At 45.3% G+C, this 922746-nt stretch carries 719 protein-coding genes, 3 tRNA genes, 1 other RNA gene, 2 pseudogenes and 2 riboswitches (2 of these 727 only partly in view); of the genes and pseudogenes, 341 read left to right on the plus strand and 384 right to left on the minus strand.

The annotated features are described in order from the left end of the window. A protein-coding gene (locus tag NIASO_RS13320; protein ID WP_008586584.1) for a phosphocholine-specific phospholipase C crosses the window boundary here: on the plus strand, window positions 1-506 show its 3' end. Its footprint begins 2038 nt before the window's first position; 506 of the gene's 2544 nt are visible here — the last part of the coding sequence; its start codon lies beyond the left edge, outside the window; its stop codon occupies window positions 504-506. Window positions 507-573: 67 nt separating this feature from the next. Here the strand turns inward: NIASO_RS13320 and NIASO_RS13325 are convergent, their stop codons facing one another. The 7 genes from NIASO_RS13325 to NIASO_RS13355 form a co-directional block, all read right to left on the minus strand. After that, window positions 574-1152, minus strand: a complete 579-nt coding sequence (locus NIASO_RS13325) for a Crp/Fnr family transcriptional regulator (RefSeq protein WP_008586586.1) — start codon at window positions 1150-1152, stop codon at window positions 574-576. 369 nt (window positions 1153-1521) lie between these two features. Continuing rightward, window positions 1522-3867 (minus strand): GAF domain-containing protein, encoded by a 2346-nt coding sequence (locus NIASO_RS13330; protein ID WP_008586587.1) that lies wholly within the window; start codon window positions 3865-3867, stop codon window positions 1522-1524. A gap of 4 nt (window positions 3868-3871) precedes the next feature. Further along, window positions 3872-7474 (minus strand): metallophosphoesterase, encoded by a 3603-nt coding sequence (locus tag NIASO_RS13335; RefSeq protein ID WP_008586588.1) that lies wholly within the window; start codon window positions 7472-7474, stop codon window positions 3872-3874. A 1-nt stretch (window position 7475) separates the two neighbouring features. Beyond that, window positions 7476-8342, minus strand: a complete 867-nt coding sequence (locus NIASO_RS13340; RefSeq protein WP_008586590.1) for an SdiA-regulated domain-containing protein — start codon at window positions 8340-8342, stop codon at window positions 7476-7478. Beyond that, window positions 8332-10365, minus strand: coding sequence for a polyphosphate kinase 1 (gene ppk1, locus NIASO_RS13345; RefSeq protein WP_008586592.1), 2034 nt, complete (start codon window positions 10363-10365; stop codon window positions 8332-8334). Before ppk1 ends, NIASO_RS13340 begins: the two co-directional genes overlap by 11 nt. A gap of 11 nt (window positions 10366-10376) precedes the next feature. Continuing rightward, window positions 10377-11585 carry a Pycsar system effector family protein gene (locus NIASO_RS13350; RefSeq protein ID WP_008586594.1) on the minus strand — a complete coding sequence of 403 codons (1209 nt, stop codon included), beginning with the start codon at window positions 11583-11585 and terminating at the stop codon, window positions 10377-10379. Window positions 11586-12174: 589 nt separating this feature from the next. Next, entirely contained in the window at window positions 12175-14154 is a 1980-nt protein-coding gene (locus NIASO_RS13355) for an alpha-ketoacid dehydrogenase subunit alpha/beta (protein WP_008586595.1), read from the minus strand. A 108-nt stretch (window positions 14155-14262) separates the two neighbouring features. On the opposite strand from NIASO_RS13355, the gene NIASO_RS13360 reads away from it, so the two are divergent. Then, on the plus strand, window positions 14263-15324 hold the full coding sequence (locus NIASO_RS13360; RefSeq protein WP_008586597.1) for a DUF4421 family protein: 1062 nt from the start codon (window positions 14263-14265) through the stop codon (window positions 15322-15324). A 247-nt stretch (window positions 15325-15571) separates the two neighbouring features. Here NIASO_RS13360 and NIASO_RS13365 read toward each other — a convergent pair whose 3' ends face one another. Then, the gene (locus NIASO_RS13365; RefSeq protein WP_008586599.1) at window positions 15572-15934 is read right to left on the minus strand and encodes an arsenate reductase family protein; all 363 of its coding nucleotides are present in this window, start codon (window positions 15932-15934) and stop codon (window positions 15572-15574) included. 233 nt (window positions 15935-16167) lie between these two features. Here NIASO_RS13365 and NIASO_RS13370 point away from each other — a divergent pair, with 233 nt between their 5' ends. Together NIASO_RS13370 and NIASO_RS13375 are read left to right on the plus strand one after the other, a co-directional pair. Continuing rightward, complete coding sequence (locus tag NIASO_RS13370) at window positions 16168-16764, plus strand: NifU family protein (protein ID WP_008586600.1); 597 nt, start codon at window positions 16168-16170, stop codon at window positions 16762-16764. A 166-nt stretch (window positions 16765-16930) separates the two neighbouring features. Then, a complete protein-coding gene (locus NIASO_RS13375) occupies window positions 16931-17464 on the plus strand; it encodes an AAA family ATPase (RefSeq protein WP_008586602.1) in 534 nt (177 codons plus the stop codon). 377 nt (window positions 17465-17841) lie between these two features. Here NIASO_RS13375 and pdxA read toward each other — a convergent pair whose 3' ends face one another. The 4 genes from pdxA to NIASO_RS13395 all read right to left on the minus strand — a co-directional run bounded on the left by pdxA (window position 17842) and on the right by NIASO_RS13395 (window position 21837). Beyond that, window positions 17842-18927, minus strand: a complete 1086-nt coding sequence (pdxA, locus tag NIASO_RS13380; RefSeq protein WP_008586605.1) for a 4-hydroxythreonine-4-phosphate dehydrogenase PdxA — start codon at window positions 18925-18927, stop codon at window positions 17842-17844. A gap of 99 nt (window positions 18928-19026) precedes the next feature. After that, complete coding sequence (locus NIASO_RS13385; RefSeq protein WP_008586606.1) at window positions 19027-20412, minus strand: hypothetical protein; 1386 nt, start codon at window positions 20410-20412, stop codon at window positions 19027-19029. Next, window positions 20405-21181 (minus strand): hypothetical protein, encoded by a 777-nt coding sequence (locus NIASO_RS13390; protein WP_025298969.1) that lies wholly within the window; start codon window positions 21179-21181, stop codon window positions 20405-20407. The genes NIASO_RS13385 and NIASO_RS13390 overlap by 8 nt, the downstream gene beginning before the upstream one ends. A gap of 101 nt (window positions 21182-21282) precedes the next feature. After that, on the minus strand, window positions 21283-21837 hold the full coding sequence (locus NIASO_RS13395) for a hypothetical protein (RefSeq protein WP_008586609.1): 555 nt from the start codon (window positions 21835-21837) through the stop codon (window positions 21283-21285). 134 nt (window positions 21838-21971) lie between these two features. Here NIASO_RS13395 and NIASO_RS13400 point away from each other — a divergent pair, with 134 nt between their 5' ends. Next, entirely contained in the window at window positions 21972-24746 is a 2775-nt protein-coding gene (locus NIASO_RS13400; RefSeq protein WP_157547237.1) for a hypothetical protein, read from the plus strand. An 11-nt stretch (window positions 24747-24757) separates the two neighbouring features. Here the strand turns inward: NIASO_RS13400 and carB are convergent, their stop codons facing one another. After that, a complete protein-coding gene (gene carB, locus NIASO_RS13405) occupies window positions 24758-27616 on the minus strand; it encodes a carbamoyl-phosphate synthase large subunit (protein WP_008586614.1) in 2859 nt (952 codons plus the stop codon). 130 nt (window positions 27617-27746) lie between these two features. After that, window positions 27747-28898 carry a LacI family DNA-binding transcriptional regulator gene (locus NIASO_RS13410; protein WP_008586616.1) on the minus strand — a complete coding sequence of 384 codons (1152 nt, stop codon included), beginning with the start codon at window positions 28896-28898 and terminating at the stop codon, window positions 27747-27749. 461 nt (window positions 28899-29359) lie between these two features. Here NIASO_RS13410 and NIASO_RS13415 point away from each other — a divergent pair, with 461 nt between their 5' ends. From NIASO_RS13415 to NIASO_RS13445, 7 genes are all read left to right on the plus strand, one after another. Further along, window positions 29360-32407 (plus strand): SusC/RagA family TonB-linked outer membrane protein, encoded by a 3048-nt coding sequence (locus tag NIASO_RS13415; protein ID WP_008586618.1) that lies wholly within the window; start codon window positions 29360-29362, stop codon window positions 32405-32407. A 21-nt stretch (window positions 32408-32428) separates the two neighbouring features. Next, window positions 32429-33958: a RagB/SusD family nutrient uptake outer membrane protein gene (locus NIASO_RS13420; RefSeq protein WP_008586619.1), complete on the plus strand. Its 1530-nt coding sequence runs from the start codon at window positions 32429-32431 to the stop codon at window positions 33956-33958. 136 nt (window positions 33959-34094) lie between these two features. Further along, complete coding sequence (locus NIASO_RS13425) at window positions 34095-35381, plus strand: golvesin C-terminal-like domain-containing protein (RefSeq protein ID WP_084568283.1); 1287 nt, start codon at window positions 34095-34097, stop codon at window positions 35379-35381. A 6-nt stretch (window positions 35382-35387) separates the two neighbouring features. Next, window positions 35388-36200, plus strand: a complete 813-nt coding sequence (locus NIASO_RS13430) for a sialate O-acetylesterase (protein ID WP_008586622.1) — start codon at window positions 35388-35390, stop codon at window positions 36198-36200. Between the two features lie 32 nt (window positions 36201-36232). Then, window positions 36233-38509, plus strand: coding sequence for an FAD-dependent oxidoreductase (locus NIASO_RS13435; protein ID WP_008586624.1), 2277 nt, complete (start codon window positions 36233-36235; stop codon window positions 38507-38509). A 23-nt stretch (window positions 38510-38532) separates the two neighbouring features. Further along, window positions 38533-41097, plus strand: coding sequence for a glycoside hydrolase family protein (locus tag NIASO_RS13440; protein ID WP_025298972.1), 2565 nt, complete (start codon window positions 38533-38535; stop codon window positions 41095-41097). Between the two features lie 27 nt (window positions 41098-41124). Then, the gene (locus tag NIASO_RS13445; RefSeq protein ID WP_008586628.1) at window positions 41125-42780 is read left to right on the plus strand and encodes a sodium:solute symporter family protein; all 1656 of its coding nucleotides are present in this window, start codon (window positions 41125-41127) and stop codon (window positions 42778-42780) included. Between the two features lie 63 nt (window positions 42781-42843). Here NIASO_RS13445 and NIASO_RS13450 read toward each other — a convergent pair whose 3' ends face one another. Together NIASO_RS13450 and NIASO_RS13455 are read right to left on the minus strand one after the other, a co-directional pair. Continuing rightward, window positions 42844-44439: a S8 family serine peptidase gene (locus tag NIASO_RS13450; RefSeq protein ID WP_008586630.1), complete on the minus strand. Its 1596-nt coding sequence runs from the start codon at window positions 44437-44439 to the stop codon at window positions 42844-42846. Between the two features lie 32 nt (window positions 44440-44471). Further along, window positions 44472-45446, minus strand: coding sequence for a c-type cytochrome (locus tag NIASO_RS13455; protein ID WP_008586632.1), 975 nt, complete (start codon window positions 45444-45446; stop codon window positions 44472-44474). A gap of 213 nt (window positions 45447-45659) precedes the next feature. On the opposite strand from NIASO_RS13455, the gene NIASO_RS13460 reads away from it, so the two are divergent. Both NIASO_RS13460 and bcp read left to right on the plus strand, forming a co-directional pair. After that, a complete protein-coding gene (locus tag NIASO_RS13460; protein WP_008586636.1) occupies window positions 45660-47519 on the plus strand; it encodes a M23 family metallopeptidase in 1860 nt (619 codons plus the stop codon). Between the two features lie 13 nt (window positions 47520-47532). Continuing rightward, complete coding sequence (gene bcp / locus NIASO_RS13465; protein WP_008586637.1) at window positions 47533-48000, plus strand: thioredoxin-dependent thiol peroxidase; 468 nt, start codon at window positions 47533-47535, stop codon at window positions 47998-48000. On the opposite strand, the gene NIASO_RS13470 is transcribed toward bcp, so the two are convergent. After that, on the minus strand, window positions 47997-48590 hold the full coding sequence (locus NIASO_RS13470; RefSeq protein ID WP_008586639.1) for a Uma2 family endonuclease: 594 nt from the start codon (window positions 48588-48590) through the stop codon (window positions 47997-47999). The two genes, bcp and NIASO_RS13470, sit on opposite strands and share 4 nt — an antisense overlap. A gap of 174 nt (window positions 48591-48764) precedes the next feature. Between NIASO_RS13470 and NIASO_RS13475 the strand changes: the two genes are divergently transcribed. Further along, window positions 48765-49109, plus strand: a complete 345-nt coding sequence (locus NIASO_RS13475) for a DUF4157 domain-containing protein (protein WP_008586641.1) — start codon at window positions 48765-48767, stop codon at window positions 49107-49109. Window positions 49110-49240: 131 nt separating this feature from the next. Here NIASO_RS13475 and NIASO_RS13480 read toward each other — a convergent pair whose 3' ends face one another. After that, complete coding sequence (locus NIASO_RS13480; protein WP_008586643.1) at window positions 49241-49996, minus strand: biotin--[acetyl-CoA-carboxylase] ligase; 756 nt, start codon at window positions 49994-49996, stop codon at window positions 49241-49243. A gap of 95 nt (window positions 49997-50091) precedes the next feature. Between NIASO_RS13480 and rsfS the strand changes: the two genes are divergently transcribed. The 4 genes from rsfS to NIASO_RS13500 all read left to right on the plus strand — a co-directional run bounded on the left by rsfS (window position 50092) and on the right by NIASO_RS13500 (window position 53722). Beyond that, window positions 50092-50496 (plus strand): ribosome silencing factor, encoded by a 405-nt coding sequence (gene rsfS / locus NIASO_RS13485; protein ID WP_008586646.1) that lies wholly within the window; start codon window positions 50092-50094, stop codon window positions 50494-50496. Between the two features lie 76 nt (window positions 50497-50572). Continuing rightward, a complete protein-coding gene (gene ftsH / locus NIASO_RS13490) occupies window positions 50573-52642 on the plus strand; it encodes an ATP-dependent zinc metalloprotease FtsH (protein WP_008586647.1) in 2070 nt (689 codons plus the stop codon). A 7-nt stretch (window positions 52643-52649) separates the two neighbouring features. Then, the gene (locus NIASO_RS13495) at window positions 52650-53282 is read left to right on the plus strand and encodes a LutC/YkgG family protein (protein ID WP_008586649.1); all 633 of its coding nucleotides are present in this window, start codon (window positions 52650-52652) and stop codon (window positions 53280-53282) included. Window positions 53283-53290: 8 nt separating this feature from the next. Further along, window positions 53291-53722: a gamma-glutamylcyclotransferase family protein gene (locus NIASO_RS13500; RefSeq protein WP_008586651.1), complete on the plus strand. Its 432-nt coding sequence runs from the start codon at window positions 53291-53293 to the stop codon at window positions 53720-53722. A gap of 190 nt (window positions 53723-53912) precedes the next feature. On the opposite strand, the gene NIASO_RS13505 is transcribed toward NIASO_RS13500, so the two are convergent. Next, window positions 53913-54338, minus strand: a complete 426-nt coding sequence (locus NIASO_RS13505; protein ID WP_008586652.1) for a hypothetical protein — start codon at window positions 54336-54338, stop codon at window positions 53913-53915. 148 nt (window positions 54339-54486) lie between these two features. On the opposite strand from NIASO_RS13505, the gene NIASO_RS13510 reads away from it, so the two are divergent. Continuing rightward, window positions 54487-54939 carry a hypothetical protein gene (locus tag NIASO_RS13510; RefSeq protein WP_008586654.1) on the plus strand — a complete coding sequence of 151 codons (453 nt, stop codon included), beginning with the start codon at window positions 54487-54489 and terminating at the stop codon, window positions 54937-54939. A 104-nt stretch (window positions 54940-55043) separates the two neighbouring features. Here NIASO_RS13510 and NIASO_RS13515 read toward each other — a convergent pair whose 3' ends face one another. After that, window positions 55044-55652, minus strand: a complete 609-nt coding sequence (locus NIASO_RS13515; RefSeq protein ID WP_008586655.1) for an adenylate kinase — start codon at window positions 55650-55652, stop codon at window positions 55044-55046. A 249-nt stretch (window positions 55653-55901) separates the two neighbouring features. On the opposite strand from NIASO_RS13515, the gene msrB reads away from it, so the two are divergent. From msrB to NIASO_RS13545, 6 genes are all read left to right on the plus strand, one after another. Further along, window positions 55902-56363, plus strand: coding sequence for a peptide-methionine (R)-S-oxide reductase MsrB (gene msrB / locus NIASO_RS13520; protein ID WP_316929395.1), 462 nt, complete (start codon window positions 55902-55904; stop codon window positions 56361-56363). 238 nt (window positions 56364-56601) lie between these two features. Further along, window positions 56602-57951, plus strand: a complete 1350-nt coding sequence (locus tag NIASO_RS13525; protein ID WP_008586659.1) for a TolC family protein — start codon at window positions 56602-56604, stop codon at window positions 57949-57951. A 25-nt stretch (window positions 57952-57976) separates the two neighbouring features. Continuing rightward, the gene (locus tag NIASO_RS13530; protein ID WP_008586661.1) at window positions 57977-59266 is read left to right on the plus strand and encodes an efflux RND transporter periplasmic adaptor subunit; all 1290 of its coding nucleotides are present in this window, start codon (window positions 57977-57979) and stop codon (window positions 59264-59266) included. 36 nt (window positions 59267-59302) lie between these two features. Beyond that, window positions 59303-60049 (plus strand): ABC transporter ATP-binding protein, encoded by a 747-nt coding sequence (locus NIASO_RS13535; RefSeq protein ID WP_008586663.1) that lies wholly within the window; start codon window positions 59303-59305, stop codon window positions 60047-60049. A gap of 12 nt (window positions 60050-60061) precedes the next feature. Then, window positions 60062-61282: an ABC transporter permease gene (locus tag NIASO_RS13540; RefSeq protein WP_008586664.1), complete on the plus strand. Its 1221-nt coding sequence runs from the start codon at window positions 60062-60064 to the stop codon at window positions 61280-61282. A gap of 98 nt (window positions 61283-61380) precedes the next feature. After that, a complete protein-coding gene (locus NIASO_RS13545) occupies window positions 61381-62397 on the plus strand; it encodes an SRPBCC family protein (RefSeq protein WP_245605184.1) in 1017 nt (338 codons plus the stop codon). Window positions 62398-62500: 103 nt separating this feature from the next. On the opposite strand, the gene NIASO_RS13550 is transcribed toward NIASO_RS13545, so the two are convergent. Both NIASO_RS13550 and NIASO_RS13555 read right to left on the minus strand, forming a co-directional pair. Beyond that, complete coding sequence (locus NIASO_RS13550; RefSeq protein WP_008586668.1) at window positions 62501-63478, minus strand: GlxA family transcriptional regulator; 978 nt, start codon at window positions 63476-63478, stop codon at window positions 62501-62503. A gap of 200 nt (window positions 63479-63678) precedes the next feature. Beyond that, complete coding sequence (locus tag NIASO_RS13555) at window positions 63679-64134, minus strand: hypothetical protein (protein ID WP_008586669.1); 456 nt, start codon at window positions 64132-64134, stop codon at window positions 63679-63681. Window positions 64135-64354: 220 nt separating this feature from the next. Between NIASO_RS13555 and ruvB the strand changes: the two genes are divergently transcribed. After that, window positions 64355-65392, plus strand: coding sequence for a Holliday junction branch migration DNA helicase RuvB (ruvB, locus tag NIASO_RS13560; protein WP_008586671.1), 1038 nt, complete (start codon window positions 64355-64357; stop codon window positions 65390-65392). 198 nt (window positions 65393-65590) lie between these two features. Here ruvB and kbl read toward each other — a convergent pair whose 3' ends face one another. Further along, window positions 65591-66778 carry a glycine C-acetyltransferase gene (gene kbl, locus NIASO_RS13565; protein ID WP_008586673.1) on the minus strand — a complete coding sequence of 396 codons (1188 nt, stop codon included), beginning with the start codon at window positions 66776-66778 and terminating at the stop codon, window positions 65591-65593. 187 nt (window positions 66779-66965) lie between these two features. Between kbl and NIASO_RS13570 the strand changes: the two genes are divergently transcribed. From NIASO_RS13570 to NIASO_RS13585, 4 genes are read left to right on the plus strand one after another with little or no spacing between them, the layout of a single operon-like run. Further along, window positions 66966-67676 (plus strand): hypothetical protein, encoded by a 711-nt coding sequence (locus NIASO_RS13570; RefSeq protein WP_008586675.1) that lies wholly within the window; start codon window positions 66966-66968, stop codon window positions 67674-67676. Window positions 67677-67678: 2 nt separating this feature from the next. Continuing rightward, window positions 67679-70441: a TonB-dependent receptor gene (locus NIASO_RS13575; RefSeq protein ID WP_008586677.1), complete on the plus strand. Its 2763-nt coding sequence runs from the start codon at window positions 67679-67681 to the stop codon at window positions 70439-70441. Window position 70442: 1 nt separating this feature from the next. Beyond that, window positions 70443-71600, plus strand: coding sequence for a DUF4249 domain-containing protein (locus tag NIASO_RS13580; RefSeq protein WP_008586679.1), 1158 nt, complete (start codon window positions 70443-70445; stop codon window positions 71598-71600). A 13-nt stretch (window positions 71601-71613) separates the two neighbouring features. Then, window positions 71614-74010: a hypothetical protein gene (locus tag NIASO_RS13585; RefSeq protein ID WP_008586681.1), complete on the plus strand. Its 2397-nt coding sequence runs from the start codon at window positions 71614-71616 to the stop codon at window positions 74008-74010. 302 nt (window positions 74011-74312) lie between these two features. Here the strand turns inward: NIASO_RS13585 and NIASO_RS13590 are convergent, their stop codons facing one another. Beyond that, entirely contained in the window at window positions 74313-75842 is a 1530-nt protein-coding gene (locus NIASO_RS13590; RefSeq protein WP_008586682.1) for a helicase HerA-like domain-containing protein, read from the minus strand. 131 nt (window positions 75843-75973) lie between these two features. Between NIASO_RS13590 and NIASO_RS13595 the strand changes: the two genes are divergently transcribed. The 3 genes from NIASO_RS13595 (at window position 75974) to NIASO_RS13605 (ending at window position 79270) form a co-directional block, all read left to right on the plus strand. Further along, window positions 75974-76672 carry a response regulator transcription factor gene (locus NIASO_RS13595; protein ID WP_008586685.1) on the plus strand — a complete coding sequence of 233 codons (699 nt, stop codon included), beginning with the start codon at window positions 75974-75976 and terminating at the stop codon, window positions 76670-76672. Window positions 76673-76764: 92 nt separating this feature from the next. Further along, window positions 76765-77679 carry a hypothetical protein gene (locus NIASO_RS13600; protein ID WP_008586686.1) on the plus strand — a complete coding sequence of 305 codons (915 nt, stop codon included), beginning with the start codon at window positions 76765-76767 and terminating at the stop codon, window positions 77677-77679. Window positions 77680-77731: 52 nt separating this feature from the next. Then, window positions 77732-79270: a S10 family peptidase gene (locus NIASO_RS13605; protein ID WP_008586688.1), complete on the plus strand. Its 1539-nt coding sequence runs from the start codon at window positions 77732-77734 to the stop codon at window positions 79268-79270. 232 nt (window positions 79271-79502) lie between these two features. Here NIASO_RS13605 and NIASO_RS13610 read toward each other — a convergent pair whose 3' ends face one another. The 7 genes from NIASO_RS13610 to NIASO_RS13645 all read right to left on the minus strand — a co-directional run bounded on the left by NIASO_RS13610 (window position 79503) and on the right by NIASO_RS13645 (window position 89260). After that, on the minus strand, window positions 79503-80030 hold the full coding sequence (locus NIASO_RS13610; protein WP_008586690.1) for a YceI family protein: 528 nt from the start codon (window positions 80028-80030) through the stop codon (window positions 79503-79505). 616 nt (window positions 80031-80646) lie between these two features. Beyond that, window positions 80647-81822 carry a TlpA disulfide reductase family protein gene (locus tag NIASO_RS13620; RefSeq protein WP_008586692.1) on the minus strand — a complete coding sequence of 392 codons (1176 nt, stop codon included), beginning with the start codon at window positions 81820-81822 and terminating at the stop codon, window positions 80647-80649. A gap of 73 nt (window positions 81823-81895) precedes the next feature. Continuing rightward, window positions 81896-83341 carry an Asp-tRNA(Asn)/Glu-tRNA(Gln) amidotransferase subunit GatB gene (gene gatB, locus NIASO_RS13625; RefSeq protein WP_008586694.1) on the minus strand — a complete coding sequence of 482 codons (1446 nt, stop codon included), beginning with the start codon at window positions 83339-83341 and terminating at the stop codon, window positions 81896-81898. Between the two features lie 220 nt (window positions 83342-83561). Next, complete coding sequence (locus NIASO_RS13630) at window positions 83562-84572, minus strand: PDZ domain-containing protein (protein WP_008586695.1); 1011 nt, start codon at window positions 84570-84572, stop codon at window positions 83562-83564. Window positions 84573-84682: 110 nt separating this feature from the next. Then, a complete protein-coding gene (locus NIASO_RS13635) occupies window positions 84683-85561 on the minus strand; it encodes an ion transporter (RefSeq protein ID WP_008586698.1) in 879 nt (292 codons plus the stop codon). 24 nt (window positions 85562-85585) lie between these two features. Then, window positions 85586-88210 carry an alanine--tRNA ligase gene (gene alaS, locus NIASO_RS13640; protein ID WP_008586700.1) on the minus strand — a complete coding sequence of 875 codons (2625 nt, stop codon included), beginning with the start codon at window positions 88208-88210 and terminating at the stop codon, window positions 85586-85588. A 147-nt stretch (window positions 88211-88357) separates the two neighbouring features. Beyond that, window positions 88358-89260, minus strand: a complete 903-nt coding sequence (locus NIASO_RS13645) for a hypothetical protein (RefSeq protein ID WP_008586702.1) — start codon at window positions 89258-89260, stop codon at window positions 88358-88360. Between the two features lie 115 nt (window positions 89261-89375). Here NIASO_RS13645 and NIASO_RS13650 point away from each other — a divergent pair, with 115 nt between their 5' ends. From NIASO_RS13650 to polA, 5 genes are all read left to right on the plus strand, one after another. Beyond that, window positions 89376-89837, plus strand: coding sequence for a methylglyoxal synthase (locus tag NIASO_RS13650; RefSeq protein WP_008586703.1), 462 nt, complete (start codon window positions 89376-89378; stop codon window positions 89835-89837). Between the two features lie 64 nt (window positions 89838-89901). After that, on the plus strand, window positions 89902-90327 hold the full coding sequence (locus tag NIASO_RS13655) for a four helix bundle protein (RefSeq protein WP_008586705.1): 426 nt from the start codon (window positions 89902-89904) through the stop codon (window positions 90325-90327). Window positions 90328-90335: 8 nt separating this feature from the next. Then, window positions 90336-92375 carry an excinuclease ABC subunit UvrB gene (gene uvrB, locus NIASO_RS13660; protein ID WP_008586707.1) on the plus strand — a complete coding sequence of 680 codons (2040 nt, stop codon included), beginning with the start codon at window positions 90336-90338 and terminating at the stop codon, window positions 92373-92375. Between the two features lie 164 nt (window positions 92376-92539). Then, window positions 92540-93223, plus strand: coding sequence for a carbohydrate-binding family 9-like protein (locus NIASO_RS13665; protein ID WP_008586708.1), 684 nt, complete (start codon window positions 92540-92542; stop codon window positions 93221-93223). A gap of 203 nt (window positions 93224-93426) precedes the next feature. Continuing rightward, window positions 93427-96270: a DNA polymerase I gene (gene polA / locus NIASO_RS13670; protein ID WP_008586710.1), complete on the plus strand. Its 2844-nt coding sequence runs from the start codon at window positions 93427-93429 to the stop codon at window positions 96268-96270. Window positions 96271-96527: 257 nt separating this feature from the next. Here the strand turns inward: polA and NIASO_RS13675 are convergent, their stop codons facing one another. From NIASO_RS13675 to NIASO_RS13690, 4 genes are read right to left on the minus strand one after another with little or no spacing between them, the layout of a single operon-like run. Then, window positions 96528-97160, minus strand: coding sequence for a response regulator transcription factor (locus tag NIASO_RS13675; protein ID WP_008586712.1), 633 nt, complete (start codon window positions 97158-97160; stop codon window positions 96528-96530). Then, window positions 97150-97962 (minus strand): sensor histidine kinase, encoded by an 813-nt coding sequence (locus tag NIASO_RS13680; RefSeq protein WP_008586714.1) that lies wholly within the window; start codon window positions 97960-97962, stop codon window positions 97150-97152. The genes NIASO_RS13675 and NIASO_RS13680 overlap by 11 nt, the downstream gene beginning before the upstream one ends. Beyond that, complete coding sequence (locus NIASO_RS13685; RefSeq protein ID WP_008586716.1) at window positions 97944-98588, minus strand: hypothetical protein; 645 nt, start codon at window positions 98586-98588, stop codon at window positions 97944-97946. The genes NIASO_RS13680 and NIASO_RS13685 overlap by 19 nt, the downstream gene beginning before the upstream one ends. Before the next feature lie 9 nt (window positions 98589-98597). Continuing rightward, window positions 98598-99320 carry a hypothetical protein gene (locus NIASO_RS13690; protein WP_008586718.1) on the minus strand — a complete coding sequence of 241 codons (723 nt, stop codon included), beginning with the start codon at window positions 99318-99320 and terminating at the stop codon, window positions 98598-98600. 931 nt (window positions 99321-100251) lie between these two features. On the opposite strand from NIASO_RS13690, the gene NIASO_RS20440 reads away from it, so the two are divergent. Then, window positions 100252-100902 carry a MerR family transcriptional regulator gene (locus NIASO_RS20440; protein ID WP_008586719.1) on the plus strand — a complete coding sequence of 217 codons (651 nt, stop codon included), beginning with the start codon at window positions 100252-100254 and terminating at the stop codon, window positions 100900-100902. Window positions 100903-100989: 87 nt separating this feature from the next. Beyond that, window positions 100990-101511 (plus strand): TlpA family protein disulfide reductase, encoded by a 522-nt coding sequence (locus NIASO_RS13705; RefSeq protein WP_008586721.1) that lies wholly within the window; start codon window positions 100990-100992, stop codon window positions 101509-101511. Window positions 101512-101680: 169 nt separating this feature from the next. Here NIASO_RS13705 and NIASO_RS13710 read toward each other — a convergent pair whose 3' ends face one another. The 5 genes from NIASO_RS13710 to NIASO_RS13730 all read right to left on the minus strand — a co-directional run bounded on the left by NIASO_RS13710 (window position 101681) and on the right by NIASO_RS13730 (window position 109139). Beyond that, window positions 101681-102784 (minus strand): mechanosensitive ion channel family protein, encoded by a 1104-nt coding sequence (locus NIASO_RS13710; protein ID WP_008586723.1) that lies wholly within the window; start codon window positions 102782-102784, stop codon window positions 101681-101683. 105 nt (window positions 102785-102889) lie between these two features. Continuing rightward, a complete protein-coding gene (locus NIASO_RS13715; RefSeq protein WP_008586725.1) occupies window positions 102890-103669 on the minus strand; it encodes a UDP-2,3-diacylglucosamine diphosphatase in 780 nt (259 codons plus the stop codon). Window positions 103670-104284: 615 nt separating this feature from the next. After that, the gene (locus tag NIASO_RS13720) at window positions 104285-106981 is read right to left on the minus strand and encodes a TonB-dependent receptor (protein WP_245605185.1); all 2697 of its coding nucleotides are present in this window, start codon (window positions 106979-106981) and stop codon (window positions 104285-104287) included. 309 nt (window positions 106982-107290) lie between these two features. After that, on the minus strand, window positions 107291-108274 hold the full coding sequence (locus NIASO_RS13725) for a glycosyltransferase family protein (protein WP_008586729.1): 984 nt from the start codon (window positions 108272-108274) through the stop codon (window positions 107291-107293). Beyond that, on the minus strand, window positions 108240-109139 hold the full coding sequence (locus NIASO_RS13730) for a UDP-2,3-diacylglucosamine diphosphatase (RefSeq protein WP_245605186.1): 900 nt from the start codon (window positions 109137-109139) through the stop codon (window positions 108240-108242). Before NIASO_RS13730 ends, NIASO_RS13725 begins: the two co-directional genes overlap by 35 nt. Window positions 109140-109467: 328 nt before the next feature. On the opposite strand from NIASO_RS13730, the gene NIASO_RS13735 reads away from it, so the two are divergent. Beyond that, on the plus strand, window positions 109468-110163 hold the full coding sequence (locus NIASO_RS13735) for a YjjG family noncanonical pyrimidine nucleotidase (RefSeq protein ID WP_008586732.1): 696 nt from the start codon (window positions 109468-109470) through the stop codon (window positions 110161-110163). Between the two features lie 252 nt (window positions 110164-110415). On the opposite strand, the gene NIASO_RS13740 is transcribed toward NIASO_RS13735, so the two are convergent. Further along, the gene (locus NIASO_RS13740; protein ID WP_025298980.1) at window positions 110416-111255 is read right to left on the minus strand and encodes a metallophosphoesterase; all 840 of its coding nucleotides are present in this window, start codon (window positions 111253-111255) and stop codon (window positions 110416-110418) included. A 148-nt stretch (window positions 111256-111403) separates the two neighbouring features. Here NIASO_RS13740 and NIASO_RS13745 point away from each other — a divergent pair, with 148 nt between their 5' ends. The 4 genes from NIASO_RS13745 to NIASO_RS13765 all read left to right on the plus strand — a co-directional run bounded on the left by NIASO_RS13745 (window position 111404) and on the right by NIASO_RS13765 (window position 115222). Further along, window positions 111404-112105 carry a hypothetical protein gene (locus NIASO_RS13745; protein WP_008586736.1) on the plus strand — a complete coding sequence of 234 codons (702 nt, stop codon included), beginning with the start codon at window positions 111404-111406 and terminating at the stop codon, window positions 112103-112105. Between the two features lie 32 nt (window positions 112106-112137). Continuing rightward, window positions 112138-112500, plus strand: coding sequence for a hypothetical protein (locus tag NIASO_RS13750; RefSeq protein ID WP_008586737.1), 363 nt, complete (start codon window positions 112138-112140; stop codon window positions 112498-112500). A 1094-nt stretch (window positions 112501-113594) separates the two neighbouring features. Beyond that, a complete protein-coding gene (locus tag NIASO_RS13760; RefSeq protein WP_008586739.1) occupies window positions 113595-114509 on the plus strand; it encodes a pseudouridine synthase in 915 nt (304 codons plus the stop codon). Then, the gene (locus NIASO_RS13765; RefSeq protein ID WP_008586741.1) at window positions 114506-115222 is read left to right on the plus strand and encodes an RluA family pseudouridine synthase; all 717 of its coding nucleotides are present in this window, start codon (window positions 114506-114508) and stop codon (window positions 115220-115222) included. Before NIASO_RS13760 ends, NIASO_RS13765 begins: the two co-directional genes overlap by 4 nt. 202 nt (window positions 115223-115424) lie before the next feature. On the opposite strand, the gene NIASO_RS13770 is transcribed toward NIASO_RS13765, so the two are convergent. Next, window positions 115425-116315 carry a glycosyltransferase family 2 protein gene (locus tag NIASO_RS13770; protein WP_211139857.1) on the minus strand — a complete coding sequence of 297 codons (891 nt, stop codon included), beginning with the start codon at window positions 116313-116315 and terminating at the stop codon, window positions 115425-115427. A gap of 154 nt (window positions 116316-116469) precedes the next feature. On the opposite strand from NIASO_RS13770, the gene NIASO_RS13775 reads away from it, so the two are divergent. Together NIASO_RS13775 and NIASO_RS13780 are read left to right on the plus strand one after the other, a co-directional pair. Next, the gene (locus tag NIASO_RS13775; RefSeq protein ID WP_008586746.1) at window positions 116470-117264 is read left to right on the plus strand and encodes a glycosyltransferase family 2 protein; all 795 of its coding nucleotides are present in this window, start codon (window positions 116470-116472) and stop codon (window positions 117262-117264) included. Between the two features lie 8 nt (window positions 117265-117272). Continuing rightward, entirely contained in the window at window positions 117273-118079 is an 807-nt protein-coding gene (locus NIASO_RS13780) for a glycosyltransferase family 2 protein (RefSeq protein WP_008586748.1), read from the plus strand. An 80-nt stretch (window positions 118080-118159) separates the two neighbouring features. Here NIASO_RS13780 and NIASO_RS19730 read toward each other — a convergent pair whose 3' ends face one another. Further along, entirely contained in the window at window positions 118160-119095 is a 936-nt protein-coding gene (locus NIASO_RS19730; protein WP_008586749.1) for a glycosyltransferase, read from the minus strand. A gap of 14 nt (window positions 119096-119109) precedes the next feature. Further along, window positions 119110-120027, minus strand: a complete 918-nt coding sequence (meaB, locus tag NIASO_RS13790) for a methylmalonyl Co-A mutase-associated GTPase MeaB (RefSeq protein ID WP_245605187.1) — start codon at window positions 120025-120027, stop codon at window positions 119110-119112. Window positions 120028-120065: 38 nt separating this feature from the next. On the opposite strand from meaB, the gene NIASO_RS13795 reads away from it, so the two are divergent. From NIASO_RS13795 to NIASO_RS13825, 7 genes are all read left to right on the plus strand, one after another. Further along, window positions 120066-120704: an LON peptidase substrate-binding domain-containing protein gene (locus NIASO_RS13795; RefSeq protein WP_008586753.1), complete on the plus strand. Its 639-nt coding sequence runs from the start codon at window positions 120066-120068 to the stop codon at window positions 120702-120704. A gap of 187 nt (window positions 120705-120891) precedes the next feature. Then, window positions 120892-121620 (plus strand): type III pantothenate kinase, encoded by a 729-nt coding sequence (locus tag NIASO_RS13800; RefSeq protein ID WP_008586756.1) that lies wholly within the window; start codon window positions 120892-120894, stop codon window positions 121618-121620. After that, window positions 121592-122992, plus strand: coding sequence for a hypothetical protein (locus NIASO_RS13805; RefSeq protein ID WP_008586758.1), 1401 nt, complete (start codon window positions 121592-121594; stop codon window positions 122990-122992). The genes NIASO_RS13800 and NIASO_RS13805 overlap by 29 nt, the downstream gene beginning before the upstream one ends. Before the next feature lie 95 nt (window positions 122993-123087). After that, a complete protein-coding gene (lptC, locus tag NIASO_RS13810; RefSeq protein WP_052356537.1) occupies window positions 123088-123702 on the plus strand; it encodes an LPS export ABC transporter periplasmic protein LptC in 615 nt (204 codons plus the stop codon). Between the two features lie 169 nt (window positions 123703-123871). Continuing rightward, window positions 123872-124696 (plus strand): SDR family oxidoreductase, encoded by an 825-nt coding sequence (locus NIASO_RS13815; protein WP_008586761.1) that lies wholly within the window; start codon window positions 123872-123874, stop codon window positions 124694-124696. Between the two features lie 151 nt (window positions 124697-124847). Further along, window positions 124848-125333 carry a GNAT family N-acetyltransferase gene (locus NIASO_RS13820; protein ID WP_044046326.1) on the plus strand — a complete coding sequence of 162 codons (486 nt, stop codon included), beginning with the start codon at window positions 124848-124850 and terminating at the stop codon, window positions 125331-125333. A 61-nt stretch (window positions 125334-125394) separates the two neighbouring features. Further along, window positions 125395-125682: a hypothetical protein gene (locus NIASO_RS13825; RefSeq protein WP_008586765.1), complete on the plus strand. Its 288-nt coding sequence runs from the start codon at window positions 125395-125397 to the stop codon at window positions 125680-125682. A gap of 178 nt (window positions 125683-125860) precedes the next feature. Here the strand turns inward: NIASO_RS13825 and lptB are convergent, their stop codons facing one another. Beyond that, window positions 125861-126658 carry an LPS export ABC transporter ATP-binding protein gene (lptB, locus tag NIASO_RS13830; protein ID WP_008586767.1) on the minus strand — a complete coding sequence of 266 codons (798 nt, stop codon included), beginning with the start codon at window positions 126656-126658 and terminating at the stop codon, window positions 125861-125863. Between the two features lie 135 nt (window positions 126659-126793). Between lptB and metF the strand changes: the two genes are divergently transcribed. The 6 genes from metF to cysS all read left to right on the plus strand — a co-directional run bounded on the left by metF (window position 126794) and on the right by cysS (window position 133902). After that, entirely contained in the window at window positions 126794-127747 is a 954-nt protein-coding gene (metF, locus tag NIASO_RS13835) for a methylenetetrahydrofolate reductase [NAD(P)H] (protein WP_008586769.1), read from the plus strand. A 75-nt stretch (window positions 127748-127822) separates the two neighbouring features. Next, window positions 127823-129283, plus strand: coding sequence for a 23S rRNA (uracil(1939)-C(5))-methyltransferase RlmD (rlmD, locus tag NIASO_RS13840; RefSeq protein ID WP_025298985.1), 1461 nt, complete (start codon window positions 127823-127825; stop codon window positions 129281-129283). A gap of 13 nt (window positions 129284-129296) precedes the next feature. Further along, window positions 129297-129965 (plus strand): rhomboid family intramembrane serine protease, encoded by a 669-nt coding sequence (locus NIASO_RS13845; protein WP_008586774.1) that lies wholly within the window; start codon window positions 129297-129299, stop codon window positions 129963-129965. Between the two features lie 51 nt (window positions 129966-130016). After that, window positions 130017-130955: a rhomboid family intramembrane serine protease gene (locus tag NIASO_RS13850; protein ID WP_008586776.1), complete on the plus strand. Its 939-nt coding sequence runs from the start codon at window positions 130017-130019 to the stop codon at window positions 130953-130955. Between the two features lie 84 nt (window positions 130956-131039). After that, window positions 131040-132161, plus strand: coding sequence for an endonuclease/exonuclease/phosphatase family protein (locus tag NIASO_RS13855; RefSeq protein ID WP_008586778.1), 1122 nt, complete (start codon window positions 131040-131042; stop codon window positions 132159-132161). A gap of 238 nt (window positions 132162-132399) precedes the next feature. Beyond that, window positions 132400-133902, plus strand: coding sequence for a cysteine--tRNA ligase (gene cysS / locus NIASO_RS13860; protein ID WP_008586780.1), 1503 nt, complete (start codon window positions 132400-132402; stop codon window positions 133900-133902). Between the two features lie 125 nt (window positions 133903-134027). On the opposite strand, the gene NIASO_RS13865 is transcribed toward cysS, so the two are convergent. After that, entirely contained in the window at window positions 134028-135785 is a 1758-nt protein-coding gene (locus tag NIASO_RS13865; RefSeq protein WP_008586782.1) for a sulfatase-like hydrolase/transferase, read from the minus strand. Window positions 135786-136118: 333 nt separating this feature from the next. Here NIASO_RS13865 and NIASO_RS13870 point away from each other — a divergent pair, with 333 nt between their 5' ends. The 4 genes from NIASO_RS13870 to NIASO_RS13885 all read left to right on the plus strand — a co-directional run bounded on the left by NIASO_RS13870 (window position 136119) and on the right by NIASO_RS13885 (window position 139514). Continuing rightward, window positions 136119-137402 carry an ABC transporter permease gene (locus NIASO_RS13870; RefSeq protein ID WP_008586784.1) on the plus strand — a complete coding sequence of 428 codons (1284 nt, stop codon included), beginning with the start codon at window positions 136119-136121 and terminating at the stop codon, window positions 137400-137402. A gap of 229 nt (window positions 137403-137631) precedes the next feature. Then, complete coding sequence (locus NIASO_RS13875; protein WP_008586786.1) at window positions 137632-138153, plus strand: DUF2975 domain-containing protein; 522 nt, start codon at window positions 137632-137634, stop codon at window positions 138151-138153. A gap of 2 nt (window positions 138154-138155) precedes the next feature. Continuing rightward, window positions 138156-138365 carry a helix-turn-helix domain-containing protein gene (locus NIASO_RS13880; protein ID WP_008586788.1) on the plus strand — a complete coding sequence of 70 codons (210 nt, stop codon included), beginning with the start codon at window positions 138156-138158 and terminating at the stop codon, window positions 138363-138365. A gap of 159 nt (window positions 138366-138524) precedes the next feature. Then, window positions 138525-139514: an SDR family NAD(P)-dependent oxidoreductase gene (locus tag NIASO_RS13885; RefSeq protein WP_262491848.1), complete on the plus strand. Its 990-nt coding sequence runs from the start codon at window positions 138525-138527 to the stop codon at window positions 139512-139514. Here the strand turns inward: NIASO_RS13885 and NIASO_RS13890 are convergent, their stop codons facing one another. Beyond that, window positions 139515-141440: a TonB-dependent receptor plug domain-containing protein gene (locus tag NIASO_RS13890; protein WP_008586791.1), complete on the minus strand. Its 1926-nt coding sequence runs from the start codon at window positions 141438-141440 to the stop codon at window positions 139515-139517. Window positions 141441-141525: 85 nt separating this feature from the next. On the opposite strand from NIASO_RS13890, the gene NIASO_RS13895 reads away from it, so the two are divergent. After that, on the plus strand, window positions 141526-143004 hold the full coding sequence (locus NIASO_RS13895) for an aminotransferase-like domain-containing protein (RefSeq protein WP_008586793.1): 1479 nt from the start codon (window positions 141526-141528) through the stop codon (window positions 143002-143004). Between the two features lie 16 nt (window positions 143005-143020). Here NIASO_RS13895 and NIASO_RS13900 read toward each other — a convergent pair whose 3' ends face one another. From NIASO_RS13900 to NIASO_RS13925, 6 genes are all read right to left on the minus strand, one after another. Then, window positions 143021-143332, minus strand: a complete 312-nt coding sequence (locus tag NIASO_RS13900; protein ID WP_008586794.1) for a hypothetical protein — start codon at window positions 143330-143332, stop codon at window positions 143021-143023. Window positions 143333-143606: 274 nt separating this feature from the next. Next, entirely contained in the window at window positions 143607-145028 is a 1422-nt protein-coding gene (locus NIASO_RS13905; protein ID WP_008586796.1) for a Gfo/Idh/MocA family protein, read from the minus strand. 133 nt (window positions 145029-145161) lie between these two features. Beyond that, window positions 145162-145554 (minus strand): MGMT family protein, encoded by a 393-nt coding sequence (locus NIASO_RS13910; RefSeq protein WP_008586799.1) that lies wholly within the window; start codon window positions 145552-145554, stop codon window positions 145162-145164. After that, the gene (locus NIASO_RS13915; RefSeq protein WP_008586801.1) at window positions 145526-145717 is read right to left on the minus strand and encodes a DUF5522 domain-containing protein; all 192 of its coding nucleotides are present in this window, start codon (window positions 145715-145717) and stop codon (window positions 145526-145528) included. The genes NIASO_RS13910 and NIASO_RS13915 overlap by 29 nt, the downstream gene beginning before the upstream one ends. Then, entirely contained in the window at window positions 145704-146408 is a 705-nt protein-coding gene (trmB, locus tag NIASO_RS13920) for a tRNA (guanosine(46)-N7)-methyltransferase TrmB (RefSeq protein ID WP_008586802.1), read from the minus strand. The genes NIASO_RS13915 and trmB overlap by 14 nt, the downstream gene beginning before the upstream one ends. Continuing rightward, the gene (locus tag NIASO_RS13925; RefSeq protein WP_008586804.1) at window positions 146408-147346 is read right to left on the minus strand and encodes a DUF3078 domain-containing protein; all 939 of its coding nucleotides are present in this window, start codon (window positions 147344-147346) and stop codon (window positions 146408-146410) included. Before NIASO_RS13925 ends, trmB begins: the two co-directional genes overlap by 1 nt. A gap of 139 nt (window positions 147347-147485) precedes the next feature. Between NIASO_RS13925 and NIASO_RS13930 the strand changes: the two genes are divergently transcribed. Continuing rightward, a complete protein-coding gene (locus NIASO_RS13930; protein ID WP_008586805.1) occupies window positions 147486-148619 on the plus strand; it encodes an arginase family protein in 1134 nt (377 codons plus the stop codon). Between the two features lie 255 nt (window positions 148620-148874). Next, entirely contained in the window at window positions 148875-149924 is a 1050-nt protein-coding gene (locus NIASO_RS13935) for a Gfo/Idh/MocA family oxidoreductase (protein ID WP_008586806.1), read from the plus strand. On the opposite strand, the gene NIASO_RS13940 is transcribed toward NIASO_RS13935, so the two are convergent. From NIASO_RS13940 to NIASO_RS13975, 8 genes are all read right to left on the minus strand, one after another. Then, window positions 149921-151498, minus strand: coding sequence for a hypothetical protein (locus NIASO_RS13940; protein WP_008586807.1), 1578 nt, complete (start codon window positions 151496-151498; stop codon window positions 149921-149923). The two genes, NIASO_RS13935 and NIASO_RS13940, sit on opposite strands and share 4 nt — an antisense overlap. A gap of 1439 nt (window positions 151499-152937) precedes the next feature. Further along, window positions 152938-153678, minus strand: coding sequence for a glycosyl hydrolase family 28 protein (locus tag NIASO_RS13945; protein ID WP_008586808.1), 741 nt, complete (start codon window positions 153676-153678; stop codon window positions 152938-152940). 28 nt (window positions 153679-153706) lie between these two features. After that, window positions 153707-155188, minus strand: a complete 1482-nt coding sequence (locus tag NIASO_RS13950) for a glycoside hydrolase family 28 protein (protein WP_008586809.1) — start codon at window positions 155186-155188, stop codon at window positions 153707-153709. A 191-nt stretch (window positions 155189-155379) separates the two neighbouring features. Beyond that, complete coding sequence (locus NIASO_RS13955) at window positions 155380-158226, minus strand: glycosyl hydrolase (protein WP_008586811.1); 2847 nt, start codon at window positions 158224-158226, stop codon at window positions 155380-155382. Then, on the minus strand, window positions 158216-159070 hold the full coding sequence (locus NIASO_RS13960) for a sugar phosphate isomerase/epimerase family protein (RefSeq protein WP_008586812.1): 855 nt from the start codon (window positions 159068-159070) through the stop codon (window positions 158216-158218). The genes NIASO_RS13955 and NIASO_RS13960 overlap by 11 nt, the downstream gene beginning before the upstream one ends. Before the next feature lie 5 nt (window positions 159071-159075). Next, the gene (locus tag NIASO_RS13965; RefSeq protein WP_008586813.1) at window positions 159076-159891 is read right to left on the minus strand and encodes a phytanoyl-CoA dioxygenase family protein; all 816 of its coding nucleotides are present in this window, start codon (window positions 159889-159891) and stop codon (window positions 159076-159078) included. A gap of 22 nt (window positions 159892-159913) precedes the next feature. After that, complete coding sequence (locus NIASO_RS13970; RefSeq protein ID WP_008586814.1) at window positions 159914-161479, minus strand: RagB/SusD family nutrient uptake outer membrane protein; 1566 nt, start codon at window positions 161477-161479, stop codon at window positions 159914-159916. Between the two features lie 21 nt (window positions 161480-161500). After that, on the minus strand, window positions 161501-164611 hold the full coding sequence (locus NIASO_RS13975) for a SusC/RagA family TonB-linked outer membrane protein (protein WP_044046328.1): 3111 nt from the start codon (window positions 164609-164611) through the stop codon (window positions 161501-161503). Window positions 164612-165182: 571 nt separating this feature from the next. Here NIASO_RS13975 and NIASO_RS13980 point away from each other — a divergent pair. Further along, a complete protein-coding gene (locus NIASO_RS13980) occupies window positions 165183-166082 on the plus strand; it encodes a helix-turn-helix domain-containing protein (protein ID WP_008586816.1) in 900 nt (299 codons plus the stop codon). Here NIASO_RS13980 and NIASO_RS13985 read toward each other — a convergent pair. The 4 genes from NIASO_RS13985 to gcvT form a co-directional block, all read right to left on the minus strand. Beyond that, window positions 166076-166351 (minus strand): hypothetical protein, encoded by a 276-nt coding sequence (locus NIASO_RS13985; RefSeq protein WP_025298988.1) that lies wholly within the window; start codon window positions 166349-166351, stop codon window positions 166076-166078. The two genes, NIASO_RS13980 and NIASO_RS13985, sit on opposite strands and share 7 nt — an antisense overlap. Before the next feature lie 457 nt (window positions 166352-166808). Continuing rightward, window positions 166809-170570 (minus strand): DEAD/DEAH box helicase, encoded by a 3762-nt coding sequence (locus tag NIASO_RS13990; RefSeq protein WP_008586819.1) that lies wholly within the window; start codon window positions 170568-170570, stop codon window positions 166809-166811. Between the two features lie 327 nt (window positions 170571-170897). Continuing rightward, entirely contained in the window at window positions 170898-171623 is a 726-nt protein-coding gene (locus NIASO_RS13995) for a 2-phosphosulfolactate phosphatase (RefSeq protein ID WP_008586820.1), read from the minus strand. 32 nt (window positions 171624-171655) lie between these two features. After that, a complete protein-coding gene (gene gcvT, locus NIASO_RS14000; RefSeq protein WP_008586821.1) occupies window positions 171656-172741 on the minus strand; it encodes a glycine cleavage system aminomethyltransferase GcvT in 1086 nt (361 codons plus the stop codon). A gap of 288 nt (window positions 172742-173029) precedes the next feature. Here gcvT and NIASO_RS14005 point away from each other — a divergent pair, with 288 nt between their 5' ends. The 4 genes from NIASO_RS14005 (at window position 173030) to NIASO_RS14020 (ending at window position 180496) form a co-directional block, all read left to right on the plus strand. Continuing rightward, on the plus strand, window positions 173030-174274 hold the full coding sequence (locus NIASO_RS14005; RefSeq protein ID WP_025298989.1) for a serine hydrolase: 1245 nt from the start codon (window positions 173030-173032) through the stop codon (window positions 174272-174274). Window positions 174275-174444: 170 nt separating this feature from the next. Beyond that, window positions 174445-175110, plus strand: a complete 666-nt coding sequence (locus tag NIASO_RS14010; RefSeq protein WP_008586823.1) for a sterol desaturase family protein — start codon at window positions 174445-174447, stop codon at window positions 175108-175110. A 228-nt stretch (window positions 175111-175338) separates the two neighbouring features. Continuing rightward, on the plus strand, window positions 175339-178617 hold the full coding sequence (locus tag NIASO_RS14015; protein ID WP_008586824.1) for a SusC/RagA family TonB-linked outer membrane protein: 3279 nt from the start codon (window positions 175339-175341) through the stop codon (window positions 178615-178617). A 13-nt stretch (window positions 178618-178630) separates the two neighbouring features. Continuing rightward, on the plus strand, window positions 178631-180496 hold the full coding sequence (locus NIASO_RS14020; protein ID WP_008586825.1) for a RagB/SusD family nutrient uptake outer membrane protein: 1866 nt from the start codon (window positions 178631-178633) through the stop codon (window positions 180494-180496). Window positions 180497-181233: 737 nt separating this feature from the next. Here NIASO_RS14020 and NIASO_RS14025 read toward each other — a convergent pair. The 8 genes from NIASO_RS14025 to NIASO_RS14060 all read right to left on the minus strand — a co-directional run bounded on the left by NIASO_RS14025 (window position 181234) and on the right by NIASO_RS14060 (window position 198116). Next, entirely contained in the window at window positions 181234-182547 is a 1314-nt protein-coding gene (locus tag NIASO_RS14025; RefSeq protein ID WP_008586826.1) for a vanadium-dependent haloperoxidase, read from the minus strand. Next, window positions 182547-185873: a VCBS repeat-containing protein gene (locus NIASO_RS14030; RefSeq protein WP_008586827.1), complete on the minus strand. Its 3327-nt coding sequence runs from the start codon at window positions 185871-185873 to the stop codon at window positions 182547-182549. The genes NIASO_RS14025 and NIASO_RS14030 overlap by 1 nt, the downstream gene beginning before the upstream one ends. Before the next feature lie 88 nt (window positions 185874-185961). Further along, a complete protein-coding gene (locus tag NIASO_RS14035) occupies window positions 185962-187860 on the minus strand; it encodes a RagB/SusD family nutrient uptake outer membrane protein (RefSeq protein ID WP_008586828.1) in 1899 nt (632 codons plus the stop codon). 10 nt (window positions 187861-187870) lie between these two features. After that, on the minus strand, window positions 187871-191467 hold the full coding sequence (locus tag NIASO_RS14040; RefSeq protein WP_008586829.1) for a SusC/RagA family TonB-linked outer membrane protein: 3597 nt from the start codon (window positions 191465-191467) through the stop codon (window positions 187871-187873). Window positions 191468-191595: 128 nt separating this feature from the next. Next, entirely contained in the window at window positions 191596-192642 is a 1047-nt protein-coding gene (locus NIASO_RS14045; RefSeq protein ID WP_008586831.1) for a FecR family protein, read from the minus strand. Window positions 192643-192704: 62 nt separating this feature from the next. Beyond that, window positions 192705-193340 (minus strand): RNA polymerase sigma factor, encoded by a 636-nt coding sequence (locus NIASO_RS14050; protein WP_008586832.1) that lies wholly within the window; start codon window positions 193338-193340, stop codon window positions 192705-192707. A 600-nt stretch (window positions 193341-193940) separates the two neighbouring features. Next, window positions 193941-195296 (minus strand): hypothetical protein, encoded by a 1356-nt coding sequence (locus NIASO_RS19735; RefSeq protein ID WP_008586834.1) that lies wholly within the window; start codon window positions 195294-195296, stop codon window positions 193941-193943. Window positions 195297-195344: 48 nt separating this feature from the next. Continuing rightward, a complete protein-coding gene (locus NIASO_RS14060) occupies window positions 195345-198116 on the minus strand; it encodes a TonB-dependent receptor (RefSeq protein WP_008586837.1) in 2772 nt (923 codons plus the stop codon). Between the two features lie 253 nt (window positions 198117-198369). Between NIASO_RS14060 and NIASO_RS14065 the strand changes: the two genes are divergently transcribed. The 3 genes from NIASO_RS14065 to galE all read left to right on the plus strand — a co-directional run bounded on the left by NIASO_RS14065 (window position 198370) and on the right by galE (window position 201455). Continuing rightward, entirely contained in the window at window positions 198370-199017 is a 648-nt protein-coding gene (locus tag NIASO_RS14065; protein WP_008586840.1) for a DUF47 domain-containing protein, read from the plus strand. A gap of 113 nt (window positions 199018-199130) precedes the next feature. Then, window positions 199131-200159, plus strand: coding sequence for an inorganic phosphate transporter (locus tag NIASO_RS14070; RefSeq protein WP_008586842.1), 1029 nt, complete (start codon window positions 199131-199133; stop codon window positions 200157-200159). 267 nt (window positions 200160-200426) lie between these two features. Then, window positions 200427-201455 (plus strand): UDP-glucose 4-epimerase GalE, encoded by a 1029-nt coding sequence (gene galE / locus NIASO_RS14075; RefSeq protein WP_008586844.1) that lies wholly within the window; start codon window positions 200427-200429, stop codon window positions 201453-201455. A gap of 399 nt (window positions 201456-201854) precedes the next feature. Here the strand turns inward: galE and NIASO_RS14080 are convergent, their stop codons facing one another. The 6 genes from NIASO_RS14080 to NIASO_RS14110 all read right to left on the minus strand — a co-directional run bounded on the left by NIASO_RS14080 (window position 201855) and on the right by NIASO_RS14110 (window position 209422). Then, window positions 201855-202946 carry a mandelate racemase/muconate lactonizing enzyme family protein gene (locus NIASO_RS14080; protein WP_008586846.1) on the minus strand — a complete coding sequence of 364 codons (1092 nt, stop codon included), beginning with the start codon at window positions 202944-202946 and terminating at the stop codon, window positions 201855-201857. Between the two features lie 31 nt (window positions 202947-202977). Then, window positions 202978-203418: a hypothetical protein gene (locus tag NIASO_RS14085; RefSeq protein ID WP_008586848.1), complete on the minus strand. Its 441-nt coding sequence runs from the start codon at window positions 203416-203418 to the stop codon at window positions 202978-202980. Between the two features lie 139 nt (window positions 203419-203557). Further along, on the minus strand, window positions 203558-204214 hold the full coding sequence (locus NIASO_RS14090) for a response regulator (RefSeq protein ID WP_052356540.1): 657 nt from the start codon (window positions 204212-204214) through the stop codon (window positions 203558-203560). Between the two features lie 14 nt (window positions 204215-204228). After that, window positions 204229-207174 (minus strand): ligand-binding sensor domain-containing protein, encoded by a 2946-nt coding sequence (locus NIASO_RS14095; RefSeq protein ID WP_008586854.1) that lies wholly within the window; start codon window positions 207172-207174, stop codon window positions 204229-204231. Window positions 207175-207557: 383 nt separating this feature from the next. Continuing rightward, window positions 207558-208175 (minus strand): ORF6N domain-containing protein, encoded by a 618-nt coding sequence (locus NIASO_RS14100; protein ID WP_008586856.1) that lies wholly within the window; start codon window positions 208173-208175, stop codon window positions 207558-207560. Between the two features lie 275 nt (window positions 208176-208450). Further along, window positions 208451-209422 (minus strand): 2-hydroxyacid dehydrogenase, encoded by a 972-nt coding sequence (locus tag NIASO_RS14110; RefSeq protein ID WP_008586858.1) that lies wholly within the window; start codon window positions 209420-209422, stop codon window positions 208451-208453. A gap of 213 nt (window positions 209423-209635) precedes the next feature. On the opposite strand from NIASO_RS14110, the gene NIASO_RS14115 reads away from it, so the two are divergent. Both NIASO_RS14115 and NIASO_RS14120 read left to right on the plus strand, forming a co-directional pair. Continuing rightward, window positions 209636-209968 carry a PadR family transcriptional regulator gene (locus NIASO_RS14115; RefSeq protein WP_008586860.1) on the plus strand — a complete coding sequence of 111 codons (333 nt, stop codon included), beginning with the start codon at window positions 209636-209638 and terminating at the stop codon, window positions 209966-209968. A gap of 16 nt (window positions 209969-209984) precedes the next feature. After that, window positions 209985-212159: a PspC domain-containing protein gene (locus NIASO_RS14120; protein ID WP_008586862.1), complete on the plus strand. Its 2175-nt coding sequence runs from the start codon at window positions 209985-209987 to the stop codon at window positions 212157-212159. Between the two features lie 13 nt (window positions 212160-212172). Here NIASO_RS14120 and NIASO_RS14125 read toward each other — a convergent pair whose 3' ends face one another. Further along, a complete protein-coding gene (locus NIASO_RS14125) occupies window positions 212173-212601 on the minus strand; it encodes a hypothetical protein (RefSeq protein ID WP_008586864.1) in 429 nt (142 codons plus the stop codon). Further along, window positions 212598-213134, minus strand: a complete 537-nt coding sequence (locus NIASO_RS14130; RefSeq protein WP_008586866.1) for an RNA polymerase sigma factor — start codon at window positions 213132-213134, stop codon at window positions 212598-212600. The genes NIASO_RS14125 and NIASO_RS14130 overlap by 4 nt, the downstream gene beginning before the upstream one ends. 179 nt (window positions 213135-213313) lie before the next feature. On the opposite strand from NIASO_RS14130, the gene NIASO_RS14135 reads away from it, so the two are divergent. From NIASO_RS14135 to NIASO_RS14160, 6 genes are all read left to right on the plus strand, one after another. Continuing rightward, window positions 213314-213649, plus strand: a complete 336-nt coding sequence (locus tag NIASO_RS14135; RefSeq protein WP_008586867.1) for a hypothetical protein — start codon at window positions 213314-213316, stop codon at window positions 213647-213649. 251 nt (window positions 213650-213900) lie between these two features. Beyond that, window positions 213901-216330 (plus strand): outer membrane beta-barrel protein, encoded by a 2430-nt coding sequence (locus tag NIASO_RS14140; protein WP_052356542.1) that lies wholly within the window; start codon window positions 213901-213903, stop codon window positions 216328-216330. 10 nt (window positions 216331-216340) lie between these two features. After that, the gene (locus tag NIASO_RS14145; RefSeq protein ID WP_008586872.1) at window positions 216341-216829 is read left to right on the plus strand and encodes a nuclear transport factor 2 family protein; all 489 of its coding nucleotides are present in this window, start codon (window positions 216341-216343) and stop codon (window positions 216827-216829) included. Between the two features lie 75 nt (window positions 216830-216904). Further along, entirely contained in the window at window positions 216905-218230 is a 1326-nt protein-coding gene (locus NIASO_RS14150) for a Gfo/Idh/MocA family protein (RefSeq protein WP_008586874.1), read from the plus strand. Window positions 218231-218504: 274 nt separating this feature from the next. After that, window positions 218505-218981 (plus strand): hypothetical protein, encoded by a 477-nt coding sequence (locus NIASO_RS14155; protein WP_008586876.1) that lies wholly within the window; start codon window positions 218505-218507, stop codon window positions 218979-218981. A gap of 2 nt (window positions 218982-218983) precedes the next feature. Beyond that, window positions 218984-219700: a hypothetical protein gene (locus tag NIASO_RS14160; RefSeq protein WP_008586878.1), complete on the plus strand. Its 717-nt coding sequence runs from the start codon at window positions 218984-218986 to the stop codon at window positions 219698-219700. Window positions 219701-219705: 5 nt separating this feature from the next. Here the strand turns inward: NIASO_RS14160 and NIASO_RS14165 are convergent, their stop codons facing one another. The 3 genes from NIASO_RS14165 to NIASO_RS19740 are packed head-to-tail and all read right to left on the minus strand — an operon-like array spanning window position 219706 to window position 223279. Then, entirely contained in the window at window positions 219706-220812 is a 1107-nt protein-coding gene (locus NIASO_RS14165; protein WP_008586880.1) for a TlpA disulfide reductase family protein, read from the minus strand. An 8-nt stretch (window positions 220813-220820) separates the two neighbouring features. Continuing rightward, a complete protein-coding gene (locus NIASO_RS14170) occupies window positions 220821-221576 on the minus strand; it encodes a LytR/AlgR family response regulator transcription factor (RefSeq protein WP_008586882.1) in 756 nt (251 codons plus the stop codon). Continuing rightward, entirely contained in the window at window positions 221573-223279 is a 1707-nt protein-coding gene (locus tag NIASO_RS19740) for a sensor histidine kinase (protein WP_025298994.1), read from the minus strand. Before NIASO_RS19740 ends, NIASO_RS14170 begins: the two co-directional genes overlap by 4 nt. A gap of 420 nt (window positions 223280-223699) precedes the next feature. On the opposite strand from NIASO_RS19740, the gene lysS reads away from it, so the two are divergent. Both lysS and NIASO_RS14190 read left to right on the plus strand, forming a co-directional pair. Beyond that, complete coding sequence (gene lysS, locus NIASO_RS14185; RefSeq protein ID WP_025298996.1) at window positions 223700-225223, plus strand: lysine--tRNA ligase; 1524 nt, start codon at window positions 223700-223702, stop codon at window positions 225221-225223. Window positions 225224-225287: 64 nt separating this feature from the next. Next, window positions 225288-226382 carry an aminotransferase class V-fold PLP-dependent enzyme gene (locus NIASO_RS14190; RefSeq protein WP_008586888.1) on the plus strand — a complete coding sequence of 365 codons (1095 nt, stop codon included), beginning with the start codon at window positions 225288-225290 and terminating at the stop codon, window positions 226380-226382. 24 nt (window positions 226383-226406) lie between these two features. Here NIASO_RS14190 and NIASO_RS14195 read toward each other — a convergent pair whose 3' ends face one another. The 9 genes from NIASO_RS14195 to NIASO_RS14235 form a co-directional block, all read right to left on the minus strand. Continuing rightward, on the minus strand, window positions 226407-227114 hold the full coding sequence (locus NIASO_RS14195) for an MIP/aquaporin family protein (RefSeq protein ID WP_008586890.1): 708 nt from the start codon (window positions 227112-227114) through the stop codon (window positions 226407-226409). Window positions 227115-227226: 112 nt separating this feature from the next. Beyond that, on the minus strand, window positions 227227-228723 hold the full coding sequence (gene glpK, locus NIASO_RS14200) for a glycerol kinase GlpK (protein ID WP_008586892.1): 1497 nt from the start codon (window positions 228721-228723) through the stop codon (window positions 227227-227229). Between the two features lie 139 nt (window positions 228724-228862). After that, window positions 228863-230566, minus strand: a complete 1704-nt coding sequence (locus NIASO_RS14205) for a calcineurin-like phosphoesterase C-terminal domain-containing protein (protein WP_008586893.1) — start codon at window positions 230564-230566, stop codon at window positions 228863-228865. 13 nt (window positions 230567-230579) lie between these two features. Beyond that, complete coding sequence (locus tag NIASO_RS14210; protein ID WP_008586894.1) at window positions 230580-231491, minus strand: glycerophosphodiester phosphodiesterase family protein; 912 nt, start codon at window positions 231489-231491, stop codon at window positions 230580-230582. A gap of 281 nt (window positions 231492-231772) precedes the next feature. Next, window positions 231773-232465: a GDSL-type esterase/lipase family protein gene (locus NIASO_RS14215; RefSeq protein ID WP_008586896.1), complete on the minus strand. Its 693-nt coding sequence runs from the start codon at window positions 232463-232465 to the stop codon at window positions 231773-231775. A 7-nt stretch (window positions 232466-232472) separates the two neighbouring features. Beyond that, the gene (locus tag NIASO_RS14220) at window positions 232473-234107 is read right to left on the minus strand and encodes a DUF5689 domain-containing protein (RefSeq protein ID WP_008586897.1); all 1635 of its coding nucleotides are present in this window, start codon (window positions 234105-234107) and stop codon (window positions 232473-232475) included. A gap of 35 nt (window positions 234108-234142) precedes the next feature. Beyond that, window positions 234143-235714, minus strand: coding sequence for a SusD/RagB family nutrient-binding outer membrane lipoprotein (locus NIASO_RS14225; RefSeq protein ID WP_008586898.1), 1572 nt, complete (start codon window positions 235712-235714; stop codon window positions 234143-234145). A 107-nt stretch (window positions 235715-235821) separates the two neighbouring features. After that, the gene (locus NIASO_RS14230; protein ID WP_008586902.1) at window positions 235822-239097 is read right to left on the minus strand and encodes a SusC/RagA family TonB-linked outer membrane protein; all 3276 of its coding nucleotides are present in this window, start codon (window positions 239095-239097) and stop codon (window positions 235822-235824) included. 251 nt (window positions 239098-239348) lie between these two features. Continuing rightward, window positions 239349-240923: a glycerol-3-phosphate dehydrogenase/oxidase gene (locus NIASO_RS14235; protein WP_008586905.1), complete on the minus strand. Its 1575-nt coding sequence runs from the start codon at window positions 240921-240923 to the stop codon at window positions 239349-239351. A gap of 172 nt (window positions 240924-241095) precedes the next feature. On the opposite strand from NIASO_RS14235, the gene NIASO_RS14240 reads away from it, so the two are divergent. Then, window positions 241096-241866: a DeoR/GlpR family DNA-binding transcription regulator gene (locus NIASO_RS14240; protein WP_008586907.1), complete on the plus strand. Its 771-nt coding sequence runs from the start codon at window positions 241096-241098 to the stop codon at window positions 241864-241866. 17 nt (window positions 241867-241883) lie between these two features. Here NIASO_RS14240 and NIASO_RS14245 read toward each other — a convergent pair whose 3' ends face one another. Both NIASO_RS14245 and NIASO_RS14250 read right to left on the minus strand, forming a co-directional pair. Then, window positions 241884-242786, minus strand: a complete 903-nt coding sequence (locus NIASO_RS14245) for a DUF6528 family protein (protein WP_008586908.1) — start codon at window positions 242784-242786, stop codon at window positions 241884-241886. Between the two features lie 44 nt (window positions 242787-242830). Further along, entirely contained in the window at window positions 242831-245113 is a 2283-nt protein-coding gene (locus NIASO_RS14250; RefSeq protein ID WP_008586910.1) for a GH92 family glycosyl hydrolase, read from the minus strand. A 179-nt stretch (window positions 245114-245292) separates the two neighbouring features. On the opposite strand from NIASO_RS14250, the gene NIASO_RS14255 reads away from it, so the two are divergent. Further along, a complete protein-coding gene (locus tag NIASO_RS14255) occupies window positions 245293-246840 on the plus strand; it encodes a GH3 auxin-responsive promoter family protein (RefSeq protein ID WP_025298998.1) in 1548 nt (515 codons plus the stop codon). Between the two features lie 257 nt (window positions 246841-247097). Here the strand turns inward: NIASO_RS14255 and NIASO_RS14260 are convergent, their stop codons facing one another. The 6 genes from NIASO_RS14260 to NIASO_RS14285 all read right to left on the minus strand — a co-directional run bounded on the left by NIASO_RS14260 (window position 247098) and on the right by NIASO_RS14285 (window position 252180). After that, on the minus strand, window positions 247098-247421 hold the full coding sequence (locus NIASO_RS14260; protein ID WP_008586914.1) for an MmcQ/YjbR family DNA-binding protein: 324 nt from the start codon (window positions 247419-247421) through the stop codon (window positions 247098-247100). 187 nt (window positions 247422-247608) lie between these two features. Then, on the minus strand, window positions 247609-248793 hold the full coding sequence (locus NIASO_RS14265) for an MFS transporter (protein WP_008586917.1): 1185 nt from the start codon (window positions 248791-248793) through the stop codon (window positions 247609-247611). A gap of 9 nt (window positions 248794-248802) precedes the next feature. Next, the gene (locus NIASO_RS14270; RefSeq protein WP_008586918.1) at window positions 248803-249201 is read right to left on the minus strand and encodes a RidA family protein; all 399 of its coding nucleotides are present in this window, start codon (window positions 249199-249201) and stop codon (window positions 248803-248805) included. A 151-nt stretch (window positions 249202-249352) separates the two neighbouring features. Then, window positions 249353-250075, minus strand: coding sequence for a 3'-5' exonuclease (locus NIASO_RS14275; protein WP_008586920.1), 723 nt, complete (start codon window positions 250073-250075; stop codon window positions 249353-249355). A 52-nt stretch (window positions 250076-250127) separates the two neighbouring features. Continuing rightward, window positions 250128-251207 (minus strand): mannose-1-phosphate guanylyltransferase, encoded by a 1080-nt coding sequence (locus NIASO_RS14280; protein WP_025298999.1) that lies wholly within the window; start codon window positions 251205-251207, stop codon window positions 250128-250130. A gap of 10 nt (window positions 251208-251217) precedes the next feature. Next, a complete protein-coding gene (locus NIASO_RS14285; protein WP_008586925.1) occupies window positions 251218-252180 on the minus strand; it encodes a KpsF/GutQ family sugar-phosphate isomerase in 963 nt (320 codons plus the stop codon). Between the two features lie 203 nt (window positions 252181-252383). On the opposite strand from NIASO_RS14285, the gene recQ reads away from it, so the two are divergent. Both recQ and NIASO_RS14295 read left to right on the plus strand, forming a co-directional pair. Next, on the plus strand, window positions 252384-254639 hold the full coding sequence (recQ, locus tag NIASO_RS14290; protein WP_008586927.1) for a DNA helicase RecQ: 2256 nt from the start codon (window positions 252384-252386) through the stop codon (window positions 254637-254639). Window positions 254640-254711: 72 nt separating this feature from the next. Beyond that, window positions 254712-254784 (plus strand) — tRNA-Phe (locus tag NIASO_RS14295). Window positions 254785-255368: 584 nt separating this feature from the next. On the opposite strand, the gene NIASO_RS14310 is transcribed toward NIASO_RS14295, so the two are convergent. The 4 genes from NIASO_RS14310 to ybeY all read right to left on the minus strand — a co-directional run bounded on the left by NIASO_RS14310 (window position 255369) and on the right by ybeY (window position 260348). Continuing rightward, window positions 255369-256493: a glycoside hydrolase family 88/105 protein gene (locus tag NIASO_RS14310; RefSeq protein WP_245605188.1), complete on the minus strand. Its 1125-nt coding sequence runs from the start codon at window positions 256491-256493 to the stop codon at window positions 255369-255371. Between the two features lie 112 nt (window positions 256494-256605). Beyond that, complete coding sequence (locus NIASO_RS14315; protein ID WP_008586932.1) at window positions 256606-257337, minus strand: DUF2490 domain-containing protein; 732 nt, start codon at window positions 257335-257337, stop codon at window positions 256606-256608. A gap of 80 nt (window positions 257338-257417) precedes the next feature. After that, window positions 257418-259286, minus strand: coding sequence for a tRNA uridine-5-carboxymethylaminomethyl(34) synthesis enzyme MnmG (gene mnmG, locus NIASO_RS14320; protein ID WP_008586933.1), 1869 nt, complete (start codon window positions 259284-259286; stop codon window positions 257418-257420). Between the two features lie 621 nt (window positions 259287-259907). After that, entirely contained in the window at window positions 259908-260348 is a 441-nt protein-coding gene (ybeY, locus tag NIASO_RS14325) for an rRNA maturation RNase YbeY (RefSeq protein ID WP_008586936.1), read from the minus strand. Window positions 260349-260398: 50 nt separating this feature from the next. Between ybeY and NIASO_RS14330 the strand changes: the two genes are divergently transcribed. Both NIASO_RS14330 and nadD read left to right on the plus strand, forming a co-directional pair. Beyond that, the gene (locus tag NIASO_RS14330) at window positions 260399-260641 is read left to right on the plus strand and encodes a FeoA family protein (protein WP_008586938.1); all 243 of its coding nucleotides are present in this window, start codon (window positions 260399-260401) and stop codon (window positions 260639-260641) included. A 4-nt stretch (window positions 260642-260645) separates the two neighbouring features. Further along, window positions 260646-261218, plus strand: coding sequence for a nicotinate (nicotinamide) nucleotide adenylyltransferase (gene nadD / locus NIASO_RS14335; RefSeq protein WP_008586940.1), 573 nt, complete (start codon window positions 260646-260648; stop codon window positions 261216-261218). Here the strand turns inward: nadD and NIASO_RS14340 are convergent. From NIASO_RS14340 to nadA, 3 genes are all read right to left on the minus strand, one after another. Next, window positions 261206-262405, minus strand: coding sequence for a chromate transporter (locus NIASO_RS14340; protein WP_245605189.1), 1200 nt, complete (start codon window positions 262403-262405; stop codon window positions 261206-261208). The genes nadD and NIASO_RS14340 overlap by 13 nt on opposite strands. A gap of 259 nt (window positions 262406-262664) precedes the next feature. Beyond that, complete coding sequence (fabG, locus tag NIASO_RS14345; protein WP_008586944.1) at window positions 262665-263420, minus strand: 3-oxoacyl-[acyl-carrier-protein] reductase; 756 nt, start codon at window positions 263418-263420, stop codon at window positions 262665-262667. A 50-nt stretch (window positions 263421-263470) separates the two neighbouring features. Further along, window positions 263471-264481, minus strand: a complete 1011-nt coding sequence (gene nadA / locus NIASO_RS14350) for a quinolinate synthase NadA (protein ID WP_008586945.1) — start codon at window positions 264479-264481, stop codon at window positions 263471-263473. A 572-nt stretch (window positions 264482-265053) separates the two neighbouring features. Here nadA and NIASO_RS14355 point away from each other — a divergent pair. Further along, window positions 265054-265374: a hypothetical protein gene (locus tag NIASO_RS14355; RefSeq protein WP_008586947.1), complete on the plus strand. Its 321-nt coding sequence runs from the start codon at window positions 265054-265056 to the stop codon at window positions 265372-265374. Between the two features lie 15 nt (window positions 265375-265389). On the opposite strand, the gene NIASO_RS14360 is transcribed toward NIASO_RS14355, so the two are convergent. From NIASO_RS14360 to NIASO_RS14370, 3 genes are all read right to left on the minus strand, one after another. Further along, window positions 265390-266094 (minus strand): NUDIX hydrolase, encoded by a 705-nt coding sequence (locus tag NIASO_RS14360; protein ID WP_008586948.1) that lies wholly within the window; start codon window positions 266092-266094, stop codon window positions 265390-265392. Window positions 266095-266262: 168 nt separating this feature from the next. Beyond that, on the minus strand, window positions 266263-267975 hold the full coding sequence (gene rho / locus NIASO_RS14365) for a transcription termination factor Rho (RefSeq protein ID WP_008586950.1): 1713 nt from the start codon (window positions 267973-267975) through the stop codon (window positions 266263-266265). Between the two features lie 168 nt (window positions 267976-268143). Continuing rightward, the gene (locus NIASO_RS14370; protein ID WP_044046706.1) at window positions 268144-269127 is read right to left on the minus strand and encodes a CapA family protein; all 984 of its coding nucleotides are present in this window, start codon (window positions 269125-269127) and stop codon (window positions 268144-268146) included. 174 nt (window positions 269128-269301) lie between these two features. Here NIASO_RS14370 and asnS point away from each other — a divergent pair, with 174 nt between their 5' ends. Then, window positions 269302-270741 carry an asparagine--tRNA ligase gene (gene asnS, locus NIASO_RS14375; RefSeq protein WP_008586954.1) on the plus strand — a complete coding sequence of 480 codons (1440 nt, stop codon included), beginning with the start codon at window positions 269302-269304 and terminating at the stop codon, window positions 270739-270741. Window positions 270742-270923: 182 nt separating this feature from the next. Here asnS and NIASO_RS14380 read toward each other — a convergent pair whose 3' ends face one another. Together NIASO_RS14380 and NIASO_RS14385 are read right to left on the minus strand one after the other, a co-directional pair. Then, entirely contained in the window at window positions 270924-272147 is a 1224-nt protein-coding gene (locus NIASO_RS14380; protein ID WP_008586957.1) for a glycoside hydrolase family 10 protein, read from the minus strand. A gap of 44 nt (window positions 272148-272191) precedes the next feature. After that, window positions 272192-272641: a MarR family winged helix-turn-helix transcriptional regulator gene (locus NIASO_RS14385; RefSeq protein ID WP_008586959.1), complete on the minus strand. Its 450-nt coding sequence runs from the start codon at window positions 272639-272641 to the stop codon at window positions 272192-272194. A gap of 129 nt (window positions 272642-272770) precedes the next feature. Here NIASO_RS14385 and NIASO_RS14390 point away from each other — a divergent pair, with 129 nt between their 5' ends. The 3 genes from NIASO_RS14390 (at window position 272771) to NIASO_RS14400 (ending at window position 275389) form a co-directional block, all read left to right on the plus strand. Further along, window positions 272771-273664 (plus strand): aldo/keto reductase, encoded by an 894-nt coding sequence (locus NIASO_RS14390; protein ID WP_008586962.1) that lies wholly within the window; start codon window positions 272771-272773, stop codon window positions 273662-273664. 89 nt (window positions 273665-273753) lie between these two features. Then, window positions 273754-273830 (plus strand) — tRNA-Asn (locus NIASO_RS14395). Window positions 273831-274051: 221 nt separating this feature from the next. Further along, the gene (locus NIASO_RS14400; RefSeq protein ID WP_025299002.1) at window positions 274052-275389 is read left to right on the plus strand and encodes a site-specific integrase; all 1338 of its coding nucleotides are present in this window, start codon (window positions 274052-274054) and stop codon (window positions 275387-275389) included. 23 nt (window positions 275390-275412) lie between these two features. Here NIASO_RS14400 and NIASO_RS20520 read toward each other — a convergent pair. Next, a pseudogene (locus NIASO_RS20520) lies at window positions 275413-275547 on the minus strand (hypothetical protein); the annotation flags it as partial. A gap of 479 nt (window positions 275548-276026) precedes the next feature. Between NIASO_RS20520 and NIASO_RS14405 the strand changes: the two are divergent. After that, window positions 276027-277466, plus strand: coding sequence for an RtcB family protein (locus NIASO_RS14405; protein ID WP_008586967.1), 1440 nt, complete (start codon window positions 276027-276029; stop codon window positions 277464-277466). A gap of 279 nt (window positions 277467-277745) precedes the next feature. Here the strand turns inward: NIASO_RS14405 and NIASO_RS14410 are convergent, their stop codons facing one another. Then, a complete protein-coding gene (locus NIASO_RS14410; RefSeq protein ID WP_008586969.1) occupies window positions 277746-278042 on the minus strand; it encodes a PDDEXK nuclease domain-containing protein in 297 nt (98 codons plus the stop codon). A gap of 415 nt (window positions 278043-278457) precedes the next feature. On the opposite strand from NIASO_RS14410, the gene NIASO_RS14415 reads away from it, so the two are divergent. From NIASO_RS14415 to NIASO_RS14500, 19 genes are all read left to right on the plus strand, one after another. Beyond that, window positions 278458-279426: a 3-hydroxyacyl-CoA dehydrogenase family protein gene (locus tag NIASO_RS14415; RefSeq protein WP_008586971.1), complete on the plus strand. Its 969-nt coding sequence runs from the start codon at window positions 278458-278460 to the stop codon at window positions 279424-279426. Between the two features lie 3 nt (window positions 279427-279429). Then, a complete protein-coding gene (locus tag NIASO_RS14420; RefSeq protein ID WP_008586973.1) occupies window positions 279430-280512 on the plus strand; it encodes a dipeptidase in 1083 nt (360 codons plus the stop codon). Between the two features lie 250 nt (window positions 280513-280762). Then, window positions 280763-283069 carry a glycoside hydrolase family 3 N-terminal domain-containing protein gene (locus tag NIASO_RS14425; RefSeq protein ID WP_008586976.1) on the plus strand — a complete coding sequence of 769 codons (2307 nt, stop codon included), beginning with the start codon at window positions 280763-280765 and terminating at the stop codon, window positions 283067-283069. Window positions 283070-283228: 159 nt separating this feature from the next. Further along, a complete protein-coding gene (locus NIASO_RS14430) occupies window positions 283229-284650 on the plus strand; it encodes a hypothetical protein (RefSeq protein ID WP_025299003.1) in 1422 nt (473 codons plus the stop codon). 248 nt (window positions 284651-284898) lie between these two features. Beyond that, window positions 284899-286257, plus strand: a complete 1359-nt coding sequence (locus NIASO_RS14435) for a hypothetical protein (protein WP_008586979.1) — start codon at window positions 284899-284901, stop codon at window positions 286255-286257. 158 nt (window positions 286258-286415) lie between these two features. Beyond that, window positions 286416-289682, plus strand: a complete 3267-nt coding sequence (locus NIASO_RS14440) for a SusC/RagA family TonB-linked outer membrane protein (protein ID WP_008586981.1) — start codon at window positions 286416-286418, stop codon at window positions 289680-289682. A gap of 19 nt (window positions 289683-289701) precedes the next feature. Beyond that, complete coding sequence (locus NIASO_RS14445; protein ID WP_008586983.1) at window positions 289702-291513, plus strand: RagB/SusD family nutrient uptake outer membrane protein; 1812 nt, start codon at window positions 289702-289704, stop codon at window positions 291511-291513. 17 nt (window positions 291514-291530) lie between these two features. Next, window positions 291531-291929, plus strand: a complete 399-nt coding sequence (locus tag NIASO_RS14450) for an InlB B-repeat-containing protein (protein ID WP_008586985.1) — start codon at window positions 291531-291533, stop codon at window positions 291927-291929. Between the two features lie 24 nt (window positions 291930-291953). Then, window positions 291954-294119, plus strand: a complete 2166-nt coding sequence (locus tag NIASO_RS14455) for a type 1 glutamine amidotransferase family protein (protein ID WP_008586986.1) — start codon at window positions 291954-291956, stop codon at window positions 294117-294119. A gap of 83 nt (window positions 294120-294202) precedes the next feature. Further along, window positions 294203-296917: an alpha-L-rhamnosidase gene (locus tag NIASO_RS14460; protein WP_008586988.1), complete on the plus strand. Its 2715-nt coding sequence runs from the start codon at window positions 294203-294205 to the stop codon at window positions 296915-296917. Between the two features lie 187 nt (window positions 296918-297104). After that, entirely contained in the window at window positions 297105-298649 is a 1545-nt protein-coding gene (locus NIASO_RS14465) for a sulfatase family protein (RefSeq protein WP_044046712.1), read from the plus strand. Further along, a complete protein-coding gene (locus NIASO_RS14470; RefSeq protein ID WP_008586992.1) occupies window positions 298646-300829 on the plus strand; it encodes a type 1 glutamine amidotransferase family protein in 2184 nt (727 codons plus the stop codon). The genes NIASO_RS14465 and NIASO_RS14470 overlap by 4 nt, the downstream gene beginning before the upstream one ends. A gap of 194 nt (window positions 300830-301023) precedes the next feature. Next, window positions 301024-301410 (plus strand): RidA family protein, encoded by a 387-nt coding sequence (locus NIASO_RS14475; RefSeq protein WP_008586993.1) that lies wholly within the window; start codon window positions 301024-301026, stop codon window positions 301408-301410. A gap of 63 nt (window positions 301411-301473) precedes the next feature. Then, a complete protein-coding gene (locus NIASO_RS14480) occupies window positions 301474-302457 on the plus strand; it encodes a 3-hydroxyacyl-CoA dehydrogenase family protein (protein ID WP_008586995.1) in 984 nt (327 codons plus the stop codon). A 39-nt stretch (window positions 302458-302496) separates the two neighbouring features. Beyond that, the gene (locus NIASO_RS14485) at window positions 302497-303807 is read left to right on the plus strand and encodes an aspartate aminotransferase family protein (RefSeq protein WP_008586997.1); all 1311 of its coding nucleotides are present in this window, start codon (window positions 302497-302499) and stop codon (window positions 303805-303807) included. 32 nt (window positions 303808-303839) lie between these two features. After that, window positions 303840-304250, plus strand: a complete 411-nt coding sequence (locus NIASO_RS20445; RefSeq protein ID WP_008586999.1) for a twin-arginine translocation signal domain-containing protein — start codon at window positions 303840-303842, stop codon at window positions 304248-304250. After that, window positions 304229-304891 (plus strand): hypothetical protein, encoded by a 663-nt coding sequence (locus NIASO_RS14490; protein WP_211139859.1) that lies wholly within the window; start codon window positions 304229-304231, stop codon window positions 304889-304891. Before NIASO_RS20445 ends, NIASO_RS14490 begins: the two co-directional genes overlap by 22 nt. A gap of 73 nt (window positions 304892-304964) precedes the next feature. Beyond that, window positions 304965-306329, plus strand: coding sequence for an APC family permease (locus NIASO_RS14495; RefSeq protein WP_008587003.1), 1365 nt, complete (start codon window positions 304965-304967; stop codon window positions 306327-306329). 18 nt (window positions 306330-306347) lie between these two features. Beyond that, window positions 306348-307811, plus strand: a complete 1464-nt coding sequence (locus NIASO_RS14500; RefSeq protein WP_008587005.1) for a neutral/alkaline non-lysosomal ceramidase N-terminal domain-containing protein — start codon at window positions 306348-306350, stop codon at window positions 307809-307811. A gap of 32 nt (window positions 307812-307843) precedes the next feature. Here the strand turns inward: NIASO_RS14500 and NIASO_RS14505 are convergent, their stop codons facing one another. From NIASO_RS14505 to NIASO_RS14520, 3 genes are all read right to left on the minus strand, one after another. Beyond that, window positions 307844-308713, minus strand: a complete 870-nt coding sequence (locus NIASO_RS14505) for an AraC family transcriptional regulator (RefSeq protein WP_008587006.1) — start codon at window positions 308711-308713, stop codon at window positions 307844-307846. Window positions 308714-309988: 1275 nt separating this feature from the next. Beyond that, a complete protein-coding gene (gene hepC, locus NIASO_RS14515) occupies window positions 309989-311968 on the minus strand; it encodes a heparin-sulfate lyase HepC (RefSeq protein ID WP_008587010.1) in 1980 nt (659 codons plus the stop codon). A 123-nt stretch (window positions 311969-312091) separates the two neighbouring features. Beyond that, window positions 312092-313300, minus strand: a complete 1209-nt coding sequence (locus NIASO_RS14520) for a glycoside hydrolase family 88 protein (protein WP_008587014.1) — start codon at window positions 313298-313300, stop codon at window positions 312092-312094. 615 nt (window positions 313301-313915) lie between these two features. Between NIASO_RS14520 and NIASO_RS14525 the strand changes: the two genes are divergently transcribed. The 10 genes from NIASO_RS14525 to NIASO_RS14570 all read left to right on the plus strand — a co-directional run bounded on the left by NIASO_RS14525 (window position 313916) and on the right by NIASO_RS14570 (window position 333724). Beyond that, window positions 313916-317089, plus strand: a complete 3174-nt coding sequence (locus tag NIASO_RS14525; protein WP_008587016.1) for a SusC/RagA family TonB-linked outer membrane protein — start codon at window positions 313916-313918, stop codon at window positions 317087-317089. A 21-nt stretch (window positions 317090-317110) separates the two neighbouring features. Next, window positions 317111-318988: a RagB/SusD family nutrient uptake outer membrane protein gene (locus NIASO_RS14530; protein ID WP_008587018.1), complete on the plus strand. Its 1878-nt coding sequence runs from the start codon at window positions 317111-317113 to the stop codon at window positions 318986-318988. A gap of 187 nt (window positions 318989-319175) precedes the next feature. Beyond that, window positions 319176-320684: a sulfatase-like hydrolase/transferase gene (locus tag NIASO_RS14535; RefSeq protein WP_008587020.1), complete on the plus strand. Its 1509-nt coding sequence runs from the start codon at window positions 319176-319178 to the stop codon at window positions 320682-320684. Window positions 320685-320769: 85 nt separating this feature from the next. After that, a complete protein-coding gene (locus NIASO_RS14540) occupies window positions 320770-321732 on the plus strand; it encodes an ROK family protein (RefSeq protein ID WP_008587022.1) in 963 nt (320 codons plus the stop codon). Between the two features lie 18 nt (window positions 321733-321750). After that, on the plus strand, window positions 321751-323013 hold the full coding sequence (locus NIASO_RS14545) for an MFS transporter (RefSeq protein WP_008587024.1): 1263 nt from the start codon (window positions 321751-321753) through the stop codon (window positions 323011-323013). 9 nt (window positions 323014-323022) lie between these two features. Next, complete coding sequence (locus NIASO_RS14550; RefSeq protein ID WP_008587026.1) at window positions 323023-324177, plus strand: heparin lyase I family protein; 1155 nt, start codon at window positions 323023-323025, stop codon at window positions 324175-324177. A gap of 187 nt (window positions 324178-324364) precedes the next feature. Beyond that, window positions 324365-325918, plus strand: a complete 1554-nt coding sequence (locus tag NIASO_RS14555) for a sulfatase family protein (protein ID WP_245605190.1) — start codon at window positions 324365-324367, stop codon at window positions 325916-325918. Window position 325919: 1 nt separating this feature from the next. Next, window positions 325920-329108 carry a chondroitinase family polysaccharide lyase gene (locus NIASO_RS14560; protein ID WP_008587030.1) on the plus strand — a complete coding sequence of 1063 codons (3189 nt, stop codon included), beginning with the start codon at window positions 325920-325922 and terminating at the stop codon, window positions 329106-329108. 160 nt (window positions 329109-329268) lie between these two features. Beyond that, a complete protein-coding gene (locus NIASO_RS14565; RefSeq protein ID WP_008587032.1) occupies window positions 329269-330642 on the plus strand; it encodes a sulfatase family protein in 1374 nt (457 codons plus the stop codon). A gap of 406 nt (window positions 330643-331048) precedes the next feature. Continuing rightward, window positions 331049-333724 carry a DUF4962 domain-containing protein gene (locus NIASO_RS14570; protein ID WP_008587036.1) on the plus strand — a complete coding sequence of 892 codons (2676 nt, stop codon included), beginning with the start codon at window positions 331049-331051 and terminating at the stop codon, window positions 333722-333724. Window positions 333725-333972: 248 nt separating this feature from the next. Here the strand turns inward: NIASO_RS14570 and NIASO_RS14575 are convergent, their stop codons facing one another. Both NIASO_RS14575 and NIASO_RS14580 read right to left on the minus strand, forming a co-directional pair. Then, the gene (locus NIASO_RS14575) at window positions 333973-334920 is read right to left on the minus strand and encodes an ROK family protein (RefSeq protein ID WP_008587038.1); all 948 of its coding nucleotides are present in this window, start codon (window positions 334918-334920) and stop codon (window positions 333973-333975) included. Between the two features lie 124 nt (window positions 334921-335044). Then, window positions 335045-339100 carry a hybrid sensor histidine kinase/response regulator transcription factor gene (locus NIASO_RS14580; protein WP_008587040.1) on the minus strand — a complete coding sequence of 1352 codons (4056 nt, stop codon included), beginning with the start codon at window positions 339098-339100 and terminating at the stop codon, window positions 335045-335047. Window positions 339101-339270: 170 nt separating this feature from the next. Between NIASO_RS14580 and NIASO_RS14585 the strand changes: the two genes are divergently transcribed. From NIASO_RS14585 to NIASO_RS14610, 6 genes are all read left to right on the plus strand, one after another. Next, entirely contained in the window at window positions 339271-340143 is an 873-nt protein-coding gene (locus NIASO_RS14585) for an AraC family transcriptional regulator (RefSeq protein ID WP_008587041.1), read from the plus strand. A 452-nt stretch (window positions 340144-340595) separates the two neighbouring features. Continuing rightward, window positions 340596-343619 carry a SusC/RagA family TonB-linked outer membrane protein gene (locus NIASO_RS14590; RefSeq protein WP_008587043.1) on the plus strand — a complete coding sequence of 1008 codons (3024 nt, stop codon included), beginning with the start codon at window positions 340596-340598 and terminating at the stop codon, window positions 343617-343619. Between the two features lie 52 nt (window positions 343620-343671). Then, entirely contained in the window at window positions 343672-345309 is a 1638-nt protein-coding gene (locus NIASO_RS14595) for a RagB/SusD family nutrient uptake outer membrane protein (RefSeq protein WP_008587045.1), read from the plus strand. 210 nt (window positions 345310-345519) lie between these two features. Next, window positions 345520-347349 carry an aryl-sulfate sulfotransferase gene (locus NIASO_RS14600; RefSeq protein ID WP_052356548.1) on the plus strand — a complete coding sequence of 610 codons (1830 nt, stop codon included), beginning with the start codon at window positions 345520-345522 and terminating at the stop codon, window positions 347347-347349. A gap of 89 nt (window positions 347350-347438) precedes the next feature. Next, entirely contained in the window at window positions 347439-348626 is a 1188-nt protein-coding gene (locus NIASO_RS14605; protein WP_008587049.1) for a glycoside hydrolase family 130 protein, read from the plus strand. A 16-nt stretch (window positions 348627-348642) separates the two neighbouring features. Next, window positions 348643-350088, plus strand: a complete 1446-nt coding sequence (locus NIASO_RS14610) for an MFS transporter (protein WP_008587050.1) — start codon at window positions 348643-348645, stop codon at window positions 350086-350088. A gap of 58 nt (window positions 350089-350146) precedes the next feature. Here the strand turns inward: NIASO_RS14610 and NIASO_RS14615 are convergent, their stop codons facing one another. From NIASO_RS14615 to NIASO_RS14675, 13 genes are all read right to left on the minus strand, one after another. Beyond that, complete coding sequence (locus NIASO_RS14615) at window positions 350147-351391, minus strand: endonuclease/exonuclease/phosphatase family protein (protein ID WP_008587052.1); 1245 nt, start codon at window positions 351389-351391, stop codon at window positions 350147-350149. Between the two features lie 289 nt (window positions 351392-351680). Beyond that, window positions 351681-352781 carry a metallophosphoesterase gene (locus tag NIASO_RS14620; RefSeq protein ID WP_008587054.1) on the minus strand — a complete coding sequence of 367 codons (1101 nt, stop codon included), beginning with the start codon at window positions 352779-352781 and terminating at the stop codon, window positions 351681-351683. Window positions 352782-352792: 11 nt separating this feature from the next. Continuing rightward, on the minus strand, window positions 352793-353014 hold the full coding sequence (locus NIASO_RS14625) for a hypothetical protein (RefSeq protein ID WP_008587056.1): 222 nt from the start codon (window positions 353012-353014) through the stop codon (window positions 352793-352795). Between the two features lie 222 nt (window positions 353015-353236). Continuing rightward, window positions 353237-354766, minus strand: coding sequence for a glycerophosphodiester phosphodiesterase family protein (locus NIASO_RS14630; protein ID WP_008587057.1), 1530 nt, complete (start codon window positions 354764-354766; stop codon window positions 353237-353239). Between the two features lie 35 nt (window positions 354767-354801). Then, window positions 354802-356076, minus strand: a complete 1275-nt coding sequence (locus NIASO_RS14635) for a serine hydrolase domain-containing protein (protein ID WP_008587059.1) — start codon at window positions 356074-356076, stop codon at window positions 354802-354804. A gap of 67 nt (window positions 356077-356143) precedes the next feature. Next, window positions 356144-357199 carry an NAD(P)-dependent alcohol dehydrogenase gene (locus NIASO_RS14640; RefSeq protein WP_008587061.1) on the minus strand — a complete coding sequence of 352 codons (1056 nt, stop codon included), beginning with the start codon at window positions 357197-357199 and terminating at the stop codon, window positions 356144-356146. Between the two features lie 51 nt (window positions 357200-357250). Then, window positions 357251-357664: a putative quinol monooxygenase gene (locus NIASO_RS14645; RefSeq protein WP_008587063.1), complete on the minus strand. Its 414-nt coding sequence runs from the start codon at window positions 357662-357664 to the stop codon at window positions 357251-357253. Between the two features lie 28 nt (window positions 357665-357692). Beyond that, entirely contained in the window at window positions 357693-358733 is a 1041-nt protein-coding gene (locus NIASO_RS14650) for a (R)-mandelonitrile lyase (protein WP_008587065.1), read from the minus strand. An 11-nt stretch (window positions 358734-358744) separates the two neighbouring features. Continuing rightward, the gene (locus NIASO_RS14655) at window positions 358745-359725 is read right to left on the minus strand and encodes an aldo/keto reductase (RefSeq protein ID WP_008587066.1); all 981 of its coding nucleotides are present in this window, start codon (window positions 359723-359725) and stop codon (window positions 358745-358747) included. Between the two features lie 252 nt (window positions 359726-359977). Then, a complete protein-coding gene (locus NIASO_RS14660; RefSeq protein ID WP_008587067.1) occupies window positions 359978-361384 on the minus strand; it encodes a c-type cytochrome domain-containing protein in 1407 nt (468 codons plus the stop codon). A 6-nt stretch (window positions 361385-361390) separates the two neighbouring features. Next, complete coding sequence (locus NIASO_RS14665; RefSeq protein WP_008587069.1) at window positions 361391-362326, minus strand: sugar phosphate isomerase/epimerase family protein; 936 nt, start codon at window positions 362324-362326, stop codon at window positions 361391-361393. A gap of 97 nt (window positions 362327-362423) precedes the next feature. Continuing rightward, window positions 362424-363929: a DUF1501 domain-containing protein gene (locus NIASO_RS14670; protein ID WP_008587071.1), complete on the minus strand. Its 1506-nt coding sequence runs from the start codon at window positions 363927-363929 to the stop codon at window positions 362424-362426. 108 nt (window positions 363930-364037) lie between these two features. Further along, entirely contained in the window at window positions 364038-366779 is a 2742-nt protein-coding gene (locus NIASO_RS14675) for a DUF1553 domain-containing protein (RefSeq protein ID WP_025299008.1), read from the minus strand. 621 nt (window positions 366780-367400) lie between these two features. Here NIASO_RS14675 and NIASO_RS14680 point away from each other — a divergent pair. Continuing rightward, entirely contained in the window at window positions 367401-370535 is a 3135-nt protein-coding gene (locus NIASO_RS14680; protein ID WP_008587074.1) for a SusC/RagA family TonB-linked outer membrane protein, read from the plus strand. Between the two features lie 23 nt (window positions 370536-370558). Further along, entirely contained in the window at window positions 370559-372133 is a 1575-nt protein-coding gene (locus tag NIASO_RS14685) for a SusD/RagB family nutrient-binding outer membrane lipoprotein (protein ID WP_008587076.1), read from the plus strand. 60 nt (window positions 372134-372193) lie between these two features. Here NIASO_RS14685 and NIASO_RS14690 read toward each other — a convergent pair whose 3' ends face one another. The 16 genes from NIASO_RS14690 to NIASO_RS14770 form a co-directional block, all read right to left on the minus strand. After that, window positions 372194-373642, minus strand: coding sequence for a glycoside hydrolase family 30 protein (locus NIASO_RS14690; protein ID WP_008587078.1), 1449 nt, complete (start codon window positions 373640-373642; stop codon window positions 372194-372196). A gap of 112 nt (window positions 373643-373754) precedes the next feature. Beyond that, window positions 373755-376040 (minus strand): beta-glucosidase BglX, encoded by a 2286-nt coding sequence (gene bglX, locus NIASO_RS14695; protein ID WP_008587080.1) that lies wholly within the window; start codon window positions 376038-376040, stop codon window positions 373755-373757. A gap of 14 nt (window positions 376041-376054) precedes the next feature. Next, window positions 376055-376567 (minus strand): GNAT family N-acetyltransferase, encoded by a 513-nt coding sequence (locus NIASO_RS14700; RefSeq protein WP_025299009.1) that lies wholly within the window; start codon window positions 376565-376567, stop codon window positions 376055-376057. Beyond that, window positions 376564-377220: a GDSL-type esterase/lipase family protein gene (locus tag NIASO_RS14705; protein ID WP_008587084.1), complete on the minus strand. Its 657-nt coding sequence runs from the start codon at window positions 377218-377220 to the stop codon at window positions 376564-376566. The genes NIASO_RS14700 and NIASO_RS14705 overlap by 4 nt, the downstream gene beginning before the upstream one ends. A gap of 126 nt (window positions 377221-377346) precedes the next feature. Further along, window positions 377347-379095 carry a family 43 glycosylhydrolase gene (locus tag NIASO_RS14710; RefSeq protein WP_025299010.1) on the minus strand — a complete coding sequence of 583 codons (1749 nt, stop codon included), beginning with the start codon at window positions 379093-379095 and terminating at the stop codon, window positions 377347-377349. 116 nt (window positions 379096-379211) lie between these two features. Further along, window positions 379212-380927, minus strand: coding sequence for a GMC oxidoreductase (locus NIASO_RS14715; protein ID WP_008587088.1), 1716 nt, complete (start codon window positions 380925-380927; stop codon window positions 379212-379214). Window positions 380928-380977: 50 nt separating this feature from the next. Beyond that, a complete protein-coding gene (locus NIASO_RS14720; RefSeq protein WP_008587090.1) occupies window positions 380978-381718 on the minus strand; it encodes a 6-phosphogluconolactonase in 741 nt (246 codons plus the stop codon). Window positions 381719-381720: 2 nt separating this feature from the next. Then, a complete protein-coding gene (locus NIASO_RS14725) occupies window positions 381721-382902 on the minus strand; it encodes a Gfo/Idh/MocA family protein (RefSeq protein ID WP_008587092.1) in 1182 nt (393 codons plus the stop codon). Window positions 382903-383113: 211 nt separating this feature from the next. After that, window positions 383114-384463 (minus strand): glucoamylase family protein, encoded by a 1350-nt coding sequence (locus NIASO_RS14735; protein WP_008587096.1) that lies wholly within the window; start codon window positions 384461-384463, stop codon window positions 383114-383116. A gap of 224 nt (window positions 384464-384687) precedes the next feature. After that, a complete protein-coding gene (locus NIASO_RS14740; protein WP_008587098.1) occupies window positions 384688-386367 on the minus strand; it encodes a glucoamylase family protein in 1680 nt (559 codons plus the stop codon). Next, complete coding sequence (locus NIASO_RS14745; RefSeq protein ID WP_008587100.1) at window positions 386368-387717, minus strand: multiheme c-type cytochrome; 1350 nt, start codon at window positions 387715-387717, stop codon at window positions 386368-386370. 68 nt (window positions 387718-387785) lie between these two features. Next, entirely contained in the window at window positions 387786-388547 is a 762-nt protein-coding gene (locus tag NIASO_RS14750; protein ID WP_025299012.1) for a LamG domain-containing protein, read from the minus strand. 93 nt (window positions 388548-388640) lie between these two features. Further along, complete coding sequence (locus tag NIASO_RS14755) at window positions 388641-390212, minus strand: RagB/SusD family nutrient uptake outer membrane protein (protein ID WP_008587104.1); 1572 nt, start codon at window positions 390210-390212, stop codon at window positions 388641-388643. 109 nt (window positions 390213-390321) lie between these two features. Next, the gene (locus NIASO_RS14760) at window positions 390322-393741 is read right to left on the minus strand and encodes a TonB-dependent receptor (protein ID WP_008587106.1); all 3420 of its coding nucleotides are present in this window, start codon (window positions 393739-393741) and stop codon (window positions 390322-390324) included. 129 nt (window positions 393742-393870) lie between these two features. Next, window positions 393871-394950 carry a FecR family protein gene (locus tag NIASO_RS14765; RefSeq protein WP_008587108.1) on the minus strand — a complete coding sequence of 360 codons (1080 nt, stop codon included), beginning with the start codon at window positions 394948-394950 and terminating at the stop codon, window positions 393871-393873. Window positions 394951-395025: 75 nt separating this feature from the next. Beyond that, window positions 395026-395595, minus strand: coding sequence for an RNA polymerase sigma factor (locus tag NIASO_RS14770; RefSeq protein WP_008587110.1), 570 nt, complete (start codon window positions 395593-395595; stop codon window positions 395026-395028). Between the two features lie 390 nt (window positions 395596-395985). Here NIASO_RS14770 and rpoN point away from each other — a divergent pair, with 390 nt between their 5' ends. Next, a complete protein-coding gene (gene rpoN / locus NIASO_RS14775) occupies window positions 395986-397404 on the plus strand; it encodes an RNA polymerase factor sigma-54 (RefSeq protein ID WP_008587112.1) in 1419 nt (472 codons plus the stop codon). A 107-nt stretch (window positions 397405-397511) separates the two neighbouring features. Here the strand turns inward: rpoN and NIASO_RS14780 are convergent, their stop codons facing one another. The 3 genes from NIASO_RS14780 to NIASO_RS14790 form a co-directional block, all read right to left on the minus strand. Continuing rightward, the gene (locus NIASO_RS14780) at window positions 397512-397889 is read right to left on the minus strand and encodes a retropepsin-like aspartic protease (RefSeq protein WP_008587114.1); all 378 of its coding nucleotides are present in this window, start codon (window positions 397887-397889) and stop codon (window positions 397512-397514) included. A 166-nt stretch (window positions 397890-398055) separates the two neighbouring features. After that, window positions 398056-398763, minus strand: coding sequence for a hypothetical protein (locus NIASO_RS14785; protein WP_008587116.1), 708 nt, complete (start codon window positions 398761-398763; stop codon window positions 398056-398058). Between the two features lie 36 nt (window positions 398764-398799). Further along, window positions 398800-399156, minus strand: a complete 357-nt coding sequence (locus NIASO_RS14790; protein ID WP_008587117.1) for a DUF3127 domain-containing protein — start codon at window positions 399154-399156, stop codon at window positions 398800-398802. A gap of 115 nt (window positions 399157-399271) precedes the next feature. On the opposite strand from NIASO_RS14790, the gene NIASO_RS14795 reads away from it, so the two are divergent. The 6 genes from NIASO_RS14795 (at window position 399272) to NIASO_RS14820 (ending at window position 405123) form a co-directional block, all read left to right on the plus strand. After that, window positions 399272-399973, plus strand: a complete 702-nt coding sequence (locus NIASO_RS14795; RefSeq protein ID WP_008587119.1) for a hypothetical protein — start codon at window positions 399272-399274, stop codon at window positions 399971-399973. A gap of 189 nt (window positions 399974-400162) precedes the next feature. Beyond that, a complete protein-coding gene (locus NIASO_RS14800; protein ID WP_052356550.1) occupies window positions 400163-400867 on the plus strand; it encodes a GDSL-type esterase/lipase family protein in 705 nt (234 codons plus the stop codon). Between the two features lie 137 nt (window positions 400868-401004). Then, on the plus strand, window positions 401005-402006 hold the full coding sequence (gene recA / locus NIASO_RS14805) for a recombinase RecA (RefSeq protein ID WP_025299016.1): 1002 nt from the start codon (window positions 401005-401007) through the stop codon (window positions 402004-402006). Between the two features lie 234 nt (window positions 402007-402240). After that, window positions 402241-403947 (plus strand): sensor histidine kinase, encoded by a 1707-nt coding sequence (locus NIASO_RS19745; protein WP_008587125.1) that lies wholly within the window; start codon window positions 402241-402243, stop codon window positions 403945-403947. After that, window positions 403944-404690, plus strand: coding sequence for a LytR/AlgR family response regulator transcription factor (locus tag NIASO_RS14815; RefSeq protein WP_008587126.1), 747 nt, complete (start codon window positions 403944-403946; stop codon window positions 404688-404690). Before NIASO_RS19745 ends, NIASO_RS14815 begins: the two co-directional genes overlap by 4 nt. A gap of 97 nt (window positions 404691-404787) precedes the next feature. Continuing rightward, a complete protein-coding gene (locus NIASO_RS14820) occupies window positions 404788-405123 on the plus strand; it encodes a DUF6686 family protein (protein WP_008587129.1) in 336 nt (111 codons plus the stop codon). A 31-nt stretch (window positions 405124-405154) separates the two neighbouring features. Here NIASO_RS14820 and NIASO_RS14825 read toward each other — a convergent pair whose 3' ends face one another. From NIASO_RS14825 to NIASO_RS14830, 3 genes are all read right to left on the minus strand, one after another. Further along, window positions 405155-406324 carry a TlpA disulfide reductase family protein gene (locus NIASO_RS14825; RefSeq protein ID WP_008587130.1) on the minus strand — a complete coding sequence of 390 codons (1170 nt, stop codon included), beginning with the start codon at window positions 406322-406324 and terminating at the stop codon, window positions 405155-405157. A 32-nt stretch (window positions 406325-406356) separates the two neighbouring features. Then, window positions 406357-406491 (minus strand): hypothetical protein, encoded by a 135-nt coding sequence (locus tag NIASO_RS20560; protein ID WP_262491845.1) that lies wholly within the window; start codon window positions 406489-406491, stop codon window positions 406357-406359. An 83-nt stretch (window positions 406492-406574) separates the two neighbouring features. Next, a complete protein-coding gene (locus NIASO_RS14830; protein ID WP_008587132.1) occupies window positions 406575-407948 on the minus strand; it encodes a M60 family metallopeptidase in 1374 nt (457 codons plus the stop codon). A 643-nt stretch (window positions 407949-408591) separates the two neighbouring features. Here NIASO_RS14830 and NIASO_RS14835 point away from each other — a divergent pair. From NIASO_RS14835 to NIASO_RS14885, 11 genes are all read left to right on the plus strand, one after another. Next, entirely contained in the window at window positions 408592-411723 is a 3132-nt protein-coding gene (locus tag NIASO_RS14835) for a SusC/RagA family TonB-linked outer membrane protein (RefSeq protein ID WP_008587133.1), read from the plus strand. Window positions 411724-411733: 10 nt separating this feature from the next. After that, a complete protein-coding gene (locus NIASO_RS14840; protein ID WP_008587135.1) occupies window positions 411734-413692 on the plus strand; it encodes a RagB/SusD family nutrient uptake outer membrane protein in 1959 nt (652 codons plus the stop codon). Between the two features lie 36 nt (window positions 413693-413728). After that, the gene (locus NIASO_RS14845; RefSeq protein ID WP_008587137.1) at window positions 413729-414994 is read left to right on the plus strand and encodes a DUF4959 domain-containing protein; all 1266 of its coding nucleotides are present in this window, start codon (window positions 413729-413731) and stop codon (window positions 414992-414994) included. 22 nt (window positions 414995-415016) lie between these two features. Next, window positions 415017-416696: a DUF4998 domain-containing protein gene (locus NIASO_RS14850; protein WP_008587139.1), complete on the plus strand. Its 1680-nt coding sequence runs from the start codon at window positions 415017-415019 to the stop codon at window positions 416694-416696. 191 nt (window positions 416697-416887) lie between these two features. Continuing rightward, window positions 416888-418120, plus strand: a complete 1233-nt coding sequence (locus tag NIASO_RS14855) for a trans-sulfuration enzyme family protein (RefSeq protein ID WP_008587141.1) — start codon at window positions 416888-416890, stop codon at window positions 418118-418120. A gap of 387 nt (window positions 418121-418507) precedes the next feature. Beyond that, window positions 418508-427120, plus strand: coding sequence for a glycoside hydrolase family 94 protein (locus NIASO_RS14860; protein ID WP_008587143.1), 8613 nt, complete (start codon window positions 418508-418510; stop codon window positions 427118-427120). A 468-nt stretch (window positions 427121-427588) separates the two neighbouring features. After that, complete coding sequence (locus tag NIASO_RS14865; RefSeq protein WP_008587144.1) at window positions 427589-429796, plus strand: alpha-galactosidase; 2208 nt, start codon at window positions 427589-427591, stop codon at window positions 429794-429796. A gap of 679 nt (window positions 429797-430475) precedes the next feature. Further along, window positions 430476-432182 (plus strand): glycoside hydrolase family 35 protein, encoded by a 1707-nt coding sequence (locus NIASO_RS14870; RefSeq protein ID WP_008587147.1) that lies wholly within the window; start codon window positions 430476-430478, stop codon window positions 432180-432182. A 427-nt stretch (window positions 432183-432609) separates the two neighbouring features. Then, the gene (locus NIASO_RS14875; RefSeq protein ID WP_008587149.1) at window positions 432610-433647 is read left to right on the plus strand and encodes a nucleoid-associated protein; all 1038 of its coding nucleotides are present in this window, start codon (window positions 432610-432612) and stop codon (window positions 433645-433647) included. 179 nt (window positions 433648-433826) lie between these two features. Further along, entirely contained in the window at window positions 433827-434846 is a 1020-nt protein-coding gene (locus NIASO_RS14880; protein ID WP_008587151.1) for an aldo/keto reductase, read from the plus strand. Window positions 434847-434897: 51 nt separating this feature from the next. Then, window positions 434898-435911, plus strand: a complete 1014-nt coding sequence (locus tag NIASO_RS14885; RefSeq protein WP_008587153.1) for a zinc-binding alcohol dehydrogenase family protein — start codon at window positions 434898-434900, stop codon at window positions 435909-435911. 210 nt (window positions 435912-436121) lie between these two features. Here the strand turns inward: NIASO_RS14885 and NIASO_RS14890 are convergent, their stop codons facing one another. The 4 genes from NIASO_RS14890 to NIASO_RS14905 all read right to left on the minus strand — a co-directional run bounded on the left by NIASO_RS14890 (window position 436122) and on the right by NIASO_RS14905 (window position 444087). Continuing rightward, window positions 436122-437369 (minus strand): peroxiredoxin family protein, encoded by a 1248-nt coding sequence (locus tag NIASO_RS14890; protein WP_008587155.1) that lies wholly within the window; start codon window positions 437367-437369, stop codon window positions 436122-436124. A gap of 202 nt (window positions 437370-437571) precedes the next feature. Continuing rightward, window positions 437572-439014 (minus strand): SusD/RagB family nutrient-binding outer membrane lipoprotein, encoded by a 1443-nt coding sequence (locus NIASO_RS14895; protein ID WP_008587157.1) that lies wholly within the window; start codon window positions 439012-439014, stop codon window positions 437572-437574. A gap of 11 nt (window positions 439015-439025) precedes the next feature. Then, window positions 439026-442199, minus strand: coding sequence for a SusC/RagA family TonB-linked outer membrane protein (locus tag NIASO_RS14900; RefSeq protein WP_008587159.1), 3174 nt, complete (start codon window positions 442197-442199; stop codon window positions 439026-439028). A gap of 307 nt (window positions 442200-442506) precedes the next feature. After that, window positions 442507-442610: riboswitch (SAM riboswitch) on the minus strand. Window positions 442611-442806: 196 nt separating this feature from the next. After that, window positions 442807-444087, minus strand: coding sequence for a DUF3472 domain-containing protein (locus tag NIASO_RS14905; RefSeq protein WP_008587161.1), 1281 nt, complete (start codon window positions 444085-444087; stop codon window positions 442807-442809). Between the two features lie 175 nt (window positions 444088-444262). On the opposite strand from NIASO_RS14905, the gene NIASO_RS14910 reads away from it, so the two are divergent. Then, window positions 444263-446401 carry a peptidylprolyl isomerase gene (locus tag NIASO_RS14910; RefSeq protein WP_008587163.1) on the plus strand — a complete coding sequence of 713 codons (2139 nt, stop codon included), beginning with the start codon at window positions 444263-444265 and terminating at the stop codon, window positions 446399-446401. A 219-nt stretch (window positions 446402-446620) separates the two neighbouring features. Next, complete coding sequence (locus NIASO_RS14915) at window positions 446621-447127, plus strand: DUF2480 family protein (RefSeq protein ID WP_008587165.1); 507 nt, start codon at window positions 446621-446623, stop codon at window positions 447125-447127. Between the two features lie 15 nt (window positions 447128-447142). Here NIASO_RS14915 and corA read toward each other — a convergent pair whose 3' ends face one another. From corA to NIASO_RS14945, 6 genes are read right to left on the minus strand one after another with little or no spacing between them, the layout of a single operon-like run. Further along, window positions 447143-448252: a magnesium/cobalt transporter CorA gene (gene corA / locus NIASO_RS14920; protein ID WP_008587167.1), complete on the minus strand. Its 1110-nt coding sequence runs from the start codon at window positions 448250-448252 to the stop codon at window positions 447143-447145. Window positions 448253-448255: 3 nt separating this feature from the next. Further along, window positions 448256-448984, minus strand: a complete 729-nt coding sequence (gene kdsB / locus NIASO_RS14925) for a 3-deoxy-manno-octulosonate cytidylyltransferase (RefSeq protein WP_008587171.1) — start codon at window positions 448982-448984, stop codon at window positions 448256-448258. Between the two features lie 19 nt (window positions 448985-449003). Next, entirely contained in the window at window positions 449004-449303 is a 300-nt protein-coding gene (locus tag NIASO_RS14930; RefSeq protein ID WP_008587172.1) for a type II toxin-antitoxin system RelE/ParE family toxin, read from the minus strand. Further along, on the minus strand, window positions 449304-449534 hold the full coding sequence (locus NIASO_RS14935; RefSeq protein WP_008587174.1) for a hypothetical protein: 231 nt from the start codon (window positions 449532-449534) through the stop codon (window positions 449304-449306). Between the two features lie 44 nt (window positions 449535-449578). Continuing rightward, complete coding sequence (locus NIASO_RS14940; RefSeq protein WP_008587176.1) at window positions 449579-450421, minus strand: sterol desaturase family protein; 843 nt, start codon at window positions 450419-450421, stop codon at window positions 449579-449581. Continuing rightward, entirely contained in the window at window positions 450418-450837 is a 420-nt protein-coding gene (locus NIASO_RS14945; protein WP_008587178.1) for a putative signal transducing protein, read from the minus strand. Before NIASO_RS14945 ends, NIASO_RS14940 begins: the two co-directional genes overlap by 4 nt. A gap of 69 nt (window positions 450838-450906) precedes the next feature. Continuing rightward, window positions 450907-451099: riboswitch (cobalamin riboswitch) on the plus strand. A 168-nt stretch (window positions 451100-451267) separates the two neighbouring features. Between NIASO_RS14945 and metE the strand changes: the two genes are divergently transcribed. Next, the gene (gene metE / locus NIASO_RS14950) at window positions 451268-453595 is read left to right on the plus strand and encodes a 5-methyltetrahydropteroyltriglutamate--homocysteine S-methyltransferase (RefSeq protein WP_008587180.1); all 2328 of its coding nucleotides are present in this window, start codon (window positions 451268-451270) and stop codon (window positions 453593-453595) included. A gap of 2 nt (window positions 453596-453597) precedes the next feature. Next, window positions 453598-453843 (plus strand): cysteine-rich CWC family protein, encoded by a 246-nt coding sequence (locus tag NIASO_RS14955; RefSeq protein ID WP_025299024.1) that lies wholly within the window; start codon window positions 453598-453600, stop codon window positions 453841-453843. Between the two features lie 105 nt (window positions 453844-453948). Here the strand turns inward: NIASO_RS14955 and NIASO_RS14960 are convergent, their stop codons facing one another. From NIASO_RS14960 to dnaN, 3 genes are all read right to left on the minus strand, one after another. After that, window positions 453949-454524, minus strand: a complete 576-nt coding sequence (locus tag NIASO_RS14960) for a TPM domain-containing protein (protein WP_008587183.1) — start codon at window positions 454522-454524, stop codon at window positions 453949-453951. A 155-nt stretch (window positions 454525-454679) separates the two neighbouring features. Further along, entirely contained in the window at window positions 454680-455810 is a 1131-nt protein-coding gene (locus tag NIASO_RS14965; RefSeq protein WP_008587185.1) for a hypothetical protein, read from the minus strand. Between the two features lie 137 nt (window positions 455811-455947). Next, complete coding sequence (gene dnaN, locus NIASO_RS14970) at window positions 455948-457063, minus strand: DNA polymerase III subunit beta (protein ID WP_008587187.1); 1116 nt, start codon at window positions 457061-457063, stop codon at window positions 455948-455950. A 205-nt stretch (window positions 457064-457268) separates the two neighbouring features. Here dnaN and NIASO_RS14975 point away from each other — a divergent pair, with 205 nt between their 5' ends. From NIASO_RS14975 to NIASO_RS19750, 8 genes are all read left to right on the plus strand, one after another. After that, the gene (locus tag NIASO_RS14975) at window positions 457269-458600 is read left to right on the plus strand and encodes a type III secretion system chaperone family protein (protein ID WP_008587189.1); all 1332 of its coding nucleotides are present in this window, start codon (window positions 457269-457271) and stop codon (window positions 458598-458600) included. 21 nt (window positions 458601-458621) lie between these two features. After that, window positions 458622-459722: a trypsin-like peptidase domain-containing protein gene (locus NIASO_RS14980; RefSeq protein ID WP_008587191.1), complete on the plus strand. Its 1101-nt coding sequence runs from the start codon at window positions 458622-458624 to the stop codon at window positions 459720-459722. Window positions 459723-460187: 465 nt separating this feature from the next. Then, on the plus strand, window positions 460188-460397 hold the full coding sequence (locus NIASO_RS14985; protein ID WP_008587192.1) for a hypothetical protein: 210 nt from the start codon (window positions 460188-460190) through the stop codon (window positions 460395-460397). A 102-nt stretch (window positions 460398-460499) separates the two neighbouring features. Beyond that, window positions 460500-460976, plus strand: a complete 477-nt coding sequence (locus tag NIASO_RS14990) for a regulatory protein RecX (RefSeq protein WP_008587194.1) — start codon at window positions 460500-460502, stop codon at window positions 460974-460976. 5 nt (window positions 460977-460981) lie between these two features. Continuing rightward, the gene (locus NIASO_RS14995) at window positions 460982-461980 is read left to right on the plus strand and encodes a sterol desaturase family protein (protein ID WP_008587196.1); all 999 of its coding nucleotides are present in this window, start codon (window positions 460982-460984) and stop codon (window positions 461978-461980) included. 19 nt (window positions 461981-461999) lie between these two features. Further along, entirely contained in the window at window positions 462000-462794 is a 795-nt protein-coding gene (locus NIASO_RS15000; protein WP_008587197.1) for a nitrilase family protein, read from the plus strand. Between the two features lie 327 nt (window positions 462795-463121). Next, on the plus strand, window positions 463122-463454 hold the full coding sequence (locus tag NIASO_RS15005) for a PadR family transcriptional regulator (protein ID WP_044046730.1): 333 nt from the start codon (window positions 463122-463124) through the stop codon (window positions 463452-463454). Between the two features lies 1 nt (window position 463455). After that, window positions 463456-464151, plus strand: a complete 696-nt coding sequence (locus NIASO_RS19750) for a hypothetical protein (RefSeq protein ID WP_008587202.1) — start codon at window positions 463456-463458, stop codon at window positions 464149-464151. A 27-nt stretch (window positions 464152-464178) separates the two neighbouring features. Here the strand turns inward: NIASO_RS19750 and NIASO_RS15015 are convergent, their stop codons facing one another. From NIASO_RS15015 to NIASO_RS15070, 12 genes and pseudogenes are all read right to left on the minus strand, one after another. After that, window positions 464179-465654 carry an arylsulfatase gene (locus tag NIASO_RS15015; RefSeq protein WP_008587204.1) on the minus strand — a complete coding sequence of 492 codons (1476 nt, stop codon included), beginning with the start codon at window positions 465652-465654 and terminating at the stop codon, window positions 464179-464181. Continuing rightward, the gene (locus NIASO_RS15020; RefSeq protein ID WP_008587206.1) at window positions 465651-467177 is read right to left on the minus strand and encodes a sulfatase-like hydrolase/transferase; all 1527 of its coding nucleotides are present in this window, start codon (window positions 467175-467177) and stop codon (window positions 465651-465653) included. Before NIASO_RS15020 ends, NIASO_RS15015 begins: the two co-directional genes overlap by 4 nt. A gap of 10 nt (window positions 467178-467187) precedes the next feature. Beyond that, window positions 467188-468846: a RagB/SusD family nutrient uptake outer membrane protein gene (locus NIASO_RS15025; RefSeq protein WP_008587208.1), complete on the minus strand. Its 1659-nt coding sequence runs from the start codon at window positions 468844-468846 to the stop codon at window positions 467188-467190. 34 nt (window positions 468847-468880) lie between these two features. Then, window positions 468881-471978, minus strand: a pseudogene (locus NIASO_RS15030) (SusC/RagA family TonB-linked outer membrane protein). A gap of 92 nt (window positions 471979-472070) precedes the next feature. Then, on the minus strand, window positions 472071-473108 hold the full coding sequence (locus tag NIASO_RS15035) for a FecR family protein (RefSeq protein ID WP_008587213.1): 1038 nt from the start codon (window positions 473106-473108) through the stop codon (window positions 472071-472073). 49 nt (window positions 473109-473157) lie between these two features. After that, window positions 473158-473670 carry an RNA polymerase sigma factor gene (locus NIASO_RS15040; RefSeq protein ID WP_008587215.1) on the minus strand — a complete coding sequence of 171 codons (513 nt, stop codon included), beginning with the start codon at window positions 473668-473670 and terminating at the stop codon, window positions 473158-473160. 127 nt (window positions 473671-473797) lie between these two features. Then, window positions 473798-475306, minus strand: a complete 1509-nt coding sequence (locus tag NIASO_RS15045; protein ID WP_008587217.1) for a S41 family peptidase — start codon at window positions 475304-475306, stop codon at window positions 473798-473800. 12 nt (window positions 475307-475318) lie between these two features. Then, window positions 475319-476353: a thiamine-phosphate kinase gene (gene thiL, locus NIASO_RS15050; RefSeq protein ID WP_025299026.1), complete on the minus strand. Its 1035-nt coding sequence runs from the start codon at window positions 476351-476353 to the stop codon at window positions 475319-475321. 73 nt (window positions 476354-476426) lie between these two features. After that, complete coding sequence (locus tag NIASO_RS15055; protein ID WP_008587220.1) at window positions 476427-477197, minus strand: inositol monophosphatase family protein; 771 nt, start codon at window positions 477195-477197, stop codon at window positions 476427-476429. A gap of 354 nt (window positions 477198-477551) precedes the next feature. Beyond that, window positions 477552-478532, minus strand: coding sequence for a hypothetical protein (locus tag NIASO_RS15060; RefSeq protein ID WP_008587221.1), 981 nt, complete (start codon window positions 478530-478532; stop codon window positions 477552-477554). 145 nt (window positions 478533-478677) lie between these two features. Then, window positions 478678-479166: a hypothetical protein gene (locus tag NIASO_RS15065; RefSeq protein WP_008587224.1), complete on the minus strand. Its 489-nt coding sequence runs from the start codon at window positions 479164-479166 to the stop codon at window positions 478678-478680. Then, a complete protein-coding gene (locus tag NIASO_RS15070) occupies window positions 479163-480242 on the minus strand; it encodes a helix-turn-helix transcriptional regulator (protein ID WP_025299027.1) in 1080 nt (359 codons plus the stop codon). The genes NIASO_RS15065 and NIASO_RS15070 overlap by 4 nt, the downstream gene beginning before the upstream one ends. Window positions 480243-480503: 261 nt before the next feature. Here NIASO_RS15070 and NIASO_RS15075 point away from each other — a divergent pair, with 261 nt between their 5' ends. Genes NIASO_RS15075 through mtgA form a run of 3 tightly spaced genes read left to right on the plus strand, consistent with a single transcriptional unit; the run spans window position 480504 to window position 483420 of the window. Beyond that, window positions 480504-482033 (plus strand): GH3 family domain-containing protein, encoded by a 1530-nt coding sequence (locus NIASO_RS15075; RefSeq protein ID WP_008587230.1) that lies wholly within the window; start codon window positions 480504-480506, stop codon window positions 482031-482033. Between the two features lie 41 nt (window positions 482034-482074). After that, entirely contained in the window at window positions 482075-482695 is a 621-nt protein-coding gene (locus tag NIASO_RS15080; protein ID WP_025299028.1) for a LysE family translocator, read from the plus strand. Window positions 482696-482724: 29 nt separating this feature from the next. After that, window positions 482725-483420: a monofunctional biosynthetic peptidoglycan transglycosylase gene (gene mtgA, locus NIASO_RS15085; protein ID WP_008587234.1), complete on the plus strand. Its 696-nt coding sequence runs from the start codon at window positions 482725-482727 to the stop codon at window positions 483418-483420. Window positions 483421-483439: 19 nt separating this feature from the next. Here mtgA and NIASO_RS15090 read toward each other — a convergent pair whose 3' ends face one another. The 9 genes from NIASO_RS15090 to NIASO_RS15135 form a co-directional block, all read right to left on the minus strand. After that, complete coding sequence (locus tag NIASO_RS15090; RefSeq protein ID WP_008587236.1) at window positions 483440-483811, minus strand: hypothetical protein; 372 nt, start codon at window positions 483809-483811, stop codon at window positions 483440-483442. Window positions 483812-483899: 88 nt separating this feature from the next. Then, on the minus strand, window positions 483900-484613 hold the full coding sequence (locus NIASO_RS15095) for a LytR/AlgR family response regulator transcription factor (RefSeq protein WP_008587238.1): 714 nt from the start codon (window positions 484611-484613) through the stop codon (window positions 483900-483902). Between the two features lie 317 nt (window positions 484614-484930). Next, the gene (gene atpA / locus NIASO_RS15105; RefSeq protein WP_008587243.1) at window positions 484931-486511 is read right to left on the minus strand and encodes a F0F1 ATP synthase subunit alpha; all 1581 of its coding nucleotides are present in this window, start codon (window positions 486509-486511) and stop codon (window positions 484931-484933) included. Between the two features lie 197 nt (window positions 486512-486708). Next, window positions 486709-486939, minus strand: coding sequence for a 4a-hydroxytetrahydrobiopterin dehydratase (locus tag NIASO_RS15110; protein ID WP_008587245.1), 231 nt, complete (start codon window positions 486937-486939; stop codon window positions 486709-486711). Window positions 486940-486949: 10 nt separating this feature from the next. After that, window positions 486950-487393 carry an IPExxxVDY family protein gene (locus NIASO_RS15115; protein WP_008587247.1) on the minus strand — a complete coding sequence of 148 codons (444 nt, stop codon included), beginning with the start codon at window positions 487391-487393 and terminating at the stop codon, window positions 486950-486952. Between the two features lie 36 nt (window positions 487394-487429). Next, window positions 487430-487801 carry a MauE/DoxX family redox-associated membrane protein gene (locus tag NIASO_RS15120; RefSeq protein ID WP_008587248.1) on the minus strand — a complete coding sequence of 124 codons (372 nt, stop codon included), beginning with the start codon at window positions 487799-487801 and terminating at the stop codon, window positions 487430-487432. A 244-nt stretch (window positions 487802-488045) separates the two neighbouring features. After that, window positions 488046-488810: a sugar phosphate isomerase/epimerase family protein gene (locus tag NIASO_RS15125; protein ID WP_008587250.1), complete on the minus strand. Its 765-nt coding sequence runs from the start codon at window positions 488808-488810 to the stop codon at window positions 488046-488048. 180 nt (window positions 488811-488990) lie between these two features. Beyond that, window positions 488991-490268, minus strand: coding sequence for a Gfo/Idh/MocA family protein (locus NIASO_RS15130; protein ID WP_008587251.1), 1278 nt, complete (start codon window positions 490266-490268; stop codon window positions 488991-488993). A 130-nt stretch (window positions 490269-490398) separates the two neighbouring features. Next, window positions 490399-491745: a Gfo/Idh/MocA family protein gene (locus NIASO_RS15135; RefSeq protein WP_008587253.1), complete on the minus strand. Its 1347-nt coding sequence runs from the start codon at window positions 491743-491745 to the stop codon at window positions 490399-490401. A gap of 451 nt (window positions 491746-492196) precedes the next feature. Here NIASO_RS15135 and NIASO_RS15140 point away from each other — a divergent pair, with 451 nt between their 5' ends. After that, complete coding sequence (locus NIASO_RS15140) at window positions 492197-494701, plus strand: glycoside hydrolase family 9 protein (protein ID WP_008587255.1); 2505 nt, start codon at window positions 492197-492199, stop codon at window positions 494699-494701. A 79-nt stretch (window positions 494702-494780) separates the two neighbouring features. Continuing rightward, window positions 494781-495548, plus strand: coding sequence for a hypothetical protein (locus tag NIASO_RS15145; protein WP_008587257.1), 768 nt, complete (start codon window positions 494781-494783; stop codon window positions 495546-495548). Here the strand turns inward: NIASO_RS15145 and NIASO_RS15150 are convergent. Further along, window positions 495543-496316, minus strand: coding sequence for a DeoR/GlpR family DNA-binding transcription regulator (locus NIASO_RS15150; protein WP_008587258.1), 774 nt, complete (start codon window positions 496314-496316; stop codon window positions 495543-495545). The two genes, NIASO_RS15145 and NIASO_RS15150, sit on opposite strands and share 6 nt — an antisense overlap. Window positions 496317-496489: 173 nt before the next feature. Between NIASO_RS15150 and NIASO_RS15155 the strand changes: the two genes are divergently transcribed. The 3 genes from NIASO_RS15155 to NIASO_RS15165 are packed head-to-tail and all read left to right on the plus strand — an operon-like array spanning window position 496490 to window position 499361. Further along, window positions 496490-497458, plus strand: a complete 969-nt coding sequence (locus tag NIASO_RS15155) for an ROK family protein (protein WP_008587260.1) — start codon at window positions 496490-496492, stop codon at window positions 497456-497458. Next, window positions 497448-498596: an MFS transporter gene (locus NIASO_RS15160; RefSeq protein ID WP_008587261.1), complete on the plus strand. Its 1149-nt coding sequence runs from the start codon at window positions 497448-497450 to the stop codon at window positions 498594-498596. Before NIASO_RS15155 ends, NIASO_RS15160 begins: the two co-directional genes overlap by 11 nt. Window positions 498597-498599: 3 nt before the next feature. Then, on the plus strand, window positions 498600-499361 hold the full coding sequence (locus tag NIASO_RS15165; RefSeq protein WP_008587263.1) for a sugar isomerase domain-containing protein: 762 nt from the start codon (window positions 498600-498602) through the stop codon (window positions 499359-499361). Window positions 499362-499372: 11 nt separating this feature from the next. Here the strand turns inward: NIASO_RS15165 and NIASO_RS15170 are convergent, their stop codons facing one another. The 4 genes from NIASO_RS15170 to NIASO_RS15185 form a co-directional block, all read right to left on the minus strand. Continuing rightward, the gene (locus NIASO_RS15170; RefSeq protein ID WP_025299032.1) at window positions 499373-500452 is read right to left on the minus strand and encodes a dipeptidase; all 1080 of its coding nucleotides are present in this window, start codon (window positions 500450-500452) and stop codon (window positions 499373-499375) included. Then, on the minus strand, window positions 500452-501558 hold the full coding sequence (locus NIASO_RS15175; protein ID WP_008587266.1) for a D-TA family PLP-dependent enzyme: 1107 nt from the start codon (window positions 501556-501558) through the stop codon (window positions 500452-500454). Before NIASO_RS15175 ends, NIASO_RS15170 begins: the two co-directional genes overlap by 1 nt. A 136-nt stretch (window positions 501559-501694) precedes the next feature. Then, window positions 501695-502165 (minus strand): RidA family protein, encoded by a 471-nt coding sequence (locus tag NIASO_RS15180; RefSeq protein WP_008587267.1) that lies wholly within the window; start codon window positions 502163-502165, stop codon window positions 501695-501697. Window positions 502166-502167: 2 nt separating this feature from the next. Further along, window positions 502168-503478 carry a gluconate:H+ symporter gene (locus NIASO_RS15185; protein WP_008587269.1) on the minus strand — a complete coding sequence of 437 codons (1311 nt, stop codon included), beginning with the start codon at window positions 503476-503478 and terminating at the stop codon, window positions 502168-502170. 265 nt (window positions 503479-503743) lie between these two features. Between NIASO_RS15185 and NIASO_RS19760 the strand changes: the two genes are divergently transcribed. Then, window positions 503744-504904 carry a TlpA family protein disulfide reductase gene (locus NIASO_RS19760; RefSeq protein WP_008587270.1) on the plus strand — a complete coding sequence of 387 codons (1161 nt, stop codon included), beginning with the start codon at window positions 503744-503746 and terminating at the stop codon, window positions 504902-504904. A gap of 11 nt (window positions 504905-504915) precedes the next feature. On the opposite strand, the gene NIASO_RS15195 is transcribed toward NIASO_RS19760, so the two are convergent. The 4 genes from NIASO_RS15195 to nirB all read right to left on the minus strand — a co-directional run bounded on the left by NIASO_RS15195 (window position 504916) and on the right by nirB (window position 509130). Then, window positions 504916-505773 carry a formate/nitrite transporter family protein gene (locus tag NIASO_RS15195; RefSeq protein WP_008587272.1) on the minus strand — a complete coding sequence of 286 codons (858 nt, stop codon included), beginning with the start codon at window positions 505771-505773 and terminating at the stop codon, window positions 504916-504918. 83 nt (window positions 505774-505856) lie between these two features. Next, window positions 505857-506255: a hypothetical protein gene (locus tag NIASO_RS15200; RefSeq protein ID WP_008587274.1), complete on the minus strand. Its 399-nt coding sequence runs from the start codon at window positions 506253-506255 to the stop codon at window positions 505857-505859. Further along, window positions 506236-506619 (minus strand): nitrite reductase small subunit NirD, encoded by a 384-nt coding sequence (gene nirD, locus NIASO_RS15205; RefSeq protein WP_008587276.1) that lies wholly within the window; start codon window positions 506617-506619, stop codon window positions 506236-506238. The genes NIASO_RS15200 and nirD overlap by 20 nt, the downstream gene beginning before the upstream one ends. 24 nt (window positions 506620-506643) lie before the next feature. Then, the gene (nirB, locus tag NIASO_RS15210) at window positions 506644-509130 is read right to left on the minus strand and encodes a nitrite reductase large subunit NirB (RefSeq protein ID WP_008587278.1); all 2487 of its coding nucleotides are present in this window, start codon (window positions 509128-509130) and stop codon (window positions 506644-506646) included. A 194-nt stretch (window positions 509131-509324) separates the two neighbouring features. On the opposite strand from nirB, the gene cobA (NIASO_RS15215) reads away from it, so the two are divergent. Together cobA (NIASO_RS15215) and NIASO_RS15220 are read left to right on the plus strand one after the other, a co-directional pair. Further along, complete coding sequence (gene cobA / locus NIASO_RS15215; RefSeq protein WP_008587280.1) at window positions 509325-510095, plus strand: uroporphyrinogen-III C-methyltransferase; 771 nt, start codon at window positions 509325-509327, stop codon at window positions 510093-510095. Between the two features lie 62 nt (window positions 510096-510157). Then, complete coding sequence (locus tag NIASO_RS15220; RefSeq protein ID WP_008587282.1) at window positions 510158-510661, plus strand: RICIN domain-containing protein; 504 nt, start codon at window positions 510158-510160, stop codon at window positions 510659-510661. A 43-nt stretch (window positions 510662-510704) separates the two neighbouring features. On the opposite strand, the gene moaCB is transcribed toward NIASO_RS15220, so the two are convergent. The 10 genes from moaCB to fdhD all read right to left on the minus strand — a co-directional run bounded on the left by moaCB (window position 510705) and on the right by fdhD (window position 520340). After that, window positions 510705-511619: a bifunctional molybdenum cofactor biosynthesis protein MoaC/MoaB gene (gene moaCB, locus NIASO_RS15225; protein ID WP_008587284.1), complete on the minus strand. Its 915-nt coding sequence runs from the start codon at window positions 511617-511619 to the stop codon at window positions 510705-510707. Window positions 511620-511623: 4 nt separating this feature from the next. Continuing rightward, window positions 511624-512067, minus strand: coding sequence for a molybdenum cofactor biosynthesis protein MoaE (locus NIASO_RS15230; RefSeq protein WP_008587285.1), 444 nt, complete (start codon window positions 512065-512067; stop codon window positions 511624-511626). Beyond that, window positions 512064-513182 carry a HesA/MoeB/ThiF family protein gene (locus NIASO_RS15235; RefSeq protein ID WP_008587287.1) on the minus strand — a complete coding sequence of 373 codons (1119 nt, stop codon included), beginning with the start codon at window positions 513180-513182 and terminating at the stop codon, window positions 512064-512066. Before NIASO_RS15235 ends, NIASO_RS15230 begins: the two co-directional genes overlap by 4 nt. A 3-nt stretch (window positions 513183-513185) precedes the next feature. Next, entirely contained in the window at window positions 513186-513416 is a 231-nt protein-coding gene (locus NIASO_RS15240) for a MoaD/ThiS family protein (protein WP_008587289.1), read from the minus strand. A 3-nt stretch (window positions 513417-513419) separates the two neighbouring features. After that, a complete protein-coding gene (locus NIASO_RS15245) occupies window positions 513420-513830 on the minus strand; it encodes a hypothetical protein (protein ID WP_008587291.1) in 411 nt (136 codons plus the stop codon). 109 nt (window positions 513831-513939) lie between these two features. Further along, complete coding sequence (locus tag NIASO_RS15250; protein ID WP_008587293.1) at window positions 513940-514668, minus strand: sulfite exporter TauE/SafE family protein; 729 nt, start codon at window positions 514666-514668, stop codon at window positions 513940-513942. Window positions 514669-514763: 95 nt separating this feature from the next. Continuing rightward, window positions 514764-515945 (minus strand): molybdopterin molybdotransferase MoeA, encoded by a 1182-nt coding sequence (locus NIASO_RS15255; RefSeq protein WP_008587295.1) that lies wholly within the window; start codon window positions 515943-515945, stop codon window positions 514764-514766. 9 nt (window positions 515946-515954) lie between these two features. Continuing rightward, the gene (moaA, locus tag NIASO_RS15260) at window positions 515955-516932 is read right to left on the minus strand and encodes a GTP 3',8-cyclase MoaA (RefSeq protein ID WP_008587297.1); all 978 of its coding nucleotides are present in this window, start codon (window positions 516930-516932) and stop codon (window positions 515955-515957) included. Between the two features lie 55 nt (window positions 516933-516987). Next, complete coding sequence (locus NIASO_RS15265) at window positions 516988-519336, minus strand: FdhF/YdeP family oxidoreductase (RefSeq protein WP_008587299.1); 2349 nt, start codon at window positions 519334-519336, stop codon at window positions 516988-516990. Window positions 519337-519455: 119 nt separating this feature from the next. Beyond that, window positions 519456-520340, minus strand: coding sequence for a formate dehydrogenase accessory sulfurtransferase FdhD (gene fdhD / locus NIASO_RS15270; RefSeq protein ID WP_008587301.1), 885 nt, complete (start codon window positions 520338-520340; stop codon window positions 519456-519458). Between the two features lie 82 nt (window positions 520341-520422). On the opposite strand from fdhD, the gene mobA reads away from it, so the two are divergent. Next, window positions 520423-521010, plus strand: a complete 588-nt coding sequence (mobA, locus tag NIASO_RS19765; protein ID WP_008587303.1) for a molybdenum cofactor guanylyltransferase — start codon at window positions 520423-520425, stop codon at window positions 521008-521010. Here the strand turns inward: mobA and NIASO_RS15280 are convergent. The 4 genes from NIASO_RS15280 to NIASO_RS15295 all read right to left on the minus strand — a co-directional run bounded on the left by NIASO_RS15280 (window position 520990) and on the right by NIASO_RS15295 (window position 529810). Beyond that, a complete protein-coding gene (locus tag NIASO_RS15280) occupies window positions 520990-522480 on the minus strand; it encodes a rubredoxin (protein ID WP_008587304.1) in 1491 nt (496 codons plus the stop codon). The two genes, mobA and NIASO_RS15280, sit on opposite strands and share 21 nt — an antisense overlap. Continuing rightward, window positions 522477-526028, minus strand: coding sequence for a nitrate reductase (locus NIASO_RS15285; RefSeq protein ID WP_008587306.1), 3552 nt, complete (start codon window positions 526026-526028; stop codon window positions 522477-522479). The genes NIASO_RS15280 and NIASO_RS15285 overlap by 4 nt, the downstream gene beginning before the upstream one ends. A gap of 11 nt (window positions 526029-526039) precedes the next feature. Beyond that, the gene (locus NIASO_RS15290) at window positions 526040-527284 is read right to left on the minus strand and encodes a NarK family nitrate/nitrite MFS transporter (RefSeq protein ID WP_008587308.1); all 1245 of its coding nucleotides are present in this window, start codon (window positions 527282-527284) and stop codon (window positions 526040-526042) included. Window positions 527285-527950: 666 nt separating this feature from the next. Then, a complete protein-coding gene (locus NIASO_RS15295) occupies window positions 527951-529810 on the minus strand; it encodes a chloride channel protein (protein WP_008587312.1) in 1860 nt (619 codons plus the stop codon). A gap of 127 nt (window positions 529811-529937) precedes the next feature. On the opposite strand from NIASO_RS15295, the gene NIASO_RS15300 reads away from it, so the two are divergent. Then, the gene (locus NIASO_RS15300; protein WP_025299035.1) at window positions 529938-530633 is read left to right on the plus strand and encodes a Crp/Fnr family transcriptional regulator; all 696 of its coding nucleotides are present in this window, start codon (window positions 529938-529940) and stop codon (window positions 530631-530633) included. A gap of 144 nt (window positions 530634-530777) precedes the next feature. Continuing rightward, entirely contained in the window at window positions 530778-531221 is a 444-nt protein-coding gene (locus NIASO_RS15305; protein WP_008587315.1) for a hypothetical protein, read from the plus strand. Here the strand turns inward: NIASO_RS15305 and NIASO_RS15310 are convergent. Next, complete coding sequence (locus tag NIASO_RS15310) at window positions 531214-532263, minus strand: beta-ketoacyl synthase chain length factor (RefSeq protein WP_008587317.1); 1050 nt, start codon at window positions 532261-532263, stop codon at window positions 531214-531216. The genes NIASO_RS15305 and NIASO_RS15310 overlap by 8 nt on opposite strands. A gap of 87 nt (window positions 532264-532350) precedes the next feature. On the opposite strand from NIASO_RS15310, the gene NIASO_RS15315 reads away from it, so the two are divergent. Both NIASO_RS15315 and NIASO_RS15320 read left to right on the plus strand, forming a co-directional pair. Further along, window positions 532351-533049: an SDR family oxidoreductase gene (locus tag NIASO_RS15315; protein ID WP_008587318.1), complete on the plus strand. Its 699-nt coding sequence runs from the start codon at window positions 532351-532353 to the stop codon at window positions 533047-533049. A gap of 33 nt (window positions 533050-533082) precedes the next feature. Beyond that, window positions 533083-534498, plus strand: coding sequence for a BatD family protein (locus NIASO_RS15320; RefSeq protein WP_025299037.1), 1416 nt, complete (start codon window positions 533083-533085; stop codon window positions 534496-534498). 190 nt (window positions 534499-534688) lie between these two features. Here the strand turns inward: NIASO_RS15320 and NIASO_RS15325 are convergent, their stop codons facing one another. Further along, on the minus strand, window positions 534689-535375 hold the full coding sequence (locus NIASO_RS15325) for a zinc metallopeptidase (protein ID WP_008587322.1): 687 nt from the start codon (window positions 535373-535375) through the stop codon (window positions 534689-534691). Between the two features lie 388 nt (window positions 535376-535763). Here NIASO_RS15325 and radA point away from each other — a divergent pair, with 388 nt between their 5' ends. From radA to NIASO_RS15345, 4 genes are all read left to right on the plus strand, one after another. Further along, entirely contained in the window at window positions 535764-537149 is a 1386-nt protein-coding gene (radA, locus tag NIASO_RS15330; protein WP_008587323.1) for a DNA repair protein RadA, read from the plus strand. Window positions 537150-537291: 142 nt separating this feature from the next. Next, a complete protein-coding gene (locus NIASO_RS15335; RefSeq protein WP_008587325.1) occupies window positions 537292-537993 on the plus strand; it encodes a ComF family protein in 702 nt (233 codons plus the stop codon). Between the two features lie 123 nt (window positions 537994-538116). Further along, window positions 538117-538635, plus strand: a complete 519-nt coding sequence (locus NIASO_RS15340; RefSeq protein ID WP_008587333.1) for a glutathione peroxidase — start codon at window positions 538117-538119, stop codon at window positions 538633-538635. Between the two features lie 85 nt (window positions 538636-538720). Beyond that, on the plus strand, window positions 538721-540349 hold the full coding sequence (locus NIASO_RS15345) for an amidohydrolase (protein ID WP_008587335.1): 1629 nt from the start codon (window positions 538721-538723) through the stop codon (window positions 540347-540349). 210 nt (window positions 540350-540559) lie between these two features. Here NIASO_RS15345 and gnd read toward each other — a convergent pair whose 3' ends face one another. Both gnd and NIASO_RS15355 read right to left on the minus strand, forming a co-directional pair. Further along, the gene (gnd, locus tag NIASO_RS15350) at window positions 540560-542014 is read right to left on the minus strand and encodes a decarboxylating NADP(+)-dependent phosphogluconate dehydrogenase (protein ID WP_008587337.1); all 1455 of its coding nucleotides are present in this window, start codon (window positions 542012-542014) and stop codon (window positions 540560-540562) included. Window positions 542015-542140: 126 nt separating this feature from the next. After that, the gene (locus tag NIASO_RS15355; protein ID WP_008587339.1) at window positions 542141-543190 is read right to left on the minus strand and encodes an endonuclease/exonuclease/phosphatase family protein; all 1050 of its coding nucleotides are present in this window, start codon (window positions 543188-543190) and stop codon (window positions 542141-542143) included. Between the two features lie 166 nt (window positions 543191-543356). Between NIASO_RS15355 and NIASO_RS15360 the strand changes: the two genes are divergently transcribed. After that, complete coding sequence (locus NIASO_RS15360) at window positions 543357-545945, plus strand: TonB-dependent receptor (protein ID WP_008587341.1); 2589 nt, start codon at window positions 543357-543359, stop codon at window positions 545943-545945. A 27-nt stretch (window positions 545946-545972) separates the two neighbouring features. Next, window positions 545973-546815, plus strand: a complete 843-nt coding sequence (locus NIASO_RS15365; RefSeq protein ID WP_008587343.1) for a DUF5689 domain-containing protein — start codon at window positions 545973-545975, stop codon at window positions 546813-546815. Between the two features lie 205 nt (window positions 546816-547020). On the opposite strand, the gene NIASO_RS15370 is transcribed toward NIASO_RS15365, so the two are convergent. Continuing rightward, on the minus strand, window positions 547021-547605 hold the full coding sequence (locus NIASO_RS15370; RefSeq protein ID WP_008587345.1) for a PhnA domain-containing protein: 585 nt from the start codon (window positions 547603-547605) through the stop codon (window positions 547021-547023). Window positions 547606-547689: 84 nt separating this feature from the next. Between NIASO_RS15370 and NIASO_RS15375 the strand changes: the two genes are divergently transcribed. From NIASO_RS15375 to NIASO_RS15400, 6 genes are all read left to right on the plus strand, one after another. Continuing rightward, window positions 547690-548583: a DMT family transporter gene (locus NIASO_RS15375; protein ID WP_008587347.1), complete on the plus strand. Its 894-nt coding sequence runs from the start codon at window positions 547690-547692 to the stop codon at window positions 548581-548583. Between the two features lie 182 nt (window positions 548584-548765). Further along, entirely contained in the window at window positions 548766-549623 is an 858-nt protein-coding gene (locus NIASO_RS15380; protein ID WP_008587348.1) for a COG1470 family protein, read from the plus strand. Window positions 549624-549628: 5 nt separating this feature from the next. Continuing rightward, window positions 549629-550648, plus strand: coding sequence for an ABC transporter ATP-binding protein (locus tag NIASO_RS15385; protein WP_025299039.1), 1020 nt, complete (start codon window positions 549629-549631; stop codon window positions 550646-550648). Continuing rightward, window positions 550590-551606, plus strand: coding sequence for an ABC transporter permease (locus tag NIASO_RS15390; protein ID WP_008587352.1), 1017 nt, complete (start codon window positions 550590-550592; stop codon window positions 551604-551606). The genes NIASO_RS15385 and NIASO_RS15390 overlap by 59 nt, the downstream gene beginning before the upstream one ends. Window positions 551607-551998: 392 nt before the next feature. Beyond that, on the plus strand, window positions 551999-553741 hold the full coding sequence (locus NIASO_RS15395; RefSeq protein ID WP_008587354.1) for an ABC transporter ATP-binding protein: 1743 nt from the start codon (window positions 551999-552001) through the stop codon (window positions 553739-553741). A 3-nt stretch (window positions 553742-553744) separates the two neighbouring features. After that, on the plus strand, window positions 553745-555517 hold the full coding sequence (locus NIASO_RS15400; protein ID WP_008587356.1) for an ABC transporter ATP-binding protein: 1773 nt from the start codon (window positions 553745-553747) through the stop codon (window positions 555515-555517). A gap of 162 nt (window positions 555518-555679) precedes the next feature. Here the strand turns inward: NIASO_RS15400 and NIASO_RS15405 are convergent, their stop codons facing one another. From NIASO_RS15405 to NIASO_RS15425, 5 genes are all read right to left on the minus strand, one after another. Further along, window positions 555680-556015: a hypothetical protein gene (locus NIASO_RS15405; RefSeq protein WP_008587358.1), complete on the minus strand. Its 336-nt coding sequence runs from the start codon at window positions 556013-556015 to the stop codon at window positions 555680-555682. Continuing rightward, a complete protein-coding gene (locus NIASO_RS15410; protein WP_008587360.1) occupies window positions 556012-556413 on the minus strand; it encodes a hypothetical protein in 402 nt (133 codons plus the stop codon). Before NIASO_RS15410 ends, NIASO_RS15405 begins: the two co-directional genes overlap by 4 nt. Window positions 556414-556425: 12 nt before the next feature. Next, on the minus strand, window positions 556426-556935 hold the full coding sequence (locus NIASO_RS19770) for a hypothetical protein (protein WP_008587361.1): 510 nt from the start codon (window positions 556933-556935) through the stop codon (window positions 556426-556428). 44 nt (window positions 556936-556979) lie between these two features. Further along, window positions 556980-557966 (minus strand): maleylpyruvate isomerase N-terminal domain-containing protein, encoded by a 987-nt coding sequence (locus NIASO_RS15420; RefSeq protein WP_008587363.1) that lies wholly within the window; start codon window positions 557964-557966, stop codon window positions 556980-556982. A gap of 99 nt (window positions 557967-558065) precedes the next feature. After that, window positions 558066-559478, minus strand: coding sequence for an MBL fold metallo-hydrolase (locus NIASO_RS15425; protein ID WP_008587366.1), 1413 nt, complete (start codon window positions 559476-559478; stop codon window positions 558066-558068). 162 nt (window positions 559479-559640) lie between these two features. Between NIASO_RS15425 and NIASO_RS15430 the strand changes: the two genes are divergently transcribed. The 3 genes from NIASO_RS15430 to NIASO_RS15440 all read left to right on the plus strand — a co-directional run bounded on the left by NIASO_RS15430 (window position 559641) and on the right by NIASO_RS15440 (window position 563736). Continuing rightward, window positions 559641-560849, plus strand: a complete 1209-nt coding sequence (locus tag NIASO_RS15430) for a DNA polymerase III subunit (RefSeq protein WP_025299042.1) — start codon at window positions 559641-559643, stop codon at window positions 560847-560849. A 222-nt stretch (window positions 560850-561071) separates the two neighbouring features. Further along, window positions 561072-562421 carry a PSP1 domain-containing protein gene (locus NIASO_RS15435; RefSeq protein ID WP_025299043.1) on the plus strand — a complete coding sequence of 450 codons (1350 nt, stop codon included), beginning with the start codon at window positions 561072-561074 and terminating at the stop codon, window positions 562419-562421. Window positions 562422-562461: 40 nt separating this feature from the next. Next, window positions 562462-563736 (plus strand): M16 family metallopeptidase, encoded by a 1275-nt coding sequence (locus NIASO_RS15440; protein WP_008587374.1) that lies wholly within the window; start codon window positions 562462-562464, stop codon window positions 563734-563736. A gap of 83 nt (window positions 563737-563819) precedes the next feature. On the opposite strand, the gene NIASO_RS15445 is transcribed toward NIASO_RS15440, so the two are convergent. Then, window positions 563820-565046 carry a TCR/Tet family MFS transporter gene (locus tag NIASO_RS15445; RefSeq protein WP_008587376.1) on the minus strand — a complete coding sequence of 409 codons (1227 nt, stop codon included), beginning with the start codon at window positions 565044-565046 and terminating at the stop codon, window positions 563820-563822. 373 nt (window positions 565047-565419) lie between these two features. Between NIASO_RS15445 and NIASO_RS15450 the strand changes: the two genes are divergently transcribed. From NIASO_RS15450 to NIASO_RS15470, 5 genes are all read left to right on the plus strand, one after another. Next, a complete protein-coding gene (locus NIASO_RS15450) occupies window positions 565420-566646 on the plus strand; it encodes an ROK family protein (protein WP_008587378.1) in 1227 nt (408 codons plus the stop codon). Window positions 566647-566683: 37 nt separating this feature from the next. Then, window positions 566684-570016: a SusC/RagA family TonB-linked outer membrane protein gene (locus NIASO_RS15455; protein ID WP_008587380.1), complete on the plus strand. Its 3333-nt coding sequence runs from the start codon at window positions 566684-566686 to the stop codon at window positions 570014-570016. Between the two features lie 19 nt (window positions 570017-570035). Next, on the plus strand, window positions 570036-571604 hold the full coding sequence (locus NIASO_RS15460) for a SusD/RagB family nutrient-binding outer membrane lipoprotein (protein ID WP_008587381.1): 1569 nt from the start codon (window positions 570036-570038) through the stop codon (window positions 571602-571604). A gap of 153 nt (window positions 571605-571757) precedes the next feature. Then, entirely contained in the window at window positions 571758-574355 is a 2598-nt protein-coding gene (locus NIASO_RS15465) for a glycoside hydrolase family 3 protein (protein WP_211139866.1), read from the plus strand. A gap of 32 nt (window positions 574356-574387) precedes the next feature. Then, on the plus strand, window positions 574388-575977 hold the full coding sequence (locus NIASO_RS15470) for a glycoside hydrolase family 16 protein (RefSeq protein WP_008587384.1): 1590 nt from the start codon (window positions 574388-574390) through the stop codon (window positions 575975-575977). 244 nt (window positions 575978-576221) lie between these two features. Here the strand turns inward: NIASO_RS15470 and NIASO_RS15475 are convergent, their stop codons facing one another. The 6 genes from NIASO_RS15475 to mqnC all read right to left on the minus strand — a co-directional run bounded on the left by NIASO_RS15475 (window position 576222) and on the right by mqnC (window position 583423). Then, the gene (locus NIASO_RS15475) at window positions 576222-577112 is read right to left on the minus strand and encodes an alkaline phosphatase (protein WP_245605191.1); all 891 of its coding nucleotides are present in this window, start codon (window positions 577110-577112) and stop codon (window positions 576222-576224) included. A 1-nt stretch (window position 577113) separates the two neighbouring features. Further along, window positions 577114-577608 carry an asparaginase domain-containing protein gene (locus tag NIASO_RS15480; RefSeq protein WP_008587388.1) on the minus strand — a complete coding sequence of 165 codons (495 nt, stop codon included), beginning with the start codon at window positions 577606-577608 and terminating at the stop codon, window positions 577114-577116. 276 nt (window positions 577609-577884) lie between these two features. Continuing rightward, window positions 577885-579492 (minus strand): Na+/H+ antiporter, encoded by a 1608-nt coding sequence (locus tag NIASO_RS15485; protein ID WP_008587389.1) that lies wholly within the window; start codon window positions 579490-579492, stop codon window positions 577885-577887. 328 nt (window positions 579493-579820) lie between these two features. After that, window positions 579821-580573 (minus strand): DUF5995 family protein, encoded by a 753-nt coding sequence (locus tag NIASO_RS15490; RefSeq protein ID WP_008587391.1) that lies wholly within the window; start codon window positions 580571-580573, stop codon window positions 579821-579823. A gap of 345 nt (window positions 580574-580918) precedes the next feature. Further along, a complete protein-coding gene (locus tag NIASO_RS15495; protein ID WP_008587393.1) occupies window positions 580919-582214 on the minus strand; it encodes an NAD(P)/FAD-dependent oxidoreductase in 1296 nt (431 codons plus the stop codon). A gap of 84 nt (window positions 582215-582298) precedes the next feature. Then, a complete protein-coding gene (gene mqnC / locus NIASO_RS15500) occupies window positions 582299-583423 on the minus strand; it encodes a cyclic dehypoxanthinyl futalosine synthase (protein ID WP_008587394.1) in 1125 nt (374 codons plus the stop codon). A gap of 327 nt (window positions 583424-583750) precedes the next feature. Here mqnC and NIASO_RS15505 point away from each other — a divergent pair, with 327 nt between their 5' ends. From NIASO_RS15505 to ygiD, 5 genes are all read left to right on the plus strand, one after another. Beyond that, window positions 583751-584116: a HesB/IscA family protein gene (locus NIASO_RS15505; RefSeq protein WP_008587396.1), complete on the plus strand. Its 366-nt coding sequence runs from the start codon at window positions 583751-583753 to the stop codon at window positions 584114-584116. Window positions 584117-584149: 33 nt separating this feature from the next. Further along, window positions 584150-585124 carry a TerC/Alx family metal homeostasis membrane protein gene (locus tag NIASO_RS15510; protein ID WP_008587398.1) on the plus strand — a complete coding sequence of 325 codons (975 nt, stop codon included), beginning with the start codon at window positions 584150-584152 and terminating at the stop codon, window positions 585122-585124. 1 nt (window position 585125) lies between these two features. After that, window positions 585126-587603, plus strand: a complete 2478-nt coding sequence (locus NIASO_RS15515; protein WP_025299046.1) for a bifunctional UDP-N-acetylmuramoyl-tripeptide:D-alanyl-D-alanine ligase/alanine racemase — start codon at window positions 585126-585128, stop codon at window positions 587601-587603. A gap of 154 nt (window positions 587604-587757) precedes the next feature. Further along, window positions 587758-588234, plus strand: a complete 477-nt coding sequence (locus NIASO_RS15520) for a GNAT family N-acetyltransferase (protein ID WP_008587404.1) — start codon at window positions 587758-587760, stop codon at window positions 588232-588234. Window positions 588235-588319: 85 nt separating this feature from the next. Next, window positions 588320-589153, plus strand: coding sequence for a 4,5-DOPA-extradiol-dioxygenase (gene ygiD, locus NIASO_RS15525; RefSeq protein WP_008587406.1), 834 nt, complete (start codon window positions 588320-588322; stop codon window positions 589151-589153). Window positions 589154-589175: 22 nt separating this feature from the next. Here the strand turns inward: ygiD and NIASO_RS15530 are convergent, their stop codons facing one another. The 4 genes from NIASO_RS15530 to NIASO_RS15545 all read right to left on the minus strand — a co-directional run bounded on the left by NIASO_RS15530 (window position 589176) and on the right by NIASO_RS15545 (window position 593607). Continuing rightward, on the minus strand, window positions 589176-589685 hold the full coding sequence (locus NIASO_RS15530; RefSeq protein WP_008587407.1) for a DUF1003 domain-containing protein: 510 nt from the start codon (window positions 589683-589685) through the stop codon (window positions 589176-589178). A gap of 444 nt (window positions 589686-590129) precedes the next feature. Next, a complete protein-coding gene (locus NIASO_RS15535) occupies window positions 590130-591245 on the minus strand; it encodes a glycoside hydrolase family 130 protein (protein ID WP_008587409.1) in 1116 nt (371 codons plus the stop codon). A 2-nt stretch (window positions 591246-591247) separates the two neighbouring features. Further along, window positions 591248-591991: a LytR/AlgR family response regulator transcription factor gene (locus NIASO_RS15540; protein WP_008587411.1), complete on the minus strand. Its 744-nt coding sequence runs from the start codon at window positions 591989-591991 to the stop codon at window positions 591248-591250. Next, on the minus strand, window positions 591991-593607 hold the full coding sequence (locus NIASO_RS15545; RefSeq protein ID WP_025299047.1) for a sensor histidine kinase: 1617 nt from the start codon (window positions 593605-593607) through the stop codon (window positions 591991-591993). Before NIASO_RS15545 ends, NIASO_RS15540 begins: the two co-directional genes overlap by 1 nt. A 479-nt stretch (window positions 593608-594086) precedes the next feature. Between NIASO_RS15545 and NIASO_RS15550 the strand changes: the two genes are divergently transcribed. After that, window positions 594087-594782 (plus strand): lipoprotein signal peptidase, encoded by a 696-nt coding sequence (locus NIASO_RS15550; protein ID WP_008587413.1) that lies wholly within the window; start codon window positions 594087-594089, stop codon window positions 594780-594782. A gap of 191 nt (window positions 594783-594973) precedes the next feature. Here the strand turns inward: NIASO_RS15550 and feoB are convergent, their stop codons facing one another. Continuing rightward, the gene (gene feoB / locus NIASO_RS15555; protein WP_008587414.1) at window positions 594974-597091 is read right to left on the minus strand and encodes a ferrous iron transport protein B; all 2118 of its coding nucleotides are present in this window, start codon (window positions 597089-597091) and stop codon (window positions 594974-594976) included. 212 nt (window positions 597092-597303) lie between these two features. Further along, window positions 597304-599562, minus strand: coding sequence for an FUSC family protein (locus tag NIASO_RS15560; RefSeq protein ID WP_008587415.1), 2259 nt, complete (start codon window positions 599560-599562; stop codon window positions 597304-597306). A gap of 316 nt (window positions 599563-599878) precedes the next feature. On the opposite strand from NIASO_RS15560, the gene NIASO_RS15565 reads away from it, so the two are divergent. Both NIASO_RS15565 and NIASO_RS15570 read left to right on the plus strand, forming a co-directional pair. After that, window positions 599879-601354 carry a sensor histidine kinase gene (locus NIASO_RS15565; protein WP_008587416.1) on the plus strand — a complete coding sequence of 492 codons (1476 nt, stop codon included), beginning with the start codon at window positions 599879-599881 and terminating at the stop codon, window positions 601352-601354. 39 nt (window positions 601355-601393) lie between these two features. Continuing rightward, entirely contained in the window at window positions 601394-602059 is a 666-nt protein-coding gene (locus NIASO_RS15570; RefSeq protein WP_008587417.1) for a LytR/AlgR family response regulator transcription factor, read from the plus strand. 112 nt (window positions 602060-602171) lie between these two features. Here NIASO_RS15570 and NIASO_RS15575 read toward each other — a convergent pair whose 3' ends face one another. The 3 genes from NIASO_RS15575 to NIASO_RS15585 all read right to left on the minus strand — a co-directional run bounded on the left by NIASO_RS15575 (window position 602172) and on the right by NIASO_RS15585 (window position 605798). Then, window positions 602172-603410 carry a M16 family metallopeptidase gene (locus NIASO_RS15575; RefSeq protein WP_008587418.1) on the minus strand — a complete coding sequence of 413 codons (1239 nt, stop codon included), beginning with the start codon at window positions 603408-603410 and terminating at the stop codon, window positions 602172-602174. 137 nt (window positions 603411-603547) lie between these two features. Next, window positions 603548-604867 (minus strand): OmpA family protein, encoded by a 1320-nt coding sequence (locus NIASO_RS15580; RefSeq protein WP_008587419.1) that lies wholly within the window; start codon window positions 604865-604867, stop codon window positions 603548-603550. Window positions 604868-605039: 172 nt separating this feature from the next. Further along, on the minus strand, window positions 605040-605798 hold the full coding sequence (locus NIASO_RS15585; protein ID WP_008587420.1) for a DUF3667 domain-containing protein: 759 nt from the start codon (window positions 605796-605798) through the stop codon (window positions 605040-605042). A gap of 156 nt (window positions 605799-605954) precedes the next feature. Here NIASO_RS15585 and NIASO_RS15590 point away from each other — a divergent pair, with 156 nt between their 5' ends. Beyond that, window positions 605955-606728, plus strand: a complete 774-nt coding sequence (locus NIASO_RS15590; RefSeq protein ID WP_008587421.1) for a 3-keto-disaccharide hydrolase — start codon at window positions 605955-605957, stop codon at window positions 606726-606728. A 190-nt stretch (window positions 606729-606918) separates the two neighbouring features. On the opposite strand, the gene leuS is transcribed toward NIASO_RS15590, so the two are convergent. Next, complete coding sequence (leuS, locus tag NIASO_RS15595; RefSeq protein WP_008587422.1) at window positions 606919-609732, minus strand: leucine--tRNA ligase; 2814 nt, start codon at window positions 609730-609732, stop codon at window positions 606919-606921. A gap of 203 nt (window positions 609733-609935) precedes the next feature. Between leuS and NIASO_RS15600 the strand changes: the two genes are divergently transcribed. The 3 genes from NIASO_RS15600 to hemL all read left to right on the plus strand — a co-directional run bounded on the left by NIASO_RS15600 (window position 609936) and on the right by hemL (window position 612489). Continuing rightward, on the plus strand, window positions 609936-610205 hold the full coding sequence (locus tag NIASO_RS15600) for a DUF3098 domain-containing protein (RefSeq protein ID WP_008587423.1): 270 nt from the start codon (window positions 609936-609938) through the stop codon (window positions 610203-610205). Between the two features lie 65 nt (window positions 610206-610270). Then, the gene (locus NIASO_RS15605) at window positions 610271-611068 is read left to right on the plus strand and encodes an undecaprenyl-diphosphate phosphatase (RefSeq protein WP_025299049.1); all 798 of its coding nucleotides are present in this window, start codon (window positions 610271-610273) and stop codon (window positions 611066-611068) included. 131 nt (window positions 611069-611199) lie between these two features. Next, window positions 611200-612489, plus strand: a complete 1290-nt coding sequence (gene hemL, locus NIASO_RS15610) for a glutamate-1-semialdehyde 2,1-aminomutase (protein WP_008587425.1) — start codon at window positions 611200-611202, stop codon at window positions 612487-612489. A 9-nt stretch (window positions 612490-612498) separates the two neighbouring features. Here the strand turns inward: hemL and NIASO_RS15615 are convergent, their stop codons facing one another. Together NIASO_RS15615 and NIASO_RS15620 are read right to left on the minus strand one after the other, a co-directional pair. After that, window positions 612499-612915 (minus strand): type II toxin-antitoxin system VapC family toxin, encoded by a 417-nt coding sequence (locus tag NIASO_RS15615; protein WP_008587426.1) that lies wholly within the window; start codon window positions 612913-612915, stop codon window positions 612499-612501. Next, a complete protein-coding gene (locus NIASO_RS15620) occupies window positions 612912-613154 on the minus strand; it encodes a DUF6364 family protein (RefSeq protein ID WP_008587427.1) in 243 nt (80 codons plus the stop codon). The genes NIASO_RS15615 and NIASO_RS15620 overlap by 4 nt, the downstream gene beginning before the upstream one ends. A 130-nt stretch (window positions 613155-613284) precedes the next feature. Between NIASO_RS15620 and ileS the strand changes: the two genes are divergently transcribed. From ileS to NIASO_RS15635, 3 genes are all read left to right on the plus strand, one after another. Continuing rightward, window positions 613285-616644 (plus strand): isoleucine--tRNA ligase, encoded by a 3360-nt coding sequence (gene ileS / locus NIASO_RS15625; RefSeq protein ID WP_008587428.1) that lies wholly within the window; start codon window positions 613285-613287, stop codon window positions 616642-616644. Between the two features lie 5 nt (window positions 616645-616649). Continuing rightward, complete coding sequence (locus tag NIASO_RS20450; protein ID WP_008587430.1) at window positions 616650-617528, plus strand: TraR/DksA family transcriptional regulator; 879 nt, start codon at window positions 616650-616652, stop codon at window positions 617526-617528. Window positions 617529-617733: 205 nt separating this feature from the next. Next, a complete protein-coding gene (locus NIASO_RS15635; RefSeq protein WP_008587433.1) occupies window positions 617734-618213 on the plus strand; it encodes a YcxB family protein in 480 nt (159 codons plus the stop codon). Between the two features lie 38 nt (window positions 618214-618251). On the opposite strand, the gene NIASO_RS15640 is transcribed toward NIASO_RS15635, so the two are convergent. Beyond that, the gene (locus tag NIASO_RS15640; protein ID WP_008587435.1) at window positions 618252-618680 is read right to left on the minus strand and encodes a GNAT family N-acetyltransferase; all 429 of its coding nucleotides are present in this window, start codon (window positions 618678-618680) and stop codon (window positions 618252-618254) included. A gap of 164 nt (window positions 618681-618844) precedes the next feature. Between NIASO_RS15640 and NIASO_RS15645 the strand changes: the two genes are divergently transcribed. From NIASO_RS15645 to NIASO_RS15670, 6 genes are all read left to right on the plus strand, one after another. Then, window positions 618845-619081, plus strand: a complete 237-nt coding sequence (locus tag NIASO_RS15645) for an acyl carrier protein (RefSeq protein WP_008587437.1) — start codon at window positions 618845-618847, stop codon at window positions 619079-619081. Window positions 619082-619201: 120 nt separating this feature from the next. Then, window positions 619202-620452, plus strand: a complete 1251-nt coding sequence (fabF, locus tag NIASO_RS15650; protein WP_008587439.1) for a beta-ketoacyl-ACP synthase II — start codon at window positions 619202-619204, stop codon at window positions 620450-620452. Window positions 620453-620458: 6 nt separating this feature from the next. Next, window positions 620459-621199 carry a ribonuclease III gene (gene rnc, locus NIASO_RS15655; RefSeq protein ID WP_008587440.1) on the plus strand — a complete coding sequence of 247 codons (741 nt, stop codon included), beginning with the start codon at window positions 620459-620461 and terminating at the stop codon, window positions 621197-621199. Between the two features lie 12 nt (window positions 621200-621211). Continuing rightward, complete coding sequence (locus tag NIASO_RS15660; RefSeq protein ID WP_008587441.1) at window positions 621212-621712, plus strand: LIC11966 family surface protein; 501 nt, start codon at window positions 621212-621214, stop codon at window positions 621710-621712. A gap of 61 nt (window positions 621713-621773) precedes the next feature. Next, a complete protein-coding gene (locus NIASO_RS15665; RefSeq protein ID WP_008587442.1) occupies window positions 621774-622952 on the plus strand; it encodes a cysteine desulfurase family protein in 1179 nt (392 codons plus the stop codon). Between the two features lie 47 nt (window positions 622953-622999). Beyond that, window positions 623000-624199 carry an aspartyl protease family protein gene (locus tag NIASO_RS15670; protein ID WP_008587448.1) on the plus strand — a complete coding sequence of 400 codons (1200 nt, stop codon included), beginning with the start codon at window positions 623000-623002 and terminating at the stop codon, window positions 624197-624199. A gap of 19 nt (window positions 624200-624218) precedes the next feature. Here NIASO_RS15670 and NIASO_RS15675 read toward each other — a convergent pair whose 3' ends face one another. The 4 genes from NIASO_RS15675 to NIASO_RS20365 all read right to left on the minus strand — a co-directional run bounded on the left by NIASO_RS15675 (window position 624219) and on the right by NIASO_RS20365 (window position 628930). Beyond that, window positions 624219-626930 carry an alpha-L-rhamnosidase gene (locus NIASO_RS15675; protein ID WP_008587450.1) on the minus strand — a complete coding sequence of 904 codons (2712 nt, stop codon included), beginning with the start codon at window positions 626928-626930 and terminating at the stop codon, window positions 624219-624221. A 95-nt stretch (window positions 626931-627025) separates the two neighbouring features. Next, window positions 627026-628039: a GTPase ObgE gene (gene obgE / locus NIASO_RS15680; RefSeq protein WP_245605193.1), complete on the minus strand. Its 1014-nt coding sequence runs from the start codon at window positions 628037-628039 to the stop codon at window positions 627026-627028. Window positions 628040-628201: 162 nt separating this feature from the next. Then, window positions 628202-628645, minus strand: coding sequence for an SET domain-containing protein (locus NIASO_RS15685; RefSeq protein WP_008587454.1), 444 nt, complete (start codon window positions 628643-628645; stop codon window positions 628202-628204). Between the two features lie 96 nt (window positions 628646-628741). Then, window positions 628742-628930, minus strand: a complete 189-nt coding sequence (locus NIASO_RS20365; protein WP_025299051.1) for a hypothetical protein — start codon at window positions 628928-628930, stop codon at window positions 628742-628744. Between NIASO_RS20365 and pnuC (NIASO_RS15695) the strand changes: the two genes are divergently transcribed. Next, window positions 628924-629526 (plus strand): nicotinamide riboside transporter PnuC, encoded by a 603-nt coding sequence (pnuC, locus tag NIASO_RS15695; RefSeq protein WP_008587456.1) that lies wholly within the window; start codon window positions 628924-628926, stop codon window positions 629524-629526. The two genes, NIASO_RS20365 and pnuC (NIASO_RS15695), sit on opposite strands and share 7 nt — an antisense overlap. Continuing rightward, a complete protein-coding gene (locus NIASO_RS15700; RefSeq protein ID WP_008587458.1) occupies window positions 629519-630592 on the plus strand; it encodes an acyl-CoA dehydrogenase family protein in 1074 nt (357 codons plus the stop codon). Before pnuC (NIASO_RS15695) ends, NIASO_RS15700 begins: the two co-directional genes overlap by 8 nt. 62 nt (window positions 630593-630654) lie before the next feature. Here NIASO_RS15700 and NIASO_RS15705 read toward each other — a convergent pair whose 3' ends face one another. Beyond that, complete coding sequence (locus NIASO_RS15705) at window positions 630655-630849, minus strand: hypothetical protein (protein ID WP_008587459.1); 195 nt, start codon at window positions 630847-630849, stop codon at window positions 630655-630657. Window positions 630850-630905: 56 nt separating this feature from the next. Next, window positions 630906-631406 (minus strand): DinB family protein, encoded by a 501-nt coding sequence (locus NIASO_RS15710; RefSeq protein ID WP_008587461.1) that lies wholly within the window; start codon window positions 631404-631406, stop codon window positions 630906-630908. Between the two features lie 170 nt (window positions 631407-631576). On the opposite strand from NIASO_RS15710, the gene NIASO_RS15715 reads away from it, so the two are divergent. The 4 genes from NIASO_RS15715 to NIASO_RS15730 all read left to right on the plus strand — a co-directional run bounded on the left by NIASO_RS15715 (window position 631577) and on the right by NIASO_RS15730 (window position 634112). After that, window positions 631577-632137: a thioredoxin family protein gene (locus NIASO_RS15715; RefSeq protein ID WP_211139868.1), complete on the plus strand. Its 561-nt coding sequence runs from the start codon at window positions 631577-631579 to the stop codon at window positions 632135-632137. Between the two features lie 163 nt (window positions 632138-632300). Further along, entirely contained in the window at window positions 632301-632894 is a 594-nt protein-coding gene (locus NIASO_RS15720) for an acyl carrier protein phosphodiesterase (RefSeq protein ID WP_008587465.1), read from the plus strand. Window positions 632895-632897: 3 nt separating this feature from the next. After that, a complete protein-coding gene (locus tag NIASO_RS15725) occupies window positions 632898-633458 on the plus strand; it encodes a DUF2911 domain-containing protein (RefSeq protein ID WP_008587467.1) in 561 nt (186 codons plus the stop codon). A 9-nt stretch (window positions 633459-633467) separates the two neighbouring features. Next, the gene (locus NIASO_RS15730; protein ID WP_008587469.1) at window positions 633468-634112 is read left to right on the plus strand and encodes a DUF2911 domain-containing protein; all 645 of its coding nucleotides are present in this window, start codon (window positions 633468-633470) and stop codon (window positions 634110-634112) included. A gap of 67 nt (window positions 634113-634179) precedes the next feature. Here NIASO_RS15730 and NIASO_RS15735 read toward each other — a convergent pair whose 3' ends face one another. Both NIASO_RS15735 and NIASO_RS15745 read right to left on the minus strand, forming a co-directional pair. After that, entirely contained in the window at window positions 634180-634638 is a 459-nt protein-coding gene (locus NIASO_RS15735; protein ID WP_008587471.1) for a hypothetical protein, read from the minus strand. Between the two features lie 1052 nt (window positions 634639-635690). Next, a complete protein-coding gene (locus NIASO_RS15745; RefSeq protein WP_008587472.1) occupies window positions 635691-636149 on the minus strand; it encodes a hypothetical protein in 459 nt (152 codons plus the stop codon). 396 nt (window positions 636150-636545) lie between these two features. Here NIASO_RS15745 and NIASO_RS15750 point away from each other — a divergent pair, with 396 nt between their 5' ends. Beyond that, window positions 636546-637685, plus strand: coding sequence for a cystathionine gamma-synthase (locus tag NIASO_RS15750; RefSeq protein ID WP_008587475.1), 1140 nt, complete (start codon window positions 636546-636548; stop codon window positions 637683-637685). Here the strand turns inward: NIASO_RS15750 and NIASO_RS15755 are convergent. Further along, on the minus strand, window positions 637682-639280 hold the full coding sequence (locus NIASO_RS15755) for a MutS-related protein (RefSeq protein WP_008587478.1): 1599 nt from the start codon (window positions 639278-639280) through the stop codon (window positions 637682-637684). The two genes, NIASO_RS15750 and NIASO_RS15755, sit on opposite strands and share 4 nt — an antisense overlap. Window positions 639281-639381: 101 nt before the next feature. Between NIASO_RS15755 and NIASO_RS15760 the strand changes: the two genes are divergently transcribed. From NIASO_RS15760 to NIASO_RS15770, 3 genes are all read left to right on the plus strand, one after another. Next, complete coding sequence (locus NIASO_RS15760) at window positions 639382-640656, plus strand: Fic family protein (protein ID WP_008587480.1); 1275 nt, start codon at window positions 639382-639384, stop codon at window positions 640654-640656. Beyond that, a complete protein-coding gene (locus tag NIASO_RS15765) occupies window positions 640634-641431 on the plus strand; it encodes a TIGR02757 family protein (protein WP_008587481.1) in 798 nt (265 codons plus the stop codon). The genes NIASO_RS15760 and NIASO_RS15765 overlap by 23 nt, the downstream gene beginning before the upstream one ends. A gap of 130 nt (window positions 641432-641561) precedes the next feature. Next, window positions 641562-642251: an SIMPL domain-containing protein gene (locus tag NIASO_RS15770; RefSeq protein WP_008587483.1), complete on the plus strand. Its 690-nt coding sequence runs from the start codon at window positions 641562-641564 to the stop codon at window positions 642249-642251. Window positions 642252-642469: 218 nt separating this feature from the next. Here NIASO_RS15770 and fumC read toward each other — a convergent pair whose 3' ends face one another. Next, entirely contained in the window at window positions 642470-643867 is a 1398-nt protein-coding gene (gene fumC / locus NIASO_RS15775) for a class II fumarate hydratase (protein ID WP_008587485.1), read from the minus strand. A 152-nt stretch (window positions 643868-644019) separates the two neighbouring features. Here fumC and NIASO_RS15780 point away from each other — a divergent pair, with 152 nt between their 5' ends. Beyond that, a complete protein-coding gene (locus NIASO_RS15780) occupies window positions 644020-645021 on the plus strand; it encodes a WG repeat-containing protein (RefSeq protein ID WP_008587487.1) in 1002 nt (333 codons plus the stop codon). A gap of 3 nt (window positions 645022-645024) precedes the next feature. On the opposite strand, the gene NIASO_RS15785 is transcribed toward NIASO_RS15780, so the two are convergent. Further along, window positions 645025-645804: an enoyl-CoA hydratase/isomerase family protein gene (locus NIASO_RS15785; RefSeq protein ID WP_008587488.1), complete on the minus strand. Its 780-nt coding sequence runs from the start codon at window positions 645802-645804 to the stop codon at window positions 645025-645027. A 299-nt stretch (window positions 645805-646103) separates the two neighbouring features. On the opposite strand from NIASO_RS15785, the gene NIASO_RS15790 reads away from it, so the two are divergent. Both NIASO_RS15790 and NIASO_RS15795 read left to right on the plus strand, forming a co-directional pair. Next, on the plus strand, window positions 646104-647585 hold the full coding sequence (locus NIASO_RS15790) for a DUF1800 domain-containing protein (RefSeq protein ID WP_008587491.1): 1482 nt from the start codon (window positions 646104-646106) through the stop codon (window positions 647583-647585). 10 nt (window positions 647586-647595) lie between these two features. Then, window positions 647596-648849 (plus strand): DUF1501 domain-containing protein, encoded by a 1254-nt coding sequence (locus NIASO_RS15795; RefSeq protein WP_008587493.1) that lies wholly within the window; start codon window positions 647596-647598, stop codon window positions 648847-648849. Between the two features lie 71 nt (window positions 648850-648920). Here the strand turns inward: NIASO_RS15795 and NIASO_RS15800 are convergent, their stop codons facing one another. From NIASO_RS15800 to mutY, 6 genes are all read right to left on the minus strand, one after another. Next, window positions 648921-649148, minus strand: a complete 228-nt coding sequence (locus NIASO_RS15800) for a YtxH domain-containing protein (RefSeq protein WP_008587495.1) — start codon at window positions 649146-649148, stop codon at window positions 648921-648923. Between the two features lie 167 nt (window positions 649149-649315). Further along, entirely contained in the window at window positions 649316-650065 is a 750-nt protein-coding gene (locus NIASO_RS15805) for an ABC transporter ATP-binding protein (protein WP_008587496.1), read from the minus strand. An 11-nt stretch (window positions 650066-650076) separates the two neighbouring features. Further along, window positions 650077-650673 carry a DUF3109 family protein gene (locus NIASO_RS15810; RefSeq protein ID WP_008587498.1) on the minus strand — a complete coding sequence of 199 codons (597 nt, stop codon included), beginning with the start codon at window positions 650671-650673 and terminating at the stop codon, window positions 650077-650079. Window positions 650674-650846: 173 nt separating this feature from the next. Then, window positions 650847-652196 carry a gliding motility-associated protein GldE gene (gene gldE / locus NIASO_RS15815; protein WP_008587500.1) on the minus strand — a complete coding sequence of 450 codons (1350 nt, stop codon included), beginning with the start codon at window positions 652194-652196 and terminating at the stop codon, window positions 650847-650849. Between the two features lie 52 nt (window positions 652197-652248). Next, complete coding sequence (locus NIASO_RS15820; protein ID WP_008587502.1) at window positions 652249-652644, minus strand: single-stranded DNA-binding protein; 396 nt, start codon at window positions 652642-652644, stop codon at window positions 652249-652251. A gap of 83 nt (window positions 652645-652727) precedes the next feature. Further along, a complete protein-coding gene (mutY, locus tag NIASO_RS15825) occupies window positions 652728-653777 on the minus strand; it encodes an A/G-specific adenine glycosylase (protein ID WP_008587504.1) in 1050 nt (349 codons plus the stop codon). 157 nt (window positions 653778-653934) lie between these two features. Between mutY and NIASO_RS15830 the strand changes: the two genes are divergently transcribed. From NIASO_RS15830 to NIASO_RS15840, 3 genes are all read left to right on the plus strand, one after another. After that, window positions 653935-654258, plus strand: a complete 324-nt coding sequence (locus tag NIASO_RS15830) for an HU family DNA-binding protein (protein ID WP_008587505.1) — start codon at window positions 653935-653937, stop codon at window positions 654256-654258. A gap of 66 nt (window positions 654259-654324) precedes the next feature. Further along, window positions 654325-655188, plus strand: a complete 864-nt coding sequence (locus tag NIASO_RS15835) for a tetratricopeptide repeat protein (RefSeq protein WP_025299055.1) — start codon at window positions 654325-654327, stop codon at window positions 655186-655188. 341 nt (window positions 655189-655529) lie between these two features. Continuing rightward, on the plus strand, window positions 655530-657083 hold the full coding sequence (locus tag NIASO_RS15840; protein WP_008587509.1) for an Rne/Rng family ribonuclease: 1554 nt from the start codon (window positions 655530-655532) through the stop codon (window positions 657081-657083). A 120-nt stretch (window positions 657084-657203) separates the two neighbouring features. Here the strand turns inward: NIASO_RS15840 and NIASO_RS15845 are convergent, their stop codons facing one another. Then, a complete protein-coding gene (locus NIASO_RS15845; protein ID WP_008587511.1) occupies window positions 657204-657446 on the minus strand; it encodes a hypothetical protein in 243 nt (80 codons plus the stop codon). A 102-nt stretch (window positions 657447-657548) separates the two neighbouring features. On the opposite strand from NIASO_RS15845, the gene NIASO_RS15850 reads away from it, so the two are divergent. Further along, window positions 657549-658649: a glycosyltransferase gene (locus NIASO_RS15850; protein ID WP_008587512.1), complete on the plus strand. Its 1101-nt coding sequence runs from the start codon at window positions 657549-657551 to the stop codon at window positions 658647-658649. A gap of 203 nt (window positions 658650-658852) precedes the next feature. On the opposite strand, the gene NIASO_RS15855 is transcribed toward NIASO_RS15850, so the two are convergent. The 3 genes from NIASO_RS15855 to pheS are packed head-to-tail and all read right to left on the minus strand — an operon-like array spanning window position 658853 to window position 661401. After that, window positions 658853-660049 carry a beta-ketoacyl-[acyl-carrier-protein] synthase family protein gene (locus NIASO_RS15855; protein WP_008587514.1) on the minus strand — a complete coding sequence of 399 codons (1197 nt, stop codon included), beginning with the start codon at window positions 660047-660049 and terminating at the stop codon, window positions 658853-658855. 8 nt (window positions 660050-660057) lie between these two features. After that, the gene (locus NIASO_RS15860) at window positions 660058-660321 is read right to left on the minus strand and encodes a phosphopantetheine-binding protein (protein ID WP_008587516.1); all 264 of its coding nucleotides are present in this window, start codon (window positions 660319-660321) and stop codon (window positions 660058-660060) included. A gap of 33 nt (window positions 660322-660354) precedes the next feature. Beyond that, window positions 660355-661401, minus strand: coding sequence for a phenylalanine--tRNA ligase subunit alpha (gene pheS / locus NIASO_RS15865; protein ID WP_008587517.1), 1047 nt, complete (start codon window positions 661399-661401; stop codon window positions 660355-660357). A gap of 139 nt (window positions 661402-661540) precedes the next feature. On the opposite strand from pheS, the gene NIASO_RS15870 reads away from it, so the two are divergent. Next, the gene (locus tag NIASO_RS15870) at window positions 661541-662182 is read left to right on the plus strand and encodes an ORF6N domain-containing protein (RefSeq protein WP_008587519.1); all 642 of its coding nucleotides are present in this window, start codon (window positions 661541-661543) and stop codon (window positions 662180-662182) included. 399 nt (window positions 662183-662581) lie between these two features. Next, window positions 662582-663049 (plus strand): Lrp/AsnC ligand binding domain-containing protein, encoded by a 468-nt coding sequence (locus NIASO_RS15875; protein WP_008587520.1) that lies wholly within the window; start codon window positions 662582-662584, stop codon window positions 663047-663049. A 59-nt stretch (window positions 663050-663108) separates the two neighbouring features. On the opposite strand, the gene NIASO_RS15880 is transcribed toward NIASO_RS15875, so the two are convergent. From NIASO_RS15880 to NIASO_RS15890, 3 genes are all read right to left on the minus strand, one after another. After that, window positions 663109-664194 (minus strand): ABC transporter permease, encoded by a 1086-nt coding sequence (locus NIASO_RS15880; protein ID WP_008587522.1) that lies wholly within the window; start codon window positions 664192-664194, stop codon window positions 663109-663111. A gap of 17 nt (window positions 664195-664211) precedes the next feature. Next, window positions 664212-665354, minus strand: coding sequence for a glycosyltransferase (locus NIASO_RS15885; RefSeq protein WP_025299056.1), 1143 nt, complete (start codon window positions 665352-665354; stop codon window positions 664212-664214). A 121-nt stretch (window positions 665355-665475) separates the two neighbouring features. Further along, window positions 665476-666294 (minus strand): alpha/beta fold hydrolase, encoded by an 819-nt coding sequence (locus tag NIASO_RS15890; protein WP_008587528.1) that lies wholly within the window; start codon window positions 666292-666294, stop codon window positions 665476-665478. An 81-nt stretch (window positions 666295-666375) separates the two neighbouring features. Here NIASO_RS15890 and NIASO_RS15895 point away from each other — a divergent pair, with 81 nt between their 5' ends. From NIASO_RS15895 to NIASO_RS15945, 11 genes are all read left to right on the plus strand, one after another. Beyond that, window positions 666376-666816, plus strand: a complete 441-nt coding sequence (locus NIASO_RS15895; RefSeq protein WP_025299057.1) for a MarR family winged helix-turn-helix transcriptional regulator — start codon at window positions 666376-666378, stop codon at window positions 666814-666816. Window positions 666817-666991: 175 nt separating this feature from the next. Beyond that, a complete protein-coding gene (locus NIASO_RS15900) occupies window positions 666992-668785 on the plus strand; it encodes an acyl-CoA dehydrogenase family protein (RefSeq protein WP_008587532.1) in 1794 nt (597 codons plus the stop codon). Between the two features lie 206 nt (window positions 668786-668991). After that, window positions 668992-671004, plus strand: coding sequence for a DUF3857 domain-containing protein (locus NIASO_RS15905; protein ID WP_008587534.1), 2013 nt, complete (start codon window positions 668992-668994; stop codon window positions 671002-671004). A gap of 32 nt (window positions 671005-671036) precedes the next feature. Further along, window positions 671037-672956: a DUF3857 domain-containing transglutaminase family protein gene (locus NIASO_RS15910; protein ID WP_025299058.1), complete on the plus strand. Its 1920-nt coding sequence runs from the start codon at window positions 671037-671039 to the stop codon at window positions 672954-672956. Window positions 672957-673180: 224 nt separating this feature from the next. Further along, on the plus strand, window positions 673181-674212 hold the full coding sequence (locus NIASO_RS15915; RefSeq protein WP_044046750.1) for a LacI family DNA-binding transcriptional regulator: 1032 nt from the start codon (window positions 673181-673183) through the stop codon (window positions 674210-674212). Between the two features lie 42 nt (window positions 674213-674254). Then, the gene (uxuA, locus tag NIASO_RS15920; protein ID WP_008587543.1) at window positions 674255-675433 is read left to right on the plus strand and encodes a mannonate dehydratase; all 1179 of its coding nucleotides are present in this window, start codon (window positions 674255-674257) and stop codon (window positions 675431-675433) included. A 45-nt stretch (window positions 675434-675478) separates the two neighbouring features. Further along, window positions 675479-676156 carry a response regulator transcription factor gene (locus NIASO_RS15925; RefSeq protein ID WP_008587545.1) on the plus strand — a complete coding sequence of 226 codons (678 nt, stop codon included), beginning with the start codon at window positions 675479-675481 and terminating at the stop codon, window positions 676154-676156. Continuing rightward, window positions 676156-677520, plus strand: a complete 1365-nt coding sequence (locus tag NIASO_RS15930; protein ID WP_008587547.1) for a sensor histidine kinase — start codon at window positions 676156-676158, stop codon at window positions 677518-677520. Before NIASO_RS15925 ends, NIASO_RS15930 begins: the two co-directional genes overlap by 1 nt. 173 nt (window positions 677521-677693) lie before the next feature. Beyond that, complete coding sequence (locus NIASO_RS15935) at window positions 677694-678935, plus strand: TolC family protein (protein WP_008587549.1); 1242 nt, start codon at window positions 677694-677696, stop codon at window positions 678933-678935. After that, complete coding sequence (locus NIASO_RS15940) at window positions 678935-680026, plus strand: efflux RND transporter periplasmic adaptor subunit (protein ID WP_025299059.1); 1092 nt, start codon at window positions 678935-678937, stop codon at window positions 680024-680026. Before NIASO_RS15935 ends, NIASO_RS15940 begins: the two co-directional genes overlap by 1 nt. Before the next feature lie 54 nt (window positions 680027-680080). Next, complete coding sequence (locus NIASO_RS15945; protein WP_008587553.1) at window positions 680081-683179, plus strand: efflux RND transporter permease subunit; 3099 nt, start codon at window positions 680081-680083, stop codon at window positions 683177-683179. 286 nt (window positions 683180-683465) lie between these two features. On the opposite strand, the gene NIASO_RS15950 is transcribed toward NIASO_RS15945, so the two are convergent. Both NIASO_RS15950 and NIASO_RS15955 read right to left on the minus strand, forming a co-directional pair. After that, on the minus strand, window positions 683466-684074 hold the full coding sequence (locus NIASO_RS15950) for an L-threonylcarbamoyladenylate synthase (protein WP_008587554.1): 609 nt from the start codon (window positions 684072-684074) through the stop codon (window positions 683466-683468). Window positions 684075-684169: 95 nt separating this feature from the next. Next, complete coding sequence (locus NIASO_RS15955; protein WP_008587555.1) at window positions 684170-685195, minus strand: 2-oxoacid:ferredoxin oxidoreductase subunit beta; 1026 nt, start codon at window positions 685193-685195, stop codon at window positions 684170-684172. Window positions 685196-685349: 154 nt separating this feature from the next. Here NIASO_RS15955 and NIASO_RS15960 point away from each other — a divergent pair, with 154 nt between their 5' ends. The 3 genes from NIASO_RS15960 (at window position 685350) to NIASO_RS15970 (ending at window position 687715) form a co-directional block, all read left to right on the plus strand. After that, complete coding sequence (locus NIASO_RS15960) at window positions 685350-685736, plus strand: c-type cytochrome (RefSeq protein WP_008587556.1); 387 nt, start codon at window positions 685350-685352, stop codon at window positions 685734-685736. 149 nt (window positions 685737-685885) lie between these two features. Continuing rightward, window positions 685886-686596 (plus strand): 3-keto-disaccharide hydrolase, encoded by a 711-nt coding sequence (locus NIASO_RS15965; RefSeq protein WP_008587558.1) that lies wholly within the window; start codon window positions 685886-685888, stop codon window positions 686594-686596. A 333-nt stretch (window positions 686597-686929) separates the two neighbouring features. Beyond that, window positions 686930-687715, plus strand: coding sequence for a hypothetical protein (locus NIASO_RS15970; protein WP_044046337.1), 786 nt, complete (start codon window positions 686930-686932; stop codon window positions 687713-687715). 6 nt (window positions 687716-687721) lie between these two features. Here the strand turns inward: NIASO_RS15970 and NIASO_RS15975 are convergent, their stop codons facing one another. From NIASO_RS15975 to NIASO_RS15990, 4 genes are all read right to left on the minus strand, one after another. After that, window positions 687722-688075 (minus strand): cupin domain-containing protein, encoded by a 354-nt coding sequence (locus NIASO_RS15975; RefSeq protein ID WP_008587561.1) that lies wholly within the window; start codon window positions 688073-688075, stop codon window positions 687722-687724. A 9-nt stretch (window positions 688076-688084) separates the two neighbouring features. After that, window positions 688085-688504, minus strand: coding sequence for a hypothetical protein (locus NIASO_RS15980; protein WP_008587563.1), 420 nt, complete (start codon window positions 688502-688504; stop codon window positions 688085-688087). Window positions 688505-688599: 95 nt separating this feature from the next. Then, window positions 688600-689388 (minus strand): AraC family transcriptional regulator, encoded by a 789-nt coding sequence (locus NIASO_RS15985; protein WP_008587565.1) that lies wholly within the window; start codon window positions 689386-689388, stop codon window positions 688600-688602. Window positions 689389-689547: 159 nt separating this feature from the next. Continuing rightward, entirely contained in the window at window positions 689548-690177 is a 630-nt protein-coding gene (locus NIASO_RS15990; protein WP_245605194.1) for a metal-dependent transcriptional regulator, read from the minus strand. 114 nt (window positions 690178-690291) lie between these two features. Between NIASO_RS15990 and NIASO_RS15995 the strand changes: the two genes are divergently transcribed. Further along, the gene (locus tag NIASO_RS15995; protein WP_008587568.1) at window positions 690292-692748 is read left to right on the plus strand and encodes a TonB-dependent receptor; all 2457 of its coding nucleotides are present in this window, start codon (window positions 690292-690294) and stop codon (window positions 692746-692748) included. Here the strand turns inward: NIASO_RS15995 and mfd are convergent. Further along, window positions 692745-696131 (minus strand): transcription-repair coupling factor, encoded by a 3387-nt coding sequence (gene mfd, locus NIASO_RS16000; protein WP_008587570.1) that lies wholly within the window; start codon window positions 696129-696131, stop codon window positions 692745-692747. The genes NIASO_RS15995 and mfd overlap by 4 nt on opposite strands. 78 nt (window positions 696132-696209) lie before the next feature. Between mfd and NIASO_RS16005 the strand changes: the two genes are divergently transcribed. From NIASO_RS16005 to NIASO_RS20665, 6 genes are all read left to right on the plus strand, one after another. Next, on the plus strand, window positions 696210-697535 hold the full coding sequence (locus NIASO_RS16005) for a GntP family permease (RefSeq protein WP_008587572.1): 1326 nt from the start codon (window positions 696210-696212) through the stop codon (window positions 697533-697535). Further along, the gene (locus NIASO_RS16010) at window positions 697536-698672 is read left to right on the plus strand and encodes a glycerate kinase (RefSeq protein WP_008587574.1); all 1137 of its coding nucleotides are present in this window, start codon (window positions 697536-697538) and stop codon (window positions 698670-698672) included. It begins immediately after the preceding gene. 193 nt (window positions 698673-698865) lie between these two features. Beyond that, window positions 698866-699579, plus strand: coding sequence for a ferredoxin--NADP reductase (locus NIASO_RS16015; protein WP_008587575.1), 714 nt, complete (start codon window positions 698866-698868; stop codon window positions 699577-699579). A 79-nt stretch (window positions 699580-699658) separates the two neighbouring features. Next, window positions 699659-699730, plus strand: a tRNA-Arg gene (locus NIASO_RS16020). A gap of 98 nt (window positions 699731-699828) precedes the next feature. Beyond that, window positions 699829-702144 (plus strand): M60 family metallopeptidase, encoded by a 2316-nt coding sequence (locus tag NIASO_RS16025; protein ID WP_008587577.1) that lies wholly within the window; start codon window positions 699829-699831, stop codon window positions 702142-702144. A gap of 187 nt (window positions 702145-702331) precedes the next feature. Further along, the gene (locus NIASO_RS20665) at window positions 702332-702442 is read left to right on the plus strand and encodes a GIY-YIG nuclease family protein (protein WP_157547251.1); all 111 of its coding nucleotides are present in this window, start codon (window positions 702332-702334) and stop codon (window positions 702440-702442) included. 68 nt (window positions 702443-702510) lie between these two features. Here the strand turns inward: NIASO_RS20665 and NIASO_RS16035 are convergent, their stop codons facing one another. Continuing rightward, window positions 702511-703512, minus strand: coding sequence for an AraC family transcriptional regulator (locus NIASO_RS16035; protein ID WP_008587580.1), 1002 nt, complete (start codon window positions 703510-703512; stop codon window positions 702511-702513). Window positions 703513-703597: 85 nt separating this feature from the next. On the opposite strand from NIASO_RS16035, the gene NIASO_RS16040 reads away from it, so the two are divergent. Beyond that, the gene (locus NIASO_RS16040; RefSeq protein ID WP_025299062.1) at window positions 703598-704248 is read left to right on the plus strand and encodes a hypothetical protein; all 651 of its coding nucleotides are present in this window, start codon (window positions 703598-703600) and stop codon (window positions 704246-704248) included. 189 nt (window positions 704249-704437) lie between these two features. Here the strand turns inward: NIASO_RS16040 and NIASO_RS16045 are convergent, their stop codons facing one another. Both NIASO_RS16045 and NIASO_RS16050 read right to left on the minus strand, forming a co-directional pair. After that, the gene (locus NIASO_RS16045; protein WP_008587585.1) at window positions 704438-705358 is read right to left on the minus strand and encodes an alpha/beta hydrolase; all 921 of its coding nucleotides are present in this window, start codon (window positions 705356-705358) and stop codon (window positions 704438-704440) included. Window positions 705359-705456: 98 nt separating this feature from the next. Beyond that, complete coding sequence (locus NIASO_RS16050) at window positions 705457-706155, minus strand: FadR/GntR family transcriptional regulator (RefSeq protein WP_008587587.1); 699 nt, start codon at window positions 706153-706155, stop codon at window positions 705457-705459. Window positions 706156-706406: 251 nt separating this feature from the next. On the opposite strand from NIASO_RS16050, the gene NIASO_RS16055 reads away from it, so the two are divergent. Genes NIASO_RS16055 through NIASO_RS16095 form a run of 9 tightly spaced genes read left to right on the plus strand, consistent with a single transcriptional unit; the run spans window position 706407 to window position 719451 of the window. Continuing rightward, window positions 706407-707672 carry a sialidase family protein gene (locus NIASO_RS16055; RefSeq protein ID WP_008587589.1) on the plus strand — a complete coding sequence of 422 codons (1266 nt, stop codon included), beginning with the start codon at window positions 706407-706409 and terminating at the stop codon, window positions 707670-707672. A gap of 30 nt (window positions 707673-707702) precedes the next feature. After that, window positions 707703-710930 (plus strand): SusC/RagA family TonB-linked outer membrane protein, encoded by a 3228-nt coding sequence (locus NIASO_RS16060; RefSeq protein ID WP_168128494.1) that lies wholly within the window; start codon window positions 707703-707705, stop codon window positions 710928-710930. A gap of 40 nt (window positions 710931-710970) precedes the next feature. Further along, on the plus strand, window positions 710971-712407 hold the full coding sequence (locus tag NIASO_RS16065) for a RagB/SusD family nutrient uptake outer membrane protein (protein ID WP_008587594.1): 1437 nt from the start codon (window positions 710971-710973) through the stop codon (window positions 712405-712407). Between the two features lie 11 nt (window positions 712408-712418). Next, window positions 712419-713537 carry a sialidase family protein gene (locus NIASO_RS16070; RefSeq protein ID WP_008587597.1) on the plus strand — a complete coding sequence of 373 codons (1119 nt, stop codon included), beginning with the start codon at window positions 712419-712421 and terminating at the stop codon, window positions 713535-713537. Window positions 713538-713544: 7 nt separating this feature from the next. After that, window positions 713545-715053, plus strand: coding sequence for a PKD domain-containing protein (locus tag NIASO_RS16075; protein WP_008587598.1), 1509 nt, complete (start codon window positions 713545-713547; stop codon window positions 715051-715053). A gap of 12 nt (window positions 715054-715065) precedes the next feature. Then, window positions 715066-716238, plus strand: a complete 1173-nt coding sequence (locus tag NIASO_RS16080; protein ID WP_008587600.1) for a sialidase family protein — start codon at window positions 715066-715068, stop codon at window positions 716236-716238. Window positions 716239-716243: 5 nt separating this feature from the next. Continuing rightward, window positions 716244-717164 (plus strand): dihydrodipicolinate synthase family protein, encoded by a 921-nt coding sequence (locus tag NIASO_RS16085; RefSeq protein WP_008587602.1) that lies wholly within the window; start codon window positions 716244-716246, stop codon window positions 717162-717164. After that, window positions 717154-718200 (plus strand): hypothetical protein, encoded by a 1047-nt coding sequence (locus tag NIASO_RS16090; RefSeq protein ID WP_025299064.1) that lies wholly within the window; start codon window positions 717154-717156, stop codon window positions 718198-718200. Before NIASO_RS16085 ends, NIASO_RS16090 begins: the two co-directional genes overlap by 11 nt. Window positions 718201-718212: 12 nt before the next feature. Then, complete coding sequence (locus NIASO_RS16095) at window positions 718213-719451, plus strand: MFS transporter (RefSeq protein ID WP_008587606.1); 1239 nt, start codon at window positions 718213-718215, stop codon at window positions 719449-719451. Between the two features lie 30 nt (window positions 719452-719481). Here the strand turns inward: NIASO_RS16095 and NIASO_RS16100 are convergent, their stop codons facing one another. Continuing rightward, window positions 719482-720222: a class I SAM-dependent methyltransferase gene (locus NIASO_RS16100; protein WP_008587608.1), complete on the minus strand. Its 741-nt coding sequence runs from the start codon at window positions 720220-720222 to the stop codon at window positions 719482-719484. A 206-nt stretch (window positions 720223-720428) separates the two neighbouring features. On the opposite strand from NIASO_RS16100, the gene NIASO_RS16105 reads away from it, so the two are divergent. Continuing rightward, window positions 720429-722564, plus strand: coding sequence for a DUF5916 domain-containing protein (locus NIASO_RS16105; protein WP_245605195.1), 2136 nt, complete (start codon window positions 720429-720431; stop codon window positions 722562-722564). 7 nt (window positions 722565-722571) lie between these two features. Here the strand turns inward: NIASO_RS16105 and NIASO_RS16110 are convergent, their stop codons facing one another. After that, window positions 722572-723099, minus strand: a complete 528-nt coding sequence (locus NIASO_RS16110) for a GNAT family N-acetyltransferase (protein WP_008587612.1) — start codon at window positions 723097-723099, stop codon at window positions 722572-722574. Between the two features lie 156 nt (window positions 723100-723255). On the opposite strand from NIASO_RS16110, the gene NIASO_RS16115 reads away from it, so the two are divergent. Beyond that, entirely contained in the window at window positions 723256-723534 is a 279-nt protein-coding gene (locus NIASO_RS16115; RefSeq protein WP_008587614.1) for a hypothetical protein, read from the plus strand. A gap of 75 nt (window positions 723535-723609) precedes the next feature. On the opposite strand, the gene NIASO_RS16120 is transcribed toward NIASO_RS16115, so the two are convergent. Continuing rightward, window positions 723610-724566 (minus strand): Fic family protein, encoded by a 957-nt coding sequence (locus tag NIASO_RS16120; RefSeq protein WP_008587616.1) that lies wholly within the window; start codon window positions 724564-724566, stop codon window positions 723610-723612. A 318-nt stretch (window positions 724567-724884) separates the two neighbouring features. Here NIASO_RS16120 and katG point away from each other — a divergent pair, with 318 nt between their 5' ends. Continuing rightward, window positions 724885-727164: a catalase/peroxidase HPI gene (katG, locus tag NIASO_RS16125; protein ID WP_008587618.1), complete on the plus strand. Its 2280-nt coding sequence runs from the start codon at window positions 724885-724887 to the stop codon at window positions 727162-727164. 1156 nt (window positions 727165-728320) lie between these two features. Here katG and NIASO_RS16130 read toward each other — a convergent pair. Then, window positions 728321-728896, minus strand: coding sequence for a hypothetical protein (locus NIASO_RS16130; RefSeq protein ID WP_008587620.1), 576 nt, complete (start codon window positions 728894-728896; stop codon window positions 728321-728323). Window positions 728897-729077: 181 nt separating this feature from the next. Further along, on the minus strand, window positions 729078-729689 hold the full coding sequence (locus NIASO_RS16135) for a hypothetical protein (RefSeq protein ID WP_008587622.1): 612 nt from the start codon (window positions 729687-729689) through the stop codon (window positions 729078-729080). Between the two features lie 624 nt (window positions 729690-730313). On the opposite strand from NIASO_RS16135, the gene NIASO_RS16140 reads away from it, so the two are divergent. Beyond that, on the plus strand, window positions 730314-730535 hold the full coding sequence (locus NIASO_RS16140; RefSeq protein WP_008587624.1) for a helix-turn-helix domain-containing protein: 222 nt from the start codon (window positions 730314-730316) through the stop codon (window positions 730533-730535). 74 nt (window positions 730536-730609) lie between these two features. Then, window positions 730610-731632, plus strand: a complete 1023-nt coding sequence (locus NIASO_RS19775) for a DUF4365 domain-containing protein (protein WP_008587625.1) — start codon at window positions 730610-730612, stop codon at window positions 731630-731632. 75 nt (window positions 731633-731707) lie between these two features. On the opposite strand, the gene NIASO_RS16150 is transcribed toward NIASO_RS19775, so the two are convergent. The 3 genes from NIASO_RS16150 to NIASO_RS16160 are packed head-to-tail and all read right to left on the minus strand — an operon-like array spanning window position 731708 to window position 734131. Next, window positions 731708-732085, minus strand: a complete 378-nt coding sequence (locus tag NIASO_RS16150) for an ASCH domain-containing protein (protein WP_008587627.1) — start codon at window positions 732083-732085, stop codon at window positions 731708-731710. A gap of 4 nt (window positions 732086-732089) precedes the next feature. After that, entirely contained in the window at window positions 732090-733610 is a 1521-nt protein-coding gene (locus NIASO_RS16155) for a PIN domain-containing protein (protein WP_008587628.1), read from the minus strand. Continuing rightward, the gene (locus NIASO_RS16160) at window positions 733607-734131 is read right to left on the minus strand and encodes an ATP-binding protein (protein WP_008587630.1); all 525 of its coding nucleotides are present in this window, start codon (window positions 734129-734131) and stop codon (window positions 733607-733609) included. The genes NIASO_RS16155 and NIASO_RS16160 overlap by 4 nt, the downstream gene beginning before the upstream one ends. 360 nt (window positions 734132-734491) lie before the next feature. On the opposite strand from NIASO_RS16160, the gene NIASO_RS16165 reads away from it, so the two are divergent. The 4 genes from NIASO_RS16165 (at window position 734492) to dinD (ending at window position 738838) form a co-directional block, all read left to right on the plus strand. Next, complete coding sequence (locus NIASO_RS16165; protein WP_008587632.1) at window positions 734492-734821, plus strand: nucleotide pyrophosphohydrolase; 330 nt, start codon at window positions 734492-734494, stop codon at window positions 734819-734821. 24 nt (window positions 734822-734845) lie between these two features. Beyond that, window positions 734846-736789: a DUF2075 domain-containing protein gene (locus NIASO_RS16170; RefSeq protein ID WP_008587633.1), complete on the plus strand. Its 1944-nt coding sequence runs from the start codon at window positions 734846-734848 to the stop codon at window positions 736787-736789. Between the two features lie 47 nt (window positions 736790-736836). Next, the gene (locus NIASO_RS16175; RefSeq protein WP_008587636.1) at window positions 736837-737550 is read left to right on the plus strand and encodes a hypothetical protein; all 714 of its coding nucleotides are present in this window, start codon (window positions 736837-736839) and stop codon (window positions 737548-737550) included. A gap of 433 nt (window positions 737551-737983) precedes the next feature. Then, window positions 737984-738838 (plus strand): DNA damage-inducible protein D, encoded by an 855-nt coding sequence (dinD, locus tag NIASO_RS16180; protein WP_008587638.1) that lies wholly within the window; start codon window positions 737984-737986, stop codon window positions 738836-738838. A gap of 341 nt (window positions 738839-739179) precedes the next feature. Here the strand turns inward: dinD and NIASO_RS16190 are convergent, their stop codons facing one another. Further along, complete coding sequence (locus NIASO_RS16190) at window positions 739180-739893, minus strand: helix-turn-helix domain-containing protein (protein WP_008587643.1); 714 nt, start codon at window positions 739891-739893, stop codon at window positions 739180-739182. A gap of 101 nt (window positions 739894-739994) precedes the next feature. Between NIASO_RS16190 and NIASO_RS16195 the strand changes: the two genes are divergently transcribed. Next, the gene (locus NIASO_RS16195) at window positions 739995-741020 is read left to right on the plus strand and encodes a DNA-methyltransferase (protein WP_008587645.1); all 1026 of its coding nucleotides are present in this window, start codon (window positions 739995-739997) and stop codon (window positions 741018-741020) included. 28 nt (window positions 741021-741048) lie between these two features. Here NIASO_RS16195 and NIASO_RS16200 read toward each other — a convergent pair whose 3' ends face one another. Continuing rightward, the gene (locus NIASO_RS16200; RefSeq protein ID WP_008587646.1) at window positions 741049-741609 is read right to left on the minus strand and encodes a hypothetical protein; all 561 of its coding nucleotides are present in this window, start codon (window positions 741607-741609) and stop codon (window positions 741049-741051) included. 512 nt (window positions 741610-742121) lie between these two features. On the opposite strand from NIASO_RS16200, the gene NIASO_RS16205 reads away from it, so the two are divergent. Continuing rightward, window positions 742122-742646, plus strand: coding sequence for a BRO family protein (locus NIASO_RS16205; RefSeq protein ID WP_008587648.1), 525 nt, complete (start codon window positions 742122-742124; stop codon window positions 742644-742646). 88 nt (window positions 742647-742734) lie between these two features. After that, window positions 742735-742860 carry a hypothetical protein gene (locus tag NIASO_RS20565; RefSeq protein ID WP_008587650.1) on the plus strand — a complete coding sequence of 42 codons (126 nt, stop codon included), beginning with the start codon at window positions 742735-742737 and terminating at the stop codon, window positions 742858-742860. A 203-nt stretch (window positions 742861-743063) separates the two neighbouring features. On the opposite strand, the gene NIASO_RS16210 is transcribed toward NIASO_RS20565, so the two are convergent. The 4 genes from NIASO_RS16210 to NIASO_RS16225 all read right to left on the minus strand — a co-directional run bounded on the left by NIASO_RS16210 (window position 743064) and on the right by NIASO_RS16225 (window position 746528). Next, window positions 743064-744743 carry a Kelch repeat-containing protein gene (locus NIASO_RS16210; RefSeq protein WP_168128495.1) on the minus strand — a complete coding sequence of 560 codons (1680 nt, stop codon included), beginning with the start codon at window positions 744741-744743 and terminating at the stop codon, window positions 743064-743066. A 75-nt stretch (window positions 744744-744818) separates the two neighbouring features. Beyond that, the gene (locus NIASO_RS16215; RefSeq protein WP_008587655.1) at window positions 744819-745430 is read right to left on the minus strand and encodes a class I SAM-dependent methyltransferase; all 612 of its coding nucleotides are present in this window, start codon (window positions 745428-745430) and stop codon (window positions 744819-744821) included. A 99-nt stretch (window positions 745431-745529) separates the two neighbouring features. Continuing rightward, the gene (locus tag NIASO_RS16220) at window positions 745530-746036 is read right to left on the minus strand and encodes a hypothetical protein (protein ID WP_008587657.1); all 507 of its coding nucleotides are present in this window, start codon (window positions 746034-746036) and stop codon (window positions 745530-745532) included. 30 nt (window positions 746037-746066) lie between these two features. Beyond that, window positions 746067-746528, minus strand: a complete 462-nt coding sequence (locus NIASO_RS16225; RefSeq protein ID WP_008587659.1) for a MarR family winged helix-turn-helix transcriptional regulator — start codon at window positions 746526-746528, stop codon at window positions 746067-746069. A 530-nt stretch (window positions 746529-747058) separates the two neighbouring features. On the opposite strand from NIASO_RS16225, the gene NIASO_RS16230 reads away from it, so the two are divergent. Further along, window positions 747059-747253, plus strand: coding sequence for a hypothetical protein (locus NIASO_RS16230; RefSeq protein WP_025299069.1), 195 nt, complete (start codon window positions 747059-747061; stop codon window positions 747251-747253). 286 nt (window positions 747254-747539) lie between these two features. Here the strand turns inward: NIASO_RS16230 and NIASO_RS16235 are convergent, their stop codons facing one another. The 8 genes from NIASO_RS16235 to NIASO_RS16270 all read right to left on the minus strand — a co-directional run bounded on the left by NIASO_RS16235 (window position 747540) and on the right by NIASO_RS16270 (window position 755646). Then, window positions 747540-748913 carry a DNA/RNA non-specific endonuclease gene (locus tag NIASO_RS16235; RefSeq protein WP_008587662.1) on the minus strand — a complete coding sequence of 458 codons (1374 nt, stop codon included), beginning with the start codon at window positions 748911-748913 and terminating at the stop codon, window positions 747540-747542. Between the two features lie 15 nt (window positions 748914-748928). Then, a complete protein-coding gene (locus NIASO_RS16240) occupies window positions 748929-749330 on the minus strand; it encodes a nuclease A inhibitor family protein (RefSeq protein WP_008587664.1) in 402 nt (133 codons plus the stop codon). Window positions 749331-749646: 316 nt separating this feature from the next. Beyond that, the gene (locus NIASO_RS16245; RefSeq protein ID WP_008587666.1) at window positions 749647-750813 is read right to left on the minus strand and encodes an RCC1 domain-containing protein; all 1167 of its coding nucleotides are present in this window, start codon (window positions 750811-750813) and stop codon (window positions 749647-749649) included. Window positions 750814-750945: 132 nt separating this feature from the next. Next, window positions 750946-751494: a hypothetical protein gene (locus NIASO_RS16250; RefSeq protein WP_008587668.1), complete on the minus strand. Its 549-nt coding sequence runs from the start codon at window positions 751492-751494 to the stop codon at window positions 750946-750948. 106 nt (window positions 751495-751600) lie between these two features. Then, window positions 751601-752203 carry a hypothetical protein gene (locus NIASO_RS16255; protein ID WP_008587670.1) on the minus strand — a complete coding sequence of 201 codons (603 nt, stop codon included), beginning with the start codon at window positions 752201-752203 and terminating at the stop codon, window positions 751601-751603. A 78-nt stretch (window positions 752204-752281) separates the two neighbouring features. Next, a complete protein-coding gene (locus tag NIASO_RS20455; protein ID WP_008587672.1) occupies window positions 752282-753133 on the minus strand; it encodes an SRPBCC family protein in 852 nt (283 codons plus the stop codon). A gap of 98 nt (window positions 753134-753231) precedes the next feature. Beyond that, entirely contained in the window at window positions 753232-753714 is a 483-nt protein-coding gene (locus NIASO_RS16265; RefSeq protein WP_025299070.1) for a DUF1905 domain-containing protein, read from the minus strand. Between the two features lie 54 nt (window positions 753715-753768). Continuing rightward, window positions 753769-755646 (minus strand): sensor histidine kinase, encoded by a 1878-nt coding sequence (locus NIASO_RS16270; RefSeq protein ID WP_157547253.1) that lies wholly within the window; start codon window positions 755644-755646, stop codon window positions 753769-753771. Between the two features lie 285 nt (window positions 755647-755931). Here NIASO_RS16270 and NIASO_RS16275 point away from each other — a divergent pair, with 285 nt between their 5' ends. Next, entirely contained in the window at window positions 755932-756498 is a 567-nt protein-coding gene (locus NIASO_RS16275; RefSeq protein ID WP_008587678.1) for an ORF6N domain-containing protein, read from the plus strand. A gap of 27 nt (window positions 756499-756525) precedes the next feature. Here the strand turns inward: NIASO_RS16275 and NIASO_RS16280 are convergent, their stop codons facing one another. The 3 genes from NIASO_RS16280 to NIASO_RS16290 form a co-directional block, all read right to left on the minus strand. After that, complete coding sequence (locus tag NIASO_RS16280) at window positions 756526-757452, minus strand: sugar phosphate isomerase/epimerase family protein (protein ID WP_008587680.1); 927 nt, start codon at window positions 757450-757452, stop codon at window positions 756526-756528. A gap of 153 nt (window positions 757453-757605) precedes the next feature. Then, window positions 757606-758100, minus strand: a complete 495-nt coding sequence (locus NIASO_RS16285) for a GNAT family N-acetyltransferase (protein ID WP_008587682.1) — start codon at window positions 758098-758100, stop codon at window positions 757606-757608. Between the two features lie 18 nt (window positions 758101-758118). Next, on the minus strand, window positions 758119-759489 hold the full coding sequence (locus NIASO_RS16290; protein ID WP_008587684.1) for a M20/M25/M40 family metallo-hydrolase: 1371 nt from the start codon (window positions 759487-759489) through the stop codon (window positions 758119-758121). A 105-nt stretch (window positions 759490-759594) separates the two neighbouring features. On the opposite strand from NIASO_RS16290, the gene bshA reads away from it, so the two are divergent. Beyond that, window positions 759595-760722 carry an N-acetyl-alpha-D-glucosaminyl L-malate synthase BshA gene (gene bshA / locus NIASO_RS16295; RefSeq protein WP_008587685.1) on the plus strand — a complete coding sequence of 376 codons (1128 nt, stop codon included), beginning with the start codon at window positions 759595-759597 and terminating at the stop codon, window positions 760720-760722. A gap of 471 nt (window positions 760723-761193) precedes the next feature. Here the strand turns inward: bshA and argH are convergent, their stop codons facing one another. The 9 genes from argH to tsaB form a co-directional block, all read right to left on the minus strand. Further along, complete coding sequence (gene argH, locus NIASO_RS16300) at window positions 761194-762537, minus strand: argininosuccinate lyase (protein ID WP_008587689.1); 1344 nt, start codon at window positions 762535-762537, stop codon at window positions 761194-761196. 68 nt (window positions 762538-762605) lie between these two features. Then, window positions 762606-763670, minus strand: a complete 1065-nt coding sequence (locus NIASO_RS16305; RefSeq protein WP_008587691.1) for a M20 family metallo-hydrolase — start codon at window positions 763668-763670, stop codon at window positions 762606-762608. A 16-nt stretch (window positions 763671-763686) separates the two neighbouring features. After that, window positions 763687-764511: an acetylglutamate kinase gene (gene argB, locus NIASO_RS16310; protein ID WP_008587694.1), complete on the minus strand. Its 825-nt coding sequence runs from the start codon at window positions 764509-764511 to the stop codon at window positions 763687-763689. A gap of 2 nt (window positions 764512-764513) precedes the next feature. Beyond that, window positions 764514-765656, minus strand: a complete 1143-nt coding sequence (locus NIASO_RS16315; protein ID WP_008587696.1) for a PDDEXK nuclease domain-containing protein — start codon at window positions 765654-765656, stop codon at window positions 764514-764516. Window positions 765657-765714: 58 nt separating this feature from the next. Further along, window positions 765715-766704 carry a Rossmann-fold NAD(P)-binding domain-containing protein gene (locus NIASO_RS16320; protein WP_008587698.1) on the minus strand — a complete coding sequence of 330 codons (990 nt, stop codon included), beginning with the start codon at window positions 766702-766704 and terminating at the stop codon, window positions 765715-765717. A 38-nt stretch (window positions 766705-766742) separates the two neighbouring features. After that, a complete protein-coding gene (locus NIASO_RS16325; protein ID WP_008587700.1) occupies window positions 766743-767891 on the minus strand; it encodes an aspartate aminotransferase family protein in 1149 nt (382 codons plus the stop codon). A 242-nt stretch (window positions 767892-768133) separates the two neighbouring features. Further along, on the minus strand, window positions 768134-768778 hold the full coding sequence (locus NIASO_RS16330) for a rhodanese-like domain-containing protein (protein WP_008587702.1): 645 nt from the start codon (window positions 768776-768778) through the stop codon (window positions 768134-768136). 92 nt (window positions 768779-768870) lie between these two features. Beyond that, on the minus strand, window positions 768871-769242 hold the full coding sequence (locus NIASO_RS16335; RefSeq protein WP_157547255.1) for an ArsR/SmtB family transcription factor: 372 nt from the start codon (window positions 769240-769242) through the stop codon (window positions 768871-768873). A gap of 70 nt (window positions 769243-769312) precedes the next feature. Continuing rightward, a complete protein-coding gene (tsaB, locus tag NIASO_RS16340) occupies window positions 769313-769975 on the minus strand; it encodes a tRNA (adenosine(37)-N6)-threonylcarbamoyltransferase complex dimerization subunit type 1 TsaB (RefSeq protein WP_008587705.1) in 663 nt (220 codons plus the stop codon). A 76-nt stretch (window positions 769976-770051) separates the two neighbouring features. On the opposite strand from tsaB, the gene NIASO_RS16345 reads away from it, so the two are divergent. The 6 genes from NIASO_RS16345 (at window position 770052) to gltX (ending at window position 779295) form a co-directional block, all read left to right on the plus strand. Beyond that, window positions 770052-770432 (plus strand): RidA family protein, encoded by a 381-nt coding sequence (locus NIASO_RS16345; RefSeq protein WP_008587707.1) that lies wholly within the window; start codon window positions 770052-770054, stop codon window positions 770430-770432. A gap of 165 nt (window positions 770433-770597) precedes the next feature. After that, window positions 770598-772442, plus strand: a complete 1845-nt coding sequence (locus tag NIASO_RS16350; protein WP_025299072.1) for a 2-oxoacid:acceptor oxidoreductase subunit alpha — start codon at window positions 770598-770600, stop codon at window positions 772440-772442. An 84-nt stretch (window positions 772443-772526) separates the two neighbouring features. Then, window positions 772527-773984: a patatin-like phospholipase family protein gene (locus NIASO_RS16355; RefSeq protein WP_008587710.1), complete on the plus strand. Its 1458-nt coding sequence runs from the start codon at window positions 772527-772529 to the stop codon at window positions 773982-773984. 79 nt (window positions 773985-774063) lie between these two features. Then, on the plus strand, window positions 774064-774693 hold the full coding sequence (locus tag NIASO_RS16360) for an endonuclease III domain-containing protein (RefSeq protein ID WP_008587712.1): 630 nt from the start codon (window positions 774064-774066) through the stop codon (window positions 774691-774693). Between the two features lie 102 nt (window positions 774694-774795). After that, window positions 774796-777675 carry a prolyl oligopeptidase family serine peptidase gene (locus tag NIASO_RS16365; RefSeq protein ID WP_008587714.1) on the plus strand — a complete coding sequence of 960 codons (2880 nt, stop codon included), beginning with the start codon at window positions 774796-774798 and terminating at the stop codon, window positions 777673-777675. Between the two features lie 93 nt (window positions 777676-777768). Further along, window positions 777769-779295 carry a glutamate--tRNA ligase gene (gltX, locus tag NIASO_RS16370; protein WP_008587715.1) on the plus strand — a complete coding sequence of 509 codons (1527 nt, stop codon included), beginning with the start codon at window positions 777769-777771 and terminating at the stop codon, window positions 779293-779295. Between the two features lie 289 nt (window positions 779296-779584). Here gltX and NIASO_RS16375 read toward each other — a convergent pair whose 3' ends face one another. Continuing rightward, window positions 779585-781399: an ABC transporter ATP-binding protein gene (locus NIASO_RS16375; RefSeq protein WP_008587718.1), complete on the minus strand. Its 1815-nt coding sequence runs from the start codon at window positions 781397-781399 to the stop codon at window positions 779585-779587. Between the two features lie 57 nt (window positions 781400-781456). Between NIASO_RS16375 and rbfA the strand changes: the two genes are divergently transcribed. Beyond that, complete coding sequence (gene rbfA, locus NIASO_RS16380) at window positions 781457-781837, plus strand: 30S ribosome-binding factor RbfA (protein ID WP_008587720.1); 381 nt, start codon at window positions 781457-781459, stop codon at window positions 781835-781837. A gap of 90 nt (window positions 781838-781927) precedes the next feature. Then, window positions 781928-783151: an FtsX-like permease family protein gene (locus NIASO_RS16385; RefSeq protein WP_008587722.1), complete on the plus strand. Its 1224-nt coding sequence runs from the start codon at window positions 781928-781930 to the stop codon at window positions 783149-783151. A 39-nt stretch (window positions 783152-783190) separates the two neighbouring features. Here the strand turns inward: NIASO_RS16385 and NIASO_RS16390 are convergent, their stop codons facing one another. Then, on the minus strand, window positions 783191-784027 hold the full coding sequence (locus NIASO_RS16390; RefSeq protein ID WP_008587724.1) for a transketolase: 837 nt from the start codon (window positions 784025-784027) through the stop codon (window positions 783191-783193). 165 nt (window positions 784028-784192) lie between these two features. Here NIASO_RS16390 and NIASO_RS16395 point away from each other — a divergent pair, with 165 nt between their 5' ends. From NIASO_RS16395 to NIASO_RS16415, 5 genes are all read left to right on the plus strand, one after another. Beyond that, the gene (locus NIASO_RS16395) at window positions 784193-785350 is read left to right on the plus strand and encodes a glycosyltransferase family 4 protein (RefSeq protein ID WP_008587725.1); all 1158 of its coding nucleotides are present in this window, start codon (window positions 784193-784195) and stop codon (window positions 785348-785350) included. Between the two features lie 84 nt (window positions 785351-785434). Then, on the plus strand, window positions 785435-785998 hold the full coding sequence (gene frr, locus NIASO_RS16400; RefSeq protein ID WP_008587727.1) for a ribosome recycling factor: 564 nt from the start codon (window positions 785435-785437) through the stop codon (window positions 785996-785998). Window positions 785999-786093: 95 nt separating this feature from the next. Continuing rightward, window positions 786094-786510: a large conductance mechanosensitive channel protein MscL gene (gene mscL / locus NIASO_RS16405; RefSeq protein ID WP_316929396.1), complete on the plus strand. Its 417-nt coding sequence runs from the start codon at window positions 786094-786096 to the stop codon at window positions 786508-786510. 106 nt (window positions 786511-786616) lie between these two features. Beyond that, complete coding sequence (locus NIASO_RS16410; protein ID WP_008587731.1) at window positions 786617-787405, plus strand: segregation and condensation protein A; 789 nt, start codon at window positions 786617-786619, stop codon at window positions 787403-787405. An 18-nt stretch (window positions 787406-787423) separates the two neighbouring features. After that, window positions 787424-787840 (plus strand): OsmC family peroxiredoxin, encoded by a 417-nt coding sequence (locus NIASO_RS16415; protein ID WP_008587732.1) that lies wholly within the window; start codon window positions 787424-787426, stop codon window positions 787838-787840. Window positions 787841-787866: 26 nt separating this feature from the next. On the opposite strand, the gene NIASO_RS16420 is transcribed toward NIASO_RS16415, so the two are convergent. From NIASO_RS16420 to NIASO_RS16430, 4 genes are read right to left on the minus strand one after another with little or no spacing between them, the layout of a single operon-like run. Next, a complete protein-coding gene (locus NIASO_RS16420) occupies window positions 787867-788928 on the minus strand; it encodes a patatin-like phospholipase family protein (protein ID WP_008587735.1) in 1062 nt (353 codons plus the stop codon). A gap of 3 nt (window positions 788929-788931) precedes the next feature. Beyond that, window positions 788932-789465, minus strand: coding sequence for a hypothetical protein (locus tag NIASO_RS16425; protein ID WP_008587737.1), 534 nt, complete (start codon window positions 789463-789465; stop codon window positions 788932-788934). A gap of 19 nt (window positions 789466-789484) precedes the next feature. Beyond that, complete coding sequence (locus NIASO_RS20240) at window positions 789485-789643, minus strand: hypothetical protein (RefSeq protein WP_008587739.1); 159 nt, start codon at window positions 789641-789643, stop codon at window positions 789485-789487. A 29-nt stretch (window positions 789644-789672) separates the two neighbouring features. Beyond that, complete coding sequence (locus NIASO_RS16430; protein WP_008587741.1) at window positions 789673-791814, minus strand: helix-turn-helix domain-containing protein; 2142 nt, start codon at window positions 791812-791814, stop codon at window positions 789673-789675. Between the two features lie 67 nt (window positions 791815-791881). Here NIASO_RS16430 and NIASO_RS16435 point away from each other — a divergent pair, with 67 nt between their 5' ends. Then, window positions 791882-792961, plus strand: coding sequence for an AI-2E family transporter (locus tag NIASO_RS16435; protein WP_008587743.1), 1080 nt, complete (start codon window positions 791882-791884; stop codon window positions 792959-792961). A 91-nt stretch (window positions 792962-793052) separates the two neighbouring features. Here the strand turns inward: NIASO_RS16435 and NIASO_RS16440 are convergent, their stop codons facing one another. From NIASO_RS16440 to NIASO_RS16460, 5 genes are all read right to left on the minus strand, one after another. Beyond that, window positions 793053-794246 (minus strand): FtsX-like permease family protein, encoded by a 1194-nt coding sequence (locus NIASO_RS16440; protein ID WP_008587745.1) that lies wholly within the window; start codon window positions 794244-794246, stop codon window positions 793053-793055. Window positions 794247-794255: 9 nt separating this feature from the next. Continuing rightward, window positions 794256-794897, minus strand: a complete 642-nt coding sequence (locus NIASO_RS16445; RefSeq protein WP_008587747.1) for an ATP-binding cassette domain-containing protein — start codon at window positions 794895-794897, stop codon at window positions 794256-794258. A gap of 16 nt (window positions 794898-794913) precedes the next feature. Then, entirely contained in the window at window positions 794914-796620 is a 1707-nt protein-coding gene (locus NIASO_RS16450; protein WP_025299073.1) for a DUF4836 family protein, read from the minus strand. 38 nt (window positions 796621-796658) lie between these two features. Next, a complete protein-coding gene (hisS, locus tag NIASO_RS16455; protein WP_008587750.1) occupies window positions 796659-798074 on the minus strand; it encodes a histidine--tRNA ligase in 1416 nt (471 codons plus the stop codon). 87 nt (window positions 798075-798161) lie between these two features. Next, window positions 798162-798617: a low molecular weight protein-tyrosine-phosphatase gene (locus NIASO_RS16460; RefSeq protein WP_025299074.1), complete on the minus strand. Its 456-nt coding sequence runs from the start codon at window positions 798615-798617 to the stop codon at window positions 798162-798164. A gap of 100 nt (window positions 798618-798717) precedes the next feature. Between NIASO_RS16460 and rlmN the strand changes: the two genes are divergently transcribed. Then, window positions 798718-799764, plus strand: coding sequence for a 23S rRNA (adenine(2503)-C(2))-methyltransferase RlmN (gene rlmN / locus NIASO_RS16465; protein ID WP_008587754.1), 1047 nt, complete (start codon window positions 798718-798720; stop codon window positions 799762-799764). 7 nt (window positions 799765-799771) lie between these two features. On the opposite strand, the gene NIASO_RS16470 is transcribed toward rlmN, so the two are convergent. Next, window positions 799772-800605: an aminotransferase class IV gene (locus tag NIASO_RS16470; RefSeq protein WP_008587756.1), complete on the minus strand. Its 834-nt coding sequence runs from the start codon at window positions 800603-800605 to the stop codon at window positions 799772-799774. A 184-nt stretch (window positions 800606-800789) separates the two neighbouring features. Between NIASO_RS16470 and NIASO_RS16475 the strand changes: the two genes are divergently transcribed. Then, on the plus strand, window positions 800790-801137 hold the full coding sequence (locus NIASO_RS16475; protein ID WP_008587758.1) for a phage holin family protein: 348 nt from the start codon (window positions 800790-800792) through the stop codon (window positions 801135-801137). 95 nt (window positions 801138-801232) lie between these two features. Here NIASO_RS16475 and NIASO_RS16480 read toward each other — a convergent pair whose 3' ends face one another. After that, window positions 801233-801649, minus strand: coding sequence for a Fur family transcriptional regulator (locus NIASO_RS16480; RefSeq protein WP_008587759.1), 417 nt, complete (start codon window positions 801647-801649; stop codon window positions 801233-801235). 6 nt (window positions 801650-801655) lie between these two features. Continuing rightward, a complete protein-coding gene (locus NIASO_RS16485; RefSeq protein WP_025299075.1) occupies window positions 801656-802276 on the minus strand; it encodes an SCO family protein in 621 nt (206 codons plus the stop codon). Window positions 802277-802394: 118 nt separating this feature from the next. Between NIASO_RS16485 and NIASO_RS16490 the strand changes: the two genes are divergently transcribed. Further along, window positions 802395-802796 carry a MerC domain-containing protein gene (locus tag NIASO_RS16490; protein ID WP_008587763.1) on the plus strand — a complete coding sequence of 134 codons (402 nt, stop codon included), beginning with the start codon at window positions 802395-802397 and terminating at the stop codon, window positions 802794-802796. Window positions 802797-802974: 178 nt separating this feature from the next. Further along, window positions 802975-803397: a YybH family protein gene (locus tag NIASO_RS16495; protein ID WP_008587766.1), complete on the plus strand. Its 423-nt coding sequence runs from the start codon at window positions 802975-802977 to the stop codon at window positions 803395-803397. 120 nt (window positions 803398-803517) lie between these two features. Here the strand turns inward: NIASO_RS16495 and NIASO_RS16500 are convergent, their stop codons facing one another. Continuing rightward, window positions 803518-803760: a DUF4834 domain-containing protein gene (locus NIASO_RS16500; protein ID WP_025299076.1), complete on the minus strand. Its 243-nt coding sequence runs from the start codon at window positions 803758-803760 to the stop codon at window positions 803518-803520. Window positions 803761-803933: 173 nt separating this feature from the next. Here NIASO_RS16500 and NIASO_RS16505 point away from each other — a divergent pair, with 173 nt between their 5' ends. The 9 genes from NIASO_RS16505 to NIASO_RS16545 all read left to right on the plus strand — a co-directional run bounded on the left by NIASO_RS16505 (window position 803934) and on the right by NIASO_RS16545 (window position 815446). Further along, window positions 803934-804404: a ribosome maturation factor gene (locus tag NIASO_RS16505; RefSeq protein ID WP_008587771.1), complete on the plus strand. Its 471-nt coding sequence runs from the start codon at window positions 803934-803936 to the stop codon at window positions 804402-804404. 47 nt (window positions 804405-804451) lie between these two features. After that, window positions 804452-805699 carry a transcription termination factor NusA gene (gene nusA, locus NIASO_RS16510; RefSeq protein ID WP_008587772.1) on the plus strand — a complete coding sequence of 416 codons (1248 nt, stop codon included), beginning with the start codon at window positions 804452-804454 and terminating at the stop codon, window positions 805697-805699. A gap of 70 nt (window positions 805700-805769) precedes the next feature. Further along, window positions 805770-808670: a translation initiation factor IF-2 gene (infB, locus tag NIASO_RS16515; RefSeq protein WP_008587774.1), complete on the plus strand. Its 2901-nt coding sequence runs from the start codon at window positions 805770-805772 to the stop codon at window positions 808668-808670. 263 nt (window positions 808671-808933) lie between these two features. Further along, entirely contained in the window at window positions 808934-810316 is a 1383-nt protein-coding gene (locus tag NIASO_RS16520; RefSeq protein WP_008587776.1) for a peptidylprolyl isomerase, read from the plus strand. 228 nt (window positions 810317-810544) lie between these two features. Continuing rightward, the gene (gmk, locus tag NIASO_RS16525) at window positions 810545-811168 is read left to right on the plus strand and encodes a guanylate kinase (RefSeq protein ID WP_008587778.1); all 624 of its coding nucleotides are present in this window, start codon (window positions 810545-810547) and stop codon (window positions 811166-811168) included. Window positions 811169-811213: 45 nt separating this feature from the next. Next, window positions 811214-812461: a hemolysin family protein gene (locus NIASO_RS16530; protein ID WP_008587779.1), complete on the plus strand. Its 1248-nt coding sequence runs from the start codon at window positions 811214-811216 to the stop codon at window positions 812459-812461. Between the two features lie 62 nt (window positions 812462-812523). Further along, window positions 812524-813378: a twin-arginine translocase subunit TatC gene (gene tatC / locus NIASO_RS16535; RefSeq protein WP_008587781.1), complete on the plus strand. Its 855-nt coding sequence runs from the start codon at window positions 812524-812526 to the stop codon at window positions 813376-813378. A 15-nt stretch (window positions 813379-813393) separates the two neighbouring features. Beyond that, entirely contained in the window at window positions 813394-813846 is a 453-nt protein-coding gene (gene rpiB / locus NIASO_RS16540; protein WP_008587783.1) for a ribose 5-phosphate isomerase B, read from the plus strand. 61 nt (window positions 813847-813907) lie between these two features. Then, window positions 813908-815446, plus strand: a complete 1539-nt coding sequence (locus tag NIASO_RS16545; protein ID WP_008587785.1) for a M28 family peptidase — start codon at window positions 813908-813910, stop codon at window positions 815444-815446. A gap of 56 nt (window positions 815447-815502) precedes the next feature. Here the strand turns inward: NIASO_RS16545 and NIASO_RS16550 are convergent, their stop codons facing one another. Continuing rightward, the gene (locus tag NIASO_RS16550; protein WP_008587787.1) at window positions 815503-816477 is read right to left on the minus strand and encodes a deoxyhypusine synthase family protein; all 975 of its coding nucleotides are present in this window, start codon (window positions 816475-816477) and stop codon (window positions 815503-815505) included. 65 nt (window positions 816478-816542) lie between these two features. On the opposite strand from NIASO_RS16550, the gene NIASO_RS16555 reads away from it, so the two are divergent. From NIASO_RS16555 to mutL, 4 genes are all read left to right on the plus strand, one after another. Further along, window positions 816543-817913, plus strand: a complete 1371-nt coding sequence (locus NIASO_RS16555; RefSeq protein ID WP_008587788.1) for an alpha/beta hydrolase family protein — start codon at window positions 816543-816545, stop codon at window positions 817911-817913. A gap of 51 nt (window positions 817914-817964) precedes the next feature. Continuing rightward, on the plus strand, window positions 817965-818267 hold the full coding sequence (locus tag NIASO_RS20570) for a Uma2 family endonuclease (protein WP_084568292.1): 303 nt from the start codon (window positions 817965-817967) through the stop codon (window positions 818265-818267). Then, entirely contained in the window at window positions 818246-818494 is a 249-nt protein-coding gene (locus tag NIASO_RS20575; protein ID WP_008587791.1) for a Uma2 family endonuclease, read from the plus strand. Before NIASO_RS20570 ends, NIASO_RS20575 begins: the two co-directional genes overlap by 22 nt. A gap of 68 nt (window positions 818495-818562) precedes the next feature. After that, a complete protein-coding gene (gene mutL, locus NIASO_RS16565) occupies window positions 818563-820428 on the plus strand; it encodes a DNA mismatch repair endonuclease MutL (RefSeq protein ID WP_008587793.1) in 1866 nt (621 codons plus the stop codon). A gap of 95 nt (window positions 820429-820523) precedes the next feature. Here the strand turns inward: mutL and NIASO_RS16570 are convergent, their stop codons facing one another. Further along, window positions 820524-822044: an OmpP1/FadL family transporter gene (locus NIASO_RS16570; RefSeq protein WP_008587796.1), complete on the minus strand. Its 1521-nt coding sequence runs from the start codon at window positions 822042-822044 to the stop codon at window positions 820524-820526. Window positions 822045-822062: 18 nt separating this feature from the next. Continuing rightward, on the minus strand, window positions 822063-823118 hold the full coding sequence (locus NIASO_RS16575) for a hypothetical protein (RefSeq protein WP_008587798.1): 1056 nt from the start codon (window positions 823116-823118) through the stop codon (window positions 822063-822065). A gap of 212 nt (window positions 823119-823330) precedes the next feature. Between NIASO_RS16575 and proS the strand changes: the two genes are divergently transcribed. After that, complete coding sequence (proS, locus tag NIASO_RS16580; protein WP_008587800.1) at window positions 823331-824806, plus strand: proline--tRNA ligase; 1476 nt, start codon at window positions 823331-823333, stop codon at window positions 824804-824806. Between the two features lie 49 nt (window positions 824807-824855). Here proS and NIASO_RS16585 read toward each other — a convergent pair whose 3' ends face one another. The 5 genes from NIASO_RS16585 to lpxA all read right to left on the minus strand — a co-directional run bounded on the left by NIASO_RS16585 (window position 824856) and on the right by lpxA (window position 830136). After that, on the minus strand, window positions 824856-825263 hold the full coding sequence (locus tag NIASO_RS16585) for a cobalamin B12-binding domain-containing protein (RefSeq protein WP_008587802.1): 408 nt from the start codon (window positions 825261-825263) through the stop codon (window positions 824856-824858). An 84-nt stretch (window positions 825264-825347) separates the two neighbouring features. Continuing rightward, on the minus strand, window positions 825348-826226 hold the full coding sequence (locus NIASO_RS19790; protein WP_008587804.1) for a MopE-related protein: 879 nt from the start codon (window positions 826224-826226) through the stop codon (window positions 825348-825350). Window positions 826227-826514: 288 nt separating this feature from the next. After that, complete coding sequence (locus tag NIASO_RS16595; RefSeq protein ID WP_008587807.1) at window positions 826515-828140, minus strand: tetratricopeptide repeat protein; 1626 nt, start codon at window positions 828138-828140, stop codon at window positions 826515-826517. A 594-nt stretch (window positions 828141-828734) separates the two neighbouring features. Then, window positions 828735-829355, minus strand: coding sequence for an ABC transporter ATP-binding protein (locus NIASO_RS16605; RefSeq protein WP_245605197.1), 621 nt, complete (start codon window positions 829353-829355; stop codon window positions 828735-828737). Continuing rightward, window positions 829330-830136, minus strand: coding sequence for an acyl-ACP--UDP-N-acetylglucosamine O-acyltransferase (gene lpxA, locus NIASO_RS16610; RefSeq protein WP_008587811.1), 807 nt, complete (start codon window positions 830134-830136; stop codon window positions 829330-829332). Before lpxA ends, NIASO_RS16605 begins: the two co-directional genes overlap by 26 nt. 196 nt (window positions 830137-830332) lie before the next feature. Here lpxA and NIASO_RS16615 point away from each other — a divergent pair, with 196 nt between their 5' ends. Continuing rightward, window positions 830333-831229 carry a helix-turn-helix domain-containing protein gene (locus tag NIASO_RS16615; RefSeq protein ID WP_245605198.1) on the plus strand — a complete coding sequence of 299 codons (897 nt, stop codon included), beginning with the start codon at window positions 830333-830335 and terminating at the stop codon, window positions 831227-831229. A gap of 51 nt (window positions 831230-831280) precedes the next feature. On the opposite strand, the gene NIASO_RS16620 is transcribed toward NIASO_RS16615, so the two are convergent. Further along, entirely contained in the window at window positions 831281-832573 is a 1293-nt protein-coding gene (locus NIASO_RS16620) for a sugar MFS transporter (RefSeq protein WP_008587814.1), read from the minus strand. A gap of 140 nt (window positions 832574-832713) precedes the next feature. Continuing rightward, window positions 832714-833289, minus strand: a complete 576-nt coding sequence (locus NIASO_RS16625) for a DUF6580 family putative transport protein (RefSeq protein ID WP_008587816.1) — start codon at window positions 833287-833289, stop codon at window positions 832714-832716. Between the two features lie 136 nt (window positions 833290-833425). Here NIASO_RS16625 and NIASO_RS16630 point away from each other — a divergent pair, with 136 nt between their 5' ends. Continuing rightward, entirely contained in the window at window positions 833426-834532 is a 1107-nt protein-coding gene (locus NIASO_RS16630) for a DUF3667 domain-containing protein (protein WP_168128496.1), read from the plus strand. A 17-nt stretch (window positions 834533-834549) separates the two neighbouring features. Beyond that, window positions 834550-835587 carry a DUF3667 domain-containing protein gene (locus tag NIASO_RS19795; protein WP_008587820.1) on the plus strand — a complete coding sequence of 346 codons (1038 nt, stop codon included), beginning with the start codon at window positions 834550-834552 and terminating at the stop codon, window positions 835585-835587. An 11-nt stretch (window positions 835588-835598) separates the two neighbouring features. On the opposite strand, the gene NIASO_RS16640 is transcribed toward NIASO_RS19795, so the two are convergent. From NIASO_RS16640 to NIASO_RS16690, 11 genes are all read right to left on the minus strand, one after another. After that, window positions 835599-837269: a C45 family autoproteolytic acyltransferase/hydolase gene (locus NIASO_RS16640; RefSeq protein ID WP_008587822.1), complete on the minus strand. Its 1671-nt coding sequence runs from the start codon at window positions 837267-837269 to the stop codon at window positions 835599-835601. Further along, on the minus strand, window positions 837262-838764 hold the full coding sequence (locus NIASO_RS16645; protein WP_008587824.1) for a phytoene desaturase family protein: 1503 nt from the start codon (window positions 838762-838764) through the stop codon (window positions 837262-837264). The genes NIASO_RS16640 and NIASO_RS16645 overlap by 8 nt, the downstream gene beginning before the upstream one ends. A 56-nt stretch (window positions 838765-838820) precedes the next feature. Then, the gene (locus tag NIASO_RS16650; protein WP_008587826.1) at window positions 838821-840008 is read right to left on the minus strand and encodes an ATP-binding protein; all 1188 of its coding nucleotides are present in this window, start codon (window positions 840006-840008) and stop codon (window positions 838821-838823) included. A gap of 90 nt (window positions 840009-840098) precedes the next feature. Then, on the minus strand, window positions 840099-843947 hold the full coding sequence (locus NIASO_RS16655; protein ID WP_008587828.1) for a 1-acyl-sn-glycerol-3-phosphate acyltransferase: 3849 nt from the start codon (window positions 843945-843947) through the stop codon (window positions 840099-840101). Window positions 843948-843953: 6 nt separating this feature from the next. After that, window positions 843954-845180, minus strand: a complete 1227-nt coding sequence (locus tag NIASO_RS16660) for a DUF2062 domain-containing protein (RefSeq protein ID WP_008587830.1) — start codon at window positions 845178-845180, stop codon at window positions 843954-843956. Window positions 845181-845263: 83 nt separating this feature from the next. Then, the gene (locus NIASO_RS16665; protein WP_008587832.1) at window positions 845264-845776 is read right to left on the minus strand and encodes a hypothetical protein; all 513 of its coding nucleotides are present in this window, start codon (window positions 845774-845776) and stop codon (window positions 845264-845266) included. A 62-nt stretch (window positions 845777-845838) separates the two neighbouring features. After that, window positions 845839-848766, minus strand: a complete 2928-nt coding sequence (locus NIASO_RS16670) for a glycoside hydrolase family 3 N-terminal domain-containing protein (protein WP_008587834.1) — start codon at window positions 848764-848766, stop codon at window positions 845839-845841. A gap of 281 nt (window positions 848767-849047) precedes the next feature. Beyond that, window positions 849048-849755, minus strand: a complete 708-nt coding sequence (locus NIASO_RS16675) for a response regulator transcription factor (RefSeq protein WP_008587837.1) — start codon at window positions 849753-849755, stop codon at window positions 849048-849050. 18 nt (window positions 849756-849773) lie between these two features. After that, window positions 849774-850769, minus strand: coding sequence for a sensor histidine kinase (locus tag NIASO_RS16680; protein ID WP_008587840.1), 996 nt, complete (start codon window positions 850767-850769; stop codon window positions 849774-849776). Then, window positions 850769-851233, minus strand: coding sequence for a gliding motility lipoprotein GldH (locus NIASO_RS16685; RefSeq protein WP_008587842.1), 465 nt, complete (start codon window positions 851231-851233; stop codon window positions 850769-850771). Before NIASO_RS16685 ends, NIASO_RS16680 begins: the two co-directional genes overlap by 1 nt. Before the next feature lie 38 nt (window positions 851234-851271). Beyond that, window positions 851272-852147 carry a YicC/YloC family endoribonuclease gene (locus NIASO_RS16690; protein WP_008587844.1) on the minus strand — a complete coding sequence of 292 codons (876 nt, stop codon included), beginning with the start codon at window positions 852145-852147 and terminating at the stop codon, window positions 851272-851274. Window positions 852148-852688: 541 nt separating this feature from the next. Between NIASO_RS16690 and NIASO_RS16695 the strand changes: the two genes are divergently transcribed. The 4 genes from NIASO_RS16695 to NIASO_RS16710 all read left to right on the plus strand — a co-directional run bounded on the left by NIASO_RS16695 (window position 852689) and on the right by NIASO_RS16710 (window position 857860). Further along, the gene (locus tag NIASO_RS16695) at window positions 852689-853648 is read left to right on the plus strand and encodes a UDP-3-O-(3-hydroxymyristoyl)glucosamine N-acyltransferase (RefSeq protein ID WP_008587845.1); all 960 of its coding nucleotides are present in this window, start codon (window positions 852689-852691) and stop codon (window positions 853646-853648) included. Between the two features lie 167 nt (window positions 853649-853815). Beyond that, window positions 853816-856167 (plus strand): ATP-dependent helicase, encoded by a 2352-nt coding sequence (locus tag NIASO_RS16700; RefSeq protein ID WP_025299080.1) that lies wholly within the window; start codon window positions 853816-853818, stop codon window positions 856165-856167. Between the two features lie 207 nt (window positions 856168-856374). Beyond that, entirely contained in the window at window positions 856375-857004 is a 630-nt protein-coding gene (locus NIASO_RS16705; protein ID WP_008587849.1) for a hypothetical protein, read from the plus strand. Window positions 857005-857065: 61 nt separating this feature from the next. Further along, a complete protein-coding gene (locus tag NIASO_RS16710; protein WP_008587851.1) occupies window positions 857066-857860 on the plus strand; it encodes a glycoside hydrolase family 25 protein in 795 nt (264 codons plus the stop codon). 3 nt (window positions 857861-857863) lie between these two features. On the opposite strand, the gene NIASO_RS16715 is transcribed toward NIASO_RS16710, so the two are convergent. From NIASO_RS16715 to NIASO_RS16730, 4 genes are all read right to left on the minus strand, one after another. Beyond that, complete coding sequence (locus tag NIASO_RS16715; protein WP_008587853.1) at window positions 857864-858202, minus strand: hypothetical protein; 339 nt, start codon at window positions 858200-858202, stop codon at window positions 857864-857866. A 77-nt stretch (window positions 858203-858279) separates the two neighbouring features. After that, window positions 858280-858594, minus strand: a complete 315-nt coding sequence (locus tag NIASO_RS16720) for a c-type cytochrome (protein WP_008587855.1) — start codon at window positions 858592-858594, stop codon at window positions 858280-858282. Between the two features lie 160 nt (window positions 858595-858754). After that, the gene (gene pnuC, locus NIASO_RS16725; RefSeq protein ID WP_008587857.1) at window positions 858755-859384 is read right to left on the minus strand and encodes a nicotinamide riboside transporter PnuC; all 630 of its coding nucleotides are present in this window, start codon (window positions 859382-859384) and stop codon (window positions 858755-858757) included. A gap of 171 nt (window positions 859385-859555) precedes the next feature. Continuing rightward, window positions 859556-860140, minus strand: coding sequence for a TetR/AcrR family transcriptional regulator (locus tag NIASO_RS16730; protein ID WP_008587858.1), 585 nt, complete (start codon window positions 860138-860140; stop codon window positions 859556-859558). A 95-nt stretch (window positions 860141-860235) separates the two neighbouring features. Between NIASO_RS16730 and NIASO_RS16735 the strand changes: the two genes are divergently transcribed. From NIASO_RS16735 to NIASO_RS16770, 7 genes are all read left to right on the plus strand, one after another. Further along, entirely contained in the window at window positions 860236-861162 is a 927-nt protein-coding gene (locus NIASO_RS16735) for a PfkB family carbohydrate kinase (RefSeq protein WP_025299082.1), read from the plus strand. Between the two features lie 231 nt (window positions 861163-861393). Further along, on the plus strand, window positions 861394-862401 hold the full coding sequence (locus tag NIASO_RS16740) for an aspartate-semialdehyde dehydrogenase (protein ID WP_008587862.1): 1008 nt from the start codon (window positions 861394-861396) through the stop codon (window positions 862399-862401). A gap of 122 nt (window positions 862402-862523) precedes the next feature. Then, on the plus strand, window positions 862524-863270 hold the full coding sequence (locus tag NIASO_RS16745; protein ID WP_008587864.1) for an isoprenyl transferase: 747 nt from the start codon (window positions 862524-862526) through the stop codon (window positions 863268-863270). Between the two features lie 176 nt (window positions 863271-863446). Next, window positions 863447-866179 (plus strand): BamA/OMP85 family outer membrane protein, encoded by a 2733-nt coding sequence (locus tag NIASO_RS16750; protein ID WP_008587866.1) that lies wholly within the window; start codon window positions 863447-863449, stop codon window positions 866177-866179. Between the two features lie 41 nt (window positions 866180-866220). Next, window positions 866221-866733, plus strand: a complete 513-nt coding sequence (locus NIASO_RS16755) for an OmpH family outer membrane protein (RefSeq protein ID WP_008587868.1) — start codon at window positions 866221-866223, stop codon at window positions 866731-866733. Window positions 866734-866829: 96 nt separating this feature from the next. Next, window positions 866830-867423: an OmpH family outer membrane protein gene (locus NIASO_RS19800; protein WP_008587870.1), complete on the plus strand. Its 594-nt coding sequence runs from the start codon at window positions 866830-866832 to the stop codon at window positions 867421-867423. Window positions 867424-868078: 655 nt separating this feature from the next. Next, window positions 868079-869206, plus strand: coding sequence for an acyltransferase family protein (locus NIASO_RS16770; RefSeq protein ID WP_008587875.1), 1128 nt, complete (start codon window positions 868079-868081; stop codon window positions 869204-869206). A gap of 557 nt (window positions 869207-869763) precedes the next feature. On the opposite strand, the gene NIASO_RS16775 is transcribed toward NIASO_RS16770, so the two are convergent. Next, window positions 869764-872145 (minus strand): efflux RND transporter permease subunit, encoded by a 2382-nt coding sequence (locus NIASO_RS16775; protein WP_008587877.1) that lies wholly within the window; start codon window positions 872143-872145, stop codon window positions 869764-869766. Window positions 872146-872545: 400 nt separating this feature from the next. Between NIASO_RS16775 and recO the strand changes: the two genes are divergently transcribed. Next, on the plus strand, window positions 872546-873301 hold the full coding sequence (gene recO / locus NIASO_RS16780) for a DNA repair protein RecO (RefSeq protein WP_008587878.1): 756 nt from the start codon (window positions 872546-872548) through the stop codon (window positions 873299-873301). A 156-nt stretch (window positions 873302-873457) separates the two neighbouring features. On the opposite strand, the gene NIASO_RS16785 is transcribed toward recO, so the two are convergent. Further along, window positions 873458-874603, minus strand: coding sequence for an amidohydrolase family protein (locus tag NIASO_RS16785; RefSeq protein WP_008587880.1), 1146 nt, complete (start codon window positions 874601-874603; stop codon window positions 873458-873460). A 252-nt stretch (window positions 874604-874855) separates the two neighbouring features. On the opposite strand from NIASO_RS16785, the gene prfA reads away from it, so the two are divergent. Further along, complete coding sequence (gene prfA / locus NIASO_RS16790; RefSeq protein WP_008587882.1) at window positions 874856-875920, plus strand: peptide chain release factor 1; 1065 nt, start codon at window positions 874856-874858, stop codon at window positions 875918-875920. Window positions 875921-876284: 364 nt separating this feature from the next. Here the strand turns inward: prfA and NIASO_RS16795 are convergent, their stop codons facing one another. From NIASO_RS16795 to NIASO_RS16870, 16 genes are all read right to left on the minus strand, one after another. After that, window positions 876285-879236 (minus strand): outer membrane beta-barrel protein, encoded by a 2952-nt coding sequence (locus NIASO_RS16795; protein WP_008587884.1) that lies wholly within the window; start codon window positions 879234-879236, stop codon window positions 876285-876287. Beyond that, complete coding sequence (locus NIASO_RS16800) at window positions 879233-880480, minus strand: 6-bladed beta-propeller (protein ID WP_008587886.1); 1248 nt, start codon at window positions 880478-880480, stop codon at window positions 879233-879235. The genes NIASO_RS16795 and NIASO_RS16800 overlap by 4 nt, the downstream gene beginning before the upstream one ends. A gap of 313 nt (window positions 880481-880793) precedes the next feature. Beyond that, complete coding sequence (locus NIASO_RS16805) at window positions 880794-883763, minus strand: TonB-dependent receptor (RefSeq protein ID WP_008587890.1); 2970 nt, start codon at window positions 883761-883763, stop codon at window positions 880794-880796. Between the two features lie 343 nt (window positions 883764-884106). Further along, window positions 884107-886509 (minus strand): hypothetical protein, encoded by a 2403-nt coding sequence (locus NIASO_RS16810; RefSeq protein ID WP_008587893.1) that lies wholly within the window; start codon window positions 886507-886509, stop codon window positions 884107-884109. Window positions 886510-886729: 220 nt separating this feature from the next. Continuing rightward, window positions 886730-888301, minus strand: a complete 1572-nt coding sequence (locus NIASO_RS16815; RefSeq protein WP_008587895.1) for a TSUP family transporter — start codon at window positions 888299-888301, stop codon at window positions 886730-886732. Window positions 888302-888381: 80 nt separating this feature from the next. Continuing rightward, complete coding sequence (locus tag NIASO_RS16820; RefSeq protein WP_008587896.1) at window positions 888382-889227, minus strand: serine O-acetyltransferase; 846 nt, start codon at window positions 889225-889227, stop codon at window positions 888382-888384. Between the two features lie 38 nt (window positions 889228-889265). Beyond that, window positions 889266-890936 carry an NADPH-dependent assimilatory sulfite reductase hemoprotein subunit gene (locus tag NIASO_RS16825; protein WP_008587898.1) on the minus strand — a complete coding sequence of 557 codons (1671 nt, stop codon included), beginning with the start codon at window positions 890934-890936 and terminating at the stop codon, window positions 889266-889268. Between the two features lie 82 nt (window positions 890937-891018). Then, window positions 891019-892713: a diflavin oxidoreductase gene (locus tag NIASO_RS16830; protein WP_008587900.1), complete on the minus strand. Its 1695-nt coding sequence runs from the start codon at window positions 892711-892713 to the stop codon at window positions 891019-891021. Continuing rightward, window positions 892703-893578: a uroporphyrinogen-III C-methyltransferase gene (cobA, locus tag NIASO_RS16835; RefSeq protein ID WP_008587902.1), complete on the minus strand. Its 876-nt coding sequence runs from the start codon at window positions 893576-893578 to the stop codon at window positions 892703-892705. The genes NIASO_RS16830 and cobA (NIASO_RS16835) overlap by 11 nt, the downstream gene beginning before the upstream one ends. 93 nt (window positions 893579-893671) lie before the next feature. After that, entirely contained in the window at window positions 893672-894913 is a 1242-nt protein-coding gene (locus NIASO_RS16840) for a sulfate adenylyltransferase subunit 1 (protein ID WP_008587904.1), read from the minus strand. Window positions 894914-894949: 36 nt separating this feature from the next. Then, the gene (cysD, locus tag NIASO_RS16845; protein WP_008587906.1) at window positions 894950-895858 is read right to left on the minus strand and encodes a sulfate adenylyltransferase subunit CysD; all 909 of its coding nucleotides are present in this window, start codon (window positions 895856-895858) and stop codon (window positions 894950-894952) included. Between the two features lie 88 nt (window positions 895859-895946). Then, on the minus strand, window positions 895947-896651 hold the full coding sequence (locus NIASO_RS16850) for a phosphoadenylyl-sulfate reductase (RefSeq protein ID WP_008587907.1): 705 nt from the start codon (window positions 896649-896651) through the stop codon (window positions 895947-895949). A gap of 65 nt (window positions 896652-896716) precedes the next feature. Then, window positions 896717-897352 (minus strand): peroxiredoxin, encoded by a 636-nt coding sequence (locus NIASO_RS16855; protein WP_008587909.1) that lies wholly within the window; start codon window positions 897350-897352, stop codon window positions 896717-896719. A 232-nt stretch (window positions 897353-897584) separates the two neighbouring features. After that, window positions 897585-897992 (minus strand): RrF2 family transcriptional regulator, encoded by a 408-nt coding sequence (locus tag NIASO_RS16860; RefSeq protein WP_008587911.1) that lies wholly within the window; start codon window positions 897990-897992, stop codon window positions 897585-897587. A 102-nt stretch (window positions 897993-898094) separates the two neighbouring features. Continuing rightward, window positions 898095-899087: a cation diffusion facilitator family transporter gene (locus NIASO_RS16865; RefSeq protein WP_008587913.1), complete on the minus strand. Its 993-nt coding sequence runs from the start codon at window positions 899085-899087 to the stop codon at window positions 898095-898097. Between the two features lie 27 nt (window positions 899088-899114). Then, complete coding sequence (locus NIASO_RS16870) at window positions 899115-900872, minus strand: LptF/LptG family permease (RefSeq protein WP_008587915.1); 1758 nt, start codon at window positions 900870-900872, stop codon at window positions 899115-899117. A gap of 132 nt (window positions 900873-901004) precedes the next feature. Between NIASO_RS16870 and NIASO_RS16875 the strand changes: the two genes are divergently transcribed. Continuing rightward, window positions 901005-901634, plus strand: coding sequence for a hypothetical protein (locus NIASO_RS16875; protein WP_008587916.1), 630 nt, complete (start codon window positions 901005-901007; stop codon window positions 901632-901634). 19 nt (window positions 901635-901653) lie between these two features. Here the strand turns inward: NIASO_RS16875 and NIASO_RS16880 are convergent, their stop codons facing one another. Together NIASO_RS16880 and mnmE are read right to left on the minus strand one after the other, a co-directional pair. Next, window positions 901654-902031, minus strand: a complete 378-nt coding sequence (locus NIASO_RS16880) for an START-like domain-containing protein (RefSeq protein WP_008587918.1) — start codon at window positions 902029-902031, stop codon at window positions 901654-901656. Between the two features lie 201 nt (window positions 902032-902232). Beyond that, the gene (mnmE, locus tag NIASO_RS16885; protein WP_008587921.1) at window positions 902233-903606 is read right to left on the minus strand and encodes a tRNA uridine-5-carboxymethylaminomethyl(34) synthesis GTPase MnmE; all 1374 of its coding nucleotides are present in this window, start codon (window positions 903604-903606) and stop codon (window positions 902233-902235) included. A gap of 217 nt (window positions 903607-903823) precedes the next feature. Between mnmE and NIASO_RS16890 the strand changes: the two genes are divergently transcribed. Next, a complete protein-coding gene (locus tag NIASO_RS16890) occupies window positions 903824-904609 on the plus strand; it encodes an NIPSNAP family protein (RefSeq protein WP_008587923.1) in 786 nt (261 codons plus the stop codon). Window positions 904610-904714: 105 nt separating this feature from the next. Further along, the gene (gene truB, locus NIASO_RS16895; protein WP_025299087.1) at window positions 904715-905416 is read left to right on the plus strand and encodes a tRNA pseudouridine(55) synthase TruB; all 702 of its coding nucleotides are present in this window, start codon (window positions 904715-904717) and stop codon (window positions 905414-905416) included. 23 nt (window positions 905417-905439) lie between these two features. Here truB and tamL read toward each other — a convergent pair whose 3' ends face one another. Then, on the minus strand, window positions 905440-907704 hold the full coding sequence (tamL, locus tag NIASO_RS16900) for a translocation and assembly module lipoprotein TamL (RefSeq protein WP_245605199.1): 2265 nt from the start codon (window positions 907702-907704) through the stop codon (window positions 905440-905442). 119 nt (window positions 907705-907823) lie between these two features. On the opposite strand from tamL, the gene NIASO_RS16905 reads away from it, so the two are divergent. Continuing rightward, window positions 907824-908558 carry a TrmH family RNA methyltransferase gene (locus NIASO_RS16905; RefSeq protein WP_008587930.1) on the plus strand — a complete coding sequence of 245 codons (735 nt, stop codon included), beginning with the start codon at window positions 907824-907826 and terminating at the stop codon, window positions 908556-908558. On the opposite strand, the gene NIASO_RS16910 is transcribed toward NIASO_RS16905, so the two are convergent. From NIASO_RS16910 to dinB, 4 genes are all read right to left on the minus strand, one after another. Further along, the gene (locus NIASO_RS16910) at window positions 908546-909781 is read right to left on the minus strand and encodes an ABC transporter permease (protein WP_008587933.1); all 1236 of its coding nucleotides are present in this window, start codon (window positions 909779-909781) and stop codon (window positions 908546-908548) included. The two genes, NIASO_RS16905 and NIASO_RS16910, sit on opposite strands and share 13 nt — an antisense overlap. A 469-nt stretch (window positions 909782-910250) precedes the next feature. Further along, complete coding sequence (gene fsa / locus NIASO_RS16915; RefSeq protein WP_008587936.1) at window positions 910251-910904, minus strand: fructose-6-phosphate aldolase; 654 nt, start codon at window positions 910902-910904, stop codon at window positions 910251-910253. Window positions 910905-911279: 375 nt separating this feature from the next. Then, window positions 911280-911379, minus strand: an RNA gene (gene ffs, locus NIASO_RS19975) — signal recognition particle sRNA small type. Between the two features lie 422 nt (window positions 911380-911801). Continuing rightward, window positions 911802-912980, minus strand: coding sequence for a DNA polymerase IV (gene dinB / locus NIASO_RS16920; protein ID WP_008587938.1), 1179 nt, complete (start codon window positions 912978-912980; stop codon window positions 911802-911804). Window positions 912981-913209: 229 nt separating this feature from the next. Here dinB and NIASO_RS16925 point away from each other — a divergent pair, with 229 nt between their 5' ends. Further along, complete coding sequence (locus tag NIASO_RS16925; RefSeq protein ID WP_008587941.1) at window positions 913210-914109, plus strand: DUF4382 domain-containing protein; 900 nt, start codon at window positions 913210-913212, stop codon at window positions 914107-914109. Window positions 914110-914260: 151 nt separating this feature from the next. On the opposite strand, the gene NIASO_RS16930 is transcribed toward NIASO_RS16925, so the two are convergent. Next, entirely contained in the window at window positions 914261-914785 is a 525-nt protein-coding gene (locus NIASO_RS16930; protein ID WP_008587943.1) for a ribosome maturation factor RimM, read from the minus strand. Window positions 914786-914892: 107 nt separating this feature from the next. Beyond that, window positions 914893-915366 (minus strand): 30S ribosomal protein S16, encoded by a 474-nt coding sequence (gene rpsP / locus NIASO_RS20590; RefSeq protein ID WP_008587944.1) that lies wholly within the window; start codon window positions 915364-915366, stop codon window positions 914893-914895. Between the two features lie 444 nt (window positions 915367-915810). Here rpsP and ffh point away from each other — a divergent pair, with 444 nt between their 5' ends. Beyond that, the gene (gene ffh, locus NIASO_RS16940) at window positions 915811-917151 is read left to right on the plus strand and encodes a signal recognition particle protein (RefSeq protein ID WP_008587946.1); all 1341 of its coding nucleotides are present in this window, start codon (window positions 915811-915813) and stop codon (window positions 917149-917151) included. A 156-nt stretch (window positions 917152-917307) separates the two neighbouring features. On the opposite strand, the gene NIASO_RS16945 is transcribed toward ffh, so the two are convergent. From NIASO_RS16945 to NIASO_RS16975, 7 genes are all read right to left on the minus strand, one after another. Beyond that, a complete protein-coding gene (locus NIASO_RS16945) occupies window positions 917308-917622 on the minus strand; it encodes a GNAT family N-acetyltransferase (protein ID WP_008587948.1) in 315 nt (104 codons plus the stop codon). Window positions 917623-917631: 9 nt separating this feature from the next. Further along, window positions 917632-918606, minus strand: a complete 975-nt coding sequence (locus tag NIASO_RS16950; protein ID WP_008587950.1) for a quinone oxidoreductase family protein — start codon at window positions 918604-918606, stop codon at window positions 917632-917634. Then, window positions 918603-919505, minus strand: coding sequence for a pirin family protein (locus NIASO_RS16955; protein WP_025299088.1), 903 nt, complete (start codon window positions 919503-919505; stop codon window positions 918603-918605). The genes NIASO_RS16950 and NIASO_RS16955 overlap by 4 nt, the downstream gene beginning before the upstream one ends. Before the next feature lie 302 nt (window positions 919506-919807). Continuing rightward, window positions 919808-920671, minus strand: coding sequence for a pirin family protein (locus tag NIASO_RS16960; protein WP_008587954.1), 864 nt, complete (start codon window positions 920669-920671; stop codon window positions 919808-919810). A 134-nt stretch (window positions 920672-920805) separates the two neighbouring features. Beyond that, on the minus strand, window positions 920806-921174 hold the full coding sequence (locus NIASO_RS16965; RefSeq protein WP_008587956.1) for a hypothetical protein: 369 nt from the start codon (window positions 921172-921174) through the stop codon (window positions 920806-920808). A 201-nt stretch (window positions 921175-921375) separates the two neighbouring features. Further along, window positions 921376-922413, minus strand: a complete 1038-nt coding sequence (locus NIASO_RS16970) for a patatin-like phospholipase family protein (RefSeq protein ID WP_008587959.1) — start codon at window positions 922411-922413, stop codon at window positions 921376-921378. A gap of 301 nt (window positions 922414-922714) precedes the next feature. After that, window positions 922715-922746, minus strand: the 3' end of a protein-coding gene (locus NIASO_RS16975; protein ID WP_008587962.1) for an aldehyde dehydrogenase. Its footprint extends 1342 nt past the window's final position; the window shows 32 of its 1374 coding nt (coding positions 1343-1374); its start codon lies off the right edge, out of view; it ends in the stop codon at window positions 922715-922717.

Consider the following 922746-nt stretch of genomic DNA (forward strand, 5'->3'; position numbering starts at 1 on the left):
TATATGCTTACCTGCCCTATGCGGATATCAACGGTCAGAAAATTATTAACCGCAACTGGTCGCTTTCCGTGGCTGCTGGTGAAAAGCTGGAATATAAGATCCCGTTAAATGGATTTGAAGGAACCGCTTATCACCTGGCGCTGTTTGGCCCCAACGGGTTTTACCGGGAGTTGAAAGGGCATTCAGGGGAAGAGCTTATTACGGTAACTTTCGGGTACCGGAACAGCCCCGATAAAAAATTTGGACAAGCACAGGTAACGATTCACAATCATTCAGCAAAGCAGCAACAGGTAACCATAAAAGATAACAGTTACGGGCAACAAGGCATTCAAAAAAGCATTGGCCCAAACGCCGCTGTTACGCTTATTCTTTCACTGGAAAAAAGTTATGGATGGTATGATTGCTCCGTCTTCTTACAATCTGATCAACGCTTTGAACGAAAATTTGCAGGGAGAGTAGAAAACGGAAAGGAATCTTTTAGTGATCCTCTGTTATCGGGGCGGTAATCAATAGCCGGGAAGATGAGAAGCTATGCTCTATTTTACCGCCTTCCCGTCCCTCCCGGCTATTATCCTATTTCTTTACCGGCTGCTTCAGCATCTTGCTTAAAAACTCCGGTGTAATACCAATATAAGAAGCCACGTATTTTTGAGGAAGACAGGTAATTAACGAAGGGTATTGACTGCAGAAATTATTATAGCGTTCTTTGGCGCTAAGACTTAGTGCATCAATAACGCGGTGTTGCTGGGCCGCCAGCGATCGCTCCGAAAGTATCCGGAAAAAGCGGTCAAGCATTGGAACGGTATCATACAATTTCTCCAGGTCCTTCATTGCAATTAGCACTACTTCGCTTTCATCAACTGCATCAATATTTAACGAGGCTGGTGTTTGATCCAGCGAACTGCGCATATCGCCGATCCACCATCCCGGCGGGGCAAACTGCAAAATATGCTCAAAGCCATTCTCATCTATTGAATAGCTCCTCAGGCACCCCTCCGCAACAAATACAAGCGAGCGTTGCACTTCTCCCTCCTGGAGGAAAAAATCTTTTTTCTTGATGGTTTTGTACTTGCATACCGCGAGGATATTGTCTACCGCAGCAGCATCCAGGGCAACCAGCTTTTCAATATTCCGGATCAATGCATTGCTCATAGCGCTAAAGATACATTAAAAGCAACTATCCGGCCGCAGCTACCACTCCATGGGTGCATAACATTTTTGCTTAGGGTGGTCAGTTTCTGTGCTCCGCAGGAGCATCCGTGTCTATAGCATTTATATCATTTTTAACCGGGACTCCTGCAGAGTCCCGTGTTCATTTGAATACCAGGCATAAGAGCGCGTTGGTCCTGACAACTTTTTTACGCGGCTTCTATGGAGCCATGTCCCCTAAAACCACCTTTTTCTATAAACACGCAGCACCTCCGGCGCTAATGGCCCGGCAGGCGGGCATCCCGGTAAAACGAAAGGCTGCACTCCCCACGAATAAAGCGTTAGTTACTTCACGAGAAGGATCAATAAAAGTTATACTACCACTCCCACCCGTATAGCCCTTAACCCGGAAACCCCTTGCAGCTCCTCCAGTTCCAAAAATTCAAGATCATTATCCAGAAGTCCTTCATTCTGCAGGTAACTGATATAGCCTTTATATTCATCGGCTTCGTTCCGGTTAAAATATACCAGCGCAATTTTCCCGGGCTGTGTTAAGCGTTCCATGGTATTTTTTATATGCACTTTATCAATGCGTTTCTTTACGATCTGGTAACGGATATTGTAGCTGCCTTCCACATCAAATTTTCTTTCATCCGGCCGGAACGCAATATCAATGGGTACCGATCGTATAAAGATCAGTTGCGTGGTTTCCAGGGCATGCTCCATGGCGGGGCAAAGAGACCCGATTATGCGGGCAATCTCCGCCATAACCCGCAATTGCCAAAGCCTGATATTCTTTAAATACAACGGATCAAAAGCCCGTTGCGGTGCAATAGATTGCCCGATATAAATATCATACTCCAGGCCGTCGGTACGAAACTTTTCGAAGTAAGCAGGATATAATTTTTGAAGCTCTGCATTAAACTCTTCCAATTGCTGACTGATCACCGTATTAATCGCTTTCATGGAGCTTTCCAGCGCACGTCGGTTCTTAAATGCGTCGCCAGCCGCTTCGTTAATAGTGGCAAAATAATGCTCAACAGATTCTTTTAACTCCGGGTGGCTGACCACTACGTGTTTCAACAGCGGTTCTGCCTCCTGTTCCAGGAACTCGCTCAGCAATACCGAATCATAATCGCTAAAATAGTCGTCAATGGTGCCCAACCATTTTTTGCATTTGAAGATCATTTCATCGATCAGCAAAATACCGGTTTTATCTTTTGCCCGGGCTAATAAGCCCAGCATCAGTTCCAACTGATAACGGAGGTCCAATACCAATGCCTTGTTGCGTTCGATGGTAGAGTTCCGGATGTCTACCGCCCCGTATAACGGGTATACGTGTGAAAATCTGATTTTTTCAATGATCGGTTTTTTGGGTGCGTGATGGTTATCTCTTAAATAATGCCAGGCCACCTCTTTAAACTTCCATTGTACTGCCGGTTGCAAAGCGGTAAATTTATCCATAATGACGCTGTCAACAGCAGTATTGAATTCGTCTACGGTATTTTGAAGCAATTGCGCCACAATCGGCAATATGGGTCGCAGCTTCACCAGCCGGTTCTGCGTTAGCTGGTCCTTTTCCAGGCTGTATACCTCCAGTGCGCCCGCCACTTTATTGCTGTGATAAACGGGCAGCAGCGCGTACGACTGAATACCGGCCGCCTGCAGGTATCCCTCTATCACCTTATATTTTCCCGAAAACTCGTTCTCGCCAAAGATCACTGTCTTAGGATGATTCAGATAGCTTTCTGCAAAGCTGAGCAGGGTTTGCTCCTGGCCCTTTTCATTTTTTGCATCCCATAATACAGTAGTACCGCTATCTTCTCCGGAAAAAACCAACCGGTCGTTCACCCGCAAATTAGGCAGCAGGCCAAATTCAATTTTCGAAGACCCTAAAAGCGATTTCAGCGACTCAATGATCTGGTCATTATACCCGGCATCGGTATGCCCGTTCCGGTTCAGGGTAAGGCTTTTAATATTTTCAACCGATTGTTCTTCGGTTACATCTTCAATGGTAATAATTCCAAACCCCCTGAAAGCAAACAGGTTCAAGGGCAATTCCTGCAGCCCTTTTTCCCAGTCGAAATCTTCGTTGCGGATCTCGTTGGCCCAGGCCGCCATTTTAAGCTCCGGCAGCGGTCCTTTAACCTCCACTTCCACAAAACGGGTATCAATATTGATCCGGAAATACTTGGCAAGCCCTTCTTCCTGAAAATTTACAGAATGGGTAAGCTCCAGACTTGGTGAATAAGGCTGATCAAATACTTTGGAAAAAATGATGGTATAAATGAATTGCAGGCGTTGCTGTATCATTTCGGCCGTAGGCATTGCTGCTTCTTTACACTCATCCATGGCGCCCGCGCTCTTTCTTATAAGATCATAAAAAGCTTCCGTACCAAAAAAGATGACCGGGTCTATCGGAACACAGAGCCCCCACAAATTAACGCCTTCATCATCAAGGGGTGGCTGCAAAAGATTATATAGCAGTTCCAGTTCTTCCTGGAAATATTTTATTTCATCAAGCGGGATGCTTTCTTTTAAATGTTTGTTGGATAAAAACTTATTCAACACATATTCAAAAAAGCCTTTTTTTACCGACCCTGTTGCAGCGATCCGCTGTTCCAGGTAATTCAAAAAACGATTAAAGGAAAGCTGTACATCCAGGCCTCCTATTCTTTTACCCGTCTTCGCTGCAAGGTCAAATAATTCGTACTGCATTTTATTAAAATCTAAATCCTAAAGAAACATAAGGAAGCCATCCTTCCTTTGAATACCCGGCCAGCACCTGTACCACAAAGAGCTGGGCCGGCGAAAAATAAACACCCCCTCCCACACCGGTATGGATCGTGTTACTGTTATATCCTTTTGCCCATACCTTTCCGGCATCAAAAAAGCCAGCGAGGCCTAACTGCCCCGGTAATATATAGCTGGCGATATCCAATAATTTAACTCGCACCCTGAAATTGTTGTAAAGTAACTGTTCCCCCGCAAACCGGTACTGGCGGAACCCTAATAAATTATCCTGTCCGCCCAAAAACAACGATTGATAAAAAGGAGCATTGCCAAAAGTGGCGCCCCCGCCCAACCGGTCCGAAATAACAAAAACGCCCCGGGGGTCCAGCTTTTTATAAACCGACATTTCTGTAGTGGCCTGCGCAAAATTTCGGGAGTATGCATTCAATCCTTTAAAACCCTGGATGGTTATATTAAAATAGCCCCCGGAGCTGGGCAGCAACCGGTTATTACGCGCGTCTTTTGTGTAGGCAAGATGAACGCCTGTATAATATTTCGTATTACTGATGGTACTACTGTCATAGGAACGAACAAAAGACGGGGTCGTTATTAAGCGGCCGGCATTATCATCCTGATCCAATGAGTACATTTGAAAAAGTGGCGCTATACTAAAGGAAGCGCCGCCGTCTTTTCTCCACCGCAACTGGGGCATTACCTCTAATAAGGTAAACCTGCTGCGATAATAACGGATCCCCTTGTTTTTATCATACTCCGTATTGTTGCCCAGGCCAAAAAAGTTCTGGGTATTATCGGGTGCGTAAAGCTGTGCATTGACCACCATATCGGCCTTGCCCAGTGCATGCAGCCATTCGCTTTTGATTCCGAAATGATAGGCTCCTGTAGAAAAGGCATGCCTGAAAGATAATTCCTGCAGATTGCCATAGGGCGTTTTTCTGAAACTCTGATTGATAAAACGAACGCTGAGACCCAGCATCAGTCCATCATCCCGGTTAATAGCAACGTTGGGCAGGTACTGTGTTCTGTTATACAAATTCGTGGGTAGATAAGAGGTGTTGGCGCTGTCGCTACGCAAATGCGCCCAAACCTTTCCACTATCGCCATTTATCGTTACCCCCTTATTCTTGCCATAAATACGGATATGTTTTTTGCTGTTTTCCACCAGGTAATCCTTCGAATCTTTCTGGCCCACAATACGCAGCTTTATGGGCGTGGTATTCCGGATCACCACGCTATCATCCCCATCGTGAATAAACAGCCGCAGTTCCTTTGTAACTGCAGGGTCAAATACCCGGTGGAATAATTCCTGATCTGTTTTGCCTGATTTACTGATCTTATGAATCGAAACCAGCAGGCCTCCTTTAGCAGTATCTGTGATCTGTACCCATTCATTTTTATCGGATGTCTGAATATCTACAATACGGTTAAAGAACCGGTAATAAGTTGCCATCGCACCGGGAAGATGATCCCTGCGTTCTTTAAATTGTTTTAATAACTGATCATGCCGTATCCGGTAAGATGATTCGGGTAAACGTTGTAATGCGTCTTCCAGCACCGAATCGGTGATGTTCCCGATAAATGCATTGGTCAATTGCATCCACTGCTCATAGTCATATTGATTAAAGAAATTGGCATTGATCTTACTGCCCGCCGTGAAGTATTCGTTTATCTTTTTGATCGTTCCGCCGAAATCATGCAGCCGCGGCATCAGCGATCTGCTGGAAGCAATTGCCGGGAATACTCCATCCACAACGTGCAATACCTGGTCACGGTCTCTCGGTACGGGTTCATAACGTTTATTATCCTTCTTATCTTTTTTATAGGCCCATCGCCATTGATCTTCATGACGATCCCAGTCTCCGATCAATAGATCCAGCAACCGGGCTTTAAAGTAAACGGCTGTATCAACGGTGTTATCATTATCCTGCTTGAGGGTCTTATACATTTTAGGCGTATTGTCCGATTTGCCCAAGGGTTCCCGTTCCTCCAATAAACAAATACGATCGATAAAATCGCCACTATAAATGCCCAGATTTTTATCGGGTGCTACTACCCCTATCACCGGGTTGGTATGGGGTACGCCCGCCGCATTCGCCAGGGGCGGCACAATTAATGCTGAGTACGGATGCTGGGCGCTGAGCGCATCCATGATCACATCTTTTGCAAAAGTTTCCCTTACCTGCTCGGGCAACAGGAATTCCATATTCTTGACTACATTCCGGAGCACCCATTCTTTTCCCGCAGCATCAACCAGGCGCAATGATTTTGTTTGTAATCCGCCGCCTTGTTGCGTTGGCGTTAATCCCCTGTGCAATTGCGATAATTTCAGCACAGGTAATTTCGTATCCGCCGCCCATTCCTTCCGGTAATTTTCTCCAAACCATTTCCGGTGTGCTTTACTCACTTTATCCAGTTCGGGGGCTGCTTTTACCACCACGCTGTCTTGCTGTAATAACGGAGAATTGTTGAGGGCAGCCTCCAGTTTCGTTTGAGCCACAAAAGGGATCTTATCCGTATAGGCCTGCGCTATTTTATCATTATCCAGGTAATAATAGGTAAGCCTTAAACTATAGTCCGTTAGCTGGTCAACCATTACAAATCCGCTGCGGGGCGAGGCAAACCGGCTTCCCTTGCCTTTTTTAACATAGGCATTCTTTGCACCGGCGCCGCTCACAATTTGTATTTGCTGGTTTTGAATGAACTGTAACCCGTGTTCATGCCCCGCTATATGGATCACATTCTGATTACGGGCAAACACACTGTCCACTTCCGCGATCATTTCTTTGTAGGCCGGGTGCATCTGGTCTTCAGGGTTCGGTAATGCTGTTCGTAAAAACGGGTATAGAGAACCGATAACCGGCAAAGGGATGTACAGGTTTTTATTAAGATTGGTTAAAGGGAACAAATGATCTTTGAGCTGGAAATATCCCCCATGTGCGCCATAGCTCTGAAACGGATGATGGGCGGCCAGCAAAATTGTTTTATGCTGATTCTTGTTGGCCAGGGAAGCCAGCGCTTCCATAAATTCATCTTTCGTGGTGCAATTGCAGGAATCGTTTTCTTTATTATGCGGAAACAGCCACCACTCACTGTCAAAAGCAATAATCACCAGCCGGTCATTTACCGGGATCTCCACCGGCCCCGGGCATCCGCCTGAAGGCACAAAATGTAACAATGGATTATTCTGATGATTGATAAATGCAGCCTGCTCCCGGATTTTTGCCAGCCCGTTTTTGCCCATCCGGTCCCAGTCATGATTACCCGGTATAAAATAAACCGGCGCCCCTTTGGCGATCATAGGGGTGTATTGGGCTTCAATGATCTGTTCTGTTTCAGTACGGTTGCTTTGCCCCGGCAAGCTCATTCCCCTGGGATAAATATTGTCGCCCAGGAAAAGTACCCGGGTTTTTGATGGAAGGATCTTACCGGCCGCTGCAGTCAGCACTTCTTTTTGATGCAAATTGATCTCTCCCGCATCCCCGATAAGCAATACTCTTTGTACAATGGAATCCTGTGCCTGCAGCGTTGCAGCCATCCATAGTATGCTGAGTAATAATCCAACTTTTTTAACCATCTTATTTTTTTGGGTTGTAGGCAAACTTCATCACAACGCCCGCATCATTTTCTCCCGCTTCGGAGCTGATATACAGGTTTCCGCTGCTGTCAAAAGAAATGCCTTCCGGCTGTTCAAAAATTGAACTCCTTAATTCATGCACCTGTTTTACGTTCCAATTCCTATCGGCTACCACCAGCAATTTGTTTACCGAGGAAAGGATATACCACTCATCCGTAAGCGGGTTTATGGCAATAGCGCTCGGTTTAAAAACAATATATTTTTTTGACGGGATATAATACCCCAACTGGGTGGCATCAAAACTAAGGTGCTTCCCGGGTCGAAGCGAATCGGCCGTCAGATCAAAAATATAAATGGAAACGGCTGAATTTTTACGATCGGCACGGCAGGACTTGCACATTACGTACAATTGGTTATTTTTTTCATTAGCGAACAGGGATTCGTATTCCCCCTCCGGCAAAAGGCCCTTCCATTCCTGTACCCCCGCCGCTTTGGGGTGGTTCACCTCCGCCATGGGAACAGTAAAAAGGACGCCGTCGCTTCTTAAAACGATCGCCGTATTTTTATAAATGGCAATATCTTCATAATCTCCTTTTTTCCCAAACTTCGTTGTGCCCACCTGATCCATAGCTGCATCCAATGTAAAAGAATAAATATACCCGTCTTCATCCTCTATTGCGTACAACCTGTCCTTATTGCCTGCATAAAAGGCATTGCCGGAAATTTCACTCAGTGTTTTTGGCATCCGGAATATCTCCGGGTGTTGCAGATCATAACCACCGGGGCTTGTATAATTTTCTTTCTGGCTGTTAATACAGGACACCTGAAAGAAAAGGATCATGCCTACCAGAAAATATTTAATCTTCATCTTGCAGTATATTTTTTATATATGAATAAATGGCCTGCTGCGACCGGAGGACAGGCACCTGTTGCGGTATCGCAACGGTTTCCAGCCGGCTGTTGATTGCTACCGCAGCCACATTATCCTCCCACTGCAAATTTACTATCGATATAAGCTCTTCTTTCAACTGTTCATCGTTTACCGGTACGCAAACTTCAATCCGGCTGTAGATATTCCGGTTCATCCAGTCCGAAGAGCCTATAAATACCAGCGGGTTACCGTTATTATGGAAAATAAAAACGCGCCCATGCTCCAGGTAGCGGTCAACGATTCTCTTTACCCTGATATTTTCGCTCATCCCCTTTACGCCGGGTACTACCCGGCAGATGCTTCTAACCATAAGCTCTACGGTAACCCCGGCATTGCTTGCAGCATACAGTTGATTTATTAACGTTTCTTCTTCGATGTTGTTCAGTTTAATACGTATACCAGCCGGGCCTCCTTTTCTCTTATTGGCAATCTCCTTTTCCATCAGCTCCATAAAACGATCCCGCAGATTAAATTGCGCCACCAGAAGGTGTTGGAACAACTCTTTTTCATCTGCCCGCGGCTTTCTTCTTTTTGCCAGGAAAATAAATAAAAGCTCCAATTCCCGTAATAGCAGGTGACCCGCCGTCGCCAAAATGTGATCGGTGTAAACGCGGGCAGTGTTTTCATTAAAATTCCCGGTCGAAAATAAGCCATAATACTGTAGACGACCGTGCTCCCTCCTTTTTACCAACGCTACCTTGGCATGCACTTTTAACCCCGGGATACTGTAAATAATAGCAACCCCGGCATTCTTCATTACTTTGCCCCATTTAATATTATTGGCCTCATCAAACCGGGCTTTCAGCTCAATAAAGGCGGTTACTTTTTTCCCATTTTTTGCAGCAGTTATCAGCGCCCGGGCAATTTTTGAGTCGCTGGCCACGCGGTACATCGTGGTATAAATTTCTTCGGTGTCGGCATCTATTGCCGCTTCATTGAAAAAACGCAGCACCGCATCATAGGACATATAAGGTGTATGTACCAGCCGGTCCTTTTGCCGCATGTATTCGAAAATCCCATCCTGCCCCATATCCAGGTTAACGGGCAATTGGGGTAAATACTTTAAATCGGGCCGGTTTGCCGGAAAGGAAAAAAAATCCTTTAGATTATGATACCTTCCTCCCGCTGTAATTACCGCTCCTTCTATTTTGCAGGCAATGATCAGTTGTTTCAATATAGCCACTGGCAGGTCGGGCGCATAAAGCAACCGCGTTGCCAGCCCGGCATCTCTTTCCGCGATCCGTGCTTCAATTTTTTCTGCAAGATCTTCCACATACTCCTCCTTCAGGTTAAGATCCGCGTCCCGCGTTAGTTTTATGCTATAGGCACCCTGTACCTGGCATCCTTTAAAGATCACGGGCAGGCAGCTCCTGATAATGTCATCGATAAAAACAACATACTGCTGACCGTTCACAAGAGCCGTAAAAAAACGGGGCATCTGATGCGATGGTATGGCTACAATAGCCAATTCCTCAACCGTTTCTTTTTTCAGGGGCACCACAAAATACAGATGATTGTTCTCCAGGAACAACGGTTCTGTTGTGCGCAGCCAGGTTACCTGCAAACAGGCAGCAAGCACACTGTAAAAATAATTGGTTGCCTGCCCACGCAAAACCTCCGGCAGCGGTTCGTTATACACCAAATAAAGGTGCTGCTGCTTCAAAGCAGGAATAATTTCATTAGTCAGCAGGTTCCCAAAAAATTCCTGCTGCAGGTTTACTGTTTGCCGGATGTTCCTGATCAACGTTTCATCCGTTGATACCTCTTCCTTTATAGCGCTGAGCGCAAGGGCCACCGGAACACGCACGCGATAAAATTCATCGAGGTTCGAGGAAAAAATAGCCAGGAACTGCACCCGTTCCAGCAAAGGCAACTCCGGTTTAGCCGCCTCCGCTAGCACCGTTCCGTTAAAGCTCAGCCAGCTAAGATCCCGGGAAAAAAATTTCGGAGCTTCGCTCATGGATCAAACAATTATTGCACCGTATAAATTGCTATAATAAATGCCAGTACCGCCACCACGATCCCAACCATAAAAATATTGTAGGCCAGCCGCAACAACTTATATTTCCGGCCTAATACCACGCCTTGTGCGTAAACATCTTTTATTAGGGTGCCATACAAAAAATCCCGGTCACCCATTACTTTCCACATACCCTTTGCATAGTCATCCAGGTTCATTTTATAAAAATTACCAAAAAACAACAGGTTCACTTTTTGGGCGTCCACCTCACTTTGTGTAAAAACACCGGCAGGAATAGTGGGCCTGGTTGCCAGGATGCTGATCACCATGGTAGCCACAGAAGCAGCAAGGATCAGGATCGTAGGGTAAATAAGGTGGGTGTTATTGTCCAGCTTTCTTATCAGCACGCTCAGGATCACTGAAAGAATAATGGAGTTAACCGTAATCAGGATATGGGCTTTGTTGTCCGCCATATCACTCAACCGCTGGTTATTGGTGGAGGTGATCCGGAACAATGTTTCTATTCCCCTGCTGGTTTCTTTACTACCACCCTTCTTATCATTAACAACCGCTTCCGGCGTTGCCGTTTGCGGTATGGGGCTGGCGGGGATATCGTTCTTTTTTTCTTCCTGCTTCTGTAGCAGCTTATCCAGGTGCTGCTGTTGCTGATCCTTCAGCAGCATACGGCAATAATCTGTATAATATTGATGGCCCTGCAGTAATTGAATGGTTTTATTTCTCCAATCAGTTTTCGAAATCGCCGCCCCCTTTGTCGCTTCTGCCTCTTTGCGCATCAGTTTATTGCGCTCCGCAAAATCAGCGGTTCCCAAATGAAATAAATCAGCATCACAAACAATCTGCTCCAAAAGGGTCTGAGCGTTTTGTGGCATTTTCGTAGCCCGTATGCAGTCCTGTACTTTGGTGATCGTATCGGCGTCTACCTGCTGCTGTTGCAGGTACGCACCTGCAAGCCGGGCGCCTTCTTTTTCATGATCGGTACAGCCGGTTGTATAATATCCCAGGTCATGAAACCAGGCGGCTGTTACAACAGTAAAAAAATCTTTCTCCTTTAACCCGTAATGTTCGCCAATCTGTTTTGCGGCCCGTACCACTTGTTGGGTATGTTCCTGGTTATGATACAACAGCTCCGGTTTATAATGCTCTTTCATGAACAACTGAACATATTGTTCAATGTTGCTGAGTAGTTGGCGTTCGTCCATCTCTTTGATTATTATAAGATTCCTTTCAAAGTTAGGCAAATGCCTGAAAACAAGAGGGATTACAACATCTTGTACCAGGGCGGGCGCATAAATTCGCTAAGCCACTAATGCCCGCCCGTACCGAATGGCACATTCGGGCGGGGGCAGGCACGAATAAAATGATTAACCTATTCGTAAAACAATGAACACAAAATAGCGCCGGCGGCGTATGGCATTTGTGTTTCTTGTCTTTGAATAACGCACAACAGCTAATTGATTCGTGTATTCTGTACAACATAACCGTTCAAACTAATTTTTTTGGCCCGCAGATTACGCATCCCGATAAATCGGGAGCTATCGGTGTGGCGCGGATTACACTTCATTTTTCTGCGAAAGTCTGCTTCCGATAAATCGGAATGCGGGAGGTCTTTGGTCGCTGATCTGTGGGAATCATTTTCGTTGTATCCTTATATCATACGGCAACGCAGGACGATCGAATTTGTGGCAATCTTTTAAATTTATGGTCCGCGCTGCATCTTGTACGGAGATCAAATATCCCGTAAAAAGCCGCAAACAAACCTGCAACCTGTATCAGCATTTCCCGTTTCCGCTAGTACGACATCAGTTCCTGTATACAGGCATCGAGCCGCTTTCCGGCCATAAAATTTTTCTCCAGTTCCCTGTTAAAGGGGATAGGCGTATCCAGAGAAGCACAGCGCAGTACCGGGGCGTCCAGGCAATTAAAACAATGCTCCCCGATCCATGCCGCGATCTCCGCACCCACCCCGCCCGTAAGCGTATCTTCATGCAATACCAATACTTTCCCTGTTTTCATTACAGAAGCATTGATGGATTCATAATCCAGCGGCAATAGGGTGCGCAGGTCCAGGATATCCAGCGAAATTTCAGGATGGGCCGCTGCATAATCTTCAGCCCAGATCACACCCATTCCATATGTGATCACCGAAATATCATCACCGGAAACAACTTTTCGCGCTTTGCCAATCTCCACTTCATATGGTTCCAGGGGCACCTGCCCGCTAACACTACGGTACAGCGCCTTGTGCTCAAAAAACAAAACCGGGTTCGGATCAGTAATGGCTGCGATCAATAAACCTTTCGCATCGGCAGGCGTGGAAGGGTACACCACTTTAAGCCCCGGGGTATGCACAAACCAGGCCTCATTACTCTGGCTGTGAAAAGGTCCCGCTCCTACGCCGCCGCCAGTGGGCATGCGTATAACCACATCGGCATTTTGCCCCCAGCGGTAATGAATTTTTGCCAGATTATTTACAACTTGGTTAAACCCCATCGAAACAAAATCGGCAAACTGCATTTCCACCACGGCTTTCTGCCCTTCCAGGCTCAACCCCAATGCAGCACCCACAATCGCGCTTTCACAAATAGGCGTATTGCGAATACGCTCCCTACCAAAAACAGCCGCGAAACCTTCCGTTACTTTAAAGGCGCCGCCATATTCAGCAATGTCCTGACCCATAACTACCAGGTTGGCATGCGTTTCCATGCTTTGATACAGGCCCTCCTTAATAGCTTCTATAAAGCGCTTTTCTACTGAGGCCAGCCCATCGGCCACAACCGGTAGCCCGGAAGATTTTCGCGCTGCATACACGGCTTCCTGTTCAGCGGCCGTATCAATGATAAGCGTGCTGCCCGCGGTTGCCTGCTCCAGCTCCTTATCAATAAACTGCTTTATATTTTCATTGATCGTCTTTATTTCTTCTGCATCCATTACCTGCTCCTGCAACAAAAATTGTTCATAAAGCAGTAGGGGATCCTGCTGTTGCCACAACTCAAAAAGCTCCGGGGGTACATATTTTGTGCCGCTGGCCTCTTCATGTCCCCGCATCCGGAAGGTGGTACATTCCACCAGGTAGGGCTTTTGATTACGGATGCAATATTCCCGCACACCTTTAATAGTATCATATACCGCCAGCAGGTTGTTCCCGTCTATGGTTATGCCCTCCATACCGTACCCTTTTGCTTTGTCGGCAAGTGCTATACAACGATACTGTTCCCTGACCGGCGTGCTTAAGGCATAGCCATTATTTTCCACTAAAAAAATTACCGGCAGGTCCCAGACTGCCGCTACATTTAATGCTTCGTGAAAATCGCCCTCACTGGTGCCGCCTTCCCCGCTAAAAACCAGGACCGCTTTTTCTTCCCGTTTTAATTTATGCGCCAGGCCCACTCCATCTGCCACGGCTAATTGCGGACCCAGGTGCGAGATCATACCACAGATATGATGGGCACTACTGCCGAAATGAAAACTTCGTTCCCGGCCACTTGAATAGCCTTCCTGCATACCCTGCCATTGCATAAACAGCTTGTGTAAAGGCATATTACGTGTGGTGAATACGCCCAGGTTCCGGTGCAGCGGCAGCACCCATTCACCGGGCTGCATGGCTAGTGTTGCCCCCACGGCAATCGCCTCCTGACCCATACCACTGAACCATTTACTTATTTTACCCTGCCGCAGCAGGATAAGCATTTTTTCCTCTATCAGACGGGGATACAGTAATTGCCGGTACCATTCTTTTAATTGTTCGTTACCCAGTTCTTTTCTGTCCATTGTCATACTATAAAACTAATAAAGAATTTTTCGCAGCCTCATAAAATATTAATTTTAATTTTTTATTTGATGGCGCCACTCCATTAATGCTATCAAAAACACGTGTTAATGAAGCTATTTTTATTTTTACTATCTTTTCTACTGTTCTTTCTTCCGTCGTCCGCACAGGACGGCCTGTCAAAAAATGACACCAATTATTATTACCGCTATCCGCATAAACTGGTCATAGGGCCACTTCTTTCAAAAAAGAACACCGTATTTGCCATCGACCCTAAAAACCAGGCGGGACCACTGAGGTATTCTACCAATACCCCTACCAAACTGGGCATTTCCGTGGGCTACGACTGGCTTTCGGTGAGCGCTTCCGTGGGATTGGGAACATTGGATCCCGATTATAAAAAAGAAAAAGGCAAAACAAAATCGATCAACTTTCAATGGGCGGTGAACGGTCAGTCGGTGCTGGCTGATCTTCACTTCCAGATAAACAAAGGGCTTTATTTGCGCGACCAGCCGGACCCCTCCTTTGGCAGTGGCCCTTATTATGTACGGCCGGATATTCAAACACAGATCTTTGGCGTTACCCTGCGGAAAATATTAAACAGCCGCAGGTTTTCCATAAAACCACCATTCGTTTATGATACCTGGCAACAACGGTCTGCCGGTTCTTTTATGGTGGGAGGAGAATTTATTTATGGCAGCGCCCGTGGCGACAGCGCTTTTGTGCCTGCCGGCGTTTCCGGCAATTTCCCGGATGCCGGCATTAATAAACTGCATTATATAATGTTTGGGCCTACCCTCGCTTATGCCCATAGCTTTGTTTTAAAAAATCATTTTTTTGTAACACTGGTGGCCTCAGCCAACGGGGATGCCGCTCAAACTACAGAACAAACTACCAGCAGCGATAAAAAAACCCGGTGGTATTTTACCCCCAACCTAAGTATGCGCGGAGCTTTGGGCTACAACACATCTAACTGGGAGCTGGCTGCCTCTGTAATTTCCAACCGGTTCTTTATCGGTGCCAATGAAAAAGATATCCATTACCAGCAGTACAGCGATCAGTTCCGGTTGGCCTATATCCGCCGCATTCATGCAGGCAAAACGATCCCCACGGTGATGAACTGGGGAAGAAAAATTATTGAGACGATGGGATTTGGATTTTTGATAGACTAGGGCTGTTTTCTGGTTTGAGGTTTAATGTTTGATGTTGGACGGATGTCGAATGGCAGACGGCAAACGAAAGCTCCCTTTGAAAAGCAAGCAATTACGTCACACCGGATCATTTCCACATTCTCACATTTCCATATTACCACATTAGTCAGACGTGAAATGCCGGCTATCGATTTGAAACGCACGTAATTACTTCAGTCCTCATTTACACATTTTCAAATTCTCAAATTGCCACATTGATTAAATACCCTTAATCAATAAAAAATTGCTGCTGTAACGCATCGATCGTTTTCTTTTCACTACCGATAAAAATGGCATCGCTCATGAGCACCACCGGCCGCTTCAAAAACGTGTATTCTTTCAGGATATATGCCTTGTAATCCGCCTCGGTCAGTTGTTTGTCTTTTAATCCCAGCTCCTTGTAAAGGAGCGCCCGTTTGCTGAATAGCGCTTCATAGGAACCTGCCTTTTTTTTCATAGCCGCTAACTGGCTGGCTGTTACCGGTTGCGTTTTTATATCCTGCAGTTCAAACCCTGTTGCCGCACTAATGCCGGTTTCTTTCATTATTTTCTTACAGGTATCGCAGGTGCTGAGATAATATATTTTTTTCATTTATAAAATTTCTTATTTGAACCGATTGGCGGCCGCCTTCAAAAGACGCTGGGAAGCCGGAAGGTACTGTTTTTCAAGCACCTTTGATTACAGTGGTGCCGCTTTTCCGGCCAGGTACCGTATTTGAAACAGCCTCCTGCTGCGTCCATTTTCCATTTATTGTTCCTTATTTTATATTCCTACAACCAATGCCGTCAAATATTGTTAATTTTGTACTTTAATATAGTAATAGCATGATAAAAACAGGGAACCCCGTGATCAGTATTTATACAGAAATGACACCTAACCCGGAAACAATGAAGTTTGTGGCCAATAAACTGCTTTATCCGGGTAAAAGTATCGATTTCCCGGATGTGGAAGCGGCTAAACCATCGCCCCTGGCGACGGAATTATTTGGCTTTCCTTTTATTAAGGCTGTTTTTATTGCCAGCAACTTTGTTACCCTTACCAAAACGGCAGATGCAGAATGGCAGGATGTAACGCCTTCCATCCGCCAGTTTTTAAAAGATTACCTGGAGGAGGGAAAAATTGTGATCAATGAAGACGAAGTGGTAACGGTTAAAAAGGAAAGTAGTAATGAAGTGGCCGCAGATGACGACGACGTAGTAAAACGCATCAAAGAATTATTAGAAAACTATGTAAAACCGGCGGTTGAGATGGATGGCGGCGCTATCCAGTTCCGCAGTTATAATGACGGAGTAGTAAACCTGATGATGCAGGGCAGTTGCAGCGGATGCCCGTCTTCCATGATCACGTTGAAAGCAGGCATAGAAGGAATGATGAAACGCATGATCCCCGAGGTTAAGGAAGTGGTTGCGGAAGCAGAATAATTTAAGTGTTAGTGTAAACAAATCAGCGTCATCAATTTTATGATGACGTTTTTTTTTGGATTGCTTAACCCCGTCTGTGCCGTTGGGGCGGGCACATGGGGCCACAATGATAAAAAGAAACATACAAACACATAATCCATCTGTGGAAAGCCGCAATTTATAGTTGATGTTAAAGAAAGTTGTAATAATAGGACCCGAAAGCACCGGGAAAAGCAGCTTGTGCGCAGCGCTGGCCCAACATTATAAAACGCTGTGGTGCCCGGAATATGCCCGGGAATATCTTTTAACAAACGGCGCCCGCTATACTTATGCCGATCTGCAGGTAATAGCAAAGGGACAATTGACCCTTGAGGACCGGTATGTGGAAGAAGCTGCAGCAAAAGCGCACCCGCTGGTATTCATTGATACTGATATGTATGTAATGAAGGTTTGGAGCGAGTTTGTCTTTAGCAAATGTGACCCCTTCGTTCTAAATGCTATTGCCACCCGCCAATATGATTTATACCTGTTATGCGACACTGATCTTCCCTGGGCGAAGGATGAATTACGGGAGTATCCCGACCCTGAAACAAGAGACCGCCTCTTTACTATTTATAAAGCTGAGCTTGCTGCACAACAAACGCCCTGGACCATCATTAGCGGAACCGAAAACAGAAGGACGCAGGCAGCGATAACTACAATTGACTCCTTTTTTAAATGATCCCCAGCCGCAACGCCTATTCACTTTCAAAATGCAATTGATTTAAAACAAGTTTTAAAGCGGCAGTAACACCCGTTTTCCCGGCTGTTGAGCGCCCTGAAAAACAGGAAAAAGCAACAGGAGGGCCTTTCCAATTTTCTTTTATCTTTTTTTTCTACGGGTCCACCCGAAAATAAAGGGAGTTCATCGAATAACCCTTTAAACGACTGTCAAAGCTTCCTACTTTTACGTCGGTTTAGAGGGCTTAAGAGTGGGCTACCGGATCTTTCTAGGTCATAGTACGCCCCTCTTATTTTTTTAGAAACACATTCCGTATTATATATGAAGAAGGCCGGTCAACAATTGTTGACCGGCCTTTATCTTTTTAAGGGATATTATTATTCCTCTATTTTTTCATCCGCCAGCCGGGATACCACATCGGGTGCAATTTTCCGCATAGGGTTCGAACGCTGGTCGGCATATTCGCTACGTTGATTGATCACATCTGCACAGAAAAAAATGGATTGAATAAAGGATCCTGCGTCTGCCCGGTCTTTTCCAGCAATATCAAAAGCCACACCATGATCGGGGGAGGTGCGCACCAGTTCCAGCCCTGCGGTAAAATTCACGCCCTCACCCACGGCCAGCGATTTAAAAGGTATCAGGCCCTGATCATGGTACATTGCCAGCACTGCGTCAAATTTTTCATATTGTCCGCGTGCAAAAAATGCGTCGGCGCTATAGGGACCGAAAGCCAGGATACCGTTGTTTTTGGCTTGTTTAATGGCGGGAGCAATAATCGTTTGCTCCTCATTGCCCACCAGTCCTTCATCGCCCGCATGCGGGTTTAGCCCCAGCACGGCAATGCGCGGTTTACTGATCCCGAAATCCTTTTGCAGGCTGCTGTTTATAATATTCAGTTTGCTTAAGATAGCTTCCGCGGTAATATGCTGCGCAATGGCACTTACGGATATATGCTCGGTTACCAATGCCACGCGCATATTATCGGCACAAAGCATCATCACTACATCCGGCGCCCCAAAACTATCTTTTAAAAAGGGGGTGTGCCCTGTATAGGAAAAGCTTTCACTCTGCACATTCGACTTATGCAAGGGCGCTGTTACCAGACCGTCAATCTTTTTTTCTTTAAACGCTTCAATCGCCGCCTGTAAGGAAGCCACGGCATAACGGCCGCCGGTTTCATTCAGTACGCCGGGGGTGATGTTCACCTCCTCATCCCAGCAATTAAAGATGGTAACCTGTTTGGGGTTGATCTTATCAAACTCACGGGTATGGTAAAAACTGAAACTACTTTCGGTTACGGTTTTACGATAAAAATTGACCACTTTATTACTGGCAAAAATTACCGGCGTGCAAAAATCGAGCAGTCGCTGGTCGGAAAATGCTTTAATGATCAGCTCAATGCCAATGCCATTCAGGTCGCCGCTGGTAATACCAATAACGGGTTTAGGTTTATTCGTCATAAAATATTGAACTACTTTAAGCGGTGAATTTACGATAAAATATCGGGACGCATCCGCCGAAGGCCTAACAAACCGGTCGGCAGACAGGGTTATACCTTCTTACAGCGCCACAAAGCTATAAGTAATACCTGCGGTGTAGGTGCCCGCTGGTTTACCCAGTATCTGCGCGGTTTTGTCGGAAGTGATGCTGTACTTAAGCGCCACCTGCCGGTCAATAACAGGGGCTGCGGCCGAAATAATTTTCTGGGAGGCAGTGGAAAGCGTAACGGCCGTTACAGTGGGATCCCCCGTGTCTGAAGCGAGCGAAATGCAGCTAACAGGAATTGAATTGCTGCCATTAACAAGATCTGAAGAAGCTTTTACATACACATCATAGGGAGTCGTTTTACTAATGGTAAGGGCATTCACTAAACTTGCAGATACGCCATTGGTATAATCCGTCACATTATTAAAAGACAAGGTTAAATCGCTACTGGCCTGAAGCGCTCCTAAATCGCTTACATTTATAACTAATGCAGCATTTTGCTGCACCGAACCAGCCAGCGGCGTTGTTCCGGCATCAAAAGCCTCATAATTAAGTGTAGTGGTGTAACTGCCTTTTTGAATAAATGCAGCTTTCAGGGTGGCGGGTGTTATACTATAAGTAACCGTGTTTGTTTGATTATTGCCTGTAGGAACCGCGTATCCTCCCGCCGGCGAAAGGTTTTGATAACTTGTACTCAACGCAATGGCAGCGCCCGTAACCGGAGCGGATATGTTAGCCGAAACATTTCCGGTGGCGGTATTGGGATCAGAAGCCCCTGAATAACCATTGGTATAGGCAAAATTTACAGCAGCCGTTTTTACATGCAGTCCTAAAGGAACAGTATAGCTAAAGGGAAGGGTATGGGAACCGCTTAGCGGTGTGGTACGGAAATATTTGAGGTCATTCACGGTAAGTGTTAAATCACTTGGCGGTGTGGAGAGTACAATAAAAGGATTTACAATCACTTTTAAGGTTGCCGGAAATGTGCTGGTACCCAAACATAGACTTCCGCCGGGGCTTGTAAAAGTAAGGCCGGTGGTGTAGGTGCCTGCTTTCCATGCATAACTGGTCATTTCCGTTTGAGGAATACGGTAACGGATCGCTACGGCCCCGCCTCCGCCCAGCGAAACCACAGCGGAGTAGAGTGGTTGATCCGTTAATGACAGGGGTTGTTCGGTAGCCGCCCCGCCAAGGTTTACGTTTGGGCCGATAGCCGTAACAAGCAGCTTTATCTTTGATAATATTGGCGGCGAAGGCAGGGGTGAAAAATCTGTATTTGCCCGGGCCTTAATATATGCACCTATACTTAACAGGCACCCGTTTGAGGTAAAAGAGTTATCGCTGGTAGCTATTTCGCCGGCAATAGTGCTGCTGGTGATATTCAGCGTTGGATTTTGCGCGCTTGCAATAAATGACGGCAAACAGCAGCACAACAGGAAATAATAATGCACCCTACTCATATACAATTTCTTTTTGTGCCACTTTTAAATCTGTTCCGTCACCATAATCTAAGATAGCCACGGCCTGGTATTTCCCTTTAACCTCACGTGCCGGAATAGTTATGTAAATTACCTCCGTAGCGCCCGGCAGCATTGATATAGCCCTGGCGGGAATTTTAATACTATTGCCAGAGGTTTTATGCGTCAGCTCACAACGTAGCATGGCATCCGTAGGCACTTCGCCCCTGTTCCGGATGGTAAGGGCCAGCCGCCTCGTTGAATCGCTGTTTGCTCCTTTATCCTCAAAAGCAATAAATTCAAGGTCTTTCCGGTTAAGGCCGGGTACGGTATTATAAAGATGGATGCCCACTTCCACTTTTATATACATGGCTATTTTTTTGCCGGATTTGTCGGTGCCCGTTACGGGTTTCCGTTCGTTTACCTGTGTTAAAAAAAGCATGCTGTTGGTTACGCCCCGGGAACTGTCGGGCACCAGTATCGAAACAGCTACTTCCTTTGTTTCATGAGGCCGTAACATAAGCTGTACCGGATCAACGCGTATCCAGTTTGCATTGGAGGCGGGCAGGCTTCCTGCCGGAAAATAAACTTTATTTCCCAGGCTGTCCCGATACCAATCCCTGACCGTTGCGCTTAGCACAAGCATCTGGCTATCCGTATTGGAGACCCGGATCCGCTCGGTAATGGCCTGCCCTGCGGCAGCATTAAAAAAAATACGGGACGGCGTAACCGCTACGCCCTGTGCATGGGTTTTAACAGAACACACGACCATCTGCAAGCAAGCGGCTATTAAAACAAAACCGGAACAATCAAGCTTGTTCCGGTTTTTATTTATTTTTCTTTTTATTACTGAACAAATCACATCGTTTCTTTTTATGGATTGGAGATGGAATAGGTAAGCACTGCGGTGTAGGTATCCGGCGTTTTCCCCAAAATTTCTGTAGCCACTTTTGCCTGGGGGATGGAATACGTGACATCTGCAGGCGCCGCAAGGGCAGAACTGCCCTGTATCAGGGGCGCCGCTGTTGTGGAAAGTGCAGCAATAGTGCGCAGTGTATTGCCGGGCAGGTTGTTATTGTTGGTAGTGCTGGGTGCCGTAACGGTTACCGCTGAAACATTGACCACATCGGTGTTTGCCCCCGTTCCTGCCATGGTTGCCGTGTTAGCAGCAAGACTTACGGTATACGGCAGAATGCTGGTAATTGCCAGGTGGCTTGTCATGGCGGTCGTTGCCCCATTGGTCTGGTAGTCTGCCAACGTTGCAAACGTAAGTGTTACGTCCGCCTGCTGTACCGTAATACTAAGAAGGGGCGTAATCACTACATGAAGATTAGTGGTACCGGTCGTCTGAGCATGAGCAATAGTGCAGGTGCTTCCCAAAAATAAAGCAAAGGCAGCGGTGCGCGGCAGGAGTTTTTTAATTGTCATTTTTGTTAGGCTTTTAAAAATGAATTTACTAATAAAGTATTATAAAAAAAATATATTTCTTTTAGTTTGCAAAAATTTTTTTGCTCCTTTTTTTTAGTACTTTACATGTAATAACCTTCTATAATTTCTTGTTGTTGCCTGTTGTATATTTTTTATATTCCTATTGCTTAACCATCAGAAAATCCTTATTTGTATTTTCCCTGGTATTGTTATCGGCCTTTTCTTACAGCCAGGAGCAGAAGGTCACTTTTCATTTTTTAAAGGATACCGTTATTACAAATTACGGTGAAACCTTTTCCAACAGGTTATTAATTGCCAATAACACACCAGATGCGCTCTTTTTAATAGCGGCATCTGCCGATTCCCTCGCATTGATCTCGTTGCCGGATACGCTTTCTCTCCGGGCCGGCGAAAAGAAAGAACTGTTTGTAAAATACCTGGCAACGCCTTCGCTATTCAGGTTAACGGGAAATAAGATCTCCATAAAATACCGCATCGCCGGGAGAACCGGGTTGACGCAGGCTGCTTTTTTTATACATACGCAGACCGAACAGCCTCTTTTACTTTCCGCAGTAAACAATATGAACTATTTAAGCGCACAAAATAATGAGGGCAGTGTACAGGTAAGATGCAGCAACAATGGATATACATCACTATCCTTTAAGCTGCTGTTAAAGTCGTATCCTGATGGTCTGGAGATAACAAACAATAACAGAGTCGTTCATTTGCAACCCGGCGATCAGGAACTGCTTTTGTTTAATTTTCGTAATATACGTGCCCAAAATCTTACACCCGATTTTAATTTGTCAGTGCAGGCAATTGATGCATTATCAGGTAAAGCGCTTACCATAACATATACGAGAGTGTTGCTTTTGACCAGTGAAAAAAGACTACCGGTTGTAAATACCAATGCTGCTTCTTTAATAAATAATACAGCGCAACTAAGCTACCAGAGCGCCAGCAATGGCTTTAGCTATTATCAACTGACAGCCGGCGGAGCGGTTTACCCGTCCGATAACGGAATGTTCCGTTATCATCTGAACCTGAATTATTATAACACACCCTTTTCGGGTATTGAACTATATGATTCATGGGTGGCATATAAAAACAAGCATTTTGGTATACAGGCAGGTAATATCTCGGAAAATCTCGATTATTCATTGTTCGGCAAAGGCCTGAAGGCCTCTGTTTCCCTGGATTCCAGCAATACGATAAGCGGCTATTATGTTAAAAATGAGTACCTGCTTTTTTCAAATATAAATCAGCAGCGGGAGGGCGCCGCTGTTTGGGCCGGCACTTATGCCTATTCCGGTGAAAACAACAACAGCCGGTTTGTTTATCTAAATGCGAAAGATCCCTTAACAGGCATACAAACAAATCTTATGAACGCAAATTCGGAATTGCGTTTCAGGGCAGGGCAGGTGTTAGCATTGGAGGCAGGTTATAGCCACGAAGTGCTTTCTGATGATAACAGCCTTACAAAAAAAGGATATGCAGGAGGCATCCGGTATCAGCAAACAGCGGGCAAATGGAGTTTTATATCTGATAATTATTACAGCTCTCCCTATTACGGTGGTTTGAGGCGGGGTGCTTTATTATTGCAGGAGCATATTGATTACCGGCTGAAACCTCATCAGCATGTTTTCCTGCATTATGAAGTAATTAATAATACGCCCAGCTATTTGAGCAAATACTACCCGGCTTTTCTTGATTCTAAAACTTCAAAATACCAGGCGGGTTTTGCAACGGGTGCCGGTCACTGGATGATCACGCTGCACCCCTATTTTTATACGCAGGCGCTGCACCAGAATATTGCCGCTACGGCGCTAGCCCTGCAATCCGCTTCCTCGCATGCGGCGGCGGCTGTTTCTTATAGCGCCATGAAGCATTCTTTTTTACTTACCGCTGACTATGGGCGCGTGGCCAGTAACAATCCCTATCTGCTCAACGGCAATTATTCCGTTTGGCAAGGGATGATCAGTTATAATAACCGCTTTGCGGGAGTTAATGCTTTTTTTCAAAATAATCCCTTTTACCTGATGCAGGAACCCCTGCCCTGGCAGCAGGGAAAATTCAGGCAATACGCGCTTTCACCTTATATACATTTTGCGCTGCTGGACAGAAAACTGGAAGGCGAGCTGTCTGACAACCTCAGCTACTACAGCTATGCGCAGGGTTGGTCCAACAGCGTTCAGGGGAAATTGGGCTTCCGGTTTAAACATACCTGGCAGGTAACTGCACAAGCCCTGTATAGCACGTATACGCAATTTCCCGATTATAATTTTTTGCAGACACAGGTAAGTCTGATAAAATCCTTTAAACAGCAAACCGCGCCGGGTTATAAGCGTCTTTCGATTATATTTTTTGGTGATAAAAATGCAAACGGCATCTGGGACGCTGATGAATTACCGGTGGGAAATGTAATTGCTTCTTTAAATGAATCCTTGGCAGAGAGCAATCGGAAAGGGAAAATAGCCTTTGCCAATCTGAAACCTGCCCTTTATAAACTGCGCCTGCAAAACGGGAACGGATGGTGGCTTTTGGAGCCCTGGGAGGTAATGCTGACGCATAACCACACTTTTAAAATTGCCCTGGTAAAATCGGCAACCCTGTCCGGAAAAATTATCGCTGAAAAAAACAGCTATTTACAAACCCTTCCTTCTCTGGAAGGTATTACCATTATTGCAATGGACCGTCAGGGCAATAAGTTTACAACCCTTACTGATGCAGAAGGACATTTTTCATTTAATCTGCCCGTAAAGCTTTTTATTTTTTCTGTAGAAACGCAAGATGCCAACCTGCGTGTTTCTAATCAACAACAGCTTATAAATATAAAAGAGCAGGAAAATCCACTGGTTATTTTTAACCTGGCCGATCATTCCCGGAAGATAGATATAAAGCAGTTTTAAAAAGCGACGACCTACTTACTCAGGTACATGCTTCTATCCTTATACAAAGCCCTGAAATAAGGGTCCCGCAGGTCTTTGATAAAACGGATGGCTTCACCCGTGCTCTTCATTTCAGGCCCCAGTTCTTTGTTCACGCCCGGGAATTTGTTAAAGCTGAACACCGGCTCTTTAATAGCATAGCCTTTCAGCTTTTTCTCAAATTTGAAATCGGTGAGCTTATTGGCCCCGATCATTACTTTGGTAGCAACGTTCAGGTAGGGGATCTGGTAGGCCTTTGCAATGAACGGCGTGGTACGCGAAGCACGCGGATTGGCTTCAATCACATATACCGTACCATCCTTTATTGCAAACTGGATATTGATCAGTCCCTGTATATTCAATGCCCTGGCGATCTTTTCAGAATAGTGCTCCATGGTGGTTACTTCCATAGGCGAAAGGTTAAATGCCGGCAATACGGCATTACTATCACCACTATGGATGCCCGCAGGTTCAATATGCTCCATCACTCCCATCACATGAAAATTTGTTCCGTCATAAATGGCATCCACCTCGGCTTCCTGGCACCGGTCAAGGAAATGATCGATCAGGATCTTATTACCGGGAATATGTTTTAATAAACTGATTACGGCGCGTTCCAGCTCATCATCATTAATTACGATCCGCATCCGCTGCCCGCCCAATACATAAGAAGGGCGCACCAGCACTGGGTATCCCACGCGGTTGGCAATGGCAACGGCTTCATCCACGTTCCAGGCCGATCCATATTCAGGATAAGGGATGCCTAATTCTTTCAGCATATCGCTGAAACGGCCGCGGTCTTCCGCTATATCCATGTTATCAAATGAAGTGCCCATGATCTTTACACCCATAGCGGTGATCTTTTCCGCCAGCTTTAAAGCCGTTTGGCCGCCCAACTGTACAATTACCCCTTCTGGTTTTTCATATTCGATCAGTTCGCGTACATGCTCCCAATACACGGGCTCGAAGTAAAGTTTATCGGCCATATCAAAATCCGTGCTCACCGTTTCGGGGTTGCAATTCATCATGATGGCTTCATACCCGGCTTCTTTGATGGCCAGCAATCCATGCACACAGCAATAGTCAAACTCAATACCCTGGCCGATCCGGTTGGGACCACTGCCCAGCACGATAATTTTCTTCCGGTCGGTAACCTTCGATTCATTATGTACCAGCCCGTCGGTAGTAACGGCTGCATTCACCGGTGCATCAAAAGTGGAGTAGAAATAAGGGGTTTTCGCTTCAAATTCGGCACTGCAGGTATCCACCATCTTATAAACCCGGCTGATTCCCAATTCTTTTCTTTTGCTGTACACAGCGTCTTCTGTATTCCCATGCCCCATGATCTCGGCAATCTGTGCATCACTAAAACCATTCACTTTTGCATCCCGCAATAATTCCGCAGGAAGGGTTTCCAGTGTATAGGCTGCTATTTGTTTTTCGATGGTGCAAAGTTTCTGGATCTCCGACAGGAACCAGCGATCGATGCCATTGGTGGCTTTTGAGATGGTACCCACGGAAATGCCCGCCATCAGTGCATCCTTAATACGGAAAATGCGGTCCCATTTGGGTGTTTTAATATATTCCAGCAATTCTTCTCCGCGCATCAGGCTTTTGCCATAATAGCCCAGCCCGATGGCGTTGTTTTCCAGGCTCTGGCAGGCTTTCTGGATCGCTTCGTTAAACGTGCGGCCAATAGCCATCACCTCGCCCACACTTTTCATTTGAAGCCCCAGGGTGTCGTTCGCTCCTTTAAATTTATCAAAATTCCAGCGGGGGATCTTTACAATAACATAATCCAACGCCGGTTCAAAATAGGCTGATGTGGTTTTGGTGATCTGATTTTCCAGCTCATCCAGGTTGTAGCCAATCGCCAATTTAGCGGCTATTTTAGCAATAGGATACCCCGTTGCCTTGGATGCCAGGGCGGAAGAACGGCTCACCCGGGGGTTGATCTCGATGGCGATAATTTCTTCTGTTGCCGGGTTCATTGCAAACTGCACGTTACATCCTCCGGAGAAATTGCCCAGGTCACGCATCATCCGTATGGCGGTATTCCGCATCAACTGCATACCGGTATCGCTCAGCGTCATCGCCGGCGCCACCGTTATAGAATCGCCCGTATGCACGCCCATGGGGTCAAAGTTTTCCACGGTACAGATGATACATACGTTATCGGCAGCATCACGCAGCAGCTCCAACTCAAACTCCTTCCAGCCCAACACAGCCTGCTCCACCAGCACTTCGTGTATCGGCGAAGCCTGCAATCCGCGGTTCAGGGCTTCATCCAACTCGTCTTTATCATGCACAAAACCACCACCGGTTCCGCCCAGTGTAAAAGAAGGACGTATTACCAGCGGGAAGCCTATTTCCTGTGCATATTCCTTCCCTTCCAGGAAGGAATTGGCTGTTTTGGCCGTAGCCACCTGTATGCCCAGTTGGATCATCCACTGGCGGAACAATTCGCGGTCTTCGGCTTTGTCAATTGCCTTAATATCCACCCCGATCAGGCGTACATTATATTGCTTCCAAATCCCCAGTTCTTCCGCCTCCTTACAAAGATTGAGCGCTGTTTGTCCGCCCATGGTAGGCAATACCGCGTCAATATCGTTTTCCTGCAGGATCTGCTCAATACTTTCCGTGGTCAGGGGCAGCAGGTATACCCGGTCGGCCATCATAGGGTCCGTCATAATGGTGGCCGGGTTCGAATTGATCAATATTACCTTTATACCCTCCTCCCGTAAACTACGGGCCGCCTGGGTACCGGAATAATCAAATTCACAAGCCTGGCCAATGATAATGGGACCAGAACCAATAATTAATACAGATTTGATGGAAGTATCTTTTGGCATCCTTTTGTTTTCTTTTAAAAAAAATAAATTGCGCAAAGGTAGCCTTTTAAAAGAGAAATTTCCCGATTAATTTGGGTGAATTTTGAGCGTTGGGATAAAGTTTTTTTGAACGAACGATTGTAAAAAAATATTACCGCACAGAAGAGCCCCTGATCACCAGCTTTGGTTTTAGTGATTTTACGATGGGTTGGGCTTTCCCCTCTGTTTGAATACTCCGGAGCAACAATTCCATTGCTTCCCGGCCAATAACGCTTACGGGTTGCTGTATGGTTGTAAGACCGGGATCAATAATTTCAGCCATGGGATCATCACTAAAACCCACCACACCCAGCTCCCGGGGAACAGGAATCTTCTTTTGTCTGGCCACCATAATTAATTGAATAGCAACCGGATCGTTCACGCAAAAAACAGCATCGGGGCGGTTCCGCCTTTTTGAGAGCAGCGTTTCTGCAGCATTGATCGCTCCTTTTTTCGACAGGTCGCAATGAATAACCTGATCCTTCCCCGACGGCAGGCCATATTTCTTCAAAGCCGCCCGGTAGCCATTCAGCCGGTTATAGGTCAACTGCAGCGAGAGGGGCCCGCCAATATGCGCTATATTTTTATACCCGCTTTTTATAAGGTGCTCCACCGCCAGAAATGATCCTTTATAATCGTCCACATATACCTTTGAAGAATCTATTTCCTCGCACACCCGGTTAAAAAACACCACGGGAATGCCGTGTTTTTCAAATGTCCTGAAATGCTCAAAATTCTTTGTCTGGCACGACATGGAAATCAGCACCCCGTCCACCCGGTTGGACAATAACACATGAGCATTGGCTTTTTCAATCTTATACGACTCCTGCGACTGACAAATAATTACATTGTAACCCGCTTTGGTGGCCACTTCCTGTGCGGCCATAATAATGGTAGGAAAAAAATAGGTAAGGAACTCCGGCACAATAATGCCGATATTGTTTGATTTGCTTTTTACAAGGCTCTGCGCCAGCAGGTTGGGCTGGTAATCCAGCTTGCGCGCCATATCCAATACATCATTTCTCGTTTGTTCATTAATGTCGCTGTGCTCATGTAAGGCACGCGATACGGTTGATTTAGATATGCAGAGCGCCTTTGCAATATCAACAATGGTGGTCATGTGCGGACGGGCCGGTGTTACGGTTGCCTCCTCTTTTAAAATAAAATAGAGCTTGCAATCCTTGCAATAATAACGTTGCTTACCCCGAACGATGCCGGACCGGGTAATTGCATGCACTTCTCCGCAATGAATACAACGAACCACAACTGTTTTTTTTATTAAGCCTCGCTAAAATAATGAGTTTTTTTGGATTCATTAGGCAAAGAAGTCCTGTTGTGACGGACCAATCGAAAATTTTTTAAACCATTAAAAGTTAAGCACCGTTAAGTCTTAACGGTTTTTAATCTCAATGGTTAATGATAAAAAAGCAATTTCAAGGGCTGTTTAACGCAGAACGCTCCAGGCGTAATGCATAACGGATCTCCGATTGACCATTCACGATTGCCCATTCACTGTCGCTTAGAAACGTCCCTTCCTGAAACCCAATCTACTTTTACATTTCCCATTCAATATCTCCTATGCTACATTTTATTCCCCGGCCAGCTACCGGTATCGTTTGCGGAATCGTTCCCGATAGTTCTCGTTGCTCCATAAGGACCACTTTGAAAGAAACTTTTCTAACATTGTTCCAACGATTTATTTGTAATTAACAAGCAGCCATCACAATGAAAAAAAATTGTTCCATCAAAGCATTTTTGCTAAAAGTATTTTGCAGCGCCGTCGTAATCATTGCCGGGCTGTTTTTGCAAACCGCAACGGCGCAATCCACCCTGCGGGAGGTTAAGGGCCGCGTTACCGATGAAACCGGCAGCCCGGTCCGCGGGGCTTCGGTTATCATTTCCGGCGCTTCCAAAGGAACACAAACAGACCCTAACGGACAGTTTACTCTAACGGCGGTTGCTGCCAATGCAAGCCTGGTGGTTTCCCATAAGGGTTTTATATCCGATTCTGTTATGGTAAAAAATAACAAGCCGCTGGTATTGGTATTGCGGCAGGATATCCAGAACCTGAATGATGTAGTAGTAGTCGGATATGGTACCCAGCGAAAAATAGCTTCAACCGGCTCCATCGCATCTGTAAAGGCGGCAGACATTACCCAAACCCCTGTTGTGAATGTTGCCCAGGGGCTGGCGGCACGGGTATCCGGGGTGCAGATCACGCAGAACAATGCTGCCCCCGGGGGAAATATCAGCGTCCGCATCCGGGGAACCAACTCCATCAACGGATCATCTGAACCGCTGTATATTGTCGATGGCATCCAGATCTCCAATGGCGGTGGTGTTACGGATGTAAGCCCCTTATCCACGATCAACCCGAATGATATTGAATCGGTGGAAATTTTAAAAGACGCTTCTGCGGCGGCCATTTACGGCGCCCGGGGGGCCAACGGTGTGGTGCTGATCACCACCAAGCGGGGGAAGAAAGGCGCTACACGCATTCAGTTCGACACGTATTATGGCAGCCAGCGCATCACCAAAAAATTAAAAATGATGAATGCTGCACAATTTGCGCAGCTCGAAAACGATATTTACAATACCGCTATTTATCCTGATCCGCAATCGCTGGGACAAGGAACCGATTGGCAGGATATTATTTATCGCAAAGCTCCTATTCAAAACTACCAGGTTTCGGTAAGCGGCGGTTCAGAAAAAACAAACTTTTCGTTATCGGGGAACTATTTCGACCAGGATGGCATCATCATCGGTTCCTCCTTTAAACGTTATTCCCTGAGGGCTACTATTGATCATACGATCAATGAACATTTCAAAACCGGTACCAGTATCCTCACCAGTTATACGATCAACAATAATATTCCCACGGGTATTAATTCCATCGACGGGCCGCTGGTAAAAAGTGGTATTGTGGGAGCAACCCTCGGTGCGCCGCCCACGCTGGTCCCGTACCGGGAAGACGGCAGCGAATGGCCTTTCTCCGACCAGTTTAACAGCCGCTACCGGGAAATATCGAACCCGGTAGGGTTGACGCAAATTTTGGATCAGAACACTATTAAACGCACGCTGGCCAACGTGTACCTGGAAGCTAAGGCAAATAAAGACCTCAGCTACCGGGGTACTTTTAATGCAGACATCGGGGGCACGCTCAACGATTATTATTCTCCGCTTTCCATTGTAGGGCAGGCAGAACGGAATGTAAATTCCGGAAGCGCGGCCAAAGGAAATTCCAACAGTCTGAACTGGCTGCATGAAAGCATTCTTACCTATAACAAAACATTTGGCGATCATTCGCTGAAGTTTACGGGCGTATATGCGCTGCAACATATTAACAATAACTCCAACTCCATTTCTGCAAGTGGCTTCCCCAATGATGCCACTACAGACGAGTCCGTTGGTTTAGCCACCAACCGTACCGTAAGCAGCTACCGGTCTAAGGAAGTGCTGAACTCCTGGATGGGGCGGATCAACTATGGTTATGCCAACAAATATTTTGTTGATGTTACCGCGCGGTATGACGGCGCCTCCAAATTTGGCGAAAATCATAAATGGGGCTTCTTCCCCGCCGTTGCCGGCGCCTGGCGTATTATTGAAGAACCGTTCCTTAAAAACAGTACCTGGCTGAGCGATCTTAAACTGAGAGCCAGTTACGGGTTAACGGGTAATGCCGCGGCCATTTCTCCCTACCAGTCGCTGGCGCTCATCGGTGGTGGCAGCAATTACATATTTGATCATGTGTATACCATTGGTTTAAGCCCCACCGGCATACCCAACCCTGATCTGCGCTGGGAAAAATCCACACAAACCAATGTGGGGATCGATGTGGGGATTTTAAACAACCGGATCAACCTTGTGGCGGACTATTATGATAAAACCACAAAAGATCTGTTATTTGTGAAGTCACTGCCGCTTTCTTCCGGCTATACTGCTGTAACCGGCAACTTTGCCAGCATACAGAACCGTGGCATTGAGTTTTCTGTGAATGCAAAAATTCTTACCGGTGCTTTCCGGTGGAACGCCAATGCCAATTTTACCCGCAACCGGAACAAGTTGTTAGCCCTTGCAGACGGGGTTCAGGAATATGTATTAAACCCTTATAGCGTGTTGCAGGTAGGTCAGCCATTGGGCATCTTTAAAACCTATGTCTTTAACGGTATTTATCAAACCGGCGAAACCGTATTGCCCGGAAGTGGCAGCAGGATCGGAGGCGTGAAAGTGGCTGATTTGAACAACGACGGCCAGATTACCGGGGCCGATCAGAAAATCACGGGTAATGCAAATCCGAAATTTATTTTTGGTTTTTCTTCCGACCTCAGTTATAAGAATTTTGATCTCTCCTTTTTCCTTTCCGGTGTTCAGGGCAATAAAATATTCAACCTGAGCCGGTACACTTTTGAAAACCCGCTGGGTGGGCGAAACGTGGTGGAAGGAGCCGTGAACCGGTGGTCGCCCACTAACCCCAATAATGAGTATGCCAGCGGATACCAGGGTGGTCGTTTGCCCGTTTCCGACCGGTTTGTTGAAGAGGGTTCTTACCTGCGTTTAAAGAACATTACGCTGGGCTATCGCCTGCCGCCTATTAAAGGGATCAGCAGTGTACGCGTTTATGTAAGTGGAAACAACCTGCTTACCCTTACAAAATACAGCGGCTATGATCCGGAAGTAAATTCCTTCGGAGGCTCCAATACGCTGATCGGGATCGATAACCTGGTGTACCCCATGTCCCGTTCCTTCCTGGCAGGTTTACAGGTCACCTTTTAAACAGCGCCTAAAAAATTATTCATGATTTCAATTGCCCATACAATGAAAAATAAAAAACAATATAGATTCCTTTCGTATGTCAGCGGATGTCTTTGCATTCTGGTACTGGCAGCCTCCTGCTCCAAGCAATTAAAGGAACAACCCTATTCTTCCATTTTTACAGATAACTTTTATAAAACGGCAGCCGATGCCGAGGCCGCATTGGTAGCCGTGTATGGCCCTCTGCCAGACATGTACAGCACCGCAGCAACCTGTGCTTCTGATTTTAGCGCCGATCAGATGTATCCCCGGCCGGTGGTGGGAAGAGACACGTATACCCTTTTTAGTTACGATGCCAACTATACCACACAAAAGAGCTTCAGCCGGCAGTTTGAATCGCCGGAGCAGATCTGGCAGTCCTGCTACGCAGGAATTGAAAAAGCCAACGGAGTCATCAGCAAAGTGCCTAATACCAATATGGACACCGCCCGGAGAGCGGTGATCATTGCAGAGGCTTTTTATATGCGCGCGTTTTATTTATGGACACTGACAAAAAATTTCGGAGACGTAGTGATCAAAACCACGCCCAGCGCTAATATTGCCGATGCAATGGTAGGAACCTCCCCTCGCGCCGATGTGTATAAACAGATTTTTGCGGATCTGGATGTAGCGGTACAGGCACTCCCGTCTTATTCCGGGAGCATCCGGAAAGGCAGCCCTTCAAAAGAAGTGGCCCTGGCCTTATATGCAAAAGCTGCGTTGTATAATGAAAACTGGTCGCTGGCCCTGGACAAAGCCAAAAGCGTGATCAACTCCGGCAAGTATGGTCTTATGGATAACGTACTGGATGTGTTTAATGTGGACAAAGAAGATGTTGCCCGCAAAGAGAACATGTGGGCGTTGGAATGTGAGCGCACTTCTCCTGGGTTCTCTACCCAGGTGATTGGTCTCTTTGGCCCCAAAAACAGCGACGGGCCGCAATACGCTCCCACCACTTACGGATCGGCATTTATGTACCAGTCCTTTTTTGATTCTTTTGATCCGGCCGACCAGCGCCGGCAACTTATGGATACCTTTTATATCAATAAACAGGGAAAGGTGGTGCACCAGAAAGATATCACCCCGATAACCCAGCACGGAGTACTGATTAAAAAATATAGGGATCCGAATGCCACCGGACAGAACGGGGCCATCAATATCCAGATCTTCCGGCTGGCCGACGTATACCTGATCGCCGCAGAAGCCGCCGCCCGTCAAAATGGGGTAACCACGGAAGCGTTGGATTATGTGAATACGGTGCGTCACCGGGCAGGGCTTGCAGACCTGGACGCAAGCCTCAACAAAGATCAGCTTATTGCTGCCATACTCCAGGAACGCAGTTGGGAGCTTTTCGGCGAAGGCGACCGCTGGTATGACTTAACCCGTACCAATACTTTTTTACAGGTGGTTCCCAAATGTGTTAACGACGTGTATCCGGTGCGGACGCCGCAGGCAAGAAACCGGTATTTCCCCATTCCGCTGGATGAGGTAAATGCGAACTCAAAACTGGAACAAAACCCGGATTGGAAATGATAAAATAGTTGCAGTTTTATAATCGCAACGGGCGTACAGAACCGCGTTATGCTTAACTTGTTTCAGGATCCGTTAAAACGGCAACAGTATAGTTCATTCCGTTTTAAAAAAGCCTGAGCTACTGATCAAAAATCAAATGATGAAAAGAAAAAAATTCATACAGCAAATAGGCAAAGGGCTTGCCTTATCAACCCTGCCGATGGCTTATACTAATGTAGCGGCGTCTGCCGCTGTTACTCCGAAAAAACCAGAAGAAAAGGTACCAGATGGCATCTACCGCCCTGAAGGGTATCATCTTGTTTGGGAAGATGATTTCAAGAGTAACAAATTGGATGAATCGGAGTGGTTTTACCGCAGAGACATAAAGATGAACAGCGCCCAACGACCCGAAAATGTTAGCGTAGCGGATGGCCGGCTGCTATTGGCCATGAAGCAGGAAGATTTTTTAGGCATGCGTTATACCGGTGCCGGTATTGTATCAAAAAGAAGATGGCAGCATGGCTATTATGAGGTAAAAGCAAAGCTTACCAATGCCAAAGGCTGGCATCACTCTTTTTGGGCGCAGGAAGGAACGGGGTTTTTAACCTTCAGTTCGGACCGGTCTATGGAAATAGATATTTTTGAGATGGAATCAACCAAAGCTTCCAACCATAACCTGTGGATCTATCCGGATGGATGGTCCTCCCGCCAAAAGAAATGGCACTCCGTTCCCAATAAAGACCTGGGTTTTGATGCCGCAGATGACTATCATATATATGGCTATGAATATACAACGGAAGGAATAAAATTTTTTGTTGATGGGAAAATCACCCATACCATTGAGGCTCCGGAAGAGGATCATAAACACTATTCCTTAAATCTTTGGCTTACCGTTATTGCCACTCAAACCAATGTTGAAACAAAACTGCCGGTATATGATTATATTGAATATATCCGCTGTTATGCTAAAGACCCCGATGCACCATTACCCCCCAAATGGGAACCGGCCTATGAAAAAGGAACAACCATTTACATAGACAATTCTGACGCCTGGGGATTTAATATGGGCGATTACTGGGAAATAGCCGCAGAAGGCAACTTTTATGGCCACAACTATTATAAATACAAGCGTAAGGAAACCTATAATCCTTTGCGGGATTGGGCGCTGTTCAGGCCCTTTATAAGTGAAGCGGGCAATTACGATATTTATTTAAGATGGGTGGCTGGTGCAGACAGATGCAGTAAGGTTCCCCTGGAGATCTGGTACGACGGCGGGTTGAAAAATGATACCACAAAATCCATTAACCAGCAGGAACATAACGGCGAATGGGTGAAGATCGGCAACTATCCCTTCCGGCAGGGCTGGAATAATCTGATCAAATTGATCGTCCGCAATACCGGATATGTGATCGCAGATGCTGCAAAATTTGTAAAAACCTCCTGAACGGATATGAAAAAATTGAGCCTTGTTATATTATCCGTGCTCGTATTATCCGCTGCGGCCAGCGCGCAAAAAGCACTGTTCCTGGTGGCAGGGCAAAGCAATGGTGTGGGGCAGGGCGATGCGTCTTTGTCTGTAAAAAACACCACGGCGCCTTTATATGAATATGTATTTACAGGCAACACCTTTTGTTTGTTGGCAGACCCCGTAGGGCAGGAAGAACTCCATTTACAACAGGCACATACCGGCAGCGCCTGGCCCTCGTTTGCTGCAGCCTATCATAAACTTACAAAAGATACGGTCATCATTATTGCGGCGGCAAGAGGGGGCAGTTCCTGCAATTATAAAGCAGAACTGCCCAGCATGGGCACCTGGGACACTGTTGGTACATTACCATTGTTTGACAGCGCCCTCTTAAAAACAAAAGCAGCAATAAGGCTCGCCAAATGCCCGCTAAATGGAATCATTTGGAGCCAGGGCGAACGCGATGCCAATGCCATAAATGCCGGGCGGTTGACCCCGGAAGAATATGCCCAAACCTTACAATTGCTGATCGGCCGGTTCAGAAAGGCCCTGGGTGCCGTGCCGTTTTACATTATCCAAACAGGCTATTATCGCAATCATCCTAAAAAGGGATTTGATGCAGTGCGGAGGGCACAGGTGCAGCTCTGCAACACCAAGCAACAGGTTTATATGGTTTATGATCAGACAGGAACTTTTGAGCAAAAAGGCTGGATGAAAGATGACATCCACTACAATCAAACAGCATTGAACCACATCGGAGTCATTGCTGCACAAAAAATTGCAGCACAAAAAAAGTAAACGGATTAAAAAAAGATAAAGAATAAAGCAAAATGATAAAATCAGAAAGCAGTGACAAGCGGCGCTTTCCGCTGGTGCCCATTAATGCAGACCTGGTCATAACCGGAGGCGGGTTGTCTGGTATTTGCTGCGCCATCACTGCTGCCCGGCAGGGATTGAAAGTAGCATTGGTACAGGATCGCAGCGTGTTAGGCGGTAACGCCAGCAGCGAAGTGCGCCTGTGGGTGCTGGGCGCCACTTCCCATATGGGCAACAATAACCGCTGGGCCAGGGAAGGCGGCCTGGTAGATGAAATACTGGTAGAAAATACCTATCGCAATCCCGAAGGAAATCCGATCATCTTCGACAGCATCCTGCTGGATAAGGTAAAACAAGAGCCCAATATTGAGCTGCTGTTAAATACAGTGGTGTATGACCTTGATAAAAAGGAGGAGCTTATCACCGCAGTAAAAGCGTATTGCAGTCAGAACCAAACCGAATATTATTTAAAAGCCCCTTTATTCTGCGATGCCTCCGGCGATGGTGTTTTGGGATTCTTAGCCGGGGCCGCCTTTCGAATGGGAGCCGAAAGTAAACAGGAATTTAATGAACCCTTTGCACCAACGGAGGAATACGGTGAGCTCCTGGGCCATTCGCTCTATTTCTATTCAAAAGACACGGGCCGCCCCGTAAAATTTATCCCGCCGGCCTTTGCCCTGGAAGATATTAAAACTATTCCACGCTTCAGAAGCTTTAACGCCAAAGAATATGGCTGCAAGTTGTGGTGGATCGAATATGGAGGCCGGATGGATACCGTGCACGACACCGAGAAAATAAAATGGGAACTATGGAAGGTGGTGTATGGCGTATGGAATTATATTAAAAATTCCGGTAATTTTCCTGAATCCGAAACCTTAACGTTGGAATGGGTGGGCATGATCCCCGGAAAACGGGAAAGCCGCCGCTTTGAGGGCGACTATATTTTAAAGCAGCAGGACATAGTAGAGCAGCGCCACCATGCGGACGCCATCGCCTTTGGCGGATGGAGCATTGACCTGCACCCGGCCGATGGTATTTATTCCAGCGCTCCCGGCTGCGATCAATGGCATAGTAAGGGCATCTATCCTATTCCCTATCGTTGCATCTATTCAAAGAATATCAAAAACCTGTTCCTGGCGGGCCGGATCATCAGCAGCTCGCACGTGGCTTTTGCTTCTTCAAGGGTGATGGCTACCAGCGCTTATGTGGCACAGGCCGTAGCCATTGCAGCCAGGCTTTGCAAAGAACACCAATGCCTTCCGGCAGACATTATCAATAATGGTAAAATAACATTATTACAGCAAGAGCTGATCCATACCGGCCAGTATATTCCGGGCATTCACCTGCCGGATCCCGGGAATATAACAACCCTGGCCACTATAACAGCCAGTAGCGAACTGCAATTACAGGAGTTGCCGGCCGATGGTCAGTTCCTCGACCTGGATCCTGCTATTGCCCAGATGCTGCCTTTCGGCGGTGGAAAGATCCCAGATATATCCCTGCTGGTGTATAGCGAAACGGATACGGTGCTCCATGCTGAATTAAGAATTTGCTCCCGAACCGGCAGTTATACTCCTGACACCACACTGGCGGCTTTTCATTATACACTCCGGCCCGGAGCAAACCAGGTATCCGTTCGCCCTGATATCGTTCTTGATGGGGAGCAATATATTTTCCTGGTGCTGCATAAAAATCCGGCTGTAAAAGTTGCGCGTTCTTCACAGCGCATTACGGGTATTCTTTCCATCTTCAATACGATTAACCCCGCTGTTTCCAATTATGGCCGGCAGGAGCCCCCTGAAAATATCGGCATGGATCCGTTTGAGTTCTGGTGCCCGCAGCGCCGCCCGGCAGGCCATAACCTGGCGCTCACCCTAAGTGAACCTGTTAATGGCTTTACCGCAACCAGTATAAAGAATGGCATTGCCCGGCCTACCACGCAACCCAACGCCTGGGTCGCCGATTTTAAGGATGCACAACCCTCAATCACTTTACAATGGAAGCAACCGGTAACCATCAAAAAAATAGCCCTTTCTTTTGACACCGATTTTGATCATCCCATGGAATCAGTTCTCATGACCCATCCTGAAACTGTGATGCCCTTTTGCGTGCGTGATTATGTCATTTATAATGACCAGGGCGAAAAGATTTATGAAAAAAAGGGCAATTATCAAACGCGTAATACCATTTATTTTGAGGAAGGAGCACACACCACCCAGATAAAAATAGCGCCACAACATCCGTCATCGACCACACCTGCAGCCCTTTTTGAAGTGTTGTGCTTTGAATGATTTATAAACTAATTCCAGATAGTATGAAGTGTCTTTTTATTGTTGTTCTTTCGCTGTTTGCAGCATCCCTCCCGGCGCAGGAAAAAGTGCAGTTGGCTAATGAGCAACTGCAAATTGAATGGACCGCATCACCCGGAGGGTGGAAAATAAGCCGCATGGCTTTTAAAAAAGCCGATCAATGGGTGCCGCTGTTACAACCTGAAGGAAATTATACCTTGTTGTACGCTGCAGAAAAACCGGGCCGTACCACCCCCACCAGCTTTACAACAGTGGCCGGTACGCCCTGGCCGGATACACTTTTTCGTTATTTGAAAAACAGGTGGGCCGATGCTGCAACACCGGTAGCGCTCAATACAGCGGGAACGGCTTTTTCCTTCTACCCTCAAAAAGCCAGGCAGGTAAATAACCATACGGTTCAGTTTGTTTATGATGCCCCAATGGCAACCGTTACTACCCTCGTTTCCCTGGACAATAGTTATAAAGGCGATCTTATTATTCAACAACAGTTACAAACAAAAAAAGCAGGATACTTTTCTTTGGCAAGTCCGACCTTATTTTCTATCCCTGAAAAAGATATGCAATGGGCTACGGTACCGGGCTATTTCCAGGGGCGCTCTTTCGAAAAAAATATCGCGCAGGGATATGCCTACGGCCAGGGAGTGCCCGAAGTGCCGGCGTTATACCGGGAACGGGGTGCTGGTACCCTAACCGCTATTATTACGATCAACAATAATATTTCTGTTGCGGCAACGCCGGATCCGCAACTGGGACGCGACCCCTGGCGTTATGATCATAAAACCAACAACGATTGGGATGTAGCGGTTTCCCATAAAAACAGGAACAGCGCGTTGTTTCCTACAGTGTATTACCCGGTCCTGGGGGAACCCTTATCGCTGTTAAAAAGCGACACATTGATACAATACGGTCTCCGGATCAGTTTTATAAACGGCCCATGGGATAAAATGCTGGCGCATGTGGTTAACGATATCAATCATTTTAAGGAGCAACTGGCCCTGCGCACCAATACACAATCACTTAGCAAAAGAGTGGAACGTATGTACCGGTACCTCACCAACCCCAAAACCTCGCTGGTCAATTTCACTAATTACAAGGGTCTGGAAATTGCAGGCCAATCCTACAAGGGTGGTGTTATAGGCTCCCAGGGCGATGCCATTAAAAATTCAGACTACGGCGCCATGTGGATGCTGGCCAACGCAACCAACGACCCGCTGCTAAAAGACAGTCTGCTGCCGTATGCGCTGAATTTTAAACTGGCCCAACAGCAAACCGATACCGGCTTTTTCAAAGGAGCGGCCATCGGTCAGTATTACCTTACCAAAAGAAAAAAATTTGTGGAGGAGTGGGGCGATTTTGTGGAGCCCATCAGTCTTACTTATTATGTAATGCTCGACATCGGGAACATCCTGTTATTTGAACCGGCAAACAAAGAGCTGCAACGCCGCCTGCGGTTGGGCGCCGATCTGTTAGTGCAATGGCAAAAACCTGATGGCAGTTGGGACGTAGCCTACGACCGGGTTACGAAGAAACCCCTGTTTACCGATTTAAAAGACCTGCGGCCTACCTTTTACGGATTATTGGTAGCCGCGCGCATTTTGAAAGATGAAAAATATTTGGCTGCCGCAAAAAAAGGCGCCAACTGGTTTATTAAAAATGCGGTTGATAAAGGAGCGTTTATTGGGGTATGCGGCGACACGCGCTACGCACCGGATTTTGCTACGGGGCAGTCTGCACAGGCGCTCTTAGATCTTTTTGAGCTGACCCATGACCAAAAATACAGGGATGCAGCTATCACAACAGCAAAAATATATTGCTCTTCCATTATGACACACCCGCAGGCCTCCGAAAAGACCAAGCTGGTTAAAGGCATTGCCATAAAGGATTGGCAAATTGAACAGTCCGGACTTAGCTTTGAGCACGGAGGCATCCTGGGCTCATCAAACGATCATGGCCCCATTTTGCTTTGCAGCCACGCTGGCCTGTTTGTACGCATGTTTCAGCTTACCGGCGACAGCCTGTTCATTGAAATGGCACGCGCAGCCGCTATTGGAAGAGATGCTTTTTTAGATGAACCAACCAGCGTGGCTTCTTATTACTGGGATGTGATGAGCCAGGGGGCGGGCCCGTATCCGCATCACGCCTGGTGGCAGATCGGCTGGATCACCGACTACCTGCTGGCGGAAACACAGTTCAGAACAAAAGATGCGGTATGGTTTCCAAGAGGATTTGTTACACCCAAGGTGGGTCCGCACCAATCCGTTGGATTTCAACCCGGATCTATTTACGGAACCAATGCTGATCTGATCCTTCGCAATGGATTAGTGGAATGCGATAATCCGGATATAGAATACATTACCGCTCAAAGCAAAGACAAAAAAAAGGTGTTCCTTATTTTACTCAATGATATTAATAAACCCGTCACTGGAAATATCCGGATCCAATGGAATAAACTGGACGGTCGCCGGCGGAGTTCGGTAACGATGTTGCCCGGAACAGCAACGACCCAGGCAGGTGAAACGCAATCCCAGCAACTGGAACCCTATGGCGTAAAAGTTCTCGCCTTTCAATAAAATAAATCGCCCCATCAATACTATACAATGCAGCAACTCGATTTTTTTGTAATGGCAATTTTTGCACTGCTGATCCTTGGCATAGGAATGCTGTTTACACGCATGAGCGGTAAAAATTCCTCCGCATTCTTTGAAGCCGGTGGATCAACGCCCTGGTGGATCAATAGTATTTCACTGTTCATCAGTTATTTTTCAGCCGGCACATTTGTGGTGTGGGGCTCTATTGCTTACAAAAGCGGGTTTGTGGCTAATGGCATTCAGCTAACCATGGTCTTTGGAGGCTTGCTGGTGGCCTGGCTCATCGCTGCCAAATGGAAACGGACCCGGGCGGTTACCGCCGCGGAATATATCAATAACCGGTTGGGTATAAGAACTCAGAAATTTTATACGTTCCTGATCATGTTGCACGGACTGTTTACCACGGCGTCTGTTCTGTATCCGGTGGGGAAAATGGTAAGCGTGGCCACTCCCCTTTCACTAAACACCTGCATCTTTATTATCGGGGCCATTATTATTCTTTACACATCGGCAGGTGGATTGTGGGCGGTATTAGTAACCGACGTCGTGCAGTTTGTGATCCTGACGGCGGCCGTGCTCATTGTGATTCCAATGGCCTTTAAAGAGGTGGGGGGCGTGCAGGCATTTCTTCATGAAACACCTCCCGGTTTTTTCAATTTTTTTAACAGCGAATATTCTTTCGGATTCTTCCTTGCCTTCCTTGCATACCAAACGGTGTATATCGGTGGTAATTGGGCCTATGTGCAGCGCTACACCTCCGTTGCCGATGAAAAAAAATCAAAGAAAGTGGCCTACCTGTTTTCAGCGCTTTACTTTATAAGCCCTTTTGTTTGGATGCTGCCGCCGATGATCTATCGCGTCATCAACCCAAACTTAACAGGGTTGCAACCAGAGGGAGCTTATATGATGATCTGCCAGCAGGTATTGCCCGCAGGGTTGATAGGCCTGGTATTGTCCGGCATGATCTCGGCCAGCGCCAGCAAAGCCAATACCACCATTAATATGATGGCGATTGTATTTGCGCATGATGTTTACAAGAAAACGATCAATCCCGGCGCTTCCGAAAAAGCGTTGATCAGGGCCGCACGTTTTTTCACGGTACTCTTCGGGTTGATCACTATCGGCATCGCCATGATGGTGCCCATGATCGGCGGTATCGTGGAAATGGTGTTAAGCACCGCCTCCATTGCGGGCGGCGCGTTGTTTGCTCCGATCATATGGACGCTGTATTCAAAAAGGCAGACTTCGGTTTCTGTGATTACGGCTTCATTGATGGGCTTGGTGATCAGCCTTGCCTTGAAACTATGGGGCCAGGAGTTGATCGGGCATAAATTGAACCGGGTATGGGAAACCGCTCTGGGGGTGGGTATCCCCGTGCTGGTACTGTTTTGTTTTGAAATTTATTATTGGCTGAAGGGGCAAAGTGCAATTCAGGAAATGCCTGCTACCGCTTCGCGGGAATGGGCGTCCACTGATAAAGAAACAACCGCCACCCAGCAAAATTATTTCGGGATAAAAGTGATCGCGGCCTCGGTAGCAATTGTAGGCACCGGCGTAACGGCGCTGGGGATCGTTGCCCGGGAAGGAACGGTTGCAATAATTGTTGGGATCCTGGTCCTTGCAACCTCACTGCCCATTTTCAGGGCAGCACGGGTTAGAAATTAATTAAGCTTACAAAAAAGATCAACCCAGCGGGGCAACAGGTTGGTAGAAAAATATCAGGTACGATTACCTTATATATTCCATTGCTGCTTTTACGGCGCCGGCCGCATTTACTATCTTGCCGGAATTACATAGTTCGGAGAGCGATACCTTTCCCTCCGTGCCAGGCTTAACAACCGGTTCTGTAACGGCGGCGCCGGATCGTTTGATGATATCCACTATTTCAGCAGCTTTCAGTGACGGAAAATAAGAGCGCAGCAGGGCTGCAATACCCGCCACCACAGGGCTTGCGAGGCTGGTGCCGCTGGCCAGTTGTGTTCCGTTGCCGGCAATAGCGCAGTTAATATCCACGCCGGGGGCAAAAACATCGACTGTTTTTTTACCATAATTGCTAAAGGCTGCAACAATGCCGCCTACACTGGCATCGCCGCTGGCGCCGACCTGTATTATATTCGGTAGCGGTGTGCCTTCGATCGTATGTGAGCTTGGATAATTGTCGTCTGTATCATTATCCGTTGCATCATTACCGGCTGCATGCACCAATACCACATCTTTTGAAAGCGCATATTGAATAGCCTCATCCACCCATTTTTTATCCGGGGAAACAGATTTCCCGAAACTCATATTGATCACTTTTGCTCCGTGGTCCACAGCATACCGGATAGACACCGCCACATCCTTATCATATTCATCCTTTCCCAGGATCCCTCTTATCATCATGATACGCGCATTATCGGCAATGCCATCGATCCCGATACCATTATTACGCACCGCCCCAATAACACTGCTTACACTGGTGCCATGATAGCCGCTAAAGCCGGTAAGATTATTGTTCCCGTATTTTACTTTGGTAATATCATACCCGTTGTCTTTCAGCAGTTCGTCCCGGTAGGGTTTAGGAGCGGTGGTCAGCTTTATTAAATTATCTTCCTGCTCTTTTTTAAAATCACCAAATCCTTTTAAAAGTTCTATATTATTAACCTGCCTGCCCGCAAAGATCTCTTTCCACATACTGACCAATTGCTGGGCAGCCGGTGTTGCGTGAAAGGTATCGAGGTCCTTTGCCGTAAACACTTCTTTGTGCAGCATTTCTCTCAGAATGGTGTCCGACCGGTTGGCGATATCCCAGTTGGTTCTCAGGTTATCAATTATTTTTGAGGCGTTGTCATAGGAATGGGTCAGCTTCTGATGGGCACGCTTCCATTCCCGGTACTGCCATTGCTGCTCTTTCGGGATCTGGGCGCTGTCTTTTCCTTCAAATTGTTTTTTAAACCGGTGATAGGTTCTCCAATCATCGCTGATACTTACCGACAGATTTTCTCCGTTGGGCGCGCCCAGGTAATTCCAGCCATAATAATCATCAACCAGCCCGTCGCCGTCATCATCTTTTTTATTATTGGGAATTTCGCGGGGATTATGCCACAGCACCGGTTTCAGATCCGGCTGCAAGGTATCAATGCCACTGTCGATCACCGCTACGATCACCGGTTCACTTTTTCGTCCTTTTAACAATTCATAGGCCTGGTTCAGACTGATGCCATGATACCCGTCTTTTGCAAAATCAAGATAATGCCAGTTCTTTATCCTGGGTTTTACCGGCTGTGCTGATACCGTGCCGTAATTAAACAACAATATAGTTATAGCAATAAGAGTAATTCGCATATATGAAAATAACTTTTATTGCTGAAGAAGTGCTACCCTTTTTTGTGGTTGGGGGTATAAATAACCACTTTATTATCGGAAGGTTTTACGGTTCTTAAATAGGCAAAAATCGCCTTCAGATCGTTCTCTGTCATCCCCGCATACATGCTCCAGGGCATAATGGTATTAAACTGATCTTTTCCTACGGCGGGCAAACTATCGGGGTGGCTGTAGGACTTAAACCGGCTGACAAACATACTTTCCGTCCATGCACCAATGCCATTTTTTATATCCGGTGTTATATTCGCTGTATGTAATATGCCACCGGGCAGCACCATTTCCCGCCCTCCATTAAATGCTTTCTCCGGGATAATTTGCCCGTTTTTAACCGGTGTATGACATTCGATACAGGCAGCCAGCGTAACCAGGTAGGCTCCATATTGCACCTTATTGGCAGAGTCGGGTCGCTTCTCCGGAACCGCTTTTTGCGGAATAGTATTTAAAATAAAATTCATGGGGAAATCAATCTCCCGGTGCGGCGGATCGTTTTGTTTAGGTGTCAGGGTCCGGAGATAAGCGATAATACTCAGCACATCATCAGGATCCATTTTTCCATAATTTAAGTACGGCATTACCGGAAACAACGCTTCTCCCTCCCGGTTTACACCTGTTGTAATGGTTCGGTAAATTTCACCGTCGGTCCAGTTAGAAAGATGGGCAGGCGTAATATTCCTGGAATAAAATTTTCCGGGGAACCCTACTTCACGTCCAAAATATTCACCTCCAGCTCCCAGGGTTTCTGCCAGCGGCGGCGCAGAAAAGATATTCCAATCCCTTTTTGAATGGCAGTCCATACAAACCGCAACGTGATTGGCCAGGTACCGGCCTCTTTCAACGTGGTCCGGCGTGGGCGCTGCATGTATATCCGGCGTCTTTCCCACGGCGGGCAGCACAAACTTCAGATAGCCCAAGCCACAAACAACAAAAAGAAGAATGCCAACGACCAGTAGTTTCAGAAAACGTTTCATAGACAGAAGTTTTATACGTTTCCTATAAAAATACGCACCTCATGACTGTAAAAGGTGCATATCGCTCAAAATAGCGATGCCTGTCTTTATTGTTTTATTATATTTTTCTTGTATATCTTTTATTGTTTTTTGGTCAGTGGGAACTTCCGTTAAATTTCTCATCCACCCTTTGTGTAATTTTCCGGATGAAAAATTTAGTGTACGTTTGGCAAAATGGCAAAGCATTTATTACTATCCGTGCTCCTGTTAATGGGCGCTGTTTCGTATGCCCAGTTATACCATCAACCTGAATATCCAAAAGATTATTTTCGATGGCCCACCCTACTACAGCCCGATATTGTGGCCAATATGGGCGAGTTGCGGCCGAACCACTGGCATATGGGTTTGGATGTGCGCACCAATCAAAAAGAAAATCAGCGGGTAGTGGCCGCTGCAGATGGTTATATCGCCTTTGTAGGTATTGAATCGTTGAGCTGGGGCCGCTGGATCATTATCAATCACCCCAACGGTCTCTCTACTTTATATGGGCACCTGAATAATTTCCGGCCGGACCTGGAAGCCTATGTAAAAAACTACCAATACCAGCAGGAATCATGGGAAACGCATTTAACCATTCCCGCCGGGAAATTCCCGGTAAAAAAAGGAGATTTTATTTCTTTTAGTGGCAGTACCGGCGGCTCGCAAGGGCCGCACGTGCATTGGGAGATCATTGATACCAAATCCGCAAGGCGGCTTAACCCCGATCTTTTTGGTATGCCCATTACGGATCATTCGGCTCCTACGATAACAAAAGTTGTTCTGTACGACCGGAATAACAGCACTTACGATCAGCATCCTTCGGTTTTTCCCGTGGCCCGGTCGGCCGATGCCACGTATACCATTCCGGGAGGCATCCTCAACACGGCGCTCAATAACCTGGGTTTTGCCATCCAGGCATATGATACCTGGGGACGCGCCGGCAGCAGGATCGGCATTTACAGCGCCCGCCTGTTTTTAGACGACCGCGAGATCAGCAGTTTTTATATTGATAGTATTTCTTACAGCGATACCCGTTACCTGAACGCACAGATCGACTATAAAATGAAAACGACCGGGGGCGGATGGGTGCAGCATGTTTCCAGGCTTCAGGGAGACAGGGGTTCTGTTTATTATGACTTGGGCCGGGGACGCAACACCATAAAGTTAACAGACCATGAGGAACACCAGGTGCGTATCGTCGTAAGCGATACCAGGGGTAACGCCACTACCCTGGCATTCAGGATAAAGAACAGCGGAACCCCACCGCCGGAAAAAACGTATGAATGGCTGCCAAACCGGTTGAACCGTATTTTTAAAGACGACTTTGAGGCTTACCTGCCCATGTTTGTCCTATACGACAAAATGAACTCTGGCTATGCAAAGCTTTCTTCCTCCGGAGGAAGTAGCGTTTCAGCAAAATATAAACTGGGAGAGCCTTTTATCCCCGTGCATAGCGATTTTGAAATACGGATCAGGCCGGATAAACCAATCGCCCCGGAGGATAAGGACCGGGTAGTTATCAAAAGAACAGGAGGAAATACATCTTCAGTGAAGAAAGCGGTCTGGAACGGCCCGTGGATGACCGCTCTCTTCAGGGATTTTGGAACCTTTGAAGCCTTTGTTGACCATACACCGCCAGCCATCAATAGTATTGGCAGCGGCGACCCTGTACATTTAAGCCGGTCTTCCAGGATCGCATTCACCCCAACGGACAATTACGGTATTGCCGGTTTTCGCGCAACAATTGACGACCAATGGATCCGTTTCACAAATGATAAAGGAAGAAGGTATCTTTATTACTTTGATGAAAAAGTGCCGCCCGGGGATCATACGCTTAAAGTTACGGTTACAGATATTGCAGGCAATACAACAGTAAAAAGCTGGAACTTTACCACAACCAATACAGCCAGGGAAACAAAACCGGCATCAAAAGCTCATCATGTAACAGGAACGCAAAAGAAACATACCCAAACGGCGTCTAAACTGAAAACAAAACATACTGCAGCAAAAAAAACCTCAAAATCAGGGCATGCGGTCAGTAAAAGAAAAAAGTAAAACTCTGTAAACCATGGCAACACATTTAAAAGAAGGGGATAAAGCGCCCCAGTTTACCGGTCTGGATCAGGACGGGAATAAAATTGCGCTGAAAGATTTTAAAGGACAAACAGTGGTCCTGTATTTTTATCCTGAGGATGATACCCCTACCTGCACCATCCAGGCCTGTAATTTGCGTGACAATTACGCACTTCTGAAAAAGGAAGGGTTAAAGATTATTGGCATCAGCCCGGATGCGGTGGCCAAGCATAAAAAATTTGAGCAAAAATTTTCACTTCCCTTTCCTTTAATTGCCGACCCGCAACATACGATCATTGATAAATACGGCGTTTGGGGCGAAAAACAGATGTTCGGTAACAAATACATGGGGCTGCACCGTACCACTTTTGTTATTGACGACAAGGGTATCATTCAGAAAATTTTCCTGAAGCCCAAAAGCGCCAAGCACGCAGAGGAAATCATAAAAAGTTTGAAACGCTAAAGTTTGGTGCCCTCGTAAATATCTTTCAAATCAATTGAAGCGGCAATTGCAGCAATGTGCAAACGATCTGCGATCGATTTATATTCCTCCAGCTCCCAATGGCCGGAGGTGTTGATACGGAACACTTCTATGTTGATCGCCTCCGAATCAATTAGCAGGTATTCTTTCAGAGAAGGAATATCCCTGTATAATTTAAATTTACCGCCCCGGTCGTAATTGCGGGTGGATGGCGATAAAATTTCAATTAATACGGTGGGTTGAATTGCGGTATCGGCATCTTCAGGAGAAGGAACAATATCGCTACAAAAAATCGAAATATCAGGATAAGTGAACAAGGTGTTTTCCGGAATATGAACGCGCATATCACTACCAAGAGGTTTGCAAGACTTCCCTTTAAGACGGATATACAACTCGCCTATCATATTTGAGAAAATAACATTATGCCGTGCACTGGCTCCAGACATGGCAAAGATCTCCCCCTGGTAATATTCATGCTTTTGGAGGGAGGCCTTTTCCATTTCGAGGTATTCCGCAATAGTATAAAATGCCTTTTCGTATGCCGGCGCCGGTTCGTTGACTATGTTTTCCATAACTGCAATTTACAACTTTTCTGAATGACCTGTTTCTGGTGTATTTTTGACCGGACTATAGCCCAGGCATCAGCTTTTATGGCTGTGAGGTTTAACTTTTCCATCGTGAAAAAACCTCACAGGTCTTTGTTCCATAGCTAGAAATTGAATACCCTGATTTTAAAGAAGACCTTCATGAATTATTTCCGAATAAAAGAGAACTCCTTTCCTGCCCGGCTGGCGGCGGGGAAATTGAAGTCGAAGGCCGTAGCAATGGTCATTGACCACACCATTCATTTGTACGGAGCAACCCGGGCGGAATTCCTGGAGGATGAACGCTGGTTGCGGCATGAACTGAAGCATATTGAACAATATGAACGATATGGGTTATGGGGGTTTCTTTTCAGGTATATTTTGCAAACAATGCGTTATGGCTATTATGATTGCCCGATTGAGCGGGAGGCACGGGCCGCGGAAAAGGATCCACTCATTTGCGCCCGGTTTGAAATGTTTCAAGATAGTGCTGATTCAACAGTTTAGTCTTGTCTTAAAGGTTTGGGCTTTTGCCGCCATTCACTAAAATATTAGATCGGTAAGTCATCCGGCCGCACTTAATAAAACCCTCAATGGTTTCATAGCAACATCCAATGATTTTGCCCATCGAACTAGCCTTAAAACACCCAGACCAGCTCCCCAAACTCATATTCCTCCCTGGGCGCTCCCCCCAACACAAGTTTTCCATCCCGGGTGACCCCTTTTACCACAGCGTTAAACCGGCACTCGCCCTGATCAAAAGTTACCTGCCGGTTTTTCATAAATAAATGCTCATTATAGTTTTCAAGGTTTTCCCCTGCATTTTTATCAGGGTCTGCAAGGAATTTGTTAATCTTATCAATCAGTTTTGTGGCCAATACTTCGGCCAGTTCCCGGCAATTATAGGTTTTCCCCGTAACCTGTTTCAGGGAAACCGCCCGGTTCAGTTCCGCCGGAAAAGCCTCCTGGTTAATGTTTATGCCGACGCCAATCACGGCCCATTTCCATTTTTGTCCGCTCAGGATGTTCTCTATCAGCATACCGACTGCCTTTCTGTCCTGGAAATAAATATCATTAGGCCATTTTATATACCAGTCTCCGGGGGCATTTTCAGCCAGGAACGCCCGGGTAGTCAGTGCAACAAGGGCGCTCAAATCAAATAAATGGTTCAGATTTAATGCTTCCGGCTCAATAATCAGGCTCAGATTGATATTCTGATCCCGGGGGGCAGTCCATTTTTTCCCCCGCTGTCCCTTGCCAGCCACCTGTTCATGCGCAAAAATTCCCATGCCATGATATGCCAAACCTTCACGTATACAACCAAGGGCATAGTTATTGGTGCTATCTACTTGTAAAAGTTCAATTATAGCAGGAATTTGGCGATGCTGAGTCAATATTTGCTATTTTTGAGCAAAGTAAAATAAAGTTTCCGGAACCTGCGTTTGTTAAAGAGCGTCGTTCCTTTTAATTAAAATATAAAATACGCTGTTTGGAACCATTAGCATCGCTAACAAAACGTAAAATTTCAGGTACAGCCCGGCTTACAAGAAATTCAAAGATTTTCAAGACTATTATTTCCGCCATCCACGAAAAAAAAGGTGAAAATATTGTTTCGCTTGATCTCCGACAGATCCCTGAGGCCGTTTCTGATTTTTTTGTTATTTGTGAGGCCTCCAGCGCTCCCCAGATAAAAGCCATTGCCGACAATATAGAGTACCTTGTAAAAACAGAAACAGGCGAAAATGTGTACCAACGCGAAGGAGCCCAAACATTACAATGGGTATTAATGGATTATGTGAATATTGTAGTGCATATACTTTTACCAGAACAACGCAAATTTTACAATCTTGAGGAACTATGGAGCGATGCAGCGTCCAAAAACCATCAGGAATAATTATTTATATAAAATATATCATCCATAACATAAACCTTTAAGCAGCTTTTGCCTTATAGTATCATAACACAGCAACATGCCTCAGAATAATTATAACAAACAAGAAAAACAGCGGAACAACCCGTTTGCGCCGAAAACTCCTGGCGCCGGGGGTGGGAACGAGCCCAAAAAAGTAAAATTTGGGAGCTATTGGGCATTCATTATCATCCTGGCCATCATGCTGGTGCTCCAGTTCATGAATCCATTCGGGGCCACTACCGCATCTACCACTTTTACCGATTTTAAAAAGATGGTTACGAGCGGTGATGTGCAGAAATGCGTAATAATAAATAACCGGAATATTGTACGTGTATGGCTCAATAAGGATAGTCTTCAGAAGTATCCTGATCTGGCTAAAGTTGCGGCGCCAAAATCGAGCCTGGTGGCTTCTAATGATCCGCAATTATATTTCAAAATTACCAGCGGCGATAACTTCCAGGAGCAGATGTTGGATTTTTATAAAACGCACCCCGATGTAAAACCCGTGTCGACTGATGTGGACGAGGACAGCGATTTTCTCGGCCGTTCGTTAAGCATCGTTTTGCCCATCCTGTTATTCTTCGGCGCCTGGTTATTATTGATGCGTAAAATGAGTGGAGGCGCCGGCGGCGGTGCCGGTCCTGGCGGCATCTTTAATATTGGTAAATCAAAAGCTACTTTATTTGATAAAGGAACGCGGGTAAATATCACTTTTGCAGACGTGGCAGGATTGGATGAAGCAAAAGTGGAAGTGATGGAAATTGTGGATTTCCTGCGTAATCCCAAAAAATACACGGCCCTTGGTGGTAAAATACCAAAAGGAGCCTTGCTGGTAGGCCCTCCGGGAACCGGTAAAACCCTGCTGGCAAAAGCGATGGCAGGTGAAGCCCAGGTACCGTTTTTCAGCCTGAGCGGATCCGACTTTGTGGAAATGTTTGTGGGAGTGGGTGCCAGCCGCGTACGGGATCTGTTTAAACAAGCCCGTGAAAAAGCGCCCTGTGTCATTTTTATTGATGAAATTGATGCTATTGGTCGCGCCCGTGGTAAAAACGCCATGATGAGCAATGACGAACGCGAAAGCACCTTGAACCAGATGCTGGTGGAAATGGACGGTTTTGGGACCGATAGCGGCATTATCGTATTAGCTGCCACCAACCGGCCGGATGTGCTGGACACGGCGCTGCTGCGTCCGGGTCGTTTCGACCGGCAGATCTCGATCGACCAACCCGACCTGGCGGGTCGCGAAGCCATTTTCAGAGTACACCTGAAAGAGATAAAAACAAGCCAGGAGCTTAGCGTACGTAAACTGGCGGAACTGACACCGGGTTTTGCCGGGGCCGATATTGCCAACGTTTGTAATGAAGCAGCCCTGATCGCCGCAAGGCGGAATAAAGCCGGTGTGGAAATGGACGATTTCCAGGACGCTATCGACCGGGTGATCGGTGGCCTGGAAAAGAAAAATAAAATTATTCAGCCCGATGAAAAGCGGGTGATTGCGTACCACGAAGCCGGCCATGCCGTTGCAGGCTGGTTCCTGCAGCACGCACATCCTTTGTTAAAGGTTACCATCATTCCGCGGGGCACTGCAGCTTTGGGCTTTGCACAATACCTCCCCAGGGAAAAATACCTGACACTATCTGAAGAATTGGAAGATGATATGTGCATGACCCTGGGCGGACGGGCCAGCGAGGAGATCTTTTTTGGAAAAATATCAACCGGCGCCCTGAGCGATCTGCAGCAGGTAACCCGTACGGCTTATGCGATGGTAAGTGTTTACGGGATGAACGAAAAGATCGGGAACATATCCTTTTATGACCCCCATTCGGATGCCCAATTTCAAAAACCCTACAGTGAGGAAACCGGTAAAATTATCGACCAGGAGGTAAAAGCATTATCGGATGCAGCCTACAAACGGGTAAAAGCATTATTATTAGAAAAGAAAAAAGAAGTAGAGCTCATTGCCGAAGCCTTGCTGAAAAAAGAAGTGCTGTTTCAAAGCGATGTGGAGCATATGATCGGCAAACGGCCCTTTGACGAAAAAAAACAGGCGCCAGAGGACGAAACAGGACTGATTATCGGACCTAACAATGTGAATCAGCCGGATGTAATGGATGGCGTAAATGGTTAAATAATACATGGGGGCAAAAGAAACCGTATTAAAAAAGATCCGGGAGGCGCTTAGCCAGCCGACTCCCATTCCTTTTCCGAAAAGCGAAGGCCAGTCGCTGGTGTACCAGCCCCTGCACCAGGAACTGGAGGTCGAGTTCGCGGAACGGTTTACCACGCTGCAGGGCAAGTTTGCTTTTTGTCTGAGCAATAAAGAATTCACCAGCCAGTTTAATGCGTTACTTTTTAAAACAGGATGGGAAAAAATTTACTGCCTGGAGCCGGAATTAATGGCGCTGCTGGGCAACAATCTTACTATCAGTAACCAGCCTGGTGAGTTTGCCGGCTGCGATGTAGCCATCACCGGCTGCGAATACCTGGTGGCCCGTACCGGTAGTATTGTGATGAGCGCTGCGCAGCTCAGTGGCCGCAAAACCAGTGTGTATGCGCCTGTTCACGTATGTGTGGCCTATACCAGCCAACTGGTTTTTGATGTGAAGGATGCATTGGAAGGAATGAAAGAACGCTATGAAAACCAATTGCCTTCGCTGATCACTTTTGCTACCGGGCCCAGCCGCACAGCAGATATTGAAAAAACGCTGGTAGTTGGCGTGCACGGCCCTAAAGAAGTTTATGTATTTTTAATTGATGATTCGGAATAACCGGAAGAATGGAAAGCAAGTATCTTTTTGTTTATGGTTCCCTGCTAAGCGGTTTTAAGAACCCTGCATATGAGTATATCGCAAGGTATTTTGAATTTGTTGGACCTGCAACCGCCCCCGGCACACTATACGATTTAGGCGATTATCCTGCCGCCACACCCGATGACGCCACCCATCAAATTGTTGGTGAGCTATATAAGATTCGCAACGAACATCAATTGTCTTTTGCTATAGCCCAACTGGATGATTACGAAGGGGTGAATCCTGAACAGGGAGAAACACCGAATTATAAGCGTGCATTATCCAATATTAGTTATGACCATAACGATGTATCGGCGTGGGTGTATTGGTTCAATCATAATATTTCCGACAAACCCATTGTTGCCTCCGGCGATGTATTGGAATACCTGAAGGCGAAAACGGAAAATAACCAATACTAAATATTGATTGGGAAGGGTTTTGCTACGAGATTTCTCACCCGTCGTTTTAACAAGCAATCCTTCAACTACAACGCGTCCTCTCGACGAGGAGGCCCACGGCCGACGAGGAGAGATCTCCTGCTTAAAGACCGCACTGCAATTGGGTTTGCTGCTATAAGGACGAGGTCCCTCGCTCCGTTCGGGACGACGTTTACCTGGTTTCCTTATACACCGATACCACATTATCTTTTTCAAAAGAAGCTTCTCCCCCTTTTATTTTCCAGGTGATTTTGCCATTCGTGTACACAGTAGCGCCATCTTTTTTTTCGCCCTTCATAAGCTGGATGCTTTCTCCGCCTTTATTCAATACTACTATACCCATATCGCCTGAATCGTGGTAAACGGCCGTAACCACGTCTCCTTTTTCATTGGTATATTTTTTTTCATTCTTATCCACAGGCGCTGCAACACCGGCCGCAGTATCTGTTTTTACAACACTGCTTTCTGCCGGGGTAGTTGCCGGAGCGGCCGCGGCTGTGGGATTTGCCGGCATCGAATCAGATGATTCCGGTTGCGCAGGTGCATTGCTGTTACATGCCGCAATAACGATCATACCGAACAACATCATTTTTTTCATTCGCATATTTTTATATTTCATAATTGCTGGATTGCAAAAATCATTCCCTGCTTTGCTTCCCCTTTAATTTAGATGCGTTTGCCCTGAAAGTAAAAATGAGAAAGGTTTCGCCCCGCTTCCTGTACCTTTGGCCGCAAAATCGTTGTTTATGAAATCGTTGTTATTTTCATTAACCCTTGCCTTTTTTTTGGTTGCCTGCGGCGAGAATCAGTCAAAAGCAAAAGAGCAGCCGCAAAGCAAGGCCGACAGCCTGTTGCAGGACGTCATTGATGCGCATGATATTGCCATGCCCCAAACCAAAAAAATGGAGCGGTTGATGAAAGAATCCAAGACCGCAATCGATTCTATAGATAAATTACCTGCCGCAGCTCAAAAACAAAACGCCCCGCTAAAAGCCTTACTGGATGCAGCACATAAGGATCTTGCGCAGGCGGATAATGCTATGAACGAATGGATGAACGGCTTCAAATATGATTCGCTCAAAGATAATGAAGCAGCCCGTGTGCAATACCTGCAGAATGAGAAAACAAAAATAAATGCTGTTAAAGACCTTGTTTTAAACAGCCTCAGCAAGGCCGATAGCCTATTACCGAAAAAATAAAACCGGGAAACCAGCAATGCGGAAAGGTATTATTGCTTAATGACCGCTGTTTTACCGCCTCATTGCCTTCCCGGCCAGGTATTATTATTCGTACCCGCTTGTTTTTAATCAAACGCTTCTTCTTCCTCGCGTTGCCGCTCAAGCACTTTATCAATCTGGGCGCTCAGCGCGTTGGAAATATCTTCTACCGATCCCTCTCCGGGAACTGTTTTAAACCGGTGCAGCGCTTTGTAGTGGTCTGCAACAGCAGTTGTTTCCTGTTGATACACCGCAAAACGTTTACGGATCACGTCTTCACTGGTATCATCCGAGCGGCCGGAGGTTTTGCCTCTTTCCAGTAATCGTTTTACCAGCTCATCCTCAGAAACATCCAATGCCAACACACTGTGTATCGCGGTCTTTTTTAAGTGCAACAGTTTATCCAGCGCCTTAGCCTGGTTGGCAGTGCGCGGGAATCCATCGAACAAAAACCCCTTCGCCTCCCGGTGCTGCTCCAGTGAATTATCAATCATACCAATAACCACTTCATCGGGCACCAACTGACCTTTATCCATGAAGTTTTTCGCCTCAATACCCAGCGGTGTTTTTTCTGCGATCTCCGAGCGCAAAAGATTTCCGGTAGACAAATGAATCAAACCATATTTTTCTACCAAACGATCTGATTGTGTACCTTTTCCGCTGCCGGGAGGTCCGAATAATATTAAATTAAACATTTAAGCTTTTCTTTTAAAGTGATGTCAACAAATATAGCAAAGCTTGGTGAAAATACGGCGATTCTACCCGTTTATTAAAAACTGTTCAAACTACAGCCGCAGCAACTACAACTTTTATGATCGTATCTTTGTTAATATGGTCATTGAATGATGAAATACCTTACAACAATACTATTAACAATCAGTGTTTTATTTCAGCATTGTGGTTATTCTCAATCACAACCTGATAACAAATCGGGCTTATCAACAATGAAAAAAGAAAACAATCCTGTTTATTCGAATACAGACAGCTCAAAAGTAAATCTATCGGAAGAAGAATGGAAAAAAGTGCTTCCGGCCGAAGTATATTATATTGCCCGCCAGAAGGGAACGGAACGTCCCTGGAGCAGCAAATACGAAACTTCTAAAGAAATAGGAACTTATTATTGCGCCGCCTGCGGTAACCCGCTGTTTAAAAGCGATACCAAATTTGAAAGTGGTTGCGGCTGGCCCAGTTTTTATGAGCCCATCAGCAAAACCAGCGTGATTTACCTGGAAGACAAAAGCCACGGAATGGAGCGCACTGAAGTGGAATGCGGACGCTGCCATGCGCATTTGGGGCATGTATTTAATGACGGACCACCGCCAACGGGGCTGCGCTATTGCATCAACGGCGTAATTCTTGATTTTAAAAAAGCACAGCAGGCAGCGGAGCAGTATAAGAAGAAATAGGCGGCCATTCTGCATTGCTGTGCCTCTATGGCTTTACTTACTTATGTGACCAGTTTTGCTGTTTTTTTGCTACTGAAGCACAGAACCATTGAGGTCATCTGCAGTTTATTATAACATTTTATTTAAAGGATTCTTTGCTTTTTAAAGCAAGAAAACATCTGTATCGACGTCAATTTATAGAACCCGCTTCTATTCTGGAACGGATCTTTTCAAAGACCTGTAGACGAAAACGACCGATATGGCCCGGATAATAATAACAGCAGTATTTCTTTATTTGTGCTACATGCCGTCAAAAGGGTTTGCCCAGGCAGATACTTCGCTGGCCGCATTGCCCCAAACCTGGACGCTGCAGCAATGCATTGACTACGCGAAGCGCAACAACATAGAGATCAATAGTTTACGGCTTAACGAAAAAACAGACCAGCAAAATATCCTGTTAGCAAAAGCCGCAAAATATCCGAATTTACTGGGCAGCACTTCCCAAAGCTTTACCAATAGTAAAAACGCTAACCCGGTGGTGGGCGGGTTTCAGACCCAGTCGAGCTTTGCGAGCAACTATTCGTTAAATTCTTCCGTTACGATCTATAATGGCGGCGCCATCAACAATACTATAAAACAAACTGAAACACAGCTTAAGGCAGATGCATTTAATACGTCTGCCATGGAAAACAGTATAATATTGCAACTGACTCAAGCCTACCTGGCTATCCTGCTGGCCAAGGAAAACAGCATTTACCTGCAGGACCTGCTCAATACCTCGCAGGCGCAATTGAAGCAGGGCACGATCCGTTATAATGCCGGCAGTATTTCCAAATTAGAACTGGTCGGCTTTCAATCGCAGGTAGCTACGGATCAGTATAACCTTACCACAACAGAAAATAGTATCCGGCAAAACACGCTTACATTAAAACAATTGCTGCAATTGCCCTCCGGATATAACATGCAGATCATACAGCCAGACACTGTAGCCACAGCCCCCAAACTCGTAGATGCGCTGGATGTGGCACAGCAGCAGGCGCATGATACCCGGCCCGAAATTAAAAGCAGCCAGTTGGGGATTGATATGGCCCAATATAGCCTGGAAAAAGCCAAAGCAGGCAAAAGACCCACCATCACCGGGACCGGGGCTTTGTCTACAGGGTATTCCGATAACCAGTCTTCCGCCTATATCCGGCAGTTGGATAACAACTTTTATCAACGTATTGGGATAGGGCTGTCCATTCCCATTTTTAATAATCGTATGGCACGCACCAATATCGAAAATGCAAAAATCGCGATCGATGCGGCAAAGCTGAATCTTAAAAAAACAGAAACCACCTTATCGCAGGAAGTAGAGCAGGCCTATATAAATGTATTGAATGCCCAGGCTCAATACGAAGCGGCAGTAACCCAGCTCAATACGAACCGGGAAACCTACCAGATATCAGGCGAACAGTTGCGCCTGGGCGCGATCACTTCGGTCGATTATCTATTGCAAAAAAATCTGTACATACAGGCATTACAACAATATATACAGGCAAAATACAATGCTATCATTGGCGTAAAAGTGTACGATTTTTATAAGGGCGCGCCGGTAACTATTGAATAACCAAACATATTAAAAGAAACAGCGGATGAAACGGAACAAAAGAATTTTTGGCATAGTACTGGCGCTGGTGTTGATCGCCGCCGCAATTGCGTACTTCAGGTTCAGAAAAGATGAAAATACGCTGGTGCTTACTACAGAGAAACCGCATTATGGCCCTATTGCAACCAGCGTAATGGCTACGGGAACGGTTCAGCCTGTCGATACGGTCATCATTGGTTCACAGGTGTCGGGAACGATAAAAAAAATATTTACCGATTTCAACGGAGTGGTAAAAAAGGGGCAGATCCTTGCGCAAATAGACCCCTCGCTGTTTAACGCCCAGGTGCAGCAGCAAAACGCCAACCTGCAACAGGCGCGCAGCAATCTTACCTATCAGCAAGCCAATTTTAACCGTCAGTCGGAACTATTCAAGGCCGGAGCCATTAGCAAGGCCGAGCTTGAAACCGCGGAGAATAGTTTTAAAACCGCGCGGGACCAGGTCAACGGCGCTACCGCACAATTATCAGCGGCCCAAAAGAACCTGTCGTTTACCAATATTTATTCCCCCATCGATGGCACGGTGCTTTCAAGGGCCGTGAGCGAAGGCCAAACGGTGGCCTCCAGCTTCAATACACCTACCTTATTCAGTATTGCCAAGGATCTGAAAAAAATGCAGGTACGTGCCGCTGTTGATGAGGCTGACATTGGTAATGTACGGACCGGGGAGCGCGTAACCTTTACTGTAGATGCTTTTCCCAATGATGTATTTAAAGGAACGGTACAGGAGATCCGGCTGCAGCCAACCGTTTCCTCAAATGTGGTAACATATACTACCATCATAGAGGCTTCTAACGATGACCTGAAGCTAAAACCGGGAATGACGGCCAACATTAATATTTATACGGAAGAACTGGATAATGTGTTGCTGATACCGGCGGCGGCATTAAAATATGCGCCGGATGAAGCTACGGCAAAACAGTTTAAAATGACGCCTGCCGCCAATCAGGGAAATGCTAAATCAAGAAATAATCCACAAGCGGCCAATAAACCCCGTACGGACAGCTCCGGCAATGCGATAAAACATGCTTCTGTGTGGTTAAAACGGGGCGATTCGCTTATTTCCAAAAGAATAGAAACAGGTCTTACCGATGATATTAATGTACAAATACTAAAGGGACTTACCGCCAAGGATGAGCTCATTACGGCACAACAGGTGCAAAGCAGTTCGGATGCGACTGCTTCCGGCGACAGAAGTCCGTTTATGCCGCAAAGAAGAAGAAGCAGTAATACAAAAAGCAGCAGCAATAAAGCCGGAGGCGGAGGCGGGCCGCGGTAATAAACAAAAGCCGGACCGCGAGCAAATAATCAAAAAATGAATAAGAAAATTTTAGATATTACCGAGCTGAAGCGCAACTTCCGGATGGGCGCGGAGGTAGTGCACGCCCTTAAAGGGATTTCCTTTGATGTAAAAGAAGGCGAATTTTTAACCATTATGGGGAGCAGCGGTTCGGGAAAAACCACTTTACTCAACATTCTGGGTTGCCTGGATAAACCAACCGAAGGCACTTATATGCTGGATGGCGTTGCTATTAAAAGCCTTTCGCGGGATGCGCTGGCGCAGTTGCGCAATCATAAGATCGGGTTCGTATTCCAGGCCTATAACCTGTTGCCCAGAACATCTGCTGTTGAAAATGTGGAACTCCCGTTACTATATAATTCCAGTATTTCGGCAAAAGAACGGCGGGAACGTGCCATACATGCATTGGAAGCCGTGAAACTGGCCGATCGCCTGGATCACACGCCCAATCAGCTTTCCGGAGGACAGCAACAGCGGGTGGCCATTGCGCGCGCATTGGTCAATCATCCGGTAATGATCCTGGCAGATGAAGCCACCGGCAACCTGGATTCAAAAACCTCCTATGAAATCATGGCCTTAATGCAGGACTTAAATACAGAGGGCAAGACCATTGTGTTTGTTACCCACGAGCCGGATATTGCAGCGTTCAGCAGCCGGACCATTATGCTGCGCGATGGCCGCATAACAAAGGACTATTTTAATGAAAATAAAAAATCGGCAAAAGAGATGCTGGCAGCAATGCCTACCACAGATGATTATTAAACGGGCCGCAGTATGAGTTTGATTAACCTTTTCAGGATCGCGTTACGGGCATTGCAGCGCAACAAGCTACGGGCCTTTCTTACCATGCTCGGCATTATCATCGGTGTGGCATCCGTGATCGCAATGGTGGCCATAGGGCAGGGGTCAAAAAAAAGCATCCAGGACCAACTGTCCAGCATGGGATCCAACATGATCACGATCCGGCCCAATAGTAATGTGACAGCGGGCGCACGGCTCGATTTTTCAAGCGTGCAGACCCTGAAAGAACAGGATATTATCGCTATAAAAAAGCAGGCGCAATATATAAGCGGCGTTTCCCCTGCTGTAACGCAGAGAGGACAAGTGATTAGTGGTAACCTAAACTGGAAGACTACGGTGCAGGGTGTTAGTCCGGATTTTCTAAGTATCCGCAACTGGCCGCTGAGCAGCGGCATTTCATTTACCGATGCAGATGTAAAGACCGCCGATAAAGTTTGCCTCCTGGGCCAGACCGTTGTGGCCAACCTGTTCCCCAGCGGGGAAAATCCCATCGGCAAGGTGATCCGTTTTAATACCATCCCGTTTAAAGTAATTGGCGTACTTGCTCAAAAGGGGGAAAATGCTTTTGGCCAGGACCAGGATGATATTGTATTAGCCCCCTATTCAACCGTTCAAAAAAGAATAACGGCTTCCATTTATTTCCAGAACATTTATTGCTCCGCCACTGACCAGGCCAATACGGACAAAGCAGTAGACGAGCTCTCATCCATCCTGCGCACCTCTCATCGTTTACGACCCGCCGATGAGGATGATTTTACCATCCGGACGCAGGCCGAACTGATCAATACCTTTAGTTCCACCAGCGAGCTTTTAACCGTTCTCCTGGGCGCTATTGCCGGCATTTCGCTGATCGTGGGCGGCATCGGCATCATGAATATTATGTATGTTTCCGTTACGGAACGTACCAAGGAAATTGGTCTGCGGATGTCGCTGGGCGCCCGGGGGAAAGATATCCTGATGCAATTCCTGGTGGAAGCCATTCTTATCAGTATTACCGGCGGTCTTATAGGTATCGCCCTGGGCATCACTTCCAGTCAGTTGATCACTGTATTTCTCAAATGGCCCACGTTAGTATCGCAATCTTCCGTTACTCTGTCTTTTTTGGTATGCGCCGTTACCGGGATATTCTTTGGTTACTACCCCGCGCAAAAAGCATCAAGGCTGGATCCGATCGAGGCCTTGCGGTATGAATAACGTAAAGCTCCCGCAGATTTTCGCGAATCTTTTTCGCTGATCCGTGCGGGTTTTTAGTCAGCTTCATCACGTCTGCGGGCAATTTAAAACAGCTATTTTTGCACGCAAAAACTGGTATGAAACTGATCCGCTGGATATTCCTCTTTTTGATTTGTGTGGGCGCCACATTATTTGCTTTTTCTTTTTTGGCACCGGATCATCAACAGGTGGTGCGCGCTGTTGTCATCAATGCGCCGCAGGAAAAAGTATACCGGCAAATGCTGCTCCTGCAAAATTTCAACAACTGGTCCATCTGGGGCAACGCCGATTCATCGATCCGGTATACATCTAACAATATTCCCGACGGGCAGATCGGCACTACGATTACGTGGCAGGGAAATGCACTATTGTCGGGTAAAGGCATGTTGCAACTAACGGGATTGAAAGAAAACAAAGAGATCGATCATCATATTACTTTTCTTGAACCTCAAAAGATGGAGGCCGATTCAAAATTTGAACTGGCGGATCAAAACGGCGCTACCCGGGTAACCTGGACCTTTACCATACCCTCGAAAAAACCCTGGAACATCTATAATTTATTTTATAGCCTTGATAAAGAGAAAGGCCGCGAATTTGAAAAAGGATTGCTGGCATTGAAAATGATCATAGAAAAAGGATCGGTAATCAATTTGCCCGGGATCAGCGTCATCAGTTTCCCGCTGACCAATTACATAGCCGTAAGGCAGCCGGTTGCAGCAACCGATTTGTTTAATTTCTTTTCCACCCACTTTCGCTACCTGCAGCAAAGCAGCTTACAGGATAGCGCCACCGTAAAAAAAACAACCGCTTTATTCTATAAAAAGGAAGAGAAAGGAAGCCAAAGCGATGTAGCCGCAGCCCTTGAAATTCCCGCAGGTACGAACCCTCGGGTGCAGGCGCCTGCAACGCTTATCAGCCTGCCGGCCTCAAAAGGAATAGCCGTACGTATTCCGGGGAATTATTCAACGGATAAAACAATGGCCTACCGGGCCCTTGATGATTATATCGCAGCAAAGCAGTTAAAGGTAACACCGCCGGTAATAGAGGAATATACAGCGGCAGACAGTTCGGTACGGATTATTTACCTGGTGGATTAAAGTTCTCTGCAGATAAGCGCGGGAGAAACTATCCGCAAAAAAGAAATAGTTCTGTGAAAATCCGTAGAGACAAAATTTTGCAACACATTCATTCGAACGCTTGTCAGTTCAACACCACAGCATTGTATTTATTCCGGTAGGCTGTGGGTGATAATCCCGTTATTTTTTTAAATACTTCTCTGAAGGCCTTATCATCGGCGTAGCCCACATCCAGCATCACTTCAAAAACGGTTTTTTGTCCTTTTTCCAGTTCTTTTTTTGCCGCTTCAATTTTTACCCGTTGAAGGTAGGCCACGGGCGTATCCCCGGTAGCGCGGATAAAACGCCTGTCGAAGTTACGCCGGCTGATGGCCAGTGTTTTAGCCAGTTGTTCAAACGAGATCTTTGCATCAATATGCTCCTCAATATAGACCTGCGCTTCGCCGATCAACGCGTCATCATGCCCTTTCTGCAGATCAAAAATGGTAAAAGGCGATTGCGAATGCCGTTCGATATCGATCTGATAAAATTTGGAACAGTAAACAGCCGTAGTCCTGTCGAACAATTTTTCTACCAGGTACAGGATCAGGTTTAAAAAAGAATAAGCGCCGCCGTTGGTATAGAGCCCTTTTTCGGCGGTAATAATTTTTTCTCCCGCCACTTCCACTTCAGGAAACAGTTGTTTAAAATCTTTTATGGCATTCCAATGTATGGAACAGCGTTTGCCGTTCAGCAGCCCTGTAGCCGCCAGCAAAAAACCACCCGCACACATGCTGGCCACTTCTGCTCCATTTTCATATTGCACCCGGATCCATTCAATAAGCTGCTGATTGTTTTTGATAGCATTTTCATGATCAGACAGCGGGGCGGGGATTAAAACAAGATCGGTATTATTAATAGTGTCAATCGATATGGGGTGAATAGACAGGTATTCGCTGTGTGATCGCTGTTCGGATACAAAGCCCGCAATACGGACCTCAATAGCCGCATCATTCCCGGAGCGCATCCAATATTCGTTGGCCTGGTTTAAAATATCAAAGGCGCCCCCAATCGTATTCATATTTACCCGGCATTCGGGTACCACAATAGTTACCTGTTTCATCTGATATGTTTTTTGGCCCGGTAGGTAAGCCCGCAAATCATCAGTAATACAAAACAACAAATTCCCGCTTTTCCGGCTTCTCCGATGCTCTTTGGTTTCTTACCCGAATGAAATCAAACACAAAGATAGGGCCGGAGTGTCCAAATCGGCCCAAAGGGGAGATTATTTAACCATTTTGTCTTTCCTGCCACCGGCGCGCATCAGATCTTTATCCGGAGCAGGTAATTATTATTAATTATTGCTGTTGTAAATGCATATCCCTGTACGCTAAATTTATTAAGTTTCATCCCTGCGGAACCGGTGATTGTAGAGGTATAGGACAGGGGTATTTCTATGGTTTTTCTTATGCGCAGCACAATTTTATTCCGGTCAATAACAGGGAAAACAAGAATGTTAGCCAATGAATCATTAACAGAAGTAATGGAAACATTAAAATTAACCGGCTGATCCAGGGCGTCCCTGAACTCAATATCCCTGGTGGTTATATTATTTTCGGTAATATAGTTGCCTCCGGTATTTTTATCGATGAGTTGCACATAAAAATTGGGAAGCACAGATGAAGCCAGGTTATCAGGATCCGGGCCCTTGTCCTGCAAAGATTTGCTGCACTGGCTGAATAAAAAGATCGATAACATTCCGCATAAGATCAGTCGCATAACTATACCATTTCTGGGTACAGACGTGTAAAACATAAAAAACGAAACAGTTTTATGCCGGGGTCAACTCAAAGTATTTGGGCAGGTAAGGCGCTCAGGCGGTTAGTTAGCAGCAATTGGGCAATGAAACTTCCCGCCTTACTCACAAATTATCTAAACAGGCATTCTCTTTCGTATAAGCTTTTCGTCCACCATTTAATTATAATATCTTTGAAAAAGAATGAGTAATCCCAATTTAAATAAGGAAAAACAAGGCCTGACCACACAGGACAGTGAATTTGAGAACTCCATCCGGCCGGGTCATATTAAAGATTTCGCCGGACAAGGGCAATTAATTGAAAACCTGGTCATTTTTATCCGTGCTGCGAAAATGCGGGGCGAAGCGCTGGACCATGTTCTTTTTCATGGTCCTCCGGGATTGGGGAAAACCACCTTATCGCGTATTGTGGCCAATGAACTGGGCGTAAATATAAAAGAGACCAGTGGGCCCGTTATTGAAAAACCGGGAGACCTTGCCGGCTTACTGACATCACTGGAGCCCAATGACGTATTATTTATCGACGAAATTCACCGGCTCAGCACCGTGGTGGAAGAATATTTATATGCGGCAATGGAAGATTACCGGCTGGATATTCTGCTGGACAGCGGTCCTAACGCAAGAAGCATCCAGCTTTCACTGAATCCCTTCACCCTGATCGGCGCTACCACAAGGAGCGGTTTATTAACGGCGCCATTATTATCCAGGTTTGCCATCAAGTCGCGACTGGAATATTACAATGCTGAAACACTTCAAAAAATTGTATTACGTGCTGCCGGGATACTGGATGTAAAAATTGCCGCCAACGCCGCTATGGAGATAGCCCGCAGAAGCCGTGCCACCCCGCGTATTGCCAATGGCCTGCTGCGGCGGGTGCGCGATTTTGCACAGGTGCTGAACGACGGCATCATTGATATTGGCATTACCCAACATGCATTGAAGGCATTGAATGTTGATGAATATGGCCTCGATGAAATGGATAACCGCATCCTGCTGGCCATCATTGAAAAATTCAAAGGCGGCCCCGTAGGGCTTACCACCATTGCCACCGCTGTGGGCGAAGAGCCCGGCACCCTTGAAGAAGTGTACGAGCCTTTTTTAATACAGGAAGGCTTTTTACAAAGAACTCCGCGCGGCCGCGAAGTGACCCATAAAGCGTATGAACATCTCGGGAAAAAACCGGGGAACCGCGGAACAACGAACCTGGAGCTGGACCTTTAAATGAGAAAGGAGGAAGTGAATAATGAATAGGCAAAAGTGAATAGAGCGCACGGCGCCGTCTGAGGGAGGAGCTATTCTTTTCTAACCTGTGAAAATCTGCGGCATCTGTGAGCCACCCGCGTATGTGCGAGAAATTTAACCGCGAGCCAATAAAAAGCAGCCTCAATGGTTTACCTGTTTCCCTCCAACTGCTTCCTTTTATTTTAAAACGCCCAGCTCTTTGCCCACTTTAGTAAAGGCAGCAATGGCTTTGTCCAGGTGCTCCTGTTCGTGGCCGGCGCTGAGCTGTACCCGGATGCGGGCCTGCCCTTTAGGCACTACAGGAAAGAAAAACCCGATCACATAAATGCCCTCATCAAGCAGCTTCGCCGCAAAGTCTGCTGCCAGCACCGCATCATACAACATGATCGGCACAATAGGATGGTCGCCGGGTTTAATATCGAAACCTGCCGCCGTCATTTTTTCACGGAAATATTTTGTGTTGTATTCCAGTTTATCTCTTAACTGTGTAGAAGCAGAAAGCATATCCAGCACGGCAATAGAGCCCCCAACAATTGAAGGAGCCAGCGTATTACTGAATAAATAGGGTCGGGATTTCTGTCGCAGCATTTCAATCACTTCTTTTTTCCCGGAAGTGAATCCGCCGGAAGCACCGCCCAGCGCCTTTCCCAGCGTACCGGTAATGATATCGATCTTACCCATCACGCCCCTGTATTCGTGGGTGCCGCGACCTGTTTTACCCAGGAAGCCCGAAGAATGACATTCATCGATCATGATCACCGCATCGTATTTTTCCGCCAACTCCACGATCTTATCCAATTGGGCGATCGTTCCGTCCATACTAAAAGAACCGTCCGTAACAATAATGCGGCTGCGGGCACCGGCGGCCTCTTTCAGCTTTGCTTCCAGATCCGCCATATTATTATGCTCGTACCGGTAGCGTTGCGCTTTACATAAGCGAACGCCATCGATGATACTGGCATGGTTCAGCGCATCAGAAATGATAGCGTCCTGTTCATTAAAAAGCGGTTCAAAAACGCCGCCGTTTGCATCAAATGCCGCTGCATACAGGATGGTATCTTCCGTTCCCAGGAATTCAGACAGTTTTTGCTCCAGTTCCTTATGAATATCCTGCGTTCCGCAAATGAAACGTACACTGCTCATGCCATAACCCCGGGAATCGATAGTGGCGTGAGCGGCTTTAATTACATCAGGGTGAGAAGAAAGACCAAGGTAATTGTTGGCACAGAAATTTATCACGGTCTTGCCATTCACAGTAATAGCAGCGCCCTGCGGACTTTCAATAATGCGTTCTGTTTTATAAAGACCAGAGGTTTTGATCTCCTCAAGTTCGCCGCCGATGCGTTTCGCAAAATGTTCGTTCATATGTGAGTGTTTAAAAAGTATGTAGTTACAAACAACCCGGCAAAGGTGTTAAAAAAAGCCATACAATGGTGGCTTTTCTGATATTTGTTCAATCGGTTGTACACAATAAAGCATTGATTTTGCAAAACTTTGACAGGTCAGTTTTTTTTTCTAGTTTTATAGGACACGATTGCCTTTTGTAAAACATATGAAAAAAAAACAACTTGCTTTTCTTTTAACACTATTGATCGCTTCCGGGGTAGCTGCTCAAAGCAGGAAAGCTGTCTTTTTGTTAGATACCAGCTATTTGCCGCCTGTTTATTACGAGAGCTTTAAATCAGATCTTCCTATATACAACGGCCGCTTATTCGAATCGTATCCGCCTTCTATGATCGGCACCCCATTCCTGGATGATTCCAAATGGCATAACGGCGCTGTATGTTTCGATAGCGTATGGTACAAAAACCTTAACCTGAGATATGACGCAAATGCTGAAACGTTGATTATTGAGGATAAACAAATGCTGCCGGTGATTATATCCAATCAAAAAGTAGCTGCTTTTTACCTGGAAAACAGAAAGTTTGTAAAGCTGGGAACCGATATAGATAAGGCGCTGGTGAACGGATTTTACGAGATCTTAAACGAAGCAAAGCTGCCGGTTTTAATTCTAAGAAAAAAATACATCAGGGAAACGATTAATCAGCAAGAATCAAAAGTTGACCGGGAATTTATTTGGATCAGTAAATTTTATATCTATAAAGACCAGCGCTTTCTACAGGTGCATTCGCAAAAAGATCTGTATACGATCCTGGGAGTGAGAAGAGCTGTTGTTGCAAGAGCGCTCCGGAAAGCACATATCAAATTCAAAACGAATGCCGAAGAAGCAATTCTGGCGGCTGCTCAGCTATATAACCCCTAATAATGCTTATTAATAAAAGGACGCCAATCATTATCTTTTTTATCTGCGCCGCTACCGGTTTGAGCGCCCAGGAGGGAGTACCTGTAAAAAGCGATAGTATACATCTTTCAGACTTTTTTTTGCTGCTTGAAAAAAAGAGCCATCACCGGTTTTATTATAATGCCCAACAGACGGATTCGATTTTAATAAAACGGCCTCCCGAAAGTGGGTCGTTGCCGGCGACGCTTTCCAGCGCATTGGATGGCACCGAGTTGTCATATGCGATCGATGAAAAAGAAAAAAAAGTTTATATAACCCGGGGCTTAAAAATGCAACTGGCTTTACCTCCGGGTATCTACCAGCCTGAAAAGGCTTTAACCGTCCAGCAAAAAAACACTCCGAAGATCAGTGAATACGGTATCGATAACAAAAAAAGAACGGCGCCCACCTCCCAGGAAAAACTATATGAGATCGGCAACAGAAATATTGCCAGGGCTCAGCAAACCGTGCTGGTGGGCACTATAAAAAGCGCCCGCACCGGGGAACCCTTCCCCAATATTGCAGTATTGGTCGATAATGAATATTCCACTACTACAGATCCCTACGGCAACTATTCCTTAAGTATTCCGTCGGGCAAGCATACCTTGAATATAACAGGCTTTGGGATCAGGGAAACGAATTTAAACCTGATGGTGTATAATGACGGACGGATGGATGTAAGTGTTCAGGATCAGATCCCCACATTAAAGGAGATCATTGTTTCCACCGCAAAAACACGAAACATCCGGAATGTACAAATGGGTTTATCCCGTCTTACGATTGCGCAGATAAAGAAGATTCCGACCGTTTTCGGGGAGGCCGATATCTTGCGGGCCATCACCACCCTGCCGGGAGTGAAGACGGTGGGCGAAGCCAGTACCGGTTTTAATGTGCGCGGCGGTTCCGCCGATCAGAACCTCATTTTATTTAATGACGCCACCATCTATAACCCGTCTCACTTTTTTGGAATGTTCTCCGCTTTCAACCCCGAAATCGTAAAAGATGTGGAATTATATAAAAGTTCCATCCCTGCAAAATATGGGGGCAGACTGGCATCCGTACTGGATATTAACAGCCGGGAAGGCAATAAGAAACAGCTCACCGGTTCTGCAGGTATCGGGCCGGTCACCAGCCGCCTGGAACTGGAAGGCCCTATTGTAAAAGACCGGACCTCTTTTATTTTTGGAGGTCGTGCTACTTACGCCAACTGGCTGATCAATGTTTTACCTAAAGAATATGATAAGAGCAAAGCCAATTTCCAGGACTTTAACCTCGGACTGAGCCACCGCATCGATTCTAATAACACGCTTTACCTGAACGCTTATTACAGTAACGACCGGTTTCAGCTCAACAGTGATACCATTTACGGATATAGCAACCGGAATGCTTCCTTTAAGTGGAAAAGAAACTTTTCCCGCAGGCTACAGGCCGAGCTGATCGGTGGGTATGATTATTATAAATATGATATCAACAGCGGGGTGAATACCGTAAATGCTTTTGATCTGTTTTTCGATATACGGCAATTGTACGGGAAACTGAATTTTTCCTATTTCATCAATCAAAAACACGCCGTTGACTTTGGGGTCAGCTCCTTGTCCTACCGGCTGCGCCCGGGTGTATTTAACCCGCTTACCAGTAGTTCGCTCGTACGCCCCGATACCATAAATACAGAGCATGCACTCGAAAATGCCGCGTATGTTACCCATCGTTTTAACGCCACAAATAAACTTTCCTTCAGCACCGGGATCCGGTATTCGTTTTATTCCTACATGGGGCCGCAAACGGTAAGTTATTATGCCGCCAGCCAGCCAAGAACAGACGATACCCGCACGGAAACTGTCGCCTACGGTAAAGGCAAGTTTATTAAAAACTACCAGGGTCCCGAAATACGTTTTTCCACACGGTATGCTTTTACACCAACCTTCTCCATAAAAGCTTCCTATAATTCGCTGCGACAATACATCCACCTCTTATCTAATACCACGGTTATTTCCCCAACGGATATCTGGAAGCTGAGTGATCCTAATATTCAGCCGCAGATCGGAGACCAGGTTTCTTTGGGATTTTATAAAAATCTAAGATCAAATACCATCGAAACATCCGTAGAAGTATATTACAAGAATATAAAAAACTACCTGGATTATAAGCCGGGAGCCTCATTGGTCATGAATCATCATATCGAAACAGATGTGATCAATACAAAAGGCAAGGCTTATGGAGTGGAATTGCTCATAAAAAAACCCGTGGGAAAACTGAACGGATGGATCGGCTATACTTACTCCAGGATCCTGCTGAAATCTACAGATCTCAGTTTGGGCTCCATGATCAATAACGGGCAGTTCTATTCTGCAAACTACGATAAACCCCATGATGTAATTGTGGTGGGGAATTTTGAGATCAACCACCGGTTCAGTTTATCCCTCAACTCCACCTACAGCACCGGCCGCCCCATTACTTACCCTGTAGGAGAATATGTGTATGCCGGTTCCGCGCGCGTGTTATACTCAGACAGGAACCAATACCGCATTCCGGATTACTACCGGACCGATTTTTCCATGAATATTGATGGCAATCATAAAGTGCATCAAAAAACACATAACTCATGGACCATCGGGGTTTATAATCTGTTTGGCAGAAGAAACCCTTACTCAGTTTATTTTATTTCTGAAAATGGAGTGGTTAACGGCTATAAGTTATCCATATTCGGAAGTGCGATACCTTTTATTAACTATAATATTCGTTTTTAAAATGAGGCTGCGCTATTATTGTTATTGTTTTATACTCTTTGTTTCAGTCCTTTCCTGTAAGGACCGTTACATTCCAGATATACAATCGACCGGAACGGGATACCTTGTTGTGGAAGGGGTGCTGAACGCCGGGAATGCACCTACAACATTAACCGTTTCCCGGACAAAAAAAATTGTTGCAGGCAACCAGCCGGCGTATGAAAGCGGCGCAACCATTACGGTAGAAGGCTCGGATAATTCGGTGAAGCCGCTAACTATGACCAGTGCCGGGATTTATCAAAACAACAATCTGAATCTTTCTGCCAGCAACAAATACCGGGTTCGGATTAAGACGGGTGATGGCAAGGAATATTTGTCTGACTTTGTAGCGGTAAAAACCACGCCGCCGATAGACAGCATCGGCTGGAAACAAAACGACGATGGAGTGCAGCTCTATGTAAACACTCATGACCCGGCCAACAACACCATTTACTACCGCTGGGACTGGGATGAAACCTGGGAGATCCATAGCTATTACCCATCCTCTTTAATTTATGATCCAAAATCACCCCAGGCAGATGCCTTTGGTGTCCGGCCTCGTGAATTTCCGAAAGAAGATGTGAGCGTTTGTTGGCGATATGGAAAGTCGACTACCCTGCTGTTTGCCAGTTCTGCGAAATTGACGGCCGATGTGATCCATGAGTTCCCAATAAACGAGATTCCAGCGGGAGATGACCGGCTTTCTGTTAATTACAGTATTCTTTTGCGGCAATATGCGATGGATAAGGCGGCCTACGAGTTTTATGATCTGATGAAAAAAAATACCGAATCGATCGGCAGTATTTTTGACCCGATGCCCTCAGAGCTGCGCGGAAACATCCATTGTATTACGAATCCGGCCGAAACAGTGATCGGGTATATTGCGGCAGCCACCATTACTCAAAAACGCGTGTTTATTGCTGCCCCTCCCGGATGGAACTTCCGGCAAGGCTGTTTACAGGAATTCGTTGTCAAAAACCCGGATAGTACGAAAACCTATTTCGCCGGTGGCGCCCTGATTCCGATAAGTGAAGAAAAGCGGGTCGAACCCCCTGCAGACGGATATAGTGCTTCATCAGGAATATGTGTGGACTGTACAACAAGAGGAGGAAGCACGCAAAAACCATCTTACTGGCCTTAATAACCCGGAGAAAATGAATAAAAATTATCTTATTGGTTCTTGTATACGATTGCTGCTGCTTATTGTTTTTCTAAATACAACTATCGTTTCTTTTGGCCAGACAGAGCTACCTTTAACCGCTGTACAGGAGCAATATGCAAACAATAAAGAAGCTACATTTGTTCATACAGATAAGGAAGCCTACCTGGCCGGAGAGATCGTCTGGTACAAAATATACCTGCTTAATACAATTGGGTACACAACAGCAAATTACAATACCATTGTTTATATCGAATTGGTTAACGACAAAGGAGCCGCAGTGCTGCAATCAAAAGTAGAGCTAAAAAAAGGATTGGGAAGCGGCAGCCTCTACCTCCCTGTGACGATTAATACCGGCGCCTATACACTTATAAGTTATACCAGCCAGATGAAGAACGGAGACCCTAAACTGTTTTTCAGAAAGCGGGTCGTTATTACCAACGCTTTAAGCGCTAATGGTTCGGTACTGGCAGCATCCAATAACAACGCTATTGTAAATTTCTTTCCCGAAGGGGGCGATCTGATAGAAGGATTAATAACAAAAGTGGGCGTACAGGTATTGGACCCCGGCGCCACAAAAGGAATACAGGCTATCGGGTATATTCTTGAAAACGAAACCGACACTGTTGCACGATTCGAAACCGCTAAATTCGGATTGGGGCAGTTTACCTATACCCCTCATTCGGGTAAAAGATATACTGCCGTAGTTACTGTTGGAAATAAGGCCCCCGTTAAAACCGGCCTGCCCACTCAAAAGCTAAACGGCCATACCATAAGCGTAACGGATGCAGGAAAGGATGCCTATAAGATAATTGTATCTGCACAAAGAGCGGCTCCGCAAAAAATGTACCTGGTGGCGCATTCGGATCAAACAAATAAGATGGCTGTTGAATTTGATATGGATGCAGATAACAGCTTTGCGTATAATGTAGACAAATCCCGGCTGGGCACGGGGATCATTTATTTTACCTTATTTAACCAGCACTGGCAGCCGGTTAGCGAACGGTTGGTTTTTATTCCGCAGGAACTGCCCGTTACCGGGGTTAAGATCAGTACAGAAAAAAATATTTTTGCAGGCAGGGAAAATGCGCCAATCGAATTGGAGCCTCTGCAGGCTTCAGGCAACAGTGGTGTGATCAATGCTTCATTGTCGGTTTATGCAACAGATACTAACGGGTCTTCAGCCGGGACGATCCATGATTATTTGCTACTGACCCGTCATCTGGCTGGCAAAATAGAAGCCCCGGAATTTTATTTCACACCCGAGGCGCAACAGGGGAATTATATCGACAACCTTATGCTGGTAAATGGCTGGAGGCGATTTAATACTGCAACCACTACCGGTAAAAAGCCCGTTGCGCTTCCCGAATATAACGGGCATATTATTACAGCCCGTATAACCAACACCTGGACCAACAAACCGGAAGCTGATGCAGCCTGCTTTCTGACGGTACCTTCTGTTCCTTTTGGACTTTTTAACGGAACAAGCGATGCGGCCGGTATGGTACGATTTAATATAACCCGGTACTATGGCCCGGGTGATATATTTATAAAACCGTTCCCGACGGGAAATAATGCGGACACCTACCGGATAGATATTATTTCGCCTTTTGCGGATAGCACCAGCAAAATATTTTATCAGCCCGGCTTCTATTTGAACCCGGCTGATAGTGTTGAGCTGTTAAAAAGAAGCATCGCCATGCAGGCACAGAATATCTACAACCAGGATAAGTTAAACAGGTTTCTGATCCCTTCATATAAAGACACGCTTCCCTTCTATGATAAACCGGAGATCACTTATCTGTTGGATAATTACAAACGGTTTTCGACAATGGAGGAAGTGCTCAGGGAATACGTTACCCCAATAAATGTAGTGGTGCGCGATAAGAAATTAAAGATGACTTTCTATGATGAAAAAAACCAAACGGTGTACCGGTACGCGGCTTTAGTGCTGCTGGATGGCGTTCCGCTGGCCGACTACAATAGTATTTTTAACTACGATCCGTTTAAAGTAAAACAACTGGACGTGATACCAAGAAGATTCGTGATCGGCTCCGCCGTTTATTCGGGAATTGCGAGTTTTCAAACCTATGATTCGAAGTTTAACGGATTTGAATTAGATCCTTCCGCCATTCCCATCGACTACGAGGGGCTGGAATTAAAACGGGAATTCTTTAGCCCGGAATATGCAACTAACAAAGGGGACCTGCGCATTCCGGACTATCGTACCACTTTGCTCTGGAACCCCGATATACGCTTTGCAGGAAATAAAAAACAGCAAATAAGTTGCTTCACTTCTGATTACACCGGCACTTATAAAATAGTATTGCAGGGGATTACCGAAGACGGGAAACCGGTTTATGGAGAAAGTACATTCAAAGTGGATAAATAGGTAATGATTCGTCGTTTTGAATCAATACACCTATGATATAATATTCTTTCGTCACCCTGAGCGAAATGTAATGGAGCCGAAGGGTCTAGCGAATGTCGGGGCGGCCGAAAGTCGGGAGAAGTGATCGTAGTAATCTCGTTCTTTAATGATACGATTTCTTTTCATCCTCACCATCCGACTGGTCGTCCGGACGGGCTGCGTCGGGCTCATCGAAATGACGCTGCCTTAATGCGTCATTGTCTCATTGTTTTGGCAGCACAAATAAATAACTCGAAATGACGACACATTGTGATTTGTCTTTTTTAAAACCAGCTTGATTTTTTTCTTCCGCCCAGGCCAATCGCGCCCAAAAGGGAACGCACAATGGTATTTCCGGCCGTGCGCGCCATACTTTTTACAATTGGGTTATCCAAAATACTTTTCTCTTGAGAGGCGGTGGCACGCCCTGGCTGCGGTGCTTCCTGCGCTTTTTCGGCGGCATCGCTGAGTTTTTTCGTTAAGATCTCATAGGCGCTTTCATTATCGATGACTTCGTTATAATGAACCGCAATTTTAGATTTTGCTACAATCGCGTCGATCTCCGCATCAGTCAGGATATCCATCCGGCTTTGCGGCGCCCGCAGCATACAATGTACCAGGGGCGTAGGAATACCCTTTTCATTCAGCATCGTTATCAGCGCTTCGCCGATCCCCACCTGGGTGAGCAGCTCATCTGTTTGGTAAAAAGGACTGATGGGATAGTTGTCTGCCGTTTCCTTAATAGCCTTGCGATCCGCTGCCGTAAAGGCTCTTAAAGCGTGCTGTATCTTCAAACCCAACTGGGCTAATATGGAAGCCGGTACATCCATTGGGTTCTGCGTACAGAAAAACACGCCCACCCCTTTGGAACGGATCAATTTTACAATAGTTTCCAGTTGATTCAGCAAAGCACTGCTGGCCTCATTAAAAATAAGATGGGCCTCGTCAATAAACAATACCAGCTTTGGTTTGTCGAGGTCGCCCGCTTCGGGCAGCGATGCGTATAATTCTGCCAGCAGTTGCAGCATGAACGTTGAAAATAATTTGGGCCGGTCCTGCAAGTCCGTAACCCGCACGATGGAAACCATACCCCGGCCGTCATCGCTGATACGCATCAGGTCTTCCACATCGAAGCTCCGTTCGCCAAAAAAGAGGTCGGCTCCCTGTTGTTGCAGCTCAATTACTTTACGTAGAATGGTTCCGGTAGAAGTAGTTGAAATTTTCCCATATGTTTTTTCTAATTCGGCTTTGCCCTCATCACTGACATACTGTAGTATTTTTATAAAATCTTTCAGGTCCAGTAAGGGCAGTTTGTTATCATCACAATATTTAAAGATCATCGCCACAAACCCGCCCTGGGTATCATTCAGGTCAAGAATTTTTGAGAGCAATACCGGGCCAAACTCACTCACCGTGGCGCGCAGTCGCGTTCCTTTTTCTTTGCTTATGGTAAGAAACTCTACCGGGTAGGCCCCAGGCTTAAAATCGATGCCCAGCAATTGGCTGCGTTCTTTTATTTTATCGTTTTCGGTCCCGGCGGCACCAATACCGCTCATATCCCCTTTAATATCCATCAATACTACCGGAATACTGGCGTCGCTCAAACCTTCCGCCAGCACCTGCAGGGTTTTGGTTTTGCCGGTACCGGTAGCGCCGGCAATCAGCCCGTGGCGGTTCAATGTTTTAAAAGGGATAAGGATATCGGCATCTGCAACCACTTTGCCGTCCAGCATTGCGCGCCCTATTTTATAGCTTTCTCCTTTAAAGCTATACCCATCCTGCACTGCTTTAAGGAAGTCATTTGTATCTGCCATTTTGGAAAATTTTAACTAAGATAAGGCTTAAGAAAAATAATACCATACTTTAACAAAATATTCATTTCCATTTGTCAATGGAATAAAAAGCATTAACTTTATTTGCCATCTAATAACTTAAATACCGCAACATGGAAACAAAAAAACCAAGAATATTATTGTGCGAAGATGATCCGAACCTTGGCAATGTGCTGAAGAATTACCTGGAGCTGAACGATTATGATGTTACCCTTGAGCGGGACGGCCGTTTGGGGCTGGCGGCTTTTCAGCGCGAAAAATTTGATCTGTGCCTGCTGGATGTTATGATGCCGCATATGGATGGATTTACCCTGGCTGAAGAAGTGCGTAACGTGGATCCGGATATTCCCCTGTTCTTCCTGAGCGCTAAAACCATGAAGGAAGATATTATCCAGGGCTATAAACTGGGTGCCGATGATTATATCACCAAGCCTTTTGATAGCGAAGTATTGCTTTTGAAAATTAAAGCGATCCTGAAACGCAATGAAGAGCTGAATAAAGAAACAGAGAATAAAGAATACAACCTGTCCAGCTACCATTTTAATCCCAAGCTGCGGCAACTGATCCACAGTGGTAATACGCAAACCCTTTCGCCAAAAGAAAATGAATTGCTGAAAATGCTGGCGGAGCATCTGAACGACTTACTCCCCCGGGAGCAGGCATTAAAGAAAATTTGGGGCAGCGATACTTATTTTAACGGCCGGAGTATGGACGTGTATATTGCCAAATTGCGCAAGTATCTGAAAGATGACGAAAAGATCGAGATCGTGAACATTCATGGTAACGGTTTCCGGCTGGTGGTGCAGGATTAATCATATTCGGACATAAAACAAAGAGCCCGCTCCTTTTTACACGAGCGGGTTCTTTGTTTTGCAGAACAGTAATCATTAAAATAAACAGCTTTATGAGAATACGTTCACTATTCATCGCTTTTTTGCTGGCAGCCGCTACCAACGGTATCGCCCAAACCAATACGCCCCTGGCTCAATACCCTTCCCCCATGAAGGAAACGGTACGCAGACATGAGCGTATTTCTGATGTACCCAAAGGTGCAGTATTAATGGTAGACGGCATTTTATCCAAACCCGTATTGGTGTACCTGCCCAATAAACTAAAGCGCACCGGCAAAGCCGATTTACTGATCCATTTTCATGGAAGCAATAGCCTGGTTGCTTATGCTGCCGAAAAATACAAAGGCACTCTTATTACAGCCACCGTAAACCTGGGTTCCGGATCGGGGGTGTATTCCGCAGCCTTTCTACAAGATTCCATTTTTAAAAAACTGGAAACAGCCGTATGGCAGCAGGCGGAGCAGCAATTGCATAAACCGCTCCAAAGAGGGCGGCTCATCTTAAGCGGCTTCAGCGCCGGCTATGGCGCCATCCGCAGCATTATTTCTTTCCCGGAATATTACAAAGAGGTGAACGGGGTATTACTCCTGGACGGATTGCATACCAGCTATATCCCCGAGCGAAAAGTGTTGGCCGATGGCGGCTTAATAGATTCCACAAACCTTACAATCTTTCTAAACTTTGCCAAACAGGCCGCAGACCTGTCTACCGGCAAGCGGTTTTTATTTACGCATTCTGAAATTTTTCCGGGAACATTTGCCAGCACTACGGAAACCGCGACCTATTTATTGGATCAGCTTCAGCTAAAAGCTACTCCTGTTTTAAAATGGGGGCCCGGCGGCATGCAGCAACTCAGCGAAGCCCAAAAAGGGCACCTGAAAATATTGGGATTTGCCGGCAATTCTGCCCCGGACCATATCGATCATTTCCAGGGGCTCTATTATTTTCTGAACCGTTTATATAAATAATAGCCGCACTTTCCCAAAAAGCATTAGGTTTGAATCACTATAAAACCAATATATGATCAGGACTTTACTTTGCGGTTGCGTTGCTTTTTTCTCTGTTACAACTATTCACGCGCAACCTGCCAAACCCAAAACAGAACCGGCCAAACAGGAAAAACCTGCCGAGGAAAAAAAGAATGGCTCCGCCGACCTGAACTTTAACCCCGATGCGGCAGTGACTACGAACCATACCGTTACCATCAGAGGGCAAAAGGTGGCGTATAAAGCCATTGCTGGTACCTTGCCTGTTTGGGATGAGGAGGGTAAAACGATCGCAGGGCTATTTTATACCTACTATGAACGTACCGATGTAAATAAGGCCAATCGCCCGCTGGTCATTTCTTTTAACGGCGGACCGGGCACGGCCTCTGTGTGGATGCACATCGGCTACACGGGGCCGGTATTGCTGAATATTGATGATGAAGGATACCCTGTTCAGCCCTATGGCTACAAAGAAAATCCGAATTCCATACTGGATGTGGCAGATATTGTATATGTAGACCCGGTGAATACCGGTTATTCAAGGATCGTCGGAAAAGATGTTCCTAAAACCAAATTTTTTGGAGTGAATGCCGATATTAAATACCTGGCAGATTGGATCAATACGTTTGTTTCCCGCTATAACCGCTGGGGCTCGCCCAAATACCTGATCGGCGAAAGCTACGGAACCACGCGTGTTTCCGGGCTTGCAATGGAATTGCAACAATCCCATTGGATGTACCTGAACGGCGTCGTGCTGGTGTCGCCCACTACATTGGGCATCGACCGCGGAAGCGCTACGGGAGCGGCTTTGCGGTTACCGTATTTTGCGGCTACTGCCTGGTACCATAAAAAACTGGCTGCCGAATACCAGCAAAAAGACCTGGAGGCATTCCTCCCGGAAGTGGAACAGTTTACCATGAACCAACTGCTGCCTGCTATCAACAAAGGCGGATTGTTGGATGATGCCGCTAAAAGGACCATTGCCAAACAAATGGCGGCCTACTCTGGTTTGCCGGAGCAACTTATTCTGCAAAACAACCTGGATGTATCAACAAATTTGTTCTGGAAGGAACTGCTGCGCAGTGATGGGTATACCATCGGCCGGCTGGATTCCCGTTACAAAGGCATTGATAAACGGGAGGCGGGTGAGCGGCCCGATTTTAATGCGGAGCTTACGTCCTGGCTGCATGCCTTTACTCCACCGATCAATATGTATCTGCGGAATGAATTGAATTATAAAACCGACTATCCCTATTATATGTTCGGCTCCGTTTGGCCCTGGGATAATTCGAATGATCAAACCGGGGAAAACCTGAGGAGCGCGCTGGCCATCAATCCCTACCTCCATTTGCTGGTACAATCGGGTTATTATGATGGGGCCTGCGATTATTTTAATGCGAAATATACGCTGTGGCAAATGGACCCATCCGGCCGGCTGAAAGACCGCATCAAATGGGCCGGATACCGTAGCGGGCATATGATGTACCTAAGAAAGGATGATCTGAAATCAAGCACGGATCAACTCAGGGAGTTTATTAAAAGTGCGATTCCTGCCAAAGCAGCGAAGTATTGAAATGCAGAATGAGAAAGGGATTCTCTATAACTTAGAAATTTTCATTCCTAAAAAGCAATCGACTTTTACATTTTGCGTTCCTTATTCCTTATTCCACATTCCCGAAGGATACGAAACATAAAAAGGCAACCGTCAAAAAAAAGTAGAAGCAGAACGTCCCCAACAAACCCGAAGGACGTCCACTTCTACATTTAATATTCAAAATTCTTTATTCTACATTCCCCTCCGGGGCTTAGGCTTGCTTAACCAGTTCGGCGCTGATATGCAGTTTTATATCATCACCTACTACAATGCCGCCGGCTTCGGTAACCGCGCTCCAGTTTAATCCAAAATCTTTACGGTTTATTTTACCATTGATTTCAAAACCGGCAACCGTTTGTCCGTAAGCATTTGGTCCGATACCGCCCAGTTCAACATTCAGGGTAACCGGCTTGCTTACGCCACGAATAGTAAGGTTTCCTGTCATATCAAACTCATCTCCGCCTTTAGGAGTAATGCTGGTAGATTCAAATGTCAGTTTAGGGTGATTAGTCGCATCAAAAAAATCCGCACTTTTCAGGTGCTCGTCGCGCTGTGCAGGTCCGGTTGAAATGCTGTTGATATCTGCACTGAAAGATGCTTTTGCATCGCTGAAATCGTCTTTGTCTGCTGTTACAGTCCCTTCAAACTCGGTAAACTTTCCTGATACGTTTGAGATTACCAGGTGCCTTACTTTAAACCCTATTTCCGAATGCATCGGATCAATTGTCCATGTTGCCATAGTTTTTATTTTTTTGTGATTTGAAGACACAAAGTTAATAGCCCGTTGCGGTCAACAAAATAATCTATGTTAAGATTGCAGGTTAAGGTTTTGTAAAGGTTTCGGTTGATAGGGGGGAGTTGTTAAAATATATTTTGGGCCGGTAAAGCGTGAAGGCGATAAGTTATATACGGATTCCGCCGATGTCCATGCGCGTCAAGCTAAGCACGACATTCAATCTGCCAGAACGGCAACTACACCAGTATTTGAGCCATTTCCGCTCTGTTAGGAGCGTTGTGTTTATAACAATCGCAATGGTATTTGTTTGGGCTCCATAGGACGCCCCATGTTTACGCGGTCCCGCTGAGGCGGGAGAGCCGATACGTTGCGTAGAGGATCATGAATACTATAAACACGCGGCGCTTACAGTGCCTGAATCGTGTTCCTTATCTTGACGCGCATGGCCGATGGCGGGCGGTTTGTGAAATTTTTCAGTGATTCTGTGCTTCTGTGGCAAAAAATGCAGTGGCTTTTAATCGATCCCGGTTCATTATCTATGCATTGCCCCCATAAAAAAGCTGCGTTTTACGGAATGCACTCCACAAAACGCACATTTTTAAATTTCGATAGAACAGGATCAGGGTAAAAGGCTGGCCAGCTTGCTCTGAAGATCGGGGCCACGCAACCCTTCCGCAATCACTTTCCCTTGAGGGTCTATTAAAACATTAAAGGGGATGCCGCCGATCCCGTAAAGTGGCACCACAGCAGATTCCCATTGCTTCAGGTCACTCACATGCGGCCAGGTCAGCTTATCATTCTGGATGGCGTTCTTCCATTCATAAGCGTCTTTATCCAACGAAACGCCAAACACCGTAAATCCTTTATTCTTAAACTGATTAAAGGCCGCCACTACATTGGGGTTTTCCGCCCGGCAGGGACGGCACCAACTGGCCCAGAAATCAACCAGCACATATTTACCTCTGAAGGAGCTTAAAGAGATCGGTTTCCCGGTGGGGTCCGGCAGCGTAAAATCAGGCGCCTGTTTGCCTACCAGCGACTTCTTTTTCTCGGCCTCGCGCGCCTGCTGCAAATTTAATTTTAACCCCGCCACAGCAACGTGATTGGGAAATTTTTGGGTAACCGCGTCGATCAAAGCAAATACCTGGTCGTCGTCCAATGGCTTCAATCCCAGTTCCGGGTTATTGGCAGTAGATTGATAAAATCCCAATTGGAAAATGGACAAAGCCGGGTTGGAAGCTTTTTTGATCTCCTCCAGAGCATAGGATCGAAGATCAGCGCCCTTTTGCTCCCTGCCCTGCTTCACTTTTACGATAACACTGTCAGCTATTTTAGGCAGGTGACTGAGGCTGTCGATTGTATGCGTGGCATTGATAACCGGTACTAATTTGTTTTGGAAGGTAAGGATAAAATCCTTCATCAACTGACTGGCCGCTGAGTTCTTCACTTCATATTCCTGCGGCAGGGAAGGATTCAATTTGCTCATGGTTATGTTTACCGTTACTTCCGGCGCGTCGTTAATAACGGATGCCACCGGAAAATCCAACTGACCCAGGCGCAGGTTGTAAATACCTTCCTCTCTTGCGTCTGTTTTTAAAGAGAATTTTCCATTCTCGATCTGCGCCGAATCTACAATTACCGGCTGCATCGACCCCACAGGCACTTCCTCCAGGTACATTTTTTTCTCGGGACTGTTGACAACGGTTCCGTCTACAGTAAAACTTTTCTTGTGCGCTTCCTTACATCCGGCCGCTACAGCTGCAGCGGTTATTACGATCCAAAATAAATGCTTCATTTTATAAAATTATGCAGACCTGTGAGGTTTTGAACTTGTCCGCCGCGGCGGAAACCTTCCAGGTCTTACGTCTTTATTGTAACTTTTTCAACAATAGTTCGTTCGTTTTTTTGGGGTCTGCTTTACCCTTCGTCTGCTTCATCACCTCGCCCACAAAAAGCGCCAGCAAGCCTTTTTTCCCCTTTTTGTATTCAGCTACTTTGCCAGATAGTTTTTCCAAAACGGCATCAATCACCGGTTCCAGATCGGCGGCATTGGATTGCTGGATGAGGTTATTTTTTTCCGCCAGGACGATGGGTGTTTCACCGGGTTCCTGCAGCAATAAATGGAACAGCTTTGTAGACGCAATAGAAAAACTCACTTTTCCGGAATCCACCGTGTCGATCAATGCCGCAATCTGTGCCGGCTTCAGTGGGAATGCCGCGATAGCAGCGCTGTTTTCATTCAGCCAGGTTTTTACAGGCCCCAACATCCAGTTGGCAGCGGCTTTATAATTGGTGGTTTGCTGCACCAACGCCTCAAAATAATCGGCCGTTTCTTTTTCTTCGGTGAGCACCTGTGCGTCATATTCGGGCAACTGGTATTCCGCGGTATATTTTTGAATACGGGCCGCCGGTAAGGCAGGAATAGATTCCCTGACCGCCGCAATAAATTCGTCTTTTAAATCAAATGGCGGCAGGTCCGGATCAGGGAAGTACCTATAGTCTTCTGCATCTTCCTTATCGCGAATCGCAAAAGTAGTACCGTTACCCGCGTCAAAACTGCGCGTTTGCTGGCGGATGGTTTCGCCTTTTTCCAGCAACTGCATCAGCCGGTTGGCTTCAAAATCAATCGCACGTTTCACGTTGCGTATGGAGTTAAGGTTTTTTACTTCCACCTTGGTCCCCAGTTTTTCCACGCCTTTCAGGCGAACGGAAATATTCGCATCGCAGCGCATGCTGCCTTCTTCCATGTTTCCATCGCACACCTCCAGGTAGCGGACCAGCTTGCGCAATTCAGACACATAGGCAAAAGCTTCTTCGCTGCTGCTGAGGTCGGGTTCCGTTACAATTTCCACCAACGGGGTGCCGGCGCGATTATAGTCCACCGCCGTGTTCCATTCATCCACATCATGCAGACTTTTTCCCGCATCTTCTTCCATATGGATCCGGTTCAGCCGTACATTTTTTTCACCAGTGCTTACTTTAATGGGTACAAATCCATTTTTGCAAATAGGTGTGGTATGCTGGGAGATCTGGTAACCCTTGGGCAGGTCCGGATAAAAATAGTTTTTCCGGGCAAAATAGTTTTTTTGTTCTATGTCGCAATTGCAGGCCAGGCCCAGTTTTACGGCATATTCAATTACTTTTTCATTCATTTTGGGCAAACTCCCAGGGTGCGCCAGTGTTATGGGGCTCACATGCGTATTGGGCGCCGCGCCAAAAGCGATACTGTCGCCACAAAAAAGTTTGCTTTGTGTACGCAACTGGGCGTGTACCTCCAACCCAATTACCACTTCATATTTCTCACTTAAATCCATAAAAACCTTTTATCATACCCGCTTGTAGCGCTACATAGCCCAAATAGCCCTTTACAGTGGCATCATCTGGTTTGCGAAGATACGCAAGCAGGCATAATAAAACCGCCCTGATATCAATCAGAGCGGCCTTAACCCTAAATCACGAAAACTTAAAAACTATCAATACATATTGGTATATGTTCTATTAATAACGATCCGCATTTAAAAAAGTTGCCGGTTGCTACAGATCAGCCGTTTTTATTCTGGAAGAACGGCTTAAGGCAATCGTCTGATTTTTTCCATTTCTATTGATTTTAAACTCAATAGAGGATTTACGATCCTCCCGGAGCGCCCTGCCGGCATTTTCAGTGGTAGTTACCGGGTGCCCGTTAATTTCCTTAATAACATCCCCGCTTCTTAACCCGGCTTTATCGGCGTCAGAGCCCTTTTCAACATCCAGGATCTTTACCCCGTTTTCTTTGCCCAGGTCCTGGATGCGAATGCCGATTTTTGGACTGTTATCCGCGGTTTCAAAATCAGGACTGCCGTAAAACCGGAAACTCCGGTTTCCATTCTGGCCCTGGTTGGGCAACTGGCGGAATAACTCATTCAGGTCCATTGGGGGCATGGAATAGGAATTGCCATTGCCCTGGTCAAAATACATATTGTTTTGCGGCGCTTTCCATTTTGTAAGTATGGCGCTGGTTGTAAACGATTTACCGTCGCGGGTATACGTTATGGAAATTTTATCTCCCGGGTTTTTATCCTTCACTGCAGCAGAAAGCTCATCCGGTGCTTTAATGGTATTGCCATCTATTTTGGTGATAATATCTCCTTCTTTTAATCCTGCTTTGGCCGCAGCGCTTGCTTCAGATACATTTACAACGGCGACACCATCCTCTGTTTTGCGGGTAACCACCCCCAACATCGCTTTATTTGGCGCCGGCATTTGTTGCCAGTTGTCCCCAAAATTATTATTAAAGGAGCGGCCCCGGTTCCATTGCCCTTCGTCATTGTACATATCCAGGTCCTTGATCTTCTTACGTTTTACAGAAATATCAGCACTGGCATCGTCACCCGCCGGTTTACCGTTTACTGTAATTTTATCGCCGTCGACAACAATATTCATTTTGCCATCGGCCGCTCCTTTTTTGGTTATAATGATCTGTTCCGCTTCTTTGTTTTGATGATTGTTTTGCGCAAAACCTATACCGGGCAGCAATAGCGCAAAAAGGAAATAATAAGATTTCATTCGTGTATTGTATTTTAAATTGTTTTAAGAGATGTTGTCCTTCCGGAAATACGTTTTATTTCGTATTTCAAAGTTAGCTTATTTGATAAATACGAAACATTTCGGAAATGTTAAAATGATTGATCCAGTTTTTGCCCGCAGGCGCTGCAAAATGCGGCTTCTTTCCCATATACCGCAGCAAAACAATGGGGGCAGTGTTTTTTCCGGCTTTTTTTCTCCTCCTGTATTACCGCGGCAGACATAATACCGGTAGGTACCGCAATAATGGCGTAACCCAGGATCATAATAAAAGATGCAATGATTTTACCTACTGCGGTAGCCGGGGCTACATCGCCATAACCCACTGTAGTAATCGTTACGACCGCCCAATAAATACTTTGGGGAATGGTGTTAAAACCGGGGTTATGCTGAAACTCCACTACATACATCAGGGAGCCTAAAAAAATAGCCAGCAGCAATACGAAAAAGAGGAATACGATGATCTTTCGAAAACTTTTCACCAGCGCAAACATCAAAACACGGCTTTCATCCAGGAACCGGACCATTTTAAAAATGCGGAAGATCCGTAGCAGGCGGAAGCTGCGCACGATCATAAAGACATGCCATTGGGGATAGAAAAACTCCATATAGGAGGGCAAAATGGCCAGCAGGTCTATCATTCCGTAAAAGCTGGCAGCATATCTTTTTGCGGAACGCACACAATAGAGCCGCAACAGGTATTCTATCGAAAACAGAACAAGGAAGATAATATCCAGCGTTTTAAAAACAGCAGCATATTTAAGGGAAACGGAAGGAACGCTTTCCAGCATCAACAATGTAATATTGGAAACAATGAGGATAAACAACCCTATATCAAATATTTTTCCGGCAGTAGTAGAGGCCTGGAAAATGGTAATATAAAGCCACTCCCTGAAGGTTCCTTTTTCAAGAGGTTTGTTCTGATCCTGTACTACGTCGGTTTTATCTGGGATGAGCCGGAATAAAGACATGTCCCAAATATAGCGATTATCCTATCAGAGCAGCTTTTTGACCGCTTCAATTACCTGCTTCAGGTTACCCGCTTCCTGGCCGCCGGCAGTAGCCAATGTTTTTTGTCCGCCCCCGCCGCCTTTGATCAACGGCGCCACCTGCTGTTTAATAATCTGGCCGGCATCCAGTCCTTTTGCCGCAACTACCGTATCAGCGATAGTCACCGCTACTGCCGCTTTCCCACCTATATTCGCACCAAGAACGATCACAAAATCGCGCAAGTGATTTTTCAGATCGGCACATAATTTTTTTAGTGCATCCGGATTGCTTACTTCAACTATACCTCCGATGAAATTCACCTGGTTAATGGTCTCGTCTTTTTGCAACAGCTCATTGCGGATGCCCACCAGTTCCTTTGCTTCCAATCGCTCCACTTTTTTCTCCAGGGTGGTTTTGTCGCTGATCAGTTTTTCAATTGCTTTTAAAGGATTAGCGCTCTTCAGCAATTCTCCCACCTGTTTGTATTCGTTAACGCGTTCGCTGAGATAACGGAACGCCGCCGGGCCGGTAAGCGCTTCAATACGACGCACCCCGGCAGCTACTGCGGCTTCCGAAGTAATGAGAAACATTCCGATCATTCCCGTTTGCGGCACATGCGTACCTCCGCAAAGCTCAACGGAAAACTTAGGATCGATGGTAACCACGCGTACCGTATCACCGTATTTTTCACCAAACAGCGCCATAGCGCCCAGTTTCAACGCTTCTTCTTTAGGCATTTCCTTAATAACCACCGGGATATTCTCACGAATCTTCTGGTTGACGATCATCTCTACCTTCCGGAGCTCCTCATCGGTTATCTTTGCAAAATGCGACACATCAAAACGTAATAGTTCCGGGCTCACCAACGATCCCTTCTGGTTTACATGCGGCCCCAGCACCTGCTTCAGCGCGGCATGCAGTAAATGCGTAGCGGTATGATTGTAGGTAGTGTTTAATCTTTTTTCAAAATCCACCACAGCGCTATACCCCCCGTCAATGGGTTCGGGAAGCTGATCCACCAGGTGAATGATCAGATCGTTCTCTTTTTTGGTGTCAAGGACCTTTATATTTTTTTCACCTGACTGTGTTGTGGTGAGGGTGCCTGTATCGCCCACCTGGCCGCCGCTTTCAGCGTAGAAAGGCGTGGTTTCCAGTACCAGTTGGTATTGCTCTTTTCCTTTTGCTTTTACTTTCCGGTATTTGATGATCTGTGTAGGAACATTCAGATCCTCATACCCCACAAATTTCGAAGGTTGCTCGGCATGCACCGGTTGCCAGTCCTCCGTATCAATAGCAGTGGCGGCACGGCTGCGGTTTTTCTGTTGCTGCATTTCAGCCTCAAAACCGGCTTCATCAACCGAAGTGTTGTTTTCTGAAGCGATCAAACGGGTCAGATCGATCGGGAAGCCATAAGTATCGTATAGTTCAAACGCGTCTTTGCCCGCAATCTGATTTCCTGATGATGCTTTTAAGATATCATCAATACGCTTCAGCCCTTTTTCCAATGTTCTTAAAAAGGAGTCTTCTTCTTCCCGTATCACCTTCACCACAAACTCCTGCTGCTGTTTTAATTCAGAAAATACGGTTGCAAACTGTTCTGCAATAACCGGCACCAACTGATGGAGCAAAGGGTGTTTATAGTCCAGGTAAGAATAATAGTAACGCACCGCGCGGCGCAAAATACGGCGGATCACATAGCCCGCACCGGTATTGGAAGGCAATTGCCCGTCGGCTATCGTAAAGGCAATAGCCCGGATATGATCGGCCAGTACTCTAAAAGCAATAGCTTCCTTGCTATCGCTGAAATCGTATTTTTTACCGGTGATCTTTTCAATTGCACTGATGGTCCCTGTAAACACATCTGTATCATAATTGGAGGTCTTGTTTTGCAACACGCGCACCAGGCGTTCAAACCCCATGCCCGTATCTACGTGTTTGGCGGGCAGGGGCTGCAGGCTGCCGTCCTTCAGGCGGTTGAACTGCATAAATACATTGTTCCAGATCTCGATCACCTGCGGATGATCGGCATTGACCAGGGTCTTGCCCTCCACCTGCGCCCGTTCTGCATCCGGCCGGCAATCCACATGTATCTCTGAACAAGGGCCACAGGGGCCTGTATCGCCCATCTCCCAGAAGTTATCCTTCTTTTTTCCTTTAATGATCCGGTCTTCACTGATCCACTTTTTCCATTCATTCGCCGCTTCCTCATCAAAAGGCAATCCCTCTTTTTCATCGCCCTCAAAAACCGAAACATACAGCCGGTCTTTGGGGATCTTTAATACCTCGGTCAATAACTCCCAGCTCCAGGCAATGGCTTCTTTTTTAAAATAGTCGCCAAAACTCCAGTTCCCCAGCATTTCAAACATGGTATGGTGGTAGGTATCCACCCCTACTTCCTCCAGGTCGTTATGCTTGCCGCTGACGCGCAGGCATTTTTGGGTATCTGCCACACGCGGGTACGGACTTTGTTTATTGCCCAGGAAATAATCCTTAAACTGGTTCATCCCCGCGTTGGTAAACATCAGCGTGGGGTCATTTTTTACCACAATGGGGGCAGAAGGCACAATTTCATGTCCTTTGCTTTTAAAAAAATCCAAAAAAGCCTGTCGTATCTCGGTACTGGTCATCATATAAATAATAGTCCGTAATAAAGTTTACGGGCTGCAAATTTAGTTGTTTGGCGGGGTTTTTTAACCAGCGGTGGCACTACTATTAAGCTTTGCTTGCTACGCTCAGTTCAACTCCTGTAATTCTTATGGGCGGAAGGCTGCAGCCGCTTATTGCCGATGGCTTCCTTCAAATGGATAAAAGGACAGCCCCAACGACAGCAGGAACCTGCGGGAGCGCAAACGCCGGTCGCTATCAGAAAACACAGTACTGCTGTTGTTTTCGGATACCGCCGTCAGCGGGTTCGTGGAAAAATGAGCCCCTACCTCAAATTTAAGCCAGGGCAAACCGGGCGTCCCTCCCTGAAAAAGCATACCCGGCTCAAAAAGCAGTCGCCCCCTGCCCATGGTATTATAATTGAGTTGTTCCTGTTCTGCAGCCGTATAATTGGTATTAAAGCTATTAGCCGTCAGCAACGAAAAACGCGGCGCCAAAGAAAGACGGGCATTTTCCGAAAAAAAGAAATTCACCGACGGCGTCAGTTGATATTTAACAAAATTAAAATCGAAGTAACGGCGGCGCTCGTTTGGCGTTCCAATATCCGCAGAGGTTGAATGACCAAAGCCCGCGCTCAGCACCCCATTAAAAAAGACCTTGCGGGAAGCTCCCATGGCCGTATAATACCCGGCGCCTATATCAAACATTGAACGTTTATAGTTGATCTGACTGCCGCTATTGCTGGTAATATCATCGCTGTTAAAAATATCTTTCTCCGACCGGTACATGCCGCCGGCCTGGATCAGAAAATGATCCGTAACTGCGTAGGCGATCTGCCCGTCAAACCCCAGATTTTTATTGGCCTCATCCTTGGTAGCCGTATCCAGGCGCACACTGGTCAAAAGATTATTGGGGTTAGCCACAAAGGCGCCCCCCACTTTCAGATCACCCTTCTGGCGAAAAAAAGCCGCGTTATACATTGAAGGATTGCTGATATAACGGGGATTTGTACCGCCGCAGGCAGCAAGCCCCAGGCAAACAACAGCGGCTATAAAGTAGTTACTATGCACTTTCATAAGATCTGGGTTTAGGACGTAAAGATAAGGCTTAACTCTACGCCGGGTGGGCGATTTATTAAAATACAGGAAACAGTGAATGCTTATCTTTATACGCATTAAAAGTAAGAGCAGCATGGAGCGGACATTAGCACCCCATAAAAGAATTGCCCTGGTGGCGCATGATCATAAAAAAGAGGAATTATTGCAATGGGCCATTGCCAACCGGCAAAAACTGTTACAACACCGGCTGTACGCCACCGGAACCACCGGAACGATCCTCGAAAAAACATTGGGCCAATCCATTCACAAATTACTCAGCGGACCGCTGGGCGGCGATCAGCAGATCGGCGTCATGATCGCGGAAGAAAAGCTGGATATCCTCATTTTTTTCTGGGACCCGATGGAGGCTCAGCCCCATGATCCCGATGTAAAGGCCCTGTTACGCCTGTCGGCCACTTATAACCTTCCCGTAGCCTGCAATGCCGCAACGGCGGACTTTCTTTTTACTTCTCCCTTTATGACCAGTGAATACCATGCGGTACAAACGGACTATTCAACCTATTTAAAACGAAAATTGCCGGAAACGAACTTGTAATTTTGAGTTTCTGGTTTGTCGTTTATTGTTTTTGGTTTGTTGTTTATCGTTAATTGTTAATCCTATGAGCACCATTTTAAAATTTGAAGAATTAGATATTTGGCAACAGGCAAGGAAATTGTCTCTTGAAATTTTTAAAACAACATCAGTAATGCCTTTCGCTTCTGATTTTCGGTTCAGAGATCAGGTCAGGGCCGCCGCCGGATCAGCAATGGATAATATCGCAGAAGGGTTTGAACGTTCATCAAGACTCGAATTTGTAAACTTCCCGGGATTTTCCAAAGGCTCCTGCGGTGAGGTAAAATCGCAACTATACCGAGCCCTGGACCAGAACTATATTTCAAAAGAATTGTTTAATCATCTGTGCGAACGATACACAAAATTGTGTTCCGGAATAGCCGCATTTATTATCTACCTTAACAAAGCGGAAGCCCGCGGACTCAGATTTAAAGATCGGAATCAACAACAAACAATAAATAAAAAACTATAAATTTCTTCATGTCTTTTAAGTTACATACGCCCTTTCCCCCCGCCGGTGATCAGCCAGAAGCGATCCGGCAACTGACCGAAGGTATTTTGGCCGGCGAAAAATACCAGACTTTACTCGGCGTTACCGGCAGCGGGAAAACCTATACCATGGCCAATGTGATCCAGAATGTGCAGCGGCCTACACTTATCATTACGCACAATAAAACGCTGGTGGCCCAGCTCTATGGCGAGTTCCGGCAGTTCTTCCCGGAAAACGCCGTGGAATATTTTGTTTCTTACTACGACTATTACCAGCCCGAGGCCTACATGCCGGTGAGCGACACGTATATCGAAAAGGACCTCGCCATCAACGAAGAGCTGGATAAGCTGCGGCTGCGGGCCACTACCAGCCTGCTTTCCGGACGCCGGGATATTATTGTAGTGGCCTCGGTAAGCTGTATCTATGGTATGGGAAACCCCACGGATTATGAAAATGGGATCATTCGTATTGATAAGGGCCAGACCCTTTCCCGCCAGGGGTTTCTGCATGCATTAGTAAATTCATTATATACCCGCACCACCATTGAATTCAACCGCGGTACTTTCCGGGTAAAAGGCGATACGGTAGATATCAACCTGCCTTATCTGGATTTTGGCTACCGCGTTACTTTTTTTGGCGATGAGATCGAGCAGATCGAAAGCATTGACGTAGCTACGGGAAAACGCATCGGCAAAATGGAAAACGCGGCTATCTTCCCCGCCAATTTATATGTAGCGCCTAAAGACATGATCAACCAGGTACTTTTTGAGATCCAGGATGAAATGCAGGCCCAGGTGGGCTATTTCCAACAACAGGGGCGGTTGATTGAAGGACAGCGGATCAAAGAACGGGTGGAATACGATGTGGAAATGATCAAAGAACTGGGCTATTGCAATGGCATCGAGAATTATTCCCGCTTTTTTGACCGCCGCAACCCCGGGACCCGGCCTTTCTGCCTGCTGGACTATTTTCCTAAAGACTATATTACCATCATTGATGAAAGTCACCAGACCATGCCGCAGGTAAGTGGCATGTATGGCGGCGACCGCAGCCGCAAATTAATATTGGTGGATTATGGGTTCCGCCTGCCCTCAGCGCTGGATAACCGGCCCCTCAATTTTCACGAATTTGAGAACCTGCAAAACCAGTTGATCTTTGTTTCGGCTACGCCGGATAAATATGAGCTGGAAAAAACCGGCGGCGTGATCGTGGAGCAGGTCGTGCGCCCCACCGGGCTGCTGGATCCGCCCATCGAGATCCGCCCCAGCATCAACCAGATCGATGATCTTTTGGATGAAATTGACAAAACGGTAAAAAAAGGCGATCGCGTTTTGGTAACGACTCTGACGAAGCGCATGGCCGAAGAAATGGACAAATACCTGCATCGGATCAACATTAAATCGAAATATATTCACAGTGAAGTAGATACACTGGAACGTGTGGAAATATTGCGTCAACTGCGCCTGGGTGAGATCGATGTACTGGTGGGCGTGAACCTGCTGCGGGAAGGACTCGATCTGCCCGAAGTAAGTCTGGTCGCTATCCTGGATGCTGATAAGGAAGGCTTCCTGCGGAATGAAAAATCATTAACCCAAACCGCAGGTCGCGCTGCAAGGAATGTAGATGGAAAAGTGATCTTTTACGCCGATACCATGACCGGTAGTATGCAGCGCACTATTGACGAAACCGATCGCCGCCGGGAAAAACAGATTGCCTATAACCTGGAACATAATATTACCCCACGTACCGTTAAAAAATCCAAAGAACAGGTATTCCAGCAAACCTCTGTTCTGGATATTAGGGGCTTTGATGAAAAAGATAAAAATGCGATCAGCTTCGACCAGGATATGATCACGGTGGCGGCTGAAGACCCGGCCGTCTATAAAACCATTCCCCAAATGGAAAAAGCGGTTACAAAAATTAAAAAAGAAATGGAGAAAGCGGCAAAAGACCTGGATTTTATGGAGGCCGCCCGCCTGCGGGATGAAATGTTCAGGCTACAGAAAGAACTGGAGGAAATGAAACGATAAGATATACCGCCGCGTCAGCTATTTTTATTGAAAAGTCAAAAAATCCTGTGTCAACCGGTGTTTTCTGTGAGAAAAAAGGTCCGTTTATTATAGTTTTTTAATCTCAAAATAATCCGTTCCACTAATTTTACAGCCGGAGTGTCTTTGCTCCTTTTTTAAATTGTATGAAGCAAGAAGTTATGACACAAACACTGATCGACGCAAAGGATTTACACATAAGGAGACTGGATCACTTCCCCGGCGATGCGAAGCAGGTACCACACCTGCTTGATCAGGCAAAACTGCCCTTTCAGGCAGTTGATGTCGTAAACTGGCCTGATTACCCCTATTGCCCGCAAGTGGCCTTTCGCATTGCCTACACCGATAAGGCCATCCTGATCCATTATAAGGTAACAGAAAGCGATGTTCGTGCGGTTGCAACAAAAGACAATGGTCGCGTATGGGAAGACGCCTGTGTTGAGTTTTTTATCGCCCCGGAGGGCGATAGCAATTATTACAATTTTGAATTTAACTGCATCGGGCGGCTTTTGCTTCACGGGGGTGCGCCCGGCAGCCGGAATATGGCCTCCGATTCCATATTAAGCCTGGTGGAACGCTGGACATCATTAGGAACTAATGCGATCGATGAACAACCCGGCGCCATCAATTGGGAGTTGACCGCCATTATTCCTTATGAAGCGTTCTTTCTACATAATATTCATTCTATGAAGGGAAAACAAGCCCGCGGCAATTTCTATAAATGCGGCGATCATTTAAAAACGCCTCATTTTCTTTCCTGGAGTCCCATTCACCTGGAAAAGCCTATGTTTCATTGTCCCGAATATTTCGGGGTGCTGCAGTTTGATTAAAAGAATAGTTTTAACATACCTGTTATATTTTTTGCAATAAATACACGACAAGCATCTGATTGCTGATACTACAGTCAAAATAAAATTTGCAACGGTTGCCGGTATCTTGGAAAAATGCCACAACGCAGCAGAAAAAGTTAAACAACTCCGCGCAGATTTGTTCATTCTGTAAGAAATAATAAATCAATCCCTACCTTAGCAACATGGATAAACGACTCTTCCTTTTAGATGCGTATGCATTGGTTTTTCGCGCTTATTACGCCCTGATCCGCAGTCCGCGCATCACCAGTAAAAACAAAAACACCAATGCCCAGTTTGGGTTTACCAACACCCTGGTAGAGCTCATTACCAAACAAAAACCTACGCACATGGCAGTTTGTTTTGATACGCATGAGCTGACTGAGCGGCATATGGACTACGCCGATTACAAAGCCAACCGGCAGGAGACTCCGGAAGACATTTTAATTGCCGTACCCGATATAAAACGGATCATCAAAGGATTTAACGTGCCCGTTATCGAAGCGCCGGGGTTTGAAGCGGATGATATCATCGGTACGCTGAGTAAAAAAGCAGCCGCCGAGGGGTATGAAGTATTTATGGTAACATCGGATAAAGATTATGGTCAGTTGGTATCCGACAAAATAAAAATTTATAAACCCGGCTACCAGGGTGGAGATGTGGACATCCTTGGTCCGGAGGAAGTATGCGCCAAATGGAATATCAAAAATGTATCCCAGGTAATTGATGTTTTAGGATTGATGGGCGATGCGGTGGATAACATTCCGGGTATTGCAGGCGTGGGAGAAAAAACCGCCGCCAAACTCTTAGCTGAATATGATACCCTGGAAAATGTAGTGGCTAATGCCGGTAATATAAAAGGTGCATTAGGCAAAAAAGTGCAGGAAGGAAAGGAAATGGCCCTGCTCTCAAAAAAGCTGGCCACCATTATCACCGATGTGCCGGTGGATTTTCATGAAGAAGCTTTCCTGTTAAAAGATTGGAATAAGGACGAGCTGAAAGAAGTTTTTGGCGAACTTGAGTTCCGGACACTGGGAAAACGCCTTCTCGGAGAGGATAATGCCGCTGCGGCAACCGCTGTTGCTCCCGCCACAAAAACGACCGCCGGCAAAGGCGTTCAGATCGATCTGTTTGGAAATATAATCGGGGGAACAGAAGAGGTCGTCACCGTGGAAGAAACCCTTGTCGTTGAAATAGCCTCTTCTATGAAAACAATTGCTGATACAAAACCCGACTATAAGGCCGTCGAGGGCGAAACAGCCGCCGCAGCGCTGGTGAAACAACTGCTGCCTGTGACAGAAATTTGTTTTGACACCGAAACAACCCATATTGATGCCAACCTGGCCGAATTGGTAGGCATGAGCTTCTCCACCAAAGCCGGGGAAGGTTATTATGTTCCCTGCCCTGCAGACCAGGAGGCAACAAAAAAGTTGCTGGATGTATTCCGGCCGTTATTTGATGATGAAAAAAAAGTATGGATCGGGCAGAATCTGAAATACGACCTACTGGTATTGAAATGGTATGGAATCGTTCCTAAAGGAGCGCTATTTGATACCATGCTGGCACATTACGTTATTGACCCGGACGGCAAACGAAGCATGGACCAGCTCAGCGCCCGGTACCTGGGGTATGAGCCGATACCCATTGAGGAGCTGATCGGAAAAAAAGGTAAGCAGCAAGGTAATATGCGCGATGTGGCACTGGAAAAAATAAAAGATTATGCTGCGGAAGATGCCGATATCACTTACCAGCTAAAAAAGGTATTTGAACCACTTTTGAAAACCAGGCAGGTAGAAAAAGTATTCAGCGAAGTAGAGAATCCCTTGGTGCCGGTACTGACGGATATGGAATTTGAAGGCGTGCGCATCGATGAAACCTTCCTTAAAAATTATTCCAAAGAACTGGAGAAAGATGCTATCGAAGCTGAAAAAAAAGTATTTGAATTAGCGGGCGTCCGGTTTAACCTGGCATCACCTAAACAACTGGGGGAAGTGCTCTTCGATAAATTAAAACTGGACACCTCAGCGCGCAAAACCAAAACAGGGCAATACCAAACGGGAGAAGATGTATTATTGAAACTGGCGGCCAAAGGGCACCAGATCGCTGATCAGATCATCACCTTCCGGGAGCTTACCAAATTGAAGTCGACCTATGTGGATGCGTTGCCGCAACTGATCAATCCCAAAACAGGCCGGGTACATACCACTTATGGTCAGGCTGTTGCCGTAACAGGACGGCTGGCAAGTAATAATCCCAACCTGCAGAATATTCCCGTTCGCACGGAACGGGGGAAAGAAATCAGGAAAGCCTTTATTCCGCGTGATGCGAATCATATCTTGTTATCTGCAGACTATTCTCAGATTGAACTGCGTATTGTAGCTGGCATTAGCGGAGACACTAATATGGTCAATGCGTTTAAGAACGGAACGGATATCCATACCGCCACTGCTTCCAAGGTATTTAATGTGGCCATGGAGGAAGTAACCCGGGAAATGCGTTATAAATCGAAAAGCGTCAACTTCGGGATCATTTACGGGCAAGGTGCTTTTGGCCTGGCAGACAACCTGGGTATCTCCCGTACAGAAGCCAAGGGAATTATCGACAGCTATAAAAAGGAATTTTCAGGCATCCAGAAATATATGGATGATACCATCAACTTTGCCCGGGAGCATGGTTATGTGCAAACCCTGATGGGGCGTAAGCGCTGGCTGAAAGATATTAATTCAAACAATTTTACTGTAAGAGGTTTTGCTGAGCGAAATGCGATCAACTCGCCCATACAGGGAACGGCAGCCGATATGATCAAACTGGCGATGCAAAAAGTGCATGCCGCTATGAAAAAAGAAAAGATGAAAAGCCGCATGATACTGCAGGTGCATGATGAACTGATCTTTGACGCATTAAAAGAGGAGGTAAATGAACTGAAGCCTTTGATCCTTGAAAATATGGAAGCCGCGTTGCCCCTGCCTTTTGAAGTGCCGGTAATAGCAGAATGCGGCGAAGGCGAGAATTGGCTGGAAGCGCATTGATCTGGAATTTGAAAATTTGAGTCCCGATAGCTATCGGGAGTGAAAATGAGGGAATGTGAAAGAGATTTACTGTGATTTAGAAATTTTCATTCCTGAAAAGCAATCGTTAATCTTGCCCGTCATCCCGACATCTGCGAAGCTGAGGAGGGATCTCGTGCTTATGGAAATGAACGAGATTTCTCCTCACCCTCCTGCGTCGGGCTCATCGAAATGACGGTTAAAATTTACGATTCCTTATTCTTCATTTTACATTTCCCTCAAATCCATCCTTTCTTAATAGCTGTCAATACCAGCCCCACCCGGTTCCGGACCTCCAGTTTTTCCATAATATTGGTGGCATAACTTTCTACCGTGCGCGTGCTTAAAAAAACCGAAGCTGCTATTTCTTTATAGGTTGCTTCCGTGCATAGCCAGGGAATCAGTTCTTTTTCCTTTGTGCTTAATTCCTGCTGGGTTACCTCCTTGCGGATATAATCATTCGACAGCGCCTTGCTTACTTTGGCGTTATAAAAAATGCCGTCTTTAACAACAGTATTCAGTGCATATGCCAGGTCCTTTTGCTGGATGCTTTTTAATAAGTAACCTTTCGCACCGGAGCGGATCATTTTTATGATCTTTTCATCATCATCCTGCATACTCAACGCCAGGGTAATTACTTCCGGTTTGTTTTCGGTTAGCCATTGGGCAACGGCATATCCATCCATCACGGGCATTTGCACGTCCAGTATCACCAGGTCCGGGATATTTTTCGGCTGTTTAAACCGTTCGATCAATTCCGCCCCACCGCTGCAAACATACAATACGTCAAAATTCGGAATGGACCCGATCATTGTTGCCAACGCCTGCGCAATCAGTACATGATCGTCAACAATAACAATACTATGCCTCATGTTCCCCTATTTTATTTAAAGGTAAATCAATATGCAATTGGGTACCGTTATTGTTTTCCCAGCGATAACCGGCCCCAATGTTGTTAATCCTTCTTTCAATAGATTGCAATCCGCTGCCGGAACCGATACGGTACTCCCGTGCTTTCTCCCAGTTAATACCCTGCCCATTATCTGCGCAAACAATTTTCAGATCTTTGTCGGATAACACAACGTCAATAGTCAGTTGCGAACCGCCACTGTGTTTTAAACTGTTCTGGATAAATTCCTGGCAAATACGCACGAGCGACAGGTTAATGCGCTCATCTAAAAAGTCGAAGCTGGCATTGGCCGGGTAAGTAAAAATTGTTTTGCAAAGACCACTTTCGTTAATTCTTGTCAGTTCTTTATCAACATAATTGACAAAACTAAAGCTGGAAAAATCCTGCGTGGTCAGCATTTTGCTGATGCTCCGCAATTCATTCAGTGATTCCTGGATCAGGTCGTTCTGTGCGCCGATCCTGCTTTTGATCTCTTCAATATCATTTAACTGCCGGGTATTTTCCATCTGCAGGTAGGTCAGCGTCAGCTTCTGCCCCACAGTATCGTGCAGTTCGCTGCCGATGTTCTGCATCAGTTTTTGCTGTACTTCCTGCCGGGTTTCCAGCAGTTCCTGTTTATGCAAAATGGCATTAGCTTCCCGCTCCCGCTTGTACAAAATATTACGGCGGCGGATGCTGATAATAACGAAATAAACAGCCATCACCAGCAGCAACACGGTCAGGATCACCGAAAGAAAAAAAACATTTATTTCTTTTTCGCCCATAGGAATGCAAAGGTTATTATGCCGTATAAAAAATAATTAAACCCAAAGAAAAGATAATAGTACACCCAGAATATTTCCCGGTGTGTTTCATATAAATACATACGCATAGCGTGAAAAGGAAGCGTTCCTAAATAAAATAATAAGAGCCCGATAGAAATATACAAAAAGGGGTCGCGCGTCACTTCTTCAATTTTTTCACTGTTCATCAGTTCGAATAAATAATGCAAGCTACAGGCAGAAACGAATATTGCCCCAAGGGTATAATTAAAGGTATTAACCTCCGTTAAATTGCCTGTAAGTAGCTGAAGCATAAATACAAATAGCAAAATTCCGCCAAAACCGGTAATGGCAATCCGCCAGTAAGCAAACCGCGTCGTTTTATAATAACACAATAGCAAACTGGAAAACTGGAAAGGGAACATCATGCTGAACCAGGTTTTGTTATAACGCACCATATAATGCGGATCTGCATAATACCGGATCAGGATGCCCACGGTTTCTGAAAGAACCACCACACCCAGGAAATAGATGATCGCCCGTCCCTCTTTTCCCAGCTTATTTAATGCGCAGAGTCCGGTTATAAAGCTGACCCATTCTAAAACAAGAAGTATTTTGGCGAGCGCCACGCTGTTTTTTTAATTATTAGGAGGAGGGCAGATTGTTCCGTCATTCAATCCAACACCGTCTGCATCGGCTGCTGATGGTGCAGCAGCACTGAGTACCATCATTTTCGCGTTGCCCTTGCGCGGCGCGGGGCTTAAAAGGCTATGCCCCTCAAAGCCTCCCTGGGCAAGCTTTCCCGACGGGAGAAAATCGTGATAATAACCAGAAGCGTCCTTATAAGCCGGAACTAAAATAAGCGTATGCCGGCCATCTTTACTGTTGTAAATTGGTGGGTATTCCAGGCCGGGGTAAGCAGCATAATACATCTTTATACCCAAATCGGAAGTGCCTACTAATTTACCATCCGGTTTTTTTATTTTGCCATCCTTGACCAGGGCGTCCATCGTGTACACCAATTTCTTAATACTGTCTAAAGAAAAGCTGATCAACCGCGAATCCCAGAACGTTTTGAGGCTGTCTACCGGCTTGCCGTTGTTCCGGGTGTTTATAAGAATATCGTTGTTCAGCCCGTCTGTTATATACCGGTACTGGCTGATGGCAAAAGTGTCCACCATTGCCCTGGCCCTGGCATAATTCAGGTATTTCAGATTAAGCGTATCAGGATTAATGCTGCCTTCTGATACATAAAAGTGCGTATCGTTCAGTTCTTCCCGCAGTTTTTTATTTTCCAGGAACAAATAAATCAGCCCTGCAAGCAGTATCAGGATCAGCAATACGGAAGAGGATCGTTTCATAAGAAATCTTTTATTCGTTAAGTTTTGTGTTGACAGGTATAAAGCTAAATTATCAGACTAAAGATAGGAAAAATTATTCTGTATCAATAAAATACGAATCTGTAATTACATAACAATCAACTTATTAATTATCAATGGTTCTTTTGAGAGGGTAATAGCATCTACCGTAAAAATACGGTACCCGTCTGTGGAAAATACTCCCTGAAATTAGGTACTTCCCCCGTTGATTTCCAAAGGTAAATAATAGCATTTTTGTACCAGTTGCGGAAGGGACGGTACCGGACGAAAAAAGTAACGCAACACGTATCATTAAACAGGCTATGAGAAAAAAGAATATATCAAAATGGTTATTATATCCTTACGCAAAAGTGTCCGGATATTACAATATACTAATTGGCAACACTTTTTCCAGGCTCCGCGCAGAACGGGAGTCCGGCCAATCACCCGCCGAAGCAAGGGCCGAAACATTGCCTTTTCTTTATTGCTGGTACAGGAATCAGGATTTGAATCAATCCAAAAAGCCGGTTAAGATGCGGCCGCAAATACACAATTGATCCCGGAGCATGCTGAAACGCTATTTTATCTGACCTACGGCGAACGCATAGCGCAAGAATAAAGCAACTACCCTGACTGTAGTGGGAGCACCCTAAACTAACGGCCAACCGGGTCGTCCCCTTAAAAGGGATGACCTTTTTGGTCGTTCATCTTGGTTTTACCTGTATTAAGAGTTAAATTGCAGCAAGACGGAGCGATTGTGATAGTTTAACCGCGGGGATGGAAAGGCGCGAAGATTTATAGGGCATGAGTTTTCATTGCCTTGGCGTCATTGAGGTTAAATGATCAGATATCCTCTTTTTGATGATGCCTTAACATTTCATCAGGTATTTTTTTTATACTTTCATCTTTTCGTAAATACCAGATTATACCACCCATGACAAAAACAGCACAACCGCAAGGGGCCTTTTCATTTCTGGAGGAAGTGGAAAAGGTGGAACCATTGCCCCGGCCCAAGAAGAATACGTTGACTCCTCCCAGTCAGATAGTGCTTGAAGAAGAAGTAAGTGCTCCGGAAACGGCCGTACATAAAAACACGGAGGCAGAGAAGGCCGTTGTTGCAGCAGCCCCGGTTGTTGTTATTCCCGAAGAGCCTGTTGCTCCCCGGCCGGAAGAAGCTACAGAACGCCGCCCCCCGGGTACAAGAGGTCGCCGGTCCGTAAAAGAGAACAGTATTGCGGCAGATGCGGTTGAAATGCCGGCAGAAGAAGAGTTGTTTAAAAAACATTATTACAGCATGGGCGAGGTAACGGCGTTATTTAAAGAAAGCCATTCCCTGATCCGCTATTGGGAGTCTGAGTTTGATATATTAAAACCCAAGAAAAACGGCAAGGGTGACCGCTTTTTTCGTCCGCAGGATGTCAAGAACCTGTTTTTGATCTATGACCTGCTGCGCAGGAGAAAATTTACGATCGAAGGCGCAAAAGAATATCTTAAAAACAATAAAAAGGCCGATGAACGCTTTGCGGCCGTGCAATCCCTGCAACGGCTGAAAGGCTTTTTGCTGGAATTGAAAGCAGGAATATAACGGGTAACTATTTGAGGTCTGATCCCGATAGCTATCGGGACTGATGTTTCACGTTTGAGCCTGCGACCTGTAACTTTTTTAAAGAACATGAGAAAATTCATATTGATCGCGGTGTTATCAACCCTTTCCCTTGCAAACTATGCGCAGGATTTTGTAACCACTACGGATGAGCATAATGGCGTAACCGGCAAAATGCTGCTGGGGCATATATCCGACAGTTTATTGAAGGAGGATTCATCCTTTAAATGGTTTACGGAAACACAGCATATTTATGAACCACAAAAAGCGGTGGTGAAAAAACTGGCAGATAAAAGGGGAAAAATACATTTTACTGTTTTTATGGGTACCTGGTGCCCCGACTCCCGCTATGTAATTCCACGCTTTTATAAGATCATCGAAGCATCCGGCATCAATAAGAATAAAATAACCCTTACCGCTGTTGACCGCTCCAAGATGGATAAAAATAACGAGGCGGCCCGTTTAAAAGTCACCCATGTTCCAACTATCATTGTTTACGACCAAACAAAAGAACTGGGCCGGGTAGTGGAATATGGTGAAACCGGCCGGTTTGATGAAGAACTGGCGGCAATTGCGGAAAAAGCGAAGTAGAACAGAGGAATAAGAAATGAAAAATGCAGAAGTGAGTACGGTTAAAGCCGACAAGTTTACTCGCATAAACGAATCTCTCTTTTTCATTTTACATTCTTTATTCGGTATTTTACATTTATACTGAGCAAGACGTAAAAGGGAACTGGCTGGCTATAAAAACTTTACTAATTCATTCCTTGCGAAGTATAGAAGCATCCTGCACAATCTTAATATCATTCACACTTTGCGCGGTATCAATATGCAATTGCTCCATTAGGGAAAGAATTGCGAGGGTGCTGCGCTCGCGTATGGCATTAAAGCTTGCAACATCTGCCCCCGTGAAAAAAATACAGGTTATCACGATGGCATTTGCCGTAACGTTGGTTACAAATACGGTGGGCGACTGAATATCGTTTGTGGCCAGAATTTCCCGGACGCCCTTTAAAAGCGTTTCGACGGTTGCAGCAGGTGTGGACGCCGAAACTTCCAGTTGCAGATCAGCACGACGCTGGATCCGGTTAGACTGGTTATCCAAAATACTATCCACCATTTGCTTATTGGGCACCGTGATGTACGATTTAGCATCCGAGCGGATACGGGTGCTGCGCAGCCCTATTTTTTCAACAGTGCCTGAAACATTATTTATTTTTACAGCATCGCCCATGGCAAAGGGCTTGTCAAAAAAGATGATGAAAGAGGCGATGAGATTTTCCATACTCTCCTTCAATGCCAACGCTACCGCGGCTCCTACAATACTTAACCCTGTCAGTAAGTCCCTTATTGGATATTTAAAGGTATACTTCAGAATAAAAAGACCGCCAATAATGCCAATAATAACCTTGATAAAATCCTTAAAAAAGAAAAACAACTGATGGTTGCCCCGCTCAGACATCATCAGATAACGGTTCTGAATCGCAAGCATAATAAAATCTGTGCTTTTGATGATCAACCGGAAAAAAGAAAAAATAACCAAAAAAGAACCGGTCATTTGTAGCAATTCCCGGGAAGTGAGGTGGTAAATATTAAAATCAAGTTCACCGGGGAGTCTTAATTTATCAAGTGCCCCCACTGTAATTAAAACGGCAAGGAACAGGCCCAGCGGTTTGGCAACCAGGGACAGGAAGGTTTGCAGATCAATGTTCTTATAACGTATTTTAAGCAGGGCAAAAATGACTTTGGCAACATAATGGGCGATATACTTTTTAAACAGAACCACAATAAGGATGGTGCTGCCCACTGCCAGATACGTGCGGAGCGTATTATTAAAATAGACCTGATTTAAAACCTCGTTCATAAAAACAAAAATAGAAAATACCGGCCAAGTTTCAGATTACAAGTTTGCGGGATGCCTGCCTAAACGTCGGCAAACGTGAACCGTCGGACCCAATAGCTATCGGGATCAAACATTCCGAATTATTTTTTCATCGCGGTTTAAATAGGAAAGGAGTTGCACATCCTTTCCGTCAAAAACGGCATAGGTAAAAAAGGTGATCCAGTCGCCCAGGTTAATGTAGCGGCTGGACGCCGTAAGCCGGAAGTCGATAGGCAGATGCCGGTGCCCGAAAATAAAGAAATCAAAATGTTCCTGCTGCAATTGCTCCCGGCTGAAAGTGATCAGCCATTCTTTATCTGCACCCAGGAAGGTCTCTTCCGTAGTGCCGGTTTTTGCACGGCTTTTGCGGCTCATATAATTAGCTACCCCCATGCCTACAACCGGCGGCAGTATACCAAACAGCCATTGGCAAACGGGGTTACGGAATATTTTTTTCAGTCGTTTATAGCCATGATCGCCGGGGCCCAAGCCATCGCCATGACCAATGAGGAAGCGTTTCCCATTCCACTCAAATGTTTTAGGTTCAAAATAAACCGGCATATTCAGCTCCTGCTGCAGGTAATCTTTCATCCACATATCATGGTTGCCTACAAAAAAGTAGAGTTGGATGCCCTTGTCCGATAGTTCCGCCAGCTTGCCCAGTATGCGCACAAATCCTTTGGGAACCACATGTCGGTATTCGTACCAGAAATCAAACAGGTCGCCTACAATAAATATTGCTTCGGCTTTGTCTTTGATCTCATCGAGAAATTGTACCAGCAGCCGTTCGCGCTTCAGGCTTTCTTCATGAGTGGGAACGCCTAAATGAAAGTCGGAAAGAAAATAAATATTTTTACCTGCCTGCAAGAATATTCGAATTTGGGCAAAGGTAGAAGAAATCAACTATTGAACCGCAAAGGCGCGGAGGTCCCAGGAGCGCAATATTTTTTCTTCGCCACTGAAGGCACTGCGGCTCTCAGCAAACGAAATAAACCATTGAGGAGTTAAGGTTCATTAAGTTTTGCTCAATGGCCTTAATTTCTAAATGGTTAAAATCGGCGGCGATAAAATAATGGTGAGCGGCTGCAAATCCCGCACAGCGAGGTATCTGTTCAGTCCTGCACCTGCGTTGATCCCTATGGCCCTCGCATGCGCGTCAAGCTAAACACGACATTCAAGCTGCCAGAACTGCAACTACACCAGTATTTGAGCCATTTCCGCTCCGTTGGGAGCGTTGTGTTTATAGCAATCGCAATGGTATTTGTTCAGGCTCCATAGGACGCCCCGTATTCACGCGGCACCTGACGGAGCCGATGCGTTGCGTAGAGGATCATGAATACTATAAACACGCGGCGTTTATAGCGCCTGAATCGTATCGCTTATCTTGACGCATATGCGATAGCCAGCGGGAGTGCGACGCAAGGAAGTCTCATAGTATTGCTGCAGTCGGGTGCATTAAATCGCCACAGGCCATACAACCCATTAAAACAATGACCAGCCGCCGCCCACTTTTTTCTTGGCGCCCGCGGGGCGCAGGTTGTAGGTGAACGTGGCCAGAAAATATTGCCCCAGTATATTACTGTAAACCGTACGCACTGTATTTTGATTGGGGATAATATTCGTATTTCTTGTTTTATTAAGAATATCATTTGCATACAACCGCAATACAGCACGTTCATCTTTGAAGAAAGTAAAATTCACGCCTGCATTCCACATAAACATTCTCCGGTACTCCGGGTTGGCGAAGGCGTTATTATTTAAATAGCGGCCTTCCGTTTCAAAAATGACGTGCTTCACATACCGGATGATCAGTTCCGTTCCCGCCGTCTGGCTAAAGCTACTCTGAGGGGTAAACAGGGGATTGCTATTTTTTACGTTCATATAAGAAAAGGAATAGGCCGGGTTTATTTCCAGCTTATCATTCCAGTTAAAGCCCAGGTTGCTCCATACATTACTGTTCAGGCGCTTTTGTATACTGGGGGCGTCATTGTAAAAGAATTTGTTCTCACGGTATTCCGTCCAGGTGCCTACATTCCAGGAAAAAGTAAAGCTTTGTTTGTTTTTAAAATCCTGGTTTAGTCCGAAGTTGGCTGCCACCCGTTTGCTGCCGTTGGCATTTACCGGTTGTATGGTTTGCAAACCGCTTTTATCAACGGTAATACTTTGTACCACGTCGTTATCGGCGATGTAAGCTTCACCCCAGCTCCATACGTTCAAATGATTTTTGGGATTGTAGGTATTTAAATTGGCGTATACCCGGTTCATTACTGCAGGTAAGAGGTTGGTATTACCGAGATTAATGATATAGGGATTGGTATTATTCAATACCGGGATCATATAACTATAATCGGGCAATAGCATATCGCGCGTAAAATTGACGGTCAGTTTTTTATAGGTGATCTCCAATTGCGGCAATATATTATTCAGTTTCTGAACAACAGGATCATTCATCGTGGAGAGCCGGTTATCAAACTGCTGGTACTGGTAGCGGACACCGGGTGTAATGCTCAATTGCTTTTGTTTAAATTCCAGTCCCGTACTCAAAAAATACCGGTTACTGTTACGGGAAAAGCCGCTGCTGAGGCTGTTATTTTTAAGATCATAACGGGCACCGTTCTTATCAAAGGTGGCGATATCATTTTCCAGGTGCTCGTATTCATAGCGGGTGCCTGCGCGAATAAAAAACTTTTTACTTATGGGCTCCCGGTAGTTGGCTCCTGCATAGGCATACCAGGTAGGAATACGCTCTTCTCTTAACTGGTTGGTCAGGCTATCCAACTGATTGGGATATTGGTAGTGGATCTGCGCATCCGTATAGGTATCGGTTGTTTTCCGGTTCCAGATCAACCCCTGTGTCAGTGAAAACCGGCGCCCGGACTTGGTTTTAGACTGCCGCGTCATAGAAAAGTTCTCTCTTAAAATATCATTCCCGGTTTTACCGTTGATGCCCACGTTACCATTATTCAGGTCGCCCAGGAAATTATTGACGCCGCTTTGCAGGTTATTACTATTATTATCTTCCCCTGCTTTAATATAATTCGCGGTGGCGGTGATCGTGGTTACCGTATCCGGTTTCAGGTTCATCCCTATGCCAAAGGTGTGCGTAGTGCCCTTCACTATCGCATTGTATAATGATGCGTTGGTTACCACTGTATCGCCATTAAAGATCTTTGTAGAAGTATTGGTCTGCAGATCAGTACGCACCCGGCCGAGATAATATTGCGCAAAAAAGGACTTCTTTTTATTGGGCGAATGGTTCAGGTTAAACCCAAGCCCATTGCTGGTGGTGACGCCGCCCAGGCGCGACATACCGCCGAAGTTGATGCCGTTGATGGAAATATTAGATCCGAAATTACTGTTATTGCTGCTGTTATTCCCGCCGCCGCTCACGTCCCTGTTGCGTTGCAGGCCACCGGTTTGCATCAGGTCCGACCAACCAAAACCCGGACGGTTTAAATTATTACTGTAGCCCAAAAGGCTTACCTGTAGTGTATCGCGGAATAAATTGGCAATAGCGCCCGCTTCAAAACGTCCCCCGTTCTCCCCGCCGCCACCGCCGCCATAGGCTTTGCCGAATACACCTTTCTTAACGCCCTTTTTAAAGGTGAGGTTGATCACTTTCCCCACATTATTCAGGTTATCATCACCATTCTCCAATAGTTCGTCCTTATCATCCGTTACCTGTACCTTATCAATTACATTAGAGGGCAAATTCCGGGAGGCCATTTTCGGATCGCTGCCAAAAAAGTTTTTACCGTCCACCAGTATGCGGTTCACTCGTTTTCCGTTCACCATAATATTGCCGTCTTTATCTACCTGCACACCGGGTAGTTTTTTCAGCAGATCTTCCACCAATGCATTGGGAAGCGTCTTAAACGCATTCGCATTAAACTCTACCGTGTCCTTCTTTATAACCATCGGCGGGCGCTCCGCCACCACCAGCACTTCGTCCAGGTCTTTAACGCCCGGTTCCAATGGAATGGTTCCTAAATTAAGATCAGCAGCGCCTTTTGTTAACGAGAATTCCTTACGATATACGCCATACCCCGTAAAAGAAACCAGCAGCCGGTAAGGCAGGTCTTCCGCAAGCCCCGGAATGCGAAACGATCCGTCTTCTGCACTTAAACGGTAGGTAACAACGGAGGTATCTGCGGCTTTAAAAACCGTAACGGTAGCCATATACAGCGGTTTTTGCGTTGCGGAATCGATTAGTTTACCTTTCACGGAACCTTGTGCCCGCAGGTCCGCAGCCGCGCAAAAAGCCATCGCAAAAAGAAAAATTAATTGTAGTTTCTTCAAAGTAGCCGTGTAAAAGTTATGCATACCCTTTACACGCAGGAGAATAAAAAATGTTACAGGGTTTTACGATTTTTTTCGTAAAAACTTTTAGGAGGCGGTAGCTCCCGGCAGATTTGGATCTTTTTAACTCTTGAAACAGGATAAAAGGCAGTTCTCATAACCGCACGCAAACTACTATTCGCTTTTGACTTACACCCCTGCAAACAACCGCTCCATGCTTTGAGGAATGGTTTTACTGTAGTCCATTCTTACCGGCCGGTATTCATTCTGCCATTTTTCAAAAATCGGTACAAAATCGTTATCAATACGGGGAAGCGTTAACACACCCAGTTCTTTCAGCGCCGCAGCATTGCAACATTGTTCATATTGTCCGCGGATGGGTATGGCGATGATCTTTTTACCCAGGTGCAGCGCCTCGGCCGGTGTTTCAAACCCGCCTCCGGTAATTAGCTCGGTACAGTTGATCATGCTTTTATTGAACAGTTTTTTATCAACCGGGATAAATTTTATATTTCCCGTTTCATGTATGGCAGCCGATTGCCGGCTGAAAATCTCGAAGCGGTATTCTTTAAATTTTGAAAAAATTTCGGTAAGCTCTTTTTCGCAATAGGAGGGCAGGTAAACCGTAATGTATCCTTTGTCCCTGGGCTCCGCTTCAAGGATCTCTTTTTTGATTACGGGCGTCAGGATAAAATCATCATAAGATCTGAAATGCAGCCCAAGATAGCGGGTGCTTTTGGAGAAATGCCGCAGCATCCATTCACCAGACTTGCTGATCGTTTCCGGCCGGGGAACCTTATCACTTTGAAAGCTCGCCTGGTGGCCAAAATTTACCGAAGCCAGGCCCCGTTGTTTGCACGCAGCAGAAGTAATATAATCGTAATCATTGATAATAAAATCATAGTCTTCCAGCGGCAGTTCTTTAATCTCCTTTCGCAACGAAAGCGGGTTCACCCGCCGCGCGATCTGCCAGTAATCCAGCCCCCCGTTACAGGTGTAGTACAGGCTCAGTCCCTTACTGCGATATTTTACAGGAGCATCCAGTTTAAGGTTACTATTGCCTCCGCTTAAAAAAATATCAACGGTTCCATATTCTTTTAAATAAGGCAGCAGCTCCATTGCCCGGCTGATATGACCATTACCGGTTGCCTGAACGGCGTAAAAGATCTTCATTGTTTGTAGTTGAAAGTGCATGTAAATAAAAAGCGATCTCATTGGTGAGCACCGTAGCGTTAGGACGTTCTTTTACCGCGCGCTCGGTTTTCATTTCCTGTTCATTATAGGTGTACAGGCTCCATTCGTTTTCATAATATTCCAGCGCCGTCATATGTTCTACCCAATCACCGGAATTCAGGTAATGCACGGTTCCCTCCGGCAGCACTACTTCTTTTTTTTGGGGTTCATGAATATGACCGCAGATCACCGTATCAAATTTTTTCTCGATAGCCAATGCCGCTATTTTTGTTTCAAAGGCATCTATATTAATAATGCGTTTATTAAACTGCTCCATTATTTTTTTTGAGAGTGATAAACGTTCTTTTCCAAAAAACTTCGAAACAGTGTTCATTTTTTTATTAAACCACAACAGCATTGCATAGCCGTTGCTGCCCAGTTTCCCCCAGAATTTTGCCTGCCCGGTAGTGGTATGATCAAATACATCGCCGTGAAAGATCCATACTTTTTTTCCGTTGACCTCAATCACCACTTTATCTGTCAGCAGGAAACCGCCCAGCTCCAGGTCGGAGTAGCGGCGCATGCAATCATCATGATTGCCGGTAATATAAATAACGCGGGTTCCCGAGGAAAGCTTGCTGAATATTTCTTTGATGGCGGATATATGATCCGGCGGGAAATACCTTTTACTGAATTGCCACCCGTCAATAATATCACCGTTTAGGATCAGGACCCTGGGGTCAATGCTTTTGAGATAAGCCGTAAACTCCCTGGCCCTGCTGGCATAGGTACCTAAATGCAGATCAGAAACAACAGCTATTTCAACACGGCGTTGGGGCATCACAAATTGTTTCTCAAAATTCACGAACAGATGTAATCCTTATATTACCGGAATGTTATAATTATATTACGGATGCAGGGGAATGAGAAATAAAAAATAAGGAAGGGCTGTGAATGGTGAATGGGCAAAAGTGAATAAGGCCTAGCGGCGCTGTTCGAAGACGAGATGTTCTTATTATAATCTGCAGCATCTGTGAGTCCCCCTCGCGTCCTTACCCCTCTGCGTCTTTGCGAGAAATATAACCACCATGAGTCTGTGAAAATCTGTGGCATCTGTGAGCCACCTCCGCGTCCTTGCGTCTTCGTAGTTAACCCTAAATCTGTGCCATTTCGTTTTTCCGTATTTTGCAGCAATGAAGTACAAGCATCTCTTTTTTGATCTGGACCATACCTTGTGGGATTTTGATACCAACGCCAAACAAACCTTACAGGACCTCTATGAAACCCTGGCCTTAGAAAAAAAAGGCGTGCATGATTTTGAACAGTTTTACCGGCGTTACCTGGAGCACAATGCAAAACTGTGGGCCCGTTACCGGAATGGTTTTATAAAACAGGCAGAACTAAGGGTAAAACGGATGCAATTGGCTTTGCTGGATTTTAAGATCGGGGATGCTCCCCTGGCCCAGCAAATGAGCCAGCGCTTCCTTGAATTGTTACCCACCCGTAATGCCCTGTTTCCCTATGCAGCAGAGATCCTCGAATACCTTACCGGGAAAAATTACCAACTACACCTGATCACCAATGGTTTTGAGGAAATACAGCACCATAAGATCAACAACTCAGGCATTCATCATTATTTTGATAAGGTCGTTACTTCGGAAGGCTCTAATAGTTTAAAACCTAATAAAGCGATTTTTGATTATGCATTGGATGCCGCCGGCGCAAAAAAAGAGGAAAGCATCATGCTCGGCGACGACCTGGAAGCAGATATTATGGGCGCCGCAAATGCAGGACTGGACCAGGTTTACATCAATCACATAAACAAAACTCCCGATTTTAAGCCTACCTATACCGTTTATTCATTGAAGGAGCTGGAAGCTATTTTTTAAACAGGCATTTTTGATTTTCATGGCTCAGCGGCAGTGCTACTATGTTTCTACGTTGTTCCGATAGCTATGGGAACACTCGTCAGGGTGCTGTCCACCGTTCGGCTAAATCAATAAAAGAATTAATACTGCTATTGTTCAATACCACGAATAAATATTGTTTCAAAACTTATATTTGGCCGGGGAGACGGTAAGACGAAAAGTCAAAGACAATATCTTCCCGCATTTCCGACTTCCCGGCATTGAGCGGCAACCTCAGCCTTTCTGCAGCTCATAAATCGTGATCTCCGGCCGCACATTAAACCGCACCTGCCAGGTAAAACCCAGGGCCCGGTTAATATATAAAGTTCTGCCATCAGCAAAATCAAACTTTCCTGCTGTATAGCGCGGGTTATCCACGGGCAAAAGAGGCGGTGGCAAAAACGGGGGCTTGCACTGGCCGCCATGGGTATGCCCGCTGATCACCCAACCATCATATCCGTGCCATACATCCAGGTCCATTACATCCGGGTTATGGCATAAAACCACATGCGCGCTGTTTTTATTCCGGAAAGGCATCACTTTCTCCGGGTGAAAGTTGGTCCCCCATTTATCATCGATGCCAATAAAATTCAACCCGCTGATCTCCTGCTGTGCATTGCGCAAAACCGGGATCCCTGCTTTTTTAAGGATCGCTTCAATAGTAAAAGCAACCTGATCATTCGACCAGTGTTTTCCGTAATCATGATTTCCAAAGATGGCTATGGTTCCCAGCCTGCCTCTGGGTGCATAAGGGATTAATGTGCTTAACTGTTTATATTGCCGGTCATCGGTATAGGTAATAAAATCACCGGTATAGGCAACAAAATCCGGTTGGTAAGAAGCCGCTTTCACAAACGAATCACGGATATAACTATCCCTTGAAGTGGCGCCGATATGAATATCGCTCAGCTGCATCAATGTTTTCCCCACCAGCGCGTCCGGCAGGTTCTTTATTGGCATGGGAACGCGGGTAAATTCCAGCCAGAAAGGTTCCACTTGCCAACTATACAATCCTGTCAATATACCCGCTCCCCCCAGTATCCCCGCCGTTTTAAAAAATTTTTTCCGGTTCATCAGGTGCAAAAGTAGCCCGCACTGCAATTTTAATCGCAAAACAGAATATTAAACTTTTGTTTTAATGCCCCGTCAAAAGGGTGTTGATAAAATTTTAACAGGCCGAAAGAAGGATTTTCCACAAAACCCCATCTAAAGTAATAACCGTATGACGCAAATTCAGATAAAATATCTCTTAGTGGGCCTCGTGTGCTGTATTGCACTGCAGGTGCCGGCACAGCAGATCCCGTCCAGACCTAACGATGGAGTGCGGCGGGACAATACCAAAACCGACCAGCTAAAAGGCTACCAGCAATTACATCTGAGTTCGGTTCAGCAGCAAAAACTACGGGCCCTTCAAAAGGAAGGTCGTCTGCAGGCAACCGCAATCCGCACCGATCCGCAACTGACCGCTGACGAAAAAAAAGAAAAACTGAAACAGGTTTTTAAAGAGCAAAGCACAAAAAGAAATGCCATGCTTACCCCGGAGCAACAAAAAACCTGGGAAGAACTGGGTCTGGAGAAACAACAGCGCCGGTCCAATGAAACAGTAAAAGTCGACCAAAGAGCCCCGCAAGCGGATAAGGATCATGATATAAATGGCCTGCCTCAAAAAAGCGCATTGCCGCGAAACAACCTGAATCTTAGCCAGCGTCAACGTCAAAAGATGACGGATCTGAACACCCGCCTGAAGGAAAAAGCGGCATCGGTAAAAAGCGATACCACGCTTTCAGATGAGCAGAAGAAAATCCGGTTAACCGCTATGCAGAAAGAAATCCGGCAACAACGAAAGGAACTTTTAACGCCCGAACAATGGCAGCAATGGAAAGCACTAAATAATCAGCAAAAACGTTCCGTAATCAATTTTTAATAAACAGATCCTTTAACTTAAAAAAACAAAAAATGAAGAAATCGTATTTAATCGCCGCAACCATAGGCCTTTTCAGCCTTTCAACCAGCTTTGCCCAGGACAGCGCTAAAGCAAAAAAAGGAATGGAAAACCGCCGGGAGGCCATGTACAGTGATTTGAACCTGACACAGGATCAAAAGGACAAACTGAAAACACTGGATGAAGATGGTTTTAAACAAATGAAGGCCCTGCGTGATGACCAATCACTGTCCGACGATCAGAAAAAATCAAAAATAATGGAGATGCGTAAAGCACAAAAAGAGGCGCGTGATAAGATCCTGACCAAAGAGCAATCCGAAAAACTGGATGCAAAAATGAAAGAAATGCGCGCCAAAAGGGGTGGAGCAGGATCATAACCCTGTCTTATTAGTTAGTTTACCAGATAGATTAGAAGGCCATCCTTAATAGTTAGGATGGCCTTTCTTTTGATACAGATTGTCTAAATTTATTCAACGCAGGCCAGAAAATAGTTCGATATAGGTCTCCCGCTGATCTCGCGGATAGCTATCCCGTTGTGTGAATACAATTATTGCTTTTTATGTTTTTCTACTTTTTTCCCGATCAATCGGGACCAAAAAGTAGAGCAAAAAGGGCATGGTCAAACGAATGCCCCCGGCCGTTTGACCAGCCTCGCACACGAAAACTCAAATGGAAAAGCAGCCTCAAAGCATAAACGAAGAGAGTAGTTGGAGACACTATTCTCCGATTGTCGTATAGTACTTACTGCGTTTATTTTTTTACGGGGGATTATTTTTTAAAAAACGTTCTTTCGTTGCGTAAAAAAGAGGCGCTTAATTGCCCTCTGATTTGCGCGATTTCGATTTCGTTCAGAAATAACAATTGTAATGAGTTTCCCGATGAAATCGAAATAGTTAAGACACCCGAAGTCTTTATTAGAACGTTGTCCGCAAAACAGCAAAAGAAAAAATCAAGCGGAATGGCGATTTTGACGCCGTAAAGGGACTCTGAAAGCATAGAGATGGCAGGCGGGCGTCATAATCAGGCCTGAAGCGCAGATTTTTGCGTTCCTGCCGGGCAAAATAAAGGCTGACTCAAAATAAAATGTTTTAGGCTGGATTTGCCTTTTTGCGGGCGAGATTTTTTGCTCCACTTTTTTATCGACTGAAAAAAGTGGAAAAGAAACAATTAGATAGATTCCTATTCGTCGGTTTCGATGATTGTGTTACAAAGAATGTCGATCTAAATATCTTACCCCGGATTATTCCGTTTATAGACAATGCAACAGACGCCCACACGACAGGAGCTGTCGGCACGTAGACTGCCGCAGAACAGGAACTGAGCTCATCTGCACTTCGTCAAAAGCGAAGCGCCGCGGGAAAGCGGTAAAAAGAGGTTGCAGTGCTATAATGAAAAAGAATTTGGATTATTATAGATTTACAGGCGGTATTGAACGATATTTGTGCCCTTACTGTTGTAAAAATAGCATAACATGAAAAAAATTGACCCGCGGTTTGAAAAATTTGCGAACAAAAAAAGCAATGCCGCAATAAAAGAAGCGTTCAAACAGGAAAAAAGAAAATATAAAAAAGAACGCGCCGCATTCTTTGAACAAAAAAAAGCGGCCGCAAAAACAGTTGCTGCTGCCCCTGTAATAGAACGTAAGACCACCCCTTCTGCGCCACTGATGCCACTGAACAAATACCTGGCCCACAGCGGTGTTTGCTCCAGGAGAGATGCCGCAATCTTGATTAAAGACGGAAAAGTAAAAGTAAATGCCTTGGTGGTAATAGAACCGGGATATAAAGTACAGCCGGGGGATAGCATCACCGCAAACGGAAAGAAAGTCAGCCCCGAAAAAAACCTGGTGTATATCCTGTTAAACAAACCCAAAGATTATATCACCACCACTGATGACCCCCAGAAAAGAAAAACAGTGCTGGATCTTATAAAAACGGCTACCACGGAGCGGGTATACCCCGTGGGACGGTTAGACCGGAATACTTCCGGGGTACTGCTGATCACTAATGACGGAGATCTGGCGCAGAAACTGACCCACCCCAGTAACGAGGTGAGAAAAATCTACGCCGCCACACTGGATAAGCCATTGGATAAAAAAAGCTTTGATCAAATACTGAAAGGCGTGGTGCTGGAGGATGGCCCTGCACCAGTGGACGTGCTGGCCTATGCAGATATGGACGATAAAACCCAGATAGGGATAGAGTTGCACAGCGGCCGCAACCGCATTGTACGCCGCATTTTTGAGGCGGTTGGTTATGAAGTAAAACACCTGGACCGGGTGATGTTTGGCGGGTTGACAAAAAAGAATGTGGAGCGCGGCAAATTCCGCTTCCTCACAGAAAAAGAAGTCCGTAACCTTAAGTTTTTCGGCAAAGGAAAAAAATGAAACTAAAAGAGCTCATCGTTTTTGAAACCGGAGAACTGGTTGCGCTGAATAAGCCTTCGGGCCTGCTTTCCATACCCGACAGGGAGGGAAAAGAGCCCTCGTTAAAAGACCTGCTGCAGGTGCAATATGACGACATTTTTACGGTACACCGCCTGGACCGGGAAACAAGCGGTCTTATTATTTTTGCGAAAACGGCCGCCGCGCACAAACACTTCAGCCAGCAATTTGAGGCACGTAAAACAATAAAAGTCTATACCGGGCTGGTGTTAGGCTCCGTAACAGTACCCGAAGGCCATATAGACGCCCCGATAGCCGAAAACATGGTAAAACGCGGTACCATGATCATTCATCGCCGGGGCAAACAAGCGCTGACGGATTTTAAAGTATTAAAAGATTATGGCCTTTACACCTGGATGCAGTTCAATATCCACACCGGGCGCACACATCAGATACGGGTACATACAAAGGAGATAGGTCATCCGCTGGTGGGTGATACCCTTTACGGAGATGGCAAACCCGTTTTTATTTCGTCTTTTAAAAGCAAATTCAACCTGTCAAAAAATGAGCTCGAAGAACGCCCGATTCTGAACCGGTTGGCGCTGCACGCGGCTCAATTGAAAATAGCCGGCCCCGACGGAAATGTAATTGCCCTGGAGGCGCCATTGCACAAGGATTTAAGAGCCACCTTGCAGCAGTTGGATAAAAGACGATAGCCGTAGCTTATTTAACGCGGATTCGACAAACAAGCAACTTAATATTAATCTTTAACCACATAGATTCAAAGGGCTGCAGGAAGTTTAGATAGTGTAGATTGAAGCTTCGCTTCAATCTTTTGTGCCCCTATAATATTTTGAGAATAAATGGTTTACCCTATATGCCTATGTGGTTTTATTTCTTGCTTTTATCGAACTGGCGTCATTTAAACACTGCCACCAGCGCTTTAAAAAGAGATTTCAATTTTAATAAAACAGAAAGACGGGGCGTTGTTGCCGGCCCCGAATACACGGCGCCTCTTCTCAGAAAATAACTGGAGAAAGTGCCCGCCGTAAGGCCCCATTTACGGATAAACTGGTAATACCCTTTATTTTTTTTTATCCGCTTAACAGACAGGGATCCGAAATGATAAACCCTGCTGGCTGCTATGCCCCTGAAATAACGGATCCCTGTGTTCCATAACTTCATAGAAAAGTCGGGGTCCGAATACATACCCGGAGAAAACTCGGTACTATAACCTCCCACCAGGTCCCATATGTTTTTGTGCACGACATTCGGAGGCCAGGTGGCGCCCATCCAATCGCTCATGGGCAGCGTATTAAACTCGTTTAAAAGCGCTTCTTTTTGAAAATGTTCCAGGTCGGCGCCATAATCTTTTGCGATACTGCAACGGCTTTGCGGGCGCCGTTCAATAGCCGTTGCTGAAATAAAAAAATAATCGTGCCCCACTTCCTGCACCGCCTTCCAAAGGTGCTGATCCCACTGCGGGCACACATACATATCATCATTGATATATAAAATATAATCCGTATAGGCCAGCCGGGCAGCGGCGTTCAGGGCATAACAAACACCAATATTTTCTTTGCTGTGCGTATAATCGATGCCGGGCTGCTCTTTTACCCAATCAAGCGTGCCATCCGCCCCGTCATTTACATGCACAATAATTTGATGCTCAAAATCCGAATGAGATAAAATGCTTGCGATACAGGCTTTTAAATAATCAAGATTATTCCAGGAGGGCAACAGGATGGAGAACTTTTGATGCAGTTTCTTGGTACGTAAGCAATAAGATATGTCCAACAAGTTATTCAATTGGTTTAAATCCGGTTTTAATATTGCCTCGCACTCCTACCATCAGACGTTTTTTCCCATAAAATCTTGCAATAATTTTTTAAATATTCCGCAAAGTTGACCTATCTTGTACAATAATTAAACCAAAATCAGGCGCCGCCGTACCTGTTTCATTATGACTGATCCTCATAATATCTCGCTTGTCGTATCCACTTATAACTGGCCACAGGCCCTGGAATTGGTATTGCTGGGAGTAGCCGCGCAAAAAAAACTGCCGGCCGAAGTATTAATTGCCGACGACGGATCCGGAGCAGCAACAAAAGAATTGATCCGTTCTTTTCAGCATAAATTTCCCGTACCGCTACAGCATATCTGGCAGCCGGATGAGGGTTTTCAACTGGCACGCATCCGCAATAAAGCCATTGCAGCCGCTCAGGCGGATTATATTGTTCAGATCGATGGCGATTCCATCCCGGAAAAGCATTTCATCATGGACCATGCGCGGGTAGCCGAAACCGGTTGTTTTGTGCGGGGCACCCGCGGGCTGCTGACGCCAGGGGCCAGCCAACGTGCTATAGCTCAAAAAAAAATCGCCTTTCATTTTTATTCCTCCGGCGTAAAACATCGCAATAATGTCCTGCGGTCGCCCCTGCTGTTGCCACTGGGCATTAAAAAAGAAACAAACTCCTTCCGGGTTAAAGGCAGCAATATGGGGTTTTGGAGAAAGGATTTTATCCGTGTAAACGGCTACAATAACGCCATGGAAGGCTGGGGGCACGAGGATGAGGAACTGGCCGCGCGCTTTATAAATGCCGGTCTCCGGAAAAAGAAAGTAAAACTGGCCGCCGTTCAGTATCATTTACACCACAAAACGGCGTCGCAGGAACAGGAACCCCTCCATTGCTTGGTATTGGAAAACGTACGTACTCAACTGATTATAGCCTGCACCAATGGCATGGCACAACTTTAACGAAGCATATGAACCCATCAAAAAAACTGACAGTTTCCCTGGTTATTGCCACGTATAACTGGCCGCAGGCGCTGGAATGCAGCCTCAAAAGTGTTTTACGCCAAAGCAGACTGCCGGATGAAGTGATCATCGCAGATGACGGATCTACCCCGCAAACGGCCGCACTTATCGAAACCTACCGGGCGCTGTTTCCCGTACCGCTGCTCCATATCTGGCAGCCGGATGAGGGGTTCCAACTGGCGCGCATCCGCAACAAGGCCATTGCTGCAGCGCAATCTGACTATATTGTTCAGATCGACGGAGACCTGGTACTGCACCGGAACTTTATCAGCGATCACTGCGCCTTCAGCGAGCCAGGATTTTTCGCAACCGGCGGCCGGGTGTTACTGGGCAAATCGTTCTCGGAAAAAGTGCTGGCCCAGCCGCAAAAAAACATTTCTTTTTTTAATAAAGGCATCAAAAACCGGAAGAACAGCATCCGCTACCGGCCCCTGACCCGCCTGTTTAAGAACTACCGCGCCAGTGACGTTTTTTACCTGCGCGGATGTAATATGGCTTTTTGGAGAAAAGACCTGCTCAATATTAATGGCTATAACGAGGCCTTTACCGGCTGGGGCAGGGAAGACAATGAAATTGTAGTGCGACTGTTGAACAGCGGGGTGCAGAAACATGCATTAAAGCACGGCGCCATTGCCTACCACATTTATCATCCCGAAAAAGAGCGCGGCTCCTTAAGCCGCAATGAAGAACTCTTGAGTGCGGCGGTCAGCGGCAGCAGCAAATTTGCGCTTTTGGGGCTGAATCAATACTTGTGAATCTTACAGGTTTCGCAGAATACACAGAATTCAATGCCCTTCTGTAATAATCCCTGGCATCTATGGGCTATTAAATTTATTCATCTTTTTGCCAACCGGTAGGCATGCTTGATTCTGGACAGCAGGCCGCCCATTTTTTTCTTCTTCCAAAGCAGTATTTTTTGATGCCGGGCGATAAATAAAAAAAGCCGCCGGCTAAACGGCTTCGTAAGCGCCCCATGCCACAGTCCGTATAATTGCTGCATAAATTTTTGATGAGCGCCCGGCAATTGCTGAAAAACATTCAAATGCAGGTCGACAAGGCATTTAAAGGAATGATTCTGCTGTCCGGGCCTGAATTCAAAGCCACCATTTACCGTTGTATTAGCTGCATGCACCCGTTGCAGCACCATTGTTTGCGGCCAATAGCTTACACCCCCCGAACAGGCGGCTACTGCAGCGCCATACCAATCATACACCAGTCCTTCCGGCACCGGAAAAACCCTTGCAACCAACTCCCTTCGCATCAAGAGTGCGTGTCCGCTTACAGTATTAAAAATAGCGATCTTCCTCAGGTCCGTTCCCTCAAAACGCCGGTAGCTCCGGTTCCCCTTCCGGTTCCAGTCCTTTTCCCCTTCATTAAAAAACCGCACCGAATTGCAATAGATCAGCGGACTTCCCGGCGGCCAGTTGGCCAACAGCGTCGCAATCTTGTCCGGATGCCAGACATCGTCCTGATCCGCAAATCCCACAATTGCGCCGGTAGCCCTGCTTACGGCGCTGTTGAAATTTTTTGCAAACCCCAGGTTTTCAGCGTTTTTTTCCAATCGGATGCGTGGATCTTTTTCTGAGAACCGGCTCAGTATCAACATAGTATCATCAGTAGAAGCATCATCGCAAATAATGATCTCCAGGTTTTGGTACCGCTGGTTGCAAATAGAATTCAACTGTTCGGCAATATATTTTTCACCATTGTATGTGCACAGCACAATACTTACAAGCAACGACTGGTGGGCTTCAGTTTCCCCAGGGAACATTGGTACGGCTGGTTTTATAAGTCCTGAATAAATTTATACAAATTGAACGACGGTTCCTCGCTTTGAACTGCAAGGGCAGCCGCAAGCTGCGTTTTATCAATATCAGCCATGCGCTTTTTCTGGATCAACTGCCAGGCTTTTTCCGTCAGCAGCCAGGTTTTCCTGTCTCTTATTTGGTTACCCGCTGCTGCTTTCTCAATAGCTGTATAAAGCGCTTCTACTCCCTTCATCGTATGGGCTACGGTGGCGATAACCGGGATAGATGCATGCCCCATCGAAAAAGCCGGTGCCAGCAACTGCCGCAGGTTTTTTGCAAACAGATCCGCGCCCGGGCGGTCGCTTTTATTCACCACAAAAATATCGGCCACTTCCATTAAGCCGGCCTTCATGGTTTGTATTTCATCCCCGGCTTCCGGTACCAAAACCACCACCGTTACATCAGCAAGGCCGGCAATATCCACTTCGCTCTGCCCAACGCCTACCGTTTCCACAATGATCAAGTCGAACGGTGCGGCCTTCAGCAGATCCGTTATTTCCATAATTTTAGGATGCAGGCCGCCCAATGCGCCGCGGCTGGCGAGTGACCGGATAAAAACCCGGTCATCCAGATACCATTGGCTAAGCCGGATGCGGTCGCCCAGCAAGGCCCCCAAATGAAAAGGAGAAGAAGGGTCCACGCAGATAACAGCAACTTTTTTTCCGGCACGCACCGCCAAACCGATCAATGCATCCGTAAGGGTGCTTTTCCCTGCCCCGGGCGGGCCGGTAATACCAATGACCGGTTGCTGTTGCCCCTGTAAACCGGCCAGGAATGCGTCATACCCTGCTACCTCATTCTCTACCAGGCTGATAGCTCTTGCTATCGCTTTTGTAGCGCCTTCGGCCAAACCTTTTGACAGCGACTCCCACATCATATCTGCTAAAATAGTCAAGAATTGACAGGACGGCCTAATATTTTTTACCTTTGGACATGACCAATTTCATCCCCATATTCCCCTTATCTATCGTTGTTTTCCCCCAGGAACAGGTAAACCTGCATATTTTTGAGCCGCGCTATAAACAACTGATCATAGAATCTGTGGCGCAACAAAAGCCTTTTGGCATCCCCGTTGTAATGGACAACAAACTGCAGGATTTTGGTTCTTTGGTATTTGTAGAGGAAATTGTTCAAACCTATGAAAATGGAGAAATGGACATCAAAACAAGGGGCAGCGAGCTCTTCCGGATATTGGAAGTTATAAAAGATATTCCGGAAAAATTATACTCAGGAGCCATTGTCAGCTACCCCGAAAATAACCTCCAGGGTAACGCCCGGATAATGGAGCAACTGATGGCACAGCTACGCCGGTTACACCGCTACCTGCAGGTAATAAAGGATTTTAAAAAGACAGACAATGCCCTCACTACCTATGATATTGCCCACCATTCGGGCCTCACCATTTATGAAGAATATGAATTGCTCCAATTAACGCATGAGCGGCAGCGGCAGGAATATTTAAAGCGTCATTTTGAAAAAATAATCCCTGTTTTTGAAAAAATGGAGGAATTAAAGGCAAAAATTCAATCAAATGGCCATTTCAAGAACCTTAGTGGCTTTGATATTAAATAAACTTGTTTTATTCCCGGTACCGGATAATTTTGTGTGTCGCTTTTTCCCTGAGCCGGCACTTGCAGGTGGCGTTTAAGGGCGGATAACATTAATGTGTTCTTATGTTTCCTTTGCCGCTATCATAATTCTATGTATCTATGTGGTTAAATTTAAAATATCTGAACAAACTTTAATTTATTTTCATACTATGTCATCCACTCTTTGCTTTGATTTTGGCAATACACGCAAAAAAGTAGCCGTTTTTGAGGGGGATACCATTGTGAAAACATTAGTGTTGCAGGATGATACCTGTGAAACCATCCGGTCGCTGATAGCAGCGTACCGGCCAAAAAGATCTATTCTTTCTTCGGTGATCAATCACAATCCTGAAATAGAAACCATTTTAAAAGATACCACCCGGTTTCACCTGCTGAATCATTTATCGAAACTGCCCATCACTACACCTGTTGGCAAACCGGAAACTATTGGGGCAGACCGGCTGGCGATCGCTGCCGGGGGAGTTCATTTTTACCCCGGGAAAAATCTTTTATTAATCGGGTTAGGAACCTGCATTACCACAAATTTTGTAAATAAGTATAAAGAACTGGTGGGGGGCTCCATTTCACCAGGGCTGGAAATGCGGCTAAAATCCTTGCAATATTATACTGCAAAGCTGCCGCTGATCATGCCCAAGACCGATCTGCCCCTGATCGGTTACGATACGGAGACCAATATTTTATCAGGTGTGATCCTTGGAATGGCCTACGAACTGGACGGATTTATAACGGCTTATGCCGAAAAATTCGACAACTTTAACGTGGTATTAACCGGTGGTGATTTACAACATTTGGCATCACACATGAAAAGCAGGATATTTGCCGACCCTGAATTACTTTTTAAAGGCCTATATGCTATTAGTGAAGTCAATAACGCTTAGAAAATTGAACGCAACCACCTGTAAATGTCTTGCAGTAGCAATTTGTTGTACAGGTTTTAACCTCCTGGCTTCTGCCCAGGACAACTCTCCTTACTCAAGATACGCGCTGGGGGATGAAATATCCTCATCCAGTGCCACCAACAGGGGCATGGGGGGCGTTTCTGCTGCTTATAACAGCCCGTCAACCGTAAACTACTCCAATCCGGCCTCTTATTCTTTTTTTCAATCTATAACGGAGGTTGGTACAAAAAAGCAGATCCAGGGACGGGTCGTTCTGGATATCGGATTAGAAGGCCAGGGCCGGACCATGACCGATAATTTAAAACAGGCCCGGTTTACTTCAACTAATATTTTATTCAACAGGGTTTCGGTAGGAGTGCCCCTGCGGCGCAATTGGGGACTTGCCTTTGGATTAAGGCCGCTGAACCGCATCAGCTATGATATCGAGCAAAAAGAGAATCTTAACAGCGAAGGCTCCGGCCAGCGGATCGACTCCGCAACCACCAACCACCAGGGATACGGCGGTTTGTACCTGGCTTCAATAGGAACCGGTGTAAAATTCAAGGTAGGAAAAGATCAATACATCTCCCTTGGGGTAAACGGGGGATATATGTTCGGTTCCCAGAATTATACCACTACAAGAAGCTTGTATAACGACTCTACCTATTATGCAACCGGTACCTGGGATACCCGGACGGGACTAGGGAGGGTATATGCGGATGCCGGTATCCAGTATATGGGCAAAATAGGTAAGAAGCTATACCTGGGGCTCGGCGCTTATGGCAACTGGAAACAAACGATCAATACTTCTTCGGACATTAACACCAGCTCCGTAAATTATAGTTCCACTGCGCCGGATACTTCATACTCTCAAAAAAGTGTAAAAGGAAGCATAGTATACCCCACTAATACCACAGTAGGGTTTGTTTTACAAAAACCGCAGTCGGCAACCGAGTCCGGCTGGTTATTCGGGGCAGATTTTACCAGCTCCAAATGGCAGCAATTCAGGGTAAATGGTGTTCCCGACTCTGCAGTGGCCAATAACTGGAAACTGAAAGTGGGTGCGGAGTTCAGCCCCATCGGTAAAAAGAATTATTTTAGTCATGCCTCTTACCGCATCGGTTTCTATACCGGCCCGGATTATATCACTTATAATGGCAATCAGTTGCCTACTTATGGCGTTTCAGCCGGAATAGGATTGCCGCTGGCCAACTATAATCAAATGGCCCAGGGACAGTTTTCAATGATCAACCTGGCCTTTGAGTATTTCAAACGCGGCAACAGTAAAAACCCCTTGCAGGAAAATGTGTACCGGGTTACTGTTGGGTTCTCTCTTACAGACCTCTGGTTCGGAAAGCGGAGAAGTATGTAAGAAGGAGGCACCTGCCTGCTTATGCTTATTTGCTGTTAACTTCGCACCACGAAGAGAATAAAACGCTGAAATCATTTTTTACATATTTAGCTGTATTGGCTGCTCTGGTATCCGTTTTTTCCTGTGAAAATTCGCAGGAAGAAATTAATGCTTTGAGCAGAAAAGCCTTAATGACGGATAAGGCAATTAAAGTAGTGGGCTATCTTTCCCAGGGAGGCAAGGTAAAAGCAAAACTAACGGCGCCAGTGATGCTCAGGGTTCAGGCAGATACGGTATATACAGAATTCCCCCAAACCCTGCACGTAGACTTTTATAACGATAGTGCCAAAGTGGACAGCAAGCTGGACAGCAAGTATGGCAAATACATGGAATCGATCAGCAAGATCTACCTGCGGGACAGTGTGCGGATTGTTTCAGCAAAAGGCGATACCCTGTATTGCCAGGACCTGTGGTGGGATCAAAACAAACAGCTTTTTTATACCGATAAACCTGCAAAATACAATTCAGCCAACGAGCATTTGCAAGGCGACCAGGGGCTCGAAGCCACGCAGGATCTTAAAAACGTCACGTTCAAAAACGGGCATGGACAGGGGATGTTCAGGGAAGGAGGAGCGCCGGGGCCTGCCGACAGTACGGCGCAAAAAGGTGTTCCTCTTCCGGCGGATACTTCCGGTCGTAAAGGAGCACCGGTCAAAGCCCCCGTTCAATAAAAAATCAGTGAGAAACTTATGGCAATTTCCGCCATCTGTGGAAGTGGAATCTTGTAGTTAAAAAAGCAAGTATCCTGGTCCTAAAGGTCGCCTTTGTCCCACAAACTATAATGAGACCTGAGGGACTGGTGATAAATAAAATATTCGCTTCAATTTTGTAACTTCCCTTATGATCTTCAAAAACAAAACCGCCGTTATTTCCGGCGCTACGCGGGGTATTGGAAAAGCCATTGCTTTGAAACTGGCTTCCGAAGGAGCCAATATTGTTATCGCCGCAAAATCGGTCACAGAAAACGAAAAACTAGGGGGCACTATTTATTCCGCAGCAAAAGAAGTGGAAGTTGCGGGCGGCCAAGCGCTGCCGATCGCCTGTGATGTAAGAGAGGAAGAACAGGTCCGGCATGTAATGGAGGAGGCAAAAAAAGCATTTGGCGGCATCGATATAGTGATCAATAATGCATCCGCCATTTCCTTAACCGATACGGCTTCCACCCCTTTAAAACGGTATAACCTGATGCAGGAAATCAATGTGCGGGGCAGTTTCCTGATGGTGCAGGCGGCCTTGCCTTACTTAAAAGAATCGGCCGCTGCGCATATTCTTACACTATCGCCCCCCATCAACCTCAATCCCAAATGGCTAGGGCCGCATATCGCCTATACCTTGTCCAAATACAATATGAGCCTGCTGACCCTGGGCTGGGCGGCTGAATTTAAAAATATACCCATCGCCGCCAATGCCTTATGGCCCCGAACCACCATCGACACGGCCGCCGTTCGCAACCTGTTGGGCGGAGCGGCCCTTGCCAATATGAGCCGCACCCCGGAAATTGTGGCCGACGCCGCTTTTTATATCCTGCAAAAACCACCGCAAACCTGCACCGGTAATTGTTTTATTGATGAAGAAGTGCTAAAGTCTGAGGGTATTACCGATTTTAGCCGGTATGCGGTTGTTCCAGGCGGAAAATTATACAACGATCTGTTTTTGGACGAATAACGAGTTTTTACAGCTTTTCTGTTAAAAACCGCAGAAAACGATGTTCCCGCATGGTCTTTGTGTCTTTTTCGCCCGGAGCGTTACTTGTTAAAAGTAAAGGGCATTTTAGTGACCTGAAAACAGACAATAAGTGCTGATAGACGATACGATAATGACAAACAATAAATTCGACATAAAACTCAGACCAACGGAAATTGTTGATCTGGACACTTTGTTTCAATTTCAAACTGACAAAGAAGGGGGATACATGGCTGCATTTATGCCTAAAGACCCGACAGACAAAAAGGCTTACATAGAAAAATATACAAAATTGCTGGGCGACCCAACGGTAAACAATCAAACAATCATCCTTGACAATAAGATTGTGGGAAGTATTGCCAAGTTTATTATACAAGGCGACACAGAAATTACCTATTGGATTGACAGAAATTTTTGGGGAAAAGGTATTGCAACACAGGCGCTCAAAACTTTTCTTACTATTGAAACGGTAAGACCAATTTGGGGGCGGGTAGCATTTGATAATTTTGGCTCACAGAAAGTGTTAGAAAAATGTGGTTTTGACAAAATAGGCACCGACAAAGGATTTGCCAATGCCCGACAAGAGGAAACAGAAGAATTTATTTATCAACTGACTTAACACAAACGGAACGGTTCGCCGGACCTGCAGAAAATTTGAAAAAGTTTTAAAAAACAATACTATGGATAAAAGAGAAAAGCTGGATGGTATGGACAAAATTTTAAGAGAACTGGATGATCTTAAAAACAGTGAAACTTCGGTGCTGAAAAAAATAGCGCAGATCGAAGCGGAAAATATAAACCTGGGGGTGGGGCTCCTCGACCAGACGCTTCCGGATGTGCATGAAAATATAGATAAAGCTATCGCAGAGATCGATCAGATTATTGGCAAGTTCACCGAACATCGCAATAAATTTTCGAAAGATAATAAACTGGAAGAACCTGCAGAGGAAGCATCCGGGGAATCATAAGCTATCCAATAAAGAGGTCCGCGGCGGAATTACCTCAAAAACCGGGAATTAATGATTGGCCGGAATCCGGAAAGTCGGGGAAGGTTTTGTTTTTCTATCGCTCGCCTAAGAGTTGCCGTCTCATCCGCCCCGCCGGCCTAAAAAGTTCTTTAGTCTCCCCGCGATTTCCGCAGGAGTTTTAATTTTCTGATTGTAGTTCCTGTTCCCCCTCAGAGTGCTGTTGCGCCTCTTCGTGCAGATAATCCTTTCGTTTCAATTCGAAATTGCGTCCCAGGTATAGCCGGCGCACCTGCTCATTTGCCGCCAGTTCCTCTGCGGTTCCTCTTTCGAAGATCTTTCCGTCGATCAGCAGGTAAGCGCGGTCACAGATCGAAAGCGTCTCGTTTACGTTATGGTCGGTGATCAGGATGCCGATATTTTTATATTTCAACCGGGCTACGATACTCTGAATGTCTTCCACTGCAATAGGGTCGATGCCGGCAAAAGGCTCATCCAGTAAAATAAATTTAGGGTCCACCGCCAGCGCCCGGGCAATCTCCGTTCTGCGTCGCTCACCACCGCTCAATACATCCCCGTTGCTTTTACGCACATGTCCCAGGCGGAACTCCCGCAGCAGCAATTCCAGTTTTTCCTTTTGCTCCCCTTTCGAAAGTTTGGTCATTTCGAGCACCGCTGCGATATTATCCTCCACGCTCAGTTTCCGGAAAACAGAGGCCTCCTGCGGCAGGTAACCGATGCCCATTTGTGCCCGCTTGTACATCGGCAGCTTGGTAATATCCTCATCATTTAAAAATACATTTCCTTCATCGGGCTTTATCAGGCCTACTACCTGGTAGAAAGAAGTGGTCTTCCCCGCTCCGTTAGGACCCAGCAACCCCACAATTTCCCCCTGGTTCACTTCAAACGAAACATGATTCACCACGGTACGCTCGCCATACCGTTTTACCAGGTCCTTTGTATGTATCTTTAAAAGCATGTTGCGCAAAAGTAAGAAAGCTTCCACATTATTCAGTTCCGGGTTTCGTTAAATATCAAAGCAGTGCGAACCTGAAACCCGGAACCTGTAACCAGAAACAAGATTAGTGCGCTCTTTCCGTTAGTTTTGCAGCCTATGAAGGTTATAGACCATATAAAGAATGCAAAGGATACCCTGGTTTCATTTGAGATCCTGCCCCCGCTGAAGGGTAAAGGAATTGAAGCCCTGTATGATCACCTGGACCCGTTGATGGGGTTTAAGCCGGCGTTTATAAACGTTACCTATCATCGCAGCGAGCATATTTTTAAAAGGAACCCTGACGGAAGTTTTAAAAAGGTAGAAGTGCGCAAACGTCCCGGCACGGAAAGTATCTGCGCCGCCATTATGAATAAATACAATGTGGATACTGTTCCGCATCTGATTTGCGGGGGATTCAGCATTAATGAAACAGAAGATGCCCTTATCAATTTAAATTACCTGGGCATCGACAATGTGCTGGTATTGCGCGGGGATGCAGCTAAGAGTGAAACAGCCTTTATTCCCCAGCCGGACGGTCATAAATATGCCAACGAGTTATTAAAACAGGTAGTAGGCCTGAACAATGGCATTTACCTGGAAGAAGATCTGAAAAGCAGCCGGAAAACGGACTTCTGTATTGGCGTGGCCGGATACCCCGAAAAACATTTTGAAGCGCCCAATATGGAAACCGACTTAAATTATCTGAAAGAAAAAGTAGCCGCCGGCGCTGATTATATTGTAACGCAGATGTTTTTTGACAATGCCAAATATTATGCGTTCGTAGCGGCCTGCCGGAACGCGGGGATCACCGTTCCGATCATCCCGGGGTTAAAGCCGGTTTACAGCATAAAACAACTGAATATACTCCCCAAAACCTTTCATATCGACCTGCCAACAGATCTTTCAAAGGAAATGATGAAATGTAAAACCAACGAAGATGTTGAAAAAGTAGGCGAGGAGTGGTTGTTAATGCAATCAAAAGACCTGAAGAAAAATGGTGTTCCGGTATTGCATTATTATACACTGGGACGGCCGCAGATCGTGGCCAACGTGGTAAAGGAAGTATTTTAAGATTTCTGGTTTGACGTTTAATGTTTGATGTTGGACCAACATCAAACATCAAACATCAAACATCAAACATTGGTAATGGCTCGTAAGAAGAAGCAAAATATTATTCTTGAAAATATCCTGATTGAGGATTATGCGGCGGAAGGGAAATCGATTGCCCGCGTGGATGGAAAAGTGGTTTTTGTGGAACAGGTAGTGCCCGGCGATGTGGTGGACGTGCGGCTGGGAAAAAATAAAAAGGACTGGGCAGAAGGAGTTCCCATCGCTTTTAAAGCCTATTCGAAAGAACGGTTGACGCCCTTTTGTTCTCATTTTGGTGTTTGCGGCGGCTGCCAGTGGCAAATGCTGCCTTACCAAAAACAACTGCAATACAAACATCAGCAGGTAAAAGATAACCTGCAACGTATCGGGAAAATAGCCTTGCCGGAAATTCCGCCAATCCTGGGCGCCGCGGCTGATAAAGGGTATCGCAACAAGATCGAATATACTTTTGGTACGGAATTATTCCTGCCGAAAGAGCAATTCAACCAGTTAAAAGAGCAGGGAGTTAATCCCTATGAATTCGGCCGGCAGCCGGTTGCGGGTTTTCATGCAAAGGGATTCTGGGATAAGATCGTGGACCTACAGACCTGCTACCTGCAACAGGAACCAACCAATGCCATCCGCCTGGCGATAAAAGATTTTGCTAAAGTGCACGATTACAGTTTTTACGATCTGCGCCAGCATACCGGTTTTTTGAGGACCCTGCAGCTCCGCCTTTGTGAAACAGGCGAACTTATGGTGAATGTAGTGTTGGGCGAAGACGACGAAGAAAAAAGACTGGGCTTATTGGAGCACCTGCTGAAACAATTCCCGCAGATCACTACGCTTTTATACACCATCAATACCAAAAGAAACGACAGTCTGCACGACCTGGACCCCATCGCTTACAAAGGAAAAGGCTACGTGGTGGAAAAGCTGGAGGACTACTCTTTTAAAATAGGGCCCAAATCATTCTTCCAAACCAATACCCGCCAGGCGGAGCAATTGTACCGGGTAACCCGGGATTTTGCCGAACTTTCGGGCAGTGAAACACTGTATGACCTGTATTGCGGTACGGGAAGCATCGGTATTTTCTGCAGTAAACAGGCGGGTACCATCATCGGCGTGGAAATGATTGACGCAGCTATTGAAGATGCAAAAGAAAATGCGGCACTTAACAGCCTGGAGAAAACGCATTTTTACGCCGGCGATGTAATTGACATTTGTAATGATGCTTTTTTTGAACAACATGGCCGCCCGGACGTTATAGTAACCGACCCGCCGCGGGCCGGGATGCACGAAAAGCTGGTACGCAAGATCAATGAAATGGCCGCGCCAACGGTGGTTTATGTAAGCTGTAACCCTGCAACACAGGCCAGGGACCTGGCTTTGCTGGATGAGAAATACCAGGTTACAAAAGTGCAGCCCGTGGATATGTTCCCCCACACGCTGCATATAGAGAACGTGGTGCAGCTAAAACTCCGGGAGGAGGCCATTAAAACCCAACCGACGGTTTAACTTAATTTCATTTATGAGTCAATACTATACAAGACCCGAAAAATTTCCCCCCGCTATAAAATACCTTATATCCATTAATGTGGTTATATGGCTGGCGCAGTTATATTTTGACCACCGGTTCCCGCCGGTGCTAACCACCGGTGAGCCCATCGGCTATCTTACGGCCAAACTGGCCCTATGGCCCATTGGTGACGGGTTTAAGCCCCTGCAGTTGATCACCCATATGTTTGCCCACGCCGCAGAAGGATCTCAAATGTATTTTCATATATTATTCAATATGTTCACTTTATGGATGTTTGGCCGTATCCTGGAAAACGTATGGGGCACCAAAAGATTCCTGATTTTTTATTTTATATGCGGTATTGGCGCCGCCATCCTTCATTTAGCCGTACAATATTATTCCGGCCAGGGCAGTATTGCTGTTGGGGCATCGGGAGCCGTAATGGGCGTTCTGGTAGCTTTTGCCATGCTTTTTCCGAATACCGAATTATACATCATGTTCATCCCCATTCCCATTAAGGCAAAATGGGCGATCCTGGGCTTAATTGCCATCGATTTATTTGGCGGTGTTTACCAGGCCTCTGGAGACGGTATTGCACACTACGCCCATCTGGGAGGGGCCATTACGGGTTTTATCCTTTTAAAACTGTGGAATAAAATAAACCGAAAGACCTTGTATTAAAATTTATTAAGAATCAACTTTTGACCCTTTAATTTTGTTGGTAATTTAGTTATGGGCATTTCTGACAGAAATTATGATAGCCGGTTGTCGTTCGGTACGCGTGTAAATCCACTGGTCATTTTGATTGCCATCAGCATGATCTTCTTTGTTGTGCTGGCGTTTTTTAAAGCGCTGATCTATCTCAAATTTCCCGAAGGCGGGGATGTAATGGGTTATTTCAATGAGCATATTCTGAACTATACAGCGCTTGCTCCAAACGCCGGAACCGCCATTGTAAAACCCTGGACGTTTTTAACATACGCATTCGCGCAGGTAAATGTATGGGAACTGATCGCCAATATGCTTTGGCTTTGGTGCTTTGGATTCATCTTTATTGACATCACCGGAAATAAAAAACTGGTGCCGCTGTTTTTATATGCTGCTTTTTTTTCCGGCATGGCTTATGTGCTGGTGTCAAAAGCAATGCATCCCGAAACACATACGCTCCCTTACTATTACGGTTGTGGTGCCTGTATACTGGCGATTGCCGTTGCGGCAACAACCATCTCGCCCAATTACAAGTTGTTTCCCATGTTAAACGGGGGTATTTCTCTCTGGATCATTACACTCATTTATGGCGTTATTGATATAGCCACCACTCCTGCAGGAGCGCCTGCGCTTTATTTTTCGCAGATCACAGCGGCACTCACGGGCTTCCTGTTCATTTTTTTGTTGCGAAAAGGATACGATGGCAGCGAGTGGATGAATCGCCTTTACGATTGGTTTTTCAATTTATTTAACCCTGAAAAAACCCTTTCTCCCAAAAAAATAAAAGACACGTACTTTTATAAAACAACCGGCGAGCCTTTTACCAAAACAGCAAAATTCACACAGCAACGACTGGATATTATTTTGGATAAGATGAATCAAAAAGGCGGTTACGAGAAGCTTACGCAGGAAGAAAAGGAGTTTTTACAACGCGCCAGCCGGGAAGACCTCAAAGGCAGCTAAACCTTTTAACGATCCGTATTTTCCCTATAACTTAACCTAAGTTTGTTCAGACTTAGCTATCTTTCATCCTGAAAGGGTTTTGCCATGGGCATTTTTGCAAAAGTCAGCAATAAGGTTTTACTCATCATCAATATTTTGGTGGTGTTTTTTTTCCTGTTGGCTTGTGTGGCGGCGTATATTAATCCAAGCGATTGGCCAATCCTCTATATTTTTAATCTTGGTTTCCCGTTTTTATTATTATTTGTTCTCTTTTTCCTGGGGTGGTGGCTTTTTGTTAAAAGAAGGTGGGCACTTATTTCAGGGATGGCCATCCTCATTGGCGGGGGCGCCATTACTAATTTTTTCGCCTTCCATCTAGAAAAAACATTCCGGCAGGAAAAAAAAGCCGGTCACATTCGCATTGCTACCTGGAATGTTGCCCGGTTTGTAGAGATGGTCATTAATAATAATAAAGGCAGCCAAACGCGCTACAAGATGCTGGACCAGATCCGGTCGGTTAACGCGGATATTTTATGCTTCCAGGAATTCAGTTCTTCTATAAACCCCGATTGGTATAATAATATCGTGGCAATAAGTAAGGGCCTGGGGTATCCCTATTACTATTATTCGCACGACTGGGAGGGGGACCGGCTTTTTAACGGCAGCATCATTTTCAGCCGGTTTCCCATTGCAGATACGGGCATCGTCCGCTACCCGCGGCCAACACTTCCGGAGGCCCTGCTATTTGTCGACATCAAAAAAAACAAACAACACTTCCGGATCTATACCACCCATTTGCAGTCTAACCAGTTTCGTAAAGAAGATATTTCAAAAATAGAGGCACTGAAAAAAGCGAAAGGCAATATTATCGGCAATGCTTTTTATATTTTTACCAAGCTGCGTACGGCCATACAGCACCGGAGCATCCAGGCGGATATGATCAGCGATATTTTAAAAAACAGCCCCAGCCCTACCATCTTCTGCGGCGATTTAAACGACGTTCCCAATTCATACACGTATCATACAATTCGCGGGAGCATGCAGGACGCCTACCTGAACAAGGGGTTTGGCATTGGGCGTACGTATAATTCCCTTTCGCCTACCTTGCGGATCGATTATGTCTTTGCTGATCATAATTTTGCTATCGACCAGATCAGGCGCGTCACTACCAATTATTCGGATCACTATATGGTGGTTTGCGATTTAAAATTACAGCCGGAAGATTGACTTGTCCGGTATTTGAGTCTTAACTGAGGGCGTCTGATCTCTGATGTCTGATATAAGCAATGAGAAAAGATCTCTCTATTGATTAATAATTTTCATTGCTGAAACCCAATCTACTTTTACATTTCTTATTCAATATTCCTTATTCTACATTCCCCGGGATTCCAAGTTTAAGGAAACGACATTGATAGATCAATATCCATTATTTTTGCAGCCTGAGTTTAATTTAGTTCTGTAGTATATGAGTGTTTTAAAAATATATAATTCCTATTCCAGACAAAAAGAAGTGTTTGAACCGATTACCCCGGGGTATGTAGGAATGTATGTTTGCGGGCCTACCGTAAGCGGAGAAAGCCACCTGGGCCATGCCCGCCCCTATGTTACGTTTGATGTGGTATTCCGGTACCTGCAGCACCTGGGCTATAAAGTACGGTACGTACGCAATATTACCGATGCCGGACATTTTGAAGAAGAAGGGCGCGAGGCGGAGGATAAAATTTCCAGCAAAGCGGTATTGGAAAAACTGGAACCCATGGAACTGGTACAAAAATATACCAACCTGTTTCACTGGGCCATGAACCTGTTTAATACGATTCCTCCTTCTATAGAGCCTACCGCCACGGGGCATATTGTGGAGCAGATCGAAATGATCAAACAGATCATAGCAGCCGGCTATGCCTATGAATCCAATGGTTCTGTTTATTTTGATGTAAACAAATATGCCGCAAGCCACGACTATGGAAAGTTGAGCGGACGGAAAATAGAAGAGTTACTGGAATCGACAAGAGACCTCGAAGGCCAGGAGGAAAAAAAGGACGGCGCAGATTTTGCGTTGTGGAAGGCCGCGCCGCCCAAACATATCATGCGCTGGCAAAGCCCCTGGGGCGAAGGGTTCCCGGGCTGGCATATCGAATGCTCTGCCATGGCCACCAAATATTTAGGCGCCCGTTTTGACATTCATGGCGGCGGAATGGATCTGCAGTTCCCGCATCATGAAAGCGAGATCGCACAAAGCACCATTTGCAATCATACCGCACCGGTAAACTACTGGATGCACAATAATATGATCACCATCAACGGCCGCAAGATGGGCAAGAGCTACAATAATGTTATTAAATTAACCGAATTGTTCAGCGGTGATCATCCTTTGTTAAGCCAGGCTTACCATCCAATGGTGGTGCGCTTTTTCATCTTACAAAGCCACTACCGCAGTACGCTTGATTTTAGTAATGAAGCGCTGCAGGCATCTGAAAAAGGGTTAAAACGCCTTTGGGAAGCGTATGAGAACCTGGCAAAGCTGGATGAAAGAAGCGATGCGTTCACAGACACTGCCGCGGACCCTGAACTGGATGCCCGCGTGCAAAAGCTGCTGGCGGGGATGGATGAATTTATGAGCGATGATTTCAATACGGCGAAAGTTCTCGCCAACCTGTTTGAACTGGCGCCCGTTATCAACAGCCTTAAGGATAAGCTCATTCCACAGAACAGCCTTTCAAAAGCAACCTTTGAAGCACTGCAGACACAACTGCATTTGTATATTGAAGACATCCTCGGGCTGCAATCGATCCACGAAGCCGATAATGAAAAGCTAAAGGATGTGATGCAGCTATTGATCGAGATCCGCAGGGAAGCGCGCAGCCGAAAGGATTTTGTTACCTCAGACAAGATACGCAACCAACTGGCAAGGATTGGTATCTTATTAAAAGACGAAAAAGACGGGAATATTAGCTGGAGCGTTGAGTAAGTTACACGGGCCCGGTATTTTTTGAAGCAGGTATTGACCGCCCGGACCATTTTTTGAAACGCCAACCTATTTCTAGCTTCACGACTTAGAAAAGCACCAAACAGAAAAGAATAACTCCGGTAAGTTTACTTATCGTAGTTATAGGAATTGTTATTTACAATTCGCTTCTTTCTGATATATTGAGGAGAAATAAAACTTGCTGTTGTATCATACAATGTGCTTTTAACACCAGTGAAATCCTGAATAAAATGGAAAAAATTGTCATTCATGGCTGGTGTGTTTTGATTCGCAATTAACCTGTTTTCAAGGCCTTTATTTTTATGCAGATAATTTTCAGAGACATAGACCATAAAAGGAATTTCAACCATTTCAGGTTCAAATTTTTCCAGATTATGCCCGGTGGCAAGAATTTCGCTGTGATCTGAAAAGTAGATCACGGCATCAGCGCCGTGTTCCTTTGCGATCTCCATAATTCTGGACACCACCCAATCGTTATACAATACAGAGTTCAGGTATAAACTAACATCATCCTTCTCCCTTTCCTTGAAAAAATTAAATTTGGGCGGATAACGATCGTCATAGTTCCAATGGTTGCCCATCAAATGCACGAAATAAACCTCTTTTCCGGTTGAATCTGCAGCTATATATTTTTCAAACGGGGCCAACAAGGTTTCATCATATTTTGTCCCTATCGGGCTTTTCCCATTTTCGGTGCTATCCTCCAACCCGCTAAAATAAATTTGACTGGCAGTTGTCGATATCACCGTGATGGGGGTAGAGGACTCTCCCAATTGAACCTGATTAGAGATCCAGTGCGTTTTGTATCCCGCGCTATTAAAATAATCCACAATAGTAAGCGCGTTTTCAAATGGTATGGGATTTCTCTGGCTGACATTCGTTAAGACCTTCTTTAGGGAAGGCACCGTACTCACCTCCGGAGAAACAACATTTTCAAACTTAAATAACCGGTAAGATGATGTTGAATCCTGCAATAGCGCTGATAAATTAGGCGTTGTAGGCTTTGCATAACCGTACAATCCCATATAATTCCGGTTAAGGGATTCCCCAACAATGACCACAATTTTTTTAGCAGCAGTAGAATCGGGATGCACCGCAAATTTATATTCCTGTAACCGCTGGGAACGCTCCTTGATCATCTGGGTTAACTTTTTAGTCTGGGAGACATTAGAGATATAACCAAACGTTAAAGCTCCGATGGGGCCGGAAAGACTAAGTGTAAAAAATGAAATAAAAAACAGTGCCCATACGGATAGAGGCAGTTTGGAAAGCGCATTTTTTTTATTAAGACGAAAGAGAAAAACAACGGTAATAATAAAAATGAAAACAGCTATTGTGTGCCAATAATTTAACCGGGATGCCATATACTCCCCCGCTTCATTCCGGTTCGATATAAATAATGTTGCAATCAGGTCCTTTGTAATAAAACTTTTCTCTGAAATAAAGAAAAAAATAGGTGCTACATTGATAATACTGATAATAAAAGCGCCAATAAATAAAACTTTCCCAATTGCTGGAGCCGATCTTAAAATTAAAAGCCCCGAAATAAGGAAGCAAACAGACGCATACAGAAAAAGCGCATACGGCCAGTCTTGCTTTACCAACACCCAACCTCCTAAAAACATCAAAAGCATTAACCCGATAAACAAATTTTGCTTTGCGTTAAATGTTTTCAGGTAAATTTTTGCTCGAAACGAAAAAAATACGGTTGCCAAACAACTGGCCAGGTATAGCATATATAAAAACAGGCTGGCAGGAAAATGCCATATATAGTTGTTATAATTTATATACGTTGTGCCTATTCCAAAGATCAGAGAAAGAAGTAATAAAGTTACTAATAAAGGGTTTTTTTTAGATTGATTCATAAGCAATTATCAAAAATATTCGTTAGCTTGACTGCGGCGTCAAATAATTAATTTAATATAAAAATAATGTAAAAAGTATTGCATTTAAGATTTTTTACATTAAGTCAACAAGCCGCGAATATAGGTTATAATTACTATATGTATGAATCCGGATACTGCATAAATTACGCCGGCGCTTTTATCTTATCACCAAATTTGGGTAAAAGGTTACATTTGCTGCCTATTGAGCGTTACAGGCAAAAAAGAAATATTTGCCGATAGTGCCGAATAATTTGTCGTTTATCGTTTGTTGTTTTGGTTTCACCCATAAACAATAAACCTCAAACCATAAACATGTATCGACTTTGGGCAAGTATAAAAAAAGATGGCCGCATTTTAATAAGAGATAAAGTGGGCCTGGCCCTTATGTTCGGGATGCCCATTGTGCTGGCGATCATTATTGCCTCAGTACAAAACAGCACTTATGAACTGGTCAATAACAAAAAGATCCCGCTGCTGCTTTTAAACAAGGATACCGGGGAGGCTTCCAGGCAATTAATAACGTCGCTTGAAAAAGGAGGCATGTTTACGTTGAAAAAGCTACCCTTCAACGCTTCAGCAGTTCAACTGAAAAAACAAATGGAAAGCAAGGAGGCGTTGCTGGGCATGATTATTCCACCGCAATATACGCACGACGTGCTGGCCAAGGCAGAGCGTGTTTCGGGCGAAGCCCTGAAATCCATTGCCATAGCAGACAGCAGTGTCAACAATGCTAAAATAACCGTTAGCCCCCTGTTGCTCTACTATCATCCGGTTTTACAAAAATCATTCCGTCAGGGTGTGGACGGTGCGTTGAACAGCGTGTTGCAGATCGTGCAAAGCAAATACATTGTTCGTTCGTTATACAGCAGTATCAATAATGAGCCCACCATCCCGCAAACGCTGGAACAACAGATCCTCACCAATGAAACACCGGTAAACCAACTGCCGGTTTCAAAAGACAACACGCTTCCCGTGCCCAATGCCACCCAGCATAACATACCGGCATGGACCCTGTTTGCCATGTTCTTTATTGTGATCTCTTTAGGAAGCAGCCTGGTGCGCGAAAAAACCAGCGGCAGTTTTTTGCGGTTGAAAACCATGCCTACCTCAATGGGCCTTTCCATCATTTCCAAACAGCTTACCTATCTGCTGATAACCCTGCTGCAGGCTGCCGTAATTTTTAGCCTGGGGCGCTGGCTGTTCCCGGTTATTGGCCTGCCAGCCTTAAATATCCCTTCAGATAAATTCGGGCTGTTGCTCGTCACTTTTCTTTGCGGCTGGTGCGCCACCAGCTTTGCCATTTGTATTGGCACTTTTGCCAACACGCAGGAGCAAAGCAATGGTATTGGCGCGATCAGCATCGTATTATTTGCTGCCATTGGCGGATTACTGGTTCCCGCTTTTGCTATGCCCGCTTCCTTCCAGGGTATCATGCATATATCACCACTTTATTGGTGCCTGGAAGCTTTTTATGGTTTATTCCTTGAAGGCGGAACGATCGGCGATATTTTCAAAAGCCTGGTTCCCATATTAATCATCATCGCATTCCTGCAACTGGCCGGCTGGGCGGGCATGAAACGGAAAGGATTGATCTGATTTTTATGACGTACCCTACGGGCCTGCATCTTTTGCGCCGCACTGCCTGCCAGGGCCTCGCAAAAGGATGTCGCTGCAACGGCGAAGCCCTCAGCGAGGCAAAAAACAATAAAAACGATTGGAGCTAATTCCTTACGCGATTTAAAAAATAAAATTTTAAAATAAAACGATAAATATTTTTTGTTTTATTTTAAATTTATACTAGTTTTGTCTTCTAAAGGAACAAATCATGAAACAACGTTTTAAAGTGCACGAAAGCTCCGTTATTGCTTTTATAATCTTAATACTTTCGGTTTTGGTGAACCTGGTTACGGTGATCATTAATGCGCGTTCTTCGGACATGCCGGTTATAGAAAGCTACCGGCAAATAATACTGCCCCTAAATATTCTCGACTTTGTCAAGGCAGCCATTATCTTTTGGATGGCCTGGCTGCTCTTCCGGATTTTGAAAAATGTTTCGAATGGCATTAAATGGAGCGACCGCTATTTCCGGTCTATTAAACGGATTGGCTGGTTAAGCGTATTGATCGTAGTCCTGGATGCGATTACTACCACCGGGCGCAACCTGTATATTTACCGGAACACACCCCTTACAGATGAGCTTACCAGCGGAAAATTTGCTATTGATGTACTGGCGCAGACCCTGTTTGCATCGCCCATTGCCTGGTTTTTAATATTGTGCGTTTTTTTGCTGGCGGACCTGCTGCGTTATGCAGGTGAATTGAAAACCGATAGTGAATCAATTATCTAACTATGTCTATTATCATCAACCTGGACGTAATGCTGGCGAAGCGAAAAATGTCGCTTACCGAATTATCACAAAAAGTGGGCATCACCATTGTAAACCTGTCTATCTTAAAAACAGGTAAAGCAAAAGGCGTGCGTTTTGATACGCTGGATGCCATTTGCAGCGCGCTGGACTGTAAGCCGGGAGATATTATTGACCGGGAATCCAATACCTGATCCACGCTACGCGAAAATGATACCCGCTATAAAAAGAAGCAGCTACCTTCAACAAAAGAACAGCGCCTGCCATTTTAATATCAATGTAGTTGTAAAAGCAAAGAATATTTTATTTTCGTCAATCATAAATCATAAATCATAGATCATAAATCAAACATTCTGGTTACTGGTGGTACCGGTTTTCTGGGCGCCTATATTTTGAAAGAACTGGTGCAGCAGGGTGCAGCCGTGCGGGCTGTTAAACGCAGCACCTCAAAAATGCCTGCGTTTATAGATCCGGATATCCTGAACCAGGTAGAATGGGTGGAAGGCGATATCCTGGATATCATGGCGCTGGAAGCCGCCCTACAGGGTATTGACACCGTTATTCATGCTGCAGCTATTGTCTCCTTTTCAAAAAAGGGCCGGAATAACATGTACCATGTAAATATTGAAGGCACTGCCAATGTAGTGAATGCCGCGCTGCAAACAGGGGTGCGGCGCCTGGTTTACATCAGCTCGGTAGCTGCTTTGGGAAGAAAAAAGAACAGCAGCACCGTTGACGAAACCGCGAAATGGGAAGACAGCAAAAACAATACGCATTATGCCATCAGCAAATTCAGGGCAGAGCTGGAAGCCTGGCGCGGATTTGCGGAAGGATTAGAGGGCGTGGTGCTGAACCCCGCTACCATACTGGGTTACGGCAACTGGAGCGACGGCAGTTGCGCTATATTTAAAAATGCTTACAGGGAATTTGGCTGGTACACCAATGGCATCAATGGCTTCGCCGATGTGGAAGATGTTGCCAAAGCCGCTGTACTGCTTGCAGCATCGGATCTTACCGAAGAACGCTTTATCGTTTGTAATGATAACTGGCGTTTTAGAAAACTGCTGGATACCATGGCCGATGCTTTTGGCAAAAAAAGACCCGGCAAAGAGGCCACACCCTTTTTATCATCTATCGCCTGGCGGATAGAAGGACTTAAATCGCGCTTCAGCGGCCATAAACCTTTAATAACCAAAGAAAGCGCAAAAGTCGCCAACAGTGCTACCTCGTTCGACGGATCAAAACTGGTAAAGACATTGCCCGGTTTTCAATACCGGCCGTTGGAAGAAACGATCCGGAAGGCCTGCGATCAATATGGTAAGGAGGATAGTAAGGACAAATGATTATTTGTCCTTACTCCAACGAAAACTCAGTCCCCCCTGCACCCATCTCCCCGGCATTGGCGCACCCAGCAGGTCGCTATAGGTCCGGTTAAAAATATTATCCACCTGTACAAAAGCCGCAAGCGTTTTCCCGATAATCCGGTAAGTAGCTCTTCCATTTAATAAAAAATAATCTTTCGTAATGACGGCATCAATCGCAGATGCCTGCTGTGGGTTCCGCACTTTATAAATGCCGGTAAAACTTATTGAAACCGGTCCTGCTTCATAGACCGCCGCGGCATTCGCCAGAAACCGGGCATGGGATAAAATGTAAAACGAAGGGTTCGTTTCGCTGCTGCTGCTGTACATCCATACAAAACCACCGTTAAACAACAGGGAATGCCCCTCAGCGAAGGCCTGCGTATAAGTAAGGTCTGTTTCCCAGCCGGTGGTATTCACTTCTGCCACATTTTTTGCAAATGCGTAAACACTTCCTGCCTGCAGGTTATCTTTCCGCGGCATATCAGCATAAGGCGTCGTTACCCAGTCGATCAGCTTCGAATGAAAGCGTTGAAAAAAGGAGGTGGAAACTTTCAGCTTCGATTGATAAAACCAATCCATCCCCGCTTCATAGGTCCAGGACTTTTCTGCAACCAACCCGGGATTTCCAATGCTGCCGCTCGTTACCAGGGTCTTGTTATAATTATTATAGAGTTCGGTAAAGTCTGCATTCCGGATCGTTTTACCACCGCTGGCACGAAACTGAAGGTTTTTAATTTTATACGAGGTCGTCAGTTGCGGTACCCACTCCGGAGCCAATGCGCCATAGAACTCTGCCCGCAATGAGGGGTTCAGCATAAAATGTTCGCCAAATTTTTGAACAAGGGAAACAAATGGCGCCGCCGTATTTATGGTATGATTCCCCCTGTCATTGGAGCGAATATCCCTGTTTTGCGTATTAAACCCTGCTATAAGCTGCGTATGTTCGGTAAAATGCTGCTGCAAGGTTGCCTGTGCCTGAAACAGATGCGATTTATTGTCGTTAGGAATGGCAGAAGAATTGTACGCGTATTGATCTTCGAGGCTTTTATATCCTGCATCCAGACTCACCTGCGTATTGCCTTTTTGATACTGCAGCCGCGCCTGGTTCCACCAGGAGCTTATTTTTTCTGAGGCGGTATCTGATGCATAAGTGGTGTAAAAATTCTGTGCAGCAAAATCCCGCTTGTCATAGGCGGTCCTTAACGACAGGCTCCAGTATGGGTTTAAGTGGATCGCGGCCCCCACCGATGCCGCAGTGTTATGAAAATAGCCCCTGGCGCCCCGCTGCAATACCCCTGATGAGTTATTGGAGATGAAGCCGGCATCTATAGTTACGCGGTCATTTTGATAATAGCCGCCCGCGTTCGCATTGAGCAAACCATACTCACCCGCAGCCACCTGCCCGGCTACCTGCATATGCTCCGGCTGCATTTTATTGCTGAACGCTTTTGTGATCACATTGATAACGCCGCCCACCGCATCCGAGCCATAAACCGCCGAGGAGGCGCCTTTTAATATTTCTATCCGTTCTATTTCCGCGGGGCTGATGGGAATATAGCCGGTAAAATGCCCGGTATTGGGATCATTCATCCGTAACCCGTCCAGTATCACCAATACCTGCTGAAAAGTGCCCCCGCGTATCGAAATATCGGCCTGTGATCCCTGCGGGCCGCGCATTTGGGCTTCCACACCAGGAATGTATTTCAACAGCTCGTCTAATGAATGAACGGGTAATTTCGCGATCGTTTCGCCTTTTATAATCGTAATATTTCTCCCGGTTTCTGAACTTCTTTTTTCAATAAGCGAAGAAGTCACCGTTACAGGATCCAATAAGGTATCCTGTGCCGCCAGTTTCGTAAAAACGGTGCTTAACATTATAATTCCGATCAAATACAGCTTTCTCATATTCGTTTTTCTTTGATGATCCTCGTAAAATTTTCGGCAAAACTATTACCTTTCCGGACGACTAAAGTAGTCCGGTTTTTATATTATGAGTAGTCCGGTTGTATTTCCCTGGCAAACCCTGATCCCCGTCGACCGGGACAGCGCTACGGCAGTTTATCTGCAGATCACGCACCAGGTCATCAATGCCATCCAGCGGGGCTATCTCCCCGGCGGCGCCCGGCTGCCGGGTACCCGCATGATGAGCACCTTGCTGGGCGTGCACCGCAAAACTATTATTGCCGCATATGAGGAACTGGATGCCCAGGGCTGGATCTATTCCCTGCCTAATAAAGGCACTTTTGTAAAATCAGAGGGCAGGGAAAACAAAAAGAAAAAACTCGGTACGTTCCCGCTAAACCAGTATCCTTCAAAAACGGGTTTTCATTTTACAAAAAGCAACTTATTGGATATATCGGTAGCGCCTGGCGACCAACCCTATCTTTTCACAGATGGTGCGCCTGATTTCCGGCTGTCACCAACAGACCAGCTCGCGCGTTACTACACGGCGGCACTACGCAGGAAGATCAACCGCCGGCATCTGGGGTATGGCTCCAGCGGCACAGATACCTTTTATAAAATTCAGCTTTCTAATTATCTGAATCAATCGCGGGGGCTCCACATCGCCCCAAAAAATATCCTGGCTACCCGGGGGATGGAAATGAGCATGTATGTGGCCGCCAGCACTTTGCTTTCGAAAGAAGACGTGGTGTTAGTAGGTGCATTGAGCTACTATAAGGCGAATATGATCTTTCAGCAGGCGGGAGCACAAATAAAAGCTGTCCCGGTTGATAAGGAAGGGGTTGACGTGGAGGTTATTGAACGCCTCTGCAAAAAACAAAAAGTGCGTATGTTGTACCTTACCCCTCATCATCATTATCCCACAACCGTTACCCTCAGCGCCCGGCGCAGGATCGAACTGCTGAACCTTGCCGCCACTTATGGGTTCATCATCCTGGAAGACGATTATGAATACGATTTTCATTATCAGACAAGTCCCATCCTTCCGCTGGCCAGTGCCGATGAAAAGGGGATGGTCGTGTACCTGGGATCCTTTGGAAAAACGCTGGCGCCCGGCTTCCGAACGGGTTTCCTGGTTGCCCCGGAAAACCTGATCGCTGAAATGCAAAAAATACAGGCCATTATTGACCAACAGGGCGATTCTATAACGGAGCAGGTTTTAGGAGAATTGATTACCGAAGGAGAGATACACCGGCATTTGAAAAAGACGCAAAAGATCTACCAGCAACGAAGGGATCATTTTTGTGAAACACTAAAGAGCCAGCTCGGCAATATAGTTTCTTTTACATTGCCGCCGGGGGGATTAGCTGTGTGGACGGAATGGGATCCGACCCTGAATTTATTAAGAGTAAGTAAAGCCTGCTCAGAGCAAGGAGTTCAGCTTCCTTCATTTTTGTTGTACCAAACACAACAATTAACAGCTGCGCGATTAGGTTTTGGAAACTTTACAACGGCAGAAGCAACGGTGGTGTTAAAGCTATTGAAAACGGCGGCGCAACAGGCATAAGCCACGATTCAGAATATCATGGGGCCGCTACTGCATTCAGCTTTCCTTCCATACGATCTGTATATCCCACACTGCCCAGCCGGAACCGAAGCGAGGTTTTTGTAATCTTTTCCATCTTTACTTCCTGCCGGCACATGAACCCTAAACGGTCATAATAAACGGTGCTGAGCGAAAGGGGTTTTACCGCTCGAAAAGAGCTATCGGATGCAGTGAATTTAAACACGCCACTTCCGATACCCCCTTTTTTACTATTGGTGGGAACGGCACCCTGCTGTGCCATTGATTGCAGGTAACAACAACTCAAAAGAAGAAAAAGGATCGTTTTCATCTGCGCAGCTTTCAATTATTGCATAAGTAAAATTACTACTCTTATCGACAAAAAAGCTGTTTTCTTTATTCAACGTCAATCATCTTATTATCGTCATTTCGACTAGAGGATTTGTATGCACAAAATCCATGAGGCAATGACACATAGTCGAGTGTCGTCACGAACCCGAGTCAGGAGGGAGAGAAATCTCGTTCTCTAATGATGAGATTTCTCCTCGCCCTTCTGCGTTTGGCTCATCGAAATGGCGATGGGCCCGCCGGGATATATTCCTTCTTTATATCTTATAATAATCTTCCCAGCCCTTACGCGGCGGAATACCGGTTAAGAACGCATCCGCAAATGCATCATTTTTTATGCGGTGGGTAGCGCGATCAAAAACAATTTTGCGTCCCAGTCGCTGCGCCATCACACCCAAACAAAATACCTGGCTGAGCGGACCGGCAATCTCAAACGGAGAGCGGGTTTTTTCCTTGCCCTGGCAGCTCAATAAGAAATTAGCGAAGTGGTTGGACGGGCTTTTGGGCACTACCGGTAATTTCTTTTCCATTTCCTTTGCTTTTTCTTCAGGGATAATGGAAAGGGTACTGGCGTGTGAGCCTCCTTTAAACGTAAGCGTTTTACTATAAATTTCTTTTCCCGGGTTCAGTTTTACTGCCTGGATCTGTTTGCCGCCTACCGTAGGAATGGTTGAATCTAATTTGGAAGCACCAAAGCCTTCCGGTAGCTTGGGAATATTATCCAGTCCGTCATACCAGGTAACCACTACCGGTGGCATTTTTCCACGGGCAGGGAATTTAAATTCAATGGTGCTGGCCATGGGATAAAAATAATCGTTATGTCCGTCCAGCCGGGTGGGGTTCACTTCCTCTGGTAAGCCCAGGTCCAGGAACTGGTGGGCCGTATCCAAAATATGCGCTCCCCAATCGCCCAGGGCGCCCATGCCGAAGTCGTACCAGCAGCGCCACTGTCCGTAATGGAAGTCTTTATTAAAGTCATGATACATTTGCGAAGAGAGCCAGGTATCCCAATCCAGCGTTTCGGGAATAGGTTCCGCTGCGGGGAATTTTTTAATATTAGTATCCCAGCCAAACCAGCGGCGCGGGCTGTTCATATGCGCCGTTATTTTTGTAACATCTTTAATAATGCCGGCTTCCACCCAGGCCTTAAACTGAAAATAGTTCCCTTCAGAATGCCCCTGGTTGCCCATTTGCGTAACTATTTTGGGATATTTTTTTGCAGCTTTGATCATCAGCTCCACTTCATTAAACGTACGCGCCATAGGCTTTTCGCAATACACATGCTTGCCCAATGCCATTGAATGTACGGTAATCGGGAAATGCGCAAAATCAGGTACAGCAATCGTTACGGCATCGATATCTTTTGCCATTTTATCGTACATCTTCCTGAAATCCTGGAATTGTGGTGCGTTCGGAAATTTTGCGATGGTGGCCTGGGTATGCTTGGCACCCATGTCCACATCGCATAAAGCCACCACGTTGGCCAGTTGTGTTTTGGCAAAATCACCAATGATCTCGCCGCCCCGGTTACCGATGCCAATATGGGCCAGGTTTACTTTGCCGTTGGCACCGATGATGCGGTTATAACTGGATGCGCTCACTTTTGTGAACATACCGCTTAGAGCAACGCCACTGGTGGCCAGTGCCGAATTGCGGATAAAGGTTCTTCTTGTTGTCATAATTGAAAAATCGTTAAAATTTATGGCGCATGGCGGGGTAGATGTTCCGCAGCGTAGATAGCGAATTTATGCAATTTAGTTTTTGAGCATTCAGAAGATAGCGAAATCGTTTTAGTTGCGATGGCAGTTCCCCTTAAAACAATTCTTCCAGCGGATTCCAGAACTTTGTTTTGAAATCCATCACTTTATCGTTTTTTACTTTGACTCCTTCCCTCTCCAGTAATTCCTGCATATACGTGATCGTTTTAAAAGCATGTTTACCCGAAAGCAGTCCCATGCTGTTGACCACGCGATGGGCAGGTATTTTAGGCTTCACACGCCCGGCATTGCTCATGGCCCAGCCCACGATCCGTGCTGATTTTCCTGAGCCAATGGCTTTTGCAATAGCGCCATACGAAGTAACGCGGCCCCGGGGTATCTGGCGGGCAATAGCATAAATGAGGTCAAAGATCGTGTCATCGGTTTTGCCCGATGGGCGTACCGGCTTCAGCTTTTCGTCATTCCTGCTTTTTTTTGTTGCGCTCATTTAATAACTGTGTTTTCTTTGGCTCGGGAACATTTTCATAATTATACGGGCAATGCAAACAACCATTGCTACAACAGTACCCCCGCTTTAAATGATACCGGGCCGTAAGTACTACCAGGCCTGCTTCATTTATATAATAATCTTCTCCCTCAATCAAGCTCATAACGGATGGCTTCTTTTAGCTCACGGTCTTTTTCTTCCGGCGCCAGCATCGCCGGTAACTGAAAGGAGATATAATGGATGCGGTTACTTTCCGCAATATCCAGACTTTCGTAATAAGTTTTTATTTTCAATTCCGCTGCCAGATCGGTTTCTTTGTAGAGGTCATCCGTTGCGCGGAGCACTGTACAGCCATACATCGCTGCTACCTCTTTTGTAAAGCGGAACAAAGCAGGGCTATCCGTTTTTAAATGAATGATCCCGCCGGGTTTTAATACCTGTTGATAGATCCTGAGGAACCGGGGATGCGTTAATCTTTTTTTCGCCTTAGAAAAGCGCAATTGTGGGTCGGGGAAGGTGATCCACAGTTCCTCTGCTTCGCCTGGTGCAAAATACTGGTGGAGTTGTTCAATCTGCACGCGCAGAAAAGAAACATTGGTCAGCCCTTCTTTTGATGCTTTTTTCGCGCCGGCCCAAAGCCGGTTCCCTTTTATATCTACCCCTATAAAATTTTTGCGTGGGTGCAGGCGCCCCAGGCCCAGGGCGTATTCACCTTTACCACAGGCCAGTTCCAACACAATCGGGTGCCCGTTTTTAAAATGACTATTCCAGTTGCCCGGCATTCCCTCCGGAAACTGCAACACATTGGTAAAGGTGTTCAGTTCGGCAAAACGTATTAATTTTTTCTGCGCCATTATCGGTTACTAAAACTATAGGATAATCCAATTCCCAGCATGGATCGTATCTGTGCCCGCGGGGCATCGCTGTGAGGGCCGAACAATCGTACATCATCATCATAAATAAGATCCAGGGCGTAGGTGAGCGCAAAGCCTTTTCCCAATTTAATTGCCAGGAGGTTGGTCCAGTACACATCAATATTCTGTGGGTTGTGCAGGTAATTGGAGTAAAAATCTGCCCGGCTCTTAAAAGAGATGGTTTTACTGAACTCTTTAAAAAATCGAACTGTAGCAAATGCGCCGAATTCTGTTTTATAATGACTGCCGGAATCCACACCATACGCGCCTTTAGCCGCTAAAGAATCGTCCATTACAATGGTTCCTCTTACAGTAACAGGGGAAAGAAATATTGAAAAGCTTTTATCCGGCTTATAGGTAAGCCCCGGGCTAATGAGCCCATATGCAGGGGAAAAGAACTTTGATGTCAGCGTTCTTGAGGAATCCGTATAATCATATCCATTCAGCATCTGCGAACGAAAGTTTGCCAGTACACCCACATCCCATTTTTTGCTGATATCATATGCATATTTGGTAACCAGGTCAATACGGTCATCATTTTTACGTGTTCCCTGCGATGTAGTATTTATGTATCCCAGGTTAAGATCAAGCGTATTGTCCCAGTGACGCCTTCCATCCTCATAAAAGGCATAAGTGCTCAATAAGGAGTTTAATGCCAATGAAAACTTATCACCGCCCGCAGCCCAGTTACTTAAAGACCCCTGCGCTATATTAAAATTGAAAACACCGCCTGTTTTCCAGGTTTTGGAAAGGGTGTCATTGGGGTCTTTTTTAAAAGTATACGTGGCATCCGTTTGAAGTTTTTTTACTGTTGTATCCTGAGCCTGACCCGCCAAACCGGCTGCCAATAATAGCCCTGCAAAAAGAAAGCGCTTCATAAAGATTGGTTTTTTTCAGGGGCAAAAATAAGTGTATGTTTTTAAAGGAGCATAAGAATCGGCACTTCTTTGACTAACTGCAATAAAAACTTTATAAAGGGCCTTATAAATCTTTCCCTGATTATGTTATCTTGCGCGTATGTCAGATCATTTGAATATTGAAGCGTTTTTATCTCCGGTAAATCTTATAGCGATTGCGGGTGATACTATTTATCAATCGAACCAGGTAGGCAGCAGTATCGCCATTTATGATGTTGAGTTTCCCGATCTGGAACTAACCGAATTGGTTTTGGTAGGCTGCGGAGAACAGCGGGGCAATGGTGTACTGGGAGCCCCCGGGGCTGCTCCGGATTGTATCCGCAGGCAGTTTTATTCTTTATTCTTCTGGCATGAAGGAATAAAAATTGCAGACATCGGTGATGTAAAACAAGGCGCTTCCTATACAGATACTATCGCCGCCTTAAGAACCGTAATCGCAGCGTTGATTGATGAAGGGAAAATGGTAATAGTCCTGGGCGGATCCCATGATCTTACTATGGCACAATACGGCGCCTGCGCCTTGCAAAAGAAAGTAATGGATATTTCCGTAGTAGATGCGATCATCGATCTGGATATGGAATCACCTTTCCCGAATGATCATTTCCTTATGGAGATGCTTACAGGAGAACCGAATTATATCCGCCACTACAATCATATCGGCTTTCAAAGTTACCTGGTGCACCCGGGGATGTTGCAAACCCTCGATAAATTGAAATTCGATTTTCACCGCGTAGGGCACGTCAAAGAAGATATTGAACAGATGGAGCCATCCATAAGGGGGAGTCAGCTACTTTCATTTGACGTTAACGCCATTGCAAACGCTTATGCGCCTGCGAACCTCCTTACCCCTAACGGCCTTAATGGAGAGGAGGCCTGTATCCTGATGCAATATGCGGGAATGAGCACGGCAATGCAAACAATTGGCATTTTCGGATACGATGCAAAAAACGACCGGGATGAGTTAACCGCCAAACAGATCGGTCATATGCTCTGGTACGCAATTGACGGCGTTCACCGGAAGAAAAAAGAAGCCGCTCTTGAAGAACGGGAATCGTTTAATGAATACGAGGTGATCTTTTCGGAAACAGCCACCCGTTTTCTCCAGAGTAAAAAAACAGGCCGCTGGTGGATGGAGCTTTCCAATAAACACTTTGTTCCCTGCAGCTACAACGATTATCAACTGGCCGCCAATGGTGAAATTCCCGAAAGATGGTTCCGGGAACACCAGCGGTAACTATACTTCACGAGAGATAAATTAATGCGTTTTTATAGCTAATCAATTCACTTATATCCCTTGTTTAGCATAAATGTAAGATATCGAATACAGAATGTAAAATGAAAAAAAGGATGCGTTTATGAAAGAGAACCGGTCGATTTTACCGGACTCAATTCTGCATTTTTCATTTTCCTGACGTTTATTAAAGAATATTTTTTTCCTTGCCCAATATATAACGAATTAGGTACTTTTACTTTTCTTTAAACTACGATCATGAGTCAACCCATTATCACCGGTATTGCCTCTTTTGGCATGAGTGGAAAATTGTTTCACGCCCCCTTTATTGATGCGAGCCCTCATTATGAGTTAAGAGCCATCGTGGAGCGGCATAAAGAAGAATCCCGGGAACGCTACCCCAACGCAAAGCTGTACCGTTCTTTCGACGAGCTGATAGCGGACCCGGAAATAGAACTGGTGATCGTTAATACCCCGGTGCAAACTCATTTTGAATATTCAAAAAAAGCGCTGGAAGCGGGAAAAAATATTGTGGTGGAAAAGCCCTTTATGGTCAATGCCGGGCAAGCAGCACAAATAGACGCCCTGGCAAACGAAAAAAACCTGTTCCTGAGCGTATACCAGAACCGCCGGTATGATGGCGATTACAAGGCGATAAAGGATGTGGTGTCAGAAAATATGCTGGGCGAACTGAAGGAGGTAGAACTTCGCTATGACCGGTACCGGCCCGGCCACAGCGGTAAGGCACATAAAGAAGGCGACCAGCCGGGCGCCGGCAACTTGCACGACCTGGGTGCCCATCTTATTGACCAGGCGCTGCAGTTATTTGGTTTTCCCGAAGCTGTTTTTGCCGACATTTTAACCATGCGGACGGAACTGATCGCCAATGATTATTTTGAAGTACTCCTTTTTTATCCCAGGCCCTTCAGGGTACGAATTAAAGGAACCGTTTTTGCTAAGGAATCGCCCTATCCGTTTGTGCTCCAGGGCGAGAATGGCACTTTTTTACAGCAGCGGTCGGACCTGCAGGAATCTAAACTGCTGGAAGGCGTGAAACCCTCTATCGAACCATGGATTTCTACGCCGGAAGGATTTGACGGGGTACTCCACACCACCATCAACGGCCTGGACGTGCAGCAACAAACACGCTCTGAAATGGGGAACTATATGAACTATTATGAAGATGTTTATCGTGCGCTGCGCAACCACGGGCCTAACCCTGTGCCGGCTTCGGATGCAGTTTTAACCATGCGCGTGATCGATGCGGCACTGCAAAGCAGTAAGGAAAGAAGAGTGGTGACGCTTTAATGATCCACCTCCACCGGAACCACATTTTTGCTATGCTTGCTTTGCCGGAACTTTTCTTCTATAATGGTGCGCATTGATTTGCCTTCCACCTTGCTTTCCAGCCAGGAAATTATATCCAGGTACGCAAACGACCGGGTCTCAAACCGGTTCCCTTCCAGGTGTTTTACTTTATGCAGGAATTTTGCGAACTCCGGCTTTAACTCATTCCTTGAATAATGAAACGAGCCCCGGAAGAAACGAAAGATCTCCTGCTCAATAACCGTAAGATTTTTCATTTTTGACATATAGCGGAATACAGACCGCGTCAGCGAATCCATCAGCTCGAGGTTGCCCAACTCATAATGCGCCAGCAAATGCACCAGCCGGGCATAACATTGCAGATCGGTCCTTAAATCTGATGAATCATTAATGATCTTCTGCAGATAGTCAATACTGGTGCTGTAATCGCCCGAAAGGAAGTACAGCATCGCTATTTTATAATTAATCACCATTACCCGGTGCCGGTCCAGGAATAAGGCATATTCCGACAACTTATCCTCGATATAAGGCACTTCCCGCAGGCCCGCTGCGGTTTGCCCGGTTATGGTAAAATAATTGATCTTGGCGCTGGCAATATACACAAAGGACTGTACCCGAAAATTCTCATTACTTTGTACCCGCTTGGTATGACTAAAGTCCTCGAACTGATGCAGATCGATCGTAAATTTCTCGTAATTCCTCAAGTCAAAATGGGCGTTCAATAAATTATGATATCCCCGGATAAAATGCCCGGTTTCCGCCCGCTGCATGGTGGGCTTTTCATAAAACAGGTCTACCCATTTCTGCACATACCGGTAATACAATAAAAAGTCCTGCCGGATAAAAGCGTACCAGGTATAACTCTGATAATAATACAGGCGTTCATAAAACCCTCCCTGCTGCGCCGACCCGGAGGGAAGATTTTGCCGGAAAAACTTTTTCACTTTATCCTCTTCCGCCTCGTTCCGCGCATGCCCGTTGGCTATAAAAAAGCCGTACATCTGCAGGGAAAGGTTAGAGAGGCGGGTGATCATATTCAGCTTGGTATTGGCTTCGTTCGATTCTTCGGCCAGTTCATCCATGCGGCTCACAAAACTATTGGTAACGTTCAGCGCCTCAATACGTTTCTCCAGCGATAGCAATTGTGGTAAAAAGAAAAATTTCTGGTTCAGCTTGGCCGTTTCCTTTGCCTTATCAATAACCCGCAGACTTTGGTAAAATAATCCTTTTTTATAGAGAATATGAGCGGTATCGAATAATTCATTTAATTGAAGATCAAGACTTTCGCTGCTTTTCAGCAAGCGCAGCCCTGCCAAAATTTCCCGGTACAGGTGCGATTTAAGGTTAGATAGCTGTGGTTTGGTTACGTCTTTCAGCTTTTTCAGCAACGCCTTTTCATCGTATTGCGGCATTTTGTCCAGCGCATCAAAAAGCTTGATCACTTTAAGATCTTCGTTTCCGGAGCTACGGGTAATATACAGCTTAAAATGCCGTTTCTCAGACTTTTCTAATGATTTGATCAATTGAAATAATATATCTCCGGGCTTGCTTGGCATAATGCGCAAATTTAACGGCAATCATTACATAAACAATAATATCGAGCAAAAATAGCCTTGGACATCGGAAGCATAACAACGCAAACCACAGTACTGTAAAGGGTTTTAGCGTTTTTATAACGCTTTAGCCATACGAGCCGGGTCCAATTGTTGGTTTGGAAGCCCCTCATCAAAAGGACTATCTTTGTGTAACAAATGAGGGGTTGAATAAGTGAGACAAAAGCTGTAAGCAGCAAAAGCAGATTTTTACTTTTTTTCATATGGCAAGCAATCGTTAGAGGTCAGTCCGTTTCTACGGAAGGACCTTTTTTCTTTAGCATTATTTTAACGATTGAAGAAGAATCTTTTTAATTGATTCATCGTCCTATTACCAGAACTGTTTTATTAAATAAGTATAAAACAGTACAATAAAGAGTTTTACATTTTTTTCATATGGCAAGCAATTGTTAGAGGTCGGTCTGTTTCTACAGAAAGACCCTTTTTTTTAACTGTGTAATTTTCGCCAGAGAATAAATTGGTTACCGATCATCCAGTACGCTAAATAAAAAAAGCAACCATCAGAGGCAATCAAAGTTAGAGGTCATTATAAATAACTTTCGTTATTTATGATCAATAGCAACTTAATACGGTTAATAAAAAGTTAATTGATTTCGAGCAACTAAAATAGCGGTATTTTTTAACAGCAAGTTATTTTATTTGAAGATTTTTTTAACTTTTTGATTTTCTCCAGTAATTATTGATTTAATTATACAATTTTCAAAAAAATAAATGCCTTGGATATAATTATTCTTTGGCCGTGTATTGCAGACACAGCCTGCATTTCACTCTTTTTTTGATGAATTGAAAGTGATAGGATCCGCAATAGTTTGTGTTTGCAGGCGGTTCCAGGGGTGTTAACTTTGTGTAACAATTGAGGGGAGAGTTGGAAAGTGAGACAAAAGCTGTAGGCAGCAAAAATTGTAGTTTTTTAAGTTTTTTCATATGGCAAGCAATCGTTAGAGGTCAGTCCGTTTCTACGGAAGGACCTTTTTTGTATTGATTATCAACAAATAAAAAAAGCGAACTCCAGGAGAAATTCGCTGATTCATTTAAGGCAAGGTCACTCGCAGAGGTCATTAAAATGCGTTGATCATGGGTAATTTAACACTAATATAGGATATATATTATTAAAATGTTAAACGGGGCGATAATATTTTTGTTTTTAAAATTTTCACCCGTTTTTATTAGTTTTTATTCAATGCTGAAAGTTAAGCAATCCAGATTCGCGTGTTAATTGTACCCGATTATTAGCTTTTTTGATTGTTAACTTAACTGTAACATTAGCAATGTTTTAAAGTGGCACGAATTCTGTTTACTTTGTATCAGAAGTTATTTATTAACTTTTTTCATATGGCAAGCAATCGTTAGAGGTCAGTCTGTTTCTACAGAAGGACCTTTTTTTATTCCCGGATACTTTTCCCCCGGGGGTCAATTGTCCGGTCTACCCGGATATTAGTACTTTGTAACGCTTCCAATAACGGGCGTTGCAACACATCAATATAGGAATCCTTTATTGCTATTTTTTCCGATTTAAGAATCAGAATGCCCCCGGCGCCCCTGGCCTGCTTACTCGTTATATTTATATTTTCAACGCTCACATCCCTGCAATGATCAAAAAGCTGGGCTTTCCCGCATCCGTTCCAGAGGTTTACCGAATCAATCTTTATGTTGGCACAATTGGTAAATGCCATTAATGCGGCGTTTGCAAGGTCCTTTTGCCCCGCATATCCCTTTTTTTGAAGCATAGCAATATTTTCGAGCAGGGCAGGACCGTTTCCGTCAATTACCCCTTTTCCTGAGATCCCGATATTCTTCTGGCCGTCTGCGCTGATCAGGGCTTTTATTTTTGCAGTATCATTATAGTCATAAATGGAGGAGGCGCCTACCAGCACTGCCCCTTCCTCAAGCTTAAGGATCACATTTGATTTAAGCAGTATACTTCCGGTTACATAACGGCCTACATAGAATACCAGCCGGCCGCCCCCGTTTTCATGAATAAAATCAATTGCCTTTTGTATAGACCGGGTATTATTGGTTACACCGTCTGACAGGATCCCAAACAGGGAGGCTTTGTAATCTTTTGCCCCTGCCAGCAAAGGAAAAGCAATTATTAAAAGCAGTATTACTTTCAGCTTTTTCATTTTAAAACTTTTTAATAAACAAATGAACTTATCGCGTGCGGGTGGTACGGTGCAGGAAAATTTCTTTTTTATTTCCGGAACCGGGCTCTGTTATATTGATCTTATTAAGGGTTGCTCCTTTTACATCATCGAATACTATTGCCGGGCGATAATCTTTCTCCTTTGCGCGCAGGCGGATATTATCGAACCGGATCCCTTCCGCATGGCGTACATAAAATCCCCAGGCCGGCAACTCTTTGAACTGCGAGAATTCGGGGTAGGCCGTTGGCATTTCAGGAATACTGTCCAGATCCGCCTCACTTAAGCCCCGTTTTGCATAACTGGGATTACCGCCGCCGGGGTATACGATCTCAATATTCTGCAGGGTTACGTCCCGGATCTTATATTGTGGCAGCCCAACAATACTTGCCGGAGAAATATTACGGGGCAGGTCTTCCACCGGTCCTTCGTAACTGTAACCCGCATCGGGCTTGGTTAGGGGCACTTCGGCATAAACGTTTTTGATCAATATGTTTTTCATTACAGGATGCTTCCCATTGCTCCACCGGTCGCCGATACGCAGGTAAATAACATTTCCGGTATTAATCGACCGCACACCATCTACCACAATATTTTCGATAAGAGCGCCATCCACAGCAGCGAACGTAATGGCGGAGCGATACGTATCTACTATTTTAAGATTGGTTACTTTAAAATTGCGAAAGCCCCCACGGGAAACCGTTCCAAACTTGAGGCCGTTGGCGCTGGACCGGCCGGTACAATTGTCTACTACCACATTCTGACAGATCTTTGTGGCATCATGCGACTTAAAACAGATCACATCATCGGCTGCATCAAAATAGGAATTCTTAATAACAACGGAATCACAATCCACCACGTCGATGCCGTCGTTGTTCCAGTAATTTTTACTGTCCACTTTAATGCCGTCCACATATAAATTTTTACACTGGTCATAGGTCTGGTTCCAACTGGCGGGATTTTTCAACGTTATATTTGTGATCCGCACATTACTGCATTCCCTGAAATAAATATTTTGCGGGCGATTCGTTTCGTTGGGGCGGTCATATTTGAGCGGATCGTTTACAATCCCCTTCTGGATAAGCGCCACCATATTATTTGCTGTACGGAAGCCCCGGCCGTCAATCATCCCTTCGCCGGTAATACCAATGTTCTGTTGCTTTATGGCAAAGATCATGGCCGTCCATCCCACATAAGTATTCTTCTCATAATCCAGGGGATTAACGGAGCCGAATAAAACCGCGCCCTTTTCCAGATGCAGGGTAACGTTTGATTTCAAAAAAATGGTTCCCGTAAGGTAGCGGCCTTCCTTAAAGACCAGCCGGCCTCCGCCGTTTTGGGTGATGTAGTCTATGGCATGCTGAATGATCGCACTGTTTAACGTAACGCCATCCGCTTTTGCGCCAAAATCCATGATATTATAATCTTTCGCCTGCGCAATCATTATTTGGGTGATCGCAACAATTGCCAGGATAATTTTTTTAAACTGCATATTTTCTTTTTTTAAACAACACAACCTCAAATGATGTTGATCTCAGTTTTCCCGCTGATTTCAGGCAGATCTAATACACCGCTGATCACCGCAGATTGATCTTCTGCGCAAAAAAATCTGCGATGATCCGCGGGAAACGCAAAAGAACCTGAAGGTCTAAACAACTTCATTTATTATTTATCGAACCTATATTAAAAATAAGTGACCGGGCCTATTAACCCCATGGACCGCATGGGTTGTGGTTTTCTTTTACCATTGGTCCAGTATTGCGCAACGGGGTTATCTTTTAATGATTTCATATAATTGCCCATGGTGGTGGTTACGGCAATTTCAATGGAATTTTCTCCTGCTTTTATAAAGGGTTTTACCTCGTACAGGTAGCGGCCAAACCAACGCGCGTCCAGTTTTTTACCATTAATAGTGAGCTGCGCGATACCCAGTACTTCCCCCAGATCTATATAGTTTGTCCCCGCCTGCCCTTTTACGAAGGAATTGCGGTAAATGACCGTACCGGCAAAGCTTTCATGATCCGGTAAATCCTTCAGATCTTTTAGCGCGGGTAAAACGGCTTCTTTTACAGAGCCATCAATATGCCGGAACTCGGCCTTCCAGGGCGTGCTGATTATGGAAGATTGATCATTAACCGCCGGCACTTCCACATACACGGGCGCTTTTTTCCTTTTGGTTTTTTCAAAAACGAAAATGCGCATGTCTGCAGGATACAATGTCAGACTTATTTTCCGGTCGTTTTCCAGTTGATACAATTGCCCGGTAACGGCATCCCAGTAATGCCCGAATGTATTCTGGTACTGATCTGCCCCCGGGTTGATGGTAACGGCAGTACTGTTGCTGATACTGGAATTAAAGATCAGCAGCATATCCACCGTTTCATTCGTATAACGTACCTGTTGTATAAACCGGTTTCCTTTTTCTATGGTTACATAAGCCGGAATATGATATTTGGCCTGCACTTGTTTATACCATTCGGGGTAGTTCTCCTGCGGAGCCTTTTCGAAAATAAACCGATCGCTGAAGGTTTTCAGTTCTTCCATTATTTTACGAACCAGACCGGTTTGTTCTATAGCATTCGACTTGCCAACCGATCGATCCGGAACATTTTGCACACAAACAACCCTGCCGCCCGACTGTACAAACTGCAATAATTTATTAGCCGTTACCGGTTGCAGGCTTTCTACCTGTACCAGGAAAAGGGTATGGTATTTTCTGGGGCCGTAGTGGAGGAATCCATTTTCCACAGTTGCCTGATTGATGATATTGTCTGAAATATAATCGCAGCCATTGCCATTCTGATGTATTGCTTCCCAGATCAAAGATAAATTAGTGGGGTAAGTCAACGAGGGAAAAGGCTCATTACCTGCTCCAAATTTTGCCCACGCATCATACAGGGGCGGCAGGATGGCGATATCTGCGAAAAAATCGGCGTGCTGCAACAGCGCGGAGATACGGGCTTTGTAATCATTGATCAGTTTAAAAAACGGCCAGTAGGTATTGCGCTCGTTCATAAAATTCCCGTACCGGATCCAGCCGGGAAAGGGTGCATTCTTAGGCGAATAGTTAAACCCGTGATAAACGGAATGCGTAATCCCCGTTATTAAACTTTGGTCTGACGCCAGTTTAAGTGTTTCCAGCGAGGCGTTAAAAACCATGTCGGTATTGGTACATTCTTCGCAACTGATCACCCGTTTGCCCGCCAGATGCGCTCCGGAGGAAACAAATTTGTTTACCATGGAATAGCCCCGCCCGATCCGGTAATCCGTTTCGGGCATTTCCTCACCCACGCCATACTTGATCCAGGTTTCCCCTTCAGGAATATCCATTCCCATTGATCCTTCCAATGGGTGATAGCCTCTGCCATAGGCCTGCGCGCGGGATAATAGCCCATTTTTTTTACACAATTCCTCGAAAGAATCCACAAACCGTTCTTTGAGCAGTTCTATTTTGGTACGGTCAAAATCGCAGCGCACCCGCTCAATAGTATCCTGAAACTCCGGGGAAAACTGCACCCCGTAATTATAATCATAAACATTACCCATTCCCCCGGTTTTGAAGAGAATGAGGGGCAGGTAGGGCATCAGGTCGTACCCTCTTCTTTTTTGAAACTCAGCAGCCATATCGGGGGTCCAGTTGGCGCCTTCCAGCTCCAGGCTGTCTACAAAAAGCGCCCGCACCCTGCCTTTCAGCGGGCCGATCCGGCGCTGGATGGTATCCGTCATATGATTAAGGTATTTTTCAACGGCTGCTTTGTTATAGTGGTTTAATACCGGACCATTGGCGCCCGGCGCCCCGTTGATCACCTCTAAAAAGGCGTTTGTTTTCAGCAAAGCATATATCGCATAATTTCCCCGCGGTACTTTCGTTTTGATAAATCCGGAGGGGATCTGATCCGACAGGTCCACTATTTCATCCAGTGACTTCATCGGGTCGGGTAGCATAAAAACCTTTTGAATTTCCAGCTCGCGGCGCGGGTAAGGACTGGTGGTGGCAGGATCTGCTTCCTTTATAAAATCAAGCAGCGGCGCCTCAAAATCCATCAACCCTATTACCTTTTTTACTCCGATGGTCATCACCGAAGCCCGCTCATCCCCGGTAAGGTATTCTGCACCAAAGGGCCAGCCAGACCCCACGATGAGGTCGCAGGTGAGGTCCAGTTTTTTTGCTTGCGTCAGTGTAAAATCCAGCGCGTCGATCCAGCCGTCGCTCAGCCAGGTTAGCGAAGGAATATTCATGTCATCTGTTCGCTGGGGGAATTTTATGGGATTGATCTCCACACCGCCAATACCGGCTTCTTTTAGCAGTTGCAGTTCCCGCAGCAGTTCCGGTTGCTCCACTTTATCACCATTCCACCACCAGCGTACGAAGGGACGGTACACCGGTTTGGGTGTTTTAAATAACTCGTACAATGAATCGTGGGCAACTGTTTGCACCCTGTTATTGTCCAGTGCCCAGGCGATGTTGTTGTACAGTATTCCCCCCAGGGTTAGTAAAGAGCCCCGTTCCAGAAAAGTTCTACGCTTCATATCCCGCTTTCGTTTTGTTATATCGTTCGTTCAAAAAATTTTTCATCCACAGGTTTAACCGCCATTGCTCCTCCCGGAGGTCTGTCGTTCTATTGGCCGGCACCATATAGGGCGGCGGTCCAAATTCAGGGGTGATGGTGATTTGCTTTCTGCCCTGACCGCGGCAATAGTCCACCCATTCATCCCAGATCTTCAAATGCGCTGTTAATGCCGCAGCATATTCCGGCAACGCCGGGTCAAATACCTGTGGCCCTTCGGTATGCCCTACCCGGGCATGTAAATGGAAGGTTTGTTTGATTGCTGCCTGCACCGCTTCCTGCTGATCTTCCAGGTAACTTTCCGAAACACAGAACCAATGCGACACATCCAGTGTTAGCGCCAATTCCGGCGTTTGCAGCAGCAACGGGTACACTGTATGTGCGGCATACGACCATTTATTGCGGTGCGTTTCCTGGCAGATCTTAATGCCCGTTTCCTGCGCTACTTTTTCGCATACGTCCAGACAGGCCACTATTTGTTCGTTGGTAAAAAACTCTCTTCCCCCCTGCACGCTGATAAAAAGGGGGCGTTTCCCGGCACTGCTTATTGTTGCCAATCTTCGAAGATCCTTTTCCAGGTCTTTCAAATACGAGTTGACATTGCGATAGGGCTGCGCCACCTGCATTACGATAGAGAAATCCAGGTCGAATTTTTCCAACAGGCCCAACACGTCTTCCGCATCGAATGGTTCGCCAAAAGGGAACCATTCGATGCCCGCATAACCGGCATCTTTTACTTCTTTCAGGAATAGGGTCCATGCTACCTGTTCCGAGCCCCAGCGCGGACAAAGAAATTTTATTTCCAAGGAATTTATTTATGATAGATCAATGGATTTTGTTCCTCATTATTCAGCAGGTCGCCAACGGCCAGCGTTTTAAGATAGTCTTCCGGCAGAATATTGGGCTCCCCGTTAAAAATATTTCCGTCCGGCATGTAGGCACAGGTCATTGCCCTGCGATGGCCGCTGGTCATATTGGCGCCGGCGCCATGAATAGTCAACCCGTTATGAAAGGAGCAACTGCCGGCTTTCATTTTTGCCGCAACAGAATTTACTTTTTTAAACTGCGGATATACCTCAAAAATCCCATCCATATTTTTACCGATCCCCTTGTTTTCAAAAGTAGTTTCTTTAAACGAGCCGGGGATAAAATAAAGACAGCCATTCTCCAGCGTTGCATCATCTAATGCCACCCAGATGGATAGGGCTCTACGATCCGAAAAAGACCAGAAGGGCGTGTCCAGGTGCCAGGAAGTGGGATTGGCCCAGGGTTTTTTAAACAGGGCCTGGTCATGCCAGATCCGTATTCCGTCTGCCCCTGAAAGTTCGGCCAGCATTTTCCCAATGCGTTCATCACACATTATCTTTTTGACCCGTTCATTTGTTTGCCACAAGTTCAACAGTTGATCAAAAACCTTGGAGAAATATTCTGCATCTTCGTTAATCCCGTCGTCCATTCCAACTTTTATGTTCTGCCCGGGGATCTTGATCCCGTTCCGTTCGGCGATGGCGTCTGTAACTGCTTCCCGCCATTCCTGCAATTCTGTAGGCGATAAAAAATCATCAACTACTAAAAAACCGTTTTCCCGGTAATAGCCGATCTGTTCCTGTGTTAATTCGCTCTTCATTGTTTATTGTGTTTAGAGGGCATTAATACCCCGGATTTTGTGTTAATTGGCTATTGAGATTTCGCTCGTTTTGTGGAATCGGGTATAACAATTTGTTTTGCGTTACCGTAAAGGACTGTGGCAGCATATAGGGATATTTTTGTTTTGCTGTAATCCCATAGGCTGTCATTACAGTAACTGCCTGACCGGTACGGATCAAATCCTGCCATCTTTTATTTTCAAACGCCAGCTCCCTTCTTCTTTCCAAAGCAATGGCATTGCGCAATTGAGCCTGATCCGTTGTTGTAATGTTGTGCGCGGCATCGCCAAAAGCACGCGTTCTTACCTGGTTGATATAAGGCAGCGCATCACCCGAAGCCCCGGTTTCGTTTAGGCAATCGGCCAGCATTAGCAACACGTCTCCGTAGCGATATAAGGGCCAGTTTTGATCTGTATTCTGATTGGTATTCGGGTAGGGCGGGAAATAATATTTCTTACAAAAATATTTTGCTGTAACCCCTGCAGGTGCGGTGTAATTTACCGCGCTTACCACTTTTGTGGGAACAAAATCCTGGTTGCTGTTGATGGTTCCTTCTACCACGCCCACGGAAGCCGCAAACCGGGTATCACCGGGTTCAAATGCGGCTATCAGGTTGTCTGTAGGCACATCCCATCCGCCATAGGCGTTTACGTTAAAGTTTACGCCCAACAAAACGGTTGTAGCCGGCATGTTTGGAATAAAACGATAAATAAAGGCGCTGGATTGACCTGTGGTACCGGATTGATACTGCACGTCGAATATGAGCTCCCTGTTTTTACTGGCTAGTTTATTTGCGGGATCAAAAATGGAGCTAAAATTGGTCAGAAGCGTGTAGCCCATTTTCGTAACACTCTGCAGCAACGGCAGCGCACTGGTATAATCTTTACGCTGCATATAAACCGCCGCCAGTTCTGTTGACACAACGCCTTTATTCATCCTGCCGGTTTGCGCATCCGCAAAAGTAGGCGCCGGTAACAGGTTTACAGCATCCTTCAGGTCGCTGATCACCTGTGTATATACATCGGCAGCAGGAGTTCTTGGAAGAAATGCCTGGTCGTAAGCAGCCGTTTCATGCAAATGGAGCGGCACATCCCCGAAATTACGAACCAGGTCAAAATAATAATGTCCTCTTAAGGCTTTGGCCTCGCCTGTGATCAGGTTTTTCAGAGAATCTGACATAGTCGTGTTCTTTTCCAAATGATCCAGCACCGCATTCACACGGTTGATACCCGTATAGGCGGCCTGGTAGCGCACCAGGGTTACGCCGTTGGTGGCATCGTCCAGGAAGGTGGAAATATTCTCGCGGGCGGCATTTCCCCGGTCTTTGGCGTAATAATCGTAGGTGGCATTATCCGAGCGCATTTCATCCATCCAGAATGCGTTGTTAGCGATATCCCGTAACGAGGTATAAGCTCCCACTACTGCCTGCTGATAATCTGCATCTGTTTTGTAAAAGATGCCTTCATTCAAATTGCCTTCGGGATACAGGGTCAGAAAATCTTTCTTACAGGAAGACAGCAGTATTATTATTGCCAGGCAAGTGGCAGTTGTATATTTAAATCTTTTCATGATCTTTTTTAATTGTGCGTTTTAAAAACTAAAATTGGCCCCGATCATAAACGTACGGGGGATAGGGAAGGTGCTCAGGTCCTGTCCGTAAGTTCCCGTAATATTATCCTTGGTAGAATTTGCCTCCGGGTTCATCCCTGAATAATGGGTGAAAACAAAGGCCTGCTGCACGCTGGCATAGATGCGGGCCGACCGTACATATTTCAATATATTTTGGCGGAACGTGTACCCCAGCGCAATATTTTTTATTGTAAAAAAGTTACCGTTTTCCACCCAGGTCGAATTTGCCAGGCGGTAGAGCTCGGTGGTTCCGCTGCGGGTGCTGGGCACCAGGCCGTTGCCCGGGTTGGCTTCGGAACGCCACCGGTTCATCATATCCTTTGCAACATTCATTACTCCATCCAGATTGGTCCAGTCTGCCCGGTTGGCATTCAGGATCTGGTTGCCTCCCTGGCCATAACCCACAATGTTCAGGTCAAAATTCTTATAGCGAAAGGTATTAGTGATCCCATAATTATATTTGGGGTTGGGATCGCCGATGAGGGTACGGTCGTTGGCATCCACCACCCCGTTTCCGTCCACATCCTTCATGCGGGCAGATCCCGGTGCGGAGGTAACATATTTAGGCTGGCTATTATATTCCGCCTGCGTTTTATAGATCCCGTCAAACACATATCCGTAAAACTGACCGATCGGGCCGTGCAGCACTGTGCGGTTGTAGCCCGCATAGGTGGTGTTGTTACCAATAAACTTTATATTATTCGATGGCAACTCCAGTAACTCATTCTTCATTAGGGAAATATTGAAATCTGTTGTCCACTCAAAAGCACCTACCAGGTTACGGGAGCTGATCGAAAATTCATGACCCCACATTCTTAACTTACCTACGTTCATCTGCACGTTGCTAAATCCTGACTCATAGGGAAGACTGAGCTGGTAAAGCATCCCGGAGGTGATCTTGCTATAATAATCGTAGGAAAAAACGATCCGGTTCTTCAGGAAATTGATGTCGGCACCGGCATCCACCTGTGCAGAGCTTTCCCAGGTAACATTCGGATTACCTAAACTTGGGCTCAATACAAACCCGGGGGTAAGGGTTCCGCCAAAAACATAGTTAGACCCCGTAACGTTGGTGACCATCGTGTAATTCCCAATGTTAAAATTACCGGTTTTACCATAGCTGGCTCTTAATTTTAAGAAAGACACCACATCATTTTTCTTAAAAAACCCTTCATCGCTAATGATCCACCCTGCAGAAACGGAGGGGAAGTCTGCATATTTTACAGACGGCCCAAAACGGGAAGAGCCATCCCTTCTAAAAGTCGCCGTCAGCAGGTATTTACCTTTGAAATCATAATTCAACCGGCCAAAAGCAGACGCCATAGACCAGGCGTCTTTATTGGTAGACCCGCTGGTAACTGCGGCCCCGGAGATCCAGTATATCTGATCGTTGGCAAAATTGGAGCCGTTGATGTTCCGGTATTCCCGGTTCCACTTCTGAGCACTGTAGCCGGCTAAAACATCCAAATGATGATCGTTAACCTGCAAATTGTAGTTAAGCGTATTTTCATTCAGCCAGGATACATAATTATAGGAGGCGTGTGCCCCGGTGGAGCTGGATGTTGGCCGGGGCAAGGTTGACGCGCCTAATCCAATACCATACATCGTTCCCTGATAGTTATCCTGCTGGTAAGTGCCCAGATCCCCGTTAATGGTGGACTTGATATGGAGATTTTTTAAAAGAGCGATATCAAGATAGGCATTACCCAACAAGCGAAGCGATTTAAAACGCGCATCTGCCAGCAGCAATTGCTGTACCGGGTTGTTAAGGTTCAGCATACCAAAAGAGCTTACGTTGCTGTTGAATGTTCCGTCGGCATTATAAATGGGCTTTAAGGGCGATGCGGCCGTAGCGTTTGCTATGATCTGACGATTGCCATCGGTATAGCTCCGTGTATTTTCCTCCACCTGGTAGGAGGGCGCCAGGTTCAGGCCGATCTTGAACCGGTCGCCGGGACGATATTCCGTATTGGACCGGAAAGAAAACCGTTTCAGGTTGGTATTCAACAGTACGCCGTCCTGGTCAAAAAAAGACAGGGTAGAAGATGAAGAAAGTTTCTCGGTCCCAGAAGATAAATTGAGCGAATAATTCTGCATAGGAGCCGTACGCAACAGCGCGTCATACCAGTTGGTGCCCTTGCCATACTGATCGGGGTTGGCATAGTCGTTAGGAATGCCTTTTGTATAGCCTTCGTATGCTATTTTATCCTCGTAAACGCCTTTCATGTAAGTGGCAAATTCATGGGCATCCATCATATTGGGCCGGCCCTGCTGTGGTACGGTTTGCCAGCCCTGGTAGGTATTAAAGGTAACGCTGGTGCGGCCCGCCTTTGCCTGTTTGGTGGTAATTAAGATAACGCCATTCCCTGCGCGGGAACCGTAAAGCGCCGCTGCTGCTGCATCTTTTAAAACAGTAAAGGTTTCAATATCGTCCGGATTGATCAGGCTCATATCTCCATTTTTGGTGTCGGCGCCTGATAAGATCTGTCCGTCAACCACCACTAATGGCTGGTACCCGCCGCTTAGCGAAGCCGCTCCCCGGATACGCATGTCGATACCCTGGCCCGGGCGCCCGTTGGCCATATTAATTTGTACGCCGGAAACGCGCCCCTGGAGCTTTTGTCCAAATTCTGCCGCCGGAATATCCTGTGCCTTGGCAGCATTAAGCGTACTCACGGCACTGGTAATGTCTTTGGCTTGCCGGGTACCATAACTTACCACTACTACTTCGTTCAAATTATTATTTCCTTCCGTTAGCAAGAGGTTAACCGGGTCGGTTGCTGTTACCGTTACCTCCTGTGTGCCATAGCCCACGCGCGATACGATTAATACCGCCGGCAGCCGCGTTTTCAACTGAAAACTTCCCTTGCGGTCTGTTGTGGTGGCCGCCAACCGGCCTTTTACATTTACAGAGGTACCCGATAATTCATCGGATGTACGGCTCAGGGTAATGGTTCCGGAAATTGTTTGTTCGCCTTGCTGGGCATGCGCCAGTCCTCCAACAAACAGGAGTAATAATAGCAGGCATCGTTTAAAAAACGATACTGTTTTTGGTAATGTGTACAACATCATAAGTGCTCTTTTAAAATAGACAATAAAGGTGATCTCCGGCAAACGACGGAGTATTAATTTACATTTTCTGATTTATCAAAAACAAGTCCCCGGGGTACAGGCTTTCGTACCCGGCCATTTAAATACCTGGCTAACCCATCTTATAGAACACAGATTCCCCACAAACGCCCGCTACGACGGTTCGTATACTTTTTTTCATATCATAAACAAAATGTGCCTGTTACCACACAAAATGGTATGAACTTATAAAAACAACACTTAACCGGGCTTTCGGGCCAATCGTTCACACGCCCCACAACCGTTTATCGAATATACTATACCAACTACCCAAACCACATACACAATCGAGTTTTTAATTTATACTTTTTGATATTTTCCATATTTTTGAAGAGAGAAGATTATTTGTTTTTGAGAAGCTTTAAAACGGCATAAATACACGGATCCCGCCGGCAGGTCAGTTATAACATCTGACGCAGTTATACTTTCTGAGTCCGGCCAGGTGAAGTACTTCGGCAACTATTTCGTAAGTCAGTGGCGTTTGTATTAACAACCAAAAAATATTCAGTTAAAAATGTTGAACTTTCACAAATACCTGGCAAAAACATCTGTAGAGGATAGCTGGGGGCTTTATGTAACCACTGTAGGCTATTCAAAGATCCGGGAACACCAGCCTTACCCGGTGAGTAAAGATCACCCGAACACCCACCGTTTTACCTGGAACAAAGGGCGCATCCTTAATGATTATTATATCGTTTTTATATCGAAGGGGAGCGGCGTATTTGAGACCGCCCACCAGGAGGCCTCCACGGTTAATGAAGGAAGCTGTTTTTTATTGTTTCCCGGCACCTGGCACCGTTATAAACCTTTGTCAAAAATAGGGTGGGAAGAATACTGGATCGGGTTCAACGGCTTTTATCCGCAGCACCTGATGGAATCGGATTTTTTTAATAAAAAAAACCCGGTCATTCATGTGGGGCTGAACGAAAGCCTCCTGATGGCCTTTCATGACCTGATCGGCACCATTAAAACCGCGGCACCCGGGTATCACCAGCTAATTGCCGGATTCGCCCTGCAAATAATATCGCAGGTTTATACGGCCTCTGTTTATAAAAAGGAAAATATCAATGATGCGCTGCAGTATATTTCTAAAGCCAAATTTTTATTACAGGAAGCATTAGAAAGCGATGTGTCTATGACGGCGATAGCCAAACAGCTTATGGTGAGCTATTCCAAATTCAGAAAAGACTTTAAGCAGGTAACCGGGATGTCGCCCAACCAGTACCACTTGGAATTGAGGCTGGGAAAGGCATCGGAATTACTGCGCGCCTCCAACCTTCCCGTGATTGAAGTGGCTGACCAAACAGGGTTTGAGACCCTTTTCTATTTTTCCAGGATTTTTAAAAAGAAATTCAACGTATCTCCCAGGGAATACCGGCAGTTGCATCGAACCACGCAGCACGCGGCTTATTGATCCAATTTCCAGTAACGGCCAAACACCCCTACATATTTTTCTTTTCGTGCGGGCGCCACCAGCCGGCCGTTTTCGGTTACCGGGTTTTGCGCATCTACATAAACAGCGGTTACCGTCGCATACAGGAACTTATCCTGGTAATCGACCACCGGCGGCAGTTGATGGGCAGACTGAATAAATGTCATAAAGCGCTCCTTTTGGGGTTTGGTAAAGTAAGCGATGAGAACGAGGCCTATGATAAAAAGCAATATGGATCTTCTGAATTTCATTGTTTGTTTTATTTACGGCCGGGGCGGAAAAACGGGAAGCTTTTATTTTCCCGGCTTACCGCCTTCCCGGCGAAAAAGATATTTTATGACATTCTTATTTTTACATATGCCATATAAGATGTATGACAAATGCACTTTTGATAAAGAAACGCTCAACTCAGACGGGGTATTTTGGTTCCGGGGGAGCCCAGTGTTTCTAGCATCGTTGTGCAAAGACACATCGGCTCTCCCGCCTCAGCGGGACCGCGTAAACACGGGGCACCTATGGGGCCCAATCTCCCCTCGCACATTCTCTACAAACACGCCGCTCCTGCCGGAGCTGAAAAGATATTTTCTACCATCCTTATTTTTACACATACCCTAATACGCTTAGATTAATTGCAGAATGGCGTATAGTTTCGGAAGACGCGAAACGATAAACGAGCGTTATTTACGTTTATCGTTTCACCTTTCACGATTAACTAAATAGATATTCCACATCTTCCCTGGTTAATGATTTTACAAATCCCGATTCATCAGAAATAAGGTCTTTTGCCAATGCTTTTTTCTTATCCTGTAATTTAAGGATCTTGTCTTCAATGGTATCCTTACAAATCATACGATAAGCAAAAATATTTTTTGTTTGCCCGATCCGGTGCGTACGGTCGATCGCCTGTTGTTCCACTGCCGGGTTCCACCAGGGATCTACGATGTAAACATAATCTGCCGCGGTAAGGTTGAGCCCCACCCCGCCGGCTTTTAACGAGATCAGGAATACCCGTACTTCTTCATTTTTCTGAAAGCTTTGAATCGCTTTTTCACGATCCGGCGCAGAAGTGCTTCCGTCAAAATATTCGTATTTAATGCCCAGTTCATCCATTTTTTGCCGGATAAGCCCCAGCATTCCCAAAAACTGGGAGAAGATCAGGGCTTTATGATCGCCCATATTTTCTGAGATCTCCCGTACCAGCTCATCTATTTTTATCGAATGATTTTCGAACGATTCTTCTTCATTCAGGATGGCGGGAGAATCACAGATCTGGCGCAGTTTCATCAGCCCCTGCAAAATGGTCATTTGCGACCGGCCGATGCCCTGTGCTTCAATATTGCCGAGGATCTTATCGCGGTAATCGTTCCTATAAGCGTCGTATATGGAGCGTTGCTCGGCTTCCATTTCGCACCAAAGGATCATTTCCTGTTTTTCCGGGAGGTCCTTCGCCACCTGCTCTTTTGTGCGCCTTAAAATAAACGGGTACAGTAATTTTCTCAGATGTTCTTTTCGATCGGCTTCGCCCAGTTTATCGATGGGGATGGCAAATTCCTGCCGGAAGAATTCAATACTACCCAGCATGCCGGGGTTCAGGAAATTCATTTGCGCGTAAATATCAAAGGTATTGTTCTGCAGGGGCGTACCGCTCATACAGATACGGTGTTTTGCATTAATGAGGTAGGCCGCCTTTGTAACCTTGCTGGCAGGATTTTTAATAGCCTGACTTTCATCCAGCACTGCATAATCGAAGGGAATACCCACAAATAATTTTATATCGCTCCGCAGGGTTCCGTAGGTGGTAATAATTACATCCTGTTTAACTATATCTTCGGTATTCCGGGTACGGGTGGGGCCGTGGTGGATCCGGTAGGATAAGGAAGGCGTGAATTTTTTTATTTCATTCTCCCAGTTATAGATCAACGTGGTGGGGCAAATTACCAGGATCTTTGCATCCGGGTGCTCCTGCTTATAATGCTCCAGATAAGAAAGGGCCTGTACGGTTTTACCCAAACCCATATCATCCGCCAGGATGCCGCCCCAGTTCACATTGCGTAAGTAATTGATCCACTGAAAGCCGGCCATCTGGTAAGGGCGCAACACGGTTTGCAGGTGCTCCGGCGGGTCGATCTCATGAATTTTTTCAAAGTCCCTCAAGCGGTTATATTTTTCTTCCAGCTCAAACACCAGCTCTTCTTCATTTTTTAATTCAAAGAGCTCATCCACCACGCTTTTATGGTATTTGGAAAGCTTCAGGTTTTGATTGGCGCCTTCGCCCACGCGGAATAACAGGGAGTATTTCTTTAGCCACTCTTCCGGCAAAACGCCCAGGGTGCCGTCATTCAACTGCACATACATTTGTTTGTTGGCCAGCGCCCGTTTTACCTCGGCAATAGATACCTGCTGATCGCCAAATAAAATATCCACTTTGGCATCAAACCAGTCTGTATTACTCGAGATAAATATTTTGGTTTGCGGTTTGGCGGTATTAAAACGAAAGTTACGCAGGGCGTCATATCCAAACACCGGCACCTGCATTTCCTTCATGGCATCCACGAATAAAAAGAACCAGTTGTCTTTTAATATTTCTGTGCCTTTTAATGACAGCGTGCCATTTTCTTCATTCATTATCAAATTGGAATGAAGGTTTTTTAACCGTGCAACAAAGGCTTGTTCTTTTTCTTTATTGCGATGAATGGCCATGATCTTATCTCCTTCCGGGATCAGAAAAACTTCTTTCCCCAAAAGGTCCGTTTCATAGCCCTTATAAGAAAACTGTGGTTTAAACACAAGGTGCTCCCCTTTTTCTATCAGCAGCAGCCGGGCCTCGGGGACAATATTTTTCATCACATGCAGCATGGAGGCGTCAAAATCCACCTTGTGCTCTTTTGCCAGGGGCAGAATAAACTCGTGTAAGGTTGCCGCCCATTCAGACGCCGGTATGATCATTTTACCACCGGGTAAAAATTTTTCAATCAGGCTGATCGTTTCTGAATTATTAAATAAAAACAGTTGGTGGTTATACAGGAACACCAGCGGCGAGGGGCTCTCATTCTGCTCTACCCCGTGCACCATGCCTCTTAAGCGCACCAAACAATCGCAGCTAAAGGCATCTGCACCTTCGCGGTCCACATAAAACTCCGTAACCGCCGGTTCAGGAAAAATATCTATCTGTTCTATATTAGCCGTAACAAATTCCTTTCCTTTCGGGAGCATAAACGCGAGCGCATCCGTTCCAGCGTCGGCGATCAGCCTGCGCAGGCGGGGCAACATGTATTCATTAACGAGCTGCACGATTTCTTTGCCGGGCATCGCGTCCGGCAATTCTTCTTCCCAGGAGGTATTGAACGGTGTATTGCGACTGATATATTTGTTGATTTCTATATCCTGCAGGCGGCGCACGGCATTCAGCAGGTTAATGTCATTTTCATTATATTCGCTGGTATCAATAAAATGGGTAATATCCAGCGCGGCAGTGTTCCCCGCAAAACCCGTTCCGGCTTCGTTCAGTTCCCCCGAAACTACGTGCACCTGGAAAAACGGGTAGGCCGATTTGTTAAAGTCGAACACCAGCCCCAGTTTGCGGTCGGGGGGCGTTTCTGCCACGGCAACATCATCTTTCTCAACCAACTGTTGTTGTTTTGCCTGTACTGCGGCCGGCTTGTCGGTCAGCACTGTCGTATTGATCCTTTTGATCTTTGGATCCAATACCCGCAAAAAAGGTTTTCCGTCTTTGAAAACAAATTCAAATTTTCCTTTAAGGTTATCACTTAAAGAGTATCCATACGCTTCCAGGAGTTTGTTCTTTTCAACATCCCGGTTACGGATGGTATCAAAATAATCGGCGCCATGTTGTTTTATTAACTGAAGGAACACGATCACTTTGGGCAAACAAAGCGGATGATCGGTATCCTCGTACTCGCAACTGGTATCAAAATTCCGCTCATCATTCTTTTTGATCGCCACTTTATAATCCGTTTCGTTTAACGATACAATGGCCCGTACCGTTTCATCCTGTGCGTAGAGGATCTTTGCTTTCTTTTTTTGCAGGAATTTTTCTGCTTCGTTAAACGTCTCCGGAGCACACAGATAGCGAATAGACCTTACGTCCAGGCTGCGGATCTTTACCACTGTATGGCGCTGATCGTAGTACACTTCTTCATCATCCAACTGTCCCTTGTCGATCAGCTCCTGCAGTTGGAACAAAGACGCTACTTCATGTTTGCAAACTTCGCCCAGGTTGTAGGGACAATTACATTTTAAGGAAATGTTCCTGGGATCATTGAATTTTTGAATATGTACTTTGTAAAAAGTGCTGTAGGTATCATCTTTTACCCTGAAGAAGATGCTACCGGTTAGCTTGTCGTATTCTATCAGTTCAACAAAACCCAGCGCAAATGTTTTCTTTCCCCTGCGAATGACTTCATCCGTTCCAAATGTGTAAACGTGTTTTAATAAATGTGGTAATGCCAATCTATTGAATTATGCTTAGTTAAAAATTATTTTTTGGGGTGACCAAAAAGCCGGAAACTAATAATTAGCCGGGAAGCCTGTAAAAACGGGAAGTTTTGTTTTTTTTCGATCTTTTAAAACTTTCCGTCTTACCGCATTACCGGCATAAAACATTTTTTAGTCAGCCACTTTTCATAATCAAAACAAAGGCCCTGTTTGAGGGTTTGATTACAAAAAAGACAATCGGCAAAAATAAATGAATCTTATCGGCTTTTCCTAGTATTTGGGCAAGATTTTAAGAAAATTTAGTGCGCGTATTACACAGAAAAAAATTGTACCTTTGGGGGTTTATCCCGCTACCAGATGTCCGTCTTTATATAGCGGCAACACATCTGCACTATCTTCTTCCAGGCAAAAAGCAATATCATCAATATACCCGAACCGGTTTACCAGGCGATGATAATGCGTCAGGTTTTTTGCAAAGCTCAATAAATCAGCCTTATTATGGGTATACATATATTCCGCCATAAACGAACTGTCGCAATGAATGGAGAAATGGTCTTTAATGCGATTGATAACGGCGCCCGCAAAAAGCGTGTCCTCAAGGTTAAATTTATCTTTCCATCCGGCACAGGCCAGAACCGTATTTTTCTTTTGCTGCAACAGGTAATTACATACAGAAGACAGGTTCGGAAACGATCCGGTCACAATATCATCCGCCCCCAGCTCCAAAGCCATGTGCAGCAACCGGGTGCCATTGGTTGTGGTAAGTACCAGGACTTTATCTTCAATAAATTCCCGTTTATATTCCATGGGAGAGTTGCCGTGGCTAAGCCCTTCCGCCAATTTACCGTCGCGTTCGCCGGCAGCGATCCCTCCAACCTCTTTACTGATCTTAATGGCTTCGGAAACGGAATCAACCGGGATCACAGATCCGGCGCCGTTATGCAAGGCTGCCGCTATGGTTGAAGTAGCGCGGAACACATCAATAATAACCACTACGGTATCCTGCAGATCATATAAATGGATCAGCGCCGGGGATAACGATGTATACAGTGTGGGTTTATCGTTCATTAAAAACAGGTCTTTACAATCAAAAACAGCGCTCAGGCAAAGGGTAGTTTCACCACTTTTGCTTTCAGTAATTTATCACGCACCTTAATAAAGAGCGCCGTATCAAAAATGGCAAACTCCTTTTTTACATAACCCAGCCCGATCGCTTTACCCAGCGATGGTGCTTGTGTGCCAGATGTTACGGTTCCGATATTATTTCCACCGGCATCACAGATCTCGTATCCATGACGCGGAATGCCTTTATCTGTTAATTCAAAGCCGACCAGTTTGCGTTCCACGCCCGCTTCTTTTTGTTTTTTAAGCCGTTCACTGGCCGTAAAATCTTTGGTGAATTTTGTGATCCAACCCAGGCCTGCTTCCAGCGGGGTGGTGGTGTCATCCAGATCATTACCATAGAGGCAATAGCCCATTTCAAGGCGCAAGGTATCGCGGGCTGCCAGGCCTATTGGTTTTAGTCCCTTCGGGCCGCCTTCGGCAAACAGTGCCTCCCATATTTTGTCAGCAGCGCCATCACTGTTTTCAAAATAGATCTCAATACCACCGGCTCCGGTATAACCCGTGGCGCTTATTAAAACGTTTTTTACACCGGCAAACGTACCCTTTTCGAAAGTATAGTACTTTAAATTGAGGATGTCCACATCCGTTAAGGGCTGCAAGAGGGCCGTGGCATTGGGTCCCTGAATCGCCAGAAGGCAGGTTTTATCTGAGATATTATGCAGCTCTGCGCTGTTGCTGTTATGACTGGTGAGCCAGTTCCAGTCTTTGTCGATATTTGCCGCATTAACAACAATCATATAAACCGCATTCTCTTCAATACAATAAACGATCAGGTCGTCGATTATACCGCCCTGGTCATTGGTAAAACAACTGTATTGCGCCTGGTTCTTTTTTAATTTGGCTGCATCATTACTGGTCACCCGCTGGATCAGTTCCAGCGCCTGCGGGCCCTTTACAATAAATTCGCCCATATGGCTTACGTCAAACACTCCTGCATTTTTCCTCACGGTTTGATGTTCTTCATTTATTCCCGAATAACTGATCGGCATATTATACCCTGCAAATTCAGCCATTTTGGCTCCCAGGTTGATGTGTTTTTGCGTAAACGGAGTTTCCTTCATATAAAACTAATATTGGCACAAATGTAAGTGGATTCGGGGAAGGGAAAATAAGATTTTTGTTTCCCGCAGAAGGCACAGAATAACACAGGTTCTTTCTGGAAGCCATAGTTTTTTAAGGTTGGGCATTAAAAACAAACCCTGTGTTAGTTTGGTTTCCTGGTGAGACACGGGAGACTGGGGCGATGCGCGGCAGAATTGTACTATTGCTGTCACACAAGTCCCCTGGTCGCGGGCTTCCCGGCTGAATATTCCTTTTGAAACAATTTCACGATGTTGTATCTTTTCCGAATGAAACGTACTTGTTGTTTGATCCTTTTATTCCTTTGTTCGATGGCTACTACTGCTCAAATCAAAAATGACGGCTTCTTTGAACAATTATTGCGGAAAAATGCTTCGCCCTTGCTGACGGATGTTTTAAACAAACCGGATACCTTTCAATACCAGCTTATTTATACGGAAATAAAAAGAAATAAAAACCAGGAACCGCAGTTTATCGATCATTACCTTAATGTGGACCGAAACCGTTACTTCAATCCGGCGTCCACCGTAAAAATGCCCGTGGCCTTTGCCGCGCTGGAAAAGATCAACCAGCTTAACGGTAAGATCACGGTGCAGGATGTAATGCTTACGGACAGTTCCTACAGCGGCCAAACAGCCGTTACCACCGATTCTACAGCGGAAAATAACCTGCCTTCTATTGCCCACTATATAAAAAAAATATTCCTGGTCAGCGATAATGAGGCCTACAACCGGTTATATGAATTTGACGGACAGCAATACTTAAACGAGTCTCTTTGGAAAAAAGGATACAACGATATCCGCATCACCCGCCGGTTTACACCTATGACCGAAGAAGAGAACCGGCATACCAATGCCATTCGTTTTTTTAACAAGGGGCAATTAATTTACACACAGCCCCCGGCTTACAGCACTATCCGTTTCCGGTTCCCCAAAAACAAGATCCTTGTTGGCAAAGGCCATTGGGACAAAAACGACAGTCTCATCAACACGCCGATGGATTTTACCACGCACAACAATCTTCCATTGGAGGATGGCTATCATTTGTTGCGCTCCGTATTATTTCCTTCATCGGTTCCAGCCAGCCAGCGGTTCCAGCTTAAGAAAGAAGACTATGAATTGCTGTACACGTATCTATCTGAACTTCCTTATGAAAGCCGTTTCCCGAAATATGATACCACCGAATTTTTTGACAGTTATACCAAGTTTTTCTTTTTCCGCGCGGGCAAAGAAAAAATACTTTCTTATATAAGAGTATTCAATAAAGCCGGCTGGAGCTATGGGTTTTTAACGGATTATTGTTATGTGGTGGATTTTAAAAATAATGTTGAGTTTATGCTGAGCGGCACCATTTATGTAAACAGTGACGGCATATTGAATGATAACAAATACGAATATGAAACCATCGGCTACCCCTTTTTTAAAGAAGTAGGAAATATCATCTATCGCCATGAATTGAATAAAAAACGGACTGTGACGCCTGATTTAAGCAACTGGCGCAAGACATACAACTGATCGTTTTGATTTAACTCTTATAAACACTAACGCGCCAAAAGCAACAGGGCCGCTTCTTCCAGGAATACCCGTACTATAACTTACGCACACCCTGCAACAATATATCGCAATTATTGGTTATTTGACAGAGGTCATACCATCATCAATTTATTTTAGTGTAATTTTGCGCCATGAAATTCGAGAAGATTCATAATAAAGGACAGGCCAGGCTTTTTAAGAACGACTACCTGGAGATGCTGACAAAAACACATCCGTTGGTTATTTGGGGTATGTATATTCCTGTTATTGCCTATATGTTATATTATAGCAATGACACTAATAATTATAGCTGGAGCGCTGTTTTTTTATTCTTTTTTATTGGGATTTTTTCCTGGAGCTTTTTTGAATACCTGGCGCACCGGTTTATTTTTCATTGGGTAAGCGATAACCCCGCAGCGCAAAAGATCTCTTATGTAATGCATGGCAACCACCATCACTACCCAAGAGACCGCCAGCGTTTATTTATGCCACCGGTGCCCAGTCTGATTATAGCATCCGCCTTATTGGGCGTTTTTTATCTTTTTATGGGCTCCCGCGCTTTAATGTTTTTCCCCGGGTTTATGCTGGGCTATTTAATGTATGGAACCATGCACTACGCCATTCATGCCTGGAACCCGCCCTTTAAATGGATGAAAGGCCTGTGGCGCAATCACCACCTGCATCATTACAAAGACGAGCATAAAGGCTTTGGTGTAAGCAGTACTATCTGGGATCATGTGTTTGGTACGATGTTCGATCTTAAAAAAGAGAAAGAGGACAAAGAAAAAGTGCAGGCACTGATGTTTGATAAAAAATAGTTTCCAAATTCTTTTACAACTTTTGAAAATCTGTCTGTTATACTGACAGATTTTTTTTATTAAATCAATCCATACTACTGTTCCTCTTTTTGTTTTTGTATTTCTTACATTTATTTTGTTAGTAACGGGTGAATTAAAAATTAAAAGATTTATATTTGACCCGATAGGTTGACTTGTCCCTGAATTGCTTTGCCGTCAACTACTTTTTATTACTAAACCAGAAATCTTATGCTTCAATGCAGTAACCTGCGTGTGCCTACTCTGCACGCGCCTTTCAAATCCACAAACGGGCTCTGGGTAACAAAATGGATGCTTACTCTTTGTTTGTTTTTCTTTGCATCCCTGGGTTATGCAAACCCTTTAATTACAAAACATCCACCGGATAAAACCGTTTCCGGAAAAGTTACAGATGAAAAAGGAGCGCCTGTTGACGGTGCAACCGTCTTGCTCAAAGGCACTTCTGTTGGGGTTACCACTAACGCAGAAGGTGTTTTTACTATTAAAGTGCCCAACGCCGGTGGCATCCTGGTTGTTTCTCATGTGGGCTTTGTTGACCAGGAAGTAGCTATAGGCAATAAAAGTAATCTCAACATAACCCTCATAAGCAGTAAGTCGGAGCAACTGACAGACGTAGTAGTTGTGGGTTATGGTAAACAGAAAAAAGTAACCGTTACGGGTGCTGTAGCACAGGTGAAAGGGACTGAATTGGAAAAATCACCGGCCGTGAACCTGTCCAACTCGCTGGCGGGCCGTTTGCCGGGTGTAACCGCCATGCAGCGAAACGGAGAGCCGGGGGGTGATGGCTCCACGTTACGCATTAGGGGAACCAATACACTGGGAAACAGTTCTCCCCTGGTGGTTATTGATGGGGTGCCCGACCGCGCGGGTGGACTGGAGCGCCTTAATCCCGCTGAAGTAGAAACCATGTCGGTGCTAAAAGATGCATCGGCTGCCATCTACGGAGCACGCGCGGCCAACGGTGTTATCCTGATCACCACCAAACAGGGAAAGGCAGGAAAACCGATGCTCAGCTACGATTTTAGCAGGGGCTGGCAGCAACCTACCACCATTCCAAAAATGAGCAATTCCGCACAGTATGCCGAGCTGATGAATGAACAGAAACTATTCTCTGATGTACCCTACGCAGAATGGGGCGACGCCTGGAAGGCATTTAAAACAACCGGATCCTATACAAAAAAAGCTGGCGGAGTTGTAAACTCCTATTATACGCCAGACGACCTGAAAAAATTTGCAGATGGCTCCAGCCCGTTGACACACCCCAATACCGACTGGTACCATACCGTATTCAAAAAATGGGCTGCCCAGCAAAATCATACCCTGCAGGTTAGCGGTGGCTCGGAAAATGTGAAATACCTGGCATCCCTGGGCTATTTAAAGCAGGATGCATATTACAAAAACTCTGCAACCGGGTACCAGCAATATGATATGCGGATGAACCTCGAAGCCAAGGTAAACAAATATATCACTACTACTTTTGGCATCAGCCTCCGGGAGGAATATCGTCATTACCCAACAGAAAGTGCCAGTACTATTTTCAGGATGCTGCTACGTGGTAAACCTACTGAAATAGCCCAATGGCCCAACGGACTCCCGGGGATGGATATCGAGAATGGTCAAAACCCCGTTGCCATTACCACAGGAGTTACCGGGTACGATCGTAATAAGAGAGACTATATTCAATCCAACGGCCAGATAGATATTACCAATCCCTGGGTAAAGGGGTTAAAACTGACCCTGCAGGGGGCCGTGGATAAATACATCCGCCGCGACAAACGGTTTGCCACTCCCTGGTACTTGTATAACTGGGATAAAAAAACCTATGAAGCCGATGGCGTCACCCCCAAACTCACCAAAACGTTGCGGTCCACTTTTACCGACCCAAATCTAAGACAGGCGGATGAGGCTGAATTACGTGTAAATATGGTGGGCATGCTGAGCTATGACCGCGTTATCAAGGACGCGCATACCATTGGCATTATGGCCGGTATACAAAGGGAAACAAGAGACGGGGATAATTTCTTCGCTTACCGGCGCTATTTTATTTCTGATGCCCTGGACATCCTGGATGCCGGGGGCACTGTTTCGCAAAACCTTGGCGGCAGCGCTTTTAACCGGGCTACACTGAGCTATTTCGGACGAGCCACTTATAACTACCGGGAGAAATATTTAGCCGAATTTGTATGGCGTTATGATGGCTCTTATTTCTTCCCTGTAAACCGGCAATTTGGATTCTTCCCCGGTATAATGGCGGGCTGGAATATTTCCAAGGAGAAATTCATGGAAAATGCACGATTTGTTAATAATCTGAAACTCCGCGCTTCCTACGGCCAGATGGGTAACGACCAGGTGGAATTTAACGGGGTTATTCCTGAATACGGCTTTTTGTCCCTGTACCAGTATGGAACCCGGATACAGAACGGTCAGGTGGTTAAATCATTACAGGAAAGCATCGTACCCAACCCCAATTTTACCTGGGAAGTGGCCGATAACGCCAACCTGGGCCTGGACGGAACCCTATTGAATAATAAGATCAATTTCACCCTTGAAGTATTTAGAAACCAGCGGAAGCAGATCCTTATTCAACGGTTAGGCTCCACTCCGCTTAGCTCTGGTATTTCCGGGAAACTGCCACCTGTAAATGCAGGACAACTGGAAAACAAGGGTTTTGAATTTAGCGTGGGTTATAATGGCCGGGTAAATGAGTTTACTTACCAGGTGAGCCTGAACGGTGCTTACACGAAGAATAAAGTGGTTTTCTGGGATGAAAACCCGGGCGTACCAGTTTACCAGCGCGCCACCGGGCACCCCTTTGGAACCAGCGGCTATTCTTTCCTGGCGTATGAGTATGACGGGGTATTTAAAGATGCCGCAGACATAGCCGCCACTACCAGCAAGATCAGCTATGATGCCGTTGAAAAAAACCTGCGCCCCGGTGATATGAAGTTCAAGGATGTGAATGGCGATGGTAAAATTGACGCATTGGACCAGGTAAGGCTGGATAAAACCAGGGATCCGATCTACACCACCGGTTTCAGCCTTAATATGGCCTATAAATCCTTCGATCTGTCTATCCTTTTCCAGGGGGCCTTCGGTGGCTTGCAATTACTGAACTTCAACGAAACAGGTGAATTTGGTAACTGGTTAGATTACAGTTATAACCATCGCTGGTCGGCCGATAACCCCAGCAGTGTAGACCCCAGGCTGGTGAGCCGTACCAATACCTATTATACATCCGGGTACCGCCAAAACACCTACTGGTTAAGAAGCAATAATTACCTGCGGTTTAAAAACTTTGAATTGGGTTACAACCTGGATCCAAATATTGGAAAGCAAATCGGCATTAAACAGTTCCGGGTATACCTGGGCGGGCAGAACCTGGTTACCTGGCAAAAGTTGAAACTATGGGATCCGGAAGGAACTGCAGAGAACGGATATATTTATCCTCAATCCAGAATCTTAAGCGTAGGAGCCAGAGTAACTTTCTAAAAATTATACAGCAATGAAAAAGACAAACTATATAAATATCCTGTTCCTTTTGGCAGCAAGCCTTGTGTTTACTGCCTGTAATAAAGGATTCCTGGATACCAAGCCTCAGAGTAAATTTCCCTCGGACGTAACCTGGTCGGACCCTGCTCTTGCCCAGGCTTTTATAAACGGGTTATATGCCGGATTATATGAAGGCGGATTCTCGGAAGAAATGCTGTCCAGTTTTACGGATGAATCCATTTTTACCCACGCCGGCAGGGGCATCAATACAGCAATGGAGGGCAACTTAAACCCGTCCAACACAGGGCTGATACTTGCGGCTACCGACTGGGGGAATATGTATAATATTATCCGCATGACCAACCTGGCTTTGGAAGGCCTGGCTACCGCCACTTTTGATAATCCTTCTTTAAAACAAAAGCTGGAAGGAGAGGCCCGGCTACTCCGCGCCTATTATTACCATCAGTTGCTGCGTTTTTATGGCGGGGTGCCGCTGATCACAAAATCCTATAAACTGGGGGATGATTTTAAAATGGCCCGCAATACCTATGCAGAAGTGAGTGATTTTATAGTAAAGCAGGCCGATACAGCTTATACACTACTAAAAGATAAACAGATGCAACGCGGTGATGTTTCTGCGCTCATGGCGCTGGCGCTCAAATCACGGCAGTTGCTTTATGATGCCAGCGACCTGCATGATATACCCACTGCCAAGACAAAGTCAACAGTATTATCCGGGTTTGCCAAACCGGAGCTACTGGGTTTCGTAAGCGGCGACCGAATGGCCCGCTGGACAGCCGCCCGGGACGCTGCAAAAAAGGTGCTGGATGAAGCCGGTTCCGGTTACAAGACGAATCTTACCGCCCCGGCCTCCTTTGATGATGCGAAAAAGAATTACCTGTCCATCGCCATGGGCGGCGCCAGTAAGCACCCCGACGCCGATCCGTCTGTTACCACCACTAAAGAGTCGATCTTTGAACGGACCTTTAGTCCGGACCTGAACGAAGGCGCGCAACAGCATGGCTTGCGACAGGGGCCTAACGGCTATAATAACTGGGCGGGAAATACGCCGATAGAAGAGCTGGTGGATGACTATGGTATGATGGACGGAACGCAATTTGACTGGAACAACCCGGCTGAAAAAGCAGACCCCTATGTAAACCGCGAGCCCCGGTTTTATATTTGCTTTTTGTATGATGGCGCTCCCTGGAAGCCACGGGGCAGGCCTGAAGATCCGGCCAACCAGATACAAACAGGGTCTTACACTATAAACGGAACCATTCTTCCCGGTTTGGACACCCGCCAGGGGCCGATCGAAAACTGGAACGGCAGCTTTACCGGCTATTATTTCCGCAAGTTTATTGACCCCGACCCCAACCTGCGGGATAACTCCGGACGCCAGTATGTTCCCTGGCCTTTCTTCCGGTATACCGAAGCCATGTTTAACTATATTGAAGCCTGTATTGAACTGGGCCAGGATGATGAAGCAAGAACCTGGCTGAACAAGATCCGGTACCGGGCGGGGATGCCGGCGGTTACAGAATCCGGCGATGCGCTACGTCAACGCTACCGTCGTGAAAAAAGAGTGGAGATGGTTTTCGAAGAGCAGCGTTACTTTGATGCAAGAAGATGGATGATTCCCGCTCAGACAATTGGCAGAAAAGCGGTTTATATACAGGTAACCGGCGTTTTAAAACCGGGAGCTACCGCGCCTTCCCCCTACCGGAAGGATAAGACTTTGTTCGATTATACCTATACTCCCGTTGAAACCAACAGCCTGGAAAACCGGACCTGGCTGGACAAAATGTATTTTCGTCCGATCCGTTTGGACGAGCAACAAAAAAACAGCCTGCTGGAGCAAAACCCGGGATATCAATAGTAAGACGATATAAGCCGGCATAACCGGAGCACATAAAGGTTATCTCAAAACCCGTGGCCGCAACAGATGCCGCCGCCTTTTGAGATAACCTTTTTTTATACATTTTTAAATCAACGCTGCAATAATACTAATTAGAAAAGGCTTCGTCAAGCTGTTAATGACAAGTGCTGCAAGTTGCTGGAAATGAATTTATATAAGGAGCGTCATCCGATAGTTATCGGATCCGACCGAAGTTTTGCCCGTAAAGCAAAACGAGCGGAGGAATCCGGAGACCTCTCGGTTCTGTCCCGAAAACATTCGCATATGCGTCAAGGTAGGTAAGAAGATCAACCAGCCCCAATGGGGGCTGCCGGTAGGTAGAAAAAATGTCATCTACGATTATTACGCCCCAGCCGGGGCGTTTAGTGATTAACGAAATTTAGATTCTTCATGCAAAAAATATTAGGTCCTGGTTATCAATGTCTCCATCACCTGGCGGCCCTAACAGGCCGCAATGCTACGTTTAACCTACCATCTACCGGCCAGCGGCCCCGATGGGGCCTTAACGCATATGCGAAAACATTCGGGACCCCACTGCCAATGACATATGTTGTTTTTAAGTTATGAAAACCAATCATTAATGTTGCCGTCGTTTCGACGAACTCCGATGAAGGTCGGGAGAAGTGATCGGAGAAATCTTGTTCTTTAATGATGGGATTTACCTTCGCCCTCCTTCGTTTTTCAGGCTCATTATACTTTTATTTTGTTTTTGAACCCGCGCTGATCTTTTCTAACACCCGGGCTCCCACTTTCAGCCCCTGCTCCCGCCCGTTGTTGATGGCGTCCATAAAATGAATGCCACCAAAAAACCTTGAAAGGCCGGCTTCAATTGCTGCATTCTGAAAAGAAGCAAATTTTCGGGGAGGCAGTCCATAAGAAACTTCTACACTATCGGTAAACGGGAAATTATCGCCAAAATAGTGTGTTAAAATTGTTGCCGAAGTAGCCGATGCTACTGAATGGCCACTCGTATATTCCGGAAAGGGCGGCGTTTGCAACAACGGTTCCCAGGTGGGGTCTATATACTTTCGTATAGCGGTTTCGGGTCGAATACGGTTGCTTCTGAATTTTTCATCCCAACAACTGATAAACGCGTCCATTAACCCTACTGACATTGTTGTGTAAATAAACATCGTTTGCTCAAAGCTTTTTTTCGTAGTGGCGCAGACTATGCCGGTAATGCCCAGCCAATGTGCTCCCGGGGATATCTTCTTTACCCCTGCCATCAGATGCCCGTTATCCTGCACGGCAAAAGGATTACAATCCCAAAAGGCAGCGATTGTCTTTTTTGATGAGTCTAACATTTCCTTATAGTTCCCCATCATAAGCGTATAGAAGCCTGACTCTTTACTTTTTGAAAAGGCCACCGGGGGAGCCGGCTTAAACTGCGCTGCCGAATCTAACGTAAACGGGCGTACCTTATTAAAGTAAGGCTCTACCGCTTGCATAAATGCCGGGGGAGTGGGGTACCAGTTCCCTTCATTCCCAAGGGGGGTATATTTGGGCAGGGCGCTTAATTTATTATAGCCGTCTGCTTTGGCATACGCAAGGATCCTGTCGCTGATATAAGTCGCATACCGGTGGGACTGATCAATTACCTGCGCATCTAATCCTGCATTTTTGCAGGAATCAAGAAACTGCTGCTCGTATTTTTTTAAAAGATAGCCTGAAGGCTGCATGCTGCCTGCTGTTTCCAACATCGCCAGTAAGGCGCTTAACTTTACATTATATCCTGTAAGGGTTTTATTCTTTTTAATGACCGGATATCCGTTTAGCACATGCCGCATGGTTTGGAGCGAATCATTATTGGCTGCCAGCACTTCATAACCGGCCAAACAGGCGTAGGAGTAAAACCTTGCCGCCAGCGGCGGGCTCGTAATATCGTGCACCATCACCTCAGTCATCCGGGTTATAACCTGACTGATATCGATGTTATCAAAATCCCTTGGTTGTTTTTGGGGTAACCCGCAGCTATAAAATAAAAGAAGCCCCAATAAAATTTTCCTTGTCATTATTTTGCTTTTGCCCTGTACGCCTCAATGGCTCCCTGGTTGATCCCAAAAAATAAAATATTGTTTATCTCCAGTACGCTCCGGATATCCCCTTTTAGATGGAAGCCGGACTGCGGCTGTGGCAGATAACTGAAGTTGCCTTTACCATCGTTCCGGAGCAACACACCATAATTCGCATCGCTTTTCCCAAACCGTAGTCTTGCATGATTGCTGTTTCCACAAAGCAGCAGGTCTTCATTACCATCTTTATCAAAATCCAGTGGCGTAATGGTAAATACCGGCGCAAACTGGGCCTGAACAGGCAATGCTGTTTTGCGAAATTTATTATCCGCCCCCATCAGGAACAAAGAGGTTTCCAAACAATTTGCTTTTAGCCGTTTTGCGTCTTTTAATTCTTCCGGGGTGAAAATATCTTTGATCGTTGCACCTGCATAACTTTTATAATCAGGGAAACGGGTGCGCATGCTGCTCATCTGGTCAAATAGTTCATCGCGCGTTACATAAGGATAAGTCTTGCCCTGGATATAAAAGCACAGAATGGGGTCGATCGATCCGTTATTATCAAAATCTTTATAATAAAGTTCCGCAGGCTCCTTATCGCTTACCTTGCATTGCATATTGGTTCCCTGGTTTCCTATGATAATATCGGGCTTCCCGTCTTTGTTTACATCTGTTACCTGTATTTTGTTCCACCATCCGCTCAAAGGCTGATCAAAATATTGAGCCGTTTGATCTTCCAGCTTTCCGTTATGGTTGATCAAAACGGTAACCGGCATCCATTCGCCCACTACGATCAGGTCATTTTTCTTATCTCCGTTCAAATCTACCCAGGCGGCATCCGTAACCATGCCGGCCTTTTGAAGGGAGGGCGCCAGGGATGCGATCCGATCCGTAAAATGCCCCTTGCCGTCGTTGATCAACAGGTAACTTACCGGTGTTTGCGGGTATTGCCCGGGCAGCACCCGGCCCCCAACAAACAGATCCAAAAAGCCATCTCCATTAACATCGGCAGCCCGAACACAACTTTTACTTTCGCGCATAGCGGGCAGCGCTTCCTTATCTTTTTTGAAATGCCCTTTGCCGTCGTTTATATAGATCCGGTCCTGCAACAGAGGGTCATCCGGTGCATAATTATGGTACCCGCCACTTGCTATGTACAGATCTAAAAAGCCATCTCCATTCAGGTCTGCGAATAAGGCATCCCCATCTTCATATAAAGAATCTGCTTTAATATCAGGGCTTTGCTGTGGTATAAAGCTGCCGTTTTTCTGCTGCAGGTACAGCACACCGGGGTGCCCGCTTCCACCACCCACATAAATATCTTCCAGGCCATCTTTATTAATATCTGCTTTTGCCATGCAGGGGCCCTGGAAGGAGAGGGGATTGATCAGCAGGGGTTGTCTTTTAAAATCGTTAATGGCGTTCTTTGCGTTATTGTATAATATCGGCGATTTGATTTCCTGGAAAGCCGGCTTTACGGGAGCAGATGGGCGGTACACTAAATTGGCATTTTTTTCATCCAGGGTGAGCTGCTGGTTGGCTTTAACATTGGGAATAACCTGCATGCCGCCGCGCTGCCAGATCACTTTTAAAGAATCGATCACCGAATCGCCCCCCAACCCAAAATGCAGCATAGCCGATACAGTAGACTGATACCCTCTCGCAGGCATTTGTTCCAGATATTGTTGCTTATTTTTCTGATAGAGGTACAATTTGGCGCCAATGCCCTCGGTATTGCCTTTATCGCCTTTTAGTTTTATGGTCAGGTAGTTATTATGCGCTTGTTGCGAGCGCTCATTTCTGTAAATAAATGCGGGTTGATTAATATTATTCACAATTACATCCAGGTCGCCGTCGTTATCCAGGTCTGCATAAACTGCCCCGTTACTATTGGAAGGCTGCGTAATGCCCCATTGTTTACTAACATCGGAGAAGGTCAGGTTGCCGTTATTCTTAAAAAAATAACTGCTTACATTAGACGCCGGTATTTTCTTCACCAGTTCCAATACTTCCTCCCGTTTTAAACGCCCTTTACTTTGTATATAGTCATTCATGTATTTTATAAAATCCATATTGGTAAAATCGCGTGTATAACCGTTGGTCACAAAAAGATCTTTCCAGCCGTCGTTATCATAATCGGCAAAAAGCGGCGCCCAGCTCCAGTCCGTATTGGATATATGGGCCAGTTGCCCGATCTCACTGAAAGTGCCATCGCCGTTATTTAAATGGAGCATATTGCGCATATACTGATAGTAAAATCCATTGCGTACATTCAGATCAAATTTCTCATAATTATCAGGAGCAAATAACAGTTTTTGCCGCTTATTATCTTCCGGCAACATATCCAGTGTAAAAATATCCGTCAGGCCATCATTATTAACATCCGATATATTATCACCCATAGAAAACTGGGAAATATGGCCCAGGGCCGATGCCAATTGGTTCGTAAAGGTTCCGTTCTTATTATTCAGGTACAGGTAATCGGGCACACCATAGTCATTCGAAATATAAATATCCGGCCATCCGTCCTGGTTGATATCGGCGATCGCAGCACCAAGACCATAGCTGAGCGCAGAATGACTGATGCCGGACTGCGCCGTGATGTCAACAAAATGATTATTGTCGTTGCGGAACAATTTGGGGGCGGCATTGGGGTCCGGTTTGGAAAGCACCGCGGCCGTACTTGCTTCGTCCAGCACCGGTAAATTATCGGGGTTATGATTCAGCAGCAGCATGTCCAGGTCTCCATCGCGGTCAACATCAAAAAAATACGCTTGCGTACTATAGGAAGAATCTGCTAAACCATATTGGGCGGCCTGTTCGCTGAAATGCGGCGTTCCCTGCTGATCGTTCCCTTCGTTAATAAACAACTGATTGATGCGGTGCTCCCCCCGCACTTTGCCGGAGTAACATAAATAGATATCGGGCTTACCATCCCCGTTTACATCGGCAATCGTTACACCTGTTTTCCAGGGTCCCGGTCGCCCTGCAACGCCGGCACTGCCGGTAACGTCGGCAAACTGCATATTGCCTTTGTTCAGGTATAATTTGCAGTCAACCATATTGCCCGAAAAATAAAGATCTTCCAGTCCATCGCCATTCAGATCGCCCACGGCCACCCCGCCACCATTATAGACATACTCATACATCAGCACATTAATATTGGGCCCCTCGGTAAGCGTGTTACTGAAGGAAACATGCGTGCTATCGCCCGGCAATAATGTAAATAAGTGTGCGGAGTTATCTTTTTTAGCAGTTTCTTTTTGATGACAGCCACAAACCAGTATGGCGGCAATTATACCAAAATATAATCTGAGCAATTTCAAAGTAAATCAATTTGAGGATCCGGAAAAACAGATATGCTAATACACCGGGATGTATTAGCATATCAAAAATTATTCGCAATGAAGTTAATTAATATCCCGGATTCTGAATGAGTTTTTGATTCTTATTTACCTCATCCAGCGCCAGGGGTCTGAAATACATTTTATCCAGCCAGGTACGGTTTTCTAACCCGTTATCATTATAAGGAACATACGTGTAGGAGTAAACGTTCTCATCATGCTTATAGGGCGAAAGCGCCGTTTGTCCCGGCCTTAGTTTACCGGTTACATTAATAAACAGCAACTTTCTTCCAAGAGTTGCCGGAGCGATCATCCAGCGCCGGGCATCATGATAGCGATGCTCTTCAAATGCCAGCTCCACCCTTCGTTCATTCCGGTATTCCTGCCGCAGGGCATCACCGGTAAGCGTTATCGCAGGCATGCCGGCCCGGAAGCGGATTTTATTGAGCCAGTTCTGCGCTTCGGGGTATTGCCCCAATTCAATACAGGCTTCCGCATAATTGAACACCAATTCTGTATAACGAATGAAAGGGAAGGGGATAAACTGCCTGGTATTATTATCGACAATATTGGGATCGGGGTCAATAAACTTGCGCATATTATAGCCCGACCAGGAGGCGTTCCAGTTCTCAATGGCGCTTTGGCGGGTATCCAGGCCGCCGGTAAGTACCCCGGGGGCTGTTTCGTAATACCCGGTCTGGATCTGGTTGGCCGGGTCCTGGGTTACGCCGATCTTATCCCGCGGCTTCCATGGGGCACCATCGTATAAAATGGAAGCATAAAAACGGGGGTCCCGGTTGGCATAAGGATGCGCGGCCTCCACCGGGTTAGTCCAGTCAAATTTGGTTCCGTCCATCATTTCATAATCATCTACCAGTTGTTGTACGGGAATATTGCCGGACCAGTTATGGTAGCCGTTGGGGCCATTATCCAACCCTACCGAAGTTCCATCGGTGCCAGGTCCGCCGGAGTAGGCCGCCGGTGCGAACTGGCGTACAAAAATAAGCTCATTGCCTGCTGCAGCATCTACTCCCGGGGCTTTGCTTCCCCCGCCCATGGCTACCGAAATATAGTTTTGGGTGGCCACGGCCGGTGCTGCCGGAGCGCCCAGGTTGAGCATATATCCTGAATTTCCGGCGGCATTCGCCGCATTGATGGCTGCCATAGCGGCATCCTTAGCCGCCTGCCAGCGGGCGTTACGATCACCGCTTACATAGCCCAGTAGTTCGGGATTAGAATAGGCCGAGAGCACCGACGATTTTGCTTTTGCGGTGGGTACATCGTGCAGATCACTGGCTGCATACAAAAGCACACGCGATTTTAATGCCAGTGCCGCAACAGGAGTAGCCCGGCCGCTTACCAGCTTTTTACCGGTTAATAACCCAACGGCGGTATCACAGTCGGCCGATATAAATTTTACACAATCGGCATAGGAGCTCCGCGCAATACTATAATCCTGGTTTAATCCATAACTGTGCGCAACCAGGGGAACGCCTCCGTAGTAGCGTAGCAGTTGCTGATAGTAGTAGGCCCTTAGAAAATGCGCTTCCCCCTGCAGCCGGTTATTTAAAACCGTATCCGGAAATGTTGCCGTTTTCAGATTTTCCAGGGATACATTACAGGCTCTTATGTACTGGTACATCAGGCCCCAGTTATACGTATCGTCTACCCAACCCAGATTGCTGGGGCTTAGGGTACCCTCATTTACTATATTGATGTTCCGGCCGGGGTGCACAAATACTGCTTCATCCGTTAAGGAAGCTAATTCCTGCTCATACCAACCGCCATTTCCCAGGCCATTGTAGGCATTGGTAACAAAGGCCTCCGATAGCGCGCCATCCGTCCATGCCTGGGCTGATGAGATAGAGGTTTCAGGCGTTGTGTTCAAAAAATTCTTACTGCAGGAGTTTAATAACATAGCAGACCCGAGCATGCCTATCGCCATATATTTATATGCTATCTTTTTCATTTATTGCTATTTAAAAAGTGACTTTAATACCGGCATTAATAACTCTTGCCTGCGGATAATATTGACCATTTCCTGTGCCCGCTTCCGGATCAAATATGTGGAGCTTATCCCAGGTAAATAAATTAAGCGCGCTTACATAAACACGCAGGTTACTCATTCCGGCATGTTTGCTGAGGCTTGCGGGCATATTATACCCAAGCTCCAGGTTCTTCAGGCGCATATAATTCATACTCCTTAAATAATAGGTATTACTTCCATAACCTGCCTTCAATTCATCGATATAACCTGTGCTGGCTCCCGAGGTATAGGGTGTGTTATCCCTATTGGCAATACGTGGATCCACGCTGCTGGGGTTATCGATAGTCCATTGATGGTCATACGTATATTGCAAATAGTTACCAATATCTCCCGATTCTGTTAAACTCATATACTGTTTGGCTCCTGTGGCGCCCTGTAAAAGAATAGTAAGATCAAAGGCCTTATATTGAAGATTGATATTGATGCCACCGGTAAAAGTGGGCTCATTGGTATAATCCTGCCTTACCCGGTCATTGGCGTCAATCTTTCCATCATGATTCACATCCTTGAATTTCATATCCCCCGGCCGGATGGTGGGGTAAACATTTGAATAATCCAGCTTCGTCTTCGTCTGATCGATATCGTTCTGGTCTTTAAATACGCCATCATATTCATAAACTAAATACGAACCATTTGCATTGGAGCTAAACGGATGCCCGGTTGACCATTGCCATTGCGGTGCGCCTTTATTTTCGTCGAAGGACAATACTTCATTTTTAGCATAGCCGCCGTTCACACTTACGGAATACCGGAAATCGTTCAGATCTCCATGGTACCCGAGGGTAAATTCATATCCTTTATTTCGAACGGTACCGAAATTAACGGGGGGCAACAGCGGAACAATACCCGAACTTAAAGGAGTGGATCCCTGTTGTTGCCAAAGGATGTTAGTCCGTTTATTATAAAAATAATCGAACTCAAAATTGATCCTGCCGTTTAACAACTGGCCTTCCAGTCCTACGTTGGAGTTATTGGCCACTTCCCAGGTGAAATTGTTGTTGGCCACCACCGTTTCATACAGGGTTTTAAAAGCTGAATTATTGATGGAATAGCCTCCAAAAGAATAGTTAGATAAGTATTGATATTCTTTAAACTGACCCTTGTAATATACCTGGTCATTTCCCAACTGCCCCCAGGAAGCTCTTAATTTCAGGTAATTCACAAAGGGAACACTGTTCTTGAAGAAGTTCTCGTCTGAAATGACCCAGCCGCCCATTACGCCCGGGAAAAAACCGCTGCGGTGCGCCGGAGGAAACAGGTAGGAATAATCATTCCGCCACAAGAATTCAAATAAATATTTTTCCTTGTAGTTGTAAGCGGCCCGGCCGAAATAGCTTAGGCGCGCCCGGTTATAGCCCGCCCCGCCTACGGTTTGCCTGGGAGGAGATCCGGCAAAGAACTGATCCAGCCCCGAGGAAATGAAGTTCGTGCTATAGCCGTTAAAATCACCTTCCTTATTGGTCTCCTTTGTTACCGCCGCCAATAAGGCTATGGTATGTGGGCCAATGACGCGATCATAATTTAAGAACCCGGAGGTCAGGATGTTCATGGTCTGCGCGTTCATCTGGGACAACTGCGGGTTCGTAAACGTGGAGCGCAACTGCTTTGTCAGCAAGGGCGTTTTTCCGTCTGCCTCGTATGTTTTATGATCCCAGAAATAAAGGTACCAGGGAGTCCTCCAGTTTTTGACATTTTGATTCTCATAATCAACAGTGGCGATTCCTGTTAACTTTAACCCTTCTACCCCGGGTATTTTAAACACCACCCTTCCGTTTGTCTGGAAATAATCTCTTATATCCTTGTTATACCCGGTTTGATTAGTGGTGATCACAACAGGGTTCTCTCCGTTTTCAATATCCGGACCAGGGAGCCCGTTGGGCCACAATTCCGGCTCCGTTGGCCGGCCCCGCATCAGCATCCTGAAAATGGAACCGGCTGATTCGGTGGGGAAGTTCCGGTCCTCCCTTCTCGCATTCAGATCAATACCGGCGCTCAGGTACTTATTGATGTTTCCATCCAGGTTGATCCGCATATAATACTGTTTATAATTGGTAGCAGAATTCTTATAATAGGCATCCTGGTAATTATAGCCGCCGGAGGCCAAAAACTTAAAGTTATCAGAACCGCCCCTGAGCTGTATATAGTGCTGGTATTGTGGTTGCCAGGTTTTAAGCGCTCCTTTAAACCAATCGGTATTCGGGTGGCCCCAGGGATCGCTTCCATCTTTATATTTCTGTATGTCCGACGGCTGGAAGGGCGCATTTACCGTATTACCACCCTGGGTGGTATATTTCCCGGTTGTTTTAAAGGCATTCCAGGCTGCCGTCCATTCTGCCGAAGGAATATTATCATAAATGGTGGTCTCATTATTCATTTCGGCGTATTCCACCGCATCTGCCATTTTAGGGATCACGGTGGGCTGCGCCAGGCCATAATTAAAGTTGTAGGACAACACCGGCTTGCCTGATCTCCCGCGTTTGGTAGTGATCAGGATCACCCCGTTGGCCGCCCGTACCCCATAGATAGCGGAAGAGGCGTCTTTTAAAACAGACATTGTTTCGATATCGGCCGGGTTTATTTTATCAAGCCCACCCCCGATATCGGGCACGCCATCCACCACAATCAGGGCACTTGTGTTGCCCAGCGTATTGGTACCGCGGATACGGATATTAGCCCCATCATAACCAGGCTCTCCACTGGTTTGCATAGTGCTAATGCCCGGTAACCGACCTGCGAGAGAATTAGACAAGCTGGCGGCCGGTGACTTTTCCAGCTCGGCGCCTTTTACCTGTGCTACGGCACCTGTAACGGTTACCTTCTTTTGTGTGCCATAACCCACTACCACCACTTCATCCAGCTTATTTTCCAAACCAGTAAGCGTTACATCCAGTTTCGCGTCCCTGCCTACGGTCACTTCTTTGCTGTTATAACCAACACGCGAAAACACCAGCACATCCCCGGGCTTTGTGTCGATAGTGAAAATACCGCCGGCTGTGGTTACCGTACCCACCCTGGTGCCTTTTATGGAAACAGAAACCCCGTCAAGCGGATCGCCTTTTTCATCCCGTACCACACCGCTTATTGGAGGTAGTTGTTTTTCTTCCTTGATAGCAACGGCCTGTTTTCCGGGTTTCCCGATAACCACGATCGCATTACCCCGGACATCGTATTCCAGACTGGTTTGTGCAAACAGGTCCTTTAGCACATCCGCCAGGATCCTTTTACCTCCGGGCAAAAGCAGCGATGTGTAGGCGCTTACCTGGTTGTCTATATAGGCAAAACGAAAGTCTGTTTGCCGCTCGATCTGGCTAAATACCGTTTTAAGCGATGCACGCTCCTGTTTTACGTTTACGAAAGTGGAATGCACATCCTGGGCCCTGGAACTTCTTGCATAAAGCACATTCAATGAAAACAGCACTAACACTGCTGCTACAAAACTTAATTTCATCAGATAACCAATTTCCCTGTAAATGTTGTGATCTTTGGGGCGCGGGCAGAAAATACCCCGGTAAAAGGCACATTTTTTCATACCTTTAGTTTGATTTAAATGTTAACGAATAGTGGTTTTAAATCAGGGCTGCACTAACTCGCACTTAGTACAGCCCATTTTTTTTCATCATTAATTACTGGTTTATACTATTTATTATTTCACATGTATTAATTACAACCTGCTCCATCCACCCATACCGTGCTTTCCCCGTCTTTGTACCATTTTGAATGAGTCATCAAACACAGAATATCCAAACATTCGCTCAGCGATTTATCCGTAAAATCTGCGGTAAACCGGCAGGTGGCTAATGGCCTGCTCTTTAATTTTACACTTACACCAAACTGGTTGCCGATAGCCGTAGCCACGGTTTCCCATGTATCATTATTGAAGGTAAAGGTTTGTTTGGTCCAGGCCGGAACCGCATCCGCGGCAACATAAGCGGTATTTGCCTGATTGCTGACCGGCAGTAACTCATTAATAGTCAGTTGATTGCCAGGCAATAAAACCCCCATGGATTTATGAGAAGCCGATTCGTCTACCCGTACTTTTCCACGGGCAACCGCTACCTGCAATCCGTTAGCCATCATTTTTACGTTAAATGCCGTTCCCAGCACCCTGATATTGTATTTGCCGGTATTTACAATAAAGGGATGTTTTTCGTCATGAGCCACGTCAAAATAGGCTTCTCCGGTGAGCGTTACGCTCCGCAGGGAGCCTTTTCCAAAGGATGAGGCGTCATACTGCAACTTACTGTCTTTCCGTAATGTAATTACCGAACCATCGGGAAGTGAAACAACCTGTACTGCAGCTTTTGAACCCTCAGCACTACGAGCGGCCAAAACTGCTTTGGGGTGAAGCGGTTGCGGCCGGATGAACATTTTAATAGCGGAGAAGTAGCCTGCAGCAATCATGATCCCCGTAAGCGCTGCAGCAGCAGGCCACAGGTACCGGCTACGTTGCGACTTATGTACCGTGTGCTTTTTTTCTTCTAAAATTCTTTCATGGAGCCGCCGGTACACCCGATCCCATTGCTCTTTGCTCCCAACCGGGAAACTTTTTCCATTATCCCAGGCGTCCTGCAGCCCAATAGCCAACTGCTCTTCATCAGTAAGTTCGGATAAAAGCGCCCAAAACTCTTCCATTTCCTGGGGAGAACAGGACCCGGCAATATATCTTTTAAAAAGATGGTCTAACCGTTTGGGATTAGTGGACATAGCAATCTCATTAATTTAAATACGCTGTATTTATTAATGACGACAAAACGGTAAGGGTAGGACTATTGCAAAAAAATTTCTTGTATCATCAGCAAAAAAACGCCCCCAAGTATGAAAACAATCCAGCAGGTTTCAATGCTGTTACCATTAAAAACCCGCTCCAGATGCCTGAGGGTTTGGGTAATAGTATTTTTTACAGTATTGCGTGAAATCTTCAGCTTTTGGGCGATCTCAACATGAGAGAGCCCTTCCAAACGGCTTAGGATCAGAATTTCCTTTCGTTGCGGCGATAGCTCATTTAACAATTGCGTAATGAGCTCTTTTTGCTCCAGATGTTTTGCAATGCTTGTCTGAGCCTGCTCGCTTTGAGATGCGTTGGTAATATGATCCGTGATTAATTGTTGCAGGCGGGCGTTGCGGGCGGCAGCTTTTAAAAAATCCAATGCCTTGTGTTTCGAAATAACAAAGAGAAAGGCAGCCGGCTCTTTAACCTCCGCTAACAGTTCTTTTTTTTGCCAGATCTTAAGAAACACATCCAGGGTAAGTTCTTCTGCCACTTCCTGCAATTTTACAAAGGACAGTAAGTAGCCATATACTTTGGCTTTATACAGATCAAAAAATCGGCCAAGAGCAATTTCATCTCCCCTGGAAATAGAAAGCAATAGACCTTCATCATCAATCATATCATAAATATACATATTTTATTTCCCGCCAAAGCAGTCGCTATATATTTTAAATTGCCTCAAAAGGAGTGGATATCAGGCTGCCAATGACAGATGCTTTAACGTTATGAAAACCAATCATTATTGTTGTCGTCGTTTCGACGGAACGAACCCCGACAAAAATCGGGGCGAGTGAACGGAGAAATCTCGTTCTTTAAATAATAAGATTTCTCTTCATCCGCCCTGGGCGGACTCATCGACGATACCTGACTGTGTCATCGCCTCATTGTTTTGCCCGCCTGAATGATTGCAGATGGGGCAGGCAACGCAATAGATAACGCAGGATGACAGTGTTTTTTTGTCTAATTGATATACCCTCAGTAAGCTTATATATGAAAATTCATTTGCAACAACTGCCGTACTCGATAATTATAAACTAAAAAGCACCCCCAAAACCGGGGGCGCCTTTTAGTTTCAGAAAAATATAATTATTCTACAGTACCTGCATTGTCGTAAGCCATAGCCTGGGGTTGCAAGAAGCCCAGCCTGCTAACAAATCAGGTATTCCAAGTGCACCGCTGTAAGAAACTTTACAAAATCGATGGGATTACCGGTTGAATGAGACTTTAAAATTTATTACAAACCCGGCGCCTTGGTAGCAAAGTCATAACTTGTCCATGCAAAAGCGGTTTTGTCAGCGCCTGTGTTAGCTGTATTGTTGAACACCAATTTTGTGAAATCGGCAAATGTATACGCTGGGTAAGTTCCGGTAGCATTGTAGTTTGCGCCTGGAACAGGGCTGCCGGCAGATGTTGTTACACCGGTTGCCCCGATAAAGTTAGGACCGGTGTAATTCATGTCTATTTTAACATCTTTAGCAATAGCCGGCCCTGTGCCATCGTTAAATTTGATCAAACCGTTTGTTGGATTAGCCGCTGTGGCAGCCCAAAGAACTTTTGCATTGTTGATCGTAATTTTACAACCTGTACGGTAGGTGAACCCTGCGCGAAGTGCATAAGCAGGATTACCTGAAGTACCCGCGTCATTACCATTTGCGTTATAAACGCCTACTGAAAGATTGGTGAAAGTAGGATTTGACAAGTTGTCTGTAATTGCAGGAGTAGAAGCCAGGTCAGAGAACCCGCCGTCGCCTTCCATCATACCGGAACCGTTGGTAATGTCTGTAAAGCCCGCTTCACGAACTTCGATTACGTTTTTAGCAGTACCCTTCCAGCCAAGACACCAGTCGAAAGTATCGTCAGCAGAGTTAACCACCAAAATGTTTTCAACGTTTACGGTACCGCCAAAAAATTCAATATTATCATCAGAACCATCGTGTAACCAAAGGTTTTTCAGGATAGTACCTGTGCCCTGTGCGTACAATGAAAGGTTGTTACCTTCTTTTGTTGCGTTAATACGTGCGCCGGCATAACCGATTTCTACATATTCCAAATCACCTGAACCATCAGCATCATCCTTACCGCCATAAAGTGCATCACCAATCTCAGTTGTTTGTGTGTAAGAACCATCTCTTGTGCCAGTAGCCGCGTTAACAAGTGTAGCTTTACCACACAAGAAAACACCCATCCAGTCGCCCGGTTTTTTGTTTGCAGAAATGAAACGGATTGGTTTATCTGCTGTACCTACGGCTTTCAGTTTTCCACCTTGCATTACCTCTACAGATATGCTTGTAGCAGCAGCTCCGCCAGAAGCAGTTGCCGTAAATGTGGTACCCGGGCTAACCGTTAATGTAGAACCGTCTACTACAATCAAACGACCGGTAAGTTTATAGTTACCGGCAGGCAACGTAAAATTTCCGTTTACTTTTCCCTGCAGGTTATTGGCGTCAAAGTCGGGATCTGTCATTGAAGAGATAAATCCGTCTTTTGTTCCGTTACCATCACTGGGAGGAGGGGTAGTAGTACTGCTGTCGTTCTTGACACAAGAAGCGAACACTGCTGCAACCGCAGCTAACATGAGTATTTTTTTCATTTTGTTGCTTTTTTTGTTTTATTTGAATGTTTAAGTTGCGTTAGAAATTTACAATTGCCAGTTAACCCCCAAAACCAGGGTTACGCCTTTTTTATAACTGCTTATCAGTATGTCCTTCGTTTCGCCCGTTACGTTGGATGTGGCTCTTTGGGTTAGTTTAAATTCCGAATTCAAGATGTTTCGCGCACCAAAATTTATTGCCAGTTTGGATTTTTTCAACCCGAAACTGTTGATAAAATCGAGTGTTGGGACTGCTTTTTCCAAAACGTTTTCACGCCCGGTGGTTCCCACAGAATATACTTTATCGTACGCATAGTTCAACACCAAAGTCGATAAAAATGATGTCTTATCGCTGCTGGTGTTGTAGCTCAAATCAGCGTTGACGAGCAACGGGGAAGCACCCTGCATTTTTCCTTTGTGATTGGTAAATGTAGCCGATACAAGACCTGTTGTTACGTCGGTTTGGTCTTCCAGGCTGTATAAATAAGAAGCATTCAAGCCGAAAGAGAAATCGCTGCTGCGTTTTTCATTTTCAATAATGTATAAGGTTTTTCTTACTTCCAGTTCTGCACCTGCAACATCAGCATACTGCGTATTTACGTAAGAATAGTCAAGCCCCGGCGTATTCATAATCATTCTCACAATCGGGTCCTGAATATGTTTATAGAACCCGCCTACGGAAATAATTTCTTTTCCGGACCAATAATAATCGTATTTCAAATCGGCATTGTAAACCGTTGAAGGTTTTAAATACGGGTTTCCGCGTTCGTTAAAGTTTACATCGCTGTACAGGAAGTTTGCCATTTCCTTAAACTGTGGCATGGTGTAGGTTTCGCTTGCTGCAAAACGCAAGACGTTTTTATCATTGAAGTTGTATTTAAGACTTAAACTTGGTAACAGGTAATTTTTGTCGATAAGCGATGGTGGTGTCGTAAGGTCTGTTACGGTGCTCGTAATATTGGTATTCCAGGTAATGGTTTGTTTCACATTTTCGCTTCGTAAACCAACCTGCAAGGTAAATTTCCCGCTTAGCGGGTAAAGCCACTGGGCATAGCCTGACCCAATTTTGCGATGCCCGATATAATACATCGGATTTAAATTGGCATTGTTCCACAAGGTTATAAGGTTGAAAGCACCCGAGTTAAGGCCTTGCTGATTTAATACGGCATCGGGGTTGCCCGGATCCACTGCCAATCCGCTTTGTTGATAATCAAACTCTGTAAAATTGAACGTACGGTCTGTTTTTCTATACGCTCCGCCCAAAGTCAAAACCGATGGCAAATTTGCTTCCGGGTTAAAAGTATAATCTATTGCGGCTTTCCCGGCAAAATCATTCTCGTTGAGTGTAGAAAAAAAGCGGTTATTATCTCCCGGAGAATTGGCACTTAGAATGTAGCTTCCGGCTCCCGTCATGGCATAAGCATTGGTTTTTCTGTCCGGCTCTGTTCCACGCATTGTACTATAAACGGCACCAACGTTTGCACTGACTTTATCGCTGAATTTATAATCTGCCAACAATTGGTTGGAGAACAAATTATTATTATTGTTTTGCTGGCGGACAATGCGCGATTGTTGTGCATCTTCCGAACCAAGATTATCATTAATATCTTTATTGTAACCCAAATAATTCCCCACAAACTGAGTATTATTATGGATAAAGAGCGCGTTCCATGAAAGGCTTCCTTTAGTGTATTTGAATTTTACGTTTCCGAGCAAAGACTGCGTGGTTTTATAATCAGAGCGGTCCATATTCATACTTTGCTGGTAATCGCCCGTATTTGTCGCCTGTCCTATAAAGCCTTTTCTGTAGTAATAATCGCTCACGCTGTTTGCAACAGCAAATAATGAAAGGGTATTATTGCCATTCCCTACCTTCAATCTCCGGCCGCCAGCGATGTTAAAGTTTGTATTTATGGGGGGCGAAACACTGTTGGTTTTGAAACCGGAATGAAACGTGTATTGGGTCAAATCCGTAATCGGAACATTTCTACCGTTTTTAAGAAAGCCAAAATAACTGTACGCGCCGTTCGCAATCGAAAACTTGTCTGCCGAAATAGCATTGGTGTTAAGGCCTGCACCTACAGAAATGCTCAAAAGTTTAGCTTTTTCTAATTCTTTAGAAGAAATATCAATATTCGCCCCGGAATTATCACCGTAAAGGTTGGCTCCGAAAGTTTTGTTTACATTAATGTTTTTAATGATGTTGGATTGAAAAAACTCCAAAGAAATGTTTTTGTACAGTGGGTCTTCCGCGGGAAGTGGCAATCCATTAAGAAATGTAGAGTTGTACCGGTCGCCAAGCCCGCGTACAAATACGTTTTTCACGCCTTCCTGTTTAGCAATTCCTGCTGTTTTTGTAACGGCAATTGCGGCATCGGAAACGCCTTTTTTCGCCATTTCCTGCGAACCGATGGCTTGTTTCATTTCCAAAGATCTTTTCTGCTCGGTAAGAAGCGCAGCCTCGGATTCTTTGGTTGATTTTCCCTGTACAACTACGCCTTCCAACTGTACCGCTTTATTTTCCAAAGCCACCAGTAATTCTTTAAAACGGCCGCCTTCAGCTTCAATGTTACTTACCGTTTTAGTTGCATAGCCCACGGCAGAAATTTCAAGTTCATATGCTTTTTCGACACTTACAGCCAGGGTGAAATCTCCTTCGGTATTAGTGCGGGTGCCGGTATTGGCTCCTGTAATCTTTACGGTAGCCCCCACAATCGGTTGCCCGGCATCATTTACCACTTTTCCCGAAATCTTATTTTGTGCCGCCAAACAATTACCAACCAGCATTAATAATCCAATAAGCAGATACCTGAATTGCATACGTGAGATTTGCTGCAAAAGTCAATCCGCCGGATTACCCCATTGTTACGTAGCCGTTACTAAATTGTTTCTGTAATTTTATTTCTATGTTAACAGCCTGTTTTTTGTGGACATACAGTGGAAAACCGGTGTATTGGGTAAACAAAAAATCAAATCAAACCCTGTTTTCTATATTAAGGAATTATTAATTCCTTTAATTTTATGGGTACGCTCCCCTCAAGCCAATAATTTTGCCACCAATTAAATTTCAACCATGGGATTAAATTCATTTATTAAACTGTTCACACCCAAAAACACTGTTTTTTTTGAGCTGTTTGAAAAAATTTCAAACAATGTGGCCCTGATGGGGACTCTTATTAAAAAATTTGCTTCGGAACCTGATCCGGACAAAAGAAATGCCTATGTACAGCAGATCATTGACCTGGAGCACGATAATGACGAACTGACGCACAATGTGTTTACAGAACTGGGGCGCAACTTCATTACGCCTTTCGACCGGGAAGACATCCACTTTCTTGCCACCTCGCTTGATGATATTGCCGATTATATTTATTCCGCCGTTAAAAAGATCAAGCTCTACCGCGTGAATCCCAATGAAACGGGCATTTTAAAAATGGTGGAACTGATAGAAGCTGCTACAGAACAGGTAAGAATAGTGGTAATGGAGCTGCGGGATATGAAAAAGATACGGGATATTACGGAAGGCCTGATCAAAATAAACAGTATAGAGAACCAGGCAGATGATGTATTTGACCTGAGCATTGAAAAACTATTTGATACGGAATCGGACGCAAAAGAAGTGATCAAAAAAAGGGACATTTTCCAGGTGATGGAAACAGTAACGGATAAGTGTGAGGACGCCGGTAACGTCATTGAATCCATTATTATCAAATACGCGTAATCTGTTCATCGGCTGTAGTTCCTGGTTCATAGCCCGCAATGAAAACGAACATCTGCAAAAAACTATGATCCATGAGCTAAGAACCATGAACCATTAACTATTAACCATAATTTATGTTCTCCTTACTTATAGTTATTGTTGCATTGGCGCTGATCTTTGATTATATCAACGGATTTCATGATGCCGCCAATTCTATTGCAACAATTGTTTCCACCAAAGTACTAACGCCCTTTCAGGCCGTATTATGGGCCGCATTCTGGAACTTTGTTGCTTTTTTTGTTTTTAAAGACCATAAAGTTGCCGATACCATCGCTAAAACAGTAAAACCGGAATTTCTTGATTTTGACCTGGTCGTAATACTGGCAGCAGTGATCGCCGCCATCCTGTGGAACCTGTTTACCTGGTGGTTTGGTATTCCGTCGAGCTCCTCCCACACGTTGATCGGAGGTTTAATAGGCGCCGCCATCGCCAAAGCTCATACTTTTAATGTTATTGTGATGGCCAATTTTATAAAAACAGTGGTCTTCATCTTTCTTTCTCCGCTGATCGGCATGCTGCTGGCGTTCCTGATCACCCTTGGCATTTACTGGATCTGCAGAAATAAAAATCCCTACAGCACCGACAAATGGTTTAAACGGCTGCAGCTAGTGTCCTCCGCAGCCTTTAGCCTGGGCCATGGTGGTAACGACGCGCAAAAAGTAATGGGACTTATTTCTGTAGTGATTCTTTATCATGGTGTGCAAACAGGAACTATGAGCGCAGATGTTGATCCGAAAAGCATCCTGATGTCACATGCCTGGATCCCCATCGCCTGCTATAGCGCTATTGCCCTGGGCACCATGAGCGGGGGCTGGAAGATCGTAAAAACCATGGGAACAAAGATCACCAAAGTAACCCCGCTGGAAGGCGTGGCCGCAGAAACGGCAGCAGCCTCTACCCTTATCCTTACCGAAGGCATGGGTATCCCCGTAAGTACCACCCATACCGTAACCGGAGCCATTATAGGGGTGGGCGCCACCAAACGCCTGTCTGCCGTACGCTGGGGCGTTACCATCAACCTGTTAATAGCCTGGATCCTGACCATTCCGGTTAGTGCCGTGGTTGCAGGGATCGTTTATTATGTGATCAAATTATTTATGTAACAACCGGTACACCAACTACATTTTTAAAAAAAGTAGCTGTCTCAAAAGGGCAGCCATTTTTTTGTTTACGCACCTGCTATAAATAAAAAAGAGCCCGAAGCAAATTAATGCCGGGAAGGCGGAAATACGGGAAGATATTGTTTTTTAAAATAATTTTGATGCCGGTTTATTATTCCCGCCTCACCGGCTTCCCGGCCAGTTATCACTTTTGAAACAATCCTTTTTTGTAGCGTTTTTTTCCGCAACTTTGTTCCACAATATTTTAATATGAGTAAGATTTTAGTAACCGGGGGTAGTGGGTATATAGGATCACATACCATTGTTGATTTAATTGAAAACGGATACGATGTAATATCTGTTGATAATAACAGCCGTTCCCAGCCTTTTATTTTAGACCGGGTCGAAAACATCACGGGTAAAAAGATAAAAAATTACAAAGTGGATCTTTGCGATTTTGATGATACCCATGCTATTTTTATGGAAAACCCGGACATTACCGGGATCATTCATTTTGCCGCTTACAAAGCGGTGGGCGAATCAGTAGAAATGCCCTTGGTATACTACGAGAATAATCTGAACTCTTTACTAAATGTTTTAAAGTGCGCCCGCGATTTTAGTACGCCGTATTTTGTTTTCTCGTCCTCTTGCACGGTTTACGGCAACCCCGATAAAATTCCGGTAGTGGAGACAACTCCTACCAAACCGGCAGAATCTCCTTATGGCGCCACTAAACAAATGGGTGAGCAGATCCTGACCGATTTTGCAAAAGTGTTTGACACCAATGTGATCGCATTGCGTTATTTTAACCCGGTAGGTGCGCACCCCTCTATCGAAATTGGGGAAGTGCCCATTGGCCGCCCGCAAAACCTGGTGCCGGCCATTACGCAAACCGCTATTGGCAAATTACCCAAAATGACGGTTTTTGGCGACGATTATGATACCCGCGACGGCTCCTGTGTACGGGATTTTATTCACGTAAGTGATATTGCCCATGCGCATACCCTGGCCATCAAATACCTGGAAGAGGTAAAGAATAAGTCCAATTACGAGATCTTCAACCTGGGCACCGGCAATGGCGTTACCGTTTTAGAGGCGATACGATCATTTGAAAAAGTAAGCGGGGTAAAACTGAATTATGAAATCGGCCCGCGCCGCCCGGGGGATGTTATTGCCATTTACGCCAATAATGACCATGCGGTTAATACACTTGGATGGGAAATCAAATATGGCCTGGACGCTATGATGGAGACGGCCTGGAAATGGGAGCAGCAACTGTCAAAGGAAAAACAGGCGTAATTGTTAGGGCACAAAATTTTTGTTCAACTGAGCGAGGCTACAAGCCTCGCTCTTTTATTACCCGAAAAAAAGCAATTTATCGATTGGCATTGTCAGATTTTTTCAATGGTTTTAGCAGCGAAAAAGCCACAAAAGCTCTGAAACACTGAAAGAATATGTGAGACCACAAATTAAAGTAATGAAAACCAATCATTATTTTTCCCCGTCATTTCGAGCCCGACGCCAGGAGGGGAGAAATCCCGTCCTTTAATGATAAGATTTACCTTCGGTGATAAAAGTTCCCTTCATCCGCCTTTGGCGAATTCATTGAAATGACGCCCCCTTAATGTGTCATTGCTTCAATGATTTGGCGCCGTAAATCCTAATTCAGGGTGACAGTTTTTTTAATATCCAATTGGATTATTTTAAGAAATGTGCCTTTGGCACCGCTCCAATTCCAGGTTCGTCCGGCACTTCAATAACCCCATTCGCCTTATAAACGATGCCTCCTTCAACCGGATCTTCGCTAAACATTAGCGCGGTATCAAAGTCAAAATATACGATATTCGGACTGCACAAGGCCAGGTGTGCAAAGGCCGTCATGGCCAGCCGCGATTCCAGGAAGGCCCCGATCTGTATTTCCATACCGGCGTCTTCGGCCATACGGATCATCTGCAACGCATTGTAAATACCACCGCTTTTGCCCAACTTGATGTTGATGCGATCGCAGGCCTTCAGCCCGATCAATCGTTTTACATCATGCTGATCACAACAGCTTTCGTCTGCCATCAACCTAACAGGGCTTTCTGCTTTAATTTCAGGTAGCTCCATAAAGTTCCACCGGGCGATGGGCTCTTCGCAATGTTGTATCTTAAACGGTGCCAGCGCTTTCAATGTTGCAATGGCTTCTTCTGTATCCCAGCCCTGGTTGGCATCCACCCGCAACGGAATATCATACCCCACCGCTTCACGTATGGCCTGTATGCGTTTTACATCTTCCGCACCGCCTTTGCCAATTTTCACTTTAATAACAGGAAATCCCTGCCCTTTTATTTTTGCCGCATCCGCCGCCATTTTGGACGGCGCTCCCACACTTACAGTATAATCGGTCACTATTTGTTTGTTCTTATTCCCTCCTAAAAAAGCGTATAAAGGCAGTCCTGCGTGTTTTGCGGCGATATCATACAAGGCCATATCAAAAGCGCTTTTAATACTTTTGTTGCCATAGATAACCCCATCCATATCTGCAATACGGCCCGGTATATCCAGCGGATCTTTCCCCCTCAATACCTGCTCAAAATAGCGGCTCACAACAAGTCCTGTATCTGCCGATTCGCCGTTGATAGTCATAAACGGGCTGCATTCGCCCCAACCGGTAATGCCGGCATTAGTTTCGATCTTTACCAGCACGCTTTCCGCGTTATAAAGCGGTCCCAGGGAAATAATGAACGGCTCCTTTAGGGGAATAAATAATTTATAACAAGTAATGTTTGTGATCGTCAATTGTTGCATCTGCTAAAAATACAACAGTTAGTGGAAAGCCTCACATCCCGCAGTTATATTGTTTGGAAGAAAGTACAACGCCGTTTATATCAGTAAGCACTACGAATAAATGCTTTTTATCGCGTAAGGAGAACGTGTAGATAAAAGCGTCCTTCCTCGATAATTCTGTAACGCCGTATATCTCGCAGCCTTTGTATTCCTTCTTTATTTGTTGCATGATAAAAACCGGGAGGTTTTGTTCTTTATAATACCTGATGGTTTGAACGAGGTTACCTCCATTATCAAAACGCGCCCGCATTAATATATTATCTTCCTGAAAAGAAACGTCGCTAAAATCCTTACCTGCTGACCATACTACATTATGTGCATTTTTGAACAGCGCGTTAAAAGATTTTAAAGACAAGTCGTTAACCAAAGGGTTGCCCGCAGCGGCGCAATACCCAACGCTGCTGAGCAGTAGCAGCAGTAGAATCCGTTTCATGATGCTTGTTTTTTTATTGTGTATACAAATTCACAAAGCTCATTCCTCATTATAAAGGTATCGCGCAGGGGAAAAAAAGTCAATCCCCCCATAAGCGTGATTTTGTACGATCCTCTATGAAGGACAGGGAAAGACAACCTCAGATATACCGGTCTTTCCGGGCCACTTTTATGGCCTCATCACGGGAGTTGACATTTAATTTGTGATAGATATTTTTGATGTGCGATTTTACTGTTTCCAGATCAATAAATAATTCGGTTGCAATTTTTGAACGGCTTTTTCCATCTGCAACACATTCAAGGATTTCCGTTTCCCTTTTGGTTAAAGGGGTATTTATATTTTTTTGAAAATGCCTCATTACCAGCATGGCTATATTGGCGCTCATAACACCCCCGCCTTTTACCACCTCTTTAATATGCTCTTTTATTTTATTAAAAGAAGTGTTTTTAGTAAGATATCCTGAAGCGCCGTTTTTTAATGCCGTAAAAACCAGTTCCGCTGATTCATATACGGTAAGCATAATAATTTGTGTTTGTGGCAGTCTTTTTTTGATTTCGGGTAACGCATCCACGCCTTTGATCCCCGGCAGTTGAATATCGAGTAAAATAACATCCGGCCGGTTTGCCTCCAGGCCGCTTAGCGCTTCTTCAACCGATCCATAGTCTCCGGACGTAAAAAAAAATTCGTCGGCTTCTAAAAGCCTCACGTATCCCTTCCGGATGATTTCATCATCTTCTATGATACATACATTAATGATCTGCGGGGCTCCGGTACTATATGGGTTATCGGTATTCATTGTAATTGCTATTATTAATTTGGCAGTATATTAAAAATTAAAGAACAGGAGGTCCCCTGGTGCTTTACGGAAGTAATGGTAATATGCCCGCCGATTTTATCGGCCCTGCGTTTGATATTGCTTAGCCCGTTACCGGTAAGCAACTCTTTGTCAAACCCCACACCATCGTCTGTAAAATAAACGCCCACAGCGCCCGGGCTTTCTTTGCGGCAGACTATAACTACTTTTGTTGCCTGCGCATGCCGCATGCTGTTACTCAGCAGCTCCTTAAAGATCATGATGATATTGCGGTTGTGGCCGGGGGGGATTTTTATTCCCGGCTCCATACCGGCAAGACCTGTAAACTCAAACTGAACCTCCGTATCGCTAAATAGTTCCACGCCGGTTTGCCGGATCGTAGTCAGTACATCATTCAGGTTATCGCTTTCCCTGGACAAAGACCAGATAATTTCTTTTGTACCGGTATAAAGTCCCAGGGCATTTAATTTTATCTGGCTGATGATTTTATTTTTGTCTTCATCTTGTGGATCTGTTTTATGTTGCAGTACATCCGCCAGCAAGGATATCCTGGTTAATTTATTCCCCAGCTCATCATGAAAATCCGCAGCCGTTTGCTCTCTTATTTTTTGTTGCTCCTGTTCTTTAATTTTACGGATCTCTTTATGCCTCTTACGTTTCTCATTTGCATATAGCAACTGGATGCCTCCGCCAACCAATATTAACGCTACCACTATCAGCCCTTTGAACCAGGTGGTTTTATAATAGGGCGTAATAATGGTAAAGGGATACGCAACCGTATTTGCAGAGGCTATGCCCTCCCTGGTAAAAGCTTTCACTTTAAAAATATACTGACCTGGCGGAAGGTTTTTATAGTTTAATGTTGTTTCGGAGCGAAACGATGAAAAGCCGGCGTCAAAACCATCCAACCGATAGGAATATAAAAATGCGGACGGATCGCGCAGGCAAATCCCCTTAAAACTGAAGGAAATGCTGTTATTGTCAAATGCGATTTCCGGGTTCAACGGCAAATGCTCCCATGCCGAAAAAGTACCCGAACCAGCCGCTTTGAAGCCCGGATAATCCACGCCCTCAAGAACCACAACCGGCCTCCTTATATTATCCTTTTTTTCAGGTAACGGATTGTATATAAAAGCTCCTTTTGTAGTACCGATCCAAACATTCTGTTCCCCATCTTCAAGTATCGCATTCAGATTTGTTTCTGAGGGCTCATAGCCATCGCTAATATTGAATTGCTTTACATCGAAGCTTTTTAAATTATCATTCAACCGCACCCATTGCATTCCGGAACTGGTTCCCACCCACAGCTTCCCGCCGGAATCCTTCATTAGTGTAAAAACGTTATTATCCTTCAACCCGTTATCCCGGCTACAGGGCAACACTTTGTTTGCAACCGGATCCCAAAAAAAGAGACCATCTCCGAAACTGCCGATCACAATGTAGTTACCGGTACGCTCAAAACAGGAAATCGTTATATCGTCATCTATACCCTGGATATACAATTTTTTAAAATCATGTTTCCGCCGGGAATAACGATACATTCCGTTATCTCCCGCCAATAGTATTGCATCATCATCTAGTTCAATAGAATTAACAAGCCCCGTGGTGCCTTCAAATTTTGTAGCGGTTACCCCATCGATCCAATAGCCCCCCATTGTTGTATGCACCAGTACCCGGTTGCCATAAGGCTTGATGGTATAAATTCCCGGACGGTATTTTTTTTCGAGCGGTATCTCTGCCACCCGCCCTGCGTTTATCTGTAACAGCCGGTTATCCGTTGTTCCGATATAGATCGTTCCCCGGCCGTCAGAGCCCATACAATTAATTCCGTAGCTGCTATGCCGCGCGTAATCGATACGGTGAAATGTTTTTGTTTGGCGATCGTATTGCTGCAATCCGCCTTCTCTTGTGCCCAGCAGGATGCTCCCCTCTTTTGTTTTTGAAAACCCCATTACAATATTGCCTGCCAGCCCTGTATTTTTATCATACTTCACAAACGGGCCTTCGCAGTATTTAAACAACCCGTCGCCATCAGAACCTATCCAGAAATTGTTATCAGCATCCTTATAAATAGTATGAATCATATTATCCGACAGGCCGTTGCGCGCATTGATCTCTTTTTTAAATGAAAGGTCGCCCCCATCCAGAACAATAATACCTTTTGACGATGCCACCCAAAGATTATTACCATCATCAACACAGGCATTCAGAAAAAAACCTGAGGTTTCCTTTCTTTGAATAAGTACTCCATCCTTAATTTTTAAAAGTGCCCGTTGGTTGGTTATGGCGTAAAAAGCGTCTTTTCCCTCTGTTAACTGCCGGATAAATTCATGCCTCCGGAGACCCGCCATATCCGGCTCTTTCGTCCACTGTTCATTCAGCAAAGTGTAAAAACCGGCTCCATTTATATACACCCACAAGCGGTTCTTACTGTCGCAGTATACACAGGTAGGGGTTTTGTTTTTTTCAGGAGTATTGAGCCGGATAACCTTATCCCCCTTTACAATAAATATTCCCTGCCAGGCACTATATGCATAAATATTTCCCGACGCATCTTCCGCAATGGCATCAAAACTTACAAACGGGTTCTCTTCCGGCGTTTGCAGGTTTTGGAACCGGTATCCATCATATTTAGAAAGTCCTTTTGTTGTCCCGATCCATATGTCTCCCTTGCGTGAGCTATACAGCGCCGTGATGCTATTCGAATTAATGCCGTCCTTTTTTGAAAAGCTTGTAAAATGCACTCCATCAAAACGGTTCAGACCCGCCGCCGTTCCTATCCATAAATAGTTCCGGATGTCCTGTGCAATGCTGGTTACCTGGGATTGGCTCAGCCCATTATTAACATTGAAGTTCTCAAGTGGCAACTGTTGTGCCTGCGCCGTTTGCAACGCAAAGCAAATCAGGACAATCCGGCTAATCCTTGCAGACAGTTGTATCATTTTTATACGTTCTCTATAAAATTAAAATACAAAAACGACTCTGTAATTTATTTTTACGTATGCCAATAAAAACGGGCAGGCAGTAAAAACCACCTGCGTTGCAGACAAAAAAATCTACATGAGAAAAATTATTTTTTGTGGCGATTGTTTCTTCAACATTTGAATAAACGCAGCCAGTTACACCACAAAGTTACCGTTGCTGCAGGAAATAAGCATCCCCCATAAAGGGGGATTTATAGCTGTCGGCCGTCATTGAAAAACAATGATGGATCAATAATTATACTGGTTACTGTATCATCACAGGTTCCGGGAACGGGCCTTTCCGTTTTGTGGCAGGCAAAAAGCAACAAGGCCCTACGGCAAGGATTGTTGTTCTCATAAAATTAAATGGTTTTAAAAGGAGAAACGGAAAAAGGGGAGGGACGCAACAAGAAGAGTATACACTCAGGACTCAGCGGCATCTGTTTTAAAGCCGATCGGGTTGCGGGCCGGGGCCTTAACTTTTCTTCCATTATTTCTTTGATTAACTCAAAAATAGTTTCGATTTCGCCGTCGTGCATTTTTACATCATGTCCAATATTGATAATCTTTTTATCCAGTTGCTCTAATTTTAGTAATATATCCTGATTGGCAAGCAGTGCTTCACGCAGCCGGACAAAAATATCAACGATTTTTATGCTTACCTCTATGGCCTTGCTGCTTTTTAAAACATTCGCCAGCATCAATACCCCATGTTCGGTAAACGCATTGGGCATCGACCCGCCCAATACTTGCTTAGATGGTATCGCATTTTGCGACACCATTAAATCCGCCTCGGCATCAGTAAGTTTAAACATAAAATTTTCGGGAAAACGAGCAGCATTGCGTTTTACCTGTTCATTCAATCTTCTTGTTTCCACGCCATACATTGCAGCCAGATCTCTGTCCAGCATTACTTTTTGTCCTCTTAGCGTATAAATCTTATTAATTACACTTTCGTCATTGATTATCAGTGCTTTCATAGTATAAAGGTTTGCTTTGTTAAAGAAACTCCTGTTTTTCAAACGGTTCTATGTCAGGCAATCGCTCCCGCTAATTTAACTTATTTATTTCCTGAAAACAAAAACGACCAACCCCCTCCATAAGACCGTCGCGGCCCCAAAATCATCATTTAGTGCCTGTATATGCATCCCGGGACGGAATCCTGCCGCCATTATGACCGGAACCCCGAACTGAGCGTAGCAACCCAGATGCCACCTATGCTGCAGCCGGTTCAAAAAATATCCGGCATCCAACCCTATTTTTTATACACTTCCGGGTTTACGATCGTGGGCAGCGGCGCGCCGGTTAAGCCGGCGATCACGTTGCGGGCAGACAAGAGGGCCATTTGATCACGCGTTTCCTCGGTGGCAGAACCAATATGCGGTAATACACACACATTAGGCATCCTTAATAATGGGTTCTCCGGCGCCATGGGTTCAGGGTTGGTTACGTCCAGGCCGGCCCCCCAGATCGTTTTCTGATCCAGCGCTTCTTTCAGATCGGCCTCATCATGCAAACCGCCCCGCCCGGTATTTATGAAAATGGCGCGGGGTTTCATTTTTGAAAAAGCGTTTTTGTTGAATATATTTTTTGTCTGGGGCGAGAGATTGGCATGCGCCGAAAGTACATCACTGTTGGCCAGCAGCTCTTCAAAAGAAACATAGCCGGCTCCTAATTCTTTCTCTGCCGTTTCATTCCGGTTCCGGTTGTGATAGATGATCTTCATATCAAAAGCCGCCTTACACTTTTTGGCCATTTCAAAGCCAATGCTGCCCAAACCGAAAACACCTAATGTTTTGCCATACAATTCTATACCTAAATCGGCAATTGGTTCAAATTCCTGCCATTTCCCGTCTAATATTTTATGATAATTATAAAATGCTTTGCGCGATACCGCCAGCATCAGCAGGAAGGCGGTATCTGCTGTGGCACGACTCAAAACACCCGGCGTATTGCCCACCGGGATGCCCAGGCGGGTTGCGGCGGCAATGTCTACATTATCATACCCAACTGAAAAAAGAGAAACCACTTTCAGGTGCTTGCAGGCCTCCAGGAAATGGGCGTTTGCCTTTACAAAGCCGGCGCTTAGCAGGGCATCATACTGCTGCAATTCGGTAATTAACACCTCCTGAGCGAGCGTTTTGGCAGAAATGGTTACCGCAATACCGGCATCTTTCATTAACTGGATACCTGTTTCGGGGATGGGCCGTGTTACGAATACTTTCATGATTTATGATTGTGAATAGTTCATAGCTCATGGTTCATAGCACCGCATCAACCATGAACTATACGCCATGAACTATGAACGAGCCTCGGCGAAGCTACCGCTATTCGCCGACATTTTTCTTCGCTTCACCGAGAAACAAACGCCAAACAAGGTACTATGTATTGCCCAATACTATAGCTATCGGGTATCTTTGACCTACAATCGACCGAAATAATGAATATTGATAATACACAAAGCCAGATGCGGAAAGGGATTTTAGAGTTCTGCATTCTTTCCGTGATCAAAAGAGGGGAGGCTTACCCCAGCGATATCCTGGAGGAAATGCGCGCCGCGGGTTTACAGATCCTGGAGGGTACACTTTATCCCCTGCTTACCCGGCTGAAAAATGCGGAAATGCTTACGTATCGCTGGGAAGAAAGCAGCAGCGGGCCACCCCGGAAATATTTTTCCCTTACCGAAAAAGGAGAGCAGTTCTATAAAGAACTGGAGCAAACCTGGAACGAACTTTCTGTAGCCGTAAATACCCTAAGCAATAAAACCCTGTAACAACAAAACATAAGAAATGAAACAGATCATAAACATACAATTGGGAGGACGCAGCATTGCTATTGAAGATACCGCAGCGGCAAAAGTAAAGCAGTACCTGGACAGCCTGCGCGCGCATTTTGCCAAAGAGCAGGGAAAGGATGAGATCATTGCCGATATTGAAAGCCGTTTTTCGGAGCTGATGTTTGAAAAACTGCGCAAAGGCGCGCCGCATATCACCGAAGCCGATACAGATGAAATGATCACCATGATGGGCCGCCCCGAAGACCTGGAAGAAGGCGCCGCAACAGCCGGGAAAAATCAGGAGCCGGATAACAGCTATGCCAATAGCTCCTACGGCAGCCGGAAACTGTACCGTGATGAAAATAACAAAAAACTTGGCGGGGTTTGCAGTGGTATTGCGCACTGGCTCAATATTGATCCCTCCATTGTACGGGTGCTGTTTGCCATCATTGCCCTGGGCGGTTTTGGTACCGGGGTATTTATTTATATCCTGTTGTGGATCTTCCTTCCCTCCCGGAACCTGGAAGGCTATAAAGGCAAACGCCTGTTCCGCAACCCCGATGAAAAACAATTGGGCGGGGTTTGCAGCGGTATTGCGGCTTACTTTGGCAAGGAAACCCGCATCATCCGTCTGATCTTTGCCGCTCCGCTGATCCTGAGCATCCTGAACGGTATTTTAAGACATGGCGATTCCTGGTTCTTCCCCAATTTTATGTTTGGCTCCCTCACCGGAACCTTTATTGCCACCTACATTATTTTATGGATCGTGCTGCCGGAGGCGATCAGCCCTTACGAAAAAATGGAAATGCACGGCCAGCCGGTGGATCTGAACAGTATCCGCAATAACGTTCAAAACTCCATGGGCGATGTAAAAGAGCGTGTAAAGGACTGGAGCAAAGAAGTAGCCGATTCCGCTTCCAAACTGGGACAATCAGGAAAAGCATATGGACAGAATTTTGGCCGTGAATTTGGAACCGCCGCCGGAAGGGGCGCCCGCGGCCTGGGCTACGGCATTGCTATGGGTATAAAAATTATTTTCCTGATCGTTTTTGGCACTATAATCTTCTCCTTGTTTGTTGCACTGCTTGCCCTGGTATTTAGCGGGTATGCCTTTGCTCCGTTTAATAATTTCCTTTGGACCAGCGACAATCAGCAGTTCCTTGCCTGGGGCACGCTGCTGCTTTTTATAGGCGCTCCCATCGTTGGCGGAGTAGTATGGCTGGTACGCACGATTTTAAATGTAACCACCCCCGGCAAGTACCTCAACTACCTGTTTGGCGGCTTGTGGGCCTGCGGCTGGGTGTTTTTGGTTTTGACGGTTTCAAGCATTTCGAAGGATTTTAAACGTTCCCAAACTGTTGAAACCCCGGCAGTCATAAGCCAACCCGGTAAGGGGAAATTGCTCATAACCGTATCTCAGCCGGAGTTGGAATATAAGGGCGATTTTAGCTGGATGCGTAACCGCGATAACCGTATTAATGGTTTTAGCATGACAAAGGACACCTTAAAAATCTCGGACATCAATCTGCAGTTTGAAAAAAGCGACGATTCTTTGTATCATGTGTCAATCAGTAAACAGGCCCTCGGCAGCACAGATGAAGAAGCGCTGGCCCGCACCAATAAAATACAATATACCGTATCCTCTCAGGACAGTGTGCTTGACCTGCCAAGCGGCTATGCTATCGACAAAAGCGCCAAATACCGCCTGCAGCACGTGACTGTTGTTATTTCAGTGCCCGTTGGCAGGAAAATACAGATCGATGAAAGTGTCTTTCAAAAACTGAATCCGATGGATATTAATATTGAGGCCGATGGCAACCGTATTCGCCGGGTGCACCGTGAGCGGTTCCGTTACGAATATGAATCAGGCATAGAATATACGATGGATGCCGACGGTGACCTGGAAAGTGATAATGGTACGGTGATCAGCCAAAAGAACAATTCAAAAAATGACAGCACCTATAAATGGACCGACGATTCAAAGAAAACAGACACCGCTTCCCATAACACCAGCGGCTACCGGTATAACAATTCAGCAAAAGATACCGTTGCTACACAAAACAATACCTATCGTTATTCTGATGAAAAAGCAAAGCCGGCGGCTACATCAAAAGACGTGATCCACAAAGAGATCCTGCAAAAGGAAAAAGAACTGGAAGAACTGAAGAAAAAAGTGGACGGGCAATAATGTCAAAAGCCGGTTAGGGCGCATGCCGCCTTTTTATGAGCGTTCCGTCCAGGTATTGAATAATGAAAAAGCAACCTAACGCAAATAACAGTGGTCCCTTTAACGCTACCAGCAATGCAATCGCCTCTGTGGCTGCCTTGTTCCCAAAAACAAGCGCAACACCATAAATTATGGCTATGGCCAATACGATTGCGGCGGGCAGCAAAAGATTCCAGATAAACCGCCGCCTATATTCATTCCTGGTTTTTATTTTCCGGATAACATTAAAGGAGAAAGAATAGGAAGGCCCGGTTGCGGTTGTTTTTTCCTTCAGCGCCTTAAACAACATATCATACGCCTGCAGCTCATTGAGCATTGATGGATCGTTGCTTTCCGGAACAGACCCGTGCATGCCGGCATCCAGCCATTCCTGTATTTTACTGTCGAGGTCTTTTTCTTTCATTTTAGGTAACTTTTAAGTTTCTCCTTTAAAATTTTACGCGCCCGGAAAAGATAGTTCTTAACAGTGCCTTCGGGCATCCCGGTTATCTGCCGGATTTCTTCGTAGGACATTTCATTAAAATGATACAAGGTTACCACACTTCTATAGGCAACCGGCATTCCTTCAATCAACTTATGCACGTACCCGAGAATATCTTTCTGCTCTGATAATCTTTCCGGAGTTTCGGTTGTAAAATAAACCTCCTCTGTTATTTCAGAACGCCCCTGTTTTTTATGATCCCGTATATAGTTCAATGCTGTGTGGTAGGCTATACGGGCGACCCATGTTGATAATTTAGATTGAAAAGAAAACTTTTCCAGATTATTGTATACTTTAATAAACACTTCCTGTGCAATATCCTCAGTGTCCGTTTTATTATCCACCAGCCTGTTCACTATATAAAAAACAAGCTGTTCATATTCTTTTACCAGCAGTTCAAATGCCCGCAAATCGCCCTTAAGCGCCAATGAAACCATGTTTCTTTCATTAAACATATCAACTGCTGTAATTACTGAACAAAAGTAAAAGCCTATAATACGGGCACATTTATCCCGGCCGGAACAAGACACAGCAATCGTCTGAAATGTTGCAAAAAAAATTTCTTTTATTTCCGCAACATTCAGCACTTCTTTTGTGACTATTGATTATCCGGGTTTAAATAAAAAATAAAATTATGAAAGATATTCTCGCGTTTTTTATGATCGTTGCCGTTGTTGCCATCCTTGCGGGTGTTGGTATTGAATTTATGAACTATTTATTAAAAAGACGTCTTATAAGATCCGGGCAACTGGATGAAAACTATCTGCGCTTGTTGACCCGGAAAAACAATCTTTTATCTTCATTAAAATGGGGCATCTTACTATTCTTTGGAGGTACCGGTCTTATTATTATTGGCACGCTTGCTTTTGACTGGGAACAGTCACCCATTCCCTGGGGCATAGAAACCGTTTTTATTTCAGCCGGATTTTTGATTTATTATTTTATAGTATCTCACAAGCAGAAGGACTGATGTTGTTTGGTTGCTATTGACCTGCAGCCTTATTTTCCCCGCACTCCTGCGTTTAGCGCTAAAAAGAAAAGTAATACTTTGTTGTTGCCGGGGAATTGTATTGCCCGGACAGTAGCCAGGTCTTTACTTATAATACTCCTCAATTTTTCAACCTGCAAAAGTATTCCCTGGCCCGTAAATAAAGGTCGTTTACCGCTTTGGGATTGTCTTTAGCCGTACGAACCCATAAGTTCGTTTAAATGATCCTTGTTATGATAACAAAGAAATTTTCACTTCTTTTCATACTATACTGTTTTGGCACCACGGCTCTTTTCGCACAAACAAACGATTCTATCTTAATCAAGGGGCAGATCACTGATTCATTGCAACAACCCGTTGCCTGGGCCACCGTAACGCTTACGAAAGGAGATACTATCATTTTTACGATTCCCGCTAATGCAACCGGCGTTTTTTCATTTGCTGCAAAAGAAAAAGCGGGTACATTGCTAACCATTACGAGCACCGCTTGTTTGCCATTCTCTACAACCATTCCCTGGGCACGGGCTGAATCGGGCACCCTCAATATGGGCCGGATAATGTTGCAGCAAAAAGGAACGGCTTTGCAAAATGTAACGGTTACCGCAACGAAACCTTTAATAAAAAAAGAAATTGACAAACTGGTTTACAACACGGAGATGGATCCGGAAAGCAAGTTCAGCAGCGTACTGGATATTATGAAAAAAGTTCCTTATCTGTCGGTTGACGGCCAGGAAAACCTCACGTTAAAAGGCAACAGCAGTTACCGGATCTTAATCAATGGAAAACCCTCGGGCATTGTTGATCAGGATCCGAAGAACTTTTTAAAGACCCTGCCCGCTTCCACTATTCAAAGTATTGAAGTATATACGACGCCCCCGGCCAAATATGACGCAGAAGGATTGGGCGGGGTCATTAATATTGTTACTACCAAAAAAATAGGAGAAGGGTATAAGGGAACAGTTAACATCAGTGAAGGGTTTCCTTCCGGTGGTCCTTCCGGTGGTTTTTCTTTTACAGCCACACATAAAAAGCTGGGAGTTGAATTATACGGCGGCGGCAACTTTGCTGAAAATGCCCTGGTAACAAATACTACCAGCCGAACGACCAGTGGCGATGTGCCCACCAACCTCAATGTTACAGGAAGCAACAAGGGCCATAATAACGGCCGCTACCTGGGTACCCAATTCAGCTATGAGTCCGATTCGCTCCAATTATTCACCGCGCAGTTTAATCTAAACGGGTTCAACGGAAGAAATAACAGCTACCGCAGTTCCATATTGGATCAGGGCGAAGCAATACTGCAACAGTTTATCCTGGCAGGCAATTCCAGATTCAATAATAACGGCCTTGATGCCGGCCTCAACTACCAATTGGGATTCCGGAATGATAAATCCAGGTTGCTCACTATTTCCTACCGGTATATGCAGTACAAAACCAACAGCGCCGCCAGCAATAGTTTTCTGGAGGCGATCCATTATCCCGTTCCCGACTATAGCCAGTACAACAATACAACAACAACGGAACATACCGGCCAGGTGGATTATGTCCAGAATATAAAAAAAATAAAAATGGAAGCCGGAATAAAAGCTATTTTCCGGGACAATAGAAGTGCCTTTAACACCCTGAAATATGATTCTCTTTCCGATCAGTTTTTAAATGATCCCGCACAACGGGACGCCTTTGTGAATCATCAGGCTGTTCTTTCTGCGTACAACACCTATTCCTTTACATTAAAAAACTGGGGGTTTAAAGCCGGCGCAAGGCTGGAGGAAACCATTAATAATATTGATTTTGAGGCTACGCAAACAAAAGTGGCCCACAACTACTTTAACCTGGTTCCGTCCCTCGCCATTAATAAAAATTATACGAACGGAACCTATATCAGTTTCGGTTATAATCAACGGCTGAAACGCCCGGGTATTAATCGCCTGAACCCATTTGTAAATATGTCGGATCCTAATTTTATAAGCTACGGGAATCCCGATCTAAAACCCTCCCTGATCCATAGTTTTGACCTGGGCTACGGCAGCAATAAAAAACAAGCCATAAACATCGGCCTTAACTATGCCTTTTCCAACAACCTGGATCTGAAAACCTCCCGTTATGATTCCGCCTCAAAAATCACTTATACTACCTATGACAATTCAGGTAAAATTGCAGCCCTGATGCTCAATGCCAACTTTAATCTGGCCCTTACCAAAGCGCTGCGAACCGTTATTAACGGCAACATAGGCAATTTCTGGATCCAAAGCGCCGTTGATGAGCGGCTCGCAAAAACACAACAACTACTGTACAGCGCAACCCTCTCCAATAGTTATACCTTTAAAAATGACTGGATCGTCAGCGCCTCTTTGTACCTATATGGAAAAAACCTGGCGCCCGCACAGATACAGGGAACCGTCAATGGATATATAGCCTCCGGCTTTAGTATGAGTAAAAGCCTGCTAAAGAAAAAACTATCCTTCTCTGCATATATCAATAACCCCTTTACAAAATTCAGAAACAGTCGCACGGAAATCGTGTCATATGATTTCATTGAAATAAACAGCAACCAGCAGTATTTTAGAAAAGCGGGGTTCAGTATTAATTACCGGTTTGGAAAATTGAAAAAGGATATTCTAAAAAATAAACGGGGTATCAACAATAATGATATCTCCAATTAAAACAATAAAAATGAAAAAGATAATCATTGCCGGGTTTGCATTATTACTTTACGCTTCCGGAAAAGCCCAGGTAAGCGACACCACCTCGCTTTTCAAAACCATGAAACACCTGGATAGCCTGTTATTTGAAACAGGTTTTAATAAATGCCAGGTAAGTGTCTACGACAATATCGTTAGCGATGACCTGGAGTTTTATCATGATGTGGGCGGCATCACTTCCGGCAAAGCCGCCTTTAAAGCATCCATACAAAATAACATCTGTAATAATTCCGATCAACCCAAACGAAGGCTGGTTAAGGGTTCTATGCAAGTGTACCCGCTTTATAAGAATCAACAACTATATGGTGCGATACAGGAAGGCCGTCATGTTTTTTTTATATTATCCAATGGACAATACAAAAAATCGGGCACCGCTAAATTCACGGAACTATGGTTACTGGAAAATAACAGATGGAAATTAAAACGGGTATTGAGTTTTGATCATAAAGCGGCGCAATAAATGATGCAGGTTCAAAAATGATTGCGAGCCGGTTTTGTAGTAAATTTGATCATCTTTTTACTACAAACGGTTGCCATGAACTCAAGAAGAAAATTCATTACCAATGCCTCATTGCTGACATTCGGCGGATGGGCCTTACAGTCCTTTAATACAAAAAACTTTTCACGCGGTAATATCGCTGCCGCGGACCAGATCAATATCGGCGCCATCGGCATTAACGGCATGGGTTGGTCAGATACATTATCTATGCTCAAAAATGCAGGAGTAAACCTGGTGGCGCTTTGCGATGTGGACAAAAACGTATTGAACAAACGCATGGCGGAGCTTTCAAAAAAGAATATCGATACGGCTAAAATAAAAACCTATGGCGACTATCGCGCCTTGCTGGATCGCAAGGATATTGATGCGGTGATCATTGGCACACCGGACCACTGGCACGCCCTCATCATGATCCACGCCCTGCAGGCCGGAAAAGACGTGTATGTTGAAAAGCCCGTGGGTAATTCTATTCAGGAATGCAGGACCATGGTGGCTGCGCAGGAAAAATACAATAAAGTGGTGCAGGCAGGCCAATGGCAGCGCAGCCAGCAGCATTTTCGCGATGCGATCGATTTTGTGCATTCCGGTCAGTTGGGCAACATCAGGACGGTAAAGGTTTGTTGCTACCAGGGCTGGATGAAGCCCGGGCCCAAAGTGGCAGACAGTGCGCCACCTGCCGGTGTGGATTACAAACAATGGCTGGGGCCCGCCAAAACCCGGCCCTTCAACAGCAGCCGGTTCCATTTTAATTTTCGCTGGTTCTGGGACTATGCCGGCGGGTTAATGACCGACTGGGGCGTGCACCTGATCGATTATGCCATTTTTGGTATGAACGCCCCCGTCCCCAAAACCGTTTCTGCTTTAGGTGGTGATTTTGCTTACCCCGATCTGTACCAGGAAACACCGGACACCCTTACTGCACTTTATGAATTCGACAATTTTAACCTGGTTTGGGATCATGCCATGGGCATCGATAACGGCAATTTTGGAAGAGACCACAGCATCGCCTTTATAGGCAATAATGGCACCCTGGAACTGGACCGCGGCGGCTGGGAGGTGATCGAAGAAAAGCGCAGCGACAAAAAAGTAAGCGTCGCCCGCAAAAGCCCTACCGACAACGGGCTGGATAAACACACAGAAAATTTTATTAAAGTAGTGCGCTCGCGCAAACTAAACGATCTGAACTGCTCCATACAAACCGGCGCCCATATCGCCACCGTTTGCCAGATGGGCAATATTGCCTTCCGCAGCGGCCAGAAAGTGGTTTGGGATAAAAACAAAAAGCAGTTTACCAACAACGGGTTGAACGCAAAATACATGATGGCTTCCTATAATAACGGGTATCAGCTACCGAAGATTTAGCTTATGGGCACTTTTATTTTTGCCAGATCAATTTAATCCTGCTGCTTCGATAAACTTTTCCCGGCTCAAGTCGCTCATAACGGTGATGCTATTGGGGTGTACGGTTCCTTTCTGATCTATTACAACATAGGTTGGATAACCGCCCTCTGCATTTAACTTCTTCCGGAGCGCCGCTTCCAACTCCTGGTTAATGAAGATATGCGTGCCGAAAGGTTTGTCTTATTTTGATTTCTGCAAGCTTTCCGATATCTTAGAGTTCCGGACACTAAGATAAATGAAAATACCTTCTAAACTATTTCTTCTGATTTTTTTGTTGTACTGTCAAAAGGACGCGGCAGCACGAATACACATCCGCTACAGCAGTTATCAGGAATTAAAACCGGCGGCGGACCTGCCCAATACAACAACTTATCTTATTACAAAAGAGCCGGGCTGGAAAGAAGATCACTATCTGGACCTGGCTACACTTACTGTCGAATACGGATTTAATAAAATAATTCCTATCTGGGTAAAAGAGCCGCCCCGTCTGGTGGGTTATGATAAGCTAACGGGGAAGTATTATGAATTGAGTCCGGAAGAGCTTCATATAATATTAAAAGAAAATAGCCTGGATGCAAAACAACTGCTCCGGATTAGTTTTTATAAACGGCATGGCGGCAAAGTTTTTGCAGGGATCCTGGTAGTGCTCATCATTTACGGACTTATGCCCACACGCACCCGTAAAAAAATAATTACACCACAAAAAATATAACTATGCCTATCTACGTTTACATCCTCTCCGGCTTTATTATTATCTATGCACTGGTTTTTCTTTTATATAAAAATAGGATGCGAAAAACAGCCGACACCTTCAACAACCTGGACCTGAACAGTGAGGCCCGCAATGCGGCCACCTATCAAATGGACTATCTTGAGGGAGGCTATGCCTTTATCAAAGAGCAGCTCAAAACAACTCCTGTTGACGCTTTTACATCTGCCCGGGCACAACATACCCCTACAGACGAGGCAAAGGATATGGCAAAAAACTTGGTGAAGGGCGCCGCCACAATGGGAACCGTGCGTTTCAGAACCGTTCATACGCCGAAGTATCTGGTACTAAGCGGCGACAGCCTCCATTTGCTGGATACAGATAAAAATGGCGATATATCCGCACACCTCATTTTTGACCGGCAGCGGTTAACAAATTCCACATTGCAGGAAACCACCAAACCGGGCGGGTCTTCTTTTATGCAGCAAAAATTTGGCAACTACTCCCTGCGCACGTACAAGCTTTCATTAAATACAGATGATCAGCCCATCGTGCTGGACCTGTATTCTTCCTTTTTAAATATAGGCCCGCAAAACCAGGGCTCGGTTGCCCTCCGGGTGCAGGATATGGTACCGCAATTCGTTGTGGGCGGGAATTTTTTAAATAAGCTGGGCAATAAATACCCGAATTTGAAGGTAACTACGGACCTGCCGAATATTTAAGCATCTTACCACCCCTGCTTCTTTATTTCCTGTTCTATGGTTCCCGCTGTTACCCATATCTGACCATCATCATCATGGCTCAGCACGTTATAATTTCCATCCAGCAAAAACCGGAAGGGAATAAAGGATACCGCATATTTTTTTGCCAGGGGGCTTTCCCAATTTTTTAAATCAGAGACGTTGATCCAATGGCTAATTTTATCTTCTTTGATCGCCTCCAGCCATTTTTCGCGGTCGTTGTCAAGCGAAACACTTACTATTTCTAAACCTCGGTCTGCATATTTTTTATACAGCTCTATTAGACGCGGATGCGTGATTCTGCATGGGCCGCAATCACTTGCCCAAAAGTCAATCAAGATCAGTTTTTTATTTTTAACATCAGAGAGCCGGAAGTCTTTCCCATCAGCGGTTTTCATTGAAAACTTTTCAAAGCCTCCTTCTTTAGCAATAATACTGTTTCGCTGCAATCCTTTTAAAAGTCGTTGTATTTCTTCGGTTGCCTGTTGGGCAGACGAAAGTTTTGCTATCAGAGCCTTTGTTCCCTCATCCCCGGTATAGTATTTTGAAGTGCGAATAATATTCGGCAATACTTTGGATTCCGGGTATTTTTTTATAATGCTGTCAACATAGTGGAATGCCAGCGCTTTTTGCTTTTCCCTAATAGCCACTTTCTGCTCTTCGGTTATTATTCGGGGTTCAGGAATTTTTTCATCTTCAGGGTCATACGTGCCAAAACCCCTATAGGCTGCATTTCCATAATCGTTATAGATCATTGCATCCAATGGTCCTATTAGTTTTGATGTGCGCATTAAAACGGATTGAATGTCCTTCATTTTTATTTCCTTACACTCCAGTGTATATACTCCGCTTTCCAGCCAGATGCTGCTGGCGCCCGAGCTATCGGTCATTATTAATGCAATACCCGGTTCCTTTATATTGCCACTTACTTCAAAGCTGCCATCAGGTTTTATAAGGGCATCGGGAAGGCCGGAAATCTTAACTTTCCTACAATTGCTTAGCAGCTTTGTTTTGCCATGAATAGTAACGTGCTGCTGGGCAAAAGCGCCGGCGCAAAAAACAGAGAGGGTAATTATTGATAACAACGTCTTCATTTTATTTTTTATTTCAGATATATTAAAACATTTGCAACATATTCTTTTTTGCTTTTTGAAACAGGGATCTCATCACCATTTTCAAAGACCAGATAACCGCCATCACCTCTTGCCCAACTTTTGATATACGCTTTGTTCACCAGATGGGATTGGTGACAACGCAGAAATCCAAAGTCTGCCAATAATTCTTCGTATTCATAAATAGGTCTGGAAACCATAATCTTTTCTCCGCCTGAAAGATAAAAGGTAGTGTATGCGTTAGACGATTCACAACGGATGATCTCACGCGGATATACAAACCGTGTTTCTTTTAAAGCGGGCAGTGCAAGTTTATGAGCCGTTCTTTCATCCCGGTTTCTGATAAGAGCCAGCAGGTTGTCAAGCTCCTTGTTATGTTTCTTTGTTTTTATTCTTTCTGTGGCTTTTTCAACTGCCAATTGCAACTCTTTAATATTAATGGGCTTTAATAAATAATCAACTGCTGAAAATTTTATGGCTTGTATGCCATACTGGTCAAAAGCTGTGATCAGTATGATCTCAAAATTATTTTCACCGAGTGCTTCCAGCATCTGAAATCCACTTTTACCCGGCATTTGAATATCCAGGAACACCAGGTCGGGGTTCACTGATGTTATCAGTGAGGCGCCATTATCGGCATTCATTGCAGTACCGGCAATCACTACCTCAGTACAATACTTTTTTAATAGTCCATCAAGGTTGTCGATATTATTTACTTCGTCATCTATAATTACGGCACGTGTCATAATAGCCAGTTGTTAAATATGAAAGTGACAATTGTTCCCTGTTCTATATTTTTAATATTCCATCCAATTTGACGATCCTTTAGTGTTTTGTTCAACAGCCTTATCCGCTCCTCCGTAAGTTTTAACCCGTATCCGTTTCTGGCCCTTGGGTTAAACCCTGATCCATTGTCTGCAATACAAACGACAAGATTATCTTCGTTTATTTTGTAATCAATTGTCAATAGTCCCTTGTCATAATAATTGGAAATACCGTGTTTAACCGCATTTTCAATCACAGGTTGCAACAGCAACGCCGGCACTTCTATTTCGGTTTTATTGATCGCTTTCTCCAATGCTATTTCAAACCTAAAGCCGAAACGGAGTTGTTCCAGTTTCAAATAATTTTCAATCAACTCCAGGTCTTTTGAAAGGCTGACAAATTCTTTTTCGCTTTGGCTTAAAGAATTGCGTAGCAGCAAACTAAAGTCATTCAAATAACGGTAGGCGCCTTCAATGTCGTTTTTAGTAATTAGCCCCTGTATAGAACTCAGCGCGTTAAAGACAAAATGTGGGTTAAATTGCGATTTGATGGATTTGATCTCTGCCTGCGTCAGTTGCCTTTTTGCTTCTTCTTTTTTAAATTTTGCTTTCTGCCGGCGGTTTATTAGCAAAAGATAAGCCGATGTAAATGCCAGAGAAGACAATATCCCCGCAATCATTTTAAACCATAGGGTCTGGTACCAATACGGTTGCACGTAGAAAGTATACACCGTTACATTCTGCCGCTGTATACTAAAACGCACCTTCAACTGATGACTTCCGGGCGGAATGTTTTTAAGCCATATAAAATTAAGGTCAAAGTCATTGGGCTTCCAGCCGGTGCTGTCTTTGCCGGATAGCAGGTTGTATTCTAAAATTTCTTTAGATTTAACAATATCATCGAGATAAAAAATAAGGTTGTTTTCCCCTGGTTTAAACTTCTTTGGCAGTTTTTCTATGCTGTCTTTAGAGGGTAACCAATCTTCGTAGTTTTCGAATAATTGAGGCGGCTTCCATTGCTTTTTAAAGGTCTCCAAAAAACCGGACATTTGATCTGTAGTGAAAACGTTCACAATAGAAGGAGTACGACTAAGCCACAAGGCCGATTGCCTGGCCTGTATTAATGCTGGCTTATTTTTCCTGCGCACTTCAAAAACAAGCCGGTTGCCGGCGGTGGATTTAAACTGTCCAAGATAGGCGCCAACGGTATCAGCAGCCGTTCTGTTTATTTGTTGAGTATAATTATAAAAAATCCATTTATAAAAAAGTGTGGGAGTATGCCACGGTACTACAACCTCTGTTTGATTCCTGAGAACTCTGAACTCATATTCCGTTGCATTTTCTTTATTAATGCCTTCTACTATAACAATGATTCCTGTTGAATCAAAAACAGGAATGGCATATTGCCCTGCATAAGTATAGGTCATCATCATGGAGTGATCTATCGTATCATTCGGATACTTCTTAAGTTCAGGAATTTTCCGGAGCACCGTTTTATTGCTTACTGCAAGGTTATTGGAATACAGTGTTATCATCATTAGATAAGGATCTCTGGAGTGAGCAGATAGATTCTTTCTCTCATTATAAACATCGGACGATTGCATTGAGTACATTGTCATCGAAAAATATTTCCGGATGGAGTCGCCATGGGTATCGCCCGTAAGCACCGGGTTGATCTTGTCCATTATAAACGGTTGCCCGAAACAATTGATTGTCAACAATAAAATTCCTAGAATGTAGATTACCGGTTTCATTTACATAACAAATCAACATAAATAATATTTCCAAATAATTGCAGTTTTGAAAACATCCTGTTTGGCTTTGAATTCGGCAATAATATGTTTCTCTGCCGCAATGACTTTGCTGTTATAGCCCTTAACTGTCTTTCCTTTTTCAATGGGCACGCAGTTGGATATAGTTTTCAGAGCTCGATTGTTGCTGTTTTGCAATTATGTGCATTTTAACTGATGCTAATTTACAGGCAATTGCATCGAAAATTATTTTTCGCCGAGAATTTAATCCGCCCCGCCAAGTTCTGGCAAAATCAGGAATTCGTAAATCTTAAATACCAGCTATCTTTGCACCTCATTTTCAACAATAGATTCATGAGCACACAATCTTTTTCCGAGCAGGAAAAAATAAGAAGAGAGAAATTACAGAAATTGAGAGCCGCAGGGATTGACCCATACCCGGCGCCATTATTCCCGGTGAGCCACTACTCCGCGGATATAAAGGCCCAATTTACAGAAGAAACAAAGGAAAACTTTGCCCGGGTATCCCTCGCGGGACGTATTATGAGCATTAACGACAAGGGAAAAGTGTTCTTCATAAAAATACAGGATAAACAGGGGCTGATCCAGCTATATGTAAAAAGGGATGAACTGTACCCCGGCGAGGATAAAAGCGCCTGGGATGTTTTGGTGAAACACGGACTGGACCTTGGTGATTTTATCGGGGTTACGGGCTATGTATTCATAACAAAAACAGGGGAGACCTCCCTCCACACCCAAACACTCACCCTGCTGTCAAAATCATTAAAACCCCTTCCCGTGGTTAAGCGCGATGAAGAGGGGAACGTTTTTGACGAGGTGACAGATCCCGAATTCAAATACCGCCAGCGTTATGTGGACCTGGTGATCAATGCATCAGTGAAGGAGACGTTTGTCAAGCGGACTAAAATGATCAATTCTATCCGTGAATTTCTAAATGCGCAGGGCGCCTTAGAGGTAGATACGCCCGTTTTGCAGTCGATCCCAGGCGGCGCGGCCGCCCGCCCCTTCGTTACGCACCACAACGCACTGGACGTTCCCTTTTATTTACGTATTGCTAACGAGCTTTATTTAAAAAGATTGATCGTGGGTGGTTTTGACTGGGTATATGAGTTTAGCCGCAATTTCCGTAACGAAGGGATGGACCGCACCCACAACCCCGAGTTCACCGTATTGGAATTTTATGTGGCCTACAAGGACTATTTCTGGATGATGGAAACCACCGAACAATTACTGGAAAAAGCAGCAATCGATGTAAACGGTACTACAGAGGCTGCTGTAGGCGATAAAAATATTTCCTTTAAAGCGCCCTATGCACGCGTGTCTATTTATGATGCGATAAAAGAGCATACCGGTTTCGACGTAAGCGGTCTTTCAGAAGAAGGGTTGCGCGATGTGTGTGCCAAACTGGGCATCCATACAGATAAAACCATGGGCAAAGGAAAGCTCATTGACGAGATCTTTGGCGAAAAATGTGAAGCCCATTATATACAACCCACTTTTATTATTGACTATCCCATTGAAATGAGTCCGCTTACAAAGAAGCACCGCGAAAAAGAAGGCCTGGTGGAGCGCTTTGAGCTGATGGTAAACGGAAAGGAAATAGCCAATTCCTACTCCGAATTAAATGATCCCGTTGAACAACGCTCCCGCTTCGAAGAGCAGGCAAAACTGATGGAACGAGGGGATGAGGAAGCGATGTATATCGATTATGACTTCCTCCGTGCGCTGGAATATGGTATGCCACCAACTTCAGGTATCGGCTTTGGTATCGACCGTTTGGTAATGCTGCTTACCGGTCAGCCTTCCATACAGGACGTATTATTCTTTCCGCAAATGCGGCCGGAGAAGATGGATTAAAAACATGGGTAAGACCTGTAAGGTTTTTTAAACCTTACAGGTCTTACATTTCTAAAACACACTAATGTCCACACCAACCACCCCTGTTTATTTAAACACCGCCGCCTGCGGCCTGATCCCGGGGGCCGTACAGGAAAGCGGAATGGATCTTTATAAACGCTTTACCACCAACAGCTCCCTGGCAGCCGAGCACTGGCGCGATGTACAGCGTTTTGAAATAAAGGAAACGATTGCCCGGTTCATGGGCACAACAAAAGAAAACATCGCGCTGATCCCGAATTTTTCTCATGGCATTAATGCAATTGTTCAGGCGTTAAATGGGAACGAAAAAGTACTGCTCTACAGAAAGGATTTCCCCTCCGTTTACATTCCTTTTGTCATCAACAATTTCAATATTGTATGGATAGATGATGAGGACGGTTTCCTGATCTCAATGGAAAAAATAGAAACCCTCATCCGGGAGCAAAAAATAAACCTGGTGGCAATCAGTCATGTGCAATGGCAGAGCGGCTTTAAACTGGATATTAAAACCCTTTGCAGCATTTGCCGGCAAAATAATGTTTATACAATTATTGACGCCACCCAAAGCCTGGGGGCCGTCAATATCCACCTTCCGGAAATAAACCCGGATGTATTGATCGCCAGCAACTATAAATGGATGAATGCCGGTTTTGGAAGCGGCATCTTATATATGAACGCAGCATTTGCACAACGGTACCCGGCAAAAATTTCGGGAATGCAAAGCAATACGTTTCGTTTTAACAAGGAGCATTTTGATTTTGACGGCGGCATTGAAAACTATGAACCCGGCAGCATCAATATGTTTGGCTTTTGTCTGGTTAACACTGCAATCGAAGAAAAAAACAAAACAGGCATTGCGGTTATTGACGCGCAGAACACCGCTCTTACAAAAACACTTTTGGAAAAGCTTTCAATACTGCCTGTGCAACTCATCGGTCCCGCCACAATGGACAATCGTTGTTCTATCCTGGTGCTGAAAGAGGAGCGGGGACTGCACCAGCATTTAGCAAACAATACTATTATAACCACGGGTAGGAACGGATTGGTGCGCATCAGCATGCACTACCATAATACGGTTGCAGATATAGAAACCCTGGTGACCTGTATACAGGATTGGGCGCAGGCGACAAACCTGTGAGGTTCTTGCAAACCTCACAGGTCTCTAATTCAGGCACTGAAATACTATCGCGGCCAGCACCGCACCGATAATTGGCCCCACAATGGGCACCCAGGCATAGCCCCAATCGCTGGGCCCCTTTTTTCCAATAGGCAAAATAGCATGCATCAGCCGGGGACCAAAATCCCTCACCGGATTGATGGCATAACCCGTAGGGCCACCGAGGCTTAAGCCAATGCCCAGCACAATAAACGCTACAGGTAATGCATCCAGGGCCCCCAGGCTATTTGCCGGCGCAATAATAAACAGTACCGTCAGGATCAGGATAAAGGTTCCGATCAATTCCGTAAGCATATTATTCAAAGGGCTGCGGATCGCCGGTGCCGTGCTAAAAGTAGCCAGTTTCAGGCCCGTATCATCGGTAGCTAAGTAATGTTGCCGGTAGGCCAGCCAAACACCTGCCTGGCCCAGCATCGCGCCCAGCAGTTGCCCACCAAGGTATTGCGGAATTGTATTGCTGTTAATTTTCCCTAACCAGGCCAGCGCCACAGTTACGGCGGGGTTCAGATGGGCGCCGCTTGCTTTTGAGGAAACAAACACGCCTACAAAAACAGCCATCGCCCAGCCAAAAGTGATCACGATCCAGCCGCTGCTGTTTCCCTTGGTCTTATTTAAGACCACGTTCGCTACCACCCCATTCCCCAGGATAATGAGCAAAAAGGTTCCAACCAATTCTCCGGTAAAAATATTCATATAAAATTCGTTTATCGTTTGAAGTTTTTTGTTTGAGGTTAGCCTCCGTGTATTCTATACCTTATCGTTTTCGTTTTGAAGTCTGTTATTTTGACGTTTTCAACTTCAAACATCAGACTTCTTCCGTCCAGGCCTGGGCTGCTTTTACCGCACGCTTCCAGCCTCTTGTTAATTGTTCGCGCACCTCCTCCGTCATATACGGTTCAAATGCCTGGTCTACCTGCCAGTACCGTTCCACTTCTTTTATGTCATTCCAGAAACCTATTGCCAGGCCGCTAAGATATGCAGCGCCTAAAGCCGTGGTTTCCGTGATCTTCGGCCGCACCACTTTTGTATCCAGCAAATTCGCCTGGAACTGCATCAGGTAATTGTTCACCGTAGCGCCGCCATCCACCCGTACTTCTTTGATTGAAATACCGGAATCCGCTTCCATCGCCTTCAATACGTCCATGGTCTGGTAGGCGATGCTCTCTACCGCCGCCCGCGCAATATGCCCGTCGGAGCTGCCCCTGGTAAGACCGGTGATCATTCCCCGCGCATGCTGGTTCCAATAAGGCGCCCCCAGCCCGGTAAAAGCGGGCACCATGTACACGCCGCCATTATCGGGCTCCGTTGCCGTTAGCGCTTCTATATCCCCCGATTTTTGAATCAGCTTCAATCCATCGCGTAGCCACTGCACCACCGCTCCTGCAATAAATACACTGCCTTCCAGCGCGTAGCTCACTTCATCATTTATCTTCCAGGCGATGGTCGTTAACAAATTATTTTCAGACGGCACCGGCTTGGCTCCTGTATTCATCAGCATAAAACACCCCGTACCATACGTATTTTTCACCATTCCGGACTGAGTGCACATTTGACCGAATAACGCTGCCTGCTGATCTCCGGCAATACCGCTCACCGGAATTTTTGCTCCTGTTAAAACCATATCCGTATGACCGTACACCTCGCTGCTGGAACGCACTTCGGGCATCATGCTTAACGGGATGCCAAATAATTCCAGCAATTCCTTATCCCACTCCAGTGTATGAATATTGTAGGCCATGGTGCGCGATGCATTGCTGACGTCGGTTGCATGCACCTGGCCGTTGGTCAGTTTCCATAACAACCAGGAATCAACCGTTCCAAAACACAATTCGCCTTTTTCGGCCCGCTCCCTTGCCCCTTCTACGTTTTCAAGGATCCACCGGATCTTTGTTGCCGAAAAATAGGCATCGGTCACCAACCCTGTTTTTGCTTTTATGGGTGCCGAATGTCCTTCCTGCTTCAACGCATCACAATAGTCGGAGGTACGTCGATCCTGCCATACGATGGCATTATAAACGGGTTGTGACGTAGCGCGATCCCATACAACCGTTGTTTCCCGTTGATTGGTAATGCCAATGCAGGCAATGTCGGCAGCGCTTAGCCCCGCCTTCACAATGGCTTCGGCAGCCACCCCTAACTGGGTCGACCATATTTCATTGGCGTCGTGCTCCACCCAACCGGGCTTCGGAAAGATCTGTGTAAACTCTTTTTGCGCTACGGCAACAATTGTTCCGGACTTATCGAAAACAATAGCGCGGGAACTGGTGGTACCTGCATCGAAAGAGAGAATGTACTTTGGCATAGTCAACCGTTTATTTGAATTTTAAAATTAAATCCTATCGTTTCCTGTTTATAAACAGGAAGAAAGAGTGCATCAATATAAAACAAAATATTTCATTCTACGCAATTGCAATCCTTCGCCGGGGCAAAAATTGTGCCCGTCATTTCATTGATACGGTTAAAGCCTTGGGCCGTGTCATCGTTTCCGTATAAACATTCCCAAACCGGTCTGTTACCTTTATCAATACCGGCGAAGTGGGGCTTACGGCCGCAGCTTTAAACAGGTGCGCCGATGTTGTGGTACAAAAATCGCTTGTGGGCGTTGCCCCGGCGTTCAGCCGCAGCGCCTCGTAAGAAATAATATGCAGCGGATCTTTCACCTTTACACGTGTAACAGCCAGCGGCATTGTTCCGTTTTCGAACAATTCCACTTTCCAGCGTTTATCGTACCCCCAAACGTTCACCAAAATTTCGTTACCGGTATTTTTTACAGCATACGCGTCTACATAATCCGCCAAAAGTGCATCGGTGGTTTTGGGTGCATAGTTAGCAGCCGTAATATGAACCAGGTTCATATCATAAGCCCTGAACTGGTACTGCTCCTCATACCCGATTGCTTTATATAACCACTGATACCCGGTGTTATTAAATTTCCAGATGGCATAACCTCCCGGGGCGCCGTCTTTACAGATCTGATTGCCGGCATAACCGCTTTTGCCGGTCCACCACCAGGTAGCGCAAACAGCGCCGGAGTTATGCTCCATCAGCGTTGGTGAATTTTCATAAGCATAACAGATATGGGTATGCCCGGTTAATACATTTACATTGCTGAACCCGGAGAAACAGTCGATCAATGCTGATGCGTTGGTCAAATTCAGCGCTGCGGTTTCCGAAGCTGACGGGTTACCGTTTAAATGGATGTGCATGGCCAGAACAACAGGGGCCGACTTATCAGAAAGGGTTGCCAGGTCCTTTTTTAACCACGCCAACTGGTCTGCGACGATGGTTTCATTGTAGGACCGGTCGCCCAAAGTGCCCTGAGCGCCTCCTTTATTTACATACTCAATATTATCTAAAACAACATAATGTACTTTTCCAAGGTTGAACGAATAATAGGTGGGGCCCAGTGAAGCTCTGAAAGCGGCTTCTGCGGGCCAATCGGCGGCCACATAGGGGTCATTATCATGATTGCCCATGGTATGGAAGACCGGTATATTTATGTTTTTCATTACAGACAGGTATTCAGCAAAGCTGTATTTGTTCGCATACCAGTAAGCATCCCAGGTCATGTCGCCCAGTGTAAGTCCGTACACTTTGTACCCTTGCTGCCGGTAGCGATCGATGGTTGCCTTTGCATCCGGCAAAAAGCCGTTTTGAAACTGGGCAATATCATCGTTCCGGTTGGCCAGGTGCAGATCGCCAATTGCCAGCACTACATGCTTATCATTGTCTGTTTTTGTTACTGTAAAGTTTATTGTTTCCACCACGGATGCATCGGCTCCAAATGCCTGGTAAAAAACCGGGAGTATGGTATTGCCAGCGCTCACCTCATAGCCGCCGGGTACGGAAATAAAAACAAATTTTTTTGTTTTTGCGGAAGGAAGATAATAACTGCCGTCTTTGCCAGTAGTAGTAACCGCCACCCCATCTGATACCACCACACCCGGCACGCCCGCACCGGCACAGGTAACCCGCCCTTTAACCGTCATGCCGGCTACATCAGGCAGGGCGCCGCTTTCATTGCCGGAAGTTTCCGTTCCCGGTCCGGCAGCACTCCCTTTACTACACCCCCCGGCAGCCAACCCTGCACCGGCCATTGCGCCGGAAACAAGAAAGGCCCTCCTTGAAATCGTTCTGCTTTTCATACGGGGGATGACATTATTTCAACTGGTAAAACAAATCGGGATAATCGGTAATAATGCCATCCACACCCATATCGGCTAGCTTTTTAATTGTGGGCAAATCATTCACCGTCCAGGGTACTATTTTGATGTTGCGCTGATGACACTCTTTTACCAGCTCTGGTGTTACAATGGCATAATGCGGACTATAATATGCCGGCGTATAACCCAGGGCCTCCAATTGTTCAGCCAACGGGCGCTTTTCTTTATCATCCACTAAATAAGAAGTTTGCACCTGTGGGTATTTTTGATGCATTATTTTTAATGCCCGCACATCAAAACACTGGATAATAAGCCGTTTGCCAATATTAAACGGCAGGAGGGTTTGCATAGCCAGGTCTGTGAATTCCGCCACGGGCGGGCTGGTAACGCCATCACCTTTGGGGCTGGATTTAATTTCAATATTATATTGAATGGCGATGTCTTTCTTTTTAGCATAGGCCTCTGTGGTGGTGAGCAGCTCTTTTAACAGCGGCTTTACTGCGGCCATTTTTTTCTGGCGGGGCTCTGCCGGATAGAACTTTTTGCCTACATCATATTTTTTAATCGAATCGTAGGTCATGGTGTACAGGATCCGCTTTTTTGACTCCGCAGGGGTGAGGGTATCGCCCTCCGGTGTGGTGGTAAACCCGTAATTAAATGTAGCGTCGTGCGATACGATAACCTGTTTGTCCTTTGTTACCTGCATATCCATCTCCAGGGTGGTAACCCCCATATCTATGGCGTTCAGCATGGCAGGGATCGTATTTTCCGGCATCAGTCCGCGGCCACCGCGGTGCGCTTCCATATCCAGGTTTTTATAGGTTGGCGGAAGCTGGATTTTCTTTTGCCCGTACCCGGCCATTGTTACGGCCAGCAGAAGCGCGACGCTAAAAATTGTTTTTTTCATTTGGTACTATTCATTATTTATGACATTGAAAGAAAGATCTGTTCGTCTGAGATCCCAATAAAAGAATTTAAGTTCTTTGAAACGACAAGTTATTATTCGTCGCCTCGTGTTATTTATTTGCGTTACGAAAACAATGTGTTCATAACATAATATTCTTTCGTCACCCTGACCGGCGTTCGGACGGGGGTCTCTCACTTCCCGGGCAGTCCGGCATCACAGGGATGCCTCGGCTCTCCCGATAAATCGGGATTGCGCCCGGCATGACGAATGTATAATTGCATTTATAAATACTTTCCGTCTTTTAAAATTTTTGACCACAGTTTATATCCGTTAATATTCAGATGCAGGCCGTCATAAGTAAGATCTTTGTTCAGCTTACCGTCCTTTAGAAAATGCGGGTGCAGATCGATGACGGTTATCGCCTCATCCTTGCCCAGTTTCTTAAGCCCTTCATTTACGGCGGCTATATGTTCATCTTTCCCGTAATGACCTTTTTTGGGCGGAATATCTGCGTTCACAGGAAGCACGGTCTGAAAATAGATTTTTGTAGCCGGGCTTTCCTTTTTGATCTGGCGGATGATGCGTTTATAGTTATTTAAGATCACTGCATCCGGAACATTGCGGGAGATATCATTAGTGCCGATCAGAATAAAGACCTTTTGCGGCTTGCCTTCCGTAACCTCGTGCAGGCGCTCCAGCACACCAAAAGTGATGTCGCCGCTGATGCCCCGGTTCTTGCATTCGGGGTTTTGAAATAACTCTTCCCAGTCGATACCGGCAGTAATACTGTTACCCAAAAAGATAATATCTTTTGACGAATTGGGAAAGGCATTAAACTGGTCCACCCGCAATTTATAACTGCCCGGGCGGTAAGTGCTGTCCCAGGCAGGGGATTGGGCGTTGCTTCCGACGGCGCTAAACACACAGGCCAGGATAAGGCCTGTGTGTAAGGTTTTTTTTAATTTAAGTTTCATTGATTATTTATTCTACTATTCTTGTAATAAGCGAATCATTGGGACCGCCACGGCCCGGTTCTATATCGGCAATGGTAGCCGCAGTGTGGGTATCGTCTGTTGCCTGAAATAATTCTATTGGTGTCTGCTTCCTTGCGCTGGTCCACCGATGCAAGGTAATATTATAAACCCCTCCCATCATATTGAACAACCCGGCATCAGTAGCCGCAACCGGGTGCGCCGCATTTATCGCATAGGGCATATTAGTGGTATTACCTGGTGAGCGATAATACAGATAGGGCAGAATCACCGGCTTGTAGGTGCTTTGATCAATACCCACTGAGAACATAGAATACCAGTCGTTATTACAGATCCGGTAACCCAGTATCGGGTTTTTGGAAGGATCGTAAATAGAAGTGGTTCCGCCGGAAGCTACAAATAACACGTCTTCCGGAACTGATTTCTCGTTAACTGTGGTCCCTTTAAACAAGGCGACACCGCAGGTGTTCCCGCTATTCGGAAAGGGGCCGCTGGTTGAAAAGGCACTTGCGCGGAACAAGCCGCCATCACCCTTATTGGTAGCGCTGGTTGAATAGGTCTTTTGATACCAATTCGTTCCTGCCGGGAAAGAAACCGTACCCGCATTGCCATTGATTTTTTTGCCCTGGAAACCGAAGTAAAAGAATTGCCCTTTTAATACAGAGCCAGATGTAATGTTCCACTTAATAGTCCGCTGTCCTCCGGTGGCCCAACCGTTATCCAGCGCAGGGGTAGACGCGCCAGGGTTGGCACAGAAAACAATGCTGTAGGGTGTTACAGCGAAGTTGATGTCTTTGGTGGCGATCATCTGCACGTATTCGTTACCACCATCGCCGCCCTTGGGATCGCCCATGAATCCGGAAATAAGGAGGTCCTGTTCAGAAGATCCCATATTCACTATGTCATCTGCATCTCTTGTTCTTAATTGTATCGATCCCTTTTCCGTAGCAAAAGGTATTCCTACATAAGCCGCTAAACTGAATGGGGCATTATTAGCATAACTTACGCTGGGATCGGTATAAAGTGTCAGATCGGCAAAACCATCATTAATTGTTTTAACGCCGCCGATTCCCTCCCCGGCCGGTAATGTGGGATTGAAGCTGGATTTATTAACGATACACAGGGAACTTTCGTAATTGTTAGGATTCGCCAGCAGCTCTGCTGTGGTTATCGCATTTGTGTTGACTTGTCCTTTTCCCTTGGATTCAATTTTAGCGTCTGTTACACCAACAATAGTTAAAATGCCGTTCTTTCTGGTTAAAGTAGCGCCGTCAATATTGATCATTAACGAATCCCCCGGGTGGTAATTAGCGGCAGTGGCGCCCAGGTCTATGGCAATGCCCCGTAACATATTAAGGCGGCGGCTGTCCTGCACTACCAGCAATCCATCCGGGATATTTTTTTCAGTGTGATCCGATATTACCACCGCAGCCAGCCGGGCGCCGCCATACAGCAGGTCCTTAGTAAGCGTTACATCCTGGCCGTTGTACAGCAAGCGTACATCCAGGGCGGAAATTACATCGTAGGGCACTCCGCCCGGATAATTTTCGTAGGTATTTTTGGTGCAACTGTTGATTGCTGCAGCTATGCTTAACACCAAAAGGAGATTGAATATATGTTTCATCAGTAACTTTTTTATAGATTCTTTAATACTAGCCCTTAAGGCTTCTGCCACCATACGTTGGTATTGATCTGATCCGGACCCTGGGCGGCAACAGCCGTTTTATAATTGGTGGGATTGGCAGATTGTACATAAACAGGATACACCAAACGGGCTGGCATTACACCGCCATTTTGCAAGCCGGGCAATTCAGATAAATGCAGGTTTGGATAGCCTGTACGCCGGTATTCAAACCATTGCTGCAGATCCGTCAGGAACAGCGCGTAGTATTTTTGCCCATGTATCAACTCCATTTTCCGGTCAAAAGAGAGGTCATTGCTCCAAACAACACTACCGGCAGCCAGGTTATCAAGATGATCCGCAAATTCGGAAGAAGTGATGTCCTCCGGAAAATTGGGAACCCAGTAGTTAATAGCGGAAGCAATACCCTGATAAAAATAATCTCTGGGGTTGCCGCCGATCCAACCTTTTAATGCTGCTTCGGCCAGTATAAACTGTACTTCTGCATATTGCATTATGATCCCTGTCCAGGGGTTCTGCTGTAATGACCATACGCCGCCGGTGCTTTTATCGTCATAACTTTGAAAATAACAACCCTTGGGATCGGCATGGCCGGGAATGTACCCGCTTGATACCCCGCGCCAACCGCCGCCGCTGGCCTGTGCAATACCCAGGCGGCCAATGCTTCCCGACCCATACGGTTTGGCAGAAGTAATTCTTGGGTCGGTCCAGGTAATCAAACTATCCAAAAAATAGCTGCAGATTGCCGGTGTCCTGAAATCCTGCACCCGCACGTTATACACATAGGGCGAAGTATAAGGGTCCGTACTGCTGGTTTGCCCGGTCCAAAGCACCCTGGCACAATCGGCGTTGGAGGTCATGATGGGGTAAGTTGCAGGATCCTGAACAATTTGTTTTATCTTATCCTGGCATTGCTGCGCCACCTCGGCCTTTCCTGATATGCGGAGCAGCAATCTTAAGTACAAAGAGTTTCCGAATTTTCTCCATTTTGAAAGATCTCCGTTATAAACCGGGTCACTTGTTACAACAATGGCCTGGTTTTTAGCCAGCAACTCATTTGCCTCTTCCAGTTTTTTAAACAGGCTTTGATAAATGTCCTTCTGCCGGTCAAAAACGGGTTGCACATTTCCTTCCTTGCCCTGAAGCGCTTCCGTGTAGGGAATATCGCCATAAGTGTCCGTTAAATTCGCAAATACCCACGCTTCACAGATCCGGGCAATACCCTGGTAAGAAGTATTAATGCTATCACCGCTGCTTGACAGGCTGTCCACACTTCTGAAGTTGGTGAGCTGCACATACCAGGCATTCCATAAATAATCGGACTGGCTGGCCCTGAAAGCATAGCGGAATACTGTATTTTCCCCGTCGCTGATGCTAACCGTAACCTGCATCAGTTCATTTGTAAAGCTCCGGTTCCTTGTCATGCCCGGCCAAAGAGCATTTACCAGCGCAGGCGCCAGTATCTGGCTGGAGGAAGTGTGCAGGATATTAATGGGATCTATATTTAGCTTTTCGAATCCTTTTTTGCAGGAGTACATTGCTGACACCAACAACAATAATAAGGAGCCGATAAAAAATTGTTTTTTCATGTGTATTTTTTATTGATTTTGGTCACATGGAATTTTGTATAAAAATTTTCATCGCCTTGCGCATGAATTTGCTCGAAAATTTTTATAGTCATTTCATATTAAAAGAATTAAAGTCCGATAGATAAATTAAAACCAACACTGCGTGTAGACGGAAACTGGCCTACCTCAAACCCTCTTACGATATCTGATCCGCTGAGGGTACCAAATTCAGGATCAAAAATTGGCCAGGGCGACCAGATGAACAGATCACGCCCGTAAATACCAAGGGTGGCTGTTTTTAGTCCGACCTTCTTCAACAGTTTTGCGTTGAAAGAATAATAGAGCGTGGCTTCCCGGAATTTAATAAAATCGGTACTGAACGTACTTCCTTCTGCGTTAAGGGATCCCATACTGTTTTGATAGTACTGATCCACGTCATAGGCCACCACATCATTTTTGCGATAACCGGTAACCTCGCCTTTATCATTCAGCACTTCCAACACGCCATTGCCAATAATGCCATTATAACGACCCGGCAATGTGACAGCCAATTTACCCTGTTCCACCATTTTATAGTGGGTCAGCGAATAGGCTACAGCGCCGGCCTGTGCATCAAACAATAGTTTTAAACTAAATTGCTTATACCGGAAATTGTTACCCAGGCTCACTTTATACTTGGGTGTTGTATTGCCTAAATAAATAATATTGCTGGTGATTTTAGGGAACCCGGTAACGGGATCAAAGATGACCTGCCCATTCGGGCTGCGCTGGTAGCCCAAGCCATATAGATCACCCATACTTCCACCAATAGTAGCAACGATCTGGCCACTGGCGATCTGCCCGGCCCGGAGCAAAACGGTGCTGTCCGGCATAGACATGATCTTGTTTTTATTGAACGAATAGGTGGCAAACACTTCCCAGTTAAATCCATTTTTGTTTACAATGGGCTTTCCGTTTAATGACAATTCAATACCATTATTATTAACTCTGCCTGCGTTAATAATGGCATAATCATAACCGGAAGACCGGTCCAGGGTTCTTGTCAGGATCTGGTTCTGGGTGTTTCCCCAATAAAGCGCCAGGTCAAATCCCAAGCGGTTTTTGAACAATTGCACTTCCGCTCCCAATTCAAAGGTTGTGGTTTTCAGCGGCTTCAGGTTGTCGTTTGGCAATGTCCTCGGATTGGATACCGCGCTGTCCGGATACAGGCCGTTATTAACAGCAAGCGGATAGGTATACGCCGTTCTGTAAGGTGTGGTAGCGCCGCTTCCTACCTGCGCTATAGAAGCTCTTAGTTTGGCATAACTGATAGCCGTCGGCAATTTTGTAACATCAGATAGGACAAAACTGGTATTTAACGAGGGATAAAAGAAACCCACATTATCAGTCCGGTTCGGGGTGGCCAGTACACTGTTCCAGTCCTGCCTACCGGTAACCTCTGCAAACAGATAGTTCTTATAGCTAAAATTAATAAGGCCGTAAATACTATTGATCTGATAACGGCTGGTATCAGGATAAAAGGTCAGTCCATATAGGTTGTTATTCAGGTCGTAAATACCCGGATACGGAGAAGGGTGCAATGAGTCCAGTTTGGGGAATTTTAAACCGTCGGCCCGTTTATCTGTTTTGTCGTATTCATTTTTCAACTGGCTTCCTCCCAACGACACGCCGAACTTAACATTGTCAGACAGGCTCTTATTGTACCGGGCAAGAAAATCATAACTCACTTCCCGGGTATGAATATTTTGTTTTCTAATAGAACCATATGGCAAACGGGAGCCCGCGTCATAAGGGCGATCCTGCTCACGCTTATCATAGGACCAGTCCAGGTTTCCGCGCACCATCAGGCTCAGCTCCTTTGAAAACTGATAGTTTAACTGCACGTTGCCCGTTACATTTTGCCTTCTTGTTTTATTTATAAATTCGTTTACAATAGCAAACGGGTTTTCCGGAAAAGAAGAGTACGGGTAACGGATTCTTTTGTACATACTGTCTGAACTATAAGAGCTTCCCGGGGTACCCATCCAGTAGTTCCGCAACCAGTTATAATCTGCATTGGGCTGCCAGAATATATACCAGTACATAAGCGACTGGTTACCATAACCCGCTCCCGGGAGATTGTCGCTGCTCCTGAAGCCATAGTTCATTTTAGTTGACAACTTCAGCTTTTTGGTAATATCGGTATTCGTTGTAATACTTGCAGAATTGCGCTTGAACCCGGTATTAGGAACAATCCACTTGTTATCCTGGATCGAGCCGGTAATGCGAAAAGCGGTTGACAACAATTTGCCACTCACACTCAAATTGTTAGTAAGGTTTTTTCCTACATCCCAGAAATCATCAATATTCTTGTACGCCACCCAGGGGGTTGCTACGGTATCCCTCGTTTGGGTAACGGGGTTATACTGGTAAAATAACTGTCCGTCAAACTTAGGTCCATAAGCTGAGCTGGAGGAACTGTTTGCAGACCGGCCAAAGTCATAATCCAGTTGTCCATCCAACCCAAGTCCATATTCATACTGCCGGTCAACGGTCCTGTTCAGGGATTCCATCGATCCGTTTGAAGTAAACTGGATCCGAAACTGCCCGTTCTTTTTTGCCGCTGCTGATTTTGTGGTAATGACGATAGCCCCGTTAGCGCCCCGCTGCCCATATAAGGCGGCCGCAGCCGGGCCTTTCAATACGGTTACGCTTTCAATATCATTTGGGTTAAGGTCATTTACAGCGCTTCCGTAGTCAGCCGGCAGGTTATCACTGCCTGTTGCGTATACATTATCCGATCCATTTGCAGAGCGCCTGCCGCTACTGCTACTAATTACCACTCCATCAACAATGATCAGGGCCTCATTATCACCGGTAAGGTTATTCTCACCACGCAGAATAATTTTATTAGATCCCGCCGGGCCGGAGCCGGAGCGTATCAGGCTTAAGCCGGCAACCTTCCCCGAAAGAGCATCCGTCCAGTTAGTGGATACAGCCTCTGTCAGTTGGGTACTGTCAATTTTTGTAACAGCATACCCTAAAGCTCGATCCTGCTTTTTAATCCCCAGCGCGGTGGTTACCACCACTTCATCTTCCTGCTTGCTATTACTTTCCAAAAGTACGTTTATGGAAGCTTGCCCACTGTATTTCCGGTCTGTGGCTTTATATCCCACGGCAGAAAAAGTCAGCACCTCACCAGTTGTTGTAGCAATAGAGTAGTGCCCCTCCGCATTGGTAGTGGTACCCCTGGAAGTTCCTTTGATTAATACCGTCGCATTAGCAATCGGTTCGGTTGTTTCTTTGGAAGTAACCATCCCGCTTACCGTTCTCCGCTGCGCCATTCCTATAAAGGGTAACAGCAGCAGCAGCAGCACTGCCAGCAGGAAGTTGCTTTTTTTGTTCCGGATTCTATTTTTTCTCATTTTGATTGTTTTCTACTTATATAATGGTCATTTATTCAAAAGGATGCCGCCCGGCTTTGCTATAAAGCTGGTATCCGCTATTGAATTTGTTATTTGTTGATTTTCCCGCGAAACAGGCTGCCGCAAAGAGGTCGCAAATATATTGCGCAGCCCTTAAGCGTAACCCGGCGAACCGTTTTGTTAACCAAAACATAATCTATCCCGCATTTTGCATTTTGAGAATCAGGTTTCATATAGCTTTTCGTTGTTTGTTAGTTTAATAAATATTGCTGCGCCAGCTCCCTGAATTGTACAGTTTCATTCTGAATCCAATCGTCATCTCTGTTTAACGCAGCAGCCATGATTGTTGCTACCTCCTGGCAGATCCTGATACTTTCCCTTGCATCTAAAAAAAGTGCCCGGGTGCGCCGTGCTAGAAAATCCTCCACCGTACGGGCCATTTCATGCTGCACAGCCCATACTACCTGTGCTTTATCGATCCTAAGCTTGTCGCTGATGCGTTGTTCCTCGCTTGCTGTCTTCGCGCCTTCCGCATCACTTCCATAGAAATAGTAGGGGTCTTCCCAATTCATCCCTTCTTTATATCCATGAATTTTCAAATGCGGGGTTCTTGTTTTGGTAAGCGGCCAGTTTAATTTTTTTTCAATAGCATCCACCATATCTTCCCCCATCTTTCTATAGGTGGTCCATTTACCCCCGATAATGGTAAACAGGTTCGTGGGGCTGATAATAATTTTATGGCTGCGCGATATTTCTTTTGTTTTCTGGGCGCCTTCTTTTGGAGCCGCCAGAGGACGTAAGCCCACAAATACGCTTTGCACGTCTTTCCTGCAAGGCTTTTTTACAAGATAATTTCCCACCGTATTTAAAATGAAGGTAATTTCCTTCTCAAGCGGCCTGGGCTCCATAGAAGGAACGCCCACCGGAGTGTCTGTTGTACCCACCACCACTTCATTATGCCAGGGAACAGCAAACAGCACCCGCCCGTCGTTCGTTTTGGGAATCATCAGCGCCTCGGCAGAAGAAAAAAAGGTTTTGTTTAAAACAAGGTGTATCCCCTGACTTGCCACCACGCTTTTGGGGGCCGCCGGGTCTTCCATTTTTAAAATAGCGTCAACAAATACGCCGGTGGCATTTACCACTGCCTTTGTTTTTATTTTATACGAAACGCCTTGTTCCATATCTTCGGCTTCCACAACGGTGTGCCCCTTCGCATCGGGTTTTTCAAGCCCCAATACTTTCATATAGTTTATTGCCACACCCCCTTCCTCAATAATTGTTTGCGCCAGGTTTATCGCAAGCCTCGAATCGTCAAACTGTCCGTCGTGGTATAAAACACCGCCGGTAAGTTTTTCCTGATTTATTCCCGGCAATGCTTCCAGCGCTTTTTTACGGGAGATAAAATAAGAGCGCCCCAGCGACAGCCGGCCGGCGATCCAATCATATAATTTTAATCCAATGGTATATTTTAGCCGGTCTGTAAAAGAATAAACCGGGATAATAAAGGTTTGATTTTTTACCAGGTGCGGAGCGTTCTGCAGTAAGAGCCCCCGCTCAATGCTCGCCTCCCTTACCAACCCTACATTGCCCTGTGCCAGGTAACGAACGCCGCCGTGTACCAACTTGGTGCTGCGACTTGAAGTTCCTTTTGCAAAATCCGACTGTTCCAGCAATAATGTTTTATACCCCCGGGTAACCGCCTCCAGGGCTGTTCCCAATCCCGTAGCCCCACCACCAATAACAACTACATCCCACAGCACATCCTTTGCTGTGGCTGCTTTTAGCAACGAAATCCGCTCCGTTTTCATTTTTATCCCCTGGTTCACGCTGAGTTTTTTTAACGACAAGTATTGGTTGACTCAAATCAAAAAGCAACAATTCGAAAGCAATTATAATTAAAAATACCAAAAAAACGAAACACTTGACAAATATTTCTTAAGAAATTTAAATTTTTTTTGCTTTCCGTTTTTGTGTCGATAATGTCTACTTTTGCCAGATATGAGCACATTAGTTGAGCGTCACCAACATATACTGGAGGTGTTAAAGGAAAAGGGAACCGTCCTGGTAGGGGATCTTTGCCAGGATTTGAACGTTTCTTCTGTAACCATTCGAAAGGATTTGCAATTTCTGGAGGACAAAAACAAATTATTTCGGACACACGGAGGAGCTACTTTGACCAACCCCTATATTGGCGATCGACCTGTGATTGAAAAAGTTGCCATACAATCGGCCGAAAAAGAAAAAATTGGTCAATACGCGGCTGGTTTAATAGAATATAATGATAGTATATTGATTGCTTCGGGCACTACTGTATTTTATCTTGCGAAAAATATACAACCGAAAGGAAACGTAACTGTTTTAACCAGCGCACTAAATGTGGCCATTGAGATCGCCCATCACCCGGGCATAGAAGTGATTCAGTTGGGAGGCATTATGAGAAAAACATCCTCTTCAGTGACCGGTCTGTATGCCGAGAAAATACTCGAAGATTTTTCCTGCAGCAAACTGTTTTTAGGGGTGGATGGCATCGACCTGGAATTTGGGCTTACCACCACAAGCATGCAGGAGGCACAACTGAATAAAAAAATGATCATGGCTGCGCGCAAAACTATTGTACTGGCCGATTCCAGCAAATTTGGCAAGCGCGGCCTTGGAAAAATCTGTACGCTGGAGGATATTGAACAGATTATTACAGATAGCAATATATCTCAACATACCGTAGAGCAACTGGAGGCAAGAGGGGTTGAGGTAACGGTACTCCCCCTTTAAACGGATGGCTTTTTTTCTTATCGCGCCTCCGGTGCAATACGCACTTTATATAACCGCACGTCCGGCAGGTTAAGCACTTTTTCAGGGTTTTTAGCATAAATATGAAAAGTCCACCAGCTCTCTTCGGCCTTCGTATAAACAAGCATCCCTGTTTTTTTATCCAGGTTTACAGACTTTACGTTCGGAACTTTTTCCAGTGGTTTAAAAACGGTATAGCTGCCGGCGGCGATATCAAAGATCCATACATCATTGTGGGCAGAAACCAAAAGGTGGTTCCCATCAATCAGCGAAAGATCATGCCCACCTACATCCGGAAGCACCCAGGTCTGCGTTTTTACTAACCGGGGATGCGTCCGGTCCGCCGCATCCAATTTGTAGGCCCTTAGTTCATTAAACCCCAAGACAAATAATTGCTGTTTCTGATTATTCCACACGGCGCCGTGACCCGAATAAAGAGTGTCTTTAAATAAGACTTTTTCCGGCTGATCGTAGCGGTATAACTCCAGGCTGTTACCCTGAGGGTGGGTCGAGTTTGCCACTGCCAGGTAGCCGCCCGGTAAAACAGCGGCGGAGTGGGCCATCGGCGTATGCGCATAAAACTCCACTTGCTTTGTAGCAATATCTACCAGGATGGTGGCCCCCCCGGAAGAAGTAAGCAGCAATTTCCGGTTGTCCAGTACCGGCTTACAGTCGTCCAGCGGATGCAATAGTTTACGATACTCCGCCGGCAGCTCCGTTGCTTCTTTATTATCCCAGGACCATAGGATAACCGGGCGCCCATTTTCTGAACGCGTCGGGTCAAGGACCAGGGCTTTATCATCTCCGCAGGTAACCCAGGAACCCGGTGGAATCTGTTTTAACTCCTGGGCAAACAGGATTCCCTGATAAAAAAGCGCCGTTAACAACAAAATTCGTTTCATGTTTCGTTTTATTTTCCCCGCAGGGATTTTGATCAAATTTATTATCAGTGTTTAGATGACATCACAAATTCTAAAACACCGCCACCCAGTATGGTGCTGTGTTTTAGAGTAGTACCCTTAAACTCTTTTCCATTTAGCAATACCCTGGATACATATACATTTTTATCCCCCTGATTTTTTACATCAATGGTGAAGGTTTTCCCATTCTCCAATTGTAATATTGCTTTTTTTATCGCGGGGCTTCCCAACTGATAATCATCCGATCCGGGGGCAAAGGGATAAAAGCCCAACGTGCTGAAGATATACCAGGCGCTCATTTGCCCGCAATCATCATTACCGCCCAAACCGTCCACATCGGGTTTATATTGCTTTTTTAAGATCATGCGCACGCGCTCCTGTGTTTTCCAGGGCTGGTGAGCAAAATTGTACAGGTACGCTACATGATGGGAGGGTTCGTTACCATGCACATAATTGCCAATGATCCCGTCACGGGTAATGTCTTCTGTTTCCTCAAAAAATTTATCCGGCAAATGCATGGTAAATAAAGAATCGAGATGCGGTATAAATTTTTTTTCGCCGCCCATTGCAGCAATCATCCCTTCCGGATCCTGGGGTACAAACAAACTGTAGTTCCAGGCATTCCCTTCAATAAATCCCTGCCCGTTGGTGGACAGTACATCAAACTCTTTCCGGAAACTGCCGTTGCTTAACCGCGGGCGCATATAACCAATAGAAGCATCATAAACATTTTTCCAGTTTTGAGAACGTTTCAAAAAGGTGTTGTATACATCCATCCGGCCCAGTTTTTTTGCTGCCTGCGCAATGCTCCAGTCGTCAAAAGCATATTCCATCGTGGTTGATACGGAATTAGGCCGAATGTCATCCGGCACATAGCCCCGCTTTATATACTCGCCCAACCCATCATAGTAGGAAACATTTGCGGTTTGTATACAGGCGTCCAATGCCTTATTGGCGTCGAAAGTGTTCGTTCCTTTTACAATAGCATCGGCAATAACCGCTACACTATGATAACCGCTCATGCACCAGTTCTCATTGGCATAATGACTCCATACCGGCAGCATCTTATGCACACTTTGCTCCTGGTGCGCCAGCATGCTTTTGATCATATCATTGTTCCGTTTGGTCTGGATCAGGTTAAAAAGCGGATGCAGCGCCCGGTAGGTATCCCACAAAGAAAAAGTGGTATAGTTCGTAAACCCATCGGCTTTATGCACATTCTGGTCAAGCCCTTTATATTGGTTATTGTTATCCATATACACCGTCGGACTCAGAAATGCATGGTACATTGCTGTATAAAAGTTGGCCTTAGCATCTTTGTTCAACGTTTCTACTTTTATTTTGCTGAGCTCTTCATTCCATTTTTGTTCTCCCTGTTTTCTTATTGTGGCAAAATCATTACCCGGCGTTTCGATGCGCAGGTTTTCAATGGCATTCGCCGTGCTTACGGGCGACAATGCAAACTTGATCAGCAGTTTTTCATTTTCGCTTGTTTTAAAATCAAAATGAGCGCGGATCTGTTCGCCCGCCATTTCCGGAAAATTGTTCGACTGGTCGAATCGTTTGTAAAATCCTTTATAAGGGTAGGTCTTAAAATTGGCAAATCCATAGGAAGCGATCGGTTTTGAAAAGGTCATGGCAAAATATACAATCCGCGTACGCGCCCACCCGTTGGTTTGCCGGAAACCCGTAACCAGCGTATCATTTTCTACGCGAACAAAAGTCCATACATTTTTATCATCATAATTATAGATGCCGTGCATGAGGTCCAGGATAATATGCGCCTCGTCTGACTTTGGAAAAGTGTATTGATGCACGCCCACGCGGGTGGTAGTGGTCAGCTCGGCCATGATATTATCGTCCTCCAGCTTCACTTTATAATAATCCGGTGTGGCTACTTCGCTGGAATGGCTGTAACGGCTGCGGTAACCGGTTTCAGGTTGGGCTGCCGTTCCCGGATTTAGCTGCAATTTGCCGGTGGTGGGCATAATTAAAAAATCGCCCAGGTCCGAATGACCCGTTCCGCTAAAGTGGGTATGACTAAACCCAACAATTGTAGGATCGTCGTATTGATATCCTGCGCAATACTTATAAACATCTGCATTGTATTTCCCGTTTACGGAGTAGGGGAGTGTATCTGTATCCGGACTTAGTTGAACCGCACCAAACGGAACCGTTGCCCCCGGGTAGGTATGCCCCATTTTTTTTGTGCCGATCAGGGGATTTACGTATTGGGTATAGTTATCCTGTGCTACGGCGCATTGGGTAAGCAGCAGCGCAATAAGGCCGACAAACAATTGCTTTTTCATGTTGGTAAAATTAAGCGCAAACAACGTTCTTCAGATAACACTTTGTGCTTATTTCTTGTGTTTTTTGATTTTTTTGATGGTGCAGCGGAAGCGGCCCGGGCTCATAAAAGAGTACTCCAAATACGCTCCAATAAAACTCCCCCGTTTTTATTCCTTTGTGCTTATATTGCAGATTGCAAATGCCATTATTAAGTCCGGCAATATCATCATTAGCACGCATGCGTCAATGGCGCATTGATGGCTGGCGCGGCCACCCGTTAGATACACAGCGGGAGGTGCTGCAAAACCTGGCTACCTCCGCCCAGTACACAGAGTTCGGAAGAAAATACGGATTCAATCGTCTTTATAATATCCGCGATTTTAAGAAAGCAGTTCCTGTCCACGAGTACAACGATCTGAAACCCTATATAGAGCGTTGCATGAACGGGGAGCAGAACCTGCTTTGGAATTCGCCCATTGCCTGGTTCGCAAAAAGCAGCGGCACCAGTGGCGATAAAAGTAAATTTATCCCGATAAGTGAAGAAAGCCTGGAGGATTGTCATTACAAAGCGGCAAAAGATGTGCTGACGATGTACTACCAGTATAACCCGGATAGTACAATGCTTACCGGCAAAGGATTAGTACTTGGCGGAAGTCATAATATTAATGCAGTAAATGAAGAAGCACAGTTTGGTGATCTGAGTGCGGTGCTTTTACAGAATAGCCCGTTTTGGGGGCATTGGCTACGGACGCCGGAATTGAGCATTGCTTTAATGGATGACTGGGAAACGAAACTGGAAAAAATTGCCGCACAAACGATCGGTGAAAATGTAACTTCTGTAAGCGGGGTGCCCACCTGGACGTTGGTGCTGTTTAAACGGGTCCTTGAAATTACCGGGAAACAATCCATTGCTGAGGTTTGGCCGGGACTGGAATTATATATGCACGGCGGCGTTTCTTTCACTCCTTATAAAGAACAGTTTGAACAACTGATTGGGAAGAAGATCAATTACCTGGAAACCTACAATGCCAGCGAAGGCTTTTTTGGTGCACAGGAAATTCCCGGAGACGACGGCCTCCTGCTGTTTACAGATCATGGCATTTTTATGGAATTTATGCCGGTGAGCGAATACGGGTCGGCCGACCCCCAAACGATTGGCCTGCGGGATGTGGAACTGGGCACCAATTACGCCCCGGTCATCAGCACCAACGGCGGACTGTGGCGGTATTTGCTGGGCGATACCATTCAGTTTGTTTCAAAAGATCCGTTTAAAATAATTGTTTCCGGGAGGATCCGGCATTTCATCAATGCTTTTGGCGAAGAGGTAATCATCGACAATACAGATAAGGCAATACGCATGGCCGGCATGAAAACCGGCGCTGTGGTAAACGATTATACGGCTGCGCCGATCTATTTTTCCAACGAGGGAAATGGCGGGCACGAATGGCTGATCGAATTTGAAAAAGAACCGGAAGATCTTGCCGCTTTCACCGAAGCATTGGACCAATCATTACAATCAATCAACAGCGATTACGAAGCCAAGCGGCATAAGGATATTGCATTGCGGCTACCCGTTGTGCATGCACTGTCTAAAGGCTTTTTTATTGAATGGCTGCATCACAAAGGCAAGCTGGGCGGGCAACACAAGGTTCCGCGCCTTAGCAATGACCGAAAATTGCTTGAAGATATTCTGGCATTTTACAACGAGCAGCATCAGAGCCGGAGTGTTGTGTCAACTACAAATTAACGGCTTTATTTTTCCGCGCAGTAAACACATAAACTGATCAGTAGGCCGCCAATGCACGAATAGAACACAAATGCGCCTGCGGCGCATTTGTGTCTGTTTTCTTTGGAGACGACACAACAGCGAATTCATTCGTGCCTGCCCGTCCGGTTCAGGCGGGTATTGGTGGCGGTTTTTAAATTTGTGCGTTCGCCCTTATCTTTTCCCACATCCCGATTTATCGTAGAAAAATAAGATCGATCTGCGCCGTCTGAAGGTTATTAATGGATCTTCGCTACCAGCTTATAAGAATCGCTGATCCATTCTCTTAATAACTTATTAGACACCGTGCCGTCGACAATAATCGTATTCCAGTGTTTCTTATTCATATGGTAACCGGGTTGAACGGCGGTGTAGGTTTCCCTTAATTCGAGCGCTTTATCGGGATCGCACTTTACATTGAACTGCAGCGGATCTCCGCCCAGTCCCATGAGCAGGAAGATCTTTCCGCTCACTTTAAAGACAAGTGTTTCCGGACCAAAAGGAAAACTTTCTTCCACGCCTTTCTGTTGTAAACAGTACTCTCTGATATCTTCAATATTCATTTTCGCTTGAATTAATGTGTAAAGGTCTTCTTTTTTTTAAGATAAGATTTTTATTAGCCCCTCCAGGATTAATCTTTCGCTGGCAGGAATGAAACCCGGCGGGCATTCAGACGAGGGGCTGCGGTATACTATTGCTTATTTATCGGTAGCTTTTAAATGAAATCCTTGCGCCCTTCCGCCTTCGCCGTTAAGAATATTTCTCGCGTCTTTTATCCGTGCCTGCTAACAATAACCCGATGCTGCCAAAAACAAAAAAGCTGATGACCAATGGAGCAACGCTATGCTTCATCAACTGGTTAATAAAAGCCCCCAGGGATGCTCCTACAAAAAAGAAAATCGTTCCGGACACAGAGGCAGCCATGCCGGCCATCTGACCCATGGGCTCCAGAGCAAGCGCACTGCTATTAGGTTCTATAGCCAGGTTGATCGCCATTAATAGCCCCAGTACAACAAAAAAAGAAAGCATATCAGGCCGCCCTTCTTCAATAATAGTTACCACCAATAGGATGCCGGCCAGAAGGGCATATACCCGCAACAATAATAATATCGCACCTTTTGCCCCATACCGGACAGAAAGACGTGAATTAAATAAAGAACATAGCGCCATTGTTAAACCAATGGCCGCAAAGATCCACGGAAAGAGCCGCGGTCGCCCATAAATTACACCCACCATATGCTCGGAGCTGGAAACATAAGAACTTAGTGCAGCAAAAAGTAAGGTAGAAATAGTGGTATACCGGAGAAAGGTTTTGTTACTTATTATTTTTTTAAGCGTGCCGCCAATGGATGCCCAGTTCAGCACACTGCGTTCGTTTTCCGGAAGTGATTCCTTCAACCGCAACGACCACAGGAATACGATTCCTGCAAACAGGGGAGGCGTAAGGAAGACAGTCCGCCAGGATGCTACAGCAAGCAGAGCCATTCCAAGGAATGGTGCGAAAATCGGGGTGAAAAGAAAAATGGCAAAAATGAATGACATCGTCCGGGCCATCTGATCGCCCTTAAAACGATCGCGGACCCCCGCGATGGTGGTAGTAAATACCGCTGAGGCACCCATGCCCGCTACAAAGCGCGCGGCGCACATCCCTTCCAGGCTATGGGCATAGGTTGCAACAATGCCCCCGATGATGTATAAGGGAAACCCCGCTCTTAAAACAGGCAGGCGCCCGAAGCGGTCTGAAAGTATTCCGAAAATTAGCTGGACCACCTGACCCATAAAAAAGAAAACAATAATATTGGAGGTTGCCGTTGAGCCGGGGCTAAGGCCCCAGTATTGCCTCAGTTCACCCAATGCCGGTAACATGATGTCGATACCCAGCGCGGTCAGCATCATGGTACAGGCAGATAAGGCAATATATTCTGCACGTTTCATTCAGCGGTATCAGGTATTTTCAACAACCGGTAAAATAGCAGTCGCTTCTATTTCTATTAAATATTCCACATCAATAAGACGGCTTACTTCTATCATGGAGGTACAGGGTCTTATGTCTTTAAACCAGGCTCCATGCGCCTTCCCGTATTCCTGCCAGCGGCTGATATCGGTAACAAACATTCTTGTGCGTATAACATCTTTCATTGTGGCTTCTGCAGCTATCAACACTTTTTCTATCTTTTCCAGGATATAATACGTTTGTGCATAGGCATCCCCCGGGCCTACAATATTATTCTTTTCATCCGTTGCAACCGTGCCGCTTACCTCAATCAAATTGCCCACTTTAACCGCACGGCTGTATCCTACAATATCTTCCCAAACGGCTCCCGATGAAAAATTTTGTCGCATCGCTATTACTTTTCCTCCAATTTAAAGAGTTTAAAAATTGTATTCTAGGATTAAAGTTCCCGCATTCCGACAATTGCCCGGAGCAAACTATCGCAGATGAGGGAAAAAATCTCTGCGAGATCCGCGGGAAAATAATTTTTTAGCCAGCACTTTATTTGTACTCAATATTCTTTTCTTCAATCAATACCTCCCCGCTCATCCGCAGGAAGATCTGGGCCACGGTTACCACATCTTTCTGACAATAGGTAACAATACGTTCGATGTTTTTTTCATTGTAATAAACGCTCGCTACCATGCTTCCATCAATATCATCCTTAGGCGTAGGCACATCCAATGCATGAGCTAACAAGTTTAAAGAAGTATAACTTTTAAAATCGCCAAACTTCCAAAGCTCCATAGTGTCCAGGTGGTTTACTTCCCAGGGTTTTTTCCCCGCAGTATTGAGGATAACCGGCAGGGGAAGCCCATTGATGAGCATCCGCCGGCATAAATAAGGAAAATCAAATTCCTTCCCGTTATGCGCGCAAAGATAGCGTTGCTCATTGGCAGTGAATTTCTGCAACATCTCCGAAAAGCCGGTCAGGAGTTGCTTTTCATCATCTCCATAAAAAGATTTCAAAACCATTTTCCGGTTATTGGTTGCCCCCTGTACCACCCCGCAACTGATGCAGATGATCTTTCCAAATTCTGCGTAGATGCCGGCCCGTTCATATACTCCCTCCGGCGTTTCTTCATCGCGGTTCCGGATCAACGCGCCGGCCTTTCGTTCCCACAAATGTTTCCAGGCCTCCGGCACATCGCTGAACGCGGGGTATTGCGGCACCGTCTCAATATCTAAAAAAAGCAGGCTGTTTATTGCATATTGTGTTAGCATATGATATAACGTTTTAAGTCTGTTTAAATATCATCATTCAAAAACAATCGCGTTAAAGGTATTTTTCATCTTTGTTTCTTTTCACATCTGCCACATAATCTTTTATTTCCTGCTCCTTATCTTTCCTGCAAATTAAAAGAACATCTTTGGTGTCCACCACAATAAAGTCTTCCAGGCCCTGTAACAGCACCAATTTATCATTGGGTACATGCACCACGCTGTTGTGGGTGTCATAAACCATCACCTCGTTACCCACTACGGCATTGTCAAAATAATCCTTATTCATGTTATCATACACACTGTTCCAGGTGCCCAGATCGCTCCAGGTAAAGGAAGCAGGGATCACATAAACATTCGGCGCTTTTTCCATAATGCCAAAATCGATGGAAATACTCGGACATTGCGAATAGATCTCTTCTATTATTTTTTTTTCCTCCGGCGTATTAAATTTTTCAATTTCTGCAGCAAAAACCTCGTGCACTTCCGGAAGAAATTTTTCAAATGCAGCCAGAACGTTTTTTACCTTCCAGGTAAAAATGCCGGAGTTCCAAAGAAAATCTCCGCTTTTTACAAACACCTTCGCCAGCTCCAGGTTGGGCTTTTCTGTAAAGGTTTTTACTTTATAAATACCCGGCGCCGCCTCCATCGTATCATGCTGAATATAGCCATAGCCCGTATTAGGGGTTCTGGGTTTAATGCCCAGGGTCACCAGTGCGTTTACCGATTCAACAAACTGTAACGCATTCTCTGCCGTTTCCCCAAAAGCATCGTCTTCTAAAATAAGATTATCGGAAGGTGCCGCGATCATAATAGCATCGGGATCTTTTTTAAAGATCTTGAACGCGATATAAGCAATGCAGGGTGCTGTATTCTTTCTAAACGGCTCGGCAACTATATTTTCCTGTGGAAGATCCGGTAATTGCTCCGCAACGATATCTGTATACTCATCCGAAGTAACTACAAAAATATTCTCGGCGGGAACAATTTTATTATACCGGTGAAAAGTAGACTGGATAAGGGTTTTACCCGTGTTGAGGATATCTAAAAACTGTTTGGGATAATTGGTTCTGCTTTTAGGCCAGAACCGGCTTCCGATGCCTCCGGCCATTATTGCAACATATCGGTTACTCATTTTCTTTAATTTAAATCAGTCCTTCTTTTAACAAATCATGTATATGTATAATGCCCTGGTATTCTGCTCCGGCAACTACCGCCAACTGCGTTATGGCATTTCTGCGCATCAGGTCCAGCGCAGAAACAGCGAGCTCTGCCGGATCAATCGTTTTAGGGTGTTTCGTCATAATATCGCGCGCCACGGTTTGTTCAATATCGGTATTCTTTTCCAGCATCCGCCGGAGGTCTCCATCCGTTATAATACCCGCCAGTTGGCCTTTTTCATCTACAACCGCCGTTACCCCCAGTCTTCTTTTTGTAATCTCCACAATCACTTCTTTCAACGATTGCGTTTCAAGAACCATGGGCTTTTCGTTTGCTGTAAAAACATCCGCAACTGTCAGGTATAGTTTTTTACCTAGTGTTCCTCCAGGGTGAAACTTTGCAAAATCGTCGTCTTTAAACCCTTTCAGCTCCATCAGGCATACCGCCAGCGCATCGCCCATAACCATTTGCACCGTTGTGCTGGAAGTAGGCGCCAGGTTATTCGGACAAGCCTCCTGGCTAACACTGGTATTTAAAATAAAATCGGCCTGCTGTGCCAGGTAGGAATCCTTATTGCCAACAATCGCAATGATCTTGTTCCCAAAGTTTTTTATCAGCGGTACCAGGGCTTTTATTTCCGGGCTATAACCGCTTTTACTTAAAATTACAACAATATCCTTTTCCTGTACCATGCCCAGGTCGCCATGCAATGCATCAGCAGCATGCATAAAAATAGAAGGGGTTCCCGTTGAGTTAAATGTAGCAACAATCTTTTGCGCCACCAATGCGCTTTTGCCAATACCGCTGAAAACCACGCGGCCATTACAATTGTGAATCAACTGTACTGATTGCTCAAAAGCTTCGTCCAGCAATAAGCCCACGTCGTTCAGCGCATTGGCCTCCAGAAGAAAGGTACGTCGGGCCCGTTGTAAAATATTGTCACTCATCTAAATAACATCCTCGGTTATGAAAACGCAAAAATATCGTTTATTATGTATAAAAAACTTTAACCAATATTATTTTAAAACGCGAAAAAGCTTGAGTAAATTCGCCGTCCTTAAAAAATTTTAATAATTTTTTTATTAGGGAAATCCGGTGTAACTTTTAAGGATATTTTTTAATCGATTTAAAAATCACATTTATATATAAAATGGCAGTGAAAAGTGAAAAGAAAGCAAAAGAACCAGCAACTAAACGTGTAAAAAAAACAACCTCAAAATTAGATCTGCACGGACAGTTGCTAAAACACTTTGGCTTTCAAAAATTTAAAGGAAACCAGGAAGCCATTATTGAATCGTTGTTATCCGGTAAAGATACCTTTGTTATTATGCCCACTGGCGGCGGCAAAAGCCTTTGTTATCAGTTACCTGCAGTAATTATGGAGGGTGTGGCAATAATTGTTTCACCATTGATCGCGTTAATGAAAAACCAGGTGGACCTGGTACGGGGATACAACAGTAACGATGAAATTGCGCATTTCTTAAACTCGACCTTAAATAAGAAAGAAATAAAAGAGGTCCATGACGACCTGTTAACCGGTAAAACGAAATTATTATATGTAGCGCCGGAAACACTTACCAAACAGGAAAACCTTACTTTTTTCAGCGATCTGAAGATCTCCTTTTTCGCCGTGGATGAAGCACATTGTATTTCCGAATGGGGGCACGATTTCCGGCCGGAATACCGCCGCCTGCGGGAAATGATGAACCAGATCAACCCCGAAGCTGCCGTAATTGCGTTAACCGCAACCGCCACACCAAAGGTCCAAAGCGATATTGTAAAAAACCTGGCGCTGAAAGATGCCAATATTTTTATTTCCTCCTTTAACCGCGATAATCTTTATTATGAGATCGTACCAAAAGTGAGCAAGAAGCAAACCAACGAAAGCATGGTGCGGTTCATAAAAGGAATGAAAAACAAAAGTGGTATCATTTATACGCTAAACCGGAAAACTACGGAAGAGCTGGCCGACATCCTGATGGCCAACGGCATTAAAGCGGTGGCCTACCATGCCGGGCTGGACAGCAAGTTGCGTGCAGAGCGGCAGGACCAGTTTTTGAATGAAGACGTTCAGGTTATCGTTGCCACGATCGCTTTTGGAATGGGGATCGACAAGCCGGATATCCGCTTTGTAATCCACTATAATATCTCTAAATCCATCGAGAATTATTACCAGGAAACAGGGCGCGCGGGGCGCGATGGATTGGAAGGAAAATGTTTGTTGTATTATTCACATAAAGACGTAAGCAAGCTGGAACACCTGATGCGCGATAAGCCACTGAGCGAGCGGGAGGTAGGAGCACAGTTGATTAACGAAACGGTGGCCTTCGCTGAAAGTGGTGTGTGCCGCCGCAAAGTGATCCTTAGTTATTTTGGCGAGCAATATACGGTAGAAAACTGCGGGCTTTGCGATAATTGCCGCCATCCCAAAGAGCGCATGGAAGCCAAGGCGGAAGCAGTGTTGGTGCTAAAAACTATTATGGAACTGGATGAGCGCTTTGCTGCTGATTATACAGTAAATATCCTCATCGGTAAGTTAACGCCACAGGTAAAAATGTTTCGTCACGAGGGGCTTACCAATTTTGGGGCGGGGAAAGGGCAGGATTCGTTGTTTTGGAATTCGCTGATACGGCAGCTATTGCTGGAAGGGTTGCTCAAAAAAGATATTGAGGAATACGGCGTGTTGAAATTGACTCCGGCGGGTACCGCATTCCTTAAAAAACCAAAGGCATTTCCCGTTGTGCTCAATAATAAATTTGAAGAGGCATGGGATGATGATGAGGCCGCGGGCGATGAAGGTAATTCTGTGGCAACGGATGAACGGCTATTTGAAATGCTAAAGGAATTGCGTCAGAAAGAAGCGAAGAAAAAAAGCCTGCCGCCCTTCGTTATTTTCCTTGAAAACTCGCTGCTGGATATGGCAACGCTTTACCCCACCACAACCGCAGAACTGGAAAAGTGCCAGGGAGTGAGCAAGGGCAAAGCCATTCGTTACGGAAAACCTTTTGTGGAGCTGATTTCCCGGTATGTAGAGGATAATAATATTGAGAAGCCGGATGATTTTGTGATGAAGAGTGTTGTAAATAAAAGTGGAAACAAGGTTTATATCATTCAGCAAACCGATAAGAAAATTCCGCTGGAAACCATCGCGAAAAATAAAAGCTGGCAGATGAACGAACTGTTGGAGGAAATGGAAACCATTGCTGCCAGCGGCACCAAACTAAACCTGGGCTACGCAATAGATGAAATGCTGGATGAAGAAGAACAGGATGAGATCATCGAATATTTTAAAGGCTGCGAAACCTCTTCCCTGCAACTGGCCCAGGAAGAACTGGCCGACTATGATTTTAACTGGGAGCAGTTAAAGATCATGCGGATCAAGTTTTTGAGTGAATTTGGGATGTAAGTCAAAAATAAATGTGCAGTTTTTGTGTAAAACCCCTATTTTTGCACTCCCTTAGGAGCAAAATCCTGAAAAGGTGCGGTAGCTCAGTCGGTAGAGCAAAGGACTGAAAATCCTTGTGTCGCCGGTTCGATCCCGGCCCACACCACAAGAATCCCGGAGTAATTCCGGGATTTTTTGTTTTATGCACTTTGTTGGTGTTGCGCATGGCCCCGCAGCGATGGCGGCCACCAACAAAAACATCCCGTTGGTGTTTTACCTTTTCAACGGCTCCCACTCAACACCAACGGCAGCTAAAAATATTCTATCGACTCCCTTATTACACGTTGATGTTTTACCCTTTCAACGGCCTTCGCTCAACACAAACTATATATGCTATAAAAACGGCAAAAATAAACGTAATTTGCCAAATTATTGCTGATTTTTCTTTTACAGACAATGTATGAACTCTGTTCCTGCAAGAAAAAAGGACCTAGCCCCCTACACACCCTTACTAGATGCATTATCCGTTGGGCTGCATCTGCAGGTTGCACATAGCCCTGCATTCCATCAACATTAACCGGTTCGGCATTAACTTCCAGCCTTTATTGGTGTTATGTATTGCCCGTAACGATGGCGACCAACAACAAAACCAGGATGCCGTTGGTTTTTTCCCTTTCTCCGGCCTTCATTCAACACAACCAATAGATTAAATTAAAATGGCAGAGATAGATGTAATTTGCCAAAATTTGGCTATTTTTTCCTTTCCAGATAATGTATCAATTCTGTTCCCGCAAGCAAAAAGGCCCCCACGCCATACACATCTGTACTGGATGCATCCACCTGTTGCGGGGCGGCCCCTACAGGCTGTACATAACCCAGCATTCCATCAGCATTAACCGATTCGGTCATTACCTTCCAGGCCTTTTGCGCAGCCGGCCAATATTCGCCTCCCAGTAAATTATGATTTAATCCCCAGATCAGCGCATAGCAAAAAAAGCCGGTGCCGCTCATCTCTTTTATCGGGTAACTAGCGGGGTCCAGTAAAGAAGCGTGCCAGCTTCCGTCGGGCTGCTGTAGCGAAATGATCTTCGTCATCATGTCCTTGTATAGTCGTTCAAACCGGGGACGGTCCGGATAATCCGCAGGCATATTTTCCAGCACACGAACCAACCCGGCAACTACCCAGCCATTGCCCCGCGACCAGAATACTTTTTCTCCATTTTTTTCTTTCTTTTTAAAATAACTGGCATCGCGGAAAAACAAATGCGTTGAGCTGTCGTAAAGAAAATCCGTTGTTTTCCACCAAAGTTTGGAAGCCGTTGCCAGGTATTGAGGATTATGGGCTGCGGTTGATAAATAGGCCAGAGAGGGAGGTCCCATAAACAGCGCATCGCACCAGGCCCATTCCCGCAACTGGATACTGTTTTTCCAGTCCAGCGGTTCATCATGCGGTTGGGCTACGATACTGTCTGCCAGTTTAATAAAGGGCGCAATCATTTTGGGATCTTTATACTTCATAGAAAGCTGGGCATAGGTTTGACCAACGCAATAATCATCTGCAAAAAAACGGCGGCGACCGGTATTCCAGTTCAGGTCATTGCCTATCTGAGCCAGGAAGTTGAGATATTTTTTGCCGCCCTTCAAGGTCCCAACACTGTAAAGCCCTGTATAACAGGCTCCGTTTGTCCAGTCTGATTTCTGATACCGGAAACCCCTTGTTTTCCAGGTGTTCAGTTGCCAATCTGCCACGCGGTGCATAATAGATAAAACGCTTTTCCGTTTCAACGGCTGTGCAGCGTTTTGTGCCCCTGCATCTGCCAGTAGGGCTGTGATCATCAATAGTGTAAGTAATCGTTTTAATCCGTTCTTCATCATTTTATTTATTTATTGAACAATCGTTTTTTGAAAATCTGTTATAGTGCTGCTTGTAAATTTAGTGACTGAAACACAACCTTGCGTTTAATCTTATTGGCTGAATAAAAAATCTCTAATCTGCAACCGGCACAAAAATACGCTTGTCTTTTGCGGACCATCGGTCTATAACAAAGTTCACCGCCAGTTGGACAAAATGCAGACTCCGGTTTCCGCCGGGGGAAAGCTCCCGTTGCCACAGGTAGCCGGTTGTCATACCAACATTCCGGTTAAACTGGTAACCCGCGCCTGCATAAACCCGGTTCCGTTTAAATGCATTTGCATTAGGACCAAAAAAAACCTCATCAAAAGCATTTACAAAAAAGGTTTGGGCCACAACCCTTTTTTTATTAATGGGCAACGTAGTGCTAAGACGGTACCGGTAGCGTTGGTCCGTAACTTTTTCGCCTGTTTTTGGATAATGAAAAAAACGTTCTTCAGCTCTGAGCCGGTGATCCAGGTCGATCCTTGAAATATAATGACTGAACGTATATTGCAGCCATAACCGGAGCTCTTCCTGGGTAAGACTTTTTTCTTTGTAGGTAGCATAACGCCCCATTCCGGCAAACGCCTGGTTGTTGTCGTTAATATTATAACCGGCGCCTCCTTTCACTTCATAATAATCGATAGTCCGGAATTTTTCAATAGATCGGGCCTGCAGCTCGGCATAAGCCATCCATTTTGGAGAAAACTTATACGTTCCGGATGTGGTCATAAATCCGGAAAGATGTTCGGGGGTTTGGTTTTGAGCAATACCGCGGGTAATACATACAAGAGCAATCGTGACTAATAAAATTCTCGAGAACATAATTGATTTTTATCTCCTGGCTGATAACTATAGGAGAAGAAAAAGGATCTGTTTTATTTATATGATCGGGTTGTCTTTTTCTAGCGTCCCATATATACCATTAGTATCTGGATGTCGCTGGGTTTGATCCCGGAAATCCGGCTTGCTTGTCCGAGCGTTTGCGGACGGATGCGATTCAGCTTTTCCCGGGCTTCATTTCCTAATGAACTCAACTTTGAATAATCAAACGCTTGGGGGATGGCAAGATTTTCCATATCGCTCATCCGGTTCACTAACTCTTTTTCTTTTTCGATATACGTTTCGTATTTAGCAAGAATAGACGCTTGTTCTAATTCTTCCCTGGTATAATTCTTTACCTGTTCTTTTAGAGCCGGAATGGCATCTACCAAATGACTTAATTCTATATCCGGGCGCAATAATATCTTTTCTGCTTTTTGTTTTTCCTGGATCTGTGATGAATTATGTTTTAAAAGGAAGCCGTTGATCTCTTCGGGTTTCAAGGAGGCCTCTTTTAAAATTGTCCTTATATTGGCAATATTTTCTGTTTTTTGCCTTATTTTATTCATTCTTTCTTCAGAGGCCAAGCCTAATTTATAACCGATAGGAGTTAGCCGGGCATCTGCGTTGTCCTGGCGAAGCAGGGTACGGTATTCCGCACGTGACGTAAACATGCGATAGGGCTCTTCGGTTCCTTTGTTGATAAGATCGTCAATAAGCACCCCGATATAAGCATCACTTCTTTTCAATGTAAACGGCGCAGCGTCATTCCCATTTAAATGCGCATTTATTCCCGCCACTATTCCCTGGCAGGCCGCTTCCTCATAACCTGTTGTTCCGTTAATTTGACCGGCGAAAAATAAATTACGTATTAATTTTGTTTCTAATGTGTTTTTTAGTTGTGTTGGGGGAAAATAATCATACTCGATAGCATACCCCGGGCGGAACAGTCGTGCATTTTCAAATCCAGGCACCATCCGCAATGCGGCATACTGCACATCTTCCGGAAGTGATGTTGAAAAACCATTAACGTAAATCTCGACCGTATTCCATCCCTCAGGCTCAACAAACAACTGGTGGCGTTCCTTATCCGCAAACCTGTTGATCTTATCTTCAATGCTGGGGCAATACCGGGGACCTACCCCGTCAATCCTTCCTGCATACATAGGGCTGCGATCAAAACCGGTCTTCAGCATATCATGTACTTTCTGATCGGTATAAGTAATCCAGCAACACCGTTGTTCGCTTGCTTTTATTTTTGGAGTATCTGTAAAAGAGAAACCAACAATCTCCTCATCTCCATCCTGAACCTCCATTTTTGTATAATCCAGGCTCCTGCCGTCTACCCTTGGGGGCGTTCCTGTTTTTAGACGGTCACTCTCAAACCCCAGGCTGACCAATTGTTCCGTAATACCACTTGCCGCTTTTTCCGCCACCCGTCCGCCACCAAATTGTTTTTCCCCTATATGAATGATCCCATTCAGGAACGTGCCATTCGTCAGCACCACTGCTTTAGACCGGATCTCATGCCCAAGCCCTGTTACTACGCCTTTAACGAAGCCATCTTTTACCAAAAGCCCCTTTACCATATCCTGGTAAAAGTCCAGGTTAGGCGTTTGTTCCAGCATTTCTCTCCATTTTGCGGCAAATAACATACGATCGCTCTGCGCTCTTGGGCTCCACATCGCCGGTCCCTTCGACCGGTTCAGCATCCGGAACTGGATCATAGAAAGATCTGTAACAATCCCGGAATATCCCCCAAGAGCATCTATTTCCCGCACAATTTGCCCTTTGGCAATGCCACCCATAGCAGGATTGCAGCTCATTTGAGCAATAGTTTGCATATTCATGGTCACCAACAGGGTTTTAGAGCCTATATTAGCGGCAGCGGCAGCCGCCTCACATCCGGCATGACCGGCACCGACAACAATTACATCATAATCTGGAAACATTTTGCAAAATTACGCCTTTCCTTTTTCATACCATGGCTTATAAACAAGGTATAGGACTGTCATTGCTGAATAACGGAACTATGGCAAATCATTAAGCCCTTTATGCGCTGTGATAGGGGCTGAGGCATCTCTATTCTTATTAGGTTCTTATATCTAAAGGTTATTCTTTGTTCCACGTGGAACATTTAAGCTTAGATACTACATAAAACAAAGCAACTAACCCTTTACGGACGATTTAACAGCATTTACTGGTCTGTTTCACGTGAAACAAGTAAACATAAAACACAGATAATACTATACTTAAAAATTTGAAAGCACTGCCAGAACAATGGGTACCAAACCAAACTCTTCTGATGAACTGCCCTAAGCCTACAAATATATTGGTCATAAAAAGGCCTGAATTACAGAAGAACCGGGAACTTACAAGGTTTTTTGCTAATTACTAGATCCGGATGCCTTGAACTGAAGTCCTTTGACCGCCATTCCGTTTTGAATAGCCCTAAACCACACCCTTTGAAAATGAATCAGGCAAACAGCACAAAATAGGCGAATAACGCCTTTGTTCCTGGGAGATAAACGCAGCCTTTGTTTTATGGAACAACATTGTTCCACGTGGAACAACTATTTATCGAAGTAATTCTTTAGTGCGGCATCCTCCATTTGGCGCATAAGTGTCTGTTCCTGCACAGATTTATCGTTAAATCCAAGCAAATGGAGCACCCCATGAAAAATAACCCGGTGTAATTCCCGTTGAACAGTGCTTTTATTTATAATTGAATTGCTTTTTACCGTATCCACACTTATAAATAACTCGGCAGCCATAGAATCGGTAACCCTTTCCCGTAAATCAAACGTAATAATATCAGTATAATAATCATGATTCAGATACTGTCTATTTACTTCCAGTATTTCCTCGTCACTACAGAAAGTAACGTTTAAAACATTCAGGTGTTGACCATGTTGCTGCACCAGGCCTGAAATAAAGGCTTTCAACCGCTTTCTGTCCGACAGGGATACAGATTTCTTAAACAGAAAGGTAATAACTGAACTAGATGTACTCATAATTTCAAAATTCGTAAATAAAAGACACTCAACAATGCTAGTTTTGTAGAATGAAACAAGGAAAAGACTTACTTCTGTCGGAATTGAGACCAGGACAGCGGGCTATAATACAGAAGTTTACAACAGAAGAAATATTTCTTAAGCTGATGGAGATGGGATGCTTACCGGGGGAGGAGATTGAAGTAATTAAAATAGCTCCTTTGAATGATCCGATATCCATTTCGGTAGCGGGTTATACATTAAGCTTACGACTTGATGAAGCGAAACATATCGTTGTAGATACCTTAAATTAACCGGATGAAAATAGGATTGTTCTTTGGTTCCTTTAATCCAATACATCATGGGCATCTGATCATTGCCAGCCATATCCTGAACCAGGGTTTTGCAGAAAAAATATGGTTTGTGGTATCACCACATAACCCGCTGAAAGAATCCGCCTCTCTTTTAAATGAGAATCAACGCCTACACCTGGTCCGGGTGGCTACAGAGGCCGACATCCGTATGGCGGTGTCTGATATCGAGTTTTCATTGCCAAGACCTTCCTATACTTCTGTAACACTGGCGCATCTGTCTGAAAAATATCCCCAACATGAATTCTCATTAATACTGGGTGGAGATAGTTTCCAAAACATTGAGAAATGGAAGAATTATAAATATATATTAAATAATTATAATATATATTTATATAACAGGCCTGGTTTTATAGTAGACAGAGCAGAAAACACCCGGCTTACGGTGTTGGATGCTCCTTTGCTGGAACTATCCGCGACTATGATAAGGGATCTTATCAAGCAAAAGAAATCCATACATTATTTATTACCGGAGAATGTGATTGAAGAAATAGAAAAATCCGGTTACTATAGAAAATAACCGAGTGCCACGCAAGCCAAAACCAAAATAGGAGCGGGAAGTCTGGTAAAAATAAGTACCCCGGCGGTACCAGCAACCACCAGCAGATTCGCAAAATTGATATACCCGAAGCTGAATAACGAAATATCTTTCAGAATGTAAAAGGTAGAGCCGATCATGATTCCCATTACGGCCGCATTAATTCCCTCCAGCGACCGGTAAATGGCAGAATATTTCTTAAGCATATTCCATATAGGAAAGAAAAACAACACCAATAAAGCGCTGGGCATAAAAATAGCGATCATACCAATAATAACTCCACATACCTGCCAACCGCTTCCCATATCCTTTAAGGCCAACCCACCCGTGTAAGAAGCAATGGAAAATACCGGGCCTGGTGTAGCGCGCACCATCCCAATACCCGTCAGCATTTCGTTCTTTGCTATATGAATCGCTTTAGGATTATTCTTTTTTATTTCATCCGGCCGTACACTGTATTGCTCGTACATAATAGGCATTAACACATTACCTCCACCAAAAACAATACTTCCCATCCTGTAAGTATTTTCAAATAAATTAACCGGCTTCCGATATTGCCAGTCGTCTTTGCGCGCCATTTCACTGAAAATACCGGCCAGAATAAAAATGATGCCGAACAACCAAAAATTCCACCACCGGATCTTTCCCGGCTTTATCTCTACCTGCGGAATTCTTTTCTTACTCAGGTTCGTAACAAAGCCACCTAAAACAATTAACAAGGGTACAATAAAGGGCCTTCCAAAAAATAAAAAAGTAATTAACCCCGTAACCACAGCAATAATAAATGTGATCTTATTATTAACAGAATACCGAAAAGCAGAAACGCAGGCATAAATTAAAAAGCCGGCCGCCATCGGCACAATAAACTTAAAGATCTTAAGTGTTCCGTCATCAGTATCCAGGAAATTAACCAGGAACGATAAAGCTCCCATGATACTGCAGGCGGGTAAGATCCATACCAGCAATGTCATCACCGCCAATAAAACACCGCCGCGCTTAAAACCAATAAGGGTAAGGGTTTGAGTAGAAGAAGCACCTGGCAGCAATTGACAAAACGCATTATACTCCATCAATTCCTGTTCCGTAACATAGGGCGTTTGCTTTACAAAAGTCTTCATCATCATGGCAAGATGCGCCTGCGGCCCACCAAACGCGGTGATGCTATGCAAAAAAACTAATTTTAAAAAATGCAGATGTCTTAGAAACATTACAACTTAAATAATCTTTTGACGACATGTAGCTGTAAACCTTGTTGCATGCGCTGTGCAATCAAGATAAACAATTTATCTAACATTACTGTACAAAAATTGCCGGAGTATAAATGCCGCAACTGGACAGACAATAGAAAATTATTTTTATGCGCATAAAAAATCCCGGAACATTTATACCGGGATTTTTATTCAGAATGCTATTTTGTAAAACATGCTGTCAAATATTCAAACCTCCGCAGACACTGATCGTTTGGCCGGTAATATAAGATCCCATATCAGAAGCAAGAAATAAAGCCGCATTAGCGATATCTTCTCCCTTTGCAAATTTTCCCAAAGGAATATCCTGTAAATATTTGGAGGCACTATCACCTTCTTGCAGATAGCTGGTCATATCTGTTTCAACAAACCCGGGTGCAATACTGTTACAACGAATATTTCTGCTTCCTAATTCTTTTGCCACACTTTTAGTGAACCCAATAATACCCGCTTTACTGGCTGCATAACTTGCCTGTCCCGCATTGCCCATTATCCCGATAACCGAGCTCATATTTATAATGCTACCGTTCCTGGCTTTCATCATCGGCTTTATCACCTGCTTGGTCATGTAAAAAACGCTATTCAGGTTTACCTGTAATACTGATTCCCATTGCTCGGGCGTCATACGCAATAACAAATTATCTTTTGAAATACCTGCGTTATTTACACAAATATCAACCCTGCCAAACTCTTTTAAAACATCCGCTACGAAAGTTTCACATGCAGCAAAGTCACCTGCATTTGCTTTCCAGGCCTTGATTTTTATTCCTTTGTCGGACCATCGTTTCACAATTGCGTCTGCCCTTTCAGCACTGCTATCGCTAACGTATGAAAAAGCAATGCTGGCGCCTTGTTCGGCAAACTTGTCTACAATAGCTTCTCCAATTCCTCTGGCAGCACCGGTAACAATCGCTATTTTATTTTCTAATAATTTCATAAAACAAAAGGTAGGTTTAGTTTGCTCTTTAAGTTTGGTAATTATAATTGTTATAGCCCCGCGGCTGCGCTGATTTCCAGCATTCGGTCAATGGGCTTTTTTGCTGCCAGCCGTAATTGCTCATCCATAATGATATCAGGCATTCCATATTTCATGCACAAATATACTTTTTCCAGCGTATTACGTTTCATATGCGGACAATCATTACAGGCGCAGCTATTATCTGGGGGAGCCGGGATGAACTTTTTATGCGGGCTGGCTTTTTCCATCTGGTGCAAAATGCCGGTCTCTGTTGCCACAATATATTCCGTTGCCGTGTCTTCTTTTGTGAACTTCAACAGGCCGGTAGTAGACCCGATATAATCTGCCATACGCAATAAAGGCTCTTCGCATTCAGGATGTGCTATCAATTTGGCATTGGGATGTTGGTGCTTCAGTTTAGTAATTTTTTCCAGGCTAAATATCTCATGTACCATACAGGCACCATTCCATAACAACATATTCCTTCCTGTGACTTTATTGATATAAGCCCCAAGGTTTTTATCAGGTGCAAAAATAATTTTCTGCTCTTTAGGAAAACTTTCTACAATTATGCGGGCATTGCTGCTGGTAACGATCACATCACTCAACGCCTTTATCCCGGCGCTGCAGTTAATGTAACTTACCACAACGTGATCCGGGTGCTGTTCTTTAAATTTCTGAAACAGCGCTGGCGGGCAGCTATCACTCAACGAACATCCCGCTTTAAAGTCGGGGATCACCACTTTTTTTGACGGGTTCAGGATCTTTGCCGTTTCCGCCATAAAATGCACCCCGGCAAACACGATCATATCCGCATTGGTTTTTTGTGCTTCCTGCGCCAGCCCAAGGCTATCGCCGATATAATCTGCAATATCCTGGATATCCGCCTCCTGGTAATAGTGCGCCAGGATCACCGCATTTTTTTCTCTTTTCAATTTTTCAATCTCCGCAAAAAGATCGAGTTCCGGATCCAGTTCCAGATCCAAAAAACCATTCTGATCCAATTCCTCTTTCGCCATATCCAAAATTGTTGAGCTCATGATTGAAAATTTTACAAGTGCAATGATACGATCAAACTGAAATAGAAAATCAAAACTTTTTTTAAAGCTCTTTTTTTCTTTAATAATATTTATATTAATTATTTATTTAAAATAAGCTATTATTATTAGGGCTGTGAATTAGTGGATAACTCAGTTATGCAGGTTATTGGATAAAATAGATTTTTCAGTTACACACATCAATACACCTTTTATTAACATAGTGAAGTTACGAATCTTATACATTAAGCCTGCTTATTCACAAAAATGTGAATTGTGGATTGTTTATAAAAATAAAAGAGATAATAAATTTACACTATGTTAATATTAACAGTATAAAATAGCAACTGTTAACCAAAGTCTGGGATAGAAAGAAAGAAAACAATTATTTGAGCCATTAATACATTTCACATGCACGTTCCACAGTGGGTTATGAACATGTTTATTACGATATCCACAGTACTTTGGGGACAAAAACCTTCAAAACGGGGCTGCTAGAATTTTTGTTAAAAGACGCCCAACAACACGGACGGCTATGAAAAAAGATTAAATTTAATATTCTAAAATCTATAGCTATGGTAAGTAATAAACACATCGCCACCTTTATTTTGGGCGCCCTGGCGGGATTGGCCGCAGGAAAATATGCAAGTATGAGTGATGAAGAAAAAGAAAAGATGATGAGCAATTTAAAGGAGAAGGCGAACAACCTGAAAGAAGAAGCTACCAAATCTGCTAACCAGGCAAAAGATTATTTTACAGAGCTGGCTTCTAAAGGTGCTGATACTTTAAAAGAGCATTTTCCGGGTGCCGAAAAATGGATGCATGATATTTTTGGGAACAAGCCAACAGATGGAACCGCCGCAACCGATGCCACCCAGGAAGCTCCGAAATCCTGAGGATATAAAAAAAATCTATAAAAGGCTATTGGGGTTTGGTACCAGCTTCAAAAACTTGTGTGAGTTTTGCTGGTAATGTTTCCGGTCCAACTTGTAAAAGAAGGCGCCTTTTTTTGACCCGGCTTTGTCTTTGTCTTTTTGCTTTTGCAACAGCCCTGTTGAAAGCATTTTTCTGCTAAAGTTGCCTTTATCGAAACTGGTGCCATACACATCTTCAAATAAGCTTTGCAGAAGCGGCAGGGTGAATTTATCCGGTAGCAATTCGAATAGTATTGCGTGGGAAGTGGCTTTATATTGCAACCTTTTCTGTGCTATTTTTACCATCTCTGTATGGTCAAAGATCAGATCCGGGTAGTCTTTTATTGAGAACCATTCTGCATGGTATTCGCTGCTGGGCTCTTTATATTTTTTTATATCTATCAAAGAAAAATAAGCAATAGAAATAGTGCGCTCCCGGGTATCCCGGTTTGGTGCGCTAAAAGTATAAAATTGCTCCTGGTAAATATTTTTTAATCCGGTCAGCGATTCCAGGATGCGTGCTGCGGCTTCATCAGCACTTTCGTCTTTTGCAATAAATCCTCCCATCAGGCTCCACCGGCCAACCATAGGAGTAAAGGCACGCTTAATTAATAATATTTTCAGGTTCTGACCATCGTAACCAAAAACAATACAATCCACAGCTACAGTGAACCGTGATTGGTTAATATACTTAGCCGCCATAAAGGAAGATGCTTTTTATTTTTCAAATGGACAATTTATATTGCTTATGGCAAAAGTAGGCGTTCTGGTATGAATTAAAGCAGCCCGGCGATCTTTTTATACCGGGCACAAAAAAATAGTGCGGGACCTTCCGACCTCGCACTGTTATTGTGTTAAAGTGAATTGATTTTACGAATTCATGCTTGCTAAAAACTCCTCATTACTTTTTGTTCCTTTCATGCGTTTCAACAATTCCTGCATGGCTTCTTCGGTTTTCATATCCGCCAGGTACACGCGCAGCAGGTTCATCCGTTGCAACACATCTCTATCCAGCAGCAGGTCGTCGCGCCTGGTAGAAGATGCTGTTAAATCAATAGCCGGGTAAACTCTTTTATTTGATAAACGCCGGTCTAATTGCAATTCCATATTACCGGTTCCCTTAAATTCTTCGAAGATCACTTCATCCATTTTGCTACCGGTATCGATCAACGCCGTAGCCAGAATAGTTAAGGAACCACCGTTCTCGATTTTACGGGCGGCGCCAAAAAACTGTTTGGGCTTTTGCATGGCGTTGGCTTCCACCCCACCACTCAACACTTTACCTGAAGCCGGAGAGACGGTGTTGTGCGCACGGGCCAAACGGGTGATGGAATCCAAAAGGATCACCACATCATGCCCGCATTCCACCAGACGTTTTGCTTTTTGCAAGGCCACAGTGGATACCTTAACGTGCTTTTCGGCCGGCTCATCAAAAGTAGAAGCTATTACTTCTGCTTTTACGCTGCGTTCCATATCGGTCACTTCCTCCGGACGCTCATCAACTAATACCACCATCAGGTAACATTCCGGATGATTTTCCGCAATGGCGTTGGCCACGGCTTTTAACAACATAGTTTTACCTGTTTTTGGCTGGGCTACGATTAAACCACGCTGCCCTTTACCAATAGGGGTAAACAGATCAATAATTCTTGTTGAAAGGTCGGAGGGGCGGGTGAACAGGTTCAGTTTTTCATAAGGGAAGAGCGGGGTGAGGTAGTCGAATGGAACACGATCCCTTACTTCATCCGGCTTTTTGCCGTTGATGGTATCTACTTTTAAAAGAGCGAAATATTTTTCGCCTTCTTTGGGAGGACGCACGGCGCCATGAATGGTATCACCTGTTTTTAAACCAAATAATTTGATCTGAGAGGGTGAAACATACACATCATCAGGACTTGAAAGATAGTTATAATCAGAAGATCTCAGGAAACCATAGCCGTCCGGCATCATTTCCAAAACACCTTCACTTAAAATAACACCATCAAACTCTACATTAAAGGAAGGGGTTTGGTCTTTCCTGGAAGCGTATACCCTGTTTTCAACCGGGAGTTCTATTTCCTCAACCGGTGCAACCGGTGCATCATATTTTTCTGTAGCTTTTAATGCTTGCAAAATGAAAGCTTCTGTTGCGGCATCATTTTTAAATACAGTGTCAGTATCCGCCTCGTCTTCATCCGGGGTTTCAGCCTTTTTAACTTTTGCAACTTTTTCTTCTGCTTTGACGGGAGCTTCAGTGGCTGCCTCTTCTTTAGAATCCTTTTTCTTTTTAGCCGGGGCTTTCTTGGCTGGTGCAGCTTTTGCCGTTTTTTTAGCTGCGGCTTTCGCGGTAGCTTCTTCTTCGTCTTTGCCTTCTTCTTCAACAAAAGCTTCCTCTGTACCAATAGATGTGGTAGCTTTCACGATTCTTTTTCTTTTAGGTCGCTCGGTGCTGGCAGCTTTAGAATCAGTAACGGCCTGGCTATCAAGAATTTTATAGATCAGGTCCTGTTTGTTTAACTTTTTGGCGTTAGAAATTTTCAACTGTTCGGCAATATCCAACAGTTCAGGAACGAGCATATCGTTCAATTGTAAAATATCATACATAAAAAATGTGTGGGATTAATCAAAAGATTAAATCTTAAAAGTGATAATTTTTGAATGAAACTTAGTTTTTTTCGGATTGATAAATGGTAATTGACACTACCACCCAGCAGAGATGATCATATGTTATAGGGTCATTTCTATATCAAAAATAGTGTGTTTTCCATAAAATCAAAAATTTTTAATAATTATGTCTCCTTTTTGGGTAATTGTTAACGGACTTTCAGGAAAATCTTTTTTGCTAAGCTCCCGTATTCGGGCAATTACTTTTTTTTCCGGGTCCAGTTGCGGGGTACGGTCGTCAGCCGGCAATTGCCGGGTAGCAATAATGCGGCCATTTACAAAATTTCCTTCCCGGTTGACCCTTATTTTTAAAATAGGCGCCCAACCCATCGGTCCTTTTAAACTGATTGCGCCATAAGTAGCATAATTACCCAGACTATAGGCGATGAATTTCCTTTTGTACAGCTCTACACCCCTGGTTACATGCGGGCCGCTGCCCAAAACGAGGTCTGCGCCTGCATCAATGCAGCTCCGGGCAAAACTATATACATTCCCCCGGTTTTCGCCGCGGAAAACTTCAGTATTGCGGGTAACATGCTCCGTAGTATCCCCTTCGGCGCCGCCGTGAAAAAAAACCATCAGGATATCTGTGCTGTCCCTTATTTTTTTTATCTGTTTGAGCACCGCACCGGGTTGCGCAATCTGCAGATGCCGCCAACCAAATCCCACCCCAATGATCCCATAGCGGATATTGTTTTTAGAAATGATTTTATAGGAATGGCGGGGCCTGATGCCTGCGTAGGCAATGCCGGCTTTGTCCAGAAGTTGCATGGTTTGCGCCAGGGCGGCCGTGCCAAAATCGCCTGAGTGATTATTGGCAAGACTTAGAAAATCGAATCCCGCATTTTTAAAATAATTTTCCGTTCCGGGCGGCATGCGAAAAACATAACAGTTCCCCAGGATAGAGCATTTTTTGTCTGGAAGAGAGGAATCCGTGAGTACTCCCTCCATATTTCCGACGAGAAAATGACTATTTTTTAGTGAATCTGCCAATTCTAGTAATATATTATGCTTTGGCATTCTTGATCTGTCTGGATAATCAGACCCTAGCATCAGGTCTCCAACAGCGGTGATCGTAATAGTTGTATCCACAGCAGCGGACGCCTTTTTTTCCGATGGTTCAGTGGGGACCGGTTTCGGGCTTTTACAGCCCATAAGAATAAGGCCGGCCCCGAAGATAAAAAGCAGTTGCATAATAAAGTAAAGGTATAAAGAATACGAGGATCAAAAATGCAATTAATATCTTTGTTGCCTAAGTGTATAATAATGTTTAATAAAAGAATTAAAGTAAAAGAGCTTTTACAGCAAGCGCCGGAGGGGCAACAGGTAACAGTAATGGGTTGGGTACGGACTTTTAGAAATAACCAGTTCATTGCGTTAAACGACGGCTCCACCAACACTAACCTGCAGGTGGTGGCTGAACTGGGAAAATTTGAGGAGGGCTTGCTGAAGCGCATTACAACTTCCGCGTCGCTTAAAATAACGGGCACGGTAGTGCCTTCTGTGGGTAAAGGACAAAAACTGGAAATAAAAGCAACTACTATTGAAATATTGGGGGATTCTGATGCGGAAGCCTACCCGTTGCAACCCAAAAAACATTCCCTGGAATTTTTGAGGGAAAAAGCACATCTGCGGTTTCGGACCAATACGTTCGGTTCCGTTTTCCGTATACGGCATGCGCTGGCCTTTGCCGTGCATAAATTTTTTAATGAGAAAGGATTCGTTTATTTACATACCCCGATCATTACCGCTAGCGATGCCGAGGGCGCGGGTGAAATGTTCCGTGTAACCACGCTGCCTTTTGAAAATACGCCCCGTAATGAAGACGGGTCTGTAAATTTTAAAGAAGATTTTTTTGGAAAATCGACCAACTTAACTGTTAGTGGTCAATTAGAGGGAGAATTGGGCGCGACAGCCTTTGGCGAAATCTATACCTTTGGGCCTACATTTCGTGCGGAAAACAGCAATACGGCAAGGCACCTGGCCGAATTCTGGATGATTGAACCTGAGATGGCGTTCTGTGATCTGGAAGACAATGCCAATCTTGCGGAGGAGTTTATTAAATATATCGTCCGTTATGTACTGGAAAACAACCGGGAGGATGTTGAATTTCTGGCCCAGCGCTTGGCAGAGGAGGAAAAACAACTGCCGCAGGATAAGCGCAGTGAAATGGGACTGATCGAAAAACTGGAATTTGTACTGAACAACGATTTCCAGCGCCTGAGCTATACAGAGGCGATCGATATTTTAAAAGAAAGCAATTATAATAAAAAGAAAAAATTCCAGTATCCCGTTACCGGTTGGGGTATGGACCTGCAGAGTGAGCATGAGCGTTATCTGGTGGAAAAGCATTTTAAAAAGCCGGTGATCCTGATGAACTATCCCGCTTCAATAAAAGCATTTTACATGCGGTTGAATGAAGACGGCAAAACGGTGGCGGCCATGGATATATTAGCTCCGGGCATTGGAGAGATAGTAGGTGGTTCCCAGCGGGAAGAGCGCCTGGAGGTATTGTTGGAAAAAATGAAAGCCATGCATATTCCCGAGGAAGAGTTGAGTTGGTACCTGGATACCCGCCGTTTTGGAACGGTGCCACATGCAGGGTTTGGACTGGGTTTTGAGCGGATGATCCAGTTTGTGACGGGCATGGGTAATATCCGGGACGTGATCGCGTTTCCGCGGACACCGAAGAGTGCAGAGTTTTAGGGCAAACAATAAACTATTAATTAAAATGGCAACTTATAAAAAGAGTTGCCATTTTTTATTTAATTTCAAAAAGAAAATCTTTTAAACTTTCCCGATGAAGGGCGGCTAAAATGTGTTTTTCAGCCGGGAAAGCGGCAAAAAGGGAAGCTTTTAAAACAATACCTTCCCGTATTTCCTGCTGTTTATTTTCCTGGTTTCTCCGGCAGCCAGGGCATGGGCGGAATTTTTGCGGGCATGCGATAATAGTTGTTTCTTAAAGAATCATTCCATCCCGCCGGGTTTTTATCAAAGCTCCGGCTGTTAAAGTAAACGCTGCCTTCGATTTTGGGATTGCTTCTTAAAATTTTTATCTGGTCCGGTATCTGAGAGGGTTTCCGCCAGTTGGCGTTGCTATTCTCATAATAACGATAGATGCCATGGCCAATGTATACATGCCGGCCATAACTATGCCTTGCCCACCAATCTACCAGGGTTTCGTAAGGGATCAGTTTATCTCCAATTTCACGATACAACTGTGGGGTTACATAATCGATCCATCCCTTGCGCAGCCATAATAAAATATCGGCATAAAGGTCGTCATAGTTGGTCATCCCCGCTTTTGAATTGCTGCCTTCAGGATCCTGCGAGGCGTTTCTCCATACAGCAAAGGGGCTGATGCCGAATTTGCACCAGGGCTTTATGGTTTTAATAGCGATGTCCAGGTTCCGGATCATAGAATCCACATTGGCCCTTCTCCAATCGGCCTTGCTCAAACGTGTGCCGGACATTTTATAGGCATAATCATCCGGGAACGGTTTTGACCCGATCGGGTAAGGATAAAAATAATCATCCATGTGAATACCGTCCACATCATAGCGGCGAACAATATCTTTTACGATTTCGATAACAAATTGCTGTACCTGTTTATTGGCGGGGTTAAAATAGCGGGTAGTTCCGTAGGTTACAAACCAGTCGGGCTTTTTGCGGATCATGTTGTCCGGTGCAATGGACGAAGATCCTATTCTAAACTCCGCGCGATAGGGATTCAGCCAGGCATGAAACTCCATTCCCCTTTTATGCGCTTCCGTAATCATAAAGGCAAGCGGATCGTAAAAAGGAACGGGCGCCCTGCCCTGTACGCCGGTAAGCCATTCGCTCCAGGGCTCATAAGGAGATGGGTAAAAAGCATCACCGCTGGGGCGCACCTGAACGATGACGGCATTCATGCCGTTTCGCTTGTGCATATCCAGTTGGCGGATAAACTCTGCTTTCTGCTGTTCGACGGTGGCGTTTTTTGGAGGCCAGTCGATTCCCAGAACGGTGGCAATCCAGACACCGCGAAATTCATATTCCGGATTCTGTGCTGTTACGCGGGTACATAGCGCGAAAGCTATCATGCAGACAAGGGCAATACGGATCTGTTTCATAGCTTACAAATGTAATTGAACCGGTGGGTAATAAAAAACCGTTATCACTTATGCAGTTTGTCCAGCATGGCGCTGATCAGCTCAGCTTCTTCGGGGCTTACGGCGCTAAAGAATTCAGCTATATGATCTTCTGTATTGTCGAGCAGTTCTAATTTTTCCAGTCCTTTGTCCGTGATCGCTACATCCACCAGGCGGTTATCAGTATTATTTATATTTTTTGTAACAAGTTCTTTCAGCACCAGGCGATCTACGATGCGGCTGGTATCGCTCATTTTATCCATCATGCGTTCGCGGATCTGCAGGGTGGAAAGAGGGTTGGGCAGGCATCCTCTTAATATGCGTAAAATATTATACTGCTGAATGGTAAGATTTTCTCTTTTGAATCCGGTCTTTAAAAAAGATTGGAGATTCCCGCTTGTGTAGATCAAATTGAGCGCAAGTTTTTGGTAGCTGTTTTTAAAAGTACGTTGGTTTAATTTTTCCTGAATAGACATAACCACGGTTTAGTTTCTTATCTTTTCAAAACAAAGCTATTTTGAAAATAATTTGAATATGAAATTTAATAAAAAAATGTCATTTCCGGTGCATAAGATTATAATGAAGGATGTTAAATTATTTTAGTAATGGAGTATAAGATTTTAGGGGCGGCAGGCTGGAAGGTTTCAGCATTGAGTTTTGGCTGCATGTCGCTTGATGACAGCACTGCCACAGAAGCCGCAACCCTTATTGGCCGGGCGGTTGATGCAGGGATCAATTTTTTTGATACGGCCGATCTTTATGAGAAAGGGGTGAATGAAGAGAAAGTAGGCAAGGCGCTGAAAGCAGTTCGGGACAAGGTTTTTATCGCCACCAAGGCAGGCAACCAATGGCGGGCGGATGGCTCCGGATGGGACTGGAACCCGCGACCCGCCTATATTCTGGACTGTGTGGAAAAGAGCCTGCAGCGGTTGCAGACAGATTATATTGACCTGTACCAACTGCACGGCGGAACAATGGAAGATCCTATTGACGACATTATTGATCTGTTTGAACGGCTAAAGCAACAGGGAAAAATCCGGGAGTATGGGATCAGCAGCATCCGCCCCACCGTGATCCGGGAATATGTGCAGCGGTCTGCTATTGTAAGCGTAATGACGCAGTACAGCCTGCTGGACCGGCGGCCAGAGGAAAGCACGCTCCCTTTGCTGAAAGCCAATAATAAAGCCGTTTTGGTCCGCGGGGCATTTGCCCAGGGATTATTGATCAACAAGCCGGCAAAGGAATACCTGGGGCGCAGCGCCGGTGAGGTGGATCGTATTCAGCAGTTGCAGCAAGAACTTAGCGCAAAAGGATACACGCCCCAGCAGTTGGCGCTAAATTTCGTATTGCAAAATCCTGCGGTAACAACGGTGGTTGCGGGAATAAGAACCGACCAGCAACTTTCCGAGCTGTTGGAAGCTGCCCAACCGGTGGCTGAAGCCGATATGGAGCAATTATCGGCAGCCATAGCCCCCAATTTCTACAAAGAGCACCGGTAATAAAAAAATAGCAGGGCAAATTAGGCTGTGTATAAAAAATATCCTTATTTTTGCAGCCCTCAATCGCGCTATGCAATTAGGGAAAACATTCCTCCTTAGCTCAGTTGGTTAGAGCATCTGACTGTTAATCAGAGGGTCGCTGGTTCAAGTCCAGCAGGGGGAGCCAAAGACGAACCCAAAAGACGTCAACGAACGCTGAAACCCGCTACTATAGCGGGTTTCGTCATTTTGGCACCTTGTGTCATTTCCGCTGAAATCCGCTTATTTCCGTTGGTTTATTTGCCATTTTCTTTGCCGTTTTGTTTGCCATTTGCACGGGTTTTGATACTCCCTATCTGGAAAAATGCTGGAATAACCCCAGCGATTGTGAACCAAAGAGAGGACATCATGGCAGTATCTATCGGCATCTTAATAAACTATCGGAACCGGAAAAATAAGAAAGGGCTTTACCCTATTCATATCCGTGTTACAATTGATAATAATCCCCAGTATTACCTGGTGGATCTTCCCGTAAAGGTCAGCATGGAAGACTGGACGGGCCATGATCTTTTCTGGGTGGCCGAAACCAACCCCTATAACCTTGAAATTAATGAAGCCATTAATCAAATGCGTACCAAGATCATTGATTTACACCGGAGTTTGTATTCCCAGAAAAGAAAGCTCTCTTTTTACCATATTGACAAAGTCCTCGGGTTTAAAGGAAACCGGGAAGTTTTCAACGATTACTTCAAAAACTATATGAGAAAACCGCCTCCAACAGTAGTTCTTACCGATGTTACCTGGGAGAAATACGATGCTTTTATTAAGCACCTGGATAAATTCAACCCTGCCCTGCGCTTTGATGAGATCGATTGGGAAATGGTCGCCCGCATCCGTAATTACCTTGCCCAACAGCGCGGAAGAAAAGGCGACTTACTCGCTCCTGCTACCATCAAATCTTATTTTGACAAGTTTAAAGTGGTGCTGGAATATGCGGCAAAACGGGACGGAATGCTGGATATTAAACAGGTAGAATCTTTCTTTGAAGATGTAAAAATATCGGTACCCGATAAAGAAGAAGGGCTGCACCTGGAGATCACCGAGATCAAGTCCTTCAAAAAAGTGGTAACGGATAAACAATATCCGGCGCAAAAGCGAGATCAGCGGTTATTCCTTTTTCAAATCTACACCGGCTATTATTATAACGACCTGAAGGTATTGAAGCGGAAGCACGTACGGAAAGATTTTGAGCATGGTTATTATATTATTGGGGAACGAGATAAAAACGGCAACGCCACTATTATCCCATTATGGAAATTTCCGGATGGTGTTGCTACATTGGAAGAATTTATGGATCCCAATACGGAAAGTGAGTACTGGTTCCGCCGGAATATTTTTGTAGACCCGCAGGTGTATAACCGGAATGTAAAGGTGATCGCCAAGGCGGCGGGAATTAACAGAGAGATCTCCAATAAAATTGCGCGCCATACCCAGAAGACATTTTCTTTTTCCGGCATATTCAGAATGCCGTTGCGTATGATATCTTTAATCCAAAGTAATAGTTCCTCTATACCGGCTTCAACTTTTTGCGTACGGGCCTTTTGCCTTTTTTCCTGCGCAGCTTCATCTACTGGCGTACCTTTACTTTCCGCTTTCTGTTCTTCACGGTCCGCCCGTTTGCTGATCCATTCCTGCACCCAGGCAGGCATTGGGCTCCGGGTAAAAATTCCGGGCTGGCCCGCATAAAGTAAAAGCAGCCCCAGGCCATGTTTGCAGGGAAACTTACGGCTGGGGCAACTGCATTTAAAAGCAATATTGCCAAGGGCTACCTGTGTTTGATAAGGCTTGCTGCCACTGCCTTTGCATTCGCCCCATAATGCTGTATCACTAACACCTATGGTCACCCATTTACTTCCTTCAGCAAGTCCCTTCCCTGCTTTTTGGGAGGATTCATCCGGGGCCAGCGCCAATACCTGCTCCTTCGTAAATTGCAATGCTGTTTAATTTTGTTGGATGAAAATTAGGTATTTTTCCCAGTAAAATGAAACGAGGAGGATAAAACAATTATTGTAAATGATAACGGGTTACCTTTCTCATCAGTTGGTATTAACGTCCGCTATGCGTGTACTATAAATACCATATTGAACTTTTTAAGGGTTGCCCTGCAGCAACTACTTTCCCATTTTTAATAAAAAAAATAACTGTGCAAAAACACTGCACAGATCACTTGCAATTTTACATTAGCATCGCGTAAGGGATAGACGCGGAAAGCCCGAAGGGCGCCGGAGTGAAGCGGAGACGCAGCGAGGACTTGCAGCAAATAGCCCGACCCGAGGCCGCGGGCATTGTGCAGTAGCGGCGAGGGGGCGTCAAAAAATATTTTATGAGTAAATTAAATTTAACAGGTAAGGAATTAAGAGCCATCGGTTATCCGGAAGGGCCTGTCATATCTGTTGCGATGAATATTATGCGCAAAGCATACAAGTATGAAAGCAAAGCGGATGCCTTAAATAGGTTGAAGCAAATTCTTGAAACGCCGGAGAATTTTGTTACGGATGAAGTTTTGGGAAACATTGCACAACAGCTTTTGCCAAAGCCGCGGGATATTGAAGGTGCGGAAATATCACTGAACCAAACCGGCATTTCCTTTAATGTATTCGGGCAGGAACATATTGAAGAAGGCGCTATGCACCAAATGTACCAGGCGGCAAAATTGCCTGTTGCTGTGGCAGGCGCTTTAATGCCCGATGCGCACAGTGGTTACGGGTTGCCTATCGGTGGCGTGCTGGCAACCGATAATGCGGTGATTCCTTATGGCGTGGGTGTGGATATTGGCTGCCGCATGTGTCTGAGCATTTTTGATCTGAACCCGAAAGACTTGTTGGATCGCGAAGCATTTTTTGCAAGGGAATTGGGAGAAGCTACTTTATTTGGAAGCGGCGCCCAGTTTGATAACGCAGCTAACGATGAAGTAATGGACAATCCTTTGTTTTACGAAATGCCATTGCTGAAAAATCTTCATGGACGTGCATGGAAGCAGTTGGGGACGTCGGGCTCCGGCAATCACTTCGCGGAATTTGGCGTGGTAAACATTACAGAGAAAGATGAAGTAGCCGGAGTTGAAGCGGGTACTTATATCGGCTTTCTAACGCATTCCGGTTCCCGTGCCTTGGGTGCGCATATCGCCAATCATTACACCAGGCTAGCCATTAGTAAACGCCGCTTGCCGCAAGAAGCCAAAAACCTTGCCTGGCTGGGCTTGGACGAGCAAGAAGGGATGGAATACTGGCTGGCGATGAACCTGGCCGGGGATTATGCATCTGCCTGTCACCATGTGATCCATAATAAAATTGCGAAGCAATTAGGCCGCGAACCGGTTAAGATTGTCGAGAATCATCACAATTTTGCATGGAAGGAAATACTGGATGGTAAAGAAGTGATTGTACATCGTAAAGGCGCTACCCCTGCCGGAAAAGAGGTACTGGGCATTATACCGGGCAGCATGACAGCAGACGGCTTTATTGTAAAAGGCAAAGGTGAAGTAGCTGCCGTTAACTCAGCTTCCCATGGAGCAGGCCGTAGAATGAGCCGTAGTCGCGCAATTCAGTCTGTTACTGATAAAGAGTTCAGGGATGAACTAAAAAAGTTCGGAGTGAAACTGCTGGGTGGCGGACTGGACGAATCGCCTTTTGCTTATAAAGATATCCACACGGTGATGCAATCGCAAAAAGCATTGGTGGACATTATCGGTACGTTTACTCCAAAAATTGTGAAGATGGATGGTGCCAGCCACCGGAGCTGGAAGAAAAAGAATGTAGAGTAGTAAAGATATATCTTATGCTAGAGTTGTTGTTTCTATACCATGAACGACAAAACGTATAAAAGAACGCATAGTTTAATTTCTGAGGTTGATTAATTGACAACAACTGTTAGTGTCATTTCCATTTCTTCCAGCTTACTTTCTGCAATCACCATTGTAAGCACTATCAGCGTATTGTCCGCGATCCGGCGGCAACCGATGGATAGCATTGTGTCAAAAGTGTAAAATTTAACTTTTCTGGATTATCGAGAAAAACCCGGTAATTTCCTTTTCGTGAACTATTCAAATATCGTTAAGTTTTTTATTTAAATCCTGCTCCAGTTCTTCAATAGTTGGCAGGCTGCTTTTAAGATTGTCTGGAATATTTTCCAATAGCTGGAATTCTCTTACACCCATTGGCTTGTTAATATTACGCAAGGCAAATTCCGCCGCAATATTATTTTTTTCACAGCATAATAGTATACCGATAGTGGGATTATCATCTGCCTGCTTTATAATACCGTGCACAGCAGAAAGATAAAAATTGAGTTTACCGGCATATTCAGGAATAAATTTTGTATTCTTTAGCTCAATAACCACGTAGCATTTAAGGCGGGTATGGCAAAATAACAGGTCAATATGATAATCAGTTTTCTCAACGGGTTCCAGGTATCAGGTTCGTCAATTCATTGATCAATCTATTTAGGTCTTATTTATAAGCCATTAACTGTTTTCAAGTTGATTTTCATTACCAGTATTGATCACCGGCTTGATTGCAAAGAGGTTGAAGGATATGTTGGAATAAGAAGCTGCAATGCTAAACGACGTGCTTAATAGCGGTCGGCCATAACCATGAACAGTATCATAATGCGGACCTTTATCCGGATCCGGTTGAAAAATAATATTAGAAATACAAATAAAAAAGGTATTGGTCCGGATACATAAAAATTAGTTTTGAATTTATATATGCTGATGCGGGAGCATTGGATTTTAACAAAAAAACTAAGTGGTTATTATGGATATCAGATATAAAAATAGTCCAGTATTAATCAGCGCAAACGGCCGGCTATCCTCTAGTGTCCCTGTTTGTTTATTGCAGGCCGGGCATTCGGTCACGTTGGTGACAAACGATACCAGATCCGCATCAACCGACATCTACAATCATATAAAGGATTTATCGGGAATGGGAGGAGAAAAAATATCTTTAGACCAATTGAAAGTAACAAGTGTATTTGATTGTACTTCCCATTACGAGCTTGCTATCGCAGTGACGGGCGAAGATGCCCATGAAAAAAAAGCCATATTAAGGCAATTAGAAGATCATATTTCCGCCGACACCCTTATTGGAATGAACACGGAAAGTATTCCGCTCAGCACTTTACAGCAGGATTGTGACTACCCGGAGCGGGTGATTGGGCTCAACTGGGTTGAACCCGTACATACGACCTTTTTTTTGGAGATCATAGCGAATGACCAAACGGGTAAGGAGCCGGCCAATGATTTGTTCAGGCTGGCCAAAGCATGCTGGAACAAAGATCCGTATCTTGTTTGCAATGATGTTAGCGTGCGTGCAAAAATGTTCAGTGCCATGGTGCGAGAAGCATTTTTCCTGGTACAAAACGGATATGCTTCTGTTGAGGATATAGACAGGGCCTGCCGGAATGATGCTGGTTATTACCTGCCTTTTTCGGGCAATTTCAGGTATATGGATCTGATGGGAGCGTATGCTTACGGGTTGGTGATGAAAGATCTCAATCCTGAATTGTCGCAAGCGACCGCTGTTCCCGAATTTTTTAAGGAAATCATCAGGCAGGGAAGGCTGGGAATGGAATACCAGGAAGGGTTTTATGCATATGAAGAGGATGAGGCGGAGTATTGGAAAAAACTGTTCAGCAGGTTCAGCCATCAGATCCGGGAGATCATTTGTAAATACCCGTTTAATTACCGTAAGCTTCCTGTTACAGGCAAAAAAAACGCACTTTAATAAATGGAACAGCTATTCATTTTTGATGCACACCTTGATCTTGCCATGAATGCCATTGAATGGAACCGGGACCTGACCCGCCCTTTGGCTGAAATCAGGCAAAGAGAAATGTACATGAACGATAAACCGGACCGGGGTAAAGGAACCGTTTGCCTTCCGGAATTGAGAAGAGGCCGGATAGGGCTGGTGGTAGCCACCCAGCTCTCCCGCTATACGCCCCCGGGAAGTTCCCTACCGGGATGGAATTCCCCCCAGCAGGCCTGGGCTATGACGCAGGCGCAACTTGCCTGGTATAAAGAAATGGAAGCGATTGGAGAAATGGTGCAGATCACCAACCTGCAGGAGCTTGAAGCCCATTTGTCTTTATGGAATGACCTGACGATTCCTGATGAAAAAAAAGCTATCGGTTATATTTTAAATCTTGAAGGGGCTGATTCTTTAGTGGATGTTTCCTATTTGCAAAGAGCGTATGATTATGGATTAAGAGCGGTGGGCCTGTCACATTTCGGCCCCGGCAGGTATGCGCCTGGTACAAAAAGAGAAGGAAACATCACTGCAGCGGGAAAAGAATTATTAAAAGAAATGGGACGGCTTAACCTGATCCTGGACGTAACCCACCTTACTGACGAAGGTTTTCATGAAGCAATGGAGCTTTACGAGGGGCCGGTTTGGGCCAGCCATCATAATGTAAGAAAAATAGTTCCCACCCAACGTCAGCTTACTGACGAGCAGATAAAAGCGCTGATAGATCGGGATGCCGTTATCGGAGGTATGCTCGACTGCTGGGCCATGGACACCCGGTTCATTGATACAGTATCTGATCCCTGGCAGTTAAATATCAGGCTGGAAAACCTGGTGGATCACTGGGATCACATCTGCCAGTTGGCCGGCAACAGCCTTCATGTAGCGATTGGCAGTGATCTGGACGGTATATTCGGAACCGAGCAATGTCCCTGGGATATGGATTCAATCGCCGACCTGCAAAAATACCAGATGATCCTTTCGGCAAGGGGATACAGCACAGAAGATATTGAAAATATATTTCATAAAAACTGGCTTCGTTTTCTACGTAAGGCCTGGAGCTGATCTTATAAACGAAAAAATGCCCAGGTGCCAGATTCAACGATGCCGCCATTGCCAAAGGTGAAATGCCCCAGCAGTAGAACGATCGAAAGAAATAGCATTCCCGATCACATAAACACGGTTTTCCATTTCCACTGAGTGTTGGTAGTCTGCAGGATAGTATTACAAATGCAATGAAAAGTATAATTTCCCGGTTATCTGTTTATCTATTTTTGAAAGGGTTAGTTCTGATAAAAGCCAAAATTTATCAATTATGAAGCGAATACTATTTTTTTTCCTGGTGCTGGGGCCCTTTATTGCGTTGGGGCAAACCAAAACCCGCAAAGGGCCTCTTTATAAGGATCCTTTGCAGTCTGTTGAGGTACGCGTGAAAGACCTTTTGAGCAGGATGACCCTTCAGGAGAAGCTCGCGCAAATGCAGGATCTATCGGCGAGTGAGATCATGGTTTCCGATGCGATTGATCCGGTGAAGATGGACCAGAAACTTAAAGGGAAAAGTTTTGGTGTATTTGAAGGAATGGGTTTAACAGTGGCGCAATATGCTAAAGTGATCAACACACTGCAGGAATACATGGTTAAAAAAACGCGGCTGGGGATTCCTGTGCTGACCTCTTCCGAGGCGCTTCACGGATGTGTGCATGGCGGCGCTACCGTTTATCCGCAAGCTATCGCATTGGGGAGCACTTTTAATCCGGCGCTGGTGAACCAGATGACGCAAACGATTACAAAGGAGTTGAAAGCACAAGGCATTACTCAGGTGCTGTCGCCCGATCTCGATCTGGCCCGTGAGCTGAGATGGGGAAGGGTTGAAGAAACTTATGGGGAAGATCCTTATCTCACCAGCCGTATGGGAGTAGCATTTACGAAAGGCTTTACCGAAAACAATATCATTTGTACACCCAAGCATTTTGCGGCGCATGGCACACCAAGGGGCGGACTGAACCTTGCTTCGGTGGCCGGCGGCGAAAGGGAACTCCGCTCCATTTATCTAAAACCTTTTGAGGCGGTGATTAAAGAAGCGCAACCTTTAAGCATTATGAATGCCTACAGTTCCTATGATGGCGTCCCCATGGCCGCGTCACATCAGGTGCTTACAGATATTTTAAGAAAAGAGCTTGGCTTTAGAGGGTATGTTTATTCTGACTGGGGTGCGGTGGAGATGCTGTATTCTTTTCAGCGTACCGCAAAAGGTCCTGCGGAAGCGGCCTTGCAGGCTGTCAAAGCAGGATTGGATCTTGAAGTGTGGAGCGATTGTTTTGAAAAGCTGGATAGTCTTGTAAAAGCAGGAACCTTACCGGTACGGTATATTGATACGGCTGTTTCCAGAATACTGAGCGCAAAATTTGCAATCGGATTGTTTGAACATCCCTATCCTAATCTTAAAGGTTTAACCTCCGACATCCATACGCCACAGTCGGTGCAGCTGGCTTTGGATATTGCCCGTGAATCGATTGTACTGTTAAAGAATGAAGATCATCTTTTGCCGCTTAAAGGGAGTATCAGGTCTATAGCCGTTATTGGCCCCAATGCTGATCACGTTCAATTTGGTGATTATTCCTGGACGAATGACAACCGTCATGGAATTACACCGCTTCAAGGAATACAGGCCCTGGCAGGAAACAAGATCCAAATAAACCATGCAAAAGGTTGTGATACCTGGTCGCAAAACAGAGAGGGTTTTTCAGCGGCGGTAGCAGCCGCTTCAAAAAGTGATGTTGCTGTTGTCTTTGTGGGTTCTTCAAGTGCTTCACCCGGCTATCCTCATCCCGATGCTACCAGTGGGGAAGGTTATGATCTTTCCGATCTTAAATTGCCCGGTGTTCAGGAAGACCTCGTTAAGGCAATTAAGCAAACGGGTAAACCTGTTGTAGTGGTACTGGTTTCAGGCAAACCCTTTGCCATTCCATGGATCAAAGAAAATATCCCGGCGATAGTGGGGCAATGGTATCCCGGAGAGCAGGGAGGAACAGCCATTGCAGAAGTTTTATTTGGTCCCGCTAATGGTGGGATAAATCCTTCAGGAAAACTCAATGTATCCTTTCCTCAGAGTGTAGGACACCTGCCTGTATTTTATAATTATTATCCATCCGACAACGGGTATTATAATAAAAGAGGTTCCCTTAATAGTCCGGGTAAGGACTATGTGTTTTCAAGCCCGGATCCTTTATGGGCCTTTGGTACCGGGCTGAGCTATACCAGCTTTGAATACCAGGAGATGGAACTGTCGAAAACTTCCTTTTCTGCAGGGGAGACCTGTCACATCAAACTCAGGGTAAAAAATACAGGAGCGATGGATGGTAAAGAAGTAGTGCAGCTCTATGTGAGGGATAAAGTAAGTTCAGTGGCAACACCGGTTAAAGAATTAAAGCGCTTCGAAAAAGTGTTTATAAAAAAAGGAGCGACGGCTACGGTACAGTTTGATTTGCCTATGAAAGAACTGGCCCTGTACAATGCTGATATGAAAAGAGTGGTGGAAGCTGGTGAATTTGAACTGCAGGCGGGAACGGCATCCGACCAGATCAAGCTGGTAAAAACAATTGAGGTCAAAGATAAGTTGTAGGCTTTTTATACGGTTTGATTGCCTGGTCGCAATCTTTGAAAAATCCCGGTCAGGAGAACCAGCCTATCGTAGGCAGGCACTGACCGTGGTACAGGCCAGGGTTTGTGTGCCCCTATACCACTTGAGATTACATTTAAATAAAATTGATTCCGGTTCATTATGAAATCTATAAATATGATTAAAAACACGTTTATATTATTGACGCTTGTTGTATTGATGGCCAACTGCAGCAAAGGATCAGCCAGTAATAAAGGGACAGATAATGGAGGTGAGGCTCCGGGGGAGCAGGTGACGATTGACGTTACAAAAACCGTATCGGCAAATTTTGCCGGCTTCGGTACGCAATACAATCAGAATGTTTATGCTGCGATCAGTGCTGTCGATGGAATTACAACCGCAAACATTGGTCAGTTGGAAGCTAAAGTAAAAGCGTTGAAGTCCCGGTATGTCCGGATATTCTTTGATTCGAGGGCATGGCCGGCGGATCCCGGATACTCCACTGCTACGGCAGATTTTATGACGTCGTTCCTAAAAACGGTTCAGTTGGCCCAGGATGGCGGCGCTGCTACGATCAACATTACTTTCTGGCATACGTCTACTCCGGAGGAAATGCCTGCTTTTGCCGACATTTTAAAAGAGCTGATCGTAACCCGGGGATTGAGCTCGGTTAAAGAAGTGACGATTCAAAATGAGCCCAACAGTACCAGCATGACCATGGATTATTATAAAACCTGTTACACCGCGCTCGATCAGGCACTGACTATCCGTGGAATTCGTAACAAGATAAATTTTGTAGGAGGCGATCTTGTTCAAACCAACCAGCAGGCCTGGTTTGGTTACCTGGCAGCTAATATGGGCGACCTGCTTTCTGGTTATTCAACGCATATATACTGGGATGATAATGATGCAGCAAAACCCATGACCCGGCTTACGGAAGTGGCAGCTATTGTAAAGGCGCCGGGATCGGCAAATAAGCCGGTTTATATCACCGAATACGGAGTAAGAGGGGGAAATAAAACCGGCGCTCCCGATCCCGGTTATCTTACGGGAACTTCCACCCCCATAGCACAAACCCCAGTTGCTGCTATGCAGAATGCATTGTTCCAGATCAATGGATTGAACCTGGGTTTTTCAGGGTTTATCAGGTGGGACTGTTATAAAGCCAAGTACGATAACGGAACCCAGTACTTCTCGTGCATCGGGAGCGGTACAGACGGCTACCCGCTGTATCCCCTGTACTATATGACCTGGCTTTTTAACCATACATCGGAACCCGGCTGGAGAGTGGTGTCGTCTTATCCCACTGCAGGAGATAACAGACCAATAATAGCTGCGGCTATGATCAACGCCACTGCTTCCGAACAAACCATCTATGTCATTAATAAGTCTTCAGGGCAGGTAGCATACACGGCGGGCGGCCTTATTCCAAATAAAAAATATACCGTCTGCTCCTTTAATAATAACAATAACGGACAGTTGGAAAAAAGTGAGGCAACGGCTGGCGGTGATGGTAAAATACTTCATACTATAAAACCGAATTCATTTGTCGCTATCACGACGTATGATCTGACACTGCCATAAAAGGTTGTTTTGTTTGTTTCAAAAGGGCATAAAAATTCCTTGTGTTATTGTCATGATGAAGAATGCGGAGTGGATCCCTGTTGCTTTCTACAAAATGAACACAAACCCTGAAGAGCTTTTTTATAAATAGGATGCATTTGAAAGATTGTATTATTAATACAAACAAAAGTAGTAGACGTCGAGACGCTTATTAGCTATTTTCGGTTATTCGTTATAAACATAACTGGTTTAATCAACAAAATTTACTTATGATGAATGTATTTAACGGCTGCAAACCCAAGTATTTTCTTTTTGTAATGATGGTGTTATCATTAACTGCTCATTGTTTCGCCCAGCAAAAAAAAGGGTCGTCCGAGCCGTTAATACCACCCGTTGGAAATGAGAAATTTTCTCCAGATGCTTTTCTGATCGGAAGGGATTTTCATCATAATAAATTTATTAATCGTGAACAGGGATTGAAAGGAATGGCCGAATGTAATTTTACACTTGCCGATGCGGCAGATCCCCAAAACTATGCGCTTTGCCAAAAATTAGGTCTTTCTGTTGTTGTGTCCGAAGGTCCTCATTTGACCGGAGGGGATTGGATGAAATTATCGGATGCAGAAATTGACAATTACATTAAAAAGATGGTTGAGAAAGCAGGCCATAGCAAGGCGATAATCGGTTATCATATATGTGATGAGCCTTCAGCTTTGGCTTTTCCTGCCCTGGCAAAGGCTGTTGCGGCGGTGAAGAAATATGCGCCCGGAAAGTTGGCAACGGTTAATCTCTACCCCAACTATGCCACTATATGGCAAATGGACCAGGTCAAATCCCAGCTAGGCACAAAGACGTATAGCGAGTACCTCGAAAGGTTTGTAAACGAAGTGAAACCACAGTTTCTTAGTTATGACAATTACATGGTGGAGATGTCAATGGATTTAAAGGAGACAACAAAGGCAGCAAAATATTATACCAACCTGCTGGAAGTGCGGCGCGTCGCTTTAAAGTATAAGCTGCCCTTTGTCAATGTTGTTTCTTCCAATCAGATTCGTCCGCAAACACCAATACCCTCGCCGGCCAATTTAGCTTTTCAGGCGTACACCAGTTTAGCCGCGGGAGCGGGAGGAATCAGGTGGTACACCTACCACGGGCAAGCCTATGGTTACAATCCTATTGATAAGGAGGAGCACAAAACCTTAACCTGGCGGTATTTGCAGGAGGTGAACCGGCAGTTGAGCGTTCTCGGCCCCATTATTAAGCAACTGACGTCCACAGGCGTTTATTTTACCTCACCTGCGCCGGACGCCTCCTTACCGCTGTTGCCGGGGAAGTGGGTGCAGCAACTGAATACTGATGCCCCCATGATGGTAGGCGAATTTGTAAGTAAGGGCGGCACAAATTATGTGATGGTGGTGAACCTAAGCCTGGAGAAATCCGCCCGCTTCGATATTCAGACAAAAATTGATAGTGAGAAAATATGGGTAGTTGATGTGGGAGAGAACGGAAGGCTGGTGCCGGCCAGTCATAAAAAGGGTATCTGGCTTACAGCAGGACAGGGCGTATTGATCAAATGCGGGGGCGAAGCGTATGTTGAATCTGATGAAAAAAAACCATGGTACTATTAATTGCTCATTTGCTGAATAAAAAATAGCGTGTTGGGAATTTGAAGAGTAAAAGCAACGTTGTAATCAGCCTGCTTTCGGCTGCTGTATGCTGTTTTATCTTCCTGCCAGATTCACGCCGGATAATTTTAATTAGTTCATCACTTAAATGCGTTTGCAATATGAAAAAAGCGATCATGCTGTTTTTGCTTGTTTCCATTCTGGCCGTAAATGCGATCGGACAAAAGAGGATAACGGGTATAGTAACAGATGAAAATTCCCAGCCAATTTCCGGGGTATCAGTGCTGGTAAAGGGGACCAATACGGGCACTGTTACCGACACTGTAGGGAAATATTCCATACCGGTCCATAAGGGCCAAACATTGGTATTCAGTTTTGTTGGAAATTCCACGGAAGAGCGTGTTGTTGGCAGCCAATCAACAATCAGTGTTTCCTTAAAAAATACATCCAGTTTACTTCAGGAGGTGGTGGTAGGATATGGGGTGCAAAAGAAAGCTGAAGTAACAGGGGCTGTTGCCACCATTGATGTGAAGAAGGCGCTGGATTCCCGGCCTGTTCCGGATCTGGCGCGTGCTTTACAGGGCGTTTCTCCAGGGCTTTTGATCACAACCTCCAGCGGTAATATCGGGCAGTCTCCCGAGATACATTTGCGGGGAGTGGACGGATCGGTGAACGCCGATGCCAAACCCCTGATACTGCTGGATAACGTTCCTATTCCCGACATGATGATGGTAAATCCTGAGGACATTGAATCCATCTCTGTTCTCAAGGATGCGGCATCCGCTTCTATTTATGGGGCGAGAGGTTCCTGGGGTGTTATTCTTTTAACTTCTAAAAAAGGCAGGAAAGGTCAGGTGCGTATATCATACGATAACAATTTTGCCTGGTCTTCTCCAATGAATACTCCCCAAATAGCGGATGGGGCAGCAGGTGCAGAATATATGTTGCGTCAGTACAGAAGAACGGCTCCCAATACAGCAAGCTTCAATATACTCGGCGCTTATTATGATGACCTGAGTATAGAACGGATGCGGCAATGGAAGGCGCTTTACGGCGGCATGGACCTGGGACCAGAAATGGTGGAAGGCCGCGATTTTGAACGCCGGAATGGACAAACCTATTATTACAGGGCATGGGATATTGATAATTTGTTTCTTAATGACGCTTCACCTCAAATGAAACACAACCTCTCCATTTCCGGGGGCGATAGTAAAACAACCTATTATGCAAGTTTTGGAGCAATGGATCAGAGAGGGTTGGTGAAAGTGGCTCCTAAGCCGGACCGGTTTACCCGCTTTAACGGAACGGTGCGGGTGGAAACAAAGATCAATAAGTGGTTTACAGCCCGTACCTCCCTGATGAGTTATGCGTCGAACAAGCAGTACCCTCAATTCAGGCTGGCCAAAGCCGGAGGCGGAGGCAATGAATACTGGTTTAATATTTACCGTTATCCGGAAACCTATCCTTACGGAACGTTCAACGGCCTGCCATTAAAGAATATTCTCAACGAACTTCAGCAGGCGCATATAAATACCGTAAAAGGAGATCAGAGCCGGTTGCAGGCCGGGGCTACGCTGACCTTCCTTAAAGGCTGGACTGCCGATGTGGACTATACCTATTCTGTCAATAATTCTCATGATAATGTTGCCACGGCTCCCATTTCAGGAATTAATAGCTGGGTTGACCCTACTTTAACCAGTGTGCTCGACAATTACTTTCCCGCAGAGGATTATGTGATCGAAACCTCCAGGTGGATCAGGAGGAATGTGGGCAAAGCCTATACTACTTATAATAAAACGATCGGGGGTCATAGTTTCAAGTTAATGGCAGGCAGTGATATCGAGTATTACATTTCCGATTTTCAAACCTCGGAAGCTGATGGTTTAATGCTGCCTTCCAAGCCGACCCTGAATCTCACATCCGGAGCAGAATTTGCCAATGGCTATCCCACTCACTGGTCAACGTTGGGCTATTTTGGACGTCTGAATTATGCGTACAAAAACAAATACCTGCTGGAAGCAAATCTCAGAAGAGACGGCGCCTCCAATTTTCCTGTGAATAAGAAGTGGGCAACCTTCCCGTCTTTCTCTGCGGGATATATCCTTTCCAATGAGAAATTTATGGATGGGGTAAAGGATAAATTAGCATTAAGCTTTTTGAAGATCCGTGGGTCCTGGGGTTCCATTGGCAATAATGATATAGGAAACAACTCCTATATCCGCACCATGACAGCAGGTTCTTCCAACTGGTGGATCAACGGTCTTAATCCTACGATGGTAGGCGAATTTGCAAACGTCTCAGATGCTTTAACCTGGGAAACGATTCAGACGACGGATCTCGGATTGAACGCACGTTTTTTTAAGGATGCTCTTTCGATTGATTTTGACGTGTTCAACCGTGCTACAAAAGGAATGGTTACAACGGGTGTGGAAGCGCCCTCCTCACTTGGTTCAGCCCCTTCGAAACGTAATTTCGGAGAACTGGTAACCAAAGGCTGGGAACTGGCAATAACCTACAACAAACAATTTTCAAATGGTATTGGTTTTAATGTAATGGGCTCGCTTTCCGATGCAACAGGCCGCATTACCAAATTTGCCAATACCGAAGTAAGTATATTACCGGGAGGCAATGATGTGCCCAATTACCAGGGTAAGGAAATGGGGGAGATTTGGGGCTATACTTCGGACAGGCTATTTACGAATGCTGACTTCACCGGGAATAACGGAGCCGGAAACCCTATTTGGTATTACGATCCAAAAACACCCAACCAGGATGCGCTTAATTCTAGTTCGGCGTTCCATTTTGGACCGGGTGATGTGAAGTATAAAGATCTTAATGGCGATGGCGTGGTTGATTATGGCGGTGGAACAAATCTGGATCATGGGGATATGCACATCATTGGAAATACCACGCCTCGTTACTTGTTTGGCTTTAGAGTGGGATTGAACTATAAAGGGTTTGATTTCAGCGGCTTTTTGCAAGGCGTAGGCAAGAGAGATTATTGGGCTACAGGCTCGTTGTTTATTCCGGGCTTTACGCAGGGCGAAGCCGTTTACCAGAACCAGATGAACTATTGGACACCGGAGCACCCCGATGCGTTCTACCCGGCTCCCTCTAATCCCAGCGCAAATAATCACAATGCCAACTGGCAGTCCCAGACGCGTTATCTGTTGAACATGGCCTATATAAGGGTAAAGAATCTATCGCTGGGCTACACCATTCCTGTAAAGCTGCTGCATAAAGTAGGACTGAACAGGGCGAGGATATTCGCCAGTGGCGAAAACCTTTTTACGATCGATCACGTGACGATGCCGATCGATCCTGAAATTCAGCAAAACTCCGTCGAAGGATTTAACGATGCCAAGAGTTTTGGAAGAACCTACCCTTATTTCAAAACCTGGTCTTTTGGAGTACAAGTAGATCTTTAAACCTTTAATTCAGATTTTTATGAAAAATAAGTTATTGCTGCTGATGTGTATCCTGGTTTTTACTACCGGGTGTAAAAAAGATTTCCTTGTTCAGGAGCCGCTGGCGTCTTTCAGCGACCAGGATTTCTGGACTTCCGAAGCAAGTGTAAGGGCCTTTGCAATGGGCTATTATAAGGAACGTTTTCCGGGGTTCGGCGTAAATGATGTGGGGGGCGTTTTTTCAATTCGTGAAACATTGAATGATGACTATGCAAGTGTGAGCCTGCCGGGCTTTCCAAGCCAGCCAACTGTTAGTGGTGGTGGATGGGCCACTTATTTTTCCGATATACGCAAAGACAACATTTTTGTAGATCGTGTTTCGGGAATGGGAATGAAGCTGGGTGATAGCGCCACTTATAAGCACTGGGTGGGTATTGCCCGCTTTTTCAGGGCTATGGACTATTGTGACTTTGTATTTGATTATGGTGATGTACCTTATTACAACAGGCCGTTAACCGACTATGATACGGCCCTCTTCAGACCCCGTGATCCTGCTACATTTGTACTGGATAAAGTTTTGGAGGATTATACCTATGCCGCTCAGAATGTAAAGCTGGATGACCCGGGGACGGGCCCCAGGGGGCTGGTGATCACAAGGGATGTAGTGGATGCCTTTATGTCGAGGCAACTCCTCTATGCCGGAACCAAATTAAAATATGACCCTGCTACCTCTGCTGCTGACAGGGTTAAAGCGGGCGTATATTTGCAAGCAGCCAAGGATGCAGCAGCAAGACTGATCAGCTCGGGCCGCTATGCTGTTGCCGACAACTATCAGAAATTATGCAGCACTATTGATATTGGTGCCACACCCGCGGTTAATAAGGAGATGATCCTGTACCGCCGGTATAATACAGGAGAAGTAACCCATGCTATTGCTTCAGGCAATAATGTCAATACTATTCAGGGCAATGGAGCGCCCAAAGACCTGGTGGACGCTTACCTGTGCACGAATGGTATGCCTATAAAAACAACTGCTGGCGTAAATCCGGCTTACCTGGGCGACCAAACAGCAGCCAACCAACTGGCAAACCGCGACCCACGGCTTACAAATACCTTCCGCACAGACCGGTTTTATCTTCAGTACATCGAAACCGGTTATTCCGTTACCGGGTATAAATGTTATAAATTCCTGGATGAGCCAACGCAGAACGAGGCGTATGCCGTGCAAAGTTTCAATATTACAGATGCGCCCATTATCAGGTTTGGAGAAGTTTTGCTGAACTATATTGAGGCCGCCGCTGAACTTGCTGATATGGGAACCTATACAGTTGTGCAAAGCGATTTGGACAAAACAATAAACGTATTGAGGAAAAGAGCAGGCTATACTGCTGCATCCAGACTTCCGGATATGAAGATCATAGGAAACTTACCGGCGGTAGGGGCAACCGTTTATGACGATGCAGACAGAGACCCCTCTGTGCCTTCGCTGATCTGGGAAATTCGTCGGGAACGAAGGCTGGAACTAGTATATGAAGGTTTTCGCGAGAATGATCTTAAGCGCTGGCGGAAGATTAATTATTACAATACGCAACTGTATCCCAAAAAGAACCTGGGGGCCTGGATAACAAAGTCGTCTGTAACCAAGGCATTAATTCTTGCGGATATCAACGGCAACGTCACATCCCCAAGCAACACGGCAACCGGAAGCGGATATTTGAAAGTATCGCAAACATTCCGCAATGCAACCAGCGGGTTTGTTGTTGACCGGAACTACCTATTGTGCGTGCCTACTTATCAAATTGATTTTTATGGCAGAAATGGTTCTACATTAACGCAGAACCCGGGTTGGTAATTCTAAAAAAAATAATTATGAAACAGTTTTTTGATCATCAAAGGAAGCAGGCAATAAGAAGACCTGTAGTCGGAGTAGTGCTGTCGGGGATCATTATCCTCTCCTGTATCGGTATTTTCTCTTCCTGCAGTAAAAGCGATACTGCGGTTGACCGTACCTGCACGGTTACTTTCATTCTCAACCAAACCAATGCAGCCGGTGACACCGTTATTGTAGAAGCGACAGCCGGAGCGCTTGTTAAAGATCCCCCGGTTCCGGTAAGGGCCGGCTTTACCTTCAAAGGCTGGTATACCAATGCCGCCGATGCCAACCCCGATCCTGCGAAGAATACGGCTGCGCCAAAGTTTCCGGAGTACGATATTGCAACCAAGCCGATTTACCTGGATGCGATCCTGTACGCCAGGTGGGTAAAATGATTTTTAAAATAAAAAAAGATTGCGATGGTGAATAGGTTTTTCAAATTAGTTTCTATAGGATACTGTTTGGCCGGTAGTTGTTTTTCTGTGCAGGCACAGGACGCGCTGCCCCCGGGCACGCCTGGCGTTAAGCCGGGCTCATTTCCGGTATCCGTACAATTTACCCGGGTGCCTTCAGGGAAGGGCTGGCGGGATGAAGAATTGCCGCTGACCGATCAGGTGATGCAGGAGACCATTCACAATATTATTTTACATGGATGTACGCATATTGCCGCCGGTGATTTTTCCCGGGGTGGAGCTAATGAAAAAGTGCTTCAATATGCACAGAAGCTGGGCATGAAAATAGACTGGACCTCGAACGGTGTGCAGCTCTTCAAAAGGAATGACCCGCCGCAATACAGCGTTTATTCACCGGAATATCTGGCTGCTGTTAAAAAGCAGATCGAGCCGGTGCTGGGTAATGTCAAAAAGCTGGCGCATCCTAATACGATTTTCCCTTTTATGGATGAGCCCTTTCATGCAGATACTACCGCCTTTGATTATCGCCCCATTACGGCAAATGAATTTCAAAAGGAATTCGGTTATCCTATGCCGCTAAGCTATGCTGCGGCAAAAAAGGACCCGAAGAAACACCTTGATTTTATCAATTTTCAGTCGGGAACATTTGTAGCAGCCTGGAAGAAGATCTACCGGGAAGTGAAGGCTTTCGATCCCCGGCCTAAGGTTGTAATGACGCATGATAGTCATAATACCATGGGCGGCGGCGTGGAATCAGACTCCAAATATGCTATTGACGATATTTTTCATTGGGGTGGTGCGTTTGCAGATATGTTCCTGTATGATATTTATCCCTACACCATGTTTGATTACCGGTATGGTGAATACGGGAAATTTCCAAAGCCGCGCATCAGCCAGATGCATTATACCATGGCCCAGATGCGTAACCTTACAACAACCTATCATAAATCGTTGGGTTTTTGGTTGGGCACCTACAACGAAGGATGGTTTCGCCGTTACATGAACGCTGAAATGGAGAAACAATACTGGGGCGAACGTGAACTGGCCTATACAGCTATTGCCAATGGTGCGGATTTTATCATCACCGGGATCAACATTCCGCAGGACGCCCGCCATTGGGATGACTTTGGGAAAGGAATGCGGGCCATTCAGAAAGTGGGGGCCGGAATACTGGCCGCTTCCAAGCCAAAATCGCGGGCTTGTTTTTTATTTCCAAGAAGCCAATACGTACAGTTGAATGAAGAGTACTTCAATGTGGGCCTTACTTATGAGCTTTGTCTCAGGGCTTTTGGGGAAATGGACATCATTCATGAAGAGCAGATCGTTGATGAAAATATGAATGGCTATGATATTCTGGTATTGGGCGATGTAAAAATGCTGCCGGCTGCTGTAGCTAAAAATATTGAAAAGTTTGTACAGAAGGGCGGGATCGTTATTGCGGATTGTGTTCCGCAGATGGATGCCTATATGCAACCCTTGCCGGTAATGCGTAAACTTTTTGGTGTAAGCAGCGCTTCAACCGATCGTGTTTTGCAGCAAGGACAGTGGAACCCTTTCTCAATGCTTCCAGCGATATGGGCACATGGCAGGAAACCACCACCACCCGCTGTAAAGACCTTTGCAAAAGCCTCCGGTAATGCGTTTGGACAGCAGTATGATTTTACGTTGGTTTCACCACGTAACTGTAAGGTGTCAGACGGAAAAATTGTATTGAAATCGAGCACCGGACAGCCACTGCTCATTCAAAAGCAAAATGGCAAAGGCAGCACCTATCTCCTGGGATTCTGTCTTCAGGACAGCTATTTTCAAACATGGATGAAAGGAGACCTCAAATCCAGGGCGCAGCTCTATAGTTTGATGCATAACATATTTGGCAACACTAAAGTGAATGCACGGGCCTACTCCTCCAATCCTGATATGGAAGTTGCCTTACGTGCTAATGAAAAGGAAGCGTTTGCATTTGTGATCAATCACGAAGCGCCCAACGCAATCACCGATGTAACGCTTTCCGATCTGGGTTTTGACGTAGGTGAGATCATGGATGTAGAGTGGGGCCGGCCCGTGGCTTTTACCAAAAAAGACAATCAGATAAAGTTCACGGTTATGGCCGTAGAAGGAACCCCGACCGGCGTAACGAGGCTTTTGAAAATTACGCCCGTAAAAACTAGATAACGGAAAGATCGTTTCCGTTAGCAAATAGACCGAGGGTACTAATGCCGTTAGCAAGACCCGAACAGTTATAATAGCGTTTTACAATGAAAACAACATCTTTCTTATTTTTTATTCAACTGACCTGCCTTACGGCGGCCGCGCAAATCAATATTGAAAAGCTATCTGTAGAATACCTTACAAATCCCATTGGTATTGATATTGGAAAACCCCGGCTTTCATGGGTTATAGAGAGTAAAGAGCAGGATGTTCAGCAGACGGCATATCAGATCCTGGTGGGTTCTTCTCCTGAAAGGTTGAATGAGGCAAGTGCAGATATATGGAATTCAGGGAAAGTGGTTTCATCCGGTTCGGTGCTGGTACCCTATAACGGGAGCCAGTTGTTGTCGGGAAAACGGTATTATTGGAAGGTCAGGGTCTGGGATCAAAAAGAGCACCAGTCCGTTTCAACAGAAACTGCGTTTTGGGAAATGGGTCTGCTGAACAGGGGTGACTGGAAAGGCAAATGGATCAGTGCTCCGAAAGTGTATGAATGGCAGGATTTCAAATTCCACCGCAGGGCACTGATCGGGGATGCAAGTATAGAAGACACCACTCGTGCCCCGCTGTTCCGGAAATCATTCTACCTGGGAAAGAAGATCGCAAGGGCCAGGCTCTATCTCTCTGGTCTTGGATTTAACCTGGTTTATATAAACGGTAAGAAGATCGGCGATCATATATTGGACCAGGCGTTTACCCGGTATGATAAGACCGTTCTGTATTCAACTTTTGATGTGACTGCGGCCGTTCATTCCGGGAAAAACGCCCTGGGTATAACCCTGGGTAATGGGTGGTATAATATGATTTCTAAAGATGTATGGGGTTTTGACCAGGCGTCCTGGAGAAGCGACCCCTCTCTGGTAGCACAACTGGAAATTGTTTTTGAAGATGGCTCACGCCAAACCATTGCCAGTGATGAGAGCTGGAAAGTAGCACCAGGGCCCATTTTTTTCAACAGCATACGTCAGGGGGAATATTACGATGCAAGACGGGAGCTTCCTGGCTGGAACGGAGAATCGTTTAATGACCAGCATTGGTACCACCCTGCAATTGTAAGCGGTCCTTCCGGTAAGCTGAAGGCGCAGCTGATACAACCGGTAAAAATTACCGGTACCATTGTTCCCCGGAAAATCACAGAGCCGAAGCCGGGAATATACGTATTTGATTTGGGACAAAACATTGCCGGCTTCTGCGGGCTAAGAATAACGGCGCCGGCTGGAACGGAAATTAAGTTAAGATACAGTGAGCGGCTTCAGCAAGACGGTACGGCAGGCCAACGGGATGTGGCGCAGCATGTAGTGGGGGGAATGGTGCAAACGGACAAATACATTTGTAAAGGTGACGGCGTTGAAACCTGGCACCCCTCCTTTTCTTATTATGGATTTCAATACGTTGAAGTAAGCGGGTTGCCGGCAAAACCGGGAAAGGAAACGATCACCGGAATGAAGATCAATACTGCATTTGAGCCGGCAGGGAGTTTCCAGTGCTCCAATGAACTTTTTAATAAAATTCAGCGGAATGCTTTATCTTCTTACCTGAGCAATTTTATGGGATACCCCACAGATTGTCCGCAACGGGAAAAAAATGGATGGACCGGTGATGCACACCTGGCTGCGGAAATGGGACTTTATAATTTTAAAGCGGAGAACGGCTATACAAAGTGGTTGGGCGATATTGCCGATGAACAGCAGCCGACCGGGGAACTGGCTGCCATTGTGCCAACGGCCGGTTGGGGCTATTTTTGGGGCAATGGCCCGGCATGGGATAATGCCATGATACTGATTCCATGGTATCTCTACCGGTACAATGGCGATCAGAGGATCCTGGAAAGAATGTATCCGAACGTTAAGCGTTATGTGGATTACCTGGGTACACGGGCAGAAAACCACATCGTTAAGATCGGGCTGGGTGACTGGGCTCCCGCAAAAACAAAAACACCACCGGAAGTTACCTCAACAGCTTATTATTATATTGATGCAGTCATACTTTCAAAAATGGCCGAACTTTTCGGTCATAAGGACGATCAAAAAAAGTATGCTGATTTAGCAGTCAAAATCAGAGAGGCGTTCAATAAAAAGTATTATAAAGGAAAAGGCGTTTACGATCCCGGCAGCCAGACGGCTCTTGCCTGCGCCCTTTACCAGGGCCTGACTAATAACGCTGAAGAGACAATTGATGCACTGGTTTCGGCGGTAAAGCAAAGCGATGACCACCTGGATTGCGGCATCCTGGGCACCAAATACCTGTTGCATGCTTTGTCTGACAACGGGCATCCGGACGTTGCCTATAAAATAGTGAACCAGCATAGCTTTCCCGGCTGGGGGTACTGGATCGACCAGGGCGCTACCACGCTTTGGGAACAATGGAACGGAACGGAATCGCTGAATCACATCATGTATGGCGATGTAAGCGCCTGGTTTTATAAGACCCTTGCCGGTATAGCTCCGGATGATAATTTGCCCGGGTTTAAAAGGATTGTATTCAAGCCCTATTTTTCGCCGGATCTGCAATGGGTAAGAGCCAATCATCAAAGCATGCACGGGGAGATAAAAGCTGTCTGGGAAAAAAAAGGCAGGATTATTTATTACAGGCTAACTATCCCGGCAAACACTACCGGTGCGGTAACACTCCCGGGAAATAAAAAAGTATTTGTCGATAATAAACTTATCTCAGGTTCCGGAAATGTAAAAGACATACGCAAAAAAGCAAATGAAATCAAATTTGTTTTGGGATCCGGCTCTTACCTGATTACGATAAAATAATTGAACGGTTTATTACTAAAACAGGCAAAATATGAAACAGATCAGCGGCGCTCCAATTTCGGATTTTATTATTCAAAACAGGAAAGGAATTTTTAAAGCATTACTTCGCGCTTTCATGTTTTTGCGGGAAAGAAAAATCAAATCGGCGCACTACCAACCAATCAGCTTGCGTGGATTACCATTTCTGATGACTTTACTTTTCTCGGTCACCATTAGTACTGTTCTTTTCGGTCAGGAGGGCATAGTAAGCCAGCCCGGTCATTCCCTGGAGCTTTCCAGGACTTCCGTTAGCAAAGCCCGGAACATCATTTTTATCTTAACGGATGACCATCGCTTTGACGCCATAGGCTTTCTCAAAGCCCAATCGTTTATTAAAACGCCAAATCTGGACCGGCTTGCAAAGGAAGGCGCTTATCTTCCCAATGCGTTTGTCACCACATCCCTGTGTTCGCCATCACGGGCTTCCATCCTTACCGGCCTGTATGCACATAAACACAAAGTGATCGACAACCAGAACCCTGTTCCCGGGAACCTGGTCTTCTTTCCCCAGTATTTGCAAAAAACAGGCTACCAAACGGCATTAATTGGTAAGTGGCACATGGGCGGCGCGCACGATGAGCCTCAAAGAGGCTTTGATTATTGGGTTTCATTTAAGGGCCAGGGCTCCTATCTTCCTGAGAAGAATGGACTGAATGTAAATGGAAAACACGTACCGCAGAAGGGTTATATCACTGATGAATTAACCGATTATGCGCTGGATTTTTTGAACCACAGGGATAAGAACAAGCCCTTTATGCTCTATCTCTCACATAAAGCAGTGCATGACAATTTTGTTCCCGCGGAGCGCGATAAGGGGATGTTTAAAAACGATCACTTTAATCCGCCGCTTACTATGCAAACCGGCAAGCTCGAAGGGGCGCCAATGTGGCTGCAAAACCAGCGTAATTCCTGGCATGGGGTTGATTTCCCTTATCACAGTAATCTTGATATTGAAGCCTATTATAAACGTTATGCCGAAACACTTTACGGGGTGGACGAATCGCTGGGGCGCATTCTTGATTATTTAAAACAGAAAGGGCTGCTGGAATCAACGCTGATCATTTACATGGGCGATAATGGCTTTCAATTCGGAGAGCATGGCCTTATAGACAAACGAACGGCTTATGAGGCTTCCATGCGGGTGCCCATGGTCGCTTATTGCCCAGGGATCATCAGGCCCGGAACAGTGGTTAAGGAAGTAGTGGCGAATATTGATATAGCGCCTACGCTTCTCAATGTGGCAGGGTTAAAAGCCCCGGATTATATGGACGGAAAAAGCTTCCTGCCTTTTCTTGAAGGAAAGAAGCAACCCTGGCGTGACGGGCTCCTGTATGAATATTACTGGGAGCGTAATTTTCCGCAAACGCCATCCATGTTTGCCTTGCGCGGAAGCCGCTACAAATACATTCACTACTACGGAGTTTGGGATACCGACGAGCTTTATGATTTGCAGCGTGACCCATTAGAAACCAGGAACCTTGTCCGGAATAAGGATTACAGCGATGTGGTTACGAAGATGAATGAGGAGTTGTTCGGTTTGCTTAAAGGTTCGCAGGGCATGTATATTCCGTTGAATCCCGACAGGGGCAAACAATCTAACCTGAGGAGCGAGGATGGCTCTCCGGCCGCTTCCTTTCCTGCCTACCTCATGCGGGAAAGAGGAGATACAACTTCAACAAAGAACGATCAATGAAAATAAGGGAATGCTTTGCGCGAAAGATCGCCGGCAACCGGTTTTTGCGAAATAGCAGCAGTATCGTTTTATTTGCGATAATGTATAACCGGCCTGTTATGGGGCAACACTCCCGCGTGCCTGTTCAAAGAAATCCGTTTCCAAGCACCATTCAGTTTGCACCGTCATCATCCGGCGTGCCAAAGGAACAGCAGGAACAGCTCCCTGTTGTTGGCAGACAGCAGCAATCCATTCAGGATATTATAAACGGGGGATTCAGTAATTTCTGGATCTATAATTTCTCCGGAGACGGCACCAGGAACTTATTAGAGTACGCAGTGTCTAAAGGGATGTTCATTGACTATATGACCTCGGGCTTCGAGGGCTTTGGCCGCTATGCCCCGCCATCCACCAGTGTTTATGCACCCCAATATGCTGCGGAAGTAAAAAAAAGAATAGACTCCGGCCTGGCACCGATCAAAAATGTAAAGCATATTTATTCAGTGTTCCCGTTTGTGGACGAACCCTTTCATGCCGGCCCCGAATCCTTCGACACGAGCGTATATGCAAAAGCCAGGTTCCGGGATATTTATGGTTATCCAATGCCGGCAGCCCTGGACTCGGTCCGCAATGACCCCAGGCAATGGCTCGATCTGCTGAATTTTCAGTCGAACACGTTCCGGGATGGCTGGACGCAGGTTTACCATGCAATGAAAAACGCTGTTCCCGGAGCTAAAATTGTGATGACACATGACAGTCACAATACCTTTGGCGGGGGGGTCAAGTCCAATTCCAGGATTGCTATGGATGATGTTTTTCATTGGGGCGGAAACTTTGCTGATGTTTTGGCCTATGATATGTACCCCTACATGACTTTTGATTACCGGTACGGAGCGCCGGGAAAACTGCGCAAACCCCGTATCAGCCAGATGCACTATACCATCGCACAACTCCGCAATGTGGCCACCACCTATGGAAAAGAATTGGGCTTCTGGGTGGGTACTTATTGCGATAACTGGTTCAGCCGGTTTAAAGGGCCGGAGCGTAAAAGCCAGTATTGGTTTGAGCAGGAGGTATCATATACCGCCATTGCGCAGGGCGCCAATTACCTCATTTCGACCTCTAATTATAATGGCTCCAATCTGCCTATAGATACACTTCACTGGGAAAATTACAGTGCCGGAATGAAGCTGATCCAAAAAGCAGGGGCTGGCTTGCTGAAAGCCCCGAAGCTCAAATCCAATGCATGTTTTCTTTTTCCGAGAACACAATATTTACAGTTGCAGGAGGAGTATTTTAATGTAGGGCTGAGCTTTGAATTATTCTTACGTGCTTTTGGAGAACTGGACATCATTCATGAAGAACAGATCACCGATGACAAGCTTAATGGGTATAAGGTGCTGGTGCTGGCCGATGTAAAATTGCTGCCGTTGGAAGTGGCCCGGCATATTGAAGCCTTTGTAAAAAAGGGTGGTGTAGTGATTGCGGATTGTGTTCCCCAAATGGATGCTCACAAGCAGCCATTGCAGGTAATGCCGCAACTCTTCGGAGTGAGTCGTGCCGGAACGGATCGTATCGTGCAGCAGGGACAGTGGGTTCCTTTTACCATGCTTCCGCCTAAATTATCATTTCCGCCGGAGGAAACAACAACGGAAGAAATAAAGAGCGACGAAATAAAAGGGACGGTATTTGGCGCTGCATGTAATTTTCGTGTAACCAGTCCACGTATTGCGGATATTACTACGGCCACCCCCCTGCTTACCATGCACTCGGGAGCGCCGGCCTTGCTGCGGAGCCAGGCAGGGAAAGGAAAAGCTTATCTGTTGGGTTTCTGCCTGCAGGATACTTATTTCCAGACCTGGAAAAATGAGGATAGCGCCGGCCGCCGGCAACTGCGGGAACTGGTAGCTAATATATTCCGGGATGCAGCCGTCTACCCACACATTCATTCCTCTAATCCGGATATCGAAGCCTCAGTAAGAGCTAGCAAAAAAGAAGCGTATGTTTTTATCATTAATCATGAATCCGGTGAGCCGGGAACATTGGTGCAACTGGAAAACCCAGGGTTCAGGATAGGAAAGATAACCGATATCGGAACCGGTCAACCGGTAGCATTTAGTAACCATAATGGCAGGGTTGCGTTTAGCATCCTTGCTCCCATTGGAATAACAAGGCTGCTCAGGGTAAGCCCGGTACTGTAGCGAATTAGTGATATAAAAGAACGCTAGTTGGTCATGTATCCGTTCGCATGAAAATATCACAAATACAATGAAAAGTACTATTGTTTTAAGAACGGCAAAAGTAATTTCGACACATCTTATTTTAAGGAAATAAAATAAAAACAGGAGGATCAGGAATCAATAAATGATCATTCATCCTGATAAAAATATTCTTTATGCAAAAAACAAAAGTGAACCATCCGGACCGTGATTTATCTTTTGATACGGGGGCTTATTCAGATGGTGTTATGGTGGATGGATTTCTTTTCGTTAGCGGACAGGCGTCTGTTGATTTTAAAACATCAAAGTTCATCCTGGGCGCTGTTGAAGAGGAAACGCACCGGACGCTCCAAAATATAAAGGCCATTGTTGAAGCCGCCGGAGGAACAATGGAGCAAATAGTAAAATGCACCGTGCACCTGCAGGATATTAATGAGTTTGACCGGTATAACAAGGTCTATTCTCAATATTTCCCCGGTATAAAACCCGCCCGAACAACTGTTGAATCCAAATTGGCCGAGGGGATCAGGGTTGAAATTGATTGCATCGCAAAATTATTTTGACCCGGTCGCGAATAAATTGGGCAAGAAGCTGATTACTTATTTTTTAACCTGTTGTGAAATTTGATGCGAAGTATTAAAATAAAGGACACCAATATCGGAGTGGTAGGGCTTGGCTTGATGGGGACCAGCTTTATAACAACGTTGCTGATGACCGGCCATAAAGTGATAGCGATAGCTCCGTTGACAGAAGATATGGAGGTGGCGCCGGAACGTATTAATAACCAGCTGTTGCTTTGTGAAAAAACAGGCCTGCTCAAGAGGCCCGTTGAAGCATATTTGTCGCAACTGGTCATTTCAGAAAATTATGAATTACTTGGCTCATGCGATCTTGTGGTGGAATGCGTGATAGAGCATCTGGAGATAAAAAAAGGGGTATATAAAAAAGTAGAATCCGTTGTGTGGGACCATACTATCATTGCCAGCAATACATCAGCAATACCGATAAGCGAATTGCAAAAAGACTTGATCCATCCTGAACGCTTTCTGGGAATCCATTGGGCGGAGCCATCATACTTTACCCGCTTTATGGAAGTAACGCTTGGTGAAAATACGGCACCGCAATATGCGCAATGGGTATATGAACTGGCTCATTACTGGGGAAAGGAACCTACATTGCTCCGGAAAGATATAAGAGGATTTATCACCAACCGGTTAATGTATGCCGTATACAGAGAAGGGCTGAATATTGTACAAAGTGGGCAGGCGACTTTAGAAGATATTGATAAGGCCTTTCGGTATGATGCCGGTTCCTGGATGACATTAATGGGGGTGTTCAGAAGAATGGATTACCTGGGCTTAAAAGATTATGCTGAAACTTTTAAAGCGATCTTTCCTGCTTTATGTAATGATGAACACGTGCCGGCGCTTATGCAGCGGATGGTTGATATAAACGCCCGGGGTGTTCAAAACCTGTCCGGACTTTACCAGTATTCAGCGGAAGAAGCAAAAAAGTGGGAAGAGGCTTTTATTCTATTTAATGAAGAAATATATCGGTTGGCGGCTGAATACCCGCTGGTAAAAGAAAATATACCGTTGCCCGGTGTTTGAGGAGCATTCATGATCGGGCACAAATAAATTAACAGGAAGATGGATAAATACAGTTACGAAAAATCGTCTGCATGGCTGCAAAGGGCAGAGAAAGTGCTTGCAGGAGGCGTGTCCTCCGAATTCCGGAAGTATAACCATCCGCATGCTATATTTTATACAAAGGGCAAAGGGAGTCATGTTTACGATGTGGACGGCAACGATTATCTCGATTTTACATTAAGTCAGGGCCCATTGATCTTAGGACATTCCCATCCGAAAGTGTTGCAGGCCATTAATGAATATTCAGAGCAGGGGCAGTTATTTGCCGGGCAGCATATCAAGGAAGTAGAGCTGGCTGAAAAATTGAATAGCCTTATTCCATCAGCTGAGCTGATGCGTTTTTGCCTTGACGGATCAACAGCGGTTCATACGGCGCTTCGCGTGGCAAGGGCCAAAACAAAGAGAAAAAAATTTCTTCGGTTCGAAGGCCATTATCACGGGTGGCTGGATAATGTGGCCTGGGGATATGCGGCGCCGGCTGCTGACGCATTGGGCAGCCGGGAACACCCCGTTGTGTTCCCCTGGAGTGAAGGATTACCGGAAAATGCCAAAGAAGAATTTATTCTTTTGCCCTGGAACGATCTGGAACTTTTAAGAAAGGTCGTTACAGAGCATTTTAATGATATAGCTGCGATTATTACAGAACCGGTCATGTGCAACAATGGCTGTATTCCCCCAAAAGAAGGGTTTCTGCAGGGGCTCCGGGAAATTTGCAGCCAATTTGGGATTGCTTTGATTTTTGATGAAGTGATAACCGGGTTTCGCCTGGGACTGGGCGGGGCGCAGCAATATTTCGGTATTATTCCCGATCTTGCCATTTTTGCAAAAGCCATGGGCAGCGGTTATCCCATCAGTGCCATTGTTGGGAAAAAAGAATGGATGCAGCTAATAGAAAAGGCAAAGGTTATTCATGCCGGCACCATGAATTCCGGAAATGCCACGGTTGCCGCTTCGTTGGCCACGATAGAAGTGCTGGAAAAAGAAGACCCTTATGAGCGAATGTTCTGTTATGGGGAAAAACTAAAGAAAGGACTGCAGCAGGCAGCCGTTGAAGCAGGACAAAATTTATTGGTGCAGGGAGTTGGGCCGATCGTTCACAGCGGGTTTACACAGTTGAGCCAGGTAAATGATTACCGTGATACCTTTTCCTATGATAAAGTAAAGTTGGGACAATTGATTGCCGGCTTGCATAACAGGGGTGTGAGGGTTATCGGCAGAGGGTTATGGTACATCAGCGCGGCCCATACGGAAAAAGAAATCGATGTGGCCATTAATACGGCAACCGAAGTGCTGCAGGAGATGAAACGGTGATCCTTTTAAAAAATAACGAATAAAAAATTGAAATGACAGGCAGAAGAAATTTTATCAAAAACGTATCAGCTGCCGGACTGCTGGGCGCTCTATCTGGTGTTTTACCATCCCAGGCGGATGCATTCCGGTTGCAAAAGGAAGATAAGAATGACAAAATATGGGGCTGCCTCCTGCATCTGAGCTATAACTTCTGGGTAGAATACAGTTCCCCGAGTCCTTTCAGGGGATACCGGCCCTATTTGCAGATGAGTGAATCTTTATGGAACGATGCCACTCAAAAAATGGTGCAGGAAGGATTGAATCTGGTTGTTATAGATCTGGGGGATGGCGTCCGGTATGAAAGCCACCCGGAAATTGCTGTAAATAATGCCTGGTCGGTAACGCGGCTGAAAAGGAACTGGAACGGCTGCGTAAAATGGGATTGGAACCGGTACCCAAACTAAATTTTGCGGCGGGCCATGATATATGGCTGGGAGAATATTCCCGGATGGTGACTACAAAAAAATACTATGAAGTATGCGGCCACCTGATTGAAGAAGTGGCGCACATTTTTGATAAGCCCCGATTTTTTCACCTGGGTATGGATGAGGAAAATGCAGAAGACCAGCGATATCTGGACCTGGTTGTCATCCGGCAAAACGATCTGTGGTGGCATGATTTCAATTTTTTTGTGCATGAGGTGGAGAAGAACGGCTGCCGTTCATGGATCTGGTCTGACTACCTGTGGCATCATCCGGATGATTTCTTTAAAAAAATGCCTAAATCGGTAGTTCAGAGCAACTGGTATTACGGGGAAAGTTTTGATACGCAACTGACGCCGGTAAAAGCCTACAAGGATCTGGAAGGCTATGGCTATGATCAGATCCCCACCGGCGGATTTTATAAAAAGAACGGAGAAGGAGAAAAGAATATTATGGAGACAGTAAAGTTTTGTAAAGCCAATATTTCAGAGGCAAAGTTGCTTGGCTTTTTGCAAACATACTGGGCGCCCACTACCGAGGATAACCGGAAAGGTATTTTAAAAGCCATCGAATTGATGGGAGATGCAAAAAAATGGTACGATAAAAGCCGCAAGACCAAATGAGCGGATAGTCTGTTTTTTTGATGCCGGCATCCGGGGCTTAAAATTCATTATTGTATAAAAGATTTTGAAATGTATGAATGATAAGATAGAAGCACAAACGGCAAAACCGCATTTACGGCGCGTGCTGAGCCTGTGGGATCTGATTTTTTATGGTATTGTGCTCATTCAGCCCATTGCGGCTGTGGGTCTTTTTGGCGTTGCGTCAAAAGTATCCGGCGGCCATATGAGCACCACTTTGCTGATCGCAATGGTGGGCATGATCCTGACGGCAATAAGTTATGGTCGGATGGCTTCCTTATACCCTTCTGCCGGTTCGGCATATACCTATGTAGGCAAAGGTCTGAACCCTTATTTTGGTTTTATGGCGGGGTGGGCCATGTTCCTCGATTATCTGATCGTTCCGGTTATCAATACCATTTATGCCTGCCTCACCCTGCAGCGGCTGGTGCCTTCGATCCCCTTTGTAATATGGGTGATCCTGTTCGTGCTCTTTATTACATTTTTAAACCTGCGCGGCATCCGCACTATGGCCCGGTCAAACGAACTGATGCTGCTTGTGATGTGTTTGGTGATCCTGGCCTTTATCGTATTGGGCATTCATTATGTTTTTCATGATCGTGGATGGAGCGGCCTGCTTTCTTATAAGCCCTTTTATGATCCCAAAACATTTAACCTGGGAGCCGTCATGACCGCTACTTCGTTTGCGGCGCTTACCTATATCGGTTTTGACGGGGTTACCACCCTGGCGGAGGATGTTAAAAATCCGAAAAGAAACATGCTGTTAGCGCCCATACTGGTTTGTTTATTTACCGGACTTTTCAGCATTCTTCAAATATACCTGGCTCAGCGCATCTGGCCGGATTATAATTCATTTCCGAATCTGGAGACTGCTTTTTTTGATGTAGCGGAAAAGGTCGGAGGCCGGTTGTTGTTTAATGCTATTGCTGTTATCTTGTTTATAGCCTGTTTGGGAAGCGGGCTGGCAGGACAGGTAGGTGCGGCACGCCTGCTTTTTGGTATGGGACGGGACGGCGTCATCCCCGGAAAAATATTCTCACACCTCGATAAAAAAAGAGGAACGCCCACCTACAACCTTATTATCATGGGCGCCCTGACCATTATCGGCTCATTGCTTTTGAGTTACCAGGGATCTGCTGAACTGTTGAATTTTGGCGCCTTCATCGCTTTTATGGCTGTAAATATTGCAACTTTTCGTCAATTCTTTTTCCTGCGGAAAGCAGGTGAAAAACGGCGCATTTTTTATGATGCCATTCTTCCGGTTTCAGGGTTTGTTGTTTGCTTTTTAATCTGGATAAGTCTTCCGGCGGCCGCTAAATTAATAGGCGGGATATGGTTCCTCCTGGGATTTATTTACTTAGTTATAAGAACACGCGGGTTAAAACAAAAGCCGGTCATTCTTAATTTTAAAGATAGCTGATTGTATAATTTTAAAGACATGAAGTACGTAACAAAATCTTTGGGCTTGCTGCTATGCTTAATAGTCACACTTGCCATTTCCTGTAAAGACCAGCATCCGGAAAAGCTAAAAGGAGGCGTGGCCTTAATGAATATTACACCTCCCGTTGGCGCCCGGCTGGCCGGACATTTTTATGAAGCATTTTCCACAGGGGTTCACGATTCGATCTGGGCAAAAGCGATCGTACTGGAACAGGGAAATCAAAAGTTCGCCTTTGTTTTCTGTGACCTGATCGGCATAACGCGGGATATCAGCACACAGGCGCGAAAACTGGCAAGCACCGCAACCGAAATTCCGCTTCAAAATATCCTGGTTGCAGCAACGCATAGTCATACGGGACCTTTATTTTATGGTTTTCAGCATACCTATTTTCATAATAAAGCAATTGCGGACGATGGAGTAGATGAGCATGAGAAAGCTGACTATCCTGATTTTTTGATCCATCAAATTGAAAAAGCGGTTGTAAAAGCAAACGAAAGCGTTATGCCCATTTCGATCGAAGCAGGTGTTGGCCGGGAGGATGGACTTTCTTTCAACCGCCGCTATTATATGAAAAACGGAACGGTCCTTTTTAACCCGGGGCCGCTGAATCCCGATATTGTTGGCCCGGCAGGCCCCATTGATCCGGAAGTTGGAATACTGCTGTTGCGTAATGCCGGATCAAAAGACTATATGGGGGGGCTGACGGTTTTTGCCATGCATGCGGACTGCATAGGCGGTACGAAAATGAGCGCAGATTATCCTTATTACCTGGAACAAACCCTCAAAAAAAAGTTTGGCCAGCAATTCTTTTCTGCATTTTCTCTTGGCCCTGCCGGTGATATAAACGATGTAGACATTAAAAAAGATCAGCCGATCTATAGTGATTCGAACACGCAAAAAATCGGCAGCACCTTGGGTCAGGTTGTAATTCAGGCTGTACCGGAACTCAAGAGGATCACCCAACCATCCTTCGCTTCATTTTCATCTAAGATATTAGTGCCCTTGCAGGTCCCTTCCCGTGCACAGATCGATTCTGCGGATGTGCTGATTAACAATCTTTATAAGGTTAGCCAAACCGGCGCCTATATTAGAAATGCCGGAGGAGAATCGGGCGATTTTTTAAAGCGGGTGGAAATGAGTAAATACCTGGCTTTAAAAGATCAGAAGCCGGCGGTTGATGCAGAGGTCCAGGTTTTCAGGATAGATTCCCGGACCGCGATCGTAGGCCTTCCGGGCGAAATTTTTTCCGAACTGGGGCTTGATCTTAAAAAAAGATCTCCTTTTGAAAATACAATTGTAATGACGGTATGTAATGACAGGATCAGTTATATACCAACAATAAAAGCATTTAAAGAAGGGAGCTATGAGGTCACCAATTCAATAATCAAACCCGGTGGGGGTGAAATGCTGGTTGAAACAGCGGTGAAGCTTTTAAAGGAAGCAAAGGACGGGCTTAAATAAACATCTCTGGGTGGCTATTTAAGCTATAGGCTTTAAACATGCAAGGTCTTACGGTATTCACTAGGCGTCATGCTTTTAATTTTTTTGAATTGCCTGTTAAAGTTAGCCAGCGTATTATAGCCGCATTCATAGGCTATTTCAACTACATTGAAATTTTTTTCTCCCAGCAATTTACAGGCATGGCCAATCCGCACAATATTTAAATATTCTACGAACGTGGCCTTGTGGTGTTGTTTAAAAAAATTACAAAAAGCAGTCACGCCCATATTCGCCACTCCTGCAATTTCGTGAAGCGCTATATCATTATTGAAGTTGCGCATGATATAGTCCGTTATCTTGCTGAACCTATCGGAGTAATCGGTGGCTTGTATGGATTGCTCATAGGTAGGGCTCGCCAATAATTCATAATCCCTTGTGCCAGACAAAATATCAAATATGGTGAGGAGAGAGGCCAGGCGCTGCAACCCGTTCTGCCCCCGCATTTTAATCATTAGGGAAGTGATCATTTTACAAGCCTTTCCCCGGATGGCCAGTCCGCGCTTGGACTTCAGTAAAATTTTCCGGAAGGGCTCTATTTCAGGGATATTCAAAAAATGCTGACCGAGAAATTCGGGCACAAACTGAACAACAATGGCTTCAGCGGGAGTGGATGCCTCCCCTTTTACATATACATCGTCATTTACCCAAACATGTGGCAGTGCAGGTCCCATCAGTACCAGGTCTCCCTCCTGGAAATATCCGATATGATCACCCACCATTCTTCTGCCTGTGCTTTTAGTGATCAATACAAGTTCGTACTCGGGATGGTAATGCCAGGGATAGACAAAGTAAGTTCCCTTTTCTTCAAACAGAATAAATGACTTATCAATTTCCTGCGGCAACCGCCACTCGACAGCTTTCATAATGCAATAGTATTAACGTTGAAAATACGAAATTTAATGATGATTTTAGGGGATTAAAAATTGTACCACTGCCTCAATTGGAGTAGATGGGATTTTTATGTAGTAGCTGATTTAGACCCTTTATGGTCGCTCATTTTATAGGCTAAGTTTACGGAGTATGGATAAGGAGTCATAAAACAAAGCCAGGTTAGCCATTAAATTTATTACAATATGTTCCCGTGTAACTTCAGCAAGCGTACATAATAACAAAAATTGATACAGAGGAATGAAATTAAAATTAACAGGGCAATTGTAGGCGCTGGTTTGCCATTTTAATTTCGGCTGAAGTTTACGGCGTTTTTGTTTGCGGGAAGGGTTCTTTTTCATTTTGTTTTATTTTGTACATAAATCTCCACCCACAATAATCGCTATCCTAAATTAAAAGGAGGTAAATTATTACTTGCAGGCGATATTTTAGCTGGCTGATTTATTTATGAAAAGCCCTAAAAATTAACTCTTATGGAGAAAATACGATACAGGGGGGTAGAAGCATAAATCGGTTCAGGAGAATGATGGGCGTTTTTCCATATATTGATTGAGCGGCTCACGAAAATCAGTCGGCTTTTAAATAAGTTGCAAAAGACAATAATGCAACAAGGGCGTATGAGCTTTATGTAGTGGGTGTTTCGTCCGGTAAAAATGGGTAACGCGGGAAACCGGCACGAGGTGTGCCGGATAAGCGTGGAACAACCATTCATAATGAACCGGTATCAAAATTATCATAATGGGCTTATGGATTCTCCTTCATTGTGATCAAAGCAGGCGGGGTGCTCGTTAGCTAAGAGCAATAGCAGGCCTGGCGTTGCTTTCGAAATGGATCGTGCCGATGGCACTCAATTCCCTATATTTGGCTCATTACTTCGGAATTTATTCCGAAGTTACCTGAAGAATGCAAGCCTCTGGCTTTCTGTCACATTGAGCACATGATTAAACTAGTTGAAACCTCCAGTCAGTGAACGTTGAAGAGGCGTAGCTTCGGTTTAATGGGTTAACAAGGAACTTTAGTTTCTTGTTAAAAGCGCGCAACTAAAAGTAGAGAGCCATCGGCTCGGCCTATAAGCTGATCCTGCAGCGATACCCCATCAGTCAATCAGCATCACAAGTATTTTAATAAAATTGATACCGGTTTATTATCACGCTGTCTGGTAAAGCTAATTAAGAAAAAAAAGAGAGGTCAATAGACTTCCCTTTTTGATTAGTTTCTTTGGCAACTTCGTATGCCGGAAACAGATCTTTCTATTGTACTAACCTTACCGTAATATCTTTCTGTTTGCCGTCAACGGTCAGTACAAGGGAGAGAGTGCCTGCGTCATAATTATTAGATGCGTTTTCTTTTAAAGTGATCTCCGGCGCTTTCTGACCATTATAGGGATATAAGATGGTAATGAAGGTTTGTGGTGCATCCGATGTTTTTGCTTTTTCAAAAACAAAGGCAGGGCGTTCTAATTCCTGGCGGTAAGCGTAGGATACTTTTCCTTCCTCCTTTTTTAATACAACCGGCTCTTTATCCAGGTTCCGGATCAGCAGGTTATTGCCATCGCTGAAAGTGGTATATACGCTGTGTTGCTGTTCGTTAAAAACAGGATTGCTGTTTTCTTTGAGCTGAAAATGGACGCCAACAGTTCCCTGATCTTTTCCTGCGGCGCGGTCGATGATCAGGAAATACTTTTGGTCAATAAACAACACAGATCTCCGGTGATTGAGGCCGGGGTAGCTGGGGTTAGTGTACGTAAGAATATCAAGATCTTTTCTTGTTTTCCATTGTTGCAGCGCCGCCTTGGTGATCACCATATTTTCATTGTTCAGCGTTAATGTGCTATGTACGCGGGTTTGCCGGTACCAGTTACGGAGTTTCATGATCGTGGAATCACCGGCATATACATAACAACCCGCATCCGGGGTAAAATTGCGGCCTTTGATCCACAGCTCAAAAGTACCGTTATCCGGCTGGGCATGAAAGGCTCCCGGGGGGCTGGCTTTTAATACCATAACCGTAGAAGTATTGCTCCATCCGTTCCGGAAAGTGTAAAAGCCGGAGGTGGTTAAGCCGTGTGAAAGAAAGGCGGGTGGGTTGCCTTTTTTGCCGTCGGTAGCATAATATTGGATCACTTTATTGTTGGGAAAGGCTTTGGCCCAACTGGTGTAAGACTTCAGCATAGCCGATTTTTCCACCAGCTTGGCATCGCTGAAAACCGGGTAGGTATAATCCGGGAAAGAAAAGTTGATCGTAGCAAGGATCATTTTCTCAACGGTTTCCTTATAACTCGCCGGGAAAACCTGGTCCATACCCGCCTGCTGCGTGGAACGAAGCGCGCTTAGGAAGGTGTTGATCATAGACACATGATAGTTGGGCGACAGCTCCCATTGCACCCCGTCCGGGTATACCTGTTTTTTTATTTCAGCGTTCAGGATCGCCACGCCGCTGTTTCTCCAGGCTTCGGCTCTTTTAAATTCCGGAAAGGAAACCCCTGCAAAAAGCACCCGCTGTGCCTCAAACAGACGGTGATTACCCTGTTCGGCATAGTTGCCCGACAAATAATCAGCCTGTTCATGATAATTGTTAAGGAACTTCATCAGGAACGCTGGGGTGAAGTTGGGCGAATGCACAAATATATTGAAGGTGGGTGCCAGGTTTAAAATACGGTCCGATACCTCCAGCGGGCGCCAGGCGTATTTATCATTCTCCTGAGACAGGCCCTTTGCGTTTTTTTTAGCCCAATCGGTAAACTGGTATATCCATTCTTTTGCATAACGTTCTTCCTTTGTAGCCCGGTATACCAGGGCCATCGATTGCCACCATTTAACCCGGTGCAACTGCCAGCGCACTTCATTGTCCTTCACCGGCCAGTATTGCCAGTTAATGTCCTTACCGTAATAAAAAAAGCCGTAACCCTTATGGGGTTGGAACTTGTGTAACAAGGCGCTGTCGGCTGCGGCGCGGGTAGCTTTATCAATGGATCGGTTCAGGTCCACATCTTCTTCAGCGGCACTAAAATCCGGCTCCCTTTTGTTGCTTTTCTTTTTGTAATACGCCAGCAGGGCGGTTGCGGCGGCGTCATAGTGCTGCGCCTGCACGTCGGCTTTTACCTGCTCCAGTCCGGGATAATCCAGGTTCAGGATGGCAAAGGCCGATTTATCAAGCGCCGGCTGTTGTGTGTTGCCGGTGTAAAAGAACGCCATTAATAGAATAGTGGGTAATATCTTCTTTATGATCATCGTAAATGATTTTAATGTTTATTAGCAAGCCGGTAAGCCGGAAAAGCGGGAAGGTATTATTCTTCAATTACCGCCTCACCGCCTTCCCGGCTATTGGTGAGACAGCTCAACATTAATGAGCGCCTATTGTAGCGGCAACTTAATTTTATTTAATGCGGCATATTTTTTCAACGCTTCAAGATAATAATAGTCGGCATAATCCAGGGGTGTGTCCACCTCAGAATTATATAAAAAGGCGCCCACGCTATGCCTGAGGATGAAAAAATGATTCTCCCCGGGTTTTGCCAGGAAATCATCGGAAGAAAGATTTTTCAGGATCTCTTCGGCATAATCTGCATATTTTTTTCCGTCTTTCACCCGGGTACTTAAATCCAGCAATCCGCAGGCAATTACCGCAGCGGCCGAAGCGTCACGGGGTGCGCGGCCATCAGGGTCCAGCGCATTATGCACATCAAAATCCCAAACGGGAATTTTATTTTTCGGCATCCGCGGATGGGTCATTATAAATTGTGCAATATGCTGCGCCTGCTGTAAAAACTGCGGGTTAGCGCTGTTGTTGTAACACATAATATAGCCATAAAGACCCCAGGCCTGCCCCCTGGCCCATGCAGATTCATCTGTAAGGCCCTGGTGCGTTCCCTTGCTAAGGACTTTACCGGTTGCCGGGTCGTAGTCTACCACATGATAGGAACTGTAATCTTTTCTGTAATGATTTTTCATTGTAGTGAGAGCATGCGTGTTAGCCGCATTCGTATACTGCTGCTTATTAAATTGAGCGCCCGCCCAGTACAGGTATTCCAGGTTCATCATATTATCAATGATCACCGGGTATTTCCAGGGGCCAAAATCCCAGGAGCGGATCACCCCGGTTTTGGGGTTGAAGCGCTCAAAAAGATGCTCGGCGCCCTCTTTGAGTACGGGCAGGTATTCTTTGTCTTTCGTAATGCGCCAGGCGTTCCCGTAGGAACAATAGAGCATAAAGCCCAGGTCGTGTGTTTTGGTTACATACCGGATGGAGTCGAGGGCGAGCGTAAACCGTTGGGCGGCCGTCGCCAGATCTTTATTACCGGTTAATTCGTATCCATACCAAAGCGAACCGGGAAAAAAACCGGTGGTCCAGTCGGTTTTGGGAGCCAGTCGTACCGTCCCATTGGGATTTACCGAGCGGGGATTCTGGCCGGGTGTATAGGTCGCCGCAGCCCGGGTCAGTTGCTCCTGGATGGTGATAATAGCATGGCGGAACCAGTCTTTAGAGGTACTGGCTTGTGCCTGGGCTGCTACCGAAGCTAAAAGGATAAATGCTGTAATAATGGCATTGAATCGTTTTTTCATCTGCTTTTAAAGTTTGAATAAAAGTAAGCCGGCACAGAAGAAGGGTCTTTCAATATTGATTTTAATATTTTAAAACTGGATGAAATTTATTGGGATTAAGGAATGTGGTAAAATAGGAGAAACGGGGCATAGTGTTTTTCATAAAACAATATGTTACTGATAATCAATGATATAAAGTATTCTTGTGGTTAAAACGGCAAAAAAAGAGAGAAAAATAATCCAAATCGAAAAAAGAAAAATCCATTTTTAAACAGGCCCCGGCAATGTCGTTCTATATTTATGATCGTCAAAACAGCTCAACCCTGACCTGTAAATGGAAGCATAAGCGAACGCTATTACAGGAATAGATGCTCGCGACAATTTGTCGGGTTTTTGAATGCCAGGTCGGGATTAGTTATTTGATTGTTGCCGAAATGATTTAGAACAGCATTGCGCAATTGCCATTTGAAATGATAAACGAGAATGTCCTAAAATATACAGATTATGCCATTAGTTATGATAAGAAACCAATTAAACTGCGGAGCTCTGAGGAGCAGGCTGCAAACGGGTATAAGGATACCCCACCAATTACAAATCAGAAAGATCATTTCACCCTGTTTAAAATTTAAAACTGCGATGAGGTTAACGTTTGTTTTATTAGTGCTGCTGACAGGAATTTCCGGAACAGCAATGGCACAAACCATTAAAGTAAGCGGTATGGTTAGTGATGCATCGGGTCAGCCGCTGACCGGAGCCACTATTAATGAAAAAGGCACGGCCCGTACGGTACAAACAAAGGATGGGCGGTACTCGATTCAGGCCGCTCCTAATGCCGTATTAGTTATTTCACACGTTGGCTATGAGGCCAAAGAAGTGGCCATTAACAACCGCCAGAAGATCGATGTAAGTCTGCAGGAACAAGACAAAAGTCTGGACCAGGTAGTGGTGATCGGTTATGGAACGCAAAAACGCAAGGACCTTACAGGGGCCGTTAGCTCAGTAAGTGGCGCTGAGCTGGCAAAAGTGCCGGTACAAAATGTGGGGCAGGCCCTGCAGGGGCGGCTGGCTGGTGTGCAGGTAACCATGAACGATGGTTCGCCAGGTGCCGACCCGGTAATTAAAATACGCGGGGGAACCTCCATATCGCAAAGCAATCAGCCGCTGTACGTGATAGATGGGGTACCGCAGACCGATGGCCTTGGCTTTCTGGACCCAATGGATATTGAAACCGTGGATGTATTGAAAGACGCTTCTGCCATTGCAATTTATGGTGCACGGGGTGGTAATGGGGTGGTATTGATCACTACCAAGCAAACCAAAGTGGGTAAAGTATCGGTGAACTATGATGGTTATGTGGGCGCCAAGCATATAACTAAAGAGATACCCGTAATGAACGGCTATCAGTATTTATTGCTGAACTATGAGCGTTCGCTGGGAGATGCCACCCGCATGGCGGCGTTTACCAACCAGTACGGCCCTTATGATTCGCTGCAACTGTTATATGGCAACCGCCCCGGTGTAGACTGGCAAAAGGAAACGTTTGGTAACACAGTGTACAATCAATACCATAAAGTGAGCATAAACGGCGGAAGCAAGGACACAAAGATCAACATGTTCTTTTCACGGAACAAGGACGAGGGTATTATGTTGAACAGTGCTTCTACCAAAAATATTGGTAAGCTTTCCGTAAATCAAAAAGTAGGCGAAAAGCTTTTAGTGAATGCCATTGTGAGCTACACCAACCAGAAAATAGAAGGGTTGTCGCCTGCCGAAGGGGGAAATGCCCGCCTTTCCGTATTGCAAAACCTGTTGCAGTACCGCCCGGTGGCCGGCAGAAATACGGACGATGACGCCCTGATCGATTATGAAACAGACCCTGTTGACAATCCCGGGGGGGCACCCACTTTTCAAAGCCCTGTAATTGGCGCCCGTTCACGGCTAAGGCAAAGGGTGATCAATACAATGAACGCCAATGTAATGGCACAATATAAATTGACCAAAGACCTTACCTACCGGGGGGTAGTAGGCTATACCATTAAAGACACCAAAGACAAGCAATTTAATACAGAGGAGTCTATTGTGGCCATCCGCAGCGGCGGGCCCTTTGGCAGTATTGCACAGGCAAAAGATCCCCGTTTCACTTATAGCAATACACTTACCTACAGCAAGATTTTTGCGCAGGCCCATAAAGTGGATGTAATGGCCGGCCAGGAATATCAATATACGTATCATGAGGATTTTGGCGCCAGTTCCAGTGCCTTTCCGTCTGTAAACAGCGGATGGGACAACCTGTCGTTAGGTACGGTATTGGGCACCCCTTCCTCCTATGCCGAAGAGGATAAATTACTCTCTTATTTTGCCCGCGCCAATTATGGTTATAAGGATAGGTACCTGTTTACCGCTACCATGCGGGCAGATGGTTCTTCCAAATTTGGCGCAAACAACCGCTGGGGTTATTTCCCTTCAGCAGCGTTTGCATGGAGGGTCATCAACGAAAATTTCATGAAAAACAATTCTTTGTTTTCCGATTTAAAACTGCGCCTGGGCTATGGCTTAACGGGAAATAACCGTATTGCCAACTATGCGGCTTTAGGTATCTATGGTACAGGCTCCTATAACCTCAACAATACAGTGGTGATATCGGCAGCAGAAAATAATCTGCCCAATCCCAATTTGAAATGGGAGGCAACGGAAGGCCGCAACATAGGGATCGATATGGGCTTTTTGAATCAAAGAATAACGTTAACGACCGAAATTTATGATAACCGTTCCCGGAACCTGTTGTACAATACCCGCATCCCATCCAGCTCGGGCTTTGTAACCCAGTTCCAAAACATCGGAAGCACTTCAAGCAAGGGCCTGGAGTTTACGTTGAATACAGTGAATATCAAAAAAACAGACTTTAGCTGGAACTCCAGTTTCAACATATCGTTTCCAAAAACAAAAGTGCTGGAACTGAGCCAGGGCGAGAATTCTATGGTATTGCCCAGCTATACCGGCTATAACAGCAATCCCAGCATTAACGATTTTATACTGCAGGTAGGCCAGCCGGTTGGAATGATCTATGGCTACGTGACCGATGGTTTATACCAGGTAAGTGATTTTGATTACAATGCCGCTACCAGCACATACACTTTAAAATCAGGGGTGGTTCAGGACAACCGCACGGTGCAGCCGGGTTATCAGAAGTTTAAAGATATAAGCGGACCCGATGGAACACCGGATGGCAAAATAACGGATGCAGACCGTACGATAATTGGCAACACCAATCCCAAATATGCCGGTGGTTTTAATAACACGGTTACCTACAAAGGATTTGATCTGAGTGCCTTTGTGAATTTTACCGTGGGCAATGATATTTATAATGCCAATGTATTGAACAATGCTGCGTTAAGCCAGGATTATAAAAACTCTTTGGCGCGCTTTGCGGACCGCTGGATGACGATTGACGGCACGGGTCAGCGGGTAACCGATCCTGCAGCGCTGGAAGCGTTGAATAAGGGGAAAACGGTTCCTTCTTATATTGGCATCGTATCAGACCGGCCGTATAATACCCTGGTAGAGAACGGATCGTTTTTGAGGCTGAACACCATCAGCCTGGGCTATACATTGCCAAAGCTTATTTTGAAGAGGGCGAAAATTTCCAACGTACGGTTCTACATCACAGGGTATAACCTGCATGTATTTACCAAATACTCCGGGTACGATCCGGAAGTAAGTGTGGTGAACAACGCGCTTACGCCGGGCGTAGATTTCAGCGCCTACCCACGGGCAAGATCGTTTGTGGCTGGTGTTAATTTGTCCTTATAATTTATTTAAAGATTTTATACAATGAGAGTTATATCAAAAAATTTTATATGGATGGTGCTTGCAGCGGGTTCGTTGCTTGCATTAAGTTCCTGCAAAAAAACACTGGAAACAAAAGCCTATTCTTATTTTACCAGCGATAATTTTTTTAGTAATACAGACGAGGCGAATATGGCCACCCTGGGGGTATATGGCGCGGTATCAAATTTTTCGGGTTATGGGTGGTATGTACCGATGGTGCTGGATAACGATAACGATATCAGCCAGATCTCGGGAAATAGTGTCGATAGCTGGCGCGTAATCCCCCATTACCTGGGCATCCCGGAAACCGATATTTATTATAGCACGTGGAGCGTATTATACCAGGGAATTGACCGGGCCAATGTAGTGATTGAAAAAATTCCGCAAATGGCCTTGTTTACCTCCGGTACTGATGCTCAAAAAGCATTATTGAATCGTAATTTGGGCGAAGCTAAATTTTTGCGCGGGTTTTATTATTCTGAACTGGTGCGTTTATGGGGCGACGTGCCTTTTAAAACCACCTCATCCAAAGCAGGCGATAACCTGAAAGGCACGCTGACAGACCGGTATGTGATCTATGATCAGATTATAAAAGATATGAAAGAAGCAGTGGACCTGTTGCCCGCGGCTGTACCAACGGATGAGCGGATCAACAAATGGGGCGCAAAGGCAATGCTGGCGCGGGTTTGCCTTTTTGCCGGCGGTTATTCCCTGGCAACCGACGGTACCATGAAAAGGCCTGCCAACTACAAGGACTACTATACAATAGCGCAAACCCAGATCAATGATATTATGGCTGCCAATCCCTATAAACTGAATGCCAGTTATCCGCAGGTGTTTATTAATCAGTGTAAACATAATATGGAGTTTACCGAAAGCATTTTTCAAATAGCGCTTTATACCGTTGCGGATCCTGCCGGCGACCAGCCCAACTCCTCCCGTTTTGGATTCTGGAACGCTCCTCAAACTGCAAAAGGAATATATAGCTCCACTAATTTAAGAGAAGCTACGGTACGGCCGTTTTATGAAAGCTACCAGGCGGGCGATTTTAGAAAAGACTTTGCGGTGGCGAGATATACGGTGGCTGCCGATGGAAGCCGTACCTATCCTACATCCAGCACGGCTGATCAAAACTGGGCGCCCGGAAAATGGAGCCGCGAGTATCAGACCAACTCTGTAACCGAACAAACCAGCACCGACATTAATTGCGTGGTGATGCGCTATTCCGACCTGCTGTTAATGCGTGCAGAAGTGGAAAATGAATTAAACGAGGGGCCCAATACTACTGCACTTGATGCCATCAACCAGGTACGGAGAAGAGCTTATGGTCTTGATATGGCAGGAAGCGCGATCAGTTTTACGATTACCAACGGAGGCACGGGATATACCAGTAACCCAACACTTCAGGTGAGCGGTGGCGGCGGCAACTATGCGGCAGTAGCCGTTGCAACACGCAGCGGTAACAGAATAACAGCGTTGACGGTAAATAATCCGGGCTATGGGTACACTTCTGCCCCCACGGTTACGGTAACCGGCGGTGGCGGTACGGGCGCTGTCATAACGGCGTCCCTGGTGGCCAAACCCACAACAGACCTGGTTTACATTCCCACAGGGTTAACGAAACAACAATTTTTAGATACCCTTGTTTCAGAACGGGCTAAAGAATTGTGTTTTGAAGGCATGCGCCGCTCCGACCTGATACGCTGGAATTTGCTGGGCACCAAAATAGCAGATACGTATGCTAAAACGCAGGCGATAAGAACTACGTATCCTTACCCCGCGTATACTAACTTTAAGCCCGGTAAGCACGAGCTGTTCCCTTATCCTCAAAACGAAAAAGATGTAAACAGTTCCATTACCCGCCAAAATCCCGGTTGGTAAACGGTTATTAAAATGATAATGTGTTTGTTTAGACCTTTAAATTTAACCACAGCGTAAACCGAGAATACTCAGCAATTACAGAGGTGGTACATTAATTAATAAAACGCTGTGTGCTCCGTGTTAAATCTTTGTTCCCTCTGTGGTTAAGAACCGGCTTAAACAATGTCAATAATAAAATCAATTGATCATGATAAAAAAATGGTACCTCTTTTATTTCGCCGGGCTGCTTTTGTTTGCAAGTGGTTGTAAAGCACCCGGAAAAAAAGAAGAAAAAAAGCGTCCCAACATTTTAATCATCATGTCCGATAACCAGTTCTTTGAGCATGTTGGTTGTTATGGGGATAGTACCGTGCGTACACCTAATATGGATAGGGTGGCAGCAGACGGTGTGCGTTTTACCAATGCTTTTTGTAATTCGCCATCCTGCACTCCATCCAGGGCAGGTTTTCTTACCGGCCAGGATAACTGGCGATTGGGAGAGGGTGCCGACCTCTGGGGTACACTGCCGGTAAAAGATACGGTTTACCCCGATTTGCTCGAAGCCTCGGGGTACCAGGTGGGTTTTCAGGGCAAGGGATGGGGCCCGGGGAGCTTTGAGGCAAACGGACGCAAACGCAATCCAGGCGGCAACCCGTACGAAAGTTTTGCGCAATTCATGCAGCAAAAAAAAGCAGGCAGCCCCTGGAGTTATTGGCTGTGCAGCCACGAACCGCACCGTCCGTATGTTCCGGGATCGGGCACGCAGGCCGGTATCGATTCTAATAAAGTAAAAGTGCCGGCATACCTGCCGGATGTGCCTTCAGTACGGGGCGATATTTCCGATTACTATGCAGCAGTGGAACGGTTTGATCAACAGGTGGGAGCAACTTTGGCAGAACTAAAGAAAAGCGGTGAACTGGATAATACCGTTGTTGTAGTGTGCAGCGACAATGGCTGGCAAATGCCCCGCGGCCTGGCCAACCTGTATGATTTTGGTACCCACGTTCCCCTTATTATATCATGGCCCGGTAAGTTTAAACAAAAAGCGGTATCCGATGGTTTGGTAACGCTTAACGATCTTGCGCCAACCATCCTCCAGTTGGCAGGCGTAACCATACCTGCTGCCATGACGGGCAAAAGTTTGCTGCCCGTGCTTGACGAAAAACCTGCAACCAAAGCCGTGGACAGGGACTTTGTGGTGCTGGGGCGCGAGCGCCATGCTTTTGTAAGGCAGCATGGACTGGGCTATCCGGGCAGAGCCATCAGAACCAAAGACTTTCTATTGATACATAATATTTACCCAGACAGGTGGCCGGCGGGTGATCCGCCTTTCTACGGAGATATAGACCCCTACATGTTGAACTGGCCCGGCGAAACCAAGTACTACATCATGGAGCATAAAACCAACCCCGCAATAAAGCCGTTCTTTAATATGGGCATGGGCAAAAGGCCGGAGATAGAATTATTCGATATCAAAAAGGATCCTTACGAGTTGAACAACCTGGCCAATGATCCAAAATATGCAACCATAAAAGCCGACCTGATGAAAAAAATGACCGGTTACCTGGTTGAAACAAAAGATCCGCGTGCCATTGGAGGGGATGTTTCAATTTGGGACAAAGCGCCGTATTTTAGTGATGTAGATAAAAAACCGCGACCGAGCAAAGAAATGCAACTACGCTTTAAGTTAGACTCGGCCTATGATTATTTAAAATAGAGGTGTAGCCGGAAAAACGGAGCTGGTTTATTTTATTCGCTTCCGGCAAAAAATATTTTTAATGACCCTGAAACGCATACCTTAATTGAAAGAAAAATTTGCCATAGGAATAGACGTGGGTGGCTCCTCGCTGAAATGCGGCGTTGTGAGTACAGCCGGAACGATTGTGCATACATTCCTGCATCCACTCAATAATGCCACAACGGAGGATGCAATAATTGAAGCGATCATAGCCGCCATAAAGCAATGTGCTGATGCGGCAGGGGGCGCTGTAAGCGGCGTGGGCATTGGCTTCCCGGGCATTGTGGATGAGAACGTGGTGATTGGCGGGGCCGATAATTTGCCGGGATTTGAAAACCTGCCGTTGGGGAAAATAGTGCAGCAACAGACCGGTTATACCGTAGTTATGGATAACGATGCCAATATGATGGGTGTAGGGGAATGGGCCTATGGGGCTGCAAAGGGATGTACCGACATTGTTTTTCTGACGGTGGGTACCGGAATTGGCGGTGCCCTGGTGCTGAGAAATGAATTATATGGAGGCTATAAAAACCGGGGCACAGAACTGGGGCATATTGTTTTGCAGCAGGGTGGCGTACCCTGTTGCTGCGGCGGCCGGGGTTGCTTTGAAGCCTACGCTTCGGTAACCGCGTTGATCAACGATTATAAGGCATTAAAAAATGATCCTGATACAACAATAGACGGCAAAAAAATTGTAGAAGCCTACTTGCAAAAAGATCCGTCTGCCCTATCGGCTATGAACCGGCATTTTGAATATATGGCTACGGGTATTGCCGGTTTTATTAATGTGTTCAGCCCACAAAAAGTGATCATTGGCGGCGGTATCAGCGAGGCCGGAGATTTTTATATTGAGGAAATTGCAACCCGGGTAAAACGAATAGCAATGCCCGCGGCTGCTGAGTACACCACCCTATCAGCGGCTGCCCTGGGCAACAAAGCGGGTTTATTGGGCTGTGCTGCGACAGTATTTCGTCATACTGCCGGATCATCAAGTGGGCCTGTTCAGGCAACTTCAGTATCAAAGTAATCAATCAAAGAATAATTAATGCAGCAGCGGAATAATTTTTTAGTAGGTGTGATCCTTTTGATCTGGTTTGTTATTTCTTTTGTAACAAACATACTGGGTCCGTTGATGCCCATTATTATTGAAACCTATCACCTAAGTCTTACTATGGCGGCCTTTCTGCCATTTTCCTTTTTTTTGGCCTATGGAATACTTTCGGTCCCGGCAGGAATGATGATTGAGCGGCTGGGCGAAAAAAAATCAATGCTCATCGCTTTTGCACTGAATTTTTGTGGCGCATTGATCTTTGCATTTAATCCCCAGTACAGTATGGCATTGGCATCGCTGTTTATCATCGGTGCAGGGATGGCGATGTTGCAGGTGATCATCAACCCGTTGATGCGCACCGCGGGGGGTGAAGAAAATTTTGCTTTTTTTTCAGTGATGGGACAGTTGGTATTTGGGTTGGCCTCATTTGTAAGTCCGTTTGTATTTACCTACCTGATGAAAGAGTTGGCCACACAACCCGTTGCTAATCCGATAGTCAGTTTATTGGGAGGATTAGTGAAAAACGGGCTGCATTGGACGGCGCTGTACTGGTTGTTCAGTTTCATTTTCGTATTGATGCTGGTATTGCTGGCGCTGATTAAGATGCCGGCAGTGGAGTTAAAGGAGGATGAAAAATCCGGGGCCATTTCTGTGTACCTGGAGTTATTGGGAAAGGGCGATGTATGGTTATTCTTCCTGGGCATAATAGCATATGTAGGTACAGAGCAATCGCTCGCAAACTGGATGTCGGAATTTTTAAAACGCTACCACGAGGTAGATCCCGCTAAAGGCGGCGCCAACGCCGTTGCATGGTTCTGGGGATTGATGACCATTGGTTGTTTGCTGGGGCTGGTGGTGCTAAAGCTTTGGGATTCAAAAAAGGTATTGAAGATCGCCTGTATATTATCTGCAGTGGTGTTAAGCGTGGCGCTGTTCGGCAGCAAGGAACTTTCCCTGTGGGCCTTTCCGGCCGCAGGGTTTACCATTTCGGTCATGTTTTCTGTAGTATTCTCGCTGGCGCTGAATTCCATCCGCAAACATCATGGCTCTTTTTCCGGCATTTTGTGTTCCGGCATTTTTGGCGGCGCCCTCGTTCCGCTGATCGTGGGAGCATTGGGGGACGCCATTGGGCTTCGCTACGCCCTATTGTTTCTTTATGTAACGCTGGGTTACCTGTTCTTTATTGCCGTTTATGCAAAGCCACTGGTAAATAATAAAACAATTAAGCTAAAGGAAATTTTTTCCCGCGAAAAATAAAACGAGGATATGAAAAGGATAAAAGTTTGGGCAGGGCTGTTACCGGTATTATTCAGCGTTAGCGCCGCTGCACAACAACAAAACCTGGAGCCTGTTCCGGGCAGGGTGAATATACAGGCGGATACTGCCCGCAAAGCGGATGTTGTAGATGGTGCCTGGGTAGCAGTTGGCATCGACCGGCCTTATTCCATTCAGAAAGATGCAGCACTTCTTTTTAACGGGAAACCGTCTTACCGTTTTGAATTAAAAGGTGAGGACAATTCTTTAGAAGGATATGAGGAAGGAAGTACCAAAGGCCGCGCCGAACTTTCTTACTGTTATGCTACTACAGATGATTATAAGGGCCTGCCATCAGGCACCTATGCCACTGACCAGGTATTAAAAATGGTGTATGATCATGGAAAGGGGCAATGTAAACAGGGCTCAAAATGGACCTATACTTTTTCTGTTTATGTACCTGCTGCGCTGCCGGCAGATGTAAATACCATTTTTGCGCAATGGCATGGCATGCCCTCCCGTACCCTGGTACAGGATCCCTCCGGAAAAATCATGCAACTGACACCAGAGCAGTTTGTTAAATTAAGTGATAGCATGGTGTTTGCAAAAGACCTGGGCCACGAAAAAATAAAAAGTATAAACAAGAACAGCAAAGAGAGTTTTAAAGCCGGTAAAAAGAATGGCTGGAAAATTGAGCAGGGCGGCTACCCTCCGCTGGCTTTTGGGTTCTCCAACAATATGTTTTATATAAAAGCTAATTCTGATAGCAAATGGATGACCGATAAAACGGACCGTACATTAGCTAACCCGTCAAAAGATGCGATCATGCAGCCAGTACGTTCTGAATATAAAATTTCCACCATTGCTTATAAAAGCGCTTTTGATACATTTCCCAAAAATACCTGGGTGACATTTACAGTTGCGATAGACTGGTCCACATACGGTGGTGCGAATAATAAAATAGAGCGGCGGGGTAAACTGGACGTGGTGATGCAGTATCAAAAAGAGAAGAAGAATAGTAACGAACACATTGTGAACAATCAGACCATTGCCATCGGCCGAAACGATGAAAGCGGCTATTACTTCAAGTTCGGGATCTACCGCGTGGGCAGCAGCACCACACCGGTAGTGTATAACCTGGCAGGATATAGTCAGCAGCAGCGATAGTTAGTGGAATAGAGTGTTTATGTAAATGGTTAAATGAAAAATGATCTGTACAAATCAAGTTCTTGAATGGCAAGTAACCTGATTGGCCGTCATTTCGACCGAACGGAACGCAGTGTAGTGAGCGGAGAAATCTCGCTATATAAAAGTGAGGTCTTCAATTGAAATGACCTTATACTTAACACAAAAAATGAAACGAATAAAAATGTCAACCCAAATGAAGAAAAAATTACCACTTGCTTTATTGCTGGTGCTGCTTACCAGCATCCTGCAGGCGCAGCGCCCCAATATTGTGTTGATCATTTCCGATGATCACGCCTTCCAGGCCATCAGTGCCTATGGCAACAAACAGATTCAAACGCCCGGCATCGACCGGCTGGCAAGGGAAGGGGCTTTGTTTAGTAATGCCTATGTAACCAATTCCCTTTGCGGACCCAGCAGGGCCAGCATCCTAACAGGCACCTACAGCAATATAAATGGCTTTAAGGATAACGTAAATTTCAATTTTAATTTTAACCAGGGCAGTTTTGCCAAGGTATTACAGGGCGCGGGTTATCAAACGGCGTGGATCGGTAAAATGCACCTGGGCGACAGCATCCCGCAGGGCTTCGATTATTACAGCATCCTTCCCGGGCAGGGGCAGTATTATAATCCGGATTTTATCCAAACCGGCAACCATACCCGGCGGTATAATGGTTATGTAACAGATGTTATTACCGATGTTGCGGAAGACTGGCTGCAACACCGGGATGCTTCAAAACCCTTTTGTCTGGTCATTGGGCATAAAGCCACCCACCGTACCTGGATGCCTGCTTTGGAGGACCTGGGTCGGTATGACAATATAAATTTTGAATTGCCCCATGATTTTTATGATGATTACAGTACGCGTAAAGCCGCTGCAGTGCAGGACATGACCATTGCCAAAACCATGCGCATGCTGCATGATCTGAAGATTTATGAACCAGGCGATTCAGCAGCAATTGAAAACAGCGTAAAACGGATGACGCCGGAGCAAAAGCAAAAATGGTTTGCTTATTATGCTAAAGTAAAGGCGGATCTTGATGCAAAAGCGCCGAAAGGGAAAGCGCTTACCGAATGGAAGTTTCAACGGTATATGAAGGACTACCTGGCGACGGCTGCATCGCTGGACCGGAATATCAACAAAACCCTGGATTATCTCGACAAAAAAGGCCTCTCAAAAAATACAGTGGTGATCTATATGTCGGACCAGGGATTTTATATGGGCGAGCATGGCTGGTTCGATAAACGTTTTATGTATGAAGAATCTTTCCGGACGCCCATGGTGATGCGCTACCCGGGTGTGATCCAACCCGGCAGGGTCATCAGTGATTATATAATGAATATCGACCTGGCGCCTACTTTTATTGAATTGGCCGGTGCTGGTGTTCCGGAGCGGATGCAGGGGATTTCTTTTTTACCATTGCTGCAGAACAAAAAATATGCTTCCCGCAACGCCCTGTACTATCATTACTATGAGAACGGGGAACATTCGGTGTCGCCGCATTTTGGCATTAAGACCAAACGCTACAAGCTTATCCGCTTTTATGGCAAAGTAGAAAGCTGGGAATTGCTTGATCTGCAGCAGGACCCACATGAGTTAAAAAACATTTATAATGATCCAAAGATGGCCCCCGTTGTAGCATTGCTCAAAAAGCAGTTGCTGGAACAGATCCGTCAGTATAAGGATGGGGAGGCGGAAACTATTTTTAATAAGGCGTTATAACATGAATAAAAAAGTAAACGTATGGTTTGCGCTTGCAATGTTAGCCTGCTCACAGCTAAAGGCGCAGGAACAAGAAACAGCCGCAACTAAGATTATTACCGGACAATACGGTTTTGAAACGGACGCGGAACGGGAAGGATGGACAGCACAAAACAGCAGTTTGTCTTTTTCAATCGCGCATTACAAAGACGGACAGCGTTCGCTTTGCTGGAACTGGAAAAAGGATGCCGCATTGGAAGTTGCCGGAGTTAAAGGCCTGAAGGAAGCGGGAGCTGTTTACCCGGGTGGCATCCCTGAAATTTATGAGCCCTCGTTTTATCCCAAAGGTAGGTTTGGTGGGATGAAGATCTGGCTGTACCAGGAAAAACCAGTTTCCGGTCAGTTGGTTTTTCAGGCGGGAAGCAGTGTAGCTGCGGCACGCCAGTCGCCTAAATACCGGTTCGCGGTAAATCTTGATTTTTCAGGGTGGCGTACGGTTTGGGTTTGCTTTGAGGAAGATGCAAAAATACGGGGCTATAAAGGCAGCGATGACCTGCAGGCCCTGGTAGTATTGCCAAAAAATGTACCACAGCAGGAAGGAAAATTATTTATCGATCACCTGACGCTGCTCCGTTTTGTATCCAATAAAAGAAATTCAGATCTTCAGTTTGAAAATAAAAAACACAACCTGCGGTCCGCCGACGGGTATGAAATTTTAAAACCCTTCCGGGCCTTTCAATCGGCTACATTTAATGAAAAAACGGATGTGGCTGCTGTTGCCGAAACAGGTAAAAAGATCGCGTCCCGCCTGGAGTTCCTGATACTGGGTGATCAGACGGCAGACTGGAAGCAGCGCAATACGGGTATTGAGAGTGTGATGCAATCAAAACTAAAAGCTGCCAACAAATTATATGAGCAGTTGGAGATAAAAAAAGTAAAGGGTACCGTAAACGGAGCGCCGTTATTCGCCATACGCGATGAGCACCCGGCACCGGAAGGACAGGTATTTGATAATGTGGCGCAAAACTTACTGTTTCCTCTGGCGGTCGATTATCGGCTGAACAGAACAGAACAGTCAAAAGAACGGGTGTTAACAGCGCTGGATTATTTCCTGGACCAGGGATGGGCGGCAGGAAGTGCATTGGGAACAGTGGATCACGTGATCCGCTTAACGCCCATTGCCACGGCCATTTTCCTGATGCGGGATGAATTAAAGAAGCAGCACAAATTAAAGCCGGAGCTGGACATGCTACTCTGGCATACCCGCATGGGCGCCTTGCTGGAACTGGATGCAACACGGGGCGAAAACTCTGATAAAGTACGCGGAGGCGCTTTGGTAAAGCTGATCACCATTTTGCTGATGGAGGATGATGCGCGCAAGCAGCAACTACTGGAGCAGTTTAAAGAGTATATGGATTATGTAGCCGGTTTTGCACCCGGCTATAGCGATACCTTTAAACCGGATTATTCTATTTACCACCACCGGGGGACCTACCTGAATGCTTATGGAACCAATGCACTCAATACGATGGCATTGATCCATTGGCTATTGGAGGGAACACAATACGCCATGAACGCGACGGCGACCCATAATCTGACAGCAGCATTGAAACAACAGGCGGCTATTGCTTTTGGCGCGCAGATCCATTACGGAGTAAGCGGCCGCTTTCCGCTGAATAACAGTTCTATCGATGGTAACAGCATGCCCGCTTTTGCATACATGAGCCTGTCCGGAGACAGTACCCGCGATCCGGAACTGGCGGCGCTGTATAATTATATTTATAGCATCGCGCAGCCAGAAGCGCTCAACAAAATGTTGCTTCCGGCGCTTACGTATTCCGGCACCTATGGCACGCTGAACCTGATGGTGCGCCTGCACAACCAGATGGGAAATGTGCAACATAAGCCTGCTGATGGGGTAACCGTAATGCCTTATTCCGGCTTGCTGGCGTATCGCCGGGGCGATGCTTTTGCCACCGTAAAAGGCTACAACAAATATGTTTGGGATTATGAAGCGGGAAAAGGCGAAAATAACCTGGGCCGCTACCTGAGTCATGGCATGTTGATAACCGCGCAGGGCAATGAAAAAGAAGGTTTTGATGGAATGGGAATGGAGCTGAACGAGGGGTTCGACTGGTCGATGTTGCCGGGAGCAACCACTAAAAAATTACCCGCAGATAAAGTATTGTATTATCCAAAAGCGGATCCAAAATATGTGGAAGGCAAGCACCGGAATTTTTCGGAGAGCGTGGTAGCCAGCGGGCTGAAACAGGGAACCAACGGGCTTTTTGCCCTGGATCTGCGGGATGATGTTTTTCCGGATACCGACCGGTCGCTGTTTGACAATAGTTTTCGCGCGAAGAAAACCTGGTTTTTTATCGGGGATGAGATCATTTGCCTGGGCTCGGGCATCCGCAACAATGACAACCGGTACAAAACGGTAACTACTTTATTGCAGTACCGTGCTGATGAAAAAGGAAACAATTATTTTAACGGCAAACCCATTGCACAAAAAGCGGCGGTGGTGCAAAAGGCAGACGGAGGATATTTTACAGACCAAAATGGTTTGCAATACATCATACCCAAAGGACAACAGCTCCGTTGGGTGGTGGCGCCGCAGCAATCTTATCAATGGAAAAATGCCAGCTATAGCCCGGTAGAAGGTACTTACCTGAAAGCATGGTTAGATCACGGCCCACATCCCACCAACGGTGGCTATGAATATGAGATACTGCTGCATAGCAAAAACCCTGAGCGCTACCTGCAATCCAAAACATATACGGTATTGCAAAAAGATAATGTAGCCCATAGCATTTTGCACAAGGCCTCCGGGATTACGGGCTATGCTGTGTTTGAACCGAATGGACTACTGAAGGGGGGCCAGCTCCTGAAAGCAGATGCGCCGGTACTCGCGCAGTTCAAAGAAACAAAGGACCGCTTGCTGCTCACCGTTGCGGGTCCGGATATTGGGCAGGCCAGGTGGAATCATAACATGTCGCACATGCCGGACAGCATCACCAATGCCTGGGCAAAAGGCCGGGTCATTACGCTTACCGTCAAAGGCGAGTGGTATAATACCCAACAGGTGCCGGCCCTGGTAACTTCAATCGTTAAAAACGGAAGTACCATTATTTCCCTATTCTGTAAAGATGGCGAAAGTATTGATCTGCCGCTGCAGCACCGGGGGGAAAGCGCGGATGGGGATGAGTAGTTGATAAGTTAAAAAGTGAAAGGTTTATAAGAAAGAATAATGATAAACTTTTATACTCAAGCCCCTTTAGGCGCTCAATATCTCTGGAAAGATGTATAATAATTTGGTCCCGTAGGGACGCAGATGATCGTGATAACAACGAAAGAATAACAGCCACAATATGTATAAACGAATATTTTTTACGGCGTTGATCCTTTATAAAAGCGTGGTGCTTTTTGCACAGCAGGCGCAACGGCCCAATATCCTGCTCATTATAACGGATCAGCAAACGGCAGACGCCATGAGCGTTGCAGGAAATAAGGATCTGCACACACCGGCGATGGACCAGTTGGCCGCAAACGGGGTCCGGTTTACAAGAGCCTATTGCGCGCAGCCCTTATGCACGCCATCCCGCAGTTCCATTTTTAGCGGGAAAAGACCTTTTGAGACGGGCTTTGTTGGGAATGCGCCGGAAAAGGATGGGCAATGGCCCGATAGCCTCCTGATGATGGGCGCTATCTTTAAAAAAAGCGGCTATAAAACCGGGTATGTGGGAAAATGGCACCTGCCGTTGCCGGCGGAAAAGATCAGCCAGCATGGCTTTGAATATATTCAGAATACAAAATTCCAGGACTATAATGATGCGGCCACGCCTTCCTATTGCGCGCGGTTTATAAAAGAAAATAAAGACCAGCCGTTTTTATTGGTGGCGTCTTTTTTAAACCCGCACGACATCTGCGAATGGGCGCGCGGCGAAGCATTAAAAATGGACTTGCTGGCAACGGCGCCCCCTCCGGATCAATGCCCGCAACTGCCTGCCAATTGGGCTATTCCGGCGAATGAGCCCAAAATAGTGCGGGACCAGCAATCGTCAAATGTGCGTACCTATCCTTCTGTAAACTGGACGGGCGATCAGTGGCGGCAATACCGTTGGGCCTATAACCGGCTGGTGGAAAAAGTGGATCATTATATTGAAATGGTGCTGGCATCGCTGAAAAAATACGGCGTGGAAAAAAACACCATTATTCTGTTTACAGCCGATCATGGGGATGGCTATGCGGCACACCAATGGAATCAAAAACAAATTCTTTATGAAGAATCCGCCCGTGTGCCTTTTATTATTTCCCGGCCGGGTACCTGGAAGCAGCGCACAGATGATATGCTGGTATGTAATGGTACGGATATCATACCTACGATCTGCGGTTTGGCCGGCATACCTGCACCTGCTTATTTAAAAGGTGCAGACATAAGTAAAAGAATTATCAGCCCTGCTGTAACCCTGCGCGACACCTTAGTTATAGAAACGGATTTTGCGGATAATGAAATCCTGCTGGGCATTAACGGGAGGGCAGTCATCACAAAAAACTTTAAATATATTATTTACAATAAAGGAGCGATCAAAGAGCAGTTATTTGATCTTTCCAAAGACCCGGGCGAAATGAATAACCTGGCGGTTAATGCAGGATATAAAAAACAATTAGGAATTATGCGCACCTATTTAAAACAATGGGGTATAAAAAACAATGACCCGTTTGTAAAAGAAGGAGTTCTGTAAATGAAGTTGTTTAAACTTTTAACCACGACTTGTCCTGCTCTGTGGGATAGTAGCAGGAATCTGGCGGGGAGGATTTTTTCGATTTTGCATATTTGACATAAGTTTCCCGCGGATTTTCGCGGATGTGTATAGCAGGAGCGATCTGCGCAGATCAGCGAGTTAAAAACTATTTTGAAAGAGATGTCCGGCAGACCGCGCGGATTTTTGCAGAAGACGGAAGTATGATCCGTGCCTCGCCATCGGCGAGGGTTTGCGAAAATCTGCGGGAAATAGAAAGATTTTGTTTTTTATCGTCACGGCGTTTTTCCAGGCCGAAAAACACTGTCATCTCTATCTAGCTTTAAATGCAAGGGTTCTATATGTGTTTTGAAAATAAGTTGAAAAGAGTTCAATATTAAAAGTAACAATGAAGCAACAAATTTTTACGATAATCGCTTTTTGTTTGGCCCCGGTATTAAATGCCCAGCAGCCTCCTGTTATAAAGTTAACAGCAGAAAAGTTACATGCACGGGTGCGGGAATGGCCTTACCCGGTTAATGGCATTACAGTGCCAACTGATGCACCGGCGTTAACATGGCCCGCAACGAATGGCGCTGGCGGGGTGTTGCCCATGGAGAGCGGCAGCGCAGTGCCAGCAGACCCCAACATCGGCAAGGTCCGCTACCAGGTGCTGTTGGCAACGGATAAAAATTTTTCTTCCGGTCTTATCAAAAGCCAGGAACAAGCCTGGGCGGTATATCCCCTGCATCAGGCATTAAAGCCCGGGCATTGGTATTGGAAATATGGTTATGCTATAAAGAATTCCAGTAAATGGACCTGGTCGCCGGTATATGATTTTGTGGTAGCTGCAAAATCTGCCGGCATAAAACCATCACCATCGGTACGTGAAGTGTTGCAGCGCAATGAAGGGGCACACCCGCACCTGTGGAACCTGCATACCGGTAGAGAAACCTTTTATAAAAACAACCGGGAGAATCCGGAAGCGAAGAAATTTATTGCTGTTGCTGAAAAGCTGATGAAGGAACCCTTACCGGATGAAAGCCCGGTACGCCGGATTGATACGGTGGGTAAAAAGGGTAAAGAGCTGGACGGCCTTATGGACCGGATGTATCATGATTTTGGTGATCGGGTAGGTAACCCGGTGCGCAATCTTTGTATTGCGTATTACTTAACAAAAGACAAACGGTTTATTGAAGATGCCAAACGCCGGGCACTGAACCTGTTGGCGATGGATCCCGACAAAAACTGGGCTACACGCAGCGATTTCAATAATGGTGCAGTATTGGAAGCGTTAGGTTGGTTTTACGATCTGGGCTATGATTTTATCAGCCCTGGTGAAAAAGAGCTTTTTAAAAAAGTAATGGTAAAAAGAGCTAAACAGATATACAGCGACCTTCCAAACCGTTTCGAACTGCACTTATGCGATAATCATGTGTGGCAAATTACGTTACGTAATCTGGCAATTGGCACGGTAGCCCTGCTGGGCGAAGTGCCGGAGGCGAAAGAGTGGTTTACCTATATGTATGAAGTATGGTCTGCCCGGTTCCCGGTATTAGGCACTACGGATGGCGGCTGGCATGAAAGCAACGGTTATTTTTTGGTAAGTTTTCGTTCCATCATTTACCTCTCTCAATTGTTTGGCGACTTTTCAGGAGTGGATTATTTTCAGATGCCCTGGATGCAAAACCTGCCCTATTATTTGTTGTATTCTTTTCCCCCTTCCGGCACCTCTACAGCTTATGGCGATCAGTGGGAGGATCTGAGAAAGGGTATCACCGCCGGGTACGGGCTATTTGCTGATGCGCTTACTTATAAATTGAACAACCCTTATCTTAACTGGTATGTGCAGGAAATAAAAAGGGCGCACCCCGAATTTTTTAAAAAAACGGATGATTATCTTTTCTTCCGGTTGCTGAACTACAAACCTTACCGTTCTTTAAAAACGGCTTCGCCACTGGATTTGCCGCGTTCAAGAACCTTTGCTGATATCGGCCTGGCGGCAATGACGGAAGATCTCACTAAGGTGGGGAACACAATCTGCAGTTATTTAATAAGCAACCCCTTTGGTTCATCGGGTCATGGGCACGCAGGGCAAAACGCATTTACCATTAATTATAAAGGCAAAACCCTGTTGGGTGCCAGCGGTTATTACAGCCAGTTCAGCGACCGGCATAACCTGTTGGATTATCGTAACACCAGAGCTTACAGCACTATACTGGCCGACAGCCTCAGTCAAAAAATAGGAGAGGAAGGTTATGGCTGGATGCCCCGTTCCATCAGTGGAAAAGAGATCCAGTATGCGCTGGGGGATGCTTCAAATGCTTACGGCGATATTAAAAGCGCCTTTTGGTTAGATCGCTTTAAACAAATTAATGTTAAACCCGATCGTACCAATGGATTCGGCGACCCGGGCGTGACACGCTATCGGCGCCATATGTTACAACTAAGCGGAGGTTATATTTTGCTGTATGATGAACTGGAAGCGAAGCAAGCTATAAAATGGACCACACAGTTTCATGCACCCTTTTATACCATCGTTGCGGATAAAACGGATAATGTTAACCGGCAGAACTTTGCAGTCGAAACAGATCTGGGCAACATGAATGCAAGCGTATTTGCAGCGGCGTCCTTGCAAATGACCGTGCACCACCGGTTTGCAGAACCTGCTGTAAACTGGATGAAGTTAACCGATGGCAATAAACTTAGGCAATATACCGATCAATGGCATGCAGGCATTACCTCGCCCCCGGCTAAAAAATTCAGGTTTTTCACCATTATTCAAATACATGAGGGTAAAACCGAAATAGTGAAAACGGTAAATAGTGAGAATGGGCTGACGGAGCTGCAGGTTGGAGCATGGAAAATGAAAGTGCAATTAGATGGTAACAAACCCGCAGTTTTGCAGGTGATGGGAAGTCATTCTTTTTTCAATTACGGCAATACACCGGTAGCTTTTGGCGGCGGGCAATTAACGCCGAAGATCCCGGGAAGTTCTATGTTGCTGGAAATGCAGGGCAACAAGGTAGTGCGTCAGGAAGTCGTGGATGATGTTCCGGATGTGGTTAAATATGATAAACAATAAGTCAAAAGCTGGAAGCAATCAATGCCGGGAAGACGGAAATGCGGGATGCCTTTGACTTACCGCCTCACCGTTTTCCCGGCCAAATAAATTAAACCACCAATGGCTATTACATAGGCCTCATGTTAGTCAAAAGCTGCAACGCAGCGTTATCCTATATAGTAACGGAAACGAGAGGGAGTGAAGGTTCAGCGCGCCGGGAATATGGCCTTCCGCAAAAGATCACTGTCTCACCGCCTTTCCGGCCAATATCACTTTTGTGATAATCCCACCTCATTGGATTGCAATAGCACCGGCGTGGAAAAAACCCGGCTGGCGCAACCTAATAAACAGGATTCGTTGCCCATTTGTGATGAAACGATCTCGGAATCGCTAAAAGCATCCGGCATGGCCCTTTCCGCAACACGCTTGCTGATCTCCCGTACATAAAAACTACCGGAATCTGAAACGCCTCCGCCAATGATCACTTTTTGTGGACTGAAAATATTGATGAGGCTGGTAATGCCCGCCGCCATATAATGAAAATGCAGGTTCATTACTTCCACGGCGGCTGCTTCCCCGGCCAGATAGTTGTGCGTGATGATCTTACCGTTTATCTCCGACACCTTCCTGCCGGTAAGCCGGGCATAATCCCGTATTAATGCTTTTATTGAGGCATAAGCTTCAAAGCATCCGTTGCCCCCGCAGGAACAGGGCGGTCCGTCAAAATTGATGATGATATGTCCGAATTCCATGCCCTTATTCCGGTAACCTCCGTACAGTTTATTGTTGATAAGGGCACTGCCGCCAATGCCTGTTCCAATAGTCAGGAACACCGCATCCGAGCAGTTTTTACCCGCACCAAATTGCAGCTCACCCCAGGCCATCATATTCGCATCATTATCCACCAACACATTTAACCCTGTGGAATCGGCAATAAGTGCGCCGAGGTCCACATTATGAAAACCCGGCAGATTATCTGCCCCGCCCAGGATCACATTATTTTCTACGATCCCCGGGAAACCGATGCCCACCCCTAGCACGGGGCCATCGGCAGCGCCGGCGCATTTGCGCACAGCGGCATTGATCAGCGCGATGATCTCTCCCTCCGACAAAACTGCTTTTGACGGCATTTTAAACGAATAAACAATCTCCCCCTTTAAGTTGATAAGGCCGCTTCGCACATAAGTGCTGCCCACATCAATAGCAATCGCATACATCTTTGTCAGCTTTTCTGTTTAAATAATAGTTCCTGAAGGCTTTCTCCATACCTGCTTCAAAATAAAGCCGTGTTACAAAAATTATGTTTCAAAAATGGTTTTATTTCTTTAGAAATGGATGATTTTAAGACCCGGCTTGTTTATTGGAAAGATATTCTGTGGGCAGGCAGCCAAAATATTGTTTAAACGAAGTTGAAAAATAAGACAGGGAACTGAATCCTGACATATAAGCCACTTCCGTAACTGAATATTCTTTGCTTTCCAAAAGCGCTGCTGCTTTTTTGAATTTGATCCGTTTGATGAAGTCGGTAGTGGATTCTCCCGTTATCGCCTTCAGCTTCAGGTAAAGGCTGGAGCGGCTCATGCCGATCTTACGGCTGAACTTCAGCACGGAGAATTCGGGGTCATTCAGGCTTTCCTCAACAATCGTAATGGCATTACGCAGGAACTCCTCATCTAAAGTATTGAGGGCAATATTTTCCGGGACGATCTCCGTTGCGGAAGAGTAATATTCTTTCAGCCGCCTTCTGGAGCGGATGATATTCTGCACCTTGGCTTCCAGCACCGGCAGGGAGAAGGGCTTGGTAACATAGTCATCCGCCCCGGCTTCCAACCCTTTTACCTGGTTGGCCGCTTCATTCCGGGCGGTTAATAATATTACGGGTATATGACAGGTAATGATGTTCTGTTTTATTTTTTTACAGAACTGGATACCATCGGTTCCAGGCATCATCACATCACAAATAATGATGTCCGGCGTTTGTTTTTCAACCAGCAGTAATGCGTCGGTGCCGTTATAAGCTTTACTGATATTAAATTGTGCACCAAAGTAGCCAGCCAGGTACTCCACGATCTGTTCATTATCATCAACAATAAGCAATTGCTGTTCGTGCAACACTGATGGTCCGGGGAACTCTTCTTTGTCTTCTTCATTGCCCGGTGCATCCGCGCCAAGGTTGTTGAGCAGTGTATAATGATCTTCTGTTGTAAGATCGGCTGTGTGGTATTGCTCACGGACAACCGGCAGCAAAACAGTAAATACGGTTCCTTTACCTGGTTCACTTTCAATGGAAATGGTGCCGTCGTGTAGCGCGGCTAAACTTTTTGCGAAGGCGAGCCCAACGCCAGAACCCCGGTTGGCATCAGAGTGGCTGACCTGGTAAAAGCGCTCAAACACCCGTTCCTGGTTTACTGCAGCGATCCCTATTCCCGTGTCACTAACGGTCAAAACCATTTGGTCGTTCCGGAGCTCGAAACACAGTTCAATAGTATCTCCCTGCTGCGTATATTTAAAAGCATTGGATAAGAGGTTGTTGCATATTTTTTCAACAACATCCCGGTCAAAATTACAGCGGAATTCCGACCGGTTCGCCTTAAAAAGATATTTGATCCCCTTTTGCCGGGACAGTTCCAGGAAAGCCGAATACACCTCCTGTAATAAAGCAACAATGTCTCCTTCGCCCGGTTCAAGCTTTTTCAAACCATTCTCGGTTTTCCGGAATTCCATCAGTTGATCTACCAACTGGTAAAGCCTTCGGGCATTTCCGAGCATGCGCTCATGGTATTTGCGGAGCTTTTTCTCAGGTACATATTTGCCCAGCATTTCCTCCAGCGGAGCAATAATAAGCGTCAGCGGTGTTTTAAATTCATGGGAGATATTGGTGAAAAAATCCATTTTCATCTGGCTCAGGTACTCCGCCTTTTCCCGGTCGTTTCGCTCTTTTTTTAATGCGGTTCTGGCCTTTATGCGTTCATTAATGATACGGTACGCGATATAGGCTATTGATGCCAGCGCCACCAGCACCAGCAAATAAAAACCATTGCTTTGCCACCAGGGCGGTCGCACCCGGATATGCAGGGTACTAATGGGGCTTTTTTCGCCCATCGGGCCAATGGCCTGAACTTCAAATATATAATTGCCGGCCTTCAGATTGGTAAAAGTGGCTTTGGGTATGTTCTCGCATAATTGCCAGTTGTTATCAAATCCCCGGAGCCGGTACTGGTAGCGGATGCTGTTGGGAGCAATGTAGTTGAATGTGCTGAAATAAAGGGTGAACTGTTTGTATTCATGCGAAAGCGTTAGCCGGTCGGTTTCACTGATAGCCTTGTCCAATGCATTGTAATTGCTGCCGGGAGCCACACGCATGTTAAAAATATCCAGGCCGGTAAAAGTAATGCGGAGATCAAAGGGCTTTAGCTGGATGGATCGGGGATAAAAATAAATAAGGCCGTTCAGTCCGCCGAAAAGTATAAGACCATCCCCCGTCCTGCAAAATGCCGGGAGCCCAAATTGCAAACTGCCCATACCTGTTTGATTGTTAAAGACCTGGAGCTTGTCTAATTGATCGTTGAGTTTGATCAACCCCTTGCTGGTAGCGATCCAGATACCCGTTCCATCATCTGGCTGAATGCCAAAGATGGCGCCCTCAATGGAATGATCGGGGCCGGTATAGGGAACAAAGCGGTTTTGGCGTTCATCAAAAAGGTTCAACCCATCCCGGGTACCCACCCAGATGCGGCCTTTCTGATCTTCGGCAATACAATTCACCAGTTCGTTGGTAAGGGTGGTACCGGCATATATATCAAGGCGGCTGAGATCTGGGGTCAGTGCGTTCATGCCATTGATGGTGCCGATCCAGATACGGCCTTTCTGATCCTGTAATAACGATGTGATCCCTTCGGAGCTGAGATGTTTTCCCGGAAGCACCTGGTCAAAGGTTGTAAAGCGCTGTTGCTGAGGGTCAAAGCGGTTGATTCCGGACCGTGTGCCGATCCAGATCCGGTCTTGCTGATCCCGGAGCAGCGCATGCACCATATCGCCGCTGATGGAAGCCGGGTTCTTGGGATCGTGCTGGTATCTTTTTACTGCCCCGGTTTTTCTATTGATCACATTCAGGCCTTCGTTGAAAGTACCGATCAGCGCATCGCCGTTCTTGTCAAATGCGATCGCCTTAATATTATTGGAGCTGATACTATTGGAAGCGGTTTCCGAATGCATAAAATAAGTAAGCTGGTTGGTTTTCCGGTTCCAGATATCCAGCCCCTTATCATTGGTGCCAATCCAGATATTCTGATCCGGGTCTTCCTTTATAATGCTCACCACCTGGTCGTTCAGCAATACATTGCCGGTAGTTTGACTGAGGATATTAAAACGAATATCGTCCTTACTATAATAATTCAGCCCCCCGAAAAAAGTACCCAGCCACATGCCGTTTTGCCGGTCTTTGAAAAGACAACGAACGGAATTCTGGCTGAGGGTAAGCTGCCGGTCCGATTGATGATCAAAATTGCTGAATATTCCACTACGGGTATCCAGGATAGAAAGCCCCCTGAACGTACCGATCCATAAGTTGCCGTCCTGATCCCAGGCGAGGCTGCGGATATCATTATCAATAAGACTGTTGGCGCTTTGTGGCTGGTGAAGGTATTGGGTAACCTGGCCGGTCTTCAGGTTCAGGCAAAAAAGCCCCCCGCTTTCGGAGCCCATCCACAGCAGTTGTCCCTGTTGCTGCAAGGCGTTGATACTGGCATTGATCCCCCCCGGTTGCCGGGAGCTTGCTGTTTTGGTGGCAGGGTCCAGATCGTATACGCCTTTATCCGTAGCTAAAAACAAATGATTGTTGATAAAAAGCAACTGCTGAATGGTGGTGATGGGCACACCCTTTACGCGATAGGGATAAGCGGTGAAATGATTGGTTGCCCGATCAAAATAATAGATCTCACCGGTATTGGCAGCAATCCACAGCCGGTTGTCTGGGTCGGCAGTAATGCTGGAAATATACCATTCTCCCGGTTTTACGGGCAAAGGGTAATTGTCGAACTGTTCTGTTTTGTAACTGTAAGCACTAATGCCTTTGTTGCCGCCGATCCATAAGGTTCCCTGCTGGTCTGCATACAAACTTCTGATATAGCTGGAGAAAAGGCTGCGGCTATCTTTTTTATTCGGACGGAAAACGGTAAAAGTTTTGCCGTCATAACGGTTCAATCCATCCTGTGTGCCCACCCAAATAAACCCAATCCGGTCCTGTTGTATAACAAATACAGTGCTTTGCGACAGTCCCTGAGCTACTGAAATGGTTCTGAAATATTTGTTTTCGGCAATAGTTGTAATGGATTGCCCCGATGTGAAATTATAACACAGTAAGCAGTGTAGTACTACCCAAAAGACGCCTCTTTTCATCGTCAGCTAATTTAAGCACTAATTCAGGTTGTTGGTGTTTTTTTGGCGTATCTTTTAATGCCGAATCTGTTTTTGTTTGACGCTTTACCCCTATTTTTATAAAGATAAGTGATAATAATTTTATTTAATGTGTTGGTAACAACCTTATCCGAAGTAAATAATATGTAGCAATGATCTTACCGGAAGTTTACAGAGAAAAATCGCCCCTGTCAGACAAAGACTGTTTTGTTGTTTTTGACCGGAGGAAAACCAGTTTCACCTTCCCGGTACATGTGCACCCGGAATATGAGATTAATTTTGTGTCCGGGGCTACCGGTGCGCAACGGGTGATCGGCGATTCGGTGGAAACGATCGGCGATAAGGACCTGGTGTTTATCGCCAACCCCGAACTCAAGCATGCCTGGATGGACGGCCAGTGTAAGCTGACCAATATCCACGAGATCACTATCCAGTTCCATCCGCAGTTGATAGAACAAAACCTGAATAAAAATCAGTTTCAAAGCCTGAAACGCCTGTTTAAGAGCGCCGCCAGGGGCCTGTGTTTTGGCCCTTCCGCTATTGAGAAGATCCAGCCATTGCTGCAGGTCATTACCATGGAAAACGACGGTTTTTATTCAGTCATGCGCTTATTTATCCTGCTTTACGAATTATCAAAAAGTACCGATTGCCGGGAACTGGCCAGTGGCGAGCCCCCCGAGGTAAGCCGTAATGTAGAGTTGCTGAACCGGCTGCATGAGTATGTGACCGGCCATATTACAGAAACCATCCGGATCGATGATATTGCTGCTGCGTTGAATATGAGCCGCTCCACCTTTGCCCGCTTTTTAAATGCGCAAACAAAGATGAGTTTTACCGACTATTTGCTGGATTGCCGGGTCAAAACAGCTATCCTTTTATTAAAAACGGGAGCTTCTATCCAGAGCGTTTCCAATCAGTGTGGCTTTAACAGCGTGTCCTATTTCTACCGCGTCTTTAAAAAGGCCAATGGAATAAATCCCGCCGAATACAGGGATAATTACAAAAAGCAAAAATTGGTGATCTAGCGCCAGATGGAAATGTAGAATGTAAAATATTGATAAGGAATGTAGGAGGGGCGGTACAATTCTCGAATCCGTTGCAATAGATAGGGAAGCTAAAAATTATTTTTTGCCCGCTGATCTGTACAGATTTTCTTCTGCGCACATCAGCGTCAATCTGCGGGCCAATAATTAATGCTCTTATGAGCAAATTGTTCAAATCGAATGAGTTTACTGTACAATCAACCCTCTTTTTTCATGATTTAAATCATCCCGAATGATCACGCCAGTTTTTTGCTTACCTGTTTAAACTCGTCTAAAAATCAGCAGTGTAAAGGCTTTTGCCGGAAAGCTGGTATTTACAAATACAGAGATGAAAATGAGTTATTAGTTCAATAATGTTGGCTTTATATTGAAAGAGACTTCATAGGGGGCGCCCTATTTTTACTTCCTATTTTTTCACCAAATAAGCCATATGTATGAAAAAACTAATACTCATACTGCTATTAGGAACTGTTTGCCACTTTGGATGGGCACAGGAACTTCAAATTAAAGGAACGGTGCGGGATAAGGACAATAATCCCCTTTCCGGCGCCACCGTAACGGTAAAAGGAACGAATACCGCCACCGTAACGGATCAGAACGGAAATTTTAGCGTAGGCGCTACAAAAGGGCAAACGCTGGAGTTTTCTTATTCAGGAATGGAAACCACAGATGTAGCCATTAAGAACAACGAAGCCATAACGGTTTTGCTGCAGGGTAGCAGTAAAAACCAAATGGAAGAAGTAGTGGTGATCGGGTACGGTACCATTAAGAAAAAAGACCTTACCGGAGCAGTGGCTGCGGTAACGGGTAAGGACCTGCAGGCTAATTTGGCAAAGTCGGTTACCGGCGCCCTGCAGGGACGCATCGCCGGCGTAACGATTAGCAACGGAGGTGGGCAGCCTGGTGCCGGAATGAGCATCAACATTCGCGGGTTGAGCTCCCTGGGCAGTAACACGCCCTTATATGTAATTGATGGTGTTTTTGGCGATATTAATCTGGTAGATCCTAATGATATTGCCTCGATCGATGTGTTGAAAGATGCTTCGGCAGCAGCCATCTATGGTTCGCGCGCCGCCAGCGGGGTGGTAATTATTACCACCAAAGGAGGGCGCAGAAACAGTCCGACGGTTATTAGCCTCAATGCTTTTACCGGCGTGCAAAGCCTGCCTAAAAGAATGGACCTGATGAACGGCCCGCAATGGAAAGCTTTTATAAAGCAACAAGGAACATTACCTCCCCAGGCTGAGGCCATGAACAATAATACCGATTGGCAGGGTGAATCGTTTCATTCGGCTCCCATCAATAAGATCAATCTGGACATATCCGGTGGCGGCGAACATTCTACTTACAATGTTTCTGCAGGTTACCAGGATCAGCAGGGTATTTTAAAAACCACCGGCTATAAAGCGTTTAACGTCCGTGCTAAAAACACGTTTGACTTTTTCAACAATCATCTTCGCCTGGGAAATACATTTATAATAAAATCGGGCGACAGACAGTACTCAGATCTGACCATTACGGATATCCTGCGCCAAAACCCCCTGATGGCCATCTATGATTCTGCGAAGCCGAGCGGTTATGCAACCTATGCTCCGTGGATGAAAAATTTGGCTAACCCGGTGGGATGGCTCAACACACGGAATCAGCACCAGTATCAAACGGACATCATGTTGAATGGTTATGGCGAAGTGGATTTGTTTGTGAAAGGGCTGAAATACCGCTTGAATGTGGGGATTAGCCGCGGATTTGGCCGGGGATACCAACGGATGCTGCCCCTGGCAGATGGAACGGCCGTTAACCCATCGTATTTGGGAGAAAGCGCCGGTTTTGGCAACCAATGGCTCGTTGAAAACACGCTGCATTTTGACCGGGTCTTTGGTAAGCATAGCTTCAATGTATTAGCTGGTTATTCTGCCCAGGAAAATAAGGACCGGGCATTTAATGTATCGCGGGATAACCTGCCTGCAGGAACCGATGCTATCAATGCGGGTGCTTTGGATAACCAAAAAACCGGCGGCAGTTTGCAGGTGGCTTCCCTGGAATCGCAGTTTGGCAGGTTGGTTTACAGCTACGATAGCCGCTACCTGGTTACCGCATCGTTGCGCCGGGACGGCTCCTCCAAATTTGCCGAAGGGCATCGCTACGGGGTATTCCCTTCCTTTGCACTGGGATGGAACCTTTCTAACGAACGCTTCTTTGAAAGTTTGAAAAGTTCCATTAACGAATTCAAGATCAGGGCCAGCTATGGACGCCTGGGCAACCAGGATATTGCTAATTACAGTACACAGAGTTCGGTTACCAACGGAATCAACTATATACAAGGCAATGCGCTATGGAAAGGGGCCATTAATAATGTTATGTGGGTTTCACCGGTAGACCTTAGCTGGGAATCAACAACGACTCAAAACATAGGTTTGGATCTCGCTTTTTTGAAAAATAAGCTCACCGTAACCGCTGATTATTACCTGCGCCAAACGAGCGGCGTATTGTTATATATCCAACAAGCGCCCTCTTCCGGCCTGAAGGGGCAACCTTATATGAACGCAGGGGATATCGACAATAAAGGCTTTGAGTTTTTAGCCAATTATAGCGATGCCGTTGGTCAGTTGCATTACAATATTGGCATAAACGCCTCAACGGTTAAAAACAATGTAAAAGCGATAACGGTGGGTGGTAACAAGGAATTTTCAGGCGCGAACCCACGGGGAGAAGGCATCATCAACTGGGCCAGGATCGGCTACCCGATTGGTGGTTTTTGGCTGGTGAAAACAGATGGGCTGTTTCAGTCCGACGCGGAAGCACAGGCTTATAAAGATGCAAATGGCAACGTAATACAACCCAAGGCAAAGGCGGGTGATATAAAATATATCGACTTTAACGGCGATGGGAAAATTACCGATGGTGATGATGCACAGTATGCCGGCAGCCCTTTCCCTAAGTTAGCTTATGGCATTCGCGGGGGGCTGGATTATAAAGGAGTGGACCTGGCCTTTTTCTTTGATGGTATGTACGGGAATAAGATCTACAACTATACCCGGGCACGAATGGAGCAAACCAATGAGTTCAGAAACTATTCAACTGCGTTATTGAACTCCTGGACAACCAGCAATACCAATACCACTATTCCCCGCTATTCTCTTGCAGACGATAATGAGAATAGAAAGCGCACAAGCGACCGCTGGTTAGAGAATGGCTCTTTCTTCCGCCTCAAAACACTGGAAGTGGGCTACACCCTGCCTAAGCTATGGCTGAGCAAAGCCAGTTTAAAGAAAGCACGCGTTTTTGTAGCGGCAGATAACCTGTTTACGATTACCAAATACACGGGTTACACGCCGGATTTAGGCCGCAGCAACGGTGATAACGGTGACGATATCGGTGGCGTATTCGGCAATGGCGTTGATTATGGCCGTGCACCACTGGCACGCAGCATTGTGTTGGGTATACAAGCCAGTTTTTAACCGATAGGTAGAGAGGGCGTAAATAAATTTTTATCTATTAAAATACGATATAATGAAATTTTTGATCAAAAAATATACGGCTTTAGCAGTATTGGGGCTATCGCTTGCCGGCTGTAAAAAAGATTTTTTAAATAAAATAAACCCCAACTTTTCGGTGGAAGCTACGTTCTGGCAAACCGAAGCCGATGCGGTAAGTGCAATTCCTACTATTTATTCTCCCATCCGTAGTCAAATGGATGGTTACTACGGTGCCTGGTCCGGCTACCAAATGATGAACCGGGCCGATGACATGTGGATGCTGGCTGGTGAGGGAACAGAAGGGCCTACCTTTTATGTGCACTTCCTCAATACGGCCACCAGCCCAACCAACCAGTTTGGAAGTTTGTTCACGGGAGTGTCCAGAGCCAATACGTTTTTGAAAAACATTGGCCGGGTTTCCATGGATGAAACCAAAAAGAAAGCACTGATTGGTGAGGCCAGTTTTTTGCGCGGCATGTACTATTTCCTGCTGGCTGCCAATTATGGCGATGTCCCTTTGCGACTGCTGCCTGCAAGCGATCCGGGAGAGCTCAACAAACCCTCTTCGCCCGAAGCCGAGATTTGGAAACAGGTAATTGCCGATTTTAAGACGGCTAAGGACGCACTGCCGGTGAGCAGGCCCAGCAGCGAACAAGGCCGGGCTACCAAAGGTGCTGCCATAGCCTACCTGGGCAAGGCCCTGGTGTATACCAAACAATACGCAGAGGCGGAAACCGAGCTAAAAGCCCTGCTCAGCGCACCTTATAGCTATGACCTGGTGAACTTTGAAAATAATTTCATGGAAACCACCAAGTTTAATCAGGAGTCAGTCTTTGAGCTGCCGTATAATGCTTACTTAGGCGGAGGAGGCCGCTGGGGCGGCGATGAACCCAACGGCTACCTGGGTTTTGTACTGCCCAATTTTTGCGGACCTGCAGGGTCCGGCGCCTGGTTCAAATTAGTGCCTGGTATTTCTATGGTGCGCGATTTTGTAAGCGAAGAGCGCCCGGCCGGTTCCGATACCCGGTTTGACAAGCGCATGTACACCAGCTTTTTTTGGAAATACTCTGATTACGAAACGGGGCTGACCGACGGCAAATGGTTCGGCGACCATGACTTTGATTATTTTTGGCAGGAAGGACAAGGAAAATGGATCATGAACCCGGGCTTGGTTTATCCGGACATAAATACAGCAACAGGGAAGAAACCGGGCCGTTTCCTGCTTAAAAAATATACCAACTTTTATATAAACAAAGAAGGCTCCAACAGCCATTACGATAATGCAAACTGTAACAACAACCTGCGGATAATTCGTTTTGCTGAAGTATTGTTGCTGCATGCAGAAGCCTGTGCCCAAAACGGAAATACAGCCGGGGCGGCTGCCGACTTAAAGCGGATTCGCGACCGGGCCGGATTAGCCAATAAAACCTGGGGCAGCAAGGATGAATTGATGACAGAAATCATCAAGCAAAATGAGCTGGAGTTTTTCTTCGAAGGGCATCGCTTCTTTGACCTGAAACGCTGGTATACCCCTGCCCAAATGAAACAGATTTTGGTTAACAACCAACAACAGGGCGCTGAAAACTTCCAGCCTAAACATTATTATATACCTATTCCGCAAAGCGAATTGAATACCAATACGAGTATGCAACAACATCCGCTGTGGAAATAATATTAGAGGATATGTGCGCTACAGGTAACCTGGCTACAATGCTGCCTGTAGCGTGCATTTCACCGCTATCAACTTAATGATCTTACCCGATGATTTGTAGCGCGTTTATTCACAATTAGAATTGTAAACGATCAGGAAGAACGATCTGACGCCATTCTTTTTTTTGACCGCGCACGCAAAGAAACCGACCGTTTAAAAACAACATCCGGTATGCCTACTATTCTCCCTTGTTATTCAAAAAGAAATATGCTATTGTCCGGTCTGCTGACTGGCCTGGTATTATTCATTTTTTCCTGCACGCGCAACAGGGATGTCGCTCCTGCAGAAATGACCTCCAAACAATCGCTAAGTGCCCTGGCCGACAAAGGCCTGCTGCTGAATACCATTAGCAAGGAGGGTGATGTTTATATTTTCAATTTTGAACAAACCGACCCGCTCCGCCTCCCGCAACAGGACATTGCCACCATAGCCGCGGACCCCGCGCACTGGCGTACTACCCTTACTTTTAGCAACGGAACCACACTGGTACTTCCTACAAAAGGGGACAACCTTGATTATATAGTAGAAGATATAAAGCTCAATCCGTCGGGCTACAACCCACTCGCCGCCTTGGTGAATGTACTGCTGCCCACCTATGGCAGGGTAAAAGTAACCGTACACGGCAAAAATGGAGAAACGGGCACCATTAGGCACTTATGCCATGAGGATATTCCACGTCAGAGCGTGCCTGTTTTTGGCCTGTATGCAGACTATGACAATGTAGTGGATCTTACTTTTACTGACCGGGATGGCCGGGAGCGGGGCAGCACAACGGTCCACATCCGTACAGCCCCACTTGTTATACAGGATTTTCCCCAATGGAAACTGATAAAAACGCAGCCGGAAAAAATGGAACCCGGTATAAATCTCATTAGCTATCCCGGAATGTCGGAAACAGATGTATCGCTGCCCTATATAGTCGATAATGAAGGGGAATTGCGGTGGTTATTGCTGTTGAAATCATCGCCCGACCTGCAGAAGCTTTCCGCTTCCATTGGCTTAAAACGCACAAAGAACGGTACTTTTATTGCCGGAGATCAGGAGCGGCCACGCATTGTGGAGATCGATATGTTTGGTAACCTCCTGCATCAATGGGATCTTCAAAAACTGGGCTATACCTTCCATCATGAGGTTACGGAGGCGGCTAACGGTAACTTTTTAATTAATGTTACCAAAACAAGTGCGCACCTGGCAAACGGACAGCCCCGCGTGTATGATCATATGATCGAATTAGACCCGTTAAATGGTACGGTTGTAAAAGAATGGGACCTGGCAAAAATGGCCGATACGACACGTTACCAGAAGCCGGATGGTATTACGCCGCCACAATTTTCTCAAAGCCCTACCAACTGGGCACATAACAATTCTATAAAAGAGATGGGAGATAATATACTGGCAACCATGCGGTACCAGGGTATTATTAATTTTACGCGCGCCGGAGCAACAAGATGGATCATTTCTCCACACAAATACTGGAGCGCACCCTACCAGTCTTTATTGTTAAATCCAATTGATGAAAGCGGCCATGCAATAACAGATCCGGCGGTCATAAATGGTGACGCGTCGGTACCGGGGTTCGACTGGCCCTGGGGACCGCACACGCCGGTGGTATTATCCAATGACGATATTCTGGTGTTTGATAATGGGTATAACCGCAACTGGGTGCCCAATTTTGGTTCAGGCGCCATTAATTATAGCCGGGTGGTGGAATACCGGATCGATGAAGATAAAAAAACAGTGCAGCAGGTTTGGTCCTATGGCAAAGAGCGGGGCACCGGCTGCTTTTCGCAGGCGCTTTCAGGCGTACAGTTCCTGCCACAGACAAAGCATGTGTTATTTTGCCCGGGAATGGGCGTACCCACCTCCATTGGATCGGGGGGGCGTGTAGTGGAAATAAATCCCCAGACAAAAGAAGTAATCTTTGAAATGGAAATTGCAACAGGTAATGGCACGGGCTTTCACAGGGTTACCCGCATGCCGTTGTACCCGGATACTATTTAAAGATTTTTGTCGGGAAGCCTTACTGACAGGAACCGGTTGACGGCGATAGTGTAGATTGAAATGAAAGAGAATCAGATAGATTGAATATTATGAAGGATCAGTTTCACCAACAATTAGAAGCACTTTTAAAAGAACAGACCCAGCTCCTCGCTGCAAAAAACCATCCCTGTTCCTCCTACAACGGATATGTGCAACGCTTTCGGAACCCCGTGCTTACGGCCGCGCATACGCCGTTGTTCTGGCGTTATGATTTAAATCCGGCCACGAACCCCTTGCTGCTGCAGCGTTTTGGGGTCAATGCGGTATTTAATTCAGGAGCCATTAAATGGAAGGGAAAGTATTTAATTTTTGCTAGGGTGGAAGGGTACGACCGAAAATCGTTTTTTGCCATTGCTGAGAGCCCGAATGGGATAGACAATTTTAAATTTTGGGATTACCCGGTACGGTTGCCCGAAATTGACAGCAGGGAAACGAATGTGTATGATATGCGTTTAACAGCACATGAAGACGGGTGGATCTATGGCATTTTTTGTTCGGAACGCAGAGACGAAACCGCTCGTCCCGGAGACCTGTCCAGCGCTATTGCCGCCACAGGAATTGTACGTACCCGGGATTTTTGTTCCTGGGAACGCTTGCCCAATCTTAAGTCCAAAAACCATCAGCGGAATGTAGTGCTGCACCCGGAATTTGTAAAGGGCAAATATGCGTTATACACGCGCCCCCAGGAGGGGTTTATAGATGCCGGCAAGGGAGGAGGTATTTGCTGGACGCTGATAGACGATATAAACAACGCGGTTATAGAAACCGAACAACTGGTTGAGGAGCGATTGTATCATACCATCAAAGAGGCAAAGAACGGAGAAGGGCCTCCGCCGATTAAAACCCACAAGGGATGGTTGCATCTAGCACATGGTGTAAGACAATGCGCTTCCGGCCTCCGCTACGTCTTATATCTCTATCTTACCGACCTGGCGGCACCCGAAAAACTGATCGCCAGCCCGGCAGGATATTTTATGGCCCCAGAGGCTGAGGAGCGTATTGGTGACGTATCCAATGTATTGTTCGCAAACGGATGGATCGCAGATGCCGACGGAAAAGTAGTCATCTACTATGCTTCCTCCGACACAAGGATGCATGTGGCAACCTCCACGATTGACCGATTATTGGATTACTGTCTGCACACCCGCCCGGATGGTTTAAAATCTTCCGCTTCAGTTAAAGCTATATCCGATATTATAACAGCAAATAAAAAATATTTAGCATTGCAAAGTGTGTGAGCAACAACTCGTCCATATGAGTACTATTAAATTAAAAGAAAAAATTGCATACGGTTTGGGAGACGCGGCTTCTTCTATGTTCTGGAAAATTTTCGGGATGTATGCCCTGTTTTTTTATACGGATGTATTGGGCATTACCTCGGCGGCGGCAGGCACCATGTTTCTGATCGCGCGCATCTGGGATTCGTTTTTTGATCTGGGCGTGGGCATTATGGCCGATCGTACCCGAACAAAATGGGGCCGGTACCGGCCTTACCTGTTATGGTTTGCTATACCTTTCTCCGTCATGGGGGCCATTACTTTTTTTGTTCCGGATTTTGGAGCAACCGGAAAGCTGGTTTATGCGTATGCAACCTATTCCTTAATGATGATCATTTATTCTTTAATAAATGTACCGTATGCTTCCCTGCTGGGCGTGTTATCATCCGATTCGCAGGAGCGTAATATTCTCTCCTCCTACCGGATGTCCTTTGCTTTTATCGGAAGCTTTATCACGTTTATGCTGTTGCAGCCCCTGGTTGATGGTTTTGCAGATGCCTTTGGATCAGAAAATGGCAGCGGCACGTCGCTAACGGTACATACCGGTATCAGTACCGCGCCCATTGGATGGACTCTGGCCGTGGCGTCAATCGGAGCGCTCTGCACGGTGCTGTTCTTTCTTTGTTTCCGGTGGACAAAAGAAAGGACGATTGCTGATATACCTGAAAATAGTGCGGAAAAAGGAACGATCCGGCAGGATTTAAAAGAACTTTTTAACAACGCACCCTGGTGGGTCCTGGTTGCTACCGGCTTGGCGGCATTATTATTTAATGCGGTGAGGGACGGTGTTGCTATCTATTATTTCAGGGATTATGTAAAGCTGAGTTATAAAATGCCTGTTACGGGTTGGGACAGTACCACTATTTATTTTCTCATTGGGCAGGCCGCTAATTTGATTGGAGTGATGCTGGCGCCCCGGATCTCGTTAAAGTACGGAAAGAAGAGGACCTATATGGCGGCAATGGCCCTGGCGGGGATACTGAGCGTTATTTTCTTTTTTATTCCGGATCATTTTGGGTGGATCTTATTGCTGCAAACGTTGATATCTATCTGTGCAGGCTATGTGTTGCCGTTGCTGTGGAGCATGTTTGCAGATATTGTGGATTACAACGAGCTAAGAACGAATCGCAGAACGGCAGGTTTAATTTTTTCTTCCTCCTCCATGTCGCAGAAGCTGGGGTGGGCAGTAGGTTCGGCACTGACCGGTTGGCTGCTTTTCCTGTTTGGGTATGATAAAGGCCTCGCAGAGCAAACAATGCATACGGTTCTGGGCGAGCGGATGATGATCAGCCTGTTGCCCGCTGTTTGTTGTGTTATGGCTTTTATAAGCATGCTCTTTTATCCGCTCAGCGAGAAAAAAGTGAAGGAAATTGCCGCGCAGTTGAAAGAGCGCCACGCAGCACATGCGCCGGAAGCAAGTTAATAACGGCCCGAAATTAAGCTGATGCCAGATTGATTATTGCAGTTGCTTTTTTTAAAGCTTACTTCCAATCAATATCTGAAATCAGCGGGTAATGACCCGCGATGCTTTTTTCTGCAACCGTTGCCTGTAATACTTTAAATTTTTTATCAGGCAAACATACGTCGATACGTAGAATCGGTGTAAACCTGTCGTAAGTATAAGTGGCACCAATACCCCAGCCGCCTTTTATGAAAGCGTCCTGAAGATTTTCTCCTTTTAAGTATTCGCAGTTGTACGAAGTGGACAATCCATTCATGTCCCCGCAAAAAATAAAAGGATAGGGACTCTTGTCCATTTCCTGGCGTATAATTGCGGCTTCCTTTTGGTGGATTTCTTCTATTGACGGATAGGCTTCTGTTATATATTTAAACCGGTTGTATACCCGTTGTTTGAGCCTTCTGTCTCTGTAATCAGAATTAAAATACAGGTAACGTGATTGCCAGCGCGCGGTATACAGGCGCAGGGGCTTGTTTTGCCACTTAACATCTACAAAACCAACCTTTCCCCTGTAATGTTGGAATTCAGAAACATTTTCTGGTGTCGCCACGGTTGCCGCACTCCCACTACTGTCTATAGGCAGCCTGGAATAGATGGCCGCACTGCGGGTGTAGGAATGTTCTTTTCCATTAGCCATGTACGTATCGTAAAAGCTCCGGTGGTAAGGGTAACCGAGAGAATCCATTATTTTTATTACAGAAAGACGTTGCCCGTCCTGCAACGTTACACTGTCGTAATGCAGTTGCATACACACTATATCCGGATGGTACTCCGTTATCCCTTCGATTGTTCTCCGGATAGCAAGATCGGCCTGTTTGATTGAATCGGCAAATTCCCTCACATTCCAGGTCATAATCCTTAAAGCAGCAGTATTTTTTTTCATTTGCCATTGTTGCGGATGAAAGGCAAAGGTCAAACCAATGTTTTTGCAGGCAGGCAACAATAGCAGCAGTAGCCACCAAATTCTTTTTTTGTTCCTGTTTTGCTCAGGCTTGGGTTGGGTTGTTGCTCCTTCCTGCACAGGTTCGGCGGCTCCGGCCTCATCGGCTGCTGTAGCTTCTTTATCTTTTTGCCGCCGGTAGTAGAGATAAATATTGATTAAAATAACAGCGAAAGCAAGCACAAATAAATAGGGAAAGCCCAACACAAAATAAATAGCATAAGAAAACCGGGAGGAGGGCAGGTAGGTGGTAAGGCAGGCGATCAGGTAAAGCAGCATCACAACAACGGAAAATAGCTGCCACAATGTTTTAATGATTTTTTTCACTGATAGGTACTATTAAGAGTTAATAATGGAGTCAATATTAGTAAAGATAACATCAAGTCTGATGCAAAGTATAAAAAAGCAAATTTAATTAGAATAACCACGCTATTAATTATAGGAGCGGACTGTTATCCCTGCTTAAAAGCCGGATTGTGCAGGTGGCCCTGCGGAGTCTTTTGCCTTTGTTGGTGTTACGCCTGGCCCATGGCGGTGGTTATCACCAGCAAGTCAGGTTATGCCGTTGGTGTTTTGCCCGCTCACTTGCCTGGCGCAATACCAATAACAGGGATAGTTATTTTGTTATTGTATTAACAAGGTCCGTCAACGACATTTCTTCTAATACCGTTCTGCCTGCGTTTGAACCCTTGGTTTCCCATTTTATAAGCCGGATGTGGCCGTCTGCAATTTCAATGCCTGTAATATCGCCATCAGAAAAACAACAACAGCCCGAATTAAAGTAGGTGGGAAGAATTTTGCTATAATCCAGCACCAGAGCGTCAAACCGTTTCTGATAGGGCGTCGTTTCCTTTCTTATTTTATCAAGGGTAGCCGCATCCGCCCCCGCTTTGGCGATGGCCATCTGGCGATACAACCGTTCAATATGCGTCAGCGATTCAAAAACGGGTTGATGGGTATGACCGGTGATTAATACAATACGTTTTTGATCAGACGACCATTCATACATGATTTCATTATGCAATGTTTTCTTATAGTCGTTGTTTGAGGGTTCATTGGGATTGATCTGAAGGTAAGATTGCAGCGGCCCCCATATTTTAGAAATAAAGAACTTGGTGAACCAGTTCCCATCGCTGTTGGCATCACCCTGGTGGCCATGGGTGCAAAAGATGCGCAGCTCTTTACCGTCGAGGTGCGTGTGCAGCAGCACTCCTTGGTAGGCTTTTATTTTTGAGCCAAAAACGGCTTCCAGTTCCAATCCTGCCAGGGGGTCGTTGCCCCAATAAAGATCATGGTTGCCGATAACTTTTATAAAAGCATTTCGTTGCACAAAAGCCTTTTCTGCTTCAAATTGTTCCTGGTTCCATTTTTTAACTTTGGAAAGGCTATTCTCCCATAACTCTTCACAATCGCCAAGGTTGATGAAGGTAAAGCCCTTTTGGTTATAGTAGTGCAGGGCGGCAACATAGGCAGGAGCCGCCAGCATAAAATCATCTGCCCCATCACGGGCGCCTTTGTGTTGATCGGAGAAAATAATATACTTAGCTGCCTGGGCATCAAAATCAATCAGCGGCCCCAATTTACCCGGGTCCTCCAGTATATGATTGAATAATTTGGTAAGCGCATCAAAGACCCTGTTCTTATCCGGATCAGAATCAAATTTTTTGGCTCCCCATAGAATGGGTTTTAATAAAAGAAACCTGAAGATACGGCGCATGGCAAGGCGCGTTACATACCGGGATAAACGGGCCCGTACCGGAGTTTTTTTGCACGGCGGTAAGAACCTTTTTCCGGATAGTTAATGTCATGAGCAGTTTCGTATCCTTCGTTAGCTGTATCCAATAACCGTCTCATGGCATTTCTCCTGCGTACTTCACATACGGCACCTGTGATTGCAGATGCAGCAACTCCCAAAAGCACAAATCCTATTAAACGATACGATTTTTTCATCACTCAAAATTTATTCTTTCTTATGCGTAAGATATGAAATAAATGGCAAAAGTTGCATTGTTTTTATCCTCTCAGTACAAATGAGTGTTAGCAACAACAGCCTTTCAATAACATGCAAAAATATTTATGATTTTTTTTCTGCGGCTATAAATAATTGCAAATTCATTAAAAAATAACACCGGCTGAATTTAATTGTTGACGGCTGGGCAAAATTTAACAGCTTTATTGCTGGAATACCCGCACATAATCCACTTCCATGACAGCCTGCTTCAGCGTTTCATCCATTCCCCGCATACCTCCCCAGTTGCCGCCCATGGCAACATTTAAAATGAGATGGAATTTCTGGTCAAATGGCCATTCCGCAAAACCTTTCCCGGTATTGCTAAATGAGAAATAAGGATGTGCATCAACAAAGAAATCGATCCGGTCCTTATTCCATTCCACTGCATATACATGAAACGTTTTGTCGGCATCGTTCAGATAAAAGCCTTTTGTTTTCTGTGTGTGGATTACATGATTGAAGGATTTGGTATGCACGCTGCCAAACACGGTATCGGGCATAAAGCCTACATTTTCCATGATGTCTATTTCGCCGCTGGCAGGCCATCCGCCATATTTCCAGTCGGTAGGCAGCATCCATATTGCCGGCCAGGTTCCTTTGGCGATGGGCAGTTTAGCGCTTACCTCTATTCTCCCATACCGCCAGTCGCCTTTGCCTTTTGTAACCAGCCGGGCCGAGGTGAACGTGTTATGCTCTTTATTTTCTTTTTTTGCGATGATCAGGAGCTTCCCGTCGCGTACCACTGCATTGCTCGTGTCAGCTTTAGTATAATATTCCAGCTCATTATTGCCCCAGCCATTGCCACCTACATCATAACCCCATTTGGTTGTATCGGGCAATCCATTGGTATTGAATTCATCGCTCCATATCAGTTTCCACCCTTTTGCCACCGGGTTTATTTTAATACGCTCGGCCAGTAATTCCGGTTCATTGGTGGTGATAAAATCAAACCGATTCGCCAGCAGCCAGTCCATTTCTGCCGCATTATTTACGGTCCAGGCGTTCAGCACAATATTATTATGTTTTGCCTGGGGGATCCAGTCCGGGTGTTTTTGAAAGACAGAGAAATGATAATCGATGCCATCCAGGCCATCCCTTTTTATTTCCTCCGGGGACTTGTCTCCATTCAGGTATTGCACCTGGGCTTTCGGATCAAGCGTTTTTACTTTTTTACATACATCATAATCGAAACTGATGTATACCACCATTGGCGCGGCGCCCAGGCGATGCACCATTTTTATCACTTTTTCGGTCACCTGCTGCGCCCGTTCTTTGCTGAAGACAGAGGGTTTTATTTCGAGTACCAGCCGGGTTGACCAGTTGTTTTTCAGCCCTGCTGAAAGATATTCCTGTAATGTGGGTAAGTGCTCCCCGTTTGATAAAGGTGTTTTTTTTAGTTCGGCATAAGCCGTTTTTTCAATGGTTAACCCGTTATATTTCGGATCATGGTTGATGATCAGCGAGTCGTCAGCAGTCATCTGCACATCAAATTCTGAACCCGCACATTTAAGCGCAATGGCATTTTTTAAAGAAGCAATCGAGTTTTCGGGTAATTTATTTGTTTTAAATGCTCCGCGATGTGCAACAATTCCATTTTTTGCCAACCCGTTTTCATGAATCGTTTTCATGGCAAAGGTTACAGGAGTAATCAGAAACTGCAGGGCAGTAGCAAACAAGCCGATTTTTTTCATTTTCGTTATTTGCCGCTAAACTACAAAAAAACAAATTATTGCAGTGCCTGGTATACCAATGCCTTAAATTTATCTCCGATCTCGCTGTGGGAGAAGGGCCATTGCTGTATAAATAGGAGCGCAACGATATTTTCCCGGGGATCGCCCCAATAGGTAGTTCCAAAAAATCCGCCCCAGGCGAAACTTCCCACAGATTGACCCAATTTCAAAGCTCCTTTTTCTGTAGTGATCTCAAAGCCCAGTCCGAATTTATTATTCCCCAAAGGAATATCGCCGATCTGATTTTGAGTCATTATTTCTACAGTATGCCGGGCTAATAATCGCTTTCCATTGTATACACCTTTATTCAGGATCATCTGTAAAAAAGCAGCATAATCCATCGTGGTAGATACCAGCCCCGCGCCACCGGAAAAATAGCCATTGTTGTTGGTTGGATAATCAACTGATATTCCGCGAAAGGTGGTATCGGCCCAGGGGATCAGGCCCTTTGTTTTTTTATCTTCCGTGTAAACGGTAACCAGACGGGAGCGTTTGGAATCAGGCAAATGGAAATAAGTATCCTGCATCTGCAGGGGCTCAAATATCCTTCTGCGCAAAAAATCATCCAGGCTCATACCGGACAGTACTTCTACCAGCCGGCCCAAAACATCTGTATTTAAGCCATAAGTAAATTTTTCACCCGGCTGATGTACCAGTGGTAATGTTCCCAGTTTATCAATCGCTGCCGCCAGTTGCTGCGGATGGGGAAGAAAGCCTGCCGGTATTCCGGATTTTGCATAAATGGCTTTCATCTGTGGAGATCCTATTTGTGCATAATCGATACCGGAGGTATGCGTGAGCAGATCACGAATTGTAATTTCTCTTTTTGCCGGTACCGTTGTATAACTACTATCCAACGCATTGAATTTATCCAGCACTTTTGGATGTGCAAAAGCCGGAATATATTTTGAGATGGGATCATCCAGCAGGAATTTTCCTTCTTCAAACAGCATCATGACTGCGGTGCTGGTAATGGCTTTTGTTTGGGATGCGATACGGAAAATATCGTTTATTTTTAACGGCGCACCGGGTTGTGCATGGCCCGTACCGAAGGCTTTATTATAAACGATTACGCCGTTATGTACAATAACAGCAGTGGCGCCTTTGATCCAGCTATTCCGGATATACTCCTGTAGCACCTTATCGATCCGTTGTAACCGTTCCGCTGAAAAACTATTCGAGGCGGCATCCCCCGGAACCAGAACTTTGGGTTGCGCGAGCGTGGCAAGCTGCGCGGCAATCGCAATGGCAAACAAGCCGATTCTTCTCATGTGTATGATTTCTGCTAAGCTACAAAAAAAGACCTGTGAGGCCTTGAAAACCTCACAGGTTTCCCTGTTACTTCAGACTCGCCATATCGATCACAAAGCGATACCGCACATCGCTTTTCAGCATGCGCTCATAAGCAGTATTGATCTCCTGCATGTTGATCAGTTCAATCTCGGAGACTATATTATGTTCTCCGCAAAAGTCGAGCAGCTCCTGCGTTTCGGCGATGCCGCCAATGACGGATCCTGCTACCGACCGGCGCCCCATGATCATTGGCACTGTTTGCAGCATTGGATCCAATGGCCCCAGGTAACCCACCAAAACTATTGTTCCGTTGATGTTCAGTGTTCCCACATAGGGATTTATATCATGTACATAAGGAACCGTATCAATGATCAGATCGAATTTGCCTTTCGCCGCTTTCATTTGCGCTTCATTGGTAGAGATGATCACTTCATCGGCACCCAATTCTTTTGCATCCTGTGTTTTTCCCGGCGTTCTTGAAAACAGGGTCACCGCGGCGCCCAGGCCTTTTGCCAGTTTTATGGCCATGTGCCCCAATCCGCCCAGGCCTATAACTGCTACTTTACTGTCTTTGCCAACGTTCCAGTGCCTTAACGGCGACCAGGTGGTAATGCCTGCGCAAAGCAGGGGCGCCACTGCTGCGAGGTCCAGGTTCCCGGGCACTTTTAGCACAAAGTGCTCCGCTACGACTACTTTTTCTGAATAGCCGCCAAAAGTATGTTTACCAGAGTGTTTGTCCTTGCCATTATAAGTGCCGGTAAATCCGTTCAGGCAATATTGTTCCAGGTCCTGCCGGCAACTTTCGCAGGTGCGGCAACTGTCTACCAGGCAGCCTACCGCTGCCAGATCACCTGTCTTGAATTTCGTAACGGCACTGCCCACCCGCGTAACGCGGCCTACAATCTCATGTCCCGGAACTACCGGGTATTTGCTGCCACCCCAGTCGTTGCGCGCGGTATGCAGGTCGGAATGGCAAACGCCGCAATACAAAATTTCGATTTCCACATCAGTGGGAGTGGGTTCCCGCCGGTCAATATTCATTTGTTTTAGATCTGCATCGGCCGCTTCTGTGCCAAATGCTTTTACTGAGTAAGTATCCATATTATTATTATTTCTTTTAAAATTCTATTAACGATGCCTGCCGCCGGTTTATCATTTTGCAGAGTCCGGAACAGCCGTTTTTGCAGCAAAGGCGATCGGGTCCATATCAATCAGTTGTAACGATTGCACCATTTTAAGGGTGCTGGTCTTGTACTTTAAGAAATGCGGGGTTTTTAAATGCGCCTGATAGGCTTCCTTGTTGGCATATATTTCTAAAATTGTAACGCGATTGGGGTGTTCTTTTTCGTACATTGCATATAGCCCTAAGACGCCCGGCTCTAGCTGTACGGCTGCCTTGGTGTGCTCAGCTACATCTGCTTTATATTGGTCGAGATAAGCACTGTCTATTTCAATTTTTGCTATCCTGATCATCCGGTTTTGCTGTTGTGCAGTGGCTGTAGTATTCATAAAAAGCATCAATAAGGCGATTAAAAAAAAGACTGCATTTTTTCTGATCTGTTTCATGTGTGTGTTTTTAGAGCCCGGTCATCCTTCAATTCTGTATCACTTGTAGCAATATTTCTTTTGCATGTTCGGGCTGCGTTCCAACCAGTGCAATAAGCGCCTCCAGCTGGCTGGCAGTAAGACCGGTGTTCAGTCCCATTCTTAAATGTGCCTGCAATTGTTGCGTTACACCGGCCATAGCGGCTAATGCCGCAATGGTCACCAGCTCCCGTTGCTGAAAGGAAAGCACATCGCTATCGAATATGTCCGCAAATAAATGTTCTTTTAAAAAAGCGTCGATACGGGGAGCAAAGGCTCCAAAACCGGGCGCGGGCTTTTGCTGAGCTTTTTGGGTAAGCGTCTCTAATACTTTTCTGCCCTGTTCATATTTGTCAGACACCAAATTTGTTACGCTTGCTTCCTCTCCACCCGAATCTTCCATACCGTTCTTTTTTCGCTCCTCTAATACCGCCATAAATATAGCGATGCTATTCAGACTCCTGGGAAATCCACAATAGGCATATAACTGCACCAGCGCTTCTTTTATTTCATTAATGGTTAGTCCGGCATCCAGTCCTTCGTTCAATTGCTTGCTCAGTTGCTCCGTATTTCCAACCGCCGTGAATGCTGCTATAAGCGCCATTTTCTGTTGTTTCGTGTTCAGCGCAGTAACATCAGGTATCCTTATCTGAACACTACTATACTCCTCTTCAGTCACCGGCTGCAGCCAGGTAACATTTGCTTCACCCTCATAATTGGTAATGGCTATATGCACCATTTTGCTGTTGGCTGCCGCGCCGTGCCAGTGCACCACGTCTTCCGGAATATTGACCACCGTTCCTTTTTTTATCGGCTGGGCCGGTTTGTCTTTTTCCTGGTAAAAACCGGAGCCTTCGGTTACGATCAATATTTGCCCCCGGGGATGCGTATGCCAATGGGTACGGGCTCCTGGTTCAAAGGTAACACTGCCTATGGCAAAAGCATTGTTTTTGTCTTTTGAAATTAGCGGGGTCAAAAAAGCATTTCCCGTGAACCAATCAGCGGGTAAAGGATTTCCTTTTGGGAAAAGGGTATTCGTAATTGTTTCCATTAGTACTATTTTTATTTTCCGGTTCTTGCTTCCAGTTCTGCCGGATAACGTGCCCCGGCTATTTCCATTTTTGATACGGTATCGTCAATTGTTTTAAGTTCATCAGCGGTCAATTCAATGTTGACCGCCCCGATATTTTCTTCCAGCCGGTGCAATTTTGTGGTGCCCGGAATGGGAACGATCCAGGATTGTTGCGCCAGGATCCAGGCCAGCGCTAGTTGTGCCGGCGTTGCGTTCTTTTGAATGGCAATGCTCTTTAACAGCTCCACAAGCCCCTGGTTGGTATCCATATTTTCTTTTGTGAACCGCGGCACTATATTCCGGAAATCGTCTTTGTCGAACTGTGTGTCCTTATGAATGTTCCCCGTAAGAAATCCCTTTCCCAGCGGGCTGAAGGGGACAAAGCCGATGCCCAGTTCTTCCAGTGCCGGAAGCAGTTCCTGTTCGGGCTTGCGCCACCAGAGGGAATATTCACTTTCTACTGCGGTGACCGGGGTAACAGCATGCGCCCGGCGGATGGTTGCCACCCCCGCTTCTGAAAGGCCCCAGTGTTTGATCTTGCCTTCTTTGATCAATGCCCCCATCGTTGTTGCCACTTCTTCTATCGGTGTATTGGTATCTACCCGGTGCTGATAATACAGGTCGATCACATCCGTCTTTAATCTTGTTAGCGAACCTTCTATCGCTTTGCGGATCTGTTGGGGGCTGCTGTCCTGCACCTGTTTGCCCTCCTGCAATTTTATGCCAAATTTTGTGGCGATCACTACTTTATCCCGGTAGGGCTGCAATGCTTCGCCTAATAGTTCTTCATTGGTGTAGGGCCCATACATCTCGGCCGTATCAAAAAAAGTAACGCCTTTTTCTATAGCCGCGTGCAACAACCGGGTAGCAGTTGCTTTTTCTGTTGCAGGGCCGTATCCGTAGCTTAGTCCCATACAACCCAACCCGATGGCAGATACTTCCAAACCTGTTCCTAATTTTCTGTATTGCATTATTCAAATTTTTAATATTGATGGGGCAAAGTTCATACAAAAGGTGCGTTCCTGCGTTATATAGATCACCGGATTTTTTACCAAAATTACTGTTGAATAAAGGTCGCGCGTCTATTAATAGAATAGCGCGAAACCGGGAGTGCGGGAAAGCGGTTTTAACAGCCTTGTTTTAAGGGTTTACCATTTTAATGGCAAGAAAAATTCTTTTTAGTCCAAAAGCGCTTAAAAAAATTACCCCCCTGGCTTTCACGGTTATTTCTTCTGTGGCGCCGTAACAAGGGTTGTATCTGTTTCCAGCGTGGGAACAATATAGCCACCGGAATCCAGCAGCACTTTGGGAAAAGCCTGTTTCAGTTGCGCCCAATTGTTTTTATTGACCGCTGTTTTATACAAATAGAGCTCCCGCAGGGTTTTCAGTCCTTTTAATGATCCCAATCCCTGTTGAGTGATTTTTGTTCCCACCAGGTTCAATACCTGTAATTGCTTTAAGGTGCTTAGTTGCGCCATTCCCGCATCCGTAATTGCGGTATTGCTCAGAGACAGACGGGTAAGGTTGGCAAGCGCGGCTATTGTTTTCAGGCTTTCATCGGTAATATTACTGTTGTCCAGTTTTAGCCACACCACCTGTTTTTTTATCGGCTCCAGCAGCTTGACCAGCGTTGCGGCTTTTGCCGTTGCCGTCACAAAATTAACGGACACATAATTTTTGTCGTTCGATACCGGAACCACGATCACACCATTGTCTGTTAACTGCTTAACAGCGCTTTCATCTGCTGCGGCCACATCGTCTTTGGGAACAGCTATATTAGCGGCTGCGCCCGACCCGTCGCTGCCTGATTGCAGTGCCGCCAAAACCGGTTTTATTTTATCGGTTTGCGGTAATTCTTTTACTTTTTTTGTAAAACTGTTGCCGGTGCTGACCCACCAGCTTAACACGGCTACTTCATTGGGTGTTAATTGTGGTTTTTCTTTGGGTGGCATATGGTCATCGTCGCTCAACGGCAGCAGCAGCCGCTTTACCAGGGCGCTTTCATCCGGCTTACCGCTGGCAAGGATCTTACCATCTTTACCTCCTTTTAAAATATTGGGCTCTTTATCCAGGCGCAGCCTACCTTTTTGTTTAGTACTTCCATGACAGCTATAACATTTACGTTGCAGGATTGGCTGCACTACGGCTGTGTACAGGACCGCTTCCTGTATATTGGGAATGGGTTTTAGGGGTTGGTTGGGATCTACACTGTTAAGACCTGCGGTAAGATAATCTGCCCCATGAGTCAATGACCCGCCCAGGTGACCGGTAACGGTTACGGCGCCAATAGTAAGGCCCGCCATGATATTCGAATACCGGGTCAGAAGAGAAAAACGGTAGCACCCGTAAAGTAACAGCGCTGCAATGGCCGTAACAATTCCGAGCCATTGGTGCCGGGTCACCAGCTCCTGATCATAATCGCCGCTTAAGGAAAGCAGATAGCCCGTCATACAGGAAGCAATGGCGGCCAGCATTCCCCAAAAGAGCATTACAGGTATGGCAGGCTCCAATGAGGGAAGCCGTTTGGCAAACAATTGAAACAAACAGGCGATCAGCAATATCCCGATCGGCAGGTGCACCAATACCGGATGAAATCTTCCCACAAAATCCACGAGTGTAAGTAGCGTCATAAACAGTTATTGGTACCGGCTTCTGAGGGTTTTCATCATGTGTACATTAATCGTCCATTGATCGGCCACCGGCTGCTGTGTATAAGGCAGGGTGGGCATATAAGTGGGCGGGCCAAATTCTGTGAGCACCGTCATTACCTCTCCTTTTTTTCTTTTTCGCTCCGCGATCTTATCCCACCAGTCGAAATGTTGTTTTACAACGGATTCCCATTCCGGCGCGCGCGGATCATTGACCTGTGGGCCTTCCGGATGGCCAACCCGGGCATGAAAATGTTCCGTGCGATCGATGGCCAGTGCCACAGTTTCCCGCTGATCACTCAACATGCTTTCGTGCACATTGCACCAATGGGAGATATCCAATGTTAACCTTAAGTCGGGCAGTTGCTCAATAAACTGCCGGGCGATATGTGCGGCAAACAGGATCCGTGAACGATGGGTTTCGTGATAGATCTTTATGCCGGTGTCTTTTGAAAGCTGCTGGGAGTAGGTAATAAAGGCTTTATTCTGCTCAAAGCTGAAATGATCTTTTCCGGCGTGACAATTAATATAAACGGGCTTTTGAGAACGATTGGTGGCAGATGCCGTGGTTATTTTTTTAAAATGCTCCAGGTTGGTCTTCCAATCATCCCCCGCACTCTGGCATAAAAAGGCCACCTGCAGGGAATGTTTTTTCAGGGCGGCGAATAATTCCTGCTGTGCAGTTTCGGTTGCCGGCCATACTACTTCAGCGCCGTCATAACCATCCCGCTTTGCGGCTGCACAAAAAGCATCAATCGTTCCGTTATAACCCCAGTTGGTGGCCATCACCATCAACTGAAAGCCCGCCTGCGCCGGCGTTTTCAGGAACCCTGGTTTTGCTGCGGATTCCCCGTAAGGGAAAAATAATCCGGCCGCCGCAGCAGCAGATGAGGATTTTAAAAAGTTTCTTCGGTTATAGTTCATAATTTATAGATCGTTTGTTTCCAAATTCAGTTTTTCGCTCTCACAGATCCCACAGATTTGCACAGATTTTTTTAGTCCTTCTGTGAAAATCCGTAAGCTATGCAATAACCTCATTGATCACTTTTCCACCCACGTCGGTCAAACGAAAAGGCCGGCCCTGGTAAGGATAAGTAAACTGCTCGTGATCAAATCCCAACTGATTCAAAATGGTAGCCTGTATGTCGAACGCATCCACTTTTCCACTTACCGCGGTATAGCCGATCTCATCGGTTTCCCCATGTGTATAGCCTTTTTTAATGCCGCCGCCGGCCATCCAAATGGTAAAAGCGTCCGTGTGGTGGTCTCTTCCTTTAAAAGGGTTCTGCGCACCGTTGCGGTTTTCCATCATGGGGGTGCGACCAAATTCTCCTGCCCATACCACCAGCGTTTCATCCAGCAACCCGCGTTGCTTCAGATCCAGCAGCAGTGCGGTTACCGGCTTATCCACGCTCCGGTATTTGTTGAGCATCCCTATGTTTAATGCATTATTGGCGTTATCGCCATGCGCATCCCAGCCCCAATCGAACAACTGCACAAAGCGCACTCCTTTTTCCACTAATTTTCTTGCCAGCAGCACGTTGTTCGCAAAACAGGCTTTACCCGGTTTCGTTCCATACATATCGTGAATGTACTGCGGTTCGTCGTTAATATTCATCACCTCCGGTGCGGTGATCTGCATGCGGTAGGCCATTTCATACTGGGAGATGCGGGAAAGTATTTCGGGATCGTTATACTCTTTGTACTCCTGCATATTGGCTTTATTAACTGCTTCAATAGAAGCCTTACGCAGGTCACGGCTCATGCCGTCCGGGTCTTTGATGAAGAGCACCGGGTCGCCCTCGCTCCGGCATTGCACCCCCTGATATACCGATGGCAGAAAGCCGCTGCCCCACACGCTTTTGCCGGCATCGGGGAAACTGCCGCCGCTGGTAAGCACTACAAAGCCGGGCAGGTTTTGATTTTCTGTTCCTAACCCATAAGTGACCCAGCTTCCCATGCTGGGGCGGCCCAGGCGCGGGCTACCGGTATGCACCAGCAACTGTGCGGGAGCGTGGTTGAATTGATCCGTACTCACAGCCTTTAAAAAACTTACCTCATCCACTACCGTGGAAAGATGCGGGAGGTTGTCGCTGACCCATGCTCCTGATTGACCGTGTTGCGCAAATTTTGCCTGGGGCCCCAGCATTTTGGGCACGCCGGTAATAAAGGCAAATTGTTTCCCGGCCAGGAAGGACGGTGGACAATCCTGTCCGTCCATCTTTGTCAGTTCCGGTTTATAATCGAATAATTCCAACTGAGAAGGAGCTCCGGCCATATGTAAGAAAATGACGCTCTTTGCCCGGCCCGCAAAAGGCGGCGCTTTTGGTAACAACGGATGCGCAGGATCAAAGGCGATAGAATGAGCTGCCTTTTTTTTGCCACAACCGCCCAATAGTGATCCCATGGCCAATGCCCCCAACCCCATGGCGCTTTCTTTTAAAAAATGCCGGCGGGTATGGGATTGCATCACCATCAATTCGGCTTCTTTTACCAAACGCTGATCAATAAGGTCTTTTTTTGTCATCTTGTAACAATTTTATTTCATTTTCACCGCGATGACGCTATGCGAAGATATTTTCTGAACAGTCGTGTAAAATATCTTCGCGCCCTTGCGGTCAGATCGAAACGTGACTCAGTTTTTCGTCACTACTTCATCCAGGTTCAGCATCGCATTGGCCACCACGATCATTGCAGCACCAGAAGGCGTTGTTTTTTCTTTTTGTCCACCCGCCATGGCGATCGCTTTTTGCGGACTTGAGGTAAAATCCTTTAATGCCTGCAGGTATAATCCTTCAAATACCTTTACTTCCCCGGCTTGCGCGGGCCGGTACAGGAGCAGTTGGTATCCTTTTTTAATTTGTGCTGCTGCATCATTGCCTCCTTCCTTCTCCATCCTGGCCGCCAGATGTCGTGCCATATCCAGATAAGCTGAATCGTTGAGGGTGGTCAGCGCCTGCAGCGGCGTGTTGGTACGCACGCGTTTTACAGTGCACAATACCCGTTGGGCACCGTCGAAAGAGATCATCGAAGGATAGGGCGCCGTGCGTTTCCAGTAAGTGTACACTGCCCTGCGGTATTGATCTTCCCCCGCACTGCTCTGCCATCGTGCGGCGTTGTAGGGCGACAACCAGATGCCATCAGGCTGCCAGGGCATTACGCTGGGGCCGTACATTTTGCTGCTCATCAGGCCGCTGATGCACAGATCCTGGTCGCGTAATTGTTCGGCGCTCAAACGTAAGCGTGGCCCTCTTGCGTAAAATTTATTGGCCAGGTCCTTTTCTTTCAGCTCCGGGGTTAGCTTTGAACTTTGCCGGTAGGTGGCGCTTAGCACTATTTCTTTCAATACTTTTTTGATGCTCCAATTATCATCGTTCATAAACTTCCAGGAAAGATAATCCAATAGTTCCTGGTGGGTCGGAGGCATTCCCTGGGTGCCCATATCGTCAAGTGTTTCCACGATGCCCTCTCCAAAAAGCTGTTCCCACAGCCGGTTCACCATGGTTCGTGATACCAATGGATTGCGCTTATCGGTAAGCCACAGGGCTAGCCCCATACGGTTTTTAGGCGCATTGGCCGGCATGGCGAAGCCCAGCGAACGGGGAACAGCGGGTGCTACTTCTTTCCCCAGCGTTAACCGGTTGCCCCTTTCAAATACATGTGTTTTACGGCGCATCCAGCCCGGATTTTCCATCATTACGGGGGTTGTGGTCACCGGCGCCGTTAAAAGATCCCAATACATTTTTTTATTGGCCGCATAAGCCGGTGTGCCTTTGCCGGGCAGATCCGGAATAAACCCAAACCAATCAAACGTTCCTAATATATCTTCAGTTCCCGCGGGCAGGCCCGGGTTTTCATAGACAACATACACATCATGCACTCCTTGCTGCTCCTGTATTTCAGCGGCTTCCTTGTGCCATTTATCCTGCGGCTGTATGGCTACTGAGCCCAGTAAAGGGCCATCGGGTGTATCCATCCTGAAGTTTAACCGTCCTCCGGGTTTGTTGGAATAAAAATTCCAGATGACCTGCCGCGCCCCGTCCAGGTTTACATTTCTCAGTCTTGCGTAGGAATGGTTGCGCATGCCCAGCGCCACATTTTTATTAATGATGATCGCGTTTTTCAGGCTATCGGCCGTTGTGGCATACGCCACAGGCTCCCAGGTTTTGAGAAACTGGTACAATTGCTGCGTTTGTGCTTCATTGCCCTTTTCGCGGATCCATTGTATCAACCCGGTTAGCCGTAGCTTCATGGAATCATTGTATTCCCGCACCAGCGGGTATTCGGCGGGGATATCGTCGTCCATTGTATTATTAAAGTAGGCCGCAAACTGGTAATACTCTTCATGCCGGAAGGGGTCATAAGGATGACTATGACATTGCACGCAGGAAAACGTGGTGCTCATGAGTGTTGACCAGGTGGTGTTTACCCGATCCAGCACGGCGGCAGTACGGAATTCCTCATTATCCGTTCCGCCCTCATCGTTGGTCATACTGTTGCGACTGAACGCGGTGGCAATATATTGCGCGTCGGTAGGATGGGGCAACAGGTCGCCGGCAATTTGTTCGGTGATAAAAACATTATAAGGTTTATCCGCATTGAATGCGTCGATCAGCCAATCGCGGTAACGCCAGATGCCGCGTCCGCCGTCGGATTCATATCCCTTGGTATCGGCATAGCGCGCCAGATCCAGCCACATCGAAGTCCATTTTTCTCCAAAATGCCTGGAGGATAACAGGGAGTCCACCAGTTGTTCATAGGCCTTATCATCACCCGTTCTCAGGTATTGCTGCGCTATTGCATCGGAGGGATACATGCCGATCAGGTCCAGGCTCACTCTTCTTAATAAAGTATATTTATCTGCGGGCGCTGCCGGTTTTAGTCCCTGCGCATCCAGCTTCTCATAAATAAACTTATCGATATCATTCCGGATCCAGGGATTTTGTTCATCCGGTACCTCCGTTTTTTTAACCGGCAGGTAGGCCCAGTGATCGCCCCATTTTGCTCCTTGTTTGATCCACCGGCGCAGGATATCTATTTCGTCATCGCTTAGGGGCGCATGTTTATAGGGCATCCGCTCTTCAGGATCTTTCGCCGTCAGCCGGCGGATCATTTCGCTATGATCCGGATCGCCCGGGATAATGGCGGGTTCGCCTGATTCGGTAGTTGCAAGCGCTTCTTCTCTGAACAGTAAACTAAATCCACCTTTGGCTTTTACCCCGCCATGGCAAATGATACATTTTTTATTAAGGATGGGTTTTACGTCTGCGCTAAAGTCTACTTTTTTTGAGCTGCTGGTAAAGCAGGCCACGGCTCCTGTTGTTACCAATAGCGCCAACACCCAAATTATTTTCCGGTTATGAAAAGAATGAAGCATCGTATTCAGGGATCTATCCCTTCCAAACTTACTAAAGTTTATCGTTTAAATAAAGGAAATAGCGCCATTTGTTGGATGGCCCATTTGCCGCTTCCTTCAACCGGCAGAAAAAAATTTCAATTACCACATGAAAAATAACCCATAAAAAAATCAATTTTTTGTTAAGAACCCCTAAATTTATGTAAGCTTTCAAATACGATGGTATTGAGGTTTGAAAGCCTTAGTTTATACATGAGAGGAGTAATGCTGTTACGGACGGCATTATAATGTGATGCAATTATTGTTTTATTAGCTTGTTATCCCTAGGTAAGGGCGGTTGTTTTTATTCAGTTTTAATAAAAATAAATATTTCCAGTTTATGCAACAAAACCGGTACAAACCAGCTATGGACCGTATCCCTTATTTAACGCCTCCATATTTCCCCTGAGGTTTCTTTTAATTCCGCTTCTTTCCAGCGGCCGCACATTTCTTCGAAATCCATCGGCAGATCTGGTGCTGGTAAAAAAACCTTCTATCCAGAAGGTTGCCCGCAAAGGAACTCATTTTATTGAACCTACTAACGTATGACACCAATTGATCTGGTGTTATTTTTTATTCCCTTATAAATTTTAAACGCTGAGTATGTTAAAAATCAATATTCTGGCAGTGCTCCTACTATTTGGACTTGCCGCTTTTGCTCAAAACAGGCAATTGTCCGGGACTGTAAAGGAAGAGGGCTCGGGCAATGGTGTGTCCGCTGCAACTATATCTATTAAGGGTAGCTCAAAAGCAAGTGCCAGCGACGCTGATGGCAAGTTTAGAATTACCGTACCCAATGGCAAGGCAACCCTGCAGGTGAGTGCTGTGGGCTTTGTAACAAAAGACGTGCAGGTGGATGCCGGTACTAACGACATCGTCATTACTCTTGCGCAAGGCAATCAAAACCTAACCGAGGTGGTGGTTACTGCGTTGGGCATTAAACGAAACAAGGCTTCGCTAACCTATGCTTCACAAACCGTAGGAGGTGATGAGCTAAGAAAGGCCTCCAACACCAACTTTGTAGACGCGTTGAGTGGTAAAGCGGCGGGGCTTGACATCAAAGTAAGTGGTTCTGGCGCGGGTGGGTCTACCAAAGCGGTGCTCAGAGGAAACAAATCACTAACGGGGCTGAGTGAAGCCCTCTATGTAATAGATGGTATTCCCCTGGTAAACAATAAAAACGCGCAACCCGGTTCTTATGGCGGAACAGATGGCGGGGACGGACTTTCGTCAATTAACCCCGCTGATATTGAAAGTATCAACGTGTTAAGAGGCGCCAATGCCGCTATCCTTTATGGAAGCCAGGGTGCCAACGGTGTGATCTTAATTACCACGAAAAAAGGCCGGTCAGGCAGAATGTCTGTCGACTTTAATTCAAGCACTATTTTTGAACAGGTATCCGGGCTTCCTCAATTTCAATATCGTTATGGCACAAGTGGAAAGGGGGACTATAGTTGGATATATCCTGACATGACGAAGCTAAACGCTACAGACCTTATAAATATTCAAAAATCACCGGTCGTGAATGTTACATCCGGTAATTATCAAAAAAACTATATCAAAGATTTTTTCCGGACCGGCGCTACTGCAACCAACGGCGTATCTATATCCGGCGGGAATGATAAAACGACCGTCTATTTTTCCTACGCTAATATTTCGGCAACGGGTGTAATGCCAACCAACACCTACAGCAAAAACAACTTCGCGTTTAACCAGAGCACCAAATTGTTCAATGACAAGCTGACAATCAGTTCCAATGTTATATTGTCTGCGGAGGTATCAAAAAACCGTCCCGGGGCCGGGTATTATAACAACCCTCTTACCGGCTTGTATTTATTTGCGAGGGACCGGAACTTTGATACGTATAAGAATAGCTACCAGATATTTGACAGCAGCAGGAATATGTATAAAATGAATTGGTATTCTACCGAAGAAAAACAAAACAACCCTTATTGGGAAATTTATAAAGACCCTAAACTGGCTACTTCCAAACGGGCCATAGCCAGCTTGAAACTTGGTTACGACATTGCACCGGGCCTGCGGTTTGAGATAAGGGGCAATGTAGACTACAATAATGTGCTGAGGGACTATCGTTATGCGGCAGACGGCAATTCGGTAAGTGTGAGCCCGAATGGTAAGTGGGATTATACAAAATACACGGATCAGTCTTTGTATACCGATGGGATCTTAACCTACAACAAAACATTCGGAAACATAAGTTTAACCTCTCTAGCCGGTCTTAGTTATCAAAAAAACATATTTAATGATGGTATGAACGTAAACAACAATACCGTATCCTTACAGTATCCCAATGTTTTCACACTTGCTAACATACCTTATAACGTTATCATTAACAGCACCGGGTATACAACTATAAAAGAGGGTGCGTTTGCAAACGCAACCCTAGGGTATAAGGACATGGTTTTTCTGGATTTAGCTGCCCGTAACGACTGGGCTTCTACATTGGCACTTACCGGGAATGACTCCTATTTATATCCTTCTATTGGAGCCAGCGCCATTGTCAGCAAAATGCTCCGGTTACCCAAAGCCATTTCATTTTTAAAAGTACGGGCCTCCTTATCGCAAACAGCGAACGAAGTGCCCTTTAACGTAGTAAACCCGTGGAATACTATTGGCGGTGCAGGCGGTCCTTCCGGCATTGGGGGTATCAACCGAAATACACAGGTGCCGTTCACGAACTTAAAACCAGAAAAAATCGTAAGTGATGAGTATGGTATTGAAAGCAGGTTTTTAGACGGCAGGCTTGGACTGGACTTCACCTATTATAAGGATATAAGTACCAATCAATTTCTTTCCCTGGCGGCCCCTTCCGGTTCGGGTTTTACTACTTACTATGTTAATGCAGGGAAAATTGATAACCATGGATTTGAGTTCACGCTGAGCGGAGATCCGGTACACACTGAAAAGTTCAGTTGGAAAACGGCATTTAATGGCTCCCGGAACAAAAATAAAATTGTCGAATTAATTCCCAGTAACCCGAATTATATTACAGCTATTACAGGTACTGCAAGCCTTACGGGGGGAGGGGATGAAGGTTTTTCATCGCTTGTGATGGCTGGAGGTTCTTTTAATGATGTGTACATTTATAAGTTTGCAAGAGATGATCAGGGACGGATTATACTGACTTATGATGCCAACAACCCTAAGGCAAGCCCTGTTCCAACAAAATCTGCTAAAATGGAAAAAGTAGGTAATGTGAATCCTGATTTCCTGTTGGGATGGAACAATAGTTTTACCTATGATAATTGGTTTGCCAGTTTCCTGATTAATGGAAAATTCGGAGGCGTGGCTTTTTCAAAAACAGAAGCCTTTCTGGATTCTTATGGCGTGAGCGAAAGAACCGCTGCAGCAAGAGACCAGGGATATGTACCCATCAACGCGGTTTTTGGAACAACTGCGGTAACAACTATTGATCCGGCCACTTATTATTCTGCAGTAGGCGACAGAAATAAGATCATGGAACCCTATATTTTTTCCAGGACGAACATAAGACTGGGGCAACTGGTACTGGGGTATAACTTCCGTGCAAAAAGCGAAAACCCGGTATTCAAAAATGTTTCTTTGTCTTTAGTAGGAAGAAATTTGTTCTTCTTCTATAAAAAAGCGCCTTTTGATCCGGAACAGGCCATGAGCACTACCAATGCGATGCAGTCTAATGACGTGTTCAGCCTGCCTTCAACAAGGTCATTTGGGTTTAATGTGAAATTCAGCTTTTAGCATTTAAAATTAAAATAATTAACATGAAACAAATAATTGTCGCTCTTTTTTGTTTGATTGTATTGGGTTCATGCACAAAAGGTTTTGAGACAGCCAACCAGAACCCCAATCAAATCTCGGATGAGCTGCTTAAGCAGGATTTTAACCTCGTAGGTTCTCCTATTTCAGGTATGGTCTTTAACCTGAATGGCCATCAGATAGAAGAAGATTTGTGTTATGATAACTGGATGGGCTATATGGGTACTCCTACCGACTTTGTGGGTAATGTAAATAATACTACTTACTATATTCGGTGGAACAGTTATTGGGATCGTGTATATGGCAGCGTGATGGCACCGGCAAAACAGGTGATCAAATTAGCACAAGAAAACAGCCTTCCTCTTTTTGGTGACTGGGCTAAACTGATACGCATACTGGGCATCTCTAAGCTGGCTGCCATACATGGACCGGTTATTTACAGCAATTATGGTAGTACAGCCGCCTCGATACTTTATGACAAAGAATCTGATCTATATACGCTTTTATTTAAACAACTGGATTCCATTCAAACAGATTTTGGAGCAAATACCGCCTATGGGGGCTTTGCAAAATTTGACCCCACCAGCTACGCCGGCAGTATTCCCCAATGGATGAAAGTGGTGAATTCCTTACGCTTGAGACTGGCTATGCGTTTGTCAAAAGTTGACCCCGCAACAGCAAAAACACAGGGGGAGAAGGCCTTGAACGACCCGGCGGGGTTAATTGCTACCAATGCGGATAATTTCATTAATTCCCTTAACGGCAATATCATGCCGGTAGCGCAGATTTGTTATCAATGGGATGATACCCGTATGGGGGGTGTAATTGAGTCGTTTATGGTGGGTTTGAAGGATGGAAGGATCTCTAAATACTTTGCTCCTCTGGGTGATGCGAGCCTTGCTGCTGATCATCCGACTACTCCGTATAAAGGAATCCGTAACGGTGCGTACATCAAGGCGAAAGCTGATCATGTTCCTTTCTCCAAAGTGTCTAACGATTTTAATAGTGTTACCACCCGGAGAGATTTTTGCGCGGCCGAGGTGGCCTTTCTTAAAGCAGAAGCCGGGCTAAGAGGCTGGGCCGGCGCCGGCGATCCCAAGACCAATTATGAGAACGGGGTACGGTTATCTTTTGCAGACTGGGGCGCCAGCGGGGTAGATGCCTACCTGGCGGACGCTACCAGCAAACCTGTCAATTACGTAGACCCAATAGACCCCCGCAATAGTTTTACTACGGCTTCTACTATCACGGTGGCGTGGAACGCAGCGGATAACAACGAATTGAAATTAGAGAAGATCCTTACTCAGAAATATCTTGCAGCCTTCACACAAACGCTGGAAGCCTGGGTAGATTTCAGAAGAACGGGTTATCCCAAAATTCCTCATGTTGCCAAGAACGATAGTGGTCCGGATTGGGGTGTTATCCCCGCGGATCAATGGATTAAACGGATGCCGTTTGTAAATGCTGAGCGGACTGGCAACACTGCTGCTGTTACGGATGCTGTAACAAAAATGGGAACAGGGGCCAAAGATGATATTGCTACCCGCTTGTGGTGGGATACCGGTGGACCTAATTTTTGATAATAAACTGTAATTTTTATTTAGAAAGGAGCTACTTAAATGGTAGCTCCTCTTTTTTTACTAAAACCTCAGCGTCATCACCGCACTACCCGGGATCGTAAGCAACGCTTTCTTATTGCCGTGCTGTAGATTAAACGAAGCGGCCGCATTATTTTCATTTAACAGGATCAAAACCTTTCCACCTGAAGGTGTTATAAACGCTACGTTAGTGAGGCCGCTCACCTGGGAGCTTTCAATTCTTCTGGAACCAGCCGGAACAAATTTGGAGGCATGGGCAATAATGTAGTAAGAAACATTCCGGGTAACGGTGGGGTTATTAATCGTTAAAGCTCCTTTGCATTGGGTACAGCCGCCCGGAGTATGTGGCTGATATAAGGGGTCATTGGCCAGGTTCCATTCGAGTGCAGACTTGCTCCAATTGTTCACCGTGCCGATAATTACATTTTTCACATGCCACAATAAATCACCTGCGAAGGTTCCGGTAGAGCCGGTCCATTGCTCCGTAAAATAAAGATTCTTATCCGGAAACCGCTCATGCAACTGGCCCATAGCGCTCACATCTCCCGCATACAAATGAAACGCGGCACCATCCACATATTTTGAGGCCGCCGCATCCTGGTAAATGGTATCCGCATACAAAGGTTTGTCCAGGTTATGATCGTATACAACAATCTTTGTTGAAATGTTATTCTTTGCAAATGCAGGCCCCAGGCTGTTTTTGATAAAATCCCGCTGCATAACCGATGTCATATACATACTGGGATTATTGCCCGGATGATAGGGCTCATTCTGGGGCGTAATAGCAGTGATATTGATGCCTTCCCCCTGCATACCCTGAATATATTTTACAAAATACGCGGCATAGGAATCGTAATACTCCGGTTTGAGCGAGCCGCCTTTTGAATTGTTATTATCCTTCATCCATACCGGGGGACTCCAGGGGGTGGCTATAATTTTTAAATCAGGATTGATGGCAATAATACTCTTTAAAATGGGTATAAGGTTTGTCTTATCCGGCTGCAAGCTGAATTTCGACTGGGTAATATCTGTTTGCCCTGTGGGGAGGTCATTGTACGAAAATACAACTGAGTCCAGGTCTGACGCACCTATACTTAACCGGATATAACTGACCCCTATCGAATTATCTCCTTTGCCAAAGAGCTCATTTAGCAGGGCCGTTTTTTGATCCGCTGGCAACTGGTTGATGAGCACTGCGCTTCCCCCGGTAAGCGTATAACCAAAACCGTCGATGGTTTGATACTGTTTTGATGAATCGATCGTAATAGTTGGATAACCAGCGGAGGCAACATTGGCTTTACTATCTGTTTTTTGCAGCAAAGCCGATTGATCAGCTTTGGTGATCCAGACCTCGGGGTTCAGATCAGCGGCCGCGGGTGTAGCGGGCGGAGGCGTGGTGCCGTTTCCCGGGTTTCCCTTTTTGTTACATTGTGCAGCCAGCGAAACGAAAGCAACAGCAATTGTAAAAAGAAAAATTTTGCTTTTATTCATGGTTGTTTTATTTGAATTTCTGAGATATGAGGCAAAAAAACTTAAGTGGTTCGTGCAGACACGAGCCATAGTTGCCGGCATTTCACTATTAACCATTCACTTCTCACTATTTTCACTTCGACCAATTTACCGTAGCCATTTTTACATCCCTGGAATTGCCGCCGATCATGATGTCGAAAGCACCCTGCTCCCAATCGTATTTTAAAGTGCTGTTGTAAAACTTCAGATCCTCCGGAGTAATGTTGAATGTAACGGTTTTTGTCTCCCCTGCTTTAATCAGCAGTTTCTGAAATCCTTTCAATTCCTTCACGGGTCTTGAAATGCTGGCTACTTTATCCCGGATGTACAATTGAACGGTTTCCTGTCCGTCTATCTTTCCGCTATTGGTGACTGCTATGCTGGCTTTTAAAGATTGAGTGCCTTTTAAGGAGGTAGCACTCAATTTCAGGTCGCCATAGCTGAAATTGGAATAGCTGAGTCCATAGCCAAACGGATATACAGGGTCATTAGAAACGTCTAAATAATTGGAGCGAAATTTCTGAAACCATTTACCTTCCTCTAAGGGCCTGCCGGTATTCAGATGCGCATAATAAAGCGGGATCTGGCCTACATTCTGTGGGAAGGTCATCGTTAATTTTCCGGATGGATTCACCGTGCCAAACAGCACATCCGCAATAGCAGCCCCGGCTTCCGATCCGCCAAACCATACGTTTAGGATGGCGGGTACATTTTTATTTTCCCAACCCAGCGTCAGTGGACGACCCGTAAATAATACCAACACCACAGGCTTCCCTGTTTTTAATAACTCCTTCAACAGCTCTCGTTGTATTTGCGGAATATTCAGGTCGGTCCGGCTGGCACTCTCACCGCTCATTTCGGCGGATTCACCCATGGCCGCGACAATCACGTCCGATTCGTTTGCAATCTTCAGGGCTTCTTTTTTCATTTCGGCTGCAGATCGTTTATCCCGGTTCAGCGTTTTTCCGAACATCGTAGCACGGTCTTCGAATGCCGTGTCGGCATCAAGATTGCATCCTTTTGCATACAATACAGCGCCATTATTTCCCAATGCCTGTTTTAACCCAGCCAGTACTGATACGGACCGATCCTGCACCGTGGCCACGCTCCAGGTACCCGCCATATTATTTGCTGCATCTGCCAGCGGGCCGATCAATGCAATTTTCCCGGATTTTTTAAGGGGAAGGGTTTGCTGCTCATTCTTTAAAAGAACAAAGCTTTCTGCCGCAATTTTCCTGGCTATGTTTCGATGTTCAGGGGTAAAGATCTCTGTTTTCGCACGTTGCGCATTACAATATTTATAAGGATCGGTAAATAATCCTAATTTATATTTGGCTTCCAGCACGCTTTTACAGGCCGCATTAATTTCAGTAAGTGTGATCTTTTTTTCATCCAGTGATTTCTTTAAGGTTTTCAAAAAACCTTCGCCCACCATATCCATATCCACGCCCGCTTTTAGCGCCAATGCCGAAACCGCCTGCAGATCGCCCATGCCATGTTCAATCATTTCATTGATGCCGGTATAGTCTGTAACCACAAAGCCTTTAAAGCCCCATTGTTTACGTAATACATCGGTAAGCAACCAGCGATTTCCTGTGGCCGGGATACCGTCTACTACGTTAAACGAGGCCATCACGCTGCCCGCGCCAGCATCCACCGCAGCCTTATATGGCGGAAAATAATCATTATACATGCGCAGGTGGCTCATGTCAACGGTATTATAATCCCTGCCTGCTTCAGCGGCGCCATATAAGGCAAAATGTTTTACACAGGCCATAATATTTGTATTGGACGAATAGTTGCCCTGGTAGCCTTTTACCATGGCCTTTGCTATCTGAGAACCCAGGTAAGGATCTTCGCCATTGCCTTCTGAAACTCTTCCCCAGCGCGGGTCACGGGCAATATCCACCATAGGGCTAAAGGTCCAGCAGATACCATCGGCGCTGGCTTCAATGGCAGCGATACGGGCCGACTGTTCTACAGCCTTCATATCCCAGGTGCAGGAAAGCCCCAGTGGGATGGGGAAAGTGGTTTCATAACCATGGATCACATCCATGCCAAACAACATCGGTATTTTCAACCGGCTGTTCTCTACTGCCACTTTTTGTATCGCCCGGATCTTTTCAACACCCTTTATATTAAAGAGGCCGCCTACTTTTCCTTCTTTTACATTTTTGCCAATATCGGAGTTGGTAGCCGTACCCGTGGTAAACTCGCCGGCGCTGGGCAGGTTCAGTTGCCCGATCTTTTCTTCCAGGGTCATTTTTTGCATTAAGCCGCTAATGAAGGCATTCATTTTGGCGTCGCCCGTTTGTGCCCCTGTTTTTATAACGGAGAAAATGATCAGCAGGTATAACAGGACTATTCCTTTATGTTTCATTGTTGTCCTTTTTATTAGTTAAGCATTTTTTTCATTAAAATATCTTTCTGTGGGTCAGTTCCTAACAGGAAAACGTGGGTGTCAAATGCCACGAACCCGTTTTTCTGGTAAAACCGGATGGCTGCTTCATTCTGCTCCCACACACCCAGCCACAGATACTCTTTTTTATGCTCCTCTGCCACCTCAACAGCGGTTTGTAAGAGCCGTTTTCCCAACCCTTTTCCTTTTGTGAATGCTGCCACATAGATCCGTTCCAGTTCAAGGCTGCGCGGATCGTTAAGGTCTGTTTGTGCGGGGCTCAGATTCAACTTTATATACCCGGCGAGCTCTTTATTTTCTTCTATAAGATAATACAAAACATGGGCGCTTTGCAGGTCTTTTTTAAAATTAGCCGTTGAAAAAACCTCGTCATGATAGTGCTGCATATCAGCTGCGGTGTTGTATTTCCCATAGGTATCAGCAAACGTACTGCGGGCAAATGCCTGCAGGCTTTCCAGATCTGTTATGGCTGCTTTTCTGATCATCATTTTTTTAAATAGGGCTGTATGATTTTCTGCCAGATATGGTAGCCTCCGGCATTCATATGCAGACTGTCGCTGAGAAAGATCGAGTGCTTCGGCTTTCCGTTTTCGCCCAGCATTGCAGGAAACACATTGATATAACGGGCATCCTTTTGTCTCATAATAAAGGCTTTTATGGCCGTATTGGCTTTCTGTATGTTTGAAAAGTACTGCATGCGGGAAGGGCTTGGTTTTATCGAAATAAAAGCCACCGGTACTTTTTTATTGTATTCCCTGATAAGGTGGTACAGTTGTTTAAAACGGCTTACGGCACTATCGGCAGGTGTTGCATTATGCGCCAGGTCGTTCTCTCCACAATAGATCACAATTTGCCGGGGCTTATAAGCAGGCACCAGGTCATTAAAATAATAGATTAGATCCTTTAATGTAGATCCGCCAAACCCGCGGTTAATAATAGTATAGCCCGGAAAATAATCAGCTACATCTTTCCATTTTGTAAAGGAAGAGCTTCCGATGAAGAGGATAGCATTTTTGGGCGGCGGCGTTTGCCGGTCTAATTCTTTGAAATGCTGGATGTCCTGGTAAAAAGGAGGTTCCTGGGCGTTAATAAATCCTGTAATCACAAATAATAATCCCAGTAAGAAAGTGCCTTTTTTCATTTTTTGTTTTTTTGATGCTTTATTATAATCGTTTAGTAAAGAACAATTTTAGGTTCTCACAGATTCCGCAGATTTACACAGGTTTTTGAAGTCTTTCTGTGAAAATCTATGTAAGCTGTGAGCCGCTCAATCCACTTTTATTGCTTCACTGCGTTTGCTCACCCCGTTCTCATTGATGGCTTCAATGCTGTAGTAATAGGGCTTTTGCGCGTCCATAGCCTTCATCCAGTATTCATTATTAGCATGCACCATGATGCAGTTGTACTGCTTGTGTGGCGCAATTCCATAATAAATATTATACGCATACGCATCATCCGCTGGCCGCCATTTGATGTAAGCACTTCGCTTATCTTTTGGAGTACGCAATACAATAAAATCTCTTACCTCCTTTGGCGGGGCGCCATTGCCCTTTCCAAATATACGCAACCCGCTGATGGCAAATTTGCCGGTGGGCATATGTATATTTTCCAGTTTTATAAACCGTGCGGCCACCGGCTTTTTTAATTCCACATAATCATGCGGTATATCCGTTTTATTATTGCTTTTGTCAACCAGTGTCTGCCATTTTTTTCCATCCAATGAATAATAAAGAATGTACTGGTGGTACTGATCTGTAAATTTTCCCAGCCGGTCGGGGGCAACGTCCTGGTCGGCATAATTGATCTGAATGGCGTTTACTGTTGCAACCGCGCCAAGATCCGATGTTATCCATTCGCCTTTATTACCCGTTTGCGCGCTCCAATAGGTTTTGATCAGTTCATCCACCGCATTATTGGGCACATAATCGCCCAATGTTGATGATACCTGAACCGGCTTATTATAATTCAGTAACATCCATCCTGTAAAAAGAGTGCGTGGGGTATCGCCGGCTTCACCATCCAAAGATGAAGGAAGGTAAGTGGGATAATCGCCGAATGCCGTATTGCAGTACATCAGACCGTCTTTATCAAACCCGGCAGGCCAGATGCCGATACGCCGCTCAAACGTATTTTTTACAGAAATGATGCCGGTGGAAACATGCCAGTAATTGTTGAAATTGTCACGGAAGGTGGCCCCGTGCCCCGCGCCCCTGATGAAGCCGCCGACCTTCATACTTAAAGGATCCGATTGGGGAGTGAAAGGTCCCAATGGCGAATCACCCACTAGCACGCCATCCGCATACCCGCTGAACTCGGTGCCCGGTGCACCATATTGCAGGTAGTATTTTCCATTGTGTTTGGTCATCCAGGCGCCTTCGATAAACGGATCAAGGAATGTATTATCCATATGCTCTCCAAAGCGCTGCCAGCCATAGCGCCAGCTTTCGAGGAAGTACATTTCTTTTCGTGTGCCGAAAGGCTTCATAGTTTTCCGGTTCAGCTCTACGCCGTATAGAGGATATACATTGCTGCTTCCGTTGTACATATAAAACTTACCGTCATCATCGGTGAAAAAAGCAGGGTCCCATCCGCCGATCTCAAATGAATCTACCAGGGGTTTCCATTCATTTGCTTTGGGATTAGTGCTCATCCAGATGGTAAAGTTTCTGGTATAAGTGGATCCGAATACCAGCATAGTGTCGCCAATGATTCCCACTGCCGGCGCACAAAGCTCATCATAGGTATTGGTGTTCCAGGGGCGCAGGAATTTTTTTGGGATGAATTTCCAGTTCAACAAATCGCTGCTCCACCAGTAGCCCCACTGGTTGGTGCTGAATAAATAATAGTCGCCTTTATAATTAACGATTACTGGATCTGCTGTGGCGCGGTGCCGGCCCCATTGACTGAAATTGGGTATAGGCGTGTAACCATAATCGATATTGATAGGGTTACAATAAGTGGTCCTCACCCCCGGCTCCTCTCCCTGGGGGGAGGGGTGTTGAGCGGATACACTCAAAGAAAAAAATAAGAAGCTTACTAGTAGCACAGCCGTTGAAGGTATTGCGACCCAACGAAGCCGAAGAGCTACCCTGCAGCCGGGCAACAAAAAAATAAAAATACGCCTGGTCATTTTTATAAAGTTCCTTTTTTTAGTTCATTTACCACATGATCCACGGCGCGCGCGGTGAGCGCCATATATAAAATAGACGGGCTCTGATTGCCGGTGCTTGTCATGCAGGCCCCGTCGGTTACCAAAACATTTTTACATTGATGCAGTTGGTTCCATTCATTCAGTAAGGAAGTTTTAGGATCACGGCCCATGCGAATGCCCCCCATTTCATGAATATCCAGTCCCGGCGGTTGTTTGCTGTCGTTGGTCTGTATATTGATAGCGCCTGCGGCTTCAAACATTTGTTTTCCCTGTTCTAAAAAATCGGCTACCATTTTATCATCATTATCATCATACCCCACAGAGGTAATCAGCAAGGGCATGCCATAGGCGTCTTTTTCTTTATTGCTTAACCGGACATGATTGCTTTCTTTGGGAATGGTTTCGCCCTGCATATACATATACATGCCCCACCCACCTGGCTCTTCCAGACTTTGTTTATAGGCTGCGCCGATCCCTTCTGATTCTTCGTAATATTTTGTTTTGCGATAGCCGCCACTGAAAATAACATAGCCACCTTTAAAATCGGTTTCGAGCTTTTTTAAATTCCGGTAGTTGGGGATCACGCATTCCGTAATGCGGCGTACTTTATAATATTGATCTTCCATGCCCGGGAATTCAGCATTCATACTGCCCCTGTAATTATGAAAGCAAATGTATTTACCCATCAGGCCATTGTCGTTACCCAAACCATTGGGGAAACGTTTGGAGGTTGAATTAAGCAGGATCAGGTTGCTGTTCAACGCCGATGCATTTACAAAAATGATCTTTGCATAAAACTCCATTGCTTCCTTTGTTTGCGCATCGATAACCCTTACCCCGATGGCTTTTTGCTGTTGCTCATCGTAGATAACAGAATGCACTACGGAGAAGGGCCGGATCGTAAGATTCCCTGTTCTTTTTGCCCAGGGAAGCGTGGAGCTTACGGAGCTGAAATAGCCGCCAAACGGGCATCCGCGCATACAGCGATCCCGGTTCTGGCATTGGGTACGGCCTTGCTGCCGGTAAATATCTTTTTCTTCGGTAATATGCGCCCACCGGCCGGGGATGTAGTAACGCTGGTATTTTTCCCAGATGGTTTTCTTAAAATGTTTTTCAACCGCATTAAATTCCATTGGTGGTAAAAATTCACCGTCCGGCATGGATTCAATATTTTCAACAGAACCGCAAACACCGATAAAATTTTCGGCATGGCTATACCAGGGGGCAATGTCATTATAACGGATGGGCCAGTCCACTGCATAACCATAACGTTGCGGCGCCGAAAAATCCCAATCGCTCCAGCGCTGGCAGCTCCTGCCCCAGGTGAGCGATTTTCCGCCTACCTGGTAGCCCCGTATCCAGTCGAACGGTTTTTCCTGGATATAAGGATGGTCTTTATCCTGGATAAAAAAATGTTTGGTCGCTTCATCGTACCCGGCTGCTTTTGAAATCAGCGGGTTTTGCCTTTTTTGCGCTTCCGTTATTTGTCCGCGGTGGGGTAACTCCCACCGGTTCAGGTTCATGGTAGGATAATCTTTTAAATGCTCCACATTCCGGCCCCGTTCCAGTACTATAGTTTTCAACCCTTTTTCGCAAAGCTCTTTTGCGGCCCAGCCGCCACTGATGCCGCTGCCAATTACAATGGCATCAAAAGTGTTGCTGTTATTATTATTTTTTATACCTGTTGAATCGGACATTATACTTCGATTTAAAAGTGAAATTATTTTATCCCTTAACCCGCAATTATTCAAACGGCAGCAGCACCGGTTATATCCGCAGCCGCCAATGCGTCAATCATTATATAAGCATTGGGGTGCTGCTGCAATATTGTTGCTGGAAAGTTTTCAGATAGTACTCCCTCAATTGCTTGTTTTATAACCGGAGCTTTGTGACTTCCATTGGCAACCAGCACTACCTTTTTTGCTTCCATCAGATCAGTGAGGCCCAACGTGATCCCTTTATTTAATGAAACAGGACCGGTAAAATATTTTTGCCCCACGGCTGTTGTTGTTGCATCCAGGCTGATCACATGGGCATGCAGTTCAACGTTTACACCCGGTTCATTGAACCCGATATGGCCGTTCATTCCGATCCCCACCACCATCAGGTCGATGCCGCCCCGGCTGGTGATCTCGTTTTCCATTTTCGCGCATTCTTCCTCGAGGTCTTCCGCCAGTGCATCAAAGAAATGATACTGGCCAGGCTGTAAGCCCAGCGGGGCAATAAGGCGCTGCTGAAAATCATTCCGGCAACTACCGCTGACTTCAGGGGCGAGGCCTACCCATTCGTCTAATCCCACTAAAAAAATACGGCTGCTATCTATTTGTTTTTTCTTTACCTGGTAACAGAATGCGGCGCAGGCTTTTTTGGGAGAATCGCCGGAGGCCATACAAATAACCGCATCCGGCTTTTGTATGATAGTAGCGATCATCATTGCCGCAATAGCTTCTGCCGCCGCGTGGTCGTCTTTAAATATTTTTACTTCCATTTTTATCTTTTTTCTATGGACCCGGTCTGCTTATGTTTCACAATTATCTTCCGTTCACCGGAAGGGAGCAGCTCTTCCTTTATAAGGTAGTAATTTTCATCGTAACTTGGAAAATCGCGTTGTTGTGAAGTGTTGTTCGCTCCCCTCCAATCTTCGATTCTTACCGGCTCCCATTGTTTTGATCTTGCGGAAGCGTAAGCTGCATCCAGGATGGCGTTAACAATATACCCGTCATAAAATGTTTCTGAGGGTTGTTTTCCTTTCTCAATGGCTTCAAACATATCGGTAAACATATGGCTATAGCCCAGTTCATGTACTTCATCGCCTACGGGGAACAACCAGCCGGTATTACTTTCTGCTTTTTCGGCCACATAATCATTTCCTTTGCCGGTAGTGAACAGCTCAAAGCCCGTGCGTAAAAAGTTGTTCAGCCAAATGGTACCCTCGGTGCCCATTACTTCATCGCGCAGATCCATGCCGCCGCGGAAACTCCAGCTTACCTCAAACTGGCCGATAGCGCCGTTGGCATATTTAACCAGCCCGATGGCATTATCTTCCGCATCAATAGGGTGTACCCGGGTGTCAGCCCAGCACATAACCTCTATGGGCAGCATATCCTTACCAATAAAGTTGCGGCTGATCTCCACGCAATGGCAGCCCAGGTCGATCATACAGCCGCCGCCGGCTTTTTCTTTGCTCCAGAACCAGTCGCTATGCGGACCGGGATGGGTTTCCCGGCTTTTTGCCCAGATCACTTCGCCAATAGCCCCATTCTTTACGCTGCTCAGCGATTTAAGAAACTTGGGCGTATAGCAGAGGTCTTCCAGGTAGCCGCCAACGATGCCGGCTTTTTCGACCGCCTGTAGCATTTGCAGCGCCTCGGCAGCATTGCGCCCCAGCGGTTTGGTACATAACACATGTTTGCCGGCTTTGGCACAGGCCAGCACGGCCTGCAGGTGCAGGTGGTTCGGCAGTGCAACTACTACTGCATCCACGTCCTTATGCGCCACGGCTTCTTCCAGGTTAGTGCTGTAATGGGGCACATCATATTGCTGAGCAAAGGCTTTTACTTTTTCGGGATCACGGGCGTAGATCATGGTAACAACATCTTTTCTTCTTTGTGCCACTAATGATTCCGCATAAAAACGGGCAATGAATCCTGATCCGAGAATGGCTAACTGCATTGTTTATTTTTTAAGATGATTAATAGTAAGGTCAATTTGGCCGGTAAGGCGGTGAGACGGTAAACTTTTATGCGATTGTAAACAAAATCTTTCCGTTTTTCCGCATTCCCGGACAGTGTCGCAGATCCCGATATAGGACACAGAACTATTCCTGCCGGGTCTGCAATAGTCTGCGGGAGCTGTAATCATAAAATATAATTTTGAATATGCTTTATTGTTTTGAAACAAACCCTAATTTTTTTAATCCCTGTTGTACTTCGGGGCAACTCATAAATAATTTCCATAACAGGCCCGACCGGTAATTTTCAATCATTACCACTTCCGGCCCCTGGTCGATGGCCAGGTACTTTTGCGGATACCAGTAGTCCGTTTCACTAAAGGCATCGTAAAAGCCATACCTGCCCCAAAGTTTAGGATTCATTTTTTCATACCAGTATCTTATGGCGGCCATGGATTGCTGAGGGGTATAAGGCAATGATGAGATGGCTGCTGTAGGTGCGATCACTCCCAGATCATTATCTTTATCCGGTGCATGTGCCGCATATCCTTTTACGGAATAGCTTGCCGTAAGGCCCCAGCTATTGGCGCCATACCCTTTGAACTGCTTCGGGTTGGTAACGCACCATTGATAATTAATTGTTGCCTGGGTTACATTTTCTTTCCAGTAATCGGCGTATTGATCTTTCAATCCCTTCGGGTTTAGCCCCAAATAGGAATAATGCGCCCAGAACAAAGGACCGCCATGCGGCGGGTTACCCTGCATATGCAAATGCAAGGTATCATTCTGGTAATAACTGATCTTATTGATCGCCCCGTTTTCTGCCCAGCCTTCGTGATAAACAATAGCCGGAATGGAATGGGTGGGAGAAGATGCGGCCAGCACATACATGACCAGGCATTCATTATAGCCGTGCACTGCAAAGTTTTTTTTCCACCCATAGTTGGGGCTCCAGTGCCAATAGAGCACATTCTGCCCGTCTTTGCGGTACCAGTTAAAATCCACCTGTTTCCATAATTGATCAATGCGTGTAGCCAGCTTCTTTTCTGCAATATTTCCGTGTTGGAAATATTGTCGCACGCACAACAGGCCCTGTATCAGGAAACTGGTTTCTACGAGGTCGCCCCCATCATCTTCTTTTCCAAAAGGTTTTACGCGGCCGGTTTGCCCGTTGAGCCAATGCGGCCAGGCGCCATAAAAACGGTCGGCTTTTTCCAAAAAAGAAACGATCTTCGTAAGCCGCTGCAGGCCCTGGGCCCGTGTAATAAATTTGCGCTCTATACCGGCAAGGATAGCCATAATGCCAAAGCCGCTGCCGCCGGTGGTTACAATATGCTTGTCGTTTTCCGGATAAATATTATTTATGTTTATCCGCTCGCAGGCCATCCCACTGTTCGGCTCGGCGCCCGTCCAAAAGTATTGGAAGGTTTGCTTTTGAACGCGGTTCAGCAGGGCGGCATCCGAAAGGGGTGCGACACGCGGGCGCTCCTTTGTGATGCTTTCTTGTGCGGAGCCAGCCATAGACACCAGTAGCATTATAGCCAGGAAAAGGTTTTTCAGCATAAATAAATTTACTTTTTTTGTACAAATTTTTGTACAATGTTAATCGTTAATATTTCTGAGTTTACGAAAAAGCTATGATCTTGCAGATCGCTGCACCCCAACTGCCACCGGATTTATCTACGCCTCGACGCAAGCGGGGATCTGCTTCAGATAGCTATCGGGATGCGGGCAAAAAAATATTCTTCAATGCCGGCTTCACTACAGGAATAGATTTTTCAAAGAGCTTAAAACCCCGTAAAACCAAGCTTCGTAAGGCCTGCCCGCACTTCCGGGTCGCTCATAAATAATTTCCACAGCAAGCCCGACCGGTAGTTTTCAATCATCACGATTATCGGTCCCTGGTCAATAGCCAGGTAACTATCCGAAAACCAGGCGGCATTATTCTTTAACACATCCAATGAAAAGGCATCGGTAAAACCGAAGTTCTTAAATAACTGGTTGCCCAATACATAATAGAAAAATTTTAAGGCACCCATAGACTCATCCGGGGTATAGGGCAAAGAAGCAATGGCAGCAGTAGGCGCAATAAACCCCAGGTCATTATTGGGCGAGCTTGCTGTATAACCTCCCTTTATATCGCTTGCCGTAAGCCCCCATACAGAATCACTATACCCAAAATAGTTTTTTGGATTGGTTTTGCAATAAGAATAATTGATAAGCGTATGATTTTTTGTTTGTTGCTGATAATTGGCATAGGCATCACTCAACCCATTAGGGTTTATTCCCAAAAAAGAATAGTGTTCAAAGAACAGGGGGCCGCCATAATCTTCGCCCAATGGCAATACGATATTATAAAATGTTTTGCCGTTTTTTATTGCCCCGCCCCGTGCCCATCCGTCGTCATAAGCTGTTTTGGGAATGCTGTAATTTTTTGATGCGGCTGCCAGCACATAACTGATCAGGCATTCGTTCCATCCCTGAATGGCAACATTCATCTGCCAGCCTTTATCGGGGCTCCAGTGCCAGTATAAAACATTTTGACCGTTTTGCCGGAACCAGTTCCATTCTACGCGATCGATGATAGTATTGATATCGGCGCGCAAATTGGTTTCGGCTGATGCAGCTCCATTAAAGTACTGACGGGCGCATACCAGGCCTTCGATAAGATAGGCGGTTTCAACAATATCTGCACCATTGTCGTTGGCACTGAAAGGAATCACGCTGCCCGTGCTTCCGTTTAACCAATGCGGGTAGGCCCCATGAAAAGTCTGTGCTGTATTTTTTAAAAAGCCAATCATTTTTTGCAGTCGCACCAGCACATCGCTCCTGGAAATAAAGCCTCTGCTGGCTCCTGCCAGCAAGGCCATCACGCCAAAACCAGAACCGCCGCTTGTGACCAGGTCCGGGTCATGTTTTGATCCTTCCCGGATCAGGCCCGAAACGGGGTGGGCAAAGTCCCAGAAGTACCGGAGGGTCCTTTGTTGTACGGTATCCAGCAAGGCGTTGTCGGAAAGAACCGGGAATTTCCGGGAAGAATCCAATTGCGTTACAAAGCTGCTGCTGATCGCATTTTGCAGACCCTTGCCGGAAGCGGATTGCAGTGTGGTACTGATCGTAAAAGTGTATTTTGAGAGGTTCGCCAATTTACTTTGTGTGGTGACCGTTATCACCGAATCTCCTTTTGATGCTATTGAATTAATCGCTACAGGAGAACCGTTATTGTCAGTTAGTATTACAGCAGCAAGCGATGAGGGATTGATGGGTTGTGAAAAAGAGAGCCTGATGGTTGGGCGGGTAGTGGTGTTTAACATTGTTGTACCGAACGCCGCCCCATTAAGCAGCATGCTGTTCAGGACAGGGCTCTTTTTGGTATCAGGGGCCGGCGTTAATACATCGCTTTTACTGCCGCAGGAGCATATATGCAGTATTGCAATAAAAATTATTGTATGTAAAAGCCTGTTCACTTATCTGAAGTTTATATTATTCCCTTTAATATACTTTATCAATTTTGCCGTTTCCTGCGGGTATACTTTTATCAAATGCGTACGCATGGCCGCGGGTATTCTTTTCCGGGTACCTTGTTCTGTAAATACAATGGCTTTAGAGGGTTGTACCGGCATGTGGCAGTTAATGCAATTGGCCTTTAGCGGATTTGCTTTAACTTCCTTCAGGGTACAGAAATTATTGCCCGCTTCGGTATGGCAACGCATGCATTTTTGAGAAAAGACCTGGAATTGGTTTTCTTCATTTGCATGCGGATCATGACAACTATTGCAGGTCATGTCACTTTTACTAAAACATTTGCTTAAACTAAGCAGGCCAAACTGGTTGCCATGAACATCCAGATTTTCAGCGCCGGCGCTCACAATATTGGGCAAATAATAATCAGACAATTTATCGCCCGGCTTAAAGCTAAAGGCCGGCTGCAGCTTATTCATACTTCCGGAGTGGCAAACGGCGCATAGATCCAGCTCCTGCTGGCGGGAAAATTTTTTTGGATTGATGATGTGAACAGTGTCCTGCGTATGGGGATGCTGTGTTTCGAAATTGATATGCTCCATTCCGGGACCGTGGCATTTTTCACATCCTACTCCATACAGGACGCCGGATTTGTCGAAATCTTCAAACACACCGTTGACAGCGATAACTTTTGCGTTGGTAGTATGACACTCTAAGCAACGGGAGGTAATAACCCTGTTTAATACAATTTTATCGGGATATCCCGGGCTGTTATTCCATTTTTTGATATAAGAGAAATAGGATAGGGGGAGCTGTACCAGCCTGTTTCCCACCCATGAAGCATAGGATTGCGCATTTTTACCCGCCCCGAATATTATATCAAATGATTGCTGCTTTTTATTAACACCGTTTATATATACCTGCTGGTACATACGACCGTTACTGTCTATACATTTTATTGTTTCCGAAACATTAAAGCGGTAAAAATTATTCCCTGGTTTAAAACTGCCAGGCACCTTGTCCCGGGTGGCTATTTGTGTTGCTCGAAAATGAGTGGTTTGTATATATTTTTGATAAATATCCGGGTGACAGCTTTGGCAGGCCGCAGAACTTGCATACCGGCTCTGAAAGAGTACCCCGGCGGTATCAGCATCATTTACACCGGTAGCAGTATGATCCGCTCCATTCGTACAACTGATCCACACCGCAACTGTACTAATTAAGCCGGTAATTACCCAGGCGCTTGTATGTAAACGAAACCATTTAATGTTTAGTTCTTTAATGCCTTCCGGCGATTTTTTATAGATGGCAATATCTGGCCGGGAAGACGGTAAATCAACGGATATTGAAAACAAGATCTTCCCGTATTTCCGTATTCCCGGTTTTTGATACAGCTTCGTTTAAGCGATAACTATTGCCTTCCTTATTGTTTCCCGTTATAAAGGGCCTGTATATCCGCATCGCTCAGTGCTGTTGTATAAACCCTGAACTGGTCTAAAGAGCCCTCCATAAAGGTCATCCATGTATTTTGACTGTTCGTATACGGGCTGGGACCTCCTATTGAAAATCCGTCAAAATTTCCCCAGGTTACATTACCCACTGTACCCACTGTATTGGTTTTAAACAACTGGCCATCGATATAACATTTTAAGGTAGACGATGAGCCGGTATAAGTAAAGGCGAGGTGATGCCAGGACCCGTTTAATACATTGGGCATCCTGTTTGCATTGGTATACTCTACCCAATTGTCCATAAGGTAAAATTTAGCAGCGGCTAACGCGGTGGTACTTGGGTTGCCTGCATCTTCAAATTCCAGGAATAATTTTGTGTTGGTCCAGCTATAGCCTTTCGCATTCAGTGAAAAAACAAAATCGGTTCCTTTGCCGGCAGCCTGCGGTGTTTTTTTTATCCAAAAAGCGATGGTAAATGCTGTTAATGGGGAAGTAGAGGTGAACTCGTTCACGCCAGCATAAGAGGCATAAGAGGTATCGCTGCCCACATAGCATTTTCCTGATACACCCTCCCCGATGCCGCCTGAATTCACCGAAGGGAAATTAGCCCGCGTGCTGTCTACTGCATTCATTAAGGGATTTGTTGTAGTACCGTCAAAGGCAACATAAAACTTTAAAGGGCCTCCGGCGGGGTTCGCATCTTTTGGATAATCACCCAATAGGGGGCGACTCATTTTTTGGCATCCAACTAATACTGCTGTCAGGAGCAATATGCTTGCTATATTTAAAAATAATGCTTTCATGTTTTATTAATTTTTTGGTTGATACTATGGCCATTCCGGGTTTTGCTTCAACACGGGTACACCATTCACTTTTGAAAGATCGATCGCTTTTTGCGGTATGGGGTAATACCGGCACCGGTTCGTATAACCAAGGCTTCCTAATTCAGTCTGGGCATCGCCCCATCTTACCAGGTCAAAGAAGCGGTATCCTTCCATGGCAAACTCGAATCTTCTTTCATTTTTTATGGCCGTGCGCATTTGGGCCTGGTTGGCGAAAGCAATTTTAGGTACGATCGTTCTGGCCGGGCCAAGGTTGCCGCTTGCACGGTTTCTGATCAGTTCCAGGTTGGTTGCTGCGGTGGCTCCATCTCCCATTTCATTACTCGCTTCGGCCAGCATTAAGATCACATCAGCATAGCGCAATTGGCGGTGACTGATCCAGGAGGCATTACCTCCTCCAATGGTTCCTGTAAGGGCCCGCATCTGTGGATCAGAATACACTTTTTTGTTCCAATAGGGCTGGTCCAAACCGGGTCCCGGATTATAGGCAGGCAAGGTAGCGCCATAGCCGCCTTGTGTGGGACCGCCGTCAGACTGGCCCGAGTATAAGATGGTCATGCGTTTTCTTGGATCACTATCATCCCAGGCATCCACCAGTTTTTGTGTAGGCGTGTTCCAGCCCCAGCCCAAATTCCATTCTTTGGCGGCGCCGCCCTGGCGTACATTCTGGCTGGTGCCCCAATTGGATCCCTGATTGGGAACGAGGTTTTTGCCTTGCAGGTTTTGGTGCTCCAAAATTGATTCAGCACTATTTTTTCCGGCGCCGTCCAACCCATCTTTCCATATATCATAAAAGTTAGGCAATAAGCTGTATTGATTGGATGCAACAACTTCATTACAAAGACTCACCACCTTTGCCCAGTTGGCTCTGAATAAATAAGTTTGTGCCCAAAGCGTGTTAACGGCGCCTTTAGTAAGCCTGCCCGGATAAGGATTACTGGTACCCACTTCCCAGGTTTGCGGAAGATAGTCCAGCGCCTTGGCTAAATCCGCATCAATTTGCGCATAAATATCCGCCACCGGTGATTTGGGTTTGATGCCATCAATGGCGTTGGTAAAATAAAAATTGATCAATGGCACCTCCCCATAAGTACGCACCAGGTCAAAAAAGGAAAACGCCCTGAAAAATAACGCTTCTCCAACATTGCGCAGGGAGCTTTTGTCGGTCATTTTTAATGAGTCGGCAAAATAGATCTCTTTATTTGCCTGGTTAATTAACGTGTAATGATCATTCCAGAAAGTATTGGGCGCCCAGTCGTCTTTTGAATACTGAAAGGTTTCAAACTCCGCATTTACTTCCGCCCCATCCGTAGCACTGCTTCCCTTTTGGGCATCATCATCACGGATGCTCATAAAGTCCAGCCAGGGCAACTCGTTCAGCCCTGCATAAGTATTAAAGGTGTTATATAAGCCCATGCTTTGTGCTTCCAATACACCCTGGTGCAGGTCGTCCAGGGTTTGCGTAAGCGGTTTCCGGTCGAGGAATTTTTTACATCCTGTAAAAAAAGCCAGCCCGGCAAAAGCGCTTAACAAGAGTATTATAGTATTTCGTTTCATCTGTTTGTTTTTTATTGTTTTTAATGGACAGATGGAATAGCCTAAATAATCATTGTTTTGAGTATAAAGGATTTTTATGGCTATTTCATAAAATCAGTATTAAATAGAATTAAAAGCTAACATTTAAACCAAAAGTGGTAACTCTTGGTATGGCGCCCCCGGCAAAATCGAACCCGAAAGCAGTAGCATCGCCACCAAACTCCGGTGTATAGCCGTTATTGCGCTTCCATGTTTTCAGGTTTTGCACGTTTGCAAAAATCTTCAGCCCTTTAATCCAGGAGCTATGCAGCAGTCTTTGACTAAAGGCATAGGCCAGGTTCACGTTTCTTAATCTGAAATAGCTGCCATCCTCAATATTATAGGTAGAGCCGTTATAGTTGAACCGGTCTCCCTGGCTCAAAATAGGCGCCCAATTGGATGTACCAGGGCCATGCCACCTGTCTAACTGAAGGGCGGCATAATTCACTCTTTGGAAGGGAGACTCTAAGGAAGCCCAGGTTCTGAACACATCATTACCATATACGCCACCCATGTCAACCGACAGGGAAACCTGTTTGTAGTTTAAATTTACAGAGGTGCCATATGTAAACTTGGGCGTAGGGTTACCAATAATCGTACGGTCGTCCGCAGTAATGACCCCATCGCCATTTACGTCCTTAAACTTAAAATCGCCCGGCCGGTAGGCTCCAATACTTGAGGCTACCGGTGATGATAAGATATCAGCATAGCTCTGGTAGATACCGTCTACCACATAACCATAAAAGGAGCCAATGGGTTGCCCAACGATGGTACGGGCTTCGGCTGCACCATTATTCATAAATGTTCTGGGTAAGAATCCTCCGGGAATATCAGGGGCCAGGCTCAGCACTTTGTTTTTAAGAAAAGTGATATTGCCCGCAACGTTCAATGAAAAGTCTTTTGACAACTGCTGATTCCAACTGGCACTAAACTCTTCCCCCCAGTTTTTAATGCTGCCGCCGTTTTCCAACAGGTCGTTTATTCCCTGGACCGACCTGTTGATATAGGTCATCAGGTTTTTAGTTACTTTGTCAAAATAATTAAATTCAAAATGCAGCCGGTTATCAAAAGCAGTTAACTCAACGCCCACTTCTTTTGCATGCACGGTTTCCCATTTTAAATCAGGATTGGGCTGGTAGGCATTTTGGGCGGCATTGCTGATATTGGTTCCAAATGGGGCGCCTTTATTGGTAAGAAGATTAGGATACATGGGATAAGGAATAGGGCTTCCGTCCAACCTTGTAGCCGTTTGGTTTCCTAATACGCCGATGGATCCTTTTAGCTTCAGGAAGTTAATGGCGGTTATATCCTGCATAAACGCTTCTTTGGTAAGCTCCCACCCGGCGCCTACGGCCCAATAGAGCTGGTTCCTGTTTTTAGCGGGCAGTTGAGAGGAAGCGTCGTTACGCAGCGAAGCGTTTAAATAATACTTGTTCTTGTAATTGTATAACACCCGCGCTAACCCGGAAACGGTGGTATATTCATATTGGTTGGTGCTGCCGGGATCAACGGTTGTAATGGAGGGATCGTTAAACCCGGAGTTCAGGTACCAGAACCGGGGATCGTTGGGAATGGGCCGGGCAGAGGAACCGGAGGTAAATTGTTTGGCTATTGCGCCGGTAAGAAATGATCCGTAATAATAGGTAGTAAACCCTGCGGTGGCGGTCAGGTTATGATCTCCAAACCGGTTCTTATAGGTTAACACATAGTCCTGCTGAAATTTTTTCCAGTTATTCTGGTTCTGCGTAACAGATGTTAACGTACTGTAGAGATAGGGGTTATCCGTAATGGGGTCGTACGCATAATACAGGGGCTGATACACGCGTTTATCCTGGTTACTGAAATCTGCATACCAGGTGGGCCTGAAATTAAAATGTTTTAAGAAATTGATGTCGACGTATACATTGCCTACATACCGGTAGATGTAGTCTCGCTGGGTGTTCCAGGTGTTCTCTACTTCCAGAACGGGGTTTACCACACCAGAGTTTTGTAGGGTGGTAGCTAATCCGGAATAAATATTCATCATTACGCTGTCGCCAGTGTAGGGGTCTGCCACCTTAAACTGTTTGGTACCGGCATATACATTGGGCATCACCTTCCTTGCGTTATCCAGAACACTGGTTGCATCATATGGATTTCTTTGCCGGGAGGCGTTAAAATTTACGCCCAGTTTGATTGCCTTGTTCAGCTTTACTTCATCATTAAACGACAATTGAAGTTTCTTAAGGTTCTCATGAATAACAATACCATCTTCATTGGTATAGCCTAGTCCAAAAAAGAAATTATTTTTTTCTGAGCTGCTCGAAATGCTTAAATTATTTGAATTAAAAACCCCGGTCCGGGTAACGGCATTCACCCAGTCTGTATTGGAGTTTAATTGCGCATAGGGGGGAGTAGCAACATTATTGTTTGCGTTTTCTTCTGCAAAAAGCGTATTAAAGCCATTGGCGTCCACCATCTTAATTTTGTCCACCAGTTTCTTAAAACCATAGTTGGTGCTGAAGTTAATAGTGGTTTGCCCTTTTTTGGCTTTCTTGGTGGTGATGGCAATAACGCCGGTAGCGCCTTTAACGCCAAAAATGGCAAGAGAGGAAGGGTCTTTTAATACTTCGATCGATTCAATGTCATTTGGATTTATGAAATCGATATTGTCATTAAAAATACCATCCACAATATAAAGGGGGTGCACCTGCCCGATACTCACTGTTCCTCTTATCCTGATGTCGGGAGCAGCCCCGGGCGTTCCACTGTTTACCACGCTTAACCCGGCCACTTTTCCCTGTAAGGATGCTACAGGGTTGGTGTTGGGCTTGTCCGCTACCTCTTTACCATCAATTTTTACTATTGACCCGGTAAGGTCTCTTTTATTTGCGGTACCATACCCGATCACTACTACCTGGTCCATGATCTTTTGGGAGGCCATCATCTTAACAGCAATGCTGGCGTTGCCATTGAGCGGATATTCCTGGTCTTCATATCCCACCGCCGAAAATACCAATATGCTGTTGGCGCTGGGCACCGCAAGGGCAAAAGCTCCCTCTGTATTGGTTACTGTGCCCACATTAGTTCCTTTTACCTGTACAGATACACCTGCTAAAGGCGCGCCTGAACTATCGGTAACGGTACCGGCAACTCTTACATCTGCTTTTGCCAGCGGGTCTGCTTTTATGACAATGAGCCCGTTTTCCATTTTCTGAAAAGTAAGGTCGGTGCGAAAAAGCAATACCGGAAGAATTTCATCAATAGTGGCTTCTTTTGCATGAATGGTCACTTTGGTGTTCAATTGCTCCAGGCTGCTGTTGTACAGGAACCGGTAAGCTGTTTTTTGTTCGATCGATTTAAAAACATCCGCAATGTCCGTTCTCGTAGCATGTAAGTTAATACGCTGCTGCCCAAACCCGCGCGCGTGGATATTTAACGTAAAAAAAAGCATGAACAGCACCGTCAGTTTCATAGCGAGAAAAACTTTTTTTGTTTCGGGAAAGGTTGTTCCTCTTTTTAAGCATTTCATGTGATAAATGTTATTTTTTAATAGATATCACATGGAGTGGTCCTCGGTAAAAAACACTCCATGTAAAGTTACTTGATACATTCTGGTTTGTCTTCATCGTTTATTTTTTCAGTTATACAGATATAATAGTTAGTGCAGGGAGCTAATAACTATTACATTATTCTCTATTATATAATTAAACGGATTTGCAATTTTTAAGGCTGCCAGCGCCTGCTGAACCGTCTCTTTTTCAAAAGACCCGTTAAAGTTTAATTGCTTCACCCGGTCATCCGCAAAACGGATCTCCACATTATACCATTGTTCCATTTTATTTGCCAGGGTTGCAAAGTCGTCACCACGAAACTCCAGCCGGTTATACATCCATGCAGTTTCCACACGTTCCTGCTCCTTCTTTGTACTGTCAATAGTTTCGATCTTTATAGCGTCCTGCTGTTGTTCATTGGCGGTAGCGTTGTCTTCAACAACTTCCTTGCTGGGGATGACAATTTTTTGATTAGGGTATAACAGTACCGGTTGAAAATTTTTGTTACCCTCATGGCGGGTAATACTTACCAATCCCCGGTAAAGCACGGTAGTGATATTTGCTTCACTGCTGTATGCCTTTACGTTAAAAGCAGTGCCCAGCACTTTTACATCAATCGTTCCGGCATGTACAATAAATGGATGCTTCCTGTCTTTTACCACGTCAAAAAATGCTTCTCCTTCCAGCCGTACTTCCCGGGTGGCGCCTTTAAAATCGGTCACATAATACAGGTTGGATCCACCATTCAGCCACACCTGGCTACCATCAGGCAATAGCATTTGTTTGCGCGCCCCTTTACCGGTTGCCAAAGCCAAGGCAACCGGATCCTTTTTTATGGCAACGGTAGCGGGCTTATATAAAAGGAAAGCAGCGGCCCCAATTACAGCAATCACAATACCGGCGGCAGCATAATACGCCCTGCGGCGGCGCTTTAGCTGTATAACCGGTGCGCTTTCCAGGCCCCTGGCTTTTTCAACAAGTTCGGTTGCCTTTCGGGCATAATCCGGCTCCTCCATTTTTTCTTCCGGTAGCTGCTTCTTGCCCAAAAGCGGGTATAGTAATTCAAATTGCTGTTTTAAGTCGGGGTATTGAATGAAGTATTTCCGCAGTTCCTGTTGTTCTGCAGGCGAAGCCTCGCCATAGATGCTGCGCGCCATCAATTTCCATATGTATGCATCATCTCTCATATATGACAAGGCCGTACCCGTTATTTACAGGACAGGAAGAATGGTGTTGATCTACTATATAAATCCGGCTTTTTTTTAAATTTTTTTTGCTGATTGCTGTTGCGGGATGTTTTTGGGGATACCAAGGGCCTCGCTGATGCGTTTAACAGCGGTGGCCATTTGTACATCAATGGTGTTTACCGATATATTCAGGATGGCAGCTACTTCTTTGTATTTAAGCCCGTCTTCCCGGATCAATTTAAAAATCATTTTGCAGCGGGGTGGTAATTGGTCAATAGCATGGTTTACCCTGTTTAGCATTTCATTGGTTACAGTAAAGGTATAAGGGTCATTGTTGATGACCGCCACATCAGGCTCCAGGTTATCCAAACCGGAAACCATCCATTCCCGGGCCTGGGCCGAAAGCCTGTTGAGGGATTGATTTTTTACCGCAACATACAGGTATACGGAAAGATTTTCCACGTTACGCAGCAGCGATTGGCTGGTCCACACCTTCATAAAAACGTCTTCCACCACTTCATTTGCGATGTCGGAAACCCTAACCAATGAGAGAGAGAAACTGTAAAGACGCCGGTAGAATAATTCATATAGCCGGGTAAAAGCGGCTTCGTCTCCTTGTAAAATTCTTGTTTTCAGTACAGGCAATTCATTTTTAATATGGTCAGAATCGTTAATAATATTAAAAAATTATAGTTCAAAGATAGCAAAATGACTAACATGTATTAGAAACATAGTGCTGTTTTTCGGAGTTTAAAATCATCCAATAAAACGGCCGCCTGTTGAATGTCGTTAATACAAGAAAGCTATACGGTCTTTTTTCTTAAAAAAAATTTAATTTATGCCATTATGAATCAAATATTTATAATCAGTATTACGATAAAATAAGTCGTCGAAAAATAGTAATTTACTTTACAAAACAATATATTTGTAATTTACGGCTCGATTTTTGAGAACGCCTCGATTTTTTAAATGGCCTTAGGACAATCATTACAACAAAGACTTTTACAGAAGTTATCGCCGCAGCAAATTCAGTTAATGAAATTGCTGCAGGTACCTACTGCGAACCTGGAAGAACGGATCAAGGAGGAGATGGAGGAAAACCCGGCATTGGAACTGGATGAGGGAAAACACAGTGATGAGGGGGAGCTGAAAGATGAGTTTGCTGATAGTGAACATTCGCTGGACGATTCAGAAAACAACCGGGATGAATACGACAATATTGATGTTAGCGACTATGTGCAGGATGGCGATGATGATATTGCGGATTATAAAACAAGAGAAGATCATTACGGGGATGACGAGAACCGGCAGTTGCCTATAAAAACCGAAACCAGTTTTTATGATACGCTGGAGAACCAGTTGGGACTGCTTTCCCTTACGGAAGATGAACAGCGCATTGCACAGCATATTATTGGCAGTATAGATGAAGACGGCTACCTGCGCCGGGACACGCCGGCCCTGGTAGACGACCTGGCCTTCCGGCAGAATATTGAATCCACGCCGCAGGAAGTAGAAAAGATCATTCAAAAGATCCAGCAGTTTGACCCGCCGGGTGTGGGGGCGAGGGACCTTACCGAGTGTTTATTATTGCAGTTGCGGCGGCAAAAACAAGAAGGCAAGGATGTGGACAAAGCCATTCTGGCGATTGAAAAATATTTCGACGAATTTACCAAGAAGCATTACGAAAAGATCCAGCGGGGCCTGGGGTTAACGGAGGAGGAGCTGAAGGAAGTAATGCAACAGATCGTAAAGTTGAACCCCAAACCGGGTGGCAATGTGGGCGCCGTAAACAAGGCGGAAAGCTACGTGGTTCCGGACTTTTTTATAATTAATAATAACGGGAAGCTGGAATTGACGTTGAACAGCCGCAATGCGCCGGAACTGCGCATCAGCGAAGGCTACCGGGATATGATGCGGGATTATGACCGCAGTTCTAAAAAGGATAAGCAACAAAAAGAAGCGGTCCTTTTTATTAAGCAAAAAATTGACGCAGCAAAATGGTTTATTGACGCCATCAGGCAACGGCAGCATACGTTGCTGGATACGATGTCGGCGATCATGGAACACCAGGAAGATTTTTTTCTTACCGGTGATGAAACATCGCTGAAACCCATGATCCTGAAAGATATTGCTGAAAAGACCAACCTGGATATTTCCACTGTAAGCCGGGTGGCGAACAGTAAGTTTGTGCAAACAGAATTTGGTACCTATCGCCTGAAATTCTTCTTCAGCGAATCCCTGAGCACGGATAGTGGGGAAGAGGTTTCTACCCGGGAGGTAAAGAAAATATTAACCGATCTTATTGAATCGGAAAGCAAAAAACATCCCTACAGTGATGAAAAGCTTACCGAACTGCTGCAGGAAAAGGGCTATAATATCGCCCGTCGCACCGTAGCCAAGTACCGGGAGCAACTGAATATTCCGGTGGCAAGGTTAAGGAAGGAACTGGTGTAAGAAGTTGCCGGTTGCAGGTTTCCGGAGGGGATGTGCATTGCGCATTATGCGTTCCGCGTTGTGCCTTCAGAATTTAAGCCAATAGCCAGCAACTTGTAACGCTTTCGTCAAACCAGTTGCAATTTCGCTACTTTGGGGTCCACTTCTACCAAATCATCTTCAAAATTCAACCTGATGCGCCATTTTTGAAGAGTGGCAGCACCAATAATGGCTTCTTCGCTTAAGTTGGGAACTACCAAAAATTCATCGGAAAGCAGCACATCGTTTATATAAAAGTCAAGAGTAACTCTTTCGCTAATTTCAATATAATGCCCTTCGCTTGCTGTGGCCAGTTTTCTTACCCGCCCCAAATGAATGGGAACCTCTAATTCCTCTAACTGCTCTTTTGCAATACAAGAAAGATTCGCCCCGCTGTCAAATAAAGTGTACAGGTGCTTTTCTCCTTTGGAGCCTACAAATAATAAGCGTAGTTTTAATACTGACATCGGTTTAGCATTTTTGTTGTGTATAAAGGTACGAAATAGAAAGGTTCCTTCACCCCCGCCTTTGCCGGTGTTGCGCGCAGGCCGCGGCAAGATAAAACACCGACAAATAGTTCGTTGGTGTTTCTCCCGCCCACACACCTTCGCGCAACACGCAACGACAGGCTGGTTATATCGTCCACTGATCGTGCACGACGCCCACCAGGTAATACCGTCCGTTTTCCAGTTTGTAAACCAGTCGTACGCTTTTCCAGTCGATGCCCCCGTTCTTTTTACTGCCGCGAAGATAGTTTTCCGTAAAGTCAGCGCCGGGATAGGCCGTTTTCAGGTTGTTTATAGAATTGCCATCGCCTAAAACCTTGTTAACGCCCTGTCTTTGCGGGCTTAAAAAGTTGCCGTCGTATACAAATTTGCTGAAATAGGCCGCAGGACTAAGAAGAATAGGGTTGCCACTGCCATCATAGTTGCCCCAGTTAATTTTTTGGCCCTTATTCTTCGTAACCAATGCCGCAAACTCTTCTTTGGTGAACTTTTTATCCTCTTTTGGGTCTACAGTAGCATAGGGTGAAAAACGGACCCCTTCCCGCGGGTGGATAAATGAATCCAGCCTTGCATAGTCTTTATTCTTAAAGAGGGTCAGTATTTCCTTGGTTGTGGCTGCCAGCACACTATCCTTATTTTCCGGGGTGATGACAAAGATTTTTGCTGTATCGGCCGGCGTGATATGATTGACGATGGAATCGTGCCGCTCGCTGATGTCGATACCCGTGGTATCATCTTCTGTTTTGCCGCCGGAAGTTTTTTTATCCTTGCAACCATTACAACAAACAATAAAAGCGATCCCCAGCCCCATCATTCCTATCAGTTGTTTCTTCATATCGATCAGTGTATATTTTTAAGAATAGAAGCCCCGTTAAAAAGGCAGATCGTCCGCCCCCGTGTTCAGATCTGAATAATTATCTGAAGGCTCATTGTCTTTGTAGTTATTCCCCTGATTGCCTGCCGCTGTCGCCGATTCTACTTTCCAGGCTTTTACATCGGTATACCAGCGGCCGTTATATTCCCGGCTTTCCACATCAAAAGAAATGGTCAGTTGTTTGCCAGTTTGCAACAGGCTCTCATTGATTTTATCGCCCCAAATGGAAATACAAACTTTTTTTGGATACTGCGCCTGTGTTTCAACAATAATATCCTGCTTTTTCCACTCTCCGTTTTTTCCTGTTCCTTTTTGCAAGGGTAAAACCTGTACCAGGGTCGCCGTCAACTGCATAATTCGCTCTTTATTTTAATGTAAACAAAATTTATGCTACAAATATAGCTGCGTTCGGGCAAAGCGGTTGGAAATTAACCGATGATTTTAGCGGGCTTCTTCTTTATTTTGCAGGATGGATTCCAAACTGGTTTTAAATAGCGAGAATGAATTGAGAGAGACGATTGATCATCAGCCAAAGGCGCAAAAGATGATCGCAACCCTGCTGTCTTATATCTTTCACCCGGTGTTTGTACCGGTGTATGTTATTTATTTCCTGTTGTTTGTGCAACCTTTTTTGTTTGTTGCCCTCCGGCTGGAAGGGCCGGATGTGGTCATTCGCGCAAAAATGGGCATCCTGCTCCAGTCCATAGTGAATTATACCTTTTTCCCGCTGGTAACGGTACTGCTGTTAAAAGGGGTAGGGTTTATTCAATCCATTAAATTAAAGGAACGTAAAGACCGAATCATCCCGTTTATTGCCTGCAATATCTGGTACTTCTGGATCTGGTATGTATGGCGCAACCTGGAAGCCGTTCCAAAAGAACTGGTGATTTTTTCCTTTGCCGTTTTTATGGCCTCTTCCATTGGCTTGCTGGTAAATATTTATATGAAAGTCAGTATGCATGGCATTGCCCTGGGTACCGCTACTGCCTTTTTATGCCTGCTCGGTTTTGAGTATGGGCCGGGTATGGCTGTTTATATCGCAATAGCCCTGCTTATTACAGGCGTGGTAGCTACCGCCCGTCTTTTATTATCGGATCATACCGCAAAAGAAGTGTACTGGGGGCTGGCAGTAGGCGTGGCCGGATTGCTGGTAGCAACGGTTGTGGCATAGTCTGTTTCCCGGTCATTTTTATTGTTCCAAAATGCATTGGGCTAACGAAGCACCATTTTCATTTGAAAAATAGCCGCATAACTATGAAATGGACATAAAAAATTTTGAGCACCTTTATGCCGGATGCGATGAAAATTTTTATGCGGGATCCCATGGCTGAAATCAATAATAAAAATGCAGATGTACACAATGATTCTTAAACTTCAGTTTATTCTACTTTTTTTCCTGGCAGGCAACCTGCTGCTGGCGCAGCCTTCCACCACCGTACCTGTAGTACAAAACAGGGATAAGTTATATGACTGGCAACAGCGACACGAGGCGATACTCGCTTTGAATAAAGAGAACCCGCCACGCAATGTGATCATGGGCAATTCCATTATTCACTATTGGGCGGGACTGCCCAAGGCGCCCGTTGTTCGCGGAGCCGATTCCTGGACCGGATATCTGGAACCCCTCGGATTAAGGAATATGGGTTTTGGATGGGACAAAATTGAAAACGTTTTATGGCGCGTGCAAAATGGGGAATTGGATGGATATACGGCAAAACATGTAGTGCTGATGATCGGCACCAATAATTTAGGAGATAATAATGATAAGGAGATAATTGAAGGACTGGCCGTATTGGTAAAAGCCGTGCGGCAACATCAGCCTGCTGCTAAGATCCTGCTGGCGGGCATTTTACCGCGCCGCAGGCAGGAAGACCGGATCGCCGGCTTAAACAAAGCTATCAAAAAACTTGCCCGTAAAAAGCATGTTGTGTTTATTAACCCGGGCCGTATATTTTTAAATAAACAAAGCAAGATTGACGAGCAATGGTTTGTCGATGGCCTGCACCCTAATGCGGCCGGGTATCAAAAACTGGCGCCTTTACTGGCGAGGCATTTGAAAGATTGATTAAAAAATAATAAAATCCAATATTTTTAGTTTCGTATTGCTAATTTTATTAGCTTTGTGTTGTTGATAAAGTTAATCAGACAGGATATATTGAAATTGTAATTTTGGTTATGGCAAAAACAGAAAAAACTATAGAAATGGACACAAATAGCGAAAAACTAAAGGCGCTGCGGCTGACCATGGATAAAATTGACAAGGATTACGGCAAAGGCAGTGTGATGATGATGAATGAGAAGGCCGAAGTGAACCAGGAAGTGATTTCCACCGGTTCCATTGGCCTGGATACCGCACTGGGCATTGGCGGGCTGCCGCGTGGCCGGGTGATAGAAATTTACGGACCTGAATCTTCCGGTAAAACCACCATTGCAACCCATGTAATTGCAGAGGCGCAGAAAAAAGGAGGCATGTGCGCGATCATTGACGCGGAGCATGCTTTTGATAGTAACTATGCAAAGAAATTAGGAGTAAATGTTGATAATTTGCTGATCTCTCAGCCTGATTACGGTGAGCAGGCGCTGGAAATTGCCGACCGCCTGATCCTTTCCGGGGCGTTGGATGTGGTGGTGATCGACTCTGTTGCAGCACTGGTACCTAAAAGCGAGCTGGAAGGCGAAATGGGAGATAGCAAAATGGGCTTGCATGCCCGGCTGATGAGCCAGGCGCTGCGGAAGCTTACCGCTACTATTTCCAAGACCAATACGGTTTGTATTTTTATTAACCAACTGCGGGAGAAGATAGGGGTCATGTTCGGTAACCCCGAAACCACTACCGGTGGTAATGCGTTAAAGTTTTATGCTTCCGTACGTTTGGATATCCGTCGTTCTGCACAAATCAAAGACGGCGACAGCGCTATCGGGAACCGCGTGAAAGTAAAAGTTGTTAAAAACAAGGTGGCGCCCCCCTTCCGTTCCGCTGAGTTTGATATCATTTTTGGAGAAGGAGTTTCCAAAACCGGTGAGATCATTGATATGGGTGTGGAATTGAATATCATCCAGAAAAGCGGGTCCTGGTATAGTTATAACAGCGATAAGCTGGGCCAGGGGCGTGATGCCGTAAAATCGTTGTTGCTGGACAACCCCGAATTGGCTGCTACCATAGAAGCCCAGATCCGGGAGAAGATCAAAGAGATGCAGGGATAGTTTTTTTAAATATAGATGGGTTAGTAAGAAACCTCGCTTTCGGGCGGGGTTTCTGTATTAAAATATAATTATCAGAGTTGGCAGTCGGCTTACGGGTTTTAGAAACGCGAAAAAGGCTCACCACGTTCCCGAATTCTTTTTAATTTGTATTGGATAACAAACCAAACCGTCCATTTGTCAACTATGATTGCTGCTGTAGTCCGGTCTGCCGTAGTTTAGTTGAAAATTAATGTTATGAGACGAATCCTGATTTTCTTTTTATGTGCAGCGGCACTTTCGGCAAAGGCCCAGCCAGGAACGGTTAAAATGATGGACAATGATATATCAACGCTTTCAAAAGATCATGCCCCATTGTATAAAATAGAAGTTCTCCCGCAGGATAGCGGATATGCACCTCCGGAACAAGCAAGAACTGCGCCTTATTCGATTAAAAATGAAGCACTTAATTTCTTATTTGTTGATGAAAGATCAAAGTACCTGCCTGGTGCAAAAAAAGTAATTGTGAGGTTTTATATAGCGAGATCTATAAAAGCGGAGGAACTCCGGTATTCAATAGAAGAAAACGGCACGACAAAAGCGGCAAACTGGGCGCCATTGCCTGATCGGCGCATTGCTGCTTCAGGGAATGAATTTAATATTTTTGAGATTAAAAATGTTAGGGCTGACAACCGGTTTCTGCATATTGGTATTTATAGCATAAAGGATCCTGGCGCTGTTCTTTTTCAAACGACCAGTACCATAAATTTGGCAAAGCCCGCGCTTGCTGTTTTCTTCACGTTCCAAAAAGATAAACCGGATACTACAAAAGGTGAAGATGGGGTTATCAATGTGCAATACAACTCCTTTGATAGGAATATGAGCGGTGTGACGTTTAATAATAAAGAAGTGGTGATAAACAGAACCCTTTTTATAAAAACGGATAATGCGCCGCAGCTCTTTAACCTGCTTATCAAATATGACGTAAATGAATACATGTATTTTAAGCCTCGCTGGATAAAATTATCTGCAAACGTTTTTACGCCTCTTGAAGATAGTATGCGGGCTGAAGGTTATAACTATAAAGCGGAAGTTCCGCAGGAGCTGGTTCGTTTTAGCGCAAAACTGCAAATGTTTTTGTACTACAACTTTACTCAATTATATGGCAAAAAAAATAAAGACTTTAGTTATTCTTCCAATGATGTGGAATTTACGGTCAAAGATGTGTATGTGCTTAGCGCTCGAGACTGGTTGCTGATAAGCCTTGTTATAGGACTGCCGCTGTCCAGTATCGCCCTGTTATTTATTTTGTGGTACCGGGGAAAACAAAAAAGAAAATTGCAGCAGCAACGCTATATCAGTATGGAAGCGAAACTCAAATTGCAGTCCATCCGATCGCAGCTAAACCCGCATTTTATTTTTAATGCCCTTTCGGGTATTCAAAACCTGGTGCATAAAAATGAAACAGGTAAGGCTGAAACATACCTGGGCACTTTTTCCCGGCTTACCAGAAATGTACTGGATGATTCGGATAAAGAGATGATAACGCTCCACAATGAAATAAAATTACTGGATGATTATTTAAAAATGGAGCAGCTTCGTTTTGGCTTTCAATACCATATTCTTGCAAACGAAGACCTCGACCGCTATAATATTGAGCTGCCAGCGATGTTATTACAACCTCTTATTGAAAACGCCGTCAAACATGGTATCGCATCCTTGAAAGCGAATGGAATGATAACTATTGATTTTGAAAAATCGGAAGATGACCTGGCAATACGACTAACAGATAACGGAATTGGCTTTGATGAAGTAAAAGAGTATAACGGCATGGGGCTGCGGTTAACCCGAAACCGGATATCTTTACTGAATACAGTGTATAAAAATACCCCTGTTGGTTTAGAGATGCAATCGGGCACAAACGGAACAATTGTAATCATTACTTTAAAGAACTGGTTAGTATGAAAGCAATTATTGTAGATGATGAGGAACATAATATTGAGAACCTTGCCGTTCTTTTAAAAAGATCAGGCGCTGATATAAAGGTTACCGGTGTTGCGGATAATATTGTCTTTGCTGAAAAATTGATCAGGGAGACGGCGCCCGATATCGTTTTTCTGGATATACAGATGGGCAAAGAAACAGGCTTTGATCTGCTGCAAACTATTTATCCCAGGAATTTCGAAGTGATTTTTGTAACAGCATATGATAAGTATGGCATCCAGGCGGTAAAATATGCTGCGTTGGATTATATTTTAAAACCGGTGGACAGCGAAGAGCTGAAACTGGCTATTGAAAAAGCCCGGCAAAAACTGCTACTAAAACAAAACCAACGGCAACTTGATTTCCTGGTAGAACATATCAGGCAAAACAATAAGCCATCTAAAATTGCTTTACCACAGCAAAATGAAATACGTTATGTTGCCATTAAAGACATTATCCGCTGTGAAGCAAATAATGCATATACCTACTTTTTTCTTGTCGGCGATCAAAAGATCTTAACCTCAAAGTCGCTAAAAGAATACGAAGAGCTGCTTGCGGAACATCAGTTTATAAGGACACATCAATCGCATCTTGTTAATCCATTGTATATAAAAAGTCTGTTAAAGGAAGATGGAGGCCAGTTATTATTAACGAACGGCGCAAAGGTTCCCATATCCAAAGCCAGGAAAGACTTTGTAAAAGAGATTCTGAGAAATGGTCAGTAAAAGTTGATTCCCTGGTTTTCTTTTTCCTGATCGCGCAACTTCTTTTTCTTTTTTCGAAACATAACCGGGGATTATCCGGATATTTTTGAAAAAAAATATGTGCAGCTTTAAAACACTTTATTATGGCGAAGAAGGTTACCTGATCGCTTGTGAGGAATGCCGGCATTTTCAACTGGCTTTTCAGACTTCTTTATTTACACTTACAGCCGACGATCTTAAAATATTTCATAGCCTGGTAAAACAGCACCGGGAATATCATCGGGAAGCAACGGGGTCGTTCCAAAAAAATATTTACATTCCCACACCGTTGGAAGGTTACGGAATGATCCTGGATCAAAGAGAATTGCAGCAACTTTTTGAACTGCTGGAAACAGCCGAAATAAATTTTAAGACAATGGGACTGCTGGAACTATTTAAGCCGGTTGGTCATTAATTGTTATATAGCCCAACGGGTTGTTTTTCTTTCATATATTCTTTAAAATATTTTTCAGTTGGCTTAAATCAGCATCATTTTCATATTTCTTCTCTGCACTGTCATATAGTATTTTCCCATTCTTATCAATAAGGCACAGTCTGGGCACCGGCCGGTTGCCATATTTGTTGATCAAATTATCATCATTATATATATTGATCCAATTCATCCTTTCTTTTTTTATGGTCTTGGAATAATCGCTGTCTTTTGATGATTGAAGTGCAACAGAAATGATTTTCAGGTTCCGGGATGCGAACTCATTATTGATTTTACTTATTGCAGGAATCTCCTGAACACATCCGCGGCACCAGGTTGCCCAAAAATGAAGCAATACAAAATTTTTTCCTTTGAAATCAGACAGACGTATCGTTTTACCATCGATGGATCTGGAAACAAATCCGATTGCAGTTGAATCGCTTTTGAGCGGACGCCTTCCGAAAAGAGTTTCTTTCAAATAATTGCCTTCATTGCTGTTTTTATACTTGTCCGGAAAAGCGTTGTTTAATATATTCAAAAGACTATCAGGAGCAAAGGCATTCGCCACAAGATTGCAAAAAGCATAGAAGGAATAGAAGGAATCGGGTGTTTTTAAAATATACTCTAATCGTTTTTTGTTTAGATTCTTAAGTAGCACATCGAAATATTGATGATTGATTTCCGGATTTTTGTTGGCATCAATAATTGCCATGTTCTTCTCCTCAAAAGCTGATGCTCTTTTCCTTTCGCTGGATGTATAAGCATCCATCCTTTCTTTTTCTTTTCTAAAATCTTTTGCGTTTTTTAGTTCATACTTTTCAAAAGGAGAGCCTGTAGCTGCATCCCGTCTCAATACTATTGCAGCAGGCTGTTCATCCAGGAAAAAAATACCTCCCCAGGTGTTTTCCGGATGCTCTTTACTTTTGGGATATTGCAGATCAATGACTGCATAAGTAGAGTAGAATGTTCCGGAAAACTGTAATGCACCATTGGGAGCAGCAGTGTAATTTATTTTTTCGGTGTGCTTTCCGTCGTTTAAAAACGCGGTAAATGCAGTTGCATCTGCCCCGGCGGGCGGCGTTACGGTTAACCGGAATTGCTTTTGTGCATTAACAACCGAAGTAACGCAAATGCACTGGATCAAAATAAATACCAGCCTAACTTTAATAGGAACGAATTGGATCATTACCGACGTTTTTTAATTTGCGCTGGGGCTGATCAAAAAATATCTGACTGATGATCAGCCCCGGAATTTGAGTCTTTTTGATTTTCCCGCAGATTTTCGCAGAAGAAAAAAAGTGTGATCTGCGCCACGCCATCGGCTTGAATCTGCTGACCAAAAATGCTTTTCATACCCAGGGCCTAATAAAATTACGCATAATAAAAGAGGTGCCACAGGAAGAAATCGTTAAAATAATCGCAACACCCCCTCACAACTAATTATCCTTTAATGTACTGGGCTCCACGGCTGGTTGCGGCAGTCCCAGGCTGGCGATTTCAGTATAAACAGATGCGCCAGGTTTAAAACCCCACTTTTTGAAGAAAGTAGTAAGATCCTTGCCCGATATGGTACAGGCTTTCAGCATAAAATAACGCATTTTTTCCGCGTCAGCCGATAGGCTGGGTTTTTCGGCTCTTGTTTGTTTGTGCAAAGTGATGTAAAATTGATCGCCAAAGGCCAGCCAAAGCTGGTGGAACATAACTAACCGGGTAAAATTACCATCGGTCATTTGCGCATCCGAATTAAAATCTTTGCTGGTGTCCGTAATGGCCAAAAAGTTCATAGCGTTGGTGGTGGTGGGTCCTTTCAAACGCAGAGCGCCGGTGCCGTTGACGGCCCGCTCGGCTGCCAGGGTATAAATGTTGACGGTTACTTCACCCAGTGTAGACCATTTCCACGCTTGCTGCTGATGCAGATGACCCAGTTCGTGCCAGGCGCCCCAGCCATTGTCGACAATGTTCTTTGCTGTCAGTGCTTCATTCATCAGGCCGGGTGCAAACCAGGTCCTGTAATAGCTGGCAACGCCCCAGATATTTTTAGCGTTGGAAATGGTCATCAGGATCTTATGGGTGGGGGGTGCATTTTCCGGCGCCGAATTATCCATCCCGGCAATATAGTTCTCTCCTTTTTCTACTCCTTTGTCGATCGTTTGAAGGATAAAATTAGCATCGCCATTGCTGGTGCTCAGCGCCCGGTTTCTTTCAAAAACAAGATAAGTATTGTTGTTGGTCAGGATCGCCGCCGGGGATTGGGTGTATTGATTCAATTGCGCCGTCCAGTCGGTGGTTTTATCTTTTACAAATACCGGTGCCCTCACCGCGCCGCCCTTAAAGGTAATGCGCACTTTTGCAGTTGGAGTGCCGGTGGTAGTGAACCGGATCCATAGGAGTCCTCCGTATGGATCACCGGTTATCGTGTTGTCGCCCGCTGCAAGCTGCTCTGAGCGCGGGTTCCAGCGCAGCGTGTCAAAAGAATAAGTACCTATTAACAATTTGGGGAGCGTGGTGCCCGCCAGTGGTGCCACAGTAAGCGTTAATGAAGTGTTCGGCGGAAGGTAATATCCGGTAGGCTCAAAATCGGACCATACAAATCCCTGCCGTAACCGGTCCAATGACTCTTTGGAGCCATCAATGCCTTCACTGAAATCCTGCACATTCGATCCCAACGAATATAGCGGCGCTGTGCTTTTTGCGGCACTATCTGCAGGAGCGGTATGGATCATTAATGGCGTTGCCTTTTGACAAGCCTGAACCAGCATCCACAAAAGAAAAAGAAACAGATAACTTTTTTTAAACAGGAACAATCGCATCGGAACATTTTTTTAAAGCTAAGCAACAATCATGCGAAAAGGCTAAACAACCGTTTGCGCTGCAAACAAGCGTTAATGAACCGGGCGCACTCCTTTGAAAAAGAGCATACCAATGAATCGAATGGCCGTCTTGCGGGACCGATTGGATTTGTAAGAACAAAACCGGAAAGTATCGGAAGTTGCTAAACGCATATAAGCGTATTTTTCTTTCATTTTATAAGGGTATTTGGGGTTCGGGCTGCCAAGAGTATGTTAAAGTGAGCCGGTTTTATACAAAAAAACGGTTTATAATTTAAAAATTAACAATTTGTTAACATTACAAATTGTATCAAAGTAAGTCAAAAAAACAAGATCGATTTCAAAAACTTTTTATATATTTTTTAACAAGTCGATGGAAAATGAAAGATATTTCATTTATCCTGCTCTTCTTTCAATAATAATTATGAGATGCTGCCTCTTTATTCTAACATCCCGGTTTTTTAAAATCATTGCTCCAAAACGAAAATGATGGTTTAATAGATTCAATTCTCTTTTTTTGTAAGAGAATGTAATAAACCAAAAGTGTTTGGCCCTGATTGTTGATTGCTTTCCCCAAATACTGTCGATTATAAAAATTTATTGGACGAAATCAAAACGTTATCGTATGAGATCAGTATGGATCGTATTGCTCGTATTCTGCCATGTTATGGGGTATGCCCAAACCAAGAGCATCTCGGGTGTTGTAAAAAATGCGGAAGACGGCGTTGTGCTTCCGGGGGTTACTGTAAGAGTAGTAAACAAGCAGTTCCAGACAATCACCGACAAGAATGGTGAATTTAAGATTAGCGCTGCGGTGGGCGATTCGCTTGCTTTTTCCTTCGTGGGGAAAAAGGAGCTGAGAAAAGCTGTGGGAGAGAGCAGCATTCTTGAAGTGCTATTGTACAACGATAAAAACGATATGGACGAAGTAACGGTGGTGGCTTTTGGCAAGCAGAAAAAGGCCACGATAGTAGGTGCCATAACAACCGTAAACGCCAAGGATCTGCGCATACCGGCATCCAACATCACCAGCGCCTTTGCCGGCCGGATACCGGGGATGATCTCTTATTCGTTGTCCGGGGAACCGGGGGCAGACAATGCCCAGTTTTTTGTACGCGGCGTTACCACGTTCGGGTACCAGTCTGCACCACTCGTTTTGATCGACGGGTTCGAATCATCAATGGACAATCTGGCGCGGATGCAGCCGGATGATATCGAGTCCTTCTCGATAATGAAGGATGCGCTGGCTACAGGAATGTATGGTGCCCGGGGCGCCAACGGGATCATTATGGTAACGACCAAAGCCGGCCACGAAGGCCCGGTGGGCTTTAATATGCGGTTTGATGTAAACACGGCCCGCCCGGTAAGTGTGCCCAAAATGCTGGATGGTCCAACCTATATGAAGCTGTACAATGAAGCCCGCATTACCAGGGACCCCAACCTGGGGCCGTACTACTCTCAGCAAAAAATACAATCTACCATCGATAATGAAAATCCGATGATCTATCCGAATATCGACTGGTATAAAACCCTGTTTAAGCCGTCTGCCACTAATTTGAAAACCAACGTAAATATCTCCGGCGGCGGTCAGGTGGCTACTTATTATGTGTCTATGGGTATGGATAAGGAGCAAGGCCTTTTGAAAACGGATCAAATAAATAAATACAACAATAATATCGATATCCAACGGTATTTTATTCGTTCCAACGTGATCTTCAAACTAACCCCCACTACTAAACTGGACACCCGGATACAGGGCCGGTTTGAAGGGCAAAATGGTCCTTATATTTCGGCTTCCCAGCTATTCCGGCTGGTAATGAACAGCAATCCCGTGGACTTTCCGGCGGTGTATGAACCGGATTCAGTTAACCAGTACTCGAGGTTTACATTGTTTGGCAGCAGTTTTGTTAACGGAGCAGCCAAGGTGAACCCCTATGCGGAAATGGTGCGCGGCTACCAGGATAAAAATGTATCGGATATTACGGCACAGGCAACATTGATGCAGGACCTGGGAATGATTACAAAAGGACTGCGGGCACAGTTAAAAGCTTCGGCCAACACCTCCGGAGAAAATACCGGACGGCGTACCTACCTGCCCTATTATTACGACCTGGAATCCTATAACCAGGTTACAGGAAAATATACACTGTTCCCACTGAATCCTACCAGCGGACGCCCTTACCTGGGTGATATTGAACCGGTCAGAAATGCCAGTGGCCGCTATTATTATGAGCTATTGTTTAACTGGGAACGCACTTTTGGTCCGCATAGCCTGGCAGCAACCGAAGTGGGAACCATGGAAAAAAACCTGCTGACCTCCGGAACGGCTACTTCCATTTTTGAAGCGCTTCCCGAAAAGAATATACGCAACTCCGGAAGGGCTAATTACACGTATGACCGGCGTTACATGATGGAAGTTGGATATTCTTACATGGGTTCAGAGAAATTTACCGGGGGCAAACGCTGGGGTTTCTTCCCCACGGTGGGTGCCGGTTGGTCTGTTTCAAACGAAGCATTCTGGGAGCCGGTCAAAGATGTGATCAGTACGCTGAAGCTGAGAGGCTCCTGGGGGCTGGTGGGTAACGATGCTATTGCCCAGCGCAGAGACCGCTTCTTTTTTCTGTCGGACATTTCATTGTTTAACGGGGCAACCGTTATCGACAACGGCTATCGCTGGGGTACCTCCTTCATGAACTCCTATGGCGGCTACAAGGTAAACCGGTATGCGAATCCGGATATTACCTGGGAGATGTCTGAAAAATGGAATGCCGGCATTGATATGAACCTTTTTAACGAAACGCTGAAGTTGCAGGCCGATTTTTACCGCGACCGCAGGAGTAAAATTTACATGCAACGACAGAATTTTCCTGCCTCGGCAGGTTTGGAGGCTTCCATCAGCGGCAATGTGGGCGAAGTATTATCCAAAGGATTTGAAAGCTCTCTTAGCTACGAAAAAAGCCTGTCTAAAGACTTCTGGTTTTCAGCAAGAGCCAATTTTACCTATGCCACCAACAAGCTGGTAAAACTGGATGAGCGGAACTATCCGGATCAATACCTGAAGCGCCTGGGAAGCAACATTAACCAGGAATGGGGATTGATCGCCGAACGACTTTTTGTAGACCAGAATGAGATCGATAACTCGCCCAGGCAGGATTTTGGCGGGTATCTGGCCGGCGACATCAAGTATAAAGATGTAAATGGCGATGGGGTGATAAACGGCAACGACCGGGTAGCCCTGGGTTTCCCAACGGTTCCTGAAGTACAATATGGCTTTGGTACCTCTATGGCCTATAAAATGTTTGATTTTGGCTTTTTCTTCAATGGCAGCGCGCGCGTATCCTTTTTTATTGATGCAAGCGCCTCCAGTTCGGAAGATCCTCCCCGGGCGGGTATTGCGCCTTTCGCCAACCGCAGAAATGCATTGGCGATCATAGGCAACGACTATTGGAGCGAAACCAACCCCAATGTGCATGCTTTCTGGCCCCGGTTGTCAACCTTCCCGGTAGACAATAACACACAGCAATCCTCGTGGTGGATACGGGATGGTTCATTCCTGAAGTTGCAATCGGTGGAGCTGGGCTATAGCCTTCGAAACCTTAAAAAATGGAAAGTGAAGGGGGGCAGTCGCATCTATGTCAGCGCACAAAACCTGTTCACCTTCTCTTCATTCAAGCTCTGGGATCCGGAAATGCGGGACCGCGGGCTGGGATATCCAAACAATAAAAGAATTAATGCCGGGATTCAATTGACGTTTTAAAAAAAGGAACATGAAAGTTATTACTACTACTGTATTTGCGCTCTTGCTGCTTACTGTTGTTTCCTGCAAAAAAAAGTATCTGGATGTAGTTCCGGATAACACATTAAAGCTGGAAGACGTTTTCGACACAAAAACCGACGCCTGGAACGCCCTGGCGAAAGCCTATAATTATATTCCAAGGGACGATAATACGCACTTAACCTCCTGGACACTGGGTGACGAATGGCTCGGCCGTTTGGATTTGAATAACAATACAGACCAGCTACGGGCCACGCGCATTATGCGGGGGCTACAGTCTATGACCTCTCCGCAGTTGGGGCTTTGGTCCGGCACGCAGGGAGGGAAACCTCTGTACCAGGGCATCCGCCAGACTGAGGTGTTCCTGGACAATATTGACAAGGTGAGGGATATGCAGGATGGCGAAAAGAAAGAATGGAAAGCGCAGGTAAAAATGCTCAAAGCGTATTATATGTTCCTGCTGGTGCAGCATTACGGTCCCATTATTATTCCTGATAAAATGGCCTCGCCCGAATCAAAACCGGAAGACCTGTTTTTGCCCCGCGCCAAGGTAGAAGATTGTTTTCAATACATCCTGAAACTGATCAATGAAGCCCTACCCGACCTTACGGAACGGGCAGATGCGAATAATAAGGGACAGATCGACCAAATTGTAGCCAAGGCCATTAAGGCGCGGGTGCTGTTTTTCAGGGCAAGCCCTTTCTTTAACGGGAACCGGGAATATTTCGGGGATTTCTTTGATCATGATGGCAAGCCTTTTTTCCCGCTGGAGTATCAACCGGAAAAATGGAAGGAAGCACTGGATGCCATTAATGATGCCATTACCATTGCCGAGGGTAACGGTCACCGCTTGTACAACTTTACCCGGGATCCTTACGCCTATGACCGCAGTGCTTTTGCCGTAAATGGCAATAATATGAAAACGCTTTATGACCTGCGTATGGTGATTTGTGACCCGTGGAATGAAGAACTGGTATGGGGGTATTCAAATATCGATTATTATAACCAGGGAGAATTGGCGCATGCCTCCAATATACGACTGCCAACGGGCTATGAAGGTGTGATAAATACCACCTCTTTCTCCTGGCAGTGGCTGGGGGCCTCTTACCAGATGGCAGAACGCTATTATACGAAGAACGGATTGCCGATCGACGAAGACGCCACCTTTGATAAAAGTACTATGTATGAACTGGTAACCACTCCGGGTTTGAACACGCCGGAATACGCTCCGCTGGCGGGTTATATGCAGCCGGGAGTACAAACCATACGGCTTTACATGAACCGGGAACCACGGTTTTATGCGAATTTGGGTATTACCGGCGGCTATTGGCGGGCGCATACACAGTTGATCAGCACTATGATGTATTCCGGTACCGCCGGCGGCTTTACTTCCTCCGTAAGCCAAACGGATTACCTGGCCACCGGTATTGGCGTTCAAAAATTTGTACATCCCGAATCTCAATCCGGAGCCTGGCAGCGTACGATTAAATATCCCTATCCGCTGATCCGTATGGCCGACCTGTACCTGATGAAAGCGGAAGCCATGAATGAATTCAGTGGCCCCAGCGCACAGGTATATGATGAAATCAACAAAGTACGCCGGCGGGCAGGCGTGCCGGATGTAGAGGTGGTATGGTCGGATCCGAGTATTTGCAGAAACCCCGGAAAGCATCTTACAAAAGAAGGATTGCGCGATATTATTTTACAGGAACGCTCCGTTGAATTCGCTTTTGAAGGGCAATATTTTTGGGACATGCTCCGGCACAAAAGAGCCGCTTCCGTTTTTTCAGCGCCCATCCGCGGCTGGACATACACCGGCACCAATGCTGCATCGTTCTTTATATTGGAGGATAAACAGGCACGACGGTTTACCATTACGGATTGTTTGTGGCCGATTGATCTGAATGAAATGAATACTAACGGAAAACTGATCCAGAATCCCGGATGGTAGCAAGGTTTAAATGACGTGTATTTAATGAAAATGATTATGAAAAATCAACTTATTATAACCCTATTGATACTAATGCTGGTGGCGGCGTGTAAAAAGCAGAGCCGTTTTGAAACAGGAGGCAGCGACAATACACCCCCCGGTAAGGTTACGCTAAAGGAATACAAACCCTTGTTTGGCGGCGCCCGGTTTTTTTATACGGTTCCGAAAGATGAAGACCTGCTGGGCGTTGAAGCCGTTTATACCAACAAAAACGGACAGTCGTTTAAGTTTATGGCTTCGTATTTTTCCGACTCGCTGGATGTGTACGGGTTTGGCAGTATTGATGAATACAATGTACAATTGTATGCTGTAGACCGCTCCGGGAACAAATCGGATGTGCTGGATGTAAAAGTAGTACCACTTGAACCTGCTTATACAAGGGTGGCGAAAACAATACAGGCAAAAGCCGGATTTAGCTCATTTTTCCTTGACTGGCAAAACGAGCTGAAGCAGAACGTAAACGTATATGTGGAATATGAATTTCCGCAGGGAGGCACTACCCGAAAACTGACCACCGTGTTTTCCTCCAATCAGCCTGCAGACCGCAGGTTTATCAGCGACCTCTACCTCGCTTCCAATGAACAGGTAAAAGTAAAGGTAAAGGTGGGCGATATTTATGGCAACATAACCGATTTTATAGATAAGGGCTCTTTATCGCTTTATGATGATATTAAAATCCCCAAACAGGCGTGGACGATTCCGAACCCCAATGATTCTATTGGCGGAGTGCCTATGATGTTTGGGAACGGGCTGGAGGGAAGATCGCTGAAAGTGATTGACGATATTATCGACAGGGGCGATAACCTGAACTTCCTGCACACGCAAAGCCGCGGACGCACCGGCAAAAGCGCTAATGGCAATATGCCCTGGAACTTTATCATTGACCTGGGCGATTATTACGAGATCAGCCGGATTGTAACCCATCAACGGCATTCCGGCGGGCTGGCCAATGTAAGCCGCGGGCAGTACTATCGTACCGAAAATGTAGGGCGTTACCGTACCTATACCTGGAATGACACCACCAGCGAATGGGAGCAGGTGATGGAGTACCAGATTCCCGTTCCTGCGGGACTTACAGAGCTTGAGTTTGTAAAAATGGGCGAAGCAGGGGATATGGCTTATATGTATCCGGATAACCCCAAATACACCAAACGCACCCGAAAGTTCCGGTTTGAGGCAGTAAAAGGATTTTCAGGGAACTATACCCTCGATGATGCAAACTGTCTTTCGGAAATTACTCTTTATGGAAAAAAATCGCAATAGGTAAGCATCCAAAATCAGCATCATGAGCAACAAAAAATATATATACCTGTTCTTTTGTATCGTATTGGTAGTGGTATTGGCATCTTCGTCCTGCAGTAAGATGTACGATAATATGGAAAAATATGCCGGCGAAACGGTATACCCCGGCAGATTTGATACTATTATCGGGCACGTGGGATTTGAACGCGTTGAAATTGACCTGATGAGGGCCGGAAGAATCCCCGCCAGCCAAATAAAACTGGGCAAGGCAATGAAAACGATTGTGGAATATGATAGTATGAAAATCACAATCGATTCGCTGGCCTCCTGGATCAATATTAAGGACCTTAAGGTTTCTAAACTCTACCGGTTCAAAATATATACCATAGATGATAACGGAAATAAGTCCGTGCCGCAGCAGATCGGCCTGATCCCCTACACGGAAACCGACCTGGGAAACCTGGTTATTCCGTCGCCCCAGGCGCTTACTTCCTCTTCTTCAGCAATACTGACCTGGCCCACCGGAATTTCATCTGCCGTGTTAACCTATTATGGGCTGAAATATGCTTATAAGGATAAAAACGACGCCGCAATGACTGGTGACGGGGCGCAAAACCCGCGTATCGTAATGACAAACCTGAGTGCCGGGGCCACTGCGTCAATTGATATAAGTTATAAAATAATTCCTAAAGTCAATGGTACGCCTATATTGGATACCGTATGGGTACCACGCAAGATCCAGGCCAGTATCCCAACGGGAACTACTCCGTTCCAGCCCACTGAAGCAGCCGTTTTAACCGCTAACGGGGTTACCACGTTTACAGCGGATGCCATTGCCCCCATACAGAAATTGACTTTCCCCGTACATACGGTTAGCCTGCAGGATATTTTCTATTTCCAGGGCCTGAAAGAGCTGGATCTTACCGGCGGCACTATGTTTGAAATGACTAAAAACAGCTATAGCCGCAATGGTGCTTCGGATGTTATTGGCGGGGGGCCGCTGGTACCCTTTGCGCGACGCGTAGGCGACATGCCCGCGGCAAATGCACAATTCCTTCTTGATCTGCTTGATCAGGGAAAACTTACAAAAGTAAAATACCTGGCAAATTCGATGGGTATTGATAACTTGCTGGCGCCCTATGTAAGCAGTGGGGTGGTTGAAATAGTGGCCAAACCCGACGAAGCGCTCATTCCACTGCAACCCTTTTTACTAAATGGGGTTATCCAGGATGCGAACTGGGAGTTGGCCGTGGATGAAACGGGTGGCACCTACCCCGCAGGAACAGGGCTGCAAAATGTGGTGAAAGCCACTGTGAAGAAGGCGAATGGTACGCTGGTAATAGAATTACCGAAAGAATACGAGTTCGATGCAACACAATACAAGTATCTGAAATTTAAAGTGTATGCACCAGCAAAAACGGCGTTATCCGGCTCGTATGCACCTTACCAGCGCCTTTGGTTCCGCATAATGAATTATTTGTGGGCCTTTGCCACTGAAAGCAGCTATGGCCAGCAATATTGGGAGTATGGTAAAGATGCAAATAAAATCCCCGATGCCAGTTTGCAAACCTGGACGGATATGAAAATAGACCTGTCCCAATGTGCCGGCAAGCACAACCGTGTATTTGTTATCAATATCGGCGGAGAGCCTTCGGGTGCCTCCTTCCCCCCGGCACAGGAAATCACCTATTATTTTGCCAACCTGAGGTTTAGTAAAAATTAAAATCATACAAATTTATAACGGATTCCTGCCGCAGCGTTTTTGGCTGCGGCAGGTTCATTATCAGGCACAACAAAAATAGCTTCCACCTGCTTTTAAAAGAGGTAGGCATCGCTTTAATAAAAGTCTTACTTTCTTTAAGATCCTGCCCTTCCGTTTGTTATTTGTTACCTTTAACGAAAGTTGAGTAAGTAATGAATAATAATTCTCCCCGCTATTTTGATGATTTTTGCTCTGCAGCGATACACGGTATTGCTGATGAGGGAAGCTTGCATGCGCATGCAATCCCCATCTATGCCACATCAACATTTGTGTTTGACAGTGCCGAACAGGGTATGAACCGCTTTGCAGGAAAAGAGCCGGGATATATTTATTCGCGTTTTGCAAACCCTACTACGTCGGCGGCGGAGCAATTAATTGCCGGGCTGGAAGCGTTTGGGCTTACAAATGAGAACGGGCAGCCGCTGCAGTTAAAGGCGTTGTTGCACGCCAGCGGGCAGGGCGCGTTGGCTACTTTATGTTTTGCGTTGTTAAAAAGCGGAGACCGGATCCTCACTAATACCGCCCTTTACGGCGGCACGCACGAATTCTTCTCTTTTATTTTATCTAAAGCCGGGGTTCAAACGATTTTTACAGATCTTACGGATCTCAATGCCGTTGCAACAGCTTTGGAGCAATACCCCGATATAAAACTGATTCATATCGAATCGCCTACTAATCCCACTATGGCTTGTACAGATATCGAAGGGGTTTGTAAGCTTGCGGCGCCTTATGGTGTAAAAGTGAGTATCGACAATACCTTTGCCACGCCTTATCTGCAGCAGCCTTTTACCTTTGGCGTTGATTTCGTCTATCATTCCACCACAAAATTTTTAAATGGTCATGGCACGGCTATTGGCGGAGCCTTAATTGGTAAGGATATTGATTTTATGCAAACCTCCGGTACCAAAACATTTAAACTGTTGGGGGCAAACAGTAATCCCTTTGACGCCTTTCTGCTGATCAACGGTATCAAAACATTGCCGCTCCGTATGCAGCAGCACAGTAAAAATGCACAGCAAATAGCGGAATGGTTACATGCGCATCCGGCCGTTGCAAAGGTTAATTATAACGGATTGCCCGACCATCCTAATTACGCTTTAAGCAGAAAACAAATGCGCTACCCCGGAGCACTCCTTAGTTTTGAGTTAAAAAGCGGCCTTGAAGCGGGAAAAACATTTATCAATAAATTACAAATGTGCACCCGCGCTGTTTCTTTAGGCACGGTTGATACATTGATCTCGCATCCGGCTTCCATGTCGCATTCAGGAATGAAACCCGAAGATCGTTTAAGATCGGGAATAACAGATGGGTTGATCCGGATGAGCGTTGGCATTGAAGCCGTGGAAGATATTTTGAACGATCTTCAGCAAGCCCTTTTGCCTTAGTTTATACAACAAGACTAAACTCCCGTTAAAGCGCTTTTGAAGAACAGGCAGCAATGGTGCAGCAGTGCAATCGCTTTTCTGTATTAAGGAGCGCTGGCTGTGGTGTTGCGTACCTTGCTGCTGCATGGCATATTTATTGTACGTCTAATAGTCTGTATTCCAGCAGGTCGTAACAGCAACTCCTTGTTTTCGGCGGGGAGCGTTGCGTTCATCCGCCGGACCGCAAAGTGGGGAAGCTTCTTTCCGGGATGTATTGAAATGATTCCGGTAATGCCCGTATAACCGGCAGAGCTTTTTTAATAAATTCCCGCCGGGCGGCGAATAAGCAACAGCGATTCAGACCTGACCGGAATATTTTTTTTGGATCTATTCATTTATTGAACTACTATGAAAATTTCTAAACCCGTTGATGAGATAGTGGTGCGCATGCGTGAACTTTTTACGGGTGATGCCCTTCCTGCGTTCTCAAAAGAAGAGCCCTTCCGACAGGAATTATTTGGCTACGACCAGATGCAGCAACATGGCGTTCGTGTGGCAAAATCACATACGGTAGTAAGGGAGCACCCGCATGATAAAGTGTTGGCCCGCCTTACCGATAACGAGGCGGTGATCGGGAAAGTATATGAGTTGATGACGGATGCCGTAAGTGCCCAACTGCCCATTGTGCCGGCAAGTGAATGGCTCCTGGATAATTATTACCTCATAAAGGAGCAGATCGCCCTGGGGCGCAGCCATCTTCCAAAAGGGTACAGCGAAACGCTCCCGATCCTGGCAAAAGGCAGGTCAGCCGGTTTCCCCCGCGTATATGATATTGCGCTGGAACTGATCGCGCATAGCGACGGGCATATCAGTATCTCCAGCCTTACGGCATTTATCGATTCCTATCAAACGGTTACCCGGCTTACGTTGGGTGAGCTGTGGGCGGTACCGATCATGTTGCGCCTGGCAATCATTGAAAATATCCGGCGCATTGCTTCCCGCATTGCATTGGACCGGTTGGATAAAAACGTGGCCAGCTACTGGACACAACAACTATTGGAAACGGCGCAAAAAAAACCACAGGACGTTATCATTGTGATTGCTGAAATGGCAAAATCAAAACTAACCCTGAACAGCGGGTTTGTTGCAGAATTTATCCGGCGCCTGCAAGGCAAGGGGCATGGCCTGGGGATGGCCCTTACCTGGCTGGAAGAGCGATTGGCGGAAACGGAAAATTCATCCATCGACCTGGTAAATAGTGAAAATCAGAAACAGGCTACGGACCAGGTTTCGATACGGAACTCCATTGAAAGTATCCGCCTGATCAAAAGTACCGACTGGCGCACATTTGTCGAAACCGTCAGCGTGGTGGAAAAGATATTGCGTACCGACATCGGCGGCATTTATGAAAAAATGAATTTTACGACCCGCGACCGGTATCGACATGTGGTGGAATGGGTAGCTAAATATAGTGCACATGAGGAGTACCAGGTAGCACAGTTGGCAATAGACCTGTCCCGGGAAAGCTTTGAAAAAGACGACACGCCCCGCAAACAACATGTGGGGTATTACCTCGTGCATGAAACGGGCCAGAAGTTGCTGTTGCAAAAAGCGGACATGAAACTTACCGCCCGGCACCGCCTGAAAAGAGTATTGAAATATAACAGGTTGGTGTCCTATGTAAGCGCAACCATTATCATTACGCTTTTATTAAGCGGCTGGGCGGCATGGCATGCCTATAGCCGGGGCGCAAGCGAATGGCTGGCGCTGGCCCTGTGCCTGTTGGGTTTTGTTGCGCTGAGCCAGGCTATCATAATGCTTACCAACTGGATGGCTACCATCCTGGTAAGTCCGCGACCGTTGCCAAAAATGGATTTCTCTGAAGGTATTCCGGAATCGGAGAGTACGCTGGTAGCAGTTCCAAGTATGCTAATAAGTATAGCCGGCATTGATGAACTGGTGGATGAACTGGAAGTGCGTTACCTCGCCAACCCCGAAGAGCACTTATACTTTGCGTTGCTCACCGACCTTGCCGACGCTCCGGCGGAACACCTGCCGGAAGATGCTCCATTGATCGACCATGCAAAAAAACAAATAGAAACATTAAATGAGCGGTATGTAGCAGCGGATGCTGCCGGCAGCAAATTTTTTCTTTTCCATCGTCCCAGGAAATGGAACGCCGGCGAAAAAGTATGGATGGGTCACGAACGGAAACGCGGAAAGCTGGCCGAGTTGAATAGCTTTTTAAGGAAAACAGGTCATGACGATTTTGCTGAAATAACCGGGGATACTGCTTCTCTTCGTGCCATTAAGTATGTAATAACGCTTGATGCAGATACGCAATTGCCCCGGGAAGCCGCATGGAAACTGATTGCCGCCATGGCACATCCGCTGAACCGGCCCGAGATCAATAAACAGGGCCTGAGGGTTATTGACGGTTATGGCATTCTGCAACCGCGCGCATCGGTAAGTATCCCCAAAACCACCAGCAGTTATTATACAAAAATGCATAGTAACGATTCTGGACTGGACCCTTATACCCAACTGGTGTCGGATGTTTACCAGGATCTTTTTTCGGAAGGGTCTTTTGTTGGAAAAGGTATTTACGATATTGATGTTTTTGAACAACTGTTGGGGGACACTTTTCCGGCCAACCGCATTTTAAGTCATGATCTTTTAGAGGGATCCTATGTGCGTTCTGGCTTATTAACCGATGTGGAGTTGTTTGAGGAATACCCGGAAACTTATTGGGCCGATGTAAAACGGCGGCACCGTTGGATAAGGGGCGATTGGCAGATTGCAAGCTGGGGAACGCCTTTCGTTCCGGGAAAAGAGAACCGGGTACACAAAAATTTTATCTCAAGTCTTTCGCGCTGGAAGATTATGGATAACCTGCGGCGCAGCCTGATGCAGCCGGCAACGGTATTGTTCCTCATCCTGGGCTGGGTATGGGCGCCGCAGCCTGCTTTCTGGACCCTGTTGCTTATTATAACCTGGCTGCTCCCGATTGCTATTACGGCCGTATGGCAACTGTTTCAACGGTCAGAAACAATCAGCCGCCGTGCGCATTTGGTAGAAGTGGCAGATACGGTTATTTCAGATCTGTCGCACCTGCTGTTCACTATTGTTTGCCTGCCGTTTGAGGCGGTTAAAAACCTGGATGCGATCCTTCGTTCCAATTGGCGCATCCTGCTCTCGCACCGGCATTTATTACAATGGACCCCTTCAAAAGCAGCAGCAAACAAGCAAAAAGACCTTAGCGGGGCCTACCTGTACATGTGGCCTTCCGTTATCATTCCGGTAAGCTGTATTTTTCTTTTAAGCTTCTTTAGCCCTTCGTCTTTATTTATTGCGGCGCCGATCCTGATCGCCTGGCTGCTGGGACCGGCTATTGCCTGGTGGGTCAGCAAGCCCCGGGAAGCAAAAGCTGCAACGCTCCCTGCCAAAGCCATCCAGACCTTGCATCTTTACGCCCGGAAAACCTGGGCTTATTTTGAAGATTTTGTAGCATCGGAAGATAACTGGCTGGCACCGGATAATTTCCAGGAGCAGCCCATCACCTCATTGGCGCATCGTACTTCGCCAACAAATATCGGCCTGGCCCTTATTTCGAACCTGGCAGCCTACGATTTTGGGTATTTATCCCTTAAAAAGCTAAAAGAGCGCGTTGCCAATACCTTTGGAACCCTTTCCTTATTGGAGCGCTACAAAGGGCATTTTTATAATTGGTACGATACAACAACCTTATTGCCGCTCAACCCAAAATACGTTTCTATGGTGGACAGCGGCAACTTCTTTGGCTGCCTGCTGGTATTGCGGCAAGGCCTGCAGGAGCTGAGACAGGAACCCATATTTAAGCCACAGCAGGCATCAGGATTACAGGATGCCCTGTCTGTTTTAAAAAGTTATATCGACAAAAAAAATCAGCCGGAGCTGCTGAAGGAGCTGGATGTGCTGATCGCCGATCTGAAAATACAGGATTCTCTTACCGCAATACTGCCATTGCTGCAAACCATTCTTGAAAAAACGAAGGCACTTAAATTGGTTCCTGCCATTGCTCAAAATACTGCTGCAGCCGATTGGCAAAATCGACTGGAACTGCAACTGGAAGATTGTTTGGATGGCATCAATAGTTTTTTGGGGAATAGCGACGCTTCCTTATTGTCCGGAAAGATCCCCTCGCTTAATGAATTGATCGCTCTTGAAACAACGCCATTGCCAGTTACTGTTGCAACCGCAAAAACATTTTTAACAGAACTGGAAGCGCTTGAAAAAAGCTGCCTGGAATACACGATCGTTGAGTATGATTTTTTCTATAATAAAGCGCAAAACCTTTTTCATATAGGCTATAATGTTACAGAAGATGCGGCTGATAAAGGGTATTACGACATGCTGGCCTCCGAAGCCCGTTTGGGGATTTACACGGCCATCGCCCAGGGAAAGATCCCGCAGGCAGCCTGGTTTTCTTTAGGCCGGCTGGTTACCAATATGGGCGGGCACCCGGTATTGCTTTCCTGGAGCGGCTCTATGTTCGAATACCTGATGCCCCAACTGCTGATGCCGGTTTATGAGAATACCCTGCTGGACCGTACCAGTAAAGGCGCGGTACGCAACCAGATCAGCTATGGTAATAAGAATAATATCCCCTGGGGGATCTCCGAATCGGGCTATAATCTTGTTGACACCAGTTTGCATTACCAGTACCAGTCCTTCGGTGTGCCGGGTTTGGGACTAAAACGGGGGTTGGCAAATGATTTGGTTATTGCTCCTTACGCCACCATTATGGCGCTGGTGGTAGACCCTTTGGCCGCCTTTGATAATTTAAGCCTGCTGTCGCGCAATGGTTTCGAAGGCAAATACGGGTTTTACGAAGCAATAGACTATACGCCCTCAAGAATGCCTCGCGGACAATCACAGGCCATTATAAAGTCGTTTATGGTGCATCATGAGGGAATGAGCCTGTTATCACTCGCCTCGGTATTATTAAATAAAAAAATGCAGGAACGTTTTGAACGCGATCCGCAATTTCAATCGGCGTTGCTGCTGCTCCAGGAAAAGCCGCCCCGTACTACGAATTTCTATACGCATACTGAGGAAGAGGGCAGCCGTCAGGTCATTTCACAGGAATCGAACGTGCGGCTCATCACCACGCCGAACACACCGGTTCCGGAAGTGCAGTTATTGTCTAACGGAAAATATTTCCTTGTTGTTTCCAACAGCGGCGGCGGTTACAGCCGGTGGAAGGACATCGCGCTACACCGCTGGCGGGAAGACACGACCCTTGATAACTGGGGCGTATTTTGTTATATAAAAGATCTTTCAGACGGGCAGTTCTGGTCCAATACCTATCATCCTACCCTGAAAAAAAGCACGTCCTATGAAGCGGTATTAGCAAAAGGCCACGTAGCATTCCGCAGGTTGGACAATAATATTGAGACCAAGACCGATATTGCCGTTTCTCCTGAAGACGACCTGGAGATCCGGCGTATTCTGATCACCAATCGTTCTTCATCAACAAAAACACTGGAAATAACCAGCTATGGCGAAGTGGTTATTGCCAGTCAGCCTGCAGATGAAGCGCATCCTGCCTTCAGCAACCTGTTTGTACAAACATCCATCGACGAAAAACAAAATGCCATTCTTTGCACCCGCCGCCCCAGGACAAAGGATGAACAGCCACCCTGGATGTTTCATACCCTCATTCTCCAGGGCACAACGGCGGAAGCCATTTCTTATGAAACAGACCGGATGCAATTTATTGGTCGCGGCCAGTCTGTCATAAACCCCGCAGCCGTACAGACAGGAGGAAATTTGTCCGGCTCGCAGGGCTCTGTGCTGGATCCTATAATTGCCATACGTTATAAGATCAGTCTGAAACCCAGGCAACATGCCACTTTTGATTTGCTGCTCGGCATTGCCGAATCAAAAGAGCTTTGCACGGCTCTGCTGACCAAATACCAGGACCGGTATATCCGTAGCCGCATTTTTGAACTGGCATGGACCCATAGCCAGGTGTTGTTGCGCCAGCTCAACGCTACGCAGGCAGATGCCCGGCTTTTCAATGCTATCGCGGGCTCGCTCATTTATGCCAACGGCAATTTCCGTGCGGAGCCTTCGGTTATTGAAAGTAATTTAAAGGGACAATCGGGATTATGGAGCTATGCCATTTCCGGAGACCTGCCTATTGTGCTGGTACGGGTAAAGAACAGTGAGAATATTAACCTGGTAAAGCAATTGATACAGGCGCATTCCTACTGGGCCATAAAGGGGTTGAAAGTGGATCTGGTGATCTGGAATGATGACTTTGGTTCCTACCGCCAGGTGTTCCAGGATCAGATCATCGGGTTTATTACGGCATCCGGCAGTAATGTATTGGATCAGCCCGGAGGTATTTTTGTGCGCCCGGGCGACCAGATTTCCAATGAGGACCGGATATTATTTCAAACGGTGGCACGGTTGATTTTTGACGACGATAGGGGCACCCTGGCGGAACAGGTATTAAAGAAACGCACATCAAAAGGATTACCGGAGGTCCTCATCCCCCAACAACAGGCATACAAGCCTGACCTGTCAAAAACAGTGGCGCTTCCCGAAGGATTATTATTTGCCAATGGAACGGGAGGGTTTACCCAGGACGGAAAAGAATATATATTACTTACAGGGCCGCAAAAACGGTCCCCGGCACCCTGGTGTAATGTGATCGCCAATAAAGAGGTGGGAGCAGTGGTTTCAGAAAGCGGTTCTGCTTATACCTGGGTTGATAATGCCCAGGCTTTCCGGCTAACTCCCTGGCAAAACGATCCGGTAACGGATAAATGCGGTGAAGCCTATTATATACGTGATGAAGAATCGGGCAGTTACTGGTCGCCCCTGCCGCTGCCCCGGCCGGGCAAGAACGCTTACCTTACACGCCATGGCTTTGGTTATTCCGTTTATGAACATATTCATAACGATATCTATTCCCAGCTATGGATATATGCGGATGTGGCATTGCCTGTAAAATACACGGTGCTAAAGCTGCGTAATCTTTCCGGCCAGGTGCGCAAAGTATCCGTTACCGGATATGTAGAATGGGTATTGGGAGACACGGCTCAAAAGAATAAACTGTTTGTAGTAACCGGTAAGGATCCGCTCACCAATGTATTATTTGCCCGGAACCGCTATAACACCGCGTTTGCGGATAAGGTGGCTTTTTTTGATGTGGACGGTAGCGAAAAAACCTTTACCTGCGACCGTCTTGAATTTATAGGAAGAAATGGCGATTTGGCAAACCCCGACGCTTTGCAGCGTAAGCATCTTTCCGGCCGGGCGGGCGCGGGTTTTGATCCTTGTACGGCGTTACAGGTAGTCATCGAATTGCATCCGGATGAAGAACGCGAGCTTGTTTTTCGCCTCGGCGCCGGCAAAAATGAAGAAGAGACCCGCGAGCTGGTGGCAAAGATAAAAGGCAGTGCTTTTGCACACGATGCACAATCAAAAGTACATGATCAGTGGAATCATATCCTGGGGGCCGTAGCCGTAAAAACGCCCGACGAAGCACTGAACGTAATGGCCAATGGCTGGCTGGTATACCAAACGCTGGCCTGCCGGGTTTGGGGCCGGAGCGGGTACTACCAGTCGGGCGGCGCCTATGGTTTCCGGGATCAATTGCAGGATGTATTAGCGTTATTGCATACCCGTCCGGATATTACCAGGGAACAGCTCCTGTTAGCGGCCTCCCGGCAGTTTCTCCAGGGCGATGTACAGCACTGGTGGCATCCGCCCACCGGCAGGGGCGTGCGTACTACCTGCTCCGACGATTATTTATGGCTACCCTATGTTGCTTCCCGGTACCTCTCCGCCACGGGCGATACAGCAGTGCTGAACGAATATGTTTCTTTTATAGATGGACGCCCTTTAAGACCTGGCGAGGAGTCTTATTATGATTTACCTGTTTTTCTCAATCACTGGGAAACCTTGTACAACCATTGTAAATATGCAATTCGTTATGGGTTGAAATTTGGAGAACACGGTTTGCCCCTGATCGGCTCCGGCGACTGGAATGATGGGATGGATAAGGTTGGGGCAGAAGGCAAAGGCGAAAGCGTTTGGCTGGCCTTCTTCCTATATGAGGTGCTTCGCCGGTTTGAAACGATTGCCGCCGATTATGGCGATGCCGATTTTAGTGAACTATGTAAAACAGAATCAGAAAAATTAAAGGAAAATATAAATAAAAATGCCTGGGATGGCGGCTGGTACCGGCGCGCCTATTTTGATGACGGCACTCCATTGGGAAGCAACAACAATGAAGAATGTAAGATTGATTCCATTTCACAAAGCTGGTCATTGTTATCCGCCGCCGGCGATCCTGCCAAAAGTCTGCAGGGTATGAATGCGGTAAACGAATATTTAATCGACCGGAAGAATAAAGTGATCAAATTACTTACCCCGCCTTTCGACAAATCGGATCTGTACCCCGGCTATATCAAGGGGTATGTGCCCGGCGTCCGGGAAAACGGAGGTCAATATACCCATGCAGCAATATGGACTATAATGGCCTATGCTGCTTTACAGGACCGGGAGCGTGTTTGGGAATTATTTTCTATGGTTAACCCCGTTAACCATACACTGGCCCCCGGCCAGGTACAGCAGTACAAGGCAGAGCCCTATGTTATGGCCGCAGATGTGTACGGCGCCGCACCCCATGAAGGGCGTGGCGGGTGGACCTGGTACACCGGTTCTGCGGGATGGACCTATCAGTTAACCATTAACAGTATTCTGGGGTTAAATAGGATCGGGGAGCGCTTGTACCTGAACCCTTGTATTCCGGATCACTGGACGAATTATGAACTGCAGTATCGCTATGGGAATACTTTTTACAACATCAGGGTGATCAACCGCAAACGGGAGGGCGTGGCACTGCTCCGGGTGGACGGCAATGTATCAGGAGTGCCTTATGTTACGCTTGCAGACGATGGACAGCCTCATACCGTTGAGCTGGAAACGGGGGCAGCACCAATGGGGGAAACGAAAAAGGAGTAGGCGCGTGGTAGAGCGTTTCTCCCGGTTGATTGCGCTGCAATGCAGGATAGGGGCCGTTTATAGCCTGTGCCTGTAAGGAAACACATTGATGATTTTTGACCGGCGCCACTATTATTCATACTGGTGCATAGTCTGCTGCGTGTCGTCCAGTCTCCTGTATCCCGCCAGGCAACCAAAAACTGACGCCAGGTTTGTTTTATAATGAACCGGCATCAAAAATATTCCTCTTGCCGGGCAGTGAAGACACTGCCCGCGGCGTGGCAATGGTTTGTGTGCTCACAAACCACTTACGATTACGCATGTTAATAAAATTGATTCCGGCTCATTATTAATGCCCCATCTTAAAAAGACGATCGCCCAGGAAAAAATGTTATGCACTCATTCATACGGGTGTAGAATTGGTTTCATAAAAAAAGCCGAACTTTCACGCTGAAATAACTTTGCCTCCTTTTAAATAAAATAGTTGTAATGAATTCTTTTAAACTGCTATTGCTTGCTGTAATCTGTAGCATCGCAATTGATCCGGTACTGCACGCCCAAACAACCGCTATTCCCATTGAAACAAAAAATGTAGCCATTGTTTTGCAAACGGATAAAAACAATCATCTTAAAATTGTTCACACGGGCAGGGCATTGGCTTCGGCAACGGATTATGAAACAGCGGCGGCCGCTTACCGGCTTACCAGCCAGGGAGCCAACCTCAATAATGCGGCTTATACGGTGGCAGGCATTAATAATAATTTTGTGGAGCCTGCTATTGCAGTGGTACATGCCGATGGCAATAATTCGCTTGACCTGGTTTATGAAAAACAGCGTATGACCACTACGCCCGAAGGCGCCACACTTACTGTTGTTACATTAAAAGATGCCGTATATCCCTTTTATGTAGACCTGTGTTTCAAAGCCTGGAAAAATGAAGATGTTATTGAACAATGGACGGAGATCCGGCATACCGAAAAGGGAAAGGTAACGCTGAACAAATATGCCTCCGCAAATGTGTACCTGTTTGATGACCGGTTTTATTTAACCAGTTACAACGGCAATTGGGCAAAAGAAATGCAGCCGGAACTAACGCAGTTAAAACAGGGGATGCATACGATCGAATCCCGGTTGGGCACCCGGGAAAACCTCATCGGTACGCAAAACTTTATGCTGGCGATGGACCAGCCGGCTACGGAAACAACGGGCACCGTGCTAATGGGTCAGTTAGCCTGGAACGGCAATTATTCCATCCAGTTTGAAACAGATACTTACAAAAAAATGCACCTGGTAGCAGGCATCAACCCCTGGCAGTCTGCTTATGAGCTGAAACCCGGCTCCCGTTTTGAAACGCCAAAATTCATTTACACCATATCTTTTAACGGCACCGGAACGGGAAGCCGCAACCTGCAGCGCTGGCTCCGGAATTACCAGTTGCTGGACGGAAAAGGAGAGCGCCTTACTTTGCTGAATAACTGGGAAGCAACTTATTTTAATTTCGATCAGAACAAATTGGTCGACCTTTTTAAAGGGGCAAAAGACCTGGGGGTGGATCTGTTTTTACTGGATGACGGATGGTTTGGCAATAAATATCCCCGCAACAGCGATAATGCGGGTTTGGGCGACTGGCAGGAAAATAAAAAAAAGCTGCCCGACGGGATTCCTTACCTGGTAAATGAAGCCGGCAAGCAGGGAATAAAATTCGGTATCTGGATAGAACCTGAAATGGTAAACCCCAAAAGCGAGTTATACGAAAAACATCTTGACTGGGTATTACGCGAAGAAAAAAGGCCCGAGATCTATTTCCGCAACCAGATGGTACTGGACCTGACCAACCCCGAGGCACAGGATTTTGTTTTTGGAGTAGTTGATAACCTGTTTAAGAAAAATCCGTCATTAGCTTTTATAAAATGGGATTGCAATGCTCCTATCTTTAACGGCCATTCAAAATACCTCGAAAAGAATAAACTACCACAATCACACTTATACGTAGAATATACGCGTGGCCTGGAGAAAGTGTTGCAGCGCATTCGTGCCAAATATCCAAAGGTGCCGATGATGCTTTGTTCGGGCGGCGGCGGCAGAACGGATTATACCTTGTTGAAATATTTTACGGAATTCTGGCTGAGTGATGATACCGATCCGTTGGAACGGGTGTTTATCCAGTGGAACTATTCTTATTACTACCCTGCCATTGCTATGTGCAACCATGTTACCGAATGGGGAAAGCAGCCGCTGAAATACAGGGTGGATGTGGCTTCTATGGGAAAGCTGGGCTTCGATATTAAAGCAAACGATTTAAAACCGGAAGACAAAGCCTTCTGTCAGCAGGCGATAAAAAATTACAATGGATTCAAAGACATTGTTTGGCATGGAGATCTGTACAGGTTGAAAAACCCCTACGAAAACGATATGGCTTCACTGATGTTCGTAAATAAGGAACGGACAAAATCAGTGGTATTCAATTATCTTACTAACTGGCGTTACGTTGGGGATGCAGCATTGGACCCGGTAAAACTACAGGGGCTGGATCCGGCAAAAAAATATAAGATAAAAGAGCTGAACGTGTATGGTAACCAAAAACCAGGTTTTGATGAAAGCAAGGTTTACAGCGGCGATTATCTAATGAATATTGGGTTTAATCCTAATATTAACCTGCGCCGGCCAAGCGTGGTGCTGAGTGTGGAGGCTTTATGAGGATGTTTCAAAACTAGTATTCCGCCGGTAAGTTAAAAACAATACCATCCCTCATTTCCGGCTTCCCGGCATTGATTCACCTCCGTCTTTGATATAGCTGCGGCAACTTTTAACCCCTACCGGTTTGAAAATGCACTGTACGGTATTTGTCCACTGCCTCAATAGACTACCGTAAAAACACGATAAAAATCGGGTATTCTTCCGCTCCTTTCGGTGGGATCCTCTTATGAACTTTGTAACGGTTTTAACTCCTTTAAATCACTACAAAACCAATGTTATGTTACAAAAGAACACACCGGTTCCCGGCCGGATGGAATTTCATACAAAAAATGAAAAAAACCGGTATCTGCGATTTTTAGGTACTTTTTTTATCTGCGGCACCATCGCTACGCTGGCCATCTTCGTTTGTGCCTTATTTAGGCTCATTTGAGGACCAATGATTATAGTCGTCCCAGGAGGTAGCTGCCTTACTTTGTAAAAGGCTCCGGTAAAAAATGAAGCCGCTATTTCTGTTTTAAGGTATACATTCGTTGTGTTCTGGCAGGCTGCCGGAACTTTAAAACAATTACATACAGGGATGAAAAAAGTAGCGTTTCTTATCTTTTTTTTTATTAGCTGCATCGCAGGGCATGCGCAAGGTAGTAGACACATTTTCAGTTTGGGTAAATCCGATTTTTTAATGGATGGGAAACCCTTTCAGATCATCAGCGGGGAATTGCATCCGGCCCGCATTCCAAAAGAATACTGGAAACACCGCATCCAAATGACCAAAGCCATGGGATGCAATACCATAGCGGTTTATGTAATGTGGAACGACCTGGAAACGGCTCCGGGTAAATTCGATTTTAAAACCGGCAATCACGATATTGCCGCCTTTATCCGTTTGTGTAAAGAGGAAGGTATGTGGGTGTTGCTGCGCCCCGGGCCCTATGTTTGCGCCGAATGGGATTTTGGCGGTCTTCCTGCTTCTTTGTTGAAAATTCCTGATCTGAAAATCCGTTGCCGGGACCCAAGATATATGGCGGCCGTTACCGGCTATGTACAGCACCTGTCGGCCGAAGTGGCGTCTCTGCAGTGCACTAATGGCGGCCCCATTGTAATGGTGCAGGTAGAGAACGAATACGGAAGTTATGGTAATGATAAGGAATATTTGGAAACCCTTCGGAATCTCTGGATAAAAAACGGTATCCGCGTGCCTTTTTATACGGCTGATGGCCCAACCCCCTACATGCTCGAAGCGGGAAATATAAAAGGCGCCGCCATCGGGATGGATAGCGGTGGCGATCAGCACGCCTTTGATGAAGCAAAAAAATGGAACCCGGATGTGCCGGCTTTCAGCAGCGAAACCTATCCCGGCTGGCTCACCCATTGGGGCGAAAAATGGGCCCAGCCTGATAGTGCGGGTATAAAAAAGGAACTGGAATTTTTGCTATCCCACAAAAAATCGTTCAATCTTTATGTCATACACGGCGGTACTAATTTTGGATTTACCGCAGGGGCCAATGCTTTTTCGCCCACACAGTACCAGCCCGATGTAACCAGTTATGATTATGATGCGCCGATTAATGAGCAGGGCTTGCCCACGCCAAAATATTTTATGCTGCGCAATCTCATAAAAAAATATGTTGCCTATACCATACCCGAACCTCCGGCAGCAATACCCACTATTACGATCCCGGAGATTTCTATGAAAGCCTATTCCAGCATCTGGCAAAACCTGGGACAGCCGGTTCATTCGCCGCAGCCCGTTCCTATGGAGGCATTGGATCAAAACCAGGGGTTATTATTATACCGCACAAAGCTGATCGGGCATAAAAGTGGTACGTTGAAGATCTGGGAGCCGCACGATTATGCACTCGTGTTTTTAAATGGTAAATTTATTGATACCGTTTACCGCGATGGGGGAAAATGGGAAGTAAAGCTGCCCAAAACCGATGTGGCTGATCCGCAACTGGATATCCTGGTGGAAGGTATGGGGCATATCAACTTTGCACAGTTTATGATCGACCGTAAGGGCATTACCGACCGGGTAACCTTAAACGGAATGACCCTGATGAACTGGGATATTTATAAGGCTCCGTTAGATGCGTCGTATATAAAAAATCTAAATCCATCTGCGGGAACAACTTATGATGGCAAAGCCACTTTCTTCAAAGGTAGTTTTTCACTGGACCAAACCGGGGATACTTATTTTGACTTGTCGGGGTATAAAAAAGGTGTCGTATATGTTAACGGCCACAACCTGGGCCGGTACTGGTATATAGGGCCGCAATACCGCCTGTATTGCCCGGCTTCCTGGCTAAAAAAAGGACAAAATGAAATCCTGGTGTTGGATCTGCTGCAAAACAACCCGGCGAATATTTCCACAGCAGCATCGCTTTATTAAAAGCAGCAGCGCTCATTCGTGTATTCGGTACAACTAAGTCGTTTAAGCTGATTTTAAATTGCATAGGCACAGCAGAAATCACAGTGTCTAAAACAGCCTGAATTAGGGATAGGGATGATTAATTTTTTGGTCCGCAGATTTACGCAGACCCGCGCCATCGGCGCGGCGCGGATCACACTTCTTTCTTCTGCGAAAGTCTGCTTCCGATTTATCGGAACGCGGGAAACCTTTTTGACCGCAGACCTGCAGGGACCAGTTTCGTTGTATCCTTAAGTCATGCCGCAATGCAGAACGCTGGAATTCGTAGCATCGGCTACTATTTTGCCGGGGGGAGTAAAAAATTATGCGTTTATTCCGCAGGTAAGATGAAAGGGCCCCTATTTGCAACATTTTGTCTTATTTTGGGCGCCAAAATCAAAAGCAATCCATGCAATATTTCGAAGGATCGGCAATCTCGCATATTTGTGTACATAAAGTAGGGAACCAGTCGGAAGACGAATATTTAACCATTTCAAAAAAAGAACTGGCAGTAGATGATACCGTCAAAGAGCTGCTGACCCGTTATTTTCTAAACCCTTTTAAATCGGAGGAATATTTCCAGTTCTTTAGTGATAACGAAGATCTGCACCGGAACGAAGTGTGGACCTATGTTTCCGCCATTTTTGACCGGCCGGAACAAACCCTGGCACAATCCAAAAATCTGGCCCAGCATCTTTATAATCAGGGCACTTTGCCGGAGATAAAAGGGGGCGAGTTTTATGTGGTGTATTTTAAGGAAGGATTGCTCAACGGCGAAACGGTGGACGCCATCGGACTTTTTAAATCGGAAAATAAGGAACCTTTCCTGAAGGTATTTCCCATGGACGAGCATTTTGAAGTAGAAAGCGAAGAGGGTATCAATGTCAACAAACTGGATAAAGGTTGCATGATCTTTAATACTGATAAGGAGAACGGGTATATTGTTTCCGTGGTAGATGGTAAATCCAAAGCGGACGGGCGTTACTGGACCGATGCGTTCCTGCGCATCCGCCAGCGGCAGGACCAGTATTACAATACCGAAAGCACCATGGCCCTTTACAAAACCTATGTAACGGACCGGTTGCCGGAGGAATATAATGTGACCCGGGCGGATCAGGCGGACCTTTTAAACCGGAGTCTGCAGTTTTTTAAAGAAAAACAGCATTTTGATAAGGAAACGTTTAACAGCGAGGTGTTGGGCCATAAGGAATATATTGAAAGTTTCGATCGGTACAAGCAGCATTATACAGCGGAACATGATATGGAAATAGCCGAAAATTTTTCCATTTCACCTGCCGCGGTCAAACGCCAGAACCGGGCCTACAAAAGCGTTATCAAACTGGATAAGAATTTTCATATCTATATTCATGGCGACCGGAATATGATTGAGCATGGCGAGGATGATAAAGGCCGGTTTTATAAATTATATTTTCATAATGAGGAATAGGGCTCAGCTCTTCCGGAAGCAACCAGAAAATATTTTCCGGCCGGTAAGACGGTGAGGCGGTAAGCCCCGGGCTATTGACAACAAGATCTTTCCGTCTTCCCGCATTCCCGGCGAATAATTAAGAACCTTCCGCCAAAAAACAATAATTCTTTCCGCCGCTTTTCTTATAAATTTGACGCATGCAAATAAACTTACCCGTCGTTTCTTCCGGCACCAGTTTGCTGGGGAACTTGTATAAGGAACTACCCTACGGGGAGAAACGGGCTATCGTAAAAGAATACATTGATGCAACACCGGCGGGCAGTACGCCGCTTTTTGATTCCGCGGGTAAATATGGCGCCGGTTTGGCGTTGGAAGAGCTGGGGAAATGTCTGTCAGATCTGGGTGTTAATAAGGATGCCGTTTTGATCAGCAACAAACTGGCCTGGGTACGTAAGCCGCTGTTGACGCCGGAACCTACTTTTGAAAAAGGGATCTGGCACAACCTGAAGAATGATGCGGAACAGAAGATCAGTTATGACGGGATCCTGGAATGCTTTCGACAAGGAAATGAATTATTGGGTGATTACCGGCCGCAATTGGTATCAGTGCACGATCCTGATGAATATCTTGCTGCTGCGATTGACGCCGGCGATTATCGAAAACGATATGAGGATATCCTAAGTGCCTACCAGGCATTATCCGATCTGAAATCAAAAGGCGAAGTAGCCGGGATTGGCATTGGTGCGAAAGATTGGCGGGCGATTGAAAAAATAGCAAAAGACGTGCAACTGGATTGGATCATGATCGCCAATAGCTATACTATTTACAGTCACCCCCCCGAGTTGATCGCATTCCTGGAGGAATTGCATAAAAAAGACATCACCATCATCAACTCTGCCGTTTTCCACGGGGGATTTTTGATGGGCAGCGATTATTTTAATTATAACCTGCTGAGCAGGGAAAACCCGGAACATAGACCCTACTATAAATGGAGGGGTGCGTACTATACTATTTGCGGGGAGTTCGGCATTGACCCCGCGGCAGCGGCCATTTACTTTGGCTTACACGTGCCAGGTGTAAAAAGTATTGCGCTGAACAGCAGCAACCCGGCCCGCGTGCGTAAAAATGTAGAAATGGGCCACCAGGAAATTCCTGCAAGCTTCTGGGCGCGGTTAAAAGCGGAAGGTTTGATTGCTGCAAACTATCCCTATCTATAAAAACCGGGCGATTTCGTTTTTTAATTGTTACTTTAACAATTATTACAAGCCATGAAAAGTTTAATTTGCACAACACCCGGACATTTTGAATTCCGGGAAGACTCCCTGCCGGAACCACAGCAGGGAAAAGCTACAATACGCCTGAAACGGGTGGGGATCTGTGGTACGGACTTGCACGCATTTGAAGGAACCCAACCTTTTTTTAATTATCCGCGTATTTTAGGGCATGAACTTTCAGGGGAGCTGGTGGATACCGGGGGTGCGGCAGGTTTTGAGCCGGACGAAGCGGTTACCGTCATGCCTTATTTTAATTGCGGCAATTGTATTGCCTGCCGCTCCGGCAAACCGAATTGTTGTGTGAACATCAACGTCTTTGGCGTACATATTGATGGTGGTATGCGGGAATATATTACTATTCCGGTCGAATATCTTTTAAAAGGCGAAGGCTTAAGTTTTGATGAACTGGCATTGGTGGAGCCGCTTGCAATTGGCGCGCATGGGGTGCAGCGGGCCGGCGTGCAACCAGGTGAATTTGTACTGGTCATTGGTGCAGGGCCCATTGGTTTGGGCACCATGGAACTGGCGCGCATAGCGGGTGGCAAAGTGATTGCGCTGGATATTAATGAAGACCGGCTGCGTTTTTGTAAAGACAAGCTAAAGGTGCACGCTACCGTAAATGGCCGTCAGGCGGATGCCGTGGAGCAGGTAAAGGCCATTACCAATGGCGATTTCCCGACGGTGGTTATGGATGCTACGGGCAACCTGAAGGCCATTAATAATGGGATACAGTACTTGGCCCATGGCGGCCGTTATGTGTTGATCGGACTGCAAAAAGAAGCTTTTTCTTTTAATCATCCTGAATTTCATAAACGGGAAACGAGCTTGCTAAGCAGCCGCAACGCAGTAAAAGCAGACTTTGAGCACGTAATACAATCAATGCAGGCCGGCCGTATTCAGCCGCAGACCTATATCACACACACCGTCGCTTTTGATGCCGTTCCCGATCATTTTGAGTCCTGGCTGGATCCCGCAACGGGAGTTATTAAAGCAATGGTGCAGTTTTAATGTTACGTTATTTGCATATCTGATTTCTTGCCACTGAAGCACAGAAGCACTGAGATATGCCTTGCACAAACGATCTGCGCTGATCCGCGAAAATCTGCGGGAAAAACCTATATCCAACGGGGTAAGCCTCTTGCTTCCGGAACGAGTTCCTTCACTTCACTGCGCTCCGTTCAGGATGACGTTCTACATTCCGTATTCAATATTTTACATTCAAGAAGGTTCCTTTAGCAGGGTATCGATCAACGCCTCAAATTCTTTTTTAAATTCTTCGTAATGTTTGCCGGTGCCCGGGCCGTTAAAACCGGAATGGATTTTTCTTACTTCGCCTTTTTTATCGATAATAATTGAGGTAGGAAAAGCCTTTATACTTTCCAGTTGGGGCAATGTTTTTTCCGTACGCCGTTCATCCGTAACGCTTACGCCGGTTACAAGGAACGGGTAATGCACCTGGTATCTTTTCTGAAACGGGATCAGCGCCTTGCGCGAAGTTTCAAAATCGCCGGTACGCTCATACGCCAGTCCGATAATTTCTACGCCGCGGCTATGATTCTTATCGTAATAATTGCTCAGAAAGGCCGTTTCATCCATGCAATTGGGGCACCAGGACCCCAGGATCTGGATGATGACCACTTTATTTTTATAAGCGGCATCATCCAGCGAAACCATTTTGCCGGAAGTAGAACGGAACCGGAAATGCAGCCGGTTTTCGCCTTCTCTCATTTTTGTGTACGTATATTCATCAGGTAATTGTGCCGTATCATTCTTTTGCGCAGCCCATTGCATATGGCCTTTCAATCCGGAATACATAGCGGCGTTGCGGATGCTGTCCTTGCCCTGCAACAATGCCGTAAATACAAAGGCATGGCCGCCGTCAAACCCCGACAAATGCAGGGAATCGCCGTTCACAGCGCCCTCTAAATACCGGTAATCGCCCGTTGGCGTTAAGAAGGTACCAGTGATCTTACCATTGGGCTCCTGGGCAAACTCCCCGATCGCCTGTTCTGTTTTTCCTTTATTTGTTCCAAAGGTTACCGCCCAACGACCGCTGATATCAACCGCCGGAGTTTGGTTTAAAGGGTAGCGTTCAGCATTGCCATGCGTTGCGAAAAAGGGAATATTCTCTTTTCTAACACCATAATCTTTTGTGTAAATGCCCTTCAGGTTGCCGTCTTTTTCCAGTTGCAACGCAAAGCCCGAGGCGAAAAAGGGCATTTGTATCCAAACAGAATCTCCTTTTTGTTTTAGGGCATCAACTAAAAGACGTTCACCGGCGTTCAATACATAGAGCACCTGTTTACCCTTCAGGGTTGCCGTCTCAAAATTAAAAACAATGTTGTTCCCGTCCGGCCGCTGCAGGACGCCCCTCCAGGTGCCGGGTTTCAAATGCGCTGTTTGTGCATTTATAACGGGTACCAGCCCCAGCGTCAAACAAAAAGAGAATAAATATTTTTTAAGCATACGTTTTCTTATTGTAGATGTTTCAATGATACGTCATTTCGATGAGCCTGCCAAAGCCTGGTCGGACGGGGAAGGCGAAGAGAAATCTTATTATTGAAACACAAGATTTGTCCTCGGTTTCTTTCAGAACCCTTCGTCGAAATGACGCCATCATTGAGACTGTCATCTTAAAGAGCTTGATTTTTCAAAATTTAACTCTGTTTTAATTTACATCAAACCACAACTTGGTCAGTAAATTATCGGTTCCCTGTGCGGCTACGGCGGCTTTATAATTAGCACCATTCAGTGACTGCTCGGTGCCGGGGTAAATAAACCGCACAGGTATTTTTCCATCCAGTACACCCGCCTGACCTGACGTAAGCTGCGGATAATCCAACCGGCGCCATTCTGCAAAAGCTTCCAGCCCCTGGCCATACAAGGCGATCCATTTTTGCTCGCCGATCGATTTTTTGAAATTTGATGGGTCATAACTTACCGCTGACTGCCCGAGGTAATTATTTATGACCGTGTTGTCGGTTATCTGATATTGATTAAAGGAGGCTGTTATTGCCTGCCGGTACAAGCTGTTTGCGTCGCCGTTTATGAATCCGCGGGCTACGGCTTCGGCACGGTCAAACAATACTTCGGCATAGCTCATGATCACGGCAGGATTCGCATCGGAGCGGAAGAAGGTAAGACCCGGTTTTGAGGTTTTGGCAAAGCCGAGGTTATTGGCATCGCTATTGGTAAGGCCGCTGGGAACGCCCACATATTTGGTGACCGATGGGTCAGTCGGCTTATCGGCATATACCGGCAGGCGCGGGTCATTCAATGCGTATAAACGATCAATAATAGTTTTGCCAACCCTGTAATCATCACGGGTTGAAAACCAGGCTGCAACCGGGTTTTGCAGGGGCGACTGATCGTATTTCAATTGGGCGGCTTCTGTTGTGCTGTTGATCAGAGAGGAGGGATCGGCCGTTACCTCTGCAATTACAGCCTGGGCTTTTTGCGGCTCCCGGTCGGCAATGCGTAACGCGATGCGCAGCCGGAGCGCATTGGCGAATTTTTTCCAATTACTTAAATTACCATTGTATAAAGGATCGCCTGCAATGCTTCCCGCAGCGGCATTCAGAGAAGCGGCTGCTGTTTTCAGCTCATCCAGTAACCCAAAATAGATGTCCTTTTGAGCATCATACACCGGCGTAAGGGTTTGATCGATCTTGCCGGATTCTTTATAGGGGACCGCACCATACGCATCTGTCAGCAACTGAAAGGTCCAGGAGCGTAGGATGGTGGCTACTGCTTTGTAATTGGCATTGGCCTTTTGATCGGGGAACTGGATGATCGTATTCAGGTTCGTGAGCACCTGGGCATAGGCCGTATTCCACAAAGAAGTAAAACTGCTGTTGCTGAAAATATACCGGTCGGGTTCCGTATACTGGATCTTGGCCCAATGCTGGATAATGAGCAAGGTGGAGTTGAAATTGTTGTCGGCGCCCCAATAAGCATCGGCGCCCAGTTTTTCCGCCGCCGTTAAAAGATAGTCTGGCTGCGGGTCTTCCACCGCATTGGGGTTGCGGTTAATTTCTGCCAGATTTTTTTTGCAGGCGGTTAAGGAAAATGCCAAAATGATTATGAAGAGTGTAAATATATTTTTAAACATAGCTGCCGCTTTTAAAATTTTAAGTTCAGGTTAAATCCAATATTTCTTACTGTGGGCAACGTAAGATCTTCCAGGCCCTGGGCATTGCCCGTGGTAAAAGCCACTTCCGGATCAATATTGGGCACTTCCTTATAAAGGATCCAAAGGTTACGCCCCACCACTGAGAAGGTGGCGCCAGTGAACCCGATCTTTTTTATCCATGCCGCGGGCAGGTTATAGCCCAGTTTCGCTTCTCTTAGTTTTACATAAGAAGCGCTGTATACATATTCTTCCTCAATATTGCGCGAGGCTTTATAGTATTGCGATGCGGGAATAATAGTAGTGTTTTTTTGTCCGTCGGCGGTAACGCCGTTAAAAATCATACCATCGTCATAAACTGTCTCACCATTGGGAGCGTTGGTGCCCGCCACTGTTCCGTTTGCTTTATTATTGCCGGGATAATAATAGCTTAATCCCCCGTGTGCCGCATCGCGTCCGGGCAAGGTCATGGCCAGTACGCCGGTATAGCTGCCGGTGGAATTGGTTCCGGCAAAGAGGGAGCCCCCGATATTAGCATCTACCAAAAATGAAAAGCTGAAGTTTTTGTAGGTAAAGCTGTTAGAAATACCGCCAACCCAGTCTGGCGTGAATTTGCCCAATACTTTTTTATTTGGGTCTGCCAGGGGTATACCGCCTTTGTTTACCACGATGTTGCCATTCGCATCCCGCAGGTAAGCGTTGCCAAAAAGGGTACCGTAAGCTTTACCCACGGCAGCGATCACTTGTACGTTGCGATAGGAGCCCAGTACATAGTTCTGCAGACGGCCCTCATAGTCCAGTACCAGCACGCGGCTCCTGTTGGCTGCATAGTTGAGATCTACATTCCACTGGAAGTCTTTATGCCTGATGGGTATCAGTCCTAATTGTATTTCCACGCCTTTATTGTTGATCTTACCGGCGTTCATCAGCTTTTGATTATACCCGGTTGACGCGGTTACATCTACTTTTAAGATCTGGTTGATGCTGTTGGTATTGTATACGCTCAGGTCCAGTCGCACCCGGTTATTGAGGAAGGAAGCTTCGATGCCTGCTTCCGCCGAGTTGGTTGTTTCCGATTTCAAATCAGGATCCAGATCTACCCCCGAGGTCACCAGTTGGGGGTTACTTAAAAAGGGAGCATTAAAATTGAAGAGATTGATCAGTTGGTAGGGATCGGCTGCACTTCCTACCTGCGACCAGCCGCCCCTTAACTTCAGATAATTTAAGGCAGTGCTTTTTATGTTCAATGCATCCGTAAGCACCAGGCTGGCATTTACGGAAGGATAGAAATAAGACAGGCTTTGCTCGGGCAGTGTGGAAGACCAGTCGTTACGCGCCGTAACGTTCACAAAAGCGAAATTTTTATACCCAACCTGTGCTGATGCAAAGGCGCTGTAAGCTTTTAACCGGGAATAAAAATTGGAGGAGATCAGCGGATCTCTTGAATTGGCCAATGTGTATACGCCTGCAACGGCCAAACGGGGCGCCTGCTGTATATTTTCTTCGTAGGTTTTGGTGCGCTGGTTCCATCCGGCCAACGCATCCAGGCTAAAATCACTGCTTATATTTTTGTTATAGCGCAGGGTTGCTTCGGTGTTGTTTTCGTTTACCATGTAGGCATCTTCCTCATAAGAACCAAAGGGCGTACCGTTGGTGCCATAAGCTACCTTGAGCTTGCGGCGGTCATTATAGTAATCAGTACCGGTACGGAAGTTAGCGCTGAGGCCGTCCAGAATGGTATAGTTAACGTTCACATTTCCGATGATCCGGTTCCGTCGCTGGCTCACCGTATTTTCATAGGCCACCCAGAACGGATTGCTGTAATAGCTGTTGTTCCAGTTAAAGGTATTGCCATTGGCATCTTTATAGTTCCGGAGCTGGTTCACATCTACCTGCCGGCCGAACCAGGTAAACTGAAGCATGGTACTGGTTGCCCTTTTGCCGCCTGCGCCCGGAAGGTTGGGAGCATTATTGACAATATAGTTTGCATTGATGCCTACTTTTAGTCGCTGGGTTACATTATAGTTGGCATTAACAGAAAAGTTATCTTTTTTTGCTTCGCTGTTGGGCACTACGCCCAGTTGTTTTTCATTGTTATAAGCAATGCGGTAATCGTAATTATCCCCTGCATTTGCCAATGCAATACCATTGCTGAAGGTGGCGCCTGTTCTGAAGTAGTCGCGCACATTATTCGGGTGCGCCACAAAAGGAACGGCTTGGCCTTTTGAAAAAAACTGCGGTATCAGCCGGCCATCCATTTTCGGGCCCCAGCTTTCATCCACACCGTCATTAACCCCACCTCCTTTACCGTCTATGTAGCTAAACTTGCCTTCAGATCCTTGTCCGAATACATTCTGATAATCCGGCAGCAGCAGCAGTTTCGCGATGTTCACATTGGAATTCAGTGTTACGCCTAACCCGTTTTTTCTTTTACCCGTTTTTGTTTTTATTAAAATGACCCCCTGCGCCGCCCGCGACCCATAAAGCGCCGCGGCATTGGGCCCTTTTAAAACGCTTATGGTTTCTATATCTTCCGGGTTCAGATCGGCAATAGCGTTCCTGAAATCGCGGGAGCCGCCGGCGCCCAATTGAGAGTTATCTACCGGCACTCCGTCTACCACAAAAAGCGGCTGGTTGTTCCCGGCAATAGAAGTCTCTCCCCGTATTACAATGCGCGAGGAACCCATATCACCCTGTGTATTGGTGATACGCACTCCCGCTACTTTTCCTGCAAGCGCATTGACGATATTGGTTTCTTTGGCTTCGCCGATGTCCTTAGCTTTCAATTCCTGGGTAGCATAGCCCAATGATTTTTTTGCCTTGGAAACGCCCAGGGCCGTTACTACTACTTCGTCCAGGGCATTCTCTGCACTTTGCAGGGATACCCGCAGCCGGGTTTTAACGCTATCGGTATTTACCTGCCGGTTGGCATACCCAACGTAGGAAAAAAGCAAGATACCGTGTACGCCGGCATCAATCGAAAAAGTACCGCGTTCATCGGAAACGGCGCGCCGGTTGGTGCCGGATACTTCTATGGTGACCCCGGTTAAGGGAGTCCCGGTTAACTGATCTGCTACGGTGCCGGAAATGGTCCGGGTTTGTGCGGCGCCCCATAAGGGTGCGAGAAAGAAAACTGCACAGGTAAGTCGTTTTAGAAATTGGTTCATTGTTCTATTTTGATTTAAAATGTTATTGAATGGTTGATCTAAGGGCATAAGGGGGCCTTTCGGTTTTCACCGTTCTTTAAAAAAGAAATAAAATGTGGTATTATATCAGCAACAACAAAGTTGCATTCGCGCAGTAAGCGATCCCGTTACTTTCGGTTTACAAAAATTCCCATACCTGTAGTTGGTTAATTCATTCCTTTTTCTCACTAATTGCATTTTTGTGTTCATCTTCAAAAATTGCTTTACAAAAATTTGTTATGGAAAGAAAATCGTGAATGGGGGACAATGCACGCGGCACTGTTTGATTCACTTATCTTTCCGCCTGCTGGCAGATGGATGTAGCACCGTTTCCAATAGTGGCGGTTGCTAAGACTTCTACGGGCCATTTCCCTCCGTCTTTCTTGATAAGCTGCTCTTTTTTGTTAAAGGCAGGGCAAAGGTATATGTTAAAATAGTACTAACAAAATAATTTTCTACAAAATAAGTAGACTAATATTAAGGACCGATTGCCACTGGAACACAGAAGCACAGAAAGTATTGGTGTTTTCTGTGCTTCTGGGGCTAATTAACCTTATGTGTAGGTCCGGATATATTCTTTGCTGATTTTTTAAGGCAACTGGCTAAGATCAATTTGTGGTTTTTTATTGGTAGGCTTTCGCTCCAGCATGGTATCGTAAGGCTGGTAGTCATTAAAGAAACCGCAGTTCCTCAAATAGAACTCCTGCCCTTTTACACCGCCATCATAATCTTTCCGGTAGCCCTTACGCGCCGTATTATCAGCCGTAAAGCGGGCCTTTGTCAATTCGTACCAGTTACCAGCAGCATCTGCTACCCATTGATTGCCGAAAGCTACCCGGCGCTCAATATTACCCATATCCGGACTAAAATTTTCCAGGAAGGAATACGGGTGAGTTAAATAGGTGGCTAATTTGGGTCTTCTGAAACGGGCAATCAGCATCCATTGTTTATTGGTGTTATCATAAAAATAGGCCGTATAAATGGTATGACTATCGCCATCGGGTTGCACATGTAACAAAAATTTTTGTGTGACGCCCGTTTTCCAGTCGTACTTTAAAAAGCTCTGCCCACCGGATCCTTCATTACCAAATTCGCCTGCATGTACGGCTGTCCCTTTTTTAAGCAGTTTTATTTTTTGCTCTTCGGGTATTTCTTTTGGATTATTAGTTGCGTAAGGGCTCCATACGGAAAACAAAATGCGGCGTTCTGTAGGGGAATTTACCTGCATTCCAAAATACCCTTCGCCAAAACCATCGGCCATAAAATAGGAGCCCACCACATCATTGCCCGGGGATACTGTCACTTCATTATAAAACCATTCTGCTTTTATATCCTTTGGCAACTGGTAGTTCAGGTGCACCGAGGGCCCACGTCTTCCCCAATGGAAAAAACTCCCTTCGTTATTTTTTGTATAGCTGGCCTTGTCCGTAAGAGCCGTTCCCTCCAGCCTTAGCATTTTCACATCGGGAAAAGCGGAACCATTTAATGCTACGCCTTTGAAAACAATGGGCACATACCCGCTGTCCTTAACCGTCCATTCGCCTAAAAAAACCGGTGCCGGATCTGCCTGCAACGTGGTTTCTTTCCTGTTCCCGAAAACCGATACCGCAATAGTTGATCCGCCCCGGACATTGCCGGCATCCATCCAGATCTTAATGCTTCCCGGCCGGGCCACCCGTATAAAGGCCGTAAAACCTTCCCCGGGTTTGGTCCAGTTGGTAACGCCATTGTTATTAATTCGCAGCCCTTCCTTATTCCGGTCCAGTGACCATGCATTTCCTCCCAGGGGCAGCAGGACCGATTGAGCATTACTGAATAATACAATACAGGTCAGGATCCCGGCAAACAATATTTTTTTTATAGCAATCATATCCTTTTTGTTTATGGTATTGCGAATATATCATGAATAGCAGACAGACCATTGTTCAATCGGTTGCATCAACGCTCCCAAAAGACCGGTTGTTACCCTGTTTTCCACAGTTTGTTGATATCTTTAAAAACACTATTTTTGCCAACCTTATAAAATAATTATATATCATTTAACAATGTCAGTAATACAGAAGATTCAGGATAAGTATGGCAAGGTGATGGCCATTATCATTGGTATAGCCTTGGTCATATTTGTTGTGATGCTTGCTTTTGAGAACAAGGGAAGCCTTTTTAGCGGCGACACCAGAACCGTAGGAAAAGTTAATGGGGAAACTGTTGACTTACAACAGTTTAACAACATGGTTGAGCAAACGACCCAGACGATGCAATCCCGTGGAATGAGTGGGGGTGAAGGATCGGCGCAGCAGGCGAACGACCAGGCCTGGGGTCAGGAAGTCTCGCGCATCCTCCTGGACCAGGAAACAAAAAAACTGGGACTTGAGGTAGGAAGAAAAGAGTTAAACGACATGATGTTTGGCCCTAATCCTCCGCAGGAGATCATGCAAATGTTTGCCAACCCGCAAACCGGACAGTTCGACGGCGCGGCGGCACAGGCACAACTGAACCAGATCAAATCAAAAGGATCACCCGAACAAAAAGCGCAGTTGGGCGCCTTTTTAGACCAGCTTGCTTTTCAGCGGACTGCTGAAAAATATGATGCTTTGTTAACGACCAGCATTAATTTCCCCAAATGGATGCTGGAGAAACAGCAGGCGGATGATGCGTTGTTGTCGAAGGTTTCCTATGTAAGAGCACCTTATACCAGCATTTCAGATTCTGCAGTAAGGGTTTCGGACGATGATATTCAGTCGTTTATCAATAAACATAAGAACGATTTTAAACAACAGGATAGCCGTAGCATCTCCTATGTAGCTTTTGACGCGGACCCCAGCGCAGCCGACAGTGCAGCGGCAAAAAAACGGATACTGGAATTGAAACCGGGGTTTGATAGTGCGCATAATGTAAAAGACTATCTCGTGAGCCAGGGGGTTAATAATTATTATGATGGGTTCATCAGTGGCAGCCATATACAGGTGCCCATGAAGGATTCGATCCTTCGGGTTGGCGTAGGGAATATCTATGGTCCTTATATTGATGGCCCTAACTATCAGTTGGCAAAAGTTGTAGCCACTACCACCATGCCTGATACTGTAAAAGTGCGGCACATCCTGATAGCAACGGTTACCCAGGATCCGCAAAGCGGACAGCAGGTGCCGATCAGGGATAGCGCTACTGCGCGTAAAATGGCTGATAGTGTGTTCCAGGTATTACAAAAAGGGGAGTCGTTTGACAGCCTGGTAGCAAAGGTTTCTGATGATCCGGGTAAAACACAGAACGGCGGTACGTATGATAATGTTACTTCCGGACAGATGATGCCGGAGTTCAATGATTTCATTTTTACACATCCTGCCGGCAGCAAAGGCATTGTAAAAACCAATTTTGGGTATCATATTATTGAAGTGCTTTCCACCAAAGGCAGCGGTACCGGTTATAAAATTGCTTATATAGGCAAGCCGATTGAAGCCAGCCAGGAGACCGATAATGCGGCAAATGCAGCCGCAACAAGATTTGCGGCGCAGGCCACCGATCAGAAATCTTTTAACGCGGCAGCCGAAAAACTGCAGGGACAAAAAGGGATCAACAAATCTGTTGCAGCTAATATTCCGCCCACAGGGGCAAATATCCAGGGGCTGGGCGCTTCCCGCAGCTTTGTAAAAAGTATTTATAATGCCAAATTAGGTGAAGTGGTACAGCCTACCCGTGTAGGTTCTTATTATGTAGTGGGATTGGTGACTGAGATCAACAAGGAAGGTATCATGAGCCCGGCAAAAGCCCGCATGATGGTGGAGCCCCTGCTCGTAAACCAGAAAAAAGCAAAACTGCTCTCTGATAAAATAGGGAAGATCACTACCCTGGAAGCTGCCGCCAGCGTGCTGAAAGGCCAGATAGAAACAGCAGATAGCCTGCGTTTTAACGCTCAAACGCCTACAGCTCTGGGATTTGAGCCAAAAGTGATCGGCGCTTCTTTTAACAAAGAGAATTTAAATAAAGTTGTGCCGGAAGCCATTGCAGGCACGCAAGGCGTATATGTGATCAAAGTGGATAACCTGATCAGTACGCCAACTGAGGCGCAAAATATTGATGCGATCCGCAAAATGCGCTATATGCAGGCGAAACAGCAGGCCCAGTTTCAATCGCTGCAGGCCCTGCGTGAAGCGGCAACTATTAAAGATTACCGCAGCAAATTTTATTAATTTAATTTATTATATTAGCGGGACCAACAACCGACACGTACTGCAAGCAGCCCACCTTACCGTGGGCTGTTTTCGTTTTAAGGACAGGTAAAAGGTTTTTATATTTTACGCATAGCAATTTGAGAAATAAAACTTTCCCGCCTTTTAGATTTCCCGGCTATCTCATTTTTTGTTGAACGGACGCTAAACATAACTGTCCCTAACTTTGTAATATCAACTATGGAGCCTGTTATCAGAAATAAAGTAGCCGAAAGTGGCATTATCACCTTAAACCTTGAGGATTATTACCCTAAAGAGCCGGTAGTAATTTTTGATATAAAAGACTTTCTTTTTATGGGACTGATCCTGAAGGAAAAAGAATTCAGGGCTGCCTTGAAAGAAGTGGACTGGACCCTGTATCAAAATAAAACGGTGGGGATCGTTTGCACCGCCGATGCTATTGTTCCGTTATGGGCCTATATGCTGATCGTAAGTTACCTGCAGCCGGTGGCAGCATTTATTGGCCTGGGGGATGCTGCTGTTATAAAAAACAAGTTGCTGCTAAAAAATATCGAAGTTATAGCTGAAAATGAATTCACCGATGCACGGGTTGTGATCAAAGGCTGTGGGGATATTCCTGTTTCCGAAGAAGCTTATGCAGCCATCTCCGTAAAATTATTGCCGGTAGTAAAAAGCCTGATGTATGGCGAGCCCTGCAGTACGGTGCCGGTATACAAGAAAAAATAAAAGGACTAATGGCTTTTAAAACCATCTTTTTCTTCTGAAGATCGAAAGCATCCAGATCAGGATCAGGATCATAAACCCAATGGCGATCCAAAATCCATTGTTGTTCTCGAGCAGGGGAATGGCTTTAAAGTTCATTCCAAAAATGCCGGTAATGATGGTGGCCGGCGCCAACAGGCAGGTTACCACTGCCATTACCTTCATCACTTCATTCAATTTAAGATTCACGTTATTCAGGTAAAGATCCTGCATGCTCATGGCTACATCTTTATAATTGTCGACCAGGTCGATCGCCTGTACAATATGATCCAGCACATCCTTATAATACCGCTCATTGCTTTCCTCGAGTAATTCACTTTCGCTTTTCAGCAGCCCGCTGATTACTTCCCTAACGGGATAGATCATACGTTTTAGCACAATAAGTTCCTTACGGATGGCATTAATATAAGCAAGGGTACGTTTACTGGTGTTTTTTATGATCTCGGCTTCCAGTCCTTCTATTTCCTTGCCCAGCTTTTCCATAACGATAAAATAGTTATCAACGATCGTATCCAGCAAGGTATAATACAGGTAATCAGCATCCCTGGTGCGGGTTTTACTGGCAGGCAGTTTTAATCTTTCGCGCAAGGCATTGAAGGGGTCGCGGGAAAGATCTTCCTGGAAAGTGATCACCATTCTTTTCCCCAAAACCATCGAGATCTGTTCATGCTCCACCGCTTTTTTCTGCTCATTAAAATAGAGCGTGTTGATCAAACAGAAAAGGATCGAATCAATTTCATCCATCTTCGCCCGCTGATCGATGCTTAAGATGTCCTCCTGCAACAGAGGATTAATACCATAGCGCTCTCCCAATTTTTCAACATCCGCCTTGCGCAAGCCGTCCACATTGATCCAAACGATCTTATTGGAGTTCCGAAGATCAAGCGCTTGCTCCAGGCTGATATTCTTATGTTCTTCAATAGCGTCTTTTGTATAACAGCAGGCGGTAATGACAACCTGCTGTGCTTCTTCTCTTTTGGGAACAACCGTTGGGTTTACGGAAAGAATTTCACGGGTGCGCTGGGTACCAAATAACTCGGAGAGATTCGGCAACAGGTATTTCAGATATTTTTCCGGTTGAACTTTCATGTGCTAACGATTTAAAAATGCAGTGGCCTTTTCCAGGTCTTCAGGCGTATCAATGGCGAGGGTTACGTAATCGGTTTCCGCCATGTAGATGGCTACATCATTTTCGAGGAAGCGCAACTGCTCCAGCTTCTCTGCCTTTTCCAGCTCTGTTTGCGGCCAGGTGGTAAAGTTGAGCAACGCCGCTTTTCTGAAGGCATAAACGCCAATATGTAAATAATAGGGAATAACAGCGTCTTCGTCTCTTTTAAAGGGGATGACACTTCTGCTGAAATATAATGCCTTTCCGTTTTTGGCAGTCACCACTTTTACGGCGTTGGGATTCTGCGCCGCTGTTGCATCCGGAAAAAGTCGCATCAATGATCCTACCTGGACTTCCGGTTTGTCAAACAGCGCCACGATTTTTTGAAGCGGTTCCGTTTGTATAAAAGGCTCATCACCCTGTACATTTACGATCACGGCTGCGTCCATATCCCGCACCGCTTCTGCAATACGGTCGGTGCCGCTTTCATGCTGCCCAATGCTCATTATTGCCTTTCCGCCCCGGCCGGTAATTTCATCATAAATAATGGTGCTGTCGGTCACAACAAAAACGGCATCAAACAGCCCACTTTTCATAACCGCCTCGTAGGTGTGCACAATAACGGGTTTATCGCCCAGCAACTGCATCAGCTTGGCCGGAAACCGGGTGGCAGCATACCGGGCTGGGATCACTGCAATTATTTTTTGCTTCATTGCTCAAAAGTAGGAAAGACTAATAATTCTTTGGATTCATACTTGTATGTCGCAACCGGATGATAAAAACTTCCCCCGGTTCAGCATAATAAACAACCCGGTATTTCAATACTTCAAAGTATAAATAGTGACCGTCGTTATCTTTTTTATAGGGATCTTTTCGATGGACAACTTTATCGTCGGCCAACGCTCCTACTTTTTCTAATATTTTTTCTTTTACCTTTTCTGCGTTATGAGGAGAATCCTGGCGGATGTATTCAATGGCTGCGTTAAATTGACGGATCGCACTTTTGGTCCAGGTTACTTTCCGTTTTATCATTTACCAGCTTTTTGCCATTTTTATCACCTCCTCGTGACTGTGAACGGCCCCACCCTTAACGTCTGTCATTGCCTCCTCCAGTTCTTTATTATATTGTTCAATGCTGATAGGCTCAGGAGCGGGTTGGCGGCCCTTTAAAAAGGTTTTCAGCATTTGTACCACGGATTTCTTTTCCGCTTCATTCAACCGGGTGAAATAATTGAACATTTCTTTATCCAATACGCTTGCCATAATATTCGCTTTATACAAATTTAACTTTAATAGTTGAAATGACCTTATTGGTCGTTCAGGGTCGAATTGCTGTCTTTTTTAACAAAAGGATCCTTCAGCAGGGCCATAAAGTCTTCATCCTTAGCATTATCGTAATACCGATCCAGCCCATATTTTATCTGAGAGGGCGCTAATTCAGAATAGGTGCCCAACATACGGTCCCAGAAGGAAAACACTGCGCCGTAGTTACTATCCGTATAGGGCTGTTTCCAGTGATGATGCACTTTGTGCATATTGGGCGAGATCAATATATAACTGATGGCTCTGTCTAATTTGGAATTTAAACTGATATTAGCATGTGTGAATGCTGTGGTAACCACTACCAGGGTTTGATAGATCATAACACTGTACATCGGAGCGCCGCTGATGAAGATCAATAAAAGAAAAAAAAGACCGCGTAAAAAACTATCCCCCGGATGATGGCGCAGCCCGGTGGTTACGTCAACCTTATTATCACTGTGGTGTACCAGATGGTATCGCCACAAATATGCCTGTTTATGCATGACCCAGTGTACCAGCCAACTGCTGAAATCCAATGCCAGTACCCCGATAACAACCGCACCCCACACCCCGGAATGCAACCAGTATACCAGGCCAAAACCGGTATTCCTGCACCAATCGGAGAGCAATACGATCAATACCGCCAGCGCGGTGTGGATGATGAGGTGCATGACCGTAAATCCGAAATTGACCAATGCATGGGAAAACTTGGTTTTCCGGTATTTTAAATGAAATAAAGGAATGGCGCCTTCGATGATCCAGAAGAACAGGAGCCCTCCTGCCAGCAGGGCCATCCGCTCCAGCGGGCGTTGTTCCAGTGTTGAAAAATAGGTTATCATTCCATTCATGGGGCCTCCTTTTTCGTTTCGGGGTCTTCAAACTCGAACCCGCAATCAAAGCAATGGTATACTTTGTCAACAGCCATCTGTGCTCCTCCAAACCGCACCATGCTTATAAAAGTTGCCAGCCAGGTGGATGATTTTCTGGGAGTGGTGATGTACTCCACGTTGGTGGATCCGCAATTGGGACAGGGGTTTTGTTCCTGGAATTGTTGTTTTGTGGTCCTTAGTATTTCCACTGCCCGCCCGATCTGCGGCGCAGCCACCATCAGTTTTATACCTCCTATGGCATTGATGAGGCCGGGATGAACAGCAATGGTGTTCTCGTCCTTCAGCCAGCAATTAATGTCTTCGCTCAGCAAATTTCCCAATGCCAGGTGGGCGTCAATATAATTGTCATATGTAGCTGCAACAACAAAGTTCATATATTAAAGTTATTGCAGTATCTTAAATAAAAAATGTTTTAGTTACATTTGCCTCCTAAGTTCTTTCATTTTTCATCAACCGGAAAGGGTCCTTAATGAAGATTAGGGATAATAGGGAATCGTGTTTCAATCACGAGCTGTCGCGCAACTGTAATCAGCCAAAGGCGTTGCCCATGTAATATCCACTGTCCTGTTAAAAGGGATGGGAAGGATGGTAAACGCCGCTGTAAGCCAGGAGACCTGCCTTTTCCGTAGGAACAATGCTTTCGCGGTTTGAAGCAACGATCAGTATGGTGCCTGTTCTTTTGCAACGGAATATTCCTTGCCTATCTCCGTCGGCAGCATCAGCTATTTTTACTTTTACCATAGTACAGCATTGCGAAATCTGCAAGGGCTTTTAACTTATCATTCATTTAAAAGTTAAAAGAAAATGCAAACGCACAACCTCGGCTACCCGCGTATTGGTAGCAACCGGGAACTAAAAAAAGCCTGCGAACAGTATTGGCAACGCAGGATCGACGGCCGCCAACTGGAACAAACAGCCAGAGCCATCCGCAACAACAACTGGCAACTTCAAAAAGACGCCGGCATTGATCTTATCCCGGTAAATGATTTTTCGTTCTACGACCAGGTGCTGGACACCTGCCTGATGACGGGCGCTATTCCTGAACGCTACCATCCCCTGATGGAACGGGAGCGCTTAAACGATCTGGATCTGTTCTTTGCGATGGCAAGAGGGTATCAGCAAAACGGATATGATCTTACGGCAATGGAAATGACTAAGTGGTTTGATACCAACTACCACTATATCGTACCTGAATTCAGGAAAGATCAAAAATTCTCTTTCTTTAATCAAACTGTAATACACCAGTTTATCGAAGCAAAGAAAGCAGGTTATGCCGCAAAACCTGTGTTGATCGGACCGGTAACCTTTCTGCTGTCTGGAAAAGAAAAAGAAGCAGGCTTTCATCGTATTGATCTGCTAAAAAATCTGCTACCGGTATATATTGAAGTGCTGGAAAAACTGGATGCCTGCGGCGCTTTTTATGTGCAACTGGATGAACCTTGTTTGGCGCTGGATCTTTCCAGGGAAGAACAACAAGCGCTTATTATTGCATACACCACGCTTCAGAAGCGCGTACCGAATATTAAAATTATTTTGACCAATTACTTTGATTGTTTTGGAAAGAACCTGGAAACGGCCCTCAGTCTTCCGGTACATACATTGCACGTCGACCTGGTGCGCTGCCCTTCGCAATTAGATGATATCCTGGCTACCGGGTTCGTCAATGCCCGAACACATTTGTCTCTTGGAATTGTGGACGGCAGAAATATCTGGAAAAATAATTTTCAGCGATCCCTTACCCTTATTGAAACCGCAAAACAAAAGATCGGAGCCGATCGGATCTGGCTGGCTCCTTCCTGCTCCCTTTTGCATGTGCCCTGCGATCTGGATATGGAAACAGAGGAAAAAAATCTTACCGGGGAAATCAAACAGTGGGTGGCCTTTGCCAAACAAAAGCTGGCAGAAGTGGCAGTGCTGAAACAAATAGCAACAAGTCCGGACAAGCCCAATTCAAAAGCACTCCTGGCAGAGAATACGCGCTGTATCGAGGCCCGCAACACCTCCTCATTGATCCATAATCAGCAGGTGAAAGCACGTGTAACGGCTATCACCGCTTCGGATGCTGAAAGAAAAAGCTCTTTTCCCATAAGAAAAGAAAAACAACAGGAGCTGGATCTTCCGCTTTTTGCCACCACCACGATCGGTTCTTTTCCTCAGACAAAAGAGATACGTAACTGGCGGGCACAGTGGAAAAAGCAACAGCTTTCTGATACGGATTATAATCAACTGCTGCAAGAAGCGACCAATAAGGCCATTCAATGGCAGGAGACGATCGGGCTGGACGTGTTGGTACACGGGGAGTTTGAGCGTAATGACATGGTGGAATATTTTGGCGAACAGCTGGCGGGCTTTGCCTTTACCCAAAATGGCTGGGTACAGAGCTACGGCAGCCGCTGTGTAAAACCTCCTGTGCTCTACGGCGATGTATGCCGCCCCAGGCCCATGACCGTTGGATGGAGTGCCTACGCCCAATCACTGACCGGCAAGCCTGTAAAGGGAATGCTTACAGGGCCCGTCACTATTTTGCAGTGGAGCTTTGTACGCGATGATCAGCCCCGCAGCGTTACCTGCAACCAGATTGCACTGGCCATCCGTGATGAAGTGTTGGATCTGGAAAAAGCGGGTATAAAAATCATCCAGATTGATGAGCCGGCGATAAGGGAAGGGTTACCTTTAAGAAAGGAACAACAGCCGGAGTACCTGAAGTGGGCAGTAACAGCCTTTCGCATTACATCTGCCGGTGTTCAGGATAAAACACAGATCCATACACATATGTGTTATTCAGAATTCAATGATATTATTGATCATATTGCTGCAATGGATGCGGACGTGATCACGATAGAGACCTCGCGCTCCCAAATGGAGCTGCTGGATGCCTTTGCTTCATTTGAATATCCGAACGATATCGGGCCAGGCGTATATGATATTCACGCGCCCCGTGTTCCGTCAAAAGAAGAAATGATGGGACTGATGGAAAAGGCGTTAACTTATATTCCGGCGGAACGCCTGTGGGTAAATCCCGACTGTGGTTTAAAAACGCGCGGCTGGGAAGAGACTTCCCAGGCATTGATTGCAATGGTCCAAGCAGCAAAAACATTGCGTAAAAAAATAAACGCTCCTGTCCCGGAATAATTATGTGTCAGCATGAAGATAAATATTGCCCGTGCTGCAAACAACCCTTTGAATGCAAAGTGGGCAGTATTTTGCTTTGTCAGTGCAGCCAGATAAAGCTGACGGCTGCCGAAAGGGATTTCATCGGTGAACAATATGATGATTGTCTTTGCAGTAAATGCATGCTTAAAATGAAAGAGCGCTATCATAAGAACCATTTTCAGGACCGACTGAAAAAGATCCTGGGTATTTTTTACAGAGGAGACTAAGGTCCCCGCCGGTGGCGCAATTAGCTGGTCCGGGCAAAGGAGCTCAAACAAAAAACGCAAAAGCAATTCAACTGCTTTTGCGTTTTTTATAACTATTACTGCAGGTTATATTTTAATATTCCGCCGGATCGCATCCATAAGGTCATTCAATCCCTTCCAGGCGCCATCAAAGGCTTGCCCACTGCTTAATACCGGCTGGATGTCCGTTGCAATGATCTGTTCGGCTTCGTTGCGGGGGAGCAGTTTCCCTACAAAAGGACCATAATCAACAGCAACCTTTCCAAGGGATTTACTTATGGACAGGACCATGGCTTTATCTGTATTTCCATGAACGCCTTCCCATTCTTTTAAAAGCGCCTGGTTATTATTGTTAAAATTGCCCCCCGCCACATTATCTGCCGGAAGCGTTACCACCTTTATGGAGATCATATTGCTTCTTTCAAATATGCGCACCAGGCTATCTATTTTGCTGTTTTGAGCGGGGGTAAACAATTGCTCAAAGTCGTAAGACATATTAATATTCTGCGGTGTTGCGGTCTGCTGTTGGGGATATTTGATCTTTACCTCCCTGCCGTCAGCATCACGGGAATGAACCGACTCGCTTAACTTTTTACCAGAACTACAGGAGAAAATAGAAAGGGTCATCAATACAAATGCACCCAGAAAAATCTTTTTTTGCATAAATCAATTTTTAGTTTGCCAAAGGCTGCCGCAAAATTAATGGAAATGAAAGGGCTGATTTATTTATTTAACAAAAGACCAATATAAAAAGAAAATCTTGTTAAAAATTTTGTGCGAGCCATTAATGCAGCTTAACAAAATGAAAACAGGGCGGTTTATTGCGCCTGCGTTAAGGCGGCATACTCCAGCAGTAACAAATTATCATAGGCCGGGCAATAGTAATAAAACACACCGATCTTTGTTGCACCCAATATGCTTTTGAACGGATTGGGGGCAATGGAGGTCATATTTGCAATAAAAAAACTAAAAAGATCACTTTCTATTGGATCGATAGTGAAGCATTGCCCATTCAGCAGGTTTGCGGCCAGCTCGCCCCAACGTAAAAGTGCCGTACTTAAAATGACCTGGTCCTGGGTATTTTTTGATCGCCTCAGCAGCTTTTTTGCCGTTTTTACGAGCAGGGGTTTATACAATTCCAGTTCCGGAATAGGTTTTAATGCCATCAACCGCGCCAGGTGATAAAGAATAACCGGGGTTCGCTTATAATGGGGCGAGATATAAGCGGGCCTTGAAATGATGGCCTTACTTTTAATACTGTTTTCAAGTAGCCGCAGGCTGGCAGAGTCGGCAATTGTCCAGTTTAAATGATATCGCTGCACCATGTACAGCACATTGGCAAGCACGGATACGTCAAAATCGATGGGCATTTTTTTACCATACCAGGTCGAATAGGCGGGCAGGTGGCGGTATCTTTTGAGGGTGTTCTTTATCTTTCCTGACCGGGTATTGATATACTGCTGCATGGAATCATGCGCCTGCTTCGCCAGCGCAGGAGGAGCGTCAAGCGCCAGTAAGATAATGCTGGTATCGTCCAGATCATCCGGAATCGATTCTGTTTGATCCATCCAGTTCAGCCAGCCGCCGTTGGGGAAAACTTTAACCGTATCTGTTGGCCAGAAATTGTAGGAGATCCGCCCCGTCCGGTTTAAAAACTTATTAAAAACAGGGCGGGTTTTTTCAATGATCGCCGTTGCCATCTGCTGCTGGTAAGGCGTTAAACGGGATTGTATCGTACGCAGCGTGAGCGCAACCAGCCCGGTGAAAAAAGGATTTATATCTGCTTTCCACCTGGTTTTATTAAGGGCATACATGCGGTAGGAAGGAAAAGCGCCGGCAGGGAAAATGTCATTTTCTTTTACCTGGAGGGCCGCTATTCGTTTCAGCAGCCGGTAGGAAGTTAATGTATCATTCGCCTTGCCGGCAATGGTCGCTGCAAGCAACGCCATACAAAAAATAGCAGTTTTTAAAATACGATATACACACATAAGGCGAACTCAGGCGCAATATGCACGGCGCTGTTTACGTATATAGCCTACGCTGGCTTGTGGAATGGAATGTGGCGTTGCCGAAATGCTTCTTCTAATTACTGGTTCAGCATCAGCGGCATTACCAGCATCAGCAGTTCTTCCGCTTCTTCCTGGTCCATTGGCTTTATCAGGCCCGCTTTGGTTGGCGTGCTTAATTCCATATATACTTCCTCGCTATCGGTTGCGTTCAGCATCTCGATAAGGAATTTGGCATTAAAAGCAATTACCAGGTCTTCCCCGTTATACTGGCATTTCATACGCTCGTTCCCTTCAAAGCTAAAATCTACGTCCTGTGCAGCCAGTTGCAGTTCGCTGCCGCTAATGTTCAGCGCCACCTGGTAGGTGCTTTTGTTACTAAAAACACTTACCCGCCGCAAGGCCCCCAGGAACTCCGTCCTGTTCACCGTCAACCGGTACGGGTTTTCTTTAGGAATTACTACTTTATAGTCCGGGAAACGGGCATCGATCAGCCGGCAGCTCATTTGCGTGGTTCCGTGTATTACAAAAAAATGGTTGCTGTTATAGTTGATGGTGATTTCATCCTCGTTATCCGGCAACGCCGATTTTAGCAGGTTCAGAGGTTTGCGCGGGACAATAAATGTATCGGTATTCGGAGAACTTACATCGGTTCTCTTATAACGTACCAGCCGGTGCGCATCTGTTGCTACAAACTGTATCCCATTTTTATCCAGCTCAAAAAACACGCCTGTCATAGCCGGCCGCAGATCATCGGTACTGGTCGCAAACAAGGTTTTATTAATTGCTGTAACCAGGGCAGTTGAGGTCATAGTAAAACTGGAGGCGTCGTCGGCAGTAGGCTCCTTCGGAAAATTGTCCGGGTTTTCGCCCATTACCTTGTATTTTCCGTTATCACTTGTAATTTCAACACTGTAGTTTTTATCGATATTGAACGTAAGCGGCTGCTCCGGGATATTTTTTAAAGAATCGATCAGGATCTTCGCCGGGATACAAACACGACCGTTGTCCTTGGCCTCTACGGGCATCTCCGTTTTCATCACCGTTTCAAGGTCTGTGGCCACAATGGTCAGCCGGTTTTTATCAATGTCAAACAAAATATCTTCCAGGATAGGTAACACATTGTTGGCGTTAATTACACCCGAGATATTCTGAAGTTGCTTCAGTAATGCTGACGATGATACGATAAATTTCATCCGTATATTTTTTATGTTTTATATTTTCTTTGGCAAATAATAGCAGCGAAACTACTATTTTATTGCCTACTATTTGAAAAAATCTGTCCCCATTTTCAGTAAAAATAGGGGGAAAAACACCAATTTTTATTACCGGTAACTATATAACAAGATTTTTTAGGTAGTTTAATAAGGTTTAGTAACTTCCCCATCTTAAACAGGCACAATGCTTCATAAATTTTTGAACTGGGTGAGGGGGAAAGAGGAGCCCGCAGGTTTGGATAACCCTTCGCTCGACTTTGGCCGGTATTCCGATAATAACAAAGTGCCAGGTAAAGTGCGCCGCTGGAAAGAGGCAGATTCACTTTTTAAAGAAAAAAAATATGCAGAGTCGCTGGATGCTTTTTTTGATTATTTGAAAGATGACAGCGCGGAAAATGTGCGCTACAACCGTGAAGGGGAGCAGGCGCGCTTTGAGTTTTACCAGGGCTCCAAAATTGTGCGCGGGGAGATCAAAAACAATCATTTTTCCGCTGATGTGAAACTGGCCCGCATGGCCGAGCCCTCCGTTCCGGTGATGCGTCGCCTCCTGGAAATGAATTTCGGCCTTTATTACAGCCGCTTTGCCCTCGATAAAGAAGAGTTATGCATGCGTTTTGATACCGATCTTTCCACCGCAAATCCTAACAAATTATATTATGGGTTAAAAGAACTGGCCACCAAATCCGATAAACAGGACGACCTGCTTATTGGCGATTTTGCGCATCTTCAGAGCGTTGACCAGGACCATATTATTCCGTTGCCGGAAAACGAAAAGGAGATAAAATATCATTTCTTGCAGCAATGGATTGCGGAAACCCTGGAAAAAATAGCAGCGGCAGATGCCGATAAATTTTCGGGAGGCATTTCCTACCTGCTGCTGAGCCTCGTTTACCGCATAGATTTTCTGATCACGCCCGAAGGGCAACTGCTGAATGAACTGGAAAAAATAGGAGGTCTTTATTTTAAAAAAGATGAAAAACCCGTTGTTGACAAAAACCGGGAGATGATAGAAGCCTTTCGCCAGTTGCAGGCAAAACCCAAAGAAGAGGTATTTAAAAACCTGTTCCGCTCCAAATACACTTTTTCTATCGTAATGCCGCAGGTGCATAAGGTACTGGCAGACGCCGTTCACGAAGCAAATGAAAATATGCTTTGGTACCGGGATAATAATTACGATTATTTCGCCAATAAACTGATAGAGTACGGGTTATCCTACTGCCAGTATTCCTACAGTTTACCCCGGCCCATCACACTGCTGGTGCGGCTTTTTATGCAGATCAATTACCCTGATTATTTTAAGGCGTTGGGCTACGCGGATACTTTTTATGATCCAAACGCCAATCGCTTTAAAGAGGAAGCCATTATAAAGTATATGCGATCGGTGGAAGCGCAATGGAAAGACCGTTATCCTAAAATGAACCTAAAAACAGAAATGCTGAATTTTACAAACCTGCTGGCATTCAACTTCAGTTTTACTACAATAATTGAAACCTTAAACATGGATGTGCCGGCCTGACGCCGCTTTTAACTCATTAGCATGAACGTACAGGAAATTATAAATAAATATCAGCACGCAGTTATCCAGATCGCCACGCAAACAGGCACGGGAACCGGCTTTTACCTGAAGGATTACGATCTGATTATTACCAATAATCATGTGATCAATAATACGCCGGAAGTAACGATCCAGGGAAAAACATTCGAAAGACAACTGGCAAAAGTCTGGTACACCGATCAAAAGCACGACCTGGCGTTTGTACAGGCGCCTGCGGCTGCTGATCTGGCCGATGTGCATATCGGCACTTATGAAGCGCTCAACGACGGCGACAATGTTATCGCTATCGGGCACCCCTATAATTTAAGTTATTCGGCTACCCAGGGCGTTATCTCAAAAGTGGATCGCATCCGGGAAGGGTTAAAATATATCCAGATCGATGCCGCTATCAATCCCGGCAATAGCGGCGGTCCGTTGGTTGACTATGCAGGCTTTGTAATCGGGGTAAACTCCTTTATTATCAAAGGCGGCGATAACCTTGGTTTTGCCCTGCCATCGACTTATTTAAAGGAAGCCATTGATCTTTACCTGCCGTATAGAGGACAGGAAGCCACCCGGTGTTCCAGTTGTGATTCTTTGGTAACCGCAGCCAATATCGACAATAATAAATACTGTCCCAATTGCGGCGCTGAAGTAAAGCTGCTCCAGGTTCCGGAGAAAGAAGTAGAATTAATGGGCGTAGCCAAACTGATCGAAGATATTTTGAAGGATTTGGGTAAAGATGTACGCCTGGCCCGCGACGGCGTTAACCAATGGAGCGTAAAAGAAGGCTCTGCAAAAATTAATATCAGCTATAACCCTGATAACTATTTTATTGCAGGGGATGCATTCCTGTGCCAGATGCCGCCGGAGCCCGCCAAAATAAAGCCTTTATACCAATTCCTTTTAGCCGAAAATAATAAACCCAGCGGCCTGGTGCTCAGTTGTCAAAAAAACAATATTGTGCTCAGCCGGTTGTTATACGACCTGGATATGACGCGCGAATCAGGGCTGGAAGAGTTTAAAACCCTTTTTCAGCAGGCAGATCATTATGATGATTATCTGAAAAATGAATTTGGCTGCACGTCCCGGCTGGAAGAATAAGATGTTGTTCCCGGCTGCGGTACAGATGGCATCCAGGTTGCCACGCTCGGTTCAGGGTTCGGGTTATATGGCAGCTTTTTATGCTTCGTTGGATACAATAAATAGTTCCCACGATGAAATCATTTAGACGGTTTGTCCTGATGATCGTATGACAAATTTATCTTTTCAGCTCCGGCAGGAGCGGCGTGTTTATAGAAAATTACGAAGAGGAGGTTGGGCTCCATAGGTGCCCCGTGTTTACGCGGCCTCCTACGGAGCCGATGCACCTCACGATGATACTACAAACACAGGGCTCCAGAGGAGCCATAGCCACTTCGTCTGAATTCAATGTTTCTTTAGTAAAGGGGAATTTATCATACACCCCTCCTGATTGACTCAATTTAGGTCAGTTTGAAGTTTTGTATATTTGTAAAGATCATATTTATCGTTTCAAGGTAGAAATGTTGTTAACAAATAGGCAATAAAATGATACGCGCCATAATCAGAGCTGAAAGAAAGCAAATCCGGCTGGATATCCCCAAAGAATACATAGGAAAGGATATTGAGGTTACTTATGTACCAGTTGAAGAAGTGAATAGGCATGTGCAACAGCCTTTAAAAGCAATGAAAGATTTTTGGGGCATCCTGTCTGATGACACGGCTATTAAATTGCATAATCATATCGCCAGGAGCTGATGCTGTCTTACTGACCCGGAATATCTCTGATTTCAAAAATATTAAAGGGTTGCAATTGCAAAATCCCTGAAACTTATAAACCGTCCCCTTAATTCGCTATCGATGGCGCATCCCGGATCCTTAACAGAAGCACAGGTCTTAAAAAAACTGCAGCAATATTGTGCGTACAGTGAGCGCTGCCATAGCGATGTGGTCAATAAACTTTATGAACTGGGCGTTTGGAAAAAAGAGCACGACACCATTATTGCTGCGCTGATAGAAGAGAATTACCTGAATGAAGAACGTTTTGCAAAAGCCTTTGCAGGCGGGCATTTCCGGCAAAAAAAATGGGGACGCAATAAAATAATAAAAGCACTGCAGCAAAAACAGGTCAGTCCTTATTGCATCAAAACAGGAATGAAGGAAATTGACGAAATTGCATATACCGCCGTGCTCAGGGAATTATTTGAGCAGAAATGGAACAGCTTAAAGGGAGAAAAGAACCGGTTTATAAAAATGCGCAAAACCAGCGATTTTTTGATCCAAAAAGGGTTTGAACCGGAACTTTTTTCATCTTTGTTCAAAGAAACAGATCCATAGCAACCGTGTACAGTTATTACGAACAAATATTACTGCTTTTCTCGACCCCTTTTTATATTGTAATCATCGGGGCAGAAATTTTATTATCCAGCCTCCATTTTCACAAAAGAACTTATTCCTTTAGAGACACGCTCACCAATATTTACCTCACCATTGCAAACGGGTTGATTGATATGGCCTTTAAACTCGGCTATCTCTGGGTATTGGTTCAGGTGTTCAACCACAGCCCTTTTAAAAGCTGGCATCCGGGTTTTATTTATTGGACCGCATTACTGGTGGCGGAAGATTTTACCTATTACTGGCTGCACCGGTTCGATCATGAGCTGCGTTTCTTATGGGCCGTACATGTAACCCATCACAGCTCCCAAAAGTTTAATTTCAGCGTGGGGTTCCGTTCTTCTGTTTTTGAACCCTTGTACCGGTTTGTTTTTTTTATTCCGCTTGCCTGGGCCGGTTTTAAGCCTTTGGATATTCTTTTCATGTACTCCGCCACCCAGATCTGGGGCACCCTGGTGCATACGGAACTGGTAGGCAAACTGGGCTGGCTGGAAAAAATTTTTGTTACTCCCTCGCATCACCGCGTGCACCATGGGTCCAATCCAAAATACCTGGATAAGAATATGGGAATGTTCCTGATCGTTTGGGACAAGCTCTTTCACACGTTCCAAGAAGAATTGCCTGAAACAGAATATGCGCCTATTCAATACGGACTTACAAAGAATCTTGAAAATCCCAATGCCTTCACCGTCATATTTCATGAATGGATACAGATCTACAGGGATATAATGCAAAAAGGGCTTACCCTGAAACAGAGAATCAATTATATCTTTGGACCGCCGGGATACAGTCATAACGGCAGCCGGAAAACCAGCCGGCAAATGGAACGGGAAGAGGCGGAGTGTTCCCGCAGATCAGCGCAGATTTGCGAAGAGATCAGCGCAAATCAGCGGGAATCCGAGAAAAAAAATCCGCTTTCGATTTATCGGAATGCGGAAAATCAATGATCAGATTCACATTTGCATTATGTCTTTACAAATATCGCTTATTCAAACAGACCTTCACTGGGAAGATAAAGCAGCCAACCGGGCGATGCTGGAACAAAAGATTGAAAGCATTCCTCATACACAGGTAGTGGTATTGCCCGAAATGTTTTCCACGGGTTTTTCCATGCAGCCGGCGCTGCTCGCTGAAACGATGGAGGGTCCTACCGTTCAGTGGATGAAGGAAGTGGCTACAAAAAACAAGATCATTCTTACTGGTAGCCTCATCATCAAAGAGGCAGACGCTTATTATAATCGCCTCATCTGGATGCTGCCCAACGGGCAATACGGCACTTATGATAAGCGCCATCTTTTTGCTTTTGCAAATGAGGATGCACAGTATACACCGGGAAATAAGCGGCTGATCACATCCGTAAACGGCTGGAAGCTGCATATGCAGGTATGTTATGATCTTCGCTTCCCCGTTTGGGCCCGTCAATCGCCACCCAAGGATGAGGATGCCCGTGAAACGGAATATGATGTACTCGTCAATGTGGCCAACTGGCCGCAACGTCGCAGTTTAGCCTGGAAAACCTTGCTACAGGCCCGCGCCATAGAGAACCAGTGTTTTGTGGTGGGCGTAAACCGGGTAGGAACGGATGGTAAAGGCATTTATCACAGCGGGGATAGTATGGTAATTGACCCCTTAGGTGAAATTCTTTATCATAAAACAGATGAAGAAGATATTTTTACGATTACGCTGCATAAAACAAAGCTGGACGAAGTACGGACGAAGTTTCCCTTTTTGAGGGATGCGGATGGGTTTGGGATTTATTAACCTGTGGCTGATTTTTGCCATTGAAACTGAACCGCCGTCAAAATTGATACCATTGACTTTTAATGGGTAGCCGCTACGCGGCACGGTCAATCTTTATACTATACGGTTCTAAAAACGGCAATGCCTCCGGCATTATCCAGGGGCTTGATACAATGTGTCCGGAAATCAGAATCGCTTCGTTTGTTTTGTTCCATCGGAACACCCTATTGGTAGCCCGGTTGCGGTGAGATCATTTGGTGTGCCATAGGTACACCCCTGCTTGCAATTATACCTAATTTTCTTATGTATTATTTTTTTGCGTATCTTCATCAGGAGAAAAGAAATGCAGTGAACAAAGCCAATTTATACAAAGGGTGCCTGGAACCTATTATTTTAAAGCTGCTGGGCGACAATGGCCGGATGTATGGCTATGAGATCACCCAAAGGGTAAAAAAGCTGACCGCCGGCGAATTAAAAATTACTGAGGGCGCGCTGTATCCGTTACTGCACCGGCTGGAAGCGGAGGGCGTATTGGAAGTGGAAACTGAAAATATGGGCAACCGGGTGCGCAAATATTACTCGCTTACAAAGGCGGGAAAAAAAGAGCAGGTAAGATCCTTATCTGAACTGGAGGCCTTTAAAAGCACGTTACAACTGATTTTTAATCCAAAACTCGCCTGATATGTTAACTGCTGAACAAATAGAAACCCTTCGTAAATTCTGCCAGGAAAAAGGTGTTCCTTATTATGATCTTCAGATGGAACTGGTGGATCATTTTGCAACAGAAATTGAAGAAGAGCTTAAGAACAATCCCGCTGATATTTTTCAATCTACATTAGACATTATTTATAAAAAGTTCGGGAAAAGCGGCTTCAATTCCATTGTGGCGGCCAAGGAAGAAAGCGTTGCCCAGGAATATGAAGAATGCCATCAGAACTATTTCTGGTCTTTTTTCACTCTCCCAAAAATTATTCTAACGGTTTTGATTGGGAGTTGCCTTTTTTTGCCTTGCCTTTTCGGTTCGGAAGAAATAACCTTACAATTAAACAGGATATACTATTGGTTCACGGTCAGCTTAAACGTGTTAACGATCCTGTGTATATGGGTTCAGCCTGGCCAAGCCCGCTTACCGTTGCTTTTGTTAAAAGGAATAAAAAGAAGATCATTCAATCGGAATATTGGGTTGTTGATTGTATTATTGGTAAATGCACATGTAGTTTTAAAAAACAATTTTTCCCACGAGTTTATAATCCCCATCTTCATAATTACAGTCTGTGTAATGATAGGCTATTCATTAATTTTTATTGCCCGGTATCATGCTGTTTTAAAAATGTATGCAAAAGCAAGAAAAGAATATCCTTTAGCGTTTATGAAATAAAAGGATTTCTAATCCGAATGGCTGGTTTTATTTTTTCATTATTTTGGGATCGATAAACTCCCAATCACGGATATGCGGATGGTTATGCTCTCTTTTTTCAATTACATCAAATTCTTTTATTATTTCCGGATAATTTGCCGCAAGATTATTCTGTTCGCTCCGGTCTTTCTCCAGGTCGTATAATTGCCAGGGCGCTTTCCTGTTGGCTTCCACGCCGGTACGCACGCCCTTCCATTTGCCCATACGGATAGCCACCTGGCCTCCTTTTTCAGGATATTCAAAATACAGATATTTATGCTGTTGCTGACCGGATTTTCCCAGTAATTCCGGTAAAATGGAAATTCCGTCGGTCACCACGGGTATGGGCTGCGCCAGTAGTGCTGAAAAGGTCGGCATCATATCATATTGCACGGACAACAGATCGCTTATCCTGCCCGCAGGAATATGCCCGGGCCAGCGGGCAATAAAAGGTTCCCGGAACCCACCCTCATACACATCCATTTTCAGCCCCCGCAACCCCTGCTCGCTGTTAAAAAAACGGGCATTTACCCCGCCATTAAAGGTGGTGCCGTTATCGCTGGAAAACAGGATGATCGTGTTGCCGTCCAGCCCCAGGCTTTTTATGGTTTTCAGTACCAATCCTACCTGGTCATCCAGGCAGGTGATCATACCGGCATAAGCGGATAGCGGATATTTTGCAGGCGCATACCCGTTTTGACCATAATAGGGCTTCTCGTCAAACTGCCCTTTATAAAGATTAATATATTGCTGCGGCACCTGCAGCGATGCATGCGGAATGGTATAGGGCAGGTATAAAAAGAACGGCCGGTCCTTATTCTTTTTGATAAACGCCAATGCCTTTTCTGTCATCTTATCAATTGCATAAGTCTTGCCAATGTATTTTTCAAAATCCGCATCGGTTGCCGTTGCCGGGTTCAGCGGTATATGTACATTAATATAGGGATTATCCAGCGTATCCCATTTCCCGTTTTCCCATAAATGAGAGGGGTAATAATTATGCGCCTGTTTCTGATCCAGGTAGCCGTAAAAATAATCAAAGCCCTGCCGTTGCGGATCGCCGGTGGTTTGCGGCATCCCCAAACCCCATTTACCAATTGCTCCGGTGGTGTAGCCAGCTTTTTTAAACAGATGCCCTAACGTAAAGGATCCTTCCGGCAAAGGCATTTGCCCGCCCTCCAAACTGTCTGGAAAACCGCCCAGCTCATAATTTCCGCGTATATAGGAATGGCCGCCATTCTTTCCGGTAAGCAGCATGCACCGGGCAGGGGCACAAACCGGCGTACCCGAATAATGCCGGGTAAACCGGATGCCTTCACCTGCCATTTTATCCAGGTTGGGCGTTTTTATTTTTTGCTGCCCATAGCAACCCAGTTCTCCGTAACCAAGGTCATCGGCATAGATGTAAATTACATTCGGCCTTTGTTGTGCCGCAACAACAGCACAACAGGAAATCAATAATGCGATCCAGCTAATTTTTTTCATTTCTTTTTATTTCTGATCTCTTCAAGTGCTGCTACCATGGCTTTTACTTTTTCGGGATGTTTTGCTGCCAGATTATTTCTTTCAGAAGGATCTGCAGCAAGATCATAGAGCTGCGGATCGGGACTGTTACCGGTTTCTATATTTACCAGCCGGCTCAAAGGGGCTCCGGCATTGGGTTCGATATATTTCCAGTTACCCTGTACCAGTGCCAGGGAATTAACCCCCTGTTCCACCAATACCTTGCGGCCGGTTTTTGTTTTTCCCAAAAAAGCATTTAACAGGTCTTCGCTATCCTGCGCATCGCTTTTTGGTATGGATTGATTAAGCAGCGCGCCAAATGAAGCCAAAAAGTCTATTTGGGAAACCAGGGCACCGGATATCATCCGTTGCGCTTTTCCGGGCCATTTTATAATGAACGGAAGTCTTGTTCCCGCTTCAAAGGAACTGTACTTGCCACCCCGATAGATCCCCCAGGGTGTATGACCGTTTAGTTTGGTTACGGCCTCGTCCTGGTAACCATCGTCCAGTACCGGGCCGTTATCACTTGTAAAAATCACAATGGTATTTTGTGCTATTCCCTGTAATTCCAGTTCTTTCATGATCTGTCCAACCGCCCAGTCCAGCTGCAAAATAGCGTCCCCACGATAGCCCAGTCCGCTTTTACCTTTAAACATCGTGGACGGCATCCGGGGCACATGCGGCTCGGTAAGGGTATAGTATAAGAAGAAAGGGCGGGCCTTGTTTTCATTGATGAACTGTTTTGCCTTTTCCAAAAAAGTAAGCGGCATTTCCTCATCGGTCCAGCGGGCTTTATAGCCGCCACTCATCCAGCCAATGCGGCCAATGCCATTCACAATCGTATTATCGTGCCCCTGACCCGGGGACGATTGCATCTTCAGCAATTCCGGGTGCTCTCTTCCGGTAGGATCATTACCTATTTTCTTTTTATAATCCACCATAATCGGATCTGCTGCGTCGGCGGCCACCACCTTGCCGTTTTCTACAAAAATAGTAGGGACGCGGTCTGCCGTTGCCGGGAAAATAAAGGAATAGCCAAAGCCCACTTCATTGGGACCGGGTTTAATAGGGGCGTTCCAGTTCTTTTCAACTGTATTTCCCAGACCCAGGTGCCATTTACCCACCAATCCGGTTTGATAGCCGGCCTTTTCAAATAATAAGGGTAGCGTGGTGCGATCGGTAGGAATAATTAATGCTGCATCCCCGGGCAGAATATGCGTACCCTCCCGCCGCCAGGGATAGCGGCCCGTAAGCAATGCATAGCGCGATGGCGTACAGGTGGCAGACGTACTGTGCGCGTTCGTAAAACGAATGCCATCTGCCGCCAGCCTGTCAACATTAGGCGTTTGGATCTTTGTGGCGCCATAGCAGCTTAGATCACCATAGCCAAGATCATCGGCATTGATGATAATGACATTGGGACGCTGCGCCGTTCTTTTATTTTGCGCGGCACCTGTCAAAAAACAGCCCAACACCAAAATGATAATGATCAGATTCTTTTTCATCAGTTATTTTTTATTTCAGGTTAGGATTATTGTTTACTTCCGATTGCGGGACAGGCCACGGATAATTAGCCGCTTTAAATGCTTTTGTGGTAACATACCATCTGCTGTTGGGGTCGGCGGCGCCAGCGGGTGCCTTACGCAAGCTTTTTGCTCCGGGGAAAGACGCGCCGTAAAAATCGCCATTCAGCAAAGTAACGGCATCTTTCCAACGATACAAATCCCATAACCGGATACCTTCAAAGGCCAGTTCATTTCTTCTTTCTTTTTTAAGAATAGGTAATAAACCGCCAGCATTTGTTTCCTTAACCGGAGGCATTGCAACCGATGCCCGGCCGCGCACTTTGTTTATAGTGGCGTCCAGTAACGCCTGATCTATTGTTCCTAAATGAATTTCCGCTTCCAGGTAACTCAAAAGTACTTCTGAATAACGGATAATAGGCAGATCAATACCTGAATTCTGCAGGTCGCCGCCGCTGAACCCGTCATAACTAAACTTTCGCATGCTGTACCCCGTTCTGGTGGCTTGCTTGCTTAAGGTAAGCTGGTCGGGGGATGCGGTACTGTCCGGATGACTGATATAAGGCTTTCCTTTGAAGAGCATATTATTGCACAGGATGTTATAGGCAAGCCGGGGATCCCTGTTCGCCGTAAAATCTCCGGCTTTATATAGGGGGCTGCCGTAAGAAAAAGCAGAACCATCATTAAAATCGTAAGACTCGGCCAAACTGCCCAGGGGGCAAAAAATACCCCAACCGGCAGCCATTGCAGGATAAAAATGCTGTAACATTCCATTGGGCGCCAGGTCCACTACATATTGTGTAGCAAAAATAATTTCCTTGCTGCTTTCATTTGTTCCGTTGAAAAGACTTGCGTAATCGGGATCAATACTATTTTCGTTGAAGTCAATAATTGTTTTATAGGTAGTCGCTGCCTGCTGCCAGTTTTCCATGGTCAGGTACAGCCTTCCCAAAAAGGCCAGCGCGGCCTGCCGTGTAGCCCGGCCCCGTTCTGATGCAGGCAGCTTTGCCGCATTAGGAAGCCCTGCCGCCGCCGCTGTTAATTCAGTTTCCACAAAAGCTTGTACTTCGGCTAAAGGTGTCTTCGTTACCTGGTTGGCTTCTGCGGGTCGCAGCACTTTTGTTATCAGGGGTACTGCTCCAAAATACGTGCTCAAATATAAATATTGAGCGGCCCGTAAAAACCGGGCCTCCGATTTTGTACGCTCTTTGGTTGTTTCACTTACGGATACAGCTTTATCAATATTCTCAAGAAAATAATTACATCGCGCTATGCGGGAATAGCTGTTAACCCAGTAATTTGGATAGTCCCCTACATTGGAAGTAAGCGTACCATTGGTTAGTTTATTGAAATTGGAATTATCCCCTCTTCTGTCGTAAGCATTATCCGTGGCAAATTCCAGAAAAATTAACCCGTTATAAGACCACCAATCAGTAGGGCTGAACTCTGCAGATTTCTGCATTTGAATATTTCCCTTATACAACGCCGTTAATGCAATATTTACATTTGCTTCGCTTGTCCAGAAAATATCATTTGCGTATTGGTCCAGGGGGTAAAGATCAAGTTTCTTTGCACAAGAGAACAGGGTAACACCGGCAACAAAAGCAACGATCAGTTTTGTTTTAAGGCCTTTGTATATATATTGTTTCATTTTTATTGTTTTGATGTATATCAACTTCGGAAATTTAAAAAACCACATTTACTCCTATGGTGTAATTGGCTAAAATGGGATAATAGCTTCCGCTGGTAATAATTTCGGGATCCCAGCCTTGCGGATAGTGACTAAAGGTTGCAAGGTTTTCCGCACTTGCGAAAATACGGGCGGATGTTATTTTTAACCATTTTTGCTTATCCTTACTTAAAGTGTATCCTAATTGTATATTCTTAACCCGGACATAGTTGCCATTTAAGAGCCAGAAGTCAGACAATAATGTATTGGGTGATCCGGTATTGGCCAATTGTTCCATCCGGGGATATTTTGCATTCCGGTCAGGGTTTTCCGGGGTCCAGCGCCCATCCATTTGCCAGCGCTGTACGTTCCCATTGCCGTTGAGCGCATACCCGGCGTATCCATCCAGCCGCCCCTTGGCGCCGCCGATTCCCTGAAATAAAATATTAAAATCAAAACCGGCGTATCCTGCATTTAAGGAGAGCCCATAAGTATATTTCGGAATATTCGTTCCCAAAATAACACGGTCATAATTAGGATCTACTTTTCCATCGGGTTTACCGTCCGGTCCGCTTATATCTTTATAGCGAATATCTCCCGGCTTTGGTTTTGCATTTATGGTAGTTTGATTAGCATAACCATCAATATCCGCCTGGTTAATAAATAGCCCGTCTGAAACATACCCATAATAAAGATTAAGCGGGTAGCCAAGGAAACGGTCGGAACCATTTCCCTGTAATCCATTGGGCTGTGTAATATTAAGGCCCGGGCCCAGATCAAGCACCTTATTATTAATGATCGAAAAGTTAGCATTTCCGCCAAAAGAAAATCCGGCGATCCTGTCTCTGAAACCCAACTCAAATTCCCAGCCTTTATTGCTTAGTTTTCCGGCATTAATGGTGCCTATTCCAAAACCCAGCACTTTTGAAAAACTGCCACCGGGATTGGCAAGAATGTCATAGCCATAACGATCAAAGTAAGCAGCGCTAAAAGTGAGCCGGTTATTTAATGCGGAGCCCTCTAATGCAATATCTTTGGTACGGGTTGATTCCCAGTGAAGGGCGGTATCTGTTAAGGTGGTCAGGATTGAGCCTGCTTTTATTACTCCTCCAATAGGATAATTATATGCTGAACCCAAGGCCAGCACCCGTTGCCAGGGATAATTCCCTATATTCTGATTTCCGAGTGTACCGTAAGAGGCTCTCAATTTCAGGTCATTAATCCATGAAATATTTTCCTTGAAGAAAGACTCCTGGGATATACGCCAGCCCAACGCCACTCCTGGAAAATTGGCGTACCGCATGGAAGGCGGAAACCGCGAAGAGCCATCCCGGCGTACAGTGGCTTCTGCGAGATATTTTCCCGCATAATTATATTGCAGCCGTCCAAAATAAGAATCCATTGCCCACTCCACTTTTGTGCCATTGTTGGTTTGAGTGCCGGGGTCCCCTGCATTCAATTCAGTAAGGCTGTTGGACTGATACCCGTCTCTGAATGCTGCAGAGGTACGATCTCCGTTATATTCATAGGTATGACCCAACAATATTCCCAGGGTATGCTTTCCAAATGAACGCTTGTACTCCAGCAGTTCCTGAAGTGTTTTATATTCCACGACTTCATTGTTTTGAGTAAGATTTCCAGGTCCCAGCATAACATTGGCATTCAACCGCTGATTGGAAAGGAATCTCCGTTCTAATTGAGCGTTGTTGGTATATCCCGCTATTCCGGAAAGCGTAAGGCCACGTATGATCTGCCAGTCTAAACGTACATTTCCCTGTAAGTTGGTCCATTTTGATTTATAAAATGATTCATTATTAAGATAAGAATACGGGGTCCCTTTATTGGCCAGCCCGGTCCCTAAATCGCCATTGCTTAGCAGATATGGATATATGGCTGGTATGCGCACCACCTGACTAATGGATGTAAGCATATCGTTAAAATCCTGGGTAGCTGAAGGGGCCGGCTGGTCGTTCAATTCCTGGATCGCGCCAAGCCGGGTAGAGAGGGTCAGGTTTTTGGTGAGTTTATTCGTCATGTTCAAACGAATATTATAACGCTGGTAGTCATTCTTAACAACGATCCCGTTTTGATATAAATATCCTAATGACAACAGGTAATCTGTGTTTTCTGTTTTATTGGAAACAGAAAGATTATGTCCTGTTTGCAGGGTTCCTTTTTTAAAAATAAGATCGACATAATTAACATCAGGGTAATTGTCCGGATCTGACCCGTCTTTAAATTTTTGGATCTGTGCCGCAGTATAGGTTCCTGGTGTGGCTTCATTAACAGCCTCCGCATATTCCCAGGAGTGTACAAACTCAGGATATTCTGTAGCCCGCTGGGTTCCCACATACCCATTATAGCCAATTTTTATTTTTCCGTTCTGACTTTGCCCGGATTTTGTTGTAACTAAAATAACCCCGTTAGCAGCCCTGGATCCATAAATGGCTGCGGATGCGGCGTCCTTTAAAACAGAAATACTGGCAATGTCATTAGGATCAATATTATTAAGCTGACCCGGCATTCCATCCACCAGCACCAAAGCATCGGGGCTGGCCCCAAAAGAAGCGACCCCCGCACCCGTATGGTTCCACCGCTGGCTCCACCCGGCTGACCTGAGCGCTGGGTAACAGTGATTCCCGGCATTTGTCCGGTAAGCGCCTGCGATGCCTGTGTTACAGCCCTGTTGTTTACATCTTTTGCGGTGATCTGGGAAATAGCGCCAATAACATTTCCTTTTTTCTGCGTTCCATAACCCACCACTACAACCTCATCAAGACTGTTCTTTTGCGGCTTCATTCTTATGAGCAATGCGCTGTTTTGTCCGGCCGCTATAACATAGTTATTGATCTGCTCCGGCTGGTATCCGACAAACTCAAAAAGCAGGTTGTATTTGTCATTAACACTGAGCCCTGATAGCGTAAAAAGGCCCTTGTCATCGGTAATAAGGTGCTGTTGCGCGCCTTTGGTACTATTCTCGATTGTGATAGTGGCCCCGCCCAACGGTTCTCCGTTTTCAGATAAAACCTTTCCATTAATATCATTTAAACGCTGCCCATAGGACAACAGGGACACTGATATACAAATTAATAGCATTAATAAATGCCTGTTCATACATTTACTTATTAAAAGATTAAAATAAAAATGATCCACTCCGGTAGCTTTTGCACCGGGTATTATGAGATAAATACTTTTGTTGGGGTATTCTATTCCTTCTTCAGGAAGATCGAATCATTACGTTGTTCATACGACAAGTGATTTAATTGGCAAATCGATAGAATGATCACTGAAAGAGAATCGGTATAGAAGAGTTTACCTGTCAGCCTCCTATGCGCAATCGAGGAGTCCTGGTAAACAATAACCTTTCCATACCTTTTTTCCAGGTTTTTGAATATAGCGCCTAACGTGGCGTCTTTATATTCGATAGTTGTATTGGTCCACAAAATTGAATTTGCATCGTCAGTTGAATGGCCGGCTTTCGGCATTTTTGCTCCGTTTATTGGTACGGCGTCCGGAATAGCCGTTACAAGCACCTGCCCGGAAAGTTTGTCGATATAACAGGTTTTGCCCGGGGTTAAGAAAACATCCTGCATGGCAAATTTTTGATCTTTGGAACGTAAAACTACTTTCCCCTCATGAAGCGCTACACGTAGTGCGTAGCTATTATATCGCTGCACCCAAAACCGGGTTCCAAGCGCTGTTGTGGTAACACCGTTAACGGTTACGGTAAACGGGTTTGACGGGTTTTTTGTAACCTTAAAGAAAGCATCACCGGAAAGCAAAGCGACCTGCCTGGCCCTGGAAAAATCAGATTTATATGAAATCCGGGCTGAGGGCTGCAATAGCACTTCGCTGCCGTCGGGTAGCCAATATTTCTTCAGGGTCAGCGTTTCATTTTTTAAATATAGCACCACTGCTCCCGCGTTTTTCACTTCCTGTCTGTGTTTTAATGGCATTAATTTCCATCCAGCCACAATCAATATTAAAATGGCAGCAGCAGTTAACCAGCGTTTCAGATGAACGATAACAGGCTTTTTCTTCCGAATAATTTTTTCCAGCAGCTTTTGACGCTGCCCGTAGGAAAAATGAACTATTTCGGCTTCGGTCAGCGATTCAAGGCCATCCAACTCATCCAGCGCTGTTTCATTTTCATACAGGTAGGTATATACCCCCTCTGCCTCAGCATAACCTGCTTCGTTATTCAGAAATTTTTGAATCAGTAGTTTATCTATATGCTCCTGCATTTACTATATTGTACGTGCAAAAAGCAAAAATTACCTAAGCTGGTAAAAATTATTTTGAAATAAAGCCCAAAATGGTCAAAAAAGCTAAATACTTCCTCAGGTCTTTTAAGGCATTCATGACATGTGCGTCAACGGTTTTTACGGATATACCTAATTTTGAAGCAATTTCTTTGTGTGAAAAACCTTCTACATAAGCCATCGAAAAAACTTTTTTGCGTGTAGGGGGAAGTCTTTCAAGACCCTTTTTGATTGTATCTGTTAGTTCCAGTTTAGTAATTGTTTCAGTTGTTGAGGTGGCTTTGATTTCCTCAGCCAGTTTTCGCAGATGTGCTTCTTTTCTCAGCCAGTCAATAAACACCTGCTTTGCCTTACGGTTTAGCTGGAGTAATTCGGGCAGCTCAAACGAAAAGCGCTCGCGGTATTCCCACAATTTAATAAATGTAAGCTGCGCCAAATCTTTCGCGGTATCCTCTGATCCTGTTTTTTTCAGAAACAGCGAGTACACCTGATCGTAGAATTTATGAAACAGTGCTTCGAAATATATTTCATTAAATACAGTCATTCGGAAAGATTCGTAAAATCGACGCCCCTATTTATAACGTATTACAATAATATGAACGACAAATGAAAATAGCAAAAAATCAACACAGTAGTAAAGGATCGTTCCGTCAGGGGATTTCAGACAAAAATCAGTCCTTTCGCTTTTCCAGGATCAGGTCTATTGCTTTATCCATTTTATAATCGCGCCCCAGGCGGATCGCCTCAATAGTTGGTCCTGCATAAATATCGGGCAGGATCCCCTCGCCGTCCCTGGGTACTTTTTTATCCATTACGAACCGGTAAGCGGGCAGGCGGAACCGGACCCCGGTGTGGGGCAGCACCACATCGGGTATCATAAAGGCAGAATGGCCATAGGCGGCTCCACCCGTGGGTTCGCCCACAACCGTAACATTCTCCTGGCCTTTTAAGGTGTGCACCACCATGGTTGTGGCAGAAAAGGAGAATCCCCCGGTAAGTAAATAAACAGCTCCGTCATAATGCAAGGACTTTTTGGGCTTAAACCGGTGCCGTTCGTAATAACTGAAATGATAATAGCCATCATTTTCCCTGTGAGTGAAGAAGCCCAATACCCATAAAGCCAGTTTATCTTTTCTTAAATACCGGTTATACCGGGCGCTTTTACGCAGTGTTAATAATGAATCGCCCAGCTTATAGGGCTTGTTAACCAGGTATCGGGTGAAAATATTGGCATTATGCACGGCGCCGCCGCCATTGGTGCGCAGGTCCACGATCAACTCTTTGATCTTTCTTTTTTTTAACTCTTTAAAGGATTGACGAAAAAAAGATTGAAGGTCCAGATGCGGGGAAAAACTGCCCAGGTCCATCACCGCAAAATTTCGAACGGTATCTATTTTCAGCGAGCGGATCTCCCCCAGCTTTTCCTCTCTGGTTTTTTGCGAAACAGCCTTCGGTGCGCTATCGCCTGTTTTGGCACTGGTATCCGGTTTAAAGAACTGCAGAAAGGTATATTGGAGCGGGCCTCCGGCATGCCGGTACCCGATCTTCAATGAATCGCTTTTGCCGAATATCGTCGTATACAAATTCCCGAAGGAGGCGCCGTTGCTCAACTGCTGGTCTTTTGCAACCGGGTTGTTTCCATCCGCCGGCAGGTATTGGTACATCGTGTCCAAAAGCTTTGTAACAGGTTTGTTGTTGAGCGATTCTATTATTGTGCCCCGTGTTAATGCCGTATCCTTTTTATCGAGGTTGTATACCACCACCGCAGTGTCTTTCCATATCTTCAGGTATACCGGAAACCGGGGTGGGCTTTTTAATGAATCTATATATTGCTCGTAGGCTTTCGAGCTGCGGATGGAGGTATGCCCGCAGCCAATTTTCGTGTTCACTAAAGAAAGAATATTCCGGAACGCTGTTTCTGTAAGGCTATCATTCAATTTGGCTCTTCCTTCGGCAAAAGCCCGGTCCATCAAGGGTTTGGGCGTGTACCAGTATAACCCGGGATGCCGTGTTTCCAGTATGTTGCGGTATAAATCGAAATCTGCCTGTAGCTGTTGGGGGCTGAATTTTTTATCAGGGCTATAGCCTTTTTTAGTTCCTGAACAGGCACTCAACAATCCCGCAATGATAAAGAGGGGCAACACTATTTTTGTAATACGGGAGTCTTTGGGTATGCGCATGCCGGTACTTGTTTACTTACCGATCGGGTTCCAGCCCTGTGCCGTAATTTCATGCCGGCTGCCCCCTTTGGTGATAATATGCGCGCCTTCCTCAGGGGCTGTCATGTATCCGATAATGCTGATCGCCGGGTTACCGTTTATTTTTTCATATTCGGATTGAGGGAGTGTAAACAGCAGCTCATAATCCTCGCCGCCGCTCAGGGCACAAGCCGTGGGGTCAATTTCGAATTTAAAGGCCGCCTGCCGGGTTTCTTCCGCAACGGGTATTTTATCTTCATATAATACACAGCCCACCTGGCTGTCTTTGCAGATATGCAGGATCTCCGAGCTCAACCCGTCGCTGATATCCATCATCGCCGAGGGCTGCACAGATTGCGCTGCGAAAAATTCAATAATATCTTTTCGTGCTTCGGGTTTTAATAACCGGCCAATTACATAAGATTCCCCTTCCAGGTCGGGTTGTACTTTGGGACTTTCCAGGAAAATTTTTTTCTCGCGTTCCAAAAACAACAGCCCTACGTAAGCCGCACCCAGGTCGCCGCTAACACAGAGCAGGTCGCCCTTTTTAGCGGTGCTTCTTTTTACAAATTTGTCCGGCGTTACTTCTCCGATTGCGGTAACCGAGATCACAAATCCTTTTTGAGAGGTGGTGGTATCTCCGCCTACCAGGTCTACGCCATAATAATTACAGGCCGCATATACGCCTTCGTAAAATTCATTTAAGGCCTCCAGGCTGAACCGGTTGCTGATACCAATGCTTAGGGTCAACTGTGTTGGAGTGGCATTCATCGCATATACGTCGCTAAGGTTTACCACCACCGCTTTATAACCAAGGTGTTTCAGCGGCATATACATCAGGTCGAAGTGCACGCCCTCCAATAACAGGTCGGTAGTTATTACGGTTTGTTTCCCAAAATGATCAATAACTGCCGCATCATCGCCAACCCCAAGCAGGGTGGAGGCGTGATGCAGTTCAATATTTTTGGTGAGGTGGTCAATTAAACCAAATTCACCCAGTTCGGATAGTTCTGTTCTTTCGTTATTCATTTTTTTACGCGTAAGGCTAAACGCGTAACGCATAACGTCAATGCATGAAGCATTGAGCATTGCGCGTTACGCATCAAGCGTTATTAATCACTTTCAGCATCTGTTCATGTATCAGCCCGTTGGTAGCCAGTATCCGGTGCTGGTAGGGAGAATATTTGTCACCATTAAAATCGGTTACTTTACCTCCGGCCTCTTCTACAATCAAATACCCGGCGGCGCTGTCCCATGCCTGCAGCTTATGTTCATAAAAACCATCGAACCGCCCGGCGGCAACCCAGCAAAGATCAATAGCCGCTGCCCCCAGCCGGCGCACGGGAACCCCTTCTTTTATAAAACGTTCAAATACCTGCAACGGGCCGTTTTCCGTATTAATATAAACATAGGGGAAACCCGTGGCTAAACAGGATTGCATCGCATTGGTTTCGCTGCTCACTTTTATGGGCTGCCCGTTGAGCGTGGCGCCTTTGCCTTTTTCCGCAAAAAATAATTCATCCATATGCGGGTTATAAACCATTCCCAAAATCATTTCGCCGTTGTACTCTACTCCAATAGAAACACAATTGATCGGTAAGCCGTGGGCAAAGTTGATGGTGCCGTCCAAAGGGTCAATGATCCATTTGTATTCGGATCGGGTGGCCAGTTCGCCGCTTTCTTCTGTTAAAATAAAATGATCGGGGTAATGTGCGCGAATCATTTCTATGATCGCCTTTTCTGAGGCATGATCCGCATCCGTAACCAAATTATTTCTTCCTTCCTTATGCTCAATGGAAAAGGATTTTTGAAAATAGCGGGTAAGCTCCGCAGCGCCTGCCTTAACGGCCGCCGTTAATACGTCTTTTAACATGAGGCAAAGATAGGAAAGCGGCCGGGTGTATAACAAATTCACCGTTAATAAAGAAACGTTGAATTCAGATGGAGCGCCTATGGCTCCAGGGGAGCCCTGTGTTTGTAGGATCATGGTCATAAGACGCACCGGCTCTCCCGCCTCAGCGGGACCGCGTAAACACGGGGCGTCCTGCGGAGCCCAATCCCCTCCTCGTATATTTTCTATAAACACGCCGCTCCTCCCGGAGCTGAAAAGACAAATTTGGCGTACACCCTTTTGGTTGGCTGGTCTTTTGCCACTTTTTGAAGAAATTTATAATCCGCCAAAACTTGTTTTTTTGGGGAGTAATGGCGGATTATAGATATTGAGGGCTTAAAAATTGGTCGTGGTGCCGGTACCCATGGGCGTTGACTCCTGCGTAATGGCTACACCTGATGAGCGGGAGGTATTGGACACTGTAATATTTATGGTTGAAAGCATATTTCGTTGAAAGGTAATGTCCTTGGTGCCCAACGGAACCACGGTAGCATCGGATTTAATCCAGGTGATGGTTACAGGTATTGTTTCAGTATATGTATCAGTTGCCCATGCCTGCTGCACCTGGTGAAAACTAAATATATCCTGAATAGTGGTTGCAGGAGTTGTAGTGGAAATGTATTGTGTAGGCCCGTCTTTCATTTCAATTTTGAGTTGCCCGTCTGTTAATCCAGAGGCTACAAACTTTGCCCCGAAGACGGTTCTTTTGGTGTTAACGGTAACTGTGCCATTTTCGGAGGGCACATAGCCGGCAGTTTCTCCATAATACCGGTCAATGTTTGGCCTATAGTAATAACTGCTAGAAGACAAACCAGACGGCAGATAGCTGTAGCCATATTCAATATTTATGTAATACACGGTAGCCGAAGTAATAAAATTATTAGTGACATTGTTGGTGGTGAGGTTGCTTAGCGAAAACGGTGCGCCATATCCATTATAGGAATGATAAATTTTAGTTTTCCCATCAACTACAATATTTGCTACAAACTTATACTCGTACCCTCCTAACAAACCTAATGAGATATTACCCGTATTGTCGAATAACGCGTAAGCGAATGGGTTATAAGTACCAGCGGTGCCCTGTACTCTTGAATACACCTGGATGGCCATTAAATCATTGCTGGCCAATACCAGCGGTGTGGCGGTTGCCTGACTGGCAGAAAGAGACGATTTTACCTCGGTAATTTCCGCAGCTACGCCCAGCTTAACGGTGTAAGTTTTTGGGTGCTCTTCAGGAGCGGGAGTATCCGGATTGCTTTTTTTAGAGCAGCTAAATAATAAGCCTGCCAGTAAACAGCAAGTCAGCAATTTTCTCATATTATAGTTTTTAAATTATTTGATTTGTCTCACGGTCAGCCGAAGCAGTGATTTTGCAAATGTATTTTTCTTCAGCATTGGGAAATTACGGGATTCCGTAATATGATCATCCGCGTATAAAATTCGATCTCTCCAGACATAACACTCATTTGGAAACTTTCCTTAAATGCGATAGCTGTTTGTTTAGTTTTCGGAATAGAGCATCCCCTTCAATGGCAGTGTCTTGCGCCAGTTGCAAAAATTCATCCCAGGTTTTGATTTTGCCCTTTGCTATTTTAGCAGCCTCGTGTATAACTTCATTCCTTTTTTTTGCCCATTCCTGAGTCTCAATAAAAATTAATTTTAAGTTAGAATCTGTTTCCAGTAGCCTAAGATTTTTTAATCCCGCTCCTATTGTGCCAAGGTTGACATCTTGTTTAGTTAATTCTGCAATCCGACTTTCCAGGCGATCACAAATCAGGCTTTCTGTTAGTGTAGTTGCTTCAAGAAAAAAGCCTTGTGAAATTGAATTTTTTAACTGCGATGCTGCAGATCTGATTTTCTTGTATCTCGCTTTATTTGACAATTCAGACGTATTGGCTCTGAGTTCTTTCATCCCGCAAACATACCCCTCCCCATTGTCAGCTACTGTCAAACGCCTTTTCTCTTCTTCAAAAAATTATTATAATAGGCGAAAGCAGGGGTGTTATAGGCCTCAATACATTGCCGGTGCAGGTCTACCACCATCCTTTGCAGCAGCAGGGGCTTTTGAACCTTTACATTGTTCATCCACTGAAAGATCCAGCCCACCAGTTCGCGGTTAATGCCACAGGTGAGGGTTAGCCGGGTGTTGCCGTTTTTCAAAAGGATAAACTGCTGGGTATTGTGCCAGAAGAACTGGCGCACAAAGCCGCCGGTACTATTTGCAAATTCCAGTGTTATTTTATAAATGTGGTTATCAATATTCGGACTGATGCCAAAATGGGTATTAAAGAACTGCTTCAGTAACGGAGCGTATTTCCGGGGATTAAAAACAATATTGGTTGCTGTAAAAGCGGCCAGCGTATCAAAGGCGATCACCGCTATTTTTTTTAGGTTTTCATTATATGCGCATACATGCAATACGCCCCGGTGCTGCTGCAGGGAAAGTGGCAAAATGCTATGCCCTGTAGCTACGGGGTTAAAATGGGTATCTACATGGGTGCTTAATGATTCTATTACCAGCTTGCGTTTGTTCTGTATGGCCCAGATCAATTGATCAATGGTTTGCTGTTGCGCTTTCGTGTAATGTGCTTCATAAAAATTGGAGTTTTGCAGTTTCAGGTTGAAGGTATCCGCAGCAAATTCAAATTTCCCTTTGCTTCCCTTTTCATAAAACCCGGCCTCCATTTTTTGAAAGGATTTCCTTCGCTGCAACAAAATATCAGAAGGAATAAAAACCCGCGTAAGATAAAAAGTGTGGATGTCGGTCAGCGTAAAATCATGCACACTCTTATTGTATACCAGCTTCCAGGTTTTCTTATTATACTCGCCGGTATACACTTCAATGCTTTCGCCTTTTATTTTTAAATTGGCAGCTAATTCATCCAGATAACGGTATAACGACCGGCTGGAAAATGCAAAGCCGTTTTTTTCTTTCCAGTCTTCAAGGATAGCAATAGTACAGGGCGATTGTTTTAGCCTTGAATACAGCTTTAGAATAATTTCAGATTTGGAAGGATTGGCCGCCATTCGTCATTAATTTTCCTGAAAAATAGGAAAGGTCCGTCATCTTTGCATTATAATAATTATTTGAATTCATTAAAGGATCTCATCATATTTGTCCGTTTTATAGTAACTTGTAGGGTTGGTAAATACAGGCAACGCCGGGCTACCCGTTTAAACGGAACACACGTTAAATATTTATTTCATTGGTGTTGCCGTTTCTCATCATTATTAATTCCGGCGTGAGGCAAAAAACAATATATTTGCCGGCCTGTGTAGTATGAAGATATGGCATCCATAATAGATATTAAAATACCCCGTTCGATTGCCAGCGCACTGCGCCTTCCCAGACGCAATGCAAAATCGCAACAGCGAAAGGTGTTGAAAAAGCTATTAAACAAGGCCAGATTTACTGAATTTGGCCAGAATTATCATTTTGATCAGATCGTTTTATCGAGAAATATCGAAAAGAACTTTCAGAAGAATGTTCCCATTTTTGATTATAACAAGATCTATAACGAATGGTGGATCAAAACCCTGGAAGGCAAGCCGGATATTACCTGGCCGGGGAAGATAAAATACTATGCCCTTAGCTCGGGCACTTCTGAGGCGGCCAGTAAATACATTCCCATAACAGAAGACCTGCTGAAAAGCAATACCATTAATTATATAAAACAGCTTATCAGCGTATTTGGGTATAAACAAGCCAACAAAAGATCACTTACCAAGGATTTTTTGATCATTGGCGGAGCCACGAACCTGCAGAAAGGAGAGGCGGGGTGGTTTGCAGGCGACCTGAGCGGTATCCTGGCAAAAAAACGCCCGTTCTGGTTTCAGACCTTTTATAAACCGGGCGGCCGCATTGCGGCGATTGCCGACTGGAACCAGAAACTAAATGAAATTGTTGATAACGCCCATAAATGGGATATTGGCTATATCGTAGGCGTACCGGCCTGGTGCCAGATGTGCATGGAACTGGTTATTGAACGCTATAATCTGGCGAATATTCATGAAATATGGCCAAATTTCGGTGTTTTTGTCCACGGGGGCGTTGCCTTTGAGCCCTATAAAAAGTCCTTCGACAAATTGCTGGGCCGGCCCATTGTATACGTGGAGAACTACCTGTCGAGCGAAGGGTTTATCGGCTACAAAATGAAGGAAGAGCGTGGCATGCAGTTGGTGACCAATAATAATATCTTCTTTGAGTTCGTTCCCTTTGACAACTGTAATTTTGATGCAGAGGGTTCTATTATTGAAAATCCTGAGGCGTTGCTGATCGATGAGGTGGAAGAGGGAAAGGAATATGCCTTGCTGATGAGCACCAATGCGGGCTGCTGGCGCTACCTGATCGGGGATACGATCAAATTCCTCGACAAGGAGAAAGCCGAAGTAATTATTACCGGCAGAACCAAACACTTTTTAAGTCTGGTAGGGGAGCACCTTAGCGTGGAAAATATGAACCGGGCGATCCAGGATGCGAATGATCATTTCAACATAAGCATACAGGAATATACCGTGGAGGGATTTCCCTATAAAAATTATTTTGCACATAAATGGTATGTTGCAACGGCTGACCCGGTGAATAAAGAACACCTGATCACTTTTATCGATGACAAGCTAAAGGAGATCAATGATGACTACGCTACTGAAAGAACCAGTGCTTTAAAGGATGTTTCTATTGAAGTGCTGCCCCCGGAGACCTTTATGAAATTTATGGAGCTGAAAGGGAAATTAGGCAGCCAGCACAAATTTCCGCGGGTTATGAAAGGTAAAATGCTATCCGAGTGGGAAAAATTTTTAGAAACCGGTCAACTTTAATTTCCCGTTGTTGAAAACTTCCTTTATATTGTTTTTCAATTATGATTGAGGCCTTTATAAAAGGATTGACCATGGGGGTGTTGCTCAGCCTTTCAGTAGGGCCGGTGCTTTTCTCAGTTATTAAACACAGCATTAATGTGGGACACCGGGGCGGCTTGGCCTTTGTGCTGGGGGTTTCCGCAAGCGATGCTTCCCTTGCTTTTATCAGCAACTTTTTTTCGCAGTTTTTTACTTCGCTCAGCTCGCACAAAGTTTTGATCAGTATTGCGGGCAGCACTTTTTTGGTTATACTGGGCGTATACTATGCTTTTTTTAAAAAAATAAGGATCCGCGACCGTATAAAAAAAACACCCCCGCTTTTTCGTAAACGGGACTACCTGCAACTGTTTCTTTCGGGTTTTCTTTTAAATACGCTGAACCCCGGGGTCTTTATTTTTTGGCTGACAGCTTCCACCACTTTTATCACACACACAATTAATGAGCGTATTGTGATTTTTGTAACGTGTTTATTATTTGTTTTGGGGACCGATATCGCTAAGGTGATGCTGGCTAATAATATCCGCAACCGGCTTACGCCGCGAAATATTCATCTGCTGAACCGCATCAACGGGTTTGTGCTGATGTGTTTCGGGGTAGCATTGGTGATTCGGTTATTGGTTTAAAAAAAAGCAACCGGCAGATGATTTAAAAGATGAAACTTATTAAACGGATATGGAAGTGGGGCCTTCGGTTATTTGTTGTTCTTTTTATTGGACAACTTATTTATATTGTTGTATTGAAGTGGGTAGCCCCTCCCATCACCCTGACCCAGATAGGAAGCGTTCTTTCCGGGAGAGGGTTCCACAATAAAAACATGCCCTCCTCGGCAGTATCAGAAAATGCACGCCTGGCCGTAATTGCATCGGAAGACCAGTTGTTTCCGGATCATAACGGGTTCGACTGGAAGAGTATTCAAAAAGCGATGGAGTACAACAGGAAAAAGCCCGGCCGGGTGCGTGGGGCCAGTACGATCAGCCAGCAAACGGCAAAAAATGTTTTTTTATGGCAGGGCCGGAGCTGGATCCGGAAAGGGTTGGAAACGTATTTTACTTTTATGATCGAAAACATCTGGGGAAAAAAAAGGATCCTGGAAGTGTACCTGAACGTAGCAGAAATGGGTAAGGGGATATTCGGGATCGAAACAGCAGCGCAAACCTATTTTAATAAGCCGGCAAAGGAACTGACGCAATATGAAGCCGCAGCAATAGCCGCCATTCTTCCCAATCCTTTAAAACTCAATGTCAAACCCATGTCGCCCTATGTTTCTTCCCGGGCACGGGCTATTGTACAACAAATGAATTTTTTAAGACCCGACCGGGACATTCAGCGCATCATTCAGGCAAATTAACTAAAGCGGTCTTTTATTTTCAGGTAGTTGCTACTTTTAAATCAGAAACCTCATTTTCCAGGTTAAGGATAAGGTCACTCCAAAAGCGCATATCTACCCCGGCGGCTTCAACCGTCGGCATCATTTCAGCCGCATTGGCAATTTCTTTATACAACAGGTGGTCGGGGCCTAAGGGAGAAAAGGTCGACTTAATGCGATGCAGCAGCCGTTTCATTTCTGCAATGTTTCTGCTCAGTACCGCGGCGGCCAATTCGCGGGCATCATCAGCCCACTGGTCTTTTATTTCCCGCACAATATCCTGCATTGCCTGGGTATCATTACCTAATAAATCTCTCAGATAATCGAGATTGTTACACATTGGGTCCGGATTTTTGATAATCGGTTTTGCCATTGTTGTCAGCATTTTAGTTGCATTAATCATTTAAAGGGCTTCCTGCAAAGGGCGGCAGTATTTTCTTTTATAAATTGTTCAAAGGGCTTTATAAAAGATCCAATTTCGAAAGTAATAAATCTTTATAACTCTCAGATACCGGTATGGGCTGATTTTTAATATACACCAAACGGTCTTCAATATATTCCACTTTGTCAATTGCAATAATATAACTGCGGTGTACGCGAATAAACTTATCCGACGAAAACTTATCCTCTATCGCTTTAAGACTTCCATGCACCATATACGATTTGCCGGGCAGGTTAAACTGTACATAGTCCCCTTTGGCTTCCATCCATAAAATATCATCCAGATTGATCTTCCGGATCACCTTGTTTTCCTTAATAAAAAGCTGCTGTGCGCTTATCGCTTTTGTTTGGTGCGATTGTTTAAATTTTATTAATTCCTGCACTTTATCCATCGCGGCCAGTACCCTGGACAATGTAAAGGGCTTTACCAGGTAATCCACTACGTTCAGCTCAAATGCCTCAACTGCGTAACTTTTTTTTGCTGTGGTTAAAATGGTGTGCGGGCGCCGGGGTAATAACCGCAGCAATTCCAAACCGCTCATTTCGGGCATTTCCACATCCAAAAACAGGATGTCCACATGATTATCCTCCAGGAACACCTTTGCATCCAATGCATTTTCACATTCGCCTACCACCTCTACCGTACCTAAGTTTCTAAGAATTTTTTTTAAAGTAAGCCGGGCTACTTTATTGTCATCAACCAATAAGCATATCAGAGGGCCTTTCACATTCATCAATCTTAGTGTTGTTAAAGATAAGAAAACTTTCTATATGCAAGGAGTCGGGGCAATTCAAATTTTCGCCATCGTGCTGCCGATCCGCAGCCGGCTGGAATACCTCTCATTAAAACAACAAAGACTTCTTGTTGACACCCGAAGCGATGGGTTTAAAAAAGCAGTTGTTTTAAGCGAAAATTTTAGGAACGCCCCAAATCAGTTGCTTCGCGAATATATAATAATGTTTTAATAAGTTTTCAATTGTTTTATAATTGATTGTATAAAAAAAGCTGTCCTTTTGGGACAGCTTCAACTATTTAGTAACTCCTGTTATTTTATTTTTTATACTGGGGAATGATCGCATTGGCCAAATCCACCATTTGCTTCAGTCCCTCATCAGGAAGGTTTCCTTTTTTGAATTCGCCTAAAACTTCGGGGTATTTGTTCTCCATTTCCAGCAGGAACTGCTCTTCGAATTCCTTCACCCGGTTCACCGGTACATCTTTGATCAGACCGTTGGTACCCAGGTAAATGATCGCTACCTGTTTTTCTACCGGGTAAGGAGAATATTGCGCTTGCTTCAAAATCTCCACGTTACGGGCTCCTTTGTCGATTACGTTTTTAGTAGCCGCATCCAGGTCGCCCCCGAATTTAGAGAAGGCTTCCAACTCACGGTACAGTGCCTGGTCCAGCTTCAGCGTACCGGCAACCTTTTTCATGGATTTGATCTGTGCATTACCTCCCACACGGCTTACCGAAATACCTACGTTGATCGCAGGACGGATACCCGAAAGGAATAAGGAAGATTCCAGGAAGATCTGACCGTCGGTGATAGAGATTACGTTAGTGGGGATATAGGCTGATACGTCACCCGCCTGGGTTTCGATGATCGGCAATGCCGTTAAGGATCCACCGCCTTTTACCAGATGTTTGATGGAAGCAGGCAGGTCATTCATGGTCTTAACGATCTCGTCGTTGTTGATCACTTTCGCCGCTCTCTCCAGTAAACGGCTGTGCAGGTAGAATACGTCACCCGGGTATGCCTCACGGCCCGGTGGGCGACGTAATAACAGGGATACTTCACGATATGCTACGGCCTGTTTGGAAAGATCATCATAAATGATCAGTGCAGGGCGGCCGGTATCACGGAAGAATTCTCCGATAGCAGCACCCGCAAACGGCGCGTAGAACTGCAGCGGAGCCGGATCAGAAGCAGAAGCTGCAACGATGGTAGTATATTCCATTGCGCCATTGTCTTCCAGGGTTTTCATAACGCCTGCAATGGTAGAAGCTTTTTGCCCGATGGCTACATAAATACAATAAACAGGTTTTCCTGCTTTGAAAAATTCTTTCTGGTTGATGATCGTATCGATCGCGATGGCTGTTTTACCAGTCTGGCGGTCGCCAATGATCAGTTCCCGCTGGCCACGGCCGATGGGGATCATGGCATCAATCGCCTTGATACCGGTTTGCAGCGGTTCTTTTACCGGCTCCCGGAAAATTACCCCGGGCGCTTTACGCTCCAACGGCATTTCATACAATTCTCCGGCAAGGGGCCCTTTTCCATCAATGGGCTGCCCCAATGTGTTTACCACACGGCCGCTCATCCCTTCGCCCACTTTAATAGAGGCGATCTGGTTGGTACGACGCACTTTGGAACCTTCTTTAATGTCTTTTCCTTCACCCATTAATACCACGCCCACATTATCTTCTTCAAGGTTCAGGGCAATGGCGCGTACGCCGTCTTCAAACTCCACCAACTCACCATACCTTACATTTCCAAGGCCATACACACGGGCGATACCATCACCCACCTGTAATACGGTACCTATTTCCTCTAAATCGGCCTGAGCATTAAAATTGCTGAGCTGCTCCCTTAGGATGGCACTTATTTCGTCTGGTTTTATTTCCGGCATAAATAACGATATTTAATAATTTGATGGAAAGAAAAGGAGCTAACGCTCATTTTCAGGCTGCAAAAGTAGGACATACAGCTATCATAACAAAAAAATAAACGGCTGTAATTTTTAAGTTTCTGCTTGTTTTTTCATGTTTTCTACGGGAGGAGGTTTCCCCTACCGCTAAAATGATAAATAACGGTACAAAAGTGTAGTTACAGGCAACTATCGATCTTTTTTGCCAGTTTCCTATCCTTTTCTGTAACAATATCCCCGGCGTCATGTGTAGAGAGCCAGAACTCCACTTTGTTATAGGTGTTCGTCCAGGTAGGGTGGTGGTCCATTTTTTCGGCAACCAGTGCCACCCGGGTCATAAAGCCAAAAGCCTCATTGAAGTTACTAAATTCAAACTTGCGGTATAATGTATTGTCTTTTTCTTCCCACATAACATGCCATTTAAAAAATGAGGTAATCCTTATTTTTAATCTTTTCGTTCGTAAGCTCGGTAATCAGTTGCACGCCGGGGATCTCCCGCAGCCATGCTTTTACCTGTTCCAGGTAGTCGTCCGTTACCGTATCGTTCTTCATCAGCCATAAAAAATCGAGGTGCTTAAATTCGGGCAATAAAAACTCCCCGTCATGAAGGTTATTATACAAATAATGGCAAAGGGAACTGTTGGGGTCGCGATATTCGTAGACCGAGAAAAAATACAGGCGGCGTTTGCGTTTTAATTTGATCTCAATTTCATGGTTGATCCGGAAATCCAGCTCTAAAAGATTGTTCAGGTTCCAGCAAAATTTATAATCTTTTACCGTAGTTACAATACCCAGTAGTTTTGTGTCTTCAAAAAACTCCTCGGTGATCTGATCTGTATTTAAAGATAATTTTACGGTAGCCATTGCTTTTGTAAAGGTAATAAATAATGCCGCTCCCGGTTATGCGAGTATCGGCCGGTATCTTTTATAATTATCAAGGATCATCCATATATTAATAAGCATCAATGTTCCGGCGAGCACAATAGTATCAGGGGCCAGGGTAATCCCATGCACCAATATGCCCGTCATCACCGGTAAAATAACCAGCGCGCCCAATGCTCTTGTTTTAGGAAAAATAACCAACAGGCCGCCCAAAATTTCTATGGTTCCGGTTAAGGGCATCAGCCATTTTATTTTTACTACAGCCCCCATTAGTTCCATTTGCTCGGGCGTCATTTCCGGCGCCGGCATATAATGGAAGAATTTGCTAAGCCCTGCGTTGAGGAATACCAGGGCAAAAAGTGTAAAAACGATTTGTTTGACGATTTTCATGTTTGCTTGATTTAGTGGATCTTTTTTTTAAGCAAAAACCGTACTACAGGCGTTCTGTGGGTAAGAATTAACATGAATTAACGCGAATTCGATAGGCAAATAATTGAATATTATAACGAAAGTTTTTTGAAACATTAAGGTATTAAGCTCATTAAGAAAACGGCTTCTTAACCTCTAATGATTTATCGTTTGTCGTCTCTCGTTTGTCGTTCCCCAGCCAAGCAGTGGGTCTTCATTGATACCACTATCGTTGCTGTTTTTCAAAATATTTATAACAAGCAGCTATCCGCTCTAAACCATTGATGGCGGCTGATGGGGTTTCTATAATTCCATACACAAAACCTGCCTCTTTTTTGTGCTGAAACAAGGATTGAAAATCAACGATGCCTTCCCCCGCATTCACTGATTGCTTTCCTTGATCCACATCCCGTAAATGCCACAGGGGGAAGCGGCCGGGATAATTCCTGATAAATTCAAGCGGATCGTTTCCCGACTGAACCACCCAACCCATATCCATTTCAAAAACAACCCCCTCCGGATCGGTATTATTTAATAAAATCTCAAGGGGCTTTTCCCCGCGCAGCGGCTCAAATTCAAAATGATGATTGTGGTATCCGAATTGGATGCCCGCCGCCTTTGCTGCAAGCCCTATATGGTTGTATTGTTCCGCTATCCTGCGGTAGTCATCCGGCAGGCGGTTTGCATCGGGGTACATGGAACAAACCAGGTATTTTATCCCGGTAAAAGCAAAATCATCTAATATGCGCCCGATATTTTCAGGCGATACCGGAGCGTGCACACTTACCAGGTTTAAACCAAAATGCTCCAGTTTATTCCGGAATATTTTAGGAGCCATACCAAAAATGGTCCGGCTTTCCGGATCATAACCGGCTGCTTCCACTACGCTGAAACCCATATCTGATATGGCTTTCAGCGTGGCATCCACCTCTTTGGCCAGATCGTTTTTTACAGACCAGAGCTGCACGCCTAATGGAAAACTATTTGCCATATTCCAACTTGTATTATATCAATCAAAAGTTGACAACTATGTGACGTTTTTTGGCCCGATACCTTACTAGTGCTATGTCAAGCATATTTTATTAGGCCACAAAGGCACTAAGCCACTAAGTTATTCTTCTTGGAGTCTTCGTGTCTTCGTGGCATCAGACATTGTATACCTGACTTAACCCTAGAATTTTGTAAAATCCCAGGGCCCGCGGTAGGGTCTGCTGCGCATCATGTTAGCGTATTCATTATCAAACGCCTCTTTTGCCGGATCCCATTTTAATTCCCGCTGTAGTTGATAGGCAATATTTACTGCATTACAAACCGTAGCGGTGCGATGGCCTACTTCTACGTCGCAAATAGGTTTGGAGCGTTTCTTTATGGCGTTCACCCAATCCTGGTAGTGGTTATCGCTAAAGTATAAACGTTTATCACCTGTTTTAAATTTCAATTGCGCCAGGTTTTCCGGAGTGGTCCGCAGGAAGCCCCTGCTTACCTCGATCTTTCCTTTATCACCGATAAACTGGATGGCATTGCCCTGGCCCCAGTTTTTATGGTTCACTCGTATGCCATTGGCATATACGAATGAAAGTCCTTCCTTGGCCCCGGGCTGAGGGGGTGGAATAAATTTTACCGGGCCGGACTGATCCATGCCTAATGCCCATTGTACAATGTCAAACATGTGGGCGCCCCAGTCAGTAATATAACCACCGCCAAAACCAGCATAGCCGCGCCACCAGGCCCATTCTTTGGCTTCCAGTTCCGGAGCCAGTATGGCATTATACCCCCGGTAAAAAGAGGGGCCGATCCACAGGTCCCAGTCAATATAATCAGGAGTGGGTTGTGTGGGAAGATCACATTGTTTTACGGGTTCGCCTACAGAAACATTGATCTCGCTGATCTTGCCAATATAGCCGTTGCTGACCAACTCTGCTGCCTGGCGGAAGTTATAGGACGAGCGTTGCATACTGCCCGTTTGAAAGACCCGTTTATATTTCCGTGTTGCGTTTACCATTGCGCGCCCTTCGGCAATCGTTAGCGACAAAGGTTTTTCGCAATAAATATCCTTCCCGGCTTTGGCTGCATCAATGGCAACCTGTGCATGCCAGTGATCGGGTGTGGCAATAACAACCGCGTCAATATCTTTTCGCTCCAACAGTTCGCGGTAATGTTTATATCCCTTTACTTCTGTTGCTACTTTTTTTTCATTGGCTTTTTTAGCCAGCTCAATAAAATGGTCCAGTTTTTTGCTGTGCACATCGCATGCGGCCAGTACCAACGTTTCTTTGGGCCCGTTGATGGAGTTTACCAGCCCGTAGGATTGTTTGCCATTTCCAATATAACCCAGGTTGATGCGATCGCTGGGGGCTACATATCCCCGTCCGCCTAAAACAGATCGGGGCACAATCGTAAAGGCCAACGCACCCATGGCCGACTGGCCGATAAATTTTCTTCTTTTCATATTTTAAGTATTTAGCTTAGCAGCTCGTTAAATATTATGACAGGTAAATATACGGCAGTCTGGTTTTATATATAAAAGGCCGGAAATCCAATGATACTTTTTGGTTGACACAACACTGGTTTCAGATCCCTCATACCCTTGGTTCCCAGCCCGGCTGATAGGTACGTCTCCATAACTTTTGCGCTTCAGGGTCGTTGAGAATATGGCCATCTGTTGCACTGATCTTCAGATCACGTCCTACCCGCCATGAAATATTTCCCAACTGCATAGCCATGGTACTTTTATAGCCCGTTTCAACATCGCAATGGGGTTTCCGGTTTTCGCGGATGGCTCCAAGAAAATCCGCTACGTGCAAATTATCCAGGCTTAAGCTCGGACTGGAAGTATTACGTCCGTCGATTTTTTCTGCAGCCTGCGTCGATTTTACTTCTTTTATCTGTTTGCCGTTCAGGTCGTAAACCGTATACGCATCTCCGCCGGTATCCAGGCTTCCGTTTTCACCGTAAAAAATAACGCCACGGTCGAGCCCCTCTATTTTCCGGCCGTTGGAACTGCGGTTTTCCCAAACGAGCATGACCCGCCCGGGATATTCGAGCGTGACGATTTGCGTATCCGGGGTTTCCCAATCGTCTTTATAATTATACCGGCCACCCATGGATGAAACGCGTTCGGGAAAATCGACGCCCAGCCCCCAGCGGGCCACGTCCACTTCGTGGGTGCCGTTGTTAAGCGCTTCGCCGGTGCCCCAGTTCCAGAACCAGTGCCAGTTATAATGGATCAGTCCGTCCTTATAGGGCTGCCGGGGTGCGGGTCCCTGCCACAATTCGTAATCGAGCCAGGCGGGAACGCTGCCGGGTTTTAAAAAGTTTGTTTTGCGCGTATTGGTGTACCAGGTTTTGGCCATATATACCCGGCCGATGATCCCGTTATGCAAGGCCTGAATACCCTGGGTCAGCACTGGTGCCGAGCGCCGTTGTGCGCCCATCTGCACCACTCTCTTGTATTTCCGGGCGGCGGCAACCGCCAGCTCGCCTTCATGCGGATTATGACTCAGTGGCTTTTCCACATACACGTGTTTACCCGCCTGGCAACCCATAATGGTAAGGGGCGCATGCCAATGGTCGGGCGTGGCGATATAAATAGCGTCGATGGCTTTATTTTCAAGAAGCTTGCGGCAATCTTTTTCTGTTTTTGGGGTTGATTGCTGACTGCTGGTTGCAAGCGTTTTTATTGCTTTTGCGAAAGTGCGGTCATCCACATCGCACAAAAAACCGACCTCGGTATTTTTCTGATCGGCAAATGTTTTAGCCATCCCGTTCCCTCTTCCGTTAATACCGATACAGGCCATAAGGATCCGGTCGTTAGCTCCCATAATATTCCGGTAGCTTTTGGCGCTGAAGTTGAATACTGACGGACCAAGACTGACGCCTGCCGCGCCTATCCCCATGCTTTTGATAAAGGTTCTTCTGCTGGACATGTTGCTCTATTTTAATATTAAAATTCTGAGATTTATAAGTATGAGCATTCGTTTAGTTACTGATGCAGCATCCCTTATAGCCTGCTAAAGGGTTCTGTCAATTATGGCACTCAACTAAAAGTATAAAAGAGGCAGTGAACTGCTTCGAATATCTGCGAAAACGTTTTAGCATAAAATGCTCCAACGTTGATCAAAAATTATCATCGCATAATTTGAAAGCGCACGGCCTCTTTCGCTCATAAAGCCGCGGTACGGGAACCTGTGCACCTCGACCCTAATATGCGGAACCAACAGCCTGTAATCCGATCCGGGATTTTTAATACGGGAAGATATGCGTTTTTATGCATTTTTATTATAACTTCCTGTCATGAAACAGCAATAATATGCATAAAGTATTTCCATTATATATCACTTGTTGTTCCGGCATAATCAAAAAACAGCTATCGGTAGTATGGTCTTTTTAAAATCCTTTTTTCTTTTTGTCTTGTTGTGCTGCGGCATTGCAATGAAGACACTTGCCGCCGGCGAATGGATCCGCATCAATCAATTAGGCTACACTCCCGGGGGGATCAAGGTTGCCGTGTGGGGCTCAAAGAATAATACGGCGCCTAAAACTTTTCAGTTGGTGAATGCACAAAATAACTCGGTGGTCTTTTCGGGGCCTGCCGGAGTTCCTTTCGGCGTCTATGGGCCGTTCTCCCAAACCCTGCGTTTAAATTTCTCCCCGTTCAGCCGGCCCGGCTCCTATTACCTCGTTTGCGGAGATGCCCGGTCGCCGGTTTTCAGGATTGGAGACGACGTATATGCCGGGATAGCAGACTTTGGCCTCCGTTACTTAAGACAGCAGCGCAGCGGGTTCAATCCCTTTCTAAAAGACAGTTGCCATACGCACGATGGGTATACGATGTATGGCCCGATGCCGGATACCACCCGTATTAATGTTTGGGGTGGCTGGCATGATGCTACCGATTACCTGCAATATGTAACTACTTCAGCAAACGCTACCTTTCACCTGCTGGCAGCTTACCGTGATTTTCCCGGAGTATTTCCCGATCATTACCAGGCAAACGGCCTTGAGGGGAGTAATGGAACAGCAGACGTGCTGGATGAAGCGCAGTGGGGGCTCGATTGGCTGCTGAAAATGCATCCCCGTGCAGACTGGATGTTTAACCAGTTGGCGGATGACCGCGACCACCATGGCTTCCGGCTGCCGGATAAAGACTCAGTGGACTATGGCGTGGGCCCGGGAGCAGGAAGACCTGTTTACTTTGCTACGGGGAAACCACAGGGCCTGGGGCAATATAAAAACCGTACTACAGGTGTTGCTTCTACCGCAGGTAAGTTCAGCAGCGCTTTTGCATTAGCCGCAATCATTTACAGGAATAACCCCTCATTAGCCTCCCTGTTCAGACAACGGTCCCTCTCTGCCTATGCAATGGGCCTTGCCAAACCCGGCGCCTGCCAAACAGCACCCAACCGGGAGCCTTATTTTTATGAGGAAGATAATTGGGTAGATGATATGGAACTGGCGGCAGCAGAACTGTACCGGCTCACCGGCGAAAAACAATACGCTACCCAGTCGATCCGGTATAGCAAAGACGAAAAAGTAACACCCTGGATGGGGCAGGACACGGCCCGGCATTATCAATGGTATCCCTTTCACAATTTCGGGCATTATGAGTTAGCCGCGGAAACGGCGGCTTCGGAAAAAGCGGTCCTGACTGGATACTATAAGGAAGGCATTGAGCGGGTATGGAATAAAGCCAGGAAAAATGCTTTTTACCGGGGCGTTCCTTTTATCTGGTGCTCCAATAATCTCAACACCTCTTTTGCCATTCAGTGCCTGCTGTATAAAAAAATGAGCAGAGATGGTCAGTTTGATGAGCTGGGCCAGGCTTGTTTCGACTGGTTGTTTGGCTGCAATCCCTGGGGCACCAGCATGGTATACGGGCTACCGGCGAATGGCGATACACCTGCAGACCCTCATTCCTCTTTTTCAAAACTGAAACACTATCCCCTTGATGGGGCAATGGTGGATGGGCCTGTGTACGGCAGCATTTTTAAAAACCTGAGGGGATTAAAATTGTCCCATGAAGATCCTTATGCGGCCTTCCAATCGGACTATGTCGTATACCATGATGATGATGGCGACTATAGCACGAATGAGCCCACTACCGACGGAACGGCCTCCCTGGTTTACCTGATGGCGGCAAAAGAATCGGAAGCGCAAGATTTTTTTGCTCCCACTTTTACCCTTTCCCACGGAGGAATTATAAGAGGCGACACCCATAAAAAAAATATTGCCCTGGTTTTTACCGGGGATGAATTTGGAGACGGCATTCTTTCGATCGCCCGCACCCTGCAGCAGGAAAAGATCCACGGCTCTTTTTTTCTTACCGGGAATTTTTACCGGAACCCGGCTTTTAAAACAGGCATACAGTTGCTGCAAAAGAACGGTAATTACCTGGGCTCGCACTCTGATAAACATCTTTTATATTGTGACTGGACCAACAGGGATAGCCTGTTAATTTCGCGTAAACAGTTTTTGAATGATTTAACGGCAGCGTACCGGGAATTAAAAAAATGGAATATTACCCCGCAGCAGGCCTCTTATTTTTTACCTGCCTATGAATGGTATAATGATTCCATTGCCGCCTGGACAAAGGACTTCGGTCTGCAGTTGGTGAATTTCACACCCGGCACGCGGAGTAATGCAGATTATACCTTTCCCAAAATGGGGGAAAAGTATGTGCCCGGCGATACGATCTATCAAAGCATTCTTCGTTATGAAAAAAAGGATCCTTCCGGTTTAAACGGGTTTATACTGCTGGTACACATCGGCACCGACCCGGACCGCACCGATAAATTTTACAACCGGCTGCCGCAGTTGATTGATACCCTCCGGAAAAACGGGTATCATTTCCTGCGGGTTGATGAATTGTTAAACCAGAAGTAAGGTGAGAGGTGAAAGGTGAGAAGTGAATAGTTGCGCACAAAAAACAGACGGGTAAAACGTCCTTCAAAAAAACAAACAGATGAAAAAAATAGTCCTTCTTATAGCAACGGGTGTTTTAACAACTGCTGCTTGCAGCCAGGTAAAACTGCCGGCAGCTTATCTTAAAGACAGTTTCCCCGTTCTGATTGCCCATTGTAAAGCCGTTCTGGACAAGGCCTATATGGTACAAAAGCTGGTAGCGACAACCGACACTTTACCTGGATGGGAAGGATATCCGGTAAAACTGTATCAATATGAAACCGGCAAAGACCTGTACACAGGGCAGCCAAAAACCGGCATGGTGTACCTGCTGAATCCTTCTCCTCAAAAACTGGCAATGTGGATCGCCACCGCCTGCTGGACCGTCAAAGGATCTGTCGATAGTAAATACACTGATTCTTTATTAAAATGGATCAACGGTCAGTCCAACGCGCAGTTCCCGGTAAAGGGAGTGGTGTATGAAGACCAGTATACCCGGAACTTCCAGGAACCCTATGTTTTCAAGGATGGCGTCACGGTATACGTAAAGGACAGTACTATGTTTCCCAGGGATAAGACCTGCACACTGGCGCAACTGGCCTTTTATCTGCGGATAACTAATGACGATTTAAAACCGCAAACGGGCCAATACGCCCGTATCGCAAGCACCCGCCGGGAAGATTATATTTCCAACGGGGGAACAGCAGATGTGGGCGATGCCGCCAACCGGAAAATAAAATGGCTGAGCGTGGTGCGCGATTTGTATAAAAAAGCCTGGAACTCCGATGAAAACGAGCTCATTATCTTATGGGCGAAAGACCATCTATAAGATCGTCATATTCTTTTTATAGGCTACTAATTTTTTATCGGAAGGTTTCAGTTCTGTTATCAGGTAATCGATCTGCTGCGGGCTGCATATTTTCATATTGAACGCGGAGTTTAGTTTTTCTGAAATGGTGATCACCGCCAGTTTATGGCAACACGCGATCATTGCTTTTTTTACCTGCGCTACATTCCATTCCCTTTCGGTAAGACCCGTTCTGGCATTCAAAGCATTTACGCCAAAAATGCACAGGTCTGCTTTTATCTGGCTTAGTTCATAAACGGGTTTTTCCCCCAGGGTTATCTGGGAAGACATATCCATCTGGCCGCCAATTAAGATCACCTTCAGTAAAGGATACCTTGCCAGATGCAGCGCCATCAAAGGGCTTACGGTAAAAAAAGTGGCTTCCAGTTTTTCCGGCAGCATGCGTACCAGCTCCAGCATGGTAGTGCCTGCTTCTATCAAAACCGTCATGCCCGGTTTTATTAATTCAATCGTTTTCTTTGCAATGCTCTTTTTCTCCTCCTGTGCATATACCTTGGTTTGCTGTACGGGATAATGATAGGATTTGGAAAGGGCGCCGCCATGTACTTTTATAATATCTCCTGCATCTGCAAGCTCTGCAAGATCCCTGCGGATGGTATCTTCGGAAACAGTCAATTCTTCGCTGAGCGAGGAGGACAGTACTTTATTATGCAGGTTGATCTGTCTTAAAATATAAGCCTGGCGTTCATTTTTAAACATACCACCGCTGGGTTGCTCCCTGTTTGTCATTTAAAAAGCTTTTATTTCGATTGTTTGCTGCCAAAGCTAATTAATTCCCGCCATCAGTAAATACACCGTAAGCCCCAAAATTTTCGTTTCTTTTTGTTTGCGTTTTTGTGCGAAATTTATATATTAGACAAATAAAATCGGCTTAAAACAGCATATCATAAAAAAACTCCTTTATGGCAGTAATCGGACTGGATTTAGGCGGCACCAAATTAGCGGTTGCCTTGTTTGCTGAAGACGGCACCCTTCTTTATCAAGAGCGCGTGCCTTTAACACAATTACAGGGAGCGGCGGTTGGGTCACTGATCATTGACCAGATCGCCGCTATAAAAAGTAAATTCCCGGGGGAAGTCATTTCAGGCGCTGGCATTTGCATACCGGGTATTTATTATGCAAAAACGGGAACCGTATGGTGTCCGAATATCAAGGGTTGGGAGCAGTACCCGCTTGGGGAGCAGCTTTCGGCGGCCTGCGGTTCGCTGCCGGTGGTTATTGATAGTGACCGTGCCTGTTATATTTTAGGAGAGGCCTGGAAGGGAGCAGCACAAAAATGTACCAATGCTATTTATTTATCAGTAGGCACCGGTATCGGCGCCGGTATTCTATCCGGTGGTGCCCTTATAAGAGGGCAGCATGATATTGCCGGAGCCATTGGTTGGATGGCATTAGCCCCGCCGTTCCGCGCTCCTTTTAAGCAATATGGATGTTTTGAATATTCCGCCTCGGGGGAAGGCATTATCCGGTATGCCCGGGAGCTTTTAACAACAGGAGCGTATACCGGGTCGTTAAAACATATAGATACAGACGGTTTAACAACGCGGCACATTTTTGAGGCTTTTGAACAGGGTGATGCGCTGGCAGCAGACGTGATCCGTCACTGTATTCAGTTCTGGGGAATGGCAACGGCCAACCTGGTAAGTCTTTTTGACCCCGAACGGATCATTTTCGGCGGCGGCGTTTTCGGACCGGCGCAAAAGCTGATCCCTGAGATCCGGGAGGAGGCCGCAAAATGGGCGCAGCCGGTGAGCCTGCCGTCCGTTGCATTTGTACCGGGTACATTGGGGCAGGATGCAGGGTTATACGGCGCCGCATCCCTGGTATTACAAAAGAAGTCAGAGACGCTAAAACAAATCCATGATCAATAAAAAGCTTCTTTTCAGTGCTGCCTGTGCCGGTATGCTTTTCTTTGGCGTTTGCCTGATAACACTTGGTGCCGTTGTGCCGGATCTAAAGGATACTTATGGGATCAGCGACCTGGAGGCCGGTACGCTGTTTTCCATTTTACCCTTCGGCGTGCTGACCGGCTCGTTCATTTTTGGTCCGGTTTGTGACCGGTTCGGTTATAAATTCTTATTAAGTATTTCCTGCGTTTGCATGGCCATCGGGCTGGAGGGGATTGCATTCGCCCCCACAGTACTGGTATTAAACAGTTGCGTGTTCCTCTTCGGCGCAGGCGGCGGGGCGATCAATGGCGCCACCAACGCCCTGGTAGCAGACATCAGCCATACCAATAAAGGCGCCAATCTCAGCCTGCTGGGCGTTTTCTTTGGTATCGGGGCGCTGGGTATGCCTTTTATCCTGGGGCTTTTACAACACCATTTCCGGTACACGGTTATTTGTGCCGCTACCGGGATTGCCTGTGTTGTATTAGGGGCGCTCTATGCGATCCTTTCTTTTCCTGAGTCAAAGCAACAGGAAAAGAAGACCGGTATAAAAAACAAATACCTCTTAAAAGAATCTTTTTTATGGCTGATAGCTTTCTTCCTGTTTTTCCAAAGCAGTTTTGAAGCTATCATCAATAACTGGACCACCACGTATCTCTCCTCACGGATCCAACTGGAGAAAGAAACGGCTCTTTTTGGATTATCGCTTTTTGTAACAGGTATGGCCGTAATGCGCCTGCTGCTGGGCAGCATTTTCAGAACGGCAAAGAAAGTACGCCTGTTCCCCTTGCTGTTTGGGCTTATCGCTTTAGGCATCCTATGCTTTACTGCCGGTAATAATTTTCCATCAGTTGCAACCGGATTAGTCCTTATGGGCGCCGGTCTGGCCGGCGGTTTCCCGTTTATGCTGGGTTATCTGGGAAGCCGTTACCCGTCCGCCTCCGGTACCGTATTCAGTATTGCATTAACCGTTGCGCTTACGGGTAATATTCTTATTAATTACAGCACCGGCATTATAGTACAGTATTATGGTGTACGCCATGTGGCGACAATAGCCGGCACAGAGCTCGTTTTTATGATCCTTCTTTATCTTTTTATAATAAAAAAACTAAAACCTTAAATTATGTTAGCAACACAATGGTTGAATAACGTACGGTCGATTATGACATCAATTGAAGAAACCCAAATGGAAAACATAAGAAAAGCAGCCGCCGTAATGGCCGACTCTATAGGTTCTGGCAGATGGGTGCATACGTTTGGCTGCGGACATGCCACCCTGCCCATTGAAGAAATGTATCCGCGCATTGGCGGTTTCGTTGGTTTCCACCCCATGGTGGAGCTACCCCTAACCTTCTTTACCAATATCACAGGTCAGATGGGTGTACATCAGTTTATCTTTTTAGAACGCGTGGAAGGATATGGAGTAGAAATTATGAAAGGCTATAATTTTGACCAGCGCGATACCATGTGGCTGTTTTCCCACTCGGGTATTAATAATGTAAACATTGATATTGCACTGGAGTCAAAAAAACGCGGGATGAAGGTAGTGGTATTCGGTTCCGCAGCAGAAGCAAAAGGAAAACAAACCCGGCATTCCAGCAAAAAAACAATTTTTGAAATTGCCGATATTGTAGTGGACACCTGCGCACCAATTGAAGACGCTTCTGTACCTGTAAAAAATCACATCGACAAAATAGGGCCCGTATCCACCATGGCCTTTGTAACCTGTGTGTGGATGACCGTTACTACTGTTGCTGAAATACTTGCCGACAGGGGCGTACCCCTATTCATCCACCCTTCGCATAATGCCCCCGGCGCCGGAGACTCCAAGGTACGGCTGGATGCGGCTTTGGACGAGTATAAGAGAAGGATCAACGGGGTTTAAGCTATTTGGGCTCATACTCCTGATTGATTCCAGGCAGTGCGCAAAAAACGGATCCAGTTACCGTGCATTATTTTTTTGATATCCACTTCACTATAACCGCGTTTCTTAAAAAGAGCCGGTAGTTTTTGCAGGTCAGCGATCGTTTCCAGGTCATAAGGACATTGCTCCCTCCCGAAAGCGCCGTCCAGGTCGGAGCCGATGCCGATGTGGTCCGCGTTACCAGCGATCTGGCAGATATGATCTAAATGATCGATCATTACTTCCAGGTTGCAATGCATTTGCCGGGGGGTTGATGTGCCCCTGATCCAGCCCGGAACCATCATCCAGGCATCCAGCGCGCCCCCGATTACAGCGCCCCGGTTAATTAATTCTTTCAATTGCTCATCGCTATACTGGCGGTTATGGTTTACCAGCGCCCGCACGTTATTATGACTGGCCCATACGGGGCCGTTAAAATGATCCAGCGCTTCCCAGAAACTATCGTCACATAAATGAGTAGCATCCAGAATAATATTCAGGCGTTCCATTTCTTTCAAAAGAGCATGGCCTTTTTCGCCCATAAAACCCGTGGCGTCGGTGCCCTGTGCATAAATACCCGTACCGTAATGTGCGGGACCAATGGCACGTAGCCCATTCTGGTAAGCTTTTTCAAGATGTTTTAAAGAAACAATAGAATCGGCGCCTTCGAGGCTTAAAATATACCCGATCGGTTTTTTTATGTCGTCGTTATTTTTCCAGAGGTCCAGGTGTTGCTCCAATGCGGGCAGGTTTGTTATCTGAACCATCTCGCCTTCTTCTTCCATCGTTTTATACCAGGCCAACTGCCCCTGTGTTTGGGCCCAGGCCTGTTGTTGCGAATGCCATCCCGGCAAGGGATTACCCGGCGCCACATAGCGCGCGATCTGTGTAGCTACTACCAGGCCGATGTTGCCCCGGCGTAATTCCGGGAGCGAAACGGTTGCCTTTGCCCGGTCCGGTTTGTCATGGAGCCCCTGCTCGCGTTTATTGAGCTCCGCAACGGGTTGCCGCAGATCGCGGTTCCATTCAAGGGCATTCATGCTCAGGTCCAGGTGTGCATCGATGGTAAACATTATAATGTTATTTTTCTGTCGCGGGCGATGGTTTTCCATTCCTTACCCACGATCCCGTTTTCTACCAATAGGACTTTTTCATACAACGCAACAGTCGGGCAAACATGCACCGGCATGCCGTAAAAGACGTCGCCGATCCTGAAGGGATGCCCTTCGCCTGCGTTTAGTTTTAAGTGCTCTTCGCTTTGGCCTTCCACAACAATATCCGGGGCATTGATAAAGTACACCCGGTTACCTAAAGTGTTCTCGGCTGCAATGGATTTGTGGCCAAGATCAGTACAAACGGTTGTTGGATCCGGCAAGGAGATCACCCTGGAAACAACCAGGGCGGCCGGCAGAAAATGTTGTTCCCTGCAGGTGGCGCTATAACCATAATCCCAATATACAAAAGTGCCGGGGCTGCATTCCACTTTTTTTCTTTTGGCATGAATAGGAAAGGTAGGCGACCCGCCGATAATAAGCACGGGTTCGGTCATGCCCAGATCCATGAGCTTTTTCTTTACCGCCTCAACTGCTGCAAAAGCAGTATCGCTTTGTTTTTTTCTTACTTCAAAAGAAGCATCATGAATATGTCCGTCGTAAGCGTGCAATCCTCTTATTGTAAGATGCTGCAGCGGAGCAATACGGGCGTAAAGCGCTGTTGCTTTCTCCGGTAAAATACCGGTCCGGTTCATGCCCACATTTACATCTATATATACCGGAATGCTGATCCCTGCTGCATTTGCGGCCTGATCGAGTTCTACAACAATGGCCTCACTATCTACCAAACAGGAGAAATCCGTTTGCGGGTAGGTCATTATCAGTTCAATAAAACGCTTTATTTTAGGCCCCACCGGTTGATAGGCCAGTAATACATCCGGAGCCTGCACCATCCCCAGCATTTCGGCTTCGGCAATAGTGGCACATTTAAATTTTGTAACGCCGGCATTCAGCAATAGCTGTGTAACCTCTTTGCTCTTATGCGTTTTAACATGGGGCCGTAAACGATCAACAGAGCCCGCCATCGTTATGGCTAACGCAATATTTTGTTTTACCCGGTCCGGATAAACCACCAATGCCGGGGTGTCCAGGTCTTCTATATTTTTGATGCGATACCAATCATTCATATTCCTGCCGAGGTTTGATAATGTAGCTAAATGTGTTTCGAATAAAGCGGGAGCTATTTTCACCAGAGGCAGACCTCTCCCCCTGGTCGAGGTGACGGCGCATTGTCAGATAACTCAGTGCGCGATTGGGATGGCACTAATCCTGCAGCTCAAACATCGCCTCAATTTCTACCGGTATATTATCGGGCAATGAGCCAAAGCCCACAGCGCTTCGAACGCCGACACCATTTTCTTTGCCCCATACTTCAGCAAATAATTCACTGCAGCCGTTAATCACATAAGGATGTTTTTCAAACTCGGGTACACAGTTCACCATGCCCAGTACTTTTACCACGCGTTTTATTTTATCTAAACTGCCCAGGTGGGCTTTAAGAGTAGCCAGGATGGCAAGTCCTACCTGGCGTGCCGCCAGTTTTCCCTGTTCGATATCGATGTCCCTGCCAATGCGACCCCTGATCAGTGCCCCGTCGTCCTGTACGGTTCCATGCCCCGATACATATAAAAAATTGCCCACTACCAAACAGGGTTTATAAACCCCAACGGGGGCCGGCGCCGGCGGAAGACTTAACCCGGTGGCGGCAAAATTTTGTTCAGCATTTAATTCCATAATTAATGAATAAAAATATTTAAAATAAAAACTCCGATTAATCCTGTTACCGATACAATGATCTCCATGATCGACCAGGAGCGCAGGGTATCTTTGATGCTCACATTAAAATACTCCTTAAACATCCAGAATCCGCCGTCGTTTACATGCGAAAACATTAAACTGCCGGCCCCGATGGATAATACCATAAGATTCGGATCTGTATGAGTTTGCGCTATAAGGGGCGCTATAATACCCGCCGCAGTAAAACCCGCCACCGTAGCGGATCCTACGGCCGCCCGGATAATAGCTGCCGACAGCCATCCCAAAAATAAGGGAGACAGATGGGTTTCCTGTAATAACGTTGCAATATGATTGCTCACACCACTGTCGGTCAATACCTGTTTCAACCCGCCGGCGCCGCCGATGATCAGTAATATCATCGCTACTTCTTTTACCGCCTCCGCGTAAATATTCATCACTGCCGGCAACCGTTTGCCTCTTTTTATTCCTAATATCCAGGTACCTGCCGTTAAAGCAATCAGCATTACAATCGATGGCTGCGATAAAAAGGAGAGCAATGGCGCGTGTTTATCTCCTGTTACAAACGGCAATACCGCCATCAGCGCAAATAATCCCACCGGCAATAATGCCACAAAAAAACTGCTGAAAGGGCTTGGAAGATTTTCACGGGCCATTGGCTGCGGGCGAAAAGCTTCCAACGGGGCAGAGGGTATTTTTAACAAAAACCTTGAAAATACAGGACCAGCCAGTACAATTGCCGGGATCGCTACTACAATTCCGTACAGTAATGTTTTCCCCAGGTCGGCATGAAACTGCGACACTAATGCCGCGGGGGAAGGATGTGGAGGCAGAAACCCGTGCGCCACAGAAAGTGCCGCCAGCATGGAGATTCCCGTGGCCACTGCCGGCAGTTTGTATTGATACACCATGGAAAAAATTAAGGGTACCAACAATACAAATCCTGTGTTATAGAACAAGGGGATGCCTACTATAAACCCCACCGCCGCTACGCCCCAATGTACTTTTTTAATGCCTGTTTTATTTACGATAGAAGTGGCCACCTGCTGGGCCGCCCCGGTATCGGCAATTAGTTTTCCGAGCATCGCTCCGGCAATAATAATGACGACATTGCCACCCAAAATATCTCCGATCCCTTTTTCTACCGACTGCGTTATTTTATCCAGCGGGATTCCCAAAAAAATGCCGGCAACTACTGATACAAAAAGAAAAGAAAGAAAGGCGTTTATTTTAAAAACACCTATCAGCAATACCAGCAAAACAATTGCCCCAAGAACAATGAGTATATCCATTTACAAGCGTTATGAAAGATTCATTGCCTAAGTTAAGGCAAAATATAGTGCGGACCTGTGGTTGAGCCGTTTTAAATGGAGTAACATTATTCAGTATACCGCTACAGCGCCGCAAAATCAGAGAACTTTTCAGTGCTTCAGTGGCAAAAGAAAAGTGTTATGTTTATCCGTAGCATAGATAAACATTCGTTTGCACAAGTTTTGCTAACTTTAATAGAAGAAATCGATCACGCCATAAAGCAGCACACCTGATCATTACCTTACTATGAAAAAAAAATTGCTGAACATCCTGTTTGCCTGCCTCTTTGTCCTGTTCGCCTATGCACAGGAGCAGCCGCCTGTCATCTTGAATATCGGCAACTCCGCTCCGGCGTTAAAAGTAAACACCTGGTTAAAAGGCCAGCCGGTGAAGCAATTTGAAAAAGGGAAAGTATATGTACTGGAATTTTGGGCCACCTGGTGCGCGCCCTGCAAAGCTGCGATGCCGCACTTGTCTGCCCTCGCTGAAAAATACCGTTCACAAACACAGTTTATTGGAATTGATGTTTATGAAAAGAAACAAACTCCTCTAAAAGAAATACAGGCATTTGTAGATAGTATGGGACAGCAAATGGACTACGCTGTTGCAACGGAAGATACGGCTGCAACGGTTGCCGACTGGATCGGGGCCACGGGAGAAAAGAATGAAGGCATCCCAATAACTTTTGTTGTAAACCAGGAAGGGCGATTGGCCTGGATTGGTCATCCTGATGGTCTTGCCGCGCCTTTGGAAAAAATTGTAAACAACAGGTGGGACATCGGCCTGGCGCTTGCTGCGCGTAACAGGGAGAAATATCTAACAATGCTGGAAGATTCATTGCGATGGGATCTTAACAAATACGTTTATAACTATAATTATCCCGATCGTCCTGGTCGCCCAGACTCTTTGTTATTAATGATCGATACAATTTTGAAAAAAGAACCTGGGTTAAAATATTCCGTGTTAATTGTTAATCACACTTTTAACAGCTTGCTTCAAACTAGTCCCGTTAAAGCGTATCAATACGGCCGGCAGCTTTTAAATAATACCGATCCGGTAAAGACTCCTCCGTACGACGTACTAGTGATGGATTTCGATTGGTACTCCCACCGGCTCAACCTGTCTCCGGAGTTGTATCATTTAGGCGCCGAGCTTTACCAGGCCGCTATCAATGGCATCGTCTATCCCGAAATCGTGTCTATGTACTGGTATTATCACAAAATGGCCACCTGGTACTGGTGGGGGCATGATCCCGCAAAAGCAGTTGATAGCGAACAAAAAGCCATCGACTGGTTAAAGAAAGAAAAAGGCATTTCTCCCAGGATCCCTGCTACCTATGCCCTCCGGTTAAAACAATACCAGGAACACGCTCCGGATAAATGGAAACCGGATCCGGCGGGCAATTAAATACGGAGCGCTTATGCCATCACCGTTGCATCCACATCAATTTCCGGTCTGTTCATACTTTCCCTTGCGGGATGAACTTTTTCTTTTTTTCTGCCATAAGTAAAATAAAGAGGAAGGGCGGTAAATAATAAAGCGCCAACAATATTTCCCAATGTTACCGGTACCTGATTGTATATCCACCATTCGCCAACACTTACTTTAGCGCCCAGCAGCATTCCTTCGGGAATGACAAACATATTCACTACTGCGTGCTCAAAGCCCTGGGCAAAAAACATAAATATCGGGATCCAGGCGGCCACTATTTTCCCCATAAGGGAAGAAGAGGTCATCGGCAACACAACGGCCATTGTCACCATCCAGTTACATAATATACCTTTTATAAATGCGGTAGCTATTCCCATTCCGCCCGACTGGCCATATCCTGTGGTTTTAGACTCGGCTATTTTTGTAATTGCGGGTAGCAAAGGGGATGTATGCGCATTGCCAAAATTGGTAACCGATATCCAGAATAAAAGAGCATATAAAAGCGCCCCTGATAAATTAGCAACGTACACTATTGCCAGGTTACGCAACATAACAGGCATCGGCAGACTTTTATGAAACCAGGCCATGGGCAACACAGCAAAACTCCCGGTTACCAGCTCCAGTCCCAGCAGTATTACCACAACAAAACAAATGGGAAATAACATGGCGCCTACAACCGGGACATTCGTTTGCACGCTGCCTGTTATGGCCAACGTAGTGCCAATGCCCAGCAACATACCGGACAATATTCCCCTGATCAACAGGTCGGCGGTTCCCAGTTTTCCCTTGTCAATGCCGGATTGGATCAGGAGCGCGGCTACTTCAGCAGGTTTTTTATAATCCATATTAATCATTTTTAGTTTGATGAGTTATTTTGTATACCTCGCGCCAGGTCGATGATAAAAGGACGTGGAGACGCCAAACTGTTTTAAAATTTATACCCGATGCCGGCGCCCACATTCCATTTTCCATTTGCGGCGGCAGTCTTTGCATTATAGTATAAAGGCATCTGTAATACCAGGTGCTTGTAGGAAGCGCTGAGCCCAAAACCTAATGAAGGAGTAAGGGTTGTATTTTCAGTAGCGTTATTCGCCACCTTGTCCTCTTTAATACGCAGGGAAGGCAGCATACCCAGGCTGATGCAAAACGGCTTATGGGCCCATTTGACGGCAGGCCCTCCAAAGTTGACAAAAGCCCCGTGGTCTGCATACCCGGCTACGGCCATTCCATCCCATAAAGAAGCAGCAGTTTGTGCCTGCGCGGACATTCCTTTTGAAAATACCAGCACTGTAATGATTGCAAAAAGTTTATATTTTTTCTTGTTCATGTGTTATAGTTGAGGACGATAAAACAGGAGTGGCATTGATGAAGACCGCACCGTTCTGTATTTTAACAGGATAGATTTTAATAGCGGCGCAGGCGTCATCATTCATGCAATGGCCGTCAATTAATGAAAAGGTTTTCTTATGAAAGGGGCAGGCTATTTTGGGTTGGCCCTGGCCGGAGCCCAACATACCCCTGCTGAGCGCCATTTGCTGGCGGTGCGGACAAAGATTCTGCGTGGCATACCATTCATCGCGATGCGTAAAATAATAAAGGGCTATTTGTTCAGTTCCATGTTGAATGCATACTCCGCCGTTATGGGGCATATCGGTTACATTACAGGCGTAGATCCAGCTATTTTCTGTCATACTATTTAAACTATTTAAGGGTGATTACCATGCGGCGGCTTTTTTCTGTTCGCGCAGCGTTTCAAAACTGATGGTAGGATCTTTTGTCTCCGGTGCATTGATAAAATGTGTGAAGCGTTTTCTTAACTCGGGCGTTTCAACTGCTTGCTTCCATTCGCATTCATAGTGGTCTACCAGGAACTGCATTTCCGTTTCCAATTCAGCGGCAATGCCCAGGCTGTCGTGCAGCACTACATTGCGCAGGTAGTCGATGCCGCCCTCCATCTTGTTCAGCCAGGTAGCGGTACGGGTAAGCGGGTCCGCGGTTTTTATATAGAACATTAAAAAACGGTCGATATATTTAATGCAGGTAGCTGAATCTACATCGGAGGCCAGCAATAACGCGTGCTGCGGCTTGGAACCGCCGTTGCCACATACAAAAAGGTTCCAGCCTTTTTCGGTGGCAATGATCCCAAAATCTTTCGACTGGGCTTCTGCGCATTCACGGATACAGCCGGACACGGCGGATTTGATCTTATGCGGGGCTCTTAACCCTTTGTATCGATTTTCAATTTCGATGGCGAAACTTACACTATCGTGCAACCCAAAGCGGCACCAGGTGGAGCCCACACAGCTCTTTACCGTGCGCAACGCCTTCCCGTAAGCATGACCGCTTTCAAAACCGGCGGCGATCAGCTCCTCCCAGATTGCGGGCAGATCGTTGAGGTGCGCGCCAAAGAGGTCGATGCGCTGTCCGCCCGTGATCTTGGTGTACAGGTTGTATTTTTTGGCCACCTGGCCGATCGCGATCAGTTTATCCGGGGTGATCTCTCCACCCGGTACGCGGGGCACTACCGAATAGGTGCCGCCTTTCTGGATATTGGCCAAAAAGCGATCATTGGTATCCTGTGAAGTAGCATTCTCCTTTTTTATGATGAGGTCATTCCACAAGCTGGCCAGGATGGAACTTACGGCCGGGCGGCAGACTTCGCAGCCATCGCCGCTGCCAAGGGTATCCAGCACTTCGTCGAAACTATGCAGGTTCTTTAGTTTTGCAAGATCATAAAGTTCCTGGCGGGAATAATTAAAGTGCTCGCAAATAACATTACGAACAATTTTACCTTGTTTTTTTAATGTTGCTGTAATAATATCTTTCACCATCGGTGTACAACCACCACATCCGCTGCCGGCACCGGTGCATTTTTTCACTGCATCAAAAGATTCGTTCCCCTCGTTGACTGCCTCTGAAATAGCCAGTTTAGTTACTCCCTCACAACTGCAGATCAAGGCGGCATCGGGCAACTCAAAATTGCTTTCGGTTCCGCTGTCTTTGCCAGGCTTTACAATAAGATCTACCGGTGAAGGGGGGATGGCCAGTTTGTTTACGCAGATCTGTTGTAGCTGGTTATAGGCTTCGGCATCACCTACCAGTACGCCGCCCAGCAGGGTTTTGCCGTCATTGGAAACATTGATGCGTTTATAAACGCTGTTGTGATTATCATGGTAAATGATGGAGCGGGCGTCTTCATCTGCAATAAAAGGATCACCAAAACTGGCCACATCAATACCGATCAGCTTGAGCTTGGTGCTCATGTCAAACCCGGTAAAGGTTTTTGCGCCGCCGGTCAGTTTGTTTACTACTACTTCGGCCATATCATAGCCGGGCGCTACCAATCCGTAGACCATTCCTTCGTAAACGGCACACTCGCCAATAGCGTAAACCGATGGATCATTGGTTTGCATGTGCTCATTAACAATGACGCCGCCCCGGTGGCCCGTATGCAACCCGCATTTTTTTGCCAGCTCATCGCGGGGCTTAATACCCGCAGAGATCACCAGCATATCGGTACTTAAGAGGGTGCCATCCGCAAACATTAACCCGGTGATCGTTTCATTACCCAGTATTACGGCTGTATTTTTAGTAGTGTGGGTGGTAATGCCCAGGGCTTTTAATTTCTGTGAAAGGATATAAGAGCCGCCCTCATCGATCTGCCGCGGCATCAGGCGGGGCGCAAACTCTACCACATGGGTGTCTTTAATGCCCAGGTCCAGACAGGCTTTAGCGGCTTCCAGTCCCAGGAGGCCGCCACCGATCACGACTGCAGATTTAGCCACTTTAGCATGCCGCCAGATCAGGTTCAGGTCTTCAATAGTACGGTATACAAACACCCCCTGCTTATCCACCCCGGAAATGGAGGGTACAAATGCAGCCGACCCCGTGGCCAGCACCAGCCAGTCGTAAGAAAGCCGTCTGCCTTCAAAAGAGGTGATCGTTTTGTTGCTGCGGTCAATGTCTGTAACGGGATCGCCCAGGTGCAGGGTAATGCCATTTTCGGGATACCAGCTCATAGGCTTCATACAAAGATCCTGTACCGTTTTGCCTGCAAAATATTCGCTAAGATGCACCCGGTCATAAGCCGGCAGGGTTTCCTCTCCGAATACCGTGAGTTCCAGTTGTTCCGGCTTTTTAGCGATTAATTTCTCGCAAAATTTTTGGCCCACCATGCCATTTCCAATAACAATCACCTTCATAAAATATAATTTTTAGTTATTGATCAGGCAAGAATATTTATATTAAAATATAATAAATATGATATTTACACTGTATAAAACGAAATAAAATAGATTATTATTATTTAATTATCATAAAAATAAGAGTTAAATTCAAAATAAAGCATAATTTTGATTGTAAAATATAATATATTTATTATAATAATATATAAATTATGTCAAAACTGATCCTGGTAGGAGCTGGACCTGGCGATCCGGAGCTGATCACTTTAAAAGCGATTAAGGCCCTGGCGTCGGCTGATGTGGTGCTTTATGATGCGTTGGCAAATGATGCCCTGCTGCTTTATGCAAAAAAAGCGGCAGTGATGGAGTTTGTAGGCAAGCGCTTTGGCTGTCATGCCCTGAGCCAGTCGGAGATCAATGACCTGATCATCGGGATGGGCAGGCAATACGACACAATTGTGCGTTTAAAAGGTGGTGATCCCTTCGTGTTCGGGAGAGCCCAGGAAGAAATAGAAGCGGCAACCGCGGCCGCTATGGAAGTTACCATAGTACCCGGTATTTCCAGCGCGCTGGCGGTGCCTGCTTCACAAATGATCCCGGTTACCTGCAGGGGCGTAAATGAAAGTTTTTGGGTGGTTACCGGCACTACCTTATCCGGCGAATTGTCGAAGGATGTGGAGCTGGCGGCCCAATCATCCGCTACCGTAGTATTATTAATGGCGATGAGCAAACTGGAGCAGATCGCTGATCTGTTTATGCGCTACGGAAAGGCGGAAACCCCGGTGGCGATTATCCAAAACGGAACGCTTCCCAACGCGGCAAGGGTAACCGGCAGCATAAAAGATATTGCTTACCGGGCACAACATGCAGGACTGGCCAATCCGGCCATTATTATCATTGGGGAAGTGGTGCGGCTGAACCGGGAGGTTGCAGAGAGAAAGATCATTGAACAGGTGGAGCAGCTTTTCATTGACGGAAAATAGCTCTATTTTTGGGGTGATGCAGGATCTGGTGACTTGTAGCGTATACCCCATAAATACAAAAAATGAAAAAACTGATTATTGTTTCCTTTTGTTTGATCATTGGTGTTTTGGCCGTTGCACAACCGGTTATTAAGGGAACCTTCGCGATCAAAAATGTGCATACCGGGATGGTGCTGCGTATAAAAGATGCCAATGCGAAAGACGGAACTCCGATCGTGGCCTATTCTCCCGTTAACTGGAAATGCGTTACCTGGGATTTTAAACATATCGAAGGAAATACCTACCAATTAAAAAACCTTTTCAGCGGAAAAACATTACAATCTGCCGATCCGGAGGTCAAAGAGGGCGCTGCATTACAGGAGCAGCCGTTAAGCGACAATGCCCTGCAACGCTATGAGTTTATTCCAGCGGATAAAAATAGTTATCTCATAAAGCTGAAGGGAAAGGAATTGTATTTAACACCGGCAGATAAAGACGGAACCGTCAATTCGAAGATTATTTTTGCAAAAAAGGACGGCAGTAAATTGCAATACTGGACCATTCAAGAGCAGCATCCTACGATGTAGCGGATTATTTGTCATTACGGTACCGTGCGATTTTCTGGTCAGATCACTGATCATGCCGGCCACCTTTGGCCACTTTAAACAGGTGCAATACCTGGGGGAAAAGGGCATCCATTGTTTCGGCGGCACCTTTGGTAGAGCCGGGAAGCGTAAGCACCAATGTATGGTTGATAAATCCCGCCACTCCCCGTGAAAGCATGGCATAAGGCGTGCGCTGCTGTCCATAGCCCCGCGCAGCTTCCATAATACCCGGGATCGTCCGGGTTAACAACGGCGATATAGCCTCCGGTGTTATATCCCTCGGCGAAAGTCCGGTGCCACCGGTAAATAAAAGCAACTGAATGCCTTTTTTCGCATAGTCCTTTGCGCATTGTTGTATACGATCAAAATCATCCGGGATGACCTCATAATCAACAGGTCCCACCTCCAATTGCTTTAACTTCTCTACGATTACCTTTCCGCTGCTGTCTTCTTTTTTACCGGCAAAAACAGAATCAGAGCAAACGATCACCGCGGTATAGATCATTCCTGAAGGAGCGTCATTAAAATCGGTTTTGCCCCCCTTTTTTGTTTCCAGCTTAATAGACCCTATAGTAATCGCTTTATCGATGGGCTTAAGCATGTCATACATTGTCAGTGCTGTAATAGAAGCCCCATGCATCGCTTCTACCTCCACGCCGGTTTTATAAATAGTATGCACTTCTACCTGTATGTGAATATTAAGTCCATCGATATTATAATGGATCGACGCAAATTCTATCGGCAATGGATGACAGTCGGGAATAACATCACTGGTCTTTTTTACAGCCAACAACCCCGCTGCACGGGAAAACTCAAACACATCACCCTTAGGGACGGTCCTGTTCCCGATGGCCTGGATCGTTTCAAGGCGGGAGACAGTAAGCGTTGCAACGGCAACCGCCTTTCTGAGCGTATTGGATTTATGCGTGATATTTACCATTTACTTATTGATTTTGTTTCCATTGATGCGTGTCGTCGTCAAACAGCTCTTTCCCCCAAATGGGCAACTCTTTTTTTATACGCTCCACCGCTTCGCCACAGGCTGCAATAGCCGCTGCGCGGTGTTTTGAGGAGGTAAATACAAATAAACAAATTTCCCCTGCAGCCACATAACCCAGGCTGTGATGAACATGCATGCAGGTAAGCTCGTATTTTTTAAAAAGAGCTTCCCTGATCTCGTGCAGGGTCGTTAATGCCAGCTCTTCATATGCGGTGTATTCAATAGCAGTTACGACTTTCTGATCGATCACATCACTCCTTACCTGCCCCAGGAAAATACTATGGGCACCAATAGTTATTTTGGTGCTGTGCTTTTGAATACTTTCAGCAATGAATGCTGCGGCAATGGCTCCTGGGGTAAAAATATTTTTGATCGTATGGGTGCTCATGTGTTCTTTATTTTCTGTTGATCCAGCCAGGCGAGAATACCGCCTTTGAGACTACGGATCCGGTATGTTGCATTAAATTTTTTTGTTAACTGATGAACCGCCCGCATGCTGCGCTGGCCCGACTGGCAAAATACGACAACTTCTTTTTCACTAAGAGCCAATAAGCCTTCAATACCCGACATAGGCACCGACTGAGGTTGAAATGCCGTGAGCAGGGGGGGCTCACCGGGTTCCCGTACATCAATCACCAGTATTTTTCCCGCTGCCAACAATTCGTCAAATTCGGCAGGCGTTACTTCCTGTGAAGCAGGGCAGGCGGGTGCATAATGCTTTTGCAGAAAAGCGGCTTCATCCGCCGGTATCAGCTCCCTGGTTTCCGGCTGCGGCTCCATTTCCATTTCATGAAACTGCTGGCAGAGGAAACTATAATTCAATATACGGTTCACCAGTAAAACACCGATGCCCGTTATCCATTTTATCGCTTCAGCCGCCATCATACTCCCGATGATTGCAGGGAGCACCCCCAACACGCCCGCTTCATTGCAATTAGGCACCAAAAATGGCGCTGGCGGTTCGGGAAACAGGTCCCGGTAATTAGCGCTGCGTTTGCCTCCGGAACTAAGAACATTCCAGACAGCCACCTGCCCCTCGTACTGTGATACCGCTCCGTAGATAAGTGGTTTGTCTAACAAAACACAGGCATCATTCACCAGGTATCTGGTTTCAAAATTATCAGACCCGTCAATAATTATATCGTATTCGTGAAGTATGCAAAGGGCATTTGCGGATGTCAACCTTTCATTGTAGACTGTGATCCGGACCATCGGATTTAACTTTTTCAGATGGTCCGCGGCGCAAATCACTTTGGGTTTTCCGATATCGTCAGCATTATAAAGTACCTGGCGGTGCAAATTGGAAAGCGCAACTACATCATCATCAATAATACCAATGCATCCAACCCCTGCCGCTGCCAGGTATTGCAGTACCGGACATCCAAGACCACCGGCGCCGATGACCAATGCACGGGCATCAAGCAACCGCTGCTGTGCCGCCTCGCCAAAGTCTTTTAAGATCAATTGGCGCTGATACCGTTCATATACCTCTTTTTCAAACATAGTTTATCCTCCCGAGTAGGGTGGCAGCAATGCCACCGTGCACCCATCGTGCAAAACAGTATTACTGTGAATAATTTTTTTGTCAACCGCAACGGCATATTTGAGGTCTTTTAGTAAAGGATATTGCCGTTGTAATTTTTCTTTGAGCGCGTCCGTATCGGCTACAAGATCGGCACGGCCTGCTGCCCCGGCAATTTCCGAAAGTGATCCAAAAAAAAGTAGCTGTATCGCCATATGCTAAATATGTTTAATAATGATCTTTTTTAGCCCTTTTACATAGCGTCTTCCGGTAGCACGGTCGGTAGGAGAGATCAATGCGATGCGGTCATTCATTTGTTCCAGCTCCTGTCCATCGTGTTGGGTAATGAGCAGTACCTGATCGCCGGTCGATGTATTGAACAATTCATTCCAGGAAAACACTACCGTATAATCGTCCGAAGCCACACAAGCAATATAATACCGGCTCAACTCCTTTGGACCTGGACTGGTGATCGTTATCTTACTTAAAATTTCTTTTAATAAAACGCCTTTTACTTTGTGTAATGCCAATTTCCGTACCATCAGGTGGTTGTAAACAGGAATACTATCAACAAATGAAACCGGGTATTTTTTCAGGTCCGCCCCGGTAAGCACCAATGATCGCTTCATAGCTCCTTCTATTGTTATCCTATATGTTGGCACCATCCGCTTCTGAGCGTTGCAACCCAGTGTTGTATAAAAAAGAACAAATAAAAAATAGAATTTCATACGCTATTACTTATACAAAAACGAGCTTGATTGCCGCTACCGCCAGGGCAACCGATAAAATATATTTTAATGTGGATTGCCCAAACTTAACCGCGCCAAAGTAAGCCCCGCAAAGGCCGCCTACAAAAGCAACAGCAATATATCCATACATAGCTGCTGTAATATGTATGCCTATCGTCAATTGCCCCGCCAGCCCGGATATAGAGTTCACAAAAATAAATAATGCGCTGATTGCCGCCGCCTGTTTCATATTGGCCCAGCGTAACAATAATAAAACGGGCGACAACAGGATTCCTCCGCCAATGCCGATCAATCCGGAAAAAAATCCTATAGCCGCGCCGATCACCAGGGCTAATGGTGTATTGGGCTTCTTCTGTTCGGTTATCTGCACATTGCTAAAACACAGGAACCGTATTACAGAAATGACCAGCAGTATTCCCAGTATGCGTTTGTAAATACCCGGATCAATGGTGATCATACCGCCCAGGAAGGCCAGTGGAAAAGAGGTGATGATAAACGGAAGAAACAACTTCCATCTGAAATGACCACCCCGGTAATATTGTATAAATGACGTGAGCGATACAAAAAGATTCAATATTAAAGCGGTGGGCTTCATCGTTTCCGGTGCTATTCCCCAAAGAGCCATTAACGCCAGGTAGCCGCTGGCGCCGCCATGTCCTACAGAAGCATATAAAAAAGCGATGCTGAAGAGTAAGAAATAAAAAAGCTCTGTATTCATTCTCGTTTAAAAATTACCTATTAAAAACAGATTGCCGGGAAAAACATATACTTACCGATTTTCTGTCTTGCTGCAAACGCCAGCCGGGGTACTCCCTAAGACGGCAATAAGTGAACTTCAACCAATGCCCCTTCTTCAAATTCATACTGGTCTTCATCCAAAACAATAAGACAATTGGCTGTTGCGAAAGACCGCAGCCGGTACGACTCCTGCGCATCTAAAGACAGCGCCGTATTGCCGTCGTAGTATCCCTTCAGAAAATGAGTCAGGGGGTGCGCTTTGCTGATGCGTTCCTTAGCCGGCACCCTAACACTTTGTAAAGACAGGGGCCGGCCCGTCTGCCCGCTAATGGCCGGCAGCACATACTCATAAAAACAGGTAAGCGCTGATGCGGGGTTGCCCGGCAGGCCAAACACAAGCCGGCTTTCTTTCTTTCCAAAAAATAAGGGTTTGCCGGGGCGCTGCTTTATTTTATGAAAGAGTGTATTTACGCTACACGCTTTCGCGGCCTCCGGCACAAAATCAAAATCGCCTACGCTTACACCTCCTGTCAGTAATACCAGATTGCTTTTTTCCAGAGCATCCTGCAGCAGCTCCGTGACCTGATCCAGTGTATCATCGGCAAACAATACTTCAACTTTTGTAATGCCGGCTTTCGATAATGCCGCCTTCAACGCATAGCTGTTGGACTCATAAACCTGGCCGTAAGTTAATGGCTGACCTGGCGGACGAAGCTCTTTCCCCGTAATGATAATGGAAACGACGGGATCGGGGTATACCGGTACTTCCTGAAACCCGATAGCAGCCAAAAACCCGATGGCAGCAGGAGTGAGCAGTGTTCCTTTATCCAAAGCGGGCTGTCCGGACTGTATTTCAGAACCCGGGGGTCTTACATTGGCCCCAGGTTTTAACAACGGGTCTTCAATACTTAACCGGTTCTCCTGCACTTTTGCTTTTTCCTGCATGACAACTGTATCGGCTCCCTCCGGAACAGCGGCCCCGGTAAAGATCCGGGCAGCCTGCCCCGGTTGTAATAGCAACTCCTTCCCGCTTCCGGCCTGTATTGTAGTCATAATCGTTAAAGCAGCACCATTTGTATCCTCATAAGCAAAAGCATAGCCGTCCATAGCCGATTGTGGAAAAGCCGGAATGTTCTCTGATGCAACAAGCGCTGCCGCCAGTACCTTTCCGGCAGCATCTTTAAGATCGAGCACAACCGGAGGTAAGCGTGTTGCGTTTAAATAAATACTGTTCTTTGCTTCGTTAACTGAGATCATATTAAAAGGTTATCCACCAATAGCGATCATACTTCTGTTATGTAATGCTTCGGCCTCCAGTTGATGAAAATCATCGAACTGACCACCTAATGCCTTTGCTTTTTTATAAATGCTTTGCTCAATGAGCGGTACAAGAGCCTCGCCGTTACGTAACGGTGTTAAAAGATCTGTTTCGGATTGAGAGAATAAGCAATTCTTCAGCTTCCCGTCCGCTGTCAGCCGGATGCGGTTGCAATCGCTGCAAAACGGGGCGCTCATTGTAGTGATCACCGAAAAACTGCCGGTATGCCCGGGTACCTGGTAGGCTTTAGCCGTTTCATGTTTTGTGTGCGGCAATTCATTAAATACAAATCGTGTTGAAACAGCATCCAGGATATCTTTCCAGGTAACCACTTTGTTCCCGTTCCAGCGGTTCCCGTCAAAAGGCATGAACTCTATAAACCGAACATGTACCGGCTCTGTTTTTGTCCATGCCACAAAATCGTTCACCTCCTGTTCATTAACCCCTTTAATAATCACTACATTTATTTTCACCTTCATATTGCTGCTCAGCATCAGCCGGATATTATTCATCACCCTGTTAAAGCTGTTCCGGCGCGTGATCATCCGGAATTTATCGGCATCCAGCGTATCCAGGCTGATATTGACCGAAGAAACGCCAGATTGCTGCAAGGCATCAGCAAAAACATCCAGCAAAGCACCATTAGTGGTTAATGTAAGCGCAGCGGGCAACTGCCCCAGGGATTTAATAATAGTTCCGGCATCTTTCCGAACCAATGGTTCGCCGCCGGTGAGCCGTATCTTATTCACTCCCAATTGCACAAAGGTTTGAGCAATGCGAACGATCTCATCCGCCTGCATAAGGCGTTGTGGCGGGGTAAAACTATCATACCCCTCCGGCATGCAATACAGGCAACGGAAATTACAATGGTCCGTTAAGGAAATGCGCAGGTAATTGTGCACCCGGTTATGTTGGTCAATAAGCATGGTTTATTTTACATAAATTTTTTATCGATCATAAATAGCTTACACCGCTTCATCCTCACAATTGATTGATCCGTTTATATATTTCAGGGTCGTGTTTTTTTATCCTGATCTTTACATATTTTGATGCCGGCATATTACTTTCCTTTACCACATTATTGACAGAAACAAGCACATTGGTTTCGGGAAAATAGGTAACGGTGTTCCGCTCCGGTATCTGGTACGCTACAATAATGAATAGTGGCGCGATACGTTCGATGCCATCATCATAATTGAACAGGTCTACCTTATCGCCGGCTTTAAATCCTGCCAGATCAATATCCTTTTGATTCATAAAGATCACCCGCCGCTCATTCTTTATCCCCCGGTACCGGTCGTCTAAACCATAAATAGTAGTATTGAACTGATCATGCGTGCGCGTGGTGGCCATCATATATTCATCCGGAGCGAGCGTATTGTCTGGAACCGTAGTTAAGGTAAAAGGAGCACGATCACCAAATTGCTTTGTAAGGAACTGCCCGTCCCGTGCGGCATTGGGCAGGTAAAAACCATCTTTTTGCCGCACCCGCACATTGTAATTTTCAAACCCGGGGATGCATTTTTCAATAGCATCCCTAACAGCATCATAGCTATCATGATATAGCTGCCAGTTCACCACAGTTTTGTTACCGAGCGTTGCCATCGCCATGCGGCAGGCGATCTGCGTTTCATTAATAAGATGATCTGATACCGGTTTCAGCACCCCTTTTGAGGATTGTACCACGCCCATTGAATTCTCCGTGCTTACGATCTGGTGGGTGCCATTTACCCTATCAATATCGCTGCGCGAGAGGGTGGGTAGTATGATCGCCTCTTTCCCGTGGATCAGGTGGCTCCTGTTTAGTTTGGTAGAAACAAAAACGGTCAGATTTAATTTTCTCAACGCCTGTGCGGTGTAGGTGGTGTCCGGCGTGGCCGACAAAAAATTTCCCCCCATGCAAAAAAGGAATTTTACTTTTCCCTCCTGCATGGCTTTAATAGCCCGTACCACGTCATACCCGTGTTTGCGCGGCGGGTTGAACCCAAAAAAGTGTTGCAGCCGGTCGAGCTGCTCATCGGTGGGTTTTTCATCTATGAGCATGGTACGGTTACCCTGTACATTGCTATGGCCCCGCACCGGACAAACGCCAGCGCCGGGTTTGCCGATGCTTCCTTTCAACAACAGCAGGTTGAGGATCTCTTTGATCATATCCACCCCATTGGGTTGTTGCGTAAGCCCCATTCCCCAGCATACGATAATCCGTTTTTTAAATGCCATCATTTGCGCTGCTTCATACAATAAAGCCGCTGAAACACCAGAAGCGGTTGCCAGCTCCTCCAGGTTATACGCTTCAAATTGCTTAAGGAACACTTCGTACCCCGTAGTCTTTTCTCCGATGAATGCATGATCGAGAACCTCTCCCGGCGATTTCTTTTCAAAATCGAGCAGCAACAACTCAAGGGCCTTTAGCAAGGCCATATCCCCATTGATCTTCACCGGCAGGTATAAATCAGCCAGCTTTATGCCATTACCAATGATGCCACTTATTTGCTGAGGGTTATGAAAACCCAACAATCCTGCTTCGGGCAGGGGGTTGATGGCTATGATCTTAGCCCCGTTCTTTTTCCCTTTTTCCAGTGCGCTCATCATCCGGGGTGCATTGGTACCGGGGTTTTGCCCGATGATTATGATCACATCGGTATCATAAAAATCTTCCAGCTTTACCGTGCCCTTTCCGATCCCGATCGTAGGGCGCAAGGCCGTACCGGAGGTTTCGTGGCACATATTGGAACAATCGGGCATATTATTGGTGCCATATTCTTTTGCAAAGAGTTGATACATAAACGAAGCTTCGTTGCTCGTTCTTCCGGAAGTATAAAACGCCGCTTCATCAGGCGTAGCTAATGCATTGAGGTGCGCCGCAATTTTTTTGAAAGCATCGTCCCAACTGATCGGCTGATAGTGCGTGCCATTTTGCGGCATATACATAGGTTCCGTCAGCCGGCCCATTTTACCAATGGAGTAATCATCCAGTTGGGCAAGATCATAAACCGAGTTTTCTTTAAAAAACTCCGCGGTGATCTTTTTGGTAGTGGCTTCTTCCGCCAATGCTTTTGCTCCGTTTTCGCAATACTCACCCAGGGGAGACCGCTCGTCATCCGGATCGGGCCAGGCACAGCTCGGGCAATCGAAACCACCCACCTGGTTCATTTTAAACAAGGCCCTTGTGCCCCGTATCAATGTCTTCTCTCCAATAAGGTCACTAACGGCGGCCATTACTGCGGGCACTCCGGCAGCCCATTTTTCCACCTTTGTCAATTTCAGGTCCAGGAGTTTGTATGGATTCTCCGGATCGGGTAGGTGCTTGTTATTACTATCTTTTTCCATGAAATACGTTTATAATCATTACGATGAATTTATTTCCCGCAGATTTTCGCGGATAATGATCTGCGCAAATCTGCGTGTATTTTATCTGCGCAGAATCTGCGGGAAATCAAAGACCCGTTTTACCGGTTACTAACTTCTTCTGCCACCGGCATCTTTACCCTTTCACTCAAATGATAAATATTAAAACGGCTCTCTTTCAAAAACCCTAAAAGCGTAATATCAAATTCTTTTGCAAGGTCCACCGCCAGGCTTGACGGAGCTCCGATAGCAGCCACTACTGCAATGCCGGCCATGGCGGCTTTCTGGATCAATTCAAAACTTGCCCTTCCGCTGAGCAATAAAATATGTTGGCTCAGTGGCAACAGATCACTTATCAATGCACTGCCGATCAGTTTATCCAATGCATTATGCCGGCCCACATCTTCGCGCAGCAACAGCAACTCCCCATCAATAGTAAAAAGGCCCGAAGCATGGATACCCCCGGTAGCAGCAAAGCCGCTCTGAGCCGCTCTAAGCTTTCCCGGTAATTGATACAGTGTGTCCGGCACAAGTGTTAAGTAAGACCGGTCTGATTTGCTAAAAGGACTTACTGTTTTAATCGATTGGATGGAACTTTTTCCGCATACACCACAACTGGAAGTGGTATAAAAATTCCGGTCGGACTGCTGCAGTTGCGGTATACAATTTTCATTGAGCGCTACTTGTATTATATGCTGACCGGGCAGTGAACGTTCCATTCCCTCTTGATCAGGATCTTCTATATCCCGGCGGGAACCAATGATCCCTTCGGTAAATAAAAACCCCGCCGCCAGTTCCCGATCATTTCCCGGTGTGCGCATCGTAACAGAAATATTTTTCTGTTCCCGCATTGCCAACGGGCCATAGCTGATGCTGATCTCCAATGGCTCTTCTACGGACAACAGGTCTGAAAATAATGAACTGACGGAACCGTTTACGCGCTGCACCGGCACTTGTTTCGCGGAAGCTGATTGTAGACCCTCCATTCCCTGTAGTTTTAATAAAATTTGATCCCTAAATTTACTAAAAAATCAGGCGCTGAAAAGAACTAAAATTAAGGTTTAACAAATGCTGGGAGTTGTTTTATGCGGCGGGCAAAGTACCCGTATGGGCAGCGACAAAGGGCTGCTGCCACTGGAGGCGCAAACATGGGCACAGACGGCTGTTAACAAATTTATTCTGCTGCAATTACCGGTTCGCATCTCTGTAAATGCCGCACAACAAGCAGCATATGCACAGGTATTTGATTCCACATTCCTGGTTACAGACAACAACACCATCCGGGTAAAGGGCCCCCTGCTGGGATTATTAAGCGTACACCTGCAGTATCCTGATGAAGACCTGTTCGTACTCGCCTGTGATATGCCGTTAATGGATCCTTCATTACTCAAAGAACTTTACCAGGCTTTTAGCCCGCAAAAAGCAGACGCTTTTGTTTTTATAAATGCCGGGGCGCCGGAACCGCTTTGTGGCATTTATACGGCCGCAGGGTTACAAACGATACTGAACCGGGCAAAAAGAAAGGAGTTGCAGCAATTCAGCATGAAATATGTGCTGGAACAATTCAAAACCAGTACCATCCCGATCCGTGACGATCAACAACCCAGCTTCCGGAATTTTAATACACATACGGAACTAAACGGACTGCAGGCCTAATGATGCTTTTTTAATCTCTATAAAATCCGGTTTACCCGACTCGCACAAAGGGCACGCGTAGGTTTCCGGTAATGCTTCAAATGCGGTTCCTGCTGCGATACGATTTCCGGGATCTCCGGTATGACGGTCGTATACCGTCAGGCAATTTTTACATTGATGCACCCATTCTTCTTTTTGTACTATAGCTATATCCTTTGGCACATCAATGGTGTGAGGCAGTACCGTATTGTTCCTGCTGGTTTTATAGAAATCAAAAACCGAATTCCGCAATGCCCGCCCCAACAGAAACTTCGGCTTATTGCGACTAAATACAAATCCTGTTCGCTCATTAGGATTGTACGCCTGCGCGCAAAGAATATCATAAAGATAAAATAAGGCTTTACCCCACAATGCAATAACAGGCTTACGTTTTACCAGTATGCTGCTAAACACTTCGCTTTTATTTCTGGTTTTTATACCGATGCATAGGCCAAAAGTCCGGGTATCCTGATCGTTTAATTTCTTTACCAGATATTGTTTTAATGCCGTCGCTTCCCTGTTGCCATCCTCTACCTGAAAATTCAATTCATTAGCGGCATGACGCATATTCAATGCATGCATATTCAGCAGGTCGGTCCATAAGTGTTTGTCTCTTTCCTCAATGCCTTTTACGATAATGCTTTTCCATGGCGTGGAGCAGAGCTGACCAATCTTTGTCTGCAGGCAGATCTGGCAAAGGTCTTTTAAAAATGCGATGGAAAACAGTTCATCCCGCCGGTATACGCCCAACCAGTATTTATTGTTATGCCGGTGCAATCCTTCGTAATATGGCAGGTTAAACTGGGGTAATAATGCCGGATGAACTGCTTTCTTTGTAATGAACTGTTCTTTTTTTATTCGGCTGAAAAGCACCTCCCCACTGGCATCTGGCTGATCGTAAAACAGGTGTTTGTTGTTTAAGATCTGTGCCTCCAGTTCCTTCGAGAATCTCGGAATATCATTGGTGTAGAGCAGTTCATCCCATTCGTAAATAATGTTGGTTTTTGGAAAACGAACAAACAAATGCCAGAAATGGGGAGACCCGGCAGTTGCCACCCAGTTGATATTGCCCGTTAACGAAGGAGTAAAACTCTGGTTGCTGTCGCAGATATTAACCTTGAGCCGGGGGATATGATCCATTTCATCAAAAATGTCTTTGTATACTCCTTCACTCAGCCACGTATGCATAATGAAAATATCTTCCGCAGGGTAGGAGCTGATTATGTTCGGAAAATGATCGGTATCAATTTCATATAAGATCCCAGCACGGCGCAACTGATCTTCAAGTGCTGCCCCCTGTTTTTTAGTGCCGCTGATCAGGAGTTGCTGCCGCAGTCCGAAACACACCTGCTCTATGCCCGTGCCTTCTGTGATGGAAAGGACCTGATGCAGGTCGCCCGGCGAAATGATGCCGCCGCGGAAATTGATTTTTATGGTAACCGGTGTGCTCATACGAATTGGGGGCTGGGCAAAGCGGGCTGCTCCTTTTTAATAGTTGTTATTGTTTCCAGTATTTGTTTTACCTCGGGGCGGCAACTGCCACAGCCCATGCCTGCGCCCGTAAGCTGGCAAAGCTGCAGGTGATCTTTACATCCTTCTTTAATCTTATTAACAAGATTGCCTTCCCCCACATTATTACAACTGCAAACCAGCTTTCCTATTACGGGCTCCTGCATCTTGCCCGATCGCAGCAACTGCAGCCGTTTTTCACTGAGCTCTGTTTTGCCTTCAATTAAAGAACGGTATTCCAGAAATTCATTTTTATCCCCGATCAAAATAGCGCCCACCAGGCGGTCGTTATGAATGATGCATTTTTTATAAAAGCGCTTGGCCTTGTCGATAAACACCACTTCTTCATAGGCCGGGTCGTCAGGACATTCCGTAACGCCCAGTGAGCACAGATCCGTTCCGTGCATTTTTAAAATATTCATCAGCAGGGAGCCGGTATAAAACCGGGCAATATCCCCGTTGAGGTATTGCGCTACAATTTCCGCCTGCTGTTCAGCGGCCGCAGTAATACCGTAAAGCATGCCTTTAAATTCAGCTATTTCACCAATGGCGAAAATGTTTGGATCATTGGTCTGTAAATAGTCATCCACAATGACCCCTCTGCGGCAGCTCAATCCGCAGGTTTTGGCCAGTTCAATATTGGGTATCGTGCCAATGGCAAATACAATTGCCTGGCATTGAATAAAACGGCCGCTTTTCAGGCGTATGCCATCAATAACACCAGTGCCGGTGAAGCGCTCTATCTCATCATTAAAATACAGTTCCACACCTTTATCGGCCAATTCTTCCTGGAGCAACTGGCTACCCAGGGGATCGAGCTGGCGGTCCATTAAGCGGGAGGAGCGATGCAACAAGATCGCTTCCGTACTTGCTTCGCGTAAAGAAGCTGCCAACTCCACTCCTAACAAGCCGCCGCCTACAATGACCACTTTTCCTCTCGTGGGCGCTAAATGGTTTTTAAAGGCATCTGCATCTGTCCTGCTGCGCATGGTAAAAATACCTTTTATTGGGGGAACCTCTTTTAACAATGCAGCACGGCTCCCCGTAGCCAGGATGAGTATATCATAATGATGCAGCGATCCGTTAGTATCCGTGACGGTTTTGGCTTCCCGGTCGATAGCTGTAATGCTTACGCCTCTGTGCAGTTTGATGCGATACTCCGCTTCTTCTTCGCTGCTCATTTTGACAAGGTTGCTCCATTGAAGCGTACCCGTAATATAATCCGGCAACAGCACGCGGTTATAAAAAGGGTGATTTTCTTTGCTGAATACTTCAATCGTATCTTCAGCATTAAGCTGCCGATAACTTTTTACAAAACCACAGGCGCCCGCACCTGCGCCGATCACAATGATCTTTTGTTTTGGTTTCTGGTAGCGGTACACGGCCACGGCCGAGAATTTAAAATCCGGTTCCTTGCTTTTAGGGTCTACCAAATTATTGGTGAGATTGTTGGCCCTGTTGCCGTCTTTACCCAAGATTTTGCCCCAATGCATGGGTAAAAAAACGACCCCCTGTTTGATGGTGTCGGACAGTCTGGCTTTTATACGTACTTCGCCGCGCCTGCTTTTTATTACTACCAGGTCGTTTTCTTTTATCTGACGCGGTGTGGCGTCTTCAGGATGTATTTCTAAAAACGACTCGGAAATATGTTGCTTCAGTTTATTTACTTTTCCGGTCTTGCTCATGGTATGCCACTGATCGCGGATGCGGCCCGTGGTAAGGATCAACGGATAATCGGGTGATGGCGTTTCAGAATGATTGTCGTCCGGGAACGAGTGGATCTGCGCCCGGTGAGATGTCGTGTAGAATTGATGGTCTTCAAAAAGCCGGGAGGTACCCTGCTTTCCGGCGGCCTCGGTAAACGGCCATTGCACGCTGCGGCGCGCTTTCAGCAACTCGTAATTCAGCGCGCTGATATCCATACGTGTTCCAGCCGTTAGTGCGCCATGTTCATTAAAAATTGCTGCTGTATTTTCAAAATCAAAACCGGTAAATCCCATTTTTTGAGCAAAGCGACAAAGTATTGTGGCATCGGGCAATGCTTCTCCCGGTGCTTCCATGATCTTATTCAGATAGCTGATGCGGCGTTCTGCATTGGTCATGGTGCCCTCTTTCTCCGTCCAGGCAGCGGCCGGCAATACCACATCCGCGTATGCCAGGGTTTCGGGTTTATTGCTGATCTCCTGCACCACTACAAATTTTGCTTTCTTCAGTGCGGCTTCCGCCTTGCGGACGTCGGGCAAACTAATAAGCGGATTGGTACAAAGGATCCAGATCGCTTTCAGCCGCCCGTCTTCGAGTGCATCAAACATTTCTGTAGCGGTGAGACCGGGTTTGTCTGAAATGGTGCCAGGCCTTATTCCCCAAAAATCTTCTACCTCCCGGCGGTGCTGTACGTTAAGCAGGTCCCGATGCGCCGGCAACAGATTACTTAAGCCCCCTACTTCGCGGCCACCCATAGCATTAGGCTGACCGGTTAAAGACAAAGGGCCGGAGCCGGGTTTGCCAATATGCCCGGTGATAAGGTTGAGGTTGATAAGCGAGAGGTTCTTATTCACGCCCACCACACTCTGATTGAGGCCCATCGTCCATAGCGTCATGAATCCGCGGGCCCGGCCAATATAATCAGCCACTTGCCTGATGGCTTCTTCTTCAACGCCGCAGACCTGTGCCGCTTCGGCAATGGTCTTTGAAAAAACCTGCTTCCGGTATTGAGCAAATCCTTCCGTATGATCGTTGACAAAATCTGCGTCGATGTATCCTTTTTCAATCAGTGCCCGCCCGATGGCATGATGCAGGGTAATATCCGTTCCGGGATGAAGCTGCAGGTGCACATCGGCTATGGAACAGGTCTGGGTTTTCCGGGGATCACTCACAATGATCTTCAGGTCCGGATTGGTTTGCCGCGCTGCCTCCACCCGCCGCCATAAAACCGGATGGCACCAGGCCGGGTTGGCGCCGGCAACAAAAATAACATCAGCCACCTCCAGGTCTTCATAACTCACCGGTACGCTGTCTTCCCCCAGGCTCATTTTGTAGCCCACCACCGCGCTGCTCATGCATAACCGGGAATTCGTATCGATATTATTACTGCCGATGTAGCCTTTTATCAGTTTGTTTACAATGTAGTATTCCTCGGTAAGACATTGGCCGGAGGCATAAAAAGCCACCGAGTCAGGCCCGTATTTATCGATAAGTGTTCTAAATACTGCAGCGGTTCGTTCCAATGCCATTTCCCATGAAACCCGCTGCCGCGGCAGGTTGCGACTATAACGCATTTCGGGGTACAGCAACCGGTCGCTGTAATCGTTCACGGTATAATGGAGGTTCATTCCCTTACTGCAAAGCATGCCTTTGTTAACCGGATAGTCTTTATCACCTTCCACCTGCAGCCGCCCCAGTTGATCCTTATGCGCCACAATGCCACAACCCACGCCGCAATAGCAGCAGGTTGTAGTATTATTTTCATGAGCATTGATTGGGTGATGCATAATGAACCGGCTTATGAAACAATAGGTTTTAACGTTGTGGTGGCTGATGCGGTCGCCCGCTGTTTTGCAAAACGGGTAAATAAAATAATAAATGCTGCTGCGATGACCATAAACCCGATATAACTAAATGCTTCTGCATAACTGATGGTTTCGCTTTTGAATAAAAAGCCAAACAACATACCGCCGATATTACCGCCTGCGCCCACGATACCACTGATCAGGCCTACATTTTTCGTATTGATAAAAGGAGTCATCGCATAGGTAGCGCCGTTCACCATTTTCAGGAACAAAGCAAAACTGATCATGGAGACGATAGCCAGTGGCAGCGAACCGGCTTTTGCAAATAGTGCAAGACCGATCCCCTCCAGGAGCAGCATTGCGGCTAAAAAGAGGCCCTTGCCCCTTATGCCGTATTTACGGCCGATCTTATCGGCAAAAATGCCCCCCAGCGCTCTTGCGAAAAGGTTCATCATGCCAAACATACCCGCCCAGAAGCCGGCAGCAGCTTGGCTCAGATTAAAGTTTTGTGTAAAATGAAGCGCCGCCACATTATCAAAAGTGATTTCCATACCAAAACCCATGGCATATGCCAGGCTCAGCGCCCAGATCCGTCTGTCTTTTAAAACGCTGTAATCTGTTTTAGTACGTACCGCCGGTTGCGCCCGCTGCATTTCATCATAGTTACCAGCCGGTGTGTCCTTAGTAAAGCGATAATACAACAATGCGGCAACCAGCATCAGACCGCCCGGCAGGATCATTGCATAACGCCAGGCCTCCTGTTGGGTATAACCAAAGCCCACAATGACCGAAAATAACAGCGGCATCACCATGTTGGTTACCCCGCCGCCCAGGTTGCCCCAGCCACCCGCCACCGCATTTGCCGTGCCCTTGATGTTGGATGCAAACATGACGGATGTATGAAATTGTGTGATCACAAAGGAAGCACCGATGATGCTTATCGCCAGACGAAAGAAAAGAAAAGAAGTATAGTCTTTGGCCAGGCCCACACACAGGACCGGAATCGCCCCGATGAGCAGCAAGGCTGTATAGGTTTTGCGGGGCCCCCAGGTATCGCAAAGTTTGCCAATGACCAGGCGGGCTATAATGGTACCCGATACCGATGCGATAACGATATTACCGATCTGCGATTTGGTTAAATGCAGGTTTTCTTTAATGGTCGGCATCAACGGGGCCAGGCCAAACCACCCGAAAAAACAAATAAAAAAAGTAAGCCAGGTAATATGAAACGTGCGCATTTGCACGCTTTTTATGGAGAAGATATTGAGTTTAGACAATGGTAAGGGAGTCTCGGCCATAGTTATCGCATTAACGGTTAAAGAATTTGTGTGGAAAGAAGCACGCTGTTAAAAAATAAAATAGCGTTGGACCACAGGCCGTTTTTGCACCGACGAAAAACCGAAGTTGGTGGATGGTTTATGGTAAAACCGGCATTTTAGTTTGCCAAAACTGCCGCAATTACCCGTTTTAAGAAGGTGCATAACAGAACATTTTGAGTTAAAAATAGCGGCAGCAATTATTAAATAATTAATATCTATATATGATTTTTTTTGTATAAAATAGTTATAAATAATAATATTTTATAAATATAATTGTAAATATAATTAGATATTGCTAATTGTTTATAACAATATTATTAAATTATTCATATAAATATATTATTAATATATAAAATATGCATGAAATTAACCTTATGGCTTGGGCAATGGCAATCAAAAAAACATTTAAAATTTTTATACTATGAAGGACTGTTGCATCTGAACCGCTGTATCGTATAGCAATAGCGTTCAAAAGACCTGCACTTTGGGTTCCGGCGCCGGAATAAGCATGTCAGCGCAAACCGGGCTGCCGGAGGGCTAGGGGCTTTTACTTCTTTTTGGTAGTGCCTGGCACCTCCTGGTCGATTAATCTTTACTGCTTTTATGAATCAGTCGTTGTCCCTTCACCAATAATTTAAGGGTCTGGCGTTTCAGGGAGATATGTGCGGCTTGTTTTTCGTTTTCATTAAGCACGGTTTTGTGGGCTTCAATAATATTTTTATACCCGATGCTTCCGGCAATATTGAATTGAGCGTCCACCACGGGCAACACATCTACATTGGCCTGCAGCATTAGCTTTACGGCGGATCGCAGTGGTTCAGTTGGGCGGATCCACACGTTGCTGCGTTTTATTAAAGAGCCTACCGGTTGATCAGGGTCCTGGTGCTCCCCATAAAGGCTTGAGGAACTGATGAGCCCGGTCAACCCGTTCTCATTATTGGCCACAATATAAAAATTTGCTGCATATTCCGGGTTAGCCGCGATCCAGCTTTTTACCTCACCAATGGTACTTTCCTCGCTGATGGCCAGGCTGTCGGTGTTCATCATTTCCTTTACATGCACCTGCTCCAGCACATCCGGTTTGTAGGACACGGGTGTTTTTACACCCCGGCGGGCAATTTTTTCCGTCATGATGGTGTTGCTCATCAGGAAAAGCGACAAAAGGTAAGCCGCTGAACAAGCCGCCAACAGCGCCAGCAATACATTTACCTGGCCCGTGGTTTCAAGGGCAAACAAAATAGAGGTCAGCAGGGCCCGGGAGGCGCCGGCAAACATGGCCGACATGCCAATTAGGGCTGCCAGCGAAATGGAAATATCGATTCCCGGGAAAAAATGCTGCAAAACAAACCCCATCAAGGCTCCGGCAGCGCCGCCAATGGTCAGTAAAGGCGCCAGGGTACCACCGGAAGTGCCGCTGGATAATGCGATAGCCCAGGAGATAAACTTAAAAGTGCATAATAACGCAATCGCTTTTAGCGGCAATGATCCCGAAAGTACGTCGGTAATATTATTATAGCCCACGCCCAGGGTATTGGGTTGAAAATACCCTACAATTCCCACTACTAATCCTCCAATGGCCGGCCACCACATCCAGTGGATGGGCAGGTGCTCAAAGATCTCCTCCAGCCAGTAAACGATTTTGGTTACGGCAACAGACAGCAACCCAATAATAATGCCTTCTATACTCAGCAGGAACAACGCTTTGTTAGAGGGGCTGTCGATCAAATGCGTAATTTCAAACACCGGGTGGGTGCCAAACAAAAAATGATGTCCCGCCGCCCCGGTAACACAGGCTAAGGCCACGGGCAGGATAGAAGCTGCGGAAAACTCAAACAATAATAATTCAATGGCCAGGAAAATAGCCGCAATCGGACAGCCAAATATGGCCGACATACCCGCCGTAGCCCCCGCTGCCAGCAATACCTTTCTTTCAAAATGCGAGATCTTTAATAATTGCCCGAGTGTAGATCCCATCGCGCCACCCGTAGCAATAATGGGGCCTTCCGCACCAAATGGGCCCCCGGTGCCGATGGCAATGGCTGAGGAAATAGGCTTCAAATAAGTAATGGTGGGTTTTATTTTACTGTCGTTGGTCAGGATCTGTTCCATTGCTTCGGGGATCCCATGTCCCCGGATAGCCCTTGAGCCATACAATGCCATAAAGCCCACGAGCAGCCCTCCTATAGCGGGTACAATGATCACCCAGGGCCCCAGATGATTTCCTGCAGGGGAAACATTTGCTACTGAAAACTGCCCGAAAAAAGAAATATTCGTAACCAGGTCTATGAGATAGATCAGCAGTTTCGCAATCAGGCTGATAACAATGCCTACCGTAATTGCCAGGCTTGAAATATACACCAGCCGCCGGTTATTCTTCCGGTCCTGGTTCTCACTGTTTTCATCATTCATTGTTGCCTGCAGCGTTGGTGATATGGGAATGCGCATAATGCTGTTTTTTTAAGAAGCTGCAAAAGTATGACATAAATCACATTAATTTGCTATCGATAGTTGCTTTTTATTGCAGCCGGCCGGAAAAATTTTCTCAAACCTATGCATTATTTTTGAGCCCGAAATGAAAGAGTCAGTACCCCAGGATATTCAGCGCAGCATTCTTTATAAATATTGTATGCCGGAGTGGTTGCCCGTAATCAATGATAATAAAGAGGCTATTGCTATAAAGAAGGGGCAGCCGGTCTTTCGTGAAGCGGATCCGGTAAAAGGTGTTTTTTTCATCCTTGCGGGAAAAGTTAAGATCCACCAACGCTGGGGCGCCGGCAAAGAGCTGATCCTGCGCTTTGCCAACGACGGAGAAATGATCGGTTACAGGGGACTGGGAAAAGAAAGGATTTACCCGGTAACTGCTACTGCCCTGGAAGACACCAGGCTGTTATACATCTCCTTATCATTTTTTGAATCGACCTTACGCGTAAACCCGACGCTGACCTACGCATTGATGGATTTTTATGCCAATGAACTGGAAGAAACCGAAAAACGGATGCGGAATATGGTGCATATGGAAGTGCGGGGGCGTATAGCAGAAGCCCTGCTGTTGTTGCGGGATAAATTTGGAATGACCGACCAGGGGTTTATAGATGTTAAGCTTACCAAGCAGGATATTGCTTCCTATGTGGGCACTACCTATGAAACGATCTCCCGCGTGACCAGCGATTTTGAAAAGGAACAGCTTATTAAATCTAACGGCAAAAGCATCGGCATTTTAAAAGAACGGCGGTTGGCGGGCATTGCCCGTCCGGAAATTTCCCGCTGATTTGCGCAGATTGAAACAGGCACGAATTTTCGCTGATGTCTTCTCTGCAGCCTCTGCGCGAAAAGAATCAGCGCTGATCTGCCGGGAATACAATCGATAAAAAGCCGGAATAAAGTTGTTGAATATTTTTACAAAATATGATTTATGTCATACTTTTGCATTATGATAGAAGATAAATATGACAGCCACATATACAAACCGCTGATGGCTGGTCTTTTTGCGGGTTATTTAGCTACCGTTTTGAACCTGATCTACGACGTTGCTTTCCGGGAATATACTTCGTTTCCCCTGCACGAAATGATCAATGTATCTACCATTATTTTCGCTACGCTGCTGGTATTGGCCGTGGCGGGGTGTATTTATGCGCTGATCGACCGGTTCTCTAAAAACAGTGCGCCTGTTTACACTATTCTTTCGGCAGTATTTACCCTGCTATTGGTTTACGGAACCCTGCAGGTGCATCGTTCTGATAATTCGATGCTCACGAGCCAGTTTCACGGCCTTTTATTGGGTATTGTACTGATTACCGGCATATTCGCTACCTTCCTGATTCCTTACTTTGTAAAGCACAGCAAGCTTTTTATGTAGCAAGTGCTGCTGTTAAACGGGACTTTGAGATAAGCATAAAACTATGTTGCTTTCCGTGGTAGTTATTATAAATAACCACCTGGTCTATCGCTTCCGGCAGTGTTCCTTTTTTGAGCAGCGCTGCCGGGGGTTTGTTGTTCCCGGCCAAATTGGCTGCCAGCCATACGGCGAAAGATACCGCGGTAGGGTATTCACCCGTTAAATGTTTATAATGCAGCACGGGCAGCGCAACGCATGACGCTTCAACGGCATCGTAAAAGTGCTGGAACCGGGCATCGCCGTTTTCGCCAGACAATAATATCGTATTCTTTGTGGGGGGGTATTTGTCCAATAAAGCGCCCAGGCGTGTTGCAACCAACTGCACATCGTTGGTATGCAATGTTTCAATTGCAGCAATTTTTGCCAATGCGCCTTCCGGTGTTCCATTCAGTAAAAAAAGTGCCGCGCCTTCTCCTGCAATGGTTGCGGTATGATCGTAGGCATAAAGGTCTTTATTATTTAACGCGGGGTCATACCATCCCGCCAGGCGGTCAATATTATAATTATAGCTCGATATTTCATCCACAGCGCCCACCAGGTAGGTGTTTTCCGGGTGACGGTTCAAAAACATCTTTGCATCGACAAGTGCATTTTCAAATGCCAGTCCCAGGTGCACATGCGTAGCATTATAATTGCGGTTTTTTTTAATAAGGCTCAGTTGGCCCGCAATAGCATTGGGGGTGCTTTGTACAAAACTTCCGGGCGTCAGCATTCCTTCATCATAGTCGATGAGCTGGTTCAGGAATTTTATGCAATCCTCCATGCCTCCATTGGCAGTGCCGATGATGATACCGTCCGGAACCGTATCTGTTATTAAGGGCAAACCCGCGCCAATGCCCATGCGTACCGCCTTACTCATGCGGCGCAGCATACCGGGCGGTACGCCTTCCAGCGCTGGTTCTATTGCCACCATTTTCCCATCCGCCGAAGGCGCAATTGCGTCCAACTGAAGATCACCGGTGATGGGTTGCGGGGCAATACAAAACTGTTTATGAATGTACACGGGCTCTTTTTGCGGCTAAGATAGGCAGGCTTTAACGATTCCATTAAGAAAATTGTGTTTACTTCGCAGGAATAAATAAAAAGCCTGATGAATGTTTTGATTACCGGTGCTTCCCAGGGGTTGGGCTATGCCATTGCCGAAGTTTTTGCAAAAAAGGGAAACAGGGTGCTGCTTTCTTCGCGTAATGAAGTGCGTTTGTATAATGCCCTGGAAACATTGCAGACCCATTATCCCGAAACAGCATTCAGGGCGAAGGCTTTTGATCTTTCTGTAAAAGAAAACGCCCTTGCGCTGGGCGCCTGGGCGCTTGAGTTTGGCGCTCCTGATGTACTGGTAAATAATGCAGGCGTATTTGAGCCGGGAAGCGTAAGTAATGAAGCGGACGGGGCATTGGAAAGTCAGATGGCGGTGAATCTTTACAGCGCCTATTATCTTACCCGCACGCTGTTGCCTGCCATGAAGGAAAAGAGAAGCGGTTTTATATTTAATATGTGCTCCATAGCCGGGTTGCGCGCCTACACCAACGGCGGTTCCTATAGTATCAGTAAATTTGCGCTGAATGGTTTTAGTCAGAACCTGAGGGAGGAATTGAAATCTTCCGGAATTAAAGTGGCTGCTATTTTCCCGGGAGCGGTAAAAACAGCGTCCTGGGGGGATTTTGACAATAGTGAAAAACGGATTATGGAGGCAGCCGATGTGGCTAAACTGATTGAAGCGGCTACCCAACTGTCTGCAGGGGCCTGTGTGGAAGACATTATTTTAAGACCACAGTTGGGTGATTTATAAAGCGGACATATGAATCGTTTATTTTCGTACAGTATGAAAAAGCTAGGATTAGTAGCAGCACTAATGGTTGCCACTTTAATTGTTGGTGCGCAAAACAGTACCCTGGAAGCACGCATTAAGAACAATCTTTATCTTAATGTATATGTTAATAAAACCACCTGTTATGTAGGAGAGCCAATAGTGGTTACCTATAAATTATATTCTTCGCTGGAATCGGTTTCCTCGGTAACAAAGGATCCGGAGTTTAAGGGTTTTGAGCTTCGGGATCTTGTTGGGTCGGAAGATGATGTAGTGAGCCGCCAGACCATTGATGGCAAAAGCTTCGATGTACATACGATCCGCAAAGTACAACTGACCCCTACAGAGGCGGGCAAACTGGTGCTGGATGCCATGGTGTTGAACAACAGGATTAAGCTGATTGATAATTCAGGCAACAGGAGCCCCCTGTTGGATGGCATTGATGACAATATTGCGCTGAAGAACGGCGATTACCGGATCTCCATTGCCTCCGTACCTATTAATATAAATGTACAGGAAGCGCCTGCCAATGTGAAGCCCGCAACGGTTTATAATGGCGCGGTAGGGGATTTTAAAATGAATGTATACCTCTCAAAAGTAAACCTGACACCGGGAGAACAGGGTACCTTACAGATCACCATTTCTGGAACAGGTGATTTCAGCCAGGTAACACAACCTATTGTGGAATGGCCCTCAGGCGTTACGGCGGCGGCGGCCCAGGTACAGGAGCAATACGATCGCAAAAGCAAAACGGCTCCCGGGATGAAGGTGTTCAGCATTCCTTTTACCGCCACCAACAAAGGGAGCTATACTATAATGCCTGTAAAATTTTCTTATTTTGACGCCACCCGCAACCGGCACAATACCGTCAGCAACCCCCCCGTAACTTTTTATGTAAGAACAGGGGCAGCCGCTCCCACTACTAAAACCACGGCCAATGACCAGGCGGAACGCAATGATAACTATGGTGCGCTATTGGTAGGATTGGGGATTGTTGCCTTATTGGTAGTGGCAGGTATGCTGATTAGCCGGGCGAAAAAGAAAAAGCAAGGGCAGCAGCCCGCACAACCGGCACCTTTACGCACGCAACCCGTTTCTCCTGTTCCATTGCCGCATAACCCCAGCCCTGATGTGGATGCGCTGTTGCAGGCAGCAGAAGAAGCGGTTGCCAAACCGGGCAATTCCTTTTACAGCGCCTTAAGACAAGGAATGATCCATTTCTTTGAGCAGAAATACCAGGTGCCTGCCAAACTTTTTTACAAATCGACCCTTAAAGATACCATGACGGAAAAAACAGTTCCGGAATACCTGCAAAATGAAGTCTTTCACATGCTTACAGAAATTGAAATGAGTATCTATTCCGCCGGCGGCTTAACCGGCGACCGGGTAAGGATGTTGGAGAAGACAAAGGCCATTCTGAAAAAATTATAGAGAACCTGTTTGAACTTAGCTTCAAACCCTGTCCGTACCGTCCGGGCGAGCACATAGATACCTGGTGTTCATAGCATTGCAATGACTGATTGTTTTATGTATTGCAGAATAATCCTGCTATCGTCATGCTAAGCGCAGCCGAAGCATCCTTCTGATACCGGACTAACCGGGAATTAAAGACCCTTACGGCCTAATCCCTTCGGTTCATAAATATGGAAATATATTGCAATAAAGTTACTACCGCTGCCAGCGCTGCCACCACATAAGTGGTAGCCGCCCATTTTAAAGCATCCTTCGCCATCGGGTATTCCCTGTTGTTAGCAACATTGGTGTGGTTCAGCCAGTTCAGGGCTCTCTTGCTCGCGTCAAACTCGACCGGAAGGGTTATCAGCGAAAAAACCACAGTAATAGCCATTAATACGATGCCGGCCAGCAGCAGCAGGTAACTACCCGAAGCGGCCATGATCAACCCGGCCAGCAATACCCAGTTTACGATCATCGAACTAAATTGCACCGCCGGAACCAGCCTGCTACGCAATTGCAACGGCGCATACCCGGCGGCATGCTGTACCGCATGTCCGCATTCATGGGCCGCCACTGCGGCAGCGGCCACCGTGGCGCCCTCATATACATCGGGGCTCAGGTTTACTGTTTTCTTTTCGGGATCATAATGGTCGCTTAAAAATCCCTGCACACTGATCACCTGCACGTCATAAATGCCGTTTTCATGCAGCATCTTTTCGGCCACTTCCTTCCCGCTGAGGCCCGCAGACAGGGGCACCTTGCTGTAACGGTTGAATTTACCCTTTAAAATCAGGGACACGATCATACTGACGCCCATGAATAATAAAGAAACCACCCAGATTTCACTCGTCATATTTCCTTTTTTAAAAGAATCCCCGCAATTCTGGAACCAAAATAAAAATCTTATAACGGAATAAGACTTTTTGTCATGTAGATAAGTTTTTTTAAGAATATTTTAGCGATATATTTAGATTTAAATATTTGATTAATAATATTTTACATATATATTAAAGGGTGCTGTTTTGTCCGTTTTTAATTTCTTAACCCAAGGTTCAATTAATTTGATTTTTTATTTCTGTGGCAGATTTGTACCTTAGTATCAGAATTTAATGGGTTAGTAAGTATTAAGGTCAGTCGAAAGATTGGCCTTTTTACTTTTAAAACCACTCCTGAGCACTGATTACTGAACACTGATTACTGTATACTAAAAACTGAATACTTCATTCTGCTATCTTTACTCCATGGCTAAAATAAAAAAATCGTTTTTCTGTCAGCATTGTGGATATGAAAGTGTAAAATGGTTGGGGCAATGTCCTTCCTGCGGACAGTGGAATACATTTGTGGAAGAGGTAATTGATAAAGGATCAGATAAAACCGACTGGAAAAACTATGTACCGGGTACAGATCGTACTAATAAAGTAATTTCCCTACATGATATTGTAAGTAATGAAGAAAAGCGCCTGGCAACCCGTGATGCAGAACTGAACCGCGTGCTGGGCGGTGGCATTGTAAGCGGCAGCCTGGTGTTGGTTGCCGGTGAGCCGGGTATTGGAAAGAGCACGTTGTTCCTGCAATGCGGGCTGCAATTTACCAATACGAAAGTGTTGTATATAAGCGGAGAAGAAAGTGAACAGCAAATTAAAATGCGGGCCGATCGTTTAACCGCCAACAGCAACGCAACAACCAATGAAAATTTCTTTTTGCTTACGGAAACATCCACTCAAACCATTTTCCAGGAAATAAAAAAACTAAAACCGCAATTGGTCATTGTGGATTCGGTTCAAACATTACAATCACCGGTTATTGATGCTTCTGCAGGAAGTATCTCGCAGATAAAAGAATGTGCCGCAGAATTTCAACGGTATGCCAAGGAAACCGGCACACCCGTTTTTTTAATCGGTCATATTACCAAGGAAGGAAGTATTGCCGGGCCAAAGATCCTGGAACATATGGTGGATGTGGTATTGCAGTTTGAAGGAGACCGCCATTATGCGTATCGCATATTGCGCACCTTTAAAAACCGGTTTGGAAGCACTTCGGAGCTGGGTATTTATGAAATGACCGATGTAGGCATGCGTGGAGTGGCCAACCCCTCTGAAATACTGATCACGCAAAAGGAAGAACAGCTAAGCGGAACAGCTATTGCGGCAACCATAGAGGGCGTGCGCCCCTTACTGATTGAAGTACAGTCGCTGGTAACACAGTCTGTGTATGGTACGCCACAGCGGACGGCTTCCGGTTTCGATTTAAGGCGGCTGCAATTGCTGCTGGCCGTGCTGGAAAAAAGAGGCGGTTTTCATTTTGGTGTGAAAGATGTATTCTTAAATATCGCCGGCGGTATAAAGGTAGAAGATCCGTCCATAGATCTTGCGGTGCTTTGCTCCCTGCTTTCTTCCTATGAAGATGTTCCTTTAGGGCAGGCGATCTGTTTTGCCGGAGAGGTGGGTTTAAGCGGTGAGATCCGGGCGGTAAATAAAATTGATCAGCGCATTGCTGAAGCGGAAAAACTGGGTTTTGAAAAGATCATCGTATCTAAATACAACCAATCGCTAAAGAACCTCAGCCGGTTTAATATTGAAGTGATCTGCATGGGCCGGGTGGAAGAAGTGTATCAGTATTTGTTTTGATAGGTGTTTTTTATCTCACAGATTACACGGATTTTCACAGAAGCTATCTAAAATCTGTGTAAGTCTGCGGAATCTGTGAGCCATTGCTACTGTGCCCACCCTGTTGCGTTAAATTAACGTATCTTAGTAAAAACACCAACACATGAATAGCATTGCCTCTATGAAAAATGCGTTGCTCCATCTGTTTTATCCACACGTTTGCGCCGGTTGTGGAAGTGACGCGCTGCCGCGGGACAGCCAGCTTTGCTTTCTTTGTTTACAGGAACTGCCGGTAACCGGTTTTGAAAGGCATTGCAATAATCCCGTTGAAAAGATCTTTTCCGGGCGGTTACAATTTGAAGCGGCCACGGCTTTTTGTTATTTCTCCAAACAGGCGGCATTGCAACATATATTGCATCAGTTTAAATACGGAGGCAATAGAGCGCTGGGCCGTCAACTGGGAATCGCGTTTGGACAGGCAGTAAAAAAATCGGATCGTTTCAACACCATTGATGCCATTGTGCCTCTGCCGCTACACAGCGTCCGTGAGCGCAAAAGAGGCTATAACCAGGCGGCTGTGCTTGCCGAAAGTATCGCTGAAGTGATGGAAGTACCTGTTTGGGAAGACATTGTGCACCGTGTTGCCGCCACAGCCACGCAAACAAAAAAGAACCGGGTGGAGCGCTGGCAGAATATGCAGGGAAAGTTTTTTATTGCTGAGAATCAAAAAGCTGCCGGCAAACACCTGCTTTTAATAGATGATGTGGTTACCACCGGCGCAACCCTTGAGGCCTGTGGAAGCGTCCTTTTGAATATGCCCGGGGTGCGCCTGAGTATTGCGGCTTTGTGTTATGCAAGTGATTAACAGTTAGCTGAGCAGTGAACCGGACGCTGAAGAGTGCGATGCAAGTAAATTTAATAGTAGTGCTGCAGCGGGGCACATAAAAAGAAAAAATCCATTTACCTTTAGGATATAAATAAATTTGATATGAAACTATTAGTAATAACACTGGCGCTGATCATGGGTATTGCCGCCGGTTCCATTTACGATTTTAAAGTAGATGGCTTAACAGGAGGAACCATTAATCTTAAAGATTATAAGGGTAAAAAAATATTGATTGTAAATACCGCCAGCAAATGCGGCTTTACGCATCAATACGAGGGGTTGGAGCAATTGTATGAAAAATATAAAGATAAATTGGTGATCATTGGTTTCCCGGCCAATAACTTTAAGGAGCAGGAGCCGGGCTCCAATGGTGAGATTGCCGAGTTCTGCAAAAAGAATTACGGGGTGTCCTTTCCTATGGCGAAAAAGATTTCCGTTAAAGGCGATGACACGGCGCCTATTTATAAATATTTAATTGCCGAAGCAGAGAAAAAAGGCATAAAGGACCCGATCAAATGGAATTTTACGAAGTTTTTGATTGACGAGAAGGGGAACCTGGTTACTGTATTCCCTTCTAAAGTAGAACCCATGAGTGAAGATCTTTTAAAATACCTGAACTAAGTTCTATATATATTTTTCCTGCAACAGGTAATTGATGGCCCCGGTTTTGTCGGGGCTATTTTTTATATTCGTATAAATTAAACGTATGCGCGATTGGTTATTATTTATCTGTGGCGGGTTGCTGCTGGCGGCTTGTACTTCAAAGAAACCAGCAGACCTCTTGGTTTATAACGCCACTATTTATACGGCCGATAGCAGTTTTAGTACAGCGGAGGCAATGGTAATAAAAGACGGAAGGATTATAGCCGTTGGGAAAAAAAGCACACTCGAAAATGCATACCAGTCTAAAAGCAGTTTGAACGCGGAAGGGAAATACATTTACCCGGGTTTTATAGACGCGCACGCCCATTTTGCAGGGTATGCAAAGGGTTTAGGAGAAGTAGATCTTGTAAATACCACCAGTTGGGAGGCCGTGCTGCGGCGGTGCAGCGATTTTAAAACAGAAGGAGATACAATGTCCTGGATCATTGGGCGTGGCTGGGATCAGAACGACTGGCCGGTTAAAGAATTCCCGACAAATGAGGAACTGAATAAACGGTATCCCAACCGGCCGGTTTATTTAAGCCGCATCGACGGGCACGCGGCCATCGCGAATAATAAAGCATTGGAGCTGGCGGGAGTAAAAGCCGGAGATACCATTAGCGGCGGTACTTACCAGGTAAAGAACGGCAGGCTTACCGGGTTGCTTGTTGATAATGCCATGGACAGGGTTGCGGCCAAAATACCGGATCCTTCACCAACTGTAATGAAAACACTGGTGCTGCGGGCGCAACAAAATTGTTTTGGCGTGGGGTTGACCGGTATTCATGATTGCGGACTGGATTACGAAGCGGTTGATAAAATTGCCGCTCTTCAACAATCTGGTGAGCTGAAAATGCGTCTTTATATTATGCTAAGCGATGCGAAGAAAAATTATGAATACCTGGCGAAGCACGGCATCATTAAAACCGAACGGTTAAATGTAAGAGGATTTAAGTTATATGCAGATGGCGCCCTGGGTTCCAGAGGGGCTTGCTTGTTACATGACTATGCAGATAAGCCCGGCTGGCGGGGTTTTTTATTAAGCAATCCTGCGCATTTTGATTCTATGGCGGCAATCATTGTAAAAAATAACTGGCAAATGTGCACCCATGCTATCGGCGACAGTGGTAATCGCACACTATTAAAAATTTATGCAAAATACCTGGGCGGAAAAAATGACCGCCGCTGGCGGATGGAGCATGCACAGGTGATCAGTCCGGATGATTTTCATTTTTTTGAAGACAATAATATCATTGCTTCGGTGCAGCCTACGCATGCCACTTCAGATATGTACTGGGCCGGTGATCGTTTAGGAAAAGAGCGCCTGAAAGGAGCCTATGCCTACGAACGATTATTAAAAGAGAACGGATGGATCCCCTTGGGCACTGATTTCCCCGTGGAAGATATTTCCCCTTTAAAAACATTTTATGCCGCGGTGGTAAGAAAAGATGCGAAGGGATTTCCTGCCGGCGGTTTTCAAATGGAGAACGCGCTTACGCGGGAGCAAGCCTTACGGGGCATGACGATCTGGGCGGCGCGGGCGGCTTTTGAAGAAAAAGAAAAAGGAAGCCTGGAACCGGGCAAGTTCGCCGATTTTGTTATTTTGGACAGGGATCTTATGACTGAGCCTGAGGCCACAATGCTTACCACCAAAGTGTTGAAAACCTATGTGGGCGGGGAGCGCGTATTTTAAAATGGCATCAACTAATCGCCCAAGGCGATAGAATGGAGCTGCGAGGCTGCAAGCCTCGCATAGCATCGGCACCGCTAAGGCGCGAAGATGTGTTTATTTCCTTTCTCCTGGTGTCATAGCCTCCTGGCGGTTACCTGTTTTGCCTTCCCCACCCCAAAATAAAAAAAGCCCCTCATTTCAGAAGGGCTTTCTATTATTTGCTACATCAAATTATACATCGTAGGTAGTGGATGCCGTATCGCCGCCGCGTCCGGTCCAGTTGGTATGGAAAAACTGTCCGCGGGGTTTGTCGATTCTTTCGTAAGTATGGGCGCCAAAATAATCGCGCTGCGCCTGGAGCAGGTTTGCCGGTAATCTTGCTGAACGGTATCCATCGTAATAGTTAATGGCAGCGCTCAGGCAGGGAGCGGGTATGCCGTTTAGCATTGAAGTGGCCGTAACATTCCGCAGTCCTTCCTGGCAGGCCTGTATCTTTTCGGCAAAATAGGGATCGAGCAGTAAATTAGACAGGTCGGGGTTTTTATCAAAAGCTTCTTTAATATTGCCCAGGAAGCGGGAGCGGATGATACAGCCGCCTCTCCACATCAATGCAATATTGCCATAGCTTAATTCCCATCCGTATTCTTTGGCTGCTGCTTTCATCATCTGGTAACCCTGTGCATAGGAGATCACTTTGGCGGCATACAACGCATCGCGGAGCTGGTTGATAAATGCTTTTTTATCGCCATTAAAAGAAGGTGCAGGTCCGGCAGTAAGCACTTTAGAAGCAGCTACCCGCTCGTCTTTCAAGGCCGACAGGCATCTTGCGAAAACGGATTCCGTAATGAGTGTTAAGGGAATACCCAGTTCCAGGGCAACGGTTCCGGTCCATTTACCGGTACCTTTCTGGCCTGCGGTATCTAAAATTTTATCGATAATGGGCGTGCCGTCCTCTTTATAAGCCAGGATATCGCGGGTGATTTCGATCAGGTAACTATCCAGCTCGCCCTCGTTCCACTCTTTAAATACCTCATGCATCTCATCGGCCGACAGGCCTAATACCTCTTTCATGATCTGGTACACTTCGCAGATCAGTTGCATATCACCATATTCAATACCGTTATGCACCATCTTTACGAAATGCCCTGCACCGCCGTTGCCTACCCAATCACAGCAGGGGGAGCCGTCATCAACTTTAGCAGCTATGCCCTGGAAAACAGGTTTTACATCCGCCCAGGCGCTGGTAGAGCCGCCCGGCATAATAGAGGGGCCTAACAAAGCGCCTTCTTCTCCACCGGAAACACCGGTACCGATATAGCGTAGGCCTTTACTTTCTACATATTTTACGCGACGTTCGGTATCAGGAAAATGAGAATTTCCACCATCGATAATAATATCGCCTTTATCCAGATGGGGGATCAGCAGTTCAATAAAATCATCTACGGGTTTACCGGCTTTGACCATCAGCATTATTTTGCGGGGGGCTTTTAGCGAAGCCACCAGTTCTTCAATAGAATGCGCTCCGTAAATATTTTTGCCTTTGGCTCTTCCATTTACAAAATGCTCCACTTTATCTACCGTGCGGTTGTAGGCGGTTACATGAAAGCCCTTGCTTTCCATGTTCAGGATCAGGTTCTCACCCATAACTGCCAGCCCGATTACGCCGATATCAGAAATTTCTTTCATAATTGTTCAAGATTAATAGTAGTTCAGAATTTAAGAAAGCCAAATTTAATCTTATGAGGGATTAAAACCAATTCATTAGCGTCTGTAGCGGCTATTATTGGAAAATTTATAATTAAATAGCTGTTTTCATAACACTTTTTTAAGCAGAACGATATAGGTAGGGAAGTGGTCGCTATAGCCGCCGCGATAGTTGTCGCCACTGTAGCTGCGCATGGGGTAGCCTTTATAAGGGCCGATATTTTCGATCATATAGGCTTTTTTGAAAACAGCATTTTTATAGAAGAAAAAGCCTGGCTGCTTTTTATCGGTAAAGCCTTCTGAAAGGAGTATCTGGTCAAACAGGCTCCAGGCATTCTGATACGCCAGGGAGCCGTTACCAATCTTATATAAGGTATGCCAGGGATTATACAGTTCGCCCATTTTTATGTCATGTATCTTATCTGTAGTTTTTAACGTTTTTACAATGCTGTTGCTGACCGGTTCATCATTAAAATCGCCCATAACGATAATCTTGCTCAGGGGGTCATGGTTGATGAGTGTATCGATAAATTTTCGAACGGCGGCCGCTGCGGCAATACGCCCCGGTTCCGATTTTTTTTCGCCTCCATAACGACTGGGCCAGTGGTTTACAAAAATGTGCACCCGTTCGTTTTCAAGCAACCCAGTCACCCAAAGAATGTCGCGGGTGTAGGGCGCTTCCTTGGCGCCCTCCGGCAGGCGCACATAGAGGGGCCTGCTTTTAAGTATTTTAAAATACCGGGGATTATAGAGCAATGCCACATCAATACCCCGGGCATCTTTCGAATCATAATGAACATAACGATAGCTTCTTTTGGCCAGTAACGGATGTTTTACCAGGGTATCTAAAACCGCATCGTTTTCCACTTCCGCAAGGCCCAGCACCGCTGGCCCATCGGGATTAGTATTTGTTCCGATTGCCGCAATTACTGTACAAAGATGAAGGACCTTGTCGTTGAAAGCTGCGCTGGTATAGGCCTTGGTGCCATTAGGAGTAAAACTTTCGTCGTCGTTTTTTCCGTGAAAAAGGGTGTCATAAAAATTTTCAAGGTTATAAAAGGCAATAACGGCTGATCGATATTGGCTTGGCTGAGCTGTGGTATTTGTGCCCTGCAAACAAATGAAGAGTGTAATAAAATAAACGGGTATTTTTTTCATAGGGTGTATTTATTTAGGTTGCTTAAAACTACGGCTTATTTTAATAACTCCATAATTTTTCAACATCACAAGGGGTTCCAAAGAGGCGCTGCCAAAAAATATTGGGCACAAGTCTGATAATAAAAAAAAGTTGTTAACTTTAGGCCAACCTAAAAAACCACGCTACATGAAAACCGCCTTAACCTTGTTAAGCCTTTGTGCTTGCCTGTTTGCAAAAACGCAAACCTATCCGCTTACTTTAACAGACACGCTTCCCAAACAAGATTCCCTGGTTCCGGATGCTGAAGAAGAAATGAAGGATGTTTTGCCGGTTGTTACGCTGGATGATAATGCTGAAAATGAAGAGCACCCCGGTGTTTCGTCGATCCTTTCCTCCGGCAGGGATCCGTTCTTATCCGCTGCTGCGTTCAACTTTTTTACTTTCCGTTTTAGGTTAAGAGGCTATAATAATGGAAATGCGCTGTACCTGAACGGATTGGATCATACGGGTCTTGATAACGGGTTTATTCCTTATAATATCTGGTCTGGCCTTGCCAATATAATGCGCGCACGGCAGGATGGCTATGGTCTGGAGGCGACGGGATTTGCTTTTGGAACTGCCGGACTGAACACTAATATTGATCTGCGTGCAGGGGTGCAACGGGCGCAAACGCAGATCGGGTATGCGCTTTCCAATCGTAATTACCGGCATCGTTCTTTGCTTACGCACGGGTCGGGATTTAATAAAAAAGGATGGGCCTACAGTTTTATGTTGAGCACCCGCTATGCGGATGAAGGATATATTCCGGGAACTTATTATCGTGGGTTAAGCTATTATGCTGCGCTTGACAAAAAATGGAATCTGAAAAATACGGTATCACTGATCGCTTTGGGTGCGCCGGTTGAAAATGGCCGCCAGGCCGCAAGTGTACAGGAAGCGATGGACCTGGCCGGCACCAATTTTTATAATCCCTCCTGGGGATATCAAAACGGCGCGAAGCGCAATTCGAATGTAGCTACTGCTTTTCAGCCGGCTTTTATGGGGGTATATGAGTATAAGCCCAATAACCATACTAACTGGACCACAACGCTGGGCTATATTTCAGGGAAGAAAAAAAATTCCGCATTCGACTGGTATAATGCGCCCGATCCGCGACCGGATTACTACCGGTATCTGCCGGGTTATTATACATCCGGGCAACCAGCGCTGGCTGCAATATTGCGACAACAAATGGTGGATCACCCCAACCTGTTGCAGGTAAACTGGCCGCAGCTTTATGAAGTGAATCGCGGGAACACGGCAACGGTGCTTAATGTAAATGGCGTAACCGGGAATGATGTTACCGGCGCACGTTCTTTATATATCTTATCGAACCGCGTAAATGAGCTGCACCGGATCATGATTAACAGTGTTTACAATACCAAACTGAATAAGCGGATCGCCTTTACCGCAGGGGCGGATTACCAGCACCAAAGCAACCATTATTACCAGGAGGTAAAAGATCTGTTGGGTGGGGCCTTCTGGGTAAACGTTAATCAATTTGCAGAGCGGGATTTCCCCAATGATCCCCGTGCGCAGCAATATGATGTGGATCGTCCGAACCAGTTGAAAAAAAAAGGGGATGCTTATGGGTACGATTATCAAATGAAGGTGGACCGGCTGGGCGGCTGGGTGCAGACAATGCTACTGCTGGATCATTTTGATTTGTTTGTTTCGGGACGATTGTCCTTCACCAGGTTCTGGAGAACAGGATTGAACCGGAATGGCCTGTTTCCTGATCATTCTTTCGGAGTGTCAAAAAAGGTCGCCTTTTTAAATCCGGAAGTAAAAGCGGGCATTGTTTATAAACTGAATGGGCGGAACTATTTTTTTGTTAACGGCGGTTATTTTAGTAAGGCCCCTTATTTTGACAATGTGTTTATTGCGCCCCGGACAAGAAACACTTTGCAAAGCGATACCATCAGGAGCGAAATCACCCAAACGATTGAGGGCGGCTACAGGTTAAACAGTCCGCGTGTTCAGTTGAGCATAAAGGGGTACTACACTTCGGTTAAAAACACCTATGATGTGCTGACGTTTTACCATGACCAGTACCAGGATTTTGTGAACTATGCGCTCAGCGGAATGAATACATTGTATTTCGGTGGAGAACTGGGGGCTACAATAAAGCTTACGCCCGGCCTTAGTTTTAACGGAGCGGCGGCGGTTGGCCGGTATTATTATAACAGCAGGCCCCATGCCGTGATTACCGTCGATAACAGCGCGGTTGCATTGGCCGCTCAAACGGTGTATCTGAAAAATTTCAGGGTGGCTTCAACACCTCAAACGGCCTACAGTGCGGGATTATTTTATCGTTCGCCCCGGTATTGGTTTATAAGCATAACGGGTAATTATTTTGATCATTCATGGTTGTCGCTAAACCCTATACGCCGTACGGCGGCGGCAATAGGAACCGACAATCCCACATCTTTCGAAGAACAGGAGTCTATTTATAAGATGATCGCACAGGAAAAATTGCCTGCGCAGTTTACCCTTGACTTTTTTGGGGGCTGGTCGAAGCGGTTGTCCCGGAAACTGATGATACATCATAAACCCGTTTATCTTGTTTTTTATCTGAGCGTGAATAATCTATTAGATAATAAAAAAATGCGTTCCGGCGGATTTGAACAACTGCGGTTCGATATGGCCGACAAGGACATCAATAAGTTTCCGCCAAAATATTATTATGCCACCGGTCTCAATTATACTGCAAGCCTTATGCTTCGATTTAATTAATACTAACCAGTGAATAAAAACAATCATATGAAAAAGTCATTTATCCGGATTTGTAAATCAACCGTAAAATTCTTATTGCCCGGGATACTACTCTTATTGGCCTGCAATAAGAAGTTTGATGAGCCGCCTATTAATGAAGACCCGGATATTGCAGTAACGATGACGATTGCCGAACTAAAAGCACGTTATCAGGGTGTGGGCTTTTTTCAGAATATAGAAGAGGATAAGACTATTACCGGAGTGATAACGGCGGACGACCGGTCCGGCAACTTTTATAAACAGATCGTGATACAGGATGAAACAGGTGCGATCCCCATTTTGCTGGACGGGACCAATGTTTATACCTCCTACCCGGTGGGACGGCGCGTTTTTGTGAACCTGAAGGGATTGATGTTGGGAGATTATGGCGGCACGATCCAATTGGGTTTGGATTCCTCAAGATCGGGGGCGGGCTACCTGAATCTTGGCCGAATCCCTTCTGTCCAGTTTGATCTGTTTATCACAAAAGGCTCTTATGGAAACTCCGTTGCGCCTAAGGTGATTACGCCCGCAGACTTATCTGTGAATATCCTCAACCCCCTGCAAAGCACGTTGGTGCAGTTGGACCATTTTCAGTTTGCAGACGGCGATACCGCTAAAACCTACGGCGATCCTTCCAAAAAAATAAGCGCCTTAAATTTCACGCTCTGGAACTGCGATAAAAAATCAATTGTTTTACGCAACAGCAGCTATGCCGTGTTTGCTGCGCTGAAAGTACCACAGGGTAATGGAAGTATTGTTGGTATCAGCAATATGTTTAACGGTACCCAGCAAGTTTTAATCAGAGATACAACCGATGTAAGATTGAGTCAGCCCCGGTGCAGCCCCTGATTGGTTCATCTCTTGCTATACTTAACAAGGGATAAAAAAGTGAATTAAAAACGTTCTTTAATAAATGTCCGGGGAAATGTACAGAAGAAACATCCAATGAAAAATGCGGACGTAAATCTGGTTAAGGTTGACAAGTTGCCTCTCCTAAACAAATACTCCTTTTTCCTTTTGTATTCTTTATTGGATATTTTACATTTATGCTGAATCAGCTTCCCTGTTTCCGGAGATATTTAGTAAGAATTACAATGGTCTGACCTTCAATTTTACCTTCGATCTGTTCAATATTATCTTCAACCAACCGGATGTTTTTTACTACCGTGCCCATTTTTGCGTTTAAGGTTGATCCTTTTACATCCAGGCTTTTGGTGAGTACTACAGTGTCCCCGGTTTTTAGGATGTTTCCGTTACTATCTTTATGTAAAGCTACGGAGCCGTCATTTTCATGATCGCCCGTTGCCTTTGCCCAGGCCAATGTGTCCTCATCCAGGTAAAGCATATCCAGGTTGTCCACCGCCCAGCTTTCCGCTCTTAAACGGTTGAGCATGCGCCAGGCCACTATCTGCACTGCCGGAACCTCGCTCCACATCGTTTCTGTGAGGCATTGCCAATGCGCGCTATCCAGTTCTTCTTTTTTTTCAATCTGTGCTTCACATTTGCTGCAGATATAGATGGTATTATCCTTGCTGTTTTGTTCCTGTGGCGCTACTTCATATACTGCGAGTGAATCGGTGCTTTTGCAAAGTTCACAGGTATTGTTACTTCTTACTTTTAACATATCTGCCGTGCTCATCTGTATTTATTTTGCCGGCAAATGTAATGGTTTATTTCTAAGCCTGTTTTGCCGCTAACCCGGCGACCGCTAATTTTGCGCTTCATGTTTAGAAATAAGTACAAATGGATCTTCTCCGGGCTGGTATTTGCCATTTTGTGGTCTTCGGCATCTACGGCTACCAAAGTCGCGCTTACGGTGGCCCAACCATTGGTAATAGCAGTAACAAGGTTTGGAGTGGCAGCATTGACCATGCTGGTAATTGCCCATGTACTGTTAAAAAAGCCCCTGCCCAAAGGAAAGGAATGGAAACAATTACTTATTTATGGGTTGCTTAATATTACCATATACCTGGGGCTTTATGTTTTTGCAATGCAACAGGTAACGGCAAGCATCGGCGCCTTAACGGTGGCAATAAGCCCGGTGTTTATCAGCTTTATTTCAGTATTCTTTTTAAAAAAGCCCTTGTCTGCAAGGATCATTTTTGCAATAACGATTTGCCTGATCGGGATCATTGTCGTGGCATGGCCGTTACTGGGTGGTTCGTCCGTTACCGTTCCCGGTTTGGTATTGCTGATTGCCAGCATGCTTTCCTATTCCATCGGAACCATTTATTTCTCTTCTAAGAACTGGGAAGGGATGCATTTATTTGTTATCAACGGATGGCAAACTTTTTTTGGAGGGTTACTGATGCTACCGGTTGCGTTGCTCACATACCATGCCTCAATGAATCAACTGACTTTTGCGTTTTGGGGAGGCACTATATGGCTGGCCTTGCCTGTTTCAATTGGCGCGGTAGCCTTATGGCTGGCGTTGGTAAAACAGGATGTTGTAAAGGCTGGAATGTGGTTGTTTATAAGCCCCATTTTTGGAATTATCATTGCCACAGTTTGGGTGCATGATACGGTGAGCATATACACCGTTGCGGGTCTTATCCTGGTGTTAACGGGGTTGGCGCTCAGTTATACCCGGTTAAATGTTCGCGCTCCGCTCAAATAAAAAAATAAACACCTCATGCTTTATCGGGTTACCGTTTATCAAAAAACAAAACGACAGCGCCCATCAAATACGAAACGTTTCATACATTAGCGGAGCGGTTGCCTCAAACGATGCGCTCCGTACTCTGATAGCCTTTACCTCAACTATTGTGTAATTAAAACCTTTTTAATTAATTATAGTGTATGTCAGTTTCCAAACGATGCAGGGTGGTTCAATCCCTTTGCCGGGTTGCCGGTAGTTTTCTTTTTATGCTGTTTTTTTCCTTTTGTGCCTCAGCACAGAAGCCATTATTATCCAAATCGCCGGGGAGTAGTTTTACGGCACGGCTAATGAGCATTGAAGCCGCCGTAAATGAAACCTTCCGGTACAATGCTGCATTGCATAACGGCACTGCGCAGGCCCATATTTATGAGTTCGTGCCGGTACTGCCTATAGGGTGGAGCATCGCCTTTAAAATTGAAGGCAACGAAGTAGCCTCGTTTACGCTGGACTCTGGTAAAACCGAGGACGTATCTATTGAAGTCGCCCCCGTATTTAATGCAAAGCCTGGCAAATATAGTATTCCGGTAACGGCCATTTCAGGTAACGATAGTCTTAAGCTGAACCTGGAAGCAGTAGTGAAGGGGGCCTATGCTGCCGAACTGACTACGCCAACGGGCCGGCTAAGCGACGAAGTAACCGAAGGCAGCACAAAGGAGATCCACCTGGTGGTAAAAAATAAGGGGACTATTCCCCTCGAAAAACTGGAACTGTCTGCACAAACACCGTCGCAATGGGACGCTACTTTTCAACCTTCAAAGATTGAAAGGTTAGAACCGGGGGCAACCCAGGATGTTACGGTATCCCTTAAGGTTCCGGATAAAACCATCGCCGGCGATTACGTAACAACATTTAACTTAAAGAATACCAATACGAAGGCGGCGGCCACATTCCGTATGACGGTGACCACTTCGCTTTTGTCTGGCTGGATCGGACTGCTGGTCATACTGGCGGCCCTGGGAATGATTTATTACCTGGTTCGAAAATACGGAAGAAGGTGAGCGATATGAAAGATCCGGTTATTGAGTTGCATAACCTTACCAAATGCTATGGTAAGCTTAAAGCGGTAGATGAATTATCGCTTCAGATCCCAAAAGGAGAAGTATTTGGGTTGCTGGGCCCTAATGGCGCCGGCAAATCGACCACTATTCTTATGATGCTGGGCCTTACCGAACCTACATCGGGGTCGGCTACGGTATTGGGGTTCAATGCCACTAAAAACCCGATTGATGTGAAGCGCAAAGTAGGATATATGCCGGACAGCGTCGGCTTTTATAACCAGCTTACTGCGTTGGAAAATCTGGTATATACCGGGCGGCTGAATGGTATTGCGGCAGGCGAGCTGCGGAGGCGTGCAATGGAAACCTTATCGCAGGTGGGACTGGAAGCCGTGATCCATAAAAAAGCCGGCGTTTTTTCCCGCGGGATGAAACAACGGCTGGGACTGGCACAAGTGTTAATTAAACAACCGGAGATCATCATCCTGGATGAGCCAACGCTGGGCATCGATCCCAGCGGGGTAAAAGAGTTCCTGCTGTTGATACGGCAACAAAGCCGCCAGCAGGGTCTTACAGTATTGCTGTCTTCTCATCACCTGCACCAGGTGCAGCAGGTTTGCGACCGGGTAGGAATTTTTGTAGGGGGAAAATTATTGGCAGAAGGAAGTATTGATACGCTAAGTCATAACCTTTTTGCGAGCGATCCCTTCCTGGTGGAAGTGGAATTGGAGGATACCATTGCAGATGCCAAAGCGGTGGCGCCGGTTTTAAAAGAAATTCAATTTGTAAAAAAAATACAGGCAACGGGTAAACAGTTGACCCTATCCTGTGAGCAGGATGTAACGGCCGATATAGTGCGGCAACTGGTCGTAAACAATTATGCAATAACGGGTGTGCATAGAAAGCGGTACGACCTGGATGAAATTTATCAACGTTATTTTGAAGACAATTTAAAGGAACAATTCTCTAATGAAAAGTCCAGCGGTTTTTTTCACCGATCTTTTTTCAGGAAGCGCAGCAGGCAATAAGGGGTTTGCCCCGGCGCCCTTTTGGGTGATGGTGCGTAAGGAAGTAGCCGATCATATCCGCAGTTGGCGGTTTATAATCCTGTTGCTGCTGATCGTGCTCACTTTTTTTGCTTCAATGTATGTGTCCCTCGGCAATATCAGATCGGCCGTTACAAATTTTGATGATCCCGATCGTTTGTTTCTGTACCTGAAATTACTGACCATTACCGATGGCACATTGCCGCCCTTTCATGTTTTTGCCGGCTTCCTGGGGCCGTTGCTGGGTATCGGATTAGGGTTTGATGCCATTAATGCAGAGCAGCATAACGGCACTTTAGCCACACTAATGGCACAACCGGTATACCGGGACAATATATTGCTTTCGAAATTCACCGGTGCGCTTATATTGATCAGTACGTTGTTCCTGTCGTTGGCGCTCCTGATGGTTGGCAGCGGGTTAATTATGACAGGTGTGCATATGGAAGCGCAGGAATGTTTCCGGATCTTACTTTTCATCCTGCTCACGATTATTTATGTTGGATTCTGGCTGGGTTTGTCTATAATGTTATCAGTATTGTTCCGGCAGGCTGCAACATCGGCGCTTACCGCTATTGGTATCTGGCTGTTTTTTACGGTTTTTTACCAGATCATACTAAATATTATTTTGAAGGCTGTCCTGCCCGACCCTGCGCTGATGGACCCCGAGCAAATCACCCGCTATAATGGCATTATAGCAAACCTGGAACGCCTGGCGCCCAGCAGGCTGTTCTCTGATGCCACTACCACGCTGCTGATGCCGTCTGTACGGAGCCTGGGACCGTTAAGTATGGAACAGATGGCGGGAGCGATCCCTGCGCCGCTATCACCAACCATGAGCCTAATGATTGTTGCGCCGCAGGTTTGCGGATTGCTGGCTGCAACACTTATTTGCTTCGCTATCACCTATTACCTGTTCATGCGCCGGGAAATCCGGTCCTGAAAATAGCACGCCGTAGGCAAAAATAGGCGCGGTTGCTCTTATACTGATTTTTAAATGTTTGTAATGTTATTGTCGAATGCCACTAATTCACGAATGTGCGCCAAAGGTGCATGATATCCGTGTTTATTTCATTTGTCCCTAATTGACTATTCATTCGTGTCCCGATAGGAGCTATCGGGATAGCAGTCTTTGGATTCATAGGCCCACTCTGCCGAAAATACTATCAGCATAGTTATTGCTGTTTAAGTCAATTATCTTTGGACAGCTTTTGCAACCGGCAGATCAGTTCCTGCAGCATTGTTTTATTATTTATTTAAAGTAAAACAGGAACATATTCGTCTTGACTGAATAGCGGTAGCGGATAATTTTAGTAGCGCGTATATAAATTTATTATGGCAAAAACAACGGCGAAGCCTGAAAAGCCTTCTATTTTTCTTATGTTGAAGCCCTACCGGGGGCTGATACTTTGTCTCTTATTATTAGCATTGGCCAGCAACGGGCTTAGCCTGGTTATTCCAAAGATCTTTCAATCGGCGATCGATGATTTTTCCAAAGGCCGGTTCCAGGTACGGCAGGTAATGCTGTATTTTTTGGGAGCGGCTGTCCTGATTTTGATCTTCACCTATCTCCAAAGCCTCATCCAGACCTATACTTCAGAACGGGTGGCGCGGGATCTGCGGGAGCAACTGGCCTACAAAATATCCCGGCAAACCAATGCCTTTATCGAGGACACCAGCCCGCATAAATTATTAACAAATATTACTTCAGATGTGAATGCGGTCAAAACCTTTGTTTCGCAGGCAATTGTTAATATCATTTCCTCTGTTATTTTAATTGTGGGTACGGCAATCCTTCTTTTAAATATCAACTGGAGGTTGGGGTTGCTGGTTTTGTGCGTAATACCGGTTATAGCTATTACGTTTATGTTGATTTTTAAAAAGGTCAAAACCTTATTCCGGCGCTCGCAGGAAGTAATAGACCGGCTGAATAAAATAATCAATGAATCAATCCTGGGTGCGGCGTTGATCCGGGTGCTGAACGCCCAATCTCAGGAATACGATAAATTTATGGAAGCCAGCGGTGAAGCAAAGAACCTGGGGCTTTCGATCCTGAAATTATTTGCCACGCTGATCCCGATCATCGTATTTACGGCCAACCTGGCCCGGCTGGCCGTTGTGGCTGTTGGTGGGCGTTATGCCATTATGGGTTCTATGACCATGGGTGAATTTGCCGCCTTCAATAGTTATATTGCCATTCTGATCTTTCCTATTATTCTGATCGGATTTATGAGCAATCTTATAGCCCGTGCTGCTGCCTCCTATACCCGGATCCACCAGGTACTGATTGCAGCCGATACCGTGGAAGGAGGAAGCTTTAAAAAAGAGCTGGAAGGGGCTGTTGAAGTGCAGGACCTGACTGTTGTTTTTGGAGAAAAGAAAGCGCTGAATGGTGTGTCATTCAAAGTGGCCCCCGGTTCACGCACGGCAATTATCGGACCTACGGCTGCTGGTAAAACCCAATTGTTTTATGCGTTGACGACCTTGATCAAACCACAACAGGGGACTATTTGCTACGATGCCGTTCCGATTGAAACCTATGACCAGCAGGTGTTGCTGCGGCAAACAGGCCTGGTATTCCAGGATGCTATCATTTTTAATATGAGCCTGCGCGAGAATATTGCATTTAATGCCGAAGTAACGGAAGCGGATATGCAAAAGGCCATCCGTACGGCGGAGTTGTCTGAATTTGTTAGTTCCCTTTCCCAGGGACTTGATACGATCGTTTCGGAAAGGGGAGCCAGTCTTTCTGGCGGACAAAAACAACGGGTGATGCTGGCGCGGGCACTTGCAGGGAATCCTAAGATCTTGTTGCTGGATGAGTTTACGGCCCGGGTCGATCGGAATACAGAACAGCGCATCTGGAAAAACGTATCGGAAAATTATCCGGGAATAACGATCATTTCTATTACACAGAACCTGGCACCGGTAAAGGACTACGAACAGATTATTTTGCTGATGGAGGGGGAACTGATCGCTAAAGGAACCCATTCGGAATTACTAAAGTCGAGCCCCGAGTATAACCAGATCTTCCAAAGCCAGCAAAGCCTCAATAATTATCAAACAACTGAAGCATAACCCATGGAGGAGCAAGACAGCAATATGAGTTACAGCCTGAATAAAGAGGTGAAAAGCACTGCCGGAGCTGCGTTACGGAAACTATTCCGGTTTATGAAAGAGGAGCGACGCAGCCTGTTTATCGCCTTTTTTGTTATGCTGGTGAATGCCGGTATTACGATGTTGACGCCCTGGTTCATCGGATATATTATTGATCATTTTATTATGCAAAAGCAGTACGGCCCCTTGTTGCAATACACCGGTATGTTGCTGGGGTTGTATGTGGTGTGGGCGGGAACAGAATATTTGCAGGCCAAACTAATGGGCGGCGTTGGACAGCGGATGCTGTACGCGTTGCGTAACGAGGTCTTTAATAAACTACAGCAATTGCCGGTTGCTTTCTTTAACCAGAACCGTTCAGGAGATCTGATCTCCCGGATCAATAATGATACCGATACCGTCAACCAGTTTTTCTCCCAGTCGCTGATGCGGTTTATGGACAATATTTTTTCAATGGTGGGTGTTGCTGTTTTTGTTTTGTCTATCAACTGGAAGCTGGGCGCCGCATCATTAGTGCCGGCGGTTTTTATTTTATTGTTTGTTTTAGTGATAGGGCCCTGGGTGAAAAAGAAAAACGCCATAAGCCTGAAAGCCAATGGCAACCTGAGTGCTGATATACAGGAGGGATTGCACAATTTTAAAACGATCATTGCCTTTAACCGGAGAGATTATTTCAGGAAAAAGTTTGCAACCGCCAATGAAGAAAATTATAAGACGGCTATTACTGCCGGTATCGCCAATAATTTATTTACTCCCGTTTTTGGTTTCTTTTCGAACATTGCCCAGTTGATCGTTTTAACGTTGGGGATCTATTTTATTTTGGAGGGCTCGTTTACTTTGGGGCTGCTTATCAGTTTTATAAGTTATGTGCAGCTTTTTTATCAGCCGTTACGGGAGCTGGCAGCGTTGTGGGCCAGTTTCCAGACGGCTATGGCAGCATGGGATCGTATCGCCGTGATCCTTTCGCTGCAATCCAATCTGCCTGTAGTCGGGCATACCGCTTCATCGCCTGTTAACAAAAATATCGTAATGGCATTTAAAGAGGTCGCTTTTCAATATCCTGATGGTAAGGAAGTGCTGCACCCAATTAATTTTGAAATGGAACGGGGTAAAACCTATGCTTTAGTAGGACCAACAGGCGGCGGAAAAAGTACCACGGCGGCGTTGATAGCGCGTTTGTATGATCCCACAGAAGGAAAAGTGCTGTTGAACGGGCGCGATATCCGTTCCTATACAACAGAAGAGCGCACAAATGAGATCGGCTTTATTTTACAGGAACCGTTTTTATTTACCGGAACATTAAAAGATAATATAGTATATGGTAATCCAGAATTGTACGGCCTTACAGATGAGCAATTGTTGAAAGCCATAACAGAAGCGGGTTTGGGCGATTTGTTGCAGCGCTTTGATGCCGGCTTGCATACGCCCCTCGGAGCGGGTGGCGCGGTAAGTCTCGGGCAAAAGCAATTGATCGCCTTTATCCGTGCCGTATTACGGGCACCCAAAATAATGATCCTGGATGAAGCAACAGCTAATATTGATACGATTACTGAAAAACTTTTAGATGGGATTCTTAAAAAACTTCCGGCAGCTACCACCCTGATCGTTATTGCGCACCGGCTGAATACGATAGAAAATGCAGACGAGATCTTCTTTGTAAACGACGGGGCAATAGTACCCGCCGGTACGCTGGAACATGCCATGGATCTACTGTTGAACCAGAAACTGGCGAGCTAGACACCAAACGCTCGCTTCCATTTGCGCTACCGACTATCAGGCCCGATGGGTCTTTAGCTTAACAACATTGCCCCAACGGGCTATTGGTAAATCGATAATAGATCAGGAGCGGAATTGCCGGCTGTCAGGGCCGCCTGGTAATGACAATTTTGGTAATCAGCATTATTTCTTCTTCTTTGCTGGCTTTTTTTCCAACAATGCTGCCGTAGCTGCCGATTGTTTTGCAAACGCCATCCATTTATTTTTATGGGCGAAGGGAACCTGTACCCAGCCGTTCATTGGCCGGCCTTCCATAGGTTCAAATATCCGGGCGCCGCTCAGCGCCAGCGCCATTTCCATTTCCTTACCCTGCAGCCGCACCACCAGATGGTCTTTCCAAAACATGGCCCCGGATTTCCCGTTCGGCATTTTCATGCAAAGAGCGCCAAACATCTTTCCGGGTTGGGCATCCGGAATCAGTTCAATGAGGGTGGTAAAATATAATTCGGCTGGTGTCATGCCGCAGGTTTTTTTATAATTTTTGAAGCAGCAAATGCAAATAGTCCCAACACAATACCTGAGGCAATCCCTATAACCGCACCGGTCATCAGCATCATCAGTTTTGGTTGGTCGGGCATAGGCATTTTTGTCATCAATGCCGCTTCACTGGGATGATGGGCGATGTATGTATCGAACAATAAAATATGCGCCGCCGTGATCCACACACAATTGAAAATGCTTACCATAAAACCATGCAAAAAATAAGCTTTGGAACAGTTCTTAGCGATAAAATAAGCACAGATAATAAAAATAATCAACCAGCAAAAAGGCTCTATAGCAGAAGGTATAAAATAAACAGTGCCCAACGCCATCGCCAGGCCAAAAAAGGAGAGCTTAAAAATTAAATTCCAGTTCATATGTTTTGATATTTATTCAACGTCGATCCATTTTTTTTCAAAATAGACCGGTGTCCGGTTATTAGAAGAATCGATGGCCATAGCTTTTATAAAGCTGTCCTCCGTTCCCAGGTATTTTAGGTGAAAGCCCTTTAACTCACTGGTTTCATAATACGATCCCAGCCGGCATTTAAACGGATTTCCCTGCACATCATTTGTAAAAACAGAGAACAATAACAGTCGCTCCGCATTGGTATCGGGCCGGGCATAGCCAAAGATCCGGTGGTCCTGCCGGATATTGGAATGAAGGGTTATCGTGCTGTCTCCGTTTTTCAGGGAAACAAACGCCTTGTTAAGTCCCCCGGTTCCGGTTACCCGGTTCACCGCATCCAGGCTATCCTGTAATTTTTTTACCGCCGGCCGGGCGGGCAGGGAATCAGTGGGGGGCAACGGTTGAGCAAGGGTGTCGGCGCTTTTTTTTGTAGATCCGGTTTGGTTACAGCCCATTACCAGGAGCGACAATACAAGTAGTGTTCCCTTCATTTTTTTTATTTAAGGTAGCGCTTTTTATTGCCCCGGAGAAATGATTATCCTTTATTGTATTGGGATCTTAAAATATTTTCCTGGGTTTGTTCGGTTCGCTGCCAAAAATGCCAGAACCATTTCAGCGTTACTTTATTGGCCTTCTTTTTGTCTCCGGTAATTTTTATTTTCCCGCCCAGCAGGGCTGTAATACTGGCCACAATGCCGGTAATCTTAGCCGTAAAATCTTCTTTCTTTTCCTTTTTAACCAGGAAATGCAATGCCCTCGCCAGTTTCCCTATAAATGGCGCAGAGCGGGCCAGTGATGTGGAAATGAGGTGCTCTACGGAAACCCTAACGGTGGCGTCAGCATTGCTGGTGATGCCGGGAGAAACCGTGCCGGTATAATCTTTTATTGTCAGCACCCAATCGCCGCCCCCGGTTCCGGTAATATGATATTGAATAGTAGCGGCCTCGCCGCCATTTTTTTCAGGCCGGAAGGAGGCCGGGTGGAAAACCCGCATAAACCAGTCAAGGAGCGGCTCTACAAACCGGGTATCAAATCCCTGCCAGCGCTTATTGGCCATCAGCAGATCACGTTCATGCACCAGGTTATCGGCAAACTGCACCAGGAAAAGCATCCGTATATCAATGTCTCCAATAAAAAAGAACGCCGGCAGCAGCCATTGTTCTTCGCTTAATGCTTCCAGTTGCTCAAGGATCTGGTTGGTTTCCTTTTTAAATTCTTCAAGCGTTTCGGGAATCGTTTTATTTTTTCGCCGCGCTACTTCATTGGCATTGCGTAAAAATAAATTAAACCCGAGGGGCGGAACAGGGTCTCCATCCAATGCCATTTGGATCAGTGTTTTAAAATTGACGGTAACAGCACTGGTCATATGGTTCACCAGGTCTTTACAATTCCAGCCCAGATAGCGGGTTTCTGAATGCCAATCCGCCTCGTTAAAACCCGCTATTTCTGCAAATAAATGCGCATAGAATGTGCGCGCCAGGGAAAGCCAGTCCGATTTAGATATTTGGGTATAATCCGTCATATTGCAGCGTTATGCCATTTAGAAGAAGCAACCTTAACCGGGAACCAACATTAAATGTAATCCGGTTTTAGATGCCTGGCAATCGCTGAAATGAGGGATTTAGCCTTTTGTTGACGGACAAACAAAATCCGTTATCGTAAATTTCCCGGATTCTTTAATCGCTTTAAAGCCACCTTTTACATTGATAAGATTGTCAAAGCCGCGGGATTTTAAAATAGAAGCAAAGATCATAGACCGGTAGCCGCCGGCGCAATGAACATAAGCAGGCGCCAGCTTATCAATTTCCGCAAAATGACTATTAATATGATCCAGGGGTTTATTAACAGCCCCTTCAATATGTTCGGCGGCAAATTCGCTTTCCTTCCGCACATCCAGTATCAGCGGTGTTTTGACAGCGGCAAATTCATCCGCCGTAATACTTTCAATATGGTCAGTTTCTTTCCCGGCATGGATCCAGGCGTTGATACCACCGGCCAGGTAGCCAATAGCATAATCATAGCCCACCCGTGCCAGACGGGTAACCACTTCTTCCTCGCGTCCCTGGTCGGCGATGATTAAAAGCTCCTGTTTCAGGTCGGGGATGAGGCTTCCCACCCAAACAGCAAAACTGCCGTCAATACCAATATTTATTGAATTGGGAATAAAGGCTTTTGCAAAGTCTTCGGGGGCCCGGGTGTCCAATAATACTGCTCCGGTATGATTGGCGGCTTCTTCAAAAGCATCGGGCGCCAGGGCATGATTGCCGCGCTCCAGCACTTCATTGATGCTTTCATACCCTTCAATATTCATTTGTACGTTCTTGGGAAAATATTGCGGGGGCTCTGTTAGCCCGTCGGTTACGGCGCTTATGAACTGCTCTCTGGTTAAATCAGGATTCAATGCATAGTTGACCTTTTTCTGGTGGCCCAGTGTGTCGGTCGTTTCCCGGCTCATGTTTTTGCCACAGGCGCTACCGGCGCCATGTGCGGGGTAAACGATCAGGTCATCTGGTAAAGGCATGATCTTATTCCGGAGTGAATCAAACAGGAACCCCGCCAACTTTTCTTTTGTTAGCTCCTTAGCTGTTTTTTGTGCCAGGTCTGGCCGGCCTACGTCCCCGATAAATAAAGTATCTCCGGTAAAAATGGCTTTGGGCGTTCCCTTTTCATCCGATAATAAATAAACGGCGCTTTCCAGCGTATGCCCCGGAGTGTGGAGCACTTCGATGGTAGCCGCACCAATTTTAAAAGTTTCCCTGTCCCGGGCAATATGCGCTTCGTAGCCCAGGTGCGCTTCCGTTGGGCCCAGTATGATCTGCGCACCCGTTTTTGCCGCCAGGTCAATATGCCCGCTTACAAAATCTGCATGAAAATGCGTTTCAAAAATATACTTGATGGTAACGCCGTCTTTTTCTGCCCGGTCGATATAAGGCTGTACCTCGCGCAGCGGATCAATAATTGCCGCTTCTCCTTCTGAAGAAATATAATAAGCCCCCTGGGCCAGGCATCCCGTATATATCTGTTCAACTTTCATACTCAACTGCTTATTTTACAAAGGTCGTGTTTACTATTATATAAAAACAGTAGAGTGGGGTTTTGGTTGCGGGAGGCCAGCCATTGGATGCTGGTTACTCGATATCCAGTATCGAGCATCAAGGATCGGGAGAGTATCCGAAAAGAGCTACATTTGTTTTCTATGCAGTTTACTGATGTTATTGGCCAGGAAATATTGAAACGCGAGCTACCGGAATTGATGCAGGAAAATCGCCTGGCTCATGCTATTTTGTTTTTAGGCAAGGAGGGAAGCGGTGCATTGCCGTTGGCACTTTCTTTTGCGCAATATATAGTATGTGAAAAAGTGAATGGGCAAAAGTCAATGGTGAATGCTGGGCCATCCTTGTTTGGAGACGAGCCTGCTCCTGCTGGGCAAACGACGCTAACCGATTCCTGCGGAACCTGCCCGGCCTGCTTAAAAGCCGCTGCCTTTGCCCATCCGGATATCCATTTCAGCTACCCGGTAGTGACCAAAAAATCGGGTACACCGCCTATCAGCACTGATTATATTGCAGAGTGGCGGGAGTTTTTAAAGGGCTATCCTTATGGAAATGCCTACGACTGGCTGCAATTTATCGGGGCGGAAAACAAACAGGGGAATATCACCGCCCAGGAGTGTAATGATATTATCAAAAAATTAAATCTGAAAAGCTTTGAAAGCGAATATAAAATATTGATATTATGGCTTCCCGAATACTTGGGTAATGAGGGAAATAAGCTATTGAAGCTGATTGAAGAACCCCCGCCGAATACCGTTTTTTTGTTTGTTGCAGAGAACGAAAGCCAGATCTTAGGCACCATCCTCAGCCGGGTACAATTAATAAAAGTGCCGCTTTTAGAGGATAAGGATATGGAAACGGCGCTTATTGAAAGAAATAAAACCAGCCCGGAAACGGCGGCCCGTATTGCCGCGGTGAGCCAGGGCAATTATCATACGGCCCTGCAAATGGCCCAGCATGCGGATGAGGATTGGCAGGAGTTATTGCGGGACTGGCTGAATGCGATCATGAAAACCGGCCCGGTGGCGCAGACCCGATGGGTTGACGAGAGCAGCAAGCTGGGGCGGGAGAAACAAAAACAGTTTTTGCTGTATTTCAATCATTTATTGCAGCTTGCAATTAAAATACAGGTTTTTAACAAAGCAGAAGCCGGTTATCCCGAAAAAGATGTGGATTTTGCCGTTCGTCTAAACAGGATCAGTTCGCTTGAGCAGCAGCAGGCCATTATTGAAGAGCTGGACAATGCTGCTTATTATATAGAGCGTAACGCCAACAGCAAGATGCTGTTTATGGCATTAACCATTAAAATTTATCATGTCATTAGGGACAAAATCGTATTTTTGAATGAATGAGGTGTTTGGTAGGAGGAGGAAATGATTTTTTAATACAGGCAGGGTGTTGATATCGTGCGCCTGGGCAGCATGTTTTTTATCGTTTATTAGCCAGATATACAGTAACCGGTCTATATTACCGGCTATGCTTTTTTTAAGACCAATCTTTTTGTTTGGCCTGGTATGATATTCACTAAAACAAGTCTGCCATCCGCGCAGCACCTTCCATATAATTTATTTATAATGGGTTGTTCAGGTTGTGGTACAGCCACCGGCGGAAAGCCAAAGGGTTGTAAAAGCAATGGGGGTTGTAGTACGGGCGGTTGTAACCGGATGAATGCATATGATTGGTTGCGCAATTTGCCGGTAGCCAATACAGATGATTGCTGTAATGTAGTTGAGGTAAGTTTCAGCAAGGGCACAAGGAAAGATTTTTTCCGCAATACCACATTACAATTATTTGAAAAGGGAGACCTTATAACCGTTGAGGGAGTGAGCGGATTTGACGTGGGAGAAATTTCCTTAACAGGCGAAATCGTGCGTCTCCAGATGAAAAAATACGGGGTTAAGGAAGAGAATCCTGACATGAAAAAAGTATTGCGCCTGGCTACAGACAGGGATCTGGACCAGCGCAGGATCAATAAAGAGCGGGAGCCGGAAGCGGTGATCCGCAGCCGGGCTATTGCCAAGCAGTTGAATCTGAACATGAAGATCAGCCAGGTAGAAATGCAGGCAGACGGCAGAAAAGCCACCTTTTTTTATATTGCTGACGGACGTGTTGATTTCAGGGAACTGATCAAGGTATATGCACAGGAATTTAAAGTAAAGGTGGAGATGCGCCAGATCGGTGCCCGTCAGGAAGCCGGAAAAGTGGGCGGCATCGGAAGCTGCGGAAGAGAACTATGCTGTTCTACCTGGCTGACCGATTTTAAATCGGTTAATACCACCGTTGCACGGTATCAGAATCTGTCCATTAATCAAACCAAATTAAGCGGGCAATGCGGCCGTTTGAAATGCTGTCTGAATTATGAGCTGGATACTTATCTGGATGCCCTGCAGGGATTCCCCAATGACTGCGATCAAATAAAGGTTGCAAAAGGTACAGCGTACCTCATCAAGAAAGATATTTTTAAAAACCTGATGTGGTATACGCTACCAGACAGTAATAAGCAATACCCGCTTACAATTGAACGGGTGCGTAAAATAAAAACACTGAACCGTCAGAATATTATCCCGGAAGAACTGGAGCCCGTGGAAGTGTTGAGCAATAAGCCCGTAGAAGCGGAACCCGAATTTGTTGATGTGGTGGGCCAGATAAGCCTGCGCAGCCTGGAGCGTGCCGATAAAAAGAAACGCCAGAAACAAAGACAACAACAGCAGGGGCAGAAACCGCAGGCCGGGCAACGCCCACAGCAGGGCCAGCGTCCGCAGCAACCTCAACAGAAACAAGGGCAGCAGGGGCAACGACCCGACAACCGGCAGGGCCGTCCGGATCAGCAGAAAAAAGTAGAAGGGAATCGTCCGCAACAGCATAAGCATAAACCCAACCCCAACCGTAACCGGCAGGAAGCGGGAAAGCCAAAGGAACAATAGTTCCGGCAGTATATTTGGGCCCAAATTTTAATTTTCCAGTATGTTAGACAGAACCGTTCCGCCGCCGATTGTGGATGCCGTTAATTTCCGGTTGCAATTACAACCCTACCAGAAGTACCTTCTTAGGAACGGCGTGGAAGTATATGCGGTAAATGCAGGTACAGAAGAAGTGCTGCAGATTGAATGGGTATTTGATGCCGGCAACTGGCAGGAGCAGAAAAACCTGCAGGCAGCGGTTACTAATAACTTGTTGAAAAACGGCACTGAAACAAAAACGGCTTTTGAGATCAATGAATTTTTTGATTATTACGGCGCTTATTTAAACCGCAACTGTTACACGGAAACAGCAGTGCTTTCCCTGCATTGCTTAACCAAACACATTAATGAATTATTGCCGGCGGTAAAGGAATTGATCGCCCAAAGTGTATTTCCGCAAAAGGAAATGGACATCGCCATACAAAACATGAAACAAAAGCTTGAGGTGAACCTTAAAAAAAGCAGCTTTGTTGCCGGGCGATTGATCGATGTATATTTATTTGGTGAAACACATCCCTACGGGCGCTTCAGCCGGCAGGAGGATTTTGATCAATTGACCCGGGAAGACCTGGTTGCTTTTTATGAAAGGCAATATAAAAATGGCGGTTTCAAAATATTTATTGCCGGGAAACTTCCTGAAAATATTGACCGGTTGCTGGATACCTGGTTTGGGGACCTGCTTAACGGGAAATCTGTTGACCAGCCCTTTGCCATCCATCCTGCAGAGCAGAAAAAATACCAGGTCATCAATGATGAAAAAAATAACCAGGGCTCCTTACGCATTGCCCGTCCCTTTGTGAACCGGCATCACCCCGATTTTTTAAAATGCCAGGTGCTGAACGTGGTGTTCGGGGGATATTTCGGCAGCCGGTTGATGGCGAATATCCGCGAGGAGAAAGGCTACACTTATGGTATTCATAGCTACCTGCTGAACAACCGGTACGATAATGGCTGGATGATCGCGTCAGAAGTAGGGCGCGATGTGAGCGAAGCAGCAATAACCGAGGTTTACAGGGAAATGGAGCTCCTCAGGAAAGAGCCAATAGATGCTGAAGAATTGTTACTGGTAAAGAATTTTATGATGGGCTCTATTTTGGGCGACCTCGACGGTCCTTTCCATATCATTGCCCGTTGGAAGAATATTATTTTAAACGGACTCGAAGACAACTTCTTTGATCATTCCATCCGGAATATAAAAACCATTACTGCGGAAACACTCCTGGAAATGGCCGACAAATACCTACGGCCCGAAGCATTTTATGAGCTAACCGTGATCTAGGTTTCACGCCCGGCGTTTAATAATTGAGCTGTTATTTTTGGATTCAAAGAGGTCTCGCACACTTTTACGGAAAATACGTCGTATCAGGCCTTAGCCTTTTTCTTCTTCAGATGCAGTACATAGTAGGCAACGCCTGCGCTGGTCAGCATCATTAAGGTTCCTGCAATAAAGGGCGCTCCCGGAAAGTAAACAGGCGCTTTATCATGACTGAAATAATAAAAAAGCTGCGTCATCAGTAGCGGGCCGAAGATGGAGGTAAGGCTCATAACACTGTTCAGGCCCCCTTGCAGTGCGCCCTGTTCGTTGGGCGGAACCTGCGCAGATATGATTGCCTGTAATGCTGGCCCCGCGATACCTCCCAGGCAATACGGAAAAAGGAAGGCATACATCATCCACCCCTGGGATGCAAAAGCGAATAAGGCCATGCCCAGGGCGTAAAGTAACAAACCGATATATACACTTTTTTCATTGCCCAGCCGGGGATTGGTATAGCGGATCAGTCCGCCCTGTACGCCACCCACAAGGGCGCCTACAATTGCCAGCGAAATGCCTACCTGCTTTTCGGTCCATTTGAACTGGTCCATGGTGAAAAAGCTCCAGTTGCTTTGAACTGCATGTCCGCCCAGGAAAACAAAAAAGAAACACAGCACCAGGTCCATAATGGCCGGGTATTTCATAAATAATTGCAAAGACCCCACTGGGTTGGCTTTGGCCCAGTTAAAGGGCCGCCGGTTCTCCGGTTTCAATGATTCGGGCAATACGAAATAACCATAAAGAAAATTAAGAAAGCACAGTGCTGCAGCGGCAAAGAACGGCGCCCGGATGCCCCAAACAGCAAGTAACCCGCCCAGGGCGGGCCCAATGATAAAACCCAGGCCAAAAGCTGCGCCGATCAGTCCAAAATTTTTCGCACGGGTTTCATTGGTGCTTACATCAGCAATATAGGCTGTTGCCGCGGTAAAGCTGGCCCCCGTTATACCCGATAATACCCTGCCCACAAACAGCAAGGCGTAGTTATGGGCAAAAGCCAGTATCAGGTAATCCACACAAAAACCGAGCAAGGAGACCAGTATCACGGGTCTGCGCCCAAAGCGGTCGCTGAGGTTTCCCAGCAGGGGAGAAAATATAAACTGCATCAACGCATAGGTGGTGATCAGGTAGCCGCCCCATTTACTTGCCTCGCCTATTGACACATGTTTCAATGACGCGATCAGTTTGGGCATAACAGGAATGATCAACCCAAACCCGATGACATCGATGGTCATCGTTATAAAAATAAAACCAATAGCTGCGCTGCGCGATCGTTTCATCTGTTAAGTTTTAAAAAAGGGCAGCAAAGATGCGCATTTTTTACCGATTTTACGCTTGTTCTCCGGGTATTGACTCGCAAACATTCTAGATTCTGAAACAAGTTCAGAACGACAACGTGTTCTCAACGGGCTTTTTGGTCAGCCCTCACCCACAAATAAAACAGCTATTTTATTGATATGTGTTTGAACACTAATGCGCCGCCGGCAATTCGGGTTTATTCCATTTAAGACACCTACGATGGCCAATTCATTCGTGCATTAGTGGCTTTTGCAATTGCGTTAAAAACGCTGCCATTGAACCCTCTAAAAAATATTTTAATAAACTTTTTAATTTTTTTAAAAAGTTTATTAAATTTGTGTTAACAAAAGTGTAATGCAGAAACGATTGATATATAAACGATTGGTTTTAAAAGAGTTTTACTATGCTGGTGCGCTTTCCTGTGCGGAATTGAGTGTCCGTATTGGTAAGAGCATCCCCTTTACTACTCAACTGTTGAATGATCTGGTGGCTGAGGATCTGGTTACGGAAGAGGGGCTGGCGCCTTCCAATGGCGGACGCCGGCCGGCGCTGTATTCCGTAAAGCCGGATGCGATGTATATCGTGGCGGTGGCCATGGACCAGATGGTTACCCGGGTGGCTATAATGGATATTAATAATAAGCCGGTTGCAGCGCCCTACCAGTATGAGCTGCAACTGGACCATAATACCGACGCGCTGTATCATTTAAAAGAAGCAATAGAAGAAAGCATAAAAAAGACCCGGATCCCCCGGAAAAAGATATTGGGCGTAGGTATCGGTATGCCGGGCTTTATTGATTCCCAGAGAGGTATTAACTATTCTTTTATTTCTGTGGAAGACAACAGTATTTCCGCCTATTTAAAAGCGCAGTTGGGTGTTCCGGTTTATATTGACAATGATTCCAGCATTATTGCACTGGCAGAGCAGCATTTTGGCGCTGCCATGGGCTGCCGGAATGCGCTGGTGATCAATATTGGCTGGGGGATTGGCCTGGGAATGATCCTGGATAACCAGTTGTACCGCGGAAGCAATGGTTTCGCCGGTGAGTTCAGCCATATACCCTTTTTTAATAACAACAAAATTTGCTCCTGCGGTAAAAGAGGTTGTTTGGAAACCGAAACGGCTTTACAGGTTATTGTTGAAAAAGCTGCAGAGGGACTTAAACAGCATGCGACGGCTACCTTCCTGAAGAAGGATTTCCGGACGGGTTCTATAGAAAAAGACTGGCAGGCGCTTGCGGAAGCGGCGCAAATGGGTGATGAGTATGTGATCCGGCTGATCTCCACTGCGGGTTATGATATTGGCAGAGGCGTTGCAGTGCTCATTCATTTATTTAATCCTGAATTAATTGTATTGAGCGGGCGTGGCGCCCAGGCCGGCCGGATGTGGCAGGCCCCGGTATTACAGGCGGTGAACGATAACTGCATTCCCCGCCTGGTGGGCAATACGCTGGTGAAAATGTCGACCCTCGGACACAGAGCCGAGCTGGTGGGCGCGGCGGCGCTGGTGCTCGAAAACCTGACCAAACCGGGTACTAAATCAAAAAAAACAACGGAAACGATTGTGATAAACAAACCATGAAGTAAGCCAAACATTTTTAATTTTTAAATGAGAAGAAATGAATCAGAAAAAAGCATTATTTGTAATGTTTGCTTTGCTTTTTGGCCTCAGCAGTCTAATGGCCCAGGTAAAGCGGACGATTACCGGTACCATTACCGATGCGGATGGCAAACCGGTTCCCGGGGCTACGATTGCCGTTAAGGGAACGGCAACGGCCGTTATGGCTAATGACAAGGGAGAATATTCTGTTACAGTAGAGGGTAACCCCCAGTTAGAATTCAGCTCGGTTGGGTTTAAGAGTCAAACTGTTAAAGTGGGCAATTCCACAAATATCCCCGTGACATTGTCTTCAGGCGCCGGCGACCTGGAAGGTGTTGTGGTAACAGCGCTGGGTGTAAAACGCCAGGGAAGATCGCTTGGTTATGCAACTTCAACGGTTCCTGCCGGTGAATTAGTAAAAACGGCCCCAACGAATTTTGCAACCGCCTTATATGGTAAAGTACCAGGTTTGCAGGTATCAGCCGCTCCCGGAGGTTCAACGGCCGGTGTGGTAATGCAATTAAGAGGGGTGAACTCCATTAGCTTTAGTTCCACTCCATTAATCGTTTTAGATGGGGTACCTATCAGAGATGGAGGATTTAATAATGGCAATTACTGGGGCGACCAGCGGGTAAGAGGAAACGGCTTGATCGACCTGAACCCAGAAGATATGGAAAGTGTAACCGTCCTGAAAGGTGCTGCTGCTGCTGCCTTGTACGGTTCCGAAGGTAAAAACGGGGTTTTGGTAATTACTACAAAAAAAGCAAAAGGAAAAGGTTTTTCCGTGGATGTCAATGCTACTTATTTCCAGGACCAGGTAGCGTATCTGCCGCGGTTTCAGAATGTAAGGGGGGCCGGATTCCCTGTTCCTTATAGCGATTATTATGGTCTTTATAAAACTGATGCAAATGGTTTTGCCAGCTATACGCAGAATGGCACAACGTATCGCACGTTGCCTCAGGCAGGCTTAAACTTTGGACCTTTATTTGATGGGAAGCCTATTTTAGCCTGGGATGGACAGGTGCGGCCCTATTCTGCACAGCCGGACCGGTACGCAAACCTGTTTCAGAAAGGACAAAACACTACTCAAAACGTAGCAGTTAGCAGCGGTACGGATAAAGCAGATATCCGTCTTTCATTGACCCATCAGAATTTTGAGGGAGTGAGCATCAATTCCAAAGATGAGAAAGTGAATGCGAATTTTACCAGCACTGTGCGGTTTAGTAAAAATTATTCATTGGATTTGATGATCAACTATATCAACCAACATGTGCATAACCGTCCTTACATGGTCGATCGCATGATCAATAATTTTACGGGTATGATGCCTTCATTTGATAATGGATCATGGTATTTAAATAAATACAGAACGAGCCTGGGGTATAAATATGTTACAGGCTCTGACCCTAGTCTGACCCCGGATGAAAATCTCAGAATACCTAATATCCGTACTGATATCCTGGATTATGTATGGAATATGATGTCAAACAATGTCGATGAACAAAATAACCGTTTAATATCAAGTATTACCAATAACCTTACACTTACGAAAGGGTTAACACTGCGTGGCAGGATTGCTACTGATGCAACGTTTGATCGAACATTCAACAAGACCCTGTCTTCCCGACCCATTGCTTATGGCCCTTCAGGAGATTATGCGCAGAGCACTTTTAATTATAATATTCTGTACGGGGACGCGTTACTTACTTATGAAAATAAACTTACAGAAGACTTGGATATGACCGCTATGGCAGGGTATAGTGGACGCAGGGAAAAAGGGATGCGTACGAGCGTAGGCGTTAACGGAGGCTTGGGAGTTGAAAATAAATTCGATTTAACAGCATCTTATAATACTCCCTATAACAGCAGCGGTGAGCAAACGTATCTTACAACGGATGCCTTTATTGGTACATTAAATTTCAACTATAAAAATTATGCTTTTATTGAAGGTACGATCAGAAGGGACAGAACCTCTACGATGAACCCAAGCAATAATTCATTTATTTATCCATCGGTAAATGGTAGCTTGGTGTTGTCGGACCTTTTGAAGCTCCCTAAGGTAATCAATTATGCCAAATTGCGGGCTTCCTGGGGTATAGTGGGCAGCTACCCCCCTGCGTATGCTGCTAACGTAGCCTATAACACAGGTAACCTGGGCGTACAGGTTGACAAGGGCACTCCGGTGCTTACTACTTCTACCATTACCAGCCCTTATGGTAATGATCTTATAAGACCTGAAAAAAAGAAAACGTTGGAATTCGGTCTTGCTGTGGAAACGTTTAATCGGAGGTTGAATTTTGATCTGACTTATTATCACGACAATGTATCAGACCTGCTCATCAACCTTCAGCTTCCTCAAAGTATGGGCGCTCCAAGCATACTGTCCAATGTGGCCCAACTGTCAAATAACGGGTATGAAGCAAGTGTCAATGCCGTTCCTGTAAGGACCAGAGATTTTAGCTGGAACCTGACCCTAAACTATTTCACTAATACGAATAAAATTGTAAAACTGGCCAATGGCTCTAATGAAATCATCCATTCGGATAATGATGGCAATGCTTACCAGATCAAATCGGTTGTTGGGCATCCTATAGGAGACATTTATGTGCACCCGCTATTGGTAAATGATAAAGGGCAAGCCATAATAACGAATGATGGTTTGTACCAGGCAGATCCCAATAAAATGATATCTTTTGGTAATGGCCAGGTTAAGGGCGCTGGTGGTATTCTAAATGCATTTCAATACAAAAATTTTGCATTAAACTTTAACATCGACCTTAAATACGGGGGATCCGTTATTCCGACAGGTTTGTTTTGGATGAATAGCAGGGGCATAACCCAGGAGAGCCTTAGTTATATGGATGCTGCGCATGGAGGGCTGAGTTATTATTTGGATGCAAACGGAAAAGGAGTGCCGACATCAGCTGCTGCAGGACCTAAGGGAGAAACCGTGCTGCATGATGGAATGCTGTTGAAAGGAGTTACCAGTGATGGTAAAGACAATACAAATATTATTTCCCAGGCCTATTATTACTGGAATATTTACCAGTGGGGAGGACCTCAATATACACCCACTGCGTTGTATTACCTGGCGGTACAAAAAAACAATTACATTAAAATGAGGGAAATATCGCTTGCCTATACACTGCCGGGAAAAATTGCCAGTAAAGTATGGGCAAAACGCTTAACTGTTTCTGTATTTGCAAGAAACCCCTTCTATCTCTACAGAACTATAAAAGATATGGATGCAGAGCAATTAACAGCAGGGAATGTGTGGTATAATAACCTTAACAATGCAGGCAGCCAGCCTTCTACCAGAACTTATGGCGCGATGATAAGAGCAACCTTCTAATAATAAAAAAGATATTAATATGAAAAAAATAATATTGTCTGCACTCGTTGTTGTTACAGGGTTTATTTCCTGTACTAAACAACAATTTGCTGATGACTATGTAAATCCGAAAACGGTAGCCACAACCACCGTTGAAAAGCAGTTTTCCGGATTCCTGGCAGCAGACCTGGATTATGTAATGTATAAATACTGGAATTATTTCGTTGTCTTGCAAAATACCGCATTGCCCTGGTCGCAGGCGGTAGGGGTATTAAATACGCCTGGAAGGTATGTACCGGGTGCCGCTGCAGTTTCGGCGCGCTGGGGTAATTTTTATAACTTCCTGGCACAATATAAAGAGTTGTTAAATGTGTATAATAAATCTACGGATGCAGAGAAAGCAGAAAAAAAGATCTATATCACACTGGCTACAATACATTTCTATGACCAGACTCAAAAAGTAGTGGATCTGCATGGCGATATTCCCTGGTCAGAAGCTGGTTTATTAAGCACGAATAGTGGCGACGTTCAGGCTTCTTATGCAAAATTTGATGATGCGGCAGGTATTTATACTAAAATGCTGGATGATCTGAAAGGATTTGCAGATGAGTTAAATACTGTTTCATTATCAGCGTCTGTTGCTACTACTTTAAAATCACAGGATTTTATTAACAATGGCAATATTACCTTGTGGAAGAAATATTGCAATTCCTTAAGGATAAAATTGCTGATGAGAGTTTCAGGCGTGGCGGCTTTTCAATCACGAGTTAATTCAGAGATAACCGCCATTTTGGGAAATGCAGCAAGCTATCCCTATGTAGCGTCAAATGAGGATAAAATTGCCATTGACGTGTACAGTTCAACCTCCGGGATTAATAATGGAACCAATACCGGCATGAACGCTGATTTTTATACAGGTTTGATCGGTTGGGGCGGTGGAGATGTACCCTCCAAACAAATGATCGACTTTATGAACGCTAGTGTCGATCCCAGGCTATCAATAATGTTTCAGCCTGGCGCTAATGCCGCAGGCACTTATGCCGGTCTGGATCCTACATTGGTATCAAATGCACAGTCTGATTTAGTCAATAGCGGCAAGCTCTCCCGGTATAATTTCAAAAATATCTCGCAGAATATTATGCTATCCGGTATGCTGATCGATGCTGCCGAAACCTATTTTTATTTATCAGAGTATTATTTAAATAATAATAATGACGCTGCAGCAAAAACTGCATACGAAAATGGTGTTAAGGCCTCAATAGATTATTACGCATCTTTAGCGGGCACTGCTGTCAGTGATCTTGCCAAAACCACGTACCTGGCAACTCCCGGTGTTATATGGGCCGGTGCTGCAGCAGCTAAACTAAATTTAATAGCTACTCAAAAATGGATCAATTACAGTGTATTGCAGCCATTGGAAAACTGGGCAGAGGTCAGAAGGTTAAAATTACCTGCTTTAAGTTTTTTACCGGATAATGCCAATGCACAGAAAATGCCACCAACACGTTGGTTGTATCCGACAGATGAACCAACTTATAATGCTACGAATTATGCAACCGTAAAAGCGAAAGATAATCTGTCTACAAAAATTTTCTGGGACGTAAAATAAGATCCTGAAATATCATGTACTTTTAAAGTTACTTCAGCTCAGGTTGGAGTAACTTTTTTCTTTTTTATAATCTTTCTGATCATGTATCAACGGGTGCGAATATTCTTTTTGATTTGTTTTTTAGCTTCTTTTTTAATAGGGCCTGCACAGCGGATGCTGCCGTATAAAAATCCGCAGCTACCCATTGATGCCCGGGTAAACGACCTACTGGGGAGAATGACCCCCCAGGAAAAATCCTGGCAGTTGTTTATGATCCCGGGCGACCTGGATAAAGCAACACCCAATCAGTATAAGAACGGACTCTTCGGGTTCCAGGTAAGTGCCGGGGGCGCCGGTGCGGGAGACGCTGCGCAGCAGATGCTCCGTTATAACCAGGGCCAACAAAACGCTGTGGACTTCGTAAAGAAGCTCAATAGCATTCAATACTATTTTGTTGAAAAAACGCGGCTGGGCATTCCGTTGATTTTTTTTGATGAAGCCTTGCACGGGCTGGTGCGTAGTGATGCAACTTCCTTTCCCCAGTCCATAGGGCTTGCTGCAACCTTTGATACGGCAATGATGCGCCGGGTGTCCAACGCAATTGCTGATGATGCCCGTCTCCGCGGTATCCGCCAGATCCTGACCCCTGTGGTAAACCTGGCCACAGACGTACGCTGGGGAAGAACGGAAGAAACCTACGGAGAAGATCCGTTCCTGTCTTCTGAAATGGGCGTTGTTTTTGTAAGCTCTTTTGAGAAAAAAAATATCATCACCACACCCAAACATTTTGTGGCAAATGTGGGCGCCGGCGGGCGCGACAGTTACCCGATACACGCTGATGAACGCTACCTTGAAGAGACTTTTCTCCGGCCCTTTAAAGCCTGCTTTACCAGGGGCGGAAGCCGGTCGGTGATGACGGCATATAATGCATTGAACGGCGAGGCCTGTACAGCAAACGGCTGGCTGCTGACAGACAAATTAAAAAAGCAATGGGGCTTTAAAGGCTTTGTGATTTCAGATGCGGGAGCTACGGGGGGCACTTATGTGTTGCACCATACGGCTAAAGACTATCCCGAATCCGGTGCGCAGGCTATTAGCAGCGGGCTGGATGTGATTTTTCAGACGGACTACAACCATTACAAGTTATTTGCACCACCTTTTTATGACGGGCGCATTCAGCAGAAACGTATTGATGACGCTGTGGCGCGGGTACTGCGCGCTAAGTTTGAACTGGGATTATTTGAGCACCCGTATGCAGACGACCAGAGAGCTGCAAAAGCAGCAAGCCATAAGGCTGTTGCAAAACAAGCGGCACTGGAGTCTTTTGTGCTGCTGAAAAATGAAAAAAATATATTGCCGTTATCAAAAAATATCAAAAGCATAGCAGTGATAGGTGAAGATGCAGTGGAAGCACGCCTGGGCGGATATAGCGGACCGGGGATAGGTAAGGTTTCCCTATTACAGGGGCTAAAAGAAAAACTGGGCGCCACCACTGTAATTGATTATGCTCCCGGCCCGGGAAGAAGGGACCAGGCCTGGGATATTGCGGCTCCGGATATTTTATGGCATCGGGAAGGCGCTGTTTTGAAGCCGGGACTTTTATTTAAAGTGTTTAATAATATTAAGCTGGAAGGCACGCCGGTGGAAACTGGGATAGATGGATCTGTGAATAAGTTATGGACCCTTTCGCGCCCCACGGCCCGGTTGCAGCAGGATTTTTATTCCGTTCAATGGGAGGGAATAATAAAGCCCGACAGCTCCGGCACCTATAAGATCGGATTAAGCGGAAATGATGGATTCCGGCTATACATAAATGATCAGTTAGTGATCGACAACTGGAAAAAAGAATCCTACCGAACACTATTAGCTCCGTATGCTTTTGAAAAAGACAAGGTATATAAATTAAAGATTGAATATTATGAACCGGTCGGCAATGGTAAGATTCAACTGGTTCTGGAAAAAGGCGATGACCGGGATAACAAAATTAAAGAGGCGGTAGCCTGCGCAGAAAAAACAGACGTGGTAGTAATTGCTGCGGGTATTGAAGAGGGAGAGTTTCGCGACCGCGCGATGCTATCTTTGCCGGGCCAGCAGGAGCAGCTCATCAAAGCTATTGCAAAAACCGGCAAACCCGTAATTGTAGTGCTTATTGGCGGCAGCGCGATTACTATGAATAATTGGATGGATGATGCGGGCGGTATCCTCATGGCCTGGTATCCGGGGGAGGAAGGCGGGCATGCGCTGGCTGCAGCGTTAACCGGTGATTATAATCCCGCCGGGCGACTACCCATTACTTTCCCCCTGCACGAAGCACAATTGCCATTGGTGTACAATCATGAGCCAACCGGTCGTGGCGATGATTATGTGAATTTATCCGGGCGGCCACTGTTTCCCTTTGGGTTTGGACTAAGTTATACGACCTTCGAATATTCAAATCTGAAAATTGATAAAAACACTATTCGCCACAACGGTTCGGCGCTGGTTCGTTTTACCATAAAAAATACAGGGACGAAAGATGGGGATGAGGTCCCTCAATTATACATACGGCAAAATTATTCCTCTGTGACGCAACCTGTATTATCCTTAAAAGGATTTCAAAGACTCCGCATTGCAGCAGGAGCATCAAAAGAAGTTGTTTTTAAAATAACCCCTGAGTTACTTCAAATACTTAATAAACAGATGAAATGGGTAGTTGAATCCGGAGATTTTAGCGTCATGATCGGTGCCTCCGCCGCAGATATCAGGTTGAGAACTACGCTAACCGTACAATAAATTAATAGCGCAAAATATAAATCAAAACAACAATGCCCCGTATTTTTCTCGGTATAATAATTTTTCTGATAGGAAGCCCTGCAATTATACAAGCGCAGCAAAAAAAAGGGCTGCAGTTGCTGGGCACCCGTAGTTGGATACGCGTAAGCTGGGATCCTGTTGCGGGCGCAGACCTCTATCGTATTTACTGGGCAGCCGGCGGGAGCAAAACAACGGCTGGAAATGCTATTGCGAAAGCAGGAACAAGCAGGTTTTATATACAAAATGTTCAACCCGGAGCCATCTGGACCATATTGCTGGAGCCTGTTGTAGCAGGCAAAGCCAAAGGGCTTTTGACCGGTACAACCCGTACGCAGAAAAATTGGGTAACTGACAAATCTGAATTAAAAGAACTGCAAAGCAATCCCAGCTCCGGTGCGGTGCCTAGAGGCATGCAACTGGTTTGGCAGGATGAGTTTAATGATTCACTTTTAAATAGAAATAAATGGACGGCCAATTATTTTTCAACGTTCAATTATATGGATACGGTTTCCAGGAAGGAGATGCTTGAAAATAAATTACCGCAGCCGGCCTATACATTGAACGGAAAAACGATCAACCTTTTTGTGAATGATTCTTTGCCGGTGCGGTTATACACGCCAAAGGGAAATCAAAAAATATCTTCCATTCAAACCTACGACTGGCGTACCAATGAAAACCTGCTTGACAACAGCCGCGGCGGCTATTTTGAGGTAAAAGTAAGAAGAAGTAAAACGGGGAATCCCAAGGGCGTGAATACAGCTTTTTGGTTTGATTCTCCCGGACCTGATCTGAAATATTACTTGGAGCAGGGTTCGGAAGTGAACGGGGTGAAAGGGATACGACCGCCCGGGCAGGTTTTTGAAATTGATGTGTTTGAATTGCTGAACGCCCAGTTTGTTTTACACGGCCAGGTGGATAAGAACGGGAAATTTATACATAACCTTGCCACTCATATCACAAAAGGGGTGGAGCATGAAAATAATTGGGTAACGCATGGTATGTTGTGGACGCCTACGGGAATCAGGCATTATATCAACGGTAAATTAATGGGGGAGTATACAGACAAGCATAAAATTTATGCGCCCGATCATTTTATGAACGTATTCCTGGGAACCTACGGATCTGGCGGCGGCGTGAATATGGAAGTAGATTATATCCGCTATTACAACTGGCCCTTAAAAAACGGAAATGAATTACCCAACCCCGGTTTTGAAGATAGCGGCAGCCTGTCGCCCTGGGAAGGCACAGGAACGATAACGGCTGATGCAAAAAGAACGGGCCGCTATGGCGTTTTGTTAAAGCCGGGGCAGCTAATTGAGCAGCACGTTTATCTTAATAACAACAGGGCATACCAATTGGCTTACCAGTCAAAAGGAAAAGGCGAATTGCAAATTGCGATCGATAATGTAACTCCCGTAAACGGGAAATTGAATACTATAATAACAAAGAAAGAAAACGGGCAAGCCGGTTTTTCAGAAAAAATAATTCATTTTAAAACCGGACCGGCATATGGCAACAATATGAAAACGGTTCACCTGGGCTTTATGAATACGGGGGCTACGCCCATAATGTTGGATGATATTACGATAAAAAAGCAGTAACGATTTTTTATTGGCCACAACAGCACCGAATACACAGCGTTTTCAGCGCTGCTGTGTTTCAGTGGTATTTTTTACATTTCTTGCAAACGTCATCCCGACGTCTGCGAAGCTGAGGAGGGATCCAGTGCTTATAGAAATAAAAAATAATCAATAAGGAATGAGAAAGGACATTGCGTTAGATTAGCGATTTTCGTTGCTGAAACCCAATCTGCTTTTACATTCTACATTTAATATTTTACATTTCTTATTTCCCCATAGCCTCCGCAACCGGCTGTCCCCGCCAGCTTTGGGGCATTTTTAGTTTCAGAAGCCATGCAATAGTTGCAGCAGTATCGTAAGTAATAATGGTATTATGTAACTGGTGCCCTTTTTTTACTCCGGGTCCATACATGACCCAGGGGATCTGCACCTCGTCCAGCGATTTACCGCCATGGCCTTTTCCCTTGCCGCCATGATCGGCGGTAACCAGGATGATGGTTTGGTCTGCAATTCCGGCATCCTTTACGGCGGCTACGATTTTACCGATCCGGGCATCTACATTTTTTAATTCTTTATAATATTCAGGAGTACGATGCCCGATAGTATGTCCCACACCATCCGGCTGATCCAGATGGACAAAAGTCAGTACCGGTTTCTTTGATCTTATGATAGCCGCTGCAGTATCAGTGCAAAAATTGTCGTTGTCCTTTCCGGCAACGCGTATCGTAGTAGCTGCTTTTGCAATCAGGGGATCAATACCCTGCCAGCTATAAATGAGGGCGGAAACAGCGGTTGGGCGCTGTTCTTTTAAAATGCTGAAAATGGAAGGAAATAACCCGTACCGGCTGCTGTCGGCAGAAGGTATTTCCGGAACAGCGCTGTTCCATTCTGTATATCCATGAACGGTTGGTCCGGCGCCCATGAGCATAGAGGCCCAGTTTACCGCGCTGGAGGAAGGCAACACCGAGCGGGCGCTTAACGACGAGGAACCTTCCCGCATCAGTTTTTTTAAATTTGGCATGTCAGCGTCCGGAACTGCGTAAGCGCCAAATCCATCACAACCGATCAATACCACATGTTTAATAACTGGCGGTTGGGCATGTAAAAAAGTAAGGGATAATATCCCCATTATTAACAAAGAAATTTTCTGGATCATATCAGATTTTTTGGAGCGCTTCAAATACGCCGGTTTGCCGGTTCTTCCGCACATTGCTGGCTTTAAAATATTGCCCGTTCATGGCTACATATACGCCATGGGGCAGGGATTGGGCAAAGGCAATGGCGCTGCCCAGGTTAAAGAACCCGTCGGAACTACCAAATTTTATAGGGATCATAGCGCCGGTAAGCACGATGGTTTTATTTTTTATTCGTTCGGAAAGCAGTTGCGCGGTAACAGACATGGTATCTGTGCCGTGGGTGATCACGATCTGGTCTTCTTCGCTTTGCTCGCATTGATAGGCGATGAGCTCGCGATCTTCATCGGTCATCTCCAGGCTATCCACCATCATCAATGTTCTGATTTCCACCGGAACCGTATTGCGGCCTTTTTCAAGCAGTTCCTGCAGGTGGGTGTCTTTAAAATACAATTCGCCATTCAGCATATTGTATTCCTTATCAAAAGTACCACCGGTTATAAAAATACGTATTGCCATGCCTGCAAAAGTATTATTTATATAGCAAAGGCAGGGAGTAATTGTGAATGTTAAATAAGGAATATTAAATGTAGAATGTAAAAGTAGACTGGTTTTCAGAAATGAAGGTCTCTAAACTATAGCGAAATCCTTCCTTGTTTTACATTCTCCCTACGGGAACATTGAATCGGGAGAGGTCAAATGATAGACGTAGGCCCCTCCCGTTTATCGTCTCACTTCTCTCGACAGCACCCTTGAAATTTGCACCATATGAATAGCCTGCCCGTTGCATATTGTTTAAGCTGTCGTGCTTCTCAGCCGCGCTTCCTCCAGGTCCAGTTCATATTCTTTTTCCTTGATGAGCTCTTCATCGAAATCGGCATTGATCCGGTAAGATACTAATTCAGCCCGGCGTACGTCCACCAGTTCCAGCAGCAGGGTTTTAAACCGGCGCATGCTATCTTCTTCCCTGACGGGCGGACCGCCGTTGTCTGATAATTTTTTTTGCTTCACTTCGATCATATGCGCGTAGCGGTTGCGTAGCGCTTTGAAAGGTTCCTGCTCCCGTAATTGCCGGCTGTAATGCGTGTCGATAAATTCTAAACAGGCCTGCGCCAGTTGCACTTTTAACAGGTTGTCCTCCGCTTTTCTTTTTTGAAACCGGGTGTCGTCTTCTATCTTCAGTAAACGGATAATGGGCGTAATGGTGAGGCCCTGGACCACCAGCGTAATAAGGATCACCACAAATGTTATGAACAGGATGAGGTTCCGGTAGGGGAATTCTGTTGTTCCTTTTAAGTAAAAGGGGATTGACAACGCCGCAGCCAGCGAAACCACGCCCCTCATGCCACACCAGGCAATTAAAAATACTTCTTTATTGCCTGGTAAATAGGAAGAGGTTCTTTTAGGGAGCGCCCGTCTCAAAAAAATAAAAGCATATACCCACACGATCCGTATAACAATAACCGCAAAGCTGATGATAAGACCGTAGTACAGCGCCTCTTTTACAGTATTGCTCGTAAAATTATTTACGATGTAAGGCATTTGTAACCCTATCAGAACAAAAATAAAACCGTTCAATAAAAAGCCGATCGTATCCCAGATGCCTGCAAGATTTAATCTGGACTCATAGGTGAGCGTATCATGCGCATGATAGCTTAGGAATAGCCCGCCGGTAACAACGGCGAGCACGCCGGAAAAATGCACACTTTCTGCTACCAGGTACATTACATAGGGAGCCAGCAGGGTAAGCGCAGCGTCAATAACGGGGGTGGTGGGAAAATGTTTGTGGATCAGCGAAACGATATAGGCAATGGCCAGCCCTATTAAAATGCCCATGCCCGCTACCAGGAAAAAAGACCGGGTGGCCTCCCAGAGGCTGAACGTGCTGGTTAGTACCGCCATCAGCGCAAAGCGAAACACGATAAGGCTCGAGGCATCGTTCACCAGGCTTTCACCCTCCAGCAGGTTGGCGATGGTGCGGGGTACTTTTAATTTGTCAAGCACCGCACTGGCTGCCACCGCATCCGGCGGAGAAATAATGCCTCCTAGTACAAAGCCCAGGGCAAGATCAAACCCCGGTATCAGTGCATGTGATAAATAGGCGATGATCACGGAGGTGAAGAATACCAAACCGAACCCGAGCGCACTTATGGAACGCCGCATTTTCCAAAAATCAGCCCAGGGCATTTGCCAGGCGGCAGAAAAAAGAATGGGCGGCAAAAAGATAAGAAACACCAGGTCCGGATTAATGCGCGTTTTGGGTATCCCCGGCAAAATACTGATGGCAATGCCGGCTATGACCAAAAATATAGGGTAGGGGATCCGTAATTTCCCGCTCAGCATCGTAAGCAGGGTAATTACAAAAAGCATGGAAAGAATCAATAAAAGACTGCTTTCAATCATACCTTAAAATTCGGAATTATAAAGGAATAATCCATTAGTAGCGCTACTGTATTTCTGCACCCCCGGATTGATTCTTTACAGAAGAACAGGATCTGGGGAATGTAGAATAAGAAATGCAGAAGGGCATTATTTCAATACAATTCAATGCTTGTTCTTTTTGATTCGGATAAAAAGCAATTCATTCTATCTCAATGTACAGATCTCGAATATTTTTCGTTGGTAATGCTGTATTCAAAATTTCATTGACAGATTGCTTTCTGCGAATCGTCTTAATTGTTACCCTGTTACCGGGAGGAGCGAATTTGCCGGTTCAACGTTATATCGTAGTCTAATCCTGACTAAGAAAAGTAATGTTTTGGGCAATATCTTTTTGCTCGCACGCTTTAACCCCCTTCAGCAATAAGGTGGTCCACCCGCCGGGTTGAACGATTCGCTGCGCTACCGTTGTTACCACGTTGTCGTAAGTATTGATGATGGGCGCTTCCTGCTGATTGCCTGCTGCACAAAGCAGCAGGGCATTGTTCCAGGCGGCATCGCGGGCTTTCGAAATACTGAAATTTAAAACGGCGTTGGTTGTGGAGGGGTCCACCAATGCAATAAAACGCATGGGAAATGCGATTTTGGTAAGATCGGCCTGAACAGATTGAAAGAAACCGGCAATGATACTGTTTATTTTCAGATAATCGCTATGCAGCGAATCAATAGTTTGCGGAGTGCTGACCTGTGCTGCGGCAATAGCCAGGTCAAGATTGATGTGGGCGTTCATCCCCAGCAAGAGGTGTTGTAAAACAATGAGGCCGTCGGATGTGGCAGCTTTGAATGCCGTGTTCCAGCAATCAGCAGGAGTGGCGCCGTTCGCAAACTGGGTGTAGGCTGCAAAATAACGATTGGCAAAAACAACATCCAGTTGTTCCATACGGGCCGGGTTCTCAAACGATCCGTTTTGAATGCCCTGCCACACGCCCCGCGTCATTTTGCGGTACAGGGCCGCGAAATATCCAAACCGCGATGCTTTTATAGTGCAGTCGCTAATAATTTGATCCAATATCGAAATAACTTCCGGAACAGACGCAGCCAGCATGTAAGTATATTTTCTTAAAGATACACCTGATGCGCCAACAAGGGAACGTATGACAAATTTATCTTTTAAGCTCTGGCAGGAGCGGCGTGTTTATAGAAAATGTATAATGAAGGGATTGGGCTTCATAGAAGCCCCGTGTTTACGCGGTCCCGCTGAGGCGGGAGAGCCGATGCGCATCACTACGAGGATACTATAAACACAAGGCTCCGGAGGAGCCATAATAATTCTGTCCGCATTCAACGTTTTTTATCAAAAGTGAATTTGTTATATCAGCCAATTATTTCGATATGCACGAGCCGTTCACGTTTATCGTCTGACGTTTCACGACTAACCGATAATGGTATTTTAACCGGCGTCATTCTGTTTTCCCGGCTGCTGATCGCCCGCCCTGATGATCATACGGAAATACTGGTCCATTGTAAAATAAGCACCTACCCAGTTGTACAGCGTTCTCAGCCGGTTGCGGAAATTTAACAGGGACATCACGTGTATAAACAACCAGATCAGCCAGGCGATAAACCCATTGAAATGTAATTTTGGTTTTTCAAGATCGGCCACGGCTTTATTCCGGCCAATGATCGCCATGCTTCCTTTGTCGTTATAGATAAAGGGCTTCCGGGATCCTTCCGGAAGTAGCAGGTTCTTACCAAGGTTCTTTGCCTGTTGAATAGCTACTTGCGCCAATTGCGGGTGCCCGTTGGGAAAAGCCGGGTCGGTGGTCTGGATACAGGTATCGCCGAGGGCATAGATATTGCTAAAGCCGTTTATTTTATTAAAAGCATCCACCAGCATTCTTCGCGCGCGTCCGTAAGCTTCTGTTGGAATGCCTTCAAATGTCTGGGCGGTTACCCCTGCAGCCCATATAAGGGTGGTGGTGGCAATGGTGGTGCCATCAGAAAGAAAAACGGTGTCGTCTTTAAAATCCTTTACGGTGGTGCCTAATTTTATAATAACGCCCAGTTTTTCTAAAGATTCCTTTGAATAATGCTGCGATTGTTCGGACATAGGCCCCAGCACGGCTTTACCGCCGTCTACCAGGTAAATTTTACCTACCTGTCTTCCGGCCAGTTCGGGATAGTCCTTCTGCACAATCTTGATACGCATTTCGGCAAACATTCCGGATAGTTCCACACCCGTAGGTCCGGCCCCCGCAACAACAATGGTCGCCAGTTTTTTGATGCGGTCAAGATCCTGGATACGGGTGGCCTCTTCCAAACGGTCCAGCAGCGTATTGCGCATATAAAGTGCATCGCTCAGGGTTTTCATGGGTATGGCATGCTGCTCTACGTTTTCCAGTCCAAAGAAATTACTTGCCGCCCCGGTAGCCAGCACCAGGTAATCGTAAGCGAGCTCGCCGTTGGAAAGGATTACTTTATTTTCATCAGGAAGAATTTTCAACAGATCTGCCATCCGGAAATGCACGTTGTGCTTGCCTCTTAAAAAACGGCGAAAAGGGTAGCTGATGCTGGAGGGTTCCAGGAAACCTGTTGCCACCTGGTATAACAAGGGAGGAAAGAAATTATAATTGTTTTTGTCGACCAGGGTTACATCAAACCCCGGCTTGTTTTTCAACTGCATTACCAGGTTCAGACCAGCGAAACCACCGCCGATGACAATTACCTTTTTTGAACTTTGATCCATATTGTTTCGTTTGAGGTCTGATGTTTGACGTTTGAGGTTGGATGCAGAAAGAACATCAAACCATAAACAAAAAACATCAAACGATTAATAGTTGACCACCTGTTCCTCAATGGTTTCCGGTATGGGCCGCCATTCATATTGCTGCGTGCGCAATTGGGGCTCAAAACCCGCTTCACGTATGGCTTCCTGGATGGATTTATACGTGAACCGGTGGGGGGCGCCCGCAGCACTCACCACGTTTTCCTCGATCATGATGCTTCCAAAATCATTGGCTCCCGCGTGCAGGCACAATTGGGCAGTAGGTTTCCCTACCGTGAGCCAGGAGGCCTGGATGTTTTTAATATTGGGCAGCATAATGCGGCTCAGGGCCACCATCTTAATATATTCTTCAGTAGTGGTCAGGTTGTGTACGCCGCGGATCTTTGTCAGCAGGGTATCCACGTCCTGGAAAGTCCATGCAATAAAGGCGAGGAAACCATTCGCCCTCTCAGGTTTGCGGTGCTGGACTTCGCGTATTTTTACCAGGTGCTCAAAACGCTCTTCAATCGTTTCCACATGCCCGAACATCATGGTAGCGGAAGTCGTAATATCGAGCTTATGCGCTTCGTGCATAATATCCAGCCATTCCTGTGCGCCACATTTACCCTTGCTGATGAGGCGGCGCACCCGGTCTACCAATATCTCCGCGCCAGCGCCTGGTAAGGAATCCAGCCCGGCAGCTTTTAATGCCTGCAGCACCTCCTTGTGATTGCTTTTCTCCAGCTTGGTAATATGCGCTACTTCAGGAGGGCCTAAAGCATGCAAGCGTATATCGGGGAACTCCGCTTTTATTTGCCGGAAGGTATCTACATAAAACTGAAGCCCTAATTCGGGATGGTGGCCGCCCTGCAATAATAACTGATCGCCGCCATAACGAATGGTTTCTTCGATCTTTTTACGATAAGTGGGCATATCCGTTATATAGGCCTCGGGGTGGCCCGGGATGCGGAAAAAATTACAGAATTTGCAATTGGCAATACACACATTGGTGGTATTTACATTGCGGTCAATCTGCCAGGTCACTTTTCCATGTGGTACCTGTTGTTTGCGCAGTTCGTCTGCAATAAACATTAAATCTGCCAGCGGGGCGTTATGGTACAAAAAAACACCTTCTTCCACACTTAAAAACTCAAATGCCGCTGCTTTTTTATAAAGATCTTCTAGAATCATGATTTTAAATTACATGCAAAAGTACGACAGATTCCTTTAATGCGGAAGCTCCAAAAGATCCCGAACAGGGCAAACGCATCTAAATGTTGTCAGGGAGCGTTTTTGTCGGGCTAACGAATAGCTTTCTGTGTTTCTGAGCTTCTGTGGCTAATTTTGGCCACTGAAACACTGAAAAACACTGAGAAAACGGAACAATATTCTACACATTCCGCGATTTCTGCGGGAAGCGCTAAAAGCGTATTTAAATGCTACCTTTGCACTACTAAATGACCCCGGTTCAAACAATTTTGCCACCAGGTTGTTTTAGTTACTCAATTAAAGTTCAAAATGACGGAAACAGCAAAAAATACCTTCCCCGGTAATATTTACGTAAGTGAAAGTGCCAAAAAACGCATCCGGGAGATCCTGGCTGAAAAAGAGGCGAAAGATGAAGCGGGTTACTTTTTGCGGGTAAGCGTAGTAAGCGGCGGCTGTTCCGGGCTGAGTTATAGACTCGACTTTGATAAAGTGCAAAAGCCTATGGACCAGGTATTTGAAGATAATGAAGTTAAGGTGGTTACCGATATGAAAAGTCTTTTATACCTCCTGGATACCACTCTTGAGTTTTCTGAAGGGTTAAATGGGAAGGGATTTTATTTCAATAATCCTAATGCTTCCCGTACCTGTGCCTGCGGCGAAAGTTTCGCTGTTTAAATAAACCATTCTTACTAATAACACGCTATACTAATGACAAATGAACAAATCACTTATCTCGTTTTTGGGATAGTGATGATCTTTGCCCTCGTTTTTGATTTAGGCCTGCTGAGCAAGAAAGGCAAGGTGGTTACCATCAAACAAGCCTTGTTGCAAACCCTTTTCTGGGTGGCTTTATCGCTCTGCTTTTTCGTATTTGTGTGGGTGGAGGATGGCAAAACATTCGCACTGGAATACATCAGCGCCTATCTGATGGAGTGGAGCCTGAGCATTGACAATATATTTGTATTTATTCTTATCTTTTCCGCATTTAATGTTAAGGAGAAGTATTATGGCCGTGTACTGCTTATCGGTATTTTAATGGCCATCGTATTCCGTGTTATATTTATTACGGCCGGTGTGGCGCTGGTGCACCGGTTCGAATGGATATTGTATATTTTTGGGGCCTTCCTGCTTTATACAGGAATTAAAATGTTTGCCTCCGGCGATGACGAGCAGGAAAAAGACCCGCATGATTACCCCATCTATAAATGGATCAAAAAGCTGATCCCCCTGGTGCCACATGACGGGGAGGGAAAATTTGCCGTAAGAGAGAATGGGAAAAAGCGTTATACCATCTTATTCGTGGTGGTATTGATGCTGGCCGGTATCGATCTGGTTTTTGCGCTGGATTCGATCCCCGCAGTGATGGGCATTTCCAAACACCCCATGGTCATCTATACCTCAAATATTTTTGCTGTTTTAGGCCTGCGCTCCCTGTTTTTCTTACTGAGAGGCGCGGTAAACAAATTCGATTATCTGCAACAGGGCATTGCCATAGTACTGATATTTATTGGCGCCAAAATGCTTGGAGAGCATTGGATCAACCAATGGTTGAGCAAAGAACTGCAGGTTGTGTTGTCTCTTGGGGTGATCGTACTTTGCATCACCGGAAGCATTATTTTTTCGATTTACAAGAAAAAGAAAGGTGTTCCGGAGGAAGTTGAGGACGGCAGCATAAATTTGTAAGGTGGCTGGTCAAAAATATTCCATAGCACAATTGGCCGTAGTATTAAGGCTCCCGGCAATAACAGCGGATGGAAACGTAGATACCTTGCTGACCGATAGTCGCAAACTAAATAACCCCGCTGCTTCTTTATTCTTTGCCTTACCGGGACCCCAGCGCGACGGGCAGGCGTTTATACCAGAATTATATAAAAAAGACGTCCGGTATTTTGTAGTACCTGAAGATATGGACACATCAGGGTACCCTGATGCTGTTTTTTTGAAAGTGCCGGAGCCCCTGCACGCCCTGCAAACCATCGCCGCTTTTCACCGGCATCAATTTTCCATTGATACGATCGGTATTACCGGCAGTAACGGGAAAACGGTTGTAAAAGAATGGCTGTACCAGTTGCTGCAATCCTACAGAAATATTGTCCGCAGTCCGAAAAGCTATAACTCGCAACTGGGCGTTCCGTTAAGCATTTGGCAAATAGCGGCTGAAAATGATCTGGCAATTTTTGAAGCTGGCATCAGCAAGCCGGGGGAAATGGTTCGCCTGCAACGGCTTATTGATCCCACTATCGGAGTGTTAACTAATATCGGATCGGCGCACAGCGAAGGGTTTGTAAGTGATGAGGAGAAGCTATCAGAAAAACTGGACCTCTTCAGCCATGCAAAAGTTATTATTGCTAACCGGGATAATAAATTGATTGCATCGGGTATTAAAAAAACCGGCGTACCTTTTTTTTCCTGGGGTACGGATGAAAGCGCCTCCGTTCAGGTTGTTGAGATAAACACCGGAAACGACGCTACTATTATCAGCTTAAAAGAAAAAGAAGGCGCCCCTTTTGAAATAACGATACCGTTTACAGACAATGCGTCTGTTGAAAATGCCATTACCTGCGCCACGGTGTTATTGTACATGAAATTTGACAGGGAGATGATTGTCCGTGGAATGAAAGCGCTGCAGCCGGTAAACATGCGGATGGAGTTTAAGCAGGGGATCAATAACTGCACCATCATCAACGATAGTTATAGTGCAGATCTTACTTCGCTGGACATTGCGCTGCAATTTTTGGGGCAGCAGGCAAAAGGCAGGAAACAAACAGTGATCCTCTCTGATTTTTTTGAGAATGGCATCAACGATCAGCAGTTATATCCCGCTATTTACGCGCTTTTAAAGCGGTATGGTGTACAGCGGTTGATCGGTATCGGGGAAAAAATGCAAACGGTGCTGGCGGTGTTGATACGGCAAACAGACGCTATTGACGCCACTTTTTATTTAACAACGAAAGAGTTCCTGCAGCACTACCACAGTACACAATACCGCGATGAATACATCCTGGTGAAAGGCGCCCGGCGATTTGGTTTTGAGCGGATCGTAACCTTGCTGGAACAAAAAGTTCATGAAACCGTGCTGGAGATCAACCTGGATGCGGTGGCGCATAACCTGAAAGCCTTTCAGCAACAGCTTCGCCCCGGAGTAAAACTGATGGCAATGGTAAAAGCCTTTGCCTATGGCAGCGGGGCCGCTGAAATAGCAAGCGTGGTACAATTTCATAAAGCCGATTATTTAGGTGTGGCTTACGCCGATGAAGGCGTAGAACTGCGGAAAGCGGGCATTACCATCCCGATTATGGTTTTAAATGTGGAAGCCTCTGCGTTTGATGCCATAACGGATTATAATCTGGAGCCGGATATTTTCAGTTTTGAACTGCTCAATTCTTTTGAACAGCACATAAAAAATGCAGGGTTAAAAAATTACCCGGTTCATATTGAAGTGGAAACAGGAATGAACCGTTCGGGTTTTGCAATGGAGGCGATAGTTGTATTGGCTGACCGCCTGGCGCGCAATGAATTTATAAGAGTGCAATCCTGTTTTTCTCACCTGGCGGCCAGCGAAGACCGGGTGGAAGACACTTTTACCCTGCACCAGTTTACCCTGTTAAAAAAAGCCGCTGCTACCCTTGAACAAATAATCGGGTATTCATTTATAAAACATATTGCCAACACATCGGCCATCCTTCGTTTCCCTGAACTGCAGTTGGATATGGTGCGGCTGGGGATCGGCTTGTATGGAATCGGAAGCACTCCGGCTGTTTCGTTACAAACAGTAGCTACGCTAAAGACAACGATCTCACAAATTAAAAGGATACAAAAAGGCGAAACAGTAAGCTATAACCGCCGGGGGATTGCAAAAGAAGATTCTGTTATCGCCACCATCCGGATCGGCTATGCCGATGGATATAACCGAAGACTGGGAAACGGAACGGGAAAAGTTTTTGTCAACGGGCAACTGGCACCGGTAATGGGCACCGTTTGTATGGACATGACCATGATCGACATTACGCATATCCCTGAGGTGAGGGAAGGCGATGATGCAATTGTATTTGGCGCTGCCGTTACGGTGCAGCAACTGGCGGAATGGGTTGGCACCATTCCTTATGAGATCATGACGGGCATCTCGCAACGCGTAAAACGGGTGTATTACGGGGAAGGATGATTATAGTATAATGTCATCGTCGCCTCCGTGGCTGCTGTCGTCATCGTCATTTCGAACCCGACCTCAGGAGGGGAGAAATCCCGTTGTTTGAGAACGGAATCCCTCACTCTGTTCGGGATGACGATCAAACGGTAATTGTTGTAATAGTATCACAATGGATCTACAATTTCTCACAGCAACATCGGAATCCGATTTTAATGCGGGCCGGCAATTGTTCAGGGCTTATGCTGCTTCGCTGCCGTTTGACCTGTCGTTCCAGGGTTTTGAAGAAGAGCTGGCATCTATTGAAGTGCAATATGGAGCGCCGGAAGGGGCGCTGGTATTGGGTTTCGATAGGTTAGTACCTGTTGCCTGCGCCGGCATCCGCAGGTGGAATGAAACAACAGCCGAACTAAAACGGATGTATATTGATCCTGCATGCCGTGGACAGAAACTGAGTGTCAGGCTTATGGCAATTGCCCTGGAAAAGGCGTTGCAACTGGGCTATGAAAAGATGGTGCTGGATTCTGTGGGCTCCATGAAAGCGGCGATCCATTTATACGAATCCTTTGGGTTTGAAAAAATTGCCCCCTATAGATTTAATCCTTTTGAGGATGCGGTTTATATGGAAAAGCGGCTGAAAGAAGAGTAGGGTTAAATATAAAATGGTGCAGGGTATCGGGAAAGGTGAAATGAGAGGCCTGAGCAGTTCCCGTTTCACGACTAATCAATAATAGATGCAAATAAAAGAATTAAATAAAATAACGACTTTCCTGGATAATACGGAAAAAATGCCGGTATTGTTTTTAGGACATGGAAGTCCGATGAATGCGATTGAAGAAAATGAGTTTGTGCAGGGCTTTCGCGATATAAAAAAAGAAATTCCGCAGCCGAATGCTATTCTTTGCATCAGTGCGCATTGGGAAACCCGCGGTACCTTTTTAACGGCGATGGAAAACCCGCCAACCATTCATGATTTTGGAGGGTTCCCAAAAGAATTGTTTGCTGTACAATACCCGGCCCCCGGTAGCCCAGAGCTGGCAGCCGCAACAAAAGCGCTCATCAAAGGAACGGAAGCGGGGCTAACTGATCAATGGGGGCTGGATCATGGCGCCTGGAGCGTAATCAAACATTTATACCCCGAGGCAGACGTACCGGTAATAGAAATGAGCCTGGATCATTATAAAACACCCCAGTGGCATTATGATCTGGCGGGGGAATTGAAACAGTTGCGGGAGAAAGGGGTGCTTATTATAGGCAGCGGCAATATGGTGCATAACCTGGGCCGTGTGGCCTGGGGGCACTTTAACACGGATAACTATGCTTATGATTGGGCGCTGGAAGCAAAAGAAAAAATGAAGGACTTTATTCTTGACGACGATCATCAATCGCTGGTTAATTACGATAAACAGGGCCCCGCTTTTCAACTGGCTATTCCTTCACCGGAGCATTATATGCCGTTGTTGTATGCACTGGCATTAAAAGATGACAGGGATAACATAAAACTTTTTAACGACAAGGCCGTAGCCGGATCGTTGACGATGACCTCGCTGAAAATCGGAACCGTCTGAAGTTGTTGTTGCATCGTCGTTGCTACCGCTGCTCTTTTAAGGCCTCAATTTCCTGCTGTAATTGTTGCAGCAGTTGTTGGATATGCAGGAGTTTCTGATCAGGCGTGGGTGTAGTTGAACCTTTATGCGGTTCATGAACAATGGCGGGCGTATCTTCTTCTGCATTTTCCTGCAGTTCTTCCATGTCTTCCTGGATCTCCTCTACATCCTCCTGTATCTCTTCCACATCCTCCTGCATTTCCTCTACATCTTCCTGTATTTCTTCGATGTCCTCCTGGATATTTTCAATATCGAGACTGTTTTTATTAACCGTCATCTGTATAAAAATAGCCAGGTAAATAGCTTCCAGCGAAACCAGGGTGGTCAACACCAGCAACATCTTATCAAATGTGGTAACGTGTAAGGCAGGTAATAAAAAAGACACAATAAATAACAGCGTATGTACCAGTAAAGAAGAGGTGGAACCAATCCACCTTGTGGCGATATCTGCTATATGTTCCAGTCTTGCTGCATTACGTATTTTTGATGCCATTTGGAATAATTTTTTTTGGTAAGCGGCGGTAAGTTAAGGCGAATAGTTGAAACAGCATCAGTTGTGATAGGAAGGAGGCTCACAGATTGCACGAATTCTCACAGAAAAGATCAGTGGTTAACGCGGATTCGATAGACGAATAATATTTAAGAATAGATCCCTTCTATTTGGTCCACAAAATAGGTATCAGCATGGCATGGCTATGGGGACCGATGGCTGGGCATACATAACACTTTATTCTTCTGCGAAAATCTGCGCTGATCAAGGAAACAGATCCGCAAAAATTTGCGGGAAACCTATTGCTAACGATCTTTTTTTTGTTTCACTTAAATATTTTTGAAGATAATGCCTCCAATTTTGTGGTTTTATTTGCTGCTCGTATCAAACTATCAATAGTTGGAAAGGAAAAAATCTGTGAAAATCCACGGAATCTGTGAACAATAATCACTTTCCTTTTGTATCAAATATTGCCACCCCCACTCTGGAATCAGCGCAACCATAGTATAAAAACCATTTGCCCTTATAGTAAACCAGTCCTTCAGTAAAAACAGTGCCCGCAGCATATTGTCCCGATCGCTCAAAGGACTCCGTCGGGTACAAAAAGGGCTTATCCAAACGCCCAAGCACTTTAGCCGGATCTTTTTTATCAAACAATACCTGCCCGGCGCAATAACTATGTGCAGCATACTTAGTGTCTCCCTTGTTGCCGGTGCTGTTTTTGCCGTTGTAGACCAGTAAAATCCCTTTGTCGGTAAGCAATGCCGGAGGGCCGCATTCTGTAAGGTCGCTGTCGAAGTAACCGTTCCGGGGGGCAATGACCCGGAGCAATTCTTTTTTTTCATCCAATAGCGGCGTCCAGTTAATAAGATCATCGGAAACCGCCGGGTTTACAAAATACTCGCCCCAGTACATCAGGTATTTGCCATTTATTTTTGCGATGACCTGTTTATCGTTTACCAGTTTTGTTACAATGGAGGCCGATTTGCTGGGGCGGTTCGCAAAACGACCTTCCCATGCGGTCTTAAACGCGGGGCCATGTTTGGTCCAATGTATCAGATCCCTGGAGGTAGCCACCGAAAGCCGCGGCGTTTTTAAATTCCAGGAAGTGTATAAAAGCACATACGTGCCGTTCTCCGTTTGGGCAACCCTCGGGTCCTCCGATCCTCCCGGCCAGTCAATAGCCTGCTGCCCGTCATGATCCGGATACAACACCGGCACCGGATGTATTTTCATAGCGATACCATTGGTGCTTTCCGCCACTCCGATCCGCGAGGTATGGCCGCCGATCTTATTTTCCCCGCTAACATCCTCAGCTCTAAAAAGCACAACGATTTTATTATCCTTCACAATGGCGGCAGGGTTAAAAGCAGCATTAGACATCCAGGCCACTTTTTTCCCCGACATAGGATCCAAAAAACTATGCTGATTGTCCGGAATAATCACCGGCTTTGCAGGCCTGGGGCGCACAAAAGGTCCTAAAGCCCAGGAGGGCAGTGGCGCTTGTGCAATACCGGAAATGCCAAAAAGGATTAATACTAAAGTCAGGAGATTTTGTTTCATAGTTATTTAAAGGCAATTGCTTTTTTTATAGTTTCTTTTTTGTTTCTGGATACCGGAATAGCCGCGCCGCCTGTTAGCAACAAACGGTCGCCTCCTTCCCGGATCCAGCTTTGAATATAAGCCCGGTTCACAATATAGGATTGATGACTGCGGAGAAAGCCGTGGTATTGCAACAGCTCTTCATACTCAAAAATGGGTTTGGAAGACAAATGCTTTTGCCCGTTTGTAAGATGTATAAACGTGTAGTTATTGCTGGCTTCACAAAATAAAATGGCGGCCACATCTATAAACAATGTTTCTTTTTTTGAAGGCACTGCAATTTTAGGCAGGCTTTTGTTTTCCAGCAATTGCAAAAGATTCTCTAACCGTTCGTTTTGTTTTTTTGTTTCAATATGTGCCAGGGCTTTATCAACGGCTTGTATTAATTCATCTATATGAACCGGTTTTAACAAATAATCAATAGCTGAAAACCGGATCGCCTGTATCGCATATTGATCAAAGGCCGTTACAAAGATCACTTCAAAGGAGGGGCGGGTAAAGGTTTTTAAAAGATCAAGCCCCGTTTTACCCGGCATTTGTATGTCGAGGAAAACAAGATCAGGATGGCTGTTCTTTATCAGGCGCACGCCCTCATCGGCATTGCCGGCGTGCCCAATAATGCTGATCTGTGGGCAGTAATTGGCAAGTAATAAAGAGAGATTCTCAATATTATTGGGTTCATCGTCTATGATAACAGCGGCCGGCATTATAACCAGTTTAAAAATAATAAAGAAAGGGTTGTACCTGTTGCATCGCTTTTGATCGATAGTTGAATAAGCGGATTGCCATAGCCTTTATTTAAAATAGCAATCCTTTCTTTCGACAGCCCCAGGCCATAACCTTCCCGGTATGAAGATACGTTAAAACCCGTGCCGTTATCTTGTATTCGGATCTGCATGTTTTCTTTTTCGCGAAGCACGCTGATCGTTAAAATTCCGTTGCTGCCGGATTTTGAAAAGACATGATGGATCGCGTTTTCTACAAAGGGCTGCAGCAGGAAGGGAGGGATTTGGGCGATAGAAGGCTGGAGGAGTGGGTCGATGGTCAAGTTATAAACAAATGCACAACGCAGTTGTTCCAGCTCTATATAGCCCTGCAGGTTTTTTAATTCTTTGTCCAGGGGAATCAGGTCCAGTTTGCTTTCCTGTAAGGTTTCCCTCAATAATGTACTAAAAGAAGACAGGTATTTGTTTGCATTTGGGATATCATTTTTATTAACAAGCCCTTGTATGGAACTGAGGGCGTTAAATGTAAAATGCGGATTGAGCCGGGCATAAATCTGTTGCAGCCTTTCCTGTGTTTTCTCAAATTCCTCTTTTACTTTTTTGATCCGCTGTTGTTGTTTGCGGTAGCGAAATATAAATAATAAAAGTGCAAACAGGAATATAATAAACGCAAAACAGGCAATCTTAAAGATTGCCGTTTGGTACCATGCCGGGGTTATTGAAAAATGGAATTCCTTGATGCTTTGGGGTTGTCGCTTAAACCGGATGCGGATAAGATAGTCGCCAGGATCAAGATTTTTCAGCAGGATATGATTGTTATCATATTCATTCGGTCCCCAGTCCCGTATTATTTTTCCATTCGATTCCAGGCGGTATTCCAGGGCCTCTTTTTTATAAATTGACGCATCAATTTTTAGTAAAATGGAATTTTCGTTATAGGGTAATTTTAAAACCTTTTTTTGCCCATCGGGTATATTCGCATATTGACGATGCCAGCCGATCTCGCGGGGGCCATTCGCGAAAAGGTCTTTATTGTTTACAATTTTTGAAAACTCAAGCGGATTATTGGAGGTGTACAAAAGGCTGATTTCGGGCGTTTGCAATTGCCAGTAAACTACCCAGGAGGAAATGATTTTTCCTTTATGGCTCCGGAGGTGCATAACAACGTAATTGCCCCAATTGGCGCTGTAACTGCCGGTAATTCCGCTACCCAACGGGATGCCTCCGATGGCTGTTTGTGTAAACTGATTGATGTGGGTCCACGGAGTGATGACGGTTTTATTATTCAGCAAAACGCTATATTCAAAATCATCAGTATTGTTTTTATTAACCTGCGGGATCAAAAAATAAATTCCTGCCGTGTCATAAACAAAACTTAAAGGCGTCAGATCGGTAAGGGAGCTATCTATAGCAATTTTATATTGTGGGTTCCAATGGGCAATGCCGACAATCTTAGTTGTGCAATTGCTATAGGTTCCGTTGTAGGGAACGGCAACACCCAGTGTGGGATAGAACGATGTGGAATAATTTTTCCAGTCAATTTGTGAGTGGGCTTTGGTAACTGCCAGTAGCAAACAAAAAAGGATTAATTTTTTCATGCAGTAAAACTAATACCGGTTCAGCGCCTTCAAAATACACATTTGGAATTGGGGTTGTTTTTTTGTGAATATAACCATTAAGGGAGGAATCGGGTAATTGCCCGACGCATATAATTCGAGTTTATTTTCTTTGAAGGCAGCACAATAGATTATTCATTCGTGCACAGGGCAAACGCATCTAAATTAAAAAAGAGAGAAACAGAGGCGTAGCCTCGAAAAATATTTCAAAAACGGGTTTCAACCCGTTTGAGGAGCAGACAAAATAGATGGAGAACCGTAGGTTCGGCCCATAATGTACCGTGCCGATGGCACTCCACTCACTGCATCGCACATAAAGCCGCGCTAAAGCACGGCTTTATGTAACCCAAACGAGCCGAAGGCTCTAAAAAATTTAGATGCGTTTGCCCTGCATTCGTGCATTGGTGGCCGTTTTCCTTTTTCTTTTACCCGTATCTTTGCCCCCGCATAAAAAATAACGGATGAAAGCTGGGAAATTAAGTACGTCGGTCATTGTAATCCTCCTCATTCTGGTGGTAGACCAGGTGGTGAAGATCTATATAAAAACACACTATCCGGTTGGAGAAGTAACCCGCCTGTTTGGCATGGACTGGGCACGCATTCATTTTATTGAAAACTCAGGCATGGCCTGGGGGTGGAAATTTGGTAATGAAGCCGGCAAAGTGGCGCTGACGCTGTTTCGCCTGGCAGCGGTGATCTTTGGCTCCTTTTTGCTGGTAAAATTTGCAAAAGAAAAATACACCCGCGGCTTTATGATCTGCGTAGCGCTGATCTATGCCGGGGCCCTGGGAAACCTGATCGACAGTATGTTTTACGGGATGCTCTTCGACAAAGGACTGCATTTTGATCCGGCCTTCGGCGATTATATTGGTTATGAAGGTATTGCGAAGTTTGGCGGACATGGCTACGCTTCGTTTTTACACGGCAGCGTAGTGGACATGCTTTATTTTCCCATGGTTAAAACCCATTATCCCTCCTGGTTTCCGGGGGTGGGCGGCGAGCCGTTTGAATTTTTTGCCCCGATCTTTAATATAGCCGATGCCGCCATCTCCACCGGGGTGATCGCCCTGCTGGTATTTCAAAAGAGATTTTATAAGAAAGTTGAGGAACCGGCTGCAATTACAAAAACCGAAATCAGGGAAGAACAGGTAAGCTAAGTTTGGCGATAAAACCATTCGAATCTAAACCACTAAGGAATTACGCTCATTAAGAAATCGCTTAATGAATCTCAACTGCTTAATGCCCACCCCGCCAGAATGAATCCTTCGGGCTGGCATGCCGGTACGGACGGGGTTTTTACGTTTTCGGATCGCCCATGATTCAGGGCTTTTCTCAGGTCTCTTCCGTTTTATTTTAGTAACTGGTAAACCAAAAAGCTAAGCACATAGGCCAGGCCGGTCATATACGCAAGCTGTATAAGGGGCCATTTCCAGGAGCCCGTTTCGCGCTTTACAACAGCAAGGGTGCTCATACAGAGCATGGCAAAAACATAAAAGATCAATAACGACACCCCGGTGGCCAGGGTAAATACTTTTGAGCCGTCGGCAAAAGTGGCCTGGTCCATTTTATCGCGCAGCGCCTTGTTCTCGCCTTTATCATCCTGAACGCTATATAAAGTGGCCATCGTTCCCACAAAAACCTCGCGGGCGGCAAAGGAAGTGAACAAGGCAATGCCTATTTTCCAGTCGTAACCCAGCGGGCGAATAGCGGGTTCAAGGGCTTTGCCCATGATGCCGGCATAGGAATTTTCCAGCTTTGCTGCCGAACGGGCTTCGGCTGCCGCTGTTGTATCAGCATTGGGTTGTACAAGGGCCGTTTTATATTGCTGCTCGATAGTATGCATGCGCTGACTGGGACCGAACGAACTTAAAAACCAAAGAATAACGCTGATGATCATAATGATCCTTCCCGCCTGCAACACAAAGATCTTTGCTTTTTCAATCATTGTTTCCAGTGCATTCCGCCACCTGGGTGAACGATAAGTGGGCAATTCCAGTATGAAATAGCTTTTTTCTTTACTCCTGATAAAGAATTTGGCAATATAGGCTACCAATAAGGCAAATACGACACCCAACAGGTACAACCCCATCATCACCAGGCCCTGCAGACTGATAAATCCGAGCAGGTATTTTTGCGGAATGACCAACCCCACCAGGATTACATATACCGGCAGCCGGGCCGAGCAGCTCATGAGGGGCGTTATCAAAATAGTAAGGAGGCGTTCTTTGCGGTTTTCGATGCTGCGCGCACTCATAATGGCGGGAACCGCGCAGGCAAACCCGCTGATCATCGGCATTACACTTTTGCCATTGAGCCCTACACTGCGCATCACCCGGTCGGTCAAAAAGCTGATCCGGGCCATATAACCCGTGTCTTCCAGCAAAGCGATCAGTCCGAAAAGGATCATGATCTGGGGCACAAAAATGATGATGCCCCCCAGTCCGGCAATAATGCCATTGATCAAAAGGTCGGTAAGCTGACTTTCCGGCAATACCTGTCCCAGCCATCCGCTAAAGGCCGCGGTGCCTGAATCGATCCAATCCATTGGATAAGAGGCGATCAGGAATACGCACTGGAACATAAAAAATAATACCCCCAGCAGAATAATGTATCCCCAGAACCGGTTCAGGAAAATATTATCCAGCCGCTCCGTAACAATATTTTTCCGGTTAGGATCCGGAACGGTTACGGATAAGCTCATGATATTACCGATGCGCTGGTATCGTTGCAGGATCTCCTCCGCCTGGGTTTTAGTAGGGTTAAAAGCGTTTCGCCGTTCTGTTTCCTCGATCTGATCCTGTAATTCGTTTGGCAGGGCAAAGGTTTCGTGGTTGATCAGGTAATGCACCCCTTCATACGAGCTGATGCCGGGTACCAGGGTTTTTACCTGCTCTATGGCTTTAGGAGCCAATGATTCGATAGCTATAAAGTCATGAACCGGGGGGCGGTACAAATTGCCCGAAATCATTTCGATGGCCTTTTTAAGGTTGTCGATGCCTTTATTTTTACGGGGATTGACGGCAACGATCGGGATGCCCAGTTCCCGCTCCATCTCATTGATATTTATATGAATACCTTTTTTACGGGCCAGGTCCATCATGGTTAAGGCCATCACCACAGGGCGCTTCAGATCGATGATCTGACTGCAGAAAAGCAGGTTCCGTTTCAGGTTACTGGCATCGGCTACCACCACAATGGCATCCGCTTTTACCGCTTTATCCTGGTTGAGAATAACTTTATAGGCCACCTCCTCATCCAGCCTGCGCGGGTATAAACTATAGGTTCCCGGAAGATCAATAATTTCTGCAGAAAATGGACCAATTTTTGTAAAGCCGGTCTTTTTATCAACAGTAACACCCGGGAAATTTCCTACTTTCTGATTGAGACCGGTAAGGGAATTGAACAACGAGCTCTTCCCGCTATTCGGGTTTCCTACCAATGCTATATGTAACGGCTTCTTTTCCAAAATCTGAGCGCGGCAAAATTACGACTCCTGGAGGTTGCGCACTTACGAATTTGGGAAAACTCGGATAAAGCTCCATCGGAACGCGCAGATTTCCGCGGAAGCGTATTTTTTTAGGCAGGGAAGGCGGTAAAACGGTAAGGCATAAGCTATTTAAAAGTAAAAAGATTCCCGCCTTTCCGTCTTCCCGGCTAATAATTAGGTTATTGTCAAAATTATGACGCCACCGAAAGCGGCAGTGGAGCGTTGTCTTCAGCCGCAGGCTTAAATTCCGTAATTTCAGCCGCAATTGTGTTCAGATCACCGGTAGCGCGACTGATCAACAAGAACTGATCAATAATGGGTTTTAATTCGGCAAGCTTGATGCGGGTTTCCGTGTTAAGTAGCCCCTGTTCCAGTTCCAGTTTGCGTCTTTCCAGTAATTGGTTCACCTCGGATTTGAGCTGTTTGGTATCATTGGCCCGGGGGTTGATGGAGGTAGCATCTTCTGAAAGGATAGCGACCGTATTTTCCAGCTCCTGCAAAATATTGGCAATAACCGGCTCAAAATGCTGCGAGCGGTATTTGGGTGCCAGTTGTTTGGAATAGTGCGCTAACGTAGCAATATGGGAATTAATGGTAAAGATCATCACCACAAATTTGTGCAGTTTCTTTATGTGCTGCCGCTTGCTTTTGGGCTCACTTAGCATGCGTTGAAAAGTTCCCGAAAGATTGGCCTGGGCAACAAAGGCTTCTTTCCGGCTTAGCTTATGACTAACATCAGGGTCCCCGTTGGTATAGGCCCGGGAAACGGTTGCAAAATAGGCAGCCGTCTTTTGCAGGGCCGTGATCATATAGGTTTTTACCTGTTTCTTTTCCCAGGAAGGAATGAGGTAAGTGGTTAAAAATGCTATAACCGACCCGATGATCGTATCTAACACACGGTTTTCGATAACGATATGAAAGTTCTTGCTGTCGAGCAAAAAGAACAGGATCATTATATAAGCCGTCATAAAAGTAACGCTGATGAGGTAACGGGTGCGCATGAAACTATAGGTGGCGATCATTAAAAGGATCATCACCACAAATCGCGCCGTAGGCGTATCAACCAAAAAAAGCAATCCAATGCCGCCCAATGCGCCGATAACCGTGCCCATAACCCTCTGGTAATTGCGTTGTTTGGTAACACTGTAAGTAGGCTTAAGGATCACCATTGCAGTGAGCAGGATCCAATAGCTGTATTCCAGTTGCAGCAGCCTTGCCACAACAAACCCCGTAGTCATGGCGATGCTTAAACGCAACGCATGGCGAAAGGTATTAGATTGTAAAGAGAGGTTTTCCCTGATCAGGTCGCGATCGAGATCGCTTTTCTCCAGAAACGAATTATAATTATCCGCCAGTTTTATATCCGGTTTTACGCGATCATAGCGGGTGTAATGATGCAGGGTGTACAGGCGCAGCGTCATATCTTCCAGCGACTGCAGGATCTTGCGCATATTGATCAATGCTTCCAGGTTGTCTGCATTGCGATGCCGGTTAACGAAGGTGTCAAAATGCGTTTTCAATCCGCGCATTTCTTCGTTCAGGTCCCTTGTCACCCGGGAGCGGCTCCCACCCTGGATAGACACGCCAATTTCATACAGTTCATCCACCATGCTCAGGATCACTTTTTGAAAATGAGGCAGGATAGTGGTGCCGTCGAACCGTTTGTGCATCGATTCATAATTGTAAAAAGTGGCATTGGCTTTTTCAAAAAGATCAACTGATTCAATAAATAATACCAATAATCCTCTGCCGGTAGTGGTGACCGATTTTACAATGTTGCGGCTTTTGAACAGCATTTCCCGTACCAGGATCTGTTTGTCCTGTACTTTTTGTTGCTGCAGCATCAGGTTGCTGTAGGTCTTGTCATAATCTACGCCTTCGCTATAGAAATAAGACCGGGTCTTTAAATAATCGCCGATGGAAATGATACAGTCGCCCAATGCCTGCTGAATAACCCTGTAAGGGCGCGCGCCATTCAATAGTAAACTGAGCCCGATATACCAAAGGCCGCCGAAAAGAAGATACAAGCCGTCTTCCACAACACCCCAACCCGTTGCCTTGTGATAAAGCGTAAGCACCATTACCAACAGGCCGGCAAAGCCAACGGCATTGGTACGTGCGTTATAGACACCCAGCATACCCAACGAAAAGCTCAGGGAGCAGATAACCACTCCCGTGATCCATTGATTCGTATGGGCGAACCCCGTGATCAGGTCTACACAAAAAATAAGTGCCAGCGCTGCAAACATGCCGGACCGGCGCTCGCTTATGGGGCCGGGAATATCTGCCGCGCTAACGCATAGCGCGCCCAGTGATACGATCAAACCCGTTTCCAGTTCGCCAAAATAGCTCAGGACAATGGATGGGAACGTAATACCCACAGTGATCCGTATTGCTTCATTAAAGTAATAGCTGGTTACAAACTGCCGGTATTCTTTTATATAATCCATTGCATACAAATTTACGAACAATGAAGGGTTTGGTAAACAGGGCAGTAGCCTGATCTATTGTAAATTCGCACTTAGTATTTTTATAAAGCTCACTGAGGAGATTTTACGGATTTTCACAGAAAAGATCTGTGTTAATCTGTGCTTTCTGTGAGAAAATAAAAATATTAAGTCCCGAAAGGGACGCGTGCCTCGCTTCATATCTCACAAAACGTAAAGTAACCGCGGTTGAAATTGGTCACATTAAACTACTTGTTTGCCCCATTTTTAGTAGTTATATGAACCGGCTGTGCTAATCTTGCGGTATTAAAATAAAAAGATGAAAGCCAGAAATATTTATAGGAAAATTGAGATACTCATCGCCACACTGCTGGCCGGTTTTTTTGTGTTTTTCATTTCAACGAATAATGACTACTCTTTCGAAAGGCACCAGTTTACAGACAACCATATCGCCTATAATTTTAACACCAACTACCTGCAGCCATGGATAGCGATTATTATTACGGCCTATCTGCTGGTTTTATTTCTTACCCAGTATGTGGAAATGAAGACCCGGGGCTTTTTTAAGATTACGCTATTTATATGCAGTTACCTGTTGTGGGCATTTGTGCTTTCCTTCTGTTTCAGCTATATTTTTGCCTGGCGGTATGGCGATTCAGGCTATACGAATCAACGCGATGTGCTTTCCGGTTTTTTCGTGGAAGGCTTTGCCGTGGCGGCGCTGTCCTTCTTTTTTTACCTGATCTATTACGGGCTGAAAGAGTTGGTCTTTAATGCCGCTCTCTGGAAGAAAATAAAGGAAAACAGGGGCTCAAAAGTTGTTTACATAGCGCTTAGCGTGCTGGCCTGGCTGTTTATTTTGATCATGCTCGGGGCTAATAATGCAGCAGATTTTTTCATTATTGTCTGGGCCGTGGTATTGCCCTATGCCTTACTGATGGGCTATCTGAATGTAAAAGTGCTGATACCGGCATTGCCGGAGAAACGGCCCTTTTCAGGATATTATCTGTCCCGTATTATACCGGTAGCCCTGCTGATAAATTTTATTGCAACGGTATTTTGTATGACCACCGTTCATGGAAGCGGTGCATTTATTGGCGCTTACTTTTTATTGCTGGTATGGACGGGGTTGGTGGTGATCCCTGCCTCCTGGTGGTTTTACCGGAATCAAAAAGAAAAATCGGGATTAAAAACGGCGTTGGGCTCCTCGCAGGCCAACCTGGGTTTTCTGCGCTCGCAGATCAATCCGCATTTTTTGTTTAATGCACTGAATACCCTTTATGGCACGGCCTTACAGGAAAACGCCGAGCGAACCGGGGAGGGCATTCAAAAGCTGGGGGACATGATGCGCTTTATGTTGCATGAAAATATGCAGGACAAAATTTTGCTGGTGCGTGAGGCCGACTACCTGCGTAATTATATCGACCTGCAAAAACTGCGCACGGCCACTTCACCGGACATCAGCATCCAGGTAAAGATCGATGAGCCGGCCACCAGCCTGCAGATCGCGCCCATGCTGTTGATACCGTTTGTGGAGAACGCATTTAAACACGGCATCAGCCTGAAAGAGCCGTCGCACATAACTATTGCGCTGCATACACAGAACAACCTGTTGTATTTTGATGTGCAGAACAGCATTCATTTAAAACCCGATGGAGACCCGGAAAGGTTTAAAAGTGGTATTGGGTTGCAGAATGTAAAAGAGCGGCTGCAACTGGAATACCCCGAGCGGCATGAGCTGCTGATCCGGCAAACGGCAAAGGACTTTTTTGTGCATTTAACCATTAATTTATAAGTACCTTCAATCCTTAATAAAAATACCTCATATTTTTTCGTGAACGCAATAGCCATAGACGACGAACCCCTTGCGCTGGAGGTGATAAAGAACCTTGCTTCAAAAGTATCGTTCATAAAACTGGAAGCGGTATTTACCAACGCTTTTGAGGCGATCGGTTTTTTACAGCAGCATAAAATTGACCTGATCTTTCTGGATATCAAAATGCCAGATATTACGGGCATTGAGCTTTCCAAAAGCCTGGCCAATCCACCCATGATCATTTTTACAACAGCGTATACCGAACATGCGGTGGAAGGATTTGAAGTGAATGCGGTGGATTACCTGCTGAAACCCTTTTCCCTGGCGCGTTTTATAAAAGCCTGTACCCGGGCGCAGGAATTGTTTGCTTTGAAAAATAATAAACCCGGTGAAACAGATTCCCTTTTCCTTAAAGACGGGTACGAGCAGATACGGGTATTGCTGGATGATATTTTATATATTGAAGCGGCAGGGAATTATCTGAATGTGGTGTTGAAGCATAAAAAGCTGATGACACGCATTACTATCAACGAAATGACGAACCTGCTGCCGGCAGATCAGTTTGTCCGCATTCACCGCAGTTATATTGTTGCAAAAAATAAAGTGACCAAATTTAACCGGCAGGCGGTTTTTATTGACCTGCTGGAATTCCCGATAGGGAATAACTATGAATTTGGAAGATAGTCTGGCGGAGGGGTAAATAATGGCTCACAGATTCCGCAGACTTGCACAGATTTTTAAAACAATCCGCCGCGTCTCTGCTCTGCTGCATCGCCGCGTGAAATTTAACCGCGAATTAATTCCTGGCATAATAATACAGCGTACTGCTGTTCTCCTCCCTGAAGATCCGTTGTGCCGCATCCCGGATATTTTCAGCGGTTACAGCACCATAACGTTGCAGCTCTGTGTTCATCATGCCCGCATCACCCAACAATTCATAAAAAGCCAGGCTGTTCGCGCGGTTCAACAGGCTCATATCTTCAAAGGCCATCATGCTTTCGGTTTTATTCTTTACCTTATGCAGTTCTGTTTCGGAAACAGGTACTTCTTTCAATGTTGCCAATAATTGTTCAATGGCCGCTTCCGCAAGCTTCATGTCGGTGCCCTTTGTCAGTTTACCTTCAATACAAATAATGCCCGGATCAATGCTGCCCATGTGGTAGCACTGGATGTTTACAAATAGTTGCAGTTCTTTTACCAGTTTTTCAAATAAGCGGGAAGATTCGCCTCCGCCCAGGATATCAGTGATCAGGTCGGCTGCATAATAGTCATCGTTTAACCGGTCTGCAATATGCCAGCATTTATAAAAGGCGTCCAGGGGGACATTCGCGTGCACCTCCATTTTTCTCGGATCGGTTTGAGCCTCTTCCACCGGCAACTTACGATCCGGTATCGCCCCCGCAGGGATATTCCCAAACCATTTTTCCGCCAGTGCTTTCACTATCTCGGTTGTAACATTTCCTGCAACTACCATGATGGCGTTATCGGGGCGGTAATGTTTAAAAAAGAAATTTTTTACGTCGTCCAGTTGTGCGTTTTCGATATGCGACAGTTCCTTGCCGATGGTCATCCAGCGATAAGGATGTTTTTTGTATGCCAGTTCCCTTAGCTTAAACCATACATCCCCGTAGGGCTTTTCCAGGTAATGCTCTTTGAATTCTTCCACCACTACTTTACGCTGCACTTCCAGGCTTTTTTTATTGAAGGCGAGAGAAAGCATCCGGTCGCTTTCCAGCCAGAAGGCGGTTTCCAGGTTTTCGCGGGGTATCTGGATATAATAATTGGTAAGGTCGTTGGTGGTATAAGCATTGTTTTCGCCGCCCGCCAGTTGTAAGGGCTCGTCGTATTCCGGGATATTTACCGACCCGCCAAACATCAGGTGTTCAAATAAATGTGCAAAACCCGTTTGGTCCGGCTGTTCATCCCTGGCTCCCACATCATATAAAATATTCATTACCACGGTTGGAGTGGAGGTATCGGGGTGAACGATCACCCGCAGCCCATTGTCTAAAACAAACTTATCAAAATGAATCATGGAGCGAAAGTAACGCGAATTTTAAATTTATCAGATTTCAAGGCAATAAATTTCGAATGCCATTGTATCATAAAGGCATAGAACAAAAAAAGGCCGCCTCCGGGGAGACAGCCTTGTATTTAGGGTTTCGATAACACTTATTTTGCCGTTACCCGAAGATCCACTCTTCTGTTCTGCGCTTTACATTCAGGCGTGTCATTTGCGGCGCAAACAGGATGGTCCGGACCATACCCGTCTGAAGTTATATTGGCTGCAGCGGTCCCCAGTTTTACGATTTCGCTTGCGGCAACTTTTGCCCTCGCTGCGGATAATTTCTTATTAACATCTGCCGATCCGGTATTATCTGTATAGCCACCAAATTTTACATGGGCCTGCGGAAAATTTTTAAGAATGGCCGCGATGTTTTTCAACTGTTGCTGAGAAGCCGGCGTCAATACCGCTTTATTTGTTTCAAAGTAAACACGATCCAGGGTGATCCATCCCTTGGTTTTGTCAACCGTGTCCACTGTACCGTTAGTCAGGAAATCATATAATTTAGCCTCTGTACTATTGCCACCAACCTTTAAAACAGTGCCATCGGCCAGTTTAATTTCTTTTTCTGCGCCTACATCATAGATGTAATTGCCGCTGGCGGAATCATAGGTGCCGGTTGTTGGCGTAGCCGTAGCTACGGGAGGGGGAGGCGTGGCTGCAGAGTCAATCCTTGTTGTTGTAGTAGAATCTGACGCGATAGCGGAAGTGTTATTGCAGCCTTTGCCCAGGAAATACCATAACAGCAGTACTGCCGCTGCAATCAGCAATAACGGAAGCAGCCATTTAGCGCCGCCACCGGCTTGTTGCGCCGCCTCGCCGGCGTAATTGTAAGTCGCCGTTGCCGTTTCCTCAACATTGGAAACGGTTTTGTGCAATCCTTCTGAAATAGAACCAAGTCCTAAAACACCCGCCAATGACCCAAGACCTGAGGGGAGTGCATTCAGAATATTGTTTTTCTGCTCGGCCAGAAAGCTTGAGATTCCTGAAACGCCCTCATTATGATCTGCAGCATGTTTGCCCAGCAAACCAAGGACCAGTGGGCTGATCATGCCGAGCAGGGTTCCGGAGGAAGACGATTTGATACCGGAAAAATTGGCTATTGTATTGGTAACAACATCGGTTTTGTCGCCAAGAATTCCTTTGAGAAAATCAGCTCCTTTTGCCAGGAGATCGGCGTTACCCAAAAGCGAATCTGAATTATTTAATACGCCGCTGTTGTACATGCCTTTTGCGGCTTCAAATACATCTGTTGCGCCCTGCTCATTGCCGGTGGCTTTGGAGGCAACGGCGCCCAATACGGCAGGAATGATTCCCGATACGGCATTGGAAACATTTCCTTCACCTTCATTTAAAAAAGATCCGGCTTTCGCAATCAAATCTTGCGAAATATAGTTTTTTACAAGATCTACAATGTTGATTGACATGGTTGGAGTTTTTAGTTTTTTGTTTTAGGTAATTTGTTATAGTAGGAGTAGGATATACATAGTATGGCGGGTGTTGTATTTTTTCTCAATTGGTTATATCTAAAAATATGCCATTTTCCAAAGTTCTTTAAAACGGAGCTCCGGTTTCCCGTGAAAAGCAACACCTGTCTGCTTACCAGGGAGTCATAATTCCTGCCAGGCGGAAGCCCGTAATATACAGGAGCGATAACAGGCAATTCATAAGCGTTATGGTTATTACCAGCCGGAATAGGCTCCGGGGCTCTTTCATCAGGAAGCCAAAAGAAGCTCCATATAGGTACAGGAACCCGGTCATAAAAAAAGGCACAAGAATAGTAAACCCGTTGACGGAGAACTGATGCTTTACCAACACCGTTATATAGGCAATTGTGTATATAAGAACCTGCATCACATTTAGTTGCGCAGCAATATAGGTGTTGATGACCACGTGCTCCCAATAGTTATACCGGCGCCGGATAAAAAAAAGATAAGTGGTAAGACTGACCAGCGGGATCATTAAAAATATAAACGCGCTGAAATAATGATTAAAAAATCCCTCCCGGAGCGGCATAGTCTGGCCGGGATTGTATTTTGCATAGGCCGCCGCCAACCCGGAGGTCAGCAGTTTTACCAGCAACGCACCTATTGTGGACATTAATATTACATAAGCAAAAGGCTTGAAATAATTAACACGCCTGCCGGTAAGATAGTTGTCAAGCATTTTTCCCGGTCGTGTAAAAAGCGCGATTGCCGTATAGAAAAATCCTCTGTCAATATGGAAAACAGAATGCGGAATATCGTGCAGGAGGTAGCGCAGATCGATGCGCCCTTCGTGGGAGGACTGCCCGCAGCGGGGACAATAATTACCCTCAAAAAGATGGTTGCAATTTTTACAGGTTAAGGTAGCACTCATAGTATCCAAAGTTAACAGAATTTGTTTCGAATAAACAGTGCGCTCTATGAAATAAAGATGAATGCACAAAAAGCCGTAATACCGGTTATATAAAAAATAAAATTGTTATTCAGCCATTAACCGGAATGGTGTAACTTTCGATGTAAAATTTGTATAATGAAAAAATTAGTTCTGCTTGCGATGGCATTTTTTATATGTCAACAGGGGTTCTCCCAGAAACCGGAGGACACAGAAGTGTATACACCCGTTCCTCCCAAAGTGACGCCCGGAAAGGATTGCGGCGCTGCGCCCTCTGATGCTATTGTTTTATTTGATGGAAAAGATCTGAACCAATGGGTATTGAGCTCGGACACCACCAAAACGGCAGATTGGATCGTAAAAGATAATATCATTACCGTGAATAAAAAGTCGGGCAATATTCAAACAAAGGAGCGGTTCAATAATTACCAGTTGCATATAGAGTGGCGGATACCCGCTGATATTGACGGAACGGGGCAGGGACGTGGCAACAGCGGGGTCTTTTTGGCCTCTATCGGTAAAGGCGATGCGGGATATGAATTACAGGTGCTGGATAATTACGAGAACAAGACCTATACCAACGGGCAGGCGGGCGCTATCTACAAACAGGGCGTTCCGTTGGCAAATCCGTCGCGCAAAGCAGGTGAATGGCAATCCTACGATGTGATCTGGACAGCCCCGGTTTTTGATGCCTCGGGGAAACTGGTTACACCGGCCTACGCCACCGTTTTTTTCAATGGCGTTTTGGTCCAGGATCACTTTGAGCTGAAAGGACCTACCAAGTATATCGGGCAACCTTCTTATGAGTTCGCGCACGGGCCCTCACCCATCAAATTGCAGGCGCATGGCGATAAAAGCAAACCCATCAGCTACCGCAATATATGGATACGGCCGGTTGTGCAGCCGAAATAAGGGTAAAATATACGAAGCAAAAAAGCAGCGTTTCTTTTAACAGACGCTGCTTTTTTGTTATGAGTTTATCTGAATTAAACGGCGGTTAATTTTCCCGCTGATCTTCGCAGATTAAGATACAACGCTGATTTTTCAGATGGGCCTTCTCCCGGTTATCTGCGAAAAGATCAGCGCACATCTGCGGGAATGATCATACCACAATATTTACCATTTTGTTTTTAACATAAATGATCTTTTTGGGCGGTTTGCCATCCAGCCATTTTTGCACCACTTCGCTGGCCAGCACCAATTGTTCCACCTCTGGCTGTGTAGCTTCCAGCGAAAGAGTCATCGTAGTACGCATTTTACCATTAACAGAAATAGGATATTCTTTCTCTGATTCCTTAATGTATGCTGCATTAAACACGGGAAACGGTTCGTCCAGGACACTGGTAGTATTCCCTAACGCATGCCATAATTCTTCTGCTATATGAGGGGCATAGGAAGAGATCATGATCAGCAGCGGTTCCAGCACCTTTTTCTTATGCGCTTTCAGATCGGTCAGTTCATTCACCAGGATCATAAAGGCGCTTACACCGGTATTAAAACTGAAGCGTTCGTTATCTTCTTCAATTTTTTTGATCGCTTTATGCAACACTTTTAATTCAGGCGGTGTTGGAGTGTCATTGGTCCAAAGGGCTTGCGCCTGCTGCGCTGTGCCCGGTACAGCATCCTTATAAAACAGGCGCCACAGCTTTTTCAAAAAGCGGTGCACGCCTTCAATGCCCTTGGTATCCCAGGGTTTGCTCATTTCTACGGGCCCCAGGAACATTTCGTACATACGAAAGGTATCGGCTCCGTATTTATTGACCAGGTCGTCAGGGTTTACCGTGTTGAATTTGGATTTGGACATTTTCTCTACCTCCGCACCGCAGGTATATTTTCCATCCTCCAGAATAAATTCAGCATTGGCAAACTCGCCATTACGCCACTGTTTGAATTTTTCAATATCCAATTCAAATCCGTCAACAATATTTACATCTACATGAATTTTATCAAGCAGTTTCCCTTCATAACTTTGTTCATTAGTAAGCAACCCATGCGATACAAAGGTGTTGGTGCCATTGATCCGGTACACAAAACGGCTGCTGCCCTGTATCATGCCCTGGTTTACCAATCTTTTAAAAGGCTCATCAAAGCTCAAATACCCCAGATCATACAACGCTTTTGTCCACATACGGCTGTAGAGTAAATGCCCCACCGCGTGTTCTGTTCCGCCGATATACAGGTCCACCTGGTTCCAGTAATCCGTTGCCTGGCGGGAGGCAAACTCCGTGTCATTATGCGGATCCATATAGCGTAAAAAATACCAACTGGAGCCTGCATAGCCCGGCATGGTATTGGTTTCCAGTTCCTGTGCCACCCATTCGGGGATATTTGCCAAAGGGCCTTCGCCTTCAGGGCCCGGCTTGTAGCTGTCTACCGCCGGCAATTCGAGCGGCAGCGCAGCGGCGTCCAGTGCGTACGCGGTGCCGTTCTTCCATTGGATCGGGAAGGGCTCGCCCCAGTAACGCTGCCGGCTAAAGGCGGCGTCACGCATTTTATAATTCACCTTGCGTTTGCCGATGCCTTTTTCTTCAATGGTTTGTATCACCAGTTCCATAGCTTCCCGCATGGGTATTCCATTTAGGAATCCGGAATTTTCCAAAACAGCGTCCTTTGTGGCATTGGCTTCTTCCCCATTAAAATGACTGCCGATAATATTGGTGATGGGGATATTGAAATGTTTTGCGAATTTAAAATCACGCTCATCGCCACAAGGCACCGCCATAATAGCGCCCGTACCATAACCTGCTAAAACATATTCACTGATCCAGATGGGGATCAGCCGCCCGTCGAACGGATTAACCGCATAAGCGCCGGTAAAAACCCCACTGATCTTTTTTTCGGCCATCCGCTCCCGTTCGCTCCGGCTTTTTACATAAGCGATATAATCATCCACCGCGGTTGCCTGCTCCGGCGTTTTGATCTGATCAACAAGATCCAGTTCGGGCGCGATCACCATAAAGTCCACACCCATGATGGTATCGGGGCGGGTAGTGTAAACGGTTAGCGTCAATGGTGAATGGTCAATGGCGAATTGGATCTCAGCACCGCTCGATTTTCCGATCCAGTTGGTCTGCATTTCCTTCATGGCTTCGCTGAAATCCACTTCCTGTAAGCCTTTCAGCAGGCGGTCTGCATATTCGGTGATGCGCAGGTACCATTGACGCAATTTCTTTTTCACTACCGGGTAACCGCCCCGCTCACTAACGCCGTTTACCACTTCATCGTTGGCCAGCACCGTTCCCAGCGCCTCGCACCAGTTCACCTCTCCGTACCCGCAATAAGCCAGGCGGTATTCCATTAGGACGGTTTGTTGGGTGGCTGCATCAAATGCCAGCCATTCTTCCGCTGTAAAAATTGGATGTTTAAAATTGGATATTCGAAATTTTTCATTCGGGAACGGATGATTTTTATTTCCTTCTTTCTCAAACAGCGCAATCAATTCGGGGATCGGCGTTGCCTTTTGCGTTTGCCGGTTAAACCAACTGTTGAACAACTGCAGGAAGATCCATTGCGTCCATTTGTAATAATGAGGGTCACTGGTGCGCACTTCGCGTGTCCAGTCGAAGCAAAAGCCTATATTATCCAATTGTTTGCGGAAGGTGGCAATATTCTTATCTGTAGAAACGGCGGGATGAATACCGTTTTCAATCGCATATTGTTCTGCAGGAAGGCCAAAAGCATCATATCCCATCGGATGCAGCACGTTAAAACCTTTCAGCCGCTTGTACCGGGAAAAGATGTCGCTGGCGATATATCCTAAGGGATGGCCTACATGCAAACCGGCGCCGCTGGGGTAAGGAAACATATCCAGCACATAATACTTGGGTTTAGCCGTGTTATTGGAAACGGTATACTCACCTTCTTCCACCCATGTTCTTTGCCATTTACGCTCTATTTCATTAAAATTATATTCCATAAATCCGTTCAGGGGTTAATTATAGCTGCCCTCGCAGGGGCGGCAAATTTACAGAATGTACCCCTGAAACAGCTATTTTACACCGGTTAATACACCAGAAGGGGCAAAAAACCTTAAAAAACTATTAAATACGCCGATTTTAGCTGGCAGGGAATGGAGAATCGTAATTTGATAGTATATTGCGCACTCAAAAAACTGGAAAAATGGCAACTGGTAAAAGTGCTCCTGCTGTTGTAAAAGAAGTGCCCGCAATATTTGGCAAATCCAATTACCTGCTGATGCTGGTGGGTGCCATTGTGATCGCGGCCGGCATGTTTTTGATGGCCGGAGGAAAAAGCGATAACCCCGCAGTTTTTAACAAGGCTGAGGTATACAGTGCCCGCCGGATTACCGTTGCGCCGATCGTGATTATGATTGGCCTGGCAATTGAAGGCATTGCCATCTTTAGAAGATCTTCAAAAAAAGAAAACTAGCCAATTTCTGATAAAAGAATTTTAAAGGCGGCTCTCTTATGTCGCCTTTTTTTAAATCTATCTATATGAACATTATCCAGACCATTATATTGGCTGTGATTGAGGGGCTGACCGAATTTTTACCGATCTCTTCTACCGGGCATATGATCATTGCCTCTGCGGTTATGAAAATTGACCAGGATCCTTTTGTAAAACTATTTGAAGTGGCCGTGCAACTGGGAGCCATTATATCGGTGATCGTGTTTTACTATAAAAAATTTTTCCCGCTCAATAAGTGGAGTTTTTACCTAAAACTTTTAGTGGCGGTGATTCCTGCACTGGTATTGGGGGCCTTATTTTCAAAGAAAATTGATATGTTGTTCGAAAACCCCCTTATCGTAGCTATTATGCTGTTTGCTGGAGGGTTTGTATTATTATTTATAGACAGCTTATTTAAGCGCCCTCTTATTACGGCGGAAGGGGAGATAACTTATAAAAAAGCCTTTGTTATAGGGATCTGGCAGTGTTTGGCAATGTTGCCGGGAATTAGTCGCAGCGCGGCTTCTATTATAGGTGGCATGCAGCAGAAACTGACGCGTAGCCTGGCTGCAGAATTTTCTTTTTTCCTGGCCGTGCCCACCATGTGCGCCGCTACCGGGAAAAAACTTCTGGATGCCTACAATGAAACGCCTCAAATACTAATGGATAAACATAACCTGTTTTTACTGGGCATTGGAAATCTTATTGCATTTGTGGTAGCGTTAATCGCGATAAAATTCTTTATCAGCTATTTGCAGAAACACGGCTTTAAGCTCTTTGGCTGGTACCGGATCATTGTTGGCGCGGTGTTGTTGGTTTTGATTTATAAGGGTATTATTGTTTAAACCAGACTGTTTCTTTTTTTGTTCATTGTTGTGGTCAGCAACAGAACATATAGCATCGGTGTTGCGTCGCACACTTCGGCTGCAGTGCAGCAATTAGCACATTTTCACATTTTCAAATTAGCACATTAAGCATGTATACGTACCAATCCAGCAAATCCCTCTTCGACCGCGCTCAACAAAGCATTCCCGGCGGCGTTAACTCTCCTGTCCGGGCCTTTAAAAGCGTGGGTGGGACGCCCGTTTTTTTTGAAAAAGCAAAAGGCGCGTATTTATACGATGTACAGGGGCAGCAATACATCGATTATATTGCCTCCTGGGGCCCCATGATCCTGGGGCATGGTTATGAGCGGGTGGTAAAAGCCATTCAGCAGCAGGTGGCAAAAGCCACTTCCTTTGGGGCGCCAACGGCGCTGGAGATCGAAATGGCGGAATTGATCAGATCTATGGCGCCCAATATAGACCTGGTGCGTATGGTAAACAGTGGAACGGAAGCCTGTATGAGCGCCTTGCGGGTAGCACGGGGGTACACAGGAAAAAATAAATTCATCAAATTTGAAGGATGTTACCACGGGCATGCCGATGCGTTTTTGGTAAAGGCCGGCAGCGGCGTGGCTACATTTAACATCCAAACCGTGCCCGGCGTTACAGCAGGCGCGGCTAACGACACGCTCACCTGCGCCTATAACGACCTGGCAGCAGTTCAGCAACTGGTAAAAGAAAATAAAGGAACAATTGCCGCCATTATTGTGGAACCTGTAGCCGGCAATATGGGCTGTATTTTGCCCAAACCAGGCTTTCTCGAGGGGCTTCGGCAACTTTGCAATGAAGAGGGAATGGTGCTGATCTTTGATGAGGTAATGAATGGCTTTCGCCTGGCTTTAGGCGGCGCGCAGGAGCGGTTAGGCATTGATGCGGACCTCGTTACCTACGGAAAGGTCATCGGCGCAGGCATGCCGGTGGGGGCCTTTGGAGGCAAGCGGCATATTATGGAAGTGGTGGCCCCGCTGGGAAGCGTGTATCAGGCCGGTACTTTAAGTGGCAACCCGGTAGCCATGACAGCGGGACTTACCTTGCTAAACGAATTAAAAAACAATCCGCAACTATTAACGGAACTGGACAATAAAACCCAATACCTGAAAGAAGGGCTCGAAAAAGAATTAAACGCATGGGGCCAGCCTTATGTGATCAATCATTTCGGAAGTATGATCAGTGTGCATTTCAGCGATCATCCCGTTACCAATTTTGAAGAAGCGGCTGCTGCCAATAACGAACGCTTTAAGCACTTTTTTCATGCCTTGTTGAAACGGGGCATTTACCTGCCGCCTTCGGCTTTTGAAAGTTGGTTCCTGAACAATGCGCTTACCAAAGAAGATCTGGACAAAACCATACAAGCGGTAAAAGATAGTTTGGAAGAGCTTTGATGTTGTTCTTCATTTAACGCGACTGCAAAATTCATCCGGGGCAACCACTTCAATGGGGCAATCTCTGAAATCTTTAATGTTTCGGGTGATCAGGTAGCTGATTTTTGAGACGGATTGCGCTGCCATTATTTGTATCGCATCTTCAAAATCTTTATAGGAAGACCTCAGACTCTTTTGAATCACATTTAGATCAACGGGAATGATTGTTATAAAATACAACAGATCGGACAATAGCGCCCGCAACTCTTTTTCGCCGGTATATTTTTTCATCAAATAATGAGTCGTTGCAAAAGAGTGCGAAGAGGTATAGAGTTTTACCGTATTCGTTTCAGCCTTTTCAAATAATTCAACGGCAAACCGGCTGAACGGCTTCCGGTCAGCAATAAGGTCAATTAAAATGTTGGTGTCTACAAAGGCGTGACTCATAGGTGTTTTTTTTCAAAATAAGAAAGTAACGCTTCTTTTTCATCAAAATCGTCCGGCAATTTTACCGCACCCGCTATTTTTTTTAATCGTGATGAAATTTTTTCGTCCGGGGGGGCTTCCGTGAGCGTTTCCAGGTAACGTTCCACCAGGTCAGATAGACTTCTGCCCGTATGCTTTGCGTAATGCTTGGCTTTTTCAATAACAACCGCTTCAATGGTCAGGGTAAGTTTTGTTACCATATACGTGTGCTTTCGGCAAAGATACGTGTACTTTTTGTAATGCCCTGTTTTTACTAATAAGAGCGCCCTCTTATCATCTCTTTCCTGCCATTGTTATATTTCGTACCTTTGCACTCATTTTTTATCCAATATGAGCGTGAAATACAGAGAATTTACGGGGTTGAACCTGCCATCCATCGAGCAGGAAATACTTGCAAAATGGCAGGAGCACCAGGCATTTGAAAAAAGCGTTTCGCTGCGCGACGGCGCTCCTTCCTTTGTTTTTTATGAAGGGCCGCCCAGCGCCAATGGTATGCCCGGTATTCACCACGTTATTTCACGTACCTTAAAAGATCTGGTTTGTCGCTATAAAACCATGCAGGGTTTCCAGGTAAAACGCAAAGGCGGCTGGGATACGCACGGCTTGCCGGTGGAACTGGGCGTGGAAAAAGAACTGGGCATCACTAAAGAGGATATTGGTAAAAAAATATCAGTAGAAGAATATAACCAGAAATGCCGGGAGGCCGTACTGCGGTTTAAAGACAAATGGGATGACCTGACCCGCAAAATGGGCTATTGGGTGGATCTGAACGATCCGTATATCACCTTTAAGAATGAGTATATTGAAACCCTTTGGTATTTGCTTAAGCAATTGTATAACAAAGGGTTACTCTATAAAAGTGTTAGTATACAACCCTATTCTCCTGCTGCCGGAACCGGGTTAAGTTCTCACGAATTGAACCAGCCGGGTACGTATAAAGATGTAAAAGATACCAGCGCCACGGTGTTGTTCAAAGCGATCAAATCAGGCGTTTTGGAAAATATCGCGGGCGATGTATACTTTATGGCATGGACCACCACCCCGTGGACGTTGCCCTCCAACCTGGGGTTAACGGTAGGCGGCACTATCGAATATGCTTTGGTGGAATCGTATAATCCGTATACGCATGAGCCGCAAAAAGTAATCATTGCGCTTCCTTTATTCTATAGGTATTTTAAGGAGGGTGGAGAAACGGCAGATTTTGACAGTTATACCGCAGAGAGCAAGCTGATTCCCTGGAGAATACTAACCACTTTCAAAGGAAAGGACCTGGAAGGCCTTCAGTACGAACAATTGCTGCCTTTTGAATCCAACGCTCCCGAAAAAATACAGGAAACCACTCCGGGCGCCACACCCTTTAAAGTAATGGTGGGCGATTTTGTAACCACGGAAGATGGTACCGGTATTGTGCACACGGCGCCGGCTTTTGGAGCAGACGACTATAAAGTAGGTAAGAAAAATAATATAGGAATCCTGACATTGGTAGACAAGGAGGGAAAATTCATTGATGGTACCGGGGAATTTAGCGGGCGGTATGTGAAAGACTATAAAGACCAGAAGGATTATGTAGATGTGAACGTGGACATCAGCGTAAAATTAAAGAAGGAAGGCCGTGCTTTTAAAGTAGAAAAATACGAGCACAACTATCCCCATTGCTGGCGCACTGATAAACCGATCCTCTATTATCCATTGGATGCCTGGTTTATAAAGACCACTGCGCTGCGCGACCGCATGGTGGAGCTGAACAAAACCATTCACTGGAAACCCAAATCCACCGGCGAAGGCCGTTTTGGCAACTGGCTGGAAAATATGGTGGACTGGAACCTGAGCCGCAGTCGTTTCTGGGGCACGCCGCTGCCCATATGGGCTACGGAAGATGGTTCAGAAATGAAATGTATCGGTTCGGTTGAAGAGCTGAACGAAGAGATCAAAAAAGCAAACGGGGTTTTAGGCGGTGACGTAAATAAAGGGTACCTGCATAACGGTATATTGGATCTGCACAAACCTTATGTAGATGAGGTAGTTCTGGTAAGCGATTCGGGCAAACCGATGCACCGGGAACCGGATCTGATTGATGTTTGGTTCGATAGTGGTGCCATGCCCTACGCACAATGGGGCCTGAACTACGAAAAACTAAAAGCCGGTGATGCGCAGCCGTTCAATCAGCCTTTTGACACCAATTTCCCTGCTGATTTTATTTGTGAAGGCGTGGACCAAACCCGCGGCTGGTTCTATACCCTGCACGCGATTGCGTCGCTGCTGTTCGACAGTGTGGCCTACAAAACCGTGGTAAGCAACGGGCTGGTGCTGGATAAGAACGGTAATAAAATGAGCAAGCGCCTGGGCAATGTGGTAGACCCTTTTACTACTATCGAAACCTTTGGCGCCGATGCAACACGTTGGTACTTAATAACAAACGCCTCCCCCTGGGATAACCTTAAGTTTGATATTGATGGTATTAAAGAAGTACAACGCAAGTTCTTTGGTACCTTATATAATACCTACCAGTTTTTTGCACTTTACGCCAATGTAGATGGATTCACGTTTAAAGAAGCAAAAATTCCGCTTAGCGAGCGCCCCGAAATTGACCGCTGGATTATTTCCTCCTTAAATACATTGGTAAAAGAAGTAACAACGGCTATGGACGATTATGAGCCTACGCAGGCAGGCCGTTTGATCGAAGATTTTGTTGATGAACACCTAAGTAACTGGTATGTAAGGCTTTGCAGGAGAAGGTTCTGGAAAGGTGAGTATGAGAAAGATAAGATAGCAGCCTATCAAACCTTGTTTGAATGCCTGGAAACCGTAACCCGGTTAATGGCGCCGATTGCACCGTTTTTCAGTGATGCCGTTTTTCAAAACCTGAACAGCGTGGCCAATCATTTTGATGTAACGTCGGTGCACCATGCCCTGTTTCCCAAAGCGGATGAAAGTGCGATCGACCCGTCCCTGGAAGAACGGATGCAACTGGCACAGGATATTTCCTCTTTAATACTCTCCCTGAGGAAAAAAGTGAACATTAAGGTTCGTCAACCGTTACAGAAGGTATTAATTCCGGTTTTGAACCCGGCAATGACCGAACAGCTTCAAAAAGTAGAGGCGCTGATCCAGTCGGAAGTGAATGTAAAGCAAGTAGAGTACCTTGTTGACACTGAAGGATTTATAAAGAAGAAGATCAAGCCTAATTTCGTGGCGCTGGGGAAAAAACTGGGACCAAAAATGAAGGCCGTTTCCAATAAACTGGCCGGTTTTAGCCAGGAAGAGATCAGCAACCTGGAAAAGAACGGGCAGATTGTACTGGATATTGAGGGTGAAGCCGTTCCGATCCTGGTAAATGAGGTGGATATCAGCAGCGAAGATATTCCGGGTTGGACAGTGGCAAATAAAGGCACCCTAACAGTGGCGCTGGATATTACCATTACAGAGGGGCTGAAGCAGGAAGGAGAGGCGCGGGAATTTGTAAACCGCATCCAGAAAATCAGGAAGGACAGTGGTTTTGATTTAACCGATCGCGTATCCGTTCAGGTAGATACAAATACCGCATTAAAAAATGCGTTAAACACGTATAAAGACTATATTTGCGCAGAAATTTTGGCAGATGATCTGGATTTTAGTCCGATTTCATCCGGAGGTACCGAAATTGAAGTGAATGAACACAAGTTGTGTACGATTGTAACAAAAAAAGGGTAACAACAATGGCTACAAAGAAAAAAACAGCGGTAAAGTCGGCCACGGCCCGAGCCGGACATTCAGCTAAGAAAGCAGCGCCTGCAAAACCTGCTCGTTCTGCAGCGGGAAAAGCAGTTGCTCCTAAAAAGGCTGCCAAGCCTGCCGCGAAAGCACCTGCAAAAGCTGCCTCTAAAACAGCGAAAAAACCGGTTGTATCAAAAAAACCGGTGGCAAAACCTGCCCGCCCGGCAACAGTAAAAGCTGCAAAACCTTCTGCTAAGAAGGTAACAGCAAAGCCTGTGGTTAAAGCTTCGTCAAAAAAAACGGTACCGGAGAAAAAGCCGCCTGTTAAGAAAACCGTAGTTAAAGAGATACCCGTAATAGAAAAAAAAGTGGCAAAGAAAGAAGAAAAAAAAGTAGTAAAAGCTCCTAAAAAGGTGGTGGTTCCTAAACTTTCAACCAGGAGTTCGGTAAAATATCAACCCGATTTTACAAAAAGTGTACTGGATACGCCGGCTATTGAAAAAGCGCCGTCTGTAATACGGTATTCTGACAGTGATCTCGCAGAGTTCAAGGAGATCATTTTAAGAAAATTGGATGCTGCAAAAAAAGAACTGGCCTATTTGCAGGGATTGATCACCCGCAGGGATGAGGGGGGTGATATGGACGAAGGCCGGTACATGACCATGGAAGATGGCAGTGTAAGTATGGAGCGCGAGCAGTTGAGCCAGCTCGCCAGCCGGCAGATCACTTTTATTGATCATTTGGAAAAAGCCTTGATGCGCGTGGAAAATAAGACATATGGCATTTGCCGCGTAACCGGTCATTTGATAGACAAAGCGCGGTTACGTGCAGTACCCCACGCTACGTTGAGCATGGAGGCTAAATCAATGATGAACCGTTAATTCAAAATAATTCAACAACAGGCAAAGCGAACCCCCCGATGATTGGTTCGCTTTTCTGTTTAGGCCGGCGCCGGGGGTAGATTGCCGGACACATTCTAATAAAATTGACTCCGGTTCATTATTAATCATTGACGTTGATGGGTAGCCCCGCCGGTAAAAAGACAATATTTTATATATAATTATTCAGTTTTGATATAAACAGACTATGACAATCAACTTTGGATATGACAAAAGGCAGGTAATTCAGGCATTACGGTATCATTTCATTTCCAAAAAGGAGATCAGGATCATGATCATCCTGGTTAACGTGTTTGCTGCGCTGGCGTTGGTTTTATACGCGCTGCACAAAATAACGCCGGCGGCCTTCCTCATCAATTCATTTCTTTGGCTGTTGTTGATGATAAGCCTGTGGTTTGTTTTACCCGGCGTGGTGTACAGAAAAGCGGAAACATTTAAGCATAGCTTTACAATGTATTTTAATGAAAATGATTTTACGTTGGAGCACACCAATGGTAAAAGGAGCTGGCCTTACACTGCGTTAGCCAATTATAAAGAAAGCCCACACTTTTTTCACCTGTATTTTGACGAACGGTCTTTTTTGCTGGTGCCAAAAACGGCATTTGCCAATGCTGATGAGGCTTCTGCATTCCGGCACTTGCTGATGGAAAAAGTACGTACAAAATAAGCGCAGGGTACAACCTTAAGGCGGCCACTCCGGCAGGATCAGATGTATTTCTTCATAATAATATGAGGAATGGTGAGGTTGGTGAATTCGTTACTTGCTTCCTGGTACCCCATCTTTTCATAAAATCCCAATGCGTTCTTACGCGCCTGCATGGATATTTCACGATAGCCCATATCGCGCGCAATATTTTCCGCAAAAAGCAGCAAGGCCCTTCCGATACCCTTTCCCTGCAGATCGTTCAATACGGCCATTTGTCGTAACAGCACTAATTGAGCAGATTGCTTGACCAACATACAACAGCCCAGCATCTTCTCATCCTCAAAAGCCCCGATCAGCACATTGTTTTTGTCGGCATTAAGATCGTCTTCAGTAAGTACCAGACCCAATGGTTTTCGCAAAATTTCATTGCGGAGGTCCACCATTTGCCGGTATTCTTTGGAACCGTGATCTATAATCTTTAATGCCATAAATATTCCTGTTAATAGTAGGGATCATAGGTGTTTCAGCTACTTTATTTGATTTGTAAATTAAGGATTTTTAACCGGTTCAATACATTTTTAGTTTTTTTTTTCTTTTTATGCAGTTTTAGTCAAAAACTCTATTTTTGCAGCAATAACTAAATTAATAAGATATGTCAGACATTGCATCAAGAGTTAAAAAAATTATCGTTGACAAGTTAGGCGTTGACGAAGCAGAAGTAACTAATGAAGCCTCTTTTACAAATGATCTGGGTGCCGATTCATTGGACACCGTTGAACTGATCATGGAATTTGAAAAAGAATTCAATATTTCTATTCCAGATGAGCAAGCCGAAACGATTACTACTGTTGGTCAGGCGGTATCTTATTTGGAAGAACACGCTAAGTAACTGACAGGGTTTCAGACAAAGCTTGGCTTTTAGTAAAGACAACAAGTACACCGCCTTTGACTGTGGTATTCCATAATTAAAGGCGGTTTTAGTTATATTTAAATAAGGATAAACAGTATTATGGAGTTAAAAAGGGTAGTAGTAACCGGAATGGGTGCATTAACACCGATCGGCAATACTGTTGAGGAATATTGGAATGGGCTGATCAATGGCGTTCCGGGCGCCGCCCCCATCACCTTATTTGATGCCAGTAAGTTCAGAACGAGATTCGCCTGTGAAGTAAAGAACTTTGAGCCAACCGATTTTCTTGACAAAAAAGAAGCAAGGAAGGTTGACCGGTTTACGCAGTTTGCTTTAGTGGCAAGCGACCAGGCTGTAAAAGACGCGGGGCTTACTAAAGAGAATATTAACCCTGATCGGATCGGAGTGGTTTTAGGAAGTGGCATCGGTGGACTGACCACTTTTCAAAATGAAGTAATGGATTTTGCAAAAGGAGACGGCACGCCCCGCTTTAATCCGTTCTTCATTCCCAAAATGATCCTGGATATCGCGGCCGGACAGATCAGCATGCGGCATAATTTCCGCGGACCCAATTATTCTGTGGTAAGCGCCTGCGCCAGCAGCACCAATGCCATGATTGATGCCGTTAATCTTTTGCGTTTGGGCAAGGCAGATATAATTGCTACCGGGGGTAGTGAAGCCGTAATCGGCGAGGCCGGTGTTGGTGGCTTTAACTCCATGAAAGCCATGAGCGAGCGCAATGACGACCCTGCCACTGCAAGCCGCCCGTATGATAAAGACCGCGACGGTTTTGTAATGGGCGAAGGCGCGGGTATATTGATATTTGAAGAACTGGAGCATGCAAAAAAGCGCGGCGCCAGAATTTATTGTGAAGTGATTGGCGGAGGAGCAACAGCCGATGCCTATCATATTACAGCTCCCCACCCGGAAGGGCTGGGTGCTAAAAATGTAATGATCGTTGCACTGAATGACGCGGGAATCCAGGCAGCCGACGTGGACTATATTAACACGCACGGAACCTCGACCCCCCTGGGCGATATTGCAGAAACAAAAGCCATATTGGAAGTTTTTGGAGCACATTCGTATGATCTAAATATCAGCTCCACCAAAAGTATGACGGGGCATTGCCTTGGGGCTGCCGGGGTACTGGAGGCTATCGCCTGTATTAAAAGTGTGCTGCACGATATTGTACCGCCTACCATTAATCATTTTACAGATGATCCGGAGTTGGATCCGCGATTGAATTTTACATTCAACAAGGCACAGGAACGGAAGGTAAACATTGCCTTAAGCAATACCTTTGGTTTTGGCGGGCATAATGCCTGTGTAATCGTAAAAAAATATTCATAGTGCGCTGTGAATTTTATAAAAGGGATTTTTAAAAAACAATCGGGCACTGCCTTAAAAAAACAGTTGCGGAACATATTGGGTTTTACACCCGATAATATGTCCTTATACAAAACCGCACTAACGCATCGTTCCCTTAAAGAAAATGTTGATGAAAACAATGAACGCCTGGAGTACCTGGGGGATGCTGTCCTGAGCGCACTCATTGCCGATTACCTGTTTAAAAGATATCCTTACCAGGGAGAAGGCTTTTTGACGGAAATGCGCAGTAAAATGGTAAATCGCCAGCAATTGAACGAAGTGGCGTTAAAAATGAACCTGAAAAAGATCGCCAATTTTAATAAACTGGACCATACTTTACGGGGCAGTCATATTTTTGGTAATACGCTGGAGGCCCTTGTGGGGGCCATTTACCTGGATATAGGGTATAAAAAGACCTGCAAATGGGTGTATGACTATATCATTTCCCCCCATATGTTCATGGAGGAGCTGGAACTACGCGAGATCAATCATAAAAATAAACTTTACGGATGGGCAAATAAGCTGGGTAAAACGCTTGAGTTCACCACAATTGAAGAAAAGCTGGAAAATGGGCGCAGATTATTCACAATTGGTGCAGTTGTTGATGGAGAGATAATTGCCCGGGGGAAAGCGTTCAATAAAAAGGATGCTTCTCAAATTGCAGCAAGCCTTGCAGTTAACACCCTTGGGATTAATAATAATGAGGAAGGGCTTATTTCATCACATTAAAACAAGCTATTCATGAAAAAAATTTTGATTGCGACTGTAGCGTTACTGGGCATTATTGCCTGTTCCAACCAGGAAAAATCTTCTGAGGCAATGAAGTATGACCAGGTAGTAATGGATCATATGGAGAAAATGCATCAGACCCTGTTTGCCGTACAGCGGCTGGCTACCAGCGATAGTATTGATCTGCAGCGGGCAGCAGCTAAATTTGGATCGGAGATCGACTCTTCTGCAAAGGCTATAAAAGATCTTTCCGATTTTGATGGCAATACCGCCTATCGCGATGCGGCATTAAAACTGGCCGACTTTTACAAGAGCTCGGTTATGGGCCCTTATCTTGAAATAGGCAAGGCTTATAAAGAAGTAAAAGATACCGCAGCGTTGCATAGTAAGGTAGACGCGATCATTACAAAATTGCAGCAGGATGAGTCCGTTGCCGATGATGATTTTATCAAACAAAGGAATGCCTTTGCAGCAAAGAATAATTTTAAAATAGACTCAATGATCGCTCAATAAAATTCTTTTGATTAATTTTAAAGGTGCTGCACTAACAGGCTGCACCTTTTTTTATTAAATAATGCTCCGTTTTCCCATCTATCTGGATAATTGTGCTACGACCGCCTGCGATGCCCGTGTGGTGGACACGCTCCTGCCTTATTTTACCCAATATTTTGGGAACCCCTCCAGCCGGAATCATTCGTTTGGTTGGAAAGCAGCGATAGCCGTGGAAGCGGCGCAACAACAGGTGGCGGGGTTAATAAATGCAACGGCCGATGAAGTGTATTTTACCTCCGGGGCCACCGAAAGTTGCAACCTTGCCCTGAGAGGGATCTGTTCCATGTATGCAGGAAAAGGGGATCATATTATTACAACTAAAGTGGAGCACAAAGCCGTTTTGGATACCTGTAAAACACTTGAAAAAAAGGGCGCTCATGTTACCTATCTTGATGTAAATGCTGATGGACAAATTGATCTGAATGTACTAAAAGCGTCGCTCCGGGCCAACACGATATTAATCGCCGTGCAGTGGGCCAATAACGAAACGGGGGTGCTGATGCCCGTAGAAGCAATAGGCGCTATTGCCCATGAAAAGAATATATTATTCTTTTGCGACGCAACACAGGCGGTTGGTAAGATCCCCGTTGATGTAAAAAAAGCAAAGCCGGCTTTAATGGCTTTCAGCAGTCATAAGTTGTACGGGCCCAAGGGCGTGGGTGCCTTGTATATAAGCCGCAAAGACCCCCGGGTAAAAATAACATCGCAAATAACGGGGGGCGGGCAGCAAAAAAATATCCGTAGCGGCACGTTAAATGTCCCGGGCATTGTGGGGTTCGGGAAAGCTTGCGCGCTTGCAGGCGAAGAGATGGATGCTGATGGGCATCGCCTTTTAAACCTGCGCAATAAGCTGGAGCAGGCCTTATTATCCCTTCCGGAAACCTTTGTGAACGGGCATTCCTCCCAGCGTTTACCGCAGGTAACCAACCTGTCGTTCGGCTACCTTAACAGTAATGAAATACTGTCGATATTAAATAAAAACATCGCTGTTTCATCCGGCTCGGCCTGCACTTCCGGGTCGCTGGACCCCTCTTATGTGCTAAAAGCAATGCAGCAAACCGACGACCGCGCAAAAGCAGCCATCCGCTTTAGTTTGGGCCGCTTTACAACAGCAGAAGAGATTGATTATACGCTGCAATTTGTGCGTACGGCTATAACAAACCTGAGAGAGAATAGCCCCGCCTGGCAATTGCGGCATTGATTTTTTTTGTAATTTTAATTATACCAATTGCCGGTGGGCCTCCCTGAATGATACGCGTGCTATTCATATGTTTAACGTTACAGACTGCCTGTATATTTGATGCGAGCGCGCAGGAGGAATTTGTTGACCCCCCCAGTAAATTATTAACCACCCTCCATTTTGAGCAATTTACCGGTGGCGTAATCGTGCTGAATGCGTTGCTTGATGATTTTAAAGATTCGCTCTCTTTTATCCTTGATACCGGAAGTGGCGGCATTTCATTGGATTCAACAACGGTTGCGATGTTGCACCTGCAACCTACGGCTCCGGAAAGAATTATACGGGGCATCGGCGGCATAAGAAAAGTAGGGTTCTTAAAAGAGCACCGGTTAAAAATAGGCAATCATGAAATAGACAGCCTGAATTTTCACGTGATCGATTATGATGTGCTAACGTCTTTATACGGGCGAAAAATCGATGGGATCATCGGTTACTCCGTTTTGAGCCGTTATATTGTAAAAATAGATTATGAAAAACAGGTGCTGAGCTTTTATACAAAGGGAACCATTAAATATCCTAAAGGGGGCTATCTTTTAAAGCCCTATATACGCATGCTTCCCTACTCCAAAGCCAGTATTGAGGATCTGAAGAAAAGGGGCTTCAATTACCTGTTCGATATTGGTGCAGGTCTGACGGCTTTATTTTCGGATGACTTTATTAATGACAGTACTTTTTTAAAACCCAAAAGAAAACGTTATTTAAAACAGGGGGAAGGCCTGGGTGGACGGGTAGATATGTACCTGACGGTAATGAAATCGCTGCGGATTGGCCCCTACCGGTTCAGGAATGTGCCCATAAATATTTTTAACGATGATTATAATGTAACCTCTTATCCGTCACTCGGCGGGTTGCTGGGTAATGAAATTTTCAGAAGGTTCAATGTGATACTCAATTACGACAAACAACAGATCTATTTAACCCCCAACCAGTTTTTTAATACTCCGTTCGATTATGCCTACTCAGGTATTGAACTTTACCTGATCGGCAATGCCGCCATCACCGGAAAAATTCCCGCAGGGTCGCCTGCGGAAAAAGCCGGGCTACAGGAAGGCGACGAAATACTGGCTGTGAATAACAAATTTGGAATGACGCTCGATGATTTAAAGCAGTCGCTTCAGTCCAGTTACGGAAAGGTAAAGATCATTTACCGGCGCAACGGGGAGCTGCAATCCACCATTCTGGATGTAATCAATATCTTGCGGAAATAGGTTTCCCGCAAGCTTTGTTTTAGTGCTGCTGCTTTTCTGCCTGCATCGAAAAATGATACTTGCCGGAACCTGTCTGTATTTTTATATACCCCTCTTCGCTTCCAAGATCTTGAATGTCTTTTATGGCGCTTAGGGGTTTGCCGGACTCTGTTACGGAACTGGCGTTACCCGCTGGCAGATAGATGGTAGCAACCGTATTGGCTGGTACTTCTACATCCATCGTTACGGTATTGCCTTCAATTTTCCAGCCTGCAGCAGCCGTTCCATAATTGGTTTCCAATGTTGCAGAAGCATTTTTAAAATCGCCCCCAATGTGCGGTTGTACTTTTATGTGTTTGTAGCCGGGCCCGTCGGCATAGGTATCGAGCCCTACCATTTTTCGATACATCCAGTCGCCGATCGCGCCATAAGCATAGTGGTTATAGGAATTCATGCTTGGTGTCTGGAAAGAGCCGTCAGGCTTAATGCCATCCCAACGCTCCCATATGGTTGTTGCACCCTTTGTTACCGGGTACAGCCAGGAAGGATACGATTGCTGCAGTAATAATGTATAGGCTACATCGCTGTGGCCGAAGCGGGTCAGCACATGACATAAATAAGGCGTTCCCAGGAACCCGGTGGTCAAATGATTATTGTAACTTTTAATATTTTCTACCAGGCGGTCGGCAGCCTGTTTACGCAGGTTTTCCGGCAGCATATCAAACTGCAGCGCCAGTACGTACGCCGTTTGTGTGCCCGAAACCAATCGTCCCGAGGGCGTCATATATTCTTTTAAAAACGCGGTCTTTACCTCTTGTAAAAGATCAGTATAGGAGGCGGCATCGTCTGTTTTGCCTAAAACTGTTGCTGCATTGATCAACAATTGCAGCGAGTTTGCATAGAAACACTGCGCAATAAGATATTTGTCCGTAACAGCAGAGCGTCCGTCGTTATCATCTGCCGGACGGTAAAATAACCAATCACCATAGTGGAACCCGGTGTTCCACAGGTTGTCTTTTGTGGTGCGGCGGACGCTTTCCACATAGTTTTTCATGCTGCTGTACTGTGCGGCCAATGTGCGTTTATCGCCGTAGGCAATATACAGTTCCCAGGGAATAATGGTGGCCACATCTGCCCAGCCGGCGCTATTGCCTCCATTGCCCAATACATTCGGAATTACGGAAGGAACGCGCCCTTCCATCTGATCGGCTTCCAGATCTTTCAGCCATTTGGTAAAGAAATTATTGACACCCCGGTTAAAGGATGCGGTGCGAAAAAAGGCCTGGGCATCTCCGGTCCATCCCAACCGCTCATCCCGTTGCGGGCAATCAGTGGGCACATCCAGGAAGTTACCTTTTTGCCCCCATTGGATATTGTGCTGCAGTTGGTTGATGAGCGGATTGGAAGTAGTGAAGGTGCCGGTAGGAGCCATGTTTGAATGAAAAACCACCGCTTCAAAATTTTCCGGATGAATGGTTCCCGGGTAGCCGGTTATTTTTATGTACCGGAAGCCCTGCCAGGTAAAGTGCGGGGCAAAGGTCTCGGTACCGCCGCCTTTAAGAATATAAGTGTCTGTTGCTTTTGCCGCGCGGAGGTTCTCTGTGTAAAAATTACCGGCTTTGTCCAATACTTCAGCATGATTCAACACAATAGAATCCCCGGCCTTACCGTTTGCTTTAACCCGAACCCAGCCTACCAGGTTTTGCCCAAAATCCAGCACCGTTTCGCCTTTGGGGGTGGTGATCATTTTTACCGGCTTAATCACTTCGTGAGGCGTGATCATCTCGTTATAAGTGGCCAGGAGATTGTCTTTCCCAAAAGAAGCCTGCTTAACATTGCTCCAGCCGGCATCGTCATAGCCCGCTTGCATCCAGCCTGTTTTTTGTTTACGGGCATCAATCGTTTCGCCATTATAAATTTCGGAGTAAGTGATTTCCCCCGTTGCCGATTTCCAGGATCCGTCAGAAACCAGGGTTTCATCCGTTCCGTCGGTATAAGTGATGTTCACCTGCAACAACAATGCAATATCCTTTCCATAAAAGTTTTTCTGACCCCTGAAACCGATAAAGCCGCGGTACCACCCATTGCCCAGTATAACACCAAGCGCATTTTTTCCCTGCCGGAGGAGATTCGTTATATCGTAAGTCTGATATTGCAGCCGTGTCTTATAAGAGGTCCAGCCGGGCGTAAAATGCGCATCGCCCACCCGGTTCCCGTTCACATAAGCTTCGTACATGCCGTGGGCTGTAATATAAGCCGTTGCTTTGGCAATTTTTTTTGTGGTGCTGAATTCTTTGCGCAGTAAAGGACTTGGACGCAGCACAGAGTCTTCCGTATAGCCCGGTTCAATCCAGGAAGCTCTCCAATCGGAAGGTTGTAACAGGGCCATTTGAAAACTGGCGGGCTGGCTCCAGGCCGATGGCTTGCCGCTGTTGTCCCATACCCGCACCTGCCAGGTATATTTTTCGCCACTATGCAGGGCGGAGCCTTTATAGGCTACATGAACAGACGAATCGGAGTTGATTTTACCGCTGTTCCATGCGGATTCTTTTTTTCCTGTAACTTTTATTTCGTAGGCGGTTTGGGCAATATTTCTTTTATTGTTTTTCAGTTGCCAACTAAAACGAGGCACGGTAACATCCAGTCCAAGGGGGTTTACAAGATTTTCAGTTCTCAGATTAGTAACGGAAGACTGCGCGTTCGCAGTTGCTGCAAATAGCAACAGGGAAAAGGGCAAGCATAATTTGTTCATAAAAGCAAGTATTGTATTTGTATATCCCAATAAAGGGGTTTCAAAGTACAACTATTTATAAAAGCAACTGTCCTGTACTCTCCTGAAAAGAATGGTTATGGAACGGCCTCGGGCTCCGTATTCAATATTTCCCAAAGCTTATCTTTTAATTGAGTAAGCCCTTGCTGGGTAACAGAAGAAATGAATAAATGCGGAATATGATCCGGCATTTCTTTACTAATGGCCTCTTTCAACTCCTCATCCAGCATATCACTTTTGCTGATGGCGATCAGAAATTGTTTATGCAGCAGGTCCGGGTTATACCGTTCCAGTTCATTCATCAAAATGTCAAATTCCTTCCGGTGATCAGCACTGTCTGCCGGGATCAGGAACAGTAAGACGGGATTCCGTTCGATATGTCTTAAAAAGCGATGCCCCAGGCCTTTTCCTTCAGCAGCGCCTTCAATAATACCCGGCATATCTGCCATGCAAAAACTGCGACCGTCCCGGTAATCAATGATCCCCAGGTTCGGCGTCAGCGTAGTAAAAGCATAGTTGCCGATTTTTGGTTTGGCAGCCGTGATGGAAGACAATAAGGTGGATTTGCCTGCGTTGGGAAACCCTACCAGTCCTACATCTGCCAGTACTTTTAATTCCAGGGTTTTCCAGCCTTCCAGGCCGGGCAGGCCGGGTTGTGCATATTCGGGGGCCTGGTTGGTAGCCGTGGCAAAGTTGGCATTGCCCAGGCCGCCTTTTCCGCCGGGCATCCAGATGATTTCCTGCCCGTCTTCCATGATCTCCGCTTCTTTTTCACCGGTTTCTTCATCCAATGCGATCGTGCCCAATGGAACTTCAATAATAAAATCTTTACCACTGCGGCCGGTCATATTATTGTGCCCGCCATTTTCTCCGTTCTCGGCCAGCACATTTTTATAATACCGTAAATGTAATAGTGTCCACAGGTTGCGGTTCCCTCTTAAGATAATGTGGGCGCCTCTTCCGCCATCACCACCATCGGGGCCGCCTTTTGAAGTAAATTTATCGCGTAAAAAATGCTTAATGCCCGCGCCCCCATGGCCACTGCGGCAAAAAACACGTATCTGGTCTACAAAATTGCTTTTTTCCATCATCCTTCAACAAAGATAACGGCATTCTTTTAAACGCAAAGCTCAACGCGTAATGCCCAACGCCAAATGCAGCATGCAAAATCCAAAATATTGCATCAAACGGCAATCAGCAACCAGTAACAATCTTTAGCGTTAAGCTTTATGCGTTCAGCATGGAGCATTCGTTCAGCCCCGTTTCCCTGCTTTCTTTTTTGCTTTTTGTTTATCCTGCAGCATATTTTCTTTTATCTGTTTCCAGTACCCCGGACCATAGGAAACAAATACCTCATTGCCTGCGGCGATTTTTCTTTTAGCTCTTATAAACACCCGGGTATCTTCTTCAAAATATTCCGCGTTATTGGTTAATCCTTTCACCCGGGTTAAACCGGTAGCGTCATTGGCATAGCGGCCAAAAGATCCCTTGTCTTTGCTGGCGTCAATTACCAGTTCGTCGTTAATATGAAAAATATACCCATTCTCAAAATCGTCCTCCACATCTTTCCAGGCAGCCAGTCGTCCGAGGTACTCGGTAACAATTTCATTTTTTGCGATATCAACTTTTGCGAATAAGCCCTTGCCGGCATTGGGAAGGGTGGAGGTTTTTACAAATAATCGTTTTGACGATGGCATTGATTTATGAATTAGGAGGGCGAATATATTGCAAAACACGATGCAAGGTGACGAACGCCCCTATTATTTTTTCGCTAACGAACAAGGGGCTTGCATCTAAAATCTTTTACCTACCTTCATCCCCACACGGGGTGCCTTTTCCCGCCGGAGGCGGGGATGAAATAAAGGCTGAGAATATACCCATTCTGTTCCGCCAATGGCGGGACTGATGCACCTGATCCGGGTAATGCCGGCGTAGGAAAAGATCAGCCGGATAAAGCTTTGTGTTTTCGTATCGAATGACAAATTGGGTTACCGTATTTATTGATGAATTAAAGAATACAAGTCTGTTAGAATGGCTGGGGGCGGGTTTTGGCGCGGCCGAAGTGCTGTTGGCAAAGGCAAATAAAGTTTGGCTATACCCTGCGGGAATTATATCGGTAGGAATAACCATCTACCTTTTTCAGCAGAGCGGGTTATATGCAGAAACGGTGTTGAATGGGTATTATCTTGTAATGAGTATTTATGGCTGGTGGTTTTGGGTGCATAAACGTGCCGCCAAACCGCTACCCATTACCCGATCGGGTTCCCGGGACAAAAGAATAACGATGGCAATAGCCGCGGGTGGGTTTGTACTTTTATTTTTTGTATTAAAATATTTTACCAATTCTGTGGTTCCGGTAATGGACGCTTTTGTAAGCGCCACGGCCTGGGCGGGCATGTGGTTGTTGGCCAAACGGAAATTGGAGAATTGGATATGGCTGAACATAAGCAATGCAGTAGCCATACCTTTATTATTTTATAAACAACTTCCTGTTTATGCACTGCTGACCCTATTTTTATTTATAGTGGCGATCGCCGGATTTTTTGATTGGAGAAAAATGGTAATAGAAAATGATTAATGAACAAACAGCAAAAGAGTTGGCGGCGCTGGCGCAACTATCGGATGAGCAGGGGGTCTTATTGCCGGAGCAATTGGTCATTATTCATAAGGAGCGATGGTTTAAACTGTTTGTGCCCAAAACACAGGGTGGACTGGAACTGGGCCTGCCGGAAGGATTGGCAATGGAAGAAGCCCTGGCACGGATTGATGGCAGTCTTGGGTGGACGGTAACGCTTTGCGCGGGCGCCTCCCTTTTCACAGGCTACCTGCCGCAACAGTTAACCGACAGGCTCTTTGAAGATCCCGCTGTCTGTTTTGGCGGAAGCGGGGCGCTCTCCGGTATTGCAAAAGAAGTACCGGATGGTTACCAGGTGAGTGGATCCTGGAAGTATGCCACCGGAACTCCCTACAGTACCTGCTTTACGGCTAATTGCAAAATAGAACGGGCTGGCCAGGTGCTTATGGATGATGCAGGCGCACCGGTTTATCGTTCTTTTATATTCAAACGTGAGGAGGTTACCGTAAAAAATGACTGGAATGCTATGGGGCTAAAAGCCACTGCCAGTAATAGTTTTAATGTCGATGGACTAACAGTTTCTCCGGACAGGAGTTTTATGATCGATCCCGGAGCCACCACCTTACCCGGGGCCATTTTTAAATATCCGTTTTTGCAATTTGCAGAAGCAACCCTTGCCGTGAACACGTTCGGAATGGCGCAACATTTTCTTGAGGAGTTTGACAAACTGTTGCAGCATAAAATAACCTCCGGCAGTTTTGCTGCCGGGCAGGAAGTGTTGATGCAAACCCGGCAAACAATGGCCGCCAACCACCTGCAAAAGTTACGCGCCCGTTTTTATACTGCTATTGAAGAATCATGGTTGATAGTTGTAAAAGGAGGCAAAATACCACAGGCGCTCCTGGAGCATATTACACAACTAAGCCGGGGGCTTGCAAAATCATCGCGGGAGCTGGTAGGTGATCTATATCCGTATTGTGGCGTCGGCGCCACTCAGAACGGCACAACCCTCAATCGCATTTTCAGGGATGTTTTTACCGCCAGTCAGCACCTGCTGCTGAATTTATAAAAAGAAAAGCCCCGGCAGCGCCGGGACTTCCAATAGTTTTAAAAGGCTTGTTTTAGCTGAGCCTAAGAAGCGGACTGTGTCGAATTTCCCTGGTTCACCTGATTTTTCAGGTTGTTCAGATTGTCTTTAAGCTTATTGCCTAAATCCGATACTTTATTTTTAACAGATGATTTCTGCTCCGGGCTCATCTTGTACCAGGCAGCCACAGCAGCCAAACCCAAAGCTAAAAGACCATTTCTTGTGTTTCTGTTCATCATTAATGCGTTTTAAAAAGTTAGTTAATAACAAATGTAACAAAAAATTGTGCCATAAATCATCCAAAGTGCTGATCGTCTGCTGAAGGTCCGTAACTGGCGGGCAAAGCAATATCATTTAAACGGTAATATACCCCAAGTTGTGCCCGGTGATGCGTGATCTGGCTTAGCGAATGGCGGATAGCGCCGTATTTGGACCATTCCGCTAATTTATGCCCGTTGCTGGCGATACTCCAGGAAGGCTCCAGGTCGGCCTCGGCCGCAGCGGCCAGGGTATCTTTACTGGCCTTATAGTTTTTATCCAGTACTTCTAACAATTGTTCCCTTGAGGTGATCTGCGTGGGCTTGTAATCGCCTGTGGCAAAATCCAGGGTATCCGTGGGCAATATAAAGGATGGCCAGGCGAAAATTTCGGCTATATGTCCCACGAGATGATCGAGCTTCATGCTCTTTTGATGAGGCGCGTAGCTGGCTTTACCTGACGGATACAACTCAAAGAACTTTTTTGTGGTTTGATATTCATGTTCCAGTTCGGAACTTAATTGCTGCAACGTGTCCATAGTCTAAAGGTGATTTTTAGTGAGTATTAAAGATACAGTTTAAATAGGCCTGACCTGAAATTATAGGTTAAATAAACTTTAAACCCGGAATCCACTTTTGCCGAACTTTTTGATAGCTTATATGTTTATGGAATAACTATTTATAAACTGATAAAAATTAAAGAACAGACATGATGACCTTTCAGCACTACCAGGGCTATTTTGATGAAATTCTGAAAACGGTAAATCCACAACCGCCCTATGATAATGAAAGTTATCTTCAGTATACAAAATTAAACTGGTCAAGGTCGCAGCGGTGGCTAAAACAAAACCCATTAACAACGGAAACGGTAAAGGCAATAGCGGCGATCACTCAAAAACAGCAATGGGCGGTTATTACGGAGCCCTGGTGCGGGGATGCGGCGCATATTGTTCCCATCCTGTACCTGATGAGTGCGCTGAATGATAAAATTGATTTTAAGTTGCAGTTGCGGGACACTGATTCGGAAATTGAACGATATCTTACCAATGGCACCCGGTCCATTCCCATCCTGATTGTACGGGATGAAAAAGGAGCGGACCTGTTTCACTGGGGACCAAGACCCGCGGTAGCTAAAAAAGTGTATGAGGAGCTGAAAGAAAAAAAAGCCGATTTTGAAACAGCAAAGATCGCATTACAACAGGTGTATAATGCTGATAAAAGCCTGGGCATACAGGAAGAAGTAAGCCGGTTATTGTTGGAATACAACTAAATTTCTTTTTAATAAAGTGATATTCGTTGAATAATAACCCGATGGCTCATAGTTAATAGTCAATGGTCAATAGTGAATAGATCATAGTTGCCTGGTAGCGTTCCGCGTTTTGCGGTAACCAGCAACCCCGGTATCATTCCTTTCATATCATTATTTTTGCATCATGAACTTCCTGGCACACGCATACCTGTCATTTGATGATGAAGGGGTACTGGCAGGCAACATGATCAGTGATTTTGTAAAAGGCAACAAACAGTTTGAATATCCTGAATCTGTTCGTGCCGGTATCAAGCTGCATCGCAGCATCGATAGTTTTACAGATAACCATCCGGCTACTATAGCTGCCAAACAGGTGTTCCGCAATGATTATCGCCTGTACAGTGGCGCCTTTATGGATGTGGCATACGATTATTTCCTGGCCAATGACCCGCAGGAATTTTCAGCCGAAAGCCTTTCGGTATTTGCCCAAAAAACTTATAGTACACTCGCCGGGCATTTTGAGCTGTTGCCCAAACCATTTCAGCAATTGTTCTATTATATGAAAACGCAGAACTGGTTATATGGCTACCGGACGACTTCAGGTCTGTTTAAAAGTTTTGCTGGGCTGGTACGAAGGGCGCAGTATCTCACGGACAGTCACCCCGCGGAGCGGATATTTTTGGCAAACAGGGAATTCCTCCAGGCACAATACCAATTTTTCTGGATCGACCTGAAATCTTTTACCCAGCAAGAATTTGATAAACTTTTGAAAAAATAAAAAATGATGAAATACCTGTTTCTGAGCTTTATTGCAATTACCTGTTGCTTTTCAGCCAAAAGTCAATCCTGGATACCAGTTGATAAGTCGCCGATGGACCAGATCTACTACCCTGTAGATTACCCATCAAAGAAAATAAGAGGGCTCAATGAACCGCTGCGTATGCGGGTGATTTATAGCCGGCCGGCAAAAAATAACCGCCCGGTCTTTGGATCGGACCTGGTTCCTTACGGAAAGGTTTGGCGCATGGGCGCTAATGAAGCTACGGAGATCGATTTTTTTACCCCTGTAACCGTAAACGGTAAAAAAATAGCGGCGGGGCGCTATACTATGTATTGCATACCCAATGAAAAAGAATGGACCTTTATTATTAATAAGGACACGGATGCCTGGGGCGCTTTTAATTATGATAGTGCTAAAGATGTGGTACGTGCCACGGCTCCTGTGGAAGCGGTAAAAGACCAGGTAGAATCACTGACAATTAATTTTGAGAAAAGCGGGCCGAAAGTTAACTTGGTGGTAGAATGGGATCAAAAGAAAGCATCCCTTCCCATTAATTTTTAATTGTAACGAATGAATTGTTTAAAAGGCGGATGGAGCGTGTTGCTTGTATTGTTTATAATAGCCTGCAACCAGCAGTCAAAAACAGGGAACGCCGGGCAGGACGAACAACCGGTCAATACCCTGCGGCAACCGGCGCAGCCTTCAACGGCTACCAATCTTTACGAGCCCATAGATGTTTCTCCTATGGATATGAGCTATTTCCCCGTACACTACCCGTTAAAAAAGCTGGCGGGGAAAATGGTAACGCCGCCTGTAATGAGGGTTATTTATAGCAGGCCGCATTTGCAGGGGCGCGCCTTATTTAATGGCATTTTGAAATATAATGAGCCCTGGCGATTGGGCGCTAACGAAGCTACAGAACTTGATGTGTTTAAAACGGTAACCCTGGGCAGCAGGAAAATTGCCCCCGGCCGCTATACGCTTTATGTAATTCCGCATGAAAAAAACTGGACCCTTGTGCTGAGCAGCAATATTGATAGCTGGGGATTAAAACAGGATAGCACCAGGGATCTTCAACGAATTGAAATTGCAGCCACTACCGGTAATCCCAAAGCAGAATATTTTACGATGGTGTTTAAAAGAACAGCACAGGGCGCTGATTTATTAATGGCGTGGGATGATGTGCTGGCAGTAGCCCCGTTTGGTATAAATTAAAAGGAGCGAACAAGAATGCTCACTCCGTATTATATACATGAGAAATGTACGGGGTTGTAAAACCGGGCTATAGATCGGCCCGTATTAGTTTGTCTGTCTGTGTCAGGCTGCCGCTGTTATCTGCTGTTACTTTATAAATATTTTTAGCGTCGCGGATGGTAATAAAATAGTTAGTATCAGATTCAGTGGCCACTTCGGCTACACCATAAATTTCTTTTCCCTCGTATTTTTTCCTGATCTTATATAAAATATTTGAAGGCAGGTGGCTTTCTCCGTAATAACGAATGGTGCGGATCAGTTTACCATTGTTGTCGATGATGGCGCGTGTTTTGATCATTCCGGAATTGAAGCTGGCTTCATTATATTCTTTGGTAGAGCTCCATTGTACGTTTTGTGCATCTGCAAAAACCAGGTGAAAGGTTTTCAAAACTTTTTCATTAACCGTGGGGTTGATAACCGGAGTGCTGGTAGCGGCCATTGTAGTTAATCCTAAAGAAAGAGCGGCGGCGAGAATAAGGAGTTTCATTTTTTTTAAATTTTATAAGTTAAATGTGTTGATTGCTTTAATAATTCAAAAATAGTATCGCTGTCAGCAGATGTCAAGCGCTTTGTGGCAGATTGCGGGAGAAATGGGGCGAATGACCGGTTTTGCCGGGTGAATCTTCTTGTTATTGCCAATAGGTGTGCGTAGTGCAGCATGGTTGTTTTATTGTGAACTGCCGGGGCTTCCGCGGATTTTTGCAGAAGAACAATGTGCGCCGGTGCAACAGCCTGCATCACCGATAAACTATGAATGGGCTCCAACTCAGATGATTTTAAAGTGATTTAAATAAAAGGAATGACTATCCGAATTACTGTTAACAATTGTATCCCTGATAAAAAGTCGCAGGCGACATCAATTTGTTACAGCTATAGCGATGAATAAATTGTTAAATTGGTGGGAATCCTATCGTGCGGACAGGTCTTCGAGTTCATCGCAATGCAATACCTGTCGGGTTAATCCCATTCAATCGAAATAAAGCCTATTGAGCTATCTGAGCCCAGGGAGCGTAATGTGCATAGCCTCTTGGTTAACTGGGAGCAATGGATAGGTAGCGAGCGGCCCCGGCAGGGGTCGAATCTTTAATGTTTCAAGAGGCTTCTGGGTTTAGTAATGAACCGGCATTAATAATATTTCTCTTTTCGGTCAGTAAGACACTGACCCTGGTGCGGCAATGGTTTGTGTCCTCACAAACCAATTATGTTACCCATTTTTAATAAAATTGATTCCGGCTCATTATAACAAAAACGTTCGACCCTTTCAGGGCCGCGCCCTCTACGCATTGTAACTCCTGGCGCAGCCAGGGGCATGTACATTATACCCTTCGGTCACTTTCAGGATGGAGTACGATCGGTTCGTCACGGCCTAAATCCTGAGGATGTACCAAATTATTTCAATCATTTTCAAGAGATGTGTTCAAACGATAGGATGAGAAGGAGGGGTGCTTATAACGAAGGCCAGGCTTAAATAAAAAAGGGAGCAAACAAGAATGCTTACTCCGTATTATACATGAGAAATGTTTGTGTTGTCAGCAGGTACTACAGATCCCCTCTTTTGAATTTTCCTGTTTGTGTAAGGGCACCGTTGGCGTCTATGTGAACGGTGTACATTTTTTGACTGTCACGCATCACTATTTCGTAAGCGGTTCCTGCATCATTGGTGATTTCAGTTACTCCATAAACTTCTTTTCCTTCATATTTGCTTTTAACCTTGTACAATATGTTTGAGGGAAGATTAGTTTCTTTATAATAACGGATCGTGCGCACCAACTTGCCATTGTTGTCGATTATGGCACGGGCGGCAATGGCGCCTGAATTAAAGCTGGCTTCATTGTATTCGGCAGTGGCTTTCCATTGTACATTTTTTGCATCGGCAAAAACCTGGTGAAAAGTTTTTAATACTTTTTCATTAACGGTTGGGTTAATAACCGGGTTGCTGGTGGCAGCCATTGCATTTAATCCTAAAGAAAGAGCGGCAGTAAGAATAAAGAGTTTCATTTTTTAAAGTTTTATAAGTTTATAATTTTATCGTTTGATGATTCAAAAGTAGTGGCAACAGGCCCGCTGAGGCAACCCCTTAATGGCAAACGGTTCAATAAAAGGGGGTGAATGGCGGATTTGCCAGGGCGAAAAACTTTTAAATACATCATACGGGTTTAATTTTTAAGGAAGATCAACTTTCTGTATATAAATCGCCCGAACTTGTTTTTTGTTACAGATCCGTTTATGAAGAAAATGTTAATGCTGACGGCCCTGTTCCCGCCAGGCATTCAAGTTGCAACATCAATTATCAGCTTTCGCAACAGATCCAGCATCTAGTATCCAGTATCCTGTATCCAGTTCCCGCATCCGGTAACCAACCCTTACCTTTGTGCCTTCTAAAATGAGCGGATTATGAAGTTGAATACCAAGATCATTCACGCCGGCGTGGAGCCGGACCCGTCAACGGGAGCAATTATGACCCCGATCTTTCAAACCTCAACCTTTGTGCAGTCGGGGCCCAACCAACACCAGGGCTACGATTATTCCCGGGCAGGGAACCCAACACGTACGGCTCTTGAAAAATCGCTGGCGGCCCTGGAAAATGCAAAGCATGGGTTGGCATTCAGTAGTGGTGTGGCGGCAACAGAAACCGTTGTAAAGTTGCTGAAACCGGGTGATGAAGTAATTGCGGCCAGCGATATGTACGGCGGCACGTATCGCCTTTTTTCTAAAATATGGGAGGGGTTTGGAATAAAATTTATTTACACCGATACCAGTGTTGCCGAAAACGTGGCGAAGGCGGTCACCGATAAGACTAAACTCATCTGGATTGAAACACCTACCAACCCGCTGATGAATATTACGGATATAGCGGCAGTGGCAGCAATCGCTAAAAAAGCAGGTGCCCTGCTTTGTGTGGATAATACTTTTGCATCGCCCTATTTGCAAAACCCTATTGACCTGGGCGCAGATATCGTTATGCATTCTGCTACTAAATACCTTGGGGGGCATAGTGATGTGGTAATGGGGGCCCTGATGTTTAACCATAATGATCTGTTGGAAAAATTGTTCTTTATCCAGAAAAGCAGCGGTGCGGTGCCGGGGCCAATGGATTGTTTTCTGGTTTTAAGGGGAATTAAAACCCTGCACGTACGGATGCAGCGTCATTGCGAGAACGGAAAAAAAGTGGCGGCATTTTTAGCGGCCAATGAAAAAGTAAAGAAAGTGTACTGGTGCGGTTTTGAAGCAGCGCCGGGTCATGCCGTTGCAAAAAAGCAGATGCGTGATTTTGGTGGCATGATGAGTTTTGAACTGCAGGACGATTCGGTTGAAGCGGCTACAAAGGTATTAACCTCCACCAAACTGATTGCCCTGGCTGAAAGCCTGGGTGGCGTGGAATCGCTGATCAATCACCCGGCAACGATGACACATGCTTCCATTCCGCGCGAGGAACGCATAAAAAATGGTTTGAGCGATTCGCTCATCCGCCTGAGCATTGGTATTGAAGATGCCGATGATCTGATTGAGGACCTGCGCGAGGCCATTGGCTAATGCTCTTTTGTGACAAACAACTTTGTATATTCCATCGCCTGTTGAATAACGGGCGGTGGATATTTTTCTATAGCCGCTAACTTTATGGCGTTGCGCGATTGCACTGCACCTTCTTTAATATGATAATCAAACACCAGTTGATCGTTATGTATCGATTCTGAAAAATGATACATTTTATAACTTCCCTTAAGAAAGGTTACAAGCTCAAGGTCATGTGAGGAGGCTATTACCAGGTCTTTATTCCGGTTCAGATACTGAAGCACGGCTAATGACAGGGCCATTCGCTCCGTTGTGTTTGTGCCTTTATAGATCTCATCAATAAGAAATAAATGGTTAAAAGGCGCTTCACTTTGCTGCACCATGGCGCGGATCACTTCCAGCTCCTTGTAAAAATAGCTTTCGTTCTCAAAAAGGTTGTCGGCTATTTTGATGGCAGAATACTGCTTGTACATACTGGTAATAAAGCTTTCTGCAAAACAGAAGTAAAGCGTTTGGGCTAAAATGCTATTGATAAGTACCGTACGCAAAAAAGTGGATTTTCCGGACATATTGGAGCCAGTGATAAAAATATGCTGTTGCTGTACCTGGAACGAATTGCTTACCGGGTCTGTAATTAAGGGATGATAAGCATTTGAGAAGCGGAGTGTCTTTTCTTCGATCGTAAATTCAGGTATGCAGTTCTTGTAAGCCGAATCACTACGCAGTGAGGCCTTGCTCAGGGCAAGGTCGATAGAGCCGATGAACTGATAAATGGTTTTGAAGGCGGCTTCATTGTGCAGGGCTAGTTTGTAACACCTGTTTAAAGCCAGCGGTTCTACCAGGAAAAAACCTTTCAGCAATTCAAAAATCAGCAGCACGATTATGGAAAGATCGTCCGACGGGGTAGGGGCTCCCAGGAACCGGAAAAGCCGGTTAATGGAGGATAATTTTTGTATCGCCGTTTTGATGGCCGCCTGGTTTTCCATAGGCAAATCCAGCGCCACCAGTTTTTGTGCGGTAGTGATGGTGGAAAAGGCTTCGGATACCGTTTGTATACGGTTCTGGCTCCTGTTGCGGTGAATAAAATGAACCAGAATATTTACGAAGAACAAAATAATAAGCAATGAGAATAAAGTATGTACAAATAAACTAAGCACTGTAAGTGTTGCAGCGGCAAGTGCCAGGGTTTTGTAAATGGGGTTTTTCCTTTTATCCTCCCGCCCGGGTGCAAACAAATCGACAATAAAGTAGGTGCCGCTCTGCTCCAGGCGGTATAAATGATATTGAATATTTTTTCGGATTTGTGGATTCGATAAAAAATAATCCGAAAGTTGGTGCGTTACCTTAAGCGCTTCAATATCGTTGGTTGGATGCAGGAGCGTGTGAAAAAGGACTTGCTGTCCGATTCCTGTTTCGGTGCGATCTATACAGGCAAACAGGTCTTCAACATCAATATCCGAAAGCGTTTGATCCGTCAGTCGGTAAAAGGCACTGCCGGTACCAGTTGCCGCGTACCGGCTGATCAGGTCAAAATTCCTGCGTTTTTCTTTTATCTTTCCCCAGGAAGCTGCTGTTTTTTCCTGTATTTTTCTGCGACTACTCCTGAACAAACCCATATATCTTGATTAACGATTGGTAAAGGAATGAATTAATTTTTCAATTTAAAAAATAAAAAACCAACTATATTGCGCACGATTGGTCAATAAAAGCGCAATTTATGAGCAAGGAACTAACGGAAGCGGAACAAAAGGAATTATTTCAGACGATTCTTCAGATCAATAACGGTTATCTCGATTGGGAAAAAGTGCAGCACATGACCCTGCAACCGTTGCTGCTTACCAATGAAGCGATCTGGCAAACAGCAAAAGCGGCAAGAGAGCAAGGCGCTACCAAAAAATTGGAGATGGGAAGCATCGCTTTTACCTGGTCGGTGCCCAATGACACAGAGCAGCTCCTTCACGACCTGGATGTGCATGTAGCCGGTGGTAAAAGCATCCGGGAAGTAATGAATCCCAAAAATGACCACAGGTATATCATAAATGCTCTTATGGATGAGACCATGGCTTCTGCCCAGTTGGCAGGATTTTCCGTCACAAAAAAAATGGTAAAAGAGCTGTTGCTTAAAAAAAAGCCGGCTGCCAATCATACAGAACAGGTCGTGGTTAATCTTTATAAATGTTTGCAGAAAGTAAAGGAATGGGGCAATGATGACTTTACGGAAGTAAAACTTCAGGAGTTGCACCAGTTACTGACAAGAGACACTATTAAATTAAAGGGGATCGGCCGTTATCGAACCAATAATAAATTTGACGTATCTAATATTGAGGACCCTTCCTATAAAGCCGCTGATGTAAAAGAACTGAAGGCGCGGATGCAATGGCTGGAAACATTTATTAACGAAAATAAAAGCCCCTTTTACATTCACCCGCTCATTAAAGCCGGCATCATCGAATTCCTGATCACTTCCTTACGACCTTTTAAAGATGCCAACGGTCGCCTGGCGCGTTTGGTGCGCTATTGGTATTTATTAAAGCAGGGCTACTGGGCATTGGAATACATGCCGGTATCCAACGTTATTATTAAGCTCAAACCTCAATACCATAAGGCATTTGTGCAGGTGCGTACAAATGAAGACCTGGGGTATTTCGTTCATTTTATACTGCAGTCCATAAGAATGAGCTACCGCTCTTTAAAAGAAGGGCTGCAGCGCACCAACCGGGAAAAGGAACAAAACCCATTTGTGAAAATCGACGGACTGAACAACCGGCAGGCTGCGGCGTTACAGTGGATCAAAGAAGATGCGGAAAAGATCATCACCATACGGGAGCTGCGTTCCGGTTTTGGCGTGTCGAAAGAAACGGCCCGTACAGACCTGACCGCGTTAACTGAAACAGGTTGGTTACAATTTTATCATTTAAATAAAAAGACCTATGCCTTTGTAAAAGGAGATCGTTATGATCAGTTAATATATGAAAGCAACGCTCAACAATAACCTGGAAGCATTTTTAAATGCCAAGGCGGCTTACTATGAACAACCGGCATTTATTGCGGATGACCCCATCTCAATCCCCCACCAGTTCTCCCGGAAACAGGATATAGAAATAGCCGGATTTTTTGCCGCTATCCTTGCCTGGGGCAATCGAAAAAGCATTATCAATTCGTGTAAGCGCCTGCTGCAACTGATGGATAACGCGCCCTACGATTTTGTACTGAATTTTGAAGAGCCGGACCTGGAAATGTTACTGAAATTTGTACACCGTACTTTTAACGCAGTTGACCTGTTTCATTTCCTGGACGTACTACAATATCATTATAAAACAAGGAGGCAAACATCATTTGAAACGGCCTTTAGTGATCACCTGATTTCGGGTGACGATTCTGTTGAAAAAGCGCTGATTGGGTTTCATCATTATTTTTTTGATGCAAAAATTTTTCCGCACCTGCCCAAACGCACTCAAAAACATATTGCCACTCCTGAACGTAAATCGGCCTGCAAACGGCTGAATATGTACCTGCGCTGGATGGTGCGCAGCAACGCCAGAGGGGTTGATTTTGGGTTATGGAAAAATATCCGGCCGCATCAATTAATATGCCCGCTGGATCTGCATGTGGCCCGGGTAGCCCGGCATTTTAATTTGCTGCATCGCACCAATAACGACTGGAAGGCGGCAACCGATCTTACAGAGCACCTGAAAACACTGGATCCCACGGATCCCTGCAAATATGACTTTGCCTTATTCGGATTAGGGGTAATTGAACGATTTTAATTGATCGTCGTCAACTTAGATGTAAAAGGAACGTTAAACACCGGTTTGGCTTGTGTAACCAGAAAAAAGTTATCATCATTAAAGCAAATCAGAAACCTTATTTATGAATTATTCTTTAAAATTTAATTGTATGAAAAAAGTATTCGCATTGATGGCAGTATCGTTAATGGCATTTGGAGCACTAAAAGCACAGGGGCCGGACCTGCGCCGGAAAATAACCGTAAGCGGCACTGCCGAAACAGAAGTTACACCTGATATTATTTACGTAAGTATTTCATTGAAAGAATACCTGGATAATGGCAAAAAGAAAATAGCCATCGGTACACTGGAAAATCAATTGTTTGATGCGGTGAAGAAAGCGGGCATTGTAAAAGAAAACCTTACTATCAACAATATCAATAGCTGGCAGAATACAACCGGGAAAAAGAAGAATCCCGATTTCCTGGCCAGTAAACAATACCTGTTAAAAATGAGTGACCTGAACAAACTGGAGCAGATCCTGGGCGATGTTGATGCAAAAGGAATTCAGAGCACCGGCATCCAAAGCTATGATTACTCAAAAATGGATCAGTTAAAAAAAGACCTGAAAATTAAAGCATTAAAAGCTGCCAGGGAAAAAGCCGCGTATATGGTGGAAGCCCTGGGTGGTAAACTGGGGGATGTACTGGAGATACAGGATGGAGGCGATAGTCCTGTGCAGCCGGTAGTATACCGTGCTTATGCAATGAAAGCCGATTCCGAAGCCGTTGGCGGCGCGGACCTCGACTTCAAAAAAATTAAATTAAACTTTACGGTAAATACCGTTTTTGAGATCAAATAAGGATTAAGAGCGAGGAATAAAAAGAGGCTGTTTTTTGACAGCCTCTTTTTTATCGTCATGTTGAACGAAGCGCAACGTAGTCGAAACATCTCATTAATTAGCGGCGCTCTTTTTTTCTAAAAGTCGAAAGGTTTCCTGCTTTGAAGAGATGCCTCCGCTTCGGTCGGCATGACGTTTCCTTATGCAGATCTATTCTCGCCAACGTACTGCATTTGGTATTAAATCTTTCCTACCATTTTCGCGGGCACCACCCATTCGTCAAATTCTTTTTCGGTAAGGTAGCCCAGTTTTACCGCCATTTGTTTCAGGGTTGTATTTTCTTTATGCGCTTTTTGTGCGATCTCAGCCGCTTTGTAATAACCGATCTTTGTATTCAGCGCCGTTACCAGCATCAGTGAATTGTCCAGGTGTTTCTTGATGTTCTCTTTAATAGGCTCAATGCCCACTGCGCACTTATCATTAAAGGATACACAACCCTCCCCGATCAGCCGGGCGCTGTGCAGGAAGTTATAGATCATCATGGGTTTGAATACATTCAACTCAAAATGGCCGCTGGCGCCGCCTATGTTAATGGCCACGTCATTACCTAATACCTGGGCGGCGATCATTGTTAATGCTTCGCATTGTGTGGGATTCACCTTGCCGGGCATAATGGAAGAGCCTGGCTCATTGTCCGGGATATGGATTTCGCCAATACCACTGCGTGGTCCCGAGGACAGCATGCGTACATCATTTGCAATCTTCATCAGGCTTACGGCTATGGTTTTTAACGCGCCATGTGCTTCTACGATGGCGTCATGCGCGGCCAGGGCCTCAAATTTATTTTCAGCAGTTTTAAAGGGTAGTTTTGTCAGCCTTGCTATTTCTGCCGCTACATTTTTTGCATAGTCGGGAGGGGTGTTAATACCGGTGCCTACAGCGGTTCCACCCAACGCCAGTTCCGATAAATGCGGCAGTGTGTTTTTGATGGCTTTCAGACCATGATTTAACTGGGAAACATACCCGCTTATTTCCTGTCCAAGCGTAAGGGGTGTGGCATCCATGAAATGGGTACGACCGATTTTTACCACTTTCATAAATTGCCTGCTTTTCTTTTGCAGGGTATCCCTCAATTTCTCAATTCCGGGGATTGTAACTTCTACCAGTATTTTGTAAGCGGCAATATGCATGGCCGTAGGAAAAGTGTCATTGCTGCTTTGCGATTTATTAACGTCATCGTTAGGATGCAGGACCTTTTCTTTATCAGTTAGTTTGCCTCCATTCAGAACATGGCCTCTGTAGGCAACCACTTCGTTCACATTCATATTGCTTTGAGTGCCGCTGCCTGTTTGCCATACCACCAGTGGAAAACTATCGTCCAGCTTGCCTTCCAGAATTTCATCGCAAACCTTCCCGATCAACACGGCCTTTTTCTTTTCAAGTACTTTAGCTTTATTATTGGTATTGGCCGCTGCTTTTTTTAAATAGGCAAAGGCCCTGATGATTTCTTTGGGCATCCGGTTAATGTCGGTAGCGATCCGGAAGTTTTCAACAGAGCGTTCGGTTTGGGCGCCATAGAGCGCATCGGCAGGTACTTTTACCTCACCCATCGTGTCTTTTTCAATTCTGTAATCCATATTCTTGTTTTTAGTAGCTATTAGGAGCACAAAGGTATCATTAATAAACATTCAGTACCTTCAATCCGGATTTTGTTTCAGGGCGCATACACAAATTCATAAAAGACGTCTAACATTCAGGTCTGAATTGAAAATCTGTTTAAATGTGTGTTATGAAAAACATGAAATTATATATGGTGCTGATAGTGTTACTGGTACCGGTACTGTTATTCGCCCAGCAACGGCTGTATTATTTCCAGGACCAACGTACCGGTTTAATAGGTGTAAGAGATCAGGCGGGCACTGTTATTATACCGGCGCGCGGGCACTTCTACCGGGAACTGGATTCCCGCCAGCCTATTGCTGATTCACTCATCAATCTTTTGGATGTGCGGCATCGCCGCGACAGCACTGCTGCCGTTGCGTTTGGAAGCACTTATGACCGCCGGGGAAATTTTAAGTTTCATCCGATGGCATTTGATAACGGGCCCGATTATTTTGTAGAAGGGCTATCCCGCTGTGTAGATAATGGAAAAGTTGGATTTGTAAATCTTCAGGGCGCTGTGGTGATCCGGCCGCAATGGGATTGGATGTCGCCGTTTAATTATGGTTATGCATCGGGTTGTAATAAGTGCTACCTGGATCGTAGCACGGATCCCGAACATGCCTCAGTTGCATTGAATGCCGGAGGCGAAAAAATTTATATCAACCGGCAGGGACAATCGGTACCACTGATGAACCATCGCCAGTCGGACAAAGACCTGCCCATTGACGGAGGCTTTCTGCCGTATCCCTTTCATTACGATGCTTCCGAACAAAGCATCGTGGATAGTTTGAATGCATTAGAGGCGTTGTCAAAAATTTATGCAGCCTATCTGCCCAAGCCGGTAACCGGAACATCAGGGCAATTGCATTTTGAGATCCTGGAAGCGCCTACCGCGGCCGATCCGTATTACCAGATACAGGGATTTACTTATGATGATATGCAGGGAGTGGACCAGTTTTTATTTTTCAGGGACCGGGCCGGCCGGTTCTATCATGCGGGTCCGGGAGGCAGGTTGATCCCGATGAACAACTGGCTGAAGGCATCGCTCCAGAATTGTGGCCGGTATTTTAATGAGCACCGGAATGCTCCCAATAAATTTAACGTAAACCAATACCTGAAAGAACTATAACGCTCAGGAGCCTTTGAAAACAGCCTTCCGTTTTTCCAGGAACGCGGCAATGCCCTCTTTTGCGTCTTCAGTAGCGATCAGTTTTCCAAAGTTTTGGGCCTCCCTTTTGTATCCCGCGTTTCCTGTTTCATATGCAAGGTTAGCGGCCTCGATACAACCTGCTATGGCCAGCGGGGCTTTGGTATTAATAAGAGAAAGGAGTGCTTTTGCTTTAGTGAGCAGGTCGGCCTGTGGCACTACATGATTTACGAGGCCGTAATTGAATGCAGTAACCGCATCGATCATGTTTCCCATAAGCAATAGCTCGATCGCCCGGCCCTTGCCAACGAGCTGGGTCAGCCGTTGGGTACCCCCATAGCCGGGTAATAATCCAAGGTTCACTTCGGGTTGCCCGAACTTTGCATTTTCGCTGGCAATACGAAAATGACAGGCCATCGCCAACTCACAGCCGCCGCCTAATGCAAATCCGTTTACTGCAGCGATGACCGGTTTACCCGAATGTTCTATTTTTGAGAACAAACGCTGTCCTTTTGCCGAAAGCGCTTGTCCTGTTTGCGCATCCAGGGCCGTAAACTCGGCAATGTCCGCTCCTGCAATAAAGGCTTTTTCACCGCTTCCCGTAATAATCGCCGATTTTAAAGAATCATTTGCAATAAGGTCATCGATGGCGTGTTCCAGTTCATTTAAGACCATCTGGTTTAAAGCATTAAGTTTTTCTGGCCGGTTTATTGTTATGAGTAAAATAGCGTTTTCTATACTGGTAGTAAGGGTCTGATAGCTCATATTGATCATTTTTACAAACCTACATGAAATTTCTTGTTCATGAAATTTACCGGCCGCTGCCATTATGGATTAAAGATGATGCCCGCGAAAGGGGCATCCACGCGCAAGAAAGGTTCTCACGGATGCCACAGAAAAGCACAGAAGCATGAGGTTTCGAAGTGTGAGCGTGATGTTATTGAGGGATTGCAAGGGAATAAATCCGTGAAATCTGTAAGCCTACATTTCTCTTGAATTTGGTATATTTATTCAAGCCGTTAAACCATAAGGATAAAATAAGGTCAACAATAAAAAACAATGCAATGGCGGCCTCCAATCAAAAAAAGAATCAGCATCTGCTATGGCGTGCAGGTTTCGGGCCAGCGGTAGAACAACTGCAGGAACTGGCAAAGTACACGCCCCAGGAATATTACCAGGCATTGGTGAATGCCTCAAACAAAAAACCGGCGTATATCAACATCGCAAGCCCCGATTTAATGGAATTGTATGAGGCTTATCTGGATCCGGCAAAAAGATCAAAACTTACAGGGGATGACCGGAAAATATTGAACCGTAAACAGCAGCAAAGTGTAAAAGACCTTAATTTATACTGGCTAAAAGAGTTGATAGCCAGTGATGCCCAGTTGCGCGAAAAAATGGCCTTTTTCTGGCATGGCCATTTTGCCAGCCGGAATGGGAACCTTTTTTACAACCAGCTATTTCTTCAGACACTGCGTGAAAATGCCCTTGGGAACTTTCGAACCTTGCTGAAAGAAGTTTCCAAATCGGCCTCCATGCTGTATTTTCTCAACAATCAGCAAAACCGGAAGGGGCATCCCAATGAGAACTTCGCCAGGGAAGTAATGGAATTATTTACTCTGGGACGCGGACATTATACGGAAACGGATATTAAAGAGGGCGCGCGGGCTTTTACGGGCTGGACGGCTAACGCCAGGGGCGAATTTAATTTTGCAAAGAACCAGCACGATACAGGAGTAAAAAATTTCCTGGGGAAGAAGGGTAATTTTGACGGCGATGAAGTGCTGGATATTATTGCCGATAACCCGCAGACGGCGCGGTTTATAACAGAAAAGATTTATAAATTTTTTGTAAATGAAACGGTTGATAAAAATATTGTTCAATCGTTATCCGATTCGTTTTACAAAGATTATGACATTGGAAAACTGATGGGGCAGATCTTTACATCGGATTGGTTTTACGATGAAAAAAATATCGGTTCGCGTATTAAATCACCTATAGAGTTGTTGGCGGGCATTCAACGGATGGTGCCCATGCAACTGGATAATGACAATGCATTAATGAACCTGCAGCGCATACTGGGACAGCAGTTGCTTTATCCGCCCAATGTGGCAGGATGGCCCGGAGGAAAATCATGGATCGATAGCAGTACCCTGATGATGCGGCTGCGCATTCCTCAGTTGTTTAACGACAAGGACCTGTTGAACGTAAAGCCCAAACAGGACGATGATATTATGATGGGCCGCAAAGCGGATGGTATGGCAAATATCCCGGGCGCGAAACCCGCAGTTAAAAAGCAACCGGCGAAACCCAATCCTGGTGCAGGTTTGATCAACGCCAAAATAGATTGGGGGCAATATGTTTCGAAATTTGAAAAAACGAAAAGGGAAGCTATTTTTCCTGCCATTTCTGATTATTTATTCCAGGTAAATGCTGTAAACGTAGACCAGGTAGCTACTAAATACGTCGATGCTTCTGACAGAGACGCCTATATTCGCTCCGTCACCATACAGCTCATGAGTACACCCGAATATCAAATGTGTTAAACCACGATCTATGAACAAGAAAAGCGCATCCTTCCTCAGTAAAAAATATTCCGGTTTTGGCCCTTTGATCCGGCGTAAAGAATTTTTACAAATAAGTTCTTTTGCAACGGCAGCTATGATGATGCCCAAATTTTTAAAAGCGCTGGAAAATAATACAGCCGTGCCGCCGGGAAATAAGGTGGTAGTGGTATTACAACTGAGCGGAGGCAACGACGGGCTTAATACGGTAATCCCCGTTCGCAACGATATCTATTACAAATCAAGACCGGGCATTGGTGTGCAAAAGGACAAAACCCTGGCGTTAACGGATGAAGTTAGCCTGCACCCTTCGCTGGTTGCCTTAAAAGCGTTATATGATGAAGGCAACCTGGCTATTTTGAACAATGTGGGTTACCCCAACCCGGATCGCTCCCATTTCAGGAGTATGGATATCTGGCATTCTGCAAGCCAGTCCAGTGAGTTCTGGAATAACGGCTGGATCGGCCGCTACCTCGATGCACAGTGCCAGGGTTGTGATAAACCCACTCAGGCCCTTGAAGTAGATGACGTGCTCAGCCTTGCATTAAAAGGAGAACAGAACAATGCGCTTGCGGTGAAAGATCCCCGTCGGCTGTTCGGAACCTCCAATGAAAAGTACTTCCGCGATATCGACAAAAATTTTCATAACGATCATCATGATGAAAAACCGGTGGATTACCTGTACAAGACCTTATCAGAAACCTTATCGTCCGCCGATTATATTTTTAAACAAAGCAAACTGCATCCTACTTCCGGCACGTATCCCAATACTGAGCTTGGGAGCGGCCTGAAAACCATTGCCTCGCTTATATTTTCAGACATCAACACCAAGGTATATTATATTTCGCTGGGAAGTTTTGACACGCACGTGGGGCAGGAAGCCCAGCAATCGCGCCTCTTTACGCAATTGAGCGATGCGGTTAAGGCGTTTACCGATGATCTGAAAAAGAATGGCCGGATGGAAGATGTACTGTTGTTTACGTTTTCAGAGTTTGGTCGCAGGGTGGCGCAAAATGCCAGTAATGGCACCGATCACGGAACCGCCAATAATATGTTTTTAATAAGCGGAGGGTTGAAGCAAAAAGGACTTTTAAACGGCATGCCCAACCTGGAAGATCTGAACCAGGGAGACTTAAAATATAATATAGATTTTAAGAACGTGTATGCCACCGTATTGGAAAAATGGCTGGCAGCAGATTCCGGTAAAATTTTAAAGGCGCATTATAATACCATGGACTTTATTTAGTAAGCAAAATTCGAACAAAAAACCCTGCACCTGTTTTAGATGCAGGGTTTTTTATGATTCCCTCAAAAAAACTAAAGACTTTCTGCTTTTATATTCTGGGCCTCATCGTGCACATAGTCTTCAAGCTCATCTGCCCTGTCTTCAAAGCGGTTGGCTATATTGTCGATAAAATCCGCAAACTGATCCTTAAGATCGTTTCCTTTATCGGCTATCCGCCGGCGGGTAGTGGTACCCTTTTCCGGGGCATACAAAATTCCAACCAAAAGACCAAGGGCAAAGCCGGTAACTAGCTTATTCATAATAATGTATTTTTAGGGGTTAAACTTATAGTTGTTATAATAAAGGTACACAAATAGCTGGCCAAAAACAGGATGCCATTCAAATTTTCATGATCGTCATGCCCATCTTAGGGAGGCATCCTGTTAAAACAGCAATTGAAAACAAGGAAGATTGATGAACCGTATCATTAGTCCCGGTAGGCCCTGCCGGTCAGTTGTAAAAATAATCCTTCCAAGTCTTCCTGCTGATGTGTTTTCGTCAGCTCATTTAACGTGCCCTGACTGATGATGCTACCCCCGTCAATCAACGCGATTTCCGTGCAAAGATCTTCGGCTTCTTTTAATTGGTGCGAGGTATATACCAAAGTGGTGCCATCCTTATTGATCTCTTTTAAAAAAGCAATGATCGCATTGCGCGATTGCACATCCACGCCCACGGTGGGCTCATCCAGGAATAAAACAGCCGGCCGGTTCATCACGCCGATGGCAAGGTTGATCCGGCGTTTCATGCCCCCGGAAAACTCTTTTAAAAGTTTATCGGCCACATGACTTAGCCCCATAACAGCTAAGAGCTGTTGGGTTCTTGTTTTGATTTCTGTTTTTTTTAACCCATACCAGGCGCCAAAAAATTCCAGGTTTTCAACAGGGGTTAACTCTTCATAAAAGGAAAAGTCCTGCGGCACAAACCCGATATTATTTTTTACAAAATCAGCGTTGTCTTTGATTTCTGTATCGAACAATTGAATCGATCCGGACCGGTAGGGAAGCAGGCCCGTCATTAAATTCATTAATGTGGTTTTCCCCGCGCCATTAGGCCCAAACAGACCAAAACGGCTGCCCTCTTTTACCCGCAGTGACAGTTGGTGTATCACCGGTTGCCCGGCTTTACGATAACGGTAACTCAGATCTTTTATGATCAGTGCCTGCTGTTCGTTCATTGCGTATAAGATTATTCTTCAGAGCCGGCTGCGCCTTGTTTTGCTATCTGGTCCAACACATCATAAAACTCCTGGCCATATTTTCTTACCAGCGGTTCTTTTAGAAATTTATATACGGGTACCTGCAACGATTCCCCCAGGGCACAGGCGGGACTGCATAATCTTTTCCGCGGTTCATAATTTAACCGTTCATAATCGCCGTGCTTGCCCTCATAGGCGATGATGGGATAAAGGTGGCAACTGATGGGTTTTTTCCAGGAGATCTTTCCTTCATTATACGCCTGTTCAAAGGCGCATTTGATCAGGCCATCGGGTTCGCGGTAGGCATATACGCAAATCTCATTGTCACTGGGGAGCGTAGGGGTTACCCAGCCAAATTCTTCATCGTACTGGTATTTGCCTTTCTTCTCTATCTGTTTGACGGCCGCTTTGGTAAGATAGGGTTTGATGGTGGGATAGTACTCGTCCACCAGGTCCAGCTCTTCCTTGGTAAGCGGCGCGCCGGCATCTCCTTCTTCACAGCAACCGCCCTTGCATTTGGAAAGATCGCAAACAAAGGCATGGTCTATTACATCGTCGCTTATTAATTTATTTTCAATTATGATCACTTCAGTTTTTTTTTGTAAAAAGAGGTTATCTCAAAAGCAATAGCTGTCGGGAAGGCGGTGCGGCGGTACCTTAAGGGCAATTAAAAAACAACCCCTTTCCGCTTTACCGGCAACACATTCACTTCCGGTTTTTATATAGCCTTGTATTTTTTTAATGTTTAAGTTCTGTTTTATTAGTTCCCTGTAAGCGTAAGTGTAACCTTTGCGGTTTTAACCCGGTTTTTTTCCGTTTCCATAACGGTAAAAGCAAAATCACCGGTTTTTACAACGTCTCCCGCATGGGGAAGCTCACCGGAAAGTTCGTTGATCAGGCCGCCCAGAGATTCACTGTCGCCCCGCACGGCATCGAAGGTCTCAATGGGTAGCCTCATTGCTTTGCACATATCGTGCAGCATCGTGCGCCCTTCAAAAATATAATTGTTGTCGTCAATCCTATTGATCATCAGATCGTCGTCATCAAATTCATCCTTGATCTCGCCAATCACTTCTTCAATAATATCCTCCATGGTAACAATACCGCTGGTACCGCCAAACTCATCCACCACAACTGCAAAATGAATATGCCGCTTTTGAAAATCCAGCAGCAGGTCTTCAATCAATTTTGTTTCCGGTACAAAATACGGCGGTCGTATTTTTACATGCCAGTCGCCCAATCCGGTTGGGTCATTAAGATAAGGGATCAGGTCTTTTGTATTTAATACGCCGGCAATCTCGTCCAGGCTGCCTTTGTAAACCGGAAGCCGGGAGTAATGCAGGCGTTCTACTTTTTTTATGAGTGCTTCAAAAGAAGTATTGTATTCCACACCGCTTACATACAACCGGCTGCGCATTACTTTTTTTACAGAGATCTTGCCGAATTTGACAATCCCCTTCATGATATTTTTTTCCTCCGGGGATATTTCGTCCGTTTGTACCTCTATGGCTTCGTCCAGTTGCTGGCTATTGGTTTCTTCCGCTTTGTTGGCGCCCACGGTACGGCTGAATCCGTCGGCAACCGCAACCGTCCACCGGCTGATGCGCCGCAGCAACAGGTAAATCGCTTCAACAATCATAATAAGCACCGGCCATTCAAATGCGAAACGCAGGTTATTTTGAGCCGCCCACACCCGCGGAAATATTTCCACCAGGAATAACACGGAAAACGCGATAATGGCAAATTTTAAAAAAATACCAATGGCCGTGTCGAGGTAGGTTGACGGAACATAATAGCTGATCAGGTAATTGGTCAATACCACAATGCAAATGTTTACCAGGGTTTTGGCAATCAGCATGGAGGCAAAAACCTCCTTGGGCTCTTCCAGCAGGTTCAGGATCCTTTTCGCAGAAGATTGTTGCTTGGTTTTTAAAACATCAATATCTTTTTCATCGAGAGAAAATATGGCCGCCTGCGAACCGGCAATAGAAAAAGAAATGATCACCAGCAACGCCAATGCCACCGCCAGAAAAGTGGCATTTTGAATGCCAACAGGCAATTGCCCCGGCGCCACATCTGAAAGAATAAATACGGTAAACAAATGTTCCAAAATTGTAGTTTTCGTAAAGGGACCTTTTAACGTCAGCCAACTTTAAAGATGCTTAAAAAGGATGTAAGTCAAATCCTTCAATGCCGTGTTGCTCATCGGGCGAAGGAGTGCCCTCCGCTTTTTTATCAAGCATAATAAGGTTTTCACCCACCACTTCCGTTACATATTTTTTTACACCATCCTTGTCTTCCCAACTGCGGGTTCTTAAACGCCCTTCAATATAGACGAGACTCGATTTGTGTAAAAATTTCTGAGCCAGCTCCGCCAGCCCGCGCCACAATACAACGGTGTGCCATTCGGTTTGGGAAATCAATTTGCCGGTCCGGTCTTTGAAGGTTTCTGTTGTGGCCAGCGGAAATTTTGCTACCGCAATATTACCTTCCAGTGTTTGTACATCGGGGTCTTTTCCTAAATTTCCAATCAGCATAACTCTGTTAACTCCTCTCATAGTGTATATTTCCTGTTTAATTTGACAAAGGTTCACACAAAAATCTAACTAAAAGTAATTTTTTTGGGTGGATAAACAAAAAATTATGACCGGTTTAAGTACTGGGTAATGGTTTTGGGAAAAGGCAGGGTTTTTAATGCCCGTTTCGATACCCATTGGAAGGATTGAAGCGCTTCAGGCCTGCGATTGACTTTGCAGGAGATAAACACCGATTTAATAACCTGGTGACTGAGTTTTTGGGAAAAGGCAGAGCTGATGTCAGTAATGGTTCCCTCATCGATCCACCCTTTTTTAATTCCTTTGCTAATAATGGCTTTGGGAGCCCGGGCAACTGTGGTTTCAATCATTGGAAATTCATATAAATGTTGCCAGATATCTTTTCCCGTCCGTTCCCGAACGGGGACCGTATTGCGGAAGAGAGGGATCAAATAATAAAAATAGCGGGTGCGGACGGCAATTTTTTTGCTTTTTACGGGGAGCCCGGTAACCAACTCTTTTTTGAAAGCGACACAGTGTTTTTGGAAAGGGCATTGGACGCAAAGCGGCGCTGCGGGTTTGCAAACGGTGGCTCCAAAATCCATAATAGCCTGATTGTAAATGCCCGGCTCTTGTTTGTTCAGCAATTTTTCAGCCAATGCCGAAAATATTTTTTTTCCGGAAGGCATGTCAATCGGTTCCCCAATACCAAAGATCCGTGACAGCACCCTGAAAACATTGCCGTCCAGCACGGCATGAGGCAGGTTGAATGCAAAAGAGGCGATTGCCGCGGCGGTGTAGGGACCGATGCCTTTTAATTTTAATATCGATTCATAGGTATCCGGAAAAACACCGCCCATTTCGTTGCTTATTAATTTTGCGGTGAAAATCAGGTTTTTACAGCGGGAATAATAGCCCAGCCCTTCCCAAAGTTTAAAAACTGATTTTTCTGAAGCATTGGCCAGGTCGCCGATAGTCGGGTAATTTTTTATAAAATTTTTGTAGTAGTTTAATCCCTGCTCCACACGGGTTTGCTGCAGGATCACCTCACTCAACCATATCTTATACGGGTCCTTTTGTCCTTTCCAGGGCATTTGACGGGTGTTCTCTGTTTGGTTCCATAGTGCCAGAATATGTTGAAAATTATTGTTATTCAATGTTTTCTCAATTTATTTTCGTAAATTACCTCAAAAATCCTCAATTTTATAAAAATTGGATTAATAATTGATTGTAAGTTATTTATTAAAGTTTTGCACACTTCTTGCTATAACTTTACAAAGCAACAGGCATTGAATTATTTTAATATTAAAAACTATGCGAAAAGCGGATTTAGTAAACAAGATTTCAGATAAAACAGGTATTCCCAAAGTGGACGTACTCGTTACTTTGGAAAACATGTTTAAAGAAGTTAAGGACACGCTGGCTTCCGGTGAAAATATCTATATCCGGGGGTTTGGTAGTTTTATTACCAAAAAAAGGGCTGCTAAGATCGGTAGAAACATCAAAAAAAATGTAGCCGTACATATTCCGGAGCACTACATTCCTGCATTTAAACCGGCTAAAGAATTCACAGCCGAGGTAAAAAAGCTCGTGGAGCCAAAGCCTGACCAAGGCCCTGGTGAAGATGCAGATGACTAGAATTCTTTAAAAAATCTTCGTTTTACACTCAATTGCGTTACCTTTGCCGTCCAATTTAACGGATAGGTGAAGAAACCCCAGATTATAACAGCAACAGTGGCGGTAGTGGCCTTAATAGTGCTTTTGGCATTTGGGCGTACTATACCCAGACCTGGCGCTAAAACCGCGCCCGCTATGGCTGAAAAAGGCGACACTGCATCTGAAGGCGCTGTTGCTGGTTTTTCTATTGATACCGTGCTGGCTGTATCAAAAAAAGAACTGAAACCCGAACAGGCACTACGCCTGGATTTACTGGAGAAAAGCATTACACGCGGCGCTGTTAAACAGCAGCAACTGGATGTATATCAGCATTTAGCGAATTTCTGGCGGGATACGGCGCAAGCCTTTATTCCCTTTGCCTGGTACACGGCACAGGCAGCCCGATTGGAAAATTCAGAAAAAAAGCTCAATTTTGCAGGCCAATTATTCCTGAATCAGTTGACGCGGCAGGACAATGACGCACAGCGGCATTGGATGGCGGAACAGGCAGCGGATCTTTTTGAGAAGACGCTGGAGCTGAATGCGGCAAATGATTCTGCAAAAGTTGGCCTGGGCGCCACTTATCTTTATGGTGGCCTGGGCTCCCCGATGGAAGGTATTGGAAAGATCAGAGAAGTTGTTGAAAAAGACAGCAATAATGTTTATGCGCAAATGACCCTGGCCACGGCTTCCCTTATGAGTGGTCAAAAGGAAAAGGCAAAAGAACGTTTGGAAACTGTTTTGAGAATGCAACCCCAGAATCTTCAGGCGATCCTGATGTTGGGCGACCTGTTCGAAAAGGACGGGGATAAGCCCCAGGCGGCAGCCCTTTATTCCAAAGCGGCAAAGCTGGTACAACGGAAGGATCTGAAAGAAGAACTGGAGAAAAGGATCGAAGAACTAAAGAAGTAAAATAATTATTTAAAAATCATTAAAAAAGTTATTGAGTATGCCTTGTGGTAAAAAAAGAAAACGTCATAAAATTGCGACACACAAACGTAAAAAAAGACTAAGAAAAAATCGTCATAAGAAAAGAAAATAAGAACTCGTTTTCTTTTTGGGTATAGAAGTAACAGGTAATCTGAATATGCAAATTACCTGTTACTTATTTTGCCGGTATACCGGTTTGGGTAATGATGGGCATGTATGCTAACGTTTCTGCTGCCATTTAGTTTGATCTTATTGTGCCTTCATTATGCTGTTAGCTGGTTATTCTTTAACACTATCAAGATGAGTACTCATGGTGGTTTCTCATGAATAAGGACCTTATTATTAATGCCACCCCTGCGGGTGTAGATATAGCATTGCTGGAGAATAGCAAACTTGTAGAATTACACAACGAAAAAACGGATTCGCAGTTTGCCGTGGGAGATTTATACCTCGGGAAGGTAAAAAAATTAATGCCTGCGCTCAACGCGGCTTTTATTGACCTGGGCTATGAAAAAGACGCATTCCTGCATTATACCGACCTAAGCCCTTACGTAAAATCATTACTGAAGTTTACCCAACAGGCGATGAAAGCCCAGGGCGATACGGTAATGGATTTTTCAAAATTTGAAATAGAACCGGAAATTATCAAAACCGGGAAAATTACAGAAGTGCTTGGCGGAAAGCCACATATCCTGGTGCAGATACTGAAAGAGCCTATCGCGGCAAAAGGCCCGCGCCTGAGTTGTGAATTATCCCTCCCGGGAAGATATATTGTAATTACCCCTTTCAATAATATTGTTGCTGTTTCCAAAAAGATCCATTCTTCAGAAGAGCGCAAGCGCCTGCAAAAGATCATTGAAGCGGTACGACCCAGGAACTTTGGCGTTATTGTACGCACGGCGGCCGAAGGAAAAAATACGGCAGAACTTTACGAAGACCTGACGAACCTGCTGAACTCCTGGAAAACAATTGAACAGAACCTGAAAGGTGCGGTAGCCCCGGCAAAGATCCTGAGTGAACAAAATAAGACAAATAGTATTTTGAGGGATCTGCTCAACGCGGATTTTAACCGGATCATCGTAAACTCAAAGAACGTTTATAACGAAACCAAAAGCTATCTTCAAAAAATAGCCCCGGAAAAAGAGGGGATCGTTTCTTTATACCAGAGCCCCGGCGGCATTTTCGATTCCTTTGGTATTACCAAACAAGTAAAAGCTTCTTTTGGCAAAACCGTCAATCTGAACAGCGGCGCTTACCTCATCATTGAGCATACCGAAGCCCTGCACGTGATTGATGTAAACAGCGGCTACAAAAATGTTGGCAATAACCAGGAACAAAACGCACTGGCCACCAACCTGGAAGCTGCTGAAGAAATTTCCAGGCAACTGCGGCTACGAGATATAGGCGGTATTATCGTAGTCGATTTCATAGATATGAAACTGGCGGAGAATAAAAGAGCGCTTTATGAAAAAATGGAAGAGTTCATGAAGACGGACCGCGCCAGGCATTCTGTTTTACCGATTTCGAAATTTGGGCTGATGCAGATCACGCGGCAGCGGATGCGTCCCGAAGTGAATATCAATACCCAGGAAATTTGCCCCACTTGTAACGGCACCGGGAAGATCGGGTCTTCGCTGATCCTCGAAGATGAAATGGAGAAGAACCTGAATTACCTGATCACGCACCGGCATACAGGTTTAAAACTGGTGGTGCATCCTATCATGTATGCCTATCTTACTAAAGGCTGGTGGTTCAACAGCAAGCTGTCGAAGTGGAATAAAAAATTCGGCCAAAAAATAAAACTGGAACCCAATAGCGCTTACCAACTGGTTGAATACCGGTTTTTCAATAAGGAAAATGAGGAAATAAAGATGTAATGGGCCAGAGGCCCGAAAGAGAAAGAAGTTGATAAGTTTAAAGGTTTATAATGAGTTGCCTAAAGATTGATAAGGGAACTATTATTAAAGCCCCCCTTTTCAACCTGTAAACTTGTAACTCTAGTTCTTATTAAGAAGAAAATAAAAAGATTTCAGCCGTGTACGGCTTATCGCTTTTACAATAGGTTTTCTTTTATTGGTGATACGATTGCGCTTTACTAACTCATGCGCGCTGCAGAACGTATCGTTATTATCCACGGAGGCCACAATTTTATGAACAAAACTCATTTCCTGCTTTAAATATTCTTTTGTAAAGCAGGTCTCTCTTAGCAGGAAGATAATATCGCGGCTGTAATCGTTCATTTAATACGTCATAAAAATTGTAATACTAAAGTTAATTTTTTTTATTAGTTAAAACAACTATTATTCCTATTTTATCAGAATTTTAATAATCAAATTTTTGGTATGCCGGGTGTAAGAAAAAAAAATATTCTTGTAGCGCCGCTCGACTGGGGACTGGGACATACAACACGATGTATTCCAATAATTTGGGAATTAATAAATAATAATTGTACTATTATTATTGCAGGAAATACTACTCAGGTTTATTTACTGAAACAGGAATTTCCCCAGCTCACTTTTATTGATCTCGAAGGCTATAATGTGCATTATTCCAAAAAAGGAAATCGTTTTTTGGCCACCATAGCCCGTCAATTACCCCGCATTGCCAAAGCCATACGAAGAGAAAATGAATGGTTGAAAAAGATTGTAAATACTCATAGGATCGATGGTATTATCAGCGACAACCGGTTTGGGTTATATCACAAAAAGGTTCCTTCCGTTTTTATTACACACCAGTTAAATATTCAGACGCCCCTGGGAAGCCCGGCTGGCCTGTTGACCCGGAAAATGAATTATAGCCGGATCAACCGGTTTACCCATTGCTGGATCCCGGATTTTGAAGCGTCACCGGGGCTGGCCGGCGCGCTGTCGCATCCTCCAAAAATGCCATCGATTTCCTGCACGTATACCGGCCCCTTATCCAGGATGCAACCGGCAATTGCCGGTGAGCCAAAAAAAATGGTATTGATCCTGCTGTCCGGTCCCGAGCCGCAACGATCGTTATTCGAGCGGCTGATTTTTAGTCAACTGCGCCCAACAGAATTGTCTTTTGTTGTTGTAAGGGGGCTTCCTGATGGTAAGGGGCCGCAGGTGCCAGCGCTCCCTAATATTGTGGTGTACGATCATTTGCCTGCAAAGGAACTAAACCGTTGCCTGGCGGAAGCCGCTGTGGTCGTATGCAGGAGCGGCTACAGTACGGTAATGGATGTGTGTGTGGTGGGGGCCAAAGCGATCATGGTGCCCACGCCGGGGCAAACGGAACAGGAATACCTTGCGGCATTGCTGGCGGGATCCGGTAGCATCATTACGGCTTCCCAGGATGATTTTGATTTGTACGCCTTGCTGGAACGGGCGCAACAATCAAATTGCCGGCTCAGCGCTCCGCAGGAGGAACAATTGCTGAAAAAGGCCGTGCGTGATTTTGTTGGGAGCTTAGCAGGCTGATAGCGGGTAAACCGATAAAATGAAGAATAAAAAATAATGAATAAGAAATGTAAAAGGGCCTTATTTCAATAATATTCAATGTGTGTCCCTTTTGATATTTTTTGATTGAGGTGCAAAGCATCTGAACGTACGCCCCATGAATATTTTATATTGAATCCAGTATCAGGTATCCCGCATCGGGTAACAATGGAACATTTACAAATTCAATATCTGCCAAAAATCAGCGAGCTGCAATTGCCTCCGAATCCAAAAGAATTGGACATTACATAATTTAATTCTTTTTGCTGATAGCTTAAAACAGGCGTTAATCCCGTTTTTTCAATCGGGGTTTCAAAATTAAGTGAAGGGTATACTTCCTGGTGGTGAAGATTCAGGATGCTGAAAATGGCTTCCACGGCTCCCGCGGCGCCTAATGTATGACCCGTATAGGATTTGGTGCTGGCAAAGGCAGGTACTTTTTCGAACAGACGTAACATGGCTACGCTTTCCGTTTCGTCGTTATTTTCCGTTGCCGTGCCGTGGGCGTTTATAAAATCGATATCCGAAGGATTTAGATTGGCGGTTTTAAGCGCTTCTTTCATGCATAAATAAGGCCCGTCCGCGTTTTCCGAGGTAGACGAAGGGTGATAGGCGTCATTGCTGTTGCCAAACCCTTTTACAACGGCATAAACTTTTTTACCTGGTGGGAGGTCTTCTGCCCGTTCCAGTACCAAAAAGCCACCGGCCTCTCCCAGGTTTAATCCCTTCCGGTTCGCATCAAAGGGCCTGCAGGCTTCCGGAGAGAGGATCATTAATGAATTGAACCCATTTACCGTGTATTTCGAAAGGCTGTCGATACCTCCCACTATCGCTTTTGTCGCCAACCCGTTTTGTAACAGGCGTGCGCCATACATAATGGCATTAGCGGAAGAAGAACAGGCAGTGTTGAACGTGTTTACGGGTCCCCCGATATTAAAATAAGTCTGCAGAAATAAAGTGCACGCGCTATTGGAATAGGCTTCCAGGTAAGGGCTGTCGGATGATGGGTCCGGATTATTGGCATCGCGATACATCTCGTCTGTGAGGCACATGCCGCCAACCGTACTGGCGCCGATCAGCGCGGTGGTGTTTGCCATAAGCGTTTTTTCGGAAAGTTGTGCGTCGGCAATTGCTTCTGTCATTGCCTTTAAGCCGATCAGGTCTGTCCTGGTAGCTTGTGGGGTTCTTTCGGTCAGTAAAGAAGCCAGTGTGTCAGTATCGGATCTTATTGCGCCAAACGGCATTGTTTCGGCATACCTGGAGGGAAAATGGCTGGCTTCCCCAATACCGGTGCACCCGTTGATCAGTGCTTCCCGGTTTTCGGCTACGGATGCACCAATGGCCGAAAAAAGCCCGATACCTGTAACGATAACAGCGCCCAAAACTTACTTTATTTAGTGCGATGTTGATCGATATAATCCACCATCGTGTTTACAGTAGTCAATATCTTCCGGCCTTCTTTGGGATCCTGGATGTTAATTCCATATTCCCTGGAGAGCATTACGATCAACTCGATAGAATCAATAGAATCCAACCCCAGCCCCTCGCCGAACAAGGGCTCATCATCTTTTATTTCCTCAGGTTTTACACTATTCAGATTCAGAAATTTAATGATCTGTTCCTTTACCTGTTGTTTTAATTGTTCTTTTTCCATTAGTTTAAATAAAAATATTTAATACAATCCATTTCAGGTGGCACTGGTAAATTGTCTTAAAAATCGCACGTCATTTTCACTGAAAAGACGGATATCATTAATGCCATATTTTAACATAGCCGGTCGTTCCACGCCCATTCCAAAGGCAAATCCGGTATATTTTTCGGGGTCAATGCCACAGTTTTGCAAAACATTCGGGTGTATCATACCACATCCCAGGATCTCCACCCAACCGGTTTTTTTACAAATATTACAGCCCTTGCCGCCACAGATGAAACAACTTACATCCATTTCCGCGCTGGGTTCCGTAAACGGGAAATAGGACGGGCGAAAGCGCACGCGCACGTCGCCGCCATACATTTCCTTTACGAAGAAATAAAGGGTTTGTTTCAGGTCGGCAAAGGAAACATTCTCATCAATATACAGGCCTTCTACCTGGTGAAAGAAGCAGTGGCTGCGGGCACTGATGGTTTCATTACGGTATACACGACCGGGGCAAATAACCCGAATGGGCAGCACGCCTTTTTCCATAACACGGATCTGCGTATTGCTGGTGTGGGTGCGTAACAGCCAATCCACGGCGCTGTTAGAACCAGCGTCCACATAAAAAGTGTCCTGCATATCACGGGCCGGGTGGTGGGCAGGCATATTCAGCGCGGTGAAATTGTGCCAGTCGTCTTCAATCTCAGGGCCTTCCGCTACCGCAAATCCCAGCCGCTGAAAGATGGATATAATTTTATTGCGCATTAAAGTAATAGGGTGGCGGCTGCCCAGCGCAATGGTATCGCCGGGTAAGGAAAGATCGGGTCTTGCCTTTTCGGCTCCGCCGGAGGAAGCAGTAGCAGCCTCTTTCAGGTCGCTGAATTTTGCCTCAACAAATAGTTTAAAGTCGTTCAATAGTTGACCGGCCTCCTTCTTTTGCTCAACGGGCACATCTTTCATGGCCCCCATCACGGTTTTTACCAGGCCTTTGGATCCCAGCCATTTAATGCGAAAGGCTTCCACAGACGGTTCGTCTGTGGCCGTATATTCACCGATCTCTGATTTATATATCTGAAGCTTCTGAACTAAATCCTGCATAGCGAACAAAGATAATCAAAATGGGGCAGGCAATGGAGAGGTAATTTAAAGGGTGTTTTGGCTTCAGATGCTTTTCGAAAATTTTTTGTAGATTAGAGGTGCTAACCCTATTTTGTAATACTCAATAAAGAAAAACACAATGCAATTGACTGTTATTCAGCAAAGAATTTATGAGATAAAGGGACAACGCGTTATGCTCGATTTTGATCTGGCCAGTCTGTACCAAATTGAGACCAAAAGACTGAAAGAGGCCGTAAGACGAAATAAAAAACGCTTTCCGGAAGATTTTATGTTTGAGCTTACCAAAGTGGAATACGAGCAGTTAAAGGCGCATTGTTTGGATTTGAGCTCTGGAAATGACACCGAAGCCGCTACCGCAGCGGATTGTTTAAGGTCGCAAATTGCGTCCTTAAACAATCCTGTTGCTGCTGATGGGCAAAGGATTGCTTCGAAAAGAGGGCGGCATTCAAAATACCTGCCTTTTGCTTTTACCGAACATGGTGTAACGATGTTAGCATCTGTTTTAAACAGTGGCAGAGCTATAGAAATGAATATTGACATTGTTCGGGCCTTTATAAGTTTACGGCAATTAGCCATAGAGCATAAAGATTTTATACAACAACTGAAAAATTTGAGAACGGAATTACATGAACGTATTGATGTGCATGATGCCCAACTAGGGCAGATATATGAGGCTTTGGAAAATATGCTGGACACAGAAGCTGAAAAGAAAGCCAAAGAAGATGCCTGGAAAGACCGGAAACGGATTGGGTATAGATAATATACTTTCTACCGATTTATTTCCGGGCAATAAAAAACCCTCACAACCGAAGCTGCAAGGGTTTAAATAATGCTGTAGGGGGAGGGCTCGAACCTCCACGAGGCAGTTAGCCGCAACACAAAATCCGTGGTGGTCAACCCCGGTCGGTTTCAACCGAAGCAGAAACCGGCTCTATGCTGTGTTTATCCTGGACTCCTCACCCCCGAGACAAGAGGGCATGTCTGCCAAAAATTTCATCACCCCACAATGTAAAAGAACCGCTTTTTACAGCGTTTGATAGAACAAAAATACCCATTTTGACCATGTGATTCCAAATAATTCAAGAAAAATTTTGAAAATATAGAAAATGTTTAAATATTTGCAATGATTGTTAAATTATTTAAAATCAATATTGCCTAAATGAACAATAAATTGAATCTCGACAAACTGGATCTCCAGATCATTCAGCATATGATGGAAGATGCTGAAATTTCCTATGCAGATCTTGGTAAAAAATTATTTGTATCTGGCGGAACCATTCACGTGCGTATTAAAAAATTGCAAAAGGATGGTATTGTGAAAGGTACGAAATTAAACACAGATTTAAAGCTTTTAGGCTATGATGTTATTGCATTTATCGGAATTTATCTGAAAGAAAGTTCCCTGTATGATTCTGTTGCCAAAGAATTATACAAATTAAAAGAAGTGGTGCGGTTAAATTACACCACGGGGAATTACAGCATGTTTGCCGAAATTATTTGTAAAGATATTAGCGAGCTGCGCGTGGTATTACATGAAAAATTGCAGAAGATAAAAGGAATTGAAAGAACAGAAACCCTGATCTCGCTTGAGGAAAGCTTTTCGAGGAATGTACGGGTACTGGATTAGTTCATAAGGTCATAGTTGATAGCACATAGTTCATAGTGTGCCATGAACCATGAACTGCCTTACAATTTCCCTTTTACATTTAACGCATCCCGTAACCCGTTGCCGAAAAGATTAAAGGCTAATACCAGGATCATGATTGCAAAGCCGGGAGCCAGCGCCAGCATTGGGTTTTGTGTAATGATGAAATTATAATTCTCCTTGATCATCAGCCCCCAACTGGGTTGCGGAGGTTGTACACCAACGCCGAGGAAACTAAGCCCCGCTTCAATAACGATAGAGGAGGCAAAGTTGGCAGCAGCAATAACCAATACCGGTCCCATAATATTGGGCCATATATGCCGCATAATGATCCGCATATCATTGAAGCCAAGCGCTCTTGTTGCTTCAATATATTCCAGTTCTCTTACGGCTAAAACCTGCCCGCGCACCAGGCGTGCTACATTTACCCACATCGTTAATCCAACGGCAATGAATACCTGCCAAAAACCTTTTCCCAAAGCAAGCGTAATGGCAAAGACCAGTAATAAAGTAGGAATGCTCCAGATAACGTTGATGAACCACATAATAACATCATCCATTTTACCCCGGTAAAATCCCGCAAGCGACCCCAGCATCAAACCAATGCTGATGGAGATCAGCACGGTTATAATGCCCACGCTTAAACTTACCCGTGTGCCTACAATAAGCCGGCTGAGTATGTCCCGGCCATAACTGTCCGTTCCCAGCCAGAATGTTTTAGTAACAACCGGTTGCAAAGAGGTTCGGGCTCTTGAGAACCCCAGGCGCTCACTTACACCCTCATCAATAAATTTGTCAACAATAATGCTGTCCTTTGTAATAGTGTAATGATTGACCGGTATGTAGTCGTACTGATCGGGTTTGCCATTGATAAGGCGTTCAAAAAATCCCGCCACTGCGGGTGGGTTTTCCTTTTTTAATAATAAAAAGGTTTGACGGAATCCCGGCTTTGAGCCGCCTATTTCTAAGATAATGCGGTTGGCATAGGGCGATGCATCTTCTGCCAGGAAATAACAAAAGATAGCAATGAAAACTGAAAGAAGGATTGCGGATAACCCAATAAGCGCCCCTTTATTTTTGCGGAGCCGTTTCCAGGCCGGTTGACGGAATATTGAGAAAAGCTGCATGGATTTCAAATGTAAGATTATTTCACCCTTCTTCCTTTCCATTCATACTTGCCAAAGCTGCCTAAAAAACCGGCAAGTATGGTATACGCGATATGCAGGGGCTGAAAGATGAAGAAGAAAATTAATCGTTGTTGTTTGTTGAAAAAAGAAGCCACGCTGGTTATAAAAGGCAGCTCCACTATTGTTTTTAAAAGCCACCCTGCAAGAAATGCGTAAAAATAGATCTTATTGAAAAAGCCTGCAATCAATAAGACCAGGAACGAAAAATTAAAAAGATATACCAGGATCAATACAGAAAAAATACGCTTATCATCATAACTGGTGGCCTTGCTGGCCCAGCGGATGCGCTGGTTAATAAAAGCCTTCCAGTTGGCCGCCGCTTCTGTTCGTACAATGGCTTCTTTTGATTTCAGGTATTGAATTTTTTTGGGGTAGCATTTCCATATTTTATGCATCAGCAGCATATCATCGCCCGAGGCAATCGTATCAATACCCTTGAATCCTTCTACTTCATAAAATACTTTTCGTTGGTAGGCCAGGTTGGCGCCGTTGCACATGGTGTGCACATTTTTATAAACGGATGCACCGGTGATGCCCTGCAGGGTAAGAAAATCAAGGTCCTGGAAAAGATTAACCAGGGAACCTTCTTCAAGGAAGGCAACAGGGGCGGCTATAAAAACGGGATCCGTTTTTTTTATTGTTTCTGCAAAACTTTGCAACCACTGAGCGGGTACTATACAATCTGCATCTGTGCAAATGATCCATTCATTTATCGCTGCGGCAATCCCTGTTTCAATAGCTTTCTTCTTATAAGAATTGATCGCGTCGTTTTTTAAGGAGAGCAGCCGTATTGGAGGCCGCCCTTCGCCGTTGGTTATAAATGCTTCAACAAGGGCTGCTGTGGAATCATCGGAATGATCATCGGCAACGATCACTTCAAAATGCGCAGAAGAATAGGTCTGTTCTTTGATAGATGTTAGTAAACGGATAATATGTTGCTCCTCATTGCGGGCGGGAATGATTATTGAGAAGGTTGGTGGTGTACCCGGGGCTGTTTTCGTTAGAACCTGCAAGGGTATTTGTTTCCAGCTCCTGGTGTAAAACAGGATAAGGATCGCATAAGCCAGGAATAAAAAAGCGGTGATACCAATAAGCCACATGGCGGCAAAGCTAATGGTTTTCAGTTATCAGACGCGAGATGTTGGACGTCTGGTTTCAGCAATCAGTTATCAGAAATCAAACGTCAAACGAGAAAGGGCAGACGTATAGACTATTCACCATTCACTTTTCACTCAGATCGTTTAACAATCCCTGCACTTCCCTTGCCTGTAATAGCCGGTGCCCGGTTTCCAAAACATGGATCGGGGCGTAAGCCTCAATGCCTTTTAGGAATTTGAATCCACTTGCGGCAGGAATAACGTTATCATAGGCCCCAAAATAAAGCTGCAGGGGCGTTTTGTAACGCGCTATATTTTTTTTGATCTTCCGGGAATGAGGATCAAAAAAACGGAAAGCTGTCCAGGCTTTGTATAATATGTTACGCACGGCATCCTGGCTCAGGTACTGGACAACGAATTTTTTCACGCCGGTATTGATGATACCCAGCCTGGAAAAAAGCCCAGCCATACGGATGAACCAACCCGGGTGATGCATCGTAAAATGAAAAGCCCTGTTACCAATAGAAGTATGCGCCGCCAGCCAATACCAGCCATTAACTTTTAATCCATCGGGGGCAATAAGGACAAGCTGCTTTATTGATTGTGGGTAGTGCTCGTAAAAAGACAGGGCCAATCGTCCGCCCAGGCTAAAACCGATCAGGGTAAATGCTTCTTTTGGGGCGAAGCCTTCTGTTTTTAAAATAATACCTATAATTGCATAAAGATCTGCAGGGGAATAATGTAATCCTTCCCTCCATTGGGTAGCACCGTGAAACGGAGCGTCGATGGAAAAAACAGCATAACGATTGTTTTTGTTTTCCAAAACGGCAAAAGAACAGGCATCTTCATTAAATCCATGCAGGCATATAACCGGCTGCAACCCGCTTCCGCTGCGGAGATAGCTGATGTTGGACTGCTTGTATGAAATGAATTTCCGGGACAAATATTTTGATTAGAGTCAATAGAAAAATAAAACATCCAATACAAAAATAGACTAACTTTGGTTAGTTGTCAAAACAACTATATGCCAAGCAACCAATTTAAAAAGAGTGATTTATACAGTTTTATTACGGGGATAGCCAGTACGGCCATCGCCCGCAGGCTGCAAAAAAAGTTCAATCAGGCAGATTTGAATATGACGATTGAGCAATGGAGTGTGTTGTATCATTTATGGAAGGAAGATGGTATTAGCCAACAGGATCTTTGTAAGGCAACCTTCCGGGATAAGCCAAGCATGACCCGGCTGGTGGATAACCTGGAAAAGGCGGGGATGGTAAAACGAATGCATTCCAAAGCCGATAGGAGGAAGAACCTGATCACGCTTACTGACAAAGCCAGGCAAATGCAGGATACCTGCTATGGCTTTGCTGAGGAAACCGTTGAAGAAGCGCTGAAAGGCGTAAGCGAAGATAAAATTGAGATTTGCAAACAGGTATTAAAGGTGGTATATGAAAACCTGAAATAAATTTAACCGCGAAGGCGCGATGTCAATTGTCCTGATCGGCTTCCGACAGGAATACAGGTGCAGTCGGCGTTTGCAGGCGATGGATTAAAAAAACATTGCGCCCTGGCGTCATTGCGGTTGAATAATTAGAAACCTTGTGCCTCCTGGCTATTTTTTAACTGTTAAAACAAAAACAATGGATGCTGCTATAAATGCTGAAACAATTACCAGGGGCGCGGAGTGGCTCATTAAAGAACAAACTCCGGCGCAAACTTTTATTGCCAACGAATTTGATGAAGAGCAACTGATGATCCGGGACCTCTGCAACCAGTTCCTGGCGGCGGATGTATGGCCGATACTGGATCGTATTGACAGTATGGAGCCAGGGCTCATGAAATCGCTCGTGCAAAAAGCCGGCGGGCAGGGGCTGCTGGCCACGTCGTTCCCTGAAGTATATGGTGGATTAGGCAAAGATTTTGTTACCTCAACCATCATTAATGAATACCTGGGGGCAGGGCATTCGTTTTCTGTAGCCATTGCGGCACATACAGGCATTGGTACATTGCCGATCTTGTATTTTGGTACGGATGCGCAAAAAGAAAAATATATCCCCAAACTGATTACCGGTGAATGGGCGGGAGCTTACGGATTAACAGAGCCTAATAGTGGCAGCGATGCCCTGAGTGCAAAAACAACCGCCAAACTGAGCGCAGACGGAAAGTATTATTTACTGAATGGACAGAAATGCTGGATCACCAATGGCGGCTTTGCCGATGTGTATACGGTGTTTGCGAAAGTGGATGGAGATAAATTCACAGGGTTTATCGTGGAGCGGGGCACGGAAGGATTTACACAGGGGCCCGAAGAACAAAAAATGGGCATTAAAGGTTCCTCAACCGTACAATTATATTTCCAGGATGCGAAAGTGCCGGTGGAGAATGTGCTGGGTGAGACCGGGAAAGGACATAAGATCGCTTTTAATATTCTGAATATCGGCCGGCTGAAACTCTGCGCTGCAGCGCTGGGTGGGGCGCGCAAGGCTTTTGACACCTCATTGGAATATGCAAAAACACGCGAACAGTTCAAACAGCCCATCAGCAATTTCGGGGCGATCAAACATAAACTGGCGGAGATGGCCATCGGCATGTTTGCGGCTGAGTCAGCCTTGTATCGCACCGCAAAATGGATCGACCAATTGGAACAAAAATTACTGACCGAAGGAAAACCTTTTAATGAGGCCGTATTGGGCGCAGCAGAGGAATATGCGATTGAATGCGCCATGCTGAAAATATTCGGGAGCGAACTGCTGGATTTTGTAGTGGACGAAGGCGTTCAGATTCATGGCGGTAATGGATTCAGTGCCGAGTACAATATTTCAAGGGCCTATCGCGACAGTCGCATTAATCGTATCTATGAAGGAACTAATGAAATTAACCGGTTACTGATCCTGGATATGACCCTTAAACGCGCTATGCAGGGGCGTTTGAACCTGATGGGGCCGGCAATGGAAGTACAAAAAGAGTTAATGAGCATTCCGGATTTCGGTGGTGAGGATGAAACGCCTTTTGCTGAAGAGAAAAAGCTAATCGCCAACCTGAAGAAGGCCATCCTGATGGTGGCCGGCGCTGCTGCGCAAAAGCTGATGATGAAAATAGAAAGTGAACAGGAGATCCTGATGAATATTTCCGATATGGCCATTGAAATATTCCATGCGGAAAGTATGCTGCTGCGCACGATGAAGATCGCGGCAGCAAAAGGCGACACAGCCGCTGCAGACTATGCAGCTATGACCCGCGTGTTTTTATACGATGCCGCTGACAAAATAAATAAAGCCGGTAAAGATGCGATTAATGGTTTTGCGGAAGGAGATGAACAGCGAATGATACTGATGGGATTGAAGCGTTTTACAAAAGCACAGCCTTTTAACAGCAAGGACGCCCGCAGAAGCATTGCCGATAAATTAATCGCGGCCGGTCATTATTGTTTTTAGTTTTGCCTGCTTCTTAAAAGGGCGCAGGGACTGCACTTGCCCAAACCTACTTTTAACCACAACCTGTTCGGTTATGCAGCACAAGTTGTGGTTTTTTTATAAACCTGCACCAATACAAGAGCTGCCGCCGGCTGTTTTTTGCGTGTGCAAAAAAATTTTATAATTTTTGACTGCGGGTTTATATTTGGTATCTAAACATAACTGTCATGAGAATTGCTTTGCTTGCTATCGGGCTATTATTAGTTCCAATACTAACGGTTAAACTATATGCCCAGGAAGGGGTTAAATTCGGTAAAATATCAGCAACTGACTTTGACGTAAAATCGCCGGTTATCGATTCCAATACCAATGCGGTCATTCTTTCTGATGTAGGCAGTTCAAAAATTGATGGCAATAATAGCGGGTCGTTTTCTTTGATTCACAAACGCTCCACGCGCATTAAAGTGTTGAATAAAAAGGGGTTTGATGCTGCCAATATTTCCATTGAACTTTACGTTTCGGGTAATAATGAAGAACGGCTTTCAGATCTGAAAGCCGTTACCTATAACCTGGAAAATGGAGTCGTGCAGCAAACCAAGCTGGAAGCTTCTAATGTTTTTAAGGAGAAGCTAAATAAAAACTGGAACGCCAGGAAATTCACTTTCCCCAATTTAAAAGAAGGCTCTATTATCGAATATTCCTATACCATTGAGTCGGATTTTTTTAATTTTCTCAAGCCATGGGAATTCCAGGGAAACTATCCCCGCTTATACACCCAGTATACGGTTAATATTCCGGAGTTCTTCCAGTATGTATTTTTATCCCAGGGGTATTTTCCGCTAAAAAACACAAAAAAAGATTTTTTTAAAACGTATTCCATTTCGGATGCCAATGGCACCCAGGCTACGGAGCATTACTCCCTTCCAGGGAGCGAAACGCAGAATAGCTGGTCTGCCACCAATGTACCAGCCATAAAAGAGGAGCCTTTTACTTCCACAACAGATAACTATATTTCAAAACTTGATTTTCAGCTTTCAAAGATCCAGTTCCCCAATGGCGTGCCAAAAGATATCATGGGCAACTGGGCCACTACAAGTGAACAGTTATTGAAATCCGAAGATTTTGGAGCGGGGCTCTCCAAACCGAATATCTGGCTGAACGACGAAGTAAAAAAAGCTACCGCCGGTACGGCTTCGGGTATGGATGCCGCAAGGGGTATTTATGCTTTTGTGCGGGATAATTTTACCAAAACCCAAAACAGCGGGGCCTATCTGTCGGACAATACCACACTGAAAGATGTATTCCGGAAAAAGAGCGGCAATGTTGCCGAAATTAATATACTGCTTATCGCGATGCTCCGACAGGCCGGATTAACCGCGGACCCTGTTTTGTTAAGCACCCGCAGCCATGGATTTGCTCACCCGTTTTATCCGCTAATGAGCAAATACAACTATACCATTTGCTGTTTAAAAATTGATGGACAAACGTACTACCTGGATGCTACACAACCCAACATGGGGTTCAGTCACCTGCCGCTCCAATGCTATAACGGGCCCGCATTTGTAGTGGCCTCCTCACCCCAAAACATCAGTTTTGAATCCGATTCTTTAACGGAATCCAAATCCACGTTGATCTTTGTCGTTAATGATTCAGCGAGCAAAGGGCTTGCAGGCGCTTATAGCGAAACGCCCGGATATTACGAATCAATGCAACTGCGTAATGCCCTGGCCACCAAAGAGGTTAATGAATATTTTAAAGAAACCGAAAAGGGCTATTCTTTCCCGATGAAATTTTCTGAATTTCAAATTGATTCTTTAAAAAAATATGATTATCCCGTTTCGGTCAGATACCAAATGAAAATGGATCTTGGAAAGGAAGACCTTATTTACTTCAACCCTATGTTCAGTGAAGGGATAAAAACAAATCCTTTTACATCAGCCGAACGGTATTACCCGGTAGAGATGCCTTACAAAATATACCGGGTATATGTATTGAACATGGAAATACCCAAAGGATATAAAGTAGATGAAATACCCAAATCGAGCCGGGTAATACTCAACAATAATGAAGGGGTGTTCGAATATATTGCCGCGGTAAATGAAAACCGCATCATGCTGCAAAGCAAAATAGATATACGAAAAGCAGCCTTTGCATCTGAGGACTACCAAACCCTCCGGGATTTTTTCGGATACATTGTTAAAAAACATAATGAACAGATCGTTTTAAAGAAAATAAAATAGCCCCGTGAATCCGGAGCACTACAAGAGATAGTATGAAAAAAATAACTGCAATACGAATCCTGGTTTTTGCGCTGGCTCTTTTTTCTGCCACCACCACCCGCGCGGAATTTCCGGTTAATACGATCCCTGAAACACTTTTGAAAAAAGCGGATTTTGTAAAGCGCCTGGATGAAACAACCCTTACGATAAAAAATGCAGGCAGAGCCGTTTATCACCGGCACTACGCCTATACTATTTTAAATGAAGCGGGGAGCGACTTTGCGGGGATGGCAGTTGGATATGACCGGTTTCATATTATTAACGATATTTCAGGAGCACTGTATGCTGCTGATGGAAAGAAAATAAAATCGATCCGGAAAAAAGATATCCAGGACATAAGCGGTACCGATGGCGCCACACTTATTACGGACGCCCGCTATAAGGTGTATGATTTTTATTGTAAAGATTATCCGTATACGGTAGAATACGATATCGAGTTTGAAATGAACGGTATTTTTTCGTTCCCGGAGTGGATGCCGCAAAGTGGCCCGCGGGTGGCAGTGGAAAACAGCAAACTGATCTTTGAAGTGCCGGATAATTATAAGCTGCGCTACAAGATGTTCCGGTACACGGGAGCGCCGGAAATAAAAAAAGAAAAAAATACCAGCAGATATGTATGGCAGGTAACTAACAGCGCCGCAAAAGCTTCCGAATCTTACGCGCCGGAATGGAACCAGCAGGTGACAAGGGTTTTAACGGCCCCTGCCGATTTTGAGATCGGGGGTTATAAAGGGAATATGGATAGCTGGCAGAATTTTGGAAAATTTATTGTGTCCCTGTATGCCGGAAAGGATGTGCTTCCGGAGGCCGTAAAAGCAAAGGTGCTGGATCTTACGCAGGGGCTAAAATCTGATCCGGAAAAAGTAGCTGCGCTTTATAAGTATATGCAACAAAACTCCCGCTATATAAGCATTCAGCTAGGTATGGGCGGCTGGCAGCCACTGGATGCCACTTATGTAGCTGAAAAAAAATACGGGGATTGTAAAGCACTTTCCAATTATATGGTGGCTTTACTGAAAGCAGCAGGTATTAAAGCCTGTTCGGTATTAATTAGCGGCGGTCCGGATGATAAAGACATCGTGGCAGACTTTGCATCCAATCAGTTTAATCATGTGGTGGTGTGTGTGCCCGCGAAAAAGGATTCGATATGGCTGGAATGTACCAGCCAGACAAAAGAGCCGGGTTATATGGGGAGCTTCACCGGTGACCGGGAGGCATTGCTGCTTGATGGAGACAATAGCTGCCTCGTCCGCACGCCACACTATTCCAAAGAAGCCAACATGCAAAATCGCGTAATAAACGCGCAACTGGATGAAAACGGTACATTAACCGCATCCGTGAGCACTACCAGTACGGGGCTGCTGCAGGATGAGCTGCACAGCGTCGTTTATGATCTTACAGATGAACAAAAGCAGAAAAGATTGCGGAATAACTTTTCGCTGCCCAGTTATGACATCAGCTCTTTTGGATATACGGAAATTGGCAACAGCCCGGTACCGGCGGTTATGGAGAAAGTGCAGTTGGTTTCAAAAGATTATGCAACCATTACCGGCAGACGCCTGTTCATCAGCCCTAATATTTTGTCGAAGCATTCCGTGAAGCTGAGCGATGATGAAAAAAGGGAAAATGATATTATTTACGAGTATGCTTTTAAAACCGCAGATACGGTTACGGTTAAAATCCCGAAAGGATTTATGATAGAAGCTGCACCCGGCGCTGTAAATATCGATAATCAATTTGGGGCTTATTCTATTCGTAGCAGCTATAAAGACGGTGTTATTACTATGATCCGCCGTTATGATCGTAATGCCGGGAAATTTCCTGCTACTGATTATGATAAAATGGTAACCTTCTACAATGCCGTTTACGCCGCAGACAGGGCAAGAATTGTTCTCGTAAAACAGGAAAACTGACGGCCGCGCTAACATTTACGTTCATTTTCAATACAAATCTTTAAGATTTACTCAATGGTAACCGGTTTTTCTAAAGCCAGGAATCCCATCGTTCCGGGTCGCCGCATGATTTAAGGAGGCAGCGAAATTGTTAATCATAACTGGATGGCTTTATATAAACCTTGCGGGCAGCGATTGCATAAATAGTATCTTCGCAAATATTGTTAAGAATTGGTTGTATGAAAATGGACGCCATAACTATTAAAGACATTGCCAAAGCACTTGGGCTTTCTGCTTCCACGGTTTCCCGTGCGCTGAGAGATAGTCACGAAATTGGTGCCGATACAAAGAAGAAGATCCGGGAGTACGCGCAAACCTATAATTATCGTCCCAACCAGGCTGCCTTAAGTTTGCGGAAAGGAAAATCAAAATCGATCGGCATTGTTATTTCCAATATTGCCAATAACTATTTTAGTCAGGTTATTGATGGTGTGGAATCAGTAGCCAATAAAAAGGGTTATAACCTCATTATTACGCAAAGCAAAGATTCTGCAGAACGGGAAAAAATGATCCTGCATGATCTGTCGGCACGATCCATTGATGGATTGATTGTATCGCTTGCGGCCGAAACAACGGACTATTCAGTCTTTGAGGAATTGAATAATATGGGTGTGGCCATTGTCTTTATCGACCGGATTGCGGATACTATTGAAACACATAAGGTAGTGGCAGATAATTTTGCGGGCGGCTACGAAGCCGTGCAACACCTGGCGGGCAACGGTTTTAAAAAGATAGCCCTTATCGCTAATAACAAAAATCTTTCCATATCCAGGGAGCGTATCCAGGGCTGCGTAAAAGCCTTTCAGGAACTGGGACTGGAGCAGCACAAAGATTGGATCCGTTTCTGTGCTGCGGGTGGCGCCGATCAGGATGAAATTGAAAATGTGGTAACAACATTATTGTCGATGAAGAACAGGCCGGATGCGATCCTCACTTTGTCCGATACACTGTCTTTAAAGACCCTTCGTATCCTTAAAAGCAAAAAAATTGCCATCCCGCGCCAAATGGGGTTAATGGGGTTTTCGAACTTCAATAATGCCGATTTGCTGAACCCCGCGCTTTCAGTTATTTACCAGCCCACTTTTGAAATGGGAGCGCTGGCGGCGAAATTGTTGGTTTCAGAAATAGAAAGCAAGCGCCCCATCGCCAAATTTGAGAAACATATACTCAAAACCAGGATATTCACCCGTAAAAGCAGTGCCGCGGCTAAAGCATAAAACACTTATTTTTGGGGAAATACTCGATCAAACAAATAAAGAATGAAAGAAGCAGCATGCGCCATGATCCATACGATGCGCTGGTATGGTCCCAAAGATCCCGTTAGTTTAAGCGATATAAAACAAGCCGGTTGCACTGGGGTTGTAACTGCGTTGCACCATATTCCGGTAGGCGCCATTTGGGAAGTGTCCGAAATTGAAAAAAGAAAAAATGAAGTGGCCGCCGCCGGGCTTACCTGGGAGGTGATCGAAAGCCTTCCGGTGCACGAGGATATAAAAAAGCACAACGGGGCCTTTGAACAATATATTGAAAACTATAAACAAAGCCTCAAAAATGTTGCTGCATGCGGCTTACAGGTGGTTACGTATAATTTTATGCCCATTCTGGACTGGATGCGCACGGATATCAATTATACCGTTGCCGATGGCAGCAAGGCCCTGCGGTTTGAAAAATCGGCTTTTATTGCTTTTGATGTATACTTGTTAAAACGCCCGGGTGCAGAGAAAGATTATACTGCGGAAGAACTGCAAAAGGCCAAGGCAACGGTTGAGCAGTTGAGTGAGGAAGAGAAGGAGATGCTGTACCGTAACACCTTATTGGGGCTTCCCGGGAGCGAAGAGCGGTTTACAGAAGCGGAAATTCTTGCGGCGCTGAAGACCTATGCGCTTATCGATGCAAAAAAACTTAAAGAACATTTATTTTATTTTCTGCAGCAGGTAATCCCCGTTGCAGAGGCCCTGGGATTAAAAATGGCGATCCATCCGGATGATCCGCCTTTTCCCATTTTGGGATTGCCAAGAATCGTTAGCACTGAAGCAGATGCCTGGGAGCTGATCAATGCCGCTCCGTCAAAGGCCAACGGGCTGTGCTTTTGCACGGGATCCTACGGTGTACGGGCCGACAATGATTTGCCGGGGATGGCACAGCGCCTGGGTGAACATATTCATTTTTTACATTTGAGGAGCACCAAACGGGATGCAGATGGCAATTTTTTTGAGGCCGATCATTTGGATGGCGATGTGGATATGTACGCCGTGGTAAAGGAGCTGGTAAAAGTAATGCGTCAAAGAAATGTGTCCATACACATGCGCCCGGATCACGGTCACCAGATGCTGGATGATCTTAAAAAAACGACCTATCCCGGTTATTCGGGTATTGGCCGTTTGCGGGGGCTGGCAGAATTGCGGGGGCTGGAACTGGGGATACAGCGAGGCCTGTGACCCGGCCCTCTTATCTTTTAATGGGGAGGACGTTCACTGAATTGTATGAAAGCTTTTTTACTGGAGGATGATACCGTCCTGTCATCGGAAATCACCTTCTATCTTCAAAATAACGGAATTGAATGTAGAACGGTGGCTGATGGGAAGACTTATCTGGACCGCATTGCAGACGAGCGCTGCGATGTTTATATCCTGGATATCAATGTGCCATATATTAATGGCCTGGATGTATGTAAAAAGATCAGGGAGCAGGATGCCCAAACCCCCATTATCATTATTTCGGCTTATGATGATATTGTTGAAAAAAAGGAAGCCTTTCTGCGCAATGCAGATGACTACCTGGTGAAACCCTTTATCCTGGAAGAGCTTTTGTTAAGGATTCGCTCACGGTTGCGGATAACGGGTGCCAAACAGGAGGCGCCGGACAAAATTATGATTGAAGATCTCGAAATATTCCCGGATGAATACAAAGTTTTTCGCGGCGGGATGGAAATAAATCTGACCCAAAAGGAATTTCAGCTCCTGGTTTTATTAGCAAAAGCAAACGGGCGCACGCTGTCCAAGCAATATATCTCAGATGAGGTTTGGCAAAACCAGTTTCAGACCACGCATAATACCATTGAAGTATATATAAATTTTCTCCGTAAAAAAATAGACCGGCAGTTTGAGGTCAAATTAATTCATACCCGGCCGGGGTTTGGTTATTTTTTAAAACCATTGTAATGACATTAAAAAGAAGGATAGCCCTTAGCTGGAGTTTGGCTTACTCGCTGCTGTTTGGCCTTCTTATGATCATTATCTATTTTGCTTTTTATGATTTCCGGCGGGATGAGTTCCGGCAGAACCTGAAAGACAAATCAATGGTAACGGCTCATTTTATTGCCAAAACACCCGATTTTCTTACGGGCGTGCCGAAATTCCTCAGCGAGTCCGATGATGGGTTGTATAAAGAAGAAATATTGATCTTCAGCCAGGAAAAAAAACTGATCTACAGCACTATTAAAGATACCAGTGTTTCGTGGGATGAAACGATCCTGCAGCGGCTCGACAGGAGCAGCGAGATCTATGTTGAAAATACAACACCCGAGTATTTTGGTATTGCGCCGGTTATCGACGGTAAAAAATTTTATATTCTTACCAGTGCAGAAGATGTTAACGGCCGCTCGAAGCTGAAGTTCCTGGGGTATATTTTATTGATCACCTACCTCGTGAGCACCGCTGTGGTATGGCTCAGCAGTTATTTTGTAGCGAAGCGTCTTTTAAAACCGCTGGATCAATTGACGGGTCAGATAACAGATATAACCGCCCATAACCTGACGGAACAACTTCCCGTAAAAAATTCAAATGATGAGATCAGCCTGCTTGCCCGGTCGTTTAATACGATGATGGGTCGCATCAACGATGTATTTCAGTCGCAGAAAGACTTTACTTCAAGTGCTGCCCATGAGCTCCGCACCCCGCTGACCCGGATTGCCTTTCAGTTGGAAAACCTGGAATACAGGAATGAAGATGCGGTGCGCACAAAAAATACGGTTAATAATGTGATCAAAGACGTATATCAATTGTCGGACCTCACCCGGTCATTGATGCTGTTATCAAAATTCGATAAAGAAAATATCAGCAGCATTTATGAGAGCGAACGTATTGATGAGCTTATTTTTACCGCATACGAACAGGTACTTAAAATGGAGCCCCGGCTGTTAATGGATTTTACTATTATCCCGGAAGCAGGAAAAGATCCTGATCTTTTGGTCAGTGGCGTACGCTCGCTTTTGGAAATAGCGTTTATCAATCTGCTCAAAAATGCGGCGATCTATTCCTCAAGTCCGGCAGTCATTGTTACTATTAAAGAAAAAGATACGCAATTGGAGGTCAACGTTACCAGCCACGGCACACTGATCTCTTCCGAAGAGCAGGCCCGTATCTTTGATCCTTTTATACGGGGCTCTAATATCCAAAATACAACAGGGTCAGGGCTTGGGCTGCGTATTGTTAAGCGCATCATCGAGTACCATAAAGGGCAGGTCCAATATATTCCGGTGCCGCCGGATGAAAATACCTTCAGGATAACATTTCCCGTTTTTTGAGTTTGAATGTGTAGCCTTCGGCTATAGCTGTCTGTCGCAACAGTTCCACCTGTTCGCCTGTGGAACAAGCGCTGAGTGACGGAAAATTCCTTAAAATCCGTTTAAGCTTATTTTAAGCTGAACTTAAGCCCCCTTTAAGATGCAGTTGGGAGCTTTGCCAAAATGTTCGGACAATGAAGGGGCTATTTCTTTTTGTAACGTTGGCAGCGTGCGGGGCGGCTTTGGGCCAGGAACAGATGACACTGGAAAGTTGCGAAGCCGCATTTATGAAAAATAACCTGGCGCTTTTGGCGCAACAGTATAATATAAGCGAAGCTGATGCTGATATTATGCAGGCCAAAATCTGGGACCTCCCCCAGGCAAGCTACCAAACGAATATCTATAACCCTGAAGATAAAAAAGTGCTGGAAGTTACCAAAGCCAATAGCCTCGGTATTCAGCAGCTATTGTATCTGGGTGGCAAAAAAAAGTATGAAGTGGAATACGCCCGGAGCAATAAGGAGCTGGCCAAACTACAGTTCAATCAATTATTGACGGAGCTGAAAACACAACTATATGAAACCTACTATACGCTTTACTTTGAGGAAAAAAAGCTGATCGATATTAATACTCAGTTGAACTACATGACCGACCTGCTGGAAGCGTATAAAATACAAACAGCCAAAGGAAACACTTCGTTAAAAGAACAGGTGCGCCTGCAGGCGATGGTGGTTCAGTTGAACAATGATAAAATAGAAATCATTAATACCATATTGCAGCAGCAGCAATTATTAAAAACATTTACGGGACTTTCAGTGAATATTAAAACCAAATTATCTGACGCTGAGGCCAACCATCTGCTGACACAGCAGCCCCTGCTGTCCCTGGAGGACATTGAAAAAAGTGCACTGGCAAACAATGCTGATTACCTGTATTCATTGAAAGATATAGAGGCTAATAAGGTGAACCTGAATTGGCAGCGCTCGCAGAATGTTCCGGATCTTACCGTGGGCGGACAATGGAACCAATTGGGAGGTGCATATAAAAACGAAGTGGACCTTACTGTAGGCATCCCCATACCGCTTTGGAAGCGCAATAGAGGAAATGTGACAAAGGCCGAATATCAGATTAAGGAAAGCCAGGCTAACAGTGATCTGAAAAAACTGAACCTGCAAACAACGGTGGAGCTGGCCTATCGAACCTGGAAGAACCATTATGATCAATACGTAGCAGTAAAAACGGAGGATATAAACAATTTGCAAACCGTGCATGCTGGCATGCTTTCCAATTTCCGGAGGGGCAATGTGAACCTGGTGGATTTTACTGATTTCATGGACAGCTACCGGCAAACAATCCTTCAGTTGTACGAAATGAAAAAACAAATTATGATTTCAGCCGAGGAGCTGGAACGCTTAACGCAATCAAAAATATTTTAATGATGAACAGGAAACAGACTGCATTCTTTTTTTTGGTGGTGATGCTAACCGCTTGCGGCGCCAATGAACCCAAAAAGGAGCAGCATATAGTAAACGGCTTTGTACTGAGCGATGTAATGATGAAAACGACCACTACGGCGGAAGCGCATAAACAGCCGGTAGAAACGGTAATGAATTTTTTTGGGAAGATCTCGGCAGATAAAAACCATTATATAGATGTGTTTCCCCTGGTGGGCGGCAATGTGATCAGTGTAAATGCAGAACTGGGCGATTATGTAAAGAAAGGACAGGTGATGGCAACCATTCGCAGTACAGAAATGGCGGGCTTTCAAAAAGACCTGGGTGATGCCCGGACGGATCTTGTTGTGGCAGAAAACAACCTGCGGGTGGCACAGGAAATGTACACCGGGAAACTAAGCACGGAAAAAGAAGTACTGGAAGCAAAAAGCCAGGTAACAAAAGCAGAAGATCAGTTAAAAAGGGCTACTGCCGTAGGAGCCATTTATAATATCCGGAAAGGAAATATTTACACGGTAATAGCTCCTATCAGCGGGTACGTTGTTCAAAAGAATATTAATAAAGACATGCAGTTACGCAGTGACCGCACCGACAATATTTTTGACGTGGCTAATACAACAGATGTGTGGGCCATTATAAACGTAAACGAAGCGGATATTGACAAAATAGCCTTGGGAATGAAAGCGGAAGTGGCCACGTTAAGTTACCCCGATAAAAAGTTTTATGGTAAAATTGATAAGATCTTTAAAATTATAGATCCGCAAACCAATGCGATGCAGGCCCGGGTGGTATTGAACAATGCGCAGGGGCTTTTAATCCCTGAAAGCAAGGCTACCATTAAAATATATAACACCGAAACCAGCTCGGCCATCGCTATCCCTTCCAAAGCGGTGATTTTTGATAACAACCGGAATTATGTCATTCAGTTCATTTCACAGAACAATTTAAAAGTGAAAGAAATAAAACTGTTAAAACAAACGGGAGAGACTACTTATGTTTCAGAAGGGTTGGAGGAAGGAGATAAAGTGGTGACCAATAATCAACTGATGATCTACCGGTCGCTGAATAATTAGCAGGGCATAACAAACAGACGGATCGCACACAACGGATTTTAAAAGCGTTAACAGATGAACAAGTTTATAAAAGGGGTGTTAACCTTCTCTCTTAAAAATAAAGTATTCACTTTTATTTGGGTGGGCATACTGGCTATTGCGGGGTTCATCAGTTTTAAAAATATGCCTATAGAGGCGTTCCCGGACGTAACCAATACACAAATAGTCATCATTACCCAATGGAACGGCAGAAGCGCCGAAGAAGTAGAGCGTTTTGTAACCACGCCACTTGAGCTGGCTATGAGCCCGGTGCAAAAGAAAACGAGTGTGCGCAGTACCACGATGTTCGGGCTGTCCATTGTAAAAATTATTTTTGATGATGGGGTGGAGGACATGATCGCCCGCAACCAGGTCAATAACCAACTGCGCTCTGTGAACCTGCCGGACGGCGTGGATCCGGAAGTACAGCCGCCCTATGGCCCAACAGGTGAGATCTACCGCTATATATTGAAAAGCCCGAAAAGGGATTCAAGGGATCTGCTGACCTTACAGAACTGGGTGGTGGATCGTGCCTTGCGGGGCGTTCCGGGTGTGGCAGATATTAATGTTTTTGGCGGGCAGGATAAAGTGTATGAGCTAAGTATTGATCCGCGCAAACTGGACAAATACAACCTTACTCCGTTGCAGGTATATGATGCTGTGGCCAAAAGCAACCTCAATGTTGGCGGCGATGTAATTGAAAAGAACGGGCAGTCCTATGTGGTTCGCGGTATCGGGCTGTTGACGAATATCGATGAAATCGGGGCTATAACCATACAAACGGATAATGGCAATCCCATTCTCGTGCGCAATATTGCAGAAGTAAAAGAAAGTTCGTTGCCGCGCGTGGGTCAGGCAGGATTGGATAGTGTGAGCGACGTGGTGCAGGGCATTGTGGTAATGCGGAAAGGCGAAAACCCGCGGGAGGTATTAAAAGGCGTGAAGGATAAAGTAAATGAGTTGAATACCAAAATACTTCCCAGGGATGTAAAACTGGAAACCTTTTACGACCGCGATAACCTGATGGATTTTACCACCCACACCGTATTGCATAACCTTGTGGAAGGCATCGTTTTTGTAACGGTGATCGTGTTCCTGTTTATGGCCGACTGGCGCACCACGCTGATCGTATCCATTATTATACCGCTGGCCCTGCTCTTTGCGTTCCTTTGTTTGAAAGTGGCGGGCATGAGCGCAAACCTGCTTTCATTGGGGGCCGTAGACTTTGGGATCATTATTGACGGCGCGGTGGTGATGGTAGAAGGCGTGTTCGTTATGCTCGATCATAAGGCGAAGCAATACGGGATGGAGAAATTCAACAAGCTGGCAAAAGCCGGCTGGATCCGGCAAACGGGCACTGGTCTGGGTAAAGCCATCTTTTTTTCAAAGTTGATTATTATCACTTCTCTTATTCCCATCTTTTCTTTCCAGAAAGTGGAAGGCAAAATGTTCTCACCCCTGGCCTATACCCTGGGCTTCGCGCTTATGGGGGCGCTATTGTTCACGTTGACATTGGTGCCGGTACTTTCTCATATTCTTTTAAATAAAAATGTAAAGGAGAAGCACAATGTGTTTGTGGAGTTCTGGGACCGCATCGTTGAAAAAGGATTCCGCTTCACGTTTCGAAATAAACGGTTAAGCCTGTTGGTGGCGTTGGCGTTCCTGGGCGTGACCTTGTTTTCTGCAACTTTTCTCGGAACAGAATTCCTGCCGCAGCTAAACGAAGGCTCCCTGTGGGTTACAGCGGAAATGCCCATGAGCACCTCATTACGGGAATCAATGAAAACAACCGATGAGCTGAAAAACGTGATCCGGAGTTTTCCCGAAGTCACCGGCGTACTTTCGCAAACTGGAAGAAGTAACGACGGAACCGACCCCAATGGTTTTGGATTTGTACAGTTTGCTGTGAACCTGAAGCCGAAGGAAGAGTGGAAGCGGAAGATAACGATGGATAAGCTGATCGAGGAGATGGATGAAAAATTGAAGAAATACCAGGGCATCACCTTTAACTATTCGCAACCCATTTCTGATAATGTTGCAGAAGCAGTGGCCGGCTTCAAGGCAGAAAATGGGGTTAAAATTTATGGTGATAATCTTCAAACACTCGACGGGTTGGCCGAACAGGTATTGGAAAAAATAAAAACGGTTCCGGGCGTAAAAGAGCCGGGTATTATTAAGAATATCGGCCAGCCCGAAGTGAGTGTGCTACTGGATCGTAATAAAATGGCTGCTTACGGCGTACAACCGGCGGACGCCCAAGCCGTGCTGGAGATGGCTTTTGGGGGAAAAACAGCAACAGAAATGTTCGAGGGCGAACGCAAATTCGGGATCCGGCTGCGTTATGCTCCGGAATACCGGAAAGATGAAGAAGACATTGCGCGGCTGATGGTGCCCAGCCAGGACGGAGCGAAGATCCCATTGATAGAGATCGCCTCCATTGTAAAAGATAATGGCGCGGCCTTCATCTACCGGGATAATATCAAACGCTACATTGGAGTGAAATTCTCCATTCGCGACAGGGACCTGGGCAGCACCATTGCTGAAGCACAACAAAAAGTCGCCACGCTGAAAATACCCGATGGCTACAGCATTGGCTGGACCGGCCAGTTTGAGAACCAGGTGCGCGCATCGCACCGGCTGGCACAGGTGGTGCCCATCAGCATCATTATGATCTTTTTCCTGTTGTTTATTCTTTTTGGAAACATGAAAGATTCATTGCTGGTATTGGCAAATGTTCCTTTTGCGCTGATCGGGGGTATTATAGCGCTACACCTGACGCGGATGAATTTTGGTATTTCTGCCGGCGTTGGATTCATCGCCTTGTTCGGTATCTGTATACAAAACGGCGTGATCCTGATCTCTGAATTTCACTCTAATATAAAGGCGAATATGCCCATCAATTATGCAATACTGCAAGGGGTAAAAGTGCGTACCCGGCCGGTGGTGATGACGGCCTTAATGGCTTCTATCGGGTTGTTGCCCGCGGCCCTGTCAACCGGCATCGGTTCCGAATCGCAAAAGCCGCTGGCGATCGTGATCATCGGAGGCTTAATAACCGCAACGATTTTAACGCTGCTGATCTTCCCGATCATCTTCTGGATCTTTAACCGCACCAAAAAAGAAGCGATACAATAGTAACACAGAGCCCCTCAAATAATTATGATTATTATGCAGTCATCTTTTGCACTGCTATGAGCTTTGGTTGGATCCTGTCCCGCCGAAAGCCTATCGTGTGGACACAACTGATCTTTCCGTAGTTGGTGCTAAAGTGCCCGGAGGGCATAATGTACATAGCCCGCAGCGTTAGCTGTGGTAATAGAAATACGTAGAAGACCCGTTGCTCTGCAAGGCGTCCTTCGCCTCGCAGCATTATTCTATCGCCTTTGGCGATAATGAGCGATTCACATATTGTCAAAAGTCCTTATTCTTCCCATTCCCCCAGTCCCTGTCTTACCAATACCAGTTCTTCGCCCGTCGCATCAATGACTGTTGACGGGACCATACCGCCGATGCCACCCTCTACCACAATATCAACGACGTTTTGGTATTTATCATGAATGATCTCCGGGTCGGTATAATCCTCCACCAGTTCGCCGGGCAGCGTGGTACTTAAAATGGGGTGGCCCAGTTCTTCTATCAGCGCCATGGTGATCTTATTGTCCGGCACTCGTATGCCCACCGTAGCCTTTTTACTATGTAATATTTTAGGTACCTGCTTGCTGGCTTCTAATATGAAAGTGTACGGGCCCGGAAGGTATTCCTTCATCGTTCTGAAGGTGCTGTTGGAAAGCTGCTTTGCAAAATCGCTCAGGTGGCTGAGGTTGGCGCATACAAAAGAGAACTGCGCTTTTTTGGGGTCGATCTGTTTGATCCATGCAATACGTTCTATCGCTTTTGTCTGAAAAATATCGCAGCCGAGCCCGTAGATCGTATCCGTTGGATAAACAATAATGCCCCCGTTTCTCAAACTATCAGCCACTTGCTTGATCAGCCGCGGTTGCGGGTCCTTGGGATGGATGGATATTAGCATAATAAAAGGTACTACAAATATCGGTTGAAAAGTTCACAGAGTTGTTATGAATGAACATTCCCTGTAAACCTATCAACGCTTAAACTTGTCAACTGCTACTGAATAGTCCATACTTCCTTCCCCCGCAGCAATGCATCCAGGTCCGGTGTCTTGCGTGCAATGGCGTCTTCCAGTTGCAGCGCCATCATTTCTTCATAACAGGGACGGTCGTTTTCATAAAACACGCCAAAGGGTCGTGGTAAGTGCCCTTCCAGCGCAGGATTGTCAAAAATGCGGGTTAATAACTGCGCTTTGAAAATATCTTTTTCATCATGCACCCAAAGATCATCGGCGCTAAATCCTTCGCCCAGGGTTACCACCTGTGGTTTAAAACCATCCAGGCGAATGCCTTTATTGCCTTCGGCCCCAAAGATCATGGGTTTGCCATGTTCTACAAAGATGGTTTCTTCTACTTTGCTTCCTTTTTCTGTAAACACTTCAAAAGCGCCGTCATTAAAAATATTACAGTTCTGGTAGATCTCCAGGAAAGAAGCACCTTTGTGCTCGTGTGTGCGGATCAGCATTGCCTGCAGGTGCTTGGGATCGCGGTCCATAGTACGTGCAATAAAGCTGGCATCCGCACCCAGGGCCAGCGCCAGCGGGTTGAACGGATGGTCAATGCTTCCAAACGGAGTAGACTTTGTGACCTTATTTTCTTCTGAAGTAGGCGAGTATTGTCCTTTGGTTAAACCATAGATCTGGTTATTGAACAAGAGTACGTTTACATCAAAATTCCGGCGCAACAAGTGGATGGTATGATTACCGCCAATGCTTAAGCCATCCCCATCACCGGTAACGATCCAGACGCTTAACTCGGGCCTGGACGCCTTTAATCCCGAGGCTATCGCAGTAGCACGACCGTGGATCGAATGCATGCCGTAAGTGTTCATATAATAGGGAAAGCGGCTGCTGCACCCGATCCCGGATATAAAAACAATATTTTCTTTGGGTATGTTCAGGCCCGGCATTACCCGTTGCACCTGGGCTAATATGGAATAATCGCCACAGCCGGGGCACCAGCGCACTTCCTGGTCGGTTGCAAAATCTTTGGCTGTTAAGGCGTTTGTTAAAACTTCAGACATCTGCTAAAAAATAATTGTGCAAAGGTAGTTATTCTATGCCATTAATGGCTGTGGCAATGTGGGTGCTAACAAGTGTTCTTTAAACGTAAGTGATTGATGTTCTTTATTTCATAAAAAGCGGTAACTTGTCATTAAATTGTAAAAAACCGAGTTTATGCCGCACAAAAAAATTATGGTCGCCCTCCTGGCGCTGTTTGGGGTCTTTTCCGTAGGAATTTCCTATTCTTTTTATACGCCTCCGCACAATCTGAAAGTATTACCGCAGGATATTACGCATGAAAAGCTGGACAGTATTATGCACGGGTTCAATACCTCGCTGGGGGTTAAATGCGATTTCTGTCATGCTAAAAACAAAAATGGCGACCGGCTGGATTTTGCTTCTGATGAAAACCCGGCTAAAGATGTGGCCCGCAAAATGTTGCGCATGACCATCGACATTAATAAAAATTATTTTCTTACCGATTCCACTATCCACCCCGCTTATTTGAATACGGTAACCTGCAATACCTGTCATAAGGGTGATGCGTACCCCGCAAAATAAGAGCCCATCTGCATTTCATTTGTTGATAGTAGTGGAGTTGCCGAAGTGTGCGATCCCGCTTTCGGCGGGACAGGCTCCAACCTACGCCGATCGTAGTAAAGCAGCAGGTAAGCTGATCATTGCATTTATTTAAACAACCTTACATCATTATGAACAAACGGCCTGTCGCATTTATAATCCTGTTTTTAATTGCAGCTTCCTGCGGGGAGGCCAACAAAAACAACAGCTTAACCAAAGAAGAAAAAGAGCAGGGCTGGACGCTGTTGTTCGACGGTGAGTCGGCGAAGGGCTGGCACCTGTACAATAAAAAAAATACTACGGCCGGATGGATCGTGAGGGAGGGTGCGCTGGCGGTAGATACGGTAAACAAAACAGAGGTGAACGACCTGGTAAGCGACAGGGAGTTTAAAAATTTTGAACTGCAATTTGAATGGAAACTGTCTAAGAACGGCAACAGTGGCGTATTTATAAACGTTTTGGAGCGACCGGATCTTACCACGGCATGGGCCTCAGGTCCGGAATATCAATTACTGGATCCTGCGCATGTTGACAATGCCAATCCCGTAAAAAGAGCGGGTACCTTGTTCGCAATTGATTCCCAAAAAAATAAAGTAGCCGCAAGGCCGTCCGGAGAATGGAATTACTCCAGAATAAAACAGGTGGATGGGAAGGTTGAATTTTACCTGAACGGGGTGCTTACCGTGCAGGAAGACCTGGGCGCTGCGGCCTGGCAGGATTCGGTGGCGCGCACCCATTTCAAAAGGTTCCCGGAATTTGGCAAACGGACCAGCGGGCATATTGCCCTGCAGGACTGGGCGAGCGGCGTTGCCTTCCGGAATATAAAAATTAAGGAACTGTAACCCTTCGGCTTTTATTTTGGAAACAAATCAATGCCGGAGAGGCGGAAATACGGGAAGATATTTTTAACTGCCCTTAACTTACTGTGTCTCCGTCTTTCCGGCCGAAAAATACCTTTTAGTCGCGCCCGGCTCCGAATTAAAAATTTCTTCAAAAAATAGTGTTCAGCGTGTCCATGCAAAAGTCCCGGGCATAATATTTGCTTGTTTTTGACGAACTGCGTCAGGTTACAAAAAGTTTCGCCATGAAATACTACCCGAGCGCACCTATTTAACTAAACTGATATATTTTATATGAAGAACCAATCATTCGCGTTTAAATGTTCCGGCATTTCCATGGCATTCCTATTGTTATTTTGTGGCGCAGAGGCCCAGTTTTCCGGTGTGCTGGGAAAGGCAAAGGACAAACTGGAACAGAAGGCCCGGAATGCCGTTGATAAGGGGCTGGAGGGGGCCTCACCTTCAGCCGAAAGTACTACGACCAGTGAAGAAACAGGAAAAAAACGGATCAGCATGTCTGGAGGTTTTGATTTTAAGGCGGGCGATTCGGTCCTGTTTAAAAGCAATTTTGACAAATTCGCAACAGGCGCCCTGCCTAATAACTGGAAGACCAATGGCAGCGGGCAACTGGTAAAGTCTGGTGACATTGCCGGAACCTGGCTGGAGCTGCAAAACGGGGCTACCTATAAACTGAATCGGAACTATAAATTGCCGGTACAGTTTACCATTGAATTTGATTTGTTGACCAGTTGTGATAAAATAGGCGATATTAACCCGGTAACTTTTGGCTTTGCCAACAATAACAGTGTTTCCGAATTTAATGAAGGAGATATTGCGCATACCCAGCTTGAGTTTTATAACAGGGATAAGATATCCAGCTTTGCAGGCCCTGTAAATAAATCGAGCTATACCAATTTTGATCTTTCTGTTTTTGCCAATGCCGCACGCCATATAGCTATTGCGGTGGACGGAGAACAAATGAAAGTGTATATTGATAAAACAAAAGTGCTGGATTCAAAAATGTTCCGCGAAAATGCCGCGAAATATTTTTTCATCAGCGCGCCCATGCACACGGACAATGATGCCAAGGTTTATTTTAGTAATGTGGTGATTGCGAAATAACCCGAGTTATAAGATCTCGACCTCTTCCGGGATCACAAAAAGCAGCGTACAGCCTTTTTCTGTAGTAACGGAATGTTTAAAATTGGGTGGAGTATATAAGTAGTCGCCGTGGTTAAGGATTACCTTTTCCAATACTGCTGTTCCGTTTAAAACGAACAACTCCTCACCCCCCGGATGATTATGATAGGGATAGCTGGCACCAGATTCAAATTTCAGAAGGATCGTGGTGGACCGTTGTTTTGCGGCATCATAATGCAGGGAGATCACCGAAATGCCTTTGTAATGAATGCCTTTTTCAATAAGAGGTTGCCATTCTTTGTTGTTGCGAACGATGTAGTCGCTGATGTTTGTGCTGTTCATTTTTAAAATTTACTTGATTAATAATTGATCGATGCTCCATTTGTAACAGGGCATTGTTGCCAGCAAAAAAGCTCCTGCGCTAAAGGCAAATACGGAGTAGTCCATTGGCTCTTTTATGCCTGAAGAGCTACTCATGGCTATCGCAAACAATAAAGTAAGCAACCCTGCAGCCGCTGCTGCGTAATTTGTTTTATACCCTGCAAGCAATAAAACACCCAGTGTTGTTTCCAGTACGGTGCTTATCACGGCAATGGCTAAAACCCAGTTTTTTGGAACGAATGCATTTACCTGTGCCGTATAAGAAACAAAGGCGCTCCAGCCGGATGATTGTTTGCCCCATAGCCCCAGCCGGCTGGCTACCGCAGAAAGGAACCCGGATGCCAATGCCAAACGCAGAAAAAGCGCTGCACTGCTCTGACTGATTTTCATTGTGTTGTTTTTATTAGTGAAGTATCATTGCAACACAAAGATGGCAACAGGCGGTCCTTTAAAGAATAGAGGATCCTGAGAAAAACATGTAAAATCTATAAGGAGAAATGGTGCTTGTATTGTTTGGGCGAAAGCTTTGTATGTTTTTTGAAGAAATTAGAGAAATAGAAAGGATCGTTAAAGCCAAGTTTATACGCTACTTCTTTGACCGATAAATTTTCGTAGGTGAGCAACCGTTTCGCTTCTGAAGCAATGAGCCCGTAAATCACATGCTGTGCGGTTTTGCCGGCATGGAGTTTTGCCTGTTCATTCAGCTTTGCTTCTGTAGTGTGTAGCAGCCGGGCAAAGGTTGACAAAGGATAATTATGTTCAAAATTAGCTCTTACGGCTTCCAGAAATTTCAGGAACAGGGCTTCGGGCTTCCATATCTCATCACCCCGTTTCACTTTTGCACGGTTGATAGCTACCAGTATTAATTCGATACGACTATGTACGGAGATAAGATATTGGTAAGGTTGCTCCTCCAATTCCTTTTGTATGTTTTTTAATTGTTCTTCAACAATTGTGATGTCCACTGAGATGACCTCGTTCATTGCAAAATGACAAAACAAACCGTTGTGAAAAATAAGCTCGATATCTTTATCGTCCTTACTGAAAAAGTCGAGCGTAAATTCGAGTATGAAGCCGCTTGCTTTTTTTGTTTTATTGAATTGATGTACCTGCCCCGATGTAATAGTGACCACATCTCCCTTTGCCAGTGAAAATTCCTTTTCATCAATAATCATGTGGATCGGCCCCGAGGTGCAAAACACTAAAACGTATTTCATGATGCGCCGGGGTTTGCCGGCATCAGCAAGGGCATCAAAATTTTTTATTTCAACCATGAGCCTTCCATTCGGACAGTTTCTGTTTATTTTTTGTTTTCAAATACCACAGAAGTTAAAGTTAATTCTATTTGTAAGACCGTTTTATTTCACTTTTTAAATGTTTTCTAAATGTATGAAAAGAGCATTTTCTAAGAGGCGGTGGACAGGCGGCGTTACTCAAATGACATATAAATTTTCAGCTACTTTTTTACTCACTAAAGAGCAGACGCCATTAACTTCTATCTCTAAAGAACCGTCAAATTCCTGCTGACTTATTACTTTTATTTTGCTGCTTAAGCCTAAGCCCAGCTTAACAACATATTGTAAAAAAGAAGAACTATTATCTTTTACAGCAACCAGTTTGCAGGTTTTATTTACGCCGATTTCTGCCAAAGTCTTGCGTTTTACTGGTTTTATCTCCCCTTTTGCATTAGGAATCGGGTCTCCGTGAGGGTCAATTTCAGGAAAACCCAGGAACTTTTCCAGTTGATCAACCAGCTTGGGGGATTTTATATGCTCTAATTGTTCAGCCACCTCATGGACTTCATCCCAGAAAAATCCTAATTTTTCGTACAGGAATGTTTCCCAAAGGCGGTGTTTCCTGACGATTCCTACGGCCAGGTCTTTTCCTTTAGCAGTTAAAGCGATCTTCCCATACTTTTCATAAGAAACAAACCCCTTTTCCTTTAGCTTTTTCAACATATCGTTGGCTGTTGCAGGCTTTACATCTAAAAGCATTGCCAGTTCGTTCGTTCCCGCAACTGTTTTGTTCGTTATTTCATTGGTTAGATGAAACAAGGTTTTCAAATAATTTTCTTCCGCTTGTGATACCATCTCACAAAGATAAAAATATATATCTAAATATATTTTTTAGGCCGACCTAACTATATTAGTTTCGCTAATCAAATTATAAATAGGAAAATGAAAGGAATCCTTTTACTGGTACTACTTATCCCTATTGTGGTATTCAGTCAATCGCAACAACGAACCATTACAGGCTCGGTTAAGGATTTAGCCACTAAACAACCTGTTGGATACTGTAGTTTGATACAACAAAACGCAAACAATGGGACCGTATCCAACGGAAAAGGGAACTTTAAGATCGATTTTGCACCAAACGAGAATAATGTGGTGCTGGTCTTGCAGGCTTTGGGGTATGAAGCAGACACATTACAAATCAATTCCGATCAGGATCATTATACTGTTCTTTTAAAACCACGCTCTGTTAAACTGGAAGAAATTGTTGTCACCGGAACAACACGCGCTGCTTTGCTCAGAGAAAACCCCGTTTCTATTACGCTTGTTGCTGCCAAACAAATCGAAAGGGCAGCAGCAGGTAATATTATTGATGTACTCGTAAAAAACGTTCCGGGTTTAAAAGCCGTTAAAACCGGCCCAAATATTTCGAAGCCTTTTATTCACGGGTTGGGCTATAATAGGGTACTTACATTATATGACGGTGTTCGCCAGGAGGGACAGCAATACGGCGATGAGCACGGAATTGAAGTAGACGATTACAACATAGAAAAAGCCGAAGTTATAAAAGGGCCTGCAAGTGTTTTATACGGTTCAGATGCCATTGCCGGCGTGATAAGCTTGTTTCCCCATATACCTAAACAGGAAGACGGTAGCCTGCATGGTAAATTCACCAGCGAATATCAGACAAATAACAACCTGACCGGTGATGGTATGCAACTGGATTATGCCGGTAAACATTTTTTGTTTGCTTTGAATGGCTCTTACAGAATGGCCAGAAATTATCGTAATCCTGTAGACGGCAGGGTTTACCTGACTAATTTCAATGTAAAGAATTTCTCTGCTTTGGCGGGATATAAATCTGAAAAAGGATACACGCACCTGAACGTTACTTTATATGACAACCGGCAGGGTATTCCGGACGGCAGCAGGGACTCGCTAAGCAGGAAGTTTACCAAACAGGTATTTGAAGGTGATGCTGATGATATTGTTGATCGTCCGATAGTTTCCCATAAAGCGTTAGGCTCTTATAAAGTCCCCGATTTATCACAACATATTCAGCATTACAGAGCCTATCTGCGTAGTTTTTATAAAATTGGAAATAGCAATATTGACATTCTGTTGGGAGGGCAGCAAAACATCCGCAGGGAATACACACATCCCACAGCGCCGAAACAGGCAGGAATGTATATGAGATTACAAACCTTAAATTATGGTATTCGATACAATGCGCCGGAATTTTTCCATATCGAAACTGCCATCGGCATCAACGGAATGATACAAAGCAATAAAAATAGGGACGCAACGGATTTTCCTATCCCTGATTACAATTTATATGATGGGGGCATTTATTTATATGCGAAATGGAAACAAAATAAATGGAGTATCAGCGGTGGGGTTCGTTACGATCTGAGATATGTTAGGTGGAATGATTTCTATGTAGGAAAAAACCCGGCAACAGGATTTGCAAAACAACTCAATTCCCACAGCCCCAACGCTGAGTTACAATTTGCAGCTTATGAAAAATTGTTTTACGGAATCAGCGGGAGTATTGGAGCCACTTTTCAGGCCACAAAGAACATCAGCTTAAAGGCAAATATCGGAAGAGCGTACAGGGCGCCCAACCTAACAGAAATAGGTAGTAACGGTCTTGACCCCGGAGCGCACATCATTTATTTAGGAAACAGAAATTTTAATCCGGAGTTTTCATTGCAGGAAGATCTGGGTATTCATTTGAAGTTTGATGAAGTGTCGGGAGGGATCAGTTTATTTAACAACAATATCCAAAACTATATTTATATGTCAATGGCAGCAGATGCCTCCGGAAACCCGGTAGTTGATGCACAGGGGAACCGGACGTATCAATATCTGCAATCAAAAGCGCAACTTTATGGAGCTGAGTTTTGGATGGCCATACGTCCTCAAAATCTAAAAGGATTTTGCTGGGATTATAGTATAAGTATAGTTTATGGTTTTAACCGAAGAAAGAGCTTTAAAAGAAAAGGCCCGGAGGGAGAATATTTGCCGCTGATACCGCCAAAGATGCTCAACAGCAGTATTTCACAGGAAATACTGCCGAAGTCAAAATACTTAGTTGGCCTGGTACCCAAATTTGAAATTGAATATGCTGCAACACAAAACCGGTATTTGGGATTAAACGGAACAGAAACCGCAACGCCGTCTTACATTTTGTTTAATATTGGACTGACAACGCAAATAAAATACAAGGAAACAAAAAATGTTGAGCTTGTTTTTAAAGCTGACAATTTATTTGACAGGGCATATCAGTCGCATCTCAGCCGTTTGAAATATTTTGAGTATTACACTCAAACCCCGAACGGCCGTTCCGGCATCTACAATATGGGAAGAAATTTTGTGGTGAAAATGATAGTGCCCTTTTAAGGTTGTGCCATACAAAACGCATGCATATCCTTCAGAAAATCATAGAGGGATTGCATAGAAGGGATAGGCCCGGCTACCAGTAAGAATAAGCGACCGGTTTGTTTTAACCGGGCCTTGTTGGTACCGGTTTGTACGTATTGGATGATCTTTTGAAATACCGGGGCCTCAAAATAAGGAGAGTCCGGCCGGTTAATAAAGTGACAGCGCAGGGTTTCATTCTTGAGGGTCATTTTCTCAAAACCCAGTTCCACAGCCAGTTTACGGCATTTAATGGTTTCGAAAAGATCGTCGACAGGCGGTGGTACCGGACCAAAGCGATCCTGTAATTCGGTGTACAGGACGCTCAATGCTTCCTCCGATTCGCTGTCGTCCAAACGCTGGTACAGCGACAGGCGTTCGGTGATGCTTTCTACATAATCATCAGGGATCAGTATCTCCAGGTCGGTATCGATCGTACAGTCGCTTACAAAATCGTCCTGTTTGCTGATCTCATCCTTGAATAATTCTTTGAACTGTGTGCGCTTTAGCTCCCGGATGGCTTCGTCCAGGATCTTCTGATAGGTTTCAAAACCGATCTCGGCCATAAAGCCGCTTTGTTCGCCTCCCAGCAAATTTCCCGCGCCCCGAATGTCCAGGTCGCGCATGGCGATCTGGAAGCCGCTGCCCAGTTCACTATGCTGTTCCAGGGTCTGTAAGCGCTTACGCGAATCGGCCGGCAATGTGCTCATCGGTGGCGCCAGCAAATAACAAAAGGCCTTTTTATTGCTGCGCCCCACGCGGCCACGCAACTGGTGCAGGTCGCTCAGTCCAAAATGGTGTGCGTTATTAATGATAATGGTATTTACATTGGGAATATCTACCCCGCTTTCCACGATATTGGTGCAAACCAACACATCATAACGATGGTCAATAAAATCCAGAATTTTTTCTTCCAGTTGGTGCCCTTCCATTTGCCCGTGCGCAAAGCCGATCGAAAGATCCGGGCAAAGGCCCTGGATCATCGTGGCCATTTCCGCCAATCCCGCCACGCGGTTATGGATAAAAAAGACCTGCCCGCCACGTTCGGTTTCAAAATAAATAGCATCGCGGATAACGTCCTCATTATATACCTGCACCTCGGTTTGTATCGGTTGCCGGTTGGGTGGCGGCGTGTTGATAATGCTCAGGTCCCGTGCGCCCATCAGTGAGAACTGAAGGGTACGGGGGATGGGGGTTGCGGTAAGGGTTAAGCAATCGATGGTGCTGCGCAATACTTTTATTTTTTCCTTATGGGCCACACCGAATTTTTGTTCCTCATCAATGACGAGTATGCCCAGGTCTTTGAATTTTACTTCTTTGCCCAGGATACCATGGGTGCCTACGAGGATATCAATTTTTCCTTCCGCTAGTTTTTGAAGGGTTTCCTTTTTTTCCTTACTGCTTTTAAAACGGTTAATAAAATCAACGGTAACCGGAAATTCTCTTAAACGGTCTTTAAACGTTTTATAGTGCTGAAAGGCCAGGATGGTGGTAGGAACCAGTATGGCAGCCTGTTTGCCATCCACACAGGTTTTAAAGGCTGCGCGGATCGCAACTTCCGTTTTGCCAAAGCCCACATCCCCGCAAACCAGCCGGTCCATAGGCGATTCAGATTCCATATCTTTTTTCACATCCGCCGAAGCTTTGCTCTGGTCCGGCGTGTCTTCATAAATAAAAGACGCTTCCAGTTCCGTTTGCAGGTAATTATCCGGTGTATGCGCAAATCCTTTCTGGGCCTTGCGTTGGGCGTAGAGTTTGATGAGGTCAAAAGCAATTTCTTTAACCCTGGTCTTTGTCTTTTCCTTTAAACGCGTCCAGGCATCGCTGCCCAGCTTGTTTACCTTGGGCACGCTGCCATCCTTGCCGGTGTACTTGGCAATTTTATGCAGGGAGTTGATGTTCACATACAGCACATCCTTGTCCTTGTAAATAATGCGTACGGCCTCCTGGGTTTTGCCATTTACGTCCATTTTCTGTAACCCGCTGTAGATGCCTACCCCATGGTCGATATGAGTAACAAAATCGCCCGGCTGCAGTTCGCGCAGGGTGCGCAGGGTGATCGCTTTATTTTTGTTATAGGCCTGCTTGACCTTGTATTTGTGGTACCGCTGAAAAATTTCATGATCGGTATAACAAAGGATTTTCAGATCCTGATCAACAAATCCCGAATGAATTGCTGCGGAAACCGGATTGAATACCAGTTGCGCCTCCTGGTCGTCAAAAATGGATTGCAGCCGCTGCAACTGTTTAGGGTTTTCGGAAAAGATATATAATGAAAACCCCTGGGCTTCGTGTGCCTTGAGGTCTTTTATTAAAAGCTCAAACTGGCGGTTAAAGGCCGGTTGTTCTTTGGTGTGAAATTCAAATTCCTGCGTTACAGTTGCCGGAACCTGCTCCAAATGTACGACTGGCCTTATTTGCAGGGCCGCTTCAAAATCTGCTGCGGTAATGAAATCGGTGGTTGTTACATTGCTTTTTAGTAATCTATCGGCATCCCGGTTGTCATCGGAATGGCTTTTCAGTTGCTGTTGTCCAAGGAAATGTTCCAGTTCTTCGCTATGCTCTTTCAATCTTTCTACGCACAGGGAAGCATCCTGTACCCAAAGGGCCGTGTTTTCGGGAAGGAACTCGAATAGGGAAACATGCTGCTCTTTAGCAAACTGTGTATCCACGTTGGGAATAATGGATACCTGCAGTAATTTGCGTTCACTCAACTGTGTTTCAGGGTCAATAATTCGTATGGAGTCAATATCGTTGCCAAACAACTCAATACGATAAGGCTTATCATTGCCGAAAGAATAGATATCCAGGATGCCGCCGCGCAAGGCGAACTGGCCGGGCTCATACACAAAATCACTCCGTTCAAAACCGTATTTGTCCAGCTTTAACAACAGTTCTTCTATATTCAGCTGGTCTGCGGTCTTAAGATGGATAATATTTTCAGCCAGCGTGGCCGATACCACCACTTTTTCAAAAATAGCATCGGCGTAGGTGACCAGAACCTTTTTATTTCCGCCGCCGGCAAACCGGGTCAGCGCCTCGGTGCGCAACATTACATGCGAGGCGTTCAGTTGCTGATAATTCCGGGTTGTTTTAAAAGAAGAGGGGAAATAAAAAATATCCAGGGCGCCTGTTATATTTTCCAGGGTGTTTTGAAAGTAGGCGGCATCTTCCGGTTCATTCAGAATAATAACATGGTTTAAGGCCGGCGTTTGGGCCATACAGGCTCCAACAATAAATTGGGAGGCGCTGCCGTACACGCCTGAAAGCGCCAATTGGGCGGGTTGAAGCAAAGAGAGTTCGTTCGCTATTTGTAAACAGCGGGGGTCATTGCTATAAAAATTCTTCAACACTTCCGTTTGCATCGGGCTGCAAAGGTACGACGAATTTTAAAATTACTTATCTTCCCGAACATTATTCACCCATTTACGATTGCATCGGCTATGCTTACCATTGTTTTTGCGCTTATTGTGGGGATCAGTTGCATCATCCTGTTGAGTGCACGCTTCAAAATGCACCCCTTTTTTTCCCTGTTCATTGCCTGTTTTGTTACCGGGTGGATCGGGGGAATAGATGCTGCTGCCCTCCTTACTAACATGAAAGAAGGGTTTGGAAGGATCATGAGCTCACTGGGGTTCATCATTGCACTGGGCACCGTTCTGGGTCTGGTATTGGAAGCCAATGGGGCCACCACGGCAATGGCCAGTGCTATTATAAAATGGGCAGGAAGTAAACGCACCGTGCTGGCCATGAGCCTGACCGGTTTTATGGTGGGGTTGCCCATTTTTTGTGATTCGGGTTATGTGGTGTTAAGCGGGCTGAACCAGTCTATGATCCGTAAAACCAGGATCCCCACAGCGGTGATGAGCACAGCAATGGCTACCGGTTTGTATGCGGTGCATTGTTTTATTCCACCACATCCCGGTGTTACCGCGGCAACCGGTACGGTAAATGCTGATTTTGGACGGGTGATCGTATACGGGTTGCTCATTGCGGTACCTGCGATGCTGGCCGGTTATTACTGGGCAATGTGGCAGGGAAAGAAATTCGGTGCCATAGCTGCCAGTGATCCGTTTGCTGAACCAACTACGGATAATGAAAAACTTCCCGGAACCTTCTTGTCGTTTTTGCCGGTGCTTATTCCTATTGTATTGATCGCGCTGAGAGCGATGATGACAACTATTGTTCCCGTTAAAAATACAGTGATTGAATCCCTGTTGCTAGTCGGTGATCCTGCTATAGCGCTGGCAATAGGTGTAGTGCTGGCATTGTGCATTCCCAAAAAATGGGAGCGAAATGAATGGAATAAACTCGCGCACCACGGGTTGGAAAAAGCGGGCGGTATATTAATGATCATTGGGGCAGGCGGTGCTTTTGGAGCCGTGATCAGCGCGTTAAAAATACAGGATCACCTCGCAGGAATGGAAGGACTGGATGCCTGGGGGCTATTTTTCCCGTTCCTTGTTGCAACAATTTTAAAAACAGCACAAGGCTCGTCTACGGTAGCAATCCTCACAGCAGCTTCCATTGTAGTGCCCTTCCTGCCGGCATTGCACCTGGATGATACCAACGGACGGGTGATTGCGGTGCTGGCCATGGGCGCGGGCTCTATGGCCATATCACATGTAAATGATGCTTATTTTTGGGTGATCACTAATTTCTCGGGTCAGGAATTAAAACCGGTATTGCGGGTGTATAGTATGGCCACGATTTGTATGGCTGTTGTAGCGATTATAGCCGTATATCTTTTGTCCTTAATCATTTTATAGATGAAACTAGTCATAGCTCCCAATGCTTTTAAGAATAGTCTGCCTGCAGCGGAGGTGGCGGCTGCCTTAAAAGAGGGTTTGGAGCAAAGCGGATTAGACGCAACGTTGGTCTGCTGCCCGGTGGGCGATGGGGGCGATGGCACCGGTGCACTATTGCAGTATTACTTTAACGCGGAAACAATAGAATGTGGGGTAAGTGATCCTGTTGGAAGAAGGATATCCGCTCCTTTTGGGTGGATCAGTAAAGCCCGGACCGCCATTATTGAAATGGCCGACGCGTCGGGTTTGCGTCTGCTAAAGCCCGAAGAATATGCCCCAAAAATGGCTACTACGGCGGGTTGCGGACAACTGATCAAAGCGGCGCTTGATATGAATGCTGCCGAAATTTTGCTATGTATCGGCGGCAGTGCTACGGTGGACGGCGGTACCGGCATTTTAAAAGAGCTGGGCGTTCGTTTTGTGAATAGATCCGGAAATTCTTTGCAACAATTACCCCAGGATTTACAGGAACTGGATTTCATTGATGCATCCGGATTGGATGAACGCCTAAGCGTTGTGCAGCTCACCATTCTTTGCGATGTTAAGAACCGGTTGCTGGGAGATAAGGGGGCCGCTGCTGTTTTTGGTCCGCAGAAAGGGGCGTCGCCTGCCGACGTGGTGTTGCTGGAAAAAGTATTAACACAGTTAACACGGGTTGCAGAAAAGACAACCGGCATAAATATGAATGCGTTGGAATACAGCGGTGCTGCGGGGGGTGTTGCGGCGGCATTGGTTGCCTTTTGTAAAGCAAAAGCAGTGGACGGGATCGATTATTTTTTACGGGAGATACAGTTTGAGCAACAGTTGGCCGAAACGGATTGGGTCATCACCGGAGAGGGGGCTATTGATCAGCAGACCCTCGAAGGTAAAGCACCCTATGGTGTGGCCCGGATGGCGAAGAAACAGCATTGCAAAGTAATTGGCGTGGCGGGTAAAGTGCCGGAGCCGCCAGGAGCCGCACTGGATCAGTATTTCGACTGGCTTTTTTCTATTAACGAGACTCCCGTTTCGTTGGAAGCGGCGATTAAAAACACGCGGGCGAACCTGGTAAAAGCGGGAGAAAAAATTGGGAAGCGGATACGAAGCAAAGACCTGTGAGGTTTTTAAAACCTCACAGGTCTGAAGCTGCTGCCGGTACTGCAGTACAAGAGTGTCCCGATAGCTATCGGGACAAGGCTAATGCCATCTGCACTGCAGCCAGGGAAAAAACCTTGCGCCTTTGCGGTTAAACAAAAAGATTGCGTCTTTTCCTGTTTCCGAAAAAAGGTTATCTTACAAACAAAAAATTGCCATGCCTTTAACCTGGCGCACAGGAACGATCATAAAAGTAATTGAGGAAACCTACAATACCCGCCGGTACTTTATTGAAGTGCCGGAACTGGAGTCGTTTGATTTTGTTGCCGGACAATTTGTAACCATTGATTGTCCGATCCACGAGAAGCCCAACAAACGGTGGCGCAGTTATTCCATTGCCAGCGCCCCGGATGGCACCAATGTGTATGAGCTGCTGATCGTACTGGTGGAAGACGGGCAGGCCACACCCTGGATGTTTGACACCTGGAAAGTGGGAACGGAAATTAGCTTTCGCGGGCCGGCAGGGGTGTTTACTTTAAAGGAGGAACATTTGCAGCAGGACCTGTTCCTGGTGTGTACGGGAACGGGCATTGCTCCTTTCAGAAGCATGGTGCATTGGTTATTGCGGGAAAATATTCCGCATAAAAACATTTACCTTATTTACGGATGCCGCACTCAAAAGGACCTTTTATATTTTGAGGAAATGAAAAACCTGGGACTGGAATATTTTCACTATATCCCCACGCTGTCGCGCGAGGAATGGGAGGGGAAAACCGGCTATGTGCATGCTATTTATGAAGCATATAGCCAGGGAAAGCCGCACAGCAATTTCTTTTTATGCGGCTGGAAGAATATGATCGACGAAGCCCGTCAGCGTGTTGTGGGTATGGGATTTGATAAAAAAGCCGTGCATTTTGAGTTGTACGGGTAAGAATCATGAACTGGTTTAGGGGCAGGCGTTTCGATTTTATGCTAAAAAATAATTCTTTCCTATATTTGCCACCCATTTTGGTCCCGTAGTTCAATGGATAGAATAGGAGTTTCCTAAACTCTAGATACAAGTTCGATTCTTGTCGGGACTACATTTTTTTAAAATAAGTTGAAGAATCTCAACTGAAATAGCTCCTCCAAATCTTGTAGAAATACTTGTATATTTCACATTAGTTCAGTAAATTGATGAATGAGGAAAGCGATAGCTAACCATTTCAAAGCGTATTTTTTTTCGATTTGTTTTCTTTGTACCATTGTTTCATCTTTTGGTCAAACAAGATCGGACCGGGATTGGCTGTTAAAAGATATAAAAGAACTTCCATTGCCACCGGACACCAACCAGGTGCTGGCAACTTACCCTTTGGATTATGAGGCACAGGTTATTGCCTACCAGAATCTACACAATGATCCCTCCAAAGAATTATATGTACCCGGAATTATAACAGGGCGTTATGGAAAAGGCAGGATTTTAGTCGTAGGGAGCAATGCTTATCTGGAACCGCCGCTCATTCAAAATCCAAATATTATCCGGTTCTGGAAAAATGTTTTTGATTGGTCCGGAGCATCCGGCGCCAGCGCGGGATTTGAGCTGCCTGGGTTTGAACGGTTGATTACAATGGCTAATACAACAAACGTCTCTGCAGGTAGTCTGAATCCGCAACGGCTGTCTGATAACAAAGTTATTTTCGTTACCAATGAGCCGGCCGGTCATTCATATATGCAAAAGCTGGATGCATTTGTACGGAGTGGCGGTACCTTAGTGTATGTGTCATCCCTTTTTGAGCAGAATAAAAATTCAGATGATCCCATATTTACAACAAATATGGATAGTCTTCTACTTAAGGCGGGGCTGTACCATGTGGCAAACCCGATTCATACAAGATCAACGGATGACACATTGCGCATTTCAGCGGTCCCAAAGTACCTGATCGTGGATAGCATCCTTTCGAATTTGGCAAACTATAGGTATTATGATCTGTTTTATCACAAAGGTGCAGAGATTGTGCCGTTGACGATTTTAAAATTAATTCTTTTTGTGGCCCCCAAGGATATTAAAGCGCATCAGGATCTTTGCAATCTGATAGAAGATCCCGCTAATAAGTATTCCGATACCGCTTCGCTGAAAAAACCATTGGTTACTACCTACTGGCCAGATCTTTTTAAATATCTGAACCGGATAAACAGGGATTACCTTGCTTATGAAAAGGATTCAACCTACAGGGCAACGACTAACGGGGAGTTTCCGGGCATGGTGCCGGATAATGCTTCGCGGATAACCAGGAAGCTACAGATAAAATTCTCCAATAAATGGAGCGGGTTGCCGGAACCGGATAGTTCATTCAGGCGGTTGTATAGTACCGGGCTGTATGTAGCCCCGGGTGATATGGTTACGATTACCCTGGCCGATATAAAAGATACCTCCCGGTGGCTGATGGCACAAATCGGCATACATGATGATGATGTTTCGGATGCGAATGAATATTACAGAAATCCATTGAATCTGGTACGAACGTTTAACCTCGATAAGAGAACATTAATGATCCATTCCCTGTACGGGGGGCTTCTTTATTTCGGGATCCCCGTTACAGATAATGGAAGCGGTTTAAATGTTACTGTTGCCGGTGCCGTGGAAGCCCCCTTTTTTCAGATGGGGAAAACCACGGACAAACAATGGCTGCAAAAACTGCGACAAAACCCGGCTCCCTGGGCCGAACTGGCAACTGATAAGCTCATTTTGACCGTTCCCTCGGATAGCATTCGTAAACTTGAGCATCCGCAAAAGTTAATGCAGTTTTGGGACGAGGTAATGGACGCCAATGCAGATCTGGCCTTTATTTCGAGGGATCGGCCACACCCGGAGCGGATCATTATTGATAATAATGTTAAGTGGGGAGCCCTGTTTACCGTACCATCAAAGATTGTAGCGCCCAACGATCGTAGTTTAACCAGGATACTGAATGAGCAGCAATTGCGTGATTCGGGAAGCTGGGGCCATTTTCACGAACTGGGGCACAGGCACCAGTTCGATGGTCTTGATTTTGATGATCTGGGTGAGGTGACCGTGAATTTGTACACATTATATGTATATCAAACAATCTTAGGAAAGGATCTTTATCACGCCAGGGACGGGTCCCCAAGGGATAGTATCCTGAAAGCAATCAAATCATACATTGCTGCTCCTGATTATGAAACCTGGAAAAGTGATCCTTTTTTACAACTCTTTACACTCTTTTATCCAGTTATTGACACTTTTGGCTGGGAGGCGATCAGGAAATTAAACCAGTCGTTACGGGAACTTTACAATGCGCAATATGGCGGCCGGAACTTGTCCCAACTTTATAAAAAAAACAATGACGATCGCCGGAATCAATATTTTGTATTGTTTTCAAAAGCCATAGGAAAAAACCTGAGTAGCTATTTTGGTAAATTAAAAATACCTGTTTCAGAAGAAGCAAAAAAGGAGGTGAAAGATCTACCTATATGGATGCCAGGTTTGTTTAAATAATGCTTAATCTATTTTTTTTCATATTCTGATCATTTTGCCTTCTATAACTAAATATTCGTCCTTTTCATTTTTAAGATGATGAACTTTTATTGTCGCCATTTGAGTAGTCCGGCAATTCACAAAACTTCAGCAAGTCCTCAATGATTAAGTTCGCTAATTTTCCGGTCCGCTCTACAAATTTTGCCTTATGTTTTACGCATACGTCTTGAAAAGCGTTGAGCATGATTATTATTACAAAGGGCATTGTCAAAATCTTGAGCATCGATTGGCTCAACATAATGCTGGCATGACAAAATAGAAGTTTCCTAAGGTTTGCCGCTTGATTTAGGCACCTCCAATAGCAAACTTGCGCATCGTAAATCGCTTTTATGCCGACCCCTTCCTGATTGCGCTTGGTGTTGCATTCGCCCACGATTTAAATGCCTTTCTAAATGCCGTAAGATCTGAGTAACCCAGGATGTCGGAAACCTCAGATATTTTTATGGCTGGGTTTTGCATAAGCTGTAAAGCAATTTCTTTTCTTGTTGCCCCGGCAATATCCCGAAAGGTGGTTTGCTCCTGCAGCAGCCTGCGTTGCAGATGCCGGGGCGTCATATTCAATGCGAAAGCTGCTTCTTCAATTGTAGGTATTCTGCCCTTGAATTGCATGAAGAGTACCTGTTTTAAATTTTCTACGGTACTATTGGACGTCAACAGTGCCTGCTTATCCGCTACAATGGAGTTGAACAACTGAAACATGGATTGATCACTCGTTAGTATTGCTGTTGATATGTCTTCTTTACTTAAAACAATACGGTTAATCTCCTTATTAAAAAGCACGTCACAGCCAAAAAAATCCCGGTATGCCGAAATTTCCCGCATCTCAAAGGCCAGTTCAACCCTTGCCGGAACAATGTGCTTTCCTGACAGGGCTCTGCAGGTATTGACAATTGTGGCCAATAAAAAATCATTGGCATGTCTTCCGGGCTCGGGATATTTCATCAGCCATAGTTTATTCTGTGTGATCTCAAGAACCGCCACCTGCTTAACCGTATACCGGTATGCAACCATCGGCGATGACATATGGCCATACCGGGCAAATAGCTCCAATGCCTGGTTAAGGTCCTTACAGCTTTGGATCAAAAAACCAACCATTCCATGAAGCGATTTGTCTGCGCTCATACCTATACGCAGGCCAATCAACGGATCTCCCGACAATTTTAATAAGGGCACCCAAATAAGTGCCGCTTTCTCCCATTCAACCATATTTTCAGAATCGTTGATTTCTTCCGGGTTGATGCCGGATAGCTGGCAAAGCGTATCGAAGGCCGCACCAAATGAAGCAGCAGTCTGAAAAATAGAGCGAATGACTGTTCCTTGTAAACCCATGGCATAAAATATATCGTTTCGGGCAGAAAATACCCTTTTCCCTGACTGTAACTGGGGGGTACTTTGCACTATTAATCACAAAATTATGAAATCAGGTAAAAAAATGTTTTTTAAAAAATGGATAACGGGCAACTTGGCCGTTTACGCTGGCTCGCTGGGATTTTTACATCCGCTTATTGCACACGGACTAACCGGCGATCATGATAAACTGCTAACAACCCCGCAGTTTATTATGCACACGTTGTCCGTAATTGTTTTTGTGCTGTTTCTTGTACGAATGCAGAACAACACCTTCCAAATGGCGGGTAAACGGAAGCCGCTGACTGGCATCTGGCCGTTTTTATTCTTTACTCCATGGGTATTCTGGCTCGGTTATTATACATTGTTCGTCCCCTTCGACATTTTATTTATGTTCCTGTCAATTGGTATCATCAATGCCATACAATTAAAATCGCAGGTTAAATTTCCGGCAAAGTGGGTATGGCAATGCATGATCGGTTATTTTCTTGCGGCGGTAGCCGGTATTGTTATAGGGCTGGGCGCATACCTGCTTTACTATAAGGATTTGCAGGGCATTGCCAGGGATATGGCCACCTGGCTGTCCATCAGCATACCCGCCGCGCTTGTTACCGCTTATTACTTCAAATACATTTTCGCAATCCAGATCATATTGCCCGAAGACGGAGCGTTTGATAAGGCGTCCGGGCAGCAAACGCATTTCCCAAAAGCTGCCTGAAAGCAGCATGGGGAGCTATTCAATCAGGGCTGCAAATTTCACGGAGGAAAACAATTAACAAAAGCACTATTGGCTGCCGATAATTGAATTTGCAAATCCTCCAAAAATCTTCAATATATAGTTAGCTAATTTTCCGTTCCGGGCTACCCGACCGGAACTTTCTGAAAAATCCGGAGCGTTCCGGTTTTTTTATTTGATCCACTCATTCGCCCGCATCCAGTTCAGGCATCGTTCAAACCAATGGTCCGTATTGGTTTTGTTGTTCAGCCCGTATCCGTGGCCGCCGGCGCTATAGATATGCATTTCAGCCTTTACACCTGCCGCCAGCAGCGCCTGGTAATAAGCAATGCTGTTGGCCACCGGCACCACTTTGTCATCAGAGCTATGTAGCAGGAAGGTAGGAGGTGTTGTGGCTGTTACCTGTTTTTCGTTCGAATAAAAATCTACTTTAGCTGCCTGGGCCGTATCTTTTCCCAGTAATGCGCGTCTTGAGCCCTTATGGGCAAGCGGGTCCGTAAAACTGATTACGGGATAAACCAGTATTGAAAAATCAGGACGCAATGAAGTGTTATTGGGGTTATCAATGATCCGGTCATTAAAATGAGTAGAAGCCGTGGATGCGAGGTGCCCTCCGGCGGAAAAACCAATAATGCCGATCCGGGCCGGGTCGATATGCCATGCTGCGGCTTTTTCCCGTACTATTTTAATAGCCTGTTGTGCATCCTGTAACGGCCCGATCGTTTTATCGACCATTATTTTTTCATTAGGCAGACGGTATTTCAGGACAAAAGCTGCAACCCCGTTTCTGGCAAACGCTTCGGCTACATCGCTTCCTTCCTGGTTTATTACAAGATAAGAATAACCGCCGCCCGGACAAATAACCACAGCCGCACCCGTAGCTTTTTCCTTGGCAGGGAAATAGGCTGTAAGGGTGGGCGCTGTAACTGACCTTACCAGGATGCGACCGGTGGAAATGGTATCCCATTTTTCAGTGACCGTAGCTGTCTCGATAGCGTTCGGCACTACCCGGTACAAAGGGATTACCTGTTGCGCCCGACCGCCGGGAGACAATAAAAAAAAGATAATGACTGTGAGTAAGTAAGGCTTCATATGGCTGATCTTTAGATACTATTCCCGCAAACGCGGAAAGCAAGTAATACGGTTTATTGGCTGCTTTTAGCAGGTGGCTTCTATTGCACTCCTGGTGTTTACTGCACCCGTTCAAAATGAGGGCTTAAATGTTCTTTCATTCCCTTCCGGAAACTTTCAGGGTCTCCGTTTTTAAGCAGCTCCAGCAAATCGCGGTGTGTAACCGATCCTACTTTTGCTACACCATTTACCTTCTGTTCTTCTGCCACAACATATTCAAAAACCGGTAATAAAATTTTCTGAAAACGCATAAAGGTGTCATTACCTGTCATCTGGTATAACTTACCGTGAAAGGCAATTTCATATTTTACCTGAAAGGGTTTCTGCACCTTATTTATTTCTTTATTCACAATGCTTTCCAGTTCTTCAATATCCTTTTTTGTTTTGCGTGTAAACAGCAGATCCGCCAGGCCCATTTCCAGCACTAATCGCAGTTCAAAGAGATCTTCAAGTGTTTTATGCTCTAATAAAAGCGGGTCCATTACCCGTTCAAAACCGCCGAGGATATCGGGTTCTGTTAGTACCATTCCCCGTTTCTTTTTGGACTCGATCATTCCCAGCATGCGCAGCCTGCTTAATGCTTCCCGTACTACATTCCGGCTTACGTCCAGCGCTTCAGCAAGTTCCAGTTCTTTGGGCAGGGCATCCCCGGGTTTAAACGCCTTCTTTTTAAGGTATTGCCGCAGGCGTAATTCCACCATATCCGCCATTGTGGTGGCTTCAATTCGTTCTATATCTTTACTTAAAATATTGCTCATGCATTAAATTAATTTAGCTTTTTCTAAAGCTAAATTAATATTTTTTGTTGTTATGTAGGACAAAAAAAACATACATGCTGCTAATTACTCGGGTTGCAGTTCTTTTTAAACCCGCAATACAACTGAGTTACACGGAGTTTTCCGGTTATAGGAGCGCTTTTCCTTTTTGAATCCTGGAAATAATATTTTGTTGTATAATTCTTATTATCTACATTTGTTATGTAGTACATAACTACTAAAACGATTCGCATATGCCAAAAATAAAATGCTCCCGGTTGTGGATAGCCCTCATGGGGCTGCCTTTATTGTTAGGAGGTTGTATAAAAACAATAAAGGAAGTTGCTCAGGATAAAGAAAAAACAGTGCTGGCCGGCACGGCAACGGCAATGACCGTAACAACGGCTGCGCCTTACCGGATGCTTCCGGCGGTGCTTTTTGACGGAGGGAATGAGGCCGGTTATCACAGTTTCCGCATCCCTTCTATTATTAAGGCAAAAGACGGTGTGCTGCTAGCTTTCTGTGAGGGCCGCAAAAATGGCCCCACCGACTACGGGGATATAGATGTGGTTTGCAAACGCTCAACAGATAATGGTATTACCTGGAGCAGCCTGAAAATAGTGGCCGGACAAAACTCCACGGATACCTGGGGGAATCCCACTACCGTATTTGACCCCACAAAGGGCACCAATGGCCGCGTTTGGTTGTTTATGTCCTGGAACCTGGGTTCGTTTACAGATATGAGTCAGATGAACTACTGGGGCGCCCGCCGCGTAAAAATCACCTATAGTGATGATAATGGCGTTACCTGGAGTACCCCAACAGATGCAACCGAAACATTGACACCCACCTATATGAAATGGGATTGTGTAGGGCCTGGTATTGGGATCCGTACCCAGTTTGATCATCCGGGGCGCCTGGTTATCCCCGCAAAGGACCGCAATATTTACAGTGATGATAAGGGTAGTACCTGGACCTATACCTTACTGCCGGCCGGTGGTAGCGAAGGGACCATTATAGAAAAAATGAACCAGAATGAGGGGGGCTGGTACGCCCGTATAGACCGGCCGGGTAGCAGTCTCCAGGAAAACCGTACCCATATCCGTTCAGTTGGCAACCTGCCGGGCACCTGGTCTTCCTGGGCCTATATCAGTCAGTTGCCCAGTCCCGGAACGGGAGGATGCGAAGGCTCCCTGTTACGCTATAATACAGACAGTCCGCATCGCACCTTGTTTATCGGTCCCAATTCAACCGATAAACGTTGCGACATGAACATCTGGGTAAGCTACAATGACGGAACAACCTGGCCGGTGCACCGGTCGCTGATTTATTACAATACCTGTGACTATGCCAATATTACGGCAGGCAGGGGTGGTTACTCGTCTATGGCAAAAACGGCGGATTATTGCGTCGCCGCCTTAACCGAGCTGAATGAAGATTTACATGTAAGCACCAGTAATAAATCTATTGAACTGCACAAGTTCAATCTTCCCTGGATTTTGGAAAATAATCCTGAATAATAAATGTTTAAAGACATACAAACTATTGCTATGAAGTCGATTGCTCTATTCTGTTTTTTTAGTCTTTGTCTTTGGGGATCCGTTGGTCTGAACGCTCAAACGTCGCGGACAATAACCGGTACCGTGGTCAGCGCGGATTTACAACCCATAGCTGGCGCCAGTATTGTAGTGAAAGGGACCACGCTGGGAACCATAACGGACACTACGGGTGCCTTTAGTATCCGGCTCCCGCAAAATGCCGGCACACTGGCGGTAAGCGCGCTGGGTTTTAAGGAACGGGAAATAATTCCCGGTAAAGACCTGCATATTACGGTAACGCTGGATCCCCGGTCGGATCCGCTGAATGAAGTGGTTGTCATTGCCTATGGCAAACAATCCCGCAGTACTATAACCACCTCGGTTTCAAAAGTGGGTAGCCAGGAGTTTAAAAATGCGCCGGGAGTGAATCCGTTGGTACAATTACAGGGAAAGGTAGCGGGTGTGTCGCTGCAGTTATCCGATGGTCAGCCGGGCGCCAACCCCCAGATATTTATCCGCGGCGGAAGTTCTACTTCGCCTGAAAGCGATGCGCCCTTACTGATTGTAGATGGGATCGTAGGCCAGATGCGCAACATCAGTGACCTGAACCCTGACGATATTGAATCGATGGAAATTCTGAAGGATGCCGCGTCCACAGCCCTCTACGGCGCCCGGGCCGCAAACGGCGTTATTATTGTTACTACAAAAAAAGGTGCCGCCGGCAAACCGAAGATCAATGTAAAATTTTCAACGGGGCAGGATCAACAGGCAAAAAAATATAACTTCTTAAACGCACACGATTATATTTATGTAACCCGCAAAAACATCGCTGCCTACAATACGACCAACCCGCAATTGTATTTAAGCGGTGGTACTTACGGCATGTCTACCGGCAACCCGCGCAACACAAAGAATACACTGGAATTCCTGGATGTATATATAAGAGATTATGGTGAAGATTATGTGGCGGACCTTATTAACAACCAGGGTTGGGAAACCATGGACGATCCCGCTACCGGCAAAAAACTGATCTTTAAGAATACAAATTTTGAGGACGTGACCTATCAAACCGCCAACCGGTTTGACGTGGACGCCAGTGTAAGCGGCGGTTCTGATAAGTACACGTATTATATGGGCCTGGGGCATAATAACCAGGATGGTATTGTATACGGTACCTATTATAAAGGCTACAACGGCTTGTTTAACGGAACCATGAAGCTGAGCAATAAATGGAGTATGAATACCAGCTTCAGCTTCCAGTTGCGCAATTCCAATGCACCGAATAACTATACCAATGTGGTCAACCGCTCTATAAAAACACCGCCAACCTACCGGCTGCGTTTCGAAGACGGAACGCCCGCCCCGGGCGAAGGTATTTCGTCTTTTCTGCCGCGTCTTTACGAAGTGTACTACAAAGAAAAATATACCGATGTAAAAGTATACCGCTATACGTCCAAGGTGGGCGCCAACTGGGATATTTTGCCGGGGCTGAGTTTTGCACCCACCTTCTATTATTTTACAACAGAGGGGATTGAAAACCGGTATGAAGGATTCAGTACCGTTTATAAAAACAGGAATGCGTCTGCCAATCATAATTTCGACCGGCAAACACAGATTGACGGACTGCTAAGTTATAATAAAAAGATAGGGCAAGGGCATCACCTGAATACGGTACTCGGCACCAGTTATATTAACAACTACGCGTATCGCCTGAGTGCCAGTGGTCGCGGCGCCCCTACTGATTATATCACTACCCTGAATGCCACGGTGCCGGAAACACAACGGACTTCCTCCACCAAGTCTTCGGAGGCGATGATAAGTTATTTTGGCCGGGCAGACTACGACTATAAATCAAGGTATATGTTGTCTGCCAGTTTAAGAATGGACGGGTCTTCCCGCTTTGCGGAGAAAAAACGGCAGGCGTTTTTCCCGGGTGTTTCGGCGGGATGGAATGTGCATAAGGAAAAATTCTGGGAGCCAGCGTTAAAAACCGTCAGCTCATTAAAGCTGCGTTCCAGCTTTGGGTTGGTGGGCAACAATAATATCGGAACCTACGACGCCTATGGGCAATATGCAACGGGCTATAATTACGATGCGCAAGCGGGCATTTTAAATACCACGCTTAAAAATGACATATTGGTTTGGGAAAAAACGGCTTCATTTGATGCCGGGGCAGATATCGGTTTTTTGAACAACCGCGTAACATTGATCCTGGATTATTATAATAAACTAACCTCCAACCGTCTTTTTGACAAACCCCTGGATGCCACAACTGGTTTCTCTTCTATCAAGAGCAACTATGGCTCTATCCGCAACAGCGGTTTCGAAATAGAACTGGAGGCCCTGCCGGTGCAAACCAAAAATTTTTCCTGGAAAGTGAACGCCACCTTCTCCTACAATAAAGGCGTGGTAGTAAAACTGCCCGCTAACGGGGAAGACAAGAACCGGGTTGGCGGAAACTATGTCTATGATCCGGCATCAGGAACGTATAAAAAAGTGGGTGGATTTGCCGAGGGCGAACGCTTTGGACAGCGCTGGGCTTATCACCTCCTGGGCGCCTATGCAACCGATGAGGATGCCGCCAATGCCCCGCGCGATCTCAATGCCAGCGGCCGCGTAAAACTGGGCGGAGACGCGATCTGGGATGATCTGGATGGGAACGGTATCATTGATAATAATGATATGATCTTTATGGGTTACATACGCCCCAATAAAATGGGCGGCTTTGTAAACACCATTACTTATAAAAGCCTTTCGCTGCGCCTGGTGGGCGATTGGGCTACGGGCCATGTTATCGATAATAAATTTAAGGCGGATATTATGGGAAGTGCGCGCAACAATAACTCAGCCCTGCCCGATGTGCTGGGCCCCGATGTATGGAAACAACAGGGAGATAGAGCAACGATCCCGAAATATACGGTACAGAGCGATTATGATTATAATTTCAGGAACCACCTTCGCTGGGATAATGGCATTGGCAATTCCGACGGATCTAATAATTCATTGTATTATTCAAAAGGTGATTTCCTGGCGTTCCGCGAAGTAACGATCAGCTATCGTTTCCCGCAAAAGCTCATTAACCGGATCTTCCTGCAGAATCTGGAAGCATTTGGCTCCGTATATAACCTGGGATATCTCACCCACTACAGCGGGCTGATGCCCGAAGTGTACACGGGCTCCGATCCGGGTTTGTATCCCCGGCCGAGACAAGTGATTTTTGGAATTAACGCAACCTTTTAAATCCGCAGATTCAAATCAAAAAAAAATAAAAGCGATACGGATGAAAAATTATTATACACTTATTTTTTTGCTCGCGGGCCTGTTCTTTTTGCCGGCCTGTGAAAAGCTGATCGATATAAAGCCGGATTCGGCCATCACCGCTGAAAATTACTGGAATGCCGAGGGTGATGTAACAGGCTATCTTACCGGCATCTATTCAAAGTACCGGGATGTAATGAATAATACTTACTACTTGGAAGACCGGGGCGATGCATTCAGCCCGGGGCTGGAATCGGGGATGTCATCAGCATGGCTGCAAAACCTGACGCCTCAAAATGCGCCCAACTGGCTCGATTTTTATAACGTAGTGCATCATTGCAACTTGCTGTTAAAATATGCTCCGGGAATTTCTTTTGGACAGGAGGCCAACAAAAACCGTGTGCTGGCTCAGACCAAATTTATCAGGGCACATATTTATTTTACACTGCTGCGCTCCTGGGGGGATGTACCTATTGTAACAGAGCCTACAGAAAGTGCAGATATGAAGTTGCCTGCAAGAACAAAGGCAACGGAAGTAGCGGCTTTTATTTTGAAAGACATCGACGAGGCCATCAGCGCTTTTCCGGAAGATAATATAAAAGATAAGGACCTGGCTTCAAAACAGGCGGCTTATGCCTTAAAGGCTGATGTGCTGCTATGGAAGGCAAAGGTATTAGGGGGCGGTACTGCCGATCTTACCGAAGCCATTGCAGCGGTGGATAAGGCTTCGGTGGGCTTAAGCCTGGAAGACGATTTTTCGAAAATATTCAGCACCGATAACCGGAAAGGAAAGGAAGTATTGTTTGCACTGCATTTTTTAAAGGACGAAAAATCGGATCAGTATAGCAAACAACTGAAACCGCGCGATCTTTTTGTTCAGGCGGCACTCAATAAAAATGATATTCCCTATGCGGTAAGTGGCGCCCGTAGCCAATATGCGCCGTCCGATAAATTGCAGCAGGCGTTTAAAGCAAATGCAAACGATAAAAGAACAAACGCTTCCTTTATTGTTGCGGTGGGTGCTAATAATGCGGTTATTGGTGTATTTGATAATAAAATGCGCGGCACCGTTTACCCGGACAACCGGTATTACGACAATGATATCATCGTATACCGCTTAGGTGAATTGATCCTTTTTAAAGCAGAGGCGCTGGCCGCATTGGGCCGTACAGGAGAGGCAATTGTTGAACTGAATAAGATAAGAACACGGGCGGGAATTGGTAATTATACCAGCTCAACAGACCAACGTACCATAGAACGGGAAATATTGAACGAGCGTTTTCGCGAATTGTACCTGGAGCTCAAACGCTGGCCGGATCTGCTGCGCTTTCATTTTGAAGGGGTGATTGATGTGCGCGCGGAAGTGCCGAATATGAACGCCTCCATACCGCTGTTCTTCCCCATTCCGAAGGCACAGATCGATATTAATTCAAATTTGACTCAGACTGAAGGATATTAAATTTAAAAACGATGCTTACGAAAACTTTTTTTTCAATATGGTTTTGTGGCCTGGTACTGATGGTGACCGGCTGTAAAAAACAAGGACTGGTAGGGTTTGAACCCGTGAACCCGAATGCGCCGGGCCTGATAGACTCTAATAAATATGTAAAGCTTTTTGAACGGGGATATAAAGGCTATGCGCTGTTTCGCATCCCTGCAATCGTGCGGGCAAAATCCGGAACGCTGCTGGCTTTTGCAGAAGGGCGCATGTGCGGCTCCTGTGGCGATGCGGGCGATATTAATATGGTACTGAAAAGAAGTACCGATGGAGGTAAAACCTGGGGCGACCTATCGGTGATCTGGGATGACGGGGGAAATACCTGTGGCAATCCTGTGCCCATTGTGGATGAAACAACCGGCACCATTCACCTTCTGATGAGCTGGAACAATACCCGCGCATTTGTAACACATTCAACTGATGAAGGCCTTACCTGGTCGGTGCCTGCAGAGATCACCGCTAACGTAAAAGACATAGGCTGGACCTGGTATGCAACCGGCCCGGTACATGGCATCCAGTTAACGGAAGGTACTTATAAGGGCAGACTGATCGCTCCTACTTATACAACGGCCACCGGTCTGGGAAATAAGAGTTATTCTTTTGCTGTTTATTCAGATGATCATGGGGCTACCTGGAAAAAGGGTGCCCTCACAAAACAGGGAGATGTTGGAGAATGTACGGTGGCGGAAACCAATGCAGGCCTGCTGTTAAATATGCGTTCCGCAGTATCTAATGCGCGCGTATTGGCAACGAGCATCGACGGCGGGTTAAGCTGGGGCGATAATCAATTACAACCAGCACTGGTTGATCCAAAGTGCCAGGGAAGCATGATCAGTTTTAAGCAGAATGGGAGCTGGGTGTTGCTGCAATCCAATGCAGCCGCGCAAACCCGTACAAACATGACCGTTAAAATGTCTGCGGATGATGGGAAAAGCTGGGCAAAATCCTATACCGTTTTTTATGGCGCCTCCGCTTATTCGGATATGACATTGCTGGATGACAGCCACATCGGTCTGCTCTTCGAAAATGGCGATAAAAACCCCTACGACCGGATCTATTTTAAACGCATTCCTTTATCCAACCTTCAATAACTGCACTATGAGAATTATAAATTATTTATCGGGGATCTCCCTGGTCGTTGCACTGCTGTTGGCAGGATGTAAAAAAGATAACGTCAGCTCAGCAATAACCATCGATTTTACTTCCAGTAAAGTACAATTGTCCGCTGGCGACAGTGTTACTTTTAAAGACCTGGCACAGGGAACCGTCTCAAACTGGCAGTGGGAGTTTGAAGGCGGAGCGCCGGCTACCTCCAATCTTTCAGGCCCAACTGTAACTTATAATACGCCGGGCACTTATTCCGTAACTTTGAAATTGAGAAATGCGGCCAACGAAGTAGTACTTAAAAAGGAAAAGATGATTGTGGTGGGCTATAACCGGGTCAAGGCCGACTTTAAGCTACAAAAGACCGTGGCCCTTCAAAACGAAATGCTGCAATTTAAAGACACCAGTACCGGAATGCCTACCGGGTGGAAATGGGAATTTACAGCCCTGGCGACCGGCAAGATTTTAAACTCAGATAAGCAGCACCCGGAAATGAGTTTTACCGATACCGGCTATTATAATATCCGGCTGATAGCGTCGAACCCGGATTACAGCGATACCATTGTGAAAGAAAAAGCATTGCGCATTATTGACCCGCACATGCTGGCTTCCGGCTTTAGCGCGAATATTCAGGCCGCTTACGAAGGACAGTCCGTTCAGTTTACCGATCAATCTCTGGGCCTTGCAACCGAATGGGATTGGGAAATAAAGTCTGATGCCGCGGCATTGCAGTCTTCAGAACAAAACCCCACTCTTACTTTTGCCAAAGCGGGCATCTATTCGGTAACGCTGAATGTAAAAAACAGTGTAACAACCAGTTCAAAAACAGTGGAACGGTTTGTTAAAATTATTCCGGCGAACGGGTTGGTGGGGTACTTTCCGTTCAATAGCTCGCTAAATGATGCGGGACCTTTAAAACTTGCTTCATCGTTAAAAGGCCAGGTCGGTATCGTACAGGCAAGCAGGAACGGAACTACAACCGGGGTCGGCAGCTTTGACGGCAGCGGTGGAATTATTGTAGCAGATAATCCGGCATTTAATATGGGCGTTGGTGATTTTACAATCTCTGTTTGGATACAATCTACCAGTAGTGTAAGAATGATGATATGGCAGGAAAGCGGCAAAAACGGTTCAAAAGACAACCAGGCCTGGTTGCGCCTGAACAGTTCTGCCACCCAATATACCGCGTTTAATATCGAAGATGCTGCGGGTGGCTCGTTCCTGGCGCTGGCAGATCCGGGGAATATTGCGGATGGTAAATGGTATCATGTGGTGGCCGTGCGCTCGGGATTGGTAACAAAGATTTATATTAATGGTCAGAAAATGATCGAGCGCACTTCTACTACTGGTATCAAGGATGTTTCCAATGCAGCAGACTTTAAGATCGGCATGCAGGAAGGAGCTACCAGTTTTAGTAATTATTTTATAGGAAAGCTGGATGAATTGATTGTTTACAAGCGGGCATTAACGGACAGTGAGATCACCAATTTGTTTCAATACTAATGAATGATAAAAATGGCAGCATCGGAAAAAAGAGATGGAGTGTTTAAGCAGTTATTGCTTTGGGTAACATTGGGTTGGTTACTACTAATCATGAACGGATGTAGTGCGCGGCTGCAATCGGCCAAAGAACAGACTACAACTGTTTTTGCCCCGGATGCTGTATATAAATCTACCCGCATCCCGGCGCTGGTATATACAAAGCGCGGCTCTTTGCTTGCTTTTTGTGAAGGCCGCATCGGCACCGCCAGCGACTGGGCTGATATGAACCTGATCATGCGCCGCAGCATTGACGGCGGACGCAGTTGGGCGCCGATTGTGATCATCGATTCCATGAAAGGCGGACCGGTTGGGAATCCCACGCCGATTGTAGATGCAAACGGAATCATTCACCTGCTCTACCAACGGGATTATGCAGAAGGCTTTTATACCTTTTCGGAGGATGATGGTAAAACCTGGGCAAAACCCGTGAATATTACCGCAACCTATAATGCATTCAGACCGGAGTATAACTGGAAGGTGCTGGCGCCCGGTCCGGGGCATGGCATTCAACTACAGAACGGTCGTTTGTTGAGCGCGGTATGGCTGGCCAATTCATCAAAAACAAAACCGCGCAGAAGTCATTCCCCCTCCTGCGTGGCTACTATTTACAGCGATGATCATGGCAAAACATGGAAACGGGGCGCTATTATCGCAGACAGCTCGGCGGCCGTTGCGAATCCCAATGAAAGCATGCCGGTGCAGTTGGAGGATGGAACCGTGCTGATGAGCATCCGGAACCCTTCAAAGCAACTGAGAAGGGCGTTTAGCACAAGCCCCACCGGCATTGGTGATTGGACGACTCTCCGGTTTGCGGATGCTTTATTTGACCCCACTTGTATGGCCCCCATTATTGCATTGCCAAAACGGAATGCCCGGGGGAGTGCAGCGTTGCTGTTCGTGAATCCAGACAGCCGGAATATCGAAAAACATCCGCGCCGCAATCTTTCTGCAAAACTGTCGTTTGATAGCGGGAAAACCTGGAGCTTTGATAAAGTGATTGATGCAGGTCCATCGGGTTATAGCGATCTGGCGGTAGACGAAAAAGGAAATGTGTATTGCCTGTATGAATCGGCAGTAAAAGATCGCGATTTTAATTACCGGCTGATATTAAAAAAATTGCCGGCAAAATGGTTTCAAAAAAAATAATTTAGATGAAAATAAAAGGATTAATAGCAGCAACTTTTAGTACGCTGCGGACGGATGGTTCAGTAGATCTTGAGATGATCCCGTTACTGGTAGAACAATTGATAGCCGATGACGTAAAGGGGGTATTTATTTGCGGAACGAACGGAGAAGGCCCCAACCTTACGATGGAGGAGCGGATGCAGATAGCGGAAGCGTATATTAAAGCCGTTAATAAAAGAATGCTGGTTTTGGTGCATGTGGGGCATACGGCTATTGCAGAATCGCGCCGCCTGGCAAAGCATGCCAGCGACATTGGAGCTGATGCCATTTCTTCTGTGGCTGGTTTTTATTTTAAACCCACATCCGTAAATAACCTGGCTGATTGCATGGCTGCCATTGCAGAGGCTGCCCCGGATATTCCCTTCTATTATTATCATATTCCGGCCATTACCGGCATTGCCGTGGATATGATCCGCTTCCTGGAACTGGCCGAAGAAAAGATACCCAACTTCGCAGGGATAAAATACACAGCAGCCACTTTACACGAATACCAGCGCTGTCTGAATTATAAGAACGGCAAGTACGATATGCTGTTTGGTTACGACGAATTATTATTACCCGCTTTGTCCATAGGAGCAAAAGGCGCAATCGGGAGCACTTACACTTTTGCGGCGCCGTTGTATAATGCCATTATCAGGGCATTTGAGGAGGGAAACATGGAAAGGGCCAAAACCCTCCAATGGCAGGCGGTGCAGATGATCTCCTGTTTGCCTGAATACGGACCGATCCCCACCCAAAAAGCCATAGTAGGATTTGGGGGGCTTGAGTTGGGCCCCTGCCGCTTGCCATTAACAGCATTGGCGGCGGATAAAAAACAGGAAGTAAAACAATTTCTGGAATCCATGCACTTTTTTGAAAACCTCAGCCTGATCCGGAATGAAAATTAAATACCGTTTAATAGTATTAATAGTGATACAAATGCTGCTAAAAACAATAGCTGCGCAGCAGTTTACAATTGAGCAATGGAACGTGTTGCCCGATACCACCGGTTTTGCAGGTTCTTTTGCGGGCCTGATCAATGGCCAGTTGGTGGTGGCGGGCGGCAGCAATTTTCCCGGAGGCGGAGCACCCTGGCTGGGATCGAAAAAAGTATGGTACGATCAGGTGTTTTTGTTTGACAATAAAACGGCAACATGGAAAAAGATCGGCAACCTGCCGCAGCCGCTTGGTTATGGCGTTTCCGTTTCATTGCCCGAAGGATTGCTTTGTATAGGAGGTAGTAATGCAGCAGGGCATAGTGCCACGGTGTTATTGCTGGAGCTAAAGGAGGGAAAGCTGTATACAGATACGCTGCAACCGCTGCCGCAGCCATTGGCGAATACTTGTGGTGCGCTGGTGCAGAATAAAATTTATGTGGCCGGGGGCATCACAGCGCCGGACGCAAAGAGCACTTCCGCGGCTTTTTATGAACTGGATTTTTCGAAGGGGTTGAAAAATGCAAAATGGAAAACGTTACCCGCCTGGCAGGGCCCCTCGCGCATGTTGAGTGTAGCGGCGGCTGTTGATGATTTTTTTTATTTGTTCAGTGGCGCGCAGTTGGTTAACGGGCAAAGGGTGTATCTCCGCGATGCCTATCGTTTTTCGAAAAGATCCGGATGGGTAAAAATAGCTGACCTGCCACATCCGGTACTGGCAGCCCCTTCACCGCTGCTGCACGATAAACAACATATCTTTCTTTTGGGAGGTGATGACGGCAGTAATGCCGGTAAAGACCTGCGTGAAGCGCACCCGGGTTTTAGCAAACAACTACTGGCTTATGACTACAGGAAAAATAAATGGTTGGTGTTACCTGCTCAAATGAATGCGTCGTTTATTCCTGTAACAACTACTGCTGTTTTATGGGATGGGCAATGGATGATTCCGGGTGGGGAAATAAAGCCAGGCATTCGCACTCCAATGGTGTTGAGAATTTTAAAAAAATAAGGACAACAGGTGATGCAGTTGAAAGAAAGAAAATATTATAAATGGGTTGTAGTGGCGTTGTTGTCAGTAGTGGCGTTGCTCAACTACCTCGACCGGCAAATGCTGTCCACCATGCAGCCTGCAATGAAGCTGGATATTGAAGCGTTAAAAACGGCCACCAATTTTGGCCGCCTGATGGCGATTTTTCTTTGGGTATACGGGCTGATGTCCCCGTTTTCGGGAATAATTGCCGACCGGCTGAACCGCAAATGGCTGATCACCGGAAGCCTTTTTATTTGGTCCCTGGTAACATTGCTGATGGGCTTAGCAACCGGCTTTACTGAACTGTATATTTTAAGAGCGATTATGGGCATCAGCGAAGCGCTTTATATTCCCGCTGCCTTATCCCTGATAGCCGATTATCATTCCTCAAAAACGCGCTCCCTGGCTGTGGGCATTCATATGATCGGTTTGTATGCCGGGCAATTTTTTGGGGGATTCGGCGGCACTGTTGCTGCCCGTTTTTCGTGGCAGGCTACCTTCCATTGGTTTGGTGTGGCAGGGATGGGCTATGCGATGATCCTTATTTTATTTTTGCGGGAGCACAGGGCAAAGCAAACAAACAATGAACCGGCAGGGGAAAAGAAAAATCCCTTTTCAGGCCTGCGTGTATTACTGAAAAATCCGGCATTTTGGGTATTGCTTTTTTATTTTGCGGTGCCCAGTTTACCGGGATGGGCCATTAAAAACTGGTTGCCTACTCTTTTTTCGAACTATTTGAAAATTGATATGAGCATTGCCGGTCCAAAGGCTATTGCCACACTTGCGGTTTCCTCTTTCCTGGGTGTGATCATTGGGGGAATGCTATCTGATAAATGGGTGCAACACAATTTAAAAGGGCGGGTGTACACAAGCGCCATGGGTATTTTTTTAACTATTCCGGCACTGTTTCTTCTTGCGTATGGAACAAGCGCATACTACCTGATGGCAGCAGCTTTCTGTTTCGGTTTTGGCTTTGGTATGTTCGATGCTAATAATATGCCCATTCTCTGCCAGTTTGTAGCGCCGCGTTACCGGGCCACGGGTTATGGAGTTATGAATATGATGGGCGTATTTTCGGGAGCGATCATTACGGATATCCTTGGTAAATCGGCCGATGCAGGCAATCTTAAAGGTGATTTTGCAGTGCTTGCGGTTATTGTGTTGGCGATATTGATCCTGCAACTGGCAGTATTAAATCCCAAAACGGCTGATTATAAAAATGAAGGTTGAGGCCTGCAGGAATTAAACATCGTTTTTATTTTAGATCTTCCCGATCCTTAAAAGCAACGGAAAGCAGACTTCTTTTTTTGCTCCATCGCCCCAAAATTCTTTAAGTGCTGCGTGTAATTTCTCAACCGGGTTATAACCATTTTGTTTTATAAAATGCTTAACAGCGGACCAGGTATTTAAATAGCCAATTAAATGTTCCAGGGTCCATTGCTGGCGATTTTCAAATTGCGGTGTTTCAATTTCATCAAAAGGGAACGGAATGGTTGCATAGCCTTCATCAATATATTTTCGCTCTTTGTCCCAATAGGTGCCGATAACATTCGTATAGAAGTCTGCAATTATGGGGTCTATTTCTTCAGAAATTTTAATGTTGCCATAACCCGTAACACAAAGTAGTGCGTCTTTAGTTGCGGTTCGTCGTACTTCTGCATAAAATTGTTCAAAGTCGAACCAATGAATCGCCTGCGCTACAATAATTAAATCAAACAGATGGTTGTCAAAATCGGTTTTCTCAGCCGGTTGCACCGAATAGGAAATATTGACGGCTTGCAATGCATGATCTATTTGCGACTGGCTGATATCCGTTGCAAAAATATGTTCAAAGGTCTTTGCCAATTCATAAGCGATCTGCCCGTTCCCGGTTCCGCAATCCCAGGCGTTTTTTTTTCGCGGAGTGATCGTATTTAGATAATTAAAAAAGTCCGGAGGATAAGTGGGCCGGTACTTTGCGTATTGATCCGATTGGGATGAGAAGTAGTCTTTTATTGCCATGACGTATTTAATTAGCTGTGGCTGTATTCTTACTTGATCTGCGATAATCTGCGCGATCTGCGGGAACTGCAATTTTTTAACCAGCTCTAAGGTAGACAATCTTCCTGTTCGTTTTATAAATTTGACAGAACAAGCACGATCCTTTATTTTTACGACCAGGAAAACCAACGATCTTGCGAATATTTATTTTGCCCTGCTTATTGCTTTTGGCAATAAGTTCATATGCTCAAAAAAAGAACAGTAATTACACGCTGCACCTACATCGTAGTTCTTCGCCCATAACCATTGATGGTGTTATGGATGAGGAGGGATGGAAGCAGGCCGACGTGGCGGGTAATTTTTTTATGGTATTGCCCATGGATACCAGCCATGCAAACGTGCGTACTGAAGTGCGCATGACCTATGACAATGAGAATCTCTATCTTATGGCAACCTGTTATCATGATGGGCATAAATACATGGTAGAATCGCTGCGGCGCGATTTCAGTTTTCTCAAGAACGATAATTTTCTATTGTTTATGGATCCTTTTGATGATCAGACCAACGGCTTTTCCTTCGGTGCCAATGCGGCGGGCGCGCAGTGGGATGGTACCATGTATGAAGGCGGGAAGGTGGATCTGAGCTGGGATAACAAATGGACATCTGTTGTAAAAAATTATCCGGATAAATGGGTGTTCGAAGCAGCCATCCCCTTTAAATCGATTCGTTATAAAAAAGGGATTACCGAATGGGGCATTAATTTTAGCCGCCTGGATATTACTGCTGCTGAAAAATCGAGCTGGGCGCCGGTGCCCCGGCAATTCCCTACGGCATCGCTTGCTTACACCGGCACGTTAGTGTGGGACGAACCGCCGCCAACTGCCGGCTCCAATGTCTCCATTATTCCCTATGCACTCGGCGGTATTTCCAAAAATTATGAAAAGAAGCAACCAACGGAATATAAAAAGAATATCGGCGGCGATGTGAAAATTGCGGTGACCTCTTCTTTAAATCTGGACCTGACCGTAAATCCCGATTTTTCCCAGACAGATGTGGATCAGCAGATCGTTAATCTGGACAGGTATGAATTATTCTTTCCCGAAAAAAGGCAATTCTTTTTAGAGAACGCAGACCTTTTTGCCAACTTTGGATATGCCAATATACGGCCTTTCTTTTCACGACGTATTGGTTTGAATGCCCCGATTCGTTTCGGGGCACGACTAAGCGGTAAACTCAATAAAGACTGGCGCATCGGTTTCATGGATATGCAAACGGGCAGCGTAGCGGAAACAGGGTTGCCGGCGCAGAATTTTGGCGTTATAGCGTTGCAGCGACGCGTATTTGCCCGGTCCAATATCGGGTTCATTTTTGTTAATAAGCAATCCCTCAACTACACTCCCGGAGCGGATTCCAGCAAACCGGTTTATTCATTATACAATCGTAACGCAGGCTTGGAATATAATCTGGCATCTGCCAACAACCAATGGACCGGCAAGTTGTTGTTTTTAAAATCGTTTAACGACGGACCCAATAAAAAAGATTGGGTGCACGCTGCCAATCTTCAGTACTTAACCCGTAAGTGGCTGTTGCTTTGGCAGCAGGAATATGTGGGCAATAATTACAATGCGGAAGTAGGCTATGTACCTCGCAGGAGCTATTTCCGCATGTACCCGCAGGCAGGCTATTTATTCTTTCCAAAAGCAGGCAAGTTCATAAGTCACGGGCCAAAGGTGATTGCATCTGCTTATTTTAATGAATCGATGCATCGTACCGATGACGAATACACCTTTCAATACAATTTCAACTTTCGCGATCAGAGCACGGCCGATATTTTAGTCGCTCATGATTTTGTACAATTATTAACTCCTTTTGATCCCACCAATTCAGGCAAAGATTCATTGGCAAAAGGTTCGCAGCATAACTGGGTTGTTTACGGGGCCGATTATTTTTCACGGCCGCAACAATTATTTACCTATTCATTATCTGCCCGGTTTGGCGGTTATTATGCAAACGGCAAACGAACTACTATTTCAGGAGAACTGGGTTATCGCTTTCAGCCATACGTGGGCATTAATATTAAGGCCAGCTATAATAAACTGGATATGCCGGCCCCCTGGAATCAAACATACTTCTGGCTCATCGGACCCAGGATAGATGTAACCATGACGAATAAAATTTTCTTCACAGCGTTTATGCAATACAACCAGCAAACGAAGAATATCAATCTTAATACCCGTTTTCAATGGCGGTACAGACCGGCGTCAGATTTCTTCCTGGTGTATAGTGATAACTATTTGCCCGAGCCCTTCTCCGTTCGCAATCGAGCTGTAGTATTGAAATTTAATTATTGGTGGAATCTTTAGAGAATGATCAGACGTTGAGTATTTTCTCATAAGCCTTTCGCGCCGCAGCGCGGAAAAATACTTCTCCGCAATAGGTATACCCCAGCTTTTCCAATATTCGCAACATGGCAGTATTGTCAAAATTGGTATCTACTTTAATACTGGGCACACCTTGTTGTAAACAGATGTTTTCTGCCGCCATCATAATTTCGGTAGCCAGCCCTTTTATTTTGCGTTCCTGTGAAACTGCCAGCCGGTGAATAACGGCATAAGGGCCATCTGTAAGCCATTTACCCTGTATGGCTTCATAAGCCGGTTCTATGTCAAAGATCAATGCAACATAGGCAATGATATTATCTTGCTCATCCATGCACACATAGCTCCATCCATTTTCAATATCGCGGTTAATAACCGTAGGATTAGGGTACCCATCCTGCCATTGCGTGCTTCCTTCAACCTTTCTTTTTTCAATAGCCTGTTGTAAGATGGACCAGATTGCGTCTACATCAGCTGTTGAAACCTTGCGCAATTGTATGCTGTTCTCTTTTATTGTCATAATGCGATTATGGATTGTTGCAATACTCGGTAAAAAAAATGAAATTTTGTATTGCCGCATTTTTAAAATTCAGTCTTGATCCCATTTTTCTGTACATACATCCCATTTATAAACAGTTGACGGACGTGGCTTATAAATTTGAGTAAAATTTACTTTATGAAATATATACTATCGCTGATTATAGCCGTTCTAATGGTTTCCTGCATACATAATAATGATACAAAGATTTCCGTATCAAGGCACGGCGATCAACTAATCGTTAAAGCGGAGCGATGGGAGAACGGGTTTAAAAAAGTGGATTATGAGCAAAGCTTTCCCGCGGAGCGACTCACAAAAGAGCAACAGAATGCATTAGTGAATCATATTTTAGATTCGCTCCACCTGCGCCCTGGCCTGAAGGAGGAAGGAGAAACACGTGTGCATATAAAGGATTAAATGATTATCTGTTTTAGGGCGCAACGAATGCACGAATAGCGCCATGACCTAATCGCGCGTTCGCCGCAAAATATTTTATGGCATTTTCTTATACTTGGTCAGTTTTTTATCACCCCATTTTTGAAGCAGGCCTTGCTCCACTGACGCCTTCAGGTCCCTGCTTGCAGAAGCAGACGACAACTCTTTAAAGTGCTGCATATAATCCTTGCGGGAAAAAGTTCCTGTTAGCTGTTCGAGGAAAAGCTGCATTCGTTGCCCGCCGGTTAGTCGCTTTGAGGCAGTTTTAAGCAGGTCGTCCAGGGCTTTGTCAATGATCTGTAACAGGTATTCGATAAAACGGGTCGATTTCCCTTCTTTATCGGAAACAGCAAGCGACCGGTAATATGCTTCCTGGTTTTTTGCAATAAGGGTTTCAAAAGGAAGAAACTGGAATACCGGGAAGCTATTCATTAAGATGAGTGTTTGCCATAAACGCCCCATTCTGCCATTGCCATCAGCAAACGGATGAATAAATTCCATTTCATAATGAAATACACAGCTTTTGATAAAAACCAATTCTGACGGGTCTTTCAGATATTTAAACAGTTCCTTCATTAGTCCCGGAACGCGTTCTCCCGGAGGAGCTACATGTGTTATCTGCGATCCTTTTACAATGCCTACACCTTTTGTACGATAGTTCCCTGCGTTTGTGATCAATCCCTTCATCAATAATCGATGTGCTTTAAGAAAATCTTTTTCTGAAGAATAGGAGAGGATCTGAAGCTTTTGGTAAACAGATAGTGCATTCATTACTTCTGCAACGTCTTTTTTCGGACCGATCACCCGTTTGTTTTCCAGCAAGGCTGTTACCTGGTCTTCAGATAAAGTATTTCCCTCAATGTGCAAGGAGGCGTGGATGGTTTTGATCTGGTTTTGTTTTCTGAGGGTGGGATTCGCCGGTACCAGGTATTGTGCGTTTACGGCCCCAACTTTCTCGGATATGGATGCAATAAGTACCAATATGCGAGGGGTTATATCGTATGGAGGTTTCATTTTTTGATACTATCATTTGATACTATCAAAAATAGCATATTTCCTCAAAATACATTAACCGATCGGCTCATTGGGAAATGTTAATAAGTCAAGAAGTTGTTTTGCTCCGTCAGGAGCAATGTGTTTATAGTAGGTTGAACGCAGAAGATCAGGGCTCCATCGGAGCCTCGTGTCTATCGGTATCCAACCAATCCTAATAGCTTCCATCTATAATAACATAAATTATATCGATATAATTTATCAGGTAAATGTTCTAAGTTTGGTTTATTGTTTGCGGCAATAGTAGTTTAAGTTAATCCTCAATCAAAAAAAATAAAAATGGAGAACGATTCTAAAGACATTAGCAAATGCCCGTTTCATAACGGTACAATAAAAGAGAACGTAGGCGGTGGCGGTACCCGCAACCGGGATTGGTGGCCCAACCAGCTGAAAGTAAGCATCCTGCGCCAGCATGCGGCAAAGTCTAACCCTATGGATAAAGACTTTAATTATAAGGCAGCTTTTGAAAGTTTGGACCTGGCCGCCGTGAAGAAAGACCTGGAAGCGCTGATGACCGATTCGCAAGACTGGTGGCCGGCGGATTTCGGGCATTATGGAGGCTTATTTATCCGTATGGCCTGGCACAGCGCCGGAACCTACCGTGTGGGGGATGGCCGCGGGGGGGCAGGTACCGGGCAGCAGCGTTTCGCACCGCTGAATAGCTGGCCCGATAATGTGAGCCTCGACAAGGCCCGTCGACTGTTATGGCCCATCAAACAAAAATATGGCAACAAATTATCCTGGGCCGACCTGCTGGTGCTTACCGGCAATGTGGCGCTGGAATCAATGGGTTTTAAAACCCTTGGGTTCGCCGGCGGACGGGAAGATGTGTGGGAGCCCGATGAAGATGTGTACTGGGGCTCGGAAACCACCTGGCTGGGCGGCGACATCCGCTATGCGCACGGCGGTGACCCCGGTGTGGAAAAGAACGGCGGTGTCGTAATTGCAGATGATAAGGACACAAACGGTACGCATTCCCGCCATCTGGAAAAACCGCTGGCTGCGGTGCAGATGGGATTGATATATGTAAACCCTGAAGGGCCGGACGGCAACCCTGATCCCATTGCTGCCGCAAAAGACATCCGCGATACGTTTGGCCGCATGGCCATGAATGATGAAGAAACCGTGGCGCTGATTGCCGGCGGGCATACTTTTGGTAAAACGCATGGCGCGGCACCTGCCACCCATGTGGGCAAAGTACCCGAAGAGGCCGGTATTGAAGAGCAAGGCCTGGGCTGGAGCAGCAGTTTTGGTTCCGGCAAAGGTGCCGATGCTATAGGCAGCGGACTGGAAGTTACCTGGACGCAAACGCCTACACAGTGGGATAACAATTTCTTTGAAACCCTTTTTGGTTTTGAATGGGAGCTGACCAAAAGCCCTGCCGGCGCGCACCAGTGGGTGGCGAAGGATGCGGACGCGATCACTCCGGATGCTTTTGACTCCGCTAAGAAACATAAACCAACCATGCTTACAACGGATCTGTCCCTGCGGTTTGATCCCGAGTATGGAAAAATATCCAAACACTTTTTAGAAAACCCCGATGCCTTTGCCGATGCTTTTGCAAAAGCCTGGTTCAAGCTCACCCATCGGGATATGGGCCCGCGTGCGCGCTACCTGGGTGCAGAAGTGCCTGCCGAAGAATTTATTTGGGAAGACCCGATCCCTGCTGTGGATCACGTACTGATCGATAGCAATGATATCGCTGAATTAAAGGCAAAGGTATTAGCCTCTGGTCTCAGCATAGCCGAGTTGGTAACTACGGCCTGGGCTTCTGCTTCCTCCTTCCGGGGTGGTGATAAACGTGGTGGTGCTAATGGAGCGCGCATCCGCCTGGCGCCGCAAAAAGACTGGGAGGTAAATAATCCGGCGCAATTGCAAAAAGTATTAGCTGTGCTGGAAGGCATTCAAAAAGATTTTAACGGAGAACAAGTAGGTGCTAAAAAAGTATCGCTGGCAGATCTTATTGTACTAGCCGGTGCCGCGGCTGTTGAAAAAGCAGCAAAAGATGCAGGCCACGCCGTGAGTGTTTCGTTTACTCCCGGTCGCATGGACGCCACACAGGAACAAACCGACGTGGACTCCGTTGCCTACCTGGAAACGCCTGCCGATGGTTTCCGTAATTACCGCAAGGGAGCATCTGTTGTACCTACAGAAGCCTTGCTGATCGATAAAGCGCAACTGCTGACCCTTACCGTACCGGAGCTAACCGTGCTGGTGGGTGGCATGCGCGCGCTGGGTGCTACCTGGGATGGTTCCAAACACGGTGTTTTCACGCAACGTCCGGGGCAACTGACCAACGATTTCTTTGTGAACCTGCTGGATATGCGTACGGCCTGGAAAGCTTCCAATGGCAGTCGGGAGCTGTTTGAAGGCAGCGACCGCACCACCGGCGCCACAAAATGGACCGCCACCCGTGCGGACCTGGTTTTTGGTTCCAATGCAGAACTGCGGGCCGTTGCTGAAGTATATGGAAGCGCGGATAGCGCGGATAAATTTGTAAACGATTTTGTAGCGGCCTGGGCTAAGGTGATGAACCTGGACCGGTTTGATCTGGCTTAATCTTTTCATAGATAAACCTATGGGTTTGCCTGACCGGCGGCCTCATAGGTTTTTTTATTTCAGTGATTCGATTATTAGGTAGCCGGCTTTTGCACTTCTATCAGCTTTACTTGGAGCCTGTCCCGCCGAAAGCGGGATCGCACACTTCGGCGTCAATGCTGCTATCAGCTTTGCTTGGAGCCTGTCCCGCCGAAGGCCTATCGTGTGGACACGTCTTTTGAGAATAATTAAAATAATTTGATTCAGAATTTAGGTCGTGACGAATCGACCATACCCTATCCATCCTGAGAGTGCCCGAAGGGCATAATGTACATAGCCCCTGGCGCAGCCAGGGGTACAGATACATAGAGGGAGCGGCCCTGAAAGGGCCGAACGTGTTTGTTGAACATAGCCGAAAGGGTGATCGGACACTTCGGCGTCAGTGCTGTTATCAATTTACCGGGATAGAAGATTTAAGGGATAGTCCTTGGTTATCTATACAACTGTTCCTTTCCTCTTTTCTTTTTCCACTTTTTTCAGTCGATAAAAAAGTGGAGCAATCCCGAAAGCTTTCGGGACTCGTCCGCAAAAAGGCAAATCCTGCCTGAAGCCTTGGAGGGAGGGATGCTTTATCCCGGACGGCAGGAACGGAAAAATCTACGCTTCAGGCTTTGTTCCGCCCAAAGCGGAACGCCATTCCGCTTGATTTTCCCTTTTGCTGTTTTGCGGACCGCCTTCTAACAAAATTTTCTGGTGCGGCATATTTTCGTTTCATCGGCGAATGCTTTGGTCTGGCCATTTCTGAACGGAACAGTAACTACTGCCATCAGCAATTTTCGGTGTGCCTCTTTTTTACGCAGCAAATTATTGTTCGTAAACAAATCGGACCCGTAAAAAATCAGCACCGTAATGTTTGTGCAACAATCAGGAAGCGGAGTGTGCGACCTGCCCTATCATTGAGGCTTTGCTATAACTTTTCATAGCGAATGTACATGTGCGTGGGCGGTCAGACGGGCGGAGCCATTCGTTTGACCGAGCCTTTTTGGCAACCTTTTGTGGCGACAGACAAAAGGTTGGGCAATAAATAAATTGATAATTGTTTATTGCCGTCTTATTGATTTTTGCTTCATAAATCAAAAACTCAGAATAGCGTTTTTTATTCCTTATTTTTCTTTCCTCATTTTCCTGTATCCACTACGACTCTTATTTCAACCGGTTGAGGGGCGGCAACGGCTTCCTTCTTTGGCTCCGGTTTTATAATCGGTTGCAGTTTTACATCCAGGTAATGAATCATAGTCGGATCATTGGTAAAGAAAGCTTCCGCCTGTTGGCGGTAGGCGGTGTCAATAGGAGCGGACAACAGGTGGGTGCTATTGTTACGGTCGTACAGCAACATGCCGTTTTTATGTACCCAGCTAAAAAACAGGTTGCCTTCGTTTAGCTGACGCAATACAAAACCCAGGGGGTGAATGACCATATTTGCCGTTCCAAAATGCGCGATCATTTCCTGTATTTCCGCGCGCTTTTCTTCATCCACCACTATGGCGCTTGGGGTGATGATGAGCAGGTTGCAGGTAAAGCGGCGCTCCTCCGCCGGTTGCTTTTTTACAAAGGCGCTTCGCGTGGCGGTTACGCAGGTTGTACAACCATAACAATAAATGATGAGGGCGTTCAGTTGTGCGGCAATTAATTTTTTAATGCAATGCAGGGCGTTTTGTTCTTTGCCATTGAGCTGACTGATATAATTTTTCATGGTTTTATTTTTAAAAGGTGAATATTTTATTTTTAAACCACATAGATACAATAGAAATCATAGCGCCAAATGCAGCATAGACTCCCCGCCATCGCGGGGAACATAGTGTATGTGTTTTTATGTTTTCTTTCCTTGCTGTTAAATTCTATGTGCCTATGTGGTTAAATTTAAAAGGAGAATACTAAAACTCTATTAGCGCCGGTTTCAACTGGCCATCCACATGTGTTACCTCCCGTACATCAATAAGGTGGGCAGCTTCCAGCAGCTTGGTCAGGTGAAAATACCTCCGGAGCAGATCCAGGTCACAACTATCCGTATTGCTGGCCAGGGCATACTCCACAATAGTGTCCATATCCTGCTGCCATTGTTCCGGTTTTTGATAATTAAAAAAACGATGAAAAACAAGGTAGGGGTTCCGGTATTCTGCTGGTGTTAGCGTTTTAGGGAGGTATTCCCATTCGGGGCAAAGGGAGAGCGGGCGGGCATAGAGGCGTTTATCCGTAAACTGATCCCACGCTATTTTTAAAGCGCCGGTTTCCTTTTGCCGGGTTAGCTGGCGGGCGGCCAGCAGCACGGAAGTAATGACTTTGAATTTGCTTAGTATTAAAGCCGGATCCTGTTTGTGGCAAACTTTTGGGCTGGCGGCGGCAAACAGCACCTGGCGGATGGTGCTGCGGTAGGAGTGGATGTTGGCATAATTAAAGCATTCTGCAAAAACCTGGCGGGGATCGGTAACGGTGGTATAGCACCAGCCCAGGGTTTGGAACGGGTCTTTGTTTTTGTGTTTTTTCATGTGTGTTTATTTTAGGTGAGTGTATTAAAACGCGCATGTTATACAGCCAGGGAGGCTTTGCCCAGGCAATTCTTCAATAAGAATGCGTCATCCCGAACGAGTCGGGCCCTGCCCAACCAATTCTACAATAAGAACGCGTCATCTCGAACGAGGAGGGCTCCGCCCGACGAGGAGAGATCCCCTGCTACAAAAACGTACTGCAACTTAGTTTCACTGCTATAAGGGCGAGATTCCTCTCTCCGCTGCGCTGCGTTCGGAGTGACGGTTTCATTGGGCCACCCACAAAAAGAAGCGTGGGTTGGTCCTTACCGTACTGAAGGGCTACGACACCCTGACGACGAAATAAGAACGCCCACGCTTGTGCCTTAAATATAGTAAGGAAACGTGAGCGATTTACCCTATCATCTCGCCGTCTTGAAAGGTCGTAGTTTTCAGTACGAGAATAACAGCAAATACGCTTTACCTTATGTAGTGTATGACCTTATTTATGATGAATTATTAAACATAGATATTGATCAATTGGATAGAATTTCTATCCAAATATATATTATTTAAACTCATTCTTCCAAATTTTTTACTTCTTTTTTTAAACTTTTTTACTTTTCAGATTATAAAGAAAACTAAATGACCAAGTTAGGAGAATATTTAGCCGCTAAATCGGTCAACAAATCTGAGGTTGCCAGAAGAACAGGTTTAAGTAAAGCCCGTGTTAACCAGCTTACTTTGAATGATACAACTAAACTTAGAGCTGATGAATTATACCTCATTGCACTGGCAATTGATGTAAAGCCAATTGAATTGTTGGAATATGTGTGTGAGGGGGTAAAGCTGGTGGAAGTAAGATAGTTTTATCAAGTATTATTTGCTAAAGTATATTTTGAAAGCTTTTTAAAACCAAAACATTTTTATTAGTTAAGCGTATGTCAACAAATCATTTTCCCATCTACAGCTCTAATAGACGAAAAGGTGATAGAGGAGTAACATTCGTGAGATCTATTGTTGAAGATCAATATGAATGGATTTTTAGACCTACTCATGTTGAAGACGATTTTGGTATTGATGGTTATTTTGATATTATTGGAACCGATAACAGTGTCACAGGGAAATATCTTGGTGTGCAAATAAAAACGGGTGAAAGCTATTTTAAAAATCAAACTTCAACTGGATGGAAATATACAGGAGAACATAAGCATCTTAATTACTTTTTAAATTGTGATTTCCCAATACTGATTATAATTGTCGATCTTGGCCAGCAACAAGCCTATTGGGCAGAGTTTGATATCAACAAAACCGATAAAATAGGGCTTGGTTGGTCATTAACGATACCAAAAGAAAATATTCTTGATATTTCAGCAAAAGAGAGCATTCGGGAGTTAGCGGGGGACGTAATAGATTACATGTCTCAAATTGAATATCAATGGGAGGTGAATCGGAAAATAAAAGATAGCTCGCTAGTGCTTTTAAATGTTAGTAAAGCTGAAATAGAAAATGGCGATGTTTCGGGGTTTGTAGAATTGCTAGAACGATTAACCATTAATGATGATATGATTAAAAAAGCGAGAGGAAAAATATCATTCTTAATTGATGGATATAATTATGATTTAAGAGAAGTATATGAAATACCGGAAATTAGGTCATGGGTTAAAAAAGTGATCCCTGTTTTTAAATATTGGGGATACTTTTTAAATATGAATTTCAATATTCAGCGTTTAGCAGGACTTCGCGTTTTGCATGTATGTTCAGTTGATTTATATGTAAAGTCAACCAACGATATAAAAAGAGAAAAGTATATAGAGTATAATAAGGAACAGTCGGTGGAGTTTATGAAACAGTTGTTTCATTGGTTAAATGAATTCACAGAGAAGTATAAATTATCAGAAAATGTTAACAAAGACCAAAGTGCTCAAATAGCTAAAGTACTTTTTGACTACGATATGCATTAGAGTTTAAAAGTTGACATTTTGACCTGCTCTGAGTGGAGTAAAAATTAAGAACCATCCAAGATTATATTGACAATTTTACCTACCTGTCCAATACGCAAAAGACTGTGGTGGCACTAAATTGAAATCTTCTCTTAAACACTTTGGCTTTTTATATTTTTTGGTTTTTTTTATTTTTATTGCAAACCCTTCGTTCTTATTTGCAAAGTATTCGTAATAGAATTCTTCACTAATGCCTGAATGCTCTTGGGTTAAGTTCCAAAGCGTATCAAGGTCATATTTAAGTACCTTATCTATCTCAAATTCACCTATCACTTTTTGAACAGGTGAAGAAGCGTAAACGATTACTGATTTAATATTTTCATTCTTAAAAATCGCTTTCCTAAATTCAAATTTCTTTGTTCCTTCAAAAATTTTATATGCAAATTCGGGCTTTATAGATAATACTACTTTCATTGTTTCATTTCTTAGAATAAGCAAATTTAATTAAAACATTAAACTGCTCGTCAGTTAGTTTTACAAACCCCGTTGGCACACTCGTTGGATCCGGAAATATTTTCAGTTTAATTAGATCGTTTAATGTGGGCTTGGGAGTAGGCAGAGAATGCGCATATAGAAAATTAATGATGAAGGGTTTATATTTAGGAAACTTGTTCCACCATTTGGCTTCCAGATCTTCTTTTGAAATCATTGTTCGCCTATTACAACTATTGTAAAAATCATTGAAGTCCTTGAAGTCGGATTTTATACTTTCTACTATACAGATTGTAGTTACTGTACTTGAATATTTTTTAGGAGAAGTTTCGCCAATACGATAGATTAATACAATATCTCCCGGTTTAAGATTTCTATCGGGTGAATGGGAAATATAAACTTTACTTATTCTATTCCTATGTGGTTCATTTTCGGTATATTTTGTTTTATCTTCCCTCGTATTGATGCTATCTGGAAATAGCTCAGTATGATACTGGGCCTCTATTTTTATTAAATATTTATTGGTTTGTCTTGAAAAAAACGGGAAAGTTAGTTTTGGATTTTCAATATTGGGAGGAAGCGTTTTACTAAATGGACGAACGTAAACCAATTCTTCTCCGTTGGCGGTAGTTTTGATTCCATGCTTGTAAAAACCCCATTCTTCAAGCATTTCTATTAATTGTTCCTGCTCCGGTCTTTTATTAAAAACAGTAACGTAGATTTCCTCTACTTTAAAAAGAAGGGCATTGTCAAAAATTGTCTTAAGAAATCGTTCACCAATTTTATAGCCATTTCCTGTAACTTTTAAAGTACCTATTTTTAATCTCTTTTTAGGCGTAAGTACGGGCAAAATATTAGAATAGTTTTCACCAATATTTTCAATTTTTATGAAAAGGAATGCTGTTAACTGACCATCACTATAACAAACATAACAGGGATCTTCGGATTTGCTATTAAACCATTTGTCAAACTCTTGGTAGTCATTCCTAAAGCTATCAAAAAATGTATCGGTGAGATCAACTTCAGCAAAGTCGACCTTTTTAACCGCTAATACTTTATGCGTAATTAAGTTAGGATTCTCAGCGGTTGATTTTTCCAGGAAATCCTGAATCCTAAAGACTTTTTCACTTATTCCTAATAGCTTAGCTTTAGCATGTATTTTTTTATCTTCCGAAATTAACAGATCAACCCGATTTTCATATACCTCATTGAGAATTTGGGTATCATTAATATCATTTTTGGTTGTATCAATTTGTTTGCTCGCTGCTTTGATTGCAGCACTTAATGGTGCCTGGTGTTTTAATTGATTATAACTCTCAACTTTAACATTCATTGTCTTCACTACTTTCTGATCTTGATGCTTATTTAATTCAGATAAAGTCAGTGGATGAATATATTTGTCATACTTCAGCTTGTCCAACCAATTAAAGAGCTGACCAATAGCGGGGTTGATAACTTTATTTGCCTCTCTATGGATAATAATATTTGTATCAAGTAGCACTTTCATGGCTTAAATATTTCTTGCAGTTTATTAATAATTACGAACGCATCATCGGTTTTGATCAGCGGTATTTTTAATTCTTGGGACAAATTTGTTGCATGAGTAATTTCTGCCTCCTGCATGGTATGTAAAAGATCGGCATCATATAACCGCCCGTCTCTTTTTTCGAGTCTCAATTTAATTTTATCAATTTTATCATGAACAACAATTAAAACCGCAGGGTTAATTGTTTGAAATGTTAGAATGGGCACTTGCATAATTTTTCCGCTGTTATTTAATAAACAGAAATGTCCATCTAGCAAATACGTCACGTCCTTTTGAATTTTATCATTCAATCCCAATATTAGTCGGTCTTGTGTGTCAGTAACATCTTTTACCTTCTTGTTTTTTGGATCTGTATTTATCTCTGCCCATTTTAATAGCGAACTTGCTAATAAATATTCAAAATCAAATTCGGCACAAATCATTTGACTGATTGTGCTTTTCCCAGTCCCATGGATTCCTCCTATGAAAATTATCTTACTCATCGATTATTAAAAGCAATTGAACTATCTTATTCCGCAACCGTCTTTTTGTATTTTTGTTTTTCAATTGGTGAATCTCTAAGCGTCAGTTGCTGTTGCTAATATACTCATTTTTTAAGCTAATGAAAATTCTCCCACTTGGCTTTTATGCAAATATATTTTCTTGCAAGAACCCCTTATTATGGAAAACCGTAAGGAAAACTTTTCCAGATGCGATACCGGAGAGATACCTTCGCTCACACGCCGAGATGGGCTCGATCGGGATACAAAACATTTCTGCGCGGCCCGGGCGTAAGCGTTAGATTCTATGCAATACCTCTTTTGCAAGGTTTTATCTTTGGAATTTGCTAATTTGAGGCTGTTATGCAAGATATTGACATCGTAATGCAGCACCTTTTAGCTTTTAGAGATGCACGGGATTGGGACCAGTTTCACAATCCCAAGGACCTGGCCCTGGCCATCAACGTGGAGGCGGGGGAACTGCTGGAGTTATTCCTTTGGAAAGATCCGGAGGCAGCTAACAGAGATAAGGTAAAGGAGGAGCTGGCAGATGTGCTGGCCTTTGCTTTTTTGCTTGCTAATAAATACGGCTTTGATATAAAAGAAATATTGTTGGAAAAGATAGCCGCCAACGATAAAAAGTACCCGGTGGATAAAGCCAAAGGCACTGCTAAAAAGTATAACGAACTATAGCGCCTTTATAAAAACCCGAACTGCATGATTGTATACCAGCGTACCAAGGAGGATTTTAGTAATGATGTGCTTACCAACACCATTGATACCATCATTGCCGGGCAAATACGCCAAAAAACGGGTAAAGAAATAGGCCGCAGCGAACTGGACGCTTTTAAAAACTCCCTGGCTTATATGGATAGGGTGCTGCATGATAAGGACATACCGGAGAACTGCGGCATATCAGTAGAATACCATATACCCCAAACCTGTAAACGGGTGGATTTTATAATATCCGGTACAGACGGGAAACGGGAAAATGTAATAGTAATAGAATTGAAACAGTGGTCTGAAGCGTGGCTTACAGACCAGGACGGCATTATAGAAACCCGCTTTCGTGGTGGTGTAACCAGCACCAGCCACCCCTCCTATCAGGCGTGGTCTTATGCGGCGCTGCTGCAATCCTTTAATGCCACAGTAGAGGAAGAACACATTAACCTGCAACCCTGTGCTTACCTGCATAACTATATGCCGGATGATGTTATCACCAACGGGTTTTACAACTATTATATTGAAAAGGCCCCGGTATTCCTGAAGCCGGATGCGCTGGAGTTGCGTGCTTTTATAAAGCGCTTTATGAAGTATGGCGACACCACCAACATCATCGCCCGTATTGATAATGGTAAAATACGTCCTTCCAAAAGCCTTGCAGATAGCCTGAAGTCTATCATGAAAGGGAATAAGGAATTTATCATGATCGATGATCAAAAAGTGGTGTACGAGCAGGCGTTGCACCTGGCCAAACATTCCAATCCTAAAAACAAGAACGTGCTGATTGTGGAGGGTGGGCCGGGCACCGGTAAATCTGTAGTGGCCATTAATCTTTTGGTGGAGCTGAATAAACGGGGACAAATGACGCAGTATGTTACCAAAACCAGCGCTCCGCGGGAGGTGTACTTTGACAAGTTGCAGGATGTGCGGCGTATGGCAGAATTAAGGAACCTGTTTGTAGGCTCGGGCTCCTTTATGCGGTCTCCTGAAAATGCTATGGCCGCCCTTATTGTGGATGAAGCGCACCGCCTTACGGAGAAAACGGGTTTTTTAAAACAGGGCGATAACCAGATAAGGGAGATTATTAACACTGCTGTCTTTTGTGTGTTTTTTATAGATGGCGACCAGCGGGTACATATTGATGATTATGGAACAACAGACCGTATAGAACAATTTGCGCTGGAAGCGGGAGCCAGGGTGCATAAAACGCAGCTGGCATCGCAGTTTCGCTGTAATGGGTCCGACGGCTACCTGGCCTGGCTGGATGATGTGCTGCAAAAAAGAGATACAGCTAATGATACATTGGATGCGGCCGGGTTTGATTTTGAGTTTAAAGTGCTGGACAGCCCCAGCGCACTGCGCGATCTTATTTTTGAAAAGAATACAATAAATAACAAAGCAAGACTGGTTGCGGGCTACTGTTGGGACTGGAAGAGCAAAAAAGTACCACTGGCCAACGATATTGTTTTTCCGGAATATGATTTTCAAATGCAGTGGAACCTGAGCACTTACGGTTCTAAATGGATTATTGACCCTAACTCTGTAAACGAGGTGGGTTGTATACATACCTGCCAGGGGTTGGAGGTGGATTATGTGGGCGTTATTATTGGCGATGACCTTATCTGCCGGAACGGAGTGGTGATGGTAAATCCTGCCAAACGCTCAAAAGATGATAAATCAATTTTCGGGTATAAAAAGTTAATGAAGGAAAACCCGGAAGCCACCCAGGAATTGTTGCGGGCAATTATTAAAAATACGTATCGCGTACTGATGACTCGCGGCATGAAGGGCTGCTATGTGTATTGTACAGATCCGGAACTAAGAGATTACCTGAAACGCCGCCTGGGTGTGCCGGCAATCCAGGAGCCAATCATTGAGCCGGGCTTGCTGATTGCGGCGGAAGACCGGCCTAAGTATAAGACGAAGAGGGATGAATAGCTAGAGTATTGTTTTGAGGAGAAGTTATACTAAATAATAGCGTCATTATGAGAAGATTGCTTTATGTATTGCTTTGCATTTTTGTGGCAGCCGGTAACTGTGTTTATGCACAAAAGGACACGCTGCATGTTTTTAATAAGAAGGCATATGACCGCTATAGTGTTATAGCGGATAGTATTGTGCGGCTTTACTACATGGATGCCATGTTGCCATTTATTAGTAAGGATTCAGCCAGAAGCTATTATCGGACACTGAAAACTCCGGGGGGAGGCACTTCGAGCGAATTTGACAAGCCGCTGTCTTTTGAGCCGGAAATGTTTTGCTTCCGGTATTATTTTAAACACCCATCGTTTAAAGGGGATTCGGTGGAAATAAAGTTTTACATTCATAAAAATGGCACATTAATGTCTGGGTTTGTTCCAGAAGGATTGTTTGATATGCGCGGCATTGAACGGTTTGAAGCTATTACATCTTATAAAGCCCTTGAAATAGCCCAACAATTAAAAATAAAGCGACCGTTGAATCATTATGAAGTTTCGCTGGGTTGGTATGAAGCGCGTATTTCGAATGAAGAATTTAAAAAATACGAGCTATCAAATGACTTGCGGGATTTTGTAAAAGGCAGGATTGTATGGCTGGTAAAAAGCGAGTATAAAATACCCAAGGAGGGCGATGAAACGCCCAATATAGAAACGTACCTGATTGATGTGTTGACGGGGAAAGTGCTGCAAGTATGGGAACACGCTGTTGACTGGGGATAGAGGATGAACTTTTAATTGATGCCCTTAAGAATTGCTAATCATTTATTAATATAATGAGGTTATAGATAATTAAAATGCAGCCCCTTCATATTCCACTGCTGAAGAGTGCGATCCCGCCTTCAGCGGGACAGGCTCCAAGACTGCTGCCATAAGCACTTCAGCCCGGCCAAAAAATATTTAGGAATCAATTTATATTTTCCTGTGTTGGGGTAGCGATGGCTTCTGCTTGTCCAGTTAGTCCCGCGAGCCCCACCAGGGCTATGTGCGACAATGGCAACCTGTAGGACGATGAGCTGGTGTTTAAAGGATAAGATTCCTCTCTCCGCTTTGCTGCGTTCGGAATGACGGTTAGGATTGGGGTTGGTTTTTATAAAGTAGATTACCTCCTGTATTCGTTAAACTTTATTTTTAACTTTACCTAAAATGTATAACCATGAAAAAAGACATAACACAACAAGCATTATCTGTGTTTGAACAAATTAAGCACACCGATGAAAACGGCAATGAATTTTGGATGGCAAGGCAACTTGCCAAAGCACTTGATTATACTGATTTTAGAAATTTTTCCGGTGTAATTGAAAAGGCCTGGGAGGCCTGTAAAAACAGTGGGCATAACCCTTTAGAACACATCGTTGAAACCAACGAGGTGTTAATTGCCGGGCAGGGAGCAAAACAAACTTACTCAAGCTATAAACTATCCCGCTATGCCTGTTATTTAATTGTACAAAATGCAGATCCGTCCAAAGAAGTAGTAGCACTTGGACAAAGTTATTTTGCCGTGCAAACAAGATTGCAGGAAATAACGCAGATGGAAGCCTATAACCGCCTTAGCTCCGAAGATGAAAAAAGGCTTTTTCTGCGTAATGAAATGGCTAAGCACAATATCCATTTAGCAGCTGCCGCCAAAAATGCCGGGGTAATAACTTCTCTTGACTATGCCATTTTCCAAAATCATGGGTATATGGGTTTGTACGGCGGGCTTGATGCTAAAGGCATACATAAAAGAAAAGGGCTTGCGAAAAGCCAGCAAATACTTGACCATATGGGAAGTATCGAACTGGCTGCCAATTTGTTTCGTGCCACGCAAACAGAAGAAAAATTGCGAAAGGAAAACATACAAGGTAAGCCAAAGGCCAACCAAACTCATTTGGAGGTAGGCAAAAAAGTACGCCAAACTATTAGAGAGCTTGGAGGAACCATGCCCGAAAACCTGCCCACGGCCGCTAGCATTAAAAAACTGGAAACGGCGGCTAAACCAAAACAATTAAAACCCAAGAGAGAAAAGTAATTTGCCTCAGGATGGGGAGGGGCGAACAGCGATCTATGACCATTTTCGTGCTTTCACGAAAATGGTCATATTGGGAAATGTACCTCAGCGTGCCCCATAAAAACCCCCTCCCGTTATTTTAAAAAACTGTTGAGATAACTTAAAATAGTTGTTGTTTGTTCCATAAGGCTTACATGCCCCTGCGCGGGAACAATGGCCAACTGGGATTTTGGCTTTACCCCAAAATCGGCAACTACATTGCCGCCCAGCAGAGTTTTATAGCTATTAGATTAAAACCCGGCGAAATTATTGAAGTATGCAGCGGCAGGACACATTTTAAAGAAAGCTTTTTAAGCCCGCATCTACAAAAGTCTTATGCCATGCAGACGCACATATTTTAATGGAATTTTGGGATTATTAATATCCTTATCACCATCGGCGCTCCATTTCTTCTCCCAGGCAACATAGTAAGGTTCAAGATGCGCTGGTTTTAACTTATAAATCTCAAGTAATTCGATGCCTTCATAGACCGCGAAAATCCAGTCAACTTTCCTGTATTTTTTGATTATGGTTGGATTCATGTGGTGATGCGTAGAAAAGCTTTTGGTTAGCCGAATGTTTACTGATTTTAGTTCATATTCATTTCCTGCATCATCCACCGCATCATTGCCTTCCCTCCCCGGTAAAATTTTTAAACCGGTGTGGAGAAGAACCTGTAACAGTTTTCCGCCATTATCCTGGAATATATCGTTAATTCCATTTGCTTCTGCAAGTGTTTGGAATCTGCGGATCTGCGGCAAAATCATGTTAAGAGCGATAAGTTCTTCATTTTTGCTGGCGGTGTATATAGTAATAAGATTCGGATCTAATAAATCAAAAAGTGTAACATTTAGCGCCTGGGCAAGCGAAGCGGCTTTTTCAACGGTAATATTGTATTTGGCGTTCTCAATATATCCAATATAAGTTCTGTCTATTTCTGCAAGATCTGCTAAGTTTTGTTGTGAGAAACCAAGTCGTCTTCTCAAAAAAGCAATATTTTTTGCCAATATTTCCTGGTAAGCATTTGGTTCGTTCATCTAATTTTGTCTTTATTACAAAAATAATTCTTTTGACTAATAATTTGCCGAGTATATTCGGAATTGGTTAAGTTTGCTTACTTTGGTTAACTAGATATAATATGGCAGGTTATAAAACAAAATACGGGGAGGCATTTTGCAGAGATGCTCTTTTAGCGCTGGATGATTTACAGGATAATTCAGTAGACCTGGTTGTCACAAGTCCCCCATTTGCCCTTTTGCGGAAGAAAGAATACGGGAATGAAAGTCAGGAAGCCTATGTGAACTGGCTTGCTCAATTTGCCAGGGTTGTATATGCCAAATTGAAAGATACCGGTTCTTTTGTTGTAGATATTGGGGGCGCATATATGCCTGGTATTCCTTCCAGAAGCTTGTACAATTTTAGAGTACCCATACATTTTTGCGATCATTTGGGATTTTATCTGGCGGAAGATTTTTATTGGTATAATCCCTCAAAGCTGCCGAGTCCTATTGAATGGGTGAATAAAAGAAAGATCCGGGTTAAGGATGCTGTGAACAATGTGTGGTGGTTTAGCAAAACGCCCTACCCAAAATCAGATGTCACAAAGGTTTTAACTCCCTATAGCGACAGGATGAAAAAGTTGATAGAAAACCCTGAAGGATTTTATACCCCTAAAGTGCGCCCTTCAGGTCATGATATTGGAGGAAGTTTTGGTAAAGATAATGGGGGGGCAATTCCTCCCAACTTATTACAGATTGCGAATGCAGAATCTAATAGTAGCTATCTAAGTCATTGTAAAAATCTGAAAATAAAGAGCCATCCTGCCAGATTCCCAATTCAGCTTCCTGAATTTTTTATAAAAATGTTGACTGATGAAAATGATTTGGTTATTGACATATTTGGAGGTTCAAACACAACGGGTTTAGCATGCGAACAGTTGAAGAGAAGATGGCTATCTTTCGATTCAGATCAACAATATGTCGCAGCATCAGCATTGAGGTTTTTACCTAAAGAGTCAAGAATTAAGGACGTTGCATCTATTTATTTTTCTATTTTAGACGGGAAAAATATTGAAATCATTGATGCTTTAACAAATAAGTTGGAAAATAGCCCTTCTGTAGATAGACAAATAGAAGAATTACTTGAATATCTAGATCAAAACTGATATATACTTAAATGTTGTATTCGAGAGGTCATTTTATAATCTTTAACTCATCAATTTTATTCTTTGCCGCTGTAAATGCTTCGTCAATTATATCGGCATTGTCAATGAACAAAGTGTTATCTGAGCCATATTTTTCTAAGGTAATGTACCATTTGGCTTTTCCCTTCTCTACATAATAACCTACCTGAAAACCATCATCCGTTACAAATTTGTTTTCCATATAATCAGGGTTGGCTGCAATGTCATTACCAACCTCTGCTTTTAGTGCCTTTACTGCTTTTAAAACTTCAATCAAATCGCTATATTCAATTGAGGCAGTGGTATTGCTGTATTGGCCTTTCTTTACAATCTGGTAAAAATACCCATTTATAGAACCTCTGGAAATTTTGCGAATTCTTGTTTCTGCTCCAATATAAGAAGTTTTCATGTTGGGTAATTTGGTATCTACAAATCGCATGAGGCTTCCTGTTTTTGAGGCAAAAGCATCCATTTTCGTTTTAAATGTTTCGCCCTCTTTTTTTACTTCTTGTCCATAAGAAATTATTGTAGTGATAAGAAGTGCAGTAATAGTCAATAGTTGTTTAAGCATAGCATCAATAATTTATTTGGCGCGAAGTTTTGGATTTTATCTCTTGATTTTTTACGGGAAGCCGTAAGGGTATAAAATGCTGGAACAAGATATCAGAGAGAGCCCTCCGCTCACCTGCTGAGGAGGGCTCGGTTGGGATGACAAAAACATGTACCCCCGTGGATGACGGAGTAGGGCGTTGCTCCTCCATATTCCACCGCTGAAGTGTGCGATGCAACGATGCTACGATATGCACTTCAGCCCGGCCAAAAAATATTTAGGAATTAATTTGTATTTTTTTCAATGTTGGGGGTAACGGTGGCTTTTTGCCGGTCCTGCTAGTCCCACAAGTCCCACTAATATATGTGACAAAGGCGACTTGCGGGAGATGAGCTGGTGTTTAAAGGATAAGATTCCTCCCTCCGCTTCGCTGCGTTCGGAATGACGGTTAGGATTGGGGTTGGTTTTTATAAAGTAGATTGCCCCCTATATTCGTTAAACTTTATTTTTAACTTAACCCAAAATGTATAACCATGAAAAAAGAATTGATCACCGAATTATTACAAAAATTTGAAGCCGCCTGCTATGAAGTAAAAGGCGTGGAATGCTGGAGCGCCCGGGAGCTGCAACCCATTTTGGGCTATAGCCGCTGGGAAAACTTTTCTAATGCGCTGGATAAAGCACGTAAATCCTGCGAAGCCGCCGGGGAAGCGGTGACCGATCATTTTCGTGATGTCACGAAAATGATCGAATTGGCTAAGGGAGCGCAGCGTCTTGTTCAGGATATTGCGCTTACACGCTATGCCTGCTACCTGGTAGCGCAAAATGGCGATCCGGCCAAACCGGCCATTGCTTTTGCTCAAACTTATTTTGCAGTGCAAACCCGCAAGCAGGAAATTATTGAGCAGCGCCTGTTGGAAGTAGCAAGGGTATCGGCCCGTGAAAAACTGACCAAATCGGAGAAAAAGCTGTCGGGCATTATTTACGAACGCGGGGTGGATGAGCAGATTTTTTGCCTACGCTTACCATCAAAGCCAAGGATTTTGCTACGGAGCTAACCAGTCATAACGTAGTGGAAAAAGACCTGAAAGGCAGCCAGCAAATATCTCAAAGGAACATGTAGACAATAATAAAGCGGTAAGGGACATGCTAAACGAGCGGGGTGTACAACCGGAAACATTGCCAGTGGCGGAAGACATTGCCAAACTGAAACGAAAGCTGGACGGCGACGCAAAAAAGATATTGAAAGATACCCGGAAAAAAAACATTTAGGAATCAATTTGTGTTTTCCTGTGTTGGGGTAGCGGTGGCTTTCTTGCTTGTCCAATTAGTCCCGCGAATCCCACCAGTATGTGTGACAAGGGCGACTAGTGGGACGATGGGCCGGTGTTTAAATGATACGATTCTTTGTCCGTCTTATGACGGAAACCTGATTCGATAGTTGGATGACGATTGAGATGGGGGTTGTTTTTCTTTTACTTTAATACTAATTTGGTAACCGTTTTTGTGTACGTGTCTCCAACTCCGTTAACACCCTTTCCTGCAAAAATGAATTCATTGTTATTGGAATAAAGCATGCCTCCGGATACATCATACAACGGGGAAACAACTTCCCGGAGCTTTTCCGTGGCCGGATCGAACTCCCAGTTTTTAACCCTGGTATAACCGTAACCCACTCCCCCGGCAAACCGTTCCCAACAGTCGAAGATATATCCTTTGCCGTTGTAACTAAAGCAGGTCGAACTGGTAAAGGGATAAGGGCCGGCCCCGGGCCCGGGAGATCTGATCAGTCTCCAGGAGTCATTTGGAATATCGTATTCCCAGATCTCATTTGTAAATAAGTAACTGTCATAAGTGCTTTCCAGCCAGCCGCCGGCCATATAGGCTTTATTGCCGATAACAAAACTTCCGGCCTGCGTCCGGCTTCGGCCGGGAAAATCCTTTAGTCGCGTCCATTGACCATTGGCGGTGTTATATTTCCAGAATTGATTTCTGAAATACTGGGTGTAATATCCATCGGAAGTGTAAATATCTTTTCCCGAGGTTCCCGTGCCAAAATATATGAAACCATTATATTGGAAGGCATAGGTTTGACTGCGGACGCCTTCCGGAATGGAATCCCGTTTGAACCAATCGTTATTTGCAAAATCGTATTCCAATACATTCGCCAGCGGTGACCTTGGCTTAAAAAGCTGGGGCGGTAGATCCGGGTCGTCATAAGCGCCGCTGATCACCAAAAGCCGGTCGCCCACGGGCTGAGCAAGTGGAGTGGTGAGTTTCATAGCGTGCTTAGGGGCAATAAATTTCCATTCATTTGTTGCGGGATTATATTCTCTGATCTCATTAAAACTTACAGTTTCGCCAGAGGCGCCAAGATACCATTGCGAATAGGCGCCACCGATGAGGTAGCCTTTCCCTTTAAATGGAACGGCGGAAAAGCTTTGTATATTATTGTCTGCATTTGTATTGGGATTTACCTGAACTTCATAAGCACCCAGGGGAAACCATTTTCCAAAATAGATATAACAAAAATCATTTGTTTCGAGCCCCAGACTTGAAATTTTAATTCTTCTGCTGCCTGAAGCAATGGTCTCCGGGATTTTAAAGAATATCGTGTTTTCCTGTCGCCCGGTAACCTTACACTCCGTTGTATCAATCCATACCCGCACCTCTGGTTTATTATTCCCTTTTGAATTGATGCGGATGGCATTAAATTCTGACGGACTGCAATAGCTGTAGTTTGCGGAGCCGGCAGGGTAATCAATTTTAAGACTATCTGTTTTTATGATTTCTTCCATGCTAAAAGCAGAGTCCTTTCCATTATTGACAAATAGTTTTACTGAATAACTTGTATTTCCTTTCAGACCATCAATAATTGTTTTGTCAGAAATATTGGCTGCGGCATCTTTACCAAGAATAAGCACTTTTCTGCCGGCATTTGCATCATCGGAGGGTTCTAAAATCAGGCCGTAGGAATTCAGTGATCCGCTTTTACTAAGGTCAACGGAATAGGAAAGCTGAAAAACATTTAAGTCCATTTGGGTAACCTGGCTGATCTCGAGTTTTGAATTGGGGAGAAGATTGGGAAGCTCTTTTTTCTCCTGGGTTTTAGAACAGGAAAAGCCAAGCAGGCTGATGATAAACAGCAGAGGCAAGCATGTTAGTTTAAACATAAGTTTACATTTTGTAAAGGAAGCCAAATTTAAAAAATAAATCTAAAACGGCATCGGCTATCTTTCGCCCAGTACAAAAACACTCACGTCAGTTTCCGTATTATTAAAGGTAACAATAGTGCTCCATTGCAGTGTTGCATGGGGAAGTAAGGTGGTGATGAAGGGCTTTGCCACCAGCCGCTGGGGTGTGCTGATGATGACGGCAACCTTGTGTTGCAGGAAATGATCAATTACTTTTTTGAGCTCGGCAAATACGGCTGGCTCATAGTTTACATCGCTAAGCAAAACCACATCGGGCAAAGGCAGGGTTACCGCATCTTGCCAGTCTAAGGCAATGGCAGTTACATTTTCCAACTGTAAATGTGCCGCCGATTTTTTTACATAAGCTGCCGCGAGTGCTTCTTTATCGCTGATGACTACGTGTTGGGCCAGGGTGGCGGCATATAAACCCGGCAAGCCCAGACCGGCGGCCAGTTCCAGCACCTGCTTGCTGGTAATATATTGCGGGTGCTGCTGTAAAAACAAACAAAGACCAATTGCCGCGGGCCATACCTGCGCCCAGTAGGCGGCGTTTTTATTGTGTTGATAAGCCTGCTGAATGTAATCCGAAGAAGGCAGATAGATTTCCAGGCTGCGATCGCCTATTGCAAAAGCCTTTGATAGATGCATATACTGGCAAAGAAAAGGATTTATTGAGAACATGCAGGGCAGATGCCTCCATTCGTCCTGCGGACGCAGTCGGATGATGGTGGCCTGTAACGGTACTCCTTACCCGTTTTTTAAACCGGTGAGCTTTACCAGCAAGGGGATTAGCCCGATAGATACGGCTATAAAAACGCCCACACGGATATAGTTTAAATTCCGCCATTGCTTTGTCCGGCTTAGCAGGTTGGTGTTAAAAGTTTTGCCGTTTGCAATGGCCTGGAACTCTATAATGTTGGGGGCAAAATAAGCAAGGGTCCATACCCGCACTGCCACATGTATAGCAAACAGTACCAGGAGCCCGTTCCTTACGGGCTCGATTTTCCAGCAGAAGATCAAGGCCAGCAGAAAGGATACTTCATGTATAGAATGGGCGATGATCCAAAAGGTTTTAAGATCGGCGCCATACGGGGCCTTAAAATACTGGAAGGATTGAGGCGGAGCGGCCGTCCATTTTGAAACCAGCACCGCTGTTTCAAAGATTTGTGCCCCATTCAGTAAAAAATAAGCCAGCAGGGTTACTAATAACCACCACTCAGCCCTTGTTAAGTATTCTATATTTACGTTGTTCATAATTGTGGTTTTAAAAATGTTGCTGTTGCTTTATCTGGATTTTTTATTCAGCTCGTTGGTGAAGGTCTGCATGATGCCGATCGACGCACGGAGATAGCCGGCGATCAACTGTATTTCCTTCTTACCGTAGGTGGAGACCAGTTTTTCTACCTCCGCTTTCAGCCGGGTATTGGATGGTTCGAATAGTTTTTTTGCCTTTGCTTTATTGGCAACGATCAATACCTTCCGCCGGTCGGTTTCGTCTGGCTGACGGCTTACCAGCTTCCGGTCCTCCAGCCGGTCGATCATGGCGGTTACCGCCCCGGTGGTAAGCCCGGTAATGCTGGACAGCTCCCCAGCCGTAAGCGGTCCTTGCCGCAGGATGATACTAAGGTATTTATGATCTACGCCCGTGAGGCCTGCGCTGCGGGCAATGGCCTCATGCATGAGGAGGGTTGTGTCGGAGATTACTCTTCCTAAATCGCTTAAATTTTCTATTGCTGACGCTTCCATATATCTTTATGATTAATTATCTTGATTGTAAAGATAAATAGAACTTGAATGGTGCACAAAATTTTTGCTGCCTAAACCGGCGAGCCTGGCAAAAAAGCCGGTGAACAGATCAGCCGAGCCCTATTGAGGTGTACAAGAGTGCGATCCCGCCTTCGACCTATCGTGTGGGGACAAAATATTGCTTTTTTTATATTTCTCTACTTTTTGCTCGCCCAAAAAGTAGCACAAAAAGGGCAGGCTCAGACGAACGCCTCCGGCCGTTTGACCGGCCACGCACGCGAGCATACTTTACGAAAAGTGGTAACAAGGCCTTGTTGCGGGGTAAGGTCGAAGCCCCCGCAGCCTGATTGTCGTTCAGCCTCCCTGCGCTGATTTTTTCCCTGAATAATTTGTCTGTATACAAAACATACGTTGGGTAAAAAATAGGCGCCTCCGATCTGTTGCTTTTCCGAAGTTGCAATTACTATCCCCCGATGAAAAACAGTTGTTTGTTCCGAACGGATGCTGCTTAGAAGGGGTTCCGCCGGACAGTGAAAGGACAAATCAAGCGGAATGGCGGTTTTGACGCCGCGGGCGACTATTCAAAAATAGGGCAGCAGGAAGGTGTCATAACCTGGCCTGTAGCGCAGGGTTGGCCGGTTCCGCCCCAGCCCGACCGTGAAACAAGGGGCGGAATTCACCTTCCGGCGGAAAAAGATTTTTTGCTCCACTTTTTTATCGATTGAAAAAAGTGGAAAACATACAATTAGATAAAGCTCTATTCATCTTTCTCGATGATTATTAGAAAGGGTACACATCTAAATATCTCGCCCACAAGTCTTATACTATTTATAAACTATTTGAAATGTGTCTATACGATAGGCCTTCAGCGGGACAGGCTCCACGACGCTGCTATATGCATTATAGCCCGGACCATGATTACCCCTACTCATTACAACAGATACCCTCAATAAAAAAGCGGGCCTTTTACAAAGCCCGCCTGGTGTATAGAAAATTCGGCTGCGTTATGAATTATTGCCCGGGATCTTTTTGCGTTTCAACAGCGTTCTGCACATCGGTGCTTAAGCTGGAAAGCAGGTTGTAGCCGGTGGCGGTTTCAATATCCCGCACGGTGGTAATGTACTGTTTCCAGTCGGCACTTACGGTACTGGTATTGGGCGTATTTACGGCCAGCACCCGCGTGGTGGCGCTTACCCTTGAAAGATCGCTGTTGCCGTTATCAAGAAATACGATCACTTTCCATACGTTGGTGGGCACGGTGATCCTCCCGTTATCGATGGTGCCGGCATTGCCATAGCTGCCCATGATGACATAGGCCTCTTTACCCGCCGTTACCTGCGTGCGGATGTATTGCTCCAGGTTGTTCCAGGTTTGCTGGTTGTTCTGCGGCGTTTGGGGGATCATATTGGTCATCAGGAAGGTGGAGGAGTTGGCTGCCACGCTGCTGGTACGGTCTGCACTGGGGCAGTTATGGCCGCGGTCGTAACCGGAACCCATATAGGAGCTGGATTGTACTTTATACCACCCGCTGTAGAGGCCTGCCCAGGCGGCAAAATCATTCTGGCGGTCTGCCACGCCGGTAATATTGGTGGCATCCAGGTGCCAGGAAACCCAATTGGGAGTGGCCCTTGAACTGGAATAAGACTCGATATAATAAAACTGGTTGATAAGGTAATTATTAGCCATGCTGAGCACTGAATCTGCACCGGAAGGGTTACCGAAGAGCAGGTTAGAATTATCGCCCAAAGCGGGCGGTGCATCCGAACCTGGTACCACATAACGCCCGGCTGCGGGAACCGTGCTGTCGCCGGTAGGTAAGGTATCGGTCACATTTTTAAAACCGGGATTATTGGAGGCTCCGGTAAAAATGATATTATCGATATTGATACGGGTAGTGCCGGTTTTAATGATACGCACCTGCACCGGATCGGTACTGGTAATAAGGAAACTATCCAGCTGGAAGGTTTTGCTGCTTACCGTCACGGGGCTGCCAACGTTCGTAAACGTCTGGCCGTCGGTACTGGTCTGGAAATTCCAGGTGGAAGGGCCATCCGTTCCGTAGGTGGCAGAACTTACATACACTTTTTTTAGCCCGGTAATTTTGAAGTTGGTCGTAATGCTTCCATTGCGTAAGCGTACGGACCAGGAGCTGTCCTTGGTGTCCGCTGCGGTATTACCGATAAGGGCGTCATTGAAGGACCAGCTGCCGGTCCGTAGGTCTACATCGGCAAGGGCATAAGCAGCCTTGCGGCCGGATTCAAAACTTTCCGTAACGGAGTAGCTGCTGTCTTTGGCCGGCGGCGGCACGTCAATAGGTGGTATTTTGGCGCAGCTGTAGGCGCCTACCAGTACGAGTAGTGTTAAGAAGTAATTTATGTGTTTCATAATTAAAGGGGGATTTTACGATTCTATTGAGGTTGTTTTTACACCGGCAACGGTCTGGTCCGGTAAAAAGCCGAGAATATAAATGGGTACCTGCACGCCGGCTTCTACCCGGTACACCTGCAGGCCGGAAAGCTGGCTGTTTAAAAACGCATAAAGGTTTTTTATTTTTTGCAGATTGGCCACAATGGGGGCGTCGCCTGGGTCTGCGCTGCGCTCGAGCTGGGCCATGAACTGTTCCGGGGCAATGGTTTTTACTGTTGCGTTTGCTGTGCCGGAATGTGTTGCTACAGCGGCAGGGATGGCGGCGGCTTCCAGAACGCCCAGGTTTTGGGGTTCAAACGGGTATTCTGATTCACTCATGAAAAGGACGCCCTGGGCCTGTGTCTGCAATTGGGTTAAAAAGTTGGATGTATTCATGCCGCGAATGTAATTAAATAGCCGCTTTTTATTATATGTTAACAAAAAGATAATGGGATTGATTAAGGACAGGGCTGCTGCCTAGCGTGTGGCTTTTGCCGGCCATGGAATGCGGGAAACCTGGTAGAGGGAACCTATTTCCAGAAAAAAGATGAAATAAAGAACAACGACAATAACAAAAAACTATAGGCTGATTCTCACCAATGGAATTATTTTATTAGGGTCGTCTTTTTGTTTTGTCTTCGACTTTGTTTTTCATTGATACTTTATCATAACAATTTGAATGTCAATTCTTTTTATAGCCGATGAAAAATAATTACTTCAATGGGAACTCCATCCGGGTAAAAGTATTTTTTTGTGCGATTCCTGGCACACCCAATTGTCCGTAAGTGTTGTCACCGGAAATATAAACAGCAGTATCATTTTTTACGTAAAGGCAGTTTGTGGCCGCATCAAAAACTCTGGTGACATTAGAATCGAGCTTGACGTATTTTAGCACATAAACGTTTGTTCCCAAAGTATCCCAAAGAGGTAAATTCATATTATTGCCGGCTCCCCACAAAGTACCGTCATTTTTTATTACCATTAATTGGCCTCCCTGGCTCGAAATTGTTTTTACATCAGTTTGAATACGCATAAAAGAATCAACCGTTGACCAGGTTGTTGTTTCAAGACCAAAGGCATTGCTGCTTCCCGCACCCCAAAGACTGTTGTCGGGCTTTATGGCAAAAGTTGTAGCACCCCCTCCAAAAATTTCTTTAAAAATTCCTGGTATTTGAGTAAAAGTCTGGTAGGAAGACGGACTGTTAGGAGAGAGGCGAAACGCCAGTTGCCCAGACCAATTTGACCCCATTCCCCAAAGTGTATTGTCTGATTTTAAAATTAAAACATGGCTATTTCCGCCGCTAAAAGAAACAACGTCATCCGCGATTTTTACCGGGCTTAAAGCGGGTTTATAATTAGGAGAGAAAAATAGATCGCTAAATCCCATCCCGGCTGCCCATAACGTTTTATCATCTTTTAAAAATAAAGTGTAGTTGATATTACAATGTACTTTTAATACATGATCTGCTATTTTTACTGGTGTCGCGGCATCAGTAGTATTGCCGATGCCCAATTGTCCTTTTTCGTTATTCCCGGCAGTCCATAATGTGTGATCGGTTTTCAAAATAGCCACATTATGACCATTACAGGATATAGTGTCAACCCCAGACATGATTTTTTCAGGTTTCGGTTTACTTGTTGTGGTTCCGTCTGCTAAAATGCCCCGGCCGTTAGCGCCCCAGCCCCAAAGTGTATTATCGCTTCTGACAATAAACAGATTCCCATAGGCTCCGGCTATTTGACGAATTGTATAAGATTTTACTTCGGGCTTAGGTTCCGGAGGCGGAGCTGGACTATGGCCTTTCTTACTGCAGCCCATTTGAACAATAAGAACTGTAAGAAGCAGGCCTGCTAAAATATTATAGCGTGAAAGTTTCATAAGCATTAGTTTCTACAAAGATAAATACATTTAAATTGTATTAGGTTCGTTAGTTGAGGTCTTTTGTCAATGCCCTGTCAATTTCGATGTGGAAGTTTTTGCAGCCCGCGATTGGCTCCGTTTATTGCTTGTTTAGGAAACCCGTTTCCCATTTAAAAAAGGCTGTTTGGTTAGCTGCTGCTCATAGTCGATTAACCTTAGGAATGGCCATACATCATAGTCGCCTGATTTTTGCCACTCGTACCAGGAGATGATGTGTTGCTCCCGTTTATCCCTGAAATGGTGACCAATGGTTATAATAGACAAGATAAAGTCTTTGAGTGAAAACCGAAGGACAGGGTCATTGCTATCCAAATGCGGCCATTCATACTCCTTGCCGGAGTGCAAGAAGAGGATGCACCGGGCGATAATTTTTAATGCATCTGCGGTGAGTGCATCTGATTTTACCAGCCTATGATTTCGGGTATCATCATACAATCCCCAACAAAGCTCCAGCATTGGCCCTATAATTGGATCGTCGTTACCGCTTTTTGCCTGTTTGGATCGATAATATTGCTCCGGAAGCCAGTCCTGCGAAACATCTTCCCTAACGGCCTCTTCAAAATCATCATTGGAAAGAAGCCCTGCCGATAAATGCCGGAGGTGCAGGGCCAGTTTCTTTCTGCGTTCATGATCTATCATAAGTTTGAAATTGAATAGTGAAGGTAAGAAGGAAGATGATAAAAGATGTTCAAGCGGAAGTAGGATTGATTGGTAAGCAGAAGCTATGCGAGAAGAAGGATACTTTTTATTCCGGTACAACTGAAATAAGTTGCTGCAGTTTTTCTTTATCGCTCTTATACATTTCAAATGCTCCAATGTTAGCTATAACAAAACTTCTTAAATAATTATTAGGTCCCACCTCATGGTTGGTTGTTTTGCTTTTATTGTTGTGCGCCAATGATTGAATAGTTTTTATTGGCCCCCAGGGAATGCCCCACCAACCAAGCAGTAAAGTCACTGCAATGGCTTTGCCATTGGCTTTATCTAGGCAGTCTGGGCAAGCAATTTTTAATTTTTTATTTTGAATAGTGACTACAAGCATACTGATGGTGCTGCTGGTCAGTGCACCATTGAGTGGTGTAGCATCGCTTCCGCAATCCGGGCAGTTTAGCCTTCTAGCCAGTGTACAATAGCTATCTATTTCCTCAGGGCTATGCTGTTTATTCTGAACTCTTATGGCTTCTATTGCTGCGGAGCCCAATTTGCGCTTTTCAATCTCCTGCTTGACTATTTCCTGTGCTTCCAGTGTTAATCCCGCTGCATCATGCAGGGCAATACGCATCAGCTCATTATTATCCAGGCGCTCATAATATTCCCGTACCTGCTCTATATCCAGCCCGTTACTCATAAAAGCATTTTGTTTTTACTGATTGGTTCTAATATGCTTAGTTTTCTTGTTTACTAAATATAGCATTTATTTTTAAGACTACTCTCTGTTCAGCGAGGCAACAACCTGTTCTGGTGGTCGTTGTTGCCGGTCATACAGCAGTGTGAGATTGGTTGCAAAAGATGGTTGAATAATGTTTATTTCCCAGTTGCCTGCTATGGAAGGGAACTGTTTTTGTAGATTTTCAAGAAACCGGTCCCAGCCCGGATAGGATTCGGTAATATAAATTTGTGTGCCGCGTCCGGCGACCAGGGAAAGCACAATTTCGTCTGTAGTTAACCGGTCTTCTTTATAAGCAATAATAGTTTCAATAGTTGCCCACTGATGATAGGTACTGATCTGTTTTTCTTGTAATACAAAGCCCTCGTCAGTAAAAGAAAATACACCTGCTTGCTCCTTGAAATTCAGATTTTTTGTGGCTTCTAACATTGCTATTCCTCTACCTGTTTCCGCAAATTCTTTTATTAGCTGGTTGCGCTCTTTTAAAAACCGGGTGAGATATTTTTTCATAAAAACGGCATCTGCGAATCTTCCAAGCACCCCGACCGGCGATTGAAAATGGAATACGTCTTTCATTAGTGTTCCATCGGCAGTGTCACTAAAAAAATGATCATGCTTTATAAACGTGAAAGCGCCTTTGAGCTGTTCATCCCGGAAATGGAAAGGGCGATCGTATGCCGTTATTTTTGAAGTGAGTTTTTGCCACACTCCAAAATGAATTGCCCGCCAGGTAACAGTTTCATTGAATTCGATCAACCCGCTCGTTCTGCCAGCAACAGCTTGCTCTTTTGTCCGGGAAGTTGACAAAGTATGCAGGTCGATGCTACGGGACAGATCGAAACAAATCTCCTTACTGGCTTTTATGTATGTTCCCAATTCAATGACAGGCATTTGCTAAGATACTCTTTTTGTATAAGGAGCGCGCTGACTGATCATTTTCGTGATAGCACGAAAATGATCCTGCTGGAAAGTGTATCTCAATCCAAAGCTCAGGGCCGATCCCTGCCCACAAACCGTCCCCTGCCTGATAAAAAATCGATGGCGCGGATGATATTTTTGTCAACACTGGCTTCGGTTTTTAAAGCGGCAATATATCGCACAATTTCAAACTGTTTTGACGGAGCCAGGTTATTGAATATCTTTTTGGCCTCCAGGTTGTCGTTAAGGGCTTTCACCAGTTTTGGGTGGGGGGCAATGGTTCGTTCTTCCGGGTCGAAAGCAATCGTGATTTCGATGGTTTCGCCGATTCGTTTCGGAGAGTTTTTTAGCATGATGGTGTTAATGTACAAGCGCCACTCCCCGCTGTATTTTACCAGGGTCTGCCGGAAAGCGCTTCCGTTCACGGTGCCGTGAACGGGAATATGTCCTTTTTCTCTCGCTGCTTGTTTGAAAATGCTTTTTAAAACGGGCTCGGGCAAAAAAACAAAAGGATTGATGCCAATGATCATTATTACTGCTTTAAATCGCTTCATCGTTCTTCGAATAATTTGTAAAACAAAGTCAGGAAAGCTTTTTTACCTGTGGCTTTATCCCTTAGGTAGTCCCAGTCTGAAAGTGGTGCCCTGCCCGGGACTGCTTTCTACTAATAAGGTCCCGTTCATTAGTTTAGTCATCTCCTGGCAAATGATCAAAGCCAGGCCCGCGCCCTTTGAAAGACCATTGCTGGTAAAGTCATTGTTCTTAAGAGAGAAAAGTGAGGCTATCTTCTCCTGTTCCATACCCTGCCCCTGGTCGGTTATGGCAATAGACACTACTTGCTCCTGGGGCGTTATCGTTGCGCTGATCACACTGTCCTGCGGCGCATATTGGGTGGCATTGCTTAACAGGTTTCGGAGAATGAACGTCAGCATCACTTTATCTGCCGCAACTGTGCAGGAATAGGGATCTGCTATTTCCAGCCGCAGGCCTTTTTCCTTTTGCCTGGATGCAAAAAAAGCATCGGCCTCCAGCAGCACCTCCTGCACCTGCAACAACCGGGGGGTGTATTTAAAATCTTCTCTTTTTGATTTGATCCAGTTCAGCAGCCCGTCCATAAACTGAATACCGCGCGCCGACACTTCGTTCAGCTGATGCAGCACTGCCCGAAGCTCTTCCTGCGATAAGGAATCATCAGCTTCCATAACCGTGGAAAGGGAAATGATGGATGCAAAGGGTGACCGGATATCGTGCGCCATTACACCCAGCAACATGTTATTAAACTGATCCCAGGACTGTAGCTGCTGATTGTGTTGCTGTAAGGTATTACTAAGCTGCTGTTGAATGGCCGCTGATTGGCGGGATTTTTTGTAAAGCCTGAAAATGACAATAAGCGCTGACAATAAAACGATCAATAATATTGAAGAGATAACAATGATCCGTGTTTCGGCTACCGACCGGTTTTGGGCCAATTGCAGGTTTTTTTCACGTAATACGTAATTGGTATAAGTATAGCCTGATTTTTTCAGGTATTCCTGTTGTTTTTCTTTTTCATCTGAAATGAGGGAAGCATATTTATAAGCGGTTTTATAATCGTCAGAATCCGCGTAAAATTGTTTAAGGTTTTCCAAAGCAAAAATAATGACCGAGTGATTTTTATTCAGTTGCGCCCGGAAAAGGGCCTGGTTATTATAAAATAAAGCTTTGTCTTTTTTTCCCTTTTGGGCAAAAGCGCTCGCCAGTGTGGTGTAAACCTGGGGAAGCAGATAATTTGACTCATCCGACTCCAATACTCTTGCGAAGTCTTCCAGCTGCGCTATGTTTTTATCAGATTTTGTTGTGTTTAAGTCGGCTGTCAACCGGAGAAAAGTAAAATACCGCAATAAAAGGGTGTCCTGGTATTTTTGTATGATCTGGTGGGCCATTCCTCTTAACGAATCAGCACTGGAATGACTAAGCGTAGTATCCATTATTGACAGGTTGAGTAAGATCACCGACCGGATCGAATCTTTTTTTAACGACCGTGTTACGTCGCTGGCCTGCCGGAGCAGTCGTATTGCCGTGCTCATATCATTGTCAGATTGGGAGAGTACGGCAAGATTATTATAAAGCTGTCCTATGTTTGCCGTATCTGAAAGCTGCTGGTATAACTGCAGGGATTGATTATAATACCGGGTGGCCAGGTATTGGTTAGTTGAGGAAAAATAGATGCCTAACACATTAAGCGAACCCGCAATACCGGAAGTATAATGTATCCGCTTAGCGATATCATTGGCTTTTCTTCCATAATAATAACAGGAGTCCCAGGTTTTTTGATAATAGAGCAACCCCAGTTTATTCAACGCATCTACATAGTCAGTACTGTCTTTTATAAGCGGCAGATCTCGTTGCAGATTGCGGATGGCAGCTAATTGCGCCCCTGCACTGAGGCTGATGATAAAAAAAGCCACGCATAGAAATAGTTTATATGGGTACGATCTGTTGTTCATGTTTTTGAATAGTTCCCAGTCGCCCCGGATAGTCAGGCCGGCTGCAATTGTTATCAAAATTACAAAGCCGGGGGCGAATTCAATGCCTAAGTTAACAGAATTGGGGATTGCTAGCCGCCTGGCAAGAGGATATTTATTGACATTACTCTTTAAATGGTGCAAAACTATTAGGGCTAATACCTTTCCTTCATGGCCAGGTGTCTTTACGGTTTGTTATTTAGGATGTTGGAAGTACTGCCTTTTCAAAATTATTTTGTACTTTTTATTCGCTAAAATAAATAACCTATGCAAATTATCCGAAGTATTCAAAATCGTATTTATGAAATTAGAGGCGAGCGGGTAATGCTGGATTTTGATCTGGCTGCACTTTATGAAGTAGAAACCCGGGTCCTCAACCAGGCGGTCAAAAGAAATAGCAAACGATTTCCGGCTGATTTTATGTTTCAGCTAACATTGGAAGAATTCGATAGGCTGAAGCCGCAGATTGAAGCTGTAAATCGTGGGTCACAAGGACTTATGAATATGTCATCACAATCTGTGATAACATATTCGGGAAAGCGCCCCAGATCGGCGCCGCCGTATACCTTTACCGAGCAGGGCATCGCAATGCTCAGCGGTATTTTAAACAGCGACAAGGCCATTCAGATGAATATCGCCATCATGCGGGCATTTGTGGAAATACGTCGTATTGTTTTACAGCAGAGCGATATGCGGGATCAGCTACGACAAATTCAGCAACGCATCAGTGAGCATGACGTTCAGCTATCATCTATTTATGATGCTATTGAAAATCTGCTGGATGAAAAAGCGGCGCAGCGAAAATGGAACGAACGCGAGCGGATCGGGTTTTAAGAAAATGAAGTTGCTGTTGTTACAAACCTACACGTGCAGCGTATCTTTCAAATAATGAATGCTGGTGGTAATGCTCGCAAAAGGATCCTTGGGCATATCATGCTCCACAAAATAATGCTTTAAACCGGCGGTTGTTGCATTCTCAAAAATCCGTTTGAAATCAACCACACCTTCCCCTGCGGGGGCTGGCCCCTGCCGGCTTTTATCCAGGTCTTTTACATGCCAGAGCGGGAAGCGGCCGGGATGTTTTTTAAATAATGCTACAGGGTCAACGCCTGCTTTGGTAACCCAGCAAAGATCCAGTTCCATTTTTATATCCGGACTTAACTGGGAAAGGAACAGATCATAAGGCATTTTACCGTCCACGGCTTTAAACTCCCGATCATGGTTATGATAGCAAAGCGTAATGCCCGCTTTTTTACAGGCTTCCCCGGTTTTATTTAGGGTTTCAATTGACTTTTGGATCTCATCGGCAGTGTCAATAGGTGTACTGGCGCAAACCAGGAAGGGGATGCCGGCATCTACAATATCATTGACAATTTCCTGCATGTTCTCTCGCAGATTCTTCATAGGCGGGATCTTGATGGCGTTTCCGTTGGCGTCCGTAGGCATTTTTGCGCCGGCAGGAAGTTTAAAAGGCGCGCCCAGCGCATGATGCGATTTCCAGGCCATGCCCTGGTCGGCCACCATCTTTGAGAATGCCTTTGCACTCAAACCGTAAAATCCGCCTTTCTTTGAGAATGCGGATTCAATTTCTTTATAACCGATGGCAGCTACTTTTTTTAGAGTGCCTTCCACATCTGCATCGATAGTATTAAATAAAGTAAAAAGCTGGAGCCCTGGAGGCGGGTAGGCCCCTTTTGTAAAAACAGAAGCAAAAGATTTGGGTTGCAACAGGAAACTGCCGGCAGCAAGCATGCCTGCGGACCGGATAAATTTTTTTCTATTGATCATATGGCGTTGTTTTTAAAATAAAGTTTTTGAAAAGAACGAAGCCTGGCATATGGAAAGAGCAAACAATCTTGAAATATACAAGATTAAATAATGTGTCTAATGTACACTATTTTGGAATATAAAATGCATAGGACGGGGGCTGAATTCTGAAACTTAAATCTCCTTTTGATAACCCACCACATCCAGCACTTTATTAAACTTTTCACCTACATTTTTAAAATGAGCACATTTAAGATAGCCATTCTTTTCAAAAAAAAGAATACTGCGGTCATTGTCGCCGGAAATAATGGCCAAAAGATTTTTAAAACCTGCATTTTTAGCGTGGGTTTCCAATTCCTGCAGGGCTGTTTTGCCAATTCCTTTTGCATAGCAATCATGCTGGAGGTAGATCGTGAGCTCAGCCGTTTTATCATAAGCCTGCCGTTTCTTATAATTGGTCAAATAACAATAACCTACGGGCTGCCCATCCGCCAGGATAATAAAGGACTGGAACCGGGGATGCTGCACGTATAGGAATTCTTTCAGTTCTTCTGTAGTAACTGGTTCAGTATGAAAAGTTGCTGTTGAATTCAACACGTACCAATCATATACCTGTTTCACAAAATCCAGGTCTTCTTCAACCAATACTTTAAGGGTGATTGCTGCCATCTCTGTTATAGCTAAAGTTTATAAACCATATTGGTCAACTAAATAGATCAGGGCGGCTATATTTACTGCGCCTAATTCAAGTTCTCGTTTATTGACTGCCTCAAATACGTCGTTGCGGGCATGGTGCAGATCGAAATAGCGTTGGGAATCGGGCAGCAGTTCGCCCATGGGTGTTTTTAGTTTTTGATGAATAGGGCCAATGTCGGTTCCGCCCCCGCCGGCGCTGATCTCACCGCCACCATAGGGTTCCAGCAACGGTGCCCAGCTTTTCATTTTTTTGAGTTGTTCTTCGGATCCCGTAAATCCAAACCCGCGGGGCGTAAAGCCGCCGGCGTCGGTTTCCAGGGCAAACAAATGTTTTTCATTGTTTTTTGCGGCTTCATCAGCATAAGCGTTTCCGCCACGGGTGCCGTTTTCCTCGTTGGCAAATAACACAAAACGAATGGTGTGTTTGGGCTGATATCCCAGGGCTTTTAAGGTCCGTAATACTTCAATTGTTTGAACGATCCCCGCGCCGTCGTCCTGCGCGCCTTCATTCACATCCCAACTGTCCAGGTGGCCGCCAATGGTGATGTATTCATCCGGAAACTGGGTGCCTTTTAATTCACCGATGATATTGTGCCCTTTTACATCGGGCAGAAAATGAGCCATTGTTTTTAAGGAGACGGAAATATCTTTTCCGCCGGATAACGCACTGGCCAGCCAATCTGCATCTTTAAGCCCCACAGCAACGGCAGGTATCTTTTTGTAGGCAGAATCGTAATGCATGGCGCCGGTATGCGGGTTATTATCCGTGCTATGGCTCATGCTGCGAATGATCACCGCCACGGCGCCATATTTGGCGGCTGCCGAAGCACCCATGCCCCGGTATTTGACCGCATCGCCGTAGGCTTGAAAAGTGCGGACAAACGTCGGATTGAAATGATAATTATAAAAAACGATTCTACCAGCCACCTGGTCCTTTTTTTGTTCCAGTTCTTCAAAAGAATTGACCAGTACCACGGGTGCCGTCACGCCTTTTTCCCCGGTTCCCTGGGAGTTGCCCAGCGCAAGAATATCCAGCTCTTTTTTTGAACGGCCGGGCAGTAGTGCCGTTGCCTGATCTTTGCCGCCCCGTACCCAATGAGGCACCATACACTCCTGTTTAAACGTGTGCTGACTGCCGCTTTGTTGTAACAGGTTATAGCCCCAGTCCTCCGCTTTATACATCTGAGGGGACCCTGCCAGGCGACCGCCGATCGTTTTTGTCAGGGTTCTTAAATTTTCATAAGCTTTACTGTTTATGAGCACTTCATCGGCAATTTTTCGTATAAATGCCTCATCTGCCGTTTGGGCTGACAGGCCTGATACTAAAAATAAACTGCCAATCAAAAACAATTTTCCCTTCATGCTGTTATTTCTTTCCGGTAAAGTTAACGGATTCAGTATATTACCGATAATGAATTCATAACCCTGCCGGATCAGTAATTATCAAAGCAAAACATATCTTTGGGTATGCGAATAGGAATCGTATGTTATCCCACCTATGGTGGAAGCGGTGTACTGGCGACCGAATTAGGAAAAGCGCTGGCAGAAAAAGGGCATCAGGTGCACTTTATAACGTATCAGCAACCGGTGCGTCTGAATGGGTTTATTCCCAATATTTATTACCACGAAGTGCAGGTGCCCAAGTATCCGCTGTTTGATTTTCCTCCTTATGAGACGGCGCTGGCCAGCACGATGGTGGATGTTATAAAAAATTATAACCTCAACCTGCTGCATGTGCATTATGCCATTCCGCACGCGTCAGCGGCGTATATGGCCAAGCAGATCCTGGAAAAAGAAGGAATACAGATACCCGTGGTTACTACCCTGCACGGAACGGACATTACACTGGTGGGGCGCGATAAAACTTATGCGCCGGTAGTAGCTTTTTCTATTAACCAGAGTGATGTGATCACGGCGGTGTCCAACAACCTGCGGGAGGAAACCTACAGGAACTTTGATATAAGGAAAGAGATAGAGGTCGTTTATAATTTTATTGATGTTACCCGGTTTAACCGCAAGCCGCTGGACGCTTTTAAAAAAGTGCTGGCACCCAACGGCGAACGAATCCTGCTGCATGCCTCTAATTTTCGCAAAATAAAACGGGTGCAGGATGTGGTGAAAGTATTTTATAACGTGCAGAAAGAGATCCCCGCAAAACTTTTATTCGTGGGCGATGGCCCTGAACGCCAGACGGCGGAAGAGCAGGGCAGGGAGCTGGGCATTTTTGACCAGTTGGTATTTGTGGGCAAGCAGGAACAGATGGAGGAAATATTCGCAGTGGCGGACCTGTTTTTACTAACTTCCGAATACGAAAGCTTTGGTTTGGCTGCGCTGGAAGCGATGGCTTCACGGGTGCCGGTGATCTCCACCAATGCAGGCGGATTGGCGGAAGTAAATGTGGAGGGGGTAACGGGTTTCCTGGCCAATGTGGGCGATATCGAAACCATGAGCGAAAAAGCCCTTTATATTCTGAAAGATGTCGCTACGCTGGAAAAATTTAAGGAACAGGCTTTTGAGCATGCGCAGCAGTTTAATATTGACATGATCATCCCCCAGTATGAGGCTATTTACAGAAGGTTCTGCAAGGACTGTTGAGTTGTTTAATAATGAACCGGTATCAATTTTATTAAAATGATTGAGATGCTGATTGACTGATGGGATATTACTGCAGGATCAACTTACAGGCCGAACCGACGGCTCTCCACTTTTAGTTGCACACCCTTAACAAGGAACTAAAGTCCCTTGTTAACCCATTAAACTGAGGCTACGCCTCTTCAAAGTTCACCGACAGAAAGCCAGAGGCTTGGGGTTTTCAGGTAACTTCGGAATTCATTCCGAAGCGATGAGCTAGAATATAGGGGGTTGAGTGCCATCGGCACGATCCATTTCGAAAGCAATACCGGTTCATTATAAGTTCCCGGAAACCCCAATTCATCAGCACGCGGAATGCATAGAAGGAAAGGATTAGCCGGGAAGCCGGACATACGGGAAGATCTTATTTTCGAATTGTTTCAGATGTCCCGCCTCCCCGCCTTACCGACCTCAACTACTTTTATTCGTCCGGGGTTATTCTGCACTCAACAACTTTCCATATGCCGTATGCACGGCCTCAAAATCAAAAGAAGCAATGGTTTTGTCCATCAAATCTTTTATCGCTTTGGTACATAAATTCTGAATGCTTCCCTCATGTGGGTTTTTGATCTCGGTATGTTCGGGTACTTTATAAGTGCCGTCTTCAACGGATCTGCCTACCTGTATATAAGCATCCCGGAAGGGAACGCCCTGTAATACCAACTGATTCACGAGATCCACAGTAAACAGGTATTTGTATTTTTCATCTTTTAAAAGGTCGGCTTTCACTTCGATGTTGGACAACATCAGGCCAGCCATCTCAATACAATCCTTCAGCACTTTAAATGCCGGGAACAGGTGTTCCTTCAATAACTGCAGATCCCGGTGATAACCCGAGGGCAGGTTGGTGGTCATCAAAGTAATTTCGTTAGGCAATGCTTTGATGCGGTTACAATGCGAACGGATCAGCTCAAAAACATCCGGGTTTTTTTTATGCGGCATAATGCTGCTGCCCGTGGTAAGCTCCGGCGGAAAGCTGATGAAACTGAAATTCTGGTTCAGGTACAACGTAGCATCCATGCTCATTCTGGACAGCGTATCTGCAATATTGGCCAATGCCTGCGCTACCACCCTTTCTGCCTTGCCCCGGCCCATTTGCGCATATACCACATTGTAGTTTAATGTGGAGAAGCCTAGCAATTGGGTTGTGAGTGTACGGTTAATGGGGAAGGAGGAACCATAGCCTGCAGCGGAGCCTAAAGGGTTTTTATTGATGATGTCGTATGCCGCTTTCAGACTGATAAGGTCATCCACCAGGCTTTCGGCATAGGCGCCAAACCAAAGCCCAAAAGAGGAAGGCATGGCCAGTTGTAAATGCGTGTATCCCGGAAACAGGAACATTTTATATTTTTCGCTTTGCGTTTGCAGCAGTTCAAAAAACGGGAGAATGGCTTTTACGGTTTGTTCAATTTCGCTGCGTAAAAATAATTTCAGGTCCACCAGCACCTGGTCGTTACGGCTGCGGGCGCTGTGTATCTTTTTGCCGGCCTCGCCGATCCGTTGGGTCAGCAATACTTCTACCTGTGAGTGAATATCCTCTACATCCTCCTGTAATTGAAAATCTCCTTTTTTAATGTCGGCATAAATAGAACGCAGCGCTTTTTGCAATTCGGTAAGCTCTTCTTTTTTCAATAAGCCTACTGATTCCAGCATTTGAATATGCGCCAATGACCCCAACACGTCAAAAGGAGCCAGGTATTCATCCATTTCACGATCCTTACCTACGGTAAAGGTTTCTACTTCTTTTAGCGAATCCGTATTTTTTTTCCAGAGTTTCATGCTCAGTTATAAGTTACAGGTCGCAAGTTACAGGTTACAGGCCAAAACCTGAAACCTGTAACTTGTAACTAGACTACCACTCTCCCCACAATCTCAATATAATCCTTAATGCCGCCTTCAATTTCATCCAGGTAGATAAATTCATCTGCCGTATGACTACGGGCAGAATCGCCGGGGCCCATTTTCAGGCCAGGGAAGGGCATCAACGCCTTGTCTGATGTAGTGGGAGAGCCATAAGTGGTCTTTCCCATTTCAATGCCCGCTTTTACGATTGGGTGGTCCAGGGAAATGGAGGTGGAGCGCAGGCGGGTAGACCTTGGTTTTACCTCGCTGGATACATTGGTGTGGATCGCATCCAGGATCTCTTCGAAGCTGTATAGTTCGTTCACACGAACATCTACCACATATTTACAAGAGGAGGGAACCACATTGTGTTGTTTGTTCTCCGTTTCGATCACAGTGCAGGTCATGCGGCTATCGCCCAGCAGCGGCGATACTTTTTCAAATTTATAGGAATGAAACCACTCGATGTCTTTAATGGCTTTTACGATGGCATTTTCGCCCTCGTTGCGTGCGGCGTGGCCTGCCTTACCATGTGCGGTACAATCCAACACCATCAGGCCCCGCTCTGCTACCGCCATTTGCAGCTTGGTCGGTTCTCCCACTATTGCAAAGTCGATCGGCGGCAAAATATTTACCGCAGCCTCAATGCCATTGTAGCCTGAGATCTCTTCTTCGGCACTGGCCACCAGCATGATATTATATTTTAAATTTTCCTTTTCGTAGTAGTAAGCAAAAGTAGCGATCAATGACACCAGGCAACCGCCGGCATCATTACTGCCCAGTCCGTATAATTTACCGTCTTTTTCAATAGCCTTAAACGGATCTAAGGTGTATTTAGGATTGGGTTTTACCGTGTCGTGGTGCGAGTTCAGCAACAACGTGGGTTTGGCAGCATCGAAGTATTTATTTTTTGCGATAATATTATTGCCCAACCGCTTGATGGGAACCTGGTGCTGAGCCAGATACGCGATGATCAGTTCAGCCGTATTATCTTCTTCTTTGCTGAAGCTGGGGGTTTCGATCAGTTGTTTTAAAAGGGCTACCGCCTCCCTGTAAAGTTGTTCCTGCATAAAATAAAATTGCTGATTAATAAATCAAAGTGCCTTCGTTATTGTCTGTTGTATTTTTTATAAGATCCCGGGCATCGCCGATCAATACCTGGTGCACACCCGCATCGATCGCGTTGAACGCATTGTCGATCTTTGGCAAAATGCCTTCAAATAATTTTTGTTCCTGTTTTAATTGCGTGTACAATGCTTTGTCCAGTTTCCGGATCACCGTATCGTCATTGGTTACGTCTTCCAGGACGCCTTTCTTCTCAAAGCAATAGATCAGGCGTACTTTATAATGAGCCGATAACGCTACGGCTAATGAAGAGGCAATGGTATCCGCATTCGTATTGAGTATATGTCCATGCGTATCGTGCGTTAATGGGGCAAATACCGGTGCTACACCGTGTCCGATAAACGATAATAAACTTTGAACATTAAACTTTGAACTGTCCACATCGCCCACCCAGCCATAATCGATTGTCTTCACCGGGCGTTTTTGAGCGGGGATGATATTGGCATCTGCTCCGGTTAGGCCGATGGCATTGGTGCCCAGGGCCTGTAATTGCGCGACGATCTTTTTATTTACCAATCCGCCGTATACCATCGTCACCAGGTCGATGGTTTCGTCGTCTGTGATCCTCCTGCCGTCAATATAGTTAGACCGGATGCCCAGCTTTTCGCCTATTTTAGTGGCGATCTTCCCGCCGCCATGAATGAGGATCTTTGCACCTTTTATTGCTGAAAAATCTTTTAAAAAGGCTTCAAGAGCGGAAGGATTATCGATGATATTGCCACCGATCTTTATGATAAAGAGCGATGTAAAGGGTTGCTGCGTTATATCTCTGTTCTTTTCTTCCACTCTTATTGTAGTTTTTGCAATTCTTGTTTAATATACGCTTCTAATTGCTCTTTATGAGGCATACGGATTAAATATTTTTGGACAAAAAGGTTTTCGTCCATTCCGGCTGTAGCATATTTTACCAACGCGTGATCTTTTTCCGCAACCAATAAAATCCCTATTGGAGGATTATCCTGTGGCTCACTAACTTCCTCTTTGAAATAATTCAGATAGGTATTTAATTGTCCAATATCTCCGTGCTCAAAACCTCCTATTTTTAACTCTATGAGCACGTGACATTTCAGCATTCGATGATAAAACACCAGATCAATAAAATAATAAGTTTCACCTATTAAAATACGTTTCTGTCTCGTCTCAAGACAAAAGCCATTTCCAAGCTCTATAATGAATTGTTGGAGGTTATCAAGAAGAGCCGTCTCCAGGTCCGACTCTTCTACAATAGGTTTTATGTTTATGTCTAAAAATTCAAAGGCATAAATATTTTTAATGATGTCTATAGGTGTCTCTGGCTTTACTTTTTGCTGTACTAATTGACTTAGCTTTCCCGGCTCCCCCGATAGACCACTGCGTTCAAAATACAGGCTGCTGATCTGACGTTTTAGCTCCCTGACGCTCCAGGTACCCTTCATACATTCTATTTCATAAAAACGGCGCTTGTGCGAATCTTCTATTTTGATCAGTTCGGTTAAATGCGAAAAAGATAACCGGCTAATAAGTTTTTCTGTGGGTGCTGCGAGTTGGGTTGCGTCGACGGAGTAATTGTTCCGGATAACCGGGTGCGATTGTGATAACAATTGGTCAGACACCGTCTGACCAATTGTTATCTGCTGATTATCAGCATTTAAAAGAAAGTTCCATTGGTCAGACACTGTCTGACCAATTTGAGGATAGACTAAATAGAACTGCCTGAAAATTTTCAGGTTGGTAATAGAAAGACCATTTATTTTAATTTCTTTGGCAATTTCCGGAATCAGTTGTTGCCCGTATCGTGCTCTTTCTTTTCCACTTTGTTCGAATTCTACAATATAATAACCAATCAGCCAATTACGTACAGTAAGCGCCTGGTTGACTGCTCTAACCGCCTGCGCCTGTAAATGCTGGTGCGCCTGTTGAATCGATGCTATTAACTGTTGAAAATCGGTCATGCAATAAATACGAGACTAAAGACGGAAGTTTATACTTGTTATGTTATTTTGTGTGGGATCAGGAACTAAGCTGGCCCAGCATTTCACTCAATACCGCCTGTGCGGCCCAAACGCGGTTACCTGCCTCTTGGGTTACAATGCTGTTGGGACTGTCTAATACTTCATCGCTTAATTCCACATTTCTGCGTACGGGCAAGCAATGCATCACTTTAGCATTGTTGGTAAGCGCCAGCTTGTCCAGCGTCAACATCCAGGAGGGATCGTTATTATAGATCTTGGCATAATCGGTGTAAGTGCTCCAGTTCTTTACATATACATAATCTGCATCTTTCAAAGCTTCATCCTGGTTATGAAGAATAGTGGCGTTACCGGTAAATTTCGGATCCAGCTCATAATCCTCCGGGTGGGTGATCACAAAATCCACCTCGCCCCAGGCGTTCATCCATTGTGAAAAACTATTGGCTACGCACTGCGGCAGTGGCTTTACGTGCGGCGCCCAGGTAAGAACGACTTTAGGTTTCTGGTTTCTGGTTTCTGGTTTTTCGTTTAACGTTTCCCGTATGGTAATAACATCCGTTAATGATTGCAGGGGGTGCAGGGTGGCGCTTTCCAGGCTTAATACCGGGATGCCGGCATATTTAATAAACTGATTGATGTATAATTCGCTATAATCATCTTCTTTATTTGCCAGCGATGGAAACGTACGTATGGCCAGGATGTCAAAGTATTTGCCCATGATCGGTGCCGCATCTTTTACGTGCTCTGAAGTGGTACCGCTCATAATAGCCTCATCCTCAAATTCTAACTGCCATCCTTCGGAGCCTACATTAAATACAATGGGCTCCATCCCCAGGTTCTGGGCGGCGATCTGTGTACTTAACCGGGTGCGCATGCTGGGGTTTAAAAACAAACACCCGATCCTTTTGCCTGCTCCCAGGGTTTTATCCCTGAACGGGTTGGCCTTGTAATCGAGGGCTTTGGCCACTAATGCATTGATGTCGGTAACATCATTTGCGCTGATGAAATTGCTTGTTTTTAGAAGAGACATTTTACTGTTTCGGTTCTTATTTTGTAATCTTTTTTCAATTATGCTGTTGCATGCAATGCTGCTATTTCTTCCTTCAGCGCTTCAATAAATTCTTCCGCATCCTTTTTTTTCAATGCTAAAGACGGAAGCAGCCGGATTACATTGGGTTTGGCTTCTCCTGTAAAGATCTTATGATTAGCCAGCAGGTTCTTTTTTAACGGGCCGAGGGCTTCCGGAACATCAAAACCGATCATCAGCCCCCGTCCTCTTACATTCTTTAATTCGGGCATTGTGGCCAGCTCTTCCCGTAAATATTTCCCTACCATTACGGCATTGCCCATCAGTTTTTCTCCGCGGATCACTTCCAGTACGGCCAATGCTGCGGCACAAGCCAGGTGATTACCGCCAAAAGTAGTGCCCAATTGAAAATGCTTAGGCTTGATGTGTGGCGCAATGATAATCCCAGCTACCGGGAACCCGTTCCCCATGCCTTTTGCCATAGTGTAGATATCGGCATTTACCCCTGCAAAATCATGACTAAAGAACTTTCCACTGCGCCCGTATCCGCACTGTACACTATCGGCAATATAAACAGCGCCGTATTTATCACACAGGGCGCGTATGGTTTTTAAGAAGGATTCACTGGCTACATTAATACCGCCCACACCCTGGATGCCCTCTACAATTACAGAAGATACTTCTTTACCGTGTTGCTCAAAATAAGCGCCAAGGGCTTCCTCATCATTAAAAGGAAGAAAAACAACATTATCGGTTTCATTCACCGGCGCCACGATATTTTTATTGTCCGTTGCAGCTACCGCCAGGGAAGTTCTGCCATGAAAGGACTTGCTGAATGCGATTATTTTTTTGCGGCCGTTATAAAAAGAAGCCAGTTTTAAAGCATTCTCATTTGCCTCTGCGCCTGAATTACAAAGGAACAACTGGTAGTCTTCCTTGCCGGATACTTCGCCCAGTTTTTTGGCCAATTCCTGTTGCAAAGGAATTTTTATGGAGTTGGAATAGAAAGCAATTTTTTCCAATTGCTCTTCAATGCGTTTTACCCAATGCGGGTGTGTGTGTCCGATACTGATAACAGCGTGGCCGCCATAAAGATCCAGGTACTGGTTGCCCTGCTCGTCCCAAACATACGAACCTTTTGCTTTTACAATAGTAACGTCGTTTAGCGGGTAAACATCAAATAAATTCATCCGTAGCTTTTTATAAAATTTTAATGGCCGGATGGAACCCGCAAAACAATTTTTCACATTCCGGAAAAGGAAATTATGGAAAATGCTTCCGCCGGTTTCATTGCTATTAGATTAAAAAAAAGATGCCTGTAAACAGGCAATCAAGGGCATAAAAATAAGCAAAAATGTTCATAGTTCATGGCCATTAGTTCCTGACGTATGGTTCATAGCTCATAGCCCAACCCTGAACTATGATCTAAAGACTAATTGAGCATTCCCGGTTCCTTTACGATCTGGGCCCTGGGCTCTTCCTTTATTTTTTTCCATCCGCCTGCAACATTGCGCAGGTTGTGGATGCCCTGCCGTTTCAGAACGGAAGCAGCAATAACGCTCCGGGTACCGCCCCCGCAATGCAGGTACAGGTTGTCGTGCTCTTCAATTGCCGCAATGCGCAGCGGATCAGTAAGGTTGTTTAGCGGCAGGTTCACCGCATCTTTCAGATGGCCTTCTGCAAACTCTATGGGCTTGCGCACATCCATCACTACCAGGTGTTCGTCAAAAGGAATATCCATCATCAGTTCGTCCGTTTCAACATCGATGATCATATCAACGGGCGCCCCTGAATTTTTGTAGCTTTCAAATCCTCCCTCAAGCCATCCCGCAACCGTAAACCCTGACGCACCAAGCAGTTGAGCTGCCGCCGTTTCATCTCCGGGCTCGCTCACTAACAAAACAGGTTCCGTATTATCCAGCACCGCAGTGACCCATTCGGTAAATTGTTTAGCTTTCAGCGGAACATGAATACTACCAGGGATGAAGCCTTCTTTAAATAATGCCGTGTCACGCACATCCACAATAACTGCATTTTCCGAAGTGCTCAGAAAAGCGCTCAGATCAAAACCATTCATAATTCATTCAATTTTGAAACAAAGGTACGCGTAAAACGGGCATAACTCAGACCGGTGAAATGAAGGCGCTAGCAAAATAAATAAAAACGGGATCAGGCAAGTAGCTCTGAAACAAACTGGTTAAGTTCAGTCATGCGGCCGGTGTTCACGGTATAATAAATAAATTTGCCATCACGCTCCGTATTCACAAATTCTGCCTTTCGTAAAATAGCAAGGTGCTGCGAAGCCACGGATTGTTCAATACGCAATTTTACGTAGATTTCAGTAACAGTAATCTTATCATGCGTGTCGATCAGCTTCAAGATCTGTTGTCTTAGTTTGTGATTAAATGCTCGAAGGATAAGGGCGGCTTTTTTCACGCTGAGGGTATCAACCGTAATATGGCTGCTTTCCTCTTTTTTTGGGGCAAAGGAAATCTGATAATTACTCATCGTACGAATTGAATAGATTTTTTTGAATAGCATACAAAGGTATACATCCGTTTAAATTTTTTGCAAATAAATGCCGTTAAAATCGTATATTATTTTCTTTAATCTAAATTTTGTTAAAATATACTGGTTTTATATAAAAGGGCTCCACGTAGGAAAGATCATCAAAAGCGCTCTGAGTATAACATTTAAACGATAAAGCTGCCATATCCGAAGCATCATAAATTGTACTACTAAATATTGCGTTAGAGGACGTTATAATCGTTTCCAGTTTTGATATTGCATTTCCGGTAAAGAGAACAGTATGTTCATGCAATATAGCTGCAAAACGGCTCTCCTCTGCAATCATCGCTTCGGGGGGCATAATAATTGTTAAATCTTTTTTATATAAAGCAGTATAAATTTCCATTCTTCGGGCATCGATAACAGGGCAAATAAGGTCGGGGGCTTCATTTTTAACGGCATTTGCCATTATCGTTAATGTATTTAAACAAATAAGAGGTTTTTTTAATGCAAAACATAATCCTTTGGCTGTTGACAGCCCTATCCGCAAGCCGGTGTAAGACCCCGGCCCGTTACTCACCGCAATGGCGTCCAGGTCGGCCAGGGAAAAATTATTCGAGGCGAAAAGTGTTTTAATGGCATTATTGATCCAGGTGGCGTGGGTTTGGAGTATTCTGTTTTCAGCTTGCGCAATAATTATTTCGTTATCAGCAATACATAAAGACGCGCCTTCTACGGCTGTATCAATATTTAAAATCAGGGCCATGGCACAAAAGTAATGCAAACCGCATTTGGTACATACCTTCCGATCCAACTATATTCGTGCAATAAAAGAATCGCTCATGGAAAAAAGAATCGTTGAAACGCAAAATGCGCCTGCTCCCATAGGGCCTTATAACCAGGCGGTTTTTGCCGGGGATACCCTGTATATATCGGGCCAGATCGCCATCGACCCCGCCACAGGGGAATTAAACAAGGATAGTCTGGAGGAGGAAACCCACCAATGTATGCGCAACCTGGAGGCGATCCTGGAAGCTGCCGGACTTGGTTTCGCTAATGTGATCAAATCCACCATCTTTATTACAGATATGAATCAGTTCGGAGTGATCAACGGCGTTTACGGTCAATATTTTACGGGTGATTTCCCCGCGCGCGAAACCGTACAGGTGGCAGCATTGCCCAAGTTTGTAAATGTGGAAATCAGCATGATCGCCGTACGGTGAGTAGTGATCAGTTTTCAGTAGTCAGTATTCAGAACCGATCACTGAATACTAAAAACTGACAAACTAAAAACTAAGTGTTGATAACTAATAACTTACAACTGATGACTTAAAACTGACGGCTGATTGCTGCCGGCGTTGTACCTTTGCATCCCAATAATTTTTGATATGGTTCGAAATCAGGAGGTGCTACAGGAGGTAGTCATCAAATTTGCAGGAGACAGTGGCGATGGGATGCAGTTAACAGGATCGCAATTCACTAATAATACCGCCTTATTAGGCAATGATCTTTCAACCTTTCCGGATTTTCCGGCGGAAATACGGGCCCCGCAGGGTACTTTACCAGGTGTGAGCGGTTTTCAGTTGCGTTTTTCTTCCGACAGTATTTATACGCCCGGCGATAATTACGATGTGCTGGTAGCCATGAACGCGGCAGCATTAAAGGCCAACCTGGGCCGGTTGAAAAAGGGGGGTAAGATCATTGTAAACACTGATGGCTTTGATGCCAAGAACCTGCGCCTGGCAAATTATCCAGAGGGAGAGAATCCTATTGCAGATGACAGCCTTCAGAATTATGAGGTCATAAAGATGGATGTTACCAAAATGACCCGCGAAGCGCTGAAGGAATTTACCATGGGCACCAAGGAAAAAGACCGGGCAAAGAATATGTTTGTGCTGGGCTTTTTATACTGGCTGTACGACCGGGATATGGAAAATACTGTCGATTTTCTTACGGAGAAATTTGGAAAACGCGCCGATATCCTGGAGAGCAACCTGAAAGTGCTGAAAGCGGGGTACAATTTTGGCGAAACCACTGAAGCCTTCTCCACAACCTATAAAGTTGAAAAAGCACGGATGAAGCCGGGAACCTATCGTTCCATTACGGGGAACCAGGCGCTGACATTGGGGTTGGTAGCCGCTGCTCAAAAAAGCGGGTTGCCTATGTTCCTGGGGTCTTACCCTATTACCCCTGCATCCGATATTTTGCATGAACTGAGCCGGCACAAGAACTTTGGCGTGCGCACCTACCAGGCGGAGGATGAAATTGCCGCTATCACGGCTGCTATTGGCGCCTCTTATGGCGGCTCACTGGGGGTAACCACCACTTCGGGGCCGGGGATGGCTTTGAAAACGGAAGCCATGGGACTGGCAGTAATGCTGGAACTGCCGTTGGTTATTATTGATGTACAGCGCGGGGGGCCTTCCACCGGGCTGCCCACAAAAACGGAACAATCCGACCTGTTGCAGGCCTATTATGGGCGCAACGGGGAGTGCCCGATGCCGGTGATCGCCGCATCCTCTCCTGCGGATTGCTTTGATGCGGTTTATGAAGCGGTAAAGATCAGTTTACAACATATGGTGCCGGTTATTTTCCTGAGCGATGGCTATATCGCGAACGGAGCGGAGCCCTGGCGGTTTCCCAACACGGCTTCTTTGCACCCTATTCATGTACAGTTTAAAACAGAACTGGGGCATCATGAAGATAAATTTCAGCCCTATGAGCGGGATGAAAACCAGGTACGCCCCTGGGTAGTGCCCGGGACAAAAGGGTTGGAGCATCGCATTGGCGGTATTGAAAAACAAAACATAACGGGGAATATCAGCTACGACCCGGCGAACCACCAGTTGATGGTAAAGATCCGCCAGGAAAAAGTAGATAAGATCGCAGAATTTATTCCCGAACAAAAAATAGACACCGGGAAACCCGAAGGAGATGTATTGGTGCTGGGCTGGGGGTCTACCTATGGAGTAATTAAATCGGCGGTACTGGAACTGCAGGCGCAGGGAAAAGCGGTGAGTCATGCGCATCTGCGGCACTTACGGCCCTTTCCCAAAAACCTGGGGGAAATGCTGCGCCGGTTTAAGACTGTGTTAATCCCAGAGATCAATAACGGCCAGTTAATCAAAATTATCCGCGACCAGTTTTTGGTGGATGCAAAAGGCTACCATAAAATAATGGGCGTGCCCATCACCAAACAGGAGCTGGTGGAGGAGATTGAAAATTATTTGTAGGTGGAGGGCCTGTTGGGTTTTTTAAACCGCGCAGGTCTTTATCCACAATCGGCTACCTTTATGCTACCCTTTTAAATCCGTAGCATGAGCACGCCTAAAAAATTAACTACCAATGATTTTATTAACAGCCCGGCGGTAATACAAAACCTGCGGCAGTTGACTGACGCTTTTGGTGAAGGCGGCCGCAACCTTATTATTTCAGATGTATTAGACCAGGCGGGCCATCAATACGTTAATCTTGTTCAAAAGGGCGGCGGCGTTTTGGGTATTGCGCTTATCGGCTACACCTATACCCTGGAACAGATGGGTATTCGCTTCTTACGTTTGGCAGGAACCAGCGCCGGAGCCATCAATACGGCCATGCTGGCCATCGTTGGTGAAAAGGAAGAGGCTAAATCGATAAAAGTGCTGGAAGCAGTTGCTGATCTGGAGCTGCCGGAACTTTTAGACGGCCATCCGGTGGCGCGGTGGCTGACCAAACAGTTTATCGCAACAAAGGGGTTTCTGAATAAGCTCAAAGCCGTGTGGCTGGGCGTATGTATTTTTTATACGTTGCTGCTGGTTACTACTTTTATCTGCCTCTGGCTGCTGCCCCACAATCAGCCGATGGTAGAGGTTACCCAAACCCTGGTGGTCGTATTGCTGGTTGCCACGGGCTTTTTGGGCGCTTTCGTATACTATATAACCCGGTTATTAAAGCGGCTTAAATCCAGCGGCTATGGAATTAACCCGGGTACTTTTTTTTACGATTGGATCAAATCCCTGATGCAGCAAAACGGAGTGGATTCAATCGATGACCTGGTCAAAAAAGCAACGCAACCGGTTCCGGGGCTGCATCTGCGGACAAATAACCCCAGGGGAATTGTACAACTGGAGCCTGATGTTACGTTTATAGCCTCAGAACTGATTACCGAAAATAAGATCGAATTTCCCCGGATGTGCAACCTTTTCCGGCCACCGGGTCGATTGAATGAATTGCATCCCGCGGGGCTCGTGCGCGCCTCTATGTCGATACCCCTGCTTTTTGAATCTTATTTTATTTATGGGATACCGCAAAATGATCCAACCATACAAAAAGCATGGCTGGATGCTTTTGGCGAAACAATACCTCCGGTGGAAGCCCGCTTTGTTGATGGAGGCATTCTTTCGAATTTTCCGATCAGCATATTTTATAACCCCGCAATAGAAGTGCCTCGGCTCCCGGTGTTTGGAATCGATCTGAACGATACGGCGCCCAGCGATAAAAGTAAACAAGCTGCTTCCTGGACCTTTGCAGGATATCTCTTCAGGATATTTAATACGGCCAGAAATTATTACGATAAAGACTTTCAGTTAAAAAATAAAGTGTATTCAAAAGGTATCGGTACCATACTGCTCCCGGAATTCAACTGGCTGGATTTTTTCTTAACGGATACGGAAAAACAGGCCCTCTTTGAAAAGGGAGTGGAAGCCGCCACCCTGTTTTTGTTGCAATTTGATTGGGAGGGCTACAAAAAAGACCGCAGCTTTATGCGCGTGGCCCTAAAAGAGGATAAAAAATAGGCACAGCGCACGTTCCGGCCCGGTTCGGGTTTTTCAAAAATTAATTGAAAGGTTGTAACTTCAGGGTAAAAATTACACCATGAGCACTTCTGTTAACTGGTCAAAGGCGATACAGCCTCTTTTAAAGAAGTATAAAACAACAAAACACCCATTAGAGTATAAAAATACCTACCAGCTTCTTGTAATGGTGGTGTTATCGGCCCAGGATTCGGACCGGCATATTAACCAGATCGCTCCTGATTTTTTTAGGGCATTTCCAACTATGGCGGCGCTTTCCAAAGCAACTGAAGCGGCTATCGAGGAGCAGATCAGTGACGTGCGTAATTTTGGCAACAAAGCCAAATGGCTTTCCGGAATTGCAAAAACCATAAAAAAAGACGCAGATATACCTTTAGATCTTGCATCGCTGACCGCGTTAAAAGGCATCGGCAGAAAATCAGCCAATGTTATCCTGCGCGAAAGCGGCAGGCCGCCGGAGGGGATTATTGTGGACCTGCATGTGGTGCGGGTGGCGCCGCGCCTCGGTATCGCAACAGGGACGGATGCCAACAAAATTGAAAAACAGATGATGGAAGCGTTGCCTCAAAAAGACTGGGATGCAGGCATGGCGCTCTCCTTCCTGGGAAGAGAGATCTGCAGGCCCACCCATCCAAAATGCACGGAATGCGTTATGAATGCGGTATGTGAATTCTATAACGGTAACGGATAAACTTTTATTTTCGCGTGCTACATTCGCTGCGGCGGATTATCTGTCAACGATTGCCTGCCCGCAGGAGCGGACAGGTGTTGACTAAAACAATAAAACCAACGAATGAAAAAATTGATGTTATCCGCTTTAGCCGGGTTATTGTTCTTTTGCGCAATGGCCCAGAAAAAACCATTGGATCATACTGTTTACGATGGGTGGCAATCAGTTGGGAAAATAGCCCTGAGTAAAAATGGTCAGTGGGTTGTTTACAATATCAATGCGCAGGAAGGGGATGATGTGTTGGTGATACAATCAGCTAACAATTCTTACAAGAAAATAATTCCACGTGGATATGAGGCAGCCATTACCGGCGATAGCAGGTCGGTTGTTTTTAAAATAAAAGCACCTTTGAAAGCGATCCGCCAGGCAAAGATCAAAAAGAAAAAACCGGAGGACATGCCCAAAGATTCGCTGGGGTTACTGGTATTGGGAAAAGATCAGGTGCTGAAGTTTTCCGAATTGGTCTCCTATAAAATGCCGGAGGAAACAAATGAATGGGTAGCCGTATTGGTAAAAAATCCGCAGCCTTCCAGGCAATTATATAAATCTGATAAAAGTAAGGATAGCCTGCGGCAGATCATCGATTCCCTGCAATACCTCGTTACTACATTAAAGCCATCCAAAGGGGAAGGCGGAAAAGACAGTGTGGCCAACCAGGGGCGCAATAATCAATTAATACTGATCAACACTGCGGACGGATCGCAACGTACCTTTAGTAACGTAAGTGATTATGTGTTTAATAAAAAGGGATCTGATTTATTACTGGCACAAACCCTTAACCTGGCAGATACCGCCGGAACCGCCCGGCTAGTGCGTTATGGCATAAACACAAAACGATCGGATACCTTGCTGCGCGGAGGAAATGATTTCAGAAGCCTGACGCTCTCTGATGACGGCACCCGCGCTGCCTTTGTTGCCGAACGCGATGCGAAACCAAAAGCGTTAAGAAAGTTCTATAAGCTATGGTACTTCAAACAGGGGATGGATAGTGCACAGATATTAGTAGATACGCTTACAAAAAATTTCCCGAAAGGAAGCACGGTGAGCGGGTTTGGTAAGATCAGCTTCAGCAAATCAGGGAATCGGGTGCTGTTCGGAACAACCAACATACAACCGGTAAAAGATACCACATTGGCAGATATTGATAAAGTGAATGTAGATGTATGGAATTATAAAGACGATTACCTGCAGCCCTACCAATTGGAAAATCAAAAGCGGGATCTTGAAAAAAGTTATTTGGCGGTGTACGATTTTGACCGGAACAAAATGACCCAGATCGGCAGTAAATATTTACCAACTGTTTATGAGGCCACCGAAAGTGATGGTAACTATTTTGTTGCGGTTACAGATACCGGGCGGCGCGTGGAATCCCAATGGATGGGCAATACCCGTAAGGATATTTATAAAATTGCAATACCCGATGGCAAATATATTCCCATCATCCAAAATCTCGACGGGGATATAAATGCGTCCTGGTTATCGCCTGCCGGCGATTATATTCTTTGGTATGACAACCGCGAAAAGAATTATTTTATTTCTGACGGAAAGGCTGCGCGCAATCTTACCAGTGCCATCAAAATTCCTCTATATAATGAGGAGAATGATGTGCCGGACGCCCCGTCGCCCTATGGCATTATGGGTTGGGAAAAAGGTGGCCGGCATGTGCTGATCTATGACCGCTATGATATCTGGCGGGTGGATCTTACCGGGAAGACATCCCCTGAAAATGTCACAAAAAATGGAAGGAAAAATAAGACAACCTACCGGTATGTACAAACCGATAAGGAAGAGAAATACATCGACCTGGAAAAAATGAATCTGTTGAATGTATTTGACAATCGCAGCAAAAAAAGCGGGCTCACCATTCTGCTGAATCATAAACGGGACGATCATTTCTTTGTACCACAACGATTCAGTGAGCAGGCCTGCTACTTTGATCAGCCTGCCAAGGCAAAAGACGCACCGGTATTCGTTTATACCCGGGAAAGCTATACGCAATCACCGGATGTATACGCTTACCAGAATGAGAAAGAGCAAAAATTATCGGCCACTAATCCGCAACAGGCTGAATATAATTGGGGCACCGCATCCTTGTATTATTGGAAAACATTTTCCGGGAAACCGGCAACAGGTATTTTATATAAGCCGGAAAATTTTGACAGCACCAAAAAGTACCCGGTTATCTTGTATTTCTATGAAAAGCTTTCGGACAATTTGTATCGTTACGTACCCCCCGCACCCACACCCAGCCGGCTCAATATTTCATTTTTTGTAAGCCGGGGTTATATCGTAATGACGCCTGATATTTCCTATACCGTTGGGCACCCTGCAAGAAGCGCCTATGATTATATCGTAAGCGGTGCGAAAGATCTTACCAAACATTCATGGGTCGATGCCAAACATATGGGCATCCAGGGGCAAAGCTGGGGCGGTATTCAAGTGGCACAACTGGTTACGATGACACCTATGTTTGCAGCGGCCTGGGCCGGAGCGCCGGTAGCCAATATGACGAGTGCCTATGGCGGTATACGTTGGAAGGGCGGCATCAACCGGCAGTTCCAATATGAAAAAACGCAAAGCCGTATTGGAGCCACATTATGGCAAAAGCCCGATCTGTATATCGAAAATTCTCCTTTGTTTCACCTGCCCAAAGTAACGACTCCGCTAGTGATCATGGCTAATGATAACGACGGTGCCGTGCCCTGGTACCAGGGAATAGAATTATTTACCGGAATGCGGCGCCTGGGTAAAAAAGCATGGATGTTGAACTACAATGGGGAAGAGCATAACCTGGTGCAGCGGAAAAACAGGAAAGATATTTCTATCCGCGAACAACAGTTCTTTGATTGGCTGCTGAAAGGTGCAAAACCTGCAAAATGGCTCACTGAAGGCGTGCCCGCTGTTGAAAAGGGCATTGATTGGGGATTGGAACAGGAAAAGTAAAGCTATTGATGCTTGATACTCGATACTGGATGCTCGAGGCCATCCAGAAACCAGAGACCAGCATCCAAAAACTTTAAATTACCTTTGCCGGCTATGACAACGGATAAAAAAGTAAGAGTGCGTTTTGCACCTTCGCCTACCGGCGGACTGCATTTGGGCGGTGTAAGAACAGTATTATATAATTATTTATTTGCGCGCCAACACGGCGGTGCGTTTATTTTAAGAATTGAGGACACCGACCAGACCCGTTTTGTACCGGGCGCCGAGGAATATATATTTCAATGTTTGGAATGGGTGGGATTGGTGCCGGATGAAAGTGTGCAACAGGGCGGCGCTTATGGTCCGTACCGGCAGAGTGAGCGCAAAGAGCTTTATCGAAAATATGCAGAGCAACTGGTTGAAAACGGACAGGCGTATTATGCTTTTGACACACCAGAAGAATTGGAGCAAATGCGCAGGGATTATAAAACAGACCAAAATCCTTCTCCGCAGTATGATCACCAGGTGCGGGGTAAAATGCGTAATTCACTAACGTTGTTAAAAGACGAAGTGGAACAGTTGTTAAAAGACAATATTCGTCATGTCATTCGTATTAAAATGCCCGAAAATGAAACCGTAGGGTTTACAGATATGATCCGGGGCGCCGTTAATTTCAACACCTCGCTGGTGGATGATAAAGTATTGCTGAAAGCGGATGGCATGCCCACCTACCACCTGGCTGTGGTAGTGGATGACTACCTGATGAAAATTTCACACGCATTTCGAGGAGAAGAATGGCTGCCCAGTGCACCGGTGCATATTTTATTATGGAAGTATTTATTTGGTATCGAGAATATGCCGCAATGGGCCCACTTCCCGCTGATACTGGGCCCCGCGGGCAAACTGAGCAAGCGGGATGGCGCTAAATACGGCTTCCCGGTGTTTGCTATGAACTGGGCTGATCCCAAGACCGGCGAATTAACAGAAGGATTTAAAGAAAAAGGATTTCTGCCGGAGGCTTTTATTAACCTGCTGGCGGTATTGGGCTGGAATGACGGTACGGAGCAGGAATTGTTCACGTTAGAAGCGCTCATTCAAAAATTCTCTATGGACCGGGTGCACAGCGCCGGGGCAAAGTTTGATTATGAAAAAGCCAAATGGTTTAACCATGAATGGATAAAGAAACTGGACCCCAAAGAGCTTACAAAAAGGGTAAAGACGGTATTAGCTGCAAACGGTTTACCGGTATCAGATGACCACCAACTTCAGCAGATCATTGAATTGGTTAAGGACCGTGCCACCCTGCTTACGGATTTCTATGATCAGGTATCTTATTTCTTTAAAACGCCCGAAACGATTGACCTGGCTGCGATTCAGCCCAAATGGAATGAGGCCAAAAAGCTTTTTTTTAACGAGGTGATCCGTAATTATGAATTGTCCGGGTTTTGGGATGCGCAAACATTGGAAAATAATTTTAAAGAAATCGCAGCGGCCAACCAGATCAAACCGGGAGAAGTAATGCTGCCCCTACGCATTATGCTGGTAGGCGGCAAATTCGGCCCCCATGTATTTGATATTGCCGCCATCCTGGGCAAGGACGAAACCATCCGGCGGATGCAGCATACGCTGGGGCTACTTTAATAAGCAGAAAATAAAAAACAGGAAATTACAAATCAATGCTGTTTCCTTAAGAGAATCTGAAAATATCGTTGGGGGTAATCCATAAAGGGGCCCCGTATAAAATATTTTAGGGCTGTAGGCTCCGATGCTTTCTACCTCGATTAAAAACATCAAAAAGAACGAACACTAAATGTTACTAAAGTAATGCCCTCTATATTTTTTACTCAATATTCCTTATTCTACATTCCCTGGAATCCCGTGCTTAAGGAAACGATATTGAATAAGGAATAAGAAATTACAAATCAGTAATTTATTTCACTTCTTGCATGTCCACAAGCTTTTTATAAAAGCCGTTCTGTTCGATCAGGCTGCTGTGGGTGCCTCTTTCAACGATCCGTCCCTTTTGCAGCACAATGATCTCATCTGCATTGCGGATCGTGCTCAGGCGGTGTGCAATCACGATGCTGGTGCGGTTTTGCATCATTTTATTAATGGCGTCCTGCACCAGGCGCTCACTTTCCGTGTCCAGGGAAGAAGTGGCTTCATCCAGGATAAGGATCGGGGGGTTTTTCAAAACTGCCCGTGCAATGGTCAGCCGCTGGCGCTCTCCGCCGCTCAGCTTGCTGCCCCGGTCGCCGATATTGGTATCATATTGCGCTTCCTTCTGCATAATAAAATCATGCGCGTTTGCAATTTTAGCAGCCTGTTCTATTTCCGCTTTAGCGGCGCTGGTATGCCCCAGGGCGATGTTATTGGCAATAGAATCATTGAATAGGATTGGCTCCTGCGTTACGATGCTCATTAATTCTCTTACCGAATGCAGCGAATAATCTTTGATATTAATGCCGTCTATTAAAACTTCACCACTGGTAACGTCATGAAAACGCGGCACCAGGTCGGCCAGGGTTGACTTTCCTGCACCGGAAGATCCCACCAGGGCAACCGTCTGTCCTTTTTTGATGGTCAGATCAATATTGCTCAGAATCACCTGCTCATTATAAGCAAACCCCACATTCCGGAATTCGATCTGCTGCTCAAAATGTTCCAGTTTTTTCCCATTCGGATTTTCATCTACTGTTACCGGCGTGTTCAGCACTTCTTCGATTCTTGTAATCGCGGCGGCTCCTTTATTGAGATTGCTAAAAGAAGTGGATAACGTTTTTACAGGGTTGATCAGGTTGTAAAACATCGCCAGGTAAGCGAAAAATGCCGGGGCACCCAGGTCAATATTATTAGACAGGATCAGCCGTCCTCCAAACCATAAAATCCCAACAAATACCATTACGCCTAAAAATTCAGACATCGGCGACGCCATATCCCGGCGCCGGCTGATGCGGTTTTTGGCGTCCATCAGTTCATCATTCACCTGGTCAAAACGTCCCCTTAATACATTTTCGACATTAAAGGCCTTAATAACCCGTAAACCATTCAGGGTTTCGTCCAAAATCGATAAGGATTCGCCTTGTTTTATGGCCGCTTCATTCGATTGCCTTTTTAAGGCCCTTGAAATGCGTCCCAGTATAAAACCGATAACGGGGATACAGACCAGGATTGCACCCGTAAGCAACGGGCTGATGACAAAAAGCGCCACCAGCGTCAGGATAATATTTAAAGGATCCTTGATCCAGCCTTCCAAAACACCGATCACCGAGCCTTCCACCTCATTTACATCATTGGTAACCCGGCTGATAAGATCGCCCTTGCGCTGTTCGGTAAAATAGCCGATGGGCAATAGCAGTATTTTATTGTAGATATCTTCTCTGAAATTATTAACAATCTTATTTTTTATGGGATTCAGCACATAAGAAGAAAGATACAGGAACAGGTTTTTCAGGAAAATAGCGAAAACCAGTACAATGCAGATCACACCCAGCAATTGAACAGGGGTGAAATGGGCACCGTTGATCAGTGTAATAAAGTGTTCCTTTATGCCCGCAAGGCGGTCGGTACTGCCATTGGCGGCAGGCGCCGATTTGTTCCCGTTAAAAATGATATCAAAAAAAGGCTGCAGTAACCCAAAGCTGAAAAGTGCAAAAACGATAGAGAGAATGGTAAATAAAAAATAAAGCAGTACGCCGCCGGTATAGGGTCGTAAATAATGTAAAACCCTCGAATATTTCTTCATTCTATTAGTTTAAACCCGCAAAGTAACTAATTTTACAGTGAATAGAAACAACAGATCATGGAGGAAAGTAAACGGCAAAAACAGGTAGCGGCGCTGCTGAATGAAGAAATAAACAGCATTTTTCAGAAGCTTGGGTTGAATATGCTCGATGGGGGAATGGTTTCCGTTTCCGGTGTAAAGGTAACACCCGACCTGCTGGAAGCCCGTTTTTACCTGAGTTTTTTCCAGGTAAAGGACGCGGCGGCCGCCTTGAAGCGAATAGAAGACCGGCATCATGAAATAAAAAAAGAGCTGGCGGCATCCGTACGACATCAGTTACGCAACATTCCGGTGCTTAAATTTTATAGCGATGACACACTGGATCATGTCTTTAAAATGGAAGCCCTGTTTAAAAAAATAGAAGAAGAACGGAAAAAAAACGGAGAGGCGGAGCAGTAGGCAGTTATTAGCTTTAAGGTATCAGTTGTCAGTCATCAGGACTCGGGAATCCAGAATCGAGTATCAAGTATCCAGCATAAAAATTAATCATTGCAATTCTTATTCGCCTGGCGTTATTTCAGAGCAAAAAAATCCACTAATGTAATTAATGTCATTGCATGGATTTGCATCGTGGCTATTATGATAGGCACGGCTGCGCTGATTTTGGTGCTGAGCGTTTTTAATGGATTTGAAGGCCTGGTCAAATCACTTTACTCTTCTTTTTATTCCGATATAAAAGTAACACCGGCTACCGGAAAGGTCTTAACGCTCAATAACGAACAATTGCAGCAATTGAGAGGAGTTCCCGGGGTAAAGAGTTTTTCATTAGTGGTGGAGGAGAAAGCGCTCATTCGCAACGGCGATAATCAGGCCCTGGTGACCCTGAAAGGTGCCGATAGCCGGTTTACCTCTGTAAATGATATTGCCGGCCATATAATAAGTGGTCGGTTTGATTTAGGAACAACGGACCGGCCGCTGCTAGTAGTTGGTACGGGAGTGGAAAGCGCTCTGGCGGTGCGAAGGACCCCGGAAGCAGCGCCGATGACGATCTACATTCCCCGGCGTGGTGAAACCGAGGCGCTTGATGAAGCATCAAATATCAGCAGCGATACGATCCGCAGTTCAGGAGTGTTTTTTATTCAGCAGGATTTTGACACTAAATATGCCCTTACCAATATTGATTTTTTAAAGAACGCAGCAGGTCTGCAGGCAAATGAATATTCAGGGATTGAGATTGCCGTCACCAACCCATCTTACACCCCAACGGTACAGCGATCGTTGCAACAATTATTTGGACGGGGGTATAGCGTTCAGAACCGGTACCAGCAGAATCAAAGTTTGTATTCTATTATGAACCTGGAGCGCTGGGTGTTCTACGCCATTTTAAGTTTAATATTAGTTGTGGCGGCCTTCAATATGGTAGGTGCTTTAACCATGCTGGTACTGGAAAAGCAAAAAGATATCAGCGTCTTGAACGCATTGGGAGCGGATCGCAATTTTGTTCTTAAAATATTTCTAAATGAGGGATTTCTTTTGGCGCTTATTGGTGGGGGTATCGGGATGGTGTTTGCGCTGATCATGGTGGTATTGCAACAACAGTTTCACCTCATTCCATTGCAGGGAGGCTCTTTCCTGATTGATTATTTCCCCGTGGAATTAAAGATCCGCGACTTCCTGTTGGTAGCGCTTACGGTGTTTATTATTGCATTTATTGCCTCCTGGATGCCAGCCCGGAAGGCTTCGCGCAGGGAGTTTTCGCTAAAAAGCGAATAAACCTATGAGGTTTCTAAAACCTCATAGGTTTACTTATTCTTAATAATCACCCAAGGTTTCGGGTAATTCCGTCAATGCTTTTGCTAATTGTTCATCATTAGGAGCAATGCCATGCCAGCCGTGGTCATTTTCCATAAAGTCAACGCCTTTGCCCATAATGGTATGCATCATAATCGCAATAGGCTTACCTTTCCCTGTCAGTGATTTGGCTTTTTCAATGGTTGCTATTACCTCATCCATATCATTGCCGTTCATTTCCAGCACTTCCCAGCCAAAAGCCCTGAATTTATCGTCCAGGTTGCCCATATTTAACACCTTGTCTGTAGGACCGTCGATCTGCTGGCCGTTCCAGTCAACCGTGGAAATAAGATTATCTACCTTATGGGCAGCGGCAAACATAATAGCTTCCCAGTTCTGTCCTTCATTCAATTCGCCATCTCCGTGCAGGGAGTACACTAGGTAGGGGTCTTTATTTAATTTTTTGCTTAGTGCCGCACCAATCGCCACGCTCATGCCCTGTCCCAGGGAACCACTGGCTACGCGCACGCCGGGAAGGTGCTCGTGCGTAGTAGGGTGCCCCTGCAGGCGGCTGTTGATCTTCCTGAATGTTGAAAGTTCTTTAATATCAAAATACCCAACGCGGGCTAAAACCGAATAGAATACCGGGGAAATATGTCCGTTTGACAAGAAGAAAAGATCCTCATTTATTCCATCCATGCTAAAGGGAGATGGAGTAATCCTCATTTCTTTAAAGTACAGGGCCGTCAAAAAATCGGCACAACCTAAAGATCCTCCGGGGTGACCGCTGTTGGCTCCATGAACCATTCTGACAATATCTCTTCTTACCTGGGAGGCTATTTCCTGTAACGTGGCCATAAATTGAATAAATTTAGAGAACAAAAGTGCGGTTTTTTTTTGAAAAACCTGCCTGGCATTACTGATTTCTGCAATAAAGATTTTTTTGCTGATTTTAGATTCTGGTTTGAAAAAATTGCTATCTTGTATAGAAATCTTACTTTTGCCTTCTATAAACCTGATCGAATGCTGGAAATTCTGTTAACAGCTATAGTAGCCTTTATAGTTGCGTTTCTCGCGATCCCCGTTGTTATCCTCATCGCTGACAAGAAAAAACTATTTGATATGCCCGATGAACGCAAGTTGCATACGCATGCGATTGCCTCTCTGGGAGGGGTAGGCGTTTTTCTGGGATTTTTATTTGCCGGCCTGCTTTGTATCAATCTATCCCAAAGCCCCGAGATCCGGTATTTTTACGCAGCGGCGGTTATTACCTTTTTTATCGGGCTAAAGGATGACATCATTGCACTGTCGGCAACAAAGAAATTCCTGGCCCAGATTCTTGCTGCAGCCATTATCGTGCATTTGGGCGGAATAGAGATCCAAAGCCTTCATGGTTTTGCCGGAGTGGAGCAGGTCCCTTCGACTATTGGTGTTCCCCTAACCTATTTTGTGATCATTCTTGTGATCAATGCTTATAACCTTATTGATGGCATTGATGGGCTTTCAGGAAGCCTGGGGTTGATGGCATCCCTGCTTTTCGGAACCTATTTTTACTTAGCCAATATGTACCCTTATGCAGCTTTTTCTTTTTCTCTTTCGGCTGCGCTGATCAGCTTTTTGATCTTTAACTATCATCCCGCAAAGATTTTCATGGGAGATTCGGGTTCATTACTGGTCGGAATGATAGTGGCTGTTTTGGTATTGAAATTTATTAATGTGGCCAGCCAGCCGGATGCGCTGTTGCCCATTCCCTCGGCTGTAGCCGTGGGTATTTCCATATTAATTGTTCCATTGGTGGATACTATAAGGGTGTTTAGTAACCGTATCATTAGGGGACGTTCCCCTTTTTCTCCAGATAGGAACCATGTACATCACCTGCTATTGGACCGCGGGCTTACGCATTCGCGGGTAACGCTTATATGTGTTAGTGCAAATATTGTGCTGCTGCTGGCTACTTATTTTACAAGAGCATTAGGGAATACCGTTCTTATTTTAACCATGTTTGGAACCTCCTTTACAGCATTGGCTGTTCTTTACTATACGCTGCCAAAACGGAAACTGGTTATACACCGCAGGTATATTGTGAACCAGGCGCGGGAATTGGAGCGGCAGTCGCAGTCTACACATTCCAGGGTGATAAGTATTCAGACCAAGGAATCCGTTCAGGAGCAGGTGCATTAAAATCCTATTCTCTCCTGTCATTATTTGTTTATCCGTTGTTTCGTTTGCATTTATTAGATTTGCAACCTTTAAATGATTGATTTTATGCAGGAACAAGTTAGTAAGTTAATTGGAGCTACGGAAGAGGGTATGAAAAAAGCACTTACCCATTTAGAATCGGAATTAGGTAAAATTCGTGCCGGTAAAGCCACCCCCCAAATATTAGACGGAATTTCAGTTGATTATTACGGTTCCCCCATGCCTGTAAACCAGGTTGGTAACATTACGGTTCTGGACGCCAGAACGATCAATATTCAGCCCTGGGAAAAAAACATGCTGCAACCTATAGAAAGAGCGATCATAGCGGCAAACATCGGGATCAACCCGCAGAACGACGGCGTTAATATCCGTTTATTCCTGCCCCCGCTTACCGAGGAAAGAAGGAGGGAATTGGTAAAAAGAACCCAGGGGGAAGGCGAAAATTCAAAAATTGTGATCAGGGGCGCCCGCAGGGACGTGATAGAAGGCATTAAAAAATTACAAAAAGAAGGGCTGAGTGAAGACGGCGCCAAAGATGCGGAAACGATAGCCCAGCAGCTTACAGACAAATATATTGCCATTGTTGATAAGCACCTGGCAGCAAAAGAAAAGGAAATAATGGCCATTTAGATGTGGCTTATTTGTTTACTTTTAGCAGGAAAACGGTTGAATTAAATCTGTACCCGAATCATATTTATAAAACTTAAAAAATCTACCACATGGGAATGCTAAAAGAATTTAAAGAATTTGCAATAAAAGGCAATGCTGTCGACCTGGCTGTCGGTGTGATCATCGGCGGAGCCTTTGGCAAAATTGTTACCAGTATTATTGATGACCTGATTATGCCTGTTGTGGGCGCCATCATCGGCAAACCGGACTTCAGCAGTTTGTACGTTGTTCTGAAAGGTAATGTACCTGCCGGTACCAAGCTGGAAGAAGCCCGGAAGATTGCAGACACTTCTATTTTTGCTTATGGTAACTTCATCACCATTGCGATCAACTTCCTGTTGCTGGCGCTGGTAATTTTCTGGATGGTAAAAGCGATGAATAAAATGAAGAAAGATGCGCCGCCACCACCGCCTGCCGAGCCTTCTTCAACAGACAAACTTTTGATCGAAATAAGGGACGCGCTGAAAAAATAATAAAAATCTGCCCAAATTATTCACAAAGCGCCTCATTTCAGTGAGGCGCTTTTTAGTGTCCACACCATATTTGTTACATTTGTAGCACGGGAGAATAAGAATTGAAATGAGCACTACCTACCAGATAAAGCTTTCGCAGTTTGAAGGTCCGTTTGACCTGTTGCTGTTTTTTATTGAACGGGATGAATTGGATATCTATAATATCCCGATCACGCAAATCACCAATGACTTCCTGAGTTATATTAAAGAGCAGGAATTCCTGAATATTGAGCTTTCCAGCGAATTTATCCTTTTTGTTTCCACGCTGATGCGGATCAAAGCAAAAATGCTGATCCCCCGCAAAGAAGTGGATGCACTGGGAAATGAAATTGACCCCAGGGAAGAGTTGGTAAATAAGATACTCGAATACAAACGTTTTAAAGAAGCTTCGGCGGAAATGGCAGAAATGGAGGCGATGCGGATGCTGATGGTGAAACGGGGGAATATCCAGAAAGAGTTGTCGGAAATAGGCGAAGAGGCCGGGGAAGGAACCGAAATTCACGCCATCACGATGTTCAAACTGATGAAGGCGTTTGAAAAAGCCATGCAGCGCTATTCGGACCGGGTGAACAAGCCGGTGCATACTGTTGTGCGGTATCACTATTCCATGGAAAATAGCCGTGAGCAGGTGATGGAAGAAGCCGGCCGGTCAAAAACGCTTTCTTTTGAAAAGCTTTTTGACGTTGCCGAAACAAAAGTGCACGCCATCTTTTTGTTTCTTTCTGTTTTAGAACTGGTGCAGCAGAGTTTTTTGCGAATTATGATCGGGGAGGGGAAAAATAATTTTATCCTGGAATATATTGAGCCCGAAGACAGGGAGGAGTCGATGACGGCAATTGAACCTACATTTTCATAATTATAAAAAAATAAATTTATGAAGCGTTTTGCAACAGCGAACTGGCAGGGGACCGGAAAAGAGGGGGGTGGTAAAACCTCCACACAGTCCGGCGTTCTTACGGATATTAATTATTCATACAAGACAAGATTTGAAGACGGCAACCCCGGTACAAACCCGGAAGAGTTAGTGGCGGCGGCACATGCCGGATGCTTCACTATGAAATTGAGCTTTGTGTTGAACGAAGCCGGGTTCACTGCAACAAATATCAATACCAAATGCACGATCACACTGGAGAACGGCGCGATCACTGAAAGCCATTTGGAGGTGAACGCCACCATCCCCGGGATCAGCAATGAGCAATTTGAAACCGCGGTAAAGGATGCCGAAGCCAATTGTCCGATCAGCAAATTGCTCAACACAAAAATTTCAACAGACGCGCAATTGACGGCTTAGAACAGGCGTACTCTTCTGATGATTTCTCAGGCAGGCACTAATTGGGGTTTGCCAATCGCCCAATCCACCTCTCCAGGTTTTAATGCGGCTACATAAGCAGCGGCAGTTGTTTGCCCTGTTACCAGCATTTGCCTCATCGCGTCAGGATCAAATTCCAACCCGCCGGGCCCACCGCCCAACGGTTGATCGGGTTGTATAATATGCCATTTTATTGCCGCCCGGTTGATCAGGTTTGCATAAGCAGGATTCTGGTTGCTAAAATACTGGTCGATGGTATGTGCAGGTACACCCGCCCTAAGCATATTTTGCCGCGTGTCATTTATATAGTTGATGAAATTTATGAGCTGTCTGGGTCCGTACAAATCGTTGGCGCTGACATCTGTAATGAAAATATCAATCGTTTGCATCAAAATAGGAACAAGATCGCTGAACTGGTTAGTAGCAGGCGCCTCATTTTTAGCAGCCAATAAAATAGTAAATAATTCGGTAGCCCCGGTGTCCAGCGCAATGCCGACCCCGGCGTATTCGCGTACGCCACCGTCAACAAACTGGTAACCGGGATTAACCGCGAGGTTTTCGTTTACATGGATGGGCGGCATAAATACCGGTTGACTTGCAGAGGCCATGATGGCCTTCCGGAAGTGATCGGCATTCTGAATTTTTTGCACGGTATAATAGCTGCCTGGTGCGGGATCGGGATCGGTGGTGAACACTACCAGCTCCCCCGATTGCAAACAGGTGGAGGTCAGATAAATTTTTTTTCCGGCCTTTATAAGCGCAGCATAAAAATCATCCGTAAAGATCTGTTTTACATTTGCTCCCAAACCGTTTGCGGTAAAAAGCGAGGACTGCTTCACCCGGGCGCCGATATCGTAATGTTCGATCAGGTCGTCCGTATTAAAAGTGGTATATAAACGCTCCAGCACATCCAGTTGCTGCATAGCGGCAAGTGGCGCAATCAGGGAACCGGTACTGGTGCCTACAACGGTATCAAAATTTAATTGATAGGTGGTTATAAGGTCTTTTATAACTCCCACGGCAAAAGCGCCCTTGGAACCGCCGCCGCTGATGATTAATGCCTTGTTCATAGTTTAATTGAATTCGTTTACGATTTTTTTTCTGAAATTGAGCTGATACCCGATGAAAGACCGGAACCACCAGTTATTCAAATGATAATCTCTTTGCACGGTGGCGCCTACCTGGATCTTTTGCAGCAATTCAATACCGATACCGCCGCCGGCCATTTGCTGATGGTTGGTGCCCCAATTGGCCTCGGCAATAAGATGAATATTAGCCAGGCTTCCGTAATTTTTCGTTTTGATGTCGGTAAGTTTCAGGGTTGCCATCGGGCCAAACAAACCTGATAAATGTTTGTCGTTGTATATCAGACCCGCATTGGCGCCCAGGCGTAGTACATCCGGCACAATGGTTATCTGTGGATTTGCCGTAAGACCGCCTGTATACAGGTCGGGCGTGTAAGATTTTAAACCCGAGGTGAACCCATTGTCCAGTTTTATAAGAAGAATCCCTCCTTTGGTAAACTCTGTTACCTGTTTGTGCTGTGCATTTGTGCAGAGAGTTATTATAGTTAAAAGGGCAAGGAGGACCGTTGTTTTAAAAGGCATTACCGATGTTTTGATAAAGTTAAGGCATCGCGGCAGCAGTTCCCATACCTATTTTGAGGGAGGGGTTAGTGGTGACCAGGGAGTAAGCTTCGCCAGAAAAGATTCCCGTAAAATGCACCGTATTGCGCGGATTCAACGCCGGTATTTCTGCGTCAACCGGCAATAGCTGCGGGAGCATTTACTGTGTTATGTATGTTTGGGATGAGACTATTTTTTTCCTGTAATTCCTTGTTGCCTCTTTTTATCAAAATAAGCGAAATGATTGATCAGCAACCGCAGTTCATGAAATTCAAAAGCCGGCAATGCTGCTTTGGCGTCGGTAAGGGAAGCCCATTGGCCCGCGGCAAAATGGCTGCTAAAAGTATCGATCTGCTCCCGCGAAAAGAGCTTTTCCATATCCATGATACCAGTGGTGGCTATTTTGGCAAAATGGCCATAGATGGTGCTTTCAGCCAGGTTGCGCAGCGCAGCAATTTCCGTTACTGTTTTACCTTCTTCCAGTAACTCGTAACTTATCAGATGGGAGGGTTTCTTTACCACCGCCGTCTCAATTACAGTGTCCTCTCTGCCCGTAAGCAGCGTCTGATCTAAAAAACGGATGGTTTTAAGATTGCCCAGGTATTCCTGCAATTCATCAAATAAAGCTTTGGCAGCCGCATTATAGGTTTTTAACCCTTTTACGCTTTTTGTAATGGAATAATGATCTTTTAAAGGAATGAATAGTTGCTGATGCACCTGTTCAAAAAAATAATTAACGGCGCCGCGGCTTTTTTCAGTGATCCGTTCCCATTTATCCGGCGCATTGCTTTTTGACTGCTTTGCAACAAATACTTCGAATTTTGTAAAAACAGTTTCGAGCTGATTGCCCGCGCGCTGAATTTGTTCGCTTGCGGTAACAAAATCTTCCTGGTCAGCGGTATAACTTTCCATACCCGCATTGATCCATTGCTCTATTGCGGTATGCAGGGAGGCAATACCAAGCGCCCGTAATAGTTTGCTTACGGCAAAATCATTTTTTTCAGCTTCGTAAATGGCTTCAATTTTTTCGGAAGCATTTGTTGTGGTATGAAAATCTGCAATACGGGTGTCTTTAAAAATGGCCGTGGTTTTGATGGCGGATTTTAGCACAATGCCCTCCAATGTCCGGCACCGGCTTAAGGCCACATATACCTGCCCATTGGTAAAGGATTGGCCGGCGTCGATAATGACCCGGTCAAAAGTAAGCCCCTGGCTTTTGTGAATGGTAACCGCCCAGGCGAGCCGCAGGGGAAACTGTTCGTAGCGGCCAACAACATCTTCCTTTATTTCTTTTTTATCATCCAGGTAGTATTTCTTGTTTTCCCAGACTTCCCGCGCTACGGTTATTTCTGTGGCACCATCATCGGGTAATACAGTGATCTTATCTTCTTCCACCTTCAATACTTTGGCGAGGCGGCCGTTAAAATATTTTTTTTCTTCCGAAGCATCGTTTCTTATAAACATTACCTGCGCGCCGTGTTTCAGCAATAGTTCCGGGTCGTTGGGATACAGATGTTCCTTAAACTCACCGGTAATAATGGCCTTACAATGCCGCCCTTTTTCAGGCAATGCTTTTAATCGCTTTGCGTTAATAGTATCAGCCATATAATTATGTGATACCAGGTATATATAAGCCTCTTTGGGCTCAAATTCCGGAAGGCAGCGGTTGTTCAGGAGCTTAAAGTCGATCTGCTCCGTTTCGCCGTCGCGGATAGCGTTCAACAGGCTAATAAACTGCGGATCACTTTGCCGGTAAATCGTTTGCAGCTCCACGGTAATAAAAGGAGCCGATTGCAGCGCTTTTGAATCGAAAAAATAGGGAGAAGCATAATAACGGTTCAGCAACCCTTCTGAACTTTGTTTTACTACCGGCGGTAGTTGATACAGGTCACCGATCAGCAGTAATTGAACACCCCCGAAAGGCAGCGAGGAGCGCCGGGCTGCTTTTAAAGCCAGGTCGATCATATCCAGCACATCGGCCCGCAGCATGGACACCTCGTCAATGATCAGGATCTCCAGGGCCCGTAATAATTTCAGCTTTTCTTTCCGGTATTTAAAATGCGGAATTAATTGTGGAATATTTATTGCTTCATTACGATCGATGGGTTCAATAGTGGGAACAAATGTGGTCAGGGGTAAACCGAACAGGGAGTGCAGGGTAACACCACCCGCATTAATGGCTGCAATGCCCGTGGGCGCTGCAACGATATATTTTTTCGTTGTTTTTTTTGTAAATTCATTGAGAAAAGTAGTTTTTCCTGTACCGGCCTTCCCGGTCAGATAAACACTTCGCTGCGTGAACTCTATGATATTGTAAATTTTACCCGTCAAACTGGTTTGTTTTCCGAAAGGATTAGCAAGACAAATATAGTTATTTTTAGGATTATAAATGAGGGTTATGAATGTTAAGAAAATCGATGACAATATACTCCGGCAACTGATACTGATTTTACTGATCGGTTTGATCGGCTTTCTGATCTTTTTTAACCTGCGGTATTTTACTCCGGGCATTTTAGGCGCGATCACGCTTTATATTCTTTTTCGCAAAACCTATTTCCGTCTTACCGAAGAAAGAAAATGGAGAAGGCCGCTGGCCAGTATTTTCCTTATGCTTCTGACGCTTATAATCGTGGCATTACCCTTGTGGCTGATCATTGAAGTGATGATTCCGCAAATCAGCGGATTGCTGGCGAATAAACAAGTAATCATCGAAAAATATAATGCTATAAAAGACTTCCTGGCTACCAAACCCATCCTGAACCGCATCAATCTTTCGGACGATGCAGTATTAGGTGCGCTTAGCAAAGTGACGGCCTATTTTCCGGGATTGCTCAATTCTGTTGCCGAAATCGTTGTGAATATTTTTACGGCCTTATTTATCCTGTATTTTATGCAGGTAAATGCGCGCGGCATGGAGCGACGGGTACGTTTATTTGTCCCTTTCAGTGATGAAAATACCCAAACCCTTTGGGAGGAAACAAAGATGATGGTACGCTCTAATGCCCTGGGGATACCCGTTCTGGCGCTGTGCCAGGGATTGGTTGCCGTGATCGGCTACTGGGTCTTTGGGGTAAATGATTTCGTGATGTGGGGACTGATAACCGGTGCAGCTTCTATGATGCCGGCCGTGGGAACGATGATCGTTTGGGTGCCCATCTGCATTGTACAATTTGCGACCGGTCACACAGCCAACGGGATTTGGCTTACCTTATATTGCCTGGTCGTTGTAGGGGGAATCGATAATGTATTGCGCTTTACAATTCTTAAAAAAATAGGAAATATTCATCCGCTGATAACCGTTTTTGGGGTGATCCTTGGCCTGAAATTATTTGGTATAATGGGGCTGATCTTTGGGCCGCTGTTCATCAGTTATTTTATACTGCTGATACAGGTGTACCGTATTGAGTTTGGGAAAAAAAGCGAAGTAGCAATGGTGAAAGAAGAAGTAGCTAAACCCAAAGAGGAGACAAACGGATAGAAATTTCCGCAGGGTAGCGCAGATTGGTTTATTCTGCCAAAAATCTGCGGGCCATCCAGGAAATACAATCCTGGCGCAACATCCATCGCGCTCAAGCCAATTTGTACAAGAGGTTTCTTACCATCCGGGCATTGGTGCCCATCGCCAGGAGAACTAATAACACGGCTAAGGCCAACACGACCCAATTTAAAGGGGTTGACAGTTCCGGGCGGTTATAAAGCACAAATTCGTGAAACGCCCATTGAACTAACTGCGTAAGCAGAAGGGCCATTGTTACAATAATGATATAAACGGGAATAAACTGCCGGGATACATTTTTGCCCAGCCACCTGGGTGAATAGCCCAATGTTAACAGTAGCTGCAGGCTTTCCCGGCTGCGCGCGATCACCAGTTGCAGATAAAAAGAAAACAACAGTAACGCCAACACTACCACCAGCAGACCAAAAACACCCAGTGCGCTAAAGATGCCCTGTAATACTATTTTGTTTCTCCCCAATAAGGTTTTGTCTTTGTTGACAACATAATGCTTTGCATCAAGATACCGGACCAGTTGCGGGTCATTGACGTCTTTTAATTTTAAGAACAAACGGCTTGCCTGTTCCCTGTTCCCGGTGCTGAAGGTTTTATTGGCCCATTGCAGGAAGTTTTTCGGCACCAGCACGGAGTTTACCCGGTCGCTGAACGCAACGATCCTGCCGGTAAAGTTCACCGCATTATCCCTGCCGTAACAGGTAATAACAACGGGCATCCCCATGGCCGATTCTTTCGAAAGCTGCGGCAACCCCTGGCCGGGGGCGAAAATATTATAGATCTCAAAAAAGTCGGACGACAAAATGATCGGGATATTGCGTTCCCCTTCCTGCCATTTAAAACTGGGCGGCAGCGTATCAATAAAATCGTTATCCAGAGCTTCCAGGAAGAGGTCAGTGCTGAAGGGCACTACATTGCCCGCGCTTAATTGTATGCGGAAATCGTTGGCCAGCAAAGGCGATACGCCCGCGATGAAGGGCTGCTTTTTTACCTCCTCAATATCCGACAACTGAAAAAGATTCTTTTCCGGCTGCCCCATGGTTTCGTTGGTAATGTTTTTCGTAATGGATACAAAATCAAATCCATCCTTGCGGATGCTTCCTTTTTTTAGTAATTGTTGTATGTTGATGAACATTTGTACCGAGCAAAGCAACAGCAATACGCCGATGCCTAACCCGATATACGAAAACCAACGGGAGGTCGTATTGGTGCCCGTCTGTAACAAAGGTCTTATGGGCTTAAAAGATACGGCCACAATAAAGATTTATAAATGATACAAATGAGTTGCAGGAAAAAAAGCGGCTTGTTCCAATTCCGCATAAATAATGCCGGCGTTCCGCAACGATACTTCCTCTAAAATAAGCCCGATCGCTTTTTTGGCGTTGGCACTGTCTAAATGGCTCACCGGCTCATCCATTAGCAGCATATCGAAAGGCTGTAATAGCGCCCTTATGATCACTGCGCGCTGCTGTTCGCCGTACGAACAGTTTTTTGCAGGCGTATTTAAGCGATGATCGATACCAAGAGTTTTTGCCATTTCAACAATCCGTTCGGGACCATGGTACGGGTTTAACTGCCGTTTGAGCTCCAGGTTCTCCAATAATGTTTGCTCATCAAATAAACGCATATCCTGGAATACGATACTCAGGTGATCTTTTCGCAGGGCGGCGATGGCCTCCCTGTCATGATCCACTAAAGACTTCCCGTTATAAAAAATAGAACCGGTATATAGTTCCCGCATCTTGTATAAAAAATGAATGAGGGATGTTTTGCCCGTGCCGGAAGGGGCCACTATATGCACCAGGTCCCCGTTGGAAAAGACAAGCTCTTTGCCCCATACTTCAGATGTGGCTTTCCGTCCCTCTTCAAAATATTCCGGTAACAGATCTTTTATTTCAAGCTTCATCAAAAAAAATAAAAGATTAATGTTTGTGATGCATCGGAGCTGCCGGCGGCGGTGCAGGCACTGCAGTAGCGGTATCTACTATTGCTGCTTCTTCGTCAATCAATTGTTTTTTCGGTGCTGCCTGATACATTTCGTCGGCATATTTATTTAATTGTTTCAGGGCATTTTCATTGGGGTTTGCCAACTCTATAACCGCTTTGCTTGTGGTTTCACCGCCTTTCAGGTCAGAAAAGAAGTTGACGGTCTTCCAGAAGCCGGAAGATATTTCCAGGTTTTTCCTGTAAGCGGTGTCCTTGCTATTGGCAATAGCAGTCCGAAAAATTTTCTGAAGATTGACATAACCCGCTAAGGTGTGACCCGGAAAGGATTGGGCATAGTCAGGCCTTTTGCCGCCGGATAAAAATGCATCTACACCAGACGGCGCATTGCTTACGACAAACCATTTATCGCTCAGTTTTTGTATCGTTTTATTGCTGCTGTCAGATGGAGGCAACTGGCCTTTTACCTCTTTGTTAAAAGCATCGATCAGTTTCTGAAAGGCTGGCTGGTCCCCAACGGAAGTGCCGAAGACGAAATCAAATGAAGTTTTTTCTTTATTGTAAGGAACCCGCTCGCCATTATTTAGTGTGATCGCATCAGGTGCACTGGTAATAGTAACATTGGACAACGCAGCCGTATAATCTCCTTTTAATGCTTTTGTGAGGTCCGATGGGTTGATACCGATTTTAGCAAGCCCTGCATTCGCAAATCCATCTACGCCCAGCAGTTTTATAAAATCTAAAACCCCCTGGGTTGGAAAATTCATCGCAAAAGCGCCCAGCACGTCACCTTCAGGTAAATGGCTGATCGTTTCGCTGTTTATTTTGCTTCCGGAATACTTTTTCACAAAATCCGCCAGTTCCTTTCCGTAATAATTTTTACCCTCAATAGTTATTTTGCCGTTATCAAAATTCACTTTTCCGGCTCCGATGTTTCCATCCAGCAGGGCGCTGAATTTCATCATAGATAAAACCCCGGTCAGCATTCCACTGTACAAGGCACCGGAGTTCACCCAGTAGTGCATATCGGCTTTATCAGCAATTAATGCTTCAAAACGTTTGTCGCTGTCCAGCAATTTATCCCCTTTTAACCCAAAGGTGTTTTTCGCAAATATTTTTAAACTGTCAATGCCGTATTTTGCCGTATTCCCCAGCGTATAACCAAAACTGCCCGGGGCTTTCTTTTGCAGATCAGAAGCGTCGGCAATAAAAACGAAAAGTTTATTGTTGAAATAAATAACCGATTTTTCATCGTCGCCAAGCTCGGCAAAGCTGAGGTCGCCGTCTTTGGCTATTTTTATATCATGGTTGCTTTGTTCCAATATTTTAGAAAATTTGGCTGCATCTTTAAGACTGCCTTCTACCGCCACATAACCATTAGCTCCGCTTCGCTTTAAAAAAAATACCAGGCTGCCTTTAGGATCGATCCCTGATAGCTCCGGATTTTGCAGTAATTGTTTGGCAAGGGAATCTTTTGCTTTATTAAAAGCTTCGGTAAACCAGGAGGTTTGCTGCAATTCCGCCCACGACACTTTGGAGGATAGCGCTGCCAGGTCTATATGAATGGCCAGGCCGGCATCGTTCGGAATGAGTAACCCTGTTTTACCTCCCTTGTTACAGGCAGTAATAAAAAGGGTAATGCATATTCCCAGAATGAAGAACCCTTTGTTTTTCATCTTTATCATGTTTTATTGGTTTTAGCGGTTTCTAAATATACCTTCTTTTAGCCGGCGAAAGAATAATCCGTTATCGCACCAAAAGCAAGCGGCGATTGGGTGCCCGTTTTCAGATTTTTTATAACAACCTCACCCGATTCCAGTTCTTTGGAGCCTAAAATCGCCACAAAGGGGATCTCTTTCTTTTCCGCGTATTTAAATTGTTTATCAAATTTTGAAGGCTCATGAAACAATTCAACGGCAATGCCCTTTTCTCTTAACTGCTGCATTAACTCAAATGCCTTTAATGCTTCTGCTGTACCTAAATTAAAGAATAACACCCGGGTTCCGGTGTGCACATCGGCAGGAAACCCGTTAATCTCGGTAAGCACGTCGTAAATGCGGTCTACACCAAAAGAAATGCCGACGCCGGGCACATTGGGCACCCCAAACAACCCCGTAAGGTCATCATACCGGCCGCCGCCGCCAATACTGCCGATTTTTACGTTCAGCGCTTTTACCTCGAATATGGTTCCTGTATAGTAATTTAATCCGCGGGCAAGGGTAGGATCAATTACCAATGTTTGATCCTGATAGCTATCGGGACTGATGTCTGATTTATTGATATCTGACGTTTGACGTTTGACGTTTGACGTTTCAATGATATATTCCAGCTCGCTGATCCCCGCCTCCCCTGTTTCGTTTCCCGAGAAAATAGCTTTCAGCGTGGCCAGCTTCTCTTCATTGGTGCCGTTGATCTCCAAAAAGCGCTGGATCAGATCGATCTGTTCTCCTGATAATCCGCGCTGTTGCAGTTCTTCCTTTACTTTATCAATTCCGATCTTATCCAGCTTGTCAATTGCAATGGCGATCGTGGTCATTTTATCTGCTCCGCCGCACTGTTCGGCAAGCGCTGTCAATATTTTCCGGTTATTCAGTCGTATTTCAACCGGCAGGTTTAACCGGTTAAAAACGGTGGTATACATTGCCACCAGTTCCAGTTCGTTCAACAATGATTTGCTGCCTACCACGTCAGCGTCGCATTGATAGAACTCACGGTAGCGGCCTTTCTGCGGCCGGTCGGCACGCCAAACGGGCTGCAACTGGTATCGCCTGAATGGCATGGTGAGCTGGTTATAATTCATCGCCACATAACGGGCAAAGGGGATGGTCAGGTCATAACGCAAAGCCCGCTCGGTAAGGGCAGTGCTGGACTTTCCCTCCAGTATCTTTTCAAAACCGGCCTTCACTTTCTCAGCTTTCTCAGCATTATCCAATCCGTTGTTTAAGATCTTAAAAATAAGTTTATCGCCTTCTTCGCCGTATTTACCCATTAAGGTTTCCAGGTGCTCCATGGCCGGGGTCTCCAGCGGCTGAAACCCATATAATTCAAAAACAGTTTTTATCGTATCAAAAATGTAATTGCGTTTGCGAACCGTTGCCGCATCAAAATCTCTTGTTCCTTGTGGTAGGGATGGTTTCATTTTCTTTAGTTCATTGTTTATGGTTCATAGTTCATGGTTCATGGTTCATGGTTGCACTGCTATGAACCATGATCGATGAACTATGTGCTATTTGTATTTCTTAATAATTTCATTTGTGGCCTCATCCAGCATATCATACACTTCATGGTATCCGGGTTCAGCGCCATACCAGGGATCGGGCACATCTTCGTTTTTTCCGGGATGCAGGGTATTCAGGATCAGTTCAATCTTTTCGGGATCAAATCTGCTGCCGGCCTGGTAGCGGATATCGCGCACCACATCGCCCGCCATGGCATAAATTTTATCATAATGCTCAAAATCCTCCGGAACAAAATCCCGGGCCCGCTGATGGCTTATGTCCAGGCCATGCAGTTGCGCTACTTTTTGCGAAAAACGGTGCGGCGCCTCCCCGGTATGATAGCCATTGGTTCCGGCGCTGTCTACCTGCCAGTTTAACCCCAGCGCGTCTGCTTTTTTCTGTAAAATACCCTCTGCCAGCGGACTTCTGCAAATATTACCCAGGCAGACCATTAAAATCCTCATCCGGCAAAGATAAAAATCGTTTCTTGTTTTTCGTTTCTTGTTTCGGGTTGAACCAAAAACATAAAACTATAAACCCCCAAAACCTTGGTATCTTTGCGCCATGAGCAAAAGGCAACAAAACATTCGCACCCTGAGTTTAGCGGAACTGGAAGATTATTTTTTGTCGGTCGGGGAAAAAAAATTCCGGGCAAAGCAGGTGTATGACTGGCTATGGCTAAAACCCGTGCAAAGTTTTGACGCCATGAGCAATATCAGCAAGGACCTGCGCCAGCAATTGAGTGAAGATTTTACGTTTCCAGCCCTGAGCATCGATACCACGCAACATTCTTCCGACGGCACCATAAAATCGCGCTTCCGGACCATTGAAGGACACCTGACGGAAGGGGTCTTAATTCCTACGGAAGAACGGAAGACCGCATGCGTCAGCTCCCAGATCGGATGCAGCCTGAGCTGCAAGTTCTGCGCCACCGGTTACCTGGAGCGGAAACGCAACCTGAGTTTTGATGAAATTTATGATGAAGTAGCCTTGATCAACCAGCAATCGCTGGAAGTATTTGATAAAAAACTGACCAATATCGTTTTTATGGGTATGGGCGAGCCCCTGCTGAATTATAAAAACGTATTGGCGGCGATTGATAAAATTTCCGCGCCGGATGGCCTGGGCATGAGCCCCCGGCGCATTACGGTTTCCACGGCCGGCGTTGCCAAACAGATCAAACACCTGGGAGATGATAAAGTGAAGTTTAAACTGGCCCTGTCATTGCACGCAGCCAATGATAAGAAACGGCACGAGATCATGCCGATCAATGATACCAATAATATTCAATCATTGATTGAGGCGCTCAACTACTTCTATAAGCAAACAAAGAACGAGATCACCTTTGAATATATCCTTTTTAATAATTTCAATGATTCGCTGGAGGACGCTGATGAGCTGATCAAAATTTACCGCCAGGTGCCTGCCGACCTGGTAAATCTGATTGAATATAACCCGATCGAATTTGCAAAATTCACCAAGCCCGCTGAAGAAAAGGTGGATGCTTTTATGCAATACCTGGAAAAACATAAAGTGAATGCCCGCCTGCGCAGAAGCCGTGGTAAGGACATTGATGCCGCCTGCGGACAACTGGCGAATAAGGGGAAATAGATTTGGCTTAATCCCGTAACACTTCCGCCTCCAGATCCAGGAAACGTTTATATAATTGCGTGCTGATCCTTCCGGCGTGGCCGTTACCGATCTGTATCCCGTCAATTTCGACCACCGGCAAAATACGCCGGGTAGTACTGGTCATAAAAACCTCGGCGGCATTTTTTAATTCAGCTATTGACAAATCACGCTCTTCAACCGGCAGTATTTCAGGAGCTAGTTCCAGCACCTTCCTCCGGGTAATGCCCTGCAAAATGTTGGCAGCAGGCGTGAGGAGCCGGCCATCGGTTGTAATGATAAATATATTTGCTCTTGGGAATTCCGAAATAATGTCGTGGTGGAAATAAAGGACATCGTCGATATGCTGTTCCTTTAACTGTTGTTGCAGCCAAACCCCCATCAGGTAGTTGGTAGACTTCACCGCCGGGAAATCGCGTTGATAGGCATAGGTAACAATGCGGATACCCCGTTCAAATTTTTCGTTGTCCGGCGTTTGCAAGGGTTGCTGCTGCAAAACGAAGTTACCGGTAACGGGGCTGTAGCCATCGGGCGAATAGCCGCCGGTGGCCAGCATCCGGATGCCGCTTTCGGGAATATTGTTTTTAGCGATGAGCTCAAAAATGTATTGCTTTACCTTTTCTTTTTTATAAGGGATGGTAATAAATAATTGCTGGGCGGAATTAAAAAAACGGTCCAGGTAATCATCGATAAACAGTGGTTGATTATTGGCCGTGCGCAGATAATCGAAAACGCCATAGCCCCGTTGCAGGGCAAGGTCGTTGGTTTGTAATACGGCGGCTCCTTCTTTAAAAAAATGAGTATTAACAAATGTCCAGGTCATGACAAACAGGGTTTTCTTTTTTCAAAATGGAAATTACATTTTCTAGCGTTAAGGCAATCGTGAAATGTCCTTCCGATACTCGAGTCATTTTGAGATCAGCATAACACTGGTTACTTTATTCCCGTTATTGAATGTGATCTTCCGCAATTTATCTATCTTTAACCTTAATTAAAGATCTTAGTCGATGAACTTCCTATTAAAAGTGCTTATTACGGCGCTTATTGCATACCTTCTTCAAAAAATTTTGCCCGGAGTTAGAATTGTTGATATTAAAACAGCCGCTTTGTTTGCTTTTGTGCTAGCTATTTTAAACGCAATCGTAAAACCCATTCTGGTCATACTCACTATCCCGGTTACCATTCTTACTATGGGTTTGTTTTTGCTGGTCATCAATGCCTTTATGGTATTGCTTACCGCAAACCTTTTTAAAGGGGTACACGTGGACGGGTTCTGGTGGGCATTGATCTTCAGTATTTTGTTATCAATTGGCTCTTCCGTGTTGTATTCCCTGGTGGGCGGGCGCAGCGAGTAAGGTTTTTTATTTGGGAAAAACGGCGAAAAGTTGTAAATTTACAGTTAATCAAAACATTAATCAAAAGTCCTGATGTGTCTACATCAGGGCTTTTTTTATTGGTTACAATTTTTGCAAACACCTTTCACTACTACTTCTACCTGGTTGATCACATATCCCTGCGGAAGTTGTACGGATGGCGTTACCACATCATCCAGACAAAAAGTATTACCGCATTTGGCACAAAGCAGGTGGATATGCTGGTCATGATGATGCCCTTCTTTGCAATCGTCCTTGCATAAAGCGTATTTAATACTGTTGTCTGAAGTGGGAATCGTATGAATGATCCCTTTGTCAACAAAGGACTGAAGGGTGCGGTACACGGTTACGCGGTCAAAATGGCTATCCGTATTCTTTTCGATATCTGCGTGCGCCAGCGCGCCGTCACTGTTTAAAAAAAGTGAAAGGATCTTTCTTCGGCCATCCGTTACGCTAAGATTATTTTGCTTTAGTATTTGAATAATGGAATCCATGATCAACTATTTATCATCAGGTTCTTTAAGCTCATTAGCAATATCAGCTATCAGTTGGTTGATCTCTTTTTGTTTCAACCCGTCGTATATTTTTAGCACATTGCCTTTGCGGTCCACCAGCGCCCAGAACTGGGTATGTAAAAAATCGTCCTGGTCCGAATTCAGGTTATTGGCGGGGTCATCAATGGTATAGCTCAGGCGCGCCATTTTATACAGGCTGTCTTTTCTGCCGGTAAGGAACACCCATTGCCGGGTATCCACCTTCATGGAGTCGGCATAATGTTTTAACCGGGCGGCAGAATCCTTTTCGGGGTCACAGGTATGTGAAAGAATGAGGAAGCCGGGAACACCCTTATATTTTTCATAAACCTGTTTCATATTTGTGTTCATTATCGGGCAGATACCGGGGCAGGTGGTAAAAAAATATTCAGCCACATAAACCTTTCCTGCCACATCTTTATTGGAAAAGGGCTGCCCGTCCTGGTCGGTAAAGCTAAACCGCCCCACTTTGCTAACAGGCTCCAGTTTTCTTGAATTAAAACCAGGTATAAAATGAACGGCCGCCGCATAAAATGCTATGGACAAGGCCACAAAAAATAAAGTATAAAAAATCGCCTTCTTTGACATCTTCATAAAATAATTGCAAATGTATCTCAACAGTTTAACAAATGAGCCATGAAATCGTTTAGAAAGAGGGAAGGATTAAATATTTGCAACATTGTTTCTTTTTTTATATTTTTGCAACATGCGATCAAAAATTAATTGGGACGCGCTGGGTATTTCGGCTTCAGTTATTTGTGCCGTTCATTGTGCTGTACTGCCGTTATTTATGGCCAGTTTGCCCTTATTTGGGTACAATATCATCGAAAACAGGGCTTTTGAGGCCGGAATGATCCTTTTGGCTTTTCTTATTGGGGTCTATTCGCTTTTGCACGGGTTCCGCTTGCATCATCATAAAGTATTGCCATTGGCTTTATTTACCCTGGGAATGGCGTTTTTGGTGTTGAAGCAGATTTTCCTGGTGTACCATAATTTACTGCTGATCCCTGCGGTGGTACTTATTATTGCCGCGCACGTAGTCAATTACCGGTTTTGCCGCCGGCATAACCACGCACATGCGGAGGATTGCGATCATGATCATTATTAACGAGTTCCGCTGCATCTTTGCGTGAAATTTAAGTGGCTCACAGATTCCGCAGATTTTCACAGAAGTTTTATTTGCCCGGAAAGCGGTGAGGCGGTAAGCCGGAAGCGAGTAAAAAAACTTCCCGCCTTTCCGGCAATCATTGGCTTAGGCTTTTGACATAAAAATGAAACCCTGGTTTATGAAATATATTTTTGTTTTTTTATTCAACTTGTTGATTGTTAATGCTTATTCTCAAAATTCGGATGAAAAGCTAATAAAGGAGGTATTGAATAAACAAATTACCTGCTGGAACAGTGGCGCTATTGATGCCTTTATGGATACTTATTGGAAAAGTGATTCACTGGTATTTGTTGGGAAAAAAGGCATAACCTATGGCTGGCAGCATGCGCTCGATAATTATAAAAGATCCTATCCTTCAAAAGAGGATATGGGCGTGCTCGATTTTGAGATTGTAAAAGTGCAGCCTTTAGGCAAGGATTTTTATAATGTGGTGGGAAAATGGCATTTAAAAAGAAAAGCGGGCGATCTCCAGGGTCATTACACCCTTCTTTTTAAGAAAATAAATGGAGCCTGGAAGATCATCCAGGATCATACCAGCTAACAACCGTTATTTGTAAAGTGGAGTGTTGGGAGGCTTGAAACCTGCCCGTCCGGTCAGGCGGGCGATAAACGTGAAGCCATTACGTTTATCGTCTCACCACCCTTCACGATTAACGTAACACTACGTTACTTCCTCAAAATCGATATATTCCCCGGCCGGTTCTTTCTTGTGGGCAGCAGAGGGGTTAGCTGCCGGTTGACCGCTGCCCGCAGTATTGGGTTGTTCCTGCTGCTGAAACTGTTGTTTCATATCAGAAAACTGCTTTTTCACCTGTTTGGTAGTTTTATAAACCGGGAAAGCAACTTTTACAATAAAATTGTAAAGGAAGTAAAAAAACAGGGCATATAGTAAAATTCGGACCATTGGCATCAATTAATTTCAAAGATACTCAATTAACGTGCTCCCGAAAAAAATGTTGTCGGACCGCCGGTTTAAATTTTTAAAAAACTTCCCATTTTACTATAAAAAAACCTAATTTTGCGCCAGATAAGGAATTTGAGGGAACGGAGGCGTTCCCTTCTTCTTTTTTCCAGAATATGAACTTAGAGACAATAATTGAAATAGTACGAGAAAAAGTAGTTGCGCAGCTGACCGAAAATCCGTCTCATTTTTTGGTAGATATCCGCGTAAAGCCCACCCATAACTTTAAAGTGTTTATTGATGGCGATAACGGAGTGGGTATTGATGACCTGGTAAAGTATAACCGGGCGCTTTACAAGCAGATGGAGGCAGAAGGGTACTTTCCTGACGGCGATTTTTCTCTGGAAGTATCTTCCCCCGGGCTGGACGAGCCTCTGAAGCTGCACCGGCAATTTATAAAGAATATCGGTCGGGATGTGGAAATTACAACGCTGGAGGGACAGAAAATTGAGGGAAAGCTGCTTGCGGCAAATGAAGCGGAATTAATAGTGGAAGTGACCAGCGGCAAAGGAAAGAAATTGGAAAGAACAGAACAGGAGGTTCCGTTATCAACAATAAAAACAACAAAAATTCAGATTAAATTTTAAAAACAGCTCAGGGAGCTGGGTTTCACTAAGGTAAATCGTACTTCATTATGGCAAGTATTAATTTAATTGAGGCATTCCAGGATTTTAAAGACGCAGAAAATATAGATCGTCCCACAATGATGAAAGTGGTGGAAGATGTATTTAAGACCTTACTGCGTAAGAAATATGGTACCGACGACAACTTTGACGTAATCGTAAACGCGGAAAAAGGGGATCTTGAAATTGTAAGGCATCGCACCATTGTGGAAGATGGCGAAGTGGAAGATCCGCTGGCCCAGGTTGCCTATTCTGAAGCCATTAAACTGGAGCCGGATTATGAGGTGGGAGAAGATCTGTATGAAGAAATTGACCTGGTGGACTTTGGTCGCCGGGCGATCCTTGCCGCCAAGCAAACGCTGGCCGGCCGTATCAGCGATCTAAAGAAAAATGTGCTGGCAAAAAAATACGAAGACCGTATCGGGGAGATCATCAGTGCAGAAGTATACCAGGTTTGGAAAAAAGAGATCTTGCTGCTGGATGAAGAAGGCAATGAACTGATCCTTCCCAAAAGCGAACAGATCCCCCAGGATTACTTTAAAAAAGGGGAGAATATTCGCGCAGTAGTAACCCGCGTGGATCTTAAAAATAACAATCCGGTAATCATACTTTCCAGAACTTCGCCTGATTTCCTGGCGAAACTGTTGGAAATAGAAGTTCCCGAGATCTTTGACGGCTTAATTACCATCAGAAGAATTGTAAGGGAGCCCGGAGAGCGCGCAAAAGTTGCGGTAGAATCCTATGATGACCGCATCGATCCGGTGGGCGCCTGCGTAGGTATGAAGGGAAGCCGGATCCACGGTATTGTGCGGGAACTGAAGAATGAGAATATTGATGTGATCAACTGGACCACCAATATCCAGTTGCTGATCCAGCGTTCACTGACCCCTGCAAAAATCACCAGCATGAACCTGGACCAGGAAAACAAAAGAGCCAGCATCTTCCTGAAACCCGACCAGGTATCACTGGCGATCGGTAAGCGGGGCGTAAATATTAAGCTGGCTTCTGATTTAACAGAATATGAATTAGATGTATACCGCGATACAGAAGAAGAGGACGAGGAATTTGATGTGGACCTGGAAGAATTTGCAGATGAAATTGACGAGTGGGTGATCGATGCCTTGAAGAAGATCGGTTGCGATACAGCCCGGAGCGTATTGCGCATGTCGCCTACGGAACTGGAAAAAAGAGCGGACTTAGAAAAAGAAACGGTAGAAGATGTTCGCAAAATTTTACAGGAAGAGCTGGAAAGAGAATAAACAGCATTTTGTATGATTTTGCGCGGATGACAAATTAAATGTTCCGCCATGGCGGGATGGAAAAATATTTATGACAGAAAAAAAACTTCCAAGATTATTACAAGCGGCTAAAGAATTTAACATTGGCCAGGATACGCTTATAGACTTTTTGGTAGGCAAAGGGTTTGAAAAAGACGACCTGAAACCGACCTCGAAGTTAACGGAAGCCATGTACGCATCATTGCAGCAGGGGTTTCATGGCGATAAAGCTGCGAAAAATATCAGCGACCAGGTTGAATTGCCCAAAGGATTGGGTGGGGAAGGCAGAAAGCGCCGGGATGAAGAGTTGGCGGCGCCTGTGGCAACTCCTGCGGTTGAACAGGAGCCAGCGGAAGCGCCGGAAGTAAAGGAAACGATCCAGGAAGCGCCGGTAGCCGAAGTGCCTGCGCCGCAACCGGTTGAAGAAACCCCGGTTGAAGAAACAAAAGAGACACCCGAGGAAGTAAGGCCGAAAGTACAGGGCCGGGACATCGAAGGTCCGAAAATCATCAGCAAAATAGATCTGTCGGCGATCGATTCTTCCACAAGACCTAAACGCGCTGCTAAAAAAGAGCCGCCCGCAGTAGAACCACAGCCCGAAACGGAGACCCCGGTTGAAGCGCCCCAGAAGGCAGCAGAACCGGTTGCGGAAAAAGAGGTGGTTAAGCCCGAAGAAACGGTGCCGCCGGTGGAAACCCCGGTTGTAGCGGAACAACAACAACCGGAGCCGGTGCAGCTCTCTAACATACAGGCAGAAAAGATTGAAGGACCCAAAATTCTTGGAAAGATTGAACTGCCGGTTGACAATGACACCCGTCCGAAACGCGATGAAAAGCGGAAGCGCAAACGCATCCCGATCGAAAAGAAAGAAGTAAAACCTGCAGCAGATACCGACCAGCGCAGGGGCCCCGGTCATGGTGGTCCGCGCACGGATGGTCGTCATCCGGGTCAGGGCCAGTTTGGTGGTGGTCAGCATCACGGCAGGGGCAACTTCAGGGACCGGCATAAGCCGCACCGTGAAGAAAAGCAGATCGACGAAAAAGAGATCCAGGAAAAAATACGGGAAACGCAGGCCAAGTTGAGTGGCGGAAGCAGCAATAAGCAAAAAAGTATGCGGGCAAAAGCACGCAGGGATAAACGCAATGAAGCGGCAGAAGCAGCAGAGGAGGAAGGAATTGACAAAACATTACGAGTAACGGAATTCATCAGCGTAAGCGAACTGGCGAACCTGATGAACGTAAGCTTCGCTGATGTGATCAGTAAGTGTATGAGCCTGGGGATCATGGTATCCATTAACCAGCGCCTGGATGCGGAAGTGATCGAATTGGTAGCCAGCGAATTCGGTTTCGATGTTGCCTTTATTGATATGGAGCAGCAAATGGAAATGGAGGAGGATGAGGAAGAGGAAGATGATGAAAGCGAACTGGTGCCCAGAAGCCCGATCGTGACCATAATGGGGCACGTAGACCATGGTAAAACATCCTTGCTGGATTATATACGGAACGCCAATGTGGTTGCCGGTGAGGCCGGGGGGATTACCCAGCACATTGGAGCCTACCGCGTAAAAGTGGCCGAAGACAAAGAAATTACCTTCCTGGATACACCAGGTCACGAAGCCTTTACCGCCATGCGTGCCCGGGGTGCCAAGGTTACGGATATTGCCGTTATTGTGGTGGCAGCAGATGATGCCGTGATGCCACAAACAAGGGAGGCGATCAGCCACGCCCAGGCAGCCGGTGTGCCCATGATCTTTGCTATTAATAAGATTGATAAAGATGGCGCCAACCCCCAGAAAATTTATGAGCAATTATCGCAGATGAATATTTTGGTGGAAGAATGGGGCGGAAAATACCAAAGCCAGGAACTGAGCGCCAAACAGGGATTGAACGTTGACAAACTGCTGGAAAAAATATTGCTGGAAGCCGAGCTGCTGGATCTGAAAGCCAACCCGGACCGTGAAGCTACCGGTACTATTATCGAAGCTACCCTGGATAAAGGGCGCGGTTATGTGGCCACCTTACTGGTGGAAAACGGAACCCTGCGCAGCGGTGACATATTGGTGAGCGGACAGTATTTTGGCCGCGTGAAAGCGATGTTCAACGAGCGGAATAAAAAACAGGATGAGGCAGGGCCGTCTGCTCCGGCAGTTGTGCTGGGCCTGAACGGAGCGCCCCAGGCTGGTGAGAAATTCAAAGTATACGATGAAGAATCGGAGGCAAAAAGTATTGCCAACCGCCGTTCCCAGATCCTGCGTGAGCAGGGCATGCGCACCAAGAAACATATTACTCTCGATGAGATCGGTCGCCGCCTGGCATTGGGTAGCTTTAAAGAGCTGAATGTGATCATTAAGGGGGATGTGGATGGTTCCGTGGAAGCGCTGAGTGATTCGTTGCAGAAACTTTCTACTGAGGAGATCCTGGTAAATGTTATTCACAAAGGTGTGGGACAGATCAACGAAAGCGATATCGTGCTGGCGGAAGCCTCTGACGCTATCGTGATCGCCTTTAATGTTCGTCCGTCGCAGCAGGCATCCCAGTTGGCCAATAATGCGGGTATTGAAATTAAGATGTACTCGATCATCTATAACGCAATTGAAGAAGTGAAGAGCGCTATGGAGGGAATGCTGGAGCCTACGGTTAAGGAGAAGATTGTCGGTAACGTTGAAATAAGAGAAGTATTTAAATTTGATAAGGCAGTGGTTGCCGGATGTTATGTGCTGGATGGCCGTATTAAGCGGGATAACAAGATCCGCCTGATCCGCGATGGTATTGTAATTTACCCGGTTGGAGAAAACGCAACGGCTGAACTGGGCTCTTTAAAACGTTTTAAAGACGATGCGAAGGAAGTACTGACTGGCATGGAGTGCGGATTAACCATTAAGAATTATAATGATATCAAAACCGGGGATGTGGTGGAAGCCTACGAACTGGAAGAGATCAAGAGAACATTATAATATCAGACCGATTGCGAAATAGCGTGTAGTACCGGGATGACATTTCACGATTAACTTAACAATAGTAATATCCGTCATTTCGATCGCTGTATTATCCGGCAGGAATAGCTGAGCAGAGAACCGGACGCTGAATAGTGCGACGCAAGAAAGATTCATAGGATTACTGCTGCCCGGCCCATAAAGAGCAGCGAGAAACTTTTGTTAAATAATACATGGATGAACCGGGATTCTCCATGCGGGTTTATTTTTGAACTATGTTTTATATGAATAAAGGACTAAAAAGCTTTTTAACTGCTTTATCCCTCCTGTTTACTTTTATAGCTACTGCCCAGGGTCAGGCTCACAAGGCTGTTGCCGATAGAATAATCGGTGTGGTGGGCGACCGGATTATTTTGCAATCCGATATTCAATCTGCTGTGGCCGATGCCGCCAGAAACGGGGAAAAACTTCCTGAGAATGCGCCTTGTATCATTATGGAACATGCCCTGCTTCAGAAAATTCTGGCCCTGCAGGCCGAAAGAGATTCGCTCCCCTTAACGGATGAAGATGTAGAAGCGCAAATGGACATGCGCGTACGCGGCTGGATCAGCCAGTTTGGAAGCCAGTCGGCATTGGAAGAAGTGGCGGGTAAAACGGTATATCAGTTGAAAGACGACCAGCGTCCCTTTATTAAGGAACAGATGCTGAGCGATAAGATGCGCAGCAAAGTGGTAAATGATGTGCACATTACGCCAACAGAGGTAAAAGCCTATTTTGATAAAATACCAAAAGATAGTCTCCCTTTTCTGGAATCGGAATTGGAGGTAGGACAGATTGTACTATTGCCATCCGCTTCTAAAGACGTGGAGGATTATATTTACAATGAAATGCTGGGCTATAAAAAGCAGATCGAATCCGGCGCTGTTACTTTTGATGCGCTGGCAAAACGGGTATCGGAAGACCGGGTTACTGCAGAACGGGGTGGTGCAATTGAAGTAAACCGTTCCGATAAATCTACCTGGGATCCCGTCTTCCTGTCAACGGCCTTTCGATTGAAAACAGGGGAAATCTCAGTTCCTGTAAAATCGAACCGTTTTGGGTATTTCCTGATCCAACAGGTTAGCCGCCGGGGTGATATTGCAAAGTTAAAAATGATCCTGCGTATTCCGCCGGTTACGGATAATGAACTGGCTGTTGCCCGCAAAAAACTGGATAGTGTTCGAGCAGAGGTTGATGAAAAGAAGATCAGCTTCAAAGATGCTGCGTATAAATATAGTGATGACGAGAATGTAAAAAATTACGGCCCCTTTATTCTGAATAAAGACGGTTCTACTTATGTTACCATTGATGCGCTGGATAAGGATATGGTTACTACCATCAAGGATATGAAAGTGGGGGATATCTCCAAACCGGTTACTTTTACTAATGACCAGGGAAAGAAGGGCGTTCGTTTGGTTTATCTTAAATCAAAAACCGCACCGCACCGCCTCAACCTGGTAGACGATTACTCCAAGATCTCGGATCTGGCGCTGGAGCAAAAAAAGGGGGAAGTATTGGATAAATGGCTTACAAAAAAGATCCCTACCTTTTATATTTTGGTTGATAAACAGGCTACCCAGGAATGCCCCAACCTGAGCAAATACGAAACCAGCGATAAAGGGTTTTAGATAAAGAATTAATAAAGAGCATATTACGGCCTGCACGCTTTTCGGTGCAGGCTTTTTTGTGTCCGGGAATGGGGAGGGCGAAAAATCCCGCTGTTGAAGACGGGGCGCCCGTAGCTTATCTTTTCTTTCAATAATGAAAACGTCTGATCTGCGGCGAATCCCGTTCCTTATTTTACATTTCTTATTGATTATTTTGCATTTTACATTTCTTTAGTATTTTGCAGACACATGAATTTTAGCAAACACACTTTTCTTTATTTTCCTGTAGCCGCTGACGCCAGTGATAGCGCCCACAAGATCGTTATTCTCACAGCACCATCGGGGGCAGGCAAAACCTCCATTACCCGTTACCTGCTGCAGCAGCTCCCGCAGTTGGCCTTTTCAATTTCCGCAGCCACAAGGCCCATGCGGGCGGGGGAAACCAATGGTGCCGATTATTATTTCATGAGCCCGGAAGCCTTTCAGGAAAAAATAAAAAATAATGAGTTTGTTGAGTGGGAGATGGTGTATGAAGGCAAATATTACGGTACGTTGAAAAGCGAGCTGAGCCGGCTGTGGAAATTGCATCGGTGCCCCTTGCTGGATATTGACGTAAAAGGGGCCATTCATGTGCAACAACAATACCCCGGGCAAAGCCTTTCCATATTCATAGAACCGCCTTCTGTAAAGGAGTTGCGTCGCAGGCTGATCTCAAGAGGCAGTGAAAGCGAAGATTCGCTGCAAACCCGGCTGAACAAGGCCGAATATGAGCTTTCCTTTATGAGCCATTTTAATAAAGTAGTGGTGAACGATGATTTTGAAGAGGCTTGTGCGGAAACGGAGTCGATTGTAAAGAAATTCCTGGAAATCTGATGGGGAACAAAAATATAAAATAGCAGTTTTACATATCTTTATCTTATGGAATGGCAGTTAATCATATGGATTGCTTCGTTATTATTCATGATCTTCTTTGCAGGCGTGGAGATGGCTTTTTTCAGCGCCAGCCGGTTAAGTATTGAATTAAAACGGAAGCAGGGTAGTTTAACAGGGCGCCTCGTAGGCAAATTTGTGGATACCCCGGCTATTTTCTGGGGCACATCGGTTATTGGCTATATTACGGCGCTAACCATTTTTGTGCTGCAAACCAGCGAAGTATTGATCCCTTTCTGGGTACGGATCGGGATCGATTCCCGTTTCTGGCAGATCGTTTTTGAGATCGTTTTTAACACGCTGATTGTTCTCATCTTCGTGGAATTCATACCCAGGGCTGTTTTCAGGGCCAACAGCACTTCTTTGCTCAGTTCACTGGCGGTTATTATCAATTTTTTTATGTGGCTGCTGTACCCGATCACGGCGGCCCTGTTCCGCCTGTCCAATTGGATCCTGAAATATGTGTTCAATGTGCGGCTCGATAAAAACAAATCACCCTTTGCCCGCAATGACCTGCAATTTATGTTCCGGGACAGCAGGCAAACCCAACGGGAAGAAACCAGCACGCATCTTTTGGAGAATGCACAGGAATTGGCCAATATAAAGATCCGGCAAAGCATGGTGCCGCGCAAAGAGATCGTGGCTATTGAAATTAACAGTCCGGTAGAGGCACTTGCGGAAAAATTTATCGACACCAAGCGCAGCCGCATCATTGTTTACGAGTCAAATATCGACAATATCCTGGGCTTTGTGCATGAGCTGGATCTGTTTAAGAAGCCGGCAGACATTGATTCGATATTGATCCCTATTATTGCCGTGCCCGAAAGTATGACGGCGGTGGGGCTTATTAATAAATTCAGCAAGGAATCAAAAAGCATTGCCTGGGTGGTGGATGAATTTGGCGGAACAGCGGGTGTTATTACCATGGAAGACCTGCTGGAAGAGCTTTTCGGGGAGATCTGGGATGAGTACGACACCCAGCTTTTTGTAGAAAAACGGATCTCGGAAGATGAGTATATCTTTTCAGGTCGTTTGGAGCTGGATTATATTGAAAAAAAATACGGATTTTATTTTATCAACGTAGGGGAATCGGAGACCCTTTCGGGGTATATCATTAATTTTTATGAAACCATCCCGGCACAGAAGGAACGGATTATAATCGGTGATTTTGAATTTGATATTCTGGCTGTTAGCGACACACGGATTGAGATGGTAAAAATGAAAAAACTAAAATAGCCTGAACAAAAGCCATGATATTGTGTTTTTTATCTGCATCTTTGTCCTCATTTTTATAAACAATGGCTTTACTGGATTTTTTAAAGAAAAGGAGTAGTGGTAGTGAGGAGGAAATGTCTTTTATTGATCACCTGGAAGTTTTAAGGTGGCATTTGATCCGCTCTATTATTGCAATTCTGATTTGCGCTATCGTGATTTTCATTTTTATTAATGATATTGTTGATCGCATCATTATGGCGCCCACCAAGCCGGATTTTATAGCGGCAAAATGGTTTTGCTGGCTGGGGCAAAAACTGCATGTGGCTTCGCTTTGCTTAAATGCGGCTGATGTCAAATTTCAGGAAACGGCCATGACGGCGCAGTTTATTTCCTCGTTTACCATCGCCTTTGTGGGGGGCTTCATTGTAGCCTTCCCCTATGTATTTTGGGAGCTATGGAAGTTCGTACGCCCGGCGCTGTCGGAAAAGGAAAGAAGGCAAACATCGGGGATCATTTTCTGGGTGGCGATCCTGTTTTTTATAGGGGTGGTTTTCGGGTACCTGATCCTGACCCCATTCATGGTCAATTTTTATTTCAATTACAAGCTGAGCCCCGAGATCGTGATCATACCCTTGTTCTCTGACTACCTCGAGAATCTTATTTATACAACAGTAGGTATAGGACTGCTATTCCAGATGCCTTTACTGGTGTTGCTGCTGGCGAAGATCGGGATTGTAACGGCACAATTCCTGCGCAAATACAGGCGGCACGCCTTTGTTGTTATTATTACGGCGGCAGCAATTATTACGCCATCCACCGACCCGTTCAGTTTAACCATCGTAACCATTCCGCTCTATTTATTATATGAAGCAAGTATTTCTGTAGCCGCCAAAGTACAAAAGCAGGACGCTGAAAAAGAGAACGAGGAATGGAGCTAGCAAAATTGTAAAATCATGGATACACATTTTGACCTCAAAAAACCGATAGCCATAGGTGCGGATCATGCAGGATTTGAATATAAGCAACTGCTGATCTCTTTCATGGAAGGCAAGGGACTATTGTTTCAGGATTTTGGTACGGATACCACCGATTCAGTAGATTACCCGGACTTTGCACATCCTGTAGCTACCGCCGTTGAAGGCGGGACATTCGCTTTTGGAATCCTTCTTTGCGGCAGCGCCAATGGCGTGGCCATTACGGCGAATAAACACCAGGGCATCCGGGCGGCTATTTGCTGGGATAAAGAGATCGCGGAATTGGCCCGTAAGCACAATAACGCCAATATCCTTTGTATACCCGCACGGTTTGTTACCGAACCGGTTGCGGAAGAGCTGGTGGAAACCTTTATTGCCACTGATTTTGAAGGCGGACGACATGAAGGCCGGGTGTCTAAAATAAGCTGCTGATCTGTTAAAAATTACTGCTTGCCGCATTTGTTGCGGAGAAAAATTGTATAATAGAAAACATATGATAAAACAATCTTTTTTTGCCGCCGCATTGTTTACGGGCCTGATTGCGGGTGCACAAAAAATGGCGGACCCGTCTGCTTTTGCAAAAGGCATTACTCCTGAAGTATTAAAAAAACATTTGTCTGTAATTGCAAGCGCGGCAATGGAAGGGCGTAATACACCTTCGCCGGGGTTGGAACGGGCTGCAGACTATATCACCGCGCAATTCAAAGGGCAGGGGCTGACCGCGGGCAACCAAGGCAGTTACCGGCAAACCTATCAACTGACAAAAGACTCACTGGCAAAACTGGAGCTGAAAATAGGCGACAACAGCTTTAACGCTGATGAGGTGGCGCCCCTGTTTACGAATGGAGAAAGCGTTCATTTGAAATTTGACAACTATGCATTTACGGGTTACGGCATTGTAGATAAAGGCCGGGATGATTATGCGGGTATTGATGTAAAAGGCAAACTGGTAGTGGTTTTTGCCGGAGCGCCCAAAGGGTTCACTCCCTCGCAGGAAGGACGCATGGCTTCCACTGCCTTGATGGTAAAAATAGGCAATGCTTTAAAAAAGGGCGCTGCAGCAGTTTTGGTAGCTGTTGACGCCATTCCGCCCCGGTTTAAAAGCAAGGTTAGCTACCGTCCGTCCTGGGTAAAAAAGAGCGCAACGGCACAACCTCCCGTATTTTTTATCGGGAAGAATGTAGTGGAAAAAACCAGCGGATATTCTTTTGAAGATGTTACCGCTGCGTTAGACAATGGCCAGGCGCCGCCGGAAGTAAAAAATGCTGTCATGACCCTGGACTATGAGGTGCAAAAGAATGTAGCTACTGCATCGAATGTTTTGGGGGTTATTGAAGGGACCGATAAGAAGAATGAATATCTTTTTATTACAGCGCATTATGATCATCTGGGTAAGGATGCTGCGGGCAATATTTTTTATGGAGCGGACGATGATGGCTCGGGAACCGTTAGTGTTTTAACGATGGCAGAGGCCTTTGCCCGGGCAAAAAAAGCAGGTAAGGGGCCCAGGCGGACTCTTGTTTTCATGACAGTAAGCGGAGAAGAAAAAGGGTTGTGGGGATCTGAATATTATTCTGAAAATCCCATTTATCCTTTAGACAAAACAACTGCTGATCTGAACATTGATATGATCGGACGCGTTGACACGGAAAGAAAATCGGCCGACACGCTCAATTACATTTATGTGATCGGGCATGATAAATTAAGCACCGATCTGCCCGTGATCAATGAAGCCATGAATAATAAATATACAAAGCTGACGCTGGATTATAAATTTGACGATCCTGCAGATCCTGAGCGCATTTATTACCGGAGCGACCATTTTAACTTTGCCCGGAAAGGAGTGCCGATCCTGTTTTTTTACGATGGTATGTTAAAGGCTGATTATCATAAAATTACAGACACCGTGGACAAAATAAATTTCCCCTTAATGGCAAAAAGAGCGCAAATGATCTTTTACACCGCCTGGGAAATGGCTAACCGCGACGATATGCTCAAGCGCGATTTAAAATTGCCGGAAACAGCACGATAAGGAATAAAAAAAGAGCGATTTAATCGCTCTTTTTTTATATAAGGTTCTTTTTTTGATTACCAACCCAGAATCCATGCGAACATCAGTGGAGCTACTATGGTAGCATCGCTTTCCACGATGAATTTTGGGGTATCAATATCCAGTTTTCCCCAGGTGATCTTTTCATTGGGAACAGCGCCGGAATAAGATCCGTAGGAAGTTGTGCTGTCGCTGATCTGGCAGAAATAGCTCCAGAACGGAACATCATGCCATTCCAGGTCCTGGTACATCATAGGTACTACGCAAATTGGGAAATCCCCTGCAATGCCTCCGGCAATCTGGAAGAAACCCACCCCTTTGCCACCGCTGTTATTGCGGTACCAGTCGGCCAGCCAGGTCATATATTCGATCCCGCTTTTAACTGTGCTGGCTTTTAATTCATTCTTTATCACATAACTGGCAAAAATATTCCCGGTAGTACTGTCTTCCCATCCCGGAACTACGATCGGGATATTTTTTTGGGCGGCAGCAACAATCCAACTGTCTTTCGGATCAATTTCATAATATTGTTCCAGGTCGCCGCTTAAAACCGTTTTATATAAAAACTCGTGCGGGAAATACCGTTCGCCTTTTGCTTCAGCGTCTTTCCATTGCTGGTACAGATGTTTTTGCAGGCGGCGAAAAGCCTCTTCTTCCGGAATGCACGTATCGGTTACCCGGTTATAATGATTTTCCAGCAGGTCCCATTCCTCTTTGGGCGTCAGATCGCGGTAATTAGGCACGCGTTTATAATGGGAGTGGGCTACCAGGTTCATTACATCTTCTTCCAGGTTAGCGCCCGTGCAGGAAATGATCTGCACTTTATCCTGCCGGATCATTTCGGCGAGAGAGATGCCCAGTTCGGCGGTGCTCATGGCGCCCGCAAGAGTGATCATCATTTTACCCCCCGCGTTCATGTGGGCTTCATATCCTTTGGCTGCGTCCATTAATGCCGCAGCGTTAAAATGTCTGTAATGGTGTTCAATAAACTGAGAAACAGGTCCTTTTGTCATGATAATATTTTAACAGTATCGAACAAAAATATGCACTATTATTGACTTCCGGGGTAAATTAGATTATGAAATCGATATTATTACTGATCGTTCTGGTGATGCAGGGCTTGTTTATAAAAGCGCAGGATATAAAAGGTTTATGGTTTGCTGAGACGCAGACAGACAAAGGCGTTTTTAAGGTTTTTATAGAACTGTCAAAATACCAGGGCGCTTACCAGTGTTTTTTCAGAACGAATATTTTTGATGACAAAATACTGAAAGCAGTTAGTGTCAGCTTTAAAAATAACCGGCTTTATATCGGTGGTGAAAAGGAAGACGGACTTTTCAGGGGAAGTTATATCAATGATTCGCTTATTAAAGGAACTATCCGGTTTAAAAAAAGCTATCCAGCCCGGTTGGTGCGGGTGGCTAAGGCTCCCAATCTGTCCAAGCCGCAGACACCGCTTCCTCCATTCCCTTACGTAAGTATGCTGGTGAGTTACCCCAATGCAGCAGCCGGTATTAAATTAACGGGGATTTTAACCCTTCCGCCTGATACAGCAAAAAAGCACCCGGCAGTGATCCTGTTGACCGGCAGTGAAAAGGATGATAAAAATTACTCATACGGCGGCCATCGGCCTTTTGCAGTGCTGGCGGATTATTTTACCAAACAGGGAATAGCGGTGCTGCGGTTTAACGACAGGGGTGTGAACGGATCGACCGGCAGATTTGAGAATACAACATTAAAAGATCTGGCGAGCGATGCAAAGGCTGCCATTAATTTTTTGGCTGCTCAAAAAGCAATAGATACTTCCAGGATCGGTCTTATTGGTCATAGTGAAGGCGGAATGGTTGCCGAGTTGCTGGGCGCTGAGGATAACAGGGTGAAGTTTATCGTATCTCTGGCTGCACCTACACAGCCTTTTAAAAAAATAATGTACGATCAGGTTCATGATATAGTAGCAAACGTCAAAGCTACCGCCGAGGTAAAAGATAAGGTTTCGGGGTTTTACACCAAAGCGCTCAATTTATATTATGCTAATGATGATACGGCGGTCTTTCATAAAAAATATACTGCCCTGGTCGCACAATCGCTTCCCGGGAATATCAGAAAGATGAAAGTTCTCAATGATTATTACGCGAAGCTTGTTAGTAATCGCATAAAGTTTCTAAAAAGGTATGATCCGGGTATTACGTTGCAGCAGTTGAAGGTACCCGTGCTGGGCTTGTTTTGCGAAAAAGACCTGTTGGTTAACGGGCCCATAAATAAAAAAGTATTCGATGAGCACGTAAATAAAAAAATTGCCAATAATAAGTCAGTGCTGCTTACCGGGTTAAACCATAATTTTCAACATTGCAAGCTGTGTGATGCAGAAGAACCGTTGTTTTTGGAAGAAACCTTTTCTTTGGATGCGCTTCAGCAGATGCGTGACTGGATAAAAACGGTGCTGAAATGACAATATATCTTTCGGATATCTTTACTCGGGGTTATTTTATAACTTGCTGATATGACAAATAAAAATTATCAAATGCCGCCACGCACTGCTATAGAAGTATATGAAATGCTTCCGGAAGGGACGTTGGCGGAAGTAATTAATAATGTGCTCTATATGTCACCCGCGCCAACCTTTGAACACCAACAGATATTAGGTAAACTATTCACCTTTTTGAATGTCTACATAACGGAAAATGATTTGGGGGAATGTGTCTTTTCCCCCGTAGATGTCTATCTCGGTTATAATAATGTGGTACAGCCGGATATCTTTTTATTGCCAAAAAAAACCTTTCTATGGTCAAAGACGGCAGGGTAAAAGGCGCGCCAGACCTGGTAGTGGAAGTGCTGTTCGGCAACAAAAAGCACGATCTGCAGGTAAAAAAACACCTGTATGAAACCTTTGGAGTAAAAGAATATTTTATCATTAATCCGGCTGATAAAGAAGTGATCACTTACTATTCAGACGGGAAAAAATTTATTTTGCAGGACTCTAAAAAGGCAAAACTTAAATCAAAACTGCTGCATAAAACGATCTCTTTCTGATTCTTTGGACTATTGCTCGCTAACATTGGTATTAAATGTACCTTTACGTGTTCAACAAATAGTGAATAGTGCCTGATAAGATCCTGTTATTACCCGATAATATTGCTAACCAGATCGCAGCCGGCGAGGTCATCCAGCGACCTGCCAGCGCGGTAAAAGAATTGCTGGAAAATGCCGTAGACGCGGGCGCTACCTCCATCCAATTAATTGTAACAGACGCAGGCAAAACATTATTGCAGGTGATTGATAATGGTAGTGGCATGAGTGAAACCGATGCCCGGATGTGCTTTGAACGGCACGCCACTTCCAAGATCCGCAATATCGATGATTTGTTTCATGTGCGTACCATGGGTTTTCGCGGAGAGGCACTGGCTTCTATTGCCGCCGTGGCACAGGTGGAACTAAAAACAAAACGGCCGGAGGACGAAACGGGTACTTTTATTGAAGTGGCTAACAGTGTGGTGGTACGACAAGAGCCTGTTGCCACGCCCAACGGTACCAGCATCGCCATGAAAAACCTGTTTTTTAATGTTCCGGCACGCCGTAATTTCCTGAAAAGCAATGCTGCCGAAATGCGGCATATCGTAGATGAGTTTACACGGGTAACCATGGCCTATCCGCATATTAAATTCACGCTTACCAGTAACGGGCAGCAACTGATGCACCTGGAGCCCGGAAGCCTGACGGCAGCGCAGGCCGGCCTCAAGCAACGCATCGTGCAATTATTAGGCAATAACTATAATGCTAAAATGGTTGCGGTTACGGATAATACGGCATACATGAATATCCATGGTTTTACAGGTAAGCCCGAAACGGCAAAAAAGACCAGAGGCGACCAATACTTTTTCGTGAACAACCGGTTTATTAGAAGCGCCTACCTGAACCATGCTGTGATGAACGCTTACCAGGAACTGATCCCTTCAGATAGTTTTCCGATGTATGTTTTATTTATCGACCTGGATCCCACTCAAGTGGATGTAAATGTGCATCCGACCAAACAGGAAATAAAATTTGAAGATGAGAAGATCGTATATGCTTTTGTGCAGGCTGCGATAAAACATGCTTTGGCACAGTTCAGCATTACCCCCACCCTTGATTTTGATCTGGATGCGTCTATTCAACAGTTGCCTTCTGTAAGTCAACCTTTTACGACGGAAAAAAAAGAACAGATCTCAGGAGGTTCCTTATACAAAGGGTTTACGCAGAAAAACCAGGCGCATTTTATTGAGAAGCCATCAGCAGGGGAATTAAAAAGCTGGAAAGAATTTTATGAGCCTGTTAAGCAGGAAGAAGCTGTGTTCGACTATGAAAAGAGCGAACAGCAATACCTGGCAATCCAAAAAAAGAAAAGTGCTATAGAAGTAGATGATGATACTCACCTGGAACAGGTATTGAATTCCTATATCATCATGCCGGTTGAGCGCAGTTTTTTATTGATCGATCAGCAGGCGGCGCACGAGCGGGTGCTGTATAACCAGATGAAACAGGCTGCCGCCGGCACCCCTGTTGTAGTGCAGCAATCGATGTTCCCGGTTACGCTGGAATTGACGCCAACCGATACAGTTTTACTAAACGAACTATTACCAGATCTTTTGCTGCTGGGCTACCAGATCGAACCTTTTGGGAACAACAGTTTTGTGGTACAGGGAACCCCCGCTGACCTGGACGATACCGATCCCAAGCATCTGATCGATTTTACCCTGGAACAATACAAACATTTTAACAGCGATATCCGGGTTTCCAACAGGGAAAAACTGATCCGCTCCCTGGCGCGGCAGCGGGCGGTTAAAAAAGGCACAAGATTAACCGAGCGCGAATTACGAGGGCTGGTTACCGACCTGTTCCAGTGCGAACCCTATAATACCTCCCCAGATGGAAATCCCACCTATCTTGAATTTAAACAAGAGCAGATTGAGAAGATGTTCGGGCGTTAGGCGACGCAAGACCAATAAGGTTTCCAAAACCTTATAGGCCTAAAAAAACCTCCCGAAAAATCGGGAGGCCTCTATAACCAAATTTAAAACACATCTCAGATTTTTACACCAAGCGTCAGCACAACTCTTGAGCCATTCGACTTAATATTTGCCGGATCAAAGCTGTTCCTGTTTTCAAGGCGGTAGGGATAGTACACATCTGTTTTAGCAGTGTACACATAGCCCAGATCAATAAAGAAACCGTGGTTACGATAACCCAGGCCCGCGGTACCCTGGTAAACGTTTCCTTTTTCACCTGCAAGATCTTTATAAGGATTGCCATAATAAGCGCCGCCCACACGGGCCATAAAAGTGTTGAATTTTAATTCGGCGCCCAGCCGCGCATTTACGGCTCCTTTATATGCATTGCCAATTGCCGTATTCAGCCCATCGAAATAGGAAACATCGGAAGAGCCGTTATTGCTGGATACGGTCCGGAACCGGGACGACATATAATTTACGTACTCAACATCGGCAGTAACCAGCCCCTTTTGGCTGCTTACATTATTCAGGTTTCCAAAAAGATAAGTAAAACTACCCATCAGGCGATAGGGCGTTTGTAATGCGTAATCATAAACAGAAACCTCGTTGGGTCGGGACTCCACATCGTTCTGACCGCCATTTTGCGGAAGGTTTTCTGTGTTGGCCCAGGCGTAAGCATCGTAAGTATCTGTAAGCGTGTACCAGGTAGGTGAAATAGCTGAAAGCCCGATCCGGAAGTTCTGAACCGGGGCAAATACGGCGCCCAGTTTCAGGTTGATCCCCATACCTTTTGTAGTGAGATAGTCGTCAAATTCTGCTCCGTTAAATCCGTTAGTCTGATTTGCTAAGTCGGGATCAGCCTCGGTAAAGATCCTCGTGGCTCTGTAGCGAAGCACTGGCATACCTATAGAACCTCCCAAATAAACTTTATCATTAATATTCGCCGCACCTCCAACGGCTATTTCTGTAATGCCTCCCTCGGTTTTTAATGTTCCTCCCTGCAAAATGCCGGTGCTGGAAACGACTGCGTCGGCGGGTGAGAAATAATTGCCATTGGCATCTTTAGTGACCCAGTTTACGTCGTAAGCCAATTTGGTATCATAAGTGGCCAGCCCACCCCCATCTCCCTGGATCCGCTGCAGGAACATATCGGCCATGGAACTTTTGTGGTTCAGTCCGTTGTATTCAATACGATTATTAAAATCCGCCACACGGGTAAGGCCAATACTAAAAGCAGAGCTTTTCAGGGCACGGTCGCCACGGGTGGTGTTGGCAAAGACGATGCCGCTGGTACCCAGGAAACCGCTTGCTTTGGAGTCCTTCGTCGTTTGCCCGTAATAAGTAGCTGTATTGCTGATGGCATTCATGCCACCGGAAATGACCGCATCACCTGTTTTATAGAATCCAAGGTTTGCCGGGTTGGTAAAAAGGGTGGAAATTTCGCCGCCGATAGAGCCGCTGGCGCCCCCAAGGGCCTGAACACGGGCCGATCCCTGAGCAGGATACCAGGAATAACGCAGGGCATCTTCAGGAGTCTGCGCCATAAGATAGTTTGCAGCGGTTAACAACAAACCAGCCAATATGATTTTCTTCATCAATAGTAGTTTTAAATATTAAAATCTTCTGCCACTTCCGCCACCGCTGCTTCCGCCGCTGCTGCCCCCACTGCCGCCTGATGAAGCCGGTGGTGAATAGGAGGGTGTTGAAGAGCGCGTATCCATGGCTGACCTGTTGTAATCTGTGGAACGGGTGGGTGGGTTATATCTTTCAACAGTTCTGTTAGTAGTTGTATTTTGACTGAAACGTTCGCGCAGCGCATCGGCCCGTCCCTGGGAGCTGGAGTTAGCAGGATTGGTATTAACGCTGCTATTGGTGCGTACCCCATACGTGCTAAAGGAGCCACCATAATTGCCAGTGGTTCTGCGGGTAGTGGTGGTACCGCCGGAGGTTTCTCTTAAAACCCCGTTTGCATTACTTAGTATCCTCCGTGTGGCATCAGCCTGAACACCCGATCCACGCCCACCGTTAAGTATTGAGGGGTTGTATGTGTTTAAATTGGTGCGTCTTTGCTGGTAGTTAACCCTGCTGCCAACGATAACGCCCGGTCCGTAGCCATAATAGTAAGGGCTGCCCCACCATCCGGTGTACCAGGGATCATACCAACCGCCTCCCCAGCCAAATCCGCCATACCAGCCAGCGTACCAGGGGCTGTAATAACCACCCCATCCCCAGGCATAGCCTAATCCAAAACCGCCGCCCCAACCCCAGCCGGGATAATAGGGGTTATAATACATATTCCAGTAGCCCACCGGTGACCAGGGGCTATTCCAGTAAAACGGATCGTTCCAGTAATTCCAGTTGTTATAATAGCTGAAATCATAGCGGTTACCATAATAATACCAGTCATTAAGATCCGACCATAAATAACGGTTGCGGACTTTCATGCGCAGGTAGCGATCATCATAATCTGCATAATCATCCTCCTCATCATAGGATTCATAATCGCGGTAACGCTTATTGTCCTGTTTCTGTACGTTCGCATATTCATCAGCCGGCGGGGCAGGGGAGTTGTATACATCATCCGGCGTTTGCCCGATTTTATAAGCGGTTGCGCAGCTACCCAGAAGCAGTGTAAACGCCAACAGAGAGAAAAGTGTTTTAAGATTCATTTTGGCGGGTATTTTAATATTCTCGTTTCAATTTTTAACAGGCAATTGCAGTTAATTCTTAATGTTTTAGATATACCTTTGCAATTCTGTGTAAAGTTAAGTTAATAATGACGTATCCTTTGTTAAATTGGATGCAAAATAAGTTGTTTTTACATAGATAAATGACGGAAAAACTGCGGAAAACGCAACAATTTTATTTTTAATAGCAACACATGAGCAAGGAAGTTACTTCAAGAGCAGCAGACTATTCGCAATGGTATAATGACCTGGTAATAAAAGGCGGGCTGGCCGATTATTCTGCCGTACGCGGATGTATGGTTATAAAACCTTACGGATTTACCCTTTGGGAGCATATGCGCGATGCATTGGATAAGATGTTTAAAGATACCGGCCACGTAAATGCTTATTTCCCGCTGTTCATCCCAAAAAGCTTTTTAAGCAAGGAGGCCGCCCATGTGGAAGGTTTTGCAAAAGAATGCGCCGTAGTAACGCATTACCGGCTGAAAAACGACCCGGATGGAAAGGGGGTAGTAGTAGACCCCGAAGCAAAACTGGAAGAAGAGCTGATCGTACGGCCTACCAGTGAAACCATTATCTGGAGCACGTATAAAGACTGGATCCAGTCGTACCGCGATCTGCCGCTTTTGATCAACCAATGGGCGAATGTGGTGCGTTGGGAAATGCGCACCCGGTTATTTTTACGTACAGCCGAATTTTTATGGCAGGAAGGGCACACGGCACACGCTACCCGTGAGGAAGCGGTTGAAGAAGCGCGTAAAATGCTGGAGGTATACGCTACTTTCGCCGAAGAGTTTATGGCGCTGCCGGTAATAAAGGGTGTGAAAACCGCCAGCGAGCGTTTTGCCGGTGCAGAAGATACCTATTGTATAGAATCCCTGATGCAGGATGGAAAAGCATTGCAGGCAGGCACCTCCCACTTTCTGGGACAGAATTTTGCAAAAGCATTTGATGTAAAATTCCTGAATAAAGACAACCAGCAGGAGTATGTTTGGGCCACCAGTTGGGGTGTAAGCACGCGATTAGTAGGCGCGCTGATCATGGCGCATGGCGATGATGAAGGGTTGGTACTGCCCCCGCGGATCGCTCCTTTGCAGGCAGTGATCATTCCTATTTACAAAGGACCGGAACAGAAGGACCTGATTGATGCGAAGGCAAAGGAGATCCTGGAAGATCTTAAAAGCAAGGGTATCCGGGCAAAATATGATGATAACGATAACAACCGGCCGGGATGGAAATTTGCCGAGTATGAAATGAAAGGTGTTCCGGTGCGCCTGGTATTGGGCGCGCGTGACCTGGAGAACCATAAAATTGAAGTGGCACGGCGTGACACGAGGGAAAAAGAAACCGTGAACCTGGATGGCATTTCCCAGTATGTAGACGGGCTATTGATAAAAATACAGTTTGAGATGCTGCAGCGGGCCCGCAAATTCATGGAAGAAAGCATTACCAAAGTGGATACCTGGGGTGATTTTGTAAAAGTGCTGGATGAAAAAGGCGGCTTTGTATCTGCGCATTGGGATGGCACCGCTGAAACCGAGGAAGCCATCAAAGAAAAAACAAAGGCAACGATCCGCTGTATTCCACTGGATAATCCCCAGGAAGACGGTGTCTGTATCTTTTCAGGAAAGCCGTCGAAAGAGCGGGTATTGTTTGCGAGAGCGTATTAAAGGTTTCTGGTTTGAGGTTTTTTGTTTGATGTTAACCTCAAACATCAGACTAGAAACTTCTTTTTTGGGCCACGTCTGTTTTAATATAATCTGCAATGGATTGCGTGGTGCTGCCAGGGGCGAATATTTTTCCGACGCCCAGGTTCAGCAGTTTTGCGGCATCATCTTCTGGTACAATACCTCCGCCGATCAGCAGCACGTCGTTCATTTGTTTTTGCTGCATTAAGTCGATGACTTTTGGGAAGACCGTCATATGGGCGCCGCTGAGGATACTGACGCCGATAACATCCACATCTTCCTGTAGGGCTGCATTCACTACCATTTCGGGGGTTTGGCGTAAACCGGTATAAATCACTTCCATGCCTGCATCGCGCAGCGCGGTAGCAATAACCTTAGCGCCCCGATCGTGGCCATCCAAACCAATTTTAGCCACCAAAACACGAATGGGTCTGTTCATGCGCACAAACGTACATTAAATTTTTCATCCGGAAAATTACACAAAGACCGGGTGAAAAATTTAAGGTAAAACATGGTATTGCAACTAAAACGACCGGATGGCACGAACATTATGCCGGTAAGAATCGTACTTGGTTACAGTGGTCTGATATCCAAAGTTGAAGAATTTGAACCAGGCGGAAGTATAGTCTGACTCCGTAGAACTCCAATAGCTATTGGGAATATCGTTGGTATTGGTGTCAAACCCGCCAATGGCAAAACGATTTACGTAAAGTATATTCAGCTCGGCAAGACTTGGTAAATACCAATCATCATGGCCATTCAACACCAGGTCGGCGCACAGTTTGGCAGCATAGTTACCATCGCCGTAATAGTCAACAATTTTCTTTGTATTGGCGGCGCCGGTACCTAGCGCATCGCTGGTGCCTAAAAAGGCAAAGGGTGCGATGGGGGCCCATGGAATGCCTGAACCCTGGTCCGAAGGAGCAGCGATCAACCCATGTGGCGTATTGGCATCATAACCGGGATCACCGGATTTTAGAACATAAGCAATCTTACCACCCTGGTAATCGCCTCCTAAAGGCAAATCATCAGCCATGCCGTTACAATTTTGATCGATGCCGTCTCCGATTATTTCGGTAGCGCCGGGGTGAATGGCGGCATTATTGTCATCGCAGTCGCCCATTTGCCCATATCCACATTTGTTGGTGGGCACATATCCATCGTTATCCTGATCATCTAACCTTACGTCGCCGTGGCCGGCATGATCGGGCCATGCCGCAATACTGATGGTGATTGTTTGCCAGGTGTTTGTTGTTACATCATGATGGCAAATAGAAATCTTTGAAGCATTGTTCTTTACGGCAACGGTTGTAATTATCCTCTGCTGCTGGTGGGTGGTGGCGTCTTTTTGACATGCCGTTACCAACGTAACGGAAAATAGGCCCAGTAAAAGCTTTTTCATAATAATCGTTGTTTATTTTAAAAATATTAATGCTCCGAAATCCTCTTTATTTCCCGGTTGATTGCCGCCAAATGCATATTTGTAAAAATGATAAGCAGCAGGATCAACACCAGTATAAGCAGCAGTATAATAATCAGGCTGCTGTATTTTTTAATAAAGCGCATGGTAGCTTTCACCTAATTTACCGCTGGGGTGAACCGATTTGCAAGTTTTTTGGCTGGCAATTGCCTGTCAGTCACCTGTCAAAATCCTGTCAGGAGCATTGAATGACTGATAATAAGATGATTGTCAGATCGCAGCAATAATTGTTTCCAGTTCATTGGTAGAAGTGGTGCCAAAACGTTGCCGCAGGCGCTGACGGGTTTTGTGCACACTGTCAACGCCAATGCCCTGCATGGCTGCTATCTGTTTTGTATTGAGCCGGATCTTTATTAAAGCAGCCATCCGTTGTTCGGCTTCGGTAATGCCGGGCGCTTTGTCGCGGAGCATTTTAAAAAATGCGGGATGTGTTTTTTCAAAAAGCGATTTGAAATGCTGCCAGTCCGTTTCGGTGAGTATCATTTGGTGGCTCAGTTCTTCGATGGTTTGCGCATCCTGTTGCTGATGTTGCTGCTGTTCGATGCTTGTCTGCAGCTCTTCGATCCGGCTATTCTTTTTGATGACCTCTTCTTTGAACCGTTCCAGTTCTTTGGCCGCCAACTGCTGGTGCTTTTCTGCTTTTTTCCGCCTTCGGTTCAGCCACCCTGCCGCCAGGGCTGCCATAAAAACAAGTAGCGCAATGCCGGTATTTCTTTTATTAATGGCCTCGCGTTTTTCTTCCGTCATGCTCTTTAATGCCAGTTGCTCTTTTTCATAGGCTGCTTTTATAAAAATATAGCGGTTGTTGCTCAGTTCCCTGGTACGGCTTACACTGTCATTATAAATACGTTCCCATTTAGAATAGGAATATGCTTTGGCAGGCTGCCCGATGGTTTCATAACAAGCCGCTAACGATTCATACACCCGGTTCAATAATTCTTTATTTCTACCCTTGTTCAGCGCTGCGCTTTTTAACAGGGCTGGAATGGCTTTTTGAAAGTCCTTTTCCTTCATTGCTATTTTACCCATCATTTCATAAGCAATCAAAGAATCATCCGGCTCTTTACTGTGTTTGGCAATTTCAAAAAGGCGGGCATCCACTATTTTTGCGCTGTCCAGCATACCCAGTGCTACAAAGGAAGGCAGGCGGTTCTTATACGCTATTTCCTGCCAGGCGGGTTTTTTGATCTCCATGCAATATTTCCGGAGCTTTTCAAAATAAAAAAGCGCCGAATCATGTTTTTCCAGTTTCCGGTAGGCCAGCCCCAGGTTATTGTAGGTGTACATAAAACGGAACGGCTTTACCAGTGTGTCCGCGAGCCTTAAACCGGTGCGCAGGTAATCGATCGCATCTCCCGGGTAACCGGCAACCAACAGGGCTTCGCCCAGCCACATGTAAAAAATACTTACTGCTGCAAAGTTTTCCAGGCCCAGGTAATGATGCAACTGTAATGAAGTGGTGGCATATTGAACAGCCAGTTCTGTCTGGTTCATCGAATTCAGCATTTCGGCGTACCAGCGGCCAAATTCGGCCTGCAAATAGGGATCCTCCATTTCAACGGCCTCATTCAGGCATGCCTTCATTTGTGACGCGTACAGCGAATCGCCCTCTTTAAGATAATAGAAAAACAGTTTTGCTTTTACCGACCGGCCCAAAAGCCTTAGCCGCTTGTTTCCTTTAGAACATGCTTTTTCTATAGAGATAGCGGCCCTGATCCTTGAAGCGGAATCAATTTTGGTAATATCATAGTAAACCGAATAATGCCGGATGACCTGCGATTTGCTGTTATCCTCCAGCCTTTTTACCCAATCGGAAACCGGAAGGGTTTGCCCCATTAAAAAAAAGGAGTTTAAAATAAAAAATATAAGCAGATATATTCCCCTCATTCTGAATTCAAAATAAGAAATAAAGTTCATTTTTTGCCGGCAACCGCATCCTATATCCAAGTTCCATTTCTTTTTTCGGAGGTTTGGTCGCTTTTATCCCCTGCAAGCTGCCAAAAACCAGCGTCGCGGCTGGTTCTAATGATTCCCTGTTTTTTGGGAAGCGGATGCCTGGTTCACGACCCGGCATTGCAAGGACGATGAAGTGGGTCCCGATAGCTATCGGGACAACAGGTGATGATAGCAGCACTGGAGCCGGCTTATACAACCATTAGCTGATTAAGAAATGGCTTAATGGGCCCTAATTCTTAATGGTTAGCCGGCCAGCAATACATAAGCCAGCGGTTGCAATTGCCAAAGGCAATAGAATAAGGGATTCGAAACTACAAGTTTCGAATAGCTGCCCGGATTTATACCGGACGTTGCAGTGGATCCCGATAGCTATCGGGACAACAGGTGATAATAGCAGCACTGAAGCCGGCTTGTACAACCATTAAGATAAAGAGAAGAACTTAACGCAATTCTTAATCCTTAATGGTTTAATCGTTACTTATAGTCCATGATATTCAACTGGTTATTGCAGAAACGATATTCCGTTTCGTCGTTGCTGCCCACCAGTACCAGTCGTTTTTTGCAGTACTTTTCGATCAATGTGTAATACAGTTCTATTCCCTGCCGGTCCAGGTTGGTGCAGGGCTCGTCGAGCAGAACAATGGGTGCATCAGCATAAATACATTGCGCCAACTTTGCTCGTTGTTTCATGCCACTGGAAAACTGGGCAATACGCTTATGCTGCGCGGCTTCCATCCCGATCTCGGCAATGATCTGCTCAGGGCCGATGCCCGGAACAAAGGGCTTGAACTGTTCATGAAAACTTAAAAACTCATGCAGCGTCATTTCTTCGACGATCTCCAGGTAGGGCGCGCAATAGGAAATGTATTGGTAAATTTTGTCCGCGGGGATCTTTGAGGCGCTGGCCCATTGGCAATTGCCTTCGTTGAGCAGTATTGCCCCGCTGATGGCTTGCAATAAAGTGCTTTTGCCGGACCCATTGGCCCCGATGACAGCATAACTGTTGCCCGATTCAAACTGATGGGTGAGGTTTCTGAAGATCCAGTCGCGGTTAAACCGCTTTCCAGCCTTATTCAAGGCTATCGTCATCGCCATTTCCTTTGGTATACCGTTTAATAATGCCCCGGGTACTTTCCTGTACAAAAGTAAGGATCTCGTCTCTTTCGTCGGTAACGGGAAACTCTTCTTCCAACAACTGTACGGCCTGGGTTACGTTTAACCCCCGGTTATAAAGAACGCGGTAAATGTCCAGGATATTATTGACCTTATCAACTGAATAGCCGTTTCTTTTTAAACCAACAGAATTGATACCGGCATAGCTCAGGGGCTGACGGGCTGCTTTAATATAAGGAGGAACATCCTTGCTTACCAGCGAACCGCCGCTAATGAAAGCAAAAGAGCCGATTTTTACAAACTGATGCACGGCGCACACCCCTCCAAAACCCACGTGGTTACCCAGGATAACATGCCCGGCAATCTGGGTGCTGTTACTGAGGGTGCAATAATCGCCAATAACGCAGTCGTGCCCGATATGGCTATAGGCCAGGATCCAGCATCCTTTGCCCACCACGGTTTTCCAGCGGTCGGCTGTGCCGCGGTGGATGGTTACAAATTCGCGGATCACGCAATCATCGCCTATTTCAACAATGGTTTTTTCCCCGTTGAATTTCTTGTCCTGTGGCTCAGAACCAATAACAGCACCCGGGAATATTTTGCAGTTTTTACCAACGCGCGTGCCTTCCAGTATGGTTACGTTGGAACCGATCCAGGTGCCTTCACCAATCTCTACATCCTGGTGGATCACGGTAAAGGGATCGATTTTTACGTTGCGCGCAACTTTCGCATCCGGATGTATATAAGAATTAAAATGAATCATTTATTACGGGATCAGACTGAATTTAAATATGGCGCAAATTTAGACATTCGGCTAATAAGTGTAATTATTTTTTTTAGTAATAGGTTGCAAATCAGTTATTATTACGAACGGTTGACATTTGCCAAAGGCGTTTGCCATATCTTTGACGCCGGTTATGGGCAATACGGAAGAAATTACTCGATTCAATTTCAAAGACTTGGATTATCATTCCACTGCGGACCTGATCTCGCACAAGGTGCATCAGATCCCGGGTGCGGTGCAATACGAGATAAAAAGATATGCCCGAAATAGCAATATTTTAACAGAAGATATAGGCCTGCTGGCCTACCAATATAACCGGCAGGAACCCCAAAAAAATAACCTGCAATTAAAATTTTGTGTTGCGGGAAACACCTATTGCTCAAACGAGCAATGCAGCAAGTGCTCCAAAGGCAATGCTAAAAGCTGCGTTAACAGTGGTAATAGCATTAATATAGTGCAGGTGCAGTTTTCGCCGGCACAGTTGGCACAGTTTATAAAATCCAGGACCAGCAACAGCTTTAGCGATTCGCTGCTTAAGTTTAAACATAAAGTTTCCTTTACCCGCAGCCTTCCTCTTTGTTGCAAAACAAAAACCGTTATTGAAGGGCTGTTGGAGCATAATTATAATGGTACCCTGGAAAATATATATGTAAACGCCCAGTTGCAGATGCTTTTGCTGTTGACAATGGATTCCATGACCGATGAGCAGGCGTTAGAAGTGATCAACTGTAAATTTTTATCAAATGATGCCGATAAAAATAAAATAGAGCAGGCCCGGGAAATTTTGATCGAACATATTGGCGAGCCCATAACTATTAAGGAGCTAAGCCGTAAAGTAGCGATGAATGAATGCTACCTTAAAAAGGGATTTAAAGAATTATACGGCACTACTATTTTCGACTTTTACCAGAACCAGCGCATGGAACACGCCAAATACCTGTTGTACGAAAAAGGCCTGAGCGTAACCGATGTTTCCATGATGCTGGGGTACTCCTCCATTTCTCATTTCAGCACCGCTTTTAAACGGCTTACGGGGTTAAAACCCTGTGAGTTGTTGTTTGCGTCCAAATAACAAGACCTGTGAGGTTTCAAAAACCTCACAGGTCCGTTCCTGTTTTCAAAACTATTTTTTCAGCCGGTGCAACCCTACTTTATGTCCGCTTACCGCGAAATACAGTATGTAGAGATAGCATGGTAATACTGCAATAAAATATGCCAACTGGAAGTTGATCTGCAGGTGGTCTTTTAAAAAGCCATAAAGGAGCGGTAAAATAGCTCCGCCGGCAATCCCCATGATCATAATGGCCGAACCAATCTTGGTGAATTTACCTAAATGGCTGATCCCCAAAGGGAAAATAGCCGGCCACATTAATGAATTTGCCAATCCTAATAATGCGATGAAAACAACCGATGCATAGCCTGATGTAGCATAGGCTGCAACGGAGAATATGATCCCCAAGATAGCGCAGATCCGCAATGCTGTTTGCTGGGATAGTACCTTGGGTATGGTAAATATACCCACGATGTACCCCACCAGCATGCCGCTTAAAGTGAGCGTGGTAAAGTATTTTGCAACATCCGGACTGATGCCGAGTTGTTTTCCGTAAACGCCAATAATGTCTCCGGCCATCACCTCCGCCCCCACATATACGAAAATACAAAGGGCTCCAAGGAATAAATGGGGAAATTGAAAGATGCTCCTATGATGGATCACTTCGCCGCTGGTAGTATCTACCACATCTTCCTCAGGGTGCACTTCGGGAAGGTGCAGCGAGCGTACTAAAACAGCAAACAGGATAAAAACGATTGCCAAAACAATATAAGGAGTATTTACACGACTGAGCACATCCGATAAAAGCTGTTCTTTTTCGGAACCGGTTGCGGCGGCGATCTTTGCTTCTGTTTCGGCGGCGTTTTTCAGGAACAGGGTGCCCATAATAACCGGAACCAGCATCCCCGCAAATTTGTTACAGATACCTGCCATACTGATGCGCTTTGCCGCGCTTTCAATGGGGCCGATGATGGAAAGATAGGGGTTGGATGCTGTTTGCAGCAACGCTAGCGCAGCCCCCTGAACAAAGATACCGGTCAGGAATAATTCAAAAGATCTTGATTTTGCTGCGGGGATAAAAATAAGCGATCCCAGCGCCAGCACTACCAACCCGACGATGATCCCGTTTTTAAAGCCAGTTTTCTTTAAGATCCACGAAGAGGGAAGCGCCAGGAAAAAATAGGCCATATAGGAAGAAAAAGTTACCAGGAAGGCCTGGATGTCGGACAGGCCAAAAGATAATTTAAAGAAGGGGATGAGGGTGCCGTTGGCCCAGGTTACAAATCCGAAAATAAAAAATAGCGCGCAAATGGTTGCCAGCGGCAAAGCAATATTATTTTTGGATACTGAAGCGGTATCTGTCATTACAAATCGTTTATTAAATGAATTTTGGTTCTAAAAATAGGCATTTTATTGTTCTCAAATATAACCGTTGCAACCGTTTGCGCATAAAAAAAGCATGAATCGTTAAAGAATTCATGCTTTCATGATTCGGAGTTTATATATCAGGCTTTTGAATACTTCAATAAAGGCAGCTTTTTTTGTGCCAGGCCGAATATGCCAAATAATACAATACAATAAAAAAGATCACCCGCAAACTGACCCAAAAATAATTGGTTGCTGAACTGATTATAGAATGGAAGCGCCCGCAGATAGGTCATTCCCAGCGTAAGCCCGGCCTCATGTGTTGGGCCGCTTGTAATGCCATTGGCAAACCAAACGCCGAAATTAGAAACCAACCAGAAAATGGCCGACCCCGAAAAGGAATAGCCTAATACCTTAACTGTCTTTGCCGTATGCATGGTGGTGCCCAATGCTGCAACCAAAATCATTCCGCCGTAAACAAACAGTTGGGTTACCCCGTAAAACCCTTTGATACCGATCATATTTAACACCAGGTCCGAGAATAAATAGGCCAGGAGCGGGATTAAATAGGCCTGCCATTTTTTTTCAAAGTTGGCCCCGCCAAACAGGGAAATGGCTACCAGGGGCGTAAAATTATAAGGATGGGGAAGGATGCGGCTTATTGCAGCAACCCCTATCATGAGCGTAATAAACCAGAATTTGCTTGTTATTTTCATACTTCACAGTGAATTTGCTGCCGTAAAAGTAAAAAACTTTTGGGAATTGGCCCTGACCAATCTTTTGATGATGCCCCGCCTGAAAAAATTGCAGTGTTTGTATCTTTATTCCTATTTTACCAGCTCAAAGGCTTTTATGCATAAAAAACACAGGGCTGAGAACAATTGCCTGAACTGCGGAAACACGGTTGAACAGTTATTTTGCACCCACTGCGGACAGGAAAATCTCCAATTGCACGATTCTACCTGGCATTATATATCACATTACTTCCAGGATCTGTTTCATTATGATGGAAAGTTCTGGCATACCATAAAAAATCTTTTTATAAAGCCAGGGCAGGTAGCCAAAGAATTTTGCCAGGGAAAGCGTTTCGCCAACCTGGATCCCGTGCGGTTATATGTTTTTGTGTCGACTGTTTTCTTCCTTTTGTTTTTTTTGATACCGCAGCACCAGGATGAGACTAAGAGGGTAAGGAAGGAATATAGTGTCCGGTTAAACAACCTTGATAAAGAAAAAGAATACCTGAAAGGAACACCTGCATTTGGTTTTGCTGATTCCCTTTATAAAGCCGTTGCCGATGAAAATCAAAAATGGGAACGGAAAGAAGCGATTGGCAAAGCATTAAAAGCGGGAGCAGATTCTTTAACGTCTGCAGAGGTGGGTAAAGAGATCGATTCAGATTATGCGGCGTCCATTGCAGATACTATAAAAGAGCAGAAAGATATTTTACAACAGCAAGCACAGGATTCGAAAAGTTTGTTTGACCGAATGAAACAGAAGAAAGCTGCAGAAGAATACGGGGGGGATGAACAGAAGATGCAACAAGCGGTTGTAGATCGGTTTCTTCATAATCTTCCGAAAGTTGTTTTTGCAAGCCTTCCTTTTTTTGCTTTTTTTCTATGGTTGCTGCACCGGCGTAACACCCGGAAGACCTATGGCGAAAATCTGGCGTTTTCCATTTACTATTATTCCTTTGTGTTTATCATTATGCTGGCGGGTATAGTATTAACGGCAGTGGGATATCGTATTACGAATGAAAATGCGGCACGCCTTACCAGGAACTGGCTGGCGGCCGGTATCTTTTTTTATCTGTTTTTTTATTTTACCCTTGCTATGAAACTCTTTTTTGGCGAAAGCTTCCGGCGCGCACTATTTAAGCAAACCTTATGTTTATTGTTAACCGCCGCTGCAGGAGTATTAGTTATAGCCGCCGCCTACCTTATATTATTTTTTATTAGTTAAACACGGATCCGTCTGCTATGCACAAAAGATTGAGAAATGATCCTTCCTGTTTGAATTGCGGCGCAACAACTGACAACCGGTTTTGCGGCAATTGCGGCCAGGAGAATCTGCAAATACACGATTCCGGATGGCATTTTATTTTACACTATATACAGGACCTGTTTCATTATGACGGAAAGTTCTGGAGTACATTAAAAATGCTTTTCTTTAAACCAGGTCTGGTTGCACGGGAGTATATGGAAGGCAAACGTAAGCGCCATCTGGAGCCGATACGTTTGTATGTTTTTGCGTCAACGATTTTTTTTATTATTGCTTTTATTAATAATAAGCAGGAGAAAGAAACCGCTGCCGCCGAAAACTACCCGGCAAGACTATACCGGATAGAAAAAGAGCAAGCGTATTTTAAAGGTAAACCGGGGGTGGTATTTGCCGATTCCTTATATCAATTTATTGCAAAAGAAAAAGAACTTAATGAAAAGGCCGCACAGAAACCGACTGTCAAAGGGGTGTTTGATACGCTTAAAAGGGAGGGCGTAGATAACCCGGTTATCAATGGGGCCCGGCGCTTTGCTGAAGGGGTTGTTAATAAGGTGGCACAAAAAAGTAAAGAGGAATATGAAGGCGACCAGGATGAGTTATTGAGGGAGCTGCCGGAAAAGATTAAGCATAAGCTACCGCAATTGTTTTTTGTAAGCCTGCCTTTTTTTGCCTTTTTTCTTTGGGTGCTGCATCGCAGAAAAACAAAAAGATCCTATGCCGACAATTTTATTTTTTCCGTTTATAATTATTCTTATATCTATATTGTTTTACTGGTGGCAACGCTTGCTGATCTGTTAACAAGTCTGGCATTTCCCAATACTGTGGTTGCTGCTATTACCGGTTATCTTTGGACGGGGATTATCTTTTACCTGTTTGTGTACATGGCACTGGCAATGAAGCGCTTTTTCGGCGATGGTTTTGGACGCGCGGTTTTAAAGGAATCCGTGGCATTGTTATTTTCAGGCATTATTATTTTAGGTTTGTTCGTGGGATTGGGCGCATGGTTCCTGTACTAAGAAAAGGGTAGTTATCCTGCTGTTTTCTCTCTTGCTTTTTTGAGCATTTTCTCGGCATGCTCCCGTTCCCCGTGATTGGCAATTTCCAGGGTTAAAGCCTTTTGATAGAACTGCGCTGCTTTTGAATAAAGCCTGTTTTTAAAACAATAATCGCCCGCCAAAATATAACTATTGTAAAAAGTGGGATTGTCGGCTACCAGGCTATCGGGATTGATTTGTTCCCCATTCTGGACCCTGGCACGCAAAGCACGAAATTGCTCAAACCGTTTAAAGGCCGGCGTGTAAATAAATGAATCGGCAGGGATTGTTAACGCGGATTCGTTTACTTCAATATTTTTACTAAGTCCCTGAAGTGAAAAGATCTTTTTCAGATCATAACAAACATAAGGTCCCAACTGCCAGGGAGCGGTAGAGACCCAAACCAGTAATTTCTGTGGTTCAAAAACAATAGAATGATGCGCGATAAACTGGTTGACCGCTTTTTCATTACCCAGCCCGATATCGGCGTTGTTCATTCCCCTGAAATCACGGAGAATATTAATCGTTTTTTGGACAGAGTTTTTTCCGTTTTCGGAAAGCAACTGGTTTAGGCGGTTGTAGCGGTAAACCGATGAGCTTTTCTCCCGCATTTCTTTGTTGGGTTTCGAATTCCAGAAGGCATTACTCTGGAAATGGTTCGTGCAAAGAATGGAATTTTTACGGGGATCATAAACGGCCAGGGAATCCGGGGTCTTTTCTATGATCACCGCCTTATTGTCTGCCGCAGACCCCACCAGGAACGATTCGGACACAAACATTTTCCGCTTGCGTGCGATGGCGATGGCTTCATCTATGTTTTTTGCATATTGGATCACTTCGCGGGCAACCAGCGATACCGGGGTGGCTGCACCACTAGGAACACTGCTTTTTGCGGCATTGATCGTAACCGTCAATCCCTTTTCATTCATCCCGGATACCACACCGATAAAGCCCCCCCAGGTAACGCTCATGAATTTATACCCGGCAGAGGGGTTAACAAATTCGACGATCTTATTTTTTGCAAAATCATCACCCACATAAAAGTCAAAATTGCGCCCGATGATCATAGTGCTGTCGGCGGAGGCCGTACCCCAGGTACCAAAAGAGGTACAGCCTACCAATGCGAGGTTTTGAAGGGCATGGCCAATGTCGTGCGCAGAATGATAGTTTAAAATACGCTGGTATTTATCGCCGATATAGCCATAGTTATCAGAGGCTGATCGGGATATACCAAAGATCTCGTCTTTATATTCATCCGCAACATAATCCGGAAGTTTGCGGTTGAACCAGCCGATAAAATATTTCAGGAAGTGACGATAAAAATTCGATGGCACCATACGGTTGATCTGCTCGCTGAAATAATCCTCCTGCAACTGTACCAACTCTTTACTTAATTTGCCATTAATGACGCCCCGCTCAAAAGGAGCACCCTTTATATATAATTCGTAAAGACCGGAGTTGCTTTTGCGGAACCAGTTATTCCCGATCGTGTATAAACCGCTATCAGGTTGCTGGCGCTGCAATTGTAATGCAGCGGTGTCTTTTATTTTGGGTTCAGGGATATCAGATACCCACACCAGGTAGGCGAATAGCAGGCCGAACAGTAAAACGATCACTGCCAGTACTCGTAATAATCTTCGTAAAAATTTACTTTTTTTAAGCATTTCTTATTTTATCAACCAGGGTGTTATCATTGAGCAACAGGGTACAGGTTAACACCGCAGACAGCGAAGTTCCTAAAATTCCATGCAAATTCAGGTTCTGACCTGTTAAAAACAGGTTGGGTATTCTGGTACGCGGGCTGATGACCGTTTTTAGCGGGTCGGTAAAATCTTTTTGTATGCCGTACATTGATCCATCGGCAATACCAATATAATCGCGGTTGGTCAGTGGCGTGGCGGCATAAATATGGGCTGCATTATCGACGATCTCAGGAAAACGTTCATTTACCAACGCAAGTAGTTGATCCGTTTTTTGTTTTTTAAAGGTTTCGTATGCGGCACCTCTTTCGCTTTCTTTTCCGGCGCGGTTATAAGTGTGCTGCCACTGTTCCACATTTTTGAACCACATAGGGGTCAGGATTGATACCGAGGCGGCATATGTTTTATTTTTTCTGTCTGCTGTATAGTATAACCCGTAGCCCAGCGGCCAGTCGGCTGTAGTATAATCATTCATATTCCACAAATGCCCTTCTTTGTGATAATAATAATTATGATTTTTATACAGAACGGAATACGGTTTTAAAACGATATGTAAGGAGAAAGAACTGATCGTATTTTCCAGACCCAAAATCCGTTTTCGATAGATTACTTTTAAATGAGCAGAGTGCGTACTGCTTAAAGTAGCAGCCGGGCTCATGTTTGAAATAAAATAACTGGCGGAAAAGCGCCTGCCATCTTCTGTTTCAATATGCGTGATCTTCCCGGCTTCTTCCACGATCCGGTTTACGGTACAATTGCGGATGATCGTTCCTTTATGTTTTTTTATTTCCGCGCCCAGCAGCTTTGCAATTTGCGAGCCTCCGTCCACACATTTCCAACTGCTTTCGATATAACTGTTTACAATAAGCGCATGTACATGGAAGGGTGTTTTACCGGCAACGCCGGAATACAATAAATTATTGCCGGCCAATACCGCCTGTAATTTTTTATTGGAAGTAACGGATTCAATTACTGCCTTTGCACTGAGCGATAGGATGGCGTCTTTTGAAGCGGTGCTATGCATTGTTAACCGGTACAAAGGAAACCGGTTGCAGGTATCTTTTACGAGGTTGCAATAATGGATGATCGCTTCCTTTTCTTCAGGGAAATCGACCCCAAGGTTTTTTATAAACGCATCATACCCCTGGCTCTGAACATATTCTTTTGGGTCATGCTCCAGCAGGAAATGGTCAAAGGCTTCGTCCATTTTTTCCAGGCGTAGCTTATCCATAATACCAGCATATTTAAACACCTGGTATAAGTTCTGCCCTTTCTCCAGTCCGCCAATATAATGCACACCCGTATCGAAGATTTGTTTGTTGCGCGAAAAGGTTTGCAGGTTGCCCCCCAGTTGCTTGTTCTTTTCAATAATGCAAACATGCATGCCTTTTTTGGCCAATATGCTGCCGCATAAAAGCCCGCCCAGACCGCTTCCTATGATTACAACGTCAAAGTACATGAATATTAAGCTGGAAGGTAATCAAATTCAAATCTTTTGCTGTTGGCTGTGGAGGTTTATGACTGAGAATCATGATAAGCTAATAGTTCTTTCATCAAATCTGGTAATGGTATTGCAATGATGTCATGGCCTAAGGAAAATTGATCTCTACCGGAATAGACCACAAATCGCTTATCCGCTTTAATATCATCACAGGCAATATGAAAGCCTTTGGACAGTTTGGGTACGGAATTGCGTTTGATTTCAATAGCCCATTTTTCTTTTCCCGAAAATTCCAATACCAGATCGATCTCTGCCCCGGCCGAGGTGCGATAGTAATAGGGTTGTGCATTGGAAGGGGCCACAGACAGGAGATTTTCAACAATAAATGCCTCCCAGCTTGCTCCAACTACCGGGTGCCCCAGGAGGTCGTTATATCGGGATATGTTAAGGAGCGCATGTGTAATGCCACTGTCCCTGACCATAATTTTGGGCGCACGTACCAGCCGTTTGCCTATATTAAAAGTCCAGGGTTGTAATCTTCGTACCAGTAAAAGATCCACCATAAGGTCAAGATAGCGCCCAATAGTGACACTCGAAACTTCCAGGTTCCGAGCTAACTGTGAGGCGTTCCATATGCCGGATTGATTATGTGTCAGCATTGTCCAGAAGCGTTCTAATGTTTGTGCAGGAATGCGTGGGCCTAACTGCGGAATATCACGTTCCAGGTAAGTTCTTATGAAGTCGCGCCGCCAATGAAGACTGTCGTTGTCACTGTCGGCCAAAAGACTTTCCGGAAATCCGCCCCGTAACCACAAACGGTTTAGTAACTCCTGATCGTCCGCTGCGTATTCCAGTACGTCAATACCATATAGTTCCGCATAGGCAATTCTGCCAGCCAGGGACTCACCGGATTGTTGTAACAGGTCCAGCGATGCGGAACCAAGGAACAGGAACAGCCCCGTTTTATTTCCTTTTCTTCTTTCCCTGTCTATAATGCCACGGAGTTGACCAAAGATTTCAGGGGTCCGCTGAACCTCATCCAAAATGACGAGTTTCCTGGTATTTGCAGTGTAAAAAGACGCTACATCTTTTATTTTTTCTATGTCCAGCGGGTCTTCGAGATCCAGGTAAATGGCTGGCTGGGTCTTGGCTAAATCTAATGCAAGCGTGGTTTTGCCCACTTGTCGCGGACCCATAAGGGCCACTGAGGCACTACGCTTCAGAATTTTTTGGAGTTGTGTTTCCAGCCTGCGTTTAATCATCCTAGCAAATTTAACACAAAATATTAAATTTGCTAGGATGATTGTGGTTTATTGAAGCAAAACATTTCTATTGTATTAATAAACAAGGTATTACAAATTTTGTGTTTTCCGCAGTACCCATATCACATTCGATGTATATTTTGTCTGATCGATCCTTTCCAAAGAAAGCTCATTTTTTTCTGCAACCGCTTCAATTGTTTTTCCTGAAAGAAAGGAGAGCTTGTTTGCTGTTTTATTGAATGTAAAAACTTTGGTGGAAAAGAATTCGGTCAGTCGGGTGCCTTTATGCTTTTCCTTAAGATCTTTATCGCCATCGCGGATCACCAGCACACCGCCCGGCAACAGACTGTCAATGGCTTTTTGAATGACCGCCGCCTGTTGCCGGGGTTGCAGGTAATGTAATACGTCGCTGATCACAATGCCATTATATCTCTCAAATGTAAAAGTGCTGATGTCAGAACAAATAAAATGAATATCATTTGTTTTGCTGAAACAATGATTCGCCGTATCAATCTTTTCTTCATCATAATCCACCCCGGTAATACTACGCTTTTCCTGGCTGCCCCAGTATAGGATATAACTCATAAAACCATATCCACAACCCAGGTCCAGGATCTTGCCCTCCATTGGCAGTAGTTCATGAAATTGCTGGTAATAATTTTCAAGCCGGAGTTTGATTTTTAAATACCATTCCAGTACCGGTCCTTTATAAATGTAGTTAAAGAACAGGTGCTCTTTGAAATAGCGCGGTTGTTCCAGCTCTTTGGTTAATTGGGTATGTTGTTCTTTAAAATATTTTGAGATGGATTTAGTACGCTCCTGGTAATGGGTTCCCCACCTGGTGTCGCCGGTCTTTATCCTGGGCAGGTATTGGGCGGTAATGGGTCCGTTCTTTAAAAGATAATCACCCTTAGTCATGGTATAGCCCAGCCCGTGCAGCATAACGGGAACAATATCGAGCTGCAATTTTTCCGCCAGGTAAAAAGCGCCTTTATGAAAGCGTTTCATGGGCGGCCGTATACTGCGGGTTCCTTCGGGAAATACAACGATCGAATATCCTTTGTCGGTAAGTGTTTTCAACAACGGTACACTGTTCTCGATCCCATTGGCGACGGGATAAAAATCGGCCATGCGGATGGCCCATCCAAAAACAGGAGATTTCCAAACCCACTGATTGGTTAATAAGATCAGGCGGGGATTGAGCATCGCCATTTTCAGGATGTCCAGGAACGACTGGTGGTTGGCGATAACCACTGCTGGTTTGGTAAAGCGCTCCTGTTCCGGATTGATTATTTTTTTTCTGAAATTCCCCATGATGTATAAAACGGACATGCAGAATTTGGATAGCAAAATGTGATAAATGTATTTGCCTTTTTCTTTATTGAAGGGATTCAGTTTTACCAAAAAGAACCCCACGATCGTTAACAGCAGGCTTGTTGAAGCAAAATACACAAAGGAAAAAGAAGAACGATGCCAGCTCCACAGCGTCCAGGGATGAAATTTTTTCTTTATCCGGCTGGTGATAAAAATGTTGAACAGGAAGGGGATTAAAATCTGCGACATCAGCACCACACATAAAATACCGGTTACGGAAATAAAGGCAATAGAACGAAGGGCCGGATGTTTGGCAAAGCCTAGAACGCCCAGACCAGCAATAGTGGTGATCGCCGAAAGCAGGATCGATGATTTGTAAGACTCCAGGATTTTTTTCCCGGTTTTATATTCTGAAAGCAGCCCGTCCATTACAAAAAGGCTGTAATCATCGCCTAGTCCGAATATGAGGGCAGAGACAATAATATTTACAATATTGAATTTAATATCAGTAAGCGCCATAATGCCCAGTATCCATACCCAACTGATGAGCATCGGGATAAAAGAGATCAGCATTAACTCGATCCGTCCATAGGTCAGTAACAAGGCGGCGGCAACCAGGATAGAAACGATCCAGGCAATACGGTTAAAGTCGTCATTGACCATTTGCGTTAGCCGGTTGGTCAGGTACTGCCGGTCTAAAACAATGGCTCCGTTTTCTTTTTCAAGCGCATTGATCACGGGTTGTTTGTATTGCTCCGGAACTTTTAAAAGCGTTACAACAGATGCCTGCCCGGGCTTTTCGGTAATATAATCATCCAGATAATTATTACGGATGCTCTGCAACTGGCTGTTGTCAAGCGGTGTAAAATTGTTGTTTAACAACTGTTGAAAATTATTGAAAGCACCCGCCTTAAAACCTAATGAGGTTCCCTGTTCTTTTATTGCGGTAAGAAGCTGCTGTTTTTTTTCAGGCGTCCAGTATTGGTTCCAGCGCTCAATACGTTGTTTTTGTAAAGAGTCTGAAAGAAATAAAACGGAAACACCCGCTTCGGTATTGATCTGGCCGATATTTTTAAAGCTGTCGATCGTATGTTGCAGTTGCTCGTTTTTTATCAGTGCCCGATCTAAATTATTTCCTTCTGTTACAAGATAGACAGATTTTAATGCGGCGCCGCTGATGCTGTTGAGTTTGGCTTCGGAACGTTTTAGCTCCTTCGACATATAGTTGAGCTGCATCATATCCGGTTCAAAACGCACTTTGTTCACGTAGAACAAAAAAACGAGGGTGCCGATGAAGATGCCGCCAACCAGCCAGTAGTTAGATTCAAATTTTAGGGTGGCCACACGGTCGAGCCAGGAACGCCGTACGGTGCGGGTTTCATCGGGCCTGCCTAAGAAATGCGGTAAGAAAATAAGCGAACAAAGGACTGCGCCGATCAGACTAAAGCCGGCAAATAATCCCAGGTCTTTAAGCATCTCAGAAGTTGCATAGTGCAGGGACAAAAAGCCGGCTATGGTAGTGAAGCTGCCGATGGTGAGCGGAAAGGAAAGGTCTTTTATTACCTGCCGGATGGCGCCGGTATGGCGGTAATGATTAAATACATGTAGCGAATAATTGACAACGATCCCCAATACAATAGAACCAGTGCCCAGGGCAATGACTGAAATACTCCCTTTAAGCAGATAAATAAGCGCCAGTGAAAAAGCGGCGCCGTAAACAACCGGCACCAAAATGAGGAATGGTGCGCGCTTTTTTCTGAAATACAACGCAATGAAGCAAACGAGGAACAGGATGGTGAGGGTTTGGGTAAGGATCGTATCTTTCCGGAGCTGTGCAGCATTTCCTTCTGAAACAGCGGCCCCGCCAAAATAGTAAGGCTGAATATGCGGAAATGTTTTTTGCAGCGAATCTATTGTGTGTTGCAGGATGTCAAAAAACTGTTTATTCTTACCGGTATTGCCGGCCGGATAAACGGGGGTAATAAATAACATCATCGTTTTATTATCCCTGGTGATGATGTGGTTATCGTATAACTCAAAATTATCATCGAGCTGTAGTTGTTGTAATTTTTTTAATGCCAGGAAGGAAATACCGCTGGGGTCATTGCTGATGATATTGTTAACAGCAAATCCTGTTGGCGTGCTCAATAATTTAATATCATTTGCCAGCGTTGTTTTTAACGTGGCGGGTTGTATTAGTGTATCAATTTTAGCATAATCTTTTTCGGAAAGAAAAACAGGTAGGTGCTCCTGGATCGTTTGAAACAGCTCTATCGTGAAGTCGTCTTCTATTTTGTATTTATTGTTTTTGATAAACGGCTTTGCCTTTTCCTGTAAGGCTACTGCCAGCGCATCTGTGTAGGTAACGAGACTATCGGCTTCCACGCGATTCGTATCTTTCAATGATACCATGATCGCCAGTTTGTCTGCAAATTTGGAGTTTTCAAAAACCTGGGTAAGCTTTTCCGTTTTTTTGTCTTTGGGAATGATGGCATACACATCTTCCACAAATTTTATGCGGGAGGCGAAAAACAAAAACAGCCCAAGGGTACCGAAGAACAACGAATAAAGCAAGGCTTTTCGGGTGTTGAAAAAATCATATATGGAAATAAAAAAGGATTGCATTGGCGATTATTCAGCTTTTCCGTTTGCCGGTATTCGTTTATTACTTCGTTTAAATTCTAAAAAGAAAAAGGTGACCACCCAGAAAAGGATACCCACAACAACAGCCAGGGTAACACTTCCATAAAGATATTGTTCCAGGTTCTCGCCAATGTATTTAAGCGTCAATTGTTTGTTGAAGGATATGTCTACCGCCCTGGCGCCCATAAAAGGTTTTCCCATTTTGTAACTCAAAAAAACAACGAAAGGGATCAGTGGCGGAATGCTGATATGAGCGGCCGTTACCACCAGCGTTTTGTTTAATTTCATCAGATGAGCCAGAGCAATGCCCACCAGCAACTGGAACCCCCAAATGGGTATAATGCCCATAAAGCCCCCAAAAGCGATAGAATTTGCTTTTGTAGTTATAGATTCATTGGGGTTGAGGAGCAGGCGCTTCAATTCCTGCTTCCAGTTTTTCCTTGTAAAGCGCCGGAAAAAATCCCGGGGCTTGATATATAAAAAAGCAATGAGCACCAGAATAGTGTTTAGCACGCTGATCCGGCTAAAATCCTTGAATGGTCTGAAATGCGTAATGCGCTCTTCTTTTGGCGGGTAATATACGGAAATCGGAACCGAGGAAACTTTTACGCCCCCCCAGGCCAGTCGCACGATCACCTCTATCTCCAATTCATATTTGCGTGTAAACAGCCGCAGGTCGCCAATGGGTTTGAGGGGGTATAGCCGGTAGCCGGTCTGTGTATCCGGGCAATCGATACCTGTTTCTACCTTGTACCAAAAATTGGAGAACTTATGCCCGAAACTGCTTTTGCCTGGCACATGAGCGGTGCCGGCCATATTGCGGCTTCCCATGATCAGGGCCGGGCCTTCCGTTTCCAGTTTGTCAAGAAATAAAGGCAGGTCTTTTGCAAAATGCTGCCCGTCTGAATCAATGGTGATGGCATAGTTATAACCCAATGCTATTGCCTTGTTAAAACCGGTTCTGAGGGCCATGCCTTTGCCCTTATTGGGGTTGTAGGATAGTACAGTCAGTTGCGGAAAGTTTTTTAAGATTTCCGGCGTTATGTCTGTTGAACCATCATTTACAATAATGATCTGTTGCGTATAGCGCAACACGTCCCTGACGACCTGTTCAATGCTGGACGCATTATTATAGGTTGGAATAATAACGCATGTGCCCGATTTCAAAAACCGGTCTGCAATGCCATCAGGTATTTTAGAAATTGCTGGTTCCACGAAGCCCCAAAAATAAAGGTTGGGGCGTAATTAAAAAAGGGGCTGCAAAAGCAACCCCTTTCAGACTATTTAATAACGAACGTTTAAAAAGCGTACCGTGCTGCAATGCCCACTGTGGGATACACTGTTTCGAAGGCGCTTGGCGCTGTGATGTGAATAATGGGCCGCACATCCGCAGACAAATTCAATGGTATTCTGGCAAATTTATAATCAATGCCTCCGGTTGGGTAAATACCCGCTCCAAATCCATCGTAGTCAGGCGCATTGGCGCTGGTATTAAATAATACCAACCCGCCGCCAACGAACCATTTCAATCCCGGAACCGGTTTAATTTGGAAATGATGCTGATAAGTACCTGCAAAATTTACGCCCCGCGCATGCCGGTAATCGTTGTTATCCCAATAACGGCGATCACCCACCCCCAAGTTCAATTCGATGGCACCCGGGTTTGAAACAAAAAACTTATAGGACACAGCGGCAGCGTCATAATAAACATTGGAACTGAAACGGATACCAATTGCCTGCCGGTAATTGCTTTGCGCAGTTGCAGTCCCACAGGCAAATGCAATGACTGCAAGAAATATTATTTTTTTCATTGATACTAGGATTTAAACGCACTATAGCACGCAAAGAGTATACCAAAGTGATCAAAAGCCCTCTATAAATTGGGAACAACGGCCTTATAAATGGCATCGAGTATGCTTCGCCGGATACTTAAACTGCTGAGCCGCGGATTTTCCCGGGTTGGATATACCCGGTTCGACAAGAAAATATACACTATGTTATATTTGGGATCTACCCAAACGCAGGTGCCGGTAAATCCGGTATGACCATAGGCCTGTGGCGAGGCGTATTTACTGGGATAGGGGTCGCTGCTGGTGGCATTGTCCTTTTCTGGCTTATCGAAACCATAACCTCTGCGGCTGATAGAACTATGATAGGCCGAAAAATATTGTATAGTTTCTCTTTTTAAGAACCTATGACCGTTCAGCTCGCCGCCGTTTAACAGCATCTGGTATAATTTGCCGAGATCATAGGCGTCGGAAAACAGACCGGCATGACCGGCGACACCGCCCCCCAAGGCAGATCCTTCGTCATGCACCGTGCCTTGTATGAGCTGGTTGCGGAAATGCGTTTCCTTTTCTGTAGGTACAATCGCTTCCAATGGAAAACGCTCTAAGGGGTGAAACCCGGTAGTGGTCATGTGCATCGGTTGGTAAAAGGTTTTTTGCACATAGGTTTCCAGCGGCATTTTGGTAACGGCTTCCACAATCTTGCCCAGGAACCAAAAATCATTATCACTGTAAATATATTTTTGCCCGGGGGGAATAACCGGGCTCTCCAGTATTTCCCTCCAGATGGTATCCTTATAATCATCTCTTAAATAAAGATTCCGTGCCACCTGCGTGGTAAATCCTTCTGAGCGAACGGAACGGTACAGGTCGCTTCTTACCGACCCATCGGCATTCAGTGTTTTTTTATAAAAAGCGATGAAAGGAACCATCCCCGCCTGGTGCAGGATGATATCCTCCAGGGTTAGTTTGGCTTTGTTGGTTTTTTTGGTCCAGGGAAGATAATCTTCCAGCCGTTTTTTAAGATCTATTTTGCCTTCTTCGTACAATTTCATTACAGAAACCGTAGTAGCGGAAACTTTTGTAACGGAGGCCAGGTCAAAAATACTGTTGAGCTGCATTGGGTGGGTGCTATCATATTCATAATTGCCAAAGGCCTTATGAAAAACAATTTTGCCGTCTTTGGCGGCCAATACCACACAACCCGGGTAGGCTTTTTGTTGGATACCGGCTTCGGCGATGGAATCTATAGGCGCAAAGCGAGCGTCATCGATCGGACGCATGCCCCCGGTTGCTGTATTTTTCAGCACCATGCCGGTGCCGTATTTCCAGTTGCAAACGGAAACGGGCAGTGTTCCGGTAGCCACAAATTTCGATTCCAGCCAGTCTGCGGCGGTGTTTTGAAAAATAGCGTCATCTTCATAGGCACCCACCAGCGATTTTGCCGTGCAGAAATTGCTTAAGGATAGGGGGTTGCCAAATACCATGGTGACTGCGTTTTCCTTATTCAATACCTGCCAGTTCTGAAGCGCATTTTGAGAAATCCCGTAATTGTTGGCTCCTTTTCTGAGATTGACGTCATGAAAACCGAGGATAACCGCATCGTATTTTCCTTCAATAATATTTTTCACGACCGAACCTCCTTTACCAGGCGAATCATTGTAATGAATATAGTATATGTCGGCATTCAGATCGCTTTGCAAACGATTTGCCAGCACCGTTTTTTCATTATTGGTAAACGCTACATAAGCGATCTTTTTACCTTTTAAAGGCAGCGAGAAAAAATCGTTTCGGAACCCATCGGGGTTGATCAAATTAACAACGGTCAATGCTTTTTCTGCAACTTTTTGACGGATGCTATTGGTACTGCTGTTTAATTCATTGGTGAGGTTTTCTATGGAGACCGGCTGCCATTGGTTTAAGCCAAGATTATATTTGGCCAGTAATACCTTTTTGACTTTGGCTTCGATATCCTTCCGGCGCAACCTGCGTTTTTTAATGGCGTCATTAACAGCGCTAATGGTTCCGGCCACACTTTCGGGGAGGCAAAGCATATCGTTGCCTGCTATCAACGACTCAACGGCAATGGTATTCCCGGGGAAATATTTTGCCACGCCTTTCATTTCGAGTGCATCAGTAAATACCAGCCCGTTAAAGCCGAGGGTGTTTTTTAGCAAGCCGGTTACAGCATTCTTTGAAATAGAAGTTGCATGGTGCGGTGTATTGTCGATGGATGGAACAAAAAGGTGCCCGACCATTACGCTTTGCACACCGGCTTTAATGAGTTGTTTAAAGGGATAAAGCTCCAGTTCCTGCAACTGATCCAATGTTTTATTGATCACCGGCAGATCCAGATGCGAGTCTACCGCTACGTCGCCGTGCCCGGGAAAGTGTTTGGCGCAGGCCATGATCCCTGCGTCCTGCATGCCTTTCATATAGGCGATGCCCATTGCCGCCACTTTATATTTATCTTCTCCAAAAGAGCGAAAACCGATAACCGGATTATTGGGGTTATTGTTGATGTCAACGTCAGGAGCGTAATTCACTTGCACGCCCAGGCGTTTGTGCTGAAGGCCCACCGCACGTCCCATTTCAAATACCAGGGAAGTATCACCCATTGCGCCCAGCGTCATCTGATAAGGAAATTTAATTACACTATCCAGGCGCATACCCAAACCGTACTCACCGTCAATGGTGATCATCAGTGGCGTTTTTGCCAGAGACTGGTAATAGTTGGTAAGGTTGGCCTGGCGGATGGGACCGCCCTGGAAAAAGCAAAGCGCGCCTACATTATATTTTTTGACGTCGTCAGTGACTTTTGCAATATGGTCGGGCCCCAGGTTTGAATGGGCCCTTACAATGATCAGTTGTGCAATACGCTGGTCTTTACTCAGACTTTTATAAACGCTGTCTACCCACTTTTTTGCAGACAGGTTGCTTTTATACTGTGCAGTAGCAAGGTATGGGATCAGGAATAGCGCAAGCAAAGGTATATACAACCGGCAATGCTTCATTTTGAATTATTTTTCGTTATGAATGATTGCAAATGTAGCTGATTCTGCAATGAAAAGGGCGCCGTTCATCAAGGCGAAAGCATAAATCTAAAACTGCCACCAATACCCGCCTGAACGGACGGGCAGGCACGAATGAATTAGCTGTTGCGTCGTCTTCAAAGTAAATAAACACGAATGCCATGCGTCGAAGGCAGATTCGTGTTCATCGTTTTGCAGATAGCGTAGTTGTTTTATTAGTGCAGTCGTTGCCTAAGTCTATCTGAGTGCATTCGTGGCCGGAATTATTCTGTGTACTTATATCCAACACCCCTTACAGAGTGGAAGAACTCGGGGTTGCGGCTGTCTTTTTCAAAATATTTCCTGAAGTTGAGAATAAAGTTGTCGATGGTGCGCGTGGTGGGATAAACATTGTAGCCCCACACCGATTGCAATATTTTTTCGCGGGGTACCACTTCATTCTTGTTTTCAATAAGCAGCTTCAGCAGCATGGCTTCTTTTTTGCTGAGCTGTATTTTTCCTGCGTATTTGGTAACGGCTTCCTGCGCCTTAAAGTCGATAATGTTATCGCCGAAGGTATAGGAGTTACCAACCGTGCTTCGTTCCTGCAGGCGTTGATTTTTGTTGATGAGTTTTTGGATCCTTAATAACAACTCTTCCAGGTTAAAGGGTTTGGTCAGATAATCATCCGCACCTTTCTTTAAGCCTAACACTTTATCGTTACTGGTATTCTTTGCGCTCAACATCAGAATAGGCAGCTCCGTATTGGTTAGCCGGATGGTTTCTGCCACGGCAATGCCGTCCATCTCCGGAAGCATAATGTCGAGGATCACTAAATTAAAGTATTCATTCTTTATTGCATCCAGCGCCTGCACACCGTCAAAAGCCGATGTTACGGCATAATTCTCCAGTTCAAGGTTTAGTTTTAACGCCTCGTGCAAATTCTCTTCATCTTCTACCAACAAGATAGTAGCTGCTTTATCGCCATTCATGTTCTTAAATTCTTTTATCTAACTACTAATAGGAAATCTGACGGCAAAATTACTCCCGTTAGGTTCATGATTTGTCACTGAAATGTCTGCATTGTGATCCTTTGCTATTTTGCTGCATAGATACAAACCCAGACCTGTACCTTGTTTTTTCCGGGTGGCTTCATTACCGATCCGGTAAAATTTTGTAAAAATCTTCTTTTTCTCCTCATCAGGTATACCGGGCCCTTCATCGGCAACGGCCATAATGATTGATGGCGGCTGTTTGTCTAACTGTATCAGGATCCGGCTCTCTTTGGGGCAGTATTTTACCGCATTTTCTATAAGATTATTAACCAGTATCTGCAGTAAAAGCGCATCGCCCAAAATATCCACTTCGGGTTGGATAGCAGCTTCAAAATGGCGGTCCGGAAAGCGTTGTACAAATTCGGCCACCCGGTCGGCCACCAATCCCGAAAAATTCAGCTCTTCTTTATTTATTTTATGGTCATGATCTTCCAACTGGGAAGATATGAGAATATTATTGGTAAGAAAGTTAAGCCGGGCCGTTTCTTCCAGCGTCATTGCGATGAGTTTACGACGGCGTTCCTCATCAAGATTACGTTTTAAAAGCGTTTCAAGGTTTAGTTTGGCCACAGCGATGGGTGTTTTTAATTCATGGGTTACGGCCATAGTAAAATTCTGCTGCTGCTGCTGCAGCCTGGATTGCTGCGTAATATAACGATACACAAAGAGCGCCCCCCATAATATTAAACCCAGAAAAACGATCCCTTCCCCCGCATACTTAACATGGCTGCGCTCATAATCTGCTTCGATCTTCGCCCGTCGTATTTGATAGGCAGGTGAGGAGGCATCGGTGATAGCGGTGTTCAGATGTTCGATCCTGGCCTTGTGTAATTCGCGGTTCTGTATTTCCAGCAGAATAAACAGCCATACCAGGGCGGCCAGGATGTAAACGACCAGCAGGTAAAAGATGAACCTTGTTTTTCCCCGGTTCTTTTTAAGTCGCTGTTCCATTATTGTTGTTTTTCAATCGCGATACCGGCATTTAATACAAAGGGCAACGGGTCGTCCTTCATCAGTTGGGTGATTATAAAATGATACCGGCCTTTTCTTAAAGGAACGATCGTGTTCAGTTTTATGAAATGATCATACAGGTCATCCACCGCGTTGCCCTCCCATTTTCCTGAAGAAGCGGTAAGGGGGGCATTCACCGTGAGGGCCGTAACTACCTTGTTCAACGTGTCTTTTATCGTAACTTTTGCTACTATATTATTGTATGGGTATTGCTCCGTATGCCTGAAAATAAAATAGAGTTGGTAAGGAGCTGTTTCTTTTACATCCAGGTCTACGATGGCCGCACGTTGCTGTTGCCATTTATGAGCCGGTATATCGGCTATCCGCTCGTTCACCACCACCTGTCCACAGGAAAAAAGCCCGCAAATAATAAAAAAGACCAGTAAGTAAACAAGGCTGCGCATCCAGGTACATTTTTTACAAATCTAGCTAAAAGCCGGTGCTAAAGTACGTTCAATACCTGCTCTTTCGCTTTCTCTAATTCGTCTTTCATCATAACCACCAGTTTCTGGATACTGGAGTTATAGGCTTTGGACCCGGTAGTATTTATTTCCCTGCCCACTTCCTGTAATATAAAAGACAATTTTTTCCCTTTGATGTCGGAAGGTTCATTGACGATCTCCATAAAATAATCGCAATGGTTTTTCAGTCGCACCATTTCTTCGGTTATATCGATTTTTTCAATATAATAAATTAATTCCTGCTCCAGCCGGTTGGCATCAAAATTATCTTTACCTACTTTTTCATCAAGCAGTTTAACAATGCCTTCCCGGATCATGTCCTTGCGTGCGGGATCCAGGAGCGCGATATCTTTTTGTAACGTGGCAATATTCCGGATGCGGTCCGTAAGTTCTGTTTCCAGGATCTTTCCTTCGCTGACGCGGTGTGCGTTCAGATCGGCAATAGCTTCTTTAAGAAGCTGATTGAAGGCAGCGGCGTCGTCTTCAGATAAGGATTCACTGCTCGGGGTTATTACTTCAGGCAGTTTAATAAGAACATTAAGAATATTAGAAGTGTCGATGCCCAGTTCTTTGGAAAGGTCAAACAAGGAATGATAATAAGCCCTGGCCAGATCAGTATTGATCGCTACCGGTTTGGCGTCCCCCGTATCTTTTAAGCTGACGCTGCACTCCACACTCCCCCGGCTGAGCCCTTCAGACATCGTTTTGCGGATATTGAATTCGAATGGTTTTAAAAGAGCAGGCAACCTCAATGACAGATCAAATTGTTTACCGTTTAATGATTTGATGTCGACCATAAAGGTCTTTTTGCCAATCGTTTTTTCGGCGCGGCCAAAGCCCGTCATTGATTTAAACATACTGTGATTTTTGTAAAGATAACTATTCGCGAAGCTGTTTTAAAAAAATAAAACCTGCGCGGGAAATTGACAGGACATAAAAAAATCCCTCCGAAAGAGAAGGGATTATTTTATAAAGATGGGTTAGTAAGTATGGGAAGGTAAATTCCCACCACAATATTAATTATTATTTTGTCGTAATAAAAATTATTTCTCATAAATTTTATTCACATTATTAAGTGCTGGTGTGGATATGTATGACCCGAGAAAGACAGATGTTGTAAAGAAGTAGTGTTGTATTTGTAAGGGCAGCCACAGGGCTGTTGATAGCTGTAGTAGCTGAAGTATTGATGAATGAAGCGTTTCAGCCGATTGGTTTTTCTTTGATGAGCTGTTGTTGATTTGCGAGTGCATACAAGTAATGATTTGAAGGCCGGTTGTTTTTATTTATCAATGTGCTTAAAATTTTTTTTAAATCCGCATCTTCTTTCTAGTAAAAAACAGGAAAACAGGCGGGGATGCACGCTTCAACAAACACTTACCTAACTTTGAAAAAAAAGATATGCGATTTAAAAATCCTGTGCCCTTATCGGAAATAGCAGCATTGATAGATGCGAAAATAACCGGCAATGAAAAGGCTGCGGCAAAAGGTATTAATGAAATACACCAGGTAGCCGAAGGAGACCTGGTGTTTGTTGATCATCCGAAATACTATGCGACTGCAATAAATTCTGCTGCAAGCTTCATCATTATAAATGCGGAACAGGCGATCCCCGAAGGTAAGGCGTTGTTAATTGTTGAAGAACCTTTTGAGGCCTATTTGAAGATCGTGGAAACCTACTATCCCTTTCGCCCTTCTATGGAACTGCGGGCTGAAAGCGCGCAGGTGGGAACAGGGTCGGTGATCATGCCCAACGTGTATTTGGGCAACCACGTGACGGTTGGAAAAAACTGCATCATTTATCCTAATGTTACCATACTGGATGATTGTAGTATTGGCGATGATGTGGTGATACAAAGCGGAACCGTTATCGGAAGCAATGCGTTTTATTATAATAAAAAAGCAAACCGCCCCATACACTATAAGCGAATGACGAGTTGCGGTACGGTAGAAATAGAAGGAGGGGTGGAAATAGGAGCCGGCTGTACGATAGATCGCGGGGTAACGGGTGTTACGCGTATAGGTGCCGGAACAAAAATGGATAACCAGGTACACATCGGGCACGATACGCTGGTAGGTAAAAATTGTCTTTTTGCGTCGCAGGTAGGTATTGCCGGGGCTACGGTTATTGAAGATGAAGTGATCCTCTGGGGCCAGGTGGGCGTGAGCAAAACCCTTACCGTTGGTAAAGGAGCCGTGGTGTTTGCCCAAAGCGGAGTGCCTTCATCATTAAAAGGTAACCAGGTATATTTTGGCAGTCCCGCTATTCCGGCGCAGGAAAAACGAAAGGAATTGGTTTGGGTTAAACGCATACCGGAACTCTGGGAAAAAGTGAATGCATTGTTAGCTAAAGAGAAATAAAGGTATGCTTAATGCTAAACGCCTAACGCGCAATGCCTTTACTGGCTATCAGCTATAGCACTGCGTGTTGCATTCAGCATTTTGCGTTAAGTATTCTGCCGTTTCCTGTAACCATAAACCTGGAACCTGCAACTCAAATTCTCAATTCTCTGACGTACCTTGCGCCCATGCAGGATTATTTAGCTGGATTGAATGAACGACAGAAAGAGGCCGTACTGTACACGGATGGCCCGTTGATGATTATAGCCGGTGCGGGCAGCGGAAAAACAAAAGTACTCACCACCCGCATTGCCCATTTAATGGCAAAAGGGGTGGATGCCTTTCACATCCTGGCGCTGACCTTTACCAATAAAGCCGCACGCGAGATGAAGGAGCGGGTGGAACGCATCCTTGGCAACAATGATGCGCGGAATCTTTATATCGGAACCTTTCACAGTGTATTTGCAAGAGTGTTGCGCGCAGAGGCGCATCGCATCGGGTATCCCAATAGTTTTACCATTTATGACACGGACGATGCCAAAAGCGTGGTAAAAACCGTTATTAATGAAATGCAACTGGATGACAAACTGTATAAGCCCGCCACTATATATAATCGGATCTCTTCGGCAAAGAATGCCCTGGTTACACCCCTGGATTATGTGAACGACTATTACCTGCAGCAGGAAGATATGCGGGCCAACCGCCCGGCCATTGCCAAAATATATGATGCGTATTGCAAACGCTGCTTCAAAAACGGGGCGATGGATTTTGATGACCTGTTGCTGAAGTTCTATGAATTGCTGAAAACCTTTCCGGACGTACTAAGCAAATACCAGCACAAGTTCCGGTATATTATGATTGATGAGTACCAGGATACCAACCCCGCACAATATGAGATTGTAAAATTGTTAGGGGCCATGAACGAGAATGTGTGCGTGGTGGGGGATGATGCGCAAAGCATTTACAGCTTTCGCGGCGCTACTATTCAGAATATCCTGCAGTTTCAGAAAGATTATGATGAGGTAAAAGTGGTAAAACTGGAACAGAATTACCGCAGTACCCAAAATATCATACATGTTGCCAACGAAGTGATACGGAACAACAAAGCGCAAATCCCAAAAGTGCTGTTTACCGAGAATCAGGGCGGGGAGAAGATAAGGATCGTGCAAACGATGACAGATAACGATGAGGGAAAATTTGTGGCAGATACGATCCAGGAGCAGAAGCTGCGGAACCATTTCTCCAACAAGGATTTTGCCATTCTTTATCGCACGAATGCACAAAGCCGCGCCTTCGAGGAATCCTTAAGGCGCATGGGGATTGCTTACACTATGTACGGAGGTATTAGTTTTTACCAGCGCAAAGAGATCAAAGACCTGGTGGGGTATCTGCGGCTGATCGTAAACCCGCGTGATGAAGAAGCGTTAAAACGTATCATCAACTATCCGGTGCGCGGTATCGGCAAAACAACGATCGACAAAATATTGCTGGCCGCCAATACCCATAATATTACCATGTGGGAAGTACTGGAAAAAGCAGATCAGTTTGGCTTCCGGTCCGGCACATTGGGTATCATTCAGGATTTCGTGATCCTGATCAGAAGTTGTGCCAGTATGCTGAAACAGCACAATGCCTACGACGTGGCTTTTCATGTAGGCAAGCAAACGAACCTGGTAAAAGAACTGTTCAATGATAAAAGCACCGAGGGGTTGCAACGCTATGAAAATATCCAGGAGCTGCTCAATTCAATCAAAGAATGGGTCGAAAGCCCGGACAACGACGAAGGGGAAGTAGTAGATAAAAGCCTGGGCGCCTATCTGCAGCAGATCACCCTATTGACAGATTCAGATAATAAGGATCCTGACGCGGATACGGTAAAACTGATGACCATTCACGCAGCCAAAGGGCTTGAGTTTGCCTGTGTATTTGCCGCAGGTCTGGAGGAAATGTTGTTTCCTAATGCCATGAGCATTAACACCAGGGAGGAACTGGAGGAAGAACGTCGTTTGTTCTATGTGGTAGTAACAAGGGCCAAGGAAAAACTATGGATCTCTTATGCCAATACGCGCTACAAATTCGGATCGCTGGTGCAAAACGATCCCAGCCGGTTTATCAGTGAGCTGCCCCCGGAATATATCGACAATAGCTATTCCGGTGGCGGCACCAGGCAGAGCTCATTTGGCTATGGAAATACCGGCGCTGCTTATGAACGCATGAGCGGCGGATGGGGCAGTAGTCGTTTCGATGCTGCCACAAAATTTGGTCCTGCTCCATCAAAAAAAACCGTACCGGAGTACCTGGGCTCCAAACCCGAAGCAAAAAAAGTAGTGGAGCACAAGCCTTCGGTCGATTTTCAGGCCAGCGATAGTAGCGATATCGCCGTAGGCCAACGGGTGGAGCACCAGAAATTCGGTTTTGGCGAAGTGCTGAAACTGGAAGGGAACCAACATAATAAAATGGCTGTAATTAAATTTGACAGCAACGGCGAAAAGAAAATTCTGCTCAACTACGCGCGGCTTAAAATCTTAAGCAAAAACTAAAATAAATAGTAAACACCCAGAGTTCTTACACATTGATTTTTAGCAGAATAGATGCTAAAGACGCCCTTCCTGCACCTAAGTGGGAAAAAAACGCCCCATTTTAGCATAATTGGAACAAGTTTTGCCGTGTAAAAAACGACTAACGTTTAATAAATATTTCTTAAAACGAATAGGACGAGTTTTTATGATGTTAAGACGGCAATTATCATGAATAATGAGCGGGTTATAGCAATGGATGAGCATGGGTGTTATTCTCTTACACTTGAAACAGCAGATCTGATCGATATTTTTATCAGGCCGGTGTATAAACAGATCGCTGTGCATTCTCTTAATTATTATATCAATAGTAAAGGGCTTATTGTTTATGGTTGGTGCCTGATGCCCAACAAACTCTATATGATTTGCAAAACGCAAAAAAATAGTTCCTTCGGGGAACTGCGGGAGAGTTTTAAAGAATTTACTACCGAAAAAGTGATGGAAGCTGTTGGCGACGAGCCTTTGGAACGACAGGAATGGCTTATTGAACATTTTCGAAAAAATACAGGCCTGTTTAAAACATTTAAGAAACTGGCAATATGGAAACAGGTGAAAGAAATGCAGGTCCTTGATTTAAACCGTCCCGAAAGTATTGCCGAGCACCTGAGCCTCATTCATACCATCCCTGTTCAGCAACGCATCGTCCGTTATCCGGCCGATTTTATTTACAGCTCTGCATTTGATTATGAAACCGGAACCGAAGGCCTTGTAAAAATAACCCGGCTTCCCGTTGTGGAAGCAGCGTTGGATGACATTGAAAACAGGAAAAGCGTTTTTAAGACAAAATTTAACAGGAGATAGCGCGCACTGGACACGAAACAGATATTTTTGCCAGACTTAATAATTGAAGTCTGGCATTTTTATGGCAACCAAAAGAAAAAGAAGAAAACGCAAAAAAGGGCTATCTCCCGACCAATGGCGGTTGTTGTTAGCGCTGTTTGCGCTGGCATTGTTGCTGGGAGTCTTTTTTATGCTGGACTGGTCCCGCAGATTTGATGTGGAAGTAAAGCGCTACCCCCAGTTTGGTATCGATATCCCGGTAGACTATCCCATACATGGTATTGACGTATCACGTTATCAGCAAACCATTCTTTGGACCGAAGTAAAAGCAATGCGCGTCGATAGTTTAAAAATCGGTTTTGCCTTTATAAAAGCCACAGAGGGGGAAGAGGATTCGGACGAACAGTTTAAAAAAAACTGGAGCCGCGCACGCCAGGCCAGGATGATCCGCGGCCCGTATCATTATTTTATTCCGTCAAAAGATGCGCGGAAGCAGGCGGTGAACTTTATTAAGAATGTGACTTTATCCCGCGGCGACCTTCCGCCGGTGCTGGATGTGGAACAAGCCAATAACCTCGCAGCGGGTCAGATACGCGCCGGGGTTAAAATATGGCTGCAATTGGTGGAACAGCACTATAAGATCAGACCAATACTTTATACCAATCCCGAATTTTACGAAAAATATCTTGGAAAAGATTTTGATGCCTATCCCTTATGGGTGGCGCACTATTTCGAAAAAAGAAAACCGAAGATCAAACGTGATTGGCTAATCTGGCAGCATAACAATGCCGGTCGGGTAAACGGCATTGCTACTGCTGTTGATTTTAATGTCTTTAATGGAGATTCGGCCGCCTTTCGATCGATACTTGTAAAGTAAAAACTACGATTTTTTCGCGTTGGCGTTCACATATTGTGTCACCTGCGAAACCTGGAGGTCGTTCAGTTTGGCTTTTTTAACCATTGAATTCAGAATAGGTTTCCATTCTTCCTCCGTCCAGTCGCCGGTATTTTTCTTCTGATGGCATTTGGTGCATTTTACTTCAAAAATAGCCTTACCGGCCACCAGTGGGTTGCTCGACGCAAAATCAGCGGTATCTGGTTTATTGCCCGTGACCGCTTCAACCGGCCGGCTGGGAATGGTGGGGGCCGCTTTATGTGAACAACTGTAAATAACCGCGATTCCGGTACACAACACACACAGTAATAAAAGTCTCTTCATATTTTGGAGAAAATTTAAGGGTAGGCAAAAATAAAAAACCTCCCGTTAAAGGAGGTAAATCATTTTAGAAAGAATGGTTATTTTTTTGAATTGGCATAAACATACGAAGAGACCTGCTGTATTTCATCGTTAGATAGCTTCGCTTTTTTAACCATTGCGGCTAATATGGGTCGCAGATCTTCGTAAGATTTAGATGCCACAACCTCTGTTTTAGCCTTATGGCATTTGGTACATTTTGTGGTGAAGATCGTTTGCCCCGCGCTAACAGTGGTCGCGTCACTGCTTATGGCACTGGCCTCGGGTATGGTAGCCGCCGTAGCGGAAGGAGATGCCTTTGGCGAACAGGCTACCGCCAGAAGAACAATAGAAGCGCCAATAACTATCTTTTTCATATTAATGTTTTTATTACTAAAAGTAACAATAAATACGCCAACTTACAGTAGTGTGACAAATATTTTTGACAATCCGGTGTTTATGAACTGCATTGTTGGAAAGGCAGGAAGATATTGCCTTTGGCTTGCCGTTCACTGCCCCGCCGGCCTGGGATGCTTTTTAATCGCCCTGCTGAATTGAAAACGGTGAGCGATAACTTCTATACTCCTTTATCCAATGCAACAGGCCGAAGGCAACAATTCCGCTAAAAATAAAATACTCCAAACTGTAGAATTTGATACCCTTGACGTAGTATAGAACCGCAGCTACCAGGTCAACCAACAGCCAGATGACCCAGCATTCTATCTTTTTCTGGATCATATAAAAAGTGGCAAGAATACTCAAAACCATAATAAAGGAATCAACAAAGGGATATGCGCTGGGCGCAGAGAACAACCCGGGGAGCCATTCATGTAAACGCGCGGCAAAATTGCCCAGCAGCAAAGTACCCGCCAGGGTAGCGGAGACGGTAAGGATCCGGTCGCGCCGGTTCATATAGCTTACCTTCAGTTCTTTTTTTGTATCAGCTTCGCCTTCCCTGGGGTGCGACCATCGCCACCAGCCCACCACATTGGTAATAAAGAAAAATACCTGCAGCAGCATATCGGGGTACAATTGTACCTGGTAGTAAAGAATAAAGGAAAGCGTCACATTGACGATACCCATGGGCCAACTGCTGATCCGGGCCTTTGCAGAAAGCCAGGTAGCGGCCAGGCCGGTAAGCACACCAAAAAATTCTATATAACTCATGGAATATCCCAGGAGTTTAAAGAATTCCTTATGAATATCAAATATCGTTGCCAAGAAAATTATTGTCAGGGGGAAATGGACTTACATAGATCTAACAAAACCACTAAGAGGTTAAGGTTCATTAACCCCTTCCCTTAATGGCCTTAAGGGTTGATCGGGAGGTCTGTATCTTTATAATTTCAGGCCACCTATCAGGTGCTTCACCATATTCTCCTCTATTTCTTCTGCAGTATGGGTTTTGGCGCTTTTTTGCCAGAATTCCAACCCCCGTACGGAAGAAAGAATGTTCAATACCACTACATAAGGAGAAACCGGTTTGAATTCTTTATTATCGATCCCTTCCTGAACAATGGTTTCAATCTTTTTTACATAACGGCGGCGATCACTGACAAACTCGCTTAATTTATCCTCTTCCAGGTGAATCCATTCGCTTACCATCACAGAGTAAGACTCAAAATGGTCGATCATCATTTTGGTATGAAAACGGATCAGTGATTCTATCCGTTGCAGGGCCGTCTCCGATGCGTTCATATTTTCCAGTTGCTCCTGGCAATCCCGGGCTATCGAAAAAACGATCTCATCAAGGATCTCTCCCTTTGATTGTATATGGTTATAAAGACTGGCCGCCTCAATACCGATTTTTTCCGCCAGGTCGCGCATAGACGTTCCGGTATAACCTTTTTCGCGGAACATGCGGGCCGCAGTTTTCAAAATTTCTTCTTTCTTTGACGAACGTTTGCGAGTTGTGGTAGCCATGTTTCAAAACTATGGTTTTTTAATGATATATCAGCATCAAAATATACAGGTTTCGGCTACCTTTGCCGCCGTATTTTTAACAAAAAACAAATTTCATGTCAGTAATAACAGTTGGAACGATGGCTTTTGACGCCATTGAAACGCCCTTTGGGAAAACGAACAAAATTGTAGGTGGCTCGGCACTATACGCGGCTTATGCAGCGAGCTACTTTGTAAAACCCGTTCAGCAGCTTTCCATTATTGGCTATGATTTTCCGGAAGAGGAATTGGGATCGCTTGAGGAAAGAGGAGTGCAGTTGGAAGGGGTTGAAAAGGTGGCCGATAAAAAATCGTTCTTCTGGAGCGGGCGCTATCATGAGGACATGAATTCAAGAGATACCCTGGTTACCGATCTGAATGTGCTGGCCGATTTTGATCCGAAGGTGCCGGACAGCTACCAGGGCGCCGAATTCCTGATGCTGGGCAACCTGATGCCAAAAATACAGATCAGCGTTATTGAGCAATTGAAACAAAAGCCAAAACTGGTGGTGCTGGATACAATGAACTTTTGGATGGAAACCGCCCTGCCCGACCTGGAAGTGGTACTAAAAAAAGTGGATCTGCTGATGGTAAATGATTCTGAAGCCCGGCAGTTAACGCAGCAGCATTCGCTTATAAAAGCGGCCAAAAAGATCCGGGAAATGGGCCCTAAGTATTTGATTATCAAAAAAGGAGAAAACGGCGCTTTGTTGTTTTATGAAGAAAAGGTCTTTTTTGCCCCGGCTTTTCCGCTCGAAGATGTATTTGACCCCACCGGCGCTGGCGATACTTTCGCCGGTGGTTTTATCGGCTATCTGGCTAAAACCAATGATATCAGTTTCCAGAACATGAAAAAGGCGATCATTGCGGGCTCTGCCCTGGCCAGCTTCTGCGTTGAAAAGTTTGGCAATACCAGGCTCAGGGAGCTTACAAAAGAGGAACTGAACGACCGGATCCGGCTTTTTAAAGAATTGACCCATTTTGAAACAGAGCTTTCTCTGTAGCGTTTTGAATACCGGTGCGGTTTCCAAAACGGCACCGGTGTTCAGGTTTTTTTGGAGAATAATTATTCTCTGTCTATTTTTGTTCTGATGGCAATTAAGATGAAACATACAAAAACTACAAAAAAGTGTCCCTAGTGGAAGGTCGTGGTGTTTGTGTGGTCAACATAAATTTTAACAGGCCTTCCGTAAATCCGGAAGGCTTTTTTTTAACATAAAACGCGTAAAACAACAATGAAAGTAGCCGTTGTGGGTGCCACAGGTTTGGTGGGCACCAAAATGTTGCAGGTTTTGGCAGAAAGAAATTTTCCTGTATCTGAATTAGTTCCCGTTGCTTCAGCAAAAAGTGTGGGTAAGGAAGTAGCATTTAAAGGCAAACAATATAAAGTCGTAAGTATGGAAGACGCCATTGCTGCCAAGCCGGATGTGGCGCTGTTTTCAGCAGGCGGCAGCACTTCTGCCGAGTGGGCTCCGAAATTTGCAGCAGCCGGCATAACGGTTATTGACAACTCTTCCGCATGGCGGATGGACCCTAAAGTACCATTGGTGGTTCCGGAGATCAATGCTGATATATTGACCAGCAATGATAAAATAATTGCCAACCCCAATTGCTCTACTATTCAAATGGTGGTGGCCCTGGCGCCGCTGCATAAAGCCTATAATGCAAAACGCATTGTGGTTTCTACTTACCAGAGTGTTACCGGTACCGGCGTAAAGGCGGTGAGCCAGCTAAAAGGAGAACGGCAGCAGGAAGTGGCCGGCGCAACAGGGGATTACGAAATGGCGTATAAATATCCCATCGATTTGAATGTGATCCCGCAAATAGATGTGTTTGTGGACAACGGCTATACCAAGGAAGAGATGAAAATGGTTAATGAAACCAAAAAGATCATGCGCGATGATTCCATCCGGGTAACGGCAACCACCGTTCGTATACCGGTAATGGGCGGCCACAGCGAAGCGGTAAATATCGAATTTGAAAATGAATTTGACCTTGCCGATGTGCGCAATTTACTGGAAACAGCCCCTGGGGTAGTAGTGGTAGATGACCTGGCCAGCCAACAGTACCCCATGCCTAAGGATGCGCATGAAAAGGATGAAGTGTTCGTGGGGCGTATCCGCCGGGACGAATCGCAACCCAAAACCCTCAATCTGTGGGTGGTGAGCGATAATTTACGTAAGGGTGCCGCAACGAACGCTGTACAGGTAGCGGAATACCTGGCAGCAAGCAATCTGATATAAAAATTTAAAATGTAAAATATTGAATGTAAAAGTTAAAAGTTGCTGCTAACAGACGGATCCCGCTTTTAACTTCTACATTTTTCGTTTATTATTCTACATTTTAAATTTACTTTGCATCCAGTATGTCAGATTTAGCAGACAAAATAGATAAGGACCGCCTGCCCCGTCATATAGCTATTATAATGGATGGGAACGGGCGGTGGGCGCAGGAGCAGGGGCAGGATCGCCTGTTTGGGCATTATCATGGGGTCGAGAGTGTGCGGGATATTGTGGAAGGGTGCGCGGAACTGGGCATTGGCTACCTCACTCTTTATGCCTTTAGCACAGAAAACTGGGACCGGCCCCAATACGAGGTAACAGGGCTGATGGAATTGCTGGTGGCTACCATCCGGAAAGAAGCAGAAGTACTGCATAAAAACAACATCCGCCTGCAAGTGATCGGTGATATGAGCATGCTGCCGGATTACGCCCGCCAGGAGCTAAATGAGGCGTTAGAGATGACCGCAGGAAACAGGGGGCTGAACCTGGTAATGGCATTAAGCTACAGTGGTCGCTGGGAGCTCCTTAATGCGGTAAAGGAAATAGCGGGGGAAGTAAGCCGCGGCGGGCTGAAGCTGGAAAATATCACCCAGGATACCCTGCAGCAACATCTTTGCACCTACGGATTTCCCGACCCGGAACTGATGATCCGTACCGGCGGCGAATACCGGATCAGCAATTTCTTATTGTACCAGTTGGCTTATGCCGAACTCCACTTCACCGAGGTGCGCTGGCCCGATTTCAGAAAAGCAAACCTTTACGAAGCGATCATTGACTATCAAAACCGGGAGCGTAGATTCGGCAAAACATCGGCTCAGGTAACAGAATAGCACCCGATTAGTTTACTAAAAGCTGCTATTACCACAAATACAGGTTCTTTTTAACATACAGTTTCCAAATTTTACCGTTAATTTGCCGCCGCAATGGGGTGGAAGGGTTGAATGAGAAATTGGTAGACTCCTGCTTTGCACAACAAAATTGATTACCGTAATACTTTAACCTTTATATGCGCTTTTTTATTTACAGAATTTGCATTGTAACTATATCTATTTTTGCGGCTAATCATGCTTTTTCACAGGTTGATTCTACTCCGGTAACTTCGGTTGATCCGAGGATTGAGGAATTTCTTCAAAGCTCACAACAAAAAGAATATACGCTGTCTAATGTAAAAATCACCGGTGTAACTTATCTGGATTCTACTATTGTTTTATCAGTTGCGGGGCTCCAAAAAGGGCAAAAGTTTGTATATCCCGGTTCTGATATTTTTGCCCGTGCTATCAATAACCTTTGGAAACAAAAGCTTTTCGCCAATGTGGAAGTTTATATTACCAGTGTTGATAATGATAAAGTAGGAGTGGAAATAGCCATCCTGGAGCGCCCGCGCCTGGGAAGCTTTAAGTTTGAGGGGGTTAAAAAAACAGAAATCGAGGAACTGACAAAGAAGATCGGCCTGGTAAAACAATCGATCCTCTCCGAAAATACCCGGCAAAATATTAAACAGGTGGTAAAAACCTATTTTGAAGAAAAAGGTTTTTATGATATCAATACGACGCTGGTGGAAACACCTGATCCCGTTTATAAAAACTCCAGCGCGCTTACTATTAAAATAGACAAAGGCAAGAAAGTAAAAATTGATGAAATTAACTTTTTTGGCAATGATAATGTTGAGTCGGCCAAGCTGAAAAAGCAGATGAAGGGCACCAAGGAAATGACCCGGATGTCCCTGTATCCTTCTTCTTATGTAAGCCCTTATGGTCCCAAGCAGATCTATTCCTTTAATGAATATATGAAGGATTGGGGCTTTTTAACCGGCACCAAAACCTTAAAAGTACTGGATCCGTATTTCCGGTTTAAATTTTTCAGCTCCTCCAAATTCAATCCGAAGAAATATGATGAGGATAAGGATAAAGTGCTGAAGTACTTTAACTCCAAGGGCTACCGCGATGCCCAGATCCTTGCCGATACCCAGGTGATCCAGAATAACAAAATGTATGTGGACCTGAAGGTAATGGAAGGACATAAATACTATTTTGGGAACATCACCTGGAAGGGAAATAAAGAGTTTAGTGATACGGTGCTGAACGCAATACTTAAGATCAATAAAGGCGATATTTATAACGCTACCATTCTGAACAAGCGCCTGGGGCTTGAGCCCAGCCAGGATCAGTATGATATTACCACATTGTATAATGACAAGGGGTATCTTTTCTTTAATATAACTCCCTGGGAAACAAAGATATATAACGACACTATCGATTATGAGATCCGTATGGTTGAAGGCCCTATTGCCCGCATCAAGAACGTAAATATCATGGGGAATGAACGCACCAAGGACCATGTGATCCGCCGGGAACTGCGGACGATCCCCGGTGAATTGTTCAGCCGGACCGACCTGATGCGCTCTATCCGTGAACTGAATACCCTGAACTTTTTTGAACAGGAATCGATCAATCCGCAACCGGTGCCCAACCAGGCGGATGGAACGGTTGACATTAACTGGAAGCTGAAAGAAAAATCCTCCGACCAGTTGGAGCTTTCCGCCGGATGGGGCGGCGGTATTGGTTTGACCGGCACCCTGGGGGTAACCTTCAATAACTTTTCCATCCGTAATATCTGGAAAAAAGAAGCCTGGGATCCGTTGCCCGTGGGGGATGGACAAAAGCTGAGCCTGCGCGTTCAGTCGAACGGTAAAATTTACCGCTCTTACAACGCCTCGTTTACAGAACCCTGGCTGGGCGGAAAGAAAAGGAATTCGCTGACGATATCCTATAATAACAGTAAGTACCACATGGGTGGGTATGACTATAGTACCAACCGTTATATCTTCTCTGATACTTCTTCCTTAACCGTTAACGGCGTTAGCGTTGGTTTGGGTAAACAATTGAAATGGCCCGATGACTTTTTCACGATCAACTACATCGCTTCTTTTACGCGATATGATGTGAGGAATATGGGCTTGCAGTACGGATTGCCGTTTCAGACCGGTAAATCCAATAACCTGAGCTTTAAGATTATGCTTACCCGCAATTCCGTATCGGATCCTATCTTCCCCAGAAGTGGTAGTGAGCTGACGGCAAGCGTGCAGGCCACACCTCCGTATTCTTTATGGGGTGGCTCATATAAAGCAGGGAGGGAGTATGAAAATGTAGAATACCATAAATGGCGTTTTGGCGCCACCTGGTATGTTCCGCTGGGACGGCCTAAAGGCGATGATAAAAACCGGCAGTTTGTATTGAAGCTGGCAGCCAAATACGGTTTTATGGGCCGGTATAACAAAAACCTGGATTACTCACCATTTGAGCGTTTCCAGTTGGGTGACGCGGGCATGAATACCACTTATTCCTTAACAGGGTTTGACATCATTGCCTTGCGCGGTTACCCGATCTTTACCAACTCGGACCCTCGTGTAAATCCGGATAACGGAAGCTCCAGCATCTATAATAACCTGTTTACTATCTTTAATAAATACCAGGCAGAGTTGCGGTATCCGCTGGTTACAAACCCCAGCAGTACTATCTACGGATTGGCGTTCTTTGAAGCGGCAAATGGCTGGCGCGATTATAAGGACTATAACCCCTTCCGCCTGCGCCGGGCTGCTGGTTTGGGTATGCGTTTTTATCTGCCGATGTTTGGTTTGCTTGGGTTTGACTATGGTATCGGGCTGGATCGCCTCGCACCCGGACAAGGGCTTAAAAACGCCGGTAAGTTTACCTTTATGCTTGGGTTTGAGCCGGAATAATCCTCCTTTTAACGATTTTTTATAGAAAATTGTATTTGTATATGAAACAACTGTTTACGCTGCTTATTGCATTAGCTGCATTTGCGACATCAGCCACCGCTCAGAAATATATTATTATTGACACCCGTTATATTTTTGATAAAATGCCGGAATATAAACAGGTGCAGACAGCAGTAAATGCGGCCGCTGCGGATTGGCAAAAAGAGATCGACAGCAAACAAGCCATCCTGGATAAGGCTTATGATGAATATGATTCCCAGCAAAGTATGCTAAGTGCAGATGCCCGGAAGAAGAAAGAAGCCGATCTTTTTAATAAGGAAAAGGAATTGCGGGATCTGCAAAAGAAGCGCTTTGGCTTTGAAGGCGACCTGTTTAAGAAACGCCAGGAGGCGATGCAGCCCCTGCAGGAGAAGGTAAACAGAGCGGTACAGAAATTGGTTATGGATAACGGCTATGATTTGGTTTTGGATAAAAGTGAGGGAAAATCTATTATATTTGCCGACCCAAAATTGGATAAAAGTGACGCTGTGCTGAAATTATTGACAGGAAAATAGGCAACGCTTCCTTTGGTTCAATCATCATAAACAAACAACAAAAATTATAAACCCGTCCCGCCCGCAACAATGGAACGGACAAACAAAAAAAAGTAAATGAAAAGAATAAAAGTTCTTGCTTTAGCAGCAGGGTTGGTTATCACAGGCTTATCGGCTTCAGCACAAAAGATCGCCGCCGTGGATATGGATGGTTTGGTGTATAGCCTGCCTGAAATACAGACTGTGCAAAAGACAATGCAAACATTTCAACAAGATTCAATCGGCGGTGAATATACCCGTTTGTCGAAAGAATTACATGATAAGGACAGCGTCTACAAAGATGCTAAAACATCGGCATCCGTTAAAGCTACACTTGAGAAAGAGATGGCGCCAATACAGAATACTTTAATGGGCTGGCAGCAGATTGCAGGCGAACTTAACCAGCAAAAGCAACAACAACTATTAGCGCCTTTATATAACAAAGTGCACCAGGCCATTACAGCCGTAGCAAAAGAAAAAGGGTATGCCTATGTTTTGCAAATAGGCGCCTTTATTGTTGCACCGGAAGCAGATAATATTTCTCTTGCTGTAGCGCAAAAGCTGGGCATTAAGGTTGACCAGGGCGCTGGCGCTCCTGCCGGTGGTGCAGCTCCGGCAAGTGGTACTAAAGCTCCGGCAAAAGTTCCGGCGAAGACCCCGGCAAAAAAATAACCGGTTAAAATACTACAGATATAGCGACCCCGCACTGATTTCAGTTGCGGGGTCGCTTTTTATGGGGCAAACGCATCCATTAGCGGTTTAACAGATTGATAATAACCCGCCATCAATTTTATTAAAAACCCATGGGCATGTTGATTGCAAAGGATAGTATTGCCGGACCGATATATAAGCCGGGCCCGCCCGGATAGACCGGTCGGACGGGCCTATGGCTCTCTGGTTCTACTTACGCACAGGTTAATAAGGAACTGAAGGCCCTTGTTAACCTATTAAACCGAGGCCACGCCTCTTGTATGTTCATTGGTGGGGTGAGCTCTGGTCCGGTACAATGACATTCCTTATGCCACGGAAAGTCAGGGGCTTGTTCATCAGGCAAATCCGGAATAAATTCGGGATTGAAGAGCTGAGCCGAGAATTAAGTACCATCGGCACGATCCATTTGAGTTTGGAAATAATGCCGGGCTGCAGGAACCCTGCCTGTTTTCTCAATTGTCTGCCGCCATACCCAATTAATAGCAATGGGAGCGGGGAGCCTACGCTCATTATGATAATTTTGATGCCGGTTCATTATGATAATTTGCGCATTAAAATTTCAGCGCCCTATTTTTTAGTTACAAACTCCCTAAATTTGAAAAGTTAAATATCCTGAATGAAATATCGTTTTCAAGTATTGGACATTTTTCGCGGCTTGTTCGCGTCTTTTGTATTTCTCTACCATCTAAGTGCATTTAGCCAAACGGCGATCATTAATAACGGATTCGTATACAACTCCGATATGTTTGTAGATTTCTTTTTTGTACTTAGCGGATTTGTAATTGGTTATAGTTATGAACACCTTGCATCCACAAAGGAGTTAGGCAAATTTTTTAAGAAAAGAGTACTACGCATTTACCCGCTGCATTTTGTGATGTTGCTGGCATTTTTGATGATGGAAGTCGCCAAGCACCTTTTGGCGAATAAAATACACGTAAACAATCTTCATTCGGAAAATAATCTCTACACGTTCATCTCTTCTCTGTTTTTGCTCAATTCATTTCCCGTTTTTCATGTAAAGGATGTGAGTTGGAATATCCCCAGTTGGTCTATCAGCGCCGAAATGGCGGCCTATTTTATATTTGGTTGGCTGCTGCTTGCAATCAATAAACCTAAGTTTTATAAGATGCGGGCCGTTGCCTATTCTATAATATTGTTGCTGGCAACTTTTTCATTTATTTATATCACTAAAGGGATTAAACTGAATTACACTTTTGATTATGGTTTTCTGCGTGGTATTATAGGGTTCTTTACCGGATTGCTTTGTCTTCTTTTTTTTCTGCGAACAAAAGAATTTATGTTTAAGGTTTCGGGTGTTTTCTTTTCTGTTGCAGAAACGGTAGCGCTGGTATTGGTTTGTTTAAGTATCTATTATGGTACATTATTAAAACCCGTTGGGCTAATATATGAGCTGATATTTTTTTTGTGCATTTATATATTTTCATTTGAGAAAGGGTTTATATCCGGGGGGATGAAAAAGATAAAAGTCCTTGGAAAAGTTGGTAAATATTCTTATTCCATTTACATGACCCACGCATTGCTCATCAGCCTGTTTAACGTATTATTCATCCGGATCTTAAAATTTCCGCCAACGGCATATTCTTATTTGTTTATACTCAACTATCTGTTAATTTATTTTGTGTCTTCCCTGACATACAAACACATTGAGTTAAAATTTTATAGTCAGAAGCGGAGTGATAAAAGAATATTGACAACGGCTGCAACTGATTCTTATTCCAATTAAACATTAAGAAACGCTGTCATGCTGAGTTATTTAATAAACCGGTATCAATTTTATTAAAATACTTGTGATGCTGATTGACTAATGGGGTATCGCTGCAGGATCAACTTATAGGCCGAGCCGATGGCTCTCTACTTTTAGTTGCGCGCTTTTAACAAGAAACTAAAGTTCCTTGTTAACCCATTAAACCGAGGCTACGCCTCTTCAACGTTTACTGACTGGAGGTTTCAACTAGTTTAATCATATGCTCAATGTGACAGAAAGCCAGAGGCTTGCGTTCTTCAGGTAACTTCGGAATTTATTCCGAAGTAATGAGCCAAATATAGGAGATTGACTGCCATCGGCACAATCCATTTCGAAAGCAAGCCCAGGCCTGCTATTGCTCTTAGCTAACGAGCACCCCGCCTGCTTTGATCACAATGAAGGAGAATCCATAAGTCCATTATGATAATTTTGATACCTGTTCATTATTAGTCTAAGTTAACCGATACATCCGCTGGCCAGGTGAAGCAAAAAAACAACAATGCCTCGCTGGTCAAATGTGGTATTGTTTTACCCTCTTACCGCTTCCCCTGCTGCTTTTTTGAGAAGCTGATCAGCAGTGCCGGCAGCAAAATCAGATTGGTAAAAGTGGCGGTGATCAATGTTAATGAGGTTAACCAGCCCAGGGCCTGGGTACCACCAAAATTGCTGAAGCAAAAGATAATGAACCCGGCTATCAACACCATAGAGGTATACAAAATACTAATACCGGTGCTATGAATGGTTTGCACCACGGTGGCTTCTATCTGGTTTTGATGATTGGGCAATTCCTGTTTGTAGTTTACCAAAAAGCGGATGGTAATATCGATGGCAATACCTAAGGCAACGCTGAAAATAAGGACCGTACTGGGTTTTAGCGGAATGCCCGCCCATCCCATAACACCGGCGGTAATCGCCAATGGAATGATATTCGGGATCAGCGAACAGAACAGGATACGGACTGATTTAAACAGGTAAAGCATACACAATGCGATCAGCAGGAAGGCCCAAAGAATACTTTCCTTTAATCCATTGATAATAAATTGTCCTCCTTCAAGGAAGGTAATGGTGGTGCCGGTGAGGGTTACTTTGTATTTATCCGGCGGGAACAATTCGCTGATCCGTTTTTTTATACCGTCCATAAGTCCCGGAAGTTTGTGCGATCCCACGTCTGCCATGTTTACACTGATGCGGGCTTCCTGGCGGCTGCTATCCATAAAGCTGGACAATAGTTTTGTGAAAGTAGAACCGGTTTTGCCGCCTGTAGCGGGACTATTATTCATATTGAGGTATTCGGCCAATCCGGGGAGGTCAAATTCCGATGGCATTGAATAATTGGTGCTATCGCCTTCATAAAAAGCCTGTTTTGCAAATTTCAGACCCTCTGTAATGCTTAAGGGACGTGCTATTTCGGGCTGTGACGCCAGGTATTGCGCTAAAGAATCAATTTTAACCAGATTATTAAAATTACGGGTAACGCCAAATTTTTTGCGGGTATCTACCAGGATCTCCAGCGGCATCACTCCTTTAAAATTCCGCTCGAAGAATTTCAGGTCTGTGTAAATTTTATCGTTTTGCGGTACATCATCCACCATATGCGCATTGCTTTGCAATCTGAAAATGCCCATAGTGGCAACGACCAGAATGATTACCGTTGCAGCATATATGGTTTTGCGGTTGTGAATGGACCATTTTTCCAGCCGGTCCAGCCACCGGTTTAGACGGGCGTTGTGTAAATATTTTGTATGCCTGGTTTTGGGTGCGGGAAGAAAGCTGAGCACTGCGGGGATCAGCAATAAGGAGATAAAAAAGAGCAGCATGATATTGATCCCGGCAACGGCGCCAAATTCCTGTAAGATCTCGCTTTTGGTGAGCGCAAATACGGCAAAACCCACGGCAGCGGCCAGGTTACAGAATAAGGTAACCACCCCCATTTTGCTCACCATATGCTCCAGCGCCTGCATTTTAAGCGTTTTATTATTAGCCCGGATGGTTGCATCCGACAGGTTTTCTGTTAACTCGCTCCAACTGGTATGAAATTTATTAAGGAAATAAATACAGTTAGGAATGCCGATGACCACAATGAGTGGTGGTATCAGTGCGGTTAATAAGGTAATACTGTATCCAAATAAATGCATGGTGGCCATGCTGAATAGCACTCCTATGATCACCACGGAAAGTGATAACAGCATGGAGCTGAAGGAACGGAAGAACAAGAGGAGGATGACAGCAGAAAGCACGATGGACGCAATTAAGAAATAGCGCATTTCATGCGCGATACGGGCGGCCAGGACGGTGCGTATATAAGGCAGGCCGCTTAGTTTCACATCAATGCCGGTGGCTGCAGTGAAGGCAGCTACTTCTTTTTTTACCGCCGCAATTGCAGCGTCACGGGCACCGGAGTTGATAACCTGCTTGTTCATGCGCAACCCCATCAGGTAGGCATGTGTTGCCGGGTTGTAAAGAAATCCCTGGTAAAATGGAAAATTCTGAAAGGCGCCGGCTCCGGAATCGATTTGCGCCTGGGTGAGTGCCCCGGAGGGGAATATTTTGTGAACCGTTAGTTTTTGTGATGCAACATCTTTTACCAGCGCTATGGCATTGGGCACGCTGATGATATCTTCCACCCCCGGTACTTTTTTTAAGTTCGCCTGTAACTGCTGATACCGGTTGAATATTTTTTCTGAAAAAAGCTGGTCGGTCTGAATGCCCACTACCAGCATATTACCATCTTCGCCATACTTCTTTTTAAATTCCTGGTAGGCAATATTTACGGGGTTATTGGTGGGTATGGCTTTTGAGAACTCATAGCTTAAACCGACTTTACTGGCCCAATATCCTGCTATTCCGGTTGCAACTGCCAGTATTATTAAAAGAATGACGCGGTTTTTAAGAATAAAACTGCCGATACGCTTCCACATAGGACTCCAATGCTTTAAAATGAGCTGCAAAGAAACAAAAAATAGACGGTTTGGGACGCACCAATTATCAATTTGGCTACAGGTTGCAGGTTTTTGGATGCTGGACGTTGGATGCGGGATTCTGGGAAACACAGCATAAGAAATTTTGAATAAGAAATGTAAAAGCAGATTGGGTTTCAATAATGGAAGTTTCCAAACGACAACCAAATAGTCAATAGTCAATGGTCAATCGGAGATCCGTTTCGCGTTGAGCGTTCAGCATTGAGCGTTGCGCATTCAGCTTCAATATTTTGATAACGAATACTTTATCTTAATATGTTAATTGTTAATAATTTGAACTATTCCTGCATTCCCCGGTTGTAAAAAACCTACCTTGCAATGCATAAAATGGTAAGGCGAATTGACAGATCTGTTGCATAAAACAAAAGGGCTTGTGCTGAAAACGGTTAAATACGGGGAAACCAGTGTGATCGTTTCGGTTTATACCGAGCTTTTTGGCTTGCAATCGTATCTGGTTAATGGCGTTCGTACCGTTTCAAAAAAGGGAAATACAAAGGCCAATTTTTTTCAGCCTGCGGCATTGCTGGACCTGGTGGTTTATTATAACGAGTTTAAACAACTGAACCGTATTAAAGAATATAAATGGGTGGCCGTTCATGCCCACCTGTTTACTGATGTATTAAAGAATGGCGTAGCCTTATACATGACGGAGTTGCTGACGAATTGCCTGAAAGAGCCTGAAAACAATCCCGATCTTTTTGCTTTTATTGAAGATAGCTGGAATCACTTAAACGATTGTTCTGATGCAGTTATGGCTAATTTTCCCGTGTTCTTTGCCGTGCACCTGACGAACTTTTTTGGGTTTATGCCAAGGCACCGGCAGGAGGCAGGGGAACAGGCTGACGCATTGTTTGACCTCCGGGATGGCGTTTTTACAATCGCTTTGCCGGCGCATCCGTTTTACCTGGAAGCCCGCTATGCGCAGGTGGTAGCCGAACTACTGCGGGTGCGACGACCGGAAGAACTGGTAGAAATACAAATAAACGCGTCTGTGCGCGGGCATATACTGGCGGCGATGGAACAGTATTATTCCCTGCATATACCGGATTTTGGGCGATTGAAATCGTTGCCGGTGCTGAGGGAGATCCTGCGGTAGACCGATTTTTTATCGCTAAAAGCGATAGAATAAGGCTTCGAGACTACAAGTCTCGAAGAGCGTGAGAGCGTGAGAATGATCAACGCTCAACGCATAATGCAGAACGCAAAATGCTAAACGCCCGAACCTAAAACTTGAGACTTGCGACCTGTAACCTTAATAAATCCTGGTGATCTCGTTGCCCGCCACCTGTACCACCCCAGGCTTTTTCCCTTTTTCAAAGCTGCCGTACAGATGATCAATTTTAAGCGCTCTTGCTCCGTTGATGGTAGCCCAGGGCAGCATCTGGTCGATGGTGAGCTGCGGGAAATGTTTCTGTATGCGCAGCAGCTCGCTCCAGATATTTAAGTCGTAGTTGGAGGCCAGGCTATCCGTTCCCAAAACAAGGGAGGCTTGTTGTTCTATAAACATCGGGATATCGGGTAGCAGGTTGCTGATATAATAGTTGGCATTGGGGCACAAGCACCAGAACGCCGCAGGGAAGCGGCTTTTGGCGTATTGAATATCTGCAGCAGTGGTAAAAACATTGTGAATGAACAATAACTGCTGTTCTCTTTTTAAATAAGCACCATAGGTTTGCAGGCTTGTTTTGCCAGAAGGCATCACCGGCGCCTGTTGCAATTGGAGGCGTTCATATAAATCTTTAAAACCCCCGGCGCCGCTGCGGAACCATTCATCCTCATCGGCAGTTTCCTGGTTATGAATGCTGAGCAAGTGGTTGCCCGGAAAATCGCTCAACAGCTTCCAAAGGGGTGTTGAAACCGAGTAAGGTGCGTGTGGGGTTAGGGAAAGCTGGCGGGGATGGAACACCTGCTGATAATCGTCGTAAACCTTTTTATAGGTTTGAAAATTTTCTGCCGCCTGTGCCGGTTCAAACCCGATGACCTCTATAAAATTATGATAATAGAGCTTGCGTTTTGCTTTTTGGAAAAGGGTATCGGTGGTGTTGCAAATATCGCCCACGGCAACGATCCCGTTTTTGAGCATCGTCGCTTCCGCCTGCTCAATGGCTGTTGGAATTTGCTCCGGATGGGTGTTTCTTTGTCTAACCACCTGATTTACAAACTTTAACAGTCCGGTATGTTCTTCAATCATTCCCTTCATGTGGCTTAGTTCCAGGTGGCAATGGCAATTGATAAAACCCGGGCTCAATAGTCCGTTTACTTTTTTAATAGCGTCGCCGGCTTCGGCAGTGGGAACGACTGCTTCTATGGTGCCGTCGTTGGTTACTATTAAAACGGAATTTTCTTTAAAGCCATATCCGTCGAAAATTCTATCTGCCGTTAATTTTATAAAGTTCATTAAAACATATTTTTTGCCGGGAAGGCGGGCAAGCGGTAATTAAAAAACAAGATCTTTCCGTATTTCCGGCTAATTATTGCTTAATCAGCTCCCCTATATTCCGTTGCTGAAGAGCTTGCGATCCCGCTTTTGGGCGGGACAGGCTCCAGGAAGCCGCCATATATTCTGCTGCCGGTATTCAATAAATACCCCTCTTTTTAGCTAACTTTGCGCCCCTCCGATAGTTGTCGGGTTCAAAAATAAACTTTTCTGATGTTAGATAAACTGGAAGCTATAAAAGCGCGGTACGATCAATTGGGGGTTGCCCTGACGAACCCTGAAATTGTGGGCAATAATAAAAAATTTGCGGCAACCAGTAAGGAGTACCGCAGCCTGGAAAAGATCGTTATTGCTTATAATGATTATAAAGGATTGCTGGATGACCTGGCCTTTAATAAGGAGGCGCTGAACGGCGATGATGAAGAGCTGCGCGAGCTGGCGAAGGAAGAGGTTACCGGCCTGGAGGAAAAAAAGGAGGCAATGGAAAGCCATATCCGCCAATTGCTGATCCCGAAAGACCCGCAGGATGAGAAGAATGTGATCATGGAGGTGCGCGCCGGAACGGGTGGTGATGAAGCCAGCCTGTTTGCCGGTGACCTGTTGCGGATGTATATTAAATATTGCGAGCGGCATGGGTTTAAAACGGCCGTGCTGAGCGAAAGTGAAGGAACGGTAGGCGGCTACAAAGAAGTGCAACTGGAGGTGACGGGCGATGATGTATATGGCACCTTGAAGTTTGAAAGCGGCGTGCACCGGGTGCAGCGCGTGCCCAATACGGAAACGCAGGGCCGGGTACACACTTCGGCGGCCACCGTTGCTGTGATGCCCGAAGCCGAGGAGATCGATTTTGAACTGAAGGAAAGCGAGGTGAAGATGGAAACTTCCCGGAGCGGGGGCGCCGGCGGCCAGAACGTAAATAAAGTGGAAACCAAGGTGATGCTGACGCATATTCCAACGGGAACCGTGGTTATTTGTCAGACCGAACGTACCCAGTTGGGTAACCGCGAAAAGGCGATGCAGATGATGCGCACCAAATTATATGAAGAGCAGGTACGCAAACAAGAAGAAGAAATATCCCGTCACCGGAAAAGCCTGGTAAGCTCCGGCGACCGCAGTGCCAAGATACGAACTTACAACTACCCGCAGGGCCGGGTTACGGACCACCGTATTAACCTGACCTCCTACAACCTGGATGCTTTTATGAATGGCGAGATCCAGGAGTTTATTGATAAGCTGCAGTTCGCTGAGAATTCGGAAAAGTTGACGAAACAGGAGTAGGACAACTGAGCTATAAATTTTAAGCTGCCACAAATACCCGCCTGAACCGGGCGGGCAGGCACGAATGAATTATCTGATGCTCGTTTTTCAAGAACAGACACGAATCAAAAAGCGCTAAGGCCGAAGCCGCGAGGCTTTTAATTTATTAGCGTCTTGGCGGTTAAATAAAATAACAGTAATAGCGACGCTTGGTTGTCATTGGAAATCATTCCCGCAGGGGCGCTGGAATTCGTGGCATTTCATAATGCCATAAACAAGCATAAAACCCCCATTATTTCCTACCTGATATTGAGCTCTAATGCCAAAGTGTTGAGCCATCTGGTTGAATCCTCCGTTATCTCTGTGGTTTTATTTAAAGAGACTCCTATCGCCGGAACCGCCCCTGGCCGCCACCCATGCCCCTCATGCCTTTTGGCGCTGATGATGGCCCCATGCTGCCCTGCTGTTGGTTGCCAGCTCTTTTGTTGCCACCCTTTGCCTTTCCGCCAAACTTTCTTGGATAGTAGGTTAGCGATAGCATATAGAATTGCTGCAGGCCGTTTGAGATGGTGGTCCGCACCATATTGTTATTGGCAAAATTGTCGATGTTTTTATTCTGATGCAGAATGTCGAATACGGAGAATTTCACTTCCGCCGTTTTCATTTTCAGAAAACGATAGGTTACCGACGCATTCCAGATGGTGGCCTTCACCGATTGATTAGTGGCAGAAATATTGTTGAGGTAATTGATATTACTGCTCAGCATAAAATTTTTTGGTACGGTGAGATTGAAGTTCGCCCGCGTGCTGTAGGTTTTTGATTTTAACTGGGACTTCTGACCCAGGGTATCCGTTTGCACGGTATTGTTATTGGAGAGCGATTGGCCAATGGTAATATTAAAAACCTCGAGTGCACTATAAAACAGGTTTAACGAGTTGTTGATGTTTTCATTTTTAAAAGGAGCTTTTTTGGTGTTCAGGTATTGATAGGCGGCTGTAGCATTATACCCGCCGTTATAACGAACCTGGAACATATTCTTTTTTACGCGGAAGGAGGCGCTGCCGTTAAGGGACGCGCTGTAAGACTGCCGGTTATCAATATTAATGAGATAGGATTTACGACCGCCGTTTTTATTAAGAAAACTACTGTCAGAAATAGAATTCTTTACATTGGTATAGCCCAAATTAAGCCCGGCCGTATACGTGTTTTTTTCATTGAACTTTTGTGTGTTGTAGTTCGAATTAAGATTATAGGTATTGCCAAAAGCTGATTTCAGGTAAGGATTGCCGATAACCGTATTATACTTATTGATGTTGTCGATGATCGGGTACAGTTGATCAATCGTTGGGGCGGTAGCGCTGCTGTTCCGGTTCAGCCCAAGGCTGAAGTTATATTTGTTAAACCGGTTATAACTGTAATAAAGGGAGGCCGCCGGCGTAAAGAAACTATAGTTGCGCTCAATATTCCGGTAACTTAAAGTGGAGGTGTTCTTTTGAAACACGATCTGATCCTGCAGATCCACCCGGGCGGTCAGACTTTTATAGTACCGGTCGGAAAGGAACCTGGTAACCGTTTTAAAGAAGCTGATACCCGGCCGGTTTTCAATATTCACTACTGAGTTATTATTGGTTAGTGTGTCATTGAGCTTGTAGGTATTGGTAAGCGTATCCCGGTCGGCTACATTGGCATTGAGGTCAGATTTATTGTATTTGAAATTATTTCTTAACCCGATATTAATGTTCCAGAAATTATAGCTTCCGAAAAGCAGCGAGCGGAGGCCGTTATAGTTCAACCCGATGTTAGTAGTGAAATTGGAATTTTCATTGTGGTATTTCCGGTCGTATTTATCTGTATAGATGCTATCCACCAATGATTCAAACTCCGTTATCCTTTTGCTGTCGCTTTGGCTGTTGCTGTATGCAACCGAATAGTTGGTTGAAAAACTTTTCTTATTGATCCCTTCATCATAGTCGTTATTATTGAAGTAACCATTGAAGTTCATATTATTTGAACGTGACTGTGCCACCGTGCTGTTGAGCCCGTTACTGGCAGCGAGCGTATCATTTCTGAAGGCATGGGTGGCGCCGGTGGAAGCGGTATTACTATTGGTCCAGTTATAACTGGCGTTTAACGAAAAGGAGGTGGCCCGCTTGCGGTTATTGTAACCCGTGTTGACGGACTGGTACAAGGTATTGCTGAGGTTGTGCTGGTTGTTGTAGGTAGTAAGCGTAAAGGGGCTAACCGGGTCCGGCACTTTTTGAACCGTAGTGCTGTTGTTGGTTACATTGCCCTTGGTCTCCCGCAAATTATAGTCCCCGTTTAAAGAGTTGTCGAATCTTGAATTGGTGGTTTCATTAAAACTATGCTGTGCATAGGCCCCGAAATAATTAACCGTGTTGAGGCCGTTCTGATTTGCGTTGGGAGTGCCAAAGTTCCGGCGGTTGTAAGACCGATAGGTATTGTTTTGCATGGCTTCCTGAACATTTTGCACCGTTTTATTGGTGTTGTTCAGGTTCCCGGCAATGCCGATCTTATTTTTCTTATCGTAAAGCTGTAAAGAAAGGTCGCCTTCATAGCGATTGTCTGTTCCTATTCCGGCAGTTACTTTTCCAAAATAGCCCTTCTTTTTATCGGGGCGCAATTTGATATTCATGGTAACCGTTGAGTCCAGATCCGTATTGGTAAGGTCTTGTTTGCTGTAGTCTTTTTCCTTGTATACCTGTATTTTTTCTATAGCATTTTTGGGAAGGTTTTGGGTGGCCATTTCCGGGCTGTTGCCAAAAAAGGCCTTGCCGTCTACATAAACGTTGTTTACTTTTTTCCCATTTACGGTAATCGTTCCATCGCTCCACATCGTTACGCCCGGCACTCTTAGCAGCATATCTTCCACCACCGCCGATGAATCCAGCTTGAACGCGCCTGGATTTATTTCGAGCGTGTCGCCGTTCATTTTAACCGGCACTACCGCTTTTACCACTACTTCGTCCAGGCGTTTGGCGGTATCTCTCAGCAGGCTTATTTTTTTGAAATCGTATAAACTTTTTAGTGAATCGAGTCGCAGTTCTCTGGAGAAATCCAAATAACCGGTATAGCTTACGGAAACGAGGAGCAACGTGTTCAACGGCAAATCGCCAATATTAAATTCTCCCTGGTTATTGGAGATCTGATAATTGAGCAATGCTGAATCTGATTTTTTATAAACGGTCACCGTTGCTGACTGCAAGGCAAAACTGTGCAGGGAATCTTCAACAATACCTTTTACCACGCCTTTTTGGGCGAGTAGGGTAACGGGTAATAAAAGTAACAGCGACAGGAGTAGGTTTCTTAGTTGCTTCACAGTCCTTCCTTGGGTTTTAATTGGATTATTACAGGGTTGTCTGCTTCCCTGGCATTTTCCAGGAATTTATTTAAAGCGGCGTTGGTGCATTGGGGCGTTCTGCTCTGTATGCTGTTCTTTACATTGAGCACAGATTTTGCAGGAAGGCTCAGATAAATGTTTTCCTTATCGAACCCTTTTATCGTGGTTCCGTATAGGGGTAAATAGCAGGTGGAGCTATCCGATGAGATTTTATTATAATCATAAATAAGCTCCAGTTTATTGTCAAATACATACCGGTTATAGCCATTAAACAGCCGCAGGTTAAAAAACAAAAGATTCCTGAACTGGATCACATTATCGATCTGGCTGGCATAGGAGGAGTGCTCCATTTTGTACATATCCATTTCCCCGCGGCTTTTGAAATCCTGGGTAAAAAAGGAGGCGGGAACTGCATTGTCGATCGGCAAAACTAATTTGTAATCTTCCTTTAATTCAGTTGGCGTAAGGGTATATATTTCGTACCGGAAGGGACGGGTGATAAGCAAAACGGAATCGTTATGCGTTGGCATAATGGTACATTGCGCAGCCCCGGAGAAATAAAAAATGGACTCTGATTGTTTATTGTAGGGCAAATAGGTTTGCAGCAATTCTTTGTTGTTGATGATTTTTAACTGGTAATCCAGTGTGTCCCTGCTGTTTTTTTGGGCTTTGATAAAACTGGTCGCGAATCTATTTCCGTCAAACAGGACCGGGTTCGTAAAGGCATACCGAAAATCTTTGATCTCCTGTGTTTTTGCTGCAAGAACATTATCCAGGAAAAAATAAGTTGCTTTTACATACCGGGAAATGTCTTTTTGGGAATCGGCATCCAGGTACGCTTGTATTTTAACCGATGGAACATTGTAATTTTTATTGAGGCTAAAGATGAGCAATGCATTTTTGGAGTGATCCAGTTGTATATCCTGAATACGGAACCTTTTTATTTTGTATTTGTAAACAAAGGAGCCCGCTTTAGTAAAAAAATAAATGGCATTGGTATCTCCATCCAGAATGATAAAATAATCATGGGTCACTACCAGCTTCTTTATAGCGCCGAAAATGCTTTTCTTTGTTGTTTGCAGTGGAATAAACTGCATATCATCAAAGAGTTTCGCAGCAGGCGCCCCCATCGTTTTGGAAGGATCAATATACAGCGTTTTTGACTGTGCCGTTAGTCCCTGCACGATCCATAAAGCACATAAAGCAATCAAAATTTTTTTCATCGTATCTATTATCAGAGGTCGGAATTGTCAAAAATACAACTATCAGACAGATCTTATTGTAAATGGTTTAATTAAAACTTTTTATAAAGAAGCCCCGCCGTAAAAACAGCAGGGCTTTTTTGATTGCTCTGTATGGATGAAAAATTTATTCCAGGAATTCGTGTTCAATCAGTCGTGAAATGCCATCCCGATAGCTATCGGGAGGCAAACGTGAGAAGCGCAGGTTTATCGTCCGCCTGAACGGAAGGGGCAGGTTTCTCGTCTGCCGATATGGTATAAGATTTTATAATGAACATTCGTTAATAATTTTTTATTATTTTAATATGTTATCCAGAGTGATGGTGGTATAATACAGCCCACCAAGTGTTGGGCCGCCGGCATATTGCAGGTAGCGGTGGTTCAGCAGGTCGCTTGCCCCTAATTTTATTGTTGCTTTTAACTTAGGAATACGAACGTTCACTTGTGCATCAACAGTATTAAAAGCGCTGATGCCTCCGGTTACTAAAGGACTTTCCCACAGGAAGGCGTTTTGCCAGCGCCAGGTAATATTAAAGCCCATGTTTTTTAATAGTTCCCTGTTTCCAAAGGTGAGGTTGGTGGTCCAGTCTGGCGTATTGAAGCCTGTAATAAAGATGTCATCGGTTTTATTCGCCTTCATTTTATTATAGCTGGCGTTTGCTTTCAAAAGAAAATGGTGGGGAAGGCTATAGGTGATGCCTAAAGAGGACCCGTAGTTAATATATTTATTTTTCGCATTGGTATACACCCGGTAGCGGTCCTGCCCATTGCTGGCGGCTGTAGTAACGGTGGTCGTGGTAGCGTCCCGGTTGCGATCGAGCATCGCCAGCACGGCTGCATCAGAGCCGATGGTTGCACCTTTGGGAACAAAAACCTGTACCTGTCCTAAAAAACCGTAGTAGGTATTGGTATAAGCGTCGATGTCTACCACAACCCTGTTATCAAATAAGATGCTTTTATAACCCACCTCAACCGAATTTATTTTTTCCGGCGCTGCTTTGGGCAGGTTTGCCGGAACCAATAGTGCGCGGTTGGCTAAGGCCGCTGCGTCGGTATTGCCCTGGGCGCTTACCGCCGCATTAAAATTGATAACCGATTGTTGCGTATAACTGTTTTCGAGATAGCCCAACCCGTCATTGATATAGGACAAGCTTCCCACACGTTTTACCCGACCGTTGTTTACAAAGGAAAGCGCTTCAAACAATGCGGGGAAGCGGTATCCCTGCTGATAGGTTACGCGGAAATTGTGTTTTTGATTGGCGGTATAAACGGCAGCAATGCGGGGCGTGATCTTTGGATCAAATTCGGGGTTATAATCATAACGCAGGGATCCGAACAATTTCAGCCGTTCCCCAAGCAGGGTTTTTGTTGCCTGGGCAAAGCCGCCGAATTTTTTATAGAGCACGTCTTTCCCAAAGCTGCCGTCGGGCAGGGGTTTGTTACGGTCGGCAATAGGCCGGCTGAAATCAACGAAGTTATTACCGTCCGGTATCACTGCATAGATGCGGGCATCCGCGCCTACCAGTAAATTGAACACCTTTATTTTCGAAGAAAGGTCCCACTGGGCTTCTGTATGATAGAGCTTACTTTTTTGTATCAGGGCAGCTCCCCCGGTTACCGGCGCGTCGGGGATGGAAGCGGATTTTATATCCCAGTTATTAATTTTTGTGATTACGTTTTTTAAGGAATCAAAATAAGGCGTTCCGGGAACGGCGCGGCCTGCATCCGCCTGCTGGCGGGCATAGGCGGTTGCATCTGCCAGGTTGGATGCCGTTAAACCTCCGTGTGACGTACCGTATGCTGTTAACGCATTTTTATACTTAGTGCCCCAACTGGCGGGTGTTTTTGTATCGGAAGCTCCGCCGCTGTAGAGATCCAGGTTATCGGCCAGGGGCTTTACGTTATAGGAACTTCCGGTATTTTCAATAGAAAGATAGGAGAGCCAGGAAAAGTTTTTGTTCTTAAACTGCAGGGCATGGTTCTGCACCATAACGCCCTGCAGCCTTACTTTATTACCGCGTTGGAACACACCGTCCATGCTACCCACGCGATAGGTATAGGAGAGCTCGGAGTTATCAGTAGGTTTATAATGCAACGACCCGTCGAATTTTATATTTTTTACCTGCGGGGAAACGAGGTCGGTTTCCCAGTAACCCGTTCTGGCCACCCGCAGGGTCTGGTTGGTTTTTCCATCAATGGTTAAACCGCCAATGGACACCACATTGCTGCCTGCCAGCGCATCGTCGCCATATTTGTTCCAGCCATCAAAAGCCGCATTGGCAGCGCCGTCCAATGAAGGAAAGCCCGGGTTGGCGCTTTTGAGGTTATTGGGATTTTGATCCAGTCGCGTGTTGGAGATCCAATCCGTACCCTGCAGGTAATCAAAATTGAGTTTAAATGCAAATTTGTTGTTGACTGCTTTTGCATACCGGAGCGCTGTTTCGGTTAACGCAGCGGGGGAATGATCTTTCCCGTCTACATGATTCACCCCAATCTTCTGGTAAACACTCAGCCCTTGGCTGGTAAACGGATTCCGGGTAAGGAGGTTGGCCATACCGTTGATGGCATTCATTCCATAAAGCGCGGAAGCCGCCCCGGGCGTGATCTCCACGCTTTGAATGTCCAGTTCTGTGGGGCCGATAGCATTGCCCAGCGGAACGCCTAATGTAGCCGCCTGCATATCTACTCCATCCACCAATTGCATAAAGCGAAAATTATTGGGGATATTAAAACCACGGGTATTAGGCACTTTAAACGTGAGGCTCGAAGTGGTCATCTGCACGCCTTTTACATTTTCCAGTGCATCATAAAAGCCCGGCGCTGCAGATTCTTTTATGGCCCGGATGTCCAGTTTTTCAATGGCCACAGGAGATTTTAAAATACTTTCCGACACGCGGGAAGCGGTCACTACCACTTCATTACCCAGGACCGTGCGCGTGGTTAATGCAATATTTAAATTGGAGCCGGTGCCCTTTACAGTAATTTCCCGCGCATCGTAGCCAACAGACGAAATAACCAGGGTGAAAGGGATCCGTGCCCTTGTGCGCAGGGTAAAGTTACCCAGAGAATCGGTGGTAGTGCCCTCATTGGTGTTTTTGATCTGGATGCTGGCTCCGGCCAGTGATTCGTGTTTCTGATCGTCTGTTATGCGACCGGTTATCTGAAGGATATTGGCTTCCTGGGCCCGAACCGCAAAACTATTTATTAGAAAAAAACCTGTTAGCAAAAGGTATAAGGAAATGGAGTTTGATTTAAAGTGAGACATAAAATATATAATTATTTTGTCTACTAAATTAGTAGACTAATTAAGTAAAAAAAGGGATTGATCAGGAGCGGCTGCTACAACAGGCTGCTGCGGGGTGCATAGTGCCACTACACATAATTCGATGATGATTGTTAAATTGTACTGTGTCCATGCTTTCAATTGAGAGTGCAAATATAGGGCGGCGATATTAGTCTACCAAAAAAGTAGGATAATAAAATTTAACGGCTCGTGTTTTTGATCTGTTTCCTGAGATGTTTTAAAATGCTGCCAGGCCCCATTTTCATAGCTATCGTCTTATAAATTAGTTGAAAAGTTATAGCCATACAAACAGTATAGAGAATCCCTACAATAAGATTCTATGAAAAGAAAAGGGGATAGAATTGGACAATCCTATTACTGATATTTTAATTTTTTTTGGATGATCATTGTTGGTGAATTTTATATGCTCAATAGCTGTTTCACCTTCTGTTAACATAAAATCACTCCATAATAAAAGACTTCGGATATCCGTTCCGAGGGTTTCTTCATTATGTGTTAATGCCGGAGCTTCGAAGGGATAATTCTGTTTTTCATAGCCCGCAACAGCTATAGAACCAGCTTTGGTACTGTATCCTGCCGATTGTAATGCTGCTCCTGTTTTTAAGTAAATGAATATTTGATGGGAAGCTCCTTTCCCCTGCACTTTGATCATTGCAACATCAGAAACAGGTATATCTAGATCTGTCTTTTGAACTTGAAATTCATTCACAAAATAGGAAAAAGATTTTTCATCACCCGGTACCCGGCCGCGGATCCATTGAGCAACCGTGCTCGCTCCTGTTTTTTGATCTTTATTTACAAAATCATATATCGTTTCACGGGGGTTATAAAACCTTCCCGAACTTAATCGTTCATCTAATTCCTGGGTGGCAGACTTTGCTTTTGCTCTTACGATAACTTCCTGCAATTGTTTGCTTTTGTCATGCGCCATTGCTACATTTTTTAATGTTTGGACACTTCGTAAAATTTGGCCTGATAAGCGCTCGTCTAAAGTTGTTGTTATATAATTGTTTTGTGGGAGTGGTGATAGATAGTGCTTTTCGCCGGAATCTCGCGTCAGGGTTAGCTTTAAAAGTTTATTGTCAAATTTTTTATCACCTGAATAACAAGTTACGCTAGCGGCTCCCTCAAATATCAACCCATTTAATTGAAAGTGCCCGGTTTTGTCTGTTTTGATTTGAAAGAGCTGACGGGAGGAATCTGCAAAATAAAACATCAGGTTTGCTGAGGCATTTTCGACCGGCTTATTTTTGTACAATATTTGCCCGTTGTAGGACAAGTAATTATCATCCGGAAACGGTGTATCAGGAAGGTTGCCTGATAATAATTGGCCCCAATCAAAACGTCTCCATTTTTCGCTCATCATTAATGCGTCAATTGCTTCTTTTTTGTTGTTGGTTACATTATGGAAATATTCTGATGGAGATTTAATTTCATCAATAAAATCAGACGTTAGCCATAACGAACTTATTAGATCAACATGGGAAACATCATCAGTACCCTCATCGATAGCGGCAATAAAACAAATTGTATTTGAATCCAGTTTCACAGCGAGTTCATTTTCTCCGCGCGGGGTTAAGTTTTTCTTTAGAATATTTAGCTGAGGTGCGGAAGGTTTATCCGGAGTCAGAAAGCATAACCGCTCGGCCTTGAGATTAAAGGAATCGTCAAAAAGCGAGAATCTTACAACGCCTTTTGCCATATTTTTCGTTGTAAAGGTTCGTCTGAAAATTGTATCAACGCTACTTATTTTGGCTTTGTAAACAATATCGAAGTTGTTTGTGCCAATTAATCTGAAAGTTTGATTTTGCGGAATATTTTTGAAGTTGATAGTGTAGGTAAGGGTAGTATCCGTTTGTTCCATACTCATTGCTACTCCCGAAGCGGATACGTTTGGAAGTACTCGTGTTTGTACTCGTTTTGAGCTATCTGTCAGCCTGATTTCATAAATGTGCCCGAACGCAGGAGTAAGCTTACAAAGAGCTACGTTATGATCTAGCGGGTGAAATGATGCTAGCACACTATTTGATGTCTTATCCGATAAAGTTCCGGTGATACTATTAATGTTGATCTTTGAGCCTAAGAAACGTATAACGATTTTTGAAGGAACACCATCAATTAACTTTCCCGCTTCCGGCATTGCAGTGAAACTCCATTGACTGGTATCGGCAACTATTGCGTAATGTTCTTTTGGATTGTAAATAATTACAGGCTTCAGGTATTGGAATCTTTCGTCAAAATTTAGCATCCGTTTTGTGTAGGCTCTGAGATAATATACCCCTGTTGATAAGGAGTCGGGTAGTTTTAAGCTTGTTTCGGACACCCCTTTGTAGATGGGTGAAATACTTTGTGAAATAATTTTTTTCCTTTTGTCGAGAATTTCAATAAATAAATTTGACGAAATATCTGACAGCTCATATCCCGTAAAAACAAATCCTTTTGCAAAAATTGTTTCCCCGGATATGTATTGCTCTTTGTCCCGTATTAAGGAGATCTTTTCCTGCTTATATTTTTCGCTGTATCCACTTAATAAGGAATCTGCCTTACTTTGCGTAAAGGCCGCCAGATTCAAAGACGCAAGAGATAGAACCAAACTGATTTTTATACTCCTTCTTGCAGCAAGTTGTTTTGTGGGCAAATGATGTTTTTTTCTGCTATTAATGATATTAAAGACTCTTGTACTTGCTAATGTACGTCTTTTTTGCAATGTTGTTATTTGCGAATATTATGAAACAGACAGTGAATGCAGATGCAGATTTCGAAGATTGTTAGAAGAATAAAATCGGTGTTTTAGAGCAGCTCCAGAGAGGCTCTGGCTGTTACTAAATATCGGCGGCGTTTAAGCAGTGATGTTGTTCGACCATTGGAACTGCTTCAGTAAATAACCGAATACATAATTTTCGTGTCGTTATGTAGATAGGATGCCTTTATAAAAAAGCCGCCTTGTAAATAGTGATCAAACTCATGGTAATTACCAGCACTCCCACTACAACGAACATCTTTTTAGTCGGTAATTTTGAAGTAAGCATAGCAGAAAAAGGAGCGGTAACAATACCGCCGATCAACAGGCCGGCTACAATATTCCAATGTTGAATACCGAGTGTGAAAACAAACGTAATGGCGCTGGTAAGCGTTAAAATAAATTTGGCTACCGTAGAGCTTCCGATTACGTAGCGGGGGCTTCTGCCGTTTTTGATAAACGTGCCCGTTACCAGCGGCCCCCAGCCGCCGCCGCCAAAAGAATCAATAAAACCACCGGCCAGACCTAAGGCGGTGATGTTTGTTTTTTTCGAAGTGATTTTTTTCTTTTTCTTGTTAAACGTGTTCATTAAAATGCGCACGCCCAAATACAAGGTATAAGCGGCAATGAACGGCTTGGTGATCCGGGCATCCCGCTCCCCTAAATAAGAGAGTGTCAAAGCCCCGATAACGGCCCCGATAACGGCGGGTATGGCTAATGCCTTGGTCAGCTTTTTATTTACATTTCCTAATTTAAAATGACTGATGCTTCCGGCTGCGGTGGTAAAGGATTCGGCGGAGTGAATGCTGGCGCTTACAATAGGTGGCGCCACATTCAGCATCAACAAAATGGTAGTACAGATAACGCCATAACCCATTCCCATTGATCCGGCAACGATCTCGGCCAAAAAACCTACCAGCAACATCCAATAAAACAAGTGGTTATCCTTGCTCAAAAAATGAACGATGCTGTCGGAAAAGCCAAAGGCATAAATAATATAAACGGCAAAAGCAATGATCAGAAATAAACCAATCCCGATCAAATAAGGGGTACTCCGTCTGGTGGCGCTGGCCAATAATGCTGCGCTTTCCACCACTTCACTTTCCGGCGGGTTATCAATGTTATATTCCCCGTCACTGTTAATACCATTTACCGCGAACTCCTTCGTAATATGATTCAGTACCTTTACTTTGTGATCCAGATTGCCGGACAATTGATTGCGGATGTTCTGCATGTTATCCAGTAGCTCGTCCATCTCTTCAGGAATAGCTGCCGTCAACGTTTCGCGCAAACGTTTGGCGATGGTGGGGGATTTTCCGTTGGTGGAAATGGCGATTTTCAAATGCCCCTTTTTAACAACCGAACCCAGGTAAAAATCGCAAAACTCCGGTTTGTCTGCGATGTTGATCAATTTTTTCTCTTCTTCAGCAACTGCTTTTATTTCTCTGGCGGTTGTGATATCATTTACAGCAGCAATAACCAGGTCTGCATTGCGAATGTCTTCGGGGGTGTAGCCCCTTTCCTCAATATGAAGACCTGTATATTGAGCCGGTAATTCTTTTATTGCGGGTAGTACCGTTTTGCCCACCAGGTTGATCCGCGTGCCAGGCGCGTTCCCCAGTACGGCTTGCAATTTTTCCAATGCAACATTGCCGCCTCCGATAATAAGCAAATTCAGTTCTTCCAGTTTTAAGAATACCGGAAAAAGGTTGTTGCCTTCTTTTACAGGGGTGTTGTCTGTATGTGTGTGGTTGTTCACTGAATAGTTAATAGTTGCTGATCATAGCTTATGGATCATAGATCGTGGTATACAGGCAGGGGGATCATAAGCCGTAGAGATCAGTTTGATGTTTTAAATATTTTTTCCACGGAATCTTTATAAGAAAAATTTTGCTTTGCCACTACTTCACTTTTATGATATACCAGTGAGCCGGGCGGTACGCTAAACGTGATCCAGGCATTACCGCCAATGATGCTGTCTTTCCCGATGATCGTTTCGCCGCCCAGAATGGTAGCGCCGGAATAAATGACCACATTGTCTTCCACAACGGGATGCCGGCGTTTATCTTTTTTGTTTTTTGAAGAATTCAATGCGCCAATGGTAACGCCCTGGTAGATCTTCACTTTTTCGCCGATGACCGCAGTCTCACCAATAACCACTCCTGTCCCATGATCGATAAAAAAGGAACCACCAATGGAGGCGCCGGGATGAATGTCGATACCCGTTTTACTGTGTGCATATTCGGTAAAAATACGCGGCAACGCCCGGATGCCTGCTTTCCAGAGAGCATTGGAGATACGGTACACGGCAATGGTATAAAATCCCGGGTAGGCGTGCAGCACCTCTTCTTTATTCAGCGCTGCGGGATCATTGGCTACAAAAAAAGATGCGTCTTTCTGAAGGGTTTCATAGATGTCCGGCAGTTTCTTAAAGAACTGATCCGAGAGGCTTTGGGCTTTGCTTCCATCACTTACCACATCATATATCAATGTTGTTAAATGGCTTTTTAAGGAAAACCACCCTTTTTCAAGATCGCTTTCTTTTTGATTGACGCCGGTTTTGGGTACAAACAAAAAATCAAAAATATCGTCGATAAACTGATGGCTCAATTCTTTGTCCGGAATATTGCCACTGTGTTTTTTATTATGCTTTTGCAGCAGGCTTAAAAAATCTTTATCAGTCATTGTGTTTGTTTTTGTAAACCTGTGAGTTTTCTAAAACCTCACAGGTTGGGTTGGATCCATTTCCGTTGCGAGAAATCACCAAAGGTTTCCTCCGGCGCTCTTTCTTTTACGTAAACACCAAAAAGCTCGTCCAGCGTTTCCAGGATCTGTGTTTCGTTCAGACTGTCTTTATATTTGGTGTTCAGCCGTTCTCCCAGGCGATCGCCGCCTATGTGCAAATTATATTTTCCGAGCGAAGTGCCTACAAAACCGATCTCCGCATTTGGAGAACGCCCGCAACCATTGGGACAGCCGGTCATTCTTATAATAATATCGTCTTGCTCCAGCTCATGTTTTTGCAAAACGGGTTCCAGTTTTGTGATCAGTGTCGGAAGATACCGTTGTGCTTCCGCCATAGCCAAACCACAGGTATTCAGCGCTACACAAGCCATCGAGTTTCTGCGGGCCGGGCTGGCTTCTGAAGTGGTTTGGATGATCTGGTGCTCCTTCAGGATGGCTTCTATCTCCGCTTTGTCGACATCGAGGATATCGCTGATGATTAAATTTTGATTGCAGGTAAAACGGAAATTGGCTTTACCGGTTTCTGCTATTTTCAGCAGGCCTGTTTTTAAGGGGTAATTGTTTTCATCCACTACCCGCCCGTTTTCGATAAACAGGGTATAGTACCATTTACCTTCATGGTTTTGCGACCAGCCAAAGGCATCTTTCCTGCTGGTAAACGCATAAGGGCGTGCCGGTTCAAACTTAAAGCCGCAGCGTTTTTCTACTTCTTCCTTGTATTGCTCCACACCCATTTTGTCGATGGTGTATTTTATGCGGGCCTGTTTCCGGTCGCTGCGATTGCCAAAGTCGCGTTGTACCGTAATGACTTCGTAAATGGCTTTAAAAATATTTTCCTTTGGAACATATCCCAGCATGCTTCCCAGCCGGGCATAGGTAGCCGCATTACCATGCGTAGAGCCCAAACCGCCGCCGGCAGCGAGGTTGAAGCCTTTTAGTTTACCATCTTCAATTATGGCGATCAATCCCAGATCATTAATGAACACATCAATGTCATTATTAGGGGGTATGGCAATACCTATTTTAAATTTCCTGGGAAGATAGCGGTCCTGGTAAAGGGGATCTTCCTCGGTGGTCTCTACCAGTTTTTCAGCGTCCATCCATATTTCATAATAACCGCGGCTTTTAGGCAGATGACGCGCACTGATCTCCCGGGCTAACTGATACAATTCCTCATGCAGTGGTGATTCTTTTGGATGCGAAGCGCAGGTAACATTACGATTTACATCGCCGCAGGCGGCAATAGAATCCAGATGCAACGTATTAAACGAACTAATGGTCGGTTTAATATGCGATTTTAAAATGCCATGTAGCTGGATGGTTTGCCGGGTGGTAATTTTTATAGTGCCGGTAGAATGCTTACCAGCAATATGGTGCAGGCCGATCCATTGTTCCGGTGTCATAAAACCTCCGGGGAGCCGCAGCCGGATCATATACATATAGTAAGGTTCCAGTTTTTTCTGACTTCTTTCTTCGCGGCGGTCGCGGTCGTCCTGCATGTACATGCCATGAAACTTGACCAGCGCCTGATCGTCTTCCCGGATAGCGCCGGTATAATCATCTTTCAGACTTTCTTTCAACGTGCCCCGCAGCCCCTGGCTGGCCATTTTTATTTTCTCCGTACCCGATAAATTATTTTTCTCGCTCATCTTTTTTGTTTCTGGTTTCTGGTTTCTAGTTTCTGGTTGTATTCAAACAATGAACTATAAACCCTAAACAATAAATTTATTTTTAGTAAACATCTTTCGAATAGCGCCCTTCTTCTTCTAACTGTGCCAAATAATTACGGGCGTCTTCTTCTGATTTTCCTTTGTCTTGCAACAGCGCAACCAGCGTGGCTTCCACATCCGAGCACATGGGATCTTTTGCTCCACAAATATAAAGGTGGGCGCCATTGTTCAGCCATTCTATCACTTCATCGCCCTTTTCCTTAACGCGGTGTTGCACATAAACCTTTTGGTCGGTATCCCGTGAAAAAGCAAGGTCCAGGTTATTCAAAATGCCGGTTTCACGGTAGCTCTGGATCTCGGTTTGGTAAAGGAAGTCGCTAACAAAATGTTGTTCTCCAAAAAACAACCAGTTCTTGCCGCTGGCGCCGGTGGCATCCCGCTCGGCAAGGAAGGAACGGAAGGGCGCTACGCCGGTGCCGGGGCCGATCATGATAATATCTTTATTTTCTTCCGGAAGCTTAAAGTGCTTTGCTTTCTGAATATAAAATTCTATTTCATGCCCTTCATCAAGGTCTGATAAAAACTCGCTGCACAAACCATAACGCTCTTCATCTTCCACGGTAAACAGGTTCTTGGAAACCGTGATATGAATCTCATTTTCCCCATGTGCGTTGGGTGAAGAAGAGATAGAATAGAGCCGGGGCGATAATGCGGTTAACAATTTGATGACCTCCTCAAACTGTGCGGCGTCTTTAACCGGGTAGATGCGCAGCAGATCGTACAGGCTCATCCGCGTATCCGGGATCTGTTGCCTGGTAAGCTCTGCATATTTTTTGACGGTCGACTTCAGTAGATAACAAATATTCAAATGCTGGCTCAACAGGTCGCGCACATTGGCCTTAATTTTTTCGGTCTGAATTTCTTTTTCAGGGTCAATGCCGGTAATGCCGATGATCTTATTGATCATGTTCTGCTTGTTGGTAGGCACAATACCCAGGGCATCGCCGGGCTGATAAGCGATAGGCGCTTCCGTCGCAATTTCGATATGAAACGTTTGCTTATTAGACCCACGGTCGTTCAGATTAATGTTGGTAATGACCTTACCCATATAATATTTTCTTCCCTGGGGTTTTGTTTCAGCCGGTGCCGCCACCGTTGCCGTAGACGTGGTTGATTGCAAAGCCGCAGTAACATTGTCCAGCCAGTGCTGGGCATCGGTCTCATAATCGACATCGCATTTTTTCAACGGCAATACCCGGTGGGCGCCCAGGGCCTCCAGGCGGGCATCTACATCTTCACCTGTTTTGCAGAACTCAGGATAGGAGCTGTCTCCCAGGCCCAGTACTGCAAACTTCAGCTTGCTTAAGTTCAGTTGGTTTTCATGAATATAATCGTAGAATTTTTTTGCCAGCAGCGGCGGTTCGCCTTCCCCCTGGGTGCTGATGACCACAAAAAAATATTCCTCCTTGGGAAGATCTGCAATGCGGTACTGATCCAGCCCGGTTAGTTTTACTGTAATACCTTTTTTCTTGGCGATGCCTGCTAATTGTGTGGCCAGTTTTTTTGCATTGCCGGTTTCGGTTCCATATACCAGGGTTATTTTTTTGGATACTGTTGGCACGGCGGTTGCAGCTTCCTGTCCGCCGGCAGTGCCCTGGGCCAACCCGGCAAAAAAGCCGCTTGCCCAAAGCAATTCATCTCTTGAAAGCGTTGGGGCCAGCGTTTTGATGGCGCCCAATTTTGCATCAGATAGCATGTTTTAAATTATTTTGTTGATGTATAGCGATCATTTCTTCTTTTACCGGCTTAAAGTAGTTTTGATTGGTGCTGCTGTTCTGCAACCATTTGAACTGTTCGTGCAGCGCTACTACTTTCCCGATCACTACGAGGCTGGGGGACGCAAGATCCGTCCCCTGTAATTGTTGTTTATAGTCGTATAAACTGCAGGTATGCACCCGCTGAAAACAGGTTGTGGCTTGCTCAATGACAGCCAACTGTTTTTCAGCAGCTATATTGTTTTGCACCAGTTTTTCAACTACCTGGTCCAGGGTGCCCGATGACATGTAGAATACCAGTGTATCGTCTGTTGCCGCCAATTCTTTCCAATGGGTATCCGTTACAGTATCAGCTTTATAATAGGTCATAAAGCGGACGGCAGTTGCATAACCTCTTGCGGTAAGGGGCATGCCGGAATAAGCGGCGGCGCCCAATGCGGCGGTCACGCCCGGTATAATTTCGTAGGAAATATTATGTTCGGTCAGTATTTGCAGCTCGTCTAAAATATTGGAGAATATGGAAGCGTCGCCGCCTTTTATGCGTACCACAAATTTCCCTTGTAAGGCATGTTCCACCAGCAGCGCATTGATCGAGCTTTGCGGCGTTGATCTTTTTTTGCTGCATTCTTTTCCTACACGAATAATTTCCGCTTCCGGTGCAACATAACGATGCAGGATCACATCGCTTACCAGCCGGTCGGCCAGTACCACATCGGCTTTGCGGAGCGCTTCTGCGGCCTTAACCGTGATCAGGTCCGGATCACCGGGCCCCGCACCTGCCAACACCACTTTCCCCGTTCCGGCGGAAGGCTTTTTTGTATTGCGTTGTAACTGTTGAAGAAGCATTGTTATTTTTTTTATTCTACTTGAAGAGTAGACTTTTTGATCAAAAAAAACCGATGGAGCGGCACCGGTTCAGGACCCGTGCCGCCGCATCGATCAATTCAGCAACACAGCGGCTACTGTGCTGTTGCTGGTTTCGTCTATTAAAATTGCGTTGCCGTAATCGCTGAGTGATGCAAAATCATCATACACCAATGGTGCGGCAGTTTTGATTTTTGCGCGCACGATCTCGTTCAATTTAACACCATCTTCTGCGGGAATGCGTTCCAATGTGTTTACGTCCAGTTTGTATTCCACTTCGCGCACGATCGTTTTTATTAAACGGCTTTTATGCTGGAGGAAATATTTGTTACCCTGGATCAGCGGCTTATTGTCCAGCCAGCAAAGGACTACTTCTATTTCATTTGCTACTTTGGGTAAGTTATCGGCCCGGGCAAAAGTATCGCCGCGGCTGATGTCGATATCGTCTGCAATATGCAGTACTGCTGCTTGCGGTGCAAATGCTTCCTGCACTTCCACGCCTCCTACTTCAATTTTTGTAATAGTAGAGGTAATGCCTGCAGGCAGAATTTGTATACTATCGCCTACTTTATAAACCCCGCTGATCACCTGGCCGGCATAACCACGATAGTCGTGCAGTTCGGTAGTTTGCGGGCGGATCACATATTGCACCTGGAAGCGCGGATCTTCGTGGTTGATATCGGTATCAACCTGCACTTCTTCCAAAAACTCCAGTAAAGGACTGCCTTTGTACCAGGGCATGTTTTTAGAAGGCTCCACGATATTGTCTCCCAGCAATGCTGAGATCGGAGTATAGCTTATATTTTTTAATTGTAGTTGCTCGGCTACTTTTTCATAGTCGGCTTTTATTTCATTGTACCGCTCTTCAGAAAAATCAACCAGGTCCATTTTATTAATCGCTACTACCACATGCGGAATCTTTAACAGGGAAGCGATAATAGAATGACGGCGGGTTTGCTCAATAACGCCTGCGCGTGCATCGATCAGGATCACGATCAGGCTGGAGTTGGACGCACCGGTGATCATATTCCGGGTGTATTGCACGTGGCCCGGCGCATCAGCGATAATGAACTTTCTTTTTGGAGTAGAAAAATAACGATAGGCCACGTCAATCGTAATGCCCTGCTCTCTTTCCGCCCTTAAACCGTCTGTAAGCAGCGCCAGGTCAATCCCATCGGCATTTTTGTTTTTCGATTGTTTTTCCAGTGCCTCCAGTTGGTCTACCAGGATGCTTTTGCTATCGTACAACAATCTTCCGATCAAAGTGCTTTTACCGTCGTCTACACTGCCCGCAGTTATGAAACGTAATATATCCATTTGAAAATGCTGAATTTGAAATTTAAAATTTTGAATTTAGAAGTAGCCTCCCTTTTTCCGGTCCTCCATCGCGGCTTCGGTTACTCGGTCGTCAATCCTGGTTTCGCCTCTTTCAGAGATACGGGTAGCCATAATTTCATTAACCACTTCATCTAATGTAGAAGCATTGGACTCAACGGCAGCGGTACAGGTCATGTCACCTACGGTGCGGTAACGTACTTTTTTGGTTGCAATAACATCCGTGTCATCAATAGTGATATAATCGGAAACGGCGATCAGTTGCCCTTCGTGTTGGATCACTTCGCGGTCATGTGCGAAATAAATAGAAGGGAGGCCGATGCCTTCTTTCTTGATATAGCTCCATACATCCAGCTCCGTCCAGTTGCTGATAGGGAATACGCGAACGTTCTCGCCTTTATGAATGCGGCCATTATAAATATTCCATAATTCAGGGCGTTGCAATTTGGGCTCCCACTGACCAAATTCGTCTCTCACCGAAAAGATACGTTCCTTGGCCCTTGCTTTTTCCTCATCGCGCCGGGCACCGCCAATGCAAGCATCAAATTTAAATTCCTCAATGGTATCCAGCAGGGTATGGATCTGCAGCCAGTTGCGGCTGGCAAATTTCCCCTTGGGCTCGGTCAGATGTTTTTGTTTAATGGTATCTTCTACCTTACGCACGATCAATTCCGCGCCCACTTCTTTTGCCAGTGCATCGCGGAAGGCCAACGCTTCCGGGAAATTGTGCCCCGTATCAATATGCACCAACGGAAAAGGAAGTTTACCGGGTGCAAAGGCCTTTTTGGCCAGTTGAACCAGGGTAATGGAATCCTTACCGCCGCTAAATAATAATGCCGGTTTTTCAAATTGTGCAGCTACTTCTCTGAAAATGTAAATACTTTCAGCTTCCAATTGCTCTAAATAGTCCAGTTTATACTCACCCATACAATATCTTCTTTATACAGATCCGCTGTGCGGATTCTTTTCAAAATTTTTTTGTTGTTTTCGCGGTTAGCGGTTTTTACCGTTCAATTTATTGGTGCACGTGGAGCCCGCATTCTTTGTGCGATACTTCCCACCACCACCTTCCGGCCCTGGGGTCTTCACCCCGCTCAATAGCCCGGGTGCAGGGGGCACAACCAATGCTGATAAAGCCTTTATCATGCAAAGGATTATACGGAATGTTTTTCTCTTTGATATAATCGATCATCTGCTCATAGCTCCAATGGATCAGCGGGTTGAATTTGTATAGCTTACGGTCTTCATCCCACTCGATCATTTTCATCTCCTTCCGGTTGTCCGACTGTTCGCTGCGCAGGCCGGTGATCCACACCTTGGCGCCCTGCAGTGCACGGTTCAGGGGTTTTACTTTCCGGATAAAACAGCATTGCTTGCGGTTTTCAACGGATTCATAAAAACCATTAACGCCTTTTTCTTTTACATAAGCCTCCACATCGGCAGCTTCAGGAAAATACACCTCGATGTTTGTTCTGTACCGGGCATTGGTTTTTTCCAACAGATCATAATGCTCGTAAAACAACCGTCCGGTATCCAGTGTAAAGATCCGCACCGGTAATTTGTTGGTGGCAATAACTTCCGTGAGCACCTGGTCTTCCTGGCCCAGCGAGGAGGAAAGTACGGTTTCGCCGGGGAACTGATCTGTAACCCGTTTCAGCGCGTCCGCCAACGGAGCATTTTCTATTTCCTGTATTTGTGCTGCTGTAAACACGTTTGCCATTTATGGTTTATCATTTATGGTTTATAGTCGCGTTGAACTATAAACCATAAACAATAAATGAAAAATTAAATATTCGGTTGAGGCGTATAACGCAGGTAAGGTTTTACCTCTTTTACACCCTTAGGGAATTTTTTAATAGCATCTTCCGTGCTGATGGAAGGAACGATGATCACATCTTCACCTTGCTTCCAGTCTGCCGGTGTAGCCACACTGTGGTTGGCAGTCAACTGTAAAGAATCGATCACACGCAGTACTTCCTGGAAATTTCTTCCGGTAGAAGCAGGGTAGGTGATGATCAGTTTTACTTTTTTATCGGGCCCGATGATGAACAGGGAACGCACGGTTGCTTTCTCTGAAGCATTGGGGTGGATCATGTCATAAAGTGTGGCAATATTGCGATCGGGGTCTGCCAGGATGGGGAAATCTACGGAACAATTGTTGGTTTCATTGATATCGTTTCTCCAGCCCAGATGTGAATCCAGCGGATCAACGCTTACGGCTAACGCCTTCACGTTTCTTTTTTCAAATTCGCTTTTCAGTAAAGCTGTTTTCCCTAATTCTGTTGTACAAACCGGGGTGTAATCTGCGGGGTGTGAAAAAAGAACGCCCCAGGAATTGCCCAGGTAATCATGAAAAGAAATTTCTCCTTCTGTGGACTGCGCTTTGAAGTCGGGCGCAATGTCTCCTAATCTTAATGACATAATACAAACTATTTTTTGAGTTATTAAATAACTATTTTATAAAACCTACCAACTAAGTAGACTAATAGGATAAAAAAATAGAGGACCGCAAGGTAGGAATTTTTTTTTAACCGGACGGCGAAAAAATTGGTTTTAATTTTTTTTTACATAAAAAACGGACAACTGTTGTTAGTGAGCCAGGCTCTTTAGGATGTAGTGTTATATTAGGGGAGCAGCAGCGGAGCGGGTTTTATTAATCCTGGAGGTCTTTCAGCGTGCGGTTTTCCAGCACCTGCAACGTAGCGTCCCGCACCTGTTTCATAACGTCATTGAGCCCGCAGTGTTTTTCATCGCAATTTTTACAGCGTTCATAAAAATACAGGCTTACGCAGGGGAGCATGGAAATAGGCCCGTCGATCAACCGGATAATGGTTGCCATTTTAACATCGGCCGGATTTTTTTTGAAAAAATAACCGCCGCCTTTACCTTTTTTGCTTTCCAGGATATCTGCTTTTTTAAGCTCCAGCAGGATGTTTTCCAGAAACTTAAGAGGAATGCGTTTCTTTTTTGCGATCTCGGAGATCAGCACGGGGCCATCCTGTTGCTTATCAGCCAGATAGCTAAGCGCTTTAAAAGCGTATTGCGATTTTTTTGTGAGCATATAGTAATAACAAATGTTAGGTCATAAAGTTAAGAAACTCTTGGTTCAAAAATGAACCCGTACACCCATTAACTGTCTTTTTCTATTTATAAATCTGCGAATTTATTTCAGCCGGTGACGCTGATTCTGTAAAACATTTTGGAGGGTCCAGGGGATCTGTTTTTCGAAAGGCATTTGCCTTTCAGGGCAATCTTCTTTGGAACAAAGCACACATTGAAAGGACCTGCAGCCGTCTGAATGAACGAAGAATTCAACCGCTTCGCCATATTTATTGCGGATCAGCGCCGTCAGCTTATCAATTTCCTGGTGGGCCTGGAGCACATTCAGGTACCAGGGCACGGTAAGATGACAATCAATATGCAATACACTGCCATACTTTATAACACGGAAATTGTGCAGGTCGACCCAGTTTTGACTGCGGTGCTCGTTTATATAGTGGATCATTTCCCCGAGCAATTGCTCATCTGCTTCGTCCATAATGCCGGCCACCGACCGGCGTAATATGGTATAGGAAGTGTATAGGATAAAGGCTGCAAGTAAGATGGCCACAACCGAGTCGATCCAGTGCAGCCCTGTAAAATACACCAGCGCCAGTCCTATGATAATGGTAATTGTGGACCAGGTATCGGTTTGCAGGTGTTTGCCACTTACCTCCAGCGCCAGGGAATGATTCTTTTTTCCTATTTTGATGCAAACGCCTCCCAGGGCGTAATTCGCAATTGCGGTGACGGCAATAAGCAGCATTCCGATGTCCAGCCGGTTCAACATAACGGGATGAATCAACTGGTCGATTGCCTTGTATAAAATGACCAGGCCCGCAATGCCGATCATGGTGCCTTCAACAGCGGCAGATAAAAACTCAGCTTTGCCATGCCCATAAGGATGATTTTCATCGCGTGGCTGCGCCGCCAGGTAAAGGCTGTACAGCCCAATGAAGCCCGCGGCCACATTGGCAATGCTTTCCAGCGCATCGGTCAGTATTGCAACGGAGTACGTAAAGAAATATGCGATGAATTTTATGATCAGTAATAACAGCGATACTGCTACCACCCACTTTTGAATTTTGATATTTTGTCTGGATTCCGTGGTTGTCATGATGAATAAAAAAGGGTTTCAGGAAGGTTAGGATTTTCCGGAGTTCAGGCGTTTCTGTTTTATCTTACTCAAGAGCTTTCGCCTGAGGCGGTTGTAGAATTCCTTATTAAAAAGATTGGAATCGTGCATGGCTTTATACGTAAGAAAGACGCCGATTGGAGCAAGGATGAAAGTGGAAAGCCACAATCCTGAAAAAGCGCTGAGGCTGCCTTCTTTCGCCATTTTTTCACCCGTGTTGGAAGAAAAATAAAACACCAGAAAAAATACGATCGCAAAGATCATGGGCGTTCCCAGCCCACCCTTACGGATAATAGAGCCCAGGGGGGCGCCAATCATAAACATCAGGAAGCAGGCCAGTGCCAGCACGATCTTTTTATGCCATTCTATTTTATAGCGCCGGATATTTTTCTCCTGTTCCTGTATGCTGCTGAGGTTAATGCTGGCATTATCTTTTGCCGCATTAATATTTCCAAGCGCCCGTTCTCCCAGGTTGCTTTGCACACTGTCTGGCAAAAATGCCGTGAGGGTTTGAGCTTCCTGTTTTTTCTTTCGCAGCGCCGCGCTGTCGGTTTTGACCGTGTTGCGGGCAACAGAATCGAGTGGGACGACTGGTATCGCGGGTTTTGCCCGCACAACCGAATCGCTCTTCTTTTGGATACTGTCTGCCCGTGCGGCTCTTTTTTTCCTCTTTTTTATTTTTTTTGCGGCAGCGGAAAGTGCTGCTGTTGCCGAATCTTTTTTATGTAAAACGGAGTCTTTTTTTATGGGTTTTGCTGCTACAGCAACCGCTTTTCCTGTTACCGAATCCAGGCCTCTGAAAGCTTCATTGTTCTTTTTAAAATTGAGCACGGAATCCGGAATGGTGACTCCTTTTACCACGCTATCCTTATACTGTAATAAACTGAAGTTGGCCATCATATTGGATCGGTAGCGGCCAATTTCCGCATCTGCAACTCTCGTCATGGAATCGATCGAAAGATTCAGTTGCCGCATATTCAATACCCGTTCATTATTGCGGTTATTGCTGTCACTGGACGATTTAAAGTTAAAAGAACTGATGTCCAGTTGCATTTTATATTGCTGAAAACCGAGGCGTACGTATTCGGTGGCGGAGTCGGAACGGTTGCCGCGTTCCTGGTAGCGCCATCCGTCTTTAAAAACGATATCCAGGAACCGTTTGTCGGGGGAGGGGCGCATGGTGCCGCTTTTGGCGATCACAAAGTTATCCTGCAGGGCGCCATATGCATTATTTTCAAAAACAATTACATCCCGTATGGTGCTGTCGTCCTTTTCTTTTTTCCCGATTTTAATAGCAAAACGGTCCAGCTTGTCATAAAAGACACCTTCTTTGATATCAAAGGCTGGCTTGGCCAACACGATATCAGAGAGCATGGTGCGGGATTTTAGTTGCGCCACCGGGATAATATAGTTGGCAAAAAGAAAGGCGCAAAAACTGATAAAAAGCGATACAAAAACCAGGGGGCGCATAAAACGGAGCAACGATATTCCCGAGGATTTGACGGCCACCAGCTCAAAAGATTCGCCCAGGTTGCCGAAAGTCATTAATGAAGACAACAGCACGGCCAGGGGCAGGGCCAGCGGGATCAATACCGCGCTCTGGTACCAGATAAATTTCAGAATGGTGAATGCATCCAGCCCTTTGCCCACAAAATCATCGATCCACAACCAAAAGAACTGCATTACCAGTACAAAGAGCGTAATGAAAAAAGTGGCCACAAACGGGCCAATAAATGATTTAATAATTAGTTTGTCTAACTTTTTCAATTCCTTCCTGTTTCTGGTCTGCTGTACCTGGTACCTGGATCATGGTTTATAGTTAAGGGTTCATAGCTCACGCGCCATGAACTATGATCTATTTGCCATAAACTCTTTAATTTGCAAATAACGCATACAATAATGGAACAAACAAAATTAAGCCTTTCTGCACAGGAGCTGGCAATGGTCACCGACCCCGGAATTATTTTAACAAAGAATGGGGTTTTGCAAAAAATGCAGTCAGCATTGTATGCGCTTTATGCCTGGCAGCAGGATTTTGTGGCAAAGAACAACGGGTTGCCGGCGGCGTTATTTGAAACGAACGGGAAAGTGGCTAAAGGCGAAAGTTATAAGGGGTTACCGTATGTTTTGCTCGATTACCCCCGTAATTTCAGGCAGGGTCATTTTTTTTCTATAAGGAGCCTCTTCTGGTGGGGCCGGCAGGTAAGTACAACGTTGCATCTTTCAGGAAACCAGGTACAGCGGTGGGCGCCCCTGTTATGCCGGCGCATAAGCTGTTTACAGGAACATCATTTTTATTTGAGTTATAGCGGTGATGAGTGGGAGCATGACCTAAGCGAAGATACCTACAGCCCGCTTGCTGAAATGACGATTGACGAACTACAGCGCATCACTGCCCATAGCCGGTTTCTTAAAATAGCTTCCTTTATAGCCATTGGCCAGCTCATTGACGCGCCGGAGTTCTGGCGGAACCGCTTCCGCACGCTACTGGAAATTCTTTTTAAACCTGAGGAAGGCGGGGCTGTTTAGATTTAATTGATCAGAGAGGTCAGTTACCCAGGCGATGGAATAATTCCTTGACCTGGTAATCCCAAAGCTGGCTTTGGTCTTTAAGCTCTCTTTTTTCCGCGAAATCGGTGATTACAAGGATGGTCTGGTTCGTAATTTCAGATTTATCGATACGGAACTCAAAATATTCGCTTTTTGGCGCGCCCACCCAATGGAAGCGGATAAAACGCTCTTCTTCCTGGTCCAGTACTTCCGCTTCTTCTGTAGAACCGTTCCAACCAAAATAGAAATGCCCGTTCCTTTCGTCCACTGTTTCCGCAAACCACTCACCCAACCCGTTTGATGTAGCCAAAAATTCATATAAAATGGTCGGGGAACAACGAACCGGGAACTCAAGTGTATATAGCTGTTTACTCATCTCTGTTGGGTATATTTAATAATCCAATTCGCTACAATAATATTAAAATTATATTACTGTCAAAATTTTTTTTAAAAATCAGGGGTTTAGGAGGATAGTGGGGTGGTTTTTGATGAATTAAACACTTTTTAACCTGCAATACCAAAATTTGCACAATTTTGATATTGCAAAAACGGTGCAATGGGAGCAGGGAAGTTTCTTTTATTTCCCAATACAGAACTTCCCAAAGATCGTTCCTAATATATCCCGGTCTACTTCTACCTGACCGGTGATGGCACCAAGATAGTGGAGCGCACGCCGGATATCTATTGATAACAGATCGCCGGTAAGGCCTTGTTCCATCCCTGTTTCAATGGCCTGAAGGCTTTCCATCATTTTTGCCAGCGCCTCATAATGGCGGGCATTGGTTACAATGGTGTTTTCAGTTTTGATGGTATCGCCGATCGCTTTTTCGTACATCAGGTCTTTAAGAGCTTCAATGCCGGTATTGTTTTTTGCACTGATCGCAATTTCTGATTCTTTATTTCTGATTGCTGATTTCTGATTTCCCTTGTGATCGGTTTTGTTCCACACCGTAATGGTCTTGTCAGCAAAAGGCGCCAGCCAGTCAATAGGAGTATTGTCCGGATCGGTAATGTCTGACAGGTGCAGGATCAATGCTGCTTTCTCCGCGTTCTGCTTGCTGCGTTTGATGCCGATGCTTTCGATCTGGTCCAACGTGTGCTCGCGGATGCCTGCTGTATCTATCAGCCGGAACAGCACTCCCTTTATATTCAGCGTTTCCTCAATAGTATCCCGCGTAGTGCCGGCAATATCGCTCACAATAGCGCGTTCCTCATTCAGCAATGCGTTTAACAATGTGCTTTTACCTACATTGGGTTTTCCGATGATGGCAACGGCAACGCCATTCTTGATTACATTGCCTAATTGAAAGGAGTTGAGCAAATTTGAGATCTGCGATTTGAGATTTGCGATCAGGCTTTTGAACTGTGCGCGGTCGGCAAACTCCACGTCCTCATCGCTGAAATCCAGTTCCAATTCAATTAATGCAGCAAAATTGATCAGTTGATCCCGGAGTTGGGCCAGTTCGCCGGAGAACCCGCCCCGCAGTTGTTGCAGGGCTGCCTGTTGCTGGGCCTTGCTATCGGCAGCGATCAGGTCCGCTACAGCTTCTGCCTGAGCCAGATCCAGCTTTCCATTTAAGAAGGCCCGCTGGGTGTATTCACCGGCCCGGGCCAGCCGGGCGCCGGTGGCAACAGCAGCTTCCAGTATTTTCCGGAGAATATAGGGAGAGCCGTGCCCGCTGATCTCCACCACATCTTCCCCGGTATAACTTTTGGGCCCCTTGAATATGGTGACCACTACTTCGTCGATAAACTCCCCTCCACCCGGATCAATGATATGCCCGAAATGAACCGTATGCGAGGGCTGAAGGGTGAGCTCCCGCCCCTTGAAAATTTTACCCGCAATCGCAAGGGCGTCCGAACCGCTCAGCCTTATGACGCCAATGGCGCCCACACCCGGAGGAGTGGCAATAGCGACGATAGTATCTTCAAACCCAGAAAGATGATTCATGGCTGCAAAAGTACCGATTCGGGGGGATAGCGCCTATATGCCCGCTTTTCGGGAACATAACACTTTTATTTTCACTGATTCTTCAGATTCACAAAGAAGCTTTTAAACCTTTTGCGCAATCACTATTCTTTTCTGTGAAAATCTGTTGTTTCTGTGAGCCGTACATTCATATTATACTTAATTTTATTGCCTTCATCCAATTAATTGTAATCTTATCATGCAAGTACGGTTTTTGCCTTTCCTGGTTTTATTGTTTGCTCTGTGCCCCTTTATTTCAAAATCTCAAAAAACTGCTCAGCCCGAGTATTACCAATTGTCCATATATAAATATTCCAAAACTGAACAGGAAGCAGTGCTGAAGCAGTATTTTGAAACAGCGCTGGTGCCGGCGCTGCATCGTCAGCAGATCAACCGGGTGGGTGTGTTTGAAAAAATAGCGAATGATACTGCTGCCGTAAAGGAGCTTTATGTATTGATTCCTCTTAAGAACCCCGGTCAACAGGAATTGGTCAGGCAGCGGCTGCAAAAGGATGCGCCTTATCTTTCGGCGAGCCAGCCCTTCCGCGAAGCGAATTATAAAACTCCTGCGTATGACCGTATGGAAACCATATGGCTGAAAGCATTTGCGCTGATGCCGGCGCTGAAGATCCCTGCATTAACGGGACAGAAGCAGGAGCGGGTGTATGAACTCCGCAGTTATCAAAGTCCTACCGAGCAATTATTTCGCAGTAAAGTAAAAATGTTTAACGAGGGCGGTGAGATCGCTATTTTCAAAAACCTGAACTTTAATGCGGTTTTTTATGGGGAAGTGATTGCGGGCTGTCATATGCCCAACCTGATGTACCTGACCACGCATGAAAACAAGGAAGACCGGGATGCCCACTGGAAAAGCTTTGGCAGCGACCCGGCCTGGAAACGGCTGAATACAATGGAGGAGTATAAAAACAATGTTTCTCATATCGATATTTCTTTTCTTCGACCTCTGGCTTGTTCGGATATTTAACAGCGTTTGTGTAAAGGTCTCCCACAGATCGCGCTGATTTTCGCAGAAAAAGAGCCTGTCTGCAGTGGTCTGCGTATTCTGCGGGAAACCTTACTTTTGCCCGAAATGAAAAAGGAACATTTAAAAGAGATCGATTTTGCCGAAGGCGCGGTATTACTGATCGATAAACCGTTGGAGTGGACGTCTTTTGACGTGGTGCGGAAAGTGCGGAACCTGATCCGGGTAAAAAAAGTAGGGCATGCAGGCACGCTGGACCCCCTGGCAACGGGTTTGCTGGTGGTTTGTACGGGAAAGTTCACCAAGCAGATCAATACGTATATGGCGCGGGAAAAGGAATATACCGGCACTTTTACGATCGGCGCCGTTACGCCTACTTACGACCTGGAAAGCAGCCCTGAGAATTTTAAACCTTACGAGCATATTACCCTTTTTGAAATAGAAGCAGCCACGCATCAATTTACAGGAACCATCCAGCAAATCCCCCCGGCACATTCTGCTATTAAAAAGGATGGTAAACGGGTGTATGAGTTGGCGCGTAAGGGAATCGAAGTGCAACTGGATCCCCGGACGGTAGTAATTTCAAGCTTTGAAATAGACGCTACCAGGCTCCCGGAGATCGCTTTTAAAGTGGTTTGTTCTACCGGAACCTATATCCGGAGCCTGGCGCATGATTTTGGACAGGCCCTGGGCTGCGGCGCTTATTTGAGCAGTCTGCGGCGCACCCGCATCGGGTCGTTTTCCGTTAACGAAGCGATTACGATGGATGCGTTCACGGAAGCTATGAAGGAACGGAAGGCCGATCTGTGAGGGTTTTAAAAACCTCATAGGTCTTAGAATATAAACGGATACCCGATGCCAATCTGCAACTGGCTGCCTTTAAAGAAGGGATAAGCGAAGAATTTGTTTTGATAGATGCTGTTTTCGGGGCTGGGGCTGGGGTCCTTGACCTTATAGGCATAATCGAGGCGGATCACAAAAAAGCCAAGATCTACCCGCATACCCGCGCCAGAACCAATGGCCAGGTCGGTACCCAGGCGCCCCAGTTTAAAGATCTGATCATTGGTGCCGGCATCTTTTTTCACCAGCCACACATTGCCCATATCGGTAAAGGCCGCGCCATTAACGGGGATGCCGGCAACTTTAAACAGTGGAAACCGGTACTCGAAATTCGCCTCCAGTTGCATGTCTCCAAACCGGTCGGGAATACTGTAATCCCCTGTAAAATTATTGATATAGGAGCCCGGTCCTAATCGGCGCAATTGCCAGGCACGCATACTGTTGGGGCCGCCGGCAAAATATTGCTTAAAAAAGGGCAATTGGAGCCGCTTTTCCGGGTTGGGTGTGGAACCTAATTCGTACCCCAGCCCCGCAAAACCTCTTGTAATAAAAGAAGTTTTTGCCCACCTGATCATACGGGCATACTCAATATCCATTTTTACAAAACGGTATAAATTATCATCAATAAATTTATTTTTCACCATGCCTGTTAACAGGCCCGATTCTTCAAAATTGGCACGGAATACGCTGGAATTGCGCCCGTTCCGCTCATTCCAGGGCATAATAAAATTCACAATCGTGGAGGTAATTAAACCATCGTTAAAAAGGTTTTTGATGGAAGGGTTTTGTACGATGAGCTTGTCCAGGCTGTCTCTTTTTACCAGGTAGGCGTATTCAATATTGGGTACTTTTAACCGTAAAGTGTAGGTCCTGTTTTTTGTAAGATAGTCTTTAGCATGCCAGGAAAATTCATAGCCCCAGGAGGCGTTTAATGAGCTAAGGTTGAAAAGATAGATCCTGTCGGTGCTTGTTGCATTAAGGGTGAATATAGAACGAAAATTACCCCTGAAATTATCTTTAAACGATTGCATGCCGGGGAAAATGAATCTTGGATAGGAAATAGAATTAGACAGGCTGAACTGCTGTGTCTGAATAATACGCCCGGCTGTAAACTGTCCCAGCTCTACCATATAGCTGGCATTGGTGGTCATGAGGTTGGCCGCCCGGGCGAAATTCCTGTTCTGCAATCCCATGGTTAACCCGATCCCGACAAAATTTCCGGTGATGGCACTCTGGCTGTAGCTGCTTTCCACGCTGGTGGTGAAATTATATTTCTTGGCGGGAATCAGTTTTATGGCAATGTCCACAGTATCGGAACCCGTCCGTGGTATTTGCGCGATGTCTACCATGCGCCAGGTACCCACGCCGGTGAGGCGGTTCGTGGTGCGGGTATACCGTCTTTGATCATACCGATCGCCGGGATGAAAATAAATAAGTGGTGGAAATATCCTGGGTTTAAACTTGTTGGTATGTTGTATTACGCCAATGTTTTTTGCAAAGACCAGTGTGGTATCGCTCCTGGAAGGGTCATTACTGAAGGGGTCTACTGTTATTTTACCAATATAATAGGGACGCAGGAGCGAGGTGTCATCCACCGGCCTCATGCGGATATTCAGGTTCGCGGTGGGGCTCATCCGGCGCTTTTTTAACAATTCCAGTTGTGCCGCCTGTTCGAAGGGGTCAAGCGAGGGCTGCAAAAGAGAAATATCCAGCGTATCCCATAAGCCAAAAAGCATCGACCGGGAAAAACGCAGGTAGCCGTTATTTCGGTAAAGCTCTACCAGCCGGTCCATTTCTGAGGAGATGGGCCCCTGTGCAAAAGGATCGCCTTTTTTTATAAGCTGTTTATCAAGGTTGCGCTGGGTTAATTGCTGCAAACTGTCGTAGCGCAAGGTATAGGAAAGAGAATCAATACGGGTTACCGGCCCCGGCCAGATATTGAACTGGACAAATGCCCGTTGCTGCTCCCCTGCATTTTTAATGGCTGTTGTAAAAGCGATGGAGTCCCGGAAATAGCCCTGGGAGTTCAGGTAGTAATGCATGTTTTGCATCGACTTGCTGATCAGCCCTGTATCCAGTTTTGTGGGATTTTTTATCACAGCCCACAATACTTTATCCTGCTCTTTCGACTGTATGCTGTCGTCCAACTGCGGCACCAGGCCCGCCTCCAGCCTGCTTTTTTCATCTTTATCGGGCTGCCCGTTTACCTTTACGGTTGTTTGAAAGATAAAAGGATGCGCTTCCGGCGGATTTTTCACTATAGTAAATAGTTTGCAGGAAGATAAAAACAACAGTGTGAGCACTGTTACAGTAAGAAATGTATTTTTGGACGCTTTTACCAGGATGTGATGGTTTAATTTAATAATTTATAGAACAGATGATTCCTAAATCTGAGATCAAATATATCCAAACTTTATTCCAAAAAAAATTCAGAGATGCGGAGGGGTGCTATCTCATTGAAGGGCCAAAAATACTGGATGAGGCGCTTACTGCTGCCCAAACCGCTGTTAAAAAGATATTTGGATTAAGCGAATGGATCGATCAACACGAGTTCCGTTATCCTGATATTGAAATGAATGTCGTTTCATCATTTGAACTGGAAAAAATAAGCCAGCTAAAAACGCCCAACCAGGTAATAGCCCTGATGGCAAAGCCGGAGCGGTCCGGTATTGTTAGTCCTCAACAGGATATTGTTCTGGCACTGGATGGTATACAGGATCCGGGAAACCTGGGAACCATCGTACGGATCGCTGATTGGTTTGGGATTCCCCAGGTAGTGTGCAGTAAGGATTGTGCTGATGTGTATGGCGGCAAAGTGGTTCAGGCGGCAATGGGAAGTATTTTCCGGGTGCCCGTTTGTTATGAAGACCTGCCGGTGTGGATCGTGCGGCAAAAAAGAACGCCCGTGTATGGGGCCGTATTAGATGGCACGCCTTTAAAGCAGGTAAAACATGTGACCAGTGGCGTATTGGTGATCGGCAATGAATCAAAAGGCATTCGCCCGGAGGTGGCCGCGCTACTCACAGAGAAAATTACCATTGAAAAAACGGGGGGTGCAGAATCATTAAACGCCGCCGTAGCAACCGGCATTTTGCTTGCCTACCTGAAATGAATCGCTTTTACCACCTGAACTTTTTTTACGATATAGGTTGGAATAAGCAATACCAGCAAGCAAACAAGGAAAGTAGAAAGACAAATGGCGATAATTTCCCAGGCGGAAATGGCAACGGCCGCCTCGCTGAGATAATAAGCGCTTTCATCCAGTTTGATAAAGCCGGTTTTTAGTTGTGCGAAAATCAGCCCCAAAGCGCAAACAGCGCCAATAACAATGCCGGTTATGGTTATTAACAGGCTATGCCGCAGGAATATTTTCTGCACTGTCCAGTCGGAAGCGCCGATGGCTTTTAACACCCCGATCATCCGCATCCGCTCCAGCACCAGGATGATCAGGCAGGTGATCAGGTTGATGACAGCCACAATGATCATAATAACGATGAGCAGGTTCCGGGTTACATCCTGCATATTCAGCCAGTCGAAGATATTCGGAACAAAGGTTTTGATGCTTTGGGCATCCCAGTCTTCCGGCATTGCCGGTGATTGCATCAGTTGATTGGCAACCGTATCAATTTTTTTATAGTCCCTGAGAAATACTTCGTACCCGCCAATCTGGTCAGCATCCCAGTCGTTCAGCCGGCGGATCAGTTTCAGATCAGCAATAGCAAAGGCTTTGTCGTATTCTTCAATGCCTGTTTTATAAATTCCGGTAACGGTGAGCCGGTCCGGCCGCAGGGAGTTATCGGGGCGGATAAAATAGATCAGCACCCGGCTGCCGGTATCCAGTTTCAACTGTTGAGCCGTATAGTCGGAGAGCATGATCTCCCGGCTATAGGTAGAATCTGAAAACCGCGGGGGGCGCCCCTTTTGTATAAACTGCTTTAAATTGCTGAAGTTATAGGTACTGTCTACTCCTTTTACCAGCACCCCTTCCAGGTCGTCTTTCGTTTTTACAATGGCATACCTTGTGGCAAAGGGTTGAATAACGGCAACCTGTGGATTTTTTTTGATCTGCGCCACGAGGGCCGGGTTAGCTGTGATAGGAGTTTCCTCGGATACCACATATTGATAAGGGGCCATTGCCTGTATGCGGATATGGCCCCAGAAGCTAAATACTTTTTCGCTGACCTTTTTTTGAAAACCGTTGGCAAAAGCCAGGGTGACGATCATTACCGCAACGCTGATAGCCGTAGCTGCAATGGAAAGCCTGATAATAAAACGGGAAAAAGAGCGCTGTTTATTAAAGGCAATCCTGTTGGCAATAAAAGAAGCGGTATTCAACTGCGTGTTATATTTATTTTAGAACGATATAAACGTCCTTTTTTAGCATATTTTTCTTTTTACCAAAAAGGTATTATTTAGTTTGTTCATGAATGCTTCAAACTCCATTATGAGCTTTTTATTTTTAACCGGTTTGATCTTTGATTTTAAAGACTCAAAATTCCTATGCTTAGATAATGTTGCCATTTCTGAACAGTTGTTGTCAAAGGTAATATGAATAATGAACCGGAATCAATTCTGTAAACACTCAATCTCAAATGAAGTTGCCAAAAGCAATTCTAAACCACGGAGCTAGCAGAGAAGACCCAGCGGTAACGGAGGTGAAACGCTGACTAACCCGGTGTCATAGCTTTGTTCCCTCTATGGTCATATTCTTGAGCTTTTGGAGACAATTTCATGGTCAATGCGACGATCGTTGCTCAACTAGCCTAAAAGAAAAATAATTTTGAGACTGGCTCATTTTAAATTGTTATTGAAGCTTCTTGGCGTCCTCTAAAAATTTAGCCAGGCCTATATCGGTTAACGGATGTTTCAACAACCCGAGAATGGATTCCAGCGGGCTGGTAACCACGTGGGCGCCTGCTTCCGCACACCGGATAATGTGGTTGGGACTGCGCATAGAAGCGGCCAGTACCTGAGTCTTTATTCCCTGGATATTATAGATATGAACGATCTGCTCTACCAGTTGTATGCCATCCCATCCCGTATCATCAATACGGCCCACAAACGGCGATACATATTTTGCACCGGCCTTGGCACAAAGGATGGCCTGGCCCGCATTGAATACCAGGGTACAATTGGTTTTAATGCCGTTATCAGTAAACCATTTCATTGCTTTTACGCCCTCTTTGATCATGGGCACTTTTACCACTATATTCGGATGAATGGCCGCCAGCTTCTTACCCTCCTCAATAATGCCATCAAAAGTAGTGCTTACTACTTCTGCACTGATATCTCCGTCTACTATATCACAAATGTCTTTATAATGTTTCATGATAGCTTCCTGCCCGGTAATTCCTTCTTTTGCCATTAAGGAAGGATTGGTGGTAACACCGTCCAGTACGCCCAACGCATTGGCCTCTCTGATCTGGTCCAGATTGGCGGTATCAATAAAAAATTTCATAATATTTTATTTTTTAGTTGTTTACCAAAAGTACAATTTATAGGGCAATAAGAGCAATATAAATGACAATGACGTTTACTTAAGAGAACCTGAGACCCACGCGTTTCACGCGCAGTTATTCAAATTAAACCCTTTCAGGGTTATCCCCCCGCTTATGCGATTAACCGGGTAATACATTATTGGCGGAAACGATCCATTAACTGTCATTGGTTGCTGACAGTAGCACTGAAGCTGAAGTGTGTTCCGATAACTTTCGGAACAAGAAAGGCTGATAGTAGTGCGAAAGAAGAGCGCCTGATTGAGGGTATTAATTTGACCAACTAAAGTAGTAACTGAAAAATGCAGGAAGCTGGCTGGCGCAGGTAAAAAAATAAAAAAAGGCAGGCTACTCACATCGCGCCGCTACAACCACCTATCCTTGCTGTCTTCCGACCCTGGGGAGATTCGGTAGGAGCTGGCCGTATAAGACCTGCCGGCGGCAAATATAGGGTAAAGCAGGCAAAAGAAGGGAATTATTGTGCGGAAGCATGTGATATTTTTTGTATTTCTCACAGATGCCGCAGATTTACATAGAATTTGAAGGCATTCGTTGCGCCCTTGCGTCTTTGCGAGAAACCTCAGCCGCGGCGTCCCTGCTCCGCCGTATCGTTGCGAGAAATTTATTTCTCACAGATGCCACAGATTTACACAGATTTTTAAGGCAATTCGTTGCGTCCTTGTGTCTTTGCGAGAAACCTCAGCCGCGGCGTCCCTGCTCCGCCGTATCGCTGCGAGAAATTTATTTCTCACAGATGCCACAGATTTACACAGATTTTTAAGGCAATTCGTTGCGCCCTTGCGTCTTTGCGAGAAACCTCAATCGCCGCGCCACTGCTCCGCTGCGGCGCCGCGTGAAATCTATTTTTTATTTTCCTCCCGCAATACTGGTTTGCTGGTGGCGGCTTTGGAAACAAGTGTTTTTCCAAAACGGTTTTTAATGGCATCCACGGCCTTGTAAAGATTTAATTTATCCTCCTGCCGGCCGAACAGATCCATCTGCAACCCATCATCCGCCAGTTGGCTAAACCGGACGCCGATCAGTCGCACGGGCCTTCCTCTTTGCCAGGATCTTTCAAATATATCCTTTGCCTTTTGGATCAGTTCGTCGTCCAATGCGGTGTAAGGGATCGATTCCTGCCGGTTGGTGGTCTCAAAATTGCTGTAGCGGATCTTAACTGTTATACACCCTGTAAGCTTATTATCCTGCCGCAGGTCGAAGGCATTGCGCTCCGTAAGCCTGATCAGTTTCCCGTATAGGTATTCCAGATCGGTTTGGTTTTCATGAAATGTAGTCTCCCGGCTCATGCTTTTTTGATCCCAATGGGTTTCCACATCAGCGCTACCTAACCCCTGGGATTTTCTCCACAGCTCTTCGCCCCACTTCCCCAGTTGGCCAATCAGCAGGTCTTTTGGCGTCATTGCAATATCTTTAATGGTATGCAGCCCCATCCGGCGCAGCCGCTGTTCTGTTTGCCTGCCCACGCCGTTGATCTTTTCAATCCCCAGTGGCCACAGGAAATCCTTTTCCTTTCCCTGGGGTATTTCCAGGAACCCATTGGGCTTGGCTTCATTAGTGGCCATTTTGCTGATGAATTTTGCTGAAGATAACCCGCAGGAGATAGGCAGGTTAGTTTCTTTGATAATATACTCGCGCAATTCCCTGGCATACCGGCTCACCCCAAAAAATTTATCCATCCCGGTGAGGTCGCAATAGAATTCATCAATGGATGCTTTTTGGTAAAGCGGTACTTTTGATGCGATGATTTCCGTAACTATTTTTGAATACCGGCCATATTTTTCATGGTTCCCTTTCAATACAACTGCCTGTGGGCATAGTTTCATTGCAGTTTGCATGGGCATGGCGGAATGGACGCCAAATTTCCGGGCCTCATAGCTGCAGGTGGCTACCACACCCCGCCCCGAAGTACCGCCAACGATCACCGGCTTCCCCTTCAGCTCCGGTTTCAGGAGCAACTCCACGGATACGAAAAAGGAATCCAGGTCAAAATGAACAATATAACGATTGGCGGATGACACCAAACAAAATTAAAAGACAGGCACAGGTCGTTCCAAGTTATCTTCAATTATTTTTTTAAAAAAAATAGCAACGGCGGGAGGTCGTAATATTATGATTTTCAATATACATTTGATTTAAATCAAAAGAAATGTTGAAAAAGCCCTGTGTTTTTCATCTAATTTTCATTCTTTAACATTTCATTTGGCACAAGGTTTGACCTTGAAATAGTTTAAAAAAAATCCGTAAAACATGAAAAAAATAGTTTATCCGGTCCTTTTGTTTTTGATCGGAAGCGCTGTAGTGATTTCCTGCAGTAAGAATGCTTCTGATTCTAACTCCGGCATACCGGCAGGATCCCAGCGTTTATCCGTTTTTTTTACTGATGCTCCCGTTAGTTATGATTCTGTTCTGATCGATATCGTGTCGGTTGAAGCCAAAATGGATACTACCATTCATAAAGATGACGATCATTTTGGAGATAACGACCGGGATGATGATAACGACGACCTGAAATCAGGCGATCGGGATCACGATCATGACCACTATGGTACCTGGGTAAACCTGAATCTGGCAGCGGGTAAATATGATGTGTTGAAATTGAGAAATGGGTTAGATTCCCTTGTTGCCCAGGCCGATGTAAAAGGAACTGTTCGCAAAATCAGAATTAAATTAGGAACCGGCAGCTATTTGGTAAAGGGTGGAACACAATATCCGCTTAAATTGATTAATATGCGTAATGACAAGAACTATGTATATATCAATTTGCATGATGGAGACCGTGATGACAATATGCAGACCGTAAAAGTCTGGATAGATTTTGACCTGGGAAGATCGATCATCGAGCGAGACGGTAAGTTCTACCTGTTGCCCATATTGAGGCCTTTCTGCGATAGAAAGTCCGGTAGAATTGAAGGCAAAGTGCTGCCCCGTGATGCCTGGGCTGTTGTAAGAGCCATTAGCGCTACAGCGGATACTTCCAGCGCATTACCCGACAAAGAAGATGGTGAATTTAAGATCCGGGGACTGAAAAATGGCACCTATAAAGTGTTGTATCAGTCTACCAACGGTTACAAGGATACGGCTATCAACAACGTGGTAATTACAAACGGCAAAGAGGTTGATCTGCCCACTGTTACTATGCACAAGTAGTTTTACATAATAAATAAGACCCGGTGAAGCGCCCCTGAGTTGTTGGGGCGCTTCTTTTTTGTACATCAATAGCCGGGAGACCGGGAAGGTTTGTGGTTAACTGCTTCAAATTTATCATCTTGCCGCCTTCCCCGGCGACAAAAAATGCCCCTTACCCCAGGTAGATATCCAGCAGGCCTTCGGGCAGCCTTACGGTGATGTTTTTATATTTGTGATCTACTTTTTTCAGGCTTTCTTCGTGCAGGGGTATATAAACTTCTTTTCCATGAACCAGCAGCCGGCAGAGCACCTGGTGGGGTTGTTCAATAACTTCCAGGATCTTTCCCAAAACCTGTTTATCGTCTTTAACCGTGTACCCTAAAAGACTTATGGGCGCAGTTCTGTTGGCATATTTTTTAAAATCATCTTCACTTAGCCATACTTCTTTTTGCAATAGCGGTTTGGCGGCTTCCGGCGTGCTGATGTCTTCCAGTTTTAGATATACTTCTTCATCGTTTTTTACACGTGTGGTTGTTACAAACCAGGGGATCAGGCTCCCGGCTTTGTCTTTTATCAATATTTTTTCAAGGCCTTCCAGCCCGGTATTGCCCAACGCATGTCGTAAGACCAGTTCTCCCTTTAGTCCGAATACGCCCGTTAATTTACCGATACTGATATTTTGTAGTTGCGGTTTCATTTTTTAGATAAAGAACTTTGTTTAAAATTAGTTTAAACAACTTCAGAGAGCAATTAACTAAAAAAAGCGGCACAGGGCCGCCTTTTCGATTTCAGAACTTTTTTCTACTATTCGCTGTTACCTTCTGCAGTTGCATTAGGGGCTGATTCTTCTCTTGGAGCTGCAGCTCTGCGCGGCGCGGCGCTTGCCACCCTACGTTTCGCTTTTCTTTCCTCAATAGCTTTTGCAGTGCGTTTTTTAATCTGCTCGTCATGTTCAGCGCTCCATGCAGTGAATTTCTGCATAGCGGCTGCCTCGTCAAACAGACCCAGTTTTACTCCGCGCAGTAAGTGCTTCAGGTATAATACCCCTTTAAAACTTAAAATACGACGAACCGTATCAGTTGGAGTGGCTCCTTTGTTCAGCCATTCCAAAGCTTTCTGGCGATCCAGCTCAATTGTAGCAGGAATTGTCAGCGGGTTGTACGTACCTAATTTTTGAATGAACTTACCATCACGGGGGCTTCTGGCGTCTGCCACTACAATGAAGTAGAAAGGTCTTTTCTTTGACCCGTGTCTTTGCAATCTAATTTTAGCTGCCATTTTAAATAGAAATTTAAGGCTTGTTTAAAAATAAAAATTAATCCCAACAATATTGTTTGGGGTGTCAAAAGTAATTATTTTTTTGGTAAAGACCGGCAGTTTTCAACAGCTTTTAAAAAAAAAGACCGATTTTAAGATTTTATTATTAAAGAGGCGTAATGATGTGAAAATTTTCAAAGCGGAAATCGAAAAAACGGTCCGGATCTGGCCTTAAGCCCATTCTTTTGTAAAGCATTACGCTTTCTTGATCCTGCAGTGCTTTAAAATGGTATGGTTTCCCTGCTTACTTATTATCGTTTTTGATCAGGACACTCTTTTAAATTTTCCATCGCTCCTTTGCGTAATTTTACGGTTGAAAAATTTAATGTACGTTTGCAGGCATTTTTGAAGCTCAGGAAGTGCCTGAACGTTCAATAGGTAAATATTTATAGAAACAAACAGCAAATGTTTAATAATCTACAGGATAAATTAGAATCGGCCTTTAAAAATCTGAAAGGGCAGGCGCGTATTACGGAGCTGAACGTTGCTTCAACTATTAAAGAAATTCGCCGGGCGCTGGTGGATGCGGATGTGAACTATAAAATAGCCAAGGAATTTACAGATAAGATCAGGGAAAAGGCAACAGGCGAAAAAGTGCTGAACGCGATCAGTCCCGGTCAGTTGATGGTTAAAATCGTAAAGGATGAGCTCACCGAACTGATGGGCGGGGAGGAAGCCGTTTTTAATGCCAAAGGGAATCCTGCGGTGATCCTGATCGCCGGATTGCAGGGAAGTGGTAAAACCACCTTTAGCGGTAAACTGGCCAATTATCTGAAAAGTAAAAAGGGTTTATCGCCGCTGCTGGTGGCGGCGGATATTTATCGCCCGGCGGCGATGGAACAGTTAAGGGTGTTAGGGGAGCAGATCGGAGTGGAAGTATATATTGAGCCGGAAAATAAAGATGCCGTAAGCATTGCAAAGAATGCCATTGCCGAATCAAAATCAAGAAATAAGAACGTTATCATTATTGATACGGCCGGACGCCTTGCGGTTGATGAGCAGATGATGACGGAAGTGGCCGATATTAAAAATGCCGTTAACCCGCAGGAGATCCTGTTTGTGGTAGACAGCATGACCGGTCAGGACGCGGTGAATACGGCAAAAGCCTTTAATGAACGCCTTGACTTTTCGGGTGTAGTGCTCACAAAGTTAGACGGTGATACCCGTGGTGGTGCGGCATTGTCTATTAAGTATACGGTAAATAAACCGATCAAATTTGTAAGTAACGGTGAAAAAATGGATGCGCTGGATGTGTTTTATCCGGAACGGATGGCACAACGTATCCTGGGTATGGGAGATATCACAACCCTTGTAGAGCGCGCCCAGCAACAGTTTGATGAAGAGCAGGCAAAAAAACTGGAAAGCAAGATCCGCAAGAACAAATTTGATTTTGCGGATTTTAAAGCGCAGTTGGACCAGATCAAAAAGATGGGTAATATGAAGGACTTGCTGGGGATGATACCCGGTGTGGGCGCCAAGATTAAAGACCTCGACATCAGCGATGAAAGCTTTAAGGGCATTGAAGCGATGATTGATTCTATGACTCCTGAAGAGCGTAGCAACCCGGATATTATTAATGGCAGCCGTCGCAAACGCATTGCCACAGGTAGTGGAAAAGATATCGCAGAAGTAAACGCCTTTATGAAGCAGTTTGAACAAATGCGCGACATGATGAAGAACATGAATAAAATGGGCGCTTTTGGCCGCATGATGCCGGGCATGGGAAAATTTAAAATGCCTTCGTAGGAAGTGTATTTTAAAATTGCAGGTTTAGCATTGGTTGTATTGCTGAAAGCAATAGAATAAGGCTTCGGAACTACAAGTTCCGAAGAGCATAAATTAAGGAGGGGTCCCGTTCTTTGATGACGAGGTCCCTTTCTTCGTTCGGGATGACGGCAAAAATTAATGATCAAATCCCTTAAACCCCGGATCTACTATACGTTTCCAATCCGGATGCCGTTTAATATAGGCAAATACAAAAGGACATAAAGGAATAAGGGTCTTGCCACTTTGCTCTATGTATTCCAGTGTTTTTTCTACAAGGGTAGTACCCACGCCTTTGCCTTCCAGCGCTGCAGGAACTTCAGTATGAACCAATGTAATGTGGTGGGGTGTTTCATTAAAACGGATAAAGGATTTATGCCCTTCTACAGTTAACTCAAATTGTTTGGCGGCGTCATCTTTTATCAATGGAAGCCCTATATATTCTGCTTTCATAATACTTATTTATTTTATTTTTATAACTAACCGCTTGCCGGGAGAAAGGGGTTGGTTCCAGGCGGTTTGAATGTTTTCCAAAGGGGCAGTATCTATTTCAATATTGAGTTTTTTTGCCGCAGCTAACCGAAACGCTTCCGGCAGCAGTAGGGTATTAAACTCCTGGAAGTCTTGTGGCGACAGGCTCCCGAACCCCGAGCCCAAAATTTCAATATCGCTGCTGCGTAAAGCGCCTGAACTTAACAGGAGTGAATCGCCGGCCATAGCACCCACCGTAACGATCACTGTTTTAGCCGCTACATGATCTATTCCCGCCCCCATTAATGCTTCAAGGAGCAGGGTTGCGGGTTTACCCCATAGGTAATCGATAACACTATCAATATGTTCTTGTTTATGGATGGCTTTTATCTGGCTAATGATTGTGTTATCGTCTTCTAAAAGAGAAATGGTATGGTCTGCGCCCAGTTCCCGTGCCCGCTCCAACTGGCGGGCATTGCGGCCTGTAGCAATAACTGTTTTTGCCCCATAGTATTTTGCCAACTGCACTGCTACAGTACCCGTAACGCCGGTTGCTCCGTTGATGAGCACTGTGCTGCCCTGCGTGATCTTTGCGCGGCATTTTAATGCCATAGCAGAACCGATCACTGCGTTGGGGAGCGCGGCCGCAATAGCCGGATCGATACCTTCTGGCAACGTTATATATTTCCCTTTATGGATCAGCGCTTTTTCAGCGATCGTACCGGAAATTCCCTGTGCGTATATGATGCTTCCGTCCGGCAAAGTGCCCACACCATCAATACCGACCACCGCGGGCAGGTTGGTGTAGTTTGCATAATGAGTGCCTGCAGCCCTTGCCTTATCCAAATTTTTTACGGATGCTGCTATAAGGGTCATCAATTCCTGATCCCCTTCCGTGATAACGGGGTCCAGAAAATCTTCATATACGGGTGGGGTGCCCAGCTTTTTTAAGACGGCAGCTTTCATTTTATATCTTTAAGTTTTACATTCGGAGATTGCTGCGGTAAGGGAACAAAGCCCGTTTCGCCGGGGATCAAAGGGAATGACTGTTGCTGCCAATCCAGCTTCGCCTGCTCAATAACGTCCCTGTTTGAACTTACAAAGTTCCAGTAGATAAAACGTTCTTCCGGTAACGGTTCTCCTCCAAAAATAAAAACCGTTGTATCGTCTGTTGTTTCAAAAGAACATAAGGTACTGTCTTTGGCGATCAGTATTTGCCTGGGACCGTATGTGTGCCCGTCGCAGATGATGCTCCCCTCTAGAATATACAAGCCACTTTCGCCATAAAGATGCTGACCAATATTCAGCTTTTGCCCTTTAGGAGTTACAATTTTTATAAAGTACTGCGGACTGTAAACGGGAACCGGGGAGGTTTTCCCAAATGCGGTTCCGGAGATCAGTTTAATGGTGGCACCCTCTTGTTCCCAGGCGGGGATATCCTTTGCTTCTACATGCGTGAAGGACGGATCCATTTGCTCCAATTCTTTTGGCAGGGCTACCCATATCTGCAACCCGTGTAACCGTTTGTCTGTATGCCGCAGGTATTCCGGTGTTCTTTCTGAATGCACCACACCCCTGCCGGCTGTCATCCAGTTTACAGCGCCAGGTTGTATCTCCACTGCTGTGCCCAGGCTGTCCCGATGCATTACGGAGCCTTCAAAAAGATAGGTGAGGGTAGAAAGCCCGATATGCGGGTGTGGCCCTACATCCAGGTTTTGATAATCTTTTAGCTCCGCAGGCCCCATGTGGTCAATAAAAATAAATGGACCCACCATCCGTTTTTGACGAAAAGGCAGCAGGCGCCCAACGAGGAAGTTGCCGATGTCCGCGGCACGCTCTTCAATGATCATCCCGATATTTGACATGCTTTGTTTTTTGCTTATTTAATTAACCAATACCCGGTTCATTCATACCAGCGCATTACGAAATTAGTTTAATTTCCGGTTACAGGTTCCAGGTTGCCTGATGCTACATGGCGCGGGCATATAAACGGTTTGGCCACGAATGCAATGACTATTCCATTTGCAAAATTATGAACACGTATGTTTATTTTTTTAATTCATTCGTGCATTTGTGGCGGCTTTAAGATTTGTATGTTTGCCCCGGACCTGGGTTTCCTGATGCCAGATCCATCGCGCCTTTGCGCCCTAGCGGTTCATCCTATTTACTATAATGTACCAAACTTACCGGCCTGGAAATCTTCCATCGCTTCGTAAATCTCTTCCTGCGTATTCATTACAAACGGTCCGTATGCTGCGATGGGTTCTTCAATGGGCTCCCCGCTTAAAAGCAATACCAATGCATCATCTGCGGCTTTAATAGTGATCGTTTCTCCTTCATTATTAAAGTGTACAAAACTATGTTCCGTTGCCGCTTCGCCATTTACCTCCACATTCCCTTTTATGATCAGTAATGCAGTGTTATAATTGGCGGGTAAATGGGTAGTTACTTCGCCGCCGGCATTCAATTGGATATTGGAAAGGTGAACAGGGCTATAGGTTTTAGCCGGACCATCTACTCCATTAAAAGACCCGGCAATAACGGTTACCATGCCGCCATTGTTGGGGATGACATATTTTCCCATACTATCCTTGCTGATGGCCTGGTAGTGCGGAGCCTCCTGTTTATATTTTGCAGGAAGGTTCACCCACAATTGCACCATTTCAAACGGGCCTCCTGTTTTTGAAAAGGCTTCTTCATGAAACTCCTTGTGCAGGATGCCCGAACCAGCGGTCATCCACTGTACATCTCCTTCGCCAATAATACCTCCGCCGCCACTGCTATCGGCATGCTGCACCTTGCCCTTGTAGGCAATGGTTACGGTTTCAAACCCTTTGTGCGGGTGCGCCCCAACGCCCCTGGGAATGGCTGAAGGCCCGAAATTGTATTCAGGGTTAAAATCCAGCACCAGGAAAGGGCTGATGACGCGTCTTCCGGTAGCGGAAGGAATAAATCCGTATACTCTGAATCCGTCGCCCACCATATGTGGCTGTGCGGGCCGGGGCGTTATTTTTGCTATTGTTTTTTTCATTATTGCTACTCCTTTTTGATTGAAGTTGTTTAGAATTTCGAATGTGTTGTATTTCCCGCTGATTTTCGCAGAAGATCAATCTGCGGGAAAGCCAGGTTCGACATTGTTTCTGTTTAAAATTTAAATGACTTGATTTATAAAATTTCAATTTTTATTTCCGGTTGCTTCAGCCCGTCGTCGATAACGGAAAAAGAAGAACGCGGCGCTGTTGCTTTTTCATTTAAGAAACCAGTTATCTCTTTGGTCAATGCGGCTTCTTCATTTTCTGTATAAGTGATCCACATGCTATCCTGCTCCTGCAGGGAAAGCAGCTTTTTTAATTTTGCTTCGTCGCTGCCGGTTAATAGCCCATCAGGTGCTACCAGTACTTCAAAGTTGAACTGTTGCATTTTCTCGATGGCTTCTTCAGTAGTTGCCGCGGGAACAATATTCCAGTCTATTTGTTCTTTTAAACGGGCTGTAGCGGTATCACTCAATACTATGCCGAGAATTTCTGTTTTCATTGTATTTGCTCCTTTTCTATAAAGGTACAACGATGAAAACGCAAAAAAATTAATCCAGGTTAAGTGGAGAAGGGGGCTCACAGATTACGCAGATTTACACAGAATAATGAATTAATCTCTTTGCGGCAGTAAATAGAAACGAATTCAGCAATAGCATTATGACATAAGCACTTCGGCTTATTATGAGTATACAACAGAAGACTATTGATTGGCGAGAACTTTTGCAACGATCTCATCCAGCATAGCCTGATTTTTTTCAATGAACAACAGGCCGGCCTGGCGCAGGTGCTCGACGTTTACGGCCGTTGCGTTGTCCATATCTGAAAGCGCCTCGTGCAAGGGAGGCTCCAGCCGGTAATAATCTTTTGAATCTTTGTGTGATAAAGTGCCATAGATCTGCTTTAACTGGTAGTCAACAGTTTCGGCGTTGCCAGACATTAGTATATCAATGATGGGTTCTATCCATTTTATCTCACCTGCATTTTTCAGTTCATTAAAGTGGTAAGGCTTTTTTACCGTACCAGTGCCGATGGATATGATCAGCATGTCCTTTGCAGAAGGCTTGTCGGGTTTACCGGGGTTATTCAGCAAACTGGAGAAGTCTATTTTTCGTACTTCGGCATAAGCACAGAGCGCAGGGTTATTGGCAAATACCCCTCCGTCTACCAGGTTAAATGTTTGCCCGGTTTGGGATTGTATCCGGGCAGGTTCAAAGTAGGTGGGAGCAGCAGAAGTGCTGCGGGCCACGTCAATGGCGTAAAAATTTTCGATCTCATTGATCTTCGCATCACAACTGGTGAAGAAATGCGCATTGCGCGAAGTGACATCGTAACTGGTGATCAGACAGGGTTTTATAAATTCGCTCAACAGGGTTTGTCCGAACAGATCTTTAAAATTCTTTTCCAGTGCATCCGCGGAATATTTTTCTGAAACCAGGCTCCAGGGATTTATAATTTTATGAAAGATATTTTCTTTGAAAATATCCTGCCCTTCATGTAAATAAAGCTGCACTGCCTGTTCCGCACAATATTTTGCTTTCCCGTTCAGGTCAGGTATAAGGTAGGCGCAGGCGAGGATACCGCCGGTGCTGGTGCCGGCAATAAAATCAAAATAATCACCGATTTTCAGGTTGCTATTGCTCCGGGTTTGTAGTTGCTTTTCCAGGTAAGTGAGGATCACTCCGGGGATAATGCCGCGTATGCCACCGCCGTCAAGGGAAAGAATACTGACTTTTTTCATGTTTGTTTTTTAAGAGGTAGTGAAAAAATGTGCACCCAGGGCTTTCCGTCAATTGCTGCGCTCGTAGTTGGCTGCACCGCTTTTGTCAATAAAATTAACGGATGTGTTTAATAGGTACTATCGCTAATTTGCGGTATTTTTCAGCAAGTAAGGCGTGCAGGCAATAACCCTCAGAAAAGCTAAACCCCGGATTCCAGGCGGATCATCCGTTCACTGCTTTTGTTCGGTCCTGCTTAAGCTCAGCATTGATTGTCCGGTTCGTTACGGGAAGGTTTGTGGATCGCTGCTATTGCTGAGGTCATTAAATTATTTTTTTCAAAGTAGTTAATTTAC

Source organism: Niabella soli DSM 19437 (assembly GCF_000243115.2).
Lineage (GTDB): Bacteria > Bacteroidota > Bacteroidia > Chitinophagales > Chitinophagaceae > Niabella > Niabella soli.

Bases quoted from the DNA above. Each gene is read 5' to 3' on its own strand.
- NIASO_RS13355 (WP_008586595.1), bottom strand. From the start codon at position 14,154: ATGGACAGAAAAGAACTGGGTAACGAACAATTAAAAGAATGGTACCGG.
- NIASO_RS15300 (WP_025299035.1), top strand. From the start codon at position 529,938: ATGAAAGAGTCAGTACCCCAGGATATTCAGCGCAGCATTCTTTATAAA.
- NIASO_RS14205 (WP_008586893.1), bottom strand. From the start codon at position 230,566: ATGAAAAGCAGAACGATTTCAAGGAGGGCCTTTCTTGTTTCCGGCGCA.
- NIASO_RS13855 (WP_008586778.1), top strand. From the start codon at position 131,040: ATGGGCATTTTTGCAAAAGTCAGCAATAAGGTTTTACTCATCATCAAT.
- NIASO_RS15925 (WP_008587545.1), top strand. From the start codon at position 675,479: ATGAAAGCTTTTTTACTGGAGGATGATACCGTCCTGTCATCGGAAATC.
- NIASO_RS16640 (WP_008587822.1), bottom strand. From the start codon at position 837,269: ATGCTTAAAAAAAGTAAATTTTTACGAAGATTATTACGAGTACTGGCA.
- NIASO_RS15040 (WP_008587215.1), bottom strand. From the start codon at position 473,670: ATGACTGTATTTAATGAAATATATTTCGAAGCACTGTTTCATAAATTC.
- NIASO_RS14495 (WP_008587003.1), top strand. From the start codon at position 304,965: ATGAATGATAAGATAGAAGCACAAACGGCAAAACCGCATTTACGGCGC.
- NIASO_RS16675 (WP_008587837.1), bottom strand. From the start codon at position 849,755: ATGAATGGCGATAAAGCAGCTACTATCTTGTTGGTAGAAGATGAAGAG.
- NIASO_RS13350 (WP_008586594.1), bottom strand. From the start codon at position 11,585: ATGGACGAACGCCAACTACTCAGCAACATTGAACAATATGTTCAGTTG.
- NIASO_RS16750 (WP_008587866.1), top strand. From the start codon at position 863,447: ATGCGCTTTTTTATTTACAGAATTTGCATTGTAACTATATCTATTTTT.
- argH (WP_008587689.1), bottom strand. From the start codon at position 762,537: ATGAAACTCTGGAAAAAAAATACGGATTCGCTAAAAGAAGTAGAAACC.
- NIASO_RS15130 (WP_008587251.1), bottom strand. From the start codon at position 490,268: ATGAAAAGAAGAAAATTTATCGGCCAGTCGGCCATGGGTGCGTTGGCC.
- NIASO_RS14500 (WP_008587005.1), top strand. From the start codon at position 306,348: ATGAAGTACGTAACAAAATCTTTGGGCTTGCTGCTATGCTTAATAGTC.
- NIASO_RS15035 (WP_008587213.1), bottom strand. From the start codon at position 473,108: ATGCAGGAGCATATAGATAAACTACTGATTCAAAAATTTCTGAATAAC.
- NIASO_RS14865 (WP_008587144.1), top strand. From the start codon at position 427,589: ATGAATTCTTTTAAACTGCTATTGCTTGCTGTAATCTGTAGCATCGCA.
- NIASO_RS14880 (WP_008587151.1), top strand. From the start codon at position 433,827: ATGCAAATAAACTTACCCGTCGTTTCTTCCGGCACCAGTTTGCTGGGG.
- NIASO_RS14570 (WP_008587036.1), top strand. From the start codon at position 331,049: ATGAAGCAACAAATTTTTACGATAATCGCTTTTTGTTTGGCCCCGGTA.
- NIASO_RS19740 (WP_025298994.1), bottom strand. From the start codon at position 223,279: ATGGACAAGATCAACCCGGTGCTTACGGGCGATACCCATGGCGACTCC.
- pheS (WP_008587517.1), bottom strand. From the start codon at position 661,401: ATGCAGGATTTAGTTCAGAAGCTTCAGATATATAAATCAGAGATCGGT.
- mnmE (WP_008587921.1), bottom strand. From the start codon at position 903,606: ATGAATCATCTTTCTGGGTTTGAAGATACTATCGTCGCTATTGCCACT.
- NIASO_RS15340 (WP_008587333.1), top strand. From the start codon at position 538,117: ATGAAACTATTAGTAATAACACTGGCGCTGATCATGGGTATTGCCGCC.
- NIASO_RS16800 (WP_008587886.1), bottom strand. From the start codon at position 880,480: ATGAAAAAAATTTTGATTGCTTTATGTGCTTTATGGATCGTGCAGGGA.
- NIASO_RS14455 (WP_008586986.1), top strand. From the start codon at position 291,954: ATGGTGAATAGGTTTTTCAAATTAGTTTCTATAGGATACTGTTTGGCC.
- NIASO_RS13525 (WP_008586659.1), top strand. From the start codon at position 56,602: ATGGCCCGGATAATAATAACAGCAGTATTTCTTTATTTGTGCTACATG.
- NIASO_RS15125 (WP_008587250.1), bottom strand. From the start codon at position 488,810: ATGGCAAATAGTTTTCCATTAGGCGTGCAGCTCTGGTCTGTAAAAAAC.
- NIASO_RS15170 (WP_025299032.1), bottom strand. From the start codon at position 500,452: ATGTTTACCATCGATGCACACCTGGACCTGAGCATGAATGCCCTTGAA.
- NIASO_RS15530 (WP_008587407.1), bottom strand. From the start codon at position 589,685: ATGGCATCAAAAATACGTAATGCAGCAAGACTGGAACATATAGCAGAT.
- NIASO_RS16095 (WP_008587606.1), top strand. From the start codon at position 718,213: ATGCAGTTGAAAGAAAGAAAATATTATAAATGGGTTGTAGTGGCGTTG.
- NIASO_RS15730 (WP_008587469.1), top strand. From the start codon at position 633,468: ATGAATTGTTTAAAAGGCGGATGGAGCGTGTTGCTTGTATTGTTTATA.
- NIASO_RS16550 (WP_008587787.1), bottom strand. From the start codon at position 816,477: ATGACAAAAGGACCTGTTTCTCAGTTTATTGAACACCATTACAGACAT.
- NIASO_RS16865 (WP_008587913.1), bottom strand. From the start codon at position 899,087: ATGACAACCACGGAATCCAGACAAAATATCAAAATTCAAAAGTGGGTG.
- pnuC (WP_008587456.1), top strand. From the start codon at position 628,924: ATGACAAATTGGGTTACCGTATTTATTGATGAATTAAAGAATACAAGT.
- NIASO_RS13875 (WP_008586786.1), top strand. From the start codon at position 137,632: ATGAAACAACGTTTTAAAGTGCACGAAAGCTCCGTTATTGCTTTTATA.
- kdsB (WP_008587171.1), bottom strand. From the start codon at position 448,984: ATGAAGCAAAAAATAATTGCAGTGATCCCAGCCCGGTATGCTGCCACC.
- NIASO_RS14835 (WP_008587133.1), top strand. From the start codon at position 408,592: ATGAGATCAGTATGGATCGTATTGCTCGTATTCTGCCATGTTATGGGG.
- NIASO_RS16120 (WP_008587616.1), bottom strand. From the start codon at position 724,566: ATGAAACCTCCATACGATATAACCCCTCGCATATTGGTACTTATTGCA.
- NIASO_RS16280 (WP_008587680.1), bottom strand. From the start codon at position 757,452: ATGATCAATAGAAAAAAATTTATCCGGTCCGCAGGCATGCTTGCTGCC.
- NIASO_RS20445 (WP_008586999.1), top strand. From the start codon at position 303,840: ATGACAGGCAGAAGAAATTTTATCAAAAACGTATCAGCTGCCGGACTG.
- NIASO_RS19775 (WP_008587625.1), top strand. From the start codon at position 730,610: ATGTCAACAAATCATTTTCCCATCTACAGCTCTAATAGACGAAAAGGT.
- NIASO_RS13655 (WP_008586705.1), top strand. From the start codon at position 89,902: ATGAGCACCATTTTAAAATTTGAAGAATTAGATATTTGGCAACAGGCA.
- NIASO_RS16065 (WP_008587594.1), top strand. From the start codon at position 710,971: ATGAAAAATTATTATACACTTATTTTTTTGCTCGCGGGCCTGTTCTTT.
- truB (WP_025299087.1), top strand. From the start codon at position 904,715: ATGAAAAAGGAACATTTAAAAGAGATCGATTTTGCCGAAGGCGCGGTA.
- NIASO_RS14535 (WP_008587020.1), top strand. From the start codon at position 319,176: ATGATAAAAAAATGGTACCTCTTTTATTTCGCCGGGCTGCTTTTGTTT.
- NIASO_RS14655 (WP_008587066.1), bottom strand. From the start codon at position 359,725: ATGCAATACAGAAAATTAGGAACAGGTTTGGAAGTATCTGCCATCGGG.
- NIASO_RS15860 (WP_008587516.1), bottom strand. From the start codon at position 660,321: ATGGAAAAAGAACAATTAAAACAACAGGTAAAGGAACAGATCATTAAA.
- NIASO_RS15910 (WP_025299058.1), top strand. From the start codon at position 671,037: ATGAAAAAAATAACTGCAATACGAATCCTGGTTTTTGCGCTGGCTCTT.
- NIASO_RS14080 (WP_008586846.1), bottom strand. From the start codon at position 202,946: ATGCAACAATTGACGATCACAAACATTACTTGTTATAAATTATTTATT.
- prfA (WP_008587882.1), top strand. From the start codon at position 874,856: ATGTTAGATAAACTGGAAGCTATAAAAGCGCGGTACGATCAATTGGGG.
- NIASO_RS13460 (WP_008586636.1), top strand. From the start codon at position 45,660: ATGGCAAAGCATTTATTACTATCCGTGCTCCTGTTAATGGGCGCTGTT.
- NIASO_RS14225 (WP_008586898.1), bottom strand. From the start codon at position 235,714: ATGAAAAAACAATTTTTTATCGGCTCCTTATTATTGTTGTTGGTGTCA.
- NIASO_RS15400 (WP_008587356.1), top strand. From the start codon at position 553,745: ATGGAGGAGCAAGACAGCAATATGAGTTACAGCCTGAATAAAGAGGTG.
- NIASO_RS15685 (WP_008587454.1), bottom strand. From the start codon at position 628,645: ATGCCATCGTCAAAACGATTATTTGTAAAAACCTCCACCCTTCCCAAT.
- NIASO_RS16175 (WP_008587636.1), top strand. From the start codon at position 736,837: ATGAGAAGATTGCTTTATGTATTGCTTTGCATTTTTGTGGCAGCCGGT.
- NIASO_RS20665 (WP_157547251.1), top strand. From the start codon at position 702,332: ATGTTTTACGCATACGTCTTGAAAAGCGTTGAGCATGATTATTATTAC.
- NIASO_RS13980 (WP_008586816.1), top strand. From the start codon at position 165,183: ATGTTGAACTTTCACAAATACCTGGCAAAAACATCTGTAGAGGATAGC.
- NIASO_RS14110 (WP_008586858.1), bottom strand. From the start codon at position 209,422: ATGAAAGTATTCGTAACACGGCCCATCCCCGAAACAGGTATCCAGTTA.
- NIASO_RS15870 (WP_008587519.1), top strand. From the start codon at position 661,541: ATGCAATTGACTGTTATTCAGCAAAGAATTTATGAGATAAAGGGACAA.
- NIASO_RS14885 (WP_008587153.1), top strand. From the start codon at position 434,898: ATGAAAAGTTTAATTTGCACAACACCCGGACATTTTGAATTCCGGGAA.
- NIASO_RS14665 (WP_008587069.1), bottom strand. From the start codon at position 362,326: ATGAACTATAACCGAAGAAACTTTTTAAAATCCTCATCTGCTGCTGCG.
- NIASO_RS14390 (WP_008586962.1), top strand. From the start codon at position 272,771: ATGGAGTATAAGATTTTAGGGGCGGCAGGCTGGAAGGTTTCAGCATTG.
- NIASO_RS14240 (WP_008586907.1), top strand. From the start codon at position 241,096: ATGAGCACATTAGTTGAGCGTCACCAACATATACTGGAGGTGTTAAAG.
- NIASO_RS16715 (WP_008587853.1), bottom strand. From the start codon at position 858,202: ATGAAGAGACTTTTATTACTGTGTGTGTTGTGTACCGGAATCGCGGTT.
- NIASO_RS16530 (WP_008587779.1), top strand. From the start codon at position 811,214: ATGGAATGGCAGTTAATCATATGGATTGCTTCGTTATTATTCATGATC.
- NIASO_RS13635 (WP_008586698.1), bottom strand. From the start codon at position 85,561: ATGTCTTTATTCCGGCTCATCCCAGATAAAACCGACGTAGTACAGGAT.
- NIASO_RS15420 (WP_008587363.1), bottom strand. From the start codon at position 557,966: ATGACGGATTATACCCAAATATCTAAATCGGACTGGCTTTCCCTGGCG.
- NIASO_RS14790 (WP_008587117.1), bottom strand. From the start codon at position 399,156: ATGCAGTTGACGGCGACCCTGGTACAGGTTTTACCCTTGCAAAAAGGA.
- ybeY (WP_008586936.1), bottom strand. From the start codon at position 260,348: ATGAGTACATCTAGTTCAGTTATTACCTTTCTGTTTAAGAAATCTGTA.
- NIASO_RS14380 (WP_008586957.1), bottom strand. From the start codon at position 272,147: ATGAAACAGATCCGTATTGCCCTTGTCTGCATGATAGCTTTCGCGCTA.
- NIASO_RS14940 (WP_008587176.1), bottom strand. From the start codon at position 450,421: ATGAATGGAATGATAACCTATTTTTCAACACTGGAACAACGCCCGCTG.
- NIASO_RS14050 (WP_008586832.1), bottom strand. From the start codon at position 193,340: ATGTATATTTATGATATGATTGATGATGAAGGTCTATTGCTTTCTATT.
- uxuA (WP_008587543.1), top strand. From the start codon at position 674,255: ATGAAAGAAGCAGCATGCGCCATGATCCATACGATGCGCTGGTATGGT.
- NIASO_RS15440 (WP_008587374.1), top strand. From the start codon at position 562,462: ATGTTAGACAGAACCGTTCCGCCGCCGATTGTGGATGCCGTTAATTTC.
- bshA (WP_008587685.1), top strand. From the start codon at position 759,595: ATGCGAATAGGAATCGTATGTTATCCCACCTATGGTGGAAGCGGTGTA.
- NIASO_RS13575 (WP_008586677.1), top strand. From the start codon at position 67,679: ATGCTTATTAATAAAAGGACGCCAATCATTATCTTTTTTATCTGCGCC.
- NIASO_RS15535 (WP_008587409.1), bottom strand. From the start codon at position 591,245: ATGAAACAAAATCTCCTGACTTTAGTATTAATCCTTTTTGGCATTTCC.
- NIASO_RS13950 (WP_008586809.1), bottom strand. From the start codon at position 155,188: ATGCAGTTTAAAAAAATTATCCTGGCAATTGTTGCGATCACCCAAATA.
- NIASO_RS16235 (WP_008587662.1), bottom strand. From the start codon at position 748,913: ATGAAACACATAAATTACTTCTTAACACTACTCGTACTGGTAGGCGCC.
- NIASO_RS14450 (WP_008586985.1), top strand. From the start codon at position 291,531: ATGAAACAGTTTTTTGATCATCAAAGGAAGCAGGCAATAAGAAGACCT.
- NIASO_RS15295 (WP_008587312.1), bottom strand. From the start codon at position 529,810: ATGCGCATTCCCATATCACCAACGCTGCAGGCAACAATGAATGATGAA.
- NIASO_RS15720 (WP_008587465.1), top strand. From the start codon at position 632,301: ATGAACTTCCTGGCACACGCATACCTGTCATTTGATGATGAAGGGGTA.
- NIASO_RS13500 (WP_008586651.1), top strand. From the start codon at position 53,291: ATGGAAAGCAAGTATCTTTTTGTTTATGGTTCCCTGCTAAGCGGTTTT.
- NIASO_RS13780 (WP_008586748.1), top strand. From the start codon at position 117,273: ATGAACCCATCAAAAAAACTGACAGTTTCCCTGGTTATTGCCACGTAT.
- NIASO_RS16905 (WP_008587930.1), top strand. From the start codon at position 907,824: ATGATTCCTAAATCTGAGATCAAATATATCCAAACTTTATTCCAAAAA.
- moaCB (WP_008587284.1), bottom strand. From the start codon at position 511,619: ATGGTAAATATCACGCATAAATCCAATACGCTCAGAAAGGCGGTTGCC.
- NIASO_RS16730 (WP_008587858.1), bottom strand. From the start codon at position 860,140: ATGGCTACCACAACTCGCAAACGTTCGTCAAAGAAAGAAGAAATTTTG.
- NIASO_RS15315 (WP_008587318.1), top strand. From the start codon at position 532,351: ATGAATGTTTTGATTACCGGTGCTTCCCAGGGGTTGGGCTATGCCATT.
- NIASO_RS15490 (WP_008587391.1), bottom strand. From the start codon at position 580,573: ATGCTGGCTGCGTCTGTTCCGGAAGTTATTTCGATATTGGATCAAATT.
- NIASO_RS16890 (WP_008587923.1), top strand. From the start codon at position 903,824: ATGCAAGTACGGTTTTTGCCTTTCCTGGTTTTATTGTTTGCTCTGTGC.
- NIASO_RS13945 (WP_008586808.1), bottom strand. From the start codon at position 153,678: ATGAAAAAGCTGAAAGTAATACTGCTTTTAATAATTGCTTTTCCTTTG.
- NIASO_RS13970 (WP_008586814.1), bottom strand. From the start codon at position 161,479: ATGAAAAGATTTAAATATACAACTGCCACTTGCCTGGCAATAATAATA.
- NIASO_RS20575 (WP_008587791.1), top strand. From the start codon at position 818,246: ATGGTCAAAGACGGCAGGGTAAAAGGCGCGCCAGACCTGGTAGTGGAA.
- NIASO_RS14020 (WP_008586825.1), top strand. From the start codon at position 178,631: ATGAAAAAGACAAACTATATAAATATCCTGTTCCTTTTGGCAGCAAGC.
- NIASO_RS14945 (WP_008587178.1), bottom strand. From the start codon at position 450,837: ATGAACTTTGTTGTTGCAGCTACATATGACAATTATATTGACGCCCAC.
- NIASO_RS14825 (WP_008587130.1), bottom strand. From the start codon at position 406,324: ATGATCCAATTCGTTCCTATTAAAGTTAGGCTGGTATTTATTTTGATC.
- NIASO_RS15230 (WP_008587285.1), bottom strand. From the start codon at position 512,067: ATGAGCACCCATACGATCAAAAATATTTTTACCCCAGGAGCCATTGCC.
- rho (WP_008586950.1), bottom strand. From the start codon at position 267,975: ATGTATGATATTTTACAATTGAACGATATGCTCGTTCCTGAACTGTTG.
- NIASO_RS15575 (WP_008587418.1), bottom strand. From the start codon at position 603,410: ATGATTCATTTTGATAAGTTTGTTTTAGACAATGGGCTGCGGGTGATC.
- NIASO_RS15470 (WP_008587384.1), top strand. From the start codon at position 574,388: ATGCCCCGTATTTTTCTCGGTATAATAATTTTTCTGATAGGAAGCCCT.
- NIASO_RS15120 (WP_008587248.1), bottom strand. From the start codon at position 487,801: ATGAAAATCGTCAAACAAATCGTTTTTACACTTTTTGCCCTGGTATTC.
- NIASO_RS16355 (WP_008587710.1), top strand. From the start codon at position 772,527: ATGAGCACGCCTAAAAAATTAACTACCAATGATTTTATTAACAGCCCG.
- NIASO_RS15370 (WP_008587345.1), bottom strand. From the start codon at position 547,605: ATGAGCACGGCAGATATGTTAAAAGTAAGAAGTAACAATACCTGTGAA.
- msrB (WP_316929395.1), top strand. From the start codon at position 55,902: ATGAAAAAAGAAAACAATCCTGTTTATTCGAATACAGACAGCTCAAAA.
- proS (WP_008587800.1), top strand. From the start codon at position 823,331: ATGAGCAAGGAAGTTACTTCAAGAGCAGCAGACTATTCGCAATGGTAT.
- NIASO_RS16045 (WP_008587585.1), bottom strand. From the start codon at position 705,358: ATGAAGCCTTACTTACTCACAGTCATTATCTTTTTTTTATTGTCTCCC.
- NIASO_RS16520 (WP_008587776.1), top strand. From the start codon at position 808,934: ATGAATAAAGGACTAAAAAGCTTTTTAACTGCTTTATCCCTCCTGTTT.
- NIASO_RS14685 (WP_008587076.1), top strand. From the start codon at position 370,559: ATGAAACAAATAATTGTCGCTCTTTTTTGTTTGATTGTATTGGGTTCA.
- thiL (WP_025299026.1), bottom strand. From the start codon at position 476,353: ATGAATAACGAAAGAACAGAACTATCCGAACTGGGTGAATTTGGTTTA.
- NIASO_RS15045 (WP_008587217.1), bottom strand. From the start codon at position 475,306: ATGCGCATACCCAAAGACTCCCGTATTACAAAAATAGTGTTGCCCCTC.
- NIASO_RS14890 (WP_008587155.1), bottom strand. From the start codon at position 437,369: ATGCTTAAAAAATATTTATTCTCTTTTTGTTTGACGCTGGGGCTGGTA.
- NIASO_RS16255 (WP_008587670.1), bottom strand. From the start codon at position 752,203: ATGAGTAACGGGCTGGATATAGAGCAGGTACGGGAATATTATGAGCGC.
- NIASO_RS16025 (WP_008587577.1), top strand. From the start codon at position 699,829: ATGAGGAAAGCGATAGCTAACCATTTCAAAGCGTATTTTTTTTCGATT.
- NIASO_RS16620 (WP_008587814.1), bottom strand. From the start codon at position 832,573: ATGACAGATACCGCTTCAGTATCCAAAAATAATATTGCTTTGCCGCTG.
- NIASO_RS14220 (WP_008586897.1), bottom strand. From the start codon at position 234,107: ATGAAACATATATTCAATCTCCTTTTGGTGTTAAGCATAGCTGCAGCA.
- NIASO_RS16490 (WP_008587763.1), top strand. From the start codon at position 802,395: ATGCGATCAAAAATTAATTGGGACGCGCTGGGTATTTCGGCTTCAGTT.
- NIASO_RS15770 (WP_008587483.1), top strand. From the start codon at position 641,562: ATGAAAAAAGTATTCGCATTGATGGCAGTATCGTTAATGGCATTTGGA.
- NIASO_RS15305 (WP_008587315.1), top strand. From the start codon at position 530,778: ATGTCATACTTTTGCATTATGATAGAAGATAAATATGACAGCCACATA.
- NIASO_RS15390 (WP_008587352.1), top strand. From the start codon at position 550,590: ATGAAAAGTCCAGCGGTTTTTTTCACCGATCTTTTTTCAGGAAGCGCA.
- NIASO_RS14155 (WP_008586876.1), top strand. From the start codon at position 218,505: ATGAAAATACCTTCTAAACTATTTCTTCTGATTTTTTTGTTGTACTGT.
- NIASO_RS13705 (WP_008586721.1), top strand. From the start codon at position 100,990: ATGAGAAAATTCATATTGATCGCGGTGTTATCAACCCTTTCCCTTGCA.
- NIASO_RS15590 (WP_008587421.1), top strand. From the start codon at position 605,955: ATGAAAAAATTAGTTCTGCTTGCGATGGCATTTTTTATATGTCAACAG.
- NIASO_RS16700 (WP_025299080.1), top strand. From the start codon at position 853,816: ATGCAGGATTATTTAGCTGGATTGAATGAACGACAGAAAGAGGCCGTA.
- NIASO_RS16735 (WP_025299082.1), top strand. From the start codon at position 860,236: ATGTCAGTAATAACAGTTGGAACGATGGCTTTTGACGCCATTGAAACG.
- NIASO_RS15885 (WP_025299056.1), bottom strand. From the start codon at position 665,354: ATGTGGCTTATTGGTATCACCGCTTTTTTATTCCTGGCTTATGCGATC.
- NIASO_RS15110 (WP_008587245.1), bottom strand. From the start codon at position 486,939: ATGTGGGAAGAAAAAGACAATACATTATACCGCAAGTTTGAATTTAGT.
- NIASO_RS14545 (WP_008587024.1), top strand. From the start codon at position 321,751: ATGCAGCAGCGGAATAATTTTTTAGTAGGTGTGATCCTTTTGATCTGG.
- NIASO_RS14465 (WP_044046712.1), top strand. From the start codon at position 297,105: ATGACTTTACTTTTCTCGGTCACCATTAGTACTGTTCTTTTCGGTCAG.
- NIASO_RS15505 (WP_008587396.1), top strand. From the start codon at position 583,751: ATGACGGAAACAGCAAAAAATACCTTCCCCGGTAATATTTACGTAAGT.
- NIASO_RS15115 (WP_008587247.1), bottom strand. From the start codon at position 487,393: ATGGCTACCGTAAAATTATCTTTAAATACAGATCAGATCACCGAGGAG.
- polA (WP_008586710.1), top strand. From the start codon at position 93,427: ATGGATAAACGACTCTTCCTTTTAGATGCGTATGCATTGGTTTTTCGC.
- NIASO_RS13870 (WP_008586784.1), top strand. From the start codon at position 136,119: ATGTATCGACTTTGGGCAAGTATAAAAAAAGATGGCCGCATTTTAATA.
- NIASO_RS14355 (WP_008586947.1), top strand. From the start codon at position 265,054: ATGGTAAGTAATAAACACATCGCCACCTTTATTTTGGGCGCCCTGGCG.
- NIASO_RS13710 (WP_008586723.1), bottom strand. From the start codon at position 102,784: ATGAACGAGGTTTTAAATCAGGTCTATTTTAATAATACGCTCCGCACG.
- rbfA (WP_008587720.1), top strand. From the start codon at position 781,457: ATGGAGGAAAGTAAACGGCAAAAACAGGTAGCGGCGCTGCTGAATGAA.
- NIASO_RS14590 (WP_008587043.1), top strand. From the start codon at position 340,596: ATGAAAAAACTAATACTCATACTGCTATTAGGAACTGTTTGCCACTTT.
- NIASO_RS16495 (WP_008587766.1), top strand. From the start codon at position 802,975: ATGAAATATATTTTTGTTTTTTTATTCAACTTGTTGATTGTTAATGCT.
- leuS (WP_008587422.1), bottom strand. From the start codon at position 609,732: ATGGAATATAATTTTAATGAAATAGAGCGTAAATGGCAAAGAACATGG.
- NIASO_RS15670 (WP_008587448.1), top strand. From the start codon at position 623,000: ATGATACGCGTGCTATTCATATGTTTAACGTTACAGACTGCCTGTATA.
- NIASO_RS16335 (WP_157547255.1), bottom strand. From the start codon at position 769,242: ATGCTATTCAAAAAAATCTATTCAATTCGTACGATGAGTAATTATCAG.
- bcp (WP_008586637.1), top strand. From the start codon at position 47,533: ATGGCAACACATTTAAAAGAAGGGGATAAAGCGCCCCAGTTTACCGGT.
- NIASO_RS13680 (WP_008586714.1), bottom strand. From the start codon at position 97,962: ATGGGCGAAAAAGAAATAAATGTTTTTTTTCTTTCGGTGATCCTGACC.
- NIASO_RS14090 (WP_052356540.1), bottom strand. From the start codon at position 204,214: ATGAATACCGATAACCCATATAGTACCGGAGCCCCGCAGATCATTAAT.
- NIASO_RS14780 (WP_008587114.1), bottom strand. From the start codon at position 397,889: ATGTCAGTATTAAAACTACGCTTATTATTTGTAGGCTCCAAAGGAGAA.
- NIASO_RS14820 (WP_008587129.1), top strand. From the start codon at position 404,788: ATGTGCAGCTTTAAAACACTTTATTATGGCGAAGAAGGTTACCTGATC.
- NIASO_RS14520 (WP_008587014.1), bottom strand. From the start codon at position 313,300: ATGAAAAAACGATTCAATGCCATTATTACAGCATTTATCCTTTTAGCT.
- lpxA (WP_008587811.1), bottom strand. From the start codon at position 830,136: ATGATTCATTTTAATTCTTATATACATCCGGATGCGAAAGTTGCGCGC.
- NIASO_RS16055 (WP_008587589.1), top strand. From the start codon at position 706,407: ATGCCAAAAATAAAATGCTCCCGGTTGTGGATAGCCCTCATGGGGCTG.
- hisS (WP_008587750.1), bottom strand. From the start codon at position 798,074: ATGAAACCATCCCTACCACAAGGAACAAGAGATTTTGATGCGGCAACG.
- NIASO_RS14830 (WP_008587132.1), bottom strand. From the start codon at position 407,948: ATGCGATTGTTCCTGTTTAAAAAAAGTTATCTGTTTCTTTTTCTTTTG.
- NIASO_RS14285 (WP_008586925.1), bottom strand. From the start codon at position 252,180: ATGAGTGACAATATTTTACAACGGGCCCGACGTACCTTTCTTCTGGAG.
- NIASO_RS16420 (WP_008587735.1), bottom strand. From the start codon at position 788,928: ATGAACAAGGCATTAATCATCAGCGGCGGCGGTTCCAAGGGCGCTTTT.
- NIASO_RS16155 (WP_008587628.1), bottom strand. From the start codon at position 733,610: ATGAAAGTGCTACTTGATACAAATATTATTATCCATAGAGAGGCAAAT.
- NIASO_RS16435 (WP_008587743.1), top strand. From the start codon at position 791,882: ATGAATGTTAAGAAAATCGATGACAATATACTCCGGCAACTGATACTG.
- fdhD (WP_008587301.1), bottom strand. From the start codon at position 520,340: ATGGAGGGTCTACAATCAGCTTCCGCGAAACAAGTGCCGGTGCAGCGC.
- NIASO_RS14280 (WP_025298999.1), bottom strand. From the start codon at position 251,207: ATGAGTAACCGATATGTTGCAATAATGGCCGGAGGCATCGGAAGCCGG.
- NIASO_RS14215 (WP_008586896.1), bottom strand. From the start codon at position 232,465: ATGAAACTTAAATTAAAAAAAACCTTACACACAGGCCTTATCCTGGCC.
- NIASO_RS14160 (WP_008586878.1), top strand. From the start codon at position 218,984: ATGCCTATCTACGTTTACATCCTCTCCGGCTTTATTATTATCTATGCA.
- NIASO_RS14660 (WP_008587067.1), bottom strand. From the start codon at position 361,384: ATGACGCTACTTACACTCGTGGATTTTGTGGGAAGATTTCATCCGGTA.
- NIASO_RS13420 (WP_008586619.1), top strand. From the start codon at position 32,429: ATGATTTCAATTGCCCATACAATGAAAAATAAAAAACAATATAGATTC.
- NIASO_RS16415 (WP_008587732.1), top strand. From the start codon at position 787,424: ATGAAGCGTTTTGCAACAGCGAACTGGCAGGGGACCGGAAAAGAGGGG.
- NIASO_RS16200 (WP_008587646.1), bottom strand. From the start codon at position 741,609: ATGCTTAAACAACTATTGACTATTACTGCACTTCTTATCACTACAATA.
- NIASO_RS16345 (WP_008587707.1), top strand. From the start codon at position 770,052: ATGGAAAAAAGAATCGTTGAAACGCAAAATGCGCCTGCTCCCATAGGG.
- NIASO_RS14565 (WP_008587032.1), top strand. From the start codon at position 329,269: ATGTATAAACGAATATTTTTTACGGCGTTGATCCTTTATAAAAGCGTG.
- NIASO_RS16770 (WP_008587875.1), top strand. From the start codon at position 868,079: ATGAAATATCGTTTTCAAGTATTGGACATTTTTCGCGGCTTGTTCGCG.
- NIASO_RS14930 (WP_008587172.1), bottom strand. From the start codon at position 449,303: ATGATAAAACGGAAAGTAACCTGGACCAAAAGTGCGATCCGTCAATTT.
- NIASO_RS13610 (WP_008586690.1), bottom strand. From the start codon at position 80,030: ATGGCAACATGGACAATTGATCCGATGCATTCGGAAATAGGGTTTAAA.
- NIASO_RS16945 (WP_008587948.1), bottom strand. From the start codon at position 917,622: ATGAAAGCAGAATATATAGGGCTTCCATTGATAAAAGATGACGCCGCC.
- NIASO_RS16305 (WP_008587691.1), bottom strand. From the start codon at position 763,670: ATGCAGGAACAACTTTACAGGGAGGCGGTAGCCCTTTTAAAACAACTG.
- NIASO_RS15970 (WP_044046337.1), top strand. From the start codon at position 686,930: ATGGCATTCCTATTGTTATTTTGTGGCGCAGAGGCCCAGTTTTCCGGT.
- gmk (WP_008587778.1), top strand. From the start codon at position 810,545: ATGAATTTTAGCAAACACACTTTTCTTTATTTTCCTGTAGCCGCTGAC.
- NIASO_RS16695 (WP_008587845.1), top strand. From the start codon at position 852,689: ATGCGATTTAAAAATCCTGTGCCCTTATCGGAAATAGCAGCATTGATA.
- NIASO_RS15585 (WP_008587420.1), bottom strand. From the start codon at position 605,798: ATGAGTGCTACCTTAACCTGTAAAAATTGCAACCATCTTTTTGAGGGT.
- NIASO_RS15220 (WP_008587282.1), top strand. From the start codon at position 510,158: ATGAAAAAACTGATTATTGTTTCCTTTTGTTTGATCATTGGTGTTTTG.
- NIASO_RS13800 (WP_008586756.1), top strand. From the start codon at position 120,892: ATGTCATCCACTCTTTGCTTTGATTTTGGCAATACACGCAAAAAAGTA.
- NIASO_RS16165 (WP_008587632.1), top strand. From the start codon at position 734,492: ATGCAAGATATTGACATCGTAATGCAGCACCTTTTAGCTTTTAGAGAT.
- NIASO_RS15705 (WP_008587459.1), bottom strand. From the start codon at position 630,849: ATGATGAACAGAAACACAAGAAATGGTCTTTTAGCTTTGGGTTTGGCT.
- NIASO_RS13590 (WP_008586682.1), bottom strand. From the start codon at position 75,842: ATGGCAGATACAAATGACTTCCTTAAAGCAGTGCAGGATGGGTATAGC.
- NIASO_RS13745 (WP_008586736.1), top strand. From the start codon at position 111,404: ATGACGCAAATTCAGATAAAATATCTCTTAGTGGGCCTCGTGTGCTGT.
- NIASO_RS15580 (WP_008587419.1), bottom strand. From the start codon at position 604,867: ATGTCAATCAACATTGTAGATCTTGTAAAAAACTATATTTCGCAAGAT.
- metF (WP_008586769.1), top strand. From the start codon at position 126,794: ATGAAGGTTATAGACCATATAAAGAATGCAAAGGATACCCTGGTTTCA.
- nadD (WP_008586940.1), top strand. From the start codon at position 260,646: ATGAAAATAGGATTGTTCTTTGGTTCCTTTAATCCAATACATCATGGG.
- NIASO_RS15430 (WP_025299042.1), top strand. From the start codon at position 559,641: ATGCAGTTTACTGATGTTATTGGCCAGGAAATATTGAAACGCGAGCTA.
- NIASO_RS14035 (WP_008586828.1), bottom strand. From the start codon at position 187,860: ATGAAAAAGATAGCATATAAATATATGGCGATAGGCATGCTCGGGTCT.
- NIASO_RS14025 (WP_008586826.1), bottom strand. From the start codon at position 182,547: ATGACAAGGAAAATTTTATTGGGGCTTCTTTTATTTTATAGCTGCGGG.
- mobA (WP_008587303.1), top strand. From the start codon at position 520,423: ATGCTGGGAGTTGTTTTATGCGGCGGGCAAAGTACCCGTATGGGCAGC.
- NIASO_RS13370 (WP_008586600.1), top strand. From the start codon at position 16,168: ATGATAAAAACAGGGAACCCCGTGATCAGTATTTATACAGAAATGACA.
- NIASO_RS13630 (WP_008586695.1), bottom strand. From the start codon at position 84,572: ATGAAATCTTATTATTTCCTTTTTGCGCTATTGCTGCCCGGTATAGGT.
- NIASO_RS14985 (WP_008587192.1), top strand. From the start codon at position 460,188: ATGATACGCGCCATAATCAGAGCTGAAAGAAAGCAAATCCGGCTGGAT.
- NIASO_RS20440 (WP_008586719.1), top strand. From the start codon at position 100,252: ATGACAAAAACAGCACAACCGCAAGGGGCCTTTTCATTTCTGGAGGAA.
- NIASO_RS14245 (WP_008586908.1), bottom strand. From the start codon at position 242,786: ATGAAACGAATTTTGTTGTTAACGGCGCTTTTTTATCAGGGAATCCTG.
- NIASO_RS16215 (WP_008587655.1), bottom strand. From the start codon at position 745,430: ATGCATCTATCAAAGGCTTTTGCAATAGGCGATCGCAGCCTGGAAATC.
- NIASO_RS13330 (WP_008586587.1), bottom strand. From the start codon at position 3,867: ATGCAGTACGAATTATTTGACCTTGCAGCGAAGACGGGTAAAAGAATA.
- NIASO_RS13915 (WP_008586801.1), bottom strand. From the start codon at position 145,717: ATGAGCTTGATTGAGGGAGAAGATTATTATATAAATGAAGCAGGCCTG.
- NIASO_RS16630 (WP_168128496.1), top strand. From the start codon at position 833,426: ATGCATAAAAAACACAGGGCTGAGAACAATTGCCTGAACTGCGGAAAC.
- gnd (WP_008587337.1), bottom strand. From the start codon at position 542,014: ATGAAAGAAATTTCTGATATCGGCGTAATCGGGCTGGCAGTTATGGGT.
- NIASO_RS14125 (WP_008586864.1), bottom strand. From the start codon at position 212,601: ATGAAAGAAAAAGACCTCGACAGTAAAATACAGGAATGGCTGGATGCC.
- NIASO_RS13665 (WP_008586708.1), top strand. From the start codon at position 92,540: ATGAAGCAAGAAGTTATGACACAAACACTGATCGACGCAAAGGATTTA.
- NIASO_RS14445 (WP_008586983.1), top strand. From the start codon at position 289,702: ATGAAAAATAAGTTATTGCTGCTGATGTGTATCCTGGTTTTTACTACC.
- NIASO_RS13585 (WP_008586681.1), top strand. From the start codon at position 71,614: ATGAATAAAAATTATCTTATTGGTTCTTGTATACGATTGCTGCTGCTT.
- NIASO_RS14605 (WP_008587049.1), top strand. From the start codon at position 347,439: ATGAAGGATCAGTTTCACCAACAATTAGAAGCACTTTTAAAAGAACAG.
- NIASO_RS14140 (WP_052356542.1), top strand. From the start codon at position 213,901: ATGATAACAAAGAAATTTTCACTTCTTTTCATACTATACTGTTTTGGC.
- NIASO_RS14640 (WP_008587061.1), bottom strand. From the start codon at position 357,199: ATGGATACTTACTCAGTAAAAGCATTTGGCACAGAAGCGGCCGATGCA.
- NIASO_RS15640 (WP_008587435.1), bottom strand. From the start codon at position 618,680: ATGGCATTAAAGATTATAGATCACGGTTCCAAAGAATACCGGCAAATG.
- NIASO_RS13690 (WP_008586718.1), bottom strand. From the start codon at position 99,320: ATGAAACGATCCTCTTCCGTATTGCTGATCCTGATACTGCTTGCAGGG.
- NIASO_RS15095 (WP_008587238.1), bottom strand. From the start codon at position 484,613: ATGAATGTGAAAGGCCCTCTGATATGCTTATTGGTTGATGACAATAAA.
- NIASO_RS16070 (WP_008587597.1), top strand. From the start codon at position 712,419: ATGCTTACGAAAACTTTTTTTTCAATATGGTTTTGTGGCCTGGTACTG.
- NIASO_RS13475 (WP_008586641.1), top strand. From the start codon at position 48,765: ATGAATTATTTCCGAATAAAAGAGAACTCCTTTCCTGCCCGGCTGGCG.
- NIASO_RS13595 (WP_008586685.1), top strand. From the start codon at position 75,974: ATGGAAACAAAAAAACCAAGAATATTATTGTGCGAAGATGATCCGAAC.
- moaA (WP_008587297.1), bottom strand. From the start codon at position 516,932: ATGCTTATTGACCAACATAACCGGGTGCACAATTACCTGCGCATTTCC.
- NIASO_RS15410 (WP_008587360.1), bottom strand. From the start codon at position 556,413: ATGAACTGGAATTTAATTTTTAAGCTCTCCTTTTTTGGCCTGGCGATG.
- NIASO_RS15645 (WP_008587437.1), top strand. From the start codon at position 618,845: ATGTCAGACATTGCATCAAGAGTTAAAAAAATTATCGTTGACAAGTTA.
- NIASO_RS16240 (WP_008587664.1), bottom strand. From the start codon at position 749,330: ATGAATACATCCAACTTTTTAACCCAATTGCAGACACAGGCCCAGGGC.
- nadA (WP_008586945.1), bottom strand. From the start codon at position 264,481: ATGAGCTCAACAATTTTGGATATGGCGAAAGAGGAATTGGATCAGAAT.
- NIASO_RS16320 (WP_008587698.1), bottom strand. From the start codon at position 766,704: ATGTCTCTTCTAAAAACAAGCAATTTCATCAGCGCAAATGATGTTACC.
- NIASO_RS14165 (WP_008586880.1), bottom strand. From the start codon at position 220,812: ATGAAGACGTTGTTATCAATAATTACCCTCTCTGTTTTTTGCGCCGGC.
- NIASO_RS15725 (WP_008587467.1), top strand. From the start codon at position 632,898: ATGATGAAATACCTGTTTCTGAGCTTTATTGCAATTACCTGTTGCTTT.
- NIASO_RS14525 (WP_008587016.1), top strand. From the start codon at position 313,916: ATGAGGTTAACGTTTGTTTTATTAGTGCTGCTGACAGGAATTTCCGGA.
- NIASO_RS14760 (WP_008587106.1), bottom strand. From the start codon at position 393,741: ATGAAATGCTTAAAAAGAGGAACAACCTTTCCCGAAACAAAAAAAGTT.
- NIASO_RS14555 (WP_245605190.1), top strand. From the start codon at position 324,365: ATGAAACGAATAAAAATGTCAACCCAAATGAAGAAAAAATTACCACTT.
- NIASO_RS14795 (WP_008587119.1), top strand. From the start codon at position 399,272: ATGGATTCCAAACTGGTTTTAAATAGCGAGAATGAATTGAGAGAGACG.
- NIASO_RS16645 (WP_008587824.1), bottom strand. From the start codon at position 838,764: ATGTACTTTGACGTTGTAATCATAGGAAGCGGTCTGGGCGGGCTTTTA.
- NIASO_RS15135 (WP_008587253.1), bottom strand. From the start codon at position 491,745: ATGTCCAGCAGAAGAACCTTTATCAAAAGCATGGGGATAGGCGCGGCA.
- NIASO_RS15265 (WP_008587299.1), bottom strand. From the start codon at position 519,336: ATGGAAAAAGATAGTAATAACAAGCACCTACCCGATCCGGAGAATCCA.
- carB (WP_008586614.1), bottom strand. From the start codon at position 27,616: ATGCCAAAAGATACTTCCATCAAATCTGTATTAATTATTGGTTCTGGT.
- NIASO_RS14485 (WP_008586997.1), top strand. From the start codon at position 302,497: ATGGATAAATACAGTTACGAAAAATCGTCTGCATGGCTGCAAAGGGCA.
- NIASO_RS14550 (WP_008587026.1), top strand. From the start codon at position 323,023: ATGAAAAGGATAAAAGTTTGGGCAGGGCTGTTACCGGTATTATTCAGC.
- bglX (WP_008587080.1), bottom strand. From the start codon at position 376,040: ATGAAACATAAAGGAATAGTCCTGTTATACCTGCTGATCATTTTCTCC.
- NIASO_RS16395 (WP_008587725.1), top strand. From the start codon at position 784,193: ATGCTGGAAATTCTGTTAACAGCTATAGTAGCCTTTATAGTTGCGTTT.
- NIASO_RS14855 (WP_008587141.1), top strand. From the start codon at position 416,888: ATGAATAATAATTCTCCCCGCTATTTTGATGATTTTTGCTCTGCAGCG.
- NIASO_RS14330 (WP_008586938.1), top strand. From the start codon at position 260,399: ATGAAACAAGGAAAAGACTTACTTCTGTCGGAATTGAGACCAGGACAG.
- NIASO_RS14210 (WP_008586894.1), bottom strand. From the start codon at position 231,491: ATGAAAAAAACAATTTTTAGCGTCGCGCTTCTGCTGGCCGTAACAATG.
- NIASO_RS15780 (WP_008587487.1), top strand. From the start codon at position 644,020: ATGAAAAACATGAAATTATATATGGTGCTGATAGTGTTACTGGTACCG.
- NIASO_RS15055 (WP_008587220.1), bottom strand. From the start codon at position 477,197: ATGTTAAAAGACGTATTAACGGCGGCCGTTAAGGCAGGCGCTGCGGAG.
- NIASO_RS15550 (WP_008587413.1), top strand. From the start codon at position 594,087: ATGAAAGCTGGGAAATTAAGTACGTCGGTCATTGTAATCCTCCTCATT.
- NIASO_RS15545 (WP_025299047.1), bottom strand. From the start codon at position 593,607: ATGAAAAAATTAATCCTTTTTTGTTTGCTACTGGCAGTTACCAAAGCC.
- NIASO_RS13760 (WP_008586739.1), top strand. From the start codon at position 113,595: ATGAAAAAAATTGACCCGCGGTTTGAAAAATTTGCGAACAAAAAAAGC.
- ppk1 (WP_008586592.1), bottom strand. From the start codon at position 10,365: ATGAGCGAAGCTCCGAAATTTTTTTCCCGGGATCTTAGCTGGCTGAGC.
- NIASO_RS13365 (WP_008586599.1), bottom strand. From the start codon at position 15,934: ATGAAAAAAATATATTATCTCAGCACCTGCGATACCTGTAAGAAAATA.
- NIASO_RS15445 (WP_008587376.1), bottom strand. From the start codon at position 565,046: ATGAAACGATCGCGCAGCGCAGCTATTGGTTTTATTTTTATAACGATG.
- NIASO_RS16595 (WP_008587807.1), bottom strand. From the start codon at position 828,140: ATGGGGCAAACCCTTCCGGTTTCCGATTGGGTAAAAAGGCTGGAGGAT.
- NIASO_RS13570 (WP_008586675.1), top strand. From the start codon at position 66,966: ATGAAAAAAAAACAACTTGCTTTTCTTTTAACACTATTGATCGCTTCC.
- NIASO_RS15540 (WP_008587411.1), bottom strand. From the start codon at position 591,991: ATGCCGGCCGCTGTTATCATAGACGATGAACCCAATAATATTGAGAAT.
- gatB (WP_008586694.1), bottom strand. From the start codon at position 83,341: ATGGATTTAAGTGAGAAATATGAAGTGGTAATTGGGTTGGAGGTACAC.
- NIASO_RS14910 (WP_008587163.1), top strand. From the start codon at position 444,263: ATGTCAGTAATACAGAAGATTCAGGATAAGTATGGCAAGGTGATGGCC.
- NIASO_RS14720 (WP_008587090.1), bottom strand. From the start codon at position 381,718: ATGGAAGTAAAAATATTTAAAGACGACCACGCGGCGGCAGAAGCTATT.
- NIASO_RS15800 (WP_008587495.1), bottom strand. From the start codon at position 649,148: ATGAATAAGCTAGTTACCGGCTTTGCCCTTGGTCTTTTGGTTGGAATT.
- NIASO_RS14145 (WP_008586872.1), top strand. From the start codon at position 216,341: ATGAAAAAGATAATCATTGCCGGGTTTGCATTATTACTTTACGCTTCC.
- NIASO_RS13820 (WP_044046326.1), top strand. From the start codon at position 124,848: ATGACAAACAATAAATTCGACATAAAACTCAGACCAACGGAAATTGTT.
- NIASO_RS15025 (WP_008587208.1), bottom strand. From the start codon at position 468,846: ATGAAACAATATATATACAAAGGCCTTAAAACAAAACTGATCGTTGCT.
- NIASO_RS16875 (WP_008587916.1), top strand. From the start codon at position 901,005: ATGGAACAAACAAAATTAAGCCTTTCTGCACAGGAGCTGGCAATGGTC.
- gltX (WP_008587715.1), top strand. From the start codon at position 777,769: ATGACAACGGATAAAAAAGTAAGAGTGCGTTTTGCACCTTCGCCTACC.
- NIASO_RS14400 (WP_025299002.1), top strand. From the start codon at position 274,052: ATGGCAGTATCTATCGGCATCTTAATAAACTATCGGAACCGGAAAAAT.
- NIASO_RS15735 (WP_008587471.1), bottom strand. From the start codon at position 634,638: ATGAAACTCCTTATTCTCGCCGCCGCTCTTTCTTTAGGATTAACTACA.
- NIASO_RS16555 (WP_008587788.1), top strand. From the start codon at position 816,543: ATGAAATCGATATTATTACTGATCGTTCTGGTGATGCAGGGCTTGTTT.
- NIASO_RS14975 (WP_008587189.1), top strand. From the start codon at position 457,269: ATGCTTCATAAATTTTTGAACTGGGTGAGGGGGAAAGAGGAGCCCGCA.
- NIASO_RS16820 (WP_008587896.1), bottom strand. From the start codon at position 889,227: ATGACTGATAAAGATTTTTTAAGCCTGCTGCAAAAGCATAATAAAAAA.
- NIASO_RS19735 (WP_008586834.1), bottom strand. From the start codon at position 195,296: ATGAAAAAAATACTCATGTTAGCTGCGGTTGCAGCAGTGTTCGCTTCT.
- NIASO_RS14270 (WP_008586918.1), bottom strand. From the start codon at position 249,201: ATGCGACAAAATTTTTCATCGGGAGCCGTTTGGGAAGATATTGTAGGA.
- NIASO_RS13390 (WP_025298969.1), bottom strand. From the start codon at position 21,181: ATGGTCGTGTGTTCTGTTAAAACCCATGCACAGGGCGTAGCGGTTACG.
- ruvB (WP_008586671.1), top strand. From the start codon at position 64,355: ATGAGTAATCCCAATTTAAATAAGGAAAAACAAGGCCTGACCACACAG.
- NIASO_RS13555 (WP_008586669.1), bottom strand. From the start codon at position 64,134: ATGCGACTGATCTTATGCGGAATGTTATCGATCTTTTTATTCAGCCAG.
- NIASO_RS14645 (WP_008587063.1), bottom strand. From the start codon at position 357,664: ATGAAACAGATCAGAAAAAATGCAGTCTTTTTTTTAATCGCCTTATTG.
- fabG (WP_008586944.1), bottom strand. From the start codon at position 263,420: ATGAAATTATTAGAAAATAAAATAGCGATTGTTACCGGTGCTGCCAGA.
- NIASO_RS13965 (WP_008586813.1), bottom strand. From the start codon at position 159,891: ATGAAGAGCGAATTAACACAGGAACAGATCGGCTATTACCGGGAAAAC.
- NIASO_RS15700 (WP_008587458.1), top strand. From the start codon at position 629,519: ATGATTAATGAACAAACAGCAAAAGAGTTGGCGGCGCTGGCGCAACTA.
- NIASO_RS15615 (WP_008587426.1), bottom strand. From the start codon at position 612,915: ATGAGTCACGCCTTTGTAGACACCAACATTTTAATTGACCTTATTGCT.
- NIASO_RS15145 (WP_008587257.1), top strand. From the start codon at position 494,781: ATGAAAAAAATAGTCCTTCTTATAGCAACGGGTGTTTTAACAACTGCT.
- NIASO_RS20450 (WP_008587430.1), top strand. From the start codon at position 616,650: ATGGCTACAAAGAAAAAAACAGCGGTAAAGTCGGCCACGGCCCGAGCC.
- cobA (WP_008587902.1), bottom strand. From the start codon at position 893,578: ATGCTTCTTCAACAGTTACAACGCAATACAAAAAAGCCTTCCGCCGGA.
- NIASO_RS14850 (WP_008587139.1), top strand. From the start codon at position 415,017: ATGAGCAACAAAAAATATATATACCTGTTCTTTTGTATCGTATTGGTA.
- corA (WP_008587167.1), bottom strand. From the start codon at position 448,252: ATGAAAGTTCAACCGGAAAAATATCTGAAATACCTGTTGCCGAATCTC.
- NIASO_RS13975 (WP_044046328.1), bottom strand. From the start codon at position 164,611: ATGATGTTGTACACATTACCAAAAACAGTATCGTTTTTTAAACGATGC.
- NIASO_RS15195 (WP_008587272.1), bottom strand. From the start codon at position 505,773: ATGGATTATAAAAAACCTGCTGAAGTAGCCGCGCTCCTGATCCAATCC.
- NIASO_RS20560 (WP_262491845.1), bottom strand. From the start codon at position 406,491: ATGAAAAGCATTTTTGGTCAGCAGATTCAAGCCGATGGCGTGGCGCAG.
- NIASO_RS13955 (WP_008586811.1), bottom strand. From the start codon at position 158,226: ATGAAGCGTAGAACTTTTCTGGAACGGGGCTCTTTACTAACCCTGGGG.
- NIASO_RS15235 (WP_008587287.1), bottom strand. From the start codon at position 513,182: ATGTTTGAAAAAGAGGTATATGAACGGTATCAGCGCCAATTGATCTTA.
- galE (WP_008586844.1), top strand. From the start codon at position 200,427: ATGAGTAAGATTTTAGTAACCGGGGGTAGTGGGTATATAGGATCACAT.
- NIASO_RS13865 (WP_008586782.1), bottom strand. From the start codon at position 135,785: ATGAATCAATCTAAAAAAAACCCTTTATTAGTAACTTTATTACTTCTT.
- NIASO_RS14625 (WP_008587056.1), bottom strand. From the start codon at position 353,014: ATGAAAAAATCGTATCGTTTAATAGGATTTGTGCTTTTGGGAGTTGCT.
- NIASO_RS16740 (WP_008587862.1), top strand. From the start codon at position 861,394: ATGAAAGTAGCCGTTGTGGGTGCCACAGGTTTGGTGGGCACCAAAATG.
- nusA (WP_008587772.1), top strand. From the start codon at position 804,452: ATGGCAAGTATTAATTTAATTGAGGCATTCCAGGATTTTAAAGACGCA.
- NIASO_RS16270 (WP_157547253.1), bottom strand. From the start codon at position 755,646: ATGAACAACAGATCGTACCCATATAAACTATTTCTATGCGTGGCTTTT.
- NIASO_RS13900 (WP_008586794.1), bottom strand. From the start codon at position 143,332: ATGAAAACGATCCTTTTTCTTCTTTTGAGTTGTTGTTACCTGCAATCA.
- NIASO_RS13845 (WP_008586774.1), top strand. From the start codon at position 129,297: ATGAGTCAATACTATACAAGACCCGAAAAATTTCCCCCCGCTATAAAA.
- NIASO_RS15980 (WP_008587563.1), bottom strand. From the start codon at position 688,504: ATGAAAATCAGTCAGAGCAGTGCAGCGCTTTTTCTGCGTTTGGCATTG.
- NIASO_RS16850 (WP_008587907.1), bottom strand. From the start codon at position 896,651: ATGGCAAACGTGTTTACAGCAGCACAAATACAGGAAATAGAAAATGCT.
- NIASO_RS14040 (WP_008586829.1), bottom strand. From the start codon at position 191,467: ATGAAAAAATGTGCCTTTTACCGGGGTATTTTCTGCCCGCGCCCCAAA.
- NIASO_RS15840 (WP_008587509.1), top strand. From the start codon at position 655,530: ATGAATAAGGACCTTATTATTAATGCCACCCCTGCGGGTGTAGATATA.
- NIASO_RS16445 (WP_008587747.1), bottom strand. From the start codon at position 794,897: ATGAAGCTTGAAATAAAAGATCTGTTACCGGAATATTTTGAAGAGGGA.
- NIASO_RS13515 (WP_008586655.1), bottom strand. From the start codon at position 55,652: ATGTTTAATTTAATATTATTCGGACCTCCCGGCAGCGGAAAAGGTACA.
- NIASO_RS16365 (WP_008587714.1), top strand. From the start codon at position 774,796: ATGAAAAAATTGATGTTATCCGCTTTAGCCGGGTTATTGTTCTTTTGC.
- NIASO_RS14585 (WP_008587041.1), top strand. From the start codon at position 339,271: ATGATCTTACCGGAAGTTTACAGAGAAAAATCGCCCCTGTCAGACAAA.
- NIASO_RS15510 (WP_008587398.1), top strand. From the start codon at position 584,150: ATGACAAATGAACAAATCACTTATCTCGTTTTTGGGATAGTGATGATC.
- NIASO_RS14800 (WP_052356550.1), top strand. From the start codon at position 400,163: ATGATTCTTAAACTTCAGTTTATTCTACTTTTTTTCCTGGCAGGCAAC.
- NIASO_RS13455 (WP_008586632.1), bottom strand. From the start codon at position 45,446: ATGAAACGTTTTCTGAAACTACTGGTCGTTGGCATTCTTCTTTTTGTT.
- lptB (WP_008586767.1), bottom strand. From the start codon at position 126,658: ATGCTTTTAAAGATACATACAAAGGACCTGGTAAAACGGTATGGCGAG.
- NIASO_RS14260 (WP_008586914.1), bottom strand. From the start codon at position 247,421: ATGAATATTGAAGATATCAGAGAGTACTGTTTACAACAGAAAGGCGTG.
- NIASO_RS13550 (WP_008586668.1), bottom strand. From the start codon at position 63,478: ATGAAACAGGTAACTATTGTGGTACCCGAATGCCGGGTAAATATGAAT.
- NIASO_RS15090 (WP_008587236.1), bottom strand. From the start codon at position 483,811: ATGGCAAAACCGATTATCAAAAATCCGGACCCAATGTGTAACAATCTC.
- NIASO_RS14480 (WP_008586995.1), top strand. From the start codon at position 301,474: ATGCGAAGTATTAAAATAAAGGACACCAATATCGGAGTGGTAGGGCTT.
- NIASO_RS14815 (WP_008587126.1), top strand. From the start codon at position 403,944: ATGAAAGCAATTATTGTAGATGATGAGGAACATAATATTGAGAACCTT.
- cysD (WP_008587906.1), bottom strand. From the start codon at position 895,858: ATGGGTGAGTATAAACTGGACTATTTAGAGCAATTGGAAGCTGAAAGT.
- NIASO_RS15955 (WP_008587555.1), bottom strand. From the start codon at position 685,195: ATGTCTGAAGTTTTAACAAACGCCTTAACAGCCAAAGATTTTGCAACC.
- NIASO_RS15465 (WP_211139866.1), top strand. From the start codon at position 571,758: ATGCTGCCGTATAAAAATCCGCAGCTACCCATTGATGCCCGGGTAAAC.
- NIASO_RS15475 (WP_245605191.1), bottom strand. From the start codon at position 577,112: ATGATCCAGAAAATTTCTTTGTTAATAATGGGGATATTATCCCTTACT.
- NIASO_RS13440 (WP_025298972.1), top strand. From the start codon at position 38,533: ATGAAGTGTCTTTTTATTGTTGTTCTTTCGCTGTTTGCAGCATCCCTC.
- NIASO_RS13620 (WP_008586692.1), bottom strand. From the start codon at position 81,822: ATGAAGCATTTATTTTGGATCGTAATAACCGCTGCAGCTGTAGCGGCC.
- NIASO_RS14620 (WP_008587054.1), bottom strand. From the start codon at position 352,781: ATGCGCCGTATCTTCAGGTTTCTTTTATTAAAACCCATTCTATGGGGA.
- NIASO_RS13725 (WP_008586729.1), bottom strand. From the start codon at position 108,274: ATGAAGATCTTTTACGCCGTTCAGGCAACCGGTAATGGTCATATCAGC.
- NIASO_RS16130 (WP_008587620.1), bottom strand. From the start codon at position 728,896: ATGAAAAATTATATCAGTCAGCTCAATGGCAAAGAACAAAACGCCCTG.
- mscL (WP_316929396.1), top strand. From the start codon at position 786,094: ATGCTAAAAGAATTTAAAGAATTTGCAATAAAAGGCAATGCTGTCGAC.
- NIASO_RS13995 (WP_008586820.1), bottom strand. From the start codon at position 171,623: ATGAACGATAAACCCACACTGTATACATCGTTATCCCCGGCGCTGATC.
- NIASO_RS14560 (WP_008587030.1), top strand. From the start codon at position 325,920: ATGAATAAAAAAGTAAACGTATGGTTTGCGCTTGCAATGTTAGCCTGC.
- gcvT (WP_008586821.1), bottom strand. From the start codon at position 172,741: ATGAAGGAAACTCCGTTTACGCAAAAACACATCAACCTGGGAGCCAAA.
- NIASO_RS19795 (WP_008587820.1), top strand. From the start codon at position 834,550: ATGCACAAAAGATTGAGAAATGATCCTTCCTGTTTGAATTGCGGCGCA.
- NIASO_RS15160 (WP_008587261.1), top strand. From the start codon at position 497,448: ATGATCAATAAAAAGCTTCTTTTCAGTGCTGCCTGTGCCGGTATGCTT.
- NIASO_RS15480 (WP_008587388.1), bottom strand. From the start codon at position 577,608: ATGGCAATACGTATTTTTATAACCGGTGGTACTTTTGATAAGGAATAC.
- NIASO_RS15180 (WP_008587267.1), bottom strand. From the start codon at position 502,165: ATGGAATTAAATGCTGAACAAAATTTTGCCGCCACCGGGTTAAGTCTT.
- NIASO_RS15285 (WP_008587306.1), bottom strand. From the start codon at position 526,028: ATGCATCACCCAATCAATGCTCATGAAAATAATACTACAACCTGCTGC.
- NIASO_RS16220 (WP_008587657.1), bottom strand. From the start codon at position 746,036: ATGAACAACGTAAATATAGAATACTTAACAAGGGCTGAGTGGTGGTTA.
- NIASO_RS16135 (WP_008587622.1), bottom strand. From the start codon at position 729,689: ATGAAAAAACACAAAAACAAAGACCCGTTCCAAACCCTGGGCTGGTGC.
- NIASO_RS19760 (WP_008587270.1), top strand. From the start codon at position 503,744: ATGAAAAAAAAATTGCTGAACATCCTGTTTGCCTGCCTCTTTGTCCTG.
- NIASO_RS15765 (WP_008587481.1), top strand. From the start codon at position 640,634: ATGAAAGCAACGCTCAACAATAACCTGGAAGCATTTTTAAATGCCAAG.
- NIASO_RS16225 (WP_008587659.1), bottom strand. From the start codon at position 746,528: ATGGAAGCGTCAGCAATAGAAAATTTAAGCGATTTAGGAAGAGTAATC.
- NIASO_RS19730 (WP_008586749.1), bottom strand. From the start codon at position 119,095: ATGTTCCCTGGGGAAACTGAAGCCCACCAGTCGTTGCTTGTAAGTATT.
- NIASO_RS13425 (WP_084568283.1), top strand. From the start codon at position 34,095: ATGATGAAAAGAAAAAAATTCATACAGCAAATAGGCAAAGGGCTTGCC.
- NIASO_RS16970 (WP_008587959.1), bottom strand. From the start codon at position 922,413: ATGAAAAAAGTCAGTATTCTTTCCCTTGACGGCGGTGGCATACGCGGC.
- NIASO_RS15635 (WP_008587433.1), top strand. From the start codon at position 617,734: ATGACAATCAACTTTGGATATGACAAAAGGCAGGTAATTCAGGCATTA.
- mnmG (WP_008586933.1), bottom strand. From the start codon at position 259,286: ATGTTTCCAGATTATGATGTAATTGTTGTCGGTGCCGGTCATGCCGGA.
- NIASO_RS13430 (WP_008586622.1), top strand. From the start codon at position 35,388: ATGAAAAAATTGAGCCTTGTTATATTATCCGTGCTCGTATTATCCGCT.
- NIASO_RS14100 (WP_008586856.1), bottom strand. From the start codon at position 208,175: ATGAAAGCACTGATAATCAATGACGAAAGTGTAATTAATAAGATTTAT.
- NIASO_RS16010 (WP_008587574.1), top strand. From the start codon at position 697,536: ATGAAACTAGTCATAGCTCCCAATGCTTTTAAGAATAGTCTGCCTGCA.
- NIASO_RS14650 (WP_008587065.1), bottom strand. From the start codon at position 358,733: ATGGAAACAATTACGAATACCCTTTTCCCAAAAGGAAATCCTTTACCC.
- NIASO_RS15805 (WP_008587496.1), bottom strand. From the start codon at position 650,065: ATGAACGAACAGCAGGCACTGATCATAAAAGATCTGAGTTACCGTTAT.
- NIASO_RS15520 (WP_008587404.1), top strand. From the start codon at position 587,758: ATGGATCTACAATTTCTCACAGCAACATCGGAATCCGATTTTAATGCG.
- NIASO_RS16585 (WP_008587802.1), bottom strand. From the start codon at position 825,263: ATGAACAGACCCATTCGTGTTTTGGTGGCTAAAATTGGTTTGGATGGC.
- rpiB (WP_008587783.1), top strand. From the start codon at position 813,394: ATGGATACACATTTTGACCTCAAAAAACCGATAGCCATAGGTGCGGAT.
- NIASO_RS16190 (WP_008587643.1), bottom strand. From the start codon at position 739,893: ATGAACGAACCAAATGCTTACCAGGAAATATTGGCAAAAAATATTGCT.
- NIASO_RS16960 (WP_008587954.1), bottom strand. From the start codon at position 920,671: ATGAAAAAAACAATAGCAAAAATAACGCCCCGGCCCGCACAGCCACAT.
- NIASO_RS16950 (WP_008587950.1), bottom strand. From the start codon at position 918,606: ATGAAAGCTGCCGTCTTAAAAAAGCTGGGCACCCCACCCGTATATGAA.
- NIASO_RS14705 (WP_008587084.1), bottom strand. From the start codon at position 377,220: ATGAAAAAAGGCACTTTCTTACTGGGATTATTATTTGTGATTACAGGA.
- NIASO_RS15760 (WP_008587480.1), top strand. From the start codon at position 639,382: ATGAGCAAGGAACTAACGGAAGCGGAACAAAAGGAATTATTTCAGACG.
- NIASO_RS13795 (WP_008586753.1), top strand. From the start codon at position 120,066: ATGACCAATTTCATCCCCATATTCCCCTTATCTATCGTTGTTTTCCCC.
- NIASO_RS14440 (WP_008586981.1), top strand. From the start codon at position 286,416: ATGAAAAAAGCGATCATGCTGTTTTTGCTTGTTTCCATTCTGGCCGTA.
- NIASO_RS13910 (WP_008586799.1), bottom strand. From the start codon at position 145,554: ATGAGCGCAACAAAAAAAAGCAGGAATGACGAAAAGCTGAAGCCGGTA.
- NIASO_RS15665 (WP_008587442.1), top strand. From the start codon at position 621,774: ATGCTCCGTTTTCCCATCTATCTGGATAATTGTGCTACGACCGCCTGC.
- NIASO_RS19770 (WP_008587361.1), bottom strand. From the start codon at position 556,935: ATGAAGGGAACACTACTTGTATTGTCGCTCCTGGTAATGGGCTGTAAC.
- NIASO_RS14870 (WP_008587147.1), top strand. From the start codon at position 430,476: ATGGATGGGAAACCCTTTCAGATCATCAGCGGGGAATTGCATCCGGCC.
- NIASO_RS14190 (WP_008586888.1), top strand. From the start codon at position 225,288: ATGTCCACACCAACCACCCCTGTTTATTTAAACACCGCCGCCTGCGGC.
- NIASO_RS15450 (WP_008587378.1), top strand. From the start codon at position 565,420: ATGCAGAAACGATTGATATATAAACGATTGGTTTTAAAAGAGTTTTAC.
- NIASO_RS19745 (WP_008587125.1), top strand. From the start codon at position 402,241: ATGAGACGAATCCTGATTTTCTTTTTATGTGCAGCGGCACTTTCGGCA.
- NIASO_RS13360 (WP_008586597.1), top strand. From the start codon at position 14,263: ATGAAGCTATTTTTATTTTTACTATCTTTTCTACTGTTCTTTCTTCCG.
- NIASO_RS13735 (WP_008586732.1), top strand. From the start codon at position 109,468: ATGAAGTACAAGCATCTCTTTTTTGATCTGGACCATACCTTGTGGGAT.
- NIASO_RS15200 (WP_008587274.1), bottom strand. From the start codon at position 506,255: ATGAACAAGAAAAAATATAAACTTTTTGCAATCATTACAGTGCTGGTA.
- NIASO_RS16775 (WP_008587877.1), bottom strand. From the start codon at position 872,145: ATGTGGAAGCGTATCGGCAGTTTTATTCTTAAAAACCGCGTCATTCTT.
- NIASO_RS16570 (WP_008587796.1), bottom strand. From the start codon at position 822,044: ATGAAGAAAATCATATTGGCTGGTTTGTTGTTAACCGCTGCAAACTAT.
- NIASO_RS16085 (WP_008587602.1), top strand. From the start codon at position 716,244: ATGAAAATAAAAGGATTAATAGCAGCAACTTTTAGTACGCTGCGGACG.
- NIASO_RS16410 (WP_008587731.1), top strand. From the start codon at position 786,617: ATGAGCACTACCTACCAGATAAAGCTTTCGCAGTTTGAAGGTCCGTTT.
- NIASO_RS20240 (WP_008587739.1), bottom strand. From the start codon at position 789,643: ATGCTCCCGCAGCTATTGCCGGTTGACGCAGAAATACCGGCGTTGAAT.
- ftsH (WP_008586647.1), top strand. From the start codon at position 50,573: ATGCCTCAGAATAATTATAACAAACAAGAAAAACAGCGGAACAACCCG.
- NIASO_RS13750 (WP_008586737.1), top strand. From the start codon at position 112,138: ATGAAGAAATCGTATTTAATCGCCGCAACCATAGGCCTTTTCAGCCTT.
- NIASO_RS16690 (WP_008587844.1), bottom strand. From the start codon at position 852,147: ATGTTTAAATCAATGACGGGCTTTGGCCGCGCCGAAAAAACGATTGGC.
- NIASO_RS14310 (WP_245605188.1), bottom strand. From the start codon at position 256,493: ATGATGAAGAACGGATTAAAACGATTACTTACACTATTGATGATCACA.
- NIASO_RS20565 (WP_008587650.1), top strand. From the start codon at position 742,735: ATGCTAAACGAGCGGGGTGTACAACCGGAAACATTGCCAGTGGCGGAA.
- NIASO_RS13985 (WP_025298988.1), bottom strand. From the start codon at position 166,351: ATGAAATTCAGAAGATCCATATTGCTTTTTATCATAGGCCTCGTTCTC.
- NIASO_RS14315 (WP_008586932.1), bottom strand. From the start codon at position 257,337: ATGTTCTCGAGAATTTTATTAGTCACGATTGCTCTTGTATGTATTACC.
- NIASO_RS15155 (WP_008587260.1), top strand. From the start codon at position 496,490: ATGGCAGTAATCGGACTGGATTTAGGCGGCACCAAATTAGCGGTTGCC.
- NIASO_RS14575 (WP_008587038.1), bottom strand. From the start codon at position 334,920: ATGTATGCGATTGCTATTGATGTGGGCAGCACTTATGTGCGAAGCGGC.
- NIASO_RS15950 (WP_008587554.1), bottom strand. From the start codon at position 684,074: ATGCTAATATCCATCCATCCCAAGGACCCGCAACCGCGGCTGATCAAG.
- NIASO_RS14690 (WP_008587078.1), bottom strand. From the start codon at position 373,642: ATGAATAAAAGCAAAATTTTTCTTTTTACAATTGCTGTTGCTTTCGTT.
- kbl (WP_008586673.1), bottom strand. From the start codon at position 66,778: ATGAACGAACATTTTGCGAAACGCATCGGCGGCGAACTTGAGGAGATC.
- NIASO_RS13415 (WP_008586618.1), top strand. From the start codon at position 29,360: ATGAAAAAAAATTGTTCCATCAAAGCATTTTTGCTAAAAGTATTTTGC.
- NIASO_RS15250 (WP_008587293.1), bottom strand. From the start codon at position 514,668: ATGAATACAGAGCTTTTTTATTTCTTACTCTTCAGCATCGCTTTTTTA.
- NIASO_RS14195 (WP_008586890.1), bottom strand. From the start codon at position 227,114: ATGAATATTTTTACCGGAGAATTGGTTGGAACCTTTTTGCTCATTATC.
- nirD (WP_008587276.1), bottom strand. From the start codon at position 506,619: ATGACAGAAAATAGCTGGATCTACGCCTGTAATGTAACCGATATGCCC.
- NIASO_RS15875 (WP_008587520.1), top strand. From the start codon at position 662,582: ATGAACAATAAATTGAATCTCGACAAACTGGATCTCCAGATCATTCAG.
- NIASO_RS14045 (WP_008586831.1), bottom strand. From the start codon at position 192,642: ATGTCCACTAATCCCAAACGGTTAGACCATCTTTTTAAAAGATATATT.
- NIASO_RS15965 (WP_008587558.1), top strand. From the start codon at position 685,886: ATGAACAAACGGCCTGTCGCATTTATAATCCTGTTTTTAATTGCAGCT.
- NIASO_RS15320 (WP_025299037.1), top strand. From the start codon at position 533,083: ATGAAAAAGCTAGGATTAGTAGCAGCACTAATGGTTGCCACTTTAATT.
- NIASO_RS16965 (WP_008587956.1), bottom strand. From the start codon at position 921,174: ATGAAAACAGAAATTCTCGGCATAGTATTGAGTGATACCGCTACAGCC.
- NIASO_RS19800 (WP_008587870.1), top strand. From the start codon at position 866,830: ATGAAAAGAATAAAAGTTCTTGCTTTAGCAGCAGGGTTGGTTATCACA.
- rpsP (WP_008587944.1), bottom strand. From the start codon at position 915,366: ATGGCAGCTAAAATTAGATTGCAAAGACACGGGTCAAAGAAAAGACCT.
- NIASO_RS13720 (WP_245605185.1), bottom strand. From the start codon at position 106,981: ATGGCTACCGTTACGGTTTTTAAAGCCGCAGATACCTCCGTTGTTACC.
- NIASO_RS14700 (WP_025299009.1), bottom strand. From the start codon at position 376,567: ATGATGATCAGAAAAGCAGCCATAACAGATCTGGAAAGCCTGCAGGCA.
- NIASO_RS16745 (WP_008587864.1), top strand. From the start codon at position 862,524: ATGTCAGATTTAGCAGACAAAATAGATAAGGACCGCCTGCCCCGTCAT.
- NIASO_RS15905 (WP_008587534.1), top strand. From the start codon at position 668,992: ATGAGAATTGCTTTGCTTGCTATCGGGCTATTATTAGTTCCAATACTA.
- NIASO_RS15395 (WP_008587354.1), top strand. From the start codon at position 551,999: ATGGCAAAAACAACGGCGAAGCCTGAAAAGCCTTCTATTTTTCTTATG.
- NIASO_RS16005 (WP_008587572.1), top strand. From the start codon at position 696,210: ATGCTTACCATTGTTTTTGCGCTTATTGTGGGGATCAGTTGCATCATC.
- NIASO_RS16195 (WP_008587645.1), top strand. From the start codon at position 739,995: ATGGCAGGTTATAAAACAAAATACGGGGAGGCATTTTGCAGAGATGCT.
- NIASO_RS13850 (WP_008586776.1), top strand. From the start codon at position 130,017: ATGGGCATTTCTGACAGAAATTATGATAGCCGGTTGTCGTTCGGTACG.
- NIASO_RS13580 (WP_008586679.1), top strand. From the start codon at position 70,443: ATGAGGCTGCGCTATTATTGTTATTGTTTTATACTCTTTGTTTCAGTC.
- NIASO_RS14505 (WP_008587006.1), bottom strand. From the start codon at position 308,713: ATGAAAGCTGTCGAGTGGCGGTTGCCGCAGGAAATTGATAAGTCATTT.
- NIASO_RS13340 (WP_008586590.1), bottom strand. From the start codon at position 8,342: ATGAAGATTAAATATTTTCTGGTAGGCATGATCCTTTTCTTTCAGGTG.
- NIASO_RS15940 (WP_025299059.1), top strand. From the start codon at position 678,935: ATGATGAACAGGAAACAGACTGCATTCTTTTTTTTGGTGGTGATGCTA.
- NIASO_RS15845 (WP_008587511.1), bottom strand. From the start codon at position 657,446: ATGAACGATTACAGCCGCGATATTATCTTCCTGCTAAGAGAGACCTGC.
- NIASO_RS16060 (WP_168128494.1), top strand. From the start codon at position 707,703: ATGAAGTCGATTGCTCTATTCTGTTTTTTTAGTCTTTGTCTTTGGGGA.
- NIASO_RS13765 (WP_008586741.1), top strand. From the start codon at position 114,506: ATGAAACTAAAAGAGCTCATCGTTTTTGAAACCGGAGAACTGGTTGCG.
- NIASO_RS14900 (WP_008587159.1), bottom strand. From the start codon at position 442,199: ATGAACCAATTTCTAAAACGACTTACCTGTGCAGTTTTCTTTCTCGCA.
- NIASO_RS15600 (WP_008587423.1), top strand. From the start codon at position 609,936: ATGGCAACTGGTAAAAGTGCTCCTGCTGTTGTAAAAGAAGTGCCCGCA.
- NIASO_RS14360 (WP_008586948.1), bottom strand. From the start codon at position 266,094: ATGGCGGCTAAGTATATTAACCAATCACGGTTCACTGTAGCTGTGGAT.
- NIASO_RS20455 (WP_008587672.1), bottom strand. From the start codon at position 753,133: ATGCCTGTCATTGAATTGGGAACATACATAAAAGCCAGTAAGGAGATT.
- NIASO_RS16110 (WP_008587612.1), bottom strand. From the start codon at position 723,099: ATGACAATAAAAGAGAACAGCATACAATTGCGCAAGGTTTCAACAGCT.
- NIASO_RS16855 (WP_008587909.1), bottom strand. From the start codon at position 897,352: ATGTCATTAAGATTAGGAGACATTGCGCCCGACTTCAAAGCGCAGTCC.
- NIASO_RS14420 (WP_008586973.1), top strand. From the start codon at position 279,430: ATGGAACAGCTATTCATTTTTGATGCACACCTTGATCTTGCCATGAAT.
- NIASO_RS16930 (WP_008587943.1), bottom strand. From the start codon at position 914,785: ATGAAACCGCAACTACAAAATATCAGTATCGGTAAATTAACGGGCGTA.
- NIASO_RS14170 (WP_008586882.1), bottom strand. From the start codon at position 221,576: ATGACACGTGCCGTAATTATAGATGACGAAGTAAATAATATCGACAAC.
- rlmN (WP_008587754.1), top strand. From the start codon at position 798,718: ATGAGCAAAAGGCAACAAAACATTCGCACCCTGAGTTTAGCGGAACTG.
- NIASO_RS14785 (WP_008587116.1), bottom strand. From the start codon at position 398,763: ATGAAGAAACAACTGATAGGAATGATGGGGCTGGGGATCGCTTTTATT.
- NIASO_RS16705 (WP_008587849.1), top strand. From the start codon at position 856,375: ATGAATAATGAGCGGGTTATAGCAATGGATGAGCATGGGTGTTATTCT.
- NIASO_RS14845 (WP_008587137.1), top strand. From the start codon at position 413,729: ATGAAAAATCAACTTATTATAACCCTATTGATACTAATGCTGGTGGCG.
- NIASO_RS14980 (WP_008587191.1), top strand. From the start codon at position 458,622: ATGAACGTACAGGAAATTATAAATAAATATCAGCACGCAGTTATCCAG.
- dnaN (WP_008587187.1), bottom strand. From the start codon at position 457,063: ATGAAATTTATCGTATCATCGTCAGCATTACTGAAGCAACTTCAGAAT.
- NIASO_RS13825 (WP_008586765.1), top strand. From the start codon at position 125,395: ATGGATAAAAGAGAAAAGCTGGATGGTATGGACAAAATTTTAAGAGAA.
- NIASO_RS15790 (WP_008587491.1), top strand. From the start codon at position 646,104: ATGGCGGCCTCCAATCAAAAAAAGAATCAGCATCTGCTATGGCGTGCA.
- rpoN (WP_008587112.1), top strand. From the start codon at position 395,986: ATGAAATTGCTGCAGGTACCTACTGCGAACCTGGAAGAACGGATCAAG.
- NIASO_RS14475 (WP_008586993.1), top strand. From the start codon at position 301,024: ATGCAAAAAACAAAAGTGAACCATCCGGACCGTGATTTATCTTTTGAT.
- NIASO_RS14915 (WP_008587165.1), top strand. From the start codon at position 446,621: ATGGAGCCTGTTATCAGAAATAAAGTAGCCGAAAGTGGCATTATCACC.
- fumC (WP_008587485.1), bottom strand. From the start codon at position 643,867: ATGGATTACAGAATTGAAAAAGACACGATGGGTGAGGTAAAAGTACCT.
- NIASO_RS14085 (WP_008586848.1), bottom strand. From the start codon at position 203,418: ATGAAACGGATTCTACTGCTGCTACTGCTCAGCAGCGTTGGGTATTGC.
- NIASO_RS16840 (WP_008587904.1), bottom strand. From the start codon at position 894,913: ATGGATATATTACGTTTCATAACTGCGGGCAGTGTAGACGACGGTAAA.
- NIASO_RS15605 (WP_025299049.1), top strand. From the start codon at position 610,271: ATGAACATTATCCAGACCATTATATTGGCTGTGATTGAGGGGCTGACC.
- NIASO_RS14840 (WP_008587135.1), top strand. From the start codon at position 411,734: ATGAAAGTTATTACTACTACTGTATTTGCGCTCTTGCTGCTTACTGTT.
- NIASO_RS15020 (WP_008587206.1), bottom strand. From the start codon at position 467,177: ATGAAAAAGAATCTGATCATTATCATTTTGGTGTTGGGCTGTTTTTTG.
- mfd (WP_008587570.1), bottom strand. From the start codon at position 696,131: ATGCAAACGGAAGTGTTGAAGAATTTTTATAGCAATGACCCCCGCTGT.
- NIASO_RS16315 (WP_008587696.1), bottom strand. From the start codon at position 765,656: ATGACCGATTTTCAACAGTTAATAGCATCGATTCAACAGGCGCACCAG.
- NIASO_RS14955 (WP_025299024.1), top strand. From the start codon at position 453,598: ATGTGTCAGCATGAAGATAAATATTGCCCGTGCTGCAAACAACCCTTT.
- NIASO_RS16450 (WP_025299073.1), bottom strand. From the start codon at position 796,620: ATGATAAAGATGAAAAACAAAGGGTTCTTCATTCTGGGAATATGCATT.
- NIASO_RS16285 (WP_008587682.1), bottom strand. From the start codon at position 758,100: ATGGCAGCAATCACCCTTAAAGTATTGGTTGAAGAAGACCTGGATTTT.
- NIASO_RS15380 (WP_008587348.1), top strand. From the start codon at position 548,766: ATGTCAGTTTCCAAACGATGCAGGGTGGTTCAATCCCTTTGCCGGGTT.
- NIASO_RS15015 (WP_008587204.1), bottom strand. From the start codon at position 465,654: ATGAAAAAAATTAGCTGGATCGCATTATTGATTTCCTGTTGTGCTGTT.
- NIASO_RS16425 (WP_008587737.1), bottom strand. From the start codon at position 789,465: ATGCCTTTTAAAACAACGGTCCTCCTTGCCCTTTTAACTATAATAACT.
- NIASO_RS14130 (WP_008586866.1), bottom strand. From the start codon at position 213,134: ATGTTTAATGAAAGAAACATGGTTTCATTGGCGCTTAAGGGCGATTTG.
- trmB (WP_008586802.1), bottom strand. From the start codon at position 146,408: ATGGCGCAGAAAAAATTAATACGTTTTGCCGAACTGAACACCTTTACC.
- NIASO_RS16250 (WP_008587668.1), bottom strand. From the start codon at position 751,494: ATGATAGATCATGAACGCAGAAAGAAACTGGCCCTGCACCTCCGGCAT.
- NIASO_RS16755 (WP_008587868.1), top strand. From the start codon at position 866,221: ATGAAACAACTGTTTACGCTGCTTATTGCATTAGCTGCATTTGCGACA.
- NIASO_RS15240 (WP_008587289.1), bottom strand. From the start codon at position 513,416: ATGGCGATACAGCTACTTTTTTTTGGATCACTTTCGGAAATTGCCGGG.
- NIASO_RS13895 (WP_008586793.1), top strand. From the start codon at position 141,526: ATGAGTAGTCCGGTTGTATTTCCCTGGCAAACCCTGATCCCCGTCGAC.
- NIASO_RS16275 (WP_008587678.1), top strand. From the start codon at position 755,932: ATGCAAATTATCCGAAGTATTCAAAATCGTATTTATGAAATTAGAGGC.
- fabF (WP_008587439.1), top strand. From the start codon at position 619,202: ATGGAGTTAAAAAGGGTAGTAGTAACCGGAATGGGTGCATTAACACCG.
- NIASO_RS15425 (WP_008587366.1), bottom strand. From the start codon at position 559,478: ATGAAAGTTGAACAGATATATACGGGATGCCTGGCCCAGGGGGCTTAT.
- atpA (WP_008587243.1), bottom strand. From the start codon at position 486,511: ATGCCGGAAATAAAACCAGACGAAATAAGTGCCATCCTAAGGGAGCAG.
- NIASO_RS15960 (WP_008587556.1), top strand. From the start codon at position 685,350: ATGCCGCACAAAAAAATTATGGTCGCCCTCCTGGCGCTGTTTGGGGTC.
- NIASO_RS16485 (WP_025299075.1), bottom strand. From the start codon at position 802,276: ATGTCAAAGAAGGCGATTTTTTATACTTTATTTTTTGTGGCCTTGTCC.
- NIASO_RS16625 (WP_008587816.1), bottom strand. From the start codon at position 833,289: ATGAAAATAACAAGCAAATTCTGGTTTATTACGCTCATGATAGGGGTT.
- NIASO_RS13675 (WP_008586712.1), bottom strand. From the start codon at position 97,160: ATGAGGCATAGTATTGTTATTGTTGACGATCATGTACTGATTGCGCAG.
- NIASO_RS16505 (WP_008587771.1), top strand. From the start codon at position 803,934: ATGAACTTAGAGACAATAATTGAAATAGTACGAGAAAAAGTAGTTGCG.
- NIASO_RS15060 (WP_008587221.1), bottom strand. From the start codon at position 478,532: ATGAGAAAATTGCTGACTTGCTGTTTACTGGCAGGCTTATTATTTAGC.
- cysS (WP_008586780.1), top strand. From the start codon at position 132,400: ATGAGTGTTTTAAAAATATATAATTCCTATTCCAGACAAAAAGAAGTG.
- NIASO_RS16090 (WP_025299064.1), top strand. From the start codon at position 717,154: ATGAAAATTAAATACCGTTTAATAGTATTAATAGTGATACAAATGCTG.
- NIASO_RS16575 (WP_008587798.1), bottom strand. From the start codon at position 823,118: ATGAATCTTAAAACACTTTTCTCTCTGTTGGCGTTTACACTGCTTCTG.
- NIASO_RS15930 (WP_008587547.1), top strand. From the start codon at position 676,156: ATGACATTAAAAAGAAGGATAGCCCTTAGCTGGAGTTTGGCTTACTCG.
- NIASO_RS13605 (WP_008586688.1), top strand. From the start codon at position 77,732: ATGATCAGGACTTTACTTTGCGGTTGCGTTGCTTTTTTCTCTGTTACA.
- radA (WP_008587323.1), top strand. From the start codon at position 535,764: ATGGCTAAAATAAAAAAATCGTTTTTCTGTCAGCATTGTGGATATGAA.
- NIASO_RS14905 (WP_008587161.1), bottom strand. From the start codon at position 444,087: ATGATTGCTATAAAAAAAATATTGTTTGCCGGGATCCTGACCTGTATT.
- NIASO_RS14610 (WP_008587050.1), top strand. From the start codon at position 348,643: ATGAGTACTATTAAATTAAAAGAAAAAATTGCATACGGTTTGGGAGAC.
- lysS (WP_025298996.1), top strand. From the start codon at position 223,700: ATGAGCACACAATCTTTTTCCGAGCAGGAAAAAATAAGAAGAGAGAAA.
- asnS (WP_008586954.1), top strand. From the start codon at position 269,302: ATGTTTAATAAAAGAATTAAAGTAAAAGAGCTTTTACAGCAAGCGCCG.
- NIASO_RS16710 (WP_008587851.1), top strand. From the start codon at position 857,066: ATGGCAACCAAAAGAAAAAGAAGAAAACGCAAAAAAGGGCTATCTCCC.
- nirB (WP_008587278.1), bottom strand. From the start codon at position 509,130: ATGAAGGTGATTGTTATTGGAAATGGCATGGTGGGCCAAAAATTTTGC.
- NIASO_RS15345 (WP_008587335.1), top strand. From the start codon at position 538,721: ATGCGCGATTGGTTATTATTTATCTGTGGCGGGTTGCTGCTGGCGGCT.
- NIASO_RS19750 (WP_008587202.1), top strand. From the start codon at position 463,456: ATGTTAACTGCTGAACAAATAGAAACCCTTCGTAAATTCTGCCAGGAA.
- NIASO_RS15355 (WP_008587339.1), bottom strand. From the start codon at position 543,190: ATGAAAAAAATACCCGTTTATTTTATTACACTCTTCATTTGTTTGCAG.
- NIASO_RS16330 (WP_008587702.1), bottom strand. From the start codon at position 768,778: ATGAATGGTTTTGATCTGAGCGCTTTTCTGAGCACTTCGGAAAATGCA.
- NIASO_RS15660 (WP_008587441.1), top strand. From the start codon at position 621,212: ATGAAAAAAATTTTGATTGCGACTGTAGCGTTACTGGGCATTATTGCC.
- NIASO_RS14670 (WP_008587071.1), bottom strand. From the start codon at position 363,929: ATGACAAAAAAAGACCTTATTGATCAGCGTTTGGTAAAAGAAGCCGAA.
- NIASO_RS16685 (WP_008587842.1), bottom strand. From the start codon at position 851,233: ATGCGCAGCCTTGTTTACTTACTGGTCTTTTTTATTATTTGCGGGCTT.
- NIASO_RS16545 (WP_008587785.1), top strand. From the start codon at position 813,908: ATGATAAAACAATCTTTTTTTGCCGCCGCATTGTTTACGGGCCTGATT.
- NIASO_RS13505 (WP_008586652.1), bottom strand. From the start codon at position 54,338: ATGAAAAAAATGATGTTGTTCGGTATGATCGTTATTGCGGCATGTAAC.
- NIASO_RS14715 (WP_008587088.1), bottom strand. From the start codon at position 380,927: ATGTCCGATTCAACAGGTATAAAAAATAATAATAACAGCAACACTTTT.
- NIASO_RS14405 (WP_008586967.1), top strand. From the start codon at position 276,027: ATGAGTAAATTAAATTTAACAGGTAAGGAATTAAGAGCCATCGGTTAT.
- NIASO_RS14415 (WP_008586971.1), top strand. From the start codon at position 278,458: ATGGATATCAGATATAAAAATAGTCCAGTATTAATCAGCGCAAACGGC.
- NIASO_RS14070 (WP_008586842.1), top strand. From the start codon at position 199,131: ATGTTCTCCTTACTTATAGTTATTGTTGCATTGGCGCTGATCTTTGAT.
- NIASO_RS16500 (WP_025299076.1), bottom strand. From the start codon at position 803,760: ATGGTCCGAATTTTACTATATGCCCTGTTTTTTTACTTCCTTTACAAT.
- NIASO_RS13335 (WP_008586588.1), bottom strand. From the start codon at position 7,474: ATGGTTAAAAAAGTTGGATTATTACTCAGCATACTATGGATGGCTGCA.
- NIASO_RS16880 (WP_008587918.1), bottom strand. From the start codon at position 902,031: ATGAGTAAACAGCTATATACACTTGAGTTCCCGGTTCGTTGTTCCCCG.
- tsaB (WP_008587705.1), bottom strand. From the start codon at position 769,975: ATGGCCCTGATTTTAAATATTGATACAGCCGTAGAAGGCGCGTCTTTA.
- NIASO_RS16015 (WP_008587575.1), top strand. From the start codon at position 698,866: ATGCCTTTAACCTGGCGCACAGGAACGATCATAAAAGTAATTGAGGAA.
- NIASO_RS16160 (WP_008587630.1), bottom strand. From the start codon at position 734,131: ATGAGTAAGATAATTTTCATAGGAGGAATCCATGGGACTGGGAAAAGC.
- NIASO_RS16150 (WP_008587627.1), bottom strand. From the start codon at position 732,085: ATGAAAGTAGTATTATCTATAAAGCCCGAATTTGCATATAAAATTTTT.
- NIASO_RS15280 (WP_008587304.1), bottom strand. From the start codon at position 522,480: ATGAGCACACCGGTTACCATAAAAATCAATTTCCGCGGCGGCATCATT.
- NIASO_RS15915 (WP_044046750.1), top strand. From the start codon at position 673,181: ATGGACGCCATAACTATTAAAGACATTGCCAAAGCACTTGGGCTTTCT.
- NIASO_RS16665 (WP_008587832.1), bottom strand. From the start codon at position 845,776: ATGAAAAAAATAATATTTCTTGCAGTCATTGCATTTGCCTGTGGGACT.
- NIASO_RS16680 (WP_008587840.1), bottom strand. From the start codon at position 850,769: ATGGAACAGCGACTTAAAAAGAACCGGGGAAAAACAAGGTTCATCTTT.
- NIASO_RS15560 (WP_008587415.1), bottom strand. From the start codon at position 599,562: ATGGATTATATAAAAGAATACCGGCAGTTTGTAACCAGCTATTACTTT.
- NIASO_RS13890 (WP_008586791.1), bottom strand. From the start codon at position 141,440: ATGAGAAAGCTGTATTTGATCGGAATTATAATGTTAAGCACCGTTTTT.
- obgE (WP_245605193.1), bottom strand. From the start codon at position 628,039: ATGATGGAAAAAAGCAATTTTGTAGACCAGATACGTGTTTTTTGCCGC.
- NIASO_RS14005 (WP_025298989.1), top strand. From the start codon at position 173,030: ATGAAACGTACTTGTTGTTTGATCCTTTTATTCCTTTGTTCGATGGCT.
- rlmD (WP_025298985.1), top strand. From the start codon at position 127,823: ATGGCTCGTAAGAAGAAGCAAAATATTATTCTTGAAAATATCCTGATT.
- NIASO_RS14135 (WP_008586867.1), top strand. From the start codon at position 213,314: ATGAAAGATATTCTCGCGTTTTTTATGATCGTTGCCGTTGTTGCCATC.
- NIASO_RS13325 (WP_008586586.1), bottom strand. From the start codon at position 1,152: ATGAGCAATGCATTGATCCGGAATATTGAAAAGCTGGTTGCCCTGGAT.
- NIASO_RS13450 (WP_008586630.1), bottom strand. From the start codon at position 44,439: ATGCGAATTACTCTTATTGCTATAACTATATTGTTGTTTAATTACGGC.
- ileS (WP_008587428.1), top strand. From the start codon at position 613,285: ATGAGCGTGAAATACAGAGAATTTACGGGGTTGAACCTGCCATCCATC.
- NIASO_RS15375 (WP_008587347.1), top strand. From the start codon at position 547,690: ATGTTTAGAAATAAGTACAAATGGATCTTCTCCGGGCTGGTATTTGCC.
- NIASO_RS15745 (WP_008587472.1), bottom strand. From the start codon at position 636,149: ATGAAACTCTTTATTCTTACTGCCGCTCTTTCTTTAGGATTAAATGCA.
- NIASO_RS15750 (WP_008587475.1), top strand. From the start codon at position 636,546: ATGAAGTTGAATACCAAGATCATTCACGCCGGCGTGGAGCCGGACCCG.
- NIASO_RS14600 (WP_052356548.1), top strand. From the start codon at position 345,520: ATGCCTACTATTCTCCCTTGTTATTCAAAAAGAAATATGCTATTGTCC.
- ffh (WP_008587946.1), top strand. From the start codon at position 915,811: ATGTTTAATAATCTACAGGATAAATTAGAATCGGCCTTTAAAAATCTG.
- NIASO_RS16650 (WP_008587826.1), bottom strand. From the start codon at position 840,008: ATGATTAAACGCAGGCTGGAAACACAACTCCAAAAAATTCTGAAGCGT.
- NIASO_RS15485 (WP_008587389.1), bottom strand. From the start codon at position 579,492: ATGATTGAAAGCAGTCTTTTATTGATTCTTTCCATGCTTTTTGTAATT.
- NIASO_RS19790 (WP_008587804.1), bottom strand. From the start codon at position 826,226: ATGAAAAAGCTTTTACTGGGCCTATTTTCCGTTACGTTGGTAACGGCA.
- mqnC (WP_008587394.1), bottom strand. From the start codon at position 583,423: ATGATTCTAGAAGATCTTTATAAAAAAGCAGCGGCATTTGAGTTTTTA.
- NIASO_RS15620 (WP_008587427.1), bottom strand. From the start codon at position 613,154: ATGGTAACAAAACTTACCCTGACCATTGAAGCGGTTGTTATTGAAAAA.
- NIASO_RS15830 (WP_008587505.1), top strand. From the start codon at position 653,935: ATGCGAAAAGCGGATTTAGTAAACAAGATTTCAGATAAAACAGGTATT.
- NIASO_RS15495 (WP_008587393.1), bottom strand. From the start codon at position 582,214: ATGGATCAAAGTTCAAAAAAGGTAATTGTCATCGGCGGTGGTTTCGCT.
- NIASO_RS16830 (WP_008587900.1), bottom strand. From the start codon at position 892,713: ATGCTATCTGATGCAAAATTGGGCGCCATCAAAACGCTGGCCCCAACG.
- NIASO_RS15900 (WP_008587532.1), top strand. From the start codon at position 666,992: ATGGATGCTGCTATAAATGCTGAAACAATTACCAGGGGCGCGGAGTGG.
- NIASO_RS14425 (WP_008586976.1), top strand. From the start codon at position 280,763: ATGAAGCGAATACTATTTTTTTTCCTGGTGCTGGGGCCCTTTATTGCG.
- dinD (WP_008587638.1), top strand. From the start codon at position 737,984: ATGAAAAAAGACATAACACAACAAGCATTATCTGTGTTTGAACAAATT.
- NIASO_RS15850 (WP_008587512.1), top strand. From the start codon at position 657,549: ATGCCGGGTGTAAGAAAAAAAAATATTCTTGTAGCGCCGCTCGACTGG.
- alaS (WP_008586700.1), bottom strand. From the start codon at position 88,210: ATGATGACCAGTACCGAGATACGACAGGCTTTTTTGGATTTTTTTAAA.
- NIASO_RS15820 (WP_008587502.1), bottom strand. From the start codon at position 652,644: ATGAGAGGAGTTAACAGAGTTATGCTGATTGGAAATTTAGGAAAAGAC.
- katG (WP_008587618.1), top strand. From the start codon at position 724,885: ATGGAGAACGATTCTAAAGACATTAGCAAATGCCCGTTTCATAACGGT.
- NIASO_RS16480 (WP_008587759.1), bottom strand. From the start codon at position 801,649: ATGGATTCCATTATTCAAATACTAAAGCAAAATAATCTTAGCGTAACG.
- NIASO_RS14385 (WP_008586959.1), bottom strand. From the start codon at position 272,641: ATGTCTATTCAGGAAAAATTAAACCAACGTACTTTTAAAAACAGCTAC.
- frr (WP_008587727.1), top strand. From the start codon at position 785,435: ATGCAGGAACAAGTTAGTAAGTTAATTGGAGCTACGGAAGAGGGTATG.
- uvrB (WP_008586707.1), top strand. From the start codon at position 90,336: ATGTCTTTTAAGTTACATACGCCCTTTCCCCCCGCCGGTGATCAGCCA.
- NIASO_RS13435 (WP_008586624.1), top strand. From the start codon at position 36,233: ATGATAAAATCAGAAAGCAGTGACAAGCGGCGCTTTCCGCTGGTGCCC.
- NIASO_RS14990 (WP_008587194.1), top strand. From the start codon at position 460,500: ATGGCGCATCCCGGATCCTTAACAGAAGCACAGGTCTTAAAAAAACTG.
- mtgA (WP_008587234.1), top strand. From the start codon at position 482,725: ATGAAACTTATTAAACGGATATGGAAGTGGGGCCTTCGGTTATTTGTT.
- NIASO_RS15880 (WP_008587522.1), bottom strand. From the start codon at position 664,194: ATGCAGCTTTTCTCAATATTCCGTCAACCGGCCTGGAAACGGCTCCGC.
- NIASO_RS13535 (WP_008586663.1), top strand. From the start codon at position 59,303: ATGAATAAGAAAATTTTAGATATTACCGAGCTGAAGCGCAACTTCCGG.
- glpK (WP_008586892.1), bottom strand. From the start codon at position 228,723: ATGCCAAAGTACATTCTCTCTTTCGATGCAGGTACCACCAGTTCCCGC.
- NIASO_RS14435 (WP_008586979.1), top strand. From the start codon at position 284,899: ATGATGAATGTATTTAACGGCTGCAAACCCAAGTATTTTCTTTTTGTA.
- NIASO_RS15985 (WP_008587565.1), bottom strand. From the start codon at position 689,388: ATGGTTGAAATAAAAAATTTTGATGCCCTTGCTGATGCCGGCAAACCC.
- NIASO_RS16720 (WP_008587855.1), bottom strand. From the start codon at position 858,594: ATGAAAAAGATAGTTATTGGCGCTTCTATTGTTCTTCTGGCGGTAGCC.
- NIASO_RS13470 (WP_008586639.1), bottom strand. From the start codon at position 48,590: ATGGAAAACATAGTCAACGAACCGGCGCCGGCATACGAAAAGGCATTT.
- NIASO_RS16245 (WP_008587666.1), bottom strand. From the start codon at position 750,813: ATGAAACTTTCACGCTATAATATTTTAGCAGGCCTGCTTCTTACAGTT.
- NIASO_RS13775 (WP_008586746.1), top strand. From the start codon at position 116,470: ATGACTGATCCTCATAATATCTCGCTTGTCGTATCCACTTATAACTGG.
- NIASO_RS16375 (WP_008587718.1), bottom strand. From the start codon at position 781,399: ATGAAGAAATATTCGAGGGTTTTACATTATTTACGACCCTATACCGGC.
- NIASO_RS16265 (WP_025299070.1), bottom strand. From the start codon at position 753,714: ATGAAGCGATTTAAAGCAGTAATAATGATCATTGGCATCAATCCTTTT.
- NIASO_RS13645 (WP_008586702.1), bottom strand. From the start codon at position 89,260: ATGAAAGTGCATAGTAACTACTTTATAGCCGCTGTTGTTTGCCTGGGG.
- NIASO_RS16040 (WP_025299062.1), top strand. From the start codon at position 703,598: ATGAAATCAGGTAAAAAAATGTTTTTTAAAAAATGGATAACGGGCAAC.
- NIASO_RS16825 (WP_008587898.1), bottom strand. From the start codon at position 890,936: ATGAGCGAGAAAAATAATTTATCGGGTACGGAGAAAATAAAAATGGCC.
- NIASO_RS15185 (WP_008587269.1), bottom strand. From the start codon at position 503,478: ATGGATATACTCATTGTTCTTGGGGCAATTGTTTTGCTGGTATTGCTG.
- NIASO_RS14965 (WP_008587185.1), bottom strand. From the start codon at position 455,810: ATGGCGTTGCTTGCAGCGACCATTGCCGGCAAGGCGAATGATACATTA.
- NIASO_RS14735 (WP_008587096.1), bottom strand. From the start codon at position 384,463: ATGCTGAAAAACCTTTTCCTGGCTATAATGCTACTGGTGTCTATGGCT.
- NIASO_RS13925 (WP_008586804.1), bottom strand. From the start codon at position 147,346: ATGAAGCGCTTTCTTTTTGCAGGGCTATTATTGGCAGCCGGTTTGGCG.
- NIASO_RS15365 (WP_008587343.1), top strand. From the start codon at position 545,973: ATGAAAAAGTCATTTATCCGGATTTGTAAATCAACCGTAAAATTCTTA.
- NIASO_RS15795 (WP_008587493.1), top strand. From the start codon at position 647,596: ATGAACAAGAAAAGCGCATCCTTCCTCAGTAAAAAATATTCCGGTTTT.
- NIASO_RS14120 (WP_008586862.1), top strand. From the start codon at position 209,985: ATGAAACAGATCATAAACATACAATTGGGAGGACGCAGCATTGCTATT.
- NIASO_RS16460 (WP_025299074.1), bottom strand. From the start codon at position 798,617: ATGAGGATTTTAATGGTCTGCCTGGGTAATATTTGCAGAAGTCCGCTG.
- NIASO_RS16925 (WP_008587941.1), top strand. From the start codon at position 913,210: ATGAAAAAAATAGTTTATCCGGTCCTTTTGTTTTTGATCGGAAGCGCT.
- NIASO_RS13650 (WP_008586703.1), top strand. From the start codon at position 89,376: ATGGAGCGGACATTAGCACCCCATAAAAGAATTGCCCTGGTGGCGCAT.
- NIASO_RS15175 (WP_008587266.1), bottom strand. From the start codon at position 501,558: ATGAATGATTGGTATCGCATCAAAAATATAGAAGACCTGGACACCCCG.
- NIASO_RS14755 (WP_008587104.1), bottom strand. From the start codon at position 390,212: ATGAAACGAAATACTATAATACTCTTGTTAAGCGCTTTTGCCGGGCTG.
- ygiD (WP_008587406.1), top strand. From the start codon at position 588,320: ATGCAAATAAAAGAATTAAATAAAATAACGACTTTCCTGGATAATACG.
- NIASO_RS15245 (WP_008587291.1), bottom strand. From the start codon at position 513,830: ATGAAGCGATCATTGGTGCTTACCGGGGCGGACCTGAAAAAATACCCG.
- NIASO_RS16390 (WP_008587724.1), bottom strand. From the start codon at position 784,027: ATGGCCACGTTACAGGAAATAGCCTCCCAGGTAAGAAGAGATATTGTC.
- hemL (WP_008587425.1), top strand. From the start codon at position 611,200: ATGTATACGTACCAATCCAGCAAATCCCTCTTCGACCGCGCTCAACAA.
- NIASO_RS15755 (WP_008587478.1), bottom strand. From the start codon at position 639,280: ATGGGTTTGTTCAGGAGTAGTCGCAGAAAAATACAGGAAAAAACAGCA.
- NIASO_RS14460 (WP_008586988.1), top strand. From the start codon at position 294,203: ATGAAAACAACATCTTTCTTATTTTTTATTCAACTGACCTGCCTTACG.
- NIASO_RS14750 (WP_025299012.1), bottom strand. From the start codon at position 388,547: ATGAGTCGCCCCCTATTGGGTGATTATCCAAAAGATGCGAACCCCGCC.
- NIASO_RS15945 (WP_008587553.1), top strand. From the start codon at position 680,081: ATGAACAAGTTTATAAAAGGGGTGTTAACCTTCTCTCTTAAAAATAAA.
- NIASO_RS13445 (WP_008586628.1), top strand. From the start codon at position 41,125: ATGCAGCAACTCGATTTTTTTGTAATGGCAATTTTTGCACTGCTGATC.
- NIASO_RS15435 (WP_025299043.1), top strand. From the start codon at position 561,072: ATGGGTTGTTCAGGTTGTGGTACAGCCACCGGCGGAAAGCCAAAGGGT.
- NIASO_RS20570 (WP_084568292.1), top strand. From the start codon at position 817,965: ATGACAAATAAAAATTATCAAATGCCGCCACGCACTGCTATAGAAGTA.
- NIASO_RS14095 (WP_008586854.1), bottom strand. From the start codon at position 207,174: ATGATACAACTGTCTGCAAGGATTAGCCGGATTGTCCTGATTTGCTTT.
- NIASO_RS13510 (WP_008586654.1), top strand. From the start codon at position 54,487: ATGAAATCGTTGTTATTTTCATTAACCCTTGCCTTTTTTTTGGTTGCC.
- NIASO_RS16360 (WP_008587712.1), top strand. From the start codon at position 774,064: ATGAGCACTTCTGTTAACTGGTCAAAGGCGATACAGCCTCTTTTAAAG.
- NIASO_RS14875 (WP_008587149.1), top strand. From the start codon at position 432,610: ATGCAATATTTCGAAGGATCGGCAATCTCGCATATTTGTGTACATAAA.
- NIASO_RS13930 (WP_008586805.1), top strand. From the start codon at position 147,486: ATGTCAGATCATTTGAATATTGAAGCGTTTTTATCTCCGGTAAATCTT.
- NIASO_RS15710 (WP_008587461.1), bottom strand. From the start codon at position 631,406: ATGGACACGTTGCAGCAATTAAGTTCCGAACTGGAACATGAATATCAA.
- NIASO_RS13935 (WP_008586806.1), top strand. From the start codon at position 148,875: ATGAGTCAACCCATTATCACCGGTATTGCCTCTTTTGGCATGAGTGGA.
- NIASO_RS14595 (WP_008587045.1), top strand. From the start codon at position 343,672: ATGAAATTTTTGATCAAAAAATATACGGCTTTAGCAGTATTGGGGCTA.
- NIASO_RS15070 (WP_025299027.1), bottom strand. From the start codon at position 480,242: ATGGCGGCCAATCCTTCCAAATCTGAAATTATTCTAAAGCTGTATTCA.
- NIASO_RS15715 (WP_211139868.1), top strand. From the start codon at position 631,577: ATGATGACCTTTCAGCACTACCAGGGCTATTTTGATGAAATTCTGAAA.
- NIASO_RS16785 (WP_008587880.1), bottom strand. From the start codon at position 874,603: ATGAACTTTATAAAATTAACGGCAGATAGAATTTTCGACGGATATGGC.
- NIASO_RS16325 (WP_008587700.1), bottom strand. From the start codon at position 767,891: ATGAATTTATTTGATGTTTACCCGCTAAACGACGTTACTATTGTAAAA.
- pdxA (WP_008586605.1), bottom strand. From the start codon at position 18,927: ATGACGAATAAACCTAAACCCGTTATTGGTATTACCAGCGGCGACCTG.
- NIASO_RS15075 (WP_008587230.1), top strand. From the start codon at position 480,504: ATGGCATCCATAATAGATATTAAAATACCCCGTTCGATTGCCAGCGCA.
- NIASO_RS14470 (WP_008586992.1), top strand. From the start codon at position 298,646: ATGAAAATAAGGGAATGCTTTGCGCGAAAGATCGCCGGCAACCGGTTT.
- NIASO_RS16170 (WP_008587633.1), top strand. From the start codon at position 734,846: ATGATTGTATACCAGCGTACCAAGGAGGATTTTAGTAATGATGTGCTT.
- NIASO_RS13815 (WP_008586761.1), top strand. From the start codon at position 123,872: ATGATCTTCAAAAACAAAACCGCCGTTATTTCCGGCGCTACGCGGGGT.
- NIASO_RS15460 (WP_008587381.1), top strand. From the start codon at position 570,036: ATGAAAAAAATAATATTGTCTGCACTCGTTGTTGTTACAGGGTTTATT.
- NIASO_RS14630 (WP_008587057.1), bottom strand. From the start codon at position 354,766: ATGAAAAAAATCGGCTTGTTTGCTACTGCCCTGCAGTTTCTGATTACT.
- NIASO_RS15895 (WP_025299057.1), top strand. From the start codon at position 666,376: ATGCCAAGCAACCAATTTAAAAAGAGTGATTTATACAGTTTTATTACG.
- metE (WP_008587180.1), top strand. From the start codon at position 451,268: ATGCAAACGCACAACCTCGGCTACCCGCGTATTGGTAGCAACCGGGAA.
- NIASO_RS14860 (WP_008587143.1), top strand. From the start codon at position 418,508: ATGAAAATTTCTAAACCCGTTGATGAGATAGTGGTGCGCATGCGTGAA.
- NIASO_RS16955 (WP_025299088.1), bottom strand. From the start codon at position 919,505: ATGTCAAATATCGGGATGATCATTGAAGAGCGTGCCGCGGACATCGGC.
- NIASO_RS15975 (WP_008587561.1), bottom strand. From the start codon at position 688,075: ATGAACAGCACAAACATCAGCGACTACATCGTTCGCAACAACAAAGAA.
- NIASO_RS13395 (WP_008586609.1), bottom strand. From the start codon at position 21,837: ATGACAATTAAAAAACTCCTGCCGCGCACCGCTGCCTTTGCTTTATTT.
- NIASO_RS14530 (WP_008587018.1), top strand. From the start codon at position 317,111: ATGAGAGTTATATCAAAAAATTTTATATGGATGGTGCTTGCAGCGGGT.
- NIASO_RS13880 (WP_008586788.1), top strand. From the start codon at position 138,156: ATGTCTATTATCATCAACCTGGACGTAATGCTGGCGAAGCGAAAAATG.
- NIASO_RS14765 (WP_008587108.1), bottom strand. From the start codon at position 394,950: ATGAGAGATGATGCATACATATGGAAATTGATGGCGCGCAGCATCTAT.
- NIASO_RS15565 (WP_008587416.1), top strand. From the start codon at position 599,879: ATGAAAGCCAGAAATATTTATAGGAAAATTGAGATACTCATCGCCACA.
- NIASO_RS14010 (WP_008586823.1), top strand. From the start codon at position 174,445: ATGAAATTCGAGAAGATTCATAATAAAGGACAGGCCAGGCTTTTTAAG.
- NIASO_RS16100 (WP_008587608.1), bottom strand. From the start codon at position 720,222: ATGGCAATAAAAGACTACTTCTCATCCCAATCGGATCAATACGCAAAG.
- NIASO_RS15325 (WP_008587322.1), bottom strand. From the start codon at position 535,375: ATGACGAGTGAAATCTGGGTGGTTTCTTTATTATTCATGGGCGTCAGT.
- NIASO_RS15935 (WP_008587549.1), top strand. From the start codon at position 677,694: ATGAAGGGGCTATTTCTTTTTGTAACGTTGGCAGCGTGCGGGGCGGCT.
- NIASO_RS14680 (WP_008587074.1), top strand. From the start codon at position 367,401: ATGTTAAAAATCAATATTCTGGCAGTGCTCCTACTATTTGGACTTGCC.
- NIASO_RS13940 (WP_008586807.1), bottom strand. From the start codon at position 151,498: ATGCCAAGCAAGCCCGGAGATATATTATTTCAATTGATCAAATCATTA.
- NIASO_RS15290 (WP_008587308.1), bottom strand. From the start codon at position 527,284: ATGCGCACGTTTCATATTACCTGGCTTACTTTTTTTATTTGTTTTTTC.
- fsa (WP_008587936.1), bottom strand. From the start codon at position 910,904: ATGAAATTTTTTATTGATACCGCCAATCTGGACCAGATCAGAGAGGCC.
- NIASO_RS16290 (WP_008587684.1), bottom strand. From the start codon at position 759,489: ATGAAGGGAAAATTGTTTTTGATTGGCAGTTTATTTTTAGTATCAGGC.
- NIASO_RS14230 (WP_008586902.1), bottom strand. From the start codon at position 239,097: ATGAGAAAAAATAGAATCCGGAACAAAAAAAGCAACTTCCTGCTGGCA.
- NIASO_RS15000 (WP_008587197.1), top strand. From the start codon at position 462,000: ATGTCTTTACAAATATCGCTTATTCAAACAGACCTTCACTGGGAAGAT.
- NIASO_RS16080 (WP_008587600.1), top strand. From the start codon at position 715,066: ATGGCAGCATCGGAAAAAAGAGATGGAGTGTTTAAGCAGTTATTGCTT.
- tatC (WP_008587781.1), top strand. From the start codon at position 812,524: ATGGCTTTACTGGATTTTTTAAAGAAAAGGAGTAGTGGTAGTGAGGAG.
- NIASO_RS13600 (WP_008586686.1), top strand. From the start codon at position 76,765: ATGAGAATACGTTCACTATTCATCGCTTTTTTGCTGGCAGCCGCTACC.
- NIASO_RS15255 (WP_008587295.1), bottom strand. From the start codon at position 515,945: ATGATCTCAGTTAACGAAGCAAAGAACAGTATTTATTTAAACGCAACA.
- NIASO_RS14150 (WP_008586874.1), top strand. From the start codon at position 216,905: ATGAACTCAAGAAGAAAATTCATTACCAATGCCTCATTGCTGACATTC.
- NIASO_RS16805 (WP_008587890.1), bottom strand. From the start codon at position 883,763: ATGTCTCACTTTAAATCAAACTCCATTTCCTTATACCTTTTGCTAACA.
- NIASO_RS16115 (WP_008587614.1), top strand. From the start codon at position 723,256: ATGAAATATATACTATCGCTGATTATAGCCGTTCTAATGGTTTCCTGC.
- NIASO_RS16655 (WP_008587828.1), bottom strand. From the start codon at position 843,947: ATGCAATCCTTTTTTATTTCCATATATGATTTTTTCAACACCCGAAAA.
- NIASO_RS14580 (WP_008587040.1), bottom strand. From the start codon at position 339,100: ATGAAAAGAGGCGTCTTTTGGGTAGTACTACACTGCTTACTGTGTTAT.
- NIASO_RS15335 (WP_008587325.1), top strand. From the start codon at position 537,292: ATGAATAGCATTGCCTCTATGAAAAATGCGTTGCTCCATCTGTTTTAT.
- NIASO_RS16605 (WP_245605197.1), bottom strand. From the start codon at position 829,355: ATGGCGATGACGATAGCCTTGAATAAGGCTGGAAAGCGGTTTAACCGC.
- NIASO_RS15785 (WP_008587488.1), bottom strand. From the start codon at position 645,804: ATGAGCTATCAGACCCTTACTACCAGTATAGAAAACGCTATTTTACTC.
- NIASO_RS16050 (WP_008587587.1), bottom strand. From the start codon at position 706,155: ATGAGCAATATTTTAAGTAAAGATATAGAACGAATTGAAGCCACCACA.
- NIASO_RS15080 (WP_025299028.1), top strand. From the start codon at position 482,075: ATGATTGAGGCCTTTATAAAAGGATTGACCATGGGGGTGTTGCTCAGC.
- infB (WP_008587774.1), top strand. From the start codon at position 805,770: ATGACAGAAAAAAAACTTCCAAGATTATTACAAGCGGCTAAAGAATTT.
- recQ (WP_008586927.1), top strand. From the start codon at position 252,384: ATGGCAGTGAAAAGTGAAAAGAAAGCAAAAGAACCAGCAACTAAACGT.
- NIASO_RS13805 (WP_008586758.1), top strand. From the start codon at position 121,592: ATGCTATTAGTGAAGTCAATAACGCTTAGAAAATTGAACGCAACCACC.
- NIASO_RS16205 (WP_008587648.1), top strand. From the start codon at position 742,122: ATGAAAAAAGAATTGATCACCGAATTATTACAAAAATTTGAAGCCGCC.
- recA (WP_025299016.1), top strand. From the start codon at position 401,005: ATGGACACAAATAGCGAAAAACTAAAGGCGCTGCGGCTGACCATGGAT.
- NIASO_RS14265 (WP_008586917.1), bottom strand. From the start codon at position 248,793: ATGAAACGTGCAGAATATATTGCCTTATCTGCCTGTACCATGATGCTG.
- NIASO_RS13375 (WP_008586602.1), top strand. From the start codon at position 16,931: ATGTTAAAGAAAGTTGTAATAATAGGACCCGAAAGCACCGGGAAAAGC.
- NIASO_RS14065 (WP_008586840.1), top strand. From the start codon at position 198,370: ATGGGATTAAATTCATTTATTAAACTGTTCACACCCAAAAACACTGTT.
- NIASO_RS16670 (WP_008587834.1), bottom strand. From the start codon at position 848,766: ATGAAGCATTGCCGGTTGTATATACCTTTGCTTGCGCTATTCCTGATC.
- NIASO_RS14935 (WP_008587174.1), bottom strand. From the start codon at position 449,534: ATGGCAAGCGTATTGGATAAAGAAATGTTCAATTATTTCACCCGGTTG.
- NIASO_RS14115 (WP_008586860.1), top strand. From the start codon at position 209,636: ATGAATATTGATAATACACAAAGCCAGATGCGGAAAGGGATTTTAGAG.
- NIASO_RS13495 (WP_008586649.1), top strand. From the start codon at position 52,650: ATGGGGGCAAAAGAAACCGTATTAAAAAAGATCCGGGAGGCGCTTAGC.
- cobA (WP_008587280.1), top strand. From the start codon at position 509,325: ATGTCAAAACTGATCCTGGTAGGAGCTGGACCTGGCGATCCGGAGCTG.
- NIASO_RS13540 (WP_008586664.1), top strand. From the start codon at position 60,062: ATGAGTTTGATTAACCTTTTCAGGATCGCGTTACGGGCATTGCAGCGC.
- NIASO_RS13530 (WP_008586661.1), top strand. From the start codon at position 57,977: ATGAAACGGAACAAAAGAATTTTTGGCATAGTACTGGCGCTGGTGTTG.
- NIASO_RS16035 (WP_008587580.1), bottom strand. From the start codon at position 703,512: ATGGGTTTACAAGGAACAGTCATTCGCTCTATTTTTCAGACTGCTGCT.
- NIASO_RS14275 (WP_008586920.1), bottom strand. From the start codon at position 250,075: ATGCTAACACAATATGCAATAAACAGCCTGCTTTTTTTAGATATTGAG.
- NIASO_RS15385 (WP_025299039.1), top strand. From the start codon at position 549,629: ATGAAAGATCCGGTTATTGAGTTGCATAACCTTACCAAATGCTATGGT.
- hepC (WP_008587010.1), bottom strand. From the start codon at position 311,968: ATGATCATAAAGAAGATATTACCCACTATTCTATTAATGGCGTTCTTT.
- NIASO_RS16470 (WP_008587756.1), bottom strand. From the start codon at position 800,605: ATGACCTGGACATTTGTTAATACTCATTTTTTTAAAGAAGGAGCCGCC.
- NIASO_RS15455 (WP_008587380.1), top strand. From the start codon at position 566,684: ATGAATCAGAAAAAAGCATTATTTGTAATGTTTGCTTTGCTTTTTGGC.
- NIASO_RS16075 (WP_008587598.1), top strand. From the start codon at position 713,545: ATGAGAATTATAAATTATTTATCGGGGATCTCCCTGGTCGTTGCACTG.
- NIASO_RS15995 (WP_008587568.1), top strand. From the start codon at position 690,292: ATGAAAGGAATCCTTTTACTGGTACTACTTATCCCTATTGTGGTATTC.
- NIASO_RS15360 (WP_008587341.1), top strand. From the start codon at position 543,357: ATGAAAACCGCCTTAACCTTGTTAAGCCTTTGTGCTTGCCTGTTTGCA.
- NIASO_RS13385 (WP_008586606.1), bottom strand. From the start codon at position 20,412: ATGAGTAGGGTGCATTATTATTTCCTGTTGTGCTGCTGTTTGCCGTCA.
- NIASO_RS14895 (WP_008587157.1), bottom strand. From the start codon at position 439,014: ATGTTTAAAAATATATTTACACTCTTCATAATCATTTTGGCATTTTCC.
- pnuC (WP_008587857.1), bottom strand. From the start codon at position 859,384: ATGAGTTATATAGAATTTTTTGGTGTGCTTACCGGCCTGGCCGCTACC.
- NIASO_RS15675 (WP_008587450.1), bottom strand. From the start codon at position 626,930: ATGAACAAATTATGCTTGCCCTTTTCCCTGTTGCTATTTGCAGCAACT.
- NIASO_RS16140 (WP_008587624.1), top strand. From the start codon at position 730,314: ATGACCAAGTTAGGAGAATATTTAGCCGCTAAATCGGTCAACAAATCT.
- NIASO_RS15140 (WP_008587255.1), top strand. From the start codon at position 492,197: ATGGTCTTTTTAAAATCCTTTTTTCTTTTTGTCTTGTTGTGCTGCGGC.
- NIASO_RS15150 (WP_008587258.1), bottom strand. From the start codon at position 496,316: ATGACAAACAGGGAGCAACCCAGCGGTGGTATGTTTAAAAATGAACGC.
- NIASO_RS14060 (WP_008586837.1), bottom strand. From the start codon at position 198,116: ATGCAATTCAGGTATCTGCTTATTGGATTATTAATGCTGGTTGGTAAT.
- NIASO_RS13740 (WP_025298980.1), bottom strand. From the start codon at position 111,255: ATGAACCGGAAAAAATTTTTTAAAACGGCGGGGATACTGGGGGGAGCG.
- NIASO_RS14015 (WP_008586824.1), top strand. From the start codon at position 175,339: ATGCTTCAATGCAGTAACCTGCGTGTGCCTACTCTGCACGCGCCTTTC.
- NIASO_RS14430 (WP_025299003.1), top strand. From the start codon at position 283,229: ATGAAATCTATAAATATGATTAAAAACACGTTTATATTATTGACGCTT.
- NIASO_RS14635 (WP_008587059.1), bottom strand. From the start codon at position 356,076: ATGAGAAGAATCGGCTTGTTTGCCATTGCGATTGCCGCGCAGCTTGCC.
- NIASO_RS15165 (WP_008587263.1), top strand. From the start codon at position 498,600: ATGTTAGCAACACAATGGTTGAATAACGTACGGTCGATTATGACATCA.
- NIASO_RS14675 (WP_025299008.1), bottom strand. From the start codon at position 366,779: ATGCTTCATTCTTTTCATAACCGGAAAATAATTTGGGTGTTGGCGCTA.
- NIASO_RS16350 (WP_025299072.1), top strand. From the start codon at position 770,598: ATGGTTCGAAATCAGGAGGTGCTACAGGAGGTAGTCATCAAATTTGCA.
- NIASO_RS14725 (WP_008587092.1), bottom strand. From the start codon at position 382,902: ATGCAGTTAGCCATTCTCGGATCAGGATTCATTGCCCGTTTTTATGCG.
- NIASO_RS13905 (WP_008586796.1), bottom strand. From the start codon at position 145,028: ATGACAACAAGAAGAACCTTTATCCGCAATTCGGCACTGGCCACCAGT.
- NIASO_RS15405 (WP_008587358.1), bottom strand. From the start codon at position 556,015: ATGACACCAGCCGAATTATATTTTACCACCCTCATTGAACTGATTCCG.
- NIASO_RS16475 (WP_008587758.1), top strand. From the start codon at position 800,790: ATGAACTTCCTATTAAAAGTGCTTATTACGGCGCTTATTGCATACCTT.
- NIASO_RS16860 (WP_008587911.1), bottom strand. From the start codon at position 897,992: ATGCTCACAAAAAAATCGCAATACGCTTTTAAAGCGCTTAGCTATCTG.
- NIASO_RS14250 (WP_008586910.1), bottom strand. From the start codon at position 245,113: ATGAAAAAGCAATTGTTTGTCGGCCTTATTGCGCTGCTGCTTACCCAA.
- NIASO_RS14960 (WP_008587183.1), bottom strand. From the start codon at position 454,524: ATGCAAAAAAAGATTTTTCTGGGTGCATTTGTATTGATGACCCTTTCT.
- NIASO_RS14255 (WP_025298998.1), top strand. From the start codon at position 245,293: ATGCCATTATTAAGTCCGGCAATATCATCATTAGCACGCATGCGTCAA.